Here is a 787,704-nt window from a genome sequence, read left to right on the forward strand (position 1 = left end):
ACTGGTTTCTACAAGGAGATCAAAGATCCTATCAATAAGGTACAGGACCGAGGTTCTGCAGGGGTATTCTCCTACTTCAACTCCGGAGAAGAGGCCATGGTATATGGGCTGGAAGTTGAAGGTCGAGTAAACCTAATCAAATCTGAAGAAGAAGGTCAGCCTGCTCTGCGTTTGATTGTAAACGCCGCTCGCCTCTGGCATGAGCAAGATCTTAAAGAGATCAGAGACGAACAGGGTAATCTCATTCAGACTTTCCGTTATAACAACCTGACCAAAACGGACCTGCAAGGTGCTTCCGACTGGATCATGAACGCCTCTTTGAATTTCAACACCAAGACTGAAAATCCATTTGATACAACTCTGAGCATGAACTATGCATCGGACAGGATATTCGCTTTAGGAGCTCCCACTAATCAAACATCTAACGACATCAACTACAACGATGCCATTGTGGAAAAAGGATTTGTAACCCTCGACCTGGTTGTTCGCAAAGAATTTGGCGAAAACTGGCGAGTTGGACTATCAGCATTGAACATATTAAACCCAACGATAAAACGAACTCAATTGGTCAAACCAAGTACAACCGGAATCGAAACCGAAGAAACGGTGAGGTCCTACAAGAACGGTTCTATCCTGGGGTTAAATGTTAACTATTCTTTCTAATTAAAAATCAATACTTAAACTGAACAACATGAAAAAGTGGAGAAATTTAGCTCTCATTTTTGCCCTCTTCGGAGGACTTATCCTCACGGGGTGTAGCAGTGATAACGGTGGAGGAACTCCTCCTCCTACTGGAGACGACGACCAAGGCGGTGGAGGTCCCGTAGAAGACACAGACCTGGGTGGTAACCTTACTGAAGATCGCACCCTGATCGCAAGCGAACAATACCGCATAACTGCACCACTACTGGTTAAAGAAGGTGTTACCCTTACCATTCCTGCTGGCACCGAGATCGTATCAGAAGTAGGAATTGACCGTTACATCGCTGTAGAACAAGGAGCGACTATCAATGTTCTAGGAACTGCATCGGCACCCGTTATCATGCGAACCGCAGATTCTAACCCAGGAGACTGGGGCGGACTAGTTATCTGTGGGCGTGGCCCAACCACCGAAGGAATTGACGTGATAGCCGAGGTTGGCGGATTGGTCTATGGCGGAACTAACGCAGAAGATAACTCCGGAACAATCAACTACCTGATCATTAAAGGATCCGGAGCACAAATCAACTCGGAATCACAGTACAACGGATTATCCCTGTATGCTGTTGGCTCAGGAACAACCATCGAAAATGTAGCTGTATTAAACGGTGCTGATGATGGGGTCGAGTTCTTTGGAGGTACCGTATCCATGAGTAACTATTACTCCGAAGACAATGAAGATGATTCCATCGACTGGACTGAGGGATGGAATGGAACCTTGACCAACTCCTATGTACTGCATAACATCGATGGATTTTCTACTGTTATCGAAGCTGATGGGGACAATTTCAACCCAACGATACAGAACCTGACTGCGCTTTCCTTTACCGGCGGGACTGCTCTTCAGTTCAAGAAAGAATCAGGTGCAACCATCAACGGACTCTCACTGACTGGTTATGATACCTCTATCGATATGAAAGACGATGGGCCCCTTGCCAATGTCATTATCGAGGGAGAAGTTGGAAACCCTGATTTGAGCTATACTACTCCTCCTACTGTGGATATCGAGATGTTCTCTTGGGTAGAAACTACGGCTGGTGGAAGCGAAGAAATTTTGCAAGGGACTGTTACAGGAACCGTTACTCTGGATGCATCTGTTAGTTATTTGCTGAATTCTTCATACATCGTGCAAGATGGAGGAGAACTGATCATTCCGGCTGGCACTAAGATCACTGCACGTGACGGAGGAACTTCCGTTTATATTGCAGTGCTTAGAGGAGGTAAGATCCAAGTTAACGGAACTGCAGACAATCCGGTTGTCATGTCTACCGAGGCCGAATTACCCGGAGGCTGGGGTGGTTTAGTAATCTGTGGTGATGGTCCAACAACAGAGGGTCAGAATGTGGTAGCCGAAATCGGTGGTTTCACCTATGGCGGAACGAACGATACCGATAATTCTGGTAACATCGATTACCTGGTTATCCTTGGCACTGGAGCTCAGATCAACTCAGAATCTCAATATAATGGGGTGTCTCTTTACGCTATTGGAAGTAATACCTCCATTAACAATATTGCGGTTATAAACGGTGCAGATGATGGTGTTGAGTTCTTTGGCGGAACAGTTAGTGCAACTAACATTTATCTGGAGAACAACGAAGACGACGCTGTAGACTGGACTGAAGGATGGAACGGTACGGTTACCAATACGTATGTCCTGCATAATATTGACGGGTTTTCTACGGCCGTAGAAGCAGATGGTGATAATTTCAACCCGACCCTAAATAACTTCACTGCAGTCTCGTCAACAGGCGGAACAGCTTTACAGTTCAAAAAGGAATCCGGTGCAACCATGACAAATGTCCTATTGGACGGATACGATACCAATGTCGATATGAAGGACGATGGACCAGTATCCAATATAATCGTAGACGGAGCACCCATGACCACTGTCAATGACGACGTTTTTAATGGTACTGCCGTAGACATCTCAGGATGGACGTGGATCAATGCCCGTCTGGATAACTAGTGAATTGAATTAGTCAGCAACTGTACTATTGTTGATCTAACCATAAAAAAAGGCTGTTCGTTCTGAACAGCCTTTTTTGTTTTTCAATCTATTAAGCTTAATTACTTACAACACGGGTGTCGGTGATTTCGTAAGTATCTACCCGCACGATCTTGGAATCGGAATAGATAACTTCCTTCATGGTGTTGTTTGCGTAGAACCTCCATGTTCCCACTTTAACACCATTGGCATATTGTCCAACTGAAACAATTTGGCCAAAGCGATCAAAACTAATCCAGTCACCGTCCAGTACCCCTTCTAAGTTATATACCCCTAGTTGGGCTATTTCGCCGTTGTCGTGATAGATCGTTGCTTCGATCCTGTCTCCATCACGCTCGTAGGTATCTTTCTTTATGTCTTGGGCCGTCATTAGACTCATACTGCACAGGCCCACAACCAATAATAGTGCTAACTTCTTCATATCCGGGCAGTTTTAATTAATATTTACTTTACAAATATATGCTCCAATTTACTTTCTTGCAACTTTTACATAACATTAATTTTACATTAAATCTTTAATATATTGTTTTTTAGTACTTTACACTTGTCGGTAATTGTGATCATTTCATCTAAACCTTATGGCACAACGTCTATCAGGAGTTAAGGGTAAATATTTCGTGCCGACCTGAATTAACTCATAACAATTCCGTAACACAGCTATCAAAAAATAAGTGGATTTTTGCCTTTTATAGCCTCCCTGCTTTATGGACAATATTTATTTGTGGATGCTGATCGCCCTGGCCGTACTGGCCATAGCCGATTTGGTGGTAGGTGTAAGCAATGATGCCGTAAATTTCCTGAACTCGGCCATCGGATCTAAAGCCGTCTCCTTCAAGACAATCATGATCGTAGCCAGTATTGGTATTGCCTTTGGGGCACTGTCTTCCAGCGGTATGATGGAAGTGGCTAGGAAAGGGATATTCGTACCCAGTCAGTTCTACTTTGACGAGATCATGATCATTTTTATGGCTGTCATGATCACCGATATTCTACTGTTGGATTTTTTCAATAGCCTGGGATTACCGACTTCAACTACGGTATCTATTGTTTTTGAACTTTTAGGGGCGGCCGTATGTATGTCACTGATCAAGATCGCGGCCAACGACGGCAGCATACTAGAATTGGGAAATTATATAAACTCCTCCAAGGCCACCGAGATCATATTGGGAATATTGTTGTCTGTGGTAGTGGCCTTTTCAATCGGGGCCATCGTCCAATATGTTGCCCGTTATTTGCTGACCTTCAATTTTGAACGCAAGTCCATCTATGCCGCATCCATCTTTGGAGGATTGGCGGTTACCGCTATTGCCTATTTCATTATAGTAAAAGGACTAAAGGGAGCAGATATACTTCCACAAGGATTCAATGAATGGGCACAGACCAATTTGTGGCAGTTCATTGGAGTGAATGTCGTGTTCTGGACCCTGTTGTCCGGGATATTGATTGCCGCCTTTAAGATCAATATTTATAAACAGATCATCGTATTAGGAACCTTTGCCCTGGCCATGGCCTTTGCCGGGAACGATCTGGTTAACTTCATCGGAGTGCCTATGGCGGCTTACCAATCCTACCTGGACTGGACTGCTGCTGATCCGGCTGTAGCGGCCAATGCCTTTAGCATGGAAAGCCTTTCGGCTAAAGTACCTACCCAACCGCTTCTATTGCTTCTTGCCGGGTTGGTCATGGTATTGACCCTCTGGTTCAGTGAAAAAGCCAGGAGAGTAGTCAAAACATCTGTAGACCTCTCAAGTCAGTCGGATGTCCAAGAACGCTTCAAACCTAACTGGCTAGCCCAAAATCTGGTTAGAGGTGTAATTGGCATGAACAAATTGGTCATAACGATCTTACCGGACAGAACCCAAAAAAGTATTTCCAGACGCTTTACCCCGACCACCAGTTCATTGATACTAGATGCCGATAAACCGGCCTTCGATATGGTGAGAGCTGCCGTCAACCTGGTTGTGGCCAGTGTATTGATCTCTATCGCCACCGGGATGAAATTACCCTTGTCTACCACCTACGTTACCTTTATGGTGGCCATGGGATCCTCCCTTGCAGACCGTGCCTGGGGAAGTGATAGCGCAGTATACCGAGTATCCGGGGTTATTAATGTTATTGCTGGTTGGTTTATGACTGCCCTAACGGCATTCACAGCCGCCGCCATTATGGCCTTTTTGATCTACCAGTTTGGAGCCATCGCTCTGATCGCTCTTCTAGTCTTAGCTCTTTTCCTCATAACCCGGAACTACGTCAATGTGCGTAAGGACACCAAGGAGATTAAAGAAGAACTCACCTTTAAAATGGCCGAAAGTTCTTCCATTAAAGGGGTTATTCAAGAAAGCTCAGAGAATGTAGCCGTAGTTATGAAACGCGGAAATAAGCTCTTATCCGATACTATGCGGAATCTGTCCAAACAAGACCTGAAAGGCTTGCGTAAAGCGCGCGCTTATGCGGAAGAATTATCGGACGAGATGGACGAGTTAAAGAATCACGTCTTTTATTATATCAAGAACCTGGACGGTGATACTCACGGCGCCAGCCGGTTTTACTTACTCATCCAAGATTCTCTTCAAGATATTGTTCAGTCCTTGAGTTATATTACAAAAGCCAGTTATAAACACGTTAAAAACGGACACAAAGGTCTTCGCTTTAACCAGATCAGGGATCTAAAAGAGATCGAATCCCGTCTGCTGGAGATCTTTGCACGGGTTGAAAAGGAATTCAAGAATCAGACCTTGGAAAACCTGCCTGAGATCATAGAGGCCAAGCAGGAATTCTACAATTTCATTTCGGACGATATAGAAAGACAGATAGCCCGGACCAAAGATCCCGAGTCTAGTCCTAAGAATACAACACTTTATTTTAGCCTGTTATTAGAGTGTAAGGATATTGTCGAAGCCTTAACCCTACTTCTGGAGCACTACTATGTAGAATATGTCAACTCCAGAGAGATAGACCTACTTTAAGCTCTTCTATTCCGAGAAATTAGTTTAAACTATATTTAGTCATCCGATTAAACCAAACCAGATGACTATCCGAACACTTCTTTGTTTGTTGCTTATTCCATTTACTGGGGAAATAATGGCCCAGGAATTGACTGGTAAGCAACTATTGCAAAATGCTATTGAATATCACGATCCCGAAGGACAATGGAGCACCTTTAGGGGTAAGCTGAAAATTGTCATGGAAACACCCAAGTCCGAAGATCGGATAAGTGAAATTTGGATCGATCTTCCGTCTGATATCTTCCGTTTGACCGCTCGTAAAGGTGAACTTACCACACACTATGAACTGATAAACGGGGCGTGTAATTTAAGATTGAATGGAGAGTTGGAATTCGACCTGGACGAAGCTGAAAAAGCCGGCTTGACTTGTGAGCGAGCTACACTTTACCGGAATTACTACACCTATCTGTACGGCCTACCCATGAAGCTCAAGGATCCCGGCACCAATGTAGATCCCGTTGTGAAGCGCATGACATTCAAGGGAAAAGAATATCTAGTTCTGAATGTGAACTACGACCAGGAAGTGGGTACGGACGTCTGGCGATTCTACTTTGATCCAACCACCTACGCCATGGAGGTCTATCAGTTCTTTAAGGGCGATCCGGAAGGCAAAGGAAAGAATACCGGTGAATACATCTTATTGGACGGCATAGAGATGGTAGAAGGCATGAAGATCCCAAAAACCAGGGCCTGGTATTACAACAAAGGCGACAAATACCTGGGAACTGACATACTACAATAAAAAAAGGCAGCCTTGGGCTGCCTTTTTAATATTAACACTTGTAATCTAGGATCCACACATCAGGCAATCTTCATCGTCCTGAGCGTCTTTGGATTGCGCCAACAGATCGCGTAGTTCTTGAGCGGTCATCGGCTTATCTGCTGCAGAGGTAGCGGCGCTAACCTCGGCGGTTTCCGCCACAGCAACAGGTTCTTTCTTGGACTCGTTACTAAGGGTGAACTTAATGGCGTCCACCGCACTTTTGGTGCGCAGGTAATACATCCCTGTTTTGAGTCCGTTCTTCCATGCATAGAAATGCATTGAAGTCAATTTGGCGTAATTCGCGTTCTCCATAAAGAGATTCAACGATTGGGATTGATCAATGAAGTAGCCTCTATGACGAGACATATCGATGATGTCCTTCATACTCAATTCCCATACGGTCTTATATAGATCTTTCAATTCCTGTGGAATGATTTCAATCCCCTGGATAGAACCATTGGCACGCATGATCTCTTGCTTTAGATCGTCGTTCCAAAGCCCAAGTTTGACCAGGTCTTCCAACAAGTGTTTGTTGACCACGATGAACTCCCCGGATAACACCCTTCGGGTATAGATATTGGAGGTATAGGGCTCGAAAGCTTCGTTATTTCCAAGTATTTGGGAAGTAGAAGCGGTAGGCATAGGAGCTACAAGCAATGAGTTCCTCACTCCGTTCTTCTTGACATCTTTTCTGAGCTTAGCCCAGTCCCAACGACCACTGAGTTCATCATCTTGGATACCCCACAAGTTGTATTGGAATTCGCCATTGGAGATCGGCGACCCCTTATAGCTTTCATATGGACCATCGGCCTTAGCCTCTTCCATTGAAGCTGTAACTGCAGCAAAATAAAGGGTTTCAAAGATCTCTTGGTTCAGTTTTTTGGCTTCATCACTGGTAAAAGGCAGACGCAACATGATGAATGCATCGGCCAATCCTTGAACTCCCAAACCTACCGGACGGTGACGGAAATTTGAATTTCGAGCTTCGGGAACTGGATAGAAGTTCCTATCGATCACCCGGTTCAGGTTCTTGGTCACTCGCTTAGTCACCTTGAACAAGGCCTTGTGATCAAACTCTCCGTTCTTCACAAACATTGGCAGGGCTATGGAGGCCAAATTACAAACTGCAACCTCGTCTTCTGAGGTATACTCCAGGATCTCGGTACAGAGGTTAGATGACCGAATAGTCCCCAGATTCTTCTGGTTACTCTTGCGGTTGGCGGAATCCTTGTATAGCATATAAGGCGTCCCAGTTTCAATCTGAGACTCCAATATTTTTTCCCAAAGTTCACGTGCCTTAATGGTCTTGCGTCCCTTGTCTTGGGCCTCGTACTCCATATACATTTGCTCGAACTCCTCTCCATGGGTATCGAAGAGCCCGGGGCATTCGTTAGGACACATCAGGGTCCAGGGGCCATCCTCCTGAACGCGTTTCATGAAAAGATCGGGAATCCACATGGCATAGAACAGGTCCCTCGCGCGCATTTCTTCTTTTCCGTGATTCTTCTTCAGATCCAGGAAATCGAAAATGTCTGCATGCCAGGGTTCAACATAAATGGCAAATGAACCTTTCCGTTTTCCACCACCCTGATCCACATATCGGGCAGTATCATTAAACACTCTAAGCATGGGTACTATCCCATTGGAAGTCCCGTTTGTACCAGCGATGTAAGAGCCGGTAGCTCGTATGTTATGAATGCTAAGTCCTATTCCTCCTGCGGACTGAGAGATCTTGGCCGTTTGCTTAAGGGTGTCATATATCCCATCGATGCTATCGTCCTTCATGGTCAAGAGGAAGCAGGAAGACATTTGTGGCTTGGGTGTACCACTGTTGAATAGCGTAGGTGTAGCGTGAGTAAAGAACTTCTTGGACATCAGCTCGTAGGTTTCCTTAGCCGCTTCCAGGTCGTCCAGGTGGATCCCAACAGAAACACGCATCAACATATGCTGTGGTCGTTCCACTATCTGGCCGTTCAATTTTAGTAGATATGAGCGCTCCAGGGTTTTAAAACCGAAGTAGTCGTATCCGAAATCTCGGTTGTAGATGATGGTAGAGTCTAACTCATCGGCATTGTCCATGATCACCTTGTAGACCTCATCACTTAATAAAGGTGCATTTTTTCCAGTTCTAGGATTGACATACTGGTAAAGGTCGGTCATAACCTCAGAGAAAGACTTCTTAGTATTCTTGTGAAGATTGGATACAGAGATACGGGCCGCCAATTTTGCGTAATCCGGATGGGTTACCGTCATGGTCGCGGCAATTTCCGCTGCCAGATTATCCAGCTCGCTGGTCGTAACCCCATCGTACAATCCTTCGATCACCCGCATGGCTACTTTCACCGGGTCTACTAGTTCGTTGAGCCCATAGCACAACTTCCGCACACGCGATGTGATCTTATCGAACATCACGGGTTCCCTACGGCCGTCTCTCTTAATTACATCCATTTCGTCTTACTTATGTGTTACTTAGTTTGTGTCTGAGCAAACGAATCCTGTGTGAATCCCTTCACAATGACTCGTTTGTATTCTAAGTGAAACCCGCCTGTCTTGAGGCATGACAGACGATGGCTCCCTAAAAATCGGCGTCGAAAGTAATCTCTTTCGACTCTTTGTCTGAGTTGCTGACGTTCGCTTTTTGGTATTCGGAAACCCGTTTCTCGAAGAAATTGGTCTTTCCTTGAAGCGAAATCATATCCATAAAATCAAATGGATTAGTAGCATTGTATTCCTTCTCACAGCCCAATTCAACCAACAAGCGGTCGGTAACAAATTCGAGATATTGGGTCATGAGTTTTGCGTTCATCCCAATCAAACTGACAGGCAAAGATTCGGTAATGAATTCTCTTTCAATGTTTAGTGCATCCACGATGATCCCCCGTATACGCTCTTTGGGTACCGGATTGATCAGGTGGTGGTTGTGAAGATGGACCGCAAAGTCGCAGTGCATCCCTTCATCCCTGGAGATCAACTCGTTGGAAAAGGTCAAACCGGGCATCAATCCCCGTTTTTTAAGCCAGAAAATAGAACAGAAGGCTCCGGAAAAGAAAATACCCTCCACTGCTGCAAACGCGATCAATCGCTCTGCAAAGCTTGGGCTTTCGATCCATTTCAAGGCCCAATCGGCCTTCTTCTTGATGGCTGGAAAATTTTCGATCGCCTTAAATAGGGTGTCCTTTTCCTTGTCGTCCTTTACATAGGTATCGATAAGCAGTGAATAGGTCTCACTGTGAATGTTCTCCATCATGATCTGAAACCCATAGAAGAACTTCGCCTCGGTATATTGTACCTCGTTGACGAAGTTCTCCGCCAGGTTTTCATTCACGATACCATCACTTGCGGCAAAAAAAGCTAAGATGTGCTTAATGAAGTAGCGCTCGTCATCTGATAGCTTAGAACCCCAGTCCGTCAGATCCTGGTGGAGATCGATCTCCTCCGCTGTCCAAAAACTGGCTTCACTTTTCTTGTACCATTCCCAGATATCGTGGTGTTGGATAGGAAAGATGACAAATCGGTTCTTGTTCTCTGCTAAAATCGGCTCTACTGCACTCATGTGTCCTTTTCGTTTAAAATATTGGCATACTTCTCGTTACTAGGGACTAACAAATATGAAAAAAAAGGAAGTTAAAAGGCTGAAATTGCGATTTGGGTTTTTAACAAAGTTGTCAACACGCTCTGTTTAACTTTGTTATTAATCAGATGTTAAAAAAAGAATATAACTATTTGTTTATCAATTATTTATGATTTAACAGAAAAGGTTGTCAACATAAACAAAAATGGTCGTTAAAAACCCGTCAGATCGCCTGTTTCACAAGGTCTGAACCTTGATTATCCGATGTTTTCAGCCATCTAATTTTCAACAGAAAATCAGCAAGGAATTCGTCCGAAAATTCTACAGAATATTCTAGAATGGGAATATGGTGGACCTATTTTCTCTCTGCTGCGACCTTTTCCAATTCACTGTACCAATCCGGTCCAAATTTCCGGATCAAAGCGTCCTTGACAAATCGATAGACGGGCACCTTGAGTTCGGCTCCCAGGGTACAAGCATCGTCACAAATGGGCCACCGATGATAGTTCACTGCTGCAAATTCGCTGTAGTCCTGAACCCTGACCGGATATAAATGGCAGCTGATCGGTTTTCGAAAATCAATTGCACCCGCATTGAAGGCATCCTCAATTCCGCAACTGGCAATTCCGCCTTCCTTAAAGGTCACATAGGCACACTCCTTATCGTTTACTAGTGGAGTTTCCAATTCGTCCAATTGAGAGACGATATGCGTGCCCTGCTCCTCAATCGCTTCTATGCCCTCCGGACGTAGAAATGGCTGAACCTTTGGATAGATCTCCTGCAATGTGCCGACCTCTTCTGACGTCAGAGGTGCACCTGCCTCACCGGCAATGCAACACTCTCCTTTACAGGTACTTAGATTACAAACAAAATCCTTGTCCAACAGGTCCTCGGAGACGATTGTTTTCCCTAATTGAAACATGTAGGCTAAGATACTTGCTTTCTCTTTAGCACGGTGAAAAATTAATGGGATTTAGGTGTTAATGATTGCGGATTTATCTAATTTTGCGCGCTTAAAATTCAAGGTTATGGCATTCGACTTCAAAGAGATACTGACGGCTACCATGGTTTTGTTTGCCGTTATCGACATCATCGGTAATATTCCAATTATCATTTCGCTTCGGGAAAAAGCTGGACACATCCAAAGTGAGAAGGCGTCCATCATTGCCGCAGTTGTCATGATACTGTTTCTTTTTCTGGGGAAGAGCATCCTTAGACTGATCGGTATAGATGTCAGTGAATTTGCGGTAGCTGGAGCGTTTATCCTGTTCTTTATTGCTTTGGAGATGATCCTGGGAATCACCCTTTTCAAGGATGATGGCAGCTCACCGGATATGGCCTCTGTGTTTCCGCTGGCCTTCCCCATGTTGGCCGGACCAGGAAGCTTGACCACTCTACTTTCCCTGCGTGCGGAATACGCTGTAGAAAATGTGATCATTGCCGTACTGATCAATATCATCATCATTTATGTCGTTCTAAAGACCTCAGCCCGTCTGCAAAGCGTATTGGGGAAGAACGGTATCGGGATCATTCGGAAGGTATTCGGTGTAGTTCTTTTGGCGATTGCCGTCAAACTATTCACCTCCAATATTCAGGCCTTGTTTTCGTAAATTTGTAGGCATGAAGATCTTCATTTACGTATTAATGGTTTTGGCCCTTGGACTGATCGTATTTAACGCGACCCTATTAGATTTCGATGGGCTTTTTCAAGGAGATAGCCAGATAGCCATGATCGGTATCCTAGCGGCCGCCTGCGTTTTAGTTCTCTTGACTATTTTGTTGATATCCCGCCGGATCGCGGGCAAGAAATAGGAGTTAGTCGGTTAAACGCTGTCCTTTCAAGGCTTCCACCTCGATGACCTTTTGGATCATGGGGTCGTCCATATTCAAGATTCGTTCATAGGCGTTAGGGCCGTACAACTGCTGAGCTATATTGGCCTTTAAAGCTTGCTTTAGGTCATCGTAATAGGCCGAGATATCAATTCTGGCATCCTCAAAGCGGGAGTAGGCCACAAATTCATCCGCTAGGTCGTCACTTACGGCATAGGTGGTCAGAAACTCTTCCCAACTGAGCCCCTCGAAGGACGCCCTGTTCTTCTCCAAATGTTCAAAGATGAAATAGCTCATAAATCCACTACGAGTGACATAATCCAGTGTTTCATTTTCCACACTGGTATCCTTACCCACAAAGATGTCTGGAGTGATTCCTCCTCCTCCGTAGACCACTTTACCCATAGGTGTTACAAACTTCAGCGAGTCAGCCACCTTGATACTGTCGGCAGAACGCAGCTCTCCATTTCTGTAACGGTCCTCGTACTCCCTGAAATAGGCACCATTACCCTGCCCGTAAGGTCTTTGGATACTTCTGCCCGTGGGCGTGTAATACCTGGCAATGGTCAGACGAACCGCACTTCCGTCACCCAGCGACATCTCTCGTTGAACCAAGCCCTTCCCAAAAGAACGTCTTCCGACTATAGTTCCTTTGTCATTGTCTTGTAAGGCTCCAGCCACGATCTCACTGGCGGAAGCAGAATTCTCATTGATGAGAACATAGATCTCCCCGGTTTCAAAATCGCCACGATCAGAGGCAAAGCTCCTGCTCTCTTCTCCATTTTTATTCCGGGTGATCAACATCAGTTTATCGTCGCTCAGGAATTCGTCAGCGATTTGCTCCGCCGCCGAGATATATCCACCCGGGTTGTTACGCAAATCAAGGATCAATTTCGTGATACCCCTGTCAATTAATTCATCCAAAGCTTCGTGAAACTCGGCATAGGTTGTTTCCGAAAAACGATTGACCTTGATATAACCGATGTCGTCATTTACTTTGTAGGTAGCGTCAACACTCACAAGAGGTACTCGCTTACGCTTGACGGTGAAATCCATTAGATCAGATTCTCCCTTACGATGGACCTTTAATCCCACTTTCGAATTGATTTCCCCTTTCAGATACTTGGAGATGCTATCCCGGTCTATTCCTTCTCCAAAAAGCTTTTTCCCATCGGCAAACAAGATGCGGTCGCCTCCTTTGATCCCAGCGCGCTCTGCCGGTCCTCCTTTTATTGCTCTTATCACCGCAATGGAATCCTGGTACACGTAGAAACTCACTCCAATACCCACGAAATTGCCACGCATATCGTCTGCATTCTCTTCGTATTGGTTAACCGGGATGTAGACCGAATGCGGATCCAGATTCTCCAAAATTCCGTTTACGGTTACATCGACTATACTATCGGTGTTGACCTCATCTACATATTCATAATCGATATAGTCGATCAGCCGGTTGAGCTTATCTTTTTTGGAATTGGTAGCGAATATCTTTTCGGTAGAATCTTTGAAATTGAGCTTAGAACCTATATATACGCCTAAAGCCAGGGCAATACCCAGCATGACAGGAACATATTTCTTCAAATTGCTCATTACCCTAATTCCTCGATCTGACTAACATCTACTCCGGCCTTTCGCAAAAAGTTCAGACCAGAACCATCTTTGTATTGTTCGTGATACACCAGCCGTTTGATCCCGGCCTGATGGATCAGCTTACTACACTCCTTGCAAGGCGATAAGGTGATGTATAATGTCGCCCCTACACATGATTGAGTAGAGGAAGCAACCTTGGAGATTGCGTTTGCCTCTGCGTGCAACACATACCATTTGGTATATCCATCATCGTCCTCACAAATATTCTCAAACCCGGTTGGCGTTCCGTTATATCCGTCGGAGATGATCATCTTATCTTTCACGATCAAAGCTCCAACCTGTCTCCGCTCACAATAAGAGAGTTTACTCCACTCTATGGCCATTCTCAAATAGGCTATGTCGTATTGTCGCTGTTTAGCTTGATTCATATAGTTGATATGTAGCGAAATTAGGTCTTAGTTACAGTTGCTCAATGCAGACCCCTGTTAAATGTTTCTCAAATCCGGATCAGAAGATCCAATTTTCCACCAGCATGGGTAAACAGAGCGCAGTGACAGCCCCTGAAATGAAGATGATCCAGTCTCTTTGGGTCAGCTTGAGGGTTGTTCTGAAAAGAGCAGCAACGATCAAGACAACAAGAACGATGATAACCTGAGCCGTTTCTATTCCCAGGGCAAATTCTAACAAGGGCATGAAGGCCTGCTCGTCATTGATCTGAACAAAATATCTCCCAAACCCAAATCCATGAATCAAGCCAAAGAACAGGGTGACCCCATATATAACGCGCTGATCACTTTCTTGTTTGTCCAATTGGATCAAGGGGAATAAGGCAGCGATAAGGATAGAGACCGGTATTAGAAATTCTATCCAGCTGGAGGAAACACTGAGCCAACCATAATTGGTAATAAGCAGGGACAGGGAGTGCCCTAAAGTAAACAAGGTGACCAGTAGTAGTAATCGCTTCCACTGCGCCACCTGATAAGGTGCCGATAAGGCAACAAGAAACAGAACATGATCGTAGGCATTCCAATCCAGGACATGTTCCAGACCTAATTTAAAGTACAGCCAGAATTCTGACATTCGTTATTCATTTTGGACCTGCTTACAGGTCATCATCAACATACCATCCTCAATAGCTGCCTACCGTTGGGATCTCTACCTGTTCCACCAGATCTGAAGCTTGCAAATTCTTGGCAAATTGTGGCAATTCTATTTCCGGATCTAATTTATAATCTACCCAACCCGTTGCCGTACTACGGATCAATTCAAGCCCGTTAGCGGCTTCAAAGCCACGGATCGCATCCGGCTCAGAACCACTAACGAACTTGATTGTCAAAGTGCCTTTTTCTACCAGGAATTTATCGGCTCCATTTTCGGAAATCTGGTACCAATCACCATCCACCTTCTGATATTGCTTCCCGTTAAAATCTATAGTTCCGGAACAAGAAAACAAGCTAAAAAGTAGGAGCACAACTAAAAACCCCGATAGATCGGACTTCAAAAACGTCATAGTTGCCGTCCTTTAATTCTTTACAAATTTCTTGACGATGGAATCTCCTCCGGAAGTAACCCTGATGAGGTAAACACCAGAAGACAGATCCTGAACATCCAAAGTGGCTGTATTGCCTGAAATTCTGGAAGGTCGGATATTGTCCCGCACTACCTGTCCGTTCAAGGCCGTGATACCAATCTGGACACCGTCTCCCATTTGAACTGGCAGCCTTAGGTCCAGGACATCATTGGCCGGGTTTGGGCTCAGGATGATACCTTCCAGGCCGTTTGAGCTGGCGAGTCCGAGGGTTTGTGCTGCCATATCTACAGCCGCCTTGGCATTGATCCTTCCATAACCCAATTGACGGGAGTGACCTGGATCGTCTTTGTTCCAATCGTAGTCATATCCTCCAACCTTGTCTGCAGTTTCCTTAAGAATTTCCTTTACTTCTTCAGGGGTCAGATCAGGATTTACAGAGAGCATAAGTGCAATAACCCCGCTGGCAATTGGTGAGGCAAAGGAGGTACCGTCACTGGTTCCATAGTCCGAACCGGATACCAATTGTGTACTCCAGATAGAAACACCTGGAGCGGAAATAAATAGCTGAGGGCCATGGTTGGAAAAACCTGCTCGGAAATCATTCTGATTGGTTGCACCAATTGCCCAAACATTTTCAAGATTGCCCGGAAATCCAACAGAATTCGTTGAACCATTATTCCCGGAGGCATTCACAATGATCACCCCAAAGTCGTTGTAAGCCAACTCAACAGCATCGATAATGGCCTGGCTGGTTCCCACGGTCAAACTTAATTGAACCTGGCGAGCTCCGATCTCGGCAGCATAAAGGATAGCGTCGTCTAGAACAGAGCCATTTGGACCAGTAATCCCTACGGCACAAGGAAGCAATTTAGCTCCTTCACTATTCCATCCTCCGGCAACACCGGAAATACCTTCATCATTGTTTGTTTTAGCCGCTACGATTCCCGAAACATGGGTCCCGTGAAAGAATTGATTCCCTTGCTGGTCCTGGCGTGCGTCATTCCAATTATTGGAAAAGTTCCATCCCTTCCAATCGTCGATCAGTCCGTTGCCATCGTCATCTATGCCATTTCCGGTAGAAGGATCGTTCGGATCTGCCCAGGCATCCTCGCCAGGGTTCAGGAAAATATTACTATGAGAATCTTCTCCCATTCCCAGGTCCTGGTGAATCCAATCCACACCAGAATCAAGAATGGCTACAGCGATGGATGGATCACCCGTAGTGACATCCCAGGCTTCTTCGATATCGATATCCGCATCATTGTCTTGCATTAAGTGCCAGGAATTCGGGAATAAGGCATCATCCGGAATTAATGTGTAATAACCAATGGTCGGGAACTCCAGTTGAGACACCACTTGTTGTCCTTGTAATTGCTGGGCCTTTTGAAAAGGATCTGTGCCCTCCGCTATCTGGTAGTCTACCCAACCTGTGATGGCCTTTCGCAAGCGAGTGAGCTCATTGTTCTGTTCGAAAGCCGTGATGGCATCATCAGTGGCTCTCTGGTCAATTTTAATGCTAATGGTATTTTCCACTAAGGGGAAATCCATACCGTTCTCACCGCTCATATGCCATTGATTATTGATCATTCGGTAGGTGTTGCCCTGAAAGCTTACAGTCTGGGCTATGGCAGAGCCAAAAACAAGTATGAAAAGCGAGATAAATAGTGTAATTGTTTTTTTCATAATACGGTTTGATAGGTTCTAATTCGAGTAGTGTTAGTTCAAATTTTTCTAATGAAATCTACGCAAGGTAGTAATCTTTTGGTACTTCTATGTTAAACCTTATTGGGTCATCGCTATTTATTGGCAATGCTATGATTACTATTTAGGCTGAGGCCATTATATCGAGGTAGTCACTAGCCCAACTGATTCATTCCTTGAATAAAAATGGCCAGGCACAAGCCATATTTTTACTAAATTAAGACTCTGTTTAAATGAACAACACCTCTCTCTAACTGCACCAATTATGAATGCCGACCAAAACAAAAAAGACAATTTCATGAAAATTGTCGATATACTTATTCGCTTGGGCTTTCTAGCTTTACTGGTTGCCTGGTGCTTTCAAATTCTGACTCCTTTTGCCGGTGTCATCTTGTGGGGAATCATCCTCGCGATAGCTATGTACCCAGTTCATCAATCCCTAGAGAAGAGATTTAAGGGCAGGAAAAAAATGGGCTCCACAGTTTTGGTCCTGATAGGACTTATAATCATCATCATACCCACTTGGTTGTTTGTCGATTCCATCATAGTGGGATTGACGGACCTCGGTTCGGATTTCAATTCCGGTAATCTGACCATCCCACCTCCAGACCCAGCCATTGCCGATTGGCCTCTGATAGGGGAGGATCTGCACAGAATATGGGGCGAAGCTTCACAAAGCATTGAAAATCTGTTGACCAAATACCGGGAGCAATTGCTCGTATTTGGGCAGGCAATTTTTGATGGGATCAAAAGTATTGGTGGAAGTTTAGTGACCTTTATTCTGGCCGTTATCATTGCAGGTGCCTTGCTATCCAGTGATTACGCCCAGGTTCAGGGAAGGAAATTCTTTAAGCGTCTGGTTGGAGAACGAGGAGACGAGTTCATCGAAATCACGGCCAATACAGTTGGTAATGTAGTCAAGGGCGTAATTGGTGTTGCTATCATCCAGGCTTTCCTAGTTGGCTTAGGTCTTCTAGGCGCAGGCGTACCCTATGCTGGTGTCTGGACTCTTGCTGTACTCATTCTGGCCATACTACAATTGCCAGTCATGGTCATTGTCATTTTTCCGATCATCATGATTTTCAATTCCATGGAAACTTTGCCGGCCGTATTATGGACGGTCTACCTGTTTGCCGCAGGACTATCTGACACACCTTTGAAGGCCATTTTCTTAGGGAAGGGTGCTGCAGTACCCATGCTGGTGATCTTTTTAGGGGTAATCGGCGGGTTTATCATGTCTGGCTTCATTGGTTTATTTACGGGAGCCATCGTGGTCTCACTTGGATATACCCTTTTCACCACCTGGCTCAATGCAGGAGATAGTGCGGAAGAAGAAAGACTGCCTGACCCTGCACCCGAGACAGAATAATTTCTTTGTGGTTGGATGATCCCTGAAAATTTGCTAAGTTAGGGGTGAATACATTCATTATCAACGTTTAAACCAATCCTATGCGAACATTTTCATTTTTACTGCTGATCGTATTTATGATTGGTGGCACAAGCCATTTCTGTGCTCAAACCTTCACCATGGGCAAAAAATGCCGGGCGGCTTTAGAAGAAGCCGAAACCGCGGTGGCAGATGATATGCCAGAACAGGCATTGACCCTATTCGACCAATTCTCCTCCAAATGTAAGACCAAGGATGCCAAGGAACGAGCTGCAATTGGTAAGGCCCAGGCCTACAACGCCCTGCAGCTTTACCCCTCTGCAATCGCTGAAGCAGATAAGGCCCTGGATGTAACCAAGGGAAAAAGTCTGGAGGGTCACTTTCAGAAAGCCATTGCCCTAAACAGGTCTGGCGATATACAGGGGTCGAAGAAAGAACTGAAGGCGGTGATGGAACTGACCGAAAACAATGAGAACACAGCTCAACGTGCTTCAAATTACGCCGTAATGGCCGCTATTTACGAACGCCAGTTAAAGCAGGTTGATTCTGCTGAATACTACCTCGATAAAGCCAGGGAACTAGACCCTAACAATGTCAATTTTGTGATTCAGGAGGGCGATATGTATGTAGGGATGGAAGACTATGATAAAGCCTATAGGATGTATGATCAGGCCGCCGATATGCAACCTGCTTCATTAGAAGTGTATGTCGCCCGCAGTGAAGCTCGCTTAATTCAGATGCGGCAGAAATACGGGACAGACCAGGCTCAGGCACTTCGAAAAAAAATGACTCCCACAGAAAATCAAGCACTCTGCTCAGATCTGAAAAAAGCTGTTTCCCTGGGATGGAATGATATGAACAAAGAACTATTCATCGCATTGGTTTGCGACTAACCATTGACTAAACATGAAAAAAGCAAGAATATATCTGTTAGCCGCCCTGGTACTGGTAGGATGCGGCACATTGAACAAGCAGCAAAAAGGAACCATAGCCGGAAGTGCAGGAGGCGCTCTTTTGGGAGCAGCGGTATCCAAGGGTAGTGTATGGGGTATATTGATCGGAGCCGCCGTAGGGGGAACCGCAGGAAATCTGATCGGAAAAAAGATGGACCAGCAGGCCCGGGAATTGACCCAAGCCGTACCCACCGCAGAAGTAAGCCGAGTAAGTGAGGGCATCAATGTGACCTTCGATTCCAGCGTGGCCTTCCAAATCAACTCGGCCGAATTGAACCAGGATTACAAGGATGATCTACAAAGGGTAGCTGCTGTTTTCCAGAAATATCCGGACACCAACATACTAATTGAAGGCCATACAGACGATTCCGGACCTGCGGAGTTCAATATGAAGTTGTCCGAACAGCGGGCCAAATCGGTAGCGACTTATCTTGCTGCAAATGGAGTTGACACTTCCAGATTGACCCAAAAATGGTATGGGGAAGAGCAACCTAAATATCCTAATGACGAAGCGAACAGAGCCAAGAACAGACGAGTAGAACTTGCGATCTACGCCAATGATGACATGAAAGAAGCCGCCAAGACAGGAAATCTTGACTGATCGCTTATTGGTTCGCTACCGTTAGCTCCATGGGTTTGATTCGGCGTAAGCCTTTAATTCTGGCCTGACCCTCGACCTCTAATTTGGTATAGGGAGTTGTGGGAAACACCAATTCTGTCATTACTCGTTGCCCTTGGTTTACAAAGAGCTCGACGGATGAGGCATCCAAGTATAACTCGATACGTTCAACTTGCAGCTCATCGAGATCCAATTTGTGGATGGCCGCAAATCCTTCTTCAAAATCGGAAATTCCCGCTTTTGTTCTATCGAACAGCAGTTGCCCATCCGTGAGTTGAATCTGAATTTTTTCGTTCGAATCATTGGACAGCGTAAACAAGCAATCTCCATTCACTTGAAAATCGACGTAGGAAGCTGGTCCAAGTTCTTCTTTAGCTATCTCAGCACCGAGCAACTGTTCTGCTTCCTGTACAACGGTAGAATGGACCCGGAAGCTATCCCCTTCACGATGCAAGCTCAGGGAGCGTGGTAAGGTCATAGCGCTTCGCCAACTTGCCGTAGGAACTAGCTGGGCATATTGCCAATTGCTCATCCATCCAATGAACAGGATTCTATCGTCCGGATTATCACTCCAGGTTACACCGGCATAATTATCCGCCCCATGATCCAACCAAACTGCCTTCTCAAGTTCACCCTCCTGTGCGGGACGCGGTAGCAGATTTTGTTCGAATGCCGTATCCAGAGTAAAGGCATTTCCATTAAACTCACCGATAAAATACTGAGTCGCAGAACCACCTTGTGGCCCTCCAGGGTTAATGCTGACCAGCAAAACCCAGCGCTGTTCGTCTGATCCTTCAACCTGCATCGGAATGAGATCAGGACATTCCCAAACACCACCGTGTGAACCCCATTCCAGACCAAAATCACTTTCCTTGTTCCAGTCGAGGAGATTTTCAGACGAATAAAAACTAATGTGGTCTGCCACAGCCAAGGTCATGATCCATCGTTGGCTAGGCTCATGCCAGCGAACCTTTGGATCCCGGAAGTCGCGGATCCCAGGATTGGGCAAAACGGGATTACCTTCGTACTTGATCCATTCTCGTCCACCATCCAGGCTATATGCTATTCCCTGGTACTGAAAATCTAAGGCATCGGTCTCCGCTGCTTCTGGTTCGTGGTAAGTGAAAATGGCAATCAATGCCGGGTTCTCTTCCGAACCTAAACCACTGGTATTCTTCCAATCGACCACCGCACTTCCAGAGAAGATATAACCCAGGCTGTCCGGATAAAGCGCTATTGGTAGGTGTTCCCAATTGACCATATCGCTGGAAACCGCATGCCCCCAGTGCATCGGGCCCCAAACAATGTCATCCGGGTAGTATTGATAGAACAAATGATACTCCCCCTTGTAATAGACCATTCCGTTGGGATCGTTCATCCACTTCTCTTGAGGCGTAAAATGATATAATGGGCGATAGTCCTCCATGCCTGTAACTGTTTCTTCAATCTCGGGTTGAATATTGTTTTTACATGAAATTCCCACAAGAATCAAAAGCAGACAAATGTATCGCATTATCAGTAGTTTTATAATCTTAATATACGTATACTCAGAGAACTTTATAAACACACATCCGATAAGAAATTCGTATTTTACCTAATCATGGTTCGGGTCCAATTTACCATCAACAAGATCAAGATCTGATCACAATACCAACTAAAAAAATGAATCGACAATTAACTCACCCGCTACTACTGATATATTTCTTGCTGTTAGTGGCTTGCTCAGAAAAAGAAAGTCAAACCCCGGTAGAAGTCTCTGCTAGTTTAGTTCCTGCCACCTATCAGGACCTGGTGGACCTCTTTCACCAGTGGCGAGAATTCGAAGAGCCACCACTTTACCAGGGTGCTCCGGATTATCGGGCGATAACCTTTGAAGAACGACAAGCAGATTTCCTTGAACTACAGAATCGTTTGAAGCGAATGGATACCACCGGCTGGAGTGTCCCACAACAAGTAGATTGGACCATTGTATGGGCAGAGATGAATGGCTATGATTTCAACCACCGGATTCTCAAACCATGGGAGCGAGATCCGGCTTATTATAAGACGGTATGGACCTATAAAAGCGATGTGCCGGCTCATGAAGGACCCACCCATCATGCCACCCTCGAACTCTGGACCTACCAATTACCCCTTTCTCCCTCAGAGAGGGAACGCATGCTGGAAGATCTCAGTGTAATTCCTCCACTGAACGAGCAAGCTAAAGTGAACCTAACCGGAAATGCACGAGACCTATGGATAACTGGAATCAGGGATATAAAGGGACAAAGTACAGTGCTCAGTGAGCTGCTTGCCCGAGAAGATATTCGATCTGATAAGGAGTTGGCGATGGCATTAGAACAGGCAATAACATCAACTGACGAGTTAAGCAATTGGTTAGAGCAGGAATCTGCCTCCAAGGATGGTCCATCTGGTATAGGTAAAGAAAATTACAGTTGGTATTTACAGAATGTTCACCTGGTCCCTTTGAGCTGGGAGGACGAGGTCATGATCCTAAGAAGAGAATTGGCCAGAGCTTGGACAGCTTTAAAGTTGGAAGAACATAAAAACAGGGACTTGCCACAATTGGTTGCGGCTGATTCTCCTGAGGCCTATGACCAAATGGCCAATAAGGCAGCCGAAAACCTGTTGACCTTTCTGGACCAACAGGACATCGTGACCGTTAAGCCTTATTTCGAGCTGGCATTAAGAGCACATTTGGGGGAATATATCCCTGAGGAGCAGCGTAATTTTTTCTACATCGGGGAACATTTCGATCCCAGGCCGCTTTATTCTCATTTTTACCACTGGTTCGAGTTGGCACGCATGGAAAACGAGCCGCATGCCAGTGAGATCAGGAGAGGACCATTACTCTACAACATCTTTGATTCCAGGAATGAAGGTACAGCAACAGCAGTTGAAGAAATGTTCCTTCAAGCCGGTCTCTATGAAGACAGTCCCCGGAGTAAGGAGATCGTCTATATCATGATCGCACAACGGGCAGCTCGCGGGCTAGGATCACTTTATGCCCATGCCAATCTGATGAATATGGAGGAAGCGGGAGGAATACACTCAGAATTTACCCCAAGAGGCTGGATGAAGACGGAAAAAGAGTTGTTGATCTTCGAACAGCACCTCTACCTGAGACAACCGGGTTATGGCACAAGCTACATCACCGGTAAATACCTGCTCGAAGAAGCTATGGCTGCCTATGGCTTGCAATTGGAGACCCAAGGTAAAGCCTTTGCAGCCCGAGATTTTTTCGACACCTTGAACTCCATTGGAAACATACCTATCTCCCTTGGTCAATGGGAAATGACAGGCATCAAACAGAATCAATTAGCACCGCCCGATCCAACAGTCAAAAAAGACTAATTGAAAGAAGAAATACGTCTTGGTCTGGGAGAGAATTGGAAACAATTTACCCTGCTGGTCATCATCAATGCATTTGTTGGTGGAATGGTCGGGCTGGAGCGATCCATCTTCCCCGAATTTGCAGAGACCCAATTTGGGGTAGAATCCAAGACAGCTATACTTTCGTTCATTACCGCCTTTGGAATAACCAAGGCTTTGGCCAACTACTATACCGGGAAACTCGCAAATCAATACGGGCGTAAGAAGTTGTTGCTTTATGGATGGCTGATTGCTATTCCCGTGCCGATAATCTTGATATACGCCCCAACTTGGTCTTGGGTGATCGCAGCCAATATGCTTCTTGGTATAAGTCAAGGATTGACCTGGAGCAGTACTGTCGTTATGAAGATAGACCTTGTTGGAGAAAAGGACCGGGGCCTGGCCATGGGCCTGAATGAGTTTGCCGGTTACTTTGCCGTTGGCATGATGGCCTTTATATCAGGTTATGTAGCCAATAGATACGGCATAACACCCTACCCCTTCTATCTGGGAATTGGAATAGCTGTGACCGGATTCCTCCTCAGCTGGTTATGGGTAAATGACACCCGTAAATTTGTGGATAAGGAGAGTCAAACGGATAGTTCAGAATCCATGACAAATGTCTTCCGCGAAACTACATTCACTCACAGGACTTTGAGTTCGGTTACCCAGGCTGGTTTAGTAAATAACCTCAACGATGGTATGATCTGGGGACTGCTACCCATTCTTTTGGCATCATTGAGTTTCAATACTGAGAATATAGGATTAATAGCAGCAATCTATCCCACAGTTTGGGGAATCGGACAATTATTTACCGGGAAGATGTCAGATCACTTTTCTAAAAAAGGAATGCTTTTCTGGGGTATGTTATTTCAAGGGATCGCAATTATGATTCTTCCCTTTACAGATGATCTCTACCTTCTGATAGGCCTATCTGCATTACTGGGTTTGGGAACAGCTCTGGTCTATCCCACATTCTTGGCAACCATTGCCCAGGTTGCAAGCCCTAGTCAACGTGCCGAAAGCATCGGCACCTTCCGGTTGTGGCGAGATCTGGGTTATGCTTTTGGGGCCGTGATCTCCGGTATTACCGCCGATCTTTTTGGTATTACGGCAGCTGTTCTCCTTATCGGGATAATTACCATTATCTCCTCCCTGATCATCAAATTCAGGATGCCTTTAAACCTAAGCAAATAAAAAAGCGGCCGGAAGGCCGCTTAATCTAGATTTGTTATTCACTCTTTATTACAGATCGAATCGATCCAGGTTCATCACCTTGTCCCAAGCCGAGACAAAGTCATTGAGGAATTTCCCTTTAGAATCTGAGCAAGCGTAAACTTCTGCCAGAGCCCGTAGTTCTGAATTTGACCCAAAGATCAGGTCTACTCGTGTTCCGGTCCATTTCTTAGCACCCGTCCGTCTGTCACGACCCTCAAAGATCTCGTCATCTTGTGTGGTTGCAGACCAGCTGGTTCCCAGGTCCAACAAATTCGTGAAGAAATCGTTAGTCAGGCTTCCTTTTCGATCAGTGAAGACACCGTGGTCGGAATTGTCGAAGTTGGTACCCAACACGCGTAACCCTCCTACCAATACGGTCATTTCTGGTGCGGTCAGGGTCAACAATTGAGCCCTGTCTACAAGCAGTTCTTCGGTTGAGGCCTTGTATTTCACTCTTAGATAGTTTCTAAATCCATCAGCTCCCGGTTGCAGAGCTGCAAATGAGTCAGCATCGGTATGCTCATCTGTAGCATCAGTTCGACCTGGTGTAAAAGGAACTGATACTGATTCTCCTGCATTTCTGGCAGCTTGTTCTACTCCAGCACATCCACCAAGCACGATCAGATCGGCCATGGAAACTTGCTTGCCGCCAGTATTGGCATTAAAATCAGACTGAATCTGAGCTAGCGTATCCAATACCTTGGCCAACTGGGTTGGGTTGTTTACCTCCCAATCGTTCTGCGGTGCAAGTCGAATTCGTCCACCGTTAGCACCACCACGCTTATCAGAACCGCGGAATGTAGAGGCTGAGGCCCAGGCAGCAGATACCAATTCAGAAACACCAAGCCCTGACGCCAGTATTTCATCTTTAAGTGAAGCAACATCTTTCTCGTCGATCATTTCATAATCCGCTGCTGGTATGGGATCTTGCCAGATCAACTCTTCAGATGGCACCTCAGATCCCAGATAAAGGGATTTTGGACCCATATCCCTGTGAGTCAATTTAAACCATGCACGTGCAAAAGCATCGGCAAACTCGTCCGGGTTCTCATGAAATCTGCGAGATATTTTCTCGTAGGCAGGATCCATTCTCAATGCAAGATCTGTGGTCAACATCATGGGTTGGTGACGAACACTTGGATCGTGAGCATCCGGCACACTATTGGCTCCCGCCTGACCTTTGGGCTTCCATTGATGAGCCCCCGCTGGGCTTTTGGTCAGTTCCCATTCGTAATCGAACAGATTCTCAAAGAAGTTATTGCTCCACTGTATCGGAGTCTTGGTCCAGGCACCTTCCAGACCACTTGTGATGGTATCCCCGGCATTACCGCTACCAAAACTGTTACTCCAGCCCATACTTTGTTCTACGATAGTCGCTCCAGCCGGTTCGGCAGAAACATACTTATCCGGATCTGCAGCACCGTGGGTCTTTCCAAAAGTATGACCTCCGGCGATCAATGCTACGGTCTCCTCGTCGTTCATGGCCATTCGACCAAAGGTCTCACGAATGTCGCGAGCTGCTGCCAGTGGATCAGGATTTCCATTTGGCCCTTCCGGGTTAACGTAGATAAGTCCCATTTGGACAGCACCGAGTGGGTTCTCAAGATCTCGATCTCCACTGTAGCGCTTATCATCCAGCCATTCACCTTCAGAACCCCAATAAATATCTTCTTCCGGTTCCCAGACATCTTCACGTCCTCCACCAAATCCGAAGGTTTTGAAGCCCATGGATTCCAGTGCAGCATTCCCTGCTAATATCATCAGGTCTGCCCAGGATAGTTTCCGGCCGTATTTCTGCTTGATGGGCCACAACAATAAACGAGCTTTGTCGAGGTTGGCGTTATCCGGCCAGCTGTTCAGTGGAGCGAAACGCTGAGTTCCGGCTCCACCACCACCACGTCCATCCGCAATACGGTAAGTCCCGGCACTGTGCCAGGCCATGCGAATGAAGAAGGGTCCATAATGACCGTAATCTGCCGGCCACCAGTCCTGGGAATCTGTCATCAGGTCATACAGGTCCTGTTTTACAGCTGCTAGATCAAGTGATTTAAATTCCTCGGCATAGTCATAGTCTTCTCCCATGGGGTCTACAAGAGCTGAATGCTGACGCAGAATATTTAAATTTAACTGATTGGGCCACCAGTCGCGATTAGATGTTCCTCCGCCTGCTCCATGCTTGACCACATTGCTGGAGAAAGGGCATTTTCCTCCTCCGCCATTTACGTGATGTCCGTTGTTGTCCATTATATATGTGATTTTTTTTCGATTGGAACCCAAATTTACGAGTAAGAGAGCCTGTATCCACCCAGGTTTAATTCGTTATGCTTATTTACTTATTTGAACTACTTATCACTCCCAACCCAACAGACCATTCATCCGGAATGAGGATTAACAAGTTTTGTTAAATGTAGATTATGGTTGGTCTGATTTCTTTAATTTCAAATGCAACTAAACCAGAATACATGAAAGCGATCAAATTTGTAATTCTATCGTCCCTTTTTCTTTCAGCATCTCTTCTCCAAGCCCAAAACCAGTTGAAGCCAGCAGACGGTTATTCACACGACATTGGGATAATGATCAATATGATGGAGGATCTCAGGACGCGGATAACGGCACAAGTAAAGGATCTTGACCAAGAAGAGACAGATTTTCTTTTCGACGATAATGCCAATAGTGTTGGCGCACTGATCATGCACCTGATCGCAACGGAACTCTATTACCTAGTGCAGACCCTGGAGGGTCGAGACTGGAGCGAAGAAGAGAGTGACCTCTACATGGAAGCGGGGAGTCTGGGGCCTCGTGCCAGGGAGAAATATAAGGGTAAGCCTATCTCCTATTACCTGCAGAAATGGGAAGAGGTCAGAATGAAAAGCTTGGAAGGACTCAAGAAAAAGGACGATGCCTGGTTCAGTACCGATATTGATGAAGGCATCAACAACCACTATGTCTGGTATCACGTTATGGAGCACTCTGCCAACCATATGGGGCAAATTGCATTGGTAAAAAACAGAATGAACAAGCGTGAGGATTGATGAGTAAAACTTACCATGTACTCAATGGAGATGCTTTAAAGGATCGATTCCCGGCGGAGATTGAAGGTAGTATCATTGTTGCAAGAGAGTGCTTGGTGGATGGTGATGTGTCTGGGGACAACCTGCAGGCCTTCTATAAGAATCGCGCTCACTTCATAACACAGGCATACGGAGACTACTCCAAAGAAGAATACACACAGGATACGGTCTCGGAATTTGAGAAGATCCGTACGCTACCTGAGGGTTCTAAAGTCTATCTCTGGTTTGAGGATGATCTTTTCTGCCAGGTCAATTTTTGGTTTGTTTGCTTTTTACTATCAGCTAATCCAAATATCACCACCGCCCAATTGGTTCGACCAAAACTCCATACTCAGTATGGCTTTGCTGGACTCTCCAACACTCAATTGATAGAGATCCATAAAGAGCCTGTTGAACTGGACAACTTGGATGCGATAGCCCTGCTTTGGACTCATTATCAATCTGGAGATCAGGACAAGCTTCTGGCTGTTGGAAGGTCATTGAATGCGAATTATCCCTTCATCCTGAGAGCCGTTCAAGCTCACCTGGAACGGATTCCCTCTGATGATGACCCCGGCAGACCCATGCGTACCCTTGCGAACATTATGACGGATCTTAATGCCGAAGACTTTGGGTCCGTATTTCAGGAGTTCAACAAGCGGGAAAGTATTTATGGATTTGGGGACCTTCAGGTGAAGCGGATGTATGATAAGAGAGTGAGGAGTGAAGATTGAAGAATCAAAAGAACAATATTACTCCTATTATGGACTTGCAGAGCGCAAGCCGCAATTGATACATTCTACCTTGGGGCATCATTCCCCGCCCGGAACAAATTAGTTCCTCTTTCCTGAAGTCCAAAGCAAATTTCGATACATCAAAGACTATTCAAGAATAGAGCGGTCTGATTTCAAGAAAGATCACTTGGATTCCAGGACCTGCCAAAAGCTTCACTCCTCACTATTCACCCTTCACGAAAAAAGCGAGCTCTCAGGAAAAGTGGGATTCTTTACCTACGGCAAAGGGCCCACAAGCGGGGCTCGTGAAAGACCCAAAAAAACAAACGCTTAACGCCTTAAAACAAAAAAGCGAGCTTTCTTGTTTTAAGATCGCTCGCATTTGTACCCTTTATTGGGTCTTTAAGTACCGAAGGTGGGACTCGAACCCACACGAGATTGCTCTCATTGGATTTTGAATCCAACGTGTCTACCAATTCCACCACTTCGGCGGGGGTGGCAAAAGTAAACAATAAATTCAAAAAATGTTAGTAAAAGCCGCTGCCTTTTCCCTAAATAAAGAAGGAGAGTTTTAAATTTGCACCCAACAGATACTCTTTCACATGTCGGCACCGATTCCTGAACCAAAAATTTTTGCCTGTAAACAAAGCCAGGCCTTAGCAGAAGACATTGCCAAATCCTTTGGCATTCCTCTCGGAAATGTAATCACTTCCACCTACAGCGATGGTGAATTCCAACCTTCGTTTGAGGAATCCGTTCGTGGGGCAAGGGTTTTCATTATTGGGTCCACCTTTCCGAACAGCGATCACCTGATGGAAATGCTGTTGATGCTGGATGCCGCAAAGCGCGCCTCTGCCAGGCATATTACAGCAGTACTGCCCTATTTCGGTTGGGCAAGACAGGACAGAAAAGACAAACCCAGGGTACCTATTGCAGCTAAATTAGTGGCTAAAATGTTGGAAACAGCTGGTGCCACACGGATAATTACCATGGACCTGCATGCTGATCAGATTCAAGGTTTCTTTGAAAAACCAGTTGACCACTTATTTGGGTCTACTATCTTCCTACCCTATCTGAAAAACCTGAATTTGGACAACCTGACCATAGCCTCACCAGACATGGGAGGATCCAAGCGAGCATATGCCTATTCCAAAGCCATGGCAAGCGACGTAGTGATCTGCTACAAACAGCGAGCTAAGGCCAATGTGATCTCCCATATGGAGTTGATCGGGGACGTCAGCGGTAAGAATGTTGTCTTGGTGGACGACATGGTAGACACGGCGGGCACACTGACCAAGGCGGCCGATCTTATGATGGAAAGAGGAGCGCTTAGCGTAAGGGCTATTTGTACTCACCCCATACTTTCTGGCAACGCCTATGAGAAGCTGGAAAATTCGAAATTGGAAGAATTGATCGTTACAGATTCCATTCCGGCTAGTCAAAGCCATCCCAAACTAAAGGTGTTGAGCTGTGCCGATCTCTTTGCCGATGTGATGAGAAGGGTAAATGAGAACCACTCTATTTCCTCTAAATTTCTGATGTAAACCCAGAGTCTACAAGGAATTCCGGTATTTAAAAAACTTTATAAACCTTTCGGTTAGCTGCAAAAAAAATTGCACCTTTGCAGCCGCTTAATGTTTAAGCGCTTTAATTCAAATAATTACGATGAAATCGATTACAATTAACGGATCTCAAAGAGAAAGCGTGGGCAAGGTTGCGACCAAGGCCTTACGTAATGCTGGGAAGGTTCCTTGTGTTGTCTATGGAGGCGATGCACCGATCCACTTTTCGGCAGATGAGCTGGCGTTCAAGGACCTGGTGTACACTCCAAACGTGCACACGGTTGTGATCGCCTTAGAGGACGGTACTTCTGTGCCATGTGTCCTTCAAGACATTCAATTTCACCCGGTAACTGACCGCATCCTGCACGTAGATTTTTACCAGATCTTCGACGATAAGGAGGTAACCATGTACATTCCTGTTAAACTGAACGGGAACGCTAAAGGGGTACGAAACGGAGGTGTTCTTCGTATCGTTAACCGTAAACTGCGAGTTAAGGCTCTTCCAGGTGACCTGCCTGATTTTATTGAGGCTGATATCACCAAAATGAAGATTGGAAGCAAGATGTACATCACCGCTGTAGATCAAGATAAATTCACCATCATGCACCCTGACAACACGGTTATTTGTCAAGTGAGAACCTCCCGAACAGCTATTGCTGAAGAAGAAGAGGAAGAAGAAGGTGAAGAAGGAGCAGAAGGAGCAGAAGGAGCAGAAGGTGCTGAGGCGCCAGCCGAGGCTGCAGCCGAAGCCCCTGCCGACGAATAGAACAACAACACATCTGGTGTTTGAAAAGCATCCCGCTAATCGGGATGCTTTTTTTATTTTTACTATTGAAACCCAAAGGAAATGCTGTCCTTCATCAAATCGTTATTCTCCGGTGATCAACAGGTCAGCACTAATCCTGACCCTATGAAGAAATTCCTGATCGCAGGCCTAGGCAATATCGGCCCCAAATACCACGATACACGTCACAATATAGGATTCAGTATTTTGGATCATCTGGCAAGCGAAAATGATCTCACCTGGGAGACGCGTAAGCTCGGAGATCTAACCGTATACAAGAAAAAAGGTCGCAGTTTTATTCTGCTAAAGCCCAGCACCTTTATGAATTTAAGTGGCAAAGCCATCAAATACTGGATGACCAAAGAGAAAATTCCAGCCGAAAACCTACTCGTAGTGACAGACGATCTCAATTTACCTTTTGGGACCTTACGGATCAAAAAGAAGGGAAGCGATGGAGGTCATAACGGCCTAAAGGATATCCAACAACAATTACAAACGACCCAATACAATCGATTTAGGTTTGGAATTAGCTCGGATTTTGGTCAAGGGCAACAGGTCAATTATGTACTTGGAAAATGGTCGGACGAAGAAAGGGAACAGTTGCCGGAGCGACTCCATAAAAGCGTACAGGCCATCGAATCTTTTGGCCTGGCCGGAATTACAGAAACCATGAATCAATTCAACGGCAAATAGCGTGAAGCAGTATTCGTCGGCCAAAGAATATAAGAACGATACGGGTTGTGTGCTGACCATTGGGACATTTGACGGTGTTCACATTGGCCACCAGACCATTTTGAAAAGAGTAATAGATACTGCTCGCGAAGCTGGTTTGGATTCTGCCTTACTTACCTTTTTTCCTCATCCCAGGATGGTTTTACAAAAAGAAAGCGACATCCGTTTGCTCAGTACGCTGGAAGAGAAAAAGAAGCAGTTGCAAGCACTTGGGCTTGATCACCTGATCATTCAACCCTTTACAAAAGAATTTTCCAGACTGGATGCAGAAGAATACGTAACCGATATCCTTGTTGGACAATTAAATGCAGCTAAGATCATCATTGGGTATGACCACCGTTTTGGCAAACAGCGAGGAGCGGATATTGAGGATCTAAAACGATATGGCGATCAACTTGGATTTGAGGTCATAGAGATCGATGCCCAGGAAATAGAGGACGTGGCCGTCAGCTCTACCAAAGTGCGAAATGCCCTGCTGGCCGGTGATATGGAAACTGCCAACAACTATCTGGGCTACAATTATCCAATACGGGGAGAGGTTGTTCGTGGAAAGGGCCTCGGAGGTCCACAACTGAACTATCCAACGGCTAATCTTCATGTAGCAGAGAGCTACAAACTTATACCCGCCAAAGGCGTATATATCGTGAAGTCCCGATTAAAGGGAAAGACTGTCTACGGTATTACAAATATAGGCACTAACCCCACCGTTGGAGGCCAGGATCTGTCTATCGAAACGCATTTCCTGGATATAGAAGCAGATCTTTACGGAAGTGAGCTCAAGCTAGCGTTCCTGCATTATATCAGGCAGGAAGAAACCTTTGCTGATCTCGGGCAATTGAAAGCGGCGATCAGAGCGGACGAGGAATATGCCAGGAAATACCTAAGCACCCATGGATAGGTTACTTTTTAAGCAGGTAGACAGTGTTGGGTTGGTCCTCTGGCGAATAGCATTTGGACTCTTGATCGCGACCGAAGGTTTTGGTGCAATCGCTACCGGATGGGTCAAGCGGGTTATGATCGAACCTCAATTCACCTTTAATTTTATTGGCTTTGAATTCCTACAGCCCTTACCTGGAAACGGGATGTATTTCTATTTCGCCTTGATGGGAGTTTTCGGATTGTTGGTCATGGTAGGATACAAATACCGGTTCAGCATGCTGATGTATGCTCTTATGTGGTCTGGTGTATACCTCATGCAGAAGACCTCCTACAACAACCACTATTACCTGATGATGTTGTTGTGTTGGTTAATGGTCCTTTTACCGGCAAACAGATATGCCTCCCTGGATAGTAAGCTAAATCCGGAGATCAAAAGTCTTTCGGTTCCCAGATGGGCCTACGTGATTCCAATTGCCTTGATCTGGATCGTGTATACCTATGCCAGTATCGCCAAGATATACCCTGACTGGCTGGACGGAACAACCACCAGGTTATTTATGCAGGCCAAGCAAAACTATAAGGTGATCGGACCTCTACTACAAAAGGAGTGGTTGCATCACGCCATGGCCTATGTGGGTATCTTCTTTGATCTTTTGATCGTACCCATGCTTCTATGGAAAAGAACCCGAATGTTGGGGTTTGTACTCTCTCTGGTGTTCCACTTGTTCAATTCTGTGGTATTTCGGATCGGAATCTTCCCCTATATGTCCATAGCATTTTCGTTCTTCTTCTTTAGTTCCGAAACACTGATCAAGAGATTTATGCCGAAAAAACCCTTATACCAAGGATTTGAGATCAAAGTCCCATCATACAAACCGCTACTGGTCTGGGGGTTTGGCATCTTTATGCTTGTCATGGTCGCTCTTCCATTAAGGCATTGGTTCTTTCAGGATCATGTGCTGTGGAATGAAGAAGGGCATCGGCTAGCCTGGAGAATGATGTTGCGTACTCGCAACGGCCAACTGATATATTATGTGATCGATAAAGAAAGTGGTCAACGAACGGTATTTCAGCACGAAGAACTCTTGACCAAAAAACAACGACGTTCCATGCGAACCAAGCCGGATATGATCTGGCAACTGGCTCAGCGCATACACGAAATCGAGCTTCAGGGTGGGCGTGATGTGGAAGTCAAAGTTATCTCCCGGGTGAAAGTGAATGACAGAAAGTACTATGATTTCATTGACCCTGAGATTGACCTGGCGGCTGTTCCCTGGGAACATTTTAGTCATAGTGATTGGGTACTGCCTTCACCGGAAGGATTCATGGACAGGCCAGAAAAGAGGGAATCAAAAAAAGGATCCGAATAATCATTTAAGGGCTCATTATCTTTGATAAGGTGCCGGGGCTGCTTAACTTTGTGCCCTTAAACTGCTTGGTATGTTACAGGTACACCAAATCCGCGAAAAAAAGGATGAATTCTTAGCTGCATTGGCCAAAAGAGGTATGGATGCTAAAGAAGAGCTAGAGCTAATTCTTAAGACCGATGAAAAAAGGCGATCTACCCAGGCAGAGCTGGATGAAACCCTTGCGAAATTGAACAAATTCTCCAAAGAGATCGGACAATTGTTCAAATCGGGTCAGGCGGAATTGGCCAACGAAATGAAAGAGCAAACCACTGCTCTGAAGGAAGCATCCAAAGAACTTCAAAACACCTTGGGTGATGCCTCTAAAGAGTTGGAGGAATTGCTTTATGGCATACCGAATATTCCCTACGAACTTGTTCCAACTGGAAGTAACGAAGAGGATAACGAAGAGATATTCCGGGAAGGAGACATCCCACAACTGGAAGATAATGCTCTACCTCATTGGGAACTTGCGAAAAAATACGATCTCATCGATTTCGAGCTTGGGGTGAAGGTGACCGGAGCCGGTTTTCCCGTCTACAAAGGAAAAGGAGCCCGTCTGCAACGTGCTTTGATCAGTTATTTCCTGAATAAGAACACTAGTGCGGGATATACAGAGTATCAAGTTCCTCATCTGGTTAATGAGGCCTCAGGATATGGTACGGGTCAACTTCCGGACAAGGAAGGGCAGATGTATCATGTGACCAATGAGGATCTATACCTTATCCCAACCGCGGAAGTACCCGTGACTAATTTGTTTCGAGGAGACTTACTCAACCATACCGATCTACCTATTCTATGTACTGGGTATACCCCATGTTTCCGGAGAGAAGCCGGGAGTTATGGTGCCCATGTCCGAGGCCTGAACAGATTGCATCAATTTGACAAGGTCGAAATAGTTCGGCTGGAAGAAGCCCAAAACAGCTATGCAGCACTGGATGGAATGGTAGATCATGTAAAGGAGATCCTCAGGGAACTTAAATTGCCTTATCGTATTCTTCGCCTCTGTGGAGGAGATCTGGGATTTGCTGCAGCTATGACCTACGATTTCGAAGTGTTTTCTACGGCCCAGGATCGCTGGTTGGAGATCTCTTCAGTTTCCAATTTTGAGACCTTCCAGTCCAATCGCCTGAAACTACGATACAAGGATGCAGATGGAAAAAAACAACTGGTTCACACCTTGAACGGGAGTTCCCTGGCATTACCTCGTGTTTTGGCCGGAATCTTAGAAAATTACCAGGATGCCGATGGTATAAAAATTCCCGAAGTCCTGGTACCCTATTGCGGCTTCGATCGGATCGACTAAGGCGATTCGCCTTGCTTCTTTTGGCCTTTTTTTAAGATATCAATTGGTATCTTTATTCCGTGAGGTGTAAACTGATATACGGTATTCTTCTTGGGTTATTCCTGACTTTTCCCGCTCTGGCGCAAAGTGATGCCTTGGCTAAGAATTATTTCGAACAAGGACAGTTTGAAAAGGCCGGCACACTCTATGAAAAATTACTTAGGCAAAATCCGAATCGCTTGGATTTTCTGCTCTCATTGGTAGAGACCTATCAACAATTGGAAGAGTTTGAGAAAGCCGAACTTCTGCTGAAAAAAAGACTGGCCGGACGGGGTTTGATTCCACAGCTCTATGTAGACCTGGGCTATAATTATGCCCTTCAGGACCAGGATAGCCTGGCCAATGAAAATTACGACCAGGCCTACAGCTATGTGGAGCAGCGACCAAACTATGCATACAACATTGGGAAGGCATTTCAGGAATACAGCCTATTGGACCGGGCAGCGCAGGTTTACGAGCGAGCAATGCAGCTTGACCCTGAACGGGATTTTAACCCACAATTGGCTAGAATTTATGGGGAACAGGGCAAAATGGAACTGATGTTCGAGAAATACCTGGACCTGATGAATACCAACCCGGCCTACAGAGCCGTGGCTCAGCGAAACTTTAGCGCCTATGTGAGCGACGACCCAAATTCAGAGGCCAACACTTTGCTTAGAAAAGCGCTTTTGGGTCGCATTCAAAAGCAGCCTGAGCCCATGTACAACAAGATGCTGAGCTGGCTGTTTATCCAGCAAAATCAATTTGACAAGGCATTTACACAGGAAAAAGCGGTTTTTAGAAGAGACCCTGAGAATCTGGAAGGAATAATTGACCTGGTTCTGATCACCATGGAAGCAGAGGCCTATGAGCAGGCTGAGCAAATGGTCCAATTTCTTATTGACAATGCCACGTCCTTAGAGCTCAGATTAGAAGCTCAGCGCTATGCCATGGATGTCAAACTAAGACAGGCAACCGAAGCCGATTATCCCGAGATCGAATCTGAGTTTAAAAAGTTACTTCAGGAATATGGTGACGGCCCCAGGACCTTTGGAATCCAGATGGCCTATTACGAGTTCGTGGCGTATCAACTGGAACAAGAAGATAGGGCAATTGGGGGACTGAAGAGTTTGATCGGACAACAATTGACCAACTATCAAAAAGGTAGGGCCAAGCTTTTACTTGCCGATGTTTTGGTCTTTGGTGAGAAATTCAATGAGGCCTTGATCTACTATTCACAGGTACAACGTGGGCTGAAGAACGATATCCTGGCCCAGGAAGCCAGCTACAAGGTGGCTAAAACCAGCTATTACAAAGGGGATTTTGAGTGGGCACAGATCCAGCTGGATGTGCTGAAGAAATCTGCCTCCCAGCTGATCGCCAATGATGCGATGGAACTCAGCTTGATGATACGAGACAATAGCCTGGAAGATTCTACCCAGACCGCCTTGAAAAAGTATGCACGAGCCGATCTTTTGGCTTTGCAGAACAAATACCCGGAAAGTGTTAGTATCCTTAAAGGCATATTGAACGACCATCAAGATGAAGCCATATTGGACGAATGCCTGTTAAAATTGGGGCAGATCTACGAGGAAACTGCCGAATTGGATAAGGCTGAGGCAGTTTATCTCCAGCTGATCGAACAATTTGGAGAGGATATCTTAAGTGATGATGCGCATTACAGCTTGGGCCGTTTGTATGAAGAGAAGTTGCTTTTACCAGAAAAAGCTAAGGAACAATATCAGGTACTGATCTTTGAACATGAGGACAGTATCTATTTTGTCGATGCCCGTAAACGGTTCCGGCGCCTACGCGGGGACGAGATCAACTAAATTCACCAAAGAGCACCTCCATGTATATCTACAATGTGACCATCAATATCGACGAGTCTATTCAACAGCAATGGTTAGATTGGATGTGTGGAGAGCACATTCCGGACATGCTTGCAACGGGAAAGTTCAGTTCGGCCCTGATGTCTCGGGTTATGGTCGAAGAAGAAATGGGTGGAATTACCTATTCGATACAATACCGAACTCAGTCCTATGATATGTTACAAGCCTATTACAAGGAGGATGCACAACGTCTGCGATCACAAAGCGATCGATTCAAAGGAAAATTTGTAGCCTTTCGAACGGAGTTAGAAGTTATTGACGAACAGTAAATTAGGAATAGGGTTAATCTTGCTTCAGACTAACATCTACCTGGAACTTCTCGGTTACATTATCCGAATTGAAGATCGTTACCCCGTTCTGATATCCGTCTATTTCGGCGATCACGGTGTAAAATTCAAATGAACTGATCGGTAATGTATAGGCTCCATTAGCGTCCGAGGTGGTCTCTGCAACCTCGTAGCCTTCTGTATCAATTAACCGAATCCGAGCCCCAGCCAATACCTCACCAGTGTCAAAATTCATGGCTTTACCGGCAACGACCTGATTCAGCTTCACAAATTCGGTGATCTTGTATATGTCGTATCCACCCAATGCACCTTCACGGTTGGATGTGATGTAGGCATCCTTTTTGGTTGCTGGAACAAAAGCGATCTCGTCAAATTTCGTATTGATGGTATTCCCCAGGTTGATCACCAACTTAAATCCATCGGGGGATCTTCTGCTTTTATAGGCATCATATCCACCGATCGCTCCGTGACCATTAGAAGAAAAATACATAAACTTATCGTCTACGGAAGTATGTGGGAATTTCTCATCTGCTTCAGAGTTGATATCTCCAGGTACAGGCTGTACCGGACCATAAGTCCCATCCTCATTTAGCGTAACCATATAGATATCGTACCCTCCTTTAGATTCGGGCATATTGGAGGAGAAGTAAAGCGTCTTCCCATCCGGTGCCAAATGTGGTGTCTCTACAGAATAACTTTCGCTATTGAAAGGAAGTGGAGTGATGTTCTCCCACTTACCCAATTTCTGTGGAGACATATCCGCACGATACAATTGCATCACACCGCTATTACCTTCTACGCCTTTGGTAAAGAATACCGTAGTACCGCTCTTATCAAACGTCAGACTCCCCAAGCTCTCGTTCTTATTCAGAATACGGGAAAACAGTAGGGGTCGATCCAGGTTCCAATCTCCGGTAACATCACTACAAAAAAGTTTGGTAAAGGGTTCGTTAGTCCGTGGATCCTTCTTACCCAAGGCCCCGATTTTACGGGAAGAATAAGTGATGAACTTGCCTCTGTAAAAACAGACACCTATCTCTGAGTATTCAGAATTGATACCAGTAGTAAATGATTCAAAATTGAAGCCGTTATCACCATAATCCTGGGGACTCTTTACGGTATCGGAAATAGTGAAGTTTATGTGCTCGTCTATTACTGAATATGATGCCTGAGCCATAGCATTTGTGGTAAGGGCCACAAATAATGCAGTCGAAAAAATCCTTTTCATGGTCCGAGAGTTGTGAGGTTCTACGAATACGATTCCTAACAAAAGTAGAAATTTGAAGGAAAAATCCTAAATGACGCTTATACTTTTAGTTAAAATGAATTATTTTACCGATGAAACACGCTATGTAAGAAAATACTACACAGCATCTTAGCCGTCGGAACATTAAAACTACTTATCTATTCGCTTATTCACAAGTTCATCCAGCATAATCGACATCGTCTTTTTATTAATTTTACCTCTCTATGACCAAGCCCGTACGTGCTAAAAAACACCTTGGACAACATTTTCTGAAGGAAGAATCGGTTGCCAAACGGATTGCGTCCACCCTAACTGGAAATGGATATGATCAGGTTATGGAGATCGGACCGGGTATGGGCGTGTTGACCAAATATCTCCTGGAAGATAACCCTTTGGTCATCGCGATGGAAATTGACAAAGAATCGGTCGAATACTTGGGGACACATTTCGATCAAGAAAATCTAAAAATTGTTGAGGGAGATTTCCTCAAGCAAGATTTGAATCAAATTTGTGGCAACCAGCCCTTTGCCATCAGTGGCAACTTCCCCTATAATATCTCCTCGCAGATCGTCTTTAGGGCCTTGGATTATCGAGTGGCAGTACCGGAATTTTCCGGTATGTTCCAAAAGGAGGTCGCACAGCGGATCTGCTCCCCTCCCGGTTCAAAGGTTTATGGCATATTATCTGTACTCTGCCAAGCCTATTATCAATGCGAATATCTGTTTACTGTCAAGCCAGGTTGTTTTAATCCACCTCCTAAGGTAGATAGCGGTGTGATCCGCATGACCAGGCGCACAAATTATAGTCTTCCCTGCGACGAAGAGCTCTTTAAACAGGTCGTAAAAAGGGCCTTTCAACAAAGGCGTAAAACACTACGCAACAGCTTAAAAGTGTTTGATATCCCGCTCAAACACAAAGAAGATACTATATTTGCCCAGCGTCCGGAACAACTTTCGGTTTCCGATTTTATCCGAATAACACAGATGATCGACTCCCATGCAGTTTCAACTGACGACCGAATTCATAGATCAGATTGAGCAACTCATTGTTCAACGGGACGGTCGTGCCCTAAAGGAACTGCTTTCCGAAATTCACTTTGCCGATATCGCGGATCTGTTAGAAGAACTGAACAGTGAAGAGGCAACTTACGTGATCAAATTACTGGAAAGTGACATCACCTCCGATACCCTAATGGAATTGGACGAAGATGTCCGAGAAAAGATCCTGGACAGACTATCCCCTAAGGAGATCGCCCAAGAACTGGTCGAAATGGATTCTGACGATGCAGCCGATGTGATCGCAGAACTGGATGAGGAAGTCCAGGAACAGGTGATCGAGGAAATTCAGGACGAAGAACTGGCTGCGGATCTGGTCGAACTCTCCCAGTATGATGACAAAAGTGCTGGTGGATTGATGGCCCGGGAATTGGTGAAGGTCAAAGAAACCTGGACCATAGCAGGCTGTGTTCGAGAAATGCGGCGACAAGCGAAGAATGTTACCAGGGTCCACTCCATCTATGTAACAGACAAAGAAGGTCATTTGACCGGCAGACTATCCCTGAAGGATCTGCTCACCGCTCCGGACAAAGCCCACATTAGTGATATTTTCATCCCAAAGGTAGACTATGTGACAGTCGAAACCGATGGGGAAGACGTCGCAAAGTTGATGCAGAAATACGATCTGGAAGCCATCCCTGTTGTGGACGAAGAAGGAATGTTGGTGGGACGGATTACCATAGACGATATGGTAGACTTCATCAAGGAAGAGGCAGAACGCGACTATCAGCTGGCCGCGGGTATTTCCGAAGACGTAGAGGCCGACGATAGTGTCTTGCTACTAACAAGAGCGAGGCTTCCCTGGCTGGTACTTGGACTGATCGGTGGACTGGCAGCTGTGTTCATCATGCAAGATTTTGAAGCAGCCTTGGACCGATATGCCATTCTTTTCTTCTACACCCCACTGATAGCTGCAATGGCTGGAAATGTAGGCGTACAATCCAGTGCGATCATCGTGCAGGGTCTGGCCAACGATGTGGTAAAAGGAAGTCTGTTTAGTCGATTTGTCAAAGAACTCAGTTTGAGCTTGATCAATGGGATCTCTTTGGCACTTCTAGTCGTAGCCTTTAACCAAATTATTGGTCAACCCGTAAATGTTAGCCTTGCCATTGGTGTTTCCCTGATCGCCGTGATCATCATGGCCTCGATAATTGGAACTTTCGTACCAATACTCCTGGACAAAAGAGGTGTTGATCCAGCTATAGCAACAGGTCCTTTTATCACAACCAGCAATGACATCTTTGGGATCCTGATCTACTTTTATATCTCTAAACTCATTTTGCACTTTTGACAGCAGCTCGCTTTGCCTTCACCTTTACCGTGAATGCCGATTCTATCGACGAGCTCGGTCATGTTAACAACATCCGCTACCTGGAATGGTGTTTGGATGCTGCCTCCAGACATTGGGAGTCCTTAACACCAAAGCATTTGAGGGAACGATATGTCTGGGTTGTCTTGCGGCACGAGATCGATTATCAGGCTCCCGCCTTCCTGGGGGAAGAACTTCAAATGGAAACCTGGGTCAGTTGGTCCAAAGCGGCCCAGAGCGAACGTTGTTATACCCTGACACGACCATCAGATGGGAAAGTTCTGATCCGGGGCAAGACCAGATGGTGTTTGCTTCAGGCTCAGGACCACAAACCCATTAAAATCCCACCAGAAATCCTTAATTTGTTTCATCCAAACACCTAAGCGATGAAATCCATTAATCTGAAGGAAAAGTTCGATCTCTTCTCCGACAAATGGTCTCCTCACCAAATAGCGCGAGTAGATAATATGCAGGTCTTGCTGGCCAAAATAGAAGGAGATTTTGTGTGGCATTCCCATGCCGACCAGGATGAACTGTTCTTTATTCAAAAAGGACAACTGGATATGCACTTCCGTGACAAAGTGGTGAGACTGGAGGAAGGCGAGATCATCGTCGTTCCAAAAGGAGTGGAGCACTGTCCTAGGACGGTAAACGGTCAAGAAGTTCAGGTTCTCCTTTTCGAATCCCTAACAACCAAACATACGGGAGATGTGATCGATAGCCGAACCAAATCCCATTATCCGGAGATCTGATGCGCATCCTTCACCTAGATACCAACCACCCGCTGATGCTCGAACAACTCGGGCAGGCAGGATATGAGAATGTCGAGGACTATCACTCCAGCAAGGAGGTGATCGAACAGAAGATCGATCAGTTCGAAGGGATGATCTTGAGAAGTCGCTTCCCCATTGACCGAAAATTCTTGGAAAAGGCAAGCCGACTAAAATTCATAGGACGGGTTGGTGCCGGGCTGGAGAATATCGACCAGGATGCTGCCTGGGAATTAGGGGTTAAACTGATCAATGCTCCAGAGGGTAATGCCAATGCAGTTGGAGAACACAACCTGGGCATGCTGCTGATGCTGATCAACCGTTTACAGATTACGGACAGAGAGGTTAGAAATGGCCTTTGGTTACGGGAAGAAAATCGAGGGGTCGAATTGGATAATATGACCGTGGGACTAGTTGGTTATGGCCATATGGGGAAGGCATTTGCCAAGAAACTTCAAGGGTTTGAGTGCCGGGTTATCTGCTATGATATCCAATCTGATGTGGGTGACCAATTCGCTCACCAGGTTAGCCTGGAAGAACTCAAAAGGGAATCTGATGTGATCAGTTTGCACGTCCCACTGACCGATGAAACCCGGGGCATAATAGACCAAGCTTTTATAAAATCTTTGAGCAAGCCCGTATGGTTGCTCAATACGGCACGTGGGCGCTGCGTTGTAACGGCCGATTTGGTCAAGGCCCTGGATTCTGGCAAGGTGCTGGGCGCCGGTCTGGATGTGTTGGAATATGAGAAAAGATCATTCGAGTCCTTGTTCGAAAATGGAATCCCTGAGGCATTTCAAGCCCTCTTGGATCACCCCAATGTTGTGTTATCTCCACATGTGGCCGGATGGACGCATGAAAGTAAAGAGAAACTCGCTCAGACCATAGTAAACAAGATCCTGGCCCTTAACCTGATCTGACCGTGCGAAAGACCGTTTTCGTTTTTAGCTTGCTCATCATCCTGGTGATGATCCTTTTCCAACTGAACAAATACAGCCGGATCAGCGATAATTGGTTTGCGGAGATCGGTTTGGGTGTTATCGCGGTGGCATTCTTCCTTATCGGATGGTTGATACACAAGCGTTCCTCCCGACAAAGTTCAGATGATATGACCTCAATTGACACGGAAAAGATCAAAGAACTGGGCATCAGCGACAGGGAATATGAAGTGCTGGTCAAAATTGGGGAAGGCTTATCTAACCAGGAGATCGCGCAAACACTTTATGTATCTGAAAGCACGGTCAAAACTCATGTTTCCAATCTGTTACTAAAACTGGACGCCAAGCGGAGAACCCAGGCTGTAAAACAGGCCAGGATACAAGGAATCCTCTGATTTCGGGTAATTCGTACTTTAGGAGGAGGCACATTAGTACTTTAGTATGAGTCCCTTTTGACCACATTAAGGGACATTTGTCTGGTATCAATAATTGAAAAATCATGAAAAGAACCAGTATTCGATTTGGACTTTACGGAGCCCTGACCATTTGTATACTCTTCCTGGCCTCCTGGACCTTGGGCAAAGGACTTTCATACGACGCCCAGGAAGTACTTGGATATTCCTCCATGATCATATCACTTTCTTTTGTCTTCTTTGGAATTCGCTATTTCAGGGATAAGGAGAATAACGGGCAGCTAAACTTTAAACAAGCATTAACCATTGGGCTGCTTATCAGCCTGCTAACGGCATTGGCCTTCGGACTCTTGGACGTAATCTACGTGAAGTACATCAACCCGGAATTCATGGACGACTATTATGCACGATCCCTGGCTCAACTCCAGGAAAGTCTTCCTGCCGATGAATTTGAAATACAAAAAGCACAACTGGAATCCCAGAAGGAATTTTGGATGAATCCCATGATGAATTTTGTCATCATGTTCCTGACTGTCTTTGTTATTGGATCGATCATCACCTTGATCTCGGGCCTGATACTAAAAACTAACTCGAACAACGCATAATCATGGACAAACGAGTAACTGGACTTGGTGGGTTCTTCTTCAAGACAGAAGATCCGGATCATATAAAAGATTGGTACAAGACCCATCTGGGCATTCCGACCGATGCCTATGGCTGGACCTTCTGGTGGAAGGATGAGCAAGGAAATAAATGCTCTACCCAATGGAGTCCGTTCAAGGCGGACACCACCTATTTCTCACCTAGCGAGAAGCAGTTCATGATGAATTTTCGGGTAGAAAATCTGGTCGAACTATTAGAGGTTCTTAAAAAGGAAGGGGTTACCATAGTCGGTGAGATGGAAGAGTACAGCTACGGCAAATTTGGTTGGATACTGGACCCGGAAGGGAACAAAATCGAGCTTTGGGAACCGATAGATTCAGCTTTCGAATAATTTTCCTCCTTAAAAATATCTGTTAAAAATGACCAATGTCAGTTGGTCATTGATTATTATATCGTAATATTGCAATATTAAAATATAAGTCATGGGAGTAACCAAGAAATATTTGCATTCAGATCAGGTGAACCAGTTGGCCGACCTGGCCAAGGTACTCTCTCATCCTGCAAGGGTGTCCATTCTTAATTACATTGGGGACTGTGACGGTTGTCTTTGCAAAGGCATTTCCGAACACATCGGGCTTTCACAACCCACTACCTCCCAGCATCTGGATGTGATCAGGAAATCTGGATTACTGGAGAGTCGTTTTGACGGGAATAGCCGTTACTACACCTTGAACCCAGAACGATTGGCAGAATTAAACCGACTATTCACAGACTTCTTTGAGTCTACAGAAGCCAAATGCTGCTAAATGAGTACTCCTATACTACATCAGGCCTATAATCCAACAGTTTTCCATGAGAATGGACAAGCTGTATTGGATATGTTGCATAAGCATTTGACCAAGATGCAAGATCCAGGGCCTACCAAGGTCATCGACTATATCGATCCGGAAGAGGAATATCAGTTTTGGAAGGATCATTTTCCCAAGCAGGAAAAACTGACTGAATTCCTGGAAACTGTTTTAAACCGTTCCATTCATATACATCATCCGGGTTACATTGGTCATCAGGTGGCTCCGGCCGTTCCGGCCTCAGCTGTTGGCACTTGGATGAGTGATCTGATGAATAATGGCTCGGCGGTCTATGAAATGGGAGCGGCCAATGCGGCATTGGAGCGCCTGGTTTGCGAATATCTCCGCGAGCCTTTGGGCTGGCAGCAAGGAGATGGCTTCCTTACTTCTGGAGGCACCTTGGCCAATTTAACAGCCCTCTTAGCGGCTAGAAAGGCCAAGTCAAACACTGACGTCTGGTCCAAAGGGCAGAGTACTCCCCTGGCGATCATGGTTTCGGAGCAGGCTCACTATTGTGTAGACCGAGCAGCTCGGATCATGGGTCTGGGAGACTTAGGCCTGATAAAGGTCCCAGTAGATGACCAATACCGAATAAAGACCCAGGAGTTGGAACCACTGTATGAACAAGCGATGAACCAAGGGATCCAAGTGATAGCCATGGTTGGTAATGCCCCCAGTACAGCAACAGGCATTCACGATGATCTTGTCGCCTTGGGTAAATTTGCTCAAAATCATGACCTCTGGTTTCACGTTGACTCAGCTCATGGAGGCGCTGCCCTGTATTCCGACCAGTATAGTTTCCTGCTAGAGGGAGCAGCCAAAGCGGACTCTATCATCATAGATGGCCATAAAATGATGGGTACCTCATCCATTACCACCGCGGTCTTATTTAAAAATGCATCCCACAGCTATGCCACCTTTCAGCAAGATGCCCACTATTTATGGGAAGCACAGGAAGATCCGGAATGGTTCAACATGGGCAAAAGAACCTTCGAATGTACCAAGAGCATGATGAGTTTGCGATTTCTGAGCATTGTTGCCGAGCATGGATGGAGCTTTTTCAACGACCTGGTCAATACCCTGTACGCAAGTGGTCAGTCGTTCGCCCAAAAGATCGTCGAACATCCGGATATGGAACTGGCCCTGGAGCCTCAGACCAATATTGTCTGTTTCCGGTTCAAATCGTCCCAGAAGAATCTGGATCAATTGAATCAGCAGATCAGGAAAGCCATAATCGAAGATGGCCGCTACTACATTGTTGCGGTTCAATTAAAAGATGGCTATTACTTGAGAACAACATTTATGAACCCATTTACCACCTCAGCCCATATGGACGAGCTGATCGATCTGATCATCTCCAAGGCTGAACATTTAAAATGATAGACTATGAGAACACAGGAATTATTAAATCTACTGGCAGAACATACAGGGAAATCCCTATTGTTCGAATATAGCCCAGGGAAATTGGTCAATGCCAATTACCACATCACGGAAGTAAAACACCTGCAGATCGATTCAGTCGATTGCGGAGCCAGAACAGATGCCTGGAAAGAGACTGTTATTCAATTATGGGAGTCGCCTAGTGAGATTGGGAAGACCGAATATATGACAGTTTATAAAGCCCTGAGCATACTTAAAAAAGTTGGGCGTATGAAACCGTATGTAATGGATTCCGAGGCCAAGATCGAATACGGGAACGATGAGTTCCACACTGCACAACTATTTATTAACGATTTCGAAATCGGCCAGAAAGAACTTCGGCTTAAATTGGCTGTCGAACCCACAGATTGCAAAGCAAAGGACGCTTGTGGTGTACCTGAACCAGCAACAACAGAGGTCGAAGCTTGCTGTGAGCCTGGAGGCGGATGCTGTTAAGTGAATATACGCGCTTCACATAGAGAAGACTTTAAGGATATCGCCCGTATTTATGCCGAAGGTTTGGATACGGGTGTAGCCTCCTTTGAGACAGAAATTCCAGATTGGAATACCTGGAATGAAAAGTTTCTACCCGCTTGTCGCTATGTGGTCGAAACCAAAGACAAACTCGTGGTGGGCTGGTGTGCACTTAGTGCGGTCTCTAAACGAGAGGTTTACAAGGGAGTAGCCGAAGTGACTATCTACATTGCCGAAGAAGCCAGAGGGCAAGGAGTTGGAAAGGCTTTATTATCACATCTGATCAAGTCCAGCGAGCAGGAGGGGTTCTGGACCTTACAGGCGGGGATCTTCCCGAAGAATCAGGCGAGTCTGGCATTGCACAAACAATGTGGATTTCGGGTGATCGGGATCAGGGAAAGACCGGCTCAAAGAAATGGAAAATGGTATGACAACGTCTTAATGGAAAGGCGTAGTAAACAGACAGGAATACACTAACAACTAAAGAAAATCAATGAAAAAGAATGTATTGGTACTATGTACCGGTAACAGCTGCCGAAGCCAGATGGCTCATGGCTACTTGAAGACCTTAGCCGGTGAAAAAGCCCAAGTTTACAGTGCCGGGATAGAGACTCACGGCCTTAATCCGGGCGCCGTCGCAATTATGAGGGAGGATGGAATCGACATCTCTAGCCATACATCCAACCATGTGGACGAATACTCCGGTGTAGATTGGCATTACATTATTACCGTTTGCGATCATGCCAATGAGAACTGTCCATTCATTCCGGCACCCCATGCCAAGCGATTACACCAGAACTTTTCGGACCCCTCTAAGGTTAGCGGCACAGATGAAGAGATTCATCAGGCCTTCGAGTCCACCAGGAATGACATCAAGCGTTACGCAGAAAACTTTGTAAGCACCTATTTGGATTAGGAAAGTCGATTTAGGAAACCTTGGATTGCATGGGTCAATTTCCCTGATAATCCAACGGCAAGGTTTTAGCTATCCGATACTCACCCAGATCACCATCAAAACGAACCCTGCGTGCCGGCTCATAGTTGCCATCATAATAGACCTTGATGGGCGCTTCGTGATCAGATATCACCACCCTGGAATTCAATTTCTTTTTGTGGTTTAGGATGAAGTTTCTTTTAAAATAGACCAGGTAGTGATCCTGCTTATCTACTAAACCATACACCCGCTTCGGCGAAATTTTCAACGCCCCATTATAAAAGGAATATCCTTCCTCTTTGAGCTGATCGGCTATCATACTTCTGAAAAAATGCTGCACCGAACCATCGTACGCATTGTTGCGCTGTAACCGGAAAATCTCTTTCATGGCGTCGCTACTACCCATGTCCCTGTAAAAACTACTGCCCTCGTAATAAACAAAACGGCAATAGGGGTTTTCCCTTTGTGGAGAGTCATACTTTGCTTCAAACTCTTTCAAGTCATACTCGATGGCATATCCCAAATAATTATTGTAGATCCGTATGGGGACATCTGCACTGGCCTTAAGGGTCTCATTTTCTGGTTGAAACCAGAGATCGATATCTTCCTCATTCTCTATCCGGCATAATTCGCCCGATCTCCCGAGACCCAGGAACTGCTTTTTAAATTCCCGTAGCATTTTTTCCCGGCTCCAGTACTCCTTGCCTGTATTCAGCGTCACCTGATCCAAAGAAGCAACTACCGGATTCAACACGACTTCAATCACTTCCGGTCGGTAGGGATTGTTTACAGGAACTGTCTCATAGCCCATATAAGAAATGATCAGGCTCGCCCTGATCACCCGATCGGTAGCGATGATGAATTTTCCATCGAAATCGGTCAATGTGCCGATGGTGGTGCCATTTAAATAAACCGTAGCACCAACCAATGGAGTCCCTTTCTCCTGGTCATAAACATATCCCAGAATAGTCTGTGATCTTAGTGATAAACTAAGCAGAAAGAAGAGAATGATGAAGGTCGAACGCAAGTTGAGGTAGTTATTCTTTTTCATACCAAGAAGTTAGTGAATAGATAAAAGTTGTCCAAATGTGCCACAAATTAAGTGCCAGAGCTTCAGAATGGTGCTATTTACTTTTTACTATCTTTAAGGAAACTAACCGATCATGCCGACAACAATGTGGACTCCCAAGGTCCAATTCAATTTGTTGCCCCAGTTTGATTTCCCTCACCTACGCCTTTTTTTGATACCCTTTTTACTGCTTTGCCTTCCTGCTTTGGCTCAAAACCTAAGTAACAAGGAGAAAAAGATAATTACCACTATTGAACGAAATAACTTAGACGCTCTAAAGTTCCTGGAGGAGGTCATCAATATGAACAGTGGCACCATGAACCCGGATGGTGTAAGAGCGGTGGGGCAGGTCTTCAGTGATCAGTTTGATGCCATTGGCTTTGATACCCGATGGATCGATATGCCATCCGAAATGCAGCGTGCTGGTCATCTCTTTGCCGAGACAACGGGATCCAAAGGGAAAAAACTCCTGCTCATCGGACATATCGATACGGTCTTTGAAGCGGACAGTCCCTTTCAAAAATTTGAGATGATCAATGACTCCCTGGCTCATGCTCCTGGAGGCAACGATATGAAAGGGGGAGACGTGATCGTTCTATATGCGCTCAAAGCCTTGCATGAAAATGGTCTGCTTAAAGATCATCAGATAATAGTCGCCTTTACTGGGGATGAAGAAGCCACTGGAAAACCCTTATCCATTAGCCGGAAAGATCTGATCGACGCCGCCAAACGCTCTGATATTGCCTTGGGATTTGAGACATCCACCGGTTTTAACAACGCCACAATAGCCCGTAGAGGAGCTTCTGGCTGGAAAGTAGAAGTGACCGGAAAGCGAGCACACAGCTCTGGTGTATTCAACGAAAATGTAGGAGCTGGGGCGATCTTCGAGATGTCCCGCATCTTGCACGAATTCTATGAAAAAGTGCGAGGGGAAACCTATTTGACCTTCAATCCGGGCGTAATACTTGGTGGAACCTTTGTAAATCTGGACGAGACGAATAGCACCGGAGATGCCTTTGGTAAATCCAATGTGGTTGCCCAAACTGCAGTGGTGAAAGGGGGCCTGCGTTTTATCTCTGAAGAACAAAAAGAGAATGCCCGTGCTAAAATGCGAGAGATCGTAGCCAATAACCTGCCCCAGACCTCAGCGGAGATCACTTTTATTGACTCTTATCCTGCCATGGGACCCACCGAAGGTAATAAAGCCCTGCTCCAAGTTCTGAACCAGGTCAGCCTGGACCTGGAACAAGGTGGCGTAGAAGGTTATGACCCCGAAAAGAGAGGAGCAGCCGATGTCTCCTTCGTCGCAGAACATGTTGATTGCCTGGATGGTTTAGGAACCATGGGTACCGGAGCCCACACCCCCCAGGAAACGGTCAATCTGAAGACCTTCCAAGCCCTGACTGAACGAACTGCCATTTTGATCTACCGACTGCTCAATGCCAACTAAACAACCTGTACACAATGCAATTGAAACAATCATTTATCGTGGCTATCGTCCTCGGATTGGTGGCCTTGGTAGCTTGGGAGGTCTATCTCCGCAGCACCATGAAAAGTCATACCCGCATTGCGGATGACAAGGCACTTTGGTCCGTTCAGCGACACAAGGTTAATAAGCTAGCTTCTGATGATGTGGTCCTGACCGGATCATCGCGAGTTCTTTTCGATGTCCAACTGGACGTTTGGGAAGAAAAGACAGGAAGAAGACCCATTCAACTGGCCTGCGCCGGATCTTCTCCCCTACCTGTATTTCACGATCTGGTCAATAACACGGATTACAGCGGAACCATAGTCGTTGGAGTGACCCCTGGTCTGTTCTTTTCTACCATCTATCCGCTGGCCCAGCCTTGGGAGTGGCCCCAGTCAAGGGTCGATCATTATGCCACAAGGACATTTGCAGAGCGATCCAATCATTGGCTCTCTATACCACTTCAAAAGAACTTCTACTTTATTTCGGCTGAAGAGGACGATCTGTCTGACAACGTCGATCTAAAAGCCATTCTCAGCCGGGTACGATGGGGCGACCGTGTGATCAATCCGATGCCTCCTTTCTATCAATTCTCGGATATGGCTCTGGATCGGAACGTCCGTATGACTGATTTGACCGTGACCGACACGGCCTTCGCCAACACCGTAAAACGAGTTTGGAAATTCTTTATGGCAGACCCCAACCTTCCCCCTCCAGATCGGGATGGGACCATGAATTTCTTCCTGGCCGATGCTCGTAAATTCATGGAACGAGGTGGCAATGTGGTTCTGCTGCGTTGTCCTTCAACCGGATTTTTTAAAGAATTGGAAACCGGGGGACTTCCCAGGGAACAATTCTTCGATGCCCTGGCCGATTCGCTACAGATCAAAGGATATCATTATGAAGATTACCAACAGCTGAGTGGTTATGACTGCCCAGAATGGTCACATCTTTCCGCGGAAGATGCGGACACCTTTACGGCCGATCTGGTCGATATATTCGTAGACGAAGGAGTTATTTCTAACACTAAAACCAACTAGATCATGCTGTTCAATTCACTCAGTTTTGTGGTCTTCCTCGTTGTGGTGTTGGCCCTCTATTATTCAAGAATCTTCAGCTGGACCGGAAAAAAGCGGATGCTGCTTCTGGCCAGTTACATCTTTTATGGCATGTGGAATCCGCCATTGGTCATACTCTTGTGGATCTCTACGGTGGTAGACTGGTCTGCCAGTAAGCAATTGGCTACCCATCACCTGAACCAAAGAAAACGTAAACTTTGGCTATTGCTCAGTATGTTCGTCAATCTGGGCTTTCTGGCCTTTTTTAAATACGGAGATTTTCTGCTGGAGAACTTTGTTAGCCTGATGAATGCCATTGGAGTCGAATACCAGGCCAGACCCATGGATATTATACTTCCCATGGGTATCTCCTTCTACACCTTCCAGACCATGTCCTATACCATTGACATGTACTACCGGAAGACAGAACGAGCGAGAACCTTCCTGGATTTTGCGCTTTATGTCACCTTCTTCCCTCAGTTGGTAGCCGGACCGATAGTAAGAGCCAAAGAATTGATCACCCAGTTCTATGAGCCGAAAAGAGCAACCGCCAACCAATTCTTTTGGGGTTTATTCCTGTTAACTGCGGGATTGTTTCAGAAAGTAGTCCTTGCGGACACCTTGCTTTCCAGTTCTTCCGACGCTGTTTTTGATTCAGGTAAGGTGATGAGCGCACTGGATTCCTGGACTGGTACCTTGGCCTTTAGCGGGCAGATCTTCTTTGATTTTGCGGGCTATTCCACTTGTGCCATCGGAATTGCACTAATGCTCGGAATCGTCTTGCCGGACAACTTCAGGTATCCCTATGCCGCAATTGGCTTTTCAGATCTTTGGAAACGATGGCATATCTCCCTATCCAGTTGGTTGAGGGATTACCTCTACATTCCATTGGGTGGAAATCGTCATGGGATCACCCGCATGTATGTCGCGCTGATGCTAACAATGCTCTTGGGTGGTCTATGGCACGGAGCGGCCTGGACCTTTGTGGTATGGGGTGCGCTACATGGGATCTACCTGATCATTGAACGCATGCTCAGAGGGGTTGTCCACATTAAGATCGGGAAATACAACGGAATCTTATTGGCTCTTTTGACCTATACCTGTGTGAACATTACCTGGGTCTTCTTCCGAGCAACAGACTTTGATATCGCTTTGGGAATGATCAAATCTATGTTCTTCATGAATCCGGAAGGTGAACTGATCCTGGGAGAATTTGACATCGTTAAGGTGATGGTTGTTATTGCCCTTACGTTCCTATGCCATTGGTTTATGCGAAACACTTCCATGAAGGAACAATCCGAAAAACTGAACCCATTGATCCTTGGCGTAGTTTGGGCCATACTGTTTTTTATGATCTGTATTTCACAAGGGACAGGAGAGCAATTTATTTATTTCCAATTCTAGTTCAATGAGTGTAGCCCTTAAATCTAAAAGAATTCAATCTATTGATGTACTACGTGGCCTGGTCATGGTGATCATGGCCCTGGATCATGTGCGGGACTTTGACCGGACTTTGACCTAGGTTTTGGGATTTAGCCCATACTCTCCAATAGTAGCCCAAGCCAGGGAGATATCCAGCTCAGATCAATTTGAGTTTATGCTTTCTCCCGATCTGGACAAAACCCTGGGACAATACACAAGTTCTGTTTCCACTGTACAGGAATACTACACCTATAACTCGGATACCTGGAAAATGGTCATGCAACCCTATCTGATCGAAAACTATAATCTTTTACCGATCCAGGCATTTTGGTTAGTTATCGACATGCCAGATTCGGCAACCTCTGCCGATTTTCAGAGTGTTGTGGCGGACCCTGCCTTCCGCAATATCTGCTCTGCCATTTATGGAGATGTAGCTGCATATATTTGGGATCTATCTGAAAACCTAGCCATGATTACCGAGCTGATTACCAGCCTGGAAACTGACTATCCTATGGTAATGAGCTCGATAAATGAAAATTAATTCAAAAACAATGAGATAGAGGCCGTTAGAGCGAAAAATTATACGTATTTTGCTTCTCTAACCTTCAAAACTCTTTTCGTTATGAAAAAGCTACTTTTTGTTTTCTTCGCCCTGGCAACCATGCAGTTGTCGGCTCAATCCCTTAACCAATTAAAAGCAACTGCCGCTTCTTCGGTGGACACTTCTTCAATGGTTAATCAATTGGCAGCTGACCAGGTAAAAGTTCTGGGGAAGAAACTGAATTTGTCTGAGGCTCAGTCCAAACAAGTTTCCGACTTGGTGGTACAGCAACTCAATTCTCCTAAAATGCAGGATATGCTGGCCAAATATGGTCCTGAAAAACTGATGGGCTCTGGTGGTACATCAGCTGTCACGGGACTACTCATGAAAAACGGCGGCTTTACAAATGGTATGGTCGATATACTGGATGAAGATCAGATGGGCACAATGAAAAGCATGTATAAAAAGATGCAATAGCTTTAGCTGCTCAAAATATTAAGGTGGTCCTGGGACCACCTTTTTTTATACCCGATTCTGAAGTAAATCTGTAACTTTAGTAAAAGCTCATTAAAATGATCATGTCCAATTATACCCTGATAAGAAGTTTCCTGATCGCTTTAGTCTTGATCATAATGAATGGTTGTGACCAACCTAGGGAGGCAGAATCTGTCAGTATGCCTGTGGGAGAAACTCCACAGGTCTTACCAGATGATCCTTTTATTGTTGTTTTGGGAACTATCCAGGATGCCGGATCACCACAGATAGGCTGCAATGCGGCCTGTTGCCGTGACCTCTTTGCCGATCCGGATGTGGAAAGGATGCGGACCTCCCTGGGTTTGATCGATCCTAACTCCGGTAGGTCATATCTGTTCGAAGCGACCCCGGATATTGGAAGCCAGCTTCATTTGTTGCAGAAATACAGCAAACTCCGCTCACCCTTACCCGATGGAATCTTCCTGACACATGCTCATATCGGACACTATTCCGGACTTCAATTCTTAGGCAAGGAGGCCATTAATGCGACAGAGACTCGGGTTTACGGAATGCCCAGGATGATCCAATACCTGAACAACAACGGACCCTGGGAACAATTGGTCACCAACAACAATATTCAACTCCAACCCATACTATCGGATAGTACCTTGATCTTGTCCCAGAATCTGACCGTAACACCACTGCTGGTCCCACACCGGGATGAATATTCCGAGACCGTTGGCTATATGATCTCAGGGCCAGAAAAAACTGCCTTGTTTATTCCGGACATCGACAAATGGGATCGATGGGAACGCTCTATTGTGGACCTGATCAAAGAGGTTGATATTGCCTTCCTGGACGCCACCTTTTATCACGGGGACGAAATACAGGTAAGAGATATTAGTCAGATTCCTCACCCCTTTATCGAGGAAAGTATGGAGTTGTTCAAGGGCCTCTCCGCCGAGGATAAGTCAAAAGTCAATTTCATCCACTTCAATCATACCAATCCGGTCCTAAACCTAAATTCCATCCAATATCAAACTGTTTTGGGGAATGGTTTCTCTATTGCTCAACTAAACGATGTAACTCCACTTTAACCTTAGATCACCCGTAGGACTTTGACAATAGGCCGGAAAAGTGGAAATTAGTAGTCAAATCCAATTTATTTTGAATTCACTTCGCGATCAGATTCGAGATCTGGAAAAAAGCTCTTCCAGACTGGAACCAAATACCGATAAAAGGGACAAATATCTCCAGCAGGTCCACCAGTACGCAAATTCGTTCATCGAAGAATTGGACCACACCCCAACATTTAGTGCAGCGGCCTCCGAAATGGAAGATCTTGGGCCCATAGACCAACAGATCAACCTGCAACAATTGTTGTCCATATACAAGAAGAAAGTGGCGACTAAAGGAATCAATCCGGCCTCAGGAGGGCATTTGGGCTATATCCCTGGAGGCGGAATTTACCTTTCTGCGGTAGGTGATTATTTAGCGGATATCACCAACGAATACTCAGGTATACATTACGCCTCACCCGGAGCGGTTAATATTGAAAATCAGCTGATCGACTGGATGAAATCCATTTTTGGTTTTCCGGAGAGCGCCATTGGCAACCTGGCCTCTGGCGGGTCCATTGCCAACCTGATCGCACTGACTGCAGCCAGAGATAGACACAAAATTAAAGGGGAGAAGATCGAACGATCGGTGATCTATCTGAGCCCACAAGTGCACCACTGCATCAACAAAGCCCTAAGAATAATCGGACTGGAAGATATCCACATCTCATATATTGATCTGGACGACAATCACCGCATGGACCCAAATGATCTAAGCGAGAAGATCGAAGAGGATAAGACAAAAGGCTTAAATCCCTTTTTGGTCATTGCCTCAGCTGGCACCACCGATACGGGTGCGATCGATCCGCTGGACAACATGGCCGATCTTGCAAAAAAGCACAAGCTTTGGTTTCATGTGGATGGCGCATACGGTGGCTTCTTTATCCTCTGCGATTCCAAAAAAGAGCAATTTCAAGGAATTGAAAAGGCGGACTCCATTGTGATCGATCCGCATAAAAGTCTCTTTCTGCCTTATGGTTTAGGCGCCGTTCTGGTGAAAGACAAAGAAGCCGTTTACCATTCCAATCATTATACGGCCAATTATATGCAGGACGCCCGAAGTGCCGCCAGCCCGGTAAACCCTGCAGATGTGTCCCCCGAGCTAACCAAGCATTTCCGAGGACTACGGCTGTGGTTACCATTGAAGATCCATGGGATCGAACCCTTTGTGGCTTGCCTTGAAGAGAAACTGCTGCTCACGCAGTATTTTCGCGAAAAGTTGGGGCAAATGGGCTTCCAACTGGGCCCCGAACCGGATCTGTCCGTCAGTTATTTCTGGTATCCCGCAAAAGGAGATCAGAACCAATTCAACCGGGATCTGCTCAAGGCCATCCACCAAGATGGTCGAGTCTTTCTCAGTTCCACAATGATCGGGGATCGTTTCGTGATCCGGATGGCTATACTAGCTTTCAGAACCAAATTGGAAACCATAGACCTGGCCCTGGAGATGATCCATGATTGCTTGAGTGCGATTAAAGCAAAATGATAATTGGTGAGCAGGGGTCCGTTCGGTCAATGTTTCAGGCCTGATTAGCATCCAAACTATTTTAACATTCCCTTTGACTATCAACATCTTACGATTTGTACCTTTTAATGGGATTTTAGAGTATGAATAGACCACGTTTACGGGAAGAGATCAGGCCATTGCTGATCGTCTATTTGGTCAACTGGCTATTCTGGTTTCTGCTGATCACCTTGCGAATGGTCACACGCGGTGGCAGTTTTGAACGGGGCGTAGAGCAATTTGCAGACCTCTTGGTCTATTCGTCCTTTCTCATTGGCATCCATATCTTCTTTGCCCTCTTCTACACCATCTTTTTGATCGTTCGTTATTTTATTCGAGTTGGGAGAAAACTTGGACTTAGGCCCATGATCAGACAATTAGTGCTTAGACTCTTTCTCCCGGTCGGCCTGATTGCGATGACTTACTCGCTCTTAGTAAAGGCTAATGCGAGCGAAGACTTCAATGCGCCATTAGGACCGGAAACCTTGAATCTGACCGGAAAAGTGAAGGACCTTTACCAAGAAGATCAAAAGCAGAGGGGCATGACCCTCTTCGGATGGCGAGAGATCAACGATACCGCTATCGATAAATTGGTGGAACATCACGTGGAATGGCTGGCTCTGGTGCCGTTTATGTATCAGCAGAACCCAGACAAGGGAGAAGTATATCGCCGGGATCAATACGATTCGTTTACCGGTGGAGATTCCATCTTCATTCGCTATATCGATCATCTGCATCAGCGAGGCATCAAAGTTCAATTCAAACCCCATCTTTGGATGGGAGAAGGGTGGAGATCGGACATAGAACAACCGGATCGAGAGAGTTGGGAAAAATGGTTCGATTCCTATGAAAGGCATATGCTGCATTACGCACAATTGGCACAGGCCTCTGGAGCTGATCTTTTCTGCATTGGCACCGAACTACACACGGCCGTCATCAATAACCCGGAACGATGGCGAGAGCTGATCGTCAAAATACGGGAGATCTATTCAGGGCCATTGACCTATGCGGCCAATTGGTATGAAGAATTCGAAGATGTTCAATTCTGGGACGAATTGGATTTTATTGGCATACAGGCCTATTTCCCCCTGACCAAAAAACCGAGCCCGGACCTCGCGAGCATCAAGGAGGGCTGGCAACCTCATCTTGACAAGCTCCAAGCCTTATCCGAGCGTTATTCCAAAAAGATCTTATTTACGGAGATCGGCTATAAGAGTGAAGCCTCCGCAACGGTCAAACCATGGGAATGGGAACCTGCCTTAAGTCAGCTCACCCGCAAAAAATCGGATGAAACACAGCATTTGGCCTACCAGGCTGTCTTTGAAGAGATCTGGGATCAACCTTGGTTTACTGGCATGTATATCTGGCAATGGGACATTCGCTCCAAGGCTGAGAACGCAACCACCGACCTGGATTTTTCTCCCAGGTATAAGGCCGCTTCTTTTACAATATCTAAGGGTTACGGAGACTAGGGGATGAGTGCTTATTCCTCTTCTCCTTTGCTGTTGTAGCGTCGCTCCAACTCGGCCTGGAATTCTTCCATGACGGGTTTTACAGTACTTTCTGGCAGATCTGCAATCCGAATATACATCAATCCGTCCACGGCGTTGTTAAACATCGGATCCACATTGAAGGCAACCACTTTGGCGTTCTGTTTGATGTACTTCTTTATGAGTACAGGAAGTCGCAGGCTTCCGGGTTCCACCTCATCGATCAATTTGTCAAACTTGTTCAGATCGGCCTCACTTTCATCAAAGAAAAAGTCCTTATCGGCATCCTTTAATTTGACCTTGTACTCCTTTTTAGGGTGGACGTATTGGGCCACATATGGATCGTAGTAGTTGGACTTCATGAACTCGATCATCAGGGATTTCGAGAATTCGGAGAATTTGTTGCTGATACTGACTCCGCCGATCAGGAAACGATGTTCAGGGTGACGCAAAGTGGTATGTACGATCCCCTTCCATAGCAAGAACAACGGCATGGGTCGTTGTTGATATTCCTTGATGATAAAAGCCCGGCCCATCTCGATGGATTTGCTCATCATATCATAGAGTTCCGGCTCAAAACGGAAGAGGCTCTGCAGGTAAAAACCGTCTATCCCGTAGTTGGAGAATATATGGGACCCCAAGCCCATTCGGTAGGCCCCCACCATAATCTTGGCATCATCATCCCAAAGAAACATATGATGATAATAGGCGTCGTAATCATCCAGGTCCGTAGCCTGGTTAGTTCCCTCTCCTACTTCCCGGAAAGTGATCTCCCGTAGACGACCGATCTCTTGCAAGATACTCGGGATCTCGGTGGCCGGAGCCAGATAGACCTCATATGCCTTACTCTTCAGCAGCCGTTTCCCGGATTCCTTAAGAGCATCGATCTCCGATTGCATCAACTCCACCGGAACAGGACCTGCGATCTTCTTGGGAAGTTTAGGGATCTTTAAGGTCTTGGGGATGGACTCGATCAAGGTCTTCTTCTCGAACGGGTTGGCAAGCACATATGTCTTTTTGCGCAGAAAGTCCGTGAAGTCATCCAGATCCTGGTGTTCCCGCTGATCCCGGACCGGTATAGGCAAGCCAATACGCACCTTGATCACCCGCTCTTTTTGAGTCAGTAATTCAGAGGGTAGTTTTGCCGTTCTTAGCGTATCATTGAATCTGGCCAAGCGATAGAACAACTTGCTGTTCTTGGCGTGAAAATAGATTGGAACCACGGGTACTTCAGCCTTTTTGATCAGCTTCATGGCGGCCACCTCCCAAGGTTTATCCACCAACAGTTTATCGTCCCGGTAGGTAGACACTTCACCGGCTGGGAATATCCCCAATGGATGACCTTCCTTGATGTGCATAAGGGCAGACTTAAAGCCCATCATACTGCTTTTTACATCCTTGTGATTCTCAAAAGGATTAACCGGCATCACATACGGCTTGAGCGGTTCGATGCGATGCAATAAAAAATTGGCTATGATCTTAAAATCAGGACGCTTTTCCAGCAGTAATTTCAGCAGTAGTATGCCATCTATACCACCAAGCGGGTGGTTGGAAATGGTGATAAAAGGACCGTTCTTAGGTATTCGCCTCAGGTCTTCGTCCGGGATCTCAAATCGAATTTCGAACTCATCCAGGAGCGCATTCATGAATTCGAGATCTTCCAGGTGTTTGTTCCTGTTGTAGATCCGATTCATGGTATCGATCTTGAGGATCTTCATCAGAGTCCAACCCATGGCCGTTCCCAGGAAGCCAAACCGATCGACTTTAATAGCCTGTGCTACTTCTTTGGCCGTGACGAGTCCCATGAATGAGGTTGGTTAAGCGAAAAACAAATATAGGGAAACGGAGTAAATAGCTACGTTACTCGTTTACAACCAATTGGACAGTCTCTGCTGTCTCTTGCTTAAGAAGGACCTCTTTTTCTCGGGTAAGGGACTGAATTTCAACCGGGGTAGAATGCCTAACGGTATATAAGGTCACTCCAAAATAACAAGTCACTTTGAACTTCTCCCTCAATTTATTAAGTAGGGGTTCCAGTTTGTTGTATTTGTTATCGATACATACCGAAAAACTGATGGCAGAATTCTGTATCATTTCTACCTTCATCTTATATCGATGTAAAAGATTGAAGACTTCGCTGAAGTTATCCTCCATCATAAAGCTAAAATCCAGGGACGATAAGGAAATCAAGACCTGGTCTTTTTTCAATATAAAACAAGAGGTCATGGGGTCCAGGGTCACACCTTTCCCAACGCAGGTCCCATCACCTGAAGGATCGACAAAAGATTTGACATAAAGCGGAATCTCCTTGCGCTGCAAGGGCTGCAGTGTCTTTGGGTGGATGACAGAAGCCCCGTAGAAGGCCAATTCGATCGCCTCCCTATAGGAGATGTGATTCAACAGACGGGTATTAGAAAAATAACGGGGATCCGCATTCAATACCCCGGGAACATCTTTCCATATGGTAACCGAATGCGCATTTAAGCAATAGGCAAAAATTGCAGCCGTGTAATCACTTCCCTCTCTGCCTAGAGTAGTGGTGAAATTATTTTGCCGCTCTGATCCCAGGAACCCTTGGGTGATCGTGATCCCTTTGGAAGAGACATCAGCTTGAATGGACTTCTGGGTCAATTCCCAATCTACTCTGGCCGAGCGATAATAGTCGTCAGTGTGTAAACATCCTCTTACATCCAGCCAGGTATTCTTCACACCGTTCTCGGACAAATAGGCTGAAATGATTGCTGTTGATATGAGCTCACCAAAACAAACGATCTGATCGTAGACAAAAGCATGATTTGAGGACTTATTGGTGAGGAAAAAGGCCCGCAACTCTTCAATACGCTGTTGTAATAAACCGTAGATCTCATGGGATGGAATCTCAAAGAGATCATCCAGGATGACCTTGTGGTAATCGTAGATTGTGGCCATCGATGCCTCCAGGCTCTCCTTGTCATTAAAGTAGTGGTCCACCACCTTTTCCAGGGCGTTGGTCATTTTGCCCATGGCCGAGACCACTATCACCAGGTCTTTGTGTGGATTCGTATCCAAGACCCTGGCCAGGTTTCTTACTCCATCGGCATCTTTTACGGATGCCCCTCCAAATTTATAGACGTTCATTCGATCCTCTTGATAAAGTTTTCCAGGGACTGCTCGTCCATCTGGGCCAAGTACCAATCTTTCAATATAGTTGCTCCACTGCGCTCATAGAACTTAAGTGCCCCATAGTTCCAATCCAGCACCACCCACTCTACTCGCTTTACACCCTGCTCATGTCCGTACTTCATAACCGCTGTGTAGAGCGCTTCGCCTATGCCTTTACCACGGTAGTCTTCCTTTACGATCAGGTCTTCTAAATGCAGGGTTCGACCTTTCCAGGTAGAAAACCGGAAATAGACCAATGCCATCCCGACGATTTGATCATCGTTCTCGGCAACGAAACAATGAAATAAGGGTTGGTCTGAGAATCCTTCTTTTACCAGGTCCTCCGTACTGATATCCACGGCATCGGGCTCCTTTTCAAATCGGGCCAATTCACGGATCAGTTCCAACACCTGGGGCATGTCTTCCTGAAGGGCTATTCTCACTTGCATAACCGAGTGGTTTTGATGGGCAAATATCGGTGGTATTTCTTAAAAATGACGATATTTGCCCCAAATTCCACACCCGTCCTAAACCATGCCACAAAAGAACACCACCCTGGGCGAATTCATCATCGAGAACCAGAGTGAATTCAAGTATTCCTCGGGAGAATTGTCCCGCTTGATCAATTCTATCAGACTAGCCGCCAAGGTTGTTAATCACGAAGTTAATAAGGCCGGCTTGGTCGATATTCTTGGTGCTGCCGGAGATACCAACATCCAGGGCGAAGACCAACAAAAATTGGACGTCTTTGCCAACGAGGCCTTTATCAAGACACTGACCAACAGGGAGATCGTTTGTGGGATCGCATCAGAGGAAGAAGATGACTACATCACCATTGTTGGTCGTAACAAAAAGAACGATAACAAATACGTGGTGCTGATCGATCCTTTGGATGGATCGTCCAACATAGACGTGAATGTCTCCGTCGGAACCATCTTTTCCATCTACAGAAGGGTTACAGAACCAGGGACCCCTGTTACGCTGGATGATTTTCTCCAACCGGGAAGAAATCAGGTGGCAGCTGGATACATCATTTATGGGACCTCGACCATGATCGTTTATACCACCGGTCACGGGGTGAACGGTTTTACCCTGAACCCGGCAATCGGGACTTATTATCTATCACACCCCAATATGAAATTCCCTGAAACCGGGAAGATCTATTCGGTTAACGAAGGGAATTATGTTCATTTCCCTCAGGGGATCAAGAATTATATCAAATATTGCCAGGAGGAGGAAGATGATCGCCCATACACCTCCCGATACATTGGGTCATTGGTCAGTGATTTCCATCGGAATATGATCAAAGGAGGAATCTACATCTATCCCAACACGGCCAAGGATCCGAACGGAAAACTAAGACTGCTCTACGAATGCAATCCTATGGCCTTCCTTGCAGAACAAGCAGGCGGAAAAGCCAGTGACGGAATTACGGCAATTATGGACATTCAGCCCACTACCTTGCACCAGCGTACACCATTCCTATGCGGCAGTATCCGCATGGTGGAAAAAGCGGAAGAATTCGTTAAGGAATTTGGAAGCGAACTGACCTAAGCGCGTTCCAAAAGATATTTGTACTCGTCCAGGCTGATCTCGCCATTAAAAATGTCGATAGATCGCTTGATGATCCGATCCGCGTGCTCTTCTGTAAAACCAAGGGCAATGGCATAACGACGGATCAATTTGAGTTCTTCTTCGGCGATCTCCTTATCGATGAGCATCATTTTGAACAGATCCATCAAACGCTCCAGCCTTTTGTCCGCAGAGTTGGTTGGCATAATGGGGTACTTTGAAGGATCTTTGACGATCTTGTTGTAGTCAACCTCCTCGATGTTCAATCTTCTGGCGAAGATCTTTAATAACTGCTCCTCCTTTTTTGTAACAACACCATCCTCCGCGGCCAGGGTGACCATAGAGGCAAAGTGAGCCAGGTTTCTCTTGTGTGTTCCGCTGTAAAAAAGATCGGTAAATGACATAGGTTAAATTTAGATGACAAAAATACGATTTGTCCTTCATCCAATACTGACAACTATCAGAAAAAATCGGTCAATAGAGGACTTTTTTGACATCATATAAGTCTAAATTTCCTACTTTTAGTTACAAATAATCAACTTGAAAAAACGACTTCAGATCGGTAATTTGATCGCCCTTGTGGTGGTGATAGCCGTCAACTATCTGTCCAATACCGGTATGATCGCCAACCAGACCATTGGCGAGGTATCAGATCAACTTAATAATTCGTTTACTCCGGCAGGTTATACCTTCTCAATTTGGGGTCTTATTTATCTGCTTCTGATCGGATTTGCTGTCTACCAGGCCAAAGGTCTTTGGAACAAATCTGCAGACGATTCTTTTGTCAATGAAATTGGTTGGTGGTTTATGATATCCTGCCTGGCTAACTGTATTTGGATTGTCTGCTGGCTAAATCTGTGGGTGGGATGGTCCCTGATCGCTATGCTGATTTTGTTGATCAGTCTGCTTGCTATTGTATTGAAGAATCGAATGGAACTTTGGGATGCTCCAAATCCTGTGATCTTCTTTCTGTGGTGGCCCTTTGTCATCTACAGTGGCTGGATCACCGTTGCAACCGTCGCAAATGTAGCGGCTTACCTAACCTGGACCAATTGGGATGGTTGGGGTCTGGACGAGTCCACCTGGACGGTTATCATGATCGGTATTGCCGGATTGATCAACCTGGTGGTTACCTGGCTTAGAAATATGAGAGAGTTTGCCCTGGTGGGAGCATGGGCCCTGTTTGGAATAGCCGCTGCAAATGCTGCAACCAATCCGGGCATTCAGCGAACGGCTATTATAACTGGAATTATTTTGTTGCTCAGTAGCACAACCCATGCCCTGATCAATTGGAAAACAAGCCCGCTCTATCGCATGATCAGACCAAAAAAATGATGAAGTGTCAAGCCGATCTTTTCGACCTACCCGGTGATGAGGTATATCTGAACGGCGCCTATATGTCGCCTCAGCTGCGGTCAGTTACTCAAGTGGGAGCCCAGCAGCTCAGTAGAAAGGGTAGTCCCAGTGGAATATCGATCGATGATTTCTTTCAACCCAAAAAAGAGCTCAGAACATTATTCAATGAGTTGATCCATGGTGAGGATGAGAGCAATGTGGCCATAATCCCTTCGGTTTCTTATGCCATGGCCAATGTCGCGGCTAATATTGACTTTAAGGAAGGTGACGAGATCGTCCTGCTCCATGAACAATTCCCCAGCAACTACTATACGTGGGAGAATCTGGTTAGATCAAAGGAGGTGAAACTGGTTATTGTTCCCGATCCCAAGATCGAAAAAGGAAGAGGAGAAAGATGGAACCAGCAACTGCTTGCAGCAATTAATGCGAATACCAAAGTAGTGGCTGTCCCTCAGGTTCATTGGGCCGATGGAACGCTCTTCGATTTGGCCGCGATCCGCAAACGAGCCGATGAGTTTGGAGCCTATTTGATAGTAGATGGGACCCAGAGTGTGGGGGCTTATCCCTTCTCTGTAGAAGAGATCAGGCCGGATGCGCTTATCTGTGCCGGTTACAAATGGCTAATGGGGCCCTACTCCATTGGTTTGGCCTATTTCGGACCGAGATTTCATCAAGGAAAGCCAATAGAAGACAACTGGATGAACCACCAGGGTAGTGAAGATTTTGCCAGGCTGGTTCACTACAATCCTGAATTGAAGAAAGGCGGAGTTCGCTACGACGTTGGGGAATCCAGCAATTTCATACTGGTGCCCATGCTTATTCGGGCACTTAAACAACTATTGGAGTGGACCCCGGAAGCTATCCAGGATTACACACATCGCATCACTTCTGATGCATTGGAAGCATTGAATCAATTGGATGTATTCGTCGAAGAGGTCTCCTTCAGATCGTCTCATCTGTTCGGTATCTATTTGCCCCAGCATATGGCTATGGAGACCGTCAGGGAACAACTAAAGATTGCCGGAATCTACGTCTCCTATCGTGGAAATGCGGTCCGTGTCTCGCCTGGAGTATACAACACCCAAGAAGACCTTACTTTGCTGGTCAATTGCTTTAAAAATTTCTAGGGGCTTTTATATCTTTGCCGGGCTATGAGCAAAGCCCAGGTTTCTTCGCTCTATTCCAAGTCTTCGCCTTTGCGAAAACTAGGGGATGCTATTGCCAATTCCCAAGGAAAGATAACAGCAGCCGGCCTGACCGGTTCCTCCCGCTCTTGGGTAATTACCGAGCTTTTTAAACAGGCCGAAAGGCCATTTCTCTTCATCCTCAACAATAAAGAGGAGGCTGCCTATCACCTCAACGATCTGGAACAATTATTAGGAGAGGAACGAGTATTGTTCTATCCAGGTAGTTACCGACGGCCATATCAGATCGAGGAAACGGATAACGCCAACGTCTTGTTGCGAAGCGAAGTATTGAACCGCTTGAACTCCCGGCGGAAGCCGGTGGTGATAGTCACTTATCCCGAAGCCCTTTTCGAACAGGTGGTCACCCGTAGAGAGTTGGAGCGAAACACATTGAAACTGGGGGTTGGCAACGAACTGTCCATCGATTTTATCAACGAGGTCCTTTTTGAATACCGCTTCAAACGGGTCGATTTTGTGACAGAACCGGGCGAGTTCTCTGTCCGAGGTGGGATAGTGGATGTCTTTTCATTTAGCCACGACCAACCCTATCGGATCGAATTCTTTGGGGACGAAATAGACAGCATCAGGACCTTCGATGTAGAGACTCAGCTTTCCACGGATCCAGTCAAGAAGATCTCCATTATGCCGAATGTGGAGAATAAATTGGTGGAAGAAAAACGAGAGAGTTTTTTATCCTACATCGGCTCTAAGACGGTAATCTTTCTTAAACAGCAAGAGCTTCTGCTTTCTGCCATTGGCAAATTATACGCCAAAGCTGAGACCGCCTTCCAGGAACTGGATGGTGAGGTGATTCAAGCGGATCCTTCAGAACTTTTTTGCACCCCTGAGCTGATCCGTCAACAACTGGAGAACTACCCCTGTGTTCATTTACCGGAGACCGCTACCGATGCGGATGTCGTTTTCCGAACGCGCCCACAGCCCTCGTTCAACAAGCAGTTCGACCTGCTGATCCAGCAACTAAACGAGAATACAGCCGATGGGATCACCAACCTCATTTTCTGTTCTACGGTACAACAGGCCAATCGGTTCCGGGACATTTTTGACGATGCCCAATTACAAGTTGACCAATACGAAACAGTGGTGCTTTCCATCTACCAGGGGTTTGTGGATTATGACCTGCGCATCGCTTGCTATACGGACCACCAGATCTTTGAGCGCTATCATAAATTCCACCTGAAGAATGGTTATGCCAAAAAACAGGCCATTACCCTAAAAGAACTTTCCCACCTAGAGGTAGGCGATTATGTGACCCATATCGATCATGGGATCGGGAAATTTGGCGGCCTGCAGAAGATCGAAGTGGAAGGAAAGATGCAGGAGGCCATCAAACTGATCTACGGAGAACGGGACATACTTTACCTGAGTATACATTCCCTGCATAAGATCAGTAAGTATAACGGCAAGGACGGAACGGTTCCTAAGATCTATAAACTAGGGAGCCAGGCCTGGAAGAAACTAAAACAAAAGACCAAAAAGCGGGTCAAGGAGATCGCCTTCTCGCTGATCGAGCTATACGCCAAGAGGCGGATGCAAAAGGGCTTTCAATACGATCCGGACTCTTATCTCCAACTGGAGTTGGAGTCTTCCTTTATGTACGAGGACACTCCGGACCAGGAAAAGGCCACCGCGGATTTTAAACGCGATATGGAAAGTGAGCGACCCATGGACCGCCTGATCTGTGGGGATGTTGGATTTGGGAAGACAGAGATTGCTATCCGGGCTGCCTTCAAAGCGGTGGATAATGGCAAACAGGTTGCCATTTTGGTGCCAACCACCATCCTGGCCTTCCAGCATTTCCAGACCTTTACTAAGCGCATGGCCGAGATGCCAGTGAACATAGATTACCTAAATCGCTTTAGAACCGCCAAGCAGAAACGTGAAATTCTTGAAAATCTGAAGAGCGGCAAATTGGACATTGTCATAGGGACCCATCAACTAGTGAACCCAGCAGTTCAATTCAAAGACTTGGGATTATTGATCATTGACGAAGAACAAAAATTTGGTGTAGCGGTCAAGGAGAAATTAAAGACCCTGCGCGCCAACATAGATACCCTAACTCTTACGGCAACACCTATCCCAAGGACGTTGCAATTCAGCCTGATGGCTGCCCGGGATCTTTCGGTAATCAACACTCCTCCACCTAACCGCTACCCCGTAGAGACCCAGGTAGTCCGCTTTTCTGAGGGCCTGATCCGGGATGCCATAGCCTACGAGATCTCCCGTGGAGGCCAGGTGTTTTTTGTACACAACCGGATCGAGAATATCAAGGAAGTAGCCGGCATGATACAACGTCTTTTACCTGATGTCAAGATCGGGATCGGTCACGGTCAGATGGAAGGCAAGAAGCTGGAGCAACTCATGCTGAAGTTCATGAACAATGAGTTTGACGTGCTGGTGTCAACCACCATTATCGAAAGTGGTTTGGACGTACCCAACGCCAATACCATTTTCATCAACAACGCTAACAATTTTGGTCTGGCAGATCTCCACCAGATGAGGGGCCGCGTAGGTCGTAGCAATAAGAAGGCTTTCTGTTATTTCATCACTCCTCCCTATTCCGCCATGACGGAGGAAGCCCGAAAAAGAATACAAGCCCTGGAACAATTCACCGATCTGGGAAGCGGCTTCAATATCGCCATGAAGGATCTGGAGATTAGGGGGCCGGAGATCTTTTGGGAGGCGAACAGAGCGGTTTCATCAATGAGATCGGATTTGAGACCTATCAAAAGATCCTTTCCGAAGCCATAGACGAATTGAAGGAAAAAGAATTCAAGGATCTTTACACCGGTACCGAACACGAGCCTAAGACGCATCTGAAAGAAACGGTTATCGACACAGATTTCGAACTGCTTTTCCCGGACGATTATATCAACAATATTACCGAACGCCTGGACCTGTACAACAGATTGAGCTCGCTAAAGACCGAAGAGGAGTTGAACCAGTTCGAAACCGAATTGGTCGATCGTTTCGGCCCGCTACCTGAGCAAGCTGAGGATCTGCTGATCAGTGTTCGCATCAAATGGAAAGCCATCAGTCTTGGTTTGGAAAGAGTTGTTATGAAGAAAGGACGACTGGTTGGATATTTTATAAAGGATCAGGAAAGTTCTTTCTACCAAGGCGAAACCTTTGGCCGTATTCTAAAGCAGGTACAGCAGCAACCAAATTGGGGATCCCTCAAAGAAAAACAAACCAGGCAGGGACTAAGACTCCTTCTCCGATTAGAAAATATCGATAGCGTAGAACAAGCCCTGGAACGACTTCAAGCTGTTTAGAAATGGTAGAAGGCGGCCGGATAATGGTCCAGTTTTATCTGCTTTTTATTGATCAGTACTGCGATCACATCAAACCGAACCTCAGTCTCTAATACACCATTACAGACATAGTGATCTGCGGCTTTTACCAGCTGATTTATCTTCGACCTGTTGACAAATTCCTGGGGGCCCCCAAAGGCAGAACTATTCCTGGTCTTTACTTCTACCACTACCAAGGTGGACGGTTCTTTTTGAGCGATGATGTCGATCTCGGCCCTGTCGTATCTATAATTTCTTTTCAGTATGGTATAACCTTGTTCCAACAGGAAGTTAGCCGCGTATTCCTCTCCTTGTTTCCCTAACTCATTGTGGTAGGCCATGAATACAATATAGTTCATGGGCATCTCTTCCCTACTATATCAGCAAGACTGGTACAGTCTATTCAAGAATGAAGTGTCTGGTTTTAAGAAAATCGATCTGATCAAAAGGTGAGCTCAAAGGAATCGCTCGCAACTTCCAGACTAGCTTGCCCCCCCATGATCATCGCCTGATTATCCCTAATATGACCCGCTGGAAAATCAAAACAGACCGGATAGTCATATTCTTTGACGGCATCCCAAACGATCTCTTTGGCAGACTTGCCAAAGGGAATGGTATTGTCTTTCATATCGCTCATACCGCCTACGATCAATGCCTTCAAATTATCCAGCATTCCATTGCGTTTGATGTTCATCATCATGCGGTCCACATGGTAGAGATATTCGTCCAGATCTTCAATAAATAGGATCTTCCCGCTGGTATCGATCGCGGTTTTACTACCACAAAGAGAATATAGAATAGAAAGATTCCCCCCAACCAGTGTGCCCCGAGCGGAACCGGGACGATTGGCAAAAGTGGATTTGGAGGCAATGCTCAACGATTGCCCAAAAAGTGAACGTTTTGCCGTAGAGCGGGTTGCCTCAGATTTAGTATCGATCTCCGTCGCCATATTGGCGTGGAGGGTCTTGATCCCCAAATTGTGGATCTCACTGTGCAAGACGGTTACATCACTGTAGCCGATCAACCACTTCGGATTTTCAGCAAAACCGCTGAAATCGACCTTGTCCACTACCCTAACAGTGCCATATCCGCCCCTGGCGCACCATATCGCTTTAATATTTTGATTATCAAGCATTTGCTGCAGGTCCTTGGCCCTCAGTTCATCATCGCCGGCATATTGATTATCCTCGGCATTGATGGTCATTCCTAAGACGGGCTGCAATTCCCACTGTTCCAAAAGATCCAAAAGTGGTTTTACTTGGGAGGTGGTGATCTTTCGGGCCGTAGAGACCAAACCGACGGCATCACCGGGTTGTAAAAAAGGGGTGTGATCATGAAAAAAACATTGATGGGTGAATTTAAGAAAATAAACCCTTTGTGTTAAAAGACAGTCTTATCAGCAAGAAAACAGGAATTTATGCTTACATTTTATTCCCCTAAATCGTTTAATTCATGGAAACAGAGCTACTTACCTCCTGTAATACAGCCTCTATAAGTCCCTATGTTCCGGATGGGAACAACTCTTGGGATGTGCAAAAAGTTCAACATGTTTTCCGAAGACTGGGATTTGGAGCAACCTTGGCCGAAGTAGATTCAGCCCTGAATCAGAGCCCAGGAGATTTTATTGACCAATTGGTGGATGACGCCATGGCTCTTCCGGTTACAACCGCTCCTCCCTGGGGATATTTTGCAGTAAACGACTTCGACGACTTTGACAATGAGAACCAGGATTTTATACAGGCCTGGAGAATTCAAACCGGAAATGATCTGGCTAGCGAGGGGTTACGCGGCAGGATGACTTTTTTCTGGTCCAATCATTTCGTTACAGAACTAGAGACATATAGTTATGCCCCTACCTTTTTCAATACTATAGGGTGCTACAGGATAATGCCTTGGGAAATTTCAAGGACTTTGTTCATGAGATAGGAATCAATTCCACCATGTTGTATTACTTGAACGGTTTCCAAAACACCAATTTCAACCCCAATGAGAACTATGCTCGAGAGCTTTTTGAGCTTTTTACACTGGGCGAAGGTAACGGCTATACCGAGACCGATATCACAGAATCCTCTCGTGCCTTAACCGGCTATAATCATTGGGACTCCCCAGGGGATCAGATCTATTTTGACCCTTCTACCTTCGACGATGGCGAAAAGACCATTTTTGGTCAAACCGGCAATTGGGGATATGGCGATGTGATCGAACTGCTGTTCCAGGAGCGCGAATTAGAGGTGGCCCGGTTTATCTGTGACAAATTATACCGGTTCTTCGTTAGTCCTGAGACGGACGAGACCATCGTCGGAAATATTATTCACCCCTTGGCTGATACGCTTATTGCCTCCTCCTTTGACCTGGCACCCATGTTGAAGCAACTCTTTAAGAGTGAGCATTTCTTTGACCAAAAGGCCATTGGTGTTGTGTTAAAAAGCCCCCTGGATGTGATCCTGACCTATGTGAACGAAACAGGTTTCTTTTACAACGATGAGATCATGGAGGCATTTCTTTACTATGCGGGACTCATGGGGCAAGAGATCTTTGACCCACCAGATGTTTCCGGATGGCAGCGGGATGAAGACTGGATCAACACCTCTACCCTTACAGCCAGATGGCAATTGATGCAGCTTTACTTGCAATATCTCTATGACAATGGTCTCCAATTTACCTTGGTGGACCTGGCGAGAGAATTGACCAATGATAGCAATGACCCCGAATACATCACACAAGTGATGGTGGATTACTTTATGTCGCAGGGCTTGCATACGGCCAACGACTATGTGGTGGCCACAGATATTTTTAAGTGGGAAGTGCCACAAAATTACTTCGACGAAGGGATCTGGAACCTGAACTGGTCTGAAGCTCCTTTGCAATGCCTGCTTTTACTGCGTCATATTGTGACCATGCCCGAATTTCAACTCAAATAGACCTACTATGTGTGATCATAAACATCTTCCGAAAAAAGAAGTGGATTCTGGCAAGGGCCACATCCACGATCAGGAGCATCATATGTGGAACCGTCGCTCCTTCATTCAGGCTTTGGGTCTGGCAGGAGCTGGGAGTATGATGCTTGCAAATGCTCAAATCACGGCCAGTAAACCTTCCCCACTCTCCGTAGCTCTGAATGAGAGTGAAACAGATCGTATCCTTGTTATCATACGTCTGAAAGGAGGAAATGATGGTTTAAACACCATAGTTCCGGTCTATGATTACGACAATTATGCCAATCTGAGGCCAACCATTCGGCACAATCAGGGTGATCTGATGATGCTTAATGCGGATTTTGGTGTGCCTGATTATATGAATAGCCTGGAAAGTATCTGGGGAGAAGGACAGATGAAGGTCATCCATGGAGTGGGTTACCCTCAGCAGAATCTTTCTCATTTCAGATCTTCGGATATCTGGGCCTCTACAGACGATATCAATAACGAGCAAACCGGTTGGTGGGGGCGCTACTTTGAGGACCTGTATCCCGATTACATCGTCAATCCACCAGAGGTTCCTCCTGCCATTCAGATCGGTAGTGTAGGAAATCTGATCTTCGAGGGTAGCGACTCCAACTACGCCTTCTCCGTAGCCAATCCAGAACAACTGGCCCTCGTGGCGGAAAGCGGTACCCTTCACGATGTCCTTGACGTACCGGATTGTGTTTACGGCGATAAGCTGTTGTTCTTAAGGTCTACAGCCAATACAACCTTTACCTATGCCGGAGTGATCAATGATGCTTACACCTCCGCTGTGAATAGCGTGGAATACGACGATGCCGAATTGTCCAACCAACTGGCCATTTGCGCCAGGATGATAAAAGGAGGTCTTGGGACCAAGGTGTACATGGTCACCCTAAATGGATTTGACACCCATGCCGAACAGCCCGAAGTCCATCAAGCACTATTGACGGACCTGGCCAATTCTATTCGAAACTTCTATACAGACCTGGAAGATATGGGCATGCAAAATGAAGTGTTATGCATGACCATCTCAGAATTTGGCAGAAGACCATATGAGAACGGGTCGACTGGCACGGACCACGGTGCTGCATCTCCGGTGATGCTCTTTGGACCAGAGTTGAACGGCAGTGGCTTTGTAGGAGATCATCCCAACATTACCCAATGGGACATGAATGATAACCTAATCCCATCTGCTGATTTCAGGGATGTGTATTCCAGTGTTCTGACCAGCTGGTTCTGTCTGGATCCTTCTGTGGTCAGTAACATATTGCTGGATCAGCAATATGAGCAACTAGACCTTGGTTTTACTTGTTCCACTCTGGACACTCCGGATATGATCTCCAGCAGCCGCCTGAAGCATGGCGGAGTTTATCGGGATGGGATCGATTATATCGAGATCGATATGCCGATTACAGCCCATATGGGCATCAAGCTCTTTGATATCATTGGAAGGGAAGTGGGCACCATTGCTAACGAATTGGTATTTGCCGGCAGGCAGTCATTTGATATCCGAAGCCGTATCAACGCCCGTTTGAGCCTGGGACAGTACGTCTATCGAATATCAACCGGAGGACAATTCTACAGCAAGAGCATCCTGCTACACTGATAGGAAAACAACTCTGGAATACACTGCTTTAGTCCGCTTGGCTGACCGCCATGGAAACCCTATTTTTGTCCTTTCCAGTAAGCATGGCGAATACAACCAAACGATATACCATTACCGCGGCTTTGCCGTATACAAATGGCCCCGTGCACATAGGTCACTTAGCCGGTGTTTATGTTCCGGCAGATATCTATGCACGATACCAGCGATTGCAGCATAAGGACGTAGCATTCGTGTGTGGTAGTGACGAACATGGTGTTCCTATTACCCTTAAGGCTAAAAAAGAAGGAATCACACCTCAGCAAGTGGTAGACAAATACCACGAGATGATCAAATCGTCTTTTCAGGAATTCGGGATATCCTTTGACAATTATTCCCGTACATCGGCAGCAATTCATCATAAGACTGCATCAGAATTCTTTAAGACCCTGTACGATCAGGGAAAATTTACCGAGGAAGTTACCCAGCAACTTTACGACCCGGAGGCAGATCAATTCCTGGCCGATCGTTTTGTCGTTGGAACCTGCCCGAAATGTGGCTATGAAGAGAGCTATGGAGACCAATGTGAGAACTGTGGTACTTCGCACAATGCCACAGATCTGATCAATCCAAGAAGTGCCATCAGCGGTGCAAAACCCATTTTAAAAGAAACAAGGCATTGGTTTCTGCCATTGGATCAGTATGAACCCTGGCTTAGAGAATGGATACTGGAAGGGCATCAGTCCGATTGGAAGACCAATGTCTATGGGCAATGTAAGTCCTGGATTGACGACGGGCTCCGGCCGAGGGCTGTTACCCGGGATCTGGACTGGGGTATCCCTGTACCGGTGGAAGGGGCCGAAGGCAAAGTCCTCTATGTTTGGTTTGATGCACCTATTGGATATATCTCTTCTACCAAAGAGTGGGCAGCCGAAAAAGGTATCGATTGGGAACCCTATTGGAAAGACGAGGATGCTCGCCTACTCCATTTTATTGGGAAAGACAATATTGTCTTTCACTGTATCATTTTCCCTTCCATGCTAAAAGCAGAAGGGTCATACATTTTGCCGGAAAATGTTCCGGCCAACGAATTCCTGAACCTAGAGGGCAATAAGATCTCCACCAGTAAGAATTGGGCGGTCTGGTTACATGAGTACCTGGAAGACTTTCCCGGTCAGCAGGATGTATTGCGTTATGTACTAACAGCAAACGCACCAGAAACCAAGGACAACGACTTTACCTGGGCCGATTTCCAAGCCAGGAACAATAACGAATTGGTTGCCATTTATGGGAACTTTATCAACCGGGTAGTCGTGCTAACCCACAAATATTACGAGGGAGAAGTACCCCAGCCTGGAGAATTGAACGGAACCGATCTGGACACTCTTCAGCAACTAAGGGAACTACCGGTCAGTATCAGCGAGTCTATTGAACGATTTCGTTTTAGGGAGGCCCAGGCTAAACTGATGGAAGTGGCCCGCTTAGGAAACAAATACCTGGCCGACGAAGAACCCTGGAAGACCATTAAAACTGATGCTAATCGGACCAAGACGGTGATGTTTGTGGCTATACAGATCGCTCGGGCACTGGCTGTACTAAGTGAACCTTTTCTACCGCATACTGCCGGTAAATTAAATTCAATTCTAGATACTTCAGACTCCCTGGAATGGAATGATGTGTGTGAGGAATCCTGGCTGGTTCAACCGGGACATCAGATCGGTAAAAGTGAACTATTATTCACCAAAGTTGAAGACCAACAAATACAAGGACAATTGGATAAACTGGAGGCGAGCAAAGCGGCCAACGAGGCTGCCAATCGAGAGGTAGAACCTCAGAAAGACACTATCTCATTTGAAGATTTCACCAAAATGGATCTTCGTGTGGGAACGATCCTGGAGGCCGATAAAATGCCCAAGACCAAGAAATTATTGGTTTTAAAGGTAGACACAGGATTAGACGTCAGAACCATTGTCTCCGGAATTGCCGAAAGCTATTCTCCAGAAGAAATAGTTGGTAAACAGGTAACCGTTTTGGTTAACCTGGCTCCTAGGAAACTGAGAGGGGTAGAAAGTCAGGGAATGATCTTGATGACCGAAGGCAACAATGGCCAATTGATGTTTGTTAATCCGGATGAGGCCGGTATTGATAACGGTAGCGGAATCAACTAATCTTCCTCTTCAATGAGAATCGGTCTTGGCCTGTTAGCCTTACTCCATCTATTCTTGATCCCGTCAAAGGCTTATTGCCAGCCGGACTTGAACAGATTTACCCATGCCACCAATTCGGAACTTCCAATTACTACGGGATTCGCCCTGGCCAATCCCAAACTGAACCAGGTTGGGGTCTTTCTGATCGATAATCGGCAGATCCACGCCTATGGGCTGAATGAGCGCTTGGATGTGGACAGAAAGATCGAACTGATTAAGCAGAAACGGACCTACGATCAGATCGTTGGCAACATGGTTAATGAATACGGTTACACCCTCTTTTTTAACAACAAAAAGGAGAAATCCGTGACCTATCTTCGATTTTCTTTCGAACAGAATGGGATCGATCTAAAAGGTGATCTTCCCATCAACCTGAAAACAAAGAAGATACTGGCACATTTCGAGTATCAGGACGACCTGCATATCCTGACGGTAGAGAAGAAAGAGCCTGTCTTCTATTTGTACCGGATCGATAAGGCGCTTAAAATGCAGGAACATCGCATCGATGGAACTTACTTGGAACTTTTGGGTAGCAGCGGAAGGCAGGTTCCGGTACAGCAACTACTGATTCATGCAAATGCCGAAATTTCTTCTATTAACCTTAGCGGGAATGACTATCCGATCGGTTTGACTGAGAGTTCGGCCAACTTCAAATTGTACCGACAAGAGAATTTGTTGTACCTGACCATGGATCATCAATATGAAATGACCCAGATGCTTATCCTGGATCTGGATGATATCAGCTTACAATCCTCGACTTTTGACAAACCTGAGTTGGAGAAAAGGAATACCCGCCCTAAGTCCAACTCTTTTTTGAGAGGTGATCAATTGGCCCAAATTATTCAAAGCAGCGATTCCCTCAAGATTTCCATGCTGAATATCAAGACCGGAACAAGGAACGAAATTCTGGCCCTTAGCAGGGATGATGAAGAATCTGGCTTTTCCTTTTCTCAGAAGAAATCATGGAAAGAGGAAGAAAAACAGCTGAGTACTTCTCAATACTTTCGGAAACTAAAGTTCAATCCACTAGGTCTGAGTTTTATACCTGATGCGGAAGGATATCATTTGACTTTTGGTAGTTGGAATAAATCCGAAGAATCCAGCGGTGGGAGTAATGCTGCGGCTGGAATGGGCGCGGTTTTCGGGGGTGTGGTTGGAGCCCTGATCAGTTATGCCATCGCTGAGGCCGTTTCGCCGGAATTTCAATCCTATAGTCGGTTTGCAAACGGGAAGACCTCTTATGCTCGGCTTGCTGTAAGTCAGCAATTTGAAGTGTCGAACAATGGGAATCCAGACCTCAATCTGTTTGAGCGTATCGATCAATACTCGAAATCTCAGGAAAAAGAACTCCCACTCTTGCTCTTCGAATTCCAGGATAAGACCATACTGGGTCTTTGGAATCCGAAGTATGAGGTAATGAGCTTTCACGGTTTCTGAGATGCTGAAGATCGCTTATCACCCCATCTTTAAGCATAACCTCCCCTTGGGACATCGCTTCCCCATGTCCAAATATGAGTTACTGCACCGCCAGCTGCTTCACGAAGGAACGTGTACAGAGGAAAACTTTTTTGAACCAGGTGTTCCTCTGGATGAGGATATTCTTGCCGTCCACGATGCGAATTATGTCAAGCAACTCAGGGAATTGACGCTAGATAAGAAAGCGGTTAGGAAATTGGGGTTTCCTTTAACCGAGAAATTGGTCCAAAGAGAACATTTGATCACCCAGGGGACCATCACGGGAGCTCAATTGGCTTTAGAGAATGGAATCGCCATGAATATTGCGGGTGGCACCCATCACGCTTATTCTGATCATGGGGAGGCTTTTTGCCTTTTCAATGATCAGGCCATCGCCGCCAGCTGGTTGTTGCGTAATAAAAAGGCCGAGAAGATACTGATAGTGGATCTGGATGTGCATCAGGGAAATGGAACGGCCCAGATCTTTGCTGATGAACCCCGTGTTTTCACATTCTCCATGCACGGCGCAGGCAATTATCCCTTTAGAAAGGAAAAGTCCGATTTGGACATCGAATTGGCAGATGGGACAACGGACCATGAGTTCTTAAGCATTCTTTCCGACCAACTGCCCAAGCTGATCGATTCTGAAAAGCCTGAATTCATCTTTTACCTCAGCGGTGTAGATATCATTGAAAGTGATAAACTAGGGAGGTTATCTTGTAGTGTAGCTGGTTGCAGGAAAAGAGATGAATTTGTTCTGTCTTCCTGCAAGGAACAAGGGATACCTGTGCAAGTGAGTATGGGCGGCGGTTATTCCCCGGAGATCAAGACGATAATTAATTGTCACGCAAACACTTACAGAGCAGCCCAGGAAATATATTTCTAATTCTTTGTAAGTAATCCGCCAAAATTCGAACAAAAGCGTATGGCCTATTCCTTTCAGGAGTTCAATACGGAAGCAGTGTTTCGATTGGGAAACGAACAGGACCTGTTGCTCTATTCCAGTGACAGACCTGTTGGGTTGTTTACCTTTATTTGGACGGGGAACAAAAGTGCCAGCGTCGAAGTTGATGGAGAACCTCTAGAATTAGCGCCAAACAGTATACTCTCCATAACTCCGATCCAGTATTTTCAATTCATCTCTGGTGAAAATCTCAATGTCTATCAATTCAACCGCGAATTCTATTGCATCAAGGATCACGACAAAGAGGTGAGTTGTGCTGGTTTGCTGTTCTTCGGGAATAAACGTACACCAGTTGTGGGGTTGAACCAGGAACAACAGCGTAGCTTCGAGAATTTGCATCAGGTCTTTCTGGAAGAAATCGCAACTACGGATAACATCCAGGCAGAGATGCTTCGTCTTCTACTGGCCCGTTTTATAATCAAGACCACACGCTTATTCAAGACGCAAGACCAGTCACTGACCTCCTTCAACACCAAAGTTGACCTGCTTAGGAGCTTCAATCTGTTGGTAGACCAACACTTCAGGGTAGAACACAGTGTGGCATTCTATGCAGATCGGTTGCATCGTTCTCCCAAGACACTGTCCAATGTTTTCGGTAAGATGGACATCAGTCCCTTAAAGGTCATACACGAAAGAATCATCTTAGAGGCCAAGCGTTTACTGAGATACACTGAACGAAGCTCCAAAGAGATCGCATATGAACTCGGCTTTGAGGATCCTTCCCACCTAAGCCGCCTATTTAAAAAGGTAACCGGCCAATCGCCCTCAGAATTTAGATCTCTTTCCATTTCCGCATAAGGAATTATTGACATCTTATCAGGAATTCGATCCATTTCCTGCACTCCGCTTTCAACTGATCTTTGTACCCAACAAATCAATACAAAGACCAAAAATGTCTACTTCAATATTTAACATCATTCATCTTTACACAAAGAGATCTAATCATAGATCACAAGGTTTTAAAGAGGAACGTAGTTGTGAGACTCATCACCTACACGATTTCTATTGTGAAACACAACATCCATTGACGGTAAAGGGCAGTCACACTTTGTTGAAGGAATAATCGACATACGGGAGGGAAATTCCAACATGGCTTGACCCGCTTCGCTAAAAAATCGGGAAAAAGAAGTAGTCAATTTGGCCTTAAGCCAGGTGAACGAATGTCTGTACTGTCTTTCTGCCCATACTGCCATTGGTAAAATGAACAGATTTAGCGACCAAGAAATCCTGGAATTACGTGGTGGCTATGCCAATTTTGACAACAAGCTTAACGCTTTGGCGAGGTTAGTCCGAAACCTGACTGAAAACAGAGGAAGAGCAGATCAATCTGTATTGGACGAATTTTTCTCAGCCGGTTATAACAAAGGAAACCTGATCGATGTGATCGTGGCCGTGGGAGATAAGACAATCTCTAATTACATTCACAACACAACCCAAGTTCCGGTAGATTTCCCAATCGCCCAACCTCTTGAAGAAACCGCAGTAGTTAAACAATAATTATATACACACAATGAAAAATTTAATTTTATCAGCAATCGTCCTATTGATCTCTTTTTTGGCCATCCAAGCTCAGGAAATGACCTCCAAAGTTGGCGACTCTAAAAGAGTGAAACTGGAACAAACTCCTGGTGAGTTTACCCAGCAAACATTGAAGTTGAAGCCTGGCTCTTATATTTTTGAGGTAACTAACAAAGGCATAGACCATGCCGTAGGATTTGTTCTGGCGCCAAAAAGTGACCCGGATGCCCATATTCAATCGGCCTATGTGACCAAGGCCATAGCAAAAGGAGCTACTGAGCGATCCAATACAACCGTTCTCACTAAAGGGGAGTATGTATACTTCTGTCCGTTGAACCCTACACCTCAGTACAAACTGATCGTAGAGTAATCATCCTCCAATTATTTAAAAGCCTTGAATCACAAGAAAATGGTCAAGGCTTTTTTTGTTCTTTGACAATTATCATATCTTAAATTCCCGTTGGGAAGCACCTTTGCAATCTTAATCTCAGGCTATGAAAATTGTAACCGACCAACAAGCTGTCTCCGTAGTAAAATCGGGAGATCGAGTGTTTTTTCAAGGGGCTGCTATGACCCCCAATCTACTGATCGATCAACTATGTGAAAGGTATCAGGAATTAAATGATGTCAAGATCATACAGATCCACACGGACGGCCCGGCAAAATATATGCAAGAACCCTATTCTGACTCCTTCAGTCTGACAAGCTGCTTCGTTGGCGGCAATGTAAGAAAAGGGGTCAATAGCAATAAGGGTGATTATATACCGATATTTCTTTCCGAGATCCATCAATTATTCTGCCGCGACATTCTGCCTCTGGATGTAGCCTTTATCCAGGTTTCACCACCGGATAAGCATGGGTTTTGTTCCTTGGGGGTATCTGTAGACATCACTATTCCTGCCATTCAGAAAGCGAAGATCGTAGTAGCCTTGGTAAACCCTCAGGTCCCACGTACTCATGGGGATGGTATCATCCATATCAATCGGATCGATTACGGGGTACATGTTGATCAGCCTATCCATCAGGCTATTTTTGGAGCGCCCACTGAAGTCGAAAATCAGATCGGGGAACATGTTGCCAATCTGGTTGAGGACGGTGCCACCTTGCAAATGGGAATAGGAAACATTCCTAACGCTGTCTTAGCCAATTTGACCAATCACAAGCGATTGGGCATACATACCGAGATGTTCAGTGATGGATTATTGGATCTGGTGGAACAGGGAATTGTAACTGGGGAAGAGAAATTCTTAAAGACCAATAAGATCGTGACAACCTTTGCAATCGGGTCTCAACGGCTTTATGATTTTGTGGACGATAATCCCAGTGTTCATTTCAAGGAAGCCGCCTACACAAACGACACCTCCCTGATCAAACTAAACCCGAAAGTGACTGCTATAAACTCGGCTATCGAAATTGATTTTACAGGTCAGGTTTGCGCCGATACTATTGGTCCTTATCAATATTCCGGCGTCGGAGGACAAATGGATTTTATTCGCGGTGCGTCCTTATCCAAAGGGGGTAAACCTATTATCGCCATGCCTTCGACCACTAAGAAAGGAGTGTCCAAGATCGTTCCACATTTGAATTATGGTGCTGGTGTTACCACAACGCGTGCACATATGCATTATGTGGCTACAGAATACGGAGTAGTCGATCTATTTGGGAAGAGCCTGAAACAACGGGCCAAGGTACTGATCTCTATCGCTCATCCCGATCATCAGCAGGATCTCGAGGAACAAATGATCAAGCGATTTAATCTTTGATAGGATTGAAATAATTAACCAAAAAGCCCCGTTAAGGGGCTTTTCACATCAGTCAATCACTTACCCAACAACAGCAGTTCACTGCACTGCACCTCGGTGATAAAGCGCTTGATCCCATCGTTATCTTGGTAAGAGCGGTTGGTTAGTTTGCCCTCTACGGCGATCTCCTGTCCCTTGGTGACATAGTTCTCGACGATCTTTGTCAGACCTCCACGCACTACTACATTATGCCATTGGGTGCGTTCTACTTTATTCCCCTCTTTGTCTTTATAGCTGTCGTCCGTAGCCATACTGAACTTGGCTAGTTTGTTCCCATCTTCGAAAGAAAAGATCTCTGGTTCTTGTCCTAAACGTCCAATCAACTGTACGCGGTTTCTAATTGCATTCATGATTCATCTTTTTAAGTTAAACAGTTAATTCCATGCCGGTTCAAAATTTCCGACAGCACAAACATAGAATCGGATTAAGGGCATAATCGGTAGACATACATTTACAGTCGTTTAAAGGTGTTTTTAAACGTTTACAAATGATAATTACTGACCGCCATCATCAATCAAAACCTATGAAATAACGTCCTTTACGTCATTATCTTTATTAACGTCAAACTGCACATATTATGGAACCATTTACAGTTAGAGAACGAATCATCGAGGCTGTGAACAAGCTGTTTGTTTACACTGACAACAGAGACTGGGATCTCCTGCAAACCGAGGTATTTTCTCCGGAAGTTCATTTAGATATGAGCAGCATGACCGGAGCCGAACCAGAAGACCTTACTTCTGGAGAGATCTGTGAACGTTGGGCTCAGGGTTTCACCGAGGTGGATGAGGTGAACCACCTGGCCGGCAATTACCTGATCACACTGCTATCACTGGACAATGCAGCGGTTCATTGTTATGCTACAGCCACTCATTTCTAAGAGAAGGCAGAAAATGGCCCTACTCGGGAATTTGTCGGTTCGTATGATCTCCGGCTCAGACATACGGATGCTGGCTGGAGAATTTATAACTTCGTTTATCACTTCAAATACGGAGTAGGAAATATGACATTGGATTGATGAATATCCAGCCCATACTGGAGAATGACCATTTTCTGATCAGACCTTTGCGAGAAGAAGATCGCGATCAGCTATTCGCAGTTGCCAATGACCCTATGATCTGGGACCAACACCCGGCCAAGGAACGAGCGACCAAGAAAGGATTTGATCAATTCTTTGATCTGTCTATGAATTCAGGTGGGGCTTTGCTGATCATCGACAAGAATAGCGATAGCGTCATTGGGAGCTCGCGTTACGAATTGCATGAAGACGACCCCTGGCAGTTCAGATCGGATGGACCTATTTGTCCAGATCGTATTGGGGGAACGGCACCAACCAGCAGATCAAAAAATTGATGATAGACCATGCTTTTCTTTCCATGGACAGGGTACTGCTATACATCGATCACAAAAATTTCCGGTCCCAGGCTGCGGCGCGGAAGATCGGTGCAGTACAGATTAGCCTGGAGCAATATCCATTGGTCTACAGGAATCGAGCAGACTATACCACTTTTGTACTGGAAAAAGAGTAAATTGAGAAGAGAAGTACAGCTGATGAATCGCGCCTTTGCCCTTGTATTATTTATGTCCCTATTCTCCTGTAATCAGAAGGTTGGGGGTCCCTGTTCGTATGAGCAAAACAGCTATACCATGGGTGTAACCGAGTTGATCAAAAGTAATGACTCCCTTCAGTTCGTTGTACTGGCAGCTGGAGATGCAGCCTCGGTCAAGCAATTCAAGTTCAGTGCAGAGGAACTGGCAAAATTTGACCTTGATTTTGAACAGATCTCAAGGGACAGAAAAGAATTACAGGTCACATTAGAGGAGATCACCAAAGGCACTTGCACGCCCTATCATTTAGTTGATATAAAACAGGAATAATCCCATGGAGTTACTTACCCTGGCCAAGGCAGAATTAAAGAGAAGTGAAAACGACCCATCCCATCCCTTTCGCTATTTCTTTCTTGGGACCCATGCCCGGTTTCCACAGGTTAGGACAGTTGTTAAGCGAGGCCTGGACGACAGGCTCGGCCTGACCTTCTTTACCGATTCCAGGACGAGAAAAGTAGGGGAGATTCGCCAAAACGACTTGGTTTCGGCCCTTTTTTATCATCCTCAGATCCAATTGCAGATCCGGTTGAATGGCAAGGCCTCCATACTGAGCGAAGACAGTATGGAATACGCCAAGTATTTCAACCAGATCCAAAGTGGCCCTCACAGAAAGGATTATACAACAAAGGAAACTCCTGGGACCCCCAGCATGGACGAATCTGAGATCATATACGGCGAAACCATTCACCTAACGGTTATCAAGATCAGTCCGCATGATCTGGATGTAGTGCAGCTGGGCAAGACCCGGCACCATCGTTCTCATTACGAACGCGATGGGAATCTTTGGATAGAGACCAAACTGGTACCCTGACATGGAACTACTGTTTATCGAAAGGATAAGCACGGAACAACTGGAAGATCTTCACCGGATATCCGTCCATACTTTTAGGTCCAATTATGGGCATCTTAATACTCCGGAAAATCTACAACAACACATAAACCAACACCTCAGCAAAGAGCGGCTTAAAACAGAATTGGAGCATCCCGAAATGCGCTTCTTCTTTGCCTGGGTCGATGGAAAAGTTGTAGGTTATTCCAAGCTTAATACCGGACAGGGGCAAACGGAAGACTATGGTGAGGATCAACTGGAGATAGAACGGATCTATGTCCTTGAAGAATACCAAGGAAACGGATATGGTGGAGCCCTGATCCAACATGCCGAACAGCAAGCAAAAACCCTTGGAAAGTCGAATATCTGGCTGGGAGTTTGGGAGAAAAATCCACGGGCTATTGCCTTTTATGAGCATATTGGATTTAGAAAGATCGGAACGCATACTTTCCAGGTAGGTCAGGACCCTCAAACGGATTGGGTCATGCGCTTATCACTCTAGAAATTTGTACATTCAATACATCAAAAACATCCTTATGTCAAATCTGAATCAAATTGGGCTAGATAGCCAGAAAAGCGCTGAATTAGCACAAAAACTGAACGATCTCTTGGCCAATTATTCCGTGTTTTATCAGAACGTACGTGGTTATCACTGGAATGTTAAAGGGGATAAGTTCTTTGAATTGCACATTAAATTCGAGGAATTATACAACGACCTTTTTGTGAAAATAGATGAAGTTGCAGAACGAATCCTAACCTTGGGATATGCGCCGCAGCATTGCTTTTCTAACTATCTGACCAATTCACAAATCCAAGAGAGTAAGGAAGTCAGTGATGGCATGAAATGCGTAGGGAACATTTTGGCCTCATTTAAACAATTACTCACCAAACAACGAGATATACTTCAACTCTCCGGAGACATTAATGACGAGGGTACCAATGCCCAGATGAGCGATTACATCCGCGAGCAGGAAAAGCTGGTTTGGATGTATTCGGCCTACTTGGCATGATCGGTATTAAATGTGTATATGACCAGAGCGTACGTTGAACCGGTTCGGGAAGTCTTAAATGCTCAATCCAATCCGGATAGAGCAAAAGGACAAACCGCTTATATGCGGAATCAGTTTGAATTTTTTGGTCTTACCGCTGGGGAAAGGAGAAAGGCACTAGCTCCTTTCCTTAATAAAAATACGCTCCCTGAAAAATCTGATCTCCATCAATTGGTCCATCGACTTTGGAAAGAACCTCAACGGGAGTTCCAGTATTTCGGACAAGAGTTGGTCGCAAAATTCAAACGTCATCTAGATCTATCAGATATCCCCCTGCTGGAGTTTATGATCACCCATAAATCCTGGTGGGATACGGTAGATTTTATTGCCACTCATTTGGTCGGCATTGTGTTGGCTAATTACCCAAAAGCCAGGGGAAAACTATGTGATAATTGGTTTGAGTCCGGGAATATTTGGCTTCAGCGTACGGGCCTGCTGTTCCAGCTCAAATACAAGGATCTACTGGACACAGAGCTACTCTCCAGGCAGATCGATCGGCTTAAGGATAGCAAAGAGTTCTTTATACGAAAGGCTATTGGCTGGATATTAAGGGAGTATAGCAAGACCAATCCAAATTGGGTAAGACAATTTGTGAGCGATAGGCCGGAATTGAGTAATTTGAGTAGACGGGAAGCCTTGAGACTGAACAATAAAAACTGAAATTTCATGCCCGATATAATCGTGGAGACCGACCGCCTCATCCTAAGGGAATTTCGTCCACAAGACGCTGAGAAGATGTATCTGCTCAACCTGGATCCGGAAGTGATCCGATATACAGGCGATCCTCCCTTCCAATCCGTGCAGGATGCCTCCAATTTTCTCACAGGTTACGACGATTACAAGAGCAATGGCTATGGTCGCTGGGCTGTTTTGCGGAAAGTAGATGGAGAGTTTATTGGCTGGTGTGGACTCAAAAAACACCAGGATGGCATGGTCGATATCGGATTTCGATTTTATCGAAAGGATTGGGGAAAAGGGTATGCCACCGAAAGTGCCCAGGCAACGCTCAATTTTGGTTTGGAAGAACTTGCTCTGGAAGAGATCGTAGGCCGTGCAGCCCGCGAGAACCTGGCTTCTATCCGAGTACTTGAAAAACTGGGGATGGCTTATTGGAAAGATGCCCCTTGTGACGGTATTGCTGACGCCGTCTATTATCGAATACGCAGGTGAACATTCCTGCCATTTTCTGATTAACTTTATGAAGTACTTCACTAACAACCCTTTCCATGGAAAACAAACAATTGGTCCGCCTGGCAATCATACTTAAACATAGTTCCCGCATCGTTTTACTGATTTTAAGTGTCGGGGTCTTGATCTTTGCTTTGCTATCCGGGTCCGAATCCATGGGTGGAGGGATCAAAGGCCTGCTGAAGAACATACCCAACACCCTTCCTTGGACTGTCTTGATCCTAGCTGTATTGTCCAGTTATAAATGGGCAAAAGCAGGGAGTTTAATATCTTTATTGGTGAGTTTAGGATTGATGTACTTTTTGAATTTTTCCAGGGGCAATTTCTTCCTATCAACCTTTGTCCTTTGTTTGCTCCTAGTGTTCCTGAGCTTTACTTTGGTTTTAACAACATGGTCCTCCGCTCAAAAACCTGAACCGGAAGAAAAATAAGCTCCAGCACAACATTAATTGACAACCATTATGGCCAGGAAAGGTAAATTTTGGAGCTTGAACTTTATGAAAATAACCTGACACAACTGGATAGTTGCCAATAATAAACGAAAAGCATGAGTAAGTATCATATCAAGACTCTGGAAGAATACTTTCAAGTTTACAGACAGTCTGTCCGCGATCCCGAGCTGTTCTGGGAAGAGGTGGCAGAAGAACATTTCATCTGGAGAAAACGTTGGGACAAGGTCCTGGATTGGGATTTTGACAAACCTGCAGTAGAATGGTTCCCAGGCGCAAGGCTAAACATAACAGAAAATTGCCTGGACCGGCACCTGACGATTCGCCGTAACCAAACTGCTATCATCTTTGAACCCAACGACCCTTCAGAGCAGGCTCAGCACATCAGTTACGTGGAATTGTACCGCAAGGTTTGCCAGATGGCGAATGTGCTGACCGAAATGGGCATTAGCAAGGGAGATCGGGTATGTGTATACCTACCCATGATACCGGAACTGGCTATCACCCTTTTGGCCTGTGCAAGGATAGGAGCGATACACTCGGTAGTCTTTGCTGGCTTCTCCGCGGCAGCATTGGCTGCCCGGATCAATGATGCAGAATGCAAACTGGTAGTAACCAGTGATGGTTCCTTCCGGGGAGGGAAGACAATCGACCTAAAAGGCATTGTGGACGAAGCCATGAAGGACTGCCCTACTGTGGACCATGTACTGGTTGCCCAGCGAACTCACACAAAAGTAAATATGCAGGACGGCCGAGACCATTGGCTACAACCGCTGTTGGACAACGCCTATAAGGACTGTGCTGCAGAGCAAATGGACGCTGAAGACCCGCTTTTCATTCTGTATACCTCTGGTTCTACGGGTAAGCCCAAAGGTATGGTACATACCACGGCTGGCTATATGGTCTATGCCGCTTACACCTTTAAGAATGTCTTCCAATACCGGGAAGGCGATATCTACTGGTGTACAGCCGACATTGGGTGGATAACCGGACATTCCTATATCGTCTATGGCCCGCTACTAAATGGGGCAACCACGGTGATGTACGAAGGAGTGCCTACCTATCCGGATTGGGGTCGGTTCTGGCATGTGGTAGAGAAACATAAGGTAAACCAGTTCTATACGGCGCCAACCGCCATACGCGCTTTGGCCAAAGAGAATCTAGACTATGTGAATCGTTACGATCTTTCTTCTCTAAAGATCCTCGGTACCGTTGGGGAACCTATAAATGAAGAGGCCTGGCATTGGTATGATGAGAACATCGGGAAGAAAAAATGCCCCATTGTAGATACCTGGTGGCAAACCGAAACAGGTGGGATACTGATCTCCCCTATTCCTTTCACTACTCCTACCATTCCTACTTTCGCCACCCTACCCCTCCCTGGGATACAACCTTTACTGATGGATGAACAGGGAAAAGAAGTGATCGGTAATCCGGCAGATGGCCGGCTTTGCATCAAATTTCCATGGCCTTCAATGGCAAGAACCATTTGGGGAGATCACAAGCGCTACAGGGAGACCTATTTTTCGACTTTCCCCGGAAACTATTTTACCGGAGACGGAGCCTTAAGGGACGAAGTCGGGTTTTACCGTATAACCGGAAGAGTTGATGATGTGATCATCGTTTCCGGTCATAACCTGGGAACAGGACCAATAGAAGATGCCATTAACGAACATCCGGCCGTAGCAGAAAGTGCAGTAGTCGGTTTTCCACATGACATCAAAGGCAATGCCTTATACGGCTATATCATCCTGAAGGAAACCGGAGAGGACCGCAATCAGGACAATGTTCGCAAAGAGATCAACGATCTGATCGCTGCCCGAATAGGACCTATTGCTAAACTGGAGAAGATCCAGTTCACCAGAGGACTGCCAAAGACACGCTCTGGTAAGATCATGCGGCGGATTCTTCGGAAGATCGCACATGGTCAATCAGATCAATTAGGGGATACTAGTACATTGCTAAATCCGGAGGTGGTCCAGGAGATCATCGATCACGCCATCTGATCAGTTCAGAATAAGATTGGAACTACATAGTACGCCACCAATATCAACAGTCCAACGGCCAATACATTGAGTACGACACCTATCCTTGCCATTTGATGTACCCGTATATGTCCGCTTGCAAAGACGATGGCGTTGGGCGGGGTGGCCATGGGAAGCATAAAGGCACAGCTACTGGCCAAAGTCACCGGAATAACCATCTGGAGAATGGGCGTATCCATTCCAATAGCTATTCCAACAACCAGTGGAACCAAAATAGTCACCAAGGCGACATTGCTCATCAATTCTGTCATAAACAACATAATGGCGATCAGGACTGAGGTGACCAAGATCACACTCCAATTCTCTTTCGAAGCAATGAACTCGCCAATCATATCGATAAATCCTCCCTGGGTTAGCCCACTGGCCAGTGCCAGCCCTCCTCCAAAGAGGATTAGTATTCCCCATGGTAAGCGCGACGTATCCGGCCATTCTAGCGGAAAGGAACCCTTCCTAAGATTGATAGGAACCACAAACATGGCAACAGCTGCTATCATGGAAATAGTGGTATCTGTTAACCCCAAGCCTGGAATCCAATTATTGATGGCAGAACGGAGCATCCAGGCAACAGCCGTTAGTAAGAATATGGCCAAGACGACCTTCTCTCCCCGGCTCATGGGCCCAAGTTTATCCAGTTCACTTTGAATCACAGTACTCGAAGAGCCGATCACACCCAAGTGGTTTGGGTAAAAGACCTTGACGATAAAAAAATAGGCTACCGCCAACATGATCAGTGAGAATGGCACACCCAACTTCATCCATTGAAAAAAGCCGATATCAATTTGGTAGGTTTCGTTCAGGAAGGCGAGCATTACCGAGTTTGGAGGTGTCCCAATCAAGGTAGACATCCCACCAATATTTGCCGAGAAGGCAATCCCTAACATGATAGCTAGAGCAAAATTCTGATCGTTCTTCGTAAAACCGTCAGCATCATCCATCAATAAGGTGATCACAGATACAGCAATGGGTAGCATGACCACGGTGGAGGCAGTATTGGAAATCCACATACTCATCAGGGCAGTTGCGATCATAAATCCGAGTACGATCCCGTTGGCCTTGGTGCCCGTTATTTTCAAAATGGAAAGTGCAATCCTCCTGTGCAATTGTACCTTTTCCAGGGCTAAGGCGATCACAAAGCCACCAAAGAACAGAAAGACGATGGGGTTTGCGTAATTGGCGGATACGGATTTGATATCCATAATCCCTAGTAAGGGAAATAGGGCTAACGGTAATAGGGCTGTGACCGAGATGCTCACCGCTTCAGAGATCCACCAGATGATCATCCAGACAGCAACGGCAATTACCGGATCCATGGCAGCGGTGACCAGGTCCCCCGGAAAGGCCAACACGGCTAAAAATGCCAGTGGTCCACTTAAAAATGCTGCAAATTTGTATGCCGGAAAGGGCTTCATCGGCCCGAATATAGCGAAATTTCAAATCCCTAGGGGCCCTATGAGGATTACTCGCCTACCCTAAATGCCTGAATGGCTTCATTGGGTTCCATAATGGCATAACCCTCCCAAAAGGTCGGGTCGTATTGTGAAAGATAGGTAGCCTTTACCTTCGGATTCTCTTTAGCAGATTGAAAGTCCGACTTGGAGATCCCTTCGGTCTCAAATACGACCATCTCGTACTTGCTGAGGGAAGTTACCCCCATATCGAAATGAAGCGATAGTTCATTCTGTTTTCTTCTACCCTTCACATTCTTGTTCTTCTCAATTACTTTCAGTGGCCGGTCCACGCCAACTACCTCACCATCCTCCAATTCAAGATATCGCGGGCTGTATGCTCCTGTTTCGTCTTTGCCAAACAACATCTTCCCTCTGTACACATTGTGACGATATCGAATCCCTAACAATCCAAATTTGGATAGGGGCCGGACATTTTCGAATTCCAATCGGACGACGGCAAAATCGTCCACATTCACATACATGGTCCCTTTGAAATCCTTCTTCCCTTTCGGGTTGAACTTCAGTACGTAAGCCGGGCCATTATCGATCATGGTGTAGCCGTCCAATTCGTATTTGTAGCGGTTGGATTTGGACAGGATATCCAGTTCCGAATCCTCTTGAAAGAAGAGCTGCTCATAGAGCTCGTCTATCCCCCATTTGATCTGTTTCTGAAAACTGCTGTAGTCAGTCTCGTCTTCCACCTCTACCTGAATGGTGGCATCGTCATTACCCGCTGCACGGGCAGAATCCAATTGGATCTTGGTCCCAAAAATGCCAGATTTGACCTTGAGATAAGAATCCGATTTGACGTTCTCCTTGAAGATGGTCTCCAGCTTTTCGGATATACCGTCCATAGAAACATCCTTATCCTTATCGTAGAGTTCAGCTGCTCGCTCAACGAATAGCTTCTGTGATCTGTAGTCTCCATAAAAATCGCCTACCGCTTCCTTGTAGTAGGACGACTCACGCGGGATCAATTTGATTATACTATCCATCAATTCCTCGTTCAGCTCCTCTATACTGGATTCCTTAAACTCGATATCCATCTTATCCATAAGACTAAAATCCGACTGGCGAAAAAAGATCTTCTTACGGCTCATATCGGCCGCATAATTTTTGTCAAGATTCGCTTTAACCTGTTCCAGGATCTCGTCTACGGATAACACATTAGCACTGAGGAAAACTCCTTTGAGCTCGTAGGTTTGCTCCGGAAGCCGAATGACCGCCTCCTGCGCATCGCCTAACCAGATACCTCGTTTACCATATCCCATGGAGGAGATATAGACCGAATCTGATATTTGTTCCCGTTGATCTGCGGTGATGGAAAAAACACCTTCCTCGTTTGTGATCACCCCTGCATTCTTGCCCAGGATGACCGTGGCAAAGGGTATGGGTTCACTCGTGGCTGAATCGACCACTCGGGCGGTGTAAGACTGTGCTCTGAGGCCAAATGTTGTGGCCAGTAACAAAATGATGAATAATGGATAGGATTTCATGATTGATGAGATGGTTTTATAGCTAGACGCTTGAAGTACGTTAAAGGTTGCTCGCTAAAAGTAGACGAGTCAGCCGGCTTTCTGTTACTGATTAACAATGATTTATGAGAATACACGTTTAGGCTCCCTCGTAATGCCTAAAATTTTATTATAATTGAATATCAGAACTACCATTTCGCGCTATTTTTTATGTTCCTGAACCCATTTTCATTTAAGGGCCGAATCCGTCGTTTGGAATACGGTCTTAGCTACTTAATCTATCTTGTTATTTTCTATGGTTCCGGGGCCGTGCTTGTTGAGAACGACGACTTTGGCATTGTTTACCTCATCATAGTTGTTCCCCTTTTGTGGTTTTTATTTGCTCAAGGGGCCAAGCGATGTCATGACCTTGGAGAGAGCGGCTTCTTTCAGCTTATTCCGTTCTATGTTCTTTGGATGGTCTTTGCAGATGGCAAAAGCCGTCCAAACAAATGGGGACACAATCCAAAACATATTGAGGGTGGTGTACATAGCGACTTTTTACAATTACGGGTGCGCTTGCCCGAAAAAACACCACTGACACTCCTTATCGAAGGACTACCATTTGTACTGCTCAATGTTTTTCTTGGCCTGCTCATGGATCACCTTATGGGATATGAGATCATGGCGGGAGTCTATGGAATCGGGTATGCAGTAATCACCTTTTTGTCCTATTACCTCTTACTCGTCTTTTGTTTTAAGGGGCGCGAGATCCAATCCATCCGACCATTTCTATTCAGGCATCGGTTAATTTATGCCGTAGCAGTATATATTCTCATTCGAATCTATCGGGTGATCTTTCATGAAGAGATATTTGGTTATGGATCATGGATTGTGGATGTGGCCCTGGTAATTGGCATATGGATGAGTACATATATTTCGATTCTGATCTATCCATTGACGAACAAGAAAAACCAACTAAATGAGTAAGCGGCAATTCCAGTTGGCCTCGGTTTTCATGCTTATTTGCATCATTTCACTGGGCGTAGCAACTGGGACGATCTCAAAAGAATCCATCAAATGGGGAGAAAGACCCTTGGAATGGTCAGATTTTGTTACGGTAGGATCAATTGATGGAGAATTTGATGCTTCGGTACATACCAATATCATTTACCCTGATTTGATTGAACCCGGATCCAGCAAAGTCATTGCCGTTATGAATCCAAATCTTTCCAATAAGACTGCAGATTCTACAGAACGGATTCAACTGTTAAAGCATGAGCAGTATCATTTCAACGTGACAGAATATTACGCCCGATTAATGCGAAAACAGATTGTAGAGCTTGGTAGAGATGGCGTTTCTGAGAATCTACTCGATGAGATCTATCAAAACACAATGAAGAAAATTGATAGTTTCCAACAAGACTACGATAACGAATCTGACCATAATAGAGAACTGGAAGAACAATTATATTATCAATTGTACATTGATGACCTGCTCTTGCAGACAGCCTACTACGAGAATCCGGACATTCTCTCTTACTCCCGGTATACCAGGGACTCCACCCGCTTCTTTAGGCAGGTTTTGACCAATCGCCGCCAGGGATTACTAAAAAGTTACCCTATTAGTGAGGAGGAATCTCAATTTGGAAATTCTTATGAAATCATCCAAAAAGATGGCGACGTCCTGATCTATTTCAGAAAAAATGGCAAACTAAATGACGGTGGGTACTTCGATAGCGCAATGACCAAGATCATCGGACAGGGTACAGACACTGTAGAGCTGCAATTATTCAATGCAAGATCGGCATGGAATACCGAACTGGACAATTACCGCAGACGCATCATCTTCTCCAAAAATGAGAGTACGACAATCCAGTATTTCGATTCACTCAAAAACCCGTCAAGTAACGGAAATGTCCATAAACTGGTCTTCGATAGAATTGCAGATTCCTTACACAAGGAGAAATCATCCTATTACGACCTCCAGGGACGATTGACCAAAAACAAGGACAGTGTTTTCCATGAGATCCGATATTATGACCAGCTAGGACGCATAATTCAGATCAGCAATTTTGACAAGAACAATAAAGGGATCCTGGACAAGGAACTAATTGGGACCTACTCCTATAACTACGACGAGAACCATAATGTAGTGCGATTGCGTCTTTACGATCAGCATGGTCGTTTTGCACATCATGCGAATCGTTATCATCAATTAACGAGCTATGACAGTAGGGGAAATATTCATGAAATTATTAGCCTGGACTCCGCAGGAGATCGCATGGATGATATTGATGGAGTTTGTGTCTATCGAATGACCTACGACCTAAACGACAATATGACCTCTCAAAGCAAGTTCAATAAAAGTGGCTTGCCAGTTCAGGGAACAGAAGAATTCCAACGGTTGTTAACCGTATACGATGACCAGGACAGGTTAATCCGGAATGCCACTTACTACGGGGACTACGTGCTGAAATTTGATGAAGTTAAAAATGGACTTCAACTATTTTCCTATCCGAACGATAGTACAAGCCTGATGGAGAATTATGACGCATACGGTAATCTATTTGCTAATGATCAAGGATATGCTATGCTGCGAACCGTAGACTCTGACAATGGTCTGATCCGGCGTGAATACCACTTAGACACCTTGGGTAATTATGCCATAACTGCCAACGGAGTGAATGTCTATGAGTATCACTACGATAAAAAAGGACAAATGACCCTTAAAATTGCTATGGATTCTACGATGAATCCTGTGCCTTTTGATGGTGAAGCATCAAAAGTGGTTTGGACCTATGACATCGGCCAAAATCAAAAACGAACTATCGTAGAGCATTTTCACCAGGGATTAGCCGTGGGCTCAGATGCCGGAGTTCACCGCTACGTCTACGATGAAACCTTGCAGGACTTTTTACTGAAAGAGTCCTATTTTGATACCATGAATAATCCGGTGGATATCGACGGCAGTCACCAAATAGAATATGTTATGAACCGAATGGGTAAAGATTCGCTTCAAATTAATTACAACACTGCAGGAGAGCCTATCGATGGAATCGCTAGAACCCGATACCATTACAACTGGCAGGGTTCAGTCATCGCCATTGAGTATCAGGATAAAAACGGACGCAGAATTGAGGACCAGGAGGGAATTAGTCTGATCCAGTACAAGAGAAATCAGAAACAGCAGATACGCAGTACCAAATACTTCGACTCCAAGAATAGAACAGCGACGAACAGCCTTGGGGTGCATGAAGAAGAGATTGTCTATGCCGAAAATGGTTTCATTGACCATATGAAATACTATGGTAAACGAAATATACCCGTACCGGGTCCAAATGGATTTCACAAAGTGGCTTATTCTTGGTCCGATTATGGTGAAGCCATTCGTTTGTCCACTTACGGCACCGACAATAAATTACTGGAGAATGAACTGGGAATCGCTGAGGAAGTGTATCAACGATATCCATCCGGTATGATCAGGAAAGTTGAGTTTCTGGATAAAGAAGGAAATCCAACAGAGGACGAAGATGGTATAGCCACCTACATATATGAGCCGTCGGTAAATGGGTTGTATTATTTAGAACAGCAACTGGACGCAGATAGCAATGAAGTTGGAGACAGTGCTCAAGAAGAGTAGATTACAGGTCTGAACCGGCCTTATTGGCTCTCAGTGATTTCAATCGATTTCGTTTAAAAATTCTATCATTTGCGCGTTCTGTTGGAGGTCATGGCATCGAAAATGGCTAAATTTATTGGTCAATTACTATACCGATGCGATTACCCAAGCACGAACGTTTTGAGACCCAGGTGCTCTCCCGTTATCAGATATACAACAGTATCTTCATGACACTGCCTTTTGATACCATAACCAGAACCGGTGTTCTATTACCCCTGTTCTCTGAAATATGCCAGGAGGGATTTGAAAAGGGCATGAATCCATCAGAGATCGTCAAGCAATTTTTTGACACCTACTATCAGGGGCGGTCCAAAGAAGAACAGACCAATCTCTTGTTCCGTTTTATACAGTATATAGAGCGGCAGGTCGTCTTATTCGATGCCATAGAGGATGCCGCCTTTACGAACATCAACAATATGGATGGTCGGGGAACACTTCGGAATGTAAAGGAAGAAGCCGAGGACCTGAACAAGAAGGAGGAACTGAAGGAATACCTGAAAAGATTCTCAGTGCGCACTGTTCTGACCGCTCACCCCACTCAGTTCTATCCCGGTTCCGTACTGGGTATCATCACGGATCTGGCGAAGGCCATCGCTGAAAACGATCTGGAATTGATCAAAAAACTATTGGCCCAGCTAGGAAAGACCCCCTTCTTCAAGAAACAGAAGCCAACTCCCTTTAACGAGGCCGTAAGTCTGATCTGGTACCTGGAAAACGTCTTCTATCATAGTGTCAGCGCCATAAACAGCTATATCCGACACAATGTATTTGAGGGAGAAGATTGGAAGAATCCGGTGATCAATCTCGGATTTTGGCCCGGTGGCGACAGGGATGGTAACCCATTTGTCACTACCCAGATCACCCTGGATGTAGCAGACCGATTACGGACCAGTGTGATCAAGAATTACTATCGTGATCTTCGGCACATAAGAAGACGTACTACATTCAAAGGAGTAGTAGAGATCAGTTCGGCCCTGGAGAAGGAACTCTATGAACATGCTTTCAGGCCACATTCTGAAGTCACTCTGAAAGCAGAGGATATCCTGGACAAACTGGGACGCATGCGGGATCTACTTGTGAATGAACATGAAGGGCTATTTGTTGACCTTGTAGAAGAGCTGATATCCAAAGTCAGGTTATTTGGAATGTACTTTGCCAGTTTGGATATCAGGCAGGACTCCCGGGTGCACCACTCTGTCATGGAAGCCATCATGGAGACGCATCCAGATCTGTTCCCACCTAACTATTCCGATCTGGATGAAGCCGGACAGATCGAGGCCTTGTCCAATTTGACCGGGAAGATCGATCCAGACTCGCTATCAGACAAAATGGCCCGTAAAACGCTGGCTTCTATCTATGCCATGAGGGTGATACAAAAAAGCAATGGTGAGCTGGGCTGTAACCGATACATCATCAGTAACAATGGTAGTGTGATCAACGTGATGGAGGCCTTCGCTATGTTGCGTATGAGCGACTGGAAGGAACCTACCGTAGACGTGATCCCCTTGTTTGAAACCGTAGACGATCTAGGTGTTGCAGATCAGGTGATGGAGACTTTATACACCAATCCAGAATACAAAGCTCATCTGGAAAGAAGAGGTCAGGTGCAGACCATCATGCTCGGTTTTAGCGATGGGACCAAGGATGGGGGATACCTCATGGCCAATTGGAGTATCTATACAGCCAAGGAACGATTAACCGCCATTTCTAGGAAATACGGAATCACTGCCCTATTCTTCGATGGTCGTGGTGGACCTCCAGCCAGGGGAGGTGGAAAAACACATCAGTTCTATGCATCCCTTGGTGATACCATCGAACAACAAGAGATACAGCTAACCATTCAAGGTCAGACCATCAGTTCTAATTTTGGGACACCGGATTCTTGCCGGTACAACCTGGAACAATTGCTCAGTTCCGGAATTGTTGGTGGAGTCTTCAATGAAGAACACAATGACCTGGCACCTGAGGACAGGGAGACTATGGAACATCTGGCGCAATTAAGCTACCAAGCCTATCAGGATTTTAAAGGTCATGCCAAATTCCTGCCCTACCTGGAACGGATGAGTACCTTAAAATACTACGCCAAGACCAATATTGGCAGCCGCCCATCCAAAAGAGGAAAGGATACTGAACTTGTTTTTAGTGATCTGCGAGCGATTCCATTTGTGGGAAGCTGGAGCCAACTGAAGCAAAATGTTCCCGGATTCTATGGGGTCGGCCTTGCGATTGAATCTTTTGAAAAAGAAGGTAAACTTCAGGATGTGATCGATCTCTATCAACGGTCCTCTTTCTTTCGAACACTCTTGGAAAATAGTATGATGAGCCTGACCAAATCATTTTTCCAATTGACAGCCTATATGAAGGACGATCCCGAGTTTGGGGAATTCTGGAAAATGATCCACCAGGAATACGAGCGTTCCAAGGCCATGCTGCTTAAAGTATCTGGATATTCCGAATTGATGGAAGACAGCCGAGCCATGCGTGCTTCCATAGCTGTCAGGGAACAGATCGTTCTGCCACTGCTGACCATTCAGCAATTTGCCCTTAGGAGTATTGAGGAGTTAAAATCCGAAGCAAATGCGGACGAGCTTCGTGTTTACGAACAGATGGTAACCCGATCGCTGTTTGGAAATATCAATGCCAGCAGGAATTCAGCCTAGAAGACGTAGTTAGCGGATAAGATCAGGTTGGTGCCCGGTGCAGCAATACCAGAAGCATAGGGCCTGTACCGTTGATCGGTAATGTTCTCCAACAGGGCTGTTAATTGCAGGTCTTTTGTAATAGCGTATTGAGCCCCGAAATTCAAGGTGTACCAAGAAGGTGAGAACGGATTTCCATTCTCGTCCTTTGCATATAGGAAGGGATTATTTTGCTGACTTGGAGCCAGATCTTCGAAATTAAACTGCCCGTTGTATTCTGCAAATGCATCCAGGCTCCACTTGCTGCGCTTATACTTCAAGTGAGTGTTTCCAAATGGGGGTGCAGCGTGCCGAACCGGCACTTCACTCCCATCGGCTTCTTCCGTGAATCCATCAGTGATGTTGTACTGTGAGGTCAGTTGCCATTGCGGGCTGAAATTGACCTCAACTCCAGCCTCGAAACCGTAAACTTCTGCTCTACCTGCATTTTGAATGGCCTGAACATTGCTCAATTCTCCTTGGTAGATGATCTCAGACTGCCCATTGATAGTAAAGTCTCGTCTTACCAGTGCATCGTCCAGGATGGTGTAATAGGTTCCCAGGTCGAGGCGAACTATGTTTCCAAAATTGAAAAGAACCCCAATCTCTCCATTGTATGCATACTCCGGTTGCAAATCTGGGTTGGGGACCACGACACTGCCAGGTTCACTGTCGAATACCTTCCCTACATCGTCAATATTAGGTGCTCTGAACGCTGTCCCGAAATTCAGCTTCCACTGAATCTTTTCATTGGGAACCCAGGTAATTCCCGCGCTACCAGTCAAAGCTCCCGTGTTGATATCCACGTTGGAAAATGGAAAGTCAAAAAACGCATTATTCTCCTCGAAACTAGCATCGATCAGGATATGGTTGTAACGCAATCCTCCCTGAAAGGATACCTCTGGCCCAAGATCCGATTGCATACTGGCATAGGCTGCTATGGATTGCCAGCTTGAACCGTCCGGGTATCGGGTGGCATCTGCTGTCGTTTGTCCAGTGCTTATATCTGTTACCCAACCGGAACTGCCAACCAAATTGTAAACGTATTCAAGCCCGTAAAAGATATTGGTCCGATCTATCTTCTTGGTCAGATCCAGGTTGACTGAAAAGGCATCGACCTGCTCGTCATTCTGGTATAGTTCTACTTCATTGAACCGCCGGTTATTCCTGCTTTCTTCAAACTGCTGATAGGCTAAAGTCAGTTGGCTATCATCGAATAGGAGGGCATCGTCCAGGTGATGATTGGCCGAAAAGCGACCGCTGAACCAACGCTGAGGTCCGTAATACCATTCTGCGTAACGAAGATTCCCTTCTGCCTCCTGGATTAAGCGATCGTAGCGGTCATAATCACTTGTTGCAGAATAGGTAAGGGCCAGGTCAAAATCCCAACTCTTGGATGGCATGTATCTGATCTTCTGCATCAGACCAAATTGGTCATATCCTGTGGAGACTTGTTTCTCAGGGTCATCATTTTTAACTATGACATCTTCGCCATTGACGGTCTGCACATATTCCGGTCTCAGATAGTCATCAGGACCATGACTCCCCATTTTCAAGTCGTCAAAATCACTGTAGGATATACTAGTGAGAAATGCCCACTCTTTCATGCCAAAATTGAGTTCCAAATGGCCTGTTTTTTCCTGGTTAGCCGTAGAATATCTCGCCAGTGCCTCTCCCGAAAAAGACATGCCTTCTTCGAAGGAGAATGCCGGTTTTTTGGTGTAAAAACTGATCACACCCCCTATGGCATCACTACCGTAAACCACGGAGCCCGGACCCAATATCACCTCGGTACGGTCGATGGACAGCGGATCGATGGAGATTACGTTCTGGATATTACCTCCCCGGAATATCGCCGTATTGAATCGTACCCCATCTACTACGGTCAACAATCGGCTGGTAGAGAATCCTCTGATCATCGGACTCCCCCCGCCCAGTTGACTTTTCTGAACAAAAACCTGTCCACTGTTCTGAAGCAGGTCAGCCGCAGTCTGAGGGTTTCTAAATAAGATCTCCTCACTGGTCAAACTGATAATCTGTTGTGGAATGTCTCTTTTCTGCTGTCCGAATTTGGAAACAGAAAGCACGATCTCGTCCAAGGCACTTTCATCTTCCTTCAGATAAACCACAGAACCATTGGCCAATATTTCCTTTTTGGTCAAGGTGGTGTCCTGATGAGCAATGTGTGTGAATAAGATCGGTTCTTCTGTATCGAATTCCTGAAGATCGGTTTGACCCTTCAAGTTTGTAGTAGCGATCTTAAGTCGATCTAAACTATATAAGGCTACCCCCGATACAACCTGGTCATCGCTTTGTGAAAAGACCTGTATTTGTTGCGCGGTAAGGAGATGACTGAAACCAATTAGGAAAAGGAACAGTAAGGTTCTAAGCATGCTTAGTTAAATAGTTCGATAAGTACCGGTAGAGATCGCGGTTTTTTAAATTGCTGCAAATGTAACTGATAATAGGTCAACAGCAAATCCAGGACCTCCAGACGTTGATTTTTTGGTTGTGAAACATCCTTTAACCTATCAAAATCTATGCCGAAATAGGCTTTCAGCCCTTCTATTTCGGGGCCTGAACGGACATAGTCTCCCTCAGGTCTGTCGTGAAATCTACCCTCCATCAGGTCAAAATACAAGCTGTTCGTATGGCTCAGATCAGGATAGAACCCCAGGAAAGCCGTTAATCGCAGTAGGAATAGGATGTGAAAGGAGGCAATTTCCTCATGTTGATCCAGCCAGACCAGTGCAGCGGTCACATATTCGAACAGGTCGGGATCGGGAACTTCTTCTTTAACTACCTGTTGCAAGACCTCGGCTAAGAATAGTAGCAATGTACTTTTAACAACATCTGTTTGAACACTTTGATATGTGTAGGCTAACCGGGCCTCTTTAATCCTTTCCAGTGTTCCTTTGTCCTTGTGAAAAGCCTGTATCTCCAATTGGGTCAGGGGCTGAAAATAAGACACCCGGAGTTTCCCTTTTCGACTCTTTCTAATACCTCTTAGCAAATAATGTCGAATTCCATGCTCCCTGGTCAACAGATGGGCAATGAGGTCAGCCTCTCCATATTTGAGAGTGGACAATACCAAAGCTTGAGTTTGGACGACCATGATCAGCGAACGATCATGATCTTGGAAACGGTGGTTTCAAGATTGTCTTCAGTGGTTACCAATACCATATACACTCCTGATGCGACCCGATATCGCCCAAAAGCAGTGGTGTCCCAAAGCACACTACCTCCTTGGGATGTAGTTTCAAAAACTAAATTCCCTTCAATATCGGTGATCTTCACATTGGCTCTGTCCGTAAGACCATCAATAGTGACATCGCCAACAAATCCAGGCCGGACCGGATTGGGATATACATAGACTTCTTCCAGATTGTCTCTCGGAGCCGTAGAGGTCCCATCGTAGGATACCAACCCGCGGGTTGTCGCAAAATAAACTCTCCCAGTAAACTCATCTATGGTCATATCCTGCACGTTGTCACTGGGCAAAGGAGAATTCTCCTTGGTGAAACGAAGCAAGGTTTCCTGTCCATTGGCAGAAACATAGAAGACACCAGATGTAGCGGTCGATATCCACTTATTGTTGGATCCATCAACCTCGATATCTGTTATGGACTGAGCAAATAAGAGTTCTTGAGCCACCCCATCTTCCAAAAAGACGATCTCACTGGCTTGTGGATTAGAACCTTCTTCAAAGAAGTCATTTACCGTGAATAGCACTCTAAGTCCTTCTAAGGTACCTATCCACAATCGGTTATTATTGTCAAATGCAAGTGCCCGGATATCCACCGAAGGAAGATTTCCAACTCCAACGCCCTCCTGTATTCTGTTAAAACGACCCGTGGCCGGATCATAACCCACCAAACCGCTCTCGGCCGTTCCGAAGAACACAAACCCTTGCCTGTTGATGGCAATCTCAGTCAGAGCCAATTCAGCCTCACCATCTATAATTGAAGAGATGTCGATCTGCTGGAACTGACCAGAAGGGCTCAGACGCTGAAGTCCTTCATTAGTTCTTGACTGAAGGAACCACAGATTTCCTTCCCGGTCAAAATCCAAACCGTACAAACGGAGTCCAATTCCCGTATTGCCATTCGGAATTTCCAGAGGACTATTGGTTTCGTTAAACAGCACAGTTGGAACTTGATCGACTATCTTCAACAGGCCTTTTTGATAAGAGCTCATATAGACCTCATTAGGGTCTTCTGGATTTATCGCGATGGAGACCAGGTCGTTTGCGTCGAATACCTCTTCGACACTCAGATTAGTCCATACATCTTCTCTTAGATTGCTAACCCCTCTAAAGTTGAGTGGGAATGGATTAAAAGCCACGTCCACCTCTCCAAAATTGACCCACAGCTGGCCGGGAGTGGCGTCAACAGAAAAGGGATTGTTAAGTATGGGACCATCCGGAAGTATTATTCTTGGATTTGAGCTGCCAAATGGGATCTGAAACAAACCAGATTCTTCAGTCCCCAGGTAGAAAACATTGTTATGCGTCAAACCGGATTGTAATATGTCTTCAGAGCCAAAGGGAAGACTGACCTGATTTAGGGGCACATAACCCGGTTCAAAGGCGAAAGAGGAACCAGCTGTTGTAATGGTCAGTACCTGCCGGTGAACCTGAAAATCCAAGACTGGTACATTGTAGGTTTCCAGATCCGTAAAACCGACTCCGGGATCGTATCTGGCGACTATGGTGCTGTTTCTCAATCCAACTACCTCTTCTCCCAGATTCTGAACTGCATTCCACTGGCCACCCACTACCCGGGTCCAGCGTTCAAAATCGATCAGGTTATTCTCATCGATAAGCGCCTGCCTTAGTCCGCCCTCCTTGGTAGCTGCATAGATATAAGGCTCGATGACAGCCGTCTGCCTGACTTGGATCTGCTCTCCCGCCTCGCCAATGAAGTAGGTGTCGTCAAACTCCAGCCGTTCCAAGTTATAGACCGATACACCAAAATCTGAGGAGATATATAGGAAACCGTTGTATTCGGCCAGATGATTGATACGCTTGCGGTTGGGCGGTATGGTTGGCTTATTTTGAATGTCCACCACTTTCAGGACGTCCTCACCATCCAGCACGATCTCCAATAATCCATCTTCATATCCGATCACCAGCAGATCAAAGTTCTCACTGTAGTAGAGTGTGGTAAGGGACGAGCCTGATAGTCCGTTTATTGTCGTGATGGTCTCCAGCTCCTCAGTGCTGAGATCAAAGGTAAAAACAGCATTCTCAGTACCGGCGTAGATCCTGTCATTACCTTGCTGAATATCACGTACCGACACGAAGGAAAAGAAACCGGTCCAGCGGTCTGAAAAATTCTGAGAAAGTACCGCAGTACAGCTCAAAACCAGTACGAGCAAGGTTATGCTTAGTTTTCTTGACAATGCCATTGCAACCATAACACGCTAAAATAGTATTTATTGCCACCTCAAAACCAAAAAAGGTTACCAAAAATGGCAACCTTTTTTAGAAAATCTATAGATCGAGTGATTAAACCACTCCCTGAGCCATCATGGCCTCTGCAACTTTAACAAATCCGGCTACATTAGCCCCTTTAACATAGTCCACATAGCCGTCCTCATCAGTACCATACTCAACACATGCGGCATGGATATTGTCCATGATCTGGTGTAGCTTGCTATCAACTTCCTCACTAGTCCAGCTCATTCGCAGGGAATTCTGAGACATCTCCAGTCCTGAAGTGGCAACTCCTCCCGCATTGGAAGCCTTTCCAGGGGAGAAAAGGATCTTACTTTCATGGAATACAGCTATAGCCTCGGGTGTACAAGGCATATTGGCTCCCTCACCTACACAATAACAGCCGTTGGCCACAAGGGTTTTGGCCTCTTCTTCATTCAATTCGTTCTGAGTGGCGCAAGGCAAGGCGATATCACAAGGAATATCCCATGGGCGTTGACCTTCCATATAGGTAGCGCCAGGATAGTGATCCACATATTCCTTAATGCGGCCTCGTCTTACATTTTTAAGCTCTTTCACAAAGGCGATCTTCTCTTCGTTCATGCCATCCGGGTCGTGGATACATCCTCCGGAATCTGAGAAAGAAACAACCTTAGCTCCCAGTTGCATGGCCTTTTCGGCTGCAAATTGTGCCACATTACCACTTCCGGATACCACTACGGTTTTACCGTTCAGGTCTTCTCCTCTGGTTGAAAGCATATTCTTAGCGAAATAGACATTCCCATATCCTGTAGCCTCCGGACGGATCAAGGAACCTCCATAACTTAGGCCTTTACCGGTAAGAACACCGGTAAATTCGTTTCTGAGCCGTTTGTACTGCCCAAAGAGATAACCGATCTCTCGACCTCCGACACCAATGTCACCAGCCGGCACATCCGTATTTGGCCCAATGTGACGAGCCAATTCGGTCATAAAGCTTTGACAAAAACGCATGACCTCTGCATCGCTCTTACCTTTTGGGTTAAAATCACTTCCGCCTTTTCCACCGCCCATTGGCAGGGTGGTCAGACTGTTTTTAAAGACTTGCTCAAAACCGAGGAATTTCAAAATGCTCAGGTTTACACTTGGGTGAAAACGCAATCCACCTTTGTAAGGCCCGATAGCAGAGTTATACTCCACGCGGAAACCACGATTTACCTGTACCTGTCCCTGATCGTCCGTCCAGGAGACCCTGAAAATGATGGTTCTTTCCGGTTCTACCATTCGCTCTAGGAGCTGTTTGTTCTGGTAACGAGGATTAGCTTCAATAAATGGGATCACCGTTTCGGCAACCTCCATGACCGCCTGTAAGAATTCGGGTTCATTCGGATTTGATTTCTCAACCTTGGAAACAAAATCCTGAATACTTTCTTTCACGAGTTAAAAGATTAGTTTGATTGTTGTAGAAAAAATGAACATAATTCAAAAAAGTAAGAAAAAACTGCCTTAAAATTACAATTATCGTATTTCTAAATCGTTTTCGCTAACAAGGCACAAATATAAGTCTTATGTGTTTAAAGCCCATTGATCAACCAACAAATAACCTAAATCTGAGCATTAAATTTCGACGTTTCCAATGTTTTTATATATTTGTTAAGTCTCAATCTAAACCGTAATCATGATGAATACCAGAAAACTGCTCTTGGTATTTCTTCTCATCCTCTTTGCTAAGCAAGAACTTCAAGCTCAATTCGGTTTTTCCCACGAAATTGGTGTGATTGCAGGTCCTGTGGTATTCTACTCGGATTTTGGCCAGCGTTATGATTTTGAGACGAACATCGGTAATGTCGGTATTGGTATTGGAATCATTCACTACATGAATTTTTCCTATCGAGCGGATTGTAACTGTTATACCCGGGATCGATACTTCAACGATCACTTCAAACTCCGATCAGAATTAGACTACCACGTCACCAACTTTGATCATTTCGGAGAATGGGTAGAACCGGACAAGACCTCCCTCTTCGCCGATCAATTGCGAGCGATGAAAGGAAAATCCAGCGTGCTGGAATTAGGTGCTCAATTAGAGTATTTCCCCTTAAGTATCCGCGACTTCGCGGCCGGACAATATAGGGTGGCTCCGTTTATTAGCTTAGGGGCTCACTACGTTTGGTACAATCCTCAGGTTACCAGTGAACTTGGGCCATTGGAAATTGCCGACGGGACTTCCAATCCAGCTTCAGTGCCATTCAAATACTACGATAGCTTCCAGCAGGAATCAGCCTCAACTTGGGCTGTGGTTGGAAGTGTGGGAATACGATATAAATTATCTGTAGTCAGTGACCTCATGCTGGATAGCCGATGGACGTATTACGCATCCAACTGGGTAGATGGGTTAAATCCTGATGTGCCTGAGAACAAAGCCAACGATTGGACCTACTGGCTTAACGTAGGTTACATCTACTATCTCGACTAGATTTTTACCTAACTTTTAGTTTAACGCTTGTCGAAGGTCTTCGATAAGATCGTCTATATCCTCAATTCCAACACTTAATCGAATAAGGGAATCCACAACACCTGTTTTCTCCCTTTCTTCCTTCGGAATACTAGCATGGGTCATACTGGCCGGATGACCTGCAAGACTTTCAACTCCCCCAAGGCTTTCCGCCAAAGTGAACACTTTTAGCTTTTCAACAATGGCTATTGCCTCATCGTAATCATGGCCTTTGGTAACAAAGGATACCATCCCGCCGTAATCGTCCATTTGCGCAGTTGCCACATCGTGATTTGGATGGTCTTTAAAACCGGGCCAATACACCTTCTCGATCTTGGGATGTGTTTTAAGATATTCTGCTATCTGCCGTCCATTCTCGCAGTGACGCTGCATCCTGACATGCAAGGTCTTAATACCTCTCAGTACAAGGAAACTATCCTGGGGACCACAAACACCTCCACTGGCATTCTGGATAAAATAAAGCTTGTCTGCAAGTTCTTTATCCTTGACAGCCAACGCCCCCATAACAACATCAGAATGCCCGCCTAAATACTTAGTGGCACTATGCATCACGATATCGGCTCCCATATCTAATGGGCGCTGCAAATAAGGTGTGGCAAAGGTGTTATCCACTGCCAACAAAATATCATGGTCGCTGGCAACTTCCGCCATGGCCTTGATGTCGATGATGTTCATCATCGGATTGGTCGGGGTCTCTACCCAGATCAATCGGGTGTTGTCATTGACATAATTCCTGACCTTATCGGCATTCTCCATACCGATAAAGTGAAATTTGAGACCAAAATCCTCATAGACCTTGGTAAATAGCCGGTAACTACCCCCGTAAAGATCATTGGTAGAAATGATCTCATCTCCTGGTTTGAGCAACTTTAAAACAGCATCTATGGCAGCCAGACCACTGGCGAATGCCAGACCGTATTCTCCGTTCTCTATGCTCGCAAAGGATTTTTCCAGCGCATTTCGAGTCGGGTTGTGTGTTCTTGAATACTCATAGCCCTTATGACCGCCGGGTGTCGATTGAGCATAGGTCGAAGTTTGGTATATAGGAGGCATTACCGCTCCGTAAGCCGGATCGTGCTCTTGCCCTCCATGAATGGTCTTGGTGTTAAATTTCATAATTCCTTTTTATTGGGATTTACTGCCATTGACACACATCGAAGGGTTCCCGATGAGCGCCGAACAAAAGTAATCCATTCCGTGATTATAGAGAAAACTGTCGTATTTTTATTCTGTGAATTACAAGTATCTGCTGGCGAGTTTTCTAGTACTGCTGATCGGATGTGAGCAGCCCGCCCCATTGACCTTCGAAAATATCCACCTCAGTCTGATTGACGATCCCGATTGCTCCAGTCAGCCTTGTCCCATTATCGACATAGATTATCCTGTTGCACTTGGTGAAGATGAGGTATCCATATCCATTTCAACTGGGCTGGAGAACCGAATAATCGAGTCCTTCCAGATCAATCCGGACGGACCCAAGGCGAATACTGTGGAGGATGCCATTGCCCAATTTACGCAGGGTTATCGGGCCGATAAGGCAGAATTTCCGGATATGAATGCACAATATGAAGTTAGTATCATACTGGAAGAATCCTTTCGAAACGAAAAACTGATCTGTTTCCGGCAAGGAGATTTTAAGTATACAGGCGGGGCTCACGGAAATGGGGTTACCTTATATCAATACTTCGATCTACAATCCGGTCAGGAATTCGAATTTGACAAGTTGATAGCAGACAGGGACGGTTTAGCGAACCTGGCAGAAGAAAAATTCAGGGCTAAGTTCAACATCGGACCTTCAGAATCTATCAATAGTCCTGGTTTTTGGTTTGAGGAAGAACTTTTTGCCTTACCGGAAACCTTTGGCCTGGAAGAGGATCAGCTTATGCTGGTCTACAACACCTACGAGATCGCCTCGTACGCGGACGGAACGGTTGAGGTTGCCATTCCGCTGAATGAGGTCAGTGAATACCTGAATCTGGAATAAGTCTTTAATGCAATGAAGAAATTCTACCACCTGGGAACCTGTGATACCTGTAAGCGAATAGCCCGAGAATTGGATCTGCCGTCAGAGTTTGAACGGATCGATATCAAGAAAAAGCCCTTTGAGGCAAAAGAGTTGGAATCCCTGAAAGAACTCGCAGGAAGCTACGAAGCCTTGTTTAGTAGGAGGGCCAAACTCTACAAGGAAAGAGGACTGGGTCAAGAAGATCTCAGTGAAGCGGATTACAAGAATTTCCTGCTAGAGCATTATACCTTCTTAAAACGACCGGTGCTGATCAACGGGGACCAGATCTTTATCGGCAACAGTAAGAAGATAGTCGAAGCCGCCCGCGCTTCATTAGCTTAACCCATGAACCCCCGCGTCCTAGCACTTTTAGCGGCCTTTGGGGCAAGCGCCATTTACGGGGCCAATCACACCATAGCCAAGGGATTGATGCCGGACGTGATCGGACCCTTCGGATTTATCATACTGCGCGTGGTTGGAGCAGCATTGTTGTTTTGGATCATTAGCCCCTTATTTCCCGCAGAAAAGATCGAACGATCTGACTGGCTAAGAGTTCTTGGTTGTTCTTTTTTCGGGATGGTCCTTAACATGAATATGTTTTTTAAAGGGCTTCAGTTGTCTACTCCTATCAACAGTTCGGTGGTCATTACCCTAACGCCTGTCCTCTTATTGGTTCTCACTGCTGTCTTTTTAAAAGAACGAATCACCTGGACAAAGGCACTCGGAATCTCAATTGGTCTGGCTGGGGCCATGATGCTGATTTTCTTTGGGCCCAGGACACAGGCCAACGCACCCAACATACCTTTAGGGAACTTGCTATTTGTGGTCAACGCATCCAGTTATGCCATTTACTTGATCATGGTGAAACCCTTGGTGGCAAAATATCACTCCGTCACACTGATGAAATATTTCTTTCTTCTGGCCATCTTCATGAATATCCCAATAGGTTGGGGCGAGTTCAGCGCGGTAGACTGGCCGGGGCTTAACTTTGACATGATCTGGAAAATGGCCTTTGTTGTAGTGGGCACAACCTTCCTGACCTATCTGTTCAACATATATGCCCTGAAACAACTAAGCCCATCGACAATCGGAGCCTTTATTTACCTGCAACCGGTACTGGCAGCCTTCTTCGCTATTTTAGCGGGAGTGGATCAACTCAGTCCTTTGCGGATCGGTGCAGCGGCATTGATCTTTTTCGGGGTCTTCCTTTCCACCAGAAAACCGGCCGTAAAAAGAGTGAAAACCCATTGAATATTAACGGCTTACTAAAAAATATTGATGGGATTAATTGTACCTTTTTGCTCCTAATCAAAAAACATAGATATGACTACCCAAGACATTGCCAATAATTTAGTGGCCTGGTGCCGACAAGGCGAATACGACAAGTGTTACAACGATCTGTACTCCCCGGATGTGATCAGCATCGAGCCCGATGGAGACAACCCTGTTTCCAACGGCATGCCTGAAGTTCTTAAAAAAGCCGAATGGTGGGCTGAGAATTATGAATATCACGGGGGTGACGTCTCCGACCCAATAGTCGCAGACAATTGGTTTACCGTACGTTTCGACATGGACACAACTTTCCGTCCAACAGGACAGCGCACTCAAATGTCAGAACTAGCCGTTTACCAGGTCCAGGACGGAAAGATCGTCAAAGAACAGTTCTTCTACGATTCTGAACCAGAGGCTTAAAGATCAACTGGCCTACGGCCGTTGCTTCTCATATCTTCTTGGGTCAACACCTTATAATCTGAGGATTTCGGCGCTTGGTCCAGCTTGTCGACCAATTCTGATGGTAGCGGTGTAAGTTTCCTACTTGTCAGATCGATCCAGCCTCCTTGCATTTCGCAATGGGCCAGGTTACGCCCTTTTTCGTCGTAGAAATTGTGGATAAACCGAAAGAACATCCCATCTTCACTGGCTCCCCCAAGTTCGAAGCTCACCCTGATCTTGCCTTGCATGGCCGACTCCCTGAAGTAATGAAGGTGTTCAAAAAAGACCACCGGGCCAATGTTATGATCTATCATGGTCTTATGGCCCAAACCATGTTGGATCAGGAAGCTCATCCTGGTGTGACTCATATAGTTGACATAGGAGCTGTTGGCCAAGTGGCGGTTGGCGTCCAGATCGTTCCAACGTACTTCGAATTCTTTGATAAACACGTGTAAAATTTTTGCGTCAAAATTACAACTTTAAGCCCCATACAAACATAAAAAGCGTCCCATGCGTAAGTCTTTTTTGTGTTGATCATGATGTTTAAGTTTAGTTCTTTCACAGGTCAATTTCGAAACCTATTAAGTTTGTAATGTTGACACCGGTGTTTTCCTTGAATACGACCATTATCGTTAATTTTATCCCTAATGCCGATAATCAGTTCCAGTTACCGTGCTTTTGGGCCCTTTAAAAATGGGCATTTCTCTACTATTTATTCCGCCAAACTTCGCCCTGCGATCACTTTTCACCAGGAAAGGGAACGAATCGGCCTTCCCGACGGAGATTATGTAGACTTGGATTTCCACTATCAAAAGCCCGAAAGCAACAAGATAGTGGTGCTTTTACATGGATTGGAGGGCAATGCACAGCGCTCCTATATCAAAGGACAGGCGAGGGTACTGCAAGAAGACGGTTGGGATCTTTGCGCCATGAACTACAGGGGCTGTAGTGGTAGTGATAATCTTTTATACCGATCGTATAACGCTGGAGCCACGGAAGATCTTGAGGAAGTGATTCGCTACATATCAGAAAAAGATCGGTATGATGAGATCTGTCTTATTGGATTTAGTTTAGGAGGTAACCTCTTACTGAAGTATTTAGGAGAAGAAAGGGATCTATCTCCACTGATCACCAAGGCCGTCGCCATATCGACACCTCTGAGCCTTAGAGGGTCACTAGAGGAGCTAACAAAATGGTACAACTGGGTTTACAGGACCACCTTTTTACGGTATTTAAGGAAGAAGTATAAACGGAAAATGCCTACTTATCCGGAGCAAATGAGCCAGGTGGAACTTAAGCAGATCCGCAACTTACTGGAGTTTGATCATCGATACACTGCCAAGGCGCATGGCTACCTGGACGCCTGGGACTATTACAACCAATGTAGCTCTGTGAATTTTCTTGCTGCAATCGATCGCCCTATTCTTATCCTCAACGCCTTAAATGATAGCTTTCTCTCCCCCGATTGCTACCCTGAAGACCTGGCAACTAAATCCAAAAAGATCTACTTAGAAATGCCACAGCACGGAGGTCATGTTGGATTTGTGAAAGCCGGCAATATCTACTACAGTGAAACCAGAGCCAGAGACTTCCTCAAGCCTTAATTTCTTGCTATCTTTAACCCAAACAAGAGAACCATGAGCAAACTGCGCTACCTATTGATGCTATCCCTGGCCACCCTGGTCATATCCTGTGGAGGAAATGAGAAAAAAGAGAAAGAAGAAGAATCTGCACCTGTTAAGATCGGGACGCAGGACAGTTCTGCCAAAGAGGACTCCAACTCCGTCAATGTAGGTCTTACTGGCAATGACCTAATGCAATACAACAAGAACGAGATCAAGGTAAAAGCCGGACAGGAAGTTACCTTAACACTTCGTCATGTAGGTCAACAGGAGTTGTTGGTCATGGGGCATAATTTCGTACTCTTAAAACCGGGTACGGTAATCAACGAATTTGCCATCAAAGCCGCTGAAGTAGGAAAGGATGCCGACTGGATTCCGGAAGATGGTAAAGACGTAATCGTTCACACCAAAATGATCGGTGGAGGTGAAAGTACTTCGATCACCTTTACTGCTCCAGAGGCTGGCACCTACGATTTCATCTGCAGTTTCCCCGGGCACTCTGCCATGATGAAAGGGAAGTTCATCATAGAATAATCCTACCGAAAATCATCGCTTTCGCGATAGGCTTGGATCACTCGATTCTCGCCTTGCACTCCATCTATGGAATTACCATGTTCCATTCCCAGTATGCCATTGAATTGACGCGAGTGGATGTATTTGAACACATTCTTGTAATTGATCTCGCCGGTGGTGGGTTCATTCCTGCCGGGATTATCTCCAATCTGGAAATAGCCGATCTCATCCCAGCACGCCTCAATATTAGGCAATAGATTCCCTTCCTGGATCTGCTGATGGTAGATATCAAATAGGATCTTACATGAAGGACTGTTTACAGCCTTGCAGATCTGGTAGGCCTGAGGGGATTCCGCCAAGAAAAGCCCAGGGTGATTTCTGAAATTCAGCGGTTCCAACACCATGACCAATCCATGCGGTTCCAAAATTGCACTGGCTTGCTTCAGGGATTCGATCACATTGACCGTTTGATAATCCTTGTTTAGCCTTAAATCTACATGGCCTGGCACTACCGTCATCCATTTTGCATTAACCCGCTTGGCAACTTCCACAGATGACCTGATGTCCGCCAGGAACTCGTCCCGCCATTCTTGCTTTCCACTCGCCAAGTTCGGCTCTTTCCAATAGATCTTGTGTGCAACAAATACCCCCATGTCCATGCCCAATCGCTCCATGGCCGCCGCCATTCGCTTTTGGGTCTCCAGGCTACGGCCTTTCATTTCGTTATCCTCAAACGACCGGAATCCCTTGTCTGCCATAAATTCCAACTGTGCTACCTCGTCCTTGCCTGCCGAAGCCTCAAACATCCCTAGGTGAGGGGCATAGTTCAAATTGAAAGTAGGATCAGTGTCCTTGGACAATTGCATTTGAGCTAAGGCAGAAGCCCCGCCTAATGCAAAAAAGGAGCCTGTCAGGGCTCCTTTTTCTATAAAATTTCGTCTGTTCATAACCCTCGGTTTACAGTGCCATGGCTTTACCATTATTTCCGGCTTGGCCCAGGTTGATACAACCCAGTTGTTGTCCTGGCACGGGATCGTACCAAAGCACATTCTTCCCAATCTGCTCACTGGATTTCCAGGCCCAGACTGTCATTCCTCGAATGGTTCCGAGTAAAGCGGACGCCGCTGCTTCATTACTGATGGCAGGGAAATTATTCGGATCAGCTTGACGGTAAAACGCATCCATCTCTTTACCATAAGCCTGCATTTTCTCAGGATCAAAAGCTAAAAACTCGGCCAGCAATGCATCGTAATCTTCTACCGTTCCTTTTCCAAGTCCCTTTTGGTAACGTTCATTGAACAAGGTCTCAAATTGAGTCCAAAGAACCGGTAGATGCTGCCGCAACTGACCATAACTATCTTGTACCTCAGCCACAGGAAGGTCGTGTTCCGTTGGAGTCACTTCGTTCCAGTATGCATCGATAAAGTTATGAGCACCTATATCAACAGCACCTGGTACTTCTGGATCTGACGGTATGATCAGATCGACCATATGCTTAAGGGCATAACCTTGGTCGACAGAAAGAAAAACCGGTTGAAAATCGGGCTCGTTGGCACAGCTTTGTAATAAGCTGACAACCGTAGGCGTGGCTACCAGGAATCCGGCGCCATATCCTAAACTCTTTAATGCTTGTCTTCTATCCATGATCAGGCTTCGTTTTTAAGTTGTTCAGCGGCGTGATTTGCAGCTCTGGCGCTAAAAGCCATATAGGACAGTGACGGGTTCACACAGCTTGCAGAAGTCATGAACGCCCCGTCGGTTACATATACATTCGGAACAGCATGCAGTTGATTGTTCGCATTGAGAACCGATGTCTCAGGGTTTCTTCCCATTCGGGCCGTCCCCATTTCGTGTATTCCCAGTCCTGGTGCTCCAGGATCGTCCCAAGGCTGAATATTCGTGTAACCGGCCTTGGTCAGCATATCGACCGCCTGATCGACCATGTCCTTCCGCATTTCGTATTCGTTCTCTTTCCATTCTGCATCGAAGGTGACTGTTGGAAGACCCCATTTATCGAGCTTGTCGTAATCCAGGGTCATTTTGTTTTCGTGATAAGGCAGGCACTCCCCAAATCCGAGCAGTAGCATACGCCAGGCTCCCGGTTTGGTCATGGCTTCCTTGTATTCGGATCCATAGGCCAATTCCGCCACCACTTCATTGTAGTTACTTCTGCTGGCTCCTCCTTGATAACCGTAGCCTCTTGTGAAGTTAGGCTGATCGGTCTCGCCTCCTATATTTCTAAACCGAGGAATGTAGATCCCGTTCGGTCTTCTTCCTTTATAGTATTTGTCCTCAAATCCAGGTACATCTGCCCAGGCACCTGCCTTAAAGTGGTGGTCCATGATGTTGTGACCCAACTCTCCAGAGTCGTTGCCCAAACCATTCGGGAACCGCTCGCTTTTAGACTGCATCAAAATGCTGGCAGAAGCAATGGCCGAGGCACACAGGAAGATCACCTTGGCATTGAATTCCAATTTCTCATTGGTCTCTGTATCAATGACCCTAACCCCGGTCGCTTTACCGGTAGCATCGTCGTACATCACCTCATGTACAATAGAGTTTGGTCGTATAGTCAAATTACCCGTACGCTCTGCGGCAGGTAAGGTAGATGAGTTACTACTGAAATAACCCCCAAACGGACAGCCACGCATACAGCGATTTCTGAACTGGCAATTTGAACGGCCTTCGAAAGTTTCCGTACCTGTAATATGAGCTGCACGTCCAATGGTTAATACCCTACCATCGTCGTAGTTCTCTTCCATCTTGCCTCGCAAGTCTTGCTCTGCACAGTTCAGTTCCATCGGAGGACAGAATTTTCCATCCGGAAGAACCTCCAGCCCTAATTTCTCACCGCTGACACCAATAAATTCTTCCACCTTGTCGTACCAGGGTGCGATATCGGCATAACGAACAGGCCAGTCTACAGCAACACCTTCGTTCTTATTGGCTTCAAAATCGATATCACTCAAGCGATAGCTCTGACGACCCCATACCAAGGATCGACCACCTACGTGATATCCCCTCAACCAATCAAAACGCTTGGTCTCATTGTAAGGGTGGTCCAAATCATTTACAAAGAAGTGCCTGTGAGCTTCATCGGTTGTATAACCGGAGCGCGATTGTTTAAGCTGCTTGGCCTTCTCTTCCTTCGGCAAATTCCCCTTGTACTTAAAATCCCAGGGGTCCATGTTCATGGTGTGGTAGTCCTTGATGTGCTCTACCATTCGTCCTCTTTCCAGAACCAGGGTCTTCAGGCCATTCTCGCAAAGTTCCTTTGCAGCCCATCCACCACTGATACCAGAACCAACAACGATAGCATCGTACATTTCATTGGTGTTAGGTGTATTCAAAATAATCTAGAATTATTGTTAATCTTTCAATAGAAAAGCTATCAAATATATAAATTTTCAATCCGATATTTCAATATTTAAAAAAAGACTATTTTAGGGAAAATTTTACGCACAACAACCACACTAATCCCCTTTAAATACAATGAAAAAACTCGCGTTCGGCGTCCTTGTGTGCGCCTTATTTTTTATCGGATGTAAGGAAAAAAGCACCGAAACCTCCGATACAGAAGTTAACCCATATTCCGTTGAAGTTGAAGAGACAGAATCTCCCTTTTTCAAGATATCCCTTGCGCAATGGTCATTGCACAAAATGGTGTTGGAAGACGGACAGGATCCGCTCGGTTTCGCTGGTGAAGCCAAAGCTCTTGGTTTTGAAGCCGTCGAATACGTTTCGGCCCTTTACACACCTCACCTGGACAGTTTAGGTGTCGATGGGTTGATCGAAGCTATGAAAGCCGAACAAGAAAAGCATGGCGTCTCTTGTGTTCTAATCATGGTTGATAACGAAGGTGACCTGGCTGATCCAAACGAAGAAGCTCGGGATCAGGCCGTAGAGAATCATAAGAAATGGGTAGATGCGGCAGCCGCTCTGGGCGGACACTCCATTCGGGTGAACACCTTTGGCACCAACGAAGTAAAAGAATGGCAGCCGGCCGTGCAGGATGGACTTACCAAACTAGCTCAATATGCTGCTACTAAAAACATCAATGTTCTGATCGAAAATCACGGATGGCTCTCATCCGATGCTCCGGAAGTGATGAAAGCTATCGCCGCTGTGAACATGGAAAATGTCGGTACATTACCGGATTTCGGCAACTGGTGTGTCAAACGCGCCGATGGGGCCAAATGGGGAGAATGCCTGGAAGAATATCCTGACTATTACCAAGGAATAGAACTCATGATGGCGGAAGCCAAGGCTGTTAGTGCGAAGTCATACAAGTTTGATACAGAAGGCAATGAGACCAAATTGGACTATGCCCGTATGTTGCAAATAGTGAAGGATGCCGGATATACCGGACATATCGGAATCGAATACGAAGGTGACGAATTGACCGAGAAAGAAGGTATCAGTGCCACGATGAATTTGCTCATCAAAGCTGCTCAAACCCTTAACTAGAAACTATGAAGACAGCAATCTACGCCAAGCTTTCCTTTATGATGTTCCTGGAGTTCTTTATCTGGGGAGGTTGGTTTGTGACCATGGGTATCTATTTGCCCAACACACTTGGAACAGATGGTTCTGAAACAGCGCTGGCTTATTCTACCCAATCCTGGGGAGCCATTATCGCTCCATTTATCATCGGGTTGATCGCCGACCGTTTCTTTAACGCGGAGCGGATTTTGGGAATACTTCATTTGGTTGGCGCGTTCTTGATGTACCAATTGGCTAATGCCGATAATTTCGCCCAATTCTATCCCTATGTACTGGGATATATGATCGGTTATATGCCAACCCTGGCCCTGGTGAACTCGGTTAGTTTTAATCAGTTGGACGACCCTTCTAAACAATTTGGGTTTATCCGTGTTTGGGGAACTGTGGGTTGGATCGTAGCGGGGATCGTGATCTCGAGGGTTTTCCTTTGGGATTCTGAAGAAGGAATCGCCAATGGTATGCTGAAGAATACCTTCTTAATGACTGCCGTGGCTTCGGCCGTATTAGGGGTATTTAGTTTTCTATTACCCAAGACTCCACCCAAGAAGGGCGAGCGAGCCAGCATCAGTGAGATACTCGGATTGGACGCTTTAAAATTATTGAAGGACAGGAATTTCCTGATCTTCTTCCTGGCGTCTGTATTGATCTGTATCCCCTTGGCTTTTTACTACCAGCACGCCGGGCAGTTCCTGGGAGAGATTGGGGTCGATAAACCTGCAGAGAAGATGACCATCGGTCAGATGTCCGAAGTGATCTTTATGTTATTACTGCCCTTCTTCTTTAAACGATTTGGCTTTAAAAAGACCATACTTGTTGGAATGCTGGCCTGGACTATTCGCTATTTGTTATTCGCATATGGCGACTCAGGAGAATTGCTGTTCATGTTGATCATCGGGATCGCATTGCACGGGATCTGTTACGACTTCTTCTTTGTTTCCGGACAGATCTATACCGACAGTAAGGCCGGCGAACAATACAAGAGCTCGGCCCAGGGATTGATCACTTTAGCCACTTATGGAGTTGGTATGCTGATCGGTTTCTGGATAGCCGGTCAGATCACTGATAAATTTGCATTGGGCGAAGGGGCCCATGCTTGGGATCAGATCTGGATATATCCGGCCATTTTCGCGGGTGTGATCTTTATTCTGTTCGCCCTTTTATTTAAGAACGAAAAAGTAGAATACAAACAATAATATTCAATGAGCAATAAAATTCGTTGGGGGGTTTTAGGCGGTGGAGGTGATTCCCTGATCGGGGTGTTGCACCGTGTAGCCGCCTCTATGTTTGATGCATACCAGCTGACAGGAGCCGTATTTAATCCTGATCACGAGACCAGTAAAGCCTTTGCCAGGCAGATTGGTATTCCTACGGATAGGATCTATTCAGATCATCATGAAATGATCAGACTGGAAATGCAATTGCCGGAAGATGAGCGGATACAGGTAGTAAGCGTACTTACTCCTAATTTCCTCCACTTCCCAATGGCTAAGCAGTTACTGGAGAATGGTTTCTCCGTGATCTGTGAAAAACCCATGACCATGACCTATGCCGAGGCTCTGGAGTTAGAGGCAATACACCAAAAAAGTGGCGCTGTATTTGCGCTGACCCATACTTACACGGGCTACCCTATGGTCCGGCAGATGAAGCAGATGATCGCCCAAGGCGTGATCGGGGAGATCCAAAAGGTAGATGTGCAGTATTACCAGGGGTGGATAAATCCTATTATTCACGACCCTCAATTGCGTAAGACAACTTGGCGTCTAGACCCTGAAAAATCAGGGATCAGCTGCTGCATGGGCGACATCGGAGTGCACGGCTATCAAATGTTGGAATTTGTGACCGGCCTTGAGGTCAAATCCATTCTCGCCGATCTGAATCACCTCTATGAGGATAATCAAATGGATATAGATGGCACCGTGCTGTTGCGGTTTGACGGAGCGGCCAAAGGAGTGCTTCGAGCCAGTCAGATTGCGACTGCAGAGGAGAATAACTTCTCCGTTGCGGTTTACGGAAAATCCGGCAGCCTGAAGTGGGAACAGGAAAACCCGAATTATCTTTATCTACTTACTGAAGACAAGCCATTGCAGACCTTGAAGCCTGGCCATAGTTATAACGACAAAATGTCCCTAGACGGGACTAAGCTTCCTCCGGGTCATCCGGAAGGGATCTTTGATGCTATGGGCAATATCTATAAAGGAGTTGCCAAAGCAGTCCGGAATCAACCTTATGAAGCCGGAGAATTTCCGGGAATGCGAGATGGGGTTCGCGGCATGCATTTTATTGAGGAAGCCGTTGCCTCTCATGCCAACGGAAATGTTTGGACAGATCTATAAGCTATGAAGACAATAAAAGGACCGGCCGTATTCCTGGCTCAGTTCATGGATGATAAGGCGCCATTCAATAGTTTGGATGGGCTGTGTGGATGGGCTGCAGACCTGGGGTACAAAGGAATTCAGATCCCCACTTGGGAAACCCGCCTGATCGACCTGACCTTGGCAGGAGAAAGCAAAGATTACTGCGACGAATTAAAGGGCAAGATCAACTCTTATGGCCTAGAGATAACAGAACTATCTACACACCTGCAAGGTCAGTTGGTGGCGGTTCATCCAGCCTACGACCTGATGTTCGACAACTTTGCCCCGGACGATTGCAAGAACAATCCGGCCAAACGCACAGAGTGGGCACGTCAACAAGTGATCTCTGCCGCAAAGGCAAGCGGTCATCTAGGGTTGAGCGCCCATGCTACATTTAGTGGAGCACTGATGTGGCATATGTGGCATCCCTGGCCTCAGTTGCCTTCTGGTTTAGTAGAAATGGGATTCGAAGAACTGGCCAAACGCTGGCTTCCACTACTCGATGTTTTCAAGGACAATGGAGTAGCGGTCTGCTACGAGATCCATCCGGGGGAAGACCTGCACGATGGAGTGACTTTTGAACGTTTCCGGGAAGCCACAGGGAACCACGAGGCTGTGAACATACTCTATGATCCCAGTCACTTCGTGCTACAGCAATTGGACTACATCACCTATATTGATCACTATCACGAATTCATCAAAGCCTTTCATGTAAAGGATTCAGAATTCAATCCCACAGGCAAAAAAGGTGCATTTGGTGGCTATGGAGACTGGAAGGACAGGGCCGGAAGATATCGCTCCCTGGGTGACGGACAGATAGATTATAAGACCGTTTTTAGCAAACTGACCGAATACGGATGTGATGTCTGGGCCGTCATGGAATGGGAATGTGTCATCAAGAGTCCGGAACAAGGTGCTCGGGAAGGCGCTAAGTTTATTAGTGATCACATCATTGAAGCCACCCAAAAACGATTTGACGACTTTGCAGGTGCAGAGATCGATAAAGAACAACTACGCAGAATACTAGGATTATAAAACAAACCACATGAAACGCTTACCCTTTCTATTATTAACCGCATTGATCGTTGTTTCCTGTAAATCCAAAGAAAAGGAAGTAACGGAAGAAGCAGAAGATACAGCAGCAAATACCGAAGTCATGACCGAAGAAACAGAAGAACCTCAATGGATGGTACTTTTTGACGGCACCTCTACCGAGCAATGGAGAGGATATATGCAGGACGACATCTACCCGGAGTGGACCATAGAAGGTGACGCTCTCGCCTTTACTCCCGGAGAAGAAGGTGGAAAGAATATCATCACCAAAGAAAAATTCAGGAATTTCAAATTATCCATGGAATGGAAAGTCTCCGAAGGAGGCAACAGCGGAATTTTCTGGGCAGTGGTCGAGGACGAAAGGTTCCCTGAAGCCTACCAGACAGGACCGGAGATCCAGGTTCTGGACAATGAGCGTCATCCTGATGCTAAAGTTGCCGGCGGAACCCACACTGCCGGGGCCCTTTATGACATGATCAAGCCAAAAGTAGATGCTACCAACCCTGCGGGAGAATGGAATCTTTGCGAGATCACCGTGGATTATGCCAATAATTATGGCAGTGTTACCATGAACGGTGAAAAGATCGTTGAGTTTCCTGTAACAGGACCAAAATGGGATGCCATGGTTGCCGGGTCCAAATTTGCGGATTGGGAAGGTTTTGCGATGTCTGAAGAAGGGCATATCGGCCTACAAGATCACAGCGACAAGGTCTGGTACAGAAACATTAAGATCCAGGTATTGGAATAAGTCCGTTCGAAATATTTTATACGGACCCGTCCTGTAACAGGACGGGTCTTTTCGTTTATACTAGGGCTAATTCCTTACCTTTGAAGGAATATTTATTTACTTATGATTCAATCCATGACGGGCTTTGGAAAAAGCATCGTACAACTCCCTTCAAAGAAGATCACGGTCGAGATCAAATCGCTTAATAGCAAGAATCTGGACATCAATGCACGCATACCTTCTACCTACAGAGAAAAGGAGTTAGAACTAAGAAAACTCATTGCTTCTTCTCTTGTGAGAGGGAAGATCGACCTTGGGCTTTTTATTGAAATGACCGGGGAGAGCACTTCTACCAAGGTCAACCCTGAAGTAGTGCGGGAATATATGGCTCAGCTTTCAGGATTAGTGGAAGGTGACGAAATGGAGCTTTTAAAGATGGCCATGCGCTTGCCGGATTCCTTAAAGACTCAACGAGAGGAAATTAATGAGGACGAATACAAAGCCATTCTGAACTGTGTAAAGGAGGCCTTGGAGGCCATCAATAAATATCGAACAGATGAAGGCAACACCCTCAAGATCGACTTTGTACAACGGGTTGAATCCATCAGATCATTACTAGATCAGGTTATTGCAATGGATCCTGAACGTATCGAACAGGTTCGTGAACGATTGAGGAAAGCGGTTTCGGAACTTAAGGAGAATGTAGACGAGAACCGTTTTGAACAGGAGTTGATCTATTACCTGGAAAAATACGACATAACTGAAGAAAAAGTGAGGCTTACAAGCCATCTGGATTACTTTTTAGAGGTGCTTGAGGGCTCACAGTCCAACGGAAAAAAGCTTGGGTTTATTAGCCAGGAAATGGGCCGTGAGATAAACACCATCGGCTCCAAATCCAATTACGCGCCCATGCAGAAAGTGGTTGTTCAGATGAAGGACGAATTGGAAAAGATCAAGGAACAAGCCTTGAATGTACTCTGATGAAAGGAGGAAAATTAATCGTTTTTTCAGCCCCTTCGGGTAGCGGTAAGACTACAATTGTTCGTCATCTGCTGGGTCAGGAAGATCACAACCTTGAATTCTCCATTTCGGCTACATCGCGCAAACCGAGAGGAGAAGAACAAGATGGCGTAGACTACTATTTTATCAGTACTGAAGAATTTAAACAGCACATCAAAGAGAACGATTTCCTGGAGTGGGAGGAAGTCTATCGAGATAATTTTTACGGCACCCTAAATGCGGAAGTTGAACGGATCTGGGCTGAAGGTAAAAATGTGATCTTCGATATCGATGTGGTTGGAGGCTTAAGGGTAAAGAAAAAATATCCGGACAGGACCTTGGCGGTATTTGTTCAACCTCCCAGCGTGGACGAATTGAAGATCCGACTAAAGAATCGCAAGACCGAAAGCGAAGAAAAGATCAATATGCGAATCGCTAAAGCATCCATCGAGATGGCCACCGCTCCGCAATTTGATCATATCATTGTTAATGACAAGCTGGAGGATGCTTTGAAGGAAGCCGACAGCTTGGTATCCGGTTTTTTAAAGAACAATCACCAAGATTAGATCATGGCCAGCGGGAAACGCGTAGGACTGTATTTTGGAACATTCAACCCTATTCATATTGGGCATCTTAATATTGCCAATTACCTGGCGGAATTCTCCGATCTGAATGAGGTTTGGATGATCATTACCCCGCATAACCCACTCAAAAAGAAAAAGACCTTATTGGAGGATCATCACCGGTTGACCATGGTGCGCATCGCGGTAGAGGAATTTCCAAGGCTAAAAGCCAGCAATGTGGAGTTTGACCTGCCTCAACCCAATTATACGGTCAACACCCTGGCCTATTTGGAGGAACAATATCCAGGGTTCGATTTCTGCCTGATCATGGGGGCCGACAATTTGGCCAGCCTGCACAAATGGAAGAATTACGAGTTAATTCTAAAACGATACCCTATTTATGTTTACCCAAGGGTAGATGAGCGGGCTAAACCAATCGCCTTATTGGAACACCCTAATGTACATGTGGTCGATGCCCCTATCATGCAATTGTCCTCTACCTTTATTCGCAAGTCCGTAGCAGATGGAAAGAATATCCGCCCCATGTTACCCGCTGGAGTCTGGAACTACCTGGACGAGATGAATTTCTACAAATAAAGAACCGCCCTGGGTCTCCTAAGAGAAGGCAGAGCGGTTTTCAACTAAATAACCAACCAAAAGCTTTCTTAGTTGCATAACAGCAATAAGAATCAACTTTCAATATCATAACGTGTGTCTTTCTTCCTACATTGTTCTTTGGCCTCATAATTCAATGTTAAAATGTAAAGTCCAGGCATCGGCCTTAATTTTCCTATTTTTGGTTGACTAACGAAACACTATGTCCAAAGACATGAAGGTTGCCGTATTTGGTGGAGGAAGCTGGGCCACTGCTATTGTAAAGATGCTCAGTGAGAATCTGAAAGAAATAGGCTGGTACATGCGCAACGAATCGGTGATCGAACACCTTAAAGATCACGGTCACAACCCGAACTACCTCAGCTCAGTGGAGTTCCACACAGATCAGTTGATCCTCACATCAGACATCAACGCCATGGTCGACTATGCAGACTATCTGATCTTTGTGATCCCTTCTGCATTTGTAGAGTCTGAATTGAAAAAGATCGAATCGCCTTTAAAAGGAAAGATCATTTTTTCTGCCATCAAAGGAATAGTCCCAGAAAGCAGTCTGATCGTTGGAGATCATTTCCTTACCCATTACCAGATCCCGTTCGAGGATATCGGGGTTATCACGGGACCCTGTCATGCCGAAGAGGTCGCTCTAGAGCGTCTGTCTTACCTGACTATTGCTTGTGCAGACGAGTCCAAGGCCGAGAAATTGGCAGATGCACTCTCCAGTAGTTATATCCGCTGTTCTACCAGCGACGACATTATTGGCACCGAATACGCCGCCATGCTGAAGAATATCTATGCGATTGCGGCGGGTATAGCTCATGGTTTAGGCTATGGCGACAATTTCCAAAGTGTCCTGATGAGCAATGCCATTCGAGAGATGAAACGCTATGTAAAGAAGGTACACAAAATGAAAAGGGACATCAATGGTTCCGCCTACCTGGGAGATCTTTTGGTGACCGGCTATTCCATCTTCAGTCGCAACAGGATGTTCGGGAACATGATTGGAAAAGGTCATACGGTGAAAAGTGCCATGATGGAGATGAATATGGTGGCCGAAGGATACTATGCGACCAAAAGTGCCTATGCCCTTAACGAACTCAAAAAGAACAATAAAGCCAAGACGCCAATTATCAACGCCGTGCACGGCATCCTCTACGACAGCAAAAATCCTAAAAAGGTGTTCAAAAAATTAAGCGAGAAACTGAACTAAATGACCATCTAAATATTTGGTTTTCAGACTGCTGAATTGTTTATGGAAAGACATGTCTTCTCTTTGTAAGAATTTCCTTGACTTCTTGGTAAATACCAACGTCGTTATACGCACCAAAAAGATGATGCTAGATGCTCAATAAATGTTAAGATTTTTTTAACTTACCCCCAATTAGATCTAATCAATTATTTAATCACTATGAAAAAAATTACATTTTTATTAATCCTGCTTACTGGTTTCGCGGGTTTTTCCCAGGCAAATGACCTCTGCGTCAATGCCGAGGTGATCACCGGTGACGGTACTATCATGGGTGACGCTACCGGAGCAACTCAAACCGGGCCGCGATGCAACCCCAATGCTGATAATGAGGTATGGTACACTTTTACTGATACCTCTGGCACAGGTAGTATGGTCACCCTTAGTACTTGTGGCACCGCTTTTGACACTGTTCTGGAAGTTTATTCCGGATCATGTGCAGCGCTTAACTGTGAAGCAGACAACGATGATTTTTGCGGACTTCAATCTGAGGTAACCTTTATGACTGACGGTTCCTCAGACTACTACATAACCGTTGCTGATTGGGGCGGATTTGGTGGAGCCGGACCTTTCACGCTGGATGTAGCAGGCTTCCCTGGTGCGCCCATTGGTAACCCACCTATCATTTCGTGCCCAATGAATATTGTTGTTGACACGGACACCGCCGAGTGTGGTGCCGTTGTGAACTTCTCTGATGCCACGGCAATCGATGTGGAAGATGGCCCACTGACCACTACACAAACAATGGGTCCTGTATCAGGTAGCCTGTTCCCTACAGGTGATACTATTATCGAATTTGAAGTTACCGACAGTGACATGAATATTGTTACTTGTCAGTTTACAATTACTGTAAACGATACGGAAGACCCTGTTGCAGTTTGTCAGGACATAACAATTGAGCTTGATGCCGTTACGGGCATGGCCATGATCACACCAATGGATGTAGATGGCGGTTCTAATGATAACTGTTCTATTGACACCATGACACTGGACATCGACACCTTCGATTGTTCTAACATTGGTGCTAACACGGTTACATTGACGGTTACTGACCCTTCAGGAAATTCCGCTCAGTGTAGTGCGACAGTAACAATTGAAGACAATACTGCTCCAAACATTGTATGTATCGGACAGCCTGCAGCGGTTACCGATTTTGCTTCTGTTACTCCAGGTCTAGGTATCGACCCTCCTGATTCTGTCAGCAGCGTTATAACTCTAGGCGCCGATGAGACCATTACCGATCTCAATGTAGTTCTGGATGTAAGCCACACTTGGGTTGGTGATCTGCAGATCACACTTCAATCTCCTGCCGGTACAACGGTTCAACTCTTTGACGGAAGCGTACAGGATTGTCTCAATGACGATATCCTCGCTACTTTCGATGATGAAGCCAGCGTACTAGGTGACGACGAGTGTAACCCAGGACCTGCCGTTAGCGGTATGGTGATACCAACTGATGCCCTATCGGCCTTTGACGGCGAAAGCACCTTAGGTGACTGGACCCTGACCATTACTGATACCTTCATTGGTTTTGATTCCGGAGTCCTGAATGAGTGGGGAGTTGAATACACTTATGACGTACCAGCCACTCCATTGGATGTTATTTTGGATGCCTCTGGTATGGCAACAATTGACGCCTCTGATCTTATTCTCGTTATAGACGACAACTGTGGTACTTCAGTCACTGTTGGTGGAGATGTGAATCCATGTGAGCAAAACAACCCAAGTAACGCCTTCGAAAATGGCGCCATCAAGGATCCAGCTTCTGGATTCCGTGCAGCTAACGACCTGGTAGTTTCTATGGGAAGTGATTTCGAACTAACTGGTATCACAGCCAACTTGTTCCACGAAGTAGGAGCGACTATGGCCTCTGTTGACTTCTTCTTCTACGAAGATGCAAGCGGAGTACCTGGTGCTCAGATCGGAAGTCAATTGGGTGTTGTGCCTACTGCTCAGGCTGTCGTTGGAAGTAACTTCGGATTTGATGTTAGTGAAGTGAGCTTCGATTTGGCCCCATTCACATTTGCCAGTGATCCTGGTTCCGATACGACTTATTGGATCGCAATGATCTGTTCTTCTTCTACCGCAGGACTGACTGCTTGGGAGATGACTTCAGCTTCTATTCAGGGTAATGAGACCCTTAGCTCTTCTGACGGAGTTAACTGGACAGCTGTTGGAGGTGGTGGATTTGACGGAGTATATACCTTCTCTGGTAACTGCATCACTCCAGTTGAGTCAACCATCAGCTTTGACTGTTCACAACTGGGTCAGAACCAAGTGAACGTAACAGTTACTGATGCTGCTGGAAACGAAGCTACTTGTACAGCTACTGTTAACGTCATTGACGAAACTGCTCCGATTATCACTTGTGGACCTCAGGATCAGCCTGTAAGCGCAAGCAGCTCTCCAGGTACCGCTATCCCAGATAGCGACCCTGCAGGAATCACCGATGTGATCAACATTGCAGAAGATCAAACACTCAATAACCTGACGGTCGATCTGAACATCACCCACACCTGGGTTGGTGACCTGATCGTTACCCTGCAATCTCCAGAAGGTACTACAGTAACCCTGGTAGACCGTATCGGTGCTGATGGTGGTGGATTCGGATGTTCTGATGCTGACCTGGATGTCACTATCGATGATACCGCTGCCAGCCCACTGGAAGATGCTTGTACTGGAGGAGGACCGATCACTGGTACCTTTACCGGTATTGATGCACTGTCAGCTTTCAACGGTGAGAACGCCCAAGGTGACTGGATCCTGACGGTATCTGATAACGCTGGTGGAGATACTGGGGAGATCACCAGCTGGGGAATCAATTACCTGACGCCTCCAACTACTACTGAAGTGATCATCGAACTCGATGAGAACGGAGAAGCTGAGATCGATGCATTTGATATCATCTCTTCTGTAGATGAGGCTTGTGGTATCTCTACCTCGGCTGTAGACATTGACGAGTTCACTTGTGCCGATATCGGTACGCCTATCGTCGTGACTGCTTTCGTTAGCGATGCCAGTGGTAATATCGCAGCTTGTTCAGCTACTGTATTGGTAGTGGACAACCTGGTGCCAGTACTGACCTGTCCTGAAGACCAAACTGTCGATCCAGGTACAGACTCGCTGTTCTACACGGTGCCAGATTACTTCGGTAATGGTGAGGCTACAGTTTCTGATAACTGTACAGATCCGATCACGATCACAACGCAAGATCCAGCTCCAGGTACTGAACTGCCTGATGGTGTCTACACTGTGACCCTGACCGCTGAAGATGAAAACGGTAACGTAGCTACCTGTTCCTTCGAACTGACTGTTGAAAGTATCCTGGGTACGAACAACAACCCATTCGATGTAGGTATTAGCGTTTATCCTAACCCTGCCGTGAATAACATCACCATCGATAACAGAACAGGTGTTAACCTGGAGTCGGTGATGATCTTCGATATGAACGGTAGAACTGTGATCAACCAATCACTGAATAATATGGCCCAAGGACAACGAACAATCGATGTCTCTGCACTGGCCTCCGGTGTATACATGGTTCAGATCCAAGGAAACGACCAAACAGCTGTCAAGAGACTGATCAAGCAATAAGCAAACATCAGATCCTTATAAACCTAAAACCCCTCCAAACGGAGGGGTTTTGCTATATAAAATGCTGCGACTCAAATATTTAAACAGTCGATTTGTCTTTTCTATCAAACTACTGCTTTCAGCATCTTCCTAAAAAACTGGATATCAGATGTTAAGTAAATCTAAATTTTCTTACCTTTCTGACTATTAGATCTAATCATATAATTAATCAAATATGAAAAAAATTACGCTGTTGTGTTTATCCATGCTAGCGATAGTGTGTACGGCACAAGCTCAAGTCAGAGGTGACAATCCTACCAGACTTGACAGAAATGCGACATCAGGGCTTTCGATCTTGACCGAAGCAACTGGTGCTCTCTCAACACCAACTCCCAATGCGGGTCGTATGATTACTTGCGACGGAGTTCTTCCCGATTATGTGAATACCACATTAAACGGTTTTGGCGTTGCGAGCCAAATCTTTCCGGATTTCGGAAACGCGACACTTCAAAGTGCCGACGATTTTGTTCCTACTGACGACTCCATCATGTGTGAAGTCGACATCGTAGGGATCTTTTTCGGAGGAGGTTTTACGCTAGATGATCCAGCCATCAGTATCCGTTTTACGGTTTACGAAGATGCGGGTGGAGAACCAGGAGCGGTATTTTACACCGAAGATTTCCCTGGGTCCATAGCCGGACCTAATAATCCGTCGTTTACCCTTTCTCCAACGGGCGTCCCAGTTTTGACTGGTGGAACTACCTATTGGATGAGTGTTCAAGCGATTATGCCATTTGGCGGTTTTGGACAATGGGGTTGGGCTAACGCCACGGATGGAAACGGAAATGTTTGGCAATTCCAAGATCCTGATTCTCTAATCAGCGGACCATGTGTCACTTGGGGTGATGGTGCTGCTGATTGTGGAATAGGGTCTGCTCCAGACCTCTACATGGAAGTCTCTTTCAACGCTTTAGTAGGGACACCTCCTGTAATTTCCTGTCCGATGGACATCACAGTTGATAACGATGCAGACGCTTGTGGAGCCATCGTAAACTTCACGGCTGCTTCTGCCATTGACCTGGAAGATGGTCCTCTGACACCAGTCCAGATAGAAGGTCCTCCAACAGGAAGCTTCTTCTCTACTGGGTCAACTTTGATCACTTATGAAGCTGTTGATAGTGACGGTAACATCGTAAGGTGTTCCTTCAACGTAACAGTTAATGACACTCAGGCTCCTGATGCCGTTTGCCAAGACATTACTGTTGAGCTTGATGCCGTAACCGGTATGGTTATGATCAGTCCGATGGATGTGGATGGTGGTTCTTCTGATAACTGTTCTATTGACACCATGACACTGGACATCGATACCTTCGATTGTTCCAGCATTGGAGCTAACACGGTTACATTGACAGTTACTGATGCTTCAGGAAATTCTGCTCAGTGCTCTGCCACAGTGACTATCGCGGATAACACCGCACCGATGATCACTTGTATTGGACAGCCGACTACTGCCATGGATAGTGAAAGTGCTGCACCTGGTGCCGCTATTCCTGACAATGACCCAGCAGGTCTTTCTAATGTGATCACTATCGGTGCCGATGAGACCATCGTCGACCTGGATGTCCAGCTTAACGTGACTCACACCTGGGTAGGTGATTTGATCGTTACCTTGGAATCTCCTGCAGGAACCACCATCACCCTGATGGATCGTCCTGGCTTTGTTGATTCCGGATTCGGATGTTCTGCAGACGATGTAGATGCAATCTTTGACGATGAAGCCAGTAATCCGGTAGAAGACGAATGTGGTGTACCAGGTATTGGTGGCATGGTGATCCCTCAGGAAGCACTTACAGCCTTTGATGGAGAAAGCACTCTGGGAGACTGGACCCTGACCATTTCGGATAATGCCGGTGGAGATACCGGTACATTAGACAGCTGGACGTTGCTTTATTCCTACGATGTTCCTGGAACTCCACTTGATGTAGTGTTGGATGCCTCTGGTATGGCAACTATTGACGCCTCTGATCTTATCCTCGTTATAGACGACAACTGTGGTACTTCAGTCACTGTTGGTGGAGATGTGAATCCATGTGAGCAAAACAACCCAAGTAACGCCTTCGAAAATGGCGCCATCAAGGATCCAGCTTCTGGATTCCGTGCAGCCAACGACCTGGTAGTTTCTATGGGAAGTGATTTCGAACTAACTGGTATCACAGCCAACTTGTTCCACGAAGTAGGAGCGACTATGGCCTCTGTTGACTTCTTCTTCTACGAAGATGCAAGCGGAGTACCTGGTGCTCAGATCGGAAGTCAATTGGGTGTTGTGCCTACTGCTCAGGCTGTCGTTGGAAGTAACTTCGGATTTGATGTTAGTGAAGTGAGCTTCGATTTGGCCCCATTCACATTTGCCAGTGATCCTGGTTCCGATACGACTTATTGGATCGCAATGATCTGTTCTTCTTCTACCGCAGGACTGACTGCTTGGGAGATGACTTCAGCTTCTATTCAGGGTAATGAGACCCTTAGCTCTTCTGACGGAGTTAACTGGACAGCTGTTGGAGGTGGTGGATTTGACGGAGTATATACCTTCTCTGGTAACTGCATCACTCCAGTTGAGTCAACCATCAGCTTTGACTGTTCACAACTGGGTCAGAACCAAGTGAACGTAACAGTTACTGATGCTGCTGGAAACGAAGCTACTTGTACAGCTACTGTTAACGTCATTGACGAAACTGCTCCGATTATCACTTGTGGACCTCAGGATCAGCCTGTAAGCGCAAGCAGCTCTCCAGGTACCGCTATCCCAGATAGCGACCCTGCAGGAATCACCGATGTGATCAACATTGCAGAAGATCAAACACTCAATAACCTGACGGTCGATCTGAACATCACCCACACCTGGGTTGGTGACCTGATCGTTACCCTGCAATCTCCAGAAGGTACTACAGTAACCCTGGTAGACCGTATCGGTGCTGATGGTGGTGGATTCGGATGTTCTGATGCTGACCTGGATGTCACTATCGATGATACCGCTGCCAGCCCACTGGAAGATGCTTGTACTGGAGGAGGACCGATCACTGGTACCTTTACCGGTATTGATGCACTGTCAGCTTTCAACGGTGAGAACGCCCAAGGTGACTGGATCCTGACGGTATCTGATAACGCTGGTGGAGATACTGGGGAGATCACCAGCTGGGGAATCAATTACCTGACGCCTCCAACTACTACTGAAGTGATCATCGAACTCGATGAGAACGGAGAAGCTGAGATCGATGCATTTGATATCATCTCTTCTGTAGATGAGGCTTGTGGTATCTCTACCTCGGCTGTAGACATTGACGAGTTCACTTGTGCCGATATCGGTACGCCTATCGTCGTGACTGCTTTCGTTAGCGATGCCAGTGGTAATATCGCAGCTTGTTCAGCTACTGTATTGGTAGTGGACAACCTGGTGCCAGTACTGACCTGTCCTGAAGACCAAACTGTCGATCCAGGTACAGACTCGCTGTTCTACACGGTGCCAGATTACTTCGGTAATGGTGAGGCTACAGTTTCTGATAACTGTACAGATCCGATCACGATCACAACGCAAGATCCAGCTCCAGGTACTGAACTGCCTGATGGTGTCTACACTGTGACCCTGACCGCTGAAGATGAAAACGGTAACGTAGCTACCTGTTCCTTCGAACTGACTGTTGAAAGTATCCTGGGTACGAACAACAACCCATTCGATGTAGGTATTAGCGTTTATCCTAACCCTGCCGTGAATAACATCACCATCGATAACAGAACAGGTGTTAACCTGGAGTCGGTGATGATCTTCGATATGAACGGTAGAACTGTGATCAACCAATCACTGAATAATATGGCCCAAGGACAACGAACAATCGATGTCTCTGCACTGGCCTCCGGTGTATACATGGTTCAGATCCAAGGAAACGACCAAACAGCTGTCAAGAGACTGATCAAGCAATAAGCAAACATCAGATCCTTATAAACCTAAAACCCCTCCAAACGGAGGGGTTTTTTTATTAGGAGTTACTTATTATCTGGCCAGTACTCCTTTCTTCCCCATCACGGGCAGCATAACCGAATTATCCTCAATAACAGAATTTGCCGGAAGTTCAAAGCGCTTATCGTATAGGGTATCACCTATGAAATAAGTGACAGAGAAAAAATTGGCAAGTTGCAGTACTGAATCTTCTAAAAATTCGATCCTGGCGTAGGATTTAGGAGGTAATAACTTCAAGGAATGTCTCAATGGAGCAGTCATTTTCTGCTCGTTATAGCCTTGGGTGACGATCAAAACAGTTTCCAACCCAACCGACCCATCGTTAATGATATAGGCATTCCAATCGTAGGTATTGAAATCCTTGTTGAACTCATAAACGGCAGCGACGTACACATTCCGGACTTCGGGAATTACAATGTCCTTTCTCATTAGTTGATCCGCTTGAACTGCTCTAGGAAACGAATATCGTTCTCGCTGAACATACGGATATCGGGAATCTGATGCAGAAGAAGGGCGATACGATCAATCCCCATTCCAAAGGCAAAGCCACTGTAGCGAGAGGAATCAATACCACAGTTGTCAAGTACGGCAGGATCTACCATACCACAACCCATAATCTCCAGCCAACCGGTACCTTTTGTCATCTTGTAATCGGTTTCTGTCTCCAAGCCCCAATACACGTCAACTTCCGCACTAGGCTCAGTAAATGGAAAGTAGGAAGGACGAAGTCTGATCTTGGACTTGCCAAACATCTCGGTAGTAAAATATTGTAGTGTTTGCTTGAGATCGGCAAAACTGACATCCTCATCCACATATAGCCCTTCAACCTGATGAAAGAAACAATGCGAGCGGGCCGAAATGGCTTCATTCCTATATACTCTACCTGGTGATATGGTCCTGATAGGAGGTTTGTGTTCCTCCATATACCTGACCTGCACAGAAGAGGTATGGGTCCTGAGCAGTATATCCGGGTCACGCTGAATAAAGAAAGTGTCCTGCATGTCCCTGGCAGGATGATGTTCTGGGAGGTTCAAGGCCGAAAAATTGTGCCAATCGTCCTCGATCTCAGGCCCTTCTGAAACATTGAATCCAACCCTGGAAAAGATCTCGATGACCCGATTCTTCACCTGAGTAATTGGGTGGTTTGCCCCTATCTCGATGGCCTCACCGGGACGGGTAAGATCCCCATATTGACCCTGGGTCTGATCTGAGGACTCCAACTTGGTTCTGAGCTCCTTGACCTTTTCTTCTGCGGCTTTCTTCAGACTATTTATGGCCTGTCCATAAGCCTTTTTATCGGCTGGTTCGACCAATTTGAACTGAGCAAAGAACTCATTCAACAATCCTTTTTTTCCAAGGTATTTTACCCGGAACTCCTCCAGTTGAGCTTTCTCTGTAGTCGCAAACTCCTTTACCGCATCTATGTGTTTATTAATCTGGTCGATCATAGCCTTGTCATCGAGACCGCAAAACTAATTAAAATCTAGTCAATAAGCTGTTTTTCTACGAAATACTGGACGATAGCTTCTTTCATCAGAACTGATTGTTCTCCGGCTTTCAAGGGTGGTAATTCTTCCAGGATCTCATAGTGGGGCCACCCATCGTCATCAAAATAATCGAAGCGGTAAAATCCAAAGGGTTCGAGCAACCGGCAAATGGCAATATGCATCAGGTTCACCTTTTCGTCCTTCTTAAAGGAACGATGTATTTGACCCAATTCCTGTACCCCTACCAAGTAAATAACAGCATCTAACTCCAAGGTTTCTCCCTCTGCGAATCGCTGGGAAAGTATCACCATGAGCCGTTCCCACCTGTCCTTCAATTGAATGTCTCTGGCCATACTATACGAAATTGGTCCGCCTTGACGTTTTCTAAAAAACAAAGATACGGACCTCACCACTTATTCAATGTATCTTTGATTCAATTACTAAGCTATGGGACTACTGGATATCGGACTAATCGCCTTGTTGATCATCGCTTTTATTTCCGGAGCCCGAAAAGGGTTATTTGTTGCCTTGGCATCATTCATCGGATTAGTTGTTGGTATTTACTGTGCCTTGTATTTCTCGGACTATATCGGGGACTACCTCATTGAGTGGTTTGAATGGGATAGCACGACCACCAATGCAGTTGCATTCGGAATTACATTTCTGACGGTATTGATCGTGATCTCCATGGCTGGAAAAGTGCTGACCAAGATCGCCAACCTGGCCTTTTTGGGAACACTCAACAAATTGTTGGGAGGCTTCTTTGAAGTATTGGCCATGGCCTTTATCTTAAGCGTTATCTTCATGCTGATCAATGCCTGGGATTCTACAGAGGATCTGATTTCTGACGAAAGCAAGGCCGAATCCAAGCTTTATGAGCCCATTGAGTCCATCGCACCAAGGATACTACCCTTTATTCTAAACGAAGTGGACGAATTGCAGGAAGAAGTCCCATCATTGGGAGGAGAACAGCAAGCAGCACGCTAGTTAAACCTCCACTCGGTCTCTTATAAATACCATTGCTTCATTGAAGCTGGAGAATAGGTATTCCTCTGCGACCAGGTCGGGTATCATTTCAATACTACTCATCATAAGCTTTGGTTGTTCCCTGAGGCCTTCTAAAATAGTTGTAACTCCCAGTCTGTTGAGAAGAAGTAATACCTCTTCCATCGCGTAGAGTCCGGATTGATCCATATACGGTACCTGACCCATCCTGATAATCACATATTGGGCTTCCGGCGAGATATCACTGACTAGTCGTTGAAAGTCACTGGTATATCCAAAGAACAGGGGGCCATTCAAGCGTTTAATAAAAACTTTTCCCTGCAGTTCTTCAGGAATGTTGAACTCGTCGTTCCAAGGCAGGGACATCTCTTCCGAAATATCCAACTGCACAACCTTAGACTGAGCAGCGGTAAGATCTCCTATCTTCTTCATAAAGATCAGGGAAGCCAGCACAAGTCCAATCCCCACGGCATAGACCAGATTCCAGAACACGGATAAGATAAGAACAGTGAGCATGATAACCACTTCATTGAGTGGCATTTTGGGTATGGCCTTTAGCCCTTTATAGTCCATTACCCCAATTCCTACCGTAATCAGAATACCTGCCAGTACAGCGGCAGGGATTCTGGAAGCAATGGGTCCAAGTACCAGTAGTATCGATAGGAGCAATACAGCGGCAATCATTCCGGATAAGCGCGTAGACGCCCCTGCCCGAATATTGACCACTGTCCTGATGGTCGCTCCTGCACCCGGAATACCTCCAAACACAGCAGCAATACTATTCCCGATCCCTTGACCGATCAGTTCCTGGTTCGGCCTGTGCCTGGTCTTGGTCATGTTGTCGGCCACCACGGAAGTCAACAAGGAATCTATGGCTCCTAGAAAGGCCAGTGTGAGGGCCGTAAACACATAAGGTGACACCTGGCTGAGCCGAAAACCGGTGAACATCTCGATCTGGAAAGAGGGAAAACCACTTGGGATTTGCTCAATGGGACTATAATTGACTCCAAGTAGATAAGCTCCGACCGAGACTACCAAAAGGGCGACCAAGGTAGAGGGAATCTTAGTGGTTATTCGCCGGAAACCATAGATGATCCCAATAGTTAGCAGGGCCAAAAGAGCCTCTATCCAATTAGCCCTGGCCAAGGCCCTGGGTAATGTCCTGATAGCACCAATGACTCCCGAACTGTCATTCTTTGCCAGTGTGACTGCCTCTGTCATAATTTCATCTTCTGTGATATCCTCGGCGCGTTCAACAGTTTCTTTGAAATCTTCAAGTACAAGGATCCCCTCTCCAGCCTCGTCCTTAAGAATCTTATCGAGCAATACCTCCTCAGCCTCCGGTTTGAATTCGCTAATGTACTCGGTGTCATCGCTGGTATAATACCCCAATAAGGGCAAGGCTTGGGTTATGAGAATGATCACCCCAATAGCCGTCATAAAACCAGAAACTACCGGGTATGGAATATACTTGATATATCGACCAACTCCCGCCATCCCTAGAGCGATCTGCATCAATCCAGACAGTAAGAATACCAATAATATATAGGGCAGCGCCTTGGCAACATCCCCGTCGTTAGCCGTAATAATTCCAGCTATAACGATCATAGAAACTGCCGTCATCGGTGCCGTAGGTCCGGATATCTGCGTATTGGTACCTCCGAAGAAAGAGGCGAAGAAGCCGATAAAGATAGCTCCATACAAACCTGCACTCGGGCCTAGTCCTGATTGAACCCCGAAGGCTAGTGCCAATGGTAGCGCTACTATTCCGGCTGTAACCCCACCGAAGATATCTCCCCGAGGGTTACTGAAAAGCCCTTTAAACATGGAATTCGTTGTTTGTGGTATTAAGTTACCAAAAAAAACCTAGGAATTATTACAGCCTCTTGATGGCATCCTTGAAAAGCCAACCATCTTTACCATCTGCGATCTGTATACGATACCAATCTCCTTCCTGATCAAGGATTTGAACCTTGGTGCCTTCGTGCAGGATAAAGGACTGCTCACTTCCCAGACTAGGCTCACTTTGAATATCGGTACGCTCGGAAACAACGATTGCGGGGTTAACCTTACTTGCCTTAGACTCTACCATAAAGGATATGAGCAGGGCAAAAATGGTCAGTCCTAAACTCCCCAGGGAACCGGCAAAGAGAATTCGCTTACTGCGCTCCCTAGAACTAAAGTAGTACAGAACAAAGAAAAGAGCGGTCAAAAAGCCAAACAGAACGGTCAATGTCGCCCAACCACTAAGACTAAAAAGGCCTGAAAGATCATCTGACCAGCGCTGAAAGAGGGTGCGAGGAAGCGGCTCGATCACGTCCACAGTCGCATTTTGTGCGTAGGACAGATTATTGCGAACATCAACATTGGTAGGATCCAATTGTAAGGCCTTCTCGTAGAAATAAATGCTCATACCAACCTGGTTCAACTTATAATGAGCATTGGCCATATTAAAGTACAAGGCCGTAGAATGTTGCCCATCATTGAGAATCTCATTCCATTTTCCAAGGGCTTCGGCAAACTCCTGGTCCCGGTAATGTTGTTTACCTTGCTCAAAAAGCGTTTCGTTCTGAGCTAAGCTTCCATAAATGGTGAAGACTCCAAATAATATGGTCAAGAATGTCCTCATCGTCCCATTTGTTTATTGATCTGAAGCATGGTCTGAGCCGCCTTTTCATAATCTTGTCGGATGGTATCCGAATTGGCCGGGGTGTAACGTGCAAATTCGCAACTCTTTAGCAGCTGGGTAAAATCTTCGATCGTGATCTCTTCCACTCCATTGTCCCGGAGCAAATTGGCAATATGTTCCTTGGACATCTCTGATGTAGATAGATCCAATTGAGCCTTCAGGAAATTGTGCAAGGCTCTTTCCAATGCCTCGTAAAAGGCTTCCTTGTTGTTTTGATTGCGCTTCGCCTCCTGCAAAAACTTACGAGCCAATTTATCTGCTTGTCTCACTCTGCTGCGGTCCACATCTAACAATCTTCGGCGTCTGTTGCGATCCATAACAATAAGCAAAGGGATAAACACAAATGGGGCCGCCAGCAAATACCAGAATTTGGAAGAGCGAAAGAAAGTCTTCTCATCGACGGATCTCAAGGCTGGGTCTAACATGATGTACTTGAACTGATCGGTGGTCTCTACTACCCGTTTACCAGCAGTTTCATCCCTGCTTGTATTTGTAGCCTCAGTAATGGGCCCATTGGCCACGTTGATCACGATCTCGTCCGAGGTCAAAGTCTTATATGCACGAGTATCCGTATCGAAATAGGAGAAAGAAATCGGTCTGATCGGGAAATCCCCTTTGAATTGAGGCACTACCGTATACCTATCAGTAACAGATCCCTCCATCCCACTCAACTTTGTGGTCACATTCTCTTCTCGCTCTGGTTCGTACATCTCTAATGAACTAGGGACGGTTACAGATGGCAGGTCAAAGAGCTTCAAATTACCTTTCCCCTTCACCGTAATGGCCAACTGCAACGATTCGTTCGCATCCAAAGCCGTTCTGTCTGCAGTTACACTAAAATCAAACTGACCAACAGCACCGCTAAAATCGGCAGGGCGTCCGTCCGTAGGTAATGGTTTGACATTGATGGTCCGTTTTCCTGCAGAAATGGTCTTATTGACTCGAGTGGTTAACCTTCGCCCAAAGATATCCCTGCGGTTGGATAATACATCGATCGGCACATCCAGTGTAAGGGGTTCGATCTGTAATTCGCCTGATTTCTGAGGGTAAAGCACCGTTGTTCGAAGCACTACATATCGGTAATCTTGTCCTTTGTACTTGCCCTCGAATATTTTGTAGTTCCCGCGGCTATCGATGTTCTGACTCCAAAAGTCGGCATACTTAGGTGTATCCAACTCCCTCCAGCTACTGGTTATGCTGACCTCATTGGAGACATACATTTTATAGACCACAGTTATTGCTTCATTCAGATAAGGGTCCGTCTTGGAGACTTCGGCCACAAGGTGCACATTCTCACTGGCCACAAAATCTGCATTGTTGCCATCTTTTGGCTTCTCCACAGCGGCGGTGACCTCAACCCGAATAGGACTGGTCTTATAGATCTCTCCTTCTATTTCTATAGTAGCCTGGCCTATGGTGATCCTTCCCCTTTTTTGAGGAGCTAGAAAGAACGAATAGGTCTTGGAATAACTTCTTTTCCCATTGATCCAGGAATTGGACACGGCCTGGTTTGGCCCTCCCACCACGCGAAACCCATCGAAGTCCGGAGGGTTGAAGTTATCCCCGTCCTGGTTCATCTCGAAGTCGATCCGTAAGCGTTCGTTTATTCCGAGTTTTTCCTTGGAAACCTTGGCTTCAAACTGTACTTGTGCCAGGCACGATCCTATCGCACCAAAAATCAACACAAATATGAAAGCCTTCCATTTCATTAGGTTACCAGTCTTTATCCGATTTAACCTTGGCCCCTTTTTGTTTCTTGGCGTTGATCTTGTCCTGAACCTTTTTCTCCTCGTTGTTCATAGCATCCAATAGATTCTGGATCTGTTGAGGAGATAACTGCCCGGGGCGAGGCTGTTGTTGTTTTTGTTGGTCCCCTTCCTGGGGTTTGTTCTTTTGCTCGTTGGGATTACCTTGATCCTGCTGATCTCCTTCCTGATTCTGATCGGGCTGATCTCCCTGATCCTGCTGATCCTCTTGTTCGCCGTCTTCCCCGTCTTCTCCTTCATTCTGGTCTTGCTGTTGTTGCTGGTCCTCCTGATTCTGATCCTCATTATTCTCTTCGTCATCTTCTCCACCTCCACCTTCAGGCGGGTTCTTTTCCAGCATTTCTTTAGCCAAAGCCAAATTATATCGGGTTTCGTCGTCGGTTGGATTGTTTCTGAGCGCATTCTTGTAGGCCTCTACGGCGCCCTGATAATCCTTCGCATTCATCAGGGTATTTCCCAGGTTGTGAAATGCCTTGTGCTTGGCGGGTTTTCCCTGTGCTATAGCTGCCGCCTGCTTAAACCGATTCATCGCCTCACCATTCTTATTCTCATTGTAATAGGCGGTACCAAGATTATACTTTCCGGTCTCATTCTCTGGCAATAAGGAGATTGCTTTGCGATATTCAGCCTCGGCATTGATAAAATCCTCGTCATCGATCGCACTACTTGCTTCAGAAAGATAAGTCTCGGCTTCTTTGATCTCCTTTTGTTTTTCCTTGGATAGTTCCTGGGCATGTCCAATGGAAACCAGGAGCAAAGAGAAGAGCAATATTATGTTAGATAATCCCTTCATGAACGTGATTTTTCATTAAACAGGTTGAGTTTGCGCAACCAATTGGTCTTTCGCTCCAACAAGAACATATCGATGATCAACATCAGCAAGGCACCGGCGATGAACCACTGAAATTGATCTTTAAAATCTGTGAATTGCTTGGCCTCAAACTCTTTCTTGTCCATACCATTCAGTATGGCTGTTACACTCTCAACAACATCCTTGGTATTGCTTCCATCAATGTAGTCACCACCTCCCTGGTCGGCTATCTCTTCCAACATTGCCTCATCCAATCGAGTGATTACTTGATTGTTTTCCTGATCTCTTTTATAGTACTGAAGGATCCCATTACGCTTGATTGGGATGGGGCCTCCACCAGAGCTTCCCACTCCAATGGTGAAGATCTGTATCCCAGCATCTGCCGCTTCTTTAGCGACTCCCGCTACATTGCCTTCATGATCCTCTCCATCACTGATGATAAACAACACCCTATTGGTCTGTTCCTCATCATTATAATAGGTCTTCGCCATTTCTATGGCTTCTGTGATGGCTGTTCCTTGAGAAGAGACCATATCGGTATTCATGCTGTTAAGGAACAACTTAGCCGATGAAAAATCGGTGGTGATGGGAACCTGGGGGAATGCACTTCCCGCATATCCGATTATCCCAATTCGGTCTCCCGCCAGACTATTGATGATCTGAGCGACTAACTGCTTGGACTTCTCCAATCTGTTAGGCGCAATGTCTTCGGCTAGCATACTTTTGGAAACATCCAGGGCAAAGACAACATCCACACCCTCTCTTTTAACAGTCTCCAATTTGGTTCCTAGCTTGGGATTGACCAAAGCAAAACTCATCATGACCACCGCCAGGGAAACCACCCCGATTTTAAGGGCAGACTTGAACCAGGAACGATCCGGGCTCAATCGCTGAAGCAATGACTTTTCTGCAAAACGCTTCTGCTTTTGTCGCTTCCAGATGGACCCAAACAGCCACAATACCACCACCACTGGCACTAAGGCCAGGAGGTAAAAGTATACGGGCGATTCCAGTTGATACAGGTCCATGGTTAAATAAAACTTCTAAAAACGGTTAGTCTCAACAAGAGTTCAAGGCTGAGAAAACCTAAGGCGAACAGCACTAAAGGCCTGAACTTCTCGTCGTAATTCTTGTATTTGAATTCTTCTATATCAGTCTTTTCCAATTTGTTGATCTCGTCATAGATCTCACTCAGTTTCGAGGTCGATGTAGCCCTGAAATACTGACCCCCGGTCACATCGGCTATCTGTTGGAGCAATTCCTCGTCGATCTCTACCGGAATGTTCCCGTACTGGAATTTTCCATTGGGAAGGACTCCAATTGGAGACAAGGCCATCCCATTAGTTCCCAATCCAATGGTATATACTTTGATACCAAATTCTATGGCCAATTCACTAGCGATCTTGGGGTCTATAAAGCCCGAGTTGTTAACTCCATCTGTCAGGAGAATGATCACTTTACTTTTTGCACGGCTTTCTTTGAGTCGATTCACCGCAGTAGCTAATCCCATTCCGATAGCAGTTCCTCCCTCTATGATGTTGTTGTACTTGATGGATTGCAAGGAAGACAGCACAATGGTCTTATCGCTGGTCAGGGGGGTTTTGGTAAAACTCTCCCCGCATATTCAACCAGACCAATACGGTCATTAGGGCGGTCATTGATAAATTGAGCAGCAACCGTCTTTAATGCTTCCAGTCTATTGGGTTTCAGATCGCGGGCCAGCATACTGGCCGAGACATCAATGGCCATCACGATATCGATCCCCTTGGTGGTCTTAACCCGAGTCGATTCGTCAACGGTCCTGGGGCGAGCCATGGCAGTTATCAATAGAGCAAGCGCGATCATCCTGAGTACAAACATCAATGGTCTGAGCCGGGCCAACCAGTTCTTTGGGTTTTAAATCCTTGAATACTGGAAATTTTCAAACTAGGAGTTTGTTGATTGCGCTTCCAGATATACCAACCAATAAGCAGCGGCATGATAGCAAACAGCCAGAAATAGATCGGATTGACGAATTCAAAGTTGCTCAAATTCATGGCTGACCTCCTTCCGTGATTTCAAGTTCGACGGACCGCTCAATGCGTTGTTTGATCCCCTCCGTATACTCGTCGTTGCCCAAGTAAGCCATGGTCAATTGTTGAAGAGCACCCGCCTGGGCAAACAGCAGGACTTCGTACTTGATAGGCTCCTTAAATTCTTTTCCTTTGGTATCGGTATAGGTGAATTCTCCATAGCTCTTAAGCCCTTTCACCCCCTGATCGGTTTCGTACTGCCCACGTTTTACCACCATGTTACTAGCTCCGTTAGCTTCTAGGTCGAGCAAGGCTTGCTCCATAGCAGCCTCTAGAACACCTTCCTCTGTTTGTGCAAGTTTGGTAGTTCTGACCATAACGTAAAATGTCCTGGGGTCGCCAGCGGTGAAAACGTCCAAATTGGGTTTAGTCCCCGTATCATCCTCTGTACTGGTCATGGTCTGACGAACCAAGACCTCCGGTGTCTCCAAAATTATGGCAGGAGAACCGTATTCACTCTTAACCCATCGGCCCATGGTCAGATCCTTGGTAGGATTGGAGACGACGATTTCCGTAACCTCTTCCGGCCCCTTGATCAACCCATAGATACCAATAGCGATTATGATGAGACCTAACCCGGCAGATAAACCGTAGATCCGTTGTTTTCTGAGCTTCTTTTTGCGTAATTCCTCTCGATAAGCAGCAGTTTGCTGTAACTCCTCCTCTGTTGGTTCGGGGATTGCATCGTGGGTTTCCGTGATCACTTGTTCGATGACATGCCTGTCTGTACTGGCCTGTCCTTCCAATTGCCTCATACGGGCAAATTTCACCAGGTCCGCCCGCTTCAGTATATCTTCCAATTTGATGATGGTACCCGTGTCAAACTCCAAATGACCAGCATCGCGATGCAATCGAAGTCTATCGATCAGTTCCGAGGATGTACTCTCCATCGCACGGTCATCTACCTCTCGGTCCAGGTATCGTTTGACAATCTCGGTCAACCTAGAGTAGTACTCTTTCGATCTATTCTCTTTCAGCAGCTGCCTTTCGTCCAGACGTTTTAGGGAAAATAAGGCCTCTTCATAAGGTGGTAATTCCGGTTCGGAAGCTTCTTCTCCAGCCTTTTTTCTCCTCAAATACCACCAAACTCCTGCTGCAATCAAAACCGGTAATAACCAGAGCAAATTGAGCCAATTAAATGGTAAGCCGCTTACTTGAGAAGCGGGTTTAATATCGAACATCTCCTGTTCCAAGGTATCTACAGGTACATCCTGCACCTCCACAAAAATGGAGTCTGTGGCCAGGGCCAGATCATTGATATATACCCGTTGAGCCGGGATCATATAAGCCCCGGAATCGAATTGGGTAAGGCCGTATTTTTTGATCAATCTTACCTTTTCTGCAGCGTAGGAGGTATCCACCTTGTACGATTCTATCACCTCCAAGGGCAAAAAGCTCTGGCCCTCTGGGAATAATACCAAGTCTGTACTGTCTGCTTCTACCTCTATGCTATACTGAATCTCCTCTCCGATTCTGATCAAGGTAGTATCTATCTGGGTGCTTACTTGGGCGTTTAATGTAGAAATGACAGCCGTGAACAACAGCAAGAAGATTCCTGCACTGAGGAATCTCGAGGATACAAAACGGTATTTTGCGAATACTGTCATTGACTTATGCCCTGTTCTTAAAATATCCCAATAATTTTTTCACATAACTTTCATCTACGCGACAAGAAAGTGAGCCAGCTCCACTTTTCCTGAACGCGTCCCGGAAATAATCCACCCGCTCCCTATTGAATGCATAATACGCATTACGGACCTTGGAAGAGGCCGTATTGACCAGCATCTGTTCTCCAGTCTCTTCGTCCTCCATCTGTACCATTCCCAGGTTTGGAATCTCTTCCTCCCGATGATCGTAGATACGTATTCCGGTGACGTCGTGTTTTCCAGCGACGATCTTTAGCGTATCTGCATAACCGTCAGCGATGAAATCCGAAAGCACAAAAACGATAGCCTTCTTCTTCATTACATTGGTCATATACTTCAATGCCTGAGCAATGTCCGTCTTCTTGGATCCGGATTCAAACTCCAATAACTCTCGGATAATAAGCAGGACATGGGATTTCCCTTTCTTAGGCGGGATAAATAGCTCGATCTGATCAGAGAACAAGATCAAGCCGATCTTGTCATTATTCTGCAGCGCTGAAAATGCCAAAGTTGCCGCAACCTCTGTAATGATCTCGTTCTTAAACTGATTCCGCGTTCCAAATAACTCTGATCCACTGATATCCGCAACCAACATCATGGTCAGTTCGCGCTCCTCTTCGAAAACCTTGACAAAGGGTTCGTTGTATCGGGCGGTGACGTTCCAATCGATGTTACGCACATCATCCCCAAACTGATACTGTCTGACCTCACTGAAGGTCATACCCCTCCCTTTGAAGGTCGAGTGATACTCTCCTCCAAATACATGATCGCTCAAGCGTCTTGTCTTGATCTCGATCTTACGGACTTTCTTAAGCAGTTCCTTAGTATCCAATGGGATAGGGTTTACAACAGGTTAATGGTCAAACGGTTGATCGTGCAACCTGGAATGTCTCCTGACTAGGGCACCTCGATTACGTTGACAATGCGGTTGATCACATCCTCCGATGTGACATTCTCCGCCTCTGCCTCGTAGGTAACCCCTATACGGTGTCGCAATACATCGTGTACTACTGCCCGTACGTCTTCAGGCACAACATAACCACGTCGTTTAAGGAAAGCATAGCATTTGGCTGCCAGTGCCAGGTTGATACTTCCCCTTGGGGAGGCACCAAAACTGATCAAAGGTTTTAGGTCTGAAAGGTTATAGTTCTCTGGTGTACGGGTCGCAAAAATGATGTCGAGTATGTATTTCTCGATCTTCTCATCCATGTACACTTCCCGGACCGCTTTTTGAGCGCGCAGTATCTGCTCCAACGAAACCACTTCATTGACGGCTTCCATTCCGCCTTTTAGGTTTTGACGCATGATCATCTGTTCCTCTTGTTGTTGGGGTAATTGATCACAGTCTTCAACATAAAACGGTCTACCTGGGCCTCAGGTAAGGGATAAGTTCCTTCCTGTTCGATCGGGTTTTGTGTTGCCATGACCAGAAAGGGTCGCTCTAATTGGAAGGTCTCATCTCCAATGGTCACTTGCTTTTCCTGCATGGCTTCCAGCAAGGCCGATTGAACTTTGGCCGGTGCCCTGTTGATCTCATCAGCCAAAACAAAGTTGGCAAAGATGGGGCCCTTTTTTATACTGAAATCGTTGTTCTTGATGTTATAGATCATGGTTCCAACCACATCGGCTGGCAAGAGGTCCGGTGTAAACTGAATACGACTGAACTCTCCATGAACGGCTTTGGAAAGGGTATTAATGGCCAATGTCTTTGCCAATCCGGGCACACCTTCCAAGAGAATGTGACCCTGACCCAAGAGCCCGATCAATAATCGCTCGACCATATGCTTCTGTCCTACGATCACCTTGTTGATCTCCAGGGTCAATATATCGACAAAGGCACTCTCTGCATGAATCTTGTCATTAAGTGCTCCAATGTCCAGTGTTGTCTGTACGTTTTCCATGTGGGATTTTCTAAACTAAAATCTGGGTTTATCCAAGGTTCGCAAATTGAACATTTATGCCGAATTTCCTTGTTAACAATTGGTTAAAAATAATTGTAAATAAAGGGCTTCCCAGACTTTTTTGTTCTGTCAAATTCCTATTTTTAAAATGCCTAAAACTAGTACATGAAACCAACTTTTTCAAGCGTAATTCAAGGGTGTATGACCTGGGGTATTTGGGGCAAGGATCTTAGCACCGAACAGATGGCTTCCAGAATAGAACATGCCCTGGATCTGGGCATCACCTCTTTTGACCATGCGGATATCTATGGGGACTACACCACCGAGGCGGCTTTTGGAGAGGCATTTAAAGCCTCAGGTATTGATCGAAGCAGCATGGAGATCATCACGAAATGTGGGATTCAATATGTTGGAAATACTCGCCAGAATGTCATCAAACACTATCAATACGACGCAGATTATATCGTTTGGAGTGCAGAGAAATCTATTGCCGACCTTCAGTGCGACTACCTCGATCTGTTCCTGTTGCACCGGCCAAGCCCACTAATGCATCCGGAAGAGGTACAAAAGGCTGCAGACAGACTGCTCTCAGAGGGAAAGATCAGGTCATTTGGGGTGTCTAATTTTACGAATTCACAATCGGATCTGATCGCGTCCAAAACGGCTATTTCGGCTAATCAGATCGAATTTTCACTGGTAGCACATCAAGCCATGTTGGACGGGAGCCTGGATTATATGAAGCTAAATGGAATCGTCCCCATGTGCTGGAGCCCATTGGGAGGCGTGTTTAAAGATGACAATGAGCAGACTGACAGGATCAAGTCTACCCTAGAGGAACTTTGTCCAACATACGACGCGGCACCAGACCAATTGCTTTTGGCATGGATCATGAAACTTCCGGCAGCAATTCATCCGGTGATCGGTACTACGGACCCCAAACGAATGAAACAAGCAATGGAGGCGACAGAGATCCAATTGAGTGAGATCGATTGGTTTAAACTCTGGGTGGCCAGTACCGGACATAAAGTACCCTAAGCATGGATCTATCTAAAAAAACAGCACTTATAACCGGCGCAACATCAGGAATTGGCCAGGCCACCGCCAGACTACTGGCAAAGAACGGGTTGAATCTTATCCTCTGCGGTCGCAGACCGGATCGGCTGAAACAGATCGAAGAGGAATTGGGTAAATTGACCCAGGTGACCAGTCTTCGATTTGATGTCAGGGACCGACAGGCCGTATTGGATCATATCGCTCACCTTCCTCGAGGGTTCAACACCATCGACATCTTGATCAACAATGCCGGAAATGCCCACGGCCTGGATCCTATACAGGACGGTAACCCTGACGATTGGGATGCCATGCTGGATATCAATGTCAAAGGTCTGCTCAATGTTACCAAGGCGGTTTTGCCGGGTATGCTTCAACGACAATCCGGACACATTATCCACATCGGTTCGACTGCCGGAAAAGAGGTCTATCCAAGGGGGAATGTCTACTGCGCCAGCAAATTTGCCGTAGACGCCATCAACCAAGGAATGCGCATGGACCTCAACGGTAAAGGCATACGGGTAGGGGCAGTTAATCCCGGCCTGGTTGAAACAGAATTCAGCGAGGTACGATTTAAGGGGGACACACAGCGAGCGGCTACAGTTTACCAAGGGTATACACCGCTTAAGCCTGAAGATGTGGCCGAGGCCATTTGGTTCGCCCTCACCAGGCCACCTCATGTTAATATTGCCGATCTAACCCTGATGTGTTTGGATCAGGCCTCAAGCACCATTGTCAATAAAGAATGATCAACAAAAGACTGCTCATCAAAAATCTTTTGGCTCACAATGATGAGAGCAGTTTTTACGATAAAAAACGTCAGATCGACCTGGGTAGTAAGGAAGGAAAGGCCAAATTCCTCAAACACATCTGCGCCCTCAGCAACAGCAACCCAAACAACAACAGTTACATCGTCATTGGTGTAGAAGACGAAACCAACGAGATAAGAGGCGTAGACTTCTTTGATGACAGCAAACTACAGAACCTAGTCAATGCCTATCTGAGCAATCCGCCTTTGATCGCTTATGAGAACGTCATGTTTCCCAGCCTTCCGGAGGACAAGGTGGTGGGTCTGGTCACTATCCGGCCCAATGGAGAGATCACCTCACTGAGAAAGAACATCTGGAAGTATTGGGGAGGCTCCATCTTCCTGAGAGACGGCAGTATCTCTATGCCTAAAGACTTTGATATAGAGATAACGGATGTTAACTCTGAGGTGGTGCAAGCCATTGAGAACAAGGCCAAGAACAATATTGAACTCACCCTTGATGGCGTCATCGATTTTATCAACCACCGGCACGCTCACCTGGATTCGGACTACAAGGTATTCAAAGAACTTTTTGTTGTTTGTTGGGCGGGAAATACCAAGGAGGTCAAAGAAAACACCTATTATTCGCGGGTAGATATCGAACTGATCAATGAACAGGTGAGATTATTTTATTCTGCCTTAGATGAGGTCAGTATCAGTTTTACCGAAGACTATTTTCAGATCGTGGAGTACGTTCATCTGGGTATCAACAACAAATACAGATACTATCCCCTTGAAGAAGTCACTATTTCCTTTAAGGACAACGGCTTTTACAGCATCGACACCCAACTGATCTTTGAGCCTCCCAAATACGATCCCAAGTCCCTTTATCACATTTACAATGCTAATCTCGCCTTGCTAAATAAGCTGAAGAAAAAGATCCCATTACGCGCAAATGAAGCCCAGGATCTGAAAGATTTCCCGGAGACCATGCTGATCTGTTACCTAAACGATTTCCCGGATGCCCGAAAAAAATTGGAGGAAGCCAAGCCGTATTTGAAACAAATTGACCTAAATGCATACCAATCATTTAAAGAAACTACTCGAATTCTTCGAAAAGTAAAGTACAGTTAAAAAAGGGTAGGCATTTTATTTATATCTTTAATAATCAACTAACTAATAACGCACAGACATGGGCCTTTTTGATAAGATCAAAGAAAAACTAAGCAACGAATTCATTGACATAGTCGAATGGTTAGATTACACTGACGATACCATTTGTTATCGATTTGAACGCTACCAGAATGAGATCAAGAACGGGGCAAAACTGATCGTCCGCGAAGGTCAGACAGCTGTTTTTGTTAACGAGGGCCAACTGGCCGATGTATTTGGCCCTGGGACTTACACCCTGGACACCCAGAACTTACCTATACTAACCACACTTAAGGGTTGGAAATACGGATTCAATAGTCCGTTCAAAGCGGAGGTCTACTTTGTGAATACTCATCTGTTCACAGACGAAAAATGGGGGACTAAGAATCCCATTACCCTTCATGATGACCGTTATGGTCTGGTGGAGATCAGAGCCTTTGGAACCTATGCTTTCAAGATCTTCGATGCCGGGAAGTTCATCATAGACATAGTTGGAACAGATAACAACTTCACCAACTACGAAGTGAACGAGCATTTAAAGAGTTTGATCGCTACCCGCTTCACCAATACGGTCGGTCAAGCCAATTTACCCATCGAACTCTACGCGGCCAACACCTCCGAACTTTCAGAGACCTGTAGGGAAGTCATGCAGCCTGAATTTATGAGCATTGGTATTTCCCTGGAGAAATTCTATCTCGAAAATGTTTCCATGCCGGAGGATCTGAAAAAAGAGATCTTCGAATACTCTCGCCTGGACAAACTGGACATGAGCAAGTTGACACAGTTCAAGGCTGCCAAAGCTATGGAAGCTGCCGCATCCAACGAAGGCGGAACCGCCGGAGCCGGAATGGGTATGGGAATGGGATTTGTGCTTGCCAATCAGATGGGAAGCATGATGAGCCCGCAAATGGGTGGTGCTATGCAGCAACCTCAGGCCGCAGCAGTTTCGCCTCCTCCAATGCCAGCAGCTGTTCAATATTATTACGCCAGCAATGGGCAACAAGCGGGGCCTGTGACCTATGATCAATTGAGCGCACTGTTTGCCAACCGGACTATCAATAGAGAAACCTTGGTCTGGAAGCAAGGTCTGGACAACTGGATCGCACTTAAAGAAGTGGAAGAACTGAAAGCCTTCCTGGGCAGCAATACACCTCCTCCACTACCTGGAGCTTAATCTTTAAACCCATAGTACCCAAATCATGAAGCAGGGGCCGACTCAAAAATCGGAACTCAAAAAGGCCTGTATCAATTGCGGAGCCGAACTCACCTATGCCCCAGGCACATCTCACCTGAAATGTGACTATTGTGGGCATGAGGAGGATATTAACCCTGACGAAAGCCTGCTGATCGAGTTGGAATTGAAATCCTATCTGGACCAGATGGGAGCACAATCACACAGTGAGGAGATCAGTCTGTTGCATTGCAAGAACTGTGGTGCCAATCAGCATGTGGAAGAGAACTACAAGTCTTTGCATTGTGTTTATTGCGGCACCCCTTTGATCATTGAAGACTTGTATAAGGAAGATTGGATACTCCCTGGGGCCGTACTTCCTTTTCAACTGACCCAGCAAGAGTCTCATCGGCTATTTGAAAAATGGGTGAAAAAGTTATGGTTTGCCCCCAACAAGCTCAAGCGAGCAGCACTGGATCCAACTCATACCAAAGGGCTGTATGCGCCATATTGGACCTTTGATGCGCAGTTATTTGCCAATTACACCGGACAACGAGGAGATTATTACTATGTGTCCGTACCCTATACCACTACGGTAAATGGAAAAACTGTAACCAGAACAAGGCAGGAAAGAAGAACCCGTTGGACACCTGCTGCGGGCAGCATTCAAGGATTTGTGGACGATACCCTGATCAAGGCTTCTCATCAGAAAAAAGGGCTGATCCCTTTAAAAATAGCCCGTTGGAATTTGAACAAACTAGAACCCTTTGACACCAGTTTTCTGGCAGGGTTCATCACCGAAAAATACACTATCCCCCTTAAAGATGGCCACTTAGAGGCCAAGGACGAAGCTCGCGTAATTGCCGATCGATGGGCCAAGCGAGACATCGGTGGAGATACCCAACGGGTGCACTCCCTGGACATGACCCTGAGCGATGAGACCTTCAAACACATACTGTTACCGGTCTATATCAGTGCTTATCAGTATAAAGGCAAGCGGTACAACTTCTTCGTCAACGGCCAATCCGGAGCCATTTCCGGAGACCGTCCTTACTCTTTCTGGAAGATATTCTTCCTTGTATTGGCGGTCATTGCACTAATTGTACTAATCCTTTATTTGCAGGGACAATGAGAACTTTGGTAGTTGGGGATATCCACGGCGGACTCCGTGGCCTGGAACAGGTCTTAAGGCGAGTTCGACCTAAAAAGGGCGATCAGTTTATTTTTCTGGGAGATTATGTTGACGGGTGGAGTCAGGCGGCACAGACTATTGCCTTTCTGATCGACTTTAGACAACAATACTCGTGTGTATTCCTGAGAGGTAACCACGACGAACTAGCCTATAACTACCTCTCCAAGAATGATGATCAGCCTCTGTGGCTGGCTCATGGAGGAGAAGCTACCCGGAGAAGCTACCTCGAAGTCAAGCAAGATGATATACAGGACCATCTGGCCTTTTTCGAATCGCTGATCAATTATCATGTAGATGAGCAAGATCGGTTATTTGTACATGCCGGTTTTAGTAATCTGCATGGACCTAAATACGAATACTACCCCAATTCGGTTTACTGGGATCGAAGCCTTTGGGAGATGGTATGTGCTATGGATCCTAACTTGGGACCAGAGGACAATCTCTATCCCAATCGGCTTCGGTTGTTTAAAGAGATCTACATTGGTCACACCCCGGTAAGCAGGATCGGATCTACGGTTCCTGTCCAGTTTGCCAATGTTTGGAACATAGACACAGGAGCAGCCTTTAAGGGACCATTATCTGTTATGGATGTGGACAGCAAGCAGATCTGGCAAAGCGATCCGGTGTGGAACCTCTATCCCAGAGAAAAAGGACGTAACTAGGACCTATTGAATTTATTCTTTATAGACCGCTTCAGAATTAAATCAGTCCATCAGGTCCGGAGAAAGTCCTTCATTAGCGGTTTCGCCCTGACAAGCAGATACGGCGCCTAATCCAACTAAACTGCCGGCAAACCAATTTTTTTGGAAAATCTATTCTCTTCAAATCGATCCAAATTGGATGAAGAAAGAAGATAAAAAAATCCACCCCAAATGGGTGGATCCTTTAAAGAGTTCATCAGACTACTAAAGGTCGAACTTGATCCCTTGAGCTAGGGGTAGATCCGTGGTGTAGTTAATGGTATTGGTCTGTCTTCTCATGTAGATCTTCCAGGCATCACTACCAGATTCTCTTCCTCCTCCGGTCTCTTTCTCACCACCAAAGGCTCCCCCGATCTCAGCTCCGGAAGTCCCAATATTCACATTGGCGATCCCGCAATCACTACCAGCATGAGAAAGGAAGCGCTCGGCTTCTCTCAGGTTGTTGGTCATGATGGCGGAAGATAAACCTTGAACCACCCCATTTTGAATATCGATGGCATTGGTCACATCTCCACTGTACTTAATCAGGTAAAGAACAGGAGCAAATGTCTCGTGCTGAACGATCTCGAAGCTGTTACTCGCCTCGGCGATGGCAGGCTTTACATAACATCCACTTTCGTAGCCTTGACCTTGCAATACACCACCTTCAACTACCAGCTTACCACCCTCCTCAACAACTTTGGAAAGTGCTTGGTTATACATGGCAACGGCATCCGTGTCAATGAGTGGACCTACGTGATTGTTCTGATCCAATGGGTTACCGATGCGCAGTTGCCCGTAGGCATCTACCACGGCCTTCTTTACCTGGTCATATATGTCTTCGTGAATGATCAGTCGTCTGGTGGACGTACACCGTTGCCCACAGGTTCCAACCGCACCAAACACAGCACCGATGATGGTCATCTTGATGTCGGCATCCGGGGTAACAATTATGGCATTGTTCCCTCCTAATTCCAGAAGAGAGCGCCCCAGCCTTTCCGCCACGGTGGCCGCGACTATCTTACCCATACGGGTAGAACCTGTTGCCGAAACCAGCGGTACACGCTTGTCTTTAGTCATGAATTCACCTACGCGATAATCTCCGTTGATCAGGCATGAGATCCCTTCAGGTAAACCGTTCTCGGCAAAAACCCGGGCTGCGATCTTTTGGCAAGCTACACCGCATAAAGGGGTCTTTTCACTTGGCTTCCATACTGTCACATCTCCACAGATCCAGGCCAGGGCCGTATTCCAACTCCAAACTGCAACAGGAAAATTAAAAGCCGATATGATCCCAACTACCCCCAACGGATGGTATTGCTCATACATGCGGTGACCTTCACGTTCCGAATGCATGGTTAATCCGTGAAGCTGACGAGAAAGACCAACGGCGAAATCACAGATGTCGATCATCTCCTGAACCTCACCAAGACCTTCCTGGTAGCTCTTCCCCATTTCGTAGGAAACCAGCTTGCCCAGAGGCTCTTTTAATCGTCTAAGTTCTTCTCCAAATTGACGAACGATCTCGCCTCGCTTGGGTGCAGGCATCACCCTCCAGCTGGTGAAAGCATCGGTCGCTGCTTTCATAACCTGCTCGTACTCCTCCTTGGTGGTAGTGGTTACCTTGCCTATCAATTCTCCGTCTACGGGAGAATATGAAGAGAGTTGGTCGGTACCTGGCATCCAGTTGGAGCCGGTAGAGGTACCATAATTTATATCCTTGAGTTCGAGTTGTTCAAGGGCCTTATCAATGCCAAATGATGTAGATATAGCTACGGACATAACCTATGATTTTTAATGCGTTAAGTTTCGTCCCGCGAAGGTACGACAATGCAGTAAGAAAAGGAAGATAAACTAGTCTTCTGTGAAGCGGGGATCGGACTCCATTACAGTTCCGCAATTATTACAGGTACGAAGTTCCTTAGAACCATAGAAGGTCTTGAAATGCGGGAGGAAATCCTTCTCAATGTCGTGTAATTCGAAATAGACATCGTGCAGTTTGTTGTTGCAGTTATCACAAAACCACATCAAGCCATCCGTAAAACCTAAGCCCGCTCGTTTACGCTCGACTACCAAACCAATTGACCCCTCTTCTCTTCCAGGAGAATGAGGAACTTTAGCCGGATGAAGGTACATGTCGCCAGGACCAAGGTGCATTTCCTTTCTTTCCCCCTCTTCCTGGATTACCACACAAATATTCCCTTCCAACTGATAGAACAGTTCTTCGGTCTCATTGTAATGATAATCCTTCCTTGCATTGGGACCCGCTACGATCATCACGATGTAATCATCGGCATCGACATACAAGTTTTTATTGGCCACCGGAGGTTTTAATTTATCCCTGTTCTCCGAGATCCATTTATCGAGGTTGAAAGGTTTAGAAATAGCCATTGCCGTACAATATCAGTTTATGATAAATGTACGGCAATTCAGTGTATTGTAAAAGCGAGTAGAGTTTACTTGCTGTAGAACAGATTGGTAAAGTAATAGGTGCCGCGAGCATCCTGGACGATCCCAAACCCTGCATGGGTATAATCGGACTCTATAGTTTCCCTGTGACCCGGGCTATTTAACCAGGCAAAAACAACTTCTTCCGCCGAGGTGTACCCGTAGGCAACATTCTCTCCAACCATTTTCGCACCGCGCTCCCGCATTCCGCTAGCTCGCGTTCCGAAGTTATCATGACTTACACGACCATTGATGATCATGTAATCCGTATGCTGCACAGAGTAGGCCGATCCGTATTGATTATCCAGCTTTAATGGCTGAAGACCAATACCTTGACGGTGATCATTCAATAGTTGAAGAATTTCGTTGGCCATGACCCAGTCGGTCTTATTGGCCAGGTTGACATCTATGTCAAAACTAAAATTTAACTCCTCTTCCGGGACAACTGCTTCGTCCTTAGAACAGGAGACAGCCAGGCACAGAAACGCCATAGCAAGTAGGCTGATCCTTAGTGATCTCATAATACGGGGGCATCAAATTTGGGGCATGATGCAGGTCAAATATAGAAAAAAAACAACACAAAAGTGCTTTTTATCCGATTTTTTGTGGTTTTAATCGATGTTTTAGGCCTTTTGTAGGTTTATTTCCTACAGTTTAAGAAATATTCTATCCGGGATAACTCTGCAGAATTTGTGGTAAATTCAAGGGCGAATTACAAGCTACTCTCTTATGAAAAAAATACTCAGCCTTCTATTGATCCTTTCCCTGATCTGGGGATGTAAAGAGTCGGGAAATGAGCCCGGAGATCAAGCGCTAAACTCCACAACTGAATCTTCTGATGAACCAACGTTTGGCCTGGTAATTCACGGAGGAGCCGGCACCATCTTAAAAAAGAACATGACGGATTCACTTGAACAGGCGTATCGGGCTATATTGGAAGAAGCCATACACGCAGGTCATGAGATATTGAAGAACGACGGGACAGCCATGGAGGCCGTTACGGCTACTATCAATATCATGGAAGACTCTTCGCTTTTCAATGCTGGTAAAGGAGCGGTATTTACCCATGAGGAAACCAATGAGCTTGATGCTTCCGTAATGGACGGGGCTACCCTTAATGCTGGTGCCATCGCAGGGGTTACACGAATAAAGAATCCAATCGATCTGGCTGTAGAGGTCATGAACAACAGCGATCATGTAATGCTGGCGGGTACAGGAGCCGAGGTTTTTGCTCAAACCCGGGGAATAGAGCTAGTAGATCCAGAATATTTTTATACCGAAAGGAGGTTTAACTCCCTTCAGCGCATTAAGGAAAGAGAGAAGACGGAGCTGGACCATGACGGAACTGCTTCGTCCTTTGACCCCTTTATCAAGGACAGTAAATTTGGCACCGTTGGATGCGCCGCACTGGATAAACAAGGTAACCTGGCCGCAGGAACCTCAACAGGCGGTATGACCAATAAGCGTTGGAACCGCATCGGGGATGCCCCCATCATTGGGGCAGGAACTTATGCGAACAACGCCACTTGTGCCGTCTCCTCTACCGGATGGGGAGAATACTTTATCCGGGCCATGGTTGCCCATGATATTTCGGCCATGATGGAGTACAAGGGCAGTAGCCTGGAGAATGCCGCCCACGAAGTGATTCACGACAAGGTCGGTGGACTTGGTGGTGATGGAGGCATAGTTGCCATAGACAAGGATGGCAATGTGGCCATGGAATTCAATACCGCGGGCATGTACAGAGCGCATATGAATGCTAATGGGGATCTGGTAATTGGAATCTACGAGAAGGAATAATCTATGACCCCCTACTACGCTGTAATTTTCTCTAACACCCAAACCGATGACTTGCAAGGTTATGCAGAAATGGCTTCCGCTATGGAAGAATTGGCTAGCCAGCAAGCTGGATACCTGGGTATGGAACATGCCCGGGAAGAGATTGGCATTACCATCAGTTATTGGGAAACACTGGAGGACATTCGCAACTGGAAAGCCAATTTGGATCACCAGCTGGCGCAGGACATGGGCAAGGAAAAATGGTATAGCTGGTATAAGACCAGGATCTGCAAGGTGGAACGGGAATACGAATTTCACAAAAGCTAGATGGATGTCACCCGTGTTGAGATCTGTGCCAATGGCCTGGAAAGTGCCTTGAGGGCCCAGAAGGGTGGTGCAGACAGAATAGAACTATGTCGCGCCCTGGAGTTGAACGGACTCACACCTGATCCCAGGACAATTCGCGCTGCAGTGCGCCAACTTAAAATACCTATTCATGTGCTTATCAGACCTCGAGCAGGCAACTTCTGCTACTCGGACAATGAGATCAGGATCATCATCCGCCAAATTGAAGTGGCAAGAGATTTGGGTTGCCAGGGTATAGTCTGTGGAGCCTTAACCACCGATCGTAAAATCGACCTGCTTGCCACGGAAAGATTTATAAAGGCGGCTGGAAACTTGCCTTTCACCTTTCACCGGGCGTTCGATTCCATCCCCGATCAGTACTCAGCCCTGGAACAGTTAATTGATCTTGGTGTGGGCCGAGTTCTAACGTCCGGAGGAAAATCCACTGCATTAGAGGGAATTACTCACCTCATCAAATTACAGGACCAAGCCAAAGATCGAATTGAGATCATGCCTGGTTCTGGCATAAACCCTAACAATGTGAATCAATTCTTGGAGAAGGGATTTAGCAGTATCCATTCATCCGCTAGCCGGACGAACCAAGGGAAATCTAAGGGGTCTCCAAAGACACAATTGACCGAGGTCAAGGAGATCATACGGCAAGTCAGGATGTTTGGCCCCATTCTGAATAAGGGCTAAGGCTAAGCTGAGAATTGTAGTACCGAACATCTCCGGTCACCTCTTTACCCAACCAATTAGGCCGTTGGAACACCTCTTCTTCACTTTCCAATTCGATCTCGGCAAGGACCAAGCCCGCATTGGCTCCCAGAAATTCGTCCACCTCATAAAGGTGGGAACCGACTGGTACTTCAAAACGATTCTTTTCCAAAACCGAAGGACATAGCCCTAAGAGATCCATAGCTTCAGTCTTGGGAATTTCAAACTCCCATTCCCTTCTGCTTGTTCCGCTGACATTAGATATACCCTTCACAGTTAAATAGCCCTGCTCTCCTTTGACCCGAACCCGGACTGTTCTTTCGGGTTCTGTTGTGAGAAAACCCTGGGCGATAAACGTACGCGAAACCGCTTCATTTTTAAAGTTGAGGGACGACACTAAAAACTTTCTTTCGATCTCTATCATTCGCCGGGCTTTAATCGCCATGGTGGATCCTTTCTATTATCACCAGCATAGTAAATGATGATGCGATTTCCATCCGGGTCTCTTAGCCTGGCCTCCTTCCAGAGCCACCGCTTAAGCTCGGGGGATTCGTCCACGGTCAAACCAGATTCCTCTAAGGCACTAACGGTTTTTTCTACATCTTTCACTTCAAAATAGATATATACTCCTTCTGGACCTGGAAGTTCGTCCACCAAGTGAACCGAAAATGTGGACCCGCCTTCAGGACATTCAAAGCGAGCATAATGCGGGAGACTGCGCACGATCAAGTTAAGCCCAAGGGTTTCATAAAAACGAATAGACCGGGCTATGTCTCTTGAGGGAACGGTAACTTGATTAAGATCCATGTGTTGCCAGTTGACTTATTTCGCCTGAAGTATAGATCTTTTGATCCCCAGGCCGCAATGCCAAATTTAGCATGGCTTGAGCAATTGTGGCCGGATGGATCATTTTATAATTGGCAGGGACCAGCCATGAAAAAGTGCCCATAAATATCTGGGCGATCTTTTCACCGCCTCTTTTCTCTTGACGCTGACCCCCGATCAAGGACGGTCTTAGAACATGTATATGAGGTATGTCCTGGGCAAGAACGGAAACCTCCATCTCACCCTTCACGCGATTATAAAAAATACTACTTTTAGCGTCCGCTCCCATGGCCGATATCACCACGAATTGTGGAACTCCATGCTTCGCAGACAGCTTGGCGGCCTCCTCTGGTATTCCTTTATCGATCTTCATATACATGGACTTGTCTGGTGTTTTGGCCTTGGTGGTCCCTATGCAGCAGAAAACCACATCTACTTGAAATAGTTCTTCAACGGCTTTTAGATCGAACATGTCTGCTTTAATCTCTTCCAGCTTTGAGTGCTCCTCTCCGAGTGGAGATCTGACCAGGGCACGGACCAATTGGAATTGATCCGATTGCAACAATCTATCCAAGAGATAACTTCCGGTCAGGCCGGAGGCTCCTAATATTAGTGCGCTTTTTCCCAATAATTCGACCTAGCTTCTATGAACAAGATATCATAAATTTAGCAGATGTCATTCCCCTTTCCTATACGAAAGATCATCCATGTGGATATGGACGCCTTCTATGCTTCGGTAGAGCAACTGGACGATCCAAACTTACGAGGTAAACCGCTGGCCGTAGGTGGAGGATCGATCAGGGGAGTGGTGAGCGCAGCTAGCTATGAAGCGAGAAAATTTGGGGTACGAAGTGCCATGAGTGGCCCCATGGCCAGAGAACTCTGCCCGGAATTGATCTTTGTTCCACCTCGATTTGGTCGATACAAGGAAGTTTCTAAAGCGATCCGGGAGATCTTTCTCAATTATACCGATCTGGTTGAGCCTTTGTCTCTGGACGAGGCCTACCTGGATGTGACCGAGAACAAGATCGGTTTCCCCAGTGCAACCATCATCGCCAGTGAAATCAGGAAGCAGATCAAAGAAAAGATACAACTCAATGCCTCTGCCGGGATATCGGTTAATAAATTCCTGGCCAAGGTGGCATCGGATATCAACAAACCAAATGGTCAAAAGACCATACCCCCTGAGGAGGTCATCGATTTTCTGGAAGGGCTTGAGATCAAGAAATTCTTTGGAGTGGGCAAGGTGACCCGGGACAAAATGTATCGCCTAGGGATCTTTACCGGTAAAGACCTCAAGGAAAAATCGGAAGAATTTCTGACCACCCATTTCGGAAAGAGTGGAAATCACTATTACAAGATCGTCCGCGGCATTCAGGCCAGCCAAGTGAAACCCAGCCGAATACAAAAATCACTTGCGGCAGAGCGAACCTTTAGGGAGAATATCTCTTCAGAGATCTTTATGATGGACAGATTAGACAACATTGCCACGGAAGTGGAAAATAGACTACAAAAACAAAATCTGGCCGGGAAGACCATTACCCTTAAAATAAAATATAGCGACTTCACGCTACAAACCCGATCTAAGACGTTAAATCACTATGTAAGGGACAAATCATTGATCCTGGAAACTGTTAAAGAATTGTTATTTCAGGAAAAGATGAAAGATTCGGTACGCTTGTTGGGAATCTCGATTTCGAATCTCAACAACCAGGATCGGGAGAAATTGACAAACACCAAAGATCCGCCAAGTATAGACGTTCAATTAAAACTTGACTTTTAGCTCGACAGAAAACTACTTTTTTATTCACACTAAACCTGAAAATTATGAGAAAAGTAGTTCTGTTATTGGTAGCCATGCTGGTTGCCCTTCCCATGATCTCCTGCAAAGAGGAGAATCCCAAAAACGACTTGACCACTGAAACGGCTGAAATCCTTTCTTTGGAAAACAACGATCTTGCCCTGGCAGAGGTAGATATTGAAGATTCGATCTCTGAAGATCGGTATCGGTATATTACAGCTTACAGTGGACTGTCCTTGCGAGAGTATGCCAACCTTCAGAGCAACAGACTAGCGAAAATGCCATATGGTAGTCGGGTCAAGCTGATTCAGCCTGAAGCCGAAAGGACCATGACCGTTTCCGGAATTGCCGGTGGAATGGACATGGTGGAATTTGACCACCGCAGTGGATACGCCTTTAACGGCTATTTATCCCGCTATTTCCCACCCGAACAAGATATCTCAGTAGAAGGCTACGCTAACGAACTGAGCAAGGTCTTTCCAGAGGTGACCTTTACTAAAACAAATGGCGGAACGGTCAGCAAACCTACTTTAACAGAGACTATTTCGCTGCCCGGTGCCCATTGGCATGAAGCCTTTTTCATTGGCCAGCGATTATACGAGTTCCCCAAGGAGTTTGAATTCCCATTACCTGCAGGCAAGGATTTCCAGCTCATCAAGGATAGCAAGCCAAAAAGAGATCTTTGGGTAAGTCAATTGGAGATCACCCGCCAGGACGATCAATTACAGAAGATCGAATACATATACTCCTCTGCCAAATACAGTAACCGGGTCAGTATCATAGAAAAAGAGGGTGCGATCTTGATCACCCGAACGGAAGTGACGAAATAAGTAGCTATTGAATAGAAGCTCCGGTTAAAACCGGAGTTTTTTTATTTAACCTGCGAGACCCTCAAGGTGTTCACCATTCCCTTGTCTGTGATCGGCATGGCCGCAAGGTTGACCAAATAATCTCCCTTCTTGACAAAACCGCCCTTGGCGGCAATCTTATTTATATCCTCTACGGTCTCGTCCGTACTGACGAATTTGTCATAGAAAAAAGCATTCACGCCCCAAAGCAGATTGAGACGATTCAAGATCCGGGTATTGGATGTAAAGACCAGGATATGGGAATCTGGTCTCCAGGCCGATATCTGGAAGGCCGTATATCCACTATTGGTCAAAGTACAAATAGCCTTCGCCTGGATCTCATCGGCCATCTTGGCTGCATGATAACAAACAGACTTGGTAATGTATCGATTAGTCCTGATTTGTGGGGGTTCGTGGGGAACTTTGATCAAAGGTGAATTCTCTACATGTTTCAGAATGGAACTCATCTTTTGAATAACCTGAACAGGATAGTTCCCAACCGAGGTCTCACCACTAAGCATCACGGCGTCTGCACCATCGATGACTGAGTTAGCTACATCATTCACCTCAGCCCTGGTCGGGGTTAAGGAGGTAATCATGGTCTCCATCATCTGAGTGGCGATGATCACAGGAATACGCGCCATCTTAGCCTTAAGCACCAGTTGTTTTTGAACCAGCGGAACTTGCTCTGCGGGAATCTCAACCCCGAGGTCACCTCGGGCAACCATCAAGCCATCACTATAGGCAATGATCTTGTCGATGTTCTGAACCGCTTCCGGCTTCTCTATCTTGGAAATGATCGGGATCTTGTATTCGCTGTGAGCCTCGATAAGCGCCTGCAGTTCTTTCAGATCGTCTGAGTTGCGCACAAAGGACAGAGCGATCCAATCTACTTCCTGACTGATGGCAAAAATGGCGTCTTGCTTATCCTTGGCGGTCAATGCAGGTAGTGAGATATTGGTATTTGGAAGGTTGACCCCTTTTTTGGAACGAAGAGGGCCACCTTGCAAGACCTTGGTTTTAACTGTATCCTTTCCATTGGTATCCACTACTTCGAAGATCAGCTTCCCGTCGTCCAGCAGGATCTGTTCACCCGGTTTGACATCGGCGGGGAACTGCTCGTAATTCATATATACCCTGTCACGGGTGCCTTCAAACTCTTTCCCGGTGCAAAACGCGATCTGGTCTCCTGGCTGCACAACAACTTCTTCTTTCATGACTCCTACCCGCAGCTTGGGCCCCTGCAGGTCTGCAAGTATGGCTGAACTGGTTCCCAATTCTCGCCCCAAGTCACGTATCAGCTCGATCCGTTCTTTGACCGAATCGTAATCGGCATGAGAAAAGTTGATTCGAAACACATTGGCTCCAGACAAGATCATCTCTTTGAGCACTTCGCGTTTACTGGTCGCAGGACCGAGGGTTGCAACTATTTTAGTTTTCTTCTGATCTGGCATCAGTCAAATATTAAGTTGTTCTTGGATTTAATTCGATCCGGCTCTACCTGATAGGCTGTTACCACCTCATTGACCTGGTTTAGTTCGCTCACCATCTGGTCGAGGGGAATAAGCTCGAGATCGGATTCCACCTTTAAAAAATAATCAGCCTTTCTAAACTCCGGAATTAGGAATGTGGTCACCTGACTGGTATCTGATTGGTCATTGAACAAGCCCCCGGATGACTGCAGTTGTGCCGCCTGGCTATGACAGGCATTACCGATCAGATAATAACTGGTATAACTTTGGTTATCGTCGTATTGATAAAGAGGAAAGGTGACTTCCAATCCCCGATTTGAAAATTCCAGGTCGATCGGTCTTCTTGTTAAACGTGTATTCAATCGTTTGTTCAGGATAAAGGCCATTTTGTGCGAGGCAACACTGCAATGAATAGCGACCAGAGAATACTCCTCTTCGAATTCTTCCAATTCCAGTACCATCTTCTGTGTTGCCATAACGAGCTAAGCTACAAAAGTAAGTCTTCCAAAATGGAATTGAAACTCAGTGAGGAGTTTCCACATCAATTTTTCGCTTCAATTTGTAATAAGCCCGCTTTGCCGCCCGCTCTTCGGCCTTTTTCTTGGAAGTGGCCCTGGCCTTTGCGACGATCTGATCCTCGAGCTGAAGTTTTACGGCAAAATGCTTGATAGCTTCATTCCCACTGTCTTGATAGACTTGGAACCTAAAGCTCTGCTTATTCTTTTGGCACCACTCGATGATGAGGCTTTTATAACTGATGATCTTACCCTCCAGCTTCTCTATGTCGACATAAGGTTTGATGACCCGTTTATCGATAAACTTCTCGCAATACTTATAGCCCCTGTCCAGGTAGATGGCACCAACCAGGGATTCGAAGATGTTTCCGTGGATGTTTCCGCCAAATTGTTCAATGGGAATACTGGTTCTAATAAAGCGGATCAGATCCAGGTCCCTCCCGAGCTCATTTAGATGCTCCCGGCTAACCACCTTGGATCTCATCTTGGTCAAATATCCCTCGTTACCTCCAGGCACTTCTCGGAATAAATGTGCTGCAATTACAGAACTGAGCATAGCGTCCCCCAAAAACTCAAGGCGTTCATAATTCTGCGGCTGGCCCTCGCTATTGCGCTCGTTCATTGAACGATGGGTAAAGGCCTCCTCGTAAATTTCAATGTCGTTGGGCTTAAAGCCAAGTATTTCCTTGATCTCCCGATAGAACGAACTTTCCTCTTCCGGTCGATTAGAGAATATTTTCTTTAGGGAAGTCATAGACGGTTAATCGTCTATCTTCTTGAACAGCAGGCAAGCATTATGACCTCCAAAACCAAAAGTATTACTCATGGCCACCCGGACTTCGCGCTCCTGGGCCTTGTTGAGGGTCAGATTAAAAGATGGATCGATGTTCTCATCCACCGTAGTATGGTTGATGGTCGGAGGGACCACTCCAGTTTGCATGGCCAGAATAGAAGCAATGGCTTCTATGGCTCCTGCTGCTCCCAGCAAGTGCCCGGTCATGGATTTGGTCGAATTGATGTTGATATTCGGGCTGTGATCTCCAAAGACAGCCTTAATGGCCTTCAGCTCGGCAACATCTCCCAATGGGGTTGAGGTACCGTGGGTATTGATATGATCTACGTCTTCCGGTTTCATTCCGGCGTCGTTCAGGGTGTTGATCATCACTCGCTCTACCCCAATTCCCTCAGGATGAGGAGCAGTCATGTGGTGAGCGTCACTAGACATTCCACCACCCATTACCTCACAATAGATCTTGGCTCCACGTTTCTTGGCATGCTCGTACTCTTCCAGGATCAGGGCACCAGCGCCCTCACCTAAAACAAAACCATCCCTGGTTGCATCGAAAGGACGTGAAGCTGTTTCCGGACTTTCGTTCCGGGTAGAAAGAGCATGCATGGCATTGAAACCACCCATACCTGCAATGGTAACGGCTGCCTCACTACCACCGGTCACTATTATATCACAATGACCTAAACGGATGTAGTTCAGGGCGTCGATCATAGCGTTCGCAGACGACGCACAGGCCGAAACAGTGGTGTAATTGGGCCCCATGAACCCATGTTTGATGGAAATATGACCCGGAGCGATGTCCGCGATCATTTTGGGAATGAAGAAGGGGTTGAAACGTGGAGTTCCATCCCCTTCTGCAAAGTTTATCACTTCGTCCTGAAACGTTTGCAATCCACCAATACCTGCACCCCAGATCACACCTATACGAAACTTGTCTAGTTCGTCCAGGTTCATTTTTGCATCAACGATCGCTTCATCTGAAGAGATGAGCGCATATTGTGCAAAACGGTCTAATTTTCGGGATTCTTTTCGGTGGAAGTGATCGTTCGGATCGTAGTTCTTGATCTCGCAAGCGAATTTAGTCTTGAATTTCTCAGTGTCATAATAGGTGATCGGAGCGCTTCCGCTCTTACCATTCTTTAATCCCTCCCAATAAGCTTCAATGTTATTTCCTATGGGAGTGAGTGCACCAAGTCCAGTTACTACAACTCGCTTAAGTTCCATATATGGAAGTTAAATTATTTTGCTTCTTCTATATAAGAGATAGCCTGACCAACAGTAGCAATGTTCTCTGCCTGATCATCCGGGATCTGAATATCGAATTCCTTTTCGAACTCCATGATAAGTTCTACGGTATCCAATGAATCCGCCCCAAGGTCGTTGGTGAAACTTGCTTCATTAACCACTTCATTTTCATCAACACCCAGCTTGTCAACGATGATCGCTTTTACTCTTGATGCAATGTCTGACATAATTCTAATTTTTAAGTTTGGTTACAAGGTGCAAAAATACACTATTTTGATTTATGACCTCAATTGACGGCATAAATGTGTATCCAATTTAATCAATTTTACGGTAAGTAAATTCTGTTTGGATTACTTTTGTTTAAGAATTGATTCTGTCCTAATTGAAGACCCCTTACAATTCATGAAACAACGCATTGCCATACTAGCATCGGGTGATGGCACCAACGCCGAGAATATTATTCGGTTTTTTGAAGATCACCAGCATGTGGAAGTATCCTTGGTAGCTACAAACAAGGCGACAGCAGGCGTTATAGAACGTGCTGAGCGATTAGGGGTGGAAGCCCTTGTATTTAACAGGGAACAACTCAAAGATGTTGCAGGCCTTTTGGCCGAATTGAAAACACGTAAGATCGATTTCGTGGTATTGGCCGGTTTCCTGCTGATGATCCCTCATCACCTTATCGAGGCTTTTCCCGAGCATATGATCAATATTCACCCGGCCTTATTGCCAAAATTTGGAGGTAAAGGCATGTACGGTATGCACGTACATCGAGCTGTCAAGGAAAAAGGTGAGACCGAAACAGGGATAACCATTCATTTGGTCAATGAACACTACGACCAGGGTGCCATCTTATTTCAGTCCAAGGTAGAGGTGTCACCCGGGGACAGCCCCGAGCAGATCGCCGAAAAAGTACACCAGCTGGAATATCAATACTATCCAAAGGTCATCGAACAGATGGTCCGGAACACTTCTCAAATTGATCATGGCTAAAAAGCAGAAGTACTATGTGGTCTGGTATGGCAACCCGGATGGAATCTATGATAGCTGGGATAAGTGTAAGAAGGCCATAGCAGGTATCTCCGGAGCCCAATACAAATCCTTTGAAAGTCTTAAAGAAGCCAAAATTGCCTATGACAGAAGCTATGAAGACTACAAAGGAAAGTCCACGACCAAGAAGAAAAAGAAACTGAGCCGCAGTGAATTGGAACGAATTGGGGAACCCAACCTATATTCTATTGCGGTAGACGCGGCCTCCAGCGGCAATCCCGGAAAAGTTGAATACAGGGGTGTAGATACCCAAACGGGCAAACAGCTGTTTCACCAAGGCCCCTTTGAGAAGGGTACAAATAATATAGGAGAGTTCCTGGCCCTTGTTCATGGCCTGGCTTTTTTAAAGAAACATGGAAGCGACCGGATCTTGTATACCGACTCCCGCATCGCCATGGGATGGGTCAAGAAGAAGAAATGCAATTCCAAGTTGGAAAGAAGTGCTAAGAACAAGCCGATTTTTGACTTGGTAGACCGGGCCGAGCATTGGCTACAAAAACACACTTACAAGACCAAGATCGTCAAATGGGAAACCAAGGCCTGGGGCGAGATCCCTGCAGACTTTGGCCGGAAATGAAACAACCCCCGTTTTCACGAGGGGTTCCTTACAAGTTGAAAAGAGTTGTACGTATTCGTACTGCGTTGAATAAAATCTTCTTATGTCAGGTTTAATTTCTTAAAATGATCGGACAGCTCTTACGCGATAATCATCGCCTCTGCTCTCTGCATCGGTATGCGTATTGGAAAAGTTAAAACTGTAGGCCCCCAACTACTAATTGACGTAGACGACCAATAGCGACTACTGTAATCCGGGCCATTGGTGCTGGAATCGCCATCGGTATCAAGCACTTTGAAGAGTACATAAGCCGCATCCTCAAGCGCCTTTAATTCACCAATGGATGGCAGGTGCCAATCTGAAGTACCGTCTGGGGCAACATAGTCCTCACATACTTTAACGGCGTCATTGGCCACGGGACTATTGGAGTTGGCTATTGACGTATTGGTTGCACCATCCCACCAACTTTGAGAATCAGTATCCGTAAAATTAGGACCCCATTCCAGGGTATAATCTCCACCTGAACTGAGATCATCCAGGCTAGCAATCAGCCCGTGTTTTCCATTTTCGTATACGTAAAAGACTACTCCTCCTCCGTAAAGCTCCCCGACGTAGTGATTTCCATCTTCACCTGAAGTAAACCTAACCCATTCGCTAATTGTATCATCCCACCAGTAATATCCAGGCGTTACCGCCATATCACCTGTTCCAGCAGTTGCTGTATTAAAGACAAAAATACCGTGTGTAGGCTCTGTTACCGGAGCCTCAACATCACGAGAGGATAAGGCGATATTTGGAAACATGACTCCTTTATCAGACGAACTGATATCCAGGATAGCGCCATCGGCGGGGGTGGTCGTATTAATTCCTATCTGTGCACGTACTGAACTAAATGTCAGTACGATTAAGATTAATGTAAATACCTTTTTCATGACTTGTAGATTTGTATTGGCATTACAAGTGTAGGTATTTTCTTATGCTAAACGTATGATTTAACGTTATTTTCGTTATGAAGAATTATTTTATCGATAAAATGCACTTTTTAGACCACACAACTCTACTTATATTCCTACAAGCCAAGTATTTAGTTGTCGTTTAAATACATTTTTTGTCGACAAAATGTTATCACAGAATGAATTTGTTCTATGTTTGTAGGAAGGAGTTTAATTTCTCCATTTGATCCATATGGTGGCTGTCGGCTGTGAGACGTCTCCATCCCCATTATCAATTAACCGCACCACCAAGTAATCCCCTGCGCTGAAGTCGGTATTGGTCTTGTCGTCAATGTAAGTGTTACTGGAAAGATTGAAGCTTACAGAAGAATTAGTTGTTGTACCATTTCTAACACGTATCTGAAACTCCTTATCAGATGTCCCACCAGAAGAATTCGCCGTAACGGCAATAATTGTACCGTCGAAAGGCATAATCGGACCACTGCTCTGGTTGTTCATATTTCCCCCAAATTGTAGCCCTCCTGAGGCCCTGTTCCCACTCCTCGCAAATGAAAGAGGTATTGTTTGTGTACTCAACCACTTGCCGCGTTTATCATCGTACAGATAAAGTTCTGTTCCTATGACAGCGATCTGTCCATCTGCAGTTCCGGTGGGTGAGGTTTGTGGATTCAATTCCAGGGCGGGAAGCCCGGAGCCGGAATCATCGATCTCCAATTGGGCAGAAGGAGAGGTAGTGCCTATACCAACCTGGCCAAATATTACAGAAAAATTAAAAAGGAATACAATTAGGGATAGGGTGAAGTTTTTCACTGTAGTCTGGGGATAAATTTTGTAATAAGCACAAAATTAATAATCTTCCTTACAATAGCAAATCTATTTATCTGATTACCAGTACACCCCTTAGGATTAGATCACTATGATCTAGACGAATCAGATGTCGCTGACCATATTGTTGATTGATTCACAAAAGCCTATCTTTGCAGCTCATTTCAAATGCGGTATATGAGCAAATTGGTAATCGTCGGAACTGTCGCTTTTGACGATATCGAAACCCCATTCGGAAGGAGTGATAAGATCCTTGGTGGCGCGGCCACATTTATAGGTCTGGCCGCCTCCCAATTCAAAGTTTCTGGAAGTGTCGTATCTGTTGTTGGTGGTGATTTTCCAAAATCCTATCTGCAACTCCTGGAAGATAAAGGCATGGACATCTCGGCCATCGAGGTCATCCCTGACGGTAAGACCTTCTTCTGGAGTGGAAGGTACCACAACGACATGAATTCCAGGGACACCCTCTCTACAGAACTCAACGTCCTGGCAGATTTCAAACCAGTGGTCGCCAAGAATTATCTGGATTCTGAAGTGCTTATGTTGGGCAACCTGCACCCCAACATCCAGATCTCTGTAATTGAGCAGATGAATAGCCGACCAAATCTAATAATTCTGGATACGATGAATTATTGGATGGACAACACCCTGGACGAGCTCATGCAAGTGATTAAAATGGTTGATGTGATCACCATAAACGATGAGGAAGCCCGGCAACTGACAGGAGAATATTCCCTGGTGGTTGCTGCGCACAAGATCATGACCATGGGTCCCAAATTCGTAGTCATCAAAAAAGGGGAACACGGCGCCCTTCTATTTCATAAGGAGGAAGTCTTCTTTGCCCCTGCCCTTCCGCTGGAAGAAGTTTTCGATCCGACCGGAGCAGGTGACACCTTTGCTGGAGGATTTGCGGGCTACCTTGCGAAGACCGGCGATTACAGCTACGAGAACATGAAGAATGCCATTATCTATGGTTCGGCATTGGCCTCTTTTTGTGTTGAACGATTTGGTACGGAGCGCTTGATCGATCTGTCCAAGCCTGAAATGCATCAACGCCTTCAACAATTTAAGAATCTGACTCAATTCGATATAGAACTCGCATAATAAATAACGCCCTTTCACTGGGCGTTTTATTTTGAATTTGGTGTTATGAGCGACTTTTTAAAGCACGAATGTGGAATTGCCCTGATAAGGCTTCGCAAACCCCTTGAATATTACAAGGAGAAATACGGTACCGCCTTTTATGGTGTGAACAAGATGTACCTGATGATGGAGAAGCAGCACAACCGAGGGCAGGACGGTGCTGGCTTTGCCAGTATTAAAATGGACGTTTCCCCCGGGGAACGATACATCAGTCGGATCCGCTCCAACGACCCGCAACCCATTCAACACATTTTTGATCAGATCAACTCCAGGATCAATGAGGAGTTTGAGAAGGATCCCGCAGTCAAGGACGACGTTCAGTTACAGAAAAAGAATATACCCTATATAGGCGAACTTCTTATGGGGCATGTACGGTATGGTACTTTTGGAGGTAACAGCATTGAAAGTGTTCATCCTTTCCTGAGACAGAATAACTGGATGCATCGAAACCTCATCATTGCAGGTAACTTCAACATGACCAACACCAATGAGCTGTTCGAAAACCTGATCCGCTTAGGGATGCATCCTAAAGAGAAAGCCGATACCATTACGGTGATGGAGAAGATCGGACATTTCCTGGATGATGCAGTTCGCAAACTATACAAAAAGGCCAAAGCTGACGGAATGAGCAAGCGAGAGGCCTCTCCTTTTATTGTAGAACATTTGAATGTCGCCAAAATCCTGCGTAAATCAGCCAAGAACTGGGACGGAGGTTATACCATGGGCGGATTGCTAGGTCATGGAGATGCATTCGTACTTAGAGATCCCGCTGGTATTCGACCTGCTTATTATTATCAGGACGACGAAGTGATCGTTGTGGCCTCTGAACGCCCTGCCATTCAAACCGTATTCAATGTTCCTTTCGAGTCCATTAAGGAACTAGACCCTGGTCATGCCCTGGTCATGAAGAAAGACGGACGTACTTCCCTGGACCAGATCCTGGAGCCCTTAGAACGAAAATCTTGTTCTTTCGAGCGGATCTATTTCTCTCGAGGAAGTGATGCCGAGATCTATCAAGAAAGGAAAAAGCTGGGCGCCTTACTGATGCCCAAGGTGCTGGATGCCATCGATAGGGATACGGCCAATACGGTCTTTTCGTTCATTCCTAATACGGCAGAAACCAGCTTCTACGGTATGCTGGAAGCGGCCCAGGACGAATTGAACAGTCAAAAGAACGAAGCCATTTTGGCACAGAAGGACACTCTGAGTCCTGAAAAACTTGAAGAGATCCAATCACAAACCATTCGTACCGAAAAGATCGCCATCAAGGATGTAAAACTGCGGACATTCATTACTGAAGACAGCAGTCGTGACGATCTCGTAGCTCACGTCTACGATGTTACCTACGGCGTTGTGAAACCCGAAGATAACTTGGTGATCATCGATGATAGTATCGTAAGAGGAACAACCCTGAAGAAAAGTATCCTTAAGATGCTGGACCGATTGAACCCAAAAAAGATCGTGGTAGTGTCTTCTGCTCCCCAGATCCGATATCCGGATTGCTACGGTATCGATATGGCTCGCCTTGAACATTTGATCGCATTTAATGCAGCTCTCGAACTACATAAGGATAGAGGCAACGAAGGAATCGTTGATGAGATCTACGCCAAATGTAAAGCCGAACTGGAGAAAGAGGACAAGCAGGATGTGGTGAACCAAGTGAAAGCTTTATATGAGCCTTTCACTGATGAGGAGGTTTCTGAAAAGATCTCCGAAATACTTACTCACGAATCGATTGATGCCGAAGTCAAGATTATCTTTCAATCTGTGGATGACCTGCATATGGCTTGCCCAAAAAACCTGGGAGACTGGTACTTTACAGGCGACTACCCAACACCGGGAGGGAACCGCGTGGTGAACAGAGCTTTTGTACATTTCTACGAAGGCAATCCGGCAAGAGCTTATTAAACCAAAAAAAGCGACAAAATACCCGAATTAGGCATTTTGTCGAGTTTTCCTACCCGTTTATCCAAAAGTAGGAAAAATCCTCTTTTTATTAACCTCCTTGACTTATCTTTGACTCATACCATAGCATAAGTAGGTTAAGTTCATGGTAAGATTTGGGGCAAAAAGGCTAGCATCTGCTAGCCTTTTTATTTTGCCTCAAATGAGGGGTGGCGAGCGGCGCAAGCCGCGAGGCGTTTCCCATTCTCCCTCATCTGCTAGCCTTTTTATTTTGTCCCAAATGAGGGGTGGCGAGCGGCGTAAGCCGCGAGGCGTTTCCCATTCTCCCTCATCTGCTAGCCGTCCTTTATACTTGAGACATCTCTAGTTCGACTCCCAAGGGTAGTCTGCTCATTATATCAGCCCCTTCCGCTCCCGCGGCAATCTCCGTCAGAAGTCCACCGACTTCTGGTTTGCGAACAAAACTGCACTGCGATCGGGTAGCGAGCAGCATTAGCTACGAGGCGTTCTCCATTCCTTCTCTTCTGCTAGCCTTTTTATTTTGCCTCAATTTCAGACAATCTCACTTGAGCTATCTCTACGTCAAGGCATAAAATCTATAAGTGTTCTTTCCGCTAAAGCGGCAACCTACATCAAAGGTCCACCGGATCTTTGGTTTAGCAGGCAAAACTGCATTTCGGTCGGGTAGGAGTAAGCACCCCTTGAATGAAGTCTAATCAAAATCCAAAATGCCCATTCAATTAATGACCCAATTATATGAATTGATTGATCAAACCGTAAGGCAACTCTTGCAAAATCATCAAATTCAGCTTATTCTATCAGTATTATCCTACGAATTTGTCAAAAACTGATCCCTAAAAGTACTTTTCAACGAAAAAAGGAGACATTTGTCTAAAAACTATTTTTTGTACGAAATATGTCCTATCTTTGGTATATACCATAGCATAAGTAGGTTAAGTTCATGGTAGATTTGGGGCAAAAAAAGGTAAGCAACCGCTTACCTTTTTTTATTGCCACAAAGTGGGGTGGCGAGCTACGTTAGTAGCGAGGCGTTTCCCACTCTTCCCACAGCATAGCTTACCTTTTTTTATTGCCACAAAGTGGGGTGGCGAGCTACGTTAGTAGCGAGGCGTTTCCCACTCTTCTCACAGCATAGCTTACCTTTTTTTATTGCCACAAAGTGGGGTGGTGAGCTACGTTAGTAGCGAGGCGTTTCCCACTCTTCTCACAGTATAGCTTACCTTTTTTTATTGCCACAAAGTGGGGTGGCGAGCTACGTCAGTAGCGAGGCGTTTCCCACTCTTCTCACAGTATAGCTTACCTTTTTTTATTGCCTAATGTTCAGCTAAATTGGGCGTGTTTCGCCGTAAAACTCCGTATCCAACAATGGTGCTTTCCGATTACGCGGCAACCTACATCAAAGGTCCACTGGACCTTTGGTTTTACAAGTAAAACTTCATTTCGATTGGGGTACCACCCACCCGCTGCAATTTACTCCTCTCGACATTATATTCCTACCATTACATCGATACCTCCAGCAAATTCAAGAATTAGGACAGCGCTTTCATACAACACTTAGAACCGACAACCATAAAAAAACCCAGCTGAAAACAGCCGGGCCCAACACTTAAAAATTAGCAAAATTACTTGCCCGCTTCGTATCGACGAGCAACTTCAGACCAGTTGATTACGCTAAAGAAAGCTTCTACATAATCTGGCCGTCTATTTTGGTAGTTCAGGTAGTATGCATGCTCCCAAACGTCAATTCCAAGGATAGGAGTGCCTCCGCAGGTGATACCGGGCATCAATGGGTTATCTTGATTAGCAGTTTGACAAACTTCTACCTTGCCACCAGGATGAACACATAACCAAGCCCATCCGGAGCCAAATTGAGTGGCGGCAGCTTTGGCAAATGCTTCCTTAAACCCTTCAAAATTCCCATATGCTGAATCGATGGCTGCCCCAAGATCACCTCCTGGCTGTCCACCTCCATCAGGCCCCATGACCTCCCAAAAAAGGCAATGGTTGTAATAACCTCCACCGTTATTTCTTAAAGCACCATTACTCATATCCAGACTTCCCAGGATCTCTTCGATGCTCTTTCCGGCCAGATCCGTTCCATCTACTGCCGCATTCAACTTGGCTGTATAACCGGCATGATGTTTCCCGTGGTGAATCTGCATGGTTTTAGTGTCGATATGGGGTTCCAGGGCGTCGTGACTATAAGGTAATTGTGGTAATTCGAATGACATAATGATTCTGTTTAAATTTCTTGATAAAAATAGCGAATAATAAGCTTCTGCTGTGTTACTGAATCGATAAGAAACTTATTGCCTAATAGATAATTCCAATACCCGGAGATTGCCTTAACTTTACAACTAATGGATAGCAGCGGCCCGTCTCCCAACATTTTTATCTACGATGCTTCGGCCGGGAGCGGCAAGACCTTTACCCTGGTCAGGGAATACCTCACAGAGCTACTAATAAGCAAGAATCCATCATTCTTCCGGCACATTCTGGCAATCACCTTTACCAATAAGGCGACTGCAGAGATGAAGAACAGGATTATTTCCACCTTGATAGATCTGAGCTGGATCGAGCCAAAGGATCCTCCTGCCATGCTAGAGGAACTAATTGAATCAACTGGCCTGGATCGTTCAAAAATCAAAAGTAGGGCCCGTTCAATACTGGAACACTTGCTTCGCAACTATGGCATGTTCAGTGTAGAGACCATAGACAGTTTTAACCATCGTTTGCTGCGTACTTTTGCTAGTGACCTCAAGCTACCTGGACAATTTGAGGTGAGCCTGGACACCGAGGATTTGCTCCTTATGGCTGTCGATCGATTGATCGATAAGGTAGGCGAGGAAAGGGTTTTGACCGACCTTTTGATCGAATTTGCCTTGGAGAAAACCGAATCTGACAAATCCTGGGATGTTGGATATGATCTTTTCAATTCTTCCAAGATCCTGGCAAAGGATAAAGAGCAAGAATCGCTGGAATCGCTGCTGAGCAATAGCCTGACGGAATTGCTTGAGTATCGCCAAGCGCTTTTAGATCGTGTAGCCGGACTTCGCAGACTCATCCAAGCAAATGGTGAAGGAATCATGGAGATGTTCCGTCAGAAGGATATCGAGCGCTTGAATTTTACCCGCGGATACATTTTCGATTTCTATCAGAAGCTGGCAGAAGGTAATACAGACATGAACCTTCAAACCAAGTGGCTGCAAAACCTCGAGTCTCAAGACCCATATACATCAAAGCAAAAACAAGAAATAAAAGATCTTGTAGATGGGCTAATGCCAGACGTCATCTCCACCTACCATGCCACCCGACCGCTTATCATTGAACTCCGCTTTTTGGAGAATATTTTGTCCAACTTTATTCCGATTGCCGTTCTAAAATTGATCGACAATGAGATTCAAGGGCTGGAGAAGGAGCTACAGATTCTACCTATATATAAATTCAACCGTATCATAGGATCTAAAATAAAAGACCAGCCGTCTCCCTTTATTTATGAACGACTGGGTGAACGCTACAGAAAGTTTATGATCGATGAATTTCAAGACACCTCTTTCCTGCAGTGGCAAAATCTTATTCCGCTCATCGAAAATGCACTTTCACAGCAATATACAGACGGAACTTTTGGTCAGCTAACCCTGGTTGGGGATGCCAAGCAGTCCATTTACCGATGGCGAGGTGGATTACCTGAACAATTCATTGAATTGGACCAGACCAACATCCCTTTCCAGGGAGCAATGGTCCAAATGAGTCATTTACCTAGGAATTATCGGAGCCGGGATCAAATTATCGACTTTAACAATGGTTTCTTTACCCATACCTCCGGATTCCTCTCCTACATGGCTTACCAAGAGCTATACAGAACAGGGAATCGGCAAGAAACGAATAAAAGGCCGGGGGATGTGTTCGCATCGGATTCCTGAATTCTAAACAAAAGGCCAGTGAGAAGGACCCGATCTATCTTGAGGAGGTGTTTCTAGAAATACAAAAGTTTAGGGATCAAGGGTATTCATGGAATGAGATGTGTATCCTGACCAGGAAGAAAGACCAGGGAATAAAAGTTTCTTCCTTTCTGATGGAACAGGGAATTCCTATAGTTTCGGGAGAATCCCTTCTACTTAAAAGTTCCAAGGAGGTCGAAATGCTGATCAACCTGTTAAGAGTGGCGATCAACCCAAATAACAAACAAGCCAAATTTGAGGCCCTATCCTATTTGTCTGATGGATTGGAAAGCCATGCGGACAAACATCATTTTGTTTTGGATGGCTTGGAAACTGATGGCTCTGGCTTGGAGAATTTACTTCAGGAAAATGGTTTCAACTTGCCGTGGGTCGCTATGTCGGAGCTCCCGCTTTTTGAATTCTTTCAGGCTTGTATATCCGGTCTTCAGCTAGCGTTAACATCAGATGCTTTCACGATCGAATTTATGGAGATGGTCTGGGCCTTCTCGATTAGGCCCCCTAACGGGAAAATGGATTTTCTGGATCATTGGGAGAATGGTAAGGAGAAGTTCTCACTGAATAGCTCAGTAGGGTCTGATGCCGTGCAAATCATGACCATTCACAAGTCCAAAGGCTTGGAATTCCCAATAGTGATCTTTCCTTGGGCTGATATGAAGATTGAAGATTACCGAGATCATAAGATCTGGGTGCCGAATCCCTTGCCTTGTGAATCGATAGACCAAATACTGATCAAATTCAATAAGGGCATCAAGGAATACTCCGAAGAAATTGCCGAAATATACGACCAGGAAATAGCCAAGGCCCAATTGGACAATTTGAATCTTGTTTATGTAGCCCTGACCCGTGCAATTGATCAACTGTCCATTATCACAGAAGATCACGGGCCCATGAAGGACAGGCCTTCGTATACAGGAGAATATTTCAGGGACTATTTGGTTTCTCAAGACATGTGGGAAGACCACAAACAATGGTTTCAAATAGGACAGGCGGCTAGGGAAAGCATTCCGTCTGTCAAAACCTCAGTCCCAGAAGCTGATATTAAGGTGCCTTCTGGCGGTTTACTGTTTGATCGGATACATTTGGCAAGTGGGCGCGCCAAACTTTGGAATACAGAAACAGAAGCTTCTATCAGGTGGGGAAATCTGGTTCACGATACCCTCTCCCGCATCGAGACCCAAGCAGATCTGAACCTGGCTTTAGACTTTGCAGAACAGGAATACAAATTGGATCGCCAGGAAATCAACATCCTGAAAGACCATATCCTGAGGGTGATTCATCACGATGAGTTGGTACACTTCTTCGATGGTGGGGACGAAATCCTGAACGAACGCGAAATCTACACCGCCGCCGGCCACAGCCTAAGGCCCGATAGGGTGAACATTCACAAAGAAAAATATGTGAGCATAATCGACTACAAGACCGGGTCACCAGACAAGAACCATCGGGATCAGGTCCGAGAATATGGGAAAGCATTGGAAGAAATTGGATTTAAGGTCAGGGAACGAATCGTTATATACACCAATTCTGAAGGAGTTTTGATCAATAAGGAGTAAATTTGAGCTCTAATCTAGACTAAAACATGTACGGTAAAATACAAGCCCACCTTAGCCAGGAACTGGATCAAATCCGGGAACAGGGATTATTCAAGGAAGAACGCATTATCACGTCCCAACAAGGAGCAGAGATCACTGTGTCTACCGGCGAAAGTGTGATCAACTTTTGCGCAAATAACTATTTGGGATTATCTGCCCACCCCGAGGTAATACAGGCGGCTAAGGATACCCTGGATTCCCACGGGTTTGGTATGTCTTCAGTTCGGTTCATCTGCGGAACCCAAGACATTCATAAAGAACTGGAGGAAAAGATCGCAGATTTCTATCAGACTGAAGATACTATTCTTTATGCTGCTGCCTTTGATGCCAATGGTGGGGTCTTCGAACCTTTGTTAGGTCCTGAAGATGCGATCATCTCCGATTCTCTTAACCATGCCTCCATCATTGATGGGGTCAGGCTGTGTAAGGCTGCGCGCTACAGATATGCCAACAACAATATGGAAGATCTGGAGAAACAACTCCAGGCCGCCAATGAGAATGGCGCTCGTTTCAAGATCATTGTCACCGATGGCGTATTCTCCATGGATGGTCTTCTGGCTCCACTGGACAAGATTTGTGACCTGGCGGACCAGTATGACGCCCTGGTTATGATCGATGAATGCCATGCTGCTGGATTTATAGGGGATACCGGACGTGGCACCCTAGAGGAAAAAGGTGTAATGGGGAGGATAGACATCATTACAGGAACCTTGGGCAAGGCCCTTGGTGGAGCAATGGGTGGTTACACCACCGGCAAAAAAGAGATCATCGAGATGCTCAGACAACGATCGCGACCTTATTTATTCTCTAACTCGCTGGCCCCCGCAATAGTAGGAGCATCTATTAAGGTGTTCGATATGTTAAAAAATGACACCTCTTTAAGAGATCGTTTGTCAGAAAATACTGCATATTTTAAGAATGGGATGATGAAAGCTGGGTTCGATATAGTAGATGGTGACTCTGCCATAGTACCCGTTATGCTTTATGATGCTAAGCTTTCGCAGGTTATGGCCGATAAATTACTGGAAGAGGGTATCTATGTGATCGGATTCTTTTATCCGGTTGTTCCAAAAGGAAAAGCCCGGATCAGAGTGCAGTTGTCAGCGGCACATACAAAGGCACATTTGGACCGTGCAATTAACGCCTTTATTAAGGTAGGACGGGAACTGGGCGTTATCCAGAACTAGGTTTGTATTAATCCTTTATTTCCCTTGGATTTCCAAAAATTTTAATAGATTTGCTTTTGTTAATAAACTTTAACAACTTACTTTTGCTCTATTAACACTTAAAAATTAAACAATCGAATATGAAACATCTTAACAGTTTTTTAGTTGCTGCCCTCCTGGTATTGGGAGTAGGTGTTGCAAATGCTCAGGATCAAAATAATCCCTGGGCTATCGGCATAGAATTCAACGCTGTTGATACTTACCCTGTAGGCATTAGCAATAGCGGGAGACTTCCAGCCGCGACTAAAGGTACGTTCTTCGATGAATACTTTAATGTGAACGACCACTGGAATATGATTCCTTCGGTTTCCAGAGTATCGGTTGGTCGATACATCGGAAGTGGGCTGACTTTCACTGCAGCAGGATCCATGAACCGTATTAACAAAGTTGGGGATTTCCGTGCTGACGACCTGAGCTACTACTCAGTCGATGGAGAAATCAAGTACGCATTCAGAGATGTTCTCAATTCAGGATGGTTTGATCCATTCTTAGGTATTGGTGGTGGTTATACCTGGGTTGATGATATCGGATTTGGTACTGCTAACGGTATCGTAGGTATTCGCTGGTGGCTTGGAGACAACTGGGCCATCAATACACAGAGTACCTACAAGCATGCATTCGAAGATTCTTACGGAATTATCCACTTCCAGCACTCTGCTGGTGTGATGTTCACCTTCGGTGGAACTGACACTGACGGTGACGGTATCTACGATTACGAAGATGAGTGTCCTGAGACTCCTGGTCTTCCAGAATTCAACGGATGTCCTGATAGTGACGGTGACGGAATCGAAGATCGTAACGACGCTTGTCCAAACACTCCAGGTCTAGCTGAGTTCAACGGATGTCCTGACACTGATGGTGACGGTATCCCAGATCCTCAAGACGCTTGTCCTAACCAACCAGGTCCTGCCGAATTCAACGGATGTCCTGATAGTGACGGTGACGGCGTGCCAGATAACGTAGACCAGTGTCCAAACGAGCCAGGACCAGCCGCGAACAACGGATGCCCATGGCCAGATCGTGACGGTGACGGTGTGCCAGATAAAGATGATATGTGTCCTGACACTGTAGGTACTGTTGCTAACCAAGGTTGTCCAGAGATCACAATGGAAGTACGTAACGCTCTGAGCGCTTACGCTAAGACAATCCTGTTCGATACTGGTAAGACTACCTTGAAAGAATCTTCAATGGCTGTTCTTGATAACGCAGTTGCAATCCTGAAACAATATCCACTGTCTCGATTCTACATCGACGGTCACACGGATAGCGTAGGACGTGCAGAAAGCAACCAGACCCTGTCTGAAGGACGTGCGTCAGCTGTTGTTGCCTACATGATCGAGAAAGGAATCGCTTCCAACAGACTAGTTGCTCGCGGATTCGGTGAAGATCGTCCGATCGCCTCTAATAACACTAGAGAAGGACGTCGAACTAACAGACGTACAGAGATCATCCTGATCGAAGACTAAACAAAGCATTAGCTTTCTATATAAAGCCTCCCATTTCTGGGAGGCTTTTTTTATTTTAGAACATGCCAAGTTTCCTTCAGGATGTCGTAGATCAAACCCTACAACTTTATCACAATTGGGAAGACCTCATTTTCGTTCTTCCCAGTAAGCGCGCTGGTAATTTCTTAAAGCAGGAGATAAGGTCCCGATACCAGCAGACTGGATTTGCCCCGACCATCCTAAGCATAGAGGATTTCATACAGCATGTTGCGGATCTGAAACTGATCGACCCTACAGTGCTTAACTATCGGGCCTATCAAGCTTATCTCACTCTAGAAAATCCTCCTAAGAAAGAAAGCTTTGAACAATTCAGCGGTTGGGCTCCTGCCCTGATCAGCGATCTGAACGAAATGGATCGTTACTGCCTGGACACCACATCTTTTTTTTCAAACCTGAGTAGTATCAAGGCTATGGAACGCTGGAACCTGGAGGAAGAATCTACTGAGTTCGTCAACAACTATATGGCCTTTTGGCAAAGCATCCCCAGTCTATATGAAAATTTGACCTCTACCCTGCTCTCAGAGAAAACGGGATATCAGGGTCTGATCTATCGCAAGGCATCTGAGGACATAGAACACTATATAAATGCCAACCTGGACAAGCCCCATATCTTCATGGGGTTTAACGCCCTGAATACATCAGAACAGATCATTATCACAGAACTGCTGCAGCACAATATGGGTCACATATTTTGGGATATGGACCAGTACTTTCTGGACAGGAAGGAACATATGGCAACCTCCTTCTTTAGGAAATACCAACTGGAATGGAACTTCTATCAGGATAAAGAGCCCGAAGTCCTTCACCGTTCATTTGAAGAACCCAAATCCATCAGACTGAATAAAAGTGAAACCCATCTGGGCCAGGTGTACCAAGTGGCCCAGATTCTTTCCCAACTAAGTCCAGATGAGATTCGATCTACAGCAGTAGTTCTGGCCGATGAGCAGCTCCTAATGCCATTGCTGCATGCCATACCTAAAGAGATCGATCAGATCAATGTCACAATGGGAGCACCACTGTCCATTTTCCCCATCACCGATCTGTTCCGACTCCTCTTACTCATTCAGCAACAAAATTCGGCCAGTCTTTATCACAAGCACCTGGACGCCTTGCTCAACCATTCTGCGATCAGTTCCTTCCTAAAGAACACAGACCGCCTTAATCAGAAAATCAAAGAACAGAACCTGGCCTATGTGCAATTGGACTCTCTTTTGCAGTGGTCGGACCCTTTGGATGTTGACACGCTCCAGCTAATGCTCTCCCCCTGGAAAGAGACTACTTCAGCTCTGGACAGCTGCTTGGAATTGCTGGAAATTCTCAGATTGAACGCACCTCCGGGTGAAATTATAAGGACCAGTGCCTATGGCCTATATCGACTATTCCTTCATTTAAAACACCTGGACGAAGAGCTTTCCTATCTGAAGGAGATCTCCGGCTTGCACAAACTGTTCCTCGAACTGGCTAGAACACGGCAGATCGATTTTGAGAGTAATGCCTTCCAAGGGTTACAAGTAATGGGGCTTTTAGAGACGCGTTGCCTGGATTTTGAACGGGTTCTATTACTGTCGGTGAATGAAGGAATATTGCCTTCGGGGAAAAGTCAGAGTTCTTTTTTGACTTATGACCTCAAGAAGGAATACGAGCTGCCTACTCAGTATGAAAAAGATGCTGTGTATGCCTATCATTTTTATAGGTTGTTGTTCCGGGCCAAAGAGGTCGATCTTTTCTATGTGGAACAAACAGAAGGACTAGGCAGTATGGAAAAAAGTCGATTCTTACGCCAGCTGGAATTAGACCCCCCTACTCAACATCACATAGAACATCTGCAGCTGACCACCTCTATCGATATTAAACCCCCTGAGCCCAAGCAAGTGGAGAAAAGCAGTAGCTTGAACCTGCGTCTTGAAGAAATCGCCCGAAAAGGATTCTCCCCTTCTTCACTGACAAACTATATCAGGAACCCTTTGGAGTTTTATGCCCAAAGAGTATTAAGAATAAGGGAATTGGAGGAAGTTGAAGAGACAGTGGCTTACAATACCCTGGGCAATGTTGTTCACAATAGCCTTGAAAATCTATATAAACCATGGATCGGACGGCAACTGGAACCACGAGGACTGACAGACATGTTAAGCAGAGTAACCCCCGAGGTGAAGACGCAATTTGAACAATGCTTTAAACAGGGAGATACAGACCAGGGAATGAATCTGATCATCTACCAGGTTGCTATTCGGTATGTTGAACAATTGATCAAGGCTGATATAGCCCTATTGAACAAAGGAAATAACCTTGAGATCGTTTCCCTGGAAGAAGAACTTGAAATGGAGCTAAACCTTCCTCACATTACGTATCCGGTTCGGATATATGGTAAAGCTGATCGAATCGATCTATTCAACGGAGATATTCGCATAGTGGATTATAAGACGGGAGCGGTAGAACCCGCCGACCTGAAAGTCAAGGAATGGGCAGAGTTAATCGAAGATTATAAGTACGCCAAAGCCTTTCAGGTTCTATGTTATGCCTTAATGCTCAAGGAAAAGAAAGGGATACTAGCTAATACATCTGGCATTATCTCCTTCAAACGAATGAGCTATGACTTTATGCCATTTAAGGACAGTACCGGCTCCTCAACCATTACCGACCAGATTTTGACTCAATATGAAGAGGTTCTGCAGCAACTGATCGCGGAAATTATGGATAAGGATATTCATTTTGTCGAAAAACAAGTTCATTGATATGAAAATACAGCTGAACCAGGTTCTGAATAAATGGGGTAAACGGCCTGTCCTTTGGGACAGTTACTGGCCATCCGAAGAACAAACAGAGTTGATTACCATCTTTTGCCACGGCTATAAAGGCTTCAAGGACTGGGGAGGTTGGCATCTGGTTGCGGAAGAATTCGCTCTTTCTGGAATGCCCTTTATCAAGTTTAATTTCTCTCACAATGGAGGTACGATAGATCAGCCAGTCGATTTTCCAGACTTAGACGCATTTGCGGAGAACAATTACAGTCTCGAAATGGCAGATCTTCAACGGATGATCATGATGATCAATGAAAGATATGGGGCCCGCCGGATAGCACTCGTCGGGCACAGCCGGGGTGGTGGCATCACCCTCCTAAAAGCTGCTGAAGAAGACCAGGTCAAAAAAGTCATTACCTGGGCCGGAGTAAGTGATTTTAAAGTCAGATTCCAGGTAGGATCTCCAGAGTTTGAGCTCTGGCGTGAAAAAGGCATTACTCACATAGAAAATACGCGTACCGGCCAATTTTTACCTCATAACTGGCAGTTTTACGAGGATTTTATGGAAAACGAAGCTCGATTGACCATTTCTCGTGCAGTACGTCAATTACAAATACCTCAACTAATCATTCATGGCAGTGACGACCCAACTGTCAATTTGTCTGAAGCACATGCCATCCATAGTTGGAACAGCAATAGTAAGCTGGAAATTATCCCTGGTGCGGATCACGTATTCGGGATGCAACATCCCTGGAAAAAAGAAGAGCTACCCGCCCATATGAAGGACACGGTAGCTCTTACTAAAGACTTTATTATTAACGCTTAGTCGATTAGTGGGCGTCCTTTAAGACGCGTCTCGATCTTGCGTTTGATAACTGTTAGGCGCTTCATCAGGTCCATGATCTCTCGGTCCTGATTCTTTTTGTATATCTCATTGAGGCCAAGGATCAGATCTTTCGCCTCCCTGGATGCAACGATGCGATCTGAGGTCGTTTTTAACGACAACTTTCGTTTTTCGAATTCCAGTGCTTTTCCGACTAATTCCATAGCTAATACTATTTATAATTTGGTAAACTTATATCTATTTTGACAATAACCATGCCTATTTCAATTACAATTATCAATACGCAAATTGCAAGCCCTTATTATAAGCGATATGATAAAATTTTGTTATTTTCGCATCCTGAAATGTCGGGGATGTAGCTCAGTTGGCTAGAGCGCTTGACTGGCAGTCAAGAGGTCGGCGGTTCGAGTCCGCTCTTCTCCACATCAAACCCGAAAAACCCGCACTGAAAAGTGTGGGTTTTTTTATGGCCGAAATGAACCAAGCTTGCTTGAGTTCATGGAGGTCATAAAAAACCCCCAAACGGCACTGAAAGTGCCGTGGGTTTTTCGGATTTGCAGGAGCGGAATCACTGCGGACCAACGGAGTTAATCCGCTCCTTACTCAATCTAAACACAACTCAACGAAGTAGCAGATCAAATTCACGAATCACGACAAGTTTACTTGGGAGTGAATAGGGAATTTGAGATGTGTTCCGCAAAGCGGCTGAGTTATGATTTGCATTATGGCGTTTCATTTTGGATCACAACATGTAATCCGCTTCGCATCATGGGTTTTTCGGATTTGCAGGAGCGGAATCACTGCGGACCAACGGAGTTAATCCGCTCCTTACTCAATCTAAACACAACTCAACGAAGTAGCAGATCAAATTCACGAATCACGACAAGTTTACTTGGGAGTGAATAGGGAATTCGAGATGTGTTCCGCAAAGCGGCTGAGTTATGATTTGCATTATGGCGTTTCATTTTGGATCACAACATGTAATCCGCGAAGCATCATGGGTTTTTTGGATTTGCAGCAGCGGAGTCACTGCGGCCGATTTTGTGAAACAAAATCAATCCGCTTTGTGGTTTCTTGACTACTTCCCTAATCAAAACCACGTTTTCGCGAAACACGACAACCAATTCGCCCAAAACGCCCTCGCTTAATCCCCAATTTTCTCTAATTTGACCAGACTATGGGTAGAAATACACTAACAATTCTGGCTCTCTTAACCATGAGCAGCATTTGGGCTCAATCTCCTGTCATTGGCTTATTTGAAGGAGAAGAATATGGAGAGACCTACAACGCCTATTATAAAGACACTCAAGGCGACCTAGACAAATTTGTTGGAACTTGGTTATGGTCCAAGGACTCAGTTAGCTGGAAAATAGAGCTAAGACTACTTAAAGAAGAACTGATTGTTTTCAACCTTAACAACAAAGAGCATAGACACTACACGGATTTACTAATTGGTGAAATGGTTTACACCGAAAATGGTAAAGAACTAATCAACTTATTAGGACGCTTTGCTGATCCCGATGTAGAAAACTGGGGTTTCAGTATTACAGGCAATGACATATTTGGCTCAACGAGCATACCAATTTGTGATTATTGCTCAGACTCCGAAAGAAGAGTTAGTGTTTATTTGGAAGACCCAAACTTCAATTATATCAGGAATAAAGCAGTTCTTAGACATGTCATCTCAAATGGGCAAGAAACGATTCAATTGAACCTCCGTCAAATGTATGTTTATGACGAGGACAACCCCAATCCAGATGCACCGGCTTTACTCACTATGCAGTATGGGACTTACACATTGGTAAAGCAATGACCAAAACTTCAATCCTTTTAATCGCAGCACTCAGCATAATATCCTGTAAGGCCCAAACAATCTACCCATTGGGCACTCATGATATGGTTGAAAGCAAATATTATGTAAAGGACATTGATGAACATCACAATGATATAGTTGGCACCTGGCGTTGGGAGAACGAGAATTCTTCATTTGAAATAGTTCTTCAGGAATTTGAAATGTTTCATTATCCCAATAAAAGTACCGCCTATTATGATGTAGTATTTGGAAAGTACACCTATGTTGAAAATGGCGAAGTTATTGCGTCGGTTCAGCAGATCCAACCAATACCAAACAGCAAGTTAACGTTGCACTTTTCGGAAGAATTATCCTATAAAGTAGTTATCGAGGACGTAGTTAGTGAAACTAGCAAGGTTGGCGAATTCGTATTGGTTTCATCAAATACAGCCACCATGAATTTATGGAATAGCAATGGTGTCAAAATCAATTATGGAAATGGACTGGCCTGGGCCCTGCCTGAATCGGTAATGCTAATTAAACAATGACTCTCAATACTCCACCTCCTTCAAAAAGTCGACCCGATAAACACACGAATCATCCGGAAACAGCCTCGCTGTTACCTCGGCATTTTCGGCTTTAAAGTAAACACTGATGGTGTAGCTGGTTGAATCGCAATCCACTCTCAAAATTTTAAGGTCAATCAGATCGGGCTTTTCTTTAGAGTCCGCCAAAACAATCGGTTTACCAAAAAGCTCAAGATCAAACTCATCGGTAAAGTATTGGCTCCTATAAAATGTTAGGGGCACACGTTCTGGCAATTCGGCATGGACATATTCTTTGGAAACATATGGATGATGGAAAAAGACCTTTAATAGCTTATTCTTCTCCGACGAGTCCAGACAACCTTCCTGTGCAGAACAAAGTAAACACGATAGTAGCGCCAATACCATTAAAGATTTATGCATCTAAAGACATTATTAGTCCGAATTGAAGAATACAAGCATCATACCGTAATTCAATTAAGACCCAAACTAGCTTCATGTGGTCTAATTATTTTAAGAAGCCAGAATTTCGTTATATCTTTAAATTTCACCTAATTAACTCCATTGTGAAAAAGAAACATCTCATTTTAGCCCTTAGTGTATTTCTGATCTTTGGGCTGAGTAATCATGTCCATTCCCAATCCGATAAAGACATCGACCAGGTTGCCGTCGATATACTTGACAAGATGAGCGATGTGATCGGGGAAATAGAATCTTGCGCCTTCCAGTTGGTCAAAGATGAAGACTTCATCAATGACGACGGTATGGTCGAACGAAGAAGGACCCATACCACTTCGTATTTTAAAGGGCCGGATCGATTTGCGATCAGGAGCAGGGGACATAAAGGAAACAAAGGCTATTGGTATAACGGGGAGACTTTAACGTACTATTCCTTTGACGAAAACAATTACGTTGTATTACCTACTCCCAATACCAGTATGGCGACAATAGACAGTCTGCACGTGACCTTTGGGATGCGATTTCCAGCAGCCGATCTGTTCTACCCTTCGTTCACAGATGATGTGATCGATGCTTTTGATCGGGTAAAATTTGCCGGAATGAAACAGGTTGATGGCAAAGACTACTTCCATGTAGTAGCAGAAAATCGTCAATTGATCTTCCAGTTATGGATAGGCAATGATGGCTTCTATATGCCACAGATGTATGCTTATACCATCAAAGGAGATCAGCCCAGATCGGTGTCGGCGACTTTTAAGGCATGGGAACTGGGAGTAGAACTCCCCAATCCTATGTTCGAGTTCACCCCTCCGGACGGGGCACGTTTAATCAGTATAATGGCCCAAGAATAACCCTCAAGTACGCAAATCATGAAAAAAGCAGCATCTAACATATTCAGTATAAGTTTCTTTATCCTTTTGCTGACCTTGATGGCCCCAGTAGAGATGGAGGCTCAACGATTTGGTCATGGCGCGTCTCGAGGAGGCGGAGGCCGGACTATGCGATCGACTCCTCGACCGTCAACCAGTAATAGATCAACCAGGCCATCGACCTCTCGTCCGTCCACATCCAACAGGAAATCCACCATTAACGGCGGGCATCAGCGAAACAATAATCGGAGCTATTCCAAACCCAGCACCTCTAATCGGACTACCAACAGGAATACGAACAACCGAGCAGGAGTAGAGAATAAAAAGACCGATCGTTCTAACAACAGAACATCCAACGTGAAGGACAGAAGTGGCAACAGAACCAACAACAGGAATGTTGACCGATCCAATACTCGAAATTCTAACAATAGAACCACCAACAGAAATTCGAACAACAGAAATGTAGATCGGAGTAATCGCAACATCAATATTGACAATAGCAGAAATGTGACGATCAATCAGCGAAATACTTATGTCAGAGCGGGTTATAGACCTTATGTTAGGCCACCCTATGTTTGGGGAGGATTCCGCTACTACTGCCATTATCCGTACTTCTACCACCCATACAGACCGTTCTACTGGGGTCCATATTATCATCCTTGGGGATACTTCGTGGCTACTATAGCGACAACTGCCATAATTGTAAGTATAGTCAATGACAGCAACGAAAAAGAGGAATACCACTACGACGAAGGCACCTACTACGTGAAGACTGAAGACGGATATGAAGTGGTGCAGGCCCCGGTTGGGGCAACGGTGGAAGAGATACCCAAATCGGCCGAAAAGGTCGAGATCAACGAGACCACCAATAATTATTATTACGGTGGTGCCTTCTACGAGAAGAACGCAGAAGGTTATACCGTTGTTCCGGCCACAGCCGGCACCATAGTTCCCGCTCTGCCTGAAGGTGGCGAGGAGGTGAAGATAGGAGATCAAACCTATGTAGTGTTTGGCGAGACCTATTATCAGCCCATACAGGTAGATGGAAAGGATATGTACGAGATCGTAGAGATCAAGGAAGAGTCCTGATCTGTTCGGACACGGAATAGCACATCTCGCTGAAACCTACTCTTGCGAGGCTATTAAAAGCTTATGAGCATCATTTATTATCGTTTGTGGATAGTACTGCTGTTAATGACCTTTTCTACTGTAAGGGGTCAAAATGACAGTATACAAGAGCTGGCACAAGATAGCCTCCTGGCTAAACAGGAGATTGCTACCGATAGCCTCTTGGAAGTAGCTCGTCAGAGCATGATAGCCGATAGCCTCGAACGGGCTCGCCTTTTGGAGCAGCTGGCGGAAGTACGGGCAAACGATCAAGCCGAAAAGGAACGTATCAAGGCCCAGATCGATTCGCTGCAAAAGGCCCAGCTGCGAAAAGTGGCTCGTATGCAACGGGAGGCAGATTCGTTAAGAGCGGTTACCAAAGGGGTGGCCGTGGTCATTTTTGGCGATACCATTTTCCAGATCTATTCCAAACTGGGTCCCAATACCCCTAGAGAACGAGCCAATGATATCGTTCAAGAGGTTGAGTTCCTGGTCAGTGAAGAACAGTTTGATCCTCAACAGATCAGGATAGTCGATAGCGACGATAACACAGATGTCTATCATCAGGAGGACATCTTATACACGGTAACCACCAAGGATGCCGTTTGGATGAACCAAGAACGAGCTTCCCTCGCAAAAGCATATACCGATAAACTTAAGTCCAGTTACATCGCCTATAAAGAGCGCACCAGCCTTCCCGCCCTACTGAAACGGATAGGTTGGTTGGTACTCACAATCCTGTTGTTCTTTTTTGGCATAAAATACCTCAACAAAGGGCTAAAGCGATTCAACTTTTGGATTGTTAAGCGGGCAGATAAATACATGAATGGTGTCCAGTTAAAGGACTATGAGTTCCTCTCCAAATCGCGTCAACGCCAACTGGTTCTTTGGGCTCTGAATCTGGGTAAATGGATCTTTATAGTGCTGCTGGTTTATCTTGCCCTGCCAATCATTTTTAGCATTTTCCCAGCCACAGAGGGCATCGCCAGAACCCTGATCAGTTATATACTGGATCCGCTATCCAGTTTTTGGAATGCGCTGATCGAGTTCATCCCAAACCTCATCACCATTGCGGTGATCATCTTTATCACCCATCACCTGATTCGATTCTTGAGATTCTTGTCTGAGGAAGTTAGATCGGGCAAACTGGAAATTCCAGGCTTTTATCCAGACTGGGCCAAACCGACCTTCAACTTGATACGGATATTGGTCAACCTGTTTGCCTTTATTGTCATATTCCCATACCTCCCAGGGAGTGATTCTCCGGTATTCCAGGGAATAAGTGTTTTCCTGGGCTTGTTGATATCCCTTGGTTCATCTTCGGCCATTGGCAATATTATTGCCGGATTGGTCATTACCTACATGCGTGCATTTAAGATCGGTGATCGGGTCAAAATAGGTGAAACGACGGGAGATGTGATTGAAAAATCACTTCTGGTTACCAGGGTGCGAACCATCAAGAACGAAGAAGTGACCATACCAAACTCCTTCATTCTGAACGGAAGTACAATCAATTATACAGCAGCGAGCCAAGAGCGAGGATTAATCCTAAATACGGCTATTACAATTGGTTACGACGTGCCCTGGCGTGATGTGCACAAACTGCTGATCAGTGCTGCTATAAAGACAGAACTGATCATGGAAGAGCCGGGCCCTTTTGTTTTTCAGACCGGACTAGATGATTTCTATGTGAGCTATCAGATCAATGCTTATACTCACCAACCGGAAAAGGCGGCGGCTATTTATTCGGAATTACACGCCAATATTCAGGACGCTTTCAACGAAGCAGGTGTCGAGATTCTGTCGCCACACTACCGGGCTGCAAGGGACGGAAATATACTGACAATCCCACCTGATTACATTCCACCTGATTACAAGGCCCCTTCCTTTCGTGTATCAAACACTAAAAAGGATCAATAAGATCCCTATTTACCTTTTGGTATAGTGCACTCCCCTTTGGGCAAGGTGATTCAAGAAATAATCAAAACAACCGGGATGACCTCCAATTAGTTCCGGTGGAAAAACCCCATGCTGATCAAAGTGACCGTCCAGTAACCAATTGGCAGCAGCAGTGGCGGTATAACCAGTAGTTCTGGACATAGAAGATATCCCAGTCTCAGGATCGTACTCATCGTGTAAGTCGTAAATAACCTCAGTGGCTTTGCCGTCTTTATCGGTTCCCTTTAAACTAACTCGCATAACTGTGATCTCAGGTTCGTCTTCTCCTAATTTCCACTCATTAAAGAGTATCTTACTGGTAAAGTCCAGGGGGGTGACCTCCTGTCCATTGACCTGCACCGGATCCTCATTGAAGAATCCACTCTCCTTTAACACCCGAACATACTCGACATGACCAGGATATCGCAAGGTCTTCTCCTTCATGTTGGGAATATGATCCATGGTAAAAATCAAGGACCTTAAGCCATCGGAATTAAAGGATTCCAAGGTTCCAACTCCATCAAACTCTACGTATTCGCAATCTGTCAAGGCTTCTCGGACGATCATCTGACCATTTTCCACATAACGAGCCGGCCTGGTATACTCTTCGATCACATCGACTGGTGAAAAAGGGGCCTTGTAAGCGAAAGGCCATTTCTTGACCTTGGGCAATCCTCCCACCAGGCATTCAAAATCTGTTATGGTCATTTGCTCATTGTAATGACCCAAGATAATGTTGTCCATCCCAGGTGCCACACCACAATCGACAATGGCCGTCACCCCATGCTCCTTAGCCAACTGATCCAGATCCAATGAATTCTCTGGGAAAAAGGCGATATCGACTACATTTTTACCGGATTGAATGATCGTCTTCAAAGTCTCAAAACCCAGGAAACCAGGAACTGCACTAACAACCAAATCGGCAGTCTCAATGCATTTGACCAGATCATCCTTGTGAGTTACATCCAGGACCTCGGTGTTGAGTTGGGGCTGTCTTTGCTTCAATTTCTCAAGGACGTCGGAGCTTCTATCCGTTACCGTTACATGATGTTTTTGGGCCAGGTCTATGGCCATGGCAGAACCTACCATGCCGGCACCCAATACGACTATATTGTGCATACTATTTACAATTTAAAAGTGACTGATTAACTTACGATCAAAGACAATGACTACAATCCGGGGATTCGGATCCAAGGCATCAACGGAAGTGATTTGATATAAAACTTAGCCATTTCAGAGATTGGTGGTCTAATTTATTAAATTGTTGTTCTCTAAGCTAAAGTTCGACCTGATTTAATCTGTCAAGATGATAAAAATTCCATCTTTCCTTTTGGTGATATTGCTTTTGATCCCTGCTACAGGTTGGGCGCAACACGGCTTTGAAAACACCAAGGTTTTTGATAAGTCCAAGGCCTCGCCTAAAGCAACTTTGACAGATATCGATTGGATCGCAGGACATTGGCGGGGAGAAGCTTTTGGCGGCATTACAGAAGAGATCTGGTCTCCTCCTTTGGGGAACTCCATGATGTGTAGTTTTAAGCTAGTGATGGATGGTGAGGTTCAGTTCTATGAAATTGTTACAATTAGTGAGGTAGAAGAGACCCTGGTACTAAAACTAAAACACTTTCATGGGGACCTGAAAGGATGGGAGGAGAAGGATGAAACCGTCAATTTCAAACTGGTCGAAATTCAGGAAAACCACGTCTATTTTGACGAATTTACCTTCGAAAGGATATCCGATGATGAAATGATCATCTATGTGGTAGCCGATATAGATGGCCACAAGGATGAGATCGCGTTTCCCTACAAACGCTTTCAATAAAGAAATAACTTAATCATTATGTTCAGAACTTATCGCGCAGTATTGGTCCTATTCATTGCCAGCTTTACCATGCAGGCTCAAATGACCGATGTATACGTGTCTGCCCACCCTGACGACTGGCAGCTATTTATGAATCCAAATGCCTATCACAGTTTAAAGAAAGACCAACATAAGGTGATCTTCCTGCATACCACTGCCGGAGATGCGGGTGCAGGAACAGGAGAGAACAATTATTACCTGGCGCGAGAAGAAGGCAGTCTTAGAGCCATTAGGTTGATGGTCAACACCCTGGTGGGGAGCAATACCTTGGGAACTGAGCTCAACGAGACGTCAGTCTCCTATTACGGGCACCCCATTAAGCGAATGGAATACGGTAATGCGGTCATCTACTTTCTGAGGCTACCAGATGGCAACTACTACGGGCCCGGGTATCCTGTCCACGACAATAAAAGTTTGCAAAAACTGCTCAAAGGAGAGATCTCCAATATTCAAACCGTCGACCAAAGCACGAGCTATAAAGATTTCCGGGACCTGTCTATGACCATCACGGAATTGCTTCAAAAAGAAAGATCTGTCGGAGATACCTTGCGCCTCAACATAGCCGAGACCGATACCCTGGTCAACCCAGGTGATCACTCCGATCATCGTTACTCATCATACCTTATGCAAGGATTGGCCAAAGATGCAGGGGTTCAGTTTATCCGTTTTTACATTGAATATCACACCAATACCCTGCCCATGAATGTTTTCCCTGAGGATTACCTGATCTCTGCCGGAGTTTGGGGAGCAACAGCATCTGGGCTTTCGGACATGGAGCACAACAGCACTTGGGACTCTGTTCATAATTCGTGGATCGGCAGGCAATACTTCCGCGAAGAGGAACTTTCGCCTGAGTGATTAAACCTAATGGGAAAATACCCAGCAAATTTGTAACTTATTGATCGTTAAATACTTGATTATGAAACGTTGGATTAGTCTTTTTGCAATTTTAATGATGATTTTCGGCTGTGAAGGCAACAATTCGGAGTACGATCAGCCGGATGACAACAACCCGCCGGACAATGACCTTCCCAGTACCTTGGTCTTGAATATCACAGAGATGGAAGAGGATACCTTATTGATAGAATGGAACCGCCCAGCGGAGTTGGACGGGGCAGTTCAATACAAGCTTATGGGTGGTTGGATCGAGCTTCACCAATTCTCCAGCAAACAGGATGTTATCACATTAAGGGTAAGTCCAATTCCCGAACTGGGAGAGATTACCGTGGAGGCCTGGCAGGGAGACTCCCGAATGATATTACACCCAGGACCGGACGCTATTAGTCCTAACGAATGAGCAAAATAATTGTTCAAGGAATAGCCTACGACGCCAAGTCTTCCTTCCTGAAAGGGCCGGCAAAAGGACCGGCAGGTATACGACAGGCATTGGGATCCGGATCCATGAACCTCTGCGCAGAAGATGGGACCAACCTTGAAAGTCTCGATATTACTGATCTGGGGGATTTTCACTTATCAGACTATCACCAAATCTTGGAAACAAGCCGCGAAAACCTGGCAAAAGGAGAGAAACTCTTTAGTCTGGGAGGAGACCATTCGGTCACTTATCCCATAGTAAAGGCTCATTTTGAAGCAGGTCTAAAGTTTGACCTTTTACACATTGATGCCCATACCGATCTGTACGAGGATTACGAGGGTGATCGATTTTCACATGCGTGTCCAATGGCCAGGATCATGGAAGAAGGTTTAGTGGGTCGCATGGTACAGGTAGGCATCAGAACCCTGAGCCCCCATCAGCAAAAGCAGGCAGCTCGATTCGGAGTAGAGATTCATGAAATGCGGCATAAATACGATTGGCCGGAACTAAAATTTGACCGTCCAATCTATATCACCTTGGATATGGATGCCCTCGATCCCGCTTTCGCTCCTGGGGTTTCCCATCATGAACCTGGCGGATTTAGTACTAGAGAACTCATTCGGTTGATCCAAAATCTGGATGTAGAATTAGTTGGTTGTGACTTGGTGGAATACAATCCAGAACGAGATATTGATCAGCGTACGGCCTATTTAGGCGCTAAGCTGTTTAAGGAATTGATGGCCAAGTTGGTCAAGTAGATTCATGAATCTATTGCCTGCGAACCATTTCCAAATTAATGACATCTTTCACAACCACTTTCATCAGCTTTCCGTTATCGTAGTGGTAGGACCCTTTACTTTTATCCAACAAATACACCCCCGGTGAATCGGATTCCTCACTTACGGAGGGAGTCTTCATGTTGGATTCTGAAAAAGTAGATTTAACGCCTTTTGGTTCTTTGAAGAAAAAAAGAGAGGAACTATAGGTGATCTCATCCCCGAGATCCACAGAATTCTTGCCATTCTTAGACCCTACCATTTTACCTCCTGTATCCTGCACTTTTACCCATTTATCCAATTTGTCATTGAGGTAAAGTTCGTAGTCACTTTCGTGTAGGACCCCATCAATGTATTCTACCTGAAGATCATAATGGCATTTCTTTATGGTCAAGATCCTTTAGGTGATATCAGTCTGTACTCTATAGGTCACGGAGTTTCCATTGACTCGTTTGGAGGCTGTCAAATCCCCGATGTCCTCTCCTTTGTGGAATATATCAATTATGTTCTTGTGCTGGCCCTCTTGTGCAATAAGCGAAGCAGACAGAAGTACCAGTGGCAGTAATAAAGAGAGTCGCATCAGATCTGAATATTAAGAATTCGAATGGAAAATAGGAATTTCTAACATCAATTGACCTAAGGATTTAATTCTTATTTCGATAGAAGCACCCAATGATCAATATGTATACTCACAATATTGTCGTAATTTTAAGTATAATCTACTCTCGTAAATATGAAACCACATTATTTGGCCTTAGCACTTCTCGTGCTAGTTGGCTGTAAAAACCAGGAGGCCGATCAAGCTGAACCGGCCATGGAGGAATCCACCGAAACAACAAATTCAACCACAGACAAAGGGTATCCCACTGAGGTCTACTTCGGAGACACCCACCTGCACACCGAGCTTTCTATGGATGCCGGTGCCTTTGGAAACCGTTTGTCCGTAGACGATGCCTATCGCTTTGCCAAAGGAGAGGAAGTGACCTCCTCCTCTGGCGTTACGGCTAAACTTTCAAAACCCTTAGATTTCCTGGTGGTCGCTGACCATTCTGACGGTATGGGATTATTCCAGGCATTGATGAACAACGAAGAATGGGTGATGGAATTTGAACAAGGCAGAAAATGGGCCGATCTGATAGATGAAGGCAAAGGTGCAGAAGCTGCTGTAGATTTGATCAAGAATTTTTCTCAGGGGACCATGGAAATGAATCCCAACACCCCAGAACTCATGGAGTCTGTTTGGAAGATTACTATAGATGGGGCCGAAAAGCATAATCAACCAGGTAAATTTACCGCCTTCATCGGCTATGAGTGGACTTCCCTAATAGCCGGGAACAACTTGCACCGTGTTGTTATTTATAGGGACAACGGAGAAAAGACTATTGGTCATTTACCTTATATAGCGGATGTAGGTGGAAGTCCGGATCCAGAAAAACTTTGGGAGAACCTGCAGAGTTATGAGGACAAGACCGGAGGCCAGGTCTTGGCAATTCCACACAATGGAAACCTGAGTAACGGGATCATGTTTGCCCGTACAACAGTAGACGGAGACCCATTTGACTTGGACTATGTGCAACGACGTCAACGATGGGAACCCATATATGAGATCACCCAGATCAAAGGAGATGGGGAGGCTCACCCCTTCCTTTCGCCCAATGATGAATTTGCAGATTTCGAGAACTGGGATTTCGGAAACCTGGATCTATCTGCCGTGAAGACCAATGAAATGCTGGAAGGCGAATACGCCCGATCTGCGCTAAAAATGGGACTTCAGTTTAAAGGATCTTTAGGTGTTAACCCATACAAAATGGGCTTTATCGGTAGTACTGATGCCCATACTTCTTTGGCTACCGCAGATGATCCCAATTTCTTTGGAAAGGCGGCCAATGTAGAGCCCTACAAAGAAAGATGGGAACACCCGTTTATCGAATCTGAATTGGCCAGTATAATAACCTGGCAAACGGTCGCCTCCGGTTACGCGGCGGTCTGGGCACAAGAAAATACCAGGGAATCTCTTTTCGACGCCATGATGCGTAGAGAAACTTACGGTACTACCGGTTCCCGTATGAAGATCCGTTTCTTTGGAGGCTGGGACTTTACTGATGCTGATCTGGAAGGAGATTGGGTGGCCAATGGTTACGAGCGAGGTGTGCCCATGGGAGGCGATCTGAAGAATGGAGTAGACAAAACTCCTTCATTTATTGTTCACACCCTTATGGATCCCGATTACGGGAGCCTGGATCGGATTCAGATCGTAAAAGGCTGGCTCAATGCCGATGGAACTACAGGTGAAAAAGTGTACGACGTTGTTTGGAGTGGCGATCGTCAGATGGATGCCAACGGAAAGGTTCCTTTAGTAGCCAACACGGTCAATGTTAAAGATGCAACCTGGGACAACTCTTCCGGAGCCCCAGAATTGAGCACTGTATGGACAGACCCTGATTTTGATCCTTCACAGGAGGCTTTTTACTATGTTCGCGTGCTGGAGATCCCTACCCCCAGATGGACACTTTACGACAAAGTCAACCTAGGAGCTGAGATGCCGGATAATGTCCCAATGACCATGACCCAGCGGGGGTATACTTCGCCCATCTGGTATTCGCCCATGTAAAGAACAGATAGTCAATGAAAAGACTTTTACAGGAGCCGCTACTCCACTTCGCCCTGATTGGAGTAGCGCTCTTTTTACTTTATTGGATCGTTAGTCCCGAGCAAGAATCCGAAAATCAAATACTGATTGACGATTCTGATATAAACGAGATCGTTTCCAAATTCGAATTGCAATGGAACCGGCCTCCGAATGCTCAGGAATTGAGCGGATTGATGGGTGAAATGATCCAGCAGGAAGTGTTCTATCAGGAAGGGCTTCGGCTGAACCTGGATCACAATGACGAGATCATCAAAAGAAGACTATCCCAGAAAATGCAGTTTCTCTCCAACGATCTCGCGGACATGGTCCAGCCATCCGAGGACGAACTGCAGTTACATTTGGACAACAATTCAGAGAAGTTTCAGACCCCGGCTTTTTACAGTTTCTACCAGATCTATTTTAGTCTAGACTCCGGTGAAGACCCTAAGGAACGAGCACGATTTGTCCTGGATGCCAGCAATGGCAAGAGTTTTTCCGAGATGCGGACCGAGGGTGATCCGATAGCTTTAAAATATTATTACGAGAAGATCACGGACTTCAATCTCAGGAGACAACTAGGAACCGAATTCCTGATCAGCATGCAACAATTGCAAACCGGAAGCTGGGTTGGACCTATCAGTTCCGGTTACGGTTACCATTTAGTTTACCTGGAAGATGTTGTAGCTCCCAAAACCCCTCCACTTGACGAGGTGAGAGAAGAAGTCTTGGCCGATCTGAATTATGTCCGCCAGGGCGAACTGAAAGCTTCCATATTCAAAGAATTATTGAGTCAGTATGAGCTTGTTTTCGACTTCCAGGCTGAAGAACTCTCTGGTGTGGAAGAGATCATTAGAAATGATCTACAGGAATGAAAAGAGCGCTGCTGGTCGGTTTATTCCTTTTCTTCGGTCTAGTTGGGCATGCCCATGAGATCCGACCCGCCTATTTACAGATCGTACAAATAGAGCAGAATACTTACCAGGCCTATTGGAAGATCCCCAGTATGGGGGAAGCAGCTCCCAAACTTCGTCTGGTTTTTACCGGCAACCCAAAGGTTACGCCTTTGCAAGCGCCACAATCACTAAACAACTCTATCATATTTCGTTACCAACTTGAATTCCCTGATGATCTGCGAGGACAAAACCTCTATATAGAAGGGCTTTCCAATACCTTGATAGATGCCTTAGTACGGGTGGAATACCTCAACGAAGAAACCGTGGTATTTATGCTGCAACCGGATAATGATCAAATAATCATTCCCGGTGAATCCAGCAGTTGGGAGGTAATCAAGACCTACACCATTTTGGGTGTAGAACATATCTTATTTGGAATAGATCACTTGCTATTTGTTCTAGCCCTGATCATCATAACGGTGGGGTTTAAAAAGATAGTGAAGACCATAACGGCCTTCACCTTGGCGCATAGTATCACGCTGAGCATGGCGGTTCTGGGATATGCCAATCTGCCAGGCCCTCCTGTAGAAACTGTGATCGCACTAAGCATTGTATTCCTGGCCTTGGAGATTATCAAGAATATTAATGGGGAGGCTACCTTGACCAGCCGAAAGCCTTGGTTAGTGGCTTTCACTTTTGGACTGCTACATGGCTTTGGTTTTGCGGGAGCCTTGATGGATATCGGATTACCTCAATCTGATATTCCATTGGCGCTGGCCTTTTTCAACATAGGTGTGGAATTGGGGCAGATCGCCTTTGTCCTAGTGGTACTCGGTTTGATCTATCTACTCAAAAAATTCAAGGGTTGGAGTCCGGCCATGCAAAAAGTTCCGGCTTACTTAATTGGAGGGGTGGCAGCCTACTGGGTGATCGATCGTGTGCTTGGCTTTTGGGCCTAACTTATTGCCTTATTGAGCTCGTTTTTTTAGCTTTACTAGTCCGACCTTCGGCCTGGCATTCTACCGCCAATAAAAATCATCGTCATGATAATCGCTACACAAAATTTAAAACGAGCAGCCCTTCTTGTAGTGTTAGTGGCCTTCACTGCCTGTCAGCAAGAGGAATCTAACGAGCAGCTTACAACCGTCAGTTCACCGGACGGGAATAATACCATTGTGTTTAGCCTATCGAAAACCGGGCAACCCACTTATTCTGTAAATCACGGGGATCAAGAAGTGATCCTGCCCTCCACCCTGGGGTTCCAGTTTTTGGACCAGGCTGAACTTAAGGGGAGTTTCGAGATTGTGGAAACAAATATCAAGGACCGCTCCGAGACCTGGGAAATGCCTTGGGGAGAGCAGCGAGAAGTGATCAATAACTACAACCGCTTAAAGATTCAGCTTCGAGAAACCTCTCCGCCTAATCGGCTATTGAATATCGCCTTCCGGGCTTATGATGATGGAATCGCTTTTCGCTATGAATTCCCGGAGCAGGATGGGCTAAATGAAGTTGAAATTGAGGAAGAGCAAACAGAATTTCGCCTGACTGGTGATCATAAAAGCTGGTGGATCCCCGGTGATTGGGACATCTATGAACACGTTTACAATACGACTTCTTTCACAGATATCGATGCGATCTCCAAAAGAGATCACCCCAATCTCGCTGCGACTTACATACCGCACAATGCTGTAAATACCCCGGTAACCATGCGCACCGACACCGGACTTCACCTGAGCTTTCACGAAGCAAATTTGACCGATTACGCAGGTATGACCCTGGGAGTGAATGCGGACCAGATGAGTATGACCAGTATTTTGGTAGGTTCAGAAAATACCGAATACAAAGTAAAGCGAACCACGCCATTCAAAACACCTTGGAGAACCATACAAATTGCCGAAGAAGCTAAGGACTTGATTGCTTCAAACCTCATCGTAAACTTGAATGAACCCAACAAACTGGGAGATGTCAGTTGGTTTAAACCCATGAAATACGTTGGTATTTGGTGGGAAATGCACCTGGATAAATCCAGATGGGACTACGGCATGACCCGGGAAGGCGATGGCCCTTGGGAGGATACGGGGCAAGCACACGGCCGTCATGGTGCTACCACAGAAAATGCAAAGCGCTACATCGATTTTGCAGCAGCCAATAATATGTCCGGCCTCTTGGTAGAAGGATGGAATACCGGTTGGGAACGATGGATTGGTTTTGAGGACCGGGAAGGCGTTTTTGATTTCCTCACGCCATATCCCGATTACGATATACAAGAAGTCGCTCGTTACGGAAATGAAAAAGGAGTCGAACTGATCATGCACCACGAAACCTCTGCCGCAACCGGAACATATGATAAACAGATTGAGGCCGCTTATCAGCTCATGCAGCAGTTAGGTAGTCATTCTGTGAAAACAGGATATGTAGGTAAGATCATCCCCAAGGGAGAGTATCATCACAATCAGTACATGGTTAACCACTACAGACGGGCCTTGGAGATCGCTGCAAAGTACCAAGTGGCCATTAATGCGCACGAGCCAATAAAGGCTACCGGATTGAGAAGGACCTACCCCAACGCCATCTCCAGGGAAGGACTACGCGGGCAGGAATTCAACGCCTGGGCCAGCGATGGCGGTAACCCTCCGGAGCACTTGCCAATTGTTGCATTCACCCGAATGTTGGCTGGGCCAATCGATTTCACTCCCGGGGTATTTGATATAGACCTGCCCACCAAACCCAACAATCAGATCAACACCACTTTGGCTCAACAGCTGGCCCTGTACGTTGTGATCTATAGCCCAATACAAATGGCCTGTGATCTGCCTGAGAATTATGAAGGGCAGCCTGGATTGCAGTTTATACAGGATGTGGGGGTAGATTGGGAACAGTCTGTTGTTCTGAACGGAGAAGTAGGCGAGTTCGTCACCATTGCCAGAGAAGAGCGTGAAAGTGGCAACTGGTTCCTGGGAAGTATCACCAATGAGCAAGCGCGAGAAATTAGTGTAAGCTTCGACTTCCTGCCACAAGGTGTAAGCTATACCGCCAGGGTCTATCGAGATGCCCAAAACGCGCATTACGCAGATAACCCAACGGCCTTAACCATAGAGGAGATCGAAATTGACCGGGAGTCTTCCATGAATTTTGATCTGGCAGCAGGCGGTGGTCTTGCGATCAGTCTGTTGATCAACAATTAATCCGTCCTAAGAAAAGTGAAATTTCTAGAGCAAACAGCTTATTTCAAATATGGCCCAAATGAGTTCTCTAAAGGGTCTTTTCAATCCTTAGAGGAAATCTCCCTGATTCATCCCAATGAAGTGGTCTGGCTGAATACTATTGGACTGGAACACCAAGTTGAGATGCGGCATTTGATCGAGCGGCATAAATTGGAGCCTTTTCTCATAAAACTGCTCAAGGATGAAGATCAATCCAACAAGGTCATACCCATGCAGGATTTGTTGTTCCTCTCCATCAATGTGCTGCAAGCAGATCGCATGGACTTGGAAACCGAACAGATGTTCTTTATCGTATCTCCCGATTTTGTCTGGACCATTCAGGAAGTAGCTGACGATCATTTTCACTGGATCAGGGACCGCATTGAAGATAATTCGGGTATAATTCGACAAAAAAAGGGCGATTATTTACTCTTTCTGTTGTTGGAATCCATCATTAGTAATTATCAGAGTACGTTCGATCGAATCTACTCGGATCCAAAATTTGAAAATCTTAGCCATAAAGAGGTGGGTAAGCCGGCATTTACGGCAGAACTGGAGGAGCGAAAGCAGCAACTCTTTAAAGTAAAGAAAGCTGTGAGTAGTCTGCGAGACACCCTGCTTAAATGTGAAAATGCCACCTTGACCTCACTGAGTATCTCCTACTTTAGTGAATTAAAAGAACAGTCCATCAACTTGATGAATGATATCGATTTTGAACTGTACAAGATGGACAGTACGACCAATTTGATCTTTAGTGTTCAAGGTCATCGACTGAACGAAATCATGAAAACACTCACCATCTTTTCGGTGATCTTTATTCCGCTCACCTTTATGGCTGGGATATACGGAATGAACTTTGAAAACATGCCAGAACTCAGTTGGCGCAATGGCTATTTCTTTCTTTTGGGCGTGATGCTACTGGTTGGATGTGTCTCTGTCTGGATTATGAAACGAAACAAATGGTTCTAAATGAACAATAAGAATCGTCCTAAGGTTAGGCCCGAACTGGAAACTGCAGACATACTGATCGAAATGATCGGGTTGATGGGTTTACTTGTGCTCATTGGTCTACCGCTGTACTATTATCCGGAACTTCCGGACCAGGTACCTCATCACTACGGAGCAGATGGTGTCCCGGATCGATGGGGAGGTAAAGGAATCGTTTGGACCTTACCGGCCATTGGGGCCTTCTTATACGCTGGGCTTTGGTACCTGAATCGATTCCCGCATATTTTTAATTACATGGTCGAAATCACCCAGCAGAACGCCATAGCACAGTACCGATTGGCCACCCGATTGATAAGGAGCCTGAATGCCTTTACAGCCTGGCTGTTTGCCTATATCAATTATGCCATTGTTCAAGGTGGTTTAAAGGGTAGCTTTGATCTCGGAATGTGGTTTCTTCCGACCTTGATTGGAGGTATGTTATTGTTGATAGTTGTATTTATGTATCGTGCGACAAAAGCTTAAATATTTAATCTTTCTTGCGTTCATTGCTTGTGCCTATGATGTTCAATATGACGTCTCTGGGGCCTACTATGACTGGACCGTGACCAAGCAACCGGAGCACCCGTGGATGCTGGATTACAACAAGACGTTGGTCACCAAGTTCTTTATGTGCAGCAGGGACGGAAAGGGAGATTTTGATACCGTTTATCTCGATTTTGAAGGCGCTTTGGACGTGATCCGCAAATTGGACAACATCACCTTAGGTATCCCCAAAGTTGTCTACCTGGTGGGCTGGCAATACAACGGTCATGACTCCAAATACCCCTCTTGGGCGGAAGTTAACAACGCCCTGAAACGGCCCCAAGACATTACGGCACTGCAGAGTCTGCGATGGTTAATCGGAGAAGCCAGATCCTACAACACCACCGTTAGCCTTCACCTGAACATGATCGATGCCTTTCAGGACAGTCCGTTATGGTCTACTTATCTGGAAGAGGATGTCATAGCCAAGGATAGCCTTGGTAATCCCATACCAGGAGAGGTGTTTTGGGATATGCAGTCCTACCAGATCAGTTACACCATGGAATGGGAGCTTGGGCTGGCCCAACAAAGAATTGACTGTCTCCTGGAAATGATCCCGGAGTTGAAAGAAGGTGGAACCATTCACATTGATGCATTCCATTCCATGAGGCCGAGTGGGGTCGGAGAACCGATCAGTCCATATACTGGTATCACCATGGAAGAAGAGATTGCCACTCAACGCAAGATTTTCCGGTATTGGCGAGAAAAAGGCCTGGATGTAACCTGTGAAGCGGGCATGTATTGGCTAAGGAAAGATCCCTTCCTGGGCCTGCAGGCGGCTTCCTGGCACAACACATCCTCCAATTTTGAAAAAGAAGATTGGCTCGGTAAGCCTGAGTATTTTGACGGGCTTCCGATAGCTTTATCTGCATACACCCCTATGCAATGCGAACCTGAAGTGATGAAGGACCCGATCACTCTGACTGGTCTAAAAGAGCAGGTTGCCACCAGGTTGGTCCCTTGGTATCTCTCACGTAATCCAGGATTGCAACAAAATTCCGAGTACGTTGTCACAGACTCTTTGGTAATTGCCCCTATTGGGTGGAACAAATCACAGATGATCATTTATGCACCAAATGGCCTGAATCAAAAACTGGATATGACTCAAACCGCAGTGGCCGGAGCAAACAAACTCTTGTTCTCAGAAATTACCTTGGACGGTCTTCGCGAACTAGACACCCTTCAAATAGAAGAAGGTCTTCTACAGTTACAGCTGCCAGAAGGAGTGCTTGGCACCTTGAGCTTGATCGATTAGATCGATAACCTGGCTAATTCGCATTATCTTTAATACTACCAATCAACTAAACCACATCTATGATACGCCTAGGTAAAATTGAAGGCACTAACATCTACGAATTCGTGATCGACGGGAAGCTGGATGAAGCCACTATTAATGAATTTTACGAACTGATCAAAAAAACCGCAGATGAAGGTAACAAGATTCTCCTGCTCGGGGTTATTGAGAGCTGGCCTGGTTTCGCCACTTTCAAAACCTTCACCACAACCATGAAACTGAAGGCTAAAAGCATAGGGCACATTGCCAAATACGCCATTATGTCCAACAAAGGATGGCTGGAGAGTGTAATGCCTGTGAGTGATTTTCTCACTCCGGGTATGCCGGTCAAACACTTCAAGATGGACATGCGGGACGCAGCCATAGAATGGCTGCAAGCCGTGGAGGTGAATCCTGAGAACCCGGAAGACTACTTCTCCAAGATGAAGATCGAACGTATTGAGAATACCAATATCTACCGATTTGTAATTGATGACGAGATCGATGAGGCCGGAATAAGTGCATTCTTTCAAATTTTGAAGAACCATCCCAAGCCTGACAAGTTCAGGGCCCTTGGAATTGTAAAAGGTTTTCCTTCTTTCGAGAGTTTCAAAACCCTGGTGGACGGGCTGCGTCTGGATTTTGCCATGATGGGGAGAATAGATCGCTATGCCGTGGTGACCAACAAGAATTGGGCCCAGTACTCCATCAAGGTTGCGGACCTGATCACACCGGGCTTGGAAATGAAGCTATTCGAAGCGGATAAAGAGGATGAGGCCTTAAATTGGCTGATGGAAGCATGAATTCCGACTACCCGGCAATAAGGCAATTGGCGGAATTACAAAAAGCGCTGAAACCTAAGATCACTGCCGTGGAGGGTCAATACCTTCAAAAGGAGTATTACCCCCTGGTGCATTTCGAGCTGAGGGGCACCACATTTCCCATTTATGTGGACGATGAATATACAGATCTGGAGTTGGGAAATCGATTGCTGAATTTATGCCTGGTGTTGCGAGCTTTGGAGAATTACTTGGATGCAGAGGACTATCTGGTTTGGTGTACCCAACACGGATTGGACTTCGGTGATTCCGCTGCCCGGGAATATCATATGGGACTCGGAACGATGGTTCGAGAAATAAGGAAATGGATAGACCCCATAGATAGCTTTATATCCGATTTCGATTTTGAACTGAATGCAGGCGCTGCCCAATACTTAAGGCGAACAACTTGAACATCCATATTATGAAAAATCTATTCTTACTACTGTTGATCTCTACCCAATTGGCTATCTCTCAAGCTGATCAGATCACCTTTAACCATGTGGCCCTTGGAGTAAGTGACCTGGAGTCTTCAACCTCATTCTACACTGAGATATTGGGTATCCAAAGAATCGGGGATCCAACCAACAATGAAACGATTCGTTGGTTTGCCCTTGGAGAAGGTAAGGAACTGCACTTAGTTGCAACTCCGGCAGAATTTGTTCGGCCTCCACGCCAAACTCACTTCGCGATCTCTTCCGCCAACTTTGACATATTTGTCCGTAAACTTCGCCAAAAGGACGTCCCCTTCGTCGATTGGGAAGGAAAACCGAATTCAGTCTACTTACGTCCAGATGGAGTCAGGCAGATCTATTTGCAAGATCCGGATGGTTACTGGATCGAGGTCAATAGCTTTACCAAAGAGTAGTTTCTTCTAAGGCCAAGCTGTAACAAGGAAGCTTTTGATCCATCTTTTGGATAAAGCTTCTTATGCTAAAACAATTACTTCTACTTTTTTTATTTGGACCATTGCTTTTGGTTGGATGCAAGGAACAAACTTCCTCAGGCTCCATAACTGAAGCTGCTGTCGAGGTTCAGGCTCAAAGTGTATTCACCTCAGACATCGATAACTTCTGGCAAGCCTATGATAGCATTCAAACTACAGACAATTTTAGCCGTAAACTGGAACTGATCAATCAGCACTATTTGGATAAGGCGTCCCCCGGTTTGCAATCCTTTGCCGAATCCCGAAACTATACAGACACGGTTTACGTTCGATTATTGGAAAAGTTTCCCAAATTTTGGGCTTCCATACGGGGAAACACCCTCCGATCCAAAGAAAAGGCAAAGGATATCGATCTGGCGATTGCTAGATTAAAGGTACTATACCCCGAGCTGAAGGAAGCACAGATATACTTCACCATAGGGGGATTGAACTCCGGAGGCACTACTGACGGATTACTCTCTTTGATAGGATGTGAGATCGCAGCCGCAGACGAATCAGTAGATACGTCTGAGTTTACAGAGGGTTGGTATGCTTTCCTGGCCGATCTTTTCAAGACCCAATCCTTGGAGAACATGGTTTACATCAATGTCCATGAGTATGTGCACACCCAACAAACTGAAAACGATCCCTATGTATTGGCTCATAGCCTAAAGGAAGGCAGTTGCGATTTCATTGCAGAATTAGTCTTGGAGGAGCCCCTCTCTGCGCCCTATATCTCATATGGGCTGGAAAATGAAGAAGTGATCAAGAAAAAATTCCGGGACGACCTCTTTAAAGAGGACAGTTCGGATTGGTTATACAACAGTGGTGACACAGAAAGTGTGGGAGACTTAGGCTACTTTATGGGTTACGCTATCTGCAAGGCCTATTACGAACGTTCCAGGGATAAAAAACTGGCCGTAAAGGAGATCATCGAGCTCAATTACCTGGATTCCATTGCCGTAGTTGATTTCCTCAATCGATCAGGATACTACAAGGACTATGTCCGCTCCCCCGCTTTATGGAATCCCTGGGGAACCCAGCTATTTTAAAGCATCTATTTTCCTATATTGGGGTGACCTTACCTTTCCCACAATCCCGATTCGCCTTTATGAGATACAAGGAATTCAATGCTTCCAAGGTCCTTGAAGATTGTATTAGTCTATTCTGGAAAAATGGTTACTCGTCCTGTTCCATTAATCGGATAGTCGATCGTTACTTTGGCAACATGCGCGCCTCCTACCTACAAGTACTGAGGCATGCCGTAGAAAAAGGTGAGATCAAACACCCGAAAAAACTAGATGAATATGCAGATTTCCTGGTGGGTATCATTTTTGGAATTTCAGTCTTATACAAAGTCAAAAGCAGGGATGAACTTCAGGCCTACATAGACGATCAATTATCCATGATCGTCTGATTTCTGAACGGTATTTTTTTTCGGTCCTCATTGGCCTTTAGGTTTATATGGTAATCATAAAACAACTTAAAACGATATCGCCATGGGTAATGTTTCTGTCACAAAATCAATCAATGTATCCGCTCAATCAGCATGGGAAGAGCTTTCCAGTTTCAAAGGAATCGAGAATTATTCGCCAATCGCAAAATCGGTCACCACGGGTGAAGGAACCGGTGCAACCCGCGTTTGCACCATGCCAGATGGAGCAGAGATCGATGAGATTCTAAACAAGGTGGATAATGACAATATGCACTTCCAATATGCCATTAATAGTGAGCCTTTCCCGGTTACCGGATATGTAAGTGATGTTAAGGTCAAACCGACGGGAGATAATAGCTGCGAGATCACCTGGGCTTGCACTTATAACTCCGCCGAGGAAGTGGAAGCCAATATGAATGGTCTTTTTGGCGGCTTTTACAATCTGATCATTGATGGCCTGGAAGGTCATTTGAATTAAAGCTGATCTCAGCAAAGAACAGAAGCCGCCCTTGGGTGGCTTTTTTGTTGCACAAAAGCACTTATTAAAAACGCCGAATTTTTTTTATAACTTTGAGTAAATCAGTTGTCTGAAAATGAACTTTCTCAACTGATCTTCTTGCCGAATATGAAGAGTGATTGCCCCGAGTTTCTTGGACTAGAAGTCCAAACCTGTCATCGAAATTCAAAACTAAATACAATCACTTATGAAAAAACTAATCGCTGAATTTATCGGAACCCTTTGGTTGGTTCTTGGAGGATGTGGAAGTGCCATGCTCGCTGCTGGTGTTCCTGAACTCGGAATTGGATTTGTAGGGGTTTCCCTGGCCTTCGGTCTTACAGTGGTCACTATGGCTTATGCCATTGGCCATATCTCCGGATGTCATTTGAACCCCGCCGTCTCTATCGGATTGTGGATGGGAGGGCGCTTCGATGCCAAGGATCTGATCCCTTACATAGTCGCACAAGTATTGGGAGGAATAGCAGGTGCCGGAATCCTATATATGATCGTAACCGGGAAAGCCGGGCAGGAGATCGGTTCCTTTGCTGCCAATGGATATGGTGAACACTCTCCTGAGGGCTACGGCATGTCGGCGGCATTGATCACGGAGGTGGTCATGACCTTTGCCTTCTTATTCGTTATACTTGGCGCAACTCACTCCAAAGCACCCAAGGGATTTGGAGGGCTGGCAATCGGGCTTTGTCTTACCCTGATCCACCTGATCAGTATTCCAGTGACCAACACCTCGGTAAACCCTGCTCGATCTACCAGCCAGGCTCTTTTCGTAGGGGATTGGGCCCTGAGCCAATTGTGGCTATTCTGGTTGGCTCCCATAATCGGTGCTATTCTTGCCGGTGTAATCTATAAATACCTATCTCCGGAAAAAGCAGAATAACTCCCTACATATATTTTGTAATTTGGCCGTCAATACTACTGTAATGACGGCCTTATTATTAATAGATATCCAGGAAGGTTTAGACGATCACCCGTACTATGGTGGTCAGCGCAATAACCCCAACGCAGAAGATAAGGCGGCTGCACTACTTGCACACTTTCGGAAGAAAGGACTACCGGTGTATCATGTCCAGCACAGCTCTAATAATCCTGATTCGCCACTCCATCCTTCAAAGCCTGGTTTTGCCATTAAGTCCCTGGTAAGGCCTGAGGAGGGCGAACCTCATTATGTCAAACACGAGAATAGTGCTTTTGTGGGCACATCCTTGGAAAGCGATCTTAAAAAAGCAGGGATCAACAAACTGGTCATTTGTGGGCTAACTACAGAACATTGTGTATCTACCTCTACCAGGATGGCCGCTAATTTAGGTTTTACTGTAAGCCTAGCAGCGGATGCTACAGCAGCTTTTGCCAAGAAAAATGGGACGACAAACTACCCGGCGCAAATGGTTCATGATATTGTGCTGGCCTGCCTGAGGGACGAATTTGCCACAGTACTGGAAACCGATAAGATCCTCGCCACTCTTTAAACCTTACTGGTCGTCGGCTTTGAGTATCAATAGGGGTTTAGTGGTGAAGAATTCCTTTTTCATCACCCGGTTCTTTTCCCATAGTTTTTGGAAGAACCCTCTCTGACGTCTAAGGACACATAGTAAATCCGGATTATTGGACTGGAAATGCTCAAGGACTCCTTGGAATATAGTAGCATTGTTGGTTTCCGTGAAGGAATCTCCCATAGTTAGCCAATTGGGATCCGTTGATTCTTGGGCAGTATCTGGTGTATGGACCTGTAACAGATTGAGACGGGCATTGAATAATTTCGCAAGCTCCAATACCGGCGATAAAGCCTCTTCACGCTCACAGTATCCCCCCTTAAAGGCGAGTAAAATGGTCTCAAATTTTCGGAATAGATAATCTCCCGGTATGATCATAACAGGTGTCATGGTTTGCTTGACGATCTTACCGGTTATACTCCCTAAATAGACTTCATCGTCCATTTCAATACTTTGAGGCGAAAGCAGGATCAAATCGATCTCCAGCAGTTTGATCAGCCGTTCTATTCCTTCAAATGAATCTCCTTTGACTGGCCGGGCCACCACCTCGACATTTTGGGTATCTACCTGATTCAGGACTTCATTTAGCTGAGCCTCGCTATCTTCAATGATCAGTTGGTTGACCTTGGTCAAACCTGCAACTTTCGAAAACTCCTTGTATAGGTTTATCAAATAAACAGTGGCCCCATTCATCGAGGCCAAGCCCACGGCAAACTTTAAATTTGTCACCGCATGTGCCGTATTGCTCACGGGAACCAAAATATTCTTGATCATTGGTGTATATTTAGCTGCAACGTAAAATTAGCTTTAAAATATGATTCGTTGGGCTAATTCGGCCGAAATTCCCAAAATACTTCAGATTACAAAGGCCTGCGCTCATTCAATGATTGAGAGAGGAATCCTACAATGGAATGAATCCTATCCCAATCAGGAGCAATTTGCTGAAGATATTCGACGAAATGAACTTTATGTTTATATCTATAATGAAGAGGTGATCGGTTGTATCGTGATCACTTCTTTGAAGGATTCCGAATACGAACCCATTCAATGGCTTACTTCGGAATTGGAGCACTATTACATTCATCGGTTAGCTGTCCATCCGGATCACCAAGGCAAAGGGTATGCGCGCAAACTGATGGACTTCGCCGAGCGGAAGGGCCGTGAAGATGGGGTGGCAAGTATACGGTTGGACACCTTCAGTAAGAATCCTAGAAACCAACATTTCTACAAGCAAAGAGGCTATTTAAAAGTAGGTCATATCTTTCTCCCAAATCAGAGTGAATATCCATTTTATTGCTTCGAACTGCCTTTGATCAACGAACCAGGGAAAAGTAGCCCGTAAAAACCCTGTTATCTGAGGTTTCTGCCTTATACCAATAGCCATCTGAAGGTAATGGGTTACCATTGTAGAGGCCATCCCAACCCTGCTCACCCGGTCTGACCTGGCCAAGCAATTTTCCAAATCTGTCGAAGATGGAGATTACCGTTAGCGGAAGGGCCTCCCCCTGTCTTGGAGCTATATACTGCCAAAAATCATTGATCCCGTCTCCATTGGGAGAGAAATATGGCGGAAATCCTCCTGGCGGAAAGGCTAGGTTAAATGGCCTGGATGCTATGCCACAACCATTGATATCCCGAACATAGACTACATAAGCCCCCTCAGGCAAATTAAGGAATTCGTTTCTGGGTTGATAGGGCCCGTTCTCGTCCAATGAGTATTCATAAACCCCTTCTCCTGTAACCAAAACACTCACATCGAAATCGTCCTCTCCAGGTGTGATTTTTACCCGTTGAATAGTTGCTATGGAGGACTGTTCCACTTCGAATACCTGCTCGGCCACACATTCGATCTCAAAATCTTCCTGGATCAGGGTGTTATAGGCTTCATATCGATAAAGACCTGTACTGGAAATATTGACCGTAGGTTCGCTCGAAATTATGATCTCGGTACCATCCTCCTGGATCTTGTACCATCGGAAACCGTCGGCAGTATCCTGAGTTGTGATCTGTGCAGGAATCTGGCCGGAACAGATTCCGACGCTATCTGGGAAATCGATCTCCGGTTTCAGATCGACCAGTTCTCCAGTTTCCTGATCGAAGAAAGGGCCGCATCCCAATATGGTTGAAAACGACTCTTGTATACATCCCTGTGCTTCACCTGCATCGTTAAAGGGGATGATCTCAACGAAATAGGTTCGATTGGGCTCAAAATTGATCACAAAGGTGGAAGTTTCGGTGAAGATGCCTCCATCCAGCACATCATTTTCAAATGGCGAACTACCAATATTGACAATATAACCTGTAGCCCCGGGAACAGCCTCCCACTCCAGGAAAGGGGTTAGGGGCACGTTGATCGCTCCGTCCGGAGGGGTTATCAACCGGGTACAGCCCGGAGGTTGACCTAACTCCCCGGTCAGAAAACTAAATTCCTGACAATTCTGAGCTCGTCCAATCTCATTGTAAGGCTCTATCAATACAAATATCTCCGCAGATGGAGGGAAATCTGCAGGAGGATTGTAAGTCAGTGTATTGCCCACATCGAGTTGATCGACTATATCTCCACTTCCAGGGGCAGTTCCTATTGTGATCAAATATCCCGTGGCCCGTGGTGCATAACTCCATTGGATGAAAGTTCCCACATTGACATTAGTCTGTCCGTCCAAAGGGGTGGTCATCACGCTACAATCCGGTAATGTGGTCACTTGGGCAGTTGTAAACGATTGTGAGGGACACACTATATCCGGTTGGTCAAAAAGAAAGAGGGTTATGGTGACAAAGATCTGAGTGGATTCAGGTAGTCCCAGCGGTGGCAGAAAAGTAGTGTCTATACCAACTGCTTGTTCATTGACGATCTCACCACCTCCTGGGGTCGTCCCCAATGAGATGATATAACCGGTTACCCCTACGACCTCCTCCCAACTAATTGCGGTATCCACGGGAACGTTGTTCTGCCCATTCAAAGGTGAGGTCAGATCAGGACACTCCTGCCCAAAGACCCAATAGCCCAGAATCAAAAAGAGAAAAGGTAGTTTCCTTTTCATAGCACGTAAACTCCTTCAGATTAGGTAATAACGTTAGAAACAATCCATTTGTTTCACCCGCCTGTAAACCATAAATATAGGCAATTATACCACCGATGTCAGGCCTTGGCACAGCAATAAAGCTGACAGTAAATATGTATTTTTGCTGCTTGAATCAGTCCACCACGGATATCTCTTTTAGACGCATCCAGCAACTTGCCATTCCGGCTATCATTGCTGGCATAGCCGAACCTGTACTCTCCAGTACCGATGCGGCCGTAGTAGGAAATATTCCCGTCAATGGAACCGAAGCTCTGGCCGCCGTGGGAATTGTTGGCTCTTTTTTATCCATGTTGATTTGGATTCTCGCTCAAACCAGGGCCGCGATCTCCTCCATTGTATCTCAAAACCTGGGGGCGGGTAAGATCGATGAATTGAGAAGTTTCCCGGCACAGGCCATCTACTTTAATATCGGCCTTAGTATCCTTGTCTTGGTAGGAACTTATGCCTTTGTAGAGGAAATATTCCGACTGTTGAACGCAAGCGGTGAGATCCTTAAGTTAAGTTTGGAATACTATGACATCCGGGTCTGGGGATTTCCTTTTACATTGTTCACATTTGCCGTGTTCGGCATCTTTCGGGGACTTCAGAACACCTTTTGGCCAATGATCATCGCCGCTACCGGTGCGGTCATGAATATAGGGCTGGATTTCTTATTGGTCTATGGATTGCAAGACCTGATACCGCCTATGGGAATAAAGGGTGCTGCCTGGGCTAGCTTGATGTCTCAACTGGTGATGGCCCTTATGTCCATGATCTTGCTATTGAAAAAGACCCAGATCTCCTTGCGTCTGCAATTTCCACTTCACCCTGAGATCAAACGATTGGTGTATATGAGTTTCAATCTCTTTATCCGGTCTTTGGCATTGAATGCCGCATTGATGCTTGCCGTACGAGAAGCTACTTATCTGGGAACAAAATACATAGCAGCCCATGCCATAGCTATTAATCTTTGGCTTTTCGCTGCTTTCTTCCTAGACGGCTACGGGGCAGCGGGGAATATTCTCGGTGGTAAGCTGAAAGGGGCCGGACAGTTTAAGGCACTATTGACCGTCAGTAAACGGGTGAATGGTTACAATCAGGTTGTGGCAGCGATCCTGATCATTTTCGGGATCATCTTGTATAAACCCTTGGGACTGCTCTTTAATAAGGACCCGGAAGTGCTGGCCGTCTTCAATGATATGTTCTACCTGGCCCTAATCAGCCTGCCCATCTGTGCTTTTGCCTTTACTTTCGATTCTATCTTTAAGGGCTTGGGCGAGATGAAGTATTTACGAAATGTGCTGTTAGGCGCGACCTTGATCGGCTTCATTCCCTCTTTATATCTTTTCAAATACCTGGGCTGGGGTATCCAAGGTATCTGGCTCTCCATCATCGTGTGGATCGGTTATAGGGCCGTTGCTTTGATCGTTCGATTTTCCCAAAAATATGTCCCCTTGGCCCGAAATTCCTCCTGAACGGGCCTCAATTACCGAATTATCGAAATAATTGACCGCTTACTCAATTAAACGTTCTACCTAGATCAATACTGCTTAAATTACGCTCATACTGAGCGCTACAGTTGAGAAACTTAATTTGTTATATCACCTTTTTCTTTTGTTTGTCGATAGGCTTTGCACAGCAAGCTGATTTGCATAAACAATACACCTATTATGACGGCTTACCGTCTGACAATGTCTTGGAAATAGGTCAGGACAGTCTGGGTTTGATCTATATTAAATCCGACAAAGGGACTAGTCTTTTTAATGGAGGAGAGTTCTCCGATCTGACTGAAGAACCGGCTTTAAACTTCATTTCCAAGACGGATAGTTTAGCTGTAAGCTTGTATAACGTATTGGCTGACCGTACTGTTAACGTGACCTTCATGGACCTACAGGGCTCCTGGTGGGTAGGAACTGAGGGCTCAGGTCTTTGGTATTTCCCTACCGGTAATTCCGGAAAGCAGAATGTGTTTATACAGTATATCGGGTTAAATAATGACCGAGAGGAATTTCCTGGATCACAACTGACTATACCCCATCAATACGAGACTCTGACCATTGGGTATGCCAGTCCGGATTATACTGCACTCGGTCGTCAGCAATTTCGATACAAGATCGAGGGTGTTCATCAGGATTGGGTATTGACCAGGGATAATAAGGTTCAGTTCACGGCCTTGCCGCATGGGGAAACCTATACTTTCTCAGTCGCTGTTCAGGATGCGGGAGGGAACTGGAGTGAACCAGCTACGCTAGCTATGAAATTTGAACAGGCATTCTATCAGTCCAGGATGTTTTTTGGTTTGATCGGTGTTTTGGTGATTGCGCTGATCTGGGCATCAACACGTTGGTTCTTCAAAAGACAGGCAAATTGGGCTAAAATGAACACCCAGCTTATGGAGTTGGAAGGGCAGGCTCTGCAGTCCCAAATGAATCCTCATTTTGTATTTAATTCCTTAAATTCCATTCAGAGCTTTGTAAGTTCAGGAGACGAACTAAAGGCAGAGGTGTACTTGGCGAAATTCTCAGATCTGCTTCGCAAAACCCTGGAATCATCCAAGAAAACAAGGATCCCTCTTTCTGATGAGATCAATATGCTGGAGCGTTACTTAGAATTGGAAAGCATGCGCTTCGGAGACCGACTGAATTATAGCTTGGAGGTTGATGAAAAACTGGAAACAGATCTGATTCAAGTTCCCGCCATGCTGATTCAGCCATTTGTAGAAAATGCCATCGTACATGGGATCGGCCCAAAACCATCAGGAGGAGAGGTCAAGGTCAGTTTTGATAAGGTAGATGACAAAACACTCCTATGTCGCGTTAAAGACAACGGAGTTGGAAGAAATAAAACACAAAATACACTCCATCAGTCCATGGGTACAGATATTGTGCGCAGGAGGTTGGAGTTGATGGGTCCCAACGAGAATGGACAGGTTGAGTATATCGATCTGGTAGACGAAAAGGAACAATCAAAAGGAACAGAAGTCATTATTCGAATCCCTTTATGAGCTTGAAGGTTATCATCATTGACGACGAGCTAAATGCCATTACAACCCTGGAGAATTTCACAAGGAAATATCTAGTGGATTGCATCGTGGTTGGCACGGCCTCCAGTAAGGAAGAAGGCGTGAAGTTGATCAATTCGACTTCGTTCGACCTGGCTTTATTGGACATCAACCTGGGCGATGGAACGGGCTTTGAGGTGCTGGATGGTTGCAGCAATCGTGATTTTCATGTTGTCTTTACCACTGCCTACGACCAATATGCTATCAAAGCATTCAGATACTCGGCCATGGATTACCTCTTGAAACCCATCAATCCCGAGGAGTTGATCCAAACTGTGGACCGTATTCGTGCATTACCTGCCGCACCAAACCAGGAACAATCAGGTTATGCTGCCACCGTGGCTAAAACCGGAACTGCAGATAAGCTGGTGGTAAATGCCAGTAGTGAGATTCATTTCATCGACTTGGATCAGATCAGTCATTTGGAATCCTATAGGAACTATACGGATATCTACTTGCAGAACGGTCAGAAGATCACCTCCACCAAGACGCTCAAATACTATGAGCTTATGCTGGAAGGACAAGGTTTTTTCAGGATCCATCAAAAACATCTGGTCCGACTGGATTGTGTCACCAGATTCCTGAAAGAAGATGGAGGATATGTAGAGTTAAAGGACGGAAGCAAACTGGAAGTTTCCAGGAGAAAAAAAGACGAGTTACTAAAAACACTTATGCCGGGAGAAAAAGCATGAACAGATTGACCAAATATCTTCTATTGGTGCTTATCGCATCATTTGCTCTAATCGTGACTCAAAGTTGCCGGGAGGATGACGATATTTTCCAAGTTGTTGTTATCGACTCTCAGGAAGAGCTGGAGCGATTGATCCTTGGGCAGTCCAGTCGCTTAGAAGGACCGATTATATTAAGTGGGGCCATCACCTCCTTGGAGGTCTTCGAGAATGTAGAAAAGATCATCGGGGATTTTGTGATTGTCGACACCCAATTGACCTCCCTGGACGGGCTCGAAAATCTGATTCTGGTCACTGGTGATATCACCATAACCTCAAACCCTCCTTTCCAACAGAAAATAAAGGATTTCTGTGCCTTGCAGACACTTATAAATGGTGGGTCTTTTAAGAGTATAACCATCACGAATAATCAACACAATCCGACTGTGGCGGACATTCAACAGGGAAATTGCGCCTTCTGACCAAAATGCACGCCAACCGAATAATCAAGAAATACGACCGTTGAATTTTAAAAAAGCTCCACTTATTCAATCGACACATCTGGCCTTTGAATATGGTGTAGTTTAGAGCTAATTCCACTAATAATAAAATTGATCACTATGAAAAGAATTGGAATCCTTGGACTGATTGCGGCAGCTTTGTTTGCCACCTCGTGTACCGAAGAAGATAACACAATCGACCAGGTTTTTGATGGAGTGAGCAGCGGTGCCGTACTTCGCGGTATCCAAACCATCTCCAACGAATTGCCGATCGGTAATGACGATGCTTCCTTCTCTATCGAACTGGAATACCAGGACAATCAAGATGGAGCCCTGTTGGAAAGCATGGACATTTACATCAAGTACGCTGACAACTCTCCAGATGAAGGAGATTCCGGCGGAACTCAGGAAGAGAAATTCTACGGTAACGTTGCTGCTGGTCAGTTCACTGAAGGACCTTTTGGACTCCCTCGATTTACCCTGACTATCACAGCTGCCGATTTCCTGGCAACTACAGGACTTACTTCTGAGCAGATCTTTGGTGGGGATACCTTCACCACTCGTCTGGAAGTATTCCTGACCGACGGTCGTCGTTTCTCTGTAGATAACGCTGGTGGTATTATTACCGGTGGATTCTTTAACTCTCCTTTCCAGTACACTACTCCAGTAGTATGTCCAGTATTGGCCGAGGAATTTGTTGGAGACTACACAGTGGTGAACAACAGTGCCGGTGTACTTGGATTCAATGTATTCGAAGAAGGAGGAACAGTAACTCTGGTATTGGGTGAGACTTCTGTAGAACGTCAATTCGACTTCATCTTCTTGCCAGATGCAGGAGTTGGACAACCCGCAGACACCTTCATATTGAACTTCGTTTGTAATGCTACTGTAGTGCCAGCTGGTCAGTCGACCAACCTGACTTGTGGTGGTGGTCTGACCATCGGACCAGCCCCAAGTGGAGACCAAGGTAGTTATACAACAGGTGATGACTCTGTATTCTCTATCATCTTTACCGACAACTCCGGCAGTGATTGCGGGGAAGGACCAAAAGATGTTACAGCAACTTTCACTAAGCAGTAGAATCCGGCTTAGAACAACAGTATTTGAAAAAGAGAGGGTAACCCGGCTGGGGCCCTCTCTTTTCTCATATAATTAATACCTTTGCCCCTCCTAAAAGATTAAGACAGGGAATGATGGGTAGTTCATGGATTTTCCTACTGCTGGCGATTGTACTTATTGTTGTGGTGATCGTCAACAAGATCAAAAATAAGCGATGAGTCAGATCAGGTTAACCAAGAAATTTAGTTTTGAAACAGGCCATGCCTTGTATGGGCATGACGGCAAGTGCAGGAACCTGCACGGTCACAGTTATAAATTGTCTGTCACTGTAATCGGCACTCCTATTGATGATAGCACTAACCCCAAATACGGGATGGTCATTGATTTCTCTGACCTCAAGAAAATTGTCAAAGAAGAGATTGTCGATGTATTCGATCATGCAACCGTTTTCAATGGGAACTCACCGCACGATGAGCTGGCCAATGAATTAATAAAAAGGGGACATCATGTCCTGCTGGTCGATTACCAACCAACCAGCGAAATGATGGTCATAGACTTTGCCAATAAGATTCAAAAACATCTACCTAACCATATTAAGTTGCACTCCTTGAAGCTTTATGAAACGGCGACTAGTTATGCGGAGTGGTTTGCAAGTGATAATCCGTCCTAGTCTCTACAGTATCTACGCTCAGTAAAAATCCTATCTTTGGGTATGCAAGTCCCTCCGGGTAAGAAGATCTATTTCTCCAGTGACAACCATTTAGGCGCACCAACTCCTGCCGAAAGTCTGCCACGGGAAATAAAATTCGTTGCCTGGTTAGATGAAGTGAAACAGGATGCGGCTGCTATATTTTTGTTAGGGGACCTTTTTGACTTTTGGTTTGAATATAAAACCGTAGTCCCTAAGGGGTTTGTCCGAGTGCTGGGTAAGCTAGCCGAGATCAGTGATAGTGGAATTCCGATTCATTTCTTCGTGGGGAATCACGATCTCTGGATGAGGGATTATTTTGAATCCGAATTGAACATTCCCATCTACCGGGATGTGAAGGAGTTTCAATTCAATGACAAGATCTTCCTGATTGGTCATGGCGATGGTAAAGGACCCGGTGATAAAGGCTATAAGCGCATGAAAAAGGTCTTTACCAACCCCTTTTTCAAATGGCTCTTCCGTTGGTTCCATCCTGAATTGGGTATGCGGATCGCTCAATATCTATCCGTAAAGAACAAATTGATCTCTGGCGAGGAAGACAAGACCTTTCTGGGAGACGACAAAGAATGGTTAGCGGCCTATTCAAGACGCAAACTGGAAACCAAGCACTACGACTATTTTGTCTTTGGTCACAGACACCTACCTATGGAGATTAAGCTGAATGATCGCTCTACTTATTTCAATTTAGGGGATTGGATCACCCATTATACCTATGGAGAATTTGATGGTTCAGAATTTCATCTAAAAACATTCCAAGGCCCTAAAGAGCCTTGATATCCTTGAACTTTAGCTGTAGGCTGGTCTGCCCGTTCCAATGATTCTCATCCAGTGAAAAAACGGCCTGAAACCCTGTTTCAGAACTAGCCAATTCCAACTTGTCCCCCAGTCCAAATCCAATGCCTTCAATTGGATCAGAATTGGTCTGTCTTACACTTAGTTTCAAATGGCTTCTGTCGGCGCCCACCTGCCGAGCCGGGTTGTTGAGCCTCAGATTATCACTTACAAATACGGGCCTGCCGTTGGAGGGTCCAAAAGGGGCAAATTGTTTTAAAATCCGGTAGAATTTCGGAGAGATATCCCCAAGGTGGATCAATTCATCGATCAGCAATTCGGGCTCCATGGATTCTTCCGTGATGCTTTCGCTCACCACCTTTTCGAAGCGTTCTTTGAAAGCTTGATAATTTTTAGGATCCAAGGTCAAACCAGCCGCATACTTATGGCCCCCGAACTGTACCATTAAGTCAGCGCATTGTTCTAATGCATGGTGAACATCAAAGCCTTTTACGGAGCGGACGGAAGCCGCCAACTTATCACCACTCTGAGTAAACACCACAGTTGGACGATAATAGGTCTCTATAAGCCGGGAGGCCACTATGCCGATAACTCCCTTATGCCAGTTAGGGTCAAATACCACCGTTGTGGCTCTTTGCTGTTCTCCTAATTCCTCTATCTGATCCAGGGCCTGGAGGCTGATCTCCTTATCAGTCTCCTTGCGGTCCTTATTAAATTGCTCGATCTCTTCTGCACACTGAAGTGCCGCATCCATATCCGTCGAAGTCAATAATCGGACAGCTTCATTACCGTGTTTCATGCGACCGGCCGCATTGATCCTTGGAGCCAATAGAAAGACCACATCACTGACCGAAGAAACGGTTCTTCCCGCCTTGATCTGCACGGCCTTGATACCCGGTCTGGGATTGTTCATGATCTGTTGAATACCCAAGGCCATCAGGTTCCTATTTTCACCTGTCAGAGGAACAATGTCTGCCCCTATGGCCGTAGCCACCAGGTCCAGGTAAGGACTTAAATGCGATTTAGGCCTTTCTTCTCTCTGCTCCAAGGCCTGGATCAGCTTAAAACCTACACCGCATCCACAAAGTTCCTTATAAGGATAGTCACAATCTCCTCGTTTAGGATCCAAAACCGCCACTGCATCAGGAAGTTGATTTCCCGGCAAGTGATGATCACAGATTATAAAATCGATTCCTTGATCCTCAGCATATTTTACTTGCTCAATGGCCTTAATTCCGCAATCCAATGCAATGATCAGTGAAAACTCGTTGTCACTGGCGTAATCTATACCGGCAAGAGAAACCCCATATCCCTCTGTATACCGATCCGGAATGTAAGTGGCTATTTGTTCAGATCTGGAACTGAGATAGTCAAACATCATGGCCACACTGCTAGTCCCATCCACATCGTAATCTCCATAGACTAATATGTTCTCTCCCTTTTTTAAGGCTGTGTCTACACGATCTACAGCCTTATCCATGTCTTTCATTAGGAAAGGATCGTGAAGTTGGTCCCAACCGGGGCGGAAGAAATCCTTGGCTTGCTGGTAAGTTTCTATCCCCCGCTGTGCTAATAACTTTGCGATTATTGTACTGACAGACAGCTCATTGACCAGTCTTTCTATTGTCTCTTTAGGTGGCTCGGGACGGAACTTCCAGCGCATATTGTCGGATTAATTGGGAGCGAATATAAAAGTAAACATTCTGTGGTTTGAAGATGGGAAAAACCGGTTTGGAAAGTGGGTGTTGAAACGCTTACTTTTGAATTGTTATGATAATTCAGGAATTATGCCTTTAGTTAAACCGCTTTCTCCGGATCACGACCCGGAAACCAGGGAACTGGCCGACTTTTTTAACGAGACCCTGGGGTTTTGTCCCAATAGTGTGCTCACTATGCAGCACCGACCTGCAATCAGCAAAGCATTTATCAATTTGAATAAGGCCGTCATGGCCAATGAAGGACGGGTTACCTCAGCCCTCAAACGAATGATCGCATGGGTAAGCAGCAACTCTACCGGTTGTCGTTATTGCCAAGCACACGCCATTCGAGCGGCAGAACGCTATGGGGCCGAGCAAGAACAATTGGATAATATCTGGGAATATCGAACGCATCCGGCTTTCTCAGAAGCAGAGCGGGCCGCATTGGATTTTTCTCTGGTAGCTTCTCAGGTACCCAACGCTGTGGATCAAACCATCAAAGACCGCTTATATGAACATTGGGACGAGGGCGAGATCGTGGAAATGCTGGGCGTTATCTCCCTTTTCGGATATCTCAACAGATGGAATGATTCTATGGGAACGAGTATTGAGGATGGTGCCGTAGAGAGCGGCAATCAATACCTGGGGAAACACGGTTGGAATAAAGGGAAGCACATTTAGTCCTTACCTGCTACGATCAATACAAATTCTCCCCTGGGAGCATTCTTTTCAAAGTAAGCATATAACTCACTTAGCGATCCGCGTATGGTCTCTTCGTGAAGTTTGCTGATCTCCCTGCTCACACTCGCCTGACGATCCGATCCGAAATGATCCATCATCTGTGACAAGGTCTTAAGCAATTTATGGGGAGATTCGTAAAAGACCATTGTCCGGCTCTCTTCCGCGAGTGACATCAGCTTGGATTGCCTGCCTTTCTTAACTGGAAGAAAACCCTCGAATACAAATCGGTCACAAGGCAGCCCACTATTGACCAAGGCCGGAACAAAAGCAGTTGCACCGGGAAGGGTCTCAACTTCTAAGCTTTCCGCCACACAGGCCCTGGTGAGTAAAAATCCGGGGTCACTGATGCCCGGTGTGCCGGCATCTGAGATCAAGGCAATGTCTTCTCCTGCCTGCAATCGCTCTACGACCCCTTTAAGACGTTTATGTTCATTGTGCATATGAAAGGAGGACATGGGTGTTTCTATTCCGAAATGCTTCAGCAACTTCCCGCTAGTCCTGGTATCTTCTGCTAAGATAAGATCTACCTCCTGTAAAACCTGGACACCTCTATAGGTCATATCTCCTAAATTACCGACTGGAGTTGGTACCAGGTAAAGTTTACCCATATCCGAGTTTTAGCACAGAGGATGTTCAGCCCACTGGGAATACATCTAATTGAAGCTCTTTTCGACTATGGTCATGAAGCGATCGGCATACTCATCCTTGTTCAGCCAATAGTTATAATCTGGTTTGACCTTTCCTTTAATAAAGGTTTCTGCCTCTTCATAACTTTCCATCGAACTGATCTGGGAAAGAACGCGCTTGTAGTCTTGTGTTCTTCCGTCGAAAAGGTGCTTGATAAAGGCCAGCCGATCGTTCAATCCGATATGTAGCCCTCTGTGCAGCTTATCATTAAGTGATCGAGGCCTATCCATTTCCTGAATATGACTAGCCCCGCCGTTGGCTTTCGGTTGCGTAATGGTCTGACTGCTCATGGATGGCTCGGCTGGTTTGCGTTCGAAAACAGGTAAGTCCCCGTAGTCCTTACTGATTTCCTCCGCTTCATCTTTCCAGGCCTTTCGAACAGGAAGTACTTCTTCCAGAAGCTGATCTACTTCCTGACTCTCCTGAGGCATTTGTGCCACAAGATCCTTGATCTTTTCCATGACTGGTTCTATAATCTCCTCGTTATTCTCGGGGACCGGCAAGGGCTCGGGCTCTCTGAACCAGTTTTGTTCTCGGAAGCTTTTAGAATCCATGGATTCGACTTCCGGAGTCTTAACCTCTTCTTCCTCTCCCAGGATCTGGGTCTCCAAATAGTTGAGCACGGTTAACAACTCGTAAAGCTCTCGAGTTGATTCCAACATGGCGGAGGTGTCTTCCAGTTTGTCCTGCGACAAGATCTGCCTGGCCAGTTGTTGTATCTTAGATTTTAACTTCTTTTTCATAATGGATGTGAGTCAAACGCCTATCTAAATTATTCGCTTTTTAAAACGAAAAAGGTCCCCAATATATTTTACTTCTTTCCCTAATGACCCCTTATTCGGCATATGTTTGTTAAATTTACGCATCCTTGATGGAATCGTCAAAGATTTCGTCCTTATAATCAAATGCCCGCTTATGTTTCTGGAAAACACGGTTAATCAAAAAGAACAATTTGGTTGGATCGAGGTGATCTGTGGTTCGATGTTTTCCGGTAAGACCGAAGAACTGATCCGCCGATTGAGACGTGCTCAATTTGCACGTCAGCGGGTAGAGATCTTTAAGCCAGCAATCGATGTTCGCTATCACGATGATCTGGTGGTATCCCATGACCAGAACGAGATACGTTCGACCCCGGTTCCCGCAGCGGCCAATATTCCTATTCTTGCAGATAATTGTGATGTGATCGGCATTGATGAAGCTCAGTTCTTTGACGACGAGATCGTCAAGGTCTGTAATGACCTGGCCAATCGAGGAATTCGGGTAATAGTAGCGGGTCTGGACATGGATTTTAAGGGCAACCCTTTTGGCCCCATGCCGGCGTTGATGGCAACGGCAGAATATGTGACCAAGGTTCATGCAGTTTGCACAAGGACAGGAAACCTGGCCAACTACAGCTATCGAAAATCCTCCAACAACGATCTCGTACTGCTAGGTGAAAACGACGAATACGAACCTTTGAGCAGAGCCGCCTTCTACAAGGCCATGCTCCGGGAAAAGGTCAAAAAAATGGACGTCAAAGATCCGGAGATCGTGCCAAACAAGAATAAAAAGTCCTCCTGATCCATGTCTGAGATCCACGAAACCACCCTGGAGTTGGACCTGAACGCCCTGGGACATAACTATCGATATATCAAATCCAAATTGAATCCTGAAACGGCCATTATGGGAGTGGTCAAAGCAGGGGGCTATGGAAGCGATTCGGTCGAAATTGCAAGGGAGTTGGATACTTTGGGAGTGGAATACTTGGCGGTAGCCTATACGCGAGAGGGTGTAGAACTGCGGGATCACGACATCCAGACTCCTATCATGGTGCTTCATCCCTTACCACATCATTTCAAAACCATTATCGATCGCTGTCTCGAACCCAGTTTATACTCCTTTGAGACCTTAAAAGACTTCGTGGCTCAGGCTCGTAAAATGAAGCAAAAACGCTATCCGGTGCATTTGAAGTTCAACACCGGGCTCAATCGCCTGGGGTTTCAGCAAGATGATCTGAGCGAGATCAAAGCGCTCATTGTCTCAGAACCGAGTATTGAAGTCCGGTCTGTCTTTTCTCATCTTGCGGCCACCGAAGACAAAAACCAACGGCACTTCACCCTGGAACAGATCGAGCAGTTCGAGCAAATGGCTAACTATTTGGAAAGCAGTCTTCCGAACGCTCCAAGGCGTCACATCCTGAATACCTCAGGAGTACTTAACTACCCGCAATCCCAATTCGATATGGTGCGCTGTGGTATTGGTCTATACGGATTCGGAAATGATCCTGAATTCGATCAAAATTTCAAACCGGTAGCCAGCCTAAAGACCATAATCTCCCAAATTCATCATCTAAAACCCGGAGAAAGCGTGGGGTATAATCGGGGATATGTAGCCGATAAACCAACCCGATCAGCTACTTTACCTCTAGGTCATGCCGATGGTATTTTCCGGGCTTTCGGACAGGGAAAAGGATGGGTCACCATCGGTGGTGAAAAGGCACCCATACTTGGAAATGTCTGTATGGATATGATCATGGTAGATGTGAGCAACATCAACTGTGAGACCGGTGATACCGTGATAGTCTTTGGAGAGAATCCGAATTTGGTGCAATTGGCAGAATCTATTGATACCATACCTTACGAGCTGCTGACCGCCATTTCCGGAAGGGTTATTCGTAAACTTGTTCGTAACTAAATTCTTAGAAATCGCCGAGTTTGATTAACTTGGAGGCAAGTACTAACCAATAATTCTAGTTATGTTGAAAGAATTCAGAGATTTTATCATGACCGGCAATGTGATCGATCTGGCCGTGGCCGTTCTTTTGGCCGGTGCCATGGGACTGGTCATCAACGGATTTGTTTCCGATATCATGATGCCGATTGTTGGACATTTTGCCGGCGGAGCCGATTTTTCCGAACTGAAAGTAGTTCTGGATGAGGCCGTGATGGCCGAAGACGGTTCGGTTCTCGAGCCTGAGAACGCCATTATGTATGGTAAATGGATCAATGCCATCATCAATTTGCTCATTGTTGGATTTGTCCTCTTTATGATCGTCAAATCCTATAACAAGGTCCGCAAAAAGAAGGAAGAAGCACCAGCTCCTCCTCCAGGACCTACGGAGAAAGACCTTTTGGCCGAGATCCGGGATCTGTTGAAGAAATAAGATACGACCCGTTGCAAGCGGGAACCGCTACACTACTTATTCTAACTAAACCATCCTCCTCACAGGGGATGGTCTTTTTTTTTAATCCTTTTAAACGGTTTATTTATTCACATCAGCTAATTTTGCGGCCTAACTCAAGTACTATGAAAGTAGCGGTTGTAGGTGCCACCGGGATGGTTGGTCAGGTTATGTTGAATCTGTTGGAGCAGAGGAACTTCCCGGTAAGTGAATTGATCCCTGTGGCCTCCCAGCGATCTGTGGGAAAAATGGTCACTTTCAAAGGCCAAGAATATCCCATCATATCTATGGTAGATGCCATTGCGGCTAAACCGGAGATCGCCTTATTCTCTGCCGGCGGAGGAACATCCCTGGAATGGGCTCCCAAATTTGCTGAGGTCGGAACCACAGTGATCGATAATTCTTCGGCCTGGAGAATGGACCCCGACAAGAAACTGGTTGTACCGGAGATCAACGGGAACGCCTTGGAAGCTGCAGACAAGATCATAGCCAACCCGAACTGCTCGACCATTCAACTGGTCATGGCCCTTGCTCCTTTGCACGATCGTTATAAAATGAAAAGGGTGATCGTTTCTACTTATCAATCAGTTTCCGGAACTGGAATCAAGGCGGTGCGGCAACTGGAAAATGAGATAGCCGGTATCCAGGGAGAGATGGCCTATCCCTATCCAATCCATAAGAATGCCCTTCCACACTGTGATGTGTTCGATGACAATGGCTACACCAAGGAAGAACTAAAATTGGCCCGTGAGCCGCAGAAGATCCTGGACGATCCCAGTTTTTCTGTATCGGCTACCGCCGTTCGAATACCAACTGCAGGTGGTCACAGTGAATCAGTGAATGTTGAGTTCGAAGAGGATTTTCAACTAGCTGAAGTACGCGCTTTACTGCAAAATACAGACGGTGTCGTTGTGCAGGATAACCCGGACACCAATACTTATCCCATGCCGGCTTATGCCCACAACAAAGATGAGGTATTTGTGGGGCGTATTCGCAGGGATCTTACTCAGGCTAACACCTTGAATATGTGGATCGTATCGGACAATTTACGAAAAGGTGCGGCCACCAACGCCATTCAGATTGCGGAGCATCTTTTGACGCATAATCTGGTCTGATTTTCAATCTGTTGTAAGTAGGAGCACTGTTGTTCGTCTAAGTTGAGCAAACAACAAAACTTCCTCATGAAAGCACTTTATCTAATTCTACGCCTTGGTCTGGGATTGATGTTATTGGTCTTTGGGCTTAACAAATTCTTTTGGTTCCTGGTCGATTTCGACTTTACAGGTTATCCGGAGGCCGAATATCTTTTCAACGCATTGCGTTATTCCGGTGCAGAACCTACCGGCAAAGGTTATATCATGAACCTGGTAGGACTGACCGAAGTAGTGGTGGGTTTACTGCTGATCATTAAAAAGTGGGTGCCCTTTGCTTTGGTTATGCTGGTGCCCATCTCCCTCAACTTGGTTTTGTTCCATGTATTCGTAAATCCGCCCAATATTGGACCCGCTTTAGCGGTTGCATTGGTCAATGGATTACTGATGTACAAGAACTGGAATAGCTATCGCCCACTATTTCAATAGGATTAGTCCGTTTTAAAGGGTTCTCAACTTTTGGGTCAATTCCTTTAAGAATAGGCATTTAAAAGGGATAGTTGTAAAACTTTTATTACATTTAGGGGCATTTTCGGAACCAGTTCTGGAAAGCCCCTTTGATGTAGAGGAAACTTTGCAAAATTGCCTATATGAAAAAGAAACTTTTAGCCCTAGGAATGCTTTCTGCGTCCCTGCTGTTAGTAATCAGTTGCGGATCAGACGATAGTGAACCAGGGGACACCTATGTTCCCATTGTAATCAATACCAACCCGGATGAAGGGGAGGTCTTTCAGAATTCCCAATTAGAGATCGATGTGCTGGCCAACGATTCCAACGTTCCGGCCACCGGTGAACTAAGGGCCAATTCGGCCAGTTCAGGGTCCGCTCAGGTAATGGACCCGAACGGAACTCCTGAAAATCCTCGCGATGATGTGATCATGTACACACCGGATGGAGAATTTTCCGGTGAGATTTCCTTCACGTACACCATTTGTGACGAGCCAGGCCGCAGTTGCGCTACCGAAACAGTGACTGTGAATGTCCTGCCATTCTCTCCTGTCAATTACAGATTGGAGGAATGGCCATTTGAAACACTTACAGAATATAATTTCTTTGACGGAACATTGAGTGAGCTCAATCCGGTCTATGGTGTATTGCCATATGAGCCGATCAGCACATTATTTACCGATTACGCCAAAAAAAGCCGTCAGGTCTGGATGCCTTACGGGACTTCTGCGACTTACGATGCAGACGGCAGCATCCTGAACTTTCCTATCGGAACAGCACTTATCAAGACCTTCTACTATGAAAATGTACTTCCGGCAGGAAATCAGCGTATCATTGAAACACGCCTGATGATACTGAAGGAAGAAGGTTGGATCTTTGCAGACTACATCTGGAACGATGAGCAGAATGAAGGTTTCCTGGACACGGTGGGTGACGGTGGCTTCGTCGAGCTTGATTTTGTAGCAGATGGAGAAAACCGCTCAGTGAATTATCGTATCCCGGCAACCAGTCAGTGTTTGACCTGCCATAAGAATAGCGAATTGGCCATCCCAATTGGGGTGAAACCTCAAAACCTGAATTCTATTTACAGTTTTGAAGACGGTATGAGCAACCAACTGGACAAATGGGTCGACATGGGATACATCAGCGGAAATTTACCATCAGAGATAAATACGGTTGTAGACTGGACGGACGAGAGCTTGGATATGACTCTTCGTGTAAGATCCTACCTGGACATAAACTGTGCGCATTGTCATACACCTGGAGGTCATTGCGATTACAGACCACTGCGGCTAGCCTTCGACGATAGCGATGATCTGGTGAATATGGGTGTATGCGTGGATCCACAAACTCCGGTCCCAGGATTTGAAGGTCAAAACCTGATCAACCCTGGCGATGCGGAAAATTCCATACTTTTCTTTAGGATGTCCACTCAAGTAGAACAGTATCGTATGCCACTACTAGGCAGATCATTGACCCACGATGCCAACATCGACCTGATGCGGGATTGGATCAATTCTTTAGATAATTCTTGCGATTAAACAGTAGATAATAACAAAACATTTATATCATGAAAAAAACATTACTCGGTCTTTTGTTGACATTAACTTTTGGCTTTCTAACTGCCCAGGAAGTATCCTTCACCATTGAGGAAATAGGAACAACCGGGGTAGCAGAAAGAGCGTTAGTGGATATGAATGGCGACCATTTGGACGACATTGTTGGTGTAAATACCAGCCTCATTAAGATCTTTTATCAAAAAGCAGAAGGCGGATTTGATGAAGTTGAAATTGCGACCAGCGCAGCAGACAATTTCCCATCCTGGAGTTTGGGTGCAGCCGATTATGACGGCAACGGTTATACCGACCTTCTGTATGGTGGAGGAAATGGTGTGACCTTTATGCGAGCCAATGATGATGGAACGGCGTTTACCGAGATCTCTTATCCGCAATTTGTTTTCTCTCAGCGTTCCAACTTCGTTGACATCAACATGGATGGCAACCTGGATGCCTTTGTATGTCACGATGTAGAGCCAAATGTATACTACATTAACGACGGTTCCGGAGAGCTAACCTATATCCAGGGAGGACTGGGAGATTTCGCAACAGGAGGAAACTACGGTTCGGTTTGGGTAGATTATGACAACGATCGGGATATGGACCTGTTCATCGCCAAATGTAATGCCGGCGGTGGTGGATCTGAGGCTCGTCGTACCAACCAAATGCACACCAATAACGGCGACGGCACATACACTGAAAATGCGGCCGACCTGGTCTTGGACGATCCTATGCAAACCTGGTCTTCAGCCTGGGGAGATTTTGACAATGACGGAGATATGGATGCTTGGGTAGGTGCCAGTACTTTTAGTGAAGGATTCCACAGGTTGATGGTCAATAACGGAGACAACACGTTTACCGATGTCATCGCAGGGTCTGGTTTGGAAGGATTCAACGTAACTGGTATTGAGAACGCTACTCTGGATTTCAACAACGACGGAAATCTCGACATTGCCTCAAATGGTAGCATCCTTTTGGGTAATGGAGATATGACCTTTACCATTCAAAGCAACATCATCCGTGCTACAACAGCATTTGGAGATGTAAACAATGACGGATTCATTGACTGTTTCGCCGAGCAAAGTACCAACACTAATGTTCCTGGCGAACTCAGAATCAACAACGGTAACAGCAATAACTGGTTAAAAGTAGCTACTATTGGAACCGATAGTAACTTAGACGGTATCGGAGCCCGGGTAGAAATTGTAACTCCTTCAGGAACACAAATCAGAGATGTGCGCAGCGGAGAAGGATTCCGTTTTATGAGCTCCATGAATACGCACTTCGGGATAGGAACTGACACAGAAATTACCAGTGTTACGATCTACTGGCCTTCTGGAAACATCGACACTTATGACGATGTGCCAATTAACGATACATTAATTGCAACAGAGAAAGAGACTCTAGGGCTAGAAGACACTTTGGTAGAGAATTTGATCCTATATCCTAACCCGACTAAAGATGTTCTGAATCTTGGATTGAACGGCAATATGGACAATGTGATCTACACCGTTTTTGATATCAATGGAAAGCGCGTCATGAATGGCCGTCTGGATCGTTCCGTGCTGGATGTTTCTTCATTGATCTCTGGAAATTACTTCCTGAGAATCCTGCAAGAAGGAAACATCATGACACAACGCTTTGTAAAGCAATAAGCGTATTGTAAAAAACTTAACAAGCCTCCTGATAATTATTGGGAGGCTTTTTTATTGAGTTCCCTTGGTCAGAGCGTTTAACAGGGGAGTTTTTAGTACTTTAGAAAACATAAAATCAATCATATGAAACGTCTATATTTCCTGCCTTTGGGAGCTTTGATCGCTCTTGGCTGCCAGGAAAAAACTCAAAAAGAACCTATTGCCGTGAATTATCACACCACCAAGAAAGTTGACACCGTGGATGTTTATTTCGGGAACGAAGTTGCCGACCCTTATCGTTGGTTAGAAGATGATATGAGCGAAGAGACCGGAGACTGGGTAAAAGCTCAGAACGAGGTTACCTTTGGCTATCTGGACAATATTCCATTTCGGGAAGAATTAAAACAGCGATTAGAGTCTCTATGGAACTACGAAAAAGTTGGTGCTCCTTTCAAAGAAGGTGACTATACCTACTTTTATAAAAATGATGGCCTTCAGAATCAATATGTAGTCTATCGGTATAAAACAAAAGAAGATCCTTCTACGGCCGAGGTCTTCCTGGACCCGAATACTTTTAAGGAGGACGGCACGATCTCGTTGAGCGGTTTGTCTTTCTCCGACGATGGTAAAACTGCTGCTTACAGTATTTCTGAAGGAGGAAGTGACTGGCGAAAAATTCTGGTCATGAACACTGAGAACAAAGAGGTTATTGAGGATACCCTGAAAGACATTAAGTTCAGCGGTATTTCCTGGAGAGGCAATGATGGCTTCTTCTACAGCAGTTATGACAAACCGGATGGTAGTGAACTATCTGCCAAAACGGACCAGCACAAACTGTACTACCATAAACTAGGAACCACCCAGGATTCTGATAAGCTGATTTTTGGCGGTGTGCCAGAGGAAAAGCATCGTTATGTTTCAGGATATATGACTGAAGACAACCGTTACCTGGTAGTTTCAGCTAGGATCTCTACTTCTGGAAACAAACTTTTCCTAATGGACATGGAAAGTTCCAATCCGGAGTTTGTGACCATACTTGACCATACAGACAGCGACACCTATATTATGGATAATGAGGGATCGACCCTCTTTTTAAGCACTAACCTGGATGCTCCCAACCAAAAGATCGTCAAGGTTGATGCTTCCAATCCATCACCCGAGAATTGGGTAGATTTTATTCCAGAAACAGAAAATGTCCTCTCCCCGTCCAGTGGTGGTAAGTACTTCTTTGCCGAATACATGATCGATGCAGTTTCTAAAGTTTTACAATACGATTTTGACGGAAACCTGATCCGGGAAATCGAATTGCCTGGAGTGGGAAGTGCAGGTGGGTTTGGTGCGAAGAAAGAAGAAACTGAGCTTTACTATTCCTTCACCAATTATGTCACTCCTGGAAGCATCTACAAATTCGATATGGAATCTGGTAATTCCGAGTTGTATCGTAAACCAGAGATCGATTTCAATCCGGACAATTACGTGAGTAATCAAGTGTTTTACACCTCAAAGGATGGCACTAAGGTTCCTATGATCATCACCCACAAGAAAGGGGTCGAACTCAATGGTAAGAATCCAACCATACTCTATGGTTACGGCGGATTCAATATCAGTCTTACCCCCTCATTCAGTATCACCAATGCCGTATGGATGGAACAAGGCGGTGTCTATGCTGTTCCAAATTTGAGAGGCGGCGGGGAATATGGGAAAGAATGGCATGACGCCGGTACCCAAATGCAAAAACAGAACGTGTTCGATGATTTTATCGCGGCGGCAGAATACTTGATCGCCAACAATTATACTTCAAGTAAGTACTTGGCCATCCGAGGAGGGTCCAATGGAGGCTTGCTTGTAGGGGCAACTATGACTCAACGACCAGACCTGATGAAGGTAGCTTTACCGGCAGTCGGAGTGCTGGACATGTTGCGCTATCATACCTTTACAGCAGGAGCCGGTTGGGCATACGACTACGGTACTTCCGAACAAAGTGAAGAAATGTTCCAGTACCTTAAGGGTTATTCTCCGGTACACAACGTAGTTGCAGGAACTGAGTATCCGGCTACCTTGGTCACCACCGGAGACCATGACGACAGAGTGGTGCCGGCTCACAGTTTTAAGTTTGCAGCAGAGTTACAGGAAAAACAAGCTGGGGCCAATCCCGTACTGATCCGAATAGAAACAGACGCAGGTCATGGTGCCGGTACTCCTGTGAGCAAGACCATCGAGCAATATGCCGATATATTTGGGTTTACTCTCTACAATATGGGCTATGAGGTTTTACCGGAAAAAGTGAACACCGATATTAAACAATAGTTCGAGATGAACAGATTTTTCTGGCCTCGGAAATGGAGTATTTCCGGGGCTAGTTTTTAGATGCTGAATGTAGATATCATATCATTTGGATATGGAGAGGCAGAGGTTCTTTCCAAGATAAAATTCGACCTTCATCAGGGAGATCACTTAGCTGTATTAGGCGAAAGTGGATGCGGAAAGACGAGTTTACTTCATCTGATCTATGGTTTATTGGACCTGCCACAGGGTAAGATCAGTTGGAATGGTCAAGCATTGCTTGGTCCGCGCTTCAACCTGGTGCCGGGAGAAGATTTCATTAAGCTTGTAGCCCAGGAATTCAATGTGATGCCTCATATCACAGTAGCAGAAAACGTGGCTACTTATCTGCCACGCCTGGACGCGGATCAGGACATGGAGCGCGTTTTGGAATTGCTGGAAGTGGTGGACCTGGCTGATCAAAGAGACCAAATGGTACGAGATCTGAGCGGTGGTCAGAAGCAACGGGTAGCCATTGCAAAGGCACTCGCCAAACAACCGGAGATCCTATTGTTGGATGAGCCGTTTAGCCATATCGACACTTTTCGAAAGAACAAACTTAGAAGACAACTTTACGGCTACCTAAAGCAGCGCAAGATAAGCTGCATCACTGCCACGCATGAAAGTGAAGAGGCCTTGGCATTTGCGGATGAACTATTGATCATTAAAGACGGCACTGTAGATATCCATGGAGCTACTCAAACCGTATATAAACAACTGGATAATCATTACCGCGCCAGTTTCTTTGGAGAGGTAAGTTCAATTCCAGCTAGTTATCTGAATAAATCAGAAGGTGATTTTTTGTTTTACCTACCTCATCAGATTAAAATTGCTCAAGATGAGAATGGCTTTCATGCCATAGTTGTAAACTCTTATTTTAAAGGATCACATTTTCTGATAGAGGCCAAAGCTGATGGAAACCTACTCTATTTTCAGCATTCTCATGCCATGGAAGTTGGGTCTCATGTTTTACTTAAAGTTGAACGAAATGGATAAACCTCCTACAAATCGAAATTGGCATCTTTCCCTGTGCTCGATTGTTCTCATGATGATATTCCAAGTAGCTCTAGGCCAAAACAAAGTTGATGTTGATGTTGATGCTCGAAAGGTGAAATCCCAGGATTCTATTATCCAGAACCTTTATCAGGTGATCTCTGGCGCCAAAGGTGAAAAAAGGGATTGGGAGCTGTTTCGATTTCTTTTTTTGCCAGAAGCCCGTTTAATCCCAACCGGAAGGAAAGCGGAAGGGGGTTTCGGCAGCCGGTTCCTTAGTGTCGATGAATATATTGAGACATCCGGGGCTTGGCTTGAGGAGAACGGATTCTTTGAAAAAGAGATCAGTCGTAGGATAGAGACCTATGGTTCTGTCAGTCACGTGTTCAGCACCTACGAATCCTTTCGAAACCCTGACGATACAGAGCCTTTTATGCGTGGTATCAACAGCATTCAACTCTTCTTTGACGGGGAACGCTGGTGGATAGTCAATATCTTTTGGATGCCGGAATCGGAAGAATTTCCTATCCCAAAACAATATGATCAGAAACAATGATGTTAGAATAACGGGGCTAAAAACAAAAACTAGTCGAAATTCACTAAATTTCTCAGTGATTATTCTGGTTCATGCGCCTGCTGTTTAGCCTTTTTTATTGTTGTTTTTGTTTCTTGGGCATCTCCCAGGAGCTTCCCCCGGTTTTAAATTTTCCTCCTGATCTTTATGGAGCAGACAATCAGAATTGGATGCTTACCCAATCTGAGAGCGGTTCCATATATGCTGCAAACAATAAGGGCCTGGTAGAATTCAATGGGTCTCAATGGACCCTTTACCCCTCTCCCAACGAGACCATAATCCGTTCTGTTTTGGCCGATGGATCCCGGGTGTATTCCGGTCACTATATGGGTTTCGGCTTTTGGAATCGCAACCAATACGGTAACCTCGAATACAGCTCATTGTCTGACACTCTGGACATCGAGATGATAGAAGATGAACACTTCTGGAATATCATCAAGGTGGAAGAATATGTGCTTTTTCAATCCCTTGATCGCATTTATATCTGGGATGAAGCATCCATGAATGTTAATATCATTGAAGCCAACGGAGTCCTGACCAATGTCTTCGACACTTCACTAGGCGTATTCTATCATGTGTTGAATGAAGGTCTTTTTAAACTGGAGAATGGCCAAGGAGTACTGGTGAACAATGACATCGTTTTCCAGGAAAACCGGATCATCGGGCTGCTGGATATGGACAACAAATTTCTGGCGCTAACCGAACGGCAAGGCTTTTATGAGATTTCAGAAGAAGAAATAATACCATGGGGCAGGCAGGAGAACCAGGAACTAAGTCTTAAAAGATGGTACAGTGCGTTACAATTGGCCAATGGTGGTGTGATACTGGGTTCGGTTTCCTCAGGTATTTACCACCTGGGACCTCAAGGAAATATCGTATATCAACTGGACAGAACAGGAGGCCTGGCCAACAATACCGCCCTGGCCTTGTTCGAAGATCGAGATGCTAACATTTGGGTTGGACTGGACAATGGAATCGACTGTATTAACATTGAAGCTCCCTTTCGGAATTTTATTGATCAGGATGGCAATCTTGGAACCACCTACGCCACTCTGGTTTCGGGAAACTACTTGTACTTAGGTACCAATCAGGGATTGTTTTACCGAATGCTGGACAGCAAAGAGCCCATTAAGTTGATCCCCGGTACCAGCGGACAAGTTTGGAAATTACAGCAAGTAGGTGATGATATCTTTTGTGGTCACGACCTGGGATTGTTTCAGGTAATCGAAGATCAAGCGGTGCCCATTACTACCTTAAGCGGAGCCTGGAATGTAAAGGAAATACCAGGGAGGGAAAAAGAACTGGTTCTGGGCACTTATAATGGTCTTTACAGATTGACTCAAGTAGATCAACAATGGATACTGGCCAACAAAATGGCCGGTTTTGATATATCCTCCAAGTACTTCGAGTTTGTATCACCCTCTCAGATCCTTCTTAGTCATGAATACAAAGGTGTTTATCGGCTTAATTTAAGCGAGGAGTACGACCAGATCCTAAATTTTGAACGGCTCACATCCGTAGATAAAAGCGCTAATTCCTGTTTGGTAGGGTTTGGCAATGACGTTATCTACGCCAGTCGATATGGAATTTTTCTCTACGATAAAAATTCAGGAGATTTCATCAAGGATGATGACCTCAGCTCCATATTTGCTGACGAACAATATATATCTGGCAGTCTTGTTCCGGATGTGAACGGAAATCTTTGGAGTTTTACCAAAGACTATTTTATCACCATTTCCTCTTCTCAGATGGATGGCGGCTATACCATTTCTAAGATCTCTGCTCCTCAATCATTGAGGAACGAGATGGAAGGCTACGAGAACATTGCTCTGCTATCCGGTACGGAATATGTAGTTGGGACCTCAACCGGCTATCTGATCATGGATACGGCTCATGTACCTAAAACTGTCGAAGCAGTCAATATCCATGCGATAAACATTAAAGAATTGGATAAGGAGTTTGCAGCCGTGGTCATCGATTCTTTGGGGGTATTTAAGTCGAAGTTCAATAATATATCCTTCGATTTCAATACACCCAATTACCAGAAATTCCTCAAAGCTCAATATCAATATCGATTGGACGGATGGCAGGACAATTGGAGTCCATGGTCTGAAGAATCAGGTGCGACTTTCGAAAATCTTCCTTCCGGCCGATACACCTTCATGGTCAAATCCAGGATCAACAATCAAGTGTCAGAGGACGTCGCCTCCTATGAGTTCATTATTCAGGACCACTGGTTCCGTTCCCCTATGGCATTGACTATCTACGCCTTGCTGATGATTGGAATTCTGGTTGGAATTAACCTGCTATATCGCAGATACTACCAATTGCAACGACAACGCATTGTAAACCGTACGCAACGTGAACTCAAATTACAGGAATTAGCCAGTCAGCAGCAGATCATGGAATTGACCAATGAGAAACTGCAAAATGATATCGAATCCAGGAATAGGGAACTTGCGATGTCTACCATGAACATGATCAGTAAAAACAATGCGCTCAACACTATCAAAAACGAACTTTTCAAGATAAAATCCTTAGAGGAGATCACTCCTGTGATACAACATATTGACAACACGATTAGCAACGAGGACGATTGGAAGATGTTCGAAGAAGCATTTAACTATGCAGACACCAACTTCTTTAAAAAGCTTAAGGATAAACACCCGGATCTTACACCAAATGATCTTCGTTTGTGCGTTTATCTGAGGCTCAATCTATCTTCCAAGGAAATAGCCCCTCTACTAAATATCTCGCCGAGAAGTGTGGAAATTAAGCGATACAGACTGCGTAAAAAACTCAATTTAGATTCCAAAGTCAATCTAAACGAGTACTTTATCGACTTATAATACCTTAACAAGGTTTTAATTTCACTACAACATTACCACAACACGGCTACAACATTAACAAAAAAAGGCTACAACGTTTTCGTTTTCGGCAAATTCCCAAATCAGTCTTAAGCCTCTAATTATAAGGACTCACAGAGGCTGAATTAACATATCGTTAAAAAATAGGCTTATTTTTTGCATTGTATGCTATTTGTATAGGCTAGCGTTGCCATATTCTTATTTCGTTCTCCGTACTTTTTCAGAAACTAAACGAAACATGAATCGTATACTGCTGGCCATAGTTGCCATACTCGTTGCCGGTGCGGGTTTTGCTCAAAACCTGACCGTTACCGGAAACTTGATCGAAGAATCCACGGGCCAACCGCTCTTCGGTGCATCGATCATATTAAAAGGAACCAACAACGGTACTACTTCGGATTTTGATGGAAACTTCACCCTTCAAGATGTCCCCGCTGGAGAAATCCTTGTGATCAGTTATATTGGGTTTACTGACAAAGAAGTCGCCGTGACCTCGGCCGAACTGGGCACCATTTCCTTGCAGGAAGATGTTGCTGCTCTGGATGAGGTGATCGTTGTGGGTTACGGAACTCAAAGAAAAAAGGAGATCACCGGTGCTGTATCGGTGGTTGGAGCAGAAACAATTGAAAAAATCAAACCTGTTCGTGTGGAACAAGCCTTACAGGGTCAGGTTGCCGGACTTCAGGTGACTTCCGGATCTGGTGCTCCGGGAAGTGGGCTAAACATCAACATTCGTGGGGTTTCGACCAACGGAGATAACCGACCACTGATCCTTCTGGACGGAAACGTGATCGAGGACCTCAGTGTGGTAAACCCAGGCGATATTGAATCCATCAACGTATTAAAGGATGCTACAGCTGGTATCTATGGTGTGCGAGCAGCGAATGGGGTAATTCTGATCACCACCAAGAACGGTCGTTATAACTCCGAAATGAGATTTGACTTCAAGACCTTTTATGGTGTTCAGGAAACCACGCGTAAAATTCCGGTTCTCAATGCAACAGAATACGGCCTATTGGTGAACGAAGCTTTCGCCAATGGTGGTCAGTCTCCTATATTCAACAATGTTAACTCCCTTGGGAGAGGAACAGATTGGCAAGATGAGGTCTTCGACACCTCTCCAATTTTCAATGCTGATCTGACCATCAGTGGTGGTGGTGAAAATTCTCGTACGTCCTTCAACATGTCCTACGTAGACCAGAAAGGTATTGTCGGAAAAGAGAAATCGAAATTTAATCGTTTCACTGCCAGACTAAGCCACGATCGCTCATTCCTCAAGAATTTCAAGTTTACCTCTTCCATTATCTTTTCTGGTACAGAGTCCAGCGGAATTCTGGAAAATGCCATCGGTTCTGTTCTTTACAACGCATTGAACAATGCGCCTACTTTTACGGTAAGGGATGAAAATGGCAACTTTACCTTGGCGGAAGGATTAGGAAACGAGGTGATCAACCCTCGGGCTCAGCTGGAAAACACCTATAACCAGACGCGGGTTAGGAAAGTAGCAGGAGCCTTTGGGCTGAACTACTCTTTCTTGGATCACTGGTCTATTGAGTCCAGGATACAAATGAACTACTCAGAGGTTATTGGTTGGGGGTTTGCCCCAGTGGCCTTTTATGGATCGGGTAAGGTATTCAATATTGAGCGCAGCTCAGTAACAGAAAACACCAACATCTTTAGAGATTATACCTGGGACACCTTTGCCACCTATACCAATTCATTTAATGACGAGCATAACCTGAATGTTACGGTTGGTTCTTCGGTCTTTCAAACAACAGGCCGATTTGTCTCATTCACAGGTTTTGATATCCCCAATAATGATCCATTACTGGCATCCATCGACAATGCCATGATGGTACAGAATAACTTCATCAACGGGGGAAATACCTTCGATGCCCGTTTGCTCTCATACTTCGCCAGAGCTCAGTATGATTATAAAGGAAAGTATCTCTTTTCCGGGGTGATCCGTCGAGATGGATCTACCAAGTTTGGACCTGAGAATAAGTTCGGATATTTCCCATCCTTCTCTCTGGGTTGGGTAATGACTGACGAGAATTTCATGGCCGACAACGGCGTTGTGGATTTCCTTAAAATCCGTGGATCATGGGGTATCATTGGTAACGACCGTATCCCAGATTTCAGATTTGAGTCCAACCTGCAAGGTGAAGGTGAATACATAATAGATGACGTACTGCTCTTTGGTGACGCAATCGGGCCTATTTCCAACCCTGAGATCAAATGGGAAGAGCAAAAGACCTTTAACATTGGTTTCGACGCAGAATTCCTGGATAATCGCCTGGACCTGACCTTCGACTATTTTAACAGAAGGACCGAAGACCTGCTGGTGGTAGCTCCGGTTTCCGGTATACTTGGAGATGCTGCTCCAGGTTCAGGACCTCCGGTAGTTAACGCCGGTACAGTAGAGAACAAAGGTTTCGAGGTGAGTCTAAGCTACAGCCAAAAATTCAATAATGGGTTAGACCTGACTGTAGGCGGTAACTTCACCGCTCTGGACAATGAGGTGTTGTTTGTGAACACCGACAATGCCTTCTTACCTGGCGGTTCCTTCGGCGTAGGTCAGGACTTTCCATCGCGAATGGAAGCCGGCTTCCCGATTGGCTATTTCTATGGCTTGCAGACAAACGGTATCTTCCAAAACCAGGATGAGGTTAACAATCACGCTTTACAACAAGGCGCCCAACCTGGTGACATTCGATTCGTGGACATCAATGGAGATGGAGTTATTGATGCGGACGATCGAACCAATATCGGTGATCCAATTGCCGATTTCCTGGTTGGTTTTAACTTCAATATAGGTTGGAAGAATTTTGACTTCCAAACCTTCGCCTTTGCCTCCATCGGAAATGATATTGTAAGAAATTATGAACGGTTCCAACCGCTGACCAACAGGAGTGTCAATTTCCTGGATCGTTGGACGGGACCGGGATCCACTAATTCTGACCCACGGGTAACGACCTCCGCCACTGGAAACTCACTGTTCTCGGATTACTTTGTTGAAGACGGTTCTTACCTGCGGGTCCAGAATATGCAACTTGGTTACAACCTGCCTGAGAAGGTGTTCGAGTCCAGTAATTTTGATAGTCTGAGACTTTATGTTTCCGTAGATAACCCATTCACTTTTACAGAATACAGGGGATATGACCCTACTGCCAGTTCTGGAGCTCCGATCGGAGCCGGAATCGATATCGGTTTCTATCCGACTCCACGAATTTACCGACTGGGACTTAACCTAAAATTTTAAGCGATGAAAAGAGGAAAAAACAACATACTGTTTGTGCTGAGCTTGCTACTGATTGGACTATTAGCTGGCTGTAGCGATGATTTTGTGACCGTTACTTCCCCGGATGAGAATTCGGAGGATTTCTTTAACTCGGAAGCAGATTACCAAGGAGCTCTTATCGCTTCCTACGATGGTCTGCAATGGACCTATATAAATGTGATGTTAGGCGAGATCGCCTCCAATAATACATTGGCCGGCGGAGAAAGCGCCATCGATGTGCCAGGTATCCAGGAGATAGACGACATGCGCCATACACCTATCAATGCACAGCTAAGTGACGTATGGAGATGGATGTATGCTGCTGTAAATAGGACCAACTACATCATGGAATTCAAGGATAAAACAGATTTTCCGGGCAAAGAGCAAGTTTTGGCCCAGAACACATTTTTACGAGCCTATTTCTATTTCGAATTAGTCAAATTCTTTGGTGATGTTCCTTTTTCGGTAGACCAGCGAATCCTTTTTGGAGATCAGGATGAGATCGAGCGTACACCCAAGGCTGTAATATTTGAGCAAATGGAGGCTGATCTGATCTTTGCTGCGGAGAATCTTCCCCCAAGCTGGGCAGAAACTGGACGGGTAACCAAATGGGGAGCCCTGGCCATGTTAGGAAAAGTTTATCTCTATCAAGGTAAATACCAGCAAGCCGCTGCCGCGCTAAACCAGGTTATCAACTCTGGTGCGCACAGCTTGATCCAGGATTATTCCACCATCTTTGAAAATGACAATGAGAACAATGTAGAGTCTGTTTTCGAAATCCAATATACCGATGTTCAAGGAGCCGGATTTGGCTGTCTGCAGTGTAGCGAAGGGAATGTAGCTGTTGGATTTAACGGGCCCAGATCCTTTAACGGACCTCTTTTTGAGTCCGGTTTTAGTTTTAACGTACCCACTCAAGAAACCTATGATCTCTTCGATGATGATGACCTTCGAAAGGATATAGCCATACTGAATATCGAGAAGTTTGCAGAAGAGAACCAGGATTTCAATAATGGCGCGGGTGTCAGTTTCACTGAAGGATTCGAGCACACAGGTTACTTCAATAGGAAGTACATCCCTAGAGTTGGAGATTCCAACATTCCGGACCAAAACCTGACCAACCCAAATAACTACCGTGCGATCCGTTATGCTGATGTGCTATTGATGGCAGCAGAGGCCTTGGCGCAAGGAGGTGGAAATGCAGGCTTGGCTCAACAATATCTCAACCAGGTTCGAAACCGTGCGGGGCTTGAAGATATCTCAACTTCAGGTGGCGCGTTACTTGACGCCATCTACCTGGAAAGAAGAAGAGAGTTGGTAGGAGAAGGACAACACTTCTTCGATCTGGTCAGAACTGGCCGTGCAGCTCAAGAAATTGAAGGTTTTACCCCAGGAAAGCACGAGTTATTCCCAATTCCGGAAATAGAAATTCAACTGGCAGGTAACCGCTGGGAACAAAACCCAGGATACTAAAAAGATTCATCCATGAAAGTAATGCGATATATACAATCAATATTCATCATCATAGTGCTACTGTCCGCTGGCGGATGTAGCGAAGATGATCGGGACCTGGGGTTCATCGATTCGATACCCGCTCCGTCCAACCTGAAATTGCAGGTTCAGTTGAGCCAGGATAATTCAGGTGTAACTACCTTAACACCTAGCGGAGAAAGCGTGGCTGCATATACCCTCGATTATGGGGATGGTAGCGAGGCTATCGAACTTGCCCCTGGTGAAAGTACCACACATGTTTATCCTGAAGGGACGTACACAGCAACCTTGATCGGGAGAAACCTGAATGGGGAAGAAACTGAGATCACCCAATCCGTAGTAGTGTCATTCCGACCTCCTGAGAATCTGGAAGTTACGGTAGTCGGTGTGCCTGGCGATAATTTCTCAGTCAATGTATCGGCCTCTGCCGATTTTGCCGTTGGCTTTGAGGTTTTCTTTGGGGATCAGGATCCAGAAGAACCCACTCCGCTGATGATCGGTGAAACAATTACCTACACTTACCCTGATGTGGGAACTTATCAATTGCGTGTTGTTGCCTTAAGTGGTGGCGCCGAAACCTCGGAAGCGACTGTAGAGGTGGTCATTGAAAACCCGATCATTTTGCCCGTAGATTTCGAATCGGAAAGCATCGATTACGCATTTAGCGATTTCGGAGGGGCTATTAACCAAGTTATCGATAACCCGGACCCCTCAGGCTCCAATACAAGCGCTAAAGTTGCCGAATTCTTTAAGGAACCAGGTGCGGAGATCTTTGCTGGGACCATCCTTCAACTTGGATCTCCTATCGATTTTTCTCAATTCCAAGGCTTTACCATGAATGTTTGGTCTCCTAAGCCTGGGATCACGGTGAAGCTGAAACTGGAAAATGCCGATGACTCCAATATTGCTGCGGAAGTGGATGCCACAACTTCAACAACCAATGCTTGGGAAACCGTCATATTTGACTTCAGTTCGGCCGATCTGGAACAGGAATATTCCAAGTTGGTCGTATTCCTCGACTTTGGAAACACAGGAGAAGGAACGACCTTCTATTTTGATAATATAGCACAAGCAACTCCTCCAAGTAACCAGGTAACACTTCCATTGGATTTTGAAGACAGTAACCTTGACTATGGCTTGATCGGATTTGAAGGTGCAGAATCTGCAGTAATCGCCAATCCTGATCCTAGTGGGATCAACACCAGCATGACTGTGGTAGAAACCACCAAAACCGAGGGTGCGCAGTTCTTCGCTGGTACACTAATCCCGCTAGATGTGCCGATAGATTTCAGTATCTCGGAGAAGATCTCCATCAAAACCTGGTCTCCTAAGGCAGGTATCCCGGTTAGACTTAAGTTGGAAGCAGATGATCCGGGCCAATTTGTAGAGTTGGATGTAAATACGACAGTAGCGAATGGCTGGGAAGAACTGATCTGGGATTTCTCCGGTCAAACAGCCGGTTTACAGGCTACCAAAGTCATCATATTCTTTGAGTTTGTAGTTGACCTTCCCGGAGATGGATCGACCTATTACTTTGACGATGTCCAGTTGGCTGCCGACGGTGTTCAATTGCCAATAGACTTTGAGGATACAGAACTGGATTACGAGATCATCGGATTTGAAGGTGCGGAATCTACCTTGGTTGCCAACCCGGTCTCAGGAGGTATCAACACAAGTGGTAATGTGATACAAACCATTAAGACCGATGGCGCCCAGTTCTTCGCCGGTACGGCTATTCCATTGGACGTTCCTGTTGTATTTGGTTCTAACCAACGCATTAGTATAAAGACCTATTCTCCTAAAGCGGGAATACCGGTACGGCTAAAACTTGAAAACGGCAACGGTGACTTTGTGGAACTCGATGCCAATACCACCGCAGAGAATGCCTGGGAGGAACTCATTTGGGACTTTACAGGACAAGATACGAGCCCAGCCTTTGATACCGTAGTGGTTTTCTTTGAGTTCATAGTTGACCTGCCCGGTGATGGAACCACCTATTATTTTGATGATATTCAATTCGCGAATTAAAAAATTGACCCATGAAGAAAAAACTAATTATCGGAATGCTCGCCCTCATCGGCATCATGATCTCCTGTCAGGAGGATGATGTTGAATTTGGACCAGTAGTCGTACCTGCTAATCTGACGGTCAATGTCGATGTAGCCTCCGATCAATCTGGAAATGTGAGCGTACAAGTAAGTGCGGATGGAGCAACTATCATTCACGTGGTGTTTGAAGAGGACCTGGATCCAACACTGATCTCCAGTGGAGAGACGGCCGAATTTCGTTATACTCAATCTGGACAATACACTAAGGTGATCAATGTGATCGCATACGGTACGGGTGGCGCCTCCGTTTCTGAGGCGATCATCATCGATCTGGATGTCCGTTTGATCATACCGGACGAAATCCTGTTCAAGATTGCGGGCGATGGAAGCAAAGATTGGATATGGGATTCGAGTAATGCCGGTCATTTCGGTGTAGGAGATCCTGCGGTCGACTTCCCAAACTTCTTTGTTGCAGGCCCTGGTCAACTTAATCCTTGTTTGTACGATGATGTCCTAACATTTAGCTATGATGCGGATGGTAATTATTTCTTCGATCTGCAAACTGAAGGCGAGACCTTTATCAATTGGGCAGAGGTTAAGCGTTTTTATCCGGATGCAACCCCGGGAGAATTCGCGGATGAATGCCGCTTTATAGATGATCAGATCTCGGTGAATACCAATTTTGTTATCCTGGACGATCCGATCAATGAAACGCTGCAATTGACAGTAAACAATAGCGTGATGTCTTACTGGTCTGGTGCTACCACCTATCAGATAACGGAATTGACCGATGAGAAACTGGTCATTAGAGGTATACAGGAGACTTTTGACCCCCCTGGCACAACACTGGCTTGGTATCACACCTTTGTTCCTTCAAACACAACCCCACCACCTCCGGACTGTGGCGGAACCACTGGAGATACGGGGTCTGGTAACAACGATGTGCTCGTTTGGGCCGACGAATTCAATGATGACGGAGCACCATGTGACGAAAACTGGAGCTATAACATCGGAACAGGAGAAGATGGATGGGGTAATGGAGAATCTCAATACTACACTGACCGCCCTGAGAATGTCATCGTTGAAGACGGCGTATTAAAGATAACAGCTAAACGGGAGGACTTTGCAGAAAGCGAGTTCACCTCTGCCCGCTTGATCAGTTATCAAAAATTTGATTTCACCTATGGACGTGTCGAAGCCAGAGCAAAATTAGCCACCGGTGGCGGAACCTGGCCTGCCATCTGGACACTAGGCTCGGATTTTGAGACGAATCCCTGGCCAGCTGCAGGCGAGATGGACCTGATGGAGCATGTCGGTAATGAACAGGATCAGATCTTTTCTTCGCTTCATTTTCCAGGCAATTCTGGAGGCAATGCAGTTACCGAATCGACCATGGTACCTGGTGTATCGGACGAATTCCATATTTACAGTATGGAGTGGACAGCCGCTGAGATTCGCTTTGCGGTAGATGGAGAAGTCTATCACGTCTTCCAAAACAATGGTGATCTGCCGTTTAACAAAAACTTCTTCCTGATCCTTAACGTGGCAATGGGAGGAAACTTCGGTGGTGCTATAGACCCGGCGTTCCAGGAATCAACTATGGAAATCGATTATATCCGGGTATACCAATAAAACAACAATAACCATGAGACTATTATCACTACTAATCGTACCCGTTCTACTGTTTTCCTGCAGTCCTAAGGATGGTGACTCCAGTCAATCTGCCGCAGACAAAGGAGCCGACTACGATGCCATTACGCAGAAAGTGGATTCGTTGCTTGCCATCATGACCTTGGAAGAAAAAGTAGGTCAAATGAACCAGTACAATGGATTCTGGAATGTGACAGGCCCAACCCCTCAGGACGGTGATGCCGCAGACAAGTACGAGCACTTGCGCAGCGGGCTTGTTGGATCGATGTTAAATGTCCGCGGGGTTGAAAACGTACGCGCCGTTCAGAAGATCGCAGTAGAAGAAACACGTTTAGGTATTCCCTTGATCATTGGTTTCGACGTCATTCACGGATACGAGACCATGAGTCCAATCCCCTTGGCGGAATCTGCCAGCTGGGACATGGAGGCCATCAAACGATCTGCAGAGGTCGCGGCGGCCGAAGCGGCTGCAGCTGGTATCAACTGGACCTTTGCTCCTATGGTGGATATCTCTCGGGATGCTCGCTGGGGTCGGGTTATGGAAGGTGGTGGAGAAGATCCTTACCTGGGAAGTATGATCGCGGCTGCTCGTGTAAAAGGGTTTCAGGGAGACGATCTCTCTGCTGTGAACACCATAGCTGCATGTGCTAAGCACTTTGCCGGATATGGTTTCTCCGAATCCGGTAAGGATTACAATACCGTAGACGTTGGCACGAGTACGCTCTACAATCAGATCTTCCCTCCTTTCCAGGCGTCCATAGATGCCGGGGTGAGGACCTTTATGAACTCTTTTAACGAGCTAAATGGGGTTCCCGCCACCGGAAATGCATTCTTACAACGCGATATCCTCAAAGGAGAGTGGAAATTTGATGGCTTTGTGGTCTCCGATTGGGGATCCATAGCAGAAATGATCCCGCATGGTTATGCCAAGGACAATAGGGAAGCCGCCATGCATGCCGCAAATGCCGGATCAGATATGGACATGGAATCCTATGCCTATGTGGCAGAACTGGTTTCTCTTGTTGAAGACGGAAAAGTAAAAGAATCCCTGATCGACGATGCCGTAGGTAGAATTCTACGGGTAAAATATGAGCTAGGTCTGTTTGATGATCCGTATCGCTATTGTGACGAAACCAGAGAGAAAGAGGTAATTGGTAACCCTGCTTTCCAGGAGGATGTATTGGATATGGCCAAAAAGTCTATCGTTCTGCTAAAGAATGAAGGTGGGATCCTTCCGCTTAAACCCTCAGGTCAACGCATAGCCGTGATCGGACAATTAGCTGCAGAGAACAACAGCCCTCTTGGGTCCTGGAGGATCGCCTCCAAGGATAGCACAGCGGTATCCCTGTTAGATGGTCTGGCTGCTTATCCCGGAAACCAGATTACCTATGCCAAAGGTGTTGATGTAACCGTGGGCAACACAGCCTTTGTATTTGAAACGGAGATCAATGAAACAGACAACAGTGACTTCTCTAGTGCCATAAGTGCCGCTCGGGGAGCAGATGTTGTGATCATGGCCTTGGGAGAGCATGGATTCCAAAGTGGAGAGGGGCGCAGCCGGGCAGAAATTGGCTTGCCTGGACTTCAACAAGAATTATTAGAGGCAGTTTATGCCGTGAACAAAAACATTGTACTTGTACTGCACAATGGTAGGCCACTTACCATTCCTTGGGCTGCGGAGAACTTGCCGGCAATCGTAGAGGCCTGGCAACTTGGATCCCAAAGCGGGAACGCCATAGCACAAGTGCTTTACGGGGATTATAACCCAAGTGGGAAACTACCTATGAGCTTTCCACGCAGTGTGGGACAGGTACCGATCTATTACAATCACAAGAATACCGGTAGGCCTGTGTCTCCCGGTGAGAACCTGGTCTTCTGGAGTCATTACAATGACGAATCCAATGATCCATTATATGCATTCGGTCATGGCTTGAGTTATTCCAGCTTTGATTATGCCAACCTGCAGGTAGAAAACAACTATGCGTCCCAGGGAAGCATTAAAGTTTCCGTCGATGTTACCAATAGCTCTGATGTTGATGGAAAAGAGGTTGTCCAACTCTATATCCATGACATGCACGCCTCTGTAACCCGTCCTGTTATGGAATTGAAAGGGTTTGATCTGAGCTCTATAGGAGCTGGAGAGACCAAAACTGTCGAATTCGAACTAACCGATGCCGAATTGGGCTTTTATAACAATGATGGTGTCTGGATAGTAGAACCCGGTATGTTCAAATTATTTGTGGGAACAAGCTCTACGGAAACCATGAGCTCTCAGTTTGAGATATAAGTTGATGAGAATAGAACTGTTTTCGATATTCTTCCTCTTTGCGGCCACTTTATTGGCCCAAAAGACCGCTCTTGTCTTTGAAGAAAACTTCGAAAACGGTGAACTTGATTCTAAGTATTGGAATTTCGAACTAGGCGACGGCTGTCCTGCTCTCTACGGTTGGGGAATTGACGAGCGACAGATCTATACCGAGGACAACATTGCCATCAATGATGGTAAACTGATCATTACGGCCAATTATGACGAAAAGAACTACACTTCTAGTCGAATCACCACAAAAGGAAAAATGGAGATTCAGTACGGAACGGTAGTAGTTAGAGCGAAAGTTCCTGCTGGTCATGGTCTGTGGCCGGCGATCTGGATGCTGGGTAGCGACATAAACACCAATCAATGGCCTGCCTGTGGGGAGATCGATATTATGGAATATGTTGGCAGAGAACCCAATTTGATCTACACTTCATTGCACACTACTGACTGTCACGGAGACACAGTAAACTCCAGAAAGACTCCAATTGAGAATGTCGAAGAAGATTTTCATGTGTATCGTATCGATTGGTCTGCCGATCGAATCGAATTTCACATTGACGATGCCCTTGTTTACACCTTTTCGCCTGAGGTTAAGAATGATGAGACATGGCCCTATAACAAGCCCTTTTACTTGTTAATGAATATGGCGAAAGGGGGCAATTTTGGCGGGCCTGAAGTGGATGATTCCATCTTCCCGGCGGAGTTTACTATTGACTATATAAGAATCTATAAATCCTAATTCAAACTAAATATTAACTTAAAACTAAAATTATGAAACAGTTTTATTTTTTACTAGCCGGGCTGATCACCGTAGCCACCATGAATGCACAGGTGGACATCGAGCTCGATGAAAACGCACCCTGGGAAGGTTTTATGAACGTCTTTGAAACCGATTGTACTTCCTTCGTTTTTAATAGTGGTTGGGGTGTGGGAGACCTTCAAACCGTAGTGGATACCAAGGCGGGCACTATAACGCTGCAGCCAAACTACAACACCTATGAGAACGCTATTAATAGCGGGGATCAAGGAGAAATTGATTTCTGGACCGATGGAATGGGCGGAGGTAACAAGTGTATGGATGCCTCTACTCTTGTTCCAGATAACTCTTTGCTGGGCCAGGAACTTACCTTTTCAGGCTTTGTTGAGAGTAACACCCTGGATGGGGCATATGAGGTTTTCGCCTTTATCAAGGTATTCAACGCAGACTTTTCTGCTGTTAAAACTGAGACTGCCGAGCTGGTTGCTGGACAGAACTTCGAAGTTGTGTTCACTGATCTGGATGGTGAATTTGACGCCAACGTTCAATACGGTTTTACTGTTATCGGAATTAATGCAAACCGTGACAACGAGGATGCACTGGGTAGTGTAGTTCTTTCCGCCCCTGCATTGAGTGTTGAGGATAACAACCTAGTACAAATTGAAGCTTTCCCTAACCCAGCAACTAGCTCGTTTAACCTGAAAGCTAATGAGCCTATCCAAAGCGTCGCTATTTTTAATATTCTTGGGCAGCAAGTATTGAATGAGACCCCTAACAGATCTAATGTAGTAATCAATGTTAGTTCTTTACAAGAAGGTCAGTACTTGGCACGAGTTGCAACACCATCAGGTGTGCAAACCATAAAATTGGTGAAACGATAGTGATTGATTAACTTTCACTAGGAATGAACAAATGAACCTGTTCCTGGTAGCAGGTTCATTTGTTTATTATCAACACGAACAAACAATAAACCAACTATCCATGATTTCCATTATCTCCTTTGTTGCCTTTACCGCTATGGTAGGGATCATCTCGTATTTCGCGACTCGAAAAACAGACGAAAACACCTCCGATGGTTACTTTCTTGGAGGGCGAAGTCTAACTGCAGGGGTCATTGCGGGTTCCTTGCTTTTGACAAATCTCTCCACCGAGCAGATCGTTGGTTTGAACGGTCAGGCTTATGCCGAGGGAATACTGGTTATGGCATGGGAAACTCTAGCTGCTATTGCTATTGTAGTAACTGCACTTTATCTTCTTCCTAGATACTTAAAAAGTGGTTTGACCACGGTTCCGACCTTTCTGGCCAATCGATTTGACGTTTCAACCAAAACCATGACCTCAGCCTTGTTCCTAACAGGTTATGTTGTGGTATTGCTTCCTGTAATACTCTACTCAGGATCTTTGGCCGTAAGCGGGATGTTCAATATCCCGGAAATGCTCAATGTGACCGATAACCAAGCCTTATGGATTTGTGTTTGGGGTATCGGTATCATCGGTGCCATTTATGCAGTATTTGGAGGGTTGAAGGCGGTTGCGGTTTCAGATTCCATCAATGCAGTGGGGTTGTTGGTCGGTGGATTACTCATTCCAGTCTTTGGATTGATGGCTTTAGGAGATGGCAGTATGGGCGAAGGGATCAATATCCTGATGCGAGAAAACCCTGAAAAATTCAATTCTATAGGAAGCAAAACAGCGTCTATTCCATTTCACACCATCTTTACCGGTATGATGTTGGTTCAGCTTTTTTATTGGGGAACCAACCAGCAGATCATTCAGCGTGCGCTCGCTGCCAAAAACCTCAAAGAAGGTCAGAAGGGATTAATGCTTGCTGCTTTTATTAAAATCTTAGGCCCCATCATCGTAGTGCTACCCGGTATAATTGCCTATCAATATTTCAAAGCTGACGGAGGACTAGAAACTGCAGATGCGGCGTATCCGATGTTGGTAAATGCAGTCCTGCCTGCCTCCTTGCTAGGGTTCTTCGCTGCCGTCCTATTTGGGGCAATTCTAAGTTCTTTCAATAGTGTCCTGAACAGCTCGGTGACCTTATTCGGTATTGACATCTACAAGCAGCACATCAATAAAGATGCAGACGAAAAAACTGTGGTGAAATACGGGAAGATCTTTGGAACTATACTGGCAATAGCGGCCATGTTCATAGCGCCCTTACTACAGAATGCAGGAAGCTTATTCAACTATCTACAAGAGGTGAACGGGATCTACAGTATTCCAATCTTGACCATCATAGTCGTTGGGTTCACAACAACAAGAGTTCCGGCGATCGCGGCCAAAATTGGGCTTCTTTCCGGTTCTTTATTGTACATAATCAGCCAGTTCGTACTTCAGCCATACTTTGTTGATAAAGCAATGACAAAGGCCGAAGCTGCCGGAATTACAGATGCTCAGATGTTGGCCGAGATTAAGGCAGACGCCTATTGGCCATACCTGGATGTTATGGCCGCCCTATTTGTGGTCAATATCATCATTATGCTGATAATTGGTAAGGTTAGACCTAGGCCAGAGCCTTACGTACAGGAGTACACCAAGCAGGTGGACATCACACCATGGAAACACGTGCGCATTGCCGGTCTGCTGGTGGTTGTTATCGTAGTCAGCACTTACATCTACTTCCGATAGATCAAGGTTCCCAATTTATAGGACCTAAGTTGATCATCTGACGCTTGATCCAGCGAACTCTCCCCGCAATATAATTTGTCTTGGGACGAGCTTTGTATTGTAGCGGATTAGGCAGTATGGCAGCCAGTGCTGCACTCTGATCCTGGTTTAACTCTTTGGCCGATCGGTCAAACCAATAGCGGGACGCGGCCTCCGCCCCATAGACCTGAGGGCCCATTTCGATACTATTCAGATACACCTCCAGGATACGTTCCTTGCTCCAAAAAGTTTCAATAAGTAGGGTGAACCAGCTCTCCAAACCTTTTCGGATCCAGCTTCTCCCAGGCCAGAGAAATACATTCTTTGCTGTTTGCTGAGAGATGGTACTCCCACCTCGTAATCGTTTTCCGGATTGCTTTTCTTCAATGGCTTTCCTAATGGCATCAAGATCAAAACCCCTGTGATTCAAAAAGCGTTGGTCCTCAGAGGCAATGACAGCCAGTTGCAAATTTGGAGAGATCTCCTCCAGCGAAACCCATTGATGCTGTCTAGCCCCCGATATATCTTTGTCCACACTGCGGATGGCCATTAAGGGGGTATAGTAGATCGGTACCCAGCGGTATACAACCACCAAGAAAAGGCTGATGAATACGAACCATCCGATCAGCTTAAGGGCGAACTTAAAAACTCTCTTAATCATAACGAAAAAGGCCGGAATCGTTATTCAAACGACTCCGGCCCCTCTATTGTTATTGAAATCTGCTTATTCTTCGTCAAATTCCTCCATTTCCCAGTCGTTCATGAAGGCAGTGGTATAATTACCTTCTATGTAGGCCGGATCGTCCATTAACTGACGATGGAATGGGATGGTGGTCTGTATTCCTTCGATAACGAACTCATCCAAAGCACGGCGCATTTTGCTGATGGCCTCTTCCCTGGTCTGAGCTGTCACAATCAGCTTGGCGATCATGGAATCGTAGTTTGGCGGAATAACATATCCTGCATAAACGTGAGTGTCCAAACGAACTCCGTGTCCACCTGGAGCGTGAAGTGTCGTGATTCGGCCCGGAGAAGGTCTGAAATCGTGGAATGGATCCTCTGCATTGATCCTACACTCGATAGAATGCAACTGAGGCGTATAGTTTTTCCCAGATATCGGAATCCCAGCTGCCACTTTGATCTGTTCCCTAATCAGGTCATGATCTACCACCTCTTCCGTGATCGGGTGCTCAACCTGAATACGAGTGTTCATCTCCATAAAGTAGAAATTCCGGTTTTTATCCACTAAGAATTCTACTGTTCCTGCTCCCTCGTACTTGATATACTCCGCAGCTTTAACCGCAGCTTTACCCATGTCCTCCCGTAACTTGTCTGTCATAAACGGACTTGGAGTTTCTTCGGTCAGTTTTTGGTGACGACGCTGGATAGAACAGTCGCGTTCTGACAAGTGACAAGCTCGACCCGTACTGTCTCCGACGATCTGTATCTCGATATGGCGAGGCTCTTCGATGAGTTTCTCCATATACATGTCGTCGTTTCCAAAGGCCGCCTTACTCTCTTGACGAGCAGAGTTCCACGCGTCTTCCAATTCGTCCTCGGTCCAGACTGCACGCATTCCTTTTCCACCACCACCGGCACTGGCTTTAAGCATAACCGGGTAGCCAACTTCTACTGCAAGTTTCTTACAGGTAGGAAAGTCTGGTATCACCCCTTCACTCCCTGGTACACAAGGAACACCCGCTTCTTTCATGGTAGCTTTAGCTGTTGCCTTGTCTCCCATTTTTTCGATCATTTCCGGAGAAGCTCCAATGAATTTCAATCCATTATCGGCACAAATACGAGAAAATCTCGCATTCTCAGAAAGAAAACCGTATCCCGGATGTATGGCATCAGCATTGGTTATTTCCGCAGCTGCTATGATGTTAGCCATTTTCAAATAGCTCTCAGTACTTGGTGGAGGACCTATGCAAACTGCCTCGTCCGCAAAACGAACGTGCAGACTTTCGGCATCGGCAGTAGAATAAACCGCAACGGTCTTAATACCCATCTCCTTGCATGTGCGAATTACACGCAGGGCAATCTCTCCCCTGTTCGCAATCAGAATCTTATTAAACATAAGCTGAAATTAAATGGTTCCCGGCCAGACAGATCTGGCCTATCATCTACCCCTTAAGAGGGATCAACAAGGAATAAAGGTTGATCAAACTCGACCGGTGTCGCGTCATCCACTAAGATCTTCACGATCTTCCCGGATACTTCACTTTCGATCTCGTTGAATAGTTTCATCGCTTCAATCACACATAGCACATCTCCGGGAGCGACTGTGTCACCTACTTCGGCGAATACGGGCTTGTCTGGTGAAGGTTTTCTGTAGAAGGTACCTATGATTGGGGATTTCACGGTAACATACTTGGAATCGTCCGATGCTTCAGCCGCCGGAGCTGGTTCTGAAGCAGCAGGCGCCACAGGAGCAGCCTCTACTGGCGCAGCGGCAATAACCTGTGGTTGAACGGGCGCCACTGCCGGCATTTGCTGCACATAGGTGGGTTCGTTCCGTTCATCTTTACCGGTTCGAATGGTGATTTTGACCTCTCCCATTTCTAGTTTGACCTCGCTCGCCCCAGATTTGGCGACAAACTTGATCAAATTCTGGATGTCTTTTAACTCCATCTTTGTAAGGTTTAGCTTTTACGTTTTAGTTCGTTTAGTTTGAGTCGTAGGCCCATTTCAAATAAATGGCGCCCCAGGTAAATCCGCCACCAAAGGAAGCGAATACGACGTTATCACCTTTTTTCAACTGAGATTCGTAATCCATCAAACACAAAGGCAGCGTAGCTGAGGTTGTGTTGCCATATCGATGGATATTCATCATGACCTTGTCATCGTCGAGTTCCATGCGGCGGGCAGCGGCATCTATAATCCGCTTATTCGCCTGATGAGGCACCAACCACTGGACGTCGTCGCCAGACAAGTTATTGCGATCCATGACCTGCGCACAGGCATCGGCCATGTTGGAAACGGCAAATTTGAATACGGTCTTTCCATCCTGAAAGACGTAATGTTGCTTGTTTTCAACTGTATCGTGAGAAGCCGGAAGTATAGAACCCCCTGCATCTATCTTGAGGTGCTCCCGTCCAATCCCGTCAGATCTTAAGTACTCATCTACTACGCCCAGACCATCCTCAGATGGTTCAAAAAGAACAGCACCTGCTCCATCACCAAAGATGATACAAGTAGCTCGATCTTCGTAATCGATGATAGAGGACATCTTATCTGCTCCAATCAGCATAACCTTTTTATACCTGCCGGATTCGATATACCGGGCAGCTGTAGACATACCGTAAAGAAAACTGGAGCAGGCAGCGACCAGGTCATATGAAAAAGCGTTTACGGCTCCTATCTCAGAAGCGACGTAAACGCCTGTAGCTGCAACCGGCATATCCGGAGTCGCAGTTGCCAAAATGATCATGTCAATGTCCTTGGGATCGGTCTTGCTCTTCTCAAGCAAGTCCTTGGCGGCCTGGATTGCCAGATAGCTGGTCCCTTTGTTCGGGTCCTTCAACAGGCGGCGCTCTTTTATCCCTGTACGCGTGGTGATCCATTCATCATTGGTGTCCACCATCGTTTCTAGGATCTGATTAGTGAGTACATAGTCGGGGACATATCCCCCTACAGCGGTAATTGCTGCGTTGATCTTACTCATATGAGCCGGATTTGGTTCAAAAAAGCCTAAAACTCCCTTGAAAAGGGTGAAAATTACTAAATTTTTAGATCAATTGGACCGAAAAGCGTCCTATTTGATCGAAAAATCCAGCTTAAAAAAAACTCCCACCTCCGAGAGCCTCGGAACAGTGAGAGTATGGGTTCGGAAAACCTTTAAACTTAGGCCTCTACCGCTTCGGTCGAGTCGATCACAACCTGACCGCGATAATACAACTTACCTTCGTGCCAGTGGGCGCGGTGGTAAAGATGAGCCTCGCCAGTTGTTGGATCGGTGGCCAGCTGAGGCATTGACGCCTTGTAGTGCGTTCTTCTCTTGTCTCTTCTAGACTTGGAAATTTTTCGCTTAGGATGAGCCATTTGTCTTTATTTATCCGTTAATAGTTTCTTTAAATCGTCCCAGCGAGGATCGGTATCATCCGAATCATCGCCTGTTTGGTTACCCAAACTTAGTTCATTGAGTTTATCGAGTATCTCGCTCTTTAGGCTTCCGTCCTTCACTCCCGGATGAATTCTCCTGGAAGGAAGAGAAAGCACAATTGTTTCATACACCTGTTGTTGTATGTTGACTTCATGACTTCCATGAGGTATGATCATCAAATCTTCATTATGATCGTCAAACTCATGCCCAAATTTAACCACAAACTGATGACTACCTGAAACAGGAAGGTCAAAAATCTCATTGGTCAAATCACAATTGACATTGGCCTTACCCTCAAAATCAAGGTCAAACTCCAACATTGTGAGTTTCTTGATCATCCCGACAACCAGCTCAATCTGGCTATCGTTAAAATCCTCATACTCGAAATGCTCAAAGAACTCCTGCCCTATTTGAAACTTGAATTGGTGTGCTCCGGCTTTTAACCCGATAAAGGGAATAGTATACTCTTTCAATTCCTCCATGAACTCACCAAATACCTTATCCACTTACAAATAAAGCGGGGGCAAAGATAAAAAATAATTTTTATCCCCTTTCTGTATTATGATTTCTTTTTAACAACCGGACGCTTTCTTCCTGTCTTTAACGGATTGGCTGAAATTTCCGCATATTCCGTCCGTTTGCGATAGATTTTTACAGCTGAAAAAACCGCCTCCTTAAAGGAGTCAAAAGAAGCCTCATTCTTGCCCGCCAGATCAAAAGCCGTTCCATGGTCAGGAGAAGTTCTGATCCTAGATAATCCAGCTGTGAAATTTACACCTCGGCCAAATGACAAGGTCTTGAACGGGATCAATCCCTGATCGTGATAAGCAGCCAATATCCCATCGAAGTTCTCGTAGTTGCCTGAGCCAAAGAAGCTGTCTGCAGCATACGGCCCAAAAACGAGGGTGCCTTCTTGCCTAATCTCATCCAGGGTGGGACGCATCACATCATCATCTTCGCTCCCAATGACACCATTGTCACCTGTATGCGGATTTATGCCTAACATGGCGATTTTCGGCTTGATCAAACCAAAATCCTGGATCAAAGCTTGCTTCATCAACTGCACCTTCTTCTTGATCAAATCTGGTGTGATCGCAGCACTGACATCCTTAACAGCAAGGTGATCGGTGAGCAAGCCTACCCTTAGTGAACTAGAAACCATAAGCATCAAGCTCTCACCTTCCAAGGCTTGAGCAAGATAATCTGTATGACCGGGGAACTGGAAAGATTCAGACTGTACATTGGATTTGTGGATCGGGGCTGTAACAAGCACATCAATACCTCCGGACTTCAGCGCATCTACAGCTGCTTCCAATGAGCGCACCGCATATTTACCCAATGAAGGATCTTCTGCCCCTAGTTGAACGGTGACATTATCCTTCCAGACATTGACCACATTGACCTTTTTGGAAACGGCTTTTGAGGCATTTTCAATTCCCTGCAGCCCAAGCTCTAATCCGAGCTCCTTCTTGATATGTGATAATAATTTGACGGACCCAAAGATCACAGGGGTACAAAAATCTAACATACGGTTATCGGAAAAGGTCTTGAGTATGATCTCGCTTCCTATTCCATTCAGGTCTCCAATTGAAACTCCAACCTTGATCTTATTGGGTGTTGCCATGGTATTTTCAGGGCATTAATATTCGTACTTTTGCGTCGCAAAGTTAACCATTTAAGTCATGTTTACGGGAATAATTGAGGAAGTTGGGCTGGTCAAAGAATTAAGACAAGCGGGTGATAATATTCAGTTTAACATCGAGGCTAAAATTACCCCCGAGCTTAAAATAGATCAAAGTGTCGCGCACAATGGGGTGTGCTTGACGGTGATCGCGATCGAAGGCAACAACTATTGGGTCGAAGCCATTGAAGAAACCTTGGTAAAATCGAACCTGGGAACCCTCGGTAAAAATGACCTTGTAAACCTAGAAAGAGCAATGAAACTTGGAGATCGTTTGGACGGCCACATCGTTCAGGGGCATGTGGATCAGGTTGGAACCTGTTTGGAGGCCCGGGAACTTGACGGTAGCTGGACCTATCGGTTTCAATATGACCCGTCTCTGGGAAATGTTACCATCGAAAAGGGATCGATAACGGTCAATGGCGTCAGCTTAACTGTTGTAGACTCAGAAAATAGCTCTTTCTCGGTAGCTATCATTCCATATACCTATAAGCACACTAGTTTCAATCAACTACAAGTCGGCGATAAGGTCAATCTGGAATTTGATGTAATAGGGAAATATGTGCAGAGAATATCTCAACACAAATGATGGCCAACAAAAAATCTACAACTCGAGGTCCTTTGCCTCTATTTTCCTGTGGGATTTCATGTGATAGTAAAAATAAATTCCAAGAACTACACCGAAAACTAATAAAACCCAGATGTTATCGTCAATAGGGAGCTGGTCTTCAGGAGGAGCCCGATTAACTGGAGGTGGCGGTTCTTTTTCGCCTTGACCCATAGCCGTAGCAATGGGAACTAATAATAGTAGCAGTAGTATTTTCACGATTTGGGGTCGCATATTAAACGACTAAAGTAATAATTTTTTTCAAACGTCTGCTTAAAAAGCCTTCCTAAAGAAGGCATTACAAGGCCGAATTCACGTATTCAAAGCCAAAACTACCCAATTGCAACGCCTGGCCCATTATTAAATGGTTAAGGCTGCATTTAGTGACGCTTCCCCAAATCTAATTTGTGGGAGGTTAGGACGGCAAATGTACGTGCTATGCCACGATAAATCAAAAATTTGTTGGTAAACAAGAGTGACTGAGACAGTTATAGACTAATTTTCCCACAAGTATACTAGAATATTTGGCTTTACAAAGCAGCAAACCCATTTACGGACGAGCTATTCACAAATTGCGACTACTACTTTCAAGAATAGAGATAGAGGGGAGTTGATTTTGTTGGCAGTTGTGTGATCTTGGGGTAAATTATGACGGGTGGGGGTGGATTCCCTTGAAATGATGAACTCGATTTTACCTGAAAATCTTGACAGGTCCGCACCCTAGGATCACAAAATGTCCACTGGACATTTTACCCGAGGAGCCAGCAGGCGCGGAGGCGGGTCCATGAGTTCGAGCGCAATACATCCAATAAAAAAGCCCTTACTTAGTTGTAAAGGCTTTCTCTTATTTGTGGTCCCACATGGGCTCGAACCGGGCCGAGGGATCACAAAATGTCCAGTGGACATTTTGCCTGAGGAGCCAGCCGGCGCGAAGGCGGTTCCATGAGTTCGAGCGCAATACATCCAATAAAAAAAGCCTTTACTTAGTTGTAAAGGCTTTCTCTTATTTGTGGTCCCACATGGGCTCGAACCGGGCGGAGTGTGAAGAATTTGTCCGGTGGACAAATTTAGCGAACGAGCCAGCAGGCGGGGAGGCGGGTCCATGAGTTCGAGCGCAATACATCCAATAAAAAAAGCCTTTACTTAGTTGTAAAGGCTTTCTCCTATTTGTGGTCCCACATGGGCTCGAACCGGGCGGAGCGTGAAGAATTTGTCCGGTGGACAAATTTAGCGAACGAGCCAGCAGGCGGGGAGGCGGGTCCATGAGTTCGAACGCAATACATCCAATAAAAAAAGCCTTTACTTAGTTGTAAAGGCTTTCTCTTATTTGTGGTCCCACATGGGCTCGAACCATGGACCCCCTGATTATGAGTCAGGTGCTCTAACCAACTGAGCTATAGGACCGGGTTGCAGGCTGCAAATGTAAAACTCTTTGCAGCAAACACAAAACTTATTCAGGGCTTCTGTCCTGGCATAATTCGACCAAAACGCCACCTGCGGATTTTGGATGAAGGAATGCAACCAGCTTGTTATCCGCTCCGATTTTAGGTTCTTCGTTCAAGGCAACAAAACCTTTCTCTTTCAGCCGCTCAATCTCTGAGCGAATGTCATCGACGGCATAAGCAATATGGTGTAATCCTTCTCCTCTTTTCTCAACGTAACGGCTAATCGGACTGTTGGGGTTAGTTCCTACAAGGAGCTCGATCTTGCTCTCGCCACATTTAAAGAAGGAGGTCGTCACTCCTTCTGTCGGCACTTCTTCCCTTTTGTAAGATTGGACTCCCAAAAGATCTTCGTACATCTTCTCGGCCGCATCGAGGTCCTTGACGGCTATTCCCAAATGTTCAATTTTGTTCACGCTGTTGAATTTTAATCAAAAGTAACAAAACCGAATTGTAGTACCTTTGCCTTATGGCAGAAAGTAACAGACAACGAAAAATTGCAGGTGTTCTGCAAAACGATATTGCACAAGTACTGCAACAAATGATGACCGATGGAGGCCAGTCGGGAATTCTGGTTTCTGTTTCTAAGGTTTCTGTGTCCGTGGACTTATCTGTGGCCAAGGTTTATTTGAGCATTTTCCCCTCCGAACACGCCAGTAAGCTCCTTAAAGAGATCAATACTCACAAATCGCAAATCAAGCACAAAGTGGCTGTCCTTACCCGAAATCAGCTCAGAAAGATGCCAGACCTGACTTTCTACAATGACGACTCCTTGGATTATATCGATCGGATTGACCAGGCTTTCAAAGGTTCAGACGATCCATTGAAAGACCCCAGTCTACTGGCCAAGAGAAAAAAGAAATAGGTGTGGGGTTCTCCCTCTACATCGCCAAGCGCTACCTCTTTACAAAGAGCAAGAATAATGCTATCAACATCATTACCTCCATTGCAGCGGCAGGAGTAGTCATTGGATCTTTATGTCTTTTTGTTGTCCTTTCCGGATTCTCAGGCCTAAAGGATTTCAGCCTGCAGTATACTACCTTGATCGACCCAGACCTTAAGGTTAGCCCGGCTTCGGGAAAAACAATTTTATTGGATTCCACGCTAATTCAGGAGTTAGACCGAATTCCGGAGATTGCGCACTATTCTAAAATTATTGAAGAGCGTGTATTCCTGAATTTTCGAGGGAAAAACCATATAGCCGTCATCAAAGGCGTTGATGAAAATTTTGAGCGCGTTAATCCTGTGGATAGTATAATGCTGGATAATGACTGGCTTAACCCCGAACAGTATGAAGTGGTTGTCGGACTTGGAACGGCATATAAATTATCCCTCGGGGCTAGAAATTATCAGAACCTCTTAGAGATTTATGTTCCCGAAAAAGGCGCAAATCTCTCCGGTGTTCTAGATGCAACACAAGCTTTCAGCAAAGAACAGGTTGTTGTTTCCGGGATCTACGAGATAAACGAGGAATTGAACGATAAATATGTATTCGCCGACTTGGCCTTGGCGAGAAATCTGTTGTCACTTTCCCAAGATCAGTATTCAGGTTTAGAAGTTAAACTTGCGCCTGAAGCTTCCCAAGAGGATGCGCGTGCAAAATTGAACGAACTATTTGACAACCAGGTGCAAGTGTTGGATCGGGTTCAGCAGAATGACGCACTTTACAAAATGCTGAACACTGAGAACATTGCTGTTTACCTCATCTTTACACTCGTTATGATCATTGCTCTGTTCAATGTTATCGGTTCTATCATCATGATGATACTGGACAAACGCAACAACATTAGTACCCTGTTTAATTTGGGGGCTACATTGAAGGAGATCAGGCAGATCTTTTTCTTCCAAGGGGTTATCATGACCAGTCTCGGCGGAATAATTGGTATTCTCTTGGGAATTATCCTGGTCTATTTGCAATTGCAATTTGAGTGGGTCAGTATTACCCCTTCCCTGGCCTATCCGGTAAAGTTCAAGTGGATCAATGTGATTGTGGTCCTGTTGACCATTTCAACCCTGGGCATGCTAGCCGCAAGAATCGCTTCTATAAGGGTTAAGGCAGCCTTGAACAGCTGATCAAACGAATTGGTGATCGCCAAAACGTTCCAGCACCTCCTCAAAGACGGCAAAGACCTGCTCTGAATGATCACTGGTCACCATCTTGGTCCGGTAGACTTTGAAATCTGGAATTCCTTTAAAATAATTGGTGTAATGTCTTCGGGTTTCAAAAACCCCAAGTTTTTCTCCTTTCCAATCAATAGACATTCGCAAATGCCTTCGTGCCGCTTCAACACGTTCGGCCATGTTAGGAGGGGCTAGTTTCTGACCGGTCTCAAAGTAGTGCTTCACTTCCCTGAAGAACCAAGGGTAGCCAATACTGGCCCGTCCGATCATGGCTCCATCCAACCCATACTGATCTCGCATCTCCATAGCGCGCTCAGGAGAGTTGACATCTCCATTCCCAAAGACCGGGATGTGCATTCGGGGGTTATTCTTCACCTCAGCTATAGGAACCCAATTGGCATCTCCCTTGTACATCTGAGAGCGAGTACGACCGTGGATGGAAATTGCCTTACAGCCCACATCCTGTAACCGTTCGGCCACTTCTACGATCCGGATAGAATCGTGATCCCAACCCAATCTCGTCTTAACAGTAACTGGTAATTTGGTGTGTTTGACCATGGCTTCGGTCAATTTGACCATTAGGTCAATGTCTTTAAGAATTCCTGCGCCAGCGCCCTTGCTGACCACTTTTTTCACCGGGCATCCAAAGTTGATATCGATGATGTCCGGGCCACTGGCCTCGACGATCTCTACAGACCGAAGCATGGATTCTAATACCGCACCAAAGATCTGGATCCCGACGGGTCGTTCTTTTTCATAGATATCCAACTTCATGACGCTTTTGGCAGCGTCTCGAATTAAGCCTTCGGAAGAAATGAATTCAGTGTAAACCACATCTGCACCTTGTTCCTTACAAAGTGCGCGGAAAGGAGGGTCGCTTACATCCTCCATAGGAGCAAGCAATAGGGGAAAATCCCCAACATCGATGTCGCCGATCTTTGCCATAGCGTTGCAAAAATAGCAATAATCGGATTTAACGGTCTAATCGGCCTTTCTCCTTGGAATCTATCTGCCGCTGATTATCGCTCAGGTTCCAATTTCCGAAGTTATAGAGAAAGCTGGCCCGGAACATGCGGGACTCCGGCATGGCGAAATAAGAGTTGTCCTGGTTGTAATACTGTGAACTGACCCGAATGTTGTTGGTGTTAAAGATATCGTCAACACCAAGGGTAATGCTTGCCTGATCATTCCACAGGCTTTTACGTATTGACAGAGAAAGTGAGAATTGGTTCTTGTAGGAATAAGACCCATAAATGTAATTGGACATATAAACCGCTGTCAGGTCTGAGGTCAGCGACTGGTCCTTGCTCAATGTAAAACTATTGTACCACTGGGCATAAAATCCTGGTGTGCTGTTAGAATAGGTTTGCTGAATACTCTCTTCGGCCAAAAATTCATTCTCGAGGTAATAGAATGACGAATAAATAAAGGAATACCACCAGGGACGGATGGAATTGGTGTAGATCACATCCAGGCTATACTGAAAATCCTCGATTAGGTTGGCATCAACCGTCCGGATCACGCGGGTTTCATTGTCCTGAAACACAAGTGTACTCAAACTGTTATTGCTGTGCTCGTAATAGGCCTCTACGGTCAAAACATTGTTGTAATTGTAGCTTAGCGCGATCTTATTATTAGTTTCAGGCCTCAAAGAAGGATTACCGGAATTGAAGTTGGTCTCATTGATAAAATACTTGAATGGATTCAGGCTTTGATATCGCGGTCGATCGATCCTTCTGGCGTAACTTAATCCCAGGGTGTTCTTCTCGTTCAGATTATGAGATAGAACTACTCTTGGAAACCATTCAAAGTAATTTTGGGTGTTCACAAGGCCCAATGCCCTAGAATCGCCTTCCACGTCCGTATGCTCAACCCTTAACCCTGCCTGAAGTCCCCAACTTTCCCATTGTCTCTCCAATTCGGTGTATGCTGCATAGATGGATTCGTCATAGAGGAACCTATCAGAGAGATCAGGGTCCAGTGCGGGAGGCATAGTATTGCGATTGAGAAAATCCAGGCCGCTGTCCGTACTTATATCGGAATACTTTACCCCACTACTAGCCGAAAACCGACCTATTTGATAGTCCAGGTCCATGGAGGCGGTCCAAATATTGGTCTCTTGAAATGCCGAGGTCGAAAAGGTGTTGTTCCTAATAAAATCTCCATCTGGCAGAAAATAGGAGGTTTGAATATCCTGGTCCTGAAACTGTTCAAAAAAGATGTAATTGACCCCAGTTCTCAACTGGGTATTCCCTTGCCCAAGATCTACCTGATGTTCCAGCTGAAAAGACAAATTGGTCCGATCGTTCTCTAATCGGCTAGCCGTCGTAAAGAGACTGTCCAATTGCCTGGATGGAGCAAAGATGTCCGTTCTGATTCCATTCTGATATCGCTCATCTGGACCAAAGACCAAATTGGAGGTCAGATTTAAGGTGTTTTTCTCGTTGAGCTGAAAATCTGCGATCAGATTGGCCTGGTGTGCATAAGATCTTGTTGTTCGTTCCAGGTCCGATTCCCAAAGTGAATTGAGGCTTCCATCGGGTTCAAAGTAATTGATGTGATCGTCCTGGCTCTTAAATTCCTTTCTTGGGCTGTAACTGTATGACCCATAAAAGTCGATCCAGTTATTCTTGTAAAAGTGAGCAGTGTTCAAATTGTACTTGGCGAAAACCGCTTGCTCGTAGGTAGCCCCTACATTTCCTTTATACCCGACCGAGATTGCCTTGGAGGTAAGTATATTCAGCACAGCACCGCCTTCTGCATCGAATGAAGAAGAAGGATTGGTGATCACTTCGATGGACTGAATGACAGAAGCATCCAAACTTGTTAATAGAGTGACTATCTCTGAAGACGAAAGGTACACCCGCCTGTTGTTGATATAGATCTCCGTTGGTGTATTTCGGATACTGATATTGTCTTGCACAACCAAAACCCCCGGGGTCTTTTTAAGCAAATTCATGGTATTCCCGCTGGAAAGGGTAGAATTCTCAACATCGAAGGTCAACTTCCCAATTTCTCTTCTAACTACCGGAGTGCGTACACTGATCACGGTCTCGTCCAACGCTTGCCTTTCTGCAACCAACTGAAGTTGACCAAGATTCATATCTGATGCCGCCTCTACTTCCATCTTCCGGTCCCGGAACCCCACCATGGAGAATTCGATCGAATATGCTCCGCCTACCACAGGAAGCTCAAATTGACCATCCTGGCCTGTTGAGGCGCCGCTTATGATCTCTACTTGCCCTAGTTCCTTCGCAGTTACGTTGACAAACTCGATGCCAGCACCAGTAGAATCAATGACCTTTCCAGTCAACACAAATTCCTGCGACCAGGCTAGGTTCACCAATAGAAAAAGAAGAAAGAACAGCGGCTTTTTCATAGAGTAGGTCATCCGATTGGGGCGGACGTATTCGCTGTGCGCGACTATGGTGTGTGAATGGTTAATTTGCAAGGGTGTCGTTTCGCGCCAATTTAGCACGTAAATATATGAAATTTCCTACTGTCAGTGAACCGCCACATTTCTACACACTTAGACAGCGCGAGCCGGCATTTTGAGTTATATTTGCAACCCCTAAAGCAGCGTAGACAGGCTCATGAAGCACATTCGAAATTTTTGCATAATTGCCCATATTGATCATGGAAAAAGCACCCTGGCCGATCGCTTGTTAGATACAACAGGTTCGGTAACAGCACGGGAAAAACAAGATCAGTTGTTGGACAATATGGATTTGGAGCGGGAAAGAGGCATTACTATTAAGAGTCATGCTATCCAGATGGAATACACTCATCAGGGCCAGGAATACATTCTGAATTTGATCGATACTCCTGGTCATGTTGATTTCTCCTATGAGGTTTCCCGGTCAATTGCGGCCTGCGAAGGTGCGCTGCTGATAGTTGATGCCGCACAAAGCATACAGGCGCAGACCATTTCCAATTTGTATCTGGCGCTGGAAAACGATCTTGAGATCATTCCGATCTTGAATAAGGTTGACCTCCCTTCGGCCAATCCTGAAGAGGTAACGGACGATATAGTGGATCTTCTTGGTTGTGACCCCGAGGAAGTAATTCCTGCTAGCGCAAAAACAGGTATAGGAATAGAGGACATTCTAGAGGCTATTATCGATAGAATCCCTTCTCCAAAAGGAGACATCAATGCTCCACTTCAGGCCTTGATCTTTGATTCCGTGTACAACCCCTTCAGAGGAGTTGAGACCTATTTCAGGGTGATCAACGGTTCTATCCGGAAAGGACAACAGATCCAGTTCATGGCCACCGGAAAGTCCTATTCAGCAGACGAAGTAGGTACTTTAAAGCTGAATCAGGTGCCAAAACAGGAGATCCTTGCTGGAGATGTGGGTTACCTGATCACTGGGATCAAAGATGCCAGAGAGGTCAAGGTAGGTGACACCATTACGGACACCAAAAACCCGACCCAGGAAGCTATTTCAGGCTTTGAGGACGTAAAACCAATGGTTTTTGCAGGAATTTACCCGGTAGACACCGAAGACTACGAAGAGCTTCGCAACTCCATGGAGAAACTGCAATTGAATGATGCTTCCTTGGTTTTCCAACCAGAGAGTTCTGCCGCCTTGGGCTTTGGTTTCCGCTGCGGATTCCTGGGGATGCTGCATTTGGAGATCATCCAGGAACGATTGGAGCGCGAATTTGATATGACGGTCATCACTACCGTCCCTAACGTATCCTATCACGCTTACACAAATCGGGAGCCGGATACCGTGATCTTGGTTAACAATCCAAGCGACCTGCCAGATCCATCTACCCTAAACCGGGTGGAAGAGCCATTTATCAAGGCTAGTATTATCACCAAGGCTGATTTTGTTGGACCGGTGATGTCCCTGTGTATTGAAAAGCGAGGGCAGATTACCAACCAGACCTATTTGACCCAGGACAGGGTCGAACTCAGTTTTGATATGCCACTGGCCGAGATCGTCTTTGATTTTTATGACAGATTGAAAACCGTATCCAAAGGATATGCCTCCTTTGACTACTCCCCTATTGGAATGCGAGAGTCCAAACTGGTCAAGGTAGATGTTCTGCTCAATGCCAACTCAGTAGATGCGCTGTCGGCCCTGATTCATCAGGATAATGCCTATGATATTGGAAAGAAGATGTGCGAAAAACTGCGGCAACTTATCCCACGTCAACAGTTCGACATTCCTATACAGGCTGCCATCGGTTCTAAGATCATAGCCAGGGAGACTGTGAAAGCCCTCCGAAAGGATGTTACAGCCAAGTGTTATGGTGGGGACATTACCCGTAAAAGAAAGCTTCTGGAAAAACAGAAAAAGGGTAAAAAACGGATGAGAGCGGTTGGAAATGTTGAAATTCCCCAAGAAGCTTTTATGGCCGTTCTAAAACTTAACGACTAACTTCCTGTATACTAATTTTTTGTAATTTGAGTGTAATGAAAGATGTTGCACTCCTTATCTGTATTGCCATCCTAGCAGGGGGATATGTGCTCCATGGTCAGGAGTCGGATCAGCAAGCAGAAATTCTGCTGGAAAAAGCCTTTTCATTCAATAATTCCAACTTAGACAGTGCTTTGGTTTACAGCGATCGGGCTCATCAGCTTGCCGTTCTTTCCGACGATGTGACCATGATCGCACGTTGCAACAACGCTAATGCCTACTTCCTGATGATGGTAGATCGTATCGACGACTCTGCCAAAGCCTTGAAGTTCAATCTGGAAAACACCAAAAGTCTGAGCCCGGCAATCAATGGCGAGACTCATTATAACCTGGCTTCGGGTTTCTATTTAAAGGAGATCTACGATCGATCCATTGAGGAATATTTGACCGCCATCACGTATTACGAAAAGGCCGCCAACAGGAAGGGGATTGCCAAGTCTAACTTGCAAGTTGGTGTTATTTACGAGAAGCTCGGAAAACAGGAGGTGGCCAGCTATTTCTATGACCAATCCATCTCAAGCAGTGAACGTGCTCTTGAGACCCATTCTTCTGACAGTATCTCTGAATACTTGCCTTCCTCCAGTCTATTGAAGATCTCTTCTGCCATGTTGAAAGAAGTAGGAGATGAGCCCTCTGTAACCTTATCCTTTATTTATTTTAATATGGGTAATAGCTCCAGAGAAATTGGCCAATGTGAAGAAAGCATTGGCTATATAACCCGTTCTCTGGAGATCAAGGAGGAGGTTGGTTATCGCCTAAACCTGGGTAAAAGTTACTTGCTGCTGGCAGATTGCCATCTGCAGTTGGGAAATCCCGAAGCTGCTTTGATCAACCTTGATCTTGCTCGACAGAACCTGGATGAGAGACAGCAAATACTGGAGATCGAAGATCTTTTGGCCAGAACCTACACCACCTTGGATAAGCCAGACGCGGCGGTTTCCGCTTATCGCAGATATATCATTCTAAAGGATTCCGTTGGTCAGCTTCAGGAGAACGAACGAATTGCTGAGATAACCGCCCAATTTGAGAATGACAAACAATCCCGTGAGATCGAACTCCTCAAGGCGGACAACCAGCTTAAAGAAGCGCAGTTAAGCAACCAGCAATTGGTCCTGTTTGGCTCCATACTCGTTTTTGTCCTGGCAAGTATGGCCGCATATTTCGGCTATAAACGTGTTCGGGCCAAACGTCAATTAGCCTATTCTGAAGTCTCCCGGCAACTGTTACAAACACAGTTAAACCCCCATTTCCTGTTTAATGCGCTAACGGGGATCCAAAGTTTTGTCAAGAAGAACGACACAGACAAAACCACTGGTTATATCCGTAATTTCAGCGGTTTGATGCGCAATATCCTGGAGCATACAACAGAGAAGTTCATACCCTTGGAGGAGGACATTGATACCATCGAAGATTACCTTTCTCTCCAGCAGATGGTCCACAACCATCAATTTGAATACAAGCTAGAGGTAGACCCACAATTGGATACGGAATTGGACTGCATTCCCCCAATGTTTACACAGCCTTTTGTGGAAAATGCGGTAATTCACGGTATAAAAGGGCTAGAAAAGGGTTCGATCCAGGTGGCATATAAGCTGAAGGATGATTCCGTTGAGGTTTGTATCAGGGACAATGGAAAGGGATTTGAAATAGGAGCAAAGAATGCTAATCGACTCCACAGGTCGATGGCCACAGGAATCACCGAGGAGCGTGTCAAGTTCTTGGCGAAATCCGAGTCCTATCCGGTGGATATAGCAATTACTGGTTCACGGCCAGGAGAAGAACTGGGTGGTACTGAAGTGGTGCTTATCTTTCCTAAAAAGTCGTGTTGATGGGATTGAGTTGTCAGATCATAGAGGACGACTCCAGGATGGCCACGGAGATAAAGGAGATCATTGCAAGTCATTTTCCGGATATCTCAGTCTTTAATACCATAGATACTACTGAAGGGGCCAAAGCTGCCTTGCAGAATAGAAAACCCGACATTTTGATTTCTGATATCAACCTGGGGGATGGGGAGATCTTCAGTGTGCTGGAGCAGCTTATGCCTGTTTCTTTCAAAATTATCTTTATAACAGCCTACAGTAAGCACGCCGTTCGCGCTTTTCGTTTCAGCGCCCTTAGTTTTCTGGAAAAACCCTTTGCTGAAGAAGAGCTGGTCGAAGCCTTTCAAATGGCTTTGGACCAGATCGATCAACAGGATTACAACCAAATGTTGCAGGTATTCTATCAGCATTACAACCAGCAAGTTGGCTCTCAGAAACTAGTGCTCAAGAATTTGGAAGCTGTGCATATTGTAAAGACAGAGGATATCCTTTTCTTGAAATCCGATAACAACTACACGGAATTCTATATCAATGACGGTAGGAAGATCATCGTTTCCAGGGCGTTGAGATCCTTTGAAAAAGACCTCCCCAAGTCTGACTTTTTCCGAACCCATCAGTCCTATCTGGTCAATCTTGATCATGCCAAGTTATTTCACAAAAAAGATTCTGTGCTGGAGTTGGTCAATGGAGCACAGGTGACGGTCTCTGGAAGAAAATCTCAATTGTTGGTCGAGCGCCTGAGTTCCTGACAATTCTCATTGATCCACCACCAATTCCGGATCAGGGCCCACAAATTCTCATTCGATCAAATAAAACCCTTCTTTATCAATAGTTTGGGTCATTATTAATCGAAATTTTTCCATTATGAAACGGTACGTATTACTTCTGGCCATGCTGGCCACCCTGACTGGTTATTGCCAGTGGAGCTTTGTTGGATCTTCCGATGGTTTTGCCCCGGATGGAGCCATAACCCCTGTTCTTCGTTTTCATCCTCAAACCAACGAGCCTTATGTTTTCTTCTTCGACTTCCTTCAAAACGTAGGGGCCGGTCCTACCCTGATGCGGTTCGATGGCTCTGATTGGGTCGATCTGGGAGGAAGAAGATTTGACGATGATGACCCCAACCTGACTCCTTTTAAAATAGGATTCGATTTTGACCGAACTAACAATTGGCCCGTCGTATACTATGATTCTCCGCCAAACCATATGCAAACCTTTGACGGTATCGATTGGATAGAATACGTGGGTGATGACACCATCCAAATCCAGGATTTCTTTATCAACGGTGACGGATTTGGGTTTGCTGTTAATCCATTAAACGGTAATCCAACTCTTGCGTTTTCAGACACAAGCAATGGGGGGACTCCAGGATTGGCTTCTGTAGTATCCTATGGCCCCACCAACTGGGGATATCTCAGCACCCCGAAGTTCTCCCAGGAAGTGGCTGCTTTTTTCGATATGGAATACTATGCCAGCAACGGCGCTCCTTATTTGTTGCATGATGGCGGTACGGGAGATCGGGTGGTGGTCTCAGAATTTGACGGGGTGGAGTGGAATGATCTGCCGGATCCCAATCTAACTAACCAAAACAATTCTATTGCTAAGATCCGCATAGATCAGAGCAACGGAGATATTTATGTGGCCAACCCGGCCAATATCGGAGGACAACCGACCATAGAGGTCAAAAAATGGGATGGCTCTACCTGGACCGATCTGGTGACGGATGTGACCCAGGTCCATGCACAGGCAACAGCTTTCGATTTCGGGATCAATCCCGGCGACGGCATGGTCTATTTATTGTACATGGACCGAAACAATACCTCATCTAATCCTAATTTGACCGTTTCAAGGTACGATGGGTCCGACTGGGTGATGCTAGGCAATGAAACCATTTCCGGAGGATCTGATCACATTAGCCTGGCATTTCATCCTGTCGATTTTGTCCCCTATGTAGCCTACGGAGCCGCATCAGGTTCGGGAGGATGGGTAAAGCGATTTGATGGCACCCTGGGGGTGAACGATCCTTCCCTTGCTCAACTCGAGATTCGCCTGACGCCCAATCCCGCTATAAATTACACTAAGATCACTGGTATGTTGGTGGATCAATACGAAGTTTATGATCTAAACGGTCGGAGGTTATTAGCCGGTTACGGAAACCAGGTCAATACCGAGTCGCTATCTGCCGGAACCTATTTGGTGAAGGTTGTGAGCACCTCCGGCCAGCCCAACCACACTAAACTGATCGTCAAGTAGAACAAAAGCCCCTTTTATCGGGGCTTTTTTTAGTTTCCTCCGCAACTGGCGCCCGCTTCTTGCAGATCCTCTAAATACTGATCGTAAGGAGTACCCGTATCTTCGCCGTTTACACTCGCATTCCCGTTGGATTGCCTGCATAGTTCGAAATCTGGGGTTGCCTGGGAAGAGCAATTTAAACAGCTGGTAGAATCGTCTTCTTTACACGATGCGGCAATCAAAAGGCCAGACAACAGCAAGCAAATCCCGATCTTGGTTAAGTGAATCTTCATGCTTCCAACGCAATATCATTTAGGGATTTACCCATATAAACCAGTACCGCATTCTTCAGATCGGTACGTACCGATTTATTGTTGGACGAAATGATGTGTAGTTCTCTATCCTGATCTTTTATGAATAAGGGAATGGTCTCTGACTCCTCGTCCGTAAAACTCATCATGGAGCCGTAGTGATTGTTACTGCGGATAGGAATTTCCTTGATCTGCGGATAAGTCTCGGCTACTCGGGACAGCTCTGGGAAATCATCCACATGGGAAAATAGTCCCTGCTCTGAGGTAAAATCAGGATTCTCCTTTTCCTCATCTGATATCAGTCTGTGGGAACCATTCTCCCCAAAATGTTCTCCCAATTTCTGTATGGCATAATCGTTAATGGTTGGGTTCGCGGTCATAGCCAATAAATAGCCCACATCGTTCAATTCGATATTGTCCGTTAGGTTGTCGGAATAGATGTTGGAAACCATGGCATCCAAGTCCATCTCCTGGGCCATTCTAATGTTCTCTTGGTTGCTGTCTATCAAAACCACGTGTCGCCCATTGTCCTTTAGATAGCGTGCTATCAAGCGAGGGAATACCGACGCTCCCACAATAAGAATTCCTTCGGATTTCTGCAGAAATACCCCGAATACTTTCGCAAGAAATCTTGCGCTGGCTGCGTTGAGCAGCACCGTCCCCAGCACCACCATAAAGACCAAAGGGGTAATGTACTCTGCGCCAGGTACACCTCTTCGGGCAAGAGTAAGTCCAAAAAGGGAGGCAATTCCAGCCGCGACGATCCCGCGCGGGCCTACCCAGCTGATAAACAATTTCTCTTTGAATGCCAGTTTGGAGCCTCTTGTACTGATCAGCACCCCTAATGGCCGGATCACAAAGATGATGATGGCCAGCAATAAAGCCGCCTGCCAATTGTAGACCAACAAGAGCTCGTCCATATTCATATTGGCAGCCAAAAGGATGAAAAGTATGGAGATCAACAGTATGCTTAATGACTCCTTGAAGTAAAGCAGTTCCTTCAAGTAATTCGATTTCATATTTCCAAGGACCATCCCCATGACAACTACTGCCAATAGTCCTGATTCCTTGGCAAACAATTCGTCCACTACGAAAACCCCAAGTACACTAGCCAGGGCAAAGACATTGAGAAGATAGTGTGGGACCCACTTTCTTCCAACCACAAAATTGAAGGCATGTGCAAAGCCAAAACCGAAGGTGGATCCTATCAAGATCTTCTTAAGAAACTCCAATCCTGCGGTCAGGGTGTATTCGCCTCCGGCATCAATGCTTATAAACTCAAAGACCAAAACGGCCACCAAAGCCCCAATCGGGTCAATAAGAATCCCTTCCCATTTCAAGACGGCCGAGACATCCTTTCTCAATGGAACATTCCTTAGAATAGGGGTGATCACCGTTGGTCCGGTGACAATGATCAAAGCTGAGAACAAGGCAGAAATCCGCCAGGACAGACCAAAGAGAAAGTGGGCGGCAACAGCGCCTCCAACAAGAGTGACCACGGCCCCTATGGTGATCAACTTGGTGATAACCGGACCTACGTTCTTGATCTCCGAAATCTTAAGGGTAAGCCCTCCTTCGAAAAGTATGATGGCGATGGCCAGGGAAACAAAGTAAAAAAGGCTCTCTCCGGGAAACAGCCCTTTCTCACCATTCCAGATGGGTTCTATCCACTTTTGTCCGTCCGCCGATAGATATTCGGCAGAGATCGGCCCTACCAAAAGACCGATCAAAATAAGCGGAAGAATGGCCGGTAACTTGAATCTCCAGGCTACCCATTGCGCCAAAATTCCGAATATGATTATCCCAGCTAGTTCTAACATGCATGAAATTTGCCTAAAAATAGGAAACTTCCGCAAACGCAACCCTCTCTGAGTGCCTCACTTTTATTATTTTGCGGGACTTATCCCGATTCGATGAATCTTTACCCCATTGAGGCTGGAAATTTTAAACTGGATGGAGGCGCCATGTTTGGAGTGGTGCCCAAGGCGCTTTGGAATAGAACCAATCCGGCCGATGCCAATAATATGATCGATATAGCAGCCAGATGTCTTCTCATTGAGAATGGCGACCGGCTGACACTTATTGATAATGGTATGGGAAACAAACAAAGCGAAAAGTTCTTTGGATACTATTACCCATGGGGTGATCACGATCTGGACAGCTCTCTTTCGGCTGCTGGATTTCACAGGGATGAGGTGACGGATGTTTTCCTGAGTCATCTCCACTTTGACCACTGCGGCGGGAGTATTCGTTGGAACAAGGACAGAAGCGGGTATGAGACGGCGTTCAAAAACGCTACTTACTGGAGTAATGAGCGGCATTGGAAATGGGCTACGGAACCCAATCGCAGGGAGCGGGCCTCATTTCTGAAGGAGAATATTCTGCCCATAGAAGAGAGCGGACAGTTAAAGTTCGTTAAAGATCCCGATTCGGACTTTTCTCAAGCGAACGAGATGGACTTTGGTATCCTGTTTGCAGATGGGCATACCGAAAAACAAATGATCCCACATATTCCCTTTCTCGGAACGCAATTAGTGTTTATGGCCGATCTGTTACCAACCGCCGGGCATTTACCAGTGCCTTATGTAATGGGATACGACACCAGGCCCTTGCTCACGCTTCCAGAAAAAGAAAAATTCCTGAACCAGGCCGCAGACAAAGGTTATTATCTGTTCCTGGAGCACGATGCCCACAATCATATCATTACGGTGAAGCGTACTGAAAAAGGAGTGAGGCTAGATAAGACCTACACGGTCGAAGAACTATTAAATTAATGACTAAAAGAATTGCTATGAATTCGATCAAAGCCATGACTATGGCGTTTGTGCTGGGAGCAACACTTGCTTCCTGTGGAGGAGGATCGGCGCCTATCCTGTCGGTGCCAATTGAAAATATCGATACCGTTCCTATTAAGATCACTGAGCTTACAGAGGCCGAGACCAAGGCCTGGGGCGGCAAAGACCTACTGATGGATACCATCCCGGGGATGAGTGTTGAAAAAGCCTATGCCGAAGTGGTGCCCAAGAAAAAAAGCGAAAAAGTTATCGTTGCCGTCATCGACAGTGGTGTGGATATTGAGCACGAGGACTTGAAAAATATCATTTGGACCAACAAGGATGAAATACCTGGCAATGGAAAAGATGATGACAAGAATGGTTATGTAGACGACGTGCACGGCTGGAACTTCCTGGGTGATGTGGTTGGCGAAAACCTTGAATATGTTCGATATATCAGAACATTAGGACCAAAATTCGAGGGCAAAACCATGTCCTCCGTACCTGAGGCGGACCGGGCAGATTTTGCGATATACGAAAAAGCACTGGCCGAATACGACAAGGAATACAGTAAAGTCCTTAATTACAAACAACAGTATTCCCAGATTTTGAGCCAGGTTAAGCCTGCCCACGAGGCTATTTCTGCAAAACTCGGAAAAGAAGATTATACCGTCGAAGATCTGCAAGGCATCCAAAACCCAACCGCTTCAGAACAACAAATGATCGCCGGTCTGTCCCAGATGTTAAATTTTGCTGATAGCGTTCCAGAGGTCTTAGAACAACTGGAGGAAGGGATTGAATATTTTGACGGTCAAATCAATGTCAACTTCAATATGGAGGAGGAATATCGCTCTGCTAAACTGGGTGATGACCCTGACGATTGGAATAGTAAGTTCTATGGAAACGGTGATGTTGACGGACCTACTGAAGATAAGGAAGATGTGAGTCATGGAACTCATGTGGCGGGCATAATTGCTGCGCAAAGAGGAAACGGGATTGGCATGGACGGAGTTGCAAACAACGTCGAGATCATGGTCATTCGTGCAGTTCCGGACGGTGATGAATACGACAAGGATATTGCATTGGCTATTCGATACGCCGTAGACAACGGTGCGACAGTGATCAACACCAGCTTTGGTAAATACTTCTCCCCTCACCCGGAATGGGTTTGGGACGCCATCAAATATGCAGCTAGCAAAGACGTTTTGATCGTCAATGCGGCAGGGAATGAAGCTTATGATCTGGATACTATCCAGGTATATCCCAACGATCAGCAAGGGGTTGGCCCAGAGATTTCAGATAATTTCATCACAATTGGAGCACTAAACCATGACTATGGCAGTGAGCTAGTTGCAGAATTCTCCAATTATGGGAAAGTCAATGTAGATGCCTTTGCTCCTGGAGTAAAGATCTGGTCCACCATGCCTCTAAATGAATACGATTATCAACAGGGTACTTCAATGGCAGCACCTGCAGTCGCAGGAGTAGCCGCTATGATCCGAGGATACTTTCCCAATCTGAGCGCCGCTCAGGTAAAACAGGTATTAATGAATAGTGGCCTGCCTTCCAATACCCCTGTCATTTTGGGTGGCGAAAGCAGCAATCAATCTAGTTTCCGAGATGTTTCAAAGTCCGGAAAAATGGTGAATTTGTATAATGCCATGATCATGGCCAGCAAGATGAAATAGACATAATGAAACAATTTTTAACTACTATCGCGATCTTCGGGTGTTTGACAACACTTTCAGCACAGAACTATGCTGGTTATTGGCAACAGAATGCCGATTATACCATGCAGATAGATGTGGATGCAGAAAAGGGAACTTACCTGGGAACCCAGGAATTGGTTTACACCAATAACTCTCCCGACACCCTGGATCAGGTATTCTACCACCTTTATTTCAACGCGTTCCAGCCGGGAAGTGAAATGGATGTTCGCTCGCGCACCATCGTGGACCCGGATCAGCGTGTAGGAGATCGAATCTCGAAACTTAGCCCGGATCAGATCGGATATATCAAGCCAAAGTCGCTCAAGCAAGACGGCCGGGACCTAAGTTATGAAGTTGCAGGAACTATCCTTGAAGTGAAGCTGAATACTCCTATTCTTCCTGGAGCTACCACAACATTTAATATGGAATGGGATGCACAGGTGCCTATCCAAATCCGTCGCTCGGGCCGTGACAATGCGGAAGGAGTGGCCTACTCCATGACCCAGTGGTACCCCAAATTGGCAGAATATGACTTCGAAGGGTGGCATGCCTACCCGTATATCGGACGTGAGTTTCATGGTGTTTGGGGGAATTTTGATGTGACCATCAACATTGACGAAAATTATGTAGTTGGCGGAACCGGATATCTCCAGCCTGATAGCAAAACCAAGAGAGGAAAAAAGAGTTGGCATTTTGTTGCTCCAGAGGTACACGATTTTACCTGGGCGGCGGATGATGAATACATCCACGACACCTATGCCGGTCCTAATGGTGTGGAACTTAACTTTTACTACAAGAACAATCCTGAAATCCTCGAGAATTGGAAAAACCTGCAGCCAAAGACGGCAGAGTTGATGAAATTCTTTAGTGAAACAATCGGCGCTTATCCATATAAGCAATACTCAGTGATACAAGGAGGTGATGGTGGAATGGAATACGCTATGTGCACCCTGATCACCGGAGAGCGGAAGTTTGAAAGTTTGGTTGGTGTGACTGCACACGAGATGGCTCATACTTGGTTTCAGTTCTTAATGGCCACCAACGAAGGAAAGCACGAATGGATGGACGAAGGATTTACTTCTTATATCTCTGCCCGAGCGATGAACAAGGTCATGAACAGCAATAGGGCCAATCCTTTCCAGGGGTCTTACCGCGGTTATGTCTACCTGGCCAATTCTGGGGCGGAACAACCTCAAACCACGCATGCAGACCGCTATGCGACCAACCGCGCCTACGGAATTACCGCTTACAGCAAAGGAGCGGTTTTTATGGCGCAATTGGGATACATCATCGGTCAGGATGCCCTGGACAAAACCATTAAAAGGTATTATGACGATTGGTCATTCAAGCACCCAACTCCAAACGACTTTATTCGAGTTGCTGAAAAGGTAAGTGGCCTCCAATTAGGATGGTACCTTATGGATTGGACTCAGACCACTAACACCATTGATTATGCGATCAAAGAAGTAACTCCTGAAAATGAAGGAACCAGTATAACGCTTGAGCGCAAAGGGCTGATGCCAATGCCGATCGATCTCACTGTAACTTTTGAAGACGGATCAACTCAACTGTATTATATCCCCTTGCAAATGATGCGCGGTCAAAAACCAGCAGCAGGTATTTCCAGGGAAGTACTTGCAGACTGGGCCTGGGCTTATCCAACCTATGACCTGGAGGTAAAGAGCGATAAAAAAGTGAGTAAAATCGTGATTGACCAGTCCGAATTAATGGCTGATGTAGATCGGGAAAACAACACCTTCGAAGCGCAGTAGCGCATAAAATGAAATTGTGCAAAACACCTGGATCCCTGGCTGGATTCAGGTGTTTTTTATCTTTAACAGGTGAGCCAACGTTTCAAGCGGTCTGAAAGACTAAAAAGCCGAAAACTGATCGACCAATTGTTCGATCGAGGATTATCCCTCAGACAGGGATCGATCAAGCTCATCTATGTCCCTATGGAAGCCGAAGAGAATCAGGCGGGTTTCTCTGTCCCTAAAAAATTGATGGCAAAAGCCGTGGACCGAAATGCTATCAAGCGCAAAATGCGCGAGGCCTATCGCCTTCACAAACATATGTTAAGCCCAGATGGCGGGCCGCAATATGCGATGATGTTTTTATATCTTTCCTCAAAGAAGCCCACGTATGAAGAGGTCCAGCGAGCTATGGTCGGACTGTTGGACAAGCTGAAGGGGCGGTCTGAAAAACAATAATGAAGATGAAAAAACGAATTCTTTTTCCCTTGGCAGCCCTGTTGCTGTTGGTGACCACTGCAGGATTCAAAAGCGATTTCTTCGAGATCGCCAAGCAGATCGAAATATTTACAACTCTGTTCAAAGAGTTGAACATGAATTATGTGGACGAGAACACGCCTGCAACTTTGATGGATAACGCGATCAAAGGTATGCTGGACGATCTGGATCCCTACACGGTCTACTGGAATGAGCAGGAGGTTCAAGAGGCGCGAATCAGAAACTCCGGTACTTATACCGGGATCGGAGCTTCTGTCAGAACACAAAAAGATAAGATCGTAATCGTAGAGCCCTTTAAGGATTATCCAGCTGATAAGGCCGGTCTTAAAGCGGGAGACGAGATCATCAAAATAGGCAATACGGCCCTGGCCGATTTTGAAGACGATGCGGGTGAGCTTCTAAAGGGGGCTGCCGGAAGCGATGTCCAGCTTACCTACCTTAGGCAAGGGAAGCAAATGACCACGACCTTAACCCGTGAAAAAGTGGACGTGAAAGCCGTTCCATTCTATGGTTTAATAGGAGAAGATATCGGTTATATCGTATTGAGTAAATTCAATCGAAGGACGACGATAGAAACGCGGAATGCCTTAGAAGAATTAAAACTTGACGGGGCCCAGAAGATCATTCTGGACCTGAGGGGAAACCCGGGAGGGTTGCTCAATGAGGCCATCAATGTGGTCAATTTATTTGTTCCTAAAGGGGAGCCCATTACCACGACCAAATCCGTAATCAATAAGTACAACAAGACGTATAAGACCCAACAGGATCCTGTAGATACAGAGATTCCCTTGGTCGTTTTGATCAACGGGCGGTCCGCCTCCGCCAGCGAGATCGTCGCTGGTGGCTTACAAGACCTGGACCGCGCAGTCATAGTCGGTGCCAGAAGCTTCGGAAAAGGCTTGGTCCAGCGCCCCAAGAAACTGACCTACGGAACACAACTAAAGGTGACCATCTCTCGCTATTACACCCCTAGTGGCCGATGTATACAAGCTTTGGATTATTGGAACAGGGATGAAAATGGCGATCCGGTTAGATTAGACCCTAAAGAATACAATGCTTTCACTACCAAAGGAGGCCGGACAGTTTACGATGGAGGCGGAATCCTTCCCGATATAGAACTGGAGTCAGCTAAATTCAGCCCGGTGACCACTGCCCTGCTTAGGGATAGGGCTATCTTCGATTATGCCACAGACTATTACTTTAGCAACACATTGGCCAACTCGGACGATTTCAAATTTGACGACAAGGATTTCAACGATTTTGTCTCCTATTTGTCCAAAAACGGCTTCGACTATCAAACTGAGACCGAAAAAGAATTCGCGCACGCCATAAAAAGAGCCGAGGATGACGGCCTACAAGAGGAGATTCAGGCCAGCTATGACCAATTAATGGCTTCCATTAACAAAGCCAAAGAGCGGGAACTGGTAAAGAAAAAGGCTGAAATCACTTCTCTGTTGTCGGATGAGATCTTAAAGCGCTATTTTTACAGGGAAGGGTTGTACTCTTATCAGATCGATCACAACCCTGAAATCCTTGAAGCCGTAGCTGTATTGAATGATGCGGCTCGATACAAAGGAATTTTGGAATAAGCCCAAGCATCTAACTCATGAACGCTATCCTGGACTTCTTCGAGCAAATGCCTGTCTGGATGAAAGCGGGTTGGGTGATTTTCTGCATTACCTTATTTTGGATACTGGAAGGCAACTATAGCCTTTTTACAAAACCCTACCGCAAGTGGCGACACGCCCGGACAAATCTGATCCTGCTTATTTTCGTGCTGCTTATCAATACGGTTTTCGGATTAGCTACAGCAGGAATTTTTAGCTGGCTTGGCGACAATAACTTCGGCCTGCTCAATCTGGTCGATTGGCCAGTTGCAGCGGAATTGATTCTCGCTATATTGGTTCTGGACCTCATTGCTCAATACGGTGTCCACTACCTTTTGCATCAGGTGCCCTGGATGTGGCGATTGCATTTAGTGCATCATAGCGACAAGCACGTAGATGCGACCTCCGGAACACGCCACCATCCCTTTGATTTTCTTATTCGAGAGATCTTTGCTCTTATTGCCGTGGTGATCACGGGCATGCCGATCTCTTTTTATTTCTTTTATCGGATACTGACTATTTTCTTTACTTATTGGACACATGCCAACCTCCGTCTTCCCCTAAAATTAGATAAGGGCTTGAGCTGGGTTTTCGTCACGCCCAATATGCATAAGTTCCACCATCATTATCAGCTCCCTTGGACAGATAGCAACTACGGAAATATGTTCGCGATCTGGGACCGATTATTTGGAACCTTTGTCTATGGAAACCCTCAGGAGATACAGTACGGAGTAGACATTGCCGATCATCGGCCGGATGAAGACCTGGCCGTACAATTGAAATTACCCTTTGATTCCGGCGTAAAATCCAAAGGATCTCGTTCATGAGTCAAAACAGCAGTCTTTCTCCTGAGAACCGCAGAATAGACTTGCTGGATATTTATCGCGGCTTTGCCATCTTTGGCATTTTCGTGGTCAATATTGAGATCATGAATTGTATCCCGCTCAATCAGGACGGTTTTTACACCAACTTCCAGGATTTTTGGAATCAATTTGCTGACGAAATCAGGAGGCTGTTCTTCTATTCCAAGTTCTTTCCCATCTTCTCCTTGTTGTTTGGCCTTGGAATTGCTATGCAGATCCAGAAACGCAAACATCTGACCAGACCTTATCGTGGATTCATCCATTGGAGAATGTTCACTTTATTGCTCATCGGAATAGGACACATCTTATTCCTGTGGTCCGGGGATGTGGTACATATGTATGCCATAATTGGCTTTTTTATTCCATTTATCCACCGTTTTTCCATGGGAAGCCTGTTAATAGCGTCGGGAATAATTCTTTTAGGATTTACTGAGCTCGGTTCGTGGATTCTCTCTGCTTTGTTAAACCTGTTATCGGCTATTGGGTCTGATCCCATCGCTAATTTTGAAAGACTTTATCCGGTGGATATCATTCCTTCTGTAATTGGTGAAGGGACTTATATGGAAGGGGTGCGCTTTAGGTTCTATGAATACCTTTTTAACCTGCCCCTGGCTTATTCTTACTTCTTTCCTTTGGCTTTGTCTATGATAGTCCTAGGGGTAGCGATCGGCAAGAGCAGTTTTCTTCGAAATCCCCAGCGTTTTATCGATGGTATCAAAATACCGGTGCTACTGATTACTATTATCAGTAATCTGTATCGATTGTTCTTTCTATATGTGGTTTTGGATCAGGGCTGGCACCACACCGATCAATGGGGCCTTTTCTCTTGTGGTTGATGCCGGTTTGCGATGTATTAATGGGGCTTTTCTACCTATGGTTTATTGGTTGGATCTATCGCTTTGTATTGATCCAGAAGTTGCTGAGCCCGTTATCATATGTTGGAAAAATGGCGTTGACCAACTATCTAGTACAAAGCTTATTCGCTTTGATGCTGTTTACGGCAGTCGGCTATGGTGGGTATATGAAATTCAGCCAGTGGGAAACCCTGTTGATTGCATTGGGATTCTTCCCTTTACAGATCTTGCTCAGTAAGTTATGGTTAAAGGTGTTTAGGTTTGGCCCAATGGAATGGGTCTGGAGGTGCTTGACCTATCGTAAACTCATTCCTATCCGGCAACGTCCGCCGGCCGGATCATAGCCATGTGCGGGATTCCGTCTTCGAGGTACTCCTCTCCTACTGTCTCAAAGCCTAAATCCCGATAAAACTGCAATAAATAGGTTTGAGCAGATAGCTTTATATCTGTGAGCCCATAGGACGTTTGTAACGCATTTATGGATACCCTCATAATGGCATTGGCCAGGCCCTGCCCGCGGTAATCTTCCTGAACCACCACCCGACCTATAGCCGGTTGGTCAAAATAAAACCCAGGACCGAAGCAACGCGTATAGGCGGCCAGCTCATCGCCTTGCCACCCCATAATGTGTAATGCATTCTGATCCTTGTTGTCTATATCTTGGTACACGCAATCTTGTTCTACAACGAAGACTTCGGATCGCAGGCGCAAAAGGGCGTACAATTCGTCCGTGGAAAGTTCCTGGTATTTCTTAATGATGATCTTCACTAATCCTGTACTATGATGTCCTTAGGGTCATCGCGTTGATATTCAGGCTGAATGTTGACGTGGTTGATTCCAAATTTTTCATCTAGAACCCTCTCGATCTCCACCATGATAAGGTCAAATTGGGATAAACTTATATCCTTATTGAATTCGATATGTGCTTCCAAGTGTACTTCTTGCTCGTTGAGTTGCCAAACATGTACGTGATGTACATTATCCACTTCTTCTAAAATAGTTAACTCTTGCCGAATATGATTTAGATCTACGTCCTCCGGCGTAAATAACATCAATACCTTGAACGAATCCTTGAGCAGGTCATAACCAACTACAATTAAATAAACAGCAATGCAAACTGTTAGAACACTGTCTACCCAGAACCAGCCAAAATACCTCATCAACAAACCACCAACCAGGACAGCAACCGATGCCAACATATCAGACATCAGATGTAAATAAGCCGAACGAATATTCATGTTGTGGTCAGAACCGCTTTTCAACAGTAGTACACTAATACCATTGGCAATTATTGCAATAGCCGCTAACCAGATCACCAGGCCGCTTTCGATGGGTTGGGGATAAATAAATCGAACTATGGCCTCATAGATCAAATAGGCCGCGACGATCAATAAAGTAGAGGCGTTTACAAAGGCTGCTATTATTTCGGCCCGTTTATATCCAAATGTTCTACGGGATGAAGCCTTTCGCTTTACCAGGCGATTGGCAAAAAAACTGATCAATAATGAAAGGACATCTGAAAAATTGTGCAGTGCATCCGAAAGCAATGACAAACTTCCAGAGATCAGTCCGCCAATCACTTGTGAAACGGTGATCACCACATTCAAAATGACAGCGATCAGCATGTTCTTTCCCTTCATATCATGGTGGTGATGATGATGGGAATGACTCATAATCGCGATTAATTATTGGCAGGCTATTTTGTCTACCCGTCTTTGATGACGTCCTCCTTCAAATGGAGTATTCAGGAAGGTGTTTACTATATTGATTGCCTGGGGTTGGCTGGTAAATCGTGCGGGAATACTAATGATATTAGCGTCATTGTGTTCTCTGGCCAATTGGGCAATCTCCGCTGTCCAGCAAAGGGCAGCCCTAATTTTCTGGTGTTTGTTGGCTGTCATTGAAACTCCATTACCACTTCCACAGATCAACACACCAAAATCAGCTTGACCAGAGGAGACGGCTTCCGCTACCGGGTGAACAAAGTCGGGGTAATCAACACTATCACTTAGGTCTGTACCTACATTTTGAACCTCGTGTCCTTGTTCTTCAAGAAATTCGACGACAGACATCTTATAATCCGTACCCGCATGGTCATTTCCAATTGCTATTTTCATCAAAGGATTTTAGTTTAATGCAAATATACAATCTTGGCTCCCAACGGGAGAATGATCCTCTTCTAATTCCTTTTTAAAAAACAGTTGATAATTCTGTGAATTGTTGATAACTGAATAGGAAAACTATTCTGTCAAAACTCAATTGTTTTTTCCAATAGAAAAAATGAATAAATCATCCAATTATTCTTTTTGTGATTTATCCTAATTGCATTTTGATGAGAAAGCGCAATTGCTAACATTTTGTTAAAGCCTAGTTATGAAGAATACCAATTGATTCTAACTTATCAACGGTTGTGAATTTCTATTTGGAGTACATTGCTCTACAAGGCATTAAGCAGTGTAGAGTTTGTCGATAAGTCCTAATAATTGATTAAAAATGGAAATTACAAGTCCTTTTCAAAAAACTTATTGCGGTTTTCAACAAGCTATAATAAAGATCATTTTTAATTAAATAATCTTTAGAAATAACTAATTATAATGTTAACTATGTGAATTGTGGAAAAGGTAATCTTAAACTATCTTGAGGTCGGACGCGCTGTTGAGATCGTTCAATATCTCTTTCGTTAATTCAATGTCATTCGGGTGAACCAATAGACGTATACCTCCTACCGCATTTGAGTGAAAAGGAAGAACACCGACCATGGTTGCGTTTTGGAAGACATAGCGGATCTCATTCTGCTGCAGGAGTAATTCCAATACTGCATATTCGCTGGGATAAGTAAAAATCGCAACCAACTGATAGTTCTCCATATCCTAATTTAGTAATAATTATACAGATAACCTTCGGTATTGCTCTAATAGCTGTACTTTTGGGCACAAGACTTAACCTCTATGCCCAAACGAAAAAAGCGCAACAAAAAACAGTGGGGAAATGAAATTACCTCACGGATCACAAGCCTTTTGCGCAGTCGTAGGAACACTCCCCTCAATTATAAGCAGATATCAGCAAGTCTGGGATTGGATGACCCCAGTTCCAGAAATCAGATCATCAAGACCCTGAAGCGATTAGAGCAGAAAGGCGAAATCGTTCAGGTAGATAGAGGAAAGTACACTTTACCAGTCAAAATGAACTATTACACTGGTGTTCTGGATGTCAATTCCAGAGGTCAGGGATATGTAGTGGTGGACGAATTAGAAGAAGACATACTGGTTCAGAAAAAGAACCTGAACAAGGCGCTGCACAAAGACGTGGTAGAAGTATATGTCTTTAAACGTAGAAGACAAGGGAGACAAGAGGGTGAGATCACCAAGATCCTACAGCGTAAGCGGAACGAATTTGTAGGTGTAATTCACTTATCTGATAGGTTTGCCTTTGTGGAATGCTTTGGATACAATATGTACACCGACATTTTTGTTCCGAAAAGCCAGGTAAATAAGGCAAAGGATGGAGATAAAGTATTGGTCAAGATACAAGGTTGGGAGGCACATTCTGAATCGCCAGTGGGTGAAGTGATCAAAGTGCTTGGAAAGGCTGGAGAGCACAATGCCGAGATTCATGCTATCCTGGCTCAATACGGTCTGCCTTATGAGTTTCCCCATGAGGTTGAGCATTATGCAAATTCTCTGGACACGAGTATAAGGGAAGATGAAATTGCCAAAAGGCGGGATATGCGGGAGGTACTGACCTTTACCATAGACCCCAAAGACGCCAAGGATTTTGACGATGCCTTATCTTTTGGAGTGCTTGATGATGGTCATTTCGAGATCGGAATCCACATAGCAGATGTTTCTCATTACTTGAAAGAAGGAACTGTTTTGGACGATGAGGCCTACAATCGAGCCACTTCAGTCTATCTTGTGGACAGGGTGGTTCCCATGCTCCCTGAAGTACTGTCAAACAATGCTTGTAGTCTGAGGCCCCAGGAAGAAAAATATACCTTTTCCGCTATTTTCAAACTAGATTCCAAGGCAAAGATCTTGGATCAATGGTTTGGAAGAACAGCGATATACAGTGATGCTCGGTTTGCTTATGAAGAAGCCCAGCACCTGATAGAGAATCCCAAATCGAACGAAATACCGGCCAAGACATCACTAACCGGGAAAAAATATCAGGTGGATACTTCCATTCAGAAGGCTATACTGGAGATGGACAGATTGGCTAAGATTCTTCGTGCAGATAGAATGAGGCAAGGCGCTATTTCATTCGATAAGATAGAAGTGAAGTTCAAACTGGACGAACAAAATGAACCGGAGGGAATTTACTTCAAGGAAAGCAAGGATGCCAATAAGCTGATCGAAGAGTTTATGTTATTGGCTAACAGAAGAGTTGCTCAGTTTATTGCCAAACAAGATCCACCCAAGACCTTCGTATATCGGGTACACGACGAACCCGACGATGAGAAGATCGCAGCCTTGGAACACATCATAAAACGATTTGGCTACAAACTGAACACCTTGGACAGACAGTCCACATCCAGTTCGTTGAATAAACTTCTCAAGGATGTGCAGGGCAAGAAAGAGCAGAACCTGATCGACACTCTGGCCATTCGCTCCATGAGTAAGGCGATCTATAGTACACAAAACATTGGTCACTACGGTTTGGCTTTCGATTATTACACCCACTTCACCTCCCCTATTCGCCGTTATCCGGATGTGATGGTACATCGCTTACTGCAACATTACTTGGATGGTGGAAAATCGGCCAGCCAGGATGCTTTCGAAGAGAAATGTGGTCACAGCAGCGATATGGAATACCTGGCAGCCAACGCCGAAAGGGATAGTATCAAATATATGCAGGTGAAATATATGCTGGACCATCAGGACGAAGAGTTCCTAGGGGTGATCTCCGGGGTTACGGAATGGGGTATCTATGTGGAGATCATATCCAATAAATGCGAAGGGATGATACGCATGCAGGACATGCAGGACGATTATTATGTATTTGATCGGACTGAGTTCGCCGCTGTAGGAGAGCAAAGCAAGAATACCTACCAGCTGGGGGATGAGGTTTATGTAAGGATGAAAGGAGCCGACCTGTTCAAAAAGCAGATCGATTTTGAGATGTTGGGACACCGGGAAGAATATTTACCACGAGTGTAACGTTTACCAGAAAATCTTGTCTTTGAAGAAAATAAACAGGGATAACATGAAAAAACTTCTATTTGTACTAGCGCTGATCGCCTGTTCTGCCCAGGCCCAAAGGACCATCACCAAAGACGTTGGTGATTTTGACATGCTAAAAGTTTACGATTTGATCGAGATAAATTTGATACAATCGGACGAGAACAGAGTGGTTATCAAAGGACATAATACGGACGATGTACGGGTGATCAATCAGAATGGAAAATTAAAACTTCGCATGGAGATTGATACACGTTTTGACGGAAGCAGGACATTTATCGAGGTTTACTATACGGATATCAAGACCATAGACTCCAATGAAGGGGCAAGAATTGTAGTGAACCAGGTGATCGAACAGGACGAGATCGAACTCAGAGCCCAGGAGGGCGGAATGATTAGGGTTGGCTTGGATGTAGATCGAGCCAACATCAAGGCGGTCACTGGCGGTATCATCGAGGCTAGGGGCCTGGCCAAATCTCAGGAAATTTCCCTGAATACCGGTGGTATATTTGAAGGCATGGATCTAAGGACAAAACGCACCAAGATCGGTATCATGGCCGCAGGAGAGGCTGAGGTGAATGCCTCTGATCTTGTAGACCTGAAGATCACAGCTGGAGGAGATATCTACATCTATGGCAACCCCAAGGAGATCGATGAGAAGCGATTTGCTGGTGGCCGGGTTAAGGTCATGAACTAGACGGGTTTAATGATATTTGTCTCCATTCAAGACTAAAGTAATTCGTACTTTTACTTGAATGTTCGATGGCTTAATATATGCAGCTTTATACGGGTTCCTACTAGCTTTCGCTATAGGACCTGTTTTTTTTACCCTGATGGAGACCAGCATCACCAAGGGGTTCAAAGCAGGCTTGTTTTTTGACCTTGGAGCCATCTTTGCGGACATCATATTCATTCTTATAGCTTATTTCTCGACCAGCAAGCTCTTGGATCGGGTTAAGGATGATCCCGGCCTGCTAATTTTTGGGGAGTTGTGCTGATCGCCTATGGTGTTATATCTTACATTCGCACCTCCAAATCCTTTATTAAGATTGTTCGGGAGCATTATGCCGTAAAGGTGAAAAAGAACCTGGGAGGCCTGTTCCTCAAAGGTTTTCTGCTCAATTTTGTCAACTTTGGAGTACTTGCAGGATGGATTGGCACCATCATCATGGCCAATGCCTTGACCACTTCGGAGAACGGGGTGTTTCTCTTTTTACTAACGGTTCTGGTGGTGTTCTTTTTAACAGACCTGATCAAGATCTCATTGGCCAAAAAACTAAAGAACAGAATGACCCCTCGATTTATCATTCGCACCAAGAAGTGGGTCAGTATACTGATCGTGGGCTTCGGTGTGTTATTGTTGATTGAAGGTATTTTTCCCAGCCAGGTCCAAAAAGGCTTGGACCGTATTCCCAAGGTAAACCCAACCTTTGAACAAGCAGAATAAAAAAACCCCCATTACAATGGAGGTTCTTTTGAGGCATCGAGCGGATTCGAACCGCTGTACAAGCTTTTGCAGAGCTCTGCCTAGCCACTCGGCCACGATGCCTTGAGGAGGGCAAATATAAAAAGTTTTGGCCTTAAATGCCCTAATTCGGGCTTTTTTAGCGCTTAGCCTTCATGCTTACGCTTACATCTTCCACATCTCCGCCAATGGGAGGATTCATTTTAGACACTCTCACCTTAACATCGCTAACCAGAGGAATCTGCTCGAAGATGGAGTTGATGATACGCTGACCCACGTGTTCCAGTAATTTGGACCGGATAGCCATTTCCTCTTTGACGATCTTATTCAAGTGAACATAGTCTACCGTTTCGGAGAGTTTGTCCGATTGGGCCGCACGGCTCAAATTAGCTTTTACGGTGAGGTTGACCAGATAATCACTACCGATCTTTTCCTCTTCCGTCATACAGCCGTGGTTGGCAAATATTCTTATGTTTTTCAGCTTGATGCTGCTCATGTAAAAACTTTTCGCAAAGATACTTTTTTAGCGCGTTTTGGTATCTTTGTTGCCTTATTTATTAGCCATGAGCGAGACTAGGGAATCACTTAATTTTATAGAACATATCATCGAGGATGATCTTGCAGGAGACTACGTGCACGATCAATTGTGTTTTCGATTTCCACCTGAACCCAATGGCTATCTTCATATTGGTCACGCCTCTTCCATTTGTTTGAATTTTGGTCTGGGTCTGAAATACGACGCGCCGGTCAATCTCCGTTTTGACGACACCAATCCTACCAAGGAAGAACAAGAATTTGTAGACGCCATCAAGAAGGACGTGGCCTGGCTAGGGTATGAATGGGCGAATGAGTGTTATGCATCCGATTATTTTCAGCAGCTATATGATTGGGCGGTTCAATTGATCAAGGACGGCAACGCCTATGTGGACTCTCAATCTTCTGAAGAGATCGCAACACAAAAAGGGACACCTTCCGAGCCGGGTCAGGCAAGTCCTTATCGCGACCGTTCTGTAGAGGAGAACCTTGAACTCTTTGAGCAAATGAAAAACGGTGACACCCCAGAGGGACAGCACGTCTTAAGGGCAAAGATAGATATGGCCTCTCCTAATATGTTGATGAGAGACCCAGTAATGTATAGGGTGCTTCACAAGCACCATCACCGCACAGGGACAGACTGGAAGATCTTTCCGATGTACGACTGGACCCATGGTGAAAGCGATTATATAGAGCAAGTGTCTCATTCCCTTTGTACCCTCGAATTCCAGCCGCACAGGGAACTCTATGATTGGTTTTTAGATCAGGTGCATCAACCAGCTAAACTCAGACCGAAGCAGCGCGAATTCGCAAGAAGGAACCTAAGCCATACCGTTGTTAGTAAGAGAAAACTAGCTCGTTTGGTGGAGGAAGGAATTGTCAATGGTTGGGACGATCCACGGATGCCGACCATCTCCGGACTCAGGAGGCGTGGTTATACCGCTACAGCAATAAGGAACTTTGCCGACAGCATAGGCGTGGGTAAAAGAGAGAACCTAATCGATGTATCCCACCTGGAGTTTTGTGCACGTGAGGACCTTAACAAGACATCGCCTCGAGTGATGACGGTCTTAGATCCGCTGAAGGTGGTAATTACGAATTATCCGGAAGGACAAGAGGAATTTTTGATCTCTGAGAACAATCCGGAGGACGCTTCAGCAGGAGAGCGAGAAGTGCCCTTTTCCAGGGAGATCTACATTGAACGTGCCGACTTTCGAGAGGAAGCAAACCGCAAGTTCTTCCGTCTAAAATTGGGTCATGAGGTCCGTCTTAAAAATGCCTACATCATAAAGGCCGAAAAAGCCATCAAGGATGAGGATGGAAATATTCTGGAGGTTCATTGTACCTACGATGAGGATAGCAAAAGCGGAAGCGGCACCGAAGCCTCTTTGCGGAAAGTCAAAGGAACCTTGCATTGGGTTTCGGCATCACACGCACTGCCCGTGGAGGTCAGGCTTTACGACCGCTTGTTTTCGGAGGCTGCACCGGATGCGGACAAAGACAAGGACTTTTTAGAATTTGTAAACCCAAATTCTCTTGAAGTTGTTACGGCTTTCGCAGAGCCGAGCTTAAAGGATGCTAAGGCCGGAGACCGATTCCAGTTTCAGCGCCTGGGGTACTTTGTGGTTGATCCCGATTCAAAACCAGAAAAAATTGTGTTCAATCGGACTGTCGGCCTGCGAGACACCTGGGCCAAATTAACCTCTTAATCCCCGAGTCCTGTTTTGGGCCGGAGATCAAAATCTTCACCATCATTAACAAACCGTTGTTTTACCTGGAATTCGGGGTTAAAAACGCTTTTTGACGGATCCCATTCCAGGAAACGGATATTGGTCAGTTCTGCAAAACTGTGGATGAAGTCATCCAACAGATAAGGCCTGTCCTGCCAACTGGGATTAATTGATGAACTTGGCGACCAAACCAGAAATGGCACCTGGTACATAGGGGAAGTGGCCCAATATTCATTATGCCCGGCCATCTCCATGGTGTCATAGACTTCGTCCCCGTGGTCGGAAAGATAGAGCAACGACCGCTTTTCAGCTCGTGCATCAAGGAATTGGATCATGCTGTCGATTATCATGTCGTTATAGAGTACAGCGTTGTCATATTCATTGATTTCGCGACTGGCGTCCTCGGACTTGAATTTGGAGGGATAATCTTGTCCTTGGAAGACGCTGAATTCCTTTGGATAGCGTTTGTAGTACCTAGCATGGGTGCCGATCAAATGGACAAAAATGATCTTCCTTTCTGCCGGATCACTAAGCGCCTCTTGAAATGGCTTAAATAATGCTTCGTCATAAACAGTATACTGGTATCCATTGGTAGACAAGTATTTTTTTTCATCTGCAGCACTTCCAATGATAGTAGAAATACTTTCATGCAAACCAACTGGTTGTTGATTGGATACCCAAAAGGTCTTATAGCCAGCCTGATTGGCTAACTGAACCACCGAACCGTTGACGGCTGGCTTAGGGTCAGAGTTACAGGCCATTGTTAGAATTTTCTCCAAGGCCAATAAGGTGTGGACATGTGGCGTGATGATATCGTTGAACGCCAATAGTCCTGCTCTCTTGTTGAGTAAAGGATTGGTTTGCCGGCCATATCCATACAGCTGCATATGCCAGCTTGAGGTAGATTCTCCGATAACGATAACATGAGTTTGTTTTGTCGAATCGGCCACCACCTCATCGAAGGCAGTGGAAAGCGGTTTGGCCAGAGCATCACTTAAGTTCTGTCTGACTTGCTGAAACTCTTTATAGGCGCTAATCGACGTCAGGGCAATATTCTCATTGGCATACCGCTTTTTGATTGTCCATGCAGAGCCGAGGATAAGGACTGTTACTAACACCAATAGCAAGACAGGCTGTTTTTGCCGTAAGGAGCCCCTCAAACGAGCAAATCCTCGGTTGGTAAAGGCGATGAACAGGCTGGCAACGAAAGGAATGGCCAAAATCACCACTAATAGCAATAATGGGCCATTGATATAAGCTGTGACAAAATCACCCACTTCTTCCGTGTTCGTTTCGAAGATCACAAATAGGGCGGAAGCACTATAGCGTGTCTGATAGAGCAAGTAAAAGCCCATCTTCAAACAGGCACTGAGACTACAAAAACCTAAAACTAACGGCAGTAAGTGTCGTCGGGCGCGGACAGGAAATAGGACCAGCAACCCATATCCTATACTGGATAGTAGAAAGAATGCAATGACCTCTCTGGAGTATTCTAACCAATGCGTGATCAGGAAGACACCAGAGGCGGAAACAATGAGAAAGGGAAGGTAAACCAATAAGGCCAGCGGCCATAGTCTATCAAAGCTCTGGCGTATGTTTTGAACCATGCTCACATAGGCAAAAGTAGCAATCCGATAGGGATATCAAAAAAGCCCTTCCGAAGAAGGGCTATCATTAAAATTCGACATCATCGAGATTATCGGAATCGCTTTTCTTGCTTTTCCTGGTGTTTTGTTTTTTCATCTCCTCCCCTATCTGGTTGCTGGCTACAAAGGACGCGATCATGTCGTTCAGCATGTCGCTTCCAGCTTGTGGGCTGTTAGGTAAGAGAATGAGATTGGTGTTGGTTTCCTCGCCTATGGATTGCAGCGTGTCGTAGTGCTGTGTGACTACGATCAGAGCGGAGGCTTCCTGGGAATTGATCCCTACATTGTTTAGGACTTCTACACTCTCCTCTAGTCCGCGAGCGATCTCGCGCCGTTGATCTGCTATACCTTGTCCCTGCAAGCGTTTGCTCTCTGCCTCTGCTCTAGCCTTGGCTACGATCTTGATTCGTTCAGCCTCGGCCTCATATTCGGCGGCAACCTTTTCCCGTTCTGCGGCATTGATCCTATTCATGGCTGCTTTTACTTGTACATCGGGATCGATGTCAGTCACCAGCGTCTTAATAATGTCGTATCCGTAATCGACCATGGCGTCGTTCAGCTCTGCTTTAACTGCTATGGCGATATCGTCCTTGCGTTCAAAGACATCGTCCAGTTTCATCTTTGGGACCTCCGCCCTTACAACATCAAAAACATAAGAAGTGATCTGATCCTGTGGAGACTGAAGCTTGTAGAAGGCGTCATACACCTTCAAGGGAATGACCTGGAACTGAACAGAGATCTTAAGCCGTACGAATACATCGTCCTTGGTCTTGGTCTCTACCAGTACATCCAATTGCTGGATTTTTAGACTCAAACGCCCTGCAATTCTTTGAACTACGGGAATTTTTAGCTGTAATCCAGAGTTTCGGATACTACTGAATTTACCGAAGGTTTCAATAACAACGGCGGTCTGCTGTTTCACAATAAAGAATGCGCCCAGTAACAGGAAAAATCCTAGCAGTGCGACCGGGACCCAATAAAAAACTTGTGTCATGAGAGAAAATTTAAATAAAGTTGATGCGTTCCTATTTCTAGATATCAAAATAGGATTATTTTTAGCGCTTTGCCACGATTATATGATTAGTCTACTAAAAACCACAATTGTTACTTGCTTGATGTTCAGCACGGTGTTGGTCTATGGCCAATACCGGGACAACGAGTACAGTTATTTGGGGGTATCTGGAGGTGTTTCCCTTTTCGACATCAACACTTCCGATCTAGCCACTAAGCAGGGAACATCATTTGTGGGAACTCTTTCCAACAGAGGGGCTTTTTACAACGCCTTCGATCTGGTTTGGGAAATTGGATTTGTTCAGAGCAAGATCGATATTCTGGCCAATTCGGCTTCGGGTAATGGAGAGGAATACGTCGGCTATAACATGCAGTCCGGACAAGTTAAACTCTTGGGAAGTTACAATATCATCTTGGAGCGTTTGTCGCTGGAGTTTGGGCCTGTGCTTAACCTGAACGGCAAGCTGAATCTAGATGAGGATGACCAGAAGAATCTGGTCATTGCCGGTTATAACAACATGACCGCAGAGGACATTCGGGATATTACTAATGTCAATTTCAGATTGCAGGCTGGAATTACGGGAGGGATACGTCATGTACGGTTAAGCGCACAATATCAATACGGCGTGACCAACATGCTAAACAATCTGAATGATGACGGATTGGAAGTGGATAACCTGAAAGGAAATAGCTCCACCATTTTACTTATGGCCGTGGTCTATTTTTAAGAAAGGGTGGAGACGGCAAAATTTATTCGCCTGACCGTTTCTTCTCTGCCCAGAACTTCTGCTATATCGAACACGTCCGGACCCTTCATTGCGCCAACCAAAGATAAGCGCAAAGGCATCATAACCTTACCAAAACCTATTCCCTGTTCACCTATCCAGGGTTTTATTACATCGCTAAGATTCTGGGCATCAAATGGTTCTGTAGTGTTGATAAGTTCGACGACAGAATTCATAATGTCTTGGGTGTCCTCTTTAAATGCCTTTTTTGACGCCTTTTCATCAAAATCTTTTGGTGGCGTAAAAAAGAAGTTGCCCTGGTCATAAAGCTCGTCTACAAAGCTGGCTCTTCCTTTGACCAGAGGGATTACCTTGGAGAGCTCAACATCCGTGGTTATTCCTTTGTCCTTTAATACATTTTCCAGCTGTGCGACCAGCTGCTCATTGTCAAGCAATTGAAAATAATGATGTTGAAACCATTTTGTCTTCTCCGGATCAAATTTAGCCCCAGCTTTGTTCACCCGCTCCAATTTGAACTCCTGGGTTAACTCTTCCAAACTGAATATCTCCTGTTCTGTACCGGGATTCCAGCCCAATAAGGCAAGCATGTTGACCACAGCTTCCGGCAGGTAACCAGCTTCTCTATATCCTGAAGACAAATCTCCATCCTCAGATATCCAGTCCAACGGAAATACCGGGAAGCCCATCTTGTCTCCATCTCTTTTGCTTAGCTTTCCTTTGCCTACCGGCTTCATGATCAGAGGTAAATGAGCAAATTCTGGACTTTTCCAACCAAAGGCTTCGTAAAGCAGAACGTGCAGGGCAAGTGAAGGCAACCACTCCTCTCCTCTGATCACATGTGAGATCTGCATGAGGTGATCGTCTACGATATTGGCCAGGTGATAGGTAGGCATACCATCACTTTTAAACAAGATCTTGTCGTCCAGAAGTTTGGTATTTACAGACATCTTACCCCTTACCTGATCACTTAGCTGCAAGTCTTCAGTAAGCGGCATTTTAAACCTCACAACATAAGGCGTTCCCTGCTCCAACAGTGTAGTGACCTCTTGAGTGTCCATAGAAAGTGAATTCTTTAATGAGCCCCGGCTCTCCCAATTATAAATAAAAGTCTTTCCTTCAGCTTCTAATTCTTTGCGTATCTGATTCAGCTGGTCTGGAGTGTCGAAGGCGTAATAAGCCTTTCCTTCATCCAACAGTTTTGTAGCATATTGCCGGTACATCTCTTTCCGCTCGCTTTGTCTGTAGGGCCCAAAGCCAGCTTCCTTTGAAGGGCTTTCATCGAAGGGAATATTTAGCCAATCAAGGGCTTCGATGATATAATCCTCTGCACCCGCCACATAGCGGTTCTGATCGGTATCCTCTATCCTTAGGATAAACGACCCTCCATGCTTTTTCGCAAAAAGGTAATTGAACAATGCTGTGCGAACGCCGCCTATGTGAAGCGGCCCTGTTGGGCTTGGCGCAAAACGTACTCGAACGGGAAGGTCCATAAACAAAGAATTTCGGGCGCCAAAGATACGATTCTAAGGCCGCATTTCCATCGGTATACGCTTGTTCATTATGGCGTACCAAAGCGGGGGAAATAAGCTCAACACCATGGAGGTAGGATAACCATAAGGCATTTGCGGACTGACCTCGTGATATTCCAGCAATTGGTATTTCTTGTGGGCCCGGTAATGATGATCGCTGTGCCTGGTCAGTTCGTACAGCATCACCCGTCCTAGAACGTGATTGGAATTCCAGGAGTGAACCTCTCTTACTCGCTCATAGCGCCCACTGGGAAGTTTCTTGCGGCTAAGGCCATAGTGTTCGATGTAATTGATGGTTTCCAGGAGAATTGCACTGGATACCCCAATCAGAACCGCGATCAGGAGGGCGGTTTCCCCGAACATCAGAAAGACTGCTAAAAGGTAAAGCCCCTGGATGATCAAATACCAGAGCATGTCGTTCTTCATAGAAATAAAGCCTAGTCCATCCCGTTTAAGGAGGTCCAGTTGGATCCTCCAGGCACTGAGGTATTGCCTGCTGATCGACGTGAACCAAAAAGAGTAAACGCTCTGATTGTAACGAGCACTTGCCGGATCTTCCCTGGTGGCCGCGTGCAGATGATGTCCGTAGTTATGTTCAATGTAGAAGTGCATATATAGAGAGGGGATAAGCAAAATTTTACCCAAGGTCCGCTCCCAGGAAGTTTTCCGATGACCCAGCTCGTGTGCCACATTGATACCATTTGACCCAAGTGCGATCCCAACGGAAAATGTAAGTCCTATCAACTCGGAGGTGCTATATCCAGCCCAGCTGATACTCCAGAGGTACCAACCGACCAAGCCAAAGACTATCGGTAAATTCAAATAGAGCAGCCAATCGAAAAACTTGCTTACTGCCTTTTGTTCCTGCTCCTTATCTTCGAGATTGTCGCTGTCAATGGGCATCAGTGTCTCTATTATGGGCACGAGCACAAAGGCATAGACGGGTGTTAGATAAGCCCAGGGTCCTTTTAATAAAAGCCCTATTACAACAGTCAAAGGGAGTGTATAGGCGGTCAGGTACTTAAGATCAGTGTTACGCATAAGGTTTGTCGGGTAAAGCGTTATATATTTTCTAACATTATGCCCTTCATTTATGTTGTACTTTAGGGCATGGAATAGGATGTAGAGCTATGAGTTCGTATGACCAGGTCCAGCTCAAGCTGGAACAATTTATAAAAAAATACTATGTCAACTCCTTGCTTCGAGGAGTGATTCTTTTTGCAGCCATTGGTTTGCTTTACCTAATCGTTACGCTGCTAGTAGAACACTGGCTATGGCTGGATGTAGGTGGCCGAACCGTTTTGTTCTGGGTGTTTGTGGCGGTAGAATTTGGCCTCTTTGTCCGCTTGATCCTGTATCCGCTGCTTCAATTGTTCAGCCTTAGAAGGGGGATTGAACAGGAAGAAGCTGCTAGGTTGATAGGGAGCCACTTTCCAGAGGTCAGCGATAAGCTTCTGAATGTCATTCAGCTTAAACAAGAATCTGTAGAGTCTGAACTGCTTCTAGCGAGCATAGACCAAAAGGCAGCCCAATTACGACCGATTCCGTTTAAAAAGGCTATCGATCTAAGTGCCAACATTCACTATACCAAGTATTTGGCATTACCACTTGCCATTGTCGCTGTAGTGGCTCTCTTAGGTCAGTTAAACATCTTCTCGGACAGTTATGAGCGCGTACTCAATTACGATGTAGCTTACGAACCGCCTGCTCCCTTCAGTTTTGTGCTGCTCAATGAGGATCTGACCGCCCTTGAGAATAGAAATTTTACGATCAGGGCCCGGACGGAGGGAAGTGTTATCCCTGAGGATGTTAGGATAGTGTTTGGTGGAGAACAGTATGTTATGATAGAGAATGCTCCAGGCATCTACGAGTTCACTTTTCTGCAACCATCAAACCCGATCGAGTTTCAGTTGACGGCCTCTGGCGTCAGTTCGTTATCCTATCTGCTCAATGTAGTGAAGACCCCGTCAATACTTGGGTTCAGCATGAACTTAGACTATCCCGATTACACAGGAAAAAGAGACGAGAACTTAAGCAGTACGGGTAATGCTTCAGTACCTGAAGGAACCAGAATTAACTGGGAGATCAACACCCGGAATACTGAGAAGATTCAGCTGATCTTTCCTGACACAAGTGTGGTTTTTAAACGCGACGAGGCGAAGTTCATAGCAGAAAAGACTGTATATCGTTCTGCCGATTACTCTCTAAGCACATCAAATGAAGAATTGACGGACTTTGAACGGCTAGCCTTCAGCTTGAATGTGGTCAGGGATCAGTACCCTGAAATAGAAGTGCAGACACGTCAGGACAGCATGGACAGTCAGCTGGTCTATCATTTGGGTCAGGTAAGTGATGACTATGGATTGACCGCTCTAAAGCTGATCTATTATCCTTCTGGAGAACCCAATCGGGCGGATAATCGTTCTATTCCTGTCGCGGAAACCAGTTTTGATCAGTTTGTTTATCTATTTCCAGGCGACTTGCCATTGGAGGCGGGCACTGCTTATGAATACTACTTTGAGGTAACTGACAATGACCGGATCAATCGATTTAAATCTACCAGGTCTGATGTGTATTCGTTCAGGAAGCTGACAGAAGATGAACTGAAACAGGAACAATTAGAAAGTCAACAACAGAATATAGAGGGACTGGATCGGTCCTTGGAAGAATTAAAGGATCAGGAGAAGACCTTGGAGGAATTGTCCAAAATACAAAAGGAGAAGGATAATTTGAATTGGAATGACCGCCAAAAGCTGCAGCAGTATTTGCAGCGACAGCAGGCCCAAGAGCAGATGATGAAGAACTTTTCCAAGGAATTGAAGGAGGACCTACAGGAGTTTAACCCCGATCAACAGAGCGATCCATTCAAACAGGAATTGGAAGAACGCTTGGAGGAGAACGAAAAACGCTTGGAGGAGAACGAAGATTTGCTGAAAGAACTGGAGAGACTGCAAGACAAGATCCAGAAGGAAGAGCTAACAGAGAAACTGGAGCAACTGGCCAAACGGAATAAGAATCAAGAAAAGAACCTGGAGCAATTGGTAGAATTGACCAAACGGTATTACGTGGCCAAAAAGGCAGAGAAGTTAGCCGAGGACATTATGAAGCTGGGGCAAGAGCAGGAGAAGTTAGGAGAAGAGGACCCATCTGATAACACCTTGGAGAAGCAAGAAGAGCTCAACGATCAGTTTGAGGAATACATGGAGCAGATGGAGGAGTTGAGAAAAGAAAATGAAGCCCTGAAATCTCCTATGGAGGTAGGGGAGGATAAGACGGGCGAGAAAGTAGTGGAGCAAGAGCAACAAAAGGCTACAGAACAACTTCAGCAGCAGAATCCACAATCTGCCTCACCTAGTCAGAAGAAGGCGGGCCAGCGCATGCAGCAAATGGGAAGCCAAATGCAGATGCAGATGATGGGCGGACAGATGGAGACCATAGAGGAGGACATTGAGATGTTGAGACAGATCTTGGACAACTTGATCGTTTTTTCCTTTGAGCAGGAGTCTCTTATGGAGGAATTCAAGACCATTGAATACGGGAATGCCGTGTTTGGTAAAAAGCTAAACGCACAAAATGACTTAAAGCAAAATTTCCAGCATGTAGACGACAGTTTATTTGCGCTTTCTTTACGTCAACCGATGATCGCGGAGCCGGTAACAGAAGCCATAACGGAGGTTCAGTTCAATATGGACAAGGCTTTGGAGCGACTGGCAGAGAATGAGTTGAGACAGGGAATCGGTAGCCAACAGTACACCGTTACAGGCGCTAACCAGTTGGCAATTATGTTGAGTGAATTGCTAAACAGCATGCAGAATCAAGCGAATGCCATGGGAATGGGCCAGGGCCAGGGTCAAAGCCAAGGTCAAGGTTTTCAACTTCCGGACATCATCAAGAAACAGGAGAGTCTGAATCAACAGATGCAAGAAGGCACGGAGAAGGGAGAACAACAGGGCCAGGGACAAGAAGGTGAGTCTGGACAGGAAGGAAAACAAGGCCAGGAGGGAGAAGGTCAACAAGGAAGTGAAGGTCAGAATGGAAGTGAGGGACAAAACGGTAAAGAGGGCCAGGATGGTAATGGCGGCGATAGCGAAGGATTGAACGGAGAATTGTACGAGATCTATAAGCAACAGCAAATGCTGCGATTGGAGCTTGAAGACCGCTTAGGTAAAGAGGGCATCAGCGGTAGGGCAGGAGATCTGCTCAAGGAAATGGAGAACATAGAGCAGCAATTATTAGACAAAGGTTTTGATCAGCGCACATTGGAGCGCATGCTTAATTTAAAATACGAGATGCTGAAGTTGGATGAGGCGGAGTTTGAGCAGGGACAGGAACAGAGAAGGGAAGCGACTACCAATACGGAGGATTTTATCAATACTAGGAGAACAGATCCGAACGAACTCAAGAAATACTTCAATCAGACAGAAATTCTAACCAGGGACCCCTTACCTTTGCGGGAGAAATACAAGAAGCAAGTTAAGCAGTATTTCACCCGGGATAATGATTGAGTACAATTACCAAAAAGAAGACTTTACGTTAGAACATGGCCATGATATCCAGTTTTGGCTGGAAGGTCTTATCCAACAGGAAGCACATTCCCTAGGTGAGGTTTCGTTCGTATTCTGCGATGACGAGTATCTACTAAAGATCAATCAAGATTTTTTAGGTCATGATTATTACACGGATATTATCAGTTTTGATTATGGCCTAGGCAGGCAAGTCAATGGAGAAATTTATGTTTCAATTGACCGTGTTGCGGATAATGCTGAGGATTTGGGCGTAGAATTTACAAACGAATTGCATCGTGTGATGGCCCATGGGATATTGCATTTTTTAGGCTTTAAGGATAAATCCGATTCCGAGGCAAAGGAGATGCGCAAGAAGGAGAATGAAGCCTTAGAGAGCCGTAGTTTTATATAATTAGTTGATAATCAACACAATATCTTGTAATAGGCTGATATTGAATTGATTAGAGTATCTTTGCGCTCACTTATTTGGTGTTCCACGTGAAACAGGCTGCTGCCGAAAGTATGTTCCACGTGAAACAGTAAGAGTTTAAAATTTATGTTCCACAAAGAATATGATGTAGTAGTAGTTGGAGGGGGGCACGCTGGTTCTGAGGCGGCTGCGGCTGCGGCCAATATGGGTTCCAAAACATTGCTTGTAACCATGAATTTGCAAAACATTGCACAGATGTCTTGCAACCCTGCTATGGGCGGAATAGCTAAAGGACAAATTGTAAGGGAGATTGATGCACTCGGAGGATATAGCGGGATAGTATCGGACAAGACAGCGATTCAGTTTAAGATGCTGAATAAATCCAAGGGGCCGGCTATGTGGAGCCCAAGGGTCCAAAGCGACAGAATGCGTTTTGCCGAGAGCTGGCGTTTAATGCTGGAGGCTACTCCTAATTTGGACTTTTATCAGGAGATGGTCCAAGGATTGATCATTGAGGGAGACAAAATCAGGGGCGTCAGAACATCGCTTGGATTAGAGATAAGGGCGAAGTCTGTGGTCCTGACTAACGGTACTTTCTTAAACGGCTTGATCCATATTGGTGAAAAGAATTTTGGAGGAGGACGCGCTGGAGAAAGAGCTGCCACTGGGATTACCTCCGAACTTGTCGCCTTAGGATTCGATTCGGGCCGGATGAAAACAGGAACGCCACCTCGAGTTGACGGGCGCTCGCTTGATTTTAGTAAGATGGTTCCTCAGCCCGGAGATGAGGATCCAGCAAAGTTTTCATACCTGGACGACACAAAACCCCTAACTGAACAGAGAGATTGCCACATGAGCTATACCAGTCTGGAAGTTCATGATTTGCTACGGGAGGGATTTGATCGCTCTCCTATGTTCAATGGAGCCATTCAGAGTGTGGGCCCACGTTATTGCCCTTCTATAGAGGATAAGATTCATCGATTTGCTGATAAGGAAAGGCATCAACTCTTTGTTGAGCCAGAAGGATGGGATACTGTGGAGTACTATATCAATGGATTTTCTACCTCGTTACCCGAAGATGTGCAGTATAAGGCGTTAAAGGCTTGTGCGGGGTTTGAGCATGTGAAATTCTTCCGCCCAGGTTACGCGATAGAATACGATTATTTTCCACCAACTCAGCTGAAGCATACTCTTGAGACAAAATTGGTAGAAGGACTTTACTTTGCGGGCCAGATCAATGGTACTACGGGTTATGAAGAAGCCGCCTCTCAAGGCTTAATGGCTGGTATAAACGCACATCTGAAGTTAAATGAGCGCGATCCATTGGTTTTAAAACGCGATCAGGCCTATATAGGAGTGCTTATAGACGACCTGATCACGAAGGGGACAGAAGAGCCGTACCGTATGTTCACTAGCCGGGCAGAGTACAGAACGCTCCTTAGGCAGGATAATGCGGATTTTAGGCTAACACCGCTAAGCCACGAATTAGGCCTCGCTTCTGATGCTCGAATGGAAAAAATGGAGCAAAAACAGTCAGGGTCTGAAAATTTTGTGCGCTTTTTCAAGAAAACAAGTGTTCTGCCTGAAGAAATAAACCCAATTTTAGAAGAAAAAGGGTCGGCTTTGGTCTCGCAAAGTGACAAAATGTTCAAATTATTCGCTAGGCCGAAGCTGAATATGCAGGATATGCGAAGAATTAAAGAGGTAGAGGGCTATATCCAAGACAACGAATTGGACCAGGAAGTTCTCGAACAAACGGAAATTCAGGTAAAATATGCGGGCTACATAGAAAAGGAGCGGCAAAATGCGGATAAGTTACAGCGCTTAGAAGGCATACGGATACCGGATAACTTCAATTATGATCAGCTGAAATCACTTTCTTATGAGGCTAGGGAAAAGTTAAAGGAAATTCAACCTACCAGCATCTCTCAGGCTTCCCGAATTAGTGGAGTTTCACCCAACGATATCTCGGTAATGCTGGTGTATATGGGCCGTTAGTCCAAGATTTATGGCAGTTGTTCCACGTGAAACATTCCAAAAGACCTGGCCAGATACGGTATCGGATCATATGGTGAGCCAGGAAGTATTCCAACTCAGGTATGAGGCCCGGTGGGATCTGCTGCGCACTGAACCGGTTCCGACACCAGACAGGCTTTCTTCTTATTATCAGAGTGGCGAGTATCTATCACATAAAGACGAGGACACCTCCTTGTTTGGGCGTGTTTACATGATGCTTCGCAAGTGGTCTATCAAACAAAAATACAAACGTATTTCAGCTCTTGGTGGCAGCTCGAAGCGGTTGCTAGATATAGGATGTGGCACAGGAGACTTTCTTTATTTCGCCAATCGGTCGGGTTGGAACGCAACAGGGGTAGAACCGGATAGTGGTGCTCGTTCATTGGCGCTTGACAAATCATTGGATGTTCGTTCTCAGTGGGCAGATCTCGATGAGCCCAAATACGATGTGATCACCATGTGGCATGTGCTGGAGCATATTCCGGAGTTGGAGGCTTGTTGTAAGAAGCTCGTAGATCTGTTGAAACCTGGAGGAACTTTGATCATTGCCGTGCCGAATTATCGGTCCTGGGATGCTGTTCATTATGGGCCTCATTGGGCCGCATATGATGTCCCCCGACACCTCTGGCATTTCTCCAAAAACAGTTTTGGTCTTCTCTTTCAAGACTCGCTCTCACTGGATGATAATTCACCCATGTATTTGGATCCATTTTATGTTGCGTTGTTATCCGAACGGTATCGTGGGAATAGAATGATATGGGTCAGAGCAGTGATTAGTGGATTACGCTCCATAATCTTTGGATGGAGAAAAGGCGAGCACTCTTCCCATATATATACTCTGACCAAGCCGAAGATGCAGAATAAGCCCCTCTAAGGCCGCGAACAACCCGTTTGGACTCCTAGGGTGTAACAAGGTAAATACGGGCTAAATGCCCTAGTAATTGAGCTCAAAATTAATCGAACATATCAATTACACTTAAAAAACCAATAAGTTTTGCTTATACCGTTGCGGGTCTGTGGATAAGCTTGGTCAATTGTATGCTGAGGTCGGTAAAGACCAATCGACTGTTCCCATTTCGTTCCAAATGGAAATAGGCTTTCTCTAGTGCATCGCGAATATCTTCAATATTGTTCTGATGAATAAAGGGAGCAAACTTATCCAGTTGGAAAGAAGTTTTGACGGCTCTATGGTAAACTAATTCTGAAGCGCCATAATTCTGTAGCAAGGCTTGTCGAAAGAGTTCAAGACAATAGAGTACGAATTTCTTTTGTGTTTCGCGCCCTTCGGTGGCCATTCCCTCACTCCACTGGATCAACTCGTTTATGACTTGCTTGTCCTTTTTCGCTCGGTAGGCCGATCGTACCCAGGTAACGAACCAGTCCTCAAAGAATTCGTCCTCACTATCGTGGGCTGCATAATGCATGGCTTTGCTGAGGTCCCCCTGAGCCTGCAGGCACAACCGCCTGGCCTGGGTCTCGTCCAACGAGAATCTTTTCTTTAATTCCTGGACCACGACGTGTTCAGACAGGGGAGGTATATTGAGGAATTGGCACCTGGACCGAATGGTGTTCAATATGCGTTCTGGGTTTTCGGCCATCATGATCAGTACCGTCTTCTCCGGTGGTTCCTCAACTAATTTCAAGATAGTGTTGGCACACTCCTGGTTCATGAATTCAGCCATCCAGATCAACATGATCTTAAATCCGCCTTCATATGATTTCAAGGACAACTTCCTGGAAATGGAAAGCGCCTCTTTCTTGATAATATTTCCTTGCTTATTCTCAATCCCCAATGATCTCAGCCAATCGAAGAGGGATCCGTAGGGTTGGTTCTCCACAAATGCTCGCCATTCTTCTGCAAAGTCGTCAGAGACCGCATCCTTTTTGATCTTATCATTGCTATTGACCGGATACACAAAGTGTAGATCGGGATGTGCAAAGTGGCGGATCTTACTTAAGCATTGTTCTTGTTCTGGGCTGCCTTCAGGGTAGCGGGCACAAAGGAGTTCAGAGGCATAAGCCAAAGCAACAGGGAGGAGACCACTCCCGGTTTTACCGCTTAACAATTGAGCATGGGCAATACGACCGTTGACGATGGTTTGCCTCAGGTGATTCACGATATTTTCCTGCCCGATTACCTCACTAAAACGCATAGGCAAAACTAATCAAATTAAGAAGAGCCTCCCAAGCCTAGCCATACCCAAATCAGTTATCTTTGTATTTCCTAAAATTGGAGCTCATGCAGACAATCGATCAATTTGATTTCAATCATAAAAAAGCACTTATTCGAGTAGATTTCAACGTTCCATTAAACGAACAGTTAGAAGTTACCGACACTACCCGTATCGAAGCAGCTAAACCTACCATCATCAAAGTCCTTGAGGATGGGGGCAGTTGTGTGCTCATGTCCCACTTGGGGCGCCCGAAAGGGAAAGAAGACAAGTTCTCTTTAAGCCATATTGTATCTACTGCCAGTGAGATCCTTGGTGTGAATGTAAAATTTGTAGCCGATTGTATCGGGCCGGAAGTGCAGGATGCTGTTGCTTCCTTAGAAGACGGTGAGATCTTGTTGCTGGAGAACCTTAGATTTTATGGAGAGGAGAAAGCCGGAGATACGAACTTCGCACAGCAATTGTCCAATTGGGGGATATATATATAAACGATGCTTTTGGTACGGCCCATAGGGCGCATGCTTCAACGGCTGTAATTGCCCAATTCTTTGAAGGTAAAAAATGCTTCGGATATTTACTGGCACGTGAGATCGAGAACGTGAATAAAGTACTCCAGGATAGTGAAAAACCTGTCACTGCGATTATTGGCGGCGCCAAGGTATCTTCCAAGATCACCATCATAGAGAACATATTGGATAAAGTGGACCACCTGATCATTGGCGGAGGAATGGCTTTCACATTTGTGAAGGCGCAAGGAGGAAAGATCGGGCAGTCCCTGGTAGAAGACGATAAGTTAGATCTGGCCCTGAGCATATTGACAAAGGCCAAGGAAAAAGGAGTGGAGTTTCATTTACCTACCGACACCCTAGCTGCTTCTGAGTTTTCTTCGACAGCGGAAACAGTTGTTCAACCCATAGACCAGATTGACGATGATCGAATGGGCCTGGACGCAGGACCGGATTCAAGAGCGAATTTCACAACAGTTATCATGAATTCTAAGACCATATTATGGAATGGTCCGGTAGGTGTTTTCGAAATGGAGAAATTCTCTGGCGGTACAATTGAGTTAGGAGAAGCTATAGCCCGTTCCACGGCTAACGGGGCATTCTCGTTAGTTGGAGGAGGTGACTCTGTCGCTGCAGCCAAACAGTTCGGACTATCCGACCAGATGAGTTATGTCTCTACTGGTGGAGGAGCGATGCTGGAGATGCTGGAAGGTAAGGTTCTGCCAGGAATCAAGGCGATTCTGGACTAGGCACTACAAGTTGTTATTGAAGAGTTAAATACCTGGAATTCCTTTCAATCCGGGCAGGAATCCTTATTTTTAGCCCGAATACTTTGCTTGCCCAGCATGAGACGATACGCGAACTTGGCCTTATTTCTGCTCCTTTCAGGAGTTTTATTTTCCCAGGATACCCTGGTTGTTGATTCCCTCAGACCACAGGAATTTACCATCATCGATTCGGTACTGGTTCAAACCTTAGACGGAGATGTACCCGTGGAACAATGGACGGTTAATCGCAGGGATACCCTAATGTTTCAGCTACAGGATGATCCCTTGGCCCAGCAGATCGATAGTGTTTGGCTTAACGAGTTGTATACCAACGAATTATTTGAGGAGATCTATGGTTCCATAACCCAAATGGAGTTTAACGAGGAGGAACCCCTGGAGCCTTATGAAGAGCTGCCAACCGAACTACTGAAACAGCGGTTGGAAGAACTCAATGCACGTACACCCTTCAATATTGAATACAACCCTTCTTTAGAACAGGTAATCCGAAGATATTTGAAGAATAGAAGAAAGACCATGGCCAGACTGATGGCCTTGAGTGATTACTATTTTCCGATGTTCGAGGAGACCTTGGATCGCTATGATCTACCCCTGGAGATGAAATACCTGGCAGTGGTGGAGTCTGCCCTGAATCCTAGGGCCCGATCACGTGTTGGAGCCAAAGGTCTTTGGCAGTTCATGTTCAGCACAGGTAAGTTGTTTGACCTCAGTGTTAGTTCATACGTGGACGAGCGCAACGATCCTATTCGAGCGACTGAAGCTGCGAGTCAATACCTAAAAAGCCTGTACGAAAATCTAGGCGATTGGGACCTCGCCCTGGCAGCTTACAACTCCGGTCCCGGTAATGTTTCCAAAGCTATCCGCCGCTCAGGAGGACACACAAACTACTGGAATATCAGGTCTCATTTACCTAGAGAGACTGCAGGATACGTCCCGGCCTTCCAAGCGACCATGTACATTTTTGAATATGCAGAGGAGCACGGCTTCAAAAGTAACGGGCCAAGCATACCTTATATAGCTACAGACACAGTTAGGGTTAAAAAGATGATCACCCTTGAACAAGTAGCTGTTGTCACCAATATGGACGTGGCCGAATTGGAATTATTGAACCCATCGTATAAACTGGGTATCATCCCGGTGATCGATGGGAAAGATTATACCCTGCGCCTACCTGTGTATGCCATAGGACGCTTTGTGCAAAATGAAGAGGCTATTTATGCCTATGCCGAAGCCGAATTCAATAAACGAGAAAAGCCGTTACCCCGATATTATGATCAGAACGATAGGATAAGATACCGGGTTCGCAGCGGAGATTACCTCGGCAGGATCGCTAGTCGTTACGGAGTGAGTGTTCGGCAGATCAAGAACTGGAACGGCCTTAAAAGTAATAATATTCGGGTCGGTCAGCGGCTGACCATTTATCCCCGAAAGTTCGATGAGCAAGTCCCTGCAACCAAAGCTACGGCGACTGCTAAAGCAGATTCCGGTTCGGGCTCGGACACCTACACCGTTAAAAGCGGGGACTCATTGTGGAGTATTTCTCAAAAATTTCCTGGAGTTTCTGTAGACAACATTAAAAAGTGGAACGATATTAGCGGTACTAAGCTAAAACCCGGCATGAAGCTCAAAATTCACAAAGGGTAGTTTAATAAGCAACTATGGTCTTTAGAAACTTCACATTAGCATGCCTGGCGATCGGGATGATGCTGTCCTGCGAGTCGTCAGGTAAACGCGACACCTCCTTTCTCCAGGATTCTGTTGGAAACATCAATTCACTTCAAGTCGTTATGACCGACGCCCTCTGGAATGGGGAAGTTGGCGAGGAAGTCCGAAATTATCTGGCGGCACCAACCGATGGGTTACCCCAAGAGGAACCGCTTTATGCCATGAATCAAATGGCTCCTGAGATCTTCACTGATTTTGCCAGGATCAACCGTACCTTTTTACGAGTGGACCTGGGAGACACGGATACGGTGATGATCAAGAAAAGTGTATATGCGAAACCTCAAACCGGTGTGTTCATCACCGGGACATCAGAGCAAAAGCTAATTGAATTGATTCGAGAGAATCAGGAAAGGATAATAGCCGCTTTCTATATTACCGAGATCAAGGAAAAGCAAAAGCGAATAAGGATCTCTAAACTAGACATCGATTCTCTCCAACAACGGTTTGGTCTTTCACTCGATGTTTCTTCAGCCTACAGGATTGCTCAATCCAATGAGGATTTTTACTGGATTCGTAAGGACCTGAAGTCTTCCGGTAGTACCAACATTTTAGTCTATGAGGTGCCCTTGGATTACATTGGTCAGGACAGTACCCTCATTACTGATATCATCCGGATGCGTGATTCCATAGGAGGATCCTACCTACCGGTAGAAGACGATGGCCGTTTCATTACAGAGGCCGCTTATGCGCCTTTGTTATTCTCTACCACCCTGGACGGTCGCTTTGCATATCAGACCAAGGGGACTTGGGAGGTGAAGGACCAATACATGGCAGGTCCGTTTGTGAATTATGCCGTGAGAGATGAGGCCAAGAACAGATACCTCATTATTGAAGGATTTACCTATGCCCCTTCCATGCGAAAGAGAAATTTGCAGTTTGAGTTAGAAGCCATAATTCAATCGGCCAAGATTGAATAGAAATAGAAAAACCCGCTCAATGAGCGGGTTTTTTATGGGTAGAAGAACGACTAGTTCTGTTCGTCCAGTTTCTTGTCTTCCGGGTCTTCTTTGGAAGCATCTTTAAATTCTTTGATACCGCTTCCCAATCCGCGCATCAATTCCGGGATCTTTCGACCTCCAAATAGTAGAAGAACAATAACTACGATAAGAACGATTTGCCAGGGTCCGATGGCCAAAGGGAGAATAAGTGCGTTCATATTATACTTGTTTGATAGGCAAATGTAAGGAGAATTCCTCATATAGCGGGCTTTTAAGAAGGACATTAAACGCAAGCCGCCCATTGTTTTATATTTGTATCAGACAAGGCGACACCTATGGAAATCAAGGAGAGAAGAGGGAAGAAGATCAAGAAGAAGCTACTGAATAAGTATCGCCTGGTAGTACTGAACGAAGACACTTTTGAAGAACGATTCTCGTTTAAACTTAACCGGCTCAATGTCTTTGTTTTTAGTACGATTTTCGCCGTACTGCTCATTGGATCTACCATACTTTTAATTGCCTTTACCCCGCTTAGGGAATACATCCCAGGGTACTCTTCAACCTCCTTGAAGAAGCAAGCCAACGAGCTGACCTATCGAGCAGACTCTTTGCAACGATCCATGGAATTGAACGAACAATACATTGCCTCCATACGCAGTGTTTTGACCGGTGATGTCTCTAGTTCAGATCTGGACAAAGATTCACTGCTTCAGTCAATTCAAGCCGAAATAGATGCACGTTCTTTATCTCCTTCCAGAGAGGATTCACTGCTGCGGGACATTGTTGCGAGGGAAGATCGGTATAATCCTTTGTTAGAAGATAACGAGGTGAACTTTGCTCTTTTTACCCCAGTCAATGGAACGGTGACCGCGACCTATGACCTGGAGGCCAAACACTATGCCGTAGATATAGCAACGTCAAAAGGGGCTCCAGTAAAGGCCGTTGCGGAAGGAGTAGTCATTTTTGCTGAATGGACTGCACAAACAGGCTTTGTCATGATCATCCGACATCCAAATGATCTGATCTCCGTCTACAAACACAATGAATCCTTGACCAAGGGTCAGGGAGACCTGGTCAAGGGAGGTGAAGTAATTGCCACCGTTGGTAATACAGGAGAATTCACTACCGGGCCCCATCTTCACTTCGAGCTTTGGAGCGATGGATATCCGATCAATCCACAAACCGTAATCAATTTTGAGTAATCCATGATGTCACTCAAGGCTTTAGGCGCTAAGATCTTTGCCCGAAACGTCAAACGGAAAATGGACAAGTGGTCCAGCAGACCGCGGGAAACACAACTACGCGTTTTACGAGAGTTGGTTGCCGATGCAAGGAACACATCCTTTGGCCAAGATCATCACTTTGATCAGATCGGCTCGCCTACAGATTTTTCAAATCGGGTACCCATAAGGGACTATGAGGCACTGAGAACTTATGTGGACCGGATGGTAGAAGGAGAGGCTGATGTGCTTTGGCCAGGAAGACCGCTGTACTATGCCAAAACCTCCGGAACTACTTCTGGGGCCAAGTACATTCCTATCAGCAAACAATCCATGCCATACCATATTAAAGCTGCCCGAAATGCCATCCTGAGCTATGTGGCCGAAACGGGCAATACGGATTTTGTTGACGGTAAAATGATCTTTTTACAAGGAAGTCCGGAAATGACCACTAAAAATGGGGTGCAATTGGGAAGACTTTCAGGTATAGTGGCTCATTATGTTCCAGGTTATCTGCAGCGTAACCGCATGCCAAGTTGGGAGACCAACTGCATATCCGATTGGGAGGAAAAAGTGGATGCAATCGTGGAGGAAACCAAGGTTGAGGATATGCGAGTGATCAGTGGAATACCCTCCTGGATCCAAATGTACTTTGAACGCCTGATCGACTCTACGGGTAAACAGGTAGGAGAGCTATTTCCAAGGTTCTCCCTCTTCATTTATGGAGGGGTAAATTATGAGCCCTACAGAAAGAAATTGGAAGGTCTTATTGGCCGGTCAGTAGATAGCATTGAACTCTATCCGGCTAGCGAGGGCTTTTTTGCCTTTCAGGACAGCCAGAAGGATAAGGGCATGCTACTTCAATTGGATGCTGGGATTTTTTACGAATTTATTCCGGCCGACAAATTCTTTGAACAAGATCCTCCCCGCTATCCGGTTTACGAGGTGCAGACCGGGGTCAACTATGTGATGATCATATCAACCAATGCTGGGCTTTGGGGATACAATTTAGGCGACACAGTCATGTTCACATCGACCAAACCATACCGCGTTGTAGTTACAGGCAGGATCAAACATTTTATCTCAGCCTTCGGAGAACATGTCATTGGGAAGGAAGTGGAAACGGCTATGGAACTGGCCCAAAAGGAATTTGATTGCGTGGTCTCAGAATTCACTGTAGCACCACAGGTCACTCCCTCGGCCGATGAGCTTCCTTATCATGAGTGGCTGATCGAATGGGAGAGCAGTCCGCAGAATCCGGCTCAACTTGCTGCATTTCTGGACCAGCAGATGCAACATCAGAATGCCTATTACTTTGACCTGATCCAGGGCGCTATTCTTCAGCCCCTAAAGATCACCGATATACCCAAGGATGGATTTAACAACTTCATGAAATCCCAGGGAAAGTTGGGAGGTCAGAATAAGATCCCTCGATTGTCTAACGACCGCAAGATTGCTAACCAAATCTTAAACTCCGACGGATAAATTCCGCTTATCTTTGGTCGGATGACCGCCCTGACAAGACATACCAGAACCAGAGCCCAGGAAAGTAGTGGAGCCATTGAACGCATATACATAACCATGCGTCACTTGCTCAATCAAGGTTACTACCAACCCATGGGTCCGGCCGGCGAATCCCTCCGCGAGTCCCTGCTGGTTTTAAGACCTGAGATCTATGGCAGTATAGCCGAAGAAAAGATCGAGTTACGAGGCTTGCTGTACGTGATAGACCGATTGCCGTTTGGGATAGAGGAATGCCGTTATATCAACCTGACCAGCGACGAAGGTTACCAGGGTACTCATTTCGAATCTATTATCCCAAAAAAGCGCCGCCGAAATTGCTATCGCATAGACGATGAGCAAATGAATATCGAAATTACCCGGGGACGAAGTGAGATCTACGATATACTGACTCATCTGACCTTCCTCTACATTGAATCTCACAAGATCATGGAGCAGGTTATCGTTCATGAGGAGGGCACTTTGATACGGGATTGGATCAAATTAGAAGAAACAGTCTTACAGCAGGGTGATCCAAGCCAGGACCAATTGGAGATTGCCTTAACCCATACCGCGAATTTCCTGGGGCGCACTTATGAAGAGGTGGCGGACATCTACCCGGAATTTGCCTGTGAGGAGAACCCACACCGATTCCTTAACATCATTTATTACCTCGGCAAACTGGCCTTGGCCGAGATGAAGAACAATGAGCATCGCCTGATCACATTCACGGCAGTTCTTCGTGAGCGCCTGGGTCAACACATACACGGAGAGAAGTGGGCTCTGGATGTCAAGGCAAGCCTTTACGATCAGGGCATAATAGGCCGACCTTTGCATATCATCAGTGCCAATATGCATTCTGTGATGAATTCTCTGTTTGCAAGAAAAGCATTGGATAGTAGCTTTAAGAACAAGAGTGACCTGGAGGTCTACGAGGCGCTTTCACAGGATGACAATGGTCTATTGCGAGAAAAGGTTAGTAAACTAGCCCACAGTCATGGAATGACCTATCTGAAGGATGAAAGCGGCACAAATATCGATGTACAGCTTTTCGATACCGCCAAACTAGACGATTCGGTCGATCTAACAGAGGAAGATGCACCGGTTATCATTGTGATGGATTATGCATTTGGTGAGCAGGCCTATGAAACTATGGATGAGTTGCTTAAACCATATCCCCTGGATGGCGAGCTCATCCGATTGGATGTGGAATCGATCTCCATTATGGGGAAGGCCGGTATTCTGAGTGGTGGTAAAGGGGATATCATGATTCCATCTGCCCATTTATTTGAAGGAACGGCAGACAACTACCCTTTTATAAATCGCTTGAAGAAATCCGACTTTGAGGAGGAAGGCATACACGTTGAGACTGGTGCCATGATCACTGTATTGGGTACTTCCCTTCAAAATAGGGATGTGTTGCAGTTCTTCCACGAATCGACCTGGAATGTGATCGGTCTGGAAATGGAGGGGGCGCATTATCAAAAGGCCATCCAGGCAGCTTCTATGATACGAGGAAGTATTAGCCCTGAAGTGGAGATCCGTTATGCGTACTATGCCAGTGACAACCCGCTGGAGTCCGGAAGCACCTTGGCATCAGGTGGTTTGGGAACTTCGGGTGTATTTCCGACCTACAGTATTACACAAAAGATTTTAAACGTAATTTTGTCCCGATAAATCAAGATTTTGAAAAATAAGACCGTACTAATTACGGGCGGGGCCGGTTTCATCGGCTCCAACTACGCCCACATGATCATACAGGATCCGGATGTGCATATAGTCATCCTGGATAAGCTGACCTACGCAGGAGACCTGAGAAATTTACAGTCGCTGGAAGGACACCCCAGGTTGGATTTCGTTGAAGGCGATATTTGTGATGAAGCCTTGGTCAAAGACCTCTTTGAAAAGTATCAATTTGATCAAGTCGTTCATTTTGCTGCAGAATCCCATGTTGATAATTCCATAACTGGACCTGCTGAGTTTATTCGCACCAATATTGTAGGGACATTTACCTTGATCCATCGCGCCTATTTGACCTGGATGGAGGGTCCATTCCATTTAAAAGAAGCATTTGATCACGCCAGATTCCTCCATGTATCTACAGATGAGGTATATGGCTCACTCGGGCCTACTGGTTTGTTCACCGAAGAGACAGCTTATGCTCCGAATAGTCCCTACAGCGCGTCCAAGGCTTCCTCAGATTTCGTAGTGAGGAGTTATTTTCACACCTATGGCATGCCGGTGGTAACCACCAACTGTTCTAACAATTACGGGCCCCATCAACACAAGGAAAAGTTGATTCCCACTATTATCCGATCGGCTATTGGCGGACAGCCTATCCCTATCTACGGTGATGGAAAGAATGTAAGGGATTGGCTCTATGTAGGTGATCATTGCGAAGGCATCAAACTGGCTATCGACAAAGGGCGAACCGGAGAAACTTACAATATAGGTGGCCATAACGAAAGGGAGAATATCTATATCGCCCATACCATCTGTGATCTGCTAGATGAACTTCATCCTGCGCAGAGCAGTTATAGAGATCAGATCACTTATGTGAACGACAGGCCCGGCCATGATTTTAGATATGCGATCGACCCGGACAAAATAGTCAACGAATTGGGCTGGAAGGCCCAAGAGAACTTCGAATCCGGAATCCGTAAAACGGTACAATGGTACCTGGACAACACAGATAGATTATGAAGGGAATAATCCTTGCCGGAGGTTCTGGCACCCGACTCCACCCATTGACCATTGCCGTCAGTAAACAGCTGATGCCGGTCTATGACAAACCCATGATCTATTATCCCTTGTCTACCCTTATGTACTCAGGTATTCGGGAGATACTGATCATATCGACCCCTCAGGATTTGCCACTGTTCCGTAAATTGTTGGGAACAGGGGAACAGTTGGGTTGCCGCTTTGAGTATGCGGTACAGGAAAATCCCAATGGTTTGGCGGAGGCCTTCATCATCGGGGACTCCTTTGTAGGCTCGGACAAGGTTGCTTTGATCTTGGGGGACAATATCTTTTATGGTTCCGGCCTGAGCGCAAAATTACAAGACAACAGTAACCCGGAAGGCGGGATAATCTATGCCTATCACGTAAACGACCCGGAGCGATATGGAGTGGTTGAATTTGATGGTAATGGCAAGGCCTTGTCCATTGAGGAGAAACCGGCCCATCCTAAATCGAATTACGCTGTACCTGGGATTTACTTTTACGATAACCAGGTTATTGATATTGCCAAGAATATCGAGCCCAGTGCTCGAGGAGAACTGGAGATCACTGACGTGAACAATGTCTATTTGCAAAAAGGCGAGCTTGGGGTTAGCATCCTGGATAAAGGAACAGCCTGGCTGGATACAGGAACTTTTTCTTCGCTGATGCAGGCATCCCAATTTGTTCAAGTGATCGAAGAACGGCAAGGACTTAAAATTGGAGCCATTGAAGAGGCGGCTTACCGAATGGGCTTTATAGACCGTGAAACGCTACATAAATTGGCGCAGCCGCTGTTAAAAAGCGGTTATGGCCAACATCTATTACAACTGGATTAAATTGGAACGGATAGAAACCCCTTTAGCCGGTAGTTTTATCATTCGGCCGCGTGTTTTTGAGGACGAAAGAGGCATATTCTGCGAGACCTTTAAAGACGATAAATTCAAAGAATTTTCCGGGATCGACCGCCCATTTGTGCAAGACAACCAATCTGCCTCCACTTACGGTGTTCTGAGGGGTCTGCATTTTCAGCGCGGTGAAATGAGCCAATCCAAACTAGTAAGGGCTGTAGTAGGAGAGGTGCTGGACGTTATTGTGGACATACGCAGGGATTCACCCACTTTCGGTCAAAGCTTTTCGGTTCGATTATCCGATAAGAATCATCTTCAATTGTACGTACCAAGAGGGTTTGCCCATGGTTTTGTCACTCTTTCTCCCAGGTCCGTATTCGCCTACAAGTGCGATAATTATTATGATAAATCTTCCGAGGGAGGCATCATATACAATGATCCGGAATTAGCCTTGGATTGGGAATTGGATGCCTCAGAGCTGATCATTTCAGAAAAGGACTTACTATTGCCCAAATTTCAGGACGCATCATTATGAAGAAGGTTCTGGTAACCGGTTCACAAGGACAGCTAGGGCATTGTATTCGCGAGATAGCAGCGGATTATCCACAATTGAATTTTGTGTTCACCGACAAAGATGAACTGGATATTACCGACTCCACAGCTGTTGCTCAATTCCTTGCCTCGAAAAAATTTGATTATTGTATCAATGCGGCCGCTTACACCCTTGTGGAACAAGCAGAGGAGGATGAAGAAACGGCCTATCTGGTGAATGCTAAAGCGGCGGGGATCTTAGCCGGGGAATGTGACCGATCAGATTGCGTATTGATTCACATCTCTACCGACTACGTATTTGATGGCAAAAAGACATTGCCCTATACAGAGGATGATCCGACCGCTCCATTGAGTGTTTATGGAGCTTCTAAGTTGGCCGGAGAGCGATTGGTTCAGAAGAATTGCCGCAAGCACTTTATTTTCAGAACTTCCTGGCTGTATTCTTTATACGGCCACAATTTTTTACTTTCCATTAGTAAATGGTTGGCAGAGGGCCGATCCCTGAATATCACAACGGAGCAAACAGGCACTCCAACAAATGCCCACGAGTTGTCATCGAAAGTACTGGGACTTATATCTGGTCAGAATCAAGCCTATGGACTATATCACCTAAGTAACGAAGGAGAGGCCACATGGTATGATTTTGCCCGTCAGATAGCCATCAATACAGCTGGTGTTGATTCCAGCCTGATCGGATCGGTGGACCACTATCCAACCAAGGCCAGACGGCCGGATTACAGTGTGCTCAGTAATGAACGGGCCAAAAATGCCCTGAATATGGTCATGGACCCTTGGGAAGTCAGCCTTCAGAAACTGCTGGAAAGATAAGGTCCTTGTCACTTTCAGGATCGGTCAGGATGTTGCCCATACTCAGCTGGGCCATACGCAACCTTTCCTTGGATTATCCTTCTAATGTAAACAAGGTTCTTAAATCGTCGAATTCCTGTTGTATTTCATGGTTTAAGCCATTAAAAATGTACTTTTGCAGCGTTGTCAATTAGCCTGTTAAGAGTGGGAGCTAATGGGTTCTCACAACAGCATTGGAAACCAAAAACTAAACAATCTACTATGAGTACACACGATCAATCGAGTGGCGAAATGGACTTGGGGGCAATTTTTGATCTAATCAGAAAAGGATTCCTAAGCCTGGTCCGAGAGTGCTTCGAGGCAGTTGGTTTTGTATTGAAAAGATGGTGGATCATCTTGCTTCTTATCGGAGCAGGAGTTGCTCTGGGACTTTGGAACAAGCCAGAACCGACCTATACTGCATCGGTCATTGTTAAGACCAATTTTGGCACTCAACCCATTGTATACAACACAGTTAGCCAGATCAGTTCCAATCTCTATAATTCGGAGTTCCTTAGGAAAAATGAGGTGGATACAGCATCCTTTTCGGTAATGGATGTTCAGATCAAACCTGCCGTGAACGTCCTGGAGTTGATGTCCAAGATGGAGAATACCAATAGCAGGAATTTTGAGGTCATACTTCGGAACCTGGAAGTTAGTGATGAGGTCAATGTGATGGCAAGTGGGCAGTTCCTGGCCAGTTACGACTACCACACCATGGAGATCAGTTTGGGAAGAGAGAACGCCTATGATGATGTGGAAAAGATCATCGAGATCATCAACAATAACGAGTTGATCCAACGACTAGCTGTGCAGGAGATCAAGGGGATGGAGACCAAGATCAATCGGTTGGATTCGACCATAGCCCAGATCGACTTTATTTTGGATCAGTATATGGAGGTTGTCGGCATGGGCAATCAACAGATCGATAATCTGTCTTTTTACAACAGCCAGAATAACCTGAACATTAATGGGCTTATCACCAATAAGGCGGAATACTTCCTGGAGGTTGAACAACTCAAAGTGGACCTGGTAACATCTCAAATGGCCGTTGTCGCTGTAAGTAATGTCGAGTTTGCAGAGGTTTCCTCCTTGAGGGATAGAAAAGAGCTGCTCTATCCTGTTGCACTTGTGGGTATTTTCCTTTTACTGGCGTTTGGCCGATACCTGTATTTCATTCTTAAACGCCAGATCGACAAAGAACTGTCCTAATATACCATTGCACCAAAACCTATGTCACAAAAGACTGCACTAATAACTGGAGTTACAGGTCAAGACGGAGCCTACCTCAGCGAATTCCTACTGAAAAAGGGATATCTGGTTCACGGGATAAAACGCCGTTCCTCCTTATTCAATACAGACCGGATCGATCATTTGTATCAGGATCCTCATGTGGATGATCGAAATTTCTTTCTGCATTACGGGGACCTTACCGATAGCACAAACCTCTTGAGGATCATTCAGGAAGTACAGCCGGATGAGATCTACAACCTGGGGGCGATGAGTCATGTAAAGGTGTCTTTTGAAATGCCTGAGTATACGGCCAATACCGACGGACTTGGAGCACTGCGTATCCTGGAATCGGTTCGAGCTCTGGGACTGGAAAAGAAGACCAGGATATACCAAGCTTCTACTTCCGAGCTCTATGGGAAGGTTCAAGAGGTACCTCAGACCGAGGAAACACCATTCTACCCACGTAGCCCATACGCTGTTGCCAAGATGTATGCCTATTGGGCGACCGTCAATTACAGGGAAGCCTATGATATGTTCGCTTGTAATGGGATACTGTTCAATCACGAATCACCTATTCGGGGAGAAACTTTCGTAACCCGAAAGATCACCCGTGCTACCTCTCGAATTGCCTTGGGGCTGCAGGAAAAGATGTACCTGGGAAATCTCGATGCCAAACGGGATTGGGGCCACGCTAAGGATTATGTGAAGATGATGTGGATGATCCTTCAAGCCGATGAGGCCGAGGATTGGGTCATTGCCACAGGGACTACCACCACCGTTAGAGATTTTGTTAGAATGGCCTTCCAACACATTGGTGTTAACTTGGAATTCAAAGGAGAAGGAGTAGATGAGAAGGGGATAGTCATTGCCTCAGACAATCCGGATTACGCCCTGGAAGTTGGGAAGGAAGTGGTTGCAGTAGATGAAAAGTATTTCCGTCCAACCGAGGTCGATCTGCTGATCGGTGATGCCTCTAAAGCATATCGAAAACTGGGTTGGGAACCAAAATATCAGCTGAAGGACTTAGTAGACGACATGATGCAGAGCGACCTGAAACTAATGAAGAAGGATAGTTACTTGCGGGATGGTGGATATACCACCCTGAACTATTTTGAATAGATAATCCATGGACAAGAACGGGAAGATATTTGTAGCCGGCCACAGAGGACTGGTGGGCAGTGCTATTGTTAAGGACCTCAAGGCAAAGGGATATCAGAACATAATTACCCGTACACGCAGGGAACTTGATCTGACAGATCACCTGGCGGTGGCTGAGTTTTTTAAACAGGAAAAGCCTCAATATGTTTTTCTCGCAGCTGCCAAGGTAGGAGGGATCGTCGCCAATAATACCTATCGGGCAGATTTTCTCTATGAGAACCTGCAGATACAGAACAATGTGATCCACAATAGTTACCTCAACGGGGTGGAGAAGTTATTGTTCTTGGGGAGTACCTGTATCTACCCAAAAGAAGCCCCGCAACCCATGCCGGAGGACTCCCTTTTAACAGGTCCTCTGGAATACACCAACGAACCTTATGCGATCGCTAAGATCGCCGGGATTAAACTCTGTGAGAGTTATAACCTACAATATGGGACCAACTTCATTGCCGTTCAGCCCACCAACCTGTATGGTCTAAATGATAATTTCGATTTAGAAAAGTCCCACGTGCTTCCGGCATTGATCCGTAAGATGCATCTGGCCAAGTTATTATCAGAAGGGGATCATCAAGGAGTAATGACCGATTTAGGTGTAACAGATCATGTTGAAGCTCAGCAGATATTGGACCGATTTGGGGTCAGTGCTTCTTCGGTCGAAATATGGGGAAGCGGTAAACCAAGAAGAGAATTCTTGTGGAGTGACGACATGGCAAATGCCTGTGTATATGTGATGGAGAAGGTCGATTTTGCGAATGTATCTTCTGGCATGGATGATGTTCGAAATACCCATATCAACATAGGTACTGGTCAGGACATTTCCATCAGGGAATTAGCCGAACTCATACAAAGAATCGTCGGTTTTACAGGTGAGCTTAAATTCAACACTTCCAAACCAGACGGGACCATGAAGAAACTGACGGATTGTTCTAAGATCCATTCCTTGGGATGGAAGCACTCGGTCGAACTCGAGGAAGGCATACAACGCTTGTATGACTGGTATGTAAACTAAGAACCTCATATGCTTTTTAATTCGCTGGATTTTGCCTTGTTCTTTCCGGTAGTTTTTCTACTCTATTGGGCATTTTCTGGCAACATCAGGAGCAGGAATTTTTTCCTGACCCTGGCCAGTTATTTCTTTTATGGCTGGTGGGATTGGCGTTTCTTGTTCTTGATCGCAATTAGTTCTGCGGTCGATTTTCTGGTCGGTCGACGTCTGGACCAGGAAACCCAAAAGTACAAGAGACAACTACTGCTCTGGCTGAGTATTTCTGTCAATATAGGAGCGCTGGTTTACTTCAAATACGCCAACTTCTTTGTAGAGTCATTTGTATCTGCTTTCCGGCTTTTTGGAAAGGAAATCGAAGCTTCGACCCTGGATATTATTCTTCCAGTAGGAATTAGTTTTTACACCTTCCAGACCCTGAGTTATACCATCGATATTTATCGCAAAAAGATCCATCACACCAAAGACGCGGTGGCCTTTTTTGCCTTTGTGTCTTTTTTCCCACAGCTGGTTGCGGGACCAATTGAGCGGGCCTCCCATTTGCTGCCCCAATTCATGAAGAAACATCATTTTGACTACCAGGCCGTGCGGTCAGGGATGATACTGGTCTTTTTTGGTCTGTTCAAAAAGATGGTTGTGGCGGACAATGTAGCCATGGTTGTCAATCATGTTTACGAAGACCCCTCCTTGTTTGGAGGGTTGAGTGTGATTATCGCAACCCTTTGTTTTGCCATTCAGATCTATTGCGATTTTTCCGGCTATTCGGATATAGCTATCGGGCTGGCAAGGACCATGGGCTTTGACCTGATGAAGAACTTTGATAGCCCTTATTTTTCTCGCTCCATTACGGAGTTTTGGAGGAGGTGGCACATCTCACTCTCAACCTGGTTTCGGGATTATGTCTACATCCCATTGGGAGGTAGCAGGCATGGTAAAGGCAAAACCTACCTAAACCTGATGACGGTGTTCCTCGTCAGTGGATTGTGGCATGGTGCCGCCTGGACTTTTGTGATCTGGGGAGGAATACACGGTTGTATAATTGTGGCCGAAAAAGCATTGGGGAAACAGCTTCATCAACTAAAGGCCGGTTTTAAGTCTGTACGTCTTGGTTGGTTACATGCGACCAGTTCAGTAGTCCTGACATTTGCTATCGTTTTAGCGGCGTGGGTATTTTTCCGGGCGACCAATGTAGATCACGCTACCGCCATATTTGATCAATCCTGGAGATTTTACTTACAAGATTTTTCTGTCGATTGGTTCCCTGGATTGGATTTCTCTGACGACAAGTTCATCGCTATGGCGGTATTTGTGGTCGCACTAATGTTCTTTGAACTGTTCCACCGGGATTACGGATTTAGCCAGCGCTTGCTAAAAAGCCCGGTCTATGTCCGTTGGCCTTCCTACCTCCTGATCGTATTTGTGATCGTCATTTTTGGAGTGTATGGAGAAGATCAGATTTCTGAATTTATCTATTTTCAATTCTGATTATGATCAAGTTACTCCTCAAATCACTTCTTTTTTCTGCAGTATTTCTTTTACTGCTGCATTTCGTGGTGGATCCTTTGTTTGTTACCCGTTCGCCTTTCCAAATGGCAATGGGGGAGATAAAGGACTATCAAAAGGACGAGGTCGGAATCATCTTTGCCGGGAGTTCTCATGTATATACCACCTATAACCCCGAAATAATTGATGCTGAGCTTAAGACCACAAGCTTTAATTTAGGTAGCGGTGCCCAACGCATGAAGACCACCGTTGGTCTTGTAGATCAGATGACCCAACGATATCAACCGGAATATGTAATAGTCGATGTCTTCCCGGGCTTGGTCTATTTGGACAAAGGGGAGAAGTCCAGGAGCCTGCAGGTCAATGTCATTGATCAAATGCAACCGGGTTCAGAGACTCTTGATCTGATTGAGACCTACTATCAGCCGCGAGAATTGACCAGTGTGCTGAGTCCAACAATTCGGAATCACCATGAATGGGATACACGCTTGCTACATAGGGACAGGGATGAGGCTCGACTCAAACGCAATGTCCGAGGTTATGGCAGCAGCAATAGATCGCTATTCAATTCCAACAACGATACCATCGAGGAGCTGAAAAAATATGCCGACTTCAATGCTGGAATTTTTGCTTATTCATCGGATGAGGCGAAGAGGTGGCCACAGCATTGGCCTCTTCTGATAGAGTTGAATGAAATGTTGAAGGAGAGAGGGATTAGGTTGATCTTTACCACGACCCCCTATATCAATTGGAATCAGAATAAAGACTTTGTTCAGTACACTTCAAAAGTCCGTAAGATCTCAGATAGCCTGGGGGTAACCTACCTCAACTTTGTAGATGTCATCGACCAACTGGACTTGGAATTCGAGGACTTCAGGGATTATGGCCACCTGAACAACAAGGGTGCTCAAAAGGCGAGTGAGTATTTTGTCCAATTCTTCAAGCAAAACAAACTTCCGCTGCGGGATCGCTCCGGAGAGTCCAGTTGGATAAAGAACCAAGAGTTCAATTTTGAATTCTTGCTCCAGAGCTACGCTGGCAACTTGCCCTTTACGTTTTACCCCGGCAACTATCAGATTACCGATTCAATTGGGCTGGACGGCTTATACCTTATAGAACAACAAAATGGCCGGCGTAATGCAGTTATTAAAGGCCGCGGCTTGAATCAATTTGTTCAAGGCCAATGGTGGGTTCATTTTCATGAGATCCCATACGATAATGATCAGGACCGTCTCTCTGAAATATCGAAAACAAAGGGTCTAAACAGAGAGGTGTATTTTAGACAAGGGGAAACTGTTGAAGGCTCCGAAGACTCCTTGATGACGATTTCTTTACCTCCGTCCTCGATTGAGGAATTCAAACGAATCATTCTGTTTTTCGAGAATAAGGAGACTGGCCAGCGATGTTCAGATGGACTGATTCTGGACGAGTTGTCTGCTGAAAAATTATCCGATTTAAACAAAGAATAGGTGCGAAAAAGGCTTTTTGACAGACTACTTTCTGATTCCAGCTTTGCAGAGATTGCAAACAAGGGCGGAGCCTTTTTTGTATTCAAGATCCTGGCCCTCTTGCTCAACTATGCTTTTTCGGTGGTTGTAGTTCGCCATTTTGGTGATAGCGTCTTTGGTTTTGTCACACTTGGATTTACCATCCTAATGATGACTTCGGCCTTTTCCCGTTTCGGTTTTGACATTGTCCTGACCAAGATCTTTGCCCTGGAAGATGATCTCAATTATAAAAGTATCTACTACAAGTCACTCGGATTAACGGGGGCAATGTCTGTAGTCCTGGCTGCTATAATCTATTTTAATGCCGGGTGGATTGCCGGCGCAATTTTCTCCAAACCGGACTTCGAGGTCTATTTGCGATGGACGGCCATAGCCATCCCGCTTTGGACCTTGATTCCAATCAATGCTTCGGTCTTCAGAGGTCTCAAAAAAAATAACTTGTTCGCGTTCTTTGGGGGGTTTGGGCGCTTTTCCTTAACCTTGGTCATTTTCCTGGCTTATACCTTATTCCTTTTTGACGAAAACCAGGTGGAAAGCCCTTTGATCGCCCACTTTTTGGCTCTTGGCGTGCTGCTGCTTTTGTCTTCGGCCCTGGTGCAGCGATATTTTGGCGGAATGAACTATAGCAAAGCGGCTTCTTTTCTTAAGCAACTTGCGATCAGTTTCCCCATCTTCATATCGACCACGGTGATGATCGCTTTATTATGGGCGGACAAATTGCTGTTAGGGATCTATGTGAGTGAAGATAATGTGGGGATCTATGAGATCTCGGCAAAACTGGCTTTTTTAATTGGATTCAACCTGGAAGCACTGAATTCCATACTGTCACCAAAGATCTCTAGGGCCTTCGCCAAGGGCGAGATCAAACGAATGCAGGCAGACATTAGCTTTTCTGTCCGTCTTTCTGCAGCTATATCGGTGTTGACCCTAATAGGCCTGGTCTTGTTTTCTGACCTGCTTTTGAGTTTCTTTGGTCCGGAATTCGCTCGGGGTAAACCGGTCATCCTGATCGTTTGTATTGGTCAGATGTTCAATGTGCTGTGTGGGCCAGTTGCCAACATCATGCAGATGACGGGTTATCAAAGCCTGCTCTCCAGGGTAATAGTAATAGCGTTGATCGTCAATATTGGCCTGAATATCTGGTTGATCCCCGTATATGGAATTGTTGGGGCAGCCTGGGCAACTACTATCACTTATACATTTTGGAATGTTAGCTGTGCTTACCTCATCCAGAAGAATTTAGGGATAGTGTCGTATTTTAATCCTATGCAGTTGTTTAAGAAATGAACGATAAACTGATTTTTCCAAATACCATCCTACTCGGGGTTCAGAAGGCAGCGACTACCTCATTGCAGCGGTGGCTGGCACAACATCCGGATGTATGCGCCCCGGACGTGCTCAAGGACTATCCCTACTTTTACAACGATTCCATCTACGAGAAAGGCCCGGAACACATTTCCAGGATCTATCGCAAATCATTTCATGGCGAATCCGTCATACTGCAAGGATTTGTGAGCTATATCTTTGACGAAAAATCCCTTCTGCGGATTAAGAAGGACTGCCCTGATGCCAAATTTCTGTTGGTACTGAGAAACCCAGTCGAGCGAGCAATTTCCGCCTATTATTTTACACGTCAGCGCGGTTTGGAAGAGCGTTCATTGGAACAAGCGTTTGCCGATGAAGATCGTATCCTTCAGGAAGGATCCGAGCAGGAAAAACTCGAGTTGACCTACAAACTCAGAGGCCTTTACTACAAACAGATACAAGTCTTTCTGAAGTATTTTGATATGGATCAACTCTGTATTTCATTCTTTGAACACATCAAAGAAGATCCCAATGCAGAATTGAGAAAGGTGTTCAATTTCCTGGAGATCGACCCCGATTTCCAACCCAATCTGGTGGTCGAAAATAAAACCAAGGTGCCCAAGAACGGGAAGATACTTGGTTGGATCTACAGGGACACCAAGGTCAAGAAATTCCTGATCGAGAACATAGTCGATAAACTATTCCCGGTAGACCTGAAGATCAAGATCAAGTGGGCCATTGTAGACAAGTTGGTTCAAAAAGACGGTCCATCGATAAAAAAGGATATACCAGAGGCGTTGAGAAAGGAGCTTTATGAGTATTATGCGCAGGATGTCGATAGCCTGGAGCAATTACTTGATACTGATCTCACGCACTACAAATATCAACCCATTGATCAAGCACCTGAAAAACAGCTGGAGAACCATGGTTAAGGTCATAAAGAGCAAAATTGAACAATTGATCCGGTTGGTCTATATCAACTCGGTCAGTATCAAGAACGATTCGTTACTGGTCATGGAGTTTCCTAAATCTGGAGGCACCTGGTTAGGACAGCTGATCGCTGGATATTTGGAAGTGCCATTCCCTCGAAACCGCATCCCCAGCCGGAAGCGATTGCTGTATCACGGGCACTATTATCCAAAGAATCGAATAACCGAGAACAGGAAGATCGTACTGTTGGTTAGGGATGGGAGAGATGTGCTGGTTTCATTGTACCATCATCAGTTGATGTGGAACCCCAAGAATAAAGAGAATCCCAGTAAGATCAACTATTATCGAGAAACCCTGGGGTTTGAAGATTATGACGATGTCCGCGGTAACCTGTCGGCCTTTATGGATTATGCCTATACCCACAAGCCTTCAAAACTTAGGCACTTTTTGTTTTATGGAAACTGGTATCAGTTCAATTCAGCCTGGCTTGACCAAAAGGAACGATCAGATAACATTTATATGGTCAAGTACGAGGATTTGCTCGAGGATACAGTTGGGACCATGAAGAAGCTATTGACCGAGTTTTTAGAAGTCGAGCAGCTGGATGAAGATCGATTAAATGATATTGTCAAGCAGTTCTCCTTCGAGAATCAGACCAAAAGAAAGCAGGGAGAAGAAGACAAGGCCAGTTTTTTGCGCAAAGGGGTTAGCGGGGATTGGAAGAATTATTTTGGAGAAGAGCAAAAGCAGAAATTTAAAGAGTATACCGGGGATATGTTGTTGAGACTGGGGTATGAGAAGGATTCAAATTGGTAGAGGCTGAATAAGAATGAGTAGTAAATTAAAGATTATACGAAGTCTTGGTTTTGCACTTTTGCTGTTAACGTTTAGCTGTGACGATACACCTTATGATCCCACTATTTACACCATACAGGATGCTGATCTGCAAGATGGAAGACGCACGCTGATCGCACATCCTTATATTTTTGAAGAAGAAGGCCTCAAGCTGATCGAATTGAGTTATAAACGAAGAGATTCTGTTATCGATGTCCGTGCTGTATTACAAGGCGCAGTGGAGCCCTTTAAAGAATGTAATTTTTTCTTACATGCCTACCCAAATGCGGAGATCCAGGAAATGGATAATTTGGGAGGAGCTGTAACCATGGAGTTGGACCGATTGATCCATGAACGATCGGAAGTCATAGCTAGCCAGCAGGTTTATGATGAGCTGAGGTTTGGCCTGGCATGCGAATCAAAGCGGTTTATAACTCGGGCAGTAGAAAATATCAGGTTTGAATAGGACAAGAATATCGCCCGTATAAAAGCACTTTGTAAGAACTCATGAGAGCAGTCTTATTGATCATCTCCTTTCTGTGTCTGACATTTTTCAGGCCGTTCTTGCTGTTCCTGTATCCAGTCCTGGTGCTTGTGCTTTTTAAAGGACTTAATCTTAAGATAGACAAGACGATCTTTCTTCATTGTATCGGGATGGTCGTATTTGGGTTATTATCCATGGTTCTGGAGGGCTTTTTTCTATTTAACCTATTGCTGTCCCTCTACTTGGTGCTGATCCCTTTCCTGTTGATCACATCTGTACCCAAGAGATCAGAAGGTGGCTCATCCAAGGAATACTTTAAAACCTTTCTGAATTACTTCAGTATCATCTTGTTTGTAGTTAACATTTCGGCGGTCTTCTATTCGCTTTACATGTTGACCACCAGCGCTAATCCCGAGGATATCTTTACTGGGCTTTACGGAGGTTCAGGTTTTGGCTCTCACAGCTTATCCATCATCAACCTTTTTGTTGCCACCTATTACTTTTTCCATAAACGATACCCGTTCTTTATCTTCTTTTTTATCTGTGGAATTCTAGGATTTTACGGACAGGGACTGGTCGTTTTCTTACTGGCATTTGGAATAGTCATGTTGCCATTCCTGATTCGCAACATCGGTCTTACTCTTAAGATTGGGGTCGCCACATTGGTCTTCTTTGCCGTGGTTACAGCGATAAACCCTGGAAACCTGACCTATATCCAGAACAACACCAATTTCTTTAAGACCATATTCGACGATTACGACTATGACGAGCAGATGGAGCGGATAGCTTCCTACCGAAGGACCATTGTCCCAAGGTATTACACCTTCTTGGTGGGCACCGAACGATTGTATCTGTCCAATCCTAAAGTATTTTTGTTGGGGACTTCACCCGGCACCTATAATTCCCGAACAGCTTTTTATATGAACGGTGATTTTATAGGCAACAAGTACGTCCGCAAATACTTCAATTACAGGACTACCTACCATTCAGAATATGTCTTTCCCATTCTCAACAGGCACTATGTGGAATACCTGCCATGGAATGACGGCACCAGGAATCAACCTTTTTCTTCTGTTGTTTCCATGTTAGTGGAGTATGGTTTTGTTTTCGGAGGATTGTACCTGTTCTTTTTTTTCAGGGCAATCTATAGAATTCGGAGTCAATTAGATAACAAACCGGATAAGACCTTCGTTCTTTTTGCAGGCTTATACATTTTCTTTTTGTTCGTTTTCCAATATTATCTGGAAGTGGTCGAGATCATCCTGCCACTGCTCCTAATGATCAAACTGTTACAGGTGGACCAACTTAACCAATCCAATAAGATTGAAGAAACTATTCCAAAATAGCACATGGGAGTACCTGTTCATTCTGTTGGGAATGACCTTGCCATTCGGTCCTGCCTTGCCTAATCTGGCCATTGGCCTGATCGGATTGGTTTGGCTTATCCAGCTACTCATGGGGAAATGCCGGATGGACCGATCCCATTGGATCGCCTTTTTCATACTATCGGCATACACCTTCTATTGCGTCTCCACCTATTGGTACTCTGAGAATCATGGATATTTTTGGAAAAAGGCCGGGCTACAGTTATTGATACCCTTGCTGGCCATGGTCTGCCTTTCTATTCCATTTAGGGCCTCAGGCCGAAGCGTAAGACGAGTCCTTCGAGCCTTTATTTTTTCACTCGCCTTGCTGGCTGTGTTATCCCTGGGCAAACAAATCTGGTCCGTTATCAGCGAAGAGAGCTCCAGTTGGTCGTTGCTTTTATTTGATCAATTGGCATCTGCGGTTGGGTCCATCCACTATCTGACCTTGTCCTTGTATACCTGCTTCGCAATAGCAGCAGGGTTTTACCTTCTTTTTTTGGACGGCACCGCCTGGAGACCTGATCGTTACCGGCGGATCATCCGCGTATGTATGTTCTTACTAACGGTATTTCTGTTTCTGCTTGGAAGTCGGATTGCCATCGTAACGGCCATCGCATTGGTCTTGATCATTCTCAGCATTCAGGCCAGACGAGCGGGCAAATACATGACCCTTATATCGGCGATAGCCATACTAGGTGTGCTAACCGCTATTACCCTGACCAGCGAAACCATGCAAGACAAATGGAAGGAAGTCTATCAATTTGAAGATGATAGTTCTGGTTCCGGTTATTGGGGTGGAACTGGGATGAGAGTTCTTATCTGGGATTGTGCCTGGAAGGTCATACAGAATAACCCTGTTTTAGGCGTTGGGATGGGAGATGATCTGGATCAAATGACCCTCTGTTATCGGGTATATAGTCGAAATCAACTCCTGGTCGAAGGGAATAGCTTCCACGCTCACAATATTTTCTTACAAGCTTGGGTCAGAAGCGGTATCATAGGCCTTCTCTTGTTGATGGGCTCACTGGTTTGGACCATCGTATATTCCGTTCGCTATCAAAATCCTGTTTACCTCCTCTTTATTGCGACCTTTGTACTTCTGGGTATGACCGAATCCTTCTTCCAGATCAATGCCGGAGTGCTCTTCTTTGCCTTTTTTAGCGCATTTTTGTTCTGTTATAAATTCAGGTCGGAATGAGGGTGCTCCAAATACACAATAGCTATCAGCATCGTGGGGGAGAGGACGTCGTGGTGGATATCGAACAAGACTTGCTTCGTCGTCATGGAGTGAAGGTGGAGCAATTGATGTTCTCCAATGACCAGTTGAACCCGGTTAATCTCTATTTCAATAAGTCTGCTGCGGTTGAGCTCAGGCAGAAGATCCAGAGTTTTCAACCTGATGTCATTCATGTTCACAATCTCTTTTACCAGGCTTCTCCGAGTGTCTTGTACGAAGCCAAAAAGCACCGTGTTCCGGTTGTCATGACGCTGCATAATTTCAGGCTTATTTGCCCCAATGCGATGTTCATGCGGAATAATGGGGTCTGTACCCAATGTCTCGATCGGAAATTCGCCACACCAGCCATACGGCATGCTTGCTTCCAGGATTCTGGCATAAAGTCTGCGGCTCTGGCCTCTGCGCTTTTCTATCACAATCTAAGAGGTAGTTGGAGAAAGAAAGTGGATAAGTTTCTGGTCCTTACCCCATTTATCAGGAACTTGATCCTATCCTCCTCCTTAAATCTGCAACCTGATCAAGTAGCGGTTAAACCAAATAGCACCGACGACCTGGCGCCAATTTTCCCTCCGGAAGATCGCAGTGGTCCATATGTCTGCATTGGCCGTTTGTCCAAGGAGAAGGGGTTGAATACACTGATCGAAGCCTTTAACCGGCTACCAGAACTCAAACTGTGCATAATCGGGGATGGTCCTCAAATGGAGGAGCTCAGTGAATTAGCTGGACCTAATATCCAGTTTGTCGGCCCAAAGGATCGCCAGTCTGTCCAGCAAGCACTTAAGAGGGCTCCAGCGCTTATTTTTACTTCCGTTATTTACGAAGGACTTCCCAACGGTATCATCGAATCGTTTTCGGCAGGCACCCCGGTAATTGCGTCCGACGTTGACAATATCAATCAGATCGTCAATCATAAGCAGAACGGTCTGCTATTCGAATCAAAGAACACCGACGATTTGGTCAAAACTATTCAATACTTTAATGACCACCGGGATGATAAGCTCTATAGAGGAGCAAGAGATACTTACGAGCAGAAGTATACCCATCAGCAAAATTTTGAAGCCCTGATGAACGTTTATCACTCTGTTGCCAGCAGCTATGAAGAAAAGAATACTTAGATCCAATATCACCCAGGGAAGCCTGGAGGAGCATATCCCAGACTTGATCAGATTGGCCAGGGATCGATCCTCTGCTTATGTGTGTATGGTCAATGTCCATATGTTGATAGAGGCCTACAACTCCCAAGAGTTTCAGCAGGTGGTCAACGATGCGACCTATGCTTTTCCAGATGGTGCCCCGGTGGCCAAGATGTTTAAACGAGTGTATGGAATTCAACAGGAAAGGATAGCAGGCATGGATTTCTTTCCCTATTTTCTGGAGGTATGTAACAAGAACAGCTTTAAAGTGGCCCTGATCGGTTCTACAGATGATATCTTGGATAAGATTTGCCAAAAGATCAACCAAGAGTTACCCCAGGTAGAGATTTCCTGTGCCATATCCCCACCTTTTGGTCAACCGTGGGATAATGAGGCCTACATAAGGGCGATTAACGAGTCTGGAACCAATGCGGTCTTCGTGGCCTTGGGATGCCCCAAGCAAGAAAAATGGATGAATCAGTTCACGGATCAGATCAAGGCTCCACTTTTTGGAGTAGGCGGGGCTTTCCCGGTCTATGTGGGCGAGATCAAAAGGGCTCCTGCATGGATGCAAAATACAGGCTTGGAGTGGCTTTACCGTTTATTGCAGGAACCCAGGCGTATGTTTAAGCGTTACTTTTATACCAACAGTTATTTTATTTTCCTGGCGACCAAACAGATCCTGACTAAAAAGTGAATCAGATAGAAGAAAATACCTTCCTGACACGCTCCCTATTCGGCGCTTTTATAGCCACTATTCTGATCTTTTTTCTGGGCGATGTAGGCCGGAACCTGGCCATGTCGGACGAAAGCTCTTTTATCCGATATACGGCGATCTCCAAAGGTTTGGTGTTGGCCATTTACGTGGTCGTTTTCTCCTTGAATTTTAAATTCTATCGTTCGGATAAGCGAGCCAGGAATTGGTCCCTGGCATTGGTGATACTGCTCTCTTGTTTTCTATTGGCCCAACTGCTTGGTGACTTCGAAGACAATAAATTGGAAGGGATCAAGAAGAATCTGGTCTATGTTTCCCGTTTCCTGTACATGCCCGTTACCTTTCTCTTATTCTACCCTTTGTTGACCAGGACTGACAAGACTTGGAAACTATTCCGTCTGTTCGAGATATTCTTCTTTATTAACTGTGCCCTTATTGTTCTGGGCGCCATCTTCGATATAGCTGCATTCAGGACTTACGACATATTTACTCGCTTTGGGTATATGGGAATTTACAATTCCAACAATCAGGCCAGCTATTATTTCATCCTGATGATGATATTCTACTACTATCAGGTCAGCCAGGGATCAAAGCCTTATAAACTGATAGCGGTGATCTTGTGTTCCCTGCTTCTAGGTACCAAGAAGATCTATTTGTTCCTGCCCTTGCTATTTGCCTATAATTTTTTCCGATATAGGCGCTATCGTAACAAATGGCTGGTCATCTCTATGCTCTCCCTGATCGGTTTACTTTTTTTGCTCCGAGACAAGGTCCTTGCCTTTCTTGAGGAGTATTTCAATGCCTTGGTCGTGCTGCAGAGAAAGAAAGGTTGGTTATCTATGCTATCCAGTACCAGGGACGCAGAATTAAAGGCTACGTATGAGAACGTAGTGGTTGCCAAGTGGGAATGGTATAATTATCTCATAGGTGGGGCCGACTTTTACAACAATCGCTCTGAAATGGAATTGTTCGACATATTTTTCTTCTTTGGCTTATTCGGACTCTTGGTCTACGCCTGGTTTATCAGGGATATCATGAATTATTTCCGCAACCTGAACTATTTGTGGGTTATGCTTGGTTTTCTACTTTTTATCGCCGCCCTGGCTTCTGGTTTTCTGGTTAGTGCAAATCAACCTATTGTCTGGTTACTTGTATATTCTCTTATAGCTTTCGGCTCAAAAAAAGTATCTTCGTCTGCTGTTTGAGCAACTGGAAAGCGGAGGCTAAGAATTTTTGTCACAGGCCTAATTGACATATTCTTAGTAACTTTCTTTCCCGATCCTTAACCCGGTTATGCGAATCGTTTTATCCTCTTTATATCCTTACGCTTACATGCTCCTGTATTTCATCATTCCTTTTGATGATTACATCCGGGCCTTACCGAATATTTTGATGGGTGTTCTGGTGGTGGCCTTCCCTTTTGTTGTGTCCCGCTCAGATTTCGTCAAGATCAAGAGATTACCCATGTTGGTGCTTTTGGGGTTTTTCGCCTACCTGGTTTTAAACGCCCTTCTGGCTGGACGATTGGAGGAGGACCTGTCTGTGCTTAAGAAGGTGTTGATCACCGTGGGGCTTGTTTTTTTGTACATACCGGTTCAGGGAGTTAAGAAGGTGGAGAAGGCTATTGTCTTTTCTGCTTTGGCCGCTATTTTGTTCTCTGCAATTAACATTATAATACTGGCAAATTCTGGTACTGGTTTTGAATTTGGAGATTCCGCCATGCTTATCGAAGGGCTGTTAATTGACAGAATTTACCTCGGGATGTTATGCCTATTGAGCATATTGGCGTCCTATTCTTCCCTGCAATCCAGATATCATCCGGATAATCGATACTATGTCGGAAATATTATCATCAATGTGATCTTCATACTTTTCATTGTTTCCAGGATCACCATTGTTGCCTTTGTCGTACTGTTCCTGATGGGTCAGCTGTATCGATCCAGGAGAGGACCGCAGATGATGGTTGTTACCGGGACCTTGGTGTTGATCATTGCCGGAGCTTTTATCCTGAATCCGGATTTCAGACACAAATTGCTGTATACCAATCAGGATGACAGTTCAAATTCCTGGACCAGCATCGCCCTGCAGAATGAGCCGAGGGCCATAATTTGGGACAGTGCTTACGAGATTGCCATGGAAGAAGGACTAACCTTAGGTGGAATTGGGTTTGCCGAAACAAATCGCCGATTGATGGAGCAGTATGACAAGCGCATTGATGACCCGGAGGTGCTCCAGAATTTTCAGACCAAAAGATACAATACGCACAACCAGTATATCGACTTTTACCTGGCAACCGGTCTTGTGGGTGTAGTCTTTTTTTTAAGCTTGCTAGGGGTGTTCTTTTATCGCCATTACCGCTTGTTATACCCAACGGCTCTATTGGCTACATTTATGATCTATGCCTTCGTGGAAAATGTTTTTCACCGGCAGATCGGGGCCTACTATGCTGGATTTATTTTTATCCTATTGTGCCTGCATTTCGGACAAAATGGTCCAAAGGAAGAAGCTGATCAACCCTTAACTCAATGATGCATGCTCTTTAGGACAGGAAGATTTTCAGGATTTATCAGGCCGATCTCTTATTTGATCGACCTGTCGGCGATTCACTGGCTGGCCTTTATGATGTTTGAGGACAATTTTCCGGCCATCAACTTTCTGTTCTTCATCACCCTGGCCTGGGTCATACTTTCGGTAAGGTCTCACTTTTACGAGATATACCGGTTTACCCATGTGACCAAGATATTGACCCTATTGGCCAAACAGTCCATCATTTTTACGCTCATTGTTTATGCCTTCTTTGGGGTACATAGAACGTACGATGTCGACCCGATTCAAATACTGAGATATGTGGTCCTTGTGATGGGAATCATCTCTTTGTTCAAATTCTCTATTTTCTTCCTGCTAAAGAAGTATAGAAGGGTCCTTGGAGGAAATCACAGAAGGGTTGTCATAATTGGACTCAATCAAAAGACAGATCAATTGAGGAAGTTCTTTGACGACTTCCCTCAATACGGATACGAGCTTAAAAGGACCTTTGACCTGAACAGTCAGCATGCAGTCCCGTTAGAAGAGTGCTTTGATTACATTTCCAACAACCATATCGAAGAGATCTACGCCTCTGTGGGACAATTGGACAATCACCAGTTGATCAAACTCATCGATTACGCAGACAATAACCTGAAGGTCCTGAAGTTCTTGCCAGACAACAAAGAGATATACAGCAAAAGACTCGATTTTGACTATTACGGGGTGCTACCTATTCTCTCCATGAGAAAGATCCCGATCGATGAACCCTTCAACCAGTTCATCAAACGCAGCTTCGACATCTTGCTGTCCCTGATCGTGATCGTAGGTATATTGTCTTGGCTCACTCCAATTCTGGCCATTTTGATCAAGCTGGAATCAAGAGGCCCCGTATTCTTTAAACAAAAGAGGAATGGTTTGGATTATGAAGAATTCTACTGTTACAAATTCCGCTCGATGCGTCCCAATCCTGAGGCACACCTCTATCAGGTAACTCGGGGTGATGAACGCATTACCAAGGTTGGTCGCTTCATCCGGAAAACCAGTATAGACGAATTACCCCAGTTTATCAATGTGCTGAAGGGCGAGATGTCCGTAGTTGGGCCCAGACCTCACATGGTCAGTCATACCGAGATGTACGCAGAACGGATCGATAAATTCATGGTGCGGCATTTTGTAAAACCAGGGATCACGGGTCTGGCGCAAGTGAGCGGATACCGCGGGGAGGTAGAGAGCGAATCGGATATCGTCAATCGCGTCAAATACGACATCTTTTACCTGGAGAACTGGTCCTTGCTGCTGGATCTGAAGATCGTCTTCCAAACAGTCTACAATGCCATCAAAGGGGAGGACAAAGCATATTGATGACTTTGTGCCAGGCTTGGTTTCTGTAGTAAGCCCGGTTTTCAATTCGGCTCCATACCTGCAAGGGTGTATCCAGAGTGTGTTGGATCAGACCTATACGCAGTGGGAAATGCTCCTGGTAGACGACGCCTCAACGGATGGTTCATCTCAGATCATGAAGAAGGCCGCAGCTATGGATAAGCGAATACGGATCTTTTTTAATCAAGAGAATCAAGGAGCGGCACACAGCCGGAATAAAGCCACTGAGGAAGCCAAGGGAGAATACATTGCTTTTTTGGATAGCGACGATCTTTGGGAGCCCGATAAGCTCAACCTACAAATTCAACAAATGGAATCGACTGGTAACCCCGTTTGTTTTAGCAACTACATCCGGATCGACGAGCAAGGTCATGAGTTGGGAATTCGTATAAAGGCCATCCCGGAATTGAGCTACCAAAAACAGTTGAGGAACAACTACATCGGCAACCTGACCGGCATCTATCGCGTTTCTTCCATAGGTAAGATTATGTCACCTGCCATTCGTAAACGGCAGGATTGGGCCGTTTGGCTAGAGGCAATACGTAGAAGTAGCACTCCTGCATTGGGACTGGACCATGATCTGGCCAGATACCGGGTGGGTCAGACCTCTATCAGCTCCAAAAAATGGAGACTTTTAAGTCACAATTACCGTTTCTACAGGGAATACCTTCACTTCTCAGGAATCAAATCCTTCACTTATCTCTTGATCTTTCTGTGGGAGTATTTCCTGAACAGGCCGCGATGGATTGAGCGTTACAGATAGGAAATGAACTGCTTGAGCTTCCCCCTTCTTGATCTGTCCATGACCTCTACTCGTTCTATGGATAACTGGACTTGCTGCCCTAAATAGGTTAGAATAGCTCCCTCTATAGCCTTTGTTTCAGATCGGTCCAGATCCCGCTGGGAAGTGTATAGAATTTTAAAGACGTCGGCTTGGTGCTGCTCGATCACAAATTCCTCCACTGGAGAATTGTCCTCGATCAGACTTTTGGTCACGTAATAAAAAGTCAGTCCGGGCACACGCTTCCCATCGGGAAGAATGGCTACGTCGTTGGTTCGGCCAATGAGTTGATCCAGACCAGGCCTTAAAATGTGAGTTGAGGGGGCAATTATACCGGTATCACCGATGTCGTATCGGATCATTGGATGAGCCCAATTGTAGAAATTAGTGATCACAATTCTGCCTGCCTGGCCAGCAGGCAAAGGATGATCATTCTCGTCCAAGATCTCCACATATTGCGTTTCGTTGTTCAGGCGAAAGTCCCCATCCGGATGCGAAAATGCGATCAGGTCTAATTCGCTGGCTCCATACTCATTGATCACCGGAACTTGCAACACCCGCTCCAGTAATTCCTTATCCGAGTCGAAGAGCATTTCACTGGTTACAAAACAGTGGGTCAGGGTAGGGCAAAGTGATTTTATCTGGATGTTTTCGCGTTCCAGGTATTTGGCAAAAAGTACGATAGAACTGGTATATCCATTAATGTAGACAAATGGACGTTTAGCGAATATTCCGACGAATTCCTCCATCTTTTGATCCGACAAGTCGAAGATGGGAAAGCGATATCGGGAACTTAGCCGATCTTTAAGCCGTTCTTTTTGATAGCCCTTCCAGTCTAGGGGTATTCCATAGAACCGGGCCTGTAGGTCTTTATTTTGATCTATGCCGTGCCATCCAAACCTGTTCTGGTTCACAGCCCAGGCCATGGCATGGCAGAATTTGTCTTTGGCAAAGATCAATGGGTGTCCGCTGGAACCAGAAGTCTTGTGGATATGAACGTTATGCCTGCCAAAACCTTTAGAGAGGCGCTTGCTCAGGGGCAGTCTGAGATCCGCTTTGGTCAGAACCGGAAGTTTGTCCCAATCGTTAACTGGACCAGACCCCAAAAAGTCCCGATAAAAGGGGTTGTTCTCCAAGTGGTAATTCAAGATAGATTGTCGGCGGCGGTGCAAATGGCCGCTGCGTTCCAATTCTCCCTGATGTTGAATGGCCCTGAGTACGGATATGGCTCTCTTGATGGGGTAGCCGTTTACCTTCAGGCTGAGGTCGAGCAAGTTCAAAACGATTTATTAGCAGTTCAAATTACAAACATTTATTTTTGTGCACTAATTCTAGAAACACCCGAAAATGAACATCCTGATAATTGGTTCCGGAGGCCGTGAGCACGCATTCACCTACATGATCAGCCAGAGTGATCACTGTGAGAATTTATACGTAGCACCTGGTAATGCCGGTACTGAAGCCATAGCGACTAATCTGCCACTTTCGGTAACCGATTTTGACGCGATCAAAGCTGCGGTTCTGGAGCATCAGATCGATATGCTGGTTGTTGGCCCTGAAGATCCGCTGGTCCAGGGAATCTATGATTTCTTCAAGGCCGACGAAGCACTACAAGGAGTACGGGTGGTAGGTCCTTCTGCTAAGGGAGCTCAATTGGAAGGCAGTAAAGAGGCTGCCAAGGAATTCATGAGCCGCCACCAAATCCCTACTGCGGCCTATCAGAGTTTTACCGCTGAAACTTTGGAAGCGGGAAAGCAATTTCTGGAAACACTCAATGCGCCTTACGTCCTTAAAGCAGATGGCTTAGCGGCAGGTAAAGGAGTGCTTATTCTAAATGATCTGGATCAAGCCAAGATAGAATTGGAGCAGATGTTGGCCGAGGCTAAGTTTGGAGCGGCCAGCAGCAAGGTGGTCATTGAAGAGTTCCTTTCAGGGATAGAGCTTAGTGTCTTTGTGCTTACAGATGGAAGCAGCTATAAGGTATTGCCAACCGCCAAGGATTATAAACGTATAGGCGAAGGCGATACAGGTCTGAATACCGGTGGGATGGGAGCCATCTCGCCTGTTCCATTTGCCACAGAGGAGTTCATGCAAAAGATCGAAGATCGCATAGTTAAGCCTACAGTTGAAGGAATCAAAAAGGAAGGTATCGTATATAATGGTTTTGTCTTCATCGGTTTGATCAAAGTAGGAGATGATCCCTATGTGATCGAGTACAATGTCCGGATGGGAGATCCTGAGACCGAGGCGGTACTACCGAGAATTAAAACTGATCTTGTCGAGCTACTGATGGCAACTACAGATGGAAAGTTGGATGAGATAGAATTGGAAATGGATTCCCGGTCAGCATCTACGGTGATCCTGGTTTCAGGAGGATATCCGGAAAGTTACGAGAAAGGCAAGGCCATCGACGGATTGGATCGAGTAGATGGTTCCATCGTTTTCCATGCCGGCACAAAAAAAGATGGTGATCAGGTTGTAACCAGCGGTGGTCGTGTCTTGGCCATAACCAGCTTGCACCAAGACTTTAGACAAGGCCTAAGTAAGTCCTATACAGAAATAGAGAAGATTTCCTTCGATAAGATGAACTATCGAAAGGATATAGGATTTGATCTTTAGAACAGGGAGTTTATCCCAGATAGGAGTGTGAAGTCTGAGAGCGGTCCTCTTCACCACGTTCATTGATGGCTTTCAACTCTCTCATCCAATAGATAAAGGCAACGAAACCGATCAGTAGAAACAACCAAGACATTACGTTGGCTCCCCACCAGCTGCTGAGTTCCATACTTCTAAGGGCTTCGAATGGGGCAAAAGCGACTTCTTCGAAAAATGACTGGATACCTTCAAAAAAACCTTTCCAAGACATAACGGTATATTTATATTGCAAAAGTATAAATAAAGCCAAATGCTCACAAGCTTTTTTGGGAATTCCAAGCCGGTAACCCTGGTTATAGCCATTGCGTATATGCTTGTGTTCTACTTGCTCTCCTTTTGGCTTTTTGACAGCCTCCCACAGGATGGCCAAGCATGGTTGAGATTAGCTGCCCTGGGAGTCGCATTGGTGATGGCTATGTTGGTCTTCAATTTCATCATTCGGAAGAATGTGTTGACCGCAGGGAACAGTTTCGGTATTATTGCTATGGCGGTATTGATATCGCTCATCCCTGTACTTCTGCATGGCTGGGATAAGGTTTGGTCTGTCTTATGTCTGCTTTTTGCCTGCCGGCGAATCTTTAGTTTGCGATCTGAGCGCAATCTGGAGCGAAAAATATTAGATGCTTCTCTTTGGATAGGAATAGCAGGCTTGTTCAGTTCTGCCAGCGTGTTATTTGTCTTTCCGCTGTTCTGGTCTATTTCGATGAGAAGCTTCAGTGTACCTAGACTCTATATCATTCCATTGTTTGGCCTGGGTTCGGTTGGGGTTCTGGCTTGGACCTATTCCCTGCTTCGGTATGGAGATAATTCATGGTTGAATGGACGGTTACCTGAATTGAGTTTTGATCTTTCGCCTTATTTGGAATGGCCCTTGATCTACTCCGTAATGACCCTGATGATATTACTGCTGCTGGTCGGACTATTTCTCGCAATCACTTACAATCGAGAAGCGCGCAAGGACAGACCGACCATTCTACTTTATGGAATATGTATCGTAACCCTCTTGTTGATAGGTGCCTTATCTGGCAAGTTTGACGGAACCGAGTGGCTATTTCCGGCGATTTTACTGGGAGTGGGATGGGGGAATCTGATCGACCGACTAAAGCGCAAGGAATTCAAGGAAGTGGTACTCTGGTTGTTGTTACTCTTACCTTTACTACCCTATTTGATCAAAATATCCGGGCTTCAACAGTCCTAAAAGAGGTTTAAACAGGAAAAAATAGGGTAACTTTGCCATTTAGCAATTACTATTATTCTTATTCCATATTTCGTTTATGTTTACGCAGTCGGCCAATCAGCTCTTTCAAGAAGTTATCAAGAAGTACCACGTCCTGGACAGTGTGGACCAACCCTTTGAAAATCCGTACGATGCCGGCCAGGATCTTTTAAATCATCTGCTTTATCGCAAGTGTTGGATTGATACTGTGCAATGGCATTATGAGGACATCATCCGGGACCCTAACATAGACCCGGTGGCTGCCCTGACCCTAAAGCGCCAGATCGATGCCTCCAACCAGGACCGAACAGACACGGTAGAGTATATCGATAGCTACTTTTTAGAAAAGTATGATGATGTAACTGTCGATGCCAATGCAAGGATCAATACAGAAAGCCCCGCCTGGGGCATTGATCGTCTATCCATACTTGCGCTGAAGATATATCATATGAACGAAGAAGCTACCCGGACAGACGCTTCCCAAGAGCACAGGGATGCCTGTCAGAAGAAACTGGATGTACTGCTGGAACAGCGGGTAGACCTAAGTACGGCCATTGAGCAACTTCTGGACGATATCGCTCATGGTCGCAAGTACATGAAGGTGTACAAACAGATGAAGATGTATAACGACGACGAGCTAAACCCGGTTCTTCGCCAACAGAAATAGAACATGCCCGGACAGGATCATATCGGGATCATACGGTTGTCGGCCCTTGGTGATGTGGCCATGACCGTTCCCGTGATCAGGGTTCTTCGCGCTACTTATCCCAATCTTGAAATTACCATTATTTCGAGATCCTTCTTTAAACCATTTTTCCAGGAGCTGGATGGTGTTCATTTTATTGAGGCCGACGTTAAAGGCGAGCATAAGGGTATCCCCGGACTGCTTAAATTGGCCGGTCTTATCCGTCAGTCCGGAGTGACCGCAGTAGCCGATCTGCACGATGTGATCCGATCTAAGATATTGGTCACCTCTTTGCGATCAAGGGGACTACGCTGTGCGGTGATCGATAAAGGCAGGAAAGAAAAAAGACAACTTATCCGAAACAAGGGGGCCAAATTAGCCAATCTGAAAAGCACCCACCAGCGTTATGCGGATGTTTTGGCCGGACTCGGTTACCCTATCGATCTGGACAAGCACCAATATCCACAAAGACCTTCCCTGACCCCACGTCTTTCTAACTGGATCAATGCGGATGGTAACAAGTTAATTGGGATCGCTCCTTTTGCCGCTTATCGCTCTAAGACCTATCCCCTGGACCTGATGCATGAAGTTCTTTCTGGTTTGGATCAGAAGGGTAAATACCAGATTCTGTTATTTGGTGGAGGAAAACAAGAAGTAGAACAATTGGACGCCCTGGCTAATGGCCTTGACTCTGTAGTCAGTGTTGCGGGAAGAATGACCCTGGCAGAGGAGTTGATCCTGATTGCTAATCTGGATCTGATGGTGGCTATGGACAGTGGCAATGGTCACCTAGCGGCTATGTTCGATCTACCCGTGATAACTCTTTGGGGGGTTACCCATCCTGCAGCCGGTTTTACACCTTTTGGTCAGTCTGCGGATAACCAATTACTCAGCGACAGGGAGCAGTTCCCGCTTATCCCAACTTCGGTCTATGGGAACAAGTATCCTGAAAGTTATATGGAAGTGATGAGGACGATCAGCCCCGAGCAAATTGCAACACTGATTAGCAAAAGGCTGAGCTAGTTAGACATCGTCGTAATCCACAACCACTTTTTGGGTAACTGGAACGGCCTGGCAGGTCAGCACTAATCCATCTGCTACTTCGGCATCGGTCAGGATCTGGTTCTTCTGCATTTCTGCACGTCCTTCGGTCACCTTGGCAATACAAGAACTACAGATACCACCCTGGCAGCTGTAGGGAGCATCTATACCCTGGTCTAATACAGCCTGAAGGATAGTTGTACCAGAAGTACAGCTGAAATTATCTGTTTCATCATCTACGATCACCGTCATCTCGATCTGACCTTCTGCTCCTGCAACTTCTTCTCCTTCTTCGGAGGCCGTGAAGCGCTCAAATAAAATGGCGTCTTGATCAATTCCTCTTTCGGCGAGGGTGTCTGCGACCTCATCGATCATTTCACCCGGACCACAAATAAAGAATTTGTCAAAGTTCCATTCGCTGTATTTATTCTTCAGCAAATAATTGACCACTGACCGTTGGATCCGTCCAAAAAGCGCATTGTTTTGCTTTTCACGGCTGTACATCCATTCTATCTTGAACCGTTCCGGGTAGCTAGTAAGTAGTTCCTCGAGGTCGGAACGGAACATGGTATCGTTTAAGCTGCGATTACCATATACCAGAACGAACTTATTCAGATCACTGGCCTTTAGTGCCGATTTGATCATGGATAGTACCGGGGTAATTCCACTGCCCGAAGCAAAGGCACAATAGGTGCCAGACTCCACGGAAGGATCCAGCACGAATCTGCCTTCCGGAAGGTGCACCGATAGCTGATCACCAACAGCTAGCTGATCATTTACAAAGCTCGAAAACACTCCATTTGGCACCTTTTTAACGCCTACTTCCAGGGCGGTTTGCTCAGAGGCTGAGCAAATGGAATAAGCACGTCGCACTGACTGTCCACCGATCTCGGTCTCCAGACTCAGATACTGACCGGGTAAGAATGAAAAATCGGACTTAAGGTCCGCAGGAATATCCAGTGTCAGACGGACAGAGTCCGGAGTCAACCGCTGAATGGCAGACACTTTTAGGGCGTGAAATTGATTCATGACAATTTTTTTGGCAAAAATAAGTAAACTAGGGCAGCTAAATGGGTTTTTGACAGCCTGGTCTGTTTAGTTTGCAAAAATCGCTGTCAAGCCTTGTAAAACGGCTAATTTTTACCCCATTAAGGGCTATAATTCAAAAAGAAACGTATTTTTACCCTCCCTTGGTATTTTCTTAAATCCCGGGCATACTAAAATGGTTTCATTTTAGTTAGTATCATACCAAACCGATAAATTTTGAGGTTCGCCAAGCTATTCTTTTCCAGCCTGCTGATCGTATTATTACTCGCGGCTTGTTCTCGCAAAAAGAGCACCTTCTTTACTCGTAATTATCACGCCGTAACGGCGGAGTATAATGCTTTGTACAATGGTAATAATGCCTTTGTAGATGGTCAGGAACAACTGGCCAACGCCTATCGGGATAATTACTGGGAGATCCTTCCCATCGAGCGTATGGAGCAGGAGGACGAGGAAACCAAACCGGGATACGATAAGAACCCGAATTTTGAACGTGCTGAGGAAAAGGCTACCAAGGCCATTCAGAAACATTCTATCGTAGTAGACGACAAAGAGCACAATCCACAGATCGACGAGGCTTATATCCTTTTAGGAAAGGCCAGGTATTTTGACGGACGATTCATCCCTGCCCTGGATGCTTTCAACTATGTGCTGAACCGCTATCCTACCAGTAACAATATCAATCGTGCCAAGATGTGGAAGGCCAAGACCAATATCCGTCTGCGATATGAAGAGATTGCCTTGCGGGACCTGGGCGGTTTGATCAATGCTGTGGATAACAAGAACATCAAGATGAAGGATGATGAGTATGCCGATGCCAATGCTATTATGGCCCAAGCCTGGGTCAACCTGGATTCACTGGAGGCTGCTCTACCTTACATAAAGATAGCTTCAGAAGTTGTGCCAGACAACGAACTCAAAGGCCGGTATTCCTACATCAAAGGTCAGATCTATGATCGTTTATCTGAAGTAGACAGCACCAGGGCCGCCTACAGAGATAGTGCGAATATGGCCTATGATGAGGTGATTGCGCTCAACCGGAAATCACCTAGGGTATATATGATCAATGCGTATATATCCAAGGCGAAGAACTTTGACTACGAAGGCGGAGACCGGATTGCCTTTTTGGAACTCTTGGAAGACCTGGAAGAGAACTGGGAGAACCGACCATATCTGGACAAGATCTACAATCAGATCGGGGAGTATTACCTTAAGACGGAGAATGTTGATACGGCCGTGGCTTACTTCAACAGATCCATCCGAGCCTATGATCAGGACCGTACCTTACAATCTGTCAATTACAACACTTTGGCCGAGATCAATTTCGATGCGGCGGACTATAAGACCGCTGGAGCTTATTATGATTCTACTCTTGCCTTTGTCGAGCCAAAATCCAAAGTGGGACGGAGAGTCCAAAAGAAAAGAGATAACCTGGAAGTGGTCATCAAGTTGGAGGAGTTTACTACGGTAACGGATTCTATTCTCAAGATCGCCAATATGAGCGAAGAAGATCAACTGAGGTACTTCACCTTCTATACTGATGAACTTCGCGCCAAGGCCATAGCGGATTCTGTGGAAAGGGCTAATGAGGATCGAGAGAAGATTGCAAACCAGGAATTCTACAGCAAACCTGCCAATAAGGAGAAGAGCAGCGGCCCTAACGCCGGCCCATTCTATTTTTATAATACCTCCACGGTAGCCTACGGAAAGCAACAGTTCCGTAATATTTGGGGAGATAGAAAGCTGGAAGACGGTTGGCGTATCTCTAGCAGTACACCTAAATTCAAAGAAGAGGGTCAGTTGGCTAAAGAATTACAAGAACCGACCATTGCAGGGAATCCCCTCTACGATCCTGAGACTTACCTGGTTCAGATCCCCAAGGATAGAAAGATCATCGATTCTCTAGCACGTGAAAGGGACATGGCCTACTATGAATTAGGTCTGATCTACAAAGAGAAGTTCAAGGAGCTCCCCCTGGCAGCCGACCGTTTTGAGACCTTGCTGGGTCACGAACCCATAGAACGATTGATACTTCCGGTCAATTACAACTTATATAAGATCTACGAGGAGTTGGAAAGACCGGCCCTTGGAGAACCTTACAAGAACAGAATATTGGACGATTTCCCGGATTCCCGATATGCATCCATCATCCGAAACCCGGAACAAGTGGTCGATCTGGAAGAATCCGCACCGGAGTACAAGTACAACCAACTATATAAGCGGTTTGAGGCCTTTGAGTATACGGAAGTGATCCATCTATGCGACAAGTATGTTTCTGAATATTTTGGGGATCCTATCGTTCCTAAGTTCGAATTCCTTAAAGCAACAGCGCTAGGGCGCAGGAACGGTTTTGAATCCTATAAATACAGCATCAATTATGTAGCTACTACCTATCCCAACACAGACGAAGGACGCCAAGCCAGGGAAATCTACGCCACTACGATTCCAGCTTTGGAAAAGAAGGATTTCAAACCGGAATCCGGTAATGAAAAATGGAAAGTGGTCTATCGATTCGATAAGGACGAGCGGGAAGAGGCAGAGGAGCTCTTGCTAAAACTCAAAGAGTCCATTGCCTATTACAATAATCAGCGGGATATGAAGGCATCTCTGGACTATTATGACCAGGAGAATTGGTTTGTAGTCCTTCATGGATTGCGCACCAAGCTTGGTGCAAGGAACAGGGCAGATGCTCTGAGTGAAAACAAAAACTTTAAGATCACCCATCCATTCTTCGAAATTTCAACTCCCAACTATAAGATCATTCAAGTACACAAAAACCTGAAGGAGTATCTGGCATCAGATCCAACTCTGCAAGAAAACGGTAATCCCCAAAAGTAAAACACGATGTTTTCAGACAAAAACAAGAGGACTATGGAACAAGCAGCAAGTCAAAACAGAATTAACGAAGGGACCAAATTAAAAGGAGATATCGTTTCCAGCGGTTTCTTCAGAATTGACGGAAGGATAGAGGGCAACATAACCAATCCGTCTAAAATTGTTTTAGGGAAGACCGGGGTTATTGTAGGTAAGATGATCTGCCAGGACGCCGATATAGAAGGCCGCTTTGAAGGCAATCTGGAAGTTGCCGGAACCCTATCGCTAAAGTCTTCTGCTCATATCCAGGGTGATGTGATCGTTGGGAAATTGGCAGTTGAGCCGGGTGCTACTTTTAATGCGACCTGTAAAATGCTGGATGGAAAAGCACCTAAGGCCAGTGTAACTGATACCAACCAGGTAGCATCTGACAACCGGCAAGAAAAATCACACCCTTTTGACCGATCCAAACGCATCCAAAAGACCAAAGCGGAACAGTAGGCTCAATGCTTACGCCCGTTTTTCGGGGATTGCCTTCCAAATGATAGCCATCATCCTGATAGGTACTTACGGAGGTTTAAAATTGGATGAGATGTATCCCAATCAATACAGTCTTTATACCGTCATTGGGAGCTTGCTATCAGTTGGATTGGCCATGTACTACGTGATTCGCCAAGTGAACAGACCTGGTAAAGGACCGGATAAACCTGCATCATGAGAGCATTGATCAATTCTTTATTGAAATTCCTGGCACTGGCTGTAGTCCTATTCGGAGTTCACTGGTATGTGATCTATCAGTTCTTTCTGGATTTGCCCACTTACTTCTCCTTACCGGTGATCTACATCTTTAATGTTTTGATGGTGATAGTGGTGCTTTCTATTGTGATTTTAAAGGTTAGCAAGGGGTACAAAACAGGCTACAAACTGTTTATGATCCTCACCCTGGTCAAGATGCTTTTGGCCATCGTTTTTCTACTACCACTTTTCTTTGGAAAGGCGGTAAATCCCAAGGTCGATGTGATCAATTTTTTTATTCCCTATTTTTTCTTCCTAGCCTTTGAAATCTGGACGTTAAACGTTTTTTTTCAGAAGCTTGAATCAAAATAGTTTTTAGTTTGTCAATTCATTTAGTATTAGTATTTTTGCACCGAATTTCAGGAACGCAAAAGAACGACTTTGAAAACAGAAAATTTCCGCTCTCTTAAAATCCTTCTTCTAGGGATTTTTATTAGCCTGATCAGCTCACCTGCTTTTGCAACTTCCAAATCTACCGAAGGGGAAGAATTTAATGTCTCGGAAACCATCATGCACCACATCGGTGACACCCACGATTTTCACATCATGGATTGGGATGGGCATGCGATATCTATACCACTACCGGTAATACTTTGGACAGACAACGGACTGGTGACCTTTATGTCCAGTGAGTTTCATCACGATGATACAGGAAGCTACATTGTAGAAAAGAACGGCCTTCGTTTAGTAAAGCATCATGAGACCATTTATGTAGCCAATGCTGAGGCAGGCAAGGATGGAAGTTATGTGACCCTGGACGAAACAGGACACGCCCTGAATATTGCTCCACTGGATCTGTCGATCACCAAGCTGGTGTTTTCCATGTTTCTATCCATGATACTGTTGATCTTGATCTTCGGATTATCAGCCAAGTGTTATAAAAGCAATGGAGTCCCAAAAGGCATCGCCAAGTTCACTGAGCCTCTGGTTGTCTTTATTCGTGATGAGGTAGCTATACCTAATATAGGAGAGAAGCACTACCGTCGCTTCCTGCCTTTTTTGTTGACCCTTTTCTTCTTTATCTGGATCAACAACCTGATGGGGCTGATCCCATTCTTCCCCTTCAGCGCTAACCTGAGTGGTAATATTGCCTTTACCTTGGTTTTGGCCCTGATCACCTTTATAATTACTACAGTAAACGGAAACAAGAATTATTGGGAGCACATCTTCTGGATGCCCGGTCTTCCTGTTCCGATGAAAATATTCCTGGCCCCCATCGAATTCATGGGGATCTTTATCAAGCCTGTTTCCCTGATGATCCGTTTATTCGCGAATATCACGGCCGGGCACATTATCGTATTGAGTTTGATCTCCTTGATCTTTATCGCTAAGAGTGTATGGGTGGCACCTGCTTCCATCTTCTTCTCGGTATTCATCAGCGTGATCGAGGTGCTGGTTGTCGCCATCCAGGCCTACATATTTACCCTGTTGTCTGCCCTGTATATCGGGTCGGCATTAGAAGAACACGAACATTAATTAATCTTTAATAATAAACACTATGAGTTTAGCATTGTTACAGGAAGCAGCTGCCGCCGTAGATTACGGTGCATTTGCTGCGATCGGAGCCGGACTTGCTGCAATCGGTGCCGGTATCGGTATTGGTAAAATTGGAGGATCTGCAATGGACGCCATTGCTCGTCAACCAGAGATGCAAGGTAAGATCCAAGGATCTGCGATCGTAATCCTGGCCTTCGTGGAAGCGGTTGCGCTTTTCGCGGTGGTTGTATCACTTATTAAGTAAGGAAATCTGGCGCAACGGTTGGTTGCGCCACTTTCCCTTTTTGTTTCATTAAAGATTACACGATAAAAGAGATATGGATTTAGTTACCCCTGATGTTGGATTACTTTTCTGGACCACCCTCTCGTTTTTGGTCCTGTTGTTCCTGTTGCGCAAGTTCGCATGGAAACCCATTCTGAAATCCGTTAACGACAGAGAGCAGTCTATCGAGGATGCCTTGGCCGCCGCGGAGAATGCCAAAAAGGAAATGGAGAATCTGACAGCCGACAACGAGCGTATCCTTAAGGAGGCTCGTGCAGAGCGTGAAACTATGTTGAAAGAAGCTCGTGAGCTGAAGACCAAGATGATCTCTGACGCCAAGGACGAGGCCAAGGATGCTGCCGATAAGATGATCGCCCAAGCACAAGCCGCTATCGAGAACGAGAAGAAAGGTGCCATGGCCGAGTTGAAGAATCAGGTTGCTGCACTTTCTGTTGACATTGCGGAGAAAGTGGTTAAAACAGAATTGGCTGATAAGGACAAGCAACTCAAATTGGTTGAGAATATGCTTGGTGACGCCAAGTTAAACTAAGAGTCCCATGAGCGGAAGTAAAGTAGCAGGAAGATACGCCAAAGCAATTCTGGATCAGGCACAAGAGGCCGGGGTTCAGGATGCGGTCTTTACGGACATGCAGAGCATTGCCCAAACCATAGACGGCAGTAAGGAACTGCGCCTGATGTTACAGAGCCCGGTCATCAAGATCGACGATAAGAAAGAAGCATTGGAAAAGATCTTTTCCAATTCTGCTTCTTTGACTCAGGATTTATTCAGGGTCTTGGCCATCAACGAGCGTATGCAAGCCTTGCGCTATGTGGCCGCCCGTTACATTGACCTGTATAACGAGGAAAAGGGTATTCAGGTAGCTCATGTTACAACCGCCGTGGAGTTGAGCGAAGGCCTGGAGAAGGAAGTGCTTAATAAAGTATGTGAACTGACCGGTAGTAATAACGTGACCATCGAAAATAAAATTGACCCATCTATAATCGGAGGATTTATTCTCCGAGTTGGTGACCTGCAGTACAATGCGAGTATCGCTAATCAATTGGGAAGTCTGAAAAGAGAATTTAGTAAAAGTTTGTAACCTCAGATCTGCAGGTTAAGCAGATCATTCTAAATAGAACAAGAAAATGGCAGAAGTTAAACCAGCTGAAGTTTCAGCGATCTTAAAGCAACAACTTTCAGGATTTGAAGCCAGCGCTTCATTGGATGAAGTAGGTACCGTACTAACTGTTGGTGACGGTATTGCTCGTGTTTATGGACTATCCAATGCCCAGTACGGGGAATTGGTAGAGTTTGAGAACGGACTAGAAGCAATCGTATTGAACCTGGAAGAAGACAATGTTGGGGTAGTACTACTTGGAGCATCAACAGACATCAAAGAAGGTGCTACTGTAAAGCGAACTCAGCGTATTGCCTCCATCAATGTAGGAGAAGGAATTGTTGGACGTGTGGTTAACACCTTGGGTGAGCCTATCGACGGTAAAGGGCCAATCTCCGGTGAAACCTTCGAAATGCCATTGGAAAGAAAAGCCCCTGGGGTAATCTTCCGTCAACCGGTAAATGAGCCACTACAGACGGGTATTAAGTCTGTAGACGCCATGATCCCGATCGGAAGAGGCCAGCGGGAATTGGTGATTGGTGACCGTCAAACTGGTAAGACTACGGTTTGTATCGATACCATCATCAACCAGAAAGAATTCTTCGATGCTGGAGAGCCAGTTTACTGTATCTATGTTGCAGTAGGACAGAAGGCATCTACAGTAGCTAACATCGCCCGTATCCTGGAAGAGAAAGGCGCCTTGGCTTATACAACCATCGTTGCGGCTAACGCTTCCGATCCTGCTCCTATGCAGGTGTACGCTCCTTTTGCCGGAGCTGCTATCGGTGAGTACTTCCGTGACACTGGACGTCCTGCACTTATCATTTATGATGATCTGTCCAAGCAGGCCGTTGCCTACCGCGAGGTATCCCTGTTGCTTCGTCGTCCACCGGGACGTGAGGCCTATCCTGGAGACGTTTTCTACCTACACTCTCGTCTACTGGAGCGTGCGGCCAAAGTGATCAATGACGACCAGATCGCCAAGGATATGAACGACCTTCCTGCTTCTCTTAAAGACAAAGTGAAAGGTGGAGGATCATTGACTGCTCTTCCAATTATCGAAACTCAGGCTGGTGATGTTTCTGCTTATATCCCTACTAACGTGATCTCCATTACCGATGGACAGATCTTCCTAGAGTCTGACCTGTTCAACTCTGGGGTACGTCCTGCGATCAACGTTGGTATCTCTGTATCGCGTGTGGGTGGATCTGCCCAGATCAAGTCCATGAAGAAAGTTGCTGGTACCTTGAAGTTGGACCAGGCTCAGTATCGTGAGCTGGAGGCCTTTGCCAAATTTGGTTCTGACCTGGATGCCGCTACCATGAACGTTATTTCCAAAGGAAAGCGTAACGTGGAGATCCTGAAGCAAAATCAGAATGATCCATTTACCGTAGAAGATCAGATCGCGATCATCTATGCTGGTTCAAAGAACCTGCTTAGAGATGTACCTGTTGAACGAGTAAAGGAATTTGAGCGCGATTATATCGAAGTGCTTAATGCCAAGCACCGTGGAACCTTGGATACTTTGAAAGCCGGAAAACTAACGGACGAAGTAACTGATACTTTGACCCAGGTTGCCGGAGACTTGTCCAAGCAGTACGCTGGATAAACTAAATTGTTGCTAACCCGAAGGCCCAGGTCTTTGGAAAAGTTGAAATAACAATGGCGAACTTAAAAGAGATCAGAAATCGAATTTCGTCCGTGGGATCAACCATGCAGATCACCAGTGCCATGAAAATGGTATCTGCTGCTAAGCTGAAGAAAGCCCAGGATGCGATTACTGCAATGAGGCCATATGCTGAGACCTTGACCACTCTGCTTCAAAATCTGTCTGCGACCCTGGATGGTGATAGCGGAAGTGTTTTTGCAGAGCAGAGAGAGGTAAAACGGGTCCTGCTCGTACCGATCACCTCTAATCGTGGTTTGGCCGGTGCATTCAACTCCAATATCGTCAAAGAGACCAAGCGAACTATCTCCGAAGATATGGGAGGAGTAGAAGTTTCTGTTTTGACTATTGGTAAAAAGGGGAATGACATCCTGCGAAAGACAGAGGATATTGTGAGTGACCATGCGGCCATCTTCGATAACCTAAGCTTTGAGTCTGTATCAGAAGTAGCGGAGGAGATCATGCAGCTTTATGCAGAGAACAAAGTAGACCAGGTAGTGCTGATCTATAATAAGTTTAAGAACGCTGCAACTCAGATCGTGATGAACGAACAATTCCTTCCAATTGTGCCAGCCGAGGCCGGAGAAGGAACCGCTCAGATCGATTATTTGTTTGAACCTTCTAAGGAAGAGATCGTTGAGGAACTCATCCCAAAGAGTTTGAAGACTCAGCTATTCAAAGCCATTCGTGATAGTGTGGCCAGTGAGCACGGCGCAAGGATGACGGCCATGCATAAGGCGACAGATAATGCAGGCGAACTTAAAGCTTCCCTTACATTGGAATACAACAAGGCACGGCAAGCTGCAATTACCGGCGAGATCCTCGAGATCGTTGGTGGAGCAGAAGCACTGGCCGGATAAGTTTGACAACACTTTATATCAAAAGCCCATCCCTTCGGATGGGCTTTTTTATTTCTGGGCTTTTGATTAGATTCGTAGCAAATCACATCTCCAGTTGAGATTATTATCAAAATTCTTTGCTACAATTTCATTATTCTTGCTCGCATGTGCGGGTGGTAAGAATAACGATCAGGCCGTCCCATTCGAGGAGAATCCTCCTTTTACTGTCGTCTCGGCATATTATCAGCCTTGGGTGGCTGGCACAAAGAATGGTGGTAAAGGGATGCATCTTGGGGTTATCTTGGAAGAGATGACGGAAGATGTAAGAATAGGCGAGATGTTCTTCCGGGAGCAGGTCGTACGGGCCAGAATTGATCAGAACAACCCGGATCTGTTTACGGGAAGTTACAAGGAAGAGGCCAGGGATGTGATCATGGATGGGGAAAGTCGCCAGGAGGCTCAGAACACACCCCCTTTCAGTTTTCCTTTCGAATTGGAGGAAGATGAAATGGTTCTTAGTTATTCCTTTAGAGGAGAATCCTATTTTGTTCTACTAGCAGACCTTGAGAAAAGACCGCTTTTGGCCTATCCCAGTCAGGGAGGTCGATACGATAACGACAACTAATTCTTGTCCGTTCCCATTGTTAATTGGGTTGTTTGCAATCTTCTTCCCAAGCCTGTTTTAACCGAGTCATTATTGGTATTTTTGTCTCAAACCATGGCCCCAAGGCCGTTCTTACCCTAATTGCATGAATATCAAGATCATTAACAGATCACAGCATCCCTTACCAGCCTACGAAACTCTGGATTCCGCAGGGATGGACCTCAGAGCATCAATAGAGGAGTCAGTAAGTCTTAAACCATTGGAGAGAACAGTGATCAAAACAGGACTTTTTCTTGAATTACCTCGAGGAACTGAGGCTCAGATCAGACCGCGTAGTGGACTAGCGGCTAAAAAAGGAATAACTGTTTTAAATGCGCCCGGCACCATCGATGCCGATTATCGCGGCGAGATCGGGGTCATCCTGGTCAATCTGTCCCAGGATGTCTTCGAGATTAACAATGGGGATAGAATTGCTCAAATGGTTATCGCTCGTCATGAAAGAGCAGAATGGGAAGAGGTCGGTGAACTTTCACAGACCGAGCGAGGAGCCGGCGGTTTTGGAAGTACTGGTCAACAATAACAACAAAGAATCAACATGAAAATCATCGTACCTATGGCCGGAAGAGGTTCCAGACTTCGGCCTCATACCCTTACCGTTCCTAAGCCACTTGTTCCTGTTGCCGGAGAACCCATCGTCCATCGATTGGTTAAGGATATTGCTCGTTTGTTGGAAGAGCCCATAGAAGAAATTGCCTTCATCCTGGGAGACCCTGCCTTTTTTGGTGATGAGGTGGTGGAGAGCCTGCGGGCTCTGGCCAGATCGCTAGGGGCAAAACCGTCCATTTACAGACAGTTGGATCCCAAGGGTACCGGGCATGCCATTATGTGTGCAGAACCTTCTCTTTCTGGTCCGGCAGTGATCGCTTATGCCGACACCCTTATCAGGGCTAGCTTTCAGTTGGACCAAGATGCTGATAGTGTGATCTGGACCAAAAAGGTTCCTAATCCTCAGGCTTATGGAGTGGTCAACCTGAATCAGCGAGAAGAGATCGTCGAACTTGTAGAGAAACCGCAGGAGTTTGTATCGGATCAGGCCGTGATCGGGATCTATTATTTCAAGGAAGTATCAGAACTTCGAGATGAACTTCGATATGTATTGGAGAATGATATCATCCATGGAGGAGAGTACCAGATAAATGACGGAATAAAACGAATGATGGCGGCTGGGAAGGTCTTCAAGACTGGTACCGTAGACGAATGGATGGACTGTGGCAACAAGGATGTGACCATCGAGACCAATTCCAAGATGCTCGCATTTAGACAGGCGGATGGGGAAGAATTGGTCTCCGATAAGGCCATTAACCATCTCTCCCAAGTTATTCCTCCTTGCTACATTGCCGAAGGAGTTCTTTTAGAAAATAGTGTTGTAGGCCCAAATGTGTCCATCGGCCCCAATACTAAGATCTACGATAGCCACGTTAAAAATTCGATAATCCAATCGAGCTCCACCGTTAAAAACGCTACTTTAGACCAAGCTATGATCGGGAACCATGCCTATTTTGATGGAAACTTCACCCGGATCAGTATAGGGGATTATTCAAAACTCGAATAAAAATGAAGCGGTTATTCTTTCTGATTGTTTTACTGGCGACGAGCCTGGGTTATGCCCAGGACGAGGAGCGGGAAGATGATTTGGGAGATGTTACTGACGCTTTCCAGACCAATTTTTTTGAAGCTCTTAAGCAAAAGGGCATCGAGAACTATGAACTTGCCTTAAACGCTTTACAGAGGGCTCAAAATGAGGCCCAGGATGAGCCCGATCAACTAGCCGTGGTCTATTTTGAGCGCGGAAAGAACTATGCGGCTCTAAAGCGGTATGACGAAGCTGAGGTCACCTATAAGCAGGTCCTGGAGATCAAAGTAGAACAACTGGACGTCATGGAGGCCCTTTATGATGTGTACTATCAACAAAAGGATTACGACAAGGCGGTTCCGCTGGTAAGACAGCTTATCCGTTACGATGAGGACTATAAAGAAGATCTGGCCAACTTACTGGTTAGGACTAAAGAATACCCCCAGGCTTTGGAGCTTTTGGACGAACTGGATTTAAAATGGGGGGAGAGCGCCTACAGAAATGCCCTGAGAAGACAGATCTATAAGGTTACCGGAGATAAGGAAGGAGCTATCTCCAGCCTGGAAGGCAAGATCGATAAGAGCAGTAAGAACGAACAAGATTATCTAAACCTAATCTATCTCTATAGCGAGGAGGGTAAGACTGAAAAGGCCTTCCAGACGGCCCTCGAATTACAACGGCAAATTCCAAAATCTGAACTCGTTCATCTGGCCCTCTATAAATTTTACCTGGACAAAGGACAGGCGGACCAGGCCATGCTCTCTATGGACGTTATCTTTTCGTCTTCACAGATCGATAAGGAGAATAAATTCAAAGTACTCAACGACTTTCTGACCTATGTAGGGAAGCATCCGGAGATGCAATCCGAATTGGATAAGGTGATCGGAAAATTTGACGGCCAGGATGATGGTAAAGTTTATGAGCAACTGGGAGATTACCACTTATCCCGTTCAGACCGGGCATCTGCACTCCGATTTTACAGACGGGGTGTAGAAAAGGATCCGAACAATTTTTCTTTGCTCAAGAATACACTTTTGTTGCAAATAGACGTTAAGGAGTTTGAACCTGCCTTGGAATTGAGTAACAATGGATTGGAGCTTTTTCCGGCCCAACCTTTGTTATATTTGCTCAACGGAGTCGTCAATATAGAGATGGGGAACCCGGAGAGAGCAATCGAGGTACTGGAGACAGGGCTTGACTTTCTGTATGACGACCCTAAGATGGAAAGGGATTTTTACCGCCAATTGGAATCTGCCTACAACCAAAAAGGAAATTCTAAGAAGGCCGCGGAATATGCCAGAAAGGCGTCCGAATTGAAGCTGGATAATTAATGAAGAGATCGATATTCTACATAGTGGCATTGCTGATAGTTAGCGCATGCGGTCCTGGGAAACAAGTGACTTCCCGGGAAGAGCTCAGACCTATGGATGTCAATAAGATCATCCAGACTCACCAGCAGGCCAGTCCGAGCTTTGAGACTATGGCTTCCAGGGTTTTGGTTACCTACCAGGACGAAAAGAAGCTGCAGAGCATGACAGTCAGTCTACGGATGCAGCGAGACGAGAAGATCTGGATCAAGGCCTCTTTGCTGGGGATCACCATTGCCAAAGTTTTGATCACACCAGATAGGGTCAGTTACTACGAGAAGGTGTCCAACACCTATTTTGATGGAGATTTCAGACTGCTAAGCGATTGGCTGGGCACTGATTTGGACTTTGATAAGGCACAGGCCATACTGCTTGGGCAATCTATCTTTAGCCTGGATAAAAAGGGGTATACCTCCTCGATTATGCAGAATACCTATCGATTACTTCCAAAGCGGCAACCTGAGAATTTCATCCATACGTTGTTTTTGAGCCCAGACAATTTCAAAGTGGTTTCCGGGACTCTCAGCCAACCGGAGGATAAGCGAAACCTCAGAATAAAATACGGCGATTACCAACAGATCGAAGGAGATTATTATCCTTCTGATATTACCATTAACTCCACCGACGAGATCAGCATGACCAAGATCGAGGTAGTTTACAAGAAGATCGATCTCAATGTCAATGTCAGCTTCCCTTTTACCATCCCCCAGGGATATGACGAAATCCTACTAGGCCGATGAGCAGAGGCTGGCGCTTAGGGCTCTTCTTTTTGCTGATAGGGCTAACTACCCTTCAGGCGCAGTCCAAGAAACAGCAGGAACTGGAAGCCAAACGGCAGGCTATCCTGGAAGAGATCAAACAGATCAACACCCTGCTTTTTAAAACCCAAGGAGAGAAAAAATCCATTCTGACCCAGGTCCAGGACCTGGATCAACGAATCAACGCCCGGGAAAATCTGATCCGGGTAACCAATCAGCAAGCCAATCTGCTAACCAGGGAGATCAATGACAACCTCCAGGAAATGGAGAGACTCCGCGAGGAACTAGTCCTTCTTAAAGAGGATTATGCCGGTATGATCAGTAAGTCATACAAAAGTAAATCCCAGCAGAGCCGGTTGATGTTTCTCTTTTCCAGTACCAACTTCCTGCAGGCCTATAAGCGGATGCAGTATATGAAGCAGTACACCAAGCACCGGAAAGCCCAGGGTGAGCGGATAAGGATCAAATCAGAGCAGCTGCAGATGCTAAACACTCGTCTGATCGAACAGAAGAATGAGAAAGAACTCCTTATTGCTGAGAATAGACAGGAACGTTCCAAACTGCTAGACGAGCGTAAACAACAACAAGGTTTAGTTGCTAGCCTAAGACAGGAGGAAAGTCGGTTTACGCGTCAGATCCGGGATAAACAAGCCGAAGCAAGCCGTTTGGAACGACAGATCGATGCGATCATCCGCGAGGCTATTGCAGAGGCCAACAAGAGTTCGGGAAACACGACTACCACGACCTTAGAGCGCTTTGCCCTTACTCCCGAAGCCAAGGCTTTAGCAGCCAATTTCACAACGAACAAGGGCAAGCTTCCATGGCCGGTGCGCAACGGGGTGGTCACCGAGCGTTTTGGAACCCGTCGTCATCCGCAGTTTCCGCAGATCCAACAAACCTTTAGTGGGGTCGAGATCGCCACCGAGGCCAATTCCAAGGCCAGGGCGGTATTCAATGGGGTTGTGTTCCGGATACAACAGCTAAAAGGGGCAAATAAAGCGGTTTATATTCGTCATGGGGACTATATTACCATTTACAATAACCTGGCCAGTATCAGCGTAAAAAGCGGTGATCGGGTCACTACAAACCAGGAGATAGGAACGGTCTTTACTCATCCAACTACCAATGAGGCGACCCTAAAGTTCTTTATCTATAAGAATACCAAGAAACTCAATCCGGCAGATTGGATATACCGGATGTAATTTTTACCTCAGGAACAAGGCTTTTAGTTCGGTCGCATTTTCCGGTTTCATTTTCCCGGCTAGTACCAGGCTCAACTGTTTTCTTCTGAGCGCGGCTTCATATCGTTCTTTTTCCAGATCTGTCTCAGGTGTCAGAGGTGGGACTTTAACCGGTTGCCCCATTTCGTCAACAGCCACAAAAGTGTAGATCGCTTCGTTGGCCTTACTTTTCAAACCACTTTCTCTATCCTCGATCCAAACGTCCAGGAAGATTTCCATGGAACTCGTAAACGCCCTGGAAACACGTGCCTCTACTGTAACCACACTTCCAAGCGGGATCATTTTGTTGAAGGCAACATGATTTACTGATGCTGTTACCACGATACGCCGACTGTGGCGTCTTGCGGCTATGCTGGCCGCTCGGTCCATTCGAGCCAATAGTTCTCCACCAAACATATTTCCGATGGGGTTGGTCTCACTGGGCAGCACCAGATCCGTGATGATGGTGCAGCTATCTTTGGGCGTTTTTGGGCTCATAACTCCAATTTTTTGCAAAGTTAGCTAATCCCCGGGTGGAGGGGAAACTGGAAAGCGCTAAATGTGATGAAAATTAAGGGTTGAGATTCTGGACCAACATCCAGGCATCTTTGTTGTGAGAAGACTTGATCTTTCTGAGTTCTCTCAGTGCCTCGCCGCGGTTCTCGTAGCTGTTGTAAACCACTTGATGAAGACCGTAGCGGTTTTCACCTATATAACGAGCGTGATAACCAGCTGTCCAAAGTTCGTCTACCTTGCGATCAGCATTTTCTCTAATTCTAAAGGCCCCGGCAACAATATGATATCTGCCGGTATTCCGCTCGATGGCAACGTCCGTAACAGGTAGCATTTCGTCAAACACAAAAGTGGCAACCTGTATGGTGCTGTCTACCATACCGCTGGCCTCTTGCCGCTGGGCAAAATTATGTTGTTCTACCTGTCCTTCATACCATTTCAAACCTCCAAAACCAGAAGCGATCACGGCAATCAAGCCAACGGCTACGTATTTCAAATACGGTCTAGCCGTCCTGGTGGTTGGTTCAAAAAGAAGAGGCTCTGAAGTTACCTCCTCATGCTCTTCAACACTCCTGTCGATTGTTGGAGAAACAAAGCTCGCAAGGCCAAAAGATGCTGTGCTGAAATTCATGGATTCGTCCGGAACAAACTGAATGGCTTTCTCCTGGTTCATTGAAAAGCTTCCCAGTTGCTGAAACTCAACAGATTCCCCTTCCGCAAGTTTAAGCGATAAGCGGCCCACAAAGTTTCTGACCTTCTGTAGGGCCAACTCGTACTCACATTGTTCTGAAGAAGCAAGATGATTGGCCAATAAACCATCATTGGTCTGAAGCTGCCTGTTAAATGACAGTGATTTACCCGGTGGGTAAAAGGTATTGGTCTGGCTGTCTATCCTTGCAGATTCGTGCCTGGATAAGAGCGCGCCAAAGCCAGGAATGATCACACATTCGTACCGAAATAACAGATCCCTGATGTAGGTTGACATTTGCATCTGAACAAACTTAGGGATTTTTTAACGTACCTCAAATAGTGGTCTGTTTACTTATTAACAACATAATTGTACCTTTATCCGTACTCCCCCAGTCTATTTTCTAAATGATAAATACGGATGAACTCAGGGCCACACTGGCCTTGCAGAGTATTTCGGGTATTAGCACTATACTGGCCCGAAAGCTACTTACACACTATGGAACGGCCTTGGAAATTTGGGATAAAATACCTCGTAATGAAGGCCTACCTAACGGAATTTCACCCAAACTCGTTGAGAAGTTTATCAACAAGAGTCCACTTGATAGGGCCGACATGACTCTGGAGAAAACCATTAATTCGGGGGATCAAATGCTTCATTGGCAGGATGTTAACTATCCCAATCACCTGCGTCAATGTATAGATGCCCCCTTGTTGCTTTTTGCCAGAGGCAGTTACCGTTTCGATCATCGGCCTGTGATTTCGATAGTTGGAACCAGGGAGTGTAGTGCCTATGGCGAGAATTTTTTGGACTCTTTTGTTTCTGGGCTTACCTCCCACAATCCATTGATCGTCTCGGGTTTTGCGAAAGGAATCGATATTTATGCCCATCTGACAGCCCTGGACCATGGTCTGGATACGGTTGCCTGCCTGGGCCATGGCTTCGACAAGATATACCCGGTTGCTCACAAAGTTCATCAGGATAGACTTGTGAATAGTGGTTTGTTCCTGACCGAATACTCCAGGGGATCATCTGTTCTGCCTATGAATTTTGTTTCTCGAAACCGGATAATTGCGGGCCTGAGTGAAGTGACGGTTGTTATACAGTCCGCACAGACCGGAGGGAGCCTTATTACGGCCAGTTTGGCCAATTCCTATAATCGGGAAGTAATGGCCTTGCCTGGCAGGATAGACGACCCTAAAAGTGCAGGATGCAATAATTTGATCAAACAAAACAAGGCTGCGGTTCTTACTTCTGCTCAAGATTTGATCCGGCTGATGGGTTGGGAAGAGAAAGAATCCCGTCCAAAGCCTCAAATCGATCTTAGCCTGACCGATCCCGACCAAAGGCAAATAGCTGATTTTTTAGTGGATCATCCCAAGGCCCACATCGATCAGATCATGACTGCTACATCCATGAAATCTCAACGATTGCAGGTCGTACTTTTAGAAATGGAAATGACGGGGCTGGTCAAGGCCCTGCCAAGTAGAATGTTCAGTCTGACTTAGTAGCCTAGCTTAGATCGGACTCTACCCAAGACATCATTGGCCACCAGTCTGGCTTTTTCCGCTCCTACAGCCAAGGCCTGATCGATCTCATCCAGATTGTTCATATAATGATCGAAAGAAGTACGTTCGTCAGAGAACCTGATCAAGATGAGATCCAGTAGTTCCTTTTTGGCGTGACCATAGCCGTAGCCGCCGGCCAAGTATTTTTCCCGCATCTGTCCAATCTGCTCTTCATCCGCTAATAAGGAATAAATGGCAAAGACATTACAAGTATCGGGATCCTTGGGCTCTTCCAGCGGAGTGCTGTCGGTCTGTATTCCCATCACTTGCTTCTTGAGCTGTTTCTCGGGAAGAAAGATATTGATGATATTGTCTTTGGACTTACTCATCTTAGCTCCATCCGTCCCAGGAATGAGCATGGCATCTTGTTGTACCTGGGCCTCTGGCAAAACAAAGGTTTCTCCAACTTTGGCATGGATACGTGAAGCTACATCCCTGGTCATTTCTAGGTGCTGCAATTGGTCTTTCCCAACTGGAACAATATCTGCATCGTAAAGCAGGATATCTGCAGCCATCAACATGGGATACGTAAAAAGTCCGGCATTGACGTCCTCCAGTCTGTCAGCCTTATCCTTGAACGAATGGGCCAGAGTCAGGCGCTGATAAGGGAAAAAACAACCCAGGTACCAAGCCAATTCCGTAACCTGAGGGATATCACTCTGCCGATAGAATACCGTATTATCTATGTTCAACCCACAAGCCAGCCAAGCTGCCGCCGTGCTATAGGTATTGCCTCTTAGTTCTTCGGCATCCTTGATCTGTGTCAGGGAGTGCATATCGGCGATAAACAAGAAGGAGTCATTCTTTGGGTCGTTTGCCATAGAAATGGCCGGTAGAATAGCCCCAAGAGATTACCTAAGTGAGGAGTTCCTGTACTTTGAACGCCGGTTAATATCCTTGCCATAGCCTGAAAAATAGGTTTGCGCAAAGGTAATTTATTTGCCTGATTTGTTGTTGTCAAACTTGTACTTTTGCCAAGTCATGAAAGTGATCCAAGCTATATTGGGAAGCCTGTACAGGATTTGGTTCTACATCTGGGTGGGAGTTGTGATCCTCATCTTATTGCCTGCCCTAACCATTAGTATATCCCGCAAGAGTTGGTATCCTTTCTTCTTTAAGCTTGCAAGGGTCTGGGCGCGTATGATCTTATATGGGATGGGTCTTTTCCCAAAGGTCAGGTTTGATCAGAAGTTAAAGAAGGGGGCCAATTACATTCTGGTTGCCAATCACACCTCTATGACGGATATTATGCTGATGTTGCACGTTAGTTCGGTTCCTTTCGTTTTTGTAGGGAAAAAGGAATTGGCAGCGCTACCCTTATTTGGTTATTTCTATAAGCGCACCTGTATACTGGTAGACCGGAATAATGCCCGCAGCAAACACGGTGTTTATCAGGCCTCGAAAGAGCGGCTTGAGGCCGGGCTCAGTGTTTGCATCTTCCCAGAGGGAGGTATCCCTGATAATCCGGTAGACTTGGTAGATCATTTTAAGGATGGCGCATTCCGGATGGCCATAGAACATCAAATTCCGGTTATTCCGATGACATTCTACGACAACAAAAAACGATTACCGGATACTTTCTATATCGGTGGCCCAGGGAAACTAAGAGTCAGGGTTCATAAACCAGTTTCGACAGTTGGGCTCGCTAATTCGGACAGATTATCCCTTAGGGACGATGTGCGGAATACCATACTCCGGGATCTGCAAGAGGATAGGAATTAAAAAACCGCCCAATGGCGATGGACGGTTTTTTCATCATTGTTTGGGTCAAACCAAACTTAACCAACTAAAAACTAACCTAAAATTTGAAGCTCAACCCGCTGTAAACCCCTAGGTAATAGGGTCTAAAGCTTACGGATGAATCCGAATATGGATTGAGTTGATATTTAAACATCGGTTCTACAACGAACCGGATCTGCTTACTGAATTTGTAATCGAAACCTACACCAACGTTGGTCGAAAAGCTGAGATCGTTCAGGTTGTTGGCCTCTCCGATCGTGCTTCTAAAATCTCCATCCCTGACCGAGATCTCATTGTCGCTTAGGATCAACGTACTGAATCCACCGATCATACTGATCCCAAACCGAGAATCCAGGACATCGTATTTGAGTTCCATGGGGACCTCAAAGTAGCTAAGGCTCTGACTCACTTCTGCGTTACCACCAACACTCTTGGGTGTCAAATTGGACAGTGGATCATCCTCAGCTCCAGGTGCAGTAGGTCTGATTGTTCCGGCATCATAGGCAGAGAGGACAGTTCCTTGATTCGAGTAGTTCACAGACCTAAGGGCAGTACTTACCGGGCCTGTTGCCAACTCCACACCACCTGTGGTATAGCCCAGATCCACATTACTGACTCCGGACCGAATGGTCAGCCTGTCGGCTACCTGATAGCCAACCTGAACCCCATAACTCATATTGATATCACCAGTCTGGGGATTATCCGCAAAGGTCGGATCCAAAGATGATCCTGAACCTATAGAATTATAGTAGACAGGGGCCAAATTAGGAGTGACCTCCCAACGGTCTTTCTTTTTGTCTTGCTGATTGCGGGCAATAGCCTCATTTTGTTCTTCTATGGCATCCAAAATGGAAGGTTTTTCTTCCTCTTTTTTCTGCTCTTCAGTTGTGGCCACAGCTTCTTCAGCTTTTACCTCGTTTCCGATAATTAAATCTGTTTTCACGGAAGAATCCGGCAGATTCGATGAATTATCAATTGGCTCATTACCCACTACGGCATCGGTTGTTTTCGTTTCGATAGGAGTGATTTGTGCGGCGGGGTCTTGCTGAGGGTCTTTCTTGTTCTGAGCAGCAGTAACAACTGCAGTTACATCAGCATTAACTCCTGACTTCTCATCAGACTTGGTTTGTTTCTTAACTGCAGTGGTCGAAGTAATTGCCGTGCCAGCATCCAGATCTTGTTGCTTCAACGCAGGATTCGTAGCGTTCGAGGGCTTAGGGTCATTCGCTAAATTTGTGCTTGGATCCGTGGAAGGTTGCACTTCTTCCTGGGCAACAGCAGTTGTAAGCTCTTCCGTTTGATCATCCTCGGAATCATCCCTTTCTGATGGGCTAACTTGAACCACTTCAGAATCCGGCTCCGATATTTTTATGCCGTCTGTATCCATTTGTTCCTGGGAGGTATTCTCTTCAACGAATACAGGTGAGCTGGCATCGCTGTCGGAGAAGAAGACGAACTTTCCTGCCGTCAATAACAACGCTAACAAGGCTGCGACTCCAGCTAATTTCCACCAGATCGGGATAATCTTCCGATCGTCCTCTTCTTCCTTCAACTTCTCTGCAATCCGATTCCAGACCTCGGGGCTAGGGCTAGCCTCAAAGTCCTTGAACCTTTCGGTGAACAGTCGGTCTATATTTTTCTTATCCTTCATCATAACCCATTATGGGGATTATTCGCTTTAGGCGCTATTTGCGTTATGATATTCTTCTAACTTCTTCTTTAATATTCCTCTGGCTCTGGCCAGGTTGGATTTGGAGGTGCCATCACTGATCTGCAGCATCTCTGCTATTTCCTTGTGCGCGTATCCGTCCATCACATAGAGGTTAAAGACCAGTCGATAACGGTCTGGTAACTCCTGGATGATCTTCAGCAAAAAATCTAATGGAACATCTTCATCCTCTACTTGCACCTCATCCTCCGGAATTTGATCCTCGTTGGCAATGTCGAACACTTTCTGCTTGCGGTATTTTTGCAGGGCCGTGTTCACGGTAATACGCTTGATCCAACCTTCGAAAGAACCTTTGCCTTTGAATTGCCCAATCCGATTGAAAATGGTCAGAAAAGCATCCTGTAGATTATCCTCAGCCTCCGCATAATTGGGCGAATACTTCAGACAAATGGCAAAAAGAACTCCCGAATAGTTTCGATAAAGGGTCTCTTGTGCCTTTGGATCCCGCTCCTTACATTTTATGATGAGCTCTTCTAAAGTCAAATGCAGTACCGTGTATTATTACTCAATATGTTGACGCGCAATACCATAGCGGCCGATTGTAAAATAATAACCAGGTTTCTACGTGCAGTAGATGCTGTTCAGAGTGGATGGTTGCGTACCGATCGTAGAAAATCAGGCCTGTCTCTCTGCTATGGCCGCCTTGATCTTCTGTTCCAGTTCTTCCATCAATTCGGGGTTGTCCAGAAGAAGTGATTTGACCGCATCACGACCCTGTCCGAGCTTGGTGTCCTCATAACTGAACCAAGAACCACTTTTCTTGACGATCTCGTATTCCACTCCTAGGTCGATGATCTCTCCAACTTTGGAAATCCCTGCGCCGTACATGATGTCGAACTCTGCCATTTTAAAGGGAGGGGCCACCTTGTTTTTGACGATCTTAACGCGGGTGCGGTTACCCATGACCTCGTTGTTGGAATTCTTGATCTGGGTAGATCTTCTAATATCCAGACGCACTGAAGAATAGAATTTAAGGGCATTACCTCCGGTAGTGGTTTCAGGATTTCCGAACATGACCCCGATCTTTTCCCGCAATTGGTTGATAAAGATCACTGTACAGTTGGTCTTGCTGATGGAACCGGTGAGTTTTCTCAGGGCCTGGGACATCAAACGAGCATGTAACCCAACCTTGCTGTCTCCCATTTCCCCTTCAATTTCACTTCGGGGTGTTAGGGCGGCAACTGAGTCAATGATGATGATGTCGATGGCCCCACTGCGAATCAGGTTGTCCGCTATCTCCAGGGCTTGTTCTCCGTTATCCGGTTGAGAGATGATCAGGTTTTCAATATCAACCCCCAATTTCTCTGCATAGTAGCGGTCAAAAGCATGCTCGGCATCGATAAAGGCGGCAATTCCACCATTTTTTTGTGCTTCTGCGATCGCATGCAGGGTAAGCGTTGTTTTACCGGAGGATTCAGGACCGTAGATCTCAATGACCCGACCCCGCGGATATCCCCCAACTCCAAGTGCGATATCCAGTCCCAGGGAACCTGTGGGGATCACTTCTACCTCCTGAACAGCGGAATCTCCCATTTTCATGACAGTACCTTTTCCATAGGTCTTGTCCAGTTTGTCCAGTGTCAACTTTAGTGCCTTTAACTTGGCTTGTGCTTCATTACTCATATTAGACGTAAAATTAATTAGGGAGTCGCAGGGCTAAATTACTATTTCTTCATCAGGGCAACAACCTGAAAACCGGATGTAGGGCGATTTTTGTTAACAAGCGCGAAAAGTTTAATTTTGCCCCATATTCAGTTTCTTTTTCACTTAAAATCGTATAGCATGCAACTGTACAATACCATGAGTGCAAAAGAGAGGGAAGCTCTGCTGGAGCAGGCTGGTGAGGACCGCCTGACCCTTTCTTTTTACCAATACGCCCACATCGGGAATCCGGAATTATTCCGCAATCATTTATTTATAGCTTGGGACCAGATGGATGTCCTTGGCCGCATTTATGTGGCCAAAGAAGGGATCAATGGTCAGTTGTCCGTACCGGCCAAGAATTTCCAGGAATTCAAGAATTTCATGGACGGGATCTATTTCCTGAATGATGTAAGGCTTAACATAGCCGTAGAACAGGATCTGAAGTCCTTTCTTAAGCTAAAGGTCAAGGTTCGGCATAAGATCGTCGCCGATGGCCTGGACGACGACACCTTCGATGTTACTGATAAAGGGATACACGTGGGGGCGGAGCAATTCAACGCATTGATAGACGATCCGGATACCGTTTTGGTCGATATGCGCAACCACTACGAGAGTGAGATCGGCCATTTTAAGGGAGCTGTCACTCCGGATGTAGACACCTTTAGGGATTCCCTTCCTATTATTGAGGAAGATCTTAAAGAACACAAAGAAGATAAGAACCTTGTTATGTATTGTACGGGAGGTATTCGATGTGAAAAAGCCAGTGCCTATTACAAGCACAAAGGATTCAAGAATGTCTACCAACTTGAAGGGGGAATCATTGAATACACCCGGCAGGTGAAGGAGCAGGAGTTAGAGAATAAATTCATTGGAAAGAACTTCGTTTTCGATCACAGACGCAGTGAACGAATCTCTGAGGATGTGATCTCCAACTGCCACCAGTGTGGTAAACCCTGCGATACGCATACCAATTGTGAGAATGAAGGTTGTCATCTTCTGTTTATACAGTGTGAAGAGTGCGCCCAGAAGATGGAGGGATGTTGCAGTTCAGAATGCCAGGACATTATTCATTTACCGGATAATGAGCAAAAAGCCTTGCGCAAAGGAAAGCACAACAGTAATAAGATCTTCAGAAAGGGACGTTCAGAAAAACTGGCATACAAACAATCTGTTTAGGCTAAATAAGGTATCTTTAGCCATTGATAATTCAAGTTTAATTGACGCCTCTTTGCCTTGGTAAAGAGCCACATATACCTTCAATATGGGTTGTTCCAGCTGTTCTAGCGGACCCAACGGACAACCAAAGGGATGCAGGAATAATGGAACCTGCGGTACCGATGGTTGTAACAAGCTTACCGTTTTTGACTGGTTGGCCAATATGTCCCTACCAGACGATGTAGAACCATTCTACGGGGTGGAGGTGCGGTTTAAGAACGGCCGTAAACATTTCTACAATAATCAGGAAAAACTTCCTCTACGCATTGGGGATGTAGTTGCCACGGAAGCATCTCCAGGCCATGATGTGGGGATGGTCACGCTGACCGGGGAATTGGTCCGCGTCCAGATGAAGAAGAAAAAACAGGAGGCTGATCTGGATAGCCTGCCGAAGATCTATCGTAATGCTTCTCAAAAGGACATCGATAAATGGCAGCGGGTTAGGGACAAAGAAAAATCCGTTCAGAAAGAATCCCGCCAGATTGCCATGGCGCTTGGTCTGCAGATGAAGATCAGCGATGTGGAATATCAGGGAGATGGCTCCAAGGTGACCTTCTACTACACCGCTGAAGAGCGGGTTGATTTCAGACAATTGATCAAAGATCTGGCCAGGGCCTTCAACTGCCGTATAGAGATGAAACAAGTTGGTTTCAGGCAAGAGGCATCGCGCTTAGGAGGAATCGGGTCCTGTGGACGAGAGCTTTGTTGTTCTACTTGGCTTACCGATTTCCGATCAGTGAACACCTCTTCTGCCCGATACCAGCAACTATCACTGAATCCGTTGAAATTGGCAGGGCAGTGTGGTAAGTTGAAGTGTTGTCTCAACTACGAACTGGATACTTATCTGGAAGCCTTGGAGGAATTTCCCAAGACCGATACAAAACTACAAACCTCCAGGGGGACGGCTAGTTGTCAGAAGATCGATATCTTCAAAGGGCTGATGTGGTATGCCTACGAAAAGGAGGGTATGAACTGGCATCAACTCTCTATTGACAAGGTGAAGGAGATCGTACAATTGAACAAAAAAGGCCAGGAGGTAGATAACCTGGAAGATTTCACTGAAGAGGTCAGTGTAGACTCGTCGGCCTTATTCTCTGATGGAGTAGGCCAGGAAAGCTTAACACGTTTCGATAAGCCACGTAAGAAAGGACGTAATCGTAAGAAGAAGAGAAACCGCAACCGAAACAACCGGCGCAATCATGAATCTAAGAAATAGTGGTTCAATATCTATTCTGGCATTGCTTTTGCTTTTAGTGGGCTGTGATAAAAGTGTGTTGTTCAGTGAGTCCGTTTCATTTGATGACACTTGGCCACTGGACCAACCGGCCGTATTCGATCTACCCCAGTTGGAAAGTGATAGGACCTATAATTTGTTCCTGGATGTTCGCAATACAAATGATTATCCCTTTAGTAACTTGTTCCTGATCGTATCCATGGACTTCCCAAACGGAAAAGTAATTACGGATACCCTGGAATATCGTATGGCCAATCCGGATGGCTCGTGGCTAGGTAAGGGAATCGGTACGGTGAAGGACAACAAACTCTGGTACAAGGAGCAAATACAGTTTACCGAGACCGGTACCTATCGCCTGAGCGTTGCCCATGCCGTTCGCAATAATAACCGGGTGCAAGGCGTTAGTCAATTGGCCGGTATTTCCGATGTTGGTTACAGTATAGAAGAAGCAATACCCGAATAATGGCAAATCCCCAAACAAAGAAGAAAAAGAAGGAAGTCAATGACGATAAGAAGAATATCCGGATTTTCTGGAAGCTTTTCGGTGCCGGCGTGCTTCTGATCTTGTTGGTGTTTCTATTGGCATCTTGGGGGATATTTGGAAGTCTACCGGATGAGACCAGCCTAGAGAATCCTGAGAAGGATCTCGCTACACAGATTATTTCAGAAGACGGTAAGGTGATCGGGAAGTTCTTTAAGGAGAACAGGACCCCGGTTCAATATGAGGACCTTCCTCCACATCTGGTCAATGCCCTGATCGCAACAGAGGATATTCGATTTTACGAACATTCTGGAGTAGACGCAAAAGGAACTGCCAGAGCCTTTATTTTCCTTGGACAACGAGGAGGGGCTTCTACCATAACACAGCAGCTGGCCAAACAGTTCTTTACAGATAATGTGGCCCGTAATACCTTCCAGCGAGGAATTCAGAAGATCAAGGAATGGGTTATTGCAACACGCTTGGAGCGCAGGTACACCAAAGAGGAGATCATCACTATGTATTTCAATGTTTACGATTTCCTCAACCTGGCAATCGGCATCGAATCGGCATCGAACATTTACTTCAATAAAGCTCCTTCGGAATTGAATATCGAGGAATCTGCCGTGCTGGTAGGGATGTTCAAGAACTCTTCGCTTTATAATCCGCGTCGTAATCCGGTCGGTGTGACCAATAGGAGGAATGTGGTGTTGTCTCAAATGGCCAAGTACGAATTCATTACTGATCAGACCAAGGACTCTTTACAGGCTTTGCCTTTGAATATTCAGTTTACCCCTCAGGATCACGATGAGGGTATCGGGACCTATGTCCGGGAATACATCAGAGGATATATGAAGGCCTGGGCACGGGAGAATCCTAAGCCGGATGGATCCCTTTACGATATTAGCAGTGACGGCCTCAAGATCTACACGACCTTGGATTCACGCATGCAGGAGTATGCAGAGATGGCTGTAGACTCCCATATGACCAAACTGCAACTGGAATTCGATCGTCAGAACAAGAGCAACAGAACAGCGCCTTTTCTGGATGTAACTCAGGACGAGATCAATTTTATCCTCAGATCGGCCATGAAGCGGAGTGATCGCTGGCGGCAGATGAAAAAGGCGGGGAAGACCGAAGAAGAGATCATCGAGAGCTTCAACACCCCTTCGCAAATGCGAATATTTTCATGGGGCGGAGATATCGACACCCTCATGACCCCAATGGATTCCATTCGCTATTACAAGCAGTTCTTGCGCTCTTCCATGATGTCTATGACACCTCAAACTGGAGAGATCAAAGCTTGGGTTGGTGGAATTGATTACAAGCACTTCAAATACGATATGGTGAGGACGGGCCAGCGCCAAATTGGTTCGACCTTCAAGCCTTTTGTTTACGCTACTGCCATAGACCAGATGCATATGTCGCCCTGCGATACTTTACCCAATACCCAATGGACTATTCCGGTTGGAAAGTACGGTCTTTTGGAACCCTGGACGCCAAAGAACGTAGGGGGCGAATACGGCGGAATGCTTAGTTTGAGAAATGCACTGGCCAATTCGGTCAATACGATCACAGCCAGGTTGATCGACCGGGTCGGTCCGAAACCAGTTATTGATCTAGTTGCTAAGATGGACGTGGATACGGACGACATACCGGAAGTCCCCTCAATAGCCTTGGGAACTCCGGATGTGACACTATACGAAATGGTTGGTGCCTACAGCACCTTTGCCAACGAAGGGGTTTATGTGAAGCCCACTTTGATCCAGCGCATAGAGGACAAGAACGGGACCATACTGTATCAGAATATTCCCGAAACCAGGGATGTGGTCAGTGGAGAAACAGCTTATGTGACAGCCAGTCTGTTACAAGGGGTCACAGAAGGAGGGTCTGGGACTAGACTCAGACACACCTACGCCATTCAGAATTCAGTTTACAAAAGGGCCGTTACCGGATACCCGTACGAGTTTGATAATCCCATTGCAGGGAAAACAGGAACAACTCAGAACAACAGTGACGGTTGGTTTATGGGGATGGTCCCCAACCTGGCAACAGGGGTTTGGGTGGGAGGAGAGGACCGCTCGGCTCATTTTTCCGACACTCAATACGGTCAAGGCGCTACCATGGCGCTTCCGATCTGGGCCATCTACATGAAGATGTGTTATGCGGATCCCAACCTGAATATCTCGAAAGAGGAATTTGTCAAACCAGAAGTGCTGACTATCGAGACGGACTGCGAACGCTACAAGACAAGTATCCCGACCGATCCGGAAATACCGGACGAATTCGACTTTTAGAATAGCTCTTTTTCAGACTTTCCCGCCCCGTTATTCTTTTGTAATTTAACGGCAAACTTCAATTAAGTGATCAATAAGACAGTAGCAGATGTTCATGCTGCCTGCGAAGGGGTAGCAGATGGAATGACCTTCATGTTCGGCGGGTTCGGGTTAAGTGGAATTGCTGAAAATTCCATAGCGGAACTTGTCAGAAGAGGAGTGAAAGACCTGACTTGTGTTTCTAACAATGCCGGAGTAGATGACTTTGGCTTAGGTTTGTTGTTGCAGCAGCGTCAGATCAAGAAGATGATCTCGTCTTATGTAGGGGAAAATGCCGAGTTCGAACGCCAGATGCTCAGTGGCGAATTGGAAGTGGAACTCATTCCGCAAGGGACGCTAGCCCAGCGGTGTCAGGCAGCCCAGAGCGGAATACCTGCATTCTATACTCCAGCAGGCTACGGTACCGAGGTAGCAGAAGGCAAGGAGACGCGCAAATTTGGAGATAAGATGTATGTGATGGAAAAGGCTTTCGAAGCGGATTTTGCCTTTGTCAAGGCTTGGAAGGGCGATGCGGCTGGGAATCTCATTTTCAAGGGATCTGCGCGAAACTTTAACCCCAATATGTGTGGGGCTGCTAAGATAACTGTGGCCGAAGTAGAGGAGTTGGTCCCAGTTGGAGAATTGGATCCCAACTTCATTCACATTCCCGGGATCTTTGTGAAGCGAATTTTCCAGGGAGCACATTACGAAAAGAGAATTGAGCAATTAACCGTTCGAAAACGTTCCTGATGGCATTGGATAAGAATCAGATCGCACAGCGAATCGCGAGAGAAGTCAAAGATGGTTATTACGTTAACCTGGGCATCGGGATACCGACCTTGGTGGCCAACTTTGTGCGCAACGATATCGAGGTAGAATTCCAGAGCGAGAATGGTGTTTTGGGGATGGGGCCTTTCCCGTATGAGGGAGAAGAAGATCCAGATCTGATCAATGCGGGTAAGCAAACCATCACTGCTTTACCGGGAGCCTCGTTCTTTGACTCTGCAATGAGTTTTTCTATGATCCGTGGGCAGCATGTAGACCTGACCATATTAGGCGCCATGGAGGTCGCTCAAAATGGAGACATCGCCAACTGGAAGATCCCAGGAAAGATGGTCAAAGGTATGGGAGGCGCCATGGACTTGGTAGCCTCTGCAGAGAACATCATCGTTGCCATGATGCACACCAATAAGGCGGGAGCGTCCAAGTTACTGTCGGAATGTAGTTTACCGCTTACCGGGGTTAATTGTGTCAAGAAGATCGTCACTAACCTGGCAGTGCTGGAGGTCAGGGAGAATAAATTCCACCTGATGGAACGAGCTCCGGGGGTTAGCGTCGAAGAAATTCAGGCCGCAACGGCAGGGGATTTGGTGATACCGGCTTCCGTCCCCGAGATGCAATTCTAATTAGTTTCTAAGCACGTTTAAATCGGAAAACAGGCGATTTTCTGTCTCAAATGTTAAAAAAACGTGCATTTCATCGAAAAAATATGCAGATCATCGTGTGGAATGATTTTTCTTGGCATATTAGTTCTCCCAAACAAAACCAACTTTACCTGCTTATGCAACCGGTAATAATGTTATTTAAAAATACAGTACAGTTATTACGCAATGTTTTATATGTAGCCAAGAAAGTTTACTTGCTGATGTAAAACGAAACAATACCTTTTCACCCCAAATCTGCAACGATTCAGATAAAGGTAGGCCCGTCTTTTGTGAGGTTAAGGCGGGCTTTTTTTATGGGGTAATTTGAAGAATTCAAATTCCTTTTGGGATGGCGTCGATAAGCTTGCGGGTGTACTCCTGGTTGGGGTTGGCATAGATCTCATCGGCATCGCCTATTTCCACCAGTTCACCAGCTTGCATCACTAACAATTGATCTGACATATATTTGACCACGGCCAGATCATGAGAAATGAACAGATAAGTAAATCCAAGATCCTCTTTCAGTTCGTTAAGCAAGTTCAATACCTGCGCCTGGACTGAGATATCCAGGGCCGAGACGGATTCGTCACAAATGATGATGCGCGGTGAAAGGCAAACTGCACGGGCTATTCCTACCCGTTGTCGCTGGCCTCCGGAAAGCTGATGAGGATATCGGTCAAAGAACTCGGCCGAAAGACCAACTTTTTCTAATAGGTTAAGTGCCCTTTGTTTTCGGACCTGGTTATTTCTGCCAACCTGGTGGACTTTCATTGCCTCCACCAAAGCGGGACCGATCATGATCCTGGGATTAAGCGAAGAGAAGGGGTCCTGGAAGATCAATTGGATTTCCTTTCGGAGTTCCCTGACCTCTTCTTTATTGAGACGGGTGATCTCCTTACCCCTGTACTTGATACTACCTCCGCTGACCTCTTCCAGCAACAGGATGGACTTGCCTAAAGTGGATTTACCGCAACCCGATTCTCCTACCAGGCCAACTGTCTCTCCTTCATAGATGGAGAAACTGACTTTATTTACGGCTTTTACAGTCTCTTTCTTACCGAACATTCCCACCTTGGAATAGTATTCCTTCTTTAGGTTTTTGACCTCCAGTATGGGTGGTTGAGTATAGAGTTGTTTATGGTCCATGGCCCGATGAGCCTCGGTAACTATGCTGGGCACAAAAGAGCCGTCTTCCAGGGATGAGATGGTAGGCAACCTCAGCAGTCGTTGATTCATATCTGGTCTGGCTTCTATGAGCGCCTTGGTATAGGTGGCCTCCGGCTGTTTGAAGATCTTCTCCATGCTTCCTTTCTCCACCATATTCCCCTGGTACATCACCACGACTTCATCGGCAATTTCAGACACCAGGTTGAGGTCGTGAGAGATAAAGATGATGCTCATCCCGTTCTCTTGTTGTAACTCCTTTAATAGATGGATAATCTCTTTCTGAACGGTCACATCCAGGGCGGTTGTGGGTTCGTCCGCAACCAAGAGCTTAGGCTTACAGGCAAGTGCCATAGCGATCATCACCCGCTGCATCTGTCCGCCACTGAGTTGATGGGGATAAGAACGGTATATGGATTTGGGCCGGGGGAGTTGGACCTGATTGAATAAGCTGATCACCCTGTTCTTGGCCTCTCCAGAGGAGATTCCCAAGTGCAATTTCATGACTTCGGCCACCTGCTTACCACAGCGGATAGAGGGATTAAGAGCCGTCATGGGTTCCTGGAAGATCATGGAGATCTCTCTGCCTCTTAGATCGCGCAATTCTTTGGGATTCATCTGATCCAGCCGTTGACCCTCAAAGCTTAATTCTCCGCTAATCTGACTGGTCTTAGCTGGCAAAAGGCCCATTATGGCCAAAGAGGTAACTGATTTTCCAGACCCGGATTCACCCACCAGGCCGAGGATGGAATTGGGCTTAAGATCAAAAGACACCCCTTGTATGATCTCGGTCTGGTTCTTTTTTCGTCCAAAGGAGACCTTTAAGTCTTTAACCGATAATAGAGGTGAGGCACTCATGACTCAAAGATAAGATAAAAGGGGTCAGACCCGCAGTATCTGGTGGTCCTCAAACAGGGGTTCATTTCGGAATCTTCTAAACAGCTGAGCAACGGTGACGGTATCTCGCTCACAGTATTCGATGATGCGATCAATATCGCCATTTTCGTAGTATACATCCCGGACCTGACTGCCGTCAATATCTTCTTTGGGAGAGGGAACACCTAACACCTTGGCCATAAGTTTAAGGGAAGTATAATGTTTATAATCCCCAAATTTCCAAAGCTCCATGGTATCTAGGTGAGCCACTTCCCAAGGTTTCTTGCCAAAGAGATTGAGTTTGTCCGGAAGTTCTATCCCATGTATAATCATCCTTCTGGCGATATAGGGAAAGTCGAATTCCTTACCGTTGTGGGCACATAACAAGTGCTGCGGTCTACTAAAGTGAGTGTCCAGCAGATTCTTGAATTCCGACAGTAACTTTGGTTCCTCCCCGTGATAAGAGGTAACCCTGAACTGCCAATCTCCGCTCACATTTCTAAGAAAGCCGGCAGAGATACAGATGATCCTGCCAAATTCTGCCCAGATACCTGCCCGATCATAAAATTCTTCGGCGCTGAATTCATCCTTTCTTTGGTAACGGGTTTTCTGCGCCCAAAGGTCCTGCAATTCCGGGTCTACTTGGTTGTAAGAGGCAAATTGAGGTACGGTCTCTATATCCAGGAATAGTACATGCTCAGGGTTGATCTTGCCAATCATAGAATATCGATTGTGGGAGTCAAAAGGTCAAGTTACAAAACAACAGTTACGATCCTTCCATCATCTGGTAGGCTTCTTCCAGATATACATAAAAGTCGTCACTGAAAGGTCGGCCAGACCGGCCACCTCTCTGGTGACCTAAACGCACGATGATTACGTCGTCTTTGGGGATGGTGATCACATACTGGCCCAAGATGCCCCTCATCACGAAGATCTGCTTGAACATATGATCACTTAACCAAAATCCATAGCCATATTCCGGGCTTTCCGGGAATCTGGGTACAATACTTTTTGCAACGAAGGTAGAATCCAGTATGGTCTTTCCATTCCACTGCCCCCAATCTTTGTACAACTTGCCAAAGCGGGCAAAGTCCCGGGCATTGCTCGCTATACAGCAGTAGGCCTTAGGTAGTTGGTTTTCAGCATCGTCAACTTGCCAAAGGGCGGGGTGTTCAAAGCCCATCGGCTTCCAGAAATTCTCGCTTAAATATTGCTCCAATGGTTTGCCCGTAGCGGCTTCCAGGACCATGGCCAGCAATTGGGTATTTCCACTGAGGTATTCAAATTCCTTTGCGGGAGTGCCAGTAATTCCCTGGCCTAAAATAGTGGAGCCCAAGTCGTCATCATAGTATGCCCTTGCCGTTATACTGAAGGGGCTGGTGTAATGTTCGGTCCAATCCAGACCTGAAGCCATGGAGGAGAGATCTCCCACCGTGGTCGCCGCTCCCTCATACCTGGGGATGAAGTCCGAAACGGGTTGATCTAGGCTTTGTATGGAACCATCTACCAGGGCCCTTCCCAACATAGCACTGATCACACTTTTGGCCATGGAAAAGGAATTGGACCTGGAATCGGTGCCATAGCCATCGCTGTAGTACTCGTGCCAAATGCTGTCGTTCTTAATGATGAGAAAGGCTACCGTCCCCAATTCTGAATGTATGGCTTGTAAACGGTCTGTTGCAGGGGTCTTATTGTAGTCCTGATGTTCTTCCCAAGGTTGAGGTTGCCCTGAAGCTTTGATCTCCACATTCTCAAAATAAGCATAGTCGTCTATAAAGGCCGAGGTATGCCCCGTCATATAAACAACTCTCACACCCTTAACAATATAACCGTTGCCAGTTATATACAACCCAATCACGATCAAGACCACCAAGCCGATCAGTCCCAGGAATATCCTTTTGAGGAATTTCAGCATGCTCACTCGAATAAATTTCCTTGCTGGTAGGGTTGTTCGTGTTCCACCAGCCACTTTTTGCGATGAAGGCCTCCGGCGTATCCTGTAAGTGAACCATCGCTTCCAATGACCCGATGGCAGGGGATGATCACGGCGATAGGGTTTCGGCCATTGGCGGAGGCAGCTGCCCGTATTACCAGTGGATCACCAAGCCGATTGGCTAGTTCCTGGTAACTGATGGTCTTTCCGTAAGGAATGTTTATGAGTTCCTGCCAAACCTTGCGCTGAAAATCGGTGCCTTTTGGCGCGAGAGCGAGATCAAAACTACTTCTTTTTCCGTCGAAATAATCCCTGATCTGTTCAATTGCTTTTTGCAGTTCTTCTGATGGAGAGGTGTTGGTAGGCGTGATAGATTTTTCGGTAAATTCCAACAGCTGTATGCCAGAATCGTCCATTTCCAGTATCATAGGGCCCAGTGGAGTTTCAAATCTAGTCCGTTCCATCTTCAGTATCCTCTTTCTCTTCTTCCCTGGATTGTAGTTCGATGCCCATGCGTTTTGCTCGCATTTCCCAATTCTTGCGAGCTTGAACCTGCATGTCTTCTACGGCATCACTTTCGTCCATGATCTCCATACCTAGTAAGGTTTCAATGATATCCTCCATGGTAACTATGCCGATGGTGTTACCAAAATCGTCAACCACCAAGGAGATATGGATACGCTGTTTGATGTATTTTTCGAATAGGTCGGGTAGTGCCGTTTCGTCCTCTACCACGTGAATTTCACGCTTGATATCGGCCAATTGCTTCTTGCCATGATCCTCTACGATCTCCTGCAGCACATCATCTTTGAGGACAAAACCAGAGATCTGATGACTTTTCTCCCGAAAAATGGGAATTCTGGAAAAACGAAGGTCTTTATTCCGGCTATAGAAATCCTCTAAAGTGGTCTCTTCGTTTTCCGAAATGACTACAGGGAAAGGAGTCATGACATCTTTGGCCTGGACGGATTTAAATACCAGTAAATTCCGGATCACCGTACTTTCATTCTCCTCAAAGACTCCCTCTTGTTCTGCGGTGTCTGTAATGGCGATGAATTCTTCCCGGCTAACGGTATAGACATGAGCCGATTTCCCGATCAGCTTGGTGGTACGAGTAAGCAACCACAGTATGCCGGTATAGCGCAAAGGAAAAATGATGATCTTCAGTGATAAGGCAGTAAATCGCCCCAGTTTTTTCCAATAAGTGGCACCTATGGTCTTAGGAATGATCTCCGAAACAACCAGGATCAAAAAGGTCATTATGGCCGAAACGAAACCCACTATATTGATCCCGTATACATCGATCTTGTAGGGTAATTTTTCTGCCTGTACTCCAACCAGGATAGCCCCAACAGTATGGGCAATGGTGTTTACAGTCAGTATGGCGATCAGGGGTTCATCTACGTTTTCCTTGTACTTGGTCAATACGGCTGCGTACTTTTTCCCCTCTGCCATTTTCATTTGCAGATAAGAAGGAGTAAAGCTCAAAAGGGCAGCTTCCATGATCGAACACAGGAAGGAGAACAAGATGGAGAGGAAGGCATAAAGGATCAGCAGATTCATTCGCTGGAAATTTGCAACAAGTTAACGCATTCGGTAAAAATTCCCGACAGCCGAAGCTCAATTTTACCAACCACTGTAGCGGGGAGGTTCAATACCGTTCAAATTCAGGTAGACTACAAGCTGGCCGCGATGATGGGTCAGGTGATCCTGCAGGAGGTTGAGCATTTGTAATTTGGACTTGGGACCTGCGAAAAAATCGACGGTTTCGGCAAGTTCGTCTTCAGGAAATGCCTTTACAGCAGAGCCAACAGCTGTAAAGCTCTGCTCCAATTTATCGATAATGATCTGTTTCTTGTCCTCTGCCGCGGCCTTAGCAGTTTCCGTCATCCCAAAATGAGAACTTCCCAGCCATTGCATATTGCCTTGAATGTGCACCAACTGCTCTGCAAAGCTCATTTGCCGTTCTGTAGGGTTAAAACTGTATTTATCGGCAGGCATGGAACGGGCCAAATCGAGCAAATATGTAGCTGAATTTTCCCATTTTTCCAGGAAGGCTTCTTTCACGGTAGTTGGTTGTGCCTGAGACAGGGTGCTCATGGTCAGCATGATTAAAGTAGTTAGTCGTTTCATGGGGTGTCAGGATAAAAGTTTGACGGCTTCCCGGGCAAAATAGGTGGCAATGATGTCTGCTCCGGCGCGTTTGATTGCGGTTAACTGTTCTAGCATGACGGCATCGTGTTCCAGCCAGCCTTTCTCGGCCGCTGCCTTAAGCATGGCGTATTCTCCACTGACCTGATAGACAGCTACAGGAACTTCGACCGCATTTTTGATCTCACGGACAATGTCCAGGTAGCACAGTCCCGGTTTGACCATAACGATATCTGCTCCTTCATCGATGTCCATTTCGGTTTCGCGGATAGCTTCTTCCCGGTTGGCAGGGTCCATTTGGTAGGTTTTCTTATCTCCAAATCCAGGTGCAGAATCAAGGGCATCCCTAAATGGCCCGTAGAAGGCCGATGCGTATTTGGCACTATAGCTCATAATGCCAGTTCCTTCCTTGCCTTGCTCGTCCAGTGCCTGTCGTATTCTAAGAACACGACCATCCATCATATCGCTGGGTGCAACAAAATCGGCACCGGCCATAGCATGGGACAAGGCCATTTGAGCCAACACATCGTTTGTAGCATCGTTTAGTATCTGTCCGTCCTCTACTATGCCATCGTGTCCATATTGAGAATAGGGATCCAAGGCGACATCTGTCATCACCAGCAATTCTGGTGTGGCCTCCTTGATGGTCTTTACGGCTCGTTGCATCAGACCATTCGGGTTTAGGGCTTCTTTCCCTGCGTTATCTTTAAGCGAATCATCAACTTTGACGAAGAGCAAGACGGCTAAAAGCCCCATTGCTTGAAGTTCTTTGGCCTCTTCAGATAGTAGGTCAAGACTCATCCGATAATAGCCTGGCATGGAAGGAATCTCTTCTTTTACGCCTTTACCTTCAACCACAAAGAGCGGAACAAGGAAATCATTTGGACTAAGCGTGGTCTCTCTGACCAAGGCCCTGATAGAGGCCGTTGAACGCAATCTTCGATTTCTTCTCAGTGGATACATATTTTCAATTTTTAAACCCAGTTTTTAGGGTTTTTTAGTACTTCGATCAGTTTTTCTTCCGCGGAACCTTCTGCCGCCTGATGGTCATATTGCCATTGGACTCGAGGTGGCAGGCTCATTAGAATACTTTCGATTCTGCCCTTTGTTCTCAGGCCGAAGAGGGTTCCTTTGTCGTGGACCAGGTTGAACTCTACATATCGGCCCCTTCTGATCTCCTGCCAGTCCCTTTGCGCTTGTGTAAAGTCTTGATCCTTACGTCTGTTCACTATGGGTGTGTAGGCTGAAAGGAAGCTATCACCAACTGCGGTCACGAATTGGAACCAATCTTCTAAGGACCTACTATCTGTAGGTTTCAAGTAATCAAAGAAGAGGCCGCCAATTCCCCGTGCCTCTCCCCGGTGGGTATTGTAAAAATACTCGTCACATTTCTTCTTGTAATTGAGATAGAAATCCGGGCCACTGGCATCGCAAGCCGTTTTACAGACCTGATGGAAATGCTCTGCGTCCTCCTTGTACAAATAGTAGGGTGTGAGATCTTGTCCTCCTCCAAACCAGCGATCTACAACTTCGCCTTCTTGGTTGTACATTTCAAAATATCGCCAATTGGCGTGTACGGTTGGCACATGTGGATTTTGAGGATGGATGACCAAGCTTAGTCCGCAAGCGAAGAATTGTGCCTCGCCAACACCGAAATAGGCTTGCATGGACTCGGGTAGGTCTCCGTGAACAACAGAGGTATTTACTCCACCTTTCTCAAAGACCGAACCGTTCTCGATGACTCTTGTGCGGCCACCTCCACCACCTGGACGTTCCCAGAGGTCTTCTCTGAATTTAGCACCACCATCAATGGCCTCCAATTCACTGCAGATCCTTTCCTGCAGTTCCTGGATATACGCTATAAACTTATCCTTCATCTTGTGTTTCTTTAGTTAGTTCCTGGACCGTTAAGTAGCTCGAAGCCGTCACGGAGAGCGGCAGTACCAGGATTACTCCAACTATAGGGATCAATAGTAGAAGCATGAAAGGAACCCCATTTCCGATGGCCAGGCCTCGTCTGGCTTTCACAAACTGAATACTTTCCTTTACGCTCATATGTCTTTCCAGGGTGTAGTCCATATTTCCAAATCCGGCGTAATAGGATTGCAACAGAAATAGCAAAACAGTAGAAGCGACGCCAATAATTGGAACGAACCCAAGCAGGAGAACCGGGATGCTCAATAGCAGTTCCATGAAGAGGTTCCGAATGTTGATCTGTATTCCCCGCCTCAATTGAGGAAAGAACCGCTTGTGTAGTTTACCCCCAACTTCGCCGTTCAAATGTTTTTCAATAGCCTCAGAAACGGGGCTCATAAAGGGAGCGCTCAAAGCCATAACCAGATGTTTGTAAACGATTAATCCCAGTATAAAGATGATCACTCCACCCAGGATCTCACTGATGACCGCAAAAGTTACCTTTCCCCAATCCCAAACCCAGATTCCAGCTATCCATTCGCCCAAGTTGTCGCTCCAACCCCAAGTAGCCAGGATAATGTTCGCCGCGATAAAAAGGCTGATACCCATGGGTACAAAGAAATACCGCCATAGTCCCAATTCTCCGAGGAGTCGGAAACTGACACCGTAGGCCTTAATTCCATCAAGTATACTTCCGATCATCAATCTTCAATATAAACGATTATGTTCTTTTCTTCTGGGATCTCCTCCTCACTGCCCACCTTTTTCGCTTTCAACGCCCTAAGGATCAACTCGTGCATGATCTCATTGCCCGTCATATGACCCAATTCAGACAACCAATTTCGGCCAACGGCATTGTTGTGCAAGTCCATGGCCTGCTGTAATGGAGGATTGATCGAAAATTGCTCGTGCCAGTCTGTTATGGTATTTGTCCAATCCATTACTTTCAGTGGTTTTAGTCTCCTTTGGATGCAGTATTTCGCGATCAGCAGGTTCCACAGAACGTGTCTTACCGCATTAGCTCTATTGTCCAGGTGATGTGTCTTCCCATAGAATTCGTCGCAAAGTGAAATACAATTTTTTGTAGCCTTAATAGTAGGCAGCACGTAAGCCGGGCGTCGGAGACAAAGACCTACCAGACCTAGTATCTCCTTCCAGCTGAGTTGCTTGATCAGGCCGAGGATCATCTTATTGTCCGTAGCTCTTTACGGCTTCCACAAAGGCGGCAGCATTTTCTACCGGTATATTGGGTAATATTCCGTGTCCCAGGTTGACGATATAACGATCTTTTCCAAACTGGTCGATCATCTCGGTCACCATGCGCTTAATATCTTCCGGAGGGCTGAGTAACCTGGAAGGATCAAAATTACCTTGAAGCGTGATCTGTCCTCCGGAGAGATAGCGTGCATTTCGTGCTGAACACGTCCAATCTACTCCCAGAGCCGATGCGCCACTTTGCGCCATCTTGTTCAGGGCAAACCAGCACCCTTTACCAAATACGATCACAGGAACCCTACTTCTGAGTGCACTCACAATAGGTTGAATGTACCTCCAACTAAATTCGTCATAGTCTTCAGGCGACAGTAATCCTCCCCAGCTGTCGAAGATCTGAACGGCATTTACCCCAGCATCCACTTTGGCGTGCAAATATTGTATTGTGGTTTGCGTAATGCGTTCCAACAACTCGTGAGCCGTTTTCGGATCGGTATAGCAAAGTTCCTTGGCCTTTGCAAAGTTCTTGGACCCTTGGCCTTCCACACAATAGCATAATAAGGTCCAGGGACTTCCTGCAAAACCGATCAATGGGATCTCTCCAGCCAGTTTCTCCTTGGTCATTTTGATAGCGTCCATCACATAGCCCAGGGATTCGTTGACGTCCGGGACTATCACCCTATCTAGGTCGCTAGCCTTTCTAATTGGGTCCGGAACCCATGGGCCAACTCCCGCTTTCATTTCCACATCGATGTTCATAGCCTGAGGGACAACCAGGATATCACTAAAGAGAATGGCGGCATCCATTCCGTATCTCCTGATGGGCTGAACGGTGATCTCACTGGCGAGCTCCGGAGTCTGGCAACGGGTGAAGAAATCATATTTATTCTTCAGCTCCATGAATTCAGGTAAGTAGCGTCCGGCTTGTCTCATCATCCAGACCGGTGGGCGGTTTACGGTTTCCCCTTTTAGGGCTCTTAAGAAAAGATCATTCTTGATCATTATTCAGAACTTTTATGGTTTTAGCGATCACACTTTCTACGGTTGCCTGCTTGGCGATCCACACGTTTTCAGTATGTAAAGCAGCTTCCTTTGCAGTGGTTTCGCCTATGCAAATGAGCGGGCTTTTCCCCGCTGTGTTATTTTGAAAATAACTATCCACGCCACTCGGGCTAAAAAACAGTATTCCATCAAATTTTTGATCAAAACGATGTAAAACAGGCTTGATTTGATAGATTTTTAGCTCAAAAACATGATTTTTTGCCGATTTCAGCAGATCTGGTAATATGTCCAGTCGTTGCTCCGAACAAACAAACAAAAAGTCTTGATTTTGATACTTTTTGATCAAATATTGCCCTAATTCGGACGAATTATTGGCAGTCATGGTCACTTTTTGACCATATTCGATCAATTTCTGTTCAGTTTTAATCCCGACACAGTATATTTCTTTAATCGGGATTTGTTTCCCCGTTTTTTCAAAGAATAAACGTACTGCATTCCCGCTGGTAAAGATGAGTTTGTCTATCTCTTTAGGGGCCTCAAAATCCAAGGGTATTATTTGGATAGCATTGTAGTCCACGACAGCGTGTCCTCTTCCCAGGATAAGATCTCGCTGAGAAGGACTCAGTTTCCTGGTTGATAGAAGCGTTTTCATTTACTTTGAGATTGACGAATGGCTTCCATTAGTTCTGTGCCGCCGGAATTCAACAGATTTTTAGCCAATCGAATTCCCGCTCCTTCCACCTGGTCAATGCTGATCTGTTCCTCTACACAGAGGGCCGTTTTGCCATCCAGGGAGTTGAGTAGTCCCGTGAATTCAATGCTGTCCGTATGCCATTTAGCAAGGGCACCTATGGGTGCAGTACACCCCCCTTCCAGGGTTCGGAGGAATTCACGTTCCAGCTGAGTACAGATCTCGGTTGGGTGATGATTGATCTCGCCAACTGCTTGTTTTAGAATCGCATCCTTCCCTCGTCCCGTCACCATCACTGCCCCTTGAGCAGGAGCCGGAATCATCCAGTCCAGGTCCATTCGATCTTCGGGCAATAAGCCAATTCGTTCCAATCCGGCATAAGCAAAGATGGCTCCCTGCCAATTACTTTCGCTCAATTTCTTCAGCCTGGTATTGACGTTGCCGCGTAGATCCGTAGTCTGGTGATTGGGGTATCGATGCAGCCACTGAGCAGCCCGTCTCAGACTACCGGTTGCGATCAAGCAATCCGAATCCAGATCAGGTCTTTGGTTAAAGACCAAAATATCCTTGCTGGGAGCACGCTCAAGAACAGCAAATTGTTCCAGCCCTTTGGGCAAGGCTGTAGGGACGTCCTTAAAACTGTGAACAGCCAGATCGATCCGGTCCTGTAGTAAGGCTATGTCCAGGGTCTTAGTGAAGATTCCTGTAATTCCGAGCTCGTAAAGGGGTTGATCCAATCGAATATCACCCTCAGAACGGATAGGCACCAATTGGGTACTGTGTCCGGCTTTTTCAAGTAAAGTAGCTACCTGGGATGCTTGCCAACGGGCCAATTCACTTTCCCGGGTCCCGATTCGGATAGTTTGGCTCAATGCTCTTCTTCTAGTTGGAATACCTGACGAATCACTTCCAGGCTGATCTGGGTAGATCCATTCGCATTTTTCAGGTGATTGGCCACCTGAGTGGTGATCTTGTGGATGAGACGATCACTTATAATCTGTGCTTGCTCTTGGTTAAAACCTTCGATCTTCCTGCTTTGATTGTCGATCTCTCCGGTCTTGATGTCAGCGAGTTTGCTTTTAAGTGCTTTCAATACCGGTGCAAACTTGCGGGTCTCAGACCAGGCGCTGAATTCGGTTTTCACCTCTTCTATGATCTCCTCGGCCATTGGGATATGTGCAGATCGCTTTTCCAGGGTAGATTGAGTAGCCTTGCTCAATTCGTCCAGATGCACCAAAGTAACAAGTGGATTTTGTTGCACATTGATATCCACATTACGCGGAATGGAAAGATCGAGGATCAATAGGGGTTTGGTCAGATGGAGGATCTCAGCGGACGCTGTCGGTGTTTGAGCCCCAGTGGCCACTACCATGACATCGGTTCTTGCAATCTCACTTTCGATCTGATTGTAGTCCCGAACTTGCAAATTGAATTTACCGGCTATCTCCTGAGCTCTTTCTTTGGTCCTGTTGATCAGTACAATATGATCGTTATGGGTATGCTTGACCAGATTTTCGCAGGTATTGCGACCTATTTTCCCAGTACCAAAAAGCAGGATGTTCTTTTCTCCGACATCTTGGACATTGTCCTTGATGTATTGGACTGCGGCATAACTGACCGATGTGGCTCCAGAGGACAGCTCAGTTTCGTTCTTGATTCGCTTGCTGGCTTGTATCAGGGCATTGGCCAGGCGTTCCATATAGGCGTTCAGCATTCCTCGATTCTTGGAATGCCTGAAAGAAGTCTTTAATTGGCTAATGATCTCGAAGTCACCAAGTATTTGGCTTTCCAAACCGGTAGCAACACGGAACAGATGATTGATGGCCTCATCCCCTTTTAGGATATAAGCTACTTGCTCAAATTCTTCCAATGTTCCTTTGGTCTGTTCGCAGAGGAGTTTGATCAGCTGATAAGGGTGGTCAGCAAATCCGTATAGTTCGGTGCGATTGCATGTAGAGATGACAGACAAAGAGGGTATTCCCTGCTCTTTCGCGGTATCGATCAGTCTGTCGCAGCCCTCCCGATCCAGGCTGAAATGACCCCGGATCTCTGCGTCAGCTTTGATATAACTCAGGCCGATCACATAGAATTTGGCACCTGAGTTGAGCGCTGTTGTACTGCTTGCGTTGTTTTCTCTCATTAACGAGGCAAAAGTAAGCGGGACTAAATCCAAAAAATAACGCCAGCGGTATGATTTATATCGGTCATTGCTAAAATTGGTTAAAAAATGAGAAAAATCAGGAATTCCCACTAAATTAGGGGCATAACAGTGGATAAGTTGAATCGTTATTTAGATTAATTCTAAATAAAAGAAATCGAAAGCTCATCAGATGGAGTTAAAAAATGTCGCTCAAGGAATATACGATGAAACCCAGGTCGAAGAAGGGTTCTTTATTCTGAAGTTTAGTAACGATACAGCTGAAAATCAGCTATTTAGACGAGAAGTAAGCGCTCATTTTATACAGTTTCATTTTTGCTTGAAGGGCTCGGCCTCCTTTAGCTTCAATAACGGGGCATATCGTCTGCCCATACAACAGGGAGTTTCTTTGTTGCTCTACAATCCGCAAAGGGAATTACCTATCGAGGTTTCGGTGTCCCCACAATCCTGGGTAATATCGATGCTAATCCCCATCCGAAGTTTTCACGGTATGTTCTCTAATGAAGCAGAATCGATTAGTTTTCTCAGCGAAGAGAACAGGGATAGGAAGTACTATAAGGACGGTCCCATTTCACCCTCCATGGCCATAGTCCTCAACCAGGTGATGAACTATAATCTGCACCCTATGGTCAAGCTCATCTATTTCAGGGCCAAAGCATACGAGTTGCTCAGTCTTTACTTTAATCGTTCGGAAGATGTGGATATAGAACAATGTCCTTTTTTGGTGGACGAATCTAACGTGTCCAAGATCAAGAACGCCAAACAGATCGTCATCAACAGGATGGCCGAACCACCTACTTTACAGGAATTGGCCGATGAGGTTCAATTACCAATAAACCGTCTTAAGGAAGGCTTCAAACAGATCTACGGTGAGCCAGTATTTACTTTTTTATTTAATCACAAGATGGAAGTCGCCAGGCAGATGTTGGCAACTGGCAGTTACAATGTGAACGAGGTGGGCTTAAAGGTGGGCTATAGCACTTCCAGTCATTTCATCGCTGCTTTCAGGAAAAAGTTCGGAACCACTCCCAAGAAATTTGTGATGAGCCTGACCGCACAAGGCCTAAGAACTTAACGACAATTTAAGAACCTATTAATTGCTCGAGTGCTATTTTTGTTGGGTTAATCAACAGACATGTCAAAAGGAGTTCTCTTAGTCAATTTGGGGTCGCCGGACTCGACCGATCCCAAGGACGTCAAGCGATATTTAGATGAGTTTTTAATGGACCCGAGGGTGATCGATGTGCCCAAATGGGCGAGGACTTTACTGGTGCGAGGGATCATACTCAATACACGACCCAAGAAATCGGCAGAAGCATATAGCAAGATCTGGTGGGAAGAAGGATCTCCCCTGATCGTTCTTTCGGAGCGCTTACAAGCCAAAATTGCCCAGCGCGTCAATGTGCCTGTTGCTTTGGCCATGCGTTATGGTAGTATGTCTCTTGAAAAGGGCCTAAAAGAACTGACCGATCAGGGTGTGGATGAGATCTTCCTCATGCCCCTCTATCCGCAGTTTGCTATGGCGACCACAGAAACGATCACTGCACGTATCGACGAACTGATCGAAGAACAGTTTCCTGGTGTCGAAGTAAAGACCCTGGAGCCATTTTATAACAATCCGGACTATATAGAAGTGCTGGCCAAAAGTATGACAGAGTCCTTGGAAGGGCTGGATTATGAGCATTTGCTTTTCAGTTATCACGGAGTTCCGGAGCGGCATATCCGAAAAAGTGACATCACCAAGAGCCATTGTAAGATCGATGGGAAGTGTTGTCAGACACCCTCAGAGGCACACAAATACTGTTACAGACACCAATGCGTGGAAACTACCCGTTTGGTTGCTGCAAAGATGGGCCTTAAAGAAGGCACCTATTCCACTACTTTCCAATCCAGATTAGGTTTTGATCCCTGGTTGCAACCTTATACAGATCGCACCATCGAAAGACTAGGAAAAGAAGGCGTCAAGAAGATGGCAATAGCTACACCGGCATTTGTTAGCGACTGTTTGGAGACTTTGGAAGAAATTGCCATGGAAGGAGAGGAGATCTTTCACGAGGCTGGTGGGGAAGAATTCACCACCATACCTTGCCTGAACGATAGAGACGATTTTGCTCAGTTGCTAGCGGGCTGGATAGATACTTGGGTGATCAAGGACCTGAAAACAGCTATCGCCTAATTTCATGTCCAAGGGCCGTAAGTCCATATCACTGGGTACTGAGCCCATTCCCAAACTATTGCGTCAACAGGCAATACCAGCATCTATAGGGATACTGGTAATGTCCCTGAACATGATAGTGGATACCATCTTTGTGGGTCGATGGATCGGTCCGTTGGCTATTTCAGCTATCACCGTCGTGATCCCGGTTACCTTTTTTATCGGGGCTATTGGATTAGCCGTCGGTATTGGCGGTTCGTCGGTATTGAGTAGGGCTTTAGGGGCCAAAGATTACACCAAGGCCCTGCGGGTATTTGGTAACCAGACGACCATTACTTTCTTTACCTCGGGTACTTTGGCGGTATTGGGGTTGATTTTCCAGAATGAGCTGATCCAGTTCTTTGGAGCGGACGACTCCTTTATGGATCTTGCACTGACCTACTATCGAATTGTACTCTACGGTATTGTGATGTTGGCCATGTGTATGATGGGCAACAACGTGATTCGTGCAGAAGGCAAACCTAAATTTGCCATGTATGCCATGATGCTTCCCGCTATAGGGAACATCTTTATGGACTATGTCCTGATCAAGTGGCTGGACATGGGTATGGAGGGTGCAGCTTGGGCAACCTTTGCCAGTTATGCTGTCTGCTTCGCCTTTATTCTTTGGTTCTTTATCTCGAAGAGTGAGCTTCGTCTGAAGTGGTCTTCCTTCGTCTTGCAACGGGATATTGTCAAGGAGATCAATGCCTTGAGTTTTGTTACCCTTGCCCGTCAAGGTACAATTGCTGTTCTGACCATATTGCTGAACAATGTCTTGATCACTTACGGTGATGCCCTGGATGTTGCTACATATGGTATAATCAGCCGGATGTTAATGTTTGCTCTCTTTCCGGTGATCGGGGTTAATCAAGGATTCCTGCCAATTGCGGGTTACAATTATGGTGCTGGGCAGTTTGATCGGGTAAAGGAAGCCATTAATACCTCAATCAAGTATTCCGGCATGTTGGCCATTGGTATATTTGCCATCATCATGCTGTTCCCAACTGAGATCGTTTCTGTTTTTGTTGGATCCTCAGACGGATTGGATGAGACCACACTGGCCAATAATCAGGAGATCCTTAGAAGAACACCTGATGCACTTCGCTGGGTATTTGCACTGACACCCATCATCGTTGTCCAGCTGATCGGGGCCTCGTATTTCCAAGCCATTGGAAAGGCCGTACCAGCTTTGCTGCTGAGCCTTACCAAACAAGGATTCTTCCTGATTCCTTTGCTGTTGATCTTACCCCGATATATGGGTGTACAGGGAGTTTGGGTTTCCTTCCCAATAGCCGATTTTCTGGCTACGGTAGTAACCGGTTATTACCTGAATAAGGCGGTGAAGAATGACCTGACTCCAAAGATAGCTGCCTCCCAGTCCTAACTGACACTTATCATACTTTCTGCATCCGATAAAGCCGACATTTAGGCTTTAATTGGATAGATATGCTCACCATCGAAGATTTTAAAAAAGCTGGAGATAGCGAAGAATTCTTTCAAATCTTGCAAGAGAAAGAGCCTCCAGAGCGGGTAGATAAGATCCTTCAAAAAGTTCAGTACGAGGAGGATCTGATAAAACTACAGGCAGAGTTGGTCAACTTGCAACAGTGGGTGGAGAAGAAAAAAATGCGGGTTGCTGTCATATTTGAAGGTCGCGACGCTGCGGGTAAAGGAGGGGCAATACGTCGTTTTACTCAACATCTCAACCCGCGGAGTATGCGCGTTGTAGCGCTGAACAAGCCCACTGAAGTTGAGCGTGGGCAATGGTATTTCCGGCGATACATCAAGCAACTTCCCAATCCGGGTGAGATCGTATTCTTTGATCGTAGTTGGTATAACCGGGCCGTGGTGGAGCCAGTAAACGGTTTTTGTTCGGAAAAAGAGTACGACACCTTCATGAACCAGGTTATTTACTTCGAACGCATGATCATTGAGTCCGGCATCCGTTTGATCAAGTTGTACTTCTCCATTTCCAAAGAAGAACAGGCAGCTCGGTTTGAAGAGATCATACACAGTCCCGTAAAACGATGGAAGTATTCGAAGGTAGATCAGAATGCACTCGGGCTTTGGGATGAGTATACGCGTTATAAGGAGCGTATGTTTGAGCACACCAATACCCTGCAAGCTCCTTGGTTAATTATCCAGGCCAATCGGAAAACAAAAGCAAGGGTGGAGGCCATGGAGCATATTCTGAACTTGATTCCCTACAAGCCAAAGGATAAGGAAGTACTTGCCCATCAGGAGATCGAATATTAAGATTTCATCGCCGTTTTTCGTCTATTTCTAACCGCCTGGGAGGCCCTTCCTTTGGCTAGATTTGCCTATATTTAGACGATTAATTCAATTCCAACAACATGATTGATTTTCTGTGGAAGCGCCGATGGTGCTTCTCCCTTTTCGCGCTTATTTTGACAGTTGGTTCAGCCATCGGACAAACTGGAGATGAAAAATATTACGAGGCTTTGGAATACCGGGAACTTGGTCCTTTTCGCGGTGGCCGAAGTGCTGCCGTGACGGGTGTGCCCAACAAGCCTAATTTATTCTACTTCGGGGCAACCGGTGGTGGTGTCTGGAGAACCCAGGACGGGGCCGTAACTGGAAAAATATTTCTGACGGCTTCTTTGGTGGATCGATCGGATCTATCGAAGTTGCCAAAGACGATCCTAATGTGATCTATGTGGGTGGTGGAGAGACTACCGTACGTGGAAATGTTTCTTCAGGATATGGAGTTTGGAAATCTGTGGATGCCGGAAAGACCTGGCAGGAGAGCGGATTGAAGAATAGCCGTCACATACCGCGAATGGCCATACATCCAACGGATCACAACACCGTTTATGCCGCTGTTTTGGGGAATATATATAAACCTACCCCAGACAGGGGAGTGTATAAAACTACCGATGGAGGAAAGACCTGGAACAAGATTCTATTTGTCAATGAAGATGCCGGTGCCGTCGATCTGAGACTGGACCCCAACAATCCGCGTATCCTATACGCTGCAACTTGGAATGTGAGAAGGACACCATACAGTCTGAGTAGTGGTGGAGAAGGTTCGGCCTTGTGGAAAAGTACAGACAGCGGGGAAACCTGGACCGAGATCTCCAAGAATAAAGGATTTCCAATGGACACCCTGGGAATTATTGGGGTTACGGTTTCTCCTGTGAACTCCGAACGTGTATGGGCCATTGTAGAGAACAAAGATAAAGGTGGTGTCTATCGCAGTGAGAATGGAGGTGAGACCTGGAGTTTGATTAACAGTGAGAGAAAACTAAGACAACGAGCCTGGTACTACACCCGAATCTATGCTGACCCTCAGGATGCAGAGGTGGTTTACGTGATGAATGTCCGCTACCACAAGAGTACAGACGGAGGGAAGACCTATTCTACCTACAATGCACCCCACGGTGATCATCACGATCTGTGGATTGCACCGGAAGATCCCAAGCGGATGGTCATTGGTGACGATGGCGGAGCCCAGGTCAGTTATGACGGGGGTGAGACCTGGAGTACCTATCACAACCAGCCAACGGCCCAGTTTTACAGGGTAACTACAGACAATTCCTTCCCGTACAGGATTTATGTGGCCCAACAGGATAATTCTACCCTCAGAATCCCGCACCGAACAGAAGGGTTTTCCATTGAGGAGGACGACTGGGAGCCAACAGCAGGAGGTGAGTCTGCTCATATTGCTGTAGACCCTAAGAACAACGATATAGTCTATGGAGGTAGTTATGACGGTTTCCTAACGCGCTACAATCATGGGAATCAATCCGTGAGAAGTGTCAGCGTATGGCCGGACAATCCAATGGGACATGGAGCAGAGGATATGAAGTACCGCTTCCAGTGGAACTTCCCGATCTTTTTCTCTCCTCATGACCCAAACAAGATCTACACAGCTTCTAACCATTTGCACGTCTCTACCAACGAAGGGGAGAGTTGGTCGGTTATCAGTCCTGATCTGACCAGAAATGATCCTTCAAAATTAGGTTCTTCAGGTGGGCCCATCACCCAGGACAATACATCCGTAGAGTACTATTGTACCATCTTTGCGGCTGCCGAGTCTTCGGTAACTCCTGGTCTCTTGTGGGTTGGAAGTGATGATGGCCTGGTCAATGTCTCCAGGGATGGAGGGGCTACCTGGACTGATGTCACGCCCAAAGGAATACCGGAATGGATGATGATAAACAGTGTGGAGCCCTCCCGCTACGATGCAGGAACCTGTTATATAGCAGGAACCAAATACAAAACCGGAGATTTCGCTCCATACCTGTATAAGACTACGGACTACGGACAGTCCTGGACCAAGATCACTAAAGGGATTCCATCTGAACATTTTACCCGTGTTATCCGGGAAGATGATAGTCGCAAAGGCTTACTATACGCGGGAACAGAGACCGGGATGTATATCTCTTTTGACGATGGCGCCAATTGGAAATCCTTCCAACTCAATCTACCCATCGTACCAATCACAGACCTGGCTGTCAAGGACAATAACCTGATAGTTGCCACACAAGGCCGTAGTCTTTGGATGATTGACGATCTGACCTTGCTGCACCAACTGGCGGATGCCAACGGCAAGCAGAACTACCTGTTTAAGCCTAAGGCCACCTACAGAATGGGTGGAGGCGGAAGGAAAGGTTCGCTCACATCGGGGACCAATCACCCAGCTGGTGTGATCACCTATTTCTACGTAGAAGATCCAAAGGACAAAGAGATTAGCCTAAGTTTCCTCAGTGCCGGTAACGATACCATAAAGAGCTACTCGACCAAAAGCAAAGAGAATAAACTCACCGTTAAACCCGGTGCTAACATGTTCTCCTGGAATACTCGTGGAGAAGGAGCCGAGCGCTTAAAAGGCATGATCCTGTGGTGGGCCAGTACCAATGCGCCAAAGGCAGTACCTGGTAATTACAAGGTGGTGCTGCAGGTCGATAACGAAGTGCTCTCCAAGACTTTCGAGATCGTTCCCAAGCCAACCAGCGAGGTAAGCGTGGCGGACATGCAGCGGCAATTTGATTACATAACCGATGTCAATGGCACTGTGGACAGAGCGCATAAGTCTATCAAGAAGATCAGGAAGATCAACGGACAACTCAGCGCCTTCCAAAAGCAGTATAAAGGGAACGAACAGGTTAAACCGTTGCTGGATAAAGCAAAGGACCTGAGCGAGCAATTTGGTGAGATAGAAAAGGCCCTCTATCAAACCAAGAATAGAAGCGGGCAGGATCCATTGAATTTCCCCATCAAATTGACCAACAAGTTGGCTCACCTCAATGCCTTGGTCGGCATGGATGATTTCCCGCCTACGGTGCAGGATATCGAAGTGAAGAACGAGCTAACTGCCCAGATCATGAAAGAGTTAGAGAAATTTGACAACCTGGTTTCCAGTGAGATCTCTGCCTTTAACTCGGAGTTCAATAACTTGAATCTGAATTATCTCTTCATCGAAGAGGAATAGATCTCTATGGAGTATAATTATATAAAAGCCCTGCATCTGATCTTCGTTATTACCTGGTTTGCGGGGCTTTTCTATATTGTCCGCCTGTTTGTTTACCAGATAGAATCGGCGGCCAAACCTTCGCCAGAAAGGGAAATTTTGGGAGAGCAGTTGAAGTTGATGGCCAGAAGATTGTGGTACATCATTACCTGGCCGTCCATGATACTTGCAACAGGTTTTGCCATTTGGCTAATGGTACTCAGGCCCTTCTATATTTCGGATGCCTGGATGCAGGTGAAATTGGGGTTTGTGGTGCTGTTGATCATCTATCACATCAAGTGTCACCACTATTTCCTGCAATTACAACGGGATGAGGTAAAACACAGTTCCAACTATATGCGCCTTTTTAATGAAGGGGCGACCATCATCCTTTTTGCCGTGGTCTTTTTGGTGATCTTGAAAAATGCGGTCAATTGGATCTACGGAACCCTGGGGATTATACTATTCTCTGTACTGATCATGTTGGGATACCGGTTTTATAAACGGATACGGGAAGGAAAGTCAAGTTAGCGCTATGCTTTGGTGTAATTATTGTGGAAGCACGAAAAACTGTCCAACATGCGTGTAGTAAAATCATTGCGATTCAGGATATTCATGGCCATGCTTATGCTGGTGGTACTTGCATCTATTCTGATTGCTTTGGTAACGGTCTATCAATATCGGGAGGAAGCATACGACTATCACAGGGAAAGGCTGCAACGAAAAGAGGCAAGTATTCGGGACAACATCAACTATGTGCTCAAGAATACGACCTATCCTGTGGAAACCGATCAAATACCGCTGATTTTTCGCACCAAGATCTTCGAGATCAAGGACATTCACAATCTCGAACTTTACTTCTACGACCTGGATGGTGGCTTGCTCAAATCCTCCCGTGCATCTTTACTGCGTGATACCACTCATGATCAGATTCCCGAATATGCCCTGCAGGCACTGAGAATTTCTGCAGACAAGCATTTTGTGGAAGAGTTCGAAGAAGAAGGAGTTAAATATCAGTCCTCTTATTCCTATATCACCGATTCCCAGTTCAAACCCCTGGCTATTCTCAATCTACCTTATATCGCAGACGACGATTTCATCAATAAGGAACTTCGAGAGAACCTCACGCGCCTGGCCATAGCCTATGCCTTCATGCTTTTGATCGCTATTGCCCTGGCCTATTTCCTTTCTAAGTATATCACCCGATCGCTAAACCAGGTGAGTGAACGCATCAACCAAACCCGTCTGGATAAGCGCAACGAGAAGATCGAATTGGAGGACAATACCACAAACGAATTAACCAGTCTGGTTAAGGCTTATAACTCCATGATAGACGAATTGGAGCAAAGTGCAGCCCAATTGGCAACTAGCGAGAGGGAGGCCGCCTGGAGGGAAATGGCCAAACAGGTGGCTCACGAGATCAAAAACCCATTGACTCCGATGCGCCTGACCGTTCAAAGTTTTCAGCGCAAGTTCAATGCTGAAGATCCGGATGTAGATAAGAAAGTAGCCGAGTATTCAAATACACTTATCCAGCAGATCGATACCATGAGCTCTATTGCCTCTGCCTTCTCCACCTATGCGGAGATGCCGGCCCAGCAAGATGAGCACCTCAATGTGGTCAATATTACCCGTCTGGCATTGGAGATATTTAACGAACCTTACATTTATTTTGAGAGTGAAGAGGAGGAGATGATCGTCAAGTTTGACCGGACTCAACTGATCCGGGTGATCACCAATCTGGTTAAGAATTCCATACAGGCCATTCATCAACGCAACCCAGACAACCCCCATATTGATGTTGAGATCAGTTCCGCACCGGGTAGTGTGCTGATTACTGTTTCTGATAACGGTACCGGCATCGCGGATCAGAATAGGGAACTGGTCTTTGAACCTAAATTCACTACCAAGACCAGTGGTATGGGGTTGGGGCTGGCGATGGTAAAGAAGATTGTGGAGACCTACAGGGGAACCATCGATTTTGAATCGGCAGAACATCTGGGAACAACCTTCCGCGTGACCATTCCTAAACAAAGCTAGATTCGTAACTTAGTCGGACCTATTAACAACCTACAAACCATGGAATACAACAATCTGCTCACCGATTTTGAGGACGGGATCACTACCATTACTATCAATCGTCCCAAGAAATTGAACGCACTTAACAAGGAGACCATTCAGGAATTACATGACGCTTTTAAGGAAGCAGATGAAGATTCCGCAACCCGTGTGATTGTGATTACAGGAAGTGGTGATAAAGCCTTTGTCGCCGGTGCGGACATCAGCGAATTCGCTGACTATTCTGTTGCTCAGGGCGCTGATCTTGCTTCTCAAGGCCAGGCACTTCTATTTGACTTTGTGGCGCACCTCTCCACTCCGGTAATTGCCGCCATTAACGGCTTTGCTCTTGGGGGAGGCTTAGAGTTGGCCATGGCAGCTCACATACGTGTAGCTAGTGAAAATGCCAAAATGGGTCTTCCAGAGGTATCCCTGGGAGTCATTCCTGGTTATGGAGGGACCCAACGCCTTCCGCAATTAGTGGGTAAGGGTAGAGCCATGGAAATGATCATGACTGCCGGTATGATCACTGCAGACCAGGCTCTTGATTTTGGCCTGGTGAATCATGTGACCACATCGGACGAACTTTTTCTATGGATCGATAAGTTGGCTAAACGCATCAAACAGAACTCTCCAGCAGCTATCGGCTCGGCTATCGAAGCTGTAAATGCCGGATTTGAAGATGGAGAAAATGGCTTTGACGCAGAGATCACCCTCTTTGGAAAATGTTTTGGAACAGCCGATTTTCAAGAAGGTACCCAGGCTTTTCTCAACAAAAGAAAACCAGACTTCAAAGGAAATTAGGAAATATTCCTAATAGTATTGGAAATATTCCTAAATTGAATTAATTTGGAAGTCTATCCACTTCCAAGTAATGTCAACTCCTATCAGGGGCCGGGGTGCCCAAAAAAAGCAGCACAATAGCTTCGATCAGTTTCGTCACGAGGTTCAGGACGATTTCCTTCAATACTGCGAATTGGAGGGAGAAGAGGCAGACAATAACCTAACTAATTACCAGGAAGTATTCCCCAAAAGCTTTGTAAATAAGATCAATAGTCCGGATGTCCCCATGGAGTATTCGGCCAATCCCTACCAGGGGTGTGAACATGGTTGTGTGTATTGCTATGCCAGGAATTCCCATGAATATTGGGGATACGGAGCGGGTGTGGACTTTGAGCGAAACATACTGGTAAAGCCTAATGCGCCTAAGCTTTTAGAGAAGACCATCAGGGCAAAGTCCTGGGAAGGAAATACCATTGTGCTTTCCGGCAATACGGACTGTTATCAACCAATAGAACGGAAACTAGAGATAACCAGGAAATGCCTCGAGGTATTTTCCCGGTGGAAACACCCGGTAGGAATAATTACCAAGAATGCCTTGGTTTTACGGGATATCGATTTGCTGGCTCCTTTGGCCGAGATCAATGCGGCCGCTGTCCATATATCCATTCCAACCCTGGACGAGAAGAGCAGGAGGTTGATGGAACCTCGAACCTCCAGTATCAAAAACCGGTTAAAAGCAGTTGAAACACTCTCTAAGGCTGGAATTCCAGTTAATGTGATGATGGCACCCATTATTCCCGCTTTAAACAGCCATGAGATCCTGCCCTTGGCCAAAGCTGCTTCAGATGCTGGGGCTTTGACCTTGATCCACACCCTGGTCAGACTGAACGGTAAGATCGCTGATGTTTTTACGGATTGGTTAGAGAAGACCCTACCGGATAAATCGGAGAGGATACTTCATTTAATTGCCAGCTGTCACGATGGGAAGTTGACCGACAGTGAATTTGGAAGACGAATGAGCGGCTCTGGAGCGCTCGCTGCACAGATCGCTCAAACGGTAAAGTTAGCTCGCAGGAAATATTTTGGTGAAAGCCGATTCCCGAAATTGGACAACAGTCATTTCCTCACACTTAAAAACCCGCAGACCAGTCTATTTTAAACCTTCTGGCACAATTATTGTCAAAACTTTAAGAGTAAATTAATATCGGTGATACCGTATAACTTACTCTTTGATTGTAATTTAGATCAACCAAATTGTTTGAAAATGAAATCTTTTACTTCCATTCTATTATTTTTTTGCACCCTGATTGCGAGTTCTCAAACCATAGTAACCCTGGACGGTTTACTATTGGACAGAGAAACTAAAGAACCCATCCGATTTGCCAATGTGAGCATATTGGAAAAGAATGTTGGGACAGTCTCCCTGGACGACGGGACCTTCAAATTACAATACAACAAGAATAAGGTCGGAGACCTGTCCGTTATGCAGGTATCTGCCCTAGGTTACCAGACGCGTCAGATCACCTTAACACAACTTTATCGCCTTTTTCAAAAGACCAATGTGCTGATGTTGGACACCAATTTGGCTGGCGTTGCCAGGGCCACAGTTGGAGATCCAGTTGGAGTATCAGATACTCGACTGTCCGGTAAAGTATTTAGCGATAGCGGACCTCTTCAAGGGGCCACTGTTAAGATTAAAGGCACTTATAGGGAGGCCATTACTGACGTAGATGGAATCTATCGGATAGAGGCCCAGCCTGGGGATGTCTTACAGGTAGCCCAGCTCGGTATGATACCCACCGAAGTACCAGTTAGTGGCGCAGGCCCAGTGGATGTAGAATTGAAAGTAGATGGACAGCTGCTAGAAGAGGTGTATGTTAAAGGAGAGGTTAAAAAGGACCCTTATAATACTGAATTTGAAACAGCTTATGGTAAGCGAGAGTTTAATAAACTCGGATTTTCAATCGGCCAGATCACATCAGAAGATATCAACGACGGATATACCAATTTTGATCAGCTCCTATACAGACTCAATGGATTGCAATCCAGCCGTGGTCCAGATGGGGAATTGGTTTACTTTTTCCAGCGAAGTGTTGGATCTTCCGTCAGTCAGAATTCCTTGCCAATCTTTGTGGTCGATAACATCATCTATCAACAACAAGAAGGACAAAGTCTGCCCGCGATCGATGTCCAAAATATCGAGAGTGTAACTGCATTACCCGGAATAGCCGCTTCTGTTAAGTACGGTGGTTTGGGAAGTGCCGGTGCTATAATCGTAAAGACCAAAGTGCAGGCTTATGGGGAGACCGGGGGTGAGATCTCCAGAAAAAACTCGGCCCTTGTTATTGGAAATAACTACAGTGAGCAGCTTCCCTTCTACGATAATGATGATCTTTTACCAGCCTATCTTGGCCAACTAAACAAGGCTTCTTCTTTCGAGGATGCTAAACGCATCTACCTCTCTCAAGGTAGTTTTGCCGACTCCTATGGTATACCATATTATATGGATGTGGCAGATTACTTCCAGAAATGGGATCGGAACTATGCTGCAAGTATTGCTATGAAATTAGCGGAATTGGGTCCTACCAATGTTCGTGTTTTGAAATCACTTGCGTTTAAGTTAGAAGAGTTAGGTCAGTTGGAAGATGCAAAGAGTGTTTACCAGCGTATCGCTCTGGTTCAACCAGAGGCAGCCCAGTCTTACCGAGACCTGGCTTATATCTACAAAGAAACAGGCGAGTTGAACAAGGCTTTTGGCCTGTACAAACAGATCTTGGCCAACGATACAGAAGGAATAGATTTCAGTGGAGTTCAAAAGCCAGCTGAAAACGAACTGAGGCAAATGCTCAAAAATCACAAAGCCCAGGTGGATTTCGCCTCTGTTTCTAATGATCTGTTAGATGTTCGCTTCAAACAAGATGTGCGCGTTGTGCTGGAATGGAATGATCCAGCTCTGGAGTTCGAGGTTCAGTTTGTGAACCCTCAGCGTAAGTTCTTCAGTTGGAAACACGATATGTTCGACAATGCGGATCGCATGTTCGAAGAGGTGCAGCAAGGCTATTTCATGGAAGAGTTCATCATAGATGATGATGTACAGGGGAATTGGCTGGTGAACATCCGCAACACCGGTCTCAACAATGGAGATGGAAAAAATCCGATCTTCTTGAAATACACATTCTACAAGGACTATGGATTGCCTACCGAAACCAAAGAGGTCAAGACCATAAACCTGTCTACCTATACTCAGAAAGTTAGTTTGGATACATTTTTAAACTAGTCTATGCGAATTTCCGGACCTTACTTAGGACTAGTTGTCATTATGCTATTCAGCGTTTTGGGTGTGAACGCCCAGTACATAGTAACGCTGGATGCAGAAGTTCGCAACCAACAATCTTCCGAGCCGGTTGTATTTGCCAATGTTCGGATTTTGGATAAGCAAATTGGCACCATCACGGGCAGAGATGGGAGCTTCTTACTTCGTTTTGATGATGAACAGGTCCACGACATGGAAGTGCTCGAGATCTCGGCATTGGGTTATCAGACCAGACAGATCACCCTGAAGCAGGTTTATCGTCTATTGGAACGTCAGAAATCATTGGAATTACAGCCCTTGGACGAAGCTGCGAGTTCGACCGAGTTCCTGGATAATCAAGGAAATTATCAATGGGGTCGGGTATTAATGTTCAAAGAGCCTTTGCAAGGGGCTAAAATAAGTATACCCGGTACCTATCAGGAGGTCTATTCCAATAGTGACGGTTTATTTAAAATTCCAATAGTGGACGAAAACACCCTGAATATTGAATTTCTCGGTGCAAAAACAGCTTCGGCCCAGGTTAATACTACAGACACCCTTAATGTCGCTCTGAAACCAGAAGGAGAACGCCTGGATGAGGTTGTTCTAAGCGGTCAGGGCAAGGATCCCTATGGTCGTACTCCAGAGCAGAAAAAGCGATTTAACTCGGCAGGTTTTGCAGTTTCCCAGCTTACAGCTGCCCAGATTCCAGATTGGATGACTACCATGGACCAGGTCATGTCCAGGGTTCCTAACCTCTGGTGGGAGAGAGGTCCGGATGGGATTATTCGTTACTTCATGCCGCGAAGTGCTGGTATGGAAGTTGGTGGTGGTGGACTTCCGATCATCGTAATAGACGATATGATCTATCCCCAAAACCTAGGGGCTGTAATTCCGGAAATACCGGTCTCCGAGATCGATCTGGTCAGTGTGATGCCACGTGTTATGGCAGTGATTCGATATGGTCCTCAGGGAGGCTCCGGAGCCATTGTCATAGAAACTAAGCAAAACAGGATAGTTTTGGATGGAAATAACGCTATTGAAGAGCGATCCGGTCTTATCCAAGGCAACGATTTTGAAGAAGAGTTGACCTCAATCGGTGATATCAGCACTGAGCTCTCCTTTGTTAAAGAATTGGAAGCGGCGACCAGCTTCGAACAGGCCAAAGAGATTCATCTCAGACAGGTTGAGAGCGCCGATAAGTGGGGGATTGGATTTTATACCCGATCTGCTGCTTATTTCTCAAAGTGGGACAAGAATTATTCGCTGGAGCTTTTGATGAAGATCGCTTCTGTTGCCCCGACCAATGTCAAGGCCTTAAGAACCTTGGCCTATCATTTAGATCAGTACGACGCCAAGAACAGGGCTCGTTCGGTCTATCAAAGGATCATGATGTTGAGCCCTGGAGACGCTCAGTCTTATCGCGATTTGGCTAATATCTATGTGGAGACCGGAGAAGTTGTGAAAGGCTTTGAGCTGTACAAACTAATCCTGGCCAATGAGACCGAAGGAGTCGATTTCAGTGGATTGACTGAATCTGCAGAAATGGAACTGCGCAGGATCGTAAAACATCACAAAGGGCGCGTCGATTATATGACGGTATCTAATGATCTCTTGGATCATTCCTTTAAGAAAGATGTCCGTATTGTTTTCCAATGGAACGACCCATCTGCCGAATTTGAGGTCCAGTTTGTTAATCCTCAAAACAAGTACTACAACTGGAACCACGATATGTTCGCCATGCAGGACCGTATGACAGAAGAGGCCTCCACCGGAGCCATGATGGAGGAGTTCGTGATAGACGATGCGAATTCGGGAAATTGGCAGATCAATGTACGTTCCATGCAGGATGATAAAGGGGTCTCTGAACGCAACCCAATTACCCTTAAGTACACGCTCTACAGGAATTATGGGAAGCCTGACGAAACGCAGTACAGTGGTGCGATCGATTTGAGCTTACTCAAACAGAAGGTTGCTTTGGATCAGTTTCTCAATTAGGGCTGCCAAAGTTCCATTCCGCATAGAATTCATCGAGAAATTCGGCCATGAATTTATGGCGCTTGTTGGCAATTTTTCTTGCAGTGTCCGTATTCATACGATCTTTCAACAACAGAAGCTTCTCGTAGAAGTGATTAATGGTCGGTGCCTGTGAATTTTTGTACTCCTCCCTGCTTTGTCCTGGTTTTGGCGGAATGTTAGGATCGTAAATAGCTCTATTCTTAAACCCGCCGTAATTGAAGGTTCTGGCAATACCGATTGCTCCAAGCGCATCCAAACGGTCGGCATCCTGCACCACTTGAAATTCCAGTGAACGGTTAGGTCGGTCATGGTGACCGCCTTTAAATGAGATCTCCTTGACGATCTCGATCACAGATTGAACAACAGCAGAATCCAACTCGAAATCTGTCAACCAATTTGCCGCCATTTTGGGTCCGATGGTCTCGTCTCCGCCGTGAAATTTTGAATCAGCAATATCGTGAAGCAAGGCACCTAAACTAACCGTTAACAGATCGGCACCAGTTTTCTGAGCCAAGTAGCAAGCCATCCAATATACACGCTGGGTATGATACCAGTCGTGACCGCCTTCAGCATTTTCCAGCACCTTTTTTACAAAGTCTCCGGTCTGACTGACCAGCTTTTTTTCCTTTGGGCTCATTGATCCTGATAAATGTGTTTCACAATTAGATTCTCTACTCGTTCGATCAATTCACCCTCATTTTCTGAACTAACAGGAATGAGCGGATGGAATTCAAATCTCAATGTACTTCCTACGGGAATTGGAAAAGCCCCGTTGCGTTGTAGTTTCCAAGAATTACTTATGCTTACCGGCAAAATCATGGCTTCTGGTGCTTCTTGGAACAGGACTTTCAGTCCTTTTCGCTTGAATGGTTTAGGTTTTCCATCGCGGCTGCGGGTTCCCTCCGGGAAGATGACCACGGAACGCTTATGATCATGGATATATCGCCCCATTTTGTGGATCTCGGCCGTGGCCTGTTGGGGATTCTTTCTGTCGATCAGGACAGAACCACCGTATTTAAGGTTATAGGAGATGGTCGGGATTCCTTTCCCCAATTCGATCTTGGAAATGAATTTGGGATGGATCTTCCGCAGGAACCAAATAAGGGGTGGGATGTCCCACATGCTTTGATGGTTGGCAACGATGATCACCGGAACATTTTTCGGAAGCTCTTCATGCCATTTCATGGTATAGGTAGTGCCCAAAACATGAAGGCAACGAAGAATGAGTAGGTTAAAGATGTCTACACTCCACTTGTGCGTACTGTATCCGAAAACATTGAGGCAGATCCGCTGGATAGGATCAAATATGAGTAGGAGCAAGCCAAAAAGCAAGTAAAAGATGGCCGTTAGCGGATAGCTGAGCAGATGGGAGAACGATTTCATCTGCCTAAAAGTAAAAAACCGTTTGGCGCCAACCTAAAAAAGCCGGTCCAAACGGTTTAAGAAGTTTCAGCCTATGCCTCTAGCAGAACTCGTCGTAGGCAGATTTCAGATTATCTGCGATCATATCGGCAGCTCGGCCTTCGATGTGATGTCTTTCCAACATGTGAACCAATTCGCCATCCTTGAACAAGGCCATGGAAGGAGAACTTGGAGGGAAAGGGATCATTTGAGCCCGTGCAGCATCTACAGCTTCCCGATCTACGCCTGCAAAAACGGTTACCAGATGGTCTGGAGATTTTACATTTTGCAAAGAGATGCGGGCACCTGGGCGCGCATTGGCAGCTGCACATCCGCATACAGAGTTAACAACAACCAAGGTGGTTCCTTCTCGTTTAAGAGCTTGGTCAACCTGATCGGCGGTAAAAAGTTCCTCGAAACCAATACTGGTGAGGTCTTCTCGCATCGGTTTTACTAATTCCGGTGGGTACATATTTCTTTCTATTAAAGGATGTAACAATTTTTATGCAAAGATAACCAATTTAATAGTTAAGGAATCCTCAAGGCCTCTTAAGACTTCGGTGCTATTGGCTATCTTTGGTCGCTTTTTAAACTGATCCATTACCGTATTTATGATCCGCTGGCTCACCGCTTTATTAGGCTACGCTTTCTTCCGTTTTCCGGGGGCTGTAATCGGTTTTTTCCTGGGAGAGTTGTTGGACCGAATGTTCACCAACAAAAGTGGAGGTTCTTTTGAGCGTTCTATGTACAGCAGTCGTGACAAGGTTAGTCCGGCAGACTTCGAGTTAAATTTGCTGAGTCTGGCCTCGCTGGTGATCAAATCCGATGGCAGTGTTTCCCAACAGGAAATGGATTATGTGCGCTCTTATTTTGTACAGGCCTACGGAAAGGAAAGGGCGAATGCCACCTTCCGGGTATTCAACGAGGTTATTAACAAACGTGAGATATCCGCTCAACGGATCGGTCAGCTCTTCCGCCAACGTATGCGATATGAAAGTAGGTTGCAGGTGGTACACTTTCTGTTCAGTATCGCTAATGCGGATGGACATGTTTCTTCACAGGAGCTGAATATGGTGCAACGCATTGCCGGATTTATGGGAATCCAATCCCCGGATTTCAGCAGCATTAAGGCCATGTTCTTTAAAAGTGCCGATAGTGCCTATAAGATCCTGGAGATCGAAAGAACAGCAACGGATACGGAGATAAAGAAAGCCTACCGGACTATGGCCAAAAAGTATCATCCGGACAAACTACAGCACATGGACGAGGCCTATCGTCAAGGTGCTGAAGAGAAATTCCGCAAAGTACAAGAGGCGTACGAACAGCTGCAAAAAGAAAGAAATTTCTAGTAAGGTCTTCTGCCGGGCTACTACTAAGCTGGCATGAGAATATTCATTTTACTTGTACTGATCACTACATCGCTTGCTGCCCAGGAGCACGTATTGGTCAAATCCGGATACGGAGCCGCCGGTTACGACCTGATCTCCTACTTTGAAGGAGAGCCGGAGAAAGGGGATAAGGCCTTCCAGGCTGAACACCAGGGAGTAAGCTATAAGTTTATTTCTGAAGAACACTTGAAGAGTTTTAAGAAGGATCCGGAACGTTACCTTCCTCAATATGGGGGCTATTGTGCCTATGCCATGGCCTTGAAGGGGGACAAGGTAGGGGTAAACCCGAAGACTTTCCTGATCACAGGCGATAAACTCTACCTCTTCTATAACAAGTTTGGGGTTAACACCCTCAAGAAGTGGGAAAAGGAGAACCCTGAGCAATTAAAACAGGCTGCAGACGTCTATTATAAGGCGCTACTGGATCAGTAGCATTGTGAATTTAATCATTGACGGCCTGCAGTACATTCAGCAATTCGTCAGGTCCCAAAAAGGCATTGTGTTGAAATTGGATCTCGTAATCCTGGTTTAAAATTACACTAACCGGATAGGTTAGCTGCCCATCTACGGTCCCTAATTGCTCCGCCAGTTGATGGATACCGGTTTTTAGGCCTGTAGATTGATACCGAAATCGTGCACCAAGGAAAACGACATCTTCTCTGCTTTCACCGTTAAAAGGCACATAGTAGAATTGTTGGTTCAATTTTTTGATAACTGCGTCTTCTTTAAAAGTGCTCTTTTTCATGGCCGTGCAGAACTTACACCAATCTGTATACAGAAACACCAGCACCGGTCTTGGATCTTGCTTCATATTTTCCTCCAGTTCCGTAAAAGTAGTCGTCTCCAATTCCTGGGATAGTATGGAAGAGGTGCTTAACAGCAAAAACAAGAGCAAAATAAAATCGGCAGGTCTCATTAGAAAGCAGTGTATCTCAGGCCAACAAATCCTCTTATCCCCTGGTTAGATGCATAGACATAGCTGGGATCAAATGTCAGGCCAAAAGGATTATCAGCTGTAGGTACAGCCTGACCATTTTCGTCAAAGACCACATCCTCATCGAAAGGATCGAAAGACCTCGCAATGCTGTCGTCTGCCGGAGTGAAATTCAAAAGGTTCTTTACACCTCCAAATAGCTCCCAATCGGTACCAAACCGTTTGGTCAATTGAATATTCTGTATGCTAAACCAAGGTGAGAATTCGTCTCTTGGGTCTGTCTCACTGATCAGGGGCAGGCGCATGGGTCCGTAGAGATTTCCGGTATAATCGAAGGTGAGGTCGATGGATCGAACCGTATAGGAAACGGACCATACCCCACTGAAACTCTCAGTGAGCAATTGCCTCCTTGTTTCACCATTCTCTGTCACCGAGACATCCATTAAGGTTGCACCGGCCAACACCTTGAGTCCATTTCTCCAAACCATATCTGTATTCAAGGACACCCCTTGTGAGACAGAAGAACCCTCCAGGTTAGCATAGATGATCTTATTGGGGTCGGTCTCGTAATCCGGAAGGATGCGATTGGTGAAATAGGTGTAGAAAGCTGAAGCGTCCAGGGTGAAGATGCTCCCTGTATTGCTGAAGAACCGTTTAATGTAATTCACATTGGCGTTCCAGGAGGTCTCCGGGTCTAGTTTGCCGTCAAAAACCACCTCCCTGGCACCTGTAAGTGCCGCGTGATCTTCCGTAAATACATTGGCAACACGGAATCCATTTCCTCCGCTTAACCGCAGAATATTGCTTTTGTCCGTTGAGGTCCATTTGTAGTTGATACGGGGAGAGAATATGTTTCCATGAACACTGTTGTAGTCCCAGCGCATTCCCGTTAAGAGGGTATTGTTGGAATCGAACTTCCACTCGTCCTGCACGAACAATCCTGGTAAATGGATAACCGAGGGTTCGTTCTCTATTCCGTCGGCATCCCTGGTCGCAAAAGTGTTGTCGTCGTAAAAAGTATATCTGTAGGCTGCCCCAACCAGTAGGTCGTGATCCTGACCAATTGTGCTATTCCAGGTAAATTGACCAAAACCAATGTATTGATCTGCATTGTAGGAGTCCGTGCCGTAGAATGAGTTTTGGTTGTGCCCGTTAGCGGAGAATTGGAAGGTAATGGGCACATCCATTGGAAGGGTATAGGTCCCGAATGTTTCCCATCTGCTGGTATAAATACTTTCACCGTAGACCTCGTCTCCTCCTCGAAAACCGCTGTTCCAGTTCATTTCTCCTCCCCAGCGATCTTCGTAAACATATCTGCCCGCCAAGGTAAAAACCCGGTTATCTTCCCGTTGAAAGTTCAGCTTATTGAAGATAGAAATACGGTTTTGAAGGGTCAGATCCGTAAAGCCATCACCATTGTTATCAATTGGATTTTGGTAGTTGAAATAATTGACACCCAATAGGCCCTGAACCTTTTCGCCCATGTCGTACCTCAGCCCTAGGTCCGTATTCAGTTCTCCCCAACCACTGACAAAAGATTCGATAGCGGCCTCTGGCGCATTGGATGGTTTCTTGGTAATGATATTGATGATCCCGCCAACTGCTTCAGAACCATATAGGGTGGAGGCCGGTCCCTTGACCACTTCCATGCGCTCGATCAGTGATTGTGGGATGCCGGTAAGACCGTAAACGGTAGAAAGACCACTGACTATTGGCATGCCATCGATCAACACAAAGGTGTATGGCCCTTCCAGGCCATTGATATGAATATCACCGGTATTGCACACATTACAATTAAGCTGAGGTCGCACCCCGTTGATGTTCTGAAGGGATTCGAAAACAGAAGGAGTCGGATTCTTCTTAAAGAAATTCTTGCTGTAAACCTCTACTGGGACTGGACTTTCCAACTTACTCACCGGCCGTAAAGTTCCGCTTACCACCACTTCGTCCAGGGAGTTATCCGGACTTAACTGGAAGCTTACCTCTGTTCTACCTCCGATCAATGCCACTTGCCTCTGCTGAGTTTCAAACCCGGTGTAAGAGGCGGAAAGCGTCCATTCACCGTTCGGAACTTCCTCCAGGGAGTAAAAGCCGTTTTCGTCTGTGGTTGTCCCTTTCCCCAATTCCGCGATGTAGATATTGGCAAAAGGAAGGGTCTCGGTAGCTGAACTTACTGTACCGGAGATTGTATTTTGTGATGTGATGCTCAATGGAAAGAGTAGGAGCATCAGGATCCAGGATCGCATTTTGATAGGTAGAAATATAAATTTAGGCAAAACTAAAAAAATAATAAGAAACCACAAAAAATGTATATTTGCGCATGGATTTTACGCTTTCGGAAGAAAACTACTTGAAGGCCATCTTTCATTTGCAACAACAGTCTCCAAAAGGTGTGTCGACCAACGAGATTGCCGAGCGAATGAAGACAAAGGCTTCTTCGGTTACCGATATGATCAAGAAGCTGGCTGCTAAGAAGCTGGTGAACTACGTAAAATACCAAGGTGCAACGCTTAGTGAAGAGGGGCGTCGTCACGCCCTGCATGTAATCAGAAAGCACAGATTGTGGGAAGTATTTTTGGTGGATAAGCTGGATTTTCCATGGGATGAGGTGCACGAGATCGCGGAGCAGTTGGAGCATATTCAGTCTAGGGAATTGGTTGCCAGATTGGACGAATTCCTGGGGCATCCACAGTACGATCCCCATGGAGATCCCATACCCGATGCTCAGGGAAAAATGGAGCGGAAACATCAACTATTACTGGCTCAATGCCAAGATGGAAAAGAGGTGATGTGCGTCGGAGTATTGGAATCCTCCAGTAAGTTTCTGCAATACTTGGATCAGAAGCACATTACCATTGGAAGCCGTATTAAGATCCTTGGGCGCGAACCATTTGACGGGTCCATGTCTGTAGAATTGGACGGAAAACCTCTTTTCATTTCAGATAAAATTGCTAATAATCTCTATGTACAACCACAAAGCAATCTTTAGGCTATGATGGATAAGCTGATCGATTTTGCTAGCCAGAACCCTATCCTGGCTGCCCTTTACGCCTCCTTGTTTACCTGGGGTATGACTGCACTAGGCGCTTCCCTGGTATTCTTCTTTAAAAAAGCCAAACGTTCAGTAATGGATGCTATGCTGGGCTTTACTGGGGGAGTAATGGTAGCTGCAAGTTTCTGGAGCTTGTTAGCACCAGCAATCGATAACAGCCCGGGGGAGGGATTTGCCAAGGTGGTGCCTGCCGCAGTAGGTTTTCTGATGGGTGCAGTTGTTCTTTTTGGTCTGGACAAGCTTTTACCGCATTTGCACATCAACTTTAAAAGGGACGAAGCCGAAGGAATGAAGACCAATTGGCATAGTACGACTTTGCTTGTACTGGCAATTACCCTGCACAACATACCGGAAGGTCTGGCAGTAGGTGTCCTCTTTGGAGCAGCGGCCAATTTAGAAGGAGTGGAGCAGATAGCCATGATCACTTCGGCCATTTCCCTGGCCATCGGAATTGGTATCCAGAATTTTCCAGAGGGATTTGCAGTATCCATGCCTTTGAAACGACAGGGTGTTTCCGGTCTTAAGAGTTTTTGGTACGGCCAACTATCGGCTGTGGTGGAACCGGTCGCAGCTGTTCTTGGGGCTGTTGCAGTAAGCATTTTTACGCCTATCTTGCCTTATGCGCTCGCTTTTGCCGCCGGGGCTATGATCTTTGTGGTCATAGAAGAGGTGATTCCCGAAACCCAAAGAGACAAATACACCGACCTGGCCACCATGGGATTTATCGCGGGATTTATAGTAATGATGTCCCTGGACGTGGGACTGGGTTAAATTGACGATCATGAAAATGGGATTATTGCGACAACTATTTCTAGCCACACTCCTCCTTATGTTTTATACGGTTGATTTGCCCGCACAAACACCACAATCTTCGCCTCCCCAAATAGCGATCAAGTTGGAATTGGGCCAATCCATCATGATGGACGATACCCAATTGACCTTTACCGAATTGAGAGAAGATTCCCGCTGCCCCAAGTATACCACCTGTATTTGGGCAGGAAGAGCCAGAGTCATAGTTGAAGTAAAGGAAAAAGACACTCAGCCCAAGGAATTCATGATTATACTGGGCGAGGTCATGCCAGATGAAAGTCCAAACAAAAAAGTGCTTCAAGGAGAAAATTATACCCTTGTGGTGGAGCAATTAAAACCTTATCCAGGCGATGAGTCTCATACGGAGACCACCCCCACATTACTGTTGATCAAACGAGAAAATTGAATTTAGTGGCAGCCACATTCTTGCTTGCCACACTTGGTTTTGTTCCCGTCTAAAGAAGAAGAGGGTCTTACTTGTTTCTGGGCAATTGGTATCCAGATGAATTTTCGGAGCAAGTAGCCTACCGCAATTCCAAAAGTCAATATAACAAGAACTGTTTGCACGTTGTAAAGATACTTATTTCAACAATTGATAAGCTACTAGAGATGCCACATAGGCTATCGCACTCATAAACAACAACTGATACATCGGCCATTTCCAACTGTTGGTTTCACGTCGGACAATAGCCAAGGTGCTCATACATTGCATAGCAAAGGCATAGAACAATAGTAAAGACATGCCACTGGCAAAATTATATCGTGGTTTGCCTGTTTCCGGTATAGTCTCTTGAGCCATCCGGTTCTTTATGGTGTCCTCATCCTCGCTGCCAATGCTGTAAATGGTAGCCAGCGTCCCTATAAATACCTCTCGTGCAGCAAAGGAGCTCACAATGGCTATCCCGATCTTCCAGTCGTAGCCCAAAGGCTCTACTATTGGCTCTATTCCTTTCCCGACGATTCCGATATAACTCTTTTCTAGTTTCCTAGATGCGATCTCAGTGTCCCGCTCTTCAGAACTCCAACCTTTATTGATAGCCTCTTGTGTAACGGTCTCTTCCACACGATTAAACTCACCCGGTCCATAGGAGGCCAATACCCAGAGAATGACCGAGATGGACAAGATGATCTTACCTGCTCCTACTACAAAGGATTTGGTCTTTTCTACCACTGTTATACCCACATTTTTTGGGAGTGGCACTTTGTAATTAGGCATCTCAATAACGAAGAAAGATCGACTCTTTATTTTCAGGATTCGGTTCAGTACATAAGCAGAAACTACCGCCGTCGCAAAACCCAATACATACAGTAACATCAAGGTAACCCCTTGAAGACTAAATATTCCCAGGACGCGATCATCTGGGATGACGAGCGAGATGATGATGAGGTATACTGGTAACCGAGCTGAGCAGGTAATAAAAGGAGTTACTAAGATCGTGATGAGTCGCTCCTTCCAGCTTTCAATATTTCGCGTTGCCATAACCGCTGGAATAGCGCAAGCGGCACCGGAGATCAGTGGGACAACGCTCTTCCCGCTCAATCCAAATCGTCGCATCAGCCGGTCCATGAGGAATACCACACGACTCATATAACCGCTCTCTTCTAAAATGGAAAGAAAAAGGAACAGGAATGCAATCTGCGGGATAAAAATGACCACTCCACCTATACCTGCTATGACCCCCTCGGCCAGAAGGTCCGTAAAGTTACCAGGAGGTAGTGTTTCTTTGATCCATTCGCTCAATGAGGCAAAAGTCTCATCGATGAAATCCATGGGGTAGTTGCTCCAGTCAAAAATGACCTGGAATATCAACAACATGATCGAAAAAAAGATCACATAACCCCAGACTTTATGGGTAAGAACACGATCCAGTCTACTCCTCAAATCTTTGGCTTTGGACTTATCAATGGTCAAGGTAGTTTTCAGGGCGTCGTTGATATATTGATACCGCTTAATGGTCTCCTTCTGCTGTAACTTCCTTAGGTTCTCATTCGATTCGGTTTTAAAGGAGGCAACACCTTCAAACTCTTGCCGGTCCAACTTGCCAAAGTTGACATCCTGAGTGATGACTAGCCACAATTTATAGAGATCTTGGTCCGGGAATGCCTTGTTTAACCGATCAAAATAGGCGGGTTCGATGGTCGATACATTTAGACAGGCTTTGGTGGACAGATCCCGATAATCGACGATGAGTTCTTTTAATTTGTCAAATCCGGTATTTTTCCTGGCGCTGATCAGAGCGATTCGGGTGTGCATTTTTTTCTCTAGCCCTGTAATATCGAGCTCGATGGCCTTTCGCTCCATACGATCCGCCATATTAATTGCCAGGATGGTCGGAATACCTAGGTCTTTGATCTGGGTAAAGAGCAGTAGGTTCCTTTTTAGATTTTCTACGTCTGCCACAACCACTGCCACGTCGGGAAAGTCTTTGTCCTTGCGATTGAGCAAGAGTTCGATTACCACACTCTCATCCAAAGAGGAGGCATTGAGGCTGTAGGTTCCCGGCAGATCCAGAATATGGGCTTTGGTATTGCGGTTCAGCCGGCAGCTCCCTTCTTTTTTCTCGACGGTGATGCCCGGGTAGTTCCCAACTTTTTGGTTAAGCCCGGTCAGCCGATTGAATACCGATGTCTTGCCCGTGTTAGGGTTCCCTATAAGCGCTACGTTGATCTGGTTTACAGCCATCGTTATTGGATCAGTTCAACGGTAATATGAGAAGCTGTCTCCTTGCGGATTGCCAGGTGAGAGTCGTTTATTTCCAGATATAGCGGGTCTCTGAAAGGCGCTGATTGAATCAACCTCACTTCATTACCCGGAAGGCACCCCATCTCTAATAGCTTGAGTGGGACTTTTTCTACTGGAACATCAACGATGATTGCTCGTTGACCTTTTTCTAATGAAGCAATGCTCAGCGGCATTATTTAGATTGATTTTAAACAGTGCAAATGTAGGCTAATTCCTTCCCGCCTGCAAGCTAGGCCTACTGTTCTTGCCTAAGGACCTTTATATCATCCAGGAGCTGCTCTATGGCCTCTGGGTCTGTCCCATCATAGAATCCGCGGATCCTCCGTTGTTTGTCGACAAGAACAAAGTTCTCTGTGTGTACCAGGTCGTATTCGGAATAGGGGATGTCCTTAGCTGCCAGGTAAGACTTGCGGGCCAAGTCGTAAATCTCCTTTTTATCACCGGTAACCAGGTTCCACTTGCTATCGTCAACTCCTTTTTCCAGGGCATATTGTTTCAGCTGAGCCACGGTATCGATCTCTGGTGTTACAGAATGAGAAAGCAATAACACTTCACGGTCTTCTTTCAGTTTCTCCTGTATCTCCACCATATGATTGGTCATTACCGGGCAGATGGTCCGGCAGGTGGTGAAGAAGAAATCGGCCACATAGATCTTGTCTTTGTAACTGTCCTGGGTAACTAACTCTCCATTTTGGTTCAGCAGCTCAAAATCGGCTATGGTATGATATTTCTTAACATGCTGCACGGTAGAGTCTACCAATTCCATGGAAACATCATTTGGAGCATAAACCGGTAATACACGCTTCGGTTCAAGAATACGGTAGAACACATAAATGATGATAGTGGAGAGTATCAGTAGGAATACCCCGAAAAACTTGTATTTGGCAAAGAATTGAAGCATGATTGTGCAAAAATACCATGGTATTCATGATGTAAAAAATGACAACCGTTAAAAGTTCTTTAATTGCAGCCATACAGGTAGACCTAGGTTTTCATAACAAGCTTGAAAACTTTACTTTTGCAGACTAATCTTAGACTGATGAGTCCATTTGCTGTAAAGGCTATTCAACTCTTATTGAGTTTATCCATACTAATTGTCCTGCATGAGTTAGGACATTTTATCCCCGCCAAGATATTCAAGGTCCGAGTAGAGAAGTTCTTTCTCTTCTTCGATGTCAAATTCGCTCTTTGGAGAAAGAAAATAGGCGAGACCGTCTACGGAATCGGGTGGCTACCCCTGGGTGGATATGTGAAATTATCCGGGATGATCGATGAGAGCATGGATAAGGAACAGATGGCGGGACCCCCACAACCCTGGGAATTCCGTTCAAAACCGGCCTGGCAACGCCTGATCATCATGTTAGGTGGAGTGACGGTAAACATTATCGTTGGATTTGTGATCTACATAGCCATCATAGGTTCATACGGAAGAGATATCGTTACGCCGGAAGATATGCCTCGTGGTTTCTCTGTAGACCAAGAATTCCAAGAAATGGGCTTCCGCGACGGCGATCTGATCCTTCAGGTAAACGGGAAGGATTTCCCCAATATGACAGACATCAACAAGTATCTCTTCCTTCGGGATGTTCAAACCATTACGGTAAGGCATGCAGATCAGTCACAAGAGACTATCTCAATCCCAGATGATATAGGGACTTTTATGTTCGAAAATGATGTGCAAAGACCTTTTGATAGGCTTCGTAATCCGATTATAGATACTGTGCTTTCTGATTTTCCTGCGGCTTCGGCTGGCATGAAGAAGGGAGACAGTATTATATCATTTAATGGTCAACCGATAGAACATTGGCATGAATTCAAACGGAAACTTAGTGAGAATGCCAATCTAGACAATGATATTGTTTATTACCGAAATGGTCGCATCGATTCACTTACGGTGAAACCAAATGAAGATGGCTTGATAGGAGCTAATAATTATGGTAAAGAACTTGTTGGTAAGGTTACACATGTAAATTATACTTTCGGAGAGAGTATTACGGAAGGTGTTTCTTATGGCTACAATATCTTAAAGGATTATGTGAAGCAGTTCAAATATGTCTTTACCAAGAAGGGCGCTACTCAGGTTGGTGGTTTCGGAGCTATTGGTAACCTCTTTCCAGCAACCTGGAATTGGCTTAACTTCTGGCAAACCACGGCCTTGATCTCTATTATTTTGGCATTCATGAATGTACTGCCAATACCGGCCTTAGACGGGGGGCATGTGATGTTCTTATTGTACGAGATGGTAACGGGCCGTAAGCCGCATGATAAATTCATGGAGTACGCTCAAATGATCGGTTTCTTTTTACTGATCGCCCTGGTGCTTTTTGCCAATGGTAACGATATCTACCGGGCCATCTTTGACAAGTAAAAAATTGTAGTTTCTTTTTTGCGGGCCACGAAAATAAATTATATTTGCGTCCGCCAAAAGCGCTAGACATTCCTCCATAGCTCAGTTGGTTAGAGCACCTGACTGTTAATCAGGGTGTCCTTGGTTCGAGTCCAAGTGGAGGAGCTTAATTAAACCGGTCATTCGACCGGTTTTTTTTGGTCTGTTTTGGACTCGATCCTAAGGACACCGCCCGCGCGCCAGCTGGCCCCTCGGGCAAAATGTCCACCGGACATTTTGTGATCCCTCGGTCCGATTCGAGTCCAAGTGGAGGAGCGATATCAAACCCGGTCTTTTTGACCGGGTTTTTCATTTTAGCTTGGACTCGAACTCAAGGACACGCCAGCGCACCATCTGGCCCCTCACTTTGAAAGGTCCACAGGACCTTCCAACTTCTAGCGAAGACGCTCGGCCCGGTTCGAGCCAAGTGGAGGAGCGAAGCTCCGACAAGCCGTTCACAAAAGTGAGCGGCTTTTTTCGTTAGAAAAACTTGGACGAGAAGCCTGTCCTGAGCTTGACTCAGGAAGGCCAAGTGGAGGAGCTTCATTCAGATCCGGTCTTTCTACTGGATTTTTTTATTTGGGAACAGTTGTCCGCGACCCTAAGTACACTCCAGCTCGCTCGCTCGCCTCTTTCTATCTTTAGTATCCCATTTTTCATAAATTGCCTTTCCAGAGGATCAAATTAGTCTGTAAACCCCCATAAACAGGGCAAGTGACATTTAGGTGACACTTAAATGGCGTGTAAATAACCAGGTATGCACCCTACATTTGTGTCATCAATAATCGTGAAATGAAACGACCGACACTACAAGAGAACCTACTTTATCAACGCAAGTTAAAAGGGTATACCCAGGACGAGCTGGCCGAAAGGACCACCGTGGGAGTACGCACCATTCAACGTATAGAAAAGGGTGAAGTACAACCACACTTACAGACCATAAAACTGTTGGCGGTTGGTTTGGGTGTTGAGGTTGATGACTTGATCGTTTTGGACGATCCCAAGGAAGAACCCATCGACCGGAAATGGATGCTTTTTTTGCATGCCTCTCCCTTTTTTGGCTTGATCATTCCCTTTGCCAATATCTTGTTTCCTCTTTTTATCTGGCTCAATAAGGCAGACGATAACAAGCGATATGATGCCCATGGCCGTGCGGTGATCAATTTTCATGCGACTATCAGCTTGATGGTCGTCCTCTCTTTATTACTCTTTTTTGCGATCCCTGGCTTTAATTTCTTTATCACCGGTGGGCTCTTTTTGGTGGCGTTGATCTTTACTATTAAGAATACCATTTCAGCTATGGAAACAGGGAAGTGTTCCTACCCGTTGTCCATTCCATTTCTAAAACCGAAGGCCTAAACAGCATTCAACAAACATCTTAAACTATGATCGGATTAGTAGTCATACTATTGATCTCATGGGGACTATTGTACCTTTTTGAGAAGAAGAATTTAAATGCAATTGGGTTGATTCCCAATGGGAAACGCCTGCAGCAGTTTGCGATCGGCCTGGTCCTGATCGTGGCAATCTGCCTGATGCTAATTGGTATTGAGACCTCGCTTAAGTCCATCGAATGGCAATTTTTGGGATTCGAGATCGGTACTATTGCAGACGCTTTTATCTATCACCTCAGATCAGCGCTAACGGAAGATCTCGTTTTCAGAGGGGCCTTACTTTTCATACTGAATCAGCGTCTGGGTGCCAAATGGGGGATAATGATCTCGGCCATTTGCTTTGGGGTCTACCATGTGTTCTCCTATGGGATTTTGACAGAACGGTTGATGGTGATCGGTTATGTGATTGTAGTAACCGGTTTTACGGGTTATGTCTGGGCCTGGGCTTTCCACAAAACAAGATCGATCTACCTGGGATTGGGACTACATGTAGGATACAACATGATCATGGCCTGTTTTTACGAATCTCAGCCCTATGGAGAGCTCTTGTTTACTGAACTCTCTAGTGTGGATCTGGTTGACCCGATGGCCTCCTATTATTCCATCTTCAGAGGCTTGTTTCCTGCGCTCATGACCCTGATCTCACTCAAATTCTTGTTGCGGTCAAGGATGATAGGCAGCGCTGAAATAGTTGAACAATCATAATGAAGTCCTTGTTTGTAAAATATCCTTCAGCTAGTCGGTTTGTTCTTGCCATACTGATGTTTGCAGCTGTTCTGATTGTCAGCCCAGTGATCGATGGGCCATATCTGAAGCAGTATTTTCCCTATCTCTCGGCCATCTTATTGGTTGGAGTGACTTGGTTCCTTTTAAAATTGGACGGGACAAACCTCACGGCCTTAGGTCTGAACATAAGTTGGAGGAATTGCTCCTTTATTTTAGTCGGCATTCTTATTGGTGCTCTAGCCTTCCTTTTCGCCAATTTGGCCAGGTCACTTTATACCGGAGAAACCATGGCGCTTAGCGCTAACATCGATTATCAAACAATACTGAGCTCTTTTTACTTGATCCTTCCAACTGTAGCTGTAGAAGAGTTAATATTTCGAGGCTATCTTTTTAAAAAGACTATCGCGATCTCCAATGTTATAGTCGCGAACATTGTTTTTTCAGTGCTTTTTATGCTTGTTCATGTTATAGATGGAGAAGTGCTTGAGAGTCCTGGGAGAATGGTCATGCTAGTGATCAGTATTCCGGTAGGGCACTTGATGTTTGCCACGGCTTTACTTCGATCCGGAACCTTATTCTTTCCTATTGGGCTTCACCTTGGTAACAATTGGGCCACACGACATCTGATTTCGAGCATGGATGACGGTCAGAGTATACTTTTTGTGCTGGAGCGGGTTAATTTTGATACGTGGCCGTCCTTCATTGGACTGCTCCTAATTTATAATGGCGTATTTCTACTGCTTACCTGGTTGATCTGGAAATGGAGACGGGGAAGTGCTAAGGAATGATGGATGAGAAGCGGGTCTTAAGCCACCTTCTTCAACAGATCGAAGCAAGGACACTTCTTGCAGCGCTTGGCCTCGGCTTTCTTATATTTCTTACAACACTTGGACTTGCACTTGCCCACAACGCAGCAGCCGTTGGCCTGGAGGGTAAGGATGCGTTCTTCTTTGAGCTTTTTGTCTTTCTTTTTTCCCAAGTCTGTGTCAGAAAAGAATGGGCCAAAAATAATTATTTTAAATCAATCTAAATAAGTTTAACGTGATAAAATTCGTTAAAATTTAGATCGAGCAGGAAGGAGGAAAGCGCTCCTTCATCATCTCGCTTTTGGTGTTAATGGCTTCGCTTTCTTATCTTTAAGGGAACTAACTATCCATGATACATTTCTTTAGACGTATTCGTCGAAAATTACTCAACCAGGAACGGGTTGGAAAGTACCTGATCTATGCCGTTGGCGAGATACTCCTGGTCGTTATCGGTATACTGATTGCCCTACAGGTCAACAACTGGAACCAGGAGCGCATCAGCAGAGATAAGGAGAAAGTTTACCTCAAGGAGATAAGAGCTTCTCTGGAAAAGGACCTGGCAGACCAAAACAGAGTCTTTGATTTCAATGGAAAGAAAATTGCACTCATCCTTCAGATCATCAGTGAAATGGGTAAGGACAAATCCAAGACCGAGCATATGCTCTATCTCTTCGGGCTACTCAACAAGGAACCTGAAGGTAGTCTAGTCAATTATGACGTGTTTATACCCAATCGGGCAGCCTTCGACAATATGCTTTCCTCGGAGAATATCGGTATTGTACAAGACGATGAACTTCGCTCCAAATTGTCTGAGTACTATCGGGGAGAGATCGTCGATACGGGTACCCAGGAAAGAGTAAAACAAATTGTAAGGAAATTTAGTGACCTGATCACCCGTCTTGGGGTTAATAAAGAATCCATGCGGGCGATGATGAATATGGAAACAAATTACCCGTCTGCGGAAGAGATGGACCCCATCAACGGGCCGGAGATCATGGGGCAGATCTTCCTGATGATGAAAAATGTGGAATCTCAGAATGTTTGGCTTGAAGAGGTGCAGGAGAATACCCAGTTTCTGATTCAGAATATCGATCAATATTTGGGGCAGTTAACAACAACAATTCCTGTCAATCCGAATACCTAGTAATGTGACTACTCCTCAGGTGTAAAATCGAGAGCCCGATAAGATTCTCCTTGTATCAGGCTTTTTGGATTGGCTGAGGTATTTCTGAAGGTGATGGGGAAAGAGGTTTGGTACCCTGGGCGCCAATCGCCAAATCGGGTTGCTACAAAACGCATCATAGGAGCGCCTGCATTTCCTGAGGCTCCGCTGAAGCCAATGGGATCACCTTGTTCCACAAAATCGCCTTCTTCGACTATAGCTCCATCCTTGGTCAGGTTCTGATAGTGATAGAAGAAGCCGTCTTCGTCTCTAAGGATAACAAAATTCAGAGTAGGTGAGAAGTCATCACCTGATTCTTCCACTAGCATGATGGTTCCCTTTCTCGTAGCTGTCACTAAGGTCCCAACACTCATTTTAAATTCGATGCCAAATTGGTCAGGGGCCCCTTCGCTGTGTGGTGGTCCGCTGCAATTGCTCAAACCGATCTGGTAGGATTGTCCAACGGGATACGGAAGAACATTGTTGGACGTTTCCCAGTTGGGGTAGCTCACACCTTCGCATCCGTTCGCCCCACCAAGTGGAGTTCCTATGGTGTCCGATACAAATTCTTCATCATCTTCACATGCCACAAACGCAATGGCGACAAGAAGCAAATAGAGCCGGTGAACTCTCATAATTTTTCTTTAAAAATAGCGCTTCTCTAAATCAGTCGCTAGTCAAAAGTTAAACTTACATAATTCGTAATGAAAAACTTATTTTAAATTCGGGGCATGAAAAAGTTGTCCATTATCATCCCTTGTTACAACGAAGAGAGAACTATCCATCTGATTCTGGATAAGGTTCGTTCGGTCCAATTGATCGGGGAGATGGAAAAGGAATTGGTCATTGTGAACGATTTCTCGACCGACGACAGCAAAGGTGCCATCCAGCGATACATGGTTAATCATCCGGACCTGACCATCAGTTATGTTGAGCACCAAAAGAATATGGGAAAAGGTGCCGCCCTTCACACAGGTATAAAACAGGCAACAGGTGACTTACTGATCATACAAGACGCGGACCTGGAGTATGATCCAAGGGAGTACAATGACCTGCTCAAACCTATACTCGAGGGTCATGCCGATGTGGTTTATGGCTCTCGCTTCATGGGTTCCAACCCGCACCGCATACTGTTCTTCTGGCATTCTATTGGCAATAAGTTTCTGACCATGCTCAGCAACATGGCTACCAATTTAAACCTGACCGATATGGAGACCTGTTATAAGTTGTTCCGGACGGATTTGATCAAGGGTTTAAGCTTGAAGGAGAATCGCTTTGGTTTTGAGCCAGAGGTAACGGCCAAGATCTCGCGTATCCCTAAGATCCGAATTTATGAAGTTGGGATATCCTATTATGGTCGCTCTTACGAAGAAGGTAAGAAAATAGGATGGAAGGACGGTTTTCGAGCCATCTACTGTATCGTCAAATACGGTTTCTTGAGATCTAAATAGACCGGCCAAAAAACTAAGCTTTGATCAAGGCTTGGGTCATTTAGTTAATATTTTTCCTTTTCAGTCCCAGAATTTCTTTTTCTTGATCCAGGACGCTTTTCAAAAGAGTGTTAGTAATTCATTGGATAATCAATTCAGTATGAATAATTAAAGTCACCTTTACGGAAGCTTGAGGAGACTGATGTAGGAATTCACTGCTTTTCATTGCGTTAAAACCCGAGGTGGATCAAAGCCATTTTGGTACTTTTAGAACTTCACCAACTTTTACAATTTCACATGAGAAAATTATGTATCGGGCTTATTGCGCTGGCATTACTGCTGCCCTCAGGCCTGCTGATCGCGCAAAAGAGAGGAAGCTCCAATACTTCCTCAGAAAAGGGTCCTTCCTTGGATGCTTTTAAGTTTAGAAATGTAGGACCGGCCTTTCTTTCTGGCCGTATTGCAGATATTGCTATCCACCCTGATGATGAAAGTGTTTGGTACGTTGCCGTTGGGTCTGGAGGAGTTTGGAAGACCGAAAATGCGGGAACAACCTGGAAACCACTTTTTGACGGACAGGCTTCATACTCTATAGGTTGTATTACCATCGATTCCCGTAACCCCTCTACCATCTGGGTTGGTTCCGGCGAGAATGTTGGAGGCCGTCACGTAGGATTTGGGGACGGGGTTTATCGTTCACTTGATGGTGGTGCCAGTTGGAAGAACATGGGTCTAAAAAATAGTGAGCATATTTCCAAGATCATCGTTCATCCTGATAATTCTGATGTGGTTTGGGTTGCAGTCCAGGGTCCACTTTGGAGTTCTGGAGGAGAGCGAGGTCTCTATAAAACCACAGATGGCGGCGAAAGCTGGAACAAGGTATTGGGAGATGACACCTGGACAGGGGTTACCGATCTGATGATAGACCCGAGGGATCCTCAGTTGCTGTATGCGGCTACCTGGGACCGGCACAGAACAGTAGCGGCCTATATGGGTGGAGGACCTGGTACGGGGATTCATCGCTCCTATGATGGGGGTGATACCTGGGAAGAATTGAGTACGGGTCTTCCGAAATCCAATATGGGGAAGATCGGTCTGGCCATTTCTCCTCAGCAACCAGATGTGATCTATGCGGCCATCGAATTGGATCGTACCAAAGGAGGAGTTTATCGTTCGGCAGATCGAGGGAGCTCCTGGAAGAAGATGTCCGACGCTGTTTCCGGTGGTACAGGACCACATTACTACCAGGAATTGTATGCCAGTCCACATAAATTCGATCGATTGTATTTGATGAATGTTCGGGTACTGACCTCGGAAGACGGAGGAAAGACATTCAATCAGTTAAAGGAACAGAACAAGCACTCAGATAATCACGTCATTGCCTTTAAGAAAGATGATCCGGATTATCTGATGATAGGTACCGATGCAGGCATCTATGAAAGTTTTGACCTGGCAGAGAATTGGCGTTACATTAAGAATTTACCCTTAACACAATTCTACAAGGTTGCGGTTAACAATGCGGAACCCTTCTATCACATCTTTGGAGGAACCCAGGACAATGGTTCAGTTGGAGGCCCTTCCCAGACGGACGAACGTGAAGGAATTGCCAATAAACACTGGTACAAGACACTTTTTGCGGATGGTCATCAATCGGCGACGGACCCACAGTACAATGATATCATCTATGCGGAGACTCAGCAAGGAGGCTTGCATCGGATTGATCTGACTACAGGAGAACAGGTAATGGTCCAACCTCAGGCCCAGGCCGGAGATCCGCATGAACGCTTCAATTGGGATGCGCCTATTCTGGTAAGTCCTCACGATCCATCCCGTCTGTACTTTGCCTCTTATCGGGTTTGGAAGTCGGATAGCCGAGGAGACGATTGGACACCGATCTCTGGAGATCTGACCCGTAATGAAGAGCGGATCACCTTGCCTATCATGGGGCGTCAACAGAGCTGGGATAATCCATGGGATGTGAATGCCATGTCCAACTACAATACCATTACCTCTCTGTCCGAATCCCCTGTAAAAGAAGGTCTGCTATACGCCGGAACAGACGATGGCTACATTGCAGTTTCAGAGAATGATGGAGGTAGCTGGAACCGAATTCCAGTTACACGATTTGGCCTGCCCGGGCGAAGTTTTGTGAACGATATCAAAGCGGATCTTTTCGATGAGAATACCGTATATGTGGTTTTAGACAACCACAAAGAAGGTGACTTCAAACCTTATGTGTTTAAGAGCACGGACAAAGGAGCAAGCTGGACCTCTATTTCCTCAAATATCCCGGAAAGAACCCTAACCTGGAGAATCGTTCAGGATTATCAGAGTCCTGGTTTGATGTTCCTGGCCACAGAATTCGGAATTTATACCACCTTGGATGGTGGTTCCAAGTGGCACAAATTACCAGGAACACCTAATATGGCATTCCGTGACCTGGTTATCCAAAAAAGAGAGGATGACCTTGTCGCAGCCTCCTTCGGCCGAGGTTTCTATGTGTTAGACGACTATAGCGCACTGCGTCAAATGGGTGCGGAGAAACTGGCTCAGCCAGGGGCTTTATTTGCCCCAAGGGCAGCTAAGCACTATGTTCCGCGTTCTAATGTAGGTAATACAGGGGCGGATTATTATTTCGCTAAGAACCCGGCTTTCGGAGCCACCTTTACCTACCACTTGAGCGATCTGGAGAAGTCTCTTAAGGCTCAACGAAAGGAAAGTGAAAAGGCCCTGAACAAGGATACCAAGAATGTACCCTTCCCAGGATGGGAGGCCTTGGACGAAGAAGCCAATGAAGGTAAGGCTATGCTTTGGTTAAGTATACAAGACGCTCAAGGGAACGTGATCAGAAATGTTTCAAAGGGTGCTAGCAAAGGCAGTGGTCGAATCACTTGGGATCTCAGGCATGAGAGTCGTCGTTCCATCCGAGGCAATGCTTCAGACAACCGAGGTGGTGGATGGTGGAATGCCGGTCCTATGGTAACCCCAGGAAACTACCAGGCAACCCTTTACCTGGAAAAAGAGGGAGCCGTTACCAAGCTGGATGGCCCAGTCAGTTTCGAGGTAAGATCCATTCGTGAAGGAGTGTTGAAGGGAGTAGACTATCAAACCTTTGATGCCTACCGTCAAGAGATCGAACAGTTCCAGGACGATCTGAATGCTCTTAGGGATATAATGGACGAGAATAACCGGATGCTGAAGGCTTTGACCACTGCGGCTTCCAGGACTCCATTGATACCAGGTAATGTCAATCAAAGGTTAGCTGACGCCCGCTCGGCCATGATCACCTTAGAGCAAGACATGTTTGGCAACAAGTCCAAGAACGAGATCGGGGAGCGCAATCCACCTAGTGTTCAGTCTCATTTTGGGACGGCAAGCCGGGGATTGAATACGACCTATGGTCCGACCCCATTACACAGAAAGAGCTTAGGAATTGCTAAATCTATGATGAATGCTGTTCGGCCCAGGATCGTTAGCATGAACCAGCAGACCTTACCAGCAATAGAGCAGGTGTTAAAGGATGCCGGCGCTCCATACATCATTGGTCAAGGTATTGACTAGAATAAATAAACGTTAGTTGTAACCCTCGGATCTTCCGGGGTTATTTTTTTGGGACTAAGTGAATTGGGTTTTATTGGGTAACTTTATGTACACCAAACCAATAGATTATGAAGAAACTACTCATTTTATTGATGCCCCTATTAATTGTTGCCTGTGCAAAAAAGCAAGAGGAGGAAATGGCTGTTGATCCCTGACCAACTTCTGTTGATCGCATTTCAGCCTTATACGATTCCTTTGCCGAGGGCAAGGTAGACCAGGTTCTTGCTGGTTTGACTGAAGACATTCAGTGGAATGAAGCAGAGGGATTCATTTATTATGAAGGAGGTCCCTTTGTTGGAAAAGAAGCTGTTTTAAATGGCGTGTTTGCTCGTATAGGACAGGAATGGGAGTATTGGAACCTGGTAGATAAGCAGTTTGCGCCGCTGGGTGAAGATGGTGTTCTGGTTACAGGGCGATACCAGGCGAAGAACAATGCTACGGGCAAGACGCTGGATGCTCAGTTTGCGCATGTCTGGAAGATGAAGGATAGCCTTGTCATGTCCTTTCAACAATATACAGATACCGAGCAGGCAGCAGCTGTTGTAATGGCAGATGAAATGCCCGAAGAATAGACCCTGTTAATTTTGTTTAAAAAAATTGGAATAAACCTAAACAAAACGTATTTTTATATAAAAATTGCTATGGAACGGATTAACGAAGCCAACGAGTTTATAGATATGCGGCTGAGTCATATGTCTACTAGCGATCGGGTAAAAGCATCGCGAAGAGCCAAGGCTCTGGTCCTAGGATTGAATGAGATGTACAAAAAGTCCAAGGATCCTATTCTAATGGAGCTCATGAAGGCTATTACTGTGAAAAAGAGAAAGATTGAAAAAAGAATTAAAGGCCCGATCATTATTTGATCGGGTTTTTTATTGTAGGTCCTTCTCCTGAATAGCTTTGAGCACATCTAAAGCGGCCTGCTCACCGGCCAGCATCGCTCCATTTAAGGAGGCATTGAGCATGGTATCTCCGGTTAAAAAGGTATGACTGTCCAATTGGGTCGAACCTGGTTTCAGATCGTATTGCAGATTATTGAGTTCCGGCAGTGCTTGCGGAATGTCGTATAATTTGGTAAACTCAATATCGGTATCAATACCACAGTGCTCCCTTAACTCCTTTATGACTTGTTTGACCAATTGGTCTTGTCCCAAGTGATGCTCTTTTACTACAGTCACCGATAGCATTTCTTCTCCATCCGGATGTGGATAAAGACGGCTGGAATAACAGATGTTGTTTATGAGTGCGTCTTTAAAGGCAATCAATCCAATGATGGGTTGGTGGATCACCCGGCCACTACTTTTAAAGTAAAGCGTTTGACAGGATTTCCAGTGCCTAGGAGCTGCACTGGGTGCATTCCTGGAGTGCAACATAGGATCATTAGTGGCATTGATCAGGTACTCTCGAGCTATGACCTCCCCAGATTTAAATTCTATTTCGTGCTCCCGGATCTCTGCAATAGGTTTATTAAAATGGAAAGAAGTTCGCTTCAGTCGGTCTTGAAGTTGACGCGGAATGGCCTCGATCCCATCATAAGGTAAACTGGCGGAACCCTGAGCGAACATTTTAAAGACAAATTCGAACATTCGTGAGGAGGTGCTCAACTCGTTCTCCAGAAAAATTCCACTGTAAAATGGCCGGAAAAATCGTTCGATGATCCTCGTACTGAAGCCCTTTTTCTGGAGGTATTCTAAAGTTGTGACCTCCGGTTCTGAAAAAATACGGTCCAAAGGTTTTGCCTGCAGCTCCTTATTGAGTTTCCACACTTTCAGTTTGTCAGAAAGCGTAGCTGCATTGGAACGCATGGTGGGCCAAAGAAATTTAGAATTTCTGGAGGCATCACCGAGTAGCGACTTTTTACCTTGGTGGAATATGATGGATCCCGGCAAGAATTTAGTGAGATGCAATGCTTCCAGATCCAGGTATTTCTTCAGGCTGGGGTAGGCTGTGAGCAGTACCTGGAATCCGTGATCAAGCAGGTGACCATCTATCTTGTCCGTTCGCAAGCGACCTCCAACACGGTCCGAAGCTTCTATGATTATGGGACTTAATCCATGATCTTCCAACACCCGGGCAGCGATCAGCCCGCTAATGCCACCTCCAATGATATGAACTTGTTCATTCATATGAAATAGATCAAGGTTGAGGGGAAATATCCTTTACCAGGCGAAAGCCTACATGATTCATAGCAGCGTCCACTTCTAACGGCATCTTGGCAGAGACCCTATAACTGGCGCAATAACTGTCATTACATAAAAATGAACCACCTTTGATGACTGTCTGCTGTGCAAATGGCGCCCCGGAATATTTGCTTTCGGGAGCCCCCTGAGGGTTAACAGTAGGCTCTGAATTTGACAGAGTCTTATAATAGTCCTCGTTGAACCAGTCTGAGGTGATCTCCCATACATTACCGGCCATGTCATACAAACCATAGCCATTGGGTTTAAAGCTGCCTACTGGAGCGGATTGTTCATAGCCATCGGCTACCAGATTGGATGTTGGGAAGGTCCCCTGGAAGAAGTTGCATTCATAAGGCGCCTGATTTACGTCCTTTGACCCCCATGGATAGGGCTGATCCTTTAATCCTCCTCTTGCTGCCCATTCCCATTCGGCTTCGGTAGGAAGTCTTTTACCGGCCCAATTGGCATAGGCTTTGGCATCTGCTACTGCAATATGAACAACCGGGTGATCGTCTTTACCTTCTATACTGCTTCCGGGACCATCTGGGTGAAGCCAGTCTGCTTTCTTGGTCCAGGCCCACCATTGGAAATAGTTGGTCAGATCGGTCACATTTGGTGGAGGGTTAAAAACCAAAGAGCCTGCTTCTAGCATCTCGTCCGGGGGTTTAGGCGTCCCGGGAGGCACCTGCTTCTTTAATTCTTCCCAATCGATAGGTCGTTCTGCGATGGTCTTGTAACCTGTGGCCTCAACAAACGCACGAAATTCTGCGTTGGTCACCTCGTGGGTGTCCATGTAAAAGCCATCTACCTTCACCGGATGCTTAGGATATTCCCTGGGAAGGGCAAGAGGGCCTTCGCCTCCCATCATGAACTCTCCGGCAGGGATCATGACCATGCCTTCAATTGAGGAATCGGAGACTCCTTCGAGAGCGGCCTCTTCATCGATATCAGACAATTCAGTAGTGGATGTATTCACATCGACACTATCAGAGTTGGCTGAGTTCAATAGCATCTGAGCGCGACCACCGGAAGGGTGGCAGTCCAGAGTTGAATCTACCTTTTCTGTTGGTTCGGCCTCTTTCTTGCCTTGCTGGCAAGCAATAACACTAAGAACAATTAGAAATAGGGCGAAAATCTTCATGAAATAAAAATCAAAATGTTTTGCCTACTCCTAGGCCGAGGTTAATAGTGTTGTATCCTCCAAAAAGGATATCACTGTTTAATGTGGCTAGGAATTCGAACCCCTTGTCTCCAAGGGGATGGGTATAATCAAATCCAAATCTGATCAAACCGTAATTCTCGTTTTTTTCCCACTCAACTCCTCCACCTAGTAATAAAGAGAATCCGGATCCCAGTTCATATCCCCCAACAAGGATAGTCGCTACCGGGCGCTCTCGTTCGACTTCCAGGCCTTCTCTGTCCTCAATAGCAAAGTTTTCAATAAGTACATCAATATTTAAGCCCAAGGCAAATTTTTCAGAAATCCGATAGTTGTATTGCACCAGGAATGACGGGATATATAGATTGCCGACTTCGCCGTCTCGAACACCCTGTAAAACGGCCGCGTGGCCAATTCCGACAACAATAGCATGACGATTATGTTCTTCTTTACTTTCCTCATGTTCTTGCCCGAAGACCGCAGAACCGGCCAAAAGGCAAAACAGTAAACAGAGTATCTTTTTCATATTGATAAATCTAGTTAAGAACGATGAGTTTTCATCCATTTTTGAGAAGAAACTAATAAGATTTGCCAACTTTCTGGCTTGGTGTTCTCAATCAGTGATTGATCAAAACTTCCCTTGGATATCAAATTTTTATGCTCTGGTGTAAACGGATCAGTTTTACAACTGGATGACAAGAACTCCGCCCATTTAGATCCGCTTAGCGATGCTACCTCTTCCCTGGAATAAGCTTCTATACTGGCTGCTTTTAATAGATTGTTCAACTGGATCAAACTGGCTTGATCAACCTCAGCGCTTTTTAGATCTTCCAGCTGTTGATAGCCCATTCTCCGGTACGCATTTCGACGGTACTTTTTCATCATTTTGACAATCAACCAGATAAGTAGTGCTAACAAAACAACCATGACCACATACCAACCGGGCTGAGGAGGCCAAAAAGAGACCGGATCGGGAGGGATAATCCCTTCTACTTCTGGTATGACCTTTTCTTGTATCATTTAGTGGGTTGTCGGGTTTATGTTCATCCAGGCCTCTTCGTTCTTGGAATGGGATTCTTTATTGAGTGAGGTGCGCGTATCGGACAGAGCTGTATATAATGACTTGAGTTGTGAGGTTGATTGCGCAAGGCGGTCTTCTTTAAAGGCGATTTCACCAAATTTGACCAATTCGTTAAGAAGCGTTTCTTGGTGTTTGTCCTGGGCAAATTCATAAATGCTCGCACCATATTTACCTTGCCTGTAAGCGTCATACCATCTTGCCAAGGCCTGAATGGAATTTTCTGGGTCATTGCTACTAATAGCCTTTTCTAGTTCCTTGAATAAGTAAGGCTCTGAAATTAACTTGGCTTTTTGAGCCTCTTTACGCCTGAATTCAATCTTTTTTATCCATCTGTAGATCAGGGATAATATACCGCTAGCGGCCAATATCACCAAAGTGAGTTGCCACCAGTTGAGCCCCATGAATTCGAAGGGTTCTTCATCCTCTTCTTCCAACCGTTCTGTCTCTTTGTCCAGTTCTTCCTGCAATTCTTTTTGGCGTGATAGGATGAATTCCAGGTCGGGGTTATCCGCAATATCGATGGTAAATGAGGGAATGGATTCGGTCTCCAATTGTCGGTTTCGCAAATTGAACCATTGTACGCTCACCTCGGGTATGGTAAAACTTCCATCTTCTTCCAAAAGATAGGTCAGTATCTCCGTCCTACTTCCGTTAAATAAGGTCTGTCCCTGTATATTTCCAAGTATAGGTTGTTTGGGATAGATGGTTCCAAAATCCGGTTTTTCCGGCACGATTGGGGATATAAATGCAGCAAGGGCGCCTTGCGCCTTTATAGTTATACGACGCTCCAGGATATCGCCGGCCTTTAGGTCCCTTAATGGGCGGTCCCATGTTTCGGTCAAATTCAGATCGTATGCCGACAGCCAATTGGTCGCATCTATTCCTTCTGGTGGTGCTAAGACGTCAAAGCTCCTGGACTTGGTGTGTACTGTCCGTTCAATCCCCTTATATCCTCCCTCAGGCGGGCCTGTAGTGACGACTTCAATTTCCGGAAGTGTATTTTGACCGATGGCATTTGGATAGATCACGAACCGTTGTTCGATAGCTGGATATTGTTTCCGGCCTATGGTCACTGTTTTTGCCCCCGTCCTGGATTCTAATTTCGTCATTACAGCTCCGCGTACCTGGATCTCACTAAATACTGGGGGCTTTGTGAACCACGTGCTGGTATAGACTGTCACAGTAACTATTAATGGCTCTCCAACCATCACTTGTTCTTTGCTCAATCTGGCCGTAGCCCATATGCTGGCCGGTTTAGTTTGTGCTATCCCCCATCCGGACAATAACAGCATCATCGATAAAATTAACAGTGAAATATGTTCACGGAGACCTACCATGGTTGTTCACTTTTAACGATGGGAATGGCCCTGTTCTTTATCTGATAGGCAAATTTTCGTCTTAGAAATAGGGAAGGGTCTTCGGTGACCTGGCGGAGTAAGGTCTGTTTGGCGGCATCCTTATCGATCACTATACTTTCGTCAAATTCGAAGACATCGATGGTGTTCTCATCGACCTCTTTGGTCACCATTTCCTGAATATCACCTTGGCCTTCATATTTTTCTTCACTATCAAGGGCTTGGTCTTTATCATCCAGTTGAGCAGATTCATCAAATTCTTTCAAATTCTCCAGGTTGAGGTCGTTCTCGATAGATCGGCCTATTTCCAGGCCTTGGGCAGCCGCCAGTGAATCTCGAACAACGATAATTTGATCTCGGTTACGTCGCGCAATGTCGAGATTGGGGTCCATTTCCAGGGCAGAATCGAAGGCCTGTTCCGCAGCCTCCAGATCCCCCATTTCAGCATAAATGACTCCCAGGTTATAGAAACCTTCGGCTGTTACATCCTTACTGTAGGCTTCGGCGGCGGCCTCTAAATCTCCCATTTGGTAATAGGCATATCCTTTTTGATCCCCGCTTTCATAGGTCGCTGCGGCTTCTTTTTCTTTACCTTGTCTTTTCTTTAGTTCCGCCCGTTGATCGGCAGTAAAGAACTGGTCTTCCAAGTTGAACTCACCGGCTTCGTCACAACTCAATGTGATCAGTAAAGCCAGTACCCAATGTACTTTCCAACCCCTTCGGAACCAAAGCAGAGCGATCAGTAAAGAAGGGAAAACCAACCAGATTCCCATGTCTTTCCATTCACTCTCGGCATTCTCAAGATCGATCTCAAATTCCAGATTCTGTCTCACTCGGGCAGCAAGAATTTGAACATCACTGGCATCCAGGGTTACCGTTACAACATTGACATTCTCCACGGTGTTCAGTTGATCCATTGCAATCACATCTAGTCTAGGGATCACCGTATTCCCCTGAGCATCTTTCAGTACAGAATTGCGATTGGGAATGGTCCCGCCATTGGGGGTCGCAATGGCCATGACCTCAACATGGGTGCGTACGGCAGTTTGAGAGATCCTGGCTATATCATCCTGATCAATTTTGTCGGTAACCAAGAGAATCGTACTAGGCGCAATGATATTCTGTAGCAAGGAATCCGCCATGTTTAATGCCTCCTCCAGATAACTACCCTGTACCGGCATGATATCGGGCCTCAGCGCATCCATTTGCCGGGCGATGGTTTTATAATCTTTACTAAACGGAACAACGCTATGAGCCGTCCCGGCATAGGCAATTAAAGCAGCCTTAGAGCTGGGACCCGCCTCAAAGAAATCCTTGATTTTCAGCTTAGCCCGCTCAAGCCGATTGGGTTGAATGTCCTCGGCCAGCATGGATCTGGAGACATCCATTAGGATAACAAGGGCAGCTTCTGTTTTCTGACCGGGACGTTCGATCTGCTCCCAGGTAGGCCCGGCAGCACCCAAGGTTATCAATGATAATAGCATTATCAACAGTATTCTTGGCAGTATAAACTGTCTTTTGGTTCCCTTGATCGTCAAATAAGGCAACATTACTTTTGGAAACATTCTTTTCCAGCGTTGCTGTTGTTTGCCAATGATAACAAACAGCAATAAAAGAAATCCTATAGGTATAAAACCATAGAGCCAATCCGGCCGCAGAAACCAGAGATTATCCCAGGCATATTGCAGGTATTCCTGTAGGCTTAACTCATCCATCGGCCCTGGCTTTAGAAATTATTTTTTTACCCGTGCTCAACAAGCCAAAGATCACTTGATATCCCAAAGCCAATACAAGTGCACCCATCAAGGGATAATAAAAGAGTAAACGCTTGGGTATGTAATCGTTGTTCTCGTATTCGATGGGCTCTAAATCGTCCAGTTCACCGTAGACAGCCTCCAACCGTTCCCGGTCTGATGCCTGAAAATACTGACCTCCACTGGCCTTGGCGATCTCCGTTAAGGTATATTCGTCCAGCTCATATGTCTGGGGCCCGGTAGTTCCGATGCCGATGGTGTAGATCTTTATACTATCTACAGCTGCCAGGCGAGCCGCCTGAATAGGGTTGAGTTCACTTCCACTATCGGCACCATCGGTGATCAAAACCATGACCTTTTTTTGAATACTATCTTGTTCAAATAGTTCTACGGATTTCCCGATGGAATTCCCTATTGCGGTCTTGGCCCCGGCCATTCCCACCTCGGATTCATTGAGCAAGGCCTCGATTACTTGTAGATCGTCCGTAAAGGGAGACTGCAAATAGGCTTGTGTTCCGAAGAGGATAAGCCCCATACGATCCCCTTGACGGCGTTCAATGAATTCGTTCATCACTTCCTTCACAGCCTGCCATCGGGTAACCCGATTACCTTCCTTATTAACCCAATCTGTGGTTTCCATGCTCAGTGAGATATCCACATTGATCAGGAAATTCCTGGCCGTTTTGATCTGTTTTTCTGGTTCACCAACTAGTTGAGGAGATGAGGCCGCTAATATCAGGAGTCCCCAAATTATAAAGAGAAACAACTGGGCAACTGCGTTTCTTCTGGCAATTTGAACACCTTCAGATGGTTTTTCTCCTTTGATCTTAGCCAGTCGGTCAAAATAAGGAGCGTAAAGCGATTCCGTTCTATACTTTAAGGGAGGTAGCAGGATCACAATCAATGGAAGTAGTAACAACCAGAACATCCAGGGATATTCGTATTCCAGGGTTCCACTTTCCAATAGGGTTCTGAGTTCCTGCAAATCTTGGTCTTTTATCTGGTCTTTCCTGAGACAATATCTCTCAATTGCTTGGCCGCCTCTCTCCTCGTATCAAAAGGGATGAGTGGGATTCCATACTTTTTAAAGTCTGTTTTGAGTTTATCCATTCTATTGGATACTTCCTCGTGAAACTCTCGGCGTAATTTTTTGCTGGAACCAACTTGCGACTGAAATTCTCCATCCGAAATGGTGTATCGCTCCTTCAAAAGATAACTTTCCAATGGATCGGTTATTTGGCCGACGATGACATCATTGTTCTTTCTCATTCGGATCAAGGTCTTCAAGGTTTGTGCATTTGCATTCCCAAGATCACTGATAAGGACGATCAGATAATCGTGACTGACCATTTGAGCCGTTCTTTTAAGTGCTTCGTTCAGTGGCTCTTCTATCTTCACATCTACGGCCTTTGCCTTTAATTCACGATTGTAGTCCACGATCACCGAGAGTAATCGCTGAACGGTCCTGCGATCTCGTTTGGGAGAAACAAAATCGATACGCTGTTCATTAAAGACTATTCCACCTACCCGATCCCCAACTTCCAATACACGCCAGCAACCTACGGCCGCTAGATGAGCAGCAACCACTGACTTGAAATAAGCCTGACTGCCAAAGAACATGGATTGGCTCTGATCGATCACGAATATCACAGGACGTTCCCGTTCTTCGGTAAACTCTTTAGTATGAGTTACACCGACACGGGCTGTTACCCGCCAATCGATGTTTCGGATATCGTCTCCCGCTACATATTTTCTGACCTGGTCAAAATCCAGCCCACGGCCTCTCAGTTTGGATCGGTGACGTCCGGAAAGTATGCTCTGAACCGCAAACTTAGGTAGGAAACTGAATCCGTGAGCTTCAAATTGAAGTGCGATCAACTCCCTGAGGGTGACATATACTCCCAGATCAGTTCGGTCTTGCTCGCGAATATCCAGTCTTTCTTTTGGCATGGTTTAATCAACTTGAAACGGGTAGATCACATTCCAATCACCCTTCATATCGATAACGGTCCAACCCTTGGCGGCGGCCTCATCCAGACCCTTATCCAGGCGTCCTATGGAAGAATCCCGGTCGTAGGCCCACTCTCGTTCGGCATCTGTATGATGCAGATATAATTGGAAACTCTTATATGTATTATCGGCACTGTATTGTAGCATTTGGAGATCCCCATCAGAATTACCCGAGGCGAATACGGGTCTTTTTCCGATGTATTTATGTATACCGATCGGTTTTCCCGCTTTATCGTCTATAAAGTCCAATTCGGCCAGGCGCCGAATACTAGCTTGGCCATTGTCATATTCGAAAACAGTCTTGATACTACTGCCGACAACTTGGTCCGGTGGTATTCCATAGGCATCTTCCGTCCAAACCCGCATAAAAGAAACTCCACCTCCGGAGACGATGAAGGTTTTAAATTGATGAGCGCGCAGATAAGTAAGAAGCTCCAACATGGGTTGATAGACCAAGTCATTGTAGGGTCGATCGAACCTGGGATGCTTACTTGCCTTTAACCAGTCATCTACTATGCTTTCAAATTCGATTGCGGTCATACCTGCATGGGTAGCCATGACCAATTCCAACAAGCCGTGTTCCCCCGTCGATATTAGACCCGCCATATCGTCTTCCAATACCGCCTTAAACGGCATTGTGTCTTTCCATTCCGGATGACTCTCCGCCATCACTTTAACCCTATCGATCGCGAAGAACAGCTGGAAATATGCCGGTTGTTCCGACCAGAGATTACCGTCGTTATCGAAGGTGGCAATTCGGTCATCGATCGGAATAAAATCAGCACTGTCCGGGTTGGTCACGGCAGTCACATAATCCAGTATGGCGGATTTCGTTGATCCCTCGTTCCAGGACGGAAGTGGGTCCTGTTCTGGGGCTGGGCTGGTTGCGATTAGCTCCTTTTCAGTTTGTTGACCACAACTGATCAGAACACTGATAAGGACGATTCCAAAAAACGGCTTTAATAAACTCTTCATTGTATAAATATTGTTTAAGCGACAGCTACCTGCTTTAGAAGCTCGTCAATTATTTGATCCTTGTTTATACCTTCGGCATTGGCCTCATAACTGGAGACAATGCGATGGCGCAGAATGTCGTGCGCAACAGCCCGGACATTGTCTGGGGTTACGAAGTCCAACTGGTTCATCCATGCGTGCACCCGACTACACTTGTCTAGGGCAATAGAAGCTCTGGGGCTGGCTCCATAGTCCATCCAGGAATTGAGCTGCTCACTGTATTTAGCCGGAAACCGAGTAGCGTTTACCAAGTCTACGATGTACCTTTTGACACTCTCTTCGATTTTTATTTTCGCTATCTCGTCCCTGGCGGCAAAGATCACTTGGGGTGATATGGTTTCGTTCTCGGAACCGCCAGACTGCTTTTCACTTGCCTCTCCTCTAACTAAATCGAGTACTTTGATCTCGGATTCCGTATCCGGATAGTGAACAATCACATGCATCAGGAAACGGTCCATTTGAGCCTCCGGAAGGGGGTAGGTTCCTTCCTGTTCAACCGGGTTTTGGGTGGCCATCACCATAAACAAGGGGTCCATTTTATGCGTAGTTCCAGCAACGGTAACCTGCCGCTCCTCCATTGCTTCGAGCAAAGCCGATTGTACCTTGGCCGGGGCCCTGTTTATCTCGTCCGCAAGGATGAGGTTATTAAAGATAGGACCTGGTTGGAAAATGAACTTTTCATCCGAATCAGGTTGATATACCTCGGTTCCGGTAATGTCAGAAGGTAGCAAGTCCGGAGTAAATTGAATCCGACTAAGCCCGGTATCCAGGTTCTTGGCCAGACTGCTTATCGCCCTGGTCTTGGCTAATCCGGGCATTCCTTCCAGCAAGAGATTGCCATTGGCTAAGAGGACCATTATAATCCGGTTAACGACATTTTCCTGGCCAAGAATGGATTGATTCATACGTTCGGCCAAAAATTGAATTTGTTGATGAGTTTCCTTCATTTTGATGCTATTTAGCGAATAGAACGAGGAGAGTTTTAAATAAAAAAACCTATCCGGTAAAACGAAATTCACCGGATAGGGTGTAAATAGTATGATGGTTTAAGAATCTGCCTTTTCCATTTCTTCGGCAATTTCTCTTTCCAATTTGTTGTAACGGTCCATTAGTTCTTTGGAGATCTTGGCAGGCATATCGTGGATCTTCTTCAGTTTCATGGAGAGAATCACATTGAAAATACCAGCGGTCAAGAATGCCAGCCCTGTCCAAATGATGACGCCAAGTCCAGCAAAGGCCGGGTTCCATAAGAGGATGAAACCGAAGATCACTCCCAGGACCCCTATGACCATTAAATTGCCCCATGCCGTGACGCGAAAATTTCGAAGATCGATGGCTACACTTATTGCCTGGAAAGACCGGAAAAGCACGACGAATCCAACAAAGAAGGCCAAAGTTATCTTGGAAAGTTCAGGCCGATTAAGCATAATTAATCCAACGACCAAAGTCAATAGTCCCATTACAAAGGTCCATCCCCAGCCATCCAATATTTTTCGGTTATTCAATGCGAATAAAGCTTCCGCAGCTCCTGAAATCAGGAAGGAGAGCGCAAACAAAAAAGCCAAGGCGGCATACGAAGCTTCGGGCTTAGCGAAGGTCCAAATACCAATTCCGATCAGAACCAATCCGGCCAGTAGCGGTAAATACCAATATTTGACAGCTCCTCGAGCTCGTTTTAAAAATGTTTGTGGCATGTTGTTAGTTTTTAGTTGTGCCTACTCTGAACTAGTTTTCGGCTTCCCTATTGTTATCGGATAATACCTCCGAATCTGAAGTAAGGGCGGGTCCATTGCTATTGGAAATGGGGGTAAGGACATTTTGAAACTATTCCATCCATCTGTATTGATCAAATCAGTATTACATCCTGCCTTTCTGGCATCGCCGTTGATTGCGGCTACACAAGCCCCGGAATCAGGATGATACGCATGGCTGAGGCGGCTTAGAATACAGGGATATGGTAACATTAACCCCGGTCTTTCAACCAGGGGTTAACTAAGACGATCAATTGTTATTTGGAGCCTCCAGAGTTGGAGAGCTGTTCCATCACTTGATCAAGTGAGAAACTGGCCGCCTTCTGTCGAGGTGGATAATCCTTGAAGGTAGCCAGGAACTTTCCAACATACTCCTGTGCTGGTATAAACAGATAAACTCGGTCGATTAACCAGTCATAGTATGTGTTAGAGGTAATTTGCGCTCTTTCATATGGATCTCTCCTCAAATGGAACATCAGTGGTACACGCAATGGTGTAAACGGATTGGCCCAGGCTTCCAGAGTGGCCTCGACCTTTTGTTCCATAAAGATTAGTTTCCAAGGACCATAACGCAGAGCAGTTAAGTCACCGTCATCTGAAAAATAGAAAATCTCTTTACGAGGGCTTTCTACATTTTGAGGGTCCTTGAGGTGCTCCATCAGGTTGTATCCGTCCAAATGAACCTTGTAGTTGCGCCCCAGTGCACTGCTATTGTATCCGTCCAAGAGGTCTGTTTTGATATCTGATTTACCAGCAGCTGCCACAAAGGTTGGAAGCCAATCCATATGGTGCACCACGCCATTACTGACTGAACCTGGTTTGATGACACCTGGCCATCTCACCATAGCCGGCACTCGCCATCCACCTTCCCAGTTGGTGTTCTTTTCACCTCGGAAAGGAGTTGATGCTGCATCTGGCCACGTATTGTAATGAGGGCCGTTATCAGTTGAATAATGCACAATTGTATTGTCGGCTATACCCAATTCGTCCAAAAGGTCTAGGAATTGTCCAATATGCATATCGTGCTCGATCATACCATCGGTATATTCATCGTTACCCGGATGTCTGCGACTTTCCTGAACATGTGTTCGGAAGTGCATGCGTGTTCCACTCCACCAAACAAACCATGGTGTGCCCGAGGAAGTCTGTTGACGGATGAAATCCAAGGCTGCTGCAACGGTTTCATCATCTACAGTTTCCATTCGCTTTTTGGTCAGTGGCCCTGTATCTTCGATCTTACCATCGGCGGAACTACGGATTACTCCTCTGGGGCCATAGGTTTCACGGAAGGTTCGTCCATCGGCCATGATCATATCTCCTGGATAATCCTCATTTTCTGGCTCTTCTTCGGCATTCAAGTGATAGAGGTTCCCGAAGAAGACATCGAATCCGTGATTCGTTGGCAAGTGAGTGTCTTTATCTCCTAAGTGGTTCTTTCCAAATTGACCTGTGGCATAACCTTGATCCTTGAGCAGTCCGGCGATGGTAGGATCCTCTACTTGCATACCGAGATCTGCACCAGGTAGTCCTACTTTGGACAAACCGGTTCTGAATACACTTTGTCCCATAATAAAGGAGGAGCGACCCGCAGTACAGGACTGCTCTCCATAGTAATCCGTAAAGATTATTCCTTCTTTTGCTACCCGATCTATGTTCGGAGTTTGGTAGCCCATCATTCCCATGGTGTAGGCACTAATATTGGATCGACCGATATCGTCACCCCAGATAACAAGGATGTTCGGTTTGTCTTGTGCATAGACCATAGCAGCCATGATCATGCACAAAAAGACGGATAGGATTCTTTTCATAATCAAGAGTTTAATTAAAATTTTGAGTTAGTGGTGAATAACGTCTAATCTGAACTTAGACATTAGACTAATCAAGTTAACCAATTATTGATGAAACCCAAACAAAAAGAGGGATTTCCCACAGAAACCCCCTCGATAAAGTGTATTGTTCAAGTCTAACTTCCCGTGCCTAGACGAAAAACTAGGCCACCGCTGAATCCTCCAATAATCGTAGTTCCCGACACACTGACGCCACCGCCAATTCCACCTGGGCCTCCAGCCACATAAACTCCACCCCAGGAGACTGGGAAGAGGAGATTCCCTTGAAGGTTTAATCCAACTACTTCAGAGAACATGATATTGAGTCCAGCTTTGAAGGAAAATGCAAACTCTGTAGAATTAGACAAACTTCGGTTAACGATTTCACTGTTTTCATTAGACGGTGCTAGTATGACCAATCCCAATGCACCTCCCACAAAGGGTTTAACAGGAGCATCGTTTAAATAACGCATTACTCCGATCTGAATCCAGTCCGCGCTTAAATCAGCGACCTTTCTTTCTGTCGGAGCAATGTAGATGTCCTTTATGGACAATTCGGCGTCGTGATGGATCCATGAAGCTTCGACCAGAGTTCCATAGTCCACTTCATACCCCACATTGACCCCGTATTGGTCACCATCGGATATTTTTAAATAATTGACTCCATAGTTCAGTTTCGAGCCAAACTGTATTCCGTAAGAGGGAGTGATCTCTATGCTTTGGGCGCTCAATATGCCTATATAAAGAAACGCAATTGAAAACGCTATGATTTTTAATTTCATGCTAAAAGATTTGAGTAGATTATTTAAGCGCTGAAGCTATTTTATTGGCGTATATCTTAGCCGTTGCTGACGCGCCTTCTGGGTCTTCTAAAGACGAGGTAACCACCGCTAAAAGTTGTTTTTCTTCAGGTTCGTCCAGGTTGTAGAACAAGGTCTCCAACACATAGGTAACCGACTCTTGAGTAGTTACCGTTTCTGGCACATAATTCCCGCCATATTGCATGTAATAGGATCCTGGATAGGCATAGTAACCATAAAAACTTGCAGAATAGAAGGGTTCGGTAACGCCATAGGTCGCCCCGGCGTAGTAGCCTCCATCACTGTTACGTTGAACGGTGAGTTTTTTGTCTTTCATTACACTGATTACCACACCGTGGTAGCCTGCAGCTTCGATCTTTCTTTTGGCCTCGGCCACGTCGGCTTCTGTCAATTTCTTTTCCACATTTAAAGTTGGGATCTTTTTATAGCTCTCCGTAGCAGGTACGCCTGCGGCTCTCAATTTATTGGCAATAGCCTCTTCAAACGCTATCCGCGCTTGCTGATTATTAGTTCTGGCGATTACCAGAGTGTTCTTGGACTTTAAGGTGGCAGCATTTTCGCCTTTCCAGGAGTCCAGAACCTTTACGCCGGAGCATCCAATTAGACCGACGATAAACAAACTGAGTAAAAGGAGTTTTTTAATTGATTTCATGTAAGGATTTATTTTGGAAATAATAGTACGACTTGGATCCTCAGTTGACTCTCAGGACCGAAATCGGGTGTAACTACATTGTAATAGTAACCCAATTGGGCGTTTATAGGTAGTTTGCCGGCGCGAAATAGTTTCCCAGCACCCGCTCCAATAGGAACTGTCCATTGATTACCCGAACTAGCTTCCCAATTGGCTGTTATTATGGGTGCGGAATTTACATACCATCCATTGGACAGATTCTTGACGACAAACACCTGGGAGTAAAAAAAGTTCACATCCGGTCTGTCACTTGCCCCTGCATAGGACCAAGTGTTCTGGACAAGGCCTCCAACGGTCAATCCTTTGGGCTGCACTAAAACAACCACACTGGGCCCTGCGCTCCATTTACCAGTGCCCAGTACCGGATCTGTCGCGGTGGGAAGACCTAGTGCTAAACCATAACCAATGATAGTCTTCTTGGGTTTTGCCGAGGTGAGAAAAAGACTAAGGTTGACATCGCCTAAACCAAATTCGCTATTACTACTTCCCACAGGTTGAGAGATAACCGGAACGATCGTCCGGGTGATCAAGTTAAAATTCTCATTTATCTTAAATGGAAGTACTGGTTGAATATTCAGCGTGTTTCGAGTCCGGTTATCCGGACCAACACCAAAATCGATATTGTTTTGAAATGGCAAGCTGATCAGATCAGCAACTGGATTTTGAATTTTCTGCTCCAGGTTATCCGAATTACCAGTCTCTTCATCCTGTCCCAACACGATCGAAGAAAACGTCAATAAAGAGCAAAGAGCTATGAATTTGATCCTGTACATGGCTAAACGTGGGTTTTAATATGAAAAACTAAATTAGGTCAATCCAATGGAATGAATGGAGCGCGTGATGTTAATTCTTTTGACTCATGTATTTGGAAACCACAACCGCTGTGATGATAACCATATAGAATTGTCCTACCAACCCGATCAAAATAGCCGCTTTCCGGGCGGCATCGGCCACTGGAAAGATCTCTCCGTAACCTATGGTCAGCAAGGTGATGTAACTAAAATATACGATGTCCTCTACATTGGGCAATATACCCCTTGCTGGGGTTATTCCAGAAAAAGATCCTGGAGCGAACATCTCAATTATCATACACAATAATGCTCCGATAAGTCCAAGACAGATATAACCACTAATCAACCCTAACAAAGTCGACATGGTCACATTTTTCATGGTGAGTATCTGTTTGATGATCTCATAGGTCACCATGGCATAGAACGGGAATAAAACTGCCATGTTCACCAGGTGATTCAATCGGCCATCGCCAATTCCAAAGAGATTCAACAGGGAAGTAAGAAGCAGCAGACCGAGCAATACCAGGAAAAAACGAAACATCCGCTTATTATCTGATATAAGAAGCAGACCAGCAACCAGGTTTAGGGTGTTCGCTATAGGCAGAAAAACATCTTCAAATATTCCGAAAGGCATCAACAGGCCCCCGAAAAGAATAAAACTCAGACTGAGAAGAAAAAGTCCGAAACGATATGGATATAACCTTTCTACCAATGGACGTTTGTTATTCTATCCCCCAACGTTTATAGGCAGAACGCATTAGCTCGCCAATGATCTCTTGATGAACAGCATACTGTTCTGCGGTCAGGTTCTCTTTCATTTCAGCTTCTTGTTTATCTAAAAGCTTCTCTACTTCTACCTTTAACTCATCTTTGGAAAGCCCTTGATCTTTATCGTCCAGGCGGCCCATTTTTACGAAGTAGTAGGTGAGTGTGCTCCAGTATTCGTCTCTTTCCTCCTGGTTCATCCCCATTCGTTTATCTACCTCTTCATTCATCCACATTTGAAGGTTATCCTTTTCTTCCGAAGTAAAAATGGTCACTTTCCTATCCTTTTTAGAATATTCCTGTGACCAACCCGTAATTACTGCTCCAAGTAAAAGAGCGATCAATAGCATCCGTGTTTTAAGCATGATTTGGATTTTAAAGGTCTAAAGTTAATGCATTTGAGCAATTGAACTTTCTGGCTCGAAAATTTTTACATTTGCAGCCCACGGCCCCGTAGTTCAAGGGATAGAATAGAAGTTTCCTAAACTTTAGATCCAGGTTCGAGTCCTGGCGGGGCTACACCAAAACACTACCCGCGATAGCGGGTATTTTTTTTGAAGAGACCTTACCCCAAGCTTGCTTGAGGGTAAGGATCGAGAAAAAAAGTATGCCCCGCGAGAGGTAGTGTTTGGTGGGTAAAGAGCTTATTGCGTGAGGTCCAACGAGCCCGCAGGGCGAGTTAATCCTGGCTCTTCTGGATCAAGTAAAATCTTTCTTCATTTAATGAATGTTGTGTCGTGCTTTTTCAAGAGACAAGCTTGCTTGATCGATGGAAAGAGCACAAGCATAATCGCGAAGCGATAAAGATTTTACTTGCAGTATTGGATAAATCAGGATCATTTCTAAAGGAAATAATCCTAGCCCCTTGTTATTGAAAGTGCTCCTAATCAATTTCTTCTTCTCTGCCATTAAAGGCATTTGTGGGAGCTAGATGGGGGCTTTTTTGTGCCCGACATTCTCTGTTACGAAATATTCCAATCTTCAAATGTACTTTTGCAGTAAGACTTAAAGACTGCAAGAATGAATAAGTTCCCTTTGCTAATATCTCTGCTAATTGCAGGAACCATTTATTCTCAAGGTTGCACACTAGAGCTCGATGAGTTGGTCAAATCCCGCAAGTTTAACCAATTTCAATTCGAATCCTTTGCGGTTGAGCGAGGTTTCGTATACAATGCCATATCACGTACTTACTTTTGTGAAACTGCTAATTACAGTGACAATGTCGAACTCAAATAATATAGGGACAATGGGGATAATGGAAAATGGGTGAGTTATTCTTTTGAAGACAAGAAGACCTACCTTCGATTCAAGAAGGTACTAGACGAGAAATATAATTTCACAAGGACTGTTCAGCTTGAGCAAACTACGTTTTCCAACTATAGTAACGATTACCGTACCGCCTGGATAATGTTAACTTCTATATCAAGTGAGGCAGTGGGGTATTATGGGTATTTCCTATCTGTGCGTTACGTCAATAAATAAAAAACGGATACCTCAGGATCATGTCCTCACGGCATAATCCTGGGATGAATTCCCAAACCCCAACCACCAATTCAAGAATTAACTAAGCAAGTTGTATTAAACGAATTACTCTTTAAAATTTATCTGCTAACTTGATTTTGGGTGGGGGTGGAACCCTTGTGAAAGTTAACTTTCTCTCGTGGCAAATTTTAACCGAAAACAATAGATTTCGACTCACGACTCACGACTCACGACTCACGACTCACGACTCAAACCATCCCATTCCCATGGGCCATTTTATCAGGCACTTGTTGGATGGCGTCCCAGTGCTCGACGATCTTCCCATTGTCATCGAAACGAAAAAAATCCATGGTTACGTATTGGTCATTACCCGGCCAAGTTTGCATGGTATGTAAGGCGACCAGATCACCCTCGGCAACAGCCCGAACAAACTCAATTGACTTATCGGGATATTCGGACTGCATCCGTTCAAAATAGTCTATGAAGCCATCCTTTCCGTCGGCAACATCCGGGTTGTTGAATGTATTGATCTCCGACATAATGCTCCACGGCATTCTTGGGATCACCTAGAAAGGCCATTCGATAAAAAGCGACGGCATTGGCTTTGTTTCGTTCCAGCTCCGTTGAACTCACTGCTGACCGGATAGATTCTTGATCATCTCCTCCACCAGTTCTTTTAGCTCAAATCGATGACTCCAATTCCAATCTTTCCGGGCTTGACTATCGTCTATGCTGGCTGGCCACGAATCCGCGATCGCTTGTCTAAAATCGGGATTGTAATCCATTTGAAATCCGGGAATGCGTTTCTCGATCTCTGACGCAATCTCAGCCGGTGAAAAGCTAACCCCCGCCAGGTTATAAGAATTTCGTATGCTGATCTGTTCTGAAGGCACATCCATTATACTGATGGTGGCGCGGATGGCATCGTCCATATACATCATTGGAAGGGTCGATTGCGGGCCCAGAAAGCAATCATAATTACCATTGTTTAGGGCTTGGTGGAAAACATCTATTGCATAATCTGTAGTCCCTCCTCCAGGCGCAGTTTTATAGCTGATCAGGCCAGGATAACGGATAGAACGGACATCCACTCCAAATTGTTTGCTATAGTACTCGCACCATCTTTCTCCGGCTAGCTTTGAAATTCCGTAGACTGTACTGGGTTCAGTAATGGTATGCTGAGGAGTATTTTGACGCGGGGTTGTGGGGCCAAAGACTGCTATGCTGGAAGGCCAGAATAAACGGGTGATCAACCCTTCTTTAGCTATTTCCAACAGATTGAACAAAGAGGTCATGTTCAAGTCCCAAGCCTTGGATGGGTACTTCTCTGCGGTTGCAGAAAGCATAGCTGCCATCAGATAAACCTCTTCTACTTCGTTATCCTTGATGACGTCTTGGATTGCCATTTTATCCATGGCATCTAACTGCACAAATGGACCGGAATTAGTAAATGCGTCATCTATAGTGACAATGTCGCTGGCAATGACGGAGTCGTTGCCGTGAATATCCCTTAGGGCTGAGGTCAATTCGGTTCCTATCTGTCCTCTGGCACCGATAACCAGTATGCTTTTGCTCATCAATTTGCAGGTCTGAATCGCCGATAAATATAGTCATATTCTTGCCCTGATGTTCAATTTTTATGTGCTCAAGGCACGAATACCCTATATTTGTTGTCCTTGTGTTGAAAACTATGAGAGAACGCGCCTTGTTATTTCTGATCACAGGATTGATAATTGCACTTTCTTCCTGTCAGAACAAAGCAGGAGATGAGAACCAGCCTTTAGAAGGTGTCTTGCAGGACAGTACCCGCTTATACGGAAATGTCGATTATCGGTTTCCAGCCCTATCTCAGCAGACTATGGAGGTATTAACCCTATGGCCGATCTTTGAAGAGTTCAAATCTGAAGTAACAACCATGAACGGGCACTCTGTGGGTGTGATTCAAAATAAATCTAAGCGCTTAATACAGCACACAGACTCATTGAGAAAGACCATCCCGGATACATTGAATACCCTTCCTATCTACTCCCGACTTATGGTGACACAAACCAGAGCTGAATTGTTGAATCAGGAGGCTAATCGGGACAGATTGGACACCCTTTTGCTAGAGCAAGCCTTGGCAGAATTGAATCTATCGGTTAGCAGTTTATTCGTCCAGATTAACGAGAAATTTCAGAAGGACCAGATCGATCAGCAGCGAGCAGTCGACGAACAACTGGAACTGGAGAAACAAAAAAGATTCCTAGACTCGATAGAACTCCTTGAATTACAGGACCAGATTAGGAACGATACTGTAACAAATCGAGAAAATTGACACTTATACGTAACCTCGTAGAGGTTATTACAGTCTTTAGTATAGAAACCAAAAATAACAATATGAAAACCAAACTGATCAGCACTACAATGGCTCTCACCTTGCTCGTTGCTTTGGTGAGTTCGTGCGCCGAAGAAAAAGATACGGCCAAGGTGGATGATGCCCCTCACGGGTTAATTATGGCCAACATGGATACCGCTGTAGATCCCAAGGAGGATTTCTACAATTATGTGAACGGTACCTGGATGAAAGAGACCAAGATTCCAGACGATCGCTCCAGTTGGGGTGGATTCAGTGTACTGCGGAAATCGACAGATGCAGACGTGCTGAGATTGATCTCTAACGCAAAAGAGTTTAACCGATATTCTGCGGATTCCGATCAAGGCAAAGCCTTAGCCTTGTTCGATACCAAATTGGATACACTTACTCGCAATGACCGCGGAATATCCCCGCTGCAACCAACATTAGACAACATTGCCAGTATCGAGAATCTGGAAGATCTTCAAACGAAGTTGGCGACAGACCCGGCTATGTCTTCTCCATTCTTGGGAGTTCAGGCTTTCGGAGATCTAAATAACTCAGCAATGAACGCAGCTTATCTAACTCCAGCAGGTTTAGGTCTTCCGGACCGTGATTATTATCTGGATCAGGACGACAAGTCCAAAGAGATTCGAGCGGAATACGTTAACCACATCACAAGAATGCTGCAATATCTGGGAGATGACGAGGCTACAGCACGTCTAAGTGCAGAGAAGATTTTGGAAATGGAAACCAAATTGGCCGAGCCTCGCTTTGACAAAGTTCAGAGTCGTGATGCTCGTAATTTCAACAACCCAAAAACACTAGCTGAGGTACAGGAAATGATGCCGGCAATCAACATACAGAAATTACTAGATGACCTGGGTGTCGAGAAACAGGTAGATACGATGATCGTGATGCAGCCGGAATACACCAGAGTCCTGAACGATTTCATGACTGAGACCCCAATGGAGGATATCAAGACGCTGATGCGTTGGGATACCTTCAATAGTAATACCAATGTATTGACCACGGATATCGAAAAGGCCAATTGGGAGTTTTACAGCAAATACCTTCGAGGGGCGCAAGAACAACGTCCTGCAGAAGAGCGTGCCCTGGCAACGGTAAACGGTACAATGGGAGAGGCCTTAGGTCAGGTTTATGTTGACGAAATGTTCCCACCTGAAGCCAAGGCCAAGGCGGAATTGATGATCGCTAACGTGATCGCGGCCTTCCAGGACAGAATCAAGAATCTGGATTGGATGAGTGATTCCACTAAATTAAAAGCTGTCGAGAAATTGGATAAGTTCACTGTGAAGATTGGTTATCCGGACGAGTGGGAAGATTACTCCAATATGGAGATCAAAGCCGAAAACGGCTATTTCGAGAATATGGTGGCTGCGAACAAGTGGGCACTGGAAAAGAACCTTGGTGAGATTGGTGAGCCCGTAGATCGAGGTGAGTGGGGTATGGCTCCTCAGACCGTAAACGCTTACTTCAACCCCTTGAACAATGAGATCGTGTTCCCGGCAGCTATCCTTCAGCCACCGTTCTATGATTACCTGGCTGACGAAGCCGTTAACTATGGAGGTATTGGTGCAGTAATCGGTCACGAGATCTCTCATGCCTTTGACGACAGTGGATCCAGATTTGACGGTGATGGTAATCTGGTCAATTGGTGGACAGAAGATGATCTTGTCAAGTTTACCGAGAGAGGAGATGCCTTGGCAGAGCAGTATTCTCAGATCGAGGTACTGGATAGCGTTTTCATCAATGGAAAATTCACCCTTGGTGAGAATATTGGAGATCTTGGAGGTCTTTTAGGAGCTTATGACGGTCTGCAGCGTTTCTACGCCGAAAACGGACGTCCGGAAGATATTGACGGATTAACGGCAGAACAAAGATTCTTTATGAGTTGGGCAACAATTTGGAGAACACTCTCCAGAGAAGATGCCTTGAGGACCCAGATCAAAACGGATCCGCACTCACCTGGACGATACCGGGCTACTCAGCCATTACTGAATATCGATGCCTTCTATGAAGCATTCGATATTAAAGAAGGAGATGCCATGTATTTGCCACCGGAAGAGCGTGTAAGAATTTGGTAGATGAATTGATTATTTTTGATAGATGGGGAGCCTTTGGGCTCCCTTTTTTATAGGTGGTGAATAAAGTCGTATTCTAAAACGGGGCCGATCTGGTCGGAATCAACCTGCTTGTAGATTAGGTCACCACCGGACTCTTCCGAGTAATGTGGAGGTTCCAGCCCTAAAGATTCTGCAACCATGGAATAGTAATCTGCCTTTGTGGGATGCGAGGGCATGACGGCATTAAAGATCTTGCCATACGCATTTTGCCTTATGATAAGGGAAATGATCTGAACACAATCTTCTCTATGGATGAGGTTTACCGGAGCATTCCCGCCACTCAAGTTCTTTCTGCCTGCCAGATATCTGACCGGTTGCCGACTGCCGCCATAGAGTCCTCCAAACCTGACTATAGTGGTTTTAAAACCTCCCGAGTTAAAGAACATCTGTTCCACCTGTAATAGCTGTCTACCTGCTTCAGTTTCCGGTTTGGGCAGGTCTTTTTCGGTTACCTTCCCTTGTGAATCGCCATAAACGGATGTGCTGGAAACTAAAATGACCTTTTGGGCCTTAGACAGCTTGATCTCATCCAGGAAATAGGCCATCTTCAATACATAGTCTGAGCCTGTATTACGCCTTAAACCAGGCGGAATCATAATTACAAGGGTCTCAACCTCTCCGAGAAAGGCCTGAACAGGACCTTGAATGCCATGATCGGTGAGGGTTATCGGATAGACTTCCAGACCGCTTTGTTGCAGCAGTCCGGCCTTGTCCAGACTGCTCACGCTGCCTTTGATGGTATACCCCAAAAGTTTTAGGTGACGTGCCAATGGCAGGCCCAACCACCCAACTCCCGCCATACCGATCGTTCTAGTCATCAGCAATTAATGAGTCGGTTGGAATTGTATTAAATAGTCGAGGGTCAAATGATCTTCGAACAACAACGGCATCGGTAGTTACGAAGGGTTTGGGCATGGTATTCTCTGGGCGAGGATTCATGTTCAGTCTGTCATTGCTCATCAGATCAAATGAGTATTCCAATATGGTGAAAGGGATGCTTTGATCGGCGGAGGTATAAGCCACTTCCAAGCTATCGCCATGGGGAACGTAATATTGTAGTATAAAGTTACTGCGTCTGTTTGGCCAGACATAGCCGGTACTATCCGCTTCAATGGATTTTCCGTTGTAGACCAGTTTCTTAAAGGTCACCAGCGTGTCTGCATACAAACGGATCAGCCGGGCATCCTCCCGAGGGTGAACCGTAAATCGGACACTGCGATCATTACCGATCAGGGTGTCTTCGTTCAGTTGAACATCGAAGAAATCCATGAGCACATCAGGTGCCCGGTTCGCAAAAGAATAACCAGTATTGTATTTGCTGCCAGAAGCACTGGCTACATAATCTGAAGCTGGCTTGGGTTCTTCTCCCAGGTAAGACTCAGTCCAGCTATCCAGAACATCATCATAGCTCACCCAATAGCTTTCTCCTTTATCCTGGTCTTGGTAATAGATCAAACTATTTGGCTTTTGCTGTTCTGGGGTAAAGTCACTCTGCAGATGGGACCGAATCAAGAACACCATTGATAGCAGCAGGACAGAATAGGTCAGGAATTTCTTTCCTTTCCAATAACCGATAACCGGCAGTGCCAATCCAAAAAGTAGCACAGTAAAAGCGCAGCTGGCCAACAGCATTTCCAGCCCAAGACCAACTGGGAAGAATTGAATCAGTGGAGAGAACAAGATCAATGCCGGCGCAATTAGTAAGGCCATCAATAGCAAGTTGGGAGTTTCCTGCCATATCATTAACCATAAGGCCGCAAGGCCAAAGAACACAGGTATCACAAAATATGCAGCCCCTTTTAGATACAGATATACGGCACCATTGATAATGATCCAAAGGATTAGCGGTGCAACGGACAGATTCGCAACAGAAACTTGCTTCGCTAATCGTCTGTATAAGAATAAGGTAATGCCCAGGCTAAGCAGCACAAAAAAGATGATATAGGTATGTCCGTTATAGGTAAAACCATGCTGAATCTCATAGTACTCCGGGTAGATGCTCATAATCAGACTCCAGCCATATTTCCCGATGACGGTGCATAGAATAAGAGCCAGTAAGAGCACTAAACTACCTCGGCCAATACCACGTCCGCTTAGTTTGCCTTTCTTCATGCCCCATCCTACAAGGACTAGTAACAAAACCACTGTGATCACCCACATGGGGAGGATCCAGGAGAATGGATAATTGATCATCTTGATAAATGGGAAGTTGACATATACATCGTCTTCACTGGCGCGAACATTCAGGTCTGCTTGGGCAAGATGGGTAAGCAACGGTAAAAGATAGCTGCCCTGATGCTGCAAGGTGTTTCTATCCAAGTTCTCAAAATTATCGTTGGCGGTATGGTAATCAAAGTGATCATCGATAAATGCAAAGAAGTATCCGTCTATATCTGCCCCTTCTCTCAAGACAGTTGAGTCCGTATCATTTGGCAGCATTTTATAGATGCTATACATCAAAGATGAGGCAACTGGGTATTCTGTTCCAGCCTCCTTGAAGGCTTTGATAAGCCCTTGGTTTCCATGATTAGTCTCGACGATCATGTTACTTGGGCCACCACTTCCACGAGCTTCAAAATTCAGAGCCAAGTCAACTTCTTGGGCCCAAGGATGTTCATCGACAAACAACTGCGCTCCGTCCAAACCGATCTCTTCAGCATCAGTAAAGAGAATGATAATATCGTTCTTCGGCGGGACGCCAGCATTTAAAAAGGCCCTAACACTTTCCAAGATGGTCACAACTCCACTTCCTGCGTCACTGGCCCCATAACTAGGCACCAAGGCACTATCGTAATGAGAGAAAATCATCAATGTTCGGTCGCCAATCGTCCCATCTATCTTGGCAAGAATGTTTACCGGCTTGTCCAAAACGCCTCGGTTTTGGTTAATCACGAAACCTTCCTGAATTTGGGGGTCTAATCCAAGTTCTTTCAGCTGCTCCACCAGGTAGTCCTTTACCCTGTCATTAGCAGGAGAGCCATTCATATGTGGCTCACGGGAAATCTCTCGTAAATGCAACAAAGCACGCTCGGTAGAAAATTCGGTCTCCGGGATAGAGGCGGGAGTGCCCTCTCTGGGCATGAGGGTATAAAAACTGAGATAGATCAAGCCGATTACGGCCAAAAACGAGAGGAAACCATATTGACGGTTCATGCAGGACTTTGTTTAAACTTTAAAATTACGATTTATTACAGAATACCCCTACATCTGTAAGGCAGGCTTGAAGTTTACTTCCTTTTTTAGCTATATTTAAGTAGACTAAAAATAAGCGATATGGGTATCAAGAGTTATGTTGGCCGTCGAGCCAAGCCTACAAAAGGAACAGACCAGCAGATCAAAGTTTCGGACTATATGACCACTAATCTGATCAAGTTCAAGACGGATCAATCTGTTCTTGATGTCATGAATACCCTGATCAAAAAGCGCATATCAGGAGGTCCGGTTGTCAATGACAAAAATGAATTGGTCGGCATTATCTCCGAAGGCGACTGTATGAAACAAATATCGGTGAGTCGTTACTACAACCAGCCTATGAAGGACATCAAAGTTTCTGACCATATGGCCACCGATGTAGAAACCATAGATGGGAATATGAATGTTTTTGATGCAGCCGAGCTTTTCCTAAAATCTAAACGACGCCGGTTTCCCATCCTAGAAGATGGCAAGTTGGTGGGGCAGATCAGCCAAAAGGACGTGCTTAAGGCTGCATTGCAATTAAAAGGCCGAAGCTGGAGGTGATCACGTATCCCGTTTGACTATTAGATAAAGATCATTGTCCAAAGCCAGGTATCCTTGATCGTAGACATAATGATAAACACTGCCAGTTTTGGTGGTGTATGTTCCTGTGTGCAGATCAAAATCGAAACCAGCCTTTGTTAGAGTCTTTTTAGCCACCTTGGTTTTATCCCGTGTATTGAGTTGTTGTAGGATGCGGTGATTCTTTCTCAGCTGATTATTTATATTGCGAATGTATGCGGTCACGTCCTTGTTTCGGGCGTTGTGATAGCTGTTTCGGCAGCTATCATCGCAAAACTTCTTGTCTGATCGACCCACCACGCGTTCTCCACATTCCAAACAGGTTTTTTCCATCACTCGTTAATTTCGTTATCCGGGGAGTCATTGAGGTTGAATCTGTAAATAGCTTCGATCTTGGCAAAGAAGCCGCCATTTATCTCCGGGTTGAGCCTGATCCGATCGTCATTGATGCGCAAGGCAGTTATTCCCAGATCGTAGGTATCTCCGTCGGCGTACAGCTCGAAATCATTGCTAGTATACCCCAGTTTACCTCGGATCAAGACCGATTTGTCAAACCCATTCCACTGCAGATAGGAAGCAAAATCCAAGGCGCCTTGCTGAACATAGACATTACCTCTGTTTACCTGATTGATATTATAACTTCTTCCGATCCCGAAGTAGTCCAAACCAATTGTAAATGCTCCCAGTGCATAGTTTACATCAACCGATATAGGTAAGGAAACGTCCATTTCAAATCGAGAATTCGGGCTGAGATAATACCATCCGATTATTGGGGTAGTGAATATTCCAAATTGCTCGTCAGAGAGATACCAGCCAAAGCGATAGGTCAGGTTTTCGGTCTTTTTTAAGCGGGCTACAGTGTACCCTCCAAACAGCAGATCGTCCCACTCCAGGCTCTTATAGTCCGATGCCATCTTAGGAAGCATAACCAATGCGGCACTCCATTTCTCATTGAAGCTGTGATTCAAACCCAGTTGCAGGGTGGTGCTGTACAATGAAGTTCGTTGCCCGTTGGGGATCAATTGGAGTCTGCTGCTCACCAGGTCGATACCGGTGATCATGGCAGTTCGATCATTGAACTGAATAGGATAAGTCAGGTTGAGGTCGAAATAGGTTATTGACGTCTCAGAATTTGTTCCCTCAAAGCTGTTGGAGAAGGATTCGCCAAATCCAATCTTAAATACATCGACATAGTTTTGAGAAGGGGAAATGCAGGTGAACAGTATGGCCGCGATAAGCCAAAATTTAGTCAGGTCTTTCATAGGATATTCTAAAGATAGAAAATCCACTAAACTCAATACCTGAACGAGCCTTTATACATAGGGAAATTCTCTAAAATTTCTTAATTTCGCATCCTTAATTCAAGCCGCTGTTCCATGAGCACTAAGTTTAATGAATACAAGGGATTGGACCTTGCCAAACTGGGTGATGAAGTACTCGAATTCTGGAAATCCGAGAAGATTTTCGAAAAGAGTATTGCCATTCGGGAAGGGAAGACTCCATTTGTGTTCTTCGAAGGGCCACCTTCGGCTAATGGTCTCCCAGGTATCCACCACGTTATGGCTCGTGCCATCAAGGATATATTTTGCCGTTTCAAGACGCAAAAGGGCTTCAAAGTAGATCGTAAAGCCGGCTGGGACACACACGGTTTGCCAATCGAACTGGGTGTTGAAAAAGAATTAGGGATCACCAAGGAAGACATTGGGAAGAAGATCTCTGTGGAGGAGTATAATGAGGCCTGCAGGAAGGCGGTCATGCGGTACACTGATGTTTGGAACCGATTGACAGAGCGAGCCGGCTATTGGGTGGATATGGATAATCCTTATGTCACCTATGAGCCTAAGTATATGGAAACTGTTTGGTGGCTGCTGAAGGAGATCTACTCTAAAGGTTTGCTTTACAAAGGGTATACTATCCAGCCTTACTCACCAAAAGCCGGAACCGGACTAAGTTCGCATGAGCTCAACCAGCCGGGGACCTATCAGGATATTACCGATACTACGGTAGTCGCTCAGTTCAAAGCTAAAGCTGATACTTTACCGGATTTCCTTTCTGGTAAGGGGGATGTTCATTTCCTGGCATGGACCACCACTCCGTGGACATTGCCAAGTAATACCGCACTTACCGTTGGGCCCAAGATCGATTATGTGCTGGTCAAGAGTTTTAATCAGTACACCTTTGAGCCTATTCAGGTGGTGTTGGCCAAGGCCTTGGTAGGTAAGCAATTTGCAGGCAAATTTGTAGAGGCAGAAGAAGCAGGACAGTTGGCCGATTACCAGGCCGGAGATAAGAAGGTCCCGTATTGGATCGACAGTGAGTTCAAAGGAAAAGACCTGGTCGGTATCCGCTACGAACAATTACTGGATTACGCCCTGCCAAATGACAATCCGGAGAATGCTTTCCGCGTGATCAGCGGGGATTTCGTGACAACAGAGGACGGTACCGGAATTGTACACACAGCACCGACCTTCGGGGCAGACGATGCCAAGGTTGCCAAGGAAGCAGTGCCGGAAGTGCCGCCATTGCTGGTGAAGGACGAACAGGATAACCTGGTTCCACTAGTCGATCTCCAAGGACGTTTCCGTCCGGAAATGGGAGAATTGGCAGGGAAGTATGTCAAGAATGAATATTACGATGATGGTCAGGCGCCGGAGAAATCCGTGGATGTCGAGTTGGCCATCAAACTCAAAACTGAAAATAAAGCCTTCAAGGTGGAGAAATACCTGCACAGTTATCCGAACTGTTGGAGGACAGACAAACCCATCTTGTATTACCCATTGGACTCCTGGTTCATCAAGGTAACCGACTTCCGGGATCGGATGTTCGAGCTGAACCTGGGGATCAATTGGAAGCCTAAATCCACTGGCGAAGGACGCTTTGGAAACTGGTTAGCGAATGCCAATGACTGGAACCTTTCTCGTTCGCGTTACTGGGGAATACCTTTACCAATTTGGCGAACAGAAGATGGATCTGAAGAAAAGTGTATCGGTTCTGTCGAGGAGTTGAAGCTGGAAATGAAGCGGGCTGTTGAGGCCGGATTCATGAAAACCGACATCTATTCCGATTTTGTGGTTGGTGACATGTCCGAAGAGAATTATCAAACCATCGACCTGCATAAGAACATTGTAGACCAGATCGTACTGGTATCTGATTCCGGTCTACCCATGAAAAGAGAGGCAGACCTGATCGACGTATGGTTTGACAGTGGGTCCATGCCCTATTCTCAATGGCACTATCCCTTCGAGAATAAGGAGAAAGTAGAACAAACCTGGCGCAAGGCAGACTTCATCGCTGAAGGCGTAGATCAGACCCGCGGATGGTTCTATACCCTACACGCAATTGGCACTATGATCTTTGATGATGTGGCATATAAGAATGTGGTTTCCAATGGACTGGTTCTGGATAAGAACGGCCAGAAGATGTCCAAGCGATTGGGGAATGCCGCCGATCCATTCGAGACCTTGGACAAGTATGGTCCCGATGCTACACGTTGGTATATGATCAGTAATGCCAACCCTTGGGATAACCTGAAATTTGATCTTGACGGAATTGCCGAAGTACGAAATAAATTCTTCGGTACACTTTATAACACCTATAGTTTCTTTGCGCTTTATGCCAACCTGGATAATTTCGACTATCGGGAGCCAGAGACAGCATTGGAAGACCGGCCTGAGATTGATCGCTGGATACTATCCGAGCTAAACTCCCTGATACAGATCGTAGATAAGGCTTACGAGGAATACGAGCCCACCCGTGCGGCAAGGGCTATTTCCTATTTTGTTCAGGAGAACCTGAGCAACTGGTTTGTCCGATTGAGCAGAAGGCGTTTCTGGAAAGGTAGTTATGGTCCGGACAAGATCTCAGCCTACCAGACACTCTTTACTTGCCTGCTTAGAGTATCTCAGCTCAGTGCACCTGTAGCGCCCTTCTTTATGGACAGGTTATACAAGGACCTGATGTCCGGGGTTGTCCAAGAAGGACAGGAATCGGTTCACCTGAGCGATTTTCCGACAGCCAATACGGGCTGTATCGATCCGCAACTGGAGCACAAAATGCAAAAGGCGCAGACAATTTCTTCCCTGGTATTGTCGTTACGGCAACGAGAGAAGATCAAAGTTCGTCAGCCGCTGCAAAAGATCATGATCCCTGTTCTGGATCAATCCGAAAGAGAAGAGATCGAAGCCGTATCTGACCTGATCAAATCTGAGGTCAATGTAAAGGAGATCGAGCTTATAGACGAAGGATCTGGCATATTGGTCAAGCAGATCAAACCTGATTTCAAGAAACTCGGCCCCCGTTTCGGAAAAGACATGAAGGTGATAGCCCAGGCTATTAATGACTTTGGTCAGGAAGAGATCATGCAGCTGGAAAAAGATGGGGAAATATCAGTTTCTCATAACGAAAAAAGCAGTACATTGACCCTCGACGATGTGATCATAAGCTCTCAGGACATTGAAGGCTGGCTGGTCGCTAACGCTGACGGAGTCACGGTTGCACTGGATGTTAACATCAACCCCGATTTGCGTAATGAGGGCATAGCCAGGGAATTGGTTAACCGAATTCAAAACCTTAGAAAAGACTCTGGTTTTGAAGTTACTGATCGAGTAGATGTAACACTAGAGCAAGACGATAGACTGATGACAGCAGTGGAGCAGAACATGAAGTATATCAAACAAGAAACCTTGGCCGAGGAGTTGCAATTTGCGCAAGAAGTAATTGACGGAACTGAGATCGCTTTCGATGACATCAAGACCCGGTTAAGCATAAAAAAACATTAAATCATGGCAAAAGAGATAAAGAACCGATACAGCGATAATGAACTGGAGGAATTCAGAGCCCTGATCCAGGAGAAGATCGATAAAGCACAAGAACAGCTTGAACTGATCGAAAGTGCTTATAAGAACGATAGTAACAACGGTACGGACGATACCTCTCCGACCTTCAAGGCTTTTGATGAAGGTAGTGAGGTGATGAGTAAAGAGGCTAACTCGCAACTGGCTATCAGACAAGAGAAGTTTATCCGTGATCTGAAGAACGCCTTGATACGAATAGAGAACAAGACTTACGGAATCTGCCGTGTGACCGGAAAGCTAATCAATCCTGAACGCTTGAAATTGGTGCCACATGCTACCTTGAGTATCGAGGCTAAGAACATGCAAAAGTAGAAGGGGTAACCTTTGAAAAGAACAAAATCAACCCCGATTTTCGGGGTTTTTTTATGCGGTATTTATTCATCTTTATTGTCCATTTCCTGCTGATAGGCCCGGTCAGCGCCCAAAAGACCATGAACAAGCAATGGTCCTCTGAAGGATTGAATGTACTGCAGATCCGCTCGGATGAAGTTTATAATATCAAACTGTACAGTCACGATGAGCCGGAGATCAGGATGTCCATCTATGTGGAGGGAGAATCCAATGAAAGTGTGGTACTGGAGGTAAAAAAGAGGGGTGATACCTTATCCCTGGAAACCGCCTACTCACCCTATTTTGAGGCCTACAATGACAAGCTGGCTGCTCACAAAGTGATTGCCATCGAGATGGTGGTTTTCGTCCCCAGTCACATAGGGGTAGACCTGGAAGCCCGATTGGCCTCTGTAGATACTTATGGACCATTCAATTCCTTATTTGTACAACTTGATCAAGGGAATGGCATTTTTAACGACTTTGCAGGAAATGGAAAGTTGATGGCCCGCTTGGGATTTATAGAGCTTTGGGCCAGGGACAGTGTAAGTGGTAAAGCCAAGTCTATCTTCGGGAAGGCGATCAATGAATTACCTGAAGGCGGTCAGTTTCAGGTTGAAGCAGAAAGCCGTCATGGAAACGTTACTTTAAAGTCAAGCCAATAAATATTGTTATTTTTGCCCCTTCAGAAACCTGTCCGATAGCGTATTGCGCATGATTCCTAAATCCTTTTCACTCAAGAACTCAATATTACTCATCGCTTTGGTCCTGCTCATCGATCAGATAAGCAAGGTCTATATCAAAACGAACTTCGTTTTAGGCGAAGAGGTAGAAGTATTTAGTTGGTTCAAGATCCTGTTCGTGGAGAACGAAGGGATGGCTTGGGGCGCCCGCATCCCCGGGGAGTATGGCAAACTGATCCTAACCCTTTTTCGGTTGGTGGCCATATGCGGGATCGGATATTGGCTGTGGGATTCGGTTAGAAAGGTTTCGCCTCGGGTTTTGATCGTTGCCATCTCTTTCATTTTTGCCGGAGCCATGGGGAATATTATCGATTCTGTCTTCTACGGGCTGATCTTCGACAGTAGTAGCAACCAGGTTGCTACTATGTTCCCTCCTGACGGGGGATATGGAACCATTTTCCATGGCAAGGTGGTGGATATGCTCCATTTTCCTATGTGGAAAGGATATCTTCCAGATTGGATACCCTTTTGGGGCGGTGATTATTTTGTCTTCTTTGAGCCAGTATTCAATATTGCGGATTCGGCCATCACCACAGGAGTCTTTCTCTTGATCTTGTTTAACAAGAAAGCTTTTCCTAAAAAAGATAAAGAACAGGATTCCAAACCTTCAGAATCTACAGAAGGTACTTCACAGGATTAAGGAAATACATCCGGCGAGAGAAGGTTGAAGGGATATGCCGGTATATTGCGGCCTATCCAAAATAAGACCACAACTGCTAGAGAAGCGTAGGTCACTTTGTTGGATTTGACTCCTTCTCTGATACTTGCTTTATTCGATAGATAATTAAATAGTCTAGTGAAGACGATTGGGACAGCGATCATCAGGCTCAGAATCAGTAAGGGATTGGTCCAGAATGCTATTTCGAGATCCCCGTGCAGTAAATGGTGCAGAGCTCGTTGAGATCCACATCCGGGACAATGGAACCCGGTGATGAAATAAAAGGGACAGGGCAAGAGGGTCGTCTTTTCAGGGTCGATCCAATAGTACAGGGACGCCAGGCCAGTAATTCCCGCCCCGATCAAAGCAAGGGTTCCAAATCGATTTTTCATATTGTCCTCACAAAGTAAACTACAAATCTTCTTAATTGATCAATTGGACTGAGGAAATTGATGTATTCCTTCCGGGGTGATGCAATAGTGCAGGGGGATATCGACAGGATCTGTCGGAATAACCTCTTCCGGGCCAAAGTAGGACAGACCAACAAAGAGCACGCCCTTATTGCACTGAGCTAAAAAGCGATCGTAAAATCCCTTGCCATAGCCCAATCGATTCCCTTTTTGATCATAGGCTAATAAGGGCACAAAGATTACCTCCAGCTGATCGATCGGGAAGGGAATCCCACCTTCTGGTTCCGGTATTCCCATGGCATTTACAGAGATCTTGGTGTTGTCCTCCAACAGTACATGATTTAGGCTTGTTGTTTTGAAATCTGAACGGGAAAGGACCACAGATTTGTCCCTACCTTGTAAAATGTGTAGAAGATAAGAGGTGTCCACTTCCCGCTGTTGCTGGATCGGCAAAAAGAGATGAAAATACTGACGGTCCCAAATATCCAGTTTCAGGCTTTGATTGGCAATATCCAGAGAGGCCTGGTCCGGATCCTCCAGATCCAAACGTTTCTTTTTATAGATCTTCCTGAGTTCTGATTTTGTCATCAAATACTGCCTGCCTGGGTGGAGATATGGAAGATGGCATCTCCCTGGTGAACAATGGGTGCATGATTTACATTGATGATGTAACCATCATTGGGAGCCAGTACTTTAAAGCGCATGGTACCATATGGGTCTGTAATTGTTGCGAGGAATTCACCTTTTTGCACCAATTTGTTGCATTTGATCTTAACGTGCAACAATCCACTGCGTTGGGCTCTTACCCATCGGCTCTTTTCGATCAGGACTCCAGATTCCGTCAAAGGGGGTTTTACAAATTGATCCTGCAACATACCCAGTGAATCCAGTACACGGCAAACACCATCTACTCCTGTTTTGACGATCTGCTTATGGCTTTCCAAAGACTTACCTCCCTCGTAAAGCAATATTGGGACACCAAGCTTTTCACAGGTGGACCGGAATGACTTCCTGATATTTCCGGAATAGACGGTAAATGGAGCCTGGAAGACTTTGGCCAATTCTAATAGTTGCTTATCTCCGGCTACTATCCTGACCTGGGCAGCATTGAACCTACTTGCACCACCGGTGTGAAAATCCATGCAATAGTCTGCCTTAGGTAGTATTTCCTTTGTAAAATGATAGGCTACTCTACTAGCCAAAGATCCCGTTTTGGTTCCTGGAAAGCTCCTGTTGAGGTCTCTTCCGTCCGGAAAGGCACGTTCAGCATTCAGGAAACCAAAGATGTTCAGGATGGGTATACTAATGACCGTTCCCGCCTTAGGTTTATTCATCTTTCTGGCAATGAGCTGCCGTACGATCTCTACCCCGTTGATCTCGTCCCCATGAATGCCTGCGGTCAGCAGGACGGTGGGTCCCGGTTCGAGAGCCCGCTCAATAATGATGGGAATTTCCACCTTGGTGGTGGTATAGAGTTTGGCCATACTAAAATCCACTGTTCGGCTTTCACCGGGAGCGATGGATTGGCCAAGCAATTCCAGGTTCTCTTGAGACATATTGATCACTTAGGGCTACTTGTGCAAGTTACAAAAATGGACGGGAGACCAGTGGTAGGTCACTGACGTTTGTTGCGCTCGATATATGAAATGATCTGACCGGAAACGTCAATTCCGGTGGTCGTTTCAATACCTTCCAGACCAGGGGTCGAATTAACTTCCAATACCATAGGTCCACTATTTGATTCCAGCAGATCGACCCCACAAACTCCCAGACGAAGTGCCTTGGCCGCTCTCAGGGCAAGGTTCTCCAGTTTATGATCCAGTTTCAAGGCCTCAGCACTACCTCCTCTGTGCAAATTAGAGCGGAACTCGCCCTCTTTGCCTTGTCTTTTCATCGCAGCCACGATCTTTCCATCCACCACGATTGCACGGATATCGGAGCCCTTGGATTCTGCAATGAATTCTTGGATGATAAATCGAACTTTGGCGGCTTTCAAGGTTTCTATAGTAGAGAGGGCAGACCGCTTGGATTCAGCCAGAATTACACCATTCCCATGTGTGCCTTGCAGTAGTTTGATGATATAAGGTGGAGGTCCAAAACGATCCAAAGCTGACTCTGGATCATAACCCATGCCAAGGGTGGTCTTGGGAATGGGAATCCGCGCCTGAGCCAGTATCTGGAAACAGGTCCATTTGTTGCGTGATTGTAATATGGGTTCGGCTCCGGATACACAGAATATTCCCATGGCCTGGAAATGTCGGACGATGGTCGATCCAAAATAGGTGTTAGAAGCTCCCACCCGAGGAATGAGCGCATGCAGGTCATCAACCAATTCGTTGTGGTAATAAAGTCTGTTTTGGCCTTCTTCAGTCTCCAGGGAACAGTAAGCCGGATCCAGTACTTCCATGACGTGGTTTCTGGCCATACCAGCTTTCAGCAGGCTCTGGGTAGAGTAGAGGTGTTCTCCGCGCGAAAGGATCGCAATGTTCATTGAGGTAGTAGTCTCTATGCAATTTAGCAAAAATTGCGATTGGTACTTGCGGAGGTACTATTGGAAGCAATTGATGCCCGGACGAAAAGACCACATATTCCTGAATTTGAATACAAATCTACTTTATCTTTGAGCTATGGCCGACCCCTCCATCAAACTTCAAATATCAACCTTACCCAACAAGCCTGGCGTCTATCAGTACTACGATAAAGACGAGCAATTGTTGTATATCGGCAAAGCCAAGAACCTGAAGAAAAGGGTAGCCTCCTATTTCACCAAACAACACGACAATGGAAAGACCAGGGTACTGGTTAAAAAAATAGCCAAGGTTCGCCATATCGTGGTGGCTAATGAGACCGATGCTTTGTTACTTGAAAATAACCTGATCAAAAAGTATCAACCCAGGTACAATGTTTTGTTGAAGGACGATAAGACCTATCCTTGGATTTGCATCAAAAAAGAGCGTTTCCCACGTGTCTTCTCAACACGCAAGCTTATCCGTGATGGTTCGGAATACTATGGACCCTTTACGAATATGAGGACGGTTCACACCTTACTCGAACTCATTCGGGGACTCTATCCGCTGCGTACGTGCAATTATGACCTGTCCGAGGAGAAGATAAAGGCGGGCAAGTATAAGGTTTGTCTGGAGTATCACCTGGGGAATTGTCTGGGTCCCTGTGAAGCCAGACAGACAGAAGATGCTTATAATCAAGATATTCAGGCTATTCGGAATATCATCAAGGGAAATTTCAAGGCCTCACTCAAGGATTTCAAGGCCCAGATGAAACAGTATTCGGAGGATCTGATGTTCGAAGATGCCCAGCGCATCAAGGAAAAGATAGAGGTCTTGGAGAACTACCAGGCCAAATCGACCATAGTGAACCCGAAGATCACCAATGTCGATGTCTTCACCATTCTATCGGACGAGAGTTACGCCTATATAAACTATCTGCAGATCTCCTTTGGTTCCATAATTCGATCTCATACCCTGGAGATCAAAAAGAAATTGGACGAGACAGATGAAGATTTACTCCAATTAGGGATCATCGAGATCAGGCAGCGTTTTGAATCCAATGCCAAAGAGGTTTACTTATCCATCCCTCTTTCCCTGGGAGAGAAGGTGAAAGTTCATGTGCCGCAAGCCGGTGATAAAAAAAGACTGGTCGAATTGTCTCTCCGCAACGCCAAGTACTACAAATTAGAGCGCCTGAAACAGGCCAAGATCGTAGACCCGGACCGGCATACCAACCGGATCATGACCCAAATGCAGTCCGATCTCAGGCTGTCTGAAGAACCCCGCCATATCGAGTGCTTTGACAACAGTAATATACAGGGCACACATCCCGTTGCAGCCTGTGTGGTTTTCAGGGATGGTAAACCCTCTAAGAAAGAGTATCGCAAATTCAATATCAAGACGGTCGAGGGCCCGGATGATTATGCCTCCATGGAAGAAGTGGTCTATAGGAGGTACAAACGAATGTTAGACGAGGAGCAACCTTTACCGCAACTCATCATCATCGATGGGGGGAAAGGACAATTGTCCTCTGCCCTCAAGAGCCTGGAGAAGCTTGATCTGAGAGGAAAGATCGCCATAGTGGGAATTGCCAAGCGATTGGAGGAATTGTTTTATCCGGACGATCCCATCCCGCTTTACCTGGATAAAAAATCGGAAACTTTAAAGATCATCCAGCAATTAAGGAATGAGGCACATCGTTTTGGAATAAGCTTTCATCGGGATAAGCGTAGTAAGGATGCACTGAATTCGGCCCTGACCACCATACCGGGGATAGGTGAGAAAACGGTGGTCGAACTGCTCTCACAATTCAAGAGCGTTAAACGGATCAGTGAGGCAGAATTTGAGGAATTAGAAGCCGTTATTGGTGCTTCCCGGGCGAGGAAAGTGGTTGAACACTTCAAACAGATTCAATGAGGATCAAGAATTTCTTTTGGGCGATGATTTTGCTGCCATTCCTGGGGTTAGCTCAGGATGACACCCAGGAGGACCTGAAGGTTGGCTTGGTCTTGAGCGGCGGCGGAGCCAAAGGATTAGCTCATGTTGGCGCCTTAAAGATCATTGAAGAAGCGGGAATACGCATCGACTACATTGGCGGGACCAGCATGGGTGCCATAGTTGGAGGTTTGTATGCCTCAGGATATACGGCCAATCAATTGGACTCTATTTTCAATGTCCTGGATTTCGATACCCTTATCCAGGATGATGTCCCCCGCTCTGCCAAGACATTCTACGAGAAAGAGGACGGCGAACGCTATGCACTCACCCTGCCTTTCGACGATTTCAAAGTAGATTTTCCCAGTGGGATTTCTAAAGGGCAGAACATCTATAACTTGTTGTCTAAACTGACCACTCATGTCAGCGAGATCGAGGACTTTAACCAACTACCCATTCCATTTTTCTGTGTGACTACCAATGTGGAGACTGGCCAGGCCAAGATCTTTAATAAGGGCTATTTGCCCAGGGTGATCTCCGCAAGCGGTTCTATTCCTTCGCTTTTTAGCCCGGTCAAGATCGGGGATTCTATTTATGTGGATGGAGGTGTGGTGAACAATTATCCGGTAGACGAGGTCAGGGCTATGGGCGCTGATCTGGTCATCGGTATTGATGTTCAAGATTCCCTAAAGACCAGGGAAGAATTAAAGAGCGCAATCAGTTTATTGGGTCAGGTCAATAATTACCGGACCATTAATGCCATGAAGGAAAAAGCAGGGCGCACCGATATCTATATAAAGCCGAATATTGACGATTATAATGTGGTGTCATTTGATGAGGGGAATCAGATCATCCGCTCAGGTCAGATTGCGGCCGAGGGATTTCGGGGGCGTCTAGAAGAGATAGCCTCCCGCCAAACAACAGGGCCAAAGCCAAAACCGGAGATCCGATCTGCCGATGAGGTGTTCATCAAAGAAGTGGTGATCACGGGTAACGAGAATTATACCAGGGCCTATGTGCTGGGTAAACTCAAGATCCGTACACCGTCCAAAATAGAGTATACCGATTTTAGTACTGGGGTCAATAACTTGTCTGCAACGGGTAATTTTGACAATATCAACTACCGGTTCATAGAGGATAAGGATAATGCAGGGGAGTACACCGTCCATTTCGATCTCGTGGAAAGTGGATCGCGAACCTTGCTCAGGGCAGGAGTGCACTATGACGACCTATTCAAATCTGCAGCTCTGGTCAATATCACCCATAAGAGGCTGATCACCAACAACGACGTGGTCGCATTGGACCTGATCCTGGGAGACAATATTCGATATAATTTCGAATATTACATCGACAAGGGCTATTACTGGAGCGTCGGTCTTTCTTCCGCTTACAATTTCTTTGCTAAGAATGTTGCTACAGATTTTGTTCAAAGTGATTTAAATAATGTTGCAGTTGAGATTGCCGGTGGGCCGGAACTGAACAAGATCGATTTCGAATATGGCGATCTGACCAATAGGCTTTTTGTACAAACCGTCTTTCAGCGAATCTATCTGTTGGAATTGGGCGGGGAGCACAAATGGTTGAAGTACCTGTCTGAGACCTTTGGGCAGGACGACCAAAACAAACCTCGGACGGTATTTGACAACACTAACTACTTCAGCGTATACGGTCTTTTAAAGTTTGATACCGAAGACGACAAATATTTCCCGTCCAGTGGATGGCTCTTTGAAGGTGATTTTCATTGGTACCTCCTGGCTGAAGGACAGAACGAGGATTTCGAATCCTTTTCCATTGGCAAGGCAAAAGTGGCCTATTCACATCCCTTCAGTGATAAATGGTCGGGGAGAATTTCTACTGAGGGAGGGCTTAGAATTGGAAGTTCTACCACCAACAGCCTGGATTTCTTTATTGGGGGATATGGATACCGGCCGCTGAACAATTTTGTACCTCTAATGGGCTTCGAGGCTGTGTCTCTGCGAGGAGATACGTACTTGAAATCGGCCATTAGTCTGGACTTTGAATTTGCAAAGAATCACCACTTCAACGGTGAGTTCAACATAGCCAATGTGGGGGACGACCTTTTTGCAACCGGGCAATGGATCGATGAGATCGATTATTCGGGATTTTCTATCGGTTATGGATGGAAGACCTTCCTGGGGCCGGTCGAATTGAAGTACGCTTATTCTCCAGAGGTGAAGGAGGATGTCTGGTATGTTAACGTAGGCTTCAGTTTTTAAGGTACTTCCGGCAATTTTTCCGATATTTGTGATATGGCTGTCACTGGCTGGAAATATCTACTCGTATTACTCAAATTCCTGATCAAGCGGAATCCGGAATGAGTCATTGATTTATAGGCTGTCCCCCATAACGGCCGGACTGTGAACCGAATTTCCTCCAGCAGGATCAACCACACAAATCAATGCATTATGCCTTTTTATCATCAACTAGGGAAAATACCTCCCAAACGTCATACTCAATTCCGTAAGCCGGATGGTAGTCTGTATGCCGAACAACTATTTGGCACCATCGGTTTCGATGGCATGTACAGTAATTTGTACCATGAACACAGGCCGACTCAGGTCAGAACAATAGTTAAACAGTATTCTGTGGCACCCAAGGTGTCCCTGAAGAACAATATGCAGTCTTTCCGTTTTCGCGGGTTTCAAGTTGAGCCGGAAGACGATTTTCTGGACAGTCGTAAGATCGTCCTGACAAATTCCGATTGCCACATCGCCTTGGCCGCACCCAAACGTTCTATGTCGGACTATTTTTACAAGAACACCGACTCTGACGAGCTGATCTTCGTACACAAGGGGACGGGTAAACTCAGAACCTTAATGGGCAACCTGGATTTCTCTTATGGGGATTATCTGCTTGTTCCTCGTGGGATCATCTATCAAATAGAATTTGACACCGAGGACAACCGATTGTTCATTGTAGAATCTAAACGTCCCATATACACGCCAAAGCGATATCGCAACTGGTTTGGGCAATTACTGGAACATTCACCCTTTTGTGAGCGGGATATCCGAAAGCCTTTGGAACTGGATACCCACAACGAAGAAGGTTCTTTCTTGATCAAGGTCAAAAAGATGGATGAGATCATCGAGATGGAATACGCTACCCACCCTTTCGATGTGGTAGGCTATGATGGCTATAATTATCCTTATGCCTTTTCCATTCACGATTTTGAGCCGATCACCGGTCGGGTTCATCAACCACCTCCGGTACATCAGACTTTTGAGACCGACGCCTTTGTGGTATGCAGTTTTGTTCCCAGACTTTACGATTATCATCCCAACGCCATCCCGGCACCATACAATCACAGCAATATAGACAGTGATGAGGTGTTATATTATGTGGATGGAGACTTTATGAGTCGGAACGATATCGAGGCGGGGCACATTTCTCTGCATCCTGCGGGAATTCCACACGGACCTCACCCGGGTTCTACGGAGCGAAGTATTGGTAAGAAAGAGACCGAAGAACTAGCAGTTATGGTGGACACCTTCAAACCATTGCAGGTAACAGAGGAGGCCATGAAGATTGCCGATCAGACCTATTACCAGTCCTGGCTGGATCACTGATCCCAGACTGGAAAGATTAAACCACCGACGAATAAAAGCATGTAATCATGGCAGAAATAAAGAATTTACAGAATCTACAGAATACAGAATATTCACTGAAGAAATTATTTGACGAGGCCGAGGATTTCCTCCCCTTGTTAGGAACAGACTATGTCGAACTTTATGTGGGCAATGCCAAGCAGTCTGCTCACTTTTACAAAACGGCTTTCGGGTTTCAGAGTGAAGCCTATGCCGGATTGGAGACCGGAATGAAGGACCGGGTGTCTTACGTCCTTAAACAAGACAAGATTCGTCTGGTCTTAACCACACCATTACAGGAAGACGGACCCATCAATGAGCACATCAATAAGCACGGAGATGGTGTGAAAGTTGTTGCGCTTTGGGTGGAGGATGCGACCAAGGCCTGGGAGGAAACCACCAAGCGTGGAGCCAAGTCCTTCTTTGAGCCCTATTCCGAATCTGACGATGACGGAGTGGTTGTACGCTCGGCCATTCATACTTATGGCGAAACAGTTCACGTGTTTGTGGAGCGTAAGAATTACAACGGAGTTTTCTTACCGGGATACCGCAAATGGGAATCTCACTACAATCCGGAACCGGTAGGGCTTAAATTCATCGACCATATGGTTGGGAATGTAGGTTGGAGCGAAATGAATACCTGGTGTGAGTTCTACGCTAAGGTGATGGGGTTTGCCCAGATCATTTCATTCGATGATAAGGATATCTCTACAGAATACACCGCCCTGATGAGTAAGGTGATGAGTAATGGAAACGGTCGTATTAAATTCCCGATCAACGAACCTGCCGAGGGTAGAAAGAAATCACAGATCGAGGAGTATATCGACTATTACAATGGCCCCGGTGTTCAACATATCGCGGTGGCCACGGACGATATTGTTTCTACGGTAAGCGCTATGCGCGATAGAGGAGTTGAATTCCTCTATGTACCGGACAACTATTACGAAGATATATTGGACCGGGTTGGCGATATAGACGAAAGCATCGATCTGCTGAGACAACACGGTATCTTGATAGACAGAGACGATGAAGGCTATTTGCTACAGTTGTTCACCAAGCCGGTAGTGGATCGGCCAACCATGTTCTTCGAGATCATTCAACGCAAAGGGGCTCAAAGTTTCGGGAAAGGGAACTTCAAGGCACTTTTTGAAGCAATTGAGCGGGAACAGGCCAATCGTGGTACCCTGTAACCGTAACAGAATAGGAAACTCCATCGTCTGTTAGATGGAGTTTCTTACTTTTGGAACAGTAGTTGCTCTTTTAGGGTAGAAACCCCAACATCCCATACGATGAAGCACCTGTTTTTAATATTGACTTTCCTTATCTGTGCCACAGCCATTGGACAGAAAAAGGCGTATGGCGATGGGGAATGGTTTAGATTCAGGGTGCATTACGGATTGGTTACCGCGGGTTACGCTACTTTACAGGTTAATGAGACCTCTCTGAATGGCAAACAGGTCTATCATGTAAAAGGAGAAGGAAGGACCACCGGGATGACCAAATGGTTCTTTCCCGTTGAGGATTATTACGAATCTTATATCGATACAGACCTGGACATTCCCTATCGTTTTATCCGCAAGATAGACGAAGGGGGATATACCAAAGACATACAGATCGACTTTGATCACGAGATCAATGAGGCACGGGTGATCAACAATAAAAAGAAGACCCAGGATTTCATCAACTTTCCAGAGGAGGTACAGGATATGGTGTCTGCATTCTATTATCTGAGGAATAACCTAGATATCTCGAACCTGAAGGTGGGTGAGACTATCGATATGAACATGTTCTTTGATAAAGAGAACTACAAGTTCAGATTGAAGTTCCTCGGACGGGAGACCTTAAAGACCGATTTTGGGAAGGTCCCCACTTTGATCTTTCGACCTTACGTGCAATCTGGTCGGGTTTTCGAGGAAAAGGAAAGTCTTACCGTTTGGGTTACTGACGACGAAAATAAAATGCCGATCCTGATCAAAGCTAGTTTGGTCGTGGGATCACTAAAAGCAACCTTGACGGAATTTAAAGGCTTGCAGCACTCATTTAAAATCATCATGAATTGATGGACAAACCAACCGAAACCGACCATTTGATTGAACAGCTCCGCGAAAAGTACGACTCCATGGGTCAGAATATCGACCATCACCTGGAGGGCTTGCTTCACGGGAAACCCATAACTTACTGGGATTACATTCAGACCGATGCTTTGCTCAGTCTGCAAATTCAGCGGACCACCTTTCCAGATGAGATGGTATTTATCATGTACCACCAGATCAATGAGTTGCTCTTCAAGATGATCTTGTGGGAGATCTCCCAGGTTTCCCATAACAATGAGCTTACGGCTAAATTCTTTTCGGAGCGCCTGGGTCGTATCAGTCGGTATTTTGACATGTTGAAAAATTCCTTCAACATCATGACAGAAGGTATGGAGGTAGAGCAGTATTTAAAATTCCGCAATACCCTTACTCCGGCCAGTGGGTTTCAAAGTGCCCAATATCGAAAGATCGAGTTTGCTTCCACTGATCTGATCAACCTGATCGATGCCCGTTTCCGGGATAGCATCGATCGAAATACCCCCTATGAGCACGCCTTGGAGCATTTGTATTGGCAGGCAGCCGGAAAGGATTACAAGACGGGTAAAAAAAGCTATTTGTTAAAAGTTTTTGAAGAACGGTATAAAAACGACTTCATAGCCTTTACACAAGAATATAATACCATAAATTTATACGCGAAATTCAAAGGCTTGCCCCCGAAGTTCGTGAGGCCCCGGAATTGCTGGAGGCCATGCGCCATTACGATTACACGGTGAACGTGACTTGGGTGATGGCCCATTACAATACCGCCAAGAAATACCTCAATCACGGAGAAGAACCGGAGGAGGCTACCGGTGGAAGCGACTGGGCCAAATACATGCATCCAAAGTACCAACGAAGGATCTTCTTCCCGGAAGTCTGGACACAGGAAGAATTGGACAACTGGGGGCAGGACGTATAGATTAGAAGAGAGATTGAAATTGAGAGTTTACGCCCTGTTATTTGCCCTTGTGCTAATTGTTTCCTGTAGTAAGGAGACCAAAGAAGACGATACCCCCATAGCCGAACCGGAACCAACACCGCAGCTGGAATACGGCTACGACCTGAACGACTATTTGGTGCTTAGAGATACGGTCTCTTCAGGAGATACCTTTGGCGCTATCCTGGATGCCAATGGGGTCACCCAGAACATCATCTATCAGATTGCCACTACCTACAAGGATTCCTTTGACGTCCGTAAACTCGTGGTCGGTAAACCTTTCACCATTCTCAAATCCAAAGATTCCCTGGAACAGACCCAGGTGTTTATCTATGAGAAGAACCGGGTGGAGTATGTCGTGATCGATCTGCGGGATGAGATCAGTCTGACCAATATGGCCAAACCGGTGACCATGAAGACCAAAGAAGCTTCGGGAGTGATCACCAGTTCGCTGTATGAAACCATGGTAGAGAACGATCTTAGTCCGTATATGTCGGATCGCCTGGCCACCATCTATGCCTGGACCATCAATTTCTTTAAGATACAAGCCGGAGACCGATTCCGGGTGGTGTATACTGAACGGTTCATCAACGATTCCATATCTGTAGGTCTGGGAGATATTCAGGCGGCCTATTTTGAACACAAAGGCAGGGAGCTTTATGCCTTTAAGTTTTATCCGGAGGACGGAGATGAAAAGATTTCGGCCGACTTCTATGACGAAGAAGCCAATAACCTTCGAAGAGCCTTTTTACAGTCTCCCTTGAAATTTGGAAGGCTCTCGTCACGCTACAATCTAAAAAGGCGTATCGCTTATTACGGCAACAAAGTACGCCCGCACAAAGGAACCGATTTTGCGGCTCCTGTGGGTACAGAGATCCTGGCCACTGCAGATGGGACCGTGACCAAATCCGAAAGACGGGGTGGGAATGGTAATTATGTGAAAATTCGTCATAACGGAACCTACGAGACTCAGTACCTGCATATGAGAAGTCGCAATGTCAAAGTGGGAGATTATGTGCGTCAAGGCGATGTGATTGGTTGGATCGGGATGACAGGAAATACGGCCGGCCCCCACGTTTGTTATCGCTTCTGGAAGAATGGGAAGCAAGTGGATCCATTTTTACAGGATTTGCCAGCTTCAGAGCCCTTGGCAGAACAATATCACAACGAATACTACACATTATATGCAGCCATTGAAGGACCAATTGGACTGTATTCCGTTTTAACATAGTTCGTAAGCACCTTTAAAACAAGGTGTTGCGGGCGTAATGTTATCTTTTCAACCGTCAATTGTTAGCTTTTTCTTAACGTTTTCAACAAACGCCATGAATGGATTGGTGTAATTTTGCGGTGCAATATTATCTAATCTTTCAACTATGAAAAGACTTTTACTATTAGTCTGTTTATTAGCGAGTTTCGTCGCTTTTTCACAAGGCACCTTAACGGGTAACGTGGTCGATACCGATCTGGGAGGACCATTGAACGGGGCCAATGTGTTGGAATCCGGAACCAGCAATGGTACGATCTCGGATTTCGATGGTAATTTCACCATCAATGTAAGTTCTAATTCAGGGTCTATTGAGATCAGTTATTTGGGTTTCAGCACTCGAGTGATCAACTTCACCCTGACCAACGGTTCGGCCGACTTGGGAGCTATTTCCATGGTAGCCGATGCCGACGCCCTGGCCGAGGTTGTTATTGTCGGTACAGGGATCATCGATTTGGCAACAGATCGACAAACCCCGGTAGCGGTTTCTACTGTGACTGCCCAGGAGATTCAGCTGAAGTCTGCGGGTAACCGGGAATTTACCGAGTCCTTCAAAAATGTACCATCGGTCTATGTGTCTAACCAAGCCGGAGGTTTTGGAGATAGCCAGGTATTCTTACGTGGTTTTGACGACACCAACACAGCCTATCTTTTGAATGGTCAGCCGATCAATAGTCAGGAAGATGGTCGTCTGTTCTGGTCTAACTGGGCCGGTATGGCCGATGTAGCCAATGCCGTTCAGGTTCAAAGGGGACTTGGATCTTCAAAACTAGCCATCTCGTCTGTAGGGGGTACGGTAAATATCGTTTCCAAGACAACCGAGCAAAAACAGGGAGGTTTTGTACGTTTCCTGGCCGGTAACGATAGTTACTTCAAAGGAACTGCTTCCTATAATACCGGAGTGAATGATAAGGGATGGGCTTTCTCTTTCCTGGTCGACCACTGGCAAGCCTACCGAAAGTACTCGGAAGGTACTCAGGGACAGGGGCAGAACTACTTGTTCTCTGTTGGGTACAAACCAAACGACAAGCACGCTTTCAACTTCTTGATCACCGGTGCTCCTCAGTGGCACGATCAGAACTTCTCTGACGATCTGGAAACCTACGAGCAATTTGGAGAAAAATATAACGGAAATTCCGGATTCAGGGATGGAGAACGCTTTACAGAGCGTCGTAATTACTACCATAAGCCGGTAGCCAACCTGAACTGGGATTTTGATATCAACGAATCATTGGATCTGTCTACTGTGTTGTACGCATCCTGGGGCCGCGGTGGTGGAACCGGAATGCTGGGACGAGGATCCAGAGTTCGCGGTATGGACGGACGTATCCTTTGGGACGAGATCGTTCAGAATAACATAGATGACTCCGACAACGGTATAGGGAACTTCAGTGATTCCCGAGTGCGAAGAGCGTCTATTAATAACCACAACTGGTACGGAATGCTATCTAACCTGAACATTGAGGCCAACGAGAACTGGTCTTTCAATGTTGGTTTTGATGGCCGACTGTACAATGGTGACCACTGGCGTCAGATCAACGACCTGGTCGGACTGACCGGTTTCCAGGATAATTTCCGTACCGATCGTCCAGACGACTACACCTTCACTAATACTTATGAGGCCGACCCTTGGGCAGCTTTGTTCGATTTTGCAGATGAAGAAGATCGTACCCAATATGACTATTCTGAGAATATCAATTACCTAGGTGGATTTGGTCAGGCCGAGTACCGTACCGATCACTTTTCTGCCTTCTTCCAGGGAGCTCTTTCTACACAGTCTTTCCAACGGGAAGGTCGCTTTATCGGAACCGGGGACGGTTTGGGTAAATCCGAGAAGCTGAACAAGACCGGTTACAATGTAAAAGGTGGTCTGTCTTATAGCTGGGACGAAAAATCAACCGTCTTTGGTAATGCCGGGTTCTTCTCACGTCAACCATTCCTGGACAACATCTTCCAAGACATTCGTAACTCCAATACCATAATCACACCAGAGATCGACAACGAGGAGATCACAGGTTTTGAAGGTGGATACCGCTTTAAGAGCAGCAACTTCCGTCTGAATGTCGATGTGTACTACACGGAGTGGGCTAACCGCTTTGTACAGACCGGTGGAGAGGACGATTCTGATCCGGAAAATCCGGTTTTCTTTACCGATCGCTTTACTGGGGTAACCCAGGTGCACCAAGGGGTGGAATTCGATTTCGAGTACCGACCTGACCTAGGTGGTTGGAGACTGCGTGGTTACGGTTCTATCGGTAACTGGAAGTATGACGGTGAGACTCCGTTCACTCGTCAGAATGACGATACCGGAGATTTCATCATCACCGACGGCGTATTGGATCTGACTGGAACCAAAGTGGGTAATGCCCCTCAGACTTCCTTCGGAGCCGGACTATCCGTTAACATCCTGGAAAACCTGATTGTCGATGCAGACTACAACATCTATACAGACCTGTACGGATTTGTTGATCCGGATGACGTGATCGAGGCCGCTCAAATGGGCATGACCTACCAGGCCGAGCGACTTCCTGCTTATACACTATTGGACATGGGTGCTACCTACAGATTCCAATTGGGTGATCAGCGTTTTGTCCTGCGAGCCAACTGTTACAATGTGACTAACGAGGCCTATATCAACCAGAAGAATGCCTTTGGTTATTACCTGGGTATTGGACGGACTTACAATGCCTCCCTGCGTTATAACTTCTAGTCTATTTGACTATCTAACCTTAGAAAACCACCCCAAAACGGGGTGGTTTTTTAGTTTTTATGGGCTACCTTTGGTCGAGTAATTCGATGTTATGTTCTACACTACCGTACAGTTTTTACACTCCTGGTGGGCCTATTTGGTCCTGATCGTTGTTATTGTTGCCACTCTGAATGCCTGGGGTGGTGTTTTGAGTAAACGCGAATACCGGCCGCAGGACTTTCGCCTGGCGCTCTTCTCCCTGATCGTTACCCATATCCAGTTCCTCATCGGGCTGGTCCTTTATTTTGTATCCCCCCTGGGGCTAAAGAACATCATCAATAATGGGATGGGAACCGTAATGAAGGACGCCACCATGCGTTTGTATGCCGTAGAACACCTCACCGTAATGATCTTGGCCGTGGCCTTTATCACCATTGGCTACAGCCGGCATAAGAAGAAGCGCTTAAGCGATAAGAAGCTAAAAAGCCTGGCTGTATTCTACACCCTGGCCCTTATCCTGATGCTCAGCCGGATCCCCTGGGCTGCTTGGTTGGGGTAGGTTTTACTCTTCAACTGGTCGGATCAACTGTATATAAACAGGGAAATGGTCGCTATATCCACCAGCATACCGACCGTTTTGCATGGCCCGCATTGGGTAGCCCTTATAAGGACCAGTTTTAGTGATGAGGAATTCTGGGTTGAAAATCCCTGATCTATACAGTTTGAAGGAGTTGTCTTTTCCGGTTATAAGTTTTCTAGAGACCAGGATCTGATCGAATAAGTTCCATCCATCGCGCCAGGCAAGGGTCCCTAGCCCCAGCTTAGACATTCGAATCATGGGGTTGTAAAGACTGTGACTATTTGCTTGATCAATCTTATCAGTAGAGCCCAAGTCACTAAGTACACTTTTGTCAACTGGATCATCGTTCAAGTCTCCCATCACGATCAATGCAGCATCTGGTTGTCGTTCGAAAAGGGAATCGGAAATTGAACGTGTTAATCGCGCTGCAGCTCTTCGGTGTTTGTAACTTTTCATCTTTCCACCTCGTCTGGAAGGCCAGTGGTTGACGATCACATGTATCATTTGATCTTCAAGTAGACCGCTCACCACCAGTTGGTCACGGGTATAGTATCGCTTGCTCAAGTCCTTTTCGTCCCAAAGTGGTAATTCGTATGAATGGGTATTTGTTGGGATGAAGTAGAGGGGATTGTAGATCAGACCCACATCAATCCCTCTTCGGTCTGGTGAGTCATGGTGGATTATTCTCAAATTGTATTGACCTAGGTGTTCAGTGTTGATCAAGTCTTCCAGAACCTTCTGGTTCTCTACTTCACAAACTCCTATCAGAACGGGTGAGCGGTCAGTTGTTGATGCTCCAATTAAAGCTATCGTTTCGCTCAGCCGCTCGAGTTTTTGGTTGTAGCTCTTATCAGTCCATCGGTATTTCCCTGTTGGCGTCCATTCATGATCATAGGTCAAAGGGCTATCAATAGTGTCAAATAAGTTTTCCAGGTTGTAGAATGCGATGGTATGGACGCGATATGACTTTTTGATGTTCTCATTCTGATTATTCTGTCCAAGACATAAGTTAAGCGGAGAACATAGGAAAAATAGAGCGACAATTCTGTAATACATAAAACTTCATATGAGGGAGATTGGTTTGTCAAATCTAAATCTTGAGAAATTCTCCAAGGGCTGAATTCTTGAATAGATAGATGCTTTTCAAGTATATGGATCAACTTGGCTTCTGGAACTTAAATCTCTCTTATACATTAGCCTCATCTTTTACCGGTGATCTCCCCCAAAGTGGACAATCTTGATTCGTTTGATTTGTGCTTTGTGCATGACCAGCAGCATTATGGCTCAGTCTGTCATTATTCACGGGAGGGTATATGAGGAACACAGTATGCTTCCTTTACAAGGTGTAGAGGTTCAATTTCTCGACTTGGAGTTAAAAGTCCAAACCAACACGAATGGGGAGTTTGTATTCCCGCCGCAGTCCAAAATGACTGGTCATCGTCAATTGCAGTTTTCTCTAACAGGGTATCGCTCGCTCAAGTTGAATATGATTGTGGAGGACCAGGACAGTATTGGCTTAGATCCGATCATTATTTCGGTAGACATAAACTCGGTTGAGGACAGTAGTTCGATCATTGAATTAGTTGCAGATGATGTAGATCGCGCTGGTTTCGAATCCTATACAAGTCCACAGTTGCTTTCGTCCTCCAAGGATGTTTTTACCAGGGCAGCGGCCTATGATTTTAGCGCCACTTTCTTTAGGCAAAGAGGCTTGGGTTCTCGATTCCGACGGGTGCTGATCAACGGACAAGTGATGAATGATCCGGTGACGGGCTTGGCAAACTGGTCTCTCTGGGGCGGATTGAACGATGGGTTCCGAAGGCAAGAATTATTCCCGCACTCCAGGATGAGTCCTTATCACAACGGGAGTTTGGCTGGAGTTACATCTTTTCAATTAGATCCGATGCTTTATCCAAAACGTACTAGTGTAACCGCATCCTTGTCCAACAGGAACTACGGAAGTCGCATCATCGGTTCCTATTTTTCAGGTTTACTCAGGAATAATTGGTCTATCGGGCTTGTTGGGTCGTTGCGCTCAGGGCAAGGTTATTTCGAAGGATCCGCTTATCAGGCGTATGGCGTGATGTTAATGGCTAGCAAACAATTGACCGATAGATCATCCTTGGTTGGCTGGGCGGCTTATACTCCTACCATCAGGGGGTTGAATTCTTCCCTGACCAATGAGGTATCACAGCTAAAGAGCAAGGATTACAATCCGAACTGGGGTTGGATGGGAGATAGACAAAGGAATAGTCGTGAACGGTCTGTTCGCATGCCTTTAGGTCAATTGTCGTATAGACATGGATTTGGGAATGGGTCGGACTGGGCAATCACTTTGGGATATGCCCATGGGTATATCGGTACAACGCGCATTGACTACGGAGGAACTCAAGCTCGGGTCACAACGGATGGTCAAACATATTTTATTGGGGGTGGGCGAAATCCTCGACCAGACTACTATCAGAATTTACCGAGCTATCAATTGAGAGAGGCGGAACCGAGCCCAATTGATTATCAGAATGCCCTTTTATCGCAAAGTGATTTTGAGTCTAACGGGCAGCTGGATTGGGAGGACATATTCAGTGTCAACAGCTCAAACGCGCTGGTCGGAAACAATGCTGTCTATATTCAGAGTCAAGACCGTCAACAGACCGATAGAATCTGGCTCAGTTCACAATTTAACTCAGCTCATTTAAATCATTATAACTGGAGAGCTTCTCTTTCTATTCTGCGATCCAGAGACGAATTTTTTGCATATGTAGTTGATGAATTGTTGGGACACGGATTTTTGGATATCGATCAGTTTGCCGATGCTCAAGAAGAGCGGCTGGCGTCTGAAGTTGCCCAGTCCGATCTTAGAAACCCGAATAGGATTGTCCGGAAAGGAGATAAATACAAGTACAATTATGTCTTGAATACAAATAGCGCCACACTGGATTTCTGGATGAGCTTTCGCAAGCGAGCTTGGCAGGTTGAACTTGGCGTAAATGGAGGGGTAGCTCGATTTCAACGAGAAGGGTTGTACGAAAACGGCTTGTTCCCAGGGGGCAATTCGCTGGGGAAGTCAGACCCGATATCGCTGAGTAATTTCGGGTTGAAGTTAATGGGGCAATATCGTTTGGAAGGACGTCATGTAATTGATCTTGACTTTGTCGGAATTCTGGAGACTCCACCCGCAAGGTCAATATTTATAAACCCCAGGCAAAATAATTTTCTGCTCACCAATCTTCAAAACGAGAAGTACCTTGGATTGAACCTGGGCTATCATTTGCGATATCCAGGATTAAAAATTGATGTATCGGCCTATGGTCTTCTTAGGTCAGATTATAATAGGACACAGTACTATTTTACAGAGGATATAGCGGGACGCGGTAAGGATAATGCCGCTTTCGTACAAGAAGAACTAAGTGGGATTTCGAGCCGGCATATTGGATTCGAATGGGGAGTGGAATGGGAAGCCATGGCGGGAGTTAGTATGAGAACAGCTGGTTCTGTGGGTCAATTTATATATATCAATAATCCGGAAATATTTCTACACAGTGAGGACTTTCAGGGCTATCAAATAGGATCGGGTAAGTCAAGCTTGTCTGGTTATCATCTTCCTGTGGGACCGCAGACTGCAATTCAGTTTGGTATTGATTACCGAAGTGAGGATTTCTTTTGGATAGGATGCTCGGCCAATTACTTTGCTCGTTCCTTTACTGGGGTGAGTGCGCTGGCGCGCTCTTCTAACTTCCACTTGGATTATGATGGTCTGCCGATTGTTGATTACGATCCCCACATAGCTAAACGGATTTTAGCCCAAAAGAAACTGCCAGACTTTGTGATTTTCAATTTGGTTGGAGGAAAATCCTGGTTGATTGATGGGGTGATAGTGGGCGTATTTGTCTCATTGAATAATGTGTTGAATCATCGATATGTAACCGGTGCGAGAGAATCTTCTCGCTATGCAAATTATCGGGAGGCTGCTAAGGACTTGGGAAGGCTTTATGGCCCTTTATTCGGCATCAAATCCTTTCCGGGTATGGGGACTACCTACTTCTTAAATATTTATTTGAAACGTTAGTACATTATGAAACATTTGGTCTTATTATGGTTTGGGCTACAACTATTTTACGCCTGTCAACCGATCGATAGGCTTACTTATCAAGGAGAAGATATCGACTTTTCTTCTCCGGAAAGAATAGTCTCTATCCCCGCTCTCATAGGAGACTATTCTCAAAGAACAGAACCCGTGCTTTACAATGATTCTACTTTGTTTGTAAGCGGGTTTGTCGTTTCTAGCGATCGCAGTGGAAATTTTTACAAAGAGCTCATCATTCAAGACCAACCTTCCAATCCAGAATCGGGGCTAAGGGTGTTGATCAATTCGACCCAGTTGTACACCAGGTATCCAATTGGCAGGAGGATTTTTATACGTCTTTACGGGCTTACACTAGACCTTGCCAATGGAATTTATACCCTGGGAATTGCTGATAATTCCGGAATGCAAGGAATTCATACTAAGTCGGAAGACTATCTTATCTGGAGGGATACACTTGAAGTTCAAATCACTCCATTGAACCTAAACGTTTCAGATTTGCCCGAAATGGAAGAAGAATCGGCTTCCGCGAAATCGGTTAACAGATGGGTCAGCCTGGCAGATTTTCAATTTAATCGCAATGAGGTGCTCTCAGAACCTCCTATGACTTTTGCGTCAGAATCAACTGATCAATTCGACGGGGAAAGGTTGTTGGAAAGTTGTCTGGACAATCAGCAAATTATTTTGAGTACTTCGGTGTATTCGGATTTCAAATCGATCTCATTGCCCGAAGGAAGAGGTGAAATTCATGGAATCCTAACTAAGAACTTCTTCGGGGATGCGTACAATCTTGTTGTGAATGACCCACTCGATATTGAATTCGTGAATGCGGAGCGCTGTGATCCACCCCCGGCCTTTGTGTTTGAAGATTTTAATGGATTTGATGGATTCGATGAAGTAGAAGATTCTGGGTGGAGAAGTGTCAATCTTTACTATGAGGAATTAGGCTGGTCATTGGGTGAATTCGACGGAAACAAATACCTCCAGATTTCAGGTTATAACTCTGACGAAGATGAAATTGAAGTGTGGTTGATCAGCCCCATAGTCGACATGGATCAAACGGTAGATGAAAGTATTGCTTTGGATATCCAAACCAGTTTTAACAATGGCGCAGAACTGAGACTTTGGTACTCCGATGACTATAACGGCGAAGTTGAAGAGGCAAATTGGTATCCCTTGGAGATAACTATCCCTGAAGGGTCGGAAAGTGGCTTTGGAGAATTCGAAGAAACTGTATCCCAAGACCTCACCCATCTCGTGGGGACTATACATTTTGCCTTTTCCTATTCGGGCTCAGACCCTGGCGCAACCACTCGTTTTCATTTGGATAATTGGACAGTGAGAGGGACAAGTGAATAAAATTCATTTAAAAAGTTTACATATACAGAAACCTTTTATTAATTTTGAAACTAATAAACCGTGAAAGCGAGGTTTGAAGTAGTCTTACTTGAAGAGGCAATTATTTTTCTTGACAGTCTCGATGGAAAGACCAGGGAAAAAATTTTATTTAATCTTGACAATTCGAGATTTGTAATTGACCCTAAGTTATTTAAAAAGCTGGCTGAGAATGTCTGGGAGTTTCGCACAATTTACAAAGGAATTAGTTATCGTTTATTCGCTTTTTGGGACAAGAGGGATAATGTAAGAACACTAGTTATTGTTAGTCACGGTTTTAAAAAGAAAATGAATAGAGTGCCGATAAGAGAAATTAGAAAGACTCAAAAAATCAGATTAACTTATATCAATAATGAAAACTAAAGAGCAAGCACGAGTTAGTTCGAACAGGATGATGACCCTCGATCAATACAAGGACAAGCAACTTGGTCTCCCAGGTAGCCCTACCCGTGACCAATATGAATTTGATCTGAAGGTAAAGGTCATGGGTGATATGATCAAGGCAGTTCGAAAAGAACGTGGCCTGACCCAACAGCAACTTGGAGAATTAATTGGGGTACAAAAAGCCCAGATCTCCCGTTTAGAAAGGAACACCAAGAATATCACAGTTGGAACTATATTGAAAGTCTTTCAAGCCCTTCAGGCACAAATCAGATTTACCGTTCAACTCGAATCATAAAAACCTCGGCGGGATCACCCGGCCGCCATCGCCAAAGACAATATCGAAGGAGAGAATGATCTCGTGGGAAGCGCCACCCACATTGCTCAACGGAGAGACCACCGCATCATAGGCGTAGCCGATTCGCATCATGTCAGAAACCCAAATACCCACAAGGCCAGAGAAAGAATCTCCCAATCGATAGGACACCCCACCTTCAACTGTATTTACAATTAAGACATTCATATTGATGTCGAAGGTCCAGGGAGATCGAAAGGTTCCTTTTAGCATGGCCGATGGCCTTAGGGAAAGATCATCAGAGACCACCAGCAGATAACCTCCAGCGATAAACATATGGTTGCGCTCATTGCCGTATTTCAGGCCGTTCTCGTCCAGGTGGACCGAGGTCAGCAAATTGGGTACAGACAGGGAGATAAAATAGTCTGAGGTATAGTAATAAGCCCCAATTCCGAAATTCGGATATACTTTGCTAATATCCTGGCTAAAGAAAGGATCAAGAGGGTCTACCACATCCAGTTCCGTCAGACCGACGTCATGGAAGGTCGCTCCAGCTTTAAGACCCAGAGCCAGGTATTGGTCCCGGCCAAACTGTAGCGTATAGGAATAATCTGCGTAGACATTGGTCTCTTGTACCGGCCCTAATCGGTCCCTGATAGCAGATAATCCCAGGCCGGACTCTTCGCCAAAAGGGGAGTGGGCACTGAACGTGTAGGTCTCAGGTGCTCCCTCCAGGCCAGACCACTGGTTGCGGTACAACAGATTGGCGTTGAGCAGACCTTGTGACCCCGCATAGGCTGGATTCACCACAGAAAGGTTATACCGGTACTGGGTATAATGCGGGTCTTGCTGTGCAAAAGTAGATACTGAAACAAGCGCCAGTAAATACAGGCACCTCAGGGGGACGGATATGTGCTTTATACAGAACAAAACAGCGGAAGGCAAGCTAATCAAATTTGGTCAAAATAGGACGGCCGAAAGTCAATACCGATAAAAGCTATCGTTCCTCTCTCAGGTCGAAGAGGGTATAGACCGGGAAATGGTCACTGAAGCCGCCCAGGTACCGTCTTCCTGCGAACGTTCTGAAAGGGTTCCCTTTAAAACGCCCCCTAAATTCCCTGATGTCCTGTGGGCTATGGATATGTGCCTCCCTGAAGCGGAACGGATTGGGGTGTGGGTGTTGCAAATTAGGGCTCATCAGGATCTGGTCAAATAGGTTCCAGTTGTCCTGGTAATTCAAACTGCCTAATCCCCGCCTATGGAGATCTTCCATGGGGTTGTACAGACCATCGTCGGTCAAAGTCTTGACCGAGAGGCTATGGGGGTCATCGTTTAAATCTCCCATAACAATGACTCGGGCGTTGGCGTCCTGTTCCCGGATGGCTTGGATGACCTCCAAGTTACGATTAGCAGCATCAACACGTCGCGGTTCTGTCAGTTCCACTCCGGCCCTGCGGGACGGCCAATGATTTACCAGGACATGTACCCGGTGCCCGTTAAGTACCCCCTGTACATGAAGGATATCACGGGTAAAGTCCCGCTGTCCGCGTTCATTGACTAGGTGAAGGGTGTGGACCTGTTGCTGTTCTACGCGAAAGAAGCGTTTCCGATAGATAAGTGCCGTGTCGATCCCTCGTTCGTCAGGCGAATCAAAGTGGACCAGGTCATACCCCTTTTTTCTGAGGAACTTACTTTGTATCAACCTTCGGACCACCTCTTCGTTTTCCACTTCGGCTATCCCCAGTATGACAGGGCTGTGGCCAATATCCCGATAGCCTATGCTGGAGATGACCCTACCCAGTTTCTTCAGTTTCTTTTGGAGGCGTTTTTCATCCCACCTCCGGTCCGAATTCTCTGTGAAATCATCATCTAGGGTTTTCGGGTCATTTACTGTGTCGAATAGGTTCTCCAGATTGTAAAAGGCGATACAGAATTGGCTCATAGGTCTTGATATTCAGGCTTAAATTACGAAAACAGGGTCATTTGGGTTTTGTACCTTTGGCGGGCACTATTGTTATGCTGGAAAAAAAGACACACGAATACGAAAAAGCCATCCTGATCGGACTGATCACGCGGGACCAGGACCAGGAGAAATCTCAGGAATACCTGGACGAGCTGGAATTCCTGGCATTTACCGCCGGAGCCCAAGTACTCAAACGGTTTGTCCAACGCATGGAGATGCCCAATTCCAAAACCTTTATCGGTAGCGGGAAGATGGAGGAGGTACGTGTTTTTGTAGAGGAGAATGAGATCGGTACTGCAGTATTTGATGACGAATTAAGCCCGGCCCAACAAAAGAATATAGAGCGCATCCTAAAGTGTAAGATCATAGACCGGACCAACCTGATCCTGGATATTTTTGCCCAAAGAGCGCAAACCAGTTATGCCAGGACCCAGGTAGAATTAGCTCAATACGAATACCTTTTGCCTCGTTTGGCAGGTATGTGGACTCACCTGGAGCGACAGCGTGGAGGTATTGGGATGAGAGGACCCGGGGAGACGGAGATCGAAACGGACCGCCGTATTGTCCGGGACCGGATATCCCTGCTAAAGGCCAAACTGGCCAAGATCGACAAGCAGATGGCTGTCCAAAGAGGCAATAGAGGCTCCTTGGTGAGAGTGGCCCTGATCGGTTATACTAACGTGGGCAAATCGACCCTGATGAATGTGATCTCCAAGTCTGATGTCTTTGCCGAGAACAAGCTATTTGCCACCCTGGATACCACGGTCCGAAAGGTGGTTATTGGGAACCTGCCTTTCCTGCTGAGTGATACTGTTGGGTTTATCCGAAAGTTGCCAACCCAGTTGGTGGAGTCTTTTAAAAGCACCCTGGATGAAGTCCGGGAAGCGGATCTTTTACTGCATGTTGTGGATATTTCACATGCCTCATTTGAGGATCATATTCGCTCTGTGAACAGCATACTTGACGAGATCGATTCTGCAGACAAGCCCGTCCTGATGGTCTTTAATAAGATCGATGCCTACAAGCCGGAGGTTATCGATGAGGACGACCTCGTCACTGTTCCGACCAAGGCCCATTACACCCTAGAGGACTGGAAGCAGACCTGGATGAATACCATGGAGCAGGATGCCATCTTTATCTCGGCTCTTAACAAGGAGAACCTGGAAGAGTTCCGCAAGACGGTCTACAAAAAAGTAAGGGAAATCCATGTGACTAGATTTCCCTATAATAATTTCTTATATCCAGAATCCCTGGAATACGAGTCTTAGTATCCGAAGGTCAGACCTACGCTAAGTACCTCCCTGATCTGGAAGCCACGTGCTGCGTTATCGTCGTAAATGGCCTGGAAGATAAAGTTGGCCGAGAGCCAGCTGTTCACTGACATAATCAGGTTCATGGTGTAGTCTATGTCAACATTCTGCGGATCCTCTAAGTAGTTAGAATATAAGTTAAGTTGATTCCGCATTAGGACATTCTCAATAAGTTGGAAATTGGCGGTAGCTTGAATAGAGGCACCAAACTCAAATCGGCTGGTATCCCCGGCATCAATACCAAAGTATCGCATATCGCCATCCAATTGGTTGCCTGGGTTATTTGGGTCAGTAAACTGGCTCGCAGCGAACACAAATCGGGCTGATGCGGGGGCGATATTAACCTTAAGGTTTTCGCTTTTCTTCCACAACATACCGGGACCAAACTGTAAGTAACCCGGAGACATGAACTTGGTTTCCAATTCTCGGGTGGTAACCTCTACAGGAATCAATTGGTCCGGGTTTTCGGGGTTAGGAACTAAAAACTCTGTGTCAGTATCTTCAAACCCTTTGTCAAATTGGGTTCGGAAGTTCAGGAAGAACGAAGCATACCAGTTGGTCTGCTTGATCCGGCGACCCACGGTGGAGGTAAATTCCAAGCGGTCGTTGGTCTTCTGGTCAAATTCAGAATCCTTAAAACGGGTTTTACCATAATCTGCCCAGATTGTGTTGTCCCAAACCCATGGCCCGTTCTTGTAATCAATCTGTTGGACACCGGATAGTTCGACTGCAATATTGCTGGTTCCACCGGCTTGCCACTCTTTGTTGAAAGCGGCCTGGCTCAATAGCAAGGAGGCAGACCCACTGAATCTCCAGCCATCAGGTATGGTATCGTTAATCTGATCCGCCACATCCTGGCTAAAACTTAAACTAGTTACAAATACTAAAAGTAATGATAGGTGTAATGATTTTTTCATAGTTAGAGGTTAATAATAATTATTAAAAATACAATAAAGCATTGATTTACAAAGCTTCAATTGAATTAGGTTCTAATACTAGCTTCTGTTTGAAGCAAGCTAGGATTTTTTTCTCTTGTACAGCGGAACGGAGGAACAGGCCTCACCGTACATGATGCTTCGGGCGACCGGCTGAAGATGGTTGGCCAGCATCAGATAGGCCTCTTCCGGGACAGGTTTGTGGGAACAGCCTTTAATGATGACGGGTTTGTCCCTATAAGGATCCGGATCGATTGTAGAAATGATTGATTGATAAAGTGAACGCTCAAGTTCCTGGCCACTGCCCTGGGCAACCGCTTCAGCAATTCCGCTAAGCTTGAGACCAACCAGCATAAAGGCCCAGCCCGGGAGTATGGCGTCCGTGCTACAGATCAGGTTGACATAAGCACCTTGATATGGACTCCAGTCGAAATGATCCAGTGCCTGTCGGAATTCCTTTTCCTTCAAAATAAAGCCCTGGTCCAGCCATTGGGAAAGATCGACAGTCATCCGAGGGCCCTCAGGATAGAATTCCTCCAGATCGACGGTGATCAATGCACTATTGGCAACCCGATTGACTATCTCTTCACTCATTATTGAAACTGGCTATAGGTACGAAGTCCTTTTCTGGTCTCTACTTCGGTCTCAATTTTGTCTAAGGTGACTTGATCGGCTGGGCCAACGGCCTCTGTTAGTTGCCTCAGATGTAGTTTTTCGTAGGTATCCACATCAATGCGTGTTCGGGTGCTCAGGTCTTGGAATAAAGAGAGAATCTCCGTTGCTGTTTTCCAACCTTCCATTACCCGTCCCTGGAATACTTTGGACTTACTTCCACTGCCGTAGGCAATCAGTCCGATTGTCTTTTCGCTTAAATCGTGATCTCCAAGGCTTGCTTGTTGAAAAAGACTGAGTAAGGACATGAAGATGGAAGCGGTATACATGTTCCCAATAGCGGAAGAAGCAACTTCCCCCATGGCGATCTTTTCCTTGACAAATGTCTTATACAAGGTAGATTTGGATGCCGCTTTTAACCAAGCTTTTTTATCCTCACCCTGTTCGCCGATCTCTACCAACAGATCCTGATAGGATGGTTTGCTGGAGATCCAGGACAGCCAATTGTCAAACACTATCCTTCTTCCGTGATAGGCATAGGGCAGGTGAAAGACGAGATGGTCCCAATCTTTCAGAAAATCGGTAGGTTGTTGTTGGTTAAAATGAGCAAAGGCTTCGGTTATGCGGTCGCTATAGCATTGATTGGAATATTGACCGTCAAAGACGGGCTCTTCCTTGAAAAGTTCGAAGATCTGGGCCTTTTCTGACCAAAATTCAGAATTGGTATCTCCCAATAAGTTTTCTATCGACTCCGCATCCATGGCACCATTCAGCTTTGCGGCCATATCCTCTAAAAGCTCATTGCGATCAAAATAACGTCTGGGTTTAAAGAAGTCACCCACGCTTTGGGTAGCTACTCCCCAACTATCGTCGATACTCAGTATTCTGGGATTACTCCTTAAAAGCACAGCGACGGCTCCCGCTCCCTGAGTGTATTCTCCGGTGGAGTTGAGTTCGTATTTAGACACATCGGAGGCAATTACGATGGCTTGCCTGTCTTGACCGGCACGCACCCAATCCAGGCAATTCTGCATGGCGTCTACGGCTCCGATGCACGCAAAGGTCATATCCACAACATCGCAGTGCTTTAAGCTGCGCGGTCCAAACTGTGCACTTAAGTGATCTTCCAGCGATCCCATGGCATAAGTTGCCGTTGGTTTAGATCCGTCAACGGCACTTTCGGTACCTAGATAGATCCGTCCAATTTTTGCCGGATCCAACTGCTGATCGTTGAACAATCTGATCAAAGCATTGGCTGCAAAACTAGCGGCATCTTCGTTGGCATCGGGTACAGCCATCTGTTCCAGCCCCAAGCCGAACTTTAATTTCTCATAAGGGATCCCTCGCCGTTCGGCCAGATCGCTCATCTCTAGATAGAGACGGGGGACGTAATACGAAATGGCATCAATACCTACATTCATGGTGCTCAGATTACAGCATTCCTAATTCTAATTTGGCCTCTTCGCTCATCAGATCCTGGGTCCAGGGAGGATCGAAGGTGATCTCCACCTCGGCGTCCTTGACCAGCTTGATGGACTTGACCTTATCTTCTACTTCCACGGGTAAGGTTTCCGCGACCGGACAGTTTGGTGTGGTCAGGGTCATCAGTATCTTCACCTCGTAATCCTCGTTCACAAGAACGTCGTAGATCAATCCGAGTTCGTATATATCCACGGGAATCTCTGGGTCGTAAACGGTTTTCAGGACCTTCACGATCTTCTCGCCCAATTCCGTAGTATCCATGGTTATTTCACTCATTTAACTCGTCTTTTGTTGGGTGGCAAAGGCCAGCCCATATAACTTCATTTGTTTGATCATAGAAACCAATCCGTTGGCTCTGGTAGGGGATAAATGTTCTTTGAGCCCGATCTGGTCAATGAATTCCATATCTGCCTCCGCAACCTCCTGTGGTGGCTGTCCGGATAAGCTGCGTATCAGTATAGCAATTATCCCTTTGGTGATCACGGCATCACTGTCTGCCGTAAATACAACATTTCCGTTATCCATATTGGCATCCAGCCAAACCCGGCTTTGGCAGCCTTTGATCAGCTTGTCGTCCGATTTGCGCTCAGGATCGATCATTGGGAGTGTTTTACCCAGTTCGATCATGTGTTCATACCGGGCCATCCAGTCATCGAACATGGCGAACTCATCGACTATCTCCTCTTGTATCTCAGCAATTTTCATTTCTATTGATTCGCGTTGGAAGCAGCAACGATCAATACCGATTGATCCTCTGCATCCAGCAATTCGAGTTTGTCATCGGACCAACGGTAGGACCCTACCAATTCCATGGTCGAGAGAAACTGTTGTTCCAATTCCATTTGTTCTTCCGGGCATGCCATCATGGTGCTGGCCAATTTGGCAAAGCTCAATTCTTCCCCTTCGCTCAGGTATGCCCCAAAGAAATTGTTGCAAGCAGATTTTCCACTTACTTTGGACTCTACCGTATCCAGGGCAAAATTCACCTCAATATTTTCCGGTATTAATTTTCCTTGAACGGACTGGACAATGAACTCACCGGCCAATGGTTTGTTGGCATCCATGGTGTTTTTGTTTTTACCTCCGCAAGAGGCAAGTATTAAGAATAAACAGCTTAAGGATAGGATTGTTTTCATAGGATTGCTTAAGATAGCATCATTTTAGCTTTTTTAACGGCTGCAACCAGCCGATCCACCTCTTCCAGGGTATTGTAAAACGCAAAAGAGGCTCTGACCGTACCCGGTATCTGGTAAAAGTCCATAATGGGCTGGGCACAATGATGTCCGGTGCGCACGGCTATACCCATCTTGTCCAATAGGGTTCCGATATCGTATGGATGTATACCATCGATATTGAAAGAGATCACTGAAGTCTTTGCCGTGCCTTCTCCGTAAATTACCATTCCATCTATTGCAAGCAGTTGCTCTGTTGCATAGTCCCGAAGGCTCTCCTCTTGTTCCCTGATGGCATCGAAGCCAATTTCGTTTAAGTAATCGATAGCAGCTCCAAAGCCAATACCACCTGCAATGTTGGGTGTTCCTGCTTCAAATTTATGGGGTAGGTCAGCATAGGTTGTCTTCTCGAATGTCACCTCTGCTATCATCTCTCCCCCTCCCTGATAAGGAGGTAATTTTTCCAGCCAGCTTTCCTTCCCATACAACATTCCAACTCCGGTTGGACCGCACATCTTATGGGCAGAGGTTACGTAGAAATCTACGCCCAGTTCTTGAAGATCCGCTACCACATGCGAACAGGCCTGGGCCCCATCTACCAACACTGCTGCACCGTGCTGATGGGCTTTTAGAATTATTTCTTCGATCGGGTTGATGGTACCTAGAGCGTTGGAAATATGGTTTACAAAAACCAAACGGGTCTTCTCATTCAGAAGTTCTTCATAGTCCTTCATGATAAGACTTCCCTCTCGGTTCATAGGAATGACACGCAGGATTGCCCCGGTGCGTTCACACAACATTTGCCAGGGCACAATGTTGCTATGATGTTCCATGGCAGATACCAGCACTTCATCTCCCGGTTGAAGTAGAGATGAGAATCCATTAGCGACCAGGTTAATCCCATGGGTAGTGCCTGAAGTGAAAATGACTTCCCTGCTGTGTTCTATATTGAAATGGGCTCTTATCTTTTCCCGGGCTGCCTCATATGCGTCTGTCGCCTCTTGTGAGAGGGTATGTACTCCACGGTGGATATTGGCGTTGTAGCGGCTGTAGTAATCCACTAATGAATCGATCACTGCCTGAGGCTTTTGAGAAGTGGCCGCATTGTCTAGGTAGACCAAGGGCTGGCCGTTGACCTCTCTTTTTAGAATAGGAAATTGCTCGCGTACGCGACTAACATTAAATGCCATAATGAATCCGCCTGATCGAGGATCTACAGGTCAAATCCGAGATTCACCCCGATCTTGTTGGCAATAAGTTTGTTGATCCGGCTTTTTAGCTCCGGGATTTTTACACTTTCTAGCACATTATTTGCAAAGGCGTACATCAAAAGGGCACGCGCTTCTTTCTTACCGATACCTCGGCTTTGTAGATAGAAGAGCGCCTCTTCGTCAAACTGTCCAATAGTACATCCATGAGAACATTTTACATCGTCCGCAAAGATTTCCAATTGGGGTTTGGCGTTAATGGTCGCCTTATCACTGATCAGGATGTTGTTGTTTTGCTGGAAGGCATCTAGCTTCTGAGCATCTTTTTCTACATAGACCTTGCCGTTGAAAACGCCCACTGAGGAATCGTCGTACAGACCTTTGTAATCCTGATGACTCTCACAGTTTGGTGCATAGTGGTGGACCAGGGTATTGTGATCAACATGCTGCTTGTTCTCCAAAATGGTTACCCCATTTAAGGTAGAATCACAGCCTGGCCCTTTCTGATAGAAGTTCAGGTTGTTCCTGGTCAGCTTACCTCCTAAAGAGAAGGTATGGACCCGGCAATGACTGCCTCTTTCTTGAGAAATGTAGGTACTGTCTATCAAAGTTGAAGACTCCCGGTCATTCTGGATCTTGTAATAATCAACATAAGCCTGTTGCTCGGCAAAGATCTCGGTGACCGAATTGGTCAATACCGGATTGTCTGACAAGCTCTGGTGTCTTTCGATGATCTGTACATGTGCGTTCTGTCCAACAACGATCAGGTTTCGCGGCTGAATCATCAGGGCTGCTTCATTTCCTGTGGAGAAGTTGATGATCTCTATCGGTTTTTCTACTTCCCTGTGCTTAGGGATGAAGATATACGCACCCTCTCGCGCAAATGCGGTGTTCAGGGATGTCATGCTGTCTTTCGGGGCCACCTTGTTAAAGTAGGTCTCGATGACCGCTTTATATCTATCCTTGCTCAAGGCAGCGGTCAGCAGGCATACATCCATACCGTCGTGAGTGGTTTCAGACAGGAAGGAGTTGTACACTCCATCCACAAAGACGATCTTGTACGTGTCCACATCGTAGAGGAAGTACTTCTTGACGTCTTTAAACTCCAGGGCACTTTCCAATTTAGGGAAGATGCTGTAGTCTGGTTTCAGAACACTGTTCAGGGATGTGTATTTCCAGGCCTCTTGTTTCCGGGTTGGGAAACCTTCGGTCTCAAATTGCCGCATGGCCTCCGACCGCACATCGTGTATGGGCGAATCGGCATCCAAATGATCTTCGAATGCCAAATAGGAGGACAGTAATTTATCTTTCAGTTTCATGCTTTCGTTTGCTAAGAATCAGGCGTTTACCTCTTCCTTGATCCAGTCGTATCCTTTTTCTTCTAGCTCGTAAGCCAGCTCTTTAGGTCCGCTCTTGACGATCTTCCCGTCCATCAGGACATGAACGAAGTCCGGAACGATATAATCCAACAATCTTTGATAGTGAGTGATCACTATTACCGCATTATCGTCACTTCTCAGCTTGTTCACTCCATTCGCGACTATCTTCAGCGCATCGATATCCAGTCCAGAGTCCGTCTCGTCCAAGATTGCTAATTTGGGCTCCATCATGGCCATTTGGAAGATCTCGTTACGTTTCTTTTCACCACCCGAGAATCCTTCGTTCAACGAACGGGACAAAAACTTGCGGTCGATCTCTAGTAGATCTGCCTTTTCGCGAATCAATTTTAGCATTTCACCAGCTGGCATATCCTCCAGACCTTTTGCTTTACGGGTCTCATTGATGGCTGTTTTGATGAAATTGGTCACCGAAACACCCGGTATCTCCACCGGATATTGAAAGGACATAAAGACACCTTTGTGCGCTCTTTCCTCAGGATCCAATTCTGTTACATCTTCCCCATTCAGCAGGATCTCTCCCTTGCCGATCTCGAATTCTTCCTTTCCGGCCACAACCGATGCCAAGGTACTTTTACCAGAACCGTTAGGTCCCATGATGGCATGTACCTCACCAGGGGCAACATCCAGCTGAATACCTTTTAGAATCTCTTTGTCCTCTACACCAGCGTGCAGGTCGTTGATTTGTAACATAGCTAGTTTTTTTCTTCTAGTTTTATTTCGGCAGGTGAGGGAGTTTCACTCACACTGACAATTTCTTTGATGGTCAGGACTTCATCCCAACCTTCTTCGCCTTCTGCTTTTGGCTCAACAATTCCGTAAACAATGACTTCGACCATATCGAACTCACTCTCCTTTACAGGAGCAACTCGGTCCGCTAAAACCTGGGCCATGGAGTCCAATTTGACCCCGTAAATGAAATTCTTTCCATTCAGGACAGCACCATCCGCTACATAGATGAATTCTCCTCGGTAGGAGTTGTAAAGGGGTTTATCCGCAGAGGCAATCTCTTCAGTTTCCACAACTTCGGAACCTTCTACCACCGTTTGTTCTTCCCCTTCTTTCCCTTTACAGCCGATAAGGATCAGCGCAAAGAGGAGTCCGTAAATACTTTTATTGATCATGTTGTTGTTGTTTGTCATGTTATCCAACCGAGCCTTCCAGGCTGATTTCCAATAATTTTTGAGCTTCTACCGCAAACTCCATAGGAAGCTTGTTCAATACTTCTTTACTGAATCCGTTTACGATCAGGGCGATGGCCTTTTCGGTGTCTATTCCACGCTGATTGCAGTAAAAGATCTGATCTTCCCCGATCTTGGAAGTTGTCGCCTCGTGTTCAATCTGGGCCGTTTTGTTCTTGGCTTCGATGTATGGGAAAGTGTGGGCCCCGCATTTGTTCCCCATCAGTAAAGAGTCACACTGAGAGAAGTTCCTGGCTTGATCAGCATTGGGGTTGATCTTCACCAGCCCTCTGTAGCTATTCTGTGAGAAACCTGCAGAAATCCCCTTCGAAATGATCGTACTGCGGGTATTCTTCCCTATATGGATCATCTTGGTTCCCGTATCCGCCTGCTGGTAATTGTTGGTAACAGCGATGGAATAAAATTCCCCTACAGAGTTATCTCCCTTCAGCACACAGCTTGGATATTTCCAGGTTACGGCACTTCCGGTCTCCACTTGTGTCCATGAGATCTTGGCGTTCGTTTCGCAAAGTCCTCGCTTGGTCACAAAATTGAAGACTCCTCCCTTTCCATCTTTTCCCCCAGGGTACCAGTTCTGAACTGTAGAATATTTGATTTCGGCATCGTCCAGGGCAATGAGTTCCACAACGGCAGCATGCAACTGGTTCTCATCACGCATGGGTGCCGTACAGCCTTCCAGGTAGCTCACATAGCTACCTTCGTCTGCGATGACCAGGGTCCGCTCAAACTGACCGGTCCCCGCCTGGTTGATCCGGAAATAAGTAGAGAGTTCCATAGGGCATCGAACTCCCTTCGGAATATAGCAGAAAGAACCATCGCTAAATACCGCGCTGTTCAATGCTGCGTAAAAATTATCTTTTTGTGGAACAACCGTTCCGATGTATTTCTTGACCAGTTCTGGATATTCCTGGATAGCTTCGGAGATCGAACAGAAGATGATCCCCTTCTCGGCCAAGGTGTCTTTGAAGGTAGTAGCCACAGAAACAGAGTCCATGACAATGTCTACTGCCACTCCTGCCAGTTTCTTTTGCTCTTCCAGGGAGATCCCAAGTTTATTGAAGGTTTCCAGTAATTCCGGATCGACTTCATCCAGGCTTTCGTATTTCGCTTTTTTTGCTGGAGCTGAGTAATAGGAGATATCCTGAAAGTTGGGCTTGTCGTAATTCACATTGGCCCATTCGGGCTCTTCCATTTGCTTCCAGGCTGCAAAGGCTTCAAGCCTCCATTGTGTCATCCATTCAGGCTCTTCTTTCTTCTTGGAGATAGCCTTAACGATGTCTTCATTCAATCCTACAGGAAAGGTATCGGATTCTATATCCGTGTAGAACCCATACTCGTACTCCTTGGTCTCGAGTTCCTTCTTCAGATCATCTTCGGTGAACTTATTCATTCCGTCAGGTTTTAAAGGGAGAAACTCTCTCCACAGCCACAGGTCCTGTTGGCATTGGGGTTATTAAAAACAAATCCTTTCCCGTTAAGACCACCACTGTACTCCAGAGTTGTTCCTACCAGGTATAAAAAGCTCTTCTTGTCGACCACGATACGGATCTGATTGTCTTCAAAGATTTTATCGTTGTCCAGTTGCTCGCTATCAAATTTTAGGTCGTAAGACAAGCCAGAGCATCCGCCACTTTTTACACCGACCCGGACATAGTCCTGATCGTGGCTAAAGCCCTCGTCTGTCATTAGTTGAACCAATCTGCTTTTCGCTGTATCACTTACTTTGATCATCGCTAAATGCACTTAGTCTAAGTTGGATTGCAAAGATAAGTCAAAACGGGTGTTTCGGCTCGAAAGGGTCAGAAATTAAGCTGATACGGCCATAGATTTATACAATAATTAACAATCTCTGACCACGGCCTGTCAATTCCCGGGATTGGGAAGGGGTGGGGGAAGGATGAATTCAGGGTCGGAGAGTGCGAGCAAAAAAGCCTTAAGATCGGCCTTATCTTGCGGACTCAACTGCACTCCTCCTTGGTTGACGGCCTTCATCAAGGGGTCGATTGTTTCCGAGAAAACCAGGCCTTCACTGTAATGATCAATGACCTCATCCAAGGTTTCAAAGCGGCCATCATGCATGTAGGGTGCAGTATAAGCTAAGTTACGGAGAGAAGGGGTTCGAAAGAGTCCAAACTCCCTGGGATCACCCGTAACAGCACCTAGGCCACGGTCGGTAATGACTTCGTCCAGGCCATTATTGTGAAACGCATTATCAGTCCAAAGCGGGTTGTTTCGATTTCCATGACAGTGGAAACAATCCCCTCTGTCTTCGTCCATAAATACGTCAAATCCATTCTGCTCTGAAGGGGTTAGTTCGATCTCTCCGAGCAGAAAGCGGTCAAACCTGGTATTTCCGGACACCAGGGTTCGGATAAATTGTCCTAGTGCCTTGGTCACTCTTGCAGAGTCGATTCCAGCTGTTCCAAAGCTTTCTTCAAAGAGTTGAGGGTAGTTGGCGGTATTTTCGAGGGTTTGAACAACATTTTCCCAGCTGTTGTTCATCTCCACAGGGTTAGTCACTGGTTCAAATGCTTGCTCTTCCAGTGAATTGGCACTTCCGTCCCAATTAAAGGTGTTTATGTTCCAGGCCAGATTGTGCAAGGGCATAGAGTTTCTCATGCCTTCTTCTCCGGTGACACCCAAGCTAAACTGTCTGTTGTCCGAGAAGGCTGCAACAGGGTCGTGACAACTGGCGCAGGAAATTGAACCGTCTACTGACAAGGCACGATCAAAGAACAATCGTTGGCCAAGAGCAATTCCATCCTCAGTCAGGGGGTTGTTTGCCGGGATATTTGGCTCCCCAAGCAATTGTTGAAATAGAGCCGGAGCATCTATACTTGCTGGAGTAGGGACATAGGCGGTATCATCCTCTGAATTGTCGCAAGCAATTAGAAGAACCACTAAACTTAACCAACTCCATCTTTTTAACATTGGATCTATTCGTCCACCAAGATCTGGGAAGTGAACACAGACTGTGAGTTTTCTTTCATCATGATCTGAGCATCAAAGTTGCCCATCAATTCAACATCCATCTGGTTGAGGTCCCAAAGGTTAGGGTCCTTGAACCACTGAGAGATGTCCATATCTATATTGATGATAACATCAGACGCCACTGCCGTTAATTGCGGGTTGTCAAAAACCACATGATTGGGCACGAAAACACCTGGTTCCTGACGGGCCGTTCCGTTGTGGAAGTTGTAAGGGTTTGGTGTGGTATCCACATTGTAATTTCCATCCAGTTGCATGAAGTGATAACCGCCGCCTAACTCTTCCGGCCAGTTCCAAAGTACCGTGTTGAGGTCGCTGTATTGTCCACTGACATTGTCGCCTTCGTTGAAACCATATGTAAAGGCTAATCGGTAGCCGCCAGCAGGAATGTCAATAGGAGGAAGAAAGGTGTTAGTTGCCGGATTTCCCAGGTCTATCAACTGATAGTCGGCCAGCGGAAATTGTTGTCCGTTGGAGTTGATCAGTACTACCCGAGAGATCAGAAAGCGCAATCTGGTGATCGTCATTTGTTCTCCGTTCTCGTTGGTAAAGACTGTTTTATTGTAGTCTTGATTGGTAACTTCTGTTCCACCCCAGTTTTGAGTAAAAGTTAGCGTGGCTCGGAATAGTTCGGCAGGATCGTCATCCGCAATCGGAGTATCTCCGCCATCATCACTTCCGCAGCTGGTAATTACCAGCAGCAAGCTTAAAAACAAAAGTGCTTTTTTCATCATCGTCAATTACTTAATCTTGAATATCATTAGATCGTTCTGTCCTTTTTGTTCAGTAACGTCCCCGTCACTGCTTTCTGTACTTCCTACTCCCCATATACTGCCATCTGGATGAACAGCAGCAGCATAACCAAAATCAAAATCACTGCCTCCTACAGTGAGTGAAAATTCCTGTTGGCCCTGGGAATCGATTATGGCAATCCAACTGTCATTCTCGCCAGAATTTTGGGAAATATCCCCGGTTGTAGAACGGGTTGAGCCACAAAGCAGAAGCTTGTCCTCTTCAAATGGGTAAACGCTATTAAAGGTGTCGAATTGTTCTCCCCCATAACTCTGTTGATCCAGGATGTCACCATTGGAATCTATTCTAACCAACCAGGCATCAGCGTTACCCATATTGCTTTGCAGGTCTCCGTCCGAACTCCGGGAATCACCAACCAGGGTGATCTCACCGTTCTGATGCTCTATGGCCGTATACCCCATATCGATCTGTGAACCTCCGAATGAACGCGTCCAAATCTTATCACCAACCGGGCTGACCTTTACAACCCACATATCGTATGAGCCCTTATCATCAGTAATGTCAAAATCATCGCTCTCTGAGGAACCGATCACCAAAAAGCTGCCATCCTGAAGTTGGAGAATGTCCCTGGCCCGATCGTTGTTCGTTCCACCAAAATACCTTCTCCAGATCCACTCTCCCTGGCTATCCATCTTCACGATCCAATAATCTCCGACTCCGTGCTGAACAGCTCGGTTGTCATTCCCTTCACCATCGCTTGCGTCCACATCCAAGAATCCTGCGGCCATATAGCCCCCATCCGAAGTTTGTATTACCTGGAAGGCCTGATCACTACCTGTGTATCCAAAGTTCTGATCCCATTGCGGGTTTCCATTTGCGTCAATCTTTAGAATCCAGAAGTCGTGGAAACCTTCGTTTCCAGACACATCGCCATCTGAACTTCTGCTATATCCGGACAGTACAAATCCACCATCCAGGGTGGCCGATATACTAGCCAGCCGATCGTCTTGCTGTCCGCCATACGTCTTACTCCAAACTATTTCACCCGAGACATTGAGTTTGATCACCCAATAATCCCGGTCGTTTCCGGTCCGTCCTGACAGGTCTCCATCTGTACTGTTCGTATTTCCAGCCACAACAATACCTCCATCCGAAGTGGTTGCCAGGTCCACGGCTTCATCTTCACCACTGCCACCTAAGGTGATCACCAGATCAAGGGTGCCTTCGAAATCATTTTGATCTCCGCCTTGGTCGTCATCTTCGATAGGATCCTGATCCAAGGCAGTTCCATCTCCTAACTCCTCGATCTGACAATTCTGAAAGATCGGGATCAGCAGCATGAGCCAGAGGAATATGAGAATCCTTTTAATCATTACTTACTAATTGACAACTAGCCGAAAGATCCGGTCATTATTTACTCTGATCAGGTAAAGACCAGCATTTAACGAAGAGATAGCAATTTTTTCTGTTCGGGTATTATCTAGTGTAAAATTACGGATTATTTGACCAAGGGTATTCATGATCTCAACCTGCTGTAAAGGTTCCGTGTCTGATCTCAGGAAAACTATCTCATCTGCCGGATTGGGGTATAAAGTAATCTCGGCTTTCACTTCCGGCTGATTTGTCAGAAGCTCATCTGGGTCGCGCACCAAGGTCATGCCGGCTTCTCCAGTGATCAAAACGGTTCTGCTTTCGAAGAAAGGATAAACATTCCAAGTCCCATTAAAAGTGGGATTGTTCGATGCCGGATAAGTATCGAAATGAGCAATTTCCTCCATTTCGAGGTTCCCGATTTGGCTAATATCCATTACTCGCAAACCGGCTTCGTAATTGGCTAGATAATAACGATCTCCCAATACATATCCATTGTGATCTACAGCTGCTGTTGTTCCGAAATATTCGAATAGCGGGAAAGGGTTATCCAGATCAGTGAAATCGAAAATGACGGTCCGGGTATTGAACCCCACAGAGAGCTCATCGAATTCGTCACCTAAGAGGAAATAGCGCTGATCGTTCGTAAACCACCCTTGATGGGTGTATCCAACGTTGCTATAACCTGTAGTTGAGATCAATTCAGGATTTTCTTTATCCGTGATATCCACCAAAATGACTTCGTCTTCGTTACTACCTATAAGTAGCTCTCGGCCTTGATAATCGGCATCAGGGCCACTGTAGGTGACCACCTGCGCATCATGACTGTAGTTGCTCATGCCATAACCTCCAGCGGGTTGTGGATTCTTCGGGTCCTGGATATTGATAAAATGAGGCCCCCGTTAAAGGTTGCTGTTCCAACGGCATACGCAAAACCGTTGGCTTCATTGATCACAATATTGTGAGCGCTGCCAATCTCACCATAATGCGCGTCTTCTGTAAAGGTTACAGGGGGATTCTCAACTTCCCGCAGCCGAGTTAGATCAAAAACCTGCATACCGTGATTTTCAGCCTCGCTCACTATGTATGCATGGTTGGAATACACCTTGACGTCACGCCAAATAGAATTTACAGTGTGAGTAGGTAGCTTCCCTACTAGCAGCGGGTTAAGCGGGTCGGATATATCGACGAACGCCGTACCGTTGTTAAGCCCGACAAGGGCGTATTCCACATCGGTCTCAGGGTCTGTCCATCCCCAGGAGTCATTGGCAGATCCGGCAGCCAGATCTTCGAGGGTGAGTTGAGACATGAATTCGAAATTCTCGCAAGGAAAGCCGTTAGATAGGCCATCTTCACAAGGGGTCTGGCCTGCGGCAAACAAGGGGAGTAAAAAAAGGATAATCGCAATTTTCATTGTTAAAACTTCGCTGTTGACTTTAAATAGAACAAAAATCGAAATAATAGTTCTCATATTACTGAATTCTTTTTTTGAGTTGAATTATCAATTTTACCAATTTTGTTCAATCATAAGTCACGTCCAAACGTGAAAAGAAGCACATTGATCCTTGTACCGGGAAATTGGAATTATAATAGCTAAATATCACCTCGAACAAAAATTGATAGGCAAAGGCAAGCAGAAATTTTTATCCTCTGCTGTTCGATAACCTATTGCCTGCGAATGATAAACAGTCCTTCACCTATGTTGCTAAGTATGATGTTACCACTACCAAAAAAGGGGTAAACACTCCAAGTTCCCCGGAATGTAGGATTGTTGTCCTCAGGGTAGGTGTCGAAGAATCCGGTCTCTTCCAGGTTGCCTCCGCTTAACCCGCTTAGGTCGATCTCTCGCATTCCGGCCGTGTAATTGGCCTGGTAGAAGCGGTTGCCGCGCACATAGCCATTGTGATCTATTGCGCTGGTGCTGCCAAGGTATTCCGTGTGGATCTCGGGATTATCCAGATCCGCCAGATCGAATACCAGTGTCCTGGAGTTAATTCCAAATTCTATTTCGTCTAATTCGTCGCCCAGTAAGAAGTATTGCTGATCGTTGCTAAACCAGCCCTGATGAGTATACCCCAGCTGCGGATAGGATATCGATGACAATTGAAGGGGATTTTCTTTGTCGGTAATATCCACTATGACCACCTCATTAGTGTTACTGCCGATAAATATCTCCTTACCTAAATGTTCCGCATCTGGTCCACTGTAGGTCACCACCTGGGCATCGTGGCTGTAATCGTCCATATCGTATCCTCCGGCTGGTTGTGGGTTGATGGGGTCGGATATATCTATAAAATGAGGTCCTCCATTGAATGTTTGTGATCCTACAACATAGGCGAAGGAGGTCGATTCGTTGATCACGATGTTATGTGCATTTCCAAATTCCGTATAGACTGCATCTGCTTCAAAAGTGCTATTGGTCTCGGCATTGCGAAGTCTGGTGAGATCGAAGACCTGCATTCCATGATCCGGGGCTTCGCTCACAATAAAAGCGTGATTCCCGTATACTTTTATATCACGCCATCCGCTCGGTACAGTTGCCGTTGGTAATTTTCCAAGATAAACAGGGAGATCAGGAGAAGAAATATCCACAAAGCCGGTGCCATTTCTCAATCCCATCAAGGCATATTCTTTACCAGTGTCTGGATCGGTCCAGCCCCAGCAATCGTTTCCGGTATCGGAATTGAATGTACTAATTGGGACCTGGGCAATAAGCCCGTAATTCAGACAAGGATAATCTCCTGCAAAACCGTCAATACAAGGAAGGGAAAAGTTGACCGGATCTTCTTCGACTTCCTCCTCCTCTTCGACAACAATGGCATTATCCAGAATATCCTCATCGTCAGAGCAAGCCAGACAGACTGATATTAAGGCAAATAGCCAGACTATTCTTTTCATAGCAATTAAATGAGCCTAAATATACGGTCGGTGAGCCGAAAGAAGGTAAAAGCCGACAAAATTTTACAACAGTTAAGACCATAATACTGCAAAATTCAAGGATTTATAAAGGGTAGATATTATTTTTGCGGTCTTATTTCGATTTATCATGCTGGAAGACAAAAATAATCAACGTACCCCCATATCACAATTAGGTGAGTTTGGACTGATCGAACACCTGACCAAGAATATCAAATTGGGTCAGGAGAGTACGGTTAAAGGTATAGGAGATGATGCAGCAGTGATCAGCCGTCAAGCCGATGTAGTTGAAGTTGTAACCACGGACATGCTGGTTGAAGGGGTGCACTTTGACCTCGGGTATATGCCCCTAAAGCATTTGGGCTATAAAGCAGTTATCGTAAACCTCTCTGATGTCTATGCGATGAATGCCAGTCCTACCCAGATCACGGTAAGTCTGGCGCTGTCCAATCGATTTCCGGTAGAAGCGGTAGAAGAATTATATGAGGGTATCCTCACTGCCTGCAGAATATATGGTGTAGACTTGGTGGGAGGAGACACAACATCTTCTCAGAGTGGGTTGATCATCAGTGTGACCGCCTTGGGAGAGGCTAAAAAAGACGATCTGGTTTATCGCAACGGTGCTAAGGAGAATGATCTTTTAGTGGTGAGTGGTGACCTAGGGGGAGCGTATTTGGGTCTTCAAGTATTGGAAAGAGAGCGACAGGTCTTTCAAGTAAATCCAAACTCCCAACCGGATCTGGATGCCTATACCTATTTAATTGAGCGGCAATTAAAGCCTGAGGCCAGGAAAGACATTACGGAATTACTTGAAAAGCTAGAGGTCAAACCCACAGCTATGATCGACATCAGTGACGGACTCTCTTCGGAGATTCTTCATCTATGCAAACAATCGGGAGTTGGATGTGTATTATATGAGGATAAGATCCCACTGGACCCACAGGTAATTTCAACCTGTGAGGAATTTGAAATGGACAGCACCACTGTGGCCCTAAGCGGAGGGGAAGATTACGAGTTACTTATGACCATAAGTATGGAAGACTTTCCAAAGATCAAGGCCAATCCTGACTTCACCGTTCTGGGTCATATCACCGAAGTGGCTGCCGGAACACAACTAATCACCAGGGCGGGACAGCAAATGGAGCTGATCGCCAGAGGATGGAATTCAATAAAAGAGGATTGATCAGGAACTGACCAGTTCTTGGAATAGTCGGTTATTTTCTTGCCAATGCTTGTTTAAGCGGACAATCATACCATTGCCGTCTTCTGTGAATTCTGCTTTACAACAACGGCATCGGTATTCCTTCATCTTGTGTTGGTCCATGCGTATGAACTCCAGATCGTGGCCGATCAGTTTACATCGTAGATTTCTCATGGGGCTATTGTGCTGAGAGCCGCCTCATCTTTTTTTGGAACAGGGAGGCGAGGGCTTGGTTGATTTCTTTTGTTCTGTAGTTCAGTTTAACCAGATGCCCGGTATCATTATCGGTCATCTCTTTACCACATTTTACGCATTTGTACTCATTGATATGATTGGTCACCTTTTTTGTAACGACATAATGATGACCTATTACACTGCAAACGATACCAGGTAAAGAAAACGAATTTGATTGGGTAGTTTTGGGCATGGTTTTCTGAATTGGTTGCCTCTAATCTATAAATTTTCTTCAATAAAATCGACAAACAACCAAAAAAATCGATGAACTACACTATTTTAACAATTTCTGCAGTAGATTCAAGCCAACTCATATGCCCTCCTTGAAGGGCAAAGAAGTCACTTTCGGTCTGGTTTGCAAGTTGTTCGATTTGGGTGAGTTCGATGATCGGGTCATGAGTAGCAGAAAGGAAAAGCTTCCTTCCGGTAAATGCAGAGAGTAAAGAAGTACGATCCGGGCGATCCCGCATTCCGCGCATGCAAGCGGCAATTCCCTCTAAGGGAAAACTAGTTGCTCTTGTTACGAGTTGGGAGATTTCCTCTTCATAGAGTTGCACCGTTTCGGGGTCGAACAATTGTCGGATCAACGAACTTATGAAGGTGCTTGGATTTCTATAGAGTAGTTCGATGCCTCTATTTCTATTCTCCTTTCTCATATCAGAATCTGCCTCAGGAGTTGAGTTTAATAACATGATACGATCCACAGAATCTGCATGGTTTTCCAGTAAGGCCAATGAAACATAGCCGCCCATGGAGTGACCAAGTATTTGATAGGAGTCAATATTTAAATGCTCGGTCAAAGCTTGAATGGCCAGTGCCATGTCCTTCATGGAGTGAACCTCTCCCATAACATCACTCCTACCATGTCCTGGCAAGTCTGGCATGAGCAATGTAAACCGCTCAATCAGTCTGTCCGTGATCCCCTCCCATATCTGATGGTCCTCCAGGAAGCCATGGAGCATAACAATACAGGGCCCCTTACCCTTCAGTTGGTAATGAATATTTGTGCGCTCGTATTCAAAAATCATTTGGCTATCTTGACCCGACAAATATCTGTCAATGCCTAACCTGAAGCAAACCTTTGTCACTGCCTTTGCTCTTTTTTCCCTTTTTTTTGGTGCCGGTAACCTGATTTTTCCTCCCTTATTGGGACTAAAGGCCGGAGATCAATGGATCTGGGTAACATTGGGTTTCGCCTTATCTGCAGTTGTAATTCCGATACTTGCGCTCTTTGGGCACAGCCGGCTACAAGGGACCATGGCGGATTTTGGCCGGCCCATTTCCCGCACATTTGGGATTGTATATAGCTTTATGGTTTACCTGATTGCCTTGGCTCTACCTTCTCCACGGACGGCTTCTGTAACCTACGAGATGTCTGTGGCTCCCAATTTTGACTGGTCTCCGCTTTGGTTGAGTTCTGTTTACTTTCTATTGGTGTTCTTCTTCGTGCTCAATCGGTCCAAGATCCTGGAGATCATTGGGAAATACCTGACCCCACTCATAATAGTATTATTGCTTGCTATTATAACACTTGGCTTGTTTGCTGATACCGGCGCTGTACAACCATCTGTTTTTGCTCATAATTTTTCCACCGGAATTTTGGAAGGCTACCAGACTTTTGATGCCCTGGGGGGTGTAGTGGTTGGTGGAATTGTGGTCATCTCCCTTGGTCTGGCCGGAGACCTAGATTATACCCAAAAGAGAAAGACCCTTTCTCGAGCTGCCTTGATGGCCGGTTCTGGCTTGCTGATCATCTACGGTGGACTGATCGCGCTTGGTGCCAATTTCAGTAATCGGATACAGACTGAGGATCGTACAGAACTTGTCCACTTTTTGAGTGAGCAGACCTTGGGCAAGTTTGGCCAGACCAGTTTAGGTGTATTGGTCGCACTGGCTTGTTTTACTACAGCTGTTGGTATAATTACCGGAGCAGCCGATTTTATGAAGGGATTATTTGGTCAGAAACAATCAGCTTTCGTGATAACTGCTTTTGTGGGTTGTTTGTTGGGTGTGGTGATCGGGCAGTTTAATGTCCCTTATATTGTGGAAGTGGCCATCCCTGCACTTATGTTTATCTACCCCCTGACCATAACCCTGATCATTCTGAACATAGCGCCGGGCAAGTGGACCTCAAAATTGACATTTCGATTGGTGGTAGCGACAACCTTGTTGTTCAGCTTTCCAGACTTCTATAAAATAGTTGCTCCGGATAGTGGCCTCAATGATCTTATGAGCGGATTGCCACTTTACAATCAAAATATGGCCTGGGTCCTGCCGTCTTTATTGGTTTATCTACTTTCCAATTTCATCTCAGGATCGGTCAAAAATCGACAGGCAAAAGTAGAGAATTGACGTTTTACCCACTTTTCGGAGAAATTTCTGAAAAAACGAAATCGTTTTAGTGTGGAAAACCCTGAGAATCAGATACTAAAATAGCAAATCATTCTTTGAGGAATTACTAAAAAATGCTGCTCATTTTTTGATTTTTCTCAATTTTAATGGGGTGTTTTACCGACCTTTCAATCCCGTTCACTTTTCGTAATTTTTTCTTGTGAGGCTGCTGTGGTTAGCTACATTTACCTCAGAACTTATATGCGCAATACTATGGCAATTTCAAAGCAATTTCTAAAGACAAAACCTGTTTGTAAGGTAACTTTTTCTGTACCTGCCAAGGAGGCCAACGAAGTAAAGGTCGTTGGGAGTTTCAACGAGTGGAACGCAGCTGCAACCCCACTTAAAAAATTGAAGAACGGTACCTTCAAAGGAACCGTCGATCTACCTAAAGACCAGTCTTACGAATTCCGTTACCTGGTCGATGGAACCTACGTCAATGATGAGCAGGCAGATGCTTATCAGTGGAACGATTATGCTGCCGCCGATAACGGGGTGTTGAATCTCTAACACCAACCATCGGTAACAAAAAAGCCTTTCGAAATCGAAAGGCTTTTTTTTATGCGTTCATGATCGCTTCGATCTCGTCGACCTCAATGGGAATGTCCGCCATCAGGTTGAGCGGTTCTCCACTGCCCTGAACCACGACATCGTCTTCCAGTCTGATGCCAAATCCTTCGTCAGGCAGATAGATCCCTGGTTCTACGGTGAACACCATATTGGCTTGCATGGGTTCCCATAGTATACCGTAATCGTGGGTGTCCAATCCCATGTGATGAGATGTGCCGTGCATGAAATATTTCTTGTAGGCCGGCCAGTCCGGATCCTCGTTCTGAACATCGGCCTTATCCAGTAGTCCCAAGCCCAGCAATTCTGAGGTCATCAATTTCCCAACTTCTACATGATATTCCTTCCAAAGCGTTCCTGGAACTAACATTTTGGTTGCATCGTCCTTCACTCTTTTAACCGCATTGTAAACGGCTCGTTGTCTGTCCGTAAAACGTCCATTGACCGGGATTGTCCTGGTCATGTCGCTTTTGTAATTGGCGTATTCTGCGCCTACATCCATCAGCAGCAAATCCCCATCCTGACATTGCCCATTATTCTGAATGTAATGTAGAACATTGGCATTATTTCCACTAGCCACAATAGGTGTGTAGGCAAATCCTTTCGAACGATTTCGCAAGAACTCGTGCATGTATTCAGCCTCCAGCTCATATTCCCAAACACCGGGTTTGACAAACTCCAGTATCCGTTTGAACCCTTTTTCGGTGATCTTACAAGCATGGGCAATCAGGTCAATCTCGATCGGATCTTTGACCGAACGCAAGCGTTGCAAAATAGGGTTGCTCTTGGCCCAGCTATGAGCAGGATATCGAGCCTTGGTCTCCCTGATGAACCGATCCTCCCTGGTCTGGGTTTCCACTGCTTGCCGGTAGTGTTCGTTGGTATTGAAGTAAACCGTATCGGCCTGGGTCATCAGATCAAAGAATACCTTATCAAATTCGTGTAACCAATACACCTTTCTGATTCCACTAACTTCCAAGGCCCTTTCCTTGGTCAGTTTTTCACCTTCCCAAACAGCAATGTGTTCGTTGGTTTCTCTTAGAAAGAGCACTTCCTTGTGGTCCGGGTCAACAGAATCTGGGAACAAGACTAAAATGCTCTCTTCCTGGTCTACACCAGATAGGTATAAAATGTCCCGGTGCTGTTCAAAGGCCATAGTGCTATCTGCACTGATCGGATAAATATCGTTGGAATTGAAGACCGCAATGCTCTTTGGCTTCATCTGAGCCATAAAGTTCTTACGATTTCTGATGTACAATTTAGGGTCGATCGGGTCGTATTTCATCTGGAGTGATTTTCGGATTTATCAAATGTAATTCAATTCCCGCGTAGCTCCATACTTCTGTTAAACTTCCTGAAAAAATTTGGGGATGCATGCCCCATTGTGTACATTCCCTTGCGCAAAAATTCAACCAACATGTTACGAAAATACTTCTACCTCCTGGGCTTATTCGCCCTGTCATTAACCGTAAACGCTCAACCACAAGCATCTTCCGCCAAACAAGTGATGGACGGTATTGTACAAAAAGAGCAAATGACCGAGAATTCTTTGGTCAAAAATCTTCCTTTCAAAAATATCGGACCTACTGTTATGAGTGGTCGGGTTGTTGATTTCGCTGTCAACCCGGATAACCCTGTAGAATTCTATGTGGGCTACGCAAGTGGCGGGGTATGGCATACTAAGAATAACGGGACAAGTTTTGAGCCCATACTGGATAACAGCCCTACCCAGAATGTCGGGAGCCTTGCGGTGGATTGGAGTTCGGGGACCATTTGGGTCGGAACAGGTGAGATCAATGCTTCTCGTTCGTCTTATGCAGGCATCGGCTTATTGAGGTCATCAGATAATGGGGCGACCTGGGAAAATATGGGTCTGACAGACTCCCATCACATCTCTAAGATCCTGATCAATCAGCAGGATCCCAATGAGATAGTGGTTGGGGTAGTGGGCCACCTCTATTCCAAGAACAAGGAGCGGGGAGTTTATAAAAGCACAGATGGCGGTAAGAACTGGAAGCAAACACTTTTTGTGAATGACGAAAGCGGGATCATCGAAATGGACGTAGACCGCAATAACTTCGATCTGATGTATGCCTCGTCCTGGCAAAAGGACAGGAAGGCATGGAATTTTACGGGTAATGGCAATGGTAGCGGCATCTATAAAAGTACGGATGGTGGTGATAGCTGGACTCTGTTAACAACAGAGGGCAGTGGATTCCCAACCGGAGAAGGGGTTGGTCGAATTGGAATTGCCGTGGTCGATGCCAACACGGTTTACGCCATTCACGATAGCCAGTTTCGTAGGGAAGGCAATGGAAGTTCAGGTGGTGCAGGCAATGGCCTTTCCAAGGACGATTTCAAGACCATGAGCAATGCTGACTTCCTGGCCTTGGACGACAAAAAGCTGGACACTTTCCTTAGGACGAACGGATTCCAACAGCAATACTCAGGGGCTAGTGTCAAACAAATGGTTAGATCAGGGAAAGTAAAGCCAAATGATGTCGCCAAGTATTTGGAGGACGCCAATACATTGTTATTTGACACTCCCGTGATCGGAGCGGAAGTGTATAAGAGTACAGATGGTGGAAAGACCTGGTCCAAGACCCATGATGGTTATCTGGATTCCGTCTATTTCTCTTATGGTTATTATTTTGGAAAGATCCATGTGGATCCCAGCGATGCAAATGGAATCTATATTTACGGGGTGCCTATTCTTTCTTCTAAAGACGGAGGGAAGACCTTCAACTACATTGGAGGCGATAATGTTCACGCTGACCACCACGCCTTGTGGATCAACCCCAATATGCCTGGTCACCTGATCAATGGAAACGACGGGGGAGTCAATATCAGCTATGATGACGGAGAGAACTGGATAAAGGCCAATAGCCCTTCAGTTGGACAATTCTATTCTATCAATGTAGATAATGAAGAACCTTACAACGTATACGGAGGATTGCAGGATAATGGAGTTTGGGTAGGATCCCATACCTACCAGGCCAGCGATGGCTGGCATCAATCCGGGCAGTATCCTTATGAAAGCATCATGGGTGGAGATGGCATGCAGGTACAGATCGACAACAGGAATACCGATGTGCTCTATACCGGATTCCAGTTTGGAAACTATTTCCGCCTGAACCGTGCTACAGGCGAGCAAGCCAGGATACAGCCTAAACACAAACTAGGGGAGAGTCCTTATCGCTTTAACTGGCAAACCCCCATTCTTCTAAGTCCGCATAACCAAGATATTCTTTACCTAGGCGGTAATAAATTGATGCGGAGTATGAACCAGGGAACAGATTGGAAGGCGATCTCGCCCGACCTGACCAAAGGTGGTAAGCCTGGAAATGTCTCCTATGGTACACTGACTTCAATAAGTGAATCTCCCTTTGCCTTCGGGACCATCTATGTGGGTACAGATGATGGGCAAGTACAGTTGACCCAAGATGGCGGTGGTAGCTGGAAGCTGCTTTCCAGTAGCTTTAAACCAGATCTTTGGGTAAGCCGTGTAGTGGCTTCTTCGCACAGTGCCTCCAGGGTCTATGTGACCCTCAACGGTTATCGCTGGGACGACTTTGCGCCCTACGTTTACATGAGTGACAATCACGGGGCCAGTTGGAAAGAAATCAGCGGTAATTTGCCTGCTTCTGCGGTAAATGTAATTAGGGAGGACCCCAAGAACGAGAATGTGCTCTATCTGGGAACAGATAATGGTGCTTATGTTTCCATGGATAAAGGAACTAGCTGGCAGCCCTTTCACCATGGTCTTCCTAATGTCGCATACCATGATATGGTGGTGCAGGAGACTGCTAACCATTTGGTTCTGGGAACACATGGTCGCTCGCTCTATATTGGGGATATTTCCCTGATCCAGCAAATGGATAGCGGTCAGATGAATACGGTTGTTGTGGGCGATATTGCTGCAGTTCGTTCTTCCAGGAGATGGGGAAGCAGCTGGGCCAGCTTTTTGGATGCATTCGAACCTTCTGTTGATGTTCAGTACTACGCTCCTGGTGGCGGAAAGGCCACGGTGACTATCAGTACAGAATCTGGGACAGAGGTTAACCGATTTGATGTGGAAACATCAAAAGGCTTTAACCAGATGACTTATGATTATTCCATGTCTGAAGCTGGAGCGAAGAATATGAAAGACGCTGGTGTGTTTCCTGCACAGAATGGTAAGACCTATCTTCCAAAAGGCAAATACACCATGAAAGTTGAAGCCGGGGGTAAGTCTGGAAGCAAGGACTTCGAAGTGAAATAATTAGCGTATTTAAAACGATTCTAAATAGCCGGCAAGGGTTAGTGCGTCTTGGCTGAATTCCTTTTGTGGCGTATTTTTGTATTGCTAAAAATAAAAGTAGCTACAAATGGGAATTACCTCCTCTTCTATTGCCAGAAAAGTCGCTATGGCGCTTTCCGGTTTATTCCTGATCATATTCCTAACCCAACACTTTGTAATCAACATCACTTCGGTAGTCGCACCAGACCTGTTTAACAGCTGGTCTCATTTTATGGGCACCAATGGATTGGTTCAGTTCTTGCTTCAGCCAATCCTGATCTTTGCGGTGGTTTTTCACTTTGTGATGGGCTTTATCCTGGAATTGCAGAACCGCAAGGCGCGATCTGTTCGATATGCTTCCTATAAAGGAGGAGCTGCAGCCTCTTGGGCTTCGCGCAACATGATCATTTCCGGGCTGGTCATCCTGGCTTTCTTAGGCCTACACTTCTATGATTTTTGGGTGCCGGAGATAGTACACAAGTACATAGAGACGCACCCGGAAGATCCGACACGATATTATGCTGAGACCGTTCACAAATTTGAGAGTCCCGCCAGAGTGACCATATATGTGGTTTCTTTTGTTTTGTTGGCCGTTCATCTATGGCATGGCTTTGCTTCCTCCTTCCAAAGTGTCGGGTGGAATAACAAATATTCGGTAGCGCTTAAAGGATTTACCAAATTCTTTGCTGTCGCTATTCCCTTGGGCTTTGTCTTTATTGCCCTTTATCACCATTTGAATCAAATCCCTCATTAAAGAAGTACTTATGTCCACCTTAGAATCAAGCCTTCCAAAAGGACCCCTGGCCCATAAATGGACCAAGCATAAGAACGAAATAGACCTGGTAAACCCGGCCAACAAAAGGAACATAGATGTTATCGTTGTGGGTACTGGGCTTGCCGGAGGTAGTGCTGCGGCTACATTGGCCGAGTTGGGTTACAATGTAAAGACCTTCTGTTATCAGGACTCTCCAAGGAGAGCACACTCCATTGCTGCCCAGGGAGGGATCAACGCTGCAAAGAACTATCAGGGAGATGGTGACTCTGTCTACCGACTGTTCTACGACACGGTCAAAGGGGGGATTACCGTTCCAGAGAAGAAAATGTATACCGGCTAGCCGAGGTTTCCACCAATATTATCGATCAGTGCGTAGCACAGGGAGTGCCCTTCGCACGGGAATACGGTGGCCTATTAGATAACCGTTCTTTCGGGGGAGTATTGGTTTCCCGTACATTCTACGCCAAAGGTCAAACTGGTCAGCAGCTGTTACTTGGCTGTTATTCTGCCATGAACCGTCAGATCAACAGAGGTAAGATCAAGTCTTACACCAGACACGAAATGCTGGACCTGGTTATAGTCGATGGCAAAGCCAGAGGTATTATTGCCAGAGACCTGATCAGCGGAGAGATCGAACGTCACTCTGCCCATGCTGTCGTGGTAGCTACAGGAGGTTACGGAAATGTATTCTTCCTCTCTACCAATGCGATGGGAAGTAATGTGACTGCTGCCTGGAAGATCCACAAGCGTGGTGCACATTTTGCCAATCCTTGTTTTACTCAGATTCACCCAACCTGTATTCCAGTTTCCGGTGACCATCAGTCTAAATTAACCCTGATGTCGGAGTCCTTGAGAAACGATGGGCGTATTTGGGTGCCAAAGTCTAAGGAGGATGCCAAGGCTATCCGGGAGGGCAGATTGAAACCCACCGAACTTAAAGAGGAGGACCGAGATTATTATCTGGAGAGAAGATACCCTTCCTTCGGTAACTTGGTTCCACGCGATGTAGCATCCAGGGCTGCTAAAGAACGCTGCGATGCTGGTCACGGTGTCAATAAGACTGGAGAGGCTGTTTATCTGGATTTCGATGCGGCCATCATGCGCTACGGAAGAGAACAGGCTGCTATACAGCACGTCGCTAACCCGAGTGATGCACAAGTTCGTGAACTAGGGGAGAAGGTGATCGAAGCAAAATACGGTAACCTCTTCCAGATGTATGAAAAGATCGTGGATCAGAATCCGTATAAGACTCCAATGATGATCTATCCTGCGGTTCACTATACCATGGGCGGAGTTTGGGTAGATTATAATTTGCAAACCAGTATTCCGGGCTGTTATGCTATCGGTGAGGCCAATTTCTCTGATCATGGAGCTAACCGCCTTGGAGCTTCAGCCTTAATGCAGGGCTTGGCTGATGGTTACTTTGTCTTACCCTATACAATAGGAGATTATCTGGCTGACGATATCAGAACAGGTCCGATTTCAACCGATCTACCTGAGTTTGATGCGGCTGAAAAGAATATTAGAACCCAACTGGAAAAACTGATCAATAACAACGGTAGTAAATCCGTGGATCACTTCCACAAACGTTTGGGTAAGATCATGTGGGACAAGGTCGGAATGTCCAGGAATGAGCCTGGCCTGAAAGAGGCCATTAGCGAGATTAAAGCACTCCGAGAGGAATTCTACAAAGAGGTGAATGTCCCGGGATCCATGGACGAGATGAACCCTGAACTGGAAAAAGCAGCTCGTGTGGCGGACTTCCTGGAGTTGGGCGAACTTTTTGCCAAGGACGCCCTGCATCGTAATGAGTCTTGTGGAGGCCATTTCAGGGAGGAATATCAAACAGAGGAGGGAGAAGCCCTTCGCGACGACGAGAACTTCATGTATGTGGCTGCCTGGGAATACAAAGGAGAGCCAGCCGATGCGGTTCTGCACAAAGAGTCGCTCAATTACGAGAATATAGAAGTCAAGACCCGTAGTTACAAGTAATAACCGTACTCGATTATGAAACTTACACTAAAAATTTGGCGTCAGAAGAACGCAAATACCAAGGGAAGCATGCAGACCTATCCCATCGATAACATCGATGGAGACATGTCCTTTTTGGAAATGCTAGACGTACTCAATGAACAACTGATCGCTCAGGGTGAAGAACCAGTGGTCTTTGATCACGATTGTCGAGAAGGGATTTGTGGGTCTTGTTCCCTACAGATCAATGGTGAACCGCATGGACCGGATCGCCTGATAACTACTTGCCAACTACACATGCGGAAATTCAACGATGGGGATATCATTGTGATCGAGCCTTTCCGCGCCAATGCATTCCCGGTGATCAAGGACCTGATGGTCGATCGATCTGCATTTGATCGAATCCAACAGGCCGGTGGGTATGTTTCGGTGAATACTTCCGGAAACACCATTGATGCCAACGCCATTCCCATTGAGAAGGACGCCGCGGATGAGTCTTTCAACGCTGCAGCCTGTATCGGTTGTGGAGCTTGTGTGGCTGCTTGTAAGAATGCCAGTGCCATGTTATTCACTGCCGCCAAGGTCAGTCAATATGCCTTGTTGCCACAAGGGCAGGTTGAAGCTACCCGCAGGGTGTTGAATATGGTAGAGCAAATGGACAAGGAAGGATTCGGTAATTGTACCAATACCGGAGCCTGTGAAATTGAGTGTCCAAAAGGAATTTCGCTCGAGAACATCGCCCGGATGAACAGGGAGTATCTCTCGGCGAGTGTTGTGGGATAATATCCTGAAATGATATTGAAAGAACCCGGATCTGTAGGTCCGGGTTTTTTAGTTTACATGGCCTGCAGATGTGGATTACCGTCCTTGATCCGCAGGTTTTTTAGTATGGTCTGCTCAAACTTGCTGGCGTCGTAGGGCTTGACGATAATGTCGTCCATTCCCGCCTCGTAGATCTTGGAGCGTAGTTCTTCTACTTCTACAGCAGTTAGCGCAAGTATGGGGACATGGGTGTTGAATTTCCTGATCTCTTTACTAGCCGTAATTCCGTCCATCACAGGCATATTGATGTCCATCAGGATGAGATCCAGACTTCCTTTGCCCACTCGTTCTATGGCCTCCATCCCGTTATTGGCAATGAAACATTGAACACCATTCTTTTCCAGGATCTTCAGGGTAACGATCTGGTTGATCCGGTTGTCTTCCACGATCAGTATCTTCTTGCCTTCCAGTTCCCGCTTGTTCATGGCTGTTGCCTCAGGTTGATAAACGTCCTGGGTAACTTTTCCAAAATTGAGGCAGAAGCTGAAGTTGGACCCCTCTCCTAAGGTGCTTTTCAGTTGGATCTCGGAATTTGAACTAGCAAGAAGCTTCTTTACAATGGGTAGTCCGAGACCTGTACCCTGATAGTTGTAATTGAGCGAATCTCCCTGGGAGAATTCATCATAGATCAGTTCCTGCTTCTCCTGGGCGATCCCGATCCCCGTATCTTCTACTTCGAAGCGGAGCCTGGATTCCTCATTGGATTCGTCTTCCACCTTTACCCTGATGGTTATCGTCCCGTTTTCTGTGAACTTGATGGCATTACCTACTAGATTCATCAAAATTTGAGACAGTCGGATAGAATTACCATGTACCCATTTGGGAACGTTCTCGCCTATGTCCATAACCAGTTCATTGTGGTGTTGAATTCTCATGTACTCAAAAGAAGCCGCGATGGTTCGAAGAAGATCACAAAGATCAAAATTGGCCCTATCGTCCTCTAGCTTGTCAGAATCAATCTTATTGATCTGCAAAACGTCATTGATAAGAGCCAAGAGGTAATCTGCAGAGAATTTCAGCGATTTAAGATCCTTTTCATGACTTTTTAAGGATTCGTCCTCCAGTAAAATAGTAGACAAACCGATCACTCCGTAGAGTGGTGTGCGCAATTCGTGACTTACCGTGGAGAAGAAATTACTTTTAGAACGAGACAGCTGTTCGGATCTTTCTTTGGCCTCGAGGTATTCTTTGTTCTTCTTTTTGAGTTGAAAAACCAGTTCTTTTCTTTTTCTGAAAGCCAGAAAAAGTACGATCATCAAAGTCATACCGGCCACGGACAAGATCATGAGTACAGTATTGAGCCTGCCTTGGCTGGCTACGATCTCCGCCTGGAATTGATTTTCCAATTCCGCAGCCTTGACGTCCTTTCGGTATTCGTCTACCTGGAATTTGGCCGAAATAGTCTCTACTTCGGCTTCACTGAGTTCCTCCAACCCTTGTTGCAGGTAGCGCTCGTATTCCTTGCGCATGTCAAAGGCTTCTTCAAAGCGTTCCTGGGCAAACAGACTCTCGCTGTAAATATCATAGGCGCTTTCAAGTTCTATGTTGAGATCTTGTTTTTTGGCCTCCTCTATTGCTTTGATCAGATAGGAGTCTACTGTCGTATAATCTTCTTTTTCGAAGTAGTATTCTGCAAAGAGGATATCCAGGCCGATCTCAAATGATTCCCGGGTATGGCCAAGAAGTCTTTTCGCCTGGATCAGGTGGAGGTAGGCTTTATTGTAGTTGTCTGACTCCATGGCTGTTATGATAGTATTGTAATGCGCTTTGGCAAGCCCGGCGGAATCCTTGAGTTTTGCGAACAGGTCTATGGATTTATTGTGATAAGTGAGGGCAGTTTTGTTATCTCCTTTCAGGCCTGAGTAGAAATTAGCCAGGTCCATATAGGAGAGTGCCCGGGCGCTGTCATTTTGGGTCCTACTGGCGAATCGTTGCGATTTGATGAAACTCTCTTCTGCCAAAACAGTATCCTGAATGGCCAGGTAATCGTAACCTAAATGACGATAACCCATATAGATGTACTCGGGATTGTTATCGGCAAGGGCTCGAGTAAGCAGGTGAATATTTACACCTAATGATTTTTTGTAGTCCCCGTTGAAGTAGTAATTATCCGCAGAATCGATCAGCTGTTGGTAATATTCCCTGGAATGCGCATTGCGGTTCATATAGCCGTCATTCCGCTCATATTGGACTTGAGCGGGGGCCATAATGCAGCAGGAAAAAAGAAATACGATCAGGGCAATTCGTATCATCTTTTTGGTTATTAGTTAATTTGGGGGCTACAATGTACTAATTTTCTTTCAATTAGTAGTAAATTACCTACAATTAAGACGATTATAGAAATCCAGGGCTGATGAAGAACCTCAAGTCATTTAATGGTCCTGAGGCCCGGTAGCTCCTTTTGGAATACGAATATCTTCCACCAAATGGACGATTTCCTGAGGTGGGGCGGGGGTAAATCGACTGATTATCAGGGCAACCGCGAAGTTCAGCAGCATACCCACGGTTCCAAAGCCTTCCGGCGAGATTCCCCACCACCAATGTTCCGGTCCGCTGCTTACATCTGCGCCTATCCATTTTAGTTTAAAACGGGCGATATAGTAAGCTGTTAGCCCCAATCCTGCTACCATACCGGCAACTGCTCCTTCCTTGTTCATTCTTTTGTAAAAGATGCCCAGTACGATAGCTGGAAAGAATGAGGCGGCAGCAAAGCCGAATGCAAGGGCTACCACGCTGGCTACAAAGCCAGGCGGGTTGATCCCAAAATATCCGGCAACGCAAACGGCAAGAACAGAAGCACCCCTGGCGGCCCATAGTTCGCCTTTTTCAGAGATTTCCGGCATCACGATCTTTTTCAACAGGTCGTGTGAAATGGAGGACGAAATGACCAAAAGAAGGCCCGCTGCCGTCGATAGGGCAGCAGCCAATCCTCCGGCGGCAACCAAGGCTATGACCCAATTAGGAAGGCGAGCGATCTCTGGGTTGGCCAGGACCATGATGTCCGGATCGATGACTAATTCGTTCTGCTCATCATCGGCCAGGTATTGTATCCGCCCATCATTATTCTTGTCTCCATAGGTCAATAAACCGGTTTCTTCCCATTTCTTAAACCACTCTGGCATGGCCTGGTAAGGCTGATCTTGAACTGTTTCTATTAGGTTTGTGCGCGCAAAGACCGCAATTGCCGGAGCAGTAGTATAGAGTATGGCGATAAAGATTAAGGCGTACAGAGCCGATTTCCTGGCATCCCTGACTTTTGGTACTGTAAAGAACCGAACAATTACGTGAGGCAGGCCCGCTGTTCCAAGCATCAGGGCGGCTGTGATAAAGAATACATCGATCTTGGATTTGGTCCCTGAAGTGTATTCGTTGAAACCTAATTCGGTTAATAGACCATCTAATTTATCCAGCAGGTATACCCCATCACTACCTTGAGCTCCGAAACCTATCTGGGGTATGGGGTTACCGGTCATCTGTAAAGAGATAAAAATGGCCGGCACCATAAAGGCAAATATCAGTACGCAATATTGAGCCACCTGTGTATAGGTGATCCCTTTCATTCCTCCTAATATGGCATAGAACAGGACTATCCCCATACCGATAAAGACTCCGGTATTCACTTCAACTTCCAGAAAGCGGGAAAAGACCACTCCAACCCCTCTCATCTGACCAGAGACATAGGTAAATGATACAAAAAGGGCGGCGACAATGGCGACCAATCTGGCCCAGTGAGAATAATAGCGATCCCCGATAAAATCCGGAACTGTGAACTTTCCGAATTTCCTGAGATAAGGCGCGAGTAAAAGAGCTAACAGCACATAACCACCTGTCCAGCCCATCAGGTAAACTGATCCATCATATCCGGCAAAGGAGATGATCCCAGCCATGGAAATGAACGAGGCAGCAGACATCCAATCTGCTGCGGTTGCCATTCCGTTGGCCAGGGGTGAAACGCCTCCGCCGGCGACATAGAAATCCTTGGTGGAGGCCGCTTTGGACCAAATAGCTATTCCGATATACAGACCGAAAGTGATAAAGACCAGGATATAGGTCCAGGCTTGAACGTCCATATCAGTCTTCCAAGTTGAATTTCTTGTCCAGTTTTCTCATCAACCAAACATAGATCAGGATCAGCATAATGAACAAGTAGATGGCCCCTTGCTGGGCAAACCAGAAGCCCAGTTTAAATCCCCCCAGTCTAATCTCGTTTAATTGCTCTACCAATAAAATTCCGAAAACGTAGGATACAAGGAACCAGATAGCAAGCAGTATGATCAGGTACCTGATATTGTGTTTCCAATAGGTTTTGTTGGAAGGGGTTGTCATAGGTTTTACGCGAGTTTTAAAGATACATTTTTTAAATTAGTCCAATCTGAGTTTACCCCTATGAGCCACCTGTCTAAATTACCCGATGTAGGGACCACCATTTTCACTGTAATGAGTAAAATGGCAGTCGATCACAACGCAATTAACCTCTCCCAAGGATATCCGGACTTCCCTTCGGATCCGGCCTTGATCGAGTTGGTGGTTCGAGCTATGCGAGACGGACTCAACCAGTATGCTCCCATGCCCGGCTTGCTTTCTTTAAGAGAGGCCATATCTGAAAAGACAGCATCGCTCTATGGTCGTTTATACGATCCTGTATCCGAGGTAACTGTTACCGCAGGAGCTACCCAAGCGCTTTTTACTGCCATTTCTGCCTTTATCTACCCCGGAGACGAAGTAATTCTCTTTGCGCCTGCCTACGATTCCTACCTGCCTGCAGTCGAACTATACGGTGGGAAGGCACGGGTTGTCCAAATGAAACCTCCGGCCTACAAGCCGGACTGGGAAGAGGTAGAATCCCTTATTACCGATAGGACCAAAATGCTGGTTATCAATTCTCCTCACAACCCAACTGGCACAGTTTGGGATGAGCAGGATATGAAGACTCTGCAAGATCTGGCTGTCAGATACGACTTCATGGTCCTCAGTGATGAGGTCTATGAACACATCATCTTTGACGGAATTCATCATCAGAGTGCCAGCAAATTTGAAGCTTTGGCCCAGCGCAGCCTGGTGACGGCCTCTTTCGGCAAAACATTTCACAATACAGGATGGAAGTTGGGATACTGCTTGGCACCATCTGGGCTTATGGAAGAATTCAGAAAGGTCCACCAGTACAATGTATTTTCAGTAAACAGGCCGGTTCAGGAAGGCCTGGCGGCCTATTTAAAGGATCCTCGGAATTATCTGAATCTCGGTCAGTTCTATCAAGAAAAAAGAGATCACTTTCTGAAAATGGTCTCGGGCTCAAGATTTGAGTTATTACCCTCCTCGGGCACTTATTTTCAGCTGTTGGATTACAGCAGTATAAGTGATGAAGGCGATGTGCAGTTTGCAGAAAGTCTTACTGTGGAAAAGGGTTTGGCCACCATTCCAACCTCCGTCTTTAATCCAGGTGGAGAAGATTTCAGGCAGTTGAGGGTATGCTTTGCCAAGACCACGGAAACCCTGGATAAGGCCGCCGAAATCATTAATGCCGTTCAACACTAACTCATGGACCAAGAATTGAACGTAGCCCTCTTGCAACTGGATCTGGTATGGCAAGACCCGGTAGCCAACATCGAACAGATCGAAAACCTGATAAGCCAGATCGATCAAGCTGTTGATTTGATTGTACTGCCCGAGATGTTTACCACAGGATTCAGCATGGATGCCCGTAACCTAGCGCAACCGGATCTGGGACCCACCTTAGGGTGGATGATCGGATTGGCCGCCAGCCGACAAAGTGCCATTTGCGGGAGTTTGATCATAGAGGCTGAAGGAAATTATTACAATAGATTTTACCTGGTTACTCCAAGCGGTGAGGTCCATCGCTATGATAAGAGACACACCTTTACCCTCGCTGGTGAGGATCGTGTTTATAAAAGTGGACAGGATCAGGTGCTGATCGAGTATAAAGGTTGGCGCATTCTCCCGCAGATTTGTTATGATCTACGTTTTCCTGTTTGGGTCCGCAATACCATGGAATACGATCTGGTCTTGTACGTTGCTAACTGGCCCGGAAAGAGAATATTGGCCTGGGATAGTTTATTACGAGCAAGGGCTATAGAGAATATGGCCTACTGTATAGGTGTTAACCGGGTTGGGGTAGACGCCAACGGGCATCATTACCCGGGGCATTCGGCAGCTTACGATGAGCTTGGAGCTATTTTGACCGAAGAGCAGTTCGAAGTAAGCGGAATTCAATATGCACTCCTAGATCACTCCAAGATGCACAGCACCCGACAAAAATTAAGATTTCTGGATGACCGCGATCGTTTTAGTCTCCAAGTATAAAGGTTTCGTTCAGACTCCAATTGGCCCGGACCTCGATCAGTTCTGGATAGTAGATCACCTTTTCGGGTAGTAGTCTTTTTAAGAAATTTCCGCTATCCCATCTCCCATTATCGTTGGAATCCTCGATCAAACGGATATAGTATTTTGCGGGAAGGATATAATCGAAATTTATCGGTTCCTGGGATTGGAGGCGAGCTTCCCTGACCACGCGATAACTCTCATCGACCAACTGAACAACCAGGGGATAATTGGCCTGGCCCACCAAATTTAGGTCCAGGGTACCATAGTCGGATAAGGCGATGGTCCTGAAATTGTATTGTAGTGTGTCATTGGTCTCACCGTAAAAATCCGTAATCGCCCCAGGGTAAAAACGAACGCGGTAAGCCGTCTCATCTGCTTTGTCAAACACCAAAGAAGCCTCGTTGAATTCTTCGTTCAGGGTTACTTCAGGGACTATCATAGTGCTGTCCTGTGCCATGATCTCCATCAGGTCAGGATTCAGATCGACTATAGGGGTGTTAGCCCTGATTTTAAAGCTATCCCTGGGGATCAGGGTGCGATTACTAATGGAGTTCACCACCAGTGAATCTGCATACAGGTCTCGGGTTCGCACAATTATCGAGTCCGACCGTTCCCCTTTCCTGGCCATGAAATAGAGGGTGTCCTGTTGTTCTACATCAATGGCGGGTTTAAACCAATATTGGATGGTATCGTATTCCCGATTGCGTATTCTTTTGAATTCAAAATCATCAGGCAGTTCGGACATGGGCTCCAGGTAGAGGTCCGATCCATCCCCCTGAAATCCCAACTGTAGATGGTATTTGCTTACATGACGGGCGCGGCCAACTTCATAATCCAATTCTTCCTTAAAGAGGACCAGATCAAAAAGACTATCACTAGGTACGTTCACCATCTGGGGGATAAATCCGATCTTATCCGTATCCGGCTGGAAGGTATAATTACTCTGTTCTTCCTGCAGTGCTACCAGTAAATAACGTCCTTCTTTTAGGTTAGTAAATTCAAAGAGGTTGGTCGTATCCCTAAGGGTGGTGATGTAGGTCGGCTTTTCAAGGTAGACCACAGAATCTGTAAACTCTTCGGTCACTTCGTATAACATCAGGGTAGGCTGGGCCGCCAATTCCGATAGTAGAGCATCCCTCACGGTACCAGATAAGGTTAGACTATCGATATAAGAACCGGTTGAGAACACGTATTTGTAATACAAGTACGGATTTCCTTCGTTGTTATCAACTATGCTTTGACCGAAGTTGATCGAATAGGTTGTATTCTCCTTAAGGGTATCATTTATCTTCACTTTCAAGGTCTTGGAAGTGTTGAAAGGGCTGATTTCGGGCTGGTACTCCAGCGGAGGAGAGATAATGAGGTTTTGCTGGAGGTCTTCCAGGCGAATAAACTCGTCGAAAGTGACCCGGATCTCGTCCGTATCGAAGTAGATGGTGTAGTTCTCCGGACTGGTTTTCAGTATGACCGGCGCTATACTATCCCTTGGCCCCCCATCGGGGGAACCTCTCTTGGCACAATTGGAAAAGGCCAGTATCATGGCCAGGACTGCTAGTAGGTGATAGAGTCGGATCTTCATCTGGGGCAAAAATAGTTAAACTTTAGGAGGCTATGGCAATGGTGACCAGGCTCAGTGAAGAAGGATTTAACTTGAGTAATTCCTTTCCGCATAGTTCGAGTGTCATCCCGGTAGTTATAATGTCATCTACCAAAAGCACGTGTTTCCCTTCTAGGTGAGCACCATCTCGTACATGAAAGGTGGTCTCATCTAGCATTCTTGCGGAACGGGACCGAAAGACCTGTGAAGTTCTTCTGCCTTCACGCTTCAATATGGTGGGTTCATACGCAGCCCTCAACTGTCCTGCGATCTCCTGGGCGAATCGTTCCACCTGGTTATAACCACGTTTTCGCAATTTTTTTGGATGGAGTGGGACAGGGACCACCAGGTCAATTTGATTGTACAGATGAGTGCAAGCAAGCTCCGATCCCATCCACTTCCCGAAGAAGGCCCCTATTTGTTGCTTTCCGTGATACTTTAATTTATGCAGGAGTCTTTGGGTAAGACCTTTCTTCTCAAAACGGACCAAGGAAGTTGCGTATTTCAGGCGCAACCTGCCATAAAAGAACAGCTCCATTTGTTTGTCCTGATAACGATGATGGGCCAGAATTGGCAACTTGGACAGACAATACAGGCATAAAACATTTTCTTCCGGATATAATACGGTCTCGCAACCATGGCATACTCTTGGAAAGAGAAAATCCAGCATTTTAAGGCTTTTTTATAGGTGTAAATCAATGCATTATGTGTGGAGTTTGTACTTTTGCATCCAAACCCAAATATTACATTTACATGACAACGGAGAGTAACACAAACAAATTTAAGATTATTATCGGGGTCTTATCGGCCTTATTGATCGTCCTGGCAATTTACACCTTCACACTTTACAATGATAGTAAGGAGACGGTGACCAATATGCAGGCGGAGAAAGCCATGATCGAGGATGAGCTGGAAGACCTGATCGCCAATTATGATGAGGTGATTCAAGAAAACGAACTGAAAGATCAAGAATTACTGGCTGCCAGGGACCGTATCGAGGTGCTTTTGGACTCGGTTAGAGATGCGGAGGCCAATATGGCGCTTATCCGAAGATACAAGGCAGAGATCGGAAGATTACGTGACGAACGGAAGATGTTGTTCCGCAAAGCCGATAGTTTGATCGAGGTTAACCAAATGCTGGCCATGCAACGTGATAGTACCAACGTGTTGCTGGACCAAACCATTCAAGTAGTGGATTCGGTTAGCCAGGAGAACATGGATCTTACAGAAACCGTTAGACGGGGATCTGTTGTAAATGCGGTTGACCTCAGAGGAGAAGGGGTTATTATCCGCAACAACGGAAAAGTAGTCGATACGCGACGAGCGCGTCGTGCGGACAAGGTTAGAGCCTGTTTTACGCTAACACCAAACCCGATTGCGGAAAAAGGAGACCGCACGCTTTATGTACAAGTGATCAACCCTGCAAACAACTTGTTGGGCTCAAAATCGGTTTTGGAGTTTGACGAAGGAACCCTGAATTATAGTGCTCAAACCAATGTTTTCTACGAGAATGAAGAGTTGGATGTATGCGTAATCGTCGATGCAGACGAGAACGACTTGATCAAAGGACAATATGTGATCAATGTTTTTGATGGTCCAAATCAGGTTGCAACAGCATCTATGACCCTGAAGTAATTGCTTCACATTTAAAAAGTTCAACCGCCGCGGTCTAATCGCGGCGGTTTTTTATTTTTGCGCCATGGCAAACAATGACGATCAATTCAAAAGAGTAGTGGCCCATGCCAAGGAGTATGGGTATATCTTCGGTTCCAGTGAGATCTATGATGGTCTTAGCGCGGTTTATGACTATGCCCAAAACGGCGTCGAACTGAAAAATAATATCCGCCAGTACTGGTGGACTAGCATGGTGAAAATGCACCAGAACATAGTCGGGATAGACGCGGCTATACTGATGCACCCTACCACCTGGAAAGCTTCAGGTCACGTGGATGCTTTCAATGACCCGCTTATAGACAACAAAGACTCCAAGAAACGCTACCGTGCTGATGTATTGATCGAAGATTATGCTGAGAAATTAGAGCAAAAGGTCCAAAAGGAGATCGCCAAGGCCAAAAAGCGATTTGGAGAATCCTTCGATGAGACTCAGTTTGTATCTACTCATCCTAGAGTTGTTGGTTATCGTCAAAAGAAAGAGGAAGTCCTGGCCAGAATGGCTCGTTCCTTAGACAATAACGATCTGGCCGATGTAAAGGCGCTGATCGAAGAGTTGGGAATAGCCGATCCTGAAACCGGTTCAAAGAACTGGACCGAGGTCAGACAGTTCAACCTGATGTTTGGCACCAAGTTGGGAGCTTCTGCCGAGCATGCGACAGATCTGTATTTGAGACCTGAAACTGCTCAGGGGATCTTTGTCAATTTCCTAAATGTGCAGAAGACCGGTCGTATGAAGGTGCCCTTTGGTATCGCACAAACAGGGAAGGCCTTCCGAAATGAGATCGTCGCCCGGCAGTTCATCTTTAGGATGCGGGAATTTGAACAAATGGAGATGCAGTTCTTCGTTCGTCCAGGAGAGGAAATGAAATGGTACGAATACTGGAAAGAAACCCGTCTGAAGTGGCATTTGTCCCTGGGTCTGGGCGCGGATAACTATCGTTTCCACGATCATGAAAAACTTGCCCATTATGCCAATGCGGCCACTGATATTGAATTTAAGTTCCCATTTGGATTCAAAGAACTGGAAGGAATTCACTCCAGAACGGATTTCGACCTGAAGGCACATGAAGAATACAGCGGTAAGAAGCTACAGTTCTTTGATCCGGAACTCAACGAAAGCTATGTGCCTTATGTGGTGGAGACTTCCATCGGATTGGACCGGATGTTCCTGGCGGTTTTCAGCAATAGCTTGAAAGAAGAAACCTTGGAGGACGGAAGTACCAGAACAGTTCTGGCCTTACCGGCCATATTGGCTCCAGTAAAGGCTGCCGTGCTGCCTTTAATCAAAAGAGACGGCTTGCCAGAGATCGCCCACCAGATCATCGATATGCTCAAATGGGATTACCAGGTACAGTACGACGAAAAGGATGCTGTGGGCCGGCGATATCGTCGCCAGGATGCCGTAGGCACCCCATTCTGTATCACAGTAGACCATCAGACCAAAGATGACCAAACGGTGACCCTGAGGCATCGGGATAGCATGGAGCAGGAACGGGTCGAGATATCCGATCTTCCAGCGAAGATGGCTAGCTTATTGGAAGTTAAGAGTTGGTTAGCTTCTTAAAACACTCCTATCCACTGGTCTTTTCATAGTAATGAGGTAGCTTGGGAACAGGGATTGTGCCCTTAGAAAGTGCTTCTAAATTATTGCCTTTTAAATAATTGGTGGTATTTTTATGCAATCAACAATTTATTAAACTTATCCTAATGAAAATCAAATTCTACTTTCTACTTGCATGTTGCTTATGTCTGGGAGTTTCGACTCCTTTAAATGCCCAGCAGGTGACTACAGGAGCAGAGATCATTACTCCCAGTGATTTCTTTATCACTGCCCCGTTGAGAGACCTTCCAATGGCGGATTTGAATAACCTCTCTCCAAAAGAGACCCCGAGAGGTACAGAGAGTCAACGCAAAGCGGCATTGGCCGAATTCTTGAAAGGAGCAGGAGCCAGTCCAACCCAGGTTGATCCATTGGCTCAAACCGAACCACAAACCAGAGCGGGAGATGATCCATTACTCAGTTTTGACGGTGTAAACGTTAGTAATCTTTTTCCTCCGGATCCAACTGCGGCAGTAGGTCCTAATCACATTGTTCAGATGACCAACCGATTCTGGGGTGTATGGGATAAAGAAGGTAATCTCGAACCAGGGTTCCCTAAGAACATCAACGACCCAATTGGTGGTTCTATCTCCGGAGATCCTATCGTTCTTTATGATCGTGAGGCCGATCGTTGGTTTATTTCGCAATTTCAGTTTGGAAGCTCGCTTCGATTTGCAGTTTCTGAAACTCCAGATCCAACTGGATCTTACTTTGTGTATTCATTCCCGCTATCGTCAAATGACTACCCACACTATTCCATTTACGGGAACAGTTACATCGTAGCTGGTAACTTTTCTCCATCTGGAAGATTCCTGGCCTTTAACCGTGAAAAGATTTTAGCTGGAGATCCTTCGGCAGAAGCTGTAACATTGACTATGCCTGGATTCCGTCCGGGAACAGTATTCCGTGCTCCTCAACCAGTTCACTCTGAAGGCGCGGGTGCTGCAGCTGGTTCCGCACCTATTGTATGGTTCCATGACGATGCTTGGGGTGGAGTTTCTCAAGATGCTGCCGTAGTTTGGGAGTTCGATGTAGACTGGAACAACCCAGGTAGTGCTTCAGTGACCGGACCGATTGAAATTCCATTGGCGGACTTCGACTCATTTATTGCTGGAACAGGAGGAGATGCTTTTGCCAACTTGGCGCAGCCAGGTGTAAGCCAACGTATCGATGCCTTGGTACACGTTATGAACTTCCAGGCACATCGTTATGACTTTGGAACGCATGAGTCCATGATCTTTAACTTCGTTGTCGAGATCAACAACGGTAGCCGTCAAGCAGGACTGCGCTGGGTTGAATTGAGACGTTCTGGCGGTGGAGACTGGGAACTCTATCAGGAAGGAACTTATGTTGATCCTACCGGTAATGATGAAAGCGTATTCATGGGAGCCATGAGTATGGACCAGGAAGGGAATATGGCCATGGGTTATATCAAGACTGGGCCCGATACTTTTCCATCGCTGTATTACACAGGAAGAGCTCCAGGTGACGATCTAGGTCAGATGACCATTCAGGAAACGCTGATCGTGGCAGGTACAAATTCCATCAACCAAGGGAACTCTCGTTATGGAGATTACGGTCAATTGGTGCGTGATCCAGTAGATGACCTGACCTTCTGGTATACTAGCCAGTATTCAGGGTCTTCTCCAGAGCGTACGCGAATTGCGGCCTTCAAGATCTCAGAAGAACTTTCTGTTGACGAATTACAGGCGGCTGAGACCGATTTTGTGATCACTTCTTCAGACAACCGCATATTCGATGTTAACTTGTTGAGCAACTCTACTAATGATATGCTTAGACTATCAGTTTATGATGTCCTCGGAAACCGAGTTATCTATTCTCAGGTAAAGAAGAATTCATCAGGAGTTTATTACCAGCAATTGGATATGAATGGTAAGGCCAGCGGGGTTTACATTGTAAGTGTAGGGAACGCTAAAACGAAGATGACCAAGCAGATCATCGTTCGCTAAGGTCAAAGACATACTCATAAAAAAGAGGGGAATTATTCCCCTCTTTTTTTTATCTCTTCAATGGCGATCGGATTGGCCTTTTGACACCGGTTAGCCATTCTAAGTCCCCGGAATTTAAACCAGACCTTCAACCCTTCAGTTTTAAAGGCATCGTCTATCTCTACAGGGTCATAGTAGGTGGTGGTGTCTGTTCCCTCCAATCTTATCGTTACGGGGCAATCTCGAGGTTCGTCCGATAATACTACGGTTCCGGCTGCAAAACCTTCGGCAATCATTTTTTCTGCATTGGTCTCCACGGGAATGGTATTGTCGGATTTGTTTTTTGTAGATGAGCAAGATATTAGCAATAGAGTTGAAACTCCAATCGAAAAGTATCGTAAAAAATTCATAATCAATATGTTTTAGTTGGTTAGTTCAAAAGCAGTGCCAAGAATTCATATAGTCTAGCAGAATTTTCCAAGAGTTCTGATAAAAATTTCACTTTCCTACGCAAAAAACTCTTATTTTCGGCAGAATTACTTAAAAATAACTAATAATACGATGAAATTACAATTATCCCTATTATTCGTCTTGGCATTGATCTCCTCTGGTGTTTCTGCACAACAGGTCAGTAGTGAAGGCGCGTTTTACACGGGACAAGTGGCTTCTATGCGTTATGTAGAACCATTATCCTCCCGGACTAACCTGATCCCTGCTGAGGATCGAACTGGAGAGGCCCAAGATGGACGCTCTTCACGTCCGGAAGTCATTCCCGGTAAAGACCCTCAGACTACAAATGATTACTTTGCAAGCAATCCGCATCCCATGACCGGGAAGATTGCTTCTCGTTCGCCGCTGATCGTCTTTGACGCCTCGGCATCCAGCTCTCAACCAACAGACCCGTCTCTGGCGGTTGGTCCTAATCACGTTATTTCGGTTTTTAATACCGGATTCGTGATCTTCAATGACAAGTTGGATCCAGCCAATAACAATACTGGACAACTATCAGTGACCAATATCTTCTCAGGTGGAGGTTGTTGTGACCTTACCGTTTCTTATGATTCTGCAGCGGACCGCTGGGTTTTGAGTTATCTCTTTGTAGGTGCTGGTGCCGAGATCGCTGTTTCTGACGGACCAGATCCAAACACAGCCGGCTGGTACGTATACAGTATTCCACAGATCAATGATTACCAAAAATTATCTGTTTGGAGTGATGGTTATTACATTACCGATAATGTAGGTGGATCAAACCGTGTATGGGCTCTTGAAAGAGATGCACTTCTGGCTGGAGACCCGGCAGCGAGTATCCAAGGGTTCAACTTGCCAGGAATTGTTACAAGCGGTTTCTTTAGCCCGCAAGCGTTGAATGTGACTGACGACAATATGCCAGCTGACGGAAATGCGACTATCATCTACCTACAGGATGATGCCTGGAGTGGAGTTTCTTTTGATCACTTCAAGATCTGGACCATCGATGCAGATTTTGACAATCCCGGAAACTCAACTGTTTCTGCACCAACCGAGATAGCTACCGATCCGTTCATCTCTGTATTTGACGGAGGTAGCTTTTCTAACCTGACTCAACCAGGTGGAGGTGTTGCTATTGATGCCCTACAGGCTACTATCATGAACCAGGCTCAATTCCGTAAGTTCCCTGCTTACAACTCGGCCCTGTTCAACTTTGTGGTGGATGTAGATGCTACATCTGGAGAGAAAGCAGGTGTTCGCTGGTTCGAATTACGACAAGATGGAGATGGCCAGCCTTGGACTGTTTATCAGGAAGGAACTTACACATCTCCTGATACTCCAACCGGAGGTGAGAAGCACGCCTGGCATGCCAGTTTGATGATGGATGGTTCTGGAAATATCGGGATGGGTTACTCGGCTATGACAGTCGATCCTAGTGACCCCAACCCAATACGTGTTAGTTCTTATTACACCGGACGTTATGCTAGTGACCCATTAGGGACCATGACCATAGAAGAAGAACTTATCGCCAATGGTAACGCGAACATCCCTGGATTGCGATATGGTGATTACAGTAAGATCGATATCGATCCGGTGAATGACAAGACCTTCTGGTTTATCAATGAATACATGAACAGTGGGCGTAAGAACGTGGTGGGTGTGTTTCAAATCACTCCAAACTTCAATAACGATGCAGGAGTGGTCAGTATCGATACACCTGTAACAGGAACCCTATCGGATTCAGAAGAAATCACAGTTACTATTTTTAACTACGGTCTGGATCCTATCGCTGATTTTGATGTGACCTATCAGGTAGATGGTGGAGCTGTGGTCACAGAAACTTTCAATGGGACCATAGAGTCTACCGAGACTGCCCAGTTCAGCTTTGTAACACTAGCTGATCTGAGTACTGTTGGTCAGACCTATTCCATTACTGCATCGACTGCCCTGGCAGGAGATGAGGATAACGGAAACGATTCTACGACCAAGGAGGTTACCTTTTTGGAGCCTAACGATTTAGGTGTAACGGCTATTACAGCTCCTCAGTCCGGAACCAACCTGCCAGCTGATGCCGAGATCACGGTGACCATTACCAACTTTGGAGGTGAATCTCAATCTAACTTTGATGTGACCTACAACTTGGACGGTAATGAAGTGACTGAACAGGTTGCAGGGCCTTTGGCTGGAAACTCTGAGCTTAGCTACACATTTACGCAAACAGCCGATCTTTCTGCTTTTGGGTCATATTCACTCAGTGCGAGAACAGATCTTCCAACGGATAGTGATAACACCAACGATGAAACTGCGGTGACCATTGTCAATTCCAATTGCGAGCCAGGTGCAAACTGTACTTTGGGAGATGGTATTGTCAGACTTCAGTTGGAGAATGTGGATAACAATTCGGGTTGCGATCCGGACGGTTACGGGAATTACACCAACCTGATCGTAGAGCTACCAACTCCGGATGCAGACTATGATCTGACCATAACCACTGGCTATGGGAATCAGTTTGTACGTGCCTGGATCGATTTCAATGACGATTTCGTCTTTACCATTGACGAATTAGTTGTGAACAACTACGAGATTGCAGACGGACAAGGTGCCGGGGATTATACAGAAACCATGACCCTTAGTGTTCCCGCAAGTGCCAGTCCTGGTCAGCACCTCATGCGTGTGAAGACTAACTGGAACGCTCCTGTTCCTGATGATGCTTGTGAGGAGACGACCTATGGTGAAACAGAGGACTATCTGGCAGAGATCGGCGTTCTATCTTTTGGTGACAACCAAGTGAGCAGTGAGGACCTGGTAATCATTCACCAAGGGAACAACTTGTTCGAAGTGACCATGATCAGTCCAAATGGTCCGGAAAAACTAGAACTCTCTGTTTACAATATCCTGGGTCAACAGATCCTTAACCGACGCCTGGAATCCAATAATGGAACGTATAACTACCAGCTGAACATGAACTATGTTTCGTCTGGGGTCTATATGGTCCGATTGGGAACCAGTCAGGGAGGATTGGTAAAAAAGATCGTTGTGCGATAACAACCACAAAACAGATTCATAAAGGGGGCTTTTTGCCCCCTTTTTTAATTTTTAGAAGTAGGCCCTTAGTTGGATGCTTCCAGTGTGGATGGTTTCTGAATCCTCACTCTTTCGGCCAAAGTAGGTCAGGTTGGCGTCCAGGAATTTGGTGATCCGTTTTTGTAGGAGCAGGTTCCAGGTGAAATTGGTGCCCGGCTGCAGCCCCTCCAACATTTGGTAGGCTACGGGAGAAAAAGCACTGCCCTCAAACTGATTGTCTATATAATTGAATTCACCGTTCAAGGAGATCTTTTCAGCATTGTTATAGGCAAAGGACAAGCCCAGGGTATGCTGATCCAATTGTTCCATATCTCCCAATCCGTTTTCTTTATTTCGGAATTCGTAGAAGACATCAAAGCGGGTTTGTCTGTTCAAGAGGTAGGAAACCTTTGGTGCCAGTTGGTAGTTGTCGATCTTAAAATTTCGACTGGCAAAATTTTCCGATTCGCTCTCATTGGTCCCCAGACTACCTTTCATATTGAGTAACCAAAGATCCTGAACCTTATGGGTGAAATTCAACTGATGACTTTTCAGACTATTCTGTTGAAGCCCCAAGGAGATTAGGTTGTTGGTCGATGAAGAGACAAAAGTATAACTGGTAGTGTAGCGTTGCTTACCGCGGTTAAAGAAGAGTGAATTCCGAATATTCAGGGACAATCCCAGCTGATCCTCGTCGCTATTATCAAAGGGACTAATATTGAGTTCGTCATCCCGGCGAACCTTCCTGTCGACGATGTAGGTAGTCTGATTGTAGAAATGGGATAGAAACTTCTTGAAGCCTTCTTCAGACGACCAAGACTGTGGGTTGAGTATCAGGGTTTGGCTAAAACGATTGTCCCGGGTTTTTACAAAGACCTGGTTGGGGAGCAATACCCGTATATATTCGGCCTGATCTGAAAACTGGGCGACCTCAAATTCTTCCAGCTCCTGTATGCCATTGTCGTTGTAATCGATCCAAGTGTAGATTCCTTGTCCTGGTTCTACCTGGATGTATGTGAATTCCTGCTGTGCCAATACGCCATTGTTGGACTCATAGACCGTGGTCCATCGGATTCCGCCACCAAGGACGGATTGATTGTAGACCAAACGGGAGTTTAGGCTCTTTTCATCCTCATCATCTCCATCCTGATCTTCCAAGACCCGGTAATTGACAAACAGGGACAATTGTGCGTTGGGTTTATTTAGTACGCGGGATTTTAGGAAGACCGTATTAGACGAATTCACCGCAACCAGGGCATTCTCTCGGACACTGTCGTTGGCTTGGTATCGGTATCCAATTTCGGCAAACACCTTAGTGCTATCTCCTATCCCGGTATAGACCTCATATGACTGTAAGCGCTGGCTAATGGGAGTCAGGCTATCGTTTGCAGTCCTGACAACCTCGTTGTCCTCGGTATTGTATTTAGCACCGGCCCAGGCATTTTCCCAGGAATGAGCCAGATTGATATCGGCCCTGAAGAACTGCGAATCCTCCACATCCGATTCGCTGTCCAGAACGCTCCCATTGACCAGGAATTGCCAATTGCCAATCCGATAGAATCCGGCCAAAAGATGCCGATAACCACTAAAATTCTCTGAGAAATCGAGGTTTTGAAATTGGTAACGGGCATTGCCGTGCCCCAAGTGTCCCAGTTCTAAACCGGCAGTTACAAAGCGCTGATCACCCAAGGGATTAGTCAGGTTCCAATCCCGGTTAAATTCTACATTGTAGAGGATCTCCACGGTTCTGAAATCCTGGTTGATATAATCCAGACCGGCCAAAAGATCCAGTTGCAGGCTATCTTCCTTTTTCTTCAGGCCTTGCCTGATGTTCAAATGGGCTGCAAAACCGTCATTGTCGTCATCGTCCAGTTCGGAGAAGCGGTTAAGGTCGTTATAGCTGCCTGCCATTTCGAAATCGATACGCGTCCGCTCCGTGGGGCGATAACTCCCATTTACTCCCCCACATGTAAATTGACTGGTGGCACCAATTGCACAATGGACTCATAGTTTCCCTGTGGGATCCCATTTGCTGGAGGAACGTATTCAAAGATGGTATTGATCGCACTTTCGTTGGAGATCACATAGTTACCTTGATTGTCACCTACCAAGGAAAATCGGACACTGAAGAGTTCATCCGCGGGATTGGTCGAGAACACAAAAACTTCGACCCCTCCAATGATCTCTTTCCTGTAGAGGATCTTATTCTCTGAGAAACTATCGGGAACTGCAGAAGGAGCCTGCATCTTGGAGCGATCGTCCCCGGCCTCGGCCAAAACCTGAACTTGCTCTTCTGTCAAACTTTGTTGCAAGGGCTGGTTCTTAGCGTCGTTCTCTGAATAAATATAAGCCCCAATGTCTAGTTTACTACTGGTATAATTACCCCCGCCATATCCTATGAAGCGGGTATAGTTTTGATCCGTGTATTGATATTCTACGGTGATCCGCATATTGGTGGTGATGGGGTAGGTGGGGTTAAATCGAATTTCCCCGGCATTGTAATCGATCACATAATCCTTATTTTCACCCCTTTCCAATAGCAATCCATTGACAAAGACCCTTTCGCTTCCGGAGATGATCAGGATGAATAACTCACCATTGGGACCCACAAGCTTGTAGGGCCCTTGATTCCCTTCCTGGGCGGTGAATTGACTTCTCTGGAAAACACCTCTTACCAAGGCTCCGGCGGCAAAAGCCGAAGTTTTGGCTCCATTCTCGTGCTCTACCGAACCCCCCAGGGAAATACCTTGCACCTTCTTGGTAAACTTCCCGAAATAGGTGTTGTTGTTGATTAGATCCACATCCCCTGCGCGGATGTTCCAGTTCTTCCCGAAGAGTTCTATAAAGATCTGGTCGAATTCATCCAGATTTTGGGAATAACCACCTTCTTGGGTTGGGATATTGGCATCCTGTATGGAGGCCCGAATAGATACCTTCTCACTTAAACGCCCGGTGATCTGCAGATCTAATTGGGAGTTGACCACGGCGTTTTGATTGTTACCAACTGTGACACCACGGGAAAGGCTTCCTACTGTGTTAAGTCCCTCCAGCGGGCTGAATTCACGTTTATCTCCTGCCTGTTGCAGGGCATATAGTTTATCGATATCCCCGGTAGATTGAACCACAATGGATTCGTCCAATTCAAAGTATTCCCTGGTCAGGAAATCCGGGTAAGCCCGATAGAGGATCACCACGGAGTCTTGTTGCCTCTGAAGAGCGGGACTTGGAAATAACAATCCACTTTGAAAATCGATGGCATAGCTCAAAGAATCCACGGACTGACCGGCTGTGGTTTCCAATTTAAAGCCGAGGGGATTGATGGAAACAGAATCTACCCTGACCGTATCGGCCAGTTTTACGCGTTTGCTCTGGAGATCCGGTCGATTATCCTGGGCAAATACCATGGCGGTAAGCCACCACAATAGGAAAAGAATCCGGAATTTCATCAGCTATTTAACTACTGTAGCCCGGGATTTATTTTGTTGAAGACTATTGAATATCTTTCGCGGGCCACCACTGGTAAAAATACGATGTTATTTAATTTAGTCTCCACCCATAAACCAAAGCATGAAAATCATTTCCTATAACGTAAACGGGATTCGCGCCGCAATGAAAAAAGGACTACTGGAGTGGTTGCAACAAGCCGACCCCGACGTTCTGTTGATTCAAGAGACCAAGGCCATGAGAGACCAGGTGGATCTCCAGGCAATTGATGATGCCGGATATCCTCATCATTACTGGTACAGTGCCCAAAAGAAAGGCTATAGCGGGGTTGCTGTCCTATCTAAGCACGAGCCACATCATGTGGAGTACGGAACAGGGATCGATTATATGGACAATGAGGGGAGAAATTTGCGACTGGACTTTGAAGATTTTTCCGTGATGAGTATGTACCTGCCCAGTGGGACCAACATCGCCAGACTAGAGCATAAACTTCAGTATATGGCCGATTTCCAGGAATATATCGACCATCTTAAGCGAGATACACCTAAGCTGGTGATAGGGGGAGATTACAATATCTGCCATGAGGCAATCGATATTCACGATCCGGTCCGAAATAAGAATGTCTCTGGTTTCCTTCCTGTGGAACGGGAGTGGATAGGGAATTTCATCGATTCTGGTTTCATCGATTCCTTCCGTCATTTCAACAAAGAACCTCATAATTACACCTGGTGGAGCTACAGGGCCAATGCTAGGGCCAATAACAAAGGGTGGAGGATAGATTACAATATGGTAGCCCAACCCTTACAAGAAAACCTGAAAAGAGCCGTTATTCTACCTGAAGCTCACCACAGCGATCACTGCCCGCATTTGGTGGAGCTCAATTTTGACTAATATGATTTTGAAGAAACTGATTACCCGAATGCTCGGGCTTATGCTGCTGATAGTGATTATGAACTCCTGTGTGTCCTCCCGAATGTACCAGGACCTGCAAGATATATACGATGAGGCTATGACCGAGAACCAGGAACTCTGGGACCGGTTGAACGAGAAAGATAAGCCGAGTAGTAACTGGAATAAAGAGGCACTGGACAAGAAGATGGCCCAGTTGGAATCGGAAAATCGCAGTCTGGCCATGGAACTGGCGGCTCAAAAGAATCGATTTGATCGACTACAGGAGTCTTATGATGCCATGGAAGCGAACAGCTCTGCCTCCTTGTCGGATAACCTCGATAGGAACCGTGCTCTGCTGATCGAGTTGGCCGAGAAGGAAAAAGCCCTTAATGCCGAAGCTTCCAGATTGGACAGTTTGCAAAGGGAGTTGGAATACCGATCTGAGCGGATCACAGAACTAGAAGGCATTATTTCTTCCAAGGACAAACAAATGCGCGACCTCAAGGATGCCATTTCGAGAGCGTTGACCAATTTTGAAGGTAATGGCTTAACTGTAGAGCAAAGAGGTGGCAAGATCTATGTTTCCATGGAGAATAAACTCTTATTCCAAAGCGGAAGTTGGGCAGTGAATTCAAGGGGGCGTAAAGCTGTAGAGGCCCTGGGTTCTGTTTTGGCTCAGAATCCACAGATCGATGTGCTCATAGAGGGACATACGGATAATGTACCCTACGGCGGCAACGGAAACATCAAGGATAACTGGGACCTCTCTACCAAACGGGCTACCTCTATCGTGGCTATCTTAAGCGAGAATTCCGGAGTGTCTCGAGCTAATCTTACCGCAGCAGGAAGGAGCGAATACGCTCCGGTTACCAGAAACAGCACAGCGGAAGGGCGCGCCAGTAACCGGCGTATCGAAGTGATCCTTTCTCCTAAACTGGATGAGATCAGTAAAATGTTGGAAGATTTTTAGATCAGCCAAACAGGTGACGCACCAGGTCAGAAACCTTGGCAATCCGAATCACCTGTATACCGTGATCTGTTTTCCCGAGTTTCGCTTGTTTGGAAATAACAATAGAGCTAAAACCTAGTTTCTCTGCCTCGGTTATTCGTTGGTCAATGCGGGTAACCGGCCTGACCTCTCCGGCCAGTCCGATCTCGGCAGCAAAACAAATTCCCTTATCTACAGTTATGTCTACATTGGAAGACAGTACGGCGGCCACAACGGCGAGGTCGATCGCCGGATCGTCAACTGTGATCCCTCCGGTAACATTGAGGAAGACATCCTTTGCACCCAGTTTAAAACCTGCTCTTTTTTCCAGAACAGCCAGGATCATGTTCAGTCTTTTGGTATTGTAACCAGTTGTGCTGCGTTGAGGTGTTCCGTAGACGGCTGTGCTGACCAGGGCTTGTATCTCGATCATCAAGGGTCGCATTCCTTCCAGGGTCGCTGCTATGGCTGTACCACTCAAACCCTCATCGATCTTGGAGATCAGTATCTCGGAGGGGTTGACTACTTCTCTAAGACCGCTTCCCTGCATCTCATAGATTCCTAATTCGTTAGTGCTTCCAAAACGGTTCTTCTGGGCTCTCAGGATACGGTAGATATGATTGCGATCTCCTTCAAACTGGAGTACGGTATCCACCATATGCTCCAGGATCTTTGGTCCGGCTATGTTCCCGTCCTTGGTAATATGACCGATCAGGATTACCGGGGTATGGGTCTCTTTGGCAAATTTTATCAGCTCTGAGGTACACTCCCTGATCTGAGAGATACTGCCAGCGCTACTCTCAATGTGATCCGTTTGCAGAGTCTGTATGGAATCGATCACTAGAATATCGGGTTGTAATTCGCTAATATGCCGGAAAATGTTCTGGGTCTTGGTCTCTGTTAAGATGAAGCAGTTTTCTGAATCAGGATGAACCCTTTCTGCTCGCATCTTGATCTGTTGGGCGCTTTCTTCTCCCGAAACATAAAGTGTTTTGAAAGGTATCTTCAAGGCGATCTGCAACATCAGTGTACTCTTCCCGATTCCTGGTTCTCCACCCAATAACACCAGTGAGCCCCCAACCAGGCCACCTCCCAAAACCCGATTCAATTCCTCGTTTCCGGTGTCCAGCCTTCGGTCCTGTTGTGCGCTAATATCTCGTATCCGTTCAGGTTTGGCTGCTTTTTTCGATAAAGGTTGCTGACTGTCCCATCCTGCCTTGGTGGGCCTCTGGATGACCTCCTCGACTATGGTATTCCACTGCTTGCATGAAGTACATTGTCCTTGCCATTTGGAATATTGACTGCCACAGTGTTGGCAAAAGAATGCTGTCTTGGTCTTGGCCATAGAATCAAATAGCCTTAATAGCCGAAGTCTTCCTTGATCTTCTCGGCCTTATCCAGCATCAGATCTACAGTTATAAAATCTACTTCTTCCTTGTTGTAAGCACCTTGATAGGTCCTCATGGCCCGCTTGGGCTGTCCCATCTCCTCGTAGTACCTGGCTAGGAAGTAATCGCCTAAAACCGTATCCGGATATTGCTTTCTCGCCATATCCGCAATGGCTTTGAGGGATTCCCATTGCTTTAGTTTTTCCGCAGCTGTCCCGGTGGCAATAAAATCGTTGATCCGGACGTCATTGTCAATGCCAAACAACTCCTTGATCGTACTGTATTTATCTACCAAATATTGATGAACAGGAGTATCCAGCTTGAGTAAGACTTCGTCAAATTCCCGTTTGGAGATGGGTCGATATACCTGGAATATCTTCTCCAAGGCAGAAGGGATTCCCCGTCCAACTAGTGAATAATGAGTTGCCCCATCAAAGTTGTCATAATAATACTCGAAGTTATCCGAGCTTAAGGGACTGAGTATCTCATTGAGTTCTTCCGAGATCTGCATAAGATCTTGAATGTCATCGGTTCCTGTACCCAGGTAATAGTAGATCTTGGAGTTGATCTCCGGAATTCGCTCAGGTAGTCTCTCGTCCATCAAGGGAGCCAGGTCTGGGCTTAAGCAGATATACCCATTGAATAGAGGAGGATCCTTAAACAGGAAATAGTTCAGATAGTTAGCAGAAAAGTCATGCCCCACTGCAATGACAAATTGGGCCGTCCTAAAATTCTGATCGACGTAGGGCATCAATTCCAATCCGATGAACTCGAAGAAATCAGCGCTTCGATCTTCAGGGAAAAAGGTGATGTCATCGTAACCGCAATCGTCGTATCTGTCGTCTCCTTGCATAATGCCAATTACGATGGATTCCGGCATGTCCTCCCAATAACTGAAATAATCGACGTTTCCAGCAACCGGTTCGAATAAATAGTTCGCATCCAATACCAATACGATAGGATAATTCTTTTCTGTATTCTCCTCGTAGTCTCGAGGTAACTGGATCTTAAGTTTTCGGGTCTGGTCTAGTTTGACAGACTCAAATTCTTCATAAATGATCTTGGATTGTGTCCACCCAATGCTTGTAGTGAGCATCAAAATGGTCAGAAGGAGGGCATTTTTCATGTTGAGCAGAATTGGATAGCGAAAGATACTAAAATTAGCTCCCTGCGTCAACCTGATAGCTCAATCTCGGTCTCTGTTGTAGATGGGTAATACGATCAGTGAGATCAGGCCGAATAGCACAAGCGAAGCTATATTAGCGGTCCAGACGATCCAGCCAAAAGCGGTTCCGACAGTTTCCGGGACACCAAAAAGAAAGAGTATTCCTGCAACTACGGCGGGATAGGTCCCAAATCCACTGTTGGTAAAGGCAAAAGTGAAGCTTCCCACCACAAAGGTTACTACCAGAGTGCTCCAGGAGATGGAAGCTGTTATATCAAGGGCCTTGGTCGAGACATAAAAAGAAAGCAAGTAAAGAGCCCAGATCACACAGCTCTGCAGGACAAAGTTCCACTTCTTTTTCATCTTCAGTATGCTCAACAAGCCATCCTTTAACCCACTGAGAAAACCGACGATCTTACCCAGGATCCCGCCCTTAATGTATCGTAGGGTGAGAAATCCGACTACGGAACAAAAGGCCAGTATGATCAAAACCAACACAGCCTTGTCAATTAGGCCATTTTCCTGGAGATAGGACTGTAATTCTTCGAACTTAAGGCTCAAGGCCAATGCAGTGAACCCCATCAGGAAAAGCAGATCGACAACCCGTTCAGATATAATGGTTCCAAATCCCTTGTCGAAAGGAACCTTCTCGTACTTCTGCAAGACCACGGCCCTGGACACCTCTCCGGATTTGGGGATGAATATGTTCATTAAATAGGCCACAGAGACTGCCATGAAGTTGTTGGCAAGATCCGGTTTATAGCCTAAAGGTTCCAGCATAAAATTCCAGCGATAGGCTCGGATAACATGGCTCAGTATGGATAAGGTCACGGCCAGTACCACCATGAGGTAGTCCGCTTCGGCGAAATAGAATTTTACCTCGGCCAACTGTTCCGGGCTAAACCGGTTGTAAATGTACCAGGTCAAGAAGATCCCTAATCCGAGAGGAATGGCGATCTGCAGAAAGCGAGCTGCTTTGCGTTTCAAATTAGTTTAGCAGGTTATTTTCCTCGTTGGGAAATACTAAGGCCGGCTTAAATGCTTTAGCCTCTTCTACAGACATGATCGCATAGGTGATCAATATCAGAACGTCTCCAGGGGCCACCTTTCGCGCGGCAGCTCCATTAAGTGTTATCTCTCCACTATTGCGGGGGCCTGGTATGGCGTAGGTTTCCAGGCGCTCGCCGTTGTTGTTGTTAACAATCTGCACCTTCTCCCCCTCGATTATATTGGCGGCATCCATCAGGTCTTCATCAATGGTGATGCTGCCGATATAATTCAGATCAGCACCGGTTACTTTAACACGGTGAATCTTCGATTTAACCACATGTATTTGCATGGGCGCAAAGATACTAATTTAAGCCCATATTATCGATGAGACGGACTCCCTCCAAAAAGGCGGCAATAAAGCCTCTGCAGCTTGTTTCTCCCTGGTTTTCAGTAACGGTTTCAAGTTGGTCTGCAGTTGCGATCTCGAAGTATTCCAGTTCAAATTCCGGCCTGAGTTCGAATCGCCTGTTTATTGCAGTTTTTAATTCGGCAATCGAAAGCTGGTCAAAATGATCCTTGGCCCAAAGCAAGGATTGGTAGATAAGTGAGGCTTGTTGCAGCCCATCTTCGCTGAGGCGTTTGTTGCGTGAGCTCATGGCCAGACCATTGGGTTCCCTGTAGATGGGGCAGCCCACAATTTCGAGGTCCAAGGACTCAAGTCGAGTAAGTTCTTTCACGATGAGCAGCTGCTGATAGTCTTTTTCTCCGAAATACGCACGATTGGGTGAAACTGCGCGAAACAACAAATTCAACACACTGCCAACACCATCGAAATGACCCTGACGAAATCGGCCCTCCATCACCTGCTCCAGTGCCCCAAAATCATATGACTTCGAGCGAACGTCTCCGTCGTAGAGGTCGTCTGGTTCTGGATTGTAGACCCAGATATTTTGAGATAATCCTGACAATAGGTCGAGATCACCCTCCAGATCTCGCGGGTATTTATTCAGATCGGATGGATTGTCAAACTGGGTCGGATTGACAAAAATACTCACCACGACCTGCTCATTTTCATCTAGGGCCTGTTGGACCAGCGATAGATGTCCCGGGTGTAGAGCACCCATGGTTGGGACCAGGCCGATCTGACCATTTTTGGCCTTGATTTCAGTTAAGGATTTGGCCAGATCCAGCTTCTTTGAAAATAGCTCCATCAGAAGAGTTTAAGCGTGTTCAAAATTATGATTTTGCCCTCAATCTGCATAAATTTTCGTACTTTTGCATCCTTTAACAGATACCCCCAGGAAAAGTCAATTGTATGAAAGATAAAAGAATCTTGTATGTGTCTTCTGAAGTTATTCCATATCTGCCGGAGACCGAGATTTCTTCCATGTCGTTCGAGGCCCCGCGAATGGTGAATAGCAATGGCGGACAGATCCGCATCTTCATGCCAAGATACGGCAACATCAATGAGCGTAGACACCAATTACACGAAGTGATAAGACTTTCAGGTATGAACCTGGTTATCAATGACATGGACATGCCTTTGATCATAAAAGTAGCTTCAATTCCGAAGGAGCGCATGCAGGTCTATTTTATCGATAACGAAGATTATTTTAAGCGAAAGTCTACCTACACTGATGAGGACGGTAAGCTGTTCGACGATAATGACGAAAGAGCGATCTTCTTTGCTAAAGGCGTCATTGAAACGGTGAAGAAGCTGAATTGGGCTCCGGACATCATCCATGTTCATGGTTGGATGGCCTCTTTGCTGCCTTTGTATCTGAAGAACTACTTTTCCAACGAACCCTTGTTTGAGAATAGTAAGGTGGTCACTTCAGTTTACAACCATGGCTTTAATGGTGACCTGGCAGCAGATTGTGTCGATAAGATCAAATTTGACGGAATAGAGCAAGATCAGATCGAAGATCTGAAAGAACCCAACTACACCAACCTGATGAAAGTGGCCATCAATAATTCCGACGCGCTGATCATAGGCTCTGAAGAACTACCTGCGGAATTGAGCAAAGTATTGATGGAAACTGATAAACCTGTGTTAAAATATCACAGTAAAGAGGATTTTTCCGAGGCATATCTTGATTTTTACCAGAATCAAGTACTGGATTAACATATTAGGCGTTCTTGTATGATGCGACGAAAGGTATGGTGGAATGTGGCCGCGATCCTGGCCACGGTAATTGTAATTTCATCCTGCGAGGAGGAATTCTACACCATTGGGACGGAACTTATCTCCCAAGATATAATAGTAAATGTTGATAGTAGCAGGACTGTAATTAGTTATAGCCGTAAATTGGTTCCTGTTCAGACCAACGATATGCAAGCATACCGCATGGGGATCTACAATGACCCTGTTTATGGTAAGTCGGTATCCAATTTTCTCGGTCAGATCACCCTGAACCAACAGAACCCGTCGTTCGGTGATAGCGCCGTTGTAGACAGTGTTTTCTTGTATTTCCCTTTCTTTAGTCAACAGCAGACCAATAATGAAGGTGAGGTAGAGTATACCTTAGACTCTGTTTACGGGGACACACCCTATCGCCTGGAGATCTATGAATCGCAGTTCTTTTTGAGAGACTTCGATCCGGATAGCAATTTTGAAGATCCCCAGAACTACTATTCAAACCAAGGACAAACCTTCGAGCAATTCCTGGGGCCCCAGATTGGGCTGGTAGAGTCATTTGTCCCCTCTGATGAAGGGACTGTGATCAACGAAGGAGAAAATGATGAGGAACAATTAGGTCCTGGAATCAGGGTTCGTCTGGACAACGAATTCTTCCAGGAAAAGATCATTTCTAAGGAAGGTGAACCCGAGTTACTCACCAACAACAACTTCAAAGATTACTTCCGGGGCATATATCTCAAAGCAGTTGAGACCGGAAATGGAGACAACTACTTTATCTTTAATGGTGCTGCTCCTACAGTAACCATGTATTACAGCTTCAATTCCGAAGGAGGAGTGGGAGACGATGGTGGAAGTGACGATGATGACGACGATGGTCGAGGCAGTGCCTCCCTGGTCTTCTCGTTCAACGCCATCAGTGTAAATACCATAGACGAAGAATTTCCAGCCGATATTCTGGCTGCGTTAAGTAATCCAAATACAACTCAAGGAGAAGAGACCTTATACATCCGTGGAGGTCAGGGAGCCATTTCGGTTATCGAGTTGTTTGGTGAGGACACAGACAATGATGGTGTGCCGGAAGAACTGGAAGAGCTAAGGGCAAATGAGTGGTTGATCAACGATGCGAGTTTGTTTATGTACATCGACCAGGACAAGGTAACCGGAGGTGCTGCAGAACCAGAACGGATCAAATTATATGACATCGAGAACGAGCGTTTGCTCATCGATTACTCCTTCGATCTCACGGCTGGTAATGCGGCCATCGATGCCATTACCACTCACTTGGGCCGTATTGAAAGAGGTTCCGATGATGAGGGAGATTTCTACCGTCTTCGAATCACCAATCACCTGAGTAGATTGATCAATGACGACTCCACTAATGTTGCTTTAGGATTAGTGGTATCTCAGAATGTATTGTTGACTGATCAGCAGGATACAGAAAGTACACAAGGTCCGGGGATCAATGCCCTGCCACAAAGCTCTATATTGTCTCATGAAGGAACCGTCTTGCACGGTAATCTAAGTCCCTTCGAGAATAAAAAACTCAAACTAAAGATCTCTTATACTCTCCCAAATTAACTTACCATGTGTGGAATTGTCGGTTATGTAGGTCCTCGAGAAGCCTATCCCATTATCCTTAACGGATTAAAAAGGTTAGAATACCGTGGATACGACAGTGCCGGGGTCGCCATTTTTGATGGCAGCGAAATACAACTGTGCAAGACCAAGGGCAAAGTTAGTGACCTGGAGGCCAAGATAGAAGGTAACATTCAGACCAATGGTCAGTTAGGAATTGGGCATACCCGCTGGGCTACCCACGGAGTTCCTAACGATGTCAATTCTCACCCCCATTACTCCAATTCCGGAGACCTGGTGATCATTCACAATGGTATCATCGAGAACTATGCGACCATCAAGAAAGAGTTGATCAACAGGGGATATACCTTTCAGTCCGATACGGATACGGAAGTCCTGGTCAACCTGATAGAAGATATCAAGATCAAAGAGGGTGTAAAGCTGGGGAAAGCCGTGCAGATCGCTCTCAACCAAGTTGTTGGTGCCTATGCTATTGCCTTGTTCGACCGCCAAAAACCGGACGAGATCGTGGTGGCCAGACTTGGAAGTCCACTAGCCATTGGGATTGGAGACGACGAATTCTTTGTGGCCAGTGATGCTACTCCCTTTATCGAGTTCACCAATAAAACGGTTTATCTCAAAGATGAGGAAATGGCCATCATCAAGGCCGGTCGGGATGTGAAGATCCGTAAGATCAAGGACGACACCTTGGTGGATCCATACATCCAGGAATTGCAGTTGAATCTGGAACAGATCGAGAAAGGGGGCTATGAGCATTTCATGCTGAAGGAGATCTACGAACAACCCCAGGTGATCAAGGATACGTATCGCGGAAGGCTATTAGCCGACCAAGGGATCATCAAATTGGGCGGATTAGAAGACCATATTCATCGCTTTATCAATGCCCCGCGAGTGACGATCGTGGCCTGCGGAACGTCCTGGCATGCGGGCTTGGTTGCCGAATACATATTTGAAGACTGGGCACGGATCCCGGTAGAGGTAGAATATGCCTCAGAGTTCCGATATCGAAACCCGGTAATTTCTGAGAAGGATGTGATCATTGCCATTTCACAAAGTGGAGAAACGGCAGATACCCTGGCGGCAATCAAACTTGCTAAACAGCGAGGAGCTTTTGTATACGGGGTTTGTAATGTGGTTGGATCTAGTATATCCAGAGAAACAGATAGTGGGTCCTACACCCACGCAGGTCCGGAGATAGGGGTAGCATCAACTAAGGCGTTCACCACTCAGATCACGGTATTGACCATGATCGCACTTCGGCTTGCCCAGGCCAAAGGGACCATCTCAACTCGGGATTATATGCTGCATCTAAGGGAATTGGAGTTGGTACCAACCTATGTTTCTGAGGCTTTGGAAGGTGATGGAAAGATTCAGGAGATCGCCAATGTGTTCAAGGATGCGGCCAACTTCCTTTATTTAGGAAGAGGTTATAATTTCCCTGTTGCTTTGGAAGGAGCACTCAAACTAAAAGAGATCTCTTATATCCATGCCGAAGGTTATCCGGCCGCCGAAATGAAACACGGTCCCATCGCCTTGATCGATGAACAGATGCCGGTTGTGGTTATTGCTGTGAACAGCAATCATTACGAGAAGGTGGTGAGTAATATTGAGGAGATCAAGGCCAGAAAAGGAAAGATCATAGCCGTGGTCACCGAAGGTGATACTACGGTCAAGGAATTGGCCGATTATATCATGGAAGTTCCTCAGATTCCAGAGGCGTTGACACCATTGGTCACTACCATACCATTGCAGTTACTTTCTTACCACATTGCCCTGATGCTAGGTCGCAATGTGGATCAGCCCAGAAACCTGGCCAAATCGGTAACGGTAGAGTAGATTTCGAATAAATTTTTCAGGCAATTCAAACCCACTGACCCATCGCGGTCCAAGCAGGTGAAAATCAATACATCGTCTCGATAAAAAATAACTTCTAGGGGTTAGATTTTTCGTGTATAAAGACTTATCTTTGCACCGATTTTAAGGGTAGGGATTTTATACCCTGGTCGAGTTAAAAAATAAAACCTTTAGCATGTCACAAATAACTGGAAAAGTTGCACAGATCATCGGGCCCGTTGTGGACGTTGAATTTGCCAACGGAGTTGAACTTCCAAAGATCTACGATTCACTAGAAGTACAGAACCAAGGAAACACCCTGGTACTTGAGGTACAGTCTCACATTGGAGAGAACACGGTGCGAACCATCTCGATGGATTCTACCGATGGATTGAGCCGAGGAGTAGATGCTGTTTCTACAGGAGTTCCAATTCAGATGCCGATCGGAGAGGATGTTTACGGACGTCTGTTCAACGTGATCGGTGATGCCATCGACGGTATCGGTAACTTGCCAAAAGCGGGAGAAAATGGATTGCCAATTCACCGTGAGGCACCAAAATTCGAGGATCTTTCAACTTCTACAGAAGTACTTTTCACCGGGATCAAAGTAATCGACCTGATCGAGCCATACGCAAAAGGAGGTAAGATCGGATTGTTCGGTGGAGCCGGGGTAGGTAAGACCGTATTGATCCAGGAATTGATCAACAACATTGCTAAAGGACACGGGGGTCTTTCTGTATTCGCAGGAGTAGGAGAAAGAACACGTGAAGGAAATGACTTGCTTCGTGAGATGCTGGAGTCCGGTATTATCAAATACGGGGACGACTTCCTGCACTCTATGGAAGAAGGTGGATGGGACCTGACCAAGGTTGACAAAGCCGCCATGAAAGAAAGTAAAGCAACATTTGTGTTTGGTCAGATGAACGAACCTCCAGGAGCACGTGCTCGAGTGGCCTTGTCCGGACTGACAGTTGCGGAGTACTTCCGTGACGGAGCAGGAGATGGTCAAGGAAAGGACGTACTGTTCTTCGTTGATAACATCTTCCGATTTACACAAGCCGGTTCTGAGGTGTCTGCACTTCTTGGTCGTATGCCATCTGCGGTAGGTTATCAGCCAACCCTGGCAACTGAGATGGGTGCCATGCAGGAGCGTATTACTTCTACTAAGAAGGGATCCATTACTTCTGTACAGGCCGTTTATGTGCCTGCGGATGACTTGACGGACCCTGCACCTGCAACGACCTTTGCTCACTTGGACGCAACAACGGTACTTTCCCGTAAGATCGCCGAGCTAGGTATTTACCCTGCGGTTGATCCACTGGATTCTACCTCTCGTATCCTGACTCCGGATATCCTTGGAGACGATCACTACGATTGTGCTCAACGAGTAAAAGAGTTGCTACAACGCTACAAAGAACTACAAGATATTATCGCCATTCTGGGTATGGAGGAATTGAGCGAGGAGGATAAACTGGCTGTTGGACGTGCACGTCGAGTTCAGCGATTCCTGTCTCAACCTTTCCACGTTGCCGAGCAATTTACAGGTATCCCTGGATGCTTGGTAGATATCAAGGACACCATCAAGGGATTCAACATGATCATGGATGGTGAATTGGATCACTTGCCAGAAGCTGCCTTCAACCTGAAAGGTACTATCGAGGAAGCCATGGAGGCCGGTGAGAAGATGTTAGCCGAAGCTTAATCGGATAAAGAGCTGATATGCATTTAGAGATAGTAACCCCTGAAGCCTCCTTAGTGAGTGGAGAAGTAGAATCGGTAACCGTACCCGGTGCCAATGGTCCTTTCCAAATGCTGAACAATCACGCCGCCATCGTTTCAACCCTGGTAAAAGGTGAGGTGAAGTTTTTGGGTAATCCATCTATTGCAGAAGGATACGAAAACAAACTGAGCAAGGACAAGGACGGTAAATGGGTGATGGAGATCAATAGCGGTACAGTTCAGATGGCCGATAACAAGATCATCGTACTAGCCGACTAGAACAAAGCTGAAACAAAATAAAAGACTCGCAATTGCGGGTCTTTTTTTTTACCCTTAGCCAATTACATATAATTCAAGATGGCTAAATTGCCATGTGAATTCTTTTCCGGGAAACTTATCGAACAGACTGGCCTGTCGGGAACTCGATGGCTCATTGCGACAACTCCGTCTTTCTTCTGAAATGATCGACCTGTATTCCAATGATTACCTGGGTCTAGCCAATTCACCTGAGATCTATCAGCAGGCGGATTCCTGGCTGGCAGCGCGAAAATTTCAACGATCAGGATCCACCGGGTCGCGTTTACTCAGCGGTAATTCAGCTATTCATTTGGAATTGGAATCTATTCTGCAGCAATTCTACAAGGCCGAAAGGGCAGTACTGTTCAATAGTGGATATGATGCCAACCTTGGTCTGTTGGGCAGTATCATAAGGCGAGGGGACCTCGTCCTGATGGACGAATTGGTCCACGCTTCCATACGAGAAGGAGTTAGGTCTTCATTGGGTAGAGCCTTAAAGTTTCGACATAACGATTTGAACCAACTCCAGGAATTGTACGATCGCAATAAACCTGAAGATGGTAACTGCTATGTAGTTACAGAATCGGTTTTTTCCATGGATGGGGATAGTCCGAATCTCGGAGAGCTTGCCAATTGGTGTGTCAATTCGGGTGTGAGGTTGATAGTGGACGAGGCGCACGCCGTTGGACTATTTGGGCCAAATGGATCTGGCAGGGTAGTCGATGCAGGCTTGGAAGAGATGGTCTTTGCCAGGGTAGTTACTTTTGGTAAAGCTGTTGGCTGTCATGGTGCAGCAGTTCTTGGGTCAACCCAACTGATCGAATTCCTGGTCAACTTTGCCAAACCCCTGATCTATTCCACGAGTCTTCCACCTCATTCGCTTGCTTGCATAGCCGTGGCGCATGAGGCCGTGACCAATGATGAACTGCGAAAAAAGCTCTGGAAGCTCATCGATGGGTTTGAAGCAGAATTGAATTCATTGAGTATCAGCGACTATTTTGTTCCCTCTGATTCCGCCATTCGATGTGCGGTAATCAGAGGAAACGATCAGGTGAAAAAAGCATCTGCTCAGTTGGCCAAACATGGGTTTGATGTAAGACCCATAATATCTCCGACTGTTCCTTTGGGGACAGAACGGCTGAGGTTTTGCCTACATGCTTACAACACTGCCGGAGAAATTGAGAAGGCCTTATCTTTAGTTGCCCAATTCTACAAGGGGGAATGAACCGTTTTAACAGACCAATAGCTTTTACTGTATCCTGGAAGAAGATCATCTGGATTGGTCTGATCATTGGAGCCTTGCTAGCAGGTATTGTTATTTTCTTGAAACCTTATGGAGGCGAAGACTACGACATGCCCTATGGTACTTGGCGGTTAGCCGGTTATATCTTTCCCGTATTGGCAGCTCTCTTGTTGTTGCATCCGGCTGAAATGAGCTTATATAAGCGCCAGAATAAAAGGTGGTATATCTTGAATGAGCTCTTTTATCTGTTTATCTCCAGTTGGCTGTGCATATCCTTTTCTTCCATCTATAATTTCTATGTGGTCAATGACTTATCTGGTTATAATTTGAGCACCTACCTGGATTTCCTCTGGATATTTGCACCTCCTTATCTCCCGATCATTGTTCCTTTGCTGGCCCTGTTGCGAGCTAATTACGGAAGCATAGTGATCGATCAATCTGCTCCGAAAGAGAGTAGCTTGGTCTTAGAAGGAGAGAACAAATCGGAAAAGATCGAATTGGAGTGGAAGGAGTTCGTAATGGCACAGGCTCAGCAAAATTATGTCCGAGTGCTGATCAACCGAACGGATGGGTTGGAAGAGCAACTTATCAGAAGCAGCCTTTCCAGGATTGCTGCCCAGGTTCCGCAAGCGGTTCAGGTGCATCGATCTTACTTGGTTAACCTGGACTATCTGGAGCGGGTCCAAGGCAATGCCCGAAAACGAGAAATGACCTTCAATATCTCTGTAGAACCAATTCCAGTCTCTCCCAAATATTTTGAGGCTTTGGGCAGTCTGCTTTCAGATTCGTCCCGCTAACTTCAAATTGGTCCCATAGCCCTTCAGATTGGGCACAAATCCTTCGATTCTGTCACACTTTTTTGTGAGGATTTATTCGCTGCATTCTATTTGTGTCAACTAAAAATCACACATCATGCGACATTTATTTTTTGCACTACTATTTATTATCGGTCTGCCAATCCAGGCCAACACTACAGACCCAATCAAGGAACGACAGCAACAGATCAAGACCATCCTGGAGCTAACCCGGGAGAACATTTACAATTATCGTTTAATGGATACTCCCGAGTGGAAGGAATTTGAAGGATTCCTTCAATCTGAAGAAACGCTTTCAATGGATCAGCAAGACTTTCTTACTGCTTTTAACCAAGAGCGAAAGAAGCTGCCCTTTACCCATTACAACCTTCGTCTTAAGAAAGGAAAAACCAAGACAAAAAAAGAAGAATTACCCTTTGAACTGAAATCACTGGATTCTTCCACCGCTTTGTTGATCGTTCGAGACTGGATACAGGATGCTTCGGGTATGATCAGCATAGTCCAGGAGATCGAGGAGAAGGGGTATAACAACCTGATCATCGATCTGAGGGGTAATCTCGGAGGAACGCTGGATGCAGCCGTTGTTTTAGGCTCATACCTGACTGACCAACCGATTGACGCCGGAGTTTACCTGACAAAAAACTGGTATGCCGACAATACCGAAGGACCGACCACCGAGCAGATACAGCAGTTTCCTTATATGCAAGATCTGGATTTTGAGGGTTTTTGGGAAATGTCACAAAATGCCGGGTTCCGTATGGTATTACCTGGCCATAATGGGAAGGTATTCGAGGGAGATGTATATGTGCTCACCGATGGTTTGACCGGAAGTACCTGCGAACCCTTTGTCGATGTGATCAAGCGGCAGAATTTGGGGACTGTGGTAGGTCAAACAACAGGCGGAGGAATGCTCTCCGGGGCCTTCTTTCCGGTAGACGATGAGATCAGTTTGTTCCTTCCGGTCTGCGATTATTATACCGCTGATGGTAACCGAATTGATAAAGTTGGGGTTAAACCGCACATCGAAACCCGGTCCAAAGATGCGTTGATCAAAGTTGCTCAATTGATCAGGGGGAATTAGTTTTTTTAATGGTTGATCCGCTAAAAGCGGGCTATCTTTGCCGGTAATGAAAAACAATTCTTGGTTCATTACCGGCATTTCCACTGAAGTTGGTAAAACAGTGGCTGCAGCCATGATCGCTCGTGCCCTGGAGGCGGATTATTGGAAACCGGTTCAAGCCGGCGATCTAGACAATACGGATTCCGATAAAGTAAGAAGGTGGCTCACAGGAACATCATCTGTGATACATCCGGAAGCCCATCGTTTGAATACACCCATGAGCCCACATGCGGCTGCCGCGATCGACAAGGTCACCATCGACCTGGAAAAGATCCAACGACCAAAATCGGATAAGGATCTGGTCATAGAAGGAGCAGGTGGACTTTTAGTGCCCTTGAATGATACTGATACCATAGCCGATCTCATCCAGCCTGATGATAAGGTAATCTTGGTTTCCAGGCATTATTTGGGGAGTATTAATCATACTTTAAGCAGCATAGAGTCTATTCGATCCAGGGGATTGAACTTATTTGGGGTCCTCTTTATGGGAGAAGAACATCCTACTACCGAAGCCATAATCCAAAAGATGGGTCAGGTGAAGGTCATTGGTCGTATCGATTGGGAGCCCTATATCGATGAGCATGTGGTGGCCGAGTATGCAGAAAAGATCGCCCATGAGCTTAACTAAGCGCGATAGCAGGCATATCTGGCATCCTTTGACCCAACACAAAACGGCCCAAGAGCCGCTTGGCCTGGTCAGGGCGGAAGGGGCATTGTTGTACGACGAAGAAGATAATTCCTATGTAGATGGGATAGCTTCGTGGTACACTGCCATGTATGGGCATTGCCACCCTTATATTATCCAGCAGGTAACTGCTCAAATGAAAAAGCTGGACCAGGTTGTCTTTACCGGCTTTACTCACGAACCCGCCGTTTCGCTTTCCGAGCGCTTATTGGCCATACTTCCTGACAATCAATCCAGGATCTTTTTTAATGACAACGGATCGACCTCGGTAGAAGCGGCCATCAAGATGGCCCTGCAGTATTTCCACAACCTAGGGGAAACGAAGGACACCCTGATTGCGTTCGAAAATGGTTTCCACGGCGATACTTTTGGAGCTATGAGTGCCTCTGGTTTGTCGGTATATAATGGACCTTTTGAGAAGTACTTTCTAAATGTAGAGCGTATCCCACCACCCACAGAGAATAATATTGATGCTGTTCTGCAGCAATTGAGTTTTCTAATAAGAGAAGGAAACTGTGCAGCCTTCCTCTACGAGCCATTGGTGCAAGGTGCGGCCGGTATGAAAATGCATGACGCCGATGGCTTGGATAGAATATTGGACATGTGCAAGGAGGCCGGAATACTCTGCATAGCCGACGAGGTGATGACCGGATTTGGTAAGACGGCCAACAACTTCGCTTCTGATCATTTGACCAACAAACCCGATATGATTTGTTTGAGTAAGGCCCTAACGGCTGGCCTGGTTCCTATGGGTATAACCAGTTGTTCTGATCAGGTCTTCCAAGGATTTCTCTCGGATAAGTTAGAAAAAGGATTCTTCCATGCCCATACCTATAGCGCTAATCCCCTTGCTTGTGCAGCCGCACTAGCGGGCTTGGATCTTTTAGATTCCAAGGAGGTCCGACAAGGTATTGAAATGATAGGGGAGGCTCACACCCGTTTTGCCCAAGGCTTGAAGGACGATAATAGGGTTAGGGATATTCGCCAGTCTGGGGTCATCCTAGCATTCGAATTGAACGTCGAAATGGAGCGTTACGGTAACATGAGGAACAGACTGTACCAGGAATTCATGAATCGCGGGGTGTTTCTACGTCCCTTGGGAAACACCATTTACATTTTACCACCTTACCTGATCAAACCGGAAGAGCTGCAGCGAATCTACACGGCTATAAAAGAGGTGATCGACCTATTCTGAAACCTCAGGGCGAACGAGCCAGATCGTATCCTGACTAGATCGTACTATCACCATTAACTCCTCGAATTGCCAGTTGTCATTGACCTCGACTGCATCAAAGTTGATCCTTCCTTTACCCTTGGGCCCCTTAACCGGAACACTCATGTCGGCCGAATTCTCACCATCGCTCCTCACTATGTTCCCGCTCAGCATTCCGTCAGATTCAATAGGAGTACCAATTGCATCCTGGACCTCTGGATTTTCTTCCGCCAGCATAATGGCTTGTTTGTAGGGGGCTGAATCCTTGAACAAGGAGGTGATCCCACCTACCATTCCCACCAGGAAGATTATGCCTACGATCAGGATCAGCAAGCATCCCCCTCCGGGGACTACCCACTTCCAGTTTCTATCGAACCAACTTCTGTGATCTCCTTGTTCTTCCATGGCTAATTTTCCGGTTGATAAGACTTACTTTTGCAGGAAAGTACTAAAAAAGTTGCCAACTCCTATCACCATTACCGGCCTCTCGTCCATTTCGGCTCTCGGAACATCAGATCAAGAGGTGTTCAATGCTTACCTAAAGGGGGATCCGCTTTTTACCCGTAGAAGATTTGAAAATCAAGATACCTGGGTTTCGGCTCTATCAGAACAGCTAGAGACTGAATTAGAAGCATTGAAATCTGAGCGATCGATCTACGGCCAGTTGGACAGAACGGTTCTGATGGCCTTGCATGCGGCACGGCAACTGGATCTTGGTCGTATTCCAGAATCTGATCAGATTGGCGTCAATATCGGCTCTTCCCGAGGAGCCACAGAGAAGTTTGAGAAGTATCACGGAGAGTACCTGGAAAACGGTCGCAGTTCGACCTTTTCTTCTCCAACAACCACTCTCGGAAATATCTCCTCCTGGGTTGCCCAAGACCTGGGTCTGGATGGGATGGCCATGAGTCATTCGGTCACTTGCTCCACTGCCCTTCACGCCGTACTTAACGGTATTGCCTGGATACAAGGTGGAATGGCTGATGCTTTTATTGCCGGAGGAAGCGAAGCTCCTTTGACGCCTTTCACCGTTGCCCAGATGAAGGCGATGAGGCTCTATTCCAAAGTGAATGACTCTTTAGCCTGTCATTCACTGAAAATGGATAAGAATGGCAATACCATGGTTTTGGGAGAGGCTGCCGGGTTAGTGCTACTGCAAAAAGGTATAACGGAAAAAAGCCAAGCCACTGTTGCCGGTTATGGCTTTGCCTCGGAGCCCCTGGACCATCCGGCTTCTATCTCCGCCAATGGTCTGTGCTTTCAGCGTTCCATGCAAATGGCCTTAGACAAGGCTCAACTGGACGAGGTTGATGTTTTGGTGATGCACGCACCGGGAACTTTAAAAGGCGACCAAGCTGAAATGGAAGCCATTCGTACGATTTTTCGTAACAAAATTCCCCATCTGACGACTAACAAGTATCTTATCGGACACACCCTGGGCGCTTCAGGGTTGATGAGTCTCCAAATGGCGGTGCTCATGCTTCAGCGAGATAAGATCATTCAAAATCCTTTTTACACAATTACCCTAACTGATTCTTTGGTAAATTCAGTGATGATCAATGCCGTAGGGTTTGGAGGAAATGCGGTCAGCATTTTGCTGACAAAATAAGCACGTCCACTGGTATTCGGAGTCAAAAGGTAGTAACTTACTGCTCACTTAATAATTCTGATTATGAACGAATGGTTTACATCCCTGTCTACTTTCGAACAGGTTTATTGGATCGCAGCGATTGTCGGCTCCGGAATTCTTCTGATACTTCTGGCATTGACCCTGATTGGGGGAGATGTAGACGATATGGGGGATGTGGATGCTGATGTAGAAGGCGACACAGGAATCGGTTTTCAGTTTTTCACCTTAAAGAATCTGATCGGTTTCTTCACCATCTTTGGTTGGTCTGGTATCGCATGTATGGAGGCTGGATACTCCAAAGGAGTTACACTGGCTGTTTCCATAGGCTGCGGGTTGCTGATGATGATCGTCATGGCCGCTATCTTTTATTACCTAAGCAAGCTATACAGTTCTGGTACGCTGAATATTGCGAACGCCATAGGTGCTGTGGGGGAGGTCTATCTGACCATAGGCCCTAATCGTTCTTCCATGGGCAAGGTTCAGGTTCGTGTACAAGGAACCCTTAGAGAACTGGATGCTCTCAGCGATGCAGAAGAAGAGCTCAATCAGGGACAGATCGTTCAAGTGACCCAGGTTACGGATAACGGAGTTTTAATAGTCAACAAATACACCAAATAATATGTTTCCATTTTTGCTACAGTTAGAAGGTCTAGGAGGGCTCGTTGGTACTGCCTTTGCCATACTGTTCGTTTTTATTGTTTTAGTCACCTTTATTCGCCGATATAAACGATGTCCATCGGATCGTATCCTGGTGGTATATGGTAAAGTGGGTACGGGAGCTTCCGCTAAATGTATTCACGGAGGGGCCTCCTTCATTTGGCCAGTAGTTCAGGATTACGAATTTCTTGACCTGACCCCGATCTCTATAGAAGTCAACCTGGTCAATGCACTGAGTAAACAGAACATCCGTGTGAACGTACCTTCCAGGTTTACCATAGGTATCTCTACGGAACCCGGAGTTATGCAAAATGCTGCCGAGCGTCTGTTAGGACTTGGATTGCAGGAAGTACAAGACCTGGCCATGGAGATCATCTTCGGGCAATTGCGCCTGGTGGTTGCTTCCATGGATATTGAAGAGATCAACTCGGATAGAGATAAGTTCCTGAGCAACATTTCTCACAGTGTAGAAGCCGAATTGAAGAAGGTTGGTCTAAAACTGATCAACGTAAATATTACGGACATCCACGATGAGTCCGGATATATTGAAGCACTCGGAAAAGAGGCTGCTGCTCATGCCATTAATGAGGCACGTAAATCTGTTGCCGAGAAGAACCGGGATGGTTCCATCGGTGAGGCCAATGCCTTGCAGGACGAACGTACCCAGGTGGCTGCCGCTAACGCTAAAGCAGTGGATGGAGAGAACACGGCCCAGATCGACGTGGCCAACTCCAATGCTAACCGAAGACAAAAAGAAGCGGAAGCCGAGCGTATTGCGATTGCCTCGGAAAAGGTCCAGGCAGCAAAAGCCCTGGAAGAGTCTTATGTAGCAGAGAAAGAGGCGGAATTGACGCGGGCAGAGCGTGAACGAAGTACGCGTGAGGCGGATATCATTGTACCTGCCGAGATCGACAAGCGGAAGGTTGAGATCGATGCCGAGGCTGAAGCTGAACAGATCCGTCGCAAGGCAAAAGGGGAGGCAGATGCCATCCTCTTCAAAGCACAGGCTGAGGCCCAGGGGATATTCGAAGTATTGACCAAGCAGGCTGCTGGTCTGGATAAGATCGTACAGGCCGCGGGTAACAATTCCAAGGATGCAGTACTGCTTCTAATCGCAGATAAACTGCCGGAGCTGGTACAATTGCAAGCAGAAGCCATCAAGAATATTAAGATCGACAAGGTCACGGTATGGGAGAATGGCAGTACCAAGGACGGAAAGACTTCGACGTCTAACTTTATCTCTGGCATGTACGGAGCCGTTCCTCCGCTACAGGAGATGTTCAATATGGCCGGTATGCAGTTACCGGAATATTTGAAGGGTAAAGATGTCGCTGAAGAAGTGGATTCTTCAGAAGAAGAATAGTACATTTGATCATTGATTCTAAGGACAGACCTGTGTAATCATTATGCAGGTCTTTTCAATTCCTATCACCATGACCGAAATCAGACATAACTGGACCAGAGAAGAAATTTTAGGGGTTTATAATCTTCCGATGATGGAACTCCTTTACAAGGCTGCAAGTGTTCATAGGGAACATCACGATCCGAACCAGGTCCAGGTTTCTACTTTGCTGTCGATAAAGACAGGTGGATGCCCTGAAGATTGTGGATATTGCCCACAAGCTGCTCGTTATCATACCGATATTGAAGGTAATGACCTGATGAGTGTCCAGCACGTAAAGGCCCAGGCACTTAGAGCTAAAGCTTCAGGTAGTTCCAGGGTTTGTATGGGAGCCGCCTGGCGCAACGTGCGGGATGGGGAAGAATTTGACCAGGTTTTGGAGATGGTCAGAACCATCAACAAGCTGGATATGGAGGTTTGCTGTACTCTGGGGATGATCACAGAGAACCAGGCTCAAAGGCTGGCTGAGGCCGGTCTCTACGCCTACAACCACAATCTGGACACCTCTGAGGATTATTATACCGATATTATTTCGACCAGAGCTTATCAGGATCGTCTGGATACCATTGCCAATGTGAGAAAGACCAACGTTACCGTTTGTAGCGGGGGAATTATTGGAATGGGAGAAGAATTGGACGATCGGGCGGGAATGCTTGTTGCCCTTTCTACATTGGATCCTCAGCCAGAGTCTGTTCCTATTAACGCCCTTGTCGCTGTAGAGGGCACGCCCTTGGAAGAACAGGAACCTGTTTCCATTTGGGAGATGATTCGTATGGTGGCTACCACGCGTATCGTTATGCCAAGAACGCAGGTCAGGTTATCGGCCGGAAGAACAGAGATGAGCCAGGAAGGGCAGGCCATGTGCTTTTTTGCCGGGGCTAATTCCATCTTTGCTGGAGATAAACTGTTGACCACACCGAATCCGGATGTCAATGAAGACATGAAACTCTTCGAACTTCTGGGGCTTCAACCTATGAAGCCTTTTGTGAAGAAGGCACAACCGGAGACTGTCGAAGCAGTAGATTCTCAATTCGAATCCTTGGGTGAGAAACCCAAATGGACCAGACCTGATCATCAAATTGAACGCAACGAATTGGCCAAGGAGAAATCTTCGAAATAGTACGTTCTTCCTATTGATCTATTACCGATTTATTTAAGGGGCTGATGTATTTCTTGTCGGGTAGGTACAATTTTACCTTACAGACTCCGTTCTCTTAAGGACTGCCGAAAATTACTTAACCAATTTTTCAATTACGATGATTAAGAAGTTGATTCTTCTGGCAGCCGCTTGTGCCTTCCTTTTTGGTTGTTCCGACGACGACGATAACAGCAACGCAAATTGTCCTAAACCCGGTGAGATCGAAGCGACTGAGTTAAACAGTGCCTCGGTCAAGTTCACTTGGGGGATAGGTGACCAGACAGCCTGGCAATACGAATATGGTTTGGCTGGTTTTGGTCTGGGGACGGGAACAGTAGTAGGAACTTCGGAAACCGAAGCCTTCATCGATGGGCTTGACGCTGCTACAGCCTATGATATTTACCTGAGGACTAATTGCGGATCCGACGGCTTCAGCGACTATATACAGTACCAATTTGTAACCACCCAGGCATCTCCAAGTTGTAATGTGCCGACAGACCTGTTCCTTGCTGACCTGGGTACCCAGTTCATCGAGATCGGTTGGGCGGAGAACAATGAGACTGCCTGGGAGATCGAATACGGGGAGACCGGATTCGAACTAGGTAGCGGAACAGTTATACCAACCTCAGAAAGTACATTCCGCATTGAAGGACTTGAGCCATCCACTACTTATGAGATCTACGTACGTGCCAATTGTGGATCCGAAGGATTTAGTGAATACTCGGAGGCCCTGGTCATCACGACCAATGGCTAAAAGGCTTGTTTAGTTGCTTCAAATCGAAGGGTCGGATGCTGTGCACCGGCCCTTTTTCTTTGGATTATTGTATTTTTGATGCTCTTATACTAGCCTTACATCTATGAAGTTAGCCACGATCGATCGGGTTAAGACCATTTCCAAAGAAGACTTTAAAAAGAACTACTTCAAGCCGCAGCGTCCTGTTATTATCGAGGAATTTATCGAGGATTGGCCGGCCTATTCCAAATGGAACCTGGATTATATGGCCAAGATCGCGGGAGACATTGAAGTGCCTCTTTACGATGATAGGCCCGTGGATTACAAGGACGGCTTCAATGAGCCTCACGCCAAGATGAAGATGTCGGAGTATGTGGACCTGCTAAAACGAGAGCCAACCCGTTATCGAATCTTTTTGTGGAATATCTTGAAGGAGGTTCCGGAATTGCAAAAAGACTTTAGCTTTCCTGACTTTGGTTTGAGGCTAATGAAAGGCCTGCCAATGCTCTTCTTTGGAGGAGAGGACAGTTATACCTTTATGCATTACGACATCGATCTGGCCAATATCTTCCACTTTCACTTTCATGGGAAGAAACAGGTGATCTTATTCGATCAAAAACAAAATGACTATCTCTACAAGATTCCTCATTCACTCATCACCAGGGAAGACATCAACTTTGCCGACCCTGACTACGAAAAGTGGCCAGCCCTGAAGAAGGCAAATGGATATATTGGAGAACTGGAACACGGACAGGTTTTGTACATGCCAGAAGGATATTGGCACTATATGCGCTATCTCACCCCCGGTTTCTCTATGAGTTTACGAGCAATAGCCCGAAACCCAAAGAATCTGAGCAAGGCTATTTACAACATCTTTGTGATGCGGCATTTTGACAATATGATGCGGCGTATGAAAGGACAGGCCTGGATCGATAACAAGAACGAAAAGGCTATAGTCAATACCCATAGAAGGTTAGGAATATCCTAATAGAGACTATCTGCTTAATTCGTCCAATTTCTGGAATATCAGTCCGTTTTCCCAACCTCTGTACTGCATATAATTAAGGAACTTTTGTCTTCTTCGTTGAAGGCTTGATTCTCTCTTTAGTTGATCCCAACGTTTTTCGGCTAATACGTTAAAGGTTTCCTGGTATTCGGTTTCGGATATCTCCTTGAGAGCCAGTTTAATGTTATAGGAAGAGATGCCCCGGAGTTTTAATTCGCGAGTAATACGTTGCCGCCCCCAGTTTTTAATTCTGAACTTGCCACGGGCAAAAGATTGCGCGAATCGCGTTTCGTTCAGGTAGTTCTCCTGGATTAGATGTTGGATGATCACCTCACAGGCTGCGGGGATCATGTTCATCTTCCGGAGTTTTTCTTCTACTTCTTTATGGGATCGGTCCTGGTAGCTGCAGTAGCTTTCCAGGGCTAATTGAGCTTCCTCTACGGTATAGGTCTTTCTGCCTTGCACTGCTCGAAAATAGTAAAGTTAAGGCACAAAAAAACCCCCGACCGAAGGCCGAGGGTTTCTATTATTTGATCTTGTTACCATCTTTATCAAAAAAATGATATTCAAGATAAGTGTAAGCATCTCTAGGTTGGATATTAACCCATTTCTTGTGTTCTAAGAACCATTTGGTCCTTACAGATGGAAAGCCTTTGGTTAAAAAGGCTGCTATAAAAGGATGCGTGTTTAATGTGATCTTCTTATAGTCTTTCTGGAGAACGCGTTTCAGCTCTTCGGTGATCTTCTGAACCAGAACGATCGGGGCTTCGATCTCACCGCCCTCAGGGGCGTTGGGATTCTCTTCCCGGGTCTTGATGTTCATCTCCGGTCTTACCCGTTGTCTGGTGATCTGAATCAACCCGAATTTACTCGGTGGCAGGATCTTGTGTTTGGCCCGGTCGTCTTTCATCTCTTCCTTTAACTTATTGAAGAGTGCTCGACGATTTTCGGCCCGGTTCATATCGATAAAATCGATCACAATGATACCTCCCATATCCCGGAGTCTTAGCTGACGAGCCACTTCCTTGGCTGCAATCAGGTTGACCTCCAGGGCGGTCTCTTCCTGGTTCTTGGATTTAGCACTTCGGTTACCACTATTCACGTCAATGACGTGCATGGCTTCGGTATGCTCAATTACCAGGTAGGTTCCTTTTGTACTTGAAACGGTTTTCCCAAATGAAGTCTTGATCTGGCGCTCGATCCCAAATTTCTCGAAGATGGGAACTTTACCATTATACAACTTCACGATATTCTCTTTCTTGGGCGCAATTTCTTGCACGTAATCTTTGATCTGCAAATAGAGATTTTCGTCATCCAGGTGGATGGCCGCAAAATCGTCGGTCATCACATCTCGAATGATAGAGGCACCTCTATTGAGTTCACTTAGCACCTTACTTGGGTGGTGCGCCCCTCGTAGCTTTTTACACATCGCTTGCCAGCGATCTTTGAGATTTTGTAAATCTCTGTCCAGTTCTGCTACTTTTTTGCCCTCGGCAACAGTTCTGATAATTACGCCAAATCCCTTAGGTTTTATACTCGTGATCAGTCGTTTGAGTCGTTGCTTCTCCTCCTTGGATTCGATCTTTTGCGAGACCGAAACCCGATCGGAGAAAGGAACTAATACGATATATCTTCCGGCTATTGAAAGCTCGGAACTGATACGAGGTCCTTTTGTAGAGATAGGTTCTTTAACAATCTGTACCAATATGGATTGATTGGACTTGACAGCTTGATTGATGCCGCCATTCTTATCAATCTCCTTTTCGAAAGGGAAATCCTTTAAAGAATACTCCTTTAATTTACCTGTGCTTACACCTTTGACGAATTTCAACAAAGATTTCACTTTCGGTCCGAGGTCATGATAATGCAGGAAGGCATCTTTTTCATAACCAACATTGACAAAAGCGGCGTTGAGTCCGGGAACGGTCTTTCGGATCTTGGCTAAGAATATGTCGCCTACCGAAAATCGGTTACCGTCTTCCTCCTTGTGTAATTCGACTAGTTTTCCATCTTTTAATAGGGCAAAATCAACTTCTTGTGAACTGGATCTTACGAATAGTTCGTAGCTCACTTTTCATTAATTTTTATCCGACCGTATCAATTAATCATAAATCGATGCGGAACGCGGATGGATTAAACAATATTTTATCACAGGTGGTTTACCTGTAGAATTGGTTCTCTGCACAATGCAGGGACCCTATTCTTTTTCAAAGAACTTTACTTAAATAAATTCAAAAAAAAAGTAGTTAAGAACTACTTTTTCTTGTGACGATTAGCGCGTCTACGTTTTTTACGCTTGTGGGTTGCTACCTTATGTCTTTTACGTTTTTTACCACTCGGCATGTCGCGTACATTAATTGTGTCCCGTGGAGAGACGTTAGTATTATTTTACCTCCACATTCGCTTTAACACCTTCCAAGAATACTTTGGCAGGCTTAAAGGCTGGAATGTTGTGAGCAGGAATTTTGATCGTTGTGTTCTTAGAGATGTTGCGTCCGGTTTTCTCGGCTCTTTTCTTGATAATGAAACTACCAAAACCTCTTAAGTAAACATTGTCTCCTGATTCCAAAGAAGTCTTTACCTCATTCATGAAGGATTCTACAGTTGCCTGTACATCTCCTTTTTCCATTCCCAGTTTTTCCGAAATCTTAGCTACAATATCAGCTTTAGTCATTTTGTTTGTGTTTAATTAATAAATCTATTCTATCTATCAATTTGGTTTAGTAGTTTATAGGCGGGCAAATATAAGGAAATAATACTCATATTATCAAATTGTGAAATGTTTAATTCTCACAACAATAGCCCTACTTTTGATTCATGAAAGAGAAGGATAGTCAATTTTCTAATAGCCTAATTGCGTGGTATTTAGAAAATGCACGAATACTACCTTGGAGATCGACAAGGGATCCTTATTTGGTCTGGCTATCCGAAATTATCCTACAACAGACCCGGGTGGATCAGGGGATGCCTTATTACAATCGATTTTCACAAGCCTTCCCAACAGTTCATCACCTGGCCGATGCATCGGAAGAAACAGTGTTCAAATTGTGGCAGGGGCTAGGTTATTATTCAAGGGCCAGGAACCTGCATTTTACGGCCAAATATGTAAGCAATGAGCTGGACGGAGTATTTCCGACCTCTTATTCTGAATTGATCAAATTGAAGGGAGTTGGGGACTATACGGCTTCTGCCATAGCCTCCATTTGCAGTGACGAAGCCCAAGCGGTTGTAGACGGGAATGTTTACAGAGTTCTCTCCAGAGTCTTCGGACTGGATACACCAATTGATACAACTCTGGGAAAGCGTCAATTCCGAGAATTGGCTCAGCAACTGATCGATCCTAAACAACCAGGTACGTATAACCAGGCGATCATGGAGTTTGGGGCTCGTTACTGTGTACCCCGAAATCCGACTTGTGAAGGATGTATTTTCCAATCTAAATGTGTGGGATATAAATTGGGAAAGGTAGGGGAGTTACCTGTCAAAAAGGGCAAAACAAAGGTTAGGCCGGTTTATCACAATTATCTGGTGGTCACCTCAGAGGATGGTAAGACTTTGTTGGAAAAGAGAGAAGGTCGGGGGATATGGCAGGGTCTCTACCAATTTCCAATGACAGAATCAGATCAGCCCATTGGTTCGGCCTTACCCGATACTGTATTGGAACTCTATCAGAGCAAGTACGGATTGAGGTCGGTTATTAGGTATAAGGAAGAGCCGGTTATACATTTGCTATCCCACCGAAAGATATATGCTCATTTCTGGATATTACAAACGGAAGAGTTGAAAAAGGAAGGTGTAGATTACAGCAGAATAGAGGAGTTCGCGGTACCCGTTCTTCTTGATAACTTTATCCGCGAGTTTCCTGTCTTTGCATCTGGAAAATAGTATATTTATTTTTCAATCCATGACTGAGTGACATTTCATGAATTGGAATCTACAATTCCAAAAATGAAGGAAGTAGGTCGCAGTTTTTATTTGAGGCAAGGTGCATATTGGCTATCTTGTTTTGGGCGGGGAAGGAAACCCCAAGGTATGAAGTTCAGAAGATCACTACTATTGAGATCCTTGGGATGACATCAATAAAATCAATAACTTAACTATCCCATTACATAAATAACTCAAAATGAACGGAACATTGAATAAAGTAATGCTGATTGGGCATACCGGAGATGAAGTAAAAATGCATTATTTCGAAGGTGGTGGAAGTGTTGGACGTTTTCCGTTGGCAACAAATGAGACCTATACCAATCGCACAACAGGCGAACGGGTCACCAATACAGAGTGGCATAATGTTGTAGTCCGCAACAAAGCGGCAGAGATCTGCGAGAAATACCTGCACAAAGGTGATAAGGTCTATATCGAAGGACGAATTAAGACTCGCAAGTGGCAGGACGATCAAGGCAACGAACGATACAGTACCGAGATCCAGTGTACGGATTTCACCTTCCTCACTCCGAAAGGAGAAGGAATGGAAACTGGTGTTGGGCATTCCCAGGCGGTCAATCGGCCAGCGCAAACTCAGCCTGCCTCATCTGCAGCCGCTCAGCCAGCTGTGGAAGACGACGATCTCCCATTCTGATGTTGAACTTAGTGTTGAATTTTGGATAGCGAACCTCCGGATTTATTACTACAGGCTGTACTTACTCCTACCGACATAGGCAGTATGGTCGTTTTGATCTGTCTGCTCTTCTGCTCGGCCCTGATATCTGGGGCTGAGGTTGCATTTTTCTCTCTGTCAGCCAGTGATTTTAGTCAGGAAGGCGATGAAGAGGACAATCGTAAGATGGACTTGGTCCGCCGCTTATTGGCCGACCCCAAGAAATTATTGGCAACCATATTGGTGGCTAATAATTTGATCAATATTGCGATAGTACTGCTTTTTGCATCATTAGGTGATGTGTTCTTTGACGGGATATCCAATCCCAAGTTCCGATTCTTCCTGGAGGTGGTTGTTGCCACTTTCTTGATCTTGATGTTTGGGGAAATCTTGCCTAAGATCTATGCTAGCAGGAACAAGGTTTCTTTTAGCACCAGAATGGCGATCCCGCTCAGATTCCTCGAGCGGCTTTTTAGTCCGATCACAGGCCCGATGAAGGCAACTACCATATTTATCGAGAAACGATTTGCCAACAGGAGCATAGGTATATCAGTCGATCAGTTGTCCCAGGCCTTGGAATTGACCTCTGACGATGACACCACCAGGGAAGAACAAAAGATCCTGCAGGGGATTGTCTCTTTTGGGAATACAGATGTTAAGAATGTGATGCAGCCCCGTATGGATATTTTTGCCCTGAACGAGGAATCCAGTTTTAAGGAGATCCTCCCAGAACTTATTCAGAACGGTTATTCGCGTATTCCTGTGTATCGTGAAAGCATGGATACGATAGTTGGCATTCTTTACATCAAGGATCTGATGCCTCATTTGGATAAGGACAGTTTAAAATGGACCGATCTCATGCGGGAACCCTATTTTGTCCCGGAGAACAAGAAGCTGGATGATCTGCTGAACGAGTTCAAGGAGATGAAGATGCACCTGGCGATCGTGGTAGATGAATACGGAGGCACAAGTGGCTTGATTTCTTTGGAGGATATAATCGAGGAGATCGTTGGGGAGATCTCTGACGAGTTTGACGATGACGACCTGGTCTTTACCAAGATCGATGATCATACCTATGTCTTCGAAGGTAAAACGGCCTTGAAGGATGTGTATCGGGTTATCCGCATGGACGATACCGAACTTTTTGAAAATGTAAGAGGAGATTCCGAAACCCTAGCGGGTTTTGTGCTGGAGATCTCTCAGGGGTTCCCCAGGAAAGGAGAGGTAATAAAATTCCATCATTATTCGTTTACCATTGAAGCCTTCGAAAACAGGCGAATCCAACAGATCAAACTGAGTATCGATGAACAGGGTTAGTCCTTTGGTCGTTTTGGCCATACTATTTTTTGCGTCCTGCGGTGATGAGGTTCTTGTGAAACCGGCGGCCCAATTGCGACTGGATTATCCGGAGCCGGTTTATCGGGAGACACAAAGCGATTGTCCGTATACCTTTGATAAAAATGAGGCCGCCTCACTGAGTCTGGACGATAATTGTAATATAAACGTGATCTATCCGGCTATGAGAGCCACGGTCTACCTGACCTATATCCCAATTGAGGACAACAAGCTGGAAGGTCTGTTGTCGGACGCCCAGAAACTGACCTATGACCATACAATCAAGGCTAACGAGATCCTGGAACAACCCCGTGTGGATCCCGAGGCTAAGGTCTATGGAATGTACTATATGATCAATGGTGATGCCGCCACTCAATCACAGTTCTATGTGACAGATAGCCTAAACCATTTTTTAACCGGCTCACTCTATTTTGATGCCAAACCAAACTTCGATTCTATCTATCCGGCAGTGGTATACCTTCGGGAGGATATACGTAAGATCATGGAAACCATACGGTGGGAATAGCCCCTATTCTGTAACCGAAAGCTGTTATTGATTCTTCTATTTCCCCATTTCTAAAATCTATGCTCCAGTCACTGATTTAAGGGCCGATTTCACGACTTTTGGACCCTAGCTTAGTGGTATGAGTGGTTCTAAGGCCAAATGGGTTTACCTGGCAATTCTCTCCCTGATCTGGGGAAGTTCTTTCATCCTGATCAAGAAGAGCCTAGTGGGGCTGACCGATTACCAGGTCGGTTCTCTTCGGATCGTTTTGACCTCACTCTTTCTCTTTAGTATAGGTTTCCGCAGTATACGTGAGATCAAGAGAAAACACTGGAAATGGGTGGCCATCTCCGGCTTTGTCAGTTCGTTTTTCCCTCCTTTTCTGTTCGCAACTGCACAAACCCAGATCGGAAGTGGGATTTCCTCCATACTCAACTCCATAGTCCCTTTGAACACCATAATCTTTGGAGCACTACTCTTTGGGATCGGTGTAACCATAAGGCAGGTTTGGGGAGTCATCATCGGCCTGATCGGAACGATCATGCTGATCTTGGGCGGGCTTATGGCTGAAAAGGGAGGCCTGGACGCGGCATTTTCCGGTAATACCAATTTTTGGTATAGCGGATTAATTATCATGGCGACCATTGGCTATGCACTCAATGTCAATATCATTAAGAAGTACCTGAGTTCAATTTCTGCACTAGCCGTGACTACCGGTAATTTCCTCTTTATTTTTCTCCCAGGATTGGCAGTACTTTATTGGACGGGTTTTTTTCAAACCATAATGGAAAGCCAGGAAATGCAACGATCTGCCATGTACGTAGTGCTACTCTCCTTGGTGGGTACTGCTGTGGCAAAGGTGCTCTTTAATAAGATGGTGCAGATAGCGAGTCCTGTCTTTGCGTCTTCCGTAACCTACACCATGCCGATTGTTGCGGTTGGTTGGGGAATATTGGATGGCGAACGATTTGGGTTTATCCAGATCGTCGCAGCTGCGATAATTCTCATCGGGGTGTATTTGTCCAATAAAAAGAAATCCTGAACGAATATTCTTATGTAATTCAGGGGGTTACCGTTTTTTTTCCGAAATTGATGGGAATCATAACCCTTGAGTCATGAAGAAGTATTATATGAAATACGGTTTGGGAATTGCCGGTGCGTTGATAGCATTCTTCCTGCTGACCAAATTAGTGGGTCTTCATCAGTACCCTATTTTAAGTGCGTTTAATGGTTTGATTTTCGGCGCAGGCATCTTTTTTGCCTTGAAGGATTATAAGGCTTCTTCAGACAGCTTTAAGTACCAGGACGGATTCCAGGTAGGACTATTTGTTGGAGCTCTGGCTACGGCGATATTTACTGCGTTCATGGCCATCTATATCCATCAGATCGACACTGAATTTGCAAAGGCTATCTTGGACTCTTGGGGCTTGAATTTTAATAAGGGAGCTTTGATTGTGATCTTGTCCTTATTCATCATGGGGCTTTCCACCACATTTGTACTCACATTGGCATTTATGCAATTGCTAAAGGAGTCCTGGAATCAGAGGGCTTAGTCCTTTCTTGGTCCAACCTATTGCCTTATCGTAAAATAGCCTTATATTTGCACCCGCAAAAGCGGGGCAGTTCAGCTGTCTCAAATAAATAAAAAGTTAATCAGTACGCTATGTATGCAATTGTAGAGATAGCAGGGCAGCAATTCAAAGTTGCAAAAGACCAAAAGGTCTTTGTTAACCGTTTGCCTGTTGAGGAAGGGAAGAAAGTGTCTTTCGACAATGTCCTTCTGATCGGTGACGGTGACAAAGTTACTATTGGCGCCCCGGCTATAAGCGGCGCTCAAGTTGGAGCAAAAGTCGTGAAGCACCTAAAAGGTGACAAAGTGATCGTTTTCAAGAAGAAACGAAGAAAAGGTTACAGAGTAAAGAACGGACATCGTCAGTCTTTGTCTCAATTGGTTATCGAGAACATCGTAGCCAGTGGAGCTAAGCCAGCCAAAGCAGCCAAGGCAGAGAAGCCAGCAGCCAAAGCTGAGCCAAAAAAGGAGCAACCAGCCAAAGCGGCTACGGAAGCACCAAAGGCAGATGCCAGTCAGGACCTGTCTAAAATGACAGTAGCTCAATTAAAAGAACTAGCAAAAGCTAAAGGAATCACAGGAATTTCTTCCATGAAGAAAGCAGACCTGATCGAAGCCCTTAGCAAGTAATCATAAAACCGATACAAAATGGCTCATAAAAAAGGAGTAGGTAGTTCCAAGAACGGTCGGGAGTCGGAATCGAAACGCTTAGGTGTTAAGATCTTCGGAGGACAAGCGGCCATCGCTGGAAACATCATCGTCAGACAACGCGGGACTAAACACAATCCCGGAGAGAACGTATATGCCGGTAAGGACCACACCCTGCACGCCAAGGTGGACGGTACGGTAAAATTCGAGAAGAAGCGCAACGGAAAGTCTTATGTTTCCATAGTGCCAAGCGCACAGGCTTAGTTTCTCGAAGAACAGAACGAAATGATCCCTCCGGTTTTCCGGGGGGATTTTTTTGTCCTCATCTGAGAGTAAACATTCGTTCCAGTCAAAGGGTTAATAGGTTGATAACTAGCACTATCGTTGATAGGCTCCTGAGGAATAGGTCAATTCGTAGCTATGCGAATAGATCTCGAAGACCACTCCGAAGGGATCCTCTACATAGACCATTCGGTAGGGTTTCTCGCCCGGATAGTAAGTACGTATCGGCATGCGTTGTTTGCCGCCATATTCCACGATCTTATTGGTAAGGCCTTCGATGTCGGGATCCTGAACACAGAAGTGAAAAAGTCCTGTACGGAAAGGATTGAAATCTGGTTTGATATCTTCTGTTGAAGGGAAAGAAAATAGTTCGATTCCCACCCCGTCGGAAGTAGCCATATGGGCTATTTCAAAATTTTCCCAATCTTCTCCAAAGACATCAATGCACATCTGGCCAATCGCTGTTTCTCTTTCCTTGACAACCGTAGATGGCGGCATGATCATGTACCACCCCATTACTTCTTGATAAAAGGCCACGGCCTTATGTATGTCTGGCACTGTAATCCCTATATGAGAGAACGACCTTGGGTAATTTGATTTTTTCATAGCGGATTTATTAGATCTGACTATTTAATTTTTCTGATATAATTTAAAGAACCAATGCATTTGATTGATCACTTGTATGCGTTGAGGATCTTTTTCGATAAGCAGTTCATGTTGGGCGTTTGCGATTCGGTAACCGTAGCAGATCTTGTCTAACTCCCTAGCCTCTTCAATGAATTCCTGATGAGCTTTTTCACGAACGATCTGCTCGTTAGCAGCTGAAAATATGAGGAAGGGTGTTTCGATCTTGCCGATGTTATCATTCATATAGTCAAATTGCTCGCAAGATTCCTTTACCCAGTGATAGGAAGTGCCTCCTAACCTGGCCTTGGGTTCGATAGTAAAGGCCTCTACCATTCGATTGTATCTAATTTCTGATCCGGTAAGCTTATTCTTTTTAAAAGCTGTCTGTGGTTCCTGATATGGGCCTTGTCCCAAGGCGTATTTTGGCTCTTTGCCTATCAAAAGGTTAGTGCCACCACAAGCGCCGGTTGGCAATCCAAGCATAGGAGACGAGAAGGCTGCCGCCTGAAAATCCGAGGGAAACTGCTGCAGATAGGTCATGCCAATGGCCCCGCCCATGGAGTGTGCGATCAGGAAAACAGCGCTGTGCCTGGAAGGTTGGATTTCTGCCTGGTAAAACTGACGCATATCTTCAATATAATCCTGAAAATCGGCTACATATCCCATGTCAGGATCATCCAGCATGCGTCCGGATAGCCCTTGTCCCCTGTGGTCATGAATATAGACGGAATAGCCTAAACGATAGAGGTCAAAGATCAATTCCTTGTATTTGATGGCTGCCTCGGTTCGGCCAGCGGATATCAGGATGGCAGGGCTGTCTTTTGTACTTTGCCTGAAGACCTTGTAGTAAATTGAAATATCATCAGCCCCGGAAAAAGTTCCTTCCTCACCCGTTTCGTAGAGCTCTTCTATTTCCATCTGTCGTTCTGCAGTTACAAGTTCGGACTCGGTGGTTAACCCAAGGGTGTTGCTAGCCGGTGGTGCAGATGGTAGCTTGACCGCGCAAGCGGACATCAGGCTGCAACTAACCAGCAGGATCCAAAGATTTCTTCTCATATTTCGGAACGATGGTTAAAAGAGAAACCGGATTAAATAGCCCGTTGGTCTCCTTTAAGTGCTAATCCCAAATAAGATACAAAACTTTATCGTCCTATTTGGTGGGTTATTGTCAAGCGATTCATAATGTCATCTGTCAGAACCTGCCTGTCTTGTTCAAGCCTCAAACGAAGCTGTTTATCGGTGTCATTGTCTGCGGTATGTTTTGAACCCCACGTATACAGCTCAATTAAAGCGGGAACCAATTCTAAGCCTTTTTTGGTCAAAGAGTATCTAATTGCCGATGCATTGGTCGGGTCTTCCTCTTTCTGAATGATGTCGTTCTCTATTAGCCGATTTAATCGATCTGAAAGAATATTGGTGGCAATGCCTTCCTTGCGGATGAATTCCCGGAAATTTCTTGCGTCCTCGAATATAAAGTCCCGCAGAATAAGTAGTGTCCACCTGTCTCCAACGATGTTTAGGGATAAGTGAAGGGGGCAGTTAGATCGTCGAGAAGGCTTACTCATATTGTAAAATAAAAAAAGTACTTGTAAAATGCAAGTGCTTTTTTTAAGAAATCGAGATACTAAAGCTTAATTCACTTTCAGATCGAGCATATCACCCATACCAAAAGCTTCAAAAACACCTCGGTGAATTTGTTCTAGTTGTTGGTTATAGGGCGTGATATGATCGCCCATGCCCATCTTGTCCACCACAGTTCTCATGGGTCGTTGACCCGGTGTTGTTTCGATCACATCGGCAATGGCTAAGGCTACGTTATTCGGATCCTGGGCCGGATTTTGTGCCAGAGCACCTTCAAAGTTCTCAAACAACATTTGAGGTGCGTTGACCATTTCTCCATAACCCGCATCCCTGGACTTATCGCCTGGGAAGATCAGGTTATTCATAAAGGAGGTGGCATAACCACCCGGTTCTACCAAACAGGAATCCACTCCGAAACCGGAGAGTTCGATCCGATAATTCTCAGCCAAGGCTTCCAAAGCCCATTTACTGGCATTGTACGGTCCGTAGAAAGGAAGCGCCATTCTTCCCAGGATGCTGGAAACATGTAATAGTAGACCTGAACCTTGTTTCCTCAAATGAGGCAAGGCAGCCCGGTTGACTCGTTGAACTCCAAATACATTGATATCGAAAAGTCGCTGAAAATTCTCAATGGTAAAACTCTCCTGTATCCCTAAGACACCAACGCCCGCATTATTAACTATCACATCCAATCCTCCCATCAATTCTACAGCCTTATTTACAGCAGAGTTGACATTCTCATCGTCCGTCACGTCCATTTCGACCACATGAGCTCCCAGGGCTTCCAATCGAGAAGCTGACTCCTTGTTTCGGTCTGCGACATTTCGCATGGTAGCAACCACCTGGTGGCCTCTTTTTAGTAGTTCTTCCACTGCCAGGGCTCCGAATCCTCCACTGGATCCGGTGATCAATACTTTCTGTTTCATAGTGCTATTTTTTTCGATTATCGTTTCTAATTAAAAATGCGCAAATATTTAATCCTTAGCCGGTTTCAAGCTGGGTAAAATTACATCCCTAACTATTGGGAAGGCCAATTGTCCTTTGGCAGAATTATAGGCCTTACCTGTGAAGACTGCCAGAAGGTCTAACTCTGGAAAGATCATTATATATTGCCCGCCATTACCGGTTGCCGTTACGGATCGATAGGCGGCTGTTTCTGTTTTAAATGGGATAAGCCACCAATAATATCCATAATCCATCTGATCGATTCTGGTATGACTACTGGTTGATAATTTGATCCATGCTTCGGAAACGATCTGCTGAGATCCCCATTTTCCTTTATCTAAGACAAGCTGCCCCAATTTAGCCATGTCTCTTGGGGTCATATATATTCGCCAGCCTGCAGAGATCACTTCCTTTTTTTTGGTGTGTCCCCATTGGTAATTGGAAATCCCCATCGGGCCAAAAAGGTGGGTGTCAGCAAATTTATCTATGGTTAATCCACTTACTTCCTCAATGACTTTAGCAATTAGTATTGACCCCATTGAACAATAGAACGATTGGGTTCCAGGCTCGTGGATCAGCGGTAAATCCACAGTATACTGCAGCCAGTCTTTCTTCTTGTACACCCGATCTTCTTGTCCCAAGGATTTTTGATCCCAGTCGTTACAGTCCAAACCGCTGGACATGGTCAATAGATGGGCCAGGGTGATCTCATTCTTTCTGGGGTCTAGATTCTTTTGAGGTAGAGGTTCTTTTAAGTACTTGGAGAGAGGGTCATTTATGTCGTCGATAAGGCCTTGATCAAGGGCAATACCTACCAGTAAGGAACGAATACTTTTAGTTACAGACCGCAGATCATGTGGGGTACTACGTTGATCAGAGGGGAAATACTCTTCGAGTATCAGTTTTCCTTTATGTACGATGAGCATGCTGTTGAGCGGGTGATCGGCCGCAGACAATTGATTGACGAGCTGATAGACCCTGGTTGTGTCCATATGGTTTAGCCGCATATCGGCCGTTTCCCAGCCATCAGATGTACGAACAGGTGGAGAATATGAATAGCTGTTTTGGGCTGAAGCCCAATGCGAAAGCAGCAAGAAAAGGGGTAGAATTAAATTCCTCATAAGATTATTCAGAATTGACATTCCGATTGATCTCATCACTAGATAGATCCCAACCTCCGCCCAGGGCTAGGTATAGATTGACTGTGCTACTCAGTTTAAGTTGCATGGCTTCCGATGCACTGAGCATGGAGTTAAAGGAAGAGCGCTGTAGGTCCAGGATCTCCAGGTAACTGGTGACACCATTTTCATAACGTACCCAGGACAGCTCGAGGGCCCTATTAGCGGATTCCATTTGAGTTCTTCGGGATTCCAATTCCAATTCGTAGGTTTCTACAGCTATCAGGGCGTCTTCAACCTCTCGAATGGCATTTAGATAGCTATTCTTATAGTTGGCTAAAAGCTCTTCGCTTCGGGCCAATTCGATCTCGTATCGCTTTTTATTCTCGCCAGAATTAAACAAGGGCCCAAATAGTTGAGCTCCTAAACTGGCGAATGCCGAACTTGGATCCAGGAAACTGGCTCCCAGGTCCGCCGTTAAAGTCAGACTTGGATATTGCAGGGCTTCGGTGGCGCCATTGATGTAGTATTGGGCCTGCAAACTACGCTCCGCCACCAGAATATCGGGACGTCTGTCCAGCAGCTCTGAGGGTAATCCTGCTGGTGGAGAAGGGGGTAATATCTGGTCTTGTAGCAACTCCCCCCTTGGGATGTCAAATGGGGGCGACCCTAACAGTATACTAATACTATTCTCCGTTTGCTGGCGTAGTCTTCTAAATGTCTGAATCAGTGTTCTAGCCTCTTCCAATTGTATAATTGCCTGATTCACATCAACCTCAGAGATCAGTCCTGCCCGGTTTCTTGCGGTAATAATATCCAGGTTATCCTTCCACGATTCGGCGGTGTTCTGAGATATAACCAACCTATTGTCCAGGTCTCGTAATAAGAAATAAGCATTGGCAACACTACTTATCAAGGTGATAGTGACATTGCGATAAGCCTCTTCAGAAGCCAAGTAGGACTGAAAGGCTGCATCGTTCAGATTCCGAAATCTCCCCCAAAGATCAACTTGATAAGATATAGGGACGAACGCAGATACGTTTTCCTGGTTCTGGATTGTAGAAAAGGTATAGCTACCTTCCGCACCATAGTTGACACGAGGATTCAGATTGGATCTAACCACTCCCAAGTTTGCTTCGGCTTGCTTAACACGAGCCGCGGCTGCATAAAGGTTGAGGTTGTTGCACAGGGCCTCTTCAATGAGATAGGTCAACACGCCATCCTGGTATAGCTCCCACCAAGGTATATCTGCGATATTCTCTGATTGCATAGCGGTATAATTATAAGCCACTGGTGGACTTATGTTTTCCTCACGCTGATATTCCTGGCCCAATCGGCAGCCTGTGAGCAGGATGAAAGAAAAGAGCACAAGTATATTTTTACCTCTATGCATGTTCGGCAGATTTGTGTTTGTTCCAGTTACCTAAAAAACCAAAGGCAATGGCAATGTAGATCACAGCCATCATGATCTGGATGACTCGGGTCCATACTTTGGAACCGGCATCGGCCTCACCAGAGGCAGTCGTAGACCCTATGATCAATAAATAAGTAGAGAAGGCCATGCCAAATAAAGGTGCATATGGAGAACTGCTGAAAAGCTTTGTAGCAATGACGAGGCAAATTCCAGTGGATAGCATCAGGAAGAATAACAGATTGGGTACCACAGTTAGAATCTCGAAGGTTGAAATGGCCAGTAAACCACCTGCGAGATTTCCTAGTATTAAGGCTTTCCCAGCCTTGAACCCAGTTCCTATTCCCGCCTGCATCGCCAATAAGGCTATAAAGACCAGCACGAGTAAAGAGGCCGTTATCTCGAACATAAAGAATAAAAGTAAAACAGGAAGAACTACCCAGGTCCTGAAGAGCGCATCCTTATAGCGATTTGTCCCACCAGCCTGACCGCCCTGTTTCTTTTCTCCTTGCAAGGGTGGTGTTGATGGGAATAGATAGAAGGCTATCCAAACACAGAGCATAGCTTCTATGGATATCAAGATCAGGCTGCCACTAATTGCCTGGGCCAGGGCGTCAGATCGGATCGCTATGGTCGGGATCAGCATAATTGCCATTAGGAGCCAGGTTTTCACCATACCGGACATCATGGGATGTATGCTGTAAAAAATGTAAAAAAGTAATAACGCCAGCACCAGAAATAGGGCTACCGGATAATCCAGGAAAAATATGACCACTAAATTGGCGACCATAACCGAAAGTGCGATCACTAGCATAAAGGACAATCCTTGTTTGATCCCGGGCCCTGTGCCAGGAGCTGTCAATAACGGCAGGCTTAGAACAGGTAGGACATAGGATAATGGTCCCCCGGTTGTCACAGCCAGGGCAAGGGTGAGCATGGCCCAAAAACATATCTTTTGATCTGGTTATGTGAAGTATCCAACGATTGTGCTACCATAGATCATCTCAAATAGGATAGGAAAGCGCTGGCACGAATCCGGAATCGAGCTACGGCGTCCAGAATAAAATTTCCACCTGTGTAAACCGTAACATCTGCTTGACCGCCAAGCCTGATCTGATTGCTCAGATCGCCAGGTTGGAAGGCGATGATAACCGGGAATCGTTGAGGGTCCCTGAGCCACCCTTTCTTCTCTGATGGGGCCGGTAACTGATTTCGGTTCACCTCCCCGGATTGTACTCCAAATCCAATACTTCGGACGGTTCCTTTGAACACCTTACCTGGGGCAATATCCAGATTATATTCCACTTCCTGGCCAATTTCCATCCTGGATAAATTGTTCTCCTTCAACCCGGCCTCTATCCAGAAATCGGCATTGGAGACAAACATAGCCAAGGCCTGTCCGGCCTGACTGTAGTAACCCAGGTCTACATTAAAGCTTTCGATGGCCCCATCGGCAGGGGCTAAAACAGTGGTGAATTGGAGGTCCAGTTGTGCTTTTTCCAGCGCTACCTGGGCGGCCCGGTATTGGGCATTTTCTTCTCCAGATATTCCTAACTGCTGCTGGGCCTTTTCCAGGTTTGCCTCGGCTGCTGTCACTTTTTCTACTGCGGATGCCAAGCTGGTTTCTGCCTTGTCCTTGTCCGCCAGTGATAAGGCTCCGGGATTTTCCTCCAAAACCTGCTGAACCCGATAGTAATTTCGCTGGGCTCGGTCCAATTGAGCCCTGGCAACCCCAAGCTGTCCGGTTGCTGCCTTTACAGTTGCAGTTTGAGCTCCAACCTGTTGCAGGGTATTATCCAGTTGGGCCTCCGCAGATTGAACGGCCAGCACAAAAGGTCTTACGTCCAATTCGAATAGGGTATCTCCCTGTTTAACCTGGCTGTGCAGGCCCACATGGATCTTGGTAATGTAGCCCGATACCCTCGGATGGATAGGGATAGATACTCCTCTGATGATTCCCTGATCGGTATAAGGAGTGTACCGATCTGACAGCACATACCACAACATGAATACTCCGATCAGTATCAGGAGTATATGCGTCAGTTTTCTGACGGGATTCTTAGAATTGGAATTGTTGGTTTCTGGGTTCTTGAGAGTCTCTTGTTCGGTGCTCATTAGTTGAGATAAGGATTAGCTTCCACAACTATATGGGAAACAGCGGTCTAGTAAAGATAGGATTTATCGTCCGTATGTTCGCAGAGAAAATAGAAGAGAAATTCAACAGCAGAACTTACTCCTCCCATGGCTTTTTTTCAGAGATGTCGAAGAATCTTTCTCCGTCAAAACCACTAATGCCCGGCCAGTGCCCAAACCAGATACTTCCTTTATCATCTAACATCAAACTGAGCACCCCGTTGGTGGCCAAACCATCTTTGGCGGTATAGTTAGTGAATTCAGATCCATCGTATTTGTAGACACCAAAGTGTTCTGCAGAGAACCATATATTTCCTTGTTTATCCTCCAACAGGCCTCCCGTTTCAGGGCCCTCTATGGTCCCGTTTTGCATATAATTGGTGAAGTTTTGTCCGTCAAAGGACGAAATCCCACCGAACATTGTACCTATCCATAACAAGCCCCTGCTATCAATAAATAGAGAGGAGACACTATTATCTGGCAATCCATTAGCGGTGGTCAAAAAATCAAAATTTGCACCGTCCCATATGGTGATTCCCTGTCCGTCTGTAGTGATCCAGATCTTCCCATCCAGATCTTCCATAATTGGTCCCACTCGGTCTGATGAAAGCATTGGACGGGCGTTCTTAACTTCGGGCTTTGGGTATTCAAATGGCCTGAAGCGTTCTCCATCAAAGTGGCTTAGGCCATCTACGGATCCCACCCAGATCCTTCCTTTGCTATCTATCATCACACTCCAGATCTCCTCGTTGTCCAGACCGGCCTCGGTGGAGTAATTGGTGAATTTTTCTCCGTCCCACTTGTTCAATCCACCGGAGGTTCCAAACCAAATGTTACCTGCGTCATCCTCTGCTATTGCCCTGACACTGCTACCTTTGTATCCATCGGCGGCTGTGAATTTGTATAGAGTATCACCATCATGACGTATCACGCCATCGCTATTTGTACCAAACCAAAAGATTCCACTTCGATCTTGGTACATAGTCCTAATAAATTCACGGATCATACTTTCCAAATTGTAGGGTTGAAGCATGGCCATTCCACCTGGTTTGTCAAAAGGGGTGGTTGGCAAATGGCTTCTACGGACCAGGGTATCTGTTACCTCAACATCCTTAACGGTCTTGCTTTGTCCATTGCAAGAGAAAAGAGTAGAACTTACTAATAAAATAATTAGGACGCGAGGTGCAATTGCCTCTGTCTTATTGAACAGCAGTATGAAAGATCTTCGGAATAAGGTGTTCAATGATCCAAGATTAAGATATGGATTGGACCAAATGGTCAGCTCCTTTCCTCTTGCCGCCTGGTCAAACAACATGCCGGAGACACCAAAAACACCTGCAAAAAAGGCGCTGATCAGGAATACTTCGACCACACCGGGAGACCATGAAATGGCCGAAGGGGGCCAAACAAAAATGGCAACAGTAGGCACCAGCAATGTCACAATTGCCGCAGTGTATAAGGTGACGGACATCCCTTTAGGACGGAATCTAGAGACCAGTGCACCGATCAAGCCAACAGCGAATACCGTTGCGTAAAGTAAATTGGCATCCTGAGCTTCGTTTCCAATTATGCCTACTGCTCCGTTAACCCAGAAAAGCAGAAAGGCACCGAGCAATCCAATACCGAAAGCAATACGATATACCGTCCGATTAGCTCGCTGAGCGATCAACTCATACGCTAGGCCTATAACGGACAAGACGGCACCCATGATAACGAAGTCCATCACATCCCAGTTAATCTCCGAGGTAAATTGCATGGCAATTAATGGGATCATCAATACCCCGACTATAAATACGGCCCAGCGGATCAATCTTTTCTTCTGTAAATGCATGGCTTGACGGTTTAAGGTTGCTTCTCTACGAAGTCATAAAGTTAATAAATACAAGTGGTTATGTTTAAAGAACGACCATTATTCCTGTATTCGTATATGGTAGATAATACTTGAAATACCCTGATCTAATCCTTAAAAACGAGTTTGCCTTGTCCAAATTCTTTACAGAGACAACAGTGAGCTTATTCTTCTTCCTCTTGTTGGGTGTAGGTGATAATGATTACAGAGAATATATCACTAAGCGTTGCTTGGCAACGTTGAAAGAGTACCTCCTCTAGTAATTTGCTTCCATCATTTGGCCTTGGTTTGCTTTCCGAGCCAGTTGGAGTAGGGAACTGCTGTTATTCCGTGCATGAAGATGCTTAGGGTTACGGTGAGGATTATAGTGGCGAATATGGTTTCGTTGCCGGGATCGGTAGGGAGCATATTGAATGCGAGTAGAAAATAAAGAATGGAGGCAATACCCCTTGGGCCAAACCAGGCAATGAATACCTTTTCCTTAAAGGTGATCTTGTCCCGATTAAGGCATATAATTACCGGGATCATCCTGAGTACCGTCAGACTCAGTAAGGCGTAGATGACAACTTCCAGGGTAAAATAATCCCAATAGTGCGGGAGCATGATTGCGCCCAGAACGAAGAAAACAAACAGTACCAATGGCTGGCTCAGGTATTCGCCAAATTCTTGCCCGGTCTCAAACACCTTTTTTGAGTCGGCATTAAAGAACAGTCCGCTTACAAAGGCCGAGATGTAACCATTTCCGCCAAGATGTTCGGCCAGCACATAAGAAACTATAGCCAAGGCTACGATAGAAATACCCTGGAATAAATGATCGGATAGTCGTTTTCGCACAGACCAGTTGATTAATTTACTACCTCCCCAGCCTGTAATACTACCGACCAGAGGCGCTAGAAGTAACTGTTTTGCAATGTAAGGAAGCAAATTGGCGGAGTTGAGGTCAGTTGCAGGTTCCTGTAACATGGCCAGGCATATTAAAATAGGAGGTAATACAAGCCCGTCATTCAACCCGCTTTCTACATTGATAGACTCGCGGATCTTTTTTGGGACCATTTCACTTTGTACCACTGCTTGACCCAAGGCTGCATCGGTAGGAGATAAGATAAAGGCCAGTACGGCCAATAACAGCCAATCATATCCTGGGAAAAACAATTTAGCGGTCAATGTCCCAACAATCATGGTAAGTGGTAGCCCAATAAATAGTAGACGTATTGGCGTTTTGTAAACCTTGAAAAAGTCTTTAAGCGAAATATTGCTGGCGTCGGTAAATAGTATAGCGATCAGGGCAATTTGTCCGATCAGGGTTAAGGACTCATTGTCAATGTTCAATGCCTGAATGCCTTCCAGTTTGGAAGAGAGTAATCCCAAGACCGTAAAAACCATTGGTCCCGAAATAGAAAGGCTATTCAGTCTTTGAGAAAACAATCCATAAATGAATAGTAACAGGAAAATAAAAGCAATAAGGACGATGGTTTCCATGAGCCGGATTGTAGATGGAACAAATTAATTTCAAACTGTCGACCAAGGAGAGTTGACCTCGTCAAGGTAGTATTTTTCGTGGTATTGAGGTAATTAAAGGACTATCGCAGAAATAATTCTGGTCGTTTTATTTGAGCTGATATTGGTAGGGACTTCTACCTGGGGATTCTTTTTTGACGACCGGAAGTCTTTCAAAAAGGTCTGTTGCCAACATCTTCTTCTGGAACCGACTGCGATCTATTTTTTCTTCTTGTATCATCTCTTGCAATTTATGTAGCTGGGGCATGGTAAATGTTGGCGGCAGGAGCTTATAGGAAAGAGGTTTGTATTTGAGAACCTCCTTGATCCTGTGTCTGGCTTGGGATGCGATCTCTTGGTGGTCGATCCACATAGAAGGTAATTGGTCGAATGAAAACCAGCGGACTTCCTCGTCCATTTCTCCGGCAACGGGGAAGGCTGTATTAATATCGACCAGCGAATAATAGGCCAGGGTTACAAAGCGATCGTTTACCCAGTAGTCCGACTGCCATGGAATGCCAAGTTTTTGGGCAAAGAGTTCGAATTGCTCAGCAAATTTGCGATCCGGATTTCCAAAGACAGAAAGGAATTCAAGGTGAGGATCACTTAGTCCGGTTCGGGCTCGAAGAATAAGGGAGGCAGCATCGGTAACTGAGCTATCTCTTGGGATGTAACCACCAGGCAGTACCCATTTATCACCAAATTTCAGGAGTAGGCATTTGAGTTGATCATCCTCGTAACCAAAAACGACCAGGTCTATGCTGAGGTTTTGAAGATACTCTTCTTGGCCATGGGTGAAAAAGTGGTGAAAATCCATATTGAAAATATTTTGTGACTATATGTCACAAAACTAATAATTTATATATTTGTGGCAGTTCGACACAAATATAGCTCTCATGAAGAAGACAGTCAAGAAATCGCTCAATGCACTTGGACTAATACTCCTTTTAATCATCACGGCTGGCCTGTTCACCGGCTGGTATTTTAATCGAACCTTTTTAGATTTTGAAGGGGACTATGCAGAGCAACTGGATTTCGAGACACTGAAAATATCGGGCTATAGTTTTCTGGATCGCAATGGAAACGGTGAACTCGACCCCTATGAGGACAACCGCTTATCTGTAGAAAAGAGGGTAGCCAATTTACTCGAGCTCATGTCCGTGGAAGAGAAGATCCACCTGCTTAAAGGATCGGGTATCGCTTCGGCTATGGGCCGAACAGAACCGGGGACCGGAATACCGGGTGCCGTAGGTACCATTGTGCCTACCCCACGATTAGGATTACCTACCATATATCTCTCCGATGGCCCGGCCGGTCTGCGTATACAACCGACCAGGGAAGGAGAAGACAGAACCTATTATTGTACAGCCTTCCCAATTGCGACTTTGCTGGCGTCTACCTGGAACGAGGACCTGGCCATGGATGTGGGGAGCGCCATGGGGAACGAAGCCAAGGAATATGGTATTGATGTTATACTGGGTCCGGGGGCCAACATCCAGCGACACCCTCGTAACGGTCGGAATTTTGAATACTATTCAGAAGATCCTTTACTGAGCGGTTACATGGGTGCAGCAATCGTCAATGGAATACAATCTCATGGTGTGGGTACCTCTGTCAAACACTATGTTGCCAATAATCAGGAGACTGAACGCAGTCTAAACGATGTACGAGTTTCTGAAAGAGCCATGCGGGAGATCTATCTCAAGGGATTTGAACATATCGTTCACCGCTCCCAACCCTGGACCATTATGAGCTCTTACAATAAGGTCAATGGGACCTATGTATCGGAAAGTCCTTATTTATTGACAGATGTATTGCGAGGTGATTGGGGATTTGAAGGTTTGGTGATGACAGATTGGTATGGTGGTCGAAATGCTGTAGACCAGATCATGGCCGGAAACGACCTGCTTGAGCCCGGTACGCGTAAACAATGGAATGCTTTGACAGAGGGTTACGAGGACGGTAAGCTGAGCATGGAGGCTATTGACACCTCGGTTGGACGTATACTCAAATTGATCCTGGCTAGTCATAAGATGAAGCAAACTCCCTTCAGTAATGATCCAAATTTGGAGGCACATGCGGCAATTACGAGACAGTCCGCTACCGAGGGTATGGTCCTGCTTAAAAATGAACAAACATTGCCTCTTGCCCAGGGCCTGAATGTTGCCTTACTGGCTACAACCTCATACGACTTCATCGCCGGAGGAACGGGATCCGGAGACGTCAATGAGGCCTATACAGTATCTCTGGAAGAAGGACTAACCGGAGCCGGATTTACCATCAATGAAACGGCGAAAAAGATATTTGACCAACACAAGACGGACAATGCTGAGTTCTTTGTCAAACCAGAAGGAATGGACGCGTTATTCAATCCATACCTACCTCCTCAATTGAGCTATTCAGATGATCAAATGTCTCAGATAGCCTCCTCTGCCGATGTAGGTGTACTTACCATTGGTCGCAATGCTGGAGAGGGTGGTGATAGAGTAATGGATGCAGATTTCTTACTGACCGATCAGGAGTTAACCATGATCACTCAGGCTAAATCGGCTTTTCATGATCAGGGCAAGAAACTAGTGATCGTTCTCAACATTGGTGGTGTGATCGAGACAGCGTCCTGGAAGGATCACCCCGATGCTATTCTTCTTGCTTGGCAAGGGGGACAGGAAGGTGGAAACTCTGTTGCGGATATTCTCAGCGGCCAGGTTAACCCCTCGGGAAAATTACCCGTTACTTTTCCAATAGCTATAGACGACCATGCTTCTGATTCGAATTTTCCAGTTGGCGGTGGTCACCTGGTGATGACCGATCTCATAAAAGGTATGATGTTCCCTCCACAAGAGAGACCAGATGACGAAAAGCAAGCCAATATGGACTATACCGTTTATGAAGAGGGTATCTATGTTGGCTACCGGCACTTTGACAAGAGGGGTATAGTAGTTTCTTATCCATTTGGATACGGATTGTCCTATTCGGAATTTGATTATTCTGACCTCATGGTTGATCAGAACGAAGAGACAGCCACTATTCGGTTGATGGTAACGAATATTGGTCAAGTAGCCGGCAAGGAAGTGGTTCAACTCTATTCTTCACTTCCCTTAACTAAGATAGACAGGCCGGAACGTGAATTACGATCATTTAGCAAAACCAAGATCCTTCAGCCGGGTGAAAGCCAAGAGATCAGTTTGCAGTTTCCAATTTCGGAGCTTCGCTATTGGGATGAGGATCAAGAAGGATGGAAGTTAGAAGATGGAGCCTACAGCCTGGAGGTGGGAGCTTCTTCTCGTGAGATTAAACTACAACAGCAGTTAATTCCTAGGGCAACTAAAAACGAGGAAGATGGAATCGGTGGGATCGGATCTATCCGCTCTTCTGTCATGCAACGTTGACCAGGACTAGTTTCTCACGCTCCAAATCTCGTACATCGGATCTCCCTTACTGGAGTAACCCGAATGATGCCAGGCGCCATCTACCAACTCATAATTGAATTCCAGGCCCATGCCAACACGTGAGTCGTCTCGGGAGAAGAATTCAATATTTTCAGTGTACTTGCCGTCAACTGTGGTGTAAGTGCCACCTCCCGTGCCCATGAACTGCTTGGTTTCCGTATTGTAGGCGATCCATTGAAAGCGCGTTCCGGAGAGGATCTTCATGGTCTTTCTGGGGCGGTTTGTATCCCGGGATTGGATCTCCCCGTTGCGTTTTCGGCCGGACATTAACCAGGCTCCCTGCAAGGCTCCTGGAGCTCCATCATCAATACGGATCAAGACCATTTCACGGCCTACTATCCCCATTTTGTTGTCGTCCATGGTGATTTCAAAGCTTACGGTTTGACCTACCATCTCAGGATTATCGGTGTGAAACTCGACGGTCTCGCTCATGGTATCCCCTTCCAGGCTCCAAGTACCTCCATTGGTGGAGATGAATTTACCAGAATCAGCCTCATACCAAGTAGCTACTTGGTAGCCATCCGCAAAAATAACTACAGTTCTCACTTTTTGGCCGGCGTCGTTGGTCGAAATACCTTCCCAGGCACCTATTGGAGATTGGGCATTGACCGTACATATAATAGTATATAGGAGTAGCGAAAAGAACAGTTTCTTCATGATACGGAAATTAGTCATCTTAAAGATAATCATATCGCCTACACCATGAAAGTCGGTTGATCTTGTTCAAAGAAGTAATGGGGTGACCTAAGGCAATCCCAGTGCAGGTTACTTAGTTTTTTCGGAGAATAGTCAATTCGTCAAAATCCACATCAAGCAAATTGTCCTGATCCAGGCTAAAGCCGGTGATGTTCATCTCAGAGTCGAAATTGAAGGTCAGGAAACCATCCGGCACTCTAATGTCTTCCCAATCTATTTTAAAGGTGTCGTAATGCCAGTGGCTTAGTTTGCCTGTAAATAGTGGTGTTCGGGAAAAGGATAGCTCCAATTCTCCAGATTGAAGTTGATTGATGCTAATGTCACCGTACATGCGATCGTGATAGTGCCCTGCATAATCTTGGACTGATAAAGAAGGCCGAGTGTTGGGCTTAGGTTTTAGATTGGCTGCCTCTTCTCTCAAACGATCGAAACGATTGGCGCGAAACTCCAGACCTCTTTGGTAAAAATCGAAGGCGGGATCGTCCATGATCCATTCCATCAGTTTAGCCTTGATCAGGAAGGAGGCTGGTTCTTTGGAAACGTTGGTCAGGATGACCACTCCGAGATTCATATCCTCTATCATAAAGAGTTGGGCAGACATCCCATCGATACCTCCACTGTGCTCAATGATCTTATGGCCTTTATGCGGGGTCACCCACCAACCCAAGCCATAGGAAGAGAACTCGTTTCCGAATGGTTTTCCAGAGATCTGATATAAAAACTGGGGTTTGAAGATCTCCTCAAGGATATTTTCACCTACTAAACTGTCGTTTTGAAATACCCCGCGATTGAGTAATAAGCGCATATAATTGTTCATATCCTTGGCCGAGGAATAAATAAATCCTCCCGGTGCCAGGTTGTCGCCTTTCTCTTGTACGATGGCCACTTTTTTGAAGTCTTCATCCCAGATGTGGGGTTGTGCCAGGTTGTTATTTGCCTCCCTGTCTGCTGCAAGAGAAGTTGTTTGATCCATTTTAAGTGGGTCCAGTACTCTCGTTTGAAGGAATTTGTCCCAGGACATACCGCTTACTTCCTTCACGATCTCTGATGCCACAACAAACATCACATTCTGATAGGCTGGTTTTTCGCGGAATCCTGATTCCGGTTCCAGGTATTTTAGCCCTTTGATCAATTCTACTCGGTCCAGATCCGAATGATACCAGAGACTGCCTCCGCTTACTTCGGGTAGACCGCTTCTATGCGTCAATAAGTCCCTGATGGTCATATTGTTGGAGACGTATGGGTCATAAAGTTCAAAATAGGGGAGGTAGTCTACCACCCGATCATCCCAATCGATCTTGCCCTCTTCTACCAGCATTCCAAGGGTTAACACAGTAAATGATTTGGAGATGGACCCGATCCCAAAAGTGGTTTCCTTGCTCACAGCAGCTGACTTCCCAATTTCACGTTCACCGAATCCCTTGGCATAGATCACAGTATCGTTACGGACTATCCCAACAGAAAGACCCACCACTTCGAAGTCTTGCCGAACCTTTTCTAAAAAGTTGTCTAATGAGTCCAGGTGGATCTCCTGGGCTTGAAGTGGAGCTAGAAGAAATGAAAAGAGGAATGCAAAATAACTAATGGACTGTCTCATTGTTTGGCTGTTTTGTTCTAGGACGTAGAATATAGGAATTCGTTACTACAGATCAACGAATATGGAGAGCACAATTCGGTTATTCTTCTAACGTTCGGTAGCCAGTTTATCAGGATTGCTATATGAGTAGTGGCTCTGGGCAAATTTTTCCGGTTCCATCAGGAAATAAGAGTCATCGTATTCAAATACAAAGAGGTGATTGGTCTCATCAAAATAACCGGCAGACCAGGTGGCATCGCAGAGATACCATTTTCCGTTTAGTCTTACCCTGTTCCAGGAATGGTTGGCCATACCGATCGGTCTTTTTTTTAGTCCATCTGATCGGCCAAAGCCATTGACGATCTCGCTCTCTATTCCAGCTAATCTGCTCATGGCTTGTATCAAGAATGCGTAGCCCGTGCAGAGCGTCTCTTTCCGGTCTTTGAGGATTGAAAAGATCTCCTTTCGAACTTGAGAATTCCAAACCTCTAATCCAGCGCCATCCTCTTGCAAACGCTTCCGTTTTCTGATGTTCATTTGAGTCATGGCATAGTCCCCTTTAATATTGTGACACACCCAAAGGTAAATGGCCCGGAACCGCTCCACGTCCGTATTTAGGGTTGCCGTCAGATTTTGGACAAGTATGGGCAAATGGTCAAGCTCTTCGCCTTGGAACTGTCTGGCTCGGTTTTCAGCCGGCCTGAGATTGATATGATCAAAATCGGCCGGTTGAGCCAGAACTGGACTAGCCAGGACGAAGAGCAAAAGGAGATTAAATGACCTCATTCCTTACAGTCATTCATTCTTCATGCCATCTTCTCCCTTAGAGGATGAGGTCCTTAAAGCTCCCACGATAACAACCTCTATATCTTCCAGTATGGGTTCGATATGCGAAGTATCTCCTTTGATGACCACTTCCTTGTCGTAATAACCCAGGGAGGTGATCACCAAGATGTCATTTTGTTTGAGGGTCTGCGGGAAGGTAAAGAAGCCGTCATCATCTGAGGAGGCCCAGATTGAAGTTCCTTTTAAGATGATGGATGCCCCGGATACAGGACCATCCATACTCTGGATTCTTCCGCTTACTTCCCGGTCCGTATTTTGTGCCAACATCGGACTTACCATCAGACCAAATAAAAAGATCAGTGCAGTAAGAATTACTCGTTTTTCAAACGCCTTCTTTTTTGAGTTAATGTGTGTTTTCATAATAAAAATGGTTTTGATTCACTCAAACCTAGACCTAATGATCAAGTCATAAAAGGTAGAATGAGTCAAGTGGTCGATCCGTTGAGGGAAAAGCGAATCCGGTTCTTGGAGTCTATTTCAAATACTCGATACTCCGGATACTGATATTTTGCGCTTTGTTATCAAAGACAAAACTGGCTACCACAAATAGGCGACTCAGGTCTGCCGTTTCAAATTTGGATAAGGGAATGTCGTAGGTCTTCCACTCGGTACTGATAGAGATAGGCACCTTGGTTTCAGAACCATCGTCCGGATCAGTATCGTCCTTGATGGCCACTTGTATGGTCTCTCCTTCCACACTGCCTTTTACTTCCAACCTCAGCGTCTCGTAACCGGAGAAATCCTTGGTTAGTTTATCTTCAAGGACCTTGGAGGGATTCCTATAATAGACGGTAGCCCATGGTATTGGCGGTACATAAAGATCGATCTGGTTCAGTTGATTAACAATGGAAAAGGGAAAATCATTGTATGAGGCATATCCTATTTCGAAGAATTCAACATTGGCGGCACCATTGGTTATTACTTTGGAATAACCAATATCACTGCTTGGATCAAAAATAGCGTCCAGATTGTCTCTGCTTATATCGTCAAATTGCTTCAAATTTTGCTCTACCATTCTGACGATCTCCCGGCCATTGATCATCAGGTTGTCATAATACATGACCAGTTCCGGGCAGGAGGAATATGCATTGTTGAACAGATTAATGGCAGTAGGATGGAAGAGTATTTCCCGGAAACCATCCTGCAGGGTGTCCAACTGAGTTTGACCGTCTATGTAATTCGGGAAATTTAAATAGATCATATAATCAAACTCCTGATCGATGAAGTCGCCACCGGCTTCACGGATATTCTGATTATAGTCTTTTTCTTTGATCTCGATCTCTTCAACCAGGTTGTAATAGCGGTAGATGAGGTTTTCCAGATCCTGACCCTGAAGTTTACTAAGATAGCCCGAGTTCTTAATGGATTCGAAGCCACTGTCGTCCGTATTCAGGTAGCTGATGTCTGTTGAGGTAGTCAGGGTTTCGGAGGCAAATTTGATATCCCGAATGGTAAAATCCCTGATGAATCCCAGAAATCCGGTCATATGCGGTATCCGGCTACTGGCATCAATGCGTTTTTGTTTGAGATACTCGATCTTCTTGAGATCCGATTGAATATTATTGGAGATACTGGTCAAGTAACCTTGTAAAGCGGTTTCTTCAATCTTTCCCTGATTCCAATTGTTGATCTGCAGGGCAATCAGTATCCCAATGACTACCAGAATGATCTCCCCAATGGCATAGACCATGTATTTACGGAAGTGGTTGCTCATTAAAAGTTGTTGTCGAATTTTTCTAAAGAAACGGATCACCGAGACCAGATTTCTCTAAAAATAGGACAATTAATCTATTTTTTGATCATTGGGGACCCGGTTCCAGATATCCAGGTAGATCTTCCACTGATTGTCTATCTTTTTCCAGATGACGACGTATTTGCCCTGCCAGGAGATTTCTTTTCCCCCCGCGTTGATGGTTTTGCCTTTGTAATATTCATAGTCATAAGCCTGTTCTCCGGTAATGTTGATCTCTTTTGGCATGAACTGATGGTAAGAAATTCGACTGCCGTTGGTGGGAGTCCAATATTTGACAATGGCATCGCGCCCCTCGATGATCTCCCGGTTGGAAGGGAAGATCTTGGCGTCGGCGGTATAGGCTTGGCCAATGGTCTCGTAATCTGAGGCCATTACGGCCGCAGAAAATTCCTTGATGTTCTTTAGGATCTTGATCAATTCGCCTTGATCTCCTTTTAGATCCTGAGTATTGCCTAAAAAAGGAATCATGAAAACGAATAAAATTAGTACAACTTTGGACATAGGCCTTAATTTTAAGGGATTGACATCCAAAGTAAGGGTTATTCCACTTTCGTACCTTCTCGACCAGCGACGTCCAATCTTATCACCTTGTCATCTTCAAAGACAAATTCATAATAGGTTCCGGACGCCTGGTTAAAGAAGGTATTCTCTTTTTCTGGCAACAGAAAGATGGGTTCGTCACCACCAAATTCCCCGGTAATTTCCAGGCCATTGTCCTTTACCCGGATTATAGCCTCACCCCATTCTGGAAACTGATATTTGCCCTCGTAAGTGAGTTGTTGCTCTTCCGATATCTCATTGACCACTCGTTTGCGGGCTTCGACATCAGGAAGGCCGTATTCTCGTGCAACACTAAGCATGATCTCCTGGATGATACTTCCGTTATCAGAATTAACCATAACTACTATGGCAATTGGTTCCTTTTTCCAAGCTGTGAGCTGTGCCCGGAAGCCCTCGTCGGCTCCACCGTGACTGAATGTATATTCGTTTGCTGCTGGCCCAAGCCCATAATCGTTCATGCCAGGGACAACCATTTCATTGACCGTTGCGGTTTTGAGTAATCCGTCTTCTTGAGTTTGCAGGATCTGCTGCATCTCTCCGGCCCACTGGATCAATTGAGATGGTGTAGTCCATAAACCTGCGGCAGCCATTTCCGGATAGATAGGCCATTTACCCTCAACTTCGTCACCATTTGATCGGTATCCGGTAGCGGCGATGCCGTGGTATTTTTCCGGTAATGGATTTTCATAGGTGCTTTTTTCCATGCCTAGGGGGTCAAGTACATTAGTCTGCATGATCTCCGGATATTTCTGGCCTTCTATATCCGTAATCATCAGTTGCATGATGGTATAACCTCCCCCGGAATACATCCAGCTTTCGCCCGGTTCTTTGTAGACGCGTACTGAATCTGTATTTCCTAATCCGTCCAATACTTCCGCTGCACTTGGGATAGTATCACCCTTGTCATAACCAGGAAAGCCCCAAACTGTGAGCCCGGCCGTATGGTTCAGTATTCTTCGGGTAGTTACTTTTTCGTTGACCGTGAATTCGTTTTCCGGCAATTTCCAACTGCTCAGATATTCATTCACATCGGTATCCAGGCTGATTGTTCCTGCTTCGGCCAATTGATGGGCTCTGGTGGCAGCCACAGGTTTACTAATAGAACCCGCCAGGAACATGGTCTGGGAATTTACCGCCCGGTTGGACGCAATGTCTGCCATTCCATAACCTTTTGCCCATTGCAATTCGCCGTTCTTCATCACGGCTATACTCACTCCGGGAATACCCAACTCTTTTAGCCGGTCCTCAATGTTGTAACGAAGCAGGCTGTCTTCACCGATCTGAAGAAAAGGCTGTAGCCCGTTCTCGACCCGGGAAATAAGTTCTTCCACTTCTTTCGAGCTGGAATCCTCTTCCTTGGGAGAGGTACATTGGGTAAATACAAAGAGAGTTGCGATCAGGGAGAGGTATGAAATTCGCATGGCTGGTCATTTATTTAAGTTACATTCAATTAACGAAGAAAGGATAAGATTATTGACCTTTCTTCCTTTTTCATCCAATAAACGATCTCCGATGATCATCGTACTATCCTTAATTTGGCTGACATAACTTTGCTTTCAGAACCAAAGTTGGCAATAAGGACGATACGAAATTCAGAATGTTTCTGTCAGAGCTATATACTTATTCCCACTTCTTAAAGTCCACCTTTGCCATGGCTTTGGTCGCACTATCAAAATACATAACGTGGTCTTTTCTGAGTTTGACCTCAACAGCCCAGCCCGGAGAGGCCTTGATGGTATTGATAATTTCTCCTTTCTTTTGAATTCGAATGCTGAATTCGTTCTTTCCAACATTCTCCACGATGGCGATACTGTCTTCTCCCAGATGAGGATTGATTGCTCCATCCTGTCCTGGTCCTTTCCCGGCAATACACATACTATCGCCTGTGTCTAGTGCGATGGTGTCTTGAGCTGTCATTACCGCAGATGCGGCAAATAAGAAGATGGCGGTAAGAAATAGTCTTTTCATAATTCGATAATTAAAGGTTCTTTTTCAATAGCTATAAGAAAGTTAGTCATAAGTCTTTCGTGAAATGATAAAGTCACGTTAAATCAGTGATTTAGCCAAAACAGGTGTTAAGATTATTAAAAAGTCGCTTATTTTGTTTAATGTTTTATTATTTTCGCTCAACAAAACCAATAATCATGAAACCAATACGCATTTTATTAGTTGCCATAGCCTTTATCGCGCTGGCCTCCTTTACTCCGAATGCCCAGGAATTTCAAGGTCAGGCGTTCTACTTTTCTAAGTCGACCATGGAACTCGGAAACTGGGGTGCTCGTTTAAGCGAAGCCCAGAAAAAAGAAGTATACGCTCGTCTTAAGAACCGACTAGAGAAGACCTTTATACTGAACTTCAACAAGGAGGAGTCCATGTTCTATGAAGAGGACCAGGTTGATGCTATCTCTGGTGCGACCGACTCTTGGGGAAATAACTTCTCACGTGGAGACCAGTATAAGAATGTAAAAGACAACCAATTGATCCAAAGCCAAGAATTCTATGGTAAGAAATTTTTGGTCAAAGACAATTTGGCGAAGATCGAATGGAAGATGGGAGGAGAGTCCAAGCAGATTGGACAGTATACCTGTTTTAAAGCGACAGCTATGGTGCCAACCAGCGAACTGACCTGGTACGATTTCTCTTGGGGTGATCTGCAAAGACCCTCTGCTTCGGAGTCCGCTGGTGGAGCCGATGGAGAAGATATTGGCGAGCCTGAAATTCCAATGACGGCTGTTGAAGCCTGGTATACGCTTCAAATACCTGTAGGTCACGGTCCAGCTGAATATTGGGGCCTACCTGGATTGATCATGGAGGTCAGTGCAGGAAATACGACCATGTTGTGCTCCAAGATCGTACTAAACCCAGATGAGCCCATCGAGATCCAGGCACCGGACAAGGGTAAAGAGATCACCAAGGCCGACTACCAGGCAACCATTCGTACCAAAATGCAAGAGATGCGGGATAACCGCGGAAGACGACGAAACTAATTCAATCTTAAGGTCAACAGGAGTTCTTCCCTGCACCGATTCGCGCTCATGAAAAAACTTTGCCTAATCGCGATACTGTTTATCGCTGCAACTACCTATGGTCAAATTAAAATGACCGGAGTGGTTCGCGATAGTCTGAACACTCCCTTGGAACTGGCTAATGTGGTTGTCATTAACAGCGCCACCAATGCCTTGGAAAGCTACGGCGTTACCGACCAGCAAGGTCGATACAACCTGGAGCTTCAACCCAATACAAGCTACAATTTGCAGGTCAGCTATGTAGGACTCAAAACCTTCGAAGAAACCTTTACCAGTCCGGAGGCGGACTTAAATCGTGATTTCAGTTTACAGGCAGATAATGCGCTAGATGAGGTGCAGATCGTCTATGAAATGCCGGTCGTGGTTAGAGGGGATACGGTGGTCTATAATGCCGATTCTTTCAACACCGGAACAGAACGTAAGCTGGAAGATGTATTAGAGAATCTTCCGGGGGTAGAGATCAATGAAGATGGGCAGGTTGAGGTAGAAGGAAAGGTGGTGAATAAACTGATGGTGAACGGGAAGGATTTCTTTGACGGAGATACCAAGCTGGCCACAAAAAACATTCCCTCCAATGCGGTGGATAAAGTACAAGTCCTGAGGAACTATTCTGAAGTTGGTCAATTGAGTGGGGTAAGGAATAATCAGGATAATGTTGCACTCAACATCAAACTCAGGGAAGGAAAGGAGAACTTTTGGTTCGGTAATGTGACCGCTGGTGCGGGAGCATCACCAGACAATGAACTCTATTTGCTCCAACCCAAACTCTTCTACTATAGTCCGAAATACAGCATTAATTTCATTGGTGATCTCAACAACACCGGTGAGGTAGCTCTAACCCGACGGGACCTGCGCGGCTTTGGCGGCGGGTTCCGTTCTCCAAGCCGTACCAGTGGTACAGATCTGAATCTGGGAGATAACAGCTTGAACTTTTTGACCAACCAAAACAATGCCTTGGAGATCGAAAGTAAATTGGCAGCTTCCAACTTCAGCTGGGCTCCAAACCCCGGTCTGGACCTCAGTGGATTTGCCATTTTCAATAGCAGCAGGACTTTGTCCAGAGAAAGCAGTTTTATTCGTTACACGGATCCGGAATTAGGAATTCCGGATGAGGCCATCGATCAGCGAAGTAGGGAAAGATCCGATCAGGGCCTTGCCAAGCTCAGTTTGAAGTATCAGCCCAATTTTAGCAACCAGTTGGATTATGACATCCTGGGTCGTTTGTCCCGGGACAGCCAGGATCAGTTCCTGACTTCTTCCGTAGTAGGAGGGACCGTCCAGACCGACGAGATCACTCCTTTCAGCATCAACCAGAATCTGAATTACTATTACACTCTGGACGAAAACAACATCTTTGCCTTTGAAGCTGTGCATCTGTTTAAGGATGAAGATCCCTTTTACAATGCGATTTTGGGGAACGATCCGGACGGTGATGATCCCTACGACACAACTGCTGAGGCCCTTGGCCTGGATCAGACACTGGACACTTACAACATTGCTCAGGACAGACGCATCAAATCCAATCAGCTGGATGCCAAGTTGGATTACTACCTGGTGTTGAATAAGCGGTCTAATTTGAATTTTACCCTAGGAACGATCCTGAGTAAGCAGGAATTCAATTCCAATATTTTTCAATTCTTGGACGATGGACTAGTATTTGAACCTACCCCGACCATCAATGACGGGAAGGCCACCAACGATACCGAATATAATTTCAGTGATGTTTATTTAGGGGTCCACTATCGGGTGAAGACCGGGAAATTCACATTTACTCCTGGTTTCTCTGTCCACTCCTATGGAAACAAGAACAGCCAGTTTGGCGAAACCTTTAAGGATAATTTCTTTCGAATTCTCCCGGATATAGAAACCCGAATTCAATTTAAGAAGAGTGAGGCCCTGACCATTCGTTACGATATGCGCAACCAGTTTACCGATGTTACCCGACTGGCCCAAGGCTTAGTGCTAAACCGATACGATAACATCCAGTTTGGTGAACCAGAGTTACAGAATGCCTTGACGCACAATATCAGCTTACTGTACAGTAGTTTTAACTTGTTCAATTACACCAATGTGTTTGCTCGGGCAGGGTATACCAAAAATGTGGACCAGATCCGACAATTGACGGATTTCGAAAGTGTGATCCGCACCAGTACCTTCTTCAACTCCAATTTCGCCGACGAAACAGCCAGTCTTTTTGGTCGGATTCAGAAGACCTTTGGTAAGGTACAAGCCAGTTTGAACGTTGGACTGAATTACAGTAAGATCAATCAGTTCATTCAAGGGAACAGATCGATCAATGAAGGCTTTACTCAAACCTATACCCCAAGAATTCGGACTAACTTCAAGGTAGCGCCCAATGTAACTTTTAGTTATCGCTACAGTGTGACTGAAAATAATCAGGGAGGTGGAAAGACCACATTCCGTACCAATGCTCCTTCCATCGATTTTGATGCCTATATCTGGAAGAAGGTCACTCTACGTTCCAGGTACACTTACACAGACCAGGATCTCGGAAATGGCAATTCCCAATCTTTCCAGAATTGGGATGCCTCTTTGTCCTATCGGAAGGACCGTGATTCCAAGTGGGAGTTCGAGATCAAGGCAACTAATATCCTAAACATAGATGCCCAAGTCAGGAACAGTGCCAACAACTTCTCGGTCTTTGTTTCAGAGACCTTTATTCAGCCCAGATTTATTACTGGACGGGTAGTGTTTACGCTGTAAAATTAAGGATTCCAAGCAGATTTAATCTGCTCGGGCCTGGGCTTACCGCCTAATACCTGCGATCACTTTAGGGAAGAATTAACGACCTTGGGGTTTGTGAACTGATTTATCCCACTTCATTTAATGGATGATTTTGTCAGCAAGAAATGTATAGTATGAGAACGCTGGACTAGAGATGTTTTGGTCGGGCGAATTCTAACTGTTTAATTGCGCTATTCTTGTAATAGCTGTATAGGCCTGAAACGCCGGCAGTTCCCAGAGCCTGGTGGTCAATGCTCCCGTCTTCCAACACGGACCCGTCCGGCAGCTCCAGCTTGATGATACGCCCAATAAGCAATATGGTCTTGTTGAATTCAATGAGATGCTCCTCTTGCAAGGCCATAGCCATTTTAAGTCTGCATTCCTGGACGAATGGGGCCGAAAATTGATCCCAATACTGCGGGTTGAATGCACACCGATCAAATTCGGACTCCTCCCGGTCATAGGACGCCGAGGTATGATGTGCTGACTCAATGATACCGGTATGAACAAGATTGAGAGTGAAAACCCCAGTTTCCTTAATGTTCTGGTAGGTGTGACGTTCTACGGTATGTGGTCGCATAATAAACCCAAGGCATGGAGGGTTGGCACCTATATGCACCACAGAATTGAAAATAGCCAGGTTGGTTTTACCCTGTTCGTTGCATGTTCCAATTAAAAATGGACTTCTTATCCCGGAGGCAGTGTTGATCAGATTGATCCTAAAATATTTCTCTAATTCGAGGAAGTCTTGCTCGTTGTACAATGGCATGTTACAAAGTTACCGCATTCTGCGTTCTCTTTAAACACGTCAACCTTTTAGTAATTGGGCCGTGGCCAAATATTTTCGGCATATCTGGGATGGTTTCCTACAACCGAGGACTGGCATTTTTCACAGTAAAAGCCCGCTTCGTGGCCTGCTGTACGACCACTCCATTCGCGGTACTTTACAAATTCGGGGAATTGAAATCTCCTTAGGATCTCAGTTTGGTCCAGGTAGCACTTGAAATAGATACTCTGATTTGATCCGCTATTCCACCAATCGCCGGTTTGAAGGATGTCGATCTTATCTTCCCGCACTGCCTTTTCCAATTCCTGTAAATGTTCACAACTGATCATAGGGATAGCCTCTTCTCAAATTTATATCAAAAAAATCCATGCGTCAAAATAATTAAATTCGTTATTTAGAATTTGTCTAAATAATTTTTTTAAGAACGTCAGCATCCATACTTTTGCGCCTCAGATGCAAATTTCTAATTACAAGCATAACGGATTTAAGGTAACACGAATTCTCTTATTGGCCCTGCTGTTTATCGGGATAGGATCGGCTCTAGAACTCTATCTGCTGGACCATTACGAAGATGTTCAGCAGCTAATACCCTTACTTGCTATTGGAGTGTCGTTAATAGCGATGGCTGTTCTGATTGCGAGACGGACTCGATTTACCGAGGGCTTGTTCAGGTCCATCATGGTGTTGACCGCCTTAAGTGGGGCCTATGGGGTGTTTTTGCACTTACAAGCTAATTTTGAGTTCGAACAAGAGATGAAGCCTGGTGCAGAACCCTGGGATCTGTTCGTAGAAAGCTTGTCTGGCGCTCTTCCTGCGCTTGCACCGGCAAGTTTGATCGCATTTGCACTGATTGGATACGCTTACTATTTACTTTTAATACATCAACAATGAAGAACATGTCAAGACTGCTATTGAGTGCCGCATTAATGAGCCTGATATTGGTGGCCTGTAAAGGAAATCAGGAACAGGAGAAAACGGCCGATGCAGAAACGGAACAATCAGAGACCAAAACGATCGAGGTCACCAAAGAAGAGATCAAAGCCAAGGAAGCCCCCACCGTTTTGAATGCCAACCTGGCTACCGAGGACCAGTTAAACGGAATTGGCCTGTCGGCCGAGATGATCGGTCAGATCATGGAAAACAGACCTTTTTTGACCATGAACGACCTGGATGCCATGGTTCCAGCAGATATGGATAAGGAGGCTTTATATGCAACTATTTTTGTCCCCTTCAATCTGAATACAACCCCTAAGGACGATTTTAAGATGATTCCTGGAGTAGGTGATAAAATGGCCCATGAGTTTGATGAGTATCGACCATACATCAGTATTAAGCAGTTTCGAAAGGAGATCGGGAAATATGTTGACGAGGCAGAGGTTGCTCGCTATGAGAACTACGTTTTTGTTCCCGTAGAATTGAACTCAGCTACCGAAGAGGATATCAAAGCCCTGCCAGGTGTAGGAGGTCGAATGGCCCACGAGTTCGAGGAGTATCGGCCTTACACCAGTATGGAGCAGTTCCGGAAGGAGATCGGTAAATATGTAGACGACAAAGAACTTTCCAGATTGGAGCGTTTTGTTTACTTGAATCAGTAACTCAACAACGATCAAAAGAAACTGACCCGGACATTGTCCGGGTTTTTTTGTGGTTGAGAGGAACAATGGGTCCAATGTCAAGGGAAGAAATGTTAAAACCTCTGTTTCATAGGGTTTCGCAATCGTTTTCGTTTCATTTTTAGTGAGTTATCATGACATTGGTCAGCATAAAAAATGAAGCGGCTTACTAGCTTGCACCTGTGATCGATCAAAAGATTTACAAATTGGAAGCGACAGTTTCCAAAGATTCAATTTTGTTAAACTTTAATCCTATCCATTATGAGTTTTGATCTAACCCAATACGGAATCGATGTAAAAGAGATACTGAGGAACTCCAGCCGACCAGTTTTATATGAGATCGGTCTGAGATACGAAAAGGGAACGGCAATTTCCGATACCGGGGCCTTACTCGTGTATTCCGGAGAAAAGACAGGGCGTAGCCCAAAAGATAAACGTATAGTCCGTCACCCGGATTCCGAGAACAATATCGATTGGGGTGACATCAATATCGAATTGGATGAACATACCTTTAAGGTGAATCACGAGCGGGCTATGGACTATCTGAACACCCGCGAGCGTCTGTTCGTAGTTGATGCCTTTGCCGGATGGGATCCCAGATATAGACTAAAAGTCCGCATCGTGTGTACACGGGCCTATCACGCCTTGTTCATGCAGAATATGTTGATCATGCCGACGGCAGAAGAACTGGCCAACTTTGGTGAGCCGGACTTCGTGGTATTCAATGCCGGTGGTTTCCCAGCCAACCGATTTACCTCTAAGATGACCTCTAAGACCAGTATCGATGTAAACCTGGAAGAGAACCAAATGATTATCTTGGGAACGGAGTATGCAGGAGAGATGAAAAAAGGAGTATTCTCTGTGATGAATTACCTGATGCCACTGGAAGATGTACTTCCTATGCACTGTTCTGCCAATGTGAACGAAGCCGGTGATGTGTCCATACTTTTTGGTCTGTCCGGAACCGGTAAGACTACTTTGAGTGCCGATCCTAAGCGCAAGCTGATCGGAGACGATGAGCACTGCTGGACCGATACAGGTGTGTTCAATATTGAAGGTGGTTGTTATGCGAAGGCCATTGACCTTTCTGAGGAAAGCGAGCCAGAGATCTACAACGCCATCCGCTACGGAACTGTATTGGAAAATGTGATGTACGATCCCGATACCCGGGAGGTAGATTACAGCGATACTACTATCACCCAGAATACGAGGGCGTCTTACCCAATAGATTTCATAGACAATATACATATCCCTGCAGTAGCCGGCCATGCTAATCATGTGATCTTCCTGACCTGTGACGCCTTTGGTGTGCTGCCACCGGTGAGCAAATTGACTCCGGAACAGGCATCTTACCACTTCATTTCTGGTTATACAGCCAAGGTAGCCGGTACCGAAATGGGAGTAACTGAGCCTCAGGCCACGTTCTCTGCTTGTTTTGGTGCAGCCTTTATGATGTGGCATCCTAACCGCTATGCCGAATTGTTGGCCGAGAAGATCAAGAAGCACAATGCCACAGCCTGGTTGGTGAATACCGGTTGGACCGGAGGTGGGCACGGAGTAGGTTCCCGTATCAAACTAAAGTACACACGGGCCATGATCGATGCCATCCACAATGGAGACTTTGACAATTTAGAGACCGTTACTGATCCTAACTTTGGATTCGAAGTGCCAACTAGTTGTCCGGGAGTACCATCTGAGGTGCTGATCCCAAAAGACACTTGGGAAGACAAAGAAGGATACGAACAGACCAAGGAGAATCTGGTCGCCCTGTTCAACGAGAACTTCAAGGCCTTTGCCGACGGAGTGAACAGGGAGATCGTTGAGGCTAGTCCTAAGAGTAAAACAGAGGCAGCTGCCGCTGTTTAGTACACTCAAGCAATGATGAGAAACCCCGATACACTGGTGTCGGGGTTTTTATTTTAGAACATGGTTCATTTCATTTGAATAGGGTATTCGAATTTTGCATCAAAAGAAAATTCACCCTGCTTTGACCTCGGTGGAGTACTAACTGGAAGCTGCCCTTTCCAATCGGTCGTTGACGGAACGTCCCAATTCAGAATCCGGAAGTCGAATGGCCAGGATGAGGTCCAGATCCATTCCGTCCAGTTTATGAAGGGCCTTGTAGAGGTTACTGGCAGCCTCTGTCAAGTTACCACCAGGGGATAGTATTTCAACATGGGCAAAATTGCCCTCAGGTATATCCCCAGTGAAGCCTAGCAAGCCGACCCGCTGATTTTGCTCCTCTTTAAAGTCATCAATACTATTCAGAAGAAGGGTTTTCGTCCGTGGTGCGTAGTGTTTCGCTAGCATACCGGGTGCATCCGGGGCAGCTTCTTTTTTGTTGCGGACTTCAATATCACCGACGACCTTTTCGATATCCTCTTTGGAAATCGAGCCCAATCGGTAGATCACCGGCTGGTCTCCTTCAAACCCCACTATGGTCGATTCGATCCCGGCCTTGCAATTCCCTCCCTCTAGTATCATGGAAATGGAATCTCCAAAATAGGCCTCTACATGTGCCGAACTGGTCGGGCTGATCCGGTTGAATGGGTTAGCACTTGGAGCTGCCAAAGGGAAAGGCAATTTGCTAAGCAAATCCAAGGTTACCGGGTGATTGGGAATCCGAACGGCAACGGTGCCCTTAGCTGCTGTGATGAGGTCCGGCACCTCCGGCCTTTTCGGTAGGATCAAGGTCAATGGACCGGGCCAAAATGATGCCGCCAGTTGTTTTGCCACAGGCGGAATGTGGGTGGTGATCTCGATGAGTTGATCCGGACTATGCAGATGAACGATCAGGGGGTTGAATAGGGGACGTTGTTTAACAGAATAGATCTTTCGAATGGCCTTTTCACTAAAAATATTCCCTGCCAGGCCATAAACCGTTTCTGTGGGTATGGCCACCACATCCTGGTTTTGGAGAATTTCGATGGCTTTATCTATGTCTGAGGAAACTATGCTCATGGAAGAATTTGACCCCGAGGTATCACAACATTTTAGGGGTCAAAGTTAAGCCAAATTGCAGTGAACTCGAAGTCAAACGGTATTGATGGGCTTGACCGTGAACAAGGGAAGTCTGGGTCCAACTTAGTTCAGGCTAATGCTGTTTCTACTGATTAAATTTGGAAAGACGTCGATAAAGCTGCTTGTATCACGATCGAAAAAATATGCACCAATTTCAACCTCATCAACAAGCCAACCGGAAATCTTTGAATTGAGCTCAATCATTTTCTCCGCTAAATGATCAAAAAGAAATGGTGCTTTTTCAAACCAATTCTTTGAAAGCTCTTTTCTCATGTCCATACCCTCGTAGAAGCGATCAATTCCTTTGGTATTGATATACTTCTGGTCATTCAGTGCATCTTGAACAATTCTATTCTCCTTGGAGAGTACAAAATAGATTTCTCTGATGCCTTCCACCTCTATCAGTGCGTTGATCTCTTCCATGACCGCCGATTCCAGCACAATTGAATTGCCAAGCGAAGTAACAAAGTAATTCTTGCCCTGAAATCCTTCGTTGATCGGGGTTTCAAGATGATCTGTTGGGCAGATAAAAAAGAGTCGCTTCGGCATAAAAAACTGGCTGGACAAATTCGGCGGTTTTAAGTACGATTAACCTCCAAAAGGATTAAAGGCTTTTTAGGTCCACCACTTCAAAATTGCGCACATCAAAGTAGTCGTCCAGGCCATAGTCGGTGTTTATGATTACACCGCCCAATAGCGTTACTCGATCTACCGGGAATTCATCTTTGCAAGTCTTTAGGTACTCGTGGATTTTTTTATCGATGATTTCGTAGGTTGCTTCTGTGATTGCCTTTTCCTGATTGTCGCTTTGTAAGATATCTTCTCTGAACGGCAAAAGGCTTTCTTCTAGTTTCATTTGTTGGTAATCGTCCTCGTTTAAGATGGGTTGATAATCGTCCTCTTTCAGCCGACTTAAAGCCAACATCAAAGCTCCACATGAATTTCCTGTTTCTTCTTGTCTGGGGCGGTACATTTTACCCAAATCACCGTCAAGTGTAATCCCGATATGGGGGCCATAGAAAATAAAGGCACTTCCATTATCAGGGATATGGTGGGCAAAAGCCGTCATGCCAGTTTGACCAACAAATGGGATCCCGCCAAGGCCGCCCATGATAAATGGACCAAATAGTACGTTGAAAAACGTAGTGGAAGGAACATTGATGTCATCAGAGCAAACAGAAGTAGCCATCAGGACTTTGGAGATGTCAATTTTGTGCTCTAACTGCATTTTTCCTAAGTAATGGATGGAGGTGTCCTTAGCATCCATCGAATTGGGGTATGCCTGTTTTACTATTTCATCGAATTTTCTCTGTAACATGATTGTTTGTTTTTTTGAATGAATAGGTTTTTAATGCATCACTAATTATAGCGCATAAGCCCGTTGTATAGGCCAATCGTCAGAATAGCCATCTTGCCAAGAACCATCGGAGAGTTCTGCTTCGGTAGCGAGACAACTATTCAGGTCTGATCTCATTTGATCTTCAGCCATATTTTGACCAATGAAGACGATCTCATTCTTGCGGTCTCCAAAAGTCCTATCCCAGCCTGCCTCAATGGATTCCTGATTTTCTACAAAACCTAGATACTGTATCCGTTGTTCGAACGGCATGCTGCTCCACCATACGCCGGCACTATCTGCTTTTAGGGAGCCTCCAGCCTGACCCCAGACCAGTGCTTGATCCGGCCTAGAAGCCAACCAGAATAATCCCTTGCTCCTGATGATATTGGGGGGAATCTATGCTGTATATAGGCTCTAAAACGCACGGGGTTAAATGGCTTTTTACTGCGATATACAAAAGAAGAGATGCCATATTCCTCCGTTTCTGGCGTGTGTTCTTCTTTATTGAGTTCTTCAATCCATCCTGCGCTTTGTTCTGCTTCTTCGAAATTGAATAGGCCAGTATTCAGAATTTCTTTAGGATCGACCTTACTATAGGATGATTCAATGATCCGAGCCGAAGGATTCAGTTTTTTAATAGCTGCTCGGAGTACACCGACATGATCTTCGCTGACAAGGTCAGTTTTGTTGAGGATGATGACATTAGCGAACTCGATCTGATCAGTCAGTAGGTTAACGATGGTCCTGTAATCCCCTTCCATATCGGTCAGTTCTCGATCCAGTAGGGTTTCAGGGCTTCCGAAATCTTTAAAGAAATTGAAGGCATCTACTACCGTAACCATGGTGTCAACGTAGCTGAACTGTGAAAGGTCTATTCCGTTCTCTTCATCTACAAAGGAGAAAGTTTGAGCGACCGGTATAGGTTCGCTTATTCCTGTACTTTCTATCAAAAGATAGTCGAAACGATTTTCCTTAGCCAGTCGCTCAACTTCAATCATGAGGTCTTCACGTAGGGTACAGCAAATGCAACCGTTGCTCATCTCTACCAGTTTTTCCTCGGTTCGGGATAAGGTGTTCTCATTTTTGACCAGTTCGGCATCTACATTGACCTCACTCATGTCATTAACGATCACGGCCACCTTCAGGCCTTCTTTATTGTGCAGAACGTGGTTGAGCAGGGTTGTTTTGCCGGCTCCTAAAAATCCGCTTAAAACTGTTACAGGAAGTTTATCGTTCATATTTTAGTACTGTTAATTACGCAGGAAGCGCTAAGTTAACCAAATCCTTTGTTATTGCAACTTAGTTGCATTAAGTTTACGACATGGCAATAATCAGGAAAACTAAATCGGTTGCTACGCTACTCGAGGTATTTGCTCAAGCAGATCAAGCCCTATCCAGCGTTGATCTGGTTAATAGAATGCGCGGTATCATGAACAAGACCACTGTTTACCGCATCTTGGATCGTTTAGAAGATGAAGGGGTTTTGCATTCTTTCCAGGGAGTAGATGGCCTGAAGTGGTTTGCCAAATGTGATGATTGCTCTCCGTCCAGTCATAGCGATGTACACCCTCATTTTCAATGTCAGGACTGTGGCAAGACCACTTGTTTGGACATCCAACTTACTGTACCTGATCTGCCCAATTTGAAGGTTGAACACTCCCAATTGTTGCTAATTGGTCAATGTGAAGATTGTCTCCGTTAGTAGGTATCGAACCCTACCGATTTAACCAAGACTTAAAATCAGAGGTACGTGCCCTGCTTACGATAAACTGCTCATCCGTGTTCATGCTGAGGGTCACCTTGGAGCGGTGATTAAAATAGGGGTCAATTTTGTAAATGGCTGCTTTGGCCAAAATCTGTCCCCGATTGATCTTAAAGAAATGAGCGGGGTCCAGGGTAGCGGACAATTGATCGAGGGTCTCTTCGATCAGATAGCGTTTTTGTCGGGTCACACCATAGGTCAAGCTGTCTTTGGAGAAAAAGTATTGGAAATCTTGAACCGGAAGTTGAACCTGACTTTTCCCGTCCCGGACCAACATGCCGTTTCGGTATTCCTCGCGCTGCATCTGTGCCAACAAGGATTTGAGCAGGTCAGATTGAGGAATAAAGAGAGAGTGATTTTTTTGATATTTGGCCAAGGCCGTGTTGAGGTCTTTTTGCCGGACGGGCTTTAACAGGTAATCTATACTGTTCACCTTAAATGCCTGCAAGGTATATTGGTCAAATGCGGTGGTGAAGATGATCGGTGTCTGAACGTCCACCTTCTCAAAGATCTCAAAGCTCAAACCATCGGCCAGTTGTATATCCATAAAGACCAGGTCCACAGCTATTCCTTTGCGGAACCAGTTTACAGCCTCCTCTACACTGTCAATGACCTGTAGCAGGTTGAAGTCGTAACCTGAAGCATCGAGTAAACTACGAAGTTGGCGCACCGCCCTAGGCTCGTCCTCAATGATCAGTAGTTGCATAGGATGTGTTTTCTAATTGTCGCTCCAACAAAGGTAGTTCAACACAAAATTGGTGGTCATTCTGTTGGATGCTAAGCTTACGGTCAGTGATCAGGGCATAGCGTTTCTCAATATTCTTCAGTCCCAACTGGGTGGAGGCTACCTGGGTAGAACGCGGCTGGTAATTGTTGCATACCTTTAGAGCGTCATTATCAGTACTGATATGTATGCTCAAGGGTTTGGCTTTGGAGATCACATTGTGCTTTAAGGCATTCTCCAAAAGCAATTGCAGACTCATTGGGATCACATAGGACCTTAATGCTTCTTCCCGCACATCCCATTGCAACTTCAGGTTGGACTCAAAACGCTCCTGCTGAATGTGCAGGTAGGCCTTCGCAAAAGTGATCTCGTCGGCCAGTTGAATGGTATTGGTGCTTCCGGATTCCAGGATGTAACGATAGACCTCGGCCAGGGTGTCCACAAATTTCTTGGCGTCTTCCTTGGGATCCTGATCAATAATGTCCCTGAGGGTATTCAGGCTGTTGAATAAAAAATGTGGCTGGGCCTGGTTGCGGAGAGTATCCAGTTGTGCCCGAACAGCAATTTGCTTGGCTTGTTCCTCTTCCCTGATGGCATTCTTTAGTTTGATGAAGAGGTAAATGCCCTCGTAGATGGCTATGGTCATGGTACTCACTATGATCACCGGGATGACCACCTTATACCGATTTCCCCAGCCGTAATTGATCCCAAAGACATCTTCTATGAATAGACCTCCCAGTAGATCAACCAAATTGACCGTAAGGACTATACAGAGAAAGACATAGAGGTTGCGTTTCAGATTGTCTTTTAAGGAAGGGTAACGCTTCCGGAGATAGATTAGGATCTTCCTGATGGTTAGCCAATCTACTGTAGCAAAGAATAGGGACATGCTCCAGTAGCGAATGGCATCGGAAAAGGGATAACGTCCAAAGGAATTATTGAAGATCAAGTCCGTAATAAAGCTCAAGATCAGAATCCCGATCACACTAAACCACAGGTCGTCAAAGCCCAGGTAACGGATTCTTGCTTCTTTAGCTTTACTCATTGGTTCTTACAGTTTCAAAAATGGGAGGGCCTGTGACGCCTGGTAGAAGGTATATCCTATCCAGCTGGCATACAAGAGGCCAAAGATCACAGTTCCTCCGAGGTGTGACGTCTTAAATTGTCCATTCTTGGGCGTTAGCAACCATGCAAATAACGGAATGATTTGAATGCCGTGCAATCCAAAGAAGTGCGCCACCCTTAGATCTCCGGCTGTGGTACTCCAATTGAGCAAGGGAAGCCCTTCACCTCCGTCTACCACGCCAACTGCATGAGCCATTTGCCCGATCATCTGCCCACCGACCCAGCTTCCGGCAATGACCACCGCCCATCCTATGATAATCCCCCATTGGACAGGTCTGGACACCTTCATTTTAAGACGGATGGCATCAAAGAGAAACAAGACCATGATCAATACATTGATGGCGATCAATAAGCCCATCATGGCAAACATGATCCCGTCAAAGGCCGAGCTCTGATTGTAGTGCGATTGTACCCCTCTTGCGCCTTGGAAGAATATGATCAGGATCTCCAGTAGTAGGGTCCAGGCAACTACATTGTTGATGATCTTCCGTTTTGTATTGGAATAGGGGTAGAGGGTGGTCAGATAACCTACTGTAAAAATGTAGATCCCTCCCGAAATACAGAATTTCAAGGGTTTGATCCAAACATTGATACCCATGAGTGTGCGGTCGTCCACCACTAAACCGACCATGCAGATAATGGCTAACAGGAGGTGGATCAGTACCACATAATACAAGGCGGGGCTGCTTTGTTTTTCTTGCTGAGCAAGGGATTTAAGACGATTCATTTGTTCGAGATTTGATTGATTGAATGATGCTAAAAAGTAGGAAGCCTACCGGACCCATCATAAAGGTGGTGGCCAGGCAGGGTGCCATTAAAATGGGATGTATCTTGAGTTCACGATTCTTGGTGACCATCCACATTCCGATCAGCAGATCGAAAGCCAGGTAGTGGATCCAACCGGCCAGCAAGGCGTCCTTGATGGTAAATAACTCCATAACTGCCGCCAGGCTGCCAAAATCCAACCCGCTGCCACCTTGTATGGCCAAGCTCAGGTAAATGGCATAGAGCACAGATAGGATTAATGGGATGATCTTGTAGCGGATCAGAAACTGGGTAAATTTCCAGTATGGAGCAATGACCAGTAGTAACCACATGGGGAGTACTAGGGTGCCGGCCAGTGAAAAGACAGTTTCGTGATTGGAGAACATATTGAGTGTTTTATGGTTACGTTTATACAAACCTATAAAACCAAATTTGTACACATCCTCTGTTTCCGTTGAACCGTCGTAAAACACCATTCAAACATCTTTATTTGAACTTGGCCCTGGCTTTCGTATCTTCTGGATCGCTAACTAACCAAACTACCAATGATAGGAATACCGCTGAGGATACTGTTACTGCTTGTGTCCTATATCATCGTCAGAATTACCCGTGCAAAACTCTTTAAAAAGCTCAATCAGTTAATGATGGCGGAATCGGAGAAGGCTGCGGCAATGAAAGTAGAGGAGGAGCGTGTTCCGGAAAAACCGCTAATAGCTCCCCTGAAGATCAGGGAGATGGATGCCAGTACAGAACTCAGTGAGGCCAAGTCTATCAGGGAGGAGGCCGTGGCACAGGCCGAACGGGAATTCAACCGAACTATTTTTGATAGACCTGGGAATACTCGCAGTATATACTTTGATTCCAATGATCGGTCGTTTCTTTTCTATTCCGATGATAGACACCGACATGTACTCCTTTTGTGGGTGTAGTATTTTTTTGGACCCTGATGCGATTCATTGGCCACGGAAGCCAGTTTAAAGCCTACCGCACGGGAATATTTGGATTTCTTGGCCCTGTGCAAAGGGTGATCTTCATTCCGTTTCAAACCCTTTGGTACCAGTCCCTCTTCTTTTTCTTGATGTTCATTGGCTTGACCAGGGCCTTTTGGAGCTTTATGATCGGTGATGTGCTATGAAAATACCTGGAAGATCGGGCTGAGTACCCTGGTGGATGAAGCCTCCGTGATCATGATGGACCTGCGCGGTTTTAGCGAAAAGAATAAGGGATGCGAGTACGAGATCGACTTTATTTTGGACCATAAGGCGCTGCAAAATATACTGTTTGTGTGTAAACCAGAGGCCCAGCAATTGGTCAAACGTACCATTATGGAGCGCTGGGAAATGCTATCTGAAAATTCACCTAATCTGGAAGATCAAAGTCCGGAGGCTACCCTGTTTATATCTAAGGAAGAGAACGCCAAGGAGCTTCAACACATCATGGATCTACTCAAAAAGGGAGCGACAAATTAAAGGCTAGGTGATGGTTTTTACCATTTGAACCAATGATTTCCCCATCTAGGTGATCAATAAGATCAGATCCCCGATCAACAGGGCTTTCAATATAAAGTCCACTTTCCCTAATTTCTTGTTGTAGCGCACCAGCATAAAGATAGAGAACATACAAAGTATCGGAAGTATAAGGCCTGAAGCCAGTCGCAAAGAATGAAAGGACTTTCTAGCTGAAGGGTCAGATCGGTACCAGTTCACTTCCTTGAATACAGGAGAGATAGCATACTCAATGTTGTCTTGTTCTTCCACCTGAGCAGCAAAATCTTCCGAAACCTGGAATATGTCCTCGGGGGTTACCACCTTATACGAATAGTGGTAATTCCCGCCGGCATTATAGTATCGCTGAATCTCTTTTTGTACCTCGACTATGTCAGCGCTCTTTAGATTTCCTGGGACGATAAAATCTGCCAGGATAAATAAGGCAAGTATTACAAATGCCTTGTTGATGTATTGGTGCGTATTTTGCTTTTTGTTATCCACTCTATTGAAATCTCTGCTCCAGCGAATTTAAATTTTAATTTTGAGCTGAGACTTGCGATGGTGATGTTTTAGCGAACCTATTGTTTTGTGCCCTATAATTCAGGGTTACGAGTATGTCCGATGCACGATCTGATGTATCTCTCTTTACCTTTAAGATGAAATTAGAGGCCACTAACTCATTTCTGTTCAGTACCGATACATCCTGTTCTCTATCCCTGTTGGAGAACTTCAGTTTCAGTTGGTTCTCTTCTGTTAATCTGAAAGTGAGACTCATATCCAGTTCTTCGCTGGTATATGTGCCAACCAAGTCTTGCAGATCGGCTGGGGATGCCTGCTTCGGAATGTGTCTTTTGTAGACTAAAGTTTTCCCTGATGAATAGAACCGAACCAATTTATCGGCAAAGAACCGGATCTTGATCTCCGAATTGTAGTCCACAGAATAGATGTTGTTCTCCTCGGAAATTATTTCATACGGTGAATTGTTCGCACTTCTCCAAAGGAGTTTTCCTTCTTCCTCCTCAATCCTGATAAGGAAGCCATCTGGGGAAATATATTGCCCGACGTTTTCCGTTGTGTTGGAATTTGTACTGAGAAGTTCATCGTAATTCGATTTTTCATCCGTTTCGGGGAGTAATACCGCCGAAATTTCGTCGGCTATGGTACCGCTCCAGATGCGACCATTGTTGCTGACCACAAAGACCGAAAGATTTTCATCCGGGAAACGGTTGGTGTGGGAATGATAGCCAAAGGTGGAACCGGAATGATATTGTGCTTTCCTTCCCAGGCGACCATCCAGTTCCAGACCAAATCCGTAAGTCGTGATCTCGCTGTTGGGGATAGATTTCTGGCTTTCGATGAGCAAGGTGTTGTTGTCTTTAACCGCATTCTGGACTGCTTGTTCAAATATCAGTTGATCAGGAAGTGTAGTAAAGAGGAATCCGTCTCCATTGAATTTGGTTACGGCCGGGGTAGAAAGCCAGAGGCCATCTCCCCAATCGGAATAGGAATCTGCCCGGTTGGGGATCACCCCCATATATCGCCTGATAAAAGAGGTATGATTCATGCCCAATTCTTTAAAGAACCTTTCAGAGTAATCATTAAAACGCTCTCCGCTTACTTCTTCGATGATCTCGGCCAAGATGGTATAGCCCGAATTGCTGTAGGAATATCGGCTACCTGGTTTAAAAACCAGCTCTTGTTGTTTGGCTAATAGTTCGATCACATCGTCATTGTCCATCCCGATCTGCCGCCAGTAGGCGTCGTTCATCATTTCCAATATGAATACATAATCCCTGATTCCACTGCTGTGATTCATCACATGTCTGATCTTAATTTCCTCCTTGACATTCGGGTAGAGCGACGGTAAATAGTCTCGTATATCATCTTCCAGGCTCAACTTCCCTTGTTGGGACAAATCCAATATCATGAGGGCCGTGAATTGTTTAGCGGTGGAGGCAATGTTGGACCGAGTGTCTTGATCAAATTTGATCTTGTGCTCTAGGTTAGCCAGTCCACGATATTGCTCATAGACTATCTGCCCGTCCTTGACTATTCCAACTCCCAAACCAGGAGACTCATCGTCCGTGTATTGGTTCAAAATCTGGTCAATGGCGTCGGTGTCGAATTTCTGCTCGGTTTGACCGAAGAGATTAGCGACTAAAAACAGAAGCAAGGTTAAAAGGAAATTTTGCATAACTGGGATATTAGATTTTGAGCTAAACTAGGGTTGTTTCTTGCTCCCAACGCTTCAAATTACCATTTGAACCCAATATTAAAGCTCATTTTGGGAAATATATTGCTTTGGTGTAATGCCCGTGTACTTTTTAAAAGCCCGGTTAAAGGTGGTCTTGGAATTGAAACCACAATCCAAGGCTAATCCCAGAAAGGTGCTTCTATGATGTTGACCCTTTTTCAGTTGGTCGATCACGGCTTCCGCTCGCTTTTGATTGACATAATCATTGAAGTTCAATTTAAATTCCTGGTTGATGGCTTTGGACACCACATTCCGATTGGTATTCAGTTTATCTGCCACATCGGTTAAGGTTAGATTCGGGTTTCTGAACACCTCCTCCTGATCAAACAATGCAGTGATCCGATCCTTCCACTGGTCTAAGGCTACTTCCTCAATTGAACTAGTAATGGGTTCAGAAATACTTCTGCTATCTGAGGTGCTGAATTTGACCCCGGGTTTGAACTTGGGATTCAATGCAGATTTGAGCGTGCTGGAATATCCGGCAATCGAGATGTACATCAGCAATATCGAGAAGCAGAGGTAATACCAGTATTTGCTGCCAAACTGCCCCCATTCCGGATTGAGGATAAAGAAAAGCACCCTTAAGATCAAGATCAGACCAAAGGCAATGGCAAAGTGTTTGATCCATTTATGGGCAATTTCATCGGCAAAACTCACCTGCGCTAAGGACAATTTCCGATAATCGGAGTAATACTTTAGGCTTAGGTATAGATAAAAAAGCATGGAGATAAGTCCCGCCATCTGATACCAGAATGCCAGGTCCTTATCTCTTTGGTCCGCATAGAAATAATATTCGTCCAGGATCAGCTTGTCGACAACAAATACGATCAGCGTATAGATCAGATAAGCTATGGCCGGTACAAAATGCAACAGGTCCTTTCGGCTGAACTTAAAGTCGCTGTTTAGTCGTGTCTTGGTGTGGAAAAAGAACACCGGCCCAATCAGAAACAACTGCTGAAAGGGAAAAAAGAACATGAATGCCCGATAACCGGGTTCGCCATACCAATCTGCATAACCGAGCATAAATGGACAGATGTACAAGCCGCCCAAGAAGATGAAAGACGCCAACCAGAAACAGTCCTTCTTATTCTGTTCCAATCCCTTTTTCAACAATAGTGCGGAGAATACCACTGCATGGAAAAAAAAGATCAGCAGAATTGAGCTCTTGTCGTTATACGAAAAATAGATTAGGTCCTCCAAGAGCCTAAAGTTTAGGATTATTGAATTGGGTCAGAACTCCATTTCAGACAATGTTTGGAATCAAACCATGCCGCTCCATTAAAGTTAGGGCGAATTTTTCTACCAGAGCGTCTAATCGTATTTAGTCTTTCAACTCTTTCAGCCTCTTCATGGCGTTCTGATTTCCGGGATTCAATTTCAGCGATCGCTCAAAACTCACAATGGCATTTTTTGTGTCCTTGTTATACAAGTAAGCTTCAGCCAGGCTATCGTACAAATTAGCCGAATCCGGGTAAATATGAAGTGCCAATAAAAACACATTGATGCCTTGCTCAATTCGCATGGGATCAAACGACAGTTTTAGACCGAGGGTATTCAGCATGCCCTCCTTCAATTGCAGATCGGGATGCGTGGCCAATGACCTTTTGTACAAGGGGATCAGGTCCTTATAGTTTTGAGCCAATGCCAAGTCGTTGAAAGCTCGGTGATCAAATTTGGGAAGGTTGGATTTCTTCGTCTTCTGATCGATCAAGCTAGCTTTGAAACCGTTATCCTCGGGTTTTCTTTCAACGAAGCGTACGGCTTTGACATCATCCTTCAGGACCGCATTCAAAAACTGCAGCGTATATTGGGAAAGTGCCCGATAGGAAGCCATAATAGCTGCATCACTTTTATCCTGTCGCATATCCCGATTGCCAAATAACACCCCATAGGAGCTAAAGTAACTGTGAGAAAGATCGTTGAAGCGATAGCTGTAGACATCGCTATTGTTTAGCGAGTCGTAAAGTTGAAAACGATAGTTCAATTCGGTTGGGATCTTATCTTCTTTCATGACGGCATCGGGTATCAGTTTCTGGGCGAAGTGGATATAGGGAATAGTTAATCGGTCGGTGTCGAAAAAAGCAGATCGCTCCAGCACGTCATAGCGGTAACGTTCCGTTCCATCCAGGCTTACCAGAGCTTTGATATGTTGATTTTTCATCGCTGTGATCATATTGGCCAATCCTCCGAAGCTAAAGCCCATAAGCGCGATCTTGTCCATATCCACATTGGAGAATTTGTGCAGTTGTCCCAAGAGGTATTCCACATCCCGGGCTTGCGTTTCCATATCTTTTGGGATCCCACCTTCTAGCTGTCTTGTCTCTGTACCTCTGGAAGGGCTGGATATAACAACATATCCCTCACTCGCTAAATATTCAAAGAGGGCAAAATTCTCTATGGAAGATGCCTGAAAGCTGGACGCATAGACAATCACGGGGAATTTTTGGTCAATTGCCTTTGCCTCTGGAACGGCCTTGGTTTTTTCAGGTAAATGTGCCCTGTTCTCTGGGGTATTCCATAAGTAATGAAACCAATCCAGTAGAAATTCATTGGGGAGATTCTCCCATTCTTCCTCTTCTTTAAGAACCTCCAAGTAATCCAGGATCGTAAGCGATTCGGAGGTGATCTCCTTAGCTCGAGCTGGGTACCATACACTAATTGGAATTGGCCGGTATATGAAGTGATTATTCGCTTCATTACCGATGCGGTAAGTTCTGGTACTGTCCGTTGCAGTGTAGTGCCTGAATCCAACTTGATACTGACCGCCGGTCAAGTTTAGTTCCTTAAAAGAGGTCTGTCCCTGCATGGCACATAATTGAAAGAAACTCAGAAGAAGTAAAAGGGAAATTCGCATGGTGTAAGAAGTGTCGTCAATTGTAAATACTCATAAGTTCAGAAATTGTTACAGTTTCTGCTTGACTCAAGGGTAATTAATTTCTCTTGGTCCATGGAATTTGTTCTGATAGCTCAGGGAAATGTAACGTCTACTAGTTTGTTTATACAAATCTTAAATCGAAAGAATTTCGAGTCGCCTAAGGCTCGCATAGAACTATCGCTGATCCTATGGATCAATTCCTCGACGAAGGAGAAAATCACCTTGGACTAGGGTCAGTTTGATGAAACACTACTCTTGGATATACTCCAATTTAACCAGAAACGCATCCGTTAGCTCGGCCACTTCTGCCCGGGCAACAGGGTCCGTAAAGAAATGCCCAATCCCTTCAAAGATTTTGTACTCAAAATCATTGCCCATTTGTTCCATCTTGTCCCGGTAAGCTGTAAACTCATTGATGGGTGCCAGGTGATCCCTGGTGCCGTGAAATGAAATGGAAGGTGGTAGGTTTGGCTTGACGTTATGGTGGGTGGATATGCTCTCAGCGTCGCCATTGGACTGCCTTCTAAAAAAGTTACTCTTGGTCGTATCATAGGAAGCAGAATGGGTGATGTAAGCATTGGGGATGGAGTTAAAACCGGATGGATCTTCTATTGTCCACTGGTCAAGAATAGCTGTAGAAGCGGCAATGTGACCTCCCGCAGAGAATCCTGCTGAAATGACTTTATCTGGATCAATCCCCAAGTTCTTAGCTTCTTTTCGCAGCCACACTATGGCCGAATTGGCATCTTGTACACAGTCTATGATGTTGGATCCGTGAATATCGATCAGTCGGTACTCAAAAGACACGGCAACCATCCCTTTCTTGCTGTACCGCTTGCAATTGGTATAGCCCCATTCTGGGATGCCTGTTGCCCATCCACCCCCATGAAAGAATGCATAGACCGGTCGCATGTCTGCCGATTTATGACCTTCCGGATAGAAGATATGGGCCTCTAATTGGATGTCGTTCACATTCCGGTAAATCACTATAGTATCGGGCTCTGATCTTCTTTGTTGGGCCTCGTCATACATCTTCAGCAGCTCTTCTTTAAGCTCAGAGTCTTTGCTGCTGTCCTTGTAATTGGTCATAATATCACCCAAATAGGATATGCCATAGTTGCCTATGCTTTTTCGCAGGTGTTCATAGGTCAAATAATCCTTGATATCCTGCTTGGCATCCAAGCCTTGAATGGCCCAGTATTTGGGTTTAATTTTTTGAATACCCGCATCGTAAAAATTGCGGAACCGCAGATCTCCGGCAGACATGATATCGGCATAACGATCCAGGAACAGCACATAGTTATTGAGCTTTAAGAATTCAGGATCATCAAAACTTCCGGTAGTGATCTGGTCGTAAAAGGATTGATCGATCTGTATGGTGTCTCCCGTATACATTTCGTGTACAGCAGGGTAGATGATCTTGTAGAATTTTGAACGGTACTCGATCTCTTTGAGGATCTTTTGCTGGTATTCCTGAGGCAATTCGTTGGAAGCTTTAAAACGGTCGTTCATACTAAGGTATGCGGACCTTAAAGAATCGATATTAGCATTGTATCTGCCCAGGGTATCCGCAAAGAATACCCGTTGGTTGCTGACGATGTAATTTTCGATCTTGTCCACCTCAGCATTCATGGCATTGAGGTGGTTGTTTTGATCCGAATTGGTTCCGGAAAAGACTGTATTAGCTGTCAGATCGATGTGGATGGAATCCCCGGGACTAGCAATAAATTCTACCTTTTGATCTTGATGTTCAAACGAATAAAGCCGGGCTTGGTCCAGGGATACCTTGAGATGGAATGTGCCGTCTTCTTGTAAAGTAATGATAGAATCCCGGCTATCGGTCTGACCGGACCAGCTCTCTGCCAGGGAGATTGAACCATGTCTCAGATTGACTGTATTGGACCAGCCAGGCGATGTTTTACCTGTAATTACGAAAGTAGGGGACTGCTGTTCATGGTTACAGGAAAAAAAGACAACAGCAAATAATAGGATGATGATTGATGACGGGACCTTCATGTCGTTAATTAGTTGATGGTTGGATTTAACTAAAGACAAATGAGGGGAGTGTGTGTTACAGTTTTATTGAGGGGATATCGAGATTTACATTTTTTACTCCCGTAAGATCTTCTCCATTTTTCGGCCTTTGGCCAGTTCGTCGATAAGCTTTTCCATGCGCCGACAATCCCGGTATAAAGCGAACTCTTCCGGTATTTCCTCGATGCGATAGCCGCAGACCACCCCTTTGATCATATGGGCATTCTCATGGAGTGTTGCTCCCTCAAAAAAGTCCCCGAAGCTTCCATTTCCCGAAATATAGCCGTCTAATTTGGCTTGATCATATCCGGTCAACCACAATATGGCCTGGTCCAATTCTTCCTTGGTACGACCGTTTTTTTCTATCCTGCTGAGGTAGTGTGGGTAAATGGATCCGAAATTCATACTGGCGATCCGATTATTCTTTGCTGCTGTTACTTCTGGCATGGCTAGGTATTTAATAGGTATTCAACGAAGTTGTCCCTGTAAGTCCCTACAAGTTAGAGAATTCTTCTGGGATTCGCTCGTGAAGTACAGGTATACAAGACCGGGATTCTTTAGAGTCCCTTCTTCATGGCAATAAACTCAAAACTCTCCTTACCAATTTGGAAGTCGTGATCGCCAACTTTCTCAAAGCCATTTCTCTTGTAAAAGTTGATCGCCCGCTCATTGCTGCCCAATACGGAAAGCCAAATTGCATTAAAGTTTAGTTCCTTGGCCTTATCCAATAGAACGGTTTGCAATTGAAATCCAATCTTCATGGACAAAAAGTCCTTTAGCACATATATCTTTTGAAGTTGGCAGATGTTGTCGGAGTTAATGAATTGCGATCTGGAATTCAACTTAAGTTTGGCGTAGCCAACAGGTAAACGGTTTACAAAGGCAATCCAGAAGACATTTTCGGGCTTGGCAATTCCTGTCTCGATCTTTTCAACAGAAAATGTAGCATCGTAGTAATTCAGCAAGTCTTGTTTATCCCTAAAAAAATGCCCAAAGGTTTCTGTAAATGTAATCCTCCCCAGCAACGCAATGAACTGGGCATCTTCTTTTTTCGCTAATCTGATCTCTATAGTGTCCATATATCGTATAACTGTGGTCATATAATTGAGCTGACGGCTAAAATCTTAGAGCCTATCTTTCCGCAATTTCCTTGAGTTTATTCAACGCCTTAGCCCAGGTAGTACTCAGAGAATCCACATATTCCGCTGTGGTTTCACTATCTACTGTTACCGTAGTCATCCCATCCTGCTCGCTCAATGAATAGTTCTCCAATAAGCCGGTCCATTCTTCCACCATGGGGCCTTCCGTAATTTCATTGTCACCGTCCAACATCCCATAATGCCTGATGGAAATAAATTTGAAAGGGATGTTCTCTATAATTTCAGAAACCATACCCATCTTCTTGCCGCTATCATCAAACCCTACAAAGTATATCTTCGAGCCCTTTTCCCAGCTTCCCTCATAGGTTGAGGTCGGATTAAAAACGGACGTCCAATCCTCGTATGTTTTGATATTCTCTAACCCCAGCATGGTGATGAAGACCTTCTTGGCCGATGCCCTTATCTCTTTTTTAAACTGTATTTTCTCCATGGGTTTATGGTTATATTCATTTTTGATGAATCAAGAATCCGTCCAGAACGAAAGCTCGCTAATTCATTACTGTTGTTCGCTTTTAAACATTAACAATAGCTTCAACTGCTTTTTTTGCCGAATGTGCGCTGTATGTAGAGAAATCCAATCTTCTCCTTCATTACTAGCGCTAAGTTGTTCGAATTCAATAACAGCGATTCAATTTTTCCCAAAAGCCTTTTTAAGTTCCTTATAAATGGCCCAAAGCAGGAACAACCATACTAACCATGCCAGTATACTCAATATTTGCCAAAGCAAGGGGTACACATGATCTTGCTGAAAACTGTCAGCTGTTATAGAATACCCTTTAATTGCCCAGAAGAAAGCGCCAACATACTTAATGGCTTTGAATTGCTCGTGATAATATTTACCGTACATGAAGTTGGATTTAGTTGGATGCTATGCAATAAAGGATCGGTCCAATAATTGTGGCTTTCTCATTAAATTTTGGTATTTCTGTCAATCGCTGGAAATGAACTCTGCTAAAACTGAATTGGAAGTCCTACACCAACAATTCCGCACGTCCTGATAAACTCTTCTCTGGTCATGAGTGTTCAATTTAAGAAAAGATGGTGGGGTTTTTTATACGGGCGGTTGTCAAAGGACACCTACAGGTAATTGAAGTATAGCTCAATTAAAACACCTAGGATAACACTCAATATAGCTGCTGTACGAGACAAACGCTTTAATTGAAAGGTGTTGGCAAAAGCGAACCACAGACAGAATAACCCACAGACGGATAAAATGATGGTTCCGTACAAGGGCACTATGCTGTTGAATAGACCTATTTGATCAAATAGCGGATCTAGCAGAGCGGTAAACCCAAAAAGGGCTAAGGCGAAATTTGTTTTTTTGTCCCCGATAAAGAGGTAATACCCTGCAAAAAGGAGCTCCAAACTTATGGCTAAAGGGCCGAATTGGTTGTAGTACGCTCTTTTGAAATAATCTCCAAACCCTTGAGGGAATTCAATCCTCAAAAAAAAGGCAACACTTAAAGCAACCCCGACGAGTAACAGTAATAATGAAGTGATTTTTCTTTTTTTCATAAGGTGTTTGGATTGTCCTCTCACCCTACTTTTCATTTTTATAAAGTTCGATGGCCTTCAAGTATTGCATCCCCATACTTTCGTTTTGACCATTTAAGAACCCACTTAATTTCGGGTGATTATTGTCGATCCAGTTGATGAGGTCCTCTCTGTTCTTTAACCAGAGTTCGTCATTAAAGACCACATTGCTTCTTTCAATGTTTACAATTTTACCTCCGTCAAAATGGATGATGGCATTCCAGACCGTTGGCCCTTCATGCAATAGGCTGATTCGCTTATCGATCTTGGAGACCTGGGCCTTGACGGTTTGGTCTTCTTGCTCCATCTCCACGACGGTGTAAGTTGGGCCAAATACTTCGTCCCATTTCATCCACTCTTCAATGTACTGCTTCTTTGAAAAGGTCTGCACATAGTCGTAATCCGTCTCTGCCGTTCGCAGGCTGTCGGTTAACAGCTCGCTCATTTTAGCAGAATCTGAATCATTAAGGGCTTGGTAATAGTCATTGGCAATCTGAAGTTGGTCAACTTCCTCGGTAGCGGATTTGCAGGAGATCAGTCCGGTAGATAGGATCAAAAACGGGATTACAATATTACGCATTGGATTTTTTGGCAAAAGGCTATGTTACATCAGTTGTAGAGAAGATAACACACTATACTATCAGTAAGCAATATACTTGTTTAAATACAAAAGCGGTTTGAGGAAGTTCCCAAACCGCTATAGCTTATCTACCGTCTTAGTATACGTTCAATCGGCACTTCCAACCATTGGCTTACGTATCCTAGTTATTCCAATCCATAAAAACCATACCATTTGTCCAAGCCCAAATACCTCCGTAAATAATGAAGGCAAGGATATAAATAAGCCCCTCAAGAATGGCACAAGCTCCACCTATATCTTATAATTTTTTTTCATTCATATTTTCTGATCTATTAGGTGGAAGACGATTCAAAATATGTTTTGTAACCTGATTCTGTCAGATGTTAACTAGCCATTGTTCTTATTCGGTATTGGCGTAGTTTTATTTTTCTGCTTTAGTTGGATTAGTTGTGAAGATGTAGGCAAATACTATCACAAGAATCTAGGACACTAGGGTAAGCGAAATAAAAATTTCCAAATGCGCTATTTGGCATATTTATCATTGTGAACGGTGGAGTTTAATTTCTTTAATAATTCGGGATTAGAAGGCCTTATTTCTTCAGAATTAATAATTCTACCTGCTTGATCTAATAGAATAAATCGTGGTAAAGCACCAATGTCATAAAATTTTACAAAATCTGAATCTGCGCCAGAATAAAGCTGTATTCCTTCCATAGAATTCTTAGTGACGTACCTCTTCCACTTGTCAAATTCGCTATCCGTGCTTACGGAAATAATTTGAAAGTCATCATTATCAGAAAAATAATCGTCTAACTGTTCCAAATAAGTATGCTCTACTTTACAAGGTTTACACCAGGTAGCCCAGACATCTATGTAAATATATTTTCCTTTAAAATCTCTCAAGGACTTTTCGCGATTGTTTACGTCTTTGAAAAAGAAGTTATTTCCAATTTCACCAATTAGTGATTGCTTGTATTGGTGTTTGATGTTCTTTTGTATTAGAATTTCAGCGAACTTGTTGAATTTTCGGTCGACATAAGTACTCAGGCTATCAACTATATCGAGTGCTTTCCCTTTCTCATGTATTAATTTACTCCTTTCATCAATTGATATTTCTAAATCCTCTTGTTCTATTCCATTGCGAACCATTTCGGATAATTGGTTTTGATGTTTTTTGGAATAGGCCAAGAAATTATTGGGTAATTTAAAGTTGCCAGAATAACTTATTGACTCGAAAAGTTGATTTTCATCAATTGATAGAGATATTTTACTATTTGGGGAGATTAATAATTCTCCCATTTCTCCTTGGTTGCCAGATATAAACGAATAAATCTGATAGCGTTTTGTCTGGAGGATATTCAAGGTGTCAATCACCGAATTTGATTCTGTGAATCGAATAATCGATTTTACCTCCCAGGATTCATCTTTATCGTAGATAATTAAGCTGTCTAAAAATTGCTGGTTGGCAATATTTACCTCTAGAACAGAAAAAGGATTTTCTCTTTCCTCTTCACAACCTAAAATCAAGGTCGATAACAGAAATATAAAAAGTGATGTTTTTAAAACGTTAGTGAGCATGATTACTACTGTTTTATTGCTTATGAGGCGTTGGAACTCTATGGTTAGGCCAGCTATGCCTTGCATACATTGTTAGCCACTGTTTTTATTGGTTTTTGAAATGCAACATGATATTCATTATTTCAACATTTGTAGCTTCAATTACGTCATACAAGTTAGGAGTGCCTTTAGAATTAATTAATGGGTTAATCTCTGGCGCCGGCTTAATCGTCATCCAGAAGGGTAACTAACTCAATTTTTTCCTGTTTTCCTCGAAGACTAATGTTGCCAATAGACTTGACTTTTTTATCCAAAAAATTGAGATCTATGAGTGATATTAAATTTCTGGATACCAGAAGATCAGTCTTCATTTCATTGCAAAGTGATTGAATCCGCGATGCGGTATTTAAAACATCTCCAGAGTACACAATTTCTCTTTTTACTATTCCCATTTCACCTGTAATTACAGGTCCAAAATGTAATCCAGCTTTAAACACAGGCTGTGTTCCGTAGGTGTCATTAAAGTAATCCGATTTATCTTTCAGTAGCCCTGTCATTTTATAATAGCAGCTGATACAATTGGCCCTGTTGACACCATTTTTTGTTATCCAACTTATCACGATTTCATCACCAACATATTGATAAATTTCTCCGTGGGCAGATAGTATTCCTGGTGTTGCAATACTAAATGTGTCATTTAAAAAATTAAAATACCGCTCCTCCCCGAGCTCTTCAGCAATTGTTGTGGATGATTTTAAATCCATAAACATGAAGACACGCTCTTCACGTTTTGGCCTAAAGTATTTTCCTTTTAAAAAATTGACAAAGGTTATTGGTCCAAATTTATCTCTAATAAATAGAGATAAAATGGTTAAAAACGTAATGACGAACCAAAATATATAATTGGATAGTAGTGTTAAATTAAGCGTGTTCTCCAGGACTGTTTTTACTACACTGTTATCAACTAATTCACTGGAATTATTGACTATTTTCCACATGTAATCCAATGGATAGAATATAAAAAAACTAAAGAGTAGAAGAGTAAAATAAAAAACATAGCCTTTAGATAGGCCATTTTTCTGAGCCATCGTTCCCATATAAAAACTAAACTGGATCCAACAATTAATCCTGCAGGAACAATTATTACCAAGCTAGCCAAAATACCATCACTGAATTTTAATGTGTGTTCTTGACCTTCCGTATGAATTATGCTGGCATAGGTCTCAAAAAAGCGAAATAATGATATTAATGACCAAACTAAGGTTATCCATAGAACGGTTATTATTTTACCTCTAATCCTGTAATGAGAGAATTTTTGTCTTAGGCTTGGAAATAAATTCATTAATGTTACTGCTTACTATAATAAATAAATTGCCAGTCCATAATATATTGATTTTAAGACGATTTTTACGGTATTATTCTATTGTTTGATGCTGCTCTTTAATTAATTACAGTCAGCGATATTTTCTAACCCTTGAATTCTAGGGTTCTTTTAATTCAGTATTGTTTCTGTTATTTAAGTTGATTAGCGTAATAATGTATATCACTACGATTGCAAATGGAATAGCTAAAAACCTGAATTCGGGCAGGAGATACCAAAGGGTCAAAACTGAAACGATCCTTATCAATGAGTGAAAAGTTCCACCCAGAAGTTTTATGATCCATGAAAATTACAACCACATAAACCGGTTAGAATTCTTACAGTCATTGGAAGGGAAGAATAGTCAGCTCGGAAAAATGGGACTGCAATTGAATAAACGAGAATTGCTTAAAAGTAAAAAGAAAAAGAGTGTCGTATTCGTTTTTTGGTCTGCTTTTATTTAGGAAATTTTCACCCTTAAATTTTGAAATAAATAGGCCCAGATAAACAATACCAACCGTTCCGATAAAATTTCACCAAACTTTTATAAGGTCTCAAATGATTCCGTTAAATCCGATAAGAGTACAAATAATCAAACTAGCTAATGGAGTTGCAAGAAATTTTTGATTGATTCAATTCATTGCTGTTCAAGGGTGCTGCTCTTTATTTTCGCCCTGCTTTATTTCTCTATCCATTTAATGGAAGTTTCCGACATTTTTTTGTAATCATGTCCTGTGTTTTTAACGGTATCAATTGCCCAATTGAATACCCAGTTTTTTTGCTCACTAAGCTTCTTGTTTGTTATAAAAAAATTAGTTCCCCGTTCAAGTCTGTGCACTCCCTGTTCCATTGCCAATTCAGTTGTTCTAAAAGTTCCTAAACTTGGGTCATTGTCCTGTTCGCCTAATAGAATAATCAATCTCTTTTTGTGTCCTGCTTTGACGTGGGTGTCTAGTTTGATGTCCACTTTTTTCAATCCATAAGGAAATGCCAAATTTTCTTCAGGCAGGGTGTAAAATCCGGCATTTGCGGCAATGGCTGTTCCTATCCGTGATTCCGGCATTAACATTACCATCCGATGAACAAATTGTCCGCCAGCAGAATGTCCAAAAATGTCATACTGTTCGTTAGTGATTTTGTTAACTGATTTAATATGGTCAAAAATGTTCTCAACTACTGTGTATGCCCATTCGCTTTTTGGATTTTTACTTCCAAAAAAGGTAAATAAATTGCCCTCCTGATAGTCGTTCGTTGTGTAAGTTGAGAACTTATTTTCGAATTCAGGCGCAACTATTAGAAGGTTGTTTTCATCAGCTAGCTCAACCCAAGTGTTTAGATAGTCATATGCATTTCGTCCACCCCCGTGCATAACGAAAACTATTTTGTCTTTTTCATTCCAACTTTCAGGTTTATAAGTCCATACCTTAATTGATTTTCTCTCACTATTTTTATAAGCGTATATAACAAAAGAGTCTATTCCATTGTTTGTTTTTTTAATTTCTGTTATTTCAGGTCCTTTTGGAAGCACATAGAGGTATATGTAAGCTGCGGCTGAAATAAATATGAGAATAGAGAAAGTATATAGAAATCCCTTTTTTAATGTCCTAAAAACTTTGTTCATTTTTAATCTTGAAATTTAGGTTCAATTTAACCCTAACGGCCCTGGCTATGATTTCGCATTGATACGAGCGAAGCGAACTGCCTTAGGCAAATATAGTCACGCAAGCTTTTCGTTATTCTTTATTTAGAGCTTCAATTCGCTCTTTGTAGTAATCGTCACCACTTATTTCATAGGCCTGGTTTAAATATTTCAAGGCATTCTCTTTGTCGTTTTGAGATTCGTAATACTCAGCCATCGAGTCATACGTATTTGCACTTGTTGGATTGTACTTAATATTCATTTCAAAAAACATGAACGCCTTCTCCGGTTGTCCCATTTGCATATTCATGTAGCCATAGCCATTTAACATTTCGTCTATCATGGGTGCAGTGGGGACACCAAAATGCTGGGTATAGATTTGTTCCTGCTCCTTCAATAGCTCAACCAATTCTTCTACTGTCGTTTCTGGGTTATTATACTTTTGAGGGGATTTAAACTGGTACCACTTAAAAAGAAAGACCAATCCATCTCTCATCGTAGGGAGCGGGACGGTACCATGCAGATCTTCAGGATAAACCTTCCAGGAGAAATTTAGTCCACTCTGTTTTTGAGATTCGGCAAAAGTTGAAAAGTCGATGATGGAACGGGCAAACAAGGTAAACTCTGAAGAGTCGTCCATGATATTCTCCATGGTTATATCTTCATCCCACATATGTAGCTGCTCTGCTGCTAAAGAAACGAAAAGGGATTTGCCTTTGTAACTTTCTGAACTCAGCTTTTCTTTTGCCTCCATCAACAATTTTTGGTCATCCCAATCCAAACTTGGGTCTATGGCTATATAATTTTGAAAGAGATGTTGATGATTGACCAACATATGAACAGTAAACAAACCGGCATAAGAATGGCCAATCAAAGTTCGGTAAGAAGTGGCGGGATATTTACTGTCTATGTATGGGATTAGTTCTTTTTCGATGAATTGGGTAAAGTTTTCGGCGCCGCCAGTATCTTGATCCATAGCCTGTCCGCGCCTCATTTTTATCTGTGAAGTAGTTAAGTCCCGCACTCTGTTGGTTCTGTTGGAAACCCCAACCAGGATCATATGAGGCAGATAATGTCCCCAATAATTATCATAAACTGCTTCTAAATTTTCTTTCAATGAAAATCCATCCAGCAAATAGACGACAGGATATTTTTCAGTACCATCTGGGTTGTAATTGTCTGGGTATTTAACCCAAAACTCACGAGATTCTTTCAGTACTTCAGAATATACGCTATCAATAATTTCCGTTTCAATTTCATTAGTTTGGGCTCTAATTACTTGAAGGGAAGACAAGAATGATCCAATTGTCAGGAGGAGGAAGAGGTGTTTTTTCATTTGAGTTTTTCCGATGTTGTTTGTTACTATAGGGTTGCACTTTATCAATTATCAGGCCAGAACAAGACAGCTGCAATCACCTAATCTTTCGGTTCGCCCAGGTAGCGGTCAAAGTATTCGATCAGCTTGCCAAACAGGTAGCGATCGTAATACCGCTCACGGCTCCATCCGTGGGTCGCTCCCGGTGCAAAGGCAAAGTCGAAATCCTTGCCCTGTTTAATGAGTTCTTCCGCTAACACGGCCGTCGTCTTAAATGGTACCACATGGTCCTGTATGCCGTGGATGAACAGTAGTTTATCCTCCAGATTGGCTGCATAGTTGAGCGCTTTTCTTTCAAAGATCTCCGGGTGGGTCTGCGGTCGACGAACTATCGCAACGTCGTCCGTGCCAAAGAATACGGGGTCAACAGCTGCTGCTGCAGCAACACCCACCTGGAATAAGCCCGGCTTCTTTAGCAGCGAATAAACCGAGAGTGTGCCACCGTAACTGCTGCCCCAGATGCCGATGCGATCAGGGTCAACATAATCCAGAGACTCCATATAGGCAACAGCACTGGCATAATCCTCGATGTCCTGGTCGGCAAAGCCCAGCAGGAATTCTTCACGGAATGCCTGGCCATAACCGTTGCTACCGCGCGAATCCACCTGCACGATAATATATCCCTTCTTGACCAACAGCTGCTGTACCAGGCTGTAGTTACCTGCCCAGCGGTTCCTTGCCGTATTCGAATACACGGGCCCAAACAGCACAGGATACTTCTTGCCAGGCTGCATATTGGTGGGTTTAAGAATACGGGCATGGAGGGTGTAGTCATCGACAAGACTCGGGAAACTAACGTAATCCGCAGCTGTCCAAGATCGCTCCGTGAAGGCGGGCAGGGGGGAGTTGGTTATTCGGGTAGGGTCACCACCCTCGCTGCTTTGTACATAAAGCTCTGGGGGTGAAGTATCGCTGCTATGTATAAATACCAAGTGCCGGCCATCCGGTGAGGGGTAGCCAACGTTGCGTCCTGCAAGGCGCGTCAGCTGCTCGGGCTCGCCACCGGACAATTTGAGGCGATACACATGTTGTTCGTATGGATTGACCCCATTACCTGCATAAAACAGAGCGTCACCGGCAATACTGGGAGAGGATAGCACATCGTAGGATGGATCTGTCAGGAGCTGCGGACGGTCTTTGGACGGTGAGTTATCGATGGTATAAAGGCCGTAGCGATCACCTAGATCGCTTAAGAAAACGACCTCATTTCCATCCGGATGCCAAGTGGATCCAAAGGATGTGTACATGCGGCTCTCTCGAACACCTCGCCAAATCTCTCGCAGTTGGCTTTCTCCGGGTGATAGGACGAACAACTTACGCTCAACTGCCGTGTCGGATGCGGTATCGACCAGCAGCGCACCATCCGGTGACCAGTTGAAGTCGATGACCTGGTTGGCGTCTGGGTCTGGCAAGTCGAGGTAGGTAAGCTTACCGCTTTCTACATCAAGCAGACCAACCCGGCGAATCTCGTTTGGATCGCCCGGGTAACCTCGGCGCACCTCGTTGGGATTGGTTTCGACGGCGAGGTAATCCGGGAACGGCACCTTTCGCATCTCGCGTCGGTCAACCTCGTGAAAGGCGATTGTCTTGCCATCAGGGGACCATTTGTAGGTTGGCCCACTCCAGATGCCCGGGCCTATTTCACGTTCCGGACGGCTGTATCGTCCCTTGGGTAGGCTGGAGAGACTGGCAATACCGATCTCGGTGAGCTGTCGATTCTTTTTGGAAGGGAAGTCAGCAAGCCACAAGTCACCATTCACTAAATACGCCGCTTGGTTACCGCTTGGAGATATCGACAGATGATGTGCGCCTGGCTGGACGGGCATAAACTGGAGATCGTCTCCTTGGGTCAGCGATGTCTGCCATAGGTCGTTCCCTCGCAGGCTGACAATTGTATTCGCATCGCTCCAGACCATGTCACGCACTGACCCAGATGCCGGATTGGAAATCAGGCGCAGCTGCTTCCCACCGCTTGTGGAAACCCAGAGGCCACGCCCGGGATTTCCCGGTTCACTCCAGGAAAAGGCGAAGTGCTCGCTGCTGGGAGCCCATACAGGCCTGGAAGGGGTAGTTCCCGTTAGTTTTGGTGAGGCGAAGAGGTCATCAAGAGTGAGCTCAGCTTGTTGTGCTGTTACTACCCGGGCATCACCATCAGTAAGCCTGTCACTACCCAAGTTTGCCAAAAAGAGATCTGTTGCATGTGATTGTTTTATGTTGTGTTTTCACTTGATCAGTTGTCCTTCCAACAACAACTCACTGACATGAGCAAAGTGAACTGGCACATCAACTCATCCGCAGAGTTATTCCGCTTATAAATCAACCATCAATTTTTACAAAGTACATGTCTAACTCTCCTTTTCCCTTGGCATGGATCTTTCCTCTATACTCACATTTGATGGCATGCTTGACAAGCTGATAAGTGGGATCTGAAATATTTATTCTACCTGGCTCTCCTGAAGACTCCATCCTGCTTGCCGTATTTATGGTATCTCCAAAAAGATCATAGTTGAATTTCTTCTTTCCAACAACTCCAGCTACTATAGGGCCGGAATGTATACCAACCCTCATATTCCATTTTAGCTCATGTTCCTTATTTCTCTTCTCCAGGTAGGATAACATTTTTTGTGCGGCTCTGATACAATTAATAGCATGCTCTGCCGTCTCCTCCTCAAGCCCGTATGCGGCAACATACGCATCACCAATTGTTTCAATTTTTTGAATACCAGTCTCCTCAACGATTTCATCGAATCGTCCAAAAATGTCATTGAGTTCATCGACCAGAGTAATGGCCGGGACGGATGCGACAAGCTCAGTAAACCCTTTAAAATCGGTCATAAGAATAGTTACATTCTTATGTCTTTTGGGAATCACGCTTCCCGTTTCTTTTAGTTCTTGAGCGATTTCTTTAGGTAGAATATTGAGTAAAAGACTGTCCGATTTCTTTTTTTCTTGAATTAATTCATTGGTCCGCTCCAGAACGGTTTCTTCCAACTTCACCTTTTCAGCAATGAGTTTTCGTTCTCTGTATTTACTAAAGCTCCTGAAGCCAAACAGAAAAATAAGCATATAGGATGCATAGGCCCAGAGTGTTCTATACCAAGGTGGTAGAACAGTAAATGAATACGTTAATGGTTCCGACCAAACCCCACTTGGACTTTGAGAACGCACGTAAAATGTATAATCTCCCTCAAAAATATTTCCGAAAGTCGCAGAGGTCTGGTTTGATGGAGGACTCCAAGAGTCGCTGTATCCTTCCAACTTAAATTGATAATTAACGAGTTTTGGATCAGCAGGCTCGATGGCACAAAATTCAATAGTCAAGTTGTTATGTGAATAAGGTAGTATCAAATTTTGCGGAATGGAATGAAAAGGGCTAACAGCATCAAATGCCAGGTCCTTGTATCTTGACCTTAACTCCGATCTTTCTTTGCTACTCAATGGTTTCCCATAAGTGGTGATCTCTTCAGAAATTGATGCATCCACTGTATAAGCTGAATCGATGTTAGATTTTTGAGCGGTCGTAACTAACTTTAAACTTCGCCAGGAAATATTTTCGTTATTGATCTTAACGGCAGTGAGCGTATTATTGGGCGGACGTTTATTTTTTGAAAGCTCTTTGTAATCCATACGGACTAAACCACTTTTTTCTGAGCCTGTTGCTATCCAGAGCACACCTTTTTTATCTAAATAGATACCCTGTTGTCCCCGATTGACATCTTTGATCTGATAACCAGTACTAGTGTTGTAAATTTCAAATACAGGTTTATACTTGGATAATTCACTATTTGAAAGTGTGTTATGCACCTCAATATGAAGACTTACTGAGTTATTTTGAAAGTCATTTTGTTCCGGGTTGCTGTCAAACCCCTTAAGCATTGCAATGCCGTTATTGGTTCCTATTACAATATGGCCTTCTTCAGATAAAGCCACTTGTGTGATGACATCATCGGGTAATCCATCTTGGATTGTAAATTGGTGGAAAGAATCTCCATCAAATCGGTACAAGCCCTTCCCGTAACTGCCTAACCAGAGATTCCCTTCTTTATCCTCAAGGATGGATTTAATGTCTACGTCACCTGGTCCGTTCTCGCCATAGTAGTTGATAAAGGAGTGACCATTATATCTGCTAATGCCACCTCCCGTACCAAACCAGAAATCTCCATTTTTATCTTTTGTTATACAATATACCTCATTGTTTACAAGCCCATTCCTATTCGAGAAATTAGTAAAAGACTTTCCGTCGAATATGCTTATTCCTTTAGACGTAGCGATATATAAGGAGCCGTTTGGGTTATGATAAATGAAATAAACCGTATCAGATGGCAATCCTTGATCCTTGGAAAATGTCGTAAATGATTCTCCATCAAATTTCACAAGTCCATTGCCAGGGGTATTGCCGTAAGTACCTAACCAGACATTACCTTTGTTGTCCGCTTCCATAGACCAAAACATGGAAGATGGCAGACCTTGTTGTCTTCCAAAATTTAAAAAATGAAAACCATCAAATCGGCTCAGGCCATTCGAGTTTCCGGCAAACCAGAGATAACCTTCGTCATCCTGAACAATACTACGAACACTTTTATCAATGATGCCCTGTTCTTGAGTGAAATTGATGATGGCATCTCCTGAATATTTGCTTATGCCTGCATCTGTTCCAAACCAAATATTGCCGCTAGAATCTTCGATAATATTATCTATTTCATTATTCTTCACTCCTTTTGAACTATTGATTGAAATGAAGTTTGACCCATCAAATTTAAGTACCCCTTCACCCCGGACCACAAGCCAAATATTGCTTTGGCTATCCATAAATATTACAGTGCTCTCATCCGGAGTGAATTTTTTATCGATAGGATAATAACTGAATTTCTGGTCAATAAGTTTCGCAAGGCCTAAAGGAGACCCTATCCAGATAGCTCCATCTGGGTCAACAATTATTTTTCTTATCGGTTTGTACAGTGGATCGATCTCATCGGTTATATGAGTAAACGTTTGCCCATCGTAAATACTCAATCCATTTTCAGTACCTATGAATAATTTACCCTGTTCATTCTGGGCCAATGCATAGGCGCTATCACCCGAAAGACCGTTATTTTTTGAATAAAGAGTATTGCCATCCTCAGTGTGATGGATAAGTCCATTTTCAAGGGCAAACCAAAAAGTTCTATCCTTGTCTTGTAGAATATCATATACTCTGCTTTGATTATACACAGTTGTAAAACCTGCACCATCGAATTTGGAAACGCCTTCTATGGTGCCTATCCATATATTCCCTTGGTGATCTTCTGTGATGGCAAAAATTTCATTACTTAACAGTCCTTGAGCTTTTGTATATCTGGTGAAATCTTTTCCGTTGTATTTGGTTAGACCGCCAACAAATGTTCCGAACCAAAGGTTGCCTTTTGAATCTGCAAATGAACAAGATGTTACGTCTACGGCCACACCTTCTTCGGTAGAATAATTTCGAAATACCGTCGAGAATTCTGCCTTGACCTCCATAGGAGGTTTTAGCTGGGTTTCTGGATACAATGGATGAAAATCAGGACTGCTGGATGAAACCGTTTTTGGAATTTCAATCTTCAATGGTTCAGGCCTGTTTTCTAGCCATATGGGTTTAGGTCGCAGACTGTCCGATAGATCAGCGAAGAGAATGGTGTCTGGTGAGACTATATTAACCTGAATGGATTGTTGTTTACCTGCAAGTTCAAACTCTTCATGGTCTTGCTTACATCCTGCAAGAGCGACAATTGCTAAAGTAGCGTACAGACAATACGATAGCTTTGAACGAAAAGAGAGGACATCCCTCATCATGCTTACTAATATAGTTTTTGTTTTGCTGGACATTTATGGTGCGTAGAATTTAAGCATTATACCAGAAAGCCTTAAACAAACTTTTTTATGCCCAACGATTGATTAAATGACCTTGAGACATTGTTGGCCATTCGGAATTTTTATTCCACAAATACAGTCTCTGTTTGATTTTTGGTTTCCTTCTTCAATATGTTATTTATAAACCGCTCAATTTCTTCGAGATACTTCGTGTAAATAATAATGTTTTCTTCAAAAACCTTCTTTAAGTATAATGGGCAATTTAGTGCCCTTTATACATTGTGAGCAAACGTTTTCCCTTTGGAATCGGTCCGAGGGTGTAAAGACTAAAGATTTATCCTTAATTCACTTTTTTAACGTAATCTGTGGCTTTATACCCTTCGACATTATTGCGTACTTCACCGATAGGGCCATAGTGACTCATGAGTATGTAAAACTATCCTTTTCTGTTTGTCTGAATTTTTATTAGGAATATCAGACACAACAAGCTGTCGGAGATGTTTAACTTTGGGTTTTAGTGATTAAGTTCTTCATCTAATAATTCTATCAGTAATTCAATTTGGTCAATTGTAAGTTGGTATGCATATTCCTTATCCGAACTAATAGAAATGGCCGACATAAAATAATTTTGAAAATCGATCCCAAAAAGTTTGTCTGAATCTCGAGTGGAAAGATCATAAAACTTGATGGATTTAAATATATCAGGCCCAAAGAAGCTAATTATCTCAAAATGAATTTCTTCAGTTCTATTTACAAGTATATAGGCCTCTTCTAGTTTCTGGATCTGCTCCAGAATAGCTGTATTTTTTAATAGTTTCGATTCTCCACTATTTAATAAATTTTGATAAATGGTACTGCTTCTGTTAAAATCAGAATATTTTGAGAGTTCAAATACTATTTTTCCGAGAGTATCAATTTTCTCTCGATCATTTTGTTCTATAATATTGGACGCATACCAATACTTTTCGATTAATTCTTTATTTTGAGTGGTGCAATGATTTAATGTGGTCATATCATTGACAACCTGTTGTTTGATATTTTCGTATACAGAAATTGCCGCTTTTTCTTCAGCACGCTTACTATTTCTGTCATTGAGATATAGGGCTATTAAAATACCTAAGACTACTAAGATAATTTCTCCAATTGCATATTTCAAGTACTTGCCTATTTTTCCTTCTCCTAGTGAGTTTTGTCTGTTTTTTCTAAAGAGTTTGATCATTGATTAGCTTTTGTTTATCATGAAGCACAACGTCTTGTATGTGAACCGTTTTAATGGCTTAAATCCCTTGCTGAAAATAGTGTTTTTATTTCCATTTTGAAGCTTATTACAAACCTCCAACCTAATGAATTTTGAAACTAAGTTGATTTCAATTTAATGACTTCAACAGGCTCCGATCTGCCTTTGAGTTGTATTGGACCAAGCGATTCAAAAGTGTAGTTTTCAATGTCCTTAAGATCATTAAGCACTTCTTTAGATAGAAGTAATTCCGATTTAAACTGCTTGTTCAACTGCTCGATTCGCGATGCTAATATGACCGTGTTTCCGGTCACGGAATATTGCCTTCTTTTAGCAGTACCCACATTTCCCGTTACGATTTCTCCTGTATGTAATCCAATACCAATTTTGGTATCAAGTAATTGACCAGATGAACATCGCTCCTCGAGCTCTTTGAGTATTTCCAAGGATGCATTAACTGCATTTTGGCTGTGATTTCCCGGGGAGGCTGGGGCTCCGAAGGATGCTAAAAATCCATCTCCCATAAACTGGTTGATGATGCCATTATGCTCGCTAATTATATCAATCATAAAACCAAAAACGTCATTTTGATATTGGTTAATTTCTGCAGCATCTCTTGTTTCAGAAAAGGGCGTAAAATTTCTGATATCCAGAAACATGATACAGGCACGCAATTTATTAGCTCCAGATTTGTAAGAATCGGATAATAGCTCTTTGGCTACTTCTGGAGAGACTTGCTGACTAAACAAGGTCATGGCTTTTTTCTTATTTTCTATTTCGAAGGCATTGCGCTCTTTTAAGTACCTGTTGGCTGTTTGCTTTTGTCGGTAACCATAATAAATGACACCAAGTAAAAGGATAAGTAATATGGCGCCTATGATCAATGCATCCTTGGTGTTTTCTGATTTTTCTAATTTTATTTTATCGATCGCTTGCTTTTTTGAGAATTCCAGGCTGTCCGCTAATAGTTCTTTTTTAAACTCCATTTGTTGAAGTTTTGTTGCGGTTTCTTTGAGATTAAGACTATCATCTAGAAGTCTTCTTTTTTCCAAATAAAATAAAGCTTCATTTACTTGGCGTGTCTTTTTAAAAGCATCATACAGACATTTACAAGCATCTCTTTGCGCCAAAAGATCATTGATAGATACAGCCAATTGGTATCCTTCTTGGCAGTTTTCTATGGATTTAGAGTAGTTGTCTTGGGCAAGATAAACCACTCCAATATTGATTTTGGACCGAGCCATGCCATTTTTGTCATTGACCGTGTTTTGAATGTTTAAGCTTTGAGTGTAATACTCCAATGCCCTTTTATGATCACCAAGATTATTGTAGACAAGTCCAATGAAGTTAAGGTCGTCCGCAATACCAGTTTTATTATCGAGTTGTTCATTAATGGCTTTGCTTTGTTTAAAATAGTCCAGAGCTTGATCGTAATCCCCTTGACTTTGTGATATACGTCCAAGATATTTGAAGATTTCAGATCGCCTGTACTGGTTGCCTTGGTCTTGATAAAAATTCAACGCGTCATTAAAATACTCCAGCGCTTTAATAGTATTACCTTGGTCAAAATAGATCGCTCCAATATTGATTTGAAAATCTGCAATACCACTTTGATCTCCCAACTGTTCGTTAATCCTTAGCCCCTTATTATAACAATTGATCGCTTTTGGGTAATTACCTTGAATGTTATAAATGAACCCAGAACCTGCAAGAGAATTAGCAATACCTTTTTGGTAATTAATCTGCTGGTTAATTTCGATGCTTTGATTGTAATACGTCAGTGCTTTTGTGTGATTGCCAGTTCTCCTGTAAATAATGGCCATATTGTGAAGCGTACTGGCAATATTTTTCTTATCGTTTTGTTTTTTATAAAGCTCTAAACCCTTTTCCTGAAATTCCATTGCTTTGGAATACTCACTTTTATTCTTATATACAATACCTTGAATGTTATAGCCAAAATTTTTGGCTTTTGGATATTTATTATCCTCCCCATATTTCACAAGATTTTTTGCTAAAACAAGGGCAGAATCTGGTTTCGAGTATAGATATCCTTCCCAGATATATTTATAGTAAGCTTTTGCACGAACCGAGTCTACTTGAACTTTATCTTGCCATATTGCGTACAATGAGTCGAGTCGGGTTTGCGCATTTGCGCTGATCCCTGAAGAATAAAATAGTACTATTAAAATGAGCCATTTAAGACTCACATAATAATTTGTGGTTTGAAATAATATCGGTATTCGAATTCGAATATCTAGTAGTTCGGTGGTCATGGTATTAAAGAGCTTTTTCTGCAATTTAATCTATGTGCATTCGACAAACAGAAGAAATTGTGATTTCAATTCAAATCGGCCAAAGTCACCATCGTGTTAAATTTGATTTCTCGTTTTATTCAATTTTTTAGTGGAGATTTTTAAGATTTATTGCCAATGGCTTGTGTTGTGGCTAGTACCGTTTTTATTTTTTCTTATCGTAAGTCAATATTTGAAGTCCGTCCGAAAAGGATTCTATGTCAGTTAACTTCCAACTTTCATTGGCAGTTGAAGAACCGAATAACTTCGTCCCACTTCCGAGTACAACAGGGTTCAATTTGAGTTTCAATTGGTCAATCAGACCGTTCTCCAATAACCAACCAGCAAACTGTCCGCCACCACACAGATAAATGTCAGTTTTTGCGTTTTGTCTAATTTCATTCACTCTATCAACACTTATTTCCTCGATTTTTACAGATTCAGAGAGGTTATCAATTTTTAATGAATTCGAAAAAATATGATGCCCCATCTTAGGATAGGCAGGTTGTCCTGGTTCAAGTCCGTATTGAAATCCAAATTCATAAGTTTTTCGTCCCATTATAACTGTTTCGAAATTCGCGAGATCTGATAGATATTTCTCAACTCCTTCACCTTGTAAAAAGAATTTACTTATATCGTCATTTTCTCCTGCGATATATCCGTCTAAGGAGCTCGCAACGTAATAAATTATCTTTTTCAAAAAGTTTGTTTCTTTGGTTGCCTGACTGTTTTGTGTATTCGTCACAACGGTTTGGCTATGACTTATTCGTGAAATGTCTATCCGATCACATGAATCTCGTAAACTCGATTTCGGCGGGCCACATGGCCTGGTAAACGTTTTCCGTTTGGAATCGGTCAGGCAGTGTAAAGACTAACGATTAATCTTTAATTCACTTTTTTAACGTAATCTGTGGCTTTATACCCTTCGACATTTTCCCGTACTTCATCGCTAGGGCCATAGTGGCGCATGAGTATGTTAAATTTTCCTGTAGTATTTCCTTCTCTGATGGGAATATTGTTGGGCATATCGTCACAACCAAATCGTACGGTAATAGTCCCATCCTCGTTGATCACAGGATCCATTTCGCTAGAAATATTAGCCACATCATTGAACATATAGCCATTGGCGTTATACACCGTTACAGACCAAAAGTATTTGTTTTGCGGATCGAGAAAAGTCATTTCATAGCACCCCTCGGTATCCATGAAACCGGAAGTTTGATAAATATTATCGACCACCATGGCACCACCCCAACCACCGGCAGCACCTATATAGTTCATATAAGTTGTTTGTCCGCTTTCTTTATTTCCAAAAGCTTTTGATTGGTCATAACCCTTCACAAATACTGCATTTCCTTCGGCTTCTAATTTTTTAAAGCTATCCAGATCCCATTCCTTCATAACGAAGGGATTGTTACTTACAGCTTCTATAGGGAGATTTTTTCGGGCATTGTCTTCGAGGGCCCTGACTATAACAAAAGCATGATCCGTTTTTGCTGTGATCTTATGCTTTCCCGGTCCATAGATCATAGGTTGTGTTTCGTGATTTTCATCAACAATCTGAATACTGACGTAACGCTCTGTCTCTGGTATAGTTATAAAAGCATCTTCTGATACATCAATAACTGCAGAAGAATAATAAGTATCCCTGTTCATTCTGACCACCAACTGTTCGTCCGGATTACTGCTCGGAGTAGGCATTTCGATAAATTTGTTTACTCCACCTGCTCTCTCTACGATCATACCCATACGCAAATTGCTGTAAGCGGTAGGGAAGTTTTCCTGAGTTACAATTATTGCCGTTGGCTCGTCATTAGTTGACTGATTTGAGTCTTTTTTCTCGGTAGAATTGCAGGAGATCAACGTTCCTAAAACCAGTGTTCCAATTAAAATGTGACTAAATAGTTTCATTTTTCTGTGTGTTATAATTCATGAATAGATTTTTGCAAACGTGTTCGTTTATGTTTCTTTAAGCAATCATGCGCAGTGATATTTCACGGTGAACATAAGCTGGCAAATTACAGCTGATTTCCTCTGAGGAATTGAGCTGTAATGAACTATGCATAGTGTTGTGCCTTGTGCTATTCGAGTTCAAGTTTCATTTGTTTTTCTTTCATTTACAATAACGAGGACTCCAAAAAATAGCTCAATGATTCCACCTGTGATCCCACCAATATGAAAAGGTTGGTTTGAAATCAAACAGTACATCCCGGCTATTGTTAAAAAAAGTCCCAAAATCCAATAGAGCTTCATTCCGTAAATGGATTGAAATACAAAATATCTTACGCCAATTATCATCAGCATAATTGGGAAAAACCACAGTTTTTGTGTCAGGAAAACTGAATAGGCTATGAAGAGACCAATAAACAATATTGCGGTACTTTCGATGGCCAACTTTGCGAGAGGATTATTATTTTGGTGTTTTCCACTTCTATTCAAGAGCTTTGCAGAAATTACTCCCAAAGGAAAAATTAGCATTCCACCTATAAAGAAGATCAAAATACTGGTTTCTCGGGTTAGATACATACCAGACAAACCCGAAATTAGCCAGATTAAACCTGAAGCTAGAATTCCTGTTCCTCCACCTAAATAGGCAATTCGCATATCTTTTTGAAATTCTTTAAAGTTCATATAATTTCAGTTTCAGTTAATTCTGTAATTGATCTGCATAAGCCACAACAGTTTCGTTTAAGAACGCCCTTGTTCATAGTAAGATGAATGGTTTACTTCTTCTCAAATTTGACATTGATCACCCGGCCCGAATCCAATTCCATTCCACTCACTTGCCCGATAGTGCGTTGAAAGCGATAGGTCCCCATTCGTCCTGTATAGATGTCAACATCACTTAACGTACAATTGTGTTCCTCTCCATTCCCTACACGGGCGACCAACTGTCCGTCTTTCAATTCGAAGATGTAATTCACCTCCAACTCCGGACTGAAGTACGTTCCTATATAGTCATTTGGATTGACACCGCTGAGGTCTTTTTCTTCTTTCCGCTTTACTTGAGTAGGCCGATTACCTTGCATCACAGTCAACTCTTGGGCCAGCCCGTCTTTCAGATCCGTAAACGTAAAACTAAGACCGTCCTGCCCCTTCATTTTAAATCGATTACCAGTTTCCCGATAGAGGTTGTATTCGGATCCGTTCCATTTTTGCTTGGCGTGTAGGGAATCGTTGGAAATACTGAAGACCACTTCCACACCAGGCTCTACCTCGTAGGTGCCAACCAACTGGTCCAGTTCCATCTCCGCCTCATCCATGGGCGGGTTTTCTACCTCCGCCACAGCTTCGCTCGGAAGGTCTTTGAATTGGTCTTTCAATATAATATCGGCAATCTCTTGTGCCATAGTAGACGGGTTGGCGTCGCCTCGGTTGGCAAATATGGCAACAGAGACCTTTTGATCGGGAAAGCGCAGAAGTTCGGCCCGGAATCCCACAAAAGCACCACCGTGACTTATCGTTCTAAGTCCTTTGTATTCTTCCATGAACAGACCGCCGCCATATTCGGTATCTTCTCCGTTGCTGAGCTTGCCTGTGGTGGTCATCTCTTTCCAGAAGGCATCATTCAGCAACTTCCGTTCATAGTATTCATTGTCCCATTTTAGGATGTCCTCAATACTGGTAAAGATGCCGCCATCTCCTATCATGTCTAAGGTAGTCATACTGATCTGGTAGCCACCATCCGTTGTTGGGGCATAGCCCGAAGCTCGATTTTTGACGATGGCCTGGTGATCATTGTGAAAGTGGGTAGCGGTCATCCCCAAGGGCTCAAAGATCTCTGCTTGTGCAAATTGGGCCATATTCTTCCCGGAAACCTTGTTCACCAATTGCCCCAATAGCCAGTAACCGGAGTTGCTATACGTGAATTCGCTTCCCGGCTCAAAATTCAGATCGGTCTGGTTGACCAGCCACCGCATGATCTCCTGGTCGGTATAGAAATCGTCCTCGCTCATCCCTCTCAAATAGGAGATCTGTAAATAATCTCGAATTCCACTGGTATGATTCATCAGTTGCCGGATGGTGATCCGGTCTGCATAATCCGGAAATTCAGGAAAGTGTTTACTTAAAGGATCTTCCAGACTAAGCTTTCCTTGTTGCGCGAGCAACACTACACAGGCGGCAGTGAATTGCTTGGAGGTCGAACCAATTCGAAACACAGATTGGGTGTCATTGGGAATGTCGTATTCCATGTTAGCCAGTCCGTATCCCTTACCATAGACCAATTGTCCATCTTTAAAAACGCCCAATGAAGCTCCGGGGGACTGCGGGCTGATCAATGTGGTAAATACTTCGTCAATGGCTTTTGCTTCAGCAATTTGCCCAGAGCAAGGGATTGAAAGGACAATCAATCCCAAGGCTAGTAGAAGTGTTTTCATAGGGTTGGTGAAAATGGTTAGTTCGCTAGTTAGCATCTCAAAGGTGGTGACAAAAGATAAATTTAGGTAAACCATTTGCCTTTACCAATGAAAACAAGGGTATTGGTCAAATAAACAAGATGCAGGATTAGGAGAGAAACCTGGTTTTTTCAATGCTTTCAATGAAGATCTGACTGGGCTTTTCGCTTAAGAAACTGGAATAATCTGTTGCAAACCAGTTCTCAAAATAGAAATGATGGGTGTAGTCTTTACCATCGATAATTTTCTACCCTCTAAGCAGCCCCCTTTTCAGAAATAAAATCTTGTTCGTTGGTTTATCGGGATGAAATATTAATTGATTCCTACTTACTTCTTTTTCAGTTGCAACCTTAATCAAGAGATCATAACTCTCATCTGAAAATTCTAAGAGCGACTGAATTATTTCTTTCATTTTTCTTGGAGAAGATTTTGTTTTAATTGATCTCGGCTTTTATGGCTTGCCTCCCGACAGCTGTCGGCACTTGCAAGTGTATTGCGTTTAACTTAAACGTCTTTACAAGTTAAAGATTTATCGCCTTATTCTTATGCGACTTCCTGTAACCCGCAAAATCTTGTATGCGTTGTTACTGCAAGTATTTGTTACACAGGCTTTGGCCTTTTGGAAACAATCATTCGATTCAGTCTCAAAGGATCATTTTTCCCTCATGATACCTTAATTACCAAACCTGGTCAGTCTACTTGGGAAAGTGATTGGGAGAGGAATTGTGATGGAGCGCCTAAACAGCCTAGTGTTTGCAGAAAATAAACAGAATTCCACTTATCTAAGCAGAAGACAGTTTTATCGAAAGATACGTGCTATTGGGCTAATTGTTTTCAAAAAGCCTTGTAGCCTCTTTAACTTCAGTTAAGAACAAATATGGGTTAAATCTGTTGAAAATCACAATTTCTAAAATTAGTGACCTATGAAATATTTTTATCACAACAAGTTCACTTGCTCCCTAATATCGGTATTATTTACGTTTATAACTGCAGGTGCAATTGCTCAAAAAGAGAAACCAAATGTTGTTATCATGCTTGCTGACAACATGGGTTATGGTGATTTAGGGGTTTATGGAGGTGGTGAAATACGGGGAATGCCAACTCCAAATGTTGATCAAATTGCCAAGGAAGGCTTCCAGTTAACACAGTTTTTTGTAGAGCCAGGGTGTACTCCAAGTCGTGCAGCGCTAATGACAGGGAGGTATTCCACTAGGTCGGGATTAAATAGCATTATCGTGGCTGGTACTCCAAGTACCCTACAGGATAGTGAATTGACCATGGCTGAGATGTTTAAATCTAAAGGATATGCCACTGGTATGGTGGGTAAATGGCATTTAGGTCAAGAAACGCAAAGCCTCCCTACCAATCAAGGGTTTGATGAATACCATGTAGGTATACTCGAAACAACGGATGGCACACTTTACCCAGAGACAATGAGAAGGTCCAGACTTCCTGAGGAGTTTATACAAAACGCACAGCCCTACATATGGGAGTCTCAAGAAGGAACAAACGAATTAAAAAAGGTGCGGGCTTACGATTTAGAATACCGCAGGCAAATCGAAAAGGACATTGCCGATGCTTCTGTAAAGTATATAGAAAAACAAGCCAAATCAAAAACACCATTTTTTTTATATGTGGGTTGGTCTCATGTACATTACCCCGGGCTTTCGCATCCGGATTTTGTGGGTAAATCGAGTTCAGGTCCATACGGTGATATGGTAATGGAACTGGACTACAGGACCGGTCAAGTTATGAATGCTATTAAAGATGCAGGTATTGAAAACAATACGATTGTCATATGGCTTTCTGACAATGGACCTGTACAAGCGCAAGGAACAAATGGGGACTTTATGGGTAGTTCTGCTGGGCCTTGGCGAGGTGAAATTGGGGATGCGCTTGAAGGATCTCTCAGGGTTCCTGGAATAATTAAATGGCCAAATAAAATTAAACCGTCTGTGAGTAATGGCATGGTATCTATTCATGATTTTATGCCTTCACTTGCTGCTGTTATTGGTGCAGATATGCCTCAAGATAGAGCTATTGACGGGGTAAATCAAATGGGGTTGTTTATGGGTCAAAATAAATCAGCTAGGGAAAGTTTAATCACTTTCATTGATGGTGAAGTGGCTGCAGTACGTTGGAAACACTGGAGAATCTACCCCAGACAGTTCACAAACTCTGACGGTACACCAAGCCAATATGGGATTGGGGCCTATCGTGTGGACGGTGTGGGTTACCCTGCAATTTATAACATAAAACAAGATCCTCGGGAGCAATGGAATCAAGTGGGCTTTGTAGCCTGGGTCATTGCTCCATATTTGAAAACCGTGTCTGAATATTATAAAACGCTCCAGCAATATCCGAACCCCAAACCATTGTCTATGACCAGGTTTGGAAATCGAAATTGAGTTGCACTGTGACAACTAGATCAAACGGGAAATCCTATGATACTTTTTAGACATCATAAGCGATGAATTCTTACAGTATAAATACGTGTTTGCTGGCTATAAGATGCCTAGTAATACTTACTGTATTTTTAAATCTTTCCAGTACAGTGGCGCAGCAAGCCTCTGCTTTTCAGGCTGGTCATTATTATCCGGGCCTTATCAATACAAGAGACATGGCCCAACCGCCTTCTTCTGGCTTGTTTATTTTGTGGTATAACTTTTATGCTTCCAGTTCGGCATACTTTGACCAAAATGGTAACAAATTCGATGGCATTAGTTTAAGCGATCTCAATCCTGTCTTACCTGATATAAATGCATCAACTAAATTAAATGGATTTGGTAGTGCACCCGTAATTGCTTGGGCCTCTCCTAAAATAAAACTGCTTGGAGATGCCCGCTACATTGTTGGAATAGCTCCTAATTATGTAAGTGCAGATGTGTCCCTTTTAACAGAGGGGCCAGGAAACGTTTTGGGTGTGCCTTTAAGTAATGAAAGTACGGCAAAAGTTTCAGGGTTTGGGGATTTTATTTTTATTCCTTTTGGATTGAGTTGGGGCGGTCAAAAAATGGATGTCACAACGGCATATACCATTTATGCCCCAACAGGTAGATACACGACCGGAGCATCGGATAATATAGGTTTAGGGTATTGGACCCATCAAATGCAGGGCTTCGGATATTACTATCCAATTGAAGATAAATCTAGTACCATCATGTTAGGCCTAACCTATGAGGCCAATTCAAAAATTAAGGATAGTGATGTGCGTCCTGGATCTCGTTTTACTTTGGAGTATGGTTTAAGTCAATTTTTATCCGAAAAACTGGAAGTGGGTATTGCAGGGGCTCACAACTGGCAAGTAACCGAAGATACAGGTGAAGATGTGTTTTGGAATACCGCTAATTTTGATCGTAAAAGCTCATTGTTTTTTAATGTAGGATACTGGCCTATTGCACAGCGATTAAATATAAATTTCAAATATGGTTTTGATTATGGATTGCGCCAGCGGTTTAAGAATAACATGGTTGTGCTAAACCTTCTTTTTAATCCTAACCTTCTGGTTTCCAAAAATTAATGTGATGGGAGGTGCGTGTTGTGATGCTAAAATTATTTGAAACGAAAATGCGGCTAAGTTTACTTCTGCTAGCCTTCCCATTTATGATCTGTCATGGTCAAAATATTGAAATGATAGATAGTTTAAGCACTTCTATTATTCAAAATGTATACATGGAAAGTCCTGATGAGGTGAGTTCAGATAGCTCCCAGGCTAAAAAGAAGTCGTCATTAAAGGCATATCCTTATGTGTTTTACACCCCGGAGTCCAAATTAGCTTTTGGAGCTGGTGGTATTTATATTTTTTACACAGGGCAATCTCAAAACTTAAAACCTTCAAAAATAGGTTTTGGCGGATACTATTCTACCAATAAACAATACAAGATTAGTATGAATAATGTCTACTATTTCCTTGAGAATAAGCTGTATTTCGAATTGCCTTTAAGTTATGGCTACTTTATAAATAAATTTTGGGGAATTGGAAATGATGTTCCGGATAGCGACACTACTAATTACGCCCAGCAAACCTTTTCGGCCACCCTAACAATTCAGGTGCCACCTGAATTATTTTCTGCAGATAGAACAGGTATTATTGTGGATTATGATAATACAACTATAAGAGATAGGATGGGGAATCCACAGTTAGAAGATCCTTCAGTAATCGGGGCCAACGGTGGCCAATTGATTGGTCTAGGAACGGATTTATTATGGGACAAGAGAGACCATCTCTTCTACCCCACAGAAGGTAACTATCAATATTTTAGAGCGATCGTTTACCCCGAGTGGAGTGATTTTGTTTTTGCACAGTTTCAGCTAGATGCTCGTGTCTATTATAAAACCAATAAGAGAGGTGTTTTGGCAGGGAATTTTTATTTAGAATCTGTGGTTGGTGATGCCCGTTTTACAAGTTGCCCTCTATTGGAGGTGTACAGATGCGAGGCTATTTTTATGGCCGCTACAGGGATAATTTCTTTTCAATGATTCAGCTAGAGCATCGGCAATTCTTTGCCGAGCGATGGGGGTTTGTGGTTTTTGGAACATTAGGGAACGTGGCAGAAGATATTTTAAAGTTTGATTTTTCTAACTTGAAATACAGTCTTGGCACAGGGCTTAGATTTAAATTTAATAAGGAGGAGAGTGTTAATCTAAGGGCTGATTTGGGGATTGGTATTGATGGAAGTACTGGGATCTATTTTGGTATTGAAGAAGCTTTCTAGAAGGCTGGGAGGTATGGTGTTTAGTGGATAGCTAGGTAATTTTAACTATAAGTAAATGTTAATCAGCTATTTAATATATGTGAAGTACATTATACATGATTTAAAACTTAAAAAATGATCAGATGAAAAAGCGAAGTATTTATTTAGTGTTGGCCCTTTGGGTTGTTTGTGCCTCAAGGCTAATGGCTCAGGCTGATTCTGCTGAAACAGCCTCTAGTGATTTGGCAAACAAAATTCAAAATCCCATAGCCAGTCTCATCAGTATTCCTTTTCAAAATAACCTAGACTTTAATGTAGGCCCTTTTGACAGAAACCGTAATACATTGAATATTCAACCAGTAGTACCTTTTTCGCTCGGTGAAAAATACAATCTTATCACAAGAACAATTATTCCCATTTCATCACTACCTGTTGGTATGGATGATCGTTCTACTGGCATCGGGGATATCAATTTAAGTCTGTTTCTAACCTCAGCTAAGCCCAAGAAATTAATCACCGGTTATGGTGTAGCCATAGGCATACCTACTGGGAAGACAGGCATAGGCCTAGAAAAGTGGACCGCTGGGCCATCATTCATTGCGCTCACCCAACAAAATGGCTGGACCATTGGTGCTTTAGTACAAAACACATGGGATTTTGCAGGCTCTGATGATGTAGTGTCTGATGTGAATTTTTTCTATTCTCAAATATTTGTGGTTAAGAATTTACAAAAGGGATGGTATGTGAATACAGCACCTATCATCACCTCAGATTGGGAGGCGGCAAGCGACAACAGATGGACAGTACCTTTAGGCGGTGGCTTTGGTAAACTGACCCGTTTAGGTAAACTACCTGTTAATGCTCAGATAGGTTATTACTTCAACGTAATAAGACCAGATTTTGGCGCCTCATCTCAGTTTCGATTCCAAGTAGTTTTCCTATTTCCGAAATAGTATGAGGGTTTTTCATTAATGGTAAATAGTACTTAACTGTAATAAAACCAACGGCTTACAGCTATCTATACTCTATGGGGGTTCATTGTCTTACAATTCGATCATTAGGCCTATTTGTGCCCATCTCAAATTAATTGAACCTTGAGTTTTTTGCTCCTTTTACCGAAGCTTTTCTGAGGACCGAACGTTTCGTGTAAAATGAGTTTTCAATGCATTTTTACATGGTGTTTGCAAAAGGTTTTTCTCAAGTCCTACAGAAAAGCTTTTTACTTCGGTAAACAGATTTTTTTTGAATCTTGTTTTCCAAGAATAGATTATTATCTCTTACTTCCGATTTCATTTTAATTTATTGTATGTATTTGATGTGAGTATCTCGTGTTTTTTAATCTAGCCAATTTTTTATTTTTGCAAAATATTTTTTAAACAAACTACTTGTTTTAACGTGTGTTAACCTGAAAAACAAACTATTATGAAAAGATTGCTATTATTGGTTTTAGTATTGCCTTCGTTTGTGATGGCTCAAGAAAAAATTGGTAACAAAATTTATAAATACGGCGACGTCTACCATTCAATAGTAGGGGCCACGCTTGTTTCCTTTGATGAGGCAAAGGCAAAAACGATGAGTAAAACTCTGGAATACTTCTCTGATGCTGGAGCAAAAAATATACAATCTTACACTTCTGTTTTCCTTCCAGGCACTGAGGTATCTGAAAATACCTTTATAGGTACTCTTGACAAACGTAATATCCAAACCTTAATTGTTATTGATATTATTGATGCTTCCCAGGCATCGATGAGCAGAACCACCACCAGTGGATTTGCTTCGGCAAACCAAAAAAGAGAAAAATCTATCTCTTCAACTGACAATGGATGGTCCTCAAAATCTAAAGGAAAATCTACCTCTTCATCTACCTCTATAAGTACCACAAAAAACGTTGATTTCGTCACTGAGTTGAATTTGCGGTTAACTATTTTTTCCAAAAATGATGGCTTTAGTGCCCCTGTTGCTGTGGTTGAAGGAAGGGCGACAAATGAAAGTCCAGATACAACGCCCGATCAAATGGCTAGGCGAATTGTGAGAAGGATGGTCAAAGCTTTAGATAAGCAAAGAGCATTTTAGCATTTGTGTTAGGTTTTACCAGTTGCCTAAAAAGGTTTGTGCTCTCCAAATAGGGATACGAATAGCTGTCTTTTAGCAAAATAGTAAAGAGGCTGCTGTCTATTTGAATAAATCCAATTACCCTACTTCATTGTAGATGCTCGCAGGCGGAGAGATTGTCAAAGAAACTGCAATGAGCAGACGGCTTTAATAAGCTTTGCTCAGGGTCGGTTTTAGCCGTCTCTTAGCATAGATCATTGTTCAAATTGTTGCTAACGGTCTCGACCATGATTTCGTCGTTACACGGGCGAAGTGAACTGGTGCGAGCAAATCATCCGCAGGATTATTCCGATTAGAAATCGACCGTTGTTCTATACTTTATATTTTGGTATGGCACAAAACCACAATGAATTTTAGCCATTGTTGGGCACACTTTTATTAATCAAATAGTGTTGGTTCTAAGACAATTCGATCTACATTTAATTCTTTTCCCTTGAAAAAATCAAGTACCATATCACCAATCAAAGGCGATTGCATATACAAGTCGTGTCCTGCATTCTCAATAATAACGTGACGACCATTCTCAAACTTTTTAGCGATTTCCATTCCGCTGGTTAAATACGTTCGCCCGTCCAATGAACCACTTAATAATAAGGCATTTACCTTATTAGGTTTTAAATCTCTAAATTCTTTGGGTAATTGTGGGAATTCTAAATTTGTCATCCATTCATAGAGCAGAAAGTTAATTGAACTACCCAAAATACATTCATCTATTTGCTCTTCAATTTGTTTTTGTCGCTGTCCTGAAATTCCACTCTGCATATCCATCGCAAATGGCATAGGGCGAATACCATTAAAGATATAGCGTTTCAATACCAGAACGTCTGCTGCGATTCCTGTAAAATCACCGTTATACATTTCTGTATAGATTTTAGGAAGCCTTTTAGAATCCTCCGGATTTTTTAAATAGAATGTCGCGATTGCCGATTGCAGCTCGAAATTTGAAATTCCTACAATATCTCTTCCACCACGCCTGTTGTCATAAGAACTTGTGACAGGATTCTTCTTTATTCTTTCATGAACCTCTGTGATTTTCCGTTTTAAGTCAGGATACTTTTGCTCAGAACCGTAATTGTCTTTAGCTAATTCTGCTAATTGAAATACAAAAGTCTCAGTGTTTTTCGGAAGTTTTATCGTTTGATCTGATCCCTCGAGACTCGCCAATACCATTTTGTCAATGTTATCCTCAAAGAGCCTTGTATATTCAAAGGCAAGGTGCGAACCATAACTTATTGCCCAAACCGAAATTTTATCTGTATTTAGTACCTTTCTCAATTCGTCAATGTCTTTTGCACTTTCGGTCGTATTGTAGGCTTTTAAATTTACATTCTCTAACTCCCAAAACTCCAAACATTTTGAAATGTTTTCAGTCGTCTTTTGAATATATTCGGCCTTATCGGTTGGCTTTTCTGGTAAAAACTCAGCATAGTATTTACAATTCGGTAGTCTATCAGACATTCCAGTTCCACGCTGGTCAAAGGCAATGACATCTGCAACTTCCCTTAATTTCATAAACAATTCAAACCTGCCACCTTTTGCTGTTCCAGTTCCAGAACCGCCGGGCCCACCTGAAAGGTAGACTATCGGTTTTCCAGGATTTGGATTTGTGCTTTTAAATCTGATGAACGACAGTTTTATTGAATCTTGTGAGCTATTAGTCCTATCTTTTAAAACATAAAATGTACCCAACTCTGCTTTAACGGTATCCTGAGCTTTTGAAATAAATTCATAAGCTTCCATTTTTAAATTTTGTCCAAATAGGATAGTATTTGAAAGGATTAATATCAGAATTGTTATTGTTTTAAGCTTCATAGATTAGGTTTGTCAAATTGTGCCCAACGGTTTTGTGTATGAACAGTGGCGGGCTTTAAGCAACTACTTTTCAGATTTTAATATACATTATATAAATGAAAAAGCGATTCGAGTTAGAACTCAAACCGCTATTGTTTATAAACCTTTAGCTGTAGTTATTTTAGTTCTTCAAAGCCGCTACCTCATTTGCTTATTAATTCAAAGGAAATTCTGTTTCATTAGAAAACGGACACTTTTCTATGTCTTGGTAATTCATCGTCTAAGTAACAGAAGTTATTTTCCAATTTTCGTTAACCAATATTCAATTCCCCAGTTTTGAATTTTTGAGTCAAAAGAAAAACTGTAATCAAAGGAAATTGTTGCAAAATCTCCTCGAGTGTCAACTTTTACACGATAAAATTTTTCTTTAGTCTTTCCCTTTAAATTATTATTGAACGTTTCATAATCCCCTGAATAAAAGACAAAATCGGGCATTTGCTTTAAGGTCATTTCCTTTGTCTTTTTGGTGAAAATTACTGCCCAAGTTATAGAATCGTGTAAAAAGAGTTTGCTCAATTTTTCGATATCATTATGTGTGATATTGGATACCCTGAAATCTTCAATTATCCGATCTAGTTGCTGTTCTGAATCTTTATTTCGAGCGTTTCAAAACAGTATATGCTCATAATAGTCTTAAACCTAATAGTGCGTATCTCATAGGCTATAGGTTTATTTTCTTTTGAACATCATCTTTGGCTATTTTCCTTAACAAAATAAGACCAATGACGAACAATGGTATAAAAACTAAAAGTGGTGCTGTGGCAGATATTATCTCTTCTAAAAGTGTCATTGCAACAGTAGGTTCTGTATTACTATTTAAACCCGGAAGTAATCCAAAAAGGAAGAAAAAATTAATAAGTCCATGTGTAATAGCAAGTGGAATTAACTTATTAGTTTTTAATAAGACCACTCCAAAAAAGAACCCAATGAAAATTGCATAAATCGATTGACCAATTACTTGAGGGACATTGTCATTTACAGTTAAGTTTAACAAGTGCGAAGCACCAAAGAATATCGCCGGGAAGAGTACTCCCAAGAAGATTCCACCATCACGTGAAATATATTTTTTTAGGAAAACAGGCTGTAGGTAACCTCTGAATACAAACTCCTCTGCAAAGCCAACTAATTGGCAAGCAATTAGTAACAGTGCCATATTAGAGAAATCTATTGATGACAAATCCTTATTTATAAAACCCAAGACACCTAGCAAGAATAAATAGAAAGGTATTAAATTGAGGTATTTAAAAGACCATTTGTATTTTGAACTAATCCCGGATAATGCTTTCTCGTTTAGCCTTTTTATAAGTAAGAGACTGATTGAAAAAATCAACAACATCTTAATTGCTAATATTACATATTCAACTTGAAAACTGGAAAAGTCTTGCTCAGTAATTAATTTGTCCAAAGGGAATAGCATTATAATACCTATGACAATAAGGATTGCTATACCTGATAAGAATGGGCTTAACTTTTTAATCATATCCATATCTTGTCTGTTATGCATTTTTACACAGATGACGATATGGTTTGATTTTTGTTACTCAGGTTATGAAAATATTGCATTGGTAATTAATTATTCCATAACAAATCTGTTTTAGGATTTTGATTGATTCTAATTACAGCTAACGTCAAGTATAAATGGCGTTTTTATGTCCTTTATACAGTGTTGGCAAATGTATTATTGTCTTGCTTTTGCCTTTAAAATTGATTCAATCGCCTTATTGATATCTAATGAAGCTGCAGCTTGTCTAGGAGGGTAATTTTTAAATGTCATTAAATGGTCATTAAGTATTCCAATTGCGGGCTGCATAACCCATGATTTTTCCATAATTAAATGAAATCCTGTTATGTCATCGTACCTTTCAAAAGGATCTTTTCTCAAGTTAAATAATTGAGGCATGGTATGTTGAACCATATCGTCAAAGTAGCGCTCTTTGGTAGCGAAATGCATTTTCCATGGACCAACTCTCATTGCGGTTAGGCCACTTTCATAATAATAGAAAAAGTGGTTTCTAGCTGATTCATCTGACTTTCCAGTCCAATAATTGAGATTATTATAGCCGTCAATGTAGACTTTGTATTTCATATCGCCTACTTGCTTGCCATTCAATAATTCTTCACGAATGTTTTCATTGCCAACAGCAGCCAATAGTGTTGGTAAAACATCTTCATGAGCTGATATACCATTTCTGATTAATCCTGCGGGTATTTTTTTTGGCCATTTTACCATAAAGGGCGAGCGTAGGCCACCCTCCCATGTAGTCATTTTTTCACCTCTGAACATTGTTACTCCCGCATGTGGAAAAGAACTTTGTTCGGGACCATTATCTGTCGTATAGATTATTATTGTATTTTCATCAATACCTAGTTCTTTTATGTAGTCGAGTAATTCACCCACTTGTCCATCATGCTCCATTAGGCCATGTCCAAACAGATCTAAATCAGTACTAACGCCAGTTGCTAAATTCTTTGACTCATCCTTTAAACGAGTATAAACATGCATGCGGCTTGTAGCGTGCCAAATGAAAAAAGGTTTCTCCGCTTCTTTAGCACGCTTCATGAAATCTTTAGTTTTAGCGACTAACTCATCATCAAATGTTTTCATTCTTTCGGATGTGAGTTGTCCAATGTCAGTTACTTTTTGCTTTCCAATAACGCCAAATCGCGGATCTTCAGTTTTATCAAAGGTGTTAGTAGCATAAGATTCAATAATTCCACGGGGGCCATATTTATTTGCAAATTCTTGACTTTTTGGATAATCTGCCTGCTCAGGTTCTTCTGACACATTGAGATGGTATAGGTTTCCGAAAAACTCATCGAACCCATGAACTGTTGGGAGGTGTTCATTTCTGTCACCTAAGTGATTCTTCCCAAATTGTGCAGTCATGTAACCTTGAGGTTTTAAAAGTTCTGCTATTGTCGGGTCTTCCTTTTTCAACCCTAAGGGATTCCCAGGCTGTCCAACTGTAGTTAGACCAGTTCTAACCGGTTTTTGTCCCGTGATAAATGCTGCCCTTCCTGCCGTACAACTTGGTTGCGAGTAATGATCAGTAAATAAAACACCCTCTTTAGCTATCTTGTCAATATTAGGAGTTGGATATTGCATTCCCATGGAATAGCAACTTAAGGCATTAGGTGCTACATCGTCCACCATAATGACCAAAATGTTTGGTTTTTCCTGTGCCATAGCACTGAGGAAATTGAATAGAAAAATAATTAGAGCACTTTTTTTCATGACGTTTGTGTTAATAATCTTTAGTTTATAAAAATTTCGTTAACCAATGTTTGCCAACGGTTCGGCTATGATTTCGGCGTGGATAAATCCATCGGATTTGTCCAAAGTAGAAATCAGTTAGAACCTAGTTAGTCGTTTTGTTTAAAGATTGTGTGTATCGCTGAATTATAGCCATTGTTGGCAACTGGCTTTCTAAAGTCTTATATTCCTTTTAAAAATTCCATTAATTTCATTTTAGCATCTTTCTTGGCTTTGTAATCTCCACTATCAGTTCCTCCAAATTCATATTCGAAGTCCCTCCCTCCAAGATTGATTTTTCCAGTTCTATTATCTGTTTTTTGTTCGGGATTTCTTGAAATTAAATGCCCTGCATTTTCAAATTGAATATTATTAAAGGTATACGTGAAATTGTTTTCTTCTAGTCTTTTTTCAATCATATCAGCCATTTTTGCTGATGGCCAAACCTTATCATCACTACCAGAAAAGAGTAAGATAGGTCCTGATATGTTTTCTACTTTTATTGAAGCATATTCAACTAAATCAACTTTAGATAATCCCTTTTCCCAATAATCTATCATTTCAATTTTGTTAGACATATTTCCAGATAATTTTTCCATAGGTATATATGGAATATCAATCCCTTTATATTTCCAACTTGGTTTAAGTTCATCCGAATTATAGGGTAGAACTGTGTTTGACCAAGAAACAGAACTAGGTGAATAAGCAATAACTCCTTTTATAGTATTTGTGAAAGTTGACGCAATGACTAAAGCTAATTCAGCGTTGCGTGATGCTCCCATTACAATTATCTTTTCTGAATTGACTTCCTTTTGTGACCTTAACCAATTTATTGCATTTTCAAAGTACCCCAAATCAATATTTTCAGGTAATTTTGGTAGTCCCTCTATTCCATTATATGGCAATGATAATGCTACCATTTCCTGGGTAGAAAATTCATTTGCCCAATAATCTCCCCATTGTCCACCCCCAATTAGAATAATTGCAGTTTTATTGGTCAAGTTATCTTTAGCGAAGTATTTTGCCTGAAAACCATTTGCATTTATAGCTTTCGGTTTTACCCCATCGAATAAGATGGAATCAGCTATTAAATACCCTACCGTTAGAATTATAAGAATTACGAAAGGGAGAATATATTTTCTTTTTTCCGACATCTGTATTCAGGTTGTTCCTAACGTTTTGGCTATGCGCAGTGTCCCGAAGGGCATTGTGTATAGGTTTTGTTGTAAGCAGTTATTTATTCTGTTTTAAATTCTGGCCCTTTGATTTGTTCAAAACATTCTGGTTTCGGTATCGCAGTTGGATTGTTAAAAAAATCATTTGCTGCCTGCATTGCACATGTATTACTCCAATTGGTAGTAGGCCCATGTTTCCAGCCTTTAAAAATCAGATGGTAGGAATTTGTCAGATTATTGGTCATTGATTCAGCCCATTTGACAGGTGTCAATTCATCATATTCTCCACTTATTAAAAGAACGGGTATATCATTCTTTACAGCCATATTTTCAATTTCAGGTACTTCTTTAACACTCCAAATTTCACAAACCTTTTTATCAAAAACTGTTGGTGATAATCCTTTAACTTCTGGATATTTATTTGTTTCGATAGTGATTTTTTCTTGGGAATTAAAGGGGTTCTCTTCTGCACACCATACCGATAGACGCATCCCTTTCCCAATGCCATCTCCGGGTTCTTGGAATAAAGATTGTAATTGTTTTTTTACCGAAGACAAATCATTGTTGAGTATTTTATTTATTTCATAAGGAATATTGGGTACACTTCCCGTTGAGGCTGAAGAGAATACACTTATCAAGTCTTTTCCTTTTAGGTAAAACGTTTCCAGTTTGCCATTTTTTGGATTTTCTACTTTTACTTCAAGTGGATTGTTTGTTTTTTCTTCTAAATATTTGAGGAAGCGACTTTTAATATTCGGGAAGGCATCATTACAGACATCATCGGTTTCACAATCAGAGAGTAGTTTATCCATAGACTCTAGCAGATTGTTCACGCTTTCTTCATCATAATTAACTTCTAATGGAAGAGGTGAATCCATTACTACACTTCTAATTTTATCAGGATAATCTCTAATTAAGACCTGCCCAATCTTAGTACTGTAAGACATTGTAAGCAAGTTATATTCTTCAATTCCTAATATATTTATTAAGTCGTTTATATCGGCTGCAATTTGGTTTGTTGTGTAATAGTTTAGGTTAATTCCGCTTTTTTCTAATCTTTCTTTACAGGCTGTAGCCGCTTTTTGAAAAAGGCTATCGGTTTTGGTTGCGTCAAAATTTGGAAGATTGGATTGATAAACCGCTCTTGACCATTCAGGGCAATCTAAACTTGGCTTTGCATATTGCGTTCCTCTTTGCTCGAATAAAATAAAATCTCTATCATCAAGATACTTATAGTATTGCATATACTTTGATGCACGCATAGACGTATATCCAGGACCTCCAACCGTATACAGAATAGGGTCAGATTTAGGATTCTTGCTACGACTTTTAAAAATGTAAACAGGTAACTGTATGGTATTGCCATTGGGCTTATCTCTATTTTCGAGTACTTCTAGGTAGCCAAAAGTATAGGCTTGTTCTTTCTTTATTTTATGGGTAGTCTTTTTTGACTCAGTAAAAGTTGGGGTAAAATGCATTGTGTTTTGGCCATAGCAACTAACAGAAATCAGAATAACGATACTAATTCTAATAATTTTCCTTGTCATTTCCTTGGATTGTTTTAATTGCTTACAACGGTTTCGGCTATGAGTAGTTGCGTGGGTTAGCACTTAACTTTGCAAGTACACACCAAACTGAAAATCCGCGAGACACGAGCACGAAGTGCGAACTGGCGCCAGCAATTTTCCGAATAGGCTTGTACCAAGCAATTATTTTTACACGGTGTTGGGCACAGTTTATTTCTTTTTCTCCTCTAACCTTAAAAACCTTGCAGCATTGTTATAAAAAATATCGTCTTTTTGCTTCATTGAAAGAAAAGGAGCCTCATCAATCACTTTAACTGCACGATCAATTATTTCTGGCCAAATGATCATATCTGTCCCGAACATAATTCGTTTACCCAATCCTGCACTTACCATCTTTTTTAAATGATATTCATAAAAATATTCACGTGGATAGAATACTTGCATTCCACCTATATCAGCGTAAAGTTGTGGATAGTTTACCATCATTGAAATGAGCTCATCAATATATGGTTCACCATAATGCATAATTGAAATACGCAACTTTGGAAACTTTCTAATAATTGGTTCTAATTCCAATGGATTAGATAGACGTGGTGTAAGTCCCGGCTCAAAATAAAAATGCCCAGGTAATCCAGAACCTAAATGAATTGCTATAGGTATATCGAGTTCTTCAGCAACTGCGTAATATGGTTCCATCCTTGGATCTGAAGGAGCTATACCTTCATATTGATTAGAAATTTCACCCAGAACTCGGAATCCATTTTTATTAACTAAGATTCTTAAACTATCCGTGGTAATGTTATCCCTCCCAATCCTAAATTGGCAACTTTTGATTATCCTATCACCAATTCTATTATACATATTTTCAACTGCTAAAGGAGGTCCACTAGTTACAGCTGTAATATTATGCTTGTCAAGTTGGTAAGTCAATCTTTCGATGAAATTTTCGTAGGAACTTGGTGACCATATCGGATCATCACACTCCGGATCATGAAGCTTATTATTCCATATTTCTAAATAATCATCTTTCGGGTCAAAATGCTGAATGATACTGGTAATTGGAAGACAAAAACCCAAGGTGTCAATAGTAAACTCCTCATTCTCGGCTGAATGAATATGCATATCAATTATTGGTCCTTCATATTTTAATGCTTTTTCATGAGTTACTTTTGATTCCCTATTGGAATTACAGCCACTCAGTAAGGAAAATATGAAGAATGTAAAAATTAATCTCATTTATTCTAAATTGTGCCCAACGGTCTCGGCTATAAGTAGTTGCGTGGGTTAGCACTTAACTTTGCAAATACATTACAAAGTAAAAATCCGCGAGGATTTTCAGAAGTATGTGGGAACAAGTAATTACTTATAGCCATTGTTAGCTTTAGTTTATTTTTCTACAATTTCATTTAACTTATTGATAGTCAAGGTTTTCATTCTAGTAATCAATCCGTTTAAATATTCACCTTCCGAATTAAAAAGCGCATAGCTTGGAAACCCATTTAAAGATAACTCAGACATCAATTCATTAACTACTTTCTGATTTGCATAAATATGAATACCTTTTTGTTCCATTTCCAATATTTTATTTTCCCATTTTTCTTTATTTGAGTTAGAGTTTGTACACAGATAAATAAATTCTATTTTCTCTTTATCCACTTTTTCATACAGTACTTTACTATATTTCATTTCTTCAAAACAAGGTGCACACCAGGTTGCCCAAAAGTCTATGAGATTATATTTTGAATTATTTAAAGAAAGAATATTAGAAATTAATTGGTCTTTGGTTTTTATATGCTCAAAATCATAAAGTGTTGCACCAAATTCAAATGTTTTCATTTGAGAGTTAACCTCGGTAGCATTGCTTTTGATGTAATGTATATCACGTTTATTTTTTGACAATTTTTTCTTTTCTTCACTCAATACATTTTTTGCCCAATTCGTCCTTAAATGTTTATAAATTTGATTGTATTCATACTCATAATATGTCAAATCATTAGACCAAAGTTTTAATTTTAATAAGTCACTTTTTTTAGGTTCATAAATACTATCCAAGACTTTTGATAACCCATCAATATCGAGTAATTGCCATTCCCTTAAAAATGAATTCGTTAGTTGGAATTTTAAGTTATTAAATAACTCATCGTTTACTGGGTTTCCATTCAATTTTTCTTCCCAAATAGATAAAAAATTGTCAAGTTGATTATATCGCCTACTGTTTCCCTTTTTGAATTGATATAGTCTTTTCCAATAATCAATAGTATATTTTTGTAGTCCGTAATGGCTATAAACCTGATTTCTTAGAAATTGATCACTAGCGTTTGTTACGCCATAAGATTGCCGATTTTTAATTAAATTTAGCGTTGTGCTATCTATCGAAATTTCGTTCAATTGGGCATAGGTAAGAAGTTGGCTATAATATTCATTTTCTCGTATATGACTGATATACCATAAGAAGCTATGGTTATTTTCTTTTGAAAAATTTGTTTCTGTTTCAATTAATATTTGATTCAATGAGTCTAATGATCTTTTAAAGTGAGAAAAGTCAGAAAACTTTTTACCGCTAATTTCTAATAGATTTTGAAAAACTTCTTGTTTCTCATCAATATTATAAACGCTATATTTTGCTAGCGCATAATTCAGACTTGAATCATCTCCACTAAAAGTCAAAGATTCATCATAATTCCATATGAGTTCTTTTCTAGCTATTTTGTAATCAATTGACATTTTCAGACCCTTTGATAAAGAAAGACTTCCATAATATAGCTTTCCGACTGTTAAAAATATTTCTTGATTAGGAATTGAATAGTCTAATTGCAATATGAATTTACCTTCTTTATTAAGTGGTATGGTTTTAGAAGGCTCCATTTTTTTAAACAATGGTGCTTTAACGTAAGAAACATTAATTTTACTGAAGCTATCTTTTGGGATATTTAATATTTCAATCTCAAGCTTTGGTTTGCTGGCTTTATAAAAATCTTCCATTTTAGTAGAATCCAATGCAATTTTATCAGTTGTGCTGAATTCAGTACAACTCAAGAACAAAAGAAATGAAAGTGATATTAATACTATTGTTTTCATTAAATTAAAGCTAACGGTTTCGTATAAGAGCCGTACGGCTCTAGGACTTGTCTTGCGCTGGGTTTTGGCGGAGCCAAAAAATTGGCCCGAAGGCGAGGCAAGTCTTTGCGTTTGTTTTGTTAGTTAATGTTCGGTTTTTGTTTCAAATGATCTTGCTTTGATACTTACCACACTGAGTATGGCTTGCTTCGCAAGGTCCGCTCATCAGAAGGTCTACCAGACCTTCCTCTTCCCGGAATATGCGTTGTTGTAAAACGTTTGGTAGGCAAATACTATTCCGGTAATGATTGCAATTACCACAATAAACCCTATCCATGTATCAACCACCATTTTGACCTCAGTGCTATTTTCTTTGGTTGGATCTTCATTACCCCGTGCGCTAGAGACCTTTCCCCAAAACCCTGTCAATCCCTTTCGAACGAAATAACCGATTGAATTAAGCAAACCAAATACAATTTCTTCCATGGTTACTTACAAGTAATTCGTACTACAGCTTGGTTGGTCATTGATTCAATGTTTTACAACGTTTCGGCTATGAGTAGTTGCGTGGTTTAGCACTTAACTTTGCAAGTACACACCAAGCTGAAAATCCTCGCGGATTTTCAGAAGTAGGCAAGAACTAGCAATTACTTATAGCCATTGTTAGGCCTAGTTTTTTAATCTTCTATTTCGTTTAGTAAATTTTTTATTTCATCAATGACCAAGTTAGGTTCAGAATAATGAATATAGTGACCACTTTTTGTTGTGCTAATAAGTTTAGTTTGTGGCGCACTCTCAACCCAATTATTAAATAGTTCTTTTTTGATTTTTATGTCGTCAGGACTGAAAGGTGGTGGTGGCGCTTGATAAGAGGCTAAAATTGTTATAGGTATTTCAGTTGGTAGTTTTAGTTCTTTCATTTCATTGTCCATACTGGATACTTCTTTGTACTCATTTTGGATTCCAATTGGTTGACTGGCATAGAAGCCATCCATTCCTTTGGTCATCATATTCGACTCTTCTTCAGTTTTTGTTGCCAATATTCGTTCCATAAGTCTTTCGTGAGAAGGGTCAACAAATAAAAGTCCAACGACTTTTTCTGGATAGGAATTTTGAAATTTTCTAATTATAAAACCACCCAATGAATGACCAACAAAAATTATTGGACTGTCAATTTTTTCATTTTCAAGAAATCTATTTAATTCAGATGTCAAATTTTCTAATGTTCTTGGATTTTCTGTTGCAGAAGATTTACCAAGACCAATTCTATCATAGCTTATGGTAGTAGTAATTTTTGAAATACTGTCTTGAATAGTTTTCCAACCCCTAAAGTTTCTCCGAGTCCTGATTCAAATATTACGACAGGACTTCCATTTCCTTTTTTAACGAAATTGAAATTTAATTCATTAGTATCTGTTTGCGCAAAAGTTGTAATTGTGACTAAACAGATAATGCCAAGTAAAAATAGTTTGGTTTTCATCTAATTCTATTTTGGTTTTTAATTATGCCTAACGGTTTCGTATAAGAGCCGTACGGCTCTAGGACTTGCCTTGCGCTGGGTTTTGGCGGAGCCAAAAAATTGGCCCGAAGGCGAGGCAAGTCTCTGCGTTTGTTTTGTTAGTTAATGTTCGGTTTCTGTTTCAAAAGTTCTCGCTTTGATGCTTACCATACTGAGTATGGCTTGCTTCGCAAGGTCCGCTCATCAGAAGGTCTACCAGACCTTCCTCTTCCCGGAATATGCGTTGTTGTAAAACGTTTGGTAGGCAAATACTATTCCGGTAATGATTGCAATTACCACAATAAACCCTATCCATGTATCAACCACCATTTTGACCTCAGTGCTATTTTCTTTGGTTGGATCTTCATTACCCCGTGCGCTAGAGACCTTTCCCCAAAACCCTGTCAATCCCTTTCGAACGAAATAACCGATTGAATTAAGCAAACCAAATACAATTTCTTCCATGGTTACTTACAAGTAATTCGTACTACAGCTTGGTTGGTCATTGATTCAATGTTTTACAACGGTTTCGTATAAAAACTTGGTGCGACTCAGGTACTTGCCTGCGTCGATTCCGGCTGTGCCGGAAAATTGGGGCAAGGGCAGGGCAAGTGGACTGCCGTGTGTTTTGTTTACCTAGACAAGTTAGTAATTTCTTGGAGCGAGTAAATACGTGTTTCCCGCAATTCGCACTGGCTTTTATGCGTTGTTACTGCAGGTATTTGTTTTATAGGCTTTGGCCTTTTGGAAACAACCATTCGATTCAGTCTCAAAGGATCATTTTTCCCTTATGATACCTTATATACCAAACCTGGTCAGACTATTTTGGAAAGTGATTGGGAGAGAAATTGTGATGGAGCGACTAAACACCCCAGTATTTGCAGTAACGTTCCGGCTATGAGTAGTTGCGTGGGATAGCAGTTAACTTTGCAAGTACGCAACAAACTGAAAATCCGCGAGACACGAGCACGAAGTACGAACTGGCGCCAGCAATTTTCAGAAGTAGGTGAGAATAAGCAATTACCTATAGCCATTGTTGTTACCAGTTGTTTTAGAAACTAAATGTACGTTCGTGTCTTTTCATTCTAATATCCATTATTATTCCAATTCCAATTATTACTAAAGCAACTGAAACTACTCCAATCTTAATGCTATTATCTAAATTATTTTGAACAGCAAAACCAACAGCAAACGAAAGTCCAAAACTAGCTGTCCAAGTTGTGTAATAATTATTTGGAACGAAATGTAATTTGTTTTTGAGGTACTTTTTAAATTTAGTCAGTTTCTGTTTAAACATTTCGTTGCTAAATGAAGGTATTTTTTCAAGTTCCAGAAATTGAATGTAGCTTTCAATTCCATCAATTTGTTCAGGACTCAAATCCTTTTCTTTTAGGCTCTGTAAAATAGCTATGAATTTTTCAAACGTCTTGATTTCTGATTTTTCGTTGGTTTTCGAAAGCTGTTTTTTTAGAAAAATTATAGTTGCTTTTAAATCGTTTGTTTCAGCGACTAAATCAGAACCAGTCAGTTCTGTTAATTGCACATCTAAAGCATTGGCTATTCTTTTAACTGTTTCTCCAGTAGGTTCGGATTCATTATTCTCAATTCTTTGGATTGTTCTTAAACTTACTTTCGACTCTTCTGCCAAATATTCTTGAGACATTCCTCTGATTGCTCTTAATTCTTTTAATTTTTGTCCTAAATTTTTTGTTTCCATTATTCGTAATATTTGATGTTTCAGCAAATGTATATCGGAAACATATTCACTGATTACGTCAAGTTAACGTCATCTTTGCGTCAATTGGTTACAACGGTCTTGGCTATGAGTAGTTGCGCGGGTTAGCAGGTAACTTTGAAAGTACAAACCGAACTGAAAATCCTCGCGGATTTTGAGAAGTAGACGAGAACAAGCTATTACTTATAGCCATTGTTGGCAACTGGCTTTTAGATTTTATAATTCGGTCAAACCTTTTTTAAGTAATTATTTTTTCTTTAGGCCATTTCCAAGCATACCAAACAATTAACCCAGTAAGTATACTTTCTAAAAATGCTAGAAAGACATAAAATAAATACCATTCGTTCGTTGACATAATTCCGATAAATATCATCATTATTGTAAAAATGATTCCAAATATTATATTAAGGGTTCGGTTTATTTTTGGTTTGAGAAAAATTGAAAGACAGACCATAATAGATGGGATTGCTAAAATTACAGAAGCAATTAGCAGTGTAGTCGGACTATCCATTATATTGTCTCCTGAAATCAAGCTATTTACTTTATTAGGTGTGTATAGTTCAAAATAGTCGCCATATAAATAGCAGAATGTCGCAGAAGCCCACAATGAGGCAAGTTTTATTTTGATGTTTACTTTAGGATTTTCTAACATTTTGGTTTGGTCTTTTTAGTTTTAAGAATCAGTTCATTCATTAAGACGTAAAAATCCTTTCAAATGGTTGCCTGAATAATAAAATTAGTTCGATTTTCAGCTTGCTGCCAACGGTCTCGGCTATGAGTAGTTGCGCGGGTTTGCCACGAACTTCGCAAGTACACACCGAGTTGGAAATTCCGCAAGAATTTCCAAATTAGGTGAGAACAAGCAATTACTTATAGCCATTGTTAGCAGCTGGCTTTTTATTTTATTAATTTCTCCATTTCATTTTGTAATCTTTTTTCTGCACCCATTATATCTAAAATCATCATCTTAAGAATCTCCTTTTTTGTTCTATCCGTTTCCTCAAAGTTTTGGAATATAAACTCAGTATGTTTCTCGATTCTTTTGGTTAAATTTTGTTTCCTATAATCTATGTCGGCAAGGGCAGATAGCCTATTGTATTCAATCAATTCGATTTTGGTATTCGCTATGGCGTTCCATCCATTGGTTTTAATTGGAGGCGAGTGAATTCCGTTTGCTTTTATTATTATTTGGTACAATGAAATTCGATCGTTATTCAAGTAAACATTGATTGTGTCGACAGAAGCTTGGTGTTTGGGTAAAACTTTTTTAATGTTATCAATGTTTTCTTTCAACTCGTTCTGAATGGAAGAATAAACTTGATTTAGATATTTTTCTTCCTTTCTTTCATCATTCCAGTTATTTATGAATAATGCGATTAAAATTCCAATCATAACTATCAAAATCTCCTTTATTAAGTGCTTTATTCCTTTCATAAATAATTCCTTCTTTATATTCGATTTTTTCGCTTGCTGCTAACGGTTTCGGCTATGACTTCGGTGGGCCACAGGGCCCGGCGAACGTTAAGCGCCGGAAGTTGGCCCGGGCCAGTGAGCCGGGTTTTTGCGTTGTTGTTTGGTTTACGTTGTTATTAGTTTTCACTTGATCAATTTTCGGTCCAGAACAATAGCCCACTGAGTTATAGCCGTTGTTGTGGGTAGTATTATTTGTTCTCTTTACCCATGAATATCATTAACTCTGCGAACAATTTGTACCGAATGTCTTTTGACCTATTCAGAATATCAGTATAAACTTGAGAAGATCTATTGTATTCACCCATTTTTTCCAAAGAAACAGCTTTCAATACCATAGCTCGATAATCTGTTGAATCTTCTCGCACTAGTCTGTCAAAATCGGCTAAGGCTGAATTATAATTATCCTCTCTGAGATATAATATTCCTCTTTCTAAAATAAACTTGGAGTTAAATTCATATTCCTCAATATATCGGTTCAGTTTTTCAAAACTTGTAGATTCAACTTGTTGCAGGGAGATTCTAATGCCTTCGTCATATGCAAACTTTAACGATTCAAAATAACTACCACAATTCTCGAGGTAATACTGTTGATATTCGTACAAGAAATACTCGAAGAAGTCCGATGGATAATGGAATATACCTCTATCGTCTTCTGTTACAAATTCATCTATTTCCTCGGCATATTTCTCAACTAAAGGTTTAAAACATTGAAAATCTTCAACGTTTTTTGAGAATTTTTTTCCTAGGCATTTACAAACTTCGTCACGAAACTTTTCCTCCAAATTCTGACTGTAAATCTGCGATGTTACAACCAAGAAAAAAATGATTAACTTTTTGATCATACCTCATGATATTACCCACAACGTTCCAGCATAAAGCTAGTGGAACAGCCCGAAGGGAGCAAATTTACACTCAGAGAATCACTCAGAGTAATGAGAATCTAGCGAGAAGTTGAAACGAAGCGGAGGTTCGGTTGTGCGACGAAAGGCTAGCGGAGTGAGACTTCCGTTTATGAATTTGCTCTCTGCGGAGCAGAGCTGTGGAATTAGCCTTTATGCATTGTTATGGTGCGTTAAATCTAATTGCTGATTCACCACCTTGCTGATTTCATCAGCTTTATCATAGATCATAAAATGTCCAGCATTTTGTACTGTATAGTGGGATGGATGAGAGTTTAGTGGAATTAATCTGTCCTTTGTACCATTAATCTTGTAAGAGTTTACTAACCGGGATTTATTATCCCAACTGGTTAAAGCACCAATAGCCCATTTAGTGAAGCTTGGATCGGTGTCATCTAGAATCTTCCCAAGAAGTTCCTTCTCATCTGTTCCAAACATAAACGAAGCCATTCCTTTTGGCATATCATAAAGCTTTGAAGGAATGAGTTTAGATAGATTTGTCTTTCCGAATGCGCGATAATGCAGAGGTAACTCATCGCTGATCTCAGCTGTAGATATTAGAAATACTTTAACAGGGTTGAGATGTTTGCCTATTTCAGTCGCAATCATGCCTCCAAAGCTTACTCCCATTAAACAGAATGGCTGAGATTGGTCGATCTTCTCAGAAAGTCTAAGCGCGTAGGATTTTAGATCTTCGTTTTTGTTTGGTTCGATCCAATTCAGATGAATCATTTCCGCATCAAGTTTGAGCTTTTCGAAAACTCTCTCATCAGCACCAAGCCCACTTATACAGTAAATCCTCATGAATTAGCACTTGTTAATGCACCATAACGGTCTCGGCTATGATTTCGTTGTGGAATCATCCGCAGGATTATTCCGCCGAAATCCAGACCTTTCATTTATAAATTAAACTTTGTTTTAACTCGTTGCCACAATGAATTATAGCCATTGTTGGCATTTCGTTCTTATTCCACTTTTAATTTCATTCCATAGTACGCATTGATTAGATAAAGCACATTAACTAAAGGTCCTATCATCAATGCTTGTTTCCAATCAATAATTCCAATAAACGTAATTAAGAAGGTCAAAAATGTAATTCCTGAAAGTGCTATTGCAGTCCATTTCAACCATTTTTTCAGATATTTATCTGATGAGTATAGTTTTAATAGTCCGCCTAAAAAAATTAAGTTTCCAAAAACAAATACTACGGTTGCTATTTGATTTGCCATTTGAGACAATTCAAAAGATGTATTTTCAAATCCGCCAAGCATTATTGGATAGGTTGATAGCAGAATCAATTGTCCAACTGAAATTATTGTCCAACTTATTTTCTTAAGATTAAAAGCAAAGTATAACGCACCTATCGCTATCAAAGTCATAAATAGAAATTCAAATTTCCAGTGCGTACCGTATGAATCCCAATTTTCATTCACATAATCATGTCTTTCTACTGGGTCAAGTGGTGCCTTACTTGATAAATAGATATAAATTCCTATTGTTACGTTTATTAATATCGAACCTGAAGTCCAAAGTAGTTTTCCAAGTTTCATAATGTTCTATTTTAAATGAATGCCAACGGTTTGGCTATGACTTCGGTGGGCCACAGTGCCCGGCGAACGTTAAGCGCCGGAAGTTGGCCTGGGCCAGTGAGCCGGGTTTTTGCGTTGTTGTTTGTTTTACGTTGTGTTTAGTTTTCACTTGATCAATTATCGGTCCAGATCATTAGCCCACTGAGTTATAGCCGTTGTTGGCAAACGTTTTTGTGCTATTTATCCACATTCTTGAAATAAAAATATCCAATTGCTAATGGTAAAAGAAAAAATGCTGCACCAATTATCTTCATCGAAACCCCTAATGCGTAACCGATTATTAAAACAAGTATAATAAATATGAAAAGGCTAGATCCCAGTATTTTAGGGATTTTACCATTCTTATTCAGTGTTTCTAGTAAAAACGCAACTGCAAATACCAAAAGTCCAAATCGGCCAAATTGATAAAGATATCCAATGCCACCTCTAATGGTTTCAAATATTACTGGCTCACTATTATATATTTCTAAGGCTGGATAATAACTTCCGAGAGTAAGCCCGAAAGCAACTACAACCAATAGGCTGCACACCACAAGTATGGACCATAGAATTCGCATAACGAGGATAGCGGTTTTTAATAATAAAAGGTATCCTACTATGAAGATAAAATGACTACACATTTGCCAAGCCCAAATACTTTTTAAGTTTTCCCAGTTGCTTATTAGAAATTCAATCGTTTCGTTATCAGTTCTAGAATTGCCAATCCAACCAATACGATATTCAAAGTATATGGTCGTCAAAAGAACAAGCGTACCAATAATTAAGAATAATCCTCCGATACGATTCTCATTTGTCTGCTTAGATTCAGTCATTTCATAATGTTTGCCAACGGTCTCGTATAAGAGCCGTACGGCTCTATGACTTGCCTGCGTCGATTCCGGCTGTGCCGGAAAATTGGGGCAAAGGCAAGGCAACTGCACTGCCGTTTGCTTTGTTATTAATGCCAAGTTAGTAATTTCTGGGAGCGAGTAAATACGTATTTCCCGCATATCGTACTGGTTTTTATGCGTTGTTATGTACCGTCTTAATTATCAGTACCCATTACCACAAGGCCAACACAGACATTTGCCATTATTCCCAACAATCCCAGTAGAAATTTACGTTTTGGGAGTGCCAATAGAGAAATGAAATACAGAATGAAGATACCTATGCCCCAAAGGGAAGGCACTATTATATACACAAAACCTCCATGTCCAGAACTGGCTGGGATGTCCGCTTGAAGTGCGATTGTAATTGAGATGATTGTTGAGAGAACTAACGCAAACAAAAGTTGATAGCTTACTGAAGTAAATCGTTTTGTGGGTTCTTCATTTTTCACTTCAGACCATGCGTTAATGATCAAGTATAGAACGAAAATGGATAATACAATTCCTATGATCATGGAAAGTAGGTTAAACTAAAGTGGATGGTACATAACGGTCTCGGCTATGAGTAGTTGCGTAGTTTAGCACTTAACTTTGCAAGTATACACCAAACTGAAAATCCGCGAGGATTTTCAGAAGTAGGCAAGAACAAGCAATTACTTATAGCCATTGTTAGCGGTAGTTTTTATTATTTCGTATTCTATATGTTCTTATTATATTTTCTAATTCTCTGTGTGTTACATTCAGAGAGTCAATTTCTATTTTTTCAAATTCTTCTTCATCGTAGAAATAAGTCAGATAGGATTTAGCTGACTTTCCATAACCTTCTTGTACAACTTCCTCACTTTCTATATTTGACCAGTTTTTAAATTCCACGTTTTTGGTTTGAATACCTTTTGAGTCAATTATTATTTTTGGTTTTCTATCAATTGCTTTCCTAAATTCCTTTATTGTGCTGTAAAGTCCAATTCCAGTCATAATTACACCCAAAATATATTGCTTAGTCTCTCCTTTAGTGAAAAAATAAATTCCAACTCCAATTATTAAAATTGAAACTCCGAGTTCAAAATAGTTATAGGTTTTCGAATAGTGAATTTCCATTTTAGGCGGAAGAGAATAATCTTCTCTATATTCATCTTCTTGCTCAAATTTCTTTTCAAGTTTTTTTAGTTTACTCTTATCCTCGGTATTTCTTATTTCCGTTTTTTCAAAAATATTTCCGTCATTCCAAATCAATTTTTCTTGGATAGCTCTTTTCTTTAACTCGTGTACGTTTCTCACATTCTCAAATGCCCAAATTCTCCATTTGGTAATCATAAAACTCCAAATTAACCAAGCTAAAACAAACCCTATCAAAAAAGCTATTCCAATTCCCCAACCAGGAATTAAATTCTGTTTTTTTAAGTATAAAGCCAAAGCTGGACAGCCAATAATTGCGATAAATACAGGAACATTTACAATTAAATGTCCTCTTTTTATTGCTTTATCAACTGTTATTTGTTCTCTCATTCAGGTTTTGGTTCAAATTACCGCTAACGGTTTGGCTATGACTTCGGTGGGTCATAGGACCCGGCGAACGTTAAGCGCCGGAAGTTGGCCCGGGCCAGTGAGCCGGGTTTTTGCGTTGTTGTTTGTTTTACGTTGTTATTAGTTTTCACTTGATCAATTATCGGTCCAGAACAATAGCACACTGAGTTATAGCCGTTGTTAGCTGAAGTTGCTTATCAACCACTTAATTAATAAAAAAGTCAAATACAATCCTGCGATTGTCAAAACTCCCGCAAATACACCACTTATTATTTGTTTACGTTGCTCTTGGAGCATAGTTTGCTTGACTTTTCGACGAATTTCTAATCTTCTTTCTTCAGTCAGTTCTTCAACCTTTATGCCTTGTGTTTCTGGAGAGTCATTGCGCTCCAATTCTTCTCCGTAGATCGCCTTAATTTTCTGAAAAGGCGATCGAGCTTTCCCAGTAATAACAGAAAACTTGTTTCCGGCTCCGATATAACCGGATCCGACGATAAAGTTTGTTCTGCGTTTACGTTTCATTTGGCAATTACAGCTAACGGTTTCGTATAAGAGCCGTACGGCTCTATGACTTGCCTGGCGCCGGGTTTTGGCGGAGCCAAAAAATTGGCCCGAAGGCGAGGCAAGTCTATGCGTTTGTTTTGTTAGTTAATGTTCGGTTTTTGTTTCAAATGATCTTGCTTTGATACTTACCACACTGAGTATGGCTCTTATGCGTTGTTACCCACTGTATTTTTATCTCGTATTCTTATCCACTAAATTCACTATGCTGAAATAACACTCCATTGAGATTACTACTTTACTCAATTGGTCATCAACTTCATTATTATTGAAGGCTTCCTTAAGAGCGCCAGCAATTAAATTCGGACTTAGACTTAAACCTTCTGAGAGTGAGTTTAGGATCTCTATGACTTTGTCATTTTTTGAATGCTCATTTAAACATTTCAAGTAGTCGCCTTTAGGATCAATATAATAGATTGATAGATCTAATTCTTTTGATTCTTCATTTTCTGGAAGAACCGCGATAGGAATCTCAATTGAGTCCTCTTCTTCTGGCAACTCCAATGTCCAGATCTTATCGAAAGTACCCGATTCCTCAAGCTCATAAAGTAGTTGAACTGAAAATTCGTTTATAAAGAAGTCTTTCTCAAAATTTGATATAAACCCTGGAGAACTAAGGTCGGTGAGAAAGGCATAGAAATTTTCATTTGAATTCGAATTGCCATAATGTCCATCTAATAACAACTCAACATAAACTGTTGCATTATTTAATGCGAGAATGTCTTTGTCTTCTAGGCATCCGCTTAATGATTCTGCGAAGTTCATTTCTTCTTGAGTCGAGCAGGAAACGAGAGAAAATGCTAGAAAGAAAATGAAGTATAATTTGGGCGAGATATTCATATAGTGGGTAACGGTTTCGTATAAGAGCCGTACGGCTCTCTGACTTGCCTGGCGCTTGGTTTTGGCGGAGCCAAAAAATTGGCCCGAAGGCGAGGCAAGTCTTTGCCTTTATTTTGTTAGTTAATGTTCGGTTTTTGTTTCAAATGGTCTTGCTTTGATCTTTACCACACTGAGTATGGCTTTTATGCGTTGTTGTGGGTATGTGCTTTTTTATTTTTCATTGTCTTCAAACCATGGATATACATAGTTTTCAGTTGTCTTTAATTTCTCTTTTAGTTGTTCTCTATTCCAATCAATTCCTGAATATTCAGACCGCTCAAATAAGAGATTGTAAGCTGATTCATGAAAACCTAATTCCTTTAGTCTTTCAAAATGATTCATTGCCATTTCAGTCGTTAAAGTCTGCTTTGGATATTCAATTTCAAGCAGTTGAAGCAAAGTGTCATTAACCAATTTTCGGTCTGAATTCATTGACAGATCTTGAGAAGCAAGCTTTGATTTATAAGAATATTGAATGTCTTTTAATATGTTATAAACCACAGAATCATTTTTTTCTTTTTCTCTGCGGAGCCAAAATTCTCGATAATATTTAACGTCAACTTCTTTATTCTCAAATGCGATAATCAGACTGTCAATCAGATTGTATGGCTTGTTTTTAATGTAAATCTCTTGAAGAATTAGAGGATTGTCATTGAGCCGACTTCCAATTAAGTCTATGTATCCAAACTTTTTGAAAGTCTCATGAATCATTTTGAGGTTTTCAGGCTTTCGAATCCAATCATTAGTTGTCCAATCTCCATGTTTTAGTTCAAAGAATGTAGGTTGTGATTCGACATAGTAATCTCTTGTTTTCTTGTCGCTCTGTGAACAACTGAAAAGTGTCAGAAGACTTACTGTCAATATGTAGATTGTCGTTTTCATTGCATTACCCACAACGGTTTGGCTATGACTTCGGTGGGCCACAGGGCTCGGCGAACGTTAAGCGCCGGAAGTTGGCCCGGGCCAGTGAGCCGGGGTTTTGCGTTGTTGTTTGTTTTACGTTGTTTTTAGTTTTCAATTGATCAATTTTCGGTCCAGATCTTTAGTCCACTGAGTTATAGCCGGTGTTGGCAACTGTAAACTATTTTTGCTTTACAATTACATATGTTTTCGCAATGAAATCCTTAAGTGACCTTTGATTTTTGTTTACCTCAACCAGATAAACAATGATGTCGGCAAGGACGATCCAAGATATCATACTGGCAGAAAGAGTCATCAAGGGATAAACCTCACTTAGACGAGTTGAAAAATCGAATACTCCGGTGGCTTCCATCATATATGAGTTATTAAACGCTAAGTAATGAATGGGTATATATATTAACGAGGACAGAATTAATATTAGGCTCCTTAAAAGAGCTCTTTTGAATGAGATATAATTATAATTCCAATCGGTTACCTGAAGGTTCAATACTAATTTTCCTAGTGTTGCATTGTATTTACTTTCAAAATAGGGCTTGTACATTAAACCAATAACTGCCACAAGCAGATAAATCCAAAAGCTCTTGAAGTAGGCAATATTAAGATAGTTCATTCCGAAAGAAAGGAATCCTATGATTATTCCGTCTAGTAAATAGGCACCAACACGGTCCCAAAATTTTGCGTGCTGTGGAGTCTCATTCATAAATTTAAAATGTTATAGTTGCCAACGGTTTCGTATAAGAGCCGTACGGCTCTAAGGCTTGCCTGGCGCTGGGTTTTGGCGGAGCCAAAAGATTGGCCCGAAGGCGAGGTAAGTCTATGACGTTTGTTTTGTTAGTTAATGTTCGTTTTTTGTTTCAATTGATCTTGCTTTGAGCTTTACCACACCGAGTATGGCTTTTATGCGTTGTTAGCTACAGTTCTTGTAGTTTTTCAGTCCGTTCTGCAATTTTTTTAAAATAATAATAATCAGCAGTTATTTCTGCGTCATTCTTCCCAACAATTTCTCTTCTATTTGTATCGTCATAGATTGTACTGTTCTCAATAATCGATTGTAATCTCAGTTTTTCAAATTCATCCGTCCTATTATTTTCAATAGAGTAATGTTTTTCAAGAGAATCAATGAGTTTAGTTCTGAACTCAATTCTATCGCTTGACTCAAAATATTCAAGAAGAGCTGATCCAACTGAAATCTGCTCTATGTTATCAGAAGACAATATTATTTTTATTAGAAAATCTGTTGATATTCCAGTTTTTTTCATCATCACAGGATAACCACCTCCGTGGTATTCAGAACGCAATCTTAATTTCAGCCACTTTGAATCATCCTCCGGATTTATATATTCCGTTGTCCAATCAAATTCGGTCTTATCAATTCGAATAAATTTGAGTTCAAGTTTTTTGATTATTTCTATATCAGAAGTGAATATCATTTTCAGAATTGTAGCTAACGGTCTCGTATAAGAGCCGTACGGCTCTATGACTTGCCTTGCGTTGGGTTTTGGCGAAGCCAAAAAATTGGCCCGAAGGCGAGGCAAGTCTTTGCGTTTGTTTTGTTAGTTAATGTTCGGTTTTTGTTTAAAGTGATCTTGCTTTGATGATTACCAAACTGAGTATGGCTCTTATGCGTTGTTGTAAAACGTTTTTTATTCATTTTTTAAGTCAGTCCATAGTTTATATGCTCCGAGAAAAAGTCCGAATGGAAGACAAATTCCAAACAATCCAACAAGTTCCTTTTCAGAGACGGCTTTTTCAATGAACACATAAATCAAAATGAACGAACAGATTATTCCAAATACTGCAAAGAGCTTTAACATTGCCGTTCCGACAATTTTATTAAAACTGTTGAGCATTCGAGTTGAGTCTTTTGAAAGAGTTGAAAAAAACCAATAGAGCATATGAAACCCAACATTTATTCCTATTAGGGCAAAAAACCGTTCTTTAAGGTCAATATCAGTCAAAAAAATGACCAGAAGAATGCTGAAAATCAGGTTCACATATCCGAAGATTTTGTAATATTTTTTTATGTAAGATTGACTGATTGTTAGCATTCAGATTGCGCTTTGTAAATGTTTTACAACGGTTTCGTATAAGAGCCGTACGGCTCTAAGGCTTGCCTGGCGCTGGGTTTTGGCGGAGCCAAAAAATTGGCCCGAAGGCGAGGCAAGTCTTTGCGATTACTTTGTTAGTTAATGTTTGTTTTTTGTTTCAATTGATCTTGCTTTGAGCTTTACCACACCGAGTATGGCTTTTATGCGTTGTTGGCAAATGTATTTAATCATCATTCCAAGACATTCTGATTTGACTTTGGCCACACCTTTTCAAGGAAGAAATCAGGCCTTCTTTATTGTGATACATTTGAAGCTCTTCGGGGACTAGATCGTTTATCACTTCAATTGCCAAATCCAATTCTTGATGATAATAATTTTGGACTTGAATTTGTTTTGTTTTGCCATTTTTTGTGAATTTATAAACTTTAATATCACCGTCGGCAATACATGGGTTGGAATAAAATACTCCCAGGCTATCCAGATTAATACCTGACAATTTTCTGATTTCTTTCACCGGTAAGTTTGTCTTAGTATAAAGGATGCTATCCTTTTCGTTTTCTAATTCTCCACGAAAAAGAACTGTTAGTTTTTGGTTGGAAACTTTATATAAAATTGAGTAAGCTCTAGAGTAATCGTAATCAGCAACCGACAATTCAAATGGTTCAATGGGCTGCGAATCGCATGAACACAATAGTATTGCTATGATTAATAAAAAAATGGCGCTTATGTGTCTCATATGTTTGCCAACGGTTTCGTATAAAAACTCGGTGCGACTCAGGCACTTGCCTGCGTCGATTCCGGCTTTGCCGGAAAATTGGGGCAAAGGCAGGGCAAGTGCTCTGCCGTTTGCTTTGTTTGTCTAGCCAAGTTAGTAATTTCTGGGAGCGAGTAAATACGTATTTCCCGCATTTCGCACTGGTTTTTATGCGTTGTTGGGTATTGTTGTTATCACGTTTTCAAATATGGTATTTTGTGATTATTGCAATTAGAAGAAAAATTGCCAGAACATACCTCATCCAATTTATGTCCTTTTTCTTGACCAATAAATACCCGTAGCCCACTCCAAGTAATCCAATAAAGGCATTGACATAGAATATCCAAGCTCTACTTGGATTGCAAATTTTCCCTTCTTGAAGCTCAAAATATATCGAGTAGAAGTTGAATAATGATCGTAATGCACTCGTTAACCAGAGAGCAGAAACTGTAATAATTAATATAGCTAAAACTCTACGTTTCAATTGCGTTTTGACAATGATACCCAACGGTTTCGTATAAGAGCCGTACGGCTCTATGACTTGCCTGGCGCTTGGTTTTGGCGGAGCCAAAAGATTGGCCCGAAGGCGAGGCAAGTCCTTGTGATTGTTTTGTTAGTTAAAGTTCGGTTTTTGTTTCAATTGATCTCACTTTGATTCTTTCTAAACGGAGTATGGCTTTTATGCGTTGTTGGGGGCAGTTATTTTTATTTCATCTTCATTGGGGAGTGACGTAAGAGGACTAAAGTCTACTTTCCAAATATCTAACTCATAAAGAGAGCCTTGTTTGTCAATTGTCAACTCGAAATCAACGTGAGTGCCATCGCTATCTGTAAACCAACCTGCAACTAACTGTTTTGCCCTAGATTGCTCACCCGTGATGTCGAACGAAATTGACCCCATATTACCATCCTTCATTGACAACACCATTCTCGGTATCACAACGTCTGAATTTGAATGTTTCAATAGAGTCGAAACGAATTGCTCTTCTTTATCGGTTATCTCCCTCATACTTTAATTGCCCCCAACGGTCCTGGCTATGACTTCGGTGGGCCACAGGGCCCGGCGAACGTTAAGCGCCGGAAGTTGGCCCGGGCCAGTGAGCCGGGTTTTTGCGTTGTTGTTTGTTTTAAGTTGTTATTAGTTTTCACTTGATCAATTATCGGTCCAGAACAATAACCCGCTGAGTTATAGCCGTTGTTGGGCATAGTTTTTTATTTCACTTTTATTTTCGGGTCGCTTTTTCGTCCACGTTTATTTTCGTTCTGATATTTTCGTCTCTGTTTCGCAATTTCGTAAAGTACAATTCCAGATGAAGTTCCTAAATTCAAACTTTCAATGATTCCGAACATTTCGATTTGGATACAAGCTTCACTATTTTCAACTGCCAATTCACTAATTCCGCGAGATTCATTTCCAAACCAAACCGCAAGTCTTTTTTGCGTAAAATTTCCCTCGTGTAGAATCACGTTTGTTTTTCCTTTTATGTGTGGTGAAGTCACAACTGAAGTAAATCTGTTATTATTCAGATGATCAATGCATGCTTGAGTGCTTTTAAATGTCTTCACAAAACTCCATTTAATTGCAGAAACAGAAGGTTTAATCAAAGAACGTCTTTCACGCATATCTTGCCAATCTTCTGGAAGTCGTCCTTGACTGTCCACAACATATAGCTTTTCAACTCCAAGAGCATTTATATTTCGAATTACAGTTCCGATATTTTTAATCATATTCGGTTCTTCCAGAACTGCAATCAGATTTTTACATCTATGTTCTTTTATTTCATCCGCTCTTTTTCTTAAAGAACTTTTTTCCTTTATTTCGGTTTCTTCGCTCATTTCTCAAATTATGCCCAACGGTTTCGTATAAGAGCCGTACGGCTCTATGACTTGCCTGGCGCTGGGTTTTGGCGGAGCCAAAAAATTGGCCCGAAGGCGAGGCAAGTCCTTGCGTTTGTTTATTTAGTTAAAGTTCGGTTTTAGTTTCAATGGATCTTGTTCTGAGTCTTACCACACTGAGTATGGCTTTTATGCGTTGTTAGCTACAGTTTTTTTCGGTTTCCGTTTTGGTTTAATGTCAGCCAAAAGTCTCTTCTTGTCGAAAACAAATCGTTTGGATTGCCTGTCAGATATAAACCCGTAATCAGTCCACATTATTTCAGCTCCATCCTCAATATTATCATCATAGATTGGTAAAAGTTCTCCAATGCCAACGAAAGTCCATTCCATTTCGATTTTATCAGAATTAATGAATTTATATTCAGCTTCTTTTCCTAGTTTAACGGCTTTGTCGAATGCCTTTTCAGGAGAACTTGCTTTGATCAGATGATAATTGCCCCAAGTCGTAACTCTTCGTAAGTCTTGTTTTTCATTTCGATCGACTGGTTCACATTTCTCAACAATTTCAACTATGTACCAATCTCCGTTTTCGTTCGATATTTTTTCTTGGGTTTTCATTCTTTATAAATTGTAGCTAACGTTTAGTATATGAAGCGTAGCATCCCGAAGGGTGCTATGATTTCATATACAGTGTTAGCAGTTTTTATTTTTTTCATTTTGACGATTCCACACGCGTGTTACATTTTCCACATTCTGGTTGGTCATTTTTTGAGTTCTGATAAGAGTTCTCACACCATGAATCATAATCATTGATGCTTTTCCAGTTTCAATGAAATATTTCAATTCATTACCATTTTCAAGTTCAACTAACCCAAATGTTACTTGGTCCTCTTTGTATCCCTTAAAATCTCCATATCCTTTGTCTGTTGCTCCTGATAAACTTTCAGCTCTTTCTTTTCCGTTCTCTACTGTAACAAATTTCTGGGTAGTTAAAATGCTATAGTTTTCTCCATCAATTAAAGTCGAACAGATTATCAGTTCATCTTCAATTAAGTTTAATGAAAGTCCTTGATAGGGAAAGTCTATATTCGATTCATAAAACTTTGTCCATTTAAAATCATATGGTTTCATTGTACTTCTCTTTATGGAAGCAATAGAAATATTATGTATCGATTTATCTGACTTTCTCATTTCTAATTACTGCTAACGTTCAGTATAAGCGGTCGTTTTAATGCCGCTTATACATTGTTAGGTACAGTTTTAAATGTGTTTGGATAACTACCGATATCGAAATCAACTATTTTACTTTCGCAAACTTGTTTCAGGACTTTGTGGTCGTCCGAGGCTTGCTTTCTATCATATGTTTGAGAGTTGCTTTCTGAATCCGTGCAGAGTTTTATCAATTGTTCTTCTGTAAAATGACGTAGATTAGGCTCTATTTCATAAGAAAATACAAGATCAGCGTCATTGTAATTTCTAGCACTTGAATATCTCCAAACAAGATAATCACAAACTTCATTGATATATCCTTTCGACAGACCGATACTAATAAATCTAGCTGAAGCTGTTGATAATGGCCTCTTGACCCAAGTGTTATCATAGTACTCACCAATTATAGCCTTTACTACATTTAGGTGTTCTAAATAGGAAGCACTTAAAAACCAAGCTACTAGCTTTGCACTATTGTCGTTTTCCACATGCTTATTTACTAAAAGATGAACGTCATCTCTAAACTCCTGATATAAGAAGTGACTTTCAGCTATGAAGCGAATAAATAAGTTAATTTGCTGTGAAGCATTATGAATATTACTAAAATAGGTTTGCTCAGACTTTATTTTTTCAATACAAGCTTCTGTATTGCGTTTAAATAATAAATATAATACCCTGTAATTAATAATTCTATTTTCATCAGCATCAGGATTGTCAAGTTTGTAAATAAACTTCCATATCTCTCTGAACAGATTAACCTCTACAGCACTTGAAAGATTATTTAGATACTTTGATATAACATACTTCTCTAAGCTTTCTTCATCAATTAAAATATCTTTCTTATCTGCTATATCAAGTAATATTGTAGTCAATATCTTTTTAGATAATAGAGGAGGTTTAAGAAATAGCATCTCCAACATGTTACGAATGTGAGAAGCTACAGTTTCTTTATTAGGTGTGTACAGCTTATTTTCTTTGTTTATGACAGGATGTGCGCACAAATGCCTCAGACTTTGAAGTGATTTTATTAATGTATAGTCTGAATTATCAATTATGCTTGTTCTCGTTTTTATTTTCTCAATAATTTCTTTCTCCCAATCAGGATTAGTTGGGTGATCATCCTGAAATTGCTTGGTTTCAGTTAAGATACTTTTAGCATTACTGTCGGAGTAAATTTCATCCAGCGTTTCCAGCTTTGCTATAATATCACAAATTACAACAGAATATAGTGTGACAATAGCAGCTCTATAATTACCATTGTAATAAGAATTAGCTACTTCTTTAAAATATTCACGGGTTTTGTCAGAATGAATATCATTAATTGAATTTTGTATACTAAAGTCGTTCATGTCTTAATTGTACCTAACGGTTTCGTATAAGAGCCGTACGGCTCTGTGACTTGCCTTGCGCTGGGTTTTGGCGGAGCCAAAAAATTGGCCCGAAGGCGAGGCAAGTCTTTGCGTTCGTTTTGTTAGTTAATGTTCGGTTTTCGTTTCAAGTGATCTTGTTTTGATACTTACTACTCTGAGTATGGCTCTTATGCGTTGTTGTGCATAGTTATTTTTCACTCAATTTTTTCCAATCAGCGAGTCTATCTCTTTTTTTGTAAAGTTATTTTCGCGGTAGAATTTGTCCAACTGACTTTGATAATCAAATCTTGCGGAGTTTACTCGAGCAATTCCATCACTGATTCTGTCCCTAACTTCGAAATGGTTATTTTCGATTGAATCAGTTATTAATTTTAGAAATAAAGGCATATCATTTTCATAATCTGAAACTCGATCTAAATATTCTACAGTGGTTTCAATCAGTTTTGAATTAGGCAATTTGTACTTTAAATTTTGTAATTCTCCTATACTTTTTTCGATACTGTCATTTAAATCAGCGGTTAGATTTAAAATTTCATTCATATCCTCAGTATAAAGGTTGGTTTTATCCTTTTTCGCGCTATTTAAAAATTTTCGTAATAGTGGATTTTTTTTGTCATAGATTATCTCTACGCGATCAAATGCTTTGCTCACGTTTTCTAATTCTAACATTTTTAAATTTCGTTTGTCGTCATTCTCGCAAGAAAATAGGGCACAAATAATTACAATTAATAAGAAAGCTCTCTTCATTAAGTATGGTTTTCCATAATTATGCACAACGGTTTCGTATAAGAGCCGTACGGCTCTAAGACTTGCCTGGCGCTTGGTTTTGGCGGAGCCAAAAAATTGGCCCGAAGGCGAGGCAAGTCCTTGCGTTTATATTGTTAGTTAATGTTCGGTTTTAGTTTCAATTGATCTTGCTTTGGTTCTTACCAGGCTCAGTATGGCTTTTATGCGTTGTTGGCACATGTTTTCGTTTTACATATTGTGATTGATCAAAATTACCAGTTGCTTTTCTGGAACGATTAAGTAGAAGTTGGTACTCCATTCATCTTGGTAGGAGTAATACGCCCCTGGTTGATTTGCAATTGTTCGAATAATTTTTTGTTGTTCCACTATTTCACCTTCCCAACCTCCATAGTTAGGGGTGACGAATTCCAAAATGCGTTGTTCGTCTTCTTTAACTGGAGTTTTCGTCCATTTTATGTCAGCCAATTCATTCTTTGGGTAAATGTCAAAAAACTCATGACTTGGATTTCTAAAATAATCTGCAGTTTCCTCATTGAACTTATAAATGTCCAACGAATATCCTTCGCCACGAACACTAATATCTTCATAATTAAACTCCTCCCAGCTCCAGAACTTTTTCCCTGTTAGTTCTGTAGTTCTACCCTTGATATGGAAGTTTTTTGAGAGAGGAAAAATTTGAAGCTCCCAAGTGATAAAGACTAGCAAAACAGTTAAAATGGATACTTGAATTGCAAATGATTTCTTCTTTCCTTTTTTATAAAGGCGGAATAACCGTATTACCCATACAAGTAGGCCAATTAGTAACCCAATGAGAATTATTAATATGAGTAGATAAAATTCCATGCTTTAAATATGTGCCAACGGTTTCGTATAAGAGCCGTACGGCTCTATGACTTGCCTTGCGCTGGGTTTTGGCGGAGCCAAAAAGTTGGCCCGAAGGCGAGGCAAGTCTATGCGTTTGTTTTGTTAGTTAAAGTTCGTTTTTTGTTTCAAGTAATCTCACTTTGATGCTTACCACACCGAGTATGGCTTTTATGCGTTGTTGTAACCAGTTATTAATTTACACTTAAGAATGCCTTAAGCACTTCCTCATCGTCCAATGGGTTTGCACCGCAATTGCCAAAACTAAGCTCAAGTATGCTCGATTCTTTCTCTACTACACAGAAAACTCTATCACATCCAACAGATGCGGCATAGTACCAAAACCAACCCGATAATACGGGTTGACTGTTGATCATAATAACGAATGGTTCACCAGTATACCGATACGTTACATCACTTAATTTTTTGACTCCACTTTTGGATAATGATATTTTTTTTGAATCCCAATCAAAGAAGTTAATATCATTTTCGGTTAAGAAGGCCTTTTCTTCAATCTCACATAGTTGGATATTGATGTAGTTTCTGCAATAAACATCTGGTATCGATTCTGTTGAATTATATTGATTTATTAATTCATCTCTTTCAGATTGATCCATTTTAGAATATGAGTTTTCATTTAAGCATAACTTTTTTAGTAAATGGATTTCGAACCCTTTTAGCTTAGTCAAGTCAACGACCTTTTGACCAAATACAAAACCGGTAAAGAAAAGAAGTACAACGGTGAACAGAAAGTTTCTCATAATTGGTTACAACGGTTTCGTATAAGAGCCGTACGGCTCTGTGACTTGCCTGGCGCTTGGTTTTGGCGGAGCCAAAAAATTGGCCCGAAGGCGAGGCAAGTCCTTGCGTTTGTTTTGTTAGTTAATGTCCGGTTTTCGTTTCAATGGATCTTGCTTTGATGCTTACTACACTGAGTATGGCTTTTATGCGTTGTTGGCAACTTTTTTAAGAGAGGATTTTATCTATCGATTCGTAATCAACTTTAAGGGACTTCAATATGAACTTGGCAAATTCCTTGTCGGTCTCTTTATATTTCTCGAATAAATCCAATAATCCAGTAAGATACAGTCTCTCATTAACCGTCGTACCCGTAAGACTTTCCGTTGATGATATACCTTCGTTTACTCTTTGCTGTAATTCAAACCACTCGATTTGCCTTTTGATACGATAGATAATTTCATCATCACTATCATTGTAAATGTCCCTTAAAGTATAATTTGGATTTCTTGGGTCTGTGGTTTCTTGAAACTGATTCACGCCTAAATTGAAAATTGCCTGACCAAATCGTTGATCTGGATGCTTGTCCAAATAAGTCTTTAATAACTCCAATATTTGACGATGCTCTTTATTCATTAAATTGTTGCCAACGGTTTCGTATAAAAACTCGGTGCGACTCAGGCACTTGCCTGCATCGATTCCGGCTGTGCCGGAAAATTGGGGCAAGGGCAGGGCAAGTGCTCTGCCGTTTGCTTTGTTATTAATGCCAAGTTAGTAATTTCTAGGAGCGAGTAAATACGTGTTTTCCGCAATTCGCACTGGTTTTTATGCGTTGTTGTACACAGTTATTTTACCGTCCAAATGTCATCTACAAGTTGATTTCGATAAAATGATACTCGTATAGTATTTCCGTCCTGTTTCTTAATTATTATTGGTGGGGTCCTGCCATCTGAAACAAGCAGAATGTCAAATTCGTGAAAATCTAATCTCTTGTACTTCCAACGTTGTTCATCCTCTCCTGGAAATGAATATGATACGATTGAATCATTAATAAAGTGTACGGAGATTTGATTATCAATTTCAGATCTAAACTTTCTTCCAGTTAACTCCACATTCTGGAAATCGTCGCTTTTTAAGGAGTCAGGAATACGTCGAAAAATGATTGGATTAAGATTATTCGTAGGATTTTGAAATGAAATGCTGTCAATATTTTTACCAGGCTTTGAAACTAAATTAGTAGTCTCGTTGCCAAATGTGATCGTTTTGTCTGTGAAGGAAAAGGTTCCTGACTCTTCTTCAATCATGAGGCCGTCAACATGATATTCTCCATTTTTAAGATTGAACACCTTAGGGTAGGATATAGTTGATTGGGAACCATGAGTACTGCTTTCAAAGGGGCCTACCCATACTCCGTCAATCTCATCTCTTTGTTGATCAGGGAAAATGAGGAAGGATAATAAAGCGAGTAATAGGATTCTCATAATTGTGTACAACGGTCTCGTATAAGAGCCGTACGGCTCTAGGACTTGTCTTGCGTTGGGTTTTGGCGGAGCCAAAAGATTGGCCCGAAGGCGAGGCAAGTCTATGCGTTTGTTTTGTTAGTTAATGTTCGGTTTTCGTTTCAATTGATCTTGCTTTTGAGTCTTACCACACCGAGTATGGCTTTTATGCGTTGTTACCCACTGTATTTTTATCTCGTATTCTTATCCACTAAATTCACTATGCTGAAATAACACTCCATTGAGATTACTACTTTACTCAATTGGTCATCAACTTCATTATTATTGAAGGCTTCCTTAAGAGCGCCAGCAATTAAATTCGGACTTAGACTTAAACCTTCTGAGAGTGAGTTTAGGATCTCTATGACTTTGTCATTTTTTGAATGCTCATTTAAACATTTCAAGTAGTCGCCTTTAGGATCAATATAATAGATTGATAGATCTAATTCTTTTGATTCTTCATTTTCTGGAAGAACCGCGATAGGAATCTCAATTGAGTCCTCTTCTTCTGGCAACTCCAATGTCCAGATCTTATCGAAAGTACCCGATTCCTCAAGCTCATAAAGTAGTTGAACTGAAAATTCGTTTATAAAGAAGTCTTTCTCAAAATTTGATATAAACCCTGGAGAACTAAGGTCGGTGAGAAAGGCATAGAAATTTTCATTTGAATTCGAATTGCCATAATGTCCATCTAATAACAACTCAACATAAACTGTTGCATTATTTAATGCGAGAATGTCTTTGTCTTCTAGGCATCCGCTTAATGATTCTGCGAAGTTCATTTCTTCTTGAGTCGAGCAGGAAACGAGAGAAAATGCTAGAAAGAAAATGAAGTATAATTTGGGCGAGATATTCATATAGTGGGTAACGGTTTCGTATAAGAGCCGTACGGCTCTATGACTTGCCTGGCGCTGGGTTTTGGCGGAGCCAAAAAATTGGCCCAAAGGCGAGGCAAGTTCTGGCGTTTGTTTTGTTAGTTAATGTTCATTTTTTGATTCAATTGATCTTGCTTTGATACTTACCACACCGAGTATGGCTTTTATGCGTTGTTGTGCATAGTTTATTTTTTAATTACTCGAAATTGCTCATAGAATGAATCGAACTTGCTAACATTCTTATCATAAGTTCCTTCCGTGGCCATAAAAGTTATTATGTATCCTATACCGTTTTTGAATTCATAGAAAGTCTTCCCATAATATTCAATTCCATTATCAGAATGATATATTCGTTGAAACCCTCCGCCGTCCTCGTCCCAAACCATTGCAGTTTTTACTGGGTCAACTCTTAACCTCTCATTCAATTGTAAATCAGATAATGAAGATATAGAAGGTCGATTATAAGCTTTAATCGAAATGGAATTTTCTACTTCCTGATTTAAAATAGTGTCTTGAATTTTAGGAAGTCCCCAAGAGATAATAGATAATTTACGAATAGTATCGTTCTTATTCTCATAGTACACTGACCAGTCCGATGGAATTGCAACCTGATATTTATATAGCTCATTTGAGTATTCAACTAATTCATCATTTTGCCCAAATAGTATAAATGGAAATAGGACAAGTAGGAGTATAGTGATTTTTTCTTTCATTTACTTTAAATTATGCACAACGGTCTCGTATAAGAGCCGTACGGCTCTATGACTTGCCTGGCGCTGGGTTTTGGCGGAGCCAAAAAATTGGCCCGAAGGCGAGGCAAGTCTATGACGTTTGTTTTGTTAGTTAATGTTCGGTTTTAGTTTCAATGGATCTCGCTTTGATGCTTACCACACTGAGTATGGCTTTTATGCGTTGTTACCTGCTGGCTTTGATCATTCAATTACTACAATTTGCTCAGATGTAGTAGTCATTTTCATTTTCATGGTCATTTTTTCATTTACCTTGATAGTCACATTCATTGGTAATTCGGAATTATACTTGGTTATATGGTTCTCTTTGATATCAAATTCCGATGTTCCAGACCCAGTTCCGTTTGCTTCAACATTAAATTGCTCTTGACTCATATCAAGTCCAACGTTTTGTTTGATGTCAAAAAACGCTTTGCCGTCTTTGATTTCTTTGAGCAAATATTCCATGTTTATTATCACAGAAATTGGACTCATTCCTTCCATTGGAATTGACATCGGTATTTCTTTATTAAACTTGTCTCCAACCTTCATTGGCTTTTCTGGAAAATTGATAGTTGGTTGAACACTTTCTAGAGTTGATCTTAACATAGTCCTCATTTGCTGAGTCACTGTGCTGCTAATTATTGTATCAATTTTGAATTTATTGTCAACGTCATATTTCCCTATAATTTTCATTCCTGAATACGGCTTTTCTTCTGACGTTGACTTTCCTGCGATTGTTGTTTTAGACGTCATTTTACCATATTCCATTGTTGCAGGAAACTCTCCGTTTTCATCAAGGTTTTGAGTAATAATGTCAGTAGCCAAATTTGTTTCACTTTCTGTAATCATTGGCAATTCAATTCCTTGACTTTTAAATCTATCCAATATCTCTTGGTCAGCAATGAATTGAATTTCCGCATAGGATGTTGATTTGAGTTGAGTGAGATATTTTTTGTTTGGTTTGAATTTCGTTTCGAAAACAACACTTTCTTGAGTGTAACTGTTCATTGATATTAGAATCAACAGAAGTAAAGTCAGTTTTTTTATCATGGTATTCTGTTCAGCTTGCAGGTAACGTCCCCGGCTATAACTTCGGTGGCATCACGAGCAAAGGCGAGCGAGTTGTCTCCGTTGCGCTAGGGCGAAGCCTTTGCGGGCCGTTTCTTTTTAGTAAGCGTTTAGGTTTGTTTGTTTTCAAGTTTTTGATTTGGATCTGTTAGGCCACTGAGTTATAGCCGTTGTTGTACCACGTTATTTTTGGTTTTTATAAACATCCTCAATTTCGTCCATAAAGTAAAGTCCGTCCAATTCCGAATTGATTTCATCAAAGTCCCTTTTGAAAAATAAGTTCAAAAACTTTTTGGTATAGCTGGATTTTCGGATTCCGTCATATAAAGTTTGACTTTACGATTTGGGTTGTTCGGGTCGTCTGTCTCCAAATGAGTTCCAAGTCCGATTGTATACTGATAATTGTCCTCAGTGTCGGGGGCGATACTTACCGAAAGATATTTTGAGTCATTTTTGCTCAAAACCTCTAAGTCCGGCATATTGAAATTCATAGAATTGAACTCTTTTTTATAGTCCGCTTTCCAATCCACGTTTTCAAAGTCAGAAATATGTTTTTCCAAGGAGGTTTTTCCCAAAAGTTGATATAAATCCGTCTCTAAGTCCGTTGTGTGGATTCTTGATACAAACTCGTTTTCCATTTTATTTCTGTTTGGCTTTTCCGCGTTTTTGTCCTTACAGGAAAGCGCCATTGATAACAATATTAATATCCAAATTCGAGAGTTTTTCATAATGTGGTACAACGGTTTGGCTATGACTTCGGTGGGCCACAGGGCTCGGCGAACGTTAAGCGCCGGAAGTTGGCCGGGCCAGTGAGCCGGGGTTTTGCGTTGTTGTTTGTTTTACGTTGTTTTTAGTTTTCAATTGATCAATTTTCGGTCCAGATCTTTAGTCCACTGAGTTATAGCCGGTGTTGGCAACTGTAAACTATTTTTGCTTTACAATTACATATGTTTTCGCAATGAAATCCTTAAGTGACCTTTGATTTTTGTTTACCTCAACCAGATAAACAATGATGTCGGCAAGGACGATCCAAGATATCATACTGGCAGAAAGAGTCATCAAGGGATAAACCTCACTTAGACGAGTTGAAAAATCGAATACTCCGGTGGCTTCCATCATATATGAGTTATTAAACGCTAAGTAATGAATGGGTATATATATTAACGAGGACAGAATTAATATTAGGCTCCTTAAAAGAGCTCTTTTGAATGAGATATAATTATAATTCCAATCGGTTACCTGAAGGTTCAATACTAATTTTCCTAGTGTTGCATTGTATTTACTTTCAAAATAGGGCTTGTACATTAAACCAATAACTGCCACAAGCAGATAAATCCAAAAGCTCTTGAAGTAGGCAATATTAAGATAGTTCATTCCGAAAGAAAGGAATCCTATGATTATTCCGTCTAGTAAATAGGCACCAACACGGTCCCAAAATTTTGCGTGCTGTGGAGTCTCATTCATAAATTTAAAATGTTATAGTTGCCAACGGTCCTGGCTATGACTTCGGTGGGCCACAGGGCCCGGCGAACGTTAAGCGCCGGAAGTTGGCCCGGGCCAGTGAGCCGGGTTTTTGCGTTGTTGTTTGTTTTACGTTGTGTTTAGTTTTCAATTGATCAATTATCGGTCCAGAACAATAGCCCACTGAGTTATAGCCGTTGTTATGCAAAGTGTTTTTTGCTTGGTTTTAGTTTCCAAACCACCCAGTTAACCACAACAAATAGGATTGAAAATATCAAAAACCAGATAATATCGTTAAGTGGCCAATTATTTTTTGGGATGTAATCTTTATGGTATTCAATAAGGATATTTAAATGAAAGAATTGCCATAATGTCCATATTGAATAGATTGAAACCAGACCAACTATTATACCCCATATTACTTTGTTATTGAACACTATTTGTGCGGTCAAAAGAGCTGATGGAATTGCTATAAGCCATAAATATTTAATCCCGATTGAACTCTCTGAATTGTAATATCTGAAGCTGTCGCTGAATACCCATAACCAAAAAATAAGTGCAATACCATACAGTATTCGCTGAACGATTTGCTTGCTCAAAAACTGCGATATGTTTTTAATGATTTTCAATACTGCTGCTTAATGAATGGACATTTTGCATAACGGTTTCGTATAAAAACTTGGTGCGACTCAGGCACTTGCCTGCGTCGATTCCGGCTGTGCCGGAAAATTGGGGCAAGGGCAGGGCAAGTGCTCTGCCATTTGCTTTGTTATTAATGCCAAGTTAGTAATTTCTGGGAGCGAGTAAATACGTATTTCCCGCAATTCGCACTGGTTTTTATGCGTTGTTGTGGTGTGTATTTAATTTTTATGTTCTGGTTCTGTGATAACATCAATTTTCGGCCAGAATAATATCTTCAAGCCATTCTTTGTTCTTAATGAATCGTATGACTCTGTAATAATTTCAAGGTGATTTTCAATGCCTTCGATTCCTTGATTTTCATATATCTCAAATATGAATAATACCTTATCCGGACTCTCAGCAAGATCTGGGTCTTTTCCGAAATTTTCGAAATTCGCGTTCAGTGAATATTTCAGATCGTGATATTCGACTAAACATTCGTTCTTGACAATCCGATCTTTTTGAACGAAAAATGTATTTCTAAATCGAGGATGAAAGAATGGTGCATTATCACAATATTCCAATGGATATATGTGCTTAGTTTTTTTATCTGATTCTAAAACAACTCGGGGGATACTATCATCACAGGTGATATCTTGAAGTCTCTGAAGAAAGTCGCCGTAACTATTAAAGTCTGAAATATGGACTGATACGCTTGAACTATCGCTATTTTGCATAATAAAGCCATATTCTTTGACTTCTTTCTTTGATTTCATGCAACCTGCTAAAATCAGCAACAAAATCAAACTCGAAAAATTCACAAACTTAGGAGTCATTATATTTTCAACTAGTATACACCACAACGGTTTCGTATAAGAGCCGTACGGCTCTATGACTTGCCTTGCGCTGGGTTTTGGCGGAGCCAAAAAATTGGCCCGAAGGCGAGGCAAGTCCATGCGTTTGTATTGTTAGTTAATGTTCGGTTTTTGTTTCAAAAGTTCTCGCTTTGATTCTTACCACACCGAGTATGGCTTTTATGCGTTGTTGGCTACTGTTTTGGTTTAAAATCCTCAATTAACCTATTCATTTCGGACCAATCCGGATCTTCATAAAAGTTAATCTCAATTGGATAGCGTTCATGTTTTGCCAAGGCAGAATTAAACCTTGACATAAATTTATCTCTGTCACTTATATAGTAGTTGAATTCTTTTAGACTGTTTCCTGTTCTGTTATAGGCATGATGAGTTATTTTACCATTTCTGAAAGCTTTGTCTAATGCCTCTTCAAGTAAGAGCATCCTTTGATTAATGGCTTCGGGAGGCATTCCATTATTTTGACTTCCATCATAATTCCATGATATAACAGTAAACCATTTCATTTTAGAAACTATTCCTTTGGCAGGTAATTCACTCACGAATTTTACTATGACTGGGAAACCATTTTCAAAATATTCACCTACGATACCCTTTTGCTGGTCATCGTGATTCTTATTCTCACTTCTCTTTTTAAATAGATTGAGCATATTCCTAATAGTAGCCAACGGTTTGGCTATGACTTCGGTGGGCCGTAGGGCCCGGCGAACGTTAAGCGCCGGAAGTTGGCCTGCGCCAGTGAGCCGGGTTTTTGCGTTGTTGTTTGGTTTACGTTGTTATTAGTTTTCACTTGATCAATTATCGGTCCAGAACAATAGCCCACTGAGTTATAGCCGTTGTTGTGCATTCGTTTTTATGCATTGTACCATTCATGTGACCTTAAGTTCTCGAGCTCAATATTCTTTATATTTAATTTATCCAGGACTTGCTTAGCCCTTTCCGTGCAAATGATCATCATAGTTGATTCTGGTATAAAAAAGTCGCTTCCATCCCATGTTTCTATATCGAATTCGTAACCTGTGACAAAACCACTTTGCTTTGGTCTAACTGGAAAACCACATTTACCAGTACATTGGAAACCTCTGTAACCTACTAATTCGATATCTGATTGTACTCCGTAACTTTTCCAACCTGATAGTCCGTTTAATTCTAGGGCGGCGAGTACTTTAGGAGACACTAAAAAGTTAAACACATCTTGAAGGCGAACTATTTCATATACGTTTCTTCCCTGACTTTTTTTGACCTTCAACTCTGATGGATTATACTGCCCGCTGAATAGGTCCTGATCATTGTATTCTACTATTACCTCGACAACCAACTCCGAGTTGTTTGAGTTGAAACTTAAAGTATAAAAATTGTCTTGGTTCATATTAAATGATGCACAACGGTCCCGTATAACCGTCAGTTACGGTTTTTTTTGGTTTCTTTTTTTATTGTTGTTAATGTGGTTGACATGTGAGAAGTTTCATTCACTTAACCAGTTTTCGCCGTAATTGCGGTTATACATTGTTGTGCATAGTTTTTTTATTCATTAAAATTTTTATCACATATAGAATTGGAAGTCCAATCAATAAAATTGGAAAAAGAGGTCCAAGAAATTTATCAAGTTCATTTTCTATTCCAAGTCCATCTAAAACTGACATTAAAGTCACCGAAAGACAGAGAAACCCAATGAGTAAGTTCAAAATACGTAGCATTTGTGTCGCTTGTCGGTAATTATATTCCGCATTATTTTCATCTATTTCAGATGGATAGTTGAAAATCCACGGATATTGATTCAGTTTATAAATTCCGATTCCAATTATTCCACAAATTATTGGGCTTGCCCAAAGCAAGTCTTTTGTCCCAAATCCATTTTCGTCTTTAGATGGCCAATTAAAATGTATGGGTAGCTTTTCGGGTAATTGGTTGTAATAAATTCCGATTAAAATTCCCGAACTCAAAATCAATAGAAAAGTCACAATCTCTATTAAATTATCAGCAACAGTTTTTTCTATTTTAATTTTCGGACGATTCATTTTTCAAATTATGCACAACGGTTTGGGTATGGTGCGTGTCCCGCAGGCATGCACTATACCCGTTGTTGTGCCTAGTTTTTTCTTTTTAAATAATCGTTCCTACAAGTCGTTGTTTCAATCCGTTTTTATCCAAGACCCAAACAATTTCATAAGCACCCGCTCCATCACTATTCCATTGATGAGCGAAGTAGGTTTCGCCATTCTTGTAGATTGAAATTTCGTTATCACATTCATATATGTCGGAATAAAATACTTCGTGTATTTCAATTTCTTGTCCGTCAATTATCACTTTGATATTGTCAACTTGAGTCTTCGGAAAATTTCCGTCAGTTCCCCAAACAGGTCGTCCGTCAATAGCCGAAATCCATTTTCCGTCTTGTTTGTCGATTATTCGATTGGTGGAATCGAAGTCACCTAGTTCATATTTAAAGGTAAAGTCATTACCCGTATATCCTTGAAGTTTTTCCAATGGTAGAAGTCGCGACTTATGAATGAATCCTACTATATAACCTGGTTCGCTTTTTCCAAGGCTATAGTCGTTTTTCGGAATGTAAATTGAAATCCATTTTTGTTCTTGGTCGGTTTCTTCAGAGTCGTACCAAAACACTTCATTTTCATAAACCCTTTGAATTATCTCCGATGTTCCGTCAGGCGATTTTCTCACGTTTGTCCAACCGTCAGGGTCTTGGATAGTCGCTACTTGTCCAAATGAGCTTTGGATGGTCAAAACGGTCAATATGATTGATAGGACGATTTTCATTTTTTCAAATTAGGCACAACGGTTTCGTATAAAAACTCGGTGCGACTCAGGCACTTGCCTGCGTCGATTCCGGCTGTGCCGGAAAATTGGGGCAAAGGCAGGGCAAGTGCACTGCCGATTGCTTTGTTATTAATGCCAAGTTAGTAATTTCTGGGAGCGAGTAAATACGTATTTCCCGCATTTCGCACTGGTTTTTATGCGTTGTTCTACGCAGTTTTTTTTGAACTTTTCTCAAAAGCTTTTCCATGAAAGTAAATACCAAACCCTAAAAAACCAACTAAACAAGGGATGCCAAAAAAGGTGAATAACATAGGAGGGAAAAGCCAAGCAATTCCAAATAATCCAAAAACACCTAGGGCCCATTTATTTATGCCAAGATTGTCAGCAAGGATCAAGTTAGATACGACACTTACAATTCCTAATATCCAGGCTAAATAGAAAAGAAAAATATTCTCGCCGTTTGGGCTATCGAGCACGAAATTAAGTATCAAGAATAGGTGACTTAGTACCAGGGAGAGAAGTGCAATTAATTGAGTCTTATTTAGCATTGTTATTCAGTATGGTAGTAACCGTGGTTAAATTGCGTAGAACGGTCTCGTATAAGAGCCGTACGGCTCTGTGACTTGCCTTGTGCTGGGTTTTGGCGGAGCCAAAAGATTGGCCCGAAGGCGAGGCAAGTCCTGGCGTTTGTTTTGTTAGTTAATGTTCGGTTTTTGTTTCAAAAGTTCTCGCTTTGATTCTTACCACACCGAGTATGGCTTTTATGCGTTGTTGGCTACAGTTTTTTAACCTCAATTCCGTTTTCAACAAGTAACTCGTCGAAACTACTAATCAATTTTGTTCTTTCTTGTTCTCTCCAGAACATAAGGATTAATCCATAGAAAAATCCAAAAGCTGGAATTATAAGGACGCCTAAACTGCCTGTGATTGTTCCTTCCTTTAAGACAAATCCAAAAAGGGTTAATCCGAGTAACAACACTATCATCGAAAACATGAATTGATATTTCAACGATATTCCATATTTCGAGGTCAAATTAATCCTTGTTTGATCTTTACTTGAATTATCCTCAAAAAGAAGGCGAAGCCTGTCAACTGGTCCCATATACAAGTTTGAAAATACCCCAGAGAATTTGAGGTGAATTAAATATTGACTTGGGCTTAGCTTCTTGCCAGAAATATTGTGTTGCTTATGTTTCCACTTTCTCTGGAGCTCGGAATTGAGGAGACTTTCTATTTCCTGGCTAGAACAACCCACCAAATAGGTCTGAGATTTACTCGAGAAGTCAAAGTATGATTTCATATTAAATTGTAGCCAACTTGTTATATCGAGTCCAGAATGCACGAATAACAGACCAAACCCCTTGTAATTGCTACAAAATACTAAACCTTTTGGTTATCGAAATACGTAAAAATACGTAGTCAAACCAGTAAGCTTATCGGAATTCCTAAATATCAACAACTTATCTGAGCAAATTTTTTGAAAACCTGGAGTAGGGGTCATCGGTTTGTTGTTTGCTCAGCTTTTCTACTGTCATATCCAACGGGCTCCTGATGTTCAAAAGGTCCTTTTGGGCGATGTGGGTGTATATCATGGTTGTATCTGGTTTGGCGTGACCCAATAATTGTTGCACATGCATCACACCGACCCCGTTCTCGATCAGGTGGGTGGCAAAACTATGCCTCAACGTGTGTGGGGTAACCTTCTTGCGGATACCGGCCAGTTTACAGGATCGTTTCAGGAAGTTGCGGATACTGCCGGCTGTGTATTTTCTCCCTTTGGCTCCCTCAATAAAATACCGTTTGGGCTGGTAAGTCATCAGGTAGTTGTGCAGCAGCGGCATAAAACTTTGGGCCAGGATCACTACCCGGTCCTTCCGACCTTTACCCTGCCGGATAAAGACTTGCCGACGGTCAATGTCCAGATCGCTCAGCTCCAGGTCGATCACTTCACCCACCCTCAAGCCTGAGGAATAGAGTAGGGCCAGGGTGGCTCGGTGTTTCAGATTGGTCGTACTTCGGATCAGTTCGATCACTTCCTCTTTGCTCAATACCGTAGGCAGTTTTCGGGAGCGGGAAGGGGTTGGCAATTCTTCCACAACCAATTCTGAATCTGGCAGGAAAGCAGCCAGGTGTTTCATGGCGGCTATAAATTGCCGGTGGGTACTAATCGCATATCGCTTCTTGGCAATCTGCCCCTCTACAAATCCCCTGACCAGATCGTTATTCCAATTTTGATAGTGGTGATCTCCGGCATATTCGACCAGGTCGGCAACAAATCCAAAATACACCTTTACGGTATTGTCACTTAAACGAAGGCCATTTAGGTAACGCACATAACGCCGGATCAGGTCTTTCTGCTCCGCACTCAGTTTCCTTCGGTCCTGGCGGGCCGGTTTATTGGCTTTCCAGTCGTTTTTAACCTGGCTGTAATCCACAAAAAGCCCTTGGGCTCGCAACCGCTTAAACAATTTTGCAAAAGGCAATTCGTCTACATAGGCATAGAAACAACCATGCTTGGGGTCATAGATTAGACCCGGAACTTGCTCCAGTTTTCTTCTGACAAAATGGTCTTTGGGCGGTTTGATAAAATGGCAGGCCCGGCCGTGAAGGGTTCCGGGCAGAACTCGTATTTCCATAAACTTACAGATTTGGGTCGCCGTGCAAACAGCAGCCAATTAGACTATGGGAAATACCAGAGGAGAGATTTAAAGATAAGGACTTATTCGACTATGGACTAAAGACTACTGACTTCTGGCTTTTTATAAATGCATGCTACTTCATTCTTGAATTGCCTGATCAACGCTTATCAGGTCTTGGTGTCAATAAGAAGAAGAACTACATTGACCCCGGAAGGGGAATAGGGGCCCCAAGGTATAAGGGGTTATTGGTTATTGGTGAATCGTGAATCGATTTTTACTTCGACTAACGAAAAAAGCCCCGGTATAAACCAGGGCTCTATTTTTATCTCGAATAACGAGTAACGAATAACGATTAACTAGTAACGGTAATACTCCGGCTTAAAGGGTCCTTCAACTTTTACACCGATATAGTCCGCTTGCTCCTTGCGAAGTTCGGTCAGTTCTGCTCCAATCTTGGCCAAGTGAAGTTTGGCTACTTTCTCGTCTAAGTGCTTAGGCAACATATAGACCTTGTTCTCGTATTCCCCGTGGTTGTTCCACAGTTCGATCTGAGCCAGGGTTTGGTTAGTAAACGAGTTACTCATCACAAAACTTGGGTGGCCGGTGGCACAACCTAGGTTTACTAGGCGTCCTTCTGCCAACAGGATGATGTCCTTCCCGTTCACAGTATATTTGTCCACCTGAGGTTTGATCTCAACTTTGCTACCGCCGTGGTTATTGTCCAGCCAGGCCACATCGATCTCGTTGTCAAAGTGCCCGATATTACAAACGATGGTCTTATCCTTCATGGCCTCAAAGTGATGGCTCTGAACGATGTCCTTGTTTCCGGTGGTGGTGATTACAATGTCTGCATTGCCTACAACAGTTTCCAGCTTTTTAACCTCGAAACCGTCCATAGCCGCCTGTAGGGCGCAGATCGGATCGATCTCCGTTACGGTAACGATGGATCCTGCTCCGCGGAAGGAAGCAGCTGTTCCTTTACCAACATCTCCGTATCCACAAACGACTACTCGTTTCCCGGCCAGCATCACATCGGTGGCACGGCGGATTGCATCAACGGCACTTTCCTTACAACCGTATTTGTTGTCAAACTTAGACTTGGTCACCGAGTCGTTCACGTTGATGGCTGGCATGGGGAGTGTTCCATTGGTAACACGCTCATACAAGCGGTGAACACCAGTAGTGGTCTCTTCACTCAGTCCTTTGATACCTTCAACCAATTCTGGGTACTTATCCAATACCATATTGGTCAGATCACCTCCGTCGTCCAGGATCATGTTTAGTGGCTGGCGGTCTTCCCCAAAGAACAGGGTTTGCTCGATACACCAGTCAAACTCTTCTTCTGTCATTCCTTTCCAGGCGTAAACAGGGACACCGGCAGCAGCAATGGCAGCAGCAGCCTGATCCTGAGTAGAGAAGATGTTACAACTACTCCAAGTTACTTCTGCACCTAGGGCTTGCAAGGTCTCGATCAGTACTGCGGTCTGTATGGTCATGTGCAGACATCCGGCAATTCGAGCTCCTTTCAGAGGCTGTTCGTCCTTGTATTCTTCTCGCAATGACATCAGTCCGGGCATTTCTGCCTCGGCCAATTCGATCTCCTTTCGACCCCAATCGGCCAAAGCGATATCCTTTACTTTATAAGGTACGTAAGGCACTGTTTTAGTTGACATATTACTATATTTGGTTTTTGGATTTCCTTTAAATTTTCGCTGGGCAAAATTACGCAATATCCCGCACATTCTATGCCTCTTTACAAAACAATAACAGCTCCTGGTAACGCTAAGGTTCTGATCTGGAAGATAGAAGAAAGCTTCAACGAGCTCAGCAAAGGTGTAGTGCTTACCCAGAATTGCCGCCAACGGGTAGAAGGGATGAAAAGCGAGATACACAGAAGGGGGTTTATGAGTGTTCGCCAGCTCTTGGCTATAGAAGGCTACGAGGATAAGGATCTGTACTATGACGACAATGGCAAGCCTCATCTCAATGACGGCCGGCAGATCTCCATCACCCACTCCTTTACCTTTTCCGCAATTGTGATCTCGGATTTTTCGGTGGGGATCGATATCGAGATGCAGCGGCATAAGATCCTAAGGATTGCCAGGAAGTTCACCCCAGTAAGGGAATACAGGACCCTGGCCAATGAGGATGCCCTGATGCGTAAACTGACCATGGTCTGGTGCGCCAAGGAGAGCCTCTATAAAAGCTTTGCCGAAAAAGGAGTTAGCTTCCTGGAGCATATCTACGTAGAGGATTTTAATTTGGGGGAAGAACGGACCGAGGCCTCTATCAGTTATTTTGATCGCAGTGAGAGATATAGTGTCAAATTCCTGGAGTTTGAGGGATTTACCTGTGCTTACGCCCAAATTTCTGCCTGATGCAAGTAGGAGATCATTACAAGCATCTACTCCAACAGCTTGCCAATCAAAAGGAACTCTTAGGCATACTGATCGACCCCGATAAGTTTGATTTGGATCGAACAGAGGAATATATCGATCGTCTTCCCAAGGGAGCCACCCACATCTTGGTTGGTGGGAGTACGGTTAAAAACGGACAGACTGATCTTGCGGTCCAGGCAATTCGGCAATGCACCCAATTACCAGTCTGGCTTTTCCCGGGAGATCACCATCAGATCAGCGAAAGGGCAGATGTGTTGATGTTCCTCTCCTTGCTCTCTGGACGAAACCCGGAATATTTGATCGGGCAGCAACTCAAAGCAGCTGCTCATTTGAAAGATACCAGCTTAGAGGTCATTCCCACTGCTTATATCCTTGTGGATGGAGGTCATCGGTCCGCTGTGCAGCAGGTCACGGGAACACTACCCATGCCTCAGGAAGATGTTGAAGAGATCACTCATACCGCTCTCGCCGGTCAATTGATGGGAGCCAGCATGGTGTATCTGGAAGCTGGATCGGGGGCCATAACTCCCGTACGACCACAGGTAATTCAGGCTGTTCAGGAAGTATTGGATGTACCACTGATCGTTGGTGGTGGTATCCGGAGCCAAGAGACGCTTCGTCAGACGTACAAGGCCGGAGCCAATATGGTCATTATGGGAACCCATTTCGAAACTCCCTCTTGATCCATGGAGCAGTTACTCGATTTTTTTATCGACGCATATCGGCAGGCACCTGCCTGGCAGATCGTTTTAGAAGCCATTGCCTTTTTCCTGGGTATTGCCAGTGTGGTCTATGCCAAACGAGTTAATATCTGGGTCTATCCTACAGGCTTGATCTCTACGGTGATCACCGTCTATTTGCTCTATGTAGCCGGTTACTTTGGAGACATGATGATGAATGTCTACTACTCTGCCATGAGCATTTACGGCTGGTGGAACTGGGCCAGGATGAAAGATGATAAGCCGGTTGTTCCTATCTCCAGGACCACTGTGGGCGAAAGACGCACCGGCTTTGTGATGTTCCTGATCACAGCTGTAGTTACTTATGCGGTCTATCGCCTGGCAGACTATGATATGCAACCAGAGAACTACATCGATGTGATCACCTCCGGGGTCTTTTTTACCGCCATGTGGTTTATGGCCAACAAGAAGATCGAACACTGGACCCTATGGATCGTGGCCAACGTGGTCACGGTTCCACTCTATGCCTACAGGGGGCTGGGGATGTTATCTTTGCAATACTTAATTTTTACAATTCTGGCCATTCAAGGTCTGATCGCATGGAAGAAAGCCTTATCCAACAACACCCAGACTGCCTGAGATTTGTCTTCTTCGGGCCTGAATCTACCGGCAAGACCACTCTGGCCGCTCAGATTGCGGATCATTTTGATACGGTTTGGGTAGAGGAACAGATGCGGTCATATCTTCAGAACAAACTGGATGAAACGGGGCTTACCTGTACCCGGGAAGATCTACTTCCTATAGCCATGGGACAGATGGCAGAAGAGAACTTAAAGGCCCAAGGGCGTAAGTTGATTTTCTGCGACACTAACCTAGTCCAGTTGGAAACCTATGCCCAGTATTATTACCAGGGGTTTTGTCCGGAAGCAATTTTACAGGCGAATAAGAGGAATCACTATGTCCATTATTTCCTGACAGACATCGACGTACCATGGGTCGCAGATGATTTACGTGACAGACCCAACAGTAGAGAAGAACTATTTACTATTTTTGAGCGTAAACTGATGGATTACGGACTACCCTACACAGTACTTTCCGGCACATTGGAAGATCGGCTGAAAGTTGCGGTTTCCATCGTCCACCAACATGCCTGACCCCAAATGCTACACGAAAAAGACATAGAACAGATCGAGGACCACGGTCTTACCTTAGAGAAGGTCTACAGACAACTCGAGAAATTTTCTCTTGGTATCCCTAAAACGCAAGTTGTTACTCCGGCTTCAATCGGGAATGGGATAGAGATCATCCCGGACGACAAGGCCGAAAAACTGATTGCGGGCTTTGAGAAGGAAAAGGAAAAGATAGATGTCATCAAGTTTGTGCCTGCCTCCGGGGCAGCCACTCGTATGTTTAAGTTCTTACACGAATTCCTGGCAGACTACGATGCGGAGTCTGAAAGCTTGAACCGCTACCTCAGACGTAAGGATTCTGCGGACCTGGAAATATTTTTCGATTCCCTCAACGAGTTTCCCTTTATCAACGAGGTAAGGCGAAATATTCGTTCCCGTTTCCCGGATTACAAAAAGTCCAACAAGGGAGAAAGGGCTGTCTTTTTTGTGCGGGCCATGCTGGAAGAGGAGGGCCTGAATTTCTCCAATCTACCCAAAGGCTTGATCCCTTTTCATCGGTATGTGAAATACTCCACTACTGCCTTCGAGGAACAGCTTTACGAAGCGGCCTTTTATTCGACTTCACGGGGAGAGGCGCAATTGCATTTCACCTTTTCCCCTCAACACCTGGATGCCTTTCGTGCCCATTATAAGACCATCGAGAAACGAGTCTCCAACAAGACCAAGAAGCGGTTCGCCATTACCTATTCCTTCCAATCCGGGGATACCGATACCCTGGCAGTTACACGAGACAATTTCCCTTTTCGAGACCAGGACGATAAGCTGGTCTTTCGGCCATCCGGTCATGGGGCATTATTAAAGAATCTGGATGAGGTAGATGCCGACTTGGTCTTCATAAAGAACATAGATAATGTTTGCGCTGCCGAATATGTAGAGGAGCTTGCCCATTGGAAAAAGATCCTTGCTGGTAAATTGCTCAAGGTTCAGAAGAAGGCCTTCGCTTACCTGGATCTGATCGACCAGGGACCTCTGACTGAGGATCAGCAGAATGAGATTAAGTCCTTTTTGTATAAAGACCTAAAAATCAAAAACATCCCTGAGCAAATGGATAAGGTCCGTGCCCTGTTGGATAGGCCTATTCGGGTTTGTGGTGTGGTCCCCAACACCGGTGCTCCCGGAGGGGGTCCTTTTTGGGTGCAGGATGAGGATGAACAGATCAGCCTTCAGATCGTGGAGACTTCGCAGATCGATCTCTCTGATCCACATCAGCAGGCCGTGGTTGAGGAAGCTACCCACTTTAACCCGGTGGACCTGGTCTGTGGCCTGAAGAATTACAAAGGCGAAAAGTTCAAATTGGCCGATTATGTGGACCCCAATGCCGGATTTATCTCGGACAAATCGGTGGGAGAGACGCCCATTCGGGCTTTGGAACTTCCTGGCCTCTGGAATGGTGGTATGGCTTATTGGAATACCCTTTTTGTCCAGGTTCCAGTTGAAACCTTTAACCCGGTTAAAACAGTGAACGATTTACTGGGCCGTATGCACAGACCCAATGCCTGATGGAATGGGGAAAGATTATCTCTGAGCTAAAGTACAGGGCCGTCAGAAGTAGTGGCCCCGGAGGTCAGCATGTCAACAAGACCTCCACCAAGGTGGAACTGACGTTCAACCCATCGGCCTCCTTAGGACTGACCGAGGAAGAAAAATTCATGATCTTGGAAAAACTCAGTGCCCGCATCAGTAAAGAGGGGAAATTGATCCTCCAGAGCGACCAAAGCCGCAGCCAATCCCGCAATAAAGAAGAAGCTGTGCTCAGGTTAAAAGAGCTCTTGGAGGAAGCCCTCAAAAAACCGAAAGTTCGGAAGGCAACCAAGCCATCCAAGGCTTCTCGCCAAAAGCGCCTCGACAACAAGCGGCATCACGCGTCCAAAAAGGCTGGAAGAAAACCGCCACAAATCGATTAGATATTGGCTGTTTTTCTGGCTTTCTTCCTTAAATTTGCACCACATCTCAAAGGGGTGCTGAAATCCTTTCCCTGGAAGGACCTAAGCTGAGATCATACCCATAGAACCTAGAACAGGTAATGCTGTTTAGGGAAGCCACGGACTTAAGGTCCGGGTCATTATTTACTAATTATTTAACCCGGAATAATCACCCCTTTTATTCGTCAATTGATTACGAATGAAACGTATATTCATTTTTCCGGTTTTGTTGCTAACCGTAGCCTTGAGTTGGGCCCAGGAGCAACAGTCAGACACCACTCAGGTAGAACAACTTGGGGAAGTCTTTTTAAAACACGTCAGGGTAGAGGCCGATTCGCCCATTACCCATTCCAACCTGAGCAAGGAAGAGATCGCCACCAGGAACCTGGGGCAGGACATTCCGATTTTACTCAATTATCTTCCCGCAACTGTCAGCACATCCGATGCCGGTGCCGGGATCGGTTATACCGGTCTGCGGGTAAGAGGTAGTGATGCCTCGCGGGTCAATGTGACCATCAACGGTATCCCGTATAACGACTCCGAGAGCCAAGGGATCTTTTGGGTAAACCTGCCAGATTTTGCTTCCTCTGTACAGAGTTTGCAATTACAGCGGGGAGTAGGGACCTCCACCAATGGTTCCGGTGCTTTTGGGGCCAGCCTGAACATTCAGACCGACGATGCCAGCAAAGAGGCCTTTGGCCAGTTTGCCACTGCGGTAGGTTCTTTCAACACCTTTAAGAACACCTTGCAATTCAGTACTGGTCTGCTGAAGGACAGGATAGAGATCTCAGGACGTTTGTCTCGTATTACTTCAGACGGATACATCGACAGGGCAAGCAGCGACCTGCGTTCTTACTTTGTGCAGGGATCGTACCAGGACGGCAATACGCTGATCAAAGCAGTGGTTTTTGGAGGTCATGAAGAGACCTATCAATCCTGGTTTGGGATAGATCAGGCTACTTTGGACAGTGACAGAACCTTTAACCCAGCCGGAATTTACACCGATGCCAATGGCAATGTACAGTTCTACGATAATCAGGTAGACAACTACGCCCAGGATCATTATCAACTGCTGTGGAACCAGCGATTCAACAACCGTTGGAGCGCTAACCTCTCCCTGAACTACACCTACGGGCGAGGCTATTTTGAAGAATATAAGGAAGATGCCGACCGCGCCTTTCACGAGTTGCCTCCCGTAACTATCGATGGGGAAGAGGTGACGACTTCAGACCTGATTCGTCGCCGCTGGTTGGACAACGATTTTTACGCAGCCAACCTCAATGTGAGTTATTCTGACGATCAGCTGGAAGTGGATTCCGGCTTGTTTGTGAGCCGATATGACGGAGACCACTTTGGAGAAGTTATCTGGGCACGGGTACCTGGTGAGAGCGAGATCCGGGATCGGTATTATTTTGGAAATGGAGATAAACGTGAGACCACGGTATTCTCTAAAGCCACCTGGCGTATTGACGATACCTGGAGCGTTTATGGAGATCTCCAGGGACGCTTTATCAATTATCAAACTACGGGATTGACCTCGGATAAGATAGCTTTGGCGGTTGACGAGAGCTACAGCTTCTTCAACCCAAAAACGGGTGTTTCCTATCGATTGAGTGATCAGAATCAGTTTTACTTCTCTTATGGAAGGGCCAATAGAGAGCCGAGAAGGCAGGACTTCGAGCAAGGGATCACGACCCCTGAAAAATTGGATGACTTTGAACTGGGATGGAGACTCGCAACTGGTAAAGTACAGGTGAATACTAACGTCTATTTCATGAATTACCAGGACCAATTGGTGCTCACTGGGGAACTGGACGATGTTGGAGCTCCTATTCGCACAACTTCCGGAGAGAGCTATCGCTTGGGTCTGGAGGTCGATGCCAGCATCGGGCTGGGAGAGCACTTCGTTTGGCGGCCTAACCTGGCCTTGAGCGAAAACAAGAACAAGGACTTTGTCACATCTATCGATGGTGAATTGGTCAACCTTGGGAAGACCAATATCTCCTTTTCGCCTTCGGTCATCGCTGGTAGTATTCTTGAATATCGACCCATTGACAAGCTCCAATTTGCTTTCCTGTCCAAGTTTGTGGGCGAGCAGTATATGGGGAATGTAGATAGCGAGGTCTCCAAACTGGATTCCTATTTTGTGAACGACCTGAACATCGTTTACACCATAGAAGGGATCCCATTCCTGGACTCTATTGTGCTAACCGGCTTGGTCAACAACATCTTCAATACCGAATACGTGTCCAACGGATACTACTTCACCTTCGATGATGATTTTTCCAATCCGGGAACCATCACCACCGTAGAGGGTGCCGGATTTTATCCGCAGGCCACTATCAATTTCTTGTTAGGGGCCACCATAAACTTCTAATTGGAAACGATCACCCGGTCACCAACACGTTCTGCCCTGTATTGTTGCATAGGGAACTTGTTAGGATCAGTAATGTGTTGACCAAACAGACCAAGATTATAGGAATTATCGACATCTGGACAGGGGCAGGTGGCGATGATTCCTTCTAGGGTCATGCGCGAACAATTGTTCGGCCTGATGTTGGGATCGGTCAGGTCGAAGGCCAAATATGTGGAGTTGTTCAGGTTGAAAACGACCACCCCGCGGATTCCCTGACCATTCACAATTACAGTTTCTCCGGGGAAATTCAGTGGGTTGAATTCTGGCAGATTCAGATCGAGACTAATATCGATGAAAGGATCACTCAGGTTAGGATTATTCCCATTGTTATTGTTTCCACTATCATCACTATTGCAAGCCCCTAGAATTAGGACACTCAGGCATAAAATTAAAATCCGTTTCATCTGCTCTATTTTCGTGGGATAAAAGTACGATTAAAACGCCAAAACTTAATTTTTTGTATCTTTGTTGAACGAAATCCCGTCGCGTATGGGATTTTTTGTGTTTTATGACGAACCGGTCGCTAAGGGTGTATAACTTAGTAGTTAAGCCGGTAAAAAGAGGAAATTATGAGTAATGTATCGTATTACACTGCAGAGGGTCTGAAGAAACTCAGGGATGAGCTCAGTCAGCTGAAGGATGTGGAGCGTCCTAAAGCTTCCCAGGCCATTGCTGATGCCCGGGATAAGGGTGATCTGAGCGAGAATGCCGAGTACGATGCTGCCAAAGAGGCACAGGGACTATTGGAAATGCGTATTGCAAAACTGGAAGAAACCCTGGCCGGAGCACGCCTGATCGACGAATCACAACTAGACACCTCCAAGGTGTTGGTGCATTCTACAGTGAAGATTAAAAATCAGGTCAACGGCATGGAAATGACCTATAAACTGGTGGCCCAAAGTGAGGCTGACCTAAAGACCGGTAAGATCTCTGTCGATTCACCGATCGGCAAGGGACTACTTGGGAAATCCGTTGGCGACGTGGCCGAGATCCAGGTACCCAACGGTATCATGAAATTTGATGTACTAGAGATCAGCAGGGACTAATGGCTTCAATATTCACTAAGATTATCAATGGTGAGATCCCGGCCTATAAAGTAGCCGAGAACGATCATTTCATTGCTTTTTTGGATATTGCTCCCAATGCTGCCGGGCATACACTCTGTGTGCCTAAGCAAGAGATCAATAAGATCTTCGACATGAGCCCGGAGCACTACGCTCAGTTGATGGAGTTTTCGTATGGGGTTGCCAAGGCCCTGGAGAAGACCGTTCCCTGTGAGCGAATTGGTATGTCCGTAATTGGTTTGGAGGTACCTCATGTGCATGTCCATCTGATCCCCATTAATGAGATGCGGGATATGACCTTTGCACACAAAGTTTCCCTGACCTCAGAGCAGATGCAGCAACTAGCTGCGGATATAGCTGCAAATCTGTAATAATTAATCCACCTTTTTCAGGATGATCTCCATGGTCGTCCCTTCGTTCCTACTGCTTTTCATTACATGGATGCGGCCATTGTGGTATTCGTTGATGATCCTTCTGGCCAGCGACAATCCCAATCCCCACCCCCTTGTTTTGGTGGTAAAGCCAGGGGAGAAAACCTTTTTCTGATCCCTTTTCGGGATGCCGACGCCAGTGTCAGCAATGTCGATAAGTGCCTGGCTGCCATTGTCCCGGATGCCGATGCTGATCTTTCCTTTTCCCTTCATGGCATCAATCCCATTCTTGACCAGGTTTTCTATGGTCCATCCGTACAATTGAGGGTTTAGCATGACCATAACCGGATGATCGGGGATCTGCAGGTCAAACTCGATTAGTTTGGAACTTCTACTCTTTAGGTAATCGTAGACCTCACTAGTGACCTCCACCACATCACAACGCTCCAGTACGGGTTTGGATCCTACCTTAGAGAATCTGTCCGTGATCGTTCTGAGTCGGGAGATGTCTTTTTCGATCTCAGTTATGTATTCCGGCTTTACGCCTTCCTGCTTCAGGATCTCGGCCCAACCGACCAAGGAGGACAAAGGGGTTCCAATCTGGTGGGCGGTCTCTTTGGCCATACCGGCCCACAGTTTATTTTGTTCTGCAGATCGGGAGGTCTTGTAAAAAAAGTAGATGGCCACAAAGAACAAAAAGATGATCAGGATGAGGGCCGCAGGGTAGTACTTCAGTTTGTTCAGCAGGTCAGAATTGCCGTAATAGAGGGTCCCGATCTGTACATTGTTTCCGTTTGCCGGGTCTACATATGAAAGGTTGATGGGTTGATTCTCGGATTCGAAACGGACGATCAGATTTTCCAGATAAGCCGTGGTATCGCTTACATTACTCTTGTACAGGTTGCGGTCGACGTAGTCCCCTTCCGCCGATTTTAAGATCATGGGGGTGGTACTGTTGGATCGCAGCACTTGAAGGACCATGTCGCTGATCCCTTCGTCCGAGCTGAGGTCAGTCTGCTCAAATTCTGACTGGGCTGCGGCCCATAGTTCCATCTTACTCCTTTCGTTCTCCTTCAACTGATTGAAGAACTGATAAGTATTCCAGAGAATAAGACTGATGATCAGGATTGAACCCAGGATAAATATCCATCGGGTTATGGCCGTTCGGTTCTGCATAAAATGGTAAAATCCGGCCGATTGCCTTGGCCGGTGCCTTTGCGATAAATATAAAGCAATTATGTTAATATTATTGTGCCTGAGGGTTTTTGGGGACAGTGGCCAAATCGTACATTTGTCTCTATGTTGAGCATCGATCCGGCTACTATTCCGACCCCGCAGTTACACGGTTATTTACTGGGCGCAGTTGCACCTCGTCCCATCTGTTTTGCCAGCACGGTCAGTAGTGATGGTCAGGTCAATCTCTCGCCTTTTAGTTTTTTCAATGTATTCAGTGCCAACCCTCCGGTGATGATCTTCTCCCCGGCCAGAAGGGTCAGGGACAACACCACCAAGCACACCTTGGAGAATGTTCAGGCTACAGGCGAGGTCGTGATCAACATAGTGAGCTACGATATGGTTCAGCAAATGAGCCTGTCCTCTACCGAGTATCCTCAGGGAGTGAACGAATTTGAGAAGGCCGGTTTTACCGAATTGCCTTCCGATCTGGTCCAGCCACCACGCGTTGCCGAAGCACCGGTTCAATTTGAATGCAAGGTAAACGAGGTGATTCCGCTTGGGGCGGAAGGAGGTGCGGGCAACTTGATCATAGCCCAGGTTGTCCGACTACATGTGAACGAAGGCATCCTCGATGAGCAGGGCAAGATTGATCCTGTCAAACTGGATCCGGTATCTCGGCTAGGTGGGAATTGGTATGGTCGGTCCAAACTAGGGCTATTCGAAGTACCAAAACCACTCAGGACTCTCGGGATAGGTGTAGATAGCCTGCCGGAATCTGTTAGGCAATCGACCATCTTGACTGGGAACGATCTGGGTAGGTTAGGCAATTTGGAAGCTTTGCCGGAAGTTGCGGCATCGGATATCAGTACCGAAAATATGAGCCTGGAAGATGTGCATAAAAAGGCCCAGTTGCTCATCGGTCAGGACAGGGTAGAAGAGGCACTGGCCTTATTGTTAAAAGAAGAAAATACGGAATAAATCAATTTATATGGAGATTCAGGGAAAGATCAAATTGATCAATGAGACCAAGACCTTTGGTAATAACGGATTCAGAAAACGCGAAATGGTGGTTACCACCGAAGAACAATATCCTCAGCACATACTGATCGAGTTTGTTCAGGACAAGGTCGATCTGTTGGACAGCTATCAGGTTGGGCAAGGAGTAAAAGTAAGCATAGACCTCAGAGGTCGCGAGTGGGTCAGCCCTCAGGGAGAGACCAAGTACTTCAATTCTGTGGTTGGATGGCGCATAGAAGCAGTAGGAGGAGAGGCTGGATCTGATTTGCCACCGGTGCCCCCTATGGATGCCTTTGAGCCCGCGACGGACCTGAACCCCGACGATCACGACGATCTGCCGTTTTAATCGGGTGTCCTAGCCGGTGTCGGTTACCCGAACAATAGAGACTATTTTCAGAAGGTTCTTGCCTTCACCCTTTGCCATTGCCGTGATCTTAACCTTGGTCACCATGGTGCTGGCCTATTTCTTTACTCCGGCCCCGGAAACCGGGAGCCAGTTCTCGGCTATTTTAACCTATTGGGAGAAGGGGATATGGAATAATGGCTTGCTGGTATTTGCTTACCAAATGATGCTCATACTGGTGCTCGGGCATATCCTGGTTCTGAGTAAACCGATGAATACCTTGATCACGGCGCTTACCGATAAGGTGCACAATACCTCCCAGGCAGTTGTCCTGGTCAGTATTTCCACCATGATGGTCGCCTTTTTTAACTGGGGGCTTGGCTTGATCTTCGGGGCTATCCTGGCCCGCAAAGTGGCAGAGGCCTCACAGCAACGCGGTTTTGCCATTAACTACCCCATGATCGGAGCTGCGGGTTATGCTGGGATGATGATCTGGCACGGAGGGATCAGTGGTTCTGCGCCTGCCAAGGTTGCGGAAACTGGTCACTTGGCGGGTTTTATGGAAGGAGTGGGAACCCAGGAGGCGGCTGTGCTTCCTGACCTCATTTCGTACAGTCAAACCGTTTTCAGTGGTTCCAATTTGCTTCTTTTTGGGCTTTTATTGGTGTTGATTCCCGCATTTTTGTGGTGGCTTTCCAAAAAGAGTAGCACCGCACCCACTTCGGTTCCAATTTATTCGGGATCTCAAGCGGACGACATGGGCGATGGTATTGTCCATGGTGCGGATAGGTCTCGTTGGTTGTGTATGGGTTTTGGAGTACTGGTGCTCATTGCCTTTGGGATTCGTTATGCCGAAGATCTGCAGGAACTGGCCATTACCCCCAATCTGCTTAACTTCTTTATGTTTGGGCTTGCCCTGATCTTGCACGGTAGTTTCAGGTCCTTTCTCAATGCCTTGGAAGAGGCGATCAGAGGGGCTTCGGGTATACTGATACAGTTCCCGCTATACTTCGGGATCATGGGGATTATGCGGGATAGTGGGATGATCGTGCAGATATCTGATTTTTTTGTTTCCATAGCTACTCCGGTCACTATGCCCATCTTTACCTTCTTCAGCGCTGGCTTGGTGAATTTATTCGTGCCGAGTGGAGGTGGTCAATGGGCTGTACAGGGACCCATCGTGGTGGAGTCTGCCCTGCAATTAGGAGTTCCTTTGCCCAAGGCCATTATGGCGCTTTCATATGGGGATCAGATCACCAATATGTTACAGCCTTTCTGGGCACTGCCATTATTGGGGATTACAAGGCTTAAGGCCAGGGAGATTTTGCCTTTTACCTTCCTGATGATGCTGGTTGGAATAGTGGTGTTTTTGCTAGGACTTTGGCTCCTGTAACAAATTAACCTCGCCGAAGCGAGGTTAGTTTGTGGTTAAGGTAACTTGTTTGACAAACTCAAAAAACAATGATGAACAAAATAGGTGTCAAAAAAGTTATTAAATATCTGAAAAAGTTGACGATTTACCAACAAAAATCGACCTTTTAACACTCAAAATGAGTCATTTTTCGTGTTTTTTCTTCAAAAACAACTGATTTTTCCATCCGTCGACCTGGCTAATAGTGAGGGTCTGTTGGCTGTGGGTGGAGACCTCAGTGTAGACAGGCTTAAATTGGCGTATCAATCCGGTATTTTCCCTTGGTTTTCACCAGGGGACCCAATCCTATGGTGGAGCCCTGATCCCAGGGCTGTTCTATTTCCGGACCGTCTCAAGGTGTCCAAGTCACTTAGAAGGACCATCAACAAGGGTCACTTTGAATTGAGAAGGAATACGGCCTTTGAAGAAGTTATCCGGCATTGTGCAACCATTCCAAGATCCGGGGAAGATGGCACCTGGATCACGGAAGAGATGATAAGAGCCTATTTGAAGCTACACCAGCAGGGTATGGCCAAGTCCTACGAGATCTGGAAGGAAGGTAAGTTAGTTGGCGGGCTATATGGGGTTGATCTGCCCCAGCAAAAAGTCTTCTGTGGGGAAAGCATGTTCAGCCTGGAAAGTGATGCATCAAAGGTGGCACTTTTCTATCTGGCACAGGAGTTGAAGGCAAAAGAATACAAGCTTATCGACTGCCAGATCATCAATGATCATCTGCTTAGCCTGGGGGTAGAGATCGTCCCTCGCACGGCCTTTATTAGCTATCTAAATGTTTGATAATCAGTATCAGACATTTCTCTCAATTTAAGTATCTTCGTGTACTCGATTAAACGACTATGAAAAAGAAATACTTCGCTCCATTGATCATTGCCCTGTTCGGCATGCTTAGTTTTAACACCTATGCCCAGGAGGTTCTGCCCAAGGGTTTGACCGATGTGGAAAAGGCCCTTATTCCTTCTTATCAGTTCCGATCGCTCAATCGGACTCCACCTCCAGCTTCTGCCGTGCGCGCTATGGCCGAGTGGGAAGAAGTAGAGTACCTGGTAATAACCTGGCAACCGAGTTTCCCCAATATTTTGAGACAGATCGTAGCAGCAGCGGTGAACGAATGTAATGTGATCATCGTGACCGAGAACGAATCCTCTGTCTCCAATTATTTGACTTCCAATGGGGTCGATATTAGCAATGTTCAGTTCCTGGACGTACCCTGGGACAGTATCTGGATCCGGGATTATGCCGCAAATACGGTTTATACTGAGGATGTTGGAGAACGTGCTTTGGTAGATTGGATCTACAATCGGCCGCGACCCAATGACGATGTAATACCATCGGCCCATGCCAACCTGTTGGGGCTTCCTATCTATATTACAGATTCAGGGACCAACGACCTGGTCAATACAGGGGGCAACTACATGAGCGATGGTCTAGGGAATGCCTTTGCATCAGAGCTGATCCTGGAGGAAAATGAAGCCGGCAACCCATACGGGGTTTCCGCCAAGACCGAAGAACAGATCGATGCCATTATGAACGAGTATATGGGGATAGAGAATTACATCAAAATGACCCCACTCCCATTTGACATCATCAACCACATCGACATGCATATGAAGCTGCTGGACGAGCAGACCTTGTTGGTGAGCCGTTATCCCAACGGAGTAGCAGATGGGCCACAGATCGAGGAGAATATCGATTATGTATTGAATAATTTCCAGTCTGCCTTCGGTACGCCATTCGATGTGAAATGGATAGATGCTCCGCCTAGTGCAGGGGGGAGTTATCCGGATACAGGCGGATACTACCGAAACTATACCAATGCCCTCTTTTTGAACAAGACCATTTTGATCCCTACCTATAGGCCGGAAGTTGATGGGCCCGCTTTGGAACAGTGGGAACAAATGATGCCTGGATACAATATCGTAGGGATTGATGTAGACAATCCAGAAGAGAACCTGATCTCCCTGGTTGGAGCCATTCACTGTATAACCCATACTATAGGGGTTGAAAACCCATTGTGGATCGTGCATCAGCCGGTAACAGAAGCTGCCGATGGCGAAACCGTAGAGCTCAATGCCATGATCAAGCACAACAGTGGGGTAGATGAGGCAGCGGTTTTTTACCGGGAAGCGGATGAGACCAATTGGTCGGAGATCTCCATGTCTTCTACCGGTGACGACAACTGGACCGCTGATCTTAGCATAGCTGCAGATAGTGACGATATCGAATATTACATCCATGCCCAAGCCAATTCCGGCAAGGAGATCAGCCGTCCGATCGTAGCACCTGAAGGGTATTGGACCATGACAACAGATCAACTCGGAACATCAGAATTGGCTGAAAGCCGTATTTCGGCGCCTTATCCCAATCCATCAACTGATCAGGTCAATTTCCGTCTTGGAAACCTGAACTCTCAGGTGCAGGTCAGGGTAAGCAATATGTTGGGTCAGATCTTACTGGAGACCCAATTGGATGGTAGCCAGGGAATATTCCAACTGCAACTACAACCATCCTGGAGTGGAGTACTGATGGTCTCTTTCGAAGGGGATTTCGGGCGGGTTACACGTCAGCTAATCAAGCGTTAGCCAGTAGGAATAGCATAGATAACCCGGGTATATAGAAAATAGCGCTGTATCAAACCCCTATTGTAACCCTCAGCCCTAAATTCAAAATTGAGTTGGAGCTTCCATTGTTTGTTCAATTCGTAACCTAGTGCGCCGGTAAACCGCTGATCCCATAACGGTCTTATGACAGATGCCGTAGTAAGTAGACTCTCGGTAGAGAAGATGGTGTAAAATTCTCCTGGGTCCAATCGCTCCCCACTCAAAGGAAAGTCCAGCGAAAGTTGGTATCTAAACCGGAATAAAGTAGTCGAAAAGCGAAACCGTTGGTCTGCCTGCAGCCTATTTCCCAAGCTAAATTTGCCAAATGAGATATCTAGGGCATAGGCTTCACTCAGGCGAAATTCATTCTCTGCCTGACGATCCGCTATCTGGTTGATGCGATACATACTGGTCATCCCGATATGACTTCTAAAGCCAGTCCTGTAATTGGCCTTAGCATCCCACTGGATGTGACTGCTGCTGATTTCTCCGTCAAATCTCCTCAGTTCAAAGTCAACTTGGGATCTGTAGGATATCCCCATATTGAAATTCCAATCTGGATTCAACTGGTAGTTTACATCTATTTCCGGTTGCCAGACGAAGGGATCAGATTGAGCTTGGATCAAAGTAGATAACAGCAAAAGAAAGAGGACTATAATCCTAGAATTTCTTGTAATCATAGGTCATTCCTTCTATGGCTCTTTTGCCGATCAGTTCCCCGGTTGGGCCAAAAGTGAGTTCATAATGTTTAGTGAGGCCTTCTTCCCTTACCGAGACCTCAAGTTCCAGGTTCTTAATCAGTCCTGGATCGCTTAGAAAAATCCTCTCCAATACATCATTACCATTTTCGGCCAAGGTGTATTGTTTTTGGACCCTGTCCGTTCGCCAACGTTTATAACCACTATCCAAATAGGCGGCGATCTTGGATCTAATTTCGGGGGAGATGGTCTTATATCTTATTAGAACTTCTACATCCAAAAGCTTACCAGTTGTGTCGAATTCGATACTGAACACCTTGTTTTCGGCCTTAAACTTGACCTCGTAACTGGTTTGCTGTCCGTCTTGTTCTATATAATATCGAACTTGCTCAGGGATCTCAGGATGCGTGTCCAACCATTGAAGTGCGGTTGCTGGGAATTGGGAGCGGTCAATCCGCTTTTCAAATTCCATCTTGGCTTGGGCTTGGCTCGAAAGACTGGTCAATAAAAACAAGAGTATCAGGAGACGAGTTCTTATCATAAGCCCTTAACTTCATTGTGCCTAAAACAACCAACCATGTGGTCATTGACCATCCCTGTTGCTTGCATGTGCGCGTAGACAACTGTAGTTCCGACAAACTTGAACCCTCTTTTCTTGAGATCTTTACTAATAGTGTCGCTCAGCGGAGTATTGGCTGGGACCTCTTTCATTTCCAGGAACTGATTCACGATGGGCTTACCCTCGGTAAAGCCCCAAAAATAGCTCGAGAAACTCCCAAACTCTTCCTGGGTCCGTATAAAGGCCTGGGCATTGCTCACTGCAGCGCGGACCTTTAATTTATTCCGGATGATCCCCGGATCTTCCAGTAACTGAGCGATTTTCTCCTCACCGTATTGGGCGATCTTTTGGTAGTCGAAATCGTCAAAGGCCCGGCGGAAATTCTCCCGTTTTCTCAGCACGGTGATCCAGCTTAGTCCGGCCTGGAAGGTCTCCATTAGTAGGAACTCGAACAAGGTCTGATCATCACGAACCGGGCTGCCCCATTCCTGGTCGTGATAGTCAACATAAAGCGGGTCCGTGCCACACCAGCTGCAGCGGATTGGTTCTTCGGAATTGCTCATGTTTCCAAGGTAGTAAGTTTTGTACTTTTTCACGACAGATACCCTATGAATATCACACAAGTAATTTCGACACAGCGAAGAGAAGAATTAGTTGCTCAGGCTTTGAATAATGCCATGAGCTCTAATGAATACCTGGAGTTATTTGAAAAACATGTTCAAAGTAACAGCAGTACCTATCCGGATGCTTCAGAATCTATGGCGCAGTACACCAAACTGAATTGGGCCAGGGCCAAACGGGTGGGAAAGACCCTGAAGATTCCACAGGAGATCAAAGAGAACTTCAGTGCCTACAATGCAGATCACAGTTGGTTGGTTATTACAGAGAGCTGGTGCGGTGACGCCGCACAGAGCATTCCTGTTATGCAGCGATTGCTGGAATTGTCTGATGATGCCCAGATCAAAATTGTACTGAGAGACCAACACCCGCAGCTGATGGATGCCTTTCTGTTTGATGGGACTCGCTCTATTCCCGTCCTGATCGTCGTGGATAATACAAGTGGTCAGATCGTTGGGAGCTGGGGGCCTCGACCTGGTGTGATCAATGAGCAGGTCAGAGAGTACAAGAAACAGCACGGTGGCCTGACAGCAGAGTTCAAGAAAGACCTGCAACGCTGGTACAATAAGGACAAGGGACTGACCACCATGCAAGATCTTAGCGAGCTGATCGCTTAATCTTGTCCTGGGAAGTTGTAACTGATGGTACCCAATTGTTTTTCCTTGGACAATTCTTTGCTAAAAATGCTGCGATGGGCATAGTCCAACGCACTATCGATCAAGCATTGATTGGTAGTGGTAGATAAGGTGGGATTGAATTTAGCATCCCGGATCTCACCTTTTCCGTCTACAACTATAGAGATAACTACCTTCCCAAAACCTTCACAGGTGTAGACCGGGTTGGGGAGTGCAACTGCACGTCTGTCCTTCAGCTGGTAGGAGAGTGTAGTATTGCGTTCATTGTTCTGGTCCTGGTAGCTTGGCTTAGAATTCTTCAGGTCTTGTTGAAGTTGTTTGACTTCATCAGCCCGATTGTCATAGTCTGCAGAACTGTTCTCAATGGCCTCGTTCATCTCGTTCAACATGGACTGGGTAGATTCGCTGATCTGCTGACGGTCGTTCTCGGCCTCTGCGATAAAACGTGCATCGGCATTGTAAGCGCGGTTGGTTCTGATGTCAGCCTTGGATGAACTGCTTTGCTGTTCCTCTTCTTCAATTTCCGGGATGTCGATGTACTCGATATCGTATTCTGCTACTTCTTCCTGCTCAGGATAGTCTCTCAACTTGATACTCACCAATAACAAGACCAGGTTGCCGACCAAGAGGCTGGCAATCAGAAAGGCTCTGTATGAGTAATTGAAGTTCATCTAATGAGCTAATATTCAGGGTTAAAGATCGTAAAAACTGTCCTTTGATTTCGGAAATAAGGAGATTAGGATTTCATTTTCTGTTCAAAATCTTCCAAATTCCAGGCATTCTCCACCTTGAAATCCCCAATACGGGTCCGTCGAAGGGACTGCAAATAAGCTCCGTTATCAAGAGCTTTGCCCAGGTCCCTTGCCAGGGATCGTATGTATGTACCCTTGCCACATTCGATCTCAAAATCGACCTGTGGCATATTGAAATGGGTCAGGTCAAACCGATGCACCTGTATGGTCCGCCAGGGGATCTCCACATCTTCCCCTTTCCGGGCATGTTCGTATAGTCTTTTTCCGTCCTTCTTAACAGCAGAAAATATGGGAGGTTGTTGTTGGATCTCTCCCACAAATGACGTAGCAGCTTCTTTGATGGTATCCTCATTTAGATGGTCCGTTGGAAAACGCTGGTCTATCTCAGTTTCCAGGTCGGCACTGGGGGTGGTGGCTCCCAAAACAAATGAACCTGTATAGGTCTTATCCTGCCCTTGGAACTCGGCTATCCTTTTAGTCATTTTCCCGGTACACAGGATCAGCAAGCCGGTGGCCAGGGGGTCCAATGTACCCGCATGACCAACCTTGATCTTTTTAAGGTCAAATCTCTTCCGGATCAACCATCGCACCTTGTTTACTACTTGAAAGGATGTCCAGTTAAGCGGCTTTTCTATCAGCAGTACCTGTCCCTCCAGGAATTGTTCTTTGCTCATATCCATAAACCGATGACAATGGATCCAATCCCGACCACCAGGCAGTAAATGGCAAATCCGGTGAGTTTGCTATTGCGCACCAGGCGGATCATCCAGTTACAAGCAACCAGTCCGGAAAGGAAAGCAGCTCCAAAACCAAGGATTAAAGGAAGTGTTTGTGAGGTCTCCGAGCTCAATGCTCCGTCCAGGATATCCTTCCCGATCTTTCCAAAGATCAAAGGGACTACCATCAGGAATGAGAATCGAGCAGCTTTCCCCTTGTCGTTCCCCAAGAGGACCGAGGTGGAAATGGTGGCTCCGCTACGGGATATGCCAGGTAATACAGCAACCGCTTGTGCTATCCCGATCACCAGGGCGTTTTTATAGGTCACCGGCTTTCCGGTGTTCTTGGCCTTGTCTGCAAAGGCCAGAAGGGCTGCAGTAACGATCAGCATAGCCCCGACAAAGACAATATTGCCGGAGAAAAGACTCTCCAATTCCTCTTCCAGAAACACCCCCACGAGGGCAGCAGGGATCATGGAGATCACGATCTTCAGTGAGAACCGGAAGGCCTCATTGTTTTTGAATTGCAACAAACCTGAAATAATTTCCACGATGTCCTTCCGGTAGATCACTATGGTGCTCAGGGCCGTTGCAAAGTGTACCACGACTGTGAACAGCAGGCTTTCTTGTGGCAGGGAATTATCCCCTAGCAGGGCCTTACCCAGTTCCAGATGGCCACTGGAGGATACGGGTAAGAATTCCGTCAGACCCTGGACAATACCCAGGATGATGGCGTCCAGACTATCCATTGGAAATTAGTTGGATTTTGGGTTCAGTAGTATGGCGTAGATCTCTATCCCAAACCCGATCAGTATCAGGGCAGGTGCCAGACGGATACGTCGCCAGGAATAGATCTCCGGGTTAAAGACGTTAGGGTCGTCACTGCCACCGCCTATCATCAGAATGAAACCCAGGGCAATGAAGCCGATCCCGATCAGCATGAACCGATAGTTCTTCTTTGAAAAAATGAAATTGGCCTGTTTAGCTGCTTCCTTGCGTTTTTTCTCTCCCATCCTTAGTCAAATTCGGTAAAAACAATACTTCCATCCAGCGTTAATTGCGCAATGTGGTTGGAGGTTCCGGCCATGGTTTTAGCCAAGTGCAAGTTAACCTTTTTATTCAAGAGTTTATCCTGTAATTGCGTCAGGTCCAGACCCTGTTCAAGGCCACGGTTGATATAGTAAAAATCTCCATTCGCCTCTGTAAATACGATATCGTAAGCTGATCCTTCGGTAATGGATTGAACCACGATCTGTTTCTGCTCACAATCCTCCGGTTGAGGATTGTGAATAATACAACTGCTGGCTGTCAAAGCCAACACCAACAAAGCGATTAGTGGTTTAATAGTAGAGCTCATCCGTACGCAGGTTCAAAAAGCGTTGTGTGGCAAAGAAGGTGCTAATCCAGGTTATGATAAAGCCCATGATCAGTATAAAACCGACCAATCCGGCCAGCATCGCCCTGTCTTCCGTAAAGCCTAGTTCCGGGAAACTCTGGTCCAGGTAGTACAGCACTCCTGCCATTCCGGCAATGGCCAGGGCAGCACCAATTAATCCCAATCGGATGCTTCTCCAGATAAAGGGACCTCGGATAAAGCGTTTGGTAGCGCCCACCATCTGCATGGTTTTAATGGTGAAGCGTTTGGCGTAAACCGACAAGCGGATAGAACTGTTGATGAGCAGCACCGCTATGAATAAAAAGACCCCGCTGAGTACCAATATCCAGAAGCTGATCTTTTTGATGTTGTCATTCAGTAAGGCGATCAGCGGTTTGTCGTAAACCACCTCGTCCACAAAGTCCTTGGTCATGATCTCCTCGGTAATGGTCTCCAGTATTTCCGGGGAGACAAAATCGGCCTTCAGATAGACATCAATACTGTTTTGCAGAGGATTGTACCCTAAAAAGTCCATAAAGTCTTCCCCTATATCAGCGCTGTGCGCTTCGGCGGCTTCTTCTTTGGAAATGTATTGGGTGCTTTTGGTGTATTCCGCCAGGGCCAGGCTTTGCTTTAGTTGGTTGATCTCTACCTCCTTGGCGCTGTCCTTCAGGTATACCGAAAGGGCGATCTGTTCCTTGAAATGATCGGCCACGTTCTTAGTATTCAATACCAGCAAACCCAGTAATCCGAGTAAAAAAAGTACCAAAGAAATACTGACCACGACCGAGATATAGGAGGAAAAGAGACGGCGGCGTTGATATTTTTCGAAAGATGAGGCCATAAGCGGGTGTGATGTGGTTAAAAATACAATGATTTTTCCTTCCGAACTTACTAACGTCTAAACTTTTGTCTTTCGTACAATAGGCTTAATTTTGCTCACTTGAAATTGGAGCGGGCATGAGCAAGTATCACTTTAACGAAATTGAGTCCAGGTGGCAGCAATACTGGGCTGATAACCAGACTTTCCGGGCAGAGAATCAGTCCGATAAACCCAAGTACTACGTACTGGATATGTTTCCTTATCCATCCGGTGCCGGTTTACACGTGGGCCACCCCCTGGGTTATATCGCCAGTGATATCTACGCACGCTACAAAAGGCATAAAGGCTTTAATGTCTTACATCCACAGGGATACGATTCCTTCGGTCTCCCAGCCGAGCAATATGCCATTCAAACCGGGCAACACCCGCGAAAGACCACCCAGGAGAATATAGCCCGGTATCGGGCGCAGCTGGATAAGATGGGCTTTTCCTTTGACTGGAGCCGGGAAGTCAGAACTTCAGATCCCGCTTACTACCGTTGGACCCAATGGATCTTCGGCCAGTTGTTCGAAAGTTGGTATGACAATACCCAGGACAAGGCCCGGCCCATCAGGGAGCTAATTGCCATTTTCGAAAAAAGTGGCAACCAGGAACTCGATGCATCTTGTGACGACGACACTCCGGCATTTGCCGCATCAGACTGGTCCGGATTCTCAGGCGAAAAGAAACAACAACTATTACTTAATTATCGCCTCACCTATTTGGCCGATACCGAAGTGAATTGGTGCCCGGAGTTGGGAACCGTTTTGGCCAACGATGAGGTGATCAACGGGCTTTCCGAACGTGGTGGTTTTCCGGTAGTTCGTAAGAAGATGCGCCAATGGAGTATGCGGATCTCCGCTTACGCCCAGCGTTTATTGGACGGATTGGCTACTATAGACTGGCCACAACCCCTTAAAGAGTCTCAGACCAATTGGATCGGGCGAAGCAAAGGAGCCAGTGTGACCTTCCAGGTAGAGGGATCGGATCAAACCATCGAGGTGTTCACTACCCGTCCGGATACCATCTTCGGGGTCAGTTTTATGACTCTGGCACCGGAACACGATCTGGTGGACCAGATCACAACTGAACAGCAAAAAGAAGCGATAGCCGCATACGTAGAGGCAACCTCGCGAAGAAGCGAACGGGAACGGATGGCCGATGTCAAGACCATCAGTGGTGAATTTACCGGGGCCTATGCCATTCATCCTTTTACCGAAGATCGCATCCCGATCTGGATAGGGGATTATGTGTTGGCGGGCTATGGAACCGGGGCAGTGATGTCCGTTCCTTGTGGAGACCAACGCGATTACGACTTCGCCAAGCATTTCGATATTCCGATCCCGAACATTTTTGAGGGTGTCGATATTTCTGAGGAAGCATTTGCGGACAAGGAGAACACGGTTATTGCCAATTCGGACTTTATCAATGGTCTGGGTTATGCCCAGGCATCGGCCAAGGTGATAGCAGCTTTGGAGGAGAAAGGACAGGGAGAAGGTCGAATCAACTACCGCTTGAGAGATGCTGTCTTTAGCCGTCAGCGCTATTGGGGAGAGCCATTCCCGATCTACTACAAGGATGGCCTGCCTCAACGGATAGAAGATCAGTATTTACCCTTGACCTTGCCGGATGTAGAAAAATATTTGCCCACAGAGGACGGGGACCCGCCCTTGGGCCGAGCCACGGTTTGGGCCTGGGATACAGAGAAAGGCGAAGTGGTCAGTAATGACCGGATCGATCATAAGACCGTATTCCCATTGGAATTGAACACCATGCCGGGATGGGCAGGCAGTAGTTGCTATATGTTCCGCTATATGGATGCTACCAACGATAAGGAGTTTGCCTCCCAGCAAGCCTTGAACTACTGGCAGCAGGTCGATCTGTATTTGGGAGGTAGTGAGCACGCCACCGGCCACCTGCTTTATAGCCGTTTCTGGACCAAGTTCATGTTTGATCGAGGGTATCTACCGGTGGATGAGCCGGCCAAGAAATTGATCAACCAGGGGATGATTCTGGGCGAAAGTGCTTTTGTCTATCGGGTGGAAGGTCAGAACAAGCTGGTCACAGCTTCCCAAAAGGAAAATTATAAGACTCAGCCCCTTCATGCCGATGTGTTCATGGTGAACACCTCCAACGAATTGGATATAGAGGCCTTCCGTAAATGGAGACCGGAGTTTGAGCAAGCGGAATTTATTACCGAAGATGACGGCTCCTTTAAGGTAAACAGGGAGGTAGAGAAGATGTCCAAGAGCAAGTACAATGTGGTCAATCCCGATCATATCTGCGAGCGGTACGGAGCCGACACCCTGCGCATGTATGAGATGTTCCTCGGGCCATTAGAGCAAGCCAAGCCTTGGAATACAGCCGGTATTACCGGAGTTCACAGCTTTTTAAAGAAATTCTGGAAACTCTATCACGGAGGGGTCGAAGGAAGCTTTGCGGTAAGCGATGAAAAGCCTTCAGCAGACAGCATGAAGACCCTCCACAAGACCATCAAAAAGGTGGAAGACGACATCGAGAATTTCAGCTTCAACACTACGGTATCCAACTTTATGATAGCCGTTAACGAACTGACCTCACAAAAGTGTTCCTCCAGAGCCGTGTTAAAACCTATGGTCGTCCTGATCTCACCTTACGCTCCTCACATTGCAGAGGAACTGTGGTCCAGACTAGGTCATGACGAATCTATTTCGACGGCGACTTTCCCTGTCTTTGATCAAAAACACCTGGTAGAAAGCACCAAGGCCTATCCGATCTCTTTCAATGGAAAGATGCGTTTTACCCTGGAATTGTCGCTGGATCTGTCCAAAGATGAGATAGAGTCGGCAGTTATGGCAGAAGAACGCACTCAGCAGTACTTGGATGGCCGCACACCAAAGAAGGTAATCGTAGTTCCCGGGAAGATCGTCAATATCGTCGGTTAATTGGCTTCTGGTGATGTCATCGAGATCATTGGGTTGATCGCAGCCGCGCTGACCACTTCCGGTTTTGTACCTCAAGTTTACAAGACCTGGCGAACCCGTGATGTAGGAGGCCTGTCATTTTGGATGTATCTGGCCCTCTTCAGCGGAACGGTACTGTGGTTGATCTATGGGATCTATACTGAAAGTCGCCCCATCATCCTGGCCAATATTGTGGCTTCCACGCTGACCTTCATCATGCTGGTGTTCATTTTCATAGGCAAGTTCAGAAGATAATTCCCGACGGTTTGTCAGATTGATCCATTCGGCCTTATTTTTGATATTCAATTAGCAAAAGCTTAGAATTATGATGGGATATTATCTGCTGGCCGGACTCATCTTCCTGGTAAGTTGGGGAGTCAGCAATCAACTGAAGACAAAATTCAAGAAATACTCCAAGATCCATTTGCGAAACGGATTATCGGGGAAAGAAGTGGCCGAGCGAATGCTGGCCGACAACAATATATTCGATGTGGATGTGATCTCGACTCCCGGGCAGCTGACCGATCACTACAACCCGGCTACCAAGACCGTCAATCTTTCTGAGGCGGTTTACAATCAACGGAATGCCGCCGCCGCTGCAGTGGCTGCTCACGAATGTGGGCATGCGGTACAACATGCGAACGCTTACTCCTGGCTACAGCTTCGGTCTAAGATCGTTCCGGCAGTGAGTATTTCCAGTAGACTGTCCAATTTTGTGATCATGGCCGGTATCATCCTTTCGGCCTCGGGTTCTTTATTAGGAAATACTGTATTTGTCATAGGCATCTTGCTATTTGCGATGACCACAGTCTTTGCCTTTATCACTTTGCCGGTAGAATTTGACGCCAGTAAGCGGGCTCTGGTTTGGTTGGAAGAAAAGAACATGGTGACCCAGGAAGAGTATGCCGGGGCAAAGGATGCCCTGAAATGGGCCGCCAGAACCTATGTGGTAGCCGCCCTTGGTTCGTTGGCCACCTTGGTTTACTTCATCATGATGTTCCTGGGGCGCAGGTAGATCAGCCTTCCGTATTGTTTGGGTTATATCCCAGGTAGGGCACAAAATTCTCATGGAAGGTTATGCCGTGTTGGGCCAGTTCTCTAAGTACTGGTTCGTAAACATCCTGGGTGATCGGGATCTGGACCCCATGGGTCAGCACTTTACCGTTCAGAATCAATAGAGCAGCAATTGCAACTGGTAAGCCGACCGTCTTGGCCATGGCAGTATAGGTTTGATCCTTCCCGATCAGGACCATATTGCTATCGATCTGTTTCCTTTCTCCATTGAGCTCGTACCCAAACTTGTGGTACATCACGATCATATCCTTGTCGTCTGCATCGAGGGTCCATTTGTCCATTAGGATCTTTTGAAGTCCTTGGGCCGGGGTGGCATTGGGGATGCCAATTCGTTTTTCGGAATTGAATAGGTCCAATTCGATCAGTTTACCCCACATCAGGTCGTCCTGGTCGATCTTCAGGTTGTGTCTCAGTTTGAGTTCGACAGAATCTGTAGGGGAATATGGCAAAAAGAGGTTGACAAAATCCCTGTAAGACAGGTTCTCGGAATGAGGAATGCTGTAACTATCATCGGTCATTCCCAATTGTACGAACATATTCCAGGCCTTGCTAAACCCTACCCTGCGGATGGTTCCCCGGTATAAGGTCAAAATATCTTGAAGGCCATAGATCTCCCTGTATTTCAAGGAATTTCTGTTGGCATAGGCTTCAAAGGTACCATGCCCTTCGATGTTCAGGAATTCCGTCCTTCTGAATAATCTGTGGTAAGGGATGTATTTGTAAGTGCCCTCCTGTATGAATTCGGCAGCTCCACCCTGACCGGCCAAGACTACATTTCGAGGGTTCCAAGTAAACTTATATGACCACAGGTTGTCGTCACTTTCCGGGGCTATCAAACCCCCTGTAAAGGATTCGAACAACAACATTTTACCGCCGTTGTTTCTGATGCGGTCAATCACTTGCATGGCGCTCATATGATCGATTCCGGGATCCAGACCCACTTCATTCATAAAGATGAGTCCTTTTTCCTTGGCTTCCTCATCAAGTGCCTTCATTTCTGGGCTCACATAAGAGGCTGTGACCATATGTTTGCCCAATTCCAGGCAGTCTTTTGCCGCTTCCATGTGAAAGCGAGCCGGCAGCATGGAGATGACCAGGTCACTCTTGCCAATTTGCTCCCTTCGCTGATCGGCCTGGAAGATATCCAGGTGAACGGCTTTTCCACGGGAATGACCTTGAAGCAAGTTCTGGGCAGATGTTGGATCCAAGTCACCAATGGTCAGAAAAAGATCTTCGCTTTCCGCTCTATCGAGCAGGTATTGGATGAGGTTAGTGGCAGAACGTCCTGCACCAATGATTAAAATGTTCCGCATCGATCCGAATTGGTTAAATTTATACGTAGAATTTTGTTGGACGAATGTACTAAAATGTCTGGGTAAGCATGAATAATTTAAGCACAAAAATTAGCACAACAGGGGCCATTTTGATGGCGCTTTCGATAGCCTTGGGCGCATTTGGAGCGCACGGTTTGGAGCGTATGGTCAATCCGCAAGCCCTGGATACGTTTGAGGTAGGTGTTCGCTATCAGGTATATCACAGTCTCGCTATAGTGGTTATTGGACTGAGCGGCCGGCTAAGTGATTCAGTAAAAAAACGAACTTTCATCCTTTGGATGCTTGGGGTGGTGCTGTTTTCCGGCTCCTTATATCTCTTAGCCACTTCGGAGGTGATCGGAGAGGATCTGAAATTTCTTGGCCCGGTTACACCCATTGGGGGTTTGGCTTTAATAGCTGGCTGGGGATATCTTGCATTTGGACTGTGGAAAAACCGGTGAATAAATGGGGTGGTCAGGGGTCCTATCTTGACTAGAATGTTTAATTTTACAGCCGTATCAATTTAATTTAAATGGTCGATCATAACACAACTACGAAATCGATTTCGTTAGCGTCTTACGGAATCCACGATGCGCAGGTCAATTATCAATGGACAGCACGTCAATTACACGATGAAACCATTAGAAAAGGTCTTGGAGTTGAGGCCAGTAGTGGAGCCCTGGCAATTAATACAGGGAAGTTTACAGGCCGATCTCCTATGGATCGCTTTATAGTTAAAGACGATATCACTTCCGACCGCGTTTGGTGGGGGGATATCAACATTCCATTCGATCCCGATAAGTTCGACAAACTGTACGAGAAGATTACGGCCTACTTGGGAGGTAAAGAGGTTTATGTCCGGGATTCATTTGCCTGTGCGGATGTGAACTACCGAACCAATATCCGAGTAGTGAACGAATACCCTTGGTCCAATTTATTTGTGTACAATATGTTCATTCGTCCGGAGGAAAGTGAACTAGAAGGATTTGAACCGGATTGGGTAGTGATCAATGCTCCGGGTTTTTTAGCAGATCCTGAAGTAGATGGAACCCGTCAGGGAAATTTTGCCATACTCAATTTTACCAGGAAAATGGCAATCGTTGGAGGTACAGGATATACGGGAGAGATCAAGAAAGGGATTTTCTCGGCCTTGAACTTCGAACTACCTGTATTCAAGAATACCCTGCCTATGCACTGTTCGGCCAATGTTGGTCAAAAAGGTGACTCTGCTATTTTCTTTGGTCTTTCCGGCACAGGTAAGACCACCTTGTCGGCAGATCCAGATCGGAAATTGATCGGGGACGATGAGCATGGATGGACCTCGGAAAATACGGTCTTTAACTTCGAAGGTGGTTGCTACGCCAAGGCTATCGACCTCACCGAAGAAAAAGAACCCGAGATCTATCGGGCTATCCGGTTTGGAGCCATTCTGGAAAATGTGATCATGGACGAGCAAGGAGTGGTCGATTTTACAGATTCCTCCATTACTCAGAATACACGGGTTAGTTATCCCCTGTACAATATTGATAATATCCAGGTGCCGTCTATCGGATTCAACCCCAAGAACATCTTCTTCCTAACAGCGGATGCTTTTGGCGTGTTACCTCCCATTTCCAAACTTACTCCCGGGCAGGCCGCATATCATTTCATCAGTGGCTACACTGCCAAGGTTGCTGGTACCGAAGAAGGAGTCAATGAACCTCAACCGAGTTTCTCGGCCTGTTTTGGTGCTCCATTTATGCCACTCCATCCAACCGAGTATGCTGAGATGCTGAGTAAGAAGATGCAAGATGCGGGAGTCAATGTCTGGTTGGTCAATACCGGCTGGACCGGTGGAGCTTACGGAGAGGGACGTCGAATGAAGCTGAAGTACACGCGTGCAATGATCTCTGCCGCCATGGAAGATCAATTAAATGATGTAGCTTACCGGGTTCATCCGATATTCGGACTAGCCATCCCACAAAGTTGCCCGGATGTACCGGATGAGGTGCTAAACCCTCGAGATACCTGGGCAGATGGGCAAGCTTATGATTTGAAGGCGCAAGAGCTAGCTAAGTCGTTCAAAGAGAACTTTGCGCAGTTTGAGTCTTACGCCAATGAGGAGATCATGGGTGGTGCTCCCAGGAGCTAGATTTATTTCATTAAAAAAAGAAAAGGGTTGGAACATTCCAACCCTTTTTTTATGCAGAGATTATTGTGTTTATTTCTTCCCATTGACCTTCTGGATGTATTTTTCCAGAGCCATGGTCATGGATGGTGTCTCTGGCGTAGGAGCCTGAATATCCACCCTTAATCCTTTTTCACCCGCTGCTTTGACCGTGGTGTTACCAAATACCGCAATGCGGGTATTGTTTTGTTCGAAGTCAGGGAAGTTTTCGAATAAGGACTGGATGCCACTTGGGCTAAAGAAAACCAGTATATCGTAATACACATTGCGAAGATCGCTCAGATCACTCACTACAGTCTTGTAGAATGTAGCTTGCTTCCAATTTACTCCAAGATCATTTAGTAGTACAGGAACCGTTGGTTTCAATTTGTCCGAAGATGGTAAAAGGAAGCTTTCGTTCTTGTATTTCTTGATCAGCGGCAGAAGCTCCTGGAAAGTTCGCTTGCCAACATAGATCTTACGTTTTCTGTAAACCACGTATTTCTGAAGGTAGTAAGCCACAGCTTCACTCTGGCAAAAGTATTTCATGGTATCCGGCACCTTGAATCTCAATTCCTCGGCAATCCTAAAGAAATGATCCACCGAATTACGGCTGGTCAGAACGATGGCCGTGTATTGGGTAAGATCGACCTTCTGAGAACGAACATCCTTACCGGTAACACCTTCCACATGGATAAAGGGTCGAAAATCTATTTTAACCTTTTGTTTTTCAATGAGATTGAAATAAGGTGAATTTTCAACCTTGGGCTCGGGTTGAGAAACCAAAATAGTTTTCACTTTCATAAGCTACGGTTGTTTGCCCCCTAAGCCAGTTGATAGTACGCGATGACATAGGGCGAAATTTCGAGTGTGCAAAGATACAAAATAAAATAGAAGGAGTTCTTGAAAATTACGCCAGAAATACTCCAGTATGTATAAATAAGCATGATGAGGTTCAGGACAATAACGAGCCCGACGATGATCAGCATGAGGAAGGAATCAGGTTGGAATGTGTAGCTAAAAAGTACAACCAACACGAAGAGCACGATGGACATCACATTGCGGTAGCTCAGTTTTCGGTAGAGATACTGATCGATCACTGTCCGGATATTGAAAACACGACCTACGGCTGTTTCCAGTAAGAATTTGACGATCACAAAGATCAAATAACCCCCGCAGATCTGCCAAAACAGGATATCAGGCCTTTGAAATTCCCGATTGGGATCAATGATCAAGGTATAATAGATAAAAAGAGAGACGGATATCGCTTGCACTCCGAATAACATCAGGTTGAAAGGATGGGCCAGCTGAATTTCCCGACCACCCAGGTGAAAGTACCTATCCGTGATAGGTAAGAGGAGTAACTGCCGGAACCGCCGGGGATAGAGATAAGCCGCCCAACTGACCAGCAACAAGGTAACCAGCAGGGCCAAGGTAAGCCAGTCGTTGGATATGGTATTTCTCAGTAGGTGTTCCACAGCTTGGTTTCGAATGTAAAATTAGCCCTAAAAAGAGCCTTTTAGCCCGAATCTATTGAATTTTTCTTCACATTTTTCAAACGAATTTTGGGTAACTTTGCCCAAAACCTAGCCTATGTCCAACGCCCTGGTGGTGGTCCCCACCTTTAACGAGGTGGAAAATATCGAACGTTTACTCCGCAACATTTTTTCCCTACAGCGTCAATTTGACGTCTTGGTGGTAGACGATGGTTCCCCGGACGGAACGGCTACGGTAGTCAAAGGACTGATGGAAAAGTGGCCCGACAGGCTCTTTATCCTGGAAAGGGAAGGAAAGCAGGGTCTGGGTACAGCTTATATATCCGGTTTTAAGTGGGCCCTGAAAAGGGATTACGAATATATATTCGAGATGGATGCTGATTTCTCCCACAATCCAAACGATCTGATCCGTTTGTACAATGCCTGTCACCGAGATGGGAATGACCTATCAATAGGGTCGAGGTACAAGACCGGGGTCAATGTGGTCAATTGGCCTATGAGTAGGGTGTTGCTTTCCTGGTTGGCCTCAAAATACGTCAGGCTGGTAACCGGTATGAACATTTACGACACCACGGCAGGTTTTGTCTGCTACAGACGAGTTGTACTAGAGACCATTCAATTGGATAAGATTCAGTTTGTAGGCTATGCCTTCCAGATCGAAATGAAGTTCAAAACCTATTTGCGGAAATTTCGGATCGTAGAGGTGCCTGTTATCTTTACAGACCGCACCAGAGGAGAGTCTAAGATGAGCAAGGGAATCATATCCGAAGCTATTTTTGGAGTGATCAGCATGAAAATAAAGAGTGTTTTTAAACGATACGAGATCTAAATGATACTGATAAAAGGAGCCAACATTATTAACGAAGAGAAGATCTTCCAGGCCGATGTGCTCATCGACGGCGATCGCATCCAAAAGATCGGTGAAGGGTTGTCAATTGACAGTGATGCCGGACAGGTGATCGACGCACACGGATTGTATCTAATACCGGGTATGATTGATGACCAGGTGCACTTTAGGGAACCCGGTTTAACACACAAGGCCAATATCGAAACAGAGTCCAGAGCGGCAGTAGCAGGCGGGATCACCAGTTTTATAGAGATGCCCAATACGAAACCTCAGGCAACCACGGTGGAAGAACTGGAGAAGAAATTTGAGCGTGCTGCAGAAACTTCCTGGGCCAATTACTCCTTTATGATGGGGACCACCAACGACAACCTACAGGAGATTCTCAAGGTAGACAAGCAAAAGGTGGCCGGGTTAAAGATATTCTTGGGCTCATCCACAGGTAATATGCTGGTGGACGATCCTGAAGTACTGGAAGAGATATTCCGTAAGACGGACCTGAGAATATCGGTTCACTGTGAAGATGAGGCGACTATTCTGGAGAATACCCGTCAGGCGATAGAACAGTACGGGGAGGATATACCGGTTCAACTGCATCCAGAGATCCGGAGTGCCGAAGCCTGTTATAAATCGTCTTCCAAAGCGATCGAACTTGCCAAGAAGACTGGCGCACGACTTCATGTTTTCCATTTGTCTAGCGCCAAAGAAATGGATCTGTTTGACAGTGATATCCCTTTGGAAGAAAAGAAGATCACGGCCGAAGTTTGTATTCATCACCTCTGGTTCAGCGAAGAGGATTACAAGGCCAAGGGCACGCATATCAAATGGAATCCAGCGGTTAAAAAGGCTTCAGATCGCAAGGTATTGTGGGAAGCCCTGTTGGACGACCGCATTGATGTGATTGCTACGGATCATGCCCCGCATACCTTGGAAGAAAAGGACAATGTCTATACCAAGGCGCCATCTGGTGGTCCTCTGGTGCAGCATGCATTGGTGGCCTTGTTGGAATGCCATCACCAGGGGAAGATCAGCCTGGAGCGTATTGTAAGAAAGGCTTGTCACAACCCGGCCATTATGTTTGAAATTGCAGACCGGGGCTTCATCAAAGAAGGCTACAAGGCAGACCTGGTCCTATTCGACCTAAACGCTCCCTGGGAGGTAAGTAAGGACAACGTGCTGTACAAATGTGGTTGGTCTCCATTTGAAGGAGAGACTTTTCAGGCAGCGGTGACCCATACCCTGATCAACGGAGAATTGGCTTATCAGAGGGGAGAATTCCCAAACAGAACCCATGGAGAAAGGCTGACATTTAACCGATGAATAAGAATATCTGGATAGTGCTTATTTTTCTGATCGGCTTGGGTTGTCAGCATATCGAACGGCCCAAGATGCCCGAAAATCTGATACCAAGGGATAAGATGATTAATATCCTGACCGATCTGTATATCAATAATGCGGCAAGAAGCGTCAATGTGCGTGTGCTGCGCAACAATGGTATTGTGCTGGATTCTCTTTTATATGTCAAGTACGATATCGACAGTCTGCAGTTCACCCGTTCCAATGCCTATTACACCTCAGACCTGGATAATTATAACAGTATGTTCGAAGAGATCGAGCAACGACTAGTGGCTATGAAATCCCGCTATGACAGCCTGGCCAAAGACCGGTCTGGTGGAAGCACCAATATGGATTCTGTGGTGAGGGCTCAGCGCATCAACCAGCAAAGAGGAGGACGACAACTTGTGGAACCAGCCTCTACCAAAGTAGATCAGGATTCCTTGGAGTAATCAGAAGCAAGCCTCTGGACGGTTTCCGACAAAGGTCGAAACTTAAAGCCCATATCGTCTTTGATCTTTTCTGAAGAGTAATACGCCCTTCGACAAAGAGATCGTACGCTGTCTTTAAAAAGTGTTTGTTTTCTGCCCAGGATCAATGCACTTAGATAGTCCAAGGATCTGAAAAAGTTGAGCAATCCCTTTCCGGCTCTACGCTTTGGAACTTTAGCTCCCAATTTAGAGGCGAAATTCTCGATCAGTTGTTTGTAGGTCAAATTATGACCAACCAAGATATATCGTTCAGCTTCTTTTGAGGATTTTGTCAGAAGTATCATGACATCCACTACGTCCAATACATCGACAAATCCCACACCCCCATCAGTGTAAAAGGGTAAGCCCTTGGCTATGCCACTAACTATGCTTCCACTGCCTTTGTCCCAATAACCGGCCCCAGAATTACCCCTGGGTTCACAATGACGACAGATAATCCCTCCTGGCTGGCTCTCCAGACCTCCATTTCCGCATTGTGTTTAGTGATCGCATAGACGTTGTTTTCCTCTTCCCAACTCCAGGGTGTCTCTTCTGTCGCTATTTGTTCTCCGATAGATGTGCCAATCGTGGCGATCGAGCTGACATAACAAAATCGTTTCACCCCATGGTCCAAGGCTAAATTGACCATGTTGGCTGTTGCCTCTACATTGGATTTCTTCAGTTTTTGAAAGTTTCGGGGGTTGAAGTTCACATAGGCAGCGCAATGGTAAACAGTTTCTATCCCATTAAAGGCTTTCTCCAGGGCCGAGATATCGGTGAGATCGGCTTCAATCCACTCAATTTTATCATAGAGTAATTGTGGATTGTCCGTGAAATAAGAAAAAACGGTGAGCAGGGAACTTCGATCACTGGATTTCCTGTGGGTAGCTCGGATGGTTTCCTGCTGTTGTAGCAGGGAATAGATCAGGTGACTGCCAACCAGTCCTGTAGCTCCCGTGACCAGTATCATAGTGCGAATGTACTCTTTTTTGACTTAGTCTTTTATCTTTTACAACCAAGGTCTATCTTTGCCGTTTAGTGCTAAAATCGCTACGGATGAATCCGAATTTTGTAGAAGAATTGCGTTGGCGTGGAATGATCCACGATACCATGCCCGAGACTGAAGAACACCTGCTGGAATCCATGCGATTGGCCTATATCGGCTTTGATCCCACCGCAGATTCCCTGCATATCGGAAACCTTGTTCCCATTATGCTGCTGGCCTTTTTTCAGCGCTGTGGCCACAAACCTGTTGCCTTAGTAGGTGGTGCCACAGGGATGATTGGGGATCCGTCCGGAAAATCAGCAGAACGAAATCTACTGGACGAGACCACTTTGCGTCACAATCAGGAATGCGTGCGGGCTCAACTGGCCCATTTCCTCGATTTCGATTCTGGTGCCGCCAATGAAGCCATCATGGTGAACAACTATGATTGGATGAAGGACATCAGCTTCCTGGACTTTATCCGGGATGTAGGTAAACATATCACCGTAAACTATATGATGGCCAAAGATTCGGTTAAGAACCGGATACAGGGAGAAGGAGTAGACGGGATGTCCTTTACCGAATTTACCTATCAGCTGGTACAGGGGTATGACTTTCTTCATCTTTACCGTGAGCACGATTGCACCCTACAGATGGGGGGAAGTGATCAGTGGGGGAATATCACCACCGGGACAGAAATGATCCGCAGAATCGCAGGGGGTAAAGGATTTGCCTTAACCTGTCCGCTCATCACCAAGAGCGATGGCAGTAAGTTTGGTAAAAGTGAAGGAGGGAATGTCTGGTTGGACCCAAAAAGGACCTCGCCTTATAAATTCTACCAATACTGGCTAAATACCTCAGACGAGGACGCACAGAAGTACATCAAGATCTTTACATTCTTAAACAAGGAAGAGGTCGACGCGCTAGTGGCAGAACATACAGAGGCTCCTCATCTGCGAGTACTACAAAAACGACTTGCCCAGGAAGTCACCACTACGGTGCATGGAGAACAGCAATACGAAAAGGCTGTTCAGGCATCGCAGATCCTGTTTGGAAGATCAACCTCAGAAGACTTATTGAAGTTGGATAAGGAAACCTTCCTGGAGGTCTTTGATGGGGTTCCTCAAGCAAAGCTGGATAGAGGCTTGCTCAATGATGGTTTGGATATTATCGGGGCTTTGGTAGAGCAAAGTGGGTTTCTCAAATCCAATGGGGAGGCCAGACGTGCCTTGAAAGAGAATTCCATTTCGGTGAACAAGGAAAAGGTAAATGATAGCAGATCGCTTAACACGGACGACCTGATCAGTGATCAGTTTGTCTTGTTGCAGCGTGGGAAACGCAATTATTTCATCCTGATCTTCCAATAACACCCAAAAAAGAAGTAACCCCCGGCTACACAAGTTGCAGCTAGAGGTTACTTTCAACTAACCAACCAATAAAGATTTATCTTTTTCACAGCCGGGACCCAAACAAACAACGCGATCCCGTAATTACTTTTGCACTTACTCAGTCTGTGCTGTGGCCACTTCCTTACAACTTCCGCTAAAAAAAGTTAGTCACCTCCGGATAGGGGATCAATGAGCTGATCAGTAAGGCTATACTTCCTTTTATCATGATAGTAATACTGATCATGATGGCCACAACCAAGATAGCGGTAGTGGTCTGGTTATTCTTGATGGCCTTAAACTCATTGTGTCCCTTGGTGAGCATGGAGAAGAGAAAGAATACTGCCGCGTTGATCAGGACGGCCATCAGAAAACCAATTCCCAAATAAAGCAAGGAATATTTTACGATGGAAGCATTGGTATAATTGACATCCTGGGTGGTGGAAATCCGAATGATATTGGTTATCGAAGGCAGGATCTCACTCAAGATCAATCCAATGGAAAGCACCACCCCAGAAGTAAATATCGTAAATGCGTGATTGTCTCCTTCCAGGTCTTCGTTGCGAAAGAAGAACCATTTTAGCAATCGATATGAGATGTAGATGACCAAAACGGTCAGGACGATGGATATAAAGATCTCGATCAGGGCCAGGGTGAATAGTTTCTCGTTCATAATATGCTATTTGCTGGTTAGTACTACATTCCAATAATTCATATCGTCTACGGAATAGGGGAGCTGACCGATCTTGAAATAACGGGCAGTGGTCTCCCAAACATAGTATCGTTTACCGTTAAAGGTTATCTGTTTTCCGCTTGCCGGGATGTTCAAGCCAATGATGGAATGACGATAAAAATCGCTGTTTAAAATGGCGACATCATAATCGAACCCCTTGAGAATGGAATAGATCATGACCGTCCGGGTATCACAGTCTCCCTTCAGGTTGCTCATAAAAGAAACGGGGTTTTGTATACCAAAGGGTTGTTCTCCCAGGCAACACTCGGGGCAATCTTCCAATATTTCCCGGATTGACCGCTCGTACATATAGGCCGGCAGGCATTCATCCTGAAAGACCAGGGAATAAGGGATGTCCTGGATACAACTAACCACCATCTCGGCAAAATCCATGGCAGACAAATTCCTGCTTTGTCCGATCTCCCTAAAGGCCTGCATAAGCAAGTCCAATTTTGGACCATCCTGTTGTTCCATATAATGATACAGCCTTCCCCAGAAATTGGTCTTCTGGCCAGGTGTATAGGAGTTCAGATAATCTTTGAGCATCTGATAGTCGTACTCTCGTACCATGAGTCGGGCCTGATAAGAGCTGCCGTAATTGTCCCGCCAAACCCGGTTACTTGCAAAGACAGGCACAGTCCCTCCATTCTCTTCCAGAGTGCTTCTGTTCACACCTTCCAGGCCTTCAAAGTTGTCGGATTGGTATCGGTTGGTTCGAAGTTCGCTATTGATCACCCTGATCCCTAGGCTGATCAATCCAATGAATACAGTCAGTATGATCAATCCTTGTCTAAAGACTCGTTTATCCGGTCTGCCCAGGAGCTCATTGGAAAAATATACCGAGACCCCTATAGCTAATGGAATAGCCAGTAACATGGGGAATCCCAGAAATCCTCGAACATAGACCAGTAAAATGACAGATAACATGCCTGCCAGTATCAAGTACATGCATCCTGCTGGTCTGGCTTGTTTTTTCCTTCCCATCAGATCACCATGAGATTACATCCCCGGATATCGCTTTGGTCAAAACGTCCAAGTACTTCGAAGGCCCCGTCCTCCTTAACTCGTCCCAGGTCCTGGGTGGCGATGAAGGAGCAGGAATGCACATTGGCCAGGTCTATCACATTGATCCCTCCCGTTGGTCCTTGTACCCAACTAAACGGATCTTCGGGATCCCGGGTCATGACCTTCATCCAGGGCGGGCAGCAGAAGATTCCGTCGCCCTTGGAATAGGCCTGAGATAGTAATTCCGTCATACCGTATTCACTCCAAATTTTATCTACACCAAACCCTGAACTCAGTTCATGATGAAGCTCGGCCCTGACCATCTCTTTTCGGCGTCCTTTCATCCCTCCGGTCTCCATCACCACGGTGTTTTTGAGCTTAAAAGGTCCATCGTCCAACAAGTCCAAAAGGGCAAAACTAACCCCGATTAAAAGCGTGGGTTGACCCGAAGCATCAAGTTCTCGTAGTTTATTGGCCAAACCGCTTAGGTCATCCAGGTAAAAACCACTCTCAGGATGATTACTTTGACGCATCAATCGGTCTACCATATAGATAAGCGAGGAGCCATTTCGCTCCAAATAGGCCGGCAAAAGCGCGAGAATAGCTATTTTTTCCGGCTCTCCCACCAGGTTACGAAATGCCAGGTCTGCACTCAGCTGATAGATCTCAAGATCCCTTACAAAATGTTTGCTGGTGATACTTCCAGTTGTCCCGCTGCTACTAAATACCATTTGGGTAGAAGAGGGTTCATCTGTGATGGCAAAATCCTTGAATAACTCAATGGGAATAAAAGGGATTTCATCCAAGTGCTCAACACTTCCCGGCGTTTTTCCGACCAATTGACAGAATTGGTTATAGGCTGCTACCTGCTCAAATTGATAACGGAAGATCTCCAGAGCCAGCTGGGAAAATTCATGGTCAGAATGGTGATTAAAGATCTTGTCGATCCACATGCGGCATAGGTTTCGCACTAAAAATACTCAAAAATGGGGCGAGGTCGGGTTTTGTACATCTATTCCCTCGGAAAGAGCATTCTTTTCTTGTTAAGTCAGTTTGAACCTCAGGTTATTGAATCGTTAATATTGGGCTACAGCCCAGCAGTCCGGCTAGGTTTAGTACTATCTTTAACTTTTAATATCTTTATCCTATCATGAAGAAGAAAGATACCAAAATTCTATTGGTTGATGACGAACCAGATATCCTGGAGATCGTGGGGTACAACCTCACTACCGAAGGTTATGAGATCATCACCGCGGAAAATGGGGTAGAAGCTATTGCCAAGGCTAAAAAGCATAAGCCCCATCTGGTCATCATGGATGTAATGATGCCCCAAATGGATGGTATAGAGGCCTGTGAAAAGATGAGGGAAGTCCCTGAATTATCGGAAACAGTGATCACTTTTCTGACGGCAAGGGGGGAGGATTATTCCCAGGTTGCAGGATTCGAAGCAGGAGCTGACGATTACATCACTAAACCAGTAAAGCCCAAGGTGCTTAAAAGTAAGGTCAAAGCTTTGTTGCGTCGCTTTAAGGAGCCTGAGTCCCAGGATGCCAACATCAAGATAGGTAACCTGGTGATCAATCGGGAAGAGTATAAGATCATGAAGGGGAAGGAAGAGCTCATACTTCCCAGAAAGGAATTCGAACTATTGGCCTTGTTGGCCTCCAAACCGGGAAAGGTATTTAAACGAGAAGATATCTTGGACCGCGTTTGGGGAAATGAGGTAGTAGTCGGTGGTCGGACCATCGACGTGCATATCCGTAAACTTCGGGAGAAGATCGGGGACGAAAAATTCAAAACCGTCAAAGGGGTTGGTTATAAATTCGTGGTATAATGATCGCCAACTTTAGCCGGTCCTACCGGTTTGCCGCTTATACTTCGGCCGTAATTACCCTTATCATGACACTCGTAATGGGTGTCTTTTTTTATTTCTTCATCGGGGCCCATTACAGCTATTTGGCGCTCTTCGCATTGATCTGTTACTGTGCTTCTTTTTTTATCATTCAGTTCAGGGTGGAAAGATTTATTTATGCGAGAGTAAAACAGATCTATGAGGATATACAACTACTAGACGCGACCTCCTTCAATCCGGATAATGTGACCACGGATATGGAAACCCTGACCAAAGAAGTGGAACGATTTGCAGTAGATAAGAAAAGGGAGATCGAATCCCTGATGATCCGAGAAAATTATCGCAAGGACTTTATCGGGAATATTTCTCACGAATTGAAAACACCTTTATTTACCGTCCAGGGATACATCCTTACTCTTCTGGATGGGGCCATGAAGGACAAGGCGGTGCGTAAGCGATATCTGCAACGAGCGAATAAGGGTGTAGAGCGGTTGATCTATATAGTGAAAGACCTGGACATGATCACCAAATTGGAGGTAGGTGATCTAAACCTGAATTACGAGGATTTCAATATCATCGAATTGGTGCAGAACGTATTCGACCTGCTGGATATCAAAGCCAACAAGAAGGACATTACCCTGACCTTTGATCGCACCTATACGGACAGCATCTTTGTATATGGTGATCGAGAGCGAATTCAGCAGGTTCTGACCAACCTGGTGGAGAATTCGATCAAGTATGGCAAAGAGGGCGGGACCACCGAGGTCAGTATAGAGGATCTGGTCCTGGACAAGGTGATCATACGTGTAACTGACAATGGCGAGGGGATAGAGTCGGATAAGATCCCTCGTCTTTTTGAGCGTTTTTACCGGGTAGATCCCAGTGGTTCCCGAAAAGAGGGTGGCAGCGGCCTCGGATTATCTATTGTTAAGCACATCGTAGAAGCCCACGATGAAAAGATCTACGTTGAGAGTGAATTTGGTGTAGGGTCCGAATTCTCATTCACCCTGGAAAAGTCCAAACAACTCCCCTAACTCGGTTCCGGGCTTCATTGTCTTAAGCCCTCTGTAGGCTGGGACCTTCCTCAATTTTTTCAAACTGAATTTTTCCTGCTTACAACTTGGAACAATCCCCTGATCTCGGAGTTGTTTTGCCAGGTATTTTTGTTCGTACTGCCCGGGGGTAGGTATGAAAAAGGCTGGTTTTTCTAAAGATGCCAGGTCCATAATTGTAGTGTAACCAGGCCGTGAAATGACCAATTCACTTTGATTAATGGCCTCCTCCAGTTCCTGACTTTGCATAAAATCAACAATGGTTATATTTCCTTTTTTAAGATTCTGAGATCTATCGCTTACAACACCTCTAACCAAAAGAATCTCTTCCTCAGTATTTTGAAACACTTCCAACATTTTAACTTCCAACAGGGTCCGTTGCGGTTCCGGTCCAGAAAGCAAGATCAATTTGTCGTATCTGGACGGAAGGTTGCGTTTGGCCATTCTGCTGATCGGACCAATGTATTTCAGATTGAGGGAGTGGTCGTTTAGATGTCCCAGTTTTCCGCTGAGGTTTATGGAGCCTTCCAGGTCAGGGATCCAGCATTGGTCAAATTTCCGGATAATCCGCTGATGCATTTTACTGCTAATTGCCGAGGTAGAACCACTGAGTACATTCAATTGATGAGTTATATAAACGGAGGGAATATTTTTATGGTAAACTCCCATTCGATTGTCGCTAATTATTCCATTTATTTTACTTTCGGCCACCAGGTTTGAAACAATGCGATTTTCTCGGCGAATGGCTTTCTGAATTTTGGGCATGCCTAACATCATTTTCCATTTAAAGAAAATCCCCTTCTGTGAATACTTTACATCATAAGCTGGGAGATCGATAAAACCCAATTCAGGGAACTCTTTTTTTAGCAACATCAGGGCTGCGCCGTCCGAACCGATCAAGACCTCGTAATCATTCTCTATCAGACTCTTTATAATAGGTATACAACGGGTTGCGTGACCAAGTCCCCAGTGTAAGGGAGCTACAAGAATGGTCTTTTTTTTTGGGTCGTTCTCAGATTTCATTTTAGGGGATAATGGCAAATTTACGGATTAAAGACAGGCGCAGATATTTCCGTAATTTTACCAAAAAATTAAGGAAAGCCAAGCAGTGGGTAGCAAGAACAAACTCAAGCGATTTGCGGAAAACGAAACTTTTGCCAATGTCATTCAGCCCAAGCGGGATGAGGTAATGTCCGGTCAATTCTCTTACAAGGGAAAATGGGGGTCCGACTTCTTTGGTAACGAAAATCCAATCGTGGTCGAATTGGGTTGCGGTAAAGGGGAATATTCGGTCAATCTCGCCAGGAAATATCCCGAGAAAAATTTCATAGGTGTAGACATAAAAGGGGCTCGATTTTGGAGAGGCGCCAAGACCGCTTTAAGCGAAGAGCTTTCCAATGTGGCCTTTCTACGTACCCAGATCGAATTGATCGATCTCTGTTTTGCCGGGCAGGAGGTAGATGAGATCTGGATCACCTTCCCCGATCCACAGATCAAATACAAACGGACCAAGCATCGTATGACCAATACCGAATTCCTGGATAAATACAGGCAGATTCTCCGTCCAAGCGGGCTGGTTCATCTAAAGACGGACAGTGAGTTCATGCATGGATACACCATAGGGCTGTTGCACGGACTGGGAGAAGAGATCCTTTATGCCCATCACGATGTCTATGGAAACGATATGAGCCCAGAAGAAGTGACAGGAATTCAAACGTTTTACGAGTCCCAATATCTGGAACAAGGCAAGAAGATCACCTACTTGCGTTTCCGTCTTCGTTCCAAATAAATTGGTATCTTCAACCCGGACCAACCAATTTAGATGAGCTTACTCTACAACGCCTTTATCGCATTCTTTGGATCGATGATAGGGGTAATTCCACCTGGATTATTGAACATGTCTGCTGCTAAGATCAGCATGGAGAGTGGACGAAAGAGTGCTTTGCTCTTCTCCTCGGGTGTCGCCCTGACTGTTTGCATTCAGACCTGCATAGCTCTGCTTTTTGCCCGTTACCTGGATAGACATCCTGAGGTAATTGACCTGCTGCAGAAAGTTGCCCTTGGTATCTTTTTCACACTGACCATTTACTTCTTTTTCTTCGCAAAAGATACGCGGCAACAACGTCCAAAGACTGTAAACAGGTCTGGTGTGAACCGCTTTTTTTACGGCATGTTCCTGGCGGCCCTCAATTTGTTGCCTCTTCCGTATTGGGTCTATATTTCCATTACCTTGAACAATTTCGGCTGGTTCAGTTTCGATCAGTCGGGGATAGCCATAGCTTCAATAGCTTCAGGAGCGGGGACATTTACCATGCTGTCTCTTTATTCCCGATTCTTCAGAACCCGAGAAGAAGCACATAATCTGCGGATCAATATGAACTATATCATAGGTCTTATAACGGCCACCATTACTGTGGTTACATTGGTGAAGATCATCAGAAGCTTCTAAAATGAACCAATCGGATAGTTTCTTCCAACGAGTCTATGAGGTTGTCCGCTTGGTTCCGGCGGGACGTGTAACCTCCTATGGGGCTATCGCCCGTTACTTGGGAAGTGCAGGCAGCGCTCGCATGGTAGGTTGGGCCATGAATGCATCACATGGACAGTCGGATGTGCCGGCTCATCGGGTGGTCAATCGGGTTGGATTGCTAAGCGGGAAGCATCATTTTCAAGGGACCAATCTGATGCAGCAGTTATTGGAGAGCGAAGGAGTAGTGGTCGAGGATAACCAAGTACGCGATTTCAAGGAGGTGTATTGGGATCCAAATTTAGAGCTCAATCCTTGATTTCAGGCTATTTTCGAGCCTGATAGCTGCATTGGTCATTTCGATTTCCCAGCTATAGTTTATCGAGTTTTACCCCTATCTTTGCATTTTAGAACTAGTCTAAATAATTGCTGAGTAAAAGATGATCAAAAAACAGGATGTCCTAAGAGCCTTGGAATCTATAACACTCGCTGGTGAGGGCCAGAATATGGTTGCTAGTGGGGCAGTTCAGAACGTTGTTAGCTTTGCCAACGAGGTTATCGTAGATCTGAAGATGAGTACACCGGCCATGCACATCAAAAAACGTGCTGAGGCCGATGTGATCAAAGTGATCAAAGAACAGGTGAGTCCTGATGCTGAGGTTACTGTTAACATCAAGGTCGAAGCACCGGCCAAACCACAAAATCCAAATCTGATCAAGGGAAAGCCCATCCCGGGGATCAAGAATATAATAGCCGTTGCCTCTGGGAAAGGTGGAGTTGGTAAATCTACCATCACGGCGAACCTGGCGGTAACGCTCTCCAATATGGGGTTCAAGGTGGGAATACTGGATGCGGATATCTATGGTCCATCCATTCCACTGATGTTCGATGTCTTTAATGAACGGCCACTGTCCGTTAATGTGGACGGTAAAAGTAAGATGAAGCCCATAGAGAACTACGGGGTAAAGGTGCTTTCCATTGGCTTTTTTACCAAACCCAACCAGGCCGTGATCTGGCGTGGTCCTATGGCAGCGAAAGCATTGAATCAGTTGATATTTGATGCGGACTGGGGAGAGCTGGATTTTATGCTGATCGACCTTCCTCCGGGAACCGGTGACATCCATTTGAGTATTATGCAATCCCTTCCCATCACAGGAGCTGTTGTTGTCAGTACCCCTCAAACTGTTGCCCTTGCAGACGCCCGCAAAGGGGTTGCTATGTTCCAGCAGGAGAATATTCAGGTGCCGGTATTGGGGATAGTAGAGAACATGGCCTATTTTACGCCAGAAGAACTGCCGGACAACAAATACTATATCTTTGGGCAATCAGGAGCCAGGAATCTATCCGAAGATCTGGATATTCCTTTCCTTGGAGAGATTCCGCTTGTTCAGAGCATTAGAGAGGCAGGAGATGTCGGTAGGCCGGCTGCCATGCAGACCGGAACTCCATTAAGCGAAGCTTTCGAGGAGGTGACACGGAATGCTGTGGAGCAAACCGTTAGAAGAAATGAATCATTGCCACCAACCGAGGCCATCAAGATCACAACAATGGCTGGTTGTTCGGCGGTAAAAAAATAATATGGAAGATCAAGAACTACGTACTAAGGTCGAGGATGCTCTGGAAGAGATTCGACCTTTTTTGAGAAGCGATGGGGGTGATATTTCACTGATCTCCATTGAGGACGGGAAAACAGTGCAGGTCAGACTGGAAGGTGCTTGTGTTGGCTGTTCTGTAAACCAAATGACCTTGAAAAGTGGGGTGGAAATGACCATCAAGAAACACGCACCCCAGATCGAATCGGTGATCAATATTTAGGGTGATAAAGATCATTTAGCAGCTATAAGCCTGGACTTAATTTTGGCCCAAATCAATTTCGATACATGATCAAGACCGATATACTTATCATTGGAGCAGGACCCACCGGACTTTTTACCGTATTCGAAGCCGGATTGCTTAAACTTCGATGTCACCTGATCGATGCCCTTCCACAACCTGGAGGTCAATGTGCGGAGATCTACCCAAAAAAACCTATTTACGATATTCCTGCGTTTCCAGAAGTATTGGCAGGGGACCTGGTCGATAATCTCATGAAACAGATCGAACCGTTTCAGCCAGGATTCACCCTTGGTGAGCGGGCTGAAACCATCGACAAAGATGAGGATGGCCAGTTTATCGTGACCACCAACAAGGGAACACAACACAAAGCCCCTGTCATTGCAATAGCTGGAGGGCTTGGAAGCTTTGAGCCGCGTAAACCACCTATTGCCAACATAGCCGATTTTGAGGACAAGGGAGTTGAATACGTTATTCGCGATCCTGAAGTCTATCGCAATAAAAATGTCGTCATAGCTGGGGGTGGAGATTCGGCCCTCGATTGGAGTATTTTCTTAACTGATGTGGCTGCAAGTGTGACACTGATCCACAGACGAAACGAGTTCCGAGGTGCTTTGGATAGTGTTGAAAAAGTCCAAGAACTGAAGGATGCCGGAAAGATCAAGCTGATAACACCAGCTGAGGTAATCGGTCTAAAAGGTGATGGTCACATCAGCGGTGTAACTGTTAAGCGGTCCGGTGAGGAGTTTGACCTGGAATGTGACCATTTTGTGCCACTTTTTGGCTTGGCACCTAAATTAGGTCCTATGGCCAATTGGGGGCTGGAGATCGAAAAGAATGCCATTAAAGTGGATAACAGCCTGGATTACCAAACCAATATCCCTGGGATCTATGCTATCGGTGACATCAATACCTATCCTGGTAAACTTAAATTGATCCTTTGTGGATTCCACGAGGCTACTTTGATGTGTCAGAGTGCCTATCAGCGAATACACCCGGGCAAGCGCTATGTGATGAAGTACACCACAGTTGGTGGTGTAGAGGGCTTCGACGGAAGTAAGAAAGAAGCCCCTAAAGCTGTGGTCAAGGCCATCAATTGATCATGGAGTCACCAGATATTCCAATAACTATCATCGATCGCGAAGGAGTCAGTCATGAAGTAATGGCGCCCACCGATATGAATATGAACCTGATGGAGGTAGTTCGCTCTTACGAGTTGGCTCCGGAGGGTACCATTGGTATATGTGGCGGAATGGCCATGTGCGCATCCTGTCAGTGCTATGTATTAAGTGAACATCCGCTGCCGGAGAAAGGCCCGGACGAAGAAGCTATGCTTGCCGAGGCTTTTTTTGTAGAAGATAACAGTCGGCTTGGATGTCAGATCCCGATCACTCCAGAGCTTTCTGGCTTGAAAGTACACCTCGCCCCAGAGGAAATGTAAATTCAGAATTGCTAACTTTAGAGAAGCTCGATTGAGAGCTTGTTCAACTAAACTTATCAGCAATTCATTATGAAATCCTTCCTTCGATCATTGACCATTCCGGTATGCCAGTCCAAATGGTATGTGGACCTTTTATTTGCAATACCTCGATTTGTTGGTGGTATGCTTTTGGCCATTGATTTCGGTGCTTCCAAATTCGGGATGCCCTGGAGTTCGGCAGAGAATGAGCTCGGTCTATTTGAGGTGGCAGCCTGGTTTCCGGAGGACGTGGCCAAATTTGGTGGGATCTTCGCCTTAGCTCCAACCTTCTTTGCCTGGTTAGGCGGTGCCAGTGAGGCTATCGGAGGGATTTTCCTTGCTGCCGGTCTGCAAACGAGAGTTGCTTCATTCCTGGTCATGTGTACCATGTTGGTCGCTATTTTCTTTCAGAAATGGGGAGACGGTACCTGGGGTATGCTCCCTGCCATGGGGTTCCTGTGGCTGGCTATCTACAATCTCGGTCTGGGCTCCGGCCGGTTTGGACTGGACTACCTCATCAGTAAGCGTTGGAGTAAATAATAGCTTAAGTCCTTTTGTAATCACATAATTCCTGCGGACCTTCCAGGAGATTGCGAACAACCCTTAGGGTTCCATCTGCAGTGGTAGCGATATGCCATTTGATCAGGGAGATCTTTCCGTTTTCGATCTCCAGGCCGGTTATGCTGCGCGGATGCACACAACTCCCATCATTGAACAACGGGATCTCTCCAGGCTCGGGAAAACGTGGTCTGTGTGTATGTCCCATGATGGTGATCAGGTTGCGGTTGTTCAATATCCAGCGTTTACACCTTTTCTCGACCCGTTTCAACTCCCGGTAATTCCTGGCAGGGCTGGTTGGATCACCAATTCCGAATATCTGCAAGGGACGCCAGAGCACCTGTACCAGGAAACGATTGACCTTCCAGCCGTGGTAATTCATCCATTCGGCCTGGTGACCATGAGTGAGAAATATTTCCTGTTCGTTCTCACGGTGCTGCAAGATTATCCCCTCCGGTAGTTGAATCCCGGGGAAGAGTGGTACTTCCTGATCGGTGATCTTATCTAGGTAGGAATGAAGGTGCTTTTCCACAAAGCGTTTGGATCTCATTACCATATCGTGATTGCCGAGAACCCGATGATAGCGATTCTCGCGGTAATATTTTTTCAAGAGTTGAAAAACCTGCCTGTGGGCTTCGAAGATGGTGTCAAAATCCATGACTTCCCATAGCTCATCTCCATCGCCTAATTCGAGGTAGGTATATCCGGCGTCAAAGTAATGGCTCAATGCATGGAAATAGACATTGCGGTTGTTGGCGAAGTCGTCGGCAAAACTGTTGTCCCCTCTGTGAACATCACTAAAGATGATAAACTTGGAGTCGTCATCGAAGTGAATCTTCTGTGCACTTTGGTAGGCTTTTGTCAGGCGTGTCTGGGAGGACATGTAAACGGTTTGTTTAAAGATACAATCCCCCGGGATATAAAAAAAGGCGCCTATTGGGCGCCTTTCTCTTGTTCGTTATAACTTATTTGAAAGCGTTGAAGCCGGTCACATCCAGGCCTGTGATCAGCAGGTGAATGTCGTGAGTTCCTTCGTAGGTGATCACACTCTCCAGGTTCATCATATGGCGCATAATGGGATACTCTCCCGTAATTCCCATTCCGCCCAACATTTGGCGTGCTTCTCGAGCGATCTTGATAGCCATGTCTACATTGTTTCGTTTGGCCATGGAGATTTGAGCCGAACTGGCGCGCCCCTCGTTCTTTAATTGGCCCAATCGGAATACCAGCAATTGTGCCTTGGTGATCTCGGTGATCATTTCGGCCAATTTCTTTTGCTGCAATTGGAATCCACCGATAGGCTTACCAAATTGTACACGCTCCTTAGAGTATCTCAGAGCAGTATCGTAACAGTCCATGGCAGCACCGATCGCTCCCCAGGCAATTCCGTAACGTGCAGAATCCAAGCACCCAAGCGGAGCTCCCAACCCTGATTTGTTAGGAAGTAGGTTTTCCTTGGGAACTTTCACATCCTGGAATATAAGTTCTCCCGTGGCTGAAGCTCTCAGGGACCATTTATTATGAGTCTCCGGGGTGCTGAAGCCTTCCATACCGCGCTCGACGATCAAGCCGTGGATACGTCCTTCTTCGTTTTTGGCCCAGACCACCGCCACATCACAAAAAGGCGAATTAGATATCCACAACTTGGCTCCATTAAGCAGGTAGTGATCCCCCATATCTTTAAAATTGGTGACCATACCACCAGGATTACTTCCGAAGTCAGGCTCGGTTAGCCCGAAGGATCCCATCCATTCCCCAGTGGCTAGCTTGGGCAAATATTTCTGCCGTTGCTCTTCATTTCCATACTTCCAGATGGGGTACATCACCAAACTGGATTGAACGGAAGCGGTAGATCGAACTCCACTGTCTCCGCGCTCTATCTCTTGCATGATAAGCCCGTAGGAGATCTGATCCAATCCTGCTCCTCCGTATTCCACCGGAATATAAGGTCCAAAGGCTCCAATCTCGGCAAGCCCAGGGATGATGGATTTTGGGAATTCGGCCTTTTGGGCAGCTTCCTCGATAATCGGCGAAACATCACGCTTCACCCACTGACGGGCAGCGTCTCTAATTAGTTTGTGCTCCTCGGTTAAAAGTTCGTCCAGTAAGTAGTAATCTGGAGATTCGAAAAGATCGGGTTTCATGTAGTCGTTTTTTGGATGCTCAAAGGTAGCCAATGCCCCTGAATTTCAAATAGAACTATTGAAAAAATTAGCCGTTTAAGGCCTTGGATAAAAGCCTGTGAAACTGATGGACTCCCTGCTCCCTGGTCGGAGAGTATCGGCCAGCCTGATAAAGCGAGGATCGCACCCCTTTTTGTACATTTTCTACAACGAACTCGTCTTCTCGTTCAACCTTCTCCAAAGATGCACCGGCTCCTACTTCCAGTTTAGACGGGTCCAATACGTAGGTCAGAAAGGAGACTTTGGTTCTGTCCATGCCCAAAGGTTTAACCACATTGACCGATAAGCCCCACGGATAGAAGTTCAGCATGATGTTGGGAAAGATCCAATAATAGTAAGCCCCAATGTCCTCCCCGTGATCCGGGTGTCCTTCCGGGAGGTCAAAAACCTCGGTAGCATCCTGTGCATAGCCGATCTGTAAATTCCCCTGCTCAAACATCACCGTTTTATACTTGCCATAATCCAGGGCTGCCATAAGGCCATCGTGTACAAACGGGATATGGAATCCTTCCAGGTAGTTGTCGCAATACAGTGCCCAATGGGCATGCACCAGGTAGTCTTTACTCAAGGTAGGAGCAAATCGGAAATCTTCCAAGGGAAGGAACCCAACCCGCTGCTCTAACTCGTTGATCACTTCCTGAAAGTTTGCGGTTCGGTCCAAGCTTCCAAAGAGCCAGGGACCCCACTGCTGCAAAGGTAAATTGGGTAAGTGATCACAGGGCCTTGGGAAATCTTCTGCCTGTTCAAACTCCGGCATATATTCAAATTTTCCTTCCAGGTCGAAACGGCGTCCATGATAACCACAGATCAGTTTTTTGGGTTTTCCTGCTTCCAGAACTACCTTATTTCCACGATGTGTACAAACATTACTCAGCAATTGGATCTGGTGGGACTTATTCCTTGTTAACACCAATGGCTCTGAGAGAAAGCCCGGTAGCAATTCTAGCGGATAAACCGTCCTATTCCCGGATAATACTGTTATATCGCCCAACCAATGCCAGGATTTTAAAAAGACCTTGTCCTTCAGTTCGGTAAAGATCTGCTCGTCTCGGTAAAAGGAGGCCGGAAGGGTTTCCGCCTTTCTAATGTCGGTATCAATATGGAAGCGCTTGCCCATGATTTTATTGTATCTTCCCGTGAATTGACTAAAAATACACAATTCAGACTAGCTAACCGAATCCCTTTTTGAAGAACACATCCAACAAGAAATTGTCCCTGACCATGGCTACCGCCTTAGTTGTGGGGAACATGATTGGGGTAGGTATTTACCTCTTGCCGGCCAGTTTGGCCGGCCGGGGTTGGGTCAGCGTACTAGGATGGGTCTTTACAGCTGCCGGAGCTTTGATCTTGGCTCGAATTTTCGGAAAGATGAGTGTATTGGTGCCCAACAAAAGTGGTGGGCCATATGCCTATACCCGGGCTGGATTCGGGGATTTTATGGGATTTCTCATCGCTTGGGGCTATTGGATCACCTGTTGGGTGGGTAATGCCGCCATTGTGATCGCTACGGTGGGGGCCCTTCAATTCTTCTTCCCCTCCTGGAATGACCAGGTGTGGCCACAGGTATTGGTAGGCCTTGGTCTGTTGTGGTCCCTGACCTTGCTCAATAGCCGGGGAGTGCGAGAATCAGGGCTGTTCCAGGTTGTTACTGTAATTATCAAGATCCTGCCCATGATCTTTGTGATCCTTATCGGTGCATTCTATTTTTCCTGGGACAATTTTCCTCCATTTATAACTACCGGAGATACACCCTGGGGAGCAGTTGCGGGAGTGGCAACGCTTACACTCTATGCTTTTTTAGGGTTAGAGAGTGCTTCCATTCCAGCAGCCGAGGTTGATAATCCTGAGAAAAATATACCCAAGGCTACTTTTTACGGGACCCTGGCCTCCACCGTATTCTATATTTTAGGTACCATAGTCCTATTTGGAATGTTACCCTGGCAGGAACTTTCCCAGTCTACAGCTCCTTTTGCCGATGCAGCACAATTACTCGGTGGGGAATGGTCTGCCTATTTTGTGGCTGCCGGAGCATTTGTTTCCGGGGTCGGCGCCCTGAATGGTTGGGTTTTGATCACTGCCCAAGTTCCCTTGGCTACAGCAGAAGACGATTTATTTCCTGTAGTCTTTAAGCGGAAGAGCGGGAGAGGAGTGCCTTTACATGGCCTAATAATAGGGAGCAGTCTTACCTCCCTTTTATTGTTGATGACCGCCTCCGATCAATTGGTGGAGCAATTCGAGTTCATTGGTTTCCTCACTGTTTTCACAAGCTTGGTGCCTTATATGTTTGTAGCTGCTGCTTATGTGCTGATGAGTATAGACGAACGGCTAGCTCCAAAATCGCTAACGTCGGCCATCATTCTTGGATCTTTAGGCTTTGCCTATACGGCCTGGACCATCTATGGCTCGGGTCAAGAGGCGGTTTTTTATGGGTTTTTACTCCTGATGGCCGGTTTACCGTTCTACTGGCGTATGCGTTGGAATAAACTGAAAAGGAGGGATCAGGAGGCAGATAAGTCCAGATAAAAAGGATTTACTAACTCGATGTATTCGGAGCTAAAGCTTCCGTCGCTATTCCGCAGGCAGAGTGTTTCCTCAAGAAGTTCCTTTTCGAAGAAGGAGAATTCCAGTAAACATCGCTTGAACGGGGCATTCGGATTGCCTTGTACGCGACAACGACGTACCAAATATACCTCGTGCTTTTTGGCTAGCTCCAGTAGTTCCAATTCCCGATCCTCGGGTATAATAATCGCCAGTCGTCCATCCCCAGAAAGCAAGTGCAAAGAACAGACCAGAAGGTGTTCCAGGGGTAGTGCGTCATCAAATCGGGCTTGGTTTCGAGCTGGATCATTGCTAATCGTGCCTGAGCTAAAGAAAGGTGGGTTAGAGGCAATGAGGTCATATTCTTCCTCCATCTCACTGGCGTATTCCTGAATACTGGCATGATAACAGAACAGTCTGTCAGCCCAAGGACTGGCTTCAAAATTCTGAACACACTGCTCATAGGCATCGTGATCAATTTCGACGGCATCGATTAGTGTCGCATCCGATCTTTGCGCAAGTTGAAGGGCAATGAGTCCTGTTCCAGTACCAATGTCAAGGATGGTTTGGGGTTGGTGTGCAATACTGGCCCATGCCCCTAGCAGTACACCATCTGTACCCACTTTCATGGCTGTTTTGTCCTGATGTACGGTGAATTGCTTAAAGCGAAACGGTTGATCCATTAGAGGTAAAGATCGATCAAACCCTCCGGAACTGCAACCCGGATCTCTTTCTTATCCCGGTCTACGCGCTTGATGAAGTCGTCGTTAATAGGAATCAGGACCTCTTGTCCTTTGTGGTCAATAACAAATAAGGCCTGATTGGTGGTATCGTTAACACTTTTAACCGAACCCACTGCTCCGAAGTGCTCGTCGATCACCTCGAATCCGATTATCTCGTGAAAATAGAATTTGTTGTCGCTTAAAGGGGGAAGGATACTTAGGGGAAGGAAAAGTTCTTTTCCCAGCAATGACTCTGCATCCTCTTCGCTCTGAACATCTTCAAATTGAATCCGCAGTAATTGAGATTTATGCAGTTGGGCGTGTTCTATAAAAAAAGGAATCAGCCTGTGGTCCAATTCCACAAAGACTGATTCCAAATTTTCGTAGATCTCCGGGTCGTCACTGTCCAGTCGGACCAATAACTCCCCTCTGAAACTGTATTTCTTGACTATTTTACCGAGGTAGAAACACTCCTCCTTTTGCATGGGAGAGAATTTACTCTTCCTCCTTGGCTGCTTCTTCCGTAGCAGCAGCTTCTGCAGTCTCTTCAACTACTTCTTCAGCTTCCTCTGCGGCAGCCTCGGCCTCTTCTGCAACTGCTTCAGCAATACGAGCTTCATTGACAGCCTTCTCGGCAGCAAGAGCTTCTGCCTCGGCAGCGGCCTTACCTTGAGCGATCTTATCGGCTTTAGCAGCTACGGCTTTTGCTTTTTCTTCAACCCAGTCGTTGAATTTGGCCTCGGCTTGCTCTTCAGTCAGAGCTCCTTTGCGGACACCTTCGGCCAGGTGCTTTTTTAGCATAGCACCTTTGTAAGATAAAATGGCACGGGCTGTATCGGTAGGCTGAGCACCGTTTTGCATCCATTGTACAGCTCCATCAACGTTCAGGTTGATTTCGGCTGGATTTACGTTTGGATTGTAGGTTCCCAATTTTTCCAAGAACTTACCATCTCGCTTGGCACGGCTATCCGCAGCAACGATCCAGTAAAATGGTTTTCCTTTCTTTCCGTGTCTTTGTAATCTGATCTTAACAGGCATACTAATTAATTTTTGAGGTTCCCGACCCCAGTTATAATTTTTTTCAGGCTGCAAAGATAGGCTTTTTTCCCGTTTGGAATTCAACCAATTAAACTTTTATTTTATCTTTGTTTATCAACCATTACGCCCTGTAATCATGAAAACCAAGGTTTTTTTCCTGCTAGTCGCTGTGCTAACCCTGTGGTCCTGTTCTGAGGACGATCCGCCACCACTATTATTAAGAGCTGTAAACGCTGATTTCTTCTTTGATGCGACCTCCACAAGTGCTGTTCAGAATCCTGATGGAACTTACACCATTACCGGTACCGGGGACAGAGGAAAAATCACCATTATTCTCAATGATATCGCATTAGGGTACAAGCAGTTCAATGGCGATGGAATCGTGATCTACGAATCGGCGAACGGTGTTGTATACACGACCTTGTCTAACCCCAATGCCTCTTTCACAGGGAGCATGGTTATGGAAACGACAGGAGCAACTATATCAGGTAGGTTTAAGTTTACAGGCTACAACGGGCAGAATCCTCTCGAATTCAGGCAGGGAGAATTCAACAACATAGCGGTAGGGGCACCGGATCCTTCAGATTCGGAGGATTAATAAACCTTAAAAACACATTTGAACCCGCTCAGCATGAGCGGGTTTTTTGTTGAAAACCTAGCTGCTTTTCTTAATAAGTTACTGCTCATTAGCGCAGGTGGATTTTGTATTTTTAAACCTCGTTCCAACCTCCAATTTGTCCTGATATATGTTCCTGATTTTTGACACGGAAACCACCGGATTACCCAAGAATTATAAAGCAGCTGTAAGCGATACAGACAACTGGCCACGCTGTATTCAGATCGCATGGCAGTTGCATGATGAAATGGGTGTTTTGTTGGAGCGCGCCGATTTCCTGGTGCAGCCGGACGGGTTTGACATTCCATACGATTCTGAACGTATTCACGGTATCTCTACTGAACTTGCCGCCAGAGATGGTGTTCCCCTAACTGAGGTGGCAACAGCTTTTGCCGAGGTGATGGGCAAAGCTAAATTCATAGTGGGTCAAAATGTGGATTTCGATGTGAATATCATGGGTTGCGAATTCTACCGCCTGGGTATGGAAACTCCTTTGACGGAGATGCCTGTACTTGATACCTGTACCGAGACCACAGCCCAACTCTGCCAGATTCCAGGGGGTCGAGGGGTAAGTTCAAACTACCCACCCTGACGGAGTTGCATCAACATTTGTTTGGCGTACCCTTTGCCGAGGCTCACAACGCTACCGCAGATGTAGAAGCGACAACGCGCTGTTTCCTAGAATTAATTCGGCAACGGAGCTTTACCATTGAGCAGCTGGACGTAGCACCGGATTATTTGGTCCGTTACGATCAGGCTAACCCTAAGCCTGTACAATTGATAGGCATAGAACATATCAACCTGAAAGCGGCTTCGGCAGCTATCAGAAAGGAATTAGAAGCTCAATTGGATTCGGATGCCGGTCAGATTAAGACCAGCCAGGAAGACCTTGATCGCTTGCAGCGGTCACCCTTTGTCCATTTACATAACCATTCGCAGTTTTCAATATTACAATCTACTGCCTCTACCAAAAACCTGGTGGAAGCGGCGGCTGCAGATGGAATGCCGGCGGTGGCCATTACCGATAGCGGCAACATGATGGGCGCTTTTCACTTTGTTCAGGCCGTCCATCAGCACAATTCTGGTTTGTCCGAGGAGGATGCAGAGAAGAAGATCAAACCCATAGTAGGGTGCGAATTCTTTGTCTGTACGGATCATCAAGATCGATCGCATAAGGATAACGGATATCAAGTCGTATTCCTGGCCAAGAATAAAGAAGGGTATCACAACTTGGCCAAGATGGCTTCGCTTGCTTATACGGATGGGTTTTATTATGTCCCCCGAATAGACAGGAAGATCGTGGAGCAATACAAAGGTGAGTTGATCGTGCTAACCGGCAGTCTCTACGGAGAAGTGCCCTCCAAGGTGTTAAACATCGGAGAGCGTCAGGCGGAAGAGGCCTTGCTATGGTGGAAGGAGCAATTTGGTGAGGATCTCTATATCGAGTTGATGCGTCACGGGCAGGAGGACGAGGAGCGGGTAAATCGGGTCCTGGTCGAATTTGCCTCCAAGCATGATGTTCAGCTTATCGCCACCAACAATACCTATTACATCAATAAAGAGGATGCCAACGCCCACGACATTCTGTTATGCGTCAAGGATGGAGAGAAGCAAGCGACTCCCATTGGTCGAGGCCGGGGATATCGTTATGGGTTGCCCAATCAGGAATACTACTTCAAGACGCAAGAAGAGATGAAGGCCCTCTTTAAGGATATGCCGGAGGCTATTATCAACATTGAGGGACTGCTGAATAAGATCCAGGATTACAGGTTGACCAGGGATGTATTACTGCCCAATTTTGAGATACCCGCCGAGTTTCTGGATCCCATGGATGCCGATGGGGGAAAACGCGGAGAGAACGAATACCTGAAGGATTTGACCTTCAAAGGTGCTGAGAAGCGTTATGAAGAGGTCTCTCCAGAAATTGCAGAACGGCTCAATTTTGAATTGGAGGTTATCGCCAATACCGGTTATCCGGGTTATTTCCTTATTGTTCAGGACCTGATTGCAGAAGCTCGCAAAATGGGGGTTTCCGTTGGTCCAGGCCGGGGTTCTGCAGCGGGAAGCGCAGTGGCCTATTGCCTCGGTATTACCAACATTGATCCCATTGAATACGATCTACTTTTTGAGCGTTTCCTGAATCCGGATCGGATCAGCATGCCGGATATCGATATCGACTTTGACGACGAGGGTCGTTCCAAGGTGATGGATTATGTGATCGACAAATATGGTGCCAACCAGGTAGCCCAGATCATCACTTATGGTACCATGGCCGCCAAGTCCTCTATTCGGGACACAGCCCGGGTTTTAGACCTGCCACTTCCCGATGCGGATCGTATCGCCAAGTTGATCCCTAATATGACCAAACTAGGCAAGATCTTTGCCATGGACGATGGGCAGATACGTTCTAAATTCCGCTCTGAAGAAGTAGCTGGAGTACACCAGCTTTTGGATCTTTCCAAAGGAAATGATCTGGACGCCCAGACCATCAACCAGGCCAAGGTACTTGAAGGATCCGTCAGAAATACGGGGATACATGCCTGTGGGGTCATCATCACCCCTGAGGATATCACCAATTTCGTCCCTGTCGCTACCGCCAAGGATTCCGATCTCTACGTTACTCAATTCGACAACGCGGTGGTCGAAAGTGCGGGCCTCCTAAAAATGGACTTCCTTGGTCTTAAAACCTTGACTTTGATCAAGGATACGGTCAAATTGGTGAAGCATCGTCACAACATCGTCTTGGATCCGGATAGCTTCCCGTTGGATGATGAAAAGACCTACGAACTCTTCCAGCGCGGTGAAACGGTTGGGATCTTCCAGTACGAATCGGTGGGGATGCAGAAGTACATGAAGGAACTGAAACCGACGGTGTTTGCCGATCTGATAGCGATGAATGCTCTTTACCGGCCAGGTCCATTAGAATATATTCCTTCCTTTGTCCGTCGAAAGAATGGGGAGGAGGAGATCAGCTATGATCTGCCGGCCATGGAAGAGTACCTGCAGGAGACCTACGGAATTACAGTCTATCAAGAGCAGGTCATGTTGCTTTCACAGAAGCTGGCTGGTTTCACCAAAGGTGAGGCTGATGTGTTGCGTAAGGCCATGGGTAAAAAGCAGAAGGCAGTCTTAGATAAGATGAAACCTCAATTCATCGACCAGGCGGTTGAAAAAGGGCATCCGGAAGAGGTGTTAGAAAAGATCTGGAAAGACTGGGAAGCCTTTGCGAGTTATGCCTTCAATAAATCCCACTCCACCTGTTACGCCTGGATCGCCTACCAGACTGCTTACCTCAAGGCGCACTATCCGGCGGAGTACATGGCGGCGGTGCTCTCCAACAATATGAACGACATCAAACAGGTGACTTTTTTCATGGAAGAGGCTCGCAGAATGGGCTTGGAGGTACTTGGTCCTGATGTGAACGAATCCTTTTACAAATTCACGGTTAATGACCAAGGGGCGGTCCGTTTCGGGATGGGAGCCATCAAAGGAGTAGGTGGAGGAGCTGTAGCCACTATAGTGGAGCACCGTAAGGACGGGAAATATCGTTCCATCTTCGATCTGGCTAAACGAGTAGATCTTAGGGCGGCCAATAAAAAAGCGTTTGAGAATCTGATCTATGCCGGTGGCTTTGACAGCTTCGGCAATCACCGGGCCCAGTATATGTATCCGGACCCGGATGGGCAATTGTTCTTCGAAAAGGTGATCCGATACGCGGCACGTTACCAGGAGTCTCAGAATTCTTCACAGGTGAGCTTGTTTGGTGAAGCTAGTGAGGTAACCATACCGGAGCCGGAAGTTCCACCCTGCGAGACCTGGGGTACCATGAAAAAACTCAAGCAAGAAAAAGAGGTTGTCGGGATCTATATCTCTGGCCATCCTCTGGACGACTTTAAATTGGAGATGGAGAGTTTCTGCAATGCCAAAGTGGGAGATTTTAATGATCTGGAATCCCTGGTAAACCGAGATCTGACTATTGGAGGAATCATTGGTGATGTCCAGCACAGAGAATCGCGTAATGGTAAGGGATGGGCTCTTTTTACGGTGGAAGATTACGAGGATAGCTATGAGTTCCGAATCTTTGGAGAAGATTATCTGAAATGGCGTCATTTCCTAGTGCCGGATTCCTTTGTGTACGTTCGGATAAGGGTGAATGAGGGGTATATGGATAAGAATACAGGCAAGAGGCGAGAGCCTCGCTTGGTCTACAATCATTTCCAGATGCTTCACGATGTCATGGATAGCCAGGCCCGCAAACTGACCATCAAGATGCCATTGGAACAGTTGGAAGAAGATCAGCTGAATTCCTTGAAGAAGTTGCTCCACGATCACAAAGGCGAGAAACAATTACACTTCACACTCTACGACCGGGAGGATAAGGTCAAATTGAACATGCCTAGCAGAAAACACAAGGTCAACATTAGTAAGGAGTTATTAGACGAGCTGACCAATAAGAAGCTTCTTTATCAATTGAATTAGGAGCTATAAGCCCAGACAATGAGGCTATTATTTCAACTAATGAAATTGACGTAAGAATAGCGGTAAATAACGACTACTTTTGCGAAACATTAATTATAGAACAGATGGCTTTAGAAATAACAGATGCAACCTTCGAGGAAACTGTACTGAAGAGTGATAAACCCGTAATGGTCGATTTTTGGGCGGCCTGGTGTGGACCTTGCCGAATGGTAGGACCCATCATTGACGAAATTAGTAACGACTATGACGGGAAAGCCGTTGTAGGTAAGGTGGACGTAGATGCCCACCAGGAATTTGCAGCCAAGTATGGTGTGCGTAACATTCCTACCGTTCTTGTCTTTGACAAAGGAGAATTGGTTGGGCGCCAGGTTGGTGTTGCACCAAAGAACGTATATGCCGAAGCGTTGGATTCGCTTCTGTAAGAAAAGGAAAAATTAAGTTAAGGAAGGCCTCCGTTAGGGGGCCTTTTTTTATATTCGTTTACAACTAGAAAAAAGACCATGGAACGTATCAATAAAGCTCAAGACCTGATCGATAATCAACTGCTCAACGACCGTAAAATTTTCCTTTGGGGGATGGTCGATGACGAAACTGCTCAACATGTAGTAGAGCGACTGTACTACCTGGATTCCGTATCCAATGAAGAGATCCAGTTCTATATCAATAGTCCGGGAGGATACGTTACTGCTGGCTTTTCCATGTACGATACCATCAAGAACATTAAGAGTCCGGTGTCTACTATTTGTACCGGTCTGGCGGCCTCCATGGGAAGTATATTGCTTTCGGCAGGAGAAAAAGGCCGACGTTTTATCGAGCCTCACGCTAGGGTAATGATCCATCAACCCAGTGGAGGAGCCCGCGGTCCTGCCAGTGATATCGAGATCACAGCAACCGAGATCATCAAGACCAAAGAGATCTCTGCCCGTATTCTTGCCGATAATTGTGGCCAGGATTTTGACAAGGTCATGAAAGACTTTAACCGCGATCATTGGATGGGAGCGGAGGAGTCTGTTCAGTATGGGATTGTAGATGGAATATTGGGCTAGACCAGAAGCGTCAGTTCGAGTGTTTTTTGAACGAAGTGAAAAAAATGTATCGAGAACTTCTCGATACTAATTCTATTCGTTCCGCATAAAATTCACTCGAAGTGACGAACGAAACATACTATTTGATAAAATCGAATTGACTATAGAAAAGGAAATAAACGAAATCCCGGGGTTTAAGAATCTCGAGCTATTAGCTACCCAGATGGTGGAGGGGTTTATTTCTGGTTTGCATAAAAGTCCCTTCCATGGATTTTCTGCCGAGTTTGCCGAGCATAAGATCTACAATACAGGAGAGAGTACGCGTCACATTGACTGGAAGCTCTTTGCTAAGACAGACAAGCTCTATACAAAGCGCTATGATGAGGAAACCAACCTGCGTTGCCACCTGATCCTGGACAATAGCAGTTCTATGCACTATCCGGATAAGAAGGAGTTCAACATTAACTCCCTCAACAAAGTGGCTTTCTCTGTGCTTGCTTCGGCCGCCATCATGAACCTGATGAAGCGGCAACGAGATGCCGTAGGATTGAGTGTCTACAGTGATCAGTATGAGTTCTATGCCAATGAGAAGGGGAGTGAAAGGCATCATCATATGCTGCTGGATCAGCTGAACAAGGCATTGATAAGAGGCAAAGAAGCGAAAGGGACCAGGACCTATACTTATTTACATCAGATTGCAGAGAAACTGAAAAGGCGTTCCCTGGTATTTTTATTTACCGATATGTTCCAAAGCGACCTGGAGGAACAGAAACTGTTCGAAGCCTTGCAACACCTTCGTTATAACAAGCACGAAGTGGTTCTTTTTCATGTTTACGATAAGGAACACGAGTTGGACTTCGACTTCTCCAACAGTCCCAGACGCTATGTGGATGTGGAAACAGGAGAGCATATCGACCTCTATGCCGATAACATCCGGGAAGGCTATCAAAAGGCTGTTGGGGACTATTTCCAGGAGCTGAAACTCAAGTGCGGGCAGTATATGATCAAGTATGTGCCGGCCGATATCGGAGAGTCCTTCAATAACATCCTGACGACGTACCTAGTGGAGCGGCAGAAGTTTGGTTGAGTTGTAGATCGTGAGTCGTGAGTCGTTATTCGTGAATCGAATCTCAACCCTTCGGTTAACGCTTCACTCTTCACGCTTCACGGTCAAAAAAAAGCAATCTTTTTTTGACAAACTATTTGTCGTTATCGGTAAGCAACGTATATTTGCCACCGCTGAAAAGCAATTTCTTCAACGTCCGGCTGTCGCCGGAGCCCACAGGGCAAGAAAATTGGTCTGGTAGTTCAGTTGGTTAGAATACCTGCCTGTCACGCAGGGGGTCGCGAGTTCGAGTCTCGTCCAGACCGCAAGGTCCTGAATCAAGTTCAGGAGAAACACGTTGTGTTGTGAACGTTTAAGCCGTCAAGGCTTATTCAGTTGACTAATGAAAGGCTTATCCGAGAGGATGGGCTTTTTTTGTTTTGGGTCAAATCAAAATATTTTCCCAATTAGCTTGCCGCTCAGTTTATTAAACGTAGATTTGACCCAATATTGGCGGTATCACGGGAAAGTATCGCAACATACATCAGACAGTAATAATGTTTCCTGGGATTATTTGACAAGTTTTATTTTTCTTCTAGTTGTAGATATTCTTCCCTAGTTTTTAGTATTCCTTTTCTTTTCCTTTTTCATTTAGCACGTCTTTTATAGTGGATCCGGTTAAACAGTGATCTTGCCAATAGTTAACACTTATTATCAATAGGAGATTCGTAAAGGAACATTCGATGATCTCCAAGTAAAATGCAGAAATCATGCAAAAAGGAACTGTTAAGTTTTTCAACAACTCAAAAGGATTTGGATTTATCACTTCAGAGGAGTCCCAAGAAGACATTTTTGTCCACATTACGGGCTTGGTCGACGAGGTCAGAGATGGTGATGAGGTCACTTTCGAAACCGCTCAAGGAAAGAAAGGGCTTAATGCTGTCAATGTAAGACTGGCGTAAGTCAATGGGTTGTTAGTCAAATAACGATTCAATTCAATATTAAAAGCCCATCCAGGAGGATGGGCTTTTTTTTATCTCTATGAGAATTTTAGCTTTCTTAAAGATTCATTCTCTGTAGAGGTAGCAGATAGATTAATTTATTGGAATGTCTATACCAGGATTTGCAGTCAAAATAGTACAGGAATTGCAACTACTTCTCAGCTGTTAAGTGTCGATGACTGCAGATCTACGCGTTTGCTTGTATTCCATGATCTTTTAAAGCGCTGCATAAAAGTTAGTGCGCAAACTACAGATGTTGATAGTCCCATTAAGACCATTGAAAATAGAATTGTTAGCACTCCGGTATTGTAATTGACGTTCCAGGAATCTAGAATTGTAGCAGCAAAAACGGAGTCAATTTGATACATGTAAAAAGCCATAAATGCCGTGAACACAAGGGTAGCGACTGCGCCGCTCATAAACCCGGCTTGCCAAAGATCCTGGTATTTTGATTTTGGGTTCGTTCTGCGGTGATGTTGAGTTGCTCGGTATATACCACCTCCAAATAGGACAGCGTTAAAAATACTGAAAACAGGATACTGATGCAGACCAAATAATTTCATGGTCAGAAAAAAAGCGACTAAAAAGAAAGCGATAGTAAATCCGTAACGGATATGAATATTAAGCATAATTTTTTATTTCAAGATCGCATAAAAACAGACAAAATTCATAAAAAATCAGGAAATTAATAGTAAATTAACATTTCTTGAACGAAAAAATTAAGTATCGTTGGTTTTTTCCAAGCCTTTAGCAACGACAATGAATAATCAAAATTGATCTATTTCGGAGATATGGACGTTCTACTAATTGTTTTAAAATTTATTGTATCCATTAGTATTCTCAATGTTTGGTTGTTTAGATTTAAAAAGCCAACTCCTTGGCGTGGAGGAGATGCGAAGAACTTGCTGGATGAATTTGATGCCTATGGTCTGTCCAATGGAGTTGCTTATGCAGTTGGAATAATTAAAGTCGGGCTTGCAATACTTCTTTTGAGTTCGATTTACTGGGAGCAACTAACATGGTTTGCTGCAGGAGGGATTATAGTTACCATGGCAGGTGCCATCGCAATGCATGTCAAGATCCACGATCCCATAAAAAAATCGTTACCGGCATTTATTTTTCTTACCCTCTGCGTCATTATTGTATTCTTGACTCATTAGATATCTAACTTGGAACCGGAGACAGGGATTAAGTTCAGATGAAATTACCCATTTGATAATTCTGTAATCTCAACTTGCAAATTACGAGTAACAACACCTTTTGGCCGGAGAAAAAGTCAAACTAAACAAGAGTTTGGTCATCCTGGAACTCATTTTCTATTGTTTTGAAACTAAATACTAATGATTCGGTTTAAAACAGAGTTTTTAGAGAACTAAGGCGGATATCACTTTTTTCGGTTAATGGGCTACAATGAGTTTCTCTTTCCAAATTTTATTGTCCTCTGTTGTAATAACCATGTAGTATAATCCACTCGTTAGGGGAGAAACATCAATAGAATCTTGTGTGTTATGGTTTGTCAGCTCCAGTACTATTTTTCCCAATTGATCATAAAAACAGATAGAATTAATTGTATCCTTCCCGCTGATATAGATCTGGTCGGATGTTGGATTGGGGGTAACCTGAAATAGAGCGGATGAAAATTCATCAACTGCCAGATTTGCATCCTGATAAATCCGGACGTAATCTATCTCCATAGAGCTCTGTGTGAATGTCGGGTCAATTTCTGGTAATATTGCGACATTTAATAGTAGGTATTGATTCGCTACGAAAGGCCATGTGTCCGAATTTTGCTGTTCGGGACTGTAACGATAGTGTTCAGTGCCGTCCACACTAAAAATAATCTCCTGAGGAGTCCACGTCATGGTATATATGTGAAACTCCTCGGATACATTGGATACAGTCTGCCCTCCTTTGTTTACCGTATTGCCATGGCTTGAAGGGGTATGTAACGCGCTTTGAATATAATTTTGATTATTCCCCCAATGCTCCATGATATCTATTTCTCCACAGATTGGCCATGGAACCGTTCCAAAGTTGTCAGTCCAATAGCCTCCAGGTTCGATAATATTCTGTCCTAGGCTCCATAATGCTGGCCAAGTGCCAACACCAGAGGGTAATTTGGCTCTGATCTCTACCATTCCGTAAGTAAAGGCAAACTTAGAGTTTAATCGTGCTGAAGTGTATTCTTTGGTTACCCCCTGATCAGTGAAAGTTTCTTTGATCGCGTTTATTTTTAAAGTACCATTACTCACTTCGCTGTTCACTAATCGATTTGTATAGTGTTGGATTTCTCCATTGTACCAACTCTGCCCATCGGGAAGAAGCGTTTGATGAAACCAATTGTCGCTATTGACAGCTCCACTGACATCAAACTCATCCGCCCAAATTAACTCGTAGTTGGTTTCCTGGGCCATGAAAGACAATGTTTGTAAAAGCATTATTAAAAAAACAATTCGTTGCATTTTCATTTTTGAATTTTTCTTATTCCTAATTGCTGTTTGTCCAGGCTCAAAAATTGAGCTCTTGCAGGTTACAAAACGCATATTCTGTTCATTTGCCTTCTAATCCTAAGAGTTTTTCCCACTTTGTAACTTGTTTATTTCCTTGAAGATCGACATAAATCACAACCTGATAGACGTCTCCATTCATTAACTCAAGGTCAAAACCATAGTTCATACCACTTACCACTTGCTGCTTGGCACTGCTTATTGATTTAATGGGCTGATCGAACTCCTTCTCAGTGAGGGCATATTCTGCCAGTGATTCTATTTGCTCATTAACCTCAACACTTTTCCATCCGCCAACGATATCTCTAGGCTGTTCAGTCTCCTCTTGTTGAGATGAATTTTGATCCTGTTTGGGGTTCTTACAGTGCATGAGAGTCAATGAAATTAAGCATAGAGTCCAAATTTTTAATTGCATGACATTGAATTTTATTTAATTAGTCAATCTTTTTGAATCTGCAAACTAACTTATTGGTTGAATCGAACAGTTGAAGTTCCACGCCGTCTTTTATGTACATCGACACCGAGGCCAATGTAGGGCCTAATTCGGCAGGGATGGTCATGTCTGGACACATCTTTCGGGTGGTTGCCAAGGGTCCAAACAAAAGTTTGTTCATTGATAAAGACTCAATTTTACCTCGAAAATTGTTGCAACCATCGTATCCAATAACGGTAAGGGTTCTGGTGTTGATCTCTAAAGTGGGCAATTCCCCTGTCCGCTGATCATCAACAACAGGGTTGCCATTAAGTTCGGTCAGCTTCCAGATATCATTCAATTCCATAACTGGGTCCATTTCTTTTGAGAGTACTGCTAAAAGTTTAAATTCCAATAAGGATTTATCCGCCGCTAGTTCTTCGGGCAATAAACTGTCAACCTGTACCTGAATACGATAAATAAATCCTGGTTCAAATTCGAACCCTTCAATGTCAAAGTAGAAAAGATTCCATGGCCCATCCTCAGTTTCCTTTACTTGATAACATTGCATCGGGCCCACGCCTGTGCAGTCCACTTTTGCACTGTTCACCCAGAGTGTTTTTTCTTTCACTTTAGTTCCGCAAGCCCAAAAAAGCAATGTGCAGCTCAAAAAAGGCAATAACCAGCATCGTATTCGCATCTCAGACCAGATTTTGGAAGTTATCACGGTTTCTTATTATATATGATCTCTCCTCCTTTTATGGTTTGCTCAACATTGAGGTTGGCTAGTTGCATTGGATCTATCTTCAATGGGTTTTTGTCCAGGATCACGAAGTCAGCCACTTTGCCCACCTCGATAGTCCCCTTGGATTTTTCTTCGAAATGTTGATAGGCCGCCCAGTCTGTTAAGGCTTTTAATGCTAAAAAGGGACTAATTCGTTCGTCCGGGCCAATTATTTGGCCACTTCGAGAGGCACGTGTAACCGTTGCCGATAATACTCGTATGGAACTGGGTAAGGCAACTGGTGCATCGTGATGACTAGTAAACCTTAAACCCTTTTTATAAGCTGTATTGGTTGGCGATATTTTGTATGCACGCTCTTTTCCCAATACAGAATTGACGTGATAATCTCCCCAATAAAAGGTGTGCATTGGGAAAAATGATGGCCACATTTTCTCTTTTACAAAGCTATCCAATTGTTCTTCTCGGGCTGTTTGGGCATGGATTATCACCGTTCTTCTGTCATTGTTGCCAAATTCCTTATTCGCCCTACTGACAGCAGCTATATATTGATCAATAGCGGAGTCCCCATTACAATGTGCTAATATTTGGAGATTGTTTTGGTAGGCATCTGCAACATGTTTGTACGCGTCTTCATCTGTCATACTCTCATATCCGTGATAATCGGCAGGTTCTCCAGCAGGAGGTATGAAGTAAGGATGGGATAGCCATGCTGTTTTTCCTTGAGGTGAACCATCCAGATTTAATTTCACCCCACCAATCCGGTATTTATTCGTGTATGTTTTGCCCTGATATTTGGAATTGGCAGCATCCCGATTACTCAAAATATCAACATAAGAGACAATGTCCAGAATTAATTCATCTTTTTCGGCAGCTCGCTCCATTGTTGCTGTGCCATCAGGGGTACTGCGTCCTTCTTGGGCGGTAGTGTAGCCAAATGAGGCATACAGCTTTTGTCCCTTAACCAACATATCATCCTGCAATTCGGGTTTCATTTGCGGAAGAATTTTGGTGAGTAATACCATAAAGTGGGCAACTTCTTCCAAAATACCATTCGGTTCATTACTTCCGTCAATACGTCTTATCTTACCTCCTTTCGGGTCTTGAGTTTCCGCTGTATAACCGGCCAATTCTAAACCTTTTGAGTTTACCACAGAAAGGTGACCAGACTGGTGGATGATGTATATCGGAATATCGGTCGATACGGCATCGAGGTCCTCTTTTGTAGGATATCTATCCAACTGTGAGTCGTCATAACCAAACCCAATGATCCATCCTGTTGAGTCAATAAACTCCTGATTACTTCCTATCCAATCTCTCAGTATTTGTTGCAAGGATTCTACACTATTTCCATCACCGTCCGGAGGAGGTAATAAGTTGGCAGATGCCGCTTGCAGCCCAACATTAAAAACGTGGCCATGTCCATCTATGAACCCTGGTAACATCGTTTGGCCATTTAAGTCCACTTCTTTGGCTTTTCCTCCAAACTGGGCCATTGCATCTTCTTTGCTGCCCACAAAAATGATCTGTCCCTCCCGCTGTACGACGGCTTCTACATAACTGGCCTCTTCCCCTGCCATAGTGAGGATATCACCATTGTGGTAGATGGTTTGGCGCAATTGATAGGGTTCTGCCACTGCCTCGTTTTCAGGTCCCTCTTTTTTGGTCGAATTGTTGCATGACATTAGAATCAGGAAACATAATCCAGAGAATGAGATAAATTTCTTCATGATGGTCTATTTTGATGGTTTCATATTATTTGATTTTACGATGTTGAAATCACCTTCGTAAATGGTAGCAAGGACGTTTATGTCTTTGATGTTCATCGGTTCGATACTAAACGGACTTTCGTTTAATATCACAAAATTCGCCCGCTTACCTTCTGCGATCGATCCTATTTGCTCTTCTAAATTGAGGGTGCGAGCAGCATCAATTGTTATCGCACGCATGGCGTCGTATACTGAAATGCGCTGATCTTGAGAAAAAGCACTGTTCTGGGATGTTACCCTGTTAACGGAAGTCCAGGCTAAGGTTAAGGGTTCCATGGGAGCCATGGAAAAATCAGAATGAAATGACACGGGTATTTCCCGTTGGACTAAACTATTGATACGAACAAGATTCTCTGCCCTGTCCTTGCCCAAACCGTTTTCACTGTATTTATCTGCCAGGGCCCAAAGGTAATACGGATTGACAGAAGCCTCAACTCCCAGGTTTTTCATTTCTTCGGCCATGCCATCTGTGAAATAACCCATATGATGAAGGGTAAGTCGATGATCGGTTCGCGGGTTGCGTTCCTGGTCCAGCTCCAGGTAATCCAATACCTGCTGAATTCCTTTATCTCCGTTGGAGTGTACGTGAATTTTATAGCCATTGTCCCAATAAAGGCTGATTTGTTCTTGAAATAGGTCTAAAGGTGTCATCCATTCTCCATGATGGCCATCTGTATAATCCTCTTTCATCTGCATTAATTGGGAGTAGATGGCGCCGTCGGAAAATAGTTTTACCTGTTTGGGTAAAAAATGGATGTTATGGCTACTATAGGTCTCGTCTAAGGTCTCCATAAATTCCATAGCCTGCTTATTGCCTCCTTTCATCCCAAAAAGTTGGGTTCCGCTTGGAATTAAGTAGACATCGTACGGAGGATTTTTTGCCATTTCTTGCTTTAACAAGGTTAGCTCGCCATCAAAATCGGCGCTGGGGAATCCGGGTTCTGCTACTGTCGTAATTCCGTTCTTCTGGATCAATTGGGTCATCATCCCAAGCCCCTCCATGTAGCGAGTTGGCTCTAACATAATGGGCGCCATTTTAGGTACAAGGGCCAGCCAACCCCCTTCGTAAAAATGTCCTTTATCCCATTCTACCTGTGGGTTTCCATCGAATTCTTCCTCTTCGATGCCAAGGAGCTCGATGGCAGCATCATTCAAATATATTTCATGGAAAGAGCGGTGGATAATTCCAACAGGTTTTTCACGAGTTATTGCGTTAATCATATCTCGGGAAAGCTCCCCATGCCATAATTGATGATACCCCCAGATAAAGTACATTTCACCTGCTTTGGCATTGTCGTTAATCGAGTTGGTAATACGTTCCATGTACTGCTGATGTCCTGTCACCCCTTTTTTGATACCGTTTGGTAAGACCCAATCGTAGGGCGCAATGATCTCATTGGGTAACATAGTTGCGGCCAAGGAAGGATGTACGTGTGGCTCTACAAAGCCGGGCATTAGTACATTTCCTTTCAAGTCGTGTTGCTTGGCATCAGGAAATTGTTCAAGTGCTTTAGCCAGATCACCTACAAATATGATCTCATCACCTTGAGTCACAACTGCTTCTCTAATTTCCAATACTTCCCCTTGCATGGTAATGATATCACCGCCAGAGTAAAGGACAAAATCAATTTTTGAGTTATTTTCCGAACTTTCGGTTTTGTATTTATCTGTAGAAGAGGTGTTGTCAGAACTGTTTTTACAACCGATTGCAGTTATGGCGATCAATACGAGCAGTTTGAATAGATTTTTCATCATCATTTTATTTACTGTTATTTTAAAGGCGTCCTCCGTTGTAGATGTCGAAATCTATATGGGGTCTTACTTTGGGGCCATGTGGTCCCCAGGTTACATTAACACCAGCTTTAGTCCCGTAACGGGTATTCGAGCAATTGTTGAATACAAGTAAAATGACGATACTAAATACAGCGATGAAGATTCTTTTTAAATGTTTCATTCGAATTAGTTTTCTTGTTGTACGGCTACTAAAGCCCCGTGGGGGTCCTGGATAATCCCTAGTTTGCCGTTTCTGATAGTGTCAGTTGGAGATAAAATAACATCACCTCCAGCCTGTTTCGTTGTAGTTACCATAGCAGAGGGTGAGGCTACCTTAACATATGGTACCCACTGGCCTCCTTGATTCGTGACAGGATTTTTAATCATTCCAGCAAGTATGACCTCACCCTTTGTGAAATACCAATAAGGCTTGTTTTCACTGATGACTTCTCGAGTTTCCACCTCGAATGTTTGCTCATAAAATTCTTTTGACTGCTCAGGGTCATCAGACCATAATTCTATTCCGAGCCATGAATTTGTCCCTGAATCCGACATCGCAGGACTATTTATCGCGTTCTTAGAAGACAAAGAAAACACGCTTCCTTGTGGTCCTTCGAGAATCACTTGTTTTCCAAGACTAGCTACTTTCAGTGGCTTTACGGCTAGTTTGGCGCCATTCGAAATCGCTAATTTAATACGACTGTTAAGCTCTGATGCTTCTAGCGGAAGCGAAGAAATCCATGTAGAGGATTGAATATTGGGAACTTCGATCATCCCGCCAATTACCGTTTCTTCATTTAAAATTATTGTGTACTTAAAACCTTTAATGTTTTCTTCCTTGTAAGACCAACCAAACAAAGTCTTGTAAAATAGCTTGGAGGCTTTTAAGTCTGGTGTTATTAGATCGTGCCATATACCAGAGCTGTATTCTTGGTGGTCCATTAGTGGGCACATTTCTGGGACTTTGGTTGAGTTTACATCAGGATGATTCCATGCCTTGGTGGTTGTACTCAGTACGATAATTAATACAAGGTAAACTAATTTCATTTCTTCGTGTTTTTTGCCTCCTCAAGAGGACATGGTTTTAGTTGAGCAACATTTTCTTCAATGCCTGTATTGGTACAATTGTTTGAGCTTCCTAATATCCTGCCTATTGTTCAGATGTGACATTGTGTAGTAAATCCTTATTCTCCTACTATGTCCTTTTATTGCATATTAGTCTACCAATCGAGTTATACAAAATAAACAAGCCTACTCTGGCAAAAAATGATGGTGTCGGGTCCCAATTTACTTGTAAACCAACACCTTCTTAACATGCGCTGTTTGGCAGGAGTACCTGGAATAGACTTCTTGGCAATTTATATCCGTATTATTAAAAATTACTTCTTCTGTCGGCAAATTAAAGCCAGGTCATTCAGCATAGGTCGGTCTACGGAGTGAAAGCCCCCTTATTCAATAATTGCAGAACTAAAATTGGCGAGAAGTCGGAACAGGTGTTTGTAATTCCTGCATCCCACTCAAACCCGGTGTCAAGTCATCTTATGAGTCTCAAACAAAAGCTAATGAAAGAGTTAACTCAGGAATAATTTTTTTACGTTCGTTTTTATTTTAAAGATAGTGACAAAAAATTTATTGTTTGTCTTACTTCGTGAGACGGGATAATTCGACCATTTGGGGTTTGTTGCCTCTTTTCAAAAATAGGCTCAAGCATAGTGCCCTCACTGTTGTTAGATATTCCTCAGTATTGCTTATAGCTTGCCAAGTGATGGGAATAGCTTTATAAAACGTTCTGGGAAAGGGGCTGTAATCACAAGTGATCTGTCTTCAAATGGATGAACTAATTCCAGTGAAAAGGCATGCAGATACATGCCTTTGCCTTTTAAGATCAAATTTTCAGGGGTGTAGTCTCGGTCGCCCAGTATGGGGTTTCCTAATTCGGAAAGGTGAATTCGAAGCTGGTGACGCCTGCCGGTTTCAGGTTCCAATTTGACCAGATTCAGCAGCTTAAATCTTGGTGAAACTTGTGAGGCGACACATTTAAAAGTACTTACCGCTTTTTTCCCATCGATCGGCTTGTCGATGATCCCGGAAGAGTTCATTTCACCAATGGTCACGGCGTAATAGCATTTCCGGATCTTCTTTTCTTCAAAAAGTTTGGACAGTCTGCGCAAGCTTTCAGCGGTTTTGCCAATTAGAAGTATTCCGGTTGTAGCGAAGTCCAACCTATGTGCCGGCTGAGGTGTTACTGCATCCTGTTCCGGGCTTACTTCCAGATTCTGAGATAAAGCGTTGGCGATGGTCCTAAACTGATTTCCACTGACCAAGATCCCCGCAGGCTTATCAATGATCGCCAGATGGTCGTCCTCATAGATCACCTGAAGCTTCAACTTAAATGATCGTTTGGGTATAACCAATAGGGGAGGAGCGTAAACGATGGTTTCACCACCTTGGATCATGGTGGCCGTGCTAGCGATTCGATCATTCACGCGTATATGTCCTTTCTTAAGCGCCTTCTTCAGAGCTGATTTTGTCGGGATAGCATCAAACAAGCCAACACCGTATTCTTGTATTCTCTCGGGAGAAACTGTTGACGGAACCGAATGCGAATGAGAAATGGACATTTTAGAGCTTACTCAGGTGCGGAATAAAGTATTGGTCAATTGTTTAGTGCGGTAGTTTAGTCCGAGACTGCAGCCGCGTACTTCTTCATTTCGGAGGTGATCAGGGTAAGGGCATCCTCCCATGCTTTCATCAGCTTGCCGGAATACATATCTCCCAGGGTCTCCGCTATGGTATCCAAGAGTGCTTTAAGCACTACGGGATAATGTTCTTCGGTCACCCCATATTTCACGTGGCTCTCTCCCAACAGTTTAAGCCCCATATTTAAGTATTCGGGCCTGCTCATTGAATACACGATCCCACCGAGCATATGGGTCAGTAAACGTCCTTGGGCCAGCATATTCTTTTTGAATAGACTCCTGGCTTCCGGAGCAATTTCAAATACTTTAGAATAGAAACGGTCGGCAAATTCATCTTCATTCTCCAGCAGGTAATCCAGTGATCGTTGTAGCTCCAATTGCACATCAACTCCTTTGAATCCGATTACTTCGTAAACAGTCGTCTCGTGATCATGACCATCTAGGGTTACGCTAACGTCTTTTCCAAATTCGACCGTGTCGGTTGCAAATCCGGCCAAAACCGATTGGGAGATCAAAATGCTGGTACCCAATTTCTTGTTCAGTCCCTGGATTCGACTTGCTGTATTGATCGGATCGCCTACAACGGCAAACTGCTTGTGTTTTGGATGACCCAGGTGACCAATGTAGGCTCGTCCAAAATTGATCCCGATACCCATACGCAGTCTTACATCAAAATCGACCAGTTCGATCCTGTTCAATCGTTCAACCGCATACTGCATACCGAGCGCAGCTCGTAAAGCATCTCTACAATTCTTGTCTCTTAATCCTCCGGAGACCCCGAAAATACCAATGACCTCATCGCCAACATACTGGTAAATGATCCCATTGTTCAATAAGATAGGCTCACCCAAAACCGTGTAGAACCGATTTAGGATATGGGCCACATCAAAACTGGAATGCTCAGTAGTTAGTTTGGTAAACCCTCTGATGTCGCAGAACAAGATGGCCACTGCGCGTTCTTCCGGATTGCCTTCCGGGACGGTTTCCAGCTGTAGTTTATTGATCTCGGAACTGGTCCATACCAAGCGTTGAATGGTCACATTTCCCTGAATGTGGCATTGACAGGCCAGACGGATGGATGGATCCCACTTTCTAGATCTGGCTATTTCCTTTTCCTTGAAGGTCCTTGGGTTTATATTGCCATGCCCATCTAGGATGCGGATCCGACAAGTCGTACACATACCGTGGCCTCCGCATTCGTGGATGTGTGGTATTTGGTTACTGATTGAGCAATCTAGGATGGTACCAGTGAGATCTTCGCAGATTACGTCCTGATTAATACTAGAATAGGTAATCCTCGGGAATTTGCTCATGGCTGTAGAAGCACTTCATTAATAGGAATTTAAGTTAAACAAATTTGATGGTATAAAATAAAAAAGGCCTGTCTCGGAAGGAAACAGGCCTCATCTGTTTTTTTGAGATCCTTAGTTCTGTGTCAATGCTTTGACATGCGCAAATACTTCGACCCCGTTAATTACTGTTTCTACTTCCTGATCCATCATTTTAATTCCCTTGACTCGGTTCACTGTACCGTCCGGAGCAACGGCGATTACCCTATACATGATCGGTTGAGCCGTAATGGCCCGTATATGGATCACATTTCCCGAACGGCTAAATCCTTTTACATCGATGATCTCCCCATCGTCGGTCAGCGCTTTTATGTCCAGGATGGTACCGTCCTGTGAAATGGCCTTGACAGGATATAATTTGTCATTTTTCTTCACGATGAGTTTGATGGGTAGTCGTTGCCCATCCACCAGTGCTTTCACATTGAGCAGGCTGGTATCATCGGAGTCCTGTATGGCCTTTACGTCATGTATGTTCCCATCCTTATCAATCGCCTTTACCCGAAGCAGGCCCCAGGTTGGACTGTATGCCTTTACATTCCAGTAGATCTCTACAGGGGTAGCGGTTTCAGGCTTGTCCAGTTTTTCCCGGTCCTGGTCTAAGACCTGGGCCATGGATATCGAGCTAAACAGAATTATGACCAGATAAACTAATGGATGTACTTGGTGTTGAAGTTGTGCTTTCATGAGTTGACTATTGTAGAACTAAACTAGTTATACATCTCAGTTTGGACTATGATGAAAATCAGTAGACGCCGTTCGCCTTTGGCATTGGTATGTTTCCCTCATTAAAGAATCAGCTTGGCTAATTGTTGTTATTTTAACCATTGGGATCAACATACTTTGCGGTATGATTAATGCTAATAACCATTACGATGAAACCTTTACTGATTCTTGCTCTTTTCCTATCGACCCTTACATTGACAGCACAGACCGAACAGCGTTTCGACAAACTCTGGACGGAGGTCGAATCCCTGGAATTAGCCGGAAAGGTCAGATCTGCAAGTAAAAAGGTCGAGAAGATCCTGGCCAAGGCCCGTCGTTCCGAAAATGGTCCACAGATGGTCAAGGCGTTTCTTTATCACAGCAAGTTTCTGCTTGTTCTGGACCAAGATCCACGACCTTATATACTGACACAACTCGAAGTCGAGATAGACAAAGGAGACCTGTCTACCAAGGCCGTTTTACATTCGGTATACGCGGAACTGCTCGAGCAGTATTTGAACAAGTACCGCCATAAGATCAGGAACAGAACACCCGTAGCAGGTGCAGCAGCCCAGGGAAATATCGAAAGCTGGGGGCTGGATCAATTTTATCGACAAATAGATCGGCACTACCGCATGTCAGTCCAGGCTGAAACAGCCCTGCAGCAAGCGGATATTCAGCAATACCAGCTTATTTTGTCCGGCAGTAAAGTTTCATCAAAATACAGGCCCACACTCTTCGATTTTCTCAGTCACAGAGCCATCGCATATTATAAAAAAGGCAAGTGGGACGGGCAGCGTCCAAAGGAACGTTTCAGAATGAATGACCCGGTGGTCTTCCAGCCAACGGATGTGTTTCTTAAAGCCGAATTTAAGACACCGGATAGCCTGCTTTCTAACCGAAATGTACTTAAGTTCTATCAAGGCCTGGAGAAATTTCACCAGTCCAGAGATACTTCGGCCTATTTGGATGTGGTGCTCAAGCGAATGCAATTTGCAAGTCGTAGATCACAGGTTGAGAATAGTGGGGACCTCTATAAACAAGCCCTGGAGAAACTGGCCAATAATTATCGTTCCCATGAGGCTTCGGCCATGATCCAGTTCCAACTGGCTAGTTTTCTTTACGAACAAAGCAAGTCCTATGCCGCCAGTTTACGACCGGGATTTGAATTGTACCGCATCAAAGCGGTAGAGCTCTGTGATCTGGCTACTTCCAGCTACCCCAACTCGGATGGAGGTACCTCTTGTGCTTTTTTGCGAAAGACCATAACAGCTCCGCAACTGGAACTGACGGCAGAACAGTATGTGATCCCGGATAAGCCTTTTTTGGTTAAAGTAGAGTCGCAAGGGGTCGACAGTTTGTTCCTGGCTGCCTACAAGGTCTCTCAAGGCAGTCTAAAGGGTCTTAACCGATATCATCGGGACAGCCTGGTAGATCATCTTATCAAAACTCAACAACCCCTACGTCTACGCAAGTATGCACTCAAACAAATGAAGGATTACTATTCGCATACTACGGAGGTAGATTTCTCGCCCCTGCCGGCAGGGAACTATGTGCTCACCGCTGCCGTCCGATCCGTGGAAGATTCGGTGGCTCATATTTTCAGTTACGATCAGGTTGGGGTCAGTCGGTTGGTTATGCTGAGCAAGGATTTGAACGATGGAATAATGTTCAGGGTTGTAGATCGTGAAACCGGACTTCCTGTGGAAAAGGCACATATATCCCTTGTTAATCCAGACTATTTCGGATCCGGCCAGACCGATAAAACAGGTAGCTTTCATCTTAAGAAGGATGACAAATATCATCGTAATCTAAATCTGTTGATCCACAAAGATGGAGATACCCTGTCCGATCAAAACTTCAGCTTGAACAGGCGCTATCTGGAGGATGAAGAGGAAGACCGGGTTGCTAAGGCCTTTCTCTATCTGGACCGAAGCATTTATCGCCCAGGCCAGACACTGTATTTCAAGGGAATTCTGGTCGAAAAACAAAAAGGAGACTACCATTCTGTAGATGGGGTTTACGTCAATGTGACCATTTATGACTCCAATATGGAGGAGATAAAGGAGTTTCGGTTAAAGACTAACGAGTATGGTTCCATTCACGGCCAATATAGCATTCCACTTAGTTTGCTTCCCGGTGAATTCTCCATCGAGATGGATCAGGATTGGGGAAATGATGAAGAGGAAGATGATCCATACTGGGAGGATATTGACGATTTTAACTACCGGGAGCTGAGTTTTTCGGTAGAAGAATACAAACGTCCCAGATTTGAAGTAAGCATTGATCCATACAAAGATGCGGTAGGCTTGAACGATTCCATACTGCTCAGTGGGTCCGCGAAAGACCTGATCGGCAGTGCGGTGGCCGATGCCCGGATGAAATACGAAATAAGCAGGGAACAGGCTTATTCATACTACGGAGGTTATAGGGGAAGCGATGCCCAGATCATTTCGACGGGCCAAGGAACAACCGATAAGGACGGGATTTTCCAGGTACCCCTGGTCACAGAGGTGGACCGTTCGGTAACTAGTTGGCAAGACGCAAAATGGATCTATACCCTTAAAGTGGATATTACGGACCTATCTGGAGAAACGAGGTCTGCCAATTATTCGATCTATGCGGGTACACGTCAACTAAAACTCGAACTCAACGCTCCCACTCGGGTCAATGGGGCAGATCGGGCTCAGATCAAAGTTAATTCGATCAATTTGAACGATCATCCCTGGTCCTCAGATCTGAAGCTGGATATATATAAGCTCGCATCGCCGGAAAGGGCACTTAGGAAGAAACCCTGGGAGGTGGTGGAGATCCCTCATCTGTCCAAAGAAGAATTCGTTCGGCTATTTCCACACGAGCCTTATGACAGTACAGATGCCCGGCAGAATTGGGCCAATGGCCAACAGGTCTTATCCAGGTCTGTCAGGGCCAAAGGAGAGACAGCTTTGTGGATGGGTGATATGTCCGATTGGGAGCCTGGAGCTTACCAGATAGAGGTGCTTGGCGTAGATAAGAAGGGGGATACGGTGCACCAGACCGAGCAATTTGAGCTCTATTTTCCAGAACTCATCGCCCTGTCCGATAATCAGGCATTCCAGTATCAACTGATCAATAGTGATTTTAGCAAAGACCAGGAGATCAGACTAAGACTGAAGACCAATTTTGACAATCTGTCGGTCAAGTTGGAAGCTCATTATCAGAACAACCCCATTTTCTCTGAGTTAGTTCAAATCACCGATGGGTATACCGATTTGGGCATTCCACTCAAGGCATATTATGCCGGTCAGATCACAGTGAATCTTCAATATGTTCGTCATAACGACATCTACACCCAAAGGTTCGATGTGAACCTGCCTCAAGCCAACAGCGAGCTGAGGGTTGAAACCACAAGTTTTCGCGATCGGTTGTTACCGGATCAGAAAGAAACCTGGAGCTTTAAGATCACCGGACCGGACGGAGAGCCTAGTAATGCAGAAATATTGGTTTCCATGTACGATTCTTCCCTGGATCAATTCATAGAGCATGCGTGGAATACCGAGCTTCAATTTGAAAACTTCTCCTACTATTACGGCCCCATGGTCGAATCTGGAGAAATGTTCAGAACGACGGACTTCGTTGGGGTCAGGAAGTTCGATTACAATCACTTTTACAGACAACTCCAGAACTATCATCAACTGAAATGGTTCGGGTTGGACTTTGGGTCAATAGAGGGAAAGAATAGACAATACCTCTTCGATCTCAGAAGCAGATTGGAGAATCCCAATGTTGAGCGAGGAAACATAAGCGGATTTATTCTGGACCGCTCAGGTTTGCCGCTGCCTGGGGTTAATGTGGTGGTGAAAGGAACCAATATAGGTACTCAAACGGATTTTGACGGATACTACACCTTAGATGCTCCTCCCGGTGCTCAACTGCAGTTTTCCTATGTTGGTTTCGAATCGATCGAGGCAAAAATAGATGGATTAGGTACCTATAACCTAACCATGGACGAAGACCTGGCAAACCTGGATGAGGTAGTGGTCACAGCTCAAGGCATTCGGAAGGAGGCCAAGGCTTTGGGCTACTCCGTTTCTACCGTGGTTAATGCCGAGATGTCAGAAGAGGAGGTGTTGTTTGCCCTAAGCGGTAAAGCAGCAGGAGTTCAAATCACCAACCAGGTGGCCTACGACATGGCTGGGACTAATATAGTTATCCGGGGTTACAGCAGTATAGGTCAGAATAATGACGTTCTGTTTATCGTGGATGGGGTGCCCCTGTCCAAGAGTGAAAGGTTGGAGATCGATCCAACAGAGATCCTGGATTTCACCGCACTCAAAGGCGATACCGCGGTAGCTCTTTATGGAACTTCGGCAAAAAATGGGGTGGTTTTGATCACCACCAAATCGGGCTTAAAAGAGCTTGCCTCAGTAGAAACTCGCGACAATCTGAAAGAAACGGCATTCTTCTATCCTCAACTGCTTACAGATAGCAAAGGAGAGATTGCATTCGACTTTGATGCTCCCCAGGCGCTGACCAAATGGAAATTCATGTTGCTGGCGCATACCAAGGATATTCAAGTTGGTCGTTTGGAGAAGGTGGCGGTCACTCAAAAAGACATCAGTCTTATTCCCAACTTTCCCAGATTCTTCCGATCTGGAGACACGGTGGTTGTCAAAGCCAAGATCAATAATTTTTCGAATGAGAAATTAGGAGGTAGCGCGATCTTGCAACTCAAGGATGGCTTGAAGTCTGTGGAGCTGGATCCCCAGCGAATCCAACTGGATCAGTTGAAGCCCTTTTCCATTGATAAAGGGGCCAACGTGGTGGTAGAATGGCAATTCAAGGTACCTGAGAACCTGGCCGCAATGGAGTATAAGATTGTAGCTAAGACCAAAGAACACAGCGATGGGGAGTCTGGGATGATTCCTGTGATCACAAATAGGGTCTTGATAACTGAAACCCGTCCTGTCTGGTTAACCGCGGGAGGAAAGAAGGAGTATCAAATGGAGAAATTGGTCCGATCAGAATCGACGTCTCAAGAGAATTTTGCCTTGGAAGTGGAGTATACGGAGAATCCTACCTGGTTGGCACTGAAGTCGCTACCCTATCTGATCGAATTCCCATACGAATGTGCGGAGCAGACATTTGCTCGCTACTACGCCAATGCTTTGGGGGAGTCCATTGTGACGAGTAACCCGGAAATTGCTCAGGTTATGGAAGCCTGGAAGATTGATGACGTTCTCAACTCACCTCTAGAGAAGAATCAGGATCTTAAGACCGCCCTGCTGTCGGCATCTCCATGGGCGACTAATGAGCTTACCGAAGGTCAACAAAAACAGAACATATCCAGACTATTGGATGTAGAGCAAGTAAGACAAGGACAATTGGAAACTTTGGCCAAGTTAAAACAGATGCAATCTTCCTCGGGAGCGTTTCCGTGGTTCTCAGGAGGCCCTGATAATCCCTACATTACCCGTCATATAGTCGCTGGCCTCGGGCAATTAAAATTTATGAAGGTTGGAGAACGGAACACCCATTTGTTGAAAGCTATCAGGATTAATGCGGTGAATTATCTGGATCGGAATTTTGCTGCGGATTATCAGAAAAGACTTCTGGCACAGCGTGATTCTACCAAGGTCCGACCAACTGTTTCGGATGTGCATTATTTGTACACAAGATCATTTCACCTGAGTCAGCATCCATTCCAAGAAAGTGTCAAAAGAGTAGTTGACGATTTTCTGCAAAAAGGAAAGCAAGACTGGCTTGGTCTTTCACTATATGAGCAAGGATTGTTAGCCTTGGTCTATCACCGCATAGGCGATACAAACATGGCCAGTACCATTGTCGATGCACTGGAAGAGCGAGTTGTAAAGAGCGAAGAGAACGGCTGGTATTGGAAGGAGAATAGAGCCGGATGGAGGTGGTTCAATTCTCAAATAGAGACGCAGTCCCTTCTGATCGAGGTGTTTGCTGAGGTCGACCAGGATGTAAAGAAGATCGAGGCCTTAAAACAGTGGTTGGTCCGCAATAAAAGAGCCAGGTCTTGGGGGACTACCAAGGCCACCACGGAAGCCATATACGCCATGCTGCATTTTGGTGAATCCGGCTTGGAAAAGCGGAGTCGGACCAGGCTGGAAGTTGGCAACCAAACAATACTGGCCCACCAATTGCCGGAAACGGAAAAGGAAGCCAAAACTGGATACTTCAAACTCCGTTGGTCTGCTCAGGAGATCGAACCTGAAATGGGTAATATCACTATAGAAAACCGTGGAGAAACTTCTGGGATGGGAGGGGTGTATTGGCAGTATTATGAAGATAGCGATCGAGTTTCTGCTTCTGCCAATCCCGCCTTGTCCATTAATAGACAACTCTATAAAAGGAGGGTGGGTCCCATGGGGGAAGAACTGATTCCACTTGGTCAAGAGGATTCGGTTTCCCTTGGAGATCTGATCGTTTCACGTATTGAGATCACCGTCGCGGAAGACATGGATTTTCTCCATTTGAAAGATGACAGGGCTTCTGGTCTGGAACCGGTAGATGTACTTTCAAGCTATCAGTGGAATGATGGAGTAGGGTATTATCAGGTGACCAGGGACCAGGCCACTCATTTCTTCTTCGATCACTTGTATAAGGGTACCTATGTGTTCGATTATCAAATGAGGGCCAACTTAGAGGGTCATTTCTCAAATTCTGTTTCTACCCTTCAAAGTTTGTATGCACCAGAGTTTTCAGCTAATTCCGAAGGGATTCTGGTCCAGATAATTGATTAATGTTGACGATTTCGGTTTGGGCGTACCGATTTCATGAATAGCCATTTAAAGTACCAGTTTCATTTCTTTGTAAGCCTCTAGTTGGTTAATTTGTCCCGGGAGGGGAACAGCGCCCCTAGGTAGAAATCCCAAAAAAGGTGACCTTTTTAAAGAGGTCACCTTTTCCAAAAAGATAGATTTAGGTTAGTTCTCCAAATGCACGGCCTGGTTCCAGACACCGGAAGCGGCTGTTAGCTTGACATAATTCCGGAAGGATTTAGCTGGTCGCTTCAGGACCATTTCTATGTCCTGGGTGATAATCTCATTGTCGGGATTGGTCAGTACATGACTGAACAAATATTCGATCAACCAGGCATAGATCTCTGGAAGGTCCATTGTTTTCATCACCTGCACATATTCTTCCAGGGTCACGGGGATGAATTTGATCTCTCGCCCTGTTGCCGAAGAAATAAGCTCACATACTTCTGGAAAGGTAAATCGTTCATTTCCGGTAAGTTGATATATCTTCTTGTTGTGTTCTTCATGCAACAAGCATTCTACAACTACATCGGCGATGTCGTCTGTGTCCACATAAGGCACTTTCATCTCGGCCATGGGAAGTGCCACCACACCTTGGACAACAGGTTCTAATAAAAAGTTCTCACTGAAGTTCTGACTGAACCAGTTGGCCCGGACAATGGTGTAGTCCAAACCGGATTCCATGATGACTTGCTCGCAGCGTTCCGCCTCTACTTCCCCTTTCCCGGAAAGAAGGACAAGCTTAGAAACTCCTTTGCTTTTAGCGATACTGACTAGTTCGCTGACCGCATCAAAAGCACCTGGCACCGCCAGGTCGGGTTGATAGGTGATATAAACGCGGTCCATACCTTCAAGGACTGGGCCATAAGTTGCAGATTGGTTCCAATCGAAGGGGATGGATGCGGATCTTGACCCAACTCGTACGTTTTGGTTGAGCAGTTCAAGGCTATTGACCACTTTTCGTCCAGTCTTACCGGTTCCTCCGATGATTAAATAATTTGGCTTTTTCATGTTTACTTATTTTTCGTGATTATTAGAATTTGTGGTTGATTTATTTGCCTGCCATCAGTAGGGTAATGGCTAATAGTAAAAAGGAAGTCAAGCTGCTCCAGCTTCGGATGTTGTGGAAGCTGTTCCAGGGTTTTTCAAACCGCTCCCTCAATTGAACCAATTCTTCTGTCGATGCAGACAGCAGGTCTGTTTTGTCCAATATTTCGTTGAGCGGTACATTGCCAAGAACAGTGACCAGGAAAAGTCCGATAAAATAGACGATTGCTGCTCCGATCAATAGAAATAGTACCGGTTTGGCTGCAGATCGGAAAACGATCAGATTGGCGATATTTAGAACAACAGGTCCGAGAAAAACGATAAAGAATACAGGATTCAAAATGCTCCGATTCATTTCCTGAAATGACTGCAGATAAGCCAGGGTTCCTAGTTTTCCGATCCCTGGTGTCACAGCATTTCCCCAGGTAAAGCAAAGGCCAGCTGTCAGGCCTGTTGTCAGGAGGGTTACAATGAGTAAGATCGGTTTTATGGATAGTTCCATGATTTGATAATTTTCAAGGTTAGATTAAGCAGTTCTTAGTTCTTTCTTCCGGTTCAGGTAATCATATAGGATGACAATGCCCGCATATTCTGCGATTAGTAACCAGAATTCGATGGCACCGAAAAAGGTCTGGTGATCAACTCCCATTGGGAAGAAGAATATTGGCACAGTTATCAGGGCATCCAGCAATGCCGCCACAAAAACCAGTAAAAAGGCCAGTTGATAGACCGGAGTGGTAGAACCCTTTTTGTAGTAGTATTTAGCTCCATACCATCCCAGAGGAATAAAGGCCAATGCCAGTGAGATATTTGCCTGCAGTTCCGGATTGTCAGAAAGTGGTAGCATGGCGGCAATGACAAATAGTAAAACGCCCATTACCCATATGCTGACGGCTGTCTTGAGTGCTCTTTTGTAATTCATGGTATTAATTTTTAACGATTAACAATACCACAAATCTATTGCGACCCACACAGGCCGGTTTATTCAAAAAGGAGTATAATTTGTTCGAAAAGGAGACTACTTGACCTGGCTGGGGCGGTAGCCAAATTTCTTTGTAAAGGCGTTGGAGAATGAACTCAGGCTATCATAGCCTACCTGCCATGCGGCTTCTTGTACGGTGGCCTCATTTTTTCTGATCAGGTCATGAGCAGTTGTAAGCCTCTGGTTTTGCAAATATTTGAATACGGGGAGTCCAAACATCTCCTTAAAGTCCTTTTTTAAATTATAGGTGTTCAAACCGATCTGTCTGGAGAGTTCAGATAAGGAAGGAGGCTTGTCCAGGTTATCGGCCAAAATAACTCTGGCCATTTCTAATTTTTCACGTTGTGTTTGATTAACCGATTTACTTGGCGTATCAGCCAGTTGACCAAAAAAGTGAGACAGCAAGGCCGTCATCTGACTTCTAAAGAACATCATCTTAGTCTTACCCTGGTAGGTGTTGGAAAAGACAGAATCCACTATTTGCTGCATTTCGGGATTCATAAAAAAGCTTGGCCCTTCTACATAATGATCACTCGGGTTGACCAATTCGTTCAGCATATCCGAAAAGATCTCCCCCTCCTGGTTCGGAAGGTTTGCAAGATTCCTGGTAGCCGTTGCGATAACAATGCACTCTAAGGGCTTATTTGCTGCAACCGTGTGCTCGCAGATCACTTTTTCATCGGCATAGAAGGAGAGGGCCAATCCCTTGGTATAGTTGAAATCCCTTGTTTTACCTTCAAATTGCATTTGGAGATCCACATTGCCAGAACCATAGAAGGCAACTGCTATAACGGGTTCGTCAAAACTACAAGCGTCCTTGATGACGTTCTCAGAATTGGCGGTCTCCACAAGTATGGTGAAGTCATTGATATCGATTATGTCCCTGGTCATAATTCACCTCTAAGATAATTCACCTGAGGCATTAATTCTAGTGGAGAATAAAGGCATTCCCCTAGAAGGAATTCAGGAAAATCGATTTCCGATTCTTGAAGTACCAGAACTACAACATCCAAACCCGCTGCTAATGATTAGCTATAAACTAACTTGTCATGGGAGGGGAACAGTGCCCCAAGGTAGAAGAGAGCCAAAGTATTTCAAATACTCTCTTTTGCCTGGGTTGGGCGCAAGCGTTTTGGTCCTATGGTCAATGTGTGCTCGTATTGCTCTTTGGCCTCTTTAGTTCGTCCCTGCTCCATTAACCAGTCTGCATAGAGTTCGTGTACAGGCTTTTGGATATGAGGTGGGCCGTAGCTATAGCTAAGTTCACTGAACTTTTCGATGGAATTTTGCAGATGGGTTTCGGTTAGATCGGCGTCTGCATCTAACCATGCAGCCAGTGCAAGCAGTTGTTCTTTTCGGACTTCAGCTTCCAGGATATCCCCTGAAGTAGCATCCGCCCGGGACACATTGGAGCATAGTTTGGCTTTACCCGACTGTACTACAAAATTTTCACGGTTGATATCATTTTGAGCCTGACTGACCAGGCTGTCCAGTTTGGCTTCGTCTTTTTTGTGAAAAGCCTTCATCCCTTCAATGAATAGGTTTTGCGATCTGATCGATATGTTTAGGTCCGATGTGTTGACGGGAATCTCTGCGATGTTAGAATCCCACTCATCAGTTTCTACCAAGTAAGTACCTTTTAAAAAGACCATATGTACCCTGGCCCTTGGGGATGGGGTTTCCTCGGCAAATTTCTGCATCTCCCAAACCATATCAGCTGCCTTGTGTTTTTCACCTTGTTGCAGATAGCCATATTCCAACCAATGAAAAGCGTGGTAACCACGGGCATCATTATCTAGGCCCTTTCTGTCCATTCGCTTTAAGCTGGCCTCGTAGGAGGCAATGTTAGAGGAAACAACCTCGTCCCACATGCCCATGGCGACGTAGATATGTGAAGGCATGTGCAAGGCGTGGCTGGCGTCCGGTGCAACGACTAAATAAGCATCGGCCGCGTCCAAAGCCAAACTTGCATGCTTGGGGTCGTCATAAGAATGGATCAAATAATGCAAGGCTCCAGGATGGTTGGGATTCTCTGCAATTATACCCTGCGCGATCACCGCTCCTTGTCCGTAGATCTCATCATCTCGGCCTTCTGGGACCGAGCCAAGAAGGGAGAGGGCATAGAAGGCTGCGACTTCGTGGTTATTGGGATATTTTTTATACAGGTCCTCCATATGATCCTTATAATTTTGGTCCCGTACTAGTTTGTCGGTTTGAGGTTGATACAGGATCTTCAATCCTTGGATCATATCCAATTCTAGTTCATTGCAGGTCGAGGTATAATCCAGTTTTTCTAATCTTTCCAGTACCGGAAGGGCCAGATCATAGTCTTGCTCACTCCAGAGACTGTGATTGTAGGTCATGGCCTCTCCCCAGTATGCCATAGCCATATCCGGATCTATTTCTTGAGCTTCTCTAAAAGCTTCCCTTGCATCCTGGTACTCGAAAGAGTGCAGAAGGAGCAGGCCTTTTTCAAATTGTTCAGCTGCTTTGGGTTTTCCGCTTATTTCTATGGAGACTTCACCCAGATTGCTCGGCATTTGGTCATTTCTATTGCAGGAAAACAGCGCTAGAATGAACACGAAGAGAATTAGATTTTTCATTTTGAATCGCGAATATGATGGTATCAACAACAAGATAGTCAAATTTCCGGGCTGTAAGGATGAGACTGTCCAGTAGCTAAGTAGTCGATCCCTGGAAGATCTTCCGTTCTTATAAAGTCCTCACATTTAGGGATGAAAGATTGCACGAAATCATTTGTGATTTTTGGTCTTAATCATGATATTGCCCCCCAGATTATTTCGGGCAATTGTAGTATGCCCGAAACACCAACTATGTTCAGGATACCGGAGTTTGTCAAGCTGGAAATTGTTTATATTTTCACAACAAATTTGGTTTAGATTCCGGCCTAAGGTGAGCTCCCGGTACCTGATCCATTTAGGAAATCTCCTTCTACTGTTCTTCCCTTCCGACTGCATTGATTTTTCTCATACGGTCCCGACAAATGCGGATTGGGTATCTTTGAGAAAAAAGCTATGCTGAAGTTGAATTTTCGATCCCTCCTTGTCCTGATTGCTCTGTTAAGTCAGCTTCCCTTAATTGCTCAGTCTACGTTCTCAGATCCATATCAGTATCGTAACGGAAGTTATGACGGCACTGGCAAATGGTATATGGGAAGGGAAATTGCGCATGTGATGGGCTACCAGGGGATGGCCTGGTTGGAAAGGGCCGAGCGTGAAAAAGAAGAACAGACCACTACCCTGATCGCGAATATGAATATTCAACCGGAAGATGTGATAGCGGACATTGGCGCAGGTTCAGGATATCATGTCTTTAAGATGGCTCCATTGGCAAATAAAGGGATGGTCTATGCTGTGGACATTCAAATTCAGATGCTCACGGCCATAAAAGCTCGAAAAGATGCTGGTGGATTTGACAATGTTCAAGGAGTCAAAGGAGAGATCGAAGGGGTTAACTTGCCTAAAAACAGTGTGGACAAGGTATTGATCGTGGATGTGTATCATGAGATGAGTCACCCGGTAGAGATGATGCGCTCCATCAGAAAGGCGATGCGTCCAGATGCCCAACTCTTCCTTATTGAATATCGGGAGGAGGATGCTTCTGTGCCTATTAAACCATTGCATAAAATGTCCGAGGCCCAGGCCGTTAAGGAGATGCGCGCAGCTGGTTTTCGACTCAAAGAAAATATGGGTAATCTACCCTGGCAACACTGCATGGTATTTGTTTTGGACGGGAACTAGTTCTATTTTAGCTTCTAAACACCTATCTCACAGATGACCAAGAAAAAGTCCGTATTCTCCCTGCTTGGAAGATATGTCTCCGAGACCATAATCATAATCATCGGTATTTCCATCTCCTTTGCGATCAGTGATTGGGAAAAGAAGCGTTCGGCCAGGATATCGTACCAGGACTACTTGGAACGCCTTCAACTGGACATGGCCATAGATTCGGTTCAAATAGTTAATGATGTGCGCGCATATAGGCGTAAGATCGATGGGGTGAACCTTGTGTTCGCCTTTCACCCTGGTTTCTCTCAAGACAGTATAGCCATGATGGGCGAAGCTCAGAATTCCTTACTCAATTATATCGAATTCCTGCCTAACGATAACACTTTCCAGATCCTGAGCAGCACAGGAGATTTCAACGTCTTTACCAACGATTCCCTGGTATCCGAACTTTTTCGGTTGTATCGGTATGATTATGCCTTTATTGCCATGAATGGGAGGGAGGCAAACCATGAAAGATTGAACCAGGTAAAGCCATATCTGATCGACAATATGTACTATGAGGACGAGCTGACTTTCCCATTAGTGCGTACGGACATCCCAGCCATTGTATCGGATCGTTATTTCCGCAATATCTGCCTGGAATACCAAGAATCCTGTTATGCGGCCATTAATCCTTACCAGAGGGCTATGCAGCGGCTTGTCCGGGTTAATCGGATGATCAGGGAGGAACTGGTTACTTTAGATCGTTGATCTATGAATCTATTATCTCAATCAACCATCTAATTTGTGAAACCCAGCATTGAGTTGATTCGTCTTGTGGCGGTCTTCATGATCACCTTTACCCACACCCGGCATCAGTTGGAAGAAGGGTGGCTGTACTTTTTAGTAGAGATATTACCAACCTATGGCACGGCTATACTATCGGTTATTTCGGGTTACCTATACTTCACGGTCAGTCGTAAAAAGAAATACCTCTTCCAGAAAAAGGTCAAAAGCCTGGCAATACCTTACTTGATCGCCAATGTTTCTGTAGTGATGTTGGTGCTCTTCTCATATTATGTTTTGGGTTTTAATCCATTGAATCGATTGGGAATAGGACCAGAATTGTTTACCGAAGGGGTGCTGGCATTAAATATGGAGCCGGTTAATCCGCCTACTTACTTTATCCGGGATATCTTTTTGGTATTTGCTGTGATCGCTTTATTGACACAGAAAGAATGGCGTGCCCTGCCGGTCATCCTAGTCTTCCTGGTTTTTGGATCTCTTTTTCTGAGATTGGATGTGGTTGGCTTGTTTATAATTGGAACCCTTTACGGTATGGTTAGGGACAGATTGAACCGAGGCTGGTTCGTGGCCCTATCTGCATTGGCTGTTGCGGTTGTGGCTATGTGGTTTCCGCAATATTTGAAGTGGCCTATAGCTGTCTTCCTGTTTATACTGGTGATCGACCTGGAGTTCAAGTTCTACAATACCGGCCGTTATGCATATTTGTTGCACTTGTATCACAGTCCTATCATTGTGATCACCTATCCGTTTATCGGAGCTCATATTTCTAATCCTTTCTTGAGTATTGGGAGTCAGATCCTCACGGCTTCGCTTTTGGTTTATTTCATGCTGTTGTTTACTCGAAGATTCCCTGTACTTACTATCTTGAGTGGAGGCCGCTAGTTGTTCCACAATCGTTAAATGTCTTTCCAGATTGCCTCAATTTGGCTAAATTCGACCCGATAAAAAAAATGCTGCTTTATGGTGTTAAAAGGAAAGTACTTTTTGTCCGTTTTGTTCATAGCTTTAACTCTGATTTCCTGCCAGGAAAGGGGCATGAAGGCCTTACAAGGAGAGTGGTTGGATGCCAAGAATGAATTCCAGCCATTAGAGGTGGTCGAAGAAGACGGCAAGTATAAGTTGGTCGCACATTGGGGAGAGTATTTTGTCAACATGCGAGACGATCGCTATCCGGAAGTCTTCTTCAACGGTAAAAGTTACCCCATCACTCACGATGCCAAGACCGATCAGCTCAAGTTCAATGGTATTTCTTATGTGCGGAAGGAAAAGAGCTTAAAAATGCAGTTTGTAGGGAAGTGGACGGATGCTGAACGTCAGACCCACTTCGACATAGCCATACAGAATGGTGCTATGATCTGGGATATTTACCAGGAAGATGGTACTTCGGTCCGTTACTATCCAAAATTGATCACGGGCGAGGGCTTTGTGTTTACCTGGGACAATGAGGACGTCAAGTTCGAGTTAAAGGGCGGTAAAATGGTCGACTCCAGGGGCCAGAAATACGAGCGGATCTCCAAATAGTTCGATAGCCTAATCCATGGCTTTGTCTAATTTAAGCAACGTTCTTAGAAGAACATTAGCTCCATTGGCCATGTCCTCTGCGGTTGTAAATTCCTTAGGCGAATGGCTGATCCCACCCTTGCTGGGAACAAAGATCATTCCTGTGGGAGTGATCAAAGCCATGTCTTGCGCATCATGTCCAGCTCCACTGGGCATATATTGAAAACTCAGGCCCAGTTCATTGGTGCTGGCCTCTATTTGCTTTTGGATCATGGGGTCTGTTAGTGCAGGGATACCCGTTGTACTTAATTCCTCGAATTGGATGGCCACACCGGAATCCTTTGATATTTCTGCAGCTCCCTTTTCTATGGTCGAATAGACTTCTCGAATCACCTCCCCAGCCAGATCACGAATTTCCAGGCTGAGGACCACTTTACCGGGGATCACATTGGGTGCTCCCGGCAAGGCCTTGATCCGGCCTACGGTGGCAACCTGTCTTCCGTCACGATCTACAGCTACCTGGTTCACCATTTGTATAAATTGAGCAGCTGCCAATAATGCGTCTTGTCGCTGGTCCATTGGAGTCGTACCTGCATGGTTGGCAAAACCGGTAAAGGTGACATCCCACCAATTTAGACCGACGATTCCTTCTACTATTCCGATCTGTAATCCAGCTTGCTCCAAAAGTCCACCTTGCTCGATATGCAACTCTACAAAGGCGGCAACTTCTCCTTTATTTCGAATGACCTGGTCGATCTTGGTGTGGTCTCCCCCCAGGCGATCAATGCCGTCCGCCATATTGAATCCTGTGCTATTGACTACTTCGAAAGCACTTGGTGGTAACTTTCCTGATATTGCGCGACTTCCCATTACTCCGCCTTCCTCATTGGAGAAGATGATCAGTTCCATGGGGTGCCGCGGCTGGATCCCATTTTCTTTCATTACCCGTACCACTTCGATCGCAGCCATGGATCCAACACAGCCATCGTAGTTCCCACCATTGGGGACCGTATCGATATGGGATCCAAAACTGATTGGAGCAAGTTCTGGATTAGATCCCGGCAGAGATCCGATGATATTACCCGCAAGATCAATATGAACTTCCAGACCGGCTTCTTTCATCAGCTGTATCGCAAAATCCCTTCCGTCGAGGTCGGCCTGACTAAATGCGACACGCTGGGTTCCCATTTCGTCTACACCAATTTTGCCCAGATCCAGGATGCTTTTCTCCAAACGGTCCTGGTCTACTTTGGGTAGGTCTTGTGCAGCGATTGAAATTGAGTGCATGCCGATCAATGCGGTCAGAAGAAAAGAAATGAAGGATCTCATAATGATGGTTTAAATGTGACCCTGTGAAGTTACATATATGCGCGAACATGGTTCATGGTAGGATGAAGCAACAACATATATGTAGGAAAATACGTCAATACGTGTATTTCATCGAAAATATTTGCATTTAAACGTATATGTGATTAAGCTTGTCTTCCCTAAATTAACCACCAGTCCCCAAACTGGTATGAACTTAACCTATTTATGAAACCTTACATCTCTCTATTGCTCAGCCTGTTCACGACCTCAACTATTGTTGCCCAAAACAATCGCAATACGGTAGAACAGATTGGTCAGAACAATTACTCCGTAGTTGTACAACAAGGATTGGAGAACAAATCAATTGTCAGGCAACAGGGGCAGCAAAACGTCTCCAATGTTCTGCAGTTACAATCTATTGGATCTTATTCTCGTGTCGAGCAAGAGGGAAGTGGTAATAACTCCTTGGTTATTCAAGAGGCAGACCTTTTAAGCCGGTCCATCGTCAGGCAGGAAGGACAGTCCAACATTTCTGTTGTACGGCAGCTGGCCGGAAGTAGCAACCTATCCGAGGTAATACAGAGAGGTGCTAATAACAACTCTGATGTTTTACAGGCACTGGGTACAGGCAATCGGTCCCTGGTCGATCAATCCGGAATGGCTAATGTTTCTACGGTGATTCAGGGGTCGCTTACAGCCGGAAGAACCTCAAACTTCAATCGCAGTCAAGTGATACAACGAGGAAGTGGTAACACCTCTATGGTTACCCAGTTTGATCAGTAATTAAAGATCCTCAATTTTAAGTAATAGGTGATTCTCACTTTAGGGAATAAAAAATAGTACCTTTAAGTACACTGATTACCATGACTTTAAAGTAAAAGTCATGAAATTACCAACTCGTATCTATTCAGGCCTTGTGGTCCTGATCTGCTTCTCTTTTATATCCTGAAGTACATCGGAGGGTGGCCGTGCCCCAATGCTCAAACACGTAGTGGCAGCCATTGGCCCCAATTGTACCGACAATATCAATTATGAGGACGACGATGGCAATGTTTATGCCTATCGGGCGGACAATATCTTTGGAGTAGTTTCCATTCAGGTAGGTGGGCATAGCACCCCGGACGAATCAACAGATCCTGGAGTGAATCTCTATGGTGCGAATCCTGTTTTTGGACTTCCAGATACCGGTACCTACAGCGTAACTGATGGATCATTGGAACCTGGGACCGGCTATGTGTTCTACATAGATGGAACCAATGAATACATTAGCACGAGAAACAATCAAGGTAAACCCATCCGTATCGATCAGCTCACCCTAACGCCGGAGGGTGAGGTGTCTCAGTTCACTGTTACCTTCTCCAATTTAGAATTGGCCAATAATTCCGATCCTGACGACAAGATCTGTGTCAATGCATTCCAATTGTCATTTTCAGCAAATTGATCCCATAGAGGAGATTTAATTCCTCTTCATGGAGGCAAATTTTTAAGCCCGAGCGATCCCCTTTAAGAAGATCGCTCTGGCTTTTTGTTTAATGGTAAGGAAGGTCTTCCGTATTTTTACTCACTTTGTTAAACTTTTAAAGTATATGCATAAACAAAACAAAAATTCTAGTGTTTTTTATCGATTAATTACTAAAAATGACGATTTAGTGAGAATAATTTATAGCTTTATGAAAGCCTTAACAATTTTAATCATTAACGTAAAATCAACGCACATGAAACACTTTGATTTTCGCGGGACCATGCTTCTAATGGTCTTCGCACTTACTCTCACCATGTCCTATGCTCAGGACGACCAACCCAAACCAATACCTAGTTTAAAGGTATTTCCTCAAGACCAACTGAAAGCTGCGTCGGCCGCAAATCAACTTTTTGCCGAACAGTTCAAAATGGCTGGAGAGAATCAGATGATAGCTGCTGGTCAAACCATCGATGAGCAAGGATTCGTTCACCAAAGATTCCAGCAGTATTACAATGGGATTGAGGTAGAGTTCGCACAATCCGTGCTACACACTAAAGACGGCATGGTCCAATCCATGTCCAACAATGTGTATCGCCTGGCCGATATCCAGGTAACTGCTTCACTTAATGCTCAGGCTGCACTAAACAGGGCAACTGCATTTGTTGGTGCGAGCAAATATCTCTGGGAAGATTCCAAAGAAGCAGAATTAGCGGAGTACCGTCAGCCTCAGGGCGAATTGGTCATCCTTCCTCCATTGAAGGAAGTAAGCGACCAGGCTCGACTTGCGTACAAATTTGACATTTATGCCACTAATCCCGTTTACAGGGCCGATGTCTATGTGGATGCCATAAACGGAAATGTCCTGTTTGAGAACAAGCGAATTCACCATGCCAATACACCGGCCACAGGTGTAAGTCTTTACAATGGTACGGTTAGCTTTACTGCGGACAGCTTTAGCGGATCATATCGCCTGAGACAAACCGCGGACGGCAACGGTATTCAGACCTTCGACATGAACAATGGTACCAATTACAACAATGCCAGCGACATTACCAGCAATGATACCTCCTTTCCGTCAGCGACTGCCACTGGGGTTCAGGCCCACTGGGGTGCCGAGCAGACCCACAAGTACTTTATGCAGCGTCACGGCCGTAATTCCTATAATGGAGCCGGAGCTGTAATTCGTTCCTATGTGAGCTATGCCAATAATTATGTAAACGCGTTCTGGGATGGATCCAGGATGACTTACGGAGATGGAGATGGTGTCAACTATGGTCCTCTTGTTTCTCTGGATATTGTTGGTCACGAGATCGCCCATGGTGTGACCGAATATGCTGCTAACCTGGTGTACAGTTATCAGTCTGGTGCTCTTAATGAGTCCTTCTCTGATATTTTTGGCGAGTCTATCGAGCATTTCGCCCTTGGCAATAACGACTGGCTTATGGGAGACAATATCGGCGCCGGTGGAAGCGGTGGAGCTATCCGTTCTATGAGCAATCCAAATCAATTTGGTGATCCGGACACTTACCTGGGAACCAATTGGTATTCAGGTTCCGGTGATAACGGTGGTGTCCATATCAATTCTGGGGTACAGAATTTCTGGTTTTATCTACTGTCAGTAGGAGGTACAGGTACCAATGACATCGGGAATGCTTACGATGTAACTTCCATTGGTATTGATGCTGCAGCGGCAATAGCCTATCGCAATCTGGCTGTATATCTAACCACAAATTCACAGTATAGTGATGCCCGTGCAGGTGCAATCCAATCTGCTATCGACCTATATGGGGCCGGAAGTCAGGAGGAGATCTCTGTAACTAATGCCTGGTATGCGGTAGGTGTTGGCCTTCCTTATGGTGGAACTCCTCCTCCGGTCGACTGTGTGACTGGAGACGTCTACCTGTCCATTACCCTGGATAACTATCCTGAAGAAACGGCCTGGACCCTAAAAGATAGCTCAGGTACTACAATCGCATCCGATAGTTATTCTACGGCTAATCCTGATGGCTCTACAGTCAATGAAACTTTCAGTGGACTGGCTGCTGGCGACTATACGTTCACAATTACCGATGCTTATGGAGATGGGATCTGCTGTGCCTATGGTAGTGGTTCTTATACTTTATCTAGTGATGCAGGCGTGATCTTTACCGGTGGAAGTTTCGGAAGCTCAGAATCCCGGGACTTCTGTGTAGAGGACGACGGTGGCCCCGGGCCAGATACCGAGGCTCCAACCACACCGACCAATCTAACAGCTAGTGATATTACTGAGACTACGGCAACTTTGAGTTGGAATGCTTCCACAGACAATGTCGGGGTAACAGGATACGAAGTGTTACAAGGAGCAAATAGCTTAGGTACGGTTACTGGAACTACGGCCAATATTACTGGTCTGACAGCCAATACCTCTTACGCCTTCAACGTCCGCGCTTTTGATGCCGCAGGAAATAACTCTGGAAATGCCTCAGTCAACTTTACTACCCTTGGTGGTGGCAGCGGGTCTGTCGTGATCAACGAAGGTTATTTCGAGTCTGGCTGGAATGGTTGGATAGACGGCGGAAGTGATTCCCGCAGAATGTCTACTTCCCGTTCCTATGAGGGTAACTATTCTATTCGCATCAGAGATAACACTAATTCCTCGACCATGACCCTTAACAATGTGGATCTGAGAGGATATAGTTCAGTCGATGTAGAGTTCTATTTCTATGCTTACAGCATGGAGAACAATGAGGATTTCTGGTTGCAATTCTATAACGGTAGTAGCTGGCAAACAGTTGCCTCCTGGGCTCGAGGAACCAATTTCGATAACAACACCTTTTATTCGACCACAGTTAACATACCGGCTTCGAGTTACAACTTTGCAGCCAACTCCGGTTTCCGATTCCGTTGTGATGCCAGTGGAAATGGAGATCATATTTATATTGATGCGGTTACCATTACGGCAAATAGCGGCGCCGGTGTTGGACAAGGTTTGCTAGTGGATCTTGGTTCCATCCAAGGCTTTGGTGGAGAATCCGATGGATTTAATATCGAAGAAGATTTCTTGATCTATCCGAATCCCGCCAGTGATGTGATCACGGTTCGCATGTTAGAACAGACAGGAGACGAAACCTATCGTATCCTCAACCTACTAGGGCAAGTAGTTAGACAAGGCACCTTGTCTCAACAGATCAATGTAGCCGATCTTCCATCCGGTATGTATGTCATGGAGATCGACGAAGGAGAAGAGACCGTTGTACAGAAATTTACCAAGCAATAGGTTTTAATTCAATCACTAACCAAAAAAACCCGGGAGTTGCTCCCGGGTTTTTTATGTTTGAGTGTAATCTTCGATAGGATATTCTCAATTATTGATTTCTGATCGCATCGTAGTAACTCTTCTCAAAATTGGCTTCTAGTTTTTTGATAAGAATCAGGTTCTTATTGTTAGCTGCGGGCATCATAGAACCTACTTCCAGTTCTTTCCGTTTGATCTCCATCATTTCCTTGTTCTTTTCCAAAAAGGCAATGGTGGCATCCACGTAAGCGTTCCAAGCCATCACATCATTGGTCTTTTTAGAGGCCTTCATATAAGGAACTGCCTTGGCATTTACTCCCGCCAGTGCGTACATCTGACCGACGTGAAAATTCATGACAGACAGCTGTCCATCGTCCAGGTCCTGATGTAGGCCTAAATATTCGACGATCAGGTCGGCGGCGAGTTCAAATTGCTCTTCATTGGCAAAGGTGCGCCAACCTCCCTGCATGTCCTGATCAAAGGCTTCGAAGTCCAGAGACATCAATCGCTGACGTTCTTCTTTGGATAAGGAGTTTTGAGCTAAAGAAGTTGCAGATTGGAAGAATAATGTAGTTAGGATTAAGAAGAGGATCCGCATGTTGATAGGAATTAGTTTTAATTATTAGTGTCCGGGTTTTGCCCGTTCGTTACAAGTTTGGTCTATTGCATTGGGGTTTTAACAGTAACAGTTTTGTAACTTTATGAAAATCAGCTAACCATGAAACACTTTTTTATTTTGCTTGTGCTGTTTGTCTCCTGGGTGAACGCACAAGATAACGACTCTATTCCTGCACATATTTTAGAGAAGATAACCTACCCGGTTTTGGACATGCATCCTTACATGGGTGTGATGGATATGGAATTCTCGGCCATGAAGTACGATCCTCAACTGGATTACAGAATTGCTTTCGATCTGTACGATGAAAGTAAAGACTCCACCCAAGTTAACGCGACCCTGGTTGAGGTGGGACGAATCTATAATTTGCATCGGGCCAACGGAGTTCCAAAAGAAAAATTAAAGCTGGTTGCCGTTATTCATGGGATGACCACAAACGCCATCTTGACGGACGCAGCCTATCAGGATAAATACGGTCTGCCCAATCCCAACATTCCGGTAATGAAAGCCCTAAAGCAGGAGGGGGTTGACTTCATCGTTTGTAGTCAGGTAATGGGGTTTTTCAATATTCCAAACGAGAATATTCATCCAATTGTAGATGTAGCTATCTCGGCCAAAACGGCCTTGGTCATGTTCGACCAAATGGGTTATTCGTATATGAATGTCAATGAGTGATTAGTGAATCCCATCTCTGGCGGACAGGGGTGAATTTTGATTTCGATTTAAGGCAACTGTGCAGGATGGAACTTTAATTGATCAGTTCAACTGAATACTTTTCTCGAATTCAGACGGGGTGATTCAAGAATGATCATTAGCATGTCATTTAGCGCTTGTTAGATGAAATGGAAAAATCTAGATTGCACCCGGACGGGGCTTGGGGCCCCAAGGACAGATTAGGTGAAGTGTGAAGGGTTAAGAGTGAAGGGATTTCATATCTAGATCTTCTATTTGGTCTTTATACGATAATTGAAAAACATATTTTTCACCTCACACCTCAACCCGCCATCTCCTTCAAGGCGGACACGAAGTGATCCAGTTCTGCTGTGCTGGTAAAAACATTGGGGGTTATCCGGCAACCGTGAACGTTTGCATAGTCTATGGCCACGGTCCAGATATTGTGATCGGCCAGTAGACGCTTTTTCATTTCCCCTGGCTTCATCTTATCAATGCCTACATTAGCAATGGCACAACTCCTTGCAGGGTCATCCGGAGTATTCACTATGATACCGGGGTGATCCCGAACCTGGTCGGACCAATAACGCTGCAGATATCTAAGCCGCTCTTCTTTTCGTTTTCCACCAATCATGTTGTGATAGTCTATGGCATTCTCTATGCTGAGGTCATGGTATACCGGGTGGGTTCCTGTATGGTTCAATCGGCCAATATCTCCAGCCTCCCTGGGTGATTCTGCCAGGAGCGGCCAAATTTGGTCAATATGCTGATCGCCAACATAGAGTAGACCTGTTCCCAAGGGGCAGGCAAGCCATTTGTGTAAGCTAGAACCGTAGAAGTCACACCCAAGTTCGTCCAGTTTGTATTCAAAATGGCCTACGCAATGCGCTCCATCTACCATCACCTGCACTCCCTTGCTGTGGGCCATATCACAGATCTTTTTCACAGGCAGAATGTGCCCGGTTATATTGATCATATGGCAGATCATCAGCAGACGGGTTTTCTCGGTGATCGCTTTTTCGTAAAGTCCCACGATGTCTTCATCAGATTTCGGATGGTTAGGAACCGAGACTGTATTGAGTTTTACCGAGTAGCGCTTGGAGACTTGGGCGAACATATCTTTCATAGCCCCGTAATCCTGTAAGGCGAATACAGCCTCATCACCTTCCCTCCAAGGGAAACCTTTGATGATCATATCCAGGGATTCGGTGGTATTGCGGGTAATGACCAGGTTCTTGGAATTACAACCTGTGACCTCAGCCAGTTTGCTGGCCATCCTGGCCTTGTTCTCCCACTGAACAGTCCGCATATAATAGGAGCCTTCATAATTGACCATTTCAATGTGCTCCTGCAATTTCTTTAAGGTAGGTTGAGGGATGATGTTGTAATATCCACTTTCCAGATTGATGTAATCCGGTTTCAATTTGTAATCGGAACGGATCTTGGCCCAGAAGTCCTCATCGGCGTAAAGCAACTTGTCATTAGCTGGTATCTCTGCTGTCCAGTTGGGGAGATCCAGGGAAAGCAAAGGCAGGCCCGTTCCTGCCAGGGCCAGGGATCTTAAGAATTCACGCTTCTTCATGGTCGGATTGTTTGTTTTAAATATAACAAAAGCAACCCGAAGGTTGCTTTCTATTTATGAATTCCGACTTAGTCGATCTTTTTATAATTTTCCGAGAAATAACGATTTCCGTCATTGTCCATGGCGATCTGCCGGAATCGGCCTTCTTCGAATTCCAGTTCAAACCGAAAGACCGTAATGGTGTCAATAGCCTGCATCATGGGATTGGACCCGTACTCTATCCTTTCTTCCAACCAATCATCTGCTATGGAATAGGAACCGTACCCAAACCATTCCAAGGTATCTTTGGGGTTGTACCGGGTCCACATGACCTTGCTGTGGCTGTAGACTTTAACCTGCCTATAGCCGTGCATATTGGCAGCGGTGTCCACCACCTCGTTGTTCTCATAGAAATATTGGTCTTCTAATTCCCAGACACCCTGTAAACGGGGATCATGAGTGGGTGTTTCATGGGTTGCCGCAGCCAGTAGAATTGCCGATACCACAACAACAAACAGAATGATGCTTAGCTTTTTCATGGTCAGGTGGTGTTTAGAATTGTACCAGTTAAGTTAGTGAAAATAAACGTAGGTTCCTCGTTATTAGGGAGTAGGACGCGTATTATCTTACAGTAGGAGTGTATAGTAACGTTTTAATAACTCCTAAATCTTGCCCTCAGAGATAGAAAGGTTTTGATTCGTAAGTTAAATTTTGACTGAATGAGACCAGCATATACCATGATGATCGCAATAACTCTTGTCTTTACCGCTTGTAAGGATGAGGGCCGATCAAGATCAGAGGATAAGCAAATCGTTTCCGAGAAGGTGACCGGTGAATCACTCTCACGGATATACTGCGCCTCCTGCCATCAATACCCTCCACCATCGACACTGGACAAGGAGACCTGGGAAGAATTCATGCTTCCCAGAATGGGCTATATGTTTGGGATCTATAACTCGCAGGAGGAGAGAGAGGCCCTTTTCGAGAAGAACGAAGGTGGAGAAATTGTGCGAAGAAGCAACTTGTTTCCTGCCCAACGAACCATCGACAGCCTCGATTGGGAAATGATAGTCGATTACTATCTGAAGAATGCACCTCTGGAACTTGCGGAACCTGACAAACTGCCGATCGCCATGGACCTTGATCGATTCGAGCTGATCGTTCCAAGCCAGAAGGTACGGGTGCCCAGTTCCACTATGGCCAATTTTGCACCCGATGGTTCAATTTATCTCGGGGATGCCATGACCGGGAGCTTCTCGGTGTTTAGTTCCGATCTTCAATTACGTTCTACCGGTAACGTACAGGAAGGTGCAGTAAGCCTCTTCGACGATGGCGAAAGATTTTGGTTAACGGTTATGGGTAGCTTTTCGCCCACAGATGCTCCAAGAGGTCTTATCGCGACGCTGCCTAAGACGACAGGGGAGAATGCATCTGTCCCGATCACAGAGCTCCAGCGTCCCGTCCACAGTAGTTTCGGGGACATGGATGGTGATGGTGACCAAGATGTTGTAGTAGCTGAGTTTGGCAAATGGACCGGTGCCCTTTCCTTACATCTCATGGAAGACGGGGAATACCGAAAGGTCGTTCTCCACAACACACCAGGTGCAATAAAGAGTTACATAAAGGATATGAATGGGGATGGCAAACTAGATATAGTCGCACTTTTTGCGCAAGGATCGGAGGGAATAGACATCTTTTACAACGATGGCCGGGCAAATTTTCGAAGGGAGCGTGTATTGGAATTCAGTCCCTCCATGGGAAGCAGCTTTATGAACCTGATCGACTACAACAAGGACGGTTACCCTGATATAGTCTTCACAGCGGGGGACAATGCAGATTACAAACCATTGATGAAACCCTGGCATGGGGTCTATATTTTCATCAATGATGGCCAGAACAATTTTCGGCAGGAGGTTTTCCTGCATCTCAACGGGGCTTACAATGCAGTTGTAGAGGATTTTGACCTGGACGGGGACACGGATATTGCGGCCATCTCCTTCTTTCCGGATTGGGTGAACACTCCGGAGGAGGGTTTTGTGTACTTCGAGAACGAGAAAGGTGAATTCAGTGCCTCCACCTTTGAACAGGTGAATGCAGGACGATGGGTGGTCATGGACGCTGCAGACTATGACCAAGATGGAGACTTAGATCTTGTACTTGGCTCCTTGGCATTTGAGGTAGTGCCTAAACTGGGTTATGTTGAAAAATGGGTAGAAAAAGGCATTCCTTTCATCGTTTTAAAGAACAGATCCCGTTAAATGCTGTTTAGAAGGCTTCTAAATAAATTGATCGATGATCTGTCGTTACAGCTTTTGAATTCTTTGGCACACCCCTTTTTAGAAATGCCGATTCAGCAGTGGCAGGCATTTATGGAATATGACTGTCGGATTTACCCTTCGTAGACTACAATACGCTGTATTACAGAATTGTAAATTAACGTTGAACGTATATCGATATCAGTTAACGTTGTCCTAAACTTCCTAACATTCAGCTTACTTTTTTTTTAAAGTCAAAATAGTTTTCGCTAACAAGGCGCGATTAGTTTTACGATGGTTTATAATCAAACACTAAAACTAAACGCATGAAAATTAAAGTACTATCATTAATGTTATTTGCCTTTACCCTGACATTGGTTGGGCAAAACGAATTTCCATCCCGAGTGGTTGAAATCGACTGGGAGGCCACCGAAGTAGTGGTTCCCCCTTCTCCATTTCAATATCAAGTCCTATTTATAGGAGGGGAGGATCTTGTTCAAACGGGAGAAAATGAAGCTGTTCCTGCCAAACAGTGGCACGATTTCATTGGATTTACTCCTCTTACCGCAGAGGATTGTGTGGACGATCCTAACGCCCTCGGATGGGTATCCATTAACCACGAACGCATCACTGCCGACGACAAGATTGGTGACGGTGGGGGAATGACTGCCTTCCTTTTGGGCCGCGATCCTGGTAACGACGAACTATACGTTATTCCCCAGACTTTGTCTGATGGTCGTTCTGGAGATTTCTTCAATGTTGATTTCAGCAATGTTGGAGAAACCGGGATGAACTGTGGGGGGATCAACTCCATAGTGGATGGTCGTATCTGGACCGCCGAAGAGTGGTTCCGAAACAGCAATGATGACATTTACGACGATGGCAACGGAGTACGGGACACCACAGACTACGTCATCAAATATACTGAGTTCGATGCCGCCAATTTCCAAACCATTCCTAAGTACCAGAACTTCAACTGGATGGTAGAGATCGATCCTCGTGAGGCTAAAGCCGTTCGCAAGCAGTACAACTGGGGACGTCAGCCTTTTGAAGGAGGAACTATTGCTGCAGACAATCAAACGGCTTACCTAGGCGCAGATGCGACACCAGGTTTCTTTACAAAATTCGTAGCTGATGAGCCAGGCGATTTCACCAAAGGTGATACCTATGTATACAAACACGACAATCCGGGAGAGCCATGGGTTCTGATCAACAATGCTGATTTTGACAAAATGTTGAACTTTAAGGACGAAGCTGTTTCTTCTGGTGCGACCATGTTTAACCGTTTGGAATGGGTAACCATCGACAAGAATACAGGTAAGATCTATATGACAGAAACCGGTCGTGATAATCCTGCCTCTCGATGGGTAGACGAAGAGGCCGAAGGAGCCGTGTACGCTCCTCACCACATCCAGCGTGCAGCAGACCAAGGAGCTACAGGTCCTGGAGATGATGCCTACTGGGATTACTATGGACGTGTATTGGAATTTGATCCAGCTACCGGAGAGGTTTCTATATTCCTGGAAGCGGGTCCTTATTTTGCGGAAAGTCCGGATTTGGCTGATTATCCTGCGAAGCATCTGTCAAACCCTGACGGGCTGAACATGCTTTACGTAAACGTGGCTGGACAAGACAAGACCTACATGCTTGTTCAGGAAGACCTCAACGGAACATCTTTTGGACGAACTCCATCAGAGTATCCTGACGACAGGATGTGCGAGTTGTACTTACTGGATATGGAAGTTGAGAACCCAACTGTAGACGATCTGATCCGTCTGACCCAGACGCCACGTGGAGCTGAGATCACCGGAGCTTGTGCCACACTAGATGGCAAATCAATCCTTGTTAACTCTCAGCACCCTGATGGTGCCAATCCATTCCCATACAACAACTCCCTGACCTTTGCCATAACCGGGTTTGATGATTCGGGTGCAATCGAAACGCTATCCGCTCCGGATTTTGGAGATGTGAGTGACGATAGTTTTATAGCTTATCCTAATCCTACAGAGCGAATAGTCTACTTTAACAAAGTGGTCGATGTTGCTTTGTATGACATAACCGGAAAACGGATTGCTGTTTATCGCGATGTGAAGTCGATCGATATAGGTGGACTGCAAACGGGGATGTACTTGCTGAAGACTGCTGACGGCGATAGCAAGAAACTACTAGTGAAGTAATTTTCTCATATATGTTTTAAGTAAGAACTGGACGTTCCTTGTGAACGTCCGGTTTTTTAGCAAAAATTTCGGAACATGCGAACGGACTCCTTATTATTGGTTGGTAGTTTATTTATTTCATCATTGCTTATTCTTGTGAGCCGACCGGTCATTAAACAGCAACCAGCCACCTACACCCAAAAAGCAATCGGACAGATCAATCAGCAATTCAAATTGGATCTAAAACGATTTGAACGTGAATTGGTAAGATTTGAGAATGCGGTTAAGGACTTCAGCACAGAAGAAATCCTTGAAAAGGACCTGCGAAATTCCTACCAATCGCTGCGAACTAGCTTCAAAAAAGTAGAGTTCGTCTTGGAATATCTGGATAAGGAGGCCTATGATAAGGTGCTTAATGGAGCTCCACTTCCCAAATTAGAACCGAAAGTAGCCGACTTCAACATACTCCAACCAAAAGGACTACAGGTGATCGACGAGCTGATGGCGGAAGAGGATTTATCTGCAGTATTAGATGACCTGGTTTCTCAGTCAAAAAAATTATCCACTGGGGCAACTAGCGTAATAGCCTTCTCTAAGGATAGGAGACTCACTGATCGTCAGTTCTTTGAGGCTTGCCGTCAGGCTATAATCCGTATGGTCACCTTAGGGATTACCGGATTTGACACTCCAGGAACAACCATGGGCATTTCGGATACATATACAGTATTAAACTCATTGCAACAGTCCTTTCAATATTACGAATATGAACTGGAGAACGTGAAACAGCAACAAATGTTCAAAAAAGTCAATAATCTTTTTGATCAGGCTGGACGTCAGACCAGGAAAAAAGGATTTGAAAACTTTGATCGGTTAAAATTCATCAAAGAATATGCTCAACCTTTATATGCCAGCTTGCTCGAAGTTCATCTCGCCTTGGACTATGAAACCATTGAAGAGGTCTCCCGCTTTCCATTAGCCGTTAATTATACAGAGGACAATATCTTTTCTGAAAATTTCCTCAATCCATTTTACTATGTGAGCCTGGAAGACAGCGATCAGGTTGACGACCTGGAGGAGTTGGGGAAGTTGTTATTCTTTGACCCTATACTTTCAAGTGACAATCGGATGTCTTGTGCGAGTTGCCACTTACCGGAAAAAGCCTTTACAGACGGGATGAGAACTAGTATTTCCAATACAGGTCATCCTTTAAAGCGCAACTCCATGACACTTAATTATGCCGTTTATGCTTCTGGCTATTTCCATGATATGCGCGTAAAACGCTTGGAGGACCAATTTGAACACGTCGTTTTTTCCGAGGACGAATTTGACAGCAATTATGCCAGCATAATTGATAAATTAAATAAAAGTCCGAAATACGCAGACCGCTTCCAAGCCATTTTCCAAGACCCAAGGTCAAAGATTAGGAATCACCATATTGATTATGCGTTGACGGCCTATGTTATGAGCCTCAATTCGTTTGACAGTCCGGTGGACCAGTATTTTCAGGGAAAAAGAGAAGATTTGCCGGCTGAAATTAAACGAGGATTTAACCTTTTCACAGGGAAAGCTGCATGTGCAACCTGCCACTTCGCTCCCTTGTTTTCCGGGACAGTTCCTCCACTTTATGTAGAATCTGAAAGTGAAGTTTTGGGTGTTCCAAATGACAAAAACACCCCTCTTGTTTTAGACGACGATAGGGGACGAATCTCCAATGGTAATATGCGGGAAGTTGCAGAGTTCTTCGTGAGTTCTTTTAAAACTCCAACGGTTAGAAATATTGACAAGACAGGGCCATATATGCACAACGGTGTGTTTGCGAGTTTAGAGGAGGTTATGGACTTCTACAATGAAGGTGGAGGGGCTGGTCGTGGCATATCACTGGAGCATCAGACGCTCGCTCCCGACCCACTTGGTCTAACGAAGCAGGAGATATCGGATATCATTGCATTCATGAAGGCTCTTTCGGACACTACCGTTTACGACAACCACGTTCAATTGCCACAGGATTTTAGTCAGCAGCGTCTCAATGGACGACGTGTCGTTGGCTTCGATTAGATATTCTGACCAGGTAAAGCCATGGTATTGAAAAGCTTGGCCTTAGTCATGAACAGTTTATTCTCCAGATCGATCTCCTTCAACTGGGCGTCGATCAGTTTGGTCTCCCGGGCGTTGATCAGGAAGAGGGAACTGTCTCCTACGCCAAATTTGCGCTCTTCTGCCCTGAGCATCCTCTCGTAATTGACAACAATATCCGAGATCAACCCTCGCTGAACCACATAAGAGTCTAAAGCGGTGTAAACCTGGGCGATCTTGTTTCTCAACCGGAACTGCTCACTAATCAGGTCCAGGCTGGCGTCCTGTAGCTTGATCTTAGCCAGTTTCAGATCTCCTCTTTCTTTCCTCAGGAACAGGGGGAAGGCAAATTCGATCCTGCCTTTGTAGTTAGCCGCCTGGAAGGAATTTCCAACGTCTGGGGTTTCGGTCAGGAAATTGTACTCCAGGTTAATGACAGGCAACAATCGGCTGGCCTTAAATTTTTGGTCCACCTCCAGTTGCTCTACCTTAAAGCGCATGGATCGAAGTTTAGGATGCTCATCCAGGGGAATATCACTGAGCGGCCTTTCTTCTATACTAAGGGTCAGATCGATCTCCCCATTGAGTTCTAAAACTGGTTTGACGGTCTCTTGCAGAATCACTGGAACCTGGTCTTCCAGCCACAGATAGTTGGACAGGTTTAGTTCTGCTTTGCGCAAATTGATCCCTGCTTGCTCCAGGCTCAAAGTCCTGTTCTGAACCGGGATATATGCCTCTACGGTATCTATGGCTGCTTGGCCCCTAATTCAACGGCACGGCTCACAGCTCTGTGTCGAAGTTCCGCGTTTTGGAGAAACTCCTCATAGGTCAGGGCTTCCTTATAAGCTTTGACCCAATCAAAATAGGCTAGGGATGCATCAAAAAGCAGTTGGTTGATCAACAGTTGCTGATCTGCAGCAGTTTGCTCCTGGAACAGTTTGGCTCTCCTTAGGGTCGCCATGCGATCATTTATAAACAGGTCCCGACCCACAGAGACGGAAATTCCGGCATTAAATAATCCATCATCCGGCACCGTTCTCTCCGGGTTCAGGAATTCACCGTCATTCTGTTCGAAGCCAGCCTTTAACTCTATCCCATACCAGGTAGGGATCTTAAAGGTTGCATTCAAAAGATCGTAATATTCACTACCCTTGAACTCTTTGGCATCGTAATCGACCTCCAACTTAGGATCGAACCCACCTCGTGCCTTCATCAGATTAGCCTGGGCGGCATCGATGGTGAGGTTGCCTGCTTGGCTATGGGGTGATATTTCTTGACATAGCCCAGGTACTCCCTAAAACCGAGAACAATGGAATCCTCCTCGGCAGCTGCACTAGCTTGAAGCTGGCCAATGCACAGTTGAGGAGTGTATAGGATCAATATGAGAATTAATAGCCTCATTTTTTTACACTTTTATCGGCTAGAGCTGTCGTTGGCTGATAGTAGTTAGGAGGGAAGCCATTGAGTTGACGCCAGGCCTCCAAACCAGATCCGGACGATCACCCTTGGCCAAAGGAGCACGAGTAGGATCTGGTGCCAAGACCATTGCGCTACTGGACGATGTACCGATCTGGTTTGAGGCCTGGCGTCAACTCAATGGCTTCCCTCCTAACTACTATCAGCCAACGACAGCTCTAGCCGATAAAAGTGTAAAAAAATGAGGCTATTAATTCTCATATTGATCCTATACACTCCTCAACTGTGCATTGGCCAGCTTCAAGCTAGTGCAGCTGCCGAGGAGGATTCCATTGTTCTCGGTTTTAGGGAGTACCTGGGCTATGTCAAGAAATATCACCCCATAGCCAAGCAGGCCAACCTCACCATCGATGCCGCCCAGGCTAATCTGATGAAGGCACGAGGTGGGTTCGATCCTAAGTTGGAGGTCGATTACGATGCCAAAGAGTTCAAGGGTAGTGAATATTACGATCTTTTGAATGCAACCTTTAAGATCCCTACCTGGTATGGGATAGAGTTAAAGGCTGGCTTCGAACAGAATGACGGTGAATTCCTGAACCCGGAGAGAACGGTGCCGGATGATGGATTATTTAATGCCGGAATTTCCGTCTCTGTGGGTCGGGACCTGTTTATAAATGATCGCATGGCGACCCTAAGGAGAGCCAAACTGTTCCAGGAGCAAACTGCTGCAGATCAGCAACTGTTGATCAACCAACTGCTTTTTGATGCATCCCTAGCCTATTTTGATTGGGTCAAAGCTTATAAGGAAGCCCTGACCTATGAGGAGTTTCTCCAAAACGCGGAACTTCGACACAGAGCTGTGAGCCGTGCCGTTGAATTAGGGGCCCAAGCAGCCATAGATACCGTAGAGGCATATATCCCGGTTCAGAACAGGACTTTGAGCCTGGAGCAAGCAGGGATCAATTTGCGCAAAGCAGAACTAAACCTGTCCAACTATCTGTGGCTGGAAGACCAGGTTCCAGTGATTCTGCAAGAGACCGTCAAACCAGTTTTAGAACTCAATGGGGAGATCGATCTGACCCTTAGTATAGAAGAAAGGCCGCTCAGTGATATTCCCCTGGATGAGCATCCTAAACTTCGATCCATGCGCTTTAAGGTAGAGCAACTGGAGGTGGACCAAAAATTTAAGGCCAGCCGATTGTTGCCTGTCATTAACCTGGAGTACAATTTCCTGACCGAAACCCCAGACGTTGGAAATTCCTTCCAGGCGGCTAACTACAAAGGCAGGATCGAATTTGCCTTCCCCCTGTTCCTGAGGAAAGAAAGAGGAGATCTGAAACTGGCTAAGATCAAGCTACAGGACGCCAGCCTGGACCTGATTAGTGAGCAGTTCCGGTTGAGAAACAAGATCGCCCAGGTTTACACCGCTTTAGACTCTTATGTGGTTCAGCGAGGGTTGATCTCGGATATTGTTGTCAATTACGAGAGGATGCTCAGGGCAGAAGAGCGCAAATTTGGCGTAGGAGACAGTTCCCTCTTCCTGATCAACGCCCGGGAGACCAAACTGATCGACGCCCAGTTGAAGGAGATCGATCTGGAGAATAAACTGTTCATGACTAAGGCCAAGCTTTTCAATACCATGGCTTTACCTGGTCAGAATATCTAATCGAAGCCAACGACACGTCGTCCATTGAGACGCTGCTGACTAAAATCCTGTGGCAATTGAACGTGGTTGTCGTAAACGGTAGTGTCCGAAAGAGCCTTCATGAATGCAATGATATCCGATATCTCCTGCTTCGTTAGACCAAGTGGGTCGGGAGCGAGCGTCTGATGCTCCAGTGATATGCCACGACCAGCCCCTCCACCTTCATTGTAGAAGTCCATAACCTCCTCTAAACTCGCAAACACACCGTTGTGCATATATGGCCCTGTCTTGTCAATATTTCTAACCGTTGGAGTTTTAAAAGAACTCACGAAGAACTCTGCAACTTCCCGCATATTACCATTGGAGATTCGTCCCCTATCGTCGTCTAAAACAAGAGGGGTTTTTTGTCATTTGGAACACCCAAAACTTCACTTTCAGATTCTACATAAAGTGGAGGAACTGTCCCGGAAAACAAGGGAGCGAAGTGGCAGGTTGCACATGCAGCTTTCCCTGTGAAAAGGTTAAATCCTCGTTTAATTTCAGCCGGCAAATCTTCTCTTTTTCCCTGAAAATACTGGTCCACCGGACTGTCAAACGAATTGAGGCTCATAACATAGGCCGTCAACGCATAATCAATATGGTGATTCCTAATCTTTGACCTTGGGTCTTGGAAAATGGCTTGGAAGCGGTCTGCGTATTTCGGACTTTTATTTAATTTATCAATTATGCTGGCATAATTGCTGTCAAATTCGTCCTCGGAAAAAACGACGTGTTCAAATTGGTCCTCCAAGCGTTTTACGCGCATATCATGGAAATAGCCAGAAGCATAAACGGCATAATTAAGTGTCATGGAGTTGCGCTTTAAAGGATGACCTGTATTGGAAATACTAGTTCTCATCCCGTCTGTAAAGGCTTTTTCCGGTAAGTGGCAACTCGCACAAGACATCCGATTGTCACTTGAAAGTATAGGGTCAAAGAATAACAACTTCCCAACTCCTCCAGGTCGTCAACCTGATCGCTGTCTTCCAGGCTCACATAGTAAAATGGATTGAGGAAATTTTCAGAAAAGATATTGTCCTCTGTATAATTAACGGCTAATGGAAAGCGGAGACCTCTTCAATGGTTTCATAGTCCAAGGCGAGATGAACTTCGAGCAAGCTGGCATATAAAGGTTGAGCATATTC

At 45.0% G+C, this 787,704-nt stretch carries 733 protein-coding genes, 7 tRNA genes and 14 pseudogenes (1 of these 754 only partly in view); 403 read left to right on the top strand and 351 right to left on the bottom strand.

Translation table 11 applies throughout. The features are described 5' to 3' along the window. Together BST85_RS10265 and BST85_RS10270 are read left to right on the top strand one after the other, a co-directional pair. A protein-coding gene (locus tag BST85_RS10265; RefSeq protein WP_104813154.1) for a TonB-dependent receptor crosses the window boundary here: on the top strand, window positions 1-663 show its 3' end. Its footprint begins 2,130 nt before the window's first position; 663 of the gene's 2,793 nt are visible here — the last part of the coding sequence; the start codon falls outside the window, past its left edge; the stop codon is at window positions 661-663. A gap of 28 nt (window positions 664-691) precedes the next feature. Next, complete coding sequence (locus BST85_RS10270) at window positions 692-2,665, top strand: hypothetical protein (RefSeq protein ID WP_104813155.1); 1,974 nt, start codon at window positions 692-694, stop codon at window positions 2,663-2,665. A 97-nt stretch (window positions 2,666-2,762) separates the two neighbouring features. Here BST85_RS10270 and BST85_RS10275 read toward each other — a convergent pair whose 3' ends face one another. Beyond that, window positions 2,763-3,125 (bottom strand): toxin-antitoxin system YwqK family antitoxin, encoded by a 363-nt coding sequence (locus tag BST85_RS10275; protein ID WP_104813156.1) that lies wholly within the window; start codon window positions 3,123-3,125, stop codon window positions 2,763-2,765. Between the two features lie 283 nt (window positions 3,126-3,408). Here BST85_RS10275 and BST85_RS10280 point away from each other — a divergent pair, with 283 nt between their 5' ends. Next, window positions 3,409-5,670, top strand: coding sequence for an inorganic phosphate transporter (locus tag BST85_RS10280; RefSeq protein WP_104813157.1), 2,262 nt, complete (start codon window positions 3,409-3,411; stop codon window positions 5,668-5,670). 61 nt (window positions 5,671-5,731) lie between these two features. Further along, window positions 5,732-6,451 carry a DUF6503 family protein gene (locus tag BST85_RS10285; RefSeq protein ID WP_104813158.1) on the top strand — a complete coding sequence of 240 codons (720 nt, stop codon included), beginning with the start codon at window positions 5,732-5,734 and terminating at the stop codon, window positions 6,449-6,451. A 45-nt stretch (window positions 6,452-6,496) separates the two neighbouring features. On the opposite strand, the gene BST85_RS10290 is transcribed toward BST85_RS10285, so the two are convergent. The 3 genes from BST85_RS10290 to BST85_RS10300 all read right to left on the bottom strand — a co-directional run bounded on the left by BST85_RS10290 (window position 6,497) and on the right by BST85_RS10300 (window position 10,965). After that, window positions 6,497-8,920 carry a ribonucleoside-diphosphate reductase subunit alpha gene (locus BST85_RS10290; RefSeq protein WP_104813159.1) on the bottom strand — a complete coding sequence of 808 codons (2,424 nt, stop codon included), beginning with the start codon at window positions 8,918-8,920 and terminating at the stop codon, window positions 6,497-6,499. A 127-nt stretch (window positions 8,921-9,047) separates the two neighbouring features. After that, complete coding sequence (locus BST85_RS10295; protein ID WP_104813160.1) at window positions 9,048-10,025, bottom strand: ribonucleotide-diphosphate reductase subunit beta; 978 nt, start codon at window positions 10,023-10,025, stop codon at window positions 9,048-9,050. 373 nt (window positions 10,026-10,398) lie between these two features. After that, window positions 10,399-10,965, bottom strand: coding sequence for a DUF3109 family protein (locus BST85_RS10300; protein WP_104813161.1), 567 nt, complete (start codon window positions 10,963-10,965; stop codon window positions 10,399-10,401). Window positions 10,966-11,071: 106 nt separating this feature from the next. Between BST85_RS10300 and BST85_RS10305 the strand changes: the two genes are divergently transcribed. Both BST85_RS10305 and BST85_RS10310 read left to right on the top strand, forming a co-directional pair. Then, window positions 11,072-11,653 (top strand): MarC family protein, encoded by a 582-nt coding sequence (locus tag BST85_RS10305; RefSeq protein WP_104813987.1) that lies wholly within the window; start codon window positions 11,072-11,074, stop codon window positions 11,651-11,653. A gap of 10 nt (window positions 11,654-11,663) precedes the next feature. Next, window positions 11,664-11,855, top strand: a complete 192-nt coding sequence (locus BST85_RS10310; RefSeq protein WP_104813162.1) for a hypothetical protein — start codon at window positions 11,664-11,666, stop codon at window positions 11,853-11,855. A gap of 3 nt (window positions 11,856-11,858) precedes the next feature. On the opposite strand, the gene BST85_RS10315 is transcribed toward BST85_RS10310, so the two are convergent. From BST85_RS10315 to BST85_RS10335, 5 genes are all read right to left on the bottom strand, one after another. Beyond that, window positions 11,859-13,463: a S41 family peptidase gene (locus BST85_RS10315; RefSeq protein WP_104813163.1), complete on the bottom strand. Its 1,605-nt coding sequence runs from the start codon at window positions 13,461-13,463 to the stop codon at window positions 11,859-11,861. Continuing rightward, window positions 13,463-13,891 carry a deoxycytidylate deaminase gene (locus tag BST85_RS10320; protein ID WP_104813164.1) on the bottom strand — a complete coding sequence of 143 codons (429 nt, stop codon included), beginning with the start codon at window positions 13,889-13,891 and terminating at the stop codon, window positions 13,463-13,465. The genes BST85_RS10315 and BST85_RS10320 overlap by 1 nt, the downstream gene beginning before the upstream one ends. Window positions 13,892-13,970: 79 nt before the next feature. Continuing rightward, window positions 13,971-14,543 carry a HupE/UreJ family protein gene (locus tag BST85_RS10325; protein ID WP_104813165.1) on the bottom strand — a complete coding sequence of 191 codons (573 nt, stop codon included), beginning with the start codon at window positions 14,541-14,543 and terminating at the stop codon, window positions 13,971-13,973. A gap of 49 nt (window positions 14,544-14,592) precedes the next feature. Then, window positions 14,593-14,964, bottom strand: coding sequence for a hypothetical protein (locus tag BST85_RS10330; RefSeq protein WP_181040005.1), 372 nt, complete (start codon window positions 14,962-14,964; stop codon window positions 14,593-14,595). 21 nt (window positions 14,965-14,985) lie between these two features. Then, the gene (locus tag BST85_RS10335) at window positions 14,986-16,677 is read right to left on the bottom strand and encodes a S8/S53 family peptidase (RefSeq protein WP_104813167.1); all 1,692 of its coding nucleotides are present in this window, start codon (window positions 16,675-16,677) and stop codon (window positions 14,986-14,988) included. Between the two features lie 316 nt (window positions 16,678-16,993). Here BST85_RS10335 and BST85_RS10340 point away from each other — a divergent pair, with 316 nt between their 5' ends. The 3 genes from BST85_RS10340 (at window position 16,994) to BST85_RS10350 (ending at window position 19,636) form a co-directional block, all read left to right on the top strand. Then, window positions 16,994-18,064, top strand: coding sequence for an AI-2E family transporter (locus BST85_RS10340; RefSeq protein WP_219842119.1), 1,071 nt, complete (start codon window positions 16,994-16,996; stop codon window positions 18,062-18,064). 80 nt (window positions 18,065-18,144) lie between these two features. Next, the gene (locus tag BST85_RS10345; RefSeq protein WP_104813169.1) at window positions 18,145-18,975 is read left to right on the top strand and encodes a tetratricopeptide repeat protein; all 831 of its coding nucleotides are present in this window, start codon (window positions 18,145-18,147) and stop codon (window positions 18,973-18,975) included. Window positions 18,976-18,988: 13 nt separating this feature from the next. Beyond that, a complete protein-coding gene (locus BST85_RS10350) occupies window positions 18,989-19,636 on the top strand; it encodes a YiaD family glycine zipper/OmpA-like lipoprotein (protein WP_104813170.1) in 648 nt (215 codons plus the stop codon). A gap of 4 nt (window positions 19,637-19,640) precedes the next feature. On the opposite strand, the gene BST85_RS10355 is transcribed toward BST85_RS10350, so the two are convergent. After that, a complete protein-coding gene (locus tag BST85_RS10355) occupies window positions 19,641-21,167 on the bottom strand; it encodes a glycoside hydrolase family 32 protein (RefSeq protein WP_104813171.1) in 1,527 nt (508 codons plus the stop codon). Between the two features lie 149 nt (window positions 21,168-21,316). Here BST85_RS10355 and BST85_RS10360 point away from each other — a divergent pair, with 149 nt between their 5' ends. Both BST85_RS10360 and BST85_RS10365 read left to right on the top strand, forming a co-directional pair. Next, window positions 21,317-23,008: a hypothetical protein gene (locus BST85_RS10360; RefSeq protein ID WP_104813172.1), complete on the top strand. Its 1,692-nt coding sequence runs from the start codon at window positions 21,317-21,319 to the stop codon at window positions 23,006-23,008. Then, the gene (locus tag BST85_RS10365; protein ID WP_245917679.1) at window positions 23,009-24,223 is read left to right on the top strand and encodes an MFS transporter; all 1,215 of its coding nucleotides are present in this window, start codon (window positions 23,009-23,011) and stop codon (window positions 24,221-24,223) included. A gap of 48 nt (window positions 24,224-24,271) precedes the next feature. Here the strand turns inward: BST85_RS10365 and katG are convergent, their stop codons facing one another. Next, the gene (katG, locus tag BST85_RS10370) at window positions 24,272-26,488 is read right to left on the bottom strand and encodes a catalase/peroxidase HPI (RefSeq protein ID WP_104813173.1); all 2,217 of its coding nucleotides are present in this window, start codon (window positions 26,486-26,488) and stop codon (window positions 24,272-24,274) included. A gap of 218 nt (window positions 26,489-26,706) precedes the next feature. Between katG and BST85_RS10375 the strand changes: the two genes are divergently transcribed. Continuing rightward, the gene (locus BST85_RS10375; protein ID WP_104813174.1) at window positions 26,707-27,276 is read left to right on the top strand and encodes a mycothiol transferase; all 570 of its coding nucleotides are present in this window, start codon (window positions 26,707-26,709) and stop codon (window positions 27,274-27,276) included. Beyond that, window positions 27,276-28,028 (top strand): DUF1835 domain-containing protein, encoded by a 753-nt coding sequence (locus tag BST85_RS10380; protein ID WP_104813175.1) that lies wholly within the window; start codon window positions 27,276-27,278, stop codon window positions 28,026-28,028. Before BST85_RS10375 ends, BST85_RS10380 begins: the two co-directional genes overlap by 1 nt. A gap of 407 nt (window positions 28,029-28,435) precedes the next feature. Here BST85_RS10380 and BST85_RS10385 read toward each other — a convergent pair. Continuing rightward, a tRNA-Leu gene (locus BST85_RS10385) sits at window positions 28,436-28,519 on the bottom strand. Between the two features lie 111 nt (window positions 28,520-28,630). Between BST85_RS10385 and BST85_RS10390 the strand changes: the two genes are divergently transcribed. The 8 genes from BST85_RS10390 (at window position 28,631) to BST85_RS10425 (ending at window position 36,876) form a co-directional block, all read left to right on the top strand. Further along, entirely contained in the window at window positions 28,631-29,572 is a 942-nt protein-coding gene (locus tag BST85_RS10390; RefSeq protein WP_104813176.1) for a ribose-phosphate pyrophosphokinase, read from the top strand. Window positions 29,573-29,693: 121 nt separating this feature from the next. Continuing rightward, the gene (locus BST85_RS10395) at window positions 29,694-30,356 is read left to right on the top strand and encodes a 50S ribosomal protein L25/general stress protein Ctc (protein WP_104813177.1); all 663 of its coding nucleotides are present in this window, start codon (window positions 29,694-29,696) and stop codon (window positions 30,354-30,356) included. A gap of 81 nt (window positions 30,357-30,437) precedes the next feature. Continuing rightward, window positions 30,438-31,067: an aminoacyl-tRNA hydrolase gene (gene pth / locus BST85_RS10400; protein WP_104813178.1), complete on the top strand. Its 630-nt coding sequence runs from the start codon at window positions 30,438-30,440 to the stop codon at window positions 31,065-31,067. A 1-nt stretch (window position 31,068) separates the two neighbouring features. Next, window positions 31,069-32,004, top strand: coding sequence for a bifunctional riboflavin kinase/FAD synthetase (locus BST85_RS10405; RefSeq protein WP_104813179.1), 936 nt, complete (start codon window positions 31,069-31,071; stop codon window positions 32,002-32,004). After that, the gene (locus BST85_RS10410) at window positions 31,997-33,355 is read left to right on the top strand and encodes an HTTM domain-containing protein (RefSeq protein WP_104813180.1); all 1,359 of its coding nucleotides are present in this window, start codon (window positions 31,997-31,999) and stop codon (window positions 33,353-33,355) included. Before BST85_RS10405 ends, BST85_RS10410 begins: the two co-directional genes overlap by 8 nt. Window positions 33,356-33,425: 70 nt before the next feature. Beyond that, window positions 33,426-34,697 carry a serine--tRNA ligase gene (gene serS, locus BST85_RS10415; RefSeq protein WP_104813181.1) on the top strand — a complete coding sequence of 424 codons (1,272 nt, stop codon included), beginning with the start codon at window positions 33,426-33,428 and terminating at the stop codon, window positions 34,695-34,697. Between the two features lie 59 nt (window positions 34,698-34,756). Continuing rightward, window positions 34,757-36,547, top strand: a complete 1,791-nt coding sequence (locus BST85_RS10420) for a tetratricopeptide repeat protein (protein ID WP_245917680.1) — start codon at window positions 34,757-34,759, stop codon at window positions 36,545-36,547. Between the two features lie 20 nt (window positions 36,548-36,567). Beyond that, a complete protein-coding gene (locus BST85_RS10425; RefSeq protein ID WP_104813183.1) occupies window positions 36,568-36,876 on the top strand; it encodes a DUF4286 family protein in 309 nt (102 codons plus the stop codon). Between the two features lie 13 nt (window positions 36,877-36,889). Here the strand turns inward: BST85_RS10425 and BST85_RS10430 are convergent, their stop codons facing one another. Next, window positions 36,890-38,122 carry a carboxypeptidase-like regulatory domain-containing protein gene (locus BST85_RS10430; RefSeq protein ID WP_146090705.1) on the bottom strand — a complete coding sequence of 411 codons (1,233 nt, stop codon included), beginning with the start codon at window positions 38,120-38,122 and terminating at the stop codon, window positions 36,890-36,892. 242 nt (window positions 38,123-38,364) lie between these two features. Here BST85_RS10430 and rsmA point away from each other — a divergent pair, with 242 nt between their 5' ends. The 13 genes from rsmA to BST85_RS10495 all read left to right on the top strand — a co-directional run bounded on the left by rsmA (window position 38,365) and on the right by BST85_RS10495 (window position 46,885). Next, a complete protein-coding gene (gene rsmA, locus BST85_RS10435) occupies window positions 38,365-39,177 on the top strand; it encodes a 16S rRNA (adenine(1518)-N(6)/adenine(1519)-N(6))-dimethyltransferase RsmA (protein WP_104813185.1) in 813 nt (270 codons plus the stop codon). Next, the gene (gene mgtE / locus BST85_RS10440) at window positions 39,137-40,486 is read left to right on the top strand and encodes a magnesium transporter (RefSeq protein WP_104813186.1); all 1,350 of its coding nucleotides are present in this window, start codon (window positions 39,137-39,139) and stop codon (window positions 40,484-40,486) included. Before rsmA ends, mgtE begins: the two co-directional genes overlap by 41 nt. After that, complete coding sequence (locus BST85_RS10445; protein ID WP_104813187.1) at window positions 40,483-40,887, top strand: acyl-CoA thioesterase; 405 nt, start codon at window positions 40,483-40,485, stop codon at window positions 40,885-40,887. The genes mgtE and BST85_RS10445 overlap by 4 nt, the downstream gene beginning before the upstream one ends. A gap of 3 nt (window positions 40,888-40,890) precedes the next feature. Next, window positions 40,891-41,256 (top strand): cupin domain-containing protein, encoded by a 366-nt coding sequence (locus BST85_RS10450; RefSeq protein WP_104813188.1) that lies wholly within the window; start codon window positions 40,891-40,893, stop codon window positions 41,254-41,256. After that, window positions 41,256-42,194: a 2-hydroxyacid dehydrogenase gene (locus BST85_RS10455; protein WP_104813189.1), complete on the top strand. Its 939-nt coding sequence runs from the start codon at window positions 41,256-41,258 to the stop codon at window positions 42,192-42,194. Before BST85_RS10450 ends, BST85_RS10455 begins: the two co-directional genes overlap by 1 nt. Window positions 42,195-42,196: 2 nt before the next feature. Next, entirely contained in the window at window positions 42,197-42,607 is a 411-nt protein-coding gene (locus BST85_RS10460) for a response regulator transcription factor (protein WP_219842120.1), read from the top strand. Between the two features lie 104 nt (window positions 42,608-42,711). Continuing rightward, window positions 42,712-43,230, top strand: coding sequence for a DUF4199 domain-containing protein (locus BST85_RS10465; RefSeq protein WP_104813190.1), 519 nt, complete (start codon window positions 42,712-42,714; stop codon window positions 43,228-43,230). 2 nt (window positions 43,231-43,232) lie between these two features. Next, window positions 43,233-43,619: a VOC family protein gene (locus tag BST85_RS10470; protein WP_104813191.1), complete on the top strand. Its 387-nt coding sequence runs from the start codon at window positions 43,233-43,235 to the stop codon at window positions 43,617-43,619. Window positions 43,620-43,710: 91 nt separating this feature from the next. Beyond that, a complete protein-coding gene (locus tag BST85_RS10475; protein WP_104813192.1) occupies window positions 43,711-44,034 on the top strand; it encodes an ArsR/SmtB family transcription factor in 324 nt (107 codons plus the stop codon). Continuing rightward, window positions 44,035-45,456, top strand: a complete 1,422-nt coding sequence (locus BST85_RS10480; RefSeq protein WP_104813193.1) for a pyridoxal phosphate-dependent decarboxylase family protein — start codon at window positions 44,035-44,037, stop codon at window positions 45,454-45,456. 6 nt (window positions 45,457-45,462) lie between these two features. Then, the gene (locus BST85_RS10485; RefSeq protein ID WP_104813194.1) at window positions 45,463-45,951 is read left to right on the top strand and encodes a DUF6428 family protein; all 489 of its coding nucleotides are present in this window, start codon (window positions 45,463-45,465) and stop codon (window positions 45,949-45,951) included. Continuing rightward, window positions 45,952-46,446 (top strand): GNAT family N-acetyltransferase, encoded by a 495-nt coding sequence (locus BST85_RS10490; protein WP_104813195.1) that lies wholly within the window; start codon window positions 45,952-45,954, stop codon window positions 46,444-46,446. A 16-nt stretch (window positions 46,447-46,462) separates the two neighbouring features. Next, entirely contained in the window at window positions 46,463-46,885 is a 423-nt protein-coding gene (locus BST85_RS10495; protein ID WP_104813196.1) for an arsenate reductase ArsC, read from the top strand. Between the two features lie 34 nt (window positions 46,886-46,919). Here the strand turns inward: BST85_RS10495 and BST85_RS10500 are convergent, their stop codons facing one another. After that, entirely contained in the window at window positions 46,920-47,954 is a 1,035-nt protein-coding gene (locus BST85_RS10500; RefSeq protein WP_104813197.1) for a carboxypeptidase-like regulatory domain-containing protein, read from the bottom strand. 112 nt (window positions 47,955-48,066) lie between these two features. Here BST85_RS10500 and BST85_RS10505 point away from each other — a divergent pair, with 112 nt between their 5' ends. The 8 genes from BST85_RS10505 to BST85_RS10540 all read left to right on the top strand — a co-directional run bounded on the left by BST85_RS10505 (window position 48,067) and on the right by BST85_RS10540 (window position 57,029). Beyond that, on the top strand, window positions 48,067-49,422 hold the full coding sequence (locus tag BST85_RS10505) for a M20/M25/M40 family metallo-hydrolase (RefSeq protein WP_245917681.1): 1,356 nt from the start codon (window positions 48,067-48,069) through the stop codon (window positions 49,420-49,422). Window positions 49,423-49,436: 14 nt separating this feature from the next. Then, entirely contained in the window at window positions 49,437-50,480 is a 1,044-nt protein-coding gene (locus BST85_RS10510) for a hypothetical protein (protein ID WP_146090706.1), read from the top strand. 3 nt (window positions 50,481-50,483) lie between these two features. Continuing rightward, complete coding sequence (locus tag BST85_RS10515; protein ID WP_104813200.1) at window positions 50,484-51,902, top strand: MBOAT family O-acyltransferase; 1,419 nt, start codon at window positions 50,484-50,486, stop codon at window positions 51,900-51,902. A gap of 193 nt (window positions 51,903-52,095) precedes the next feature. Further along, a complete protein-coding gene (locus BST85_RS10520; RefSeq protein WP_181040006.1) occupies window positions 52,096-52,461 on the top strand; it encodes a hypothetical protein in 366 nt (121 codons plus the stop codon). Between the two features lie 81 nt (window positions 52,462-52,542). Next, window positions 52,543-52,938, top strand: coding sequence for a hypothetical protein (locus BST85_RS10525; RefSeq protein ID WP_104813202.1), 396 nt, complete (start codon window positions 52,543-52,545; stop codon window positions 52,936-52,938). A 95-nt stretch (window positions 52,939-53,033) separates the two neighbouring features. Then, on the top strand, window positions 53,034-54,032 hold the full coding sequence (locus tag BST85_RS10530; protein WP_104813203.1) for an MBL fold metallo-hydrolase: 999 nt from the start codon (window positions 53,034-53,036) through the stop codon (window positions 54,030-54,032). Between the two features lie 70 nt (window positions 54,033-54,102). Further along, on the top strand, window positions 54,103-55,539 hold the full coding sequence (locus tag BST85_RS10535; RefSeq protein WP_104813990.1) for a pyridoxal phosphate-dependent decarboxylase family protein: 1,437 nt from the start codon (window positions 54,103-54,105) through the stop codon (window positions 55,537-55,539). Window positions 55,540-55,661: 122 nt separating this feature from the next. Next, complete coding sequence (locus BST85_RS10540; RefSeq protein ID WP_104813204.1) at window positions 55,662-57,029, top strand: glycoside hydrolase family 113; 1,368 nt, start codon at window positions 55,662-55,664, stop codon at window positions 57,027-57,029. An 11-nt stretch (window positions 57,030-57,040) separates the two neighbouring features. Here the strand turns inward: BST85_RS10540 and BST85_RS10545 are convergent, their stop codons facing one another. The 3 genes from BST85_RS10545 to BST85_RS10555 are packed head-to-tail and all read right to left on the bottom strand — an operon-like array spanning window position 57,041 to window position 60,637. Beyond that, window positions 57,041-58,852 carry a GNAT family N-acyltransferase gene (locus BST85_RS10545; RefSeq protein WP_104813205.1) on the bottom strand — a complete coding sequence of 604 codons (1,812 nt, stop codon included), beginning with the start codon at window positions 58,850-58,852 and terminating at the stop codon, window positions 57,041-57,043. 55 nt (window positions 58,853-58,907) lie between these two features. Then, window positions 58,908-60,164: an aspartate kinase gene (locus BST85_RS10550; RefSeq protein ID WP_104813206.1), complete on the bottom strand. Its 1,257-nt coding sequence runs from the start codon at window positions 60,162-60,164 to the stop codon at window positions 58,908-58,910. Then, on the bottom strand, window positions 60,161-60,637 hold the full coding sequence (locus tag BST85_RS10555; protein ID WP_104813207.1) for a GNAT family N-acetyltransferase: 477 nt from the start codon (window positions 60,635-60,637) through the stop codon (window positions 60,161-60,163). The genes BST85_RS10550 and BST85_RS10555 overlap by 4 nt, the downstream gene beginning before the upstream one ends. 85 nt (window positions 60,638-60,722) lie before the next feature. On the opposite strand from BST85_RS10555, the gene fbp reads away from it, so the two are divergent. Beyond that, window positions 60,723-61,742: a class 1 fructose-bisphosphatase gene (fbp, locus tag BST85_RS10560; protein WP_104813208.1), complete on the top strand. Its 1,020-nt coding sequence runs from the start codon at window positions 60,723-60,725 to the stop codon at window positions 61,740-61,742. Here fbp and BST85_RS10565 read toward each other — a convergent pair. Then, window positions 61,739-62,164, bottom strand: a complete 426-nt coding sequence (locus BST85_RS10565; protein WP_104813209.1) for a hypothetical protein — start codon at window positions 62,162-62,164, stop codon at window positions 61,739-61,741. The genes fbp and BST85_RS10565 overlap by 4 nt on opposite strands. Before the next feature lie 136 nt (window positions 62,165-62,300). On the opposite strand from BST85_RS10565, the gene BST85_RS10570 reads away from it, so the two are divergent. From BST85_RS10570 to mfd, 3 genes and pseudogenes are all read left to right on the top strand, one after another. After that, complete coding sequence (locus BST85_RS10570; RefSeq protein ID WP_104813210.1) at window positions 62,301-63,095, top strand: hypothetical protein; 795 nt, start codon at window positions 62,301-62,303, stop codon at window positions 63,093-63,095. Continuing rightward, complete coding sequence (locus BST85_RS10575) at window positions 63,092-64,243, top strand: aminotransferase class V-fold PLP-dependent enzyme (RefSeq protein ID WP_104813991.1); 1,152 nt, start codon at window positions 63,092-63,094, stop codon at window positions 64,241-64,243. The genes BST85_RS10570 and BST85_RS10575 overlap by 4 nt, the downstream gene beginning before the upstream one ends. A gap of 24 nt (window positions 64,244-64,267) precedes the next feature. Next, window positions 64,268-67,596 (top strand): annotated as a pseudogene (gene mfd / locus BST85_RS10580) (transcription-repair coupling factor). On the opposite strand, the gene BST85_RS10585 reads toward mfd, so the two are convergent. Further along, the gene (locus tag BST85_RS10585; protein ID WP_245917682.1) at window positions 67,593-67,973 is read right to left on the bottom strand and encodes a YraN family protein; all 381 of its coding nucleotides are present in this window, start codon (window positions 67,971-67,973) and stop codon (window positions 67,593-67,595) included. The pseudogene mfd and the gene BST85_RS10585 sit on opposite strands and share 4 nt — an antisense overlap. A gap of 83 nt (window positions 67,974-68,056) precedes the next feature. After that, the gene (locus tag BST85_RS10590) at window positions 68,057-68,908 is read right to left on the bottom strand and encodes a S66 peptidase family protein (protein WP_104813211.1); all 852 of its coding nucleotides are present in this window, start codon (window positions 68,906-68,908) and stop codon (window positions 68,057-68,059) included. A 158-nt stretch (window positions 68,909-69,066) separates the two neighbouring features. Between BST85_RS10590 and BST85_RS14605 the strand changes: the two genes are divergently transcribed. From BST85_RS14605 to BST85_RS10640, 10 genes and pseudogenes are all read left to right on the top strand, one after another. Further along, window positions 69,067-69,540, top strand: a complete 474-nt coding sequence (locus BST85_RS14605; RefSeq protein ID WP_104813212.1) for a DUF1800 family protein — start codon at window positions 69,067-69,069, stop codon at window positions 69,538-69,540. After that, window positions 69,489-70,535 (top strand): DUF1800 domain-containing protein, encoded by a 1,047-nt coding sequence (locus BST85_RS10600; protein WP_104813213.1) that lies wholly within the window; start codon window positions 69,489-69,491, stop codon window positions 70,533-70,535. Before BST85_RS14605 ends, BST85_RS10600 begins: the two co-directional genes overlap by 52 nt. A gap of 7 nt (window positions 70,536-70,542) precedes the next feature. Further along, a complete protein-coding gene (locus BST85_RS10605) occupies window positions 70,543-72,162 on the top strand; it encodes a DUF1501 domain-containing protein (protein ID WP_104813214.1) in 1,620 nt (539 codons plus the stop codon). 50 nt (window positions 72,163-72,212) lie between these two features. Next, window positions 72,213-74,306 (top strand): methionine--tRNA ligase, encoded by a 2,094-nt coding sequence (metG, locus tag BST85_RS10610; protein WP_245917683.1) that lies wholly within the window; start codon window positions 72,213-72,215, stop codon window positions 74,304-74,306. Window positions 74,307-74,318: 12 nt separating this feature from the next. Beyond that, entirely contained in the window at window positions 74,319-75,782 is a 1,464-nt protein-coding gene (locus BST85_RS10615) for a hypothetical protein (protein WP_104813216.1), read from the top strand. 1 nt (window position 75,783) lies between these two features. Next, window positions 75,784-76,686, top strand: coding sequence for a histone deacetylase family protein (locus BST85_RS10620; RefSeq protein ID WP_104813217.1), 903 nt, complete (start codon window positions 75,784-75,786; stop codon window positions 76,684-76,686). 39 nt (window positions 76,687-76,725) lie between these two features. Then, complete coding sequence (locus BST85_RS10625; protein WP_104813218.1) at window positions 76,726-77,562, top strand: helix-turn-helix domain-containing protein; 837 nt, start codon at window positions 76,726-76,728, stop codon at window positions 77,560-77,562. Between the two features lie 318 nt (window positions 77,563-77,880). Next, window positions 77,881-78,261: pseudogene (locus BST85_RS10630) on the top strand (carboxymuconolactone decarboxylase family protein); the annotation flags it as partial. Window positions 78,262-78,274: 13 nt separating this feature from the next. Next, window positions 78,275-78,652 carry a hypothetical protein gene (locus tag BST85_RS10635; protein WP_104813220.1) on the top strand — a complete coding sequence of 126 codons (378 nt, stop codon included), beginning with the start codon at window positions 78,275-78,277 and terminating at the stop codon, window positions 78,650-78,652. Window positions 78,653-78,776: 124 nt separating this feature from the next. Beyond that, window positions 78,777-80,045, top strand: a complete 1,269-nt coding sequence (locus BST85_RS10640) for an acetyl-CoA hydrolase/transferase family protein (RefSeq protein WP_104813221.1) — start codon at window positions 78,777-78,779, stop codon at window positions 80,043-80,045. A 56-nt stretch (window positions 80,046-80,101) separates the two neighbouring features. On the opposite strand, the gene BST85_RS10645 is transcribed toward BST85_RS10640, so the two are convergent. Then, window positions 80,102-80,434 carry a single-stranded DNA-binding protein gene (locus tag BST85_RS10645; RefSeq protein WP_104813222.1) on the bottom strand — a complete coding sequence of 111 codons (333 nt, stop codon included), beginning with the start codon at window positions 80,432-80,434 and terminating at the stop codon, window positions 80,102-80,104. Between the two features lie 227 nt (window positions 80,435-80,661). Here BST85_RS10645 and BST85_RS10650 point away from each other — a divergent pair, with 227 nt between their 5' ends. The 11 genes from BST85_RS10650 to acs all read left to right on the top strand — a co-directional run bounded on the left by BST85_RS10650 (window position 80,662) and on the right by acs (window position 87,213). Then, window positions 80,662-80,964 carry a nuclear transport factor 2 family protein gene (locus BST85_RS10650; protein WP_104813223.1) on the top strand — a complete coding sequence of 101 codons (303 nt, stop codon included), beginning with the start codon at window positions 80,662-80,664 and terminating at the stop codon, window positions 80,962-80,964. 137 nt (window positions 80,965-81,101) lie between these two features. After that, complete coding sequence (locus tag BST85_RS10655) at window positions 81,102-81,437, top strand: GNAT family N-acetyltransferase (protein WP_104813224.1); 336 nt, start codon at window positions 81,102-81,104, stop codon at window positions 81,435-81,437. Further along, window positions 81,386-81,613, top strand: coding sequence for a GNAT family N-acetyltransferase (locus BST85_RS14610; protein ID WP_181040007.1), 228 nt, complete (start codon window positions 81,386-81,388; stop codon window positions 81,611-81,613). Before BST85_RS10655 ends, BST85_RS14610 begins: the two co-directional genes overlap by 52 nt. A gap of 1 nt (window position 81,614) precedes the next feature. After that, entirely contained in the window at window positions 81,615-81,962 is a 348-nt protein-coding gene (locus BST85_RS10665) for a hypothetical protein (RefSeq protein WP_104813226.1), read from the top strand. 4 nt (window positions 81,963-81,966) lie between these two features. Further along, window positions 81,967-82,503: a pyridoxamine 5'-phosphate oxidase family protein gene (locus BST85_RS10670; RefSeq protein ID WP_104813227.1), complete on the top strand. Its 537-nt coding sequence runs from the start codon at window positions 81,967-81,969 to the stop codon at window positions 82,501-82,503. A 1-nt stretch (window position 82,504) separates the two neighbouring features. Next, window positions 82,505-83,023, top strand: coding sequence for a GNAT family N-acetyltransferase (locus BST85_RS10675; RefSeq protein WP_104813228.1), 519 nt, complete (start codon window positions 82,505-82,507; stop codon window positions 83,021-83,023). A 34-nt stretch (window positions 83,024-83,057) separates the two neighbouring features. Then, the gene (locus tag BST85_RS10680) at window positions 83,058-83,531 is read left to right on the top strand and encodes a Dps family protein (protein WP_104813229.1); all 474 of its coding nucleotides are present in this window, start codon (window positions 83,058-83,060) and stop codon (window positions 83,529-83,531) included. Between the two features lie 18 nt (window positions 83,532-83,549). Further along, the gene (locus BST85_RS10685; protein ID WP_104813230.1) at window positions 83,550-84,230 is read left to right on the top strand and encodes a DNA alkylation repair protein; all 681 of its coding nucleotides are present in this window, start codon (window positions 83,550-83,552) and stop codon (window positions 84,228-84,230) included. 6 nt (window positions 84,231-84,236) lie between these two features. Further along, window positions 84,237-84,740 (top strand): GNAT family N-acetyltransferase, encoded by a 504-nt coding sequence (locus tag BST85_RS10690; protein WP_104813231.1) that lies wholly within the window; start codon window positions 84,237-84,239, stop codon window positions 84,738-84,740. Window positions 84,741-84,796: 56 nt separating this feature from the next. After that, window positions 84,797-85,189 (top strand): DUF7670 domain-containing protein, encoded by a 393-nt coding sequence (locus BST85_RS10695; protein ID WP_104813232.1) that lies wholly within the window; start codon window positions 84,797-84,799, stop codon window positions 85,187-85,189. 116 nt (window positions 85,190-85,305) lie between these two features. Further along, window positions 85,306-87,213 carry an acetate--CoA ligase gene (acs, locus tag BST85_RS10700; RefSeq protein ID WP_104813233.1) on the top strand — a complete coding sequence of 636 codons (1,908 nt, stop codon included), beginning with the start codon at window positions 85,306-85,308 and terminating at the stop codon, window positions 87,211-87,213. A gap of 5 nt (window positions 87,214-87,218) precedes the next feature. On the opposite strand, the gene BST85_RS10705 is transcribed toward acs, so the two are convergent. Together BST85_RS10705 and BST85_RS10710 are read right to left on the bottom strand one after the other, a co-directional pair. Continuing rightward, a complete protein-coding gene (locus tag BST85_RS10705) occupies window positions 87,219-88,661 on the bottom strand; it encodes an SLC13 family permease (RefSeq protein WP_104813234.1) in 1,443 nt (480 codons plus the stop codon). Window positions 88,662-88,708: 47 nt separating this feature from the next. Continuing rightward, window positions 88,709-90,196: a carboxypeptidase-like regulatory domain-containing protein gene (locus tag BST85_RS10710; protein ID WP_104813235.1), complete on the bottom strand. Its 1,488-nt coding sequence runs from the start codon at window positions 90,194-90,196 to the stop codon at window positions 88,709-88,711. A gap of 189 nt (window positions 90,197-90,385) precedes the next feature. On the opposite strand from BST85_RS10710, the gene BST85_RS10715 reads away from it, so the two are divergent. The 3 genes from BST85_RS10715 to BST85_RS10725 all read left to right on the top strand — a co-directional run bounded on the left by BST85_RS10715 (window position 90,386) and on the right by BST85_RS10725 (window position 96,496). Then, the gene (locus BST85_RS10715) at window positions 90,386-91,144 is read left to right on the top strand and encodes a DUF805 domain-containing protein (protein ID WP_104813236.1); all 759 of its coding nucleotides are present in this window, start codon (window positions 90,386-90,388) and stop codon (window positions 91,142-91,144) included. Continuing rightward, complete coding sequence (locus BST85_RS10720) at window positions 91,137-93,797, top strand: hypothetical protein (RefSeq protein WP_104813237.1); 2,661 nt, start codon at window positions 91,137-91,139, stop codon at window positions 93,795-93,797. Before BST85_RS10715 ends, BST85_RS10720 begins: the two co-directional genes overlap by 8 nt. 134 nt (window positions 93,798-93,931) lie before the next feature. Next, entirely contained in the window at window positions 93,932-96,496 is a 2,565-nt protein-coding gene (locus BST85_RS10725; RefSeq protein ID WP_104813238.1) for a phosphoenolpyruvate carboxylase, read from the top strand. Here the strand turns inward: BST85_RS10725 and BST85_RS10730 are convergent. The 4 genes from BST85_RS10730 to gdhA form a co-directional block, all read right to left on the bottom strand. After that, window positions 96,493-98,907: a TonB-dependent receptor plug domain-containing protein gene (locus tag BST85_RS10730; RefSeq protein WP_104813239.1), complete on the bottom strand. Its 2,415-nt coding sequence runs from the start codon at window positions 98,905-98,907 to the stop codon at window positions 96,493-96,495. The genes BST85_RS10725 and BST85_RS10730 overlap by 4 nt on opposite strands. Window positions 98,908-98,909: 2 nt before the next feature. After that, a complete protein-coding gene (gene recO / locus BST85_RS10735) occupies window positions 98,910-99,629 on the bottom strand; it encodes a DNA repair protein RecO (RefSeq protein ID WP_104813240.1) in 720 nt (239 codons plus the stop codon). A 2-nt stretch (window positions 99,630-99,631) separates the two neighbouring features. Continuing rightward, window positions 99,632-101,893, bottom strand: a complete 2,262-nt coding sequence (porZ, locus tag BST85_RS10740) for a type IX secretion system anionic LPS delivery protein PorZ (RefSeq protein ID WP_181040008.1) — start codon at window positions 101,891-101,893, stop codon at window positions 99,632-99,634. Window positions 101,894-102,023: 130 nt separating this feature from the next. Continuing rightward, entirely contained in the window at window positions 102,024-103,367 is a 1,344-nt protein-coding gene (gene gdhA, locus BST85_RS10745; protein ID WP_104813242.1) for an NADP-specific glutamate dehydrogenase, read from the bottom strand. Window positions 103,368-103,611: 244 nt separating this feature from the next. Between gdhA and BST85_RS10750 the strand changes: the two genes are divergently transcribed. After that, entirely contained in the window at window positions 103,612-104,406 is a 795-nt protein-coding gene (locus BST85_RS10750) for a THC0290_0291 family protein (RefSeq protein ID WP_104813993.1), read from the top strand. Window positions 104,407-104,421: 15 nt separating this feature from the next. Here BST85_RS10750 and BST85_RS10755 read toward each other — a convergent pair whose 3' ends face one another. Continuing rightward, window positions 104,422-105,561 (bottom strand): cystathionine gamma-synthase, encoded by a 1,140-nt coding sequence (locus BST85_RS10755; protein ID WP_104813243.1) that lies wholly within the window; start codon window positions 105,559-105,561, stop codon window positions 104,422-104,424. Between the two features lie 115 nt (window positions 105,562-105,676). On the opposite strand from BST85_RS10755, the gene BST85_RS10760 reads away from it, so the two are divergent. The 4 genes from BST85_RS10760 to BST85_RS10775 all read left to right on the top strand — a co-directional run bounded on the left by BST85_RS10760 (window position 105,677) and on the right by BST85_RS10775 (window position 108,142). Next, the gene (locus BST85_RS10760; RefSeq protein ID WP_104813244.1) at window positions 105,677-106,429 is read left to right on the top strand and encodes a DUF3298 and DUF4163 domain-containing protein; all 753 of its coding nucleotides are present in this window, start codon (window positions 105,677-105,679) and stop codon (window positions 106,427-106,429) included. A gap of 12 nt (window positions 106,430-106,441) precedes the next feature. After that, the gene (locus BST85_RS10765) at window positions 106,442-106,792 is read left to right on the top strand and encodes an arsenate reductase family protein (RefSeq protein WP_104813245.1); all 351 of its coding nucleotides are present in this window, start codon (window positions 106,442-106,444) and stop codon (window positions 106,790-106,792) included. 3 nt (window positions 106,793-106,795) lie between these two features. Next, window positions 106,796-107,701: a DMT family transporter gene (locus tag BST85_RS10770; RefSeq protein ID WP_104813246.1), complete on the top strand. Its 906-nt coding sequence runs from the start codon at window positions 106,796-106,798 to the stop codon at window positions 107,699-107,701. Window positions 107,702-107,773: 72 nt separating this feature from the next. After that, window positions 107,774-108,142, top strand: a complete 369-nt coding sequence (locus tag BST85_RS10775) for a nuclear transport factor 2 family protein (protein WP_104813247.1) — start codon at window positions 107,774-107,776, stop codon at window positions 108,140-108,142. Here the strand turns inward: BST85_RS10775 and BST85_RS10780 are convergent. Beyond that, the gene (locus BST85_RS10780; RefSeq protein WP_104813248.1) at window positions 108,139-108,612 is read right to left on the bottom strand and encodes an acyl-CoA thioesterase; all 474 of its coding nucleotides are present in this window, start codon (window positions 108,610-108,612) and stop codon (window positions 108,139-108,141) included. The two genes, BST85_RS10775 and BST85_RS10780, sit on opposite strands and share 4 nt — an antisense overlap. Before the next feature lie 198 nt (window positions 108,613-108,810). Between BST85_RS10780 and BST85_RS10785 the strand changes: the two genes are divergently transcribed. Both BST85_RS10785 and azu read left to right on the top strand, forming a co-directional pair. Beyond that, a complete protein-coding gene (locus tag BST85_RS10785) occupies window positions 108,811-109,767 on the top strand; it encodes a YheT family hydrolase (RefSeq protein ID WP_104813249.1) in 957 nt (318 codons plus the stop codon). A 33-nt stretch (window positions 109,768-109,800) separates the two neighbouring features. After that, window positions 109,801-110,319, top strand: a complete 519-nt coding sequence (gene azu, locus BST85_RS10790) for an azurin (RefSeq protein WP_181040009.1) — start codon at window positions 109,801-109,803, stop codon at window positions 110,317-110,319. A gap of 2 nt (window positions 110,320-110,321) precedes the next feature. Here azu and BST85_RS10795 read toward each other — a convergent pair whose 3' ends face one another. From BST85_RS10795 to BST85_RS10805, 3 genes are read right to left on the bottom strand one after another with little or no spacing between them, the layout of a single operon-like run. Next, window positions 110,322-111,245, bottom strand: coding sequence for a hydroxypyruvate isomerase family protein (locus tag BST85_RS10795; protein ID WP_104813250.1), 924 nt, complete (start codon window positions 111,243-111,245; stop codon window positions 110,322-110,324). 10 nt (window positions 111,246-111,255) lie between these two features. Then, entirely contained in the window at window positions 111,256-111,942 is a 687-nt protein-coding gene (locus tag BST85_RS10800; RefSeq protein ID WP_104813251.1) for a gluconate 2-dehydrogenase subunit 3 family protein, read from the bottom strand. A gap of 2 nt (window positions 111,943-111,944) precedes the next feature. Next, complete coding sequence (locus BST85_RS10805) at window positions 111,945-113,624, bottom strand: GMC oxidoreductase (protein ID WP_104813252.1); 1,680 nt, start codon at window positions 113,622-113,624, stop codon at window positions 111,945-111,947. Window positions 113,625-113,790: 166 nt separating this feature from the next. On the opposite strand from BST85_RS10805, the gene BST85_RS10810 reads away from it, so the two are divergent. The 11 genes from BST85_RS10810 (at window position 113,791) to BST85_RS10860 (ending at window position 129,904) form a co-directional block, all read left to right on the top strand. Then, window positions 113,791-114,765 carry a sugar phosphate isomerase/epimerase family protein gene (locus tag BST85_RS10810; RefSeq protein ID WP_104813253.1) on the top strand — a complete coding sequence of 325 codons (975 nt, stop codon included), beginning with the start codon at window positions 113,791-113,793 and terminating at the stop codon, window positions 114,763-114,765. A 5-nt stretch (window positions 114,766-114,770) separates the two neighbouring features. After that, a complete protein-coding gene (locus BST85_RS10815) occupies window positions 114,771-115,994 on the top strand; it encodes a nucleoside permease (protein ID WP_104813254.1) in 1,224 nt (407 codons plus the stop codon). A gap of 6 nt (window positions 115,995-116,000) precedes the next feature. Continuing rightward, window positions 116,001-117,134 carry a Gfo/Idh/MocA family protein gene (locus BST85_RS10820; protein ID WP_104813255.1) on the top strand — a complete coding sequence of 378 codons (1,134 nt, stop codon included), beginning with the start codon at window positions 116,001-116,003 and terminating at the stop codon, window positions 117,132-117,134. A 3-nt stretch (window positions 117,135-117,137) separates the two neighbouring features. Next, on the top strand, window positions 117,138-118,190 hold the full coding sequence (locus BST85_RS10825; protein ID WP_104813256.1) for a sugar phosphate isomerase/epimerase family protein: 1,053 nt from the start codon (window positions 117,138-117,140) through the stop codon (window positions 118,188-118,190). 10 nt (window positions 118,191-118,200) lie between these two features. Continuing rightward, the gene (locus BST85_RS10830) at window positions 118,201-118,956 is read left to right on the top strand and encodes a 3-keto-disaccharide hydrolase (protein ID WP_104813257.1); all 756 of its coding nucleotides are present in this window, start codon (window positions 118,201-118,203) and stop codon (window positions 118,954-118,956) included. Between the two features lie 102 nt (window positions 118,957-119,058). Continuing rightward, window positions 119,059-119,916: a YicC/YloC family endoribonuclease gene (locus BST85_RS10835; protein WP_104813258.1), complete on the top strand. Its 858-nt coding sequence runs from the start codon at window positions 119,059-119,061 to the stop codon at window positions 119,914-119,916. Beyond that, window positions 119,916-120,500: a guanylate kinase gene (gmk, locus tag BST85_RS10840; protein ID WP_104813259.1), complete on the top strand. Its 585-nt coding sequence runs from the start codon at window positions 119,916-119,918 to the stop codon at window positions 120,498-120,500. Before BST85_RS10835 ends, gmk begins: the two co-directional genes overlap by 1 nt. A 3-nt stretch (window positions 120,501-120,503) precedes the next feature. Continuing rightward, complete coding sequence (gene nadD, locus BST85_RS10845) at window positions 120,504-121,094, top strand: nicotinate (nicotinamide) nucleotide adenylyltransferase (protein ID WP_104813260.1); 591 nt, start codon at window positions 120,504-120,506, stop codon at window positions 121,092-121,094. Between the two features lie 220 nt (window positions 121,095-121,314). Beyond that, window positions 121,315-122,319 carry an NAD(P)H-dependent glycerol-3-phosphate dehydrogenase gene (locus BST85_RS10850; RefSeq protein ID WP_104813261.1) on the top strand — a complete coding sequence of 335 codons (1,005 nt, stop codon included), beginning with the start codon at window positions 121,315-121,317 and terminating at the stop codon, window positions 122,317-122,319. 198 nt (window positions 122,320-122,517) lie between these two features. After that, entirely contained in the window at window positions 122,518-125,949 is a 3,432-nt protein-coding gene (locus BST85_RS10855; RefSeq protein ID WP_104813262.1) for a proprotein convertase P-domain-containing protein, read from the top strand. Between the two features lie 214 nt (window positions 125,950-126,163). Continuing rightward, the gene (locus tag BST85_RS10860; protein WP_104813263.1) at window positions 126,164-129,904 is read left to right on the top strand and encodes a proprotein convertase P-domain-containing protein; all 3,741 of its coding nucleotides are present in this window, start codon (window positions 126,164-126,166) and stop codon (window positions 129,902-129,904) included. 69 nt (window positions 129,905-129,973) lie between these two features. On the opposite strand, the gene BST85_RS10865 is transcribed toward BST85_RS10860, so the two are convergent. The 3 genes from BST85_RS10865 to BST85_RS10875 are packed head-to-tail and all read right to left on the bottom strand — an operon-like array spanning window position 129,974 to window position 131,780. Then, entirely contained in the window at window positions 129,974-130,369 is a 396-nt protein-coding gene (locus BST85_RS10865) for a hypothetical protein (protein ID WP_104813264.1), read from the bottom strand. After that, window positions 130,369-131,388: a phenylalanine--tRNA ligase subunit alpha gene (pheS, locus tag BST85_RS10870; protein ID WP_104813265.1), complete on the bottom strand. Its 1,020-nt coding sequence runs from the start codon at window positions 131,386-131,388 to the stop codon at window positions 130,369-130,371. The genes BST85_RS10865 and pheS overlap by 1 nt, the downstream gene beginning before the upstream one ends. Before the next feature lie 35 nt (window positions 131,389-131,423). After that, the gene (locus BST85_RS10875; protein WP_104813266.1) at window positions 131,424-131,780 is read right to left on the bottom strand and encodes a hypothetical protein; all 357 of its coding nucleotides are present in this window, start codon (window positions 131,778-131,780) and stop codon (window positions 131,424-131,426) included. Between the two features lie 94 nt (window positions 131,781-131,874). On the opposite strand from BST85_RS10875, the gene BST85_RS10880 reads away from it, so the two are divergent. Then, the gene (locus tag BST85_RS10880; RefSeq protein ID WP_104813267.1) at window positions 131,875-132,414 is read left to right on the top strand and encodes a CvpA family protein; all 540 of its coding nucleotides are present in this window, start codon (window positions 131,875-131,877) and stop codon (window positions 132,412-132,414) included. Here BST85_RS10880 and BST85_RS10885 read toward each other — a convergent pair whose 3' ends face one another. From BST85_RS10885 to BST85_RS10925, 9 genes and pseudogenes are all read right to left on the bottom strand, one after another. Beyond that, entirely contained in the window at window positions 132,415-134,259 is a 1,845-nt protein-coding gene (locus BST85_RS10885) for a SulP family inorganic anion transporter (protein WP_104813268.1), read from the bottom strand. It abuts the gene before it with no gap. Between the two features lie 49 nt (window positions 134,260-134,308). Next, window positions 134,309-135,061, bottom strand: coding sequence for an SH3 domain-containing protein (locus tag BST85_RS10890; RefSeq protein ID WP_104813269.1), 753 nt, complete (start codon window positions 135,059-135,061; stop codon window positions 134,309-134,311). Next, a complete protein-coding gene (locus BST85_RS10895; protein WP_104813270.1) occupies window positions 135,058-136,830 on the bottom strand; it encodes a BatD family protein in 1,773 nt (590 codons plus the stop codon). The genes BST85_RS10890 and BST85_RS10895 overlap by 4 nt, the downstream gene beginning before the upstream one ends. A gap of 4 nt (window positions 136,831-136,834) precedes the next feature. Beyond that, window positions 136,835-137,680, bottom strand: coding sequence for a tetratricopeptide repeat protein (locus BST85_RS10900; RefSeq protein WP_104813271.1), 846 nt, complete (start codon window positions 137,678-137,680; stop codon window positions 136,835-136,837). Beyond that, the gene (locus BST85_RS10905) at window positions 137,677-138,720 is read right to left on the bottom strand and encodes a VWA domain-containing protein (RefSeq protein WP_104813995.1); all 1,044 of its coding nucleotides are present in this window, start codon (window positions 138,718-138,720) and stop codon (window positions 137,677-137,679) included. The genes BST85_RS10900 and BST85_RS10905 overlap by 4 nt, the downstream gene beginning before the upstream one ends. An 8-nt stretch (window positions 138,721-138,728) precedes the next feature. Continuing rightward, window positions 138,729-139,734 (bottom strand): annotated as a pseudogene (locus BST85_RS10910) (vWA domain-containing protein). Further along, window positions 139,731-141,377 carry a hypothetical protein gene (locus BST85_RS10915; protein ID WP_104813272.1) on the bottom strand — a complete coding sequence of 549 codons (1,647 nt, stop codon included), beginning with the start codon at window positions 141,375-141,377 and terminating at the stop codon, window positions 139,731-139,733. Before BST85_RS10915 ends, BST85_RS10910 begins: the two are co-directional and overlap by 4 nt. A 4-nt stretch (window positions 141,378-141,381) precedes the next feature. Continuing rightward, entirely contained in the window at window positions 141,382-142,248 is an 867-nt protein-coding gene (locus BST85_RS10920) for a DUF58 domain-containing protein (protein WP_104813273.1), read from the bottom strand. 65 nt (window positions 142,249-142,313) lie between these two features. Further along, window positions 142,314-143,317 (bottom strand): annotated as a pseudogene (locus BST85_RS10925) (AAA family ATPase). Window positions 143,318-143,518: 201 nt separating this feature from the next. Between BST85_RS10925 and BST85_RS10930 the strand changes: the two are divergent. The 6 genes from BST85_RS10930 to BST85_RS10955 are packed head-to-tail and all read left to right on the top strand — an operon-like array spanning window position 143,519 to window position 149,292. After that, window positions 143,519-144,352 carry an aldo/keto reductase gene (locus BST85_RS10930; RefSeq protein ID WP_245917686.1) on the top strand — a complete coding sequence of 278 codons (834 nt, stop codon included), beginning with the start codon at window positions 143,519-143,521 and terminating at the stop codon, window positions 144,350-144,352. A gap of 2 nt (window positions 144,353-144,354) precedes the next feature. Further along, window positions 144,355-145,116 carry an SDR family NAD(P)-dependent oxidoreductase gene (locus BST85_RS10935; RefSeq protein WP_104813275.1) on the top strand — a complete coding sequence of 254 codons (762 nt, stop codon included), beginning with the start codon at window positions 144,355-144,357 and terminating at the stop codon, window positions 145,114-145,116. Continuing rightward, entirely contained in the window at window positions 145,113-146,249 is a 1,137-nt protein-coding gene (locus tag BST85_RS10940) for an ATP-binding protein (RefSeq protein WP_104813276.1), read from the top strand. Before BST85_RS10935 ends, BST85_RS10940 begins: the two co-directional genes overlap by 4 nt. Before the next feature lie 58 nt (window positions 146,250-146,307). Then, window positions 146,308-147,441 carry an SPFH domain-containing protein gene (locus tag BST85_RS10945; RefSeq protein WP_104813277.1) on the top strand — a complete coding sequence of 378 codons (1,134 nt, stop codon included), beginning with the start codon at window positions 146,308-146,310 and terminating at the stop codon, window positions 147,439-147,441. Between the two features lie 25 nt (window positions 147,442-147,466). Next, window positions 147,467-148,570 carry a TFIIB-type zinc ribbon-containing protein gene (locus tag BST85_RS10950; RefSeq protein ID WP_104813278.1) on the top strand — a complete coding sequence of 368 codons (1,104 nt, stop codon included), beginning with the start codon at window positions 147,467-147,469 and terminating at the stop codon, window positions 148,568-148,570. Beyond that, on the top strand, window positions 148,567-149,292 hold the full coding sequence (locus BST85_RS10955) for a metallophosphoesterase family protein (protein WP_104813279.1): 726 nt from the start codon (window positions 148,567-148,569) through the stop codon (window positions 149,290-149,292). The genes BST85_RS10950 and BST85_RS10955 overlap by 4 nt, the downstream gene beginning before the upstream one ends. Window positions 149,293-149,535: 243 nt before the next feature. Here BST85_RS10955 and amaB read toward each other — a convergent pair whose 3' ends face one another. From amaB to BST85_RS10970, 3 genes are all read right to left on the bottom strand, one after another. Next, window positions 149,536-151,092: an L-piperidine-6-carboxylate dehydrogenase gene (gene amaB / locus BST85_RS10960; RefSeq protein WP_104813280.1), complete on the bottom strand. Its 1,557-nt coding sequence runs from the start codon at window positions 151,090-151,092 to the stop codon at window positions 149,536-149,538. Between the two features lie 72 nt (window positions 151,093-151,164). Continuing rightward, window positions 151,165-151,701: a 3-hydroxyanthranilate 3,4-dioxygenase gene (locus tag BST85_RS10965; protein ID WP_104813281.1), complete on the bottom strand. Its 537-nt coding sequence runs from the start codon at window positions 151,699-151,701 to the stop codon at window positions 151,165-151,167. Between the two features lie 65 nt (window positions 151,702-151,766). Next, window positions 151,767-152,279: a CAP domain-containing protein gene (locus BST85_RS10970; protein ID WP_104813282.1), complete on the bottom strand. Its 513-nt coding sequence runs from the start codon at window positions 152,277-152,279 to the stop codon at window positions 151,767-151,769. A gap of 208 nt (window positions 152,280-152,487) precedes the next feature. On the opposite strand from BST85_RS10970, the gene BST85_RS10975 reads away from it, so the two are divergent. Genes BST85_RS10975 through BST85_RS10985 form a run of 3 tightly spaced genes read left to right on the top strand, consistent with a single transcriptional unit; the run spans window position 152,488 to window position 154,581 of the window. Continuing rightward, window positions 152,488-153,558, top strand: a complete 1,071-nt coding sequence (locus tag BST85_RS10975; RefSeq protein ID WP_104813283.1) for an isoaspartyl peptidase/L-asparaginase family protein — start codon at window positions 152,488-152,490, stop codon at window positions 153,556-153,558. Between the two features lie 3 nt (window positions 153,559-153,561). After that, entirely contained in the window at window positions 153,562-153,864 is a 303-nt protein-coding gene (locus BST85_RS10980) for an antibiotic biosynthesis monooxygenase family protein (protein ID WP_104813284.1), read from the top strand. Then, on the top strand, window positions 153,865-154,581 hold the full coding sequence (locus BST85_RS10985) for a copper homeostasis protein CutC (protein ID WP_104813285.1): 717 nt from the start codon (window positions 153,865-153,867) through the stop codon (window positions 154,579-154,581). Here the strand turns inward: BST85_RS10985 and BST85_RS10990 are convergent. From BST85_RS10990 to BST85_RS11000, 3 genes are read right to left on the bottom strand one after another with little or no spacing between them, the layout of a single operon-like run. After that, window positions 154,547-155,023, bottom strand: a complete 477-nt coding sequence (locus tag BST85_RS10990) for a CYTH domain-containing protein (protein ID WP_104813996.1) — start codon at window positions 155,021-155,023, stop codon at window positions 154,547-154,549. The two genes, BST85_RS10985 and BST85_RS10990, sit on opposite strands and share 35 nt — an antisense overlap. Further along, on the bottom strand, window positions 155,020-155,406 hold the full coding sequence (locus BST85_RS10995; RefSeq protein ID WP_104813286.1) for a VOC family protein: 387 nt from the start codon (window positions 155,404-155,406) through the stop codon (window positions 155,020-155,022). Before BST85_RS10995 ends, BST85_RS10990 begins: the two co-directional genes overlap by 4 nt. Next, window positions 155,396-156,052 (bottom strand): NAD(P)H-binding protein, encoded by a 657-nt coding sequence (locus BST85_RS11000; protein ID WP_104813287.1) that lies wholly within the window; start codon window positions 156,050-156,052, stop codon window positions 155,396-155,398. Before BST85_RS11000 ends, BST85_RS10995 begins: the two co-directional genes overlap by 11 nt. Window positions 156,053-156,097: 45 nt before the next feature. Here BST85_RS11000 and dinB point away from each other — a divergent pair, with 45 nt between their 5' ends. After that, a complete protein-coding gene (gene dinB, locus BST85_RS11005; protein ID WP_104813288.1) occupies window positions 156,098-157,207 on the top strand; it encodes a DNA polymerase IV in 1,110 nt (369 codons plus the stop codon). A 44-nt stretch (window positions 157,208-157,251) separates the two neighbouring features. Further along, complete coding sequence (locus BST85_RS11010; RefSeq protein ID WP_104813289.1) at window positions 157,252-158,055, top strand: hypothetical protein; 804 nt, start codon at window positions 157,252-157,254, stop codon at window positions 158,053-158,055. Between the two features lie 41 nt (window positions 158,056-158,096). Here the strand turns inward: BST85_RS11010 and pyk are convergent, their stop codons facing one another. The 5 genes from pyk to BST85_RS11035 are packed head-to-tail and all read right to left on the bottom strand — an operon-like array spanning window position 158,097 to window position 162,322. Next, complete coding sequence (gene pyk, locus BST85_RS11015; RefSeq protein ID WP_104813290.1) at window positions 158,097-159,527, bottom strand: pyruvate kinase; 1,431 nt, start codon at window positions 159,525-159,527, stop codon at window positions 158,097-158,099. Next, window positions 159,527-160,021, bottom strand: coding sequence for an IPExxxVDY family protein (locus BST85_RS11020; RefSeq protein WP_104813291.1), 495 nt, complete (start codon window positions 160,019-160,021; stop codon window positions 159,527-159,529). Before BST85_RS11020 ends, pyk begins: the two co-directional genes overlap by 1 nt. A 46-nt stretch (window positions 160,022-160,067) precedes the next feature. Further along, window positions 160,068-160,814, bottom strand: a complete 747-nt coding sequence (rnc, locus tag BST85_RS11025) for a ribonuclease III (protein ID WP_104813292.1) — start codon at window positions 160,812-160,814, stop codon at window positions 160,068-160,070. 6 nt (window positions 160,815-160,820) lie between these two features. Continuing rightward, complete coding sequence (fabF, locus tag BST85_RS11030) at window positions 160,821-162,074, bottom strand: beta-ketoacyl-ACP synthase II (RefSeq protein ID WP_104813293.1); 1,254 nt, start codon at window positions 162,072-162,074, stop codon at window positions 160,821-160,823. 14 nt (window positions 162,075-162,088) lie between these two features. Continuing rightward, window positions 162,089-162,322, bottom strand: a complete 234-nt coding sequence (locus BST85_RS11035; protein ID WP_034259990.1) for an acyl carrier protein — start codon at window positions 162,320-162,322, stop codon at window positions 162,089-162,091. 175 nt (window positions 162,323-162,497) lie between these two features. Between BST85_RS11035 and purN the strand changes: the two genes are divergently transcribed. Continuing rightward, window positions 162,498-163,088 carry a phosphoribosylglycinamide formyltransferase gene (gene purN, locus BST85_RS11040; protein ID WP_104813294.1) on the top strand — a complete coding sequence of 197 codons (591 nt, stop codon included), beginning with the start codon at window positions 162,498-162,500 and terminating at the stop codon, window positions 163,086-163,088. Continuing rightward, window positions 163,081-163,722 carry a ribonuclease H1 domain-containing protein gene (locus tag BST85_RS11045; protein ID WP_104813295.1) on the top strand — a complete coding sequence of 214 codons (642 nt, stop codon included), beginning with the start codon at window positions 163,081-163,083 and terminating at the stop codon, window positions 163,720-163,722. The genes purN and BST85_RS11045 overlap by 8 nt, the downstream gene beginning before the upstream one ends. 119 nt (window positions 163,723-163,841) lie before the next feature. On the opposite strand, the gene BST85_RS11050 is transcribed toward BST85_RS11045, so the two are convergent. After that, window positions 163,842-164,633 carry a hypothetical protein gene (locus tag BST85_RS11050; protein ID WP_104813296.1) on the bottom strand — a complete coding sequence of 264 codons (792 nt, stop codon included), beginning with the start codon at window positions 164,631-164,633 and terminating at the stop codon, window positions 163,842-163,844. Window positions 164,634-164,864: 231 nt separating this feature from the next. Next, on the bottom strand, window positions 164,865-165,464 hold the full coding sequence (locus BST85_RS11055; RefSeq protein WP_104813297.1) for a hypothetical protein: 600 nt from the start codon (window positions 165,462-165,464) through the stop codon (window positions 164,865-164,867). Window positions 165,465-165,656: 192 nt separating this feature from the next. On the opposite strand from BST85_RS11055, the gene BST85_RS11060 reads away from it, so the two are divergent. After that, window positions 165,657-166,583, top strand: coding sequence for a PfkB family carbohydrate kinase (locus BST85_RS11060; RefSeq protein ID WP_104813298.1), 927 nt, complete (start codon window positions 165,657-165,659; stop codon window positions 166,581-166,583). Window positions 166,584-166,628: 45 nt separating this feature from the next. Continuing rightward, window positions 166,629-168,530 carry an amidophosphoribosyltransferase gene (locus BST85_RS11065; RefSeq protein ID WP_104813299.1) on the top strand — a complete coding sequence of 634 codons (1,902 nt, stop codon included), beginning with the start codon at window positions 166,629-166,631 and terminating at the stop codon, window positions 168,528-168,530. 1,640 nt (window positions 168,531-170,170) lie between these two features. Here BST85_RS11065 and BST85_RS11070 read toward each other — a convergent pair. After that, window positions 170,171-170,779: a superoxide dismutase gene (locus BST85_RS11070; protein ID WP_104813300.1), complete on the bottom strand. Its 609-nt coding sequence runs from the start codon at window positions 170,777-170,779 to the stop codon at window positions 170,171-170,173. A gap of 129 nt (window positions 170,780-170,908) precedes the next feature. Between BST85_RS11070 and BST85_RS11075 the strand changes: the two genes are divergently transcribed. The 6 genes from BST85_RS11075 (at window position 170,909) to BST85_RS11100 (ending at window position 180,397) form a co-directional block, all read left to right on the top strand. Beyond that, window positions 170,909-172,471: a UvrD-helicase domain-containing protein gene (locus BST85_RS11075; protein ID WP_104813301.1), complete on the top strand. Its 1,563-nt coding sequence runs from the start codon at window positions 170,909-170,911 to the stop codon at window positions 172,469-172,471. A gap of 47 nt (window positions 172,472-172,518) precedes the next feature. Next, window positions 172,519-174,063 carry a 3'-5' exonuclease gene (locus BST85_RS11080; protein WP_146090707.1) on the top strand — a complete coding sequence of 515 codons (1,545 nt, stop codon included), beginning with the start codon at window positions 172,519-172,521 and terminating at the stop codon, window positions 174,061-174,063. 26 nt (window positions 174,064-174,089) lie between these two features. Next, window positions 174,090-175,289: a glycine C-acetyltransferase gene (gene kbl, locus BST85_RS11085; protein ID WP_104813303.1), complete on the top strand. Its 1,200-nt coding sequence runs from the start codon at window positions 174,090-174,092 to the stop codon at window positions 175,287-175,289. 119 nt (window positions 175,290-175,408) lie between these two features. Then, window positions 175,409-176,794, top strand: a complete 1,386-nt coding sequence (locus BST85_RS11090; protein WP_104813304.1) for an OmpA family protein — start codon at window positions 175,409-175,411, stop codon at window positions 176,792-176,794. A gap of 62 nt (window positions 176,795-176,856) precedes the next feature. Beyond that, window positions 176,857-179,565: a PD-(D/E)XK nuclease family protein gene (locus tag BST85_RS11095; RefSeq protein ID WP_104813305.1), complete on the top strand. Its 2,709-nt coding sequence runs from the start codon at window positions 176,857-176,859 to the stop codon at window positions 179,563-179,565. A 1-nt stretch (window position 179,566) separates the two neighbouring features. Beyond that, window positions 179,567-180,397, top strand: coding sequence for an alpha/beta hydrolase family protein (locus BST85_RS11100; RefSeq protein ID WP_104813306.1), 831 nt, complete (start codon window positions 179,567-179,569; stop codon window positions 180,395-180,397). On the opposite strand, the gene BST85_RS11105 is transcribed toward BST85_RS11100, so the two are convergent. Then, complete coding sequence (locus BST85_RS11105) at window positions 180,394-180,618, bottom strand: hypothetical protein (RefSeq protein ID WP_104813307.1); 225 nt, start codon at window positions 180,616-180,618, stop codon at window positions 180,394-180,396. The genes BST85_RS11100 and BST85_RS11105 overlap by 4 nt on opposite strands. A gap of 146 nt (window positions 180,619-180,764) precedes the next feature. Here BST85_RS11105 and BST85_RS11110 point away from each other — a divergent pair. The 3 genes from BST85_RS11110 to BST85_RS11125 all read left to right on the top strand — a co-directional run bounded on the left by BST85_RS11110 (window position 180,765) and on the right by BST85_RS11125 (window position 182,755). Beyond that, window positions 180,765-180,838: transfer RNA gene (locus BST85_RS11110), tRNA-Ala, on the top strand. 754 nt (window positions 180,839-181,592) lie between these two features. Further along, window positions 181,593-182,228 carry a DUF6705 family protein gene (locus BST85_RS11120; RefSeq protein WP_104813309.1) on the top strand — a complete coding sequence of 212 codons (636 nt, stop codon included), beginning with the start codon at window positions 181,593-181,595 and terminating at the stop codon, window positions 182,226-182,228. Further along, a complete protein-coding gene (locus tag BST85_RS11125; RefSeq protein ID WP_104813310.1) occupies window positions 182,225-182,755 on the top strand; it encodes a DUF6705 family protein in 531 nt (176 codons plus the stop codon). The genes BST85_RS11120 and BST85_RS11125 overlap by 4 nt, the downstream gene beginning before the upstream one ends. A gap of 3 nt (window positions 182,756-182,758) precedes the next feature. On the opposite strand, the gene BST85_RS11130 is transcribed toward BST85_RS11125, so the two are convergent. Then, the gene (locus tag BST85_RS11130; RefSeq protein WP_146090708.1) at window positions 182,759-183,175 is read right to left on the bottom strand and encodes a hypothetical protein; all 417 of its coding nucleotides are present in this window, start codon (window positions 183,173-183,175) and stop codon (window positions 182,759-182,761) included. Between the two features lie 143 nt (window positions 183,176-183,318). On the opposite strand from BST85_RS11130, the gene BST85_RS11135 reads away from it, so the two are divergent. The 3 genes from BST85_RS11135 (at window position 183,319) to BST85_RS11145 (ending at window position 187,107) form a co-directional block, all read left to right on the top strand. Further along, window positions 183,319-184,062: a DUF2092 domain-containing protein gene (locus BST85_RS11135; protein ID WP_181040010.1), complete on the top strand. Its 744-nt coding sequence runs from the start codon at window positions 183,319-183,321 to the stop codon at window positions 184,060-184,062. Window positions 184,063-184,080: 18 nt separating this feature from the next. After that, the gene (locus tag BST85_RS11140) at window positions 184,081-185,169 is read left to right on the top strand and encodes a DUF6515 family protein (RefSeq protein WP_104813313.1); all 1,089 of its coding nucleotides are present in this window, start codon (window positions 184,081-184,083) and stop codon (window positions 185,167-185,169) included. 63 nt (window positions 185,170-185,232) lie between these two features. Next, window positions 185,233-187,107, top strand: a complete 1,875-nt coding sequence (locus BST85_RS11145; protein ID WP_104813314.1) for a mechanosensitive ion channel domain-containing protein — start codon at window positions 185,233-185,235, stop codon at window positions 187,105-187,107. 9 nt (window positions 187,108-187,116) lie between these two features. On the opposite strand, the gene BST85_RS11150 is transcribed toward BST85_RS11145, so the two are convergent. Continuing rightward, window positions 187,117-188,244, bottom strand: coding sequence for a saccharopine dehydrogenase family protein (locus BST85_RS11150; protein WP_104813315.1), 1,128 nt, complete (start codon window positions 188,242-188,244; stop codon window positions 187,117-187,119). 187 nt (window positions 188,245-188,431) lie between these two features. On the opposite strand from BST85_RS11150, the gene BST85_RS11155 reads away from it, so the two are divergent. The 4 genes from BST85_RS11155 to speB all read left to right on the top strand — a co-directional run bounded on the left by BST85_RS11155 (window position 188,432) and on the right by speB (window position 191,059). Continuing rightward, window positions 188,432-188,947 carry a DUF6265 family protein gene (locus tag BST85_RS11155; RefSeq protein WP_219842121.1) on the top strand — a complete coding sequence of 172 codons (516 nt, stop codon included), beginning with the start codon at window positions 188,432-188,434 and terminating at the stop codon, window positions 188,945-188,947. An 18-nt stretch (window positions 188,948-188,965) separates the two neighbouring features. Then, window positions 188,966-189,844 (top strand): PIG-L family deacetylase, encoded by an 879-nt coding sequence (locus tag BST85_RS11160; protein ID WP_104813316.1) that lies wholly within the window; start codon window positions 188,966-188,968, stop codon window positions 189,842-189,844. A 61-nt stretch (window positions 189,845-189,905) separates the two neighbouring features. Then, a complete protein-coding gene (locus BST85_RS11165; RefSeq protein ID WP_104813317.1) occupies window positions 189,906-190,283 on the top strand; it encodes a hypothetical protein in 378 nt (125 codons plus the stop codon). Then, window positions 190,280-191,059, top strand: coding sequence for an agmatinase (speB, locus tag BST85_RS11170; RefSeq protein ID WP_104813318.1), 780 nt, complete (start codon window positions 190,280-190,282; stop codon window positions 191,057-191,059). The genes BST85_RS11165 and speB overlap by 4 nt, the downstream gene beginning before the upstream one ends. Window positions 191,060-191,069: 10 nt before the next feature. On the opposite strand, the gene BST85_RS11175 is transcribed toward speB, so the two are convergent. Next, a complete protein-coding gene (locus BST85_RS11175; protein ID WP_104813319.1) occupies window positions 191,070-191,471 on the bottom strand; it encodes a DUF6134 family protein in 402 nt (133 codons plus the stop codon). A 6-nt stretch (window positions 191,472-191,477) separates the two neighbouring features. Further along, window positions 191,478-191,657, bottom strand: a complete 180-nt coding sequence (locus BST85_RS11180) for a hypothetical protein (protein WP_104813320.1) — start codon at window positions 191,655-191,657, stop codon at window positions 191,478-191,480. Window positions 191,658-191,810: 153 nt separating this feature from the next. Here BST85_RS11180 and BST85_RS11185 point away from each other — a divergent pair, with 153 nt between their 5' ends. From BST85_RS11185 to BST85_RS11255, 15 genes are all read left to right on the top strand, one after another. Further along, the gene (locus tag BST85_RS11185) at window positions 191,811-193,688 is read left to right on the top strand and encodes a DUF3604 domain-containing protein (protein WP_104813321.1); all 1,878 of its coding nucleotides are present in this window, start codon (window positions 191,811-191,813) and stop codon (window positions 193,686-193,688) included. A gap of 14 nt (window positions 193,689-193,702) precedes the next feature. Next, the gene (locus BST85_RS11190; protein WP_104813322.1) at window positions 193,703-194,578 is read left to right on the top strand and encodes a peptidyl-prolyl cis-trans isomerase; all 876 of its coding nucleotides are present in this window, start codon (window positions 193,703-193,705) and stop codon (window positions 194,576-194,578) included. After that, window positions 194,575-195,558 carry a HupE/UreJ family protein gene (locus BST85_RS11195; protein ID WP_104813323.1) on the top strand — a complete coding sequence of 328 codons (984 nt, stop codon included), beginning with the start codon at window positions 194,575-194,577 and terminating at the stop codon, window positions 195,556-195,558. The genes BST85_RS11190 and BST85_RS11195 overlap by 4 nt, the downstream gene beginning before the upstream one ends. A gap of 84 nt (window positions 195,559-195,642) precedes the next feature. Further along, on the top strand, window positions 195,643-197,784 hold the full coding sequence (locus BST85_RS11200; RefSeq protein WP_104813324.1) for a glycoside hydrolase family 97 protein: 2,142 nt from the start codon (window positions 195,643-195,645) through the stop codon (window positions 197,782-197,784). Between the two features lie 15 nt (window positions 197,785-197,799). Beyond that, window positions 197,800-198,771, top strand: a complete 972-nt coding sequence (locus BST85_RS11205; RefSeq protein ID WP_104813325.1) for a CorA family divalent cation transporter — start codon at window positions 197,800-197,802, stop codon at window positions 198,769-198,771. Then, window positions 198,772-199,272 (top strand): DUF1648 domain-containing protein, encoded by a 501-nt coding sequence (locus tag BST85_RS11210; RefSeq protein ID WP_104813326.1) that lies wholly within the window; start codon window positions 198,772-198,774, stop codon window positions 199,270-199,272. Further along, window positions 199,256-200,587: an endo-alpha-N-acetylgalactosaminidase family protein gene (locus tag BST85_RS11215; protein WP_104813327.1), complete on the top strand. Its 1,332-nt coding sequence runs from the start codon at window positions 199,256-199,258 to the stop codon at window positions 200,585-200,587. Before BST85_RS11210 ends, BST85_RS11215 begins: the two co-directional genes overlap by 17 nt. A gap of 59 nt (window positions 200,588-200,646) precedes the next feature. Then, a complete protein-coding gene (locus BST85_RS11220; RefSeq protein WP_104813328.1) occupies window positions 200,647-201,408 on the top strand; it encodes a SpoIIAA family protein in 762 nt (253 codons plus the stop codon). Next, the gene (locus BST85_RS11225; RefSeq protein ID WP_104813329.1) at window positions 201,405-201,836 is read left to right on the top strand and encodes a hypothetical protein; all 432 of its coding nucleotides are present in this window, start codon (window positions 201,405-201,407) and stop codon (window positions 201,834-201,836) included. The genes BST85_RS11220 and BST85_RS11225 overlap by 4 nt, the downstream gene beginning before the upstream one ends. Window positions 201,837-201,847: 11 nt before the next feature. Continuing rightward, window positions 201,848-202,291 (top strand): VOC family protein, encoded by a 444-nt coding sequence (locus BST85_RS11230; RefSeq protein ID WP_104813330.1) that lies wholly within the window; start codon window positions 201,848-201,850, stop codon window positions 202,289-202,291. 62 nt (window positions 202,292-202,353) lie between these two features. Beyond that, complete coding sequence (locus BST85_RS11235; RefSeq protein ID WP_104813331.1) at window positions 202,354-203,400, top strand: gliding motility protein GldB-related protein; 1,047 nt, start codon at window positions 202,354-202,356, stop codon at window positions 203,398-203,400. A gap of 59 nt (window positions 203,401-203,459) precedes the next feature. Then, a complete protein-coding gene (locus BST85_RS11240; RefSeq protein WP_146090709.1) occupies window positions 203,460-203,765 on the top strand; it encodes a hypothetical protein in 306 nt (101 codons plus the stop codon). Window positions 203,766-203,847: 82 nt separating this feature from the next. Further along, complete coding sequence (locus BST85_RS11245; protein WP_104813333.1) at window positions 203,848-204,261, top strand: SRPBCC family protein; 414 nt, start codon at window positions 203,848-203,850, stop codon at window positions 204,259-204,261. Window positions 204,262-204,487: 226 nt separating this feature from the next. After that, window positions 204,488-205,177, top strand: a complete 690-nt coding sequence (aqpZ, locus tag BST85_RS11250) for an aquaporin Z (RefSeq protein WP_104813334.1) — start codon at window positions 204,488-204,490, stop codon at window positions 205,175-205,177. Between the two features lie 43 nt (window positions 205,178-205,220). Beyond that, entirely contained in the window at window positions 205,221-205,766 is a 546-nt protein-coding gene (locus BST85_RS11255; protein ID WP_104813335.1) for a cysteine hydrolase family protein, read from the top strand. Window positions 205,767-205,769: 3 nt separating this feature from the next. On the opposite strand, the gene BST85_RS11260 is transcribed toward BST85_RS11255, so the two are convergent. Continuing rightward, entirely contained in the window at window positions 205,770-206,564 is a 795-nt protein-coding gene (locus tag BST85_RS11260; protein ID WP_104813336.1) for a universal stress protein, read from the bottom strand. Between the two features lie 40 nt (window positions 206,565-206,604). Between BST85_RS11260 and BST85_RS11265 the strand changes: the two genes are divergently transcribed. Continuing rightward, window positions 206,605-207,132: a GNAT family N-acetyltransferase gene (locus BST85_RS11265; protein ID WP_104813337.1), complete on the top strand. Its 528-nt coding sequence runs from the start codon at window positions 206,605-206,607 to the stop codon at window positions 207,130-207,132. Here the strand turns inward: BST85_RS11265 and BST85_RS11270 are convergent. Next, the gene (locus BST85_RS11270; protein WP_104813338.1) at window positions 207,104-208,831 is read right to left on the bottom strand and encodes a T9SS type B sorting domain-containing protein; all 1,728 of its coding nucleotides are present in this window, start codon (window positions 208,829-208,831) and stop codon (window positions 207,104-207,106) included. The two genes, BST85_RS11265 and BST85_RS11270, sit on opposite strands and share 29 nt — an antisense overlap. A 149-nt stretch (window positions 208,832-208,980) precedes the next feature. On the opposite strand from BST85_RS11270, the gene BST85_RS11275 reads away from it, so the two are divergent. The 7 genes from BST85_RS11275 (at window position 208,981) to BST85_RS11305 (ending at window position 215,623) form a co-directional block, all read left to right on the top strand. After that, on the top strand, window positions 208,981-210,327 hold the full coding sequence (locus BST85_RS11275; protein WP_245917687.1) for an MATE family efflux transporter: 1,347 nt from the start codon (window positions 208,981-208,983) through the stop codon (window positions 210,325-210,327). A gap of 173 nt (window positions 210,328-210,500) precedes the next feature. Continuing rightward, window positions 210,501-211,856 (top strand): sensor histidine kinase, encoded by a 1,356-nt coding sequence (locus BST85_RS11280; protein ID WP_146090710.1) that lies wholly within the window; start codon window positions 210,501-210,503, stop codon window positions 211,854-211,856. Further along, on the top strand, window positions 211,853-212,605 hold the full coding sequence (locus BST85_RS11285) for a LytR/AlgR family response regulator transcription factor (protein WP_104813341.1): 753 nt from the start codon (window positions 211,853-211,855) through the stop codon (window positions 212,603-212,605). Before BST85_RS11280 ends, BST85_RS11285 begins: the two co-directional genes overlap by 4 nt. Then, window positions 212,602-213,063 (top strand): hypothetical protein, encoded by a 462-nt coding sequence (locus tag BST85_RS11290; protein ID WP_104813342.1) that lies wholly within the window; start codon window positions 212,602-212,604, stop codon window positions 213,061-213,063. Before BST85_RS11285 ends, BST85_RS11290 begins: the two co-directional genes overlap by 4 nt. A 138-nt stretch (window positions 213,064-213,201) precedes the next feature. Continuing rightward, entirely contained in the window at window positions 213,202-214,161 is a 960-nt protein-coding gene (locus BST85_RS11295; RefSeq protein WP_104813343.1) for a hypothetical protein, read from the top strand. A gap of 193 nt (window positions 214,162-214,354) precedes the next feature. Further along, window positions 214,355-214,810, top strand: a complete 456-nt coding sequence (locus BST85_RS11300; protein WP_104813344.1) for a 6-pyruvoyl trahydropterin synthase family protein — start codon at window positions 214,355-214,357, stop codon at window positions 214,808-214,810. A 42-nt stretch (window positions 214,811-214,852) separates the two neighbouring features. After that, window positions 214,853-215,623, top strand: coding sequence for a UDP-2,3-diacylglucosamine diphosphatase (locus BST85_RS11305; protein WP_104813345.1), 771 nt, complete (start codon window positions 214,853-214,855; stop codon window positions 215,621-215,623). Here the strand turns inward: BST85_RS11305 and recJ are convergent. Continuing rightward, window positions 215,610-217,304 carry a single-stranded-DNA-specific exonuclease RecJ gene (gene recJ / locus BST85_RS11310; protein WP_104813346.1) on the bottom strand — a complete coding sequence of 565 codons (1,695 nt, stop codon included), beginning with the start codon at window positions 217,302-217,304 and terminating at the stop codon, window positions 215,610-215,612. The genes BST85_RS11305 and recJ overlap by 14 nt on opposite strands. 124 nt (window positions 217,305-217,428) lie before the next feature. On the opposite strand from recJ, the gene BST85_RS11315 reads away from it, so the two are divergent. Next, complete coding sequence (locus BST85_RS11315; protein WP_104813347.1) at window positions 217,429-218,019, top strand: carboxymuconolactone decarboxylase family protein; 591 nt, start codon at window positions 217,429-217,431, stop codon at window positions 218,017-218,019. Here BST85_RS11315 and rsmI read toward each other — a convergent pair. Both rsmI and BST85_RS11325 read right to left on the bottom strand, forming a co-directional pair. Further along, window positions 218,016-218,687, bottom strand: coding sequence for a 16S rRNA (cytidine(1402)-2'-O)-methyltransferase (gene rsmI, locus BST85_RS11320; protein WP_104813348.1), 672 nt, complete (start codon window positions 218,685-218,687; stop codon window positions 218,016-218,018). The genes BST85_RS11315 and rsmI overlap by 4 nt on opposite strands. A 45-nt stretch (window positions 218,688-218,732) precedes the next feature. Next, window positions 218,733-219,509, bottom strand: a complete 777-nt coding sequence (locus tag BST85_RS11325; protein WP_104813349.1) for a hypothetical protein — start codon at window positions 219,507-219,509, stop codon at window positions 218,733-218,735. 172 nt (window positions 219,510-219,681) lie between these two features. On the opposite strand from BST85_RS11325, the gene BST85_RS11330 reads away from it, so the two are divergent. The 19 genes from BST85_RS11330 (at window position 219,682) to BST85_RS11420 (ending at window position 247,647) form a co-directional block, all read left to right on the top strand. Then, complete coding sequence (locus tag BST85_RS11330; RefSeq protein ID WP_104813350.1) at window positions 219,682-220,326, top strand: thymidine kinase; 645 nt, start codon at window positions 219,682-219,684, stop codon at window positions 220,324-220,326. A 3-nt stretch (window positions 220,327-220,329) separates the two neighbouring features. Then, window positions 220,330-221,439, top strand: coding sequence for an alanine racemase (gene alr / locus BST85_RS11335; protein WP_104813351.1), 1,110 nt, complete (start codon window positions 220,330-220,332; stop codon window positions 221,437-221,439). A gap of 61 nt (window positions 221,440-221,500) precedes the next feature. Continuing rightward, the gene (mscL, locus tag BST85_RS11340; RefSeq protein ID WP_104813352.1) at window positions 221,501-221,908 is read left to right on the top strand and encodes a large conductance mechanosensitive channel protein MscL; all 408 of its coding nucleotides are present in this window, start codon (window positions 221,501-221,503) and stop codon (window positions 221,906-221,908) included. A gap of 143 nt (window positions 221,909-222,051) precedes the next feature. Beyond that, the gene (locus BST85_RS11345; protein WP_104813353.1) at window positions 222,052-223,041 is read left to right on the top strand and encodes an aspartate-semialdehyde dehydrogenase; all 990 of its coding nucleotides are present in this window, start codon (window positions 222,052-222,054) and stop codon (window positions 223,039-223,041) included. A gap of 66 nt (window positions 223,042-223,107) precedes the next feature. Continuing rightward, complete coding sequence (locus BST85_RS11350) at window positions 223,108-223,506, top strand: DoxX family membrane protein (protein WP_104813354.1); 399 nt, start codon at window positions 223,108-223,110, stop codon at window positions 223,504-223,506. A gap of 161 nt (window positions 223,507-223,667) precedes the next feature. Further along, on the top strand, window positions 223,668-225,065 hold the full coding sequence (locus tag BST85_RS11355) for an Ig-like domain-containing protein (RefSeq protein ID WP_104813355.1): 1,398 nt from the start codon (window positions 223,668-223,670) through the stop codon (window positions 225,063-225,065). 29 nt (window positions 225,066-225,094) lie between these two features. Further along, window positions 225,095-226,735 carry an FG-GAP-like repeat-containing protein gene (locus tag BST85_RS11360; protein ID WP_104813356.1) on the top strand — a complete coding sequence of 547 codons (1,641 nt, stop codon included), beginning with the start codon at window positions 225,095-225,097 and terminating at the stop codon, window positions 226,733-226,735. A 123-nt stretch (window positions 226,736-226,858) separates the two neighbouring features. Next, window positions 226,859-229,021 (top strand): prolyl oligopeptidase family serine peptidase, encoded by a 2,163-nt coding sequence (locus tag BST85_RS11365; RefSeq protein WP_104813357.1) that lies wholly within the window; start codon window positions 226,859-226,861, stop codon window positions 229,019-229,021. Window positions 229,022-229,081: 60 nt separating this feature from the next. Further along, window positions 229,082-230,032, top strand: a complete 951-nt coding sequence (locus tag BST85_RS11370; protein ID WP_104813358.1) for an ABC transporter ATP-binding protein — start codon at window positions 229,082-229,084, stop codon at window positions 230,030-230,032. 49 nt (window positions 230,033-230,081) lie between these two features. After that, window positions 230,082-230,585 (top strand): hypothetical protein, encoded by a 504-nt coding sequence (locus BST85_RS11375; RefSeq protein ID WP_219842122.1) that lies wholly within the window; start codon window positions 230,082-230,084, stop codon window positions 230,583-230,585. Between the two features lie 188 nt (window positions 230,586-230,773). Then, a complete protein-coding gene (locus BST85_RS11380; RefSeq protein WP_181040011.1) occupies window positions 230,774-233,452 on the top strand; it encodes a helix-turn-helix and ligand-binding sensor domain-containing protein in 2,679 nt (892 codons plus the stop codon). A gap of 256 nt (window positions 233,453-233,708) precedes the next feature. Continuing rightward, entirely contained in the window at window positions 233,709-236,732 is a 3,024-nt protein-coding gene (locus tag BST85_RS11385; RefSeq protein WP_104813360.1) for a SusC/RagA family TonB-linked outer membrane protein, read from the top strand. A 3-nt stretch (window positions 236,733-236,735) separates the two neighbouring features. Continuing rightward, window positions 236,736-238,223 carry a RagB/SusD family nutrient uptake outer membrane protein gene (locus BST85_RS11390; protein WP_104813361.1) on the top strand — a complete coding sequence of 496 codons (1,488 nt, stop codon included), beginning with the start codon at window positions 236,736-236,738 and terminating at the stop codon, window positions 238,221-238,223. Between the two features lie 12 nt (window positions 238,224-238,235). Next, on the top strand, window positions 238,236-240,269 hold the full coding sequence (locus tag BST85_RS11395) for a PKD domain-containing protein (RefSeq protein WP_104813362.1): 2,034 nt from the start codon (window positions 238,236-238,238) through the stop codon (window positions 240,267-240,269). A gap of 11 nt (window positions 240,270-240,280) precedes the next feature. Further along, window positions 240,281-241,921, top strand: a complete 1,641-nt coding sequence (locus BST85_RS11400; RefSeq protein WP_104813363.1) for a glycoside hydrolase family 16 protein — start codon at window positions 240,281-240,283, stop codon at window positions 241,919-241,921. A 13-nt stretch (window positions 241,922-241,934) separates the two neighbouring features. Further along, the gene (gene bglX, locus BST85_RS11405) at window positions 241,935-244,226 is read left to right on the top strand and encodes a beta-glucosidase BglX (RefSeq protein ID WP_104813364.1); all 2,292 of its coding nucleotides are present in this window, start codon (window positions 241,935-241,937) and stop codon (window positions 244,224-244,226) included. Between the two features lie 4 nt (window positions 244,227-244,230). After that, a complete protein-coding gene (locus BST85_RS11410; protein ID WP_104813365.1) occupies window positions 244,231-244,992 on the top strand; it encodes a glycoside hydrolase family 16 protein in 762 nt (253 codons plus the stop codon). A gap of 32 nt (window positions 244,993-245,024) precedes the next feature. After that, window positions 245,025-245,891, top strand: a complete 867-nt coding sequence (locus BST85_RS11415; protein WP_104813366.1) for a T9SS type A sorting domain-containing protein — start codon at window positions 245,025-245,027, stop codon at window positions 245,889-245,891. A 100-nt stretch (window positions 245,892-245,991) separates the two neighbouring features. Then, window positions 245,992-247,647, top strand: coding sequence for a solute:sodium symporter family transporter (locus BST85_RS11420; protein ID WP_104813999.1), 1,656 nt, complete (start codon window positions 245,992-245,994; stop codon window positions 247,645-247,647). Window position 247,648: 1 nt separating this feature from the next. Here the strand turns inward: BST85_RS11420 and mtgA are convergent, their stop codons facing one another. The 7 genes from mtgA to pdxA form a co-directional block, all read right to left on the bottom strand. Continuing rightward, window positions 247,649-248,326, bottom strand: a complete 678-nt coding sequence (mtgA, locus tag BST85_RS11425) for a monofunctional biosynthetic peptidoglycan transglycosylase (protein WP_104813367.1) — start codon at window positions 248,324-248,326, stop codon at window positions 247,649-247,651. Between the two features lie 63 nt (window positions 248,327-248,389). Next, the gene (gene accC, locus BST85_RS11430) at window positions 248,390-249,742 is read right to left on the bottom strand and encodes an acetyl-CoA carboxylase biotin carboxylase subunit (RefSeq protein WP_104813368.1); all 1,353 of its coding nucleotides are present in this window, start codon (window positions 249,740-249,742) and stop codon (window positions 248,390-248,392) included. A gap of 53 nt (window positions 249,743-249,795) precedes the next feature. Then, on the bottom strand, window positions 249,796-250,296 hold the full coding sequence (gene accB, locus BST85_RS11435; RefSeq protein WP_104813369.1) for an acetyl-CoA carboxylase biotin carboxyl carrier protein: 501 nt from the start codon (window positions 250,294-250,296) through the stop codon (window positions 249,796-249,798). A gap of 34 nt (window positions 250,297-250,330) precedes the next feature. Continuing rightward, window positions 250,331-251,329 (bottom strand): beta-ketoacyl-ACP synthase III, encoded by a 999-nt coding sequence (locus BST85_RS11440; RefSeq protein WP_104813370.1) that lies wholly within the window; start codon window positions 251,327-251,329, stop codon window positions 250,331-250,333. A gap of 179 nt (window positions 251,330-251,508) precedes the next feature. Next, the gene (rpmF, locus tag BST85_RS11445) at window positions 251,509-251,706 is read right to left on the bottom strand and encodes a 50S ribosomal protein L32 (RefSeq protein ID WP_104813371.1); all 198 of its coding nucleotides are present in this window, start codon (window positions 251,704-251,706) and stop codon (window positions 251,509-251,511) included. A 6-nt stretch (window positions 251,707-251,712) separates the two neighbouring features. Further along, window positions 251,713-252,273, bottom strand: a complete 561-nt coding sequence (locus BST85_RS11450) for a YceD family protein (RefSeq protein ID WP_342750428.1) — start codon at window positions 252,271-252,273, stop codon at window positions 251,713-251,715. Window positions 252,274-252,326: 53 nt separating this feature from the next. After that, window positions 252,327-253,391 (bottom strand): 4-hydroxythreonine-4-phosphate dehydrogenase PdxA, encoded by a 1,065-nt coding sequence (gene pdxA, locus BST85_RS11455; RefSeq protein ID WP_104813372.1) that lies wholly within the window; start codon window positions 253,389-253,391, stop codon window positions 252,327-252,329. A 58-nt stretch (window positions 253,392-253,449) separates the two neighbouring features. Here pdxA and BST85_RS11460 point away from each other — a divergent pair, with 58 nt between their 5' ends. After that, window positions 253,450-254,037, top strand: a complete 588-nt coding sequence (locus BST85_RS11460; RefSeq protein ID WP_104813373.1) for a riboflavin synthase — start codon at window positions 253,450-253,452, stop codon at window positions 254,035-254,037. Between the two features lie 15 nt (window positions 254,038-254,052). Here BST85_RS11460 and BST85_RS11465 read toward each other — a convergent pair whose 3' ends face one another. The 3 genes from BST85_RS11465 to mce all read right to left on the bottom strand — a co-directional run bounded on the left by BST85_RS11465 (window position 254,053) and on the right by mce (window position 255,913). Continuing rightward, a complete protein-coding gene (locus tag BST85_RS11465) occupies window positions 254,053-254,274 on the bottom strand; it encodes a hypothetical protein (protein ID WP_146090711.1) in 222 nt (73 codons plus the stop codon). Between the two features lie 1,111 nt (window positions 254,275-255,385). Beyond that, window positions 255,386-255,459 (bottom strand) — tRNA-Ile (locus BST85_RS11475). A 46-nt stretch (window positions 255,460-255,505) separates the two neighbouring features. After that, a complete protein-coding gene (mce, locus tag BST85_RS11480; protein ID WP_104813376.1) occupies window positions 255,506-255,913 on the bottom strand; it encodes a methylmalonyl-CoA epimerase in 408 nt (135 codons plus the stop codon). A 53-nt stretch (window positions 255,914-255,966) separates the two neighbouring features. On the opposite strand from mce, the gene rbfA reads away from it, so the two are divergent. Further along, on the top strand, window positions 255,967-256,362 hold the full coding sequence (rbfA, locus tag BST85_RS11485; protein WP_104813377.1) for a 30S ribosome-binding factor RbfA: 396 nt from the start codon (window positions 255,967-255,969) through the stop codon (window positions 256,360-256,362). 2 nt (window positions 256,363-256,364) lie between these two features. Then, window positions 256,365-257,570: an ABC transporter permease gene (locus BST85_RS11490; protein ID WP_104813378.1), complete on the top strand. Its 1,206-nt coding sequence runs from the start codon at window positions 256,365-256,367 to the stop codon at window positions 257,568-257,570. Here the strand turns inward: BST85_RS11490 and dusB are convergent, their stop codons facing one another. Next, window positions 257,571-258,563, bottom strand: coding sequence for a tRNA dihydrouridine synthase DusB (gene dusB, locus BST85_RS11495; RefSeq protein ID WP_104813379.1), 993 nt, complete (start codon window positions 258,561-258,563; stop codon window positions 257,571-257,573). Window positions 258,564-258,591: 28 nt separating this feature from the next. Beyond that, window positions 258,592-260,997, bottom strand: coding sequence for an outer membrane beta-barrel family protein (locus tag BST85_RS11500; protein ID WP_181040012.1), 2,406 nt, complete (start codon window positions 260,995-260,997; stop codon window positions 258,592-258,594). A 214-nt stretch (window positions 260,998-261,211) separates the two neighbouring features. Here BST85_RS11500 and lepA point away from each other — a divergent pair, with 214 nt between their 5' ends. The 4 genes from lepA (at window position 261,212) to BST85_RS11520 (ending at window position 267,123) form a co-directional block, all read left to right on the top strand. After that, window positions 261,212-263,008, top strand: a complete 1,797-nt coding sequence (gene lepA / locus BST85_RS11505) for a translation elongation factor 4 (RefSeq protein ID WP_104813381.1) — start codon at window positions 261,212-261,214, stop codon at window positions 263,006-263,008. A 35-nt stretch (window positions 263,009-263,043) separates the two neighbouring features. After that, window positions 263,044-264,876, top strand: coding sequence for a tetratricopeptide repeat-containing sensor histidine kinase (locus BST85_RS11510; RefSeq protein ID WP_104813382.1), 1,833 nt, complete (start codon window positions 263,044-263,046; stop codon window positions 264,874-264,876). Next, a complete protein-coding gene (locus BST85_RS11515; RefSeq protein WP_104813383.1) occupies window positions 264,876-265,619 on the top strand; it encodes a LytR/AlgR family response regulator transcription factor in 744 nt (247 codons plus the stop codon). Before BST85_RS11510 ends, BST85_RS11515 begins: the two co-directional genes overlap by 1 nt. A gap of 115 nt (window positions 265,620-265,734) precedes the next feature. Further along, window positions 265,735-267,123 (top strand): T9SS type A sorting domain-containing protein, encoded by a 1,389-nt coding sequence (locus BST85_RS11520; protein WP_104813384.1) that lies wholly within the window; start codon window positions 265,735-265,737, stop codon window positions 267,121-267,123. 29 nt (window positions 267,124-267,152) lie between these two features. Here BST85_RS11520 and BST85_RS11525 read toward each other — a convergent pair whose 3' ends face one another. Beyond that, entirely contained in the window at window positions 267,153-267,395 is a 243-nt protein-coding gene (locus BST85_RS11525) for a hypothetical protein (RefSeq protein WP_104813385.1), read from the bottom strand. Next, entirely contained in the window at window positions 267,392-269,233 is a 1,842-nt protein-coding gene (locus BST85_RS11530; RefSeq protein WP_104813386.1) for a cation:proton antiporter, read from the bottom strand. The genes BST85_RS11525 and BST85_RS11530 overlap by 4 nt, the downstream gene beginning before the upstream one ends. A gap of 93 nt (window positions 269,234-269,326) precedes the next feature. Between BST85_RS11530 and BST85_RS11535 the strand changes: the two genes are divergently transcribed. From BST85_RS11535 to BST85_RS11570, 8 genes are all read left to right on the top strand, one after another. Next, window positions 269,327-270,187 (top strand): MBL fold metallo-hydrolase, encoded by an 861-nt coding sequence (locus tag BST85_RS11535; RefSeq protein ID WP_104813387.1) that lies wholly within the window; start codon window positions 269,327-269,329, stop codon window positions 270,185-270,187. 17 nt (window positions 270,188-270,204) lie between these two features. Beyond that, complete coding sequence (locus BST85_RS11540) at window positions 270,205-271,875, top strand: S8 family peptidase (protein ID WP_104813388.1); 1,671 nt, start codon at window positions 270,205-270,207, stop codon at window positions 271,873-271,875. Window positions 271,876-271,880: 5 nt separating this feature from the next. Further along, window positions 271,881-273,668, top strand: coding sequence for a M1 family metallopeptidase (locus BST85_RS11545; protein WP_104813389.1), 1,788 nt, complete (start codon window positions 271,881-271,883; stop codon window positions 273,666-273,668). A gap of 69 nt (window positions 273,669-273,737) precedes the next feature. Continuing rightward, a complete protein-coding gene (gene rnpA / locus BST85_RS11550) occupies window positions 273,738-274,106 on the top strand; it encodes a ribonuclease P protein component (RefSeq protein ID WP_104813390.1) in 369 nt (122 codons plus the stop codon). Between the two features lie 5 nt (window positions 274,107-274,111). Then, window positions 274,112-275,734, top strand: coding sequence for a S41 family peptidase (locus tag BST85_RS11555; RefSeq protein ID WP_104814001.1), 1,623 nt, complete (start codon window positions 274,112-274,114; stop codon window positions 275,732-275,734). Between the two features lie 17 nt (window positions 275,735-275,751). Next, on the top strand, window positions 275,752-276,579 hold the full coding sequence (locus BST85_RS11560; RefSeq protein ID WP_104813391.1) for a sterol desaturase family protein: 828 nt from the start codon (window positions 275,752-275,754) through the stop codon (window positions 276,577-276,579). Next, on the top strand, window positions 276,576-277,451 hold the full coding sequence (locus tag BST85_RS11565) for a DUF418 domain-containing protein (RefSeq protein ID WP_104813392.1): 876 nt from the start codon (window positions 276,576-276,578) through the stop codon (window positions 277,449-277,451). Before BST85_RS11560 ends, BST85_RS11565 begins: the two co-directional genes overlap by 4 nt. Next, on the top strand, window positions 277,427-277,813 hold the full coding sequence (locus BST85_RS11570; RefSeq protein ID WP_104813393.1) for a DUF418 domain-containing protein: 387 nt from the start codon (window positions 277,427-277,429) through the stop codon (window positions 277,811-277,813). The genes BST85_RS11565 and BST85_RS11570 overlap by 25 nt, the downstream gene beginning before the upstream one ends. Here the strand turns inward: BST85_RS11570 and BST85_RS11575 are convergent. From BST85_RS11575 to BST85_RS11590, 4 genes are all read right to left on the bottom strand, one after another. Beyond that, on the bottom strand, window positions 277,782-278,237 hold the full coding sequence (locus BST85_RS11575) for a GNAT family N-acetyltransferase (protein WP_104813394.1): 456 nt from the start codon (window positions 278,235-278,237) through the stop codon (window positions 277,782-277,784). The genes BST85_RS11570 and BST85_RS11575 overlap by 32 nt on opposite strands. After that, on the bottom strand, window positions 278,237-279,142 hold the full coding sequence (locus BST85_RS11580; protein ID WP_104813395.1) for a cation diffusion facilitator family transporter: 906 nt from the start codon (window positions 279,140-279,142) through the stop codon (window positions 278,237-278,239). The genes BST85_RS11575 and BST85_RS11580 overlap by 1 nt, the downstream gene beginning before the upstream one ends. 12 nt (window positions 279,143-279,154) lie before the next feature. Further along, on the bottom strand, window positions 279,155-279,586 hold the full coding sequence (gene rpiB / locus BST85_RS11585) for a ribose 5-phosphate isomerase B (protein ID WP_104813396.1): 432 nt from the start codon (window positions 279,584-279,586) through the stop codon (window positions 279,155-279,157). Between the two features lie 510 nt (window positions 279,587-280,096). Then, window positions 280,097-280,336, bottom strand: coding sequence for a hypothetical protein (locus tag BST85_RS11590; protein ID WP_104813397.1), 240 nt, complete (start codon window positions 280,334-280,336; stop codon window positions 280,097-280,099). 81 nt (window positions 280,337-280,417) lie between these two features. Between BST85_RS11590 and rnr the strand changes: the two genes are divergently transcribed. The 4 genes from rnr (at window position 280,418) to BST85_RS11605 (ending at window position 284,093) form a co-directional block, all read left to right on the top strand. Then, window positions 280,418-282,625 (top strand): ribonuclease R, encoded by a 2,208-nt coding sequence (rnr, locus tag BST85_RS11595; RefSeq protein ID WP_104813398.1) that lies wholly within the window; start codon window positions 280,418-280,420, stop codon window positions 282,623-282,625. Window positions 282,626-282,671: 46 nt separating this feature from the next. Further along, window positions 282,672-283,343 (top strand): head GIN domain-containing protein, encoded by a 672-nt coding sequence (locus BST85_RS11600; protein WP_104813399.1) that lies wholly within the window; start codon window positions 282,672-282,674, stop codon window positions 283,341-283,343. 136 nt (window positions 283,344-283,479) lie between these two features. Beyond that, the gene (locus BST85_RS14735; RefSeq protein WP_342750430.1) at window positions 283,480-283,644 is read left to right on the top strand and encodes a hypothetical protein; all 165 of its coding nucleotides are present in this window, start codon (window positions 283,480-283,482) and stop codon (window positions 283,642-283,644) included. Beyond that, complete coding sequence (locus tag BST85_RS11605) at window positions 283,638-284,093, top strand: hypothetical protein (RefSeq protein ID WP_342750431.1); 456 nt, start codon at window positions 283,638-283,640, stop codon at window positions 284,091-284,093. The genes BST85_RS14735 and BST85_RS11605 overlap by 7 nt, the downstream gene beginning before the upstream one ends. 31 nt (window positions 284,094-284,124) lie before the next feature. Here BST85_RS11605 and BST85_RS11610 read toward each other — a convergent pair. Together BST85_RS11610 and folB are read right to left on the bottom strand one after the other, a co-directional pair. Further along, a tRNA-Cys gene (locus BST85_RS11610) sits at window positions 284,125-284,195 on the bottom strand. A 55-nt stretch (window positions 284,196-284,250) separates the two neighbouring features. Then, on the bottom strand, window positions 284,251-284,607 hold the full coding sequence (folB, locus tag BST85_RS11615; protein WP_104813400.1) for a dihydroneopterin aldolase: 357 nt from the start codon (window positions 284,605-284,607) through the stop codon (window positions 284,251-284,253). A 67-nt stretch (window positions 284,608-284,674) separates the two neighbouring features. On the opposite strand from folB, the gene BST85_RS11620 reads away from it, so the two are divergent. After that, window positions 284,675-286,354, top strand: coding sequence for a glutamine--tRNA ligase/YqeY domain fusion protein (locus BST85_RS11620; RefSeq protein WP_104813401.1), 1,680 nt, complete (start codon window positions 284,675-284,677; stop codon window positions 286,352-286,354). Here the strand turns inward: BST85_RS11620 and BST85_RS11625 are convergent. Beyond that, entirely contained in the window at window positions 286,351-287,982 is a 1,632-nt protein-coding gene (locus tag BST85_RS11625) for a sulfatase-like hydrolase/transferase (RefSeq protein ID WP_104813402.1), read from the bottom strand. The genes BST85_RS11620 and BST85_RS11625 overlap by 4 nt on opposite strands. 67 nt (window positions 287,983-288,049) lie before the next feature. Beyond that, window positions 288,050-289,015: an SPFH domain-containing protein gene (locus BST85_RS11630; protein ID WP_104813403.1), complete on the bottom strand. Its 966-nt coding sequence runs from the start codon at window positions 289,013-289,015 to the stop codon at window positions 288,050-288,052. Between the two features lie 118 nt (window positions 289,016-289,133). On the opposite strand from BST85_RS11630, the gene BST85_RS11635 reads away from it, so the two are divergent. After that, complete coding sequence (locus tag BST85_RS11635) at window positions 289,134-289,760, top strand: hypothetical protein (protein WP_146090714.1); 627 nt, start codon at window positions 289,134-289,136, stop codon at window positions 289,758-289,760. Here BST85_RS11635 and gltX read toward each other — a convergent pair. Together gltX and BST85_RS11645 are read right to left on the bottom strand one after the other, a co-directional pair. After that, window positions 289,757-291,268, bottom strand: a complete 1,512-nt coding sequence (gene gltX / locus BST85_RS11640; protein ID WP_104813405.1) for a glutamate--tRNA ligase — start codon at window positions 291,266-291,268, stop codon at window positions 289,757-289,759. The two genes, BST85_RS11635 and gltX, sit on opposite strands and share 4 nt — an antisense overlap. Window positions 291,269-291,301: 33 nt before the next feature. After that, window positions 291,302-292,348: an alkane 1-monooxygenase gene (locus BST85_RS11645; RefSeq protein ID WP_104813406.1), complete on the bottom strand. Its 1,047-nt coding sequence runs from the start codon at window positions 292,346-292,348 to the stop codon at window positions 291,302-291,304. Window positions 292,349-292,437: 89 nt separating this feature from the next. Here BST85_RS11645 and BST85_RS11650 point away from each other — a divergent pair, with 89 nt between their 5' ends. The 4 genes from BST85_RS11650 (at window position 292,438) to BST85_RS11665 (ending at window position 299,132) form a co-directional block, all read left to right on the top strand. Beyond that, complete coding sequence (locus tag BST85_RS11650) at window positions 292,438-295,812, top strand: coiled-coil domain-containing protein (protein ID WP_104813407.1); 3,375 nt, start codon at window positions 292,438-292,440, stop codon at window positions 295,810-295,812. Further along, window positions 295,805-296,224, top strand: a complete 420-nt coding sequence (gene ybeY / locus BST85_RS11655; RefSeq protein WP_104813408.1) for an rRNA maturation RNase YbeY — start codon at window positions 295,805-295,807, stop codon at window positions 296,222-296,224. The genes BST85_RS11650 and ybeY overlap by 8 nt, the downstream gene beginning before the upstream one ends. Window positions 296,225-296,368: 144 nt before the next feature. Then, window positions 296,369-298,240 carry a tRNA uridine-5-carboxymethylaminomethyl(34) synthesis enzyme MnmG gene (gene mnmG / locus BST85_RS11660; protein ID WP_104813409.1) on the top strand — a complete coding sequence of 624 codons (1,872 nt, stop codon included), beginning with the start codon at window positions 296,369-296,371 and terminating at the stop codon, window positions 298,238-298,240. A gap of 10 nt (window positions 298,241-298,250) precedes the next feature. Further along, window positions 298,251-299,132 (top strand): class I SAM-dependent methyltransferase, encoded by an 882-nt coding sequence (locus BST85_RS11665; protein ID WP_104813410.1) that lies wholly within the window; start codon window positions 298,251-298,253, stop codon window positions 299,130-299,132. Between the two features lie 124 nt (window positions 299,133-299,256). On the opposite strand, the gene BST85_RS11670 is transcribed toward BST85_RS11665, so the two are convergent. Next, a complete protein-coding gene (locus BST85_RS11670) occupies window positions 299,257-300,411 on the bottom strand; it encodes a DNA polymerase III subunit (RefSeq protein ID WP_104813411.1) in 1,155 nt (384 codons plus the stop codon). A gap of 86 nt (window positions 300,412-300,497) precedes the next feature. Here BST85_RS11670 and BST85_RS11675 point away from each other — a divergent pair. From BST85_RS11675 to BST85_RS11685, 3 genes and pseudogenes are all read left to right on the top strand, one after another. Next, a pseudogene (locus BST85_RS11675) lies at window positions 300,498-301,684 on the top strand (phosphoglycerate kinase). A 96-nt stretch (window positions 301,685-301,780) separates the two neighbouring features. Beyond that, complete coding sequence (locus BST85_RS11680; protein WP_104813412.1) at window positions 301,781-303,364, top strand: lytic transglycosylase domain-containing protein; 1,584 nt, start codon at window positions 301,781-301,783, stop codon at window positions 303,362-303,364. Between the two features lie 14 nt (window positions 303,365-303,378). Beyond that, on the top strand, window positions 303,379-304,362 hold the full coding sequence (locus BST85_RS11685; RefSeq protein WP_104813413.1) for a DUF4837 family protein: 984 nt from the start codon (window positions 303,379-303,381) through the stop codon (window positions 304,360-304,362). Window positions 304,363-304,412: 50 nt separating this feature from the next. On the opposite strand, the gene tatA is transcribed toward BST85_RS11685, so the two are convergent. Continuing rightward, window positions 304,413-304,601: a twin-arginine translocase TatA/TatE family subunit gene (gene tatA, locus BST85_RS11690; protein ID WP_104813414.1), complete on the bottom strand. Its 189-nt coding sequence runs from the start codon at window positions 304,599-304,601 to the stop codon at window positions 304,413-304,415. A gap of 117 nt (window positions 304,602-304,718) precedes the next feature. Between tatA and BST85_RS11695 the strand changes: the two genes are divergently transcribed. From BST85_RS11695 to BST85_RS11810, 24 genes are all read left to right on the top strand, one after another. Then, on the top strand, window positions 304,719-305,585 hold the full coding sequence (locus tag BST85_RS11695) for a M23 family metallopeptidase (protein ID WP_104813415.1): 867 nt from the start codon (window positions 304,719-304,721) through the stop codon (window positions 305,583-305,585). Between the two features lie 6 nt (window positions 305,586-305,591). Next, window positions 305,592-307,088, top strand: coding sequence for a GH3 family acyl-acid amido synthetase (locus BST85_RS11700; protein ID WP_104813416.1), 1,497 nt, complete (start codon window positions 305,592-305,594; stop codon window positions 307,086-307,088). 21 nt (window positions 307,089-307,109) lie between these two features. Continuing rightward, window positions 307,110-308,780, top strand: a complete 1,671-nt coding sequence (locus BST85_RS11705; protein WP_104813417.1) for a DUF6909 family protein — start codon at window positions 307,110-307,112, stop codon at window positions 308,778-308,780. A gap of 9 nt (window positions 308,781-308,789) precedes the next feature. Next, window positions 308,790-309,806, top strand: coding sequence for a dTDP-glucose 4,6-dehydratase (rfbB, locus tag BST85_RS11710; RefSeq protein ID WP_281259715.1), 1,017 nt, complete (start codon window positions 308,790-308,792; stop codon window positions 309,804-309,806). Then, the gene (rfbA, locus tag BST85_RS11715) at window positions 309,803-310,660 is read left to right on the top strand and encodes a glucose-1-phosphate thymidylyltransferase RfbA (RefSeq protein ID WP_104813419.1); all 858 of its coding nucleotides are present in this window, start codon (window positions 309,803-309,805) and stop codon (window positions 310,658-310,660) included. Before rfbB ends, rfbA begins: the two co-directional genes overlap by 4 nt. Then, window positions 310,632-311,207, top strand: a complete 576-nt coding sequence (gene rfbC, locus BST85_RS11720) for a dTDP-4-dehydrorhamnose 3,5-epimerase (protein ID WP_104813420.1) — start codon at window positions 310,632-310,634, stop codon at window positions 311,205-311,207. Before rfbA ends, rfbC begins: the two co-directional genes overlap by 29 nt. Next, window positions 311,204-312,052, top strand: coding sequence for a dTDP-4-dehydrorhamnose reductase (gene rfbD, locus BST85_RS11725; RefSeq protein WP_104813421.1), 849 nt, complete (start codon window positions 311,204-311,206; stop codon window positions 312,050-312,052). The genes rfbC and rfbD overlap by 4 nt, the downstream gene beginning before the upstream one ends. A gap of 240 nt (window positions 312,053-312,292) precedes the next feature. Further along, complete coding sequence (locus BST85_RS11730) at window positions 312,293-313,282, top strand: YveK family protein (RefSeq protein ID WP_104813422.1); 990 nt, start codon at window positions 312,293-312,295, stop codon at window positions 313,280-313,282. Between the two features lie 21 nt (window positions 313,283-313,303). Next, on the top strand, window positions 313,304-314,422 hold the full coding sequence (gene gmd, locus BST85_RS11735; RefSeq protein ID WP_104813423.1) for a GDP-mannose 4,6-dehydratase: 1,119 nt from the start codon (window positions 313,304-313,306) through the stop codon (window positions 314,420-314,422). A 7-nt stretch (window positions 314,423-314,429) separates the two neighbouring features. Beyond that, window positions 314,430-315,470, top strand: a complete 1,041-nt coding sequence (locus BST85_RS11740) for a GDP-L-fucose synthase family protein (RefSeq protein ID WP_104813424.1) — start codon at window positions 314,430-314,432, stop codon at window positions 315,468-315,470. Window positions 315,471-315,479: 9 nt separating this feature from the next. After that, on the top strand, window positions 315,480-316,949 hold the full coding sequence (locus BST85_RS11745) for an MBOAT family O-acyltransferase (protein WP_104813425.1): 1,470 nt from the start codon (window positions 315,480-315,482) through the stop codon (window positions 316,947-316,949). 2 nt (window positions 316,950-316,951) lie between these two features. After that, the gene (locus tag BST85_RS11750; protein WP_104813426.1) at window positions 316,952-318,436 is read left to right on the top strand and encodes a hypothetical protein; all 1,485 of its coding nucleotides are present in this window, start codon (window positions 316,952-316,954) and stop codon (window positions 318,434-318,436) included. Next, the gene (locus BST85_RS11755) at window positions 318,437-319,762 is read left to right on the top strand and encodes a flippase (RefSeq protein ID WP_104813427.1); all 1,326 of its coding nucleotides are present in this window, start codon (window positions 318,437-318,439) and stop codon (window positions 319,760-319,762) included. Continuing rightward, the gene (locus BST85_RS11760; protein WP_104813428.1) at window positions 319,759-320,712 is read left to right on the top strand and encodes a sulfotransferase domain-containing protein; all 954 of its coding nucleotides are present in this window, start codon (window positions 319,759-319,761) and stop codon (window positions 320,710-320,712) included. Before BST85_RS11755 ends, BST85_RS11760 begins: the two co-directional genes overlap by 4 nt. Continuing rightward, window positions 320,705-321,526 carry a sulfotransferase domain-containing protein gene (locus BST85_RS11765; RefSeq protein WP_181040013.1) on the top strand — a complete coding sequence of 274 codons (822 nt, stop codon included), beginning with the start codon at window positions 320,705-320,707 and terminating at the stop codon, window positions 321,524-321,526. The genes BST85_RS11760 and BST85_RS11765 overlap by 8 nt, the downstream gene beginning before the upstream one ends. Window positions 321,527-321,539: 13 nt before the next feature. Then, complete coding sequence (locus BST85_RS11770) at window positions 321,540-322,010, top strand: hypothetical protein (protein ID WP_104813430.1); 471 nt, start codon at window positions 321,540-321,542, stop codon at window positions 322,008-322,010. 41 nt (window positions 322,011-322,051) lie between these two features. Next, a complete protein-coding gene (locus tag BST85_RS11775; protein WP_104813431.1) occupies window positions 322,052-323,374 on the top strand; it encodes a hypothetical protein in 1,323 nt (440 codons plus the stop codon). Beyond that, complete coding sequence (locus BST85_RS11780) at window positions 323,352-324,593, top strand: O-antigen ligase family protein (RefSeq protein WP_104813432.1); 1,242 nt, start codon at window positions 323,352-323,354, stop codon at window positions 324,591-324,593. The genes BST85_RS11775 and BST85_RS11780 overlap by 23 nt, the downstream gene beginning before the upstream one ends. Beyond that, on the top strand, window positions 324,590-325,747 hold the full coding sequence (locus tag BST85_RS11785; protein ID WP_104813433.1) for a glycosyltransferase family 4 protein: 1,158 nt from the start codon (window positions 324,590-324,592) through the stop codon (window positions 325,745-325,747). Before BST85_RS11780 ends, BST85_RS11785 begins: the two co-directional genes overlap by 4 nt. Continuing rightward, a complete protein-coding gene (locus BST85_RS11790) occupies window positions 325,728-326,462 on the top strand; it encodes a WecB/TagA/CpsF family glycosyltransferase (RefSeq protein ID WP_104813434.1) in 735 nt (244 codons plus the stop codon). Before BST85_RS11785 ends, BST85_RS11790 begins: the two co-directional genes overlap by 20 nt. After that, on the top strand, window positions 326,459-327,685 hold the full coding sequence (locus tag BST85_RS11795; protein ID WP_104813435.1) for an O-antigen ligase family protein: 1,227 nt from the start codon (window positions 326,459-326,461) through the stop codon (window positions 327,683-327,685). Before BST85_RS11790 ends, BST85_RS11795 begins: the two co-directional genes overlap by 4 nt. 127 nt (window positions 327,686-327,812) lie before the next feature. Next, entirely contained in the window at window positions 327,813-329,009 is a 1,197-nt protein-coding gene (locus BST85_RS11800; protein WP_181040014.1) for an O-antigen ligase family protein, read from the top strand. 3 nt (window positions 329,010-329,012) lie between these two features. After that, window positions 329,013-330,368: an undecaprenyl-phosphate glucose phosphotransferase gene (locus BST85_RS11805; RefSeq protein WP_104813437.1), complete on the top strand. Its 1,356-nt coding sequence runs from the start codon at window positions 329,013-329,015 to the stop codon at window positions 330,366-330,368. Further along, window positions 330,337-331,149 (top strand): glycosyltransferase family 2 protein, encoded by an 813-nt coding sequence (locus BST85_RS11810; protein WP_104813438.1) that lies wholly within the window; start codon window positions 330,337-330,339, stop codon window positions 331,147-331,149. Before BST85_RS11805 ends, BST85_RS11810 begins: the two co-directional genes overlap by 32 nt. Here the strand turns inward: BST85_RS11810 and BST85_RS11815 are convergent. Beyond that, on the bottom strand, window positions 331,140-332,441 hold the full coding sequence (locus BST85_RS11815) for a phenylacetate--CoA ligase family protein (RefSeq protein WP_342750432.1): 1,302 nt from the start codon (window positions 332,439-332,441) through the stop codon (window positions 331,140-331,142). The two genes, BST85_RS11810 and BST85_RS11815, sit on opposite strands and share 10 nt — an antisense overlap. Window positions 332,442-332,514: 73 nt before the next feature. Here BST85_RS11815 and purD point away from each other — a divergent pair, with 73 nt between their 5' ends. Beyond that, entirely contained in the window at window positions 332,515-333,786 is a 1,272-nt protein-coding gene (gene purD / locus BST85_RS11820) for a phosphoribosylamine--glycine ligase (protein ID WP_104813440.1), read from the top strand. 10 nt (window positions 333,787-333,796) lie between these two features. Here the strand turns inward: purD and BST85_RS11825 are convergent, their stop codons facing one another. Continuing rightward, on the bottom strand, window positions 333,797-334,033 hold the full coding sequence (locus tag BST85_RS11825) for a DUF6341 family protein (protein ID WP_104813441.1): 237 nt from the start codon (window positions 334,031-334,033) through the stop codon (window positions 333,797-333,799). 39 nt (window positions 334,034-334,072) lie between these two features. On the opposite strand from BST85_RS11825, the gene BST85_RS11830 reads away from it, so the two are divergent. The 3 genes from BST85_RS11830 to BST85_RS11840 all read left to right on the top strand — a co-directional run bounded on the left by BST85_RS11830 (window position 334,073) and on the right by BST85_RS11840 (window position 336,746). Then, a complete protein-coding gene (locus tag BST85_RS11830) occupies window positions 334,073-335,020 on the top strand; it encodes a hypothetical protein (protein WP_104813442.1) in 948 nt (315 codons plus the stop codon). 76 nt (window positions 335,021-335,096) lie between these two features. Beyond that, on the top strand, window positions 335,097-335,705 hold the full coding sequence (locus tag BST85_RS11835; RefSeq protein ID WP_104813443.1) for a DUF4254 domain-containing protein: 609 nt from the start codon (window positions 335,097-335,099) through the stop codon (window positions 335,703-335,705). Window positions 335,706-335,708: 3 nt separating this feature from the next. Further along, window positions 335,709-336,746, top strand: coding sequence for a glycosyltransferase family 9 protein (locus BST85_RS11840; protein ID WP_104813444.1), 1,038 nt, complete (start codon window positions 335,709-335,711; stop codon window positions 336,744-336,746). Here the strand turns inward: BST85_RS11840 and BST85_RS11845 are convergent, their stop codons facing one another. Further along, entirely contained in the window at window positions 336,747-337,793 is a 1,047-nt protein-coding gene (locus BST85_RS11845; protein ID WP_104813445.1) for a ferredoxin--NADP reductase, read from the bottom strand. A 234-nt stretch (window positions 337,794-338,027) separates the two neighbouring features. On the opposite strand from BST85_RS11845, the gene porW reads away from it, so the two are divergent. The 16 genes from porW to BST85_RS11925 all read left to right on the top strand — a co-directional run bounded on the left by porW (window position 338,028) and on the right by BST85_RS11925 (window position 352,363). Further along, window positions 338,028-340,646 carry a type IX secretion system periplasmic lipoprotein PorW/SprE gene (porW, locus tag BST85_RS11850; protein ID WP_104813446.1) on the top strand — a complete coding sequence of 873 codons (2,619 nt, stop codon included), beginning with the start codon at window positions 338,028-338,030 and terminating at the stop codon, window positions 340,644-340,646. Between the two features lie 33 nt (window positions 340,647-340,679). Then, entirely contained in the window at window positions 340,680-341,123 is a 444-nt protein-coding gene (locus BST85_RS11855; protein ID WP_245917688.1) for a bactofilin family protein, read from the top strand. After that, window positions 341,080-341,340 (top strand): AtpZ/AtpI family protein, encoded by a 261-nt coding sequence (locus tag BST85_RS11860; RefSeq protein ID WP_281259716.1) that lies wholly within the window; start codon window positions 341,080-341,082, stop codon window positions 341,338-341,340. The genes BST85_RS11855 and BST85_RS11860 overlap by 44 nt, the downstream gene beginning before the upstream one ends. Beyond that, entirely contained in the window at window positions 341,337-341,729 is a 393-nt protein-coding gene (locus BST85_RS11865) for a hypothetical protein (protein ID WP_146090715.1), read from the top strand. The genes BST85_RS11860 and BST85_RS11865 overlap by 4 nt, the downstream gene beginning before the upstream one ends. Window positions 341,730-341,798: 69 nt before the next feature. Continuing rightward, window positions 341,799-342,893, top strand: a complete 1,095-nt coding sequence (gene atpB, locus BST85_RS11870) for a F0F1 ATP synthase subunit A (protein WP_104813450.1) — start codon at window positions 341,799-341,801, stop codon at window positions 342,891-342,893. A gap of 22 nt (window positions 342,894-342,915) precedes the next feature. Beyond that, window positions 342,916-343,158 carry an ATP synthase F0 subunit C gene (gene atpE / locus BST85_RS11875; protein ID WP_104813451.1) on the top strand — a complete coding sequence of 81 codons (243 nt, stop codon included), beginning with the start codon at window positions 342,916-342,918 and terminating at the stop codon, window positions 343,156-343,158. Between the two features lie 73 nt (window positions 343,159-343,231). After that, a complete protein-coding gene (locus BST85_RS11880; RefSeq protein ID WP_104813452.1) occupies window positions 343,232-343,726 on the top strand; it encodes a F0F1 ATP synthase subunit B in 495 nt (164 codons plus the stop codon). A 7-nt stretch (window positions 343,727-343,733) separates the two neighbouring features. After that, window positions 343,734-344,276: an ATP synthase F1 subunit delta gene (gene atpH / locus BST85_RS11885; protein WP_104813453.1), complete on the top strand. Its 543-nt coding sequence runs from the start codon at window positions 343,734-343,736 to the stop codon at window positions 344,274-344,276. A 46-nt stretch (window positions 344,277-344,322) separates the two neighbouring features. Beyond that, complete coding sequence (gene atpA, locus BST85_RS11890; RefSeq protein ID WP_104813454.1) at window positions 344,323-345,903, top strand: F0F1 ATP synthase subunit alpha; 1,581 nt, start codon at window positions 344,323-344,325, stop codon at window positions 345,901-345,903. 53 nt (window positions 345,904-345,956) lie between these two features. Continuing rightward, a complete protein-coding gene (gene atpG, locus BST85_RS11895; protein ID WP_104813455.1) occupies window positions 345,957-346,820 on the top strand; it encodes an ATP synthase F1 subunit gamma in 864 nt (287 codons plus the stop codon). A gap of 94 nt (window positions 346,821-346,914) precedes the next feature. Beyond that, complete coding sequence (locus BST85_RS11900; protein ID WP_146090716.1) at window positions 346,915-347,424, top strand: hypothetical protein; 510 nt, start codon at window positions 346,915-346,917, stop codon at window positions 347,422-347,424. A 124-nt stretch (window positions 347,425-347,548) separates the two neighbouring features. Further along, complete coding sequence (dut, locus tag BST85_RS11905) at window positions 347,549-347,983, top strand: dUTP diphosphatase (protein ID WP_104813457.1); 435 nt, start codon at window positions 347,549-347,551, stop codon at window positions 347,981-347,983. A 15-nt stretch (window positions 347,984-347,998) separates the two neighbouring features. Continuing rightward, window positions 347,999-349,015 (top strand): sugar phosphate nucleotidyltransferase, encoded by a 1,017-nt coding sequence (locus BST85_RS11910; RefSeq protein ID WP_104813458.1) that lies wholly within the window; start codon window positions 347,999-348,001, stop codon window positions 349,013-349,015. Between the two features lie 2 nt (window positions 349,016-349,017). After that, the gene (locus BST85_RS11915; protein ID WP_104813459.1) at window positions 349,018-350,367 is read left to right on the top strand and encodes a tetratricopeptide repeat protein; all 1,350 of its coding nucleotides are present in this window, start codon (window positions 349,018-349,020) and stop codon (window positions 350,365-350,367) included. After that, window positions 350,367-351,143, top strand: a complete 777-nt coding sequence (gene lolB1, locus BST85_RS11920) for a lipoprotein insertase outer membrane protein LolB1 (protein ID WP_104813460.1) — start codon at window positions 350,367-350,369, stop codon at window positions 351,141-351,143. Before BST85_RS11915 ends, lolB1 begins: the two co-directional genes overlap by 1 nt. Next, window positions 351,140-352,363, top strand: a complete 1,224-nt coding sequence (locus tag BST85_RS11925; protein WP_104813461.1) for a murein hydrolase activator EnvC family protein — start codon at window positions 351,140-351,142, stop codon at window positions 352,361-352,363. The genes lolB1 and BST85_RS11925 overlap by 4 nt, the downstream gene beginning before the upstream one ends. A gap of 3 nt (window positions 352,364-352,366) precedes the next feature. Here BST85_RS11925 and BST85_RS11930 read toward each other — a convergent pair whose 3' ends face one another. Both BST85_RS11930 and BST85_RS11935 read right to left on the bottom strand, forming a co-directional pair. Further along, window positions 352,367-352,879: an acyl-CoA thioesterase gene (locus tag BST85_RS11930; protein ID WP_104813462.1), complete on the bottom strand. Its 513-nt coding sequence runs from the start codon at window positions 352,877-352,879 to the stop codon at window positions 352,367-352,369. 73 nt (window positions 352,880-352,952) lie between these two features. After that, the gene (locus BST85_RS11935) at window positions 352,953-353,885 is read right to left on the bottom strand and encodes an HU domain-containing protein (protein WP_104813463.1); all 933 of its coding nucleotides are present in this window, start codon (window positions 353,883-353,885) and stop codon (window positions 352,953-352,955) included. A gap of 104 nt (window positions 353,886-353,989) precedes the next feature. Here BST85_RS11935 and dprA point away from each other — a divergent pair, with 104 nt between their 5' ends. After that, window positions 353,990-355,090, top strand: a complete 1,101-nt coding sequence (dprA, locus tag BST85_RS11940; RefSeq protein ID WP_104813464.1) for a DNA-processing protein DprA — start codon at window positions 353,990-353,992, stop codon at window positions 355,088-355,090. Here the strand turns inward: dprA and trpS are convergent. Continuing rightward, window positions 355,087-356,054 (bottom strand): annotated as a pseudogene (gene trpS / locus BST85_RS11945) (tryptophan--tRNA ligase). The gene dprA and the pseudogene trpS overlap by 4 nt on opposite strands. Window positions 356,055-356,131: 77 nt before the next feature. On the opposite strand from trpS, the gene BST85_RS11950 reads away from it, so the two are divergent. Then, window positions 356,132-356,872, top strand: a complete 741-nt coding sequence (locus BST85_RS11950) for a lysophospholipid acyltransferase family protein (RefSeq protein WP_104813465.1) — start codon at window positions 356,132-356,134, stop codon at window positions 356,870-356,872. Window positions 356,873-356,948: 76 nt separating this feature from the next. Here the strand turns inward: BST85_RS11950 and BST85_RS11955 are convergent, their stop codons facing one another. From BST85_RS11955 to recA, 3 genes are all read right to left on the bottom strand, one after another. Next, window positions 356,949-358,544, bottom strand: coding sequence for an outer membrane beta-barrel protein (locus BST85_RS11955; protein ID WP_104813466.1), 1,596 nt, complete (start codon window positions 358,542-358,544; stop codon window positions 356,949-356,951). Between the two features lie 24 nt (window positions 358,545-358,568). Beyond that, window positions 358,569-359,102, bottom strand: coding sequence for an RNA polymerase sigma factor (locus BST85_RS11960; RefSeq protein WP_104813467.1), 534 nt, complete (start codon window positions 359,100-359,102; stop codon window positions 358,569-358,571). Window positions 359,103-359,234: 132 nt separating this feature from the next. Further along, window positions 359,235-360,242: a recombinase RecA gene (gene recA / locus BST85_RS11965; RefSeq protein WP_104813468.1), complete on the bottom strand. Its 1,008-nt coding sequence runs from the start codon at window positions 360,240-360,242 to the stop codon at window positions 359,235-359,237. A gap of 159 nt (window positions 360,243-360,401) precedes the next feature. Between recA and trhO the strand changes: the two genes are divergently transcribed. The 6 genes from trhO to BST85_RS11995 all read left to right on the top strand — a co-directional run bounded on the left by trhO (window position 360,402) and on the right by BST85_RS11995 (window position 366,911). Further along, window positions 360,402-361,439, top strand: coding sequence for an oxygen-dependent tRNA uridine(34) hydroxylase TrhO (trhO, locus tag BST85_RS11970; RefSeq protein WP_104813469.1), 1,038 nt, complete (start codon window positions 360,402-360,404; stop codon window positions 361,437-361,439). Window positions 361,440-361,524: 85 nt separating this feature from the next. Continuing rightward, window positions 361,525-362,694 carry a PSP1 domain-containing protein gene (locus tag BST85_RS11975; RefSeq protein ID WP_104813470.1) on the top strand — a complete coding sequence of 390 codons (1,170 nt, stop codon included), beginning with the start codon at window positions 361,525-361,527 and terminating at the stop codon, window positions 362,692-362,694. Continuing rightward, window positions 362,678-363,175 carry a gliding motility lipoprotein GldH gene (locus BST85_RS11980; protein ID WP_104813471.1) on the top strand — a complete coding sequence of 166 codons (498 nt, stop codon included), beginning with the start codon at window positions 362,678-362,680 and terminating at the stop codon, window positions 363,173-363,175. The genes BST85_RS11975 and BST85_RS11980 overlap by 17 nt, the downstream gene beginning before the upstream one ends. Continuing rightward, window positions 363,175-365,487, top strand: coding sequence for a penicillin-binding protein 1A (locus BST85_RS11985; RefSeq protein WP_104813472.1), 2,313 nt, complete (start codon window positions 363,175-363,177; stop codon window positions 365,485-365,487). Before BST85_RS11980 ends, BST85_RS11985 begins: the two co-directional genes overlap by 1 nt. Before the next feature lie 66 nt (window positions 365,488-365,553). After that, window positions 365,554-366,255: a CoA transferase subunit A gene (locus tag BST85_RS11990; RefSeq protein WP_104813473.1), complete on the top strand. Its 702-nt coding sequence runs from the start codon at window positions 365,554-365,556 to the stop codon at window positions 366,253-366,255. Further along, on the top strand, window positions 366,255-366,911 hold the full coding sequence (locus tag BST85_RS11995; protein ID WP_104813474.1) for a CoA transferase subunit B: 657 nt from the start codon (window positions 366,255-366,257) through the stop codon (window positions 366,909-366,911). The genes BST85_RS11990 and BST85_RS11995 overlap by 1 nt, the downstream gene beginning before the upstream one ends. A gap of 351 nt (window positions 366,912-367,262) precedes the next feature. Here the strand turns inward: BST85_RS11995 and BST85_RS12005 are convergent, their stop codons facing one another. The 14 genes from BST85_RS12005 to hemA all read right to left on the bottom strand — a co-directional run bounded on the left by BST85_RS12005 (window position 367,263) and on the right by hemA (window position 380,012). Then, window positions 367,263-368,951, bottom strand: coding sequence for an ABC transporter ATP-binding protein (locus BST85_RS12005; protein ID WP_104813476.1), 1,689 nt, complete (start codon window positions 368,949-368,951; stop codon window positions 367,263-367,265). Between the two features lie 24 nt (window positions 368,952-368,975). After that, window positions 368,976-369,689, bottom strand: a complete 714-nt coding sequence (locus tag BST85_RS12010) for a 3'-5' exonuclease (RefSeq protein WP_104813477.1) — start codon at window positions 369,687-369,689, stop codon at window positions 368,976-368,978. A gap of 46 nt (window positions 369,690-369,735) precedes the next feature. Next, the gene (locus BST85_RS12015; protein WP_104813478.1) at window positions 369,736-370,884 is read right to left on the bottom strand and encodes a serine hydrolase domain-containing protein; all 1,149 of its coding nucleotides are present in this window, start codon (window positions 370,882-370,884) and stop codon (window positions 369,736-369,738) included. A 2-nt stretch (window positions 370,885-370,886) separates the two neighbouring features. Further along, the gene (locus tag BST85_RS12020; protein ID WP_104813479.1) at window positions 370,887-371,366 is read right to left on the bottom strand and encodes a methylated-DNA--[protein]-cysteine S-methyltransferase; all 480 of its coding nucleotides are present in this window, start codon (window positions 371,364-371,366) and stop codon (window positions 370,887-370,889) included. Then, window positions 371,353-372,465: a CNNM domain-containing protein gene (locus BST85_RS12025; RefSeq protein WP_104813480.1), complete on the bottom strand. Its 1,113-nt coding sequence runs from the start codon at window positions 372,463-372,465 to the stop codon at window positions 371,353-371,355. Before BST85_RS12025 ends, BST85_RS12020 begins: the two co-directional genes overlap by 14 nt. A 63-nt stretch (window positions 372,466-372,528) precedes the next feature. Continuing rightward, the gene (locus tag BST85_RS12030; RefSeq protein WP_104813481.1) at window positions 372,529-373,035 is read right to left on the bottom strand and encodes a DinB family protein; all 507 of its coding nucleotides are present in this window, start codon (window positions 373,033-373,035) and stop codon (window positions 372,529-372,531) included. Between the two features lie 6 nt (window positions 373,036-373,041). Further along, a complete protein-coding gene (gene hemB, locus BST85_RS12035; RefSeq protein ID WP_104813482.1) occupies window positions 373,042-374,016 on the bottom strand; it encodes a porphobilinogen synthase in 975 nt (324 codons plus the stop codon). An 11-nt stretch (window positions 374,017-374,027) separates the two neighbouring features. Beyond that, window positions 374,028-374,930, bottom strand: coding sequence for an oxygen-dependent coproporphyrinogen oxidase (gene hemF / locus BST85_RS12040; protein WP_104813483.1), 903 nt, complete (start codon window positions 374,928-374,930; stop codon window positions 374,028-374,030). Continuing rightward, window positions 374,920-375,669: an EI24 domain-containing protein gene (locus BST85_RS12045; RefSeq protein ID WP_104813484.1), complete on the bottom strand. Its 750-nt coding sequence runs from the start codon at window positions 375,667-375,669 to the stop codon at window positions 374,920-374,922. Before BST85_RS12045 ends, hemF begins: the two co-directional genes overlap by 11 nt. After that, window positions 375,669-376,154 carry a DUF6973 domain-containing protein gene (locus tag BST85_RS12050; protein ID WP_104813485.1) on the bottom strand — a complete coding sequence of 162 codons (486 nt, stop codon included), beginning with the start codon at window positions 376,152-376,154 and terminating at the stop codon, window positions 375,669-375,671. Before BST85_RS12050 ends, BST85_RS12045 begins: the two co-directional genes overlap by 1 nt. A 1-nt stretch (window position 376,155) precedes the next feature. Beyond that, on the bottom strand, window positions 376,156-377,181 hold the full coding sequence (hemE, locus tag BST85_RS12055; protein WP_104813486.1) for a uroporphyrinogen decarboxylase: 1,026 nt from the start codon (window positions 377,179-377,181) through the stop codon (window positions 376,156-376,158). Next, window positions 377,168-377,833: a uroporphyrinogen-III synthase gene (locus BST85_RS12060; RefSeq protein WP_104813487.1), complete on the bottom strand. Its 666-nt coding sequence runs from the start codon at window positions 377,831-377,833 to the stop codon at window positions 377,168-377,170. Before BST85_RS12060 ends, hemE begins: the two co-directional genes overlap by 14 nt. Next, window positions 377,830-378,744, bottom strand: coding sequence for a hydroxymethylbilane synthase (gene hemC, locus BST85_RS12065; RefSeq protein ID WP_104813488.1), 915 nt, complete (start codon window positions 378,742-378,744; stop codon window positions 377,830-377,832). Before hemC ends, BST85_RS12060 begins: the two co-directional genes overlap by 4 nt. Beyond that, window positions 378,741-380,012, bottom strand: coding sequence for a glutamyl-tRNA reductase (hemA, locus tag BST85_RS12070; protein ID WP_104813489.1), 1,272 nt, complete (start codon window positions 380,010-380,012; stop codon window positions 378,741-378,743). The genes hemC and hemA overlap by 4 nt, the downstream gene beginning before the upstream one ends. A gap of 190 nt (window positions 380,013-380,202) precedes the next feature. Here hemA and BST85_RS12075 point away from each other — a divergent pair, with 190 nt between their 5' ends. From BST85_RS12075 to BST85_RS12125, 11 genes and pseudogenes are all read left to right on the top strand, one after another. Continuing rightward, entirely contained in the window at window positions 380,203-381,105 is a 903-nt protein-coding gene (locus BST85_RS12075) for a helix-turn-helix transcriptional regulator (RefSeq protein ID WP_104813490.1), read from the top strand. Window positions 381,106-381,165: 60 nt separating this feature from the next. Then, complete coding sequence (gene hemH, locus BST85_RS12080; protein ID WP_104813491.1) at window positions 381,166-382,206, top strand: ferrochelatase; 1,041 nt, start codon at window positions 381,166-381,168, stop codon at window positions 382,204-382,206. A gap of 4 nt (window positions 382,207-382,210) precedes the next feature. Continuing rightward, complete coding sequence (locus BST85_RS12085) at window positions 382,211-383,611, top strand: MATE family efflux transporter (protein WP_104813492.1); 1,401 nt, start codon at window positions 382,211-382,213, stop codon at window positions 383,609-383,611. Window positions 383,612-383,673: 62 nt separating this feature from the next. After that, the gene (ppk2, locus tag BST85_RS12090) at window positions 383,674-384,483 is read left to right on the top strand and encodes a polyphosphate kinase 2 (RefSeq protein WP_104813493.1); all 810 of its coding nucleotides are present in this window, start codon (window positions 383,674-383,676) and stop codon (window positions 384,481-384,483) included. Window positions 384,484-384,581: 98 nt separating this feature from the next. Further along, window positions 384,582-387,682, top strand: a pseudogene (locus tag BST85_RS12095) (WD40/YVTN/BNR-like repeat-containing protein). A 6-nt stretch (window positions 387,683-387,688) separates the two neighbouring features. Beyond that, entirely contained in the window at window positions 387,689-388,231 is a 543-nt protein-coding gene (locus tag BST85_RS12100; protein ID WP_104813494.1) for a CopD family protein, read from the top strand. Between the two features lie 48 nt (window positions 388,232-388,279). Next, on the top strand, window positions 388,280-389,740 hold the full coding sequence (locus BST85_RS12105; RefSeq protein ID WP_104813495.1) for a sensor histidine kinase: 1,461 nt from the start codon (window positions 388,280-388,282) through the stop codon (window positions 389,738-389,740). 39 nt (window positions 389,741-389,779) lie between these two features. After that, window positions 389,780-390,562, top strand: coding sequence for an enoyl-CoA hydratase/isomerase family protein (locus tag BST85_RS12110; RefSeq protein ID WP_104813496.1), 783 nt, complete (start codon window positions 389,780-389,782; stop codon window positions 390,560-390,562). A gap of 70 nt (window positions 390,563-390,632) precedes the next feature. Beyond that, window positions 390,633-391,700 carry a PA0069 family radical SAM protein gene (locus BST85_RS12115; protein ID WP_104813497.1) on the top strand — a complete coding sequence of 356 codons (1,068 nt, stop codon included), beginning with the start codon at window positions 390,633-390,635 and terminating at the stop codon, window positions 391,698-391,700. A 105-nt stretch (window positions 391,701-391,805) separates the two neighbouring features. Beyond that, window positions 391,806-393,818, top strand: coding sequence for a carboxypeptidase-like regulatory domain-containing protein (locus BST85_RS12120; protein ID WP_104813498.1), 2,013 nt, complete (start codon window positions 391,806-391,808; stop codon window positions 393,816-393,818). A 3-nt stretch (window positions 393,819-393,821) separates the two neighbouring features. After that, the gene (locus tag BST85_RS12125) at window positions 393,822-395,831 is read left to right on the top strand and encodes a carboxypeptidase-like regulatory domain-containing protein (RefSeq protein WP_104813499.1); all 2,010 of its coding nucleotides are present in this window, start codon (window positions 393,822-393,824) and stop codon (window positions 395,829-395,831) included. Here the strand turns inward: BST85_RS12125 and BST85_RS12130 are convergent. From BST85_RS12130 to BST85_RS12140, 3 genes are all read right to left on the bottom strand, one after another. After that, window positions 395,824-396,489 carry an HD domain-containing protein gene (locus BST85_RS12130; protein ID WP_104813500.1) on the bottom strand — a complete coding sequence of 222 codons (666 nt, stop codon included), beginning with the start codon at window positions 396,487-396,489 and terminating at the stop codon, window positions 395,824-395,826. The genes BST85_RS12125 and BST85_RS12130 overlap by 8 nt on opposite strands. Beyond that, complete coding sequence (locus BST85_RS12135) at window positions 396,486-397,235, bottom strand: lysophospholipid acyltransferase family protein (protein ID WP_104813501.1); 750 nt, start codon at window positions 397,233-397,235, stop codon at window positions 396,486-396,488. The genes BST85_RS12130 and BST85_RS12135 overlap by 4 nt, the downstream gene beginning before the upstream one ends. A gap of 79 nt (window positions 397,236-397,314) precedes the next feature. After that, the gene (locus tag BST85_RS12140) at window positions 397,315-397,725 is read right to left on the bottom strand and encodes a BrxA/BrxB family bacilliredoxin (protein ID WP_104813502.1); all 411 of its coding nucleotides are present in this window, start codon (window positions 397,723-397,725) and stop codon (window positions 397,315-397,317) included. A gap of 139 nt (window positions 397,726-397,864) precedes the next feature. Between BST85_RS12140 and BST85_RS12145 the strand changes: the two genes are divergently transcribed. Together BST85_RS12145 and BST85_RS12150 are read left to right on the top strand one after the other, a co-directional pair. Next, window positions 397,865-398,602: a TerB family tellurite resistance protein gene (locus BST85_RS12145; RefSeq protein ID WP_104813503.1), complete on the top strand. Its 738-nt coding sequence runs from the start codon at window positions 397,865-397,867 to the stop codon at window positions 398,600-398,602. Window positions 398,603-398,635: 33 nt separating this feature from the next. Continuing rightward, entirely contained in the window at window positions 398,636-399,073 is a 438-nt protein-coding gene (locus BST85_RS12150) for a YHS domain-containing (seleno)protein (RefSeq protein ID WP_104813504.1), read from the top strand. A 10-nt stretch (window positions 399,074-399,083) separates the two neighbouring features. Here BST85_RS12150 and BST85_RS12155 read toward each other — a convergent pair whose 3' ends face one another. Beyond that, window positions 399,084-399,557, bottom strand: coding sequence for a thioredoxin family protein (locus tag BST85_RS12155; RefSeq protein ID WP_104813505.1), 474 nt, complete (start codon window positions 399,555-399,557; stop codon window positions 399,084-399,086). Continuing rightward, window positions 399,557-401,821, bottom strand: a complete 2,265-nt coding sequence (locus BST85_RS12160; protein ID WP_104813506.1) for a TonB-dependent receptor — start codon at window positions 401,819-401,821, stop codon at window positions 399,557-399,559. Before BST85_RS12160 ends, BST85_RS12155 begins: the two co-directional genes overlap by 1 nt. Before the next feature lie 74 nt (window positions 401,822-401,895). Between BST85_RS12160 and BST85_RS12165 the strand changes: the two genes are divergently transcribed. Genes BST85_RS12165 through BST85_RS12175 form a run of 3 tightly spaced genes read left to right on the top strand, consistent with a single transcriptional unit; the run spans window position 401,896 to window position 403,843 of the window. Beyond that, window positions 401,896-402,564, top strand: a complete 669-nt coding sequence (locus BST85_RS12165) for a metal-dependent transcriptional regulator (RefSeq protein ID WP_104813507.1) — start codon at window positions 401,896-401,898, stop codon at window positions 402,562-402,564. Window positions 402,565-402,570: 6 nt separating this feature from the next. Further along, a complete protein-coding gene (locus BST85_RS12170; protein WP_245917722.1) occupies window positions 402,571-403,398 on the top strand; it encodes a ZIP family metal transporter in 828 nt (275 codons plus the stop codon). A 10-nt stretch (window positions 403,399-403,408) separates the two neighbouring features. Then, window positions 403,409-403,843, top strand: coding sequence for a hypothetical protein (locus BST85_RS12175; RefSeq protein ID WP_146090717.1), 435 nt, complete (start codon window positions 403,409-403,411; stop codon window positions 403,841-403,843). 174 nt (window positions 403,844-404,017) lie between these two features. On the opposite strand, the gene feoB is transcribed toward BST85_RS12175, so the two are convergent. From feoB to BST85_RS12190, 3 genes are all read right to left on the bottom strand, one after another. Further along, window positions 404,018-406,120, bottom strand: a complete 2,103-nt coding sequence (feoB, locus tag BST85_RS12180) for a ferrous iron transport protein B (RefSeq protein ID WP_104813510.1) — start codon at window positions 406,118-406,120, stop codon at window positions 404,018-404,020. A 2-nt stretch (window positions 406,121-406,122) separates the two neighbouring features. Continuing rightward, on the bottom strand, window positions 406,123-406,353 hold the full coding sequence (locus BST85_RS12185) for a FeoA family protein (protein WP_104813511.1): 231 nt from the start codon (window positions 406,351-406,353) through the stop codon (window positions 406,123-406,125). Between the two features lie 62 nt (window positions 406,354-406,415). Then, on the bottom strand, window positions 406,416-407,081 hold the full coding sequence (locus BST85_RS12190; RefSeq protein ID WP_104813512.1) for an SCO family protein: 666 nt from the start codon (window positions 407,079-407,081) through the stop codon (window positions 406,416-406,418). 138 nt (window positions 407,082-407,219) lie between these two features. Here BST85_RS12190 and rseP point away from each other — a divergent pair, with 138 nt between their 5' ends. The 7 genes from rseP to BST85_RS12220 all read left to right on the top strand — a co-directional run bounded on the left by rseP (window position 407,220) and on the right by BST85_RS12220 (window position 412,636). Next, window positions 407,220-408,548 carry an RIP metalloprotease RseP gene (rseP, locus tag BST85_RS12195; protein ID WP_104813513.1) on the top strand — a complete coding sequence of 443 codons (1,329 nt, stop codon included), beginning with the start codon at window positions 407,220-407,222 and terminating at the stop codon, window positions 408,546-408,548. A 70-nt stretch (window positions 408,549-408,618) separates the two neighbouring features. Continuing rightward, a tRNA-Asn gene (locus BST85_RS12200) sits at window positions 408,619-408,692 on the top strand. 666 nt (window positions 408,693-409,358) lie between these two features. Continuing rightward, on the top strand, window positions 409,359-409,925 hold the full coding sequence (locus tag BST85_RS12205; protein WP_104813514.1) for a helix-turn-helix domain-containing protein: 567 nt from the start codon (window positions 409,359-409,361) through the stop codon (window positions 409,923-409,925). A 26-nt stretch (window positions 409,926-409,951) separates the two neighbouring features. After that, window positions 409,952-410,665 carry a CPBP family intramembrane glutamic endopeptidase gene (locus BST85_RS12210; RefSeq protein ID WP_104813515.1) on the top strand — a complete coding sequence of 238 codons (714 nt, stop codon included), beginning with the start codon at window positions 409,952-409,954 and terminating at the stop codon, window positions 410,663-410,665. Then, complete coding sequence (locus BST85_RS12215) at window positions 410,665-411,474, top strand: CPBP family intramembrane glutamic endopeptidase (protein WP_104813516.1); 810 nt, start codon at window positions 410,665-410,667, stop codon at window positions 411,472-411,474. Before BST85_RS12210 ends, BST85_RS12215 begins: the two co-directional genes overlap by 1 nt. Then, on the top strand, window positions 411,471-411,716 hold the full coding sequence (locus tag BST85_RS14355) for a hypothetical protein (protein WP_181040015.1): 246 nt from the start codon (window positions 411,471-411,473) through the stop codon (window positions 411,714-411,716). The genes BST85_RS12215 and BST85_RS14355 overlap by 4 nt, the downstream gene beginning before the upstream one ends. 125 nt (window positions 411,717-411,841) lie before the next feature. Further along, complete coding sequence (locus BST85_RS12220; protein ID WP_104813517.1) at window positions 411,842-412,636, top strand: DUF6090 family protein; 795 nt, start codon at window positions 411,842-411,844, stop codon at window positions 412,634-412,636. 8 nt (window positions 412,637-412,644) lie between these two features. Here BST85_RS12220 and BST85_RS12225 read toward each other — a convergent pair whose 3' ends face one another. Continuing rightward, window positions 412,645-413,289, bottom strand: coding sequence for a M23 family metallopeptidase (locus BST85_RS12225; RefSeq protein ID WP_104813518.1), 645 nt, complete (start codon window positions 413,287-413,289; stop codon window positions 412,645-412,647). A 96-nt stretch (window positions 413,290-413,385) separates the two neighbouring features. On the opposite strand from BST85_RS12225, the gene BST85_RS12230 reads away from it, so the two are divergent. The 4 genes from BST85_RS12230 to BST85_RS12245 all read left to right on the top strand — a co-directional run bounded on the left by BST85_RS12230 (window position 413,386) and on the right by BST85_RS12245 (window position 418,547). After that, a complete protein-coding gene (locus BST85_RS12230; RefSeq protein WP_104813519.1) occupies window positions 413,386-414,105 on the top strand; it encodes a glycosyltransferase family 2 protein in 720 nt (239 codons plus the stop codon). Between the two features lie 276 nt (window positions 414,106-414,381). After that, window positions 414,382-417,645, top strand: a complete 3,264-nt coding sequence (locus BST85_RS12235; protein WP_104813520.1) for a WD40/YVTN/BNR-like repeat-containing protein — start codon at window positions 414,382-414,384, stop codon at window positions 417,643-417,645. A gap of 212 nt (window positions 417,646-417,857) precedes the next feature. Next, on the top strand, window positions 417,858-418,256 hold the full coding sequence (locus BST85_RS12240; RefSeq protein WP_104813521.1) for a nuclear transport factor 2 family protein: 399 nt from the start codon (window positions 417,858-417,860) through the stop codon (window positions 418,254-418,256). A 69-nt stretch (window positions 418,257-418,325) separates the two neighbouring features. Next, window positions 418,326-418,547 (top strand): hypothetical protein, encoded by a 222-nt coding sequence (locus tag BST85_RS12245; RefSeq protein WP_104813522.1) that lies wholly within the window; start codon window positions 418,326-418,328, stop codon window positions 418,545-418,547. A gap of 9 nt (window positions 418,548-418,556) precedes the next feature. Here BST85_RS12245 and BST85_RS12250 read toward each other — a convergent pair whose 3' ends face one another. The 17 genes from BST85_RS12250 to BST85_RS12330 all read right to left on the bottom strand — a co-directional run bounded on the left by BST85_RS12250 (window position 418,557) and on the right by BST85_RS12330 (window position 435,247). Beyond that, window positions 418,557-419,810, bottom strand: coding sequence for an NAD(P)/FAD-dependent oxidoreductase (locus tag BST85_RS12250; RefSeq protein WP_104813523.1), 1,254 nt, complete (start codon window positions 419,808-419,810; stop codon window positions 418,557-418,559). Between the two features lie 10 nt (window positions 419,811-419,820). Continuing rightward, a complete protein-coding gene (locus tag BST85_RS12255; RefSeq protein WP_245917690.1) occupies window positions 419,821-421,005 on the bottom strand; it encodes a formylglycine-generating enzyme family protein in 1,185 nt (394 codons plus the stop codon). 10 nt (window positions 421,006-421,015) lie between these two features. Further along, window positions 421,016-421,549, bottom strand: coding sequence for a hypothetical protein (locus BST85_RS12260; protein ID WP_104813524.1), 534 nt, complete (start codon window positions 421,547-421,549; stop codon window positions 421,016-421,018). Between the two features lie 14 nt (window positions 421,550-421,563). Beyond that, the gene (locus tag BST85_RS12265) at window positions 421,564-422,043 is read right to left on the bottom strand and encodes a DUF4381 domain-containing protein (RefSeq protein ID WP_104813525.1); all 480 of its coding nucleotides are present in this window, start codon (window positions 422,041-422,043) and stop codon (window positions 421,564-421,566) included. Then, window positions 422,044-423,396, bottom strand: coding sequence for a BatD family protein (locus BST85_RS12270; RefSeq protein ID WP_181040016.1), 1,353 nt, complete (start codon window positions 423,394-423,396; stop codon window positions 422,044-422,046). It abuts the gene before it with no gap. 38 nt (window positions 423,397-423,434) lie between these two features. Beyond that, window positions 423,435-425,174 carry a VWA domain-containing protein gene (locus tag BST85_RS12275; RefSeq protein WP_104813527.1) on the bottom strand — a complete coding sequence of 580 codons (1,740 nt, stop codon included), beginning with the start codon at window positions 425,172-425,174 and terminating at the stop codon, window positions 423,435-423,437. Then, window positions 425,167-426,198, bottom strand: coding sequence for a VWA domain-containing protein (locus BST85_RS12280; RefSeq protein WP_245917691.1), 1,032 nt, complete (start codon window positions 426,196-426,198; stop codon window positions 425,167-425,169). Before BST85_RS12280 ends, BST85_RS12275 begins: the two co-directional genes overlap by 8 nt. Before the next feature lie 11 nt (window positions 426,199-426,209). Continuing rightward, the gene (locus BST85_RS12285) at window positions 426,210-427,163 is read right to left on the bottom strand and encodes a DUF58 domain-containing protein (protein WP_104813528.1); all 954 of its coding nucleotides are present in this window, start codon (window positions 427,161-427,163) and stop codon (window positions 426,210-426,212) included. A gap of 3 nt (window positions 427,164-427,166) precedes the next feature. Beyond that, window positions 427,167-428,198, bottom strand: coding sequence for an HAD family hydrolase (locus BST85_RS12290; protein ID WP_104813529.1), 1,032 nt, complete (start codon window positions 428,196-428,198; stop codon window positions 427,167-427,169). Window positions 428,199-428,212: 14 nt separating this feature from the next. Then, a complete protein-coding gene (locus tag BST85_RS12295; RefSeq protein ID WP_181040017.1) occupies window positions 428,213-429,184 on the bottom strand; it encodes an AAA family ATPase in 972 nt (323 codons plus the stop codon). Window positions 429,185-429,283: 99 nt separating this feature from the next. Further along, entirely contained in the window at window positions 429,284-429,931 is a 648-nt protein-coding gene (locus tag BST85_RS12300; protein ID WP_104813530.1) for an HdeD family acid-resistance protein, read from the bottom strand. Window positions 429,932-430,245: 314 nt separating this feature from the next. After that, the gene (locus tag BST85_RS12305) at window positions 430,246-431,796 is read right to left on the bottom strand and encodes an arylsulfatase (RefSeq protein WP_104813531.1); all 1,551 of its coding nucleotides are present in this window, start codon (window positions 431,794-431,796) and stop codon (window positions 430,246-430,248) included. A gap of 155 nt (window positions 431,797-431,951) precedes the next feature. Continuing rightward, window positions 431,952-432,596: a hypothetical protein gene (locus BST85_RS12310; protein WP_104813532.1), complete on the bottom strand. Its 645-nt coding sequence runs from the start codon at window positions 432,594-432,596 to the stop codon at window positions 431,952-431,954. Between the two features lie 19 nt (window positions 432,597-432,615). Further along, the gene (locus tag BST85_RS12315) at window positions 432,616-433,287 is read right to left on the bottom strand and encodes a hypothetical protein (protein WP_104813533.1); all 672 of its coding nucleotides are present in this window, start codon (window positions 433,285-433,287) and stop codon (window positions 432,616-432,618) included. Window positions 433,288-433,295: 8 nt separating this feature from the next. Then, window positions 433,296-434,099 carry a neuromedin U gene (locus BST85_RS12320; RefSeq protein ID WP_146090718.1) on the bottom strand — a complete coding sequence of 268 codons (804 nt, stop codon included), beginning with the start codon at window positions 434,097-434,099 and terminating at the stop codon, window positions 433,296-433,298. A 70-nt stretch (window positions 434,100-434,169) separates the two neighbouring features. Next, a complete protein-coding gene (locus BST85_RS12325; protein WP_146090719.1) occupies window positions 434,170-434,829 on the bottom strand; it encodes a potassium channel family protein in 660 nt (219 codons plus the stop codon). Between the two features lie 10 nt (window positions 434,830-434,839). Continuing rightward, entirely contained in the window at window positions 434,840-435,247 is a 408-nt protein-coding gene (locus BST85_RS12330) for a hypothetical protein (RefSeq protein ID WP_104813536.1), read from the bottom strand. 82 nt (window positions 435,248-435,329) lie between these two features. On the opposite strand from BST85_RS12330, the gene BST85_RS12335 reads away from it, so the two are divergent. After that, window positions 435,330-435,401, top strand: a tRNA-Arg gene (locus BST85_RS12335). Between the two features lie 201 nt (window positions 435,402-435,602). On the opposite strand, the gene BST85_RS14260 is transcribed toward BST85_RS12335, so the two are convergent. From BST85_RS14260 to BST85_RS12350, 3 genes and pseudogenes are all read right to left on the bottom strand, one after another. After that, complete coding sequence (locus BST85_RS14260; RefSeq protein WP_146090720.1) at window positions 435,603-435,791, bottom strand: hypothetical protein; 189 nt, start codon at window positions 435,789-435,791, stop codon at window positions 435,603-435,605. 821 nt (window positions 435,792-436,612) lie between these two features. After that, window positions 436,613-436,943 (bottom strand): annotated as a pseudogene (locus BST85_RS12345) (nuclear transport factor 2 family protein). Between the two features lie 50 nt (window positions 436,944-436,993). Further along, window positions 436,994-437,941: an NAD-dependent epimerase/dehydratase family protein gene (locus BST85_RS12350; protein ID WP_104813538.1), complete on the bottom strand. Its 948-nt coding sequence runs from the start codon at window positions 437,939-437,941 to the stop codon at window positions 436,994-436,996. A 113-nt stretch (window positions 437,942-438,054) separates the two neighbouring features. Between BST85_RS12350 and BST85_RS12355 the strand changes: the two genes are divergently transcribed. After that, a complete protein-coding gene (locus BST85_RS12355; protein ID WP_104813539.1) occupies window positions 438,055-438,678 on the top strand; it encodes a hypothetical protein in 624 nt (207 codons plus the stop codon). 62 nt (window positions 438,679-438,740) lie between these two features. Next, window positions 438,741-440,804, top strand: coding sequence for a M13 family metallopeptidase (locus BST85_RS12360; protein WP_104813540.1), 2,064 nt, complete (start codon window positions 438,741-438,743; stop codon window positions 440,802-440,804). Window positions 440,805-440,851: 47 nt separating this feature from the next. Here BST85_RS12360 and BST85_RS12365 read toward each other — a convergent pair whose 3' ends face one another. Next, window positions 440,852-441,661 carry an SDR family oxidoreductase gene (locus tag BST85_RS12365; RefSeq protein ID WP_104813541.1) on the bottom strand — a complete coding sequence of 270 codons (810 nt, stop codon included), beginning with the start codon at window positions 441,659-441,661 and terminating at the stop codon, window positions 440,852-440,854. Next, entirely contained in the window at window positions 441,654-443,996 is a 2,343-nt protein-coding gene (locus BST85_RS12370) for a M20/M25/M40 family metallo-hydrolase (RefSeq protein ID WP_104813542.1), read from the bottom strand. Before BST85_RS12370 ends, BST85_RS12365 begins: the two co-directional genes overlap by 8 nt. 120 nt (window positions 443,997-444,116) lie before the next feature. Between BST85_RS12370 and BST85_RS12375 the strand changes: the two genes are divergently transcribed. After that, complete coding sequence (locus tag BST85_RS12375) at window positions 444,117-444,581, top strand: CBS domain-containing protein (RefSeq protein ID WP_104813543.1); 465 nt, start codon at window positions 444,117-444,119, stop codon at window positions 444,579-444,581. Here BST85_RS12375 and BST85_RS12380 read toward each other — a convergent pair whose 3' ends face one another. Continuing rightward, the gene (locus BST85_RS12380; RefSeq protein ID WP_104813544.1) at window positions 444,582-444,932 is read right to left on the bottom strand and encodes a hypothetical protein; all 351 of its coding nucleotides are present in this window, start codon (window positions 444,930-444,932) and stop codon (window positions 444,582-444,584) included. Next, window positions 444,932-445,861, bottom strand: coding sequence for a DUF6268 family outer membrane beta-barrel protein (locus BST85_RS12385; protein ID WP_104813545.1), 930 nt, complete (start codon window positions 445,859-445,861; stop codon window positions 444,932-444,934). The genes BST85_RS12380 and BST85_RS12385 overlap by 1 nt, the downstream gene beginning before the upstream one ends. 114 nt (window positions 445,862-445,975) lie before the next feature. Here BST85_RS12385 and ileS point away from each other — a divergent pair, with 114 nt between their 5' ends. The 4 genes from ileS to BST85_RS12405 are packed head-to-tail and all read left to right on the top strand — an operon-like array spanning window position 445,976 to window position 451,162. Then, the gene (gene ileS, locus BST85_RS12390) at window positions 445,976-449,377 is read left to right on the top strand and encodes an isoleucine--tRNA ligase (protein ID WP_104813546.1); all 3,402 of its coding nucleotides are present in this window, start codon (window positions 445,976-445,978) and stop codon (window positions 449,375-449,377) included. A gap of 3 nt (window positions 449,378-449,380) precedes the next feature. Continuing rightward, window positions 449,381-449,764, top strand: a complete 384-nt coding sequence (locus BST85_RS12395; RefSeq protein ID WP_104813547.1) for a TraR/DksA family transcriptional regulator — start codon at window positions 449,381-449,383, stop codon at window positions 449,762-449,764. Window positions 449,765-449,817: 53 nt separating this feature from the next. Next, window positions 449,818-450,444: a hypothetical protein gene (locus tag BST85_RS12400; RefSeq protein WP_104813548.1), complete on the top strand. Its 627-nt coding sequence runs from the start codon at window positions 449,818-449,820 to the stop codon at window positions 450,442-450,444. 49 nt (window positions 450,445-450,493) lie between these two features. Further along, window positions 450,494-451,162 carry a lipoprotein signal peptidase gene (locus BST85_RS12405; protein WP_104813549.1) on the top strand — a complete coding sequence of 223 codons (669 nt, stop codon included), beginning with the start codon at window positions 450,494-450,496 and terminating at the stop codon, window positions 451,160-451,162. Here the strand turns inward: BST85_RS12405 and BST85_RS12410 are convergent. From BST85_RS12410 to BST85_RS12425, 4 genes are read right to left on the bottom strand one after another with little or no spacing between them, the layout of a single operon-like run. Further along, window positions 451,159-451,572 carry a DUF2752 domain-containing protein gene (locus tag BST85_RS12410; protein WP_104813550.1) on the bottom strand — a complete coding sequence of 138 codons (414 nt, stop codon included), beginning with the start codon at window positions 451,570-451,572 and terminating at the stop codon, window positions 451,159-451,161. The genes BST85_RS12405 and BST85_RS12410 overlap by 4 nt on opposite strands. Before the next feature lie 39 nt (window positions 451,573-451,611). Continuing rightward, entirely contained in the window at window positions 451,612-452,178 is a 567-nt protein-coding gene (locus BST85_RS12415; protein ID WP_104813551.1) for a 5-formyltetrahydrofolate cyclo-ligase, read from the bottom strand. Continuing rightward, a complete protein-coding gene (locus BST85_RS12420) occupies window positions 452,178-453,146 on the bottom strand; it encodes a succinylglutamate desuccinylase/aspartoacylase family protein (protein ID WP_104813552.1) in 969 nt (322 codons plus the stop codon). Before BST85_RS12420 ends, BST85_RS12415 begins: the two co-directional genes overlap by 1 nt. 59 nt (window positions 453,147-453,205) lie before the next feature. Continuing rightward, window positions 453,206-454,081, bottom strand: coding sequence for an ATP-grasp domain-containing protein (locus tag BST85_RS12425; protein WP_104813553.1), 876 nt, complete (start codon window positions 454,079-454,081; stop codon window positions 453,206-453,208). A 136-nt stretch (window positions 454,082-454,217) separates the two neighbouring features. Here BST85_RS12425 and uvrC point away from each other — a divergent pair, with 136 nt between their 5' ends. The 9 genes and pseudogenes from uvrC to BST85_RS12470 all read left to right on the top strand — a co-directional run bounded on the left by uvrC (window position 454,218) and on the right by BST85_RS12470 (window position 467,161). Next, window positions 454,218-456,014: an excinuclease ABC subunit UvrC gene (gene uvrC, locus BST85_RS12430; protein WP_104813554.1), complete on the top strand. Its 1,797-nt coding sequence runs from the start codon at window positions 454,218-454,220 to the stop codon at window positions 456,012-456,014. Continuing rightward, the gene (locus BST85_RS12435; RefSeq protein WP_245917692.1) at window positions 456,011-458,269 is read left to right on the top strand and encodes a patatin-like phospholipase family protein; all 2,259 of its coding nucleotides are present in this window, start codon (window positions 456,011-456,013) and stop codon (window positions 458,267-458,269) included. The genes uvrC and BST85_RS12435 overlap by 4 nt, the downstream gene beginning before the upstream one ends. A 189-nt stretch (window positions 458,270-458,458) precedes the next feature. Then, window positions 458,459-459,619, top strand: a complete 1,161-nt coding sequence (locus BST85_RS12440) for a homogentisate 1,2-dioxygenase (protein WP_104813555.1) — start codon at window positions 458,459-458,461, stop codon at window positions 459,617-459,619. Between the two features lie 47 nt (window positions 459,620-459,666). Further along, window positions 459,667-460,827, top strand: a complete 1,161-nt coding sequence (gene hppD / locus BST85_RS12445; RefSeq protein ID WP_181040019.1) for a 4-hydroxyphenylpyruvate dioxygenase — start codon at window positions 459,667-459,669, stop codon at window positions 460,825-460,827. Between the two features lie 99 nt (window positions 460,828-460,926). Then, entirely contained in the window at window positions 460,927-461,697 is a 771-nt protein-coding gene (locus tag BST85_RS12450) for a DUF3108 domain-containing protein (protein WP_104813557.1), read from the top strand. Continuing rightward, window positions 461,697-462,628, top strand: a pseudogene (locus BST85_RS12455) (tryptophan 2,3-dioxygenase family protein). The gene BST85_RS12450 and the pseudogene BST85_RS12455 overlap by 1 nt, the downstream one beginning before the upstream one ends. A 13-nt stretch (window positions 462,629-462,641) precedes the next feature. Further along, window positions 462,642-463,877 carry a M23 family metallopeptidase gene (locus tag BST85_RS12460; RefSeq protein ID WP_245917693.1) on the top strand — a complete coding sequence of 412 codons (1,236 nt, stop codon included), beginning with the start codon at window positions 462,642-462,644 and terminating at the stop codon, window positions 463,875-463,877. A 145-nt stretch (window positions 463,878-464,022) separates the two neighbouring features. Continuing rightward, window positions 464,023-466,623, top strand: coding sequence for a TonB-dependent receptor (locus BST85_RS12465; protein WP_104813558.1), 2,601 nt, complete (start codon window positions 464,023-464,025; stop codon window positions 466,621-466,623). Window positions 466,624-466,714: 91 nt separating this feature from the next. Further along, window positions 466,715-467,161, top strand: a complete 447-nt coding sequence (locus BST85_RS12470) for a hypothetical protein (RefSeq protein WP_104813559.1) — start codon at window positions 466,715-466,717, stop codon at window positions 467,159-467,161. 3 nt (window positions 467,162-467,164) lie between these two features. Here BST85_RS12470 and BST85_RS12475 read toward each other — a convergent pair whose 3' ends face one another. Continuing rightward, window positions 467,165-468,238: an endonuclease/exonuclease/phosphatase family protein gene (locus tag BST85_RS12475; RefSeq protein ID WP_219842123.1), complete on the bottom strand. Its 1,074-nt coding sequence runs from the start codon at window positions 468,236-468,238 to the stop codon at window positions 467,165-467,167. 208 nt (window positions 468,239-468,446) lie between these two features. On the opposite strand from BST85_RS12475, the gene BST85_RS12480 reads away from it, so the two are divergent. The 4 genes from BST85_RS12480 to BST85_RS12495 are packed head-to-tail and all read left to right on the top strand — an operon-like array spanning window position 468,447 to window position 473,337. After that, on the top strand, window positions 468,447-471,248 hold the full coding sequence (locus BST85_RS12480; protein ID WP_104813560.1) for a peptidase associated/transthyretin-like domain-containing protein: 2,802 nt from the start codon (window positions 468,447-468,449) through the stop codon (window positions 471,246-471,248). A 6-nt stretch (window positions 471,249-471,254) separates the two neighbouring features. Beyond that, window positions 471,255-472,622, top strand: coding sequence for a DUF5689 domain-containing protein (locus BST85_RS12485; protein ID WP_104813561.1), 1,368 nt, complete (start codon window positions 471,255-471,257; stop codon window positions 472,620-472,622). A gap of 60 nt (window positions 472,623-472,682) precedes the next feature. Continuing rightward, on the top strand, window positions 472,683-473,021 hold the full coding sequence (locus BST85_RS12490; protein ID WP_104813562.1) for a type II toxin-antitoxin system RelE/ParE family toxin: 339 nt from the start codon (window positions 472,683-472,685) through the stop codon (window positions 473,019-473,021). Next, the gene (locus BST85_RS12495) at window positions 473,011-473,337 is read left to right on the top strand and encodes a helix-turn-helix domain-containing protein (protein WP_245917694.1); all 327 of its coding nucleotides are present in this window, start codon (window positions 473,011-473,013) and stop codon (window positions 473,335-473,337) included. The genes BST85_RS12490 and BST85_RS12495 overlap by 11 nt, the downstream gene beginning before the upstream one ends. On the opposite strand, the gene BST85_RS12500 is transcribed toward BST85_RS12495, so the two are convergent. Next, window positions 473,332-474,279, bottom strand: coding sequence for a PorP/SprF family type IX secretion system membrane protein (locus BST85_RS12500; RefSeq protein ID WP_245917695.1), 948 nt, complete (start codon window positions 474,277-474,279; stop codon window positions 473,332-473,334). The genes BST85_RS12495 and BST85_RS12500 overlap by 6 nt on opposite strands. A gap of 52 nt (window positions 474,280-474,331) precedes the next feature. Beyond that, window positions 474,332-475,276: an endonuclease/exonuclease/phosphatase family protein gene (locus tag BST85_RS12505; RefSeq protein WP_104813563.1), complete on the bottom strand. Its 945-nt coding sequence runs from the start codon at window positions 475,274-475,276 to the stop codon at window positions 474,332-474,334. Between the two features lie 74 nt (window positions 475,277-475,350). On the opposite strand from BST85_RS12505, the gene hflX reads away from it, so the two are divergent. Then, a complete protein-coding gene (gene hflX, locus BST85_RS12510; protein WP_104813564.1) occupies window positions 475,351-476,565 on the top strand; it encodes a GTPase HflX in 1,215 nt (404 codons plus the stop codon). On the opposite strand, the gene BST85_RS12515 is transcribed toward hflX, so the two are convergent. The 18 genes and pseudogenes from BST85_RS12515 to BST85_RS12595 form a co-directional block, all read right to left on the bottom strand. After that, window positions 476,562-477,524: a DUF3078 domain-containing protein gene (locus tag BST85_RS12515; protein ID WP_104813565.1), complete on the bottom strand. Its 963-nt coding sequence runs from the start codon at window positions 477,522-477,524 to the stop codon at window positions 476,562-476,564. The genes hflX and BST85_RS12515 overlap by 4 nt on opposite strands. Before the next feature lie 99 nt (window positions 477,525-477,623). Continuing rightward, complete coding sequence (locus BST85_RS12520) at window positions 477,624-478,136, bottom strand: DUF2480 family protein (protein ID WP_104813566.1); 513 nt, start codon at window positions 478,134-478,136, stop codon at window positions 477,624-477,626. Then, window positions 478,136-479,575, bottom strand: coding sequence for a hydroxymethylglutaryl-CoA synthase family protein (locus BST85_RS12525; protein ID WP_104813567.1), 1,440 nt, complete (start codon window positions 479,573-479,575; stop codon window positions 478,136-478,138). Before BST85_RS12525 ends, BST85_RS12520 begins: the two co-directional genes overlap by 1 nt. Window positions 479,576-479,585: 10 nt before the next feature. Next, complete coding sequence (locus tag BST85_RS12530) at window positions 479,586-479,912, bottom strand: SUF system Fe-S cluster assembly protein (protein ID WP_104813568.1); 327 nt, start codon at window positions 479,910-479,912, stop codon at window positions 479,586-479,588. Next, the gene (locus BST85_RS12535; RefSeq protein ID WP_104813569.1) at window positions 479,913-480,341 is read right to left on the bottom strand and encodes a SufE family protein; all 429 of its coding nucleotides are present in this window, start codon (window positions 480,339-480,341) and stop codon (window positions 479,913-479,915) included. Window positions 480,342-480,343: 2 nt separating this feature from the next. After that, window positions 480,344-480,700, bottom strand: coding sequence for an META domain-containing protein (locus BST85_RS12540; RefSeq protein WP_181040020.1), 357 nt, complete (start codon window positions 480,698-480,700; stop codon window positions 480,344-480,346). Between the two features lie 80 nt (window positions 480,701-480,780). After that, window positions 480,781-481,998 (bottom strand): aminotransferase class V-fold PLP-dependent enzyme, encoded by a 1,218-nt coding sequence (locus BST85_RS12545; protein ID WP_104813571.1) that lies wholly within the window; start codon window positions 481,996-481,998, stop codon window positions 480,781-480,783. Window positions 481,999-482,021: 23 nt separating this feature from the next. Then, a complete protein-coding gene (gene sufD, locus BST85_RS12550; protein WP_104813572.1) occupies window positions 482,022-483,335 on the bottom strand; it encodes a Fe-S cluster assembly protein SufD in 1,314 nt (437 codons plus the stop codon). 18 nt (window positions 483,336-483,353) lie between these two features. Beyond that, window positions 483,354-484,106 (bottom strand): Fe-S cluster assembly ATPase SufC, encoded by a 753-nt coding sequence (gene sufC / locus BST85_RS12555; RefSeq protein ID WP_104813573.1) that lies wholly within the window; start codon window positions 484,104-484,106, stop codon window positions 483,354-483,356. 2 nt (window positions 484,107-484,108) lie between these two features. Then, on the bottom strand, window positions 484,109-484,537 hold the full coding sequence (locus BST85_RS12560) for a hypothetical protein (RefSeq protein WP_146090721.1): 429 nt from the start codon (window positions 484,535-484,537) through the stop codon (window positions 484,109-484,111). A 19-nt stretch (window positions 484,538-484,556) separates the two neighbouring features. After that, the gene (gene sufB / locus BST85_RS12565) at window positions 484,557-486,005 is read right to left on the bottom strand and encodes a Fe-S cluster assembly protein SufB (RefSeq protein ID WP_104813575.1); all 1,449 of its coding nucleotides are present in this window, start codon (window positions 486,003-486,005) and stop codon (window positions 484,557-484,559) included. Between the two features lie 11 nt (window positions 486,006-486,016). Then, window positions 486,017-486,346, bottom strand: a complete 330-nt coding sequence (locus BST85_RS12570) for a HesB/IscA family protein (RefSeq protein ID WP_104813576.1) — start codon at window positions 486,344-486,346, stop codon at window positions 486,017-486,019. 132 nt (window positions 486,347-486,478) lie between these two features. Next, entirely contained in the window at window positions 486,479-487,546 is a 1,068-nt protein-coding gene (locus BST85_RS12575) for a cytochrome-c peroxidase (protein WP_181040021.1), read from the bottom strand. A 5-nt stretch (window positions 487,547-487,551) separates the two neighbouring features. Next, window positions 487,552-488,337 carry an MbnP family protein gene (locus BST85_RS12580; RefSeq protein WP_104813577.1) on the bottom strand — a complete coding sequence of 262 codons (786 nt, stop codon included), beginning with the start codon at window positions 488,335-488,337 and terminating at the stop codon, window positions 487,552-487,554. A gap of 6 nt (window positions 488,338-488,343) precedes the next feature. Next, entirely contained in the window at window positions 488,344-489,729 is a 1,386-nt protein-coding gene (locus BST85_RS12585) for a hypothetical protein (protein ID WP_104813578.1), read from the bottom strand. A gap of 6 nt (window positions 489,730-489,735) precedes the next feature. After that, window positions 489,736-490,014 (bottom strand): T9SS type A sorting domain-containing protein, encoded by a 279-nt coding sequence (locus BST85_RS14790; protein ID WP_425427910.1) that lies wholly within the window; start codon window positions 490,012-490,014, stop codon window positions 489,736-489,738. A gap of 45 nt (window positions 490,015-490,059) precedes the next feature. Next, window positions 490,060-491,198: pseudogene (locus BST85_RS14795) on the bottom strand (choice-of-anchor B family protein); the annotation flags it as partial. A gap of 194 nt (window positions 491,199-491,392) precedes the next feature. Continuing rightward, the gene (locus BST85_RS12595; RefSeq protein WP_104813579.1) at window positions 491,393-492,625 is read right to left on the bottom strand and encodes a choice-of-anchor B family protein; all 1,233 of its coding nucleotides are present in this window, start codon (window positions 492,623-492,625) and stop codon (window positions 491,393-491,395) included. Between the two features lie 148 nt (window positions 492,626-492,773). On the opposite strand from BST85_RS12595, the gene thiL reads away from it, so the two are divergent. Further along, the gene (gene thiL, locus BST85_RS12600; RefSeq protein WP_104813580.1) at window positions 492,774-493,826 is read left to right on the top strand and encodes a thiamine-phosphate kinase; all 1,053 of its coding nucleotides are present in this window, start codon (window positions 492,774-492,776) and stop codon (window positions 493,824-493,826) included. On the opposite strand, the gene BST85_RS14265 is transcribed toward thiL, so the two are convergent. From BST85_RS14265 to BST85_RS12610, 3 genes are all read right to left on the bottom strand, one after another. After that, window positions 493,827-494,018, bottom strand: coding sequence for a hypothetical protein (locus tag BST85_RS14265; protein WP_146090723.1), 192 nt, complete (start codon window positions 494,016-494,018; stop codon window positions 493,827-493,829). Window positions 494,019-494,022: 4 nt separating this feature from the next. Then, a complete protein-coding gene (locus BST85_RS12605) occupies window positions 494,023-494,271 on the bottom strand; it encodes a hypothetical protein (protein ID WP_104813581.1) in 249 nt (82 codons plus the stop codon). Window positions 494,272-494,347: 76 nt separating this feature from the next. Next, complete coding sequence (locus BST85_RS12610; protein WP_104813582.1) at window positions 494,348-495,106, bottom strand: alpha/beta fold hydrolase; 759 nt, start codon at window positions 495,104-495,106, stop codon at window positions 494,348-494,350. Between the two features lie 31 nt (window positions 495,107-495,137). Between BST85_RS12610 and brnQ the strand changes: the two genes are divergently transcribed. Together brnQ and BST85_RS12620 are read left to right on the top strand one after the other, a co-directional pair. Next, the gene (gene brnQ, locus BST85_RS12615; protein ID WP_104813583.1) at window positions 495,138-496,430 is read left to right on the top strand and encodes a branched-chain amino acid transport system II carrier protein; all 1,293 of its coding nucleotides are present in this window, start codon (window positions 495,138-495,140) and stop codon (window positions 496,428-496,430) included. A gap of 252 nt (window positions 496,431-496,682) precedes the next feature. Further along, window positions 496,683-496,979 carry an isoamylase early set domain-containing protein gene (locus BST85_RS12620; RefSeq protein ID WP_104813584.1) on the top strand — a complete coding sequence of 99 codons (297 nt, stop codon included), beginning with the start codon at window positions 496,683-496,685 and terminating at the stop codon, window positions 496,977-496,979. 49 nt (window positions 496,980-497,028) lie between these two features. On the opposite strand, the gene BST85_RS12625 is transcribed toward BST85_RS12620, so the two are convergent. After that, on the bottom strand, window positions 497,029-498,321 hold the full coding sequence (locus BST85_RS12625) for an aminopeptidase P family protein (protein WP_104813585.1): 1,293 nt from the start codon (window positions 498,319-498,321) through the stop codon (window positions 497,029-497,031). 132 nt (window positions 498,322-498,453) lie between these two features. On the opposite strand from BST85_RS12625, the gene BST85_RS12630 reads away from it, so the two are divergent. From BST85_RS12630 to BST85_RS12645, 4 genes and pseudogenes are all read left to right on the top strand, one after another. Next, window positions 498,454-501,297, top strand: a complete 2,844-nt coding sequence (locus BST85_RS12630) for a WD40/YVTN/BNR-like repeat-containing protein (RefSeq protein WP_104814010.1) — start codon at window positions 498,454-498,456, stop codon at window positions 501,295-501,297. A gap of 106 nt (window positions 501,298-501,403) precedes the next feature. Next, window positions 501,404-502,069 carry a succinate dehydrogenase cytochrome b subunit gene (locus tag BST85_RS12635; RefSeq protein ID WP_104813586.1) on the top strand — a complete coding sequence of 222 codons (666 nt, stop codon included), beginning with the start codon at window positions 501,404-501,406 and terminating at the stop codon, window positions 502,067-502,069. 10 nt (window positions 502,070-502,079) lie between these two features. Continuing rightward, window positions 502,080-504,082, top strand: a pseudogene (locus tag BST85_RS12640) (fumarate reductase/succinate dehydrogenase flavoprotein subunit). 15 nt (window positions 504,083-504,097) lie between these two features. Then, window positions 504,098-504,844 carry a succinate dehydrogenase/fumarate reductase iron-sulfur subunit gene (locus BST85_RS12645; RefSeq protein ID WP_104813587.1) on the top strand — a complete coding sequence of 249 codons (747 nt, stop codon included), beginning with the start codon at window positions 504,098-504,100 and terminating at the stop codon, window positions 504,842-504,844. A 53-nt stretch (window positions 504,845-504,897) separates the two neighbouring features. Here the strand turns inward: BST85_RS12645 and BST85_RS12650 are convergent, their stop codons facing one another. From BST85_RS12650 to BST85_RS12660, 3 genes are all read right to left on the bottom strand, one after another. Further along, entirely contained in the window at window positions 504,898-507,135 is a 2,238-nt protein-coding gene (locus tag BST85_RS12650; RefSeq protein ID WP_104813588.1) for a response regulator, read from the bottom strand. A gap of 120 nt (window positions 507,136-507,255) precedes the next feature. After that, a complete protein-coding gene (locus tag BST85_RS12655) occupies window positions 507,256-508,953 on the bottom strand; it encodes a sodium:solute symporter family protein (RefSeq protein ID WP_104813589.1) in 1,698 nt (565 codons plus the stop codon). A gap of 1 nt (window position 508,954) precedes the next feature. Continuing rightward, the gene (locus tag BST85_RS12660) at window positions 508,955-509,209 is read right to left on the bottom strand and encodes a DUF4212 domain-containing protein (protein ID WP_104813590.1); all 255 of its coding nucleotides are present in this window, start codon (window positions 509,207-509,209) and stop codon (window positions 508,955-508,957) included. Window positions 509,210-509,269: 60 nt separating this feature from the next. On the opposite strand from BST85_RS12660, the gene BST85_RS12665 reads away from it, so the two are divergent. Beyond that, the gene (locus tag BST85_RS12665) at window positions 509,270-510,418 is read left to right on the top strand and encodes a methionine aminotransferase (RefSeq protein ID WP_104813591.1); all 1,149 of its coding nucleotides are present in this window, start codon (window positions 509,270-509,272) and stop codon (window positions 510,416-510,418) included. A 3-nt stretch (window positions 510,419-510,421) separates the two neighbouring features. Then, a complete protein-coding gene (locus BST85_RS12670) occupies window positions 510,422-511,204 on the top strand; it encodes an amidohydrolase (protein ID WP_104813592.1) in 783 nt (260 codons plus the stop codon). On the opposite strand, the gene BST85_RS12675 is transcribed toward BST85_RS12670, so the two are convergent. Then, window positions 511,188-512,804 (bottom strand): Ig-like domain-containing domain, encoded by a 1,617-nt coding sequence (locus BST85_RS12675; protein WP_104813593.1) that lies wholly within the window; start codon window positions 512,802-512,804, stop codon window positions 511,188-511,190. The genes BST85_RS12670 and BST85_RS12675 overlap by 17 nt on opposite strands. A 22-nt stretch (window positions 512,805-512,826) precedes the next feature. Next, complete coding sequence (locus BST85_RS12680; protein ID WP_104813594.1) at window positions 512,827-513,492, bottom strand: ComF family protein; 666 nt, start codon at window positions 513,490-513,492, stop codon at window positions 512,827-512,829. A gap of 35 nt (window positions 513,493-513,527) precedes the next feature. Between BST85_RS12680 and BST85_RS12685 the strand changes: the two genes are divergently transcribed. The 3 genes from BST85_RS12685 (at window position 513,528) to BST85_RS12695 (ending at window position 518,066) form a co-directional block, all read left to right on the top strand. Continuing rightward, entirely contained in the window at window positions 513,528-514,457 is a 930-nt protein-coding gene (locus BST85_RS12685) for a hypothetical protein (protein WP_181040022.1), read from the top strand. Window positions 514,458-514,521: 64 nt separating this feature from the next. After that, window positions 514,522-516,060, top strand: a complete 1,539-nt coding sequence (locus BST85_RS12690) for a glycine--tRNA ligase (protein ID WP_104813596.1) — start codon at window positions 514,522-514,524, stop codon at window positions 516,058-516,060. Between the two features lie 143 nt (window positions 516,061-516,203). Next, the gene (locus BST85_RS12695; RefSeq protein ID WP_104813597.1) at window positions 516,204-518,066 is read left to right on the top strand and encodes a T9SS type A sorting domain-containing protein; all 1,863 of its coding nucleotides are present in this window, start codon (window positions 516,204-516,206) and stop codon (window positions 518,064-518,066) included. A 32-nt stretch (window positions 518,067-518,098) separates the two neighbouring features. Here BST85_RS12695 and BST85_RS12700 read toward each other — a convergent pair whose 3' ends face one another. Beyond that, a complete protein-coding gene (locus BST85_RS12700) occupies window positions 518,099-518,362 on the bottom strand; it encodes a hypothetical protein (protein WP_146090724.1) in 264 nt (87 codons plus the stop codon). 244 nt (window positions 518,363-518,606) lie between these two features. Between BST85_RS12700 and BST85_RS12705 the strand changes: the two genes are divergently transcribed. Further along, entirely contained in the window at window positions 518,607-521,558 is a 2,952-nt protein-coding gene (locus tag BST85_RS12705; RefSeq protein ID WP_104813599.1) for a GEVED domain-containing protein, read from the top strand. Window positions 521,559-521,609: 51 nt separating this feature from the next. On the opposite strand, the gene BST85_RS14740 is transcribed toward BST85_RS12705, so the two are convergent. Further along, window positions 521,610-523,487, bottom strand: a complete 1,878-nt coding sequence (locus BST85_RS14740) for a hypothetical protein (protein ID WP_342750433.1) — start codon at window positions 523,485-523,487, stop codon at window positions 521,610-521,612. Between the two features lie 44 nt (window positions 523,488-523,531). Next, complete coding sequence (locus BST85_RS14745; protein WP_342750434.1) at window positions 523,532-525,022, bottom strand: hypothetical protein; 1,491 nt, start codon at window positions 525,020-525,022, stop codon at window positions 523,532-523,534. A gap of 121 nt (window positions 525,023-525,143) precedes the next feature. Between BST85_RS14745 and BST85_RS12715 the strand changes: the two genes are divergently transcribed. Both BST85_RS12715 and BST85_RS12720 read left to right on the top strand, forming a co-directional pair. Further along, the gene (locus BST85_RS12715; RefSeq protein ID WP_104813600.1) at window positions 525,144-525,911 is read left to right on the top strand and encodes an exodeoxyribonuclease III; all 768 of its coding nucleotides are present in this window, start codon (window positions 525,144-525,146) and stop codon (window positions 525,909-525,911) included. Window position 525,912: 1 nt separating this feature from the next. Further along, window positions 525,913-526,881 carry an OmpA/MotB family protein gene (locus BST85_RS12720; protein ID WP_104813601.1) on the top strand — a complete coding sequence of 323 codons (969 nt, stop codon included), beginning with the start codon at window positions 525,913-525,915 and terminating at the stop codon, window positions 526,879-526,881. Between the two features lies 1 nt (window position 526,882). Here the strand turns inward: BST85_RS12720 and radA are convergent, their stop codons facing one another. Genes radA through panC form a run of 5 tightly spaced genes read right to left on the bottom strand, consistent with a single transcriptional unit; the run spans window position 526,883 to window position 531,653 of the window. After that, window positions 526,883-528,244, bottom strand: a complete 1,362-nt coding sequence (gene radA, locus BST85_RS12725; RefSeq protein WP_104813602.1) for a DNA repair protein RadA — start codon at window positions 528,242-528,244, stop codon at window positions 526,883-526,885. Window positions 528,245-528,258: 14 nt separating this feature from the next. Next, on the bottom strand, window positions 528,259-529,413 hold the full coding sequence (locus BST85_RS12730) for an alpha/beta hydrolase (RefSeq protein WP_104813603.1): 1,155 nt from the start codon (window positions 529,411-529,413) through the stop codon (window positions 528,259-528,261). A gap of 60 nt (window positions 529,414-529,473) precedes the next feature. After that, the gene (locus BST85_RS12735; RefSeq protein WP_245917698.1) at window positions 529,474-530,439 is read right to left on the bottom strand and encodes a lysylphosphatidylglycerol synthase transmembrane domain-containing protein; all 966 of its coding nucleotides are present in this window, start codon (window positions 530,437-530,439) and stop codon (window positions 529,474-529,476) included. A gap of 1 nt (window position 530,440) precedes the next feature. Further along, window positions 530,441-530,791, bottom strand: a complete 351-nt coding sequence (gene panD, locus BST85_RS12740; protein WP_104813604.1) for an aspartate 1-decarboxylase — start codon at window positions 530,789-530,791, stop codon at window positions 530,441-530,443. Between the two features lie 13 nt (window positions 530,792-530,804). Next, window positions 530,805-531,653: a pantoate--beta-alanine ligase gene (gene panC / locus BST85_RS12745; protein WP_104813605.1), complete on the bottom strand. Its 849-nt coding sequence runs from the start codon at window positions 531,651-531,653 to the stop codon at window positions 530,805-530,807. Window positions 531,654-531,757: 104 nt separating this feature from the next. Between panC and BST85_RS12750 the strand changes: the two genes are divergently transcribed. From BST85_RS12750 to bioA, 10 genes are all read left to right on the top strand, one after another. Continuing rightward, on the top strand, window positions 531,758-532,567 hold the full coding sequence (locus BST85_RS12750) for a glycogen/starch synthase (RefSeq protein ID WP_104813606.1): 810 nt from the start codon (window positions 531,758-531,760) through the stop codon (window positions 532,565-532,567). An 18-nt stretch (window positions 532,568-532,585) separates the two neighbouring features. Continuing rightward, on the top strand, window positions 532,586-534,160 hold the full coding sequence (gene bamH, locus BST85_RS12755) for a BamH family beta-barrel-assembly machinery protein (protein ID WP_104813607.1): 1,575 nt from the start codon (window positions 532,586-532,588) through the stop codon (window positions 534,158-534,160). A gap of 6 nt (window positions 534,161-534,166) precedes the next feature. After that, the gene (gene glmS, locus BST85_RS12760) at window positions 534,167-536,014 is read left to right on the top strand and encodes a glutamine--fructose-6-phosphate transaminase (isomerizing) (RefSeq protein WP_104813608.1); all 1,848 of its coding nucleotides are present in this window, start codon (window positions 534,167-534,169) and stop codon (window positions 536,012-536,014) included. Between the two features lie 193 nt (window positions 536,015-536,207). After that, entirely contained in the window at window positions 536,208-537,713 is a 1,506-nt protein-coding gene (gene atpD / locus BST85_RS12765) for a F0F1 ATP synthase subunit beta (RefSeq protein ID WP_104813609.1), read from the top strand. Between the two features lie 17 nt (window positions 537,714-537,730). Further along, on the top strand, window positions 537,731-538,009 hold the full coding sequence (locus BST85_RS12770) for a FoF1 ATP synthase subunit delta/epsilon (RefSeq protein ID WP_104813610.1): 279 nt from the start codon (window positions 537,731-537,733) through the stop codon (window positions 538,007-538,009). 94 nt (window positions 538,010-538,103) lie between these two features. Further along, entirely contained in the window at window positions 538,104-539,252 is a 1,149-nt protein-coding gene (locus BST85_RS12775) for an aminotransferase class I/II-fold pyridoxal phosphate-dependent enzyme (protein ID WP_245917699.1), read from the top strand. Beyond that, window positions 539,249-540,067, top strand: a complete 819-nt coding sequence (locus BST85_RS12780) for a LytTR family DNA-binding domain-containing protein (RefSeq protein ID WP_104813612.1) — start codon at window positions 539,249-539,251, stop codon at window positions 540,065-540,067. Before BST85_RS12775 ends, BST85_RS12780 begins: the two co-directional genes overlap by 4 nt. Window positions 540,068-540,182: 115 nt before the next feature. Further along, complete coding sequence (locus BST85_RS12785) at window positions 540,183-541,166, top strand: S41 family peptidase (protein WP_104813613.1); 984 nt, start codon at window positions 540,183-540,185, stop codon at window positions 541,164-541,166. A 46-nt stretch (window positions 541,167-541,212) separates the two neighbouring features. Beyond that, window positions 541,213-541,833 (top strand): dethiobiotin synthase, encoded by a 621-nt coding sequence (gene bioD, locus BST85_RS12790; RefSeq protein ID WP_104813614.1) that lies wholly within the window; start codon window positions 541,213-541,215, stop codon window positions 541,831-541,833. After that, a complete protein-coding gene (bioA, locus tag BST85_RS12795; RefSeq protein ID WP_104813615.1) occupies window positions 541,820-543,085 on the top strand; it encodes an adenosylmethionine--8-amino-7-oxononanoate transaminase in 1,266 nt (421 codons plus the stop codon). The genes bioD and bioA overlap by 14 nt, the downstream gene beginning before the upstream one ends. Here the strand turns inward: bioA and BST85_RS12800 are convergent. After that, window positions 543,077-543,508 (bottom strand): cytochrome c oxidase assembly factor Coa1 family protein, encoded by a 432-nt coding sequence (locus BST85_RS12800; protein ID WP_104813616.1) that lies wholly within the window; start codon window positions 543,506-543,508, stop codon window positions 543,077-543,079. The genes bioA and BST85_RS12800 overlap by 9 nt on opposite strands. A 52-nt stretch (window positions 543,509-543,560) precedes the next feature. On the opposite strand from BST85_RS12800, the gene BST85_RS12805 reads away from it, so the two are divergent. From BST85_RS12805 to BST85_RS12830, 6 genes are all read left to right on the top strand, one after another. After that, window positions 543,561-544,712, top strand: coding sequence for a beta-ketoacyl synthase N-terminal-like domain-containing protein (locus tag BST85_RS12805; protein ID WP_104814012.1), 1,152 nt, complete (start codon window positions 543,561-543,563; stop codon window positions 544,710-544,712). 63 nt (window positions 544,713-544,775) lie between these two features. After that, window positions 544,776-545,351 (top strand): hypothetical protein, encoded by a 576-nt coding sequence (locus BST85_RS12810; protein ID WP_104813617.1) that lies wholly within the window; start codon window positions 544,776-544,778, stop codon window positions 545,349-545,351. 1 nt (window position 545,352) lies between these two features. Then, on the top strand, window positions 545,353-546,753 hold the full coding sequence (locus tag BST85_RS12815; protein WP_104813618.1) for a flotillin family protein: 1,401 nt from the start codon (window positions 545,353-545,355) through the stop codon (window positions 546,751-546,753). Window positions 546,754-546,823: 70 nt separating this feature from the next. After that, window positions 546,824-547,912 carry a biotin synthase BioB gene (gene bioB, locus BST85_RS12820; RefSeq protein ID WP_104814013.1) on the top strand — a complete coding sequence of 363 codons (1,089 nt, stop codon included), beginning with the start codon at window positions 546,824-546,826 and terminating at the stop codon, window positions 547,910-547,912. 136 nt (window positions 547,913-548,048) lie between these two features. Next, complete coding sequence (locus BST85_RS12825; RefSeq protein WP_104813619.1) at window positions 548,049-548,684, top strand: fibronectin type III domain-containing protein; 636 nt, start codon at window positions 548,049-548,051, stop codon at window positions 548,682-548,684. A 103-nt stretch (window positions 548,685-548,787) separates the two neighbouring features. Then, complete coding sequence (locus BST85_RS12830; protein WP_104813620.1) at window positions 548,788-549,651, top strand: cupin-like domain-containing protein; 864 nt, start codon at window positions 548,788-548,790, stop codon at window positions 549,649-549,651. A gap of 6 nt (window positions 549,652-549,657) precedes the next feature. Here the strand turns inward: BST85_RS12830 and BST85_RS12835 are convergent, their stop codons facing one another. The 3 genes from BST85_RS12835 to BST85_RS12845 form a co-directional block, all read right to left on the bottom strand. Beyond that, entirely contained in the window at window positions 549,658-550,134 is a 477-nt protein-coding gene (locus BST85_RS12835) for a regulatory protein RecX (protein WP_104813621.1), read from the bottom strand. A 61-nt stretch (window positions 550,135-550,195) separates the two neighbouring features. Beyond that, window positions 550,196-551,740, bottom strand: coding sequence for an Rne/Rng family ribonuclease (locus BST85_RS12840; RefSeq protein WP_104813622.1), 1,545 nt, complete (start codon window positions 551,738-551,740; stop codon window positions 550,196-550,198). Between the two features lie 312 nt (window positions 551,741-552,052). Then, a complete protein-coding gene (locus BST85_RS12845) occupies window positions 552,053-552,343 on the bottom strand; it encodes an HU family DNA-binding protein (RefSeq protein ID WP_104813623.1) in 291 nt (96 codons plus the stop codon). Between the two features lie 143 nt (window positions 552,344-552,486). Between BST85_RS12845 and mutY the strand changes: the two genes are divergently transcribed. The 8 genes from mutY to rpmA all read left to right on the top strand — a co-directional run bounded on the left by mutY (window position 552,487) and on the right by rpmA (window position 558,588). Next, window positions 552,487-553,554 carry an A/G-specific adenine glycosylase gene (gene mutY / locus BST85_RS12850; RefSeq protein WP_104813624.1) on the top strand — a complete coding sequence of 356 codons (1,068 nt, stop codon included), beginning with the start codon at window positions 552,487-552,489 and terminating at the stop codon, window positions 553,552-553,554. Between the two features lie 238 nt (window positions 553,555-553,792). Beyond that, window positions 553,793-554,248, top strand: a complete 456-nt coding sequence (locus tag BST85_RS12855) for a single-stranded DNA-binding protein (RefSeq protein ID WP_104813625.1) — start codon at window positions 553,793-553,795, stop codon at window positions 554,246-554,248. A 21-nt stretch (window positions 554,249-554,269) separates the two neighbouring features. After that, window positions 554,270-555,583 (top strand): gliding motility-associated protein GldE, encoded by a 1,314-nt coding sequence (locus BST85_RS12860; RefSeq protein WP_104813626.1) that lies wholly within the window; start codon window positions 554,270-554,272, stop codon window positions 555,581-555,583. Further along, window positions 555,570-556,127, top strand: a complete 558-nt coding sequence (gene gldD, locus BST85_RS12865; protein ID WP_104813627.1) for a gliding motility lipoprotein GldD — start codon at window positions 555,570-555,572, stop codon at window positions 556,125-556,127. Before BST85_RS12860 ends, gldD begins: the two co-directional genes overlap by 14 nt. Before the next feature lie 118 nt (window positions 556,128-556,245). Next, entirely contained in the window at window positions 556,246-557,148 is a 903-nt protein-coding gene (locus tag BST85_RS12870; protein ID WP_104813628.1) for a DMT family transporter, read from the top strand. A 73-nt stretch (window positions 557,149-557,221) separates the two neighbouring features. Beyond that, the gene (locus tag BST85_RS12875; protein WP_104813629.1) at window positions 557,222-557,659 is read left to right on the top strand and encodes a DUF4199 domain-containing protein; all 438 of its coding nucleotides are present in this window, start codon (window positions 557,222-557,224) and stop codon (window positions 557,657-557,659) included. 110 nt (window positions 557,660-557,769) lie between these two features. Further along, on the top strand, window positions 557,770-558,306 hold the full coding sequence (gene rplU / locus BST85_RS12880) for a 50S ribosomal protein L21 (RefSeq protein WP_104813630.1): 537 nt from the start codon (window positions 557,770-557,772) through the stop codon (window positions 558,304-558,306). Between the two features lie 18 nt (window positions 558,307-558,324). Further along, complete coding sequence (rpmA, locus tag BST85_RS12885; RefSeq protein WP_104813631.1) at window positions 558,325-558,588, top strand: 50S ribosomal protein L27; 264 nt, start codon at window positions 558,325-558,327, stop codon at window positions 558,586-558,588. 114 nt (window positions 558,589-558,702) lie between these two features. Here rpmA and BST85_RS12890 read toward each other — a convergent pair whose 3' ends face one another. The 11 genes from BST85_RS12890 to BST85_RS12940 all read right to left on the bottom strand — a co-directional run bounded on the left by BST85_RS12890 (window position 558,703) and on the right by BST85_RS12940 (window position 570,584). Continuing rightward, window positions 558,703-559,212 (bottom strand): lactoylglutathione lyase family protein, encoded by a 510-nt coding sequence (locus BST85_RS12890; protein WP_104813632.1) that lies wholly within the window; start codon window positions 559,210-559,212, stop codon window positions 558,703-558,705. 24 nt (window positions 559,213-559,236) lie between these two features. Beyond that, window positions 559,237-560,289 (bottom strand): alpha/beta fold hydrolase, encoded by a 1,053-nt coding sequence (locus BST85_RS12895; RefSeq protein WP_104813633.1) that lies wholly within the window; start codon window positions 560,287-560,289, stop codon window positions 559,237-559,239. A gap of 86 nt (window positions 560,290-560,375) precedes the next feature. After that, a complete protein-coding gene (locus tag BST85_RS12900; protein ID WP_104813634.1) occupies window positions 560,376-560,798 on the bottom strand; it encodes a winged helix-turn-helix transcriptional regulator in 423 nt (140 codons plus the stop codon). A 66-nt stretch (window positions 560,799-560,864) separates the two neighbouring features. Next, window positions 560,865-561,740: an SDR family oxidoreductase gene (locus BST85_RS12905; protein WP_104813635.1), complete on the bottom strand. Its 876-nt coding sequence runs from the start codon at window positions 561,738-561,740 to the stop codon at window positions 560,865-560,867. 48 nt (window positions 561,741-561,788) lie between these two features. Further along, window positions 561,789-562,880 carry a serine hydrolase domain-containing protein gene (locus BST85_RS12910; protein WP_219842124.1) on the bottom strand — a complete coding sequence of 364 codons (1,092 nt, stop codon included), beginning with the start codon at window positions 562,878-562,880 and terminating at the stop codon, window positions 561,789-561,791. 4 nt (window positions 562,881-562,884) lie between these two features. Next, window positions 562,885-564,270, bottom strand: a complete 1,386-nt coding sequence (locus BST85_RS12915) for an efflux transporter outer membrane subunit (protein ID WP_104813637.1) — start codon at window positions 564,268-564,270, stop codon at window positions 562,885-562,887. Continuing rightward, window positions 564,263-565,225 carry a DUF2955 domain-containing protein gene (locus BST85_RS12920; RefSeq protein ID WP_104813638.1) on the bottom strand — a complete coding sequence of 321 codons (963 nt, stop codon included), beginning with the start codon at window positions 565,223-565,225 and terminating at the stop codon, window positions 564,263-564,265. The genes BST85_RS12915 and BST85_RS12920 overlap by 8 nt, the downstream gene beginning before the upstream one ends. A gap of 62 nt (window positions 565,226-565,287) precedes the next feature. Beyond that, the gene (locus tag BST85_RS12925) at window positions 565,288-566,403 is read right to left on the bottom strand and encodes an HlyD family secretion protein (protein ID WP_104813639.1); all 1,116 of its coding nucleotides are present in this window, start codon (window positions 566,401-566,403) and stop codon (window positions 565,288-565,290) included. A 115-nt stretch (window positions 566,404-566,518) separates the two neighbouring features. Then, window positions 566,519-568,252: a ligand-binding sensor domain-containing protein gene (locus BST85_RS12930; protein ID WP_104813640.1), complete on the bottom strand. Its 1,734-nt coding sequence runs from the start codon at window positions 568,250-568,252 to the stop codon at window positions 566,519-566,521. 291 nt (window positions 568,253-568,543) lie between these two features. Further along, window positions 568,544-569,749, bottom strand: coding sequence for a cation:proton antiporter (locus BST85_RS12935; protein WP_104813641.1), 1,206 nt, complete (start codon window positions 569,747-569,749; stop codon window positions 568,544-568,546). A gap of 127 nt (window positions 569,750-569,876) precedes the next feature. Further along, window positions 569,877-570,584: an NUDIX hydrolase gene (locus BST85_RS12940; protein WP_104813642.1), complete on the bottom strand. Its 708-nt coding sequence runs from the start codon at window positions 570,582-570,584 to the stop codon at window positions 569,877-569,879. A gap of 79 nt (window positions 570,585-570,663) precedes the next feature. On the opposite strand from BST85_RS12940, the gene BST85_RS12945 reads away from it, so the two are divergent. After that, complete coding sequence (locus BST85_RS12945; protein WP_104813643.1) at window positions 570,664-573,156, top strand: glycoside hydrolase family 3 N-terminal domain-containing protein; 2,493 nt, start codon at window positions 570,664-570,666, stop codon at window positions 573,154-573,156. Between the two features lie 6 nt (window positions 573,157-573,162). Here BST85_RS12945 and BST85_RS12950 read toward each other — a convergent pair whose 3' ends face one another. The 8 genes from BST85_RS12950 to BST85_RS12985 form a co-directional block, all read right to left on the bottom strand. Further along, window positions 573,163-573,873 (bottom strand): membrane or secreted protein, encoded by a 711-nt coding sequence (locus tag BST85_RS12950; protein ID WP_104814014.1) that lies wholly within the window; start codon window positions 573,871-573,873, stop codon window positions 573,163-573,165. 112 nt (window positions 573,874-573,985) lie between these two features. After that, window positions 573,986-575,509, bottom strand: coding sequence for a serine hydrolase (locus BST85_RS12955; protein WP_104813644.1), 1,524 nt, complete (start codon window positions 575,507-575,509; stop codon window positions 573,986-573,988). 87 nt (window positions 575,510-575,596) lie between these two features. After that, complete coding sequence (locus BST85_RS12960; protein WP_104813645.1) at window positions 575,597-576,274, bottom strand: transglutaminase domain-containing protein; 678 nt, start codon at window positions 576,272-576,274, stop codon at window positions 575,597-575,599. 9 nt (window positions 576,275-576,283) lie between these two features. Continuing rightward, a complete protein-coding gene (locus tag BST85_RS12965; protein WP_104813646.1) occupies window positions 576,284-576,694 on the bottom strand; it encodes a carboxypeptidase-like regulatory domain-containing protein in 411 nt (136 codons plus the stop codon). Between the two features lie 112 nt (window positions 576,695-576,806). After that, window positions 576,807-578,048, bottom strand: coding sequence for a DUF6090 family protein (locus BST85_RS12970; protein WP_146090725.1), 1,242 nt, complete (start codon window positions 578,046-578,048; stop codon window positions 576,807-576,809). A 69-nt stretch (window positions 578,049-578,117) separates the two neighbouring features. Beyond that, on the bottom strand, window positions 578,118-578,588 hold the full coding sequence (locus BST85_RS12975; RefSeq protein ID WP_104813648.1) for a YybH family protein: 471 nt from the start codon (window positions 578,586-578,588) through the stop codon (window positions 578,118-578,120). Window positions 578,589-578,626: 38 nt separating this feature from the next. After that, window positions 578,627-580,069, bottom strand: coding sequence for a serine hydrolase domain-containing protein (locus BST85_RS12980; RefSeq protein ID WP_104813649.1), 1,443 nt, complete (start codon window positions 580,067-580,069; stop codon window positions 578,627-578,629). A gap of 199 nt (window positions 580,070-580,268) precedes the next feature. Next, on the bottom strand, window positions 580,269-580,616 hold the full coding sequence (locus BST85_RS12985) for a hypothetical protein (RefSeq protein WP_104813650.1): 348 nt from the start codon (window positions 580,614-580,616) through the stop codon (window positions 580,269-580,271). Between the two features lie 176 nt (window positions 580,617-580,792). Between BST85_RS12985 and BST85_RS12990 the strand changes: the two genes are divergently transcribed. Together BST85_RS12990 and BST85_RS12995 are read left to right on the top strand one after the other, a co-directional pair. Then, window positions 580,793-581,635: a GLPGLI family protein gene (locus BST85_RS12990; protein WP_104813651.1), complete on the top strand. Its 843-nt coding sequence runs from the start codon at window positions 580,793-580,795 to the stop codon at window positions 581,633-581,635. A 48-nt stretch (window positions 581,636-581,683) separates the two neighbouring features. Further along, the gene (locus tag BST85_RS12995) at window positions 581,684-584,398 is read left to right on the top strand and encodes a TonB-dependent receptor (protein WP_104813652.1); all 2,715 of its coding nucleotides are present in this window, start codon (window positions 581,684-581,686) and stop codon (window positions 584,396-584,398) included. A 169-nt stretch (window positions 584,399-584,567) separates the two neighbouring features. On the opposite strand, the gene BST85_RS13000 is transcribed toward BST85_RS12995, so the two are convergent. Further along, window positions 584,568-585,188: a flavin reductase family protein gene (locus BST85_RS13000; RefSeq protein ID WP_104813653.1), complete on the bottom strand. Its 621-nt coding sequence runs from the start codon at window positions 585,186-585,188 to the stop codon at window positions 584,568-584,570. A 47-nt stretch (window positions 585,189-585,235) separates the two neighbouring features. After that, entirely contained in the window at window positions 585,236-585,535 is a 300-nt protein-coding gene (locus BST85_RS13005) for a hypothetical protein (RefSeq protein WP_104813654.1), read from the bottom strand. 124 nt (window positions 585,536-585,659) lie between these two features. Between BST85_RS13005 and BST85_RS13010 the strand changes: the two genes are divergently transcribed. The 3 genes from BST85_RS13010 (at window position 585,660) to pckA (BST85_RS13020) (ending at window position 588,685) form a co-directional block, all read left to right on the top strand. Further along, the gene (locus BST85_RS13010) at window positions 585,660-586,097 is read left to right on the top strand and encodes a hypothetical protein (RefSeq protein WP_104813655.1); all 438 of its coding nucleotides are present in this window, start codon (window positions 585,660-585,662) and stop codon (window positions 586,095-586,097) included. Continuing rightward, complete coding sequence (locus BST85_RS13015) at window positions 586,094-586,801, top strand: helix-hairpin-helix domain-containing protein (RefSeq protein ID WP_104813656.1); 708 nt, start codon at window positions 586,094-586,096, stop codon at window positions 586,799-586,801. The genes BST85_RS13010 and BST85_RS13015 overlap by 4 nt, the downstream gene beginning before the upstream one ends. Window positions 586,802-587,080: 279 nt before the next feature. After that, complete coding sequence (pckA, locus tag BST85_RS13020; protein WP_181040023.1) at window positions 587,081-588,685, top strand: phosphoenolpyruvate carboxykinase (ATP); 1,605 nt, start codon at window positions 587,081-587,083, stop codon at window positions 588,683-588,685. Window positions 588,686-588,823: 138 nt separating this feature from the next. Here the strand turns inward: pckA (BST85_RS13020) and BST85_RS13025 are convergent, their stop codons facing one another. From BST85_RS13025 to BST85_RS13040, 4 genes and pseudogenes are all read right to left on the bottom strand, one after another. Continuing rightward, window positions 588,824-589,780, bottom strand: coding sequence for an L-threonylcarbamoyladenylate synthase (locus BST85_RS13025; protein ID WP_104813658.1), 957 nt, complete (start codon window positions 589,778-589,780; stop codon window positions 588,824-588,826). A gap of 123 nt (window positions 589,781-589,903) precedes the next feature. Beyond that, window positions 589,904-590,389: a hypothetical protein gene (locus tag BST85_RS13030; RefSeq protein WP_104813659.1), complete on the bottom strand. Its 486-nt coding sequence runs from the start codon at window positions 590,387-590,389 to the stop codon at window positions 589,904-589,906. Window positions 590,390-590,444: 55 nt separating this feature from the next. After that, window positions 590,445-591,158 carry a hypothetical protein gene (locus BST85_RS13035; protein ID WP_104813660.1) on the bottom strand — a complete coding sequence of 238 codons (714 nt, stop codon included), beginning with the start codon at window positions 591,156-591,158 and terminating at the stop codon, window positions 590,445-590,447. Window positions 591,159-591,203: 45 nt separating this feature from the next. Continuing rightward, window positions 591,204-592,417: pseudogene (locus BST85_RS13040) on the bottom strand (GTP-binding protein). Window positions 592,418-592,500: 83 nt separating this feature from the next. Between BST85_RS13040 and BST85_RS13045 the strand changes: the two are divergent. Continuing rightward, complete coding sequence (locus BST85_RS13045) at window positions 592,501-592,881, top strand: Fur family transcriptional regulator (protein WP_104813661.1); 381 nt, start codon at window positions 592,501-592,503, stop codon at window positions 592,879-592,881. 13 nt (window positions 592,882-592,894) lie between these two features. Here BST85_RS13045 and BST85_RS13050 read toward each other — a convergent pair whose 3' ends face one another. Genes BST85_RS13050 through BST85_RS13065 form a run of 4 tightly spaced genes read right to left on the bottom strand, consistent with a single transcriptional unit; the run spans window position 592,895 to window position 595,941 of the window. Further along, window positions 592,895-593,647, bottom strand: coding sequence for a LytR/AlgR family response regulator transcription factor (locus BST85_RS13050; RefSeq protein ID WP_104813662.1), 753 nt, complete (start codon window positions 593,645-593,647; stop codon window positions 592,895-592,897). Continuing rightward, window positions 593,628-594,710 (bottom strand): sensor histidine kinase, encoded by a 1,083-nt coding sequence (locus BST85_RS13055; protein WP_104813663.1) that lies wholly within the window; start codon window positions 594,708-594,710, stop codon window positions 593,628-593,630. The genes BST85_RS13050 and BST85_RS13055 overlap by 20 nt, the downstream gene beginning before the upstream one ends. A 6-nt stretch (window positions 594,711-594,716) precedes the next feature. Then, entirely contained in the window at window positions 594,717-595,517 is an 801-nt protein-coding gene (locus BST85_RS13060; RefSeq protein ID WP_104813664.1) for a hypothetical protein, read from the bottom strand. Next, the gene (locus tag BST85_RS13065) at window positions 595,504-595,941 is read right to left on the bottom strand and encodes an ABA4-like family protein (protein ID WP_181040024.1); all 438 of its coding nucleotides are present in this window, start codon (window positions 595,939-595,941) and stop codon (window positions 595,504-595,506) included. Before BST85_RS13065 ends, BST85_RS13060 begins: the two co-directional genes overlap by 14 nt. Window positions 595,942-596,100: 159 nt before the next feature. On the opposite strand from BST85_RS13065, the gene BST85_RS13070 reads away from it, so the two are divergent. Both BST85_RS13070 and BST85_RS13080 read left to right on the top strand, forming a co-directional pair. Further along, window positions 596,101-596,484, top strand: a complete 384-nt coding sequence (locus tag BST85_RS13070; protein WP_104813666.1) for a hypothetical protein — start codon at window positions 596,101-596,103, stop codon at window positions 596,482-596,484. 195 nt (window positions 596,485-596,679) lie between these two features. Further along, entirely contained in the window at window positions 596,680-597,024 is a 345-nt protein-coding gene (locus tag BST85_RS13080) for a hypothetical protein (RefSeq protein ID WP_104813668.1), read from the top strand. A 45-nt stretch (window positions 597,025-597,069) separates the two neighbouring features. Here BST85_RS13080 and BST85_RS13085 read toward each other — a convergent pair whose 3' ends face one another. From BST85_RS13085 to BST85_RS13200, 23 genes are all read right to left on the bottom strand, one after another. After that, window positions 597,070-597,543, bottom strand: coding sequence for a hypothetical protein (locus BST85_RS13085; RefSeq protein WP_104813669.1), 474 nt, complete (start codon window positions 597,541-597,543; stop codon window positions 597,070-597,072). A 34-nt stretch (window positions 597,544-597,577) separates the two neighbouring features. Further along, window positions 597,578-599,236 (bottom strand): serine hydrolase domain-containing protein, encoded by a 1,659-nt coding sequence (locus tag BST85_RS13090; RefSeq protein WP_104813670.1) that lies wholly within the window; start codon window positions 599,234-599,236, stop codon window positions 597,578-597,580. A 78-nt stretch (window positions 599,237-599,314) separates the two neighbouring features. Continuing rightward, a complete protein-coding gene (locus BST85_RS13095) occupies window positions 599,315-600,496 on the bottom strand; it encodes a helix-turn-helix domain-containing protein (RefSeq protein ID WP_219842125.1) in 1,182 nt (393 codons plus the stop codon). A 121-nt stretch (window positions 600,497-600,617) separates the two neighbouring features. Next, window positions 600,618-602,150, bottom strand: coding sequence for a CocE/NonD family hydrolase (locus BST85_RS13100; RefSeq protein ID WP_104813671.1), 1,533 nt, complete (start codon window positions 602,148-602,150; stop codon window positions 600,618-600,620). A 270-nt stretch (window positions 602,151-602,420) separates the two neighbouring features. After that, entirely contained in the window at window positions 602,421-604,187 is a 1,767-nt protein-coding gene (locus BST85_RS13105) for an alpha/beta hydrolase (RefSeq protein ID WP_104813672.1), read from the bottom strand. A 93-nt stretch (window positions 604,188-604,280) separates the two neighbouring features. Further along, window positions 604,281-604,652, bottom strand: a complete 372-nt coding sequence (locus tag BST85_RS13110; protein ID WP_104813673.1) for a DUF2200 domain-containing protein — start codon at window positions 604,650-604,652, stop codon at window positions 604,281-604,283. Window positions 604,653-604,762: 110 nt separating this feature from the next. Further along, window positions 604,763-605,305 (bottom strand): GNAT family N-acetyltransferase, encoded by a 543-nt coding sequence (locus BST85_RS13115; protein ID WP_104813674.1) that lies wholly within the window; start codon window positions 605,303-605,305, stop codon window positions 604,763-604,765. A gap of 31 nt (window positions 605,306-605,336) precedes the next feature. Then, window positions 605,337-605,795, bottom strand: a complete 459-nt coding sequence (locus BST85_RS13120; RefSeq protein WP_104813675.1) for a tungsten formylmethanofuran dehydrogenase — start codon at window positions 605,793-605,795, stop codon at window positions 605,337-605,339. Window positions 605,796-605,993: 198 nt separating this feature from the next. Then, the gene (locus BST85_RS13125) at window positions 605,994-606,212 is read right to left on the bottom strand and encodes a hypothetical protein (RefSeq protein ID WP_104813676.1); all 219 of its coding nucleotides are present in this window, start codon (window positions 606,210-606,212) and stop codon (window positions 605,994-605,996) included. A gap of 230 nt (window positions 606,213-606,442) precedes the next feature. Then, window positions 606,443-606,880: a hypothetical protein gene (locus BST85_RS13130; protein WP_104814016.1), complete on the bottom strand. Its 438-nt coding sequence runs from the start codon at window positions 606,878-606,880 to the stop codon at window positions 606,443-606,445. Window positions 606,881-606,905: 25 nt separating this feature from the next. Beyond that, on the bottom strand, window positions 606,906-607,478 hold the full coding sequence (locus BST85_RS13135; protein WP_104813677.1) for a nuclear transport factor 2 family protein: 573 nt from the start codon (window positions 607,476-607,478) through the stop codon (window positions 606,906-606,908). Between the two features lie 522 nt (window positions 607,479-608,000). Further along, window positions 608,001-609,122 carry a TlpA family protein disulfide reductase gene (locus tag BST85_RS13140; RefSeq protein ID WP_104813678.1) on the bottom strand — a complete coding sequence of 374 codons (1,122 nt, stop codon included), beginning with the start codon at window positions 609,120-609,122 and terminating at the stop codon, window positions 608,001-608,003. A gap of 137 nt (window positions 609,123-609,259) precedes the next feature. Continuing rightward, entirely contained in the window at window positions 609,260-610,123 is an 864-nt protein-coding gene (locus tag BST85_RS13145; protein WP_181040025.1) for an adenylate/guanylate cyclase domain-containing protein, read from the bottom strand. A 951-nt stretch (window positions 610,124-611,074) separates the two neighbouring features. After that, window positions 611,075-612,016, bottom strand: a complete 942-nt coding sequence (locus BST85_RS13155) for an alpha/beta hydrolase family protein (RefSeq protein WP_104813680.1) — start codon at window positions 612,014-612,016, stop codon at window positions 611,075-611,077. Window positions 612,017-612,128: 112 nt separating this feature from the next. After that, window positions 612,129-613,370, bottom strand: coding sequence for an alpha/beta hydrolase-fold protein (locus BST85_RS13160; protein WP_104813681.1), 1,242 nt, complete (start codon window positions 613,368-613,370; stop codon window positions 612,129-612,131). An 80-nt stretch (window positions 613,371-613,450) separates the two neighbouring features. Beyond that, window positions 613,451-615,592 (bottom strand): S9 family peptidase, encoded by a 2,142-nt coding sequence (locus BST85_RS13165; RefSeq protein WP_219842126.1) that lies wholly within the window; start codon window positions 615,590-615,592, stop codon window positions 613,451-613,453. Between the two features lie 133 nt (window positions 615,593-615,725). After that, entirely contained in the window at window positions 615,726-619,253 is a 3,528-nt protein-coding gene (locus BST85_RS13170) for an adenylate/guanylate cyclase domain-containing protein (RefSeq protein ID WP_104813682.1), read from the bottom strand. Between the two features lie 499 nt (window positions 619,254-619,752). Continuing rightward, complete coding sequence (locus BST85_RS13175; protein WP_104813683.1) at window positions 619,753-620,457, bottom strand: DUF6090 family protein; 705 nt, start codon at window positions 620,455-620,457, stop codon at window positions 619,753-619,755. Window positions 620,458-620,594: 137 nt separating this feature from the next. Beyond that, on the bottom strand, window positions 620,595-622,748 hold the full coding sequence (locus BST85_RS13180; protein ID WP_104813684.1) for a tetratricopeptide repeat protein: 2,154 nt from the start codon (window positions 622,746-622,748) through the stop codon (window positions 620,595-620,597). A gap of 184 nt (window positions 622,749-622,932) precedes the next feature. Continuing rightward, window positions 622,933-623,511, bottom strand: a complete 579-nt coding sequence (locus BST85_RS13185) for a dihydrofolate reductase family protein (RefSeq protein WP_245917700.1) — start codon at window positions 623,509-623,511, stop codon at window positions 622,933-622,935. Window positions 623,512-623,651: 140 nt separating this feature from the next. Beyond that, window positions 623,652-624,677: a DUF1254 domain-containing protein gene (locus BST85_RS13190; RefSeq protein ID WP_104813685.1), complete on the bottom strand. Its 1,026-nt coding sequence runs from the start codon at window positions 624,675-624,677 to the stop codon at window positions 623,652-623,654. Between the two features lie 180 nt (window positions 624,678-624,857). Further along, window positions 624,858-625,397, bottom strand: coding sequence for a DUF7010 family protein (locus BST85_RS13195; RefSeq protein WP_104813686.1), 540 nt, complete (start codon window positions 625,395-625,397; stop codon window positions 624,858-624,860). Window positions 625,398-625,489: 92 nt separating this feature from the next. After that, window positions 625,490-627,145: a serine hydrolase domain-containing protein gene (locus BST85_RS13200; protein ID WP_181040026.1), complete on the bottom strand. Its 1,656-nt coding sequence runs from the start codon at window positions 627,143-627,145 to the stop codon at window positions 625,490-625,492. Window positions 627,146-628,086: 941 nt separating this feature from the next. Here BST85_RS13200 and BST85_RS13205 point away from each other — a divergent pair. The 6 genes from BST85_RS13205 to BST85_RS13230 all read left to right on the top strand — a co-directional run bounded on the left by BST85_RS13205 (window position 628,087) and on the right by BST85_RS13230 (window position 633,930). Next, complete coding sequence (locus BST85_RS13205; RefSeq protein WP_104813688.1) at window positions 628,087-629,571, top strand: arylsulfatase; 1,485 nt, start codon at window positions 628,087-628,089, stop codon at window positions 629,569-629,571. A gap of 146 nt (window positions 629,572-629,717) precedes the next feature. Next, complete coding sequence (locus tag BST85_RS13210; RefSeq protein WP_245917701.1) at window positions 629,718-630,683, top strand: SphA family protein; 966 nt, start codon at window positions 629,718-629,720, stop codon at window positions 630,681-630,683. A 110-nt stretch (window positions 630,684-630,793) separates the two neighbouring features. Next, a complete protein-coding gene (locus BST85_RS13215; protein WP_181040027.1) occupies window positions 630,794-631,642 on the top strand; it encodes a BamA/TamA family outer membrane protein in 849 nt (282 codons plus the stop codon). Then, window positions 631,639-631,878 carry a hypothetical protein gene (locus BST85_RS13220; RefSeq protein WP_104813691.1) on the top strand — a complete coding sequence of 80 codons (240 nt, stop codon included), beginning with the start codon at window positions 631,639-631,641 and terminating at the stop codon, window positions 631,876-631,878. The genes BST85_RS13215 and BST85_RS13220 overlap by 4 nt, the downstream gene beginning before the upstream one ends. A gap of 122 nt (window positions 631,879-632,000) precedes the next feature. After that, window positions 632,001-632,810 carry a transporter gene (locus BST85_RS13225; RefSeq protein WP_146090727.1) on the top strand — a complete coding sequence of 270 codons (810 nt, stop codon included), beginning with the start codon at window positions 632,001-632,003 and terminating at the stop codon, window positions 632,808-632,810. Window positions 632,811-633,279: 469 nt separating this feature from the next. Continuing rightward, window positions 633,280-633,930: a hypothetical protein gene (locus BST85_RS13230; RefSeq protein WP_104813693.1), complete on the top strand. Its 651-nt coding sequence runs from the start codon at window positions 633,280-633,282 to the stop codon at window positions 633,928-633,930. A 417-nt stretch (window positions 633,931-634,347) separates the two neighbouring features. On the opposite strand, the gene BST85_RS13235 is transcribed toward BST85_RS13230, so the two are convergent. From BST85_RS13235 to ahcY, 52 genes are all read right to left on the bottom strand, one after another. Next, entirely contained in the window at window positions 634,348-635,781 is a 1,434-nt protein-coding gene (locus tag BST85_RS13235) for an alpha/beta fold hydrolase (protein WP_104813694.1), read from the bottom strand. A 273-nt stretch (window positions 635,782-636,054) separates the two neighbouring features. After that, window positions 636,055-636,336, bottom strand: a complete 282-nt coding sequence (locus BST85_RS13240) for a hypothetical protein (RefSeq protein ID WP_146090728.1) — start codon at window positions 636,334-636,336, stop codon at window positions 636,055-636,057. A 145-nt stretch (window positions 636,337-636,481) separates the two neighbouring features. Then, window positions 636,482-637,306 carry a CPBP family intramembrane glutamic endopeptidase gene (locus tag BST85_RS13245; protein ID WP_181040028.1) on the bottom strand — a complete coding sequence of 275 codons (825 nt, stop codon included), beginning with the start codon at window positions 637,304-637,306 and terminating at the stop codon, window positions 636,482-636,484. Between the two features lie 192 nt (window positions 637,307-637,498). Further along, window positions 637,499-639,055, bottom strand: coding sequence for an arylsulfatase (locus BST85_RS13250; protein ID WP_104813697.1), 1,557 nt, complete (start codon window positions 639,053-639,055; stop codon window positions 637,499-637,501). Between the two features lie 200 nt (window positions 639,056-639,255). Further along, on the bottom strand, window positions 639,256-640,227 hold the full coding sequence (locus BST85_RS13255; protein WP_104813698.1) for an acyl-CoA thioester hydrolase/BAAT C-terminal domain-containing protein: 972 nt from the start codon (window positions 640,225-640,227) through the stop codon (window positions 639,256-639,258). An 83-nt stretch (window positions 640,228-640,310) separates the two neighbouring features. Beyond that, window positions 640,311-641,795 carry an alpha/beta fold hydrolase gene (locus tag BST85_RS13260; protein WP_104813699.1) on the bottom strand — a complete coding sequence of 495 codons (1,485 nt, stop codon included), beginning with the start codon at window positions 641,793-641,795 and terminating at the stop codon, window positions 640,311-640,313. A 189-nt stretch (window positions 641,796-641,984) separates the two neighbouring features. After that, window positions 641,985-643,010, bottom strand: a complete 1,026-nt coding sequence (locus tag BST85_RS13265) for an amidohydrolase family protein (protein WP_104813700.1) — start codon at window positions 643,008-643,010, stop codon at window positions 641,985-641,987. A gap of 150 nt (window positions 643,011-643,160) precedes the next feature. Next, the gene (locus BST85_RS13270; protein WP_104813701.1) at window positions 643,161-644,852 is read right to left on the bottom strand and encodes a TlpA family protein disulfide reductase; all 1,692 of its coding nucleotides are present in this window, start codon (window positions 644,850-644,852) and stop codon (window positions 643,161-643,163) included. Between the two features lie 213 nt (window positions 644,853-645,065). Further along, window positions 645,066-645,317 carry a hypothetical protein gene (locus BST85_RS13275; RefSeq protein WP_104813702.1) on the bottom strand — a complete coding sequence of 84 codons (252 nt, stop codon included), beginning with the start codon at window positions 645,315-645,317 and terminating at the stop codon, window positions 645,066-645,068. A 191-nt stretch (window positions 645,318-645,508) separates the two neighbouring features. Further along, complete coding sequence (locus BST85_RS13280) at window positions 645,509-646,180, bottom strand: alpha/beta fold hydrolase (protein WP_146090729.1); 672 nt, start codon at window positions 646,178-646,180, stop codon at window positions 645,509-645,511. Continuing rightward, entirely contained in the window at window positions 646,108-646,311 is a 204-nt protein-coding gene (locus tag BST85_RS13285; protein WP_104813704.1) for a hypothetical protein, read from the bottom strand. The genes BST85_RS13280 and BST85_RS13285 overlap by 73 nt, the downstream gene beginning before the upstream one ends. 231 nt (window positions 646,312-646,542) lie before the next feature. After that, window positions 646,543-646,794 (bottom strand): hypothetical protein, encoded by a 252-nt coding sequence (locus tag BST85_RS13290; RefSeq protein ID WP_104813702.1) that lies wholly within the window; start codon window positions 646,792-646,794, stop codon window positions 646,543-646,545. Between the two features lie 586 nt (window positions 646,795-647,380). Next, window positions 647,381-648,046: a helix-turn-helix domain-containing protein gene (locus BST85_RS13295; RefSeq protein ID WP_104813705.1), complete on the bottom strand. Its 666-nt coding sequence runs from the start codon at window positions 648,044-648,046 to the stop codon at window positions 647,381-647,383. 256 nt (window positions 648,047-648,302) lie between these two features. Further along, entirely contained in the window at window positions 648,303-648,716 is a 414-nt protein-coding gene (locus BST85_RS13300; protein WP_104813706.1) for a DUF6326 family protein, read from the bottom strand. Between the two features lie 245 nt (window positions 648,717-648,961). Next, window positions 648,962-649,498: a DUF6090 family protein gene (locus tag BST85_RS13310; RefSeq protein ID WP_104813708.1), complete on the bottom strand. Its 537-nt coding sequence runs from the start codon at window positions 649,496-649,498 to the stop codon at window positions 648,962-648,964. 227 nt (window positions 649,499-649,725) lie between these two features. Beyond that, complete coding sequence (locus tag BST85_RS13315; protein ID WP_104813709.1) at window positions 649,726-650,379, bottom strand: tetratricopeptide repeat protein; 654 nt, start codon at window positions 650,377-650,379, stop codon at window positions 649,726-649,728. Window positions 650,380-650,589: 210 nt separating this feature from the next. Next, complete coding sequence (locus BST85_RS13320) at window positions 650,590-651,240, bottom strand: alpha/beta hydrolase (RefSeq protein WP_104813710.1); 651 nt, start codon at window positions 651,238-651,240, stop codon at window positions 650,590-650,592. Window positions 651,241-651,401: 161 nt separating this feature from the next. Continuing rightward, window positions 651,402-651,986, bottom strand: a complete 585-nt coding sequence (locus BST85_RS13325; protein ID WP_104813711.1) for a hypothetical protein — start codon at window positions 651,984-651,986, stop codon at window positions 651,402-651,404. A 215-nt stretch (window positions 651,987-652,201) separates the two neighbouring features. Then, window positions 652,202-652,837, bottom strand: coding sequence for a hypothetical protein (locus BST85_RS13330; protein WP_146090730.1), 636 nt, complete (start codon window positions 652,835-652,837; stop codon window positions 652,202-652,204). Between the two features lie 212 nt (window positions 652,838-653,049). Continuing rightward, window positions 653,050-653,406, bottom strand: a complete 357-nt coding sequence (locus BST85_RS13335) for a hypothetical protein (RefSeq protein WP_104813713.1) — start codon at window positions 653,404-653,406, stop codon at window positions 653,050-653,052. Between the two features lie 154 nt (window positions 653,407-653,560). Beyond that, window positions 653,561-654,397, bottom strand: coding sequence for a LapA family protein (locus BST85_RS13340; protein WP_104813714.1), 837 nt, complete (start codon window positions 654,395-654,397; stop codon window positions 653,561-653,563). Between the two features lie 198 nt (window positions 654,398-654,595). Beyond that, window positions 654,596-654,937: a hypothetical protein gene (locus BST85_RS13345; RefSeq protein ID WP_104813715.1), complete on the bottom strand. Its 342-nt coding sequence runs from the start codon at window positions 654,935-654,937 to the stop codon at window positions 654,596-654,598. Window positions 654,938-655,150: 213 nt separating this feature from the next. Next, window positions 655,151-655,741: a hypothetical protein gene (locus tag BST85_RS13350; protein ID WP_104813716.1), complete on the bottom strand. Its 591-nt coding sequence runs from the start codon at window positions 655,739-655,741 to the stop codon at window positions 655,151-655,153. A 285-nt stretch (window positions 655,742-656,026) separates the two neighbouring features. Continuing rightward, window positions 656,027-656,737, bottom strand: coding sequence for a hypothetical protein (locus BST85_RS13355; RefSeq protein ID WP_104813717.1), 711 nt, complete (start codon window positions 656,735-656,737; stop codon window positions 656,027-656,029). A 199-nt stretch (window positions 656,738-656,936) separates the two neighbouring features. Beyond that, window positions 656,937-657,476: an RDD family protein gene (locus BST85_RS13360; protein ID WP_104813718.1), complete on the bottom strand. Its 540-nt coding sequence runs from the start codon at window positions 657,474-657,476 to the stop codon at window positions 656,937-656,939. A gap of 211 nt (window positions 657,477-657,687) precedes the next feature. Next, window positions 657,688-658,206, bottom strand: coding sequence for a hypothetical protein (locus BST85_RS13365; protein ID WP_146090732.1), 519 nt, complete (start codon window positions 658,204-658,206; stop codon window positions 657,688-657,690). Window positions 658,207-658,419: 213 nt separating this feature from the next. Continuing rightward, the gene (locus BST85_RS13370) at window positions 658,420-658,770 is read right to left on the bottom strand and encodes a hypothetical protein (RefSeq protein ID WP_146090733.1); all 351 of its coding nucleotides are present in this window, start codon (window positions 658,768-658,770) and stop codon (window positions 658,420-658,422) included. 277 nt (window positions 658,771-659,047) lie between these two features. Next, window positions 659,048-659,560 (bottom strand): hypothetical protein, encoded by a 513-nt coding sequence (locus BST85_RS13375; protein ID WP_146090734.1) that lies wholly within the window; start codon window positions 659,558-659,560, stop codon window positions 659,048-659,050. A 697-nt stretch (window positions 659,561-660,257) separates the two neighbouring features. Further along, window positions 660,258-660,587, bottom strand: coding sequence for a DUF6984 family protein (locus BST85_RS13385; RefSeq protein WP_104813723.1), 330 nt, complete (start codon window positions 660,585-660,587; stop codon window positions 660,258-660,260). 203 nt (window positions 660,588-660,790) lie between these two features. Then, window positions 660,791-661,414 carry a TrmH family RNA methyltransferase gene (locus tag BST85_RS13390; RefSeq protein ID WP_104813724.1) on the bottom strand — a complete coding sequence of 208 codons (624 nt, stop codon included), beginning with the start codon at window positions 661,412-661,414 and terminating at the stop codon, window positions 660,791-660,793. Between the two features lie 189 nt (window positions 661,415-661,603). Then, window positions 661,604-662,032, bottom strand: coding sequence for a DUF4288 domain-containing protein (locus tag BST85_RS13395; protein WP_104813725.1), 429 nt, complete (start codon window positions 662,030-662,032; stop codon window positions 661,604-661,606). A gap of 75 nt (window positions 662,033-662,107) precedes the next feature. Continuing rightward, a complete protein-coding gene (locus tag BST85_RS13400; RefSeq protein WP_104813726.1) occupies window positions 662,108-662,605 on the bottom strand; it encodes a hypothetical protein in 498 nt (165 codons plus the stop codon). Between the two features lie 47 nt (window positions 662,606-662,652). Next, window positions 662,653-663,972, bottom strand: coding sequence for a hypothetical protein (locus BST85_RS13405; protein WP_104813727.1), 1,320 nt, complete (start codon window positions 663,970-663,972; stop codon window positions 662,653-662,655). A gap of 219 nt (window positions 663,973-664,191) precedes the next feature. Beyond that, window positions 664,192-664,740 (bottom strand): hypothetical protein, encoded by a 549-nt coding sequence (locus tag BST85_RS13410; protein ID WP_146090735.1) that lies wholly within the window; start codon window positions 664,738-664,740, stop codon window positions 664,192-664,194. Between the two features lie 228 nt (window positions 664,741-664,968). Then, window positions 664,969-665,583, bottom strand: a complete 615-nt coding sequence (locus tag BST85_RS13415; RefSeq protein ID WP_104813729.1) for a hypothetical protein — start codon at window positions 665,581-665,583, stop codon at window positions 664,969-664,971. Between the two features lie 212 nt (window positions 665,584-665,795). Then, window positions 665,796-666,362, bottom strand: coding sequence for a hypothetical protein (locus tag BST85_RS13420; protein ID WP_104813730.1), 567 nt, complete (start codon window positions 666,360-666,362; stop codon window positions 665,796-665,798). A 205-nt stretch (window positions 666,363-666,567) separates the two neighbouring features. Next, window positions 666,568-667,065: a hypothetical protein gene (locus BST85_RS13425; RefSeq protein WP_245917702.1), complete on the bottom strand. Its 498-nt coding sequence runs from the start codon at window positions 667,063-667,065 to the stop codon at window positions 666,568-666,570. A 119-nt stretch (window positions 667,066-667,184) separates the two neighbouring features. Then, entirely contained in the window at window positions 667,185-667,820 is a 636-nt protein-coding gene (locus BST85_RS13430; protein WP_104813732.1) for a hypothetical protein, read from the bottom strand. A 209-nt stretch (window positions 667,821-668,029) separates the two neighbouring features. Continuing rightward, window positions 668,030-668,620 (bottom strand): hypothetical protein, encoded by a 591-nt coding sequence (locus BST85_RS13435; protein ID WP_104813716.1) that lies wholly within the window; start codon window positions 668,618-668,620, stop codon window positions 668,030-668,032. Between the two features lie 278 nt (window positions 668,621-668,898). After that, a complete protein-coding gene (locus BST85_RS13440; protein WP_104813733.1) occupies window positions 668,899-669,426 on the bottom strand; it encodes a hypothetical protein in 528 nt (175 codons plus the stop codon). A 219-nt stretch (window positions 669,427-669,645) separates the two neighbouring features. Beyond that, window positions 669,646-670,494: a hypothetical protein gene (locus tag BST85_RS13445; protein WP_146090736.1), complete on the bottom strand. Its 849-nt coding sequence runs from the start codon at window positions 670,492-670,494 to the stop codon at window positions 669,646-669,648. Between the two features lie 299 nt (window positions 670,495-670,793). After that, window positions 670,794-671,240: a hypothetical protein gene (locus BST85_RS13450; protein WP_181040029.1), complete on the bottom strand. Its 447-nt coding sequence runs from the start codon at window positions 671,238-671,240 to the stop codon at window positions 670,794-670,796. Window positions 671,241-671,436: 196 nt separating this feature from the next. Then, window positions 671,437-671,976 (bottom strand): RDD family protein, encoded by a 540-nt coding sequence (locus BST85_RS13455; RefSeq protein WP_104813718.1) that lies wholly within the window; start codon window positions 671,974-671,976, stop codon window positions 671,437-671,439. Window positions 671,977-672,833: 857 nt separating this feature from the next. Continuing rightward, the gene (locus BST85_RS13465; protein WP_146090738.1) at window positions 672,834-673,370 is read right to left on the bottom strand and encodes a hypothetical protein; all 537 of its coding nucleotides are present in this window, start codon (window positions 673,368-673,370) and stop codon (window positions 672,834-672,836) included. 272 nt (window positions 673,371-673,642) lie between these two features. After that, window positions 673,643-674,116 carry a DUF695 domain-containing protein gene (locus BST85_RS13470; RefSeq protein WP_104813738.1) on the bottom strand — a complete coding sequence of 158 codons (474 nt, stop codon included), beginning with the start codon at window positions 674,114-674,116 and terminating at the stop codon, window positions 673,643-673,645. Between the two features lie 203 nt (window positions 674,117-674,319). Then, complete coding sequence (locus BST85_RS13475) at window positions 674,320-674,784, bottom strand: hypothetical protein (RefSeq protein ID WP_146090739.1); 465 nt, start codon at window positions 674,782-674,784, stop codon at window positions 674,320-674,322. A 181-nt stretch (window positions 674,785-674,965) separates the two neighbouring features. Next, window positions 674,966-675,484, bottom strand: coding sequence for an SdpI family protein (locus BST85_RS13480; RefSeq protein WP_104813740.1), 519 nt, complete (start codon window positions 675,482-675,484; stop codon window positions 674,966-674,968). 85 nt (window positions 675,485-675,569) lie between these two features. Continuing rightward, the gene (locus BST85_RS13485; RefSeq protein WP_104813741.1) at window positions 675,570-676,244 is read right to left on the bottom strand and encodes a hypothetical protein; all 675 of its coding nucleotides are present in this window, start codon (window positions 676,242-676,244) and stop codon (window positions 675,570-675,572) included. A 206-nt stretch (window positions 676,245-676,450) separates the two neighbouring features. Next, complete coding sequence (locus BST85_RS13490) at window positions 676,451-676,720, bottom strand: hypothetical protein (protein ID WP_181040030.1); 270 nt, start codon at window positions 676,718-676,720, stop codon at window positions 676,451-676,453. 299 nt (window positions 676,721-677,019) lie between these two features. Next, window positions 677,020-677,544: a hypothetical protein gene (locus tag BST85_RS13495; RefSeq protein WP_104813743.1), complete on the bottom strand. Its 525-nt coding sequence runs from the start codon at window positions 677,542-677,544 to the stop codon at window positions 677,020-677,022. A 160-nt stretch (window positions 677,545-677,704) separates the two neighbouring features. Next, a complete protein-coding gene (locus BST85_RS13500) occupies window positions 677,705-678,880 on the bottom strand; it encodes a tyrosine-type recombinase/integrase (RefSeq protein ID WP_104813744.1) in 1,176 nt (391 codons plus the stop codon). 359 nt (window positions 678,881-679,239) lie between these two features. Next, complete coding sequence (ahcY, locus tag BST85_RS13505; protein WP_104814018.1) at window positions 679,240-680,556, bottom strand: adenosylhomocysteinase; 1,317 nt, start codon at window positions 680,554-680,556, stop codon at window positions 679,240-679,242. Between the two features lie 72 nt (window positions 680,557-680,628). On the opposite strand from ahcY, the gene BST85_RS13510 reads away from it, so the two are divergent. From BST85_RS13510 to BST85_RS13540, 7 genes are all read left to right on the top strand, one after another. Next, window positions 680,629-681,261, top strand: a complete 633-nt coding sequence (locus tag BST85_RS13510) for a 4'-phosphopantetheinyl transferase family protein (protein ID WP_104813745.1) — start codon at window positions 680,629-680,631, stop codon at window positions 681,259-681,261. Continuing rightward, window positions 681,261-681,965, top strand: coding sequence for a phosphoglycerol geranylgeranyltransferase (locus BST85_RS13515; protein ID WP_104813746.1), 705 nt, complete (start codon window positions 681,261-681,263; stop codon window positions 681,963-681,965). The genes BST85_RS13510 and BST85_RS13515 overlap by 1 nt, the downstream gene beginning before the upstream one ends. A 3-nt stretch (window positions 681,966-681,968) precedes the next feature. Beyond that, a complete protein-coding gene (pnuC, locus tag BST85_RS13520; RefSeq protein ID WP_104813747.1) occupies window positions 681,969-682,601 on the top strand; it encodes a nicotinamide riboside transporter PnuC in 633 nt (210 codons plus the stop codon). Beyond that, window positions 682,562-683,116 (top strand): AAA family ATPase, encoded by a 555-nt coding sequence (locus BST85_RS13525; RefSeq protein ID WP_104813748.1) that lies wholly within the window; start codon window positions 682,562-682,564, stop codon window positions 683,114-683,116. The genes pnuC and BST85_RS13525 overlap by 40 nt, the downstream gene beginning before the upstream one ends. A gap of 6 nt (window positions 683,117-683,122) precedes the next feature. Continuing rightward, the gene (locus BST85_RS13530) at window positions 683,123-684,652 is read left to right on the top strand and encodes a DUF4301 family protein (RefSeq protein WP_104813749.1); all 1,530 of its coding nucleotides are present in this window, start codon (window positions 683,123-683,125) and stop codon (window positions 684,650-684,652) included. Further along, on the top strand, window positions 684,652-685,056 hold the full coding sequence (arfB, locus tag BST85_RS13535; protein WP_104813750.1) for an alternative ribosome rescue aminoacyl-tRNA hydrolase ArfB: 405 nt from the start codon (window positions 684,652-684,654) through the stop codon (window positions 685,054-685,056). Before BST85_RS13530 ends, arfB begins: the two co-directional genes overlap by 1 nt. 217 nt (window positions 685,057-685,273) lie before the next feature. Continuing rightward, window positions 685,274-687,451: a TonB-dependent receptor gene (locus BST85_RS13540; protein WP_104813751.1), complete on the top strand. Its 2,178-nt coding sequence runs from the start codon at window positions 685,274-685,276 to the stop codon at window positions 687,449-687,451. On the opposite strand, the gene BST85_RS13545 is transcribed toward BST85_RS13540, so the two are convergent. Beyond that, the gene (locus BST85_RS13545; RefSeq protein ID WP_104813752.1) at window positions 687,448-687,894 is read right to left on the bottom strand and encodes a hypothetical protein; all 447 of its coding nucleotides are present in this window, start codon (window positions 687,892-687,894) and stop codon (window positions 687,448-687,450) included. The genes BST85_RS13540 and BST85_RS13545 overlap by 4 nt on opposite strands. A gap of 165 nt (window positions 687,895-688,059) precedes the next feature. Here BST85_RS13545 and greA point away from each other — a divergent pair, with 165 nt between their 5' ends. Together greA and BST85_RS13555 are read left to right on the top strand one after the other, a co-directional pair. Next, window positions 688,060-688,536, top strand: a complete 477-nt coding sequence (gene greA / locus BST85_RS13550; RefSeq protein ID WP_104813753.1) for a transcription elongation factor GreA — start codon at window positions 688,060-688,062, stop codon at window positions 688,534-688,536. Further along, window positions 688,536-688,925 (top strand): HIT family protein, encoded by a 390-nt coding sequence (locus BST85_RS13555; RefSeq protein ID WP_104813754.1) that lies wholly within the window; start codon window positions 688,536-688,538, stop codon window positions 688,923-688,925. The genes greA and BST85_RS13555 overlap by 1 nt, the downstream gene beginning before the upstream one ends. Window positions 688,926-688,928: 3 nt before the next feature. On the opposite strand, the gene BST85_RS13560 is transcribed toward BST85_RS13555, so the two are convergent. Beyond that, window positions 688,929-690,101, bottom strand: coding sequence for a sensor histidine kinase (locus BST85_RS13560; RefSeq protein WP_104813755.1), 1,173 nt, complete (start codon window positions 690,099-690,101; stop codon window positions 688,929-688,931). A gap of 123 nt (window positions 690,102-690,224) precedes the next feature. Here BST85_RS13560 and BST85_RS13565 point away from each other — a divergent pair, with 123 nt between their 5' ends. From BST85_RS13565 to BST85_RS13585, 5 genes are all read left to right on the top strand, one after another. Then, complete coding sequence (locus BST85_RS13565; RefSeq protein WP_104813756.1) at window positions 690,225-691,079, top strand: flavin reductase family protein; 855 nt, start codon at window positions 690,225-690,227, stop codon at window positions 691,077-691,079. A 10-nt stretch (window positions 691,080-691,089) separates the two neighbouring features. After that, entirely contained in the window at window positions 691,090-691,464 is a 375-nt protein-coding gene (locus BST85_RS13570; protein ID WP_104813757.1) for a DUF3127 domain-containing protein, read from the top strand. A gap of 16 nt (window positions 691,465-691,480) precedes the next feature. Next, window positions 691,481-692,854, top strand: a complete 1,374-nt coding sequence (locus BST85_RS13575) for a short-chain fatty acid transporter (RefSeq protein ID WP_104813758.1) — start codon at window positions 691,481-691,483, stop codon at window positions 692,852-692,854. A gap of 171 nt (window positions 692,855-693,025) precedes the next feature. Beyond that, window positions 693,026-693,667: a leucyl/phenylalanyl-tRNA--protein transferase gene (gene aat / locus BST85_RS13580; protein ID WP_104813759.1), complete on the top strand. Its 642-nt coding sequence runs from the start codon at window positions 693,026-693,028 to the stop codon at window positions 693,665-693,667. A 59-nt stretch (window positions 693,668-693,726) separates the two neighbouring features. Further along, a complete protein-coding gene (locus tag BST85_RS13585; protein ID WP_104813760.1) occupies window positions 693,727-695,469 on the top strand; it encodes an agmatine deiminase family protein in 1,743 nt (580 codons plus the stop codon). On the opposite strand, the gene BST85_RS13590 is transcribed toward BST85_RS13585, so the two are convergent. From BST85_RS13590 to BST85_RS13600, 3 genes are read right to left on the bottom strand one after another with little or no spacing between them, the layout of a single operon-like run. After that, a complete protein-coding gene (locus tag BST85_RS13590; protein ID WP_181040031.1) occupies window positions 695,466-696,128 on the bottom strand; it encodes a DUF2490 domain-containing protein in 663 nt (220 codons plus the stop codon). The genes BST85_RS13585 and BST85_RS13590 overlap by 4 nt on opposite strands. A 19-nt stretch (window positions 696,129-696,147) precedes the next feature. Beyond that, window positions 696,148-696,726, bottom strand: coding sequence for a hypothetical protein (locus tag BST85_RS13595; protein WP_104813762.1), 579 nt, complete (start codon window positions 696,724-696,726; stop codon window positions 696,148-696,150). Next, the gene (locus BST85_RS13600) at window positions 696,723-697,307 is read right to left on the bottom strand and encodes a DNA-3-methyladenine glycosylase I (protein WP_104814019.1); all 585 of its coding nucleotides are present in this window, start codon (window positions 697,305-697,307) and stop codon (window positions 696,723-696,725) included. The genes BST85_RS13595 and BST85_RS13600 overlap by 4 nt, the downstream gene beginning before the upstream one ends. 45 nt (window positions 697,308-697,352) lie before the next feature. Here BST85_RS13600 and BST85_RS13605 point away from each other — a divergent pair, with 45 nt between their 5' ends. Then, window positions 697,353-697,979, top strand: a complete 627-nt coding sequence (locus tag BST85_RS13605) for a thioredoxin family protein (protein WP_104813763.1) — start codon at window positions 697,353-697,355, stop codon at window positions 697,977-697,979. Here BST85_RS13605 and BST85_RS13610 read toward each other — a convergent pair. The 6 genes from BST85_RS13610 to BST85_RS13635 all read right to left on the bottom strand — a co-directional run bounded on the left by BST85_RS13610 (window position 697,976) and on the right by BST85_RS13635 (window position 701,684). After that, the gene (locus tag BST85_RS13610; RefSeq protein ID WP_104813764.1) at window positions 697,976-698,668 is read right to left on the bottom strand and encodes a hypothetical protein; all 693 of its coding nucleotides are present in this window, start codon (window positions 698,666-698,668) and stop codon (window positions 697,976-697,978) included. The genes BST85_RS13605 and BST85_RS13610 overlap by 4 nt on opposite strands. Before the next feature lie 65 nt (window positions 698,669-698,733). Continuing rightward, entirely contained in the window at window positions 698,734-699,429 is a 696-nt protein-coding gene (gene truB, locus BST85_RS13615) for a tRNA pseudouridine(55) synthase TruB (protein ID WP_104813765.1), read from the bottom strand. Next, the gene (locus tag BST85_RS13620) at window positions 699,420-700,214 is read right to left on the bottom strand and encodes an undecaprenyl-diphosphate phosphatase (RefSeq protein ID WP_104813766.1); all 795 of its coding nucleotides are present in this window, start codon (window positions 700,212-700,214) and stop codon (window positions 699,420-699,422) included. Before BST85_RS13620 ends, truB begins: the two co-directional genes overlap by 10 nt. A 6-nt stretch (window positions 700,215-700,220) precedes the next feature. Continuing rightward, window positions 700,221-700,478 carry a DUF3098 domain-containing protein gene (locus tag BST85_RS13625; protein WP_104813767.1) on the bottom strand — a complete coding sequence of 86 codons (258 nt, stop codon included), beginning with the start codon at window positions 700,476-700,478 and terminating at the stop codon, window positions 700,221-700,223. A gap of 2 nt (window positions 700,479-700,480) precedes the next feature. Beyond that, window positions 700,481-700,822: a hypothetical protein gene (locus BST85_RS13630; RefSeq protein WP_104813768.1), complete on the bottom strand. Its 342-nt coding sequence runs from the start codon at window positions 700,820-700,822 to the stop codon at window positions 700,481-700,483. Further along, window positions 700,806-701,684 (bottom strand): cell division protein FtsX, encoded by an 879-nt coding sequence (locus BST85_RS13635; RefSeq protein WP_104813769.1) that lies wholly within the window; start codon window positions 701,682-701,684, stop codon window positions 700,806-700,808. Before BST85_RS13635 ends, BST85_RS13630 begins: the two co-directional genes overlap by 17 nt. A gap of 116 nt (window positions 701,685-701,800) precedes the next feature. Between BST85_RS13635 and leuS the strand changes: the two genes are divergently transcribed. The 3 genes from leuS to BST85_RS13650 all read left to right on the top strand — a co-directional run bounded on the left by leuS (window position 701,801) and on the right by BST85_RS13650 (window position 705,659). Next, entirely contained in the window at window positions 701,801-704,626 is a 2,826-nt protein-coding gene (gene leuS, locus BST85_RS13640; RefSeq protein WP_104813770.1) for a leucine--tRNA ligase, read from the top strand. Further along, window positions 704,627-704,899, top strand: coding sequence for a SemiSWEET family sugar transporter (locus BST85_RS13645; protein WP_104813771.1), 273 nt, complete (start codon window positions 704,627-704,629; stop codon window positions 704,897-704,899). A gap of 70 nt (window positions 704,900-704,969) precedes the next feature. Continuing rightward, the gene (locus BST85_RS13650; RefSeq protein ID WP_104813772.1) at window positions 704,970-705,659 is read left to right on the top strand and encodes a zinc metallopeptidase; all 690 of its coding nucleotides are present in this window, start codon (window positions 704,970-704,972) and stop codon (window positions 705,657-705,659) included. 1 nt (window position 705,660) lies between these two features. On the opposite strand, the gene BST85_RS13655 is transcribed toward BST85_RS13650, so the two are convergent. After that, a complete protein-coding gene (locus tag BST85_RS13655; RefSeq protein WP_104813773.1) occupies window positions 705,661-707,031 on the bottom strand; it encodes a saccharopine dehydrogenase family protein in 1,371 nt (456 codons plus the stop codon). A gap of 68 nt (window positions 707,032-707,099) precedes the next feature. On the opposite strand from BST85_RS13655, the gene BST85_RS13660 reads away from it, so the two are divergent. Both BST85_RS13660 and pckA (BST85_RS13665) read left to right on the top strand, forming a co-directional pair. Further along, a complete protein-coding gene (locus BST85_RS13660; protein ID WP_104813774.1) occupies window positions 707,100-707,492 on the top strand; it encodes a DUF423 domain-containing protein in 393 nt (130 codons plus the stop codon). Between the two features lie 71 nt (window positions 707,493-707,563). After that, entirely contained in the window at window positions 707,564-709,162 is a 1,599-nt protein-coding gene (gene pckA / locus BST85_RS13665; protein ID WP_104813775.1) for a phosphoenolpyruvate carboxykinase (ATP), read from the top strand. A gap of 69 nt (window positions 709,163-709,231) precedes the next feature. Here the strand turns inward: pckA (BST85_RS13665) and BST85_RS13670 are convergent, their stop codons facing one another. Together BST85_RS13670 and BST85_RS13675 are read right to left on the bottom strand one after the other, a co-directional pair. Further along, the gene (locus BST85_RS13670; RefSeq protein ID WP_104813776.1) at window positions 709,232-709,981 is read right to left on the bottom strand and encodes a uroporphyrinogen-III synthase; all 750 of its coding nucleotides are present in this window, start codon (window positions 709,979-709,981) and stop codon (window positions 709,232-709,234) included. Between the two features lie 20 nt (window positions 709,982-710,001). Further along, window positions 710,002-710,655: a DUF4271 domain-containing protein gene (locus BST85_RS13675; protein ID WP_181040032.1), complete on the bottom strand. Its 654-nt coding sequence runs from the start codon at window positions 710,653-710,655 to the stop codon at window positions 710,002-710,004. Between the two features lie 115 nt (window positions 710,656-710,770). On the opposite strand from BST85_RS13675, the gene BST85_RS13680 reads away from it, so the two are divergent. From BST85_RS13680 to BST85_RS13690, 3 genes are read left to right on the top strand one after another with little or no spacing between them, the layout of a single operon-like run. Continuing rightward, on the top strand, window positions 710,771-711,502 hold the full coding sequence (locus tag BST85_RS13680; RefSeq protein ID WP_104813778.1) for a polyprenol monophosphomannose synthase: 732 nt from the start codon (window positions 710,771-710,773) through the stop codon (window positions 711,500-711,502). After that, entirely contained in the window at window positions 711,503-712,837 is a 1,335-nt protein-coding gene (locus BST85_RS13685; protein WP_104813779.1) for a dihydroorotase, read from the top strand. Further along, complete coding sequence (locus BST85_RS13690; RefSeq protein WP_104813780.1) at window positions 712,834-713,304, top strand: DUF4296 domain-containing protein; 471 nt, start codon at window positions 712,834-712,836, stop codon at window positions 713,302-713,304. Before BST85_RS13685 ends, BST85_RS13690 begins: the two co-directional genes overlap by 4 nt. Here BST85_RS13690 and BST85_RS13695 read toward each other — a convergent pair. After that, the gene (locus BST85_RS13695; protein ID WP_104813781.1) at window positions 713,286-713,663 is read right to left on the bottom strand and encodes a Rossmann-fold NAD(P)-binding domain-containing protein; all 378 of its coding nucleotides are present in this window, start codon (window positions 713,661-713,663) and stop codon (window positions 713,286-713,288) included. The two genes, BST85_RS13690 and BST85_RS13695, sit on opposite strands and share 19 nt — an antisense overlap. Before the next feature lie 44 nt (window positions 713,664-713,707). Continuing rightward, a complete protein-coding gene (locus tag BST85_RS13700) occupies window positions 713,708-714,292 on the bottom strand; it encodes an NAD-dependent epimerase/dehydratase family protein (RefSeq protein ID WP_104813782.1) in 585 nt (194 codons plus the stop codon). Between the two features lie 86 nt (window positions 714,293-714,378). On the opposite strand from BST85_RS13700, the gene tyrS reads away from it, so the two are divergent. Next, entirely contained in the window at window positions 714,379-715,674 is a 1,296-nt protein-coding gene (gene tyrS / locus BST85_RS13705) for a tyrosine--tRNA ligase (RefSeq protein WP_104813783.1), read from the top strand. A gap of 175 nt (window positions 715,675-715,849) precedes the next feature. On the opposite strand, the gene BST85_RS13710 is transcribed toward tyrS, so the two are convergent. The 3 genes from BST85_RS13710 to BST85_RS13720 are packed head-to-tail and all read right to left on the bottom strand — an operon-like array spanning window position 715,850 to window position 718,383. Next, a complete protein-coding gene (locus tag BST85_RS13710) occupies window positions 715,850-716,365 on the bottom strand; it encodes a DUF350 domain-containing protein (RefSeq protein ID WP_104813784.1) in 516 nt (171 codons plus the stop codon). A 6-nt stretch (window positions 716,366-716,371) separates the two neighbouring features. After that, window positions 716,372-717,409, bottom strand: a complete 1,038-nt coding sequence (locus tag BST85_RS13715; RefSeq protein ID WP_104813785.1) for a hypothetical protein — start codon at window positions 717,407-717,409, stop codon at window positions 716,372-716,374. Then, a complete protein-coding gene (locus BST85_RS13720; protein ID WP_104813786.1) occupies window positions 717,409-718,383 on the bottom strand; it encodes a LuxE/PaaK family acyltransferase in 975 nt (324 codons plus the stop codon). The genes BST85_RS13715 and BST85_RS13720 overlap by 1 nt, the downstream gene beginning before the upstream one ends. A gap of 197 nt (window positions 718,384-718,580) precedes the next feature. Here BST85_RS13720 and BST85_RS13725 point away from each other — a divergent pair, with 197 nt between their 5' ends. Together BST85_RS13725 and BST85_RS13730 are read left to right on the top strand one after the other, a co-directional pair. Beyond that, window positions 718,581-719,264, top strand: coding sequence for a response regulator transcription factor (locus tag BST85_RS13725; RefSeq protein ID WP_104813787.1), 684 nt, complete (start codon window positions 718,581-718,583; stop codon window positions 719,262-719,264). Beyond that, complete coding sequence (locus BST85_RS13730) at window positions 719,264-720,316, top strand: sensor histidine kinase (RefSeq protein ID WP_104813788.1); 1,053 nt, start codon at window positions 719,264-719,266, stop codon at window positions 720,314-720,316. The genes BST85_RS13725 and BST85_RS13730 overlap by 1 nt, the downstream gene beginning before the upstream one ends. Here the strand turns inward: BST85_RS13730 and BST85_RS13735 are convergent. Next, window positions 720,281-721,357, bottom strand: a complete 1,077-nt coding sequence (locus BST85_RS13735) for a glycosyltransferase (RefSeq protein ID WP_104813789.1) — start codon at window positions 721,355-721,357, stop codon at window positions 720,281-720,283. The genes BST85_RS13730 and BST85_RS13735 overlap by 36 nt on opposite strands. 85 nt (window positions 721,358-721,442) lie before the next feature. Between BST85_RS13735 and trmB the strand changes: the two genes are divergently transcribed. The 8 genes from trmB to BST85_RS13775 all read left to right on the top strand — a co-directional run bounded on the left by trmB (window position 721,443) and on the right by BST85_RS13775 (window position 726,633). After that, a complete protein-coding gene (gene trmB / locus BST85_RS13740; protein ID WP_104813790.1) occupies window positions 721,443-722,123 on the top strand; it encodes a tRNA (guanosine(46)-N7)-methyltransferase TrmB in 681 nt (226 codons plus the stop codon). A gap of 33 nt (window positions 722,124-722,156) precedes the next feature. Beyond that, complete coding sequence (locus BST85_RS13745) at window positions 722,157-722,783, top strand: lysine transporter LysE (RefSeq protein ID WP_104813791.1); 627 nt, start codon at window positions 722,157-722,159, stop codon at window positions 722,781-722,783. Window position 722,784: 1 nt separating this feature from the next. Beyond that, window positions 722,785-723,120, top strand: coding sequence for an MGMT family protein (locus BST85_RS13750; RefSeq protein WP_104813792.1), 336 nt, complete (start codon window positions 722,785-722,787; stop codon window positions 723,118-723,120). A 121-nt stretch (window positions 723,121-723,241) separates the two neighbouring features. Beyond that, window positions 723,242-724,378, top strand: a complete 1,137-nt coding sequence (locus BST85_RS13755) for an Mrp/NBP35 family ATP-binding protein (RefSeq protein ID WP_104813793.1) — start codon at window positions 723,242-723,244, stop codon at window positions 724,376-724,378. 1 nt (window position 724,379) lies between these two features. After that, window positions 724,380-724,616, top strand: a complete 237-nt coding sequence (locus tag BST85_RS13760) for a NifU family protein (RefSeq protein ID WP_104813794.1) — start codon at window positions 724,380-724,382, stop codon at window positions 724,614-724,616. A 65-nt stretch (window positions 724,617-724,681) separates the two neighbouring features. After that, complete coding sequence (locus BST85_RS13765) at window positions 724,682-725,734, top strand: NAD(P)/FAD-dependent oxidoreductase (RefSeq protein ID WP_104813795.1); 1,053 nt, start codon at window positions 724,682-724,684, stop codon at window positions 725,732-725,734. Between the two features lie 2 nt (window positions 725,735-725,736). After that, the gene (locus BST85_RS13770) at window positions 725,737-726,075 is read left to right on the top strand and encodes a 2Fe-2S iron-sulfur cluster-binding protein (protein ID WP_104813796.1); all 339 of its coding nucleotides are present in this window, start codon (window positions 725,737-725,739) and stop codon (window positions 726,073-726,075) included. 69 nt (window positions 726,076-726,144) lie between these two features. Continuing rightward, window positions 726,145-726,633 (top strand): DoxX family protein, encoded by a 489-nt coding sequence (locus tag BST85_RS13775; protein WP_104813797.1) that lies wholly within the window; start codon window positions 726,145-726,147, stop codon window positions 726,631-726,633. 4 nt (window positions 726,634-726,637) lie between these two features. Here the strand turns inward: BST85_RS13775 and BST85_RS13780 are convergent, their stop codons facing one another. The 3 genes from BST85_RS13780 to BST85_RS13790 form a co-directional block, all read right to left on the bottom strand. Continuing rightward, window positions 726,638-727,534, bottom strand: a complete 897-nt coding sequence (locus BST85_RS13780) for a metallophosphoesterase (RefSeq protein ID WP_104813798.1) — start codon at window positions 727,532-727,534, stop codon at window positions 726,638-726,640. Window positions 727,535-727,616: 82 nt separating this feature from the next. Next, the gene (locus tag BST85_RS13785) at window positions 727,617-728,795 is read right to left on the bottom strand and encodes an acyl-CoA dehydrogenase family protein (RefSeq protein WP_104814020.1); all 1,179 of its coding nucleotides are present in this window, start codon (window positions 728,793-728,795) and stop codon (window positions 727,617-727,619) included. A 67-nt stretch (window positions 728,796-728,862) separates the two neighbouring features. Then, window positions 728,863-729,951: an aromatic ring-hydroxylating oxygenase subunit alpha gene (locus BST85_RS13790; protein ID WP_104813799.1), complete on the bottom strand. Its 1,089-nt coding sequence runs from the start codon at window positions 729,949-729,951 to the stop codon at window positions 728,863-728,865. Window positions 729,952-730,019: 68 nt separating this feature from the next. On the opposite strand from BST85_RS13790, the gene BST85_RS13795 reads away from it, so the two are divergent. Next, window positions 730,020-731,357 (top strand): amino acid permease, encoded by a 1,338-nt coding sequence (locus BST85_RS13795; RefSeq protein ID WP_245917704.1) that lies wholly within the window; start codon window positions 730,020-730,022, stop codon window positions 731,355-731,357. Here the strand turns inward: BST85_RS13795 and BST85_RS13800 are convergent. Genes BST85_RS13800 through BST85_RS13810 form a run of 3 tightly spaced genes read right to left on the bottom strand, consistent with a single transcriptional unit; the run spans window position 731,333 to window position 733,132 of the window. After that, complete coding sequence (locus BST85_RS13800; protein WP_104813800.1) at window positions 731,333-732,055, bottom strand: tRNA1(Val) (adenine(37)-N6)-methyltransferase; 723 nt, start codon at window positions 732,053-732,055, stop codon at window positions 731,333-731,335. The two genes, BST85_RS13795 and BST85_RS13800, sit on opposite strands and share 25 nt — an antisense overlap. Further along, complete coding sequence (gene rimM, locus BST85_RS13805) at window positions 732,055-732,579, bottom strand: ribosome maturation factor RimM (protein ID WP_104813801.1); 525 nt, start codon at window positions 732,577-732,579, stop codon at window positions 732,055-732,057. Before rimM ends, BST85_RS13800 begins: the two co-directional genes overlap by 1 nt. Window positions 732,580-732,589: 10 nt before the next feature. After that, the gene (locus tag BST85_RS13810) at window positions 732,590-733,132 is read right to left on the bottom strand and encodes a 30S ribosomal protein S16 (RefSeq protein WP_104814022.1); all 543 of its coding nucleotides are present in this window, start codon (window positions 733,130-733,132) and stop codon (window positions 732,590-732,592) included. Between the two features lie 136 nt (window positions 733,133-733,268). Here BST85_RS13810 and BST85_RS13815 point away from each other — a divergent pair, with 136 nt between their 5' ends. The 7 genes and pseudogenes from BST85_RS13815 (at window position 733,269) to BST85_RS13845 (ending at window position 741,259) form a co-directional block, all read left to right on the top strand. Beyond that, the gene (locus tag BST85_RS13815; protein WP_146090741.1) at window positions 733,269-733,730 is read left to right on the top strand and encodes a DUF6252 domain-containing protein; all 462 of its coding nucleotides are present in this window, start codon (window positions 733,269-733,271) and stop codon (window positions 733,728-733,730) included. A gap of 148 nt (window positions 733,731-733,878) precedes the next feature. Then, a pseudogene (dnaE, locus tag BST85_RS13820) lies at window positions 733,879-738,227 on the top strand (DNA polymerase III subunit alpha). 104 nt (window positions 738,228-738,331) lie between these two features. Then, a complete protein-coding gene (gene trxA / locus BST85_RS13825; protein ID WP_104813803.1) occupies window positions 738,332-738,649 on the top strand; it encodes a thioredoxin in 318 nt (105 codons plus the stop codon). Window positions 738,650-738,727: 78 nt separating this feature from the next. Continuing rightward, window positions 738,728-739,273: a ClpP family protease gene (locus BST85_RS13830; protein ID WP_104813804.1), complete on the top strand. Its 546-nt coding sequence runs from the start codon at window positions 738,728-738,730 to the stop codon at window positions 739,271-739,273. A gap of 202 nt (window positions 739,274-739,475) precedes the next feature. Further along, the gene (locus BST85_RS13835) at window positions 739,476-740,339 is read left to right on the top strand and encodes a DUF58 domain-containing protein (RefSeq protein WP_425427907.1); all 864 of its coding nucleotides are present in this window, start codon (window positions 739,476-739,478) and stop codon (window positions 740,337-740,339) included. Between the two features lie 210 nt (window positions 740,340-740,549). Then, a tRNA-Asp gene (locus BST85_RS13840) sits at window positions 740,550-740,623 on the top strand. Between the two features lie 444 nt (window positions 740,624-741,067). Beyond that, window positions 741,068-741,259, top strand: coding sequence for a cold-shock protein (locus BST85_RS13845; protein WP_104813806.1), 192 nt, complete (start codon window positions 741,068-741,070; stop codon window positions 741,257-741,259). A gap of 197 nt (window positions 741,260-741,456) precedes the next feature. On the opposite strand, the gene BST85_RS13850 is transcribed toward BST85_RS13845, so the two are convergent. Continuing rightward, on the bottom strand, window positions 741,457-741,927 hold the full coding sequence (locus BST85_RS13850; protein ID WP_104813807.1) for a DUF4199 domain-containing protein: 471 nt from the start codon (window positions 741,925-741,927) through the stop codon (window positions 741,457-741,459). A gap of 162 nt (window positions 741,928-742,089) precedes the next feature. Here BST85_RS13850 and BST85_RS13855 point away from each other — a divergent pair, with 162 nt between their 5' ends. Further along, window positions 742,090-742,458, top strand: a complete 369-nt coding sequence (locus tag BST85_RS13855; protein ID WP_104813808.1) for a DoxX family protein — start codon at window positions 742,090-742,092, stop codon at window positions 742,456-742,458. 237 nt (window positions 742,459-742,695) lie between these two features. On the opposite strand, the gene BST85_RS13860 is transcribed toward BST85_RS13855, so the two are convergent. The 10 genes from BST85_RS13860 to BST85_RS13900 all read right to left on the bottom strand — a co-directional run bounded on the left by BST85_RS13860 (window position 742,696) and on the right by BST85_RS13900 (window position 753,233). Next, window positions 742,696-743,841 carry a glycoside hydrolase family 16 protein gene (locus tag BST85_RS13860; protein WP_104813809.1) on the bottom strand — a complete coding sequence of 382 codons (1,146 nt, stop codon included), beginning with the start codon at window positions 743,839-743,841 and terminating at the stop codon, window positions 742,696-742,698. Between the two features lie 7 nt (window positions 743,842-743,848). Next, window positions 743,849-744,220 (bottom strand): cystatin domain-containing protein, encoded by a 372-nt coding sequence (locus BST85_RS13865; RefSeq protein ID WP_146090742.1) that lies wholly within the window; start codon window positions 744,218-744,220, stop codon window positions 743,849-743,851. Window positions 744,221-744,239: 19 nt separating this feature from the next. Continuing rightward, the gene (locus tag BST85_RS13870; RefSeq protein WP_181040033.1) at window positions 744,240-744,827 is read right to left on the bottom strand and encodes a DUF4377 domain-containing protein; all 588 of its coding nucleotides are present in this window, start codon (window positions 744,825-744,827) and stop codon (window positions 744,240-744,242) included. A 113-nt stretch (window positions 744,828-744,940) separates the two neighbouring features. Then, window positions 744,941-746,689, bottom strand: a complete 1,749-nt coding sequence (locus BST85_RS13875; RefSeq protein ID WP_219842127.1) for an amidohydrolase — start codon at window positions 746,687-746,689, stop codon at window positions 744,941-744,943. Between the two features lie 6 nt (window positions 746,690-746,695). Beyond that, entirely contained in the window at window positions 746,696-748,480 is a 1,785-nt protein-coding gene (locus BST85_RS13880; protein WP_219842128.1) for an amidohydrolase, read from the bottom strand. Window positions 748,481-748,502: 22 nt separating this feature from the next. Beyond that, a complete protein-coding gene (locus BST85_RS14270) occupies window positions 748,503-748,682 on the bottom strand; it encodes a hypothetical protein (RefSeq protein ID WP_146090743.1) in 180 nt (59 codons plus the stop codon). A gap of 5 nt (window positions 748,683-748,687) precedes the next feature. Then, window positions 748,688-749,548 carry a VOC family protein gene (locus tag BST85_RS13885; protein ID WP_104813814.1) on the bottom strand — a complete coding sequence of 287 codons (861 nt, stop codon included), beginning with the start codon at window positions 749,546-749,548 and terminating at the stop codon, window positions 748,688-748,690. A 701-nt stretch (window positions 749,549-750,249) separates the two neighbouring features. Continuing rightward, a complete protein-coding gene (locus BST85_RS13890) occupies window positions 750,250-751,122 on the bottom strand; it encodes an RluA family pseudouridine synthase (RefSeq protein ID WP_104813815.1) in 873 nt (290 codons plus the stop codon). Between the two features lie 56 nt (window positions 751,123-751,178). After that, entirely contained in the window at window positions 751,179-752,513 is a 1,335-nt protein-coding gene (locus tag BST85_RS13895) for an adenylate/guanylate cyclase domain-containing protein (RefSeq protein ID WP_104813816.1), read from the bottom strand. 111 nt (window positions 752,514-752,624) lie between these two features. Then, window positions 752,625-753,233: a DUF7486 family protein gene (locus BST85_RS13900; protein ID WP_146090744.1), complete on the bottom strand. Its 609-nt coding sequence runs from the start codon at window positions 753,231-753,233 to the stop codon at window positions 752,625-752,627. 188 nt (window positions 753,234-753,421) lie between these two features. Between BST85_RS13900 and BST85_RS13905 the strand changes: the two genes are divergently transcribed. Beyond that, window positions 753,422-760,000, top strand: coding sequence for an alpha-2-macroglobulin family protein (locus tag BST85_RS13905; protein ID WP_181040034.1), 6,579 nt, complete (start codon window positions 753,422-753,424; stop codon window positions 759,998-760,000). A gap of 183 nt (window positions 760,001-760,183) precedes the next feature. Here the strand turns inward: BST85_RS13905 and BST85_RS13910 are convergent, their stop codons facing one another. From BST85_RS13910 to BST85_RS13930, 5 genes are all read right to left on the bottom strand, one after another. After that, window positions 760,184-761,029 carry an NmrA family NAD(P)-binding protein gene (locus tag BST85_RS13910; protein ID WP_104813819.1) on the bottom strand — a complete coding sequence of 282 codons (846 nt, stop codon included), beginning with the start codon at window positions 761,027-761,029 and terminating at the stop codon, window positions 760,184-760,186. Between the two features lie 40 nt (window positions 761,030-761,069). After that, window positions 761,070-761,567 (bottom strand): anthrone oxygenase family protein, encoded by a 498-nt coding sequence (locus tag BST85_RS13915; RefSeq protein WP_104813820.1) that lies wholly within the window; start codon window positions 761,565-761,567, stop codon window positions 761,070-761,072. A gap of 24 nt (window positions 761,568-761,591) precedes the next feature. Beyond that, complete coding sequence (locus tag BST85_RS13920; RefSeq protein WP_104813821.1) at window positions 761,592-761,987, bottom strand: DUF5367 family protein; 396 nt, start codon at window positions 761,985-761,987, stop codon at window positions 761,592-761,594. A gap of 96 nt (window positions 761,988-762,083) precedes the next feature. Further along, entirely contained in the window at window positions 762,084-762,938 is an 855-nt protein-coding gene (locus tag BST85_RS13925; protein ID WP_104813822.1) for a helix-turn-helix domain-containing protein, read from the bottom strand. Between the two features lie 203 nt (window positions 762,939-763,141). After that, complete coding sequence (locus BST85_RS13930) at window positions 763,142-764,650, bottom strand: tetratricopeptide repeat protein (protein WP_146090745.1); 1,509 nt, start codon at window positions 764,648-764,650, stop codon at window positions 763,142-763,144. A gap of 432 nt (window positions 764,651-765,082) precedes the next feature. Here BST85_RS13930 and BST85_RS13940 point away from each other — a divergent pair, with 432 nt between their 5' ends. The 4 genes from BST85_RS13940 (at window position 765,083) to BST85_RS13955 (ending at window position 768,103) form a co-directional block, all read left to right on the top strand. After that, complete coding sequence (locus BST85_RS13940; RefSeq protein WP_104814023.1) at window positions 765,083-765,808, top strand: class I SAM-dependent methyltransferase; 726 nt, start codon at window positions 765,083-765,085, stop codon at window positions 765,806-765,808. 33 nt (window positions 765,809-765,841) lie between these two features. Beyond that, a complete protein-coding gene (locus BST85_RS13945; RefSeq protein ID WP_104813825.1) occupies window positions 765,842-766,546 on the top strand; it encodes a hypothetical protein in 705 nt (234 codons plus the stop codon). Between the two features lie 36 nt (window positions 766,547-766,582). Further along, window positions 766,583-767,464: an acyltransferase family protein gene (locus BST85_RS13950; protein WP_146090746.1), complete on the top strand. Its 882-nt coding sequence runs from the start codon at window positions 766,583-766,585 to the stop codon at window positions 767,462-767,464. A 153-nt stretch (window positions 767,465-767,617) separates the two neighbouring features. Beyond that, entirely contained in the window at window positions 767,618-768,103 is a 486-nt protein-coding gene (locus BST85_RS13955; RefSeq protein WP_104813827.1) for a hypothetical protein, read from the top strand. 9 nt (window positions 768,104-768,112) lie between these two features. Here the strand turns inward: BST85_RS13955 and BST85_RS13960 are convergent, their stop codons facing one another. Next, window positions 768,113-769,411, bottom strand: coding sequence for a Zn-dependent hydrolase (locus tag BST85_RS13960; RefSeq protein WP_245917705.1), 1,299 nt, complete (start codon window positions 769,409-769,411; stop codon window positions 768,113-768,115). A 204-nt stretch (window positions 769,412-769,615) separates the two neighbouring features. Between BST85_RS13960 and BST85_RS13965 the strand changes: the two genes are divergently transcribed. The 3 genes from BST85_RS13965 to BST85_RS13975 all read left to right on the top strand — a co-directional run bounded on the left by BST85_RS13965 (window position 769,616) and on the right by BST85_RS13975 (window position 774,108). Continuing rightward, window positions 769,616-770,173 carry a hypothetical protein gene (locus tag BST85_RS13965; protein WP_146090747.1) on the top strand — a complete coding sequence of 186 codons (558 nt, stop codon included), beginning with the start codon at window positions 769,616-769,618 and terminating at the stop codon, window positions 770,171-770,173. Between the two features lie 193 nt (window positions 770,174-770,366). Then, window positions 770,367-770,831: a hypothetical protein gene (locus tag BST85_RS13970; RefSeq protein ID WP_104813829.1), complete on the top strand. Its 465-nt coding sequence runs from the start codon at window positions 770,367-770,369 to the stop codon at window positions 770,829-770,831. Between the two features lie 274 nt (window positions 770,832-771,105). Beyond that, window positions 771,106-774,108: a M4 family metallopeptidase gene (locus BST85_RS13975; RefSeq protein WP_181040035.1), complete on the top strand. Its 3,003-nt coding sequence runs from the start codon at window positions 771,106-771,108 to the stop codon at window positions 774,106-774,108. 88 nt (window positions 774,109-774,196) lie between these two features. On the opposite strand, the gene BST85_RS13980 is transcribed toward BST85_RS13975, so the two are convergent. Further along, window positions 774,197-774,724, bottom strand: coding sequence for a hypothetical protein (locus BST85_RS13980; protein ID WP_104813831.1), 528 nt, complete (start codon window positions 774,722-774,724; stop codon window positions 774,197-774,199). 120 nt (window positions 774,725-774,844) lie between these two features. Between BST85_RS13980 and BST85_RS13985 the strand changes: the two genes are divergently transcribed. Continuing rightward, window positions 774,845-775,417, top strand: a complete 573-nt coding sequence (locus BST85_RS13985) for a DsrE family protein (RefSeq protein ID WP_104813832.1) — start codon at window positions 774,845-774,847, stop codon at window positions 775,415-775,417. A 319-nt stretch (window positions 775,418-775,736) separates the two neighbouring features. Here the strand turns inward: BST85_RS13985 and BST85_RS13990 are convergent, their stop codons facing one another. Together BST85_RS13990 and BST85_RS13995 are read right to left on the bottom strand one after the other, a co-directional pair. Further along, window positions 775,737-776,996, bottom strand: coding sequence for an aminotransferase class V-fold PLP-dependent enzyme (locus BST85_RS13990; RefSeq protein ID WP_104813833.1), 1,260 nt, complete (start codon window positions 776,994-776,996; stop codon window positions 775,737-775,739). Window positions 776,997-777,064: 68 nt separating this feature from the next. Continuing rightward, the gene (locus tag BST85_RS13995; RefSeq protein ID WP_104811376.1) at window positions 777,065-777,514 is read right to left on the bottom strand and encodes a hypothetical protein; all 450 of its coding nucleotides are present in this window, start codon (window positions 777,512-777,514) and stop codon (window positions 777,065-777,067) included. A gap of 180 nt (window positions 777,515-777,694) precedes the next feature. On the opposite strand from BST85_RS13995, the gene BST85_RS14000 reads away from it, so the two are divergent. The 3 genes from BST85_RS14000 (at window position 777,695) to BST85_RS14010 (ending at window position 783,441) form a co-directional block, all read left to right on the top strand. Then, on the top strand, window positions 777,695-779,233 hold the full coding sequence (locus BST85_RS14000) for an FG-GAP repeat domain-containing protein (protein ID WP_104811377.1): 1,539 nt from the start codon (window positions 777,695-777,697) through the stop codon (window positions 779,231-779,233). A 323-nt stretch (window positions 779,234-779,556) separates the two neighbouring features. Then, the gene (locus BST85_RS14005; protein WP_104811378.1) at window positions 779,557-781,407 is read left to right on the top strand and encodes an alkaline phosphatase PhoX; all 1,851 of its coding nucleotides are present in this window, start codon (window positions 779,557-779,559) and stop codon (window positions 781,405-781,407) included. Between the two features lie 75 nt (window positions 781,408-781,482). Further along, entirely contained in the window at window positions 781,483-783,441 is a 1,959-nt protein-coding gene (locus BST85_RS14010; RefSeq protein ID WP_104811379.1) for a cytochrome-c peroxidase, read from the top strand. On the opposite strand, the gene BST85_RS14530 is transcribed toward BST85_RS14010, so the two are convergent. From BST85_RS14530 to BST85_RS14540, 3 genes are read right to left on the bottom strand one after another with little or no spacing between them, the layout of a single operon-like run. Beyond that, entirely contained in the window at window positions 783,438-784,166 is a 729-nt protein-coding gene (locus tag BST85_RS14530; protein ID WP_245917706.1) for a TolC family protein, read from the bottom strand. The two genes, BST85_RS14010 and BST85_RS14530, sit on opposite strands and share 4 nt — an antisense overlap. 38 nt (window positions 784,167-784,204) lie before the next feature. Continuing rightward, entirely contained in the window at window positions 784,205-784,672 is a 468-nt protein-coding gene (locus tag BST85_RS14535; protein ID WP_245917707.1) for a TolC family protein, read from the bottom strand. Next, window positions 784,672-784,860 (bottom strand): hypothetical protein, encoded by a 189-nt coding sequence (locus tag BST85_RS14540; RefSeq protein ID WP_245917708.1) that lies wholly within the window; start codon window positions 784,858-784,860, stop codon window positions 784,672-784,674. The genes BST85_RS14535 and BST85_RS14540 overlap by 1 nt, the downstream gene beginning before the upstream one ends. A gap of 84 nt (window positions 784,861-784,944) precedes the next feature. On the opposite strand from BST85_RS14540, the pseudogene BST85_RS14020 reads away from it, so the two are divergent. After that, a pseudogene (locus tag BST85_RS14020) lies at window positions 784,945-785,120 on the top strand (biotin attachment protein); the annotation flags it as partial. Next, on the top strand, window positions 785,117-786,541 hold the full coding sequence (locus BST85_RS14025) for a TolC family protein (protein ID WP_104811380.1): 1,425 nt from the start codon (window positions 785,117-785,119) through the stop codon (window positions 786,539-786,541). The pseudogene BST85_RS14020 and the gene BST85_RS14025, both read left to right, overlap by 4 nt. On the opposite strand, the gene BST85_RS14030 is transcribed toward BST85_RS14025, so the two are convergent. Both BST85_RS14030 and BST85_RS14035 read right to left on the bottom strand, forming a co-directional pair. After that, window positions 786,538-786,873 carry a hypothetical protein gene (locus BST85_RS14030; protein WP_104813834.1) on the bottom strand — a complete coding sequence of 112 codons (336 nt, stop codon included), beginning with the start codon at window positions 786,871-786,873 and terminating at the stop codon, window positions 786,538-786,540. The two genes, BST85_RS14025 and BST85_RS14030, sit on opposite strands and share 4 nt — an antisense overlap. Before the next feature lie 32 nt (window positions 786,874-786,905). Further along, on the bottom strand, window positions 786,906-787,505 hold the full coding sequence (locus BST85_RS14035; RefSeq protein ID WP_104813835.1) for a cytochrome-c peroxidase: 600 nt from the start codon (window positions 787,503-787,505) through the stop codon (window positions 786,906-786,908). Window positions 787,506-787,704: the final 199 nt, after the last annotated feature.

Origin of the sequence: Aureitalea marina (genome assembly GCF_002943755.1) — a bacterium.
GTDB classification, from domain to species: Bacteria; Bacteroidota; Bacteroidia; order Flavobacteriales; family Flavobacteriaceae; genus Aureitalea; species Aureitalea marina.

Coding starts and splice junctions, on each gene's coding strand:
- BST85_RS10930 (WP_245917686.1), top strand. CDS start 143,519: ATGACCTGGGGTATTTGGGGCAAGGATCTTAGCACCGAACAGATGGCT.
- BST85_RS11705 (WP_104813417.1), top strand. CDS start 307,110: ATGACCGCCCTGACAAGACATACCAGAACCAGAGCCCAGGAAAGTAGT.
- BST85_RS12705 (WP_104813599.1), top strand. CDS start 518,607: ATGAAATTACAATTATCCCTATTATTCGTCTTGGCATTGATCTCCTCT.
- BST85_RS13440 (WP_104813733.1), bottom strand. CDS start 669,426: ATGAAAGAAAAAATCACTATACTCCTACTTGTCCTATTTCCATTTATA.
- BST85_RS13115 (WP_104813674.1), bottom strand. CDS start 605,305: ATGACCACAGTTATACGATATATGGACACTATAGAGATCAGATTAGCG.
- BST85_RS11415 (WP_104813366.1), top strand. CDS start 245,025: ATGAAACAGTTTTATTTTTTACTAGCCGGGCTGATCACCGTAGCCACC.
- BST85_RS12965 (WP_104813646.1), bottom strand. CDS start 576,694: ATGAAAACACACATTAACTCAAAAAAGAAGGCGTTTGAAAAACGAGTA.
- aqpZ (WP_104813334.1), top strand. CDS start 204,488: ATGAAAAAACTAATCGCTGAATTTATCGGAACCCTTTGGTTGGTTCTT.
- pyk (WP_104813290.1), bottom strand. CDS start 159,527: ATGCCAGATCAGAAGAAAACTAAAATAGTTGCAACCCTCGGTCCTGCG.
- BST85_RS12680 (WP_104813594.1), bottom strand. CDS start 513,492: ATGCTGGATTTTCTCTTTCCAAGAGTATGCCATGGTTGCGAGACCGTA.
- BST85_RS11105 (WP_104813307.1), bottom strand. CDS start 180,618: ATGGAATTAGTCGGAAAAGCACTGGAATTCGAAAAACGAAAGTTGTCG.
- BST85_RS11665 (WP_104813410.1), top strand. CDS start 298,251: ATGGCAGTTGTTCCACGTGAAACATTCCAAAAGACCTGGCCAGATACG.
- BST85_RS11180 (WP_104813320.1), bottom strand. CDS start 191,657: ATGCGACTCTCTTTATTACTGCCACTGGTACTTCTGTCTGCTTCGCTT.
- BST85_RS11365 (WP_104813357.1), top strand. CDS start 226,859: ATGAAACGTCTATATTTCCTGCCTTTGGGAGCTTTGATCGCTCTTGGC.
- BST85_RS13415 (WP_104813729.1), bottom strand. CDS start 665,583: ATGGAATTTTATCTACTCATATTAATAATTCTCATTGGGTTACTAATT.
- BST85_RS13195 (WP_104813686.1), bottom strand. CDS start 625,397: ATGAACTTTAAAGAATTTCAAAAAGATATGCGAATTGCCTATTTAGGT.
- BST85_RS13855 (WP_104813808.1), top strand. CDS start 742,090: ATGGACGTTCTACTAATTGTTTTAAAATTTATTGTATCCATTAGTATT.
- BST85_RS12995 (WP_104813652.1), top strand. CDS start 581,684: ATGAAAAAACTTTGCCTAATCGCGATACTGTTTATCGCTGCAACTACC.
- rfbA (WP_104813419.1), top strand. CDS start 309,803: ATGAAGGGAATAATCCTTGCCGGAGGTTCTGGCACCCGACTCCACCCA.
- BST85_RS13850 (WP_104813807.1), bottom strand. CDS start 741,927: ATGCTTAATATTCATATCCGTTACGGATTTACTATCGCTTTCTTTTTA.
- BST85_RS12395 (WP_104813547.1), top strand. CDS start 449,381: ATGGCAAAAGAGATAAAGAACCGATACAGCGATAATGAACTGGAGGAA.
- BST85_RS13335 (WP_104813713.1), bottom strand. CDS start 653,406: ATGATCATAGGAATTGTATTATCCATTTTCGTTCTATACTTGATCATT.
- BST85_RS11975 (WP_104813470.1), top strand. CDS start 361,525: ATGGGTTGTTCCAGCTGTTCTAGCGGACCCAACGGACAACCAAAGGGA.
- BST85_RS13140 (WP_104813678.1), bottom strand. CDS start 609,122: ATGCAAGGCATAGCTGGCCTAACCATAGAGTTCCAACGCCTCATAAGC.
- BST85_RS11295 (WP_104813343.1), top strand. CDS start 213,202: ATGAAAAGAATTGGAATCCTTGGACTGATTGCGGCAGCTTTGTTTGCC.
- BST85_RS12625 (WP_104813585.1), bottom strand. CDS start 498,321: ATGAAATACGACCCGATCGACCCTAAATTGTACATCAGAAATCGTAAG.
- BST85_RS13350 (WP_104813716.1), bottom strand. CDS start 655,741: ATGAACTTCGCAGAATCATTAAGCGGATGCCTAGAAGACAAAGACATT.
- BST85_RS13930 (WP_146090745.1), bottom strand. CDS start 764,650: ATGAAAAATCTAATTCTCTTCGTGTTCATTCTAGCGCTGTTTTCCTGC.
- BST85_RS10295 (WP_104813160.1), bottom strand. CDS start 10,025: ATGAGTGCAGTAGAGCCGATTTTAGCAGAGAACAAGAACCGATTTGTC.
- BST85_RS13910 (WP_104813819.1), bottom strand. CDS start 761,029: ATGAAAAAGCCAAATTATTTAATCATCGGAGGAACCGGTAAGACTGGA.
- BST85_RS10375 (WP_104813174.1), top strand. CDS start 26,707: ATGAAAGCGATCAAATTTGTAATTCTATCGTCCCTTTTTCTTTCAGCA.
- BST85_RS13790 (WP_104813799.1), bottom strand. CDS start 729,951: ATGGGCAAGCGCTTCCATATTGATACCGACATTAGAAAGGCGGAAACC.
- BST85_RS10855 (WP_104813262.1), top strand. CDS start 122,518: ATGAAAAAAATTACATTTTTATTAATCCTGCTTACTGGTTTCGCGGGT.
- BST85_RS10390 (WP_104813176.1), top strand. CDS start 28,631: ATGTCGGCACCGATTCCTGAACCAAAAATTTTTGCCTGTAAACAAAGC.
- BST85_RS10720 (WP_104813237.1), top strand. CDS start 91,137: ATGAGTAAGCGGCAATTCCAGTTGGCCTCGGTTTTCATGCTTATTTGC.
- BST85_RS10620 (WP_104813217.1), top strand. CDS start 75,784: ATGCTGAAGATCGCTTATCACCCCATCTTTAAGCATAACCTCCCCTTG.
- BST85_RS13110 (WP_104813673.1), bottom strand. CDS start 604,652: ATGCCAGAAGTAACAGCAGCAAAGAATAATCGGATCGCCAGTATGAAT.
- BST85_RS11925 (WP_104813461.1), top strand. CDS start 351,140: ATGAGCAGAGGCTGGCGCTTAGGGCTCTTCTTTTTGCTGATAGGGCTA.
- BST85_RS12655 (WP_104813589.1), bottom strand. CDS start 508,953: ATGGACGTTCAAGCCTGGACCTATATCCTGGTCTTTATCACTTTCGGT.
- hemH (WP_104813491.1), top strand. CDS start 381,166: ATGTCAAAAGGAGTTCTCTTAGTCAATTTGGGGTCGCCGGACTCGACC.
- BST85_RS12720 (WP_104813601.1), top strand. CDS start 525,913: ATGATTTTGAAGAAACTGATTACCCGAATGCTCGGGCTTATGCTGCTG.
- BST85_RS11020 (WP_104813291.1), bottom strand. CDS start 160,021: ATGGCAACACAGAAGATGGTACTGGAATTGGAAGAATTCGAAGAGGAG.
- BST85_RS12990 (WP_104813651.1), top strand. CDS start 580,793: ATGAAACCAATACGCATTTTATTAGTTGCCATAGCCTTTATCGCGCTG.
- BST85_RS12030 (WP_104813481.1), bottom strand. CDS start 373,035: ATGAAACGACTAACTACTTTAATCATGCTGACCATGAGCACCCTGTCT.
- BST85_RS13260 (WP_104813699.1), bottom strand. CDS start 641,795: ATGACAAGGAAAATTATTAGAATTAGTATCGTTATTCTGATTTCTGTT.
- purD (WP_104813440.1), top strand. CDS start 332,515: ATGAACATCCTGATAATTGGTTCCGGAGGCCGTGAGCACGCATTCACC.
- BST85_RS12570 (WP_104813576.1), bottom strand. CDS start 486,346: ATGATCAAAGTAAGTGATACAGCGAAAAGCAGATTGGTTCAACTAATG.
- BST85_RS11210 (WP_104813326.1), top strand. CDS start 198,772: ATGAACAATAAGAATCGTCCTAAGGTTAGGCCCGAACTGGAAACTGCA.
- BST85_RS11070 (WP_104813300.1), bottom strand. CDS start 170,779: ATGTCATTCGAATTACCACAATTACCTTATAGTCACGACGCCCTGGAA.
- BST85_RS10395 (WP_104813177.1), top strand. CDS start 29,694: ATGAAATCGATTACAATTAACGGATCTCAAAGAGAAAGCGTGGGCAAG.
- BST85_RS12015 (WP_104813478.1), bottom strand. CDS start 370,884: ATGCTGAAATTCCTCAAAAGGATATTCCTGGGACTGATCGGCTTGGTG.
- BST85_RS10615 (WP_104813216.1), top strand. CDS start 74,319: ATGAGAATCGGTCTTGGCCTGTTAGCCTTACTCCATCTATTCTTGATC.
- BST85_RS12215 (WP_104813516.1), top strand. CDS start 410,665: ATGAAGTCCTTGTTTGTAAAATATCCTTCAGCTAGTCGGTTTGTTCTT.
- pnuC (WP_104813747.1), top strand. CDS start 681,969: ATGGAGCAGTTACTCGATTTTTTTATCGACGCATATCGGCAGGCACCT.
- BST85_RS12155 (WP_104813505.1), bottom strand. CDS start 399,557: ATGAGACCTGCCGATTTTATTTTGCTCTTGTTTTTGCTGTTAAGCACC.
- BST85_RS11305 (WP_104813345.1), top strand. CDS start 214,853: ATGCAAGTCCCTCCGGGTAAGAAGATCTATTTCTCCAGTGACAACCAT.
- folB (WP_104813400.1), bottom strand. CDS start 284,607: ATGAGCAGCATCAAGCTGAAAAACATAAGAATATTTGCCAACCACGGC.
- BST85_RS13925 (WP_104813822.1), bottom strand. CDS start 762,938: ATGACCAGGGACATAATCGATATCAATGACTTCACCATACTTGTGGAG.
- BST85_RS10515 (WP_104813200.1), top strand. CDS start 50,484: ATGCTGTTCAATTCACTCAGTTTTGTGGTCTTCCTCGTTGTGGTGTTG.
- BST85_RS13750 (WP_104813792.1), top strand. CDS start 722,785: ATGAACCAATCGGATAGTTTCTTCCAACGAGTCTATGAGGTTGTCCGC.
- BST85_RS13355 (WP_104813717.1), bottom strand. CDS start 656,737: ATGAAAACGACAATCTACATATTGACAGTAAGTCTTCTGACACTTTTC.
- BST85_RS10270 (WP_104813155.1), top strand. CDS start 692: ATGAAAAAGTGGAGAAATTTAGCTCTCATTTTTGCCCTCTTCGGAGGA.
- rbfA (WP_104813377.1), top strand. CDS start 255,967: ATGGCAGAAAGTAACAGACAACGAAAAATTGCAGGTGTTCTGCAAAAC.
- BST85_RS13845 (WP_104813806.1), top strand. CDS start 741,068: ATGCAAAAAGGAACTGTTAAGTTTTTCAACAACTCAAAAGGATTTGGA.
- BST85_RS11315 (WP_104813347.1), top strand. CDS start 217,429: ATGCCTTTAGTTAAACCGCTTTCTCCGGATCACGACCCGGAAACCAGG.
- BST85_RS12635 (WP_104813586.1), top strand. CDS start 501,404: ATGGGAATTACCTCCTCTTCTATTGCCAGAAAAGTCGCTATGGCGCTT.
- BST85_RS11995 (WP_104813474.1), top strand. CDS start 366,255: ATGGCATTGGATAAGAATCAGATCGCACAGCGAATCGCGAGAGAAGTC.
- BST85_RS11075 (WP_104813301.1), top strand. CDS start 170,909: ATGGATAGCAGCGGCCCGTCTCCCAACATTTTTATCTACGATGCTTCG.
- rsmI (WP_104813348.1), bottom strand. CDS start 218,687: ATGGGTAAACTTTACCTGGTACCAACTCCAGTCGGTAATTTAGGAGAT.
- mnmG (WP_104813409.1), top strand. CDS start 296,369: ATGTTCCACAAAGAATATGATGTAGTAGTAGTTGGAGGGGGGCACGCT.
- BST85_RS11255 (WP_104813335.1), top strand. CDS start 205,221: ATGACGGCCTTATTATTAATAGATATCCAGGAAGGTTTAGACGATCAC.
- BST85_RS11515 (WP_104813383.1), top strand. CDS start 264,876: ATGGGATTGAGTTGTCAGATCATAGAGGACGACTCCAGGATGGCCACG.
- BST85_RS13135 (WP_104813677.1), bottom strand. CDS start 607,478: ATGCGTAATATTGTAATCCCGTTTTTGATCCTATCTACCGGACTGATC.
- BST85_RS10750 (WP_104813993.1), top strand. CDS start 103,612: ATGAATACCAGAAAACTGCTCTTGGTATTTCTTCTCATCCTCTTTGCT.
- hemB (WP_104813482.1), bottom strand. CDS start 374,016: ATGTATCCACTGAGAAGAAATCGAAGATTGCGTTCAACGGCCTCTATC.
- rfbC (WP_104813420.1), top strand. CDS start 310,632: ATGGCCAACATCTATTACAACTGGATTAAATTGGAACGGATAGAAACC.
- BST85_RS13485 (WP_104813741.1), bottom strand. CDS start 676,244: ATGAAAATCGTCCTATCAATCATATTGACCGTTTTGACCATCCAAAGC.
- BST85_RS12190 (WP_104813512.1), bottom strand. CDS start 407,081: ATGCTTCAATTCTTTGCCAAATACAAGTTTTTCGGGGTATTCCTACTG.
- BST85_RS10940 (WP_104813276.1), top strand. CDS start 145,113: ATGATCAACAAAAGACTGCTCATCAAAAATCTTTTGGCTCACAATGAT.
- BST85_RS10800 (WP_104813251.1), bottom strand. CDS start 111,942: ATGGATAGAAGACAAGCATTAAAGAGTTTAGGATATGGCGCCGGATTC.
- BST85_RS10770 (WP_104813246.1), top strand. CDS start 106,796: ATGAACCCCCGCGTCCTAGCACTTTTAGCGGCCTTTGGGGCAAGCGCC.
- BST85_RS13880 (WP_219842128.1), bottom strand. CDS start 748,480: ATGAAAAATCTATTCAAACTGCTCGTATTGATCGCCATAACTGCAATC.
- BST85_RS13635 (WP_104813769.1), bottom strand. CDS start 701,684: ATGGCCTCATCTTTCGAAAAATATCAACGCCGCCGTCTCTTTTCCTCC.
- BST85_RS10820 (WP_104813255.1), top strand. CDS start 116,001: ATGAGCAATAAAATTCGTTGGGGGGTTTTAGGCGGTGGAGGTGATTCC.
- BST85_RS12770 (WP_104813610.1), top strand. CDS start 537,731: ATGCATTTAGAGATAGTAACCCCTGAAGCCTCCTTAGTGAGTGGAGAA.
- BST85_RS11235 (WP_104813331.1), top strand. CDS start 202,354: ATGCTAAAACAATTACTTCTACTTTTTTTATTTGGACCATTGCTTTTG.
- BST85_RS10625 (WP_104813218.1), top strand. CDS start 76,726: ATGGCCTATTCCTTTCAGGAGTTCAATACGGAAGCAGTGTTTCGATTG.
- BST85_RS12330 (WP_104813536.1), bottom strand. CDS start 435,247: ATGCTTAAAACACGGATGCTATTGATCGCTCTTTTACTTGGAGCAGTA.
- uvrC (WP_104813554.1), top strand. CDS start 454,218: ATGGCCGACCCCTCCATCAAACTTCAAATATCAACCTTACCCAACAAG.
- BST85_RS11880 (WP_104813452.1), top strand. CDS start 343,232: ATGGATTTAGTTACCCCTGATGTTGGATTACTTTTCTGGACCACCCTC.
- rpmF (WP_104813371.1), bottom strand. CDS start 251,706: ATGGCTCATCCTAAGCGAAAAATTTCCAAGTCTAGAAGAGACAAGAGA.
- BST85_RS12585 (WP_104813578.1), bottom strand. CDS start 489,729: ATGATTAAAAGGATTCTCATATTCCTCTGGCTCATGCTGCTGATCCCG.
- BST85_RS12375 (WP_104813543.1), top strand. CDS start 444,117: ATGGGTATCAAGAGTTATGTTGGCCGTCGAGCCAAGCCTACAAAAGGA.
- BST85_RS11555 (WP_104814001.1), top strand. CDS start 274,112: ATGAAAAAACGAATTCTTTTTCCCTTGGCAGCCCTGTTGCTGTTGGTG.
- BST85_RS11760 (WP_104813428.1), top strand. CDS start 319,759: ATGAACGATAAACTGATTTTTCCAAATACCATCCTACTCGGGGTTCAG.
- hflX (WP_104813564.1), top strand. CDS start 475,351: ATGCTGGAAAAAAAGACACACGAATACGAAAAAGCCATCCTGATCGGA.
- BST85_RS13405 (WP_104813727.1), bottom strand. CDS start 663,972: ATGAACGACTTTAGTATACAAAATTCAATTAATGATATTCATTCTGAC.
- BST85_RS12785 (WP_104813613.1), top strand. CDS start 540,183: ATGCGACATTTATTTTTTGCACTACTATTTATTATCGGTCTGCCAATC.
- BST85_RS13295 (WP_104813705.1), bottom strand. CDS start 648,046: ATGGAAACAAAAAATTTAGGACAAAAATTAAAAGAATTAAGAGCAATC.
- BST85_RS11050 (WP_104813296.1), bottom strand. CDS start 164,633: ATGAAAAAGGTATTTACATTAATCTTAATCGTACTGACATTTAGTTCA.
- atpG (WP_104813455.1), top strand. CDS start 345,957: ATGGCGAACTTAAAAGAGATCAGAAATCGAATTTCGTCCGTGGGATCA.
- BST85_RS13655 (WP_104813773.1), bottom strand. CDS start 707,031: ATGCGGAACATTTTAATCATTGGTGCAGGACGTTCTGCCACTAACCTC.
- BST85_RS13770 (WP_104813796.1), top strand. CDS start 725,737: ATGGAGTCACCAGATATTCCAATAACTATCATCGATCGCGAAGGAGTC.
- BST85_RS14540 (WP_245917708.1), bottom strand. CDS start 784,860: ATGAGGCTATTAATTCTCATATTGATCCTATACACTCCTCAACTGTGC.
- rsmA (WP_104813185.1), top strand. CDS start 38,365: ATGACCAAGCCCGTACGTGCTAAAAAACACCTTGGACAACATTTTCTG.
- BST85_RS11670 (WP_104813411.1), bottom strand. CDS start 300,411: ATGCGTTTTAGTGAGGTAATCGGGCAGGAAAATATCGTGAATCACCTG.
- BST85_RS13365 (WP_146090732.1), bottom strand. CDS start 658,206: ATGATATTCACTTCTGATATAGAAATAATCAAAAAACTTGAACTCAAA.
- BST85_RS14605 (WP_104813212.1), top strand. CDS start 69,067: ATGGAAACAGAGCTACTTACCTCCTGTAATACAGCCTCTATAAGTCCC.
- BST85_RS12905 (WP_104813635.1), bottom strand. CDS start 561,740: ATGAAACAGAAAGTATTGATCACCGGATCCAGTGGAGGATTCGGAGCC.
- BST85_RS12130 (WP_104813500.1), bottom strand. CDS start 396,489: ATGAGCCCAAAGGAAAAAAAGCTGGTCAGTCAGACCGGAGACTTTGTA.
- BST85_RS11185 (WP_104813321.1), top strand. CDS start 191,811: ATGAAACCACATTATTTGGCCTTAGCACTTCTCGTGCTAGTTGGCTGT.
- arfB (WP_104813750.1), top strand. CDS start 684,652: ATGGAATGGGGAAAGATTATCTCTGAGCTAAAGTACAGGGCCGTCAGA.
- atpE (WP_104813451.1), top strand. CDS start 342,916: ATGAGTTTAGCATTGTTACAGGAAGCAGCTGCCGCCGTAGATTACGGT.
- BST85_RS11200 (WP_104813324.1), top strand. CDS start 195,643: ATGATAATCGCTACACAAAATTTAAAACGAGCAGCCCTTCTTGTAGTG.
- BST85_RS10950 (WP_104813278.1), top strand. CDS start 147,467: ATGAAGCAGGGGCCGACTCAAAAATCGGAACTCAAAAAGGCCTGTATC.
- BST85_RS10865 (WP_104813264.1), bottom strand. CDS start 130,369: ATGAGAAAGGACATTGTAATTCCCGAAGTCCGGAATGTGTACGTCGCT.
- BST85_RS10850 (WP_104813261.1), top strand. CDS start 121,315: ATGTCCAAAGACATGAAGGTTGCCGTATTTGGTGGAGGAAGCTGGGCC.
- BST85_RS11240 (WP_146090709.1), top strand. CDS start 203,460: ATGAGATACAAGGAATTCAATGCTTCCAAGGTCCTTGAAGATTGTATT.
- BST85_RS12690 (WP_104813596.1), top strand. CDS start 514,522: ATGGCAAACAATGACGATCAATTCAAAAGAGTAGTGGCCCATGCCAAG.
- BST85_RS10935 (WP_104813275.1), top strand. CDS start 144,355: ATGGATCTATCTAAAAAAACAGCACTTATAACCGGCGCAACATCAGGA.
- BST85_RS12960 (WP_104813645.1), bottom strand. CDS start 576,274: ATGAGGTCATTTAATCTCCTTTTGCTCTTCGTCCTGGCTAGTCCAGTT.
- fbp (WP_104813208.1), top strand. CDS start 60,723: ATGCCACAAAAGAACACCACCCTGGGCGAATTCATCATCGAGAACCAG.
- BST85_RS12320 (WP_146090718.1), bottom strand. CDS start 434,099: ATGTACAGGATCAAATTCATAGCTCTTTGCTCTTTATTGACGTTTTCT.
- nadD (WP_104813260.1), top strand. CDS start 120,504: ATGGCCAGCGGGAAACGCGTAGGACTGTATTTTGGAACATTCAACCCT.
- BST85_RS13230 (WP_104813693.1), top strand. CDS start 633,280: ATGAAAAGATTGCTATTATTGGTTTTAGTATTGCCTTCGTTTGTGATG.
- dusB (WP_104813379.1), bottom strand. CDS start 258,563: ATGGCAAAGATCGGCGACATCGATGTTGGGGATTTTCCCCTATTGCTT.
- BST85_RS11765 (WP_181040013.1), top strand. CDS start 320,705: ATGGTTAAGGTCATAAAGAGCAAAATTGAACAATTGATCCGGTTGGTC.
- BST85_RS11260 (WP_104813336.1), bottom strand. CDS start 206,564: ATGATCAAGAATATTTTGGTTCCCGTGAGCAATACGGCACATGCGGTG.
- BST85_RS11805 (WP_104813437.1), top strand. CDS start 329,013: ATGCTCTTTAGGACAGGAAGATTTTCAGGATTTATCAGGCCGATCTCT.
- BST85_RS12750 (WP_104813606.1), top strand. CDS start 531,758: ATGAAAGATAAAAGAATCTTGTATGTGTCTTCTGAAGTTATTCCATAT.
- BST85_RS10500 (WP_104813197.1), bottom strand. CDS start 47,954: ATGAAAAAGAATAACTACCTCAACTTGCGTTCGACCTTCATCATTCTC.
- BST85_RS10830 (WP_104813257.1), top strand. CDS start 118,201: ATGAAACGCTTACCCTTTCTATTATTAACCGCATTGATCGTTGTTTCC.
- BST85_RS13815 (WP_146090741.1), top strand. CDS start 733,269: ATGAAAACCAAGGTTTTTTTCCTGCTAGTCGCTGTGCTAACCCTGTGG.
- BST85_RS13310 (WP_104813708.1), bottom strand. CDS start 649,498: ATGAAAGGAATAAAGCACTTAATAAAGGAGATTTTGATAGTTATGATT.
- BST85_RS13160 (WP_104813681.1), bottom strand. CDS start 613,370: ATGAAAAAACACCTCTTCCTCCTCCTGACAATTGGATCATTCTTGTCT.
- BST85_RS13710 (WP_104813784.1), bottom strand. CDS start 716,365: ATGAACGAGAAACTATTCACCCTGGCCCTGATCGAGATCTTTATATCC.
- radA (WP_104813602.1), bottom strand. CDS start 528,244: ATGGCCAAGACCAAGACAGCATTCTTTTGCCAACACTGTGGCAGTCAA.
- BST85_RS12895 (WP_104813633.1), bottom strand. CDS start 560,289: ATGAGAAGAAATCTTTGGATCCTGCTGGTTAGTTGCAGCCTGATGTCC.
- BST85_RS11830 (WP_104813442.1), top strand. CDS start 334,073: ATGCTCACAAGCTTTTTTGGGAATTCCAAGCCGGTAACCCTGGTTATA.
- BST85_RS10585 (WP_245917682.1), bottom strand. CDS start 67,973: ATGAACTATATTGTATTCATGGCCTACCACAATGAGTTAGGGAAACAA.
- BST85_RS10795 (WP_104813250.1), bottom strand. CDS start 111,245: ATGAACAGACGAAATTTTATAGAAAAAGGAGCCCTGACAGGCTCCTTT.
- BST85_RS14740 (WP_342750433.1), bottom strand. CDS start 523,487: ATGGCAGGCAGCTATAACGACCTTAACCGCTTCTCCGAACTGGACGAT.
- BST85_RS13570 (WP_104813757.1), top strand. CDS start 691,090: ATGGAGATTCAGGGAAAGATCAAATTGATCAATGAGACCAAGACCTTT.
- rpmA (WP_104813631.1), top strand. CDS start 558,325: ATGGCTCATAAAAAAGGAGTAGGTAGTTCCAAGAACGGTCGGGAGTCG.
- BST85_RS10310 (WP_104813162.1), top strand. CDS start 11,664: ATGAAGATCTTCATTTACGTATTAATGGTTTTGGCCCTTGGACTGATC.
- gmd (WP_104813423.1), top strand. CDS start 313,304: ATGTCACAAAAGACTGCACTAATAACTGGAGTTACAGGTCAAGACGGA.
- BST85_RS13155 (WP_104813680.1), bottom strand. CDS start 612,016: ATGAACAAAGTTTTTAGGACATTAAAAAAGGGATTTCTATATACTTTC.
- BST85_RS11385 (WP_104813360.1), top strand. CDS start 233,709: ATGAATCGTATACTGCTGGCCATAGTTGCCATACTCGTTGCCGGTGCG.
- BST85_RS13515 (WP_104813746.1), top strand. CDS start 681,261: ATGCAAGTAGGAGATCATTACAAGCATCTACTCCAACAGCTTGCCAAT.
- BST85_RS12115 (WP_104813497.1), top strand. CDS start 390,633: ATGTCAACTCCTATCAGGGGCCGGGGTGCCCAAAAAAAGCAGCACAAT.
- BST85_RS13940 (WP_104814023.1), top strand. CDS start 765,083: ATGCTGAAGTTGAATTTTCGATCCCTCCTTGTCCTGATTGCTCTGTTA.
- panD (WP_104813604.1), bottom strand. CDS start 530,791: ATGCAAATACATGTGGTTAAATCGAAGATTCACCGTGTTAAAGTAACC.
- BST85_RS10545 (WP_104813205.1), bottom strand. CDS start 58,852: ATGGGACTCGTCACGGCCAAAGAAGTAGCACAGGCTATTAAAGTCGAT.
- sufC (WP_104813573.1), bottom strand. CDS start 484,106: ATGTTACAAATCAACGACCTGCACGCTGGTGTAGAGGACAAAGAGATT.
- BST85_RS11855 (WP_245917688.1), top strand. CDS start 340,680: ATGGAACAAGCAGCAAGTCAAAACAGAATTAACGAAGGGACCAAATTA.
- BST85_RS10450 (WP_104813188.1), top strand. CDS start 40,891: ATGAAATCCATTAATCTGAAGGAAAAGTTCGATCTCTTCTCCGACAAA.
- BST85_RS10645 (WP_104813222.1), bottom strand. CDS start 80,434: ATGAATGCAATTAGAAACCGCGTACAGTTGATTGGACGTTTAGGACAA.
- BST85_RS10715 (WP_104813236.1), top strand. CDS start 90,386: ATGTTCCTGAACCCATTTTCATTTAAGGGCCGAATCCGTCGTTTGGAA.
- BST85_RS13005 (WP_104813654.1), bottom strand. CDS start 585,535: ATGATCAGTTGTGAACATTTACAGGAATTGGAAAAGGCAGTGCGGGAA.
- lepA (WP_104813381.1), top strand. CDS start 261,212: ATGAAGCACATTCGAAATTTTTGCATAATTGCCCATATTGATCATGGA.
- BST85_RS13060 (WP_104813664.1), bottom strand. CDS start 595,517: ATGAATCGTCTTAAATCCCTTGCTCAGCAAGAAAAACAAAGCAGCCCC.
- BST85_RS12085 (WP_104813492.1), top strand. CDS start 382,211: ATGTCCAAGGGCCGTAAGTCCATATCACTGGGTACTGAGCCCATTCCC.
- BST85_RS12165 (WP_104813507.1), top strand. CDS start 401,896: ATGGATTTTACGCTTTCGGAAGAAAACTACTTGAAGGCCATCTTTCAT.
- BST85_RS10510 (WP_146090706.1), top strand. CDS start 49,437: ATGCAATTGAAACAATCATTTATCGTGGCTATCGTCCTCGGATTGGTG.
- thiL (WP_104813580.1), top strand. CDS start 492,774: ATGCTGGAAGACAAAAATAATCAACGTACCCCCATATCACAATTAGGT.
- BST85_RS12120 (WP_104813498.1), top strand. CDS start 391,806: ATGAAATCTTTTACTTCCATTCTATTATTTTTTTGCACCCTGATTGCG.
- BST85_RS11740 (WP_104813424.1), top strand. CDS start 314,430: ATGGACAAGAACGGGAAGATATTTGTAGCCGGCCACAGAGGACTGGTG.
- recJ (WP_104813346.1), bottom strand. CDS start 217,304: ATGCGCTGGAAGTTCCGTCCCGAGCCACCTAAAGAGACAATAGAAAGA.
- BST85_RS13885 (WP_104813814.1), bottom strand. CDS start 749,548: ATGAAATTAGTTTACCTTGTATTAATTATCGTACTGAGTACAACCACC.
- panC (WP_104813605.1), bottom strand. CDS start 531,653: ATGGAGCTATTTTCAAAGAAGCTGGATCTGGCCAAATCCTTAACTGAA.
- BST85_RS10480 (WP_104813193.1), top strand. CDS start 44,035: ATGAGTACTCCTATACTACATCAGGCCTATAATCCAACAGTTTTCCAT.
- ileS (WP_104813546.1), top strand. CDS start 445,976: ATGAGCACTAAGTTTAATGAATACAAGGGATTGGACCTTGCCAAACTG.
- BST85_RS12935 (WP_104813641.1), bottom strand. CDS start 569,749: ATGGAAACCATCGTCCTTATTGCTTTTATTTTCCTGTTACTATTCATT.
- atpA (WP_104813454.1), top strand. CDS start 344,323: ATGGCAGAAGTTAAACCAGCTGAAGTTTCAGCGATCTTAAAGCAACAA.
- BST85_RS13125 (WP_104813676.1), bottom strand. CDS start 606,212: ATGTACGGTAAATATTATCACGAGCAATTCAAAGCCATTAAGTATGTT.
- BST85_RS10695 (WP_104813232.1), top strand. CDS start 84,797: ATGGAAAACAAACAATTGGTCCGCCTGGCAATCATACTTAAACATAGT.
- acs (WP_104813233.1), top strand. CDS start 85,306: ATGAGTAAGTATCATATCAAGACTCTGGAAGAATACTTTCAAGTTTAC.
- BST85_RS13785 (WP_104814020.1), bottom strand. CDS start 728,795: ATGAAACCCGATCTTTTCGAATCTCCAGATTACTACTTACTGGACGAA.
- BST85_RS13875 (WP_219842127.1), bottom strand. CDS start 746,689: ATGAAGAAATTTATCTCATTCTCTGGATTATGTTTCCTGATTCTAATG.
- BST85_RS12955 (WP_104813644.1), bottom strand. CDS start 575,509: ATGAGACAGTCCATTAGTTATTTTGCATTCCTCTTTTCATTTCTTCTA.
- BST85_RS11625 (WP_104813402.1), bottom strand. CDS start 287,982: ATGGTTCAAAACATACGCCAGAGCTTTGATAGACTATGGCCGCTGGCC.
- BST85_RS13455 (WP_104813718.1), bottom strand. CDS start 671,976: ATGAATGAGACTCCACAGCACGCAAAATTTTGGGACCGTGTTGGTGCC.
- BST85_RS12530 (WP_104813568.1), bottom strand. CDS start 479,912: ATGAGTGAAATAACCATGGATACTACGGAATTGGGCGAGAAGATCGTG.
- pckA (WP_104813775.1), top strand. CDS start 707,564: ATGGTCGATCATAACACAACTACGAAATCGATTTCGTTAGCGTCTTAC.
- BST85_RS12050 (WP_104813485.1), bottom strand. CDS start 376,154: ATGATCCTCGGCCTGATCAAGCAACTCAGCTGGAAGGAGATACTAGGT.
- BST85_RS13970 (WP_104813829.1), top strand. CDS start 770,367: ATGCTCAAACACGTAGTGGCAGCCATTGGCCCCAATTGTACCGACAAT.
- BST85_RS12695 (WP_104813597.1), top strand. CDS start 516,204: ATGAAAATCAAATTCTACTTTCTACTTGCATGTTGCTTATGTCTGGGA.
- BST85_RS10710 (WP_104813235.1), bottom strand. CDS start 90,196: ATGAAATCCTATCCATTATTCATCATTTTGTTACTGGCCACAACATTT.
- BST85_RS13670 (WP_104813776.1), bottom strand. CDS start 709,981: ATGAAAGTGAAAACTATTTTGGTTTCTCAACCCGAGCCCAAGGTTGAA.
- BST85_RS12560 (WP_146090721.1), bottom strand. CDS start 484,537: ATGATCAATAAAAGTATTTACGGACTCCTCTTTGCGCTGATCCTTATC.
- BST85_RS13900 (WP_146090744.1), bottom strand. CDS start 753,233: ATGAAAGCACAACTTCAACACCAAGTACATCCATTAGTTTATCTGGTC.
- BST85_RS11220 (WP_104813328.1), top strand. CDS start 200,647: ATGATACGCCTAGGTAAAATTGAAGGCACTAACATCTACGAATTCGTG.
- BST85_RS12920 (WP_104813638.1), bottom strand. CDS start 565,225: ATGCTCACCCTTGCCCTGGCTGTGACAACCGGGGGACCATTATCCTAT.
- BST85_RS13375 (WP_146090734.1), bottom strand. CDS start 659,560: ATGAGACACATAAGCGCCATTTTTTTATTAATCATAGCAATACTATTG.
- BST85_RS10810 (WP_104813253.1), top strand. CDS start 113,791: ATGAAAAAACTCGCGTTCGGCGTCCTTGTGTGCGCCTTATTTTTTATC.
- BST85_RS12810 (WP_104813617.1), top strand. CDS start 544,776: ATGAACGAATGGTTTACATCCCTGTCTACTTTCGAACAGGTTTATTGG.
- BST85_RS13555 (WP_104813754.1), top strand. CDS start 688,536: ATGGCTTCAATATTCACTAAGATTATCAATGGTGAGATCCCGGCCTAT.
- BST85_RS10565 (WP_104813209.1), bottom strand. CDS start 62,164: ATGTCATTTACCGATCTTTTTTACAGCGGAACACACAAGAGAAACCTG.
- BST85_RS12670 (WP_104813592.1), top strand. CDS start 510,422: ATGGACCAAGAATTGAACGTAGCCCTCTTGCAACTGGATCTGGTATGG.
- BST85_RS13010 (WP_104813655.1), top strand. CDS start 585,660: ATGCAAATTTCTAATTACAAGCATAACGGATTTAAGGTAACACGAATT.
- BST85_RS11835 (WP_104813443.1), top strand. CDS start 335,097: ATGTTTACGCAGTCGGCCAATCAGCTCTTTCAAGAAGTTATCAAGAAG.
- BST85_RS11145 (WP_104813314.1), top strand. CDS start 185,233: ATGAGCATCATTTATTATCGTTTGTGGATAGTACTGCTGTTAATGACC.
- BST85_RS11045 (WP_104813295.1), top strand. CDS start 163,081: ATGGCTAAAAAGCAGAAGTACTATGTGGTCTGGTATGGCAACCCGGAT.
- BST85_RS14265 (WP_146090723.1), bottom strand. CDS start 494,018: ATGAGAAATCTACGATGTAAACTGATCGGCCACGATCTGGAGTTCATA.
- BST85_RS12290 (WP_104813529.1), bottom strand. CDS start 428,198: ATGAAGAGTTTATTAAAGCCGTTTTTTGGAATCGTCCTTATCAGTGTT.
- BST85_RS11375 (WP_219842122.1), top strand. CDS start 230,082: ATGATGATATTCCAAGTAGCTCTAGGCCAAAACAAAGTTGATGTTGAT.
- BST85_RS10430 (WP_146090705.1), bottom strand. CDS start 38,122: ATGAAAAGGATTTTTTCGACTGCATTATTTGTGGCCCTTACCACAAAT.
- BST85_RS13190 (WP_104813685.1), bottom strand. CDS start 624,677: ATGAAACTATTTAGTCACATTTTAATTGGAACACTGGTTTTAGGAACG.
- BST85_RS13965 (WP_146090747.1), top strand. CDS start 769,616: ATGAAACCTTACATCTCTCTATTGCTCAGCCTGTTCACGACCTCAACT.
- BST85_RS13680 (WP_104813778.1), top strand. CDS start 710,771: ATGTCCAACGCCCTGGTGGTGGTCCCCACCTTTAACGAGGTGGAAAAT.
- BST85_RS12060 (WP_104813487.1), bottom strand. CDS start 377,833: ATGAAAACGCTTCTATCAACCAGGAAACTGAGTCCTTCTCAGCGAGAT.
- BST85_RS11460 (WP_104813373.1), top strand. CDS start 253,450: ATGTTTACGGGAATAATTGAGGAAGTTGGGCTGGTCAAAGAATTAAGA.
- BST85_RS13960 (WP_245917705.1), bottom strand. CDS start 769,411: ATGAGATCCTTCATTTCTTTTCTTCTGACCGCATTGATCGGCATGCAC.
- BST85_RS13895 (WP_104813816.1), bottom strand. CDS start 752,513: ATGAGCAAATTCCCGAGGATTACCTATTCTAGTATTAATCAGGACGTA.
- BST85_RS13385 (WP_104813723.1), bottom strand. CDS start 660,587: ATGAGGGAGATAACCGATAAAGAAGAGCAATTCGTTTCGACTCTATTG.
- BST85_RS10990 (WP_104813996.1), bottom strand. CDS start 155,023: ATGATAGAGATCGAAAGAAAGTTTTTAGTGTCGTCCCTCAACTTTAAA.
- BST85_RS13725 (WP_104813787.1), top strand. CDS start 718,581: ATGAAGAAGAAAGATACCAAAATTCTATTGGTTGATGACGAACCAGAT.
- BST85_RS12140 (WP_104813502.1), bottom strand. CDS start 397,725: ATGTACCCACCGGAATTAGTAAAACCGATGCGAGAAGACCTCACCAGT.
- pth (WP_104813178.1), top strand. CDS start 30,438: ATGCTGTCCTTCATCAAATCGTTATTCTCCGGTGATCAACAGGTCAGC.
- BST85_RS10520 (WP_181040006.1), top strand. CDS start 52,096: ATGCTTTCTCCCGATCTGGACAAAACCCTGGGACAATACACAAGTTCT.
- BST85_RS13745 (WP_104813791.1), top strand. CDS start 722,157: ATGAGCTTACTCTACAACGCCTTTATCGCATTCTTTGGATCGATGATA.
- BST85_RS10485 (WP_104813194.1), top strand. CDS start 45,463: ATGAGAACACAGGAATTATTAAATCTACTGGCAGAACATACAGGGAAA.
- BST85_RS11265 (WP_104813337.1), top strand. CDS start 206,605: ATGATTCGTTGGGCTAATTCGGCCGAAATTCCCAAAATACTTCAGATT.
- BST85_RS11535 (WP_104813387.1), top strand. CDS start 269,327: ATGAATCTTTACCCCATTGAGGCTGGAAATTTTAAACTGGATGGAGGC.
- pheS (WP_104813265.1), bottom strand. CDS start 131,388: ATGATCGACCAGATTAATAAACACATAGATGCGGTAAAGGAGTTTGCG.
- metG (WP_245917683.1), top strand. CDS start 72,213: ATGGAAACCCTATTTTTGTCCTTTCCAGTAAGCATGGCGAATACAACC.
- BST85_RS11035 (WP_034259990.1), bottom strand. CDS start 162,322: ATGTCAGACATTGCATCAAGAGTAAAAGCGATCATCGTTGACAAGCTG.
- BST85_RS13585 (WP_104813760.1), top strand. CDS start 693,727: ATGAAAAAGAAATACTTCGCTCCATTGATCATTGCCCTGTTCGGCATG.
- BST85_RS10455 (WP_104813189.1), top strand. CDS start 41,256: ATGCGCATCCTTCACCTAGATACCAACCACCCGCTGATGCTCGAACAA.
- leuS (WP_104813770.1), top strand. CDS start 701,801: ATGAGCAAGTATCACTTTAACGAAATTGAGTCCAGGTGGCAGCAATAC.
- BST85_RS11125 (WP_104813310.1), top strand. CDS start 182,225: ATGACCAAAACTTCAATCCTTTTAATCGCAGCACTCAGCATAATATCC.
- BST85_RS12370 (WP_104813542.1), bottom strand. CDS start 443,996: ATGAACCGTCAATATGGTTTCCTCTCGTTTTTGGCCGTAATCGGCTTG.
- BST85_RS13255 (WP_104813698.1), bottom strand. CDS start 640,227: ATGTCGGAAAAAAGAAAATATATTCTCCCTTTCGTAATTCTTATAATT.
- BST85_RS10540 (WP_104813204.1), top strand. CDS start 55,662: ATGAATAGACCACGTTTACGGGAAGAGATCAGGCCATTGCTGATCGTC.
- BST85_RS10725 (WP_104813238.1), top strand. CDS start 93,932: ATGCGATTACCCAAGCACGAACGTTTTGAGACCCAGGTGCTCTCCCGT.
- BST85_RS10675 (WP_104813228.1), top strand. CDS start 82,505: ATGGAACTACTGTTTATCGAAAGGATAAGCACGGAACAACTGGAAGAT.
- BST85_RS13775 (WP_104813797.1), top strand. CDS start 726,145: ATGAAATCCTTCCTTCGATCATTGACCATTCCGGTATGCCAGTCCAAA.
- BST85_RS11410 (WP_104813365.1), top strand. CDS start 244,231: ATGAGAATAGAACTGTTTTCGATATTCTTCCTCTTTGCGGCCACTTTA.
- BST85_RS11090 (WP_104813304.1), top strand. CDS start 175,409: ATGAAACATCTTAACAGTTTTTTAGTTGCTGCCCTCCTGGTATTGGGA.
- BST85_RS12950 (WP_104814014.1), bottom strand. CDS start 573,873: ATGAAGAAACTGTTCTTTTCGCTACTCCTATATACTATTATATGTACG.
- BST85_RS13325 (WP_104813711.1), bottom strand. CDS start 651,986: ATGAAACTTGGAAAACTACTTTGGACTTCAGGTTCGATATTAATAAAC.
- BST85_RS10835 (WP_104813258.1), top strand. CDS start 119,059: ATGATTCAATCCATGACGGGCTTTGGAAAAAGCATCGTACAACTCCCT.
- BST85_RS12145 (WP_104813503.1), top strand. CDS start 397,865: ATGATCCGCTGGCTCACCGCTTTATTAGGCTACGCTTTCTTCCGTTTT.
- dut (WP_104813457.1), top strand. CDS start 347,549: ATGAATATCAAGATCATTAACAGATCACAGCATCCCTTACCAGCCTAC.
- BST85_RS12915 (WP_104813637.1), bottom strand. CDS start 564,270: ATGCATAGAGGTAAAAATATACTTGTGCTCTTTTCTTTCATCCTGCTC.
- BST85_RS13030 (WP_104813659.1), bottom strand. CDS start 590,389: ATGCCGAAGCGACTCTTTTTTATCTGCCCAACAGATCATCTTGAAACC.
- BST85_RS12525 (WP_104813567.1), bottom strand. CDS start 479,575: ATGAATGTAGGTATTGATGCCATTTCGTATTACGTCCCCCGTCTCTAT.
- BST85_RS13800 (WP_104813800.1), bottom strand. CDS start 732,055: ATGGATCAACCGTTTCGCTTTAAGCAATTCACCGTACATCAGGACAAA.
- accB (WP_104813369.1), bottom strand. CDS start 250,296: ATGGAGTTAAAAGACATCCAGAATTTGATCAAGTTTGTCGCCAAATCT.
- BST85_RS11845 (WP_104813445.1), bottom strand. CDS start 337,793: ATGAATCAATTTCACGCCCTAAAAGTGTCTGCCATTCAGCGGTTGACT.
- BST85_RS13205 (WP_104813688.1), top strand. CDS start 628,087: ATGAAATATTTTTATCACAACAAGTTCACTTGCTCCCTAATATCGGTA.
- BST85_RS11745 (WP_104813425.1), top strand. CDS start 315,480: ATGCTTTTTAATTCGCTGGATTTTGCCTTGTTCTTTCCGGTAGTTTTT.
- BST85_RS13035 (WP_104813660.1), bottom strand. CDS start 591,158: ATGTTACAGAGAAAATTCGATGAAATAGTAAAACAGGCATACCCCAAT.
- rnr (WP_104813398.1), top strand. CDS start 280,418: ATGCCCAAACGAAAAAAGCGCAACAAAAAACAGTGGGGAAATGAAATT.
- BST85_RS13000 (WP_104813653.1), bottom strand. CDS start 585,188: ATGCCATTGTACAACGAGCAAGACTTCCTCGAATTAGAGAAATATTTT.
- BST85_RS12310 (WP_104813532.1), bottom strand. CDS start 432,596: ATGAAATTAAAAATCATAGCGTTTTCAATTGCGTTTCTTTATATAGGC.
- BST85_RS10875 (WP_104813266.1), bottom strand. CDS start 131,780: ATGGCCAGAGACATTCAATTGAAGGACAGGTGGGAACGGCTCATGGTG.
- BST85_RS12315 (WP_104813533.1), bottom strand. CDS start 433,287: ATGAAATCAATTAAAAAACTCCTTTTACTCAGTTTGTTTATCGTCGGT.
- BST85_RS13605 (WP_104813763.1), top strand. CDS start 697,353: ATGAATATCACACAAGTAATTTCGACACAGCGAAGAGAAGAATTAGTT.
- BST85_RS12230 (WP_104813519.1), top strand. CDS start 413,386: ATGAAAAAGTTGTCCATTATCATCCCTTGTTACAACGAAGAGAGAACT.
- BST85_RS11930 (WP_104813462.1), bottom strand. CDS start 352,879: ATGAGCCCAAAAACGCCCAAAGATAGCTGCACCATCATCACGGATCTG.
- trxA (WP_104813803.1), top strand. CDS start 738,332: ATGGCTTTAGAAATAACAGATGCAACCTTCGAGGAAACTGTACTGAAG.
- pckA (WP_181040023.1), top strand. CDS start 587,081: ATGAGTTTTGATCTAACCCAATACGGAATCGATGTAAAAGAGATACTG.
- BST85_RS12855 (WP_104813625.1), top strand. CDS start 553,793: ATGAACGGAACATTGAATAAAGTAATGCTGATTGGGCATACCGGAGAT.
- BST85_RS12595 (WP_104813579.1), bottom strand. CDS start 492,625: ATGAAAAGAATAGTCTGGCTATTTGCCTTAATATCAGTCTGTCTGGCT.
- BST85_RS11630 (WP_104813403.1), bottom strand. CDS start 289,015: ATGACACAAGTTTTTTATTGGGTCCCGGTCGCACTGCTAGGATTTTTC.
- BST85_RS12930 (WP_104813640.1), bottom strand. CDS start 568,252: ATGCATTTACAGAAGAAAAGATTGATCCGCTGGGCCGTATTTATAGTC.
- BST85_RS12830 (WP_104813620.1), top strand. CDS start 548,788: ATGAAGTTAGCCACGATCGATCGGGTTAAGACCATTTCCAAAGAAGAC.
- BST85_RS13765 (WP_104813795.1), top strand. CDS start 724,682: ATGATCAAGACCGATATACTTATCATTGGAGCAGGACCCACCGGACTT.
- BST85_RS13225 (WP_146090727.1), top strand. CDS start 632,001: ATGAAAAAGCGAAGTATTTATTTAGTGTTGGCCCTTTGGGTTGTTTGT.
- BST85_RS12170 (WP_245917722.1), top strand. CDS start 402,571: ATGGATAAGCTGATCGATTTTGCTAGCCAGAACCCTATCCTGGCTGCC.
- BST85_RS11580 (WP_104813395.1), bottom strand. CDS start 279,142: ATGAGTCATTCCCATCATCATCACCACCATGATATGAAGGGAAAGAAC.
- BST85_RS10340 (WP_219842119.1), top strand. CDS start 16,994: ATGAAAATTGTCGATATACTTATTCGCTTGGGCTTTCTAGCTTTACTG.
- BST85_RS11680 (WP_104813412.1), top strand. CDS start 301,781: ATGAGACGATACGCGAACTTGGCCTTATTTCTGCTCCTTTCAGGAGTT.
- BST85_RS13905 (WP_181040034.1), top strand. CDS start 753,422: ATGAAACCTTTACTGATTCTTGCTCTTTTCCTATCGACCCTTACATTG.
- BST85_RS12265 (WP_104813525.1), bottom strand. CDS start 422,043: ATGATACAAGAAAAGGTCATACCAGAAGTAGAAGGGATTATCCCTCCC.
- BST85_RS12365 (WP_104813541.1), bottom strand. CDS start 441,661: ATGACTAGAACGATCGGTATGGCGGGAGTTGGGTGGTTGGGCCTGCCA.
- BST85_RS12100 (WP_104813494.1), top strand. CDS start 387,689: ATGGAGTATAATTATATAAAAGCCCTGCATCTGATCTTCGTTATTACC.
- BST85_RS12250 (WP_104813523.1), bottom strand. CDS start 419,810: ATGAATGAACAAGTTCATATCATTGGAGGTGGCATTAGCGGGCTGATC.
- BST85_RS13065 (WP_181040024.1), bottom strand. CDS start 595,941: ATGTTCTCCAATCACGAAACTGTCTTTTCACTGGCCGGCACCCTAGTA.
- BST85_RS10285 (WP_104813158.1), top strand. CDS start 5,732: ATGACTATCCGAACACTTCTTTGTTTGTTGCTTATTCCATTTACTGGG.
- BST85_RS13465 (WP_146090738.1), bottom strand. CDS start 673,370: ATGAAATCAAAGAAAGAAGTCAAAGAATATGGCTTTATTATGCAAAAT.
- BST85_RS12980 (WP_104813649.1), bottom strand. CDS start 580,069: ATGCGAATTTCATACCTCTCCCTGATCGCAACTCTCTTTGTATTTACC.
- BST85_RS12385 (WP_104813545.1), bottom strand. CDS start 445,861: ATGAAAGACCTGACTAAATTTTGGCTTATCGCGGCCATACTGTTCACC.
- BST85_RS10505 (WP_245917681.1), top strand. CDS start 48,067: ATGCCGACAACAATGTGGACTCCCAAGGTCCAATTCAATTTGTTGCCC.
- tyrS (WP_104813783.1), top strand. CDS start 714,379: ATGAATCCGAATTTTGTAGAAGAATTGCGTTGGCGTGGAATGATCCAC.
- BST85_RS10305 (WP_104813987.1), top strand. CDS start 11,072: ATGGCATTCGACTTCAAAGAGATACTGACGGCTACCATGGTTTTGTTT.
- BST85_RS13055 (WP_104813663.1), bottom strand. CDS start 594,710: ATGAGTAAAGCTAAAGAAGCAAGAATCCGTTACCTGGGCTTTGACGAC.
- BST85_RS11420 (WP_104813999.1), top strand. CDS start 245,992: ATGATTTCCATTATCTCCTTTGTTGCCTTTACCGCTATGGTAGGGATC.
- BST85_RS10975 (WP_104813283.1), top strand. CDS start 152,488: ATGAAAAAAATACTCAGCCTTCTATTGATCCTTTCCCTGATCTGGGGA.
- BST85_RS12255 (WP_245917690.1), bottom strand. CDS start 421,005: ATGAAGATTTTCGCCCTATTTCTAATTGTTCTTAGTGTTATTGCTTGC.
- BST85_RS10410 (WP_104813180.1), top strand. CDS start 31,997: ATGGATAGGTTACTTTTTAAGCAGGTAGACAGTGTTGGGTTGGTCCTC.
- trhO (WP_104813469.1), top strand. CDS start 360,402: ATGCAACTGTACAATACCATGAGTGCAAAAGAGAGGGAAGCTCTGCTG.
- BST85_RS12665 (WP_104813591.1), top strand. CDS start 509,270: ATGAGCCACCTGTCTAAATTACCCGATGTAGGGACCACCATTTTCACT.
- bglX (WP_104813364.1), top strand. CDS start 241,935: ATGAGACTATTATCACTACTAATCGTACCCGTTCTACTGTTTTCCTGC.
- BST85_RS10900 (WP_104813271.1), bottom strand. CDS start 137,680: ATGAAGGGATTATCTAACATAATATTGCTCTTCTCTTTGCTCCTGGTT.
- BST85_RS12580 (WP_104813577.1), bottom strand. CDS start 488,337: ATGATGAAAAAAGCACTTTTGTTTTTAAGCTTGCTGCTGGTAATTACC.
- BST85_RS10425 (WP_104813183.1), top strand. CDS start 36,568: ATGTATATCTACAATGTGACCATCAATATCGACGAGTCTATTCAACAG.
- BST85_RS11500 (WP_181040012.1), bottom strand. CDS start 260,997: ATGAAAAAGCCGCTGTTCTTTCTTCTTTTTCTATTGGTGAACCTAGCC.
- BST85_RS10355 (WP_104813171.1), bottom strand. CDS start 21,167: ATGCGATACATTTGTCTGCTTTTGATTCTTGTGGGAATTTCATGTAAA.
- BST85_RS10895 (WP_104813270.1), bottom strand. CDS start 136,830: ATGAAATGGAAGGCTTTCATATTTGTGTTGATTTTTGGTGCGATAGGA.
- BST85_RS13420 (WP_104813730.1), bottom strand. CDS start 666,362: ATGAGAAACTTTCTGTTCACCGTTGTACTTCTTTTCTTTACCGGTTTT.
- BST85_RS12890 (WP_104813632.1), bottom strand. CDS start 559,212: ATGAAAAAATCAAATTACCCAAGGTCGTTCTCTCATATAGGGATTACA.
- BST85_RS10360 (WP_104813172.1), top strand. CDS start 21,317: ATGAATCGACAATTAACTCACCCGCTACTACTGATATATTTCTTGCTG.
- BST85_RS12780 (WP_104813612.1), top strand. CDS start 539,249: ATGAACCGTTTTAACAGACCAATAGCTTTTACTGTATCCTGGAAGAAG.
- BST85_RS12405 (WP_104813549.1), top strand. CDS start 450,494: ATGATTCCTAAATCCTTTTCACTCAAGAACTCAATATTACTCATCGCT.
- kbl (WP_104813303.1), top strand. CDS start 174,090: ATGTACGGTAAAATACAAGCCCACCTTAGCCAGGAACTGGATCAAATC.
- BST85_RS11065 (WP_104813299.1), top strand. CDS start 166,629: ATGAGCGACTTTTTAAAGCACGAATGTGGAATTGCCCTGATAAGGCTT.
- BST85_RS11790 (WP_104813434.1), top strand. CDS start 325,728: ATGAAGAAAAGAATACTTAGATCCAATATCACCCAGGGAAGCCTGGAG.
- BST85_RS12875 (WP_104813629.1), top strand. CDS start 557,222: ATGAAGAAGTATTATATGAAATACGGTTTGGGAATTGCCGGTGCGTTG.
- BST85_RS12730 (WP_104813603.1), bottom strand. CDS start 529,413: ATGAAAAATGCCCTCCTTCTGACCATTTTGATGCTCACTACAAGCATT.
- BST85_RS13565 (WP_104813756.1), top strand. CDS start 690,225: ATGTTGAGCATCGATCCGGCTACTATTCCGACCCCGCAGTTACACGGT.
- BST85_RS13780 (WP_104813798.1), bottom strand. CDS start 727,534: ATGTCCTCCCAGACACGCCTGACAAAAGCCTACCAAAGTGCACAGAAG.
- BST85_RS12910 (WP_219842124.1), bottom strand. CDS start 562,880: ATGAGGAATTTAATTCTACCCCTTTTCTTGCTGCTTTCGCATTGGGCT.
- BST85_RS13630 (WP_104813768.1), bottom strand. CDS start 700,822: ATGAGCTCTACTATTAAACCACTAATCGCTTTGTTGGTGTTGGCTTTG.
- BST85_RS12300 (WP_104813530.1), bottom strand. CDS start 429,931: ATGCCACAAACATTTTTAAAACGAGCTCGAGGAGCTGTCAAATATTGG.
- BST85_RS13985 (WP_104813832.1), top strand. CDS start 774,845: ATGAAACACTTTTTTATTTTGCTTGTGCTGTTTGTCTCCTGGGTGAAC.
- BST85_RS13495 (WP_104813743.1), bottom strand. CDS start 677,544: ATGAAATCATACTTTGACTTCTCGAGTAAATCTCAGACCTATTTGGTG.
- BST85_RS13890 (WP_104813815.1), bottom strand. CDS start 751,122: ATGTCCATTTCTCATTCGCATTCGGTTCCGTCAACAGTTTCTCCCGAG.
- BST85_RS11540 (WP_104813388.1), top strand. CDS start 270,205: ATGAATTCGATCAAAGCCATGACTATGGCGTTTGTGCTGGGAGCAACA.
- BST85_RS11910 (WP_104813458.1), top strand. CDS start 347,999: ATGAAAATCATCGTACCTATGGCCGGAAGAGGTTCCAGACTTCGGCCT.
- BST85_RS11955 (WP_104813466.1), bottom strand. CDS start 358,544: ATGATGAAGGATAAGAAAAATATAGACCGACTGTTCACCGAAAGGTTC.
- BST85_RS10335 (WP_104813167.1), bottom strand. CDS start 16,677: ATGAAAAAAACAATTACACTATTTATCTCGCTTTTCATACTTGTTTTT.
- BST85_RS13320 (WP_104813710.1), bottom strand. CDS start 651,240: ATGAGGATTTACTGTATAAGTGGGCTTGGTGCTGATGAGAGAGTTTTC.
- BST85_RS11245 (WP_104813333.1), top strand. CDS start 203,848: ATGGGTAATGTTTCTGTCACAAAATCAATCAATGTATCCGCTCAATCA.
- BST85_RS13435 (WP_104813716.1), bottom strand. CDS start 668,620: ATGAACTTCGCAGAATCATTAAGCGGATGCCTAGAAGACAAAGACATT.
- purN (WP_104813294.1), top strand. CDS start 162,498: ATGAAACAACGCATTGCCATACTAGCATCGGGTGATGGCACCAACGCC.
- BST85_RS13430 (WP_104813732.1), bottom strand. CDS start 667,820: ATGAGAATCCTATTACTCGCTTTATTATCCTTCCTCATTTTCCCTGAT.
- BST85_RS13830 (WP_104813804.1), top strand. CDS start 738,728: ATGGAACGTATCAATAAAGCTCAAGACCTGATCGATAATCAACTGCTC.
- BST85_RS12350 (WP_104813538.1), bottom strand. CDS start 437,941: ATGAGCAAAAGCATACTGGTTATCGGTGCCAGAGGACAGATAGGAACC.
- BST85_RS11600 (WP_104813399.1), top strand. CDS start 282,672: ATGAAAAAACTTCTATTTGTACTAGCGCTGATCGCCTGTTCTGCCCAG.
- BST85_RS11915 (WP_104813459.1), top strand. CDS start 349,018: ATGAAGCGGTTATTCTTTCTGATTGTTTTACTGGCGACGAGCCTGGGT.
- BST85_RS11350 (WP_104813354.1), top strand. CDS start 223,108: ATGAAAGCACTTTATCTAATTCTACGCCTTGGTCTGGGATTGATGTTA.
- BST85_RS13410 (WP_146090735.1), bottom strand. CDS start 664,740: ATGAAGAGAGCTTTCTTATTAATTGTAATTATTTGTGCCCTATTTTCT.
- BST85_RS12245 (WP_104813522.1), top strand. CDS start 418,326: ATGGAACGGATTAACGAAGCCAACGAGTTTATAGATATGCGGCTGAGT.
- gmk (WP_104813259.1), top strand. CDS start 119,916: ATGAAAGGAGGAAAATTAATCGTTTTTTCAGCCCCTTCGGGTAGCGGT.
- BST85_RS12205 (WP_104813514.1), top strand. CDS start 409,359: ATGAAACGACCGACACTACAAGAGAACCTACTTTATCAACGCAAGTTA.
- BST85_RS10325 (WP_104813165.1), bottom strand. CDS start 14,543: ATGTCAGAATTCTGGCTGTACTTTAAATTAGGTCTGGAACATGTCCTG.
- BST85_RS12480 (WP_104813560.1), top strand. CDS start 468,447: ATGACCAGCAGCATTATGGCTCAGTCTGTCATTATTCACGGGAGGGTA.
- rseP (WP_104813513.1), top strand. CDS start 407,220: ATGAGTCCATTTGCTGTAAAGGCTATTCAACTCTTATTGAGTTTATCC.
- truB (WP_104813765.1), bottom strand. CDS start 699,429: ATGGATATGAGCAAAGAACAATTCCTGGAGGGACAGGTACTGCTGATA.
- BST85_RS10805 (WP_104813252.1), bottom strand. CDS start 113,624: ATGTACGATGCTATCGTTGTTGGTTCTGGTATCAGTGGTGGATGGGCT.
- BST85_RS13690 (WP_104813780.1), top strand. CDS start 712,834: ATGAATAAGAATATCTGGATAGTGCTTATTTTTCTGATCGGCTTGGGT.
- BST85_RS12475 (WP_219842123.1), bottom strand. CDS start 468,238: ATGTATTACAGAATTGTCGCTCTATTTTTCCTATGTTCTCCGCTTAAC.
- BST85_RS12420 (WP_104813552.1), bottom strand. CDS start 453,146: ATGTCTCAAGAGAACCTGGAATTGCTTGGCCAATCCATCGCTCCCGGT.
- BST85_RS14260 (WP_146090720.1), bottom strand. CDS start 435,791: ATGGCAGAGAAGAAGAAATTGATTAGGAGCACTTTCAATAACAAGGGG.
- BST85_RS11825 (WP_104813441.1), bottom strand. CDS start 334,033: ATGTCTTGGAAAGGTTTTTTTGAAGGTATCCAGTCATTTTTCGAAGAA.
- BST85_RS11290 (WP_104813342.1), top strand. CDS start 212,602: ATGAACAGATTGACCAAATATCTTCTATTGGTGCTTATCGCATCATTT.
- hppD (WP_181040019.1), top strand. CDS start 459,667: ATGGCAGAAATAAAGAATTTACAGAATCTACAGAATACAGAATATTCA.
- BST85_RS13090 (WP_104813670.1), bottom strand. CDS start 599,236: ATGCAAAATTTCCTTTTAACCTTGCTTCTGTTTTTAGTCGCTAATCTC.
- BST85_RS11750 (WP_104813426.1), top strand. CDS start 316,952: ATGATCAAGTTACTCCTCAAATCACTTCTTTTTTCTGCAGTATTTCTT.
- BST85_RS12495 (WP_245917694.1), top strand. CDS start 473,011: ATGAAAACTAAAGAGCAAGCACGAGTTAGTTCGAACAGGATGATGACC.
- BST85_RS12515 (WP_104813565.1), bottom strand. CDS start 477,524: ATGAAAAAATCATTACACCTATCATTACTTTTAGTATTTGTAACTAGT.
- BST85_RS10945 (WP_104813277.1), top strand. CDS start 146,308: ATGGGCCTTTTTGATAAGATCAAAGAAAAACTAAGCAACGAATTCATT.
- BST85_RS12270 (WP_181040016.1), bottom strand. CDS start 423,396: ATGCTGTTATTGTCCGGATGGGGGATAGCACAAACTAAACCGGCCAGC.
- BST85_RS11935 (WP_104813463.1), bottom strand. CDS start 353,885: ATGCAAATGTCAACCTACATCAGGGATCTGTTATTTCGGTACGAATGT.
- BST85_RS10995 (WP_104813286.1), bottom strand. CDS start 155,406: ATGGATCTTAATCAAGTTACCGTTCCCTCAAGAGACATAGCCCGGTCT.
- ahcY (WP_104814018.1), bottom strand. CDS start 680,556: ATGTCAACTAAAACAGTGCCTTACGTACCTTATAAAGTAAAGGATATC.
- BST85_RS12220 (WP_104813517.1), top strand. CDS start 411,842: ATGATACATTTCTTTAGACGTATTCGTCGAAAATTACTCAACCAGGAA.
- BST85_RS13735 (WP_104813789.1), bottom strand. CDS start 721,357: ATGAAATCTGAGAACGACCCAAAAAAAAAGACCATTCTTGTAGCTCCC.
- ppk2 (WP_104813493.1), top strand. CDS start 383,674: ATGCTCACCATCGAAGATTTTAAAAAAGCTGGAGATAGCGAAGAATTC.
- BST85_RS11525 (WP_104813385.1), bottom strand. CDS start 267,395: ATGAAGATTCACTTAACCAAGATCGGGATTTGCTTGCTGTTGTCTGGC.
- BST85_RS11565 (WP_104813392.1), top strand. CDS start 276,576: ATGAGTCAAAACAGCAGTCTTTCTCCTGAGAACCGCAGAATAGACTTG.
- lolB1 (WP_104813460.1), top strand. CDS start 350,367: ATGAAGAGATCGATATTCTACATAGTGGCATTGCTGATAGTTAGCGCA.
- BST85_RS12305 (WP_104813531.1), bottom strand. CDS start 431,796: ATGAAAAGAATCCTATCCGTCTTTTTGTGCATGATCATGGCTGCTATG.
- BST85_RS11355 (WP_104813355.1), top strand. CDS start 223,668: ATGAAAAAGAAACTTTTAGCCCTAGGAATGCTTTCTGCGTCCCTGCTG.
- fabF (WP_104813293.1), bottom strand. CDS start 162,074: ATGGAACTTAAGCGAGTTGTAGTAACTGGACTTGGTGCACTCACTCCC.
- BST85_RS11650 (WP_104813407.1), top strand. CDS start 292,438: ATGAGTTCGTATGACCAGGTCCAGCTCAAGCTGGAACAATTTATAAAA.
- BST85_RS11645 (WP_104813406.1), bottom strand. CDS start 292,348: ATGCGTAACACTGATCTTAAGTACCTGACCGCCTATACACTCCCTTTG.
- BST85_RS13595 (WP_104813762.1), bottom strand. CDS start 696,726: ATGATAAGAACTCGTCTCCTGATACTCTTGTTTTTATTGACCAGTCTT.
- BST85_RS10525 (WP_104813202.1), top strand. CDS start 52,543: ATGAAAAAGCTACTTTTTGTTTTCTTCGCCCTGGCAACCATGCAGTTG.
- BST85_RS13275 (WP_104813702.1), bottom strand. CDS start 645,317: ATGGAAGAAATTGTATTTGGTTTGCTTAATTCAATCGGTTATTTCGTT.
- BST85_RS13180 (WP_104813684.1), bottom strand. CDS start 622,748: ATGACCACCGAACTACTAGATATTCGAATTCGAATACCGATATTATTT.
- BST85_RS13860 (WP_104813809.1), bottom strand. CDS start 743,841: ATGCGTTTTGTAACCTGCAAGAGCTCAATTTTTGAGCCTGGACAAACA.
- speB (WP_104813318.1), top strand. CDS start 190,280: ATGAGCAAAATAATTGTTCAAGGAATAGCCTACGACGCCAAGTCTTCC.
- BST85_RS11510 (WP_104813382.1), top strand. CDS start 263,044: ATGAAAGATGTTGCACTCCTTATCTGTATTGCCATCCTAGCAGGGGGA.
- BST85_RS12450 (WP_104813557.1), top strand. CDS start 460,927: ATGAAGCACCTGTTTTTAATATTGACTTTCCTTATCTGTGCCACAGCC.
- BST85_RS13100 (WP_104813671.1), bottom strand. CDS start 602,150: ATGCGAATTTCCCTTTTACTTCTTCTGAGTTTCTTTCAATTATGTGCC.
- katG (WP_104813173.1), bottom strand. CDS start 26,488: ATGGACAACAACGGACATCACGTAAATGGCGGAGGAGGAAAATGCCCT.
- BST85_RS12660 (WP_104813590.1), bottom strand. CDS start 509,209: ATGACAACCCCTTCCAACAAAACCTATTGGAAACACAATATCAGGTAC.
- BST85_RS13080 (WP_104813668.1), top strand. CDS start 596,680: ATGTGCTATGAAAATACCTGGAAGATCGGGCTGAGTACCCTGGTGGAT.
- BST85_RS10350 (WP_104813170.1), top strand. CDS start 18,989: ATGAAAAAAGCAAGAATATATCTGTTAGCCGCCCTGGTACTGGTAGGA.
- BST85_RS11730 (WP_104813422.1), top strand. CDS start 312,293: ATGAGTACACACGATCAATCGAGTGGCGAAATGGACTTGGGGGCAATT.
- bioA (WP_104813615.1), top strand. CDS start 541,820: ATGAGCTTAACTAAGCGCGATAGCAGGCATATCTGGCATCCTTTGACC.
- BST85_RS12970 (WP_146090725.1), bottom strand. CDS start 578,048: ATGAGCAACCACTTCCGTAAATACATGGTCTATGCCATTGGGGAGATC.
- BST85_RS13300 (WP_104813706.1), bottom strand. CDS start 648,716: ATGTTAGAAAATCCTAAAGTAAACATCAAAATAAAACTTGCCTCATTG.
- BST85_RS13530 (WP_104813749.1), top strand. CDS start 683,123: ATGCTACACGAAAAAGACATAGAACAGATCGAGGACCACGGTCTTACC.
- BST85_RS11980 (WP_104813471.1), top strand. CDS start 362,678: ATGAATCTAAGAAATAGTGGTTCAATATCTATTCTGGCATTGCTTTTG.
- BST85_RS12630 (WP_104814010.1), top strand. CDS start 498,454: ATGTTACGAAAATACTTCTACCTCCTGGGCTTATTCGCCCTGTCATTA.
- pdxA (WP_104813372.1), bottom strand. CDS start 253,391: ATGGCAACACCCAATAAGATCAAGGTTGGAGTTTCAATTGGAGACCTG.
- BST85_RS12485 (WP_104813561.1), top strand. CDS start 471,255: ATGAAACATTTGGTCTTATTATGGTTTGGGCTACAACTATTTTACGCC.
- BST85_RS12400 (WP_104813548.1), top strand. CDS start 449,818: ATGCGGTATTTATTCATCTTTATTGTCCATTTCCTGCTGATAGGCCCG.
- BST85_RS13285 (WP_104813704.1), bottom strand. CDS start 646,311: ATGAAAACCAAACTATTTTTACTTGGCATTATCTGTTTAGTCACAATT.
- BST85_RS13975 (WP_181040035.1), top strand. CDS start 771,106: ATGAAACACTTTGATTTTCGCGGGACCATGCTTCTAATGGTCTTCGCA.
- amaB (WP_104813280.1), bottom strand. CDS start 151,092: ATGTCCGTAGCTATATCTACATCATTTGGCATTGATAAGGCCCTTGAA.
- tatA (WP_104813414.1), bottom strand. CDS start 304,601: ATGAACGCACTTATTCTCCCTTTGGCCATCGGACCCTGGCAAATCGTT.
- BST85_RS10915 (WP_104813272.1), bottom strand. CDS start 141,377: ATGACAGTATTCGCAAAATACCGTTTTGTATCCTCGAGATTCCTCAGT.
- atpH (WP_104813453.1), top strand. CDS start 343,734: ATGAGCGGAAGTAAAGTAGCAGGAAGATACGCCAAAGCAATTCTGGAT.
- BST85_RS12645 (WP_104813587.1), top strand. CDS start 504,098: ATGAAACTTACACTAAAAATTTGGCGTCAGAAGAACGCAAATACCAAG.
- BST85_RS13755 (WP_104813793.1), top strand. CDS start 723,242: ATGATCAAAAAACAGGATGTCCTAAGAGCCTTGGAATCTATAACACTC.
- BST85_RS13025 (WP_104813658.1), bottom strand. CDS start 589,780: ATGAGCATAGTTTCCTCAGACATAGATAAAGCCATCGAAATTCTCCAA.
- BST85_RS12985 (WP_104813650.1), bottom strand. CDS start 580,616: ATGAAAAGACTATTTCTTACCGCCATCTTCTTATTTGCCGCATCTGCG.
- BST85_RS10730 (WP_104813239.1), bottom strand. CDS start 98,907: ATGCTTAGAACCTTACTGTTCCTTTTCCTAATTGGTTTCAGTCATCTC.
- BST85_RS11370 (WP_104813358.1), top strand. CDS start 229,082: ATGCTGAATGTAGATATCATATCATTTGGATATGGAGAGGCAGAGGTT.
- BST85_RS10985 (WP_104813285.1), top strand. CDS start 153,865: ATGGATGTCACCCGTGTTGAGATCTGTGCCAATGGCCTGGAAAGTGCC.
- BST85_RS13540 (WP_104813751.1), top strand. CDS start 685,274: ATGAAACGTATATTCATTTTTCCGGTTTTGTTGCTAACCGTAGCCTTG.
- BST85_RS11010 (WP_104813289.1), top strand. CDS start 157,252: ATGAGAAAAGTAGTTCTGTTATTGGTAGCCATGCTGGTTGCCCTTCCC.
- BST85_RS13995 (WP_104811376.1), bottom strand. CDS start 777,514: ATGAAAAAGCTAAGCATCATTCTGTTTGTTGTTGTGGTATCGGCAATT.
- BST85_RS11060 (WP_104813298.1), top strand. CDS start 165,657: ATGAGCAAATTGGTAATCGTCGGAACTGTCGCTTTTGACGATATCGAA.
- glmS (WP_104813608.1), top strand. CDS start 534,167: ATGTGTGGAATTGTCGGTTATGTAGGTCCTCGAGAAGCCTATCCCATT.
- BST85_RS12025 (WP_104813480.1), bottom strand. CDS start 372,465: ATGAATCTGCTGATCCTTTATGCCTTCCTCTCCATCTTGTTCTCCTTC.
- BST85_RS12295 (WP_181040017.1), bottom strand. CDS start 429,184: ATGAAGGAAACTCATCAACAAATTCAATTTTTGGCCGAACGTATGAAT.
- BST85_RS12045 (WP_104813484.1), bottom strand. CDS start 375,669: ATGATCGGAAGTATACTTGATGGAATTAAGGCCTACGGTGTCAGTTTC.
- BST85_RS13360 (WP_104813718.1), bottom strand. CDS start 657,476: ATGAATGAGACTCCACAGCACGCAAAATTTTGGGACCGTGTTGGTGCC.
- BST85_RS13650 (WP_104813772.1), top strand. CDS start 704,970: ATGATGGGATATTATCTGCTGGCCGGACTCATCTTCCTGGTAAGTTGG.
- BST85_RS12505 (WP_104813563.1), bottom strand. CDS start 475,276: ATGAGCCAATTCTGTATCGCCTTTTACAATCTGGAGAACCTATTCGAC.
- BST85_RS13345 (WP_104813715.1), bottom strand. CDS start 654,937: ATGAAACGTAAACGCAGAACAAACTTTATCGTCGGATCCGGTTATATC.
- BST85_RS12815 (WP_104813618.1), top strand. CDS start 545,353: ATGTTTCCATTTTTGCTACAGTTAGAAGGTCTAGGAGGGCTCGTTGGT.
- BST85_RS13175 (WP_104813683.1), bottom strand. CDS start 620,457: ATGATCAAACTCTTTAGAAAAAACAGACAAAACTCACTAGGAGAAGGA.
- BST85_RS12075 (WP_104813490.1), top strand. CDS start 380,203: ATGGAGTTAAAAAATGTCGCTCAAGGAATATACGATGAAACCCAGGTC.
- BST85_RS11570 (WP_104813393.1), top strand. CDS start 277,427: ATGGGGCCTTTTCTCTTGTGGTTGATGCCGGTTTGCGATGTATTAATG.
- BST85_RS12545 (WP_104813571.1), bottom strand. CDS start 481,998: ATGGCATTTAATGTTAGTCGCGTACGCGAGCAATTTCCTATTCTAAAA.
- BST85_RS13980 (WP_104813831.1), bottom strand. CDS start 774,724: ATGCGGATCCTCTTCTTAATCCTAACTACATTATTCTTCCAATCTGCA.
- BST85_RS12175 (WP_146090717.1), top strand. CDS start 403,409: ATGAAAATGGGATTATTGCGACAACTATTTCTAGCCACACTCCTCCTT.
- BST85_RS12160 (WP_104813506.1), bottom strand. CDS start 401,821: ATGCGATCCTGGATCCTGATGCTCCTACTCTTTCCATTGAGCATCACA.
- BST85_RS14005 (WP_104811378.1), top strand. CDS start 779,557: ATGAAAATTAAAGTACTATCATTAATGTTATTTGCCTTTACCCTGACA.
- hemA (WP_104813489.1), bottom strand. CDS start 380,012: ATGAGAGAAAACAACGCAAGCAGTACAACAGCGCTCAACTCAGGTGCC.
- BST85_RS13265 (WP_104813700.1), bottom strand. CDS start 643,010: ATGAGATTAATTTTTACATTCTTCATATTTTCCTTACTGAGTGGCTGT.
- BST85_RS13685 (WP_104813779.1), top strand. CDS start 711,503: ATGATACTGATAAAAGGAGCCAACATTATTAACGAAGAGAAGATCTTC.
- BST85_RS11685 (WP_104813413.1), top strand. CDS start 303,379: ATGGTCTTTAGAAACTTCACATTAGCATGCCTGGCGATCGGGATGATG.
- BST85_RS13610 (WP_104813764.1), bottom strand. CDS start 698,668: ATGAACTTCAATTACTCATACAGAGCCTTTCTGATTGCCAGCCTCTTG.
- BST85_RS13990 (WP_104813833.1), bottom strand. CDS start 776,996: ATGAAGAAGCGTGAATTCTTAAGATCCCTGGCCCTGGCAGGAACGGGC.
- BST85_RS10825 (WP_104813256.1), top strand. CDS start 117,138: ATGAAGACAATAAAAGGACCGGCCGTATTCCTGGCTCAGTTCATGGAT.
- BST85_RS11225 (WP_104813329.1), top strand. CDS start 201,405: ATGAATTCCGACTACCCGGCAATAAGGCAATTGGCGGAATTACAAAAA.
- BST85_RS12520 (WP_104813566.1), bottom strand. CDS start 478,136: ATGAGTGAAGAGATAGTCAATCGGGTTGCCAATAGTGCATTGATCACC.
- BST85_RS11530 (WP_104813386.1), bottom strand. CDS start 269,233: ATGTTAGAACTAGCTGGGATAATCATATTCGGAATTTTGGCGCAATGG.
- BST85_RS13620 (WP_104813766.1), bottom strand. CDS start 700,214: ATGGATAGTCTGGACGCCATCATCCTGGGTATTGTCCAGGGTCTGACG.
- BST85_RS12125 (WP_104813499.1), top strand. CDS start 393,822: ATGCGAATTTCCGGACCTTACTTAGGACTAGTTGTCATTATGCTATTC.
- BST85_RS10635 (WP_104813220.1), top strand. CDS start 78,275: ATGAAAAATTTAATTTTATCAGCAATCGTCCTATTGATCTCTTTTTTG.
- BST85_RS13730 (WP_104813788.1), top strand. CDS start 719,264: ATGATCGCCAACTTTAGCCGGTCCTACCGGTTTGCCGCTTATACTTCG.
- atpD (WP_104813609.1), top strand. CDS start 536,208: ATGTCACAAATAACTGGAAAAGTTGCACAGATCATCGGGCCCGTTGTG.
- BST85_RS13760 (WP_104813794.1), top strand. CDS start 724,380: ATGGAAGATCAAGAACTACGTACTAAGGTCGAGGATGCTCTGGAAGAG.
- BST85_RS11770 (WP_104813430.1), top strand. CDS start 321,540: ATGAGTAGTAAATTAAAGATTATACGAAGTCTTGGTTTTGCACTTTTG.
- BST85_RS13315 (WP_104813709.1), bottom strand. CDS start 650,379: ATGATCAAAAAGTTAATCATTTTTTTCTTGGTTGTAACATCGCAGATT.
- mgtE (WP_104813186.1), top strand. CDS start 39,137: ATGCAGTTTCAACTGACGACCGAATTCATAGATCAGATTGAGCAACTC.
- BST85_RS12425 (WP_104813553.1), bottom strand. CDS start 454,081: ATGAACATTGCGATCCTTTCGCGCGGAGAACACCTCTACTCTACCCAG.
- BST85_RS11190 (WP_104813322.1), top strand. CDS start 193,703: ATGAAAAGACTTTTACAGGAGCCGCTACTCCACTTCGCCCTGATTGGA.
- BST85_RS11395 (WP_104813362.1), top strand. CDS start 238,236: ATGAAAGTAATGCGATATATACAATCAATATTCATCATCATAGTGCTA.
- BST85_RS10670 (WP_104813227.1), top strand. CDS start 81,967: ATGGAGTTACTTACCCTGGCCAAGGCAGAATTAAAGAGAAGTGAAAAC.
- accC (WP_104813368.1), bottom strand. CDS start 249,742: ATGTTTAATAAGATTCTGATTGCGAACAGGGGAGAGATTGCCCTGCGT.
- BST85_RS10755 (WP_104813243.1), bottom strand. CDS start 105,561: ATGAAATTTAACACCAAGACCATTCATGGAGGGCAAGAGCACGATCCG.
- BST85_RS11195 (WP_104813323.1), top strand. CDS start 194,575: ATGAAAAGAGCGCTGCTGGTCGGTTTATTCCTTTTCTTCGGTCTAGTT.
- BST85_RS13700 (WP_104813782.1), bottom strand. CDS start 714,292: ATGATACTGGTCACGGGAGCTACAGGACTGGTTGGCAGTCACCTGATC.
- BST85_RS13810 (WP_104814022.1), bottom strand. CDS start 733,132: ATGCCTGTTAAGATCAGATTACAAAGACACGGAAAGAAAGGAAAACCA.
- BST85_RS12005 (WP_104813476.1), bottom strand. CDS start 368,951: ATGAGTGCCTCACCTCTATTATCGGTTAAAGACTTAAAGGTCTCCTTT.
- BST85_RS13245 (WP_181040028.1), bottom strand. CDS start 637,306: ATGGATATGATTAAAAAGTTAAGCCCATTCTTATCAGGTATAGCAATC.
- BST85_RS11325 (WP_104813349.1), bottom strand. CDS start 219,509: ATGAAAAAGAAGTTAAAATCTAAGATACAACAACTGGCCAGGCAGATC.
- BST85_RS13470 (WP_104813738.1), bottom strand. CDS start 674,116: ATGCTCAATCTATTTAAAAAGAGAAGTGAGAATAAGAATCACGATGAC.
- BST85_RS12260 (WP_104813524.1), bottom strand. CDS start 421,549: ATGAAAAAGATACTCTGTTTACTGTTTTGCCTTTTGGCCGGTTCTGCG.
- BST85_RS10970 (WP_104813282.1), bottom strand. CDS start 152,279: ATGAGATCACTAAGGATCAGCCTACTTGCTATGGCGTTTCTGTGCCTG.
- BST85_RS11785 (WP_104813433.1), top strand. CDS start 324,590: ATGAGGGTGCTCCAAATACACAATAGCTATCAGCATCGTGGGGGAGAG.
- BST85_RS13045 (WP_104813661.1), top strand. CDS start 592,501: ATGGCAATAATCAGGAAAACTAAATCGGTTGCTACGCTACTCGAGGTA.
- BST85_RS10605 (WP_104813214.1), top strand. CDS start 70,543: ATGTGTGATCATAAACATCTTCCGAAAAAAGAAGTGGATTCTGGCAAG.
- BST85_RS12225 (WP_104813518.1), bottom strand. CDS start 413,289: ATGAGAGTTCACCGGCTCTATTTGCTTCTTGTCGCCATTGCGTTTGTG.
- rfbD (WP_104813421.1), top strand. CDS start 311,204: ATGAAGAAGGTTCTGGTAACCGGTTCACAAGGACAGCTAGGGCATTGT.
- BST85_RS11270 (WP_104813338.1), bottom strand. CDS start 208,831: ATGAAAAGGAAACTACCTTTTCTCTTTTTGATTCTGGGCTATTGGGTC.
- BST85_RS10300 (WP_104813161.1), bottom strand. CDS start 10,965: ATGTTTCAATTAGGGAAAACAATCGTCTCCGAGGACCTGTTGGACAAG.
- BST85_RS10320 (WP_104813164.1), bottom strand. CDS start 13,891: ATGAATCAAGCTAAACAGCGACAATACGACATAGCCTATTTGAGAATG.
- hemF (WP_104813483.1), bottom strand. CDS start 374,930: ATGAAGGATAAGTTTATAGCGTATATCCAGGAACTGCAGGAAAGGATC.
- BST85_RS12870 (WP_104813628.1), top strand. CDS start 556,246: ATGAGTGGTTCTAAGGCCAAATGGGTTTACCTGGCAATTCTCTCCCTG.
- BST85_RS12360 (WP_104813540.1), top strand. CDS start 438,741: ATGAAAACCAAACTGATCAGCACTACAATGGCTCTCACCTTGCTCGTT.
- BST85_RS11095 (WP_104813305.1), top strand. CDS start 176,857: ATGCCAAGTTTCCTTCAGGATGTCGTAGATCAAACCCTACAACTTTAT.
- BST85_RS12185 (WP_104813511.1), bottom strand. CDS start 406,353: ATGCCGCTGAGCATTGCTTCATTAGAAAAAGGTCAACGAGCAATCATC.
- BST85_RS13340 (WP_104813714.1), bottom strand. CDS start 654,397: ATGAGAGAACAAATAACAGTTGATAAAGCAATAAAAAGAGGACATTTA.
- BST85_RS11800 (WP_181040014.1), top strand. CDS start 327,813: ATGCTCCTGTATTTCATCATTCCTTTTGATGATTACATCCGGGCCTTA.
- BST85_RS12020 (WP_104813479.1), bottom strand. CDS start 371,366: ATGGAACGGACTAGATTTGAAACTCCACTGGGCCCTATGATACTGGAA.
- BST85_RS10685 (WP_104813230.1), top strand. CDS start 83,550: ATGACCAGAGCGTACGTTGAACCGGTTCGGGAAGTCTTAAATGCTCAA.
- BST85_RS11285 (WP_104813341.1), top strand. CDS start 211,853: ATGAGCTTGAAGGTTATCATCATTGACGACGAGCTAAATGCCATTACA.
- BST85_RS13235 (WP_104813694.1), bottom strand. CDS start 635,781: ATGAAGCTTAAAACAATAACAATTCTGATATTAATCCTTTCAAATACT.
- BST85_RS14030 (WP_104813834.1), bottom strand. CDS start 786,873: ATGCGGGAAGTTGCAGAGTTCTTCGTGAGTTCTTTTAAAACTCCAACG.
- BST85_RS13445 (WP_146090736.1), bottom strand. CDS start 670,494: ATGATAAAAAAACTGACTTTACTTCTGTTGATTCTAATATCAATGAAC.
- BST85_RS13945 (WP_104813825.1), top strand. CDS start 765,842: ATGACCAAGAAAAAGTCCGTATTCTCCCTGCTTGGAAGATATGTCTCC.
- BST85_RS11150 (WP_104813315.1), bottom strand. CDS start 188,244: ATGCACAATATAGTCGTATTGGGTGCCGGCATGGTAGGTTCTGCCATG.
- BST85_RS13450 (WP_181040029.1), bottom strand. CDS start 671,240: ATGAAAAACTCTCGAATTTGGATATTAATATTGTTATCAATGGCGCTT.
- serS (WP_104813181.1), top strand. CDS start 33,426: ATGTTACAGGTACACCAAATCCGCGAAAAAAAGGATGAATTCTTAGCT.
- BST85_RS12110 (WP_104813496.1), top strand. CDS start 389,780: ATGGAATACAACAATCTGCTCACCGATTTTGAGGACGGGATCACTACC.
- BST85_RS10765 (WP_104813245.1), top strand. CDS start 106,442: ATGAAGAAATTCTACCACCTGGGAACCTGTGATACCTGTAAGCGAATA.
- rimM (WP_104813801.1), bottom strand. CDS start 732,579: ATGCAAAAGGAGGAGTGTTTCTACCTCGGTAAAATAGTCAAGAAATAC.
- bioB (WP_104814013.1), top strand. CDS start 546,824: ATGACCGAAATCAGACATAACTGGACCAGAGAAGAAATTTTAGGGGTT.
- BST85_RS12945 (WP_104813643.1), top strand. CDS start 570,664: ATGAAGAAGACAGTCAAGAAATCGCTCAATGCACTTGGACTAATACTC.
- sufD (WP_104813572.1), bottom strand. CDS start 483,335: ATGAAACTGAAAGATAAATTACTGTCCTCCTATTTGGCATTCGAAGAT.
- BST85_RS14270 (WP_146090743.1), bottom strand. CDS start 748,682: ATGAAACATTTAAAAAGAATCTTCATCGCTGTATTTAGTATCGTCATT.
- BST85_RS11345 (WP_104813353.1), top strand. CDS start 222,052: ATGAAAGTAGCGGTTGTAGGTGCCACCGGGATGGTTGGTCAGGTTATG.
- BST85_RS11140 (WP_104813313.1), top strand. CDS start 184,081: ATGAAAAAAGCAGCATCTAACATATTCAGTATAAGTTTCTTTATCCTT.
- BST85_RS11165 (WP_104813317.1), top strand. CDS start 189,906: ATGAAACGTTGGATTAGTCTTTTTGCAATTTTAATGATGATTTTCGGC.
- BST85_RS12135 (WP_104813501.1), bottom strand. CDS start 397,235: ATGAAATCGTTCTCCCATCTGCTCAGCTATCCGCTAACGGCCATCTTT.
- BST85_RS11155 (WP_219842121.1), top strand. CDS start 188,432: ATGATAAAAATTCCATCTTTCCTTTTGGTGATATTGCTTTTGATCCCT.
- BST85_RS12465 (WP_104813558.1), top strand. CDS start 464,023: ATGAAAAGACTTTTACTATTAGTCTGTTTATTAGCGAGTTTCGTCGCT.
- dinB (WP_104813288.1), top strand. CDS start 156,098: ATGTCATTCCCCTTTCCTATACGAAAGATCATCCATGTGGATATGGAC.
- mscL (WP_104813352.1), top strand. CDS start 221,501: ATGTTGAAAGAATTCAGAGATTTTATCATGACCGGCAATGTGATCGAT.
- BST85_RS12150 (WP_104813504.1), top strand. CDS start 398,636: ATGAGAATATTCATTTTACTTGTACTGATCACTACATCGCTTGCTGCC.
- BST85_RS11560 (WP_104813391.1), top strand. CDS start 275,752: ATGAACGCTATCCTGGACTTCTTCGAGCAAATGCCTGTCTGGATGAAA.
- BST85_RS12540 (WP_181040020.1), bottom strand. CDS start 480,700: ATGGATGCCAACAAACCATTGGCCGGTGAGTTCATTGTCCAGTCCGTT.
- BST85_RS13220 (WP_104813691.1), top strand. CDS start 631,639: ATGATTCAGCTAGAGCATCGGCAATTCTTTGCCGAGCGATGGGGGTTT.
- rpiB (WP_104813396.1), bottom strand. CDS start 279,586: ATGAAAATAGCAATTGGAAATGACCATGCGGGTACGGATTATAAGATG.
- BST85_RS11590 (WP_104813397.1), bottom strand. CDS start 280,336: ATGGAGAACTATCAGTTGGTTGCGATTTTTACTTATCCCAGCGAATAT.
- BST85_RS10705 (WP_104813234.1), bottom strand. CDS start 88,661: ATGAAGCCCTTTCCGGCATACAAATTTGCAGCATTTTTAAGTGGACCA.
- BST85_RS14000 (WP_104811377.1), top strand. CDS start 777,695: ATGAGACCAGCATATACCATGATGATCGCAATAACTCTTGTCTTTACC.
- BST85_RS14745 (WP_342750434.1), bottom strand. CDS start 525,022: ATGAAATTCCGGATTCTTTTCCTATTGTGGTGGCTTACCGCCATGGTA.
- mutY (WP_104813624.1), top strand. CDS start 552,487: ATGAAAGAGAAGGATAGTCAATTTTCTAATAGCCTAATTGCGTGGTAT.
- BST85_RS12355 (WP_104813539.1), top strand. CDS start 438,055: ATGAGAGAACGCGCCTTGTTATTTCTGATCACAGGATTGATAATTGCA.
- recA (WP_104813468.1), bottom strand. CDS start 360,242: ATGAGTAATGAAGCACAAGCCAAGTTAAAGGCACTAAAGTTGACACTG.
- BST85_RS13545 (WP_104813752.1), bottom strand. CDS start 687,894: ATGAAACGGATTTTAATTTTATGCCTGAGTGTCCTAATTCTAGGGGCT.
- BST85_RS12575 (WP_181040021.1), bottom strand. CDS start 487,546: ATGTTAAAAAGATGGAGTTGGTTAAGTTTAGTGGTTCTTCTAATTGCT.
- gldD (WP_104813627.1), top strand. CDS start 555,570: ATGAACAGGGTTAGTCCTTTGGTCGTTTTGGCCATACTATTTTTTGCG.
- BST85_RS13920 (WP_104813821.1), bottom strand. CDS start 761,987: ATGAATTACAAAAGAGCACTCAAGACAGCCGTCAGCATATGGGTAATG.
- BST85_RS12940 (WP_104813642.1), bottom strand. CDS start 570,584: ATGGATTTTCACCACTTTTTCACCCATGGCCAAGAAGAGTATCTTCAA.
- BST85_RS13835 (WP_425427907.1), top strand. CDS start 739,476: ATGGTGGAGGGGTTTATTTCTGGTTTGCATAAAAGTCCCTTCCATGGA.
- BST85_RS13955 (WP_104813827.1), top strand. CDS start 767,618: ATGAAGGCCTTACAAGGAGAGTGGTTGGATGCCAAGAATGAATTCCAG.
- BST85_RS13625 (WP_104813767.1), bottom strand. CDS start 700,478: ATGGGAGAGAAAAAACGCAAGGAAGCAGCTAAACAGGCCAATTTCATT.
- dprA (WP_104813464.1), top strand. CDS start 353,990: ATGATAAATACGGATGAACTCAGGGCCACACTGGCCTTGCAGAGTATT.
- mtgA (WP_104813367.1), bottom strand. CDS start 248,326: ATGATTAAGAGAGTTTTTAAGTTCGCCCTTAAGCTGATCGGATGGTTC.
- BST85_RS10465 (WP_104813190.1), top strand. CDS start 42,712: ATGAAAAGAACCAGTATTCGATTTGGACTTTACGGAGCCCTGACCATT.
- hemE (WP_104813486.1), bottom strand. CDS start 377,181: ATGATCAAGAATGATCTTTTCTTAAGAGCCCTAAAAGGGGAAACCGTA.
- brnQ (WP_104813583.1), top strand. CDS start 495,138: ATGCCTAACCTGAAGCAAACCTTTGTCACTGCCTTTGCTCTTTTTTCC.
- BST85_RS12685 (WP_181040022.1), top strand. CDS start 513,528: ATGTGTGGAGTTTGTACTTTTGCATCCAAACCCAAATATTACATTTAC.
- recO (WP_104813240.1), bottom strand. CDS start 99,629: ATGGTCGTCCAAACTCAAGCTTTGGTATTGTCCACTCTCAAATATGGA.
- rplU (WP_104813630.1), top strand. CDS start 557,770: ATGTATGCAATTGTAGAGATAGCAGGGCAGCAATTCAAAGTTGCAAAA.
- BST85_RS14025 (WP_104811380.1), top strand. CDS start 785,117: ATGAGGCTATTAATTCTCATATTGATCCTATACACTCCTCAACTGTGC.
- BST85_RS12845 (WP_104813623.1), bottom strand. CDS start 552,343: ATGACTAAAGCTGATATTGTAGCTAAGATTTCGGAAAAACTGGGAATG.
- BST85_RS10965 (WP_104813281.1), bottom strand. CDS start 151,701: ATGGCTATTTCTAAACCTTTCAACCTCGATAAATGGATCTCGGAGAAC.
- BST85_RS12825 (WP_104813619.1), top strand. CDS start 548,049: ATGATTAAGAAGTTGATTCTTCTGGCAGCCGCTTGTGCCTTCCTTTTT.
- BST85_RS10555 (WP_104813207.1), bottom strand. CDS start 60,637: ATGCAAGTGAGAATAGCCCTTCAGGAAGACATGCCCCAGGTGTTGGAA.
- BST85_RS11520 (WP_104813384.1), top strand. CDS start 265,735: ATGAAACGGTACGTATTACTTCTGGCCATGCTGGCCACCCTGACTGGT.
- BST85_RS13145 (WP_181040025.1), bottom strand. CDS start 610,123: ATGGCTCAGAAAAATGGCCTATCTAAAGGCTATGTTTTTTATTTTACT.
- BST85_RS12470 (WP_104813559.1), top strand. CDS start 466,715: ATGTTCTACACTACCGTACAGTTTTTACACTCCTGGTGGGCCTATTTG.
- BST85_RS11840 (WP_104813444.1), top strand. CDS start 335,709: ATGCCCGGACAGGATCATATCGGGATCATACGGTTGTCGGCCCTTGGT.
- BST85_RS12715 (WP_104813600.1), top strand. CDS start 525,144: ATGAAAATCATTTCCTATAACGTAAACGGGATTCGCGCCGCAATGAAA.
- BST85_RS13390 (WP_104813724.1), bottom strand. CDS start 661,414: ATGAGCGAAGAAACCGAAATAAAGGAAAAAAGTTCTTTAAGAAAAAGA.
- BST85_RS13395 (WP_104813725.1), bottom strand. CDS start 662,032: ATGAAAACCCAAGAAAAAATATCGAACGAAAACGGAGATTGGTACATA.
- BST85_RS10880 (WP_104813267.1), top strand. CDS start 131,875: ATGGGACTACTGGATATCGGACTAATCGCCTTGTTGATCATCGCTTTT.
- BST85_RS12010 (WP_104813477.1), bottom strand. CDS start 369,689: ATGATTGGCAAGATCAACCCTGAGCATGTACTATTCCTGGATATAGAG.
- BST85_RS13130 (WP_104814016.1), bottom strand. CDS start 606,880: ATGAAAAAAAGAAAAATCACTTCATTATTACTGTTACTCGTCGGGGTT.
- BST85_RS10315 (WP_104813163.1), bottom strand. CDS start 13,463: ATGAGCAATTTGAAGAAATATGTTCCTGTCATGCTGGGTATTGCCCTG.
- BST85_RS10655 (WP_104813224.1), top strand. CDS start 81,102: ATGAATATCCAGCCCATACTGGAGAATGACCATTTTCTGATCAGACCT.
- BST85_RS12620 (WP_104813584.1), top strand. CDS start 496,683: ATGGCAATTTCAAAGCAATTTCTAAAGACAAAACCTGTTTGTAAGGTA.
- BST85_RS11130 (WP_146090708.1), bottom strand. CDS start 183,175: ATGCATAAATCTTTAATGGTATTGGCGCTACTATCGTGTTTACTTTGT.
- BST85_RS11400 (WP_104813363.1), top strand. CDS start 240,281: ATGAAGAAAAAACTAATTATCGGAATGCTCGCCCTCATCGGCATCATG.
- BST85_RS12975 (WP_104813648.1), bottom strand. CDS start 578,588: ATGTCCAAAGTTGTACTAATTTTATTCGTTTTCATGATTCCTTTTTTA.
- BST85_RS12210 (WP_104813515.1), top strand. CDS start 409,952: ATGATCGGATTAGTAGTCATACTATTGATCTCATGGGGACTATTGTAC.
- BST85_RS10380 (WP_104813175.1), top strand. CDS start 27,276: ATGAGTAAAACTTACCATGTACTCAATGGAGATGCTTTAAAGGATCGA.
- BST85_RS13480 (WP_104813740.1), bottom strand. CDS start 675,484: ATGAATCGTCCGAAAATTAAAATAGAAAAAACTGTTGCTGATAATTTA.
- BST85_RS12925 (WP_104813639.1), bottom strand. CDS start 566,403: ATGAGCACCGAACAAGAGACTCTCAAGAACCCAGAAACCAACAATTCC.
- BST85_RS14010 (WP_104811379.1), top strand. CDS start 781,483: ATGCGAACGGACTCCTTATTATTGGTTGGTAGTTTATTTATTTCATCA.
- BST85_RS11360 (WP_104813356.1), top strand. CDS start 225,095: ATGAAAAAAACATTACTCGGTCTTTTGTTGACATTAACTTTTGGCTTT.
- BST85_RS10495 (WP_104813196.1), top strand. CDS start 46,463: ATGAAAAAGAATGTATTGGTACTATGTACCGGTAACAGCTGCCGAAGC.
- BST85_RS13015 (WP_104813656.1), top strand. CDS start 586,094: ATGAAGAACATGTCAAGACTGCTATTGAGTGCCGCATTAATGAGCCTG.
- ybeY (WP_104813408.1), top strand. CDS start 295,805: ATGATTGAGTACAATTACCAAAAAGAAGACTTTACGTTAGAACATGGC.
- BST85_RS12650 (WP_104813588.1), bottom strand. CDS start 507,135: ATGATACGAATTGCCCTGATCGTATTTCTTTTTTCCTGCTGCATTATG.
- gltX (WP_104813405.1), bottom strand. CDS start 291,268: ATGGACCTTCCCGTTCGAGTACGTTTTGCGCCAAGCCCAACAGGGCCG.
- BST85_RS13050 (WP_104813662.1), bottom strand. CDS start 593,647: ATGCAACTACTGATCATTGAGGACGAGCCTAGGGCGGTGCGCCAACTT.
- BST85_RS12285 (WP_104813528.1), bottom strand. CDS start 427,163: ATGCCAAAAGAAAGACTGGATATTCGCGAGCAAGACCGAACTGATCTG.
- BST85_RS11330 (WP_104813350.1), top strand. CDS start 219,682: ATGTTTCTGGAAAACACGGTTAATCAAAAAGAACAATTTGGTTGGATC.
- BST85_RS11620 (WP_104813401.1), top strand. CDS start 284,675: ATGAGCGAGACTAGGGAATCACTTAATTTTATAGAACATATCATCGAG.
- BST85_RS10275 (WP_104813156.1), bottom strand. CDS start 3,125: ATGAAGAAGTTAGCACTATTATTGGTTGTGGGCCTGTGCAGTATGAGT.
- BST85_RS12440 (WP_104813555.1), top strand. CDS start 458,459: ATGCCTTTTTATCATCAACTAGGGAAAATACCTCCCAAACGTCATACT.
- BST85_RS13865 (WP_146090742.1), bottom strand. CDS start 744,220: ATGCAATTAAAAATTTGGACTCTATGCTTAATTTCATTGACTCTCATG.
- BST85_RS12800 (WP_104813616.1), bottom strand. CDS start 543,508: ATGGAAGAACAAGGAGATCACAGAAGTTGGTTCGATAGAAACTGGAAG.
- BST85_RS11700 (WP_104813416.1), top strand. CDS start 305,592: ATGTCACTCAAGGCTTTAGGCGCTAAGATCTTTGCCCGAAACGTCAAA.
- BST85_RS13400 (WP_104813726.1), bottom strand. CDS start 662,605: ATGAGAAAGTCAGATAAATCGATACATAATATTTCTATTGCTTCCATA.
- BST85_RS14355 (WP_181040015.1), top strand. CDS start 411,471: ATGATGGATGAGAAGCGGGTCTTAAGCCACCTTCTTCAACAGATCGAA.
- BST85_RS13600 (WP_104814019.1), bottom strand. CDS start 697,307: ATGAGCAATTCCGAAGAACCAATCCGCTGCAGCTGGTGTGGCACGGAC.
- BST85_RS14535 (WP_245917707.1), bottom strand. CDS start 784,672: ATGAAGGCACGAGGTGGGTTCGATCCTAAGTTGGAGGTCGATTACGAT.
- BST85_RS10785 (WP_104813249.1), top strand. CDS start 108,811: ATGCCGATAATCAGTTCCAGTTACCGTGCTTTTGGGCCCTTTAAAAAT.
- BST85_RS13290 (WP_104813702.1), bottom strand. CDS start 646,794: ATGGAAGAAATTGTATTTGGTTTGCTTAATTCAATCGGTTATTTCGTT.
- BST85_RS10640 (WP_104813221.1), top strand. CDS start 78,777: ATGAAAATTGTAACCGACCAACAAGCTGTCTCCGTAGTAAAATCGGGA.
- BST85_RS10980 (WP_104813284.1), top strand. CDS start 153,562: ATGACCCCCTACTACGCTGTAATTTTCTCTAACACCCAAACCGATGAC.
- BST85_RS13720 (WP_104813786.1), bottom strand. CDS start 718,383: ATGTGGATCGACAAGATCTTTAATCACCATTCTGACCATGAATTTTCC.
- BST85_RS10690 (WP_104813231.1), top strand. CDS start 84,237: ATGCCCGATATAATCGTGGAGACCGACCGCCTCATCCTAAGGGAATTT.
- BST85_RS10680 (WP_104813229.1), top strand. CDS start 83,058: ATGTCAAATCTGAATCAAATTGGGCTAGATAGCCAGAAAAGCGCTGAA.
- BST85_RS11100 (WP_104813306.1), top strand. CDS start 179,567: ATGAAAATACAGCTGAACCAGGTTCTGAATAAATGGGGTAAACGGCCT.
- BST85_RS12605 (WP_104813581.1), bottom strand. CDS start 494,271: ATGCCCAAAACTACCCAATCAAATTCGTTTTCTTTACCTGGTATCGTT.
- BST85_RS11985 (WP_104813472.1), top strand. CDS start 363,175: ATGGCAAATCCCCAAACAAAGAAGAAAAAGAAGGAAGTCAATGACGAT.
- BST85_RS10345 (WP_104813169.1), top strand. CDS start 18,145: ATGCGAACATTTTCATTTTTACTGCTGATCGTATTTATGATTGGTGGC.
- BST85_RS13170 (WP_104813682.1), bottom strand. CDS start 619,253: ATGTCCAGCAAAACAAAAACTATATTAGTAAGCATGATGAGGGATGTC.
- BST85_RS12900 (WP_104813634.1), bottom strand. CDS start 560,798: ATGAGTAAGCCTTCTCGACGATCTAACTGCCCCCTTCACTTATCCCTA.
- BST85_RS10885 (WP_104813268.1), bottom strand. CDS start 134,259: ATGTTTAAAGGGCTTTTCAGTAACCCTCGGGGAGATATCTTCGGTGGG.
- BST85_RS10650 (WP_104813223.1), top strand. CDS start 80,662: ATGGAACCATTTACAGTTAGAGAACGAATCATCGAGGCTGTGAACAAG.
- BST85_RS13560 (WP_104813755.1), bottom strand. CDS start 690,101: ATGCAGAACCGAACGGCCATAACCCGATGGATATTTATCCTGGGTTCA.
- BST85_RS10815 (WP_104813254.1), top strand. CDS start 114,771: ATGAAGACAGCAATCTACGCCAAGCTTTCCTTTATGATGTTCCTGGAG.
- BST85_RS13270 (WP_104813701.1), bottom strand. CDS start 644,852: ATGAAAACAATAGTATTAATATCACTTTCATTTCTTTTGTTCTTGAGT.
- BST85_RS13120 (WP_104813675.1), bottom strand. CDS start 605,795: ATGGAGAAAATACAGTTTAAAAAAGAGATAAGGGCATCGGCCAAGAAG.
- BST85_RS12235 (WP_104813520.1), top strand. CDS start 414,382: ATGAGAAAATTATGTATCGGGCTTATTGCGCTGGCATTACTGCTGCCC.
- BST85_RS11120 (WP_104813309.1), top strand. CDS start 181,593: ATGGGTAGAAATACACTAACAATTCTGGCTCTCTTAACCATGAGCAGC.
- BST85_RS13660 (WP_104813774.1), top strand. CDS start 707,100: ATGAATAATTTAAGCACAAAAATTAGCACAACAGGGGCCATTTTGATG.
- BST85_RS11865 (WP_146090715.1), top strand. CDS start 341,337: ATGAGAGCATTGATCAATTCTTTATTGAAATTCCTGGCACTGGCTGTA.
- BST85_RS13215 (WP_181040027.1), top strand. CDS start 630,794: ATGATAGATAGTTTAAGCACTTCTATTATTCAAAATGTATACATGGAA.
- alr (WP_104813351.1), top strand. CDS start 220,330: ATGTCTGAGATCCACGAAACCACCCTGGAGTTGGACCTGAACGCCCTG.
- BST85_RS13715 (WP_104813785.1), bottom strand. CDS start 717,409: ATGGGAAGGAAAAAACAAGCCAGACCAGCAGGATGCATGTACTTGATA.
- BST85_RS10575 (WP_104813991.1), top strand. CDS start 63,092: ATGATGAAGTGTCAAGCCGATCTTTTCGACCTACCCGGTGATGAGGTA.
- greA (WP_104813753.1), top strand. CDS start 688,060: ATGAGTAATGTATCGTATTACACTGCAGAGGGTCTGAAGAAACTCAGG.
- BST85_RS12435 (WP_245917692.1), top strand. CDS start 456,011: ATGAGGATCAAGAATTTCTTTTGGGCGATGATTTTGCTGCCATTCCTG.
- BST85_RS13915 (WP_104813820.1), bottom strand. CDS start 761,567: ATGGAACTATCCATAAAACCGATCTTACTCATTGTAACCCTCCTGACA.
- BST85_RS13105 (WP_104813672.1), bottom strand. CDS start 604,187: ATGAAGGTCCCGTCATCAATCATCATCCTATTATTTGCTGTTGTCTTT.
- BST85_RS12535 (WP_104813569.1), bottom strand. CDS start 480,341: ATGAAAATTGCTGAGATACAAGAGGAGATAGTCGATGAGTTCGCCATG.
- BST85_RS13330 (WP_146090730.1), bottom strand. CDS start 652,837: ATGACTGAATCTAAGCAGACAAATGAGAATCGTATCGGAGGATTATTC.
- azu (WP_181040009.1), top strand. CDS start 109,801: ATGAGCAAACTGCGCTACCTATTGATGCTATCCCTGGCCACCCTGGTC.
- BST85_RS13200 (WP_181040026.1), bottom strand. CDS start 627,145: ATGAAAACACTTCTACTAGCCTTGGGATTGATTGTCCTTTCAATCCCT.
- BST85_RS10955 (WP_104813279.1), top strand. CDS start 148,567: ATGAGAACTTTGGTAGTTGGGGATATCCACGGCGGACTCCGTGGCCTG.
- BST85_RS12675 (WP_104813593.1), bottom strand. CDS start 512,804: ATGAAGATCCGACTCTATCACCTACTAGCAGTCCTGGCCATGATACTG.
- BST85_RS14735 (WP_342750430.1), top strand. CDS start 283,480: ATGGAGACCAGCATCACCAAGGGGTTCAAAGCAGGCTTGTTTTTTGAC.
- bioD (WP_104813614.1), top strand. CDS start 541,213: ATGAAAAACAATTCTTGGTTCATTACCGGCATTTCCACTGAAGTTGGT.
- BST85_RS12415 (WP_104813551.1), bottom strand. CDS start 452,178: ATGACAAAATCAGAACTCAGGAAGATCTATAAAAAGAAACGTTTGGAT.
- BST85_RS11160 (WP_104813316.1), top strand. CDS start 188,966: ATGTTCAGAACTTATCGCGCAGTATTGGTCCTATTCATTGCCAGCTTT.
- BST85_RS12275 (WP_104813527.1), bottom strand. CDS start 425,174: ATGGATGAGTTAAGCCTACAGGAATACCTGCAATATGCCTGGGATAAT.
- BST85_RS10860 (WP_104813263.1), top strand. CDS start 126,164: ATGAAAAAAATTACGCTGTTGTGTTTATCCATGCTAGCGATAGTGTGT.
- BST85_RS13510 (WP_104813745.1), top strand. CDS start 680,629: ATGCCTCTTTACAAAACAATAACAGCTCCTGGTAACGCTAAGGTTCTG.
- BST85_RS12105 (WP_104813495.1), top strand. CDS start 388,280: ATGCGTGTAGTAAAATCATTGCGATTCAGGATATTCATGGCCATGCTT.
- feoB (WP_104813510.1), bottom strand. CDS start 406,120: ATGGCTGTAAACCAGATCAACGTAGCGCTTATAGGGAACCCTAACACG.
- BST85_RS11440 (WP_104813370.1), bottom strand. CDS start 251,329: ATGAGTAAGATCAACGCAGCAATTACCGCTGTAGGGGGATATGTCCCC.
- BST85_RS11230 (WP_104813330.1), top strand. CDS start 201,848: ATGAAAAATCTATTCTTACTACTGTTGATCTCTACCCAATTGGCTATC.
- rnc (WP_104813292.1), bottom strand. CDS start 160,814: ATGACTTCCCTAAAGAAAATATTCTCTAATCGACCGGAAGAGGAAAGT.
- BST85_RS11775 (WP_104813431.1), top strand. CDS start 322,052: ATGAGAGCAGTCTTATTGATCATCTCCTTTCTGTGTCTGACATTTTTC.
- BST85_RS11300 (WP_104813344.1), top strand. CDS start 214,355: ATGAGTCAGATCAGGTTAACCAAGAAATTTAGTTTTGAAACAGGCCAT.
- BST85_RS12410 (WP_104813550.1), bottom strand. CDS start 451,572: ATGAAAAATCGATTTGGAACCCTTGCTTTGATCGGGGCGGGAATTACT.
- BST85_RS13250 (WP_104813697.1), bottom strand. CDS start 639,055: ATGAAAAAAAGTGCTCTAATTATTTTTCTATTCAATTTCCTCAGTGCT.
- BST85_RS11695 (WP_104813415.1), top strand. CDS start 304,719: ATGGAAATCAAGGAGAGAAGAGGGAAGAAGATCAAGAAGAAGCTACTG.
- BST85_RS10775 (WP_104813247.1), top strand. CDS start 107,774: ATGACTACCCAAGACATTGCCAATAATTTAGTGGCCTGGTGCCGACAA.
- BST85_RS11950 (WP_104813465.1), top strand. CDS start 356,132: ATGAAAGTGATCCAAGCTATATTGGGAAGCCTGTACAGGATTTGGTTC.
- BST85_RS10550 (WP_104813206.1), bottom strand. CDS start 60,164: ATGAACGTCTATAAATTTGGAGGGGCATCCGTAAAAGATGCCGATGGA.
- BST85_RS12380 (WP_104813544.1), bottom strand. CDS start 444,932: ATGGAAAAAACCTGTTTGGAATGTGGAGAACGCGTGGTGGGTCGATCA.
- BST85_RS11810 (WP_104813438.1), top strand. CDS start 330,337: ATGCCATCAAAGGGGAGGACAAAGCATATTGATGACTTTGTGCCAGGC.
- BST85_RS13525 (WP_104813748.1), top strand. CDS start 682,562: ATGGAAGAAAGCCTTATCCAACAACACCCAGACTGCCTGAGATTTGTC.
- BST85_RS13070 (WP_104813666.1), top strand. CDS start 596,101: ATGATAGGAATACCGCTGAGGATACTGTTACTGCTTGTGTCCTATATC.
- BST85_RS11380 (WP_181040011.1), top strand. CDS start 230,774: ATGCTTACCCAATCTGAGAGCGGTTCCATATATGCTGCAAACAATAAG.
- BST85_RS10530 (WP_104813203.1), top strand. CDS start 53,034: ATGATCATGTCCAATTATACCCTGATAAGAAGTTTCCTGATCGCTTTA.
- BST85_RS10290 (WP_104813159.1), bottom strand. CDS start 8,920: ATGGATGTAATTAAGAGAGACGGCCGTAGGGAACCCGTGATGTTCGAT.
- BST85_RS11545 (WP_104813389.1), top strand. CDS start 271,881: ATGAAACAATTTTTAACTACTATCGCGATCTTCGGGTGTTTGACAACA.
- BST85_RS13500 (WP_104813744.1), bottom strand. CDS start 678,880: ATGGAAATACGAGTTCTGCCCGGAACCCTTCACGGCCGGGCCTGCCAT.
- sufB (WP_104813575.1), bottom strand. CDS start 486,005: ATGAATAAGTTCACCGAAGATGATCTGAAGAAGGAACTCGAGACCAAG.
- BST85_RS14790 (WP_425427910.1), bottom strand. CDS start 490,014: ATGACCTTGGTGCGCGACCCAGATGAGCTTCTGACAAATCAGCCGGAA.
- bamH (WP_104813607.1), top strand. CDS start 532,586: ATGATGCGACGAAAGGTATGGTGGAATGTGGCCGCGATCCTGGCCACG.
- BST85_RS10280 (WP_104813157.1), top strand. CDS start 3,409: ATGGACAATATTTATTTGTGGATGCTGATCGCCCTGGCCGTACTGGCC.
- BST85_RS10470 (WP_104813191.1), top strand. CDS start 43,233: ATGGACAAACGAGTAACTGGACTTGGTGGGTTCTTCTTCAAGACAGAA.
- BST85_RS11390 (WP_104813361.1), top strand. CDS start 236,736: ATGAAAAGAGGAAAAAACAACATACTGTTTGTGCTGAGCTTGCTACTG.
- BST85_RS10890 (WP_104813269.1), bottom strand. CDS start 135,061: ATGAGGACATTCTTGACCATATTATTTGGAGTCTTCACCATTTATGGA.
- BST85_RS12610 (WP_104813582.1), bottom strand. CDS start 495,106: ATGATTTTTGAATACGAGCGCACAAATATTCATTACCAACTGAAGGGT.
- BST85_RS10475 (WP_104813192.1), top strand. CDS start 43,711: ATGGGAGTAACCAAGAAATATTTGCATTCAGATCAGGTGAACCAGTTG.